Source organism: Pseudomonas sp. FP198, assembly GCF_030687895.1.
Lineage (GTDB): Bacteria > Pseudomonadota > Gammaproteobacteria > Pseudomonadales > Pseudomonadaceae > Aquipseudomonas.
In genome coordinates this window covers 4,022,501-4,930,994 of sequence record NZ_CP117452.1, presented here as the reverse complement: position 1 = coordinate 4,930,994, position 908,494 = coordinate 4,022,501, and the positions used below count along the sequence as shown (strand labels likewise).

Annotated in this window: 843 protein-coding genes, 8 tRNA genes, 1 other RNA gene, 10 pseudogenes and 1 riboswitch (2 of these 863 cut by a window edge); of the genes and pseudogenes, 480 read left to right on the top strand and 382 right to left on the bottom strand. The window is 61.2% G+C overall.

The window, feature by feature from the left end; translation table 11 throughout:
- Window positions 1–1,366 carry the 3' portion of an alkaline phosphatase gene (locus PSH78_RS22465; protein WP_305496877.1) on the top strand. 176 nt of this gene lie to the left of the window's left edge, so only the last 1,366 of its 1,542 coding nucleotides appear in the window; its start codon lies off the left edge, out of view; the stop codon is at window positions 1,364–1,366.
- A 143-nt stretch (window positions 1,367–1,509) separates the two neighbouring features.
- On the opposite strand, the gene PSH78_RS22460 is transcribed toward PSH78_RS22465, so the two are convergent.
- Both PSH78_RS22460 and PSH78_RS22455 read right to left on the bottom strand, forming a co-directional pair.
- Entirely contained in the window at window positions 1,510–4,038 is a 2,529-nt protein-coding gene (locus PSH78_RS22460) for a sulfite reductase flavoprotein subunit alpha (RefSeq protein WP_305501361.1), read from the bottom strand.
- Window positions 4,039–4,235: 197 nt separating this feature from the next.
- Window positions 4,236–6,554 carry a TonB-dependent siderophore receptor gene (locus tag PSH78_RS22455; protein WP_305496875.1) on the bottom strand — a complete coding sequence of 773 codons (2,319 nt, stop codon included), beginning with the start codon at window positions 6,552–6,554 and terminating at the stop codon, window positions 4,236–4,238.
- A gap of 209 nt (window positions 6,555–6,763) precedes the next feature.
- Between PSH78_RS22455 and PSH78_RS22450 the strand changes: the two genes are divergently transcribed.
- On the top strand, window positions 6,764–7,444 hold the full coding sequence (locus PSH78_RS22450) for a Fe2+-dependent dioxygenase (RefSeq protein ID WP_305496874.1): 681 nt from the start codon (window positions 6,764–6,766) through the stop codon (window positions 7,442–7,444).
- Window positions 7,445–8,206 carry a tetratricopeptide repeat protein gene (locus tag PSH78_RS22445; protein WP_305496873.1) on the top strand — a complete coding sequence of 254 codons (762 nt, stop codon included), beginning with the start codon at window positions 7,445–7,447 and terminating at the stop codon, window positions 8,204–8,206.
- 34 nt (window positions 8,207–8,240) lie between these two features.
- Here the strand turns inward: PSH78_RS22445 and PSH78_RS22440 are convergent, their stop codons facing one another.
- The 5 genes from PSH78_RS22440 to PSH78_RS22420 form a co-directional block, all read right to left on the bottom strand.
- Window positions 8,241–9,404: a type III PLP-dependent enzyme gene (locus PSH78_RS22440; RefSeq protein WP_305496871.1), complete on the bottom strand. Its 1,164-nt coding sequence runs from the start codon at window positions 9,402–9,404 to the stop codon at window positions 8,241–8,243.
- A gap of 544 nt (window positions 9,405–9,948) precedes the next feature.
- On the bottom strand, window positions 9,949–11,106 hold the full coding sequence (locus tag PSH78_RS22435) for a betaine/proline/choline family ABC transporter ATP-binding protein (RefSeq protein WP_305496869.1): 1,158 nt from the start codon (window positions 11,104–11,106) through the stop codon (window positions 9,949–9,951).
- Window positions 11,103–11,756, bottom strand: a complete 654-nt coding sequence (locus PSH78_RS22430) for an ABC transporter permease (RefSeq protein WP_305496867.1) — start codon at window positions 11,754–11,756, stop codon at window positions 11,103–11,105. Before PSH78_RS22430 ends, PSH78_RS22435 begins: the two co-directional genes overlap by 4 nt.
- A 15-nt stretch (window positions 11,757–11,771) precedes the next feature.
- Window positions 11,772–12,674, bottom strand: coding sequence for a glycine betaine ABC transporter substrate-binding protein (locus tag PSH78_RS22425; RefSeq protein ID WP_305496865.1), 903 nt, complete (start codon window positions 12,672–12,674; stop codon window positions 11,772–11,774).
- 23 nt (window positions 12,675–12,697) lie between these two features.
- Window positions 12,698–13,414, bottom strand: coding sequence for an ABC transporter permease (locus tag PSH78_RS22420; RefSeq protein ID WP_186612146.1), 717 nt, complete (start codon window positions 13,412–13,414; stop codon window positions 12,698–12,700).
- 333 nt (window positions 13,415–13,747) lie between these two features.
- On the opposite strand from PSH78_RS22420, the gene PSH78_RS22415 reads away from it, so the two are divergent.
- The gene (locus PSH78_RS22415; protein WP_305496861.1) at window positions 13,748–15,331 is read left to right on the top strand and encodes a peptide chain release factor 3; all 1,584 of its coding nucleotides are present in this window, start codon (window positions 13,748–13,750) and stop codon (window positions 15,329–15,331) included.
- Between the two features lie 371 nt (window positions 15,332–15,702).
- Window positions 15,703–15,954 (top strand): hypothetical protein, encoded by a 252-nt coding sequence (locus PSH78_RS22410; RefSeq protein ID WP_305496860.1) that lies wholly within the window; start codon window positions 15,703–15,705, stop codon window positions 15,952–15,954.
- Between the two features lie 203 nt (window positions 15,955–16,157).
- Here the strand turns inward: PSH78_RS22410 and PSH78_RS22405 are convergent, their stop codons facing one another.
- The 9 genes from PSH78_RS22405 to PSH78_RS22365 all read right to left on the bottom strand — a co-directional run bounded on the left by PSH78_RS22405 (window position 16,158) and on the right by PSH78_RS22365 (window position 28,858).
- Window positions 16,158–17,138, bottom strand: coding sequence for a peptide ABC transporter ATP-binding protein (locus PSH78_RS22405; protein ID WP_305496858.1), 981 nt, complete (start codon window positions 17,136–17,138; stop codon window positions 16,158–16,160).
- Entirely contained in the window at window positions 17,138–18,106 is a 969-nt protein-coding gene (locus PSH78_RS22400) for an ABC transporter ATP-binding protein (RefSeq protein WP_305496856.1), read from the bottom strand. Before PSH78_RS22400 ends, PSH78_RS22405 begins: the two co-directional genes overlap by 1 nt.
- A 10-nt stretch (window positions 18,107–18,116) precedes the next feature.
- Window positions 18,117–19,028, bottom strand: a complete 912-nt coding sequence (locus PSH78_RS22395; RefSeq protein ID WP_305496854.1) for an ABC transporter permease subunit — start codon at window positions 19,026–19,028, stop codon at window positions 18,117–18,119.
- A gap of 10 nt (window positions 19,029–19,038) precedes the next feature.
- Entirely contained in the window at window positions 19,039–20,049 is a 1,011-nt protein-coding gene (locus PSH78_RS22390; protein WP_305496852.1) for an ABC transporter permease subunit, read from the bottom strand.
- A 75-nt stretch (window positions 20,050–20,124) separates the two neighbouring features.
- The gene (locus PSH78_RS22385) at window positions 20,125–21,720 is read right to left on the bottom strand and encodes an ABC transporter substrate-binding protein (protein ID WP_305496850.1); all 1,596 of its coding nucleotides are present in this window, start codon (window positions 21,718–21,720) and stop codon (window positions 20,125–20,127) included.
- 75 nt (window positions 21,721–21,795) lie between these two features.
- On the bottom strand, window positions 21,796–23,208 hold the full coding sequence (locus PSH78_RS22380) for an OprD family porin (protein WP_305496848.1): 1,413 nt from the start codon (window positions 23,206–23,208) through the stop codon (window positions 21,796–21,798).
- Window positions 23,209–23,379: 171 nt separating this feature from the next.
- Window positions 23,380–24,981 carry an ABC transporter substrate-binding protein gene (locus PSH78_RS22375; RefSeq protein ID WP_305496846.1) on the bottom strand — a complete coding sequence of 534 codons (1,602 nt, stop codon included), beginning with the start codon at window positions 24,979–24,981 and terminating at the stop codon, window positions 23,380–23,382.
- Between the two features lie 394 nt (window positions 24,982–25,375).
- Window positions 25,376–27,001: an ABC transporter substrate-binding protein gene (locus tag PSH78_RS22370; RefSeq protein ID WP_305496844.1), complete on the bottom strand. Its 1,626-nt coding sequence runs from the start codon at window positions 26,999–27,001 to the stop codon at window positions 25,376–25,378.
- 255 nt (window positions 27,002–27,256) lie between these two features.
- Entirely contained in the window at window positions 27,257–28,858 is a 1,602-nt protein-coding gene (locus PSH78_RS22365; RefSeq protein ID WP_305496842.1) for an ABC transporter substrate-binding protein, read from the bottom strand.
- A gap of 581 nt (window positions 28,859–29,439) precedes the next feature.
- Between PSH78_RS22365 and PSH78_RS22360 the strand changes: the two genes are divergently transcribed.
- Window positions 29,440–29,823, top strand: a complete 384-nt coding sequence (locus tag PSH78_RS22360; protein ID WP_305496841.1) for a DUF6124 family protein — start codon at window positions 29,440–29,442, stop codon at window positions 29,821–29,823.
- A gap of 190 nt (window positions 29,824–30,013) precedes the next feature.
- On the opposite strand, the gene PSH78_RS22355 is transcribed toward PSH78_RS22360, so the two are convergent.
- Window positions 30,014–30,730 (bottom strand): SIMPL domain-containing protein, encoded by a 717-nt coding sequence (locus PSH78_RS22355; RefSeq protein WP_305496840.1) that lies wholly within the window; start codon window positions 30,728–30,730, stop codon window positions 30,014–30,016.
- A 380-nt stretch (window positions 30,731–31,110) separates the two neighbouring features.
- On the opposite strand from PSH78_RS22355, the gene PSH78_RS22350 reads away from it, so the two are divergent.
- From PSH78_RS22350 to PSH78_RS22335, 4 genes are all read left to right on the top strand, one after another.
- Window positions 31,111–32,373, top strand: a complete 1,263-nt coding sequence (locus PSH78_RS22350) for an ATP-binding protein (protein WP_305496839.1) — start codon at window positions 31,111–31,113, stop codon at window positions 32,371–32,373.
- Window positions 32,366–32,926, top strand: a complete 561-nt coding sequence (locus PSH78_RS22345) for a response regulator transcription factor (protein ID WP_003177957.1) — start codon at window positions 32,366–32,368, stop codon at window positions 32,924–32,926. Before PSH78_RS22350 ends, PSH78_RS22345 begins: the two co-directional genes overlap by 8 nt.
- A 91-nt stretch (window positions 32,927–33,017) precedes the next feature.
- Window positions 33,018–34,745, top strand: a complete 1,728-nt coding sequence (locus PSH78_RS22340; protein ID WP_305496838.1) for an ABC transporter ATP-binding protein/permease — start codon at window positions 33,018–33,020, stop codon at window positions 34,743–34,745.
- Between the two features lie 259 nt (window positions 34,746–35,004).
- Window positions 35,005–35,751 (top strand): FadR/GntR family transcriptional regulator, encoded by a 747-nt coding sequence (locus tag PSH78_RS22335; RefSeq protein ID WP_305496837.1) that lies wholly within the window; start codon window positions 35,005–35,007, stop codon window positions 35,749–35,751.
- A 180-nt stretch (window positions 35,752–35,931) separates the two neighbouring features.
- Here PSH78_RS22335 and PSH78_RS22330 read toward each other — a convergent pair whose 3' ends face one another.
- Window positions 35,932–36,273: a hypothetical protein gene (locus tag PSH78_RS22330; protein WP_305496835.1), complete on the bottom strand. Its 342-nt coding sequence runs from the start codon at window positions 36,271–36,273 to the stop codon at window positions 35,932–35,934.
- Between the two features lie 83 nt (window positions 36,274–36,356).
- On the bottom strand, window positions 36,357–36,680 hold the full coding sequence (locus PSH78_RS22325; RefSeq protein WP_305496834.1) for a hypothetical protein: 324 nt from the start codon (window positions 36,678–36,680) through the stop codon (window positions 36,357–36,359).
- A 280-nt stretch (window positions 36,681–36,960) separates the two neighbouring features.
- Here PSH78_RS22325 and kdgD point away from each other — a divergent pair, with 280 nt between their 5' ends.
- The 5 genes and pseudogenes from kdgD (at window position 36,961) to PSH78_RS22300 (ending at window position 43,631) form a co-directional block, all read left to right on the top strand.
- The gene (gene kdgD / locus PSH78_RS22320) at window positions 36,961–37,872 is read left to right on the top strand and encodes a 5-dehydro-4-deoxyglucarate dehydratase (RefSeq protein ID WP_186613371.1); all 912 of its coding nucleotides are present in this window, start codon (window positions 36,961–36,963) and stop codon (window positions 37,870–37,872) included.
- A gap of 91 nt (window positions 37,873–37,963) precedes the next feature.
- Window positions 37,964–39,411 (top strand): annotated as a pseudogene (locus PSH78_RS22315) (aldehyde dehydrogenase family protein).
- 85 nt (window positions 39,412–39,496) lie between these two features.
- Window positions 39,497–40,861, top strand: coding sequence for an MFS transporter (locus tag PSH78_RS22310; protein ID WP_305496832.1), 1,365 nt, complete (start codon window positions 39,497–39,499; stop codon window positions 40,859–40,861).
- 12 nt (window positions 40,862–40,873) lie between these two features.
- Complete coding sequence (gene garD, locus PSH78_RS22305; RefSeq protein WP_305496831.1) at window positions 40,874–42,427, top strand: galactarate dehydratase; 1,554 nt, start codon at window positions 40,874–40,876, stop codon at window positions 42,425–42,427.
- Window positions 42,428–42,689: 262 nt separating this feature from the next.
- Entirely contained in the window at window positions 42,690–43,631 is a 942-nt protein-coding gene (locus PSH78_RS22300) for an AEC family transporter (protein ID WP_305496830.1), read from the top strand.
- Window positions 43,632–43,643: 12 nt separating this feature from the next.
- On the opposite strand, the gene PSH78_RS22295 is transcribed toward PSH78_RS22300, so the two are convergent.
- Window positions 43,644–44,999 carry a PhoPQ-activated pathogenicity-related family protein gene (locus PSH78_RS22295; protein WP_305496828.1) on the bottom strand — a complete coding sequence of 452 codons (1,356 nt, stop codon included), beginning with the start codon at window positions 44,997–44,999 and terminating at the stop codon, window positions 43,644–43,646.
- Between the two features lie 351 nt (window positions 45,000–45,350).
- Between PSH78_RS22295 and PSH78_RS22290 the strand changes: the two genes are divergently transcribed.
- Together PSH78_RS22290 and PSH78_RS22285 are read left to right on the top strand one after the other, a co-directional pair.
- Window positions 45,351–45,614 carry a DUF4917 family protein gene (locus tag PSH78_RS22290; protein WP_305501360.1) on the top strand — a complete coding sequence of 88 codons (264 nt, stop codon included), beginning with the start codon at window positions 45,351–45,353 and terminating at the stop codon, window positions 45,612–45,614.
- Window positions 45,615–45,621: 7 nt separating this feature from the next.
- Window positions 45,622–46,311, top strand: coding sequence for a DUF4917 family protein (locus PSH78_RS22285; RefSeq protein ID WP_305496826.1), 690 nt, complete (start codon window positions 45,622–45,624; stop codon window positions 46,309–46,311).
- A gap of 52 nt (window positions 46,312–46,363) precedes the next feature.
- Here PSH78_RS22285 and PSH78_RS22280 read toward each other — a convergent pair whose 3' ends face one another.
- The 6 genes from PSH78_RS22280 to gatC all read right to left on the bottom strand — a co-directional run bounded on the left by PSH78_RS22280 (window position 46,364) and on the right by gatC (window position 51,590).
- Window positions 46,364–46,744, bottom strand: a complete 381-nt coding sequence (locus PSH78_RS22280; RefSeq protein WP_305496824.1) for a carboxymuconolactone decarboxylase family protein — start codon at window positions 46,742–46,744, stop codon at window positions 46,364–46,366.
- Window positions 46,741–47,802 carry a calcium/sodium antiporter gene (locus PSH78_RS22275; RefSeq protein WP_305501359.1) on the bottom strand — a complete coding sequence of 354 codons (1,062 nt, stop codon included), beginning with the start codon at window positions 47,800–47,802 and terminating at the stop codon, window positions 46,741–46,743. Before PSH78_RS22275 ends, PSH78_RS22280 begins: the two co-directional genes overlap by 4 nt.
- A gap of 49 nt (window positions 47,803–47,851) precedes the next feature.
- Complete coding sequence (locus PSH78_RS22270) at window positions 47,852–48,229, bottom strand: septal ring lytic transglycosylase RlpA family protein (RefSeq protein WP_305496822.1); 378 nt, start codon at window positions 48,227–48,229, stop codon at window positions 47,852–47,854.
- Window positions 48,230–48,378: 149 nt separating this feature from the next.
- Complete coding sequence (gatB, locus tag PSH78_RS22265; RefSeq protein WP_305496820.1) at window positions 48,379–49,824, bottom strand: Asp-tRNA(Asn)/Glu-tRNA(Gln) amidotransferase subunit GatB; 1,446 nt, start codon at window positions 49,822–49,824, stop codon at window positions 48,379–48,381.
- 10 nt (window positions 49,825–49,834) lie between these two features.
- Window positions 49,835–51,286, bottom strand: coding sequence for an Asp-tRNA(Asn)/Glu-tRNA(Gln) amidotransferase subunit GatA (gene gatA / locus PSH78_RS22260; protein ID WP_305496819.1), 1,452 nt, complete (start codon window positions 51,284–51,286; stop codon window positions 49,835–49,837).
- 16 nt (window positions 51,287–51,302) lie between these two features.
- On the bottom strand, window positions 51,303–51,590 hold the full coding sequence (gene gatC, locus PSH78_RS22255) for an Asp-tRNA(Asn)/Glu-tRNA(Gln) amidotransferase subunit GatC (RefSeq protein ID WP_072388421.1): 288 nt from the start codon (window positions 51,588–51,590) through the stop codon (window positions 51,303–51,305).
- 214 nt (window positions 51,591–51,804) lie between these two features.
- On the opposite strand from gatC, the gene mreB reads away from it, so the two are divergent.
- The 8 genes and pseudogenes from mreB (at window position 51,805) to tldD (ending at window position 63,204) form a co-directional block, all read left to right on the top strand.
- A complete protein-coding gene (gene mreB / locus PSH78_RS22250; RefSeq protein ID WP_002555108.1) occupies window positions 51,805–52,842 on the top strand; it encodes a rod shape-determining protein MreB in 1,038 nt (345 codons plus the stop codon).
- 169 nt (window positions 52,843–53,011) lie between these two features.
- Window positions 53,012–54,112: a rod shape-determining protein MreC gene (gene mreC, locus PSH78_RS22245; protein ID WP_305496817.1), complete on the top strand. Its 1,101-nt coding sequence runs from the start codon at window positions 53,012–53,014 to the stop codon at window positions 54,110–54,112.
- Complete coding sequence (gene mreD, locus PSH78_RS22240; protein ID WP_305496816.1) at window positions 54,109–54,597, top strand: rod shape-determining protein MreD; 489 nt, start codon at window positions 54,109–54,111, stop codon at window positions 54,595–54,597. Before mreC ends, mreD begins: the two co-directional genes overlap by 4 nt.
- A 181-nt stretch (window positions 54,598–54,778) precedes the next feature.
- Window positions 54,779–55,375 (top strand): nucleoside triphosphate pyrophosphatase, encoded by a 597-nt coding sequence (locus PSH78_RS22235; protein ID WP_305496814.1) that lies wholly within the window; start codon window positions 54,779–54,781, stop codon window positions 55,373–55,375.
- A 56-nt stretch (window positions 55,376–55,431) separates the two neighbouring features.
- Window positions 55,432–56,889, top strand: coding sequence for a ribonuclease G (rng, locus tag PSH78_RS22230; RefSeq protein ID WP_305496813.1), 1,458 nt, complete (start codon window positions 55,432–55,434; stop codon window positions 56,887–56,889).
- A 61-nt stretch (window positions 56,890–56,950) separates the two neighbouring features.
- Window positions 56,951–60,754 (top strand): YhdP family protein, encoded by a 3,804-nt coding sequence (locus tag PSH78_RS22225; protein WP_305496811.1) that lies wholly within the window; start codon window positions 56,951–56,953, stop codon window positions 60,752–60,754.
- A 136-nt stretch (window positions 60,755–60,890) separates the two neighbouring features.
- A complete protein-coding gene (locus PSH78_RS22220) occupies window positions 60,891–61,754 on the top strand; it encodes a carbon-nitrogen hydrolase family protein (protein WP_305496809.1) in 864 nt (287 codons plus the stop codon).
- Between the two features lie 5 nt (window positions 61,755–61,759).
- Window positions 61,760–63,204 (top strand): annotated as a pseudogene (tldD, locus tag PSH78_RS22215) (metalloprotease TldD).
- Window positions 63,205–63,359: 155 nt separating this feature from the next.
- Here tldD and yjgA read toward each other — a convergent pair.
- A complete protein-coding gene (yjgA, locus tag PSH78_RS22210) occupies window positions 63,360–63,884 on the bottom strand; it encodes a ribosome biogenesis factor YjgA (RefSeq protein WP_305496807.1) in 525 nt (174 codons plus the stop codon).
- Window positions 63,885–63,992: 108 nt separating this feature from the next.
- Here yjgA and pmbA point away from each other — a divergent pair, with 108 nt between their 5' ends.
- The 6 genes from pmbA to PSH78_RS22180 all read left to right on the top strand — a co-directional run bounded on the left by pmbA (window position 63,993) and on the right by PSH78_RS22180 (window position 69,364).
- Window positions 63,993–65,339, top strand: coding sequence for a metalloprotease PmbA (pmbA, locus tag PSH78_RS22205; RefSeq protein ID WP_305496805.1), 1,347 nt, complete (start codon window positions 63,993–63,995; stop codon window positions 65,337–65,339).
- Window positions 65,340–65,598: 259 nt separating this feature from the next.
- Window positions 65,599–65,994: a FagA protein gene (locus PSH78_RS22200; RefSeq protein WP_305496804.1), complete on the top strand. Its 396-nt coding sequence runs from the start codon at window positions 65,599–65,601 to the stop codon at window positions 65,992–65,994.
- Complete coding sequence (locus PSH78_RS22195) at window positions 65,987–67,363, top strand: aspartate ammonia-lyase (RefSeq protein ID WP_305496802.1); 1,377 nt, start codon at window positions 65,987–65,989, stop codon at window positions 67,361–67,363. Before PSH78_RS22200 ends, PSH78_RS22195 begins: the two co-directional genes overlap by 8 nt.
- Window positions 67,364–67,390: 27 nt before the next feature.
- Window positions 67,391–67,831: a hypothetical protein gene (locus PSH78_RS22190; protein ID WP_305496800.1), complete on the top strand. Its 441-nt coding sequence runs from the start codon at window positions 67,391–67,393 to the stop codon at window positions 67,829–67,831.
- 1 nt (window position 67,832) lies between these two features.
- The gene (locus tag PSH78_RS22185; protein ID WP_305496798.1) at window positions 67,833–68,444 is read left to right on the top strand and encodes a superoxide dismutase; all 612 of its coding nucleotides are present in this window, start codon (window positions 67,833–67,835) and stop codon (window positions 68,442–68,444) included.
- 29 nt (window positions 68,445–68,473) lie between these two features.
- Window positions 68,474–69,364: a ZIP family metal transporter gene (locus PSH78_RS22180; RefSeq protein WP_305496797.1), complete on the top strand. Its 891-nt coding sequence runs from the start codon at window positions 68,474–68,476 to the stop codon at window positions 69,362–69,364.
- 159 nt (window positions 69,365–69,523) lie between these two features.
- Here PSH78_RS22180 and PSH78_RS22175 read toward each other — a convergent pair whose 3' ends face one another.
- The 10 genes from PSH78_RS22175 to PSH78_RS22130 all read right to left on the bottom strand — a co-directional run bounded on the left by PSH78_RS22175 (window position 69,524) and on the right by PSH78_RS22130 (window position 76,533).
- Window positions 69,524–69,799 carry an HPr family phosphocarrier protein gene (locus PSH78_RS22175; RefSeq protein WP_305496796.1) on the bottom strand — a complete coding sequence of 92 codons (276 nt, stop codon included), beginning with the start codon at window positions 69,797–69,799 and terminating at the stop codon, window positions 69,524–69,526.
- Between the two features lie 15 nt (window positions 69,800–69,814).
- Window positions 69,815–70,672, bottom strand: a complete 858-nt coding sequence (gene rapZ, locus PSH78_RS22170) for an RNase adapter RapZ (protein ID WP_305496794.1) — start codon at window positions 70,670–70,672, stop codon at window positions 69,815–69,817.
- Window positions 70,673–70,674: 2 nt separating this feature from the next.
- The gene (gene ptsN / locus PSH78_RS22165) at window positions 70,675–71,139 is read right to left on the bottom strand and encodes a PTS IIA-like nitrogen regulatory protein PtsN (protein WP_210642854.1); all 465 of its coding nucleotides are present in this window, start codon (window positions 71,137–71,139) and stop codon (window positions 70,675–70,677) included.
- 12 nt (window positions 71,140–71,151) lie between these two features.
- Window positions 71,152–71,460 (bottom strand): ribosome hibernation-promoting factor, HPF/YfiA family, encoded by a 309-nt coding sequence (gene hpf / locus PSH78_RS22160; RefSeq protein WP_039592236.1) that lies wholly within the window; start codon window positions 71,458–71,460, stop codon window positions 71,152–71,154.
- A 76-nt stretch (window positions 71,461–71,536) separates the two neighbouring features.
- A complete protein-coding gene (locus PSH78_RS22155; protein ID WP_305496793.1) occupies window positions 71,537–73,030 on the bottom strand; it encodes an RNA polymerase factor sigma-54 in 1,494 nt (497 codons plus the stop codon).
- A 163-nt stretch (window positions 73,031–73,193) separates the two neighbouring features.
- Window positions 73,194–73,919 carry an LPS export ABC transporter ATP-binding protein gene (gene lptB, locus PSH78_RS22150; RefSeq protein WP_305496791.1) on the bottom strand — a complete coding sequence of 242 codons (726 nt, stop codon included), beginning with the start codon at window positions 73,917–73,919 and terminating at the stop codon, window positions 73,194–73,196.
- Window positions 73,919–74,467, bottom strand: coding sequence for a lipopolysaccharide transport periplasmic protein LptA (gene lptA / locus PSH78_RS22145; protein WP_305496790.1), 549 nt, complete (start codon window positions 74,465–74,467; stop codon window positions 73,919–73,921). The genes lptB and lptA overlap by 1 nt, the downstream gene beginning before the upstream one ends.
- Window positions 74,454–75,026: an LPS export ABC transporter periplasmic protein LptC gene (lptC, locus tag PSH78_RS22140; RefSeq protein ID WP_305496789.1), complete on the bottom strand. Its 573-nt coding sequence runs from the start codon at window positions 75,024–75,026 to the stop codon at window positions 74,454–74,456. The genes lptA and lptC overlap by 14 nt, the downstream gene beginning before the upstream one ends.
- A 7-nt stretch (window positions 75,027–75,033) precedes the next feature.
- Window positions 75,034–75,558 (bottom strand): HAD family hydrolase, encoded by a 525-nt coding sequence (locus PSH78_RS22135; RefSeq protein ID WP_305496788.1) that lies wholly within the window; start codon window positions 75,556–75,558, stop codon window positions 75,034–75,036.
- A complete protein-coding gene (locus PSH78_RS22130) occupies window positions 75,559–76,533 on the bottom strand; it encodes a KpsF/GutQ family sugar-phosphate isomerase (protein ID WP_305496787.1) in 975 nt (324 codons plus the stop codon).
- A 272-nt stretch (window positions 76,534–76,805) separates the two neighbouring features.
- Between PSH78_RS22130 and PSH78_RS22125 the strand changes: the two genes are divergently transcribed.
- The 10 genes from PSH78_RS22125 (at window position 76,806) to hisC (ending at window position 84,781) form a co-directional block, all read left to right on the top strand.
- Window positions 76,806–77,615: an ATP-binding cassette domain-containing protein gene (locus tag PSH78_RS22125; protein ID WP_305496786.1), complete on the top strand. Its 810-nt coding sequence runs from the start codon at window positions 76,806–76,808 to the stop codon at window positions 77,613–77,615.
- A complete protein-coding gene (mlaE, locus tag PSH78_RS22120; RefSeq protein ID WP_305496784.1) occupies window positions 77,615–78,412 on the top strand; it encodes a lipid asymmetry maintenance ABC transporter permease subunit MlaE in 798 nt (265 codons plus the stop codon). Before PSH78_RS22125 ends, mlaE begins: the two co-directional genes overlap by 1 nt.
- Window positions 78,412–78,879, top strand: a complete 468-nt coding sequence (gene mlaD / locus PSH78_RS22115; protein WP_186613429.1) for an outer membrane lipid asymmetry maintenance protein MlaD — start codon at window positions 78,412–78,414, stop codon at window positions 78,877–78,879. Before mlaE ends, mlaD begins: the two co-directional genes overlap by 1 nt.
- Window positions 78,880–78,890: 11 nt before the next feature.
- Window positions 78,891–79,544 carry a phospholipid-binding protein MlaC gene (locus tag PSH78_RS22110; RefSeq protein WP_305496782.1) on the top strand — a complete coding sequence of 218 codons (654 nt, stop codon included), beginning with the start codon at window positions 78,891–78,893 and terminating at the stop codon, window positions 79,542–79,544.
- Window positions 79,545–79,552: 8 nt separating this feature from the next.
- Window positions 79,553–79,858, top strand: a complete 306-nt coding sequence (locus tag PSH78_RS22105; RefSeq protein ID WP_305496780.1) for a lipid asymmetry maintenance protein MlaB — start codon at window positions 79,553–79,555, stop codon at window positions 79,856–79,858.
- Window positions 79,859–79,972: 114 nt separating this feature from the next.
- Window positions 79,973–80,212, top strand: a complete 240-nt coding sequence (locus PSH78_RS22100) for a BolA family protein (protein ID WP_090281791.1) — start codon at window positions 79,973–79,975, stop codon at window positions 80,210–80,212.
- A gap of 22 nt (window positions 80,213–80,234) precedes the next feature.
- Window positions 80,235–81,500 (top strand): UDP-N-acetylglucosamine 1-carboxyvinyltransferase, encoded by a 1,266-nt coding sequence (gene murA, locus PSH78_RS22095; RefSeq protein WP_305496778.1) that lies wholly within the window; start codon window positions 80,235–80,237, stop codon window positions 81,498–81,500.
- 129 nt (window positions 81,501–81,629) lie between these two features.
- A complete protein-coding gene (gene hisG / locus PSH78_RS22090) occupies window positions 81,630–82,265 on the top strand; it encodes an ATP phosphoribosyltransferase (RefSeq protein ID WP_305496776.1) in 636 nt (211 codons plus the stop codon).
- Window positions 82,266–82,389: 124 nt separating this feature from the next.
- Window positions 82,390–83,727 (top strand): histidinol dehydrogenase, encoded by a 1,338-nt coding sequence (gene hisD / locus PSH78_RS22085; RefSeq protein WP_305496775.1) that lies wholly within the window; start codon window positions 82,390–82,392, stop codon window positions 83,725–83,727.
- Between the two features lies 1 nt (window position 83,728).
- Window positions 83,729–84,781, top strand: coding sequence for a histidinol-phosphate transaminase (gene hisC, locus PSH78_RS22080; RefSeq protein WP_305496774.1), 1,053 nt, complete (start codon window positions 83,729–83,731; stop codon window positions 84,779–84,781).
- 209 nt (window positions 84,782–84,990) lie between these two features.
- Here the strand turns inward: hisC and PSH78_RS22075 are convergent, their stop codons facing one another.
- From PSH78_RS22075 to algW, 3 genes are all read right to left on the bottom strand, one after another.
- Window positions 84,991–85,710 (bottom strand): DUF4198 domain-containing protein, encoded by a 720-nt coding sequence (locus PSH78_RS22075; RefSeq protein ID WP_305496773.1) that lies wholly within the window; start codon window positions 85,708–85,710, stop codon window positions 84,991–84,993.
- 14 nt (window positions 85,711–85,724) lie between these two features.
- Entirely contained in the window at window positions 85,725–87,830 is a 2,106-nt protein-coding gene (locus PSH78_RS22070; protein ID WP_305496772.1) for a TonB-dependent siderophore receptor, read from the bottom strand.
- Between the two features lie 239 nt (window positions 87,831–88,069).
- Entirely contained in the window at window positions 88,070–89,230 is a 1,161-nt protein-coding gene (gene algW, locus PSH78_RS22065; RefSeq protein WP_305496771.1) for a Do family serine endopeptidase AlgW, read from the bottom strand.
- Window positions 89,231–89,334: 104 nt separating this feature from the next.
- Here algW and PSH78_RS22060 point away from each other — a divergent pair, with 104 nt between their 5' ends.
- From PSH78_RS22060 to cysN, 3 genes are all read left to right on the top strand, one after another.
- Window positions 89,335–90,093, top strand: coding sequence for a Nif3-like dinuclear metal center hexameric protein (locus PSH78_RS22060; protein WP_305496770.1), 759 nt, complete (start codon window positions 89,335–89,337; stop codon window positions 90,091–90,093).
- A gap of 270 nt (window positions 90,094–90,363) precedes the next feature.
- Complete coding sequence (gene cysD, locus PSH78_RS22055; RefSeq protein ID WP_007912374.1) at window positions 90,364–91,281, top strand: sulfate adenylyltransferase subunit CysD; 918 nt, start codon at window positions 90,364–90,366, stop codon at window positions 91,279–91,281.
- Between the two features lie 9 nt (window positions 91,282–91,290).
- Window positions 91,291–93,189, top strand: coding sequence for a sulfate adenylyltransferase subunit CysN (gene cysN / locus PSH78_RS22050; RefSeq protein ID WP_305496768.1), 1,899 nt, complete (start codon window positions 91,291–91,293; stop codon window positions 93,187–93,189).
- 167 nt (window positions 93,190–93,356) lie between these two features.
- On the opposite strand, the gene PSH78_RS22045 is transcribed toward cysN, so the two are convergent.
- From PSH78_RS22045 to PSH78_RS22035, 3 genes are read right to left on the bottom strand one after another with little or no spacing between them, the layout of a single operon-like run.
- Window positions 93,357–94,265 (bottom strand): acyltransferase, encoded by a 909-nt coding sequence (locus PSH78_RS22045; RefSeq protein WP_305496766.1) that lies wholly within the window; start codon window positions 94,263–94,265, stop codon window positions 93,357–93,359.
- Window positions 94,266–96,365 carry a phosphate acetyltransferase gene (gene pta / locus PSH78_RS22040; protein WP_305496764.1) on the bottom strand — a complete coding sequence of 700 codons (2,100 nt, stop codon included), beginning with the start codon at window positions 96,363–96,365 and terminating at the stop codon, window positions 94,266–94,268.
- 60 nt (window positions 96,366–96,425) lie between these two features.
- Entirely contained in the window at window positions 96,426–96,764 is a 339-nt protein-coding gene (locus PSH78_RS22035) for a DUF3565 domain-containing protein (RefSeq protein ID WP_305496763.1), read from the bottom strand.
- Between PSH78_RS22035 and PSH78_RS22030 the strand changes: the two genes are divergently transcribed.
- The 3 genes from PSH78_RS22030 to PSH78_RS22020 all read left to right on the top strand — a co-directional run bounded on the left by PSH78_RS22030 (window position 96,733) and on the right by PSH78_RS22020 (window position 99,229).
- Window positions 96,733–97,218: a peptidylprolyl isomerase gene (locus tag PSH78_RS22030; protein WP_305496761.1), complete on the top strand. Its 486-nt coding sequence runs from the start codon at window positions 96,733–96,735 to the stop codon at window positions 97,216–97,218. The genes PSH78_RS22035 and PSH78_RS22030 overlap by 32 nt on opposite strands.
- A 115-nt stretch (window positions 97,219–97,333) precedes the next feature.
- A complete protein-coding gene (locus tag PSH78_RS22025) occupies window positions 97,334–97,816 on the top strand; it encodes a glutathione peroxidase (protein ID WP_305496760.1) in 483 nt (160 codons plus the stop codon).
- Between the two features lie 309 nt (window positions 97,817–98,125).
- Window positions 98,126–99,229, top strand: coding sequence for an NADH:flavin oxidoreductase (locus tag PSH78_RS22020; protein ID WP_305496759.1), 1,104 nt, complete (start codon window positions 98,126–98,128; stop codon window positions 99,227–99,229).
- A 127-nt stretch (window positions 99,230–99,356) separates the two neighbouring features.
- Here PSH78_RS22020 and PSH78_RS22015 read toward each other — a convergent pair whose 3' ends face one another.
- Both PSH78_RS22015 and cysZ read right to left on the bottom strand, forming a co-directional pair.
- Window positions 99,357–100,532 carry a glycosyltransferase family 1 protein gene (locus tag PSH78_RS22015; protein ID WP_305496758.1) on the bottom strand — a complete coding sequence of 392 codons (1,176 nt, stop codon included), beginning with the start codon at window positions 100,530–100,532 and terminating at the stop codon, window positions 99,357–99,359.
- Window positions 100,533–100,595: 63 nt separating this feature from the next.
- Window positions 100,596–101,354 (bottom strand): sulfate transporter CysZ, encoded by a 759-nt coding sequence (cysZ, locus tag PSH78_RS22010; RefSeq protein WP_305496757.1) that lies wholly within the window; start codon window positions 101,352–101,354, stop codon window positions 100,596–100,598.
- A 311-nt stretch (window positions 101,355–101,665) separates the two neighbouring features.
- Here cysZ and trxB point away from each other — a divergent pair, with 311 nt between their 5' ends.
- Window positions 101,666–102,628, top strand: coding sequence for a thioredoxin-disulfide reductase (gene trxB, locus PSH78_RS22005; RefSeq protein WP_212799028.1), 963 nt, complete (start codon window positions 101,666–101,668; stop codon window positions 102,626–102,628).
- Window positions 102,629–102,811: 183 nt separating this feature from the next.
- Here the strand turns inward: trxB and PSH78_RS22000 are convergent, their stop codons facing one another.
- From PSH78_RS22000 to PSH78_RS21970, 7 genes are all read right to left on the bottom strand, one after another.
- A complete protein-coding gene (locus tag PSH78_RS22000) occupies window positions 102,812–104,062 on the bottom strand; it encodes an aspartate aminotransferase family protein (RefSeq protein WP_305496756.1) in 1,251 nt (416 codons plus the stop codon).
- 275 nt (window positions 104,063–104,337) lie between these two features.
- Window positions 104,338–104,676 carry a HopJ type III effector protein gene (locus tag PSH78_RS21995; RefSeq protein ID WP_305496755.1) on the bottom strand — a complete coding sequence of 113 codons (339 nt, stop codon included), beginning with the start codon at window positions 104,674–104,676 and terminating at the stop codon, window positions 104,338–104,340.
- Window positions 104,669–104,965 (bottom strand): DUF1244 domain-containing protein, encoded by a 297-nt coding sequence (locus PSH78_RS21990; protein WP_305496754.1) that lies wholly within the window; start codon window positions 104,963–104,965, stop codon window positions 104,669–104,671. The genes PSH78_RS21995 and PSH78_RS21990 overlap by 8 nt, the downstream gene beginning before the upstream one ends.
- A 97-nt stretch (window positions 104,966–105,062) precedes the next feature.
- Window positions 105,063–105,443: a dihydroneopterin triphosphate 2'-epimerase gene (folX, locus tag PSH78_RS21985; RefSeq protein ID WP_014340149.1), complete on the bottom strand. Its 381-nt coding sequence runs from the start codon at window positions 105,441–105,443 to the stop codon at window positions 105,063–105,065.
- Window positions 105,444–106,001, bottom strand: a complete 558-nt coding sequence (gene folE / locus PSH78_RS21980) for a GTP cyclohydrolase I FolE (RefSeq protein WP_305496753.1) — start codon at window positions 105,999–106,001, stop codon at window positions 105,444–105,446.
- A gap of 18 nt (window positions 106,002–106,019) precedes the next feature.
- A complete protein-coding gene (folM, locus tag PSH78_RS21975) occupies window positions 106,020–106,724 on the bottom strand; it encodes a dihydromonapterin reductase (protein ID WP_305496751.1) in 705 nt (234 codons plus the stop codon).
- 131 nt (window positions 106,725–106,855) lie between these two features.
- Window positions 106,856–107,416 carry an antibiotic biosynthesis monooxygenase gene (locus tag PSH78_RS21970; protein WP_305496750.1) on the bottom strand — a complete coding sequence of 187 codons (561 nt, stop codon included), beginning with the start codon at window positions 107,414–107,416 and terminating at the stop codon, window positions 106,856–106,858.
- A 220-nt stretch (window positions 107,417–107,636) separates the two neighbouring features.
- Here PSH78_RS21970 and PSH78_RS21965 point away from each other — a divergent pair, with 220 nt between their 5' ends.
- Window positions 107,637–108,596, top strand: a complete 960-nt coding sequence (locus PSH78_RS21965; RefSeq protein ID WP_305496749.1) for a MerR family transcriptional regulator — start codon at window positions 107,637–107,639, stop codon at window positions 108,594–108,596.
- 151 nt (window positions 108,597–108,747) lie between these two features.
- On the opposite strand, the gene PSH78_RS21960 is transcribed toward PSH78_RS21965, so the two are convergent.
- Both PSH78_RS21960 and PSH78_RS21955 read right to left on the bottom strand, forming a co-directional pair.
- The gene (locus PSH78_RS21960) at window positions 108,748–109,353 is read right to left on the bottom strand and encodes a hypothetical protein (RefSeq protein ID WP_305496748.1); all 606 of its coding nucleotides are present in this window, start codon (window positions 109,351–109,353) and stop codon (window positions 108,748–108,750) included.
- Window positions 109,354–109,405: 52 nt separating this feature from the next.
- On the bottom strand, window positions 109,406–109,882 hold the full coding sequence (locus PSH78_RS21955; RefSeq protein ID WP_305501358.1) for a PAS domain-containing protein: 477 nt from the start codon (window positions 109,880–109,882) through the stop codon (window positions 109,406–109,408).
- Between the two features lie 156 nt (window positions 109,883–110,038).
- Between PSH78_RS21955 and PSH78_RS21950 the strand changes: the two genes are divergently transcribed.
- From PSH78_RS21950 to PSH78_RS21935, 4 genes are all read left to right on the top strand, one after another.
- The gene (locus tag PSH78_RS21950; RefSeq protein WP_305496745.1) at window positions 110,039–110,494 is read left to right on the top strand and encodes a flavodoxin; all 456 of its coding nucleotides are present in this window, start codon (window positions 110,039–110,041) and stop codon (window positions 110,492–110,494) included.
- A 166-nt stretch (window positions 110,495–110,660) separates the two neighbouring features.
- On the top strand, window positions 110,661–111,443 hold the full coding sequence (locus tag PSH78_RS21945; protein WP_370871006.1) for a class II aldolase/adducin family protein: 783 nt from the start codon (window positions 110,661–110,663) through the stop codon (window positions 111,441–111,443).
- Complete coding sequence (locus PSH78_RS21940) at window positions 111,443–112,345, top strand: alpha/beta fold hydrolase (protein WP_305496743.1); 903 nt, start codon at window positions 111,443–111,445, stop codon at window positions 112,343–112,345. The genes PSH78_RS21945 and PSH78_RS21940 overlap by 1 nt, the downstream gene beginning before the upstream one ends.
- Before the next feature lie 126 nt (window positions 112,346–112,471).
- Window positions 112,472–113,383, top strand: a complete 912-nt coding sequence (locus PSH78_RS21935) for an SDR family oxidoreductase (RefSeq protein ID WP_305496742.1) — start codon at window positions 112,472–112,474, stop codon at window positions 113,381–113,383.
- Window positions 113,384–113,425: 42 nt separating this feature from the next.
- Here the strand turns inward: PSH78_RS21935 and PSH78_RS21930 are convergent, their stop codons facing one another.
- Both PSH78_RS21930 and PSH78_RS21925 read right to left on the bottom strand, forming a co-directional pair.
- Window positions 113,426–114,190, bottom strand: a complete 765-nt coding sequence (locus PSH78_RS21930; RefSeq protein ID WP_305496740.1) for an N-acetylmuramoyl-L-alanine amidase — start codon at window positions 114,188–114,190, stop codon at window positions 113,426–113,428.
- 329 nt (window positions 114,191–114,519) lie between these two features.
- Entirely contained in the window at window positions 114,520–114,786 is a 267-nt protein-coding gene (locus PSH78_RS21925; protein ID WP_305496738.1) for a hypothetical protein, read from the bottom strand.
- A 713-nt stretch (window positions 114,787–115,499) separates the two neighbouring features.
- Here PSH78_RS21925 and PSH78_RS21920 point away from each other — a divergent pair.
- The 3 genes from PSH78_RS21920 to PSH78_RS21910 all read left to right on the top strand — a co-directional run bounded on the left by PSH78_RS21920 (window position 115,500) and on the right by PSH78_RS21910 (window position 121,449).
- Window positions 115,500–117,293, top strand: coding sequence for a DUF1302 domain-containing protein (locus tag PSH78_RS21920; RefSeq protein ID WP_305496736.1), 1,794 nt, complete (start codon window positions 115,500–115,502; stop codon window positions 117,291–117,293).
- A gap of 22 nt (window positions 117,294–117,315) precedes the next feature.
- Window positions 117,316–118,683, top strand: a complete 1,368-nt coding sequence (locus PSH78_RS21915) for a DUF1329 domain-containing protein (RefSeq protein WP_305496735.1) — start codon at window positions 117,316–117,318, stop codon at window positions 118,681–118,683.
- A 213-nt stretch (window positions 118,684–118,896) separates the two neighbouring features.
- Complete coding sequence (locus PSH78_RS21910) at window positions 118,897–121,449, top strand: LuxR C-terminal-related transcriptional regulator (RefSeq protein WP_305496733.1); 2,553 nt, start codon at window positions 118,897–118,899, stop codon at window positions 121,447–121,449.
- Between the two features lie 8 nt (window positions 121,450–121,457).
- On the opposite strand, the gene PSH78_RS21905 is transcribed toward PSH78_RS21910, so the two are convergent.
- Window positions 121,458–122,252: an IclR family transcriptional regulator gene (locus tag PSH78_RS21905; protein WP_305496731.1), complete on the bottom strand. Its 795-nt coding sequence runs from the start codon at window positions 122,250–122,252 to the stop codon at window positions 121,458–121,460.
- 161 nt (window positions 122,253–122,413) lie between these two features.
- Between PSH78_RS21905 and hmgA the strand changes: the two genes are divergently transcribed.
- Genes hmgA through maiA form a run of 3 tightly spaced genes read left to right on the top strand, consistent with a single transcriptional unit; the run spans window position 122,414 to window position 125,674 of the window.
- On the top strand, window positions 122,414–123,718 hold the full coding sequence (gene hmgA, locus PSH78_RS21900) for a homogentisate 1,2-dioxygenase (RefSeq protein ID WP_305496729.1): 1,305 nt from the start codon (window positions 122,414–122,416) through the stop codon (window positions 123,716–123,718).
- 3 nt (window positions 123,719–123,721) lie between these two features.
- Window positions 123,722–125,026, top strand: a complete 1,305-nt coding sequence (gene fahA, locus PSH78_RS21895) for a fumarylacetoacetase (protein ID WP_305496727.1) — start codon at window positions 123,722–123,724, stop codon at window positions 125,024–125,026.
- A gap of 9 nt (window positions 125,027–125,035) precedes the next feature.
- Window positions 125,036–125,674, top strand: a complete 639-nt coding sequence (gene maiA / locus PSH78_RS21890; protein WP_305496726.1) for a maleylacetoacetate isomerase — start codon at window positions 125,036–125,038, stop codon at window positions 125,672–125,674.
- Between the two features lie 156 nt (window positions 125,675–125,830).
- Here the strand turns inward: maiA and PSH78_RS21885 are convergent, their stop codons facing one another.
- Complete coding sequence (locus PSH78_RS21885; RefSeq protein ID WP_305496724.1) at window positions 125,831–126,634, bottom strand: SirB1 family protein; 804 nt, start codon at window positions 126,632–126,634, stop codon at window positions 125,831–125,833.
- A gap of 187 nt (window positions 126,635–126,821) precedes the next feature.
- Here PSH78_RS21885 and PSH78_RS21880 point away from each other — a divergent pair.
- Window positions 126,822–127,843: pseudogene (locus PSH78_RS21880) on the top strand (Glu/Leu/Phe/Val dehydrogenase dimerization domain-containing protein).
- A gap of 67 nt (window positions 127,844–127,910) precedes the next feature.
- Here the strand turns inward: PSH78_RS21880 and PSH78_RS21875 are convergent.
- Complete coding sequence (locus PSH78_RS21875; RefSeq protein ID WP_003205410.1) at window positions 127,911–128,171, bottom strand: YebG family protein; 261 nt, start codon at window positions 128,169–128,171, stop codon at window positions 127,911–127,913.
- A gap of 293 nt (window positions 128,172–128,464) precedes the next feature.
- Here PSH78_RS21875 and PSH78_RS21870 point away from each other — a divergent pair, with 293 nt between their 5' ends.
- Window positions 128,465–128,965, top strand: a complete 501-nt coding sequence (locus PSH78_RS21870) for a phosphate-starvation-inducible protein PsiE (protein WP_186611035.1) — start codon at window positions 128,465–128,467, stop codon at window positions 128,963–128,965.
- Here the strand turns inward: PSH78_RS21870 and PSH78_RS21865 are convergent.
- A complete protein-coding gene (locus tag PSH78_RS21865; RefSeq protein ID WP_305496721.1) occupies window positions 128,962–129,279 on the bottom strand; it encodes a DUF3509 domain-containing protein in 318 nt (105 codons plus the stop codon). The genes PSH78_RS21870 and PSH78_RS21865 overlap by 4 nt on opposite strands.
- Window positions 129,280–129,458: 179 nt before the next feature.
- Between PSH78_RS21865 and PSH78_RS21860 the strand changes: the two genes are divergently transcribed.
- Window positions 129,459–129,743: a hypothetical protein gene (locus PSH78_RS21860; protein WP_305496720.1), complete on the top strand. Its 285-nt coding sequence runs from the start codon at window positions 129,459–129,461 to the stop codon at window positions 129,741–129,743.
- A 44-nt stretch (window positions 129,744–129,787) separates the two neighbouring features.
- On the top strand, window positions 129,788–130,198 hold the full coding sequence (locus PSH78_RS21855; RefSeq protein ID WP_305496719.1) for an HPF/RaiA family ribosome-associated protein: 411 nt from the start codon (window positions 129,788–129,790) through the stop codon (window positions 130,196–130,198).
- An 83-nt stretch (window positions 130,199–130,281) separates the two neighbouring features.
- Here the strand turns inward: PSH78_RS21855 and fecA are convergent, their stop codons facing one another.
- From fecA to PSH78_RS21835, 4 genes are all read right to left on the bottom strand, one after another.
- Window positions 130,282–132,621 (bottom strand): TonB-dependent Fe(3+) dicitrate receptor FecA, encoded by a 2,340-nt coding sequence (fecA, locus tag PSH78_RS21850; RefSeq protein ID WP_305496717.1) that lies wholly within the window; start codon window positions 132,619–132,621, stop codon window positions 130,282–130,284.
- A gap of 111 nt (window positions 132,622–132,732) precedes the next feature.
- Entirely contained in the window at window positions 132,733–133,680 is a 948-nt protein-coding gene (locus tag PSH78_RS21845; RefSeq protein ID WP_305496715.1) for a FecR domain-containing protein, read from the bottom strand.
- Window positions 133,681–133,688: 8 nt separating this feature from the next.
- Window positions 133,689–134,177, bottom strand: a complete 489-nt coding sequence (locus tag PSH78_RS21840) for a sigma-70 family RNA polymerase sigma factor (protein ID WP_305496714.1) — start codon at window positions 134,175–134,177, stop codon at window positions 133,689–133,691.
- A gap of 156 nt (window positions 134,178–134,333) precedes the next feature.
- Window positions 134,334–135,209: a helix-turn-helix domain-containing protein gene (locus tag PSH78_RS21835; protein WP_305496713.1), complete on the bottom strand. Its 876-nt coding sequence runs from the start codon at window positions 135,207–135,209 to the stop codon at window positions 134,334–134,336.
- Between the two features lie 134 nt (window positions 135,210–135,343).
- Here PSH78_RS21835 and PSH78_RS21830 point away from each other — a divergent pair, with 134 nt between their 5' ends.
- The gene (locus tag PSH78_RS21830; RefSeq protein ID WP_305496711.1) at window positions 135,344–136,243 is read left to right on the top strand and encodes a DMT family transporter; all 900 of its coding nucleotides are present in this window, start codon (window positions 135,344–135,346) and stop codon (window positions 136,241–136,243) included.
- A gap of 70 nt (window positions 136,244–136,313) precedes the next feature.
- Here PSH78_RS21830 and PSH78_RS21825 read toward each other — a convergent pair whose 3' ends face one another.
- From PSH78_RS21825 to norR, 5 genes are all read right to left on the bottom strand, one after another.
- A complete protein-coding gene (locus tag PSH78_RS21825; protein ID WP_305496709.1) occupies window positions 136,314–137,285 on the bottom strand; it encodes a D-glycerate dehydrogenase in 972 nt (323 codons plus the stop codon).
- Window positions 137,286–137,521: 236 nt separating this feature from the next.
- Window positions 137,522–138,271 carry a YkgJ family cysteine cluster protein gene (locus PSH78_RS21820; protein ID WP_305496707.1) on the bottom strand — a complete coding sequence of 250 codons (750 nt, stop codon included), beginning with the start codon at window positions 138,269–138,271 and terminating at the stop codon, window positions 137,522–137,524.
- A 78-nt stretch (window positions 138,272–138,349) separates the two neighbouring features.
- On the bottom strand, window positions 138,350–138,676 hold the full coding sequence (locus PSH78_RS21815) for a hypothetical protein (RefSeq protein ID WP_305496705.1): 327 nt from the start codon (window positions 138,674–138,676) through the stop codon (window positions 138,350–138,352).
- 117 nt (window positions 138,677–138,793) lie between these two features.
- Complete coding sequence (locus tag PSH78_RS21810) at window positions 138,794–139,696, bottom strand: chemotaxis protein CheV (RefSeq protein WP_305496704.1); 903 nt, start codon at window positions 139,694–139,696, stop codon at window positions 138,794–138,796.
- Window positions 139,697–139,851: 155 nt separating this feature from the next.
- On the bottom strand, window positions 139,852–141,405 hold the full coding sequence (gene norR, locus PSH78_RS21805; protein WP_305496703.1) for a nitric oxide reductase transcriptional regulator NorR: 1,554 nt from the start codon (window positions 141,403–141,405) through the stop codon (window positions 139,852–139,854).
- A gap of 150 nt (window positions 141,406–141,555) precedes the next feature.
- Here norR and hmpA point away from each other — a divergent pair, with 150 nt between their 5' ends.
- From hmpA to PSH78_RS21760, 9 genes are all read left to right on the top strand, one after another.
- Window positions 141,556–142,737, top strand: coding sequence for an NO-inducible flavohemoprotein (hmpA, locus tag PSH78_RS21800; RefSeq protein WP_305496701.1), 1,182 nt, complete (start codon window positions 141,556–141,558; stop codon window positions 142,735–142,737).
- A gap of 303 nt (window positions 142,738–143,040) precedes the next feature.
- On the top strand, window positions 143,041–143,550 hold the full coding sequence (locus PSH78_RS21795; protein WP_305496699.1) for a disulfide bond formation protein B: 510 nt from the start codon (window positions 143,041–143,043) through the stop codon (window positions 143,548–143,550).
- A gap of 782 nt (window positions 143,551–144,332) precedes the next feature.
- Window positions 144,333–145,280 (top strand): ubiquinol oxidase subunit II, encoded by a 948-nt coding sequence (gene cyoA, locus PSH78_RS21790; RefSeq protein ID WP_305496696.1) that lies wholly within the window; start codon window positions 144,333–144,335, stop codon window positions 145,278–145,280.
- 3 nt (window positions 145,281–145,283) lie between these two features.
- Window positions 145,284–147,314 carry a cytochrome o ubiquinol oxidase subunit I gene (gene cyoB / locus PSH78_RS21785; protein WP_305496694.1) on the top strand — a complete coding sequence of 677 codons (2,031 nt, stop codon included), beginning with the start codon at window positions 145,284–145,286 and terminating at the stop codon, window positions 147,312–147,314.
- A gap of 3 nt (window positions 147,315–147,317) precedes the next feature.
- Window positions 147,318–147,944, top strand: a complete 627-nt coding sequence (locus PSH78_RS21780) for a cytochrome o ubiquinol oxidase subunit III (protein ID WP_053125033.1) — start codon at window positions 147,318–147,320, stop codon at window positions 147,942–147,944.
- Window positions 147,945–148,280, top strand: coding sequence for a cytochrome o ubiquinol oxidase subunit IV (gene cyoD / locus PSH78_RS21775; protein WP_249876093.1), 336 nt, complete (start codon window positions 147,945–147,947; stop codon window positions 148,278–148,280).
- An 11-nt stretch (window positions 148,281–148,291) separates the two neighbouring features.
- Window positions 148,292–149,179, top strand: coding sequence for a heme o synthase (cyoE, locus tag PSH78_RS21770; protein ID WP_039591595.1), 888 nt, complete (start codon window positions 148,292–148,294; stop codon window positions 149,177–149,179).
- A 141-nt stretch (window positions 149,180–149,320) separates the two neighbouring features.
- A complete protein-coding gene (locus PSH78_RS21765) occupies window positions 149,321–149,665 on the top strand; it encodes a toxin (protein ID WP_305501356.1) in 345 nt (114 codons plus the stop codon).
- Entirely contained in the window at window positions 149,662–149,976 is a 315-nt protein-coding gene (locus PSH78_RS21760) for a DNA-binding transcriptional regulator (protein WP_305496690.1), read from the top strand. The genes PSH78_RS21765 and PSH78_RS21760 overlap by 4 nt, the downstream gene beginning before the upstream one ends.
- Before the next feature lie 192 nt (window positions 149,977–150,168).
- On the opposite strand, the gene PSH78_RS21755 is transcribed toward PSH78_RS21760, so the two are convergent.
- The 6 genes from PSH78_RS21755 to PSH78_RS21730 form a co-directional block, all read right to left on the bottom strand.
- Entirely contained in the window at window positions 150,169–150,873 is a 705-nt protein-coding gene (locus PSH78_RS21755) for a hypothetical protein (RefSeq protein WP_305496688.1), read from the bottom strand.
- A gap of 120 nt (window positions 150,874–150,993) precedes the next feature.
- Window positions 150,994–151,737, bottom strand: coding sequence for a DUF72 domain-containing protein (locus PSH78_RS21750; RefSeq protein WP_305496686.1), 744 nt, complete (start codon window positions 151,735–151,737; stop codon window positions 150,994–150,996).
- Between the two features lie 76 nt (window positions 151,738–151,813).
- Entirely contained in the window at window positions 151,814–152,827 is a 1,014-nt protein-coding gene (locus tag PSH78_RS21745) for a sensor domain-containing diguanylate cyclase (protein ID WP_305501355.1), read from the bottom strand.
- A gap of 163 nt (window positions 152,828–152,990) precedes the next feature.
- Window positions 152,991–153,725 (bottom strand): hypothetical protein, encoded by a 735-nt coding sequence (locus tag PSH78_RS21740; RefSeq protein ID WP_305496685.1) that lies wholly within the window; start codon window positions 153,723–153,725, stop codon window positions 152,991–152,993.
- Window positions 153,718–154,335 (bottom strand): hypothetical protein, encoded by a 618-nt coding sequence (locus PSH78_RS21735; RefSeq protein ID WP_305496684.1) that lies wholly within the window; start codon window positions 154,333–154,335, stop codon window positions 153,718–153,720. Before PSH78_RS21735 ends, PSH78_RS21740 begins: the two co-directional genes overlap by 8 nt.
- 77 nt (window positions 154,336–154,412) lie before the next feature.
- Entirely contained in the window at window positions 154,413–155,333 is a 921-nt protein-coding gene (locus PSH78_RS21730; protein WP_305496683.1) for a LysR family transcriptional regulator, read from the bottom strand.
- Between the two features lie 98 nt (window positions 155,334–155,431).
- Here PSH78_RS21730 and PSH78_RS21725 point away from each other — a divergent pair, with 98 nt between their 5' ends.
- Complete coding sequence (locus tag PSH78_RS21725) at window positions 155,432–156,607, top strand: aspartate aminotransferase family protein (RefSeq protein ID WP_305496682.1); 1,176 nt, start codon at window positions 155,432–155,434, stop codon at window positions 156,605–156,607.
- 153 nt (window positions 156,608–156,760) lie between these two features.
- A complete protein-coding gene (locus PSH78_RS21720) occupies window positions 156,761–157,495 on the top strand; it encodes an OmpA family lipoprotein (protein WP_018604257.1) in 735 nt (244 codons plus the stop codon).
- Between the two features lie 221 nt (window positions 157,496–157,716).
- Here PSH78_RS21720 and ehuA read toward each other — a convergent pair whose 3' ends face one another.
- The 4 genes from ehuA to ehuB all read right to left on the bottom strand — a co-directional run bounded on the left by ehuA (window position 157,717) and on the right by ehuB (window position 160,834).
- On the bottom strand, window positions 157,717–158,586 hold the full coding sequence (gene ehuA, locus PSH78_RS21715; protein ID WP_370871002.1) for an ectoine/hydroxyectoine ABC transporter ATP-binding protein EhuA: 870 nt from the start codon (window positions 158,584–158,586) through the stop codon (window positions 157,717–157,719).
- Window positions 158,586–159,242 carry an ectoine/hydroxyectoine ABC transporter permease subunit EhuD gene (gene ehuD / locus PSH78_RS21710; protein WP_305496681.1) on the bottom strand — a complete coding sequence of 219 codons (657 nt, stop codon included), beginning with the start codon at window positions 159,240–159,242 and terminating at the stop codon, window positions 158,586–158,588. The genes ehuA and ehuD overlap by 1 nt, the downstream gene beginning before the upstream one ends.
- Window positions 159,239–159,898, bottom strand: a complete 660-nt coding sequence (gene ehuC, locus PSH78_RS21705; protein ID WP_305496680.1) for an ectoine/hydroxyectoine ABC transporter permease subunit EhuC — start codon at window positions 159,896–159,898, stop codon at window positions 159,239–159,241. Before ehuC ends, ehuD begins: the two co-directional genes overlap by 4 nt.
- A gap of 78 nt (window positions 159,899–159,976) precedes the next feature.
- Window positions 159,977–160,834: an ectoine/hydroxyectoine ABC transporter substrate-binding protein EhuB gene (gene ehuB, locus PSH78_RS21700; RefSeq protein WP_305496678.1), complete on the bottom strand. Its 858-nt coding sequence runs from the start codon at window positions 160,832–160,834 to the stop codon at window positions 159,977–159,979.
- Between the two features lie 288 nt (window positions 160,835–161,122).
- Between ehuB and PSH78_RS21695 the strand changes: the two genes are divergently transcribed.
- The 8 genes from PSH78_RS21695 to PSH78_RS21660 all read left to right on the top strand — a co-directional run bounded on the left by PSH78_RS21695 (window position 161,123) and on the right by PSH78_RS21660 (window position 170,739).
- On the top strand, window positions 161,123–162,517 hold the full coding sequence (locus PSH78_RS21695; protein ID WP_305496677.1) for a PLP-dependent aminotransferase family protein: 1,395 nt from the start codon (window positions 161,123–161,125) through the stop codon (window positions 162,515–162,517).
- A 350-nt stretch (window positions 162,518–162,867) separates the two neighbouring features.
- Window positions 162,868–163,839: a hydroxyectoine utilization dehydratase EutB gene (gene eutB, locus PSH78_RS21690; RefSeq protein ID WP_305496676.1), complete on the top strand. Its 972-nt coding sequence runs from the start codon at window positions 162,868–162,870 to the stop codon at window positions 163,837–163,839.
- A gap of 21 nt (window positions 163,840–163,860) precedes the next feature.
- Window positions 163,861–164,853 (top strand): cyclodeaminase, encoded by a 993-nt coding sequence (locus PSH78_RS21685; protein WP_305496675.1) that lies wholly within the window; start codon window positions 163,861–163,863, stop codon window positions 164,851–164,853.
- Window positions 164,854–164,894: 41 nt separating this feature from the next.
- Window positions 164,895–166,085 carry an ectoine hydrolase DoeA gene (gene doeA, locus PSH78_RS21680; protein WP_305496674.1) on the top strand — a complete coding sequence of 397 codons (1,191 nt, stop codon included), beginning with the start codon at window positions 164,895–164,897 and terminating at the stop codon, window positions 166,083–166,085.
- Window positions 166,086–166,088: 3 nt separating this feature from the next.
- A complete protein-coding gene (gene doeB, locus PSH78_RS21675) occupies window positions 166,089–167,090 on the top strand; it encodes a N(2)-acetyl-L-2,4-diaminobutanoate deacetylase DoeB (protein ID WP_305496673.1) in 1,002 nt (333 codons plus the stop codon).
- A gap of 169 nt (window positions 167,091–167,259) precedes the next feature.
- Window positions 167,260–167,739, top strand: coding sequence for an Lrp/AsnC family transcriptional regulator (locus PSH78_RS21670; RefSeq protein ID WP_305496671.1), 480 nt, complete (start codon window positions 167,260–167,262; stop codon window positions 167,737–167,739).
- 130 nt (window positions 167,740–167,869) lie between these two features.
- The gene (locus tag PSH78_RS21665) at window positions 167,870–169,357 is read left to right on the top strand and encodes an NAD-dependent succinate-semialdehyde dehydrogenase (RefSeq protein ID WP_305496669.1); all 1,488 of its coding nucleotides are present in this window, start codon (window positions 167,870–167,872) and stop codon (window positions 169,355–169,357) included.
- A complete protein-coding gene (locus PSH78_RS21660; RefSeq protein WP_305496668.1) occupies window positions 169,354–170,739 on the top strand; it encodes an aspartate aminotransferase family protein in 1,386 nt (461 codons plus the stop codon). The genes PSH78_RS21665 and PSH78_RS21660 overlap by 4 nt, the downstream gene beginning before the upstream one ends.
- 270 nt (window positions 170,740–171,009) lie before the next feature.
- Here the strand turns inward: PSH78_RS21660 and PSH78_RS21655 are convergent, their stop codons facing one another.
- The gene (locus PSH78_RS21655) at window positions 171,010–171,447 is read right to left on the bottom strand and encodes a YhcB family protein (protein ID WP_305496666.1); all 438 of its coding nucleotides are present in this window, start codon (window positions 171,445–171,447) and stop codon (window positions 171,010–171,012) included.
- Window positions 171,448–171,595: 148 nt separating this feature from the next.
- Here PSH78_RS21655 and PSH78_RS21650 point away from each other — a divergent pair, with 148 nt between their 5' ends.
- The 3 genes from PSH78_RS21650 (at window position 171,596) to zapE (ending at window position 174,800) form a co-directional block, all read left to right on the top strand.
- Window positions 171,596–172,225, top strand: a complete 630-nt coding sequence (locus tag PSH78_RS21650) for an alpha/beta hydrolase (protein ID WP_305501353.1) — start codon at window positions 171,596–171,598, stop codon at window positions 172,223–172,225.
- 24 nt (window positions 172,226–172,249) lie between these two features.
- Window positions 172,250–173,605 (top strand): tryptophan--tRNA ligase, encoded by a 1,356-nt coding sequence (locus PSH78_RS21645; protein WP_305496665.1) that lies wholly within the window; start codon window positions 172,250–172,252, stop codon window positions 173,603–173,605.
- 100 nt (window positions 173,606–173,705) lie between these two features.
- Window positions 173,706–174,800: a cell division protein ZapE gene (zapE, locus tag PSH78_RS21640; protein WP_305496664.1), complete on the top strand. Its 1,095-nt coding sequence runs from the start codon at window positions 173,706–173,708 to the stop codon at window positions 174,798–174,800.
- A gap of 91 nt (window positions 174,801–174,891) precedes the next feature.
- Here the strand turns inward: zapE and PSH78_RS21635 are convergent, their stop codons facing one another.
- The 4 genes from PSH78_RS21635 to PSH78_RS21620 form a co-directional block, all read right to left on the bottom strand.
- Complete coding sequence (locus tag PSH78_RS21635; RefSeq protein WP_305496662.1) at window positions 174,892–175,878, bottom strand: asparaginase; 987 nt, start codon at window positions 175,876–175,878, stop codon at window positions 174,892–174,894.
- A 74-nt stretch (window positions 175,879–175,952) separates the two neighbouring features.
- A complete protein-coding gene (locus tag PSH78_RS21630) occupies window positions 175,953–177,146 on the bottom strand; it encodes a hypothetical protein (protein WP_305496661.1) in 1,194 nt (397 codons plus the stop codon).
- Between the two features lie 13 nt (window positions 177,147–177,159).
- Window positions 177,160–178,047 (bottom strand): nitrilase family protein, encoded by an 888-nt coding sequence (locus tag PSH78_RS21625; RefSeq protein ID WP_305496660.1) that lies wholly within the window; start codon window positions 178,045–178,047, stop codon window positions 177,160–177,162.
- A 251-nt stretch (window positions 178,048–178,298) separates the two neighbouring features.
- Window positions 178,299–179,195 (bottom strand): GlxA family transcriptional regulator, encoded by an 897-nt coding sequence (locus PSH78_RS21620; RefSeq protein WP_305501352.1) that lies wholly within the window; start codon window positions 179,193–179,195, stop codon window positions 178,299–178,301.
- A 244-nt stretch (window positions 179,196–179,439) separates the two neighbouring features.
- On the opposite strand from PSH78_RS21620, the gene PSH78_RS21615 reads away from it, so the two are divergent.
- Window positions 179,440–180,576 (top strand): acyl-CoA dehydrogenase family protein, encoded by a 1,137-nt coding sequence (locus tag PSH78_RS21615; protein ID WP_305496659.1) that lies wholly within the window; start codon window positions 179,440–179,442, stop codon window positions 180,574–180,576.
- Between the two features lie 134 nt (window positions 180,577–180,710).
- Here the strand turns inward: PSH78_RS21615 and PSH78_RS21610 are convergent, their stop codons facing one another.
- Window positions 180,711–181,751: an NADP(H)-dependent aldo-keto reductase gene (locus tag PSH78_RS21610; RefSeq protein ID WP_305496658.1), complete on the bottom strand. Its 1,041-nt coding sequence runs from the start codon at window positions 181,749–181,751 to the stop codon at window positions 180,711–180,713.
- A 245-nt stretch (window positions 181,752–181,996) separates the two neighbouring features.
- On the opposite strand from PSH78_RS21610, the gene rplM reads away from it, so the two are divergent.
- The 7 genes from rplM to PSH78_RS21575 all read left to right on the top strand — a co-directional run bounded on the left by rplM (window position 181,997) and on the right by PSH78_RS21575 (window position 186,873).
- A complete protein-coding gene (gene rplM / locus PSH78_RS21605) occupies window positions 181,997–182,425 on the top strand; it encodes a 50S ribosomal protein L13 (protein WP_003205365.1) in 429 nt (142 codons plus the stop codon).
- Between the two features lie 14 nt (window positions 182,426–182,439).
- Window positions 182,440–182,832, top strand: a complete 393-nt coding sequence (rpsI, locus tag PSH78_RS21600; RefSeq protein ID WP_003228056.1) for a 30S ribosomal protein S9 — start codon at window positions 182,440–182,442, stop codon at window positions 182,830–182,832.
- Between the two features lie 257 nt (window positions 182,833–183,089).
- On the top strand, window positions 183,090–183,683 hold the full coding sequence (gene petA, locus PSH78_RS21595; protein ID WP_305496657.1) for a ubiquinol-cytochrome c reductase iron-sulfur subunit: 594 nt from the start codon (window positions 183,090–183,092) through the stop codon (window positions 183,681–183,683).
- Window positions 183,683–184,894 carry a cytochrome bc complex cytochrome b subunit gene (locus PSH78_RS21590; RefSeq protein ID WP_305496655.1) on the top strand — a complete coding sequence of 404 codons (1,212 nt, stop codon included), beginning with the start codon at window positions 183,683–183,685 and terminating at the stop codon, window positions 184,892–184,894. Before petA ends, PSH78_RS21590 begins: the two co-directional genes overlap by 1 nt.
- Window positions 184,894–185,676, top strand: a complete 783-nt coding sequence (locus tag PSH78_RS21585) for a cytochrome c1 (protein ID WP_305496653.1) — start codon at window positions 184,894–184,896, stop codon at window positions 185,674–185,676. The genes PSH78_RS21590 and PSH78_RS21585 overlap by 1 nt, the downstream gene beginning before the upstream one ends.
- 152 nt (window positions 185,677–185,828) lie before the next feature.
- Window positions 185,829–186,446 (top strand): glutathione S-transferase N-terminal domain-containing protein, encoded by a 618-nt coding sequence (locus PSH78_RS21580; protein ID WP_003178195.1) that lies wholly within the window; start codon window positions 185,829–185,831, stop codon window positions 186,444–186,446.
- 16 nt (window positions 186,447–186,462) lie between these two features.
- The gene (locus tag PSH78_RS21575; RefSeq protein WP_305496651.1) at window positions 186,463–186,873 is read left to right on the top strand and encodes a ClpXP protease specificity-enhancing factor; all 411 of its coding nucleotides are present in this window, start codon (window positions 186,463–186,465) and stop codon (window positions 186,871–186,873) included.
- A gap of 531 nt (window positions 186,874–187,404) precedes the next feature.
- Here PSH78_RS21575 and PSH78_RS21570 read toward each other — a convergent pair.
- The 4 genes from PSH78_RS21570 to PSH78_RS21555 form a co-directional block, all read right to left on the bottom strand.
- Window positions 187,405–187,983 carry a BON domain-containing protein gene (locus PSH78_RS21570; protein WP_030139689.1) on the bottom strand — a complete coding sequence of 193 codons (579 nt, stop codon included), beginning with the start codon at window positions 187,981–187,983 and terminating at the stop codon, window positions 187,405–187,407.
- Entirely contained in the window at window positions 187,980–188,573 is a 594-nt protein-coding gene (locus PSH78_RS21565; protein ID WP_007928463.1) for a phosphoheptose isomerase, read from the bottom strand. The genes PSH78_RS21570 and PSH78_RS21565 overlap by 4 nt, the downstream gene beginning before the upstream one ends.
- Window positions 188,574–188,670: 97 nt before the next feature.
- Entirely contained in the window at window positions 188,671–189,033 is a 363-nt protein-coding gene (locus PSH78_RS21560) for a YraN family protein (RefSeq protein ID WP_305496650.1), read from the bottom strand.
- Window positions 189,033–190,844 carry a penicillin-binding protein activator gene (locus PSH78_RS21555; protein ID WP_305496649.1) on the bottom strand — a complete coding sequence of 604 codons (1,812 nt, stop codon included), beginning with the start codon at window positions 190,842–190,844 and terminating at the stop codon, window positions 189,033–189,035. The genes PSH78_RS21560 and PSH78_RS21555 overlap by 1 nt, the downstream gene beginning before the upstream one ends.
- Before the next feature lie 229 nt (window positions 190,845–191,073).
- On the opposite strand from PSH78_RS21555, the gene rsmI reads away from it, so the two are divergent.
- From rsmI to lpxC, 18 genes are all read left to right on the top strand, one after another.
- Window positions 191,074–191,946 carry a 16S rRNA (cytidine(1402)-2'-O)-methyltransferase gene (gene rsmI / locus PSH78_RS21550; RefSeq protein ID WP_305496648.1) on the top strand — a complete coding sequence of 291 codons (873 nt, stop codon included), beginning with the start codon at window positions 191,074–191,076 and terminating at the stop codon, window positions 191,944–191,946.
- 74 nt (window positions 191,947–192,020) lie between these two features.
- An RNA gene (gene rnpB / locus PSH78_RS21545) (RNase P RNA component class A) lies at window positions 192,021–192,374 on the top strand.
- A gap of 308 nt (window positions 192,375–192,682) precedes the next feature.
- Window positions 192,683–193,138 (top strand): division/cell wall cluster transcriptional repressor MraZ, encoded by a 456-nt coding sequence (gene mraZ, locus PSH78_RS21540; protein ID WP_003205355.1) that lies wholly within the window; start codon window positions 192,683–192,685, stop codon window positions 193,136–193,138.
- Window positions 193,135–194,082 carry a 16S rRNA (cytosine(1402)-N(4))-methyltransferase RsmH gene (rsmH, locus tag PSH78_RS21535; RefSeq protein ID WP_305496646.1) on the top strand — a complete coding sequence of 316 codons (948 nt, stop codon included), beginning with the start codon at window positions 193,135–193,137 and terminating at the stop codon, window positions 194,080–194,082. The genes mraZ and rsmH overlap by 4 nt, the downstream gene beginning before the upstream one ends.
- Window positions 194,079–194,372, top strand: a complete 294-nt coding sequence (gene ftsL, locus PSH78_RS21530; RefSeq protein ID WP_003178214.1) for a cell division protein FtsL — start codon at window positions 194,079–194,081, stop codon at window positions 194,370–194,372. The genes rsmH and ftsL overlap by 4 nt, the downstream gene beginning before the upstream one ends.
- Complete coding sequence (locus PSH78_RS21525) at window positions 194,372–196,111, top strand: penicillin-binding protein 2 (RefSeq protein WP_305501351.1); 1,740 nt, start codon at window positions 194,372–194,374, stop codon at window positions 196,109–196,111. The genes ftsL and PSH78_RS21525 overlap by 1 nt, the downstream gene beginning before the upstream one ends.
- Window positions 196,111–197,574, top strand: coding sequence for a UDP-N-acetylmuramoyl-L-alanyl-D-glutamate--2,6-diaminopimelate ligase (locus tag PSH78_RS21520; protein WP_305496644.1), 1,464 nt, complete (start codon window positions 196,111–196,113; stop codon window positions 197,572–197,574). The genes PSH78_RS21525 and PSH78_RS21520 overlap by 1 nt, the downstream gene beginning before the upstream one ends.
- Window positions 197,567–198,934: a UDP-N-acetylmuramoyl-tripeptide--D-alanyl-D-alanine ligase gene (gene murF, locus PSH78_RS21515; RefSeq protein WP_305496642.1), complete on the top strand. Its 1,368-nt coding sequence runs from the start codon at window positions 197,567–197,569 to the stop codon at window positions 198,932–198,934. Before PSH78_RS21520 ends, murF begins: the two co-directional genes overlap by 8 nt.
- The gene (gene mraY / locus PSH78_RS21510) at window positions 198,934–200,016 is read left to right on the top strand and encodes a phospho-N-acetylmuramoyl-pentapeptide-transferase (RefSeq protein ID WP_063324484.1); all 1,083 of its coding nucleotides are present in this window, start codon (window positions 198,934–198,936) and stop codon (window positions 200,014–200,016) included. The genes murF and mraY overlap by 1 nt, the downstream gene beginning before the upstream one ends.
- A gap of 5 nt (window positions 200,017–200,021) precedes the next feature.
- Window positions 200,022–201,368, top strand: a complete 1,347-nt coding sequence (gene murD, locus PSH78_RS21505; protein WP_305496641.1) for a UDP-N-acetylmuramoyl-L-alanine--D-glutamate ligase — start codon at window positions 200,022–200,024, stop codon at window positions 201,366–201,368.
- Window positions 201,365–202,582 carry a putative lipid II flippase FtsW gene (gene ftsW, locus PSH78_RS21500; RefSeq protein WP_370870999.1) on the top strand — a complete coding sequence of 406 codons (1,218 nt, stop codon included), beginning with the start codon at window positions 201,365–201,367 and terminating at the stop codon, window positions 202,580–202,582. The genes murD and ftsW overlap by 4 nt, the downstream gene beginning before the upstream one ends.
- A complete protein-coding gene (gene murG / locus PSH78_RS21495) occupies window positions 202,572–203,642 on the top strand; it encodes an undecaprenyldiphospho-muramoylpentapeptide beta-N-acetylglucosaminyltransferase (protein ID WP_305496640.1) in 1,071 nt (356 codons plus the stop codon). The genes ftsW and murG overlap by 11 nt, the downstream gene beginning before the upstream one ends.
- Window positions 203,635–205,095, top strand: a complete 1,461-nt coding sequence (gene murC / locus PSH78_RS21490; RefSeq protein ID WP_305496639.1) for a UDP-N-acetylmuramate--L-alanine ligase — start codon at window positions 203,635–203,637, stop codon at window positions 205,093–205,095. Before murG ends, murC begins: the two co-directional genes overlap by 8 nt.
- Window positions 205,092–206,057: a D-alanine--D-alanine ligase gene (locus PSH78_RS21485; protein ID WP_305496638.1), complete on the top strand. Its 966-nt coding sequence runs from the start codon at window positions 205,092–205,094 to the stop codon at window positions 206,055–206,057. Before murC ends, PSH78_RS21485 begins: the two co-directional genes overlap by 4 nt.
- 3 nt (window positions 206,058–206,060) lie before the next feature.
- Window positions 206,061–206,927 carry a cell division protein FtsQ/DivIB gene (locus tag PSH78_RS21480; protein WP_305496636.1) on the top strand — a complete coding sequence of 289 codons (867 nt, stop codon included), beginning with the start codon at window positions 206,061–206,063 and terminating at the stop codon, window positions 206,925–206,927.
- Between the two features lie 15 nt (window positions 206,928–206,942).
- Entirely contained in the window at window positions 206,943–208,202 is a 1,260-nt protein-coding gene (gene ftsA / locus PSH78_RS21475; protein ID WP_058542749.1) for a cell division protein FtsA, read from the top strand.
- Window positions 208,203–208,299: 97 nt separating this feature from the next.
- On the top strand, window positions 208,300–209,493 hold the full coding sequence (ftsZ, locus tag PSH78_RS21470; RefSeq protein ID WP_305496634.1) for a cell division protein FtsZ: 1,194 nt from the start codon (window positions 208,300–208,302) through the stop codon (window positions 209,491–209,493).
- A gap of 112 nt (window positions 209,494–209,605) precedes the next feature.
- On the top strand, window positions 209,606–210,517 hold the full coding sequence (gene lpxC / locus PSH78_RS21465; protein WP_030139673.1) for a UDP-3-O-acyl-N-acetylglucosamine deacetylase: 912 nt from the start codon (window positions 209,606–209,608) through the stop codon (window positions 210,515–210,517).
- 144 nt (window positions 210,518–210,661) lie between these two features.
- Here the strand turns inward: lpxC and PSH78_RS21460 are convergent, their stop codons facing one another.
- The 6 genes from PSH78_RS21460 to bla form a co-directional block, all read right to left on the bottom strand.
- Window positions 210,662–212,146: a sensor domain-containing diguanylate cyclase gene (locus tag PSH78_RS21460; protein WP_305501349.1), complete on the bottom strand. Its 1,485-nt coding sequence runs from the start codon at window positions 212,144–212,146 to the stop codon at window positions 210,662–210,664.
- A gap of 258 nt (window positions 212,147–212,404) precedes the next feature.
- On the bottom strand, window positions 212,405–213,784 hold the full coding sequence (locus tag PSH78_RS21455) for a heavy metal sensor histidine kinase (RefSeq protein ID WP_305496632.1): 1,380 nt from the start codon (window positions 213,782–213,784) through the stop codon (window positions 212,405–212,407).
- A complete protein-coding gene (locus PSH78_RS21450) occupies window positions 213,759–214,433 on the bottom strand; it encodes a heavy metal response regulator transcription factor (protein ID WP_305496630.1) in 675 nt (224 codons plus the stop codon). The genes PSH78_RS21455 and PSH78_RS21450 overlap by 26 nt, the downstream gene beginning before the upstream one ends.
- Window positions 214,434–214,442: 9 nt before the next feature.
- Window positions 214,443–217,556 carry a multidrug efflux RND transporter permease subunit gene (locus PSH78_RS21445; protein WP_305496629.1) on the bottom strand — a complete coding sequence of 1,038 codons (3,114 nt, stop codon included), beginning with the start codon at window positions 217,554–217,556 and terminating at the stop codon, window positions 214,443–214,445.
- Window positions 217,553–218,710: an efflux RND transporter periplasmic adaptor subunit gene (locus PSH78_RS21440; protein ID WP_305496626.1), complete on the bottom strand. Its 1,158-nt coding sequence runs from the start codon at window positions 218,708–218,710 to the stop codon at window positions 217,553–217,555. Before PSH78_RS21440 ends, PSH78_RS21445 begins: the two co-directional genes overlap by 4 nt.
- A gap of 137 nt (window positions 218,711–218,847) precedes the next feature.
- Entirely contained in the window at window positions 218,848–219,714 is an 867-nt protein-coding gene (gene bla / locus PSH78_RS21435; RefSeq protein ID WP_305496624.1) for a subclass B3 metallo-beta-lactamase, read from the bottom strand.
- 217 nt (window positions 219,715–219,931) lie between these two features.
- Between bla and PSH78_RS21430 the strand changes: the two genes are divergently transcribed.
- Window positions 219,932–220,189 carry a hypothetical protein gene (locus tag PSH78_RS21430; RefSeq protein ID WP_305496622.1) on the top strand — a complete coding sequence of 86 codons (258 nt, stop codon included), beginning with the start codon at window positions 219,932–219,934 and terminating at the stop codon, window positions 220,187–220,189.
- 28 nt (window positions 220,190–220,217) lie between these two features.
- On the opposite strand, the gene PSH78_RS21425 is transcribed toward PSH78_RS21430, so the two are convergent.
- Window positions 220,218–221,186 carry a LysR family transcriptional regulator gene (locus PSH78_RS21425; protein WP_305496620.1) on the bottom strand — a complete coding sequence of 323 codons (969 nt, stop codon included), beginning with the start codon at window positions 221,184–221,186 and terminating at the stop codon, window positions 220,218–220,220.
- A 310-nt stretch (window positions 221,187–221,496) separates the two neighbouring features.
- Here PSH78_RS21425 and PSH78_RS21420 point away from each other — a divergent pair, with 310 nt between their 5' ends.
- The 4 genes from PSH78_RS21420 (at window position 221,497) to PSH78_RS21405 (ending at window position 226,348) form a co-directional block, all read left to right on the top strand.
- Window positions 221,497–223,092 carry an efflux transporter outer membrane subunit gene (locus PSH78_RS21420; protein ID WP_305496619.1) on the top strand — a complete coding sequence of 532 codons (1,596 nt, stop codon included), beginning with the start codon at window positions 221,497–221,499 and terminating at the stop codon, window positions 223,090–223,092.
- Window positions 223,093–223,235: 143 nt separating this feature from the next.
- Window positions 223,236–225,284 (top strand): FUSC family protein, encoded by a 2,049-nt coding sequence (locus PSH78_RS21415; RefSeq protein WP_305501348.1) that lies wholly within the window; start codon window positions 223,236–223,238, stop codon window positions 225,282–225,284.
- Window positions 225,274–225,474 (top strand): DUF1656 domain-containing protein, encoded by a 201-nt coding sequence (locus PSH78_RS21410; protein ID WP_305496618.1) that lies wholly within the window; start codon window positions 225,274–225,276, stop codon window positions 225,472–225,474. Before PSH78_RS21415 ends, PSH78_RS21410 begins: the two co-directional genes overlap by 11 nt.
- 10 nt (window positions 225,475–225,484) lie before the next feature.
- On the top strand, window positions 225,485–226,348 hold the full coding sequence (locus tag PSH78_RS21405; protein ID WP_305496617.1) for an HlyD family secretion protein: 864 nt from the start codon (window positions 225,485–225,487) through the stop codon (window positions 226,346–226,348).
- A gap of 286 nt (window positions 226,349–226,634) precedes the next feature.
- On the opposite strand, the gene PSH78_RS21400 is transcribed toward PSH78_RS21405, so the two are convergent.
- The 15 genes and pseudogenes from PSH78_RS21400 to yaaA form a co-directional block, all read right to left on the bottom strand.
- Window positions 226,635–227,459 (bottom strand): SDR family oxidoreductase, encoded by an 825-nt coding sequence (locus tag PSH78_RS21400; protein ID WP_305496616.1) that lies wholly within the window; start codon window positions 227,457–227,459, stop codon window positions 226,635–226,637.
- Between the two features lie 30 nt (window positions 227,460–227,489).
- Entirely contained in the window at window positions 227,490–227,954 is a 465-nt protein-coding gene (locus PSH78_RS21395; RefSeq protein ID WP_305496615.1) for a multidrug transporter, read from the bottom strand.
- Window positions 227,955–228,184: 230 nt separating this feature from the next.
- The gene (locus PSH78_RS21390) at window positions 228,185–229,636 is read right to left on the bottom strand and encodes a mannose-1-phosphate guanylyltransferase/mannose-6-phosphate isomerase (protein ID WP_305496614.1); all 1,452 of its coding nucleotides are present in this window, start codon (window positions 229,634–229,636) and stop codon (window positions 228,185–228,187) included.
- Between the two features lie 145 nt (window positions 229,637–229,781).
- Window positions 229,782–230,447, bottom strand: a complete 666-nt coding sequence (locus PSH78_RS21385) for an alginate O-acetyltransferase AlgF (RefSeq protein ID WP_305496612.1) — start codon at window positions 230,445–230,447, stop codon at window positions 229,782–229,784.
- A 14-nt stretch (window positions 230,448–230,461) separates the two neighbouring features.
- Entirely contained in the window at window positions 230,462–231,637 is a 1,176-nt protein-coding gene (locus PSH78_RS21380) for an alginate O-acetyltransferase (protein WP_305496611.1), read from the bottom strand.
- A gap of 11 nt (window positions 231,638–231,648) precedes the next feature.
- A pseudogene (locus tag PSH78_RS21375) lies at window positions 231,649–233,215 on the bottom strand (MBOAT family protein).
- A gap of 221 nt (window positions 233,216–233,436) precedes the next feature.
- Window positions 233,437–234,563: pseudogene (locus PSH78_RS21370) on the bottom strand (mannuronate-specific alginate lyase).
- Between the two features lie 23 nt (window positions 234,564–234,586).
- Window positions 234,587–236,038: an alginate O-acetyltransferase gene (locus PSH78_RS21365; RefSeq protein ID WP_305501347.1), complete on the bottom strand. Its 1,452-nt coding sequence runs from the start codon at window positions 236,036–236,038 to the stop codon at window positions 234,587–234,589.
- A gap of 12 nt (window positions 236,039–236,050) precedes the next feature.
- A complete protein-coding gene (gene algG / locus PSH78_RS21360; protein ID WP_305496610.1) occupies window positions 236,051–237,643 on the bottom strand; it encodes a mannuronan 5-epimerase AlgG in 1,593 nt (530 codons plus the stop codon).
- 26 nt (window positions 237,644–237,669) lie between these two features.
- Window positions 237,670–239,154: an alginate export family protein gene (locus PSH78_RS21355; RefSeq protein ID WP_305501346.1), complete on the bottom strand. Its 1,485-nt coding sequence runs from the start codon at window positions 239,152–239,154 to the stop codon at window positions 237,670–237,672.
- A 5-nt stretch (window positions 239,155–239,159) separates the two neighbouring features.
- Window positions 239,160–240,671 (bottom strand): alginate biosynthesis TPR repeat lipoprotein AlgK, encoded by a 1,512-nt coding sequence (gene algK, locus PSH78_RS21350; RefSeq protein WP_305496608.1) that lies wholly within the window; start codon window positions 240,669–240,671, stop codon window positions 239,160–239,162.
- Between the two features lie 9 nt (window positions 240,672–240,680).
- Window positions 240,681–241,850 carry an alginate biosynthesis protein Alg44 gene (locus PSH78_RS21345; protein ID WP_305496605.1) on the bottom strand — a complete coding sequence of 390 codons (1,170 nt, stop codon included), beginning with the start codon at window positions 241,848–241,850 and terminating at the stop codon, window positions 240,681–240,683.
- A gap of 35 nt (window positions 241,851–241,885) precedes the next feature.
- A complete protein-coding gene (alg8, locus tag PSH78_RS21340) occupies window positions 241,886–243,367 on the bottom strand; it encodes a mannuronan synthase (protein WP_370870998.1) in 1,482 nt (493 codons plus the stop codon).
- Window positions 243,368–243,467: 100 nt separating this feature from the next.
- Window positions 243,468–244,784 (bottom strand): nucleotide sugar dehydrogenase, encoded by a 1,317-nt coding sequence (locus PSH78_RS21335; RefSeq protein WP_305496603.1) that lies wholly within the window; start codon window positions 244,782–244,784, stop codon window positions 243,468–243,470.
- Window positions 244,785–245,594: 810 nt separating this feature from the next.
- Window positions 245,595–246,374, bottom strand: coding sequence for a peroxide stress protein YaaA (gene yaaA / locus PSH78_RS21330; RefSeq protein ID WP_305496601.1), 780 nt, complete (start codon window positions 246,372–246,374; stop codon window positions 245,595–245,597).
- Between the two features lie 310 nt (window positions 246,375–246,684).
- Between yaaA and PSH78_RS21325 the strand changes: the two genes are divergently transcribed.
- The 5 genes from PSH78_RS21325 to moaE all read left to right on the top strand — a co-directional run bounded on the left by PSH78_RS21325 (window position 246,685) and on the right by moaE (window position 250,964).
- Window positions 246,685–247,809 carry a polysaccharide deacetylase family protein gene (locus PSH78_RS21325; RefSeq protein WP_305496600.1) on the top strand — a complete coding sequence of 375 codons (1,125 nt, stop codon included), beginning with the start codon at window positions 246,685–246,687 and terminating at the stop codon, window positions 247,807–247,809.
- Window positions 247,810–248,148: 339 nt separating this feature from the next.
- On the top strand, window positions 248,149–249,543 hold the full coding sequence (locus tag PSH78_RS21320) for a PhoH family protein (RefSeq protein ID WP_305496599.1): 1,395 nt from the start codon (window positions 248,149–248,151) through the stop codon (window positions 249,541–249,543).
- A 252-nt stretch (window positions 249,544–249,795) separates the two neighbouring features.
- The gene (gene moaC / locus PSH78_RS21315; RefSeq protein ID WP_305496598.1) at window positions 249,796–250,269 is read left to right on the top strand and encodes a cyclic pyranopterin monophosphate synthase MoaC; all 474 of its coding nucleotides are present in this window, start codon (window positions 249,796–249,798) and stop codon (window positions 250,267–250,269) included.
- A complete protein-coding gene (locus PSH78_RS21310; RefSeq protein WP_305496595.1) occupies window positions 250,266–250,508 on the top strand; it encodes a MoaD/ThiS family protein in 243 nt (80 codons plus the stop codon). Before moaC ends, PSH78_RS21310 begins: the two co-directional genes overlap by 4 nt.
- 3 nt (window positions 250,509–250,511) lie before the next feature.
- Window positions 250,512–250,964, top strand: a complete 453-nt coding sequence (moaE, locus tag PSH78_RS21305; RefSeq protein WP_305496593.1) for a molybdopterin synthase catalytic subunit MoaE — start codon at window positions 250,512–250,514, stop codon at window positions 250,962–250,964.
- A gap of 81 nt (window positions 250,965–251,045) precedes the next feature.
- Here moaE and rhlB read toward each other — a convergent pair whose 3' ends face one another.
- Entirely contained in the window at window positions 251,046–252,521 is a 1,476-nt protein-coding gene (gene rhlB, locus PSH78_RS21300; protein ID WP_305496591.1) for an ATP-dependent RNA helicase RhlB, read from the bottom strand.
- 98 nt (window positions 252,522–252,619) lie between these two features.
- On the bottom strand, window positions 252,620–253,276 hold the full coding sequence (locus PSH78_RS21295; RefSeq protein WP_305496589.1) for an alpha/beta hydrolase: 657 nt from the start codon (window positions 253,274–253,276) through the stop codon (window positions 252,620–252,622).
- A 472-nt stretch (window positions 253,277–253,748) separates the two neighbouring features.
- Here PSH78_RS21295 and PSH78_RS21290 point away from each other — a divergent pair, with 472 nt between their 5' ends.
- From PSH78_RS21290 to PSH78_RS21275, 4 genes are all read left to right on the top strand, one after another.
- Window positions 253,749–254,780 (top strand): amino acid ABC transporter substrate-binding protein, encoded by a 1,032-nt coding sequence (locus PSH78_RS21290; protein ID WP_305496588.1) that lies wholly within the window; start codon window positions 253,749–253,751, stop codon window positions 254,778–254,780.
- 65 nt (window positions 254,781–254,845) lie between these two features.
- Window positions 254,846–256,027, top strand: a complete 1,182-nt coding sequence (locus PSH78_RS21285; RefSeq protein WP_305496587.1) for an amino acid ABC transporter permease — start codon at window positions 254,846–254,848, stop codon at window positions 256,025–256,027.
- 10 nt (window positions 256,028–256,037) lie between these two features.
- Window positions 256,038–257,135: an amino acid ABC transporter permease gene (locus PSH78_RS21280; protein WP_305496585.1), complete on the top strand. Its 1,098-nt coding sequence runs from the start codon at window positions 256,038–256,040 to the stop codon at window positions 257,133–257,135.
- 10 nt (window positions 257,136–257,145) lie between these two features.
- The gene (locus PSH78_RS21275) at window positions 257,146–257,910 is read left to right on the top strand and encodes an amino acid ABC transporter ATP-binding protein (RefSeq protein WP_003178331.1); all 765 of its coding nucleotides are present in this window, start codon (window positions 257,146–257,148) and stop codon (window positions 257,908–257,910) included.
- Window positions 257,911–257,966: 56 nt separating this feature from the next.
- Here PSH78_RS21275 and PSH78_RS21270 read toward each other — a convergent pair whose 3' ends face one another.
- Entirely contained in the window at window positions 257,967–258,452 is a 486-nt protein-coding gene (locus tag PSH78_RS21270; RefSeq protein WP_305496583.1) for a type II toxin-antitoxin system MqsA family antitoxin, read from the bottom strand.
- Window positions 258,449–258,760, bottom strand: coding sequence for a type II toxin-antitoxin system MqsR family toxin (locus PSH78_RS21265; RefSeq protein ID WP_305496580.1), 312 nt, complete (start codon window positions 258,758–258,760; stop codon window positions 258,449–258,451). Before PSH78_RS21265 ends, PSH78_RS21270 begins: the two co-directional genes overlap by 4 nt.
- A 166-nt stretch (window positions 258,761–258,926) precedes the next feature.
- On the opposite strand from PSH78_RS21265, the gene PSH78_RS21260 reads away from it, so the two are divergent.
- The 4 genes from PSH78_RS21260 to PSH78_RS21245 all read left to right on the top strand — a co-directional run bounded on the left by PSH78_RS21260 (window position 258,927) and on the right by PSH78_RS21245 (window position 261,824).
- Window positions 258,927–259,586: a FadR/GntR family transcriptional regulator gene (locus PSH78_RS21260; protein ID WP_305496578.1), complete on the top strand. Its 660-nt coding sequence runs from the start codon at window positions 258,927–258,929 to the stop codon at window positions 259,584–259,586.
- A 14-nt stretch (window positions 259,587–259,600) separates the two neighbouring features.
- Window positions 259,601–260,905 carry a CynX/NimT family MFS transporter gene (locus PSH78_RS21255; protein ID WP_305496577.1) on the top strand — a complete coding sequence of 435 codons (1,305 nt, stop codon included), beginning with the start codon at window positions 259,601–259,603 and terminating at the stop codon, window positions 260,903–260,905.
- 88 nt (window positions 260,906–260,993) lie between these two features.
- Complete coding sequence (locus PSH78_RS21250; protein WP_305496576.1) at window positions 260,994–261,464, top strand: nuclear transport factor 2 family protein; 471 nt, start codon at window positions 260,994–260,996, stop codon at window positions 261,462–261,464.
- 42 nt (window positions 261,465–261,506) lie between these two features.
- Window positions 261,507–261,824 (top strand): GIY-YIG nuclease family protein, encoded by a 318-nt coding sequence (locus tag PSH78_RS21245; protein WP_305501344.1) that lies wholly within the window; start codon window positions 261,507–261,509, stop codon window positions 261,822–261,824.
- An 89-nt stretch (window positions 261,825–261,913) separates the two neighbouring features.
- Here PSH78_RS21245 and PSH78_RS21240 read toward each other — a convergent pair whose 3' ends face one another.
- A complete protein-coding gene (locus PSH78_RS21240) occupies window positions 261,914–266,953 on the bottom strand; it encodes an RHS repeat-associated core domain-containing protein (protein ID WP_305496575.1) in 5,040 nt (1,679 codons plus the stop codon).
- 279 nt (window positions 266,954–267,232) lie between these two features.
- Here PSH78_RS21240 and PSH78_RS21235 point away from each other — a divergent pair, with 279 nt between their 5' ends.
- Complete coding sequence (locus tag PSH78_RS21235) at window positions 267,233–268,168, top strand: glutathione S-transferase family protein (RefSeq protein ID WP_305496574.1); 936 nt, start codon at window positions 267,233–267,235, stop codon at window positions 268,166–268,168.
- A gap of 156 nt (window positions 268,169–268,324) precedes the next feature.
- On the opposite strand, the gene PSH78_RS21230 is transcribed toward PSH78_RS21235, so the two are convergent.
- Both PSH78_RS21230 and yejK read right to left on the bottom strand, forming a co-directional pair.
- Entirely contained in the window at window positions 268,325–268,681 is a 357-nt protein-coding gene (locus tag PSH78_RS21230; protein ID WP_305496573.1) for a glutaredoxin family protein, read from the bottom strand.
- A complete protein-coding gene (gene yejK / locus PSH78_RS21225) occupies window positions 268,681–269,685 on the bottom strand; it encodes a nucleoid-associated protein YejK (RefSeq protein WP_305496572.1) in 1,005 nt (334 codons plus the stop codon). The genes PSH78_RS21230 and yejK overlap by 1 nt, the downstream gene beginning before the upstream one ends.
- 394 nt (window positions 269,686–270,079) lie before the next feature.
- On the opposite strand from yejK, the gene PSH78_RS21220 reads away from it, so the two are divergent.
- Window positions 270,080–270,361, top strand: coding sequence for an HU family DNA-binding protein (locus PSH78_RS21220; RefSeq protein ID WP_030139622.1), 282 nt, complete (start codon window positions 270,080–270,082; stop codon window positions 270,359–270,361).
- Window positions 270,362–270,471: 110 nt separating this feature from the next.
- Here PSH78_RS21220 and rlmF read toward each other — a convergent pair whose 3' ends face one another.
- The 5 genes from rlmF to PSH78_RS21195 all read right to left on the bottom strand — a co-directional run bounded on the left by rlmF (window position 270,472) and on the right by PSH78_RS21195 (window position 277,180).
- Entirely contained in the window at window positions 270,472–271,491 is a 1,020-nt protein-coding gene (gene rlmF, locus PSH78_RS21215; protein WP_305496571.1) for a 23S rRNA (adenine(1618)-N(6))-methyltransferase RlmF, read from the bottom strand.
- Between the two features lie 260 nt (window positions 271,492–271,751).
- Window positions 271,752–274,598 carry a valine--tRNA ligase gene (locus tag PSH78_RS21210; protein WP_305496570.1) on the bottom strand — a complete coding sequence of 949 codons (2,847 nt, stop codon included), beginning with the start codon at window positions 274,596–274,598 and terminating at the stop codon, window positions 271,752–271,754.
- A gap of 231 nt (window positions 274,599–274,829) precedes the next feature.
- A complete protein-coding gene (locus tag PSH78_RS21205) occupies window positions 274,830–275,195 on the bottom strand; it encodes a DNA polymerase III subunit chi (RefSeq protein ID WP_305496568.1) in 366 nt (121 codons plus the stop codon).
- Between the two features lie 7 nt (window positions 275,196–275,202).
- Entirely contained in the window at window positions 275,203–275,631 is a 429-nt protein-coding gene (locus PSH78_RS21200; protein WP_305496566.1) for a DNA polymerase III subunit chi, read from the bottom strand.
- Window positions 275,632–275,689: 58 nt separating this feature from the next.
- A complete protein-coding gene (locus PSH78_RS21195; protein ID WP_305496564.1) occupies window positions 275,690–277,180 on the bottom strand; it encodes a leucyl aminopeptidase in 1,491 nt (496 codons plus the stop codon).
- Window positions 277,181–277,496: 316 nt separating this feature from the next.
- Between PSH78_RS21195 and lptF the strand changes: the two genes are divergently transcribed.
- From lptF to pdxJ, 8 genes are all read left to right on the top strand, one after another.
- Window positions 277,497–278,618, top strand: coding sequence for an LPS export ABC transporter permease LptF (gene lptF, locus PSH78_RS21190; protein ID WP_305496562.1), 1,122 nt, complete (start codon window positions 277,497–277,499; stop codon window positions 278,616–278,618).
- Window positions 278,611–279,672 (top strand): LPS export ABC transporter permease LptG, encoded by a 1,062-nt coding sequence (gene lptG, locus PSH78_RS21185; RefSeq protein WP_305496560.1) that lies wholly within the window; start codon window positions 278,611–278,613, stop codon window positions 279,670–279,672. The genes lptF and lptG overlap by 8 nt, the downstream gene beginning before the upstream one ends.
- A 188-nt stretch (window positions 279,673–279,860) precedes the next feature.
- Window positions 279,861–281,660 carry a translation elongation factor 4 gene (gene lepA / locus PSH78_RS21180; RefSeq protein WP_053124835.1) on the top strand — a complete coding sequence of 600 codons (1,800 nt, stop codon included), beginning with the start codon at window positions 279,861–279,863 and terminating at the stop codon, window positions 281,658–281,660.
- Between the two features lie 5 nt (window positions 281,661–281,665).
- Window positions 281,666–282,520, top strand: a complete 855-nt coding sequence (gene lepB, locus PSH78_RS21175) for a signal peptidase I (protein WP_305496556.1) — start codon at window positions 281,666–281,668, stop codon at window positions 282,518–282,520.
- Between the two features lie 184 nt (window positions 282,521–282,704).
- The gene (rnc, locus tag PSH78_RS21170; protein ID WP_030139612.1) at window positions 282,705–283,394 is read left to right on the top strand and encodes a ribonuclease III; all 690 of its coding nucleotides are present in this window, start codon (window positions 282,705–282,707) and stop codon (window positions 283,392–283,394) included.
- Window positions 283,387–284,289: a GTPase Era gene (gene era / locus PSH78_RS21165; protein ID WP_072345611.1), complete on the top strand. Its 903-nt coding sequence runs from the start codon at window positions 283,387–283,389 to the stop codon at window positions 284,287–284,289. The genes rnc and era overlap by 8 nt, the downstream gene beginning before the upstream one ends.
- A 172-nt stretch (window positions 284,290–284,461) precedes the next feature.
- Window positions 284,462–285,145 carry a DNA repair protein RecO gene (gene recO, locus PSH78_RS21160; RefSeq protein WP_305496553.1) on the top strand — a complete coding sequence of 228 codons (684 nt, stop codon included), beginning with the start codon at window positions 284,462–284,464 and terminating at the stop codon, window positions 285,143–285,145.
- A 50-nt stretch (window positions 285,146–285,195) separates the two neighbouring features.
- Window positions 285,196–285,939, top strand: coding sequence for a pyridoxine 5'-phosphate synthase (gene pdxJ / locus PSH78_RS21155; protein WP_305496551.1), 744 nt, complete (start codon window positions 285,196–285,198; stop codon window positions 285,937–285,939).
- Window positions 285,940–286,120: 181 nt separating this feature from the next.
- Here the strand turns inward: pdxJ and mltF are convergent, their stop codons facing one another.
- On the bottom strand, window positions 286,121–287,581 hold the full coding sequence (gene mltF / locus PSH78_RS21150) for a membrane-bound lytic murein transglycosylase MltF (RefSeq protein WP_305496550.1): 1,461 nt from the start codon (window positions 287,579–287,581) through the stop codon (window positions 286,121–286,123).
- A 288-nt stretch (window positions 287,582–287,869) separates the two neighbouring features.
- Here mltF and purL point away from each other — a divergent pair, with 288 nt between their 5' ends.
- Entirely contained in the window at window positions 287,870–291,766 is a 3,897-nt protein-coding gene (gene purL, locus PSH78_RS21145) for a phosphoribosylformylglycinamidine synthase (RefSeq protein ID WP_305496549.1), read from the top strand.
- Between the two features lie 4 nt (window positions 291,767–291,770).
- The gene (locus tag PSH78_RS21140) at window positions 291,771–292,082 is read left to right on the top strand and encodes a YqfO family protein (protein ID WP_305496547.1); all 312 of its coding nucleotides are present in this window, start codon (window positions 291,771–291,773) and stop codon (window positions 292,080–292,082) included.
- A 333-nt stretch (window positions 292,083–292,415) separates the two neighbouring features.
- Here the strand turns inward: PSH78_RS21140 and nagE are convergent, their stop codons facing one another.
- From nagE to PSH78_RS21115, 5 genes are read right to left on the bottom strand one after another with little or no spacing between them, the layout of a single operon-like run.
- Window positions 292,416–294,125, bottom strand: a complete 1,710-nt coding sequence (nagE, locus tag PSH78_RS21135; RefSeq protein ID WP_305496545.1) for an N-acetylglucosamine-specific PTS transporter subunit IIBC — start codon at window positions 294,123–294,125, stop codon at window positions 292,416–292,418.
- A 34-nt stretch (window positions 294,126–294,159) separates the two neighbouring features.
- Window positions 294,160–296,673 carry a phosphoenolpyruvate--protein phosphotransferase gene (ptsP, locus tag PSH78_RS21130; RefSeq protein WP_305496543.1) on the bottom strand — a complete coding sequence of 838 codons (2,514 nt, stop codon included), beginning with the start codon at window positions 296,671–296,673 and terminating at the stop codon, window positions 294,160–294,162.
- 53 nt (window positions 296,674–296,726) lie between these two features.
- Window positions 296,727–297,749 (bottom strand): SIS domain-containing protein, encoded by a 1,023-nt coding sequence (locus tag PSH78_RS21125; RefSeq protein ID WP_305496541.1) that lies wholly within the window; start codon window positions 297,747–297,749, stop codon window positions 296,727–296,729.
- Window positions 297,730–298,836 (bottom strand): N-acetylglucosamine-6-phosphate deacetylase, encoded by a 1,107-nt coding sequence (nagA, locus tag PSH78_RS21120; protein ID WP_305496539.1) that lies wholly within the window; start codon window positions 298,834–298,836, stop codon window positions 297,730–297,732. Before nagA ends, PSH78_RS21125 begins: the two co-directional genes overlap by 20 nt.
- A 16-nt stretch (window positions 298,837–298,852) precedes the next feature.
- Window positions 298,853–299,608, bottom strand: a complete 756-nt coding sequence (locus PSH78_RS21115; RefSeq protein ID WP_370871137.1) for a GntR family transcriptional regulator — start codon at window positions 299,606–299,608, stop codon at window positions 298,853–298,855.
- A gap of 1,782 nt (window positions 299,609–301,390) precedes the next feature.
- Between PSH78_RS21115 and PSH78_RS21110 the strand changes: the two genes are divergently transcribed.
- Window positions 301,391–301,699, top strand: a complete 309-nt coding sequence (locus PSH78_RS21110) for a DUF6124 family protein (protein ID WP_305496535.1) — start codon at window positions 301,391–301,393, stop codon at window positions 301,697–301,699.
- Between the two features lie 561 nt (window positions 301,700–302,260).
- Here PSH78_RS21110 and PSH78_RS21105 read toward each other — a convergent pair.
- Window positions 302,261–302,767 carry a murein L,D-transpeptidase family protein gene (locus PSH78_RS21105; protein WP_305496533.1) on the bottom strand — a complete coding sequence of 169 codons (507 nt, stop codon included), beginning with the start codon at window positions 302,765–302,767 and terminating at the stop codon, window positions 302,261–302,263.
- A 40-nt stretch (window positions 302,768–302,807) separates the two neighbouring features.
- Complete coding sequence (locus PSH78_RS21100; RefSeq protein ID WP_305496530.1) at window positions 302,808–303,359, bottom strand: NUDIX hydrolase; 552 nt, start codon at window positions 303,357–303,359, stop codon at window positions 302,808–302,810.
- A 147-nt stretch (window positions 303,360–303,506) separates the two neighbouring features.
- Between PSH78_RS21100 and PSH78_RS21095 the strand changes: the two genes are divergently transcribed.
- From PSH78_RS21095 to PSH78_RS21085, 3 genes are read left to right on the top strand one after another with little or no spacing between them, the layout of a single operon-like run.
- On the top strand, window positions 303,507–304,106 hold the full coding sequence (locus tag PSH78_RS21095; RefSeq protein ID WP_305496529.1) for a CoA pyrophosphatase: 600 nt from the start codon (window positions 303,507–303,509) through the stop codon (window positions 304,104–304,106).
- A 16-nt stretch (window positions 304,107–304,122) separates the two neighbouring features.
- Window positions 304,123–304,647 (top strand): gamma carbonic anhydrase family protein, encoded by a 525-nt coding sequence (locus tag PSH78_RS21090; RefSeq protein WP_305496527.1) that lies wholly within the window; start codon window positions 304,123–304,125, stop codon window positions 304,645–304,647.
- On the top strand, window positions 304,644–304,853 hold the full coding sequence (locus PSH78_RS21085) for a DUF1289 domain-containing protein (protein WP_305496525.1): 210 nt from the start codon (window positions 304,644–304,646) through the stop codon (window positions 304,851–304,853). Before PSH78_RS21090 ends, PSH78_RS21085 begins: the two co-directional genes overlap by 4 nt.
- Window positions 304,854–305,025: 172 nt before the next feature.
- On the opposite strand, the gene PSH78_RS21080 is transcribed toward PSH78_RS21085, so the two are convergent.
- Together PSH78_RS21080 and PSH78_RS21075 are read right to left on the bottom strand one after the other, a co-directional pair.
- Window positions 305,026–305,679 (bottom strand): Pr6Pr family membrane protein, encoded by a 654-nt coding sequence (locus tag PSH78_RS21080; protein WP_305496522.1) that lies wholly within the window; start codon window positions 305,677–305,679, stop codon window positions 305,026–305,028.
- A 3-nt stretch (window positions 305,680–305,682) separates the two neighbouring features.
- Entirely contained in the window at window positions 305,683–305,913 is a 231-nt protein-coding gene (locus tag PSH78_RS21075) for a VF530 family protein (RefSeq protein WP_305496520.1), read from the bottom strand.
- Window positions 305,914–306,412: 499 nt separating this feature from the next.
- Between PSH78_RS21075 and PSH78_RS21070 the strand changes: the two genes are divergently transcribed.
- On the top strand, window positions 306,413–308,827 hold the full coding sequence (locus PSH78_RS21070) for a glucose/quinate/shikimate family membrane-bound PQQ-dependent dehydrogenase (protein ID WP_305496518.1): 2,415 nt from the start codon (window positions 306,413–306,415) through the stop codon (window positions 308,825–308,827).
- A gap of 274 nt (window positions 308,828–309,101) precedes the next feature.
- Here the strand turns inward: PSH78_RS21070 and purT are convergent, their stop codons facing one another.
- The 5 genes from purT to PSH78_RS21045 all read right to left on the bottom strand — a co-directional run bounded on the left by purT (window position 309,102) and on the right by PSH78_RS21045 (window position 315,686).
- Window positions 309,102–310,283 carry a formate-dependent phosphoribosylglycinamide formyltransferase gene (purT, locus tag PSH78_RS21065; protein WP_305496516.1) on the bottom strand — a complete coding sequence of 394 codons (1,182 nt, stop codon included), beginning with the start codon at window positions 310,281–310,283 and terminating at the stop codon, window positions 309,102–309,104.
- Between the two features lie 90 nt (window positions 310,284–310,373).
- Complete coding sequence (locus tag PSH78_RS21060; protein ID WP_305496515.1) at window positions 310,374–310,841, bottom strand: VUT family protein; 468 nt, start codon at window positions 310,839–310,841, stop codon at window positions 310,374–310,376.
- A 228-nt stretch (window positions 310,842–311,069) separates the two neighbouring features.
- On the bottom strand, window positions 311,070–311,855 hold the full coding sequence (locus tag PSH78_RS21055; protein ID WP_305496514.1) for a siderophore-interacting protein: 786 nt from the start codon (window positions 311,853–311,855) through the stop codon (window positions 311,070–311,072).
- A gap of 4 nt (window positions 311,856–311,859) precedes the next feature.
- Entirely contained in the window at window positions 311,860–312,429 is a 570-nt protein-coding gene (locus tag PSH78_RS21050) for a PadR family transcriptional regulator (protein ID WP_305496513.1), read from the bottom strand.
- A gap of 149 nt (window positions 312,430–312,578) precedes the next feature.
- Window positions 312,579–315,686 carry a transglycosylase domain-containing protein gene (locus PSH78_RS21045; protein ID WP_305496510.1) on the bottom strand — a complete coding sequence of 1,036 codons (3,108 nt, stop codon included), beginning with the start codon at window positions 315,684–315,686 and terminating at the stop codon, window positions 312,579–312,581.
- Window positions 315,687–316,057: 371 nt separating this feature from the next.
- Here PSH78_RS21045 and PSH78_RS21040 point away from each other — a divergent pair, with 371 nt between their 5' ends.
- The 5 genes from PSH78_RS21040 to PSH78_RS21020 all read left to right on the top strand — a co-directional run bounded on the left by PSH78_RS21040 (window position 316,058) and on the right by PSH78_RS21020 (window position 321,514).
- Window positions 316,058–316,516 (top strand): transposase, encoded by a 459-nt coding sequence (locus PSH78_RS21040; protein WP_305496508.1) that lies wholly within the window; start codon window positions 316,058–316,060, stop codon window positions 316,514–316,516.
- A 540-nt stretch (window positions 316,517–317,056) separates the two neighbouring features.
- Window positions 317,057–318,478: an amino acid permease gene (locus tag PSH78_RS21035; protein WP_305496506.1), complete on the top strand. Its 1,422-nt coding sequence runs from the start codon at window positions 317,057–317,059 to the stop codon at window positions 318,476–318,478.
- A gap of 194 nt (window positions 318,479–318,672) precedes the next feature.
- Window positions 318,673–319,047 carry a GtrA family protein gene (locus tag PSH78_RS21030; protein WP_305496504.1) on the top strand — a complete coding sequence of 125 codons (375 nt, stop codon included), beginning with the start codon at window positions 318,673–318,675 and terminating at the stop codon, window positions 319,045–319,047.
- Window positions 319,044–319,994 (top strand): glycosyltransferase family 2 protein, encoded by a 951-nt coding sequence (locus PSH78_RS21025; protein ID WP_305496502.1) that lies wholly within the window; start codon window positions 319,044–319,046, stop codon window positions 319,992–319,994. Before PSH78_RS21030 ends, PSH78_RS21025 begins: the two co-directional genes overlap by 4 nt.
- A 47-nt stretch (window positions 319,995–320,041) precedes the next feature.
- Window positions 320,042–321,514, top strand: coding sequence for a glucosyltransferase domain-containing protein (locus PSH78_RS21020; RefSeq protein WP_305496500.1), 1,473 nt, complete (start codon window positions 320,042–320,044; stop codon window positions 321,512–321,514).
- Between the two features lie 177 nt (window positions 321,515–321,691).
- Here the strand turns inward: PSH78_RS21020 and PSH78_RS21015 are convergent, their stop codons facing one another.
- From PSH78_RS21015 to PSH78_RS20990, 6 genes are all read right to left on the bottom strand, one after another.
- The gene (locus tag PSH78_RS21015) at window positions 321,692–323,311 is read right to left on the bottom strand and encodes an FMN-binding glutamate synthase family protein (protein WP_305496499.1); all 1,620 of its coding nucleotides are present in this window, start codon (window positions 323,309–323,311) and stop codon (window positions 321,692–321,694) included.
- A 207-nt stretch (window positions 323,312–323,518) separates the two neighbouring features.
- Window positions 323,519–324,925 (bottom strand): ATP-binding protein, encoded by a 1,407-nt coding sequence (locus PSH78_RS21010; protein ID WP_305496497.1) that lies wholly within the window; start codon window positions 324,923–324,925, stop codon window positions 323,519–323,521.
- Window positions 324,922–326,727, bottom strand: coding sequence for a DAHL domain-containing protein (locus PSH78_RS21005; protein ID WP_305496495.1), 1,806 nt, complete (start codon window positions 326,725–326,727; stop codon window positions 324,922–324,924). The genes PSH78_RS21010 and PSH78_RS21005 overlap by 4 nt, the downstream gene beginning before the upstream one ends.
- Window positions 326,724–327,683: a cytochrome-c peroxidase gene (locus PSH78_RS21000; RefSeq protein ID WP_305496493.1), complete on the bottom strand. Its 960-nt coding sequence runs from the start codon at window positions 327,681–327,683 to the stop codon at window positions 326,724–326,726. The genes PSH78_RS21005 and PSH78_RS21000 overlap by 4 nt, the downstream gene beginning before the upstream one ends.
- A gap of 40 nt (window positions 327,684–327,723) precedes the next feature.
- A complete protein-coding gene (locus tag PSH78_RS20995; RefSeq protein WP_305496491.1) occupies window positions 327,724–329,598 on the bottom strand; it encodes an EAL domain-containing protein in 1,875 nt (624 codons plus the stop codon).
- Window positions 329,595–331,886, bottom strand: coding sequence for an EAL domain-containing protein (locus tag PSH78_RS20990; RefSeq protein WP_305496489.1), 2,292 nt, complete (start codon window positions 331,884–331,886; stop codon window positions 329,595–329,597). The genes PSH78_RS20995 and PSH78_RS20990 overlap by 4 nt, the downstream gene beginning before the upstream one ends.
- Window positions 331,887–332,112: 226 nt before the next feature.
- Here PSH78_RS20990 and PSH78_RS20985 point away from each other — a divergent pair, with 226 nt between their 5' ends.
- From PSH78_RS20985 to PSH78_RS20970, 4 genes are all read left to right on the top strand, one after another.
- Entirely contained in the window at window positions 332,113–333,480 is a 1,368-nt protein-coding gene (locus tag PSH78_RS20985) for an HD domain-containing phosphohydrolase (RefSeq protein WP_305496487.1), read from the top strand.
- Between the two features lie 212 nt (window positions 333,481–333,692).
- A complete protein-coding gene (locus PSH78_RS20980; protein WP_305496485.1) occupies window positions 333,693–334,109 on the top strand; it encodes an NUDIX domain-containing protein in 417 nt (138 codons plus the stop codon).
- A 23-nt stretch (window positions 334,110–334,132) separates the two neighbouring features.
- On the top strand, window positions 334,133–334,771 hold the full coding sequence (locus PSH78_RS20975; RefSeq protein WP_305496483.1) for a LysE family translocator: 639 nt from the start codon (window positions 334,133–334,135) through the stop codon (window positions 334,769–334,771).
- Window positions 334,768–335,265, top strand: coding sequence for an N-acetyltransferase family protein (locus tag PSH78_RS20970; RefSeq protein ID WP_370870993.1), 498 nt, complete (start codon window positions 334,768–334,770; stop codon window positions 335,263–335,265). The genes PSH78_RS20975 and PSH78_RS20970 overlap by 4 nt, the downstream gene beginning before the upstream one ends.
- 168 nt (window positions 335,266–335,433) lie before the next feature.
- On the opposite strand, the gene metR is transcribed toward PSH78_RS20970, so the two are convergent.
- Window positions 335,434–336,351, bottom strand: coding sequence for a transcriptional regulator MetR (metR, locus tag PSH78_RS20965; protein ID WP_060740854.1), 918 nt, complete (start codon window positions 336,349–336,351; stop codon window positions 335,434–335,436).
- 307 nt (window positions 336,352–336,658) lie between these two features.
- Here metR and PSH78_RS20960 point away from each other — a divergent pair, with 307 nt between their 5' ends.
- Window positions 336,659–337,678, top strand: coding sequence for an alpha/beta fold hydrolase (locus PSH78_RS20960; RefSeq protein WP_305496480.1), 1,020 nt, complete (start codon window positions 336,659–336,661; stop codon window positions 337,676–337,678).
- A 168-nt stretch (window positions 337,679–337,846) separates the two neighbouring features.
- Here PSH78_RS20960 and PSH78_RS20955 read toward each other — a convergent pair whose 3' ends face one another.
- A complete protein-coding gene (locus tag PSH78_RS20955) occupies window positions 337,847–338,728 on the bottom strand; it encodes a LysR substrate-binding domain-containing protein (RefSeq protein ID WP_305496478.1) in 882 nt (293 codons plus the stop codon).
- A gap of 110 nt (window positions 338,729–338,838) precedes the next feature.
- On the opposite strand from PSH78_RS20955, the gene PSH78_RS20950 reads away from it, so the two are divergent.
- Window positions 338,839–340,467, top strand: a complete 1,629-nt coding sequence (locus PSH78_RS20950; RefSeq protein ID WP_305501342.1) for a 5-guanidino-2-oxopentanoate decarboxylase — start codon at window positions 338,839–338,841, stop codon at window positions 340,465–340,467.
- A 145-nt stretch (window positions 340,468–340,612) separates the two neighbouring features.
- Here the strand turns inward: PSH78_RS20950 and PSH78_RS20945 are convergent, their stop codons facing one another.
- Window positions 340,613–341,542, bottom strand: coding sequence for an AraC family transcriptional regulator (locus PSH78_RS20945; RefSeq protein ID WP_305496476.1), 930 nt, complete (start codon window positions 341,540–341,542; stop codon window positions 340,613–340,615).
- Between the two features lie 328 nt (window positions 341,543–341,870).
- Between PSH78_RS20945 and PSH78_RS20940 the strand changes: the two genes are divergently transcribed.
- Window positions 341,871–342,224, top strand: coding sequence for a putative quinol monooxygenase (locus PSH78_RS20940; RefSeq protein ID WP_305496474.1), 354 nt, complete (start codon window positions 341,871–341,873; stop codon window positions 342,222–342,224).
- A 40-nt stretch (window positions 342,225–342,264) separates the two neighbouring features.
- A complete protein-coding gene (locus PSH78_RS20935) occupies window positions 342,265–342,498 on the top strand; it encodes a hypothetical protein (RefSeq protein WP_305496471.1) in 234 nt (77 codons plus the stop codon).
- A gap of 147 nt (window positions 342,499–342,645) precedes the next feature.
- On the opposite strand, the gene PSH78_RS20930 is transcribed toward PSH78_RS20935, so the two are convergent.
- The 6 genes from PSH78_RS20930 to PSH78_RS20905 all read right to left on the bottom strand — a co-directional run bounded on the left by PSH78_RS20930 (window position 342,646) and on the right by PSH78_RS20905 (window position 350,324).
- Window positions 342,646–343,266 carry a flavin reductase family protein gene (locus tag PSH78_RS20930; RefSeq protein ID WP_305496469.1) on the bottom strand — a complete coding sequence of 207 codons (621 nt, stop codon included), beginning with the start codon at window positions 343,264–343,266 and terminating at the stop codon, window positions 342,646–342,648.
- 192 nt (window positions 343,267–343,458) lie between these two features.
- Window positions 343,459–343,677, bottom strand: a complete 219-nt coding sequence (locus tag PSH78_RS20925) for a hypothetical protein (protein WP_305496468.1) — start codon at window positions 343,675–343,677, stop codon at window positions 343,459–343,461.
- A 136-nt stretch (window positions 343,678–343,813) separates the two neighbouring features.
- Entirely contained in the window at window positions 343,814–345,133 is a 1,320-nt protein-coding gene (locus PSH78_RS20920) for an MFS transporter (RefSeq protein WP_305496467.1), read from the bottom strand.
- A gap of 289 nt (window positions 345,134–345,422) precedes the next feature.
- Complete coding sequence (locus PSH78_RS20915; protein ID WP_305496466.1) at window positions 345,423–346,757, bottom strand: sigma-54 dependent transcriptional regulator; 1,335 nt, start codon at window positions 346,755–346,757, stop codon at window positions 345,423–345,425.
- Entirely contained in the window at window positions 346,750–348,513 is a 1,764-nt protein-coding gene (locus PSH78_RS20910; RefSeq protein WP_305496465.1) for an ATP-binding protein, read from the bottom strand. The genes PSH78_RS20915 and PSH78_RS20910 overlap by 8 nt, the downstream gene beginning before the upstream one ends.
- Window positions 348,514–348,800: 287 nt before the next feature.
- Window positions 348,801–350,324 (bottom strand): fumarate hydratase, encoded by a 1,524-nt coding sequence (locus PSH78_RS20905; protein ID WP_305496463.1) that lies wholly within the window; start codon window positions 350,322–350,324, stop codon window positions 348,801–348,803.
- Window positions 350,325–350,805: 481 nt separating this feature from the next.
- On the opposite strand from PSH78_RS20905, the gene PSH78_RS20900 reads away from it, so the two are divergent.
- Window positions 350,806–351,912 (top strand): diguanylate cyclase, encoded by a 1,107-nt coding sequence (locus PSH78_RS20900; RefSeq protein ID WP_305496461.1) that lies wholly within the window; start codon window positions 350,806–350,808, stop codon window positions 351,910–351,912.
- A complete protein-coding gene (locus PSH78_RS20895; RefSeq protein WP_305496459.1) occupies window positions 351,905–352,852 on the top strand; it encodes an iron-sulfur-binding ferredoxin reductase in 948 nt (315 codons plus the stop codon). The genes PSH78_RS20900 and PSH78_RS20895 overlap by 8 nt, the downstream gene beginning before the upstream one ends.
- Window positions 352,853–353,025: 173 nt before the next feature.
- On the opposite strand, the gene pyk (PSH78_RS20890) is transcribed toward PSH78_RS20895, so the two are convergent.
- The gene (gene pyk / locus PSH78_RS20890; RefSeq protein ID WP_305496457.1) at window positions 353,026–354,477 is read right to left on the bottom strand and encodes a pyruvate kinase; all 1,452 of its coding nucleotides are present in this window, start codon (window positions 354,475–354,477) and stop codon (window positions 353,026–353,028) included.
- A gap of 247 nt (window positions 354,478–354,724) precedes the next feature.
- Between pyk (PSH78_RS20890) and PSH78_RS20885 the strand changes: the two genes are divergently transcribed.
- The gene (locus tag PSH78_RS20885) at window positions 354,725–355,099 is read left to right on the top strand and encodes a tol-pal system YbgF family protein (protein WP_305496455.1); all 375 of its coding nucleotides are present in this window, start codon (window positions 354,725–354,727) and stop codon (window positions 355,097–355,099) included.
- A 267-nt stretch (window positions 355,100–355,366) separates the two neighbouring features.
- The gene (locus PSH78_RS20880) at window positions 355,367–355,726 is read left to right on the top strand and encodes a PilZ domain-containing protein (RefSeq protein WP_305496454.1); all 360 of its coding nucleotides are present in this window, start codon (window positions 355,367–355,369) and stop codon (window positions 355,724–355,726) included.
- 22 nt (window positions 355,727–355,748) lie between these two features.
- Here PSH78_RS20880 and PSH78_RS20875 read toward each other — a convergent pair whose 3' ends face one another.
- The 7 genes from PSH78_RS20875 to PSH78_RS20845 form a co-directional block, all read right to left on the bottom strand.
- A complete protein-coding gene (locus PSH78_RS20875; protein WP_305496453.1) occupies window positions 355,749–357,080 on the bottom strand; it encodes a DUF58 domain-containing protein in 1,332 nt (443 codons plus the stop codon).
- A 25-nt stretch (window positions 357,081–357,105) separates the two neighbouring features.
- A complete protein-coding gene (locus tag PSH78_RS20870; RefSeq protein WP_305496452.1) occupies window positions 357,106–358,113 on the bottom strand; it encodes a MoxR family ATPase in 1,008 nt (335 codons plus the stop codon).
- A 123-nt stretch (window positions 358,114–358,236) separates the two neighbouring features.
- A complete protein-coding gene (locus PSH78_RS20865; protein WP_305496451.1) occupies window positions 358,237–359,424 on the bottom strand; it encodes a Fic family protein in 1,188 nt (395 codons plus the stop codon).
- A gap of 156 nt (window positions 359,425–359,580) precedes the next feature.
- Complete coding sequence (locus tag PSH78_RS20860) at window positions 359,581–360,744, bottom strand: DUF4350 domain-containing protein (RefSeq protein ID WP_305496450.1); 1,164 nt, start codon at window positions 360,742–360,744, stop codon at window positions 359,581–359,583.
- Entirely contained in the window at window positions 360,741–362,297 is a 1,557-nt protein-coding gene (locus tag PSH78_RS20855; protein WP_305496449.1) for a DUF4129 domain-containing protein, read from the bottom strand. Before PSH78_RS20855 ends, PSH78_RS20860 begins: the two co-directional genes overlap by 4 nt.
- Window positions 362,284–363,258: a stage II sporulation protein M gene (locus PSH78_RS20850; RefSeq protein WP_305496448.1), complete on the bottom strand. Its 975-nt coding sequence runs from the start codon at window positions 363,256–363,258 to the stop codon at window positions 362,284–362,286. Before PSH78_RS20850 ends, PSH78_RS20855 begins: the two co-directional genes overlap by 14 nt.
- A complete protein-coding gene (locus PSH78_RS20845; RefSeq protein WP_305496447.1) occupies window positions 363,255–363,980 on the bottom strand; it encodes an RDD family protein in 726 nt (241 codons plus the stop codon). The genes PSH78_RS20850 and PSH78_RS20845 overlap by 4 nt, the downstream gene beginning before the upstream one ends.
- Before the next feature lie 232 nt (window positions 363,981–364,212).
- Between PSH78_RS20845 and sbcB the strand changes: the two genes are divergently transcribed.
- Entirely contained in the window at window positions 364,213–365,640 is a 1,428-nt protein-coding gene (gene sbcB, locus PSH78_RS20840; RefSeq protein WP_305496446.1) for an exodeoxyribonuclease I, read from the top strand.
- A gap of 108 nt (window positions 365,641–365,748) precedes the next feature.
- Here sbcB and mvaT read toward each other — a convergent pair whose 3' ends face one another.
- Window positions 365,749–366,126, bottom strand: a complete 378-nt coding sequence (gene mvaT / locus PSH78_RS20835) for a histone-like nucleoid-structuring protein MvaT (RefSeq protein ID WP_305496444.1) — start codon at window positions 366,124–366,126, stop codon at window positions 365,749–365,751.
- Between the two features lie 299 nt (window positions 366,127–366,425).
- Between mvaT and purU the strand changes: the two genes are divergently transcribed.
- Together purU and PSH78_RS20825 are read left to right on the top strand one after the other, a co-directional pair.
- Window positions 366,426–367,274, top strand: a complete 849-nt coding sequence (gene purU / locus PSH78_RS20830) for a formyltetrahydrofolate deformylase (protein WP_305496443.1) — start codon at window positions 366,426–366,428, stop codon at window positions 367,272–367,274.
- Between the two features lie 135 nt (window positions 367,275–367,409).
- The gene (locus PSH78_RS20825) at window positions 367,410–367,589 is read left to right on the top strand and encodes a hypothetical protein (protein WP_305496441.1); all 180 of its coding nucleotides are present in this window, start codon (window positions 367,410–367,412) and stop codon (window positions 367,587–367,589) included.
- A 4-nt stretch (window positions 367,590–367,593) separates the two neighbouring features.
- Here PSH78_RS20825 and PSH78_RS20820 read toward each other — a convergent pair whose 3' ends face one another.
- Genes PSH78_RS20820 through PSH78_RS20810 form a run of 3 tightly spaced genes read right to left on the bottom strand, consistent with a single transcriptional unit; the run spans window position 367,594 to window position 370,491 of the window.
- On the bottom strand, window positions 367,594–368,589 hold the full coding sequence (locus PSH78_RS20820) for a lysylphosphatidylglycerol synthase transmembrane domain-containing protein (RefSeq protein ID WP_305496440.1): 996 nt from the start codon (window positions 368,587–368,589) through the stop codon (window positions 367,594–367,596).
- Window positions 368,586–369,359 carry a DUF2334 domain-containing protein gene (locus PSH78_RS20815; RefSeq protein WP_370870991.1) on the bottom strand — a complete coding sequence of 258 codons (774 nt, stop codon included), beginning with the start codon at window positions 369,357–369,359 and terminating at the stop codon, window positions 368,586–368,588. Before PSH78_RS20815 ends, PSH78_RS20820 begins: the two co-directional genes overlap by 4 nt.
- Window positions 369,360–369,369: 10 nt before the next feature.
- Window positions 369,370–370,491, bottom strand: coding sequence for a glycosyltransferase family 1 protein (locus tag PSH78_RS20810; protein WP_305496435.1), 1,122 nt, complete (start codon window positions 370,489–370,491; stop codon window positions 369,370–369,372).
- 283 nt (window positions 370,492–370,774) lie between these two features.
- On the opposite strand from PSH78_RS20810, the gene PSH78_RS20805 reads away from it, so the two are divergent.
- A complete protein-coding gene (locus PSH78_RS20805) occupies window positions 370,775–372,262 on the top strand; it encodes a helicase HerA-like domain-containing protein (protein ID WP_305496433.1) in 1,488 nt (495 codons plus the stop codon).
- 142 nt (window positions 372,263–372,404) lie between these two features.
- On the opposite strand, the gene PSH78_RS20800 is transcribed toward PSH78_RS20805, so the two are convergent.
- A complete protein-coding gene (locus PSH78_RS20800; protein ID WP_053124648.1) occupies window positions 372,405–372,860 on the bottom strand; it encodes a DUF721 domain-containing protein in 456 nt (151 codons plus the stop codon).
- A gap of 307 nt (window positions 372,861–373,167) precedes the next feature.
- Here PSH78_RS20800 and secA point away from each other — a divergent pair, with 307 nt between their 5' ends.
- The 4 genes from secA to PSH78_RS20780 all read left to right on the top strand — a co-directional run bounded on the left by secA (window position 373,168) and on the right by PSH78_RS20780 (window position 378,954).
- Window positions 373,168–375,909, top strand: coding sequence for a preprotein translocase subunit SecA (gene secA / locus PSH78_RS20795; protein ID WP_305496429.1), 2,742 nt, complete (start codon window positions 373,168–373,170; stop codon window positions 375,907–375,909).
- A 119-nt stretch (window positions 375,910–376,028) separates the two neighbouring features.
- Window positions 376,029–377,246 (top strand): bifunctional glutamate N-acetyltransferase/amino-acid acetyltransferase ArgJ, encoded by a 1,218-nt coding sequence (argJ, locus tag PSH78_RS20790; protein ID WP_305496427.1) that lies wholly within the window; start codon window positions 376,029–376,031, stop codon window positions 377,244–377,246.
- A gap of 134 nt (window positions 377,247–377,380) precedes the next feature.
- Window positions 377,381–378,013: a glutathione S-transferase family protein gene (locus PSH78_RS20785; protein ID WP_305496425.1), complete on the top strand. Its 633-nt coding sequence runs from the start codon at window positions 377,381–377,383 to the stop codon at window positions 378,011–378,013.
- Window positions 378,010–378,954: a Nudix family hydrolase gene (locus PSH78_RS20780; RefSeq protein ID WP_305496424.1), complete on the top strand. Its 945-nt coding sequence runs from the start codon at window positions 378,010–378,012 to the stop codon at window positions 378,952–378,954. The genes PSH78_RS20785 and PSH78_RS20780 overlap by 4 nt, the downstream gene beginning before the upstream one ends.
- Before the next feature lie 123 nt (window positions 378,955–379,077).
- Here PSH78_RS20780 and PSH78_RS20775 read toward each other — a convergent pair whose 3' ends face one another.
- From PSH78_RS20775 to PSH78_RS20765, 3 genes are read right to left on the bottom strand one after another with little or no spacing between them, the layout of a single operon-like run.
- Entirely contained in the window at window positions 379,078–379,659 is a 582-nt protein-coding gene (locus tag PSH78_RS20775) for a cob(I)yrinic acid a,c-diamide adenosyltransferase (RefSeq protein WP_305496422.1), read from the bottom strand.
- 2 nt (window positions 379,660–379,661) lie between these two features.
- Window positions 379,662–381,698, bottom strand: coding sequence for an ATP-binding protein (locus tag PSH78_RS20770; RefSeq protein WP_305496419.1), 2,037 nt, complete (start codon window positions 381,696–381,698; stop codon window positions 379,662–379,664).
- Between the two features lie 46 nt (window positions 381,699–381,744).
- Entirely contained in the window at window positions 381,745–382,662 is a 918-nt protein-coding gene (locus tag PSH78_RS20765) for a putative 2-dehydropantoate 2-reductase (protein ID WP_305496417.1), read from the bottom strand.
- A 143-nt stretch (window positions 382,663–382,805) separates the two neighbouring features.
- On the opposite strand from PSH78_RS20765, the gene PSH78_RS20760 reads away from it, so the two are divergent.
- Window positions 382,806–383,291, top strand: a complete 486-nt coding sequence (locus tag PSH78_RS20760) for a YajQ family cyclic di-GMP-binding protein (RefSeq protein WP_003205057.1) — start codon at window positions 382,806–382,808, stop codon at window positions 383,289–383,291.
- 146 nt (window positions 383,292–383,437) lie between these two features.
- A complete protein-coding gene (locus PSH78_RS20755; RefSeq protein ID WP_305496415.1) occupies window positions 383,438–384,280 on the top strand; it encodes a mechanosensitive ion channel family protein in 843 nt (280 codons plus the stop codon).
- Window positions 384,281–384,373: 93 nt separating this feature from the next.
- Here PSH78_RS20755 and PSH78_RS20750 read toward each other — a convergent pair whose 3' ends face one another.
- A complete protein-coding gene (locus PSH78_RS20750; RefSeq protein ID WP_305496413.1) occupies window positions 384,374–385,702 on the bottom strand; it encodes an OprD family porin in 1,329 nt (442 codons plus the stop codon).
- Between the two features lie 818 nt (window positions 385,703–386,520).
- Between PSH78_RS20750 and PSH78_RS20745 the strand changes: the two genes are divergently transcribed.
- Together PSH78_RS20745 and PSH78_RS20740 are read left to right on the top strand one after the other, a co-directional pair.
- The gene (locus PSH78_RS20745) at window positions 386,521–386,946 is read left to right on the top strand and encodes an HIT domain-containing protein (RefSeq protein WP_305496411.1); all 426 of its coding nucleotides are present in this window, start codon (window positions 386,521–386,523) and stop codon (window positions 386,944–386,946) included.
- Window positions 386,947–386,949: 3 nt separating this feature from the next.
- A complete protein-coding gene (locus PSH78_RS20740; RefSeq protein WP_217861372.1) occupies window positions 386,950–387,156 on the top strand; it encodes a SlyX family protein in 207 nt (68 codons plus the stop codon).
- 70 nt (window positions 387,157–387,226) lie between these two features.
- On the opposite strand, the gene PSH78_RS20735 is transcribed toward PSH78_RS20740, so the two are convergent.
- Complete coding sequence (locus PSH78_RS20735) at window positions 387,227–387,832, bottom strand: cold-shock protein (RefSeq protein WP_305496409.1); 606 nt, start codon at window positions 387,830–387,832, stop codon at window positions 387,227–387,229.
- A 396-nt stretch (window positions 387,833–388,228) separates the two neighbouring features.
- Here PSH78_RS20735 and PSH78_RS20730 point away from each other — a divergent pair, with 396 nt between their 5' ends.
- From PSH78_RS20730 to PSH78_RS20645, 18 genes are all read left to right on the top strand, one after another.
- Window positions 388,229–388,702 carry a Dps family protein gene (locus PSH78_RS20730; protein WP_305496408.1) on the top strand — a complete coding sequence of 158 codons (474 nt, stop codon included), beginning with the start codon at window positions 388,229–388,231 and terminating at the stop codon, window positions 388,700–388,702.
- 204 nt (window positions 388,703–388,906) lie between these two features.
- Window positions 388,907–389,248 carry a ribbon-helix-helix domain-containing protein gene (locus PSH78_RS20725; protein WP_305496407.1) on the top strand — a complete coding sequence of 114 codons (342 nt, stop codon included), beginning with the start codon at window positions 388,907–388,909 and terminating at the stop codon, window positions 389,246–389,248.
- A 118-nt stretch (window positions 389,249–389,366) separates the two neighbouring features.
- Entirely contained in the window at window positions 389,367–389,588 is a 222-nt protein-coding gene (locus PSH78_RS20720; protein ID WP_003178589.1) for an FmdB family zinc ribbon protein, read from the top strand.
- A 75-nt stretch (window positions 389,589–389,663) separates the two neighbouring features.
- The gene (aspS, locus tag PSH78_RS20715) at window positions 389,664–391,439 is read left to right on the top strand and encodes an aspartate--tRNA ligase (protein WP_305496406.1); all 1,776 of its coding nucleotides are present in this window, start codon (window positions 389,664–389,666) and stop codon (window positions 391,437–391,439) included.
- A 116-nt stretch (window positions 391,440–391,555) separates the two neighbouring features.
- Window positions 391,556–392,302, top strand: coding sequence for a YebC/PmpR family DNA-binding transcriptional regulator (locus tag PSH78_RS20710; protein ID WP_305496404.1), 747 nt, complete (start codon window positions 391,556–391,558; stop codon window positions 392,300–392,302).
- A 190-nt stretch (window positions 392,303–392,492) separates the two neighbouring features.
- Entirely contained in the window at window positions 392,493–393,017 is a 525-nt protein-coding gene (gene ruvC, locus PSH78_RS20705; RefSeq protein ID WP_305496403.1) for a crossover junction endodeoxyribonuclease RuvC, read from the top strand.
- Window positions 393,018–393,131: 114 nt separating this feature from the next.
- Window positions 393,132–393,740: a Holliday junction branch migration protein RuvA gene (gene ruvA, locus PSH78_RS20700; protein WP_305496402.1), complete on the top strand. Its 609-nt coding sequence runs from the start codon at window positions 393,132–393,134 to the stop codon at window positions 393,738–393,740.
- Window positions 393,741–394,802, top strand: coding sequence for a Holliday junction branch migration DNA helicase RuvB (gene ruvB / locus PSH78_RS20695; protein ID WP_003178599.1), 1,062 nt, complete (start codon window positions 393,741–393,743; stop codon window positions 394,800–394,802). It begins immediately after the preceding gene.
- A 128-nt stretch (window positions 394,803–394,930) separates the two neighbouring features.
- A complete protein-coding gene (gene ybgC / locus PSH78_RS20690; RefSeq protein ID WP_030140799.1) occupies window positions 394,931–395,398 on the top strand; it encodes a tol-pal system-associated acyl-CoA thioesterase in 468 nt (155 codons plus the stop codon).
- Complete coding sequence (tolQ, locus tag PSH78_RS20685) at window positions 395,388–396,083, top strand: protein TolQ (RefSeq protein ID WP_305496399.1); 696 nt, start codon at window positions 395,388–395,390, stop codon at window positions 396,081–396,083. Before ybgC ends, tolQ begins: the two co-directional genes overlap by 11 nt.
- Window positions 396,084–396,106: 23 nt before the next feature.
- Window positions 396,107–396,559 carry a protein TolR gene (gene tolR, locus PSH78_RS20680; protein WP_162254906.1) on the top strand — a complete coding sequence of 151 codons (453 nt, stop codon included), beginning with the start codon at window positions 396,107–396,109 and terminating at the stop codon, window positions 396,557–396,559.
- Window positions 396,559–397,620 carry a cell envelope integrity protein TolA gene (tolA, locus tag PSH78_RS20675; protein WP_305496397.1) on the top strand — a complete coding sequence of 354 codons (1,062 nt, stop codon included), beginning with the start codon at window positions 396,559–396,561 and terminating at the stop codon, window positions 397,618–397,620. The genes tolR and tolA overlap by 1 nt, the downstream gene beginning before the upstream one ends.
- Window positions 397,617–398,918: a Tol-Pal system beta propeller repeat protein TolB gene (tolB, locus tag PSH78_RS20670; protein WP_370870988.1), complete on the top strand. Its 1,302-nt coding sequence runs from the start codon at window positions 397,617–397,619 to the stop codon at window positions 398,916–398,918. The genes tolA and tolB overlap by 4 nt, the downstream gene beginning before the upstream one ends.
- Window positions 398,919–398,970: 52 nt before the next feature.
- Window positions 398,971–399,468, top strand: a complete 498-nt coding sequence (gene pal / locus PSH78_RS20665; RefSeq protein ID WP_003178634.1) for a peptidoglycan-associated lipoprotein Pal — start codon at window positions 398,971–398,973, stop codon at window positions 399,466–399,468.
- A 6-nt stretch (window positions 399,469–399,474) separates the two neighbouring features.
- A complete protein-coding gene (gene ybgF / locus PSH78_RS20660) occupies window positions 399,475–400,308 on the top strand; it encodes a tol-pal system protein YbgF (protein ID WP_305496394.1) in 834 nt (277 codons plus the stop codon).
- Between the two features lie 166 nt (window positions 400,309–400,474).
- Window positions 400,475–401,122, top strand: a complete 648-nt coding sequence (gene queE / locus PSH78_RS20655) for a 7-carboxy-7-deazaguanine synthase QueE (RefSeq protein WP_305496393.1) — start codon at window positions 400,475–400,477, stop codon at window positions 401,120–401,122.
- Window position 401,123: 1 nt separating this feature from the next.
- The gene (gene queC / locus PSH78_RS20650; protein ID WP_305496390.1) at window positions 401,124–401,816 is read left to right on the top strand and encodes a 7-cyano-7-deazaguanine synthase QueC; all 693 of its coding nucleotides are present in this window, start codon (window positions 401,124–401,126) and stop codon (window positions 401,814–401,816) included.
- Between the two features lie 62 nt (window positions 401,817–401,878).
- Window positions 401,879–401,954 (top strand) — tRNA-Lys (locus PSH78_RS20645).
- A 1,722-nt stretch (window positions 401,955–403,676) separates the two neighbouring features.
- On the opposite strand, the gene PSH78_RS20640 is transcribed toward PSH78_RS20645, so the two are convergent.
- The 5 genes from PSH78_RS20640 to PSH78_RS20620 form a co-directional block, all read right to left on the bottom strand.
- On the bottom strand, window positions 403,677–404,864 hold the full coding sequence (locus tag PSH78_RS20640) for a cyanate transporter (protein ID WP_305496389.1): 1,188 nt from the start codon (window positions 404,862–404,864) through the stop codon (window positions 403,677–403,679).
- 274 nt (window positions 404,865–405,138) lie between these two features.
- Window positions 405,139–405,999, bottom strand: a complete 861-nt coding sequence (gene copD / locus PSH78_RS20635; RefSeq protein ID WP_305501339.1) for a copper homeostasis membrane protein CopD — start codon at window positions 405,997–405,999, stop codon at window positions 405,139–405,141.
- 55 nt (window positions 406,000–406,054) lie between these two features.
- The gene (gene copC, locus PSH78_RS20630) at window positions 406,055–406,441 is read right to left on the bottom strand and encodes a copper homeostasis periplasmic binding protein CopC (RefSeq protein WP_305496387.1); all 387 of its coding nucleotides are present in this window, start codon (window positions 406,439–406,441) and stop codon (window positions 406,055–406,057) included.
- Window positions 406,442–406,494: 53 nt separating this feature from the next.
- Entirely contained in the window at window positions 406,495–407,397 is a 903-nt protein-coding gene (locus tag PSH78_RS20625) for a copper resistance protein B (protein WP_305496385.1), read from the bottom strand.
- Between the two features lie 10 nt (window positions 407,398–407,407).
- Window positions 407,408–409,150, bottom strand: coding sequence for a copper resistance system multicopper oxidase (locus tag PSH78_RS20620; RefSeq protein WP_305496383.1), 1,743 nt, complete (start codon window positions 409,148–409,150; stop codon window positions 407,408–407,410).
- Window positions 409,151–409,466: 316 nt separating this feature from the next.
- On the opposite strand from PSH78_RS20620, the gene nadA reads away from it, so the two are divergent.
- Window positions 409,467–410,525: a quinolinate synthase NadA gene (gene nadA / locus PSH78_RS20615; protein WP_305496382.1), complete on the top strand. Its 1,059-nt coding sequence runs from the start codon at window positions 409,467–409,469 to the stop codon at window positions 410,523–410,525.
- 176 nt (window positions 410,526–410,701) lie between these two features.
- Here nadA and PSH78_RS20610 read toward each other — a convergent pair whose 3' ends face one another.
- The 8 genes from PSH78_RS20610 to PSH78_RS20575 all read right to left on the bottom strand — a co-directional run bounded on the left by PSH78_RS20610 (window position 410,702) and on the right by PSH78_RS20575 (window position 420,844).
- Window positions 410,702–411,190, bottom strand: a complete 489-nt coding sequence (locus PSH78_RS20610) for an RDD family protein (RefSeq protein ID WP_305496381.1) — start codon at window positions 411,188–411,190, stop codon at window positions 410,702–410,704.
- A gap of 94 nt (window positions 411,191–411,284) precedes the next feature.
- Window positions 411,285–411,497: a cold-shock protein gene (locus PSH78_RS20605; RefSeq protein WP_003365337.1), complete on the bottom strand. Its 213-nt coding sequence runs from the start codon at window positions 411,495–411,497 to the stop codon at window positions 411,285–411,287.
- Window positions 411,498–411,889: 392 nt separating this feature from the next.
- Entirely contained in the window at window positions 411,890–413,014 is a 1,125-nt protein-coding gene (gene gcvT, locus PSH78_RS20600) for a glycine cleavage system aminomethyltransferase GcvT (protein ID WP_305496380.1), read from the bottom strand.
- A gap of 31 nt (window positions 413,015–413,045) precedes the next feature.
- Window positions 413,046–414,422, bottom strand: coding sequence for an L-serine ammonia-lyase (locus PSH78_RS20595; RefSeq protein WP_305496378.1), 1,377 nt, complete (start codon window positions 414,420–414,422; stop codon window positions 413,046–413,048).
- 129 nt (window positions 414,423–414,551) lie between these two features.
- Window positions 414,552–417,401 carry an aminomethyl-transferring glycine dehydrogenase gene (gcvP, locus tag PSH78_RS20590; protein ID WP_305496376.1) on the bottom strand — a complete coding sequence of 950 codons (2,850 nt, stop codon included), beginning with the start codon at window positions 417,399–417,401 and terminating at the stop codon, window positions 414,552–414,554.
- Between the two features lie 11 nt (window positions 417,402–417,412).
- Window positions 417,413–417,796 (bottom strand): glycine cleavage system protein GcvH, encoded by a 384-nt coding sequence (gene gcvH, locus PSH78_RS20585; RefSeq protein ID WP_305496375.1) that lies wholly within the window; start codon window positions 417,794–417,796, stop codon window positions 417,413–417,415.
- A 439-nt stretch (window positions 417,797–418,235) separates the two neighbouring features.
- A complete protein-coding gene (locus PSH78_RS20580; RefSeq protein ID WP_305496374.1) occupies window positions 418,236–419,744 on the bottom strand; it encodes a sigma-54-dependent transcriptional regulator in 1,509 nt (502 codons plus the stop codon).
- A gap of 194 nt (window positions 419,745–419,938) precedes the next feature.
- On the bottom strand, window positions 419,939–420,844 hold the full coding sequence (locus tag PSH78_RS20575) for a LysR family transcriptional regulator (protein ID WP_305496373.1): 906 nt from the start codon (window positions 420,842–420,844) through the stop codon (window positions 419,939–419,941).
- 111 nt (window positions 420,845–420,955) lie between these two features.
- On the opposite strand from PSH78_RS20575, the gene PSH78_RS20570 reads away from it, so the two are divergent.
- Both PSH78_RS20570 and PSH78_RS20565 read left to right on the top strand, forming a co-directional pair.
- On the top strand, window positions 420,956–421,834 hold the full coding sequence (locus tag PSH78_RS20570) for an MBL fold metallo-hydrolase (RefSeq protein ID WP_305496372.1): 879 nt from the start codon (window positions 420,956–420,958) through the stop codon (window positions 421,832–421,834).
- A 199-nt stretch (window positions 421,835–422,033) separates the two neighbouring features.
- Entirely contained in the window at window positions 422,034–422,648 is a 615-nt protein-coding gene (locus PSH78_RS20565; RefSeq protein WP_305496371.1) for an NAD(P)-dependent oxidoreductase, read from the top strand.
- Window positions 422,649–422,657: 9 nt separating this feature from the next.
- On the opposite strand, the gene PSH78_RS20560 is transcribed toward PSH78_RS20565, so the two are convergent.
- The 11 genes from PSH78_RS20560 to PSH78_RS20510 form a co-directional block, all read right to left on the bottom strand.
- Entirely contained in the window at window positions 422,658–422,987 is a 330-nt protein-coding gene (locus tag PSH78_RS20560) for a GlpM family protein (RefSeq protein WP_187293334.1), read from the bottom strand.
- Window positions 422,988–423,012: 25 nt separating this feature from the next.
- The gene (locus tag PSH78_RS20555; RefSeq protein ID WP_305501337.1) at window positions 423,013–424,293 is read right to left on the bottom strand and encodes a sigma-54 dependent transcriptional regulator; all 1,281 of its coding nucleotides are present in this window, start codon (window positions 424,291–424,293) and stop codon (window positions 423,013–423,015) included.
- Window positions 424,294–424,337: 44 nt separating this feature from the next.
- Window positions 424,338–426,239: a sensor histidine kinase gene (locus tag PSH78_RS20550; RefSeq protein ID WP_305496370.1), complete on the bottom strand. Its 1,902-nt coding sequence runs from the start codon at window positions 426,237–426,239 to the stop codon at window positions 424,338–424,340.
- 113 nt (window positions 426,240–426,352) lie between these two features.
- Window positions 426,353–427,087, bottom strand: coding sequence for an amino acid ABC transporter ATP-binding protein (locus PSH78_RS20545; RefSeq protein ID WP_014339893.1), 735 nt, complete (start codon window positions 427,085–427,087; stop codon window positions 426,353–426,355).
- Complete coding sequence (locus tag PSH78_RS20540) at window positions 427,084–427,755, bottom strand: amino acid ABC transporter permease (RefSeq protein ID WP_014339892.1); 672 nt, start codon at window positions 427,753–427,755, stop codon at window positions 427,084–427,086. The genes PSH78_RS20545 and PSH78_RS20540 overlap by 4 nt, the downstream gene beginning before the upstream one ends.
- The gene (locus tag PSH78_RS20535) at window positions 427,755–428,501 is read right to left on the bottom strand and encodes an amino acid ABC transporter permease (protein ID WP_305496368.1); all 747 of its coding nucleotides are present in this window, start codon (window positions 428,499–428,501) and stop codon (window positions 427,755–427,757) included. Before PSH78_RS20535 ends, PSH78_RS20540 begins: the two co-directional genes overlap by 1 nt.
- Window positions 428,502–428,691: 190 nt before the next feature.
- Entirely contained in the window at window positions 428,692–429,606 is a 915-nt protein-coding gene (locus PSH78_RS20530; protein WP_305496367.1) for a glutamate/aspartate ABC transporter substrate-binding protein, read from the bottom strand.
- 443 nt (window positions 429,607–430,049) lie between these two features.
- Window positions 430,050–431,588 carry a glycerol-3-phosphate dehydrogenase gene (glpD, locus tag PSH78_RS20525; protein WP_305501336.1) on the bottom strand — a complete coding sequence of 513 codons (1,539 nt, stop codon included), beginning with the start codon at window positions 431,586–431,588 and terminating at the stop codon, window positions 430,050–430,052.
- A 318-nt stretch (window positions 431,589–431,906) separates the two neighbouring features.
- Complete coding sequence (locus tag PSH78_RS20520; protein WP_305496366.1) at window positions 431,907–432,662, bottom strand: DeoR/GlpR family transcriptional regulator; 756 nt, start codon at window positions 432,660–432,662, stop codon at window positions 431,907–431,909.
- 96 nt (window positions 432,663–432,758) lie between these two features.
- Window positions 432,759–434,264 (bottom strand): glycerol kinase GlpK, encoded by a 1,506-nt coding sequence (glpK, locus tag PSH78_RS20515; RefSeq protein WP_305496365.1) that lies wholly within the window; start codon window positions 434,262–434,264, stop codon window positions 432,759–432,761.
- A 76-nt stretch (window positions 434,265–434,340) separates the two neighbouring features.
- Window positions 434,341–435,192, bottom strand: coding sequence for an MIP/aquaporin family protein (locus PSH78_RS20510; protein WP_305501334.1), 852 nt, complete (start codon window positions 435,190–435,192; stop codon window positions 434,341–434,343).
- Window positions 435,193–435,516: 324 nt separating this feature from the next.
- Between PSH78_RS20510 and ybaK the strand changes: the two genes are divergently transcribed.
- Together ybaK and PSH78_RS20500 are read left to right on the top strand one after the other, a co-directional pair.
- Window positions 435,517–435,987 carry a Cys-tRNA(Pro) deacylase gene (gene ybaK, locus PSH78_RS20505; protein WP_305496364.1) on the top strand — a complete coding sequence of 157 codons (471 nt, stop codon included), beginning with the start codon at window positions 435,517–435,519 and terminating at the stop codon, window positions 435,985–435,987.
- Window positions 435,988–436,173: 186 nt separating this feature from the next.
- Window positions 436,174–436,956, top strand: coding sequence for a PhzF family phenazine biosynthesis protein (locus tag PSH78_RS20500; protein ID WP_305496363.1), 783 nt, complete (start codon window positions 436,174–436,176; stop codon window positions 436,954–436,956).
- Between the two features lie 133 nt (window positions 436,957–437,089).
- Here the strand turns inward: PSH78_RS20500 and PSH78_RS20495 are convergent, their stop codons facing one another.
- Window positions 437,090–438,199 (bottom strand): ABC transporter ATP-binding protein, encoded by a 1,110-nt coding sequence (locus tag PSH78_RS20495; protein ID WP_305496362.1) that lies wholly within the window; start codon window positions 438,197–438,199, stop codon window positions 437,090–437,092.
- The gene (argF, locus tag PSH78_RS20490; protein WP_305496361.1) at window positions 438,196–439,116 is read right to left on the bottom strand and encodes an ornithine carbamoyltransferase; all 921 of its coding nucleotides are present in this window, start codon (window positions 439,114–439,116) and stop codon (window positions 438,196–438,198) included. Before argF ends, PSH78_RS20495 begins: the two co-directional genes overlap by 4 nt.
- 403 nt (window positions 439,117–439,519) lie before the next feature.
- Between argF and PSH78_RS20485 the strand changes: the two genes are divergently transcribed.
- The 3 genes from PSH78_RS20485 to grxD all read left to right on the top strand — a co-directional run bounded on the left by PSH78_RS20485 (window position 439,520) and on the right by grxD (window position 442,480).
- Window positions 439,520–439,807 carry a hypothetical protein gene (locus PSH78_RS20485; RefSeq protein WP_305496360.1) on the top strand — a complete coding sequence of 96 codons (288 nt, stop codon included), beginning with the start codon at window positions 439,520–439,522 and terminating at the stop codon, window positions 439,805–439,807.
- Window positions 439,808–439,930: 123 nt separating this feature from the next.
- Window positions 439,931–442,039: a molybdopterin oxidoreductase family protein gene (locus tag PSH78_RS20480; RefSeq protein ID WP_305496359.1), complete on the top strand. Its 2,109-nt coding sequence runs from the start codon at window positions 439,931–439,933 to the stop codon at window positions 442,037–442,039.
- Between the two features lie 99 nt (window positions 442,040–442,138).
- Window positions 442,139–442,480, top strand: a complete 342-nt coding sequence (grxD, locus tag PSH78_RS20475) for a Grx4 family monothiol glutaredoxin (protein WP_305496358.1) — start codon at window positions 442,139–442,141, stop codon at window positions 442,478–442,480.
- 140 nt (window positions 442,481–442,620) lie between these two features.
- Here the strand turns inward: grxD and bfr are convergent, their stop codons facing one another.
- Together bfr and PSH78_RS20465 are read right to left on the bottom strand one after the other, a co-directional pair.
- Window positions 442,621–443,094 (bottom strand): bacterioferritin, encoded by a 474-nt coding sequence (bfr, locus tag PSH78_RS20470; protein ID WP_186635709.1) that lies wholly within the window; start codon window positions 443,092–443,094, stop codon window positions 442,621–442,623.
- Between the two features lie 199 nt (window positions 443,095–443,293).
- Window positions 443,294–443,512 carry a bacterioferritin-associated ferredoxin gene (locus tag PSH78_RS20465; RefSeq protein WP_003178704.1) on the bottom strand — a complete coding sequence of 73 codons (219 nt, stop codon included), beginning with the start codon at window positions 443,510–443,512 and terminating at the stop codon, window positions 443,294–443,296.
- A gap of 304 nt (window positions 443,513–443,816) precedes the next feature.
- On the opposite strand from PSH78_RS20465, the gene PSH78_RS20460 reads away from it, so the two are divergent.
- On the top strand, window positions 443,817–444,419 hold the full coding sequence (locus PSH78_RS20460) for a peroxiredoxin (protein WP_039591751.1): 603 nt from the start codon (window positions 443,817–443,819) through the stop codon (window positions 444,417–444,419).
- Window positions 444,420–444,630: 211 nt separating this feature from the next.
- On the opposite strand, the gene rnt is transcribed toward PSH78_RS20460, so the two are convergent.
- Window positions 444,631–445,308 carry a ribonuclease T gene (gene rnt / locus PSH78_RS20455; RefSeq protein ID WP_003204947.1) on the bottom strand — a complete coding sequence of 226 codons (678 nt, stop codon included), beginning with the start codon at window positions 445,306–445,308 and terminating at the stop codon, window positions 444,631–444,633.
- Complete coding sequence (pyrC, locus tag PSH78_RS20450) at window positions 445,305–446,351, bottom strand: dihydroorotase (protein WP_305496357.1); 1,047 nt, start codon at window positions 446,349–446,351, stop codon at window positions 445,305–445,307. The genes rnt and pyrC overlap by 4 nt, the downstream gene beginning before the upstream one ends.
- Before the next feature lie 192 nt (window positions 446,352–446,543).
- Here pyrC and PSH78_RS20445 point away from each other — a divergent pair, with 192 nt between their 5' ends.
- The 3 genes from PSH78_RS20445 (at window position 446,544) to PSH78_RS20435 (ending at window position 450,041) form a co-directional block, all read left to right on the top strand.
- Window positions 446,544–447,551: an OmpA family protein gene (locus tag PSH78_RS20445; protein ID WP_305496356.1), complete on the top strand. Its 1,008-nt coding sequence runs from the start codon at window positions 446,544–446,546 to the stop codon at window positions 447,549–447,551.
- Window positions 447,552–447,679: 128 nt separating this feature from the next.
- Window positions 447,680–448,897, top strand: a complete 1,218-nt coding sequence (locus PSH78_RS20440) for an argininosuccinate synthase (RefSeq protein ID WP_003204943.1) — start codon at window positions 447,680–447,682, stop codon at window positions 448,895–448,897.
- Window positions 448,898–449,414: 517 nt separating this feature from the next.
- Window positions 449,415–450,041, top strand: a complete 627-nt coding sequence (locus tag PSH78_RS20435; protein WP_305496355.1) for a response regulator transcription factor — start codon at window positions 449,415–449,417, stop codon at window positions 450,039–450,041.
- Between the two features lie 54 nt (window positions 450,042–450,095).
- Here the strand turns inward: PSH78_RS20435 and PSH78_RS20430 are convergent, their stop codons facing one another.
- The 8 genes from PSH78_RS20430 to metG form a co-directional block, all read right to left on the bottom strand.
- Window positions 450,096–450,278: a PA3496 family putative envelope integrity protein gene (locus PSH78_RS20430; RefSeq protein WP_135846865.1), complete on the bottom strand. Its 183-nt coding sequence runs from the start codon at window positions 450,276–450,278 to the stop codon at window positions 450,096–450,098.
- Window positions 450,279–450,385: 107 nt separating this feature from the next.
- Window positions 450,386–451,024: an endonuclease III gene (gene nth / locus PSH78_RS20425; protein WP_305496354.1), complete on the bottom strand. Its 639-nt coding sequence runs from the start codon at window positions 451,022–451,024 to the stop codon at window positions 450,386–450,388.
- Entirely contained in the window at window positions 451,021–451,548 is a 528-nt protein-coding gene (locus PSH78_RS20420; protein ID WP_305496353.1) for an Rnf-Nqr domain containing protein, read from the bottom strand. The genes nth and PSH78_RS20420 overlap by 4 nt, the downstream gene beginning before the upstream one ends.
- Window positions 451,541–452,152 (bottom strand): RnfABCDGE type electron transport complex subunit G, encoded by a 612-nt coding sequence (locus PSH78_RS20415; RefSeq protein ID WP_305496352.1) that lies wholly within the window; start codon window positions 452,150–452,152, stop codon window positions 451,541–451,543. Before PSH78_RS20415 ends, PSH78_RS20420 begins: the two co-directional genes overlap by 8 nt.
- Window positions 452,149–453,135: an RnfABCDGE type electron transport complex subunit D gene (locus PSH78_RS20410; RefSeq protein ID WP_305496351.1), complete on the bottom strand. Its 987-nt coding sequence runs from the start codon at window positions 453,133–453,135 to the stop codon at window positions 452,149–452,151. The genes PSH78_RS20415 and PSH78_RS20410 overlap by 4 nt, the downstream gene beginning before the upstream one ends.
- The gene (gene rsxB, locus PSH78_RS20405) at window positions 453,122–454,126 is read right to left on the bottom strand and encodes an electron transport complex subunit RsxB (RefSeq protein WP_305496350.1); all 1,005 of its coding nucleotides are present in this window, start codon (window positions 454,124–454,126) and stop codon (window positions 453,122–453,124) included. The genes PSH78_RS20410 and rsxB overlap by 14 nt, the downstream gene beginning before the upstream one ends.
- On the bottom strand, window positions 454,123–454,695 hold the full coding sequence (locus PSH78_RS20400; protein ID WP_305496349.1) for an Rnf-Nqr domain containing protein: 573 nt from the start codon (window positions 454,693–454,695) through the stop codon (window positions 454,123–454,125). Before PSH78_RS20400 ends, rsxB begins: the two co-directional genes overlap by 4 nt.
- A gap of 129 nt (window positions 454,696–454,824) precedes the next feature.
- Window positions 454,825–456,870 (bottom strand): methionine--tRNA ligase, encoded by a 2,046-nt coding sequence (metG, locus tag PSH78_RS20395; protein ID WP_305496348.1) that lies wholly within the window; start codon window positions 456,868–456,870, stop codon window positions 454,825–454,827.
- Between the two features lie 338 nt (window positions 456,871–457,208).
- Here metG and apbC point away from each other — a divergent pair, with 338 nt between their 5' ends.
- On the top strand, window positions 457,209–458,303 hold the full coding sequence (gene apbC / locus PSH78_RS20390) for an iron-sulfur cluster carrier protein ApbC (RefSeq protein ID WP_305496347.1): 1,095 nt from the start codon (window positions 457,209–457,211) through the stop codon (window positions 458,301–458,303).
- A gap of 145 nt (window positions 458,304–458,448) precedes the next feature.
- Here apbC and PSH78_RS20385 read toward each other — a convergent pair whose 3' ends face one another.
- Window positions 458,449–459,207, bottom strand: a complete 759-nt coding sequence (locus PSH78_RS20385; protein WP_305496346.1) for an SDR family oxidoreductase — start codon at window positions 459,205–459,207, stop codon at window positions 458,449–458,451.
- A gap of 158 nt (window positions 459,208–459,365) precedes the next feature.
- Here PSH78_RS20385 and PSH78_RS20380 point away from each other — a divergent pair, with 158 nt between their 5' ends.
- The 4 genes from PSH78_RS20380 to groL all read left to right on the top strand — a co-directional run bounded on the left by PSH78_RS20380 (window position 459,366) and on the right by groL (window position 462,892).
- Entirely contained in the window at window positions 459,366–460,097 is a 732-nt protein-coding gene (locus PSH78_RS20380) for a HugZ family protein (RefSeq protein ID WP_305496345.1), read from the top strand.
- 66 nt (window positions 460,098–460,163) lie between these two features.
- Window positions 460,164–460,640, top strand: coding sequence for an FxsA family protein (locus PSH78_RS20375; RefSeq protein ID WP_305496344.1), 477 nt, complete (start codon window positions 460,164–460,166; stop codon window positions 460,638–460,640).
- A gap of 261 nt (window positions 460,641–460,901) precedes the next feature.
- On the top strand, window positions 460,902–461,195 hold the full coding sequence (locus tag PSH78_RS20370; protein ID WP_003204913.1) for a co-chaperone GroES: 294 nt from the start codon (window positions 460,902–460,904) through the stop codon (window positions 461,193–461,195).
- Between the two features lie 53 nt (window positions 461,196–461,248).
- Window positions 461,249–462,892, top strand: coding sequence for a chaperonin GroEL (gene groL, locus PSH78_RS20365; protein ID WP_181288598.1), 1,644 nt, complete (start codon window positions 461,249–461,251; stop codon window positions 462,890–462,892).
- 195 nt (window positions 462,893–463,087) lie between these two features.
- Here groL and PSH78_RS20360 read toward each other — a convergent pair whose 3' ends face one another.
- Window positions 463,088–463,831: a phosphatase PAP2 family protein gene (locus PSH78_RS20360; RefSeq protein ID WP_305496343.1), complete on the bottom strand. Its 744-nt coding sequence runs from the start codon at window positions 463,829–463,831 to the stop codon at window positions 463,088–463,090.
- 317 nt (window positions 463,832–464,148) lie between these two features.
- On the opposite strand from PSH78_RS20360, the gene colR reads away from it, so the two are divergent.
- The 5 genes from colR to PSH78_RS20335 all read left to right on the top strand — a co-directional run bounded on the left by colR (window position 464,149) and on the right by PSH78_RS20335 (window position 467,834).
- On the top strand, window positions 464,149–464,832 hold the full coding sequence (gene colR / locus PSH78_RS20355) for a two-component system response regulator ColR (protein ID WP_030142512.1): 684 nt from the start codon (window positions 464,149–464,151) through the stop codon (window positions 464,830–464,832).
- Complete coding sequence (locus PSH78_RS20350; protein WP_305496342.1) at window positions 464,822–466,099, top strand: HAMP domain-containing sensor histidine kinase; 1,278 nt, start codon at window positions 464,822–464,824, stop codon at window positions 466,097–466,099. The genes colR and PSH78_RS20350 overlap by 11 nt, the downstream gene beginning before the upstream one ends.
- A 123-nt stretch (window positions 466,100–466,222) precedes the next feature.
- On the top strand, window positions 466,223–466,891 hold the full coding sequence (locus PSH78_RS20345; protein ID WP_305496341.1) for a class I SAM-dependent methyltransferase: 669 nt from the start codon (window positions 466,223–466,225) through the stop codon (window positions 466,889–466,891).
- 5 nt (window positions 466,892–466,896) lie between these two features.
- The gene (locus PSH78_RS20340) at window positions 466,897–467,610 is read left to right on the top strand and encodes a lipopolysaccharide kinase InaA family protein (RefSeq protein WP_305496340.1); all 714 of its coding nucleotides are present in this window, start codon (window positions 466,897–466,899) and stop codon (window positions 467,608–467,610) included.
- Window positions 467,607–467,834, top strand: coding sequence for a hypothetical protein (locus PSH78_RS20335; protein WP_305496339.1), 228 nt, complete (start codon window positions 467,607–467,609; stop codon window positions 467,832–467,834). The genes PSH78_RS20340 and PSH78_RS20335 overlap by 4 nt, the downstream gene beginning before the upstream one ends.
- Window positions 467,835–467,873: 39 nt before the next feature.
- Here PSH78_RS20335 and PSH78_RS20330 read toward each other — a convergent pair whose 3' ends face one another.
- From PSH78_RS20330 to gap, 6 genes are all read right to left on the bottom strand, one after another.
- Entirely contained in the window at window positions 467,874–470,900 is a 3,027-nt protein-coding gene (locus tag PSH78_RS20330) for a multidrug efflux RND transporter permease subunit (protein WP_305496338.1), read from the bottom strand.
- A 13-nt stretch (window positions 470,901–470,913) separates the two neighbouring features.
- Window positions 470,914–472,062, bottom strand: a complete 1,149-nt coding sequence (locus PSH78_RS20325) for an efflux RND transporter periplasmic adaptor subunit (protein ID WP_305496337.1) — start codon at window positions 472,060–472,062, stop codon at window positions 470,914–470,916.
- Between the two features lie 132 nt (window positions 472,063–472,194).
- Window positions 472,195–473,292 carry a DUF1513 domain-containing protein gene (locus PSH78_RS20320; protein ID WP_305496336.1) on the bottom strand — a complete coding sequence of 366 codons (1,098 nt, stop codon included), beginning with the start codon at window positions 473,290–473,292 and terminating at the stop codon, window positions 472,195–472,197.
- Window positions 473,293–473,294: 2 nt separating this feature from the next.
- Entirely contained in the window at window positions 473,295–474,359 is a 1,065-nt protein-coding gene (locus tag PSH78_RS20315) for an imelysin family protein (RefSeq protein WP_305496335.1), read from the bottom strand.
- A 28-nt stretch (window positions 474,360–474,387) separates the two neighbouring features.
- Entirely contained in the window at window positions 474,388–475,815 is a 1,428-nt protein-coding gene (locus PSH78_RS20310) for a di-heme oxidoredictase family protein (RefSeq protein ID WP_305496334.1), read from the bottom strand.
- Between the two features lie 178 nt (window positions 475,816–475,993).
- On the bottom strand, window positions 475,994–476,995 hold the full coding sequence (gene gap, locus PSH78_RS20305; RefSeq protein ID WP_305496333.1) for a type I glyceraldehyde-3-phosphate dehydrogenase: 1,002 nt from the start codon (window positions 476,993–476,995) through the stop codon (window positions 475,994–475,996).
- A gap of 230 nt (window positions 476,996–477,225) precedes the next feature.
- Between gap and edd the strand changes: the two genes are divergently transcribed.
- The 11 genes from edd to PSH78_RS20250 all read left to right on the top strand — a co-directional run bounded on the left by edd (window position 477,226) and on the right by PSH78_RS20250 (window position 490,870).
- Entirely contained in the window at window positions 477,226–479,052 is a 1,827-nt protein-coding gene (edd, locus tag PSH78_RS20300) for a phosphogluconate dehydratase (RefSeq protein WP_305496332.1), read from the top strand.
- Window positions 479,049–480,008: a glucokinase gene (locus PSH78_RS20295; RefSeq protein ID WP_305496331.1), complete on the top strand. Its 960-nt coding sequence runs from the start codon at window positions 479,049–479,051 to the stop codon at window positions 480,006–480,008. The genes edd and PSH78_RS20295 overlap by 4 nt, the downstream gene beginning before the upstream one ends.
- Window positions 480,009–480,125: 117 nt before the next feature.
- Entirely contained in the window at window positions 480,126–480,857 is a 732-nt protein-coding gene (locus PSH78_RS20290) for a response regulator (RefSeq protein WP_042730801.1), read from the top strand.
- A complete protein-coding gene (locus PSH78_RS20285; RefSeq protein ID WP_305496330.1) occupies window positions 480,847–482,316 on the top strand; it encodes an ATP-binding protein in 1,470 nt (489 codons plus the stop codon). Before PSH78_RS20290 ends, PSH78_RS20285 begins: the two co-directional genes overlap by 11 nt.
- Before the next feature lie 226 nt (window positions 482,317–482,542).
- Window positions 482,543–483,802: an AGE family epimerase/isomerase gene (locus PSH78_RS20280; RefSeq protein WP_305496329.1), complete on the top strand. Its 1,260-nt coding sequence runs from the start codon at window positions 482,543–482,545 to the stop codon at window positions 483,800–483,802.
- 116 nt (window positions 483,803–483,918) lie between these two features.
- Window positions 483,919–485,220 (top strand): ABC transporter substrate-binding protein, encoded by a 1,302-nt coding sequence (locus PSH78_RS20275; RefSeq protein WP_305496328.1) that lies wholly within the window; start codon window positions 483,919–483,921, stop codon window positions 485,218–485,220.
- Window positions 485,221–485,365: 145 nt separating this feature from the next.
- Complete coding sequence (locus PSH78_RS20270; protein WP_030139360.1) at window positions 485,366–486,274, top strand: carbohydrate ABC transporter permease; 909 nt, start codon at window positions 485,366–485,368, stop codon at window positions 486,272–486,274.
- The gene (locus PSH78_RS20265) at window positions 486,267–487,112 is read left to right on the top strand and encodes a carbohydrate ABC transporter permease (RefSeq protein WP_305496327.1); all 846 of its coding nucleotides are present in this window, start codon (window positions 486,267–486,269) and stop codon (window positions 487,110–487,112) included. The genes PSH78_RS20270 and PSH78_RS20265 overlap by 8 nt, the downstream gene beginning before the upstream one ends.
- Window positions 487,113–487,114: 2 nt before the next feature.
- Window positions 487,115–488,275, top strand: coding sequence for an ABC transporter ATP-binding protein (locus PSH78_RS20260; RefSeq protein WP_305496326.1), 1,161 nt, complete (start codon window positions 487,115–487,117; stop codon window positions 488,273–488,275).
- Between the two features lie 108 nt (window positions 488,276–488,383).
- Window positions 488,384–489,730, top strand: coding sequence for a carbohydrate porin (locus tag PSH78_RS20255; RefSeq protein ID WP_305496325.1), 1,347 nt, complete (start codon window positions 488,384–488,386; stop codon window positions 489,728–489,730).
- A gap of 285 nt (window positions 489,731–490,015) precedes the next feature.
- Window positions 490,016–490,870 (top strand): D-hexose-6-phosphate mutarotase, encoded by an 855-nt coding sequence (locus PSH78_RS20250; RefSeq protein ID WP_305496324.1) that lies wholly within the window; start codon window positions 490,016–490,018, stop codon window positions 490,868–490,870.
- A 142-nt stretch (window positions 490,871–491,012) separates the two neighbouring features.
- Here the strand turns inward: PSH78_RS20250 and PSH78_RS20245 are convergent, their stop codons facing one another.
- Window positions 491,013–491,873: a MurR/RpiR family transcriptional regulator gene (locus PSH78_RS20245; RefSeq protein ID WP_171061416.1), complete on the bottom strand. Its 861-nt coding sequence runs from the start codon at window positions 491,871–491,873 to the stop codon at window positions 491,013–491,015.
- Window positions 491,874–492,069: 196 nt separating this feature from the next.
- On the opposite strand from PSH78_RS20245, the gene zwf reads away from it, so the two are divergent.
- From zwf to PSH78_RS20230, 3 genes are read left to right on the top strand one after another with little or no spacing between them, the layout of a single operon-like run.
- Window positions 492,070–493,542 (top strand): glucose-6-phosphate dehydrogenase, encoded by a 1,473-nt coding sequence (zwf, locus tag PSH78_RS20240; RefSeq protein WP_305496323.1) that lies wholly within the window; start codon window positions 492,070–492,072, stop codon window positions 493,540–493,542.
- Complete coding sequence (gene pgl, locus PSH78_RS20235; protein ID WP_305496322.1) at window positions 493,529–494,242, top strand: 6-phosphogluconolactonase; 714 nt, start codon at window positions 493,529–493,531, stop codon at window positions 494,240–494,242. Before zwf ends, pgl begins: the two co-directional genes overlap by 14 nt.
- Before the next feature lie 17 nt (window positions 494,243–494,259).
- The gene (locus PSH78_RS20230; protein WP_283556083.1) at window positions 494,260–494,925 is read left to right on the top strand and encodes a bifunctional 4-hydroxy-2-oxoglutarate aldolase/2-dehydro-3-deoxy-phosphogluconate aldolase; all 666 of its coding nucleotides are present in this window, start codon (window positions 494,260–494,262) and stop codon (window positions 494,923–494,925) included.
- A 104-nt stretch (window positions 494,926–495,029) separates the two neighbouring features.
- On the opposite strand, the gene PSH78_RS20225 is transcribed toward PSH78_RS20230, so the two are convergent.
- Both PSH78_RS20225 and PSH78_RS20220 read right to left on the bottom strand, forming a co-directional pair.
- A complete protein-coding gene (locus PSH78_RS20225; RefSeq protein ID WP_305496321.1) occupies window positions 495,030–496,217 on the bottom strand; it encodes an aminotransferase class V-fold PLP-dependent enzyme in 1,188 nt (395 codons plus the stop codon).
- A 16-nt stretch (window positions 496,218–496,233) separates the two neighbouring features.
- Window positions 496,234–496,470, bottom strand: coding sequence for a DUF3820 family protein (locus PSH78_RS20220; protein WP_305496320.1), 237 nt, complete (start codon window positions 496,468–496,470; stop codon window positions 496,234–496,236).
- A 206-nt stretch (window positions 496,471–496,676) separates the two neighbouring features.
- Here PSH78_RS20220 and PSH78_RS20215 point away from each other — a divergent pair, with 206 nt between their 5' ends.
- The 4 genes from PSH78_RS20215 to PSH78_RS20200 all read left to right on the top strand — a co-directional run bounded on the left by PSH78_RS20215 (window position 496,677) and on the right by PSH78_RS20200 (window position 500,448).
- On the top strand, window positions 496,677–497,141 hold the full coding sequence (locus tag PSH78_RS20215; RefSeq protein ID WP_305496319.1) for a PA2169 family four-helix-bundle protein: 465 nt from the start codon (window positions 496,677–496,679) through the stop codon (window positions 497,139–497,141).
- A 239-nt stretch (window positions 497,142–497,380) separates the two neighbouring features.
- Window positions 497,381–499,381 (top strand): FUSC family protein, encoded by a 2,001-nt coding sequence (locus PSH78_RS20210; RefSeq protein WP_305496318.1) that lies wholly within the window; start codon window positions 497,381–497,383, stop codon window positions 499,379–499,381.
- A complete protein-coding gene (locus tag PSH78_RS20205; RefSeq protein ID WP_249873604.1) occupies window positions 499,368–499,574 on the top strand; it encodes a DUF1656 domain-containing protein in 207 nt (68 codons plus the stop codon). Before PSH78_RS20210 ends, PSH78_RS20205 begins: the two co-directional genes overlap by 14 nt.
- Before the next feature lie 10 nt (window positions 499,575–499,584).
- Window positions 499,585–500,448 (top strand): HlyD family secretion protein, encoded by an 864-nt coding sequence (locus PSH78_RS20200; protein ID WP_305496317.1) that lies wholly within the window; start codon window positions 499,585–499,587, stop codon window positions 500,446–500,448.
- A gap of 168 nt (window positions 500,449–500,616) precedes the next feature.
- Here the strand turns inward: PSH78_RS20200 and PSH78_RS20195 are convergent, their stop codons facing one another.
- Entirely contained in the window at window positions 500,617–501,087 is a 471-nt protein-coding gene (locus PSH78_RS20195) for a MaoC family dehydratase (RefSeq protein WP_003227420.1), read from the bottom strand.
- A 40-nt stretch (window positions 501,088–501,127) separates the two neighbouring features.
- A complete protein-coding gene (locus PSH78_RS20190) occupies window positions 501,128–502,072 on the bottom strand; it encodes an alpha/beta hydrolase (protein ID WP_305496316.1) in 945 nt (314 codons plus the stop codon).
- A 225-nt stretch (window positions 502,073–502,297) separates the two neighbouring features.
- On the opposite strand from PSH78_RS20190, the gene fadD2 reads away from it, so the two are divergent.
- Together fadD2 and fadD1 are read left to right on the top strand one after the other, a co-directional pair.
- Complete coding sequence (gene fadD2, locus PSH78_RS20185; protein ID WP_305496315.1) at window positions 502,298–503,986, top strand: long-chain-fatty-acid--CoA ligase FadD2; 1,689 nt, start codon at window positions 502,298–502,300, stop codon at window positions 503,984–503,986.
- A 372-nt stretch (window positions 503,987–504,358) separates the two neighbouring features.
- Window positions 504,359–506,050: a long-chain-fatty-acid--CoA ligase FadD1 gene (gene fadD1 / locus PSH78_RS20180; protein ID WP_305496314.1), complete on the top strand. Its 1,692-nt coding sequence runs from the start codon at window positions 504,359–504,361 to the stop codon at window positions 506,048–506,050.
- Window positions 506,051–506,265: 215 nt separating this feature from the next.
- Here the strand turns inward: fadD1 and PSH78_RS20175 are convergent, their stop codons facing one another.
- The gene (locus tag PSH78_RS20175) at window positions 506,266–506,643 is read right to left on the bottom strand and encodes a hypothetical protein (protein ID WP_305496313.1); all 378 of its coding nucleotides are present in this window, start codon (window positions 506,641–506,643) and stop codon (window positions 506,266–506,268) included.
- Between the two features lie 195 nt (window positions 506,644–506,838).
- On the opposite strand from PSH78_RS20175, the gene PSH78_RS20170 reads away from it, so the two are divergent.
- The 3 genes from PSH78_RS20170 (at window position 506,839) to def (ending at window position 508,688) form a co-directional block, all read left to right on the top strand.
- Complete coding sequence (locus PSH78_RS20170; RefSeq protein ID WP_305496312.1) at window positions 506,839–507,030, top strand: CsbD family protein; 192 nt, start codon at window positions 506,839–506,841, stop codon at window positions 507,028–507,030.
- A gap of 171 nt (window positions 507,031–507,201) precedes the next feature.
- On the top strand, window positions 507,202–508,152 hold the full coding sequence (locus PSH78_RS20165; protein ID WP_305496311.1) for a YihY/virulence factor BrkB family protein: 951 nt from the start codon (window positions 507,202–507,204) through the stop codon (window positions 508,150–508,152).
- Window positions 508,149–508,688, top strand: a complete 540-nt coding sequence (gene def / locus PSH78_RS20160) for a peptide deformylase (protein ID WP_305496310.1) — start codon at window positions 508,149–508,151, stop codon at window positions 508,686–508,688. Before PSH78_RS20165 ends, def begins: the two co-directional genes overlap by 4 nt.
- Before the next feature lie 123 nt (window positions 508,689–508,811).
- On the opposite strand, the gene PSH78_RS20155 is transcribed toward def, so the two are convergent.
- The 3 genes from PSH78_RS20155 to PSH78_RS20145 all read right to left on the bottom strand — a co-directional run bounded on the left by PSH78_RS20155 (window position 508,812) and on the right by PSH78_RS20145 (window position 511,272).
- Window positions 508,812–509,231, bottom strand: a complete 420-nt coding sequence (locus tag PSH78_RS20155; RefSeq protein ID WP_305496309.1) for a GNAT family N-acetyltransferase — start codon at window positions 509,229–509,231, stop codon at window positions 508,812–508,814.
- A gap of 303 nt (window positions 509,232–509,534) precedes the next feature.
- Window positions 509,535–510,068, bottom strand: coding sequence for a hypothetical protein (locus PSH78_RS20150; RefSeq protein ID WP_305496308.1), 534 nt, complete (start codon window positions 510,066–510,068; stop codon window positions 509,535–509,537).
- 172 nt (window positions 510,069–510,240) lie between these two features.
- Complete coding sequence (locus tag PSH78_RS20145) at window positions 510,241–511,272, bottom strand: LacI family DNA-binding transcriptional regulator (RefSeq protein WP_305496307.1); 1,032 nt, start codon at window positions 511,270–511,272, stop codon at window positions 510,241–510,243.
- Window positions 511,273–511,488: 216 nt separating this feature from the next.
- On the opposite strand from PSH78_RS20145, the gene PSH78_RS20140 reads away from it, so the two are divergent.
- Both PSH78_RS20140 and PSH78_RS20135 read left to right on the top strand, forming a co-directional pair.
- Complete coding sequence (locus PSH78_RS20140) at window positions 511,489–512,022, top strand: gluconokinase (RefSeq protein WP_305496306.1); 534 nt, start codon at window positions 511,489–511,491, stop codon at window positions 512,020–512,022.
- A gap of 92 nt (window positions 512,023–512,114) precedes the next feature.
- Window positions 512,115–513,467 (top strand): GntP family permease, encoded by a 1,353-nt coding sequence (locus PSH78_RS20135; RefSeq protein ID WP_305496305.1) that lies wholly within the window; start codon window positions 512,115–512,117, stop codon window positions 513,465–513,467.
- A gap of 163 nt (window positions 513,468–513,630) precedes the next feature.
- Here the strand turns inward: PSH78_RS20135 and alaC are convergent, their stop codons facing one another.
- Complete coding sequence (gene alaC / locus PSH78_RS20130; RefSeq protein ID WP_305496304.1) at window positions 513,631–514,845, bottom strand: alanine transaminase; 1,215 nt, start codon at window positions 514,843–514,845, stop codon at window positions 513,631–513,633.
- 208 nt (window positions 514,846–515,053) lie between these two features.
- On the opposite strand from alaC, the gene PSH78_RS20125 reads away from it, so the two are divergent.
- Entirely contained in the window at window positions 515,054–515,716 is a 663-nt protein-coding gene (locus PSH78_RS20125) for a LysE family translocator (RefSeq protein WP_305496303.1), read from the top strand.
- A gap of 79 nt (window positions 515,717–515,795) precedes the next feature.
- Complete coding sequence (locus tag PSH78_RS20120; RefSeq protein WP_305496302.1) at window positions 515,796–516,284, top strand: GyrI-like domain-containing protein; 489 nt, start codon at window positions 515,796–515,798, stop codon at window positions 516,282–516,284.
- A 66-nt stretch (window positions 516,285–516,350) separates the two neighbouring features.
- Here PSH78_RS20120 and PSH78_RS20115 read toward each other — a convergent pair whose 3' ends face one another.
- The 7 genes from PSH78_RS20115 to PSH78_RS20085 all read right to left on the bottom strand — a co-directional run bounded on the left by PSH78_RS20115 (window position 516,351) and on the right by PSH78_RS20085 (window position 523,239).
- Complete coding sequence (locus tag PSH78_RS20115) at window positions 516,351–517,037, bottom strand: thymidylate kinase (RefSeq protein ID WP_305496301.1); 687 nt, start codon at window positions 517,035–517,037, stop codon at window positions 516,351–516,353.
- Entirely contained in the window at window positions 517,034–518,170 is a 1,137-nt protein-coding gene (locus PSH78_RS20110) for a radical SAM protein (RefSeq protein ID WP_305496300.1), read from the bottom strand. The genes PSH78_RS20115 and PSH78_RS20110 overlap by 4 nt, the downstream gene beginning before the upstream one ends.
- 29 nt (window positions 518,171–518,199) lie before the next feature.
- Window positions 518,200–519,033 (bottom strand): inositol monophosphatase family protein, encoded by an 834-nt coding sequence (locus PSH78_RS20105; protein WP_305496299.1) that lies wholly within the window; start codon window positions 519,031–519,033, stop codon window positions 518,200–518,202.
- On the bottom strand, window positions 519,017–519,634 hold the full coding sequence (locus PSH78_RS20100) for a hypothetical protein (RefSeq protein WP_305496298.1): 618 nt from the start codon (window positions 519,632–519,634) through the stop codon (window positions 519,017–519,019). The genes PSH78_RS20105 and PSH78_RS20100 overlap by 17 nt, the downstream gene beginning before the upstream one ends.
- 457 nt (window positions 519,635–520,091) lie before the next feature.
- Window positions 520,092–521,426, bottom strand: coding sequence for an MATE family efflux transporter (locus PSH78_RS20095; RefSeq protein ID WP_305496297.1), 1,335 nt, complete (start codon window positions 521,424–521,426; stop codon window positions 520,092–520,094).
- Between the two features lie 60 nt (window positions 521,427–521,486).
- A complete protein-coding gene (locus PSH78_RS20090) occupies window positions 521,487–522,542 on the bottom strand; it encodes a hypothetical protein (RefSeq protein ID WP_305496296.1) in 1,056 nt (351 codons plus the stop codon).
- 211 nt (window positions 522,543–522,753) lie between these two features.
- A complete protein-coding gene (locus PSH78_RS20085; protein WP_305496295.1) occupies window positions 522,754–523,239 on the bottom strand; it encodes an N-acetyltransferase in 486 nt (161 codons plus the stop codon).
- 140 nt (window positions 523,240–523,379) lie between these two features.
- Between PSH78_RS20085 and PSH78_RS20080 the strand changes: the two genes are divergently transcribed.
- The 3 genes from PSH78_RS20080 (at window position 523,380) to PSH78_RS20070 (ending at window position 525,527) form a co-directional block, all read left to right on the top strand.
- Window positions 523,380–523,805 carry an SgcJ/EcaC family oxidoreductase gene (locus tag PSH78_RS20080; RefSeq protein ID WP_305496294.1) on the top strand — a complete coding sequence of 142 codons (426 nt, stop codon included), beginning with the start codon at window positions 523,380–523,382 and terminating at the stop codon, window positions 523,803–523,805.
- A 56-nt stretch (window positions 523,806–523,861) separates the two neighbouring features.
- Window positions 523,862–524,206, top strand: coding sequence for a YciI family protein (locus tag PSH78_RS20075; RefSeq protein WP_305496293.1), 345 nt, complete (start codon window positions 523,862–523,864; stop codon window positions 524,204–524,206).
- Window positions 524,207–524,291: 85 nt separating this feature from the next.
- Window positions 524,292–525,527, top strand: a complete 1,236-nt coding sequence (locus tag PSH78_RS20070) for an RNA polymerase sigma factor (RefSeq protein WP_305496292.1) — start codon at window positions 524,292–524,294, stop codon at window positions 525,525–525,527.
- A gap of 263 nt (window positions 525,528–525,790) precedes the next feature.
- Here the strand turns inward: PSH78_RS20070 and PSH78_RS20065 are convergent, their stop codons facing one another.
- The 4 genes from PSH78_RS20065 to PSH78_RS20050 form a co-directional block, all read right to left on the bottom strand.
- Window positions 525,791–527,134, bottom strand: coding sequence for an imelysin family protein (locus tag PSH78_RS20065; protein ID WP_305496291.1), 1,344 nt, complete (start codon window positions 527,132–527,134; stop codon window positions 525,791–525,793).
- 146 nt (window positions 527,135–527,280) lie between these two features.
- Window positions 527,281–529,332 (bottom strand): bifunctional diguanylate cyclase/phosphodiesterase, encoded by a 2,052-nt coding sequence (locus tag PSH78_RS20060; RefSeq protein ID WP_305496290.1) that lies wholly within the window; start codon window positions 529,330–529,332, stop codon window positions 527,281–527,283.
- Window positions 529,333–529,728: 396 nt separating this feature from the next.
- Window positions 529,729–530,325: a superoxide dismutase gene (locus PSH78_RS20055; protein ID WP_127929573.1), complete on the bottom strand. Its 597-nt coding sequence runs from the start codon at window positions 530,323–530,325 to the stop codon at window positions 529,729–529,731.
- A gap of 174 nt (window positions 530,326–530,499) precedes the next feature.
- Window positions 530,500–531,102, bottom strand: coding sequence for a LysE/ArgO family amino acid transporter (locus PSH78_RS20050; RefSeq protein WP_305496289.1), 603 nt, complete (start codon window positions 531,100–531,102; stop codon window positions 530,500–530,502).
- Window positions 531,103–531,194: 92 nt separating this feature from the next.
- Between PSH78_RS20050 and PSH78_RS20045 the strand changes: the two genes are divergently transcribed.
- The 4 genes from PSH78_RS20045 to PSH78_RS20030 all read left to right on the top strand — a co-directional run bounded on the left by PSH78_RS20045 (window position 531,195) and on the right by PSH78_RS20030 (window position 535,166).
- Window positions 531,195–532,094 carry a LysR family transcriptional regulator ArgP gene (locus PSH78_RS20045; protein ID WP_305501332.1) on the top strand — a complete coding sequence of 300 codons (900 nt, stop codon included), beginning with the start codon at window positions 531,195–531,197 and terminating at the stop codon, window positions 532,092–532,094.
- Window positions 532,095–532,149: 55 nt separating this feature from the next.
- Window positions 532,150–533,142: an NAD(P)-dependent oxidoreductase gene (locus PSH78_RS20040; protein ID WP_305496288.1), complete on the top strand. Its 993-nt coding sequence runs from the start codon at window positions 532,150–532,152 to the stop codon at window positions 533,140–533,142.
- Window positions 533,143–533,249: 107 nt separating this feature from the next.
- Window positions 533,250–534,131, top strand: a complete 882-nt coding sequence (locus PSH78_RS20035) for an ATPase (RefSeq protein ID WP_305496287.1) — start codon at window positions 533,250–533,252, stop codon at window positions 534,129–534,131.
- Window positions 534,132–534,323: 192 nt separating this feature from the next.
- Window positions 534,324–535,166 (top strand): cache domain-containing protein, encoded by an 843-nt coding sequence (locus tag PSH78_RS20030; RefSeq protein WP_305496286.1) that lies wholly within the window; start codon window positions 534,324–534,326, stop codon window positions 535,164–535,166.
- A 213-nt stretch (window positions 535,167–535,379) separates the two neighbouring features.
- Here PSH78_RS20030 and rapA read toward each other — a convergent pair whose 3' ends face one another.
- The gene (gene rapA, locus PSH78_RS20025) at window positions 535,380–538,226 is read right to left on the bottom strand and encodes an RNA polymerase-associated protein RapA (protein WP_305496285.1); all 2,847 of its coding nucleotides are present in this window, start codon (window positions 538,224–538,226) and stop codon (window positions 535,380–535,382) included.
- A gap of 248 nt (window positions 538,227–538,474) precedes the next feature.
- Here rapA and PSH78_RS20020 point away from each other — a divergent pair, with 248 nt between their 5' ends.
- From PSH78_RS20020 to ccoM, 3 genes are all read left to right on the top strand, one after another.
- Window positions 538,475–538,816 (top strand): aspartate-semialdehyde dehydrogenase, encoded by a 342-nt coding sequence (locus PSH78_RS20020; protein WP_305496284.1) that lies wholly within the window; start codon window positions 538,475–538,477, stop codon window positions 538,814–538,816.
- An 88-nt stretch (window positions 538,817–538,904) separates the two neighbouring features.
- Window positions 538,905–539,066 carry a hypothetical protein gene (locus PSH78_RS20015; protein ID WP_305496283.1) on the top strand — a complete coding sequence of 54 codons (162 nt, stop codon included), beginning with the start codon at window positions 538,905–538,907 and terminating at the stop codon, window positions 539,064–539,066.
- Window positions 539,067–539,210: 144 nt separating this feature from the next.
- Entirely contained in the window at window positions 539,211–539,327 is a 117-nt protein-coding gene (gene ccoM, locus PSH78_RS20010) for a cytochrome c oxidase subunit CcoM (protein ID WP_030139315.1), read from the top strand.
- Window positions 539,328–539,575: 248 nt separating this feature from the next.
- Here the strand turns inward: ccoM and PSH78_RS20005 are convergent, their stop codons facing one another.
- Both PSH78_RS20005 and PSH78_RS20000 read right to left on the bottom strand, forming a co-directional pair.
- The gene (locus tag PSH78_RS20005; RefSeq protein WP_305496282.1) at window positions 539,576–541,051 is read right to left on the bottom strand and encodes an inorganic phosphate transporter; all 1,476 of its coding nucleotides are present in this window, start codon (window positions 541,049–541,051) and stop codon (window positions 539,576–539,578) included.
- Window positions 541,052–541,410: 359 nt separating this feature from the next.
- On the bottom strand, window positions 541,411–541,611 hold the full coding sequence (locus PSH78_RS20000; RefSeq protein ID WP_305496281.1) for a hypothetical protein: 201 nt from the start codon (window positions 541,609–541,611) through the stop codon (window positions 541,411–541,413).
- Between the two features lie 558 nt (window positions 541,612–542,169).
- Here PSH78_RS20000 and pcaR point away from each other — a divergent pair.
- The 11 genes from pcaR (at window position 542,170) to pcaC (ending at window position 553,208) form a co-directional block, all read left to right on the top strand.
- On the top strand, window positions 542,170–543,012 hold the full coding sequence (gene pcaR / locus PSH78_RS19995) for a pca regulon transcriptional regulator PcaR (RefSeq protein WP_305496280.1): 843 nt from the start codon (window positions 542,170–542,172) through the stop codon (window positions 543,010–543,012).
- Between the two features lie 109 nt (window positions 543,013–543,121).
- Window positions 543,122–544,468, top strand: coding sequence for an MFS transporter (locus PSH78_RS19990; protein WP_305496279.1), 1,347 nt, complete (start codon window positions 543,122–543,124; stop codon window positions 544,466–544,468).
- 293 nt (window positions 544,469–544,761) lie between these two features.
- Window positions 544,762–545,622, top strand: a complete 861-nt coding sequence (locus PSH78_RS19985) for a CoA transferase subunit A (protein ID WP_305496278.1) — start codon at window positions 544,762–544,764, stop codon at window positions 545,620–545,622.
- Window positions 545,619–546,398 carry a CoA-transferase subunit beta gene (locus PSH78_RS19980; protein WP_305496277.1) on the top strand — a complete coding sequence of 260 codons (780 nt, stop codon included), beginning with the start codon at window positions 545,619–545,621 and terminating at the stop codon, window positions 546,396–546,398. The genes PSH78_RS19985 and PSH78_RS19980 overlap by 4 nt, the downstream gene beginning before the upstream one ends.
- Window positions 546,399–547,601: a 3-oxoadipyl-CoA thiolase gene (gene pcaF, locus PSH78_RS19975; RefSeq protein ID WP_305496276.1), complete on the top strand. Its 1,203-nt coding sequence runs from the start codon at window positions 546,399–546,401 to the stop codon at window positions 547,599–547,601.
- Between the two features lie 37 nt (window positions 547,602–547,638).
- Window positions 547,639–548,343 carry a protocatechuate 3,4-dioxygenase subunit beta gene (gene pcaH / locus PSH78_RS19970; protein ID WP_305496275.1) on the top strand — a complete coding sequence of 235 codons (705 nt, stop codon included), beginning with the start codon at window positions 547,639–547,641 and terminating at the stop codon, window positions 548,341–548,343.
- Between the two features lies 1 nt (window position 548,344).
- Window positions 548,345–548,911, top strand: coding sequence for a protocatechuate 3,4-dioxygenase subunit alpha (pcaG, locus tag PSH78_RS19965; RefSeq protein ID WP_305496274.1), 567 nt, complete (start codon window positions 548,345–548,347; stop codon window positions 548,909–548,911).
- Between the two features lie 216 nt (window positions 548,912–549,127).
- The gene (locus PSH78_RS19960; RefSeq protein ID WP_305496273.1) at window positions 549,128–550,423 is read left to right on the top strand and encodes an MFS family transporter; all 1,296 of its coding nucleotides are present in this window, start codon (window positions 549,128–549,130) and stop codon (window positions 550,421–550,423) included.
- Between the two features lie 189 nt (window positions 550,424–550,612).
- Window positions 550,613–551,977, top strand: coding sequence for a 3-carboxy-cis,cis-muconate cycloisomerase (locus PSH78_RS19955; RefSeq protein ID WP_305496272.1), 1,365 nt, complete (start codon window positions 550,613–550,615; stop codon window positions 551,975–551,977).
- A gap of 12 nt (window positions 551,978–551,989) precedes the next feature.
- Window positions 551,990–552,805, top strand: coding sequence for a 3-oxoadipate enol-lactonase (gene pcaD, locus PSH78_RS19950; RefSeq protein WP_305496271.1), 816 nt, complete (start codon window positions 551,990–551,992; stop codon window positions 552,803–552,805).
- A gap of 10 nt (window positions 552,806–552,815) precedes the next feature.
- Window positions 552,816–553,208, top strand: a complete 393-nt coding sequence (gene pcaC / locus PSH78_RS19945; protein ID WP_305496270.1) for a 4-carboxymuconolactone decarboxylase — start codon at window positions 552,816–552,818, stop codon at window positions 553,206–553,208.
- A gap of 216 nt (window positions 553,209–553,424) precedes the next feature.
- Here pcaC and PSH78_RS19940 read toward each other — a convergent pair whose 3' ends face one another.
- From PSH78_RS19940 to PSH78_RS19925, 4 genes are all read right to left on the bottom strand, one after another.
- The gene (locus tag PSH78_RS19940; RefSeq protein ID WP_305496269.1) at window positions 553,425–554,678 is read right to left on the bottom strand and encodes an OprD family porin; all 1,254 of its coding nucleotides are present in this window, start codon (window positions 554,676–554,678) and stop codon (window positions 553,425–553,427) included.
- A gap of 431 nt (window positions 554,679–555,109) precedes the next feature.
- Window positions 555,110–556,567 carry an AdeC/AdeK/OprM family multidrug efflux complex outer membrane factor gene (gene adeC / locus PSH78_RS19935; RefSeq protein WP_305496268.1) on the bottom strand — a complete coding sequence of 486 codons (1,458 nt, stop codon included), beginning with the start codon at window positions 556,565–556,567 and terminating at the stop codon, window positions 555,110–555,112.
- Window positions 556,564–559,728, bottom strand: coding sequence for an efflux RND transporter permease subunit EmhB (gene emhB, locus PSH78_RS19930; RefSeq protein WP_305496267.1), 3,165 nt, complete (start codon window positions 559,726–559,728; stop codon window positions 556,564–556,566). Before emhB ends, adeC begins: the two co-directional genes overlap by 4 nt.
- Before the next feature lie 3 nt (window positions 559,729–559,731).
- A complete protein-coding gene (locus PSH78_RS19925; RefSeq protein ID WP_305496266.1) occupies window positions 559,732–560,886 on the bottom strand; it encodes an efflux RND transporter periplasmic adaptor subunit in 1,155 nt (384 codons plus the stop codon).
- Between the two features lie 265 nt (window positions 560,887–561,151).
- Between PSH78_RS19925 and PSH78_RS19920 the strand changes: the two genes are divergently transcribed.
- The gene (locus tag PSH78_RS19920; RefSeq protein WP_305496265.1) at window positions 561,152–561,784 is read left to right on the top strand and encodes a TetR family transcriptional regulator; all 633 of its coding nucleotides are present in this window, start codon (window positions 561,152–561,154) and stop codon (window positions 561,782–561,784) included.
- Window positions 561,785–562,029: 245 nt separating this feature from the next.
- Here PSH78_RS19920 and PSH78_RS19915 read toward each other — a convergent pair whose 3' ends face one another.
- From PSH78_RS19915 to PSH78_RS19905, 3 genes are read right to left on the bottom strand one after another with little or no spacing between them, the layout of a single operon-like run.
- Window positions 562,030–563,079, bottom strand: a complete 1,050-nt coding sequence (locus PSH78_RS19915; protein ID WP_305496264.1) for an alkene reductase — start codon at window positions 563,077–563,079, stop codon at window positions 562,030–562,032.
- A 32-nt stretch (window positions 563,080–563,111) separates the two neighbouring features.
- Window positions 563,112–564,278 (bottom strand): MFS transporter, encoded by a 1,167-nt coding sequence (locus PSH78_RS19910; protein WP_305496263.1) that lies wholly within the window; start codon window positions 564,276–564,278, stop codon window positions 563,112–563,114.
- Between the two features lie 17 nt (window positions 564,279–564,295).
- A complete protein-coding gene (locus tag PSH78_RS19905) occupies window positions 564,296–564,598 on the bottom strand; it encodes a helix-turn-helix transcriptional regulator (RefSeq protein ID WP_014336977.1) in 303 nt (100 codons plus the stop codon).
- Between the two features lie 152 nt (window positions 564,599–564,750).
- Here PSH78_RS19905 and PSH78_RS19900 point away from each other — a divergent pair, with 152 nt between their 5' ends.
- Window positions 564,751–565,335: an ACP phosphodiesterase gene (locus PSH78_RS19900; protein WP_305496262.1), complete on the top strand. Its 585-nt coding sequence runs from the start codon at window positions 564,751–564,753 to the stop codon at window positions 565,333–565,335.
- Window positions 565,336–565,386: 51 nt separating this feature from the next.
- Here PSH78_RS19900 and PSH78_RS19895 read toward each other — a convergent pair whose 3' ends face one another.
- Together PSH78_RS19895 and olsB are read right to left on the bottom strand one after the other, a co-directional pair.
- On the bottom strand, window positions 565,387–566,181 hold the full coding sequence (locus PSH78_RS19895; RefSeq protein WP_305496261.1) for a lysophospholipid acyltransferase family protein: 795 nt from the start codon (window positions 566,179–566,181) through the stop codon (window positions 565,387–565,389).
- The gene (gene olsB / locus PSH78_RS19890) at window positions 566,181–566,936 is read right to left on the bottom strand and encodes an L-ornithine N(alpha)-acyltransferase (RefSeq protein WP_305496260.1); all 756 of its coding nucleotides are present in this window, start codon (window positions 566,934–566,936) and stop codon (window positions 566,181–566,183) included. The genes PSH78_RS19895 and olsB overlap by 1 nt, the downstream gene beginning before the upstream one ends.
- Window positions 566,937–567,088: 152 nt before the next feature.
- Between olsB and PSH78_RS19885 the strand changes: the two genes are divergently transcribed.
- The 5 genes from PSH78_RS19885 (at window position 567,089) to PSH78_RS19865 (ending at window position 571,423) form a co-directional block, all read left to right on the top strand.
- Window positions 567,089–567,973 (top strand): acyl-CoA dehydrogenase, encoded by an 885-nt coding sequence (locus PSH78_RS19885; protein ID WP_305496259.1) that lies wholly within the window; start codon window positions 567,089–567,091, stop codon window positions 567,971–567,973.
- Between the two features lie 164 nt (window positions 567,974–568,137).
- Complete coding sequence (locus PSH78_RS19880) at window positions 568,138–569,232, top strand: serine hydrolase (RefSeq protein WP_305496258.1); 1,095 nt, start codon at window positions 568,138–568,140, stop codon at window positions 569,230–569,232.
- Window positions 569,229–569,540: an amidase gene (locus PSH78_RS19875; RefSeq protein ID WP_305496257.1), complete on the top strand. Its 312-nt coding sequence runs from the start codon at window positions 569,229–569,231 to the stop codon at window positions 569,538–569,540. The genes PSH78_RS19880 and PSH78_RS19875 overlap by 4 nt, the downstream gene beginning before the upstream one ends.
- 133 nt (window positions 569,541–569,673) lie before the next feature.
- A complete protein-coding gene (locus tag PSH78_RS19870) occupies window positions 569,674–570,264 on the top strand; it encodes a YceI family protein (protein ID WP_305496256.1) in 591 nt (196 codons plus the stop codon).
- A gap of 1 nt (window position 570,265) precedes the next feature.
- Window positions 570,266–571,423 (top strand): phosphatidylserine/phosphatidylglycerophosphate/cardiolipin synthase family protein, encoded by a 1,158-nt coding sequence (locus PSH78_RS19865; RefSeq protein WP_305496255.1) that lies wholly within the window; start codon window positions 570,266–570,268, stop codon window positions 571,421–571,423.
- A gap of 252 nt (window positions 571,424–571,675) precedes the next feature.
- On the opposite strand, the gene bglX is transcribed toward PSH78_RS19865, so the two are convergent.
- On the bottom strand, window positions 571,676–573,967 hold the full coding sequence (gene bglX / locus PSH78_RS19860) for a beta-glucosidase BglX (RefSeq protein ID WP_305496254.1): 2,292 nt from the start codon (window positions 573,965–573,967) through the stop codon (window positions 571,676–571,678).
- A 261-nt stretch (window positions 573,968–574,228) separates the two neighbouring features.
- Here bglX and PSH78_RS19855 point away from each other — a divergent pair, with 261 nt between their 5' ends.
- The 5 genes from PSH78_RS19855 (at window position 574,229) to PSH78_RS19835 (ending at window position 578,584) form a co-directional block, all read left to right on the top strand.
- A complete protein-coding gene (locus PSH78_RS19855; RefSeq protein ID WP_305496253.1) occupies window positions 574,229–574,837 on the top strand; it encodes a LemA family protein in 609 nt (202 codons plus the stop codon).
- A gap of 44 nt (window positions 574,838–574,881) precedes the next feature.
- A complete protein-coding gene (locus PSH78_RS19850; RefSeq protein ID WP_305496252.1) occupies window positions 574,882–575,628 on the top strand; it encodes a YgcG family protein in 747 nt (248 codons plus the stop codon).
- Window positions 575,629–575,655: 27 nt separating this feature from the next.
- Window positions 575,656–576,273, top strand: coding sequence for a TPM domain-containing protein (locus tag PSH78_RS19845; RefSeq protein WP_305496251.1), 618 nt, complete (start codon window positions 575,656–575,658; stop codon window positions 576,271–576,273).
- Between the two features lie 291 nt (window positions 576,274–576,564).
- Complete coding sequence (locus PSH78_RS19840; RefSeq protein WP_305496250.1) at window positions 576,565–577,782, top strand: SAM-dependent methyltransferase; 1,218 nt, start codon at window positions 576,565–576,567, stop codon at window positions 577,780–577,782.
- Between the two features lie 220 nt (window positions 577,783–578,002).
- Window positions 578,003–578,584 carry a DJ-1/PfpI family protein gene (locus PSH78_RS19835; protein WP_305496249.1) on the top strand — a complete coding sequence of 194 codons (582 nt, stop codon included), beginning with the start codon at window positions 578,003–578,005 and terminating at the stop codon, window positions 578,582–578,584.
- Between the two features lie 158 nt (window positions 578,585–578,742).
- Here PSH78_RS19835 and PSH78_RS19830 read toward each other — a convergent pair whose 3' ends face one another.
- Complete coding sequence (locus PSH78_RS19830; RefSeq protein ID WP_305496248.1) at window positions 578,743–579,762, bottom strand: DUF4917 family protein; 1,020 nt, start codon at window positions 579,760–579,762, stop codon at window positions 578,743–578,745.
- Between the two features lie 232 nt (window positions 579,763–579,994).
- Here PSH78_RS19830 and PSH78_RS19825 point away from each other — a divergent pair, with 232 nt between their 5' ends.
- From PSH78_RS19825 to PSH78_RS19815, 3 genes are all read left to right on the top strand, one after another.
- On the top strand, window positions 579,995–581,344 hold the full coding sequence (locus PSH78_RS19825; RefSeq protein WP_305496247.1) for a bifunctional diguanylate cyclase/phosphodiesterase: 1,350 nt from the start codon (window positions 579,995–579,997) through the stop codon (window positions 581,342–581,344).
- Between the two features lie 350 nt (window positions 581,345–581,694).
- Window positions 581,695–582,198 (top strand): DUF4142 domain-containing protein, encoded by a 504-nt coding sequence (locus tag PSH78_RS19820; protein ID WP_305496246.1) that lies wholly within the window; start codon window positions 581,695–581,697, stop codon window positions 582,196–582,198.
- Between the two features lie 78 nt (window positions 582,199–582,276).
- Complete coding sequence (locus tag PSH78_RS19815) at window positions 582,277–583,185, top strand: SDR family oxidoreductase (protein ID WP_305496245.1); 909 nt, start codon at window positions 582,277–582,279, stop codon at window positions 583,183–583,185.
- A 51-nt stretch (window positions 583,186–583,236) separates the two neighbouring features.
- Here the strand turns inward: PSH78_RS19815 and PSH78_RS19810 are convergent, their stop codons facing one another.
- Window positions 583,237–583,641 (bottom strand): low affinity iron permease family protein, encoded by a 405-nt coding sequence (locus tag PSH78_RS19810; RefSeq protein WP_305496244.1) that lies wholly within the window; start codon window positions 583,639–583,641, stop codon window positions 583,237–583,239.
- 176 nt (window positions 583,642–583,817) lie between these two features.
- Here PSH78_RS19810 and PSH78_RS19805 point away from each other — a divergent pair, with 176 nt between their 5' ends.
- Window positions 583,818–583,964: a hypothetical protein gene (locus PSH78_RS19805; RefSeq protein WP_305496243.1), complete on the top strand. Its 147-nt coding sequence runs from the start codon at window positions 583,818–583,820 to the stop codon at window positions 583,962–583,964.
- A gap of 148 nt (window positions 583,965–584,112) precedes the next feature.
- On the opposite strand, the pseudogene PSH78_RS19800 reads toward PSH78_RS19805, so the two are convergent.
- From PSH78_RS19800 to PSH78_RS19785, 4 genes and pseudogenes are all read right to left on the bottom strand, one after another.
- Window positions 584,113–584,247 (bottom strand): annotated as a pseudogene (locus PSH78_RS19800) (type II toxin-antitoxin system HicB family antitoxin); the annotation flags it as partial.
- A gap of 5 nt (window positions 584,248–584,252) precedes the next feature.
- The gene (locus PSH78_RS19795; protein ID WP_305501330.1) at window positions 584,253–584,612 is read right to left on the bottom strand and encodes a type II toxin-antitoxin system HigA family antitoxin; all 360 of its coding nucleotides are present in this window, start codon (window positions 584,610–584,612) and stop codon (window positions 584,253–584,255) included.
- On the bottom strand, window positions 584,612–584,914 hold the full coding sequence (locus tag PSH78_RS19790; RefSeq protein WP_305496242.1) for a type II toxin-antitoxin system HigB family toxin: 303 nt from the start codon (window positions 584,912–584,914) through the stop codon (window positions 584,612–584,614). Before PSH78_RS19790 ends, PSH78_RS19795 begins: the two co-directional genes overlap by 1 nt.
- 132 nt (window positions 584,915–585,046) lie before the next feature.
- Window positions 585,047–585,676 (bottom strand): LysE family translocator, encoded by a 630-nt coding sequence (locus PSH78_RS19785; RefSeq protein ID WP_305496241.1) that lies wholly within the window; start codon window positions 585,674–585,676, stop codon window positions 585,047–585,049.
- A 143-nt stretch (window positions 585,677–585,819) separates the two neighbouring features.
- On the opposite strand from PSH78_RS19785, the gene PSH78_RS19780 reads away from it, so the two are divergent.
- Window positions 585,820–586,296: an Lrp/AsnC family transcriptional regulator gene (locus PSH78_RS19780; protein ID WP_305496240.1), complete on the top strand. Its 477-nt coding sequence runs from the start codon at window positions 585,820–585,822 to the stop codon at window positions 586,294–586,296.
- A gap of 327 nt (window positions 586,297–586,623) precedes the next feature.
- Entirely contained in the window at window positions 586,624–590,355 is a 3,732-nt protein-coding gene (locus tag PSH78_RS19775; protein ID WP_305496239.1) for a calcium-binding protein, read from the top strand.
- 256 nt (window positions 590,356–590,611) lie between these two features.
- Here the strand turns inward: PSH78_RS19775 and PSH78_RS19770 are convergent.
- The 12 genes and pseudogenes from PSH78_RS19770 to PSH78_RS19715 form a co-directional block, all read right to left on the bottom strand.
- Window positions 590,612–590,685 (bottom strand) — tRNA-Gly (locus PSH78_RS19770).
- Between the two features lie 149 nt (window positions 590,686–590,834).
- Window positions 590,835–591,719 carry an alpha/beta fold hydrolase gene (locus tag PSH78_RS19765; protein ID WP_305496238.1) on the bottom strand — a complete coding sequence of 295 codons (885 nt, stop codon included), beginning with the start codon at window positions 591,717–591,719 and terminating at the stop codon, window positions 590,835–590,837.
- 309 nt (window positions 591,720–592,028) lie between these two features.
- Complete coding sequence (locus tag PSH78_RS19760) at window positions 592,029–592,721, bottom strand: pseudouridine synthase (protein WP_305496237.1); 693 nt, start codon at window positions 592,719–592,721, stop codon at window positions 592,029–592,031.
- A gap of 35 nt (window positions 592,722–592,756) precedes the next feature.
- Window positions 592,757–592,975 carry a cysteine-rich CWC family protein gene (locus PSH78_RS19755; RefSeq protein WP_305496236.1) on the bottom strand — a complete coding sequence of 73 codons (219 nt, stop codon included), beginning with the start codon at window positions 592,973–592,975 and terminating at the stop codon, window positions 592,757–592,759.
- Window positions 592,968–593,585 (bottom strand): annotated as a pseudogene (locus PSH78_RS19750) (GGDEF domain-containing protein); the annotation flags it as partial. The pseudogene PSH78_RS19750 and the gene PSH78_RS19755, both read right to left, overlap by 8 nt.
- A gap of 281 nt (window positions 593,586–593,866) precedes the next feature.
- Entirely contained in the window at window positions 593,867–595,645 is a 1,779-nt protein-coding gene (gene atzF, locus PSH78_RS19745) for an allophanate hydrolase (protein ID WP_305496234.1), read from the bottom strand.
- A 22-nt stretch (window positions 595,646–595,667) separates the two neighbouring features.
- Window positions 595,668–599,348, bottom strand: a complete 3,681-nt coding sequence (gene uca, locus PSH78_RS19740) for an urea carboxylase (protein WP_305496233.1) — start codon at window positions 599,346–599,348, stop codon at window positions 595,668–595,670.
- A gap of 288 nt (window positions 599,349–599,636) precedes the next feature.
- Window positions 599,637–600,278, bottom strand: coding sequence for an urea amidolyase associated protein UAAP2 (locus PSH78_RS19735; RefSeq protein WP_305496232.1), 642 nt, complete (start codon window positions 600,276–600,278; stop codon window positions 599,637–599,639).
- An 11-nt stretch (window positions 600,279–600,289) separates the two neighbouring features.
- The gene (locus PSH78_RS19730) at window positions 600,290–601,015 is read right to left on the bottom strand and encodes an urea amidolyase associated protein UAAP1 (protein ID WP_305496231.1); all 726 of its coding nucleotides are present in this window, start codon (window positions 601,013–601,015) and stop codon (window positions 600,290–600,292) included.
- A gap of 13 nt (window positions 601,016–601,028) precedes the next feature.
- Complete coding sequence (locus PSH78_RS19725) at window positions 601,029–601,817, bottom strand: ABC transporter ATP-binding protein (protein WP_305496230.1); 789 nt, start codon at window positions 601,815–601,817, stop codon at window positions 601,029–601,031.
- Window positions 601,814–602,629, bottom strand: coding sequence for an ABC transporter permease (locus tag PSH78_RS19720; protein WP_024616101.1), 816 nt, complete (start codon window positions 602,627–602,629; stop codon window positions 601,814–601,816). Before PSH78_RS19720 ends, PSH78_RS19725 begins: the two co-directional genes overlap by 4 nt.
- Before the next feature lie 15 nt (window positions 602,630–602,644).
- The gene (locus PSH78_RS19715; protein ID WP_305496229.1) at window positions 602,645–603,712 is read right to left on the bottom strand and encodes a putative urea ABC transporter substrate-binding protein; all 1,068 of its coding nucleotides are present in this window, start codon (window positions 603,710–603,712) and stop codon (window positions 602,645–602,647) included.
- Window positions 603,713–603,772: 60 nt separating this feature from the next.
- A riboswitch (guanidine-I (ykkC/yxkD leader) is annotated at window positions 603,773–603,874 on the bottom strand.
- 307 nt (window positions 603,875–604,181) lie between these two features.
- Here PSH78_RS19715 and PSH78_RS19710 point away from each other — a divergent pair.
- Window positions 604,182–604,601, top strand: coding sequence for a hypothetical protein (locus tag PSH78_RS19710; protein ID WP_305496228.1), 420 nt, complete (start codon window positions 604,182–604,184; stop codon window positions 604,599–604,601).
- A 207-nt stretch (window positions 604,602–604,808) separates the two neighbouring features.
- Here the strand turns inward: PSH78_RS19710 and PSH78_RS19705 are convergent, their stop codons facing one another.
- Window positions 604,809–605,921 (bottom strand): enoyl-CoA hydratase/isomerase family protein, encoded by a 1,113-nt coding sequence (locus PSH78_RS19705; protein WP_305496227.1) that lies wholly within the window; start codon window positions 605,919–605,921, stop codon window positions 604,809–604,811.
- 131 nt (window positions 605,922–606,052) lie between these two features.
- On the opposite strand from PSH78_RS19705, the gene ung reads away from it, so the two are divergent.
- Entirely contained in the window at window positions 606,053–606,745 is a 693-nt protein-coding gene (gene ung, locus PSH78_RS19700) for a uracil-DNA glycosylase (RefSeq protein ID WP_305496226.1), read from the top strand.
- Window positions 606,746–606,856: 111 nt separating this feature from the next.
- Here ung and PSH78_RS19695 read toward each other — a convergent pair whose 3' ends face one another.
- Genes PSH78_RS19695 through PSH78_RS19680 form a run of 4 tightly spaced genes read right to left on the bottom strand, consistent with a single transcriptional unit; the run spans window position 606,857 to window position 610,918 of the window.
- Window positions 606,857–607,900, bottom strand: a complete 1,044-nt coding sequence (locus PSH78_RS19695; protein WP_305496225.1) for an AbrB family transcriptional regulator — start codon at window positions 607,898–607,900, stop codon at window positions 606,857–606,859.
- Window positions 607,893–609,407: a tripartite tricarboxylate transporter permease gene (locus PSH78_RS19690; protein ID WP_305496224.1), complete on the bottom strand. Its 1,515-nt coding sequence runs from the start codon at window positions 609,405–609,407 to the stop codon at window positions 607,893–607,895. Before PSH78_RS19690 ends, PSH78_RS19695 begins: the two co-directional genes overlap by 8 nt.
- A gap of 1 nt (window position 609,408) precedes the next feature.
- Window positions 609,409–609,870: a tripartite tricarboxylate transporter TctB family protein gene (locus PSH78_RS19685; RefSeq protein ID WP_305496223.1), complete on the bottom strand. Its 462-nt coding sequence runs from the start codon at window positions 609,868–609,870 to the stop codon at window positions 609,409–609,411.
- 55 nt (window positions 609,871–609,925) lie between these two features.
- Entirely contained in the window at window positions 609,926–610,918 is a 993-nt protein-coding gene (locus PSH78_RS19680) for a Bug family tripartite tricarboxylate transporter substrate binding protein (RefSeq protein WP_370870977.1), read from the bottom strand.
- Between the two features lie 420 nt (window positions 610,919–611,338).
- Between PSH78_RS19680 and PSH78_RS19675 the strand changes: the two genes are divergently transcribed.
- Entirely contained in the window at window positions 611,339–612,010 is a 672-nt protein-coding gene (locus PSH78_RS19675) for a response regulator (RefSeq protein ID WP_305496222.1), read from the top strand.
- On the top strand, window positions 612,003–613,394 hold the full coding sequence (locus tag PSH78_RS19670) for a sensor histidine kinase (protein WP_305496221.1): 1,392 nt from the start codon (window positions 612,003–612,005) through the stop codon (window positions 613,392–613,394). The genes PSH78_RS19675 and PSH78_RS19670 overlap by 8 nt, the downstream gene beginning before the upstream one ends.
- Before the next feature lie 90 nt (window positions 613,395–613,484).
- Here PSH78_RS19670 and PSH78_RS19665 read toward each other — a convergent pair whose 3' ends face one another.
- The gene (locus tag PSH78_RS19665) at window positions 613,485–614,306 is read right to left on the bottom strand and encodes an HDOD domain-containing protein (protein ID WP_305496220.1); all 822 of its coding nucleotides are present in this window, start codon (window positions 614,304–614,306) and stop codon (window positions 613,485–613,487) included.
- Between the two features lie 36 nt (window positions 614,307–614,342).
- Window positions 614,343–615,284 (bottom strand): folate-binding protein YgfZ, encoded by a 942-nt coding sequence (locus PSH78_RS19660; RefSeq protein ID WP_305496219.1) that lies wholly within the window; start codon window positions 615,282–615,284, stop codon window positions 614,343–614,345.
- Between the two features lie 149 nt (window positions 615,285–615,433).
- Between PSH78_RS19660 and PSH78_RS19655 the strand changes: the two genes are divergently transcribed.
- Both PSH78_RS19655 and PSH78_RS19650 read left to right on the top strand, forming a co-directional pair.
- Window positions 615,434–615,688, top strand: a complete 255-nt coding sequence (locus tag PSH78_RS19655; protein ID WP_039593311.1) for a succinate dehydrogenase assembly factor 2 — start codon at window positions 615,434–615,436, stop codon at window positions 615,686–615,688.
- Window positions 615,672–616,124 carry a protein YgfX gene (locus PSH78_RS19650; protein WP_305496218.1) on the top strand — a complete coding sequence of 151 codons (453 nt, stop codon included), beginning with the start codon at window positions 615,672–615,674 and terminating at the stop codon, window positions 616,122–616,124. Before PSH78_RS19655 ends, PSH78_RS19650 begins: the two co-directional genes overlap by 17 nt.
- Here PSH78_RS19650 and nadB read toward each other — a convergent pair.
- On the bottom strand, window positions 616,093–617,709 hold the full coding sequence (nadB, locus tag PSH78_RS19645) for an L-aspartate oxidase (protein WP_305496217.1): 1,617 nt from the start codon (window positions 617,707–617,709) through the stop codon (window positions 616,093–616,095). The two genes, PSH78_RS19650 and nadB, sit on opposite strands and share 32 nt — an antisense overlap.
- Window positions 617,710–618,268: 559 nt before the next feature.
- Here nadB and rpoE point away from each other — a divergent pair.
- The 4 genes from rpoE (at window position 618,269) to PSH78_RS19625 (ending at window position 622,079) form a co-directional block, all read left to right on the top strand.
- Entirely contained in the window at window positions 618,269–618,850 is a 582-nt protein-coding gene (gene rpoE / locus PSH78_RS19640; protein ID WP_003172477.1) for an RNA polymerase sigma factor RpoE, read from the top strand.
- Between the two features lie 30 nt (window positions 618,851–618,880).
- Window positions 618,881–619,468, top strand: a complete 588-nt coding sequence (locus PSH78_RS19635; protein WP_305496216.1) for a sigma-E factor negative regulatory protein — start codon at window positions 618,881–618,883, stop codon at window positions 619,466–619,468.
- 8 nt (window positions 619,469–619,476) lie between these two features.
- A complete protein-coding gene (locus PSH78_RS19630) occupies window positions 619,477–620,424 on the top strand; it encodes a MucB/RseB C-terminal domain-containing protein (RefSeq protein ID WP_305496215.1) in 948 nt (315 codons plus the stop codon).
- A 227-nt stretch (window positions 620,425–620,651) separates the two neighbouring features.
- On the top strand, window positions 620,652–622,079 hold the full coding sequence (locus PSH78_RS19625) for a DegQ family serine endoprotease (protein ID WP_305496214.1): 1,428 nt from the start codon (window positions 620,652–620,654) through the stop codon (window positions 622,077–622,079).
- 65 nt (window positions 622,080–622,144) lie between these two features.
- On the opposite strand, the gene PSH78_RS19620 is transcribed toward PSH78_RS19625, so the two are convergent.
- Complete coding sequence (locus tag PSH78_RS19620) at window positions 622,145–623,578, bottom strand: M48 family metalloprotease (RefSeq protein ID WP_305496213.1); 1,434 nt, start codon at window positions 623,576–623,578, stop codon at window positions 622,145–622,147.
- A gap of 98 nt (window positions 623,579–623,676) precedes the next feature.
- Between PSH78_RS19620 and PSH78_RS19615 the strand changes: the two genes are divergently transcribed.
- Together PSH78_RS19615 and PSH78_RS19610 are read left to right on the top strand one after the other, a co-directional pair.
- Entirely contained in the window at window positions 623,677–623,916 is a 240-nt protein-coding gene (locus PSH78_RS19615) for a sulfurtransferase TusA family protein (protein WP_305496212.1), read from the top strand.
- 29 nt (window positions 623,917–623,945) lie between these two features.
- Window positions 623,946–625,016 carry an AI-2E family transporter gene (locus tag PSH78_RS19610; RefSeq protein ID WP_305496211.1) on the top strand — a complete coding sequence of 357 codons (1,071 nt, stop codon included), beginning with the start codon at window positions 623,946–623,948 and terminating at the stop codon, window positions 625,014–625,016.
- A gap of 129 nt (window positions 625,017–625,145) precedes the next feature.
- On the opposite strand, the gene PSH78_RS19605 is transcribed toward PSH78_RS19610, so the two are convergent.
- Together PSH78_RS19605 and PSH78_RS19600 are read right to left on the bottom strand one after the other, a co-directional pair.
- On the bottom strand, window positions 625,146–625,619 hold the full coding sequence (locus tag PSH78_RS19605; protein ID WP_305496210.1) for a peroxiredoxin: 474 nt from the start codon (window positions 625,617–625,619) through the stop codon (window positions 625,146–625,148).
- 10 nt (window positions 625,620–625,629) lie between these two features.
- Window positions 625,630–626,190, bottom strand: coding sequence for a glycine cleavage system protein R (locus PSH78_RS19600; RefSeq protein WP_003184325.1), 561 nt, complete (start codon window positions 626,188–626,190; stop codon window positions 625,630–625,632).
- Window positions 626,191–626,506: 316 nt separating this feature from the next.
- Here PSH78_RS19600 and dapA point away from each other — a divergent pair, with 316 nt between their 5' ends.
- The 5 genes from dapA to PSH78_RS19575 all read left to right on the top strand — a co-directional run bounded on the left by dapA (window position 626,507) and on the right by PSH78_RS19575 (window position 630,196).
- The gene (gene dapA / locus PSH78_RS19595; protein ID WP_305496209.1) at window positions 626,507–627,385 is read left to right on the top strand and encodes a 4-hydroxy-tetrahydrodipicolinate synthase; all 879 of its coding nucleotides are present in this window, start codon (window positions 626,507–626,509) and stop codon (window positions 627,383–627,385) included.
- A 17-nt stretch (window positions 627,386–627,402) separates the two neighbouring features.
- Window positions 627,403–628,518, top strand: coding sequence for an outer membrane protein assembly factor BamC (gene bamC, locus PSH78_RS19590; RefSeq protein WP_305496208.1), 1,116 nt, complete (start codon window positions 627,403–627,405; stop codon window positions 628,516–628,518).
- A gap of 4 nt (window positions 628,519–628,522) precedes the next feature.
- Window positions 628,523–629,281, top strand: a complete 759-nt coding sequence (locus PSH78_RS19585) for an MBL fold metallo-hydrolase (RefSeq protein ID WP_305496207.1) — start codon at window positions 628,523–628,525, stop codon at window positions 629,279–629,281.
- A gap of 28 nt (window positions 629,282–629,309) precedes the next feature.
- Window positions 629,310–630,023, top strand: coding sequence for a phosphoribosylaminoimidazolesuccinocarboxamide synthase (gene purC, locus PSH78_RS19580; protein WP_025212375.1), 714 nt, complete (start codon window positions 629,310–629,312; stop codon window positions 630,021–630,023).
- 83 nt (window positions 630,024–630,106) lie between these two features.
- A tRNA-Ser gene (locus PSH78_RS19575) sits at window positions 630,107–630,196 on the top strand.
- A gap of 459 nt (window positions 630,197–630,655) precedes the next feature.
- Here the strand turns inward: PSH78_RS19575 and PSH78_RS19570 are convergent.
- The 3 genes from PSH78_RS19570 to PSH78_RS19560 all read right to left on the bottom strand — a co-directional run bounded on the left by PSH78_RS19570 (window position 630,656) and on the right by PSH78_RS19560 (window position 631,555).
- Window positions 630,656–630,943, bottom strand: a complete 288-nt coding sequence (locus PSH78_RS19570; RefSeq protein ID WP_305496206.1) for a type II toxin-antitoxin system RelE/ParE family toxin — start codon at window positions 630,941–630,943, stop codon at window positions 630,656–630,658.
- A gap of 9 nt (window positions 630,944–630,952) precedes the next feature.
- Window positions 630,953–631,243: a type II toxin-antitoxin system Phd/YefM family antitoxin gene (locus tag PSH78_RS19565; protein ID WP_305496205.1), complete on the bottom strand. Its 291-nt coding sequence runs from the start codon at window positions 631,241–631,243 to the stop codon at window positions 630,953–630,955.
- Window positions 631,244–631,381: 138 nt separating this feature from the next.
- Window positions 631,382–631,555, bottom strand: coding sequence for a Com family DNA-binding transcriptional regulator (locus PSH78_RS19560; RefSeq protein WP_305496204.1), 174 nt, complete (start codon window positions 631,553–631,555; stop codon window positions 631,382–631,384).
- A gap of 506 nt (window positions 631,556–632,061) precedes the next feature.
- Between PSH78_RS19560 and PSH78_RS26730 the strand changes: the two are divergent.
- The 3 genes and pseudogenes from PSH78_RS26730 to PSH78_RS19545 all read left to right on the top strand — a co-directional run.
- Window positions 632,062–632,835: pseudogene (locus tag PSH78_RS26730) on the top strand (MCP four helix bundle domain-containing protein); the annotation flags it as partial.
- Between the two features lie 117 nt (window positions 632,836–632,952).
- Window positions 632,953–633,741, top strand: a complete 789-nt coding sequence (locus PSH78_RS26725; protein WP_370871136.1) for a methyl-accepting chemotaxis protein — start codon at window positions 632,953–632,955, stop codon at window positions 633,739–633,741.
- 13 nt (window positions 633,742–633,754) lie between these two features.
- Window positions 633,755–634,501, top strand: coding sequence for a phytanoyl-CoA dioxygenase family protein (locus PSH78_RS19545; protein WP_305496202.1), 747 nt, complete (start codon window positions 633,755–633,757; stop codon window positions 634,499–634,501).
- 11 nt (window positions 634,502–634,512) lie between these two features.
- On the opposite strand, the gene PSH78_RS19540 is transcribed toward PSH78_RS19545, so the two are convergent.
- The 3 genes from PSH78_RS19540 to PSH78_RS19530 form a co-directional block, all read right to left on the bottom strand.
- Complete coding sequence (locus tag PSH78_RS19540; protein WP_305496201.1) at window positions 634,513–634,881, bottom strand: cupin domain-containing protein; 369 nt, start codon at window positions 634,879–634,881, stop codon at window positions 634,513–634,515.
- Between the two features lie 101 nt (window positions 634,882–634,982).
- Window positions 634,983–635,789, bottom strand: a complete 807-nt coding sequence (locus PSH78_RS19535) for an AraC family transcriptional regulator (protein ID WP_305496200.1) — start codon at window positions 635,787–635,789, stop codon at window positions 634,983–634,985.
- Between the two features lie 123 nt (window positions 635,790–635,912).
- Window positions 635,913–636,104: a DUF1508 domain-containing protein gene (locus PSH78_RS19530; protein WP_305496199.1), complete on the bottom strand. Its 192-nt coding sequence runs from the start codon at window positions 636,102–636,104 to the stop codon at window positions 635,913–635,915.
- 164 nt (window positions 636,105–636,268) lie between these two features.
- Between PSH78_RS19530 and PSH78_RS19525 the strand changes: the two genes are divergently transcribed.
- Entirely contained in the window at window positions 636,269–637,204 is a 936-nt protein-coding gene (locus PSH78_RS19525; protein WP_305496198.1) for a LysR substrate-binding domain-containing protein, read from the top strand.
- 71 nt (window positions 637,205–637,275) lie between these two features.
- On the top strand, window positions 637,276–637,641 hold the full coding sequence (locus tag PSH78_RS19520; RefSeq protein WP_305496197.1) for a 5-carboxymethyl-2-hydroxymuconate Delta-isomerase: 366 nt from the start codon (window positions 637,276–637,278) through the stop codon (window positions 637,639–637,641).
- A 3-nt stretch (window positions 637,642–637,644) separates the two neighbouring features.
- Here PSH78_RS19520 and PSH78_RS19515 read toward each other — a convergent pair whose 3' ends face one another.
- Window positions 637,645–638,580 (bottom strand): LysR family transcriptional regulator, encoded by a 936-nt coding sequence (locus PSH78_RS19515; RefSeq protein WP_305496196.1) that lies wholly within the window; start codon window positions 638,578–638,580, stop codon window positions 637,645–637,647.
- A gap of 494 nt (window positions 638,581–639,074) precedes the next feature.
- On the opposite strand from PSH78_RS19515, the gene PSH78_RS19510 reads away from it, so the two are divergent.
- The 6 genes from PSH78_RS19510 to PSH78_RS19485 all read left to right on the top strand — a co-directional run bounded on the left by PSH78_RS19510 (window position 639,075) and on the right by PSH78_RS19485 (window position 645,580).
- Window positions 639,075–640,457: a glutamine synthetase family protein gene (locus tag PSH78_RS19510; protein ID WP_305496195.1), complete on the top strand. Its 1,383-nt coding sequence runs from the start codon at window positions 639,075–639,077 to the stop codon at window positions 640,455–640,457.
- A gap of 162 nt (window positions 640,458–640,619) precedes the next feature.
- Window positions 640,620–642,269 carry a phosphoethanolamine transferase gene (locus PSH78_RS19505; RefSeq protein WP_305496194.1) on the top strand — a complete coding sequence of 550 codons (1,650 nt, stop codon included), beginning with the start codon at window positions 640,620–640,622 and terminating at the stop codon, window positions 642,267–642,269.
- 72 nt (window positions 642,270–642,341) lie between these two features.
- Complete coding sequence (locus PSH78_RS19500; protein ID WP_305496193.1) at window positions 642,342–642,983, top strand: class I SAM-dependent methyltransferase; 642 nt, start codon at window positions 642,342–642,344, stop codon at window positions 642,981–642,983.
- A 121-nt stretch (window positions 642,984–643,104) separates the two neighbouring features.
- Window positions 643,105–644,238, top strand: a complete 1,134-nt coding sequence (gene rnd / locus PSH78_RS19495; protein WP_305496192.1) for a ribonuclease D — start codon at window positions 643,105–643,107, stop codon at window positions 644,236–644,238.
- A complete protein-coding gene (locus tag PSH78_RS19490) occupies window positions 644,235–644,528 on the top strand; it encodes a YcgL domain-containing protein (RefSeq protein WP_030141193.1) in 294 nt (97 codons plus the stop codon). Before rnd ends, PSH78_RS19490 begins: the two co-directional genes overlap by 4 nt.
- Window positions 644,529–644,647: 119 nt before the next feature.
- The gene (locus PSH78_RS19485) at window positions 644,648–645,580 is read left to right on the top strand and encodes a D-2-hydroxyacid dehydrogenase (protein ID WP_305496191.1); all 933 of its coding nucleotides are present in this window, start codon (window positions 644,648–644,650) and stop codon (window positions 645,578–645,580) included.
- Between the two features lie 220 nt (window positions 645,581–645,800).
- Here the strand turns inward: PSH78_RS19485 and PSH78_RS19480 are convergent, their stop codons facing one another.
- On the bottom strand, window positions 645,801–646,394 hold the full coding sequence (locus PSH78_RS19480) for a nitroreductase family protein (RefSeq protein ID WP_305496190.1): 594 nt from the start codon (window positions 646,392–646,394) through the stop codon (window positions 645,801–645,803).
- A gap of 160 nt (window positions 646,395–646,554) precedes the next feature.
- On the opposite strand from PSH78_RS19480, the gene PSH78_RS19475 reads away from it, so the two are divergent.
- Together PSH78_RS19475 and PSH78_RS19470 are read left to right on the top strand one after the other, a co-directional pair.
- On the top strand, window positions 646,555–647,004 hold the full coding sequence (locus tag PSH78_RS19475; protein WP_003184256.1) for a YcgN family cysteine cluster protein: 450 nt from the start codon (window positions 646,555–646,557) through the stop codon (window positions 647,002–647,004).
- 30 nt (window positions 647,005–647,034) lie between these two features.
- Entirely contained in the window at window positions 647,035–648,264 is a 1,230-nt protein-coding gene (locus tag PSH78_RS19470) for a hypothetical protein (protein ID WP_305496189.1), read from the top strand.
- Between the two features lie 137 nt (window positions 648,265–648,401).
- Here the strand turns inward: PSH78_RS19470 and PSH78_RS19465 are convergent, their stop codons facing one another.
- From PSH78_RS19465 to PSH78_RS19450, 4 genes are all read right to left on the bottom strand, one after another.
- Window positions 648,402–648,779, bottom strand: a complete 378-nt coding sequence (locus tag PSH78_RS19465) for a DUF2892 domain-containing protein (RefSeq protein ID WP_305496188.1) — start codon at window positions 648,777–648,779, stop codon at window positions 648,402–648,404.
- Between the two features lie 77 nt (window positions 648,780–648,856).
- Window positions 648,857–649,327 carry an RNA methyltransferase gene (locus tag PSH78_RS19460; protein ID WP_305496187.1) on the bottom strand — a complete coding sequence of 157 codons (471 nt, stop codon included), beginning with the start codon at window positions 649,325–649,327 and terminating at the stop codon, window positions 648,857–648,859.
- A gap of 179 nt (window positions 649,328–649,506) precedes the next feature.
- A complete protein-coding gene (locus PSH78_RS19455) occupies window positions 649,507–649,881 on the bottom strand; it encodes a YajD family HNH nuclease (protein WP_003184246.1) in 375 nt (124 codons plus the stop codon).
- Window positions 649,882–649,929: 48 nt separating this feature from the next.
- Complete coding sequence (locus tag PSH78_RS19450; protein WP_030141186.1) at window positions 649,930–650,616, bottom strand: spermidine synthase; 687 nt, start codon at window positions 650,614–650,616, stop codon at window positions 649,930–649,932.
- Between the two features lie 76 nt (window positions 650,617–650,692).
- Here PSH78_RS19450 and PSH78_RS19445 point away from each other — a divergent pair, with 76 nt between their 5' ends.
- Window positions 650,693–650,980 carry a hypothetical protein gene (locus PSH78_RS19445; RefSeq protein ID WP_305496186.1) on the top strand — a complete coding sequence of 96 codons (288 nt, stop codon included), beginning with the start codon at window positions 650,693–650,695 and terminating at the stop codon, window positions 650,978–650,980.
- A gap of 52 nt (window positions 650,981–651,032) precedes the next feature.
- Here the strand turns inward: PSH78_RS19445 and PSH78_RS19440 are convergent, their stop codons facing one another.
- The gene (locus PSH78_RS19440; RefSeq protein WP_305496185.1) at window positions 651,033–651,506 is read right to left on the bottom strand and encodes a cyclic nucleotide-binding domain-containing protein; all 474 of its coding nucleotides are present in this window, start codon (window positions 651,504–651,506) and stop codon (window positions 651,033–651,035) included.
- Between the two features lie 210 nt (window positions 651,507–651,716).
- Window positions 651,717–653,771, bottom strand: coding sequence for a S9 family peptidase (locus tag PSH78_RS19435; RefSeq protein WP_305496184.1), 2,055 nt, complete (start codon window positions 653,769–653,771; stop codon window positions 651,717–651,719).
- Window positions 653,772–653,930: 159 nt separating this feature from the next.
- On the opposite strand from PSH78_RS19435, the gene PSH78_RS19430 reads away from it, so the two are divergent.
- The 7 genes from PSH78_RS19430 (at window position 653,931) to PSH78_RS19400 (ending at window position 659,813) form a co-directional block, all read left to right on the top strand.
- Window positions 653,931–654,425, top strand: a complete 495-nt coding sequence (locus PSH78_RS19430) for an MFS transporter (protein ID WP_305496183.1) — start codon at window positions 653,931–653,933, stop codon at window positions 654,423–654,425.
- A gap of 31 nt (window positions 654,426–654,456) precedes the next feature.
- Window positions 654,457–655,233 (top strand): class II glutamine amidotransferase, encoded by a 777-nt coding sequence (locus PSH78_RS19425; protein WP_305496182.1) that lies wholly within the window; start codon window positions 654,457–654,459, stop codon window positions 655,231–655,233.
- Window positions 655,234–655,245: 12 nt separating this feature from the next.
- Window positions 655,246–655,788, top strand: a complete 543-nt coding sequence (locus PSH78_RS19420) for a DUF2937 family protein (RefSeq protein WP_305496181.1) — start codon at window positions 655,246–655,248, stop codon at window positions 655,786–655,788.
- A 302-nt stretch (window positions 655,789–656,090) separates the two neighbouring features.
- On the top strand, window positions 656,091–657,377 hold the full coding sequence (locus PSH78_RS19415) for an MFS transporter (RefSeq protein WP_305496180.1): 1,287 nt from the start codon (window positions 656,091–656,093) through the stop codon (window positions 657,375–657,377).
- A 62-nt stretch (window positions 657,378–657,439) separates the two neighbouring features.
- Window positions 657,440–658,192 carry a 5-oxoprolinase subunit PxpA gene (locus PSH78_RS19410; RefSeq protein WP_305496179.1) on the top strand — a complete coding sequence of 251 codons (753 nt, stop codon included), beginning with the start codon at window positions 657,440–657,442 and terminating at the stop codon, window positions 658,190–658,192.
- Window positions 658,189–658,893 carry a 5-oxoprolinase subunit PxpB gene (pxpB, locus tag PSH78_RS19405; protein WP_305496178.1) on the top strand — a complete coding sequence of 235 codons (705 nt, stop codon included), beginning with the start codon at window positions 658,189–658,191 and terminating at the stop codon, window positions 658,891–658,893. The genes PSH78_RS19410 and pxpB overlap by 4 nt, the downstream gene beginning before the upstream one ends.
- The gene (locus PSH78_RS19400) at window positions 658,890–659,813 is read left to right on the top strand and encodes a biotin-dependent carboxyltransferase family protein (protein WP_305496177.1); all 924 of its coding nucleotides are present in this window, start codon (window positions 658,890–658,892) and stop codon (window positions 659,811–659,813) included. Before pxpB ends, PSH78_RS19400 begins: the two co-directional genes overlap by 4 nt.
- Window positions 659,814–659,933: 120 nt before the next feature.
- On the opposite strand, the gene PSH78_RS19395 is transcribed toward PSH78_RS19400, so the two are convergent.
- Window positions 659,934–661,112, bottom strand: coding sequence for a VWA domain-containing protein (locus tag PSH78_RS19395; RefSeq protein ID WP_305496176.1), 1,179 nt, complete (start codon window positions 661,110–661,112; stop codon window positions 659,934–659,936).
- A 34-nt stretch (window positions 661,113–661,146) separates the two neighbouring features.
- Window positions 661,147–661,992, bottom strand: a complete 846-nt coding sequence (locus PSH78_RS19390) for a MoxR family ATPase (RefSeq protein ID WP_304550908.1) — start codon at window positions 661,990–661,992, stop codon at window positions 661,147–661,149.
- A 199-nt stretch (window positions 661,993–662,191) separates the two neighbouring features.
- Here PSH78_RS19390 and PSH78_RS19385 point away from each other — a divergent pair, with 199 nt between their 5' ends.
- Both PSH78_RS19385 and PSH78_RS19380 read left to right on the top strand, forming a co-directional pair.
- Window positions 662,192–662,422, top strand: a complete 231-nt coding sequence (locus PSH78_RS19385; protein WP_305501327.1) for a DUF4160 domain-containing protein — start codon at window positions 662,192–662,194, stop codon at window positions 662,420–662,422.
- Entirely contained in the window at window positions 662,410–662,910 is a 501-nt protein-coding gene (locus PSH78_RS19380; RefSeq protein ID WP_305496175.1) for a DUF2442 domain-containing protein, read from the top strand. The genes PSH78_RS19385 and PSH78_RS19380 overlap by 13 nt, the downstream gene beginning before the upstream one ends.
- On the opposite strand, the gene PSH78_RS19375 is transcribed toward PSH78_RS19380, so the two are convergent.
- Window positions 662,907–663,983 carry a DUF748 domain-containing protein gene (locus tag PSH78_RS19375; protein ID WP_305496174.1) on the bottom strand — a complete coding sequence of 359 codons (1,077 nt, stop codon included), beginning with the start codon at window positions 663,981–663,983 and terminating at the stop codon, window positions 662,907–662,909. The genes PSH78_RS19380 and PSH78_RS19375 overlap by 4 nt on opposite strands.
- Before the next feature lie 126 nt (window positions 663,984–664,109).
- Here PSH78_RS19375 and cysK point away from each other — a divergent pair, with 126 nt between their 5' ends.
- From cysK to PSH78_RS19360, 3 genes are all read left to right on the top strand, one after another.
- Complete coding sequence (cysK, locus tag PSH78_RS19370; RefSeq protein WP_305496173.1) at window positions 664,110–665,084, top strand: cysteine synthase A; 975 nt, start codon at window positions 664,110–664,112, stop codon at window positions 665,082–665,084.
- Between the two features lie 369 nt (window positions 665,085–665,453).
- Window positions 665,454–666,392, top strand: a complete 939-nt coding sequence (locus PSH78_RS19365) for an aspartyl/asparaginyl beta-hydroxylase domain-containing protein (protein WP_305496172.1) — start codon at window positions 665,454–665,456, stop codon at window positions 666,390–666,392.
- Between the two features lie 335 nt (window positions 666,393–666,727).
- Window positions 666,728–667,591 carry a DMT family transporter gene (locus PSH78_RS19360; RefSeq protein WP_305496171.1) on the top strand — a complete coding sequence of 288 codons (864 nt, stop codon included), beginning with the start codon at window positions 666,728–666,730 and terminating at the stop codon, window positions 667,589–667,591.
- A gap of 119 nt (window positions 667,592–667,710) precedes the next feature.
- Here PSH78_RS19360 and PSH78_RS19355 read toward each other — a convergent pair whose 3' ends face one another.
- Window positions 667,711–668,619, bottom strand: a complete 909-nt coding sequence (locus PSH78_RS19355; RefSeq protein ID WP_305496170.1) for a DMT family transporter — start codon at window positions 668,617–668,619, stop codon at window positions 667,711–667,713.
- A 131-nt stretch (window positions 668,620–668,750) separates the two neighbouring features.
- Between PSH78_RS19355 and aceK the strand changes: the two genes are divergently transcribed.
- The 6 genes from aceK (at window position 668,751) to PSH78_RS19325 (ending at window position 680,341) form a co-directional block, all read left to right on the top strand.
- Entirely contained in the window at window positions 668,751–670,472 is a 1,722-nt protein-coding gene (gene aceK, locus PSH78_RS19350; protein ID WP_305496169.1) for a bifunctional isocitrate dehydrogenase kinase/phosphatase, read from the top strand.
- Window positions 670,473–670,730: 258 nt separating this feature from the next.
- Complete coding sequence (gene hrpA, locus PSH78_RS19345) at window positions 670,731–674,642, top strand: ATP-dependent RNA helicase HrpA (protein WP_305496168.1); 3,912 nt, start codon at window positions 670,731–670,733, stop codon at window positions 674,640–674,642.
- Window positions 674,643–674,965: 323 nt separating this feature from the next.
- Entirely contained in the window at window positions 674,966–676,087 is a 1,122-nt protein-coding gene (locus tag PSH78_RS19340) for a beta-ketoacyl-ACP synthase III (RefSeq protein ID WP_305496167.1), read from the top strand.
- Window positions 676,088–676,460: 373 nt separating this feature from the next.
- Complete coding sequence (locus PSH78_RS19335; RefSeq protein ID WP_305496166.1) at window positions 676,461–677,771, top strand: OprO/OprP family phosphate-selective porin; 1,311 nt, start codon at window positions 676,461–676,463, stop codon at window positions 677,769–677,771.
- Window positions 677,772–677,984: 213 nt separating this feature from the next.
- The gene (locus PSH78_RS19330) at window positions 677,985–679,076 is read left to right on the top strand and encodes an RHS repeat-associated core domain-containing protein (RefSeq protein ID WP_305496165.1); all 1,092 of its coding nucleotides are present in this window, start codon (window positions 677,985–677,987) and stop codon (window positions 679,074–679,076) included.
- A 140-nt stretch (window positions 679,077–679,216) separates the two neighbouring features.
- Entirely contained in the window at window positions 679,217–680,341 is a 1,125-nt protein-coding gene (locus PSH78_RS19325) for a GNAT family N-acetyltransferase (protein WP_305496164.1), read from the top strand.
- A gap of 167 nt (window positions 680,342–680,508) precedes the next feature.
- Here PSH78_RS19325 and PSH78_RS19320 read toward each other — a convergent pair whose 3' ends face one another.
- From PSH78_RS19320 to PSH78_RS19305, 4 genes are all read right to left on the bottom strand, one after another.
- On the bottom strand, window positions 680,509–682,341 hold the full coding sequence (locus PSH78_RS19320; protein ID WP_305496163.1) for an ABC transporter ATP-binding protein: 1,833 nt from the start codon (window positions 682,339–682,341) through the stop codon (window positions 680,509–680,511).
- 85 nt (window positions 682,342–682,426) lie between these two features.
- Window positions 682,427–682,990: a peptidylprolyl isomerase gene (locus tag PSH78_RS19315; RefSeq protein WP_305496162.1), complete on the bottom strand. Its 564-nt coding sequence runs from the start codon at window positions 682,988–682,990 to the stop codon at window positions 682,427–682,429.
- A 4-nt stretch (window positions 682,991–682,994) separates the two neighbouring features.
- Entirely contained in the window at window positions 682,995–683,798 is an 804-nt protein-coding gene (locus PSH78_RS19310; protein ID WP_305496161.1) for an alpha/beta fold hydrolase, read from the bottom strand.
- A gap of 14 nt (window positions 683,799–683,812) precedes the next feature.
- Window positions 683,813–684,736, bottom strand: a complete 924-nt coding sequence (locus tag PSH78_RS19305; RefSeq protein ID WP_305496160.1) for a LysR family transcriptional regulator — start codon at window positions 684,734–684,736, stop codon at window positions 683,813–683,815.
- Between the two features lie 50 nt (window positions 684,737–684,786).
- Here PSH78_RS19305 and PSH78_RS19300 point away from each other — a divergent pair, with 50 nt between their 5' ends.
- The 3 genes from PSH78_RS19300 (at window position 684,787) to PSH78_RS19290 (ending at window position 687,070) form a co-directional block, all read left to right on the top strand.
- Entirely contained in the window at window positions 684,787–685,101 is a 315-nt protein-coding gene (locus tag PSH78_RS19300; protein WP_305496159.1) for a 3-phosphoglycerate kinase, read from the top strand.
- A gap of 150 nt (window positions 685,102–685,251) precedes the next feature.
- Complete coding sequence (locus PSH78_RS19295; protein ID WP_305496158.1) at window positions 685,252–685,851, top strand: FMN-dependent NADH-azoreductase; 600 nt, start codon at window positions 685,252–685,254, stop codon at window positions 685,849–685,851.
- 352 nt (window positions 685,852–686,203) lie between these two features.
- The gene (locus PSH78_RS19290) at window positions 686,204–687,070 is read left to right on the top strand and encodes a carboxylate/amino acid/amine transporter (protein ID WP_305496157.1); all 867 of its coding nucleotides are present in this window, start codon (window positions 686,204–686,206) and stop codon (window positions 687,068–687,070) included.
- Window positions 687,071–687,095: 25 nt separating this feature from the next.
- On the opposite strand, the gene PSH78_RS19285 is transcribed toward PSH78_RS19290, so the two are convergent.
- Window positions 687,096–688,394 carry a mechanosensitive ion channel family protein gene (locus tag PSH78_RS19285; protein ID WP_305496156.1) on the bottom strand — a complete coding sequence of 433 codons (1,299 nt, stop codon included), beginning with the start codon at window positions 688,392–688,394 and terminating at the stop codon, window positions 687,096–687,098.
- A 190-nt stretch (window positions 688,395–688,584) separates the two neighbouring features.
- Here PSH78_RS19285 and PSH78_RS19280 point away from each other — a divergent pair, with 190 nt between their 5' ends.
- Window positions 688,585–689,931 carry a DEAD/DEAH box helicase gene (locus PSH78_RS19280; protein ID WP_305496155.1) on the top strand — a complete coding sequence of 449 codons (1,347 nt, stop codon included), beginning with the start codon at window positions 688,585–688,587 and terminating at the stop codon, window positions 689,929–689,931.
- Between the two features lie 54 nt (window positions 689,932–689,985).
- On the opposite strand, the gene PSH78_RS19275 is transcribed toward PSH78_RS19280, so the two are convergent.
- From PSH78_RS19275 to puuE, 6 genes are all read right to left on the bottom strand, one after another.
- A complete protein-coding gene (locus PSH78_RS19275) occupies window positions 689,986–690,771 on the bottom strand; it encodes an outer membrane protein OmpK (RefSeq protein WP_305496154.1) in 786 nt (261 codons plus the stop codon).
- Between the two features lie 373 nt (window positions 690,772–691,144).
- A complete protein-coding gene (locus PSH78_RS19270) occupies window positions 691,145–692,446 on the bottom strand; it encodes a urate hydroxylase PuuD (protein WP_305496153.1) in 1,302 nt (433 codons plus the stop codon).
- Between the two features lie 51 nt (window positions 692,447–692,497).
- Window positions 692,498–693,001, bottom strand: a complete 504-nt coding sequence (locus PSH78_RS19265; protein WP_305496152.1) for an ureidoglycolate lyase — start codon at window positions 692,999–693,001, stop codon at window positions 692,498–692,500.
- A 114-nt stretch (window positions 693,002–693,115) separates the two neighbouring features.
- Window positions 693,116–694,117, bottom strand: coding sequence for an allantoicase (alc, locus tag PSH78_RS19260; RefSeq protein ID WP_305496151.1), 1,002 nt, complete (start codon window positions 694,115–694,117; stop codon window positions 693,116–693,118).
- Between the two features lie 67 nt (window positions 694,118–694,184).
- Window positions 694,185–694,700, bottom strand: a complete 516-nt coding sequence (gene uraD, locus PSH78_RS19255) for a 2-oxo-4-hydroxy-4-carboxy-5-ureidoimidazoline decarboxylase (protein WP_305496150.1) — start codon at window positions 694,698–694,700, stop codon at window positions 694,185–694,187.
- Window positions 694,697–695,623 (bottom strand): allantoinase PuuE, encoded by a 927-nt coding sequence (puuE, locus tag PSH78_RS19250; RefSeq protein WP_305496149.1) that lies wholly within the window; start codon window positions 695,621–695,623, stop codon window positions 694,697–694,699. Before puuE ends, uraD begins: the two co-directional genes overlap by 4 nt.
- Window positions 695,624–696,034: 411 nt before the next feature.
- On the opposite strand from puuE, the gene uraH reads away from it, so the two are divergent.
- Window positions 696,035–696,388, top strand: a complete 354-nt coding sequence (uraH, locus tag PSH78_RS19245) for a hydroxyisourate hydrolase (RefSeq protein ID WP_305496148.1) — start codon at window positions 696,035–696,037, stop codon at window positions 696,386–696,388.
- Between the two features lie 203 nt (window positions 696,389–696,591).
- Here uraH and PSH78_RS19240 read toward each other — a convergent pair whose 3' ends face one another.
- The 3 genes from PSH78_RS19240 to PSH78_RS19230 form a co-directional block, all read right to left on the bottom strand.
- On the bottom strand, window positions 696,592–697,218 hold the full coding sequence (locus PSH78_RS19240; RefSeq protein WP_305496147.1) for a LysE family translocator: 627 nt from the start codon (window positions 697,216–697,218) through the stop codon (window positions 696,592–696,594).
- A 63-nt stretch (window positions 697,219–697,281) separates the two neighbouring features.
- Entirely contained in the window at window positions 697,282–698,631 is a 1,350-nt protein-coding gene (locus tag PSH78_RS19235) for an NCS2 family permease (protein ID WP_305496146.1), read from the bottom strand.
- A gap of 330 nt (window positions 698,632–698,961) precedes the next feature.
- Window positions 698,962–699,399, bottom strand: coding sequence for a MarR family winged helix-turn-helix transcriptional regulator (locus PSH78_RS19230; RefSeq protein WP_305496145.1), 438 nt, complete (start codon window positions 699,397–699,399; stop codon window positions 698,962–698,964).
- Window positions 699,400–699,480: 81 nt separating this feature from the next.
- Between PSH78_RS19230 and PSH78_RS19225 the strand changes: the two genes are divergently transcribed.
- Entirely contained in the window at window positions 699,481–700,647 is a 1,167-nt protein-coding gene (locus PSH78_RS19225; RefSeq protein WP_305496144.1) for a PLP-dependent aminotransferase family protein, read from the top strand.
- A 143-nt stretch (window positions 700,648–700,790) separates the two neighbouring features.
- On the opposite strand, the gene PSH78_RS19220 is transcribed toward PSH78_RS19225, so the two are convergent.
- The 5 genes from PSH78_RS19220 to PSH78_RS19200 form a co-directional block, all read right to left on the bottom strand.
- The gene (locus tag PSH78_RS19220) at window positions 700,791–701,162 is read right to left on the bottom strand and encodes a glutathione S-transferase N-terminal domain-containing protein (RefSeq protein ID WP_305496143.1); all 372 of its coding nucleotides are present in this window, start codon (window positions 701,160–701,162) and stop codon (window positions 700,791–700,793) included.
- A 103-nt stretch (window positions 701,163–701,265) separates the two neighbouring features.
- Entirely contained in the window at window positions 701,266–701,811 is a 546-nt protein-coding gene (gene folE, locus PSH78_RS19215) for a GTP cyclohydrolase I FolE (RefSeq protein ID WP_305496142.1), read from the bottom strand.
- 77 nt (window positions 701,812–701,888) lie between these two features.
- Window positions 701,889–702,446, bottom strand: coding sequence for a Smr/MutS family protein (locus PSH78_RS19210; protein ID WP_305496141.1), 558 nt, complete (start codon window positions 702,444–702,446; stop codon window positions 701,889–701,891).
- 74 nt (window positions 702,447–702,520) lie between these two features.
- Entirely contained in the window at window positions 702,521–702,841 is a 321-nt protein-coding gene (locus PSH78_RS19205; RefSeq protein ID WP_305496140.1) for a hypothetical protein, read from the bottom strand.
- A gap of 129 nt (window positions 702,842–702,970) precedes the next feature.
- Window positions 702,971–703,561, bottom strand: a complete 591-nt coding sequence (locus PSH78_RS19200) for a cysteine hydrolase family protein (RefSeq protein WP_305496139.1) — start codon at window positions 703,559–703,561, stop codon at window positions 702,971–702,973.
- 253 nt (window positions 703,562–703,814) lie between these two features.
- Between PSH78_RS19200 and prmB the strand changes: the two genes are divergently transcribed.
- On the top strand, window positions 703,815–704,723 hold the full coding sequence (gene prmB, locus PSH78_RS19195; protein ID WP_305496138.1) for a 50S ribosomal protein L3 N(5)-glutamine methyltransferase: 909 nt from the start codon (window positions 703,815–703,817) through the stop codon (window positions 704,721–704,723).
- A gap of 171 nt (window positions 704,724–704,894) precedes the next feature.
- Here the strand turns inward: prmB and PSH78_RS19190 are convergent, their stop codons facing one another.
- Both PSH78_RS19190 and PSH78_RS19185 read right to left on the bottom strand, forming a co-directional pair.
- Window positions 704,895–705,683, bottom strand: a complete 789-nt coding sequence (locus tag PSH78_RS19190) for a hypothetical protein (protein WP_305496137.1) — start codon at window positions 705,681–705,683, stop codon at window positions 704,895–704,897.
- Window positions 705,684–705,801: 118 nt separating this feature from the next.
- Window positions 705,802–706,767, bottom strand: coding sequence for an alpha/beta hydrolase (locus tag PSH78_RS19185; RefSeq protein WP_305496136.1), 966 nt, complete (start codon window positions 706,765–706,767; stop codon window positions 705,802–705,804).
- 129 nt (window positions 706,768–706,896) lie between these two features.
- On the opposite strand from PSH78_RS19185, the gene aroC reads away from it, so the two are divergent.
- The 5 genes from aroC to mtnC are packed head-to-tail and all read left to right on the top strand — an operon-like array spanning window position 706,897 to window position 711,037.
- Window positions 706,897–707,988, top strand: coding sequence for a chorismate synthase (gene aroC, locus PSH78_RS19180; protein ID WP_305496135.1), 1,092 nt, complete (start codon window positions 706,897–706,899; stop codon window positions 707,986–707,988).
- Between the two features lie 34 nt (window positions 707,989–708,022).
- Complete coding sequence (locus PSH78_RS19175; protein ID WP_305496134.1) at window positions 708,023–709,168, top strand: MFS transporter; 1,146 nt, start codon at window positions 708,023–708,025, stop codon at window positions 709,166–709,168.
- Window positions 709,165–709,785: a methylthioribulose 1-phosphate dehydratase gene (locus PSH78_RS19170; protein ID WP_305496133.1), complete on the top strand. Its 621-nt coding sequence runs from the start codon at window positions 709,165–709,167 to the stop codon at window positions 709,783–709,785. Before PSH78_RS19175 ends, PSH78_RS19170 begins: the two co-directional genes overlap by 4 nt.
- An 18-nt stretch (window positions 709,786–709,803) precedes the next feature.
- On the top strand, window positions 709,804–710,349 hold the full coding sequence (locus tag PSH78_RS19165; protein ID WP_305496132.1) for an acireductone dioxygenase: 546 nt from the start codon (window positions 709,804–709,806) through the stop codon (window positions 710,347–710,349).
- Window positions 710,350–710,353: 4 nt separating this feature from the next.
- A complete protein-coding gene (mtnC, locus tag PSH78_RS19160) occupies window positions 710,354–711,037 on the top strand; it encodes an acireductone synthase (protein ID WP_305496131.1) in 684 nt (227 codons plus the stop codon).
- Window positions 711,038–711,124: 87 nt separating this feature from the next.
- Here the strand turns inward: mtnC and PSH78_RS19155 are convergent, their stop codons facing one another.
- Entirely contained in the window at window positions 711,125–711,403 is a 279-nt protein-coding gene (locus PSH78_RS19155) for a DUF3509 domain-containing protein (RefSeq protein ID WP_186637286.1), read from the bottom strand.
- 355 nt (window positions 711,404–711,758) lie between these two features.
- On the opposite strand from PSH78_RS19155, the gene PSH78_RS19150 reads away from it, so the two are divergent.
- From PSH78_RS19150 to PSH78_RS19135, 4 genes are all read left to right on the top strand, one after another.
- On the top strand, window positions 711,759–713,582 hold the full coding sequence (locus PSH78_RS19150; protein ID WP_305496130.1) for a long-chain-acyl-CoA synthetase: 1,824 nt from the start codon (window positions 711,759–711,761) through the stop codon (window positions 713,580–713,582).
- Window positions 713,583–713,675: 93 nt separating this feature from the next.
- Entirely contained in the window at window positions 713,676–714,194 is a 519-nt protein-coding gene (locus PSH78_RS19145) for an ankyrin repeat domain-containing protein (protein WP_305496129.1), read from the top strand.
- Between the two features lie 91 nt (window positions 714,195–714,285).
- On the top strand, window positions 714,286–714,816 hold the full coding sequence (locus PSH78_RS19140) for a hypothetical protein (protein WP_305496128.1): 531 nt from the start codon (window positions 714,286–714,288) through the stop codon (window positions 714,814–714,816).
- Between the two features lie 70 nt (window positions 714,817–714,886).
- Entirely contained in the window at window positions 714,887–715,078 is a 192-nt protein-coding gene (locus PSH78_RS19135) for a PLDc N-terminal domain-containing protein (RefSeq protein WP_053149901.1), read from the top strand.
- 61 nt (window positions 715,079–715,139) lie between these two features.
- On the opposite strand, the gene PSH78_RS19130 is transcribed toward PSH78_RS19135, so the two are convergent.
- From PSH78_RS19130 to gcl, 9 genes are all read right to left on the bottom strand, one after another.
- Complete coding sequence (locus PSH78_RS19130; protein ID WP_305496127.1) at window positions 715,140–716,339, bottom strand: MFS transporter; 1,200 nt, start codon at window positions 716,337–716,339, stop codon at window positions 715,140–715,142.
- Window positions 716,340–716,574: 235 nt separating this feature from the next.
- Complete coding sequence (locus PSH78_RS19125; protein ID WP_305496126.1) at window positions 716,575–717,573, bottom strand: sulfate ABC transporter substrate-binding protein; 999 nt, start codon at window positions 717,571–717,573, stop codon at window positions 716,575–716,577.
- Window positions 717,574–717,666: 93 nt separating this feature from the next.
- Window positions 717,667–718,491, bottom strand: a complete 825-nt coding sequence (locus PSH78_RS19120; RefSeq protein WP_305496125.1) for an ion transporter — start codon at window positions 718,489–718,491, stop codon at window positions 717,667–717,669.
- 21 nt (window positions 718,492–718,512) lie between these two features.
- Window positions 718,513–719,412: an urea transporter gene (locus PSH78_RS19115; RefSeq protein ID WP_305496124.1), complete on the bottom strand. Its 900-nt coding sequence runs from the start codon at window positions 719,410–719,412 to the stop codon at window positions 718,513–718,515.
- Window positions 719,413–719,536: 124 nt separating this feature from the next.
- Window positions 719,537–720,952: a pyruvate kinase gene (pyk, locus tag PSH78_RS19110; protein WP_305496123.1), complete on the bottom strand. Its 1,416-nt coding sequence runs from the start codon at window positions 720,950–720,952 to the stop codon at window positions 719,537–719,539.
- Window positions 720,942–722,222: a glycerate kinase gene (locus tag PSH78_RS19105; RefSeq protein WP_305496122.1), complete on the bottom strand. Its 1,281-nt coding sequence runs from the start codon at window positions 722,220–722,222 to the stop codon at window positions 720,942–720,944. The genes pyk (PSH78_RS19110) and PSH78_RS19105 overlap by 11 nt, the downstream gene beginning before the upstream one ends.
- A 149-nt stretch (window positions 722,223–722,371) precedes the next feature.
- The gene (locus PSH78_RS19100) at window positions 722,372–723,262 is read right to left on the bottom strand and encodes a 2-hydroxy-3-oxopropionate reductase (protein WP_305496121.1); all 891 of its coding nucleotides are present in this window, start codon (window positions 723,260–723,262) and stop codon (window positions 722,372–722,374) included.
- 159 nt (window positions 723,263–723,421) lie between these two features.
- Window positions 723,422–724,204, bottom strand: a complete 783-nt coding sequence (hyi, locus tag PSH78_RS19095) for a hydroxypyruvate isomerase (RefSeq protein ID WP_305496120.1) — start codon at window positions 724,202–724,204, stop codon at window positions 723,422–723,424.
- Window positions 724,205–724,342: 138 nt separating this feature from the next.
- Complete coding sequence (gene gcl, locus PSH78_RS19090; RefSeq protein ID WP_305496119.1) at window positions 724,343–726,118, bottom strand: glyoxylate carboligase; 1,776 nt, start codon at window positions 726,116–726,118, stop codon at window positions 724,343–724,345.
- A 267-nt stretch (window positions 726,119–726,385) separates the two neighbouring features.
- Between gcl and PSH78_RS19085 the strand changes: the two genes are divergently transcribed.
- Together PSH78_RS19085 and PSH78_RS19080 are read left to right on the top strand one after the other, a co-directional pair.
- The gene (locus PSH78_RS19085; protein WP_305496118.1) at window positions 726,386–726,820 is read left to right on the top strand and encodes a heme-binding protein; all 435 of its coding nucleotides are present in this window, start codon (window positions 726,386–726,388) and stop codon (window positions 726,818–726,820) included.
- Between the two features lie 208 nt (window positions 726,821–727,028).
- The gene (locus tag PSH78_RS19080) at window positions 727,029–727,487 is read left to right on the top strand and encodes a transposase (RefSeq protein ID WP_305496117.1); all 459 of its coding nucleotides are present in this window, start codon (window positions 727,029–727,031) and stop codon (window positions 727,485–727,487) included.
- A gap of 128 nt (window positions 727,488–727,615) precedes the next feature.
- Here the strand turns inward: PSH78_RS19080 and PSH78_RS19075 are convergent, their stop codons facing one another.
- On the bottom strand, window positions 727,616–728,221 hold the full coding sequence (locus tag PSH78_RS19075; RefSeq protein WP_305496116.1) for a TetR/AcrR family transcriptional regulator: 606 nt from the start codon (window positions 728,219–728,221) through the stop codon (window positions 727,616–727,618).
- 131 nt (window positions 728,222–728,352) lie between these two features.
- On the opposite strand from PSH78_RS19075, the gene PSH78_RS19070 reads away from it, so the two are divergent.
- The gene (locus PSH78_RS19070) at window positions 728,353–729,267 is read left to right on the top strand and encodes a DUF808 domain-containing protein (RefSeq protein WP_305496115.1); all 915 of its coding nucleotides are present in this window, start codon (window positions 728,353–728,355) and stop codon (window positions 729,265–729,267) included.
- Between the two features lie 133 nt (window positions 729,268–729,400).
- Here PSH78_RS19070 and PSH78_RS19065 read toward each other — a convergent pair whose 3' ends face one another.
- Together PSH78_RS19065 and PSH78_RS19060 are read right to left on the bottom strand one after the other, a co-directional pair.
- Window positions 729,401–730,189, bottom strand: a complete 789-nt coding sequence (locus tag PSH78_RS19065) for a VacJ family lipoprotein (protein ID WP_305496114.1) — start codon at window positions 730,187–730,189, stop codon at window positions 729,401–729,403.
- On the bottom strand, window positions 730,182–731,480 hold the full coding sequence (locus PSH78_RS19060; protein WP_305496113.1) for a serine/threonine protein kinase: 1,299 nt from the start codon (window positions 731,478–731,480) through the stop codon (window positions 730,182–730,184). The genes PSH78_RS19065 and PSH78_RS19060 overlap by 8 nt, the downstream gene beginning before the upstream one ends.
- Before the next feature lie 427 nt (window positions 731,481–731,907).
- On the opposite strand from PSH78_RS19060, the gene PSH78_RS19055 reads away from it, so the two are divergent.
- From PSH78_RS19055 to PSH78_RS19045, 3 genes are all read left to right on the top strand, one after another.
- Window positions 731,908–732,762, top strand: coding sequence for a glycine betaine ABC transporter substrate-binding protein (locus PSH78_RS19055; RefSeq protein WP_305496112.1), 855 nt, complete (start codon window positions 731,908–731,910; stop codon window positions 732,760–732,762).
- 319 nt (window positions 732,763–733,081) lie between these two features.
- Complete coding sequence (locus PSH78_RS19050) at window positions 733,082–733,393, top strand: DUF485 domain-containing protein (protein ID WP_305496111.1); 312 nt, start codon at window positions 733,082–733,084, stop codon at window positions 733,391–733,393.
- Window positions 733,390–735,048, top strand: coding sequence for a cation acetate symporter (locus PSH78_RS19045; protein WP_305496110.1), 1,659 nt, complete (start codon window positions 733,390–733,392; stop codon window positions 735,046–735,048). Before PSH78_RS19050 ends, PSH78_RS19045 begins: the two co-directional genes overlap by 4 nt.
- Before the next feature lie 313 nt (window positions 735,049–735,361).
- On the opposite strand, the gene gltA is transcribed toward PSH78_RS19045, so the two are convergent.
- Entirely contained in the window at window positions 735,362–736,651 is a 1,290-nt protein-coding gene (gene gltA, locus PSH78_RS19040; protein WP_003172803.1) for a citrate synthase, read from the bottom strand.
- A gap of 365 nt (window positions 736,652–737,016) precedes the next feature.
- Between gltA and sdhC the strand changes: the two genes are divergently transcribed.
- The 11 genes from sdhC to PSH78_RS18985 all read left to right on the top strand — a co-directional run bounded on the left by sdhC (window position 737,017) and on the right by PSH78_RS18985 (window position 751,140).
- Window positions 737,017–737,391: a succinate dehydrogenase, cytochrome b556 subunit gene (gene sdhC / locus PSH78_RS19035; RefSeq protein WP_024780620.1), complete on the top strand. Its 375-nt coding sequence runs from the start codon at window positions 737,017–737,019 to the stop codon at window positions 737,389–737,391.
- Window positions 737,385–737,753 carry a succinate dehydrogenase, hydrophobic membrane anchor protein gene (gene sdhD, locus PSH78_RS19030; protein WP_003179222.1) on the top strand — a complete coding sequence of 123 codons (369 nt, stop codon included), beginning with the start codon at window positions 737,385–737,387 and terminating at the stop codon, window positions 737,751–737,753. Before sdhC ends, sdhD begins: the two co-directional genes overlap by 7 nt.
- Window positions 737,754–737,756: 3 nt before the next feature.
- Window positions 737,757–739,529 carry a succinate dehydrogenase flavoprotein subunit gene (gene sdhA / locus PSH78_RS19025; RefSeq protein WP_305496109.1) on the top strand — a complete coding sequence of 591 codons (1,773 nt, stop codon included), beginning with the start codon at window positions 737,757–737,759 and terminating at the stop codon, window positions 739,527–739,529.
- Window positions 739,530–739,540: 11 nt separating this feature from the next.
- Complete coding sequence (locus tag PSH78_RS19020; RefSeq protein WP_039594133.1) at window positions 739,541–740,245, top strand: succinate dehydrogenase iron-sulfur subunit; 705 nt, start codon at window positions 739,541–739,543, stop codon at window positions 740,243–740,245.
- Between the two features lie 262 nt (window positions 740,246–740,507).
- A complete protein-coding gene (locus PSH78_RS19015; protein WP_305496108.1) occupies window positions 740,508–743,339 on the top strand; it encodes a 2-oxoglutarate dehydrogenase E1 component in 2,832 nt (943 codons plus the stop codon).
- A gap of 44 nt (window positions 743,340–743,383) precedes the next feature.
- Window positions 743,384–744,607: a 2-oxoglutarate dehydrogenase complex dihydrolipoyllysine-residue succinyltransferase gene (odhB, locus tag PSH78_RS19010; RefSeq protein WP_305496107.1), complete on the top strand. Its 1,224-nt coding sequence runs from the start codon at window positions 743,384–743,386 to the stop codon at window positions 744,605–744,607.
- 111 nt (window positions 744,608–744,718) lie between these two features.
- Window positions 744,719–746,155 carry a dihydrolipoyl dehydrogenase gene (gene lpdA, locus PSH78_RS19005; protein WP_305496106.1) on the top strand — a complete coding sequence of 479 codons (1,437 nt, stop codon included), beginning with the start codon at window positions 744,719–744,721 and terminating at the stop codon, window positions 746,153–746,155.
- Between the two features lie 196 nt (window positions 746,156–746,351).
- The gene (gene sucC, locus PSH78_RS19000) at window positions 746,352–747,518 is read left to right on the top strand and encodes an ADP-forming succinate--CoA ligase subunit beta (protein ID WP_305496105.1); all 1,167 of its coding nucleotides are present in this window, start codon (window positions 746,352–746,354) and stop codon (window positions 747,516–747,518) included.
- The gene (gene sucD / locus PSH78_RS18995; RefSeq protein WP_305496104.1) at window positions 747,518–748,402 is read left to right on the top strand and encodes a succinate--CoA ligase subunit alpha; all 885 of its coding nucleotides are present in this window, start codon (window positions 747,518–747,520) and stop codon (window positions 748,400–748,402) included. Before sucC ends, sucD begins: the two co-directional genes overlap by 1 nt.
- Before the next feature lie 454 nt (window positions 748,403–748,856).
- On the top strand, window positions 748,857–750,170 hold the full coding sequence (gene brnQ, locus PSH78_RS18990; RefSeq protein ID WP_305496103.1) for a branched-chain amino acid transport system II carrier protein: 1,314 nt from the start codon (window positions 748,857–748,859) through the stop codon (window positions 750,168–750,170).
- A 232-nt stretch (window positions 750,171–750,402) separates the two neighbouring features.
- Window positions 750,403–751,140, top strand: a complete 738-nt coding sequence (locus PSH78_RS18985; protein WP_305496102.1) for a DUF599 domain-containing protein — start codon at window positions 750,403–750,405, stop codon at window positions 751,138–751,140.
- A 72-nt stretch (window positions 751,141–751,212) separates the two neighbouring features.
- Here the strand turns inward: PSH78_RS18985 and PSH78_RS18980 are convergent, their stop codons facing one another.
- Window positions 751,213–751,464, bottom strand: coding sequence for a hypothetical protein (locus tag PSH78_RS18980; RefSeq protein ID WP_030138335.1), 252 nt, complete (start codon window positions 751,462–751,464; stop codon window positions 751,213–751,215).
- A 158-nt stretch (window positions 751,465–751,622) separates the two neighbouring features.
- Here PSH78_RS18980 and PSH78_RS18975 point away from each other — a divergent pair, with 158 nt between their 5' ends.
- From PSH78_RS18975 to PSH78_RS18960, 4 genes are all read left to right on the top strand, one after another.
- On the top strand, window positions 751,623–752,099 hold the full coding sequence (locus tag PSH78_RS18975; protein ID WP_305496101.1) for a PaaI family thioesterase: 477 nt from the start codon (window positions 751,623–751,625) through the stop codon (window positions 752,097–752,099).
- The gene (locus PSH78_RS18970) at window positions 752,096–752,557 is read left to right on the top strand and encodes a PaaI family thioesterase (protein ID WP_305496100.1); all 462 of its coding nucleotides are present in this window, start codon (window positions 752,096–752,098) and stop codon (window positions 752,555–752,557) included. The genes PSH78_RS18975 and PSH78_RS18970 overlap by 4 nt, the downstream gene beginning before the upstream one ends.
- 87 nt (window positions 752,558–752,644) lie before the next feature.
- Window positions 752,645–754,549 carry a molecular chaperone HtpG gene (gene htpG / locus PSH78_RS18965; protein ID WP_305496099.1) on the top strand — a complete coding sequence of 635 codons (1,905 nt, stop codon included), beginning with the start codon at window positions 752,645–752,647 and terminating at the stop codon, window positions 754,547–754,549.
- 146 nt (window positions 754,550–754,695) lie between these two features.
- A complete protein-coding gene (locus PSH78_RS18960) occupies window positions 754,696–755,424 on the top strand; it encodes a dienelactone hydrolase family protein (RefSeq protein WP_305496098.1) in 729 nt (242 codons plus the stop codon).
- Between the two features lie 142 nt (window positions 755,425–755,566).
- Here the strand turns inward: PSH78_RS18960 and PSH78_RS18955 are convergent, their stop codons facing one another.
- Window positions 755,567–756,427 (bottom strand): pirin family protein, encoded by an 861-nt coding sequence (locus PSH78_RS18955; protein ID WP_305496097.1) that lies wholly within the window; start codon window positions 756,425–756,427, stop codon window positions 755,567–755,569.
- A 119-nt stretch (window positions 756,428–756,546) separates the two neighbouring features.
- Between PSH78_RS18955 and PSH78_RS18950 the strand changes: the two genes are divergently transcribed.
- Window positions 756,547–757,563, top strand: a complete 1,017-nt coding sequence (locus PSH78_RS18950; protein WP_370871135.1) for an amidohydrolase family protein — start codon at window positions 756,547–756,549, stop codon at window positions 757,561–757,563.
- A 225-nt stretch (window positions 757,564–757,788) separates the two neighbouring features.
- Window positions 757,789–758,253: a DUF3859 domain-containing protein gene (locus tag PSH78_RS18945; protein ID WP_305496095.1), complete on the top strand. Its 465-nt coding sequence runs from the start codon at window positions 757,789–757,791 to the stop codon at window positions 758,251–758,253.
- A gap of 193 nt (window positions 758,254–758,446) precedes the next feature.
- On the opposite strand, the gene fabB is transcribed toward PSH78_RS18945, so the two are convergent.
- The 5 genes from fabB to PSH78_RS18920 form a co-directional block, all read right to left on the bottom strand.
- Window positions 758,447–759,667 (bottom strand): beta-ketoacyl-ACP synthase I, encoded by a 1,221-nt coding sequence (gene fabB / locus PSH78_RS18940; protein WP_305496094.1) that lies wholly within the window; start codon window positions 759,665–759,667, stop codon window positions 758,447–758,449.
- Between the two features lie 11 nt (window positions 759,668–759,678).
- The gene (fabA, locus tag PSH78_RS18935; RefSeq protein ID WP_030138344.1) at window positions 759,679–760,194 is read right to left on the bottom strand and encodes a 3-hydroxyacyl-[acyl-carrier-protein] dehydratase FabA; all 516 of its coding nucleotides are present in this window, start codon (window positions 760,192–760,194) and stop codon (window positions 759,679–759,681) included.
- 249 nt (window positions 760,195–760,443) lie between these two features.
- A complete protein-coding gene (locus tag PSH78_RS18930) occupies window positions 760,444–762,345 on the bottom strand; it encodes an ATP-binding protein (RefSeq protein ID WP_305496093.1) in 1,902 nt (633 codons plus the stop codon).
- The gene (locus PSH78_RS18925; protein WP_305496092.1) at window positions 762,342–763,274 is read right to left on the bottom strand and encodes an ABC transporter substrate-binding protein; all 933 of its coding nucleotides are present in this window, start codon (window positions 763,272–763,274) and stop codon (window positions 762,342–762,344) included. The genes PSH78_RS18930 and PSH78_RS18925 overlap by 4 nt, the downstream gene beginning before the upstream one ends.
- Window positions 763,275–765,434, bottom strand: a complete 2,160-nt coding sequence (locus PSH78_RS18920) for a TonB-dependent receptor plug domain-containing protein (protein ID WP_370870971.1) — start codon at window positions 765,432–765,434, stop codon at window positions 763,275–763,277.
- Window positions 765,435–765,598: 164 nt separating this feature from the next.
- Between PSH78_RS18920 and PSH78_RS18915 the strand changes: the two genes are divergently transcribed.
- The 8 genes from PSH78_RS18915 (at window position 765,599) to PSH78_RS18880 (ending at window position 771,929) form a co-directional block, all read left to right on the top strand.
- Window positions 765,599–766,624 (top strand): NAD(P)H-dependent glycerol-3-phosphate dehydrogenase, encoded by a 1,026-nt coding sequence (locus PSH78_RS18915; protein WP_305496091.1) that lies wholly within the window; start codon window positions 765,599–765,601, stop codon window positions 766,622–766,624.
- A gap of 30 nt (window positions 766,625–766,654) precedes the next feature.
- The gene (locus PSH78_RS18910) at window positions 766,655–767,002 is read left to right on the top strand and encodes a DUF4389 domain-containing protein (protein WP_305496090.1); all 348 of its coding nucleotides are present in this window, start codon (window positions 766,655–766,657) and stop codon (window positions 767,000–767,002) included.
- Entirely contained in the window at window positions 766,999–767,451 is a 453-nt protein-coding gene (locus PSH78_RS18905) for a histidine phosphatase family protein (RefSeq protein WP_305496089.1), read from the top strand. Before PSH78_RS18910 ends, PSH78_RS18905 begins: the two co-directional genes overlap by 4 nt.
- A gap of 50 nt (window positions 767,452–767,501) precedes the next feature.
- On the top strand, window positions 767,502–767,945 hold the full coding sequence (locus PSH78_RS18900) for a hotdog fold thioesterase (protein ID WP_305496088.1): 444 nt from the start codon (window positions 767,502–767,504) through the stop codon (window positions 767,943–767,945).
- A 290-nt stretch (window positions 767,946–768,235) separates the two neighbouring features.
- Entirely contained in the window at window positions 768,236–769,030 is a 795-nt protein-coding gene (locus PSH78_RS18895) for an alpha/beta fold hydrolase (protein WP_305496087.1), read from the top strand.
- The gene (locus PSH78_RS18890; protein WP_305496086.1) at window positions 769,027–769,878 is read left to right on the top strand and encodes an alpha/beta hydrolase; all 852 of its coding nucleotides are present in this window, start codon (window positions 769,027–769,029) and stop codon (window positions 769,876–769,878) included. The genes PSH78_RS18895 and PSH78_RS18890 overlap by 4 nt, the downstream gene beginning before the upstream one ends.
- Before the next feature lie 147 nt (window positions 769,879–770,025).
- Window positions 770,026–770,832 (top strand): DUF4892 domain-containing protein, encoded by an 807-nt coding sequence (locus tag PSH78_RS18885; RefSeq protein WP_305496085.1) that lies wholly within the window; start codon window positions 770,026–770,028, stop codon window positions 770,830–770,832.
- A gap of 59 nt (window positions 770,833–770,891) precedes the next feature.
- Entirely contained in the window at window positions 770,892–771,929 is a 1,038-nt protein-coding gene (locus PSH78_RS18880) for an AI-2E family transporter (protein ID WP_305496084.1), read from the top strand.
- Between the two features lie 32 nt (window positions 771,930–771,961).
- Here the strand turns inward: PSH78_RS18880 and PSH78_RS18875 are convergent, their stop codons facing one another.
- Window positions 771,962–773,008 carry a cell wall metabolism sensor histidine kinase WalK gene (locus PSH78_RS18875; RefSeq protein ID WP_305496083.1) on the bottom strand — a complete coding sequence of 349 codons (1,047 nt, stop codon included), beginning with the start codon at window positions 773,006–773,008 and terminating at the stop codon, window positions 771,962–771,964.
- The gene (locus PSH78_RS18870) at window positions 773,008–773,766 is read right to left on the bottom strand and encodes a response regulator (RefSeq protein ID WP_305496082.1); all 759 of its coding nucleotides are present in this window, start codon (window positions 773,764–773,766) and stop codon (window positions 773,008–773,010) included. Before PSH78_RS18870 ends, PSH78_RS18875 begins: the two co-directional genes overlap by 1 nt.
- Window positions 773,767–774,038: 272 nt before the next feature.
- Between PSH78_RS18870 and pyrF the strand changes: the two genes are divergently transcribed.
- Complete coding sequence (gene pyrF, locus PSH78_RS18865) at window positions 774,039–774,737, top strand: orotidine-5'-phosphate decarboxylase (protein WP_305496081.1); 699 nt, start codon at window positions 774,039–774,041, stop codon at window positions 774,735–774,737.
- Window positions 774,738–774,871: 134 nt separating this feature from the next.
- On the opposite strand, the gene PSH78_RS18860 is transcribed toward pyrF, so the two are convergent.
- Complete coding sequence (locus PSH78_RS18860) at window positions 774,872–775,876, bottom strand: NADP-dependent oxidoreductase (protein WP_305496080.1); 1,005 nt, start codon at window positions 775,874–775,876, stop codon at window positions 774,872–774,874.
- A 225-nt stretch (window positions 775,877–776,101) separates the two neighbouring features.
- Here PSH78_RS18860 and PSH78_RS18855 point away from each other — a divergent pair, with 225 nt between their 5' ends.
- The 4 genes and pseudogenes from PSH78_RS18855 (at window position 776,102) to PSH78_RS26715 (ending at window position 780,545) form a co-directional block, all read left to right on the top strand.
- Window positions 776,102–776,863, top strand: coding sequence for an SDR family oxidoreductase (locus tag PSH78_RS18855; protein WP_305496079.1), 762 nt, complete (start codon window positions 776,102–776,104; stop codon window positions 776,861–776,863).
- Between the two features lie 207 nt (window positions 776,864–777,070).
- Window positions 777,071–778,468, top strand: a complete 1,398-nt coding sequence (locus PSH78_RS18850) for a PLP-dependent aminotransferase family protein (RefSeq protein WP_305496078.1) — start codon at window positions 777,071–777,073, stop codon at window positions 778,466–778,468.
- A pseudogene (locus PSH78_RS26720) lies at window positions 778,401–779,636 on the top strand (HAMP domain-containing protein); the annotation flags it as partial. The gene PSH78_RS18850 and the pseudogene PSH78_RS26720, both read left to right, overlap by 68 nt.
- 27 nt (window positions 779,637–779,663) lie before the next feature.
- Window positions 779,664–780,545: a methyl-accepting chemotaxis protein gene (locus tag PSH78_RS26715; protein WP_370871134.1), complete on the top strand. Its 882-nt coding sequence runs from the start codon at window positions 779,664–779,666 to the stop codon at window positions 780,543–780,545.
- Between the two features lie 209 nt (window positions 780,546–780,754).
- On the opposite strand, the gene PSH78_RS18840 is transcribed toward PSH78_RS26715, so the two are convergent.
- On the bottom strand, window positions 780,755–781,513 hold the full coding sequence (locus PSH78_RS18840) for a hypothetical protein (protein WP_305496076.1): 759 nt from the start codon (window positions 781,511–781,513) through the stop codon (window positions 780,755–780,757).
- Window positions 781,514–781,885: 372 nt separating this feature from the next.
- On the opposite strand from PSH78_RS18840, the gene PSH78_RS18835 reads away from it, so the two are divergent.
- The 4 genes from PSH78_RS18835 (at window position 781,886) to PSH78_RS18820 (ending at window position 782,299) form a co-directional block, all read left to right on the top strand.
- Window positions 781,886–781,961: transfer RNA gene (locus PSH78_RS18835), tRNA-Glu, on the top strand.
- Between the two features lie 2 nt (window positions 781,962–781,963).
- Window positions 781,964–782,039, top strand: a tRNA-Gly gene (locus tag PSH78_RS18830).
- 105 nt (window positions 782,040–782,144) lie between these two features.
- Window positions 782,145–782,220 (top strand) — tRNA-Glu (locus tag PSH78_RS18825).
- 3 nt (window positions 782,221–782,223) lie between these two features.
- A tRNA-Gly gene (locus PSH78_RS18820) sits at window positions 782,224–782,299 on the top strand.
- 175 nt (window positions 782,300–782,474) lie between these two features.
- On the opposite strand, the gene PSH78_RS18815 is transcribed toward PSH78_RS18820, so the two are convergent.
- The gene (locus PSH78_RS18815) at window positions 782,475–782,882 is read right to left on the bottom strand and encodes a PA2817 family protein (protein ID WP_305496075.1); all 408 of its coding nucleotides are present in this window, start codon (window positions 782,880–782,882) and stop codon (window positions 782,475–782,477) included.
- 88 nt (window positions 782,883–782,970) lie between these two features.
- The gene (locus tag PSH78_RS18810) at window positions 782,971–785,418 is read right to left on the bottom strand and encodes an acyl-CoA dehydrogenase (protein ID WP_305496074.1); all 2,448 of its coding nucleotides are present in this window, start codon (window positions 785,416–785,418) and stop codon (window positions 782,971–782,973) included.
- A 276-nt stretch (window positions 785,419–785,694) separates the two neighbouring features.
- Here PSH78_RS18810 and PSH78_RS18805 point away from each other — a divergent pair, with 276 nt between their 5' ends.
- The 3 genes from PSH78_RS18805 to PSH78_RS18795 all read left to right on the top strand — a co-directional run bounded on the left by PSH78_RS18805 (window position 785,695) and on the right by PSH78_RS18795 (window position 788,167).
- A complete protein-coding gene (locus PSH78_RS18805) occupies window positions 785,695–786,318 on the top strand; it encodes a glutathione S-transferase family protein (protein ID WP_305496073.1) in 624 nt (207 codons plus the stop codon).
- A 134-nt stretch (window positions 786,319–786,452) separates the two neighbouring features.
- A complete protein-coding gene (locus tag PSH78_RS18800) occupies window positions 786,453–787,385 on the top strand; it encodes an ABC transporter ATP-binding protein (protein WP_305496072.1) in 933 nt (310 codons plus the stop codon).
- A gap of 2 nt (window positions 787,386–787,387) precedes the next feature.
- Window positions 787,388–788,167, top strand: a complete 780-nt coding sequence (locus PSH78_RS18795) for an ABC transporter permease (RefSeq protein ID WP_181289921.1) — start codon at window positions 787,388–787,390, stop codon at window positions 788,165–788,167.
- 163 nt (window positions 788,168–788,330) lie between these two features.
- Here the strand turns inward: PSH78_RS18795 and PSH78_RS18790 are convergent, their stop codons facing one another.
- Entirely contained in the window at window positions 788,331–788,861 is a 531-nt protein-coding gene (locus PSH78_RS18790; protein WP_305496071.1) for a DUF2062 domain-containing protein, read from the bottom strand.
- Window positions 788,862–789,005: 144 nt separating this feature from the next.
- Here PSH78_RS18790 and PSH78_RS18785 point away from each other — a divergent pair, with 144 nt between their 5' ends.
- From PSH78_RS18785 to PSH78_RS18730, 12 genes are all read left to right on the top strand, one after another.
- A complete protein-coding gene (locus tag PSH78_RS18785; RefSeq protein ID WP_305496070.1) occupies window positions 789,006–791,252 on the top strand; it encodes a DNA internalization-related competence protein ComEC/Rec2 in 2,247 nt (748 codons plus the stop codon).
- Between the two features lie 95 nt (window positions 791,253–791,347).
- Window positions 791,348–791,983, top strand: a complete 636-nt coding sequence (locus tag PSH78_RS18780; protein WP_305496069.1) for a MotA/TolQ/ExbB proton channel family protein — start codon at window positions 791,348–791,350, stop codon at window positions 791,981–791,983.
- Window positions 791,980–792,408 carry a biopolymer transporter ExbD gene (locus PSH78_RS18775; RefSeq protein ID WP_305496068.1) on the top strand — a complete coding sequence of 143 codons (429 nt, stop codon included), beginning with the start codon at window positions 791,980–791,982 and terminating at the stop codon, window positions 792,406–792,408. Before PSH78_RS18780 ends, PSH78_RS18775 begins: the two co-directional genes overlap by 4 nt.
- On the top strand, window positions 792,408–793,418 hold the full coding sequence (gene lpxK, locus PSH78_RS18770; RefSeq protein WP_305496067.1) for a tetraacyldisaccharide 4'-kinase: 1,011 nt from the start codon (window positions 792,408–792,410) through the stop codon (window positions 793,416–793,418). Before PSH78_RS18775 ends, lpxK begins: the two co-directional genes overlap by 1 nt.
- Window positions 793,419–793,440: 22 nt before the next feature.
- Window positions 793,441–793,626, top strand: a complete 186-nt coding sequence (locus tag PSH78_RS18765; RefSeq protein WP_003179363.1) for a Trm112 family protein — start codon at window positions 793,441–793,443, stop codon at window positions 793,624–793,626.
- Window positions 793,623–794,387, top strand: a complete 765-nt coding sequence (gene kdsB, locus PSH78_RS18760; RefSeq protein ID WP_305496066.1) for a 3-deoxy-manno-octulosonate cytidylyltransferase — start codon at window positions 793,623–793,625, stop codon at window positions 794,385–794,387. The genes PSH78_RS18765 and kdsB overlap by 4 nt, the downstream gene beginning before the upstream one ends.
- Window positions 794,387–794,851, top strand: a complete 465-nt coding sequence (locus tag PSH78_RS18755) for a low molecular weight protein-tyrosine-phosphatase (protein WP_305496065.1) — start codon at window positions 794,387–794,389, stop codon at window positions 794,849–794,851. The genes kdsB and PSH78_RS18755 overlap by 1 nt, the downstream gene beginning before the upstream one ends.
- Window positions 794,848–795,867 (top strand): UDP-N-acetylmuramate dehydrogenase, encoded by a 1,020-nt coding sequence (gene murB / locus PSH78_RS18750; protein ID WP_305496064.1) that lies wholly within the window; start codon window positions 794,848–794,850, stop codon window positions 795,865–795,867. Before PSH78_RS18755 ends, murB begins: the two co-directional genes overlap by 4 nt.
- 268 nt (window positions 795,868–796,135) lie before the next feature.
- Window positions 796,136–796,606 (top strand): (2Fe-2S)-binding protein, encoded by a 471-nt coding sequence (locus tag PSH78_RS18745; protein ID WP_305501323.1) that lies wholly within the window; start codon window positions 796,136–796,138, stop codon window positions 796,604–796,606.
- A complete protein-coding gene (locus tag PSH78_RS18740; protein ID WP_305496063.1) occupies window positions 796,603–798,918 on the top strand; it encodes a xanthine dehydrogenase family protein molybdopterin-binding subunit in 2,316 nt (771 codons plus the stop codon). Before PSH78_RS18745 ends, PSH78_RS18740 begins: the two co-directional genes overlap by 4 nt.
- A complete protein-coding gene (locus PSH78_RS18735) occupies window positions 798,918–799,889 on the top strand; it encodes an XdhC family protein (protein ID WP_305496062.1) in 972 nt (323 codons plus the stop codon). Before PSH78_RS18740 ends, PSH78_RS18735 begins: the two co-directional genes overlap by 1 nt.
- A gap of 16 nt (window positions 799,890–799,905) precedes the next feature.
- Window positions 799,906–800,496, top strand: coding sequence for a nucleotidyltransferase family protein (locus PSH78_RS18730; RefSeq protein ID WP_305496061.1), 591 nt, complete (start codon window positions 799,906–799,908; stop codon window positions 800,494–800,496).
- 248 nt (window positions 800,497–800,744) lie between these two features.
- Here the strand turns inward: PSH78_RS18730 and rne are convergent, their stop codons facing one another.
- Window positions 800,745–803,966: a ribonuclease E gene (gene rne / locus PSH78_RS18725; protein WP_305496060.1), complete on the bottom strand. Its 3,222-nt coding sequence runs from the start codon at window positions 803,964–803,966 to the stop codon at window positions 800,745–800,747.
- A 699-nt stretch (window positions 803,967–804,665) separates the two neighbouring features.
- On the opposite strand from rne, the gene rluC reads away from it, so the two are divergent.
- From rluC to PSH78_RS18710, 3 genes are read left to right on the top strand one after another with little or no spacing between them, the layout of a single operon-like run.
- A complete protein-coding gene (rluC, locus tag PSH78_RS18720) occupies window positions 804,666–805,622 on the top strand; it encodes a 23S rRNA pseudouridine(955/2504/2580) synthase RluC (RefSeq protein WP_305496059.1) in 957 nt (318 codons plus the stop codon).
- Entirely contained in the window at window positions 805,612–806,274 is a 663-nt protein-coding gene (locus PSH78_RS18715; protein WP_305496058.1) for an HAD-IIIA family hydrolase, read from the top strand. The genes rluC and PSH78_RS18715 overlap by 11 nt, the downstream gene beginning before the upstream one ends.
- Window positions 806,275–806,295: 21 nt before the next feature.
- A complete protein-coding gene (locus PSH78_RS18710; protein WP_305496057.1) occupies window positions 806,296–807,285 on the top strand; it encodes a S49 family peptidase in 990 nt (329 codons plus the stop codon).
- A gap of 143 nt (window positions 807,286–807,428) precedes the next feature.
- Here the strand turns inward: PSH78_RS18710 and PSH78_RS18705 are convergent, their stop codons facing one another.
- Window positions 807,429–808,007 carry a nucleoside triphosphate pyrophosphatase gene (locus tag PSH78_RS18705; protein ID WP_305496056.1) on the bottom strand — a complete coding sequence of 193 codons (579 nt, stop codon included), beginning with the start codon at window positions 808,005–808,007 and terminating at the stop codon, window positions 807,429–807,431.
- A 105-nt stretch (window positions 808,008–808,112) separates the two neighbouring features.
- Between PSH78_RS18705 and PSH78_RS18700 the strand changes: the two genes are divergently transcribed.
- The 23 genes from PSH78_RS18700 (at window position 808,113) to araH (ending at window position 828,359) form a co-directional block, all read left to right on the top strand.
- Window positions 808,113–808,640, top strand: coding sequence for a YceD family protein (locus PSH78_RS18700; protein WP_003204262.1), 528 nt, complete (start codon window positions 808,113–808,115; stop codon window positions 808,638–808,640).
- A gap of 13 nt (window positions 808,641–808,653) precedes the next feature.
- Window positions 808,654–808,836: a 50S ribosomal protein L32 gene (gene rpmF, locus PSH78_RS18695; protein ID WP_003179396.1), complete on the top strand. Its 183-nt coding sequence runs from the start codon at window positions 808,654–808,656 to the stop codon at window positions 808,834–808,836.
- 4 nt (window positions 808,837–808,840) lie between these two features.
- Window positions 808,841–809,851: a phosphate acyltransferase PlsX gene (gene plsX, locus PSH78_RS18690; protein WP_370870968.1), complete on the top strand. Its 1,011-nt coding sequence runs from the start codon at window positions 808,841–808,843 to the stop codon at window positions 809,849–809,851.
- A gap of 123 nt (window positions 809,852–809,974) precedes the next feature.
- Window positions 809,975–810,913 (top strand): ACP S-malonyltransferase, encoded by a 939-nt coding sequence (gene fabD, locus PSH78_RS18685; RefSeq protein WP_305496055.1) that lies wholly within the window; start codon window positions 809,975–809,977, stop codon window positions 810,911–810,913.
- A gap of 15 nt (window positions 810,914–810,928) precedes the next feature.
- Window positions 810,929–811,672 (top strand): 3-oxoacyl-ACP reductase FabG, encoded by a 744-nt coding sequence (gene fabG / locus PSH78_RS18680; protein WP_018613558.1) that lies wholly within the window; start codon window positions 810,929–810,931, stop codon window positions 811,670–811,672.
- A gap of 190 nt (window positions 811,673–811,862) precedes the next feature.
- Window positions 811,863–812,099 (top strand): acyl carrier protein, encoded by a 237-nt coding sequence (gene acpP / locus PSH78_RS18675; protein ID WP_003175607.1) that lies wholly within the window; start codon window positions 811,863–811,865, stop codon window positions 812,097–812,099.
- Window positions 812,100–812,207: 108 nt separating this feature from the next.
- The gene (gene fabF, locus PSH78_RS18670; RefSeq protein WP_305496054.1) at window positions 812,208–813,452 is read left to right on the top strand and encodes a beta-ketoacyl-ACP synthase II; all 1,245 of its coding nucleotides are present in this window, start codon (window positions 812,208–812,210) and stop codon (window positions 813,450–813,452) included.
- The gene (pabC, locus tag PSH78_RS18665; RefSeq protein WP_305496053.1) at window positions 813,452–814,267 is read left to right on the top strand and encodes an aminodeoxychorismate lyase; all 816 of its coding nucleotides are present in this window, start codon (window positions 813,452–813,454) and stop codon (window positions 814,265–814,267) included. Before fabF ends, pabC begins: the two co-directional genes overlap by 1 nt.
- Window positions 814,268–814,270: 3 nt before the next feature.
- Window positions 814,271–815,443 (top strand): endolytic transglycosylase MltG, encoded by a 1,173-nt coding sequence (gene mltG, locus PSH78_RS18660; RefSeq protein WP_305496052.1) that lies wholly within the window; start codon window positions 814,271–814,273, stop codon window positions 815,441–815,443.
- 19 nt (window positions 815,444–815,462) lie between these two features.
- On the top strand, window positions 815,463–816,095 hold the full coding sequence (gene tmk / locus PSH78_RS18655) for a dTMP kinase (RefSeq protein WP_305496051.1): 633 nt from the start codon (window positions 815,463–815,465) through the stop codon (window positions 816,093–816,095).
- On the top strand, window positions 816,088–817,074 hold the full coding sequence (locus tag PSH78_RS18650) for a DNA polymerase III subunit delta' (RefSeq protein ID WP_305496050.1): 987 nt from the start codon (window positions 816,088–816,090) through the stop codon (window positions 817,072–817,074). Before tmk ends, PSH78_RS18650 begins: the two co-directional genes overlap by 8 nt.
- 40 nt (window positions 817,075–817,114) lie before the next feature.
- Window positions 817,115–817,471: a PilZ domain-containing protein gene (locus PSH78_RS18645; RefSeq protein WP_305496049.1), complete on the top strand. Its 357-nt coding sequence runs from the start codon at window positions 817,115–817,117 to the stop codon at window positions 817,469–817,471.
- Window positions 817,472–817,481: 10 nt separating this feature from the next.
- Entirely contained in the window at window positions 817,482–818,276 is a 795-nt protein-coding gene (locus PSH78_RS18640; protein ID WP_305496048.1) for a TatD family hydrolase, read from the top strand.
- Between the two features lie 383 nt (window positions 818,277–818,659).
- A complete protein-coding gene (locus PSH78_RS18635; protein WP_003204240.1) occupies window positions 818,660–819,298 on the top strand; it encodes a TetR/AcrR family transcriptional regulator in 639 nt (212 codons plus the stop codon).
- A 137-nt stretch (window positions 819,299–819,435) separates the two neighbouring features.
- Entirely contained in the window at window positions 819,436–820,404 is a 969-nt protein-coding gene (locus PSH78_RS18630) for a GTP 3',8-cyclase MoaA (protein ID WP_305496047.1), read from the top strand.
- A gap of 144 nt (window positions 820,405–820,548) precedes the next feature.
- Window positions 820,549–821,154: a DUF4823 domain-containing protein gene (locus PSH78_RS18625; protein WP_305496046.1), complete on the top strand. Its 606-nt coding sequence runs from the start codon at window positions 820,549–820,551 to the stop codon at window positions 821,152–821,154.
- A gap of 16 nt (window positions 821,155–821,170) precedes the next feature.
- Window positions 821,171–821,731, top strand: a complete 561-nt coding sequence (locus tag PSH78_RS18620) for a DUF1285 domain-containing protein (RefSeq protein WP_305496045.1) — start codon at window positions 821,171–821,173, stop codon at window positions 821,729–821,731.
- A 177-nt stretch (window positions 821,732–821,908) separates the two neighbouring features.
- A complete protein-coding gene (locus PSH78_RS18615; RefSeq protein WP_305496044.1) occupies window positions 821,909–822,655 on the top strand; it encodes a FadR/GntR family transcriptional regulator in 747 nt (248 codons plus the stop codon).
- On the top strand, window positions 822,652–823,527 hold the full coding sequence (locus PSH78_RS18610) for an SMP-30/gluconolactonase/LRE family protein (protein WP_305496043.1): 876 nt from the start codon (window positions 822,652–822,654) through the stop codon (window positions 823,525–823,527). The genes PSH78_RS18615 and PSH78_RS18610 overlap by 4 nt, the downstream gene beginning before the upstream one ends.
- A 236-nt stretch (window positions 823,528–823,763) precedes the next feature.
- Window positions 823,764–824,582 carry an SDR family oxidoreductase gene (locus tag PSH78_RS18605; protein WP_305496042.1) on the top strand — a complete coding sequence of 273 codons (819 nt, stop codon included), beginning with the start codon at window positions 823,764–823,766 and terminating at the stop codon, window positions 824,580–824,582.
- A 174-nt stretch (window positions 824,583–824,756) separates the two neighbouring features.
- A complete protein-coding gene (locus tag PSH78_RS18600) occupies window positions 824,757–825,761 on the top strand; it encodes a substrate-binding domain-containing protein (RefSeq protein ID WP_305496041.1) in 1,005 nt (334 codons plus the stop codon).
- Window positions 825,762–825,836: 75 nt separating this feature from the next.
- Complete coding sequence (araG, locus tag PSH78_RS18595; RefSeq protein ID WP_305496040.1) at window positions 825,837–827,381, top strand: L-arabinose ABC transporter ATP-binding protein AraG; 1,545 nt, start codon at window positions 825,837–825,839, stop codon at window positions 827,379–827,381.
- Between the two features lie 9 nt (window positions 827,382–827,390).
- Window positions 827,391–828,359 carry an L-arabinose ABC transporter permease AraH gene (gene araH / locus PSH78_RS18590; RefSeq protein ID WP_305496039.1) on the top strand — a complete coding sequence of 323 codons (969 nt, stop codon included), beginning with the start codon at window positions 827,391–827,393 and terminating at the stop codon, window positions 828,357–828,359.
- A 141-nt stretch (window positions 828,360–828,500) separates the two neighbouring features.
- Here the strand turns inward: araH and PSH78_RS18585 are convergent, their stop codons facing one another.
- Window positions 828,501–828,881, bottom strand: coding sequence for a Rho termination factor N-terminal domain-containing protein (locus PSH78_RS18585; protein ID WP_305496038.1), 381 nt, complete (start codon window positions 828,879–828,881; stop codon window positions 828,501–828,503).
- Between the two features lie 47 nt (window positions 828,882–828,928).
- Window positions 828,929–829,270, bottom strand: coding sequence for a hypothetical protein (locus PSH78_RS18580; RefSeq protein WP_305496037.1), 342 nt, complete (start codon window positions 829,268–829,270; stop codon window positions 828,929–828,931).
- Window positions 829,271–829,436: 166 nt separating this feature from the next.
- Between PSH78_RS18580 and PSH78_RS18575 the strand changes: the two genes are divergently transcribed.
- On the top strand, window positions 829,437–829,919 hold the full coding sequence (locus PSH78_RS18575; protein ID WP_305496036.1) for a GNAT family N-acetyltransferase: 483 nt from the start codon (window positions 829,437–829,439) through the stop codon (window positions 829,917–829,919).
- 3 nt (window positions 829,920–829,922) lie between these two features.
- Here the strand turns inward: PSH78_RS18575 and PSH78_RS18570 are convergent, their stop codons facing one another.
- Window positions 829,923–830,555, bottom strand: coding sequence for a glutathione S-transferase family protein (locus PSH78_RS18570; RefSeq protein WP_305496035.1), 633 nt, complete (start codon window positions 830,553–830,555; stop codon window positions 829,923–829,925).
- Between the two features lie 185 nt (window positions 830,556–830,740).
- Here PSH78_RS18570 and PSH78_RS18565 point away from each other — a divergent pair, with 185 nt between their 5' ends.
- The 5 genes from PSH78_RS18565 to PSH78_RS18545 all read left to right on the top strand — a co-directional run bounded on the left by PSH78_RS18565 (window position 830,741) and on the right by PSH78_RS18545 (window position 835,921).
- A complete protein-coding gene (locus PSH78_RS18565) occupies window positions 830,741–831,724 on the top strand; it encodes a 2-dehydro-3-deoxygalactonokinase (RefSeq protein WP_305496034.1) in 984 nt (327 codons plus the stop codon).
- Between the two features lie 19 nt (window positions 831,725–831,743).
- A complete protein-coding gene (locus PSH78_RS18560; RefSeq protein WP_305496033.1) occupies window positions 831,744–832,364 on the top strand; it encodes a 2-dehydro-3-deoxy-6-phosphogalactonate aldolase in 621 nt (206 codons plus the stop codon).
- Between the two features lie 49 nt (window positions 832,365–832,413).
- On the top strand, window positions 832,414–833,562 hold the full coding sequence (gene dgoD, locus PSH78_RS18555) for a galactonate dehydratase (RefSeq protein ID WP_003179439.1): 1,149 nt from the start codon (window positions 832,414–832,416) through the stop codon (window positions 833,560–833,562).
- A gap of 184 nt (window positions 833,563–833,746) precedes the next feature.
- Window positions 833,747–835,057, top strand: a complete 1,311-nt coding sequence (locus PSH78_RS18550) for an MFS transporter (protein ID WP_305496032.1) — start codon at window positions 833,747–833,749, stop codon at window positions 835,055–835,057.
- A gap of 60 nt (window positions 835,058–835,117) precedes the next feature.
- On the top strand, window positions 835,118–835,921 hold the full coding sequence (locus PSH78_RS18545) for an IclR family transcriptional regulator (protein ID WP_013693986.1): 804 nt from the start codon (window positions 835,118–835,120) through the stop codon (window positions 835,919–835,921).
- A gap of 174 nt (window positions 835,922–836,095) precedes the next feature.
- On the opposite strand, the gene PSH78_RS18540 is transcribed toward PSH78_RS18545, so the two are convergent.
- Window positions 836,096–837,760 carry an electron transfer flavoprotein-ubiquinone oxidoreductase gene (locus tag PSH78_RS18540; protein ID WP_305496031.1) on the bottom strand — a complete coding sequence of 555 codons (1,665 nt, stop codon included), beginning with the start codon at window positions 837,758–837,760 and terminating at the stop codon, window positions 836,096–836,098.
- Window positions 837,761–838,306: 546 nt separating this feature from the next.
- On the opposite strand from PSH78_RS18540, the gene PSH78_RS18535 reads away from it, so the two are divergent.
- From PSH78_RS18535 to PSH78_RS18485, 11 genes are all read left to right on the top strand, one after another.
- The gene (locus PSH78_RS18535; protein WP_007908338.1) at window positions 838,307–839,056 is read left to right on the top strand and encodes an electron transfer flavoprotein subunit beta/FixA family protein; all 750 of its coding nucleotides are present in this window, start codon (window positions 838,307–838,309) and stop codon (window positions 839,054–839,056) included.
- 2 nt (window positions 839,057–839,058) lie between these two features.
- Window positions 839,059–839,988 carry an electron transfer flavoprotein subunit alpha/FixB family protein gene (locus tag PSH78_RS18530; RefSeq protein WP_305496030.1) on the top strand — a complete coding sequence of 310 codons (930 nt, stop codon included), beginning with the start codon at window positions 839,059–839,061 and terminating at the stop codon, window positions 839,986–839,988.
- A gap of 75 nt (window positions 839,989–840,063) precedes the next feature.
- Window positions 840,064–840,888 (top strand): ABC transporter substrate-binding protein, encoded by an 825-nt coding sequence (locus PSH78_RS18525; RefSeq protein WP_305496029.1) that lies wholly within the window; start codon window positions 840,064–840,066, stop codon window positions 840,886–840,888.
- Between the two features lie 9 nt (window positions 840,889–840,897).
- Entirely contained in the window at window positions 840,898–841,257 is a 360-nt protein-coding gene (locus PSH78_RS18520) for a DUF4398 domain-containing protein (protein ID WP_305496028.1), read from the top strand.
- Entirely contained in the window at window positions 841,254–842,063 is an 810-nt protein-coding gene (locus PSH78_RS18515) for an OmpA family protein (RefSeq protein ID WP_305496027.1), read from the top strand. Before PSH78_RS18520 ends, PSH78_RS18515 begins: the two co-directional genes overlap by 4 nt.
- A 200-nt stretch (window positions 842,064–842,263) precedes the next feature.
- Window positions 842,264–843,706 (top strand): PLP-dependent aminotransferase family protein, encoded by a 1,443-nt coding sequence (locus PSH78_RS18510; protein WP_305496026.1) that lies wholly within the window; start codon window positions 842,264–842,266, stop codon window positions 843,704–843,706.
- An 84-nt stretch (window positions 843,707–843,790) separates the two neighbouring features.
- Window positions 843,791–844,264 carry a translation initiation factor 2 gene (locus PSH78_RS18505; protein ID WP_305496025.1) on the top strand — a complete coding sequence of 158 codons (474 nt, stop codon included), beginning with the start codon at window positions 843,791–843,793 and terminating at the stop codon, window positions 844,262–844,264.
- Window positions 844,265–844,412: 148 nt separating this feature from the next.
- Window positions 844,413–844,667, top strand: a complete 255-nt coding sequence (locus tag PSH78_RS18500; protein ID WP_305496024.1) for a YkgJ family cysteine cluster protein — start codon at window positions 844,413–844,415, stop codon at window positions 844,665–844,667.
- A 39-nt stretch (window positions 844,668–844,706) separates the two neighbouring features.
- Window positions 844,707–845,315, top strand: coding sequence for an START domain-containing protein (locus PSH78_RS18495; RefSeq protein WP_305496023.1), 609 nt, complete (start codon window positions 844,707–844,709; stop codon window positions 845,313–845,315).
- 138 nt (window positions 845,316–845,453) lie between these two features.
- Window positions 845,454–845,690 carry a hypothetical protein gene (locus tag PSH78_RS18490; protein WP_305496022.1) on the top strand — a complete coding sequence of 79 codons (237 nt, stop codon included), beginning with the start codon at window positions 845,454–845,456 and terminating at the stop codon, window positions 845,688–845,690.
- A gap of 203 nt (window positions 845,691–845,893) precedes the next feature.
- Window positions 845,894–846,235, top strand: coding sequence for a ribonuclease E inhibitor RraB (locus PSH78_RS18485; protein ID WP_030137746.1), 342 nt, complete (start codon window positions 845,894–845,896; stop codon window positions 846,233–846,235).
- A 124-nt stretch (window positions 846,236–846,359) separates the two neighbouring features.
- On the opposite strand, the gene PSH78_RS18480 is transcribed toward PSH78_RS18485, so the two are convergent.
- Entirely contained in the window at window positions 846,360–847,178 is an 819-nt protein-coding gene (locus PSH78_RS18480; RefSeq protein WP_305501319.1) for a cytochrome c, read from the bottom strand.
- A 587-nt stretch (window positions 847,179–847,765) separates the two neighbouring features.
- On the opposite strand from PSH78_RS18480, the gene PSH78_RS18475 reads away from it, so the two are divergent.
- The 3 genes from PSH78_RS18475 (at window position 847,766) to PSH78_RS18465 (ending at window position 851,961) form a co-directional block, all read left to right on the top strand.
- Entirely contained in the window at window positions 847,766–848,971 is a 1,206-nt protein-coding gene (locus PSH78_RS18475; protein ID WP_305496021.1) for an acetyl-CoA C-acetyltransferase, read from the top strand.
- 26 nt (window positions 848,972–848,997) lie between these two features.
- Complete coding sequence (locus PSH78_RS18470) at window positions 848,998–851,142, top strand: 3-hydroxyacyl-CoA dehydrogenase NAD-binding domain-containing protein (protein WP_305496020.1); 2,145 nt, start codon at window positions 848,998–849,000, stop codon at window positions 851,140–851,142.
- Window positions 851,143–851,226: 84 nt separating this feature from the next.
- The gene (locus tag PSH78_RS18465) at window positions 851,227–851,961 is read left to right on the top strand and encodes an amidotransferase (protein WP_305496019.1); all 735 of its coding nucleotides are present in this window, start codon (window positions 851,227–851,229) and stop codon (window positions 851,959–851,961) included.
- Window positions 851,962–852,050: 89 nt separating this feature from the next.
- Here the strand turns inward: PSH78_RS18465 and PSH78_RS18460 are convergent, their stop codons facing one another.
- From PSH78_RS18460 to PSH78_RS18450, 3 genes are all read right to left on the bottom strand, one after another.
- A complete protein-coding gene (locus PSH78_RS18460) occupies window positions 852,051–853,022 on the bottom strand; it encodes a magnesium and cobalt transport protein CorA (protein WP_305496018.1) in 972 nt (323 codons plus the stop codon).
- Window positions 853,023–853,157: 135 nt separating this feature from the next.
- On the bottom strand, window positions 853,158–853,880 hold the full coding sequence (locus tag PSH78_RS18455) for a 1-acylglycerol-3-phosphate O-acyltransferase (RefSeq protein WP_305496017.1): 723 nt from the start codon (window positions 853,878–853,880) through the stop codon (window positions 853,158–853,160).
- A gap of 316 nt (window positions 853,881–854,196) precedes the next feature.
- Entirely contained in the window at window positions 854,197–854,886 is a 690-nt protein-coding gene (locus PSH78_RS18450) for a crotonase/enoyl-CoA hydratase family protein (protein ID WP_305496016.1), read from the bottom strand.
- Between the two features lie 308 nt (window positions 854,887–855,194).
- Between PSH78_RS18450 and PSH78_RS18445 the strand changes: the two genes are divergently transcribed.
- Window positions 855,195–855,284: transfer RNA gene (locus PSH78_RS18445), tRNA-Ser, on the top strand.
- Between the two features lie 138 nt (window positions 855,285–855,422).
- On the opposite strand, the gene PSH78_RS18440 is transcribed toward PSH78_RS18445, so the two are convergent.
- Window positions 855,423–855,605, bottom strand: coding sequence for a hypothetical protein (locus PSH78_RS18440; protein ID WP_305496015.1), 183 nt, complete (start codon window positions 855,603–855,605; stop codon window positions 855,423–855,425).
- A 321-nt stretch (window positions 855,606–855,926) separates the two neighbouring features.
- On the opposite strand from PSH78_RS18440, the gene PSH78_RS18435 reads away from it, so the two are divergent.
- Both PSH78_RS18435 and PSH78_RS18430 read left to right on the top strand, forming a co-directional pair.
- Window positions 855,927–856,967 (top strand): UV damage endonuclease UvsE, encoded by a 1,041-nt coding sequence (locus PSH78_RS18435; RefSeq protein ID WP_305496014.1) that lies wholly within the window; start codon window positions 855,927–855,929, stop codon window positions 856,965–856,967.
- A 124-nt stretch (window positions 856,968–857,091) separates the two neighbouring features.
- A complete protein-coding gene (locus PSH78_RS18430; RefSeq protein WP_305496013.1) occupies window positions 857,092–857,589 on the top strand; it encodes a nuclear transport factor 2 family protein in 498 nt (165 codons plus the stop codon).
- A gap of 33 nt (window positions 857,590–857,622) precedes the next feature.
- On the opposite strand, the gene PSH78_RS18425 is transcribed toward PSH78_RS18430, so the two are convergent.
- Both PSH78_RS18425 and PSH78_RS18420 read right to left on the bottom strand, forming a co-directional pair.
- On the bottom strand, window positions 857,623–858,438 hold the full coding sequence (locus tag PSH78_RS18425; RefSeq protein ID WP_305496012.1) for a DUF1206 domain-containing protein: 816 nt from the start codon (window positions 858,436–858,438) through the stop codon (window positions 857,623–857,625).
- A gap of 253 nt (window positions 858,439–858,691) precedes the next feature.
- Complete coding sequence (locus PSH78_RS18420; RefSeq protein WP_305496011.1) at window positions 858,692–859,624, bottom strand: AraC family transcriptional regulator; 933 nt, start codon at window positions 859,622–859,624, stop codon at window positions 858,692–858,694.
- 559 nt (window positions 859,625–860,183) lie between these two features.
- Here PSH78_RS18420 and PSH78_RS18415 point away from each other — a divergent pair.
- The 4 genes and pseudogenes from PSH78_RS18415 (at window position 860,184) to PSH78_RS18400 (ending at window position 864,125) form a co-directional block, all read left to right on the top strand.
- Window positions 860,184–861,533: an MFS transporter gene (locus PSH78_RS18415; RefSeq protein WP_305496010.1), complete on the top strand. Its 1,350-nt coding sequence runs from the start codon at window positions 860,184–860,186 to the stop codon at window positions 861,531–861,533.
- A gap of 102 nt (window positions 861,534–861,635) precedes the next feature.
- A pseudogene (locus PSH78_RS18410) lies at window positions 861,636–862,334 on the top strand (fumarylacetoacetate hydrolase family protein).
- Between the two features lie 43 nt (window positions 862,335–862,377).
- Window positions 862,378–863,136, top strand: a complete 759-nt coding sequence (locus PSH78_RS18405; protein ID WP_305496009.1) for an SDR family oxidoreductase — start codon at window positions 862,378–862,380, stop codon at window positions 863,134–863,136.
- Between the two features lie 32 nt (window positions 863,137–863,168).
- Window positions 863,169–864,125 (top strand): 2-hydroxyacid dehydrogenase, encoded by a 957-nt coding sequence (locus PSH78_RS18400; RefSeq protein ID WP_305496008.1) that lies wholly within the window; start codon window positions 863,169–863,171, stop codon window positions 864,123–864,125.
- 150 nt (window positions 864,126–864,275) lie between these two features.
- On the opposite strand, the gene PSH78_RS18395 is transcribed toward PSH78_RS18400, so the two are convergent.
- Together PSH78_RS18395 and PSH78_RS18390 are read right to left on the bottom strand one after the other, a co-directional pair.
- A complete protein-coding gene (locus PSH78_RS18395) occupies window positions 864,276–865,241 on the bottom strand; it encodes a DMT family transporter (RefSeq protein ID WP_305496007.1) in 966 nt (321 codons plus the stop codon).
- A 204-nt stretch (window positions 865,242–865,445) separates the two neighbouring features.
- Entirely contained in the window at window positions 865,446–865,787 is a 342-nt protein-coding gene (locus tag PSH78_RS18390; protein ID WP_305496006.1) for a DUF2834 domain-containing protein, read from the bottom strand.
- Window positions 865,788–865,903: 116 nt separating this feature from the next.
- Between PSH78_RS18390 and PSH78_RS18385 the strand changes: the two genes are divergently transcribed.
- The 12 genes from PSH78_RS18385 to PSH78_RS18330 all read left to right on the top strand — a co-directional run bounded on the left by PSH78_RS18385 (window position 865,904) and on the right by PSH78_RS18330 (window position 875,738).
- Entirely contained in the window at window positions 865,904–866,710 is an 807-nt protein-coding gene (locus PSH78_RS18385; protein WP_305501317.1) for a helix-turn-helix domain-containing protein, read from the top strand.
- 18 nt (window positions 866,711–866,728) lie between these two features.
- Window positions 866,729–867,544, top strand: coding sequence for a diaminopimelate epimerase (dapF, locus tag PSH78_RS18380; RefSeq protein ID WP_305496005.1), 816 nt, complete (start codon window positions 866,729–866,731; stop codon window positions 867,542–867,544).
- Window positions 867,545–867,735: 191 nt separating this feature from the next.
- Complete coding sequence (locus PSH78_RS18375; RefSeq protein WP_305496004.1) at window positions 867,736–868,551, top strand: suppressor of fused domain protein; 816 nt, start codon at window positions 867,736–867,738, stop codon at window positions 868,549–868,551.
- A 72-nt stretch (window positions 868,552–868,623) separates the two neighbouring features.
- On the top strand, window positions 868,624–868,926 hold the full coding sequence (locus PSH78_RS18370; protein WP_305501316.1) for a helix-turn-helix transcriptional regulator: 303 nt from the start codon (window positions 868,624–868,626) through the stop codon (window positions 868,924–868,926).
- 63 nt (window positions 868,927–868,989) lie between these two features.
- Window positions 868,990–869,964 (top strand): zinc-dependent alcohol dehydrogenase family protein, encoded by a 975-nt coding sequence (locus tag PSH78_RS18365; protein ID WP_305496003.1) that lies wholly within the window; start codon window positions 868,990–868,992, stop codon window positions 869,962–869,964.
- Window positions 869,965–870,004: 40 nt separating this feature from the next.
- Window positions 870,005–870,346 (top strand): antibiotic biosynthesis monooxygenase, encoded by a 342-nt coding sequence (locus PSH78_RS18360; RefSeq protein ID WP_305496002.1) that lies wholly within the window; start codon window positions 870,005–870,007, stop codon window positions 870,344–870,346.
- A gap of 158 nt (window positions 870,347–870,504) precedes the next feature.
- Window positions 870,505–872,694, top strand: coding sequence for a response regulator (locus PSH78_RS18355; RefSeq protein WP_305496001.1), 2,190 nt, complete (start codon window positions 870,505–870,507; stop codon window positions 872,692–872,694).
- Window positions 872,695–873,381: 687 nt separating this feature from the next.
- Window positions 873,382–873,792 (top strand): glycine zipper domain-containing protein, encoded by a 411-nt coding sequence (locus tag PSH78_RS18350; protein ID WP_305496000.1) that lies wholly within the window; start codon window positions 873,382–873,384, stop codon window positions 873,790–873,792.
- 121 nt (window positions 873,793–873,913) lie between these two features.
- The gene (locus PSH78_RS18345; RefSeq protein ID WP_305495999.1) at window positions 873,914–874,087 is read left to right on the top strand and encodes a hypothetical protein; all 174 of its coding nucleotides are present in this window, start codon (window positions 873,914–873,916) and stop codon (window positions 874,085–874,087) included.
- 36 nt (window positions 874,088–874,123) lie between these two features.
- The gene (locus tag PSH78_RS18340; protein WP_305495998.1) at window positions 874,124–874,327 is read left to right on the top strand and encodes a hypothetical protein; all 204 of its coding nucleotides are present in this window, start codon (window positions 874,124–874,126) and stop codon (window positions 874,325–874,327) included.
- 87 nt (window positions 874,328–874,414) lie between these two features.
- Complete coding sequence (locus tag PSH78_RS18335; RefSeq protein ID WP_305495997.1) at window positions 874,415–874,786, top strand: hypothetical protein; 372 nt, start codon at window positions 874,415–874,417, stop codon at window positions 874,784–874,786.
- Between the two features lie 256 nt (window positions 874,787–875,042).
- Window positions 875,043–875,738, top strand: coding sequence for an HAD-IA family hydrolase (locus tag PSH78_RS18330; RefSeq protein ID WP_305495996.1), 696 nt, complete (start codon window positions 875,043–875,045; stop codon window positions 875,736–875,738).
- A gap of 66 nt (window positions 875,739–875,804) precedes the next feature.
- On the opposite strand, the gene PSH78_RS18325 is transcribed toward PSH78_RS18330, so the two are convergent.
- Window positions 875,805–876,551, bottom strand: coding sequence for a 3-oxoacyl-ACP reductase family protein (locus PSH78_RS18325; protein WP_305495995.1), 747 nt, complete (start codon window positions 876,549–876,551; stop codon window positions 875,805–875,807).
- A gap of 126 nt (window positions 876,552–876,677) precedes the next feature.
- Here PSH78_RS18325 and PSH78_RS18320 point away from each other — a divergent pair, with 126 nt between their 5' ends.
- A complete protein-coding gene (locus PSH78_RS18320) occupies window positions 876,678–877,601 on the top strand; it encodes a LysR family transcriptional regulator (RefSeq protein ID WP_305495994.1) in 924 nt (307 codons plus the stop codon).
- A 148-nt stretch (window positions 877,602–877,749) separates the two neighbouring features.
- Here the strand turns inward: PSH78_RS18320 and PSH78_RS18315 are convergent, their stop codons facing one another.
- From PSH78_RS18315 to PSH78_RS18305, 3 genes are all read right to left on the bottom strand, one after another.
- Window positions 877,750–878,478 carry an aspartate/glutamate racemase family protein gene (locus PSH78_RS18315; RefSeq protein ID WP_305495993.1) on the bottom strand — a complete coding sequence of 243 codons (729 nt, stop codon included), beginning with the start codon at window positions 878,476–878,478 and terminating at the stop codon, window positions 877,750–877,752.
- Between the two features lie 59 nt (window positions 878,479–878,537).
- The gene (locus PSH78_RS18310; protein ID WP_305495992.1) at window positions 878,538–880,067 is read right to left on the bottom strand and encodes an NCS1 family nucleobase:cation symporter-1; all 1,530 of its coding nucleotides are present in this window, start codon (window positions 880,065–880,067) and stop codon (window positions 878,538–878,540) included.
- 450 nt (window positions 880,068–880,517) lie between these two features.
- Window positions 880,518–881,261: a phosphoadenylyl-sulfate reductase gene (locus PSH78_RS18305; protein WP_305495991.1), complete on the bottom strand. Its 744-nt coding sequence runs from the start codon at window positions 881,259–881,261 to the stop codon at window positions 880,518–880,520.
- 172 nt (window positions 881,262–881,433) lie between these two features.
- Between PSH78_RS18305 and thrH the strand changes: the two genes are divergently transcribed.
- Complete coding sequence (thrH, locus tag PSH78_RS18300; protein WP_305495990.1) at window positions 881,434–882,051, top strand: bifunctional phosphoserine phosphatase/homoserine phosphotransferase ThrH; 618 nt, start codon at window positions 881,434–881,436, stop codon at window positions 882,049–882,051.
- A 130-nt stretch (window positions 882,052–882,181) separates the two neighbouring features.
- On the opposite strand, the gene pabB is transcribed toward thrH, so the two are convergent.
- From pabB to PSH78_RS18280, 4 genes are all read right to left on the bottom strand, one after another.
- Window positions 882,182–883,525, bottom strand: coding sequence for an aminodeoxychorismate synthase component I (pabB, locus tag PSH78_RS18295; protein WP_305495989.1), 1,344 nt, complete (start codon window positions 883,523–883,525; stop codon window positions 882,182–882,184).
- A gap of 276 nt (window positions 883,526–883,801) precedes the next feature.
- On the bottom strand, window positions 883,802–884,788 hold the full coding sequence (locus PSH78_RS18290; RefSeq protein WP_305495988.1) for an alpha-L-glutamate ligase-like protein: 987 nt from the start codon (window positions 884,786–884,788) through the stop codon (window positions 883,802–883,804).
- Window positions 884,788–886,320: an inactive transglutaminase family protein gene (locus tag PSH78_RS18285; RefSeq protein ID WP_039593717.1), complete on the bottom strand. Its 1,533-nt coding sequence runs from the start codon at window positions 886,318–886,320 to the stop codon at window positions 884,788–884,790. The genes PSH78_RS18290 and PSH78_RS18285 overlap by 1 nt, the downstream gene beginning before the upstream one ends.
- A gap of 5 nt (window positions 886,321–886,325) precedes the next feature.
- Window positions 886,326–886,862, bottom strand: coding sequence for an ATP-dependent zinc protease (locus PSH78_RS18280; protein ID WP_305495987.1), 537 nt, complete (start codon window positions 886,860–886,862; stop codon window positions 886,326–886,328).
- Between the two features lie 280 nt (window positions 886,863–887,142).
- Between PSH78_RS18280 and PSH78_RS18275 the strand changes: the two genes are divergently transcribed.
- The 5 genes from PSH78_RS18275 (at window position 887,143) to prpF (ending at window position 893,943) form a co-directional block, all read left to right on the top strand.
- Window positions 887,143–887,856 (top strand): GntR family transcriptional regulator, encoded by a 714-nt coding sequence (locus tag PSH78_RS18275; RefSeq protein ID WP_305495986.1) that lies wholly within the window; start codon window positions 887,143–887,145, stop codon window positions 887,854–887,856.
- Window positions 887,853–888,743, top strand: a complete 891-nt coding sequence (prpB, locus tag PSH78_RS18270) for a methylisocitrate lyase (protein ID WP_305495985.1) — start codon at window positions 887,853–887,855, stop codon at window positions 888,741–888,743. The genes PSH78_RS18275 and prpB overlap by 4 nt, the downstream gene beginning before the upstream one ends.
- 41 nt (window positions 888,744–888,784) lie before the next feature.
- Window positions 888,785–889,912: a 2-methylcitrate synthase gene (prpC, locus tag PSH78_RS18265; RefSeq protein WP_305495984.1), complete on the top strand. Its 1,128-nt coding sequence runs from the start codon at window positions 888,785–888,787 to the stop codon at window positions 889,910–889,912.
- 196 nt (window positions 889,913–890,108) lie between these two features.
- Window positions 890,109–892,700, top strand: a complete 2,592-nt coding sequence (gene acnD / locus PSH78_RS18260; RefSeq protein WP_305495983.1) for a Fe/S-dependent 2-methylisocitrate dehydratase AcnD — start codon at window positions 890,109–890,111, stop codon at window positions 892,698–892,700.
- 52 nt (window positions 892,701–892,752) lie between these two features.
- Window positions 892,753–893,943: a 2-methylaconitate cis-trans isomerase PrpF gene (gene prpF, locus PSH78_RS18255; RefSeq protein WP_305495982.1), complete on the top strand. Its 1,191-nt coding sequence runs from the start codon at window positions 892,753–892,755 to the stop codon at window positions 893,941–893,943.
- Between the two features lie 673 nt (window positions 893,944–894,616).
- Here the strand turns inward: prpF and PSH78_RS18250 are convergent.
- From PSH78_RS18250 to soxR, 9 genes are all read right to left on the bottom strand, one after another.
- Window positions 894,617–895,510, bottom strand: a complete 894-nt coding sequence (locus PSH78_RS18250; RefSeq protein WP_305495981.1) for a metal ABC transporter solute-binding protein, Zn/Mn family — start codon at window positions 895,508–895,510, stop codon at window positions 894,617–894,619.
- Window positions 895,511–896,410 carry a metal ABC transporter permease gene (locus PSH78_RS18245; RefSeq protein ID WP_305495980.1) on the bottom strand — a complete coding sequence of 300 codons (900 nt, stop codon included), beginning with the start codon at window positions 896,408–896,410 and terminating at the stop codon, window positions 895,511–895,513.
- Entirely contained in the window at window positions 896,410–897,162 is a 753-nt protein-coding gene (locus PSH78_RS18240; RefSeq protein ID WP_305495979.1) for a metal ABC transporter ATP-binding protein, read from the bottom strand. The genes PSH78_RS18245 and PSH78_RS18240 overlap by 1 nt, the downstream gene beginning before the upstream one ends.
- Window positions 897,159–898,088 carry a metal ABC transporter substrate-binding protein gene (locus tag PSH78_RS18235; protein WP_305495978.1) on the bottom strand — a complete coding sequence of 310 codons (930 nt, stop codon included), beginning with the start codon at window positions 898,086–898,088 and terminating at the stop codon, window positions 897,159–897,161. Before PSH78_RS18235 ends, PSH78_RS18240 begins: the two co-directional genes overlap by 4 nt.
- Window positions 898,089–898,122: 34 nt before the next feature.
- Window positions 898,123–898,698, bottom strand: coding sequence for a DUF6162 family protein (locus tag PSH78_RS18230; RefSeq protein ID WP_305495977.1), 576 nt, complete (start codon window positions 898,696–898,698; stop codon window positions 898,123–898,125).
- On the bottom strand, window positions 898,695–899,021 hold the full coding sequence (locus tag PSH78_RS18225) for a hypothetical protein (RefSeq protein ID WP_305495976.1): 327 nt from the start codon (window positions 899,019–899,021) through the stop codon (window positions 898,695–898,697). Before PSH78_RS18225 ends, PSH78_RS18230 begins: the two co-directional genes overlap by 4 nt.
- Window positions 899,018–899,560 carry a thiamine pyrophosphate-binding protein gene (locus PSH78_RS18220; protein WP_305495975.1) on the bottom strand — a complete coding sequence of 181 codons (543 nt, stop codon included), beginning with the start codon at window positions 899,558–899,560 and terminating at the stop codon, window positions 899,018–899,020. Before PSH78_RS18220 ends, PSH78_RS18225 begins: the two co-directional genes overlap by 4 nt.
- On the bottom strand, window positions 899,557–900,771 hold the full coding sequence (locus PSH78_RS18215; protein ID WP_305495974.1) for a PepSY domain-containing protein: 1,215 nt from the start codon (window positions 900,769–900,771) through the stop codon (window positions 899,557–899,559). Before PSH78_RS18215 ends, PSH78_RS18220 begins: the two co-directional genes overlap by 4 nt.
- A gap of 281 nt (window positions 900,772–901,052) precedes the next feature.
- Window positions 901,053–901,505: a redox-sensitive transcriptional activator SoxR gene (gene soxR / locus PSH78_RS18210; protein ID WP_305495973.1), complete on the bottom strand. Its 453-nt coding sequence runs from the start codon at window positions 901,503–901,505 to the stop codon at window positions 901,053–901,055.
- Between the two features lie 92 nt (window positions 901,506–901,597).
- Between soxR and PSH78_RS18205 the strand changes: the two genes are divergently transcribed.
- From PSH78_RS18205 to PSH78_RS18185, 5 genes are all read left to right on the top strand, one after another.
- Window positions 901,598–902,011 (top strand): antibiotic biosynthesis monooxygenase, encoded by a 414-nt coding sequence (locus tag PSH78_RS18205; protein ID WP_305495972.1) that lies wholly within the window; start codon window positions 901,598–901,600, stop codon window positions 902,009–902,011.
- Between the two features lie 65 nt (window positions 902,012–902,076).
- Complete coding sequence (locus PSH78_RS18200; RefSeq protein ID WP_305495971.1) at window positions 902,077–902,343, top strand: hypothetical protein; 267 nt, start codon at window positions 902,077–902,079, stop codon at window positions 902,341–902,343.
- A gap of 96 nt (window positions 902,344–902,439) precedes the next feature.
- On the top strand, window positions 902,440–903,054 hold the full coding sequence (locus PSH78_RS18195; protein WP_305495970.1) for a LysE family translocator: 615 nt from the start codon (window positions 902,440–902,442) through the stop codon (window positions 903,052–903,054).
- Between the two features lie 162 nt (window positions 903,055–903,216).
- Entirely contained in the window at window positions 903,217–904,383 is a 1,167-nt protein-coding gene (locus PSH78_RS18190) for a cysteine desulfurase family protein (RefSeq protein ID WP_305495969.1), read from the top strand.
- A 49-nt stretch (window positions 904,384–904,432) separates the two neighbouring features.
- Window positions 904,433–906,241 (top strand): aminopeptidase P family protein, encoded by a 1,809-nt coding sequence (locus PSH78_RS18185; RefSeq protein ID WP_305495968.1) that lies wholly within the window; start codon window positions 904,433–904,435, stop codon window positions 906,239–906,241.
- A gap of 9 nt (window positions 906,242–906,250) precedes the next feature.
- On the opposite strand, the gene PSH78_RS18180 is transcribed toward PSH78_RS18185, so the two are convergent.
- Both PSH78_RS18180 and PSH78_RS18175 read right to left on the bottom strand, forming a co-directional pair.
- Window positions 906,251–906,841 (bottom strand): 2-hydroxychromene-2-carboxylate isomerase, encoded by a 591-nt coding sequence (locus PSH78_RS18180; protein WP_305495967.1) that lies wholly within the window; start codon window positions 906,839–906,841, stop codon window positions 906,251–906,253.
- 32 nt (window positions 906,842–906,873) lie between these two features.
- Window positions 906,874–907,602: an SDR family oxidoreductase gene (locus PSH78_RS18175; protein ID WP_305495965.1), complete on the bottom strand. Its 729-nt coding sequence runs from the start codon at window positions 907,600–907,602 to the stop codon at window positions 906,874–906,876.
- An 89-nt stretch (window positions 907,603–907,691) separates the two neighbouring features.
- On the opposite strand from PSH78_RS18175, the gene PSH78_RS18170 reads away from it, so the two are divergent.
- Window positions 907,692–908,261 (top strand): TetR/AcrR family transcriptional regulator, encoded by a 570-nt coding sequence (locus PSH78_RS18170; protein WP_305495964.1) that lies wholly within the window; start codon window positions 907,692–907,694, stop codon window positions 908,259–908,261.
- Window positions 908,262–908,266: 5 nt separating this feature from the next.
- Here PSH78_RS18170 and PSH78_RS18165 read toward each other — a convergent pair whose 3' ends face one another.
- Window positions 908,267–908,494, bottom strand: partial view of a hypothetical protein gene (locus tag PSH78_RS18165; RefSeq protein ID WP_305495963.1) — the 3' portion only. The gene runs 54 nt beyond the window's last position; only the last 228 of its 282 coding nucleotides appear in the window; its start codon lies off the right edge, out of view; its stop codon occupies window positions 908,267–908,269.

Genomic DNA, 908,494 nt, shown 5'->3' with positions numbered 1-908,494 from the left:
CCGCCCGGCGCGGATGGTGGTGGAGTGGGACACCCGCAGCCAGTTCTCCAACCCTCGGCGCTTTGTCTCGGCGCTGGCCGACAGCCGCAGCGATTTCACCGCCCGGGTCGAACTCACCGGCCTGCCGCCCGACCAGGCGATTTTCTACCGCGTGCATTTCGAAGACGCCCGCAGCGGTGTCGCCAGCGAGCCCTGGCTCGGCCACTTGCGCAGCGTGCCGCAGTTCAAGCGCAACATCCGGTTTGTCTGGAGCGGCGACACCGTCGGCCAGGGCTTCGGCATCAACCCGGACATTGGCGGCATGCGCATCTACGAAGCCATGCGCCTGCGCCTGCCAGACTTTTTTATCCACAGCGGTGACACCATCTACGCCGACGGCCCGGTGCCGGCGCAGGTCACCACCGAGGGCGGACGCATCTGGCGTAACCTGACCACCGAAGCCAAGAGCAAGGTTGCCGAGACCCTGGACGAATATCGCGGCAACTACCGCTACAACCTGATGGATGAAAACGTCCGTCGTTTCAACGCCGAGGTGCCGCAGATCTGGCAATGGGACGACCACGAGGTGGTCAACAACTGGTCGCCGGGCAAGCAACTGGACGAGCGCTACCAGACCAAGGATATCCACAGCCTGGTAGGCCGTGCGCGACAGGCCTGGCTGGAATATGCGCCGATGCGCCTGCAGAAGGCCGACCATGGTGGACGGATCTATCGCAAGCTCGGCTACGGGCCGATGCTCGATGTGTTCGTGTTGGACATGCGCAGCTACCGCGAAGCCAATGACGCCAACCTCGGCGCGGCGAAACCGTTCCTCGGGCGTGAGCAGCTGAACTGGCTCAAGCGCGAACTGAAGCAATCCCGGGCGCAGTGGAAAGTCATTGCCGCCGACATGCCCATCGGCCTCGGCGTACCCGACGGCGAAGTCAGCCCTGGTGTGCCGCGCTGGGAAGCGGTCGCCAACGGTGACCCGGGCGAGGCCCAGGGGCGTGAAGTGGAAATTGCCGAACTGCTTGGTTATCTGCGCAAGCATCAGGTGCGCAACTACGTCTGGCTGACTGCCGACGTGCACTATTGCGCCGCCCACCATTACCATCCTGAACAGGCCGCGTTCCAGGATTTCGAACCGTTCTGGGAGTTTGTCGCCGGGCCGCTGAACGCCGGCAGCTTCGGGCCCAATGCCCTGGACAAGACCTTCGGCCCGGAAGTGGTATTCCAGAAAGCGCCCCCCGCGCAGAACACTTCACCGTTTGCCGGTTATCAATTCTTTGGCGAGGTGAACATCGACGGGCAGAGCGGCGAGATGAGCGTGGTGTTGCGCGATCTTGAAGGGGTGGCGGTGTTCGAGAAGAAGTTGCAGCCGGTTTGAATCAAAGCTCACCACAAAAACCAATGTGGGAGCGAGCTTGCTCGCGATGGCGATATGTCTGTCAATAAAATGCTGACTGACAATCCGCTATCGCGAGCAAGCTCGCTCCCACAGGGTTATAGGGTGGATTCAAAAAGCGTTCGTCAATAGACATCCCGCCGATACCGACCCTGCTCGATCAGCTTTTCCACTTCGTCGCGGCCCAGCACCAGGTTAAGCACATGGTCCACGCCTGACGCCATTCCCTGCAAGCTGCCGCAGACATAGATCACCGCGCCGTCGGCCAGCCATTGCTTGAGCAACGCGGCCGATTCCAGCAGGCGGTCCTGGACGTAGATTTTCTTTTCCTGATCCCTTGAGAACGCCAGGTCCAGGCGTTCCAGGTCGCCGGAGGTCACCCATTCCTGCAGATCGTCGCGGCAATGGAAATCATGCTCGCGGTTGCGCTCGCCAAACAGCAGCCAGTTGCGCTGCATGCCCTGGGCAACGCGGGCCTTGAGCAAACTGCGCAAGCCGGCCAGGCCGGTGCCGTTGCCCAGTAGAATCATCGGCACGCCCTGGGGCGGCAGATGGAAGCTGCTGTTGCGACGGAGCCGCAGGCTGATGGGACTGCCCAGCGGCGCGTGCTCCGTGAGCCAGCCGGAACCGATGCCCAGGCTGCCATCGGCGTGACGTTCCTGGCGCACGATCAGCTCCAATACACCGTCGGCGGGGATCGAGGCGATGGAATATTCACGCATTCCCAGCGGTGCCAACGCCTCCACCAGCGCCTGGGCGTGCAGGCCCACCAGGTGGGCGCGGTTTTGCGGCAGTTGACGCGTGGCGAGGGCTTGTTCGAGCGTCTGCTGCAAGCCATCGACCTGCACCCGGGCGATCCCGGCGATACCCAGGCCATCGAGGAAGTGTTCGATGGCCCACGGATCATTGCGCGGCAGGATTTCCACCAGGTCACCGGCCAGCCAGCTGCTCGGGCCGGGGGCGCCGAGGCCGAGCAGGTACACGCCCGAACCGCTGCTGTCGGGGTTGAGCAGGGTGCGTTGGCTCAGGGTCCAGTGTTCAAAGCTCGGCGCTTGCCACGCATCCGCCGGAGGCTGCTGGCCGGTCAGCTCGGCCAGTTGCTGTTGCCAGTGGCGCAAGGCGTACGGGTCGCCGCTGTCCACTTCCACCGGCGCGAACAGCGTCTTGCCGCCGTGCTCCGCGAGCCAGGCGTGCAGACGGCGGGCGAAACCGCAGAAATTGTCATATTGCCGGTCACCGAGGCCGAGGACCGAGTATTGCAGGCTTTCCAGGCTCATCGCCCGGCCGAGCACCTTGCGCTCGAAGCCGCGAGCGCTGTCCGGTCCTTCACCGTCGCCAAAGGTGCTGACCACAAACAGGGCACGGGTGGCGCTGTTCAGATCCTTCTCGCTGACGCCGGCCAACGGCTGGACCTTCACCGGTAGCCCGGCGGCCTGGAGCTGGCCGGCGGTCTGCCAGGCCAGTTGCTCGGCAAAACCGCTCTGGCTGGCAAAGCCGATCAGCCACGCCGGGGCATCGCCAGGGTTGCCGGCAAGCGCTTGGCGAGCCTGGCGGACCTGGCGTTTTTTGCGCCGGCGGTCCAGGTAGAGCAGCCAACCGGTGATGAAAAACAGCGGCATGGCCAACGCGGCGGCGGTCACCAGGATCCGCCCGACCAGGCCGAAGTAACTGCCGACATGCAGGGCATAGATGCTGGTGAGCAATTGCGCCTTGAGGCTCTTGTCGGTGTAGCGGCTGTGACGGCTGATGACGCCGGTGCTCGGGTCGAGCATGAGTTGGTTCAGGGCGCGGTCATGGGGGGCGTCCTTGAGCAGGTAGAACACCGTCGCCGGTTGCCCGGCCACCGGCGGCATGCGCACGTTGTAGGCGGACAGGCCGGGGCCGGCGGCGCTGTAGATGCTGCTCCACATGGCCCGGTAATCGGCGATCGGCGCCGGGCCGCTCGGGGCGGGGCCGCGGCTGCGCACGCGCTCATCCTTGGGCGAATCGGAAAGCAGGCGGGTCAGGCCTTTGTTGTACCACTCATAGGACCAGGTCAGCCCGGTCAGGGCGGCCAACAGATAGAACAGCAGGCACCAGGTGCCCGCGACGGAGTGCAGGTCCCAATTGAAGCTGCGGCCCTTTTTCGCCCAGTCGAGGGTCAGCCAGGCGCGCCAGTTTTTCCACTGGCGCGGCCAGCGCAGGTAGAGGCCGGACAAGCAGAAGAACACCAGGATCAGCGTGCAGGCGCCGGTGATCTGCCGGCCCACGTCGTCCAGGGTCAGGACACGGTGCAACCTGAGCATCAGGCCGAAGAAATCCTGGCCCACCACGTCACCCAGGAACTGCGCGTTGTAAGGGTTGAAGTAGCGCATCGGCCCGCGTTTCTCTCCGGGCGGGGCGGTGAAGATCGCCCGCGCGGCGTTGCCACTGTCGGTCTCGACCCAGAGCATGGCGACGGTCTTGCCGGAGGCGGCTTCGATCTGTTCCACCAGTTCGGCGGGCGGCAGGACGCCGGCCGGTTGTTTTTCAACCGTCAGCACCTCGGGGTTCAATGCCCGCAGGATTTCGTCCTGGAAAGACACCACCGCACCGGTAACGCCCATCAACGCCAGGACCAGCCCGGCACTGATGCCGAAAAACCAGTGCAACTGGAACAGGGTTTTCTTCAACACGTCGCCCGCCTTGTTCATTCAATACTGTTTGTCACGGCGTGCATTATGCCGTGTGTTATCGAGAAGCATTCATAAACACACATAAAAGCCCCATTCATTTGCATGAACGGGGCTTTGCCCGGTGCCGGTCAGTAATGGGTGGTGGCCAGATCCTGTGGGAGCGAGCCTGACCATCGGCGTCGGGTTCTTTCAACCGGTCAGAAGTGGAAATTGGTACTCAACAACGCCGTGCGCCCGGCCGCCTGGTTGGCGAAGTGGGTCGAGAATGCCTTGTCGTAGTAAGTCTCGTCGGTCAGGTTCTGCACGTTGAGTTGCAGGTCCAGGTGCTTGCTGACCTTGTAGCTGGCCATGGCGTCATAACGCACATAAGAGTCGACCATGGTGGTGTTCGCCACGCTGCCGAACACATCGTCGACATAGAAGGCCCCGCCACCGATGGTCAGCTTGGGCGTGAGCGCGTAGGTGGTCCAGACGCTGGCGCTGTTTTTTGGCGTGTTCGGCAATTCGTTGCCGTCGCTGGTGCTCATCGGCCCGCCATCGACCTGCTCGCTGTTCAGGTAGCTGTAGCCGGCGAACACCTGCCATTTCTCGGTGAGCTTGCCGCTGGCCGACAGCTCCAGGCCGTCGACGCGAGTCTTGCCGGCGTTTTCATAGGTCGTGGTGTCGACCTGCACCCGGGCGTTTTCCTTCTCGGTGCGGAAAATCGCCGCGGTCAGCGAAAGCCGGCTGTCGAGCAAGTCCCACTTGGTGCCGATCTCGTAGTTCTTGGTGGTTTCCGGCTCCATGTCACTGGCGAGCAGGTTGCCACTGCGGTCTGGCGTCCCACCGAGCGGATTGCCCTCGATGCCTTCGCCGACCATGCTGCCGGGCGGCGTGGCCGAGGTCGCATAGGACGCATAGATGCTGCCGTTGTCGGCTGGTTTCCAGACCAGGCCGAACTGGCCGGTGACGAATTCGCTGGTGTCGTCACCCTTGGACGTGGTGGTGCCGGCGGCGTTGTAAGTCTTGTATTTCGTGTCGAAGTGGTCGTAGCGCAGCCCCATGTTCACCAGCCATTGCGGTGACAGCTCCAACGTGTCGAACACGTAGAGCGCGCGGGTGACGCTGGTGGTGTCGGTGCCGGCATAGTTGCGGGAAATCGCGCCGTTCCAGGGATCGTTCGGGTTCGGGTTGGACAGCGACGTGCAGTTGTAGCCGCTCGGTGCGCCGACCAGCGATGGCGTGCAGTTGGTGTTCGCGGCGGTGGTGCCCGGTACGGTGTCGGTGTTGACGTTGTACGAAGTCTTCTCGCCGGTCTCGCGGCTCAGCTCGATGCCGGTGGAGAAACTGTTCTTGAAGCCGGCCACATAAAAATCACCGAACAGATCAGTCTGGTTGGTGGTGGTGTCGACATTGCTGACGCGGCTGTTGACGCGCCGCCAGACCGTACCGTTGTTGACGTTGCCCTTGCTGTCGTCGGGTTGGGTAAGGATGTAGTCCTGCATGCTGGAGCCGTGGCGCAGGGTGTTCTTGACGGTCAGTGCATCGCTCAGGTCATGCTCGATGGCGATGGTCGCGGTGTCGACGCGGGTCTTGCGGAAGTCGCGGTCGGTGAGGCCATAGAAGTTGCTGCTGTCGCCGCCGGCATAGGGCTTGTCCGGGTTGGCTTCGGTGCGGTCGGCGGTGCGGCCCGAGGCGGGAACGCTGTAGGGAATGCCCGAATCCGGCAGGTCGTTGCTTTCCAGGTGGTAGTAGTCGAGGTTGACCCGGGTGTCGGTGCCCAGGCCGAACGCCAGCGACGGCGCGACGCCCCAGCGATCGTAGTTGACCTGGTCACGACCGGCGACGTTGCTTTCGTGGCTCATCAGGTTGAGCCGGCCGGCGGCGCTGTCGCTGAACTGGTAATTGCCGTCGAGGGTGTAGCGCTGGGTCTGGTCCGAACCCCAGGTGAAGCCACCGTCGAACGAGTCGCCCAGGTGGGCTTTCTTGCTCACCAGGTTGATGGTGCCGCCGGCAGCGCCGCGGCCGCCGATGGCCGAATTCGGGCCCTTGCTGACCTCGATGGATTCCACCGCAAATATTTCCCGGCTTTGCGAACCGGTATCACGCACGTTATCCAGATAGGTGTCGCCCTGGGCATCGAAGCCACGGATGAACGGACGGTCGCCCTGGGGGTTGCCGCCTTCGCCGGCACCAAAAGTGATGCCCGGCACGGTACGCAGGGCATCCTGCATGTTCAGGGCGCCGGTGTCCTTGAGCACCTGCTGGGGAATGACTGTCACCGAGCGCGGCGTGTCGACCAGCGGCGCGGTGTATTTCGAGGACGAGGCTTTTTCGACCTGGTAGGACGTCGTGTCCTGGGCCTCGCCCGTGATGCTGGTAGCGTCCAGGGAGATGGCGTTGCGCGGGGCTTTTTCGTCGATCTTTTCCGCCGCTTGGGCCATCTGCGCGACAGCCGTCGCACCGAGGGCGACGCCGATGGCGGAGGCCAGCAGACGAGGTGAATTAACCGGTAATTGTGATTGTTGACGCGACATGAACAGTGCCTTCCCCAAGGTTGAGGCGGCGGAATATAGGGTAAACAATTTTATGTATCAATTGCGAAATATTGCTATTTGGGAGGAATTTACATTCTTTACATTTTGCCTTTACGGTTTCTGCCCAGTGGTGCGTCGGCGGGGGTTGTGCACAGTCAATAAGAATCACTACCATTGGCGCCCCGCGTTATCCACAGGTCCTGAAAGCTATGTTGCTGCACATTCCCGGTGTGTTTTCTCCTGAAGAAGTGCAGCGTATCCGTGAGGCCCTGGAGCAGGCCGAATGGGCAGATGGCAAGGTCACGGCCGGTTATCAATCGGCCAAGGCCAAGCACAACCTGCAACTGCCCGAGGGGCATCCCCTGGCCAAGGAGATCGGTGCGGCCATGCTGGAACGGCTGTGGAAAAATCCCTTGTTCATGTCGGCGGCGCTTCCGCACAAAGTCTTCCCGCCGCTGGTGAATTGCTACACCGCCGGCGGCAGTTTCGATTTCCATGTCGACAATGCCGTGCGCCAGCCCAAGGGCAGTGCCGAGCGGGTGCGCACCGACCTGTCGGCCACGCTGTTCTTCAGCGACCCGGAGGACTATGACGGCGGCGAGCTGGAGATCCAGGACACCTACGGCACCCAGCGGGTCAAGTTGCCGGCCGGGGACATGGTGTTGTATCCGGGCACCAGCCTGCACAAGGTCAACGCGGTTACCCGTGGCACACGCTACGCGTCGTTCTTCTGGACCCAGAGCCTGGTGCGCGAAGACAGCCAGCGCGCGCTGCTGTTCGAGATGGACGGTGCGATCCAGGAACTGACCCGGGACGTGCCCGAGCATCCGTCGTTGATTCGCCTGACCGGCACCTACCACAACCTGTTGCGTCGCTGGGTCGAAGTGTAAGTGACGGATTTTCGTCTGCGCCGCGAGGAAGTGCTCGACGGCGAGGCCCTCAAGGCCATGCTCGAGGACAGCCCGGCGCGGGCGGCCCAGGCGATTCTGATCGCCGCGGGCGAAGGGCTGCTTGAGGCCCAGGCGCTGCTCGGGCAGATTCTGTTGGACGGACATGGTATCGAACAGGATAAAACCCTGGCCCGGCGCTGGTTCGAAATCGCCGCCCGACGCGGGCACCTGATGGCGCGCAACATGCTGGGGCGATGCCATGAGCATGGCTGGGGTTGTGTCGCCGATCCTTCGGTCGCGGCCGGACATTATCGCCAGGCCGCCGAGGCAGGACTGGGTTGGGCGATGTACAACCTGGCCAACCTGCTGGCGACCGGGCGCGGCGTTGCGGAAAATCAGCCGCAGGCGCTGACCCTTTATCGTCGCGCGGCGAAGTTGGGCCACGCCAAGTCGATGAATCTGCTGGGGCGTTATCTGGAAGAGGGGCGTTTCTGCCCGGCGGACCCGGTAGCGGCGGCGCAGTGGTATCGACGTTCGGCCGAAGCGGGGGATTTTCGGGGCCAGTTCAGCCATGGCTGTGTATTGATTGCCGATGCGCGGATCGAAGAGGGCTTGGCATGGTTGCGCCGGGCGTTGGCCGGAGGGAATCTGAATTTTCTTCGTGTCGCCGTACAAACCTTGCAGCAGGCGCGGCTGACTGCGTTGTCTCCACTGATCGAGGCCTATCAGGCGCGAATCCAGCAGATGCAAAAAAGCCCGTGAGCAAGTCACGGGCTTTTGGCTGAGGCAAACGGGTTTAGACGTAGAAGGATTTCAGCGGCGGAAAGCCATTGAACTCCACAGCGCTGTAGCTGGTGGTGTAGGCACCGGTCGACAGCCAGTACAAGCGGTCGCCAATCGCCAGGTTCAGCGGCAAACCGTATTTGTAGTTTTCGTACATGATGTCGGCGCTGTCGCAGGTCGGGCCGGCGATGACCACTTCTTCCATCTCGCCTTTTTTCTCGGTCCAGATCGGAAACTTGATGGCTTCGTCCATGGTTTCGATCAGGCCGGAGAATTTGCCCACGTCGGTGTACACCCAACGCTCGACGGCGGTACGCGACTTGCGGGCCACCAGCACCACTTCGCTGACCAGGATGCCGGCGTTGGCGATCAACGAACGGCCCGGCTCGAGGATGATTTCCGGCAGTTCGTCGCCGAAGTCTTCCTTGAGGAAGCGGATGATTTCCTCGGCGTAGGTTTCCAGGCTGTTGGTGCGGGTGATGTAGTTGGCCGGGAAGCCACCGCCCATGTTGATCAGCTTCAAGACGATGCCGTCTTCTTCTTTCAGACGTTCGAAGATCACCTTGACCTTGGCGATGGCCGCGTCCCAGACGCTGATGTCGCGCTGTTGCGAGCCGACGTGGAACGAGATGCCGTACGGCACCAGGCCCAGGTCGCGGGCGAGGATCAGCAGGTCCATGGCCATGTCGGTCTGGCAGCCGAACTTGCGCGACAGTGGCCAGTCAGCCGTGGTCGAGCCTTCGGTGAGGATGCGCACATAGACTTTCGAACCCGGCGCGGCCTTGGCGATGTTGCGCAGGTCAGCTTCGGAGTCAGTGGCGTAGAGGCGCACGCCCTTCTCGTAGAAGTAGCGGATGTCCTTGGATTTCTTGATGGTGTTGCCGTAGCTGATCTGGTCCGGGCCGACGCCACGGCTCATCACCTTGTCCAACTCATAGATCGAGGCGATGTCGAAGTTCGAGCCTTTATCCTTGAGCAGGTCGATGATTTCCACCGCCGGGTTGGCCTTGACGGCGTAGTAGACCTTGGCGAATTCGAAACCGGCGCGCAGGTCGTCATAGGCCTTGGCGATCATCGCGGTGTCGATCACCACGAACGGGGTTTCCTGCTTGTCGGCGAACGCCTTCATTTTCTGAAAGGTTTCGCGCGCGAAATAATCTTCGACCTGGATCGACATACTTGGGACTCCTACTGGCAAACATCAGGATCAATGGGTTTGAGGGCAGCAGCCCTCGCGAACGTCCTCCGTATCCCCACTTTGGTTCGCCTACTTCCCAAGGCATGTCGCCGAAAGCAAAAAGGCCACGGGATGCTTGATGCCCTTGGCCTTGCTGTCTCGTCGTCAGTACTTGAGCCGGATGGATCGTTTCCAGCATGGACGTTCGGCGCGAACTTTAGGGCGTGAGGGGCCTGAGATCAACTAAAAATGTCGCGTTTCTGCACGTCTCCGTCGTGCGGTGCGCGACAGCTCATGATGTAACCGACCGGTGTGACAGGTTGATGTTCCCTCGGATCGGTTTTCAACCTTGCGCAATGTGCCTTTTGATTTTGTGGCGAGGGGATTTATCCCCGCTGGGCTGCGTAGCAGCCCCATCCGGTTGATTCGCCCTATCTGAATAAGCGTGGTGCCAGAGTCTGGGTCTGCTTCGCAGCCCAACGGGGATAAATCCCCTCGCCACAAATTGCCCCCTCACTACAAAGGAATTGTGCTTCACCGATGGTCAGGTAGACGCGGTCTCGGCCGGCGAGACGATACTGGTCTTGCCGCCACGGGACTTGCCGGAGCTCAGGTATTCGGCAATCGATTCCTGGGTCACTTCCCCAAGAAAGACCCGCTCGGCATCCATCACCGGCAGCCACGAACGGTTGAACTCATACATGCGCGACAACAGGATCCGCAGATGTTCGTCGTAGGCCGCGGTGGCGTTGAATTCCCGCAGGAACTGCCCGCAAGTGCCGGTCTGGCGGTACAGGTCGCGACGGCGCACATACCCCAGCGCCTTGTTCTCGGCGCAGGTGACCACCACGTAGCGACGGTCGTGTTCGTCCATCAATTCCAGCGCCTCGGCGACCGGCGTCTCAGGGCTGACCGACGGGGCGTTGTCGGCGGCGTCTTCGGCCTTGACCAGCAACAGGCGCTTGAGCGTGCTGTCCTGGCCGACGAAGTTGCTGACGAACTCGTCGGCCGGGTGGGCGAGGAGCGTGTCCGGGTGATCGCACTGGACCAGTTTGCCGGCGCGGAAGATCGCGATCTTGTCGCCCAGCTTGATGGCTTCGTCGATGTCGTGGCTGACCATGATCACGGTTTTGTTCAACGCCCGTTGCATTTCGAAGAACTCGTTCTGGATCATCTCGCGGTTGATCGGGTCGACCGCGCCGAAAGGTTCGTCCATCAGCAGCAACGGCGCATCGGCGGCCAGGGCGCGGATCACGCCGATCCGCTGCTGCTGGCCGCCCGACAGTTCACGCGGGTAGCGATGCAGGTACTGCTTGGGTTCGAGCTTGATCATGCTCATCAACTCGCGGGCGCGGTCGTGGCATTTCTGCTTGTCCCAGCCGAGCAGGCGCGGCACCACGGTAATGTTCTCCTCGATGGTCATGTTCGGGAACAGGCCGATCTGCTGGATCACATAGCCGATGTTGCGGCGCAGGGTCACCTCGTCGAGGCCGGTGGTGTCTTCGCCGTTGATCAATACTTTGCCCGAGGTCGGCGGGATCAAGCGGTTAATCATCTTCAGCGTGGTGCTTTTGCCACAGCCCGACGGCCCGAGGAACACGCAGATCTCGCCTTCGTTGACGGTCAGGTTCACCGAGTCCACGGCTTTCACATCCTTGCCGTTGCTCTTGAAGGTTTTGCTGAGGTTTTGAAGTTCGATCATTTTAATAGTCCTTTCGGGGTCAGCGAGCGTTGCAGCCATTGCAGAAGCAGGTCGGCGAAGATGGCCAGGAGGCTGACCAGCACGGCGCCGACGATCAGCATCGACATGTCGCTGCGGCTGATGGAAGCGAGGATGAGCACGCCCAGGCCACCGGCGCCGATGGTGGCGGCGATGGTCATGACGCCGATGTTCATGACCACGGCGGTGCGTACGCCGGCGAGGATCACCGGCACGGCAATCGGCAGCTCGACCATGCGCAGACGCTGGCCGAAGGTCATGCCGATGCCGCGGGCGGCTTCACGAATGCCCGGTTCGACGCCGGTCAAGGCCAGGTAGGTGTTGCGCATGATCGGCAGCAGCGAATAAAGGAACACCGCGGTGATCGCCGGCATCGGACCGAGGCCCTGGCCGAACTTGGAATAGAACGGCAGCAGCAGGCCGAACAGGGCAATCGACGGAATGGTCAGCAGTACCGTGGCGCTGGCTTGCAACGGGCCGGCGAGCGCCGGGAAGCGGGTCATGAAAATGCCCAGCGGCACGCCGACGATTATCGCCAGGGTCACGGCGATGCCCACCAGGGTGATGTGCTGCCAGGTCAGATGCAGCACCAGCGGCCAGTCCAGATGGGAAAAGGCGTCAAGAAAATCCATGGCTTTTCCTCCAGGTCATTGGGTTGAGAGCAGGGAATGCTGGCGCAGGAAATCGGCGGCAACGGCGGAAGGGCTTTCATGATCGACGTCCACGCGGGCGTTGAGCTGACGCATGGTTTCGTCGTCGAACAATTCGGCCAGTGGCTTGAGCTGCGCGGCCAGTTGCGGATGGGCGTCGAGGAAGGCCTGGCGCACCACCGGCGCGGCGGTGTAGTCAGGGAAGTAATGCTTGTCGTCTTCCAGCAGCTTCAGCTTGAACGCGTTCAGTCGGCCGTCGGTGGTGTACACCAGTCCGGCGAACACCTGGCTGTTGCGCAGGGCGGTGTAGACCAGGCCGGCGTCCATCTGCCGGATATTCTTGCGGGTCAGGTTCATGCCGTAGCGCTCGACCATGCCGGCCAGGCCGTCGGAACGGTTGGCGAACTCGGTATCCAGCGCGACCAGGTGATTTTCCTCGGCCTCGGCCTGCAGCACCGTATTCAATTGGCTGATGGAATTGATCTGCGGGTACTTCTTCGCGACTTTCTCCGGCAGGGCCAACGCGTAGGTGTTGCTGAATTTCGACGGCGCGAGCCAGACCAGGCCTTTTTTCGCGTCGAGTTCTTTCACCCGGGCGTAGGACTGGGCGCTGTCGAGTTTTTCCGTGACATGGTTGTAGGAAACCAGCGACACGCCGGTGTATTCCCAGAGTAAATCCAGTTGCCCGGTTTCATGGGCGCTGCGGGCCAGGTTGCTGCCCAGCCCGCCAGTGACCTGAGCGTCGTAGCCCTTGTCGCGCAGGTATTGCGCGGTGATCTCGGCCAGCAGGGTCTGCTCGGTGAACACCCGGGCACCGAGGCGGATCAGCGGTTTTTCAGCGGCTTGGGCGAATCCCGCGAACAGCAGCAGGCAGCCCAGGATCAAGCTCAACTTCTTCATAACGATTCCTTTATCAGCCAGGCTCAGGACGGTCGCAGACCGCGTTCCAGCCAGAGGCGGCTGGCCAGTGTCACCAGGCCGTCGAGCAGCAATGCCAGCAAGGCGGTGCAGGCCGCGCCGAGCAGCAATTGCGGCTGATTATTCAAGGCAATGCCGGGGAAGATCAGGCTGCCAAGGCTGTTGGCGCCGATCAGGAACGCCAGCGGTGCGGTGCCGACGTTGATCGCCAAGGCCACGCGCACGCCACCGACGATGATCGGCACGGCGTTGGGCAGTTCGACTTTCCACAACACCTGGCGCGGGGTCATGCCGATGCCGACGGCAGCCTCCTTGAGCGAGCCCTGGACATTTTTCAAGCCTTCATAGGTGTTGCGCACAATAGGCAACAGCGAGGCGAGGAACAGGGCGAAGATTGCCGGCCCGCTGCCGATGCCGAGGATGCCCAGGGCAATGGCCAGCACGGCCAGGGGCGGCACGGTATTGCCGATGTTGAACACTTGCATGAAGCGTTCGGCGCGCCCGACCATGCCGGGGCGGCTGAGGGCGATACCGGCGGGAATGCCGACGATCAGGGCCGCCAACATGGAAGCCAATACCAGCATCAGGTGCGCTTGCAGGTAGAACAGCAGGTCGTCGCGGTAACGATGGATCGTATCGATGCCGATCCAGTGGACCAACAGGGCCAGGAGGGCGACGACGACCGCCCCCCCGATAAGCCCTTTGCCATAGCGGATAGCCACAGGCGGACTCCTTTGTCTTTTTAGTCGGCGCACGCTTTCCCGGGCGGCGGACCTTCATTGGTTGCCGGGAAAACGTTCGCGAGAAGCAGCTCTTTTCGATGCCGTCAAAACGGCTGTCGAAGCGAGCCATGAGCGCAGCCTCGTCAGGCTAACTTGCTGATTTTTCAGACCCTGACGGTTGCTCGTATCAGGGTGGTGGACGCCTCCACGCGGCAAAAGGTTCCCATGTGCGGCAGCATCTGGCCACCCTTGATGTGCTCAACGGTTCGGTTCCTGGCACAAGTTGAGCTATAATCGCCGCCCTTTTTTGAATCACCTGCCAGGCGATTTCCCATGACCAAACAGGCCGCCGAAGTCGCGAAACGCCGCACTTTCGCAATTATTTCCCACCCCGATGCCGGTAAGACCACCATCACCGAAAAGCTCTTGCTGATGGGCAAGGCGATTGCGGTGGCCGGCACGGTGAAATCCCGCAAGTCCGACCGTCATGCCACCTCCGACTGGATGGAGATGGAAAAGCAGCGGGGTATTTCCATTACCACCTCGGTCATGCAGTTCCCGTATCGCGACCACATGATCAACCTGCTCGACACCCCGGGCCACGAAGACTTCTCCGAAGACACCTACCGCACGCTGACCGCGGTGGACTCGGCCTTGATGGTCCTCGACGGCGGTAAAGGCGTCGAGCCACGGACCATCGCGCTGATGGACGTCTGCCGTCTGCGGGACACGCCGATCGTCAGCTTCATCAACAAGCTCGACCGCGACATTCGCGACCCGATCGAACTGCTCGACGAAATCGAAGCGGTCCTGAAGATCAAGGCCGCGCCGATCACCTGGCCGATCGGTTGCTACCGCGACTTCAAGGGCGTCTACCACCTGGCCGACGACTACATCATCGTCTACACCGCCGGCCACGGTCATGAACGTACCGAAACCAAGATCATCGAGAAGCTCGACTCCGACGAGGCCCGCGCGCACCTGGGCGACGAGTACGAGCGCTTTGTCGAGCAACTGGAACTGGTGCAGGGCGCCTGCCATGAATTCAACCAGCAGGAATTTCTCGACGGCCAACTGACCCCGGTGTTCTTCGGGACCGCCCTGGGCAACTTCGGCGTCGACCATGTGCTCGACGCCGTCGTCGATTGGGCCCCGCGCCCGCTGCCACGCGTTGCCAACGAGCGCACCGTGGAGCCGGTGGAAGAGAAATTCGCAGGCTTCGTGTTCAAGATCCAGGCGAACATGGACCCCAAGCACCGCGACCGCATCGCCTTCATGCGCATCTGCTCCGGCAAATACGAAAAAGGCATGAAGATGCGCCACGTGCGCACCGGCAAGGACGTGCGCATCGGCGACGCCCTGACCTTCTTCTCCTCGGAACGCGAGCAACTGGAAGAGGCCTTCGCCGGTGACATCATCGGGTTGCACAACCACGGCACCATCCAGATCGGCGACACCTTCACCGAAGGCGAAGCCCTGGGTTTTACGGGCATCCCGCATTTCGCCCCGGAACTTTTCCGCCGCGTACGGCTGAAGGATCCGCTCAAGTCCAAGCAACTGCGCCAGGGCCTCCAGCAGTTGGCCGAAGAGGGCGCCACCCAGGTGTTCTTCCCGGAGCGCAGCAACGACATCATCCTCGGCGCCGTCGGTGTGCTGCAGTTCGACGTCGTCGCCAGTCGCCTGAAAGAGGAATACAAGGTCGAGTGCTCCTACGAGCCGATCACCGTGTATTCCGCCCGCTGGATTGAATGCGACGACAAGAAAAAACTCGAGGAATTTTCCAACAAGGCCGTGGAAAACCTCGCGCTGGACGGCGGCGGGCATTTGACCTACCTGGCGCCAACACGGGTCAACCTGGCGCTGATGGAAGAGCGCTGGCCAGATGTGAAATTCCGCGCGACGCGTGAGCATCACTAAGCCCCAGGCGTCTAAACCGAAAACCTGTGGGAGCGAGCCTGCTCGCGAAAGCGGAGTGTCAGCCATATCCATTTTGGATGTGCCGCCGTCATCGCGAGCAAGCTCGCTCCCACATTAGTCCCGCGCTAGTCTTCCGATCCGCCGGCCACCCCATAATCCCTGTGCGAGCTTGCTCGCGATGGCGGTGGGTCAGCTTGCCTGGATGCTGTGATGTTAGTGGGTTTGGGAATAGACCTTATTCGAAACCAATCTTTAGAAGAGCGGCATTTCTGGCTGTTGCGTGGCGTCCTATCTGATGAACCGGTCTGTTCGGAACAATATTTCCTGAGCACCGTCGGCCCCGGCTTTCTCCGGTAAAGAAGGAATTGGCTATGAATAAGCTGCTGCGCATGATGTTTTTTCTAAAGGTGTTGGTGATGCTGTCCCTCGGTTCCACCGCTGCGTGGGCCGAATGCGATGAGCACGAGAAGCACGCGTCGAGTGGCTCGGTGGTTCAAGGCGAGTTCATGCTTGCCGCGACCGATGCGGACGCAGGCGATCCGGACGATGGCGAGGATGATGATAATTCGCCAGTTGATCCGCCGGATGACGATGAGGATGAAGAGGGCGACAGCCAGACGTAGATGCCCTGCATAAAAAACCCTCCAGCCCGAGTCGGTCTGGAGGGTTTTTTATTTCCTGTGGCGAGGGAGCTTGCTCCCGCTGGGCCGCAAAGCGGACCCTCTTTTTGGGCCTGCTACGCCCGAAGCGTCGGACCGGCCCAGCGGGAGCAAGCTCCCTCGCCACAAAGGCTTTTTTGCCTTAAGTGCTTTGCTGTCCTTTAGCCTTACGCCGCGCCGTCGAGGAACCGCTCCGCGTAGTGACACGCCACCAAACGGTTATCGAGCGGCCGCAGCGCCGGCTCTTCGGTTTTGCAACGCTCGGTCGCGTACGGGCAGCGCTTGTGGAAGGCGCAGCCGGACGGTGGGTTGAGCGGGTTGGGCAGTTCGCCGACGATCTTGATCTTCGGCTTGTTCGGGTCCGGATGGATGGTCGGCGTGGCCGACAGCAGCGCCTGGGTGTAGGGGTGCAGAGGGCGGCTGTAGATGGATTCGTTGGGGCCCATTTCCACCGGGCGGCCGAGGTACATCACCATCACGTCGTCGGCGACATGCTGCACCACCGCCAGGTTGTGGGAGATGAACACGTAGGCGGTGTTGAATTCCTGTTGCAGGTCCATGAACAGGTTCAGCACCTGCGCCTGGATCGACACGTCCAGCGCCGAGGTTGGTTCGTCCGCCACCAGCACCTTGGGTTGCAGCATCATGGCGCGGGCCAGGGCGATGCGCTGGCGCTGGCCGCCGGAGAACATATGCGGATAGCGCTGGTAATGCTCGGGGCGCAGGCCCACCTGCTTCATCATCGCCTGGACTTTGTCGCGACGCTCGGTGGCCGAAAGGTTGGTGTTGATCAGCAACGGCTCGGCCAGTTGATCACCGATTTTCTGCCGCGGGTTGAGGGACGCATAAGGACTCTGGAAGACCATCTGCACGTCTTTGCGCAGTTGCTTGCGCTCGGCCTTGTTGGCGCCGGCCACTTCCTGGCCGGCGATTTTCAAGGAACCGGCGGACGGCTCTTCGATCAGCGTCAGGGCCCGGGCGAGGGTGGATTTGCCGCAACCGGATTCACCCACCACGGCCAGGGTCTTGCCGGCTTCCAGTTCAAACGACACACCGTTGAGGGCGCGCACGGTCGCATGGCCCTTGAACATGCCACGGGACACTTCGTAATGACGGGTCAGGTCACGGGCGGTAAGTACGACGGCCATCACGCCACCTCCTGGTTCAACGGATAGAAGCAGCGGGCGAGGCTGTTGGATTTCGGATCGAGCGCAGGGCGCTCCTGGCGGCAGTTGTCGCGCACGTACGGGCAGCGCGGCGACAGCAGGCAGCCTTGTGGGCGGTCGTAGCGACCGGGGACGATGCCCGGCAAGGTCGCCAGGCGCTCGGCGCCCATGCTGTGCTCCGGAATCGCCGCCAGCAGTGCTTCGCTGTACGGGTGGGCCGGGATGTCGAACAGCTGCGGCACCTTGCCCACTTCCACGGCCTGGCCGGCGTACATCACGCACACGCGCTGGGCGGTTTCAGCCACGACGGCGAGGTCGTGGGTGATCAGCACCAGGCCCATGTCCTGCTCTTTCTGCAGGGCCAGCAGCAGATCCATGATCTGCGCCTGGATGGTCACGTCCAGAGCAGTGGTCGGTTCGTCGGCGATCAGCAGTTTCGGCTCGCCGGCAATCGCCATGGCAATCGCCACGCGCTGGCTCATGCCGCCGGACAGTTGATGCGGGTAAGCGTCCATGCGGCTGGCGGCGCCCGGGATCTCGACTTTTTCCAGTAGTTCGATGGCGCGCTTGCGGGCGGCCTTGCCGGACATCTTCAGGTGCAGGCGCAGCACTTCTTCGATCTGGAAACCCACGGTGTAGCTGGGGTTGAGCGCGGTCATCGGATCCTGGAAAACCATCGCCAGGTCCTTGCCGACGATCTGCCGGCGCTGGCGGTTGCTCAGCTTGAGCATGTTCTTGCCGTCGAAGTTCAGCGCGTCGGCGGTGACGATACCGGGGTGCTCGATCAGGCCCATCAGCGCCATCATGGTCACGGATTTACCCGAGCCGGATTCGCCGACGATCGCCAGGACCTCGCCTTTATCCACGCTCAGGTCCAGGCCGTCGACCACCGGCACGGCGGTGGCGTCGCCGAAGCGGACGTTGAGATTCTTGATTTCTAGCAATGACATGGGAATCTCCTCAGGCGGCATTCTTGAGTTTCGGGTCCAGCGCATCGCGCAGACCGTCGCCCATCAGGTTGATTGCCAGCACGCTGAGCAAAATGGTCAGGCCGGGCAGGCTCACGACCCACCAGGCGCGTTCGATGTAGTCGCGGGCCGAGGCCAGCATGGTGCCCCACTCAGGGGTTGGGGGCTGCACGCCAAGGCCGAGGAAGCCCAGGGCGGCGGCGTCGAGGATCGCCGAGGAGAAACTCAGGGTCGCCTGGACGATCAGCGGTGCCATGCAGTTGGGCAGCACGGTGATGAACATCAGGCGCGGCAGGCCGGCACCGGCCAGGCGGGCGGCGGTCACGTAGTCGCGGTTCAGCTCACCCATCACGGCGGCGCGGGTCAGGCGCACGTAGGAAGGCAGCGAGACGATGGCGATGGCGATCACGGTGTTGATCAGGCCAGGGCCGAGGATGGCGACGATCGCCACGGCCAGCAGCAGCGAGGGCAGGGCGAGCATGATGTCCATCAGGCGCATGATGGTCGGGCCGAGGATGCGCGGGAAGAACCCGGCGAACAGCCCCAGCAGGATGCCCGGGATCAGCGACATCACCACCGACGACAAACCGATCAGCAGCGACAGCCGCGAACCCTGGATCAGGCGCGAGAGCAAATCACGGCCCAGTTCGTCGGTGCCCAGCAGGAACTGCATCTGCCCACCTTCGAGCCACGCCGGCGGCGTCAGCAGGAAGTCGCGGTATTGCTCGCTCGGGTCGTGCGGCGCGACCCATGGGGCGAAGAGTGCACAGAACACAATCAGGATCATGAACATCAGCCCGGCGACGGCGCCCTTGTTGCGGGAAAACGCGTGCCAGAATTCTTTGTACGGGGATGGGTACAGCAGGCTTTGATCGACTGCTACCGCGGTAGTTGGAGTACTCATGGTCTTGATCTCAGCGCTGGTGACGGATGCGTGGGTTGGCAAAGCCGTAGAGGATGTCCACGACGAAGTTGACCAGAATCACCAGGCAGGCGATTAACAGGATGCCGTTCTGCACCACGGGATAGTCCCGGGCGCCGATGGCTTCGATCAGCCACTTGCCGATGCCCGGCCAGGAGAAGATCGTTTCGGTCAGGACCGCGCCGGCCAGCAGCGTGCCGACTTGCAGGCCGACCACGGTCAGCACCGGGATCAGCGCGTTGCGCAGGCCGTGCACGAAGACCACGCGCGATGGCGACAGGCCCTTGGCCTTGGCGGTGCGGATGTAGTCCTCGCGCAGCACTTCGAGCATGGAGGAACGGGTCATGCGGGCGATCACCGCCAGCGGAATGGTGCCCAGCACGATGGCCGGCAGGATCAAGTGATGCAGTGCGTCGAGGAACGCGCCCGGCTCATCGGCCAGCAGCGTATCGATCAGCATGAAGCCGGTTTTCGGCTCGATATCGTAGAGCAGGTCGATCCGTCCCGACACCGGTGTCCAGCCCAGGGATACCGAGAAGAACATGATCAGGATCAGGCCCCACCAGAAGATCGGCATCGAATATCCCGCCAGGGAGATGCCCATCACGCCATGGTCGAACAGGGATCCTCGCTTGAGTGCCGCGATCACCCCAGCCAGCAGGCCGAGGATACCGGCGAACAACAGCGCGGCCAGGGACAGTTCCAGGGTCGCGGGAAACAGCGAGCTGAACTCGGTCCATACGCTTTCACGGGTACGCAGCGATTCGCCAAGATCGCCCTGGGCCAGTTTGCCGATGTAGTCCAGGTACTGGGCATACAGCGGTTTGTTCAGGCCAAGGCGTTCCATTGCCTGAGCATGCATTTCGGGATCGACCCGACGTTCGCCCATCATCACTTCCACGGGGTCGCCGGGGATCATGCGAATCAACGCGAAGGTCAGCAAGGTGATGCCGAAGAACGTGGGAATCAGTAATCCCAGTCGGCGGGCAATAAAACTAAACATCTTCAGGTGTACCTCATCAGCCGGTTAGGCGTGCCCGGCAACTCCTGGGGTCAGGGATGCCGGGCGTTTTCTTATCTACTTCACCTGGGTGGTGGCGAAGTTGTTGGTGGTGAGCGGGCTAATTACATAACCCTCTACGTTCTTGCGCATTGCCGTGAACATGCGGGTGTGGGCCATGCTGATCCATGGCTGGTCCTGGCTGAAAATCACCTGGGCCTGCTCATAGAGCCTGGCACGCTCCTCGGGGTTCACTGTGGCGCGTGCCTGGTCGAGCAGCGCCTGGAATTTCTCGTTGCACCAGCGCGCGTAGTTTTCGCCGTTCTTGGCGGCTTCGCAACTGAGCATAGGCGTCAGGAAATTATCCGGGTCGCCGTTATCGCCCGCCCATCCGGCGGAAACCATGTCGTGCTCGCCGTTTTTCGCGCGCTTGAGCATTTCGCCCCATTCCATCACGCGGATATCGACCTTGATCCCGACTTTCGCCAGGTCGGCCTGCATCATTTGCGCGCCGAGCATCGGGTTGGGGTTGGTCGGGCCGCCGCCATTGCGAGTGAACAGGGTAAACACGGTGCCTTCCGGCACGCCGGCTGCCTTGAGCAACTGGCGCGCCTTGTCGAGATCGCGGGTCGGGTTCTTCAGGTCGTGGTTGTAACCCAGCAGCGTCGGCGGGTAAGGGTTGACCGCGGCGGTGGCGTTGCCCTTGCCGAACAGCGCGTTGACGTAGGCTTCCTTGTCGAAGGCCAGGTCGATGGCTTTGCGCACCCGCACGTCGCTCATGTATTTGTGGCTGGTGTTCAGGGCGGTGTAGGAAACGGTCATCGCATCCAGCTCGGTGACCTTCAGGTTCGGGTCTTTCTTGATGCTGGGGATATCGTCCGGTTTCGGGTACAGCGCAATCTGGCACTCGTTGGTCTTGAGTTTCTGCATGCGCACATTGTTGTCGGTGGCGATCGCCAGCACCAGCGCATCGGCCGGCGGTTTGCCCCGGAAGTAGTCCGGATTGGCCTTGAAGCGAACCTGGGCGTCTTTGTTGTAGCGCTGGAAGATGAACGGCCCGGTGCCGATCGGCTTGCTGTTCAGCTCGGCGGCCTTGCCTGCCTTGAGCAACTGGTCGGCGTATTCGGCCGGGTAGATCGAGGAGAACGCCATGGCGACGTCGGCCAGGAACGGTGCTTCGCGGCGGGTCAGGGTGAACTTGACCGTGTGCTCGTCGACTTTTTCGACGTTCTTGAGCAGTTCCTTGAAGCCCATGCTTTCAAAGTACGGGAAACCCACGCTCGACAGTTTGTGCCACGGGTGATTCGGGTCCAGCTGGCGCTGGAAACTCCAGACCACGTCGTCGGCGTTCATGTCGCGGGTCGGCTTGAAGTAATCGGTGGTGTGGAACTTGACGCCTTTGCGCAGGTGGAAGGTATACGTCAGGCCGTCGTCGCTGATGTCCCAGGACTCGGCCAGGGCAGGAATCACTTCGGTGGTGCCGGGCTTGAAGTCGGCCAGGCGGTTGAAGATCGTTTCGGCCACGGCGTCGGCGGTGACTGCAGTCGTGTACTGGACCATGTCGAAGCCTTCCGGGCTGGCTTCTGTGCAAACCACCAGGGGTTTGGCCGTGGCGCCAACGGCAACACTCAGCAGTGCGGCGGCAATGGCGGCGCGTAGGGGGTTCATGTTCATCGTCAATCCTCTGCAATCGGTTGAACGGCAAAAAACCGAACGGTCAACCTTGTGGGTCGACCGTCGGTGGAAAGGTTAGAGAATGTTGAACGGGATGGTGGTAACCAGGCGGAATTCGTTGAGGCTGCCGTCGGCCTGGTTTTCGCTGGCTCGGTGGGCGGTATAGGTCGCACGGACCGCGGTGGCTTTCAGCGGGCCGCTCTGGACGGCATAGGAGGCACCGATACCGTATTCGTAGTGATGCTCGCCGTCCATAGAGGCGACGTCGTAACCGGTACTGTTGTAATGCGTACCGTCGATGCCCCAGCCGCGAGCCTGATAGATGTTGAATTTCAGGCCCGGAACGCCGTATTCGGCCATGTTCAGGCCATAGGCGACCTGGAAGGATTTCTCGTTCGGGCCGTTGAAGTCCGACAACAGGGAGTTGGCCAGGTAGATGCCGTTGGTTTCGTGCAGGTAGTCGAAGTATTCGTTGCCGTTCACTTGCTGGTAAGAGAACGTCAGGCTGTGGGCCTGGTGCGTCAAGCCGAACGACAGGGAATAGGTGTCGTTGTCGATTTCGCCCAGCTTGCTTTTACCCGAGTCCACGGTCTTGTAGTAGTTCAGGCCGGTGGTCAGGCTCAGCACCGAGCTGTCGCCCAGTTCATGGGTGGCACCGAAGTAGTACTGGTTCCACATGTCCTCGGCCTCGGTCGCCCAGAGGCTGGTCTTCAGGCTGGCCAGTGGCTGGTAACTGATACCGGCGGTGTTGACGTGATCAGTCTCGACGCTGCTGTCGCCATACTCGGAGCGAAACTTGCGCTGGCTTTGTTCCATGCGAGGAGAGTTACGGTCGAAGGTGGCTATATCGAACGCCAGGTTTTCGAATTCTTCACTGTGCAGGCTCACACCCTGGAAGCTGGAAGGCAGCGCACGGTTGCCGATGACATCGACCATCGGGCTGCTGAAGTTCTGGCGGCCGGCGGTCAGGGTGGTGTTGGAAACGCGTGCCTTGAGGTTGGCCAGGCCCAGTTTGCTCCACTGGCCCACGGCGTCGCCGCCTTCGCGGGTCAGGGTACGGTTGTTGCCGGCGCCCGGACGGGTGGTCGGCGCTCCGCCATTGTTGGACGCCAGATCCTTGCGATCCTGGTCCAGGGCGATGGCGTTATAGGCGGCCAGTTCGGTGCTGAAACCCACGGTGCCTTCGGTGAACCCCGAGTTGTATTTGACGATGGTGCCCTGAACCCAGTTGATACGGCGGTCGGTCTCGCGTGCTTCGCCGTTCTTGCGATAGGTGAGCTTTGTGCCCCGCTTGAATTGCTCGTTGGCGTACCAGTTGCGCGTGGTGCCACTGATGGACTGGCCTTCGATGAAACCCTTGGCTTCGCTTTGCTCGCTGGTGGTCTTGAGAGCCACAGGAGTGACCGCCTGACTTTGAGACTCGGCATAGGCCGTTGCGGTGATGCTGCTGATGGCCAGGGCCAGTATCGCGGTGCTGCTCAGTTTCATGGGTAACGCTCCTTTTTCTTTCTTTTTTATGCCGTTCTTTTTCGGTGATACGGCTATTGGTTTACAACTCATTTGCAGCTTGCAAACGTTTGCCAGGCGCCTGATCGGCGAATTACGGCAAGACGCTGGCGGAGGGCTTCCAAAGGAAGCCCTCGCTGCATGGCTAAACGGTTATGGGTTCAGGCTGACGCCCGAGAAGACGTTGCGACCGAAGGGGCTGACCTTGAACCCTTCGACTTTGGCACTCAGCGGCTGATTGACCGTCGAGTGGGCGATAGGCGTGATCGGCACTTGCTGCTTGAGCAACTGCTGGGCCTGTTTATAGAGCACGGTGCGCTGCTCGCGGTCGGTGACGATCTTGGCCTGCTTGATCAGCTTGTCGTAATCCTGGTCACACCATTGGGAGTAGTTGTTGCCGCCAATGGCGTCGCAGCTGTACAGCGTGCCCATCCAGTTGTCCGGGTCCCCGTTGTCGCCGGTCCAGCCGATCAGGTTGATGTCGTGCTCGCCATTCTTGGTGCGCTTGATGTATTCGCCCCATTCGTACGTGACGATCTTCACCTTCAAGCCGATTTTCGCCCAGTCGGACTGGAGCATCTCGGCCATCAGCTTGGCGTTGGGGTTGTACGGGCGTTGCACGGGCATGGCCCAGAGGGTGATTTCGGTACCTTCCTTGACCCCGGCGGCCTTGAGCAGCTCCTTGGCTTTTTCCGGGTCGTAGGGAGCGTCCTTGATCGTGTCGTCGTAGGACCATTGGGTTGGCGGCATGGAGTTTTGCGCCAGTTGCCCCGCGCCCTGGTACACGGCGTTGAGAATGCCCTGCTTGTTCACCGCCATGTCCAGCGCCCGGCGCACTTCGACCTGGTCGAAGGGTTTGTGGCGAACGTTATAGGCGATATAGCCAAGGTTGAAACCGGGCTTCTCGATCAGTTGCAGCTTGGGATCGTTCTTCAGCGCCGGCACATCGGCCGGGCGTGGATGCAGGGTGATCTGGCATTCGTTGGCCTTGAGCTTCTGCACCCGTACCGACGCATCGGTGTTGATCGAGAAGATCAGGTTGTCCAGCTTGACCCGCTCCGGCGCCCAGTACTGCTTGTTGGCGACGTAGCGGATGTTGGAGTCTTTCTGGTAGCTCTTGAACTCGAAAGCCCCGGTGCCGATCGGCTTCTGGTTGATGTCGCTCGGCTTGCCGCCCTTGAGCAGCTTGTCGGCGTACTCGGCCGAGAGGATCGAGGCGAAGCTCATGGCGATGTTCTGGATGAACGCGGCGTCCACGCTGTTCAGCGTCATGACCACCGTCAACGGTCCTGTCGCTTCGACCTTGGCGATGTTCTTGTTCAGGCTCATGCCGTTGAAGTACGGGAACTCGGTGGGGTAGGCCTTGCGAAACGGATGCTGCGGATCGAGCATGCGGTTGAAGGTGAACAGCACGTCGTCGGCATTAAAATCCCGGGTCGGCGTGAAGTAGTCGGTGGTGTGGAACTTCACCCCTTCGCGCAGATGGAAGGTGTATTTCAGACCGTCTTCGGAAATGTCCCAGCTCGTCGCCAGGCCCGGCACGACATTGGTCGCGCCTTTTTCAAATTCGGCCAGGCGGTTGTACAGCGGTTCAGCGGCATCGTTGTCGGTCGCGGTGGTGTATTGCGCGGTGTCGAAACCGGCGGGGCTGCCTTCGGAACAGAACACCAGGCTGCCGCCGGCGGCCTGGGCCGCGGATGTAGCGGCCAGCAGGCCGGTGCCCAGCAATGCGGATAAAACCAAGGTATGGCGCATGACGCTCCCTCTCTCGTTCGGGGTGTTTGACAGTGAACCGGGTGTCCTTTCGGAGACAGGTCCGGGGCACTGGGCTCATTCCATTGCGTAAACAGCGCTGCCGCAGGAGTGGCAAATCGTCCGGCGCCGACGGTATGCGTCGTGGGCCAGGCGGTATATGCGTAACGCCTGAAAGACTTGTGGGAAAAGGCAACACGTCCTAAACCAACTGCTGTGGTACGCAGTGCTTTTGGATGTAGGCAGTTTCCTAGGTCTTGGTCTCGGCAGATAAAGCTACGGTGCGCCGTGGAGCGAGCCCTGCTCGCGATGGCGTTGATGTACATCGCCATCGCGCTCAAAAAGGGGCTGCTACGCAGCCCAGCGGGAGCAAGCTCCCTCGCCACAGGTCACTTTATTATTTGCTGACGCTGACGCCGTAGAAGGAGTTCAAGCCAAAGGGGCTGATCTTGAAGTCCTGCACGTTGGCGCGCATGGGTTGATACACCGTCGAGTGAGCGATAGGTGTCATCGGCACGGCGTCCTTGAGGACGTGTTGCGCCTGTTTGTAGAGTTCGGTGCGCTTGGCCTGGTCGGTGGTGCGCTTGGCTTCCTTGACGAGGCCGTCGAACTTCTTGTCGCACCATTTGGAGAAGTTGTTGCCGGCCAGCGAGTCGCAGCCGAACAGCACGTTGAGCCAGTTGTCCGGGTCACCGTTGTCGCCGCTCCAGCCAATGATCATGGCCTGGTTCTCGCCACCCTTGGAACGCTTGATGTACTCGCCCCATTCATAGCTGGTGATCTTGACCTTCAGGCCGATCTTGGACCAGTCGTTCTGCAGCATTTCCGCCATCAGTTTGGCGTTCGGGTTGTACGGACGTTGAACCGGCATCGCCCACAGAACGATCTCTGTGCCTTCCTTGACGCCGGCTTCCTTGAGCAGAGCCTTGGCTTTTTCAGGGTCGTATTGGGCATCTTTGATGGTGGTGTCGTAGGACCATTGGGTCGGAGGCATGGCGTTGACCGCCAGTTGTCCCGCACCTTGGTACACCGAGTCGATGATCTGCTGCTTGTTTACAGCCATGTCCAAGGCTTGACGGACGCGCAGGTCAGCCAACGGGTTGGGCTTGTCGTCGCCTTTGACTTTTTCCATCACGTTGTAAGCTACATAACCCAGGTTGAAACCCGCCTGGTCAGGCATCTTCAGCGCTTTGTCGTCCTTGAGGGCCTTGAGGTCGGCCGGGCGTGGGAAGAGGGTGATCTGGCACTCGTTCTTCTTCAGCTTCTGGATACGCACCGACGGGTCGGTGGTGATGGCGAAGATCAGGTTGTCGATCTTCACGTCTTCAGGCTTCCAGTAGTCCTTGTTGCCGGTGTAGCGGATGTTGGAGTCTTTCTGGTAGCTCTTGAACACGAACGGGCCGGTGCCGATCGGCTTCTGGTTGATGTCGGCAGGCTTGCCGTCCTTGAGCAGCTGGGCGGCGTACTCGGCGGACTGGATCGAGGCGAAACTCATGGCCATGTTCTGGATGAACGCGGCGTCGACATCCTTGAGGGTGAACTTGACGGTGTGGTCGTCGACCTTATCGATCTTGGTGATGTTGCTGTCCATCCCCATGTCGGTGAAGTACGGGAATTCGGTCGGGTACGCCTTACGGAACGGGTCGTCCTTGTTGATCATGCGGTTGAACGTGAACAGCACGTCATCGGCATTGAATTCACGGGTCGGCTTGAAATACGGGGTGGTGTGGAACTTGACGCCTTCACGCAGATGGAACGTGTAGGTCAGGCCGTCTTCGGAAATGTCCCACTTGGTGGCCAGGCCAGGAGTCACGGCGGTACCGCCGCGCTCAAACTGGGTCAGGCGGTTGAACATGGTTTCTGCAGAGGCATCGAAGTCGGTTCCGGTGGTGTACTGACCAGGGTCAAAACCGGCCGGGCTGCCTTCGGAGCAGAACACCAGGTTAGTCGCGGCGGAAGCGAAAGGAGCGCTGGCTAACAAGCCTGCGCCGACTAAAAACGGAATGACCGCGTGTTTAAGCATGTTGGCCTCATGATTTGTTGTCATTTTTGGATTTGAGGGCGACCTCGTGAGTCGTCCTGCGGATACTTATGCAGGCCCCATACCCAATGCAAGATCCAGAGCGGTTTCAAGTCTGAAACAGTGGCACGTACGTACCTTAATGTCGCATCTTTATAACTTTTGACGCATTTGAACGTTTGCGCAGGTTTTTTTGGGGCAAGAGGCGCTCCGTGCCGGTGCGTCGCGAGGCTGCAACGCACCGGCCTGGGGCGGGTTTTACTTGTTCAAACCCACGCCGTAGAAGGGTGTAAGCCCGAACGGGCTGAGCTTGAAATCGACCACTTCCTTGCGTATCGGCTGGAACACCGTCGAGTTGGCGATGGGGGTGATGGGCACCTGCTGCTTGAGGATTTTCTGCGCCTGGCGGTACAGGTCGATGCGTTGCTGGCGGTCGGTCGAGACCTTGGCCTGCTGGACCAGCCGGTCGTAGGCCGGGTCGCACCACTTGGCGTAGTTGCTGCCCTTGACCGCCGCGCAGCTGTACAGCACGCCGAGCCAGTTGTCCGGATCGCCGTTGTCGCCGGTCCAGCCGTAGATCATCGCGTCGTGTTCGCCATTCTTGGCGCGCTTGATGTACTCGCCCCATTCGTAGCTGACGATGTTGGCCTTGATGCCAACTTTGGCCCAGTCCTGCTGGATCATTTGCGCAGACATTCGCGCATTGGGGTTGGAGGCGCGCTGCACCGTCATTGCCCATAAATCGATGGTTGTACCGGGCGCAACCCCGGCTTCCTTGAGGAGTGCCTTGGCCTTGGTCACGTCATGGGGCGCATCCTGGATCGCCGGGTCGAACGACCATTGGGCCGGGGGCAAGGCGTTCTGCGCCAGCTGCCCGGCGCCCTGGTACACGGCCTTGATGATGGCCGGCTTGTCGATGGCCATGTCCAGCGCCTGACGGACCTTGAGTTGGTCCAGCGGCGGATGCGTCACGTTATAGGCGAGGAAACCCAGGTTGAAACCGGGCTGCCTGAGCACGCGCAGGTTCGGGTCTTGCTCCATCACTTCGATGTCGGCCGGACGTGGATAACCGCTGACCTGGCATTCGCCGCGCTTGAGCTTTTGCAGGCGCACGGCGGCGTCCGGGGTGATGGAAAAAATCAGGTTGTCGAGCTTCACGTCCTCGGGCTTCCAGTACGCGGTGTTGGCGGCGTAGCGGATCTGCGAATCCTTCTGATAGCGCTTGAACACAAACGGTCCGGTGCCGATGGGCTTCTGGTTGAGATCGCCGGCCTTGCCTTCCTTCAATAGCTGCGCTGCGTACTCGGCGGACTGCACGGAGGCAAAACTCATCGCCAGGTTCTGCACGAATGCCGCGTCGACGTTGTTCAGGCTGAAGCGCACGGTGTGCTCGTCGACCTTTTCGACGTTATTGATCGTGGTGGTCAGGCCCATGTCGGTGAAGTACGGCGACTCGGTGGGGTAGGCCTGGCGGAACGGGTGTTGCGGATCGAGCAGGCGCTGGAACGTGAACAGCACGTCGTCGGCGTTGAAGTCGCGGCTCGGGGTGAAGTAGTCGGTGGTATGAAACTTCACACCCTCGCGCAGGTGGAAGGTGTAGGCAAGGCCATCGGCGGATACCTCCCAGCTCGACGCCAACCCGGGCTCGACTTCGGTGCCGCCGCGCTTGAATTGGGTGAGGCGGTTGAAGACGGTTTCGGCCGAGGCATCGAAGTCGGTGCCGCTGGTGTATTGGCTGGGATCGAAGCCGGCGGGGCTGGCTTCGGAGCAATAGACCAGGGTGGTCGCGGCCTGGGCCAGTGGGGCGCCGCTCAGCAGGGCAAGCGTAAGCAAGAGGGGTTTGAAGGTGGTTCTGTCCATGAAATCCCTTAGGTCTTGATGAGGGTTTTTCTGAAGGGTAGCGGGTGGGGCGGGCGCGTAGGAAATATCTAAAAGTGAGGATGACCCGTGGGTTTGGGTATAGCGCTTGGACGACGCGGCCGGACTTTGCGCTGGTATTCCAATCCCATTGTGGGAGCGAGCCTGCTCGCGAAGGCGTTCCAAAGGCCGCCATAAATCGCTGGCCAACCACTCCCCCCGTGGCGAGGGAGCTTGCTCCCGCTGGGGCGCGAAGCGGCCCAATAACAGCGACTCTGTACATCTGACACACCGAGGTGTCCGGTTTTGGGACTGCTACGCAGCCCAGCGGGAGCAAGCTCCCTCGCCACGGAAGGTTGTGTCGGGTTGTTAGGTGGCATGCGTCCTTCGAGAGTGTAGGAACGTTCGGCCCTACATAAGGAAATGTCCGACGTGTTTTTAAGGTTGCCGGTCGGAACTGCGCTCTCTAATCTTTTGCTTGTCGCTGCTACTCAGCGGCCGGGCGTGAGAAACCCGAAAAATAGGTCGTAAGCCTCACGACCATAACGGCAAGTGATGGCTCCAATTTCATCAGGAGCACGCACATGAACAAAGGAAAGAATGAGCCAAAATTCAACAGCGCGAATCCTCTCGCGGAACTCGATGCTATCGAAGAACTGCTAAAGGACGGCGCCGCCGCCGAGCGAGTCCTTGATCATCACCTCAACCCGAAACCACCTGAAACAAGTACCGATCCACGCATTGACAGTCTGTTCTCAGTCACGGCAGATGCCGATGCCGACACGCTGCTGAGCAGTACTTCGGAAATCCTGGCTTCGATCAAAGCCATGGCCGAGGATCTGGCCTTCGAAGTGGAGGGCACGCGGCGCAGTGTGGCGCTGGGGATTCATCAGTTGGTGGAGTTGTGCCAGCTGCTGGTGGACAAGGCGTTGGATCAGCTTGAAGCGCAGGCCAGCCCGGCACCTTGATCTCCTTGTGGCGAGAGAGCTTGCTCCCGCTGGGCTGCTCAGCAGCCCCAAAACCAGACGCCTCGGAGTGTCAGTCAGCCTGAATCGTTGCTGTTGGGGCCGCTTCGCGCCCCAGCGGGAGCAAGCTCCCTCGCCACGGAGGCTTTGGTTGTTTCAGCCAGTAAGCGAACTGGCTGAAACACGGCCAGCACTACTGCATCAACACCTCAACCACCCCATCCGCCGTCATGGTCACTTTGCTGGTGCCGGCTTCAACCTCAGGCGTGACCGACTCGGCGTCCATGGACGCCGCTTTCATCATCATTTGCGGGCGCATGTACGGTTGTGGATAACCGTTGGTGTTGAAGTTCAGGTTGACGATCTTGTAGCCCTTGCCGCCCAGGGCTTCGGTGGCGAGTTGGGCGCGGGCCTTGAAGGCGTTGACGGCGTCCTTGAGCAGGGCGTCTTCGCTGGTCTGGCGGGTGGCGGTGGCGATGGCGAAGTCCATGCCGGCCATTTTCATGTCGCCCAGCAGTTCGCCGGTGAGTTTGGACAGGGCGGCGAAGTCGGCGCTTTCCAGGCGCAGCTCGGCGCGTTCGCGCCAGCCGGTGATTTTCCCGCCTTTGTTGTCGTAGACCGGGTAGCTGTTGCGGCTGCCCTGGCGCAGGTTGATGTCCTTGACTTGCTTGGCCTGGCCGATGGCTTTGTTCAGCGTGGTGCTGACGGCGGCGGCGAGTTTGGCCGGGTCGGTGTTTTGTTCCTCGGTGTAGAGGGTGACGATCATCAGGTCGCGGGCCACTTCCTGGCTGGCTTCGGCGTGCAGGGATATCTGGTTGTAGTGCAGCTCATCGGCGGCCAGGGCCGGCAGGCTGACGACGGCGCCGAGGCTGAGGGCGAGCAGGGTGGCGGGGCGACTGAACGTGTGCATGAAAGCTCCTTGGGATGAGGCGCAGGGGTAGGTTCCGAGCCTGCGTGAACGATAAGACTCTAGCTTTTATGGGCGGGTTCGCACAGTTACAACTTCTATACAGATGATGCCCTGCGAGGGCTTTCTGTGGTGAGGGGATTTATCCCCGCTGGACTGCGTAGCAGTCCCAGAATTGTCATGATTCCGCTCAGCGTGGTGCCTGACCTTTCTTTGGGCCGCTTCGCGCCCCAGCGGGGCAGTGCGACGTTTCGCTAAATCCCCTCGCCACAATGTTGGTGTGCCATTTCATGCCTGTGGCGCTTTGCCGCATCTTCGCCTCTGCCTGCCGCGCCTTGGTTATACTCCGTGCGATCCGCCTGGAGCGCTCATCAGGAGAGCTCATGCTCGCCCCTTTGCAAATGACTTCCGCTTCGCGCCAGAACCTCTGGCGTCTGACGTTCATCCGCATTCTGGTCCTCGCGGCCCAGGCCGGCTCCGTGGGGCTTGCCTATTGGTTCGACCTGCTGCCGCTGCCCTGGCTGCAACTGGCGATTACCCTGGTGTGCTCCAGCGTACTCTGCGCATTGACGGCGATTCGCCTGCGCACTTCCTGGCCAGTGACCGAGCTTGAATACGCCGTGCAACTGGCCTGCGACTTGTTTATCCACAGTGCGCTGCTGTATTTCTCCGGCGGGTCGACCAACCCCTTCGTGTCGTATTACCTGGTACCGCTGACGATTGCTGCGGTCACGCTGCCGTGGCGTTTTTCGCTGATCCTGTCCGGCATCGCCCTGGCGCTGTACACCTTGTTGCTGGCGCGGTTCTATCCGCTGGAAACCTTTCCCATTGCCCGGGAAAACCTGCAGATCTACGGCATGTGGCTGAGTTTTGCCCTGGCCGCGGCGGTCATCACGTTTTTTGCCGCGCGCATGGCCGAGGAGCTGCGTCGCCAGGAAGAGCTGCGGGCGATTCGCCGCGAAGAAGGCCTGCGCGACGAGCAGCTGCTGGCCGTGGCAACCCAGGCCGCCGGCGCCGCCCATGAATTGGGCACGCCGCTGGCGACCATGAGCGTGCTGCTCAAGGAAATGCGCCAGGATCATCATGATCCGGCGTTGCAGGAAGATCTCGGCGTGCTGCAGGACCAGGTCCAGCTGTGCAAGGAAACCCTGCAATACCTGGTGCGTGCCGCCGAGGCGAACCGCCGGCTGGCCATCGAAATGCAGGACGTCACCGACTGGCTCGACGAGGCCCTGAATCGCTGGCACCTGATGCGCCCCGAAGCCAGTTATCGCTTCCAGTGCCTGGGCCAGGGCACGGTGCCGCGCATGGCGCCGCCGCCGGACCTGACCCAGGCCTTGCTGAACCTGCTGAACAACGCCGCCGACGCCTGCCCCGAAGGCCTGGAAGTGGTACTGGACTGGAACGCCTATGAACTGACGATCTGCATTCGCGACCACGGCGCCGGTGTGCCGCTGGCGATTGCCGAGCAGATCGGCAAACCGTTTTACACCACCAAGGGCAAGGGTTTCGGCCTCGGCCTGTTTCTGAGCAAGGCCAGCGTGACACGCGCCGGCGGCTCGGTGAAACTCTACCCCCATGAGGAGGGCGGCACGCTCACCGAGCTGCGCCTGCCCCATGCCGACCGAGGAGACGAATATGAGTGACGAGATCCAAGTCGACGGCGAAGAACTGCCGCACCTGTTGCTGGTGGACGACGATGCCACCTTCACCCGCGTCATGGCCCGGGCCATGTCCCGACGCGGTTTTCGCGTCAGCACCGCCGGTTCCGCCGAAGAGGGCCTGACCATCGCCCAGGCCGACCTGCCGGACTACGCCGCCCTCGACCTGAAGATGGATGGCGACTCAGGGCTGGTGCTGCTGCCCAAGCTGCTGGAACTCGACCCGGAAATGCGCGTGGTGATCCTCACCGGTTATTCAAGCATCGCCACGGCGGTCGAGGCGATCAAGCGCGGCGCCTGCAACTATCTGTGCAAACCGGCCGACGCCGACGACGTGCTGGCCGCGCTGTTGTCCGAGCACGCCGACCTGGACACCCTGGTGCCGGAAAACCCGATGTCGGTGGACCGCCTGCAGTGGGAACACATCCAGCGGGTGCTGACCGAGCACGAAGGCAACATCTCCGCCACCGCCCGCGCCCTGGGCATGCACCGGCGGACCTTGCAGCGCAAATTGCAGAAGCGTCCGGTACGTCGCTGAACCTGCGCTGAACGAATGCTGTCCACCCTCGCGACACATCGGGCCGTTGCTTTATGATCGGCCCGAGTTTTCCCCTTATCGAGCCTTAACCATGAATCAGAACGCTGAATATTCCGCGGTCAATGACGCGGTGCGCGGCCAGTTTTTCCGCCGTGTCTGGCAAATGACCACGCCATACTGGCGCAGTGAGGAGAAGGGCAAGGCCTGGACGCTGTTGATCGCGGTGATTGCGCTGTCGCTGTTCAGCGTGGCGATTTCGGTGTGGCTGAACAATTGGTACAAGGATTTTTATAACGCCCTGCAGGAAAAGAACAGCGAGGCGTTCTGGAAATTGATCCTGTATTTCGGCGGCATCGCCACGGTGGCGATCCTCGGCGCCGTGTATCGTCTCTACCTCACCCAGATGCTCACGATTCGCTGGCGGGCCTGGCTCACCGAGCAGCATTTTGCCCGTTGGCTGAACGACAAGAATTATTACCGGCTGGAGCAAGGCGGCTACACCGACAACCCTGACCAGCGGATTTCCGAAGATCTCAACAGCTTCACTTCCACGACGTTGAGCCTGGGCTTGGGGCTGCTGCGTACCGTGGTCAGCCTGGTGTCGTTCTCGATCATTCTGTGGGGCGTGTCGGGCAGCATCGAAGTGTTCGGCTACACAATCCCTGGCTATATGTTCTGGTGCGCGCTGCTGTATGCGGCAGTGGGCAGTTGGCTGACGCATCTGATCGGTCGACGCCTGATCGGCCTGAACAACAACCAGCAGCGCTTCGAAGCCGACCTGCGATTTTCCATGGTGCGGGTGCGGGAAAACGCCGAGAGCATTGCGCTGTACAACGGCGAACCCAACGAGAACCGCCGCCTGAGCGAGCGTTTCGGCCTGGTGTGGCACAACTTCTGGGACATCATGCGCGTGTCCAAGCGCCTGACGTTCTTTACCTCTGGTTACGGGCAGATCGCGATCATCTTTCCGTTCATCGTCGCTGCGCCGCGTTATTTTTCCGGAAAGATCCAGCTGGGCGAGCTCATGCAGATCAACTCGGCGTTCGGCAATGTGCAGGAGAATTTCAGCTGGTTCATCGATGCTTACGCCTCGCTCGCCGCTTGGCGCGCCACTTGTGACCGTCTGCTGAGTTTCCGCCAGGCCATGAGCGACAACGAAGACCGGGTGCCGGCCATCGATGTGCAAAACCAGGGCAACGAACTGAAAGTCCGCAACCTCGGCCTGGACCTGAGCGACGGTCGTCATTTGCTCACCCGCGCTGAACTGAGTGTCGAACCGGGTGAGCGGGTGATGCTCAGCGGGCGTTCCGGCAGTGGCAAGTCCACCTTGCTGCGGGCGATGGGGCATTTGTGGCCCGCCGGGCACGGCAGCATCCTGTTGCCTTCGGCGCGTTATCTGTTCCTGCCGCAAAAGCCTTACCTGCCGATTGGCAGCCTGCGCGAGGTGTTGAGTTATCCACAAGCGGGCGATATCTACCCCAACGAACGTTATGCACAGGTGCTGGAAACCTGTCGCCTGCCGCACCTGATTTCGCGGCTGGACGAAAGCAACCATTGGCAACGCATGCTCTCGCCGGGCGAGCAACAGCGCCTGGCCTTTGCCCGGGCATTGCTGTACGCGCCACTGTGGTTGTACATGGACGAAGCGACTTCGGCGATGGATGAAGAAGACGAGGCGACGCTGTACCAGGCTTTGCTCGACCAGTTGCCAGGCCTGAGCATCATCAGCGTCGGCCATCGAAGCAGTTTGAAACGTTTCCATGGGCGACATGTGCGCATCGAGAATGGCCAACTGGTGGAGCAGGCCGTAACCGCCTGAAACCCCCAAACCTGATGTGGGAGCGAGCCTGCTCGCGAAGGCGGTGTGTCAGTTGCCATTGACGTATCTGATACAGCGTCTTCGCGAGCAGGCTCGCTCCCACAAGGGTTGCTGGTGAACCGCAGGTTTATGTCTACAGCCGGTCCCCTGTGGGAGCTTGCTCGCGATGAAAGCGACTCGGTTTCTGCACCAACGGTGATCGTACAACCACGTTGCGCTATGATGCGTATTCAGCCGCTTGTCTAAATAGAGATACACCATGGAAAACCCGCTCAACGTCCCACGTCTTCCCCGCAAGCGCCGCAGCCTGGCGCAGGAGCTGGTGACGGTGCTGTCCGAGCAGATTCGCGACGGTCTGCTCAAGCGTGGCGATAAATTGCCCACCGAGTCGGCGATCATGGAAGCCCATGGCGTCAGCCGCACTGTGGTGCGCGAGGCGATCTCCCGTTTGCAGGCGGCAGGGCAAGTGGAAACCCGCCACGGTATCGGCACCTTCGTGCTCGACACGCCGAGCCCGAGCGGCTTTCGCATCGACCCGGCGACGGTGGTCACCTTGCGTGATGTGCTGGCGATCCTCGAATTGCGCATCAGCCTGGAGGTGGAATCGGCCGGGCTGGCGGCGCAGCGCCGTAGCGACGAACAATTGGCAGCGATGCGCGCGGCCCTCGACGCCTTGAATGAAAGCGCCGCCCACGCCAGCGACGCGGTGGCCTCGGACTTCGCTTTCCACCTGGAAATCGCCCTGTCCACCGGCAACCGCTACTTCACCGACATCATGACCCACCTGGGCACCAGCATCATCCCGCGTACCCGGCTGAACTCGGCGCGCCTGGCCCACGACGACCAGCAGCATTACATGGACCGCCTGAGCCGCGAGCACGAAGAAATCTACGAAGCCATTGCCCGCCAGGATTCCGATGCGGCCCGCGCGGCCATGCGCCTGCATCTGACCAACAGCCGCGAGCGGCTGCGCCAGGCCCATGAAGAGGCACAAGCACAAGGCTGAGATAGCCGCTGCTTCCGTGGCGAGGGAGCTTGCTCCCGCTTGACCGGGCTGGCGCTCCAGTGCGAAGCGCTCATTTGGAGAGGGGCCGCTGCGCAGCCCAGCGGGAGCAAGCTCCCTCGCCACGGAAGGTCCTGTGTTGAGTTCTGTTCAGCAGATGAACCAACCGCAACGGAAGGGCGGTTACGGCTCGATTTTCAACTTCACCGGGTCTGAATAAAAGTCCAGGCCAGACTCGTTGGCAAACCAGTACTGCAATTCAACTTCTTTTCCCAGATACCTTTTCAGCGCGCTCTTGGGCACGGTTACCCGTAACCCCGTCAATTTGATCGGCCCCTGGTCGAGGTCGTCCCACCTGCCCGCAGGCACTTGTTCTCCCTCCCATTCGGGGAGGTCATCGGCGCGCAGCGTCGGGAAAACCCACCAGTCGGCGGAAATCTCGTCGGCATCGGGGATCAACACGTCCAGGGTATTTCCCAGCGCCGCCAAACTGATCGACAGGATGGGTGGGTCGAACATAGCCATGATCTAACTCCTTGTAAGCCGCCCACGACTGGGTTGGGGGCGGCTCATGTCAAACGTGTAATTCACTTGGAAGGGCTCGGTAGCTATTCGACAATCGGTACGTGAAGCTCGTCAGATTGACCATCAGGAGTGGTATAGAAGATCGTCGCTGTTCCTAGGTGGATACCGTAACTGGCGTACCCAACCTCGAATTCGATTTCAGTCATGCCTGGGGTCCAGATCTCCGTTTCAGCCCATTTCGTCGTTTCCAAAATGTTGAAATAAGCCGTCACCTCCACGTTATTCCCAGCTAGTCCGCTGGTGTCCACGTGGATTTTTAGTTTTTTGTGTTTGCTTTTAACGATCTGGGTGATTACCGCGCCATCGAGATCTGTCAGGGTTGGTGAGACGGGCTTTTTTGACGACATGATCAATCTTCCTTTTCCATGAGGCGCATTGGTGCGCACGTCAAACCTACGAGCCACTGCACGGACGCACAACTGTCAGATCTGATAGTGGCAGCGTGCACCCAGGTATGCCGCGCGCTGTCCTGAACCCCGGCGGAAGAGGTCGCACTCGACCACAACACGTACCCGCCGACGAAATTCAGTTGACGTTCGGATTTTAAGTTGTACGATGACCTACAACTTCTCACGAAGCTGAACCGCTTTCCTACAACACAACATTTGCGTCCAGGGTGTTCGAATAATGAATCCACAAGAACTGAAGTCCATCCTCTCGTCTGGCCTGCTGTCGTTCCCGGTCACCGATTTCACTGCCAACGGCGATTTCAATCGCGACAGCTACATCAAGCGCCTCGAGTGGCTGGCCCCGTATGGCGCCTCTGCATTGTTCGCAGCGGGCGGCACCGGTGAATTCTTCTCCCTGGCCGCCAGTGAGTATTCGCAAGTCATCAAGACCGCCGTCGATACCTGCGCCACCAGCGTGCCAATCCTCGCCGGTGTCGGCGGTGCGACCCGGCAGGCCATCGAATACGCTCAGGAAGCCGAGCGTCTGGGTGCCAAGGGCTTGCTGCTGCTGCCGCACTACCTGACCGAAGCCAGCCAGGACGGCGTTGCCGCCCACGTTGAAGCCGTGTGCAAATCGGTGAAGATCGGCGTGGTGGTCTACAACCGTAACGTCTGCCGCCTGAACGCCACCCAGCTGGAGCAGTTGGCCGAGCGTTGCCCGAACCTGATCGGCTACAAGGACGGCCTGGGCGATATCGAATTGATGGTGTCGATCCGTCGTCGCCTCGGCGATCGCTTCAGCTACCTGGGCGGCCTGCCGACCGCCGAAGTCTACGCCGCTGCCTACAAGGCGCTGGGCGTACCGGTCTACTCCTCGGCGGTGTTCAACTTCATCCCGAAAACCGCGATGGACTTCTACCACGCCATTGCCCGCGAAGATCACGAAACCGTCGGCAAGATCATCGACGATTTCTTCCTGCCGTACCTGGACATCCGCAACCGCAAGGCCGGTTACGCGGTGAGCATCGTCAAGGCCGGTGCGAAAATCGTTGGCTACGACGCGGGCCCTGTGCGCACGCCGCTGACCGACCTGCTGCCAGAAGAGTACGAAGCCCTGGCCGCGCTGATCGACAAGCAAGGCAAGCAGTAACAGACCCGACAAAGCCGCTGAGCAATCAGCGGCTTTTTGCGTACAGGGACGCCCAGCGTTCCTAGACAGGTTTTGTAATAGGAGAAGCTCCGTGGCAGATTCAAAGCGTTTCGATAACTACATCAACGGTCAGTGGGTAGCCGGTGCCGACTATTGCACCAACATCAACCCGTCTGACTTGTCCGATGTCATCGGTGAATACGCCAAGGCTGACGCCGCTCAAGTCAATGCCGCCATCGACGCTGCTCGTGCTGCGTTCCCGGCCTGGTCGACCTCGGGTATCCAGGCCCGCCACGACGCGTTGGATAAAGTTGGCAGCGAAATTCTCGCCCGCCGCGAAGAACTCGGCCAACTGCTGGCCCGGGAAGAGGGCAAGACCCTGCCCGAAGCCATCGGCGAAGTGACTCGCGCCGGCAACATTTTCAAATTCTTCGCCGGCGAGTGCCTGCGCCTGTCGGGTGATTACGTGCCGTCGGTGCGTCCGGGCGTCAACGTTGAAGTCACTCGTGAAGCCCTTGGTGTGGTTGGCCTGATCACCCCGTGGAACTTCCCGATCGCTATTCCGGCGTGGAAAATCGCCCCGGCCCTGGCCTACGGCAACTGCGTGGTGATCAAGCCCGCCGAGCTGGTGCCGGGCTGTGCCTGGGCCTTGGCCGAAATCATTTCCCGCGCCGGTTTCCCGGCCGGTGCGTTCAACCTGGTCATGGGCAGCGGCCGCGTGGTCGGTGAAGTCCTGGTCAACAGCCCCAAAGTCGACGGCATCAGCTTCACCGGTTCCGTGGGCGTGGGCCGGCAGATCGCGGTCAACTGCGTGTCGCGCCAAGCCAAGGTGCAGTTGGAAATGGGCGGCAAGAACCCGCAGATCATCCTCGACGACGCCGACCTCAAGCAGGCCGTCGAGCTGGCGGTGCAGAGCGCGTTCTATTCCACCGGCCAGCGTTGCACCGCGTCGAGCCGCCTGATCGTCACCGCCGGTATCCACGACAAGTTCGTCGCGGCGATGGCCGAGCGCATGCAGTCGATCAAGGTCGGTCATGCATTGAAGGCCGGCACTGATATCGGCCCTGTGGTCTCCGAGGCCCAGCTCAACCAGGACTTGAAGTACATCGACATCGGCCAGAGCGAAGGTGCGCGGTTGGTCAGCGGTGGTGGTGTGGTGACCTGCGACACCGAAGGTTACTTCCTGGCGCCGACGCTGTTCGCCGACAGTGAAGCCTCGATGCGCATCACAGCCGTGAAGAGATCTTCGGCCCGGTCGCCAACATCGTGCGCGTGGCTGACTACGAGGCGGCGCTGGCGATGGCCAACGACACCGAGTTCGGCCTGTCCGCAGGTATCGCCACCACTTCGTTGAAGTACGCCAACCACTTCAAGCGCCATTCCCAGGCGGGCATGGTAATGGTCAACCTGCCGACCGCCGGCGTGGATTACCACGTGCCGTTCGGCGGGCGCAAAGGATCGTCCTACGGTTCGCGCGAGCAAGGCCGCTACGCGCAAGAGTTCTACACCGTGGTGAAGACCTCCTACATCGGCTCGTAATACGCAACACCGGACGGCGCCGGATTTCGGCGCCGTCCGTACAATTTGATTTCCCGCATAAAAATAAATAGTGGAAGTAGATTACATGCAAGAGACCAAGCCGACGCACGTCCGCTATTTGATCCTGCTCATGCTGTTTTTGGTGACAACGATCAACTATGCCGACCGTGCCACCATCGCCATCGCTGGCTCCAGCCTGCAAAAAGACCTCGGCATCGATGCCGTCACCCTCGGTTATATCTTCTCCGCCTTCGGCTGGGCCTACGTGGCCGGGCAGATTCCTGGCGGCTGGCTGCTCGACCGTTTCGGTTCGAAAAAAATCTATGCCCTGAGCATTTTCACTTGGTCGTTGTTCACCGTGCTGCAAGGCTATGTCGGTGAATTCGGCATGTCCACGGCGGTGGTTGCGCTGTTCATGCTGCGCTTCCTGGTCGGGCTGGCCGAAGCGCCTTCCTTCCCGGGCAACGCCCGTATCGTCGCGGCCTGGTTCCCCACTGCGGAACGCGGCACCGCCTCGGCGATCTTCAACTCGGCGCAGTATTTCGCCACCGTACTGTTCGCACCGCTGATGGGCTGGATCGTCTACCGCTTCGGCTGGCAGCACGTGTTCATCGTGATGGGCGTGATCGGTATCGTGTTCTCGCTGGTCTGGCTGAAGGTGATCTACAGCCCGCGCCAGCACCCGATGATCAACGAGGCCGAGTTCAATCACATCGCGTCCAACGGCGCGATGGTCGACATGGATCAGGACAAGGGCAAAGAAAAGAAAGCCGATGGTCCGAAGTGGGATTACATTCGCCAGCTGCTGACCAACCGTATGATGCTGGGCGTATATCTGGGCCAATACTGCATCAACGGCATTACCTACTTCTTCCTGACCTGGTTCCCGGTGTACCTGGTGCAGGAACGCGGCATGACCATCCTCAAGGCCGGTTTCATCGCGTCCTTGCCAGCCATCTGTGGATTTATCGGCGGCGTGCTTGGCGGGGTGATTTCCGACTACCTGCTGCGCAAGGGCCACTCGCTGACCTTCGCCCGCAAGGCGCCGATCATCGCCGGCCTGCTGGTGTCCAGCAGCATCGTGGCGTGCAACTATGTGGACATCGAATGGATGGTGGTGGGCTTCATGGCCCTGGCCTTCTTCGGTAAAGGCGTCGGTGCACTGGGCTGGGCCGTGGTCTCCGACACCTCGCCAAAACAGATCGCCGGCTTGAGCGGTGGCCTGTTCAACACCTTCGGCAACCTGGCGTCGATTACCACGCCAATCGTCATCGGCTACATCATCAGCTCAACCGGTTCGTTCAAGTGGGCGCTGGTGTTTGTCGGTTGCAACGCGCTGATGGCGGTGTTCAGCTACCTGGTTATCGTGGGCCCGATCAAGCGTGTCGTGCTCAAGGAACCAGCGGCCAAGGATGTCGATCTCTCCAGCCTGTCTGAAGCCAAATCCTGAGGAGCGGTGTCGATGAATCTGATTGAACATGCCGATTCGCCCCGTTACATCCGCCTGCACGAGCGGGACAACGTAGTGATCGTCGTCAACGACCAAGGCGTACCGGCCGGGACCGAATTCCCGGACGGCCTGGTCACCGTCGACTTCGTGCCGCAAAGCCACAAAGTCACCCTGGAGGATATTCCCGAGGGCGGCGAGGTGATTCGCTACGGCCAGGTCATTGGCTACGCGCTGCAGCCGATCCCGCGTGGCAGCTGGGTCAAGGAAGACCAGTTGCGCATGCCTACCGCGCCACCGCTGGACAGCCTGCCGCTGTCGACCGACGTGCCGGCGGCCGATGCGCCGCTTGAGGGCTACACCTTCGAGGGTTATCGCAACGCCGACGGTACCGTCGGCACGCGCAACATCCTCGGTATAACCACCACGGTGCAATGCGTGACCGGCGTGCTGGACCATGCGGTCAAGCGCATCAAGGATGAGCTGCTGCCCAAGTATCCGAACGTCGATGACGTGGTGGCGCTGACCCACAGCTACGGCTGTGGCGTGGCGATCACTGCCACCGATGCCTATATCCCGATTCGCACCGTGCGCAACCTGGCGCGCAACCCGAACCTGGGTGGCGAGGCGCTGGTGATCAGCCTGGGCTGCGAGAAATTGCAGGCCGGGCAGGTGATGCACGAAGGCGACGCCTCGGTGGATCTCAGCGAGCCATGGTTGTATCGCTTGCAGGATTCCAGCCACGGCTTCACCGAGATGATCGAGCAGATCATGGAGCTGGCCGAGACCCGTCTGAAGAAACTCGACCAGCGCCGTCGCGAAACCGTGCCGGCCTCGGAGCTGATCCTGGGCATGCAATGCGGCGGCAGCGATGCGTTTTCCGGCATCACCGCGAACCCGGCCCTGGGTTACGCCTCGGATTTGCTGCTGCGGGCCGGTGCGACGGTGATGTTCTCCGAAGTCACCGAAGTGCGCGATGCGATCTACCTGCTGACGTCCCGGGCGCAAACCCGTGAAGTCGCCGAGGAACTGGTGCGCGAGATGGACTGGTACGACCGCTATCTGGCCAAGGGCGAAGCCGATCGCAGCGCCAACACCACGCCTGGCAACAAGAAGGGCGGGCTGTCGAACATCGTCGAAAAATCCCTGGGCTCGATTGTTAAATCCGGCAGCAGCGCGATCAACGGCGTGCTCGGCCCGGGCGAGCGCTTCAAGCAAAAGGGCCTGATCTTTTGCGCCACGCCGGCCAGTGATTTTGTCTGCGGTACGCTGCAACTGGCGGCGGGGATGAACCTGCACGTGTTCACCACCGGACGCGGTACGCCGTACGGTTTGGCGATGGCGCCGGTGGTGAAGGTCTCGACCCGCACCGAACTGGCTCAACGCTGGCCCGACCTGATTGATGTCGACGCCGGCCGGATCGCCACCGGGCGTGCAAGCATCGAAGAGCTGGGCTGGGAGCTGTTCCACTACTATCTGGATGTGGCCAGCGGCAAGAAACAGACCTGGGCCGAGCGGCACAAGCTGTACAACGACATCACGTTGTTCAACCCGGCGCCGATTACCTGAGGATTGAGTAACCGCTGGAGATCCAATGTGGGAGCGAGCTTGCTCGCGATGGGGGCGGTACATTCAGCATTGATGCAAGCTGCCCCGGCGCCTTCGCGAGCAAGCTCGCTCCCACAGGGGGATGTGTGGTGAGTGTGGATTTGTGGTCGACGCCGTACAAATGTAGGAGCGAGCCTGCTCGCGATAGTGCTTCACCAGACGCCAACGCCGTGAGTGGCTATCATTAGCCACCTAACGACACTCCTTCTCAAGGTCCCCCGGCATGCTGGCAATTTTCCTCGAAACCCTGAACATCACCGCGCCGGTGTTTGCCATGCTGTTTCTGGGGACGCTGCTCAAGCGTATCAATTGGATCAACGACAACTTCATCTACATCGCCTCGTCGCTGGTGTTCAACGTCACCATGCCGGCGCTGTTGTTCCTCGGCATCCTGCATGCCGATCTGCATGCGGCGTTGCAGCCGGACCTGCTGATCTATTTCTCGATCGCCACCCTGGCGAGTTTTGCCATGGCCTGGGGCTGGGCGATCTGGCGTTGCCCGCGTGAAGATCGCGGTATCTACACCCAGGGCGCGTTTCGTGGCAACAACGGGGTAATCGGCCTGGCGCTGGCGGCAAGCATGTACGGTGACTACGGGATTTCCTTGGGCGCGATTCTCGCGGCGCTGGTGATCCTGTTCTACAACACCTTGTCGACCATCGTGTTGGCGGTCTACAGCCCGGTGATCAAGTCCGACCCATGGAGCATCTGCAAAAGCGTGATCAGCAACCCGCTGATCATCAGCGTGCTCGCCGCCGCGCCGTTCGCCTATTGGCAAATCGGCCTGCCGAACTGGTTCGAGACCTCGGCCAGATACCTGTCGCAAATGACTTTGCCCCTGGCGTTGATCTGCATCGGCGGCACCCTGTCGCTGGCGGCCTTGCGCAAGAGTGGCAAGATGGCCCTGAGTTCGAGTCTGGTGAAAATGGTCGGCCTGCCGCTGGTGACCACGTTGGGCGCCTGGCTGTGGGGCTTTCGCGGCGCCGAGTTGGGGATCCTGTTCCTGTACTTCGGCAGCCCCACCGCCGCCGCCAGCTTCGTCATGGCCCGCGCCGCGAATGGCAACCATGAGTTGGCGGCAGCAATCATCGTCATCACTACGCTGATGGCGGCGATTACCACCAACGTGGGGATTTTTGTGCTGCAGTGGGGCGGGTGGATCTAGAGCCTTGCCTGTTCACTGGTCAGCCAGCGTCTTGCAGGCCGGTTCGATCGCGGGTGGAGCAACCGCAGGATAGCTGTCCGGCGTAATGACGACAGGCGTGGTCGAGACGAACCCATCGGCAAATGTCGCTTCGACAAACGTGGCGGTCCAACCGCGATCTGGTGTAGCGAGCGGTACTTGCAGGTGTAACGGTTCACCGGGCTGCAATGGTTTCGATACGTAGCGGATCCCACAGGAATGGCGGAAGTCGCGAGCCAGCGGATTGTGTGCGGTCCATTGGACGACCTTTGACGGCGCCTCGGAAAACTTCACATCAAGCATCGGCTTTTGCGCCACCGTAAGCTGTTCCATTCGCACGACAGGCAAGGGCCGGTCACTCTGCCAGCGGCCCAGCGCGCTGATCAAGGTCTGTTCGGTGAATGCCGAAATACCGTAGTGGCTGCTGTTCGGAGCTACGCGAAGGGCGGTCGGCGCGGGCAGCTTTTCGAGATAGAAACGCGCATTGTCCGGAACGAAGAAATCGTCGCCGCTGGCATTGACGATGTACTTGTCGATCGACAGGCGCTCGGCATACGCGCTGTCCAGATAGGCCAGCGGGTCTTCTATTTGCCGCAGTTGGGCAAAGGCGGGGGTGTGTCGTTGCCGGGTGATGCCTTGCTCGTGATAGTCACGAAACGCCAGCGGCCATTGTTTGCCGTAGGTGCGCCAGGTGTGTTCAAGCACTTGGTCCATGTTCAGTATGTCTATCACGAACGGGACGATGGCGTTGATTCGTGAGTCGGCGATCGCGGCCAACCATACTGCCCAGGCCCGCTTTGAAGTGCCGGTGGCAACAAACGTGTCGATTTGCCAGTCCTTCAGTTCCGCCTGGGCCAGGTCCATGGTCTTGACCACCGTTGCGGCCATGGGCAAATGCAGGGTCATGAACGGATTGGATTCCGGCGCCTTGAGAAAGAGTTGCCAGCTGTGCGCCACACTGGAGTCCTCACGGCGAGGAACCTGGTCATCGGTATAGGTCAGGTATTGGTTGGGCACGTCGCTGACCGAAATCACGATGGTGCGACTCTTGCGGGCGATTTCCAGCAGCGTCGCTTCCGTGAAGTCCGTCGGGGGAGCGGATGACTTGCCTGGAGCGGGGATGCTGATGCCGTTATTGGCCACCAGAAGTGCTCGGTGCCTGATCGCGTCGGTGGGAATGTAGATGTCTACCGTGTGCCCCCAACGCGTGGGGCTGACCAGCTCGCGAGGGGACCAGCCCTGGGAGGACAGGCGAAAGCTGCGTTTCTCCAGATCAGGCAAGCGCTGGGTTTCGACGAGGTGGTAGTCGAGCGGGTAGCTGTCCTGGGTTTTCTTGTAACAGGCCAGCACTTCACTGAAATCCGCGGATTCTGCTCCGAGGCAGTGCTGAGAAGGTTGTGCGGCAGCAGCGCAGGCAAGCGAGGCAAGCGCCATGACGACTGCCGATACGAGGCGTAGTGGGAGTTTCCACATGTGGGGCTCCTTGTGGATAGGCGTCCATGAACTGGGCTGCCAGTTTGGCCCACGACAGTCCGATAGGCACGTTCGATTGATGCCCCGATGTTGTCCGGATATGTCGTCGTCTCGTGCAGGTGCCCCTCCTGCAGAGTGTTTCAGAGAGGAAAAGTTGGTCTGGGTGATGGCATATTGGTATTGTTGTGGCAGGACTTGACCGCACCGCCACAAGGATTCGTAGACGTGATGACTTTCGAAGAAGCTTTTTCATCAATCGGCGATGACAGCCGATCCATTCTCTTGGCCAACGGATTTTCTCAGGCCTGGAACAGGAATATATTCAGCTATAAAAGCCTTTTTTCAAGCGCTGATTTTGGCGAGCGGACTGAGGTTATCCGGCGCATTTTCGATAATTTTAAAACCTATGACTTTGAAAAGGTCATGAAAAAGTTGATCGCGACTGAGGATGTCCTGAAGATCTATAATGCCGATCCCCAGGCTTATACATGAAGTCCAAATGGATCAGGAAATCATAAAGACCGCCTTGATCGAAGTTATCTCGCAAACCCATCCCGAGCTGCCCCACGAAGTCACCGATTCTCAGTACGTATCGGTCAGGAAGTTTCTCAAGCCATTCGATGACGTGTTTACCCTGAATTACGACCTGTTGTTCTACTGGGCGAGGAACAAGGATCGTCTCGAACCCGATTACGATACAGATGATGGTTTTCGAGCCGGCCAGATATGGAGAGGGGCCCCTACGCAGAATGTGCATTTTCTTCATGGTGGCCTGCATATCTATGACACGCAGGCCGGTGTCAAGAAACACGCTTTTAACGACCAAGGCGAGTCGATCATCGAGCAAGTGAAGTGGAACATGGAAAACAAGAGGTTCCCTACCTTTGTTTCAGAACCTTCCCATGAACGCAAGCGCGTCAGGATCCAGCATAACCCCTACCTCAGCTATTGTTTTGATCGGCTGGGTGGCTTGGAGGGCGTGCTATTCATATACGGACATTCGTTCGACGCCAACGACAGGCATATTTTCGATCAAATAAAATGGAGCAGGGTGTATCGGGTTTTTGTGAGCGTCTATGGTGACGAGGACAGCGAAGAAAATACTTTGATGAAGGGGCGGGCCCAGGCTTATCTGGGCGCTCACAAGGTCGAGTTTTTCCAAGCCGAAAGTGCTCGAATCTGGCACTGACCCGATAGGTCCGGACAGGCATGATACGTTCACGCCTGTGGTCGTTTCCCATCTATGCCGAAGGTTCGTAGGCCTCAATCACTTCCTGCGCCGCCCGAAACGCATCGATCGCCGCCGGCACGCCCGCGTACACCGCGCAATGCAGCAGTGCCTCACGAATCTCCTCTACCGTGCAGCCGTTGTTCAGCGCCCCGCGCACGTGGCCTTTGAGTTCCTGCGGGCACTTGAGGGCGGTAAGGGCGGCAAGGGTGATCAGGCTGCGGGTTTTCAGCGGCAGGCCTTCGCGGCTCCAGACGCTGCCCCAGGCGTGCTCGTTGACGAAGTCCTGCAGCGGCTGGGTGAATTCGGTGGCGTTGCCCAGGGCGCGATCGACGAAGGCATCGCCCATCACCTGGCGACGCATGTCGAGGCCGGTCTTCGGAGTGTCGGTCATGGCAAATCCCTCTTGTGGTGTTGGCGGCGCCAGGCGCGCACCGAGGTGAACAGCAAAAAAGCCAGCAGGGCCGGCAGCACGTAGAACAGCATCAGGCGTTCCAGTTGGCCGGCCAGGGGCATGCCGGTGGTGAACGACACCACGTGCAGCCCGTAGGCCAGGTACAAGCCCAGCAACAGCAGCCCTTCGGCGCGGGTGACGCGGTAGCCGGAATAGAATACCGGCAGGCACAGCACCGCCACGCCGAGCATTACCGGCAGGTCGAAGTCCAGGGCATTGGGCGAGACCGAGAGCGGCGAAGGGGCGGCGAGGGCGGTCACGCCGAGTACGCCCAGCAGGTTGAACAGGTTGCTGCCAATCACGTTGCCCACCGCAATGTCCCGCTGGCCGCGCAGTGCGGCGATCAGTGAAGTGGCGAGTTCCGGCAGCGAGGTGCTGACGGCGACGATGGTCAGGCCGATGATGCGCTCCGAGAGTCCCAGGTCCGTCGCCACTTCCACCGCGGCGCCCAGTAACAGGTGCCCGGCGAAAACCAGCATGGCCAGGCCCGACGCGATCATTACCAGGCTTTTGGGCCAGCCCATGTCGACCACTTCGCCGCCCAGCGGGTGCGGTCGTCCCGAATGCCGGGACTGGCGCAGCAGCAGCGCCAAATACACCGCCAGGGCTATCAGCAGCAGCGCTCCGTCCAGTCGGGTCAGCTCTTCGTTCCAGGCCAGCACGAAAACCAGCAGGCACGCGCCGATCATCAGCGGGATGTCCAGGCGCACCAGTTGCCGCGAGACGCGCAACGGAATAATCAGCGCCGACAGGCCAAGGGTCACAAGGAGGTTGAAAATCGTGCTGCCGATGACGCTGCCCACGGCGATGTCGGCGTTTTGCGCCAGGGTCGCCTGCAGGCTGACGGCCATCTGTGGCGCGCTGCTGCCGAAAGCGACGACGGTCAGGCCGATGATCAGTGGACGCACCTGCAAGCGCGCCGCCAGGCCGACAGCGGCACGCACCAGCAGCTCGGCGCCGGCGATCAGCAACAGCAAGGCGCCGAGCAATTCGATCAGGCTGAGCAGGGGTAAAGCGTTGATCAGGGAAATGGCCGGGCTCCGTCTGTCAGTCGTCGAGGGCTTGTACGCGCACCCGCGCGGTACCGCTGCGCAGCATGCCCAACTGTTCGGCAGCGGCGCGCGATACATCGATCAGTCGGCCGCGTGAATACGGACCACGATCGTTGATGCGGACCACGACGCTGTCGTTGTTTTTCAGGTTGGTGATTTTCACCCGGGTGCCGAACGGCAACTGGCGATGAGCGGCGGTCAGGCCGTGCTGGTCGAAACGTTCGCCGCTGGCGGTGCGTTTGCCGTGGTGCCGGGAACCGTAATAGGAGGCGACGCCGGTCTGGTCGTAGCCGTGTGGATCGACCGTCCCGCTCTGGCTGGCACAGCCGGCCAGCAGGGCCAGCAGGGCGCAGGCGCCGAGGAGACGCTTCATGTAAAAGGTTCCGAATACAAGTGTGGGAGCGGGCTTGCTCGCGAAAGCGGTGTACCAGTCAACACAGATGTTGAATGTCACTGCCTCTTCGCGAGCAAGCTCGCTCCCACAGGGGGGTGAGCCAGATTGGAAGACTGGCTCCATGGCCATCAGCCCTCGAGCTTGCTTTTGAGCAGTTCGTTGACCTGTTGCGGGTTGGCCTTGCCCTTGGAGGCTTTCATGGCCTGGCCGACGAAGAAGCCGAACATCTTGCCGCGCTTGGCTTCGTCCGCCGCGCGGTACTGTTCGACCTGCTCGGCATTGGCCGCGAGCATTTCATCGAGCACGGCGCTGATCGCACCAGTGTCGGTGACCTGCTTCAAGCCGCGCTTCTCGATGATCTCGTCGGCGCTGCCTTCGCCATTGGCCATGGCTTCAAAGACCATCTTGGCGATCTTGCCGGAAATGGTGTTGTCCTTGATCCGCAACAGCATGCCGCCCAGTTGCTCGGCCGAGACCGGCGACTCGTCGATTTCCAGGCCCTGCTTGTTCAACAGGCTGCCCAGTTCGACCATTACCCAGTTGGCCGCCAGCTTGGCGTCGCCGCCGATGCTCACGACTTTCTCGAAGTAATCGGCCTGTTCGCGGCTGGTGGCCAGGACGTTGGCGTCATAGCTCGACAGCCCGAACTGCGCCTGGAAGCGCTCGCGCTTTTGCGGCGGCAGTTCCGGCAGGGTGGCGCGCACTTCGTCGAGGAACGAGTTCTCGATGACCACCGGCAGCAGGTCCGGATCGGGGAAGTAACGGTAGTCGTTGGCTTCCTCCTTGCTGCGCATCGGACGGGTCTCGTCCTTGTTCGGATCGTACAGGCGCGTCTGCTGGATGACCTTGCCGCCGTCCTCGATCAGTTCGATCTGGCGCTGGATCTCGCTGTTGATCGCCTTCTCGATGAAGCGGAACGAGTTGACGTTCTTGATCTCGCAGCGGGTGCCGAACTCGGTCTGGCCCTTGGGCCGGATCGACACGTTGCAGTCGCAGCGCAGCGAGCCTTCGGCCATGTTGCCGTCGCAGATGCCCAGGTAGCGCACCAGCGCGTGGATGGCCTTGACGTAGGCCACGGCTTCCTTGGCGCTGCGCATGTCCGGCTCGGAGACGATTTCCAGCAGCGGCGTGCCGGCACGGTTCAGGTCGATGCCGGTGGCGCCGTTGAATTCTTCGTGCAGGCTCTTGCCGGCGTCTTCTTCCAGGTGCGCCCGGGTGATGCCGACGCGCTTGACCGTGCCGTCTTCCAGGGCGATGTCCAGGTGGCCCTTGCCGACGATCGGCAGTTCCATCTGGCTGATCTGGTAGCCCTTGGGCAGGTCCGGGTAGAAGTAGTTCTTGCGGGCGAACACGTTGTGCTGGCCGATCTCGGCGTCGATCGCCAGGCCGAACATCACCGCCATGCGCACCGCTTCGGCGTTGAGCACCGGCAATACGCCGGGCATGCCCAGGTCTACCAGGCTGGCCTGGGTGTTGGGCTCGGAACCGAACGTGGTCGAGCTACCGGAAAAGATTTTCGATCGGGTGGTGAGCTGGGTATGAATCTCCAGCCCGATCACGACTTCCCATTGCATGTGTTTCTCCTCAGAAGCCGGTTGGGGTGCGGGTGTGCCAGTCAGTATTCAATTGATACTGGTGGGCAACATTCAACAGGCGGCCTTCCTGGAAATACGGCGCGAGCAGCTGCACGCCCACCGGCAGGCCATCGACGAAGCCGGCCGGCATGGACAGGCCCGGCAAGCCGGCGAGGTTGGCGGTGATGGTGTAGACGTCTTCCAGGTACTCGGCGACCGGGTCGCTGTTCTTGGCGCCGAGCTTCCAGGCCGGGTTCGGCGTGGTCGGGCCGAGGATGATGTCGACCTCGTTGAAGGCGGCCATGAAGTCGTTTTTCACCAGGCGGCGGATTTTTTGCGCCTTGAGGTAGTAGGCGTCGTAGTAGCCGGCGGACAACGCGTAGGCGCCGACCATGATCCGGCGCTGCACTTCGGCGCCGAAGCCTTCGCCACGGGAACGCTTGTACAGGTCGACCAGGTTCTGCGGGTTTTCGCAGCGATAGCCGAAGCGCACGCCGTCGAAGCGCGACAGGTTCGAGGAGGCTTCCGCCGGAGCGATCACGTAATACGCGGGAATCGCGTGCTGCATATTCGGCAGGCTGATTTCCTTGATGATCGCGCCGAGCTTCTCCAGCTCCTTGACGCTGTTGTGAACCAGTTCGGCGATGCGTGGGTCGAGGCCGGCGCTGAAGTATTCCTTCGGCACGCCAATGCGCAGGCCCTGCAGCGAGCCGTTGAGGCTGGCGCTGTAGTCCGGCACCGGTTCATCGATGCTGGTGGAATCGTTCGGGTCGAAGCCGGCCATGCCTTGCAGCAGGATTGCGCAGTCTTCGGCGGTGCGTGCCAGCGGGCCACCCTGGTCGAGGCTGGAGGCGTAGGCGATCATGCCCCAGCGCGAGACGCGGCCGTAGGTGGGCTTGAGGCCGGTCAGGTTGGTGAACGCCGCCGGCTGGCGAATCGAGCCGCCGGTGTCGGTGGCGGTGGCCGCCGGCAACAGGCGCGCGGCCACGGCGGCAGCGGAACCACCGGACGAACCGCCCGGTACGTGTTCCAGGTTCCAGGGGTTTTTCACCGCGCCGTAGTAGCTGGATTCGTTGGCCGAACCCATGGCGAATTCGTCCATGTTGGTCTTGCCCAGCGTCACGGCGCCGGCGGCGGCCAGCTTGGCGACTACGGTGGCGTCGTACGGGGCCTTGAAGTTGTCGAGCATCTTCGAGCCGCAGCTGGTACGGATGCCCTGGGTGCAGAACAGGTCCTTGTGGGCGATCGGCGCGCCGAGCAGGGCGCCGCTCTCACCGTTGGCGCGACGGGCGTCGGCGGCCTTGGCCTGGCTCAGGGCCAGTTCTTCGGTGAGGCTGATGAAGCTGTTGAGCTGCGGGTCGAGCTGGGCAATGCGCGCCAGCAGGGCCTTGGTCAGCTCTTCGGAGGAAAATTTCTTGTCGGCGAGTCCGCGGGCGATCTCGGCCAGGGTCATGTGATGCATGAGAGGCTCTTTCCCTTTAGTCGATGACTTTCGGAACCAGGTACAGGCCGTTTTCGACCGCGGGTGCGATGGACTGGTAGGCCTCGCGGTTATCGGACTCGGTGACGACGTCGGCGCGCAGGCGCTGGCTGGCTTCCAGTGGGTGGGCCAGCGGCTCGATACCGTCGGTGTCGACCGCCTGCATCTCGTCGACCAGCCCTAGAATGCTGTTCAGGGCAGAAGTAATGTGTGGAAGATCGGCTTCATTGAGGCCCAGACAGGCCAGATGAGCGATTTTTTCCACGTCGGAGCGTTCAAGCGCCATGGGATTCTCCAGTGGAAAACAAAACGGACGCAGTCTGTCCGTGTGTTAGATTGTCGGAACACTACCGCATTTCTACGGCCCTACGGCCGCGATCTCGGTGTTTGGTGCACAGAAAAGCGGCCAATTTAACATATTGGCGCCTTGCCCAAAATCCCTGTCGTTGTTAGAGTTTGCCGCACTTTTTTACCCACGCGTTGCCTAGGGTCCCTTTCCCATGTTCAAGAAACTGCGTGGCATGTTTTCCAGCGATCTTTCCATCGACCTGGGCACTGCCAACACCCTTATTTACGTGCGCGAGCGCGGTATCGTCCTGAATGAACCCTCGGTCGTGGCCATCCGCACCCACGGTAACCAGAAAAGTGTCGTGGCTGTCGGTACGGAAGCCAAGCGCATGCTGGGCCGCACACCGGGCAACATTGCAGCCATTCGCCCGATGAAAGATGGCGTGATCGCCGACTTCAGCGTCTGCGAAAAGATGCTGCAGTATTTCATCAACAAGGTTCACGAAAACAGTTTCCTGCAGCCCAGCCCTCGCGTGCTGATCTGCGTGCCCTGCAAATCCACCCAGGTGGAGCGTCGCGCCATCCGCGAATCGGCCCTCGGTGCCGGTGCCCGTGAGGTGTTCCTGATCGAAGAGCCGATGGCCGCTGCCATCGGTGCCGGCCTGCCGGTGGAAGAGGCCCGCGGTTCGATGGTCGTCGACATCGGTGGCGGTACCACTGAAATCGCCTTGATCTCCCTGAATGGCGTGGTCTATGCCGAGTCCGTGCGTGTCGGCGGCGACCGTTTCGACGAAGCGATCATCACCTATGTGCGCCGCAACTACGGCAGCCTGATCGGCGAATCCACCGCCGAGCGCATCAAGCAGGAAATCGGCACTGCCTACCCGGGCGGCGAAGTGCGTGAAGTCGACGTGCGCGGCCGTAACCTGGCCGAAGGCGTTCCTCGTGCCTTCACCCTCAACTCCAACGAAGTGCTCGAGGCGCTGCAAGAGTCGCTGGCGACCATCGTGCAGGCGGTCAAGAGCGCCCTGGAGCAGTCGCCGCCGGAACTGGCGTCGGACATCGCCGAGCGCGGCCTGGTGCTGACCGGTGGTGGTGCGCTGCTGCGTGACCTCGACAAGTTGCTGGCCCAGGAAACCGGCTTGCCGGTGATCGTCGCCGAAGACCCGCTGACTTGTGTTGCCCGCGGCGGTGGCCGTGCGCTGGAAATGATGGACAAGCACACCATGGACCTGCTCTCCAGCGAATAAGCTGGCGGGATCGTCTATGTTGTTCGCTTCCGGGCAGCACTTTGCAGTGCTGCCCGTTGGCGTTTATCTTCTGTCATTCGTATCCAGGCCGGTTGATGCCGTATGAATAAAGACAACATTTGCCTGGGAGGAGCGGCCTATTAAACCGCTTTTTGCCAAAGGCCCCTCATTGGGTGTACGCCTGCTGGTGTTGGCCGTGCTATCGGTCGCGCTGATGGTGGTCGATGCCCGCTTCACGCTGCTCAAGCCGGTGCGCAGCCAGATGTCGCTGGTGTTGATGGAATCCTACTGGATCACCGACCTGCCGCAGCGGCTGTGGCAGGGTGTGGCCAGCCAGTTCGGCAGTCGCACCGAACTGGTCGCCGAAAACGAAAAACTCAAGACCGAAAACCTGCTGTTGCAGGGGCGCATGCAGAAGCTCGCGGCCCTCACCGAGCAGAACGTGCGGCTGCGCGAGTTGCTCAACTCCTCGGCGCTGGTCAATGAGAAGGTCGAGGTCGCCGAATTGATCGGCATGGACCCCAACCCCTTCACTCACCGAATCATCATCAACAAGGGTGAGCGCGACGGCGTGGTCCTCGGCCAGCCGGTGCTCGATGCCCGTGGCCTGATGGGGCAGGTGGTCGAGCTGATGCCCTACACCTCCCGCGTGCTGCTGTTGACCGACACTACCCACAGCATCCCGGTACAGGTCAATCGCAACGGCTTGCGGGCGATTGCCAGCGGCACCGGCAACCCCGAGCGCCTTGAGCTGCGACATGTGGCCGACACCGCCGACATCAAGGAAGGCGACCTGCTGGTCAGCTCGGGTCTTGGCCAGCGATTCCCGGCGGGGTATCCGGTGGCGACGGTCAAGGAAGTCATCCACGATTCCGGCCAGCCATTCGCCATCGTCCGGGCGGTGCCCACGGCCGCGCTGAACCGCAGCCGTTACCTGCTGCTGGTGTTCAGCGACAACCGCACGCCTGAAGAGCGCGCCAATGACGCCGCCGTGGCCCAGGAAGTCCAGGATCGGCAGGGTGGCGAGTCGACGGCTCCTGCTGCACCTGCACCTGCGCCTGCGCCCGCGCCCGCGTCGGTCCCGGCCACGGTGCCAAAACCCCAAGTGGCGGCGCCCGTCACGGCAACCACCCCGCCGGCCGCACCCGCTGCGACGCCTGCCCGGCCGGCCGCCCATGCGACGACATCCCAACCTGCACGGCCCGCGGCCAAGCCACCGGCCTCGACACCCGCCGCTACGCCGGCGACCAGGGGAGCACGAGAAGAATGAGCAGTACTCGATCCGGTAACGGCTGGATGGTCTGGCTGACCTTCGCCATCGGCCTGTTGCTCAGTGTGTCGCCGCTGCCGCAGTTCATGGAAATCCTGCGTCCGTTGTGGCTGGCCTTGCTGCTGGCCTTCTGGGCGCTGGCCTTGCCGCACAAGGTCGGCATGGTGACCGCCTGGTGCCTGGGCCTGACCGAAGACGTGCTTTATGGCACGTTGCTGGGGCAGAACGCGCTTATCCTGACCTTGATCACGTTCCTGGTGCTCTCGCTGCAACAGCGCCTGCGGATGTTTCCCATGTGGCAGCAGAGCCTGGTGATCCTGGTGATCTTTGGCCTGGCGCAACTGGTGCAATTGTGGCTCAGCGCACTGACCGGCAATCGCCAGCCGACGCTGGCGCTGGTGTTGCCGGCCCTGGTCAGTGCGTTGCTCTGGCCTTGGGTCAGCTTCGGTTTGCGTGGCTTGCGCCTGCGTTTCAAGATTAACTGATGCGCGCGGGATCACTACACTTTTTTGATGACTTACATCCCTGTGGCGAGGGAGCTTGCTCCCGCTGGGCTGCGTAGCGGCCCCATTTTTACGGTCGCTGCGCAACCGAGCGGGAGCAAGCTCCCTCGCCACAAAAGCTGTTTGCGTCTGGATGGCCGTGCTTTGAGAGGGAGATGTCTTGATGAAACCGCTTTACCTTGCCTCGGGCTCGCCGCGTCGGCGTGAACTGCTCACGCAGATCGGCGTTCCCTTTACCGCGATCGGCGCGGACATCGACGAAACTCCCCTCGACCACGAAACCCCATCGGCCTATGTCGAGCGCCTGGCGCGGGGCAAGGCCGAGGCCGGGCTGCGCGCCTTGCACTCCGACGCCGAGGGCTGCGTGCTGGGAGCCGATACCGCGGTGGTGCTGGACGGCCGGATTCTCGGCAAGCCTCGGGACCAGGCCGATGCCAAGTCGATGCTGCTGAGCCTGTCCGGTCGCGACCATGAGGTATTGACCGCGATTGCCGTGCTCGATGGCCAGCGTTGCGAATCCCGGGTGGTTCGCAGTCGGGTGCGCTTTCGCCCGGTCACGGAGCAGGAAGCGATTGCCTATTGGGCCAGCGGCGAACCCCGGGACAAGGCGGGCGGCTATGGTATCCAAGGGCTGGGCGCGGTGTTCATCGCCGACCTCGAAGGCAGTTATTCGGCCGTGGTCGGCCTGCCGCTGTGCGAAACCTTCGAGCTGCTCGGCCATTTCGGCATACCCTGTTGGCAAACCTTGAGCGCGCGCTGAGCGCCGTCTGACCAGATGCGGCCATAATCGTGAATATGCCTGAACGAGACCCTGCCATGAGTGAAGAGATCCTGATCAACATCACGCCGATGGAATCGCGCGTGGCGGTGGTTGAAAACGGCGTCCTGCAAGAGGTCCATGTCGAACGTACGCAAAAACGCGGGATCGTCGGCAATATCTACAAGGGCAAGGTGGTACGGGTGCTGCCGGGCATGCAGGCGGCCTTCGTCGATATCGGCCTGGACCGCGCGGCGTTCATCCACGCCTCGGAAATCTCGATGCGCGAAGGGCCGGCGGTAGAGAGCATCAGCGCCTTGGTCCATGAAGGCCAGAGCCTGGTGGTGCAGGTCACCAAGGACCCGATCGGCTCGAAGGGCGCGCGCCTGACCACCCAGTTGTCGATTCCGTCGCGCTACCTGGTGTACATGCCGCGCACCGCTCACGTTGGCATTTCCCTGAAAATCGAGGACGAAGCCGAACGCGAGCGTCTGAAGAAGGTTGTCAGCGACTGCGTGGAGAAAGAAGGCATCAAGGAGGCCGGCGGTTTCATCCTGCGCACGGCCGCCGAGGGCGCCGGGGCCGATGAAATCCTCATGGATATCCGCTACCTGCGCAGGCTCTGGGACCAGATCGCCGAGCAGATCAAGACCATCGCCACGCCGAGTGTGATCTACGAGGACCTGGGCCTGGCGCTGCGGACCCTGCGGGACCTGGTCAGCCCGAAGATCGAGAAAATCCGTATCGATTCCCGGGAGACCTTCCAGAAAACCACCCAATTCGTCGCCGAGCTGATGCCGGAAATCGCCGACCGCCTGGAGCACTACCCTGGCGAGCGGCCAATCTTCGATCTGTACGGCGTCGAAGATGAAATCCAGCGTGCCCTTGAACGCAAGGTGCCGCTCAAATCCGGCGGTTACCTGGTGGTCGATCCGGCCGAGGCGATGAGCACCATCGACGTCAATACCGGCGCATTCGTTGGCCATCGCAACCTTGAGGAAACCATCTTCAAGACCAATCTCGAGGCGGCCACGGCCATCGCCCGGCAACTGCGCCTGCGTAACCTGGGCGGGATCATCATCATCGACTTCATCGACATGGAAGACGAAGAGCACCAGCGCCAGGTGCTGCGGACCCTGGAAAAACAGCTCGAACGCGATCACGCCAAGACCAACATCATTGGCATTACCGAACTGGGCCTGGTGCAGATGACCCGCAAGCGCACCCGCGAGAGCCTTGAGCAGGTGCTGTGCGAGCCGTGCAGCAGTTGCCAGGGCCGGGGCAAGCTGAAGACTCCGGAAACCGTGTGTTACGAAATCTTCCGGGAAATCCTCCGGGAGGCGCGCGCCTACCAGGCCACCGGCTATAGAGTGTTGGCGAACCAGAAGGTGGTGGATCGCCTGCTGGATGAGGAGTCCGGCAACGTCGCGGAATTGGAGGCCTTTATCGGGCGCACGATTCGCTTCCAGGTGGAAACCATGTATTCCCAGGAACAGTACGACGTGGTGTTGCTCTGAAGCGGCGCGCGCAGCGCCAGGGCCGCGAATATGAATGCCTTTGCCAGGGGAGCCCGCTGACATGGAGCGTCTGACACGCCTTATGGCGACGCTGACTCGCTGGGGGCTGGGCCTGTGTGCGCTGCTGCTGATACTGCTGGCCTTGTATGTCAGCCTCGGCCGGGAGTTGATCCCGTTGGTGGCCGAGTATCGCGGTGAAGTCGAGAGCCGGGCCGGCGAAGCGTTGGGCATTCCCGTGCACGTTGGTAGCCTCGAAGGCAGCTGGAGCGCCCTGGCGCCCGTCCTGGCGGCGCGCGACGTGGTAGTCGGCGAAGGGCCCAACGCCTTGCATCTGGACCAGGTACGTGCCGTGCCTGCGGTGTGGGACAGCCTGCTGGCGCGCCAGGTGCGCATCGCTCATCTGGAAGTCAGTGGCCTGAAGGTCAGCCTGAAAGAGGGCGCTGACGGCAAATGGTCGCTGGAAGGCCTGCCGGTGAAGGACGATCAGCCGCTCGATCCGCAGCAATTGCTTGAACGCATGCAGATGATTTCGAAACTGTCGGTGCTCGACAGTCAGGTCACCTTGCAACCGCTGGACCATCCGCCCCTGAGCCTGACCTATGTTGGTCTGAGCTTGCGCACCGGTCCGGCTCGCCAGCGCCTGGACGCACGTCTTACCCTGCCTGACGGCCAGCCCGTGGCGCTCAACCTGCGCACCCGCATCCGCGCCAGCGATTGGCGAAATGGCGAGGCCGACGCCTACCTGAGCCTGCCGCAAAGCGACTGGTCGAAATGGCTGCCGAAACGCCTGACCCGGCAGTGGAATTTTGCCGAGATCAAGGCCGGTGGGGAATTCTGGCTCAGTTGGGGCGAGGGCACGGTGCAAAGCGCCGCCGTGCGGTTGAACGCGCCACAGATCCAGGGCGCCTATGCCGATCGCCAGCCCGTGCAGATCCACAACCTGGCCCTCAACGGATATTTCCAGCGCAGCAGCCAGGGGTTCACCGCGACCTTCGACTCGCTGGCGATGAACCTGGGTGAGACGCGCTGGGAAACACGCCTGCAGTTGCAACAGAACAGCGCCACCGAGAAGGTCGAGGAGCGTTGGCACGTGCAGGCCGACCGCCTCGACCTGACGCCGCTCACGCCGTTGCTCAATGCCCTGGCGCCATTGCCCGAAGGTGTCGCTACGGCGATCGACCGGCTCAAGGTGACCGGTGGCCTGCGCAACGTGTTGCTGGATTACCGGCCACAGAACACCGGCGATCAGAAAATCAGCTTCGCCACCAACCTGGACACGGTCGGGTTCGACGCCTATCGCGGCGCCCCGGCGGCGCGCAACGTCTCCGGCAGCCTCAGCGGTGACCTCGGCGGCGGTGAGCTGCGCATGGACAGCAAGGATTTTTCCCTGCACCTGGACCCGATTTTCGCCAAGCCCTGGCAATACTTGCAGGCCAATGCCCGGCTGACCTGGAAGCTCGACAAGCAGGGATTCACCCTGATCGCACCGTACTTGAAGGTGCTGGGGGAGGAAGGGCGCATCGCTGGCGATTTCCTGATCCGCCTGCATTTCGACCACAGCCAGGAAGACTACATGGACCTGCGGGTCGGCCTGGTGGACGGTGACGGGCGCTACACCGCCAAGTACCTGCCGGCCGTCCTCAGTCCGGCGCTGGATGAATGGTTGCGCACCGCCATCGTCAAGGGCGCTGTGGACGAGGGTTTTTTCCAGTACCAGGGCTCGCTGAACAAAGGTGCCGAGGACGCGTCTCGCAGTATCAGCCTGTTTTTCAAGGTGCATGACGCCGAGCTGGCGTTCCAGCCGGGCTGGCCTTCGGTCAGCAAGGTCAGCGGCGACGTGTTTGTCGAGGACAGCGGCGTGCGTATCTATGCCAGCCAGGGGCAACTGCTGGACACCCAGGTCAAGGATGTTGCGGTAACCATTCCCCATGCGCCGGCCGGGCAGAATGTTCATCTGCTGTTGGACGGCAGCTTCGCCGGGGTACTGGGCGACGGGCTGAAAATCCTCCAGACCGCACCCATCGGCACGGCCGAGACCTTCGCCGGTTGGGAGGGCGAGGGCGATCTGCAAGGCAAGGTGAACCTGGACATCCCACTGGCCAAAGGTGAACAGCCGAAGATCCTAGTGGATTTCAGTACCGACAAGGCCCGGCTCAAGCTCAGCGAGCCGGCGCTGGAGCTTACCCAGCTCAAGGGCGACTTCCGTTTTGACAGCGCCAAGGGGCTCAGTGGCAAGAACATCGCGGCCCGGGCATTCGACCGGCCGGTAAGCGCGCAGATTTTTGCCGAGGGCCGTACCGGTGCGCTCAACACACGGGTGGTGGCGTCCGGGCGGGTCGAGGTCAAGAAGCTTACGGACTGGCTGAACGTGACCCAGCCGTTGCCCGTCTCTGGCGTGGTTCCCTATCAGTTGCAAGTGACGCTCGACGGTGCCGACAGCCAATTGTCGGTCAGCTCCGATCTCAAGGGCGTGGCGGTGGATCTGCCGGCGCCCTTTGGCATGGCTGCGGATGTCGGGCGCGACACGGTGTTCCGCATGACGTTGCAAGGGGCGGAGCGGCGCTACTGGGTCGATTATGGCGACCTGGCCAGTTTCACTTACGCCGCGCCGAGCGGAAAAGTCGCTGACGGGCGTGGCGAATTGCTGCTTGGCGCCGGCGAGGCGGTTCTGCCTGGCGCCAAGGGGCTGCGGCTGCGAGGCACATTGTCGGAGCTGGACGTGAGCCCCTGGCAGGATCTGTTGGGCAAATATGCCGGTCATGACCCGGGCGGCAGTGCCCGGCAGGTGCTCAGCAGCGCCGACCTCAAGGTTGGCAAGCTCACCGCCATGGGCACGACACTTGACCAGGCCTCGGTACAGTTGGACCGTAAGGCTGATGCCTGGGCCCTGCGGCTCGATAGCCAGCAGGCCAAGGGCAGCGTCAACCTGCCGGATGCGAAGGCCGCGCCAATCGGGATCCGCCTCGACTATGTGCGCCTGCCGGCCGCGGATCCGACGGTCCAGGCCGACGAAAACGCGCCGGACCCGCTGGCCTCGGTCGACCCGAGCAAAATCCCGGCGATGGATATCGCCATCGACCAGTTGTTCCAGGGGCCGGATCTCATTGGTGCCTGGTCGCTGAAAGTCCGGCCGACGGGCAAGGGCATCGCGCTGAATGACCTGGACATGGGCCTCAAGGGCATGGTCCTGCATGGCAATGGCGCCTGGGAGGGCCTGCCCGGTTCCACCAGCAGTTGGTACAAGGGCCGGATCAAGGGCAAGAACCTCGCCGATGTGCTCAAGGGATGGGGATTTGCGCCTAGCGTGACGAGCCAGGAATTCCATCTGGACGTCGACGGGCGCTGGCCCGGTTCGCCTGCGTGGGTCGCCACCAAGCGTTTCTCCGGCAGCCTCGATGCGTCACTCAACAAGGGTCAGTTCGTCGAAGTCGAAGGCAGCGCCCAGGCCTTGCGGGTTTTCGGCCTGTTGAACTTCAACTCCATCGGCCGGCGCTTGCGCCTGGATTTCTCCGATCTGTTCGGCAAGGGGCTGAGCTACGATCGGGTCAAGGGTCTGCTGGTGGCGAGCAGCGGTGTGTACGTGACTCGCGAGCCGATCACCCTGACCGGACCTTCGAGCAACCTGGAACTCAACGGAACGCTGGACATGGTGGCCGACCGGGTCGATGCCAAACTGCTGGTAACTTTGCCCGTCACCAATAACCTGCCGATCGCCGCGCTGATCGTCGGCGCACCGGCGGTGGGTGGGGCGCTGTTTCTGATCGACAAGCTGATCGGCGACCGCGTCGCGCGTTTTGCCAGCGTAAGATACGACGTCAAGGGGCCGTGGAAAGAGCCGAAGATCACTTTCGACAAGCCGTTTTGACAGGTAGTGACAATCCCCTTTGTGGGAGCGAGCCTGCTCGCGAAGGCATAGGATCAGTGCCAGTGATGTGAACTGACCCAGCGCTTTCGCGAGCAGGCTCGCTCCCACAAGGTAGATTCGACAGTAAGGAGAAGCCATGCCAGTCGCCGTGATTCAAATGGTCAGCCAGAGCGATGTGTCCGCCAACCTGGCCCGTGCCCGGGTGTTGCTGGAGCAGGCCGCGGCGGGTGGCGCACGGCTGGCGGTGCTGCCGGAGAACTTCGCGGCCATGGGCCGGCGGGACGTTGCCGATATCGCCCGGGCCGAAGCCTTTGGTCAGGGTCCGATCCTGCCGTGGTTGAAACAGGTCGCGCGCGACCTCAGGTTATGGATTGTGGCCGGCACGTTGCCGTTGCCTCCGGTGGGCCAACCCGAGGCCAAGGCCCATGCATGTTCGTTGCTGGTGGATGACCAGGGCGAGATCGTCGCGCGTTATGACAAGCTGCACCTGTTCGACGTGGACGTGGCGGACAATCGCGGTCGTTACCGCGAGTCCGATGACTATGCTTATGGCGGCAACGTGGTGGTTGCCGACACACCGGTGGGCCGGGTTGGCCTGACGGTCTGCTACGACTTGCGCTTCCCTGAGCTCTACAGCGAGCTGCGGGCGGCCGGGGCCGAGCTGATTACCGCGCCTTCGGCGTTTACCGCGGTGACTGGCGCTGCGCATTGGGACGTGCTGATTCGCGCCCGGGCCATCGAGACCCAGTGCTACGTGCTGGCGGCCGCCCAGGGTGGGTTGCATCCGGGGCCCCGGGAAACCTTTGGCCATGCCGCGATAGTCGATCCGTGGGGGCGTGTGCTGGCGCAACAGGATCAAGGCGAGGCCGTGCTGCTGGCCGAGCGCGACGACAGTGAACAGGCGTCCATCCGGGCGCGCATGCCGGTGGCGAGCCATCGGCGCTTTTTCTCGCAGGGCGCCCGACAGCGACCTGTCCAAGACGACGAATTCAAGGCGTAAAACATATGAGCGGGTTGTTGTCCTTCAGTCAGTGAACACCTTTTAGCCCCCGGTGGCGTGACCCTCGAAAGCCTGCAAGGCGTGCTGGGCGACCTGGCCGGTCCGGGCATCGATGCGGCCGACCTGTATTTCCAGGGACAGATTTCCGAGTCCTGGTCGCTGGAGGACGGCATCGTCAAGGAAGGCAGTTTCAACCTCGACCAGGGTGTGGGCGTGCGTGCCCAATCCGGCGAAAAGACCGGGTTTGCCTACAGCAACGCCATCACCCCTTGAGGCCCTCGGCGCCGCGGCTCGTGCGGCTCGCTCGATTTCCCGGGCCGGGCAGAATGGCACGGTCCAGGCGTTCAGCAGCCAGGATGTGGCCCAGCTGTATGCGCCGGACAATCCGCTGGAAGTCATGAGCCGCGCTGAAAAGGTCGAACTGCTCAAGCGCATCGACGTCGCCACGCGTGCCCTCGACCCGCGTATCCAGCAGGTATCGGTGAGCATGGCCGGGGTCTGGGAGCGGATTCTGGTGGCCTCCACCGACGGTGGCCTGGCGGCGGATGTGCGACCGCTGGTGCGTTTCAACGTCAGCGTGATCGTCGAGCAGAACGGTCGCCGTGAGCGCGGCGGCCATGGGGGTGGCGGTCGTACCGATTATCGCTATTTCCTCAGTGAAGACCGCGCCATGGGTTATGCCCGCGAAGCGCTGCGCCAGGCGCTGGTGAACCTGGAGGCCATCCCGGCCCCGGCCGGTACGTTGCCGGTGGTGCTCGGCTCCGGCTGGTCCGGCGTGCTGCTGCACGAAGCCGTGGGCCATGGCCTGGAAGGTGACTTCAACCGCAAGGGCAGCTCGGCCTACAGCGGACGCATGGGCGAGATGGTCGCCTCGAAACTCTGCACCATCGTCGACGACGGCACGCTCGCCGGGCGTCGTGGCTCGCTGAGCGTCGACGACGAAGGCACCCCGACCGAGTGCACCACGCTGATCGAGAACGGCGTGCTCAAGGGCTACATGCAGGACAAGCTCAATGCCCGCCTCATGGGCGTGGCCCGCACCGGCAACGGTCGCCGCGAGTCTTACGCGCACCTGCCCATGCCGCGCATGACCAATACCTACATGCTCGGCGGCCAGAGTGATCCGGCGGAAATCATCGCGTCGGTGAAGAAGGGCATCTACTGCGCCAACCTCGGCGGCGGCCAGGTGGACATCACCAGTGGCAAGTTCGTGTTTTCCACCAGCGAGGCCTACCTGATCGAAGACGGCAAGATCACCGCACCGGTCAAGGGCGCGACGTTGATCGGTAACGGGCCGGAGGCGATGAGCAAAGTGTCGATGGTCGGTAACGACCTGGCGCTGGACAGCGGCGTGGGTACGTGTGGCAAGGACGGTCAGTCGGTGCCGGTAGGCGTCGGTCAGCCGACCCTGAAGATCGATGCGATTACCGTGGGTGGCACGGGCGCATAAAAATATTCAAGGATGTGCGCATGTCATCGTGGCGAGGGAGCTTGCTCCCGCCGGGCTACGCAGTAGCCCCAATGCGGTTGCTACGCAACCGAGCGGGAGCAAGCTCCCTCGCCACGATAACTGCCGCCTCTTGCAGAGGAGTCAAGCTGTTACGATCAGCGCAGGCCGCGTTGAGTCTCGTCCAGCTCTCGGATGTACTTGAAGATTTTACGGCTCGACGCTGGCGGCTTGTTCTGCGCCAGTTCGTGCTGGGCCTGACGGATCAACGAGCGCAGTTGCTGGCGATCGGCGTCCGGGTAGTCGATGACGAACTTTTCCAGAGTGCCGTCATCGCCTGCGATCAGGCGATCACGCCAGCGTTCCAGGTTGTGGAAACGCTCGTTGTACTGCCGGGTGGAGGCATCGAGCTGGTCGAGCAGAACCAGGATGGCGTCAGTGTCCTGGTCGCGCATCAGCTTGCCGATGAATTGCAGGTGCCGTTTACGCGCGATATTCGCGGTGTGCTTGGGCGCATCGGCCAGGGCCCGGCGCAAGGCGTCGGTCAAGGGCAGTTTGGCCAGCAAGTCAGGCTTGAGTGTTGTCAGGCGCTCGCCGAGGTCAACCAGAGCATGCAGCTCGCGTTTGACCTGGGATTTGCTTTTTTCACCCTCGTAGAGGGAGTCGTCGTAAGAATCAACCATGGTGGCAGTCCGCAAAGAAACGCCGCCATGATAACCAGTCGGGGGCCGCTTGTCCGGCCCGGTCGCTCGATGGCCATTACCGAAAGCAGAATTTGAGTGGAGAACACCATGAGTGCAGTTCAAAGCGTCGGCCCGCAAGCATTGCCGGCACTGCAGGAACAGGTCGAGCAGATCCTCGCCGAAGCCAGGCGACAGGGCGCCAGCGCGTGCGAAGTGGCGGTGTCGCTGGAGCAGGGGCTGTCGACGTCGGTGCGCCAACGCGAAGTGGAGACCGTCGAATTCAATCGCGACCAGGGCTTTGGCATCACCCTTTACGTGGGGCAGCGCAAGGGGTCGGCCAGCACCTCGGCCAGCGGCCCTGACGCCATTCGCGAAACAGTCGCCGCTGCACTGGCGATTGCCCAGCATACTTCCGAAGACGAAGCCTCCGGCCTGGCCGATGCCGCGCTGATGTGCAAGGAGCTCAAGGACTTCGATCTGTTCCACGCCTGGGACATCACGCCCGAGCAGGCCATCGAGCAGGCACTGCGCTGCGAAGCGGCGGCATTCGACGCCGACAGCCGGATCAAGAACGCCGACGGCACTACGCTCAATACCCACCAAGGCTGCCGCGTTTATGGCAACAGCCATGGTTTCATCGGCGGGTACGCATCGACCCGCCACAGCCTCAGCTGCGTGATGATCGCCGAGGCTGACGGGCAGATGCAGCGCGACTACTGGTACGACGTGAGTCGCCAGGGCACATTGCTGGCGGACCCGGTGAGCATCGGCCAGAAGGCTGCGCAACGGGCCGCCGGTCGCCTGGGCGCGCGGCCTGTGCCAACCTGTGAGGTGCCGGTGCTGTTCTCCGCCGAGTTGGCCGGTGGCTTGTTCGGCAGCTTCCTGTCGGCGGTGTCCGGCGGCAACCTGTACCGCAAATCATCGTTCCTCGAAGGGGCGCTGGGCCAGAAACTGTTTCCCGAATGGATGACCATCGACGAGCGTCCGCACCTGATGCAGGCCATGGGCAGTTCGGCTTTCGACGGGGATGGCCTGGCCACCTATGCCAAGCCGTTCGTGGAAAACGGCGAGCTGGTTTCGTACATCCTCGGCACCTATTCGGGTCGCAAGCTGGGCATGCCGAGCACCGCTAACGCCGGTGGCGTGCACAACCTGTTCGTCACCCATGGCGAGGAAGACCAGGCAGCGCTGCTGCGGCGCATGGGCCGTGGGTTGCTGGTCACCGAGTTGATGGGCCATGGTCTGAACATGGTGACGGGCGATTATTCCCGTGGCGCGGCGGGGTTCTGGGTCGAAAATGGCGAGATCCAGTTTCCGGTCCAGGAAGTCACCATTGCCGGCAACATGCGCGATATGTTCAAGCAGATCGTGGCGGTGGGCAATGACCTGGAGCTGCGCAGCAACATCCGCACCGGCTCGGTGCTGATCGAGCGAATGATGGTGGCGGGTAGCTGAAACTCATCGCATCAAAAAAGGCGCGTCATCCGTTGGGATGACGCGCCTTTTTTGTATCCACGGAAACCCGCGGCAAAAGAGCTTTTGTGGCGAGGGAGCTTGCTCCCGCTCGGTTGCGCAGCGACCGCAAAATCCTGGGGCCGCTGCGCGACCCAGCGGGAGCAAGCTCCCTCGCCACGACGGTGAGTGCTATCTTGCTGTTGTGTTGGTTCTTATTATCATCTAATAATGAATCTCATTCGCCGATTGAGCCCCGGTCATGAGTCTTGCCTTGCACGAACAACCCTACCTTGAAAACTGGCGCTGGATGAGCCGCCAGATCCGCTGCGCGATGAGCCCGGACGAGCCGCGGCTGATCGAACACTACCTGGCCGAGGGGCGCTACCTGGCCTGCTGCACCGCCACGTCGCCGTGGATGATTGGCGAAACTGCCTTCCGGCTGTTGCTCGACACCGCATCGGATGTCGCGCTGCCCTGGCACTGGCGCACCCTCTGCCTGGACCAAGCCTGGCGCCCTTTGCGTGAACTTGAGCGGCAAGCGCTTTGCCGCTGCCGCCTCAAGCGGTGGCAAAGCCATGCCTGGGCGCTGGCTACCTGCGCGCTGGAGCCATCGATTTCTATTATTGAACTGGAGCAAGGATTTCCCGATGAGTAATACCCGTATCGAACGCGACAGCATGGGTGAACTTCAGGTCCCCGTGGACGCACTCTATGGCGCGCAGACCCAGCGCGCGGTGGATAATTTTCCGGTCAGCGGCCAGCGCATGCCGGCGCAGTTCATTCGTGCCCTGATCCTGGCCAAGGCCGCAGCCGCACGAGCCAATGTCGAGTTGGAGCAAATCAGCGTCGCCCAGGGCAAAGCCATCGTCGATGCGGCCCAGGGCCTGCTCGAAGGCGACTTCATGGCGCATTTCCCGGTGGATATCTTCCAGACCGGCTCCGGCACCAGTTCCAACATGAACGCCAACGAAGTGATTGCCACGCTTGCCAGCCGCTTGCTGGGAGAGGTGGTCAACCCGAACGACCACGTCAATTGTGGTCAGAGCAGCAACGACATCATCCCCACCAGCATTCATGTCAGCGCCGCGCTGGCCCTGCACGAGCAACTGCTGCCGGCGCTGCTGCACCTGGTCCAGGTGATCGAACGCAAGGCCGAAGAAGTCCATCCCTTCATCAAGACTGGCCGCACCCACCTGATGGATGCCATGCCGGTGCGCTTGAGCCAGGTGCTCGACGGTTGGGCGCAGCAGCTCAAGGCCAACATCGGCCACTTGCAGGATCTGTTGCCGAGCCTGCAATCCCTGGCCCAGGGCGGTACGGCGGTTGGCACTGGCGTCAATGCCCATCCACGCTTCGCCGAATTGTTCAGCCAGCAGTTGACGCAACTGACCCAGGTGCAATTCACCCCCGGCAAGAACCTGTTCGCGCTGATCGGCTCCCAGGACACTGCCGTGGCGGTTTCCGGGCAGCTCAAGACCACTGCCGTGTCGCTGATGAAAATCGCCAACGACCTGCGCTGGATGAACTCAGGGCCGCTGGCCGGCTTGGGCGAGATCGAGCTCGAAGGCCTGCAGCCGGGCTCTTCGATCATGCCCGGCAAGGTCAATCCGGTCATTCCCGAAGCCACCGCCATGGTCGCGGCCCAGGTCATCGGCAACGACACGGTGATTACCATCGCCGGCCAGTCGGGCAATTTCGAACTCAACGTGATGCTGCCGATCATCGCCCAGAACCTGCTGAGCAGCATCGCCCTGATGTCCACCGCCAGCCGATTGCTGGCGGACAAGGCCATCGCCACGTTCAAGGTCAACGAAGCCAGGCTCAAGGAAGCGCTGTCGCGCAATCCTATCCTGGTCACGGCACTGAATCCGATCATTGGTTACCAGAAGGCCGCTGAAATAGCCAAGAAGGCTTATCAGCAAGGTCGCCCGGTGATCGATGTCGCCTTGGAACACACCGACCTGTCGCGCGCCGAACTGGAGATCCTGCTGGACCCGGAAAAGCTTACCGCCGGCGGTGTGTAACCCCGACACTTGTGTGGAGGACTCATCATGGAGCATTGGAAACGTACGATCGAACGGGCCAATCACCATTTCCTGCAGGGTGAGTGGGTGGATGCCCGCGAAGCCTACCTGCAGGCCCTGGCCCTGGCGCAGGTGCTGTTCGAGCGTTGGGCGGATGCCGACGAAGCCGTGGCCGCCTGTGTCGTGTCGCATCACAACCTGGCGGATCTGCACCTGCGCCTGAACCAGCCGGAGGAGAGCGCCGAGTACCTCTGCGCGATTCACCAACGGTTATTGCAGACCATGCAGGACGAACGCCTGGCGCCGGCCCTGCGTGCCGCCGCGATGCGCCAGAGCCACAGGACCTACGTCGAACTGCTGAATTTCATCAGCGAGCATGGCGAGTACCCGCGCACTCAGCGCCTGCTGCACAACGCTGCCGTTTCGCCCCGGCACAGCCACGTCCCTCATCATTACGGAGTCCACTGAGATGGCTTTCACCTTGCCTGCATTGCCTTACGCCTACGACGCCCTGGAGCCGCACATCGATGCGCAGACCATGGAGATTCACTACACCAAGCATCACCAGACTTATATCAACAACCTCAACGCGGCGGTGGATGGCACTGAATATGCCGATTGGCCCATAGAAAAACTGGTGGCCAGCGTGGAGCAATTACCGCAGGCGCTACGAGCCGCGGTGATCAACCAGGGCGGTGGTCATGCGAACCACTCGATGTTCTGGGAAGTGATGACGCCCCACGGTGGCGGCCAGCCGGACGGTGCGCTGGCAGCGGCGATAGACGCGCAGTTGGGCGGTCTCGATCAGTTCAAGGAAGCCTTCACGAAAGCGGCACTGACCCGCTTCGGCAGCGGCTGGGCCTGGTTGAGTGTGACCCCGCAAAAGACTCTGATGGTGGAAAGCAGCGGCAACCAGGACAGTCCGCTGATGAGCGGCAACACGCCGATCCTGGGCCTGGACGTCTGGGAGCATGCCTATTACCTGCTCTATCAAAACCGCCGTCCGGAATACATCAACGCGTTTTATAACGTGATCAATTGGCCGGAAGTCGCCCGGCGCTATCAGGCTGCGCTTGCTTGAGTTCCTTATAAAACAACCCAAGGCTGACTATGGACACTGAAACTCTGGCGATAGGCGGCGGGCGAATGTTCCGCTATGCCTTGGGCTCGCTGTTGCTGTTGGCCGGCATGACATTGTTGGTGGCCCAAGGGCTGGCGTGGCTGGACCTTGAGCCAAAAATGTTGCGTGCGCTCCAGGGCGGTGGGCTTTGCGCCTTGGGTACGGCGTTGGGCGCGGTGCCGGTGCTGGTGATACGGCGCATGCCTCAGGCCATGAGCGACTCGCTGCTGGGCTTCGGGGCCGGGGTGATGCTCGCCGCCACCGCGTTTTCGCTCATCGTGCCGGGCATTGCCGCCGCCGAGCAGTTGGGCTTCACGCCTTGGGCGGCCAGCGGGCTCATCTGTTTCGGCATCCTGTCGGGTGCGTTCGGACTGTACCTGGTGGACCGCAAGGTCTCTGCGAGCCCTGAACGACTGGTTGCGACGCCAGGACGACCGGTTATTGCGCCGCGGATCTGGTTGTTCGTGTTCGCCATCATCGCCCACAACATTCCGGAAGGCATGGCGGTGGGCGTTTCGGCGGGCGGCGGCATGGCGGATGCCGACAGCCTGGCGATGGGCATCGCTCTGCAGGATGTGCCGGAAGGGCTGGTGATTGCGCTGGTGCTGGCCGCTGCGGGGATGTCGCGGGTCAAGGCGTTCCTGATTGGCGCAGCGTCAGGGCTGGTCGAGCCGGTGTTCGCATTGCTCTGTGCCTGGCTGGTGACTTTAGCCGAGGTGCTGTTGCCGTTGGGGCTGGCGCTGGCCGCTGGAGCGATGCTGTTGGTGGTGACCCATGAGGTCATCCCCGAGTCGCGTCGCAATGGACATGAAAAACTGGCGAGCCTGGGTCTGTTGCTCGGGTTCTGCTTGATGATGGTGATGGATACGGCGTTGGGGTGATGTGCAAGTGGATGAGCTTTTGTGGCGAGGGAGCTTGCTCCCGCTCGGCTGCGAAGCAGTCGTAATCACCTTGCTATCATCTGTGTCGAGAAAGAGGGGCTGCTTCGCAGCCCAGCGGGAGCAAGCTCCCTCGCCACGGGGTCAATCAGCGGCGCTTGGTTACTCGCCTTCGTCGAAATAGTTGTTGATCAGTGCCACCAGCGCATCCATGGCTTCCTGCGCCTGTTCACCTTCGGTACTCAAGTGAATCTTGGTGCCTTTACCCGCAGCCAGCATCATCATCGCCATGATGCTCTTGCCGTCGACTGTCGACTCCGGCGTGCGCCCGACCCTGATCGTGGTATCCGGAAAGCTGCCTGCGACGCCGACAAATTTCGCCGACGCACGGGCATGCAACCCCAGCTTGTTGATGATTTCAATTTCCCGAGCAGGCATCGCGATGTGAATCCTTTAGCTGAGGTCGCGGTGGCGAACCTGGACATTCTTCAGGGACTTTTGCAGGAGCTGACCCAGGCGTTCGGTCAGGTACACGGAGCGGTGATGACCGCCGGTGCAGCCGATGGCAATCGTGACATAGGCACGGTTGCTGGCGGCAAAACGCGGCAGCCATTTGAGCAGGTAGCTGGAGATATCCTGGTACATTTCCTCGACATCCGGCTGGGCAGCCAGGTAGTCGATCACCGACTGGTCAAGCCCCGACTGCTCGCGCAGTTCCGGTTTCCAGTAAGGGTTGGGCAGGCAGCGGACATCAAACACCAGGTCGGCATCCACCGGCATGCCACGCTTGAAGCCGAACGACTCCACCAGGAACGCCGTACCCGGTTCCGGCTGGTTCAGCAGGCGCAACTTGATGGTGTCGCGCAACTGGTACAGGTTCAGGTGGGTGGTGTTGACCTTCAGGTCCGCCAGGTCGGCAATCGGCCCCAGCAGTTGGCTCTCGTCATGGATCGCTTCAGCCAGGGAGCGGCTGGCGTTGCTCAACGGGTGGCGTCGACGGGTTTCCGAGAAGCGCTTGAGCAGTGTTTCTTCGTCAGCGTCGAGGTACAACACGTCACATTGGATATGCCGGCTGCGCACTTCTTCAAGCAACGCCGGAAACCGCGACAAATGGCTCGGCAGGTTACGCGCGTCGATCGAGACGGCGACCAAAGGTTGCGCCAGCTCGGTGTGGATCAAGGCGCGCTCGGCCAGTTGTGGAAGCAGGCCGGCCGGCAAATTGTCGATGCAATAGTAGCCACTGTCCTCAAGAACGTTAAGGGCCGTGCTTTTACCGGAGCCGGAGCGGCCACTGACGATGATCATGCGCATGTTTAATGACCGTTCTGCTCGTCCAGGACTACCTGATACAAGGCTTCGTTGCTCGGGGCGCTGCGCAGTTTTTCGCGTACTTCCTTGCGGTCGAGCATGCTGGCGATCTGGCGCAGCAGCTCGAGGTGCGCATCGGTCGCCGCTTCCGGGACCAGCAATACGAACAGCAGGTCGACCGGGGCGCCGTCGATGGCGTCGAAATCGATGGGGGCTTCAAGGTGGAGCAGCGCACTGATCGGCGCGGAACAACCCTTGAGGCGGCAATGGGGAATGGCGATGCCGTTGCCAAAACCGGTGGAACCGAGTTTCTCACGGGCAACCAGCGCCTCGAAGACATCCTGCATTTCCAGATCCGGTACTTCGCGGTGGATCAGGTTGGCGATTTGTTCGAGGGCTTTCTTTTTACTGCCACCCGGCGCGTTCACTTGGGAACGGCCGGGGGTCAGGATGGATTCTAGTCGGATCATGGATTGGGGGGGTTAACGACCGGTTGCGCCCTGGAGGAGGCTCTGGGTCTTTTCCTTATGCTTTTTGAGTTGGCGATCCAGCTTGTCGGTCAGCAGGTCAATCGCGGCATACATGTCTGAATGCTCTGCGTTGGCAACCACTTCTCCGCCGGGGATATGCAGCGTGGCTTCGATTTTCTGCAGCAGCTTCTCGACGTTCATCGTGACTTGCACGTTGGTGATCTTGTCGAAATGCCTTTCCAATCGGTCGAGCTTTTCGCCGATGTAGGTGCGCAGGGGTTCGGTCACTTCCAGTTGGTGTCCACTGATGTTGACTTGCATACAGCTTCTCCTTCGTTGCCAGTGCATAAAGCGGCAGGTAGAAATACCTGCCACTGGAACGCTGTGGCGTGGCCTGTTACATCAACCGCTTGCGTTCGCTCGAAGGCGCGATTCCCAGGGATTCGCGGTATTTGGCGACGGTACGGCGGGCCACCTGAATGCCTTGTGCCTCCAGTAAACCAGCGATCTTGCTGTCACTCAACGGCTTTTTCTGATTTTCCGCGGCGACCAGTTTTTTAATGATCGCGCGGATGGCCGTGGACGAGCATTCACCGCCTTCGGAGGTACTGACGTGGCTGGAGAAAAAGTATTTCAATTCATAGATGCCCCTTGGGGTATGCATGAATTTCTGGGTGGTCACCCTCGAAATCGTCGACTCGTGCATGCCCACCGCCTCGGCGATGTCATGCAGGACCAACGGTTTCATCGCTTCGTCGCCGTACTCCAGGAAGCCGCGCTGATGCTCGACGATCTGGGTGGCGACTTTCATCAGGGTTTCGTTGCGGCTTTGCAGGCTCTTGATGAACCAGCGCGCCTCCTGCAACTGGTTGCGCATGAAGGTATTGTCGGCGCTGGTGTCGGCGCGCTTCACGAAACCGGCGTATTGGGCATTGACCCGCAGCTTGGGCACCGATTCCTGGTTCAGCTCCACCAGCCAGCGATCGTTGTGCTTGCGCACGATCACATCGGGGACGACATACTCGGGCTCGGTGGACTCGATTTGCGAGCCGGGGCGCGGATTCAGGCTCTGTACCAGCTCAATGACCTGGCGCAGCTCATCTTCCTTGAGCTTCATCCGGCGCATCAATTGGCTGTAGTCGCGGCCGCCCAGCAGATCGATGTAGTCGGTTACCAGGCGCTTGGCTTCGGCCAGCCATGGCGTCTTGGCGGGCAGTTGGCGCAATTGCAGCAGCAGGCACTCGCCTAGGTTGCGAGCACCAATACCGGCGGGTTCGAATTGCTGGATGCGGTGCAGGACGGCTTCGATCTCGTCCAGTTCGATATCGAGTTCCGGGTCAAAGGCTTCGAGGATTTCTTCGAGGGTCTCGTCCAGGTAGCCCTGGTTGTTGATGCAATCGATCAACGTCACCGCGATCAGGCGGTCGGTATCCGACATTGGCGCCAGGTTCAGCTGCCACAGCAGATGGCTTTGCAGGCTTTCGCCGGCAGAGGTGCGCGTGGTGAAGTCCCACTCGTCGTCGTCACCGCCTGGCAGGCTGCTGGCGCTGGTCTGGTAGACGTCTTCCCACGCCGTGTCCACGGGCAGGTCATTGGGAATGCGTTCGTTCCATTCCCCATCCTCGAGGTTATCCACCGTCGGGGCGGCTTCCTGATAGGACGGTTCCGGTATTTCCGGAGTGGTTTTCTGCTCGACGTTGTCGGCCAGTGGGTCGGTGTTATCGAAGTCGTCGCCTTCTTCCTGGCGTTCGAGCATCGGATTGGACTCCAGGGCCTCCTGGATTTCCTGTTGCAGGTCCAGGGTCGACAATTGGAGTAGGCGGATAGCCTGTTGCAGCTGCGGTGTCATCGTCAGCTGCTGGCCCATTCTCAAGACTAGCGATGGTTTCATGGCTGGGGCTTAACACCTTATTCGCCGGCGCACATGCGCCATCCACTACAGGGCGCCGAAGCGCCAAACTTAAGCAAATTATATGCCTGAAACTGAAGTGTTTGCCTAGGGGGCTATCTCAATTAATTGAGGGCGCCCGGGCATCCGCCAGGCCACCTTCGGCTTAAAGGCGGAACTCATGGCCCAGGTACACTTCCTTGACCAGTTCGTTGGCCAGGATGGTGGCAGAGTCGCCCTCGGCGATCAGCTGGCCATCGTTGACGATGTAGGCGGTTTCACAGATATCCAGCGTCTCGCGCACGTTGTGGTCAGTGATCAGCACACCGATTCCCTTGGCCTTGAGGTGATGGATGATCTGCTTGATGTCACCCACCGAAATCGGGTCCACGCCGGCAAACGGCTCATCCAGCAGGATGAATTTCGGCGCGGTGGCCAGGGCGCGGGCGATCTCCACGCGGCGACGTTCGCCACCGGAAAGACTCATGCCCAGGTTGTCGCGAATGTGGCTGATATGGAATTCCTGCAGAAGGCTTTCCAGCTCCTGGCGCCGGCCGGCCTTGTCGAGCTCCTGGCGGGTTTCCAGGATCGCCATGATGTTGTCGGCTACCGACAACTTGCGAAAGATCGACGCTTCCTGTGGCAGGTAGCCAATGCCAGCCTTTGCCCGGCCATGCATCGGCCGGTGGCTGACGTCCAGGTCATCGATCAGAACGCGACCCTGGTCGGCCTGCACCAGGCCGACAATCATGTAGAAGCAGGTGGTCTTGCCCGCGCCATTGGGGCCGAGCAGACCAACGATCTGGCCGCTTTCGATGGACAGGCTGACATCACGCACGACTTGGCGGTTCTTGTAGCTCTTGGCCAGATGCTGAGCTTTCAGAGTTGCCATTACTGGGCCTTCTGCTCGTCGGTTTTCTTTTTCGGCTGGATCACCATGTCGATGCGCGGGCGCGATTCGGTGACCTTGCTGCCTGTGGCGCGACCGGCGCTGGCGAGTTTCTTGTTGGTGTCATAGACGATTTTCTCGCCTTGGGTCACGTTGTTGTCCTTGTCGACAACCTTGGCGCGGTCGATCAATACGACGCGGTCCTGGGAGGCGTGGTACTGGATGGTGACGCCATAACCCTGGACCGGCTTGGTGTCGCCCGCGGTCTGCATTTGCTCGAAGTAGGCCAGGTTGCCTACCGAGGTGACCACGTCGATGTCGCCGGACTGGGTGCGGGTGATGGTCACGGTGTTGCCGGTGACCTTCATCGAACCCTGGGTGATGATCACGTCGCCTTTATAAGTGGCGACGCCGTTCTTGTCGTCCAGTTGCGCGTCATCGGCCTGGATGCGGATAGGCTGGTCGCGGTCGGTGGGGAGGGCCCAGGCGCTCGCGCTTCCCAGTGCTGCGCCCAGACTGAGCAAAATAGGGAGGGTTTTAGCGAGCTTCATACTGTCCTCTTACGTTCGATAGCAGGTGTATCCTGCTTTCCTTCAAATAGGCCTTCATTCCCGTGCCGGTCGACACGCCGCCGGCGCCGTCGATTCTAACGGGTTGCTCGGTCTGCGCATATTGGCGCTGCGGGAAGACTGTCATACGGGTACTGGTAATGATGGTCGTACGGTTCTTCTCGTCGGTCCGGGCCACGCGTACCGAGTCGATCAGTTCCACTTCGGTGCCGCCGGGATTGACCTCGGCGCGTTCGCTTTGTACGTGCCACGGGAATGGCGTGCCGCGGAACATGTTCAGGTCCGGCTTGGTGACCAGCGTGATGTCGCTGGCCTTTACGTGGTCGACCTTGTCCGAGGTCATCTCATACTGCACCTTGCCGTCAGGCAGGTACTGCAAGGTGTGCGTGTTGGTCGCGTACCAGTCGATATCGTTCTCCGGCGCCTGGACCGCGGGCTGGTCGAGGAAGCGTTCCGGGCTGATGTTCCAGTAGCCCACCGCCGCGAAGATCGCGGCGATACAGCCGAACACCAGGATGGTGCGAATTTTCTTGCTTAGCATAGGTGGCTCACAGGTACGCGGCGTTGGCCGCTTCGAGGTGGCCCTGGGCACGCAGGATCAGTTCACAGAATTCGCGGGCCGCGCCTTCGCCGCCCCTCGCCGTGGTAACGCCATGGGCGTGCTCGCGTACGAAGGCAGCCGCGTTGGCCACGGCCATGCCCAGGCCGACGCGGCGAATCACCGGAAGGTCTGGCAGATCGTCACCGAGGTAGGCGACCTGCTCATAGCTTAGATTGAGTTGGCCGAGGAGTTCATCCAGCACCACCAATTTGTCTTCGCGGCCCTGATAAAGGTGCGGGATGCCGAGGTTCTTCGCGCGCCGTTCGACCACCGGGGTCTTGCGGCCGCTGATGATAGCGGTCTGCACGCCGGTGGCCATCAGCATCTTGATGCCCTGGCCGTCGAGGGTGTTGAACGTCTTGAATTCGCTGCCGTCTTCGAGGAAATACAGGCGGCCATCGGTCAACACGCCATCCACATCGAACACTGCCAGTTTGATTGCCTTGCCGCGTTGCAACAGGTCTGTGCTCATTTACATGACTCCCGCACGCAGCAAGTCGTGCATATTCAGGGCGCCCACCGGGCGGTTTTCGTCGTCGACCACCACCAGGGCACTGATCTTGTGGTCTTCCATGATCTTCAAGGCTTCGGCGGCAAGCATTTCTGCCCGGGCCGTCTTGCCGTGTGGGGTCATGACCTCATCGATGGTCGTGCTGTGGATATCGATGGTGCGATCCAGGGTGCGACGCAGGTCGCCGTCGGTGAAGATCCCGGCGAGCCTGCCGTCCGACTCCAGGATAACGGTCATGCCCAGGCCCTTGCGGGTCATTTCCATGAGGGCGTCCTTGAGCAGCGTGCCACGCTGTATCTGCGGCAATGATTCCCCCGCGTGCATCACGTTCTCGACCTTGAGCAGCAGCCGGCGGCCCAGGGCGCCACCGGGGTGGGAGAAAGCGAAATCCTCGGCGGTGAAGCCCCTGGCTTCCAGCAAGGCCACGGCCAGGGCGTCGCCCATGACCAGCGCCGCCGTGGTGGAAGAAGTGGGGGCCAGGTTCAGCGGGCAGGCTTCGTGTTCGACATGCACGTTGAGGTTCACCTCGGCGGCCTTGGCCAGCGGCGAGTCGGGATTGCCGGTGAGACTGATCAACTGGATACCCAGGCGCTTGATCAACGGCAGCAGGGTAACGATTTCATTGGTGGAGCCGGAGTTCGACAATGCCAGGATGATGTCGTCCCGAGTGATCATGCCCATGTCACCATGGCTGGCTTCGGCAGGGTGGACAAAAAACGCCGGGGTGCCGGTGCTGGCCAGGGTCGCGGCAATCTTGTTGCCGATGTGCCCGGATTTGCCCATGCCTACCACCACCACGCGGCCCTTGCTGGACAGAATCATCTCGCAGGCCCGTACGAAATCAGCATCGATATGAGCCAGCAAACCTTGCACGGCTTCGAGTTCGAGGCGGAGGGTACGTTGTGCCGATTGAATCAGTTCGCTGGATTGTCTCATGTCGAAATCGTATAGCCCGATGAAAAGGCGGCGATTATACCGGCAATGAACGATTCCCTCACGTTAGTTCGTCGTGCTTTGTTCGGGTAGCCCCAAGGCCTGACATGAAATGTGACGCTTTACTTCAAGCGAGGCTTAACGGGCGGGCGCCGGCCTTGGGCGCTTGGCCGTTGCAGTGATATAGTTCGCCGCCGGTTCGTGTGCCCGGCGTTACCGGCGTTTGTCGGCTGGCCGGGACATCCGAATATGAGGCTGCATCGCAAGGAGTTTAGATGAGTGCCGACAACGCCTACGCGGTCGAGCTGAAGGGGCTGTCCTTCAAGCGAGGGACGCGCAGCATTTTCAATGACATCGATATTCGCATCCCGCGCGGCAAGGTGACCGGCATCATGGGGCCTTCCGGCTGCGGCAAGACCACGCTGCTGCGCCTGATGGGGGCACAATTGCGTCCCAGTGCCGGCGAAGTCTGGGTCAACGGCCAGAATCTTCCAGAATTGTCGCGCAGCGATCTGTTCGATGCGCGCAAGCATATGGGCGTGCTGTTCCAGAGCGGTGCGCTGTTTACCGATCTCGACGTATTCGAAAACGTGGCGTTTCCCCTGCGGGTCCATACGGAACTGCCGGAAGAGATGATTCGCGACATCGTCCTGCTCAAATTGCAGGCAGTCGGGCTGCGCGGTGCCCTGGAACTGATGCCGGACGAACTGTCCGGTGGCATGAAACGTCGGGTCGCATTGGCTCGGGCGATTGCCCTCGATCCGCAGATCCTCATGTACGACGAGCCCTTCGTCGGGCAGGACCCTATCGCCATGGGCGTGCTGGTGCGCCTGATCCGCTTGCTCAACGATGCGCTGGGCATCACCAGTATCGTGGTGTCCCACGACCTGGCCGAAACCGCGAGCATCGCTGACTACATCTATGTGGTCGGCGATGGCCAGGTGCTGGGGCAGGGCACGCCCCAGGAGTTGAAGGATTCGGACAACCCGCGTATTCGCCAATTCATGAAAGGTGATCCGGACGGCCCGGTGGCGTTCCATTTTCCGGCCACGGATTACCGTACCGATCTGCTGGGGAAGCGCTGATGCGCAAGAAGTCATTGATAGAAAGAGTCCGCCTGTTCGGTCGCTCGGGCATCGACGTGGTGGCGGTACTGGGGCGTTCCTCGCTGTTCCTGATGCATGCCTTGCTTGGTCGCAGTTCGACCGGCGGCGGTTTTGGCCTGCTGGTCAAGCAACTGCATTCGGTGGGGGTGATGTCTCTGGTGATCATCGTCGTATCGGGGATTTTCATCGGCATGGTCCTGGCGCTCCAGGGCTTCAGCATATTGTCCAGCTACGGTTCGGAGCAGGCGGTCGGGCAGATGGTTGCGCTGACCTTGCTGCGTGAGCTCGGTCCCGTAGTCACGGCGCTGCTGTTTGCCGGGCGCGCCGGTTCGGCGTTGACGGCCGAGATCGGTAACATGAAGTCCACCGAGCAATTGTCCAGCCTGGAAATGATCGGTGTCGACCCGCTCAAGTACATCATTGCCCCGCGCTTGTGGGCCGGCTTCATTTCCCTGCCGGTGCTGGCAATGATCTTCAGTGTCGTAGGCATCTGGGGCGGCTCATGGGTTGCCGTCGATTGGCTGGGGGTCTATGAAGGCTCCTACTGGGCCAACATGCAGAACAGCGTCGATTTTCTCGACGATGTGCTCAACGGTGTGATCAAGAGTGCCGTATTCGCTTTCGTGGTGACCTGGATCGCCGTGTTTCAAGGTTATGACTGTGAGCCCACGTCAGAGGGGATCAGCCGTGCCACAACCAAGACCGTGGTATACGCCTCGTTGGCCGTCCTGGGCCTTGACTTTATTCTGACCGCCTTGATGTTTGGAGATTTCTGATGCAAAACCGCACCCTGGAAATCGGTGTCGGCCTTTTCCTGCTGGCTGGCATCCTGGCTTTGCTGTTGCTGGCCCTGCGGGTCAGTGGACTGGCGCCGACCGCAAGCACCGATACTTATAAACTTTATGCTTATTTTGACAATATCGCCGGTTTGACTGTCAGAGCCAAGGTGACCATGGCCGGTGTGACCATCGGCAAGGTCACGGCAATCGATCTGGATCGCGACAGTTTCACCGGTCGGGTGACGCTGCAGTTGGAAAAGCGCGTGGATAACCTGCCGACTGACTCCACTGCATCTATCCTCACGGCTGGGCTGTTGGGTGAGAAATACATCGGTATCAGCGTGGGCGGGGAAGACTCCCTGCTCAAGGATGGCGGGACCATCCACGACACGCAGTCGTCGCTGGTGCTTGAGGACCTGATCGGTAAATTCCTGCTCAATACCGTTAGCAAAGACGCCAAATGAGGAGCTTTTGAATGATCTCTATCCTGCGACGCAGCCTGCTGGTCCTGCTGGCGGCGCTGCCGCTGATGGGCAACGCCGTGGCGGCGCCTTCGGCGCACGACATCATCAAGACGACCACCGATCAATTGTTGGCCGATCTGTCGGCGAACAAGGAAAAGTACAAGCAGGACCCGGGCGCGTTCTATGAATCCCTGAATCGTATCGTCGGGCCGGTGGTGGATGCCGACGGCATTTCCAAGAGCATCATGACCGTCAAGTATTCACGCAAGGCTACGCCCGCGCAGATGACCCGCTTCCAGGAAAACTTCAAGCGCAGCCTGTTCCAGTTCTACGGCAACGCCTTGCTCGAGTACAACAACCAGGGCATCACGGTCGACCCGGCCAAGGATGAGTCAGGCGAGCGCACCAGCGTCGGCATGACAGTCAAGGGCAACAATGGCGCCGTTTACCCGGTTTCCTACACACTCGAGAAAATCAACGGCGAGTGGAAAGTACGCAACGTGATCATCAACGGCATCAACATCGGCAAGTTGTTCCGTGACCAGTTCGCCGATGCGATGCAGCGCAATGGCAATGATCTGGACAAGACCATCAACGGTTGGGCCGGTGAAGTCGCCAAGGCCAAGGAAGTTGCCGAAGACGCCCAAGAGAAGCAGCAACAATGAATGAGCCGGTGAGTGAATCGGCCGTTCGCCTGAGCGAGGCCGGCGAGCTGCTGCTCAGCGGCATGCTGGATTACCGTACCGGCCCGGGCTTGCGCAAGCAGGGCCAGGCGCTGATCAAGTCCGCGAAGTCTGCGGAGCTGGTTATCGACTGTTCGGGCGTGCAGAAGTCCAGCAGCGTCGGCCTGTCGCTGCTGCTGTGCTTCATGCGCGACGCCAGGGCCGCCGGCAAGACGTGGAGCATCCGCGGGATGCCCGAAGACATGCGCGAAATAGCCCAGGTTAGCGAATTGACCGAGCTGTTGACGCATCCCTGACCCACATCGCTGGAAGAGCCCCCTGTCAGAGTCCTGCTTAGCGGGGTTCGCAGGCGCGGGGCTTTTTTGTATGATGTGCGACCCGTGCGCACAGGGCGCCGATTGAGGTTGAGCATGCAGGCTGTAGAAGTGAAGAGCTTTCTTGAAGGAAAGCTGCCTGATACGCAGGTAGAAGTTGAAGGCGAAGGCTGCAACTTCCAGTTGAACGTGATCAGCGATGAACTGGCGGCGTTGAGCCCAGTGAAGCGTCAGCAGAGCATCTATGCCCATTTGAACCCATGGATCGCCGATGGCAGCATCCACGCGGTCACGATGAAATTTTTCAGCCGCGCGGCCTGGGCCGAGCGCACCTGAGCCCAAGGGCCTCGAGATTCTTATGGATAAACTGATTATTACCGGCGGCGTTCGTCTTGATGGCGAAATCCGTATTTCCGGGGCAAAGAACTCCGCCCTGCCAATCCTGGCCGCAACGCTGCTGTGCGATGGCCCGGTGACTGTAGCCAACCTGCCGCACCTGCACGACATCACCACGATGATCGAGCTGTTCGGTCGCATGGGCATCGAGCCGGTGATCGACGAGAAGCTCAGCGTCGAAATCGACCCGCGCACCATCAAGACCCTGATCGCGCCGTACGAACTGGTGAAGACCATGCGTGCGTCGATCCTGGTACTCGGCCCAATGGTCGCTCGTTTCGGTGAAGCCGAAGTCGCCTTGCCTGGCGGTTGCGCCATCGGTTCGCGTCCGGTGGACCTGCACATCCGTGGCCTCGAAGCCATGGGCGCGGTGATCGACGTCGAAGGCGGTTACATCAAGGCCAAGGCGCCTGAAGGCGGCCTGCGTGGCGCGCATTTCTTCTTCGACACCGTCAGCGTGACCGGTACCGAAAACATCATGATGGCCGCCGCCCTTGCCAAGGGCCGCAGCGTACTGCAGAACGCTGCCCGCGAGCCTGAGGTCGTCGACCTGGCGAACTTCCTGATCGCCATGGGCGCCAAGATCAGCGGCGCCGGCACCGACACCATCACCATCGATGGCGTCGAGCGCCTGCACTCGGCCACCTATAAAGTGATGCCGGACCGTATCGAAACCGGCACCTACCTGGTAGCCGCCGCCGTCACCGGTGGTCGCGTCAAGGTCAAGGACACCGATCCGACCATCCTCGAAGCCGTCCTGGAAAAACTCAAGGAAGCCGGAGCCGAAGTCACCTGCGGTGCAGACTGGATCGAAGTGAACATGCACGGCAAGCGGCCGAAAGCCGTCAACGTGCGGACCGCTCCATACCCGGCGTTCCCGACTGACATGCAGGCGCAGTTCATCTCCCTCAACGCCATTGCCGAAGGCACGGGCGCGGTGATCGAGACGATCTTCGAAAACCGTTTCATGCACGTCTACGAGTTGCACCGCATGGGCGCCAGGATCCAGGTCGAAGGCAACACGGCCATCGTCACCGGGACCGAAAAACTGAAAGGCGCGCCTGTCATGGCGACCGACCTGCGGGCTTCGGCCAGCCTGGTCATCTCTGCACTGGTTGCCGAAGGCGACACGCTGATCGACCGCATCTACCACATCGACCGTGGCTACGAGTGCATCGAAGAGAAGCTGCAGATGCTCGGCGCCAAGATCCGTCGCGTACCGGGCTAGTACTGGCTGAACGGGCACACGGAGGTGCCCTCTGATTTCGTTTCACATCGAGGGTGGTTGCACCCTCGATGTCTGTCTGGCGCCGCTTGCGACCAGGCATGAGTACCTTGATAAGGACTGACGCTTCCCATGTTGACCATCGCACTGTCCAAGGGCCGCATCCTTGACGACACCCTGCCGCTTCTGGCCGAAGCGGGCATCGTGCCGACCGAGAATCCGGACAAGAGCCGCAAGCTGATCATTCCCACGACCCAGGCCGACGTGCGCTTGTTGATCGTGCGTGCCACCGATGTGCCGACCTATGTGGAACATGGCGCCGCCGATCTGGGCGTAGCCGGCAAGGACGTGCTGATGGAGTATGGCGGCCAGGGCCTTTACGAGCCGCTGGACCTGCGAATCGCCCGTTGCAAGCTCATGACCGCCGGCAAGGTCGGTGCCCCCGAGCCCAAGGGCCGCCTGCGGGTGGCGACCAAGTTCGTCAACATTGCCAAGCGTTACTACGCCGAACAAGGCCGTCAGGTCGACATCATCAAGCTCTACGGTTCGATGGAGCTGGCGCCGCTGATCGGCCTGGCGGACAAAATTATCGATGTCGTCGACACCGGCAATACGTTGCGGGCCAATGGTCTTGAGCCGCAGGATTTCATCGCCGACGTCACCTCCCGGCTGGTCGTCAACAAGGCTTCGATGAAAATGCAGCACGCCCGCATCCAGGCTTTGATCGATACCCTGCGCAAGGCAGTGGAATCGCGACACCGCGGCTGATTCACCTGCGCGACTTCTGCGTCGCGCCCGTCTATCCGCGTCATAGCCAATTTTCTCAGGTGCCCACGCGAATGGACTGGTAGCTTAGGGCGCCTGAGCATTTGCCATTAATGAGGCCCTCGCCATGACCGCTCCCACCTCGATTCGCCGACTCAACGCTGCCGACCCGGATTTCGCACATCATCTGGATCATCTGTTGAGCTGGGAGAGTGTGTCCGACGACTCGGTCAATCAGCGTGTGCTCGACATTATCAAAGCCGTGCGCGAGCGTGGTGATGCCGCACTCGTGGAGTTCACCCAGAAGTTCGACGGCCTGCAAGTCGCCTCGATGGCCGACCTGATCCTGCCGCGCGAGCGCCTGGAGCTGGCCCTGACCCGAATCACCGTGCCCCAGCGCGAAGCCTTGGAAAAAGCTGCGTCCCGCGTGCGCAGCTATCACGAAAGACAGAAGCAGGATTCCTGGAGCTACACCGAAGCCGATGGCACGGTGCTCGGCCAGAAGGTCACGCCGCTGGACCGCGCCGGCCTGTATGTGCCGGGTGGCAAGGCATCCTATCCGTCTTCGGTGTTGATGAACGCGATTCCGGCCAAGGTGGCTGGCGTGACCGAAGTGGTCATGGTCGTCCCGACCCCGCGCGGGGAAATCAACGAGTTGGTGCTGGCGGCCGCCTGCATCGCCGGCGTCGACCGAGTGTTCACCATCGGCGGTGCGCAAGCGGTGGCTGCGTTGGCCTATGGCACCGAAAGCGTGCCGCGGGTCGACAAGGTGGTCGGGCCGGGCAATATCTATGTCGCCACCGCCAAGCGCCACGTATTTGGCCAGGTCGGCATCGACATGATCGCCGGCCCTTCGGAGATCCTCGTGGTCTGCGACGGCCAGACCGACCCGGACTGGATCGCCATGGACCTGTTTTCCCAGGCCGAGCACGACGAAGATGCCCAGGCCATCCTGGTCAGTCCGGATGCCGGGTTCCTCGACAAGGTCGCCGCCAGCATCGCCAAGCTGCTGCCGACCATGGACCGCGCCGAGATCATCAACACCTCGATCAATGGCCGTGGTGCGCTGATCAAGGTCGAGGACATGGAGCAGGCCATCGAGATGGCCAACCGCATCGCGCCGGAACACCTGGAATTGTCGGTCGCCGACCCGCAAGCCTGGCTGCCGAAGATTCGCCATGCCGGTGCGATCTTCATGGGCCGTCACACGTCCGAGGCATTGGGTGACTATTGCGCGGGCCCCAACCACGTGCTGCCGACCTCCGGCACCGCGCGTTTCTCGTCGCCGCTGGGCGTTTACGATTTCCAGAAACGTTCGTCGATCATTTTCTGCTCCGAGCAGGGCGCGTCCGAACTGGGCAAGACCGCTTCGGTGCTGGCCCGCGGCGAATCGCTGAGCGCCCACGCCCGTAGCGCCGAGTACCGCATTCTTGACGAGCCATCCATTGAAGGGCAGGGGAACTGAAATGAGTAAATTCTGGAGCCCGTTCGTCAAGAACCTGGTGCCCTACGTGCCGGGCGAACAGCCGAAGCTGACTCGGCTGGTCAAGCTCAACACCAACGAAAACCCCTACGGCCCATCGCCCAAGGCCCTGGCCGCGATGCAGGCCGAGCTGAACGACAATCTGCGCCTGTATCCGGACCCCAACAGTGATCTGCTGAAAAGCGCCGTGGCCCGGTATTACGCAGTGCAGACCAACCAGGTGTTCCTGGGCAATGGTTCGGATGAAGTGCTGGCGCACATCTTCCACGGCTTGTTGCAGCACGATCAGCCGTTGCTGTTCCCGGACATCAGCTACAGCTTCTATCCGGTGTATTGCGGGCTGTACGGTATCGAGTTCGATGCGGTGCCGCTGGATGAACAATTCCGGATCGACCCGGCAGACTACGCCAAGCCCAATGGCGGGATCATTTTCCCCAATCCGAACGCGCCGACCGGTTGCCTGCTGGCGCTGGACGCGGTGGAACAGATCCTCAAGGCCAGCCCGGATTCAGTGGTGGTGGTCGATGAGGCCTATATCGATTTCGGCGGCGAAACGGCCATCAGCCTGGTGGATCGTTATCCGAACCTGCTGGTGACACAAACCCTGTCCAAGTCACGCTCGCTGGCGGGGCTGCGCGTGGGCCTGGCGGTGGGCCATCCGGACTTGATCGAAGCGTTGGAGCGGATCAAGAACAGCTTCAACTCGTACCCGCTGGATCGCCTGGCGAATGTCGGCGGCGCGGCGGCGTTCGATGATCGCGAGTATTTTGACCAGACCTGCCGGTTGGTCATCGAGCACCGCGAATGGGTAGTTGGGCAGCTTGAAGCCAAGGGTTTTGAGGTACTGCCGTCGGCGGCCAACTTCATCTTCGCCCGTCACCCCCGACATGACGCGGCGGGGCTGGCGGCGAAACTGCGCGAGCAGGGCGTGATCGTGCGGCACTTCAAGCAGGCGCGCATCGCCCAGTTCCTGCGGATCAGCATCGGCACACCGGAGCAGAACCAGGCACTGATCGAGGCTATGGGCGAGCTCTAACCTTCAGCAAGCACGGCCCTGTGGGAGCGAGCTTGCTCGCGATGGCTGACTGTCTGTCACTTCAATAGTGGCTGAACTGACGCTTTCGGGAGCAGGCTCGCTCCCACATGTGTTTCCAGAGTGTCCGGAAGATTGGCAACACAGCCAATCCCCTGTGGGAGCGAGCCTGCTCGCGATTGCGTCGGCTCAGCTCCCGCAGTTTTCGAACCTCACTCGTGATGCGGCTCACCCAGGAACGTCAGCGAGGTAAATACCCCGCGCGTCGCCACGTCCTTGTTGTCCTTGAGCGGGATTTCCATGCTCGCGGCGATCACGTTCAAACCTTCATTGCGCACCAGCACCTTGGCCCGGCCTTCGGCGTCGGTTTCAGTGCTCACGGTGTTCGGTGCGCTGCGGTAGTCGCCGACCAGCTTCACGCCGGCCGCCGGTTTGCCATCGAGCAGCACCCGCACCGGCAACGATTGGCCGGGGCCGACGGTCAGCGGGTCGACTTCCGGCACGATGACGAACTTGATCTGATCCAGCTTCGGCAGCTTCGCTCCCGGCTCATAGATCGCCAGGCTGTACTTGAAGGTCTGGGTCGACTCGATCGCTCCGGGCACTTTGCTGCGGCCTTCGTTGATCCATTTCTTGTCGGCGGTCTGCGACCACATGCCGTTGTCCAGGGCGACCGCCAGCACGGCCGGCGGCTTGAGAGGCTGCAGGCGCGCGTGGTCGGACAAACGCTCCACCGTCACCGGGATCATTTTGCCGCCGAGGTCGTAGGCCCAGGCGCCACTGATTTTCTGCGCCTTGAAGGCGTTGTCTTCGGCGCCGTGGCCGTAGATCACCTCGATATTGCCGCGGCGTTGTTCGGTCCACAGGCCATGGGCCGAGGCGTCGATAGCCAGGAGCATACCGAGCAGGGCGAAGGTCTTGGGGTATTTCATGCTGATTTTCCTTTTTATAGATCGAGGGTGAGGCTGACAGTGAAGTTGCGCGGATCACCGGGGGTGACCCAGTAATTGCTGTAGGAGCGTTCGTAGTATTTTTCGTCGAGGACGTTGTTCAGGTTCAGGCCGACGGTGACGTTGTCACCGGCCTTGTAATGGGCCAGCAGATCCACGGTGTGGTAGGCCGGCAGTTCGAAGTCCTTGCCGGCCTCGCCCGAGCGATCGCCGACATACGTGAACGCCGCGCCGATGTCCGAGCCGCGCAGGTGGCCGTCCTGGAATTCGTAGACTCCCAGCAGGCTGCCGCTGCGCTTGGCGACGCCGAGGATCCGGCTGCCCTCGGGAATCTGCTCGTCGCCCTTGGTCACTTCGGCATCGATGTAGGCGAAGGCGCCAATTACCCGCACGGCGTCGGTCATCTGGCCGGTGACCTGCAGGTCGATGCCCTGGCTACGGGCCTTGCCCACGGCGCGGCTGAAATCGGTTCCGGCGACTTGGGTCAGGACGTTTTCCTTCTCTATATGAAAAGCCGCCAGGGTGGTGCTCAGGCGATCGTCGAACAGCTCGCTCTTGATGCCGACTTCATAACCGACACCTTCCTCCGGGTCGAAGGTCTTGCCGCTGGCATCCAGGCCATTATTGGGCTTGAACGAAGTGGAGGCGTTGGCGAACAGCCCGACTTCGGGCGTCAGTTGATACAGCAGCCCCGCGCGTTGCGTGAGGGCGTCATGGCGCTGACGACTGGTGACGTCGGTGACATGATTGTCGATGCTTTGCTCGAAGTGCTCGTAACGCACGCCAAGCAGGCCGCGCAGCTTGTCGGTGAAGACGATCTGGTCCTGCAGGTTCAGGGCCTTGCTTTCAACATGCTCGAAGAAGTCCGTGCCGGAGCGCGTACCGTTGGGTTTCGGCTGGCCGTAGATCGGGTTGTAAATGTCGATGGGATAAGCGCTGCCGGCGATGGTCGTCACGCGCTCGTTCTTGCGGTAGTCCTCGTATTCAGTGCCGATCAGCAGTTCATGCTGCCAGGGGCCGAGGTCGAACTGGCCGCGCAGTTCCAACTGAGTGATGCTGTCGTGCCAATCGTTGTCGCGCTCGCGGTAGCGGCGGTTCACGGTGTGGCCGTCGGCATTCAGGGGCCGCGCCTCGGAGGCGAAGCCCCAGAGTTCACCCTGCTTGTAATGGCTGGCCAGGCGCAGTTGCCAGGTATCGTTGAGCTGATGCTCAAGGGCGGCCTGGAGCATGTTGTTGTGATTGTCGATGTCGCCGTCGTTGGGTTCGCCGAGGAAAGTCGAACGTGAGACGCCACCCCAGCGATTATTCGGAGCGACGATGCCGCGATCGAACGTCGAGCTGTGGCGCACGATTTCGCTTTCCACCAGCAGTCGAGTGTCCGGGCTCAGTTGCCAACTGATGGACGGGGCCACGAAGACGCGCTTGCTGTCGACGTGATCACGGAAGCTGTGGTTGTCCTCCACCGCCAGGTTTACTCGCGAAAGCAGGTTGCCTTCGGCGTCCAGTGGCGTATTGACGTCCAGCGCGGTGCGATAGCGGTCCCAGCTGCCCGCGCTGGTCTGCAGCGTGGTGAAGGCTTCGGGTTGGGGTTTTTTGGTGACGATGTTCACCGTGCCGCCAGGATCTCCTCGTCCATAAAGGCTGGCCGCCGGGCCCTTCAGAACTTCGATGCGTTCGATATTGGCGGCGTCCGGGGTGCTTGGGTAACCACGGTTGGCGCTGAAACCGTCCTTGTAGAACTCCGACGTCGTAAAGCCGCGCACGCTGTATTCATAAAGCGTCAGGCCGCCGAAATTGTTCTGCTTCGATACGCCACCGGCATATTCCAGCGCCCGTTCGACGCTGGTGCTGCCCAGGTCCTTGAGTACGCTGGCGGGAATCACGCTGATGGATTGCGGGACGTCACGCAGGGCGGTGTCGGTTTTGGTCGCGCTGGCGGAGCGGGTGGCGCGATAACCTGAAACGGGGCCGGTGGGGGATTCGTACTCGGACGTGACGTTGATGGCGTCCAGTTCCAGGGGCTGGATTTCTTCGGCGAAGGCGGGATCACCGAGCAGGCCGAGGGCGAGACTGGCAGCGGAAATCCGTTTGAGGGATGACATGTTATGTTGTTCCAATCTTTAGTATTGAAACAATATAACACTACTAATGAGAATTTATGCTATTTCTGATTTCCTTAATCGCGGATTGTTTTCGTGGCGAGGGAGCTTGCTCCCGCTGGGCCGCGAAGCAGCCCCAACAGGATCGAATGCGGTCGGTCTGATAGTTTTGAGGTGACAGGTTTCAGGGCCGCTGCGCGACCCAGCGGGAGCAAGCTCCCTCGCCACAGGGGGGATGATGGTTACTCTTCTTCCTTGAGCACCACCGGTGCCGGCGGTGGACGCAGGCCGATCTCGGCGGTGAGCTTGAGCTCCTTGCCGTTGCGCATCACCTGGATGGTGACCTTGTCGGTGGGCTTGATCCGCGCCACCTGGTTCATCGAGCGGCGGCCGTCGCCGGCCGGTTCGCCGTCGATGCTGAGGATCACGTCGCCCAATTGCAGGCCGGCTTTCTGGGCCGGGCCGTCGCGGAAAATCCCCGCCACGACGATGCCGGGGCGCCCGGACAAGCCAAAGGATTCCGCCAGCTCCTGGGTCAGCGGCTGGACTTCAATGCCCAGCCAGCCACGAATCACCTGGCCGTGCTCGATGATCGACTTCATCACCTCCATGGCCAGCTTCACCGGAATGGCGAAGCCAATGCCCTGGCTGCCGCCGGACTTGGAGAAGATCGCCGTATTGATCCCGGTGAGATTGCCATTGGCATCCACCAGCGCACCGCCGGAGTTGCCGGGGTTGATTGCGGCGTCGGTCTGGATGAAATCCTCGTAGTTGTTCAGGCCCAGCTGGTTGCGACCGGTGGCGCTGATGATGCCCATGGTCACGGTCTGGCCGACGCCGAACGGGTTGCCGATCGCCAGGGCCACGTCGCCGATACGGATGCTGTCGGAGCGGCCGATGGTGATTGCCGGCAGGTTTTTCAAATCGATCTTCAGCACCGCCAGATCGGTTTCCGGGTCGCTGCCGATCACCCGCGCCAGGGTTTCACGACCGTCCTTGAGTGCCACCACGATCTGGTCGGCACCACTGGTGACGTGGTTGTTGGTCAGGATGTAGCCTTCCGGGCTCATGATGACGCCCGAGCCCAGACTTGATTCCATGCGCTTCTGCTTGGGGGAATTGTCACCGAAGAAGCGTCGGAATTGCGGGTCCTCGAACAGCGGGTGACCGGACTTGTTGACGACCTTGGTGGTGTACAGGTTGACCACCGCCGGCGCGGCGAGGGTCACCGCATCCGCATAGGACACGGGCCCCTGCTGTGGAGCCTTGGCCTGCGGTGCCTGTTGCAGGTTGACGTCGAGGCTTGGCAAGCCGACCCATTCCGGGTAGCGCTGGATAATCAGTAGTGCGACAAGTACGCCGGCCAACAGCGGCCAGCCGGAAAAACGCAGCGCCTTGAGCATTAAGCACGTCCTACAGAGGTTGCAGGCGGAATGGGACCGCCCATAATGTCGCGCATTATACGAGGCCACGCACGCCTCTGAACGGGATATTTAGGAGTCTTTTTATGGCCGTAGCCCTGAGCACCCTGGTTGAAGAAGCGGACCGATACCTGGCAAGTAGCCGGATTGCCGATTACTGCCCCAATGGTTTGCAGGTCGAGGGCGCGCCGCAGGTGATGCGCATCGTCAGCGGCGTGACCGCCAGCCAGGCGCTGCTCGACGCCGCCGTGGAGGCCAGCGCCGACCTGGTGCTGGTGCACCATGGTTATTTCTGGAAGGGCGAGAACCCGTGCATCACCGGCATGAAGCAGCGGCGCCTGAAAACGCTGCTCAAGCACGACATCAGTCTCCTGGCCTACCACTTGCCGCTGGATCTGCACCCCGAGGTGGGCAATAACGTGCAACTGGCCCGGCAGCTGGACATCACCGTCGAGGGGCCGCTGGATCCGGACAACCCGAAAATCGTCGGCCTGGTCGGCTCCTTGTCCGAGCCGATGACGCCCCGGGATTTCGCCCGCAAGGTCCAGGAAGTGATGGGGCGCGAGCCGTTGTTGATCGAGGGCGAGCAGATGATCCGCCGGGTGGGCTGGTGCACCGGCGGCGGCCAGGGCTACATCGATCAGGCGGTACTCGCCGGGGTTGACCTGTATCTCAGCGGCGAAGCGTCGGAGCAGACCTTCCACAGCGCCCGGGAGAATGGCATCAGCTTCATCGCCGCCGGGCATCATGCGACCGAGCGCTACGGCGTCCAGGCGCTGGGTGACTACCTGGCGCGACGCTTCGCGCTGGAGCACATCTTCATCGATTGCCCAAACCCGATCTGACTGTTTATATCCCTGTGGGGAGTTGTAGCCCCTGTGGGAGCGAGCTTGCTCGCGATAGCGGCGGATCAGTCGACATTAATGTAGCTGACACTCCGTCATCGCGAGCAAGCTCGCTCCCACAGAAAAGCATGTGCGGGGCCCGAACCACTGGGCATATCCATATGCTGTTTCGATCTAGTTGGCGCCCTGATTAGAAGAGGTCGCTGTGCTAGGATTCCCCGCTCGAACACGGCCCGCTGGCCGTTCATAAGAAAGCTTTCGTGAGTAGCCATGGTCGACAAACTGACGCATCTGAAACAGCTGGAGGCGGAAAGCATCCACATCATCCGCGAGGTGGCCGCCGAGTTCGATAACCCGGTGATGCTGTACTCAATCGGTAAAGACTCCGCCGTGATGCTGCACCTGGCACGCAAGGCGTTTTTCCCCGGCAAGCTGCCGTTTCCGGTGATGCACGTCGACACCCGCTGGAAATTCCAGGAGATGTACAAGTTCCGCGACAAGATGGTCGAAGAACTGGGCCTGGACCTGATCACCCACATCAACCCGGACGGTGTCGCGCAGAACATCAACCCGTTCACCCACGGTAGTGCCAAGCACACCGACATCATGAAGACCGAGGGCCTGAAACAGGCGCTCGACAAGCATGGTTTCGACGCTGCATTCGGCGGCGCCCGTCGCGATGAAGAGAAGTCCCGCGCCAAGGAGCGCGTCTACTCGTTCCGCGACAGCAAGCACCGCTGGGACCCGAAGAACCAGCGCCCCGAGCTGTGGAACGTCTATAACGGCAAGGTCAACAAGGGCGAGTCGATCCGCGTCTTCCCGCTGTCGAACTGGACCGAGCTGGACATCTGGCAGTACATCTACCTCGAAGGCATCCCGATCGTGCCGTTGTACTTCGCCGCCGAGCGTGAAGTGATCGAGAAGAACGGCACGCTGATCATGATCGACGACGAGCGCATCCTCGAGCACCTGTCCGACGAAGACAAAGCGCGCATCGTCAAGAAGAAAGTGCGTTTCCGTACCCTTGGCTGCTACCCGTTGACGGGCGCGGTGGAGTCCGAGGCCGAAAGCCTGACGGACATCATTCAGGAAATGCTCCTGACGCGAACTTCCGAGCGCCAGGGCCGGGTCATCGACCACGATGGCGCAGGCTCGATGGAAGACAAGAAACGTCAGGGTTATTTCTAAGGGGTTGTCATGTCGCACGCATCTGATTTGATCAGCGAGGACATCCTCGCCTACCTGGGCCAGCACGAACGTAAAGAGCTGCTGCGCTTTTTGACCTGCGGTAATGTCGACGACGGCAAGAGCACCCTGATCGGGCGCCTGCTGCACGACTCGAAGATGATCTACGAAGATCATCTGGAAGCGATCACTCGCGATTCGAAGAAAGTCGGCACTACCGGCGACGACATCGACCTGGCGCTGCTGGTGGACGGCCTGCAGGCCGAGCGCGAGCAAGGCATCACCATTGATGTCGCCTACCGCTATTTCTCCACCGCCAAGCGTAAATTCATCATCGCCGACACGCCCGGCCATGAGCAATACACCCGCAACATGGCCACCGGTGCCTCCACCTGTGACCTGGCGATCATCCTGGTGGACGCCCGCTACGGCGTGCAGACCCAGACCCGTCGCCACAGCTTCATCGCCTCGTTGCTGGGTATCAAGCACATCGTCGTGGCCATCAACAAGATGGACCTCAAGGACTTCGACCAGGGCGTATTCGAGTCGATCAAGGCCGACTACCTGAAGTTCGCCGAAGGCTTGAAGATGAAACCCACCAGCATGCACTTCGTGCCGATGTCGGCGCTCAAGGGCGACAACGTGGTGAACAAGTCCGAGCGCTCGCCGTGGTACACCGGCCAGTCGCTGATGGAAATTCTCGAGACCGTGGAGGTGGCGGGCGACCGCAACTTCTCCGACCTGCGTTTCCCGGTGCAGTACGTCAACCGTCCGAACCTGAACTTCCGCGGTTTCGCCGGCACCCTCGCCAGCGGCATCGTGCACAAGGGCGACGAAGTCGTGGTGCTGCCGTCGGGCAAGAGCAGCCGCGTGAAATCCATCGTCACCTTCGAAGGCGAGCTGGAACACGCCGGCCCAGGCCAGGCTGTGACGTTGACCATGGAAGACGAGATCGATATCTCCCGTGGCGACCTGCTGGTACACGCCGACAACGTTCCGCCGGTGACCGACAGCTTCGAAGCGATGCTGGTGTGGATGGCCGAAGAGCCGATGCTGCCGGGCAAGAAGTACGACATCAAGCGCGCCACCAGTTACGTGCCCGGCTCGATTGCCAGCATCGTCAACAAGGTCGATGTGAACACCCTTGAAGAAGGTCCGGCCAGCGCGTTGCAGCTTAACGAAATCGGCAAGGTGAAGATCGCCCTGGACGCGCCGATCGCCTTGGACGGCTACGAGAGCAACCGCACCACCGGCGCCTTCATCATCATCGACCGCCTGACCAACGGCACTGTCGGTGCCGGCATGATCGTCGCCCAGCCGCTGGCCCACGGCAGCAGCACGCACCATGGCAAACTGGCCCATGTGTCGGTGGAAGAACGCACCCAGCGCTTCGGCCAGCAGCCGGCCACCGTGCTGTTCAGCGGCCTGTCGGGCGCGGGCAAGAGCACGCTGGCCTATGCGGTAGAACGCAAGTTGTTCGACATGGGCCGCGCGGTGTTCGTGCTCGATGGTCAGAACCTGCGCCAGGACTTGAACAAAGGCCTGCCGCAGGACCGCGCCGGGCGCACCGAGAACTGGCGTCGTGCGGCTCATGTGGCCCGTCAGTTCAATGAGGCGGGCCTGTTGACCCTGGCCGCGTTCGTTGCGCCGAGTGCCGAAGGGCGTGAGCAGGCCAAGGACCTGATCGGCCGCGAGCGCCTGCTGACAGTCTACGTCCAGGCCTCGCCAGCGGTATGCGCCCAGCGTGATCCGCAAGGGCTGTACGCCGCCGCCGGCGACAACATCCCGGGCGAGTCCTTCCCGTACGACGTGCCGCTGGATGCCGACCTGGTGATCGACACCCAGTCGCTGACCCTGGAAGAGAGCGTCAAGCAGGTGCTGGATCTGCTGCGCAAGCGTGGGGCGATCTAAGGATCGGCGCTGTAAATGAAAAGCCCGCAGATGAGTGATCATCTGCGGGCTTTTTTGTTGTCTGGAAAATTGCTATCGCGAGCAAGCTCGCTCCCACAGTAGATTCGTGGCACTCACACATACCCTGTGGGAGCGAGCTTGCTCGCGATGAGGCCTGTACAGTCACCTCAAGACTTGGCGGGATACTCGCGATGCATCTGCTCCAGCAGCGCGTCCTTGTCTTGCCACAACTGATTGATCCAACCCTGGAATTCCAGGCGATACTCCCCATCCTGGTCGTAGCTTTTACCGATGAACTGCGGCGGGATCTTCAACTCCTGGAAATGCACCACCACCTCGCCAACGTTGCCGCAGAGCAAATCCCAATAACCCGGACGACCGCCCGGATAATGGATCGTCACGTTGATGATCGACTCCAGTTGCTCACCCATGGCATCAAGCACAAACGCGATGCCGCCGGCCTTGGGCTTGAGCAGGTAGCGAAACGGTGATTGTTGCTGGGCATGCTTGCCTTCGGTGAAGCGTGTGCCCTCAACGAAATTGAAGATGCCCACGGGGTTGTTGCGAAACTTCGCGCAGGTCTTGCGGGTGGTTTCCAGGTCCTTGCCTTTCTTCTCCGGATGCTTTTCCAGGTACGCCTTGGAATAACGCTTCATGAACGGAAACCCCAGGGCCCACCAGGCCAGGCCGATCACCGGCACCCAGATCAGCTCCTGCTTGAGAAAGAACTTCAATGGGCGGATGCGTCGGTTCAGCACGTATTGCAGCACCATGATGTCGACCCAGCTCTGGTGGTTGCTGGTGATCAGATACGAGTGCTGGTAGTCCAGGCCTCCCAGGCCACTGAGGTGCCAGCGGGTAGGGCGCAACAGGTTCATCCAGGCCTTGTTGTTGCTGATCCAGGCTTCGTGGATGTGGCTCATCAGCCAGTCGGTGAAACGCTGGGCGGCGGGGAAGGGCAGCAACAGCTTGAAGATCGCCACGACGAACAGCGGCGTACAGCAGGCGATGGTGTTCAGCGCCAACAGCAGCGAGGCAATGACGCCGCGCACGGGGGCAGGCAGGAAATCCAGCATTTAAATGTCCAGAGGTCGGTTGGCGGCTTGGATCGCTGTCAGGGCGATGGTGTACACGATGTCATCGACCTGGGCGCCGCGCGGCAGGTCGTTGACCGGTTTGCGCAGGCCTTGCAGCATCGGCCCGAGGCTGACGCAGTCGGCGCTGCGCTGCACGGCCTTGTGGGTGGTGTTACCGGTGTTCAGGTCCGGGAAAATGAACACCGTGGCGCGGCCGGCTACCTGGCTGTTGGGTGCCAATTGCCGGGCCACGGCCTCGTTGGCGGCGGCGTCGTATTGCAACGGGCCGTCGATCAGCAAGCCATGTTGTGCCTCGTGGGCCAGCAGGGTGGCTTCGCGGACCTTCTCCACTTCTTCACCGCTGGCCGATTCGCCGCTGGAATAGCTGAGCATCGCCACCCGTGGCGTGATGCCGAACGCTGCGGCTGAATCGGCGCTTTGCAGGGCGATTTCGGCCAGCTCCGCTGCACTGGGGTGCGGGTTCATCACGCAGTCGCCGTAGACCAGCACTTCCTCGGGAAACAGCATGAAAAATACCGAGGACACCAGCGAGCAGCCGGGTGCGGTCTTGATCAGTTGCAACGCCGGGCGAATGGTATTGGCGGTCGAGTGGATGACGCCCGAGACAAGCCCGTCGACTTCATCCAGCGCCAGCATCATGGTGCCGATCACCACGGTGTCTTCCAGTTGCTGCTCGGCCATCGGTGCGTTCAGGCTCTTGCTTTTGCGCAGCCGCACCATGGGTTCCACATAGCGCTCGCGGATCGTATCCGGGTCGAGTATCTCCAACCCTGGCGGCAGTTCGATGCCTTGGGCGCGGGCCACCGCTTCAACGTCGGCCGGCTTGGCCAGCAACACGCAACGGGCGATGCCCCGAGCCTGGCAAATCGCAGCCGCTTGTACGGTCAGCGGTTCGCTGCCTTCGGGCAAGACGATGCGCTTGTTGGCCGCTTGGGCACGCTGGATGAGTTGGTAGCGGAACACCGCCGGCGACAGGCGCATTTCCCGTGGCGTGCCGCAGCGTTGGTGCAGCCAGTTGGCGTCGAGGTGACTGGCAACAAAATCGGTGATGATCTCCGCGCGTTCGCGGTCATCGATGGGGATTTCCTTGTTCAGGCTGTTGAGCAGGTTGGCGGTGTCGTAGGAGCCGGTGCTCACCGACAGCACCGGCAACCCCGCCTGCAAGGCGCCTCGGCACAAGTCCATGATGCGCGGGTCGGGCAGGGTGTCGCTGGTCAGCAGCAGGCCGGCCAGCGGCACGCCGTTGATCGCCGCCAGGCTCACGGCCAGGATGATGTCATCGCGATCGCCCGGGGTGACCACCAATACGCCGGGCTTGAGCAGTTCCACCGTGTTGCGCATGGTCCGGGCGCAGATGATGATGTTGCTCATGCGCCGGGTTTCGTAGTCGCCGGCGTTGAGCACCTGCGCGCCCATCAGGTCGGCCACGTCGCGGGTGCGCGGGGCGTTGAGCTCGGGGCGAAAAGGGATGCAGCCGAGCAGGCGGAAGTCGCCACTGCGCAGCAGGGGCGAGTGCTCCTTGAGCCGTGCTGAAAACGCTTCCATGCTTTCGTCGGTGCGCACCTTGTTGAGGATCACGCCGAGGACCTTCGGATCTTTCGGCCCGCCGAACAGTTGCGCCTGCAACTCGACACGACCGGACAGTTCGGTCAGCACTTCGTTTTCCGGCGCCGATACCAGGATCACCTCGGCGTCCAGGCTCTTGGCCAGGTGCAGGTTGACCCGGGCGGCGTAGCTGGCGCTGCGGGTCGGGACCATGCCCTCGACGACCAGCACGTCCTTGCCGATCGCGGCCTGTTGGTAGAGGGTGATGATTTCTTCCAGCAACTCATCGAGCTGGCCATCGCCGAGCATGCGCTCGACATGGGCCAGGCCCAGCGGTTGCGGCGGCTTGAGGCCGTGGGTACGGGCCACCAGTTCGGTGGAGCGTTCCGGGCCGGTATCGCCAGGGTGGGGCTGGGCGATGGGTTTGAAAAAGCCGACTTTCAGCCCGGCCCGTTCGAGGGTACGCACCAGCCCGAGGCTGATGGAGGTCAGACCCACACCAAAATCGGTGGGCGCGATAAAAAAAGTCTGCATGCGGATTCTCTAGGGGTGCATGGCAAGGCTGCAGCCTATGACTGGCTGTCTACCGTCAATTCAGTCGCCAAGGTTAGCGCTAACCGGGCCTTGAGCGCACCAGCCGCAATCAAAGGGCTGGCCTATTTTTTCAATACGTTGCGCCGGGTCCAGCACCCAGGCCCGGGATTGCCACGGTGGCTGGTGGCGCAGGTGCTGGGTGTGGCCGCAGGACAGCTCGGCGACCCAGTGCCCGTCCTCATCCTGATGAAAACCGGTGACCGTTGGTCTGTTCGAGCTAGCCCGTTTGTCCGGGTTCCGTTCGCTTTCGGGCAAATCCTTGTTTAGACTTGTCCGTTCTTCATTCTTATGCAAAAGGTCTCGCCCCATGCTGATCGCCGCCAATAAGGCTGTCTCCATCGACTATACCCTGACCAACGACGCTGGTGAGGTCATCGACAGCTCCGCCGGCGGCGCTCCGCTGGTCTACCTGCATGGCGCAGGCAACATCATCCCGGGCCTGGAAAAAGCCCTGGAAGGCAAAACCACCGGTGACGAGCTGAAAGTGGCCGTTGAGCCGGAAGACGCTTATGGCGAATATTCCGCCGAGCTGGTCAGCACCCTGAGCCGCAGCATGTTCGAAGGCGTGGATGAGCTGGAAGTGGGCATGCAGTTCCACGCTTCGGCGCCTGATGGCCAGATGCAGATCGTCACTATCCGTGACCTCGACGGCGACGACGTGACTGTCGACGGCAACCACCCGTTGGCCGGTCAGCGCTTGAACTTCCAGGTCAAGATCGTCGACATCCGTGATGCCAGCCAGGAAGAAATCGCCCATGGCCACGTCCATGGTGAAGGCGGCCATCAGCACTGATTTCTGCGCTACGCTCAAGTTGACTGGAGAGGCGCCCTATGGCGCCTTTTTAGTCGCTAGCTGTTAGCATCGCCCATGGCTGTTTCGAAAAGATCCGCAAACCCTGGAGTTCGTCATGAGTGCTTTCCACGACCTTAAACTGCAAGCCCTGGATGGTCAGGAGCTTCCTCTCGCGCCCTTCAAGGGCCAAGTCGTGCTGGTGGTCAACGTCGCCTCCAAATGTGGCCTGACGCCTCAGTACGCGGCGCTGGAAAATCTTTATCAGCAATACAAGGACCAGGGGTTCAGCGTGCTGGGCCTGCCCTGTAATCAGTTCGCCGGCCAGGAGCCGGGAACCGAGCAGGAGATCCAGGAATTCTGCAGCCTCAATTACGGCGTGACGTTCCCGCTGTCGAGCAAGCTGGAAGTGAACGGCCACGACCGTCACCAGCTGTACCGTCTGTTGGCGGGTGAAGGTGCCGAGTTTCCCGGGGACATCACCTGGAACTTCGAAAAATTCCTGCTCGGCAAGGACGGCCGGGTGCTGGCGCGTTTCTCGCCGCGCACGTCGCCGGATGATCCTGCGGTGATCCAGGCGATTGAAAAAGCGCTGAGCTAAACCATCCGCTGAACTTTTGTGGTGAGGGGATTTATCCCCGTTGGGCTGCGGAGCAGCCCTAAAATCTGATGCCTCGGTGTGTCAGCTATCAAGTCGCTTGCTCTTGGGGCTGCTGCGCAGCCCAGCGGGGATAAATCCCCTCGCCACAGGTTATGCGCTCGGCTTGCATCGGGTTGAGCCTCTCCAATGTCGATCTGCGCTACCTTCTGATCCTTAATCACTCCAATCAATAGTGCTACCCAGCGCTGTGCATGCCCCATATTATCGTCGTCATATCCGATCTGTGACCTCGTTTTCATGGAGTGCCCCATGCCTGTAAAAGCCCTGTTCAAACCCTTTCATCTCGGCGCGCTGGAACTGCCGACCCGGGTCGTGATGGCGCCGATGACGCGCTCCTTTTCGCCTGGCGGAGTACCGAACACCAAGGTGATCGAGTATTACCGTCGTCGCGCGGCGGCCGGGGTCGGCCTGATCATCACCGAGGGCACCACGATCGGCCATCGGGCGTCCAACGGCTATCCGAACGTACCGCACTTCTACGGCGAGGCCGCGCTGGCCGGCTGGAAAAAAGTAGTCGATGCCGTGCATGCCGAAGGCGGCAAGATTGTTCCGCAACTGTGGCATGTGGGGAACGTGCGGCGCCTCGGTACCGAGCCGGATGGCGCCGTGCCGGGCTACGGCCCGACTGAAAAACTCAAGGACGGTCAGGTCGTGGTCCATGGCATGACCCAGGCGGACATCGACGAGGTCATTGCGGCATTCGCCCAAGCGGCAAAAGACGCCCAGGGCATCGGCATGGACGGGGTGGAAATCCACGGTGCCCACGGCTACCTGGTGGACCAGTTCTTCTGGGAAGGCACTAACCAGCGCACCGACGATTACGGTGGCAGCCTGGCCAACCGTTCGCGCTTCGCGATCGAGCTGATTCGCGCGGTGCGGGCTGCGGTAGGTGAGGGCTTCCCGATCATCTTCCGTTTTTCCCAATGGAAACAGCAGGACTACACCGCGCGCCTGGTGCAGACGCCCGAAGCGCTGGGAGAATTTCTCAAGCCCTTGGCGGATGCCGGCGTGGATATCTTCCACTGTTCTACGCGTCGCTTCTGGGAGCCGGAATTCGAAGGCTCGGACCTGAACCTGGCTGGCTGGACCCGCAAGCTCACGGGCAAGCCCACCATTACCGTCGGCAGTGTCGGCCTTGATGGTGAGTTCCTGCAATTTATGGTGAACACCGACAAGGTTGCGCAACCGGCCAGCCTGGAGAATCTGCTCGAGCGCCTGAACAAGGAAGAGTTCGATCTGGTGGCGGTGGGGCGCGCGCTGCTGGTGGATCCGGACTGGGCGCAGAAAGTGCGTGAAGGGCGCGAGCAGGAGATCCTGCCGTTCAGCCGCGAGGCGTTGATGACGTTGGTCTGAGTAGCGCCTGCCTTCGCGAGCAGGCTCGCTCCCACCTCCGATCTTTAGTGAACATACATTTATGTATGACCGAGATCCAATGTGGGAGCGAGCCTGCTCGCGAAGGCGATTTCAGGGTCACCGAAGTTCAACGCACCGTCGGCGCCGCCGGCAGCACCTGCTCACCCACACAAACCCCGCGTAACTGCGCCTCGAACTGCTCGATCACCGATGCCCAGCCCTGGCGACTGGCATGTTGGCGCGCATTGAGCCGGACACAACGCAAGGCCTCGCGCTCTTCCAGCAGCCAGCGGGCCGCATCGCAAAAAGCCTCTTCATCCCCTGGCATCGCCAGCACACCGTTGTAGCCGTGACGGATGTGCTGCGCCGCCGCAGCCTGATCGTAGGCCACCACGCCCAGCCCCGAGGCAAGTGCTTCGAGCACGACGTTGCCAAAGGTTTCGGTCAGGCTCGGAAAGACGAACACGTCCCCGGACGCATAATGCGCAGCCAGCGCTTCGCCACGCTGCGTGCCGCAAAAGATCGCCTCGGGCAATAGCTGTTCGAGGGCGGGCCGCTGCGGGCCGTCACCGACTATCACCAGTCTGATTCGCCGTGCCGGGAAGGCGCTACTCAGCGTGTCGAAACTGCGCTTGAGCAGCCCGAGGTTTTTCTCCGGCGCCAGGCGTCCGACATGGATGACTGCAATGTCGTCCTCGCCCAGGCCCCACGTTTGACGAAGGTCGGTGGAGCGTTTGGCTGGATGGAACAATTGGCTGTCCACGCCGCGGGACAGCAACGCCACGCGTTCGAAATGCCGGCGTTCCAGTTCCAGGCGCTGACTGAGGCTGGGCACCAGCGTCAGGCTGGAGCGGTTGTGGAACCAGCGCAGGTAATGGGTCAGCCCGCGACTTAGCAAGCCGAGGCCATATTGCTGGGTGTACTGCTGGAAATTGGTATGGAAGCCGCTGACCACCGAAATTCCCAGGCGCCGCGCTGCTCGTAGTGCGGACAAGCCCAGCGGGCCTTCCGTGGCGATATACAGCACGTCCGGGCGATGACGTTTCCAGCGCCTGAGCAACTTGTGCATCGACGCCTGCCCCCATTGCAGCCCCGGATACCCGGGTAAAGGCCAGCCCCGGCATAGCAGCAACTGCTCGTCACTGGCCAGGCCCTGGTCCCCGGTCTGGCGGGGGCGGATCAGTTCCACCCGGTGCCCGCGGGCACGCAAGCCGTCGTAGAGACGACCCAGGGTATTGGCTACGCCATTGATTTCCGGCGCAAAGGTTTCGGTGACGAGGGTAACGTGCAGGAGTGTGGTCATGACCCCAGTGTCGACCGGGGCCGTTTCGTCATTGTGACGCCAGGATGATGGATTTGTGACGGCTCAACCCTGACGGGCCAGAGCGGTCTCGGCACCTTGTTCGCGCACCCAGAACAACGTCGCCCCGGCCACCGCCGCCGGCATCATCAGGATGTTCACGAAGGGGATCAGCAACACCAGGTAAACGCTGCCGCCGAAGCCCAGGCTCTGCCAGCGTTTTTCCCGCAGCCAGGCGAGCATCTCGTTCCAGCCCAGTTTGTGGTTGTCCGCCGGGTAGTCGATGTACTGGATCGCCATCATCCAGATGCCGAACAGCAGCCACAGCGGTGCGGCGACGATATTGATCACCGGGATGAACGACAGCACGAACAGCCCCAGGGCCCGGGGCAGGAAATAGCCGAGCTTGCGCGCCTCCCGGGCCAGGGTGCGCGGGATCATCGCAACCAGCTCGCCCCAACTGAACGCTGGGAAATCATCGGTGCCGCGAACCACTACCTCGACTTTCTCGGCGAGAAAGCCATTGAAGGGCGCAGCAATGATATTGGCGAGCATGGTGAAGCTGAAAAACACCATCAGTACGACAAGGACGACGAACAGTGGCCAGAGCACGTAACTGAGAAAACTCAGCCAATCCGGCAACGACGGCATCAGCGTGTCGACCCACAGGCTGAACTGGTGGCCGGCGAGGTAGACCAGCCCGACGAACAGCACCAGATTGATCGCCAGCGGCAACAATACAAACAGGCGCAGGCTTGGGCTCAGGACCAGTTTGAGTCCTTCTCGCAAATATTGCGGACCGGACAGGACAGGGGCGGCGGGCATAGGTGGCTCCGAGGGTAGGTGGACGCGCCGACCTTACCGGCTTTGCCCGATGCGCGAAAGCCACGACACGGTGTGTAACAAAGGTTTAGCGCAGGATCGCAACTATCGGGAGCGCTGCCGCGGATAGAGCTCACCTATGAGCTGGATTGTTAAACCGTATTTCCTTAATCTTCGCTCCCTCGATACGCTGCACCCAATCTTTTTCAGGACTGTCGAACCCAAGCCTTCCCCAAGTGCATCCACAGTCCTTTTTTATTCCCGCCGCATAGCCGGCGTTCCGGGCCGCAGGGTCCGGTCAACAGGAGCAGGTCATGTCTGAAGTCCGTCATTCGCGAGTGATTATCCTCGGTTCCGGCCCCGCCGGTTACAGCGCCGCGGTCTATGCGGCACGTGCCAACCTCAAGCCGTTGCTGATCACCGGCATGCAGGCCGGCGGTCAATTGACCACCACCACTGAAGTCGACAACTGGCCGGGTGATGTCCATGGCCTGACCGGTCCGGCCTTGATGGAACGCATGAAGGAACACGCCGAGCGCTTCGAGACCGAGATCGTTTTCGACCACATCAACGCCGTGGATTTCGCCGCCAAGCCCTACACCCTGACCGGCGACAGCGCGACCTACACTTGTGACGCCCTGATCATCGCCACCGGCGCCAGCGCGCGCTACCTGGGCCTGCCATCGGAAGAAGCTTTCATGGGCAAAGGCGTGTCCGCCTGCGCCACCTGCGATGGTTTCTTCTACCGCAACAAGCCGGTCGCCGTGGTCGGTGGCGGCAACACAGCTGTCGAGGAAGCGCTGTACCTGGCCAACATCGCCAGCACGGTCACGCTGATCCACCGTCGCGAAACGTTCCGCGCCGAGAAGATCCTGATCGACAAGCTCAACGCCCGCGTCGCCGAAGGCAAGATCATCCTCAAGCTCAACGCGACCCTGGACGAAGTGCTGGGCGACAACATGGGCGTGACCGGTGCACGCCTGAAGAACAACGACGGCAGCTTTGACGAGATCAAGGTCGACGGCGTCTTCATCGCCATCGGCCACACGCCGAACACCTCGTTGTTCGAAGGCCAGCTGGAACTCAAGGACGGCTACCTGGTGGTCAAGGGCGGTCGCGACGGCAACGCCACGGCCACCAGCGTCGAAGGTATCTTCGCGGCCGGCGACGTGGCCGACCACGTCTACCGCCAGGCGATCACCTCGGCCGGCGCCGGTTGCATGGCGGCCCTGGACACCGAGCGTTACCTGGATGGCTTGCAGAACGTTTCGTTCTGATCCATCGGGCAAAAAAAACCGGCTTCGGCCGGTTTTTTATTGCCCGATATCTGCTGCTGAAACCAATGTGGGAGCGAGCTTGCTCGCGATAGCGGTGTGTCGGTCAACATCGATGTCGGCTGATCTGACGCTATCGCGAGCAAGCTCGCTCCCATAAGGGCTGTGTAGGCAAGGGGACCGTATTCAGCCCAGTTTCGCCAGGCACGCCTCGAGAATATCCAATCCCTCTTCCAGCACCGCCGGCTCGGTCGTCAACGGCGCCAGCAGCCGAATGATGTGCCGGGATTTGCCGCTGGGCATCAGTAGCAAGCCCGAGTCCCGTGCCGCCGCCAACAATTGCGTCAATTGAGCCGACGCCGGAGTGCCATCGGCGTGGGCCAGTTCGATGCCGCGCATGGCGCCGACTCCGGTCAACCGCCCCAGATAGGGGGACAGCCCGCGACGGCGCCAGGATTCGTAGCGGCTCACTATGGCCTCTTCCTGGCGTGCGCCCCAGGCCCGCAGGTTCGCGTCGGTCATCTCGTCCAGGGTCGCCAGCGCGGCAGCGCAGGCGATAGGGTTGCCAGAATAGGTGCCGCCGAGGCCGCCCTTGGGCAGGTTGTCCATCAGGGCTTTGCGTCCCATCACCGCCCCCAGCGGGACACCGCCGGCGATGCTCTTGCCCAGCAGGATCAGGTCCGGTTCGATGCCCAGCCGCGAAAATGCAAAACGTTGGCCGGTACGGCCGAAACCGGACTGGATCTCATCGATGACCAACACGATGCCCTTGTCGTCACAGAACTGGCGCAGCGCCTGGGCGAAGGCTATGTCCATCGTCAGGAATCCGGCTTCGCCCTGCACCGGCTCGACGATGAAACAGGCTACGTCGTTTACGTCGATCTCAACGCTGAACAGCCGGTCCATGGCTTTCAAGGCTTCGGCACAGGTCACGCCGTTGTCCTGGCTGGGATAGGGCAGGTGATAGACCGGCCCGGGCAGGACACCGACTTTCTGTTTGTAGGGCGCAACCTTGCCGTTGAGGTTGAGGGTGGCCAGGGTCCGGCCGTGGAAGCCGCCATCAAACGCGATCACGGCGGTGCGCCCCGTGGCGCCGCGGACGATTTTCAAGGCGTTCTCCGCTGCCTCGGCGCCGCTGTTGGTAAGCATGCCGCTAACCGGATAGTCCACCGGGATGAATCTTGCCAGGCGCTCGATCAATTCGAGATAAGGCCGGTGCGGTGCGGCATTGAACGCATAGTGGGTCAACCGGGTGGCTTGCTCGCGAATCGCCTCGACGACACGCGGATGACAGTGGCCGAGATTCAGCACGCCGATGCCGCCGACAAAATCAATGTAGCGCTTGCCATCCGTGTCCCAGACTTCGGCGTTTTTTCCATGGTCGAGGCTGACGGGATGAACGAAGGAAATCGATTGGCTGATGCTTTCGCGGCTCATGGATGACGGCTCGGAGGAAGAAATATTGCCTTTATCTAAGCCGCGGGGAGAGGTGCCCGGCAAACGAAATAAAGTTGCCGGGTCAATCATAAAAGTCGGGATGTGGATAAGTGCCTGGCGTCTTGAGCCCCTGTGGCGAGGGGATTTATCCCCGCTGGGTTGCGCAGCAGCCCTAAAATCTGATGTCTCGGTGTGTCAGGCAAATTAAGTCTGACTGCTAGGGTCTGCTGCGCAGCCCAGCGGGAGCAAGCTCCCTCGCCACAAGAGCGGGATGGTCAGCGCCGTTGCAGCGGCTGCGCCTCGAACTTCACGCCGGCGAGACCATGGACCATCAACGCGCGGATATTGCCGTGATCACTGCCTTCGGGCGTGGCCAGTACCGAACGGTAATGCTCGCCAAACGCCAGGAGCGCTTCTTCATCGCTCAGGCCTTCAAGCAACGCCAGGCCCAGGGTCTTGCACGAACCTTCGTTCTGCCCGGCGGCGTTCTCGACGCCACCGTTGTTAAAAGCCTGGGGCTGGTAATCGTAGCCATCGGCGACAAAGGCCAGGGTATCGGCAAATACATGTTCGCCACTCTTGAGGCTGGCGCGGAAGGTGTTCAGGTCAGGCATCGGGAGTTCCTTTGGCGAACGCCGCTTGCTGTTCGGCGCTGGCTTCTTTCTGGTATTGAGCTTTCCATTCGGCATAGGGCATGCCGTAGACGACTTCGCGGGCATCGTCGAGGCTGACCTCGACCTGACGCTCGTCGGCGGCAGCCTTGTACCACTTGGACAGGCAGTTGCGGCAGAAACCGGCGAGGTTCATCAGGTCGATGTTCTGCACATCCTTGCGGCTGTCCAGATGGGCAACCAGCCGGCGGAAGGCGGCGGCTTCGAGTTCGAGGCGTTGTTGATCGTTCATGAGGATCTCTACGAGACAGCTTCAAGTGGCAGGCTTCAAGCTGCTGGTGGGTTTGCGTTGTTCAGGCTTGAAGCTTACAGCTTGAAGCTTTTGGCTGCTACGAAGCAGCCCTGCTTGCCGCCAGCGTAATCGACACTGACTCGGCAAATCGCAAGGCATGCGGCTTGTCGACTTCGACTTCAGCGTACAGCACTGATTCGTTGGCCATGACCAGGTCGAGCAGTTCCTGGGTCAGGCGTTCGAGTAAGGCGAAACGGTTGCCCTCCACATGGGCGATGATTGCCTTGGTGATGGTGCGGTAGTTCAGGGCGTGGTCGATGTCGTTATCGCGCACCGCCTCTTGGGCCGCGTAGAGGATGGTCAGGTTGATCAACACATCCTGCTTGTTGAGGATCTCGTCCTCGTTGATGCCAATGAACGTACGCAGGCGCAGGTCCTTGACCTTGATGCGCGCCATGGCGGGCTGAAGTTGTGGCATTTATTGGCTCCGTCGAATCAATTGCAGGAACTCCTGGCGCGTGGTGCTGGACTCGCGAAAGGCGCCGAGCATCACCGAGGTGTTCATCGTCGAGTTCTGTTTTTCGACACCGCGCATCATCATGCACATGTGCTGGGCTTCGATCACCACCGCAACGCCGGCGGCCTGGGTGACCTGCTGCACTGCGTCAGCGATTTGCCGGGTGAGGTTTTCCTGGATCTGCAGGCGACGGGCGAACATGTCCACCAGCCGGGCGATCTTCGACAGCCCCAGGACCTTGCCCGTAGGAATATAAGCTACATGGGCCTTGCCGATGAAGGGCAGCAGGTGATGTTCGCACAACGAATAGAGTTCGATGTCGGCGACGATCACCATTTCATCGCCGTCGGAGGCGAACAGGGCGCCGTTGACGATCTGTTCGATGCTCTGTTCATAGCCATGGCAAAGGTACTGCATGGCCTTTGCGGCCCGCACCGGTGTATCCAGCAGGCCTTCGCGTTCCGGGTCTTCGCCCAGGCCGATCAGGATCTCGCGGTAATGCTCGGGCGACAGGGCCATTGCGCTTCCTCGGAACAATTATTTGATGTGCCGCCCACCGTTGACGGTCAGGGTCGTGCCGGTGACGTAGGGGTTGTCCAGCAGATAACGCAGGCTCTGGTAGATCACTTCACTGCCCGGCTCGAAACCCAGCGCGGATTTGGCCAGGGCCTTGGCCCGATAGGCCGCATCGTCGTCGGGATTGAACAGTAGCAGGGCCGGGGCGATACCGTTGACCTTGATGGCGGGTGCGTATTTTGCCGCAAACGACAAGGTCAGGCTCTCGAGCCCGGCCTTGGTGGCGCAATAGGCGATGTGCCGGCTGCTGCCCTTGCGCGTCACGTCATCACTGATGTGCACGATATCGGCCGGCACCGAGCGTTGCAGCAGTTCGGCGCACTGCAGGTTGATCAGGTAGGGCGCGAGCATGTGCACGCCAAACATTGCGCTGAAAGCGGCCGCCTCATCGCCTGGAGTTTCGGCCAGCCAGGCCGAGGCGTTATGCACAATGGCGCGTAGCTGGTCGGTGTGCTGCTTGAGTTGTTCGATGAAGGCAAGGATTCCCGCTTCACTGGAAAAGTCGGCAAACAGCACCGTGGCCCCTGAGTCCCGTAGCGTCTGCACGCCCGGGCGTTCGGTGCGATAGGTGGCGATGACCGGATGCCCGTCTTCCAGCAACCGACGGGCGCAGTGCAGGCCGACACGCTGGGCTGCGCCGGTGATGAGGATCGGAGCGGTAGGCATGGGGCGGCTCGGTTTGCGGCGGAAGCAAAACTATAACAGTGCCGGATACCGTCTACCTATTGGCGACCGATCCAGTGAATGCATTGCCAATTTCCCACAGGGATAGCTCTTGAAGCTGATGGCATGCTGCATCAATGATTCTGCGTCGCCGGCACTGGTCGTTGCGGTGGGCCGGCGAGCCAGTTCGCCAGCAAGTGGGTCGATAACGGGATAAACAGATACACCATCAGCGGCGTCAGGATGAGCGTGCTGATCAGCACCCGGCTCAACAGGCCCAGTTCACCCAGTAATGGCCCCAGCAGGAAATTGAACAATAACGAAACCGGAAAAAACGCCAGCCAGATAGCCACCGCCTGTTTCCAGCGCGGCGGGCGCTGGTTGGCGGCGCCAAACCAGCCGTCGATGCCGCGCACACGATGTTCGGATGGGTCGGCAAATAGCTCGCTGCCGCGTCCCAGCCAAGCCGTGCGCGAAGCCGAATGTTCCCATGCATGCAGGGTCTGCTCATCGGCGAAACGGAAGATGATCTGGAATTCGTCGTCTTCGGGCGGCGGCGCAAGTACGCCTGAGCCCAGGTAGCCGGGGAAGTCGGTCGCCAATTGCTCGCCTTCACGCAACCAGGCGATCAGGTCCTGATAGCGGCCATTGGCGACGCGGCGGGCAACCATCAACGTGACGGGGGAGGCAGACATTTTGTATCTCCATGTTACGGTTGCGGCACTCCGGGTAGGAGATTCGCTTGAGGAACGGCCCCAGGGTAAGGGGGCGGCGTTCGATGCCTGAAGGCAAGCAAGGATTATTCCTTGTAGGGTAGGAAACTACAAATTCGAATATGGCCCGCCATCTCCCTTGTAAAGACATCCCCGGTGAGGAGTAAACTGGGATCCAATTCGAGCCGGGTAAGCCTTCGGAATGAGCGTGATCATCGAAGAGAACCTTGCGTTTCAGGCCGCCGTGGCTTTGAAAAGCGAGGACTTGTTTCCCATCCGCGAAGTGGCACGGGTGACGGGCGTGAATCCGGTGACGTTGCGCGCGTGGGAGCGGCGCTACGGCCTCATCCAGCCCACACGCACCGAAAGCGGGCACCGCCTGTATTCATTGAGCGATATCGAAAAGGTTCGCAGCATTCTCGCCTGGATCGAACGCGGGGTAGCGGTTAGCAAGGTGGGAAAAATTCTCGCCAGGACCGAGTCGGTGCAGCCAGCCTCCAGGTTCATTTCGCCCGATCTGGTGCGCGCCGATTACGCCCAGTGGCAACAGCTCGTGGCTGAAGCAGTCGGCAACTTTGACGATGTGGAGCTGGATCGGGTCTATGGACAGATTTTTTCCAGCTATACGGCACCGGTCGTCTTCCAGGACATCCTGATGCCGCTCTGGCGAGCATTGCTCCAACGCCAACATGAGTTCGGGCAGACCAGTGAGTGGCTGTTTTTCGACGGTTTCTTGCGCTCGCGTGTCATGCAACGACTCTTGCTGAAGCGCGAAACTTCGTCGCGCCGGGTCCTGGTCAGCGCCATAGCCGGCCAATGCCGGGAATTGGAGTTGCTGGTCACGACGCTATTCATCTCCAGGGCGGAGGTGGATGTCAGGGTCATGACTGTCGGCCAACCCTTTGACGAATTGACCCTGATTTGCCAGAAGATCAAGCCGTTGGCACTGGTACTGGTTTCCAATCATGCGCCGGCCGCGGAGCTGCCCAAGCGCCTGAACAAACTGGCGATGAGCCTGGATTGCCCGGTCATGCTCGCCGGCGATGCGTCCGACCTGGCGCAGGAAAGCCTGGCAGGCTCTTCCATCGCTTGCCTGGGAAATGAGGGCATGCTGATGCGCCAACGCTTGCGTCAATTTCTGGCGGGCAACCTGGATACTTGATGGCTTGCTAGGGTTTGTACGAAAAGTCGCCGAGCGGCGATCAGGCAAGGCGAAAACAGGCGAGGAAGCGGAGTTGACTGGTTGTCAATGAGCATTCCGAGCCTGTTTTCAACGCAGCCTGATCGTCGCGCAGGCACTTTTCGTACAAAGACTAGAGGTGCATCGCCGGATGGGTCAGACGATGTTGCTGGAGGATGTACTGACGCAGGCGCTCGGTTTCGTCCTGGTCATGCTGATTCAGATGGTAGGCGTACAGGCCCTGATCGGTTTCCCGTTCGAACGTACCGCGAAGCGAAATTCTCTCGTAGCCTGAAGGGCTGAACCACAACGCGAACTGTTTTGGCGGTTTGGTGCGGTTGCGAATTTCCAGCAGGACGCCCTTGCAAGAGACCTCGTGCACCCACAGAGGTCCCGGCTGACCCTTGGCATTTTCCAGCGCAACCGGTGCCTCGAGCGTCAGGCGCCATGGGCGGACCTTCGGTCCGTCCTCATAGATGCTCGGCACACCCAGGCGCAGGTGCATGGCATGGAATTCGTCTTCCACCAGATGCAACGGAAAGGTCATCTGCTGGTTTTCGAAATTGGCTTGCAACGTGACTTGCTCGTTTGCCGCCAGGCGCGTCAAAAGATCACGGATCTGCGACCCACCGTTTACCAGCAAGCTCGACGTGACATCCCGCTCGTTCAACTGCGGGCTGTGCTGCATGGTCCGGATGAAATCCAGCTCATCCTGGGTAAGAAGGGCGTCGCGCTGCATATGGTGCTCGAAAAATATGTGCGAGTTCACGGGTGATTCTAGAGACTGACCGTTAATTCGCCGTTTTGTTTGCGCCGTTCGTCGCATCCAGGCGCGCAATAGTCTCCCGTGCTTCAGCCAACTCCTTTTCGAGTTGGGCGATTCGCTGTTGAGCCTTCACCTGAATTGTCACGTCCTTCTGCACGCCGACGAAATAAGTGTGCCCGTCAGCCTGGTTTTTCACGGTCGACAACGACAGCTCATTCCAGAACGGCGTGCCGTCCTTGCGATAGTTGCGAAGGACCTGTCGGCATGATCCGCCTTGCTTCAAGGCCATGCGGATATGCTCCAGGGCCGGTTGATCGCGATCGCCGGACTGCAGGAAACGGCAGTCCTGGTAGAGGATCTCGTCGCGGCTGTAGCCGGTCAGCCGTTCAAACGCCGGGTTTACATAAATCAGGATATTGTCTTCGTCGCCTTCCTTTTCGGCGATGACGATCCCGTCGTTCGAAGCGCTGATCACCAACTGCATCAAGTGAGCATTAATCATGAAGGCCTCCAGCAATGGTCATCCCTGCGTGCGCTGCATTCTAGAAGAACCCTGGGAGATGTCCACTTGCCATTATCGGTTGTTGAGAATCAATCCCGGCATCACTGTTCAGCCTGCTACCATTGCGGCTCTTTATTCCGCTTCAGGATCAGATTGATGAAAGTCGCCATCCTTTCCGGCTCCGTATACGGCACCGCCGAAGAAGTCGCCCGGCATGCCGCCAAATTGCTTGATGACGCCGGTTTCCAGACATTCCACAATCCGCGGGCAACCCTGGCGGATATCCAGGCGTTTGGCCCGCAGGCGTTGCTGGCCATAACGTCCACTACCGGCATGGGCGAGCTGCCGGACAACCTGATGCCATTGTATTCGACGATTCGCGACCAATTGCCCGCGTCGTTTCGCGGCCTGCCCGGTGCGGTGATCGGCCTCGGGGATGCCAGCTATGGCGATACGTTCTGCGGTGGTGGCGAGCAGATGCACGAATTGTTCGCCGAGCTGGGCGTGCACGAGGTGCTGCCCATGTTACGCCTGGATGCCAGTGAGAGTGTGACGCCGGAAAGCGATGCCGAGCCCTGGCTGGGCGAATTGATCGCTGCATTGCGCCATTGATGGAAGGGTGGCCGGCACTGATCGCAGATGTTCGCCTGATGACCCGCTCGGTCAGTAAGCTGGCTGCCAATGCAACTACCGGCCCTGGCGGAGCTGACTAGACTGGTTTTCTGTTCATGGAGGTTGGATACGCCTCCACCATAACAAGAAGCCAGAGGTCATAACCGTGAGCGTGACGCCCATTCAATCGACACCCGGCATCAAGGATCAGGTCAGCGCCGCCGAATGGCAAACCCGCGTCGATCTTGCCGCCTGTTACAGGCTGGTCGCGCTGCACGGCTGGGACGATCTGATCTTTACCCATATCTCCGCCAAGGTCCCCGGCACCGAAGATTTCCTTATCAATCCGTTCGGGTTGATGTTCCATGAAATCACCGCGTCGAGCCTGGTCAAGGTCGACCAGGCCGGCAACAAGCTGATGCCCAGCCCCTATGAGATAAACCCGGCGGGTTACACCATTCACAGTGCGGTGCACGAGGTGCGGCACGATGTGATGTGTGTGCTGCACACCCACACGGCCGCCGGTGTCGCGGTATCGGCGCAAGAACAGGGCGTGCTGCCGATCAGCCAGCAATCGCTGTTCGTGCTGTCGAGCCTGGCGTATCACCCTTACGAAGGGGTCGCCCTCAATCCTGAAGAGAAGGCCCGCCTGCAAGCGGACCTGGGCGACAGTAATTTCCTGATGCTTCACAACCACGGTCTGCTGACCTGTGGCGGCACCATCGCCGATACCTTCCTGATGATGTTCATTTTCCAGCGATCCTGTGACATCCAGGTCCTGGCGCAGACCGGCGGCGCCGAGTTGATCGTGATCGAGCCCCAGGTGCTGGCCGGTGCCCGGGCGATGGTTGCCGGGGTGACCCGAAGCGCCCAAGGCATGGGTGGCGCGCTGGCCTGGCCGGCCTTGCTGCGCAAACTCGATCAGCAAGATCCGGGTTATAAAAGCTGATGCCCATGGTCCAGATTCCGCTGCGTATCTGGCGCCAGCGCGGGCAGACCTTCATGTTTCGGGGGCACGCCATCCGCTATTGGGTGGCGGGCCACGGCGAGCCTCTGTTGCTCATCCACGGGTTCCCTACCGCCAGTTGGGACTGGCACTACCTGTGGCAGCCGCTGGCGCAGCGTTACCGGGTGATCGCCTGCGACATGCTCGGTTTCGGTGACTCCGATAAACCCGTGGATCACGCCTATAGCCTGTTGGATCAGGCCGATCTGCAGCAAGCGTTGCTGACGCATTTGAATGTGACGCAGGGAGTTCATGTGCTGGCCCACGATTATGGCGACAGCGTGGCCCAGGAGTTGATTTCCCGGCACAGCGAGGCGCGCGCCGACGTCGCCAGTTGTGTCTTTCTCAATGGTGGGCTGTTCCCCGAGACCCATCGTCCGGTGCTGATGCAGAAATTGTTGCTCAGCCCCTTGGGCTGGCTGATAGGCCGGGCCTTCTCCAGGGACGGACTGGTGAAGAGTTTTCAACGGATTTTCGGCCCCAGGACTTGCCCGACCGAAAGCGAGATGGATGATTACTGGAGCCTGGTCGAAACCCATCACGGGCCGCGGATCATGCACAAACTCATCGCCTATATTCCCGAACGACGGATGCAACGCGACCGTTGGGTGCAGGCGATGCAGCGCGGCGAAGTGCCGTTGCGGGTCATCGACGGGGCAATCGATCCGATTTCCGGTGCGCATATGGTGGCGCGTTACGAGGCCTTGATTCCGAACGCCGACACGGTGCTGTTGCCTGACATTGGCCACTATCCACACACCGAGGCACCTGTTCAGGTACTCAAGCATTACCTGGCATTTCGCGAAATCATCGCGGCGCCGATCAGGCAAATGGCCTGTTCATGACCGATTGCCTGGCATCATCCCCTCACCTTATCGCCCACCATTCACTCTGAGCCCAGTTGATTGTGGCCTGCCGACTTGTGCCGGACACTCGTGCCAATGTCCTATCGGCCTGCTGGAGTTCTGCCCATGAGTGAATCTGTGCGCTTCGAAGATAAAGTCGTGATCGTCACGGGAGCCGGCGGCGGCCTTGGCCGCGCTCATGCGCTGCTGTTTGCCCGGCACGGCGCGCGCGTGCTGGTGAACGATCTCGGCGGGTCGGCGCAGGGAGAGGGCGCCAACGCCTCGGCAGCGGATCGGGTGGTGGCAGAAATCCGTGCCGCCGGTGGTGTTGCCGAAGCCAATCATGACTCTGTCACCGAGGGCGACAAGCTTGTGCAAAACGCCCTCGACGCGTTCGGCAGGGTGGACGTGGTCGTCAATAATGCCGGTATCCTGCGCGACAAGACCTTCCATAAGATGGACGATGCCGATTGGGACCTGGTTTACCGTGTCCATGTCGAAGGTGCCTATAAAGTCACCCGCGCCGCCTGGCCGCACCTGCGCGAGCAGAACTACGGACGAGTGATCTTCACCGCCTCCACGTCTGGCATCTATGGCAACTTCGGGCAGTCCAACTACGGCATGGCCAAGCTTGGCCTGTACGGCCTCACTCGCACCCTGGCTATCGAAGGTCGCAAGAACAACATTCTCGTCAACGCCATCGCCCCCACCGGCGGCACCCGTATGACTGAAGGCCTGATCCCGCCGCAGGTATTCGAGCAGCTCAAGCCTGAACTCGTCAGCCCGCTGGTCGTGTACCTGGCCAGCGAAGCCTGCCAGGAAACTTCCGGATTGTTCGAAGTAGGCGGTGGCTGGATGGGCAAGGTGCGCTGGGAGCGCAGCCTCGGTGCCGGCTTCGATCCGCGCCAGGGATTTTCACCCGAGGACGTCGCCGCTCACTGGCAGCAGATTTGCGACTTCGAAAACGCAGTCCACCCGAACGACAACCTGGAAGCTTTGAAAGAAATGATGGCGAACCTGCAGCGTCACGCCATTTGAATCGCGTCCCTGGGCACGCGAGCGCCAGGCGCGGCAACGTGCTCAGGGGAAGTACTTCTGCACCAGGGCCGCGAGATTCGCAGCGGTCTCCATGTCCATCACACCGTCATGTTTCGTCGGGCGAAAATGCAACTGGAAGGCGCGGACCAGGCGTTGGAACCCAACATTGGTCGTCGCGGCCGACGTATCGAAACCATACCTCCTGAACAGACCGAGCAATTGCTCGCGGGTCGGCACGCCGCTGGTTTGATAGGCCTGTAGGAAAGCCTTCTGGGCATGGTCATCAAACCAGGCGCCGATACCCTTGAGATACAACGCATGCCAGGGAAACATCGGGCCAGGATCACTCTTGCGCCCGGCGGCGATATCCGAGTGCCCCACCACGTTTACCGGACTGATTTCCGGATAGCGTTTGAGGATATCCGTTGCCAGGTATTCGATCGCCTCGATTTGCTGGGGCGCATAAGGCGGAAAGGTAAATTGCCCTTGGTTGTCCGTCGCCAGATTGACGATTTCGACGCCGAGCGAAGTGTCGTTCAGGTTGCTGCGATTACCCCAACTGCTCACCCCGGCATGCCAGGCCCGCTGGCGCTCGTCCACCAGATTGAAGATCTGCGGCTCCTTGAAGCCCGCCTTCAAATAGGTAGGATCGGCAAAATCCGGGATGAGGTAATGAGCACTCACGGACGGGCCGGTCAAAGCGTTTATCGAAGAGGCGAAGTTGCCGGCGGTGTAATGGAAGACAAGAAAGCGAACGCGACTGTTGTAGCCTTTCCTTGATCGATGGCTTGTGTTGTTTATCTGCATTATCAAATAACTCACTGGTCGATAATCGAAGCGAGGCGCTGCGATTTAATTCAGCGTAACAGATGAATTATTTGAGCGTGTGTAGTGGGTTTCGGGCTTTGTTGTAGGAATGGGTTCATTAATGAAAGGGGCGAATCTATTGGGTGGACTGTGAAATGCGCATGGTGATCCTTAATGACCGAAGTAGCAGCGTGACGGTAACGCAAAAAAAACCGACAGAGTATTACGTATCACTTTTTCTTACGGGATTCTGATTTTGTGCCAAAGATCCAGTCGGCTATTAAAGGCCGTCGCCAGATAGAGAGGCAACGGCCTGAGACCAGGTTAGATCAAGTGCTTTCGGCGTATCTTTTTTCCAGTACGAATTTCGGTGCTTTCCAGTTTGGTCCCTTTAGGCATAGACCTTTTTCCCCCCTTGTCAGTATTCCCGCCTCGAAAAGGTTTTTATAGGTTATTTCAAGCTCCCCGTGTTGTATCAGCTCACGGTTATGGCGCCTGATCATCATGTCTAAGTGCGGAGAAGCCTTCAGTAGCGCAAAGACTGTGACGATCTCTTCCAAAGACTCGTTCTTAACGATCTGCTCAACAGTGCTCATTGCGACATCTCCTTCAGAAGCTTCTGATAATCTCTTTCATCCTGTAGTCCAGCTTTGGCTAAGGCATCGGAGGTATAAAGCAATGACTCGTGATCGTGGACTTTAAAATCTTCGAGTGTCGCGGTATGTGCATTGAATCCGTGCATGGTTGTTTGGGGCAGTGCCATCCGTGGCGACGACGAAAACTATAAATTCAAACGCTTTAGCCAGACAGGTGGGCCTTTCTGACAATGCTGTAGGAAACAAGAAGTTCCACCACGGAAATAATTCGGAAATAAAAAAGGCCGCTGCAAAACGCAGCGGCCTAAACGTGACGTTGTAAAGGAGCTACAAATCAACGTCAGTGGACACGGGGACGATGGATTGATGCGCAATCCATCCGAATGACGGTGCGCCAGGCGCGAGGGACGCCTGGCGGCTTGCGCTTGCAGGCCCGTTGTCCCGCAAGCCCGGCCAGCATAGGGATGGGACGTTTTGAGAAACAGCTCGGATCCGGACATGCACTGTTGCAGTGCATGTAACAGTGCAGGCGCAGCGATGAAAATGCACGCCGTTGATAACCTCTCATCCAGTCCATTCATGCACCACGCAAAGGCACGGCCCGCAAGGGCTGTCATCCTTTGGAGGTACATCGCGAATACCCCCTTGGTGCGCTTATCGCCCATGACGTGGGGCAGTAGGGTGGAGGCTCTGTCACTCACCGGGGAAGACGCATGACAACAATAACAATGCGCGCCATCTTCAAGCCGCAGGCGCTGGCCGTCGCGGTGGCCTTGGGTTGCTGTGCCCAGGCGCAGGCCGTTTCATTCAACATTGGCGAAATCGAGGGGCAGTTCGACTCCTCGCTGTCGGTTGGCGCGAGCTGGGGCATGCGCGATGCCGACAGGGATCTGGTCGGCACCGTCAATGGCGGTACGGGCCAGTCTTCCACCGGTGACGACGGCCGATTGAATTTCAGGAAAGGCGAGACTTTCTCGAAAATCTTCAAGGGCCTCCACGACCTCGAACTCAAGTACGGCGACACCGGCGTGTTTGTCCGTGGCAAGTATTGGTACGACTTCGAGCTCAAGGACGAAAACCGCGAGTTCAAGGACATCAGCGACAGCAACCGCAAGGAGGGCGCCAAGTCGTCGGGGGCGCAGATCCTCGATGCCTTCGTCTATCACAATTATTCCATCGCCGATCTGCCGGGCACGGTGCGCGCCGGCAAGCAGGTGGTCAGTTGGGGCGAAAGTACCTTCATCGGCAACTCCATCAACAGCATCAACCCGGTGGACGTGTCCGCGTTCCGTCGCCCGGGGGCGGAGATCAAGGAAGGCCTGATCCCGGTCAACATGCTGTTCGCCTCCCAGGGCTTGACCGACAAGCTTACCGTCGAAGGTTTCTACCAACTGGAGTGGGACCAGACGGTTGTGGACAACTGCGGCACCTTCTTCGGTAACGATGTGGTCGCCGATGGTTGCACCGATGGCTATACCGTAGGCAGCCCGGCGATTGCACCTTTCGTGCCGTTGACCAACGCGTTCGGCCAGGGCATCCAGGTGACCAGCGAAGGCGTGGTCATTCCCCGTGGCGGTGACCGCGATGCGCGGGACTCCGGTCAGTGGGGCACGGCGTTGCGCTGGCTCGGCGATGACACCGAGTACGGCCTGTACTTCATGAATTATCACAGCCGCACGCCGACCGTTGGCACCACGACGGCGGGGCTCTCTACGCTGGCTGCGCTGCCGGGGATGGTCGCGACTGCAAACGCCATCGCCCCTGGCAGCGGCGCGGGCCTGGCGCAAAGCGTGATGTTGGGGCGCGGAGGGTATTACCTCGAATACCCTGAAGACATCCGCCTGTACGGCGCCAGTTTCTCCACCACGTTGCCGACAGGCACGGCGTGGACCGGCGAAATCAGTTACCGCCCCAATGCACCGGTACAGGTCAATACCAACGACCTGACCCTGGCCTTGGTGAACCCGATCGCCGGAGGCGCCGCGTCACCGATCGCCACTTCGCCGGGCGCGGACAACACCGGTTACCGCCGCAAGGAAGTGACCCAGGTCCAGAGCACCCTGACGCACTTCTTCGACCAGGTGCTGGGCGCCGATCGCCTGACCGTGGTCGGTGAGGCCGCGGTCGTCCATGTCGGCGGTCTCGAATCGAAGGACGAGCTGCGTTATGGACGCGATTCGGTCTACGGCCAGTACGGTTTCAACGGCGACACCGACGGTTTTGTCACCTCGACCTCCTGGGGTTATCGCGCCCGGGCGATTCTCGACTATTCCAACGTTATCGGCGGGGTGAACTTCAAGCCCAACCTGTCCTGGTCCCATGACGTGGCCGGCTATGGGCCCAACGGTTTGTTCAACGAAGGCGCCAAAGCAGTCAGCGTGGGTGTCGATGCCGATTACCGCAACACGTACACCGCCAGCCTGAGCTACACCGATTTCTTCGGCGGCGATTACAACGTTCTCGAAGACCGCGACTTCCTCGCGCTGAGCTTCGGCGTGAACTTCTGATCTGGCTGACAAGGAAAACCCAATGCGCAAGATGATCCTGCAATGCGGTGCCCTGGCCCTGAGCCTGCTGGCCGCGAACGTGATGGCGGCGGTCTCGCCGGAGGAAGCGAACAAACTGGGCACCAGCCTCACCCCGCTGGGCGCGGAAAAGGCCGGCAACGCCGATGGCTCGATCCCGGCCTGGACCGGCGGTATCCCGAAGAATGCCGGTGCCGTGGACAGCAAAGGCTTCCTCGCCGACCCGTTCGCCAGTGAAAAACCGCTGTTCACCATCACCGCCGCGACCGTGGACAAGTACAAGGACAAGCTCTCCGAAGGCCAGGTCGCGATGTTCAAGCGCTACCCGGAAACCTACCGGATTCCGGTCTACCCGACCCACCGCAGCGTTGGCCTGCCGCCGGAGATCTATGAGGCGGCCAAACGTAGCGCACTGAACGTGAACGCCATCAACGACGGCAACGGCCTGGCCAACTTCACCGGCAACCGGTACTACGCGTTCCCGATTCCCAAGACCGGCGTGGAGGTGCTGTGGAACCACATCACCCGCTACCACGGCGGCAACCTGCGGCGCGTCATCACCCAGGCTACACCGCAGACCAACGGCAGCTTCACGCCGATCCGCTTCGAAGAAGAGATCGCCGTGCCGTTCCTGATCAAGGACGCCGATCCGGAAAAAGCCAGCAATGTACTGACTTATTTCAAGCAAGAGGTGACGGCCCCGGCGCGCCTGGCCGGTAACGTGTTGCTGGTGCATGAAACGCTCGACCAGGTGACGGAGCCGCGTCTGGCATGGATCTACAACGCCGGCCAGCGTCGCGTGCGTCGTGCCCCACAAGTCGCCTATGACGGCCCGGGCACCGCTGCCGACGGCTTGCGTACCTCCGACAACTTCGACCTGTTTTCCGGCGCCCCGGATCGCTACGACTGGAAGCTGGTGGGCAAGAAGGAAATGTACATCCCGTACAACAGCTACAAACTCGATTCACCGAGCCTCAAATACGATGACGTGATCAAGGCCGGGCACATCAACCAGGACCTGACGCGTTACGAGTTGCACCGGGTCTGGGAAGTGGTGGGTACGGTCAAGCCCAGCGAGCGGCACATCTACGCCAAGCGCCACATGTACATCGATGAGGACAGCTGGCAAGCGGCACTGGTGGACCACTATGACGGGCGCGGCCAGTTGTGGCGCGTGGCCGAAGGGCATGCCCAGTTCTATTACGACCATCAGAACCCGGGCTACACACTCGAAGCGCTCTACGACATCATCGCTGGCCGCTACATTGCCCTGGGCATGAAAAACGAAGAGAAGCACGCCTACGTCTATGGGTTCGAGGCTCGGGCAGCCGACTACACGCCGGCAGCGTTGCGGTCGAGCGGGGTTCGCTAGATCGTCTTGGCAAGATACCCGTGGCGAGGGAGCTTGCTCCCGCTGGGCCGCGAAGCGGCGCCAAAGCCCTCTAGACCCTGAGCAAAACCAATGACCGACAGCTGAGCTGCCGGTCATTTTTTTATGAGCAGCAATCAGCGCGCTGAATATTTCTCCTAAGGTGCTCGACACAGGTCTAGGGTGATGGAACAACAATAAAAGGGACCTTGCACAATGACCGCCATGACCCCGTGTCCGGACCGTCCCGGGCTGCTGCCGCGCCTGTCTTCGACGCATGTGCCACGCCGGTCCCTGAGCGAGTCGTTGCTGGCTTCCGAGGCGCGGGTAAAGCTGCTTTACGCACCGGCGGGCAGCGGCAAGAGCGCGTTGTTCGCTGAATGCTTCCTGCAAGCGCCCCCGGGCTGCCGGCTGCATTGGCTGCCGCTGGGGGGCGCGGCAATGGATGTCGCGCAATTCTGTGAGTGCCTGGCCCAGGCCCTCGGATTGCCGGTGGTCGATGAGGCGAGCCTGTTGGCTCACCTGGCACGGTTGCAAACCCCGACATGGTTGTTTCTGGATGATTATTGCCGGGTGCCCAATCCCGCACTCGACCAATTGCTCGACCGCTTGCTGAACACCAGCAGTCCGGCGCTGCATCTGTGGCTCAATGGCCGTCGCCGCCCGCACTGCAACTGGCCGCGCTTGTTGCTGGACGACGAACTGCACGAGTTCGACGCGCAAGCCCTGGTTTTTACCGCCGAGGATGTTCAGCAATTGCTCGGGCATTTGCCCGGCCCACTGGCCGCACGCACCGCCCGCGAGGTGGTTCAGCGCAGTGGTGGCTGGTGTGCCGGGGTGCGCTTTGCCTTGCTCGAACGTTGCGAGTGGGCGCGAAGCAACGCTTCGTCGGGGCGTGCCGGGACTTTACCCGACTACCTCGAATATGAATTGTTTGGCGCCTTGTCCCCGGAGCTGGCGCAGGCCTGGCGCGTGCTGGCGCATTTGCCGCGCTTCAATGCCCGGCTTTGCGAGCATCTGTTCGGCGATACGGTGGGGGCCGAATGCCTTCCCTTGCTGCTGGACCTGGGATGCTTCATCGAACCGTGGGCGCAGTCTTCGGAATGGATGCAGATTTTCCCTCCGCTGGCCCGCCTCGTGCGTGACGAGCCCTGGCCCCAGGCGCGCTCCTGGCACCGGCGCGCCTGCCAATGGTTCGCCGCCGAACAGGATTGGCCGATGGCATTCGAACAGGCCATGCAAGCGGGGGAGTTCGAGACTGCCGTGAGTGTCCTCCAGCATCTGAATTTCGAGCATGTCTTGCAGGGCAACAACGTCCAGCTGTTATTGAATCTGCATGACCAGCAGGACGAGGCGTTGTCCCTCGGTACGCCGCAATCGGTGGGGCTGGTTACCGCAGCCTTGCTGTGTGCCGGACGTTTCGCCGAGGCCGAGCGGTGCATCGAGCAATTGGGCAGGTTCGCGCCACAGCCGCTGGCCTGCCGACAGCGAGAACTGATTGCCCGATGGCAAGTCTTGCGTGGTTGGCTGCTGCATCTGGACGGCGAGGGCGAACCGGCGCGTGAGCATTTCCTTCAGGCCGAAGCCGGCCTCGAACCGCACGCCTGGGCCCTCAAGGTGCTGTGCCTGATCGGCCAGACGCAGCAGGCGTTACTCAAAGGTGAGCTGGCGTCCGCGCAATGGATCAACCGTCAGGCGCTGTGCCTGGCCCGGGCTCATGGTTCGCTGGTGTTCGAAGGATTGCTGGAACTGGATCACGCCCAGGTGCTTGAGCAGCGCGGCGCGCCCCATCGGGCGGATCATTTGTTGAGCGCCGTCCAGGTGCTGCTCGACAGGCCAGGCCAGGATTTTTCCGCGTTGCTGGGACGTATCGCCCTGCGACGTGGGCGCCTGGCGTTACGCATGGGGGCTGACGAGCAGGCTGCCGAACACTTTCAGGCCGGCCTGGAGGCGGGCCTGCGTAGCCAGGACAAACAAGTGCTCTACGGCTTTCTCGGCAAGGCTTGCCTGGCGGCCAACCGGGGTGATTATGGCGAAGCCTTCATGCAGCTGCGCGACGCCGAGCGGATCATGCAGCAGCGACACATCCCCGACACGGTCTATCGCGGCGTGCTGCTGCAAACCAGCTGTCAATTCTGGTTGCAGCAGGGGCGCCCGGAACTTGCCCATGAAGTCTTGACCCGGGTCTTGCGGCATTTCCACGGGCCGCAGGCCAAGCAGGCGCCGCCAGCGACCCTGGAACTGATTCCGCGCCTCGAGTATCTGCTGGTGCTGGCCGAGGTCTACCTGCATCGGGCACATGAGCCCCAGGCTCGCCTGCAGGCGATGATCGCCCAGGCACGACAGCGCGAAATGCACGCATTGGAAACGGAGTTGCAGTTGGCGCTGGCCGAGGTCGTCTGGTTGTCGGCCGATCGCACCTCTCTTGGATCGATCGCGCCGGAGGCGCTCAAGCAAGTGGCCTGTTGGCGGGCGCAGCAAGCCTTGGGTGAGCTGCGTATGCGCCAGCCTGAACTGGTGCACTGGATGCAATCTCAGGAGCGGATCGAGCTGCCGGGACGCGCGGCGGAAGAAACGCTGCTCAGCCAGCGCGAACTGGAAGTACTGGAACTCATTGCCCAGGGCCATTCAAACCAGCAGATCGCCGAGCGCCTGTTCATCTCGCTGCACACGGTGAAAACCCATGCGCGGCGGATCCATAGCAAGCTGGGCGTACAGCGGCGGACACAAGCGGTCGCAAAAGCGAAAAACATGGGCGTGATGAGTTAGCGAATATCCTACTGGGCTGATGACTCCGACTCATACCCCATGCGCCGGCTCACGGCCCGGGTCGCGGTCAACAGGCGCTGCGCCGCCGGGCCGTTTTCGTCGGCGTGGAACAGCGAGGTCGGACCCACAATGGTCATGACTGCCGCCACCTGGCCCATGGCGTTGAAAACCGGCGCGGACAAGGCATCAATGCCGGGCATCAACAAGCCATGCACATGGTGCAGGCCGCGACTGCGGATCTGCTCCTGCAGGGCGGCGTAAATATTGTCATCGGCCAAGGCGTGATCGGTGGTGGCGCGGACCTCCTGTTCGCGCAGCTCGATGGTCTCGCGCTCCGGCAGGTAGGCACTGAAAACCAATCCCGTGGATGAGCTGAGCAACGGCAGGACCGAGCCCAGTTGCGTCACCACGGTCACGGCCCGCACGGCGGGTTCGATCCGCACCACGGTCGCGCCGTGATTGCCCCACACCGCGAGAAAACAGGTTTCGTTCAAGTCGTCGCGCAATTCGGCCAAGGGCAGGGCGGCCACTTGCAGCACATCCATGCCGTTGAGCGCCGCCAGGCCCACGCGCAGGGCTTCGCGGCCCAGGCCGTAGTGGTTGGTTGCGCTGTTCTGTTCGGCGAAGCCACTCGCGATCAGGGCTTGCAGGTAACGATGAACCTTGCTGGCCGGCATCTGCACATGTTCAGCCAGTCGTGACAACGAGGTGGAAGGGGACAGTTCGGCCAAGGCCTTGAGGATGTCGGTGCCGACCTCAGCGGAGCGGACTTTCTGTTTACCGTTGCTGGGCGGGTTTTCCATGGAGGTTCTGGTCCGGAGGCGAATGGGCGTCTTTATAGCTTGACGGTGGTCGTCGAGCAAATTACGTTATGCGTAATCGGATTACGATAAAAATAACCCGGTGCGCCCAGGCTCCTCCACGGAGCGACGGGACGCATCCAGTCCTGTATTCAGGAGGCTCCATGAACCTCGATTCCACGGCGTCGGACCTGGCTTACCAGTCTGGCTTCGGTAACGAATTCGCCAGCGAGGCGCTGCCCGGCGCACTGCCCGTTGGCCAGAACTCTCCGCAGAAAGCCCCGTACGGCTTGTACGCCGAACTGTTTTCCGGTACCGCCTTCACCATGGCCCGCAGCGAAGCGCGGCGAACCTGGATGTACCGCATCCGTCCTTCGGCCAACCATCCGGCCTTCGCCAGGTTGGAACGGCAATTGGCCGGAGGCCCGCTGGGCGAGGTGACACCCAATCGCCTGCGCTGGAGCCCGTTGCAGATCCCCACCGAGCCCACCGATCTGATCGACGGCCTGGTGCGCATGGCGACCAATGCCGGTGCGGACAAACCCGCCGGTATCAGCATCTATCACTACTGCGCCAACCGCTCCATGGAGCGTGTGTTCTTCAATGCCGATGGTGAATGGCTGATCGTGCCGCAACTGGGGCGGCTGCGCATCGCCACTGAGTTGGGTGTACTGGAAGTGGCTCCGCTGGAAATTGTCGTGCTGCCTCGGGGGCTGAAATTTCGTGTCGAACTGCTCGACGCGCAAGCCCGCGGCTACATCGCCGAGAACCACGGGGCGCCGTTGCGCCTGCCGGACCTCGGTCCGATCGGCAGCAATGGCCTGGCCAACCCAAGGGATTTCCTGGCCCCCGTCGCCCATTACGAAAACCTCGTGCAACCGACCACGCTGGTACAGAAGTTCCTCGGTGAACTGTGGGCCTGCGAGCTGGATCATTCACCGTTCGACGTGGTGGCCTGGCACGGCAACAACGTGCCGTACAAATACGACCTGCGACGTTTCAACACGATCGGCACGGTCAGCTTCGACCACCCCGACCCCTCGATTTTCACCGTGTTGACGTCGCCGACCAGTGTCCATGGCCTGGCGAATCTCGATTTCGTGATTTTCCCGCCGCGCTGGATGGTTGCGGAAAACACCTTCCGTCCGCCGTGGTTCCATCGCAACCTGATGAATGAATTCATGGGCCTGATCCAGGGCGCCTACGATGCCAAGGCCGAGGGCTTCCTGCCGGGCGGCGCGTCGCTGCACAGCTGCATGAGCGCCCACGGCCCGGATGGCGAGACCTGCACCAAGGCGATCAATGCCGAGCTCAAGCCAACGAAGATCGATAACACCATGGCCTTCATGTTCGAGACCAGCCAAGTGCTGCGTCCCAGCCGTTTCGCCCTGGACTGCGCACAATTGCAAACTGACTACGACGCCTGCTGGGCCTCGCTGCCGGTCACTTTCGACCCGACCCGGAGATAACCCATGACCCAAGTTTCCCCTACCCTCAGCTGGGTTGTTTGCGCCAACGGTCACGCCGACTTCCCTCTGCAGAACCTGCCGCTGGGCATCTTCAGTGTCGCTGGCGAAGCTCCCCGGAGCGGCGTGGCGATTGGTGAGCGGATCTTCGATCTGCAGGCCGCGTTGCAGGCGGGCCTGTTTGACGGCAAGGCGGCCGAAGCCGTCGAGGCCATGCAGGGCGGCCAGTTGAACGCCTTTTTCGACCTGGGTCGCGAGGCCCGGGTTGCCCTGCGCGAAAGATTGCTCGAACTGTTGTGCGAGGACAGCCCCCAACGGGAGGCGATCCAGGCCCAAGGCGCGCGGTTGCTGCCGCTGGCGGCGGACTGCCAGATGCACCTGCCGGCGAAAATCAATGACTACACCGATTTCTACGTAGGCATCGAGCACGCGCAGAATGTCGGCAAGCTGTTTCGGCCGGACAATCCGCTGCTCCCCAACTACAAATACGTTCCCATCGGTTATCACGGTCGTGCTTCGACGGTTCGCCCGTCCGGCACCGATGTGCGCCGTCCGCAAGGCCAGACGCTGCCGCCCGGCCAGGCCGAGCCGATCTTCGGCCCGTGCGCGCGGCTGGACTATGAATTGGAGCTGGGTATCTGGATCGGCAAGGGCAATGCCCTCGGCGAGCCCATTGCCATCGGCGACGCGGCCGAGCACATCGGCGGTTTCTGCTTGCTCAACGATTGGTCGGCCCGGGATATCCAGGCTTGGGAATACCAGCCGCTGGGGCCTTTCCTGTCGAAAAGTTTCCTCACCAGCGTATCGCCGTGGGTGGTGACGGCCGAGGCTCTTGAGCCGTTCCGTCGCCCGCAGCCGGCACGCCCGGAAGGCGACCCCCAGCCGCTGCCGTATCTGCTGGACAAGCGTGACCAGGCTGGCGGAGCCTTTGATATCGAACTGGAAGTCCTGCTGCTGACCGAATCCATGCGCGAGCAGGGCCTGGCGCCTCATCGCCTGACCTTGAGCAACACCCGGTACATGTATTGGACTGTGGCGCAGATGGTCGCGCACCACAGCGTCAACGGTTGCCAATTACAGGCCGGCGATCTGTTTGGCTCGGGCACATTGTCAGGGCCTGAAAATGGTCAGTTCGGCAGCCTGCTGGAAATCACCGAGGGCGGTAAAAAGCCGATCGAACTGGCGTCCGGCGAAGTCCGCAAATTTCTCGAAGATGGTGACGAAATCATCCTGCGCGCCCGTTGCGGCCGCGAAGGTGCCGCCTCCATCGGTTTCGGCGAATGCCGCGGCAGAGTCTTGCCGGCGCATTGAGGGGGCGGAATGGAGCTTTATACCTACTACCGATCCACGTCGTCTTATCGGGTGCGCATCGCGTTGGCGCTCAAAGGCCTGGATTACCGGGCCCTGCCGGTCAACCTGATCGCGCCGCCCGGGGGCGAACATCGCCAGCCGGCTTATCTGGAGATCAATCCCCAGGGGCGGGTACCCGCGCTGCGTACCGATGAGGGCGCTTTGCTGGTCCAGTCTCCTGCGATCATCGAGTACCTGGAGGAACGTTATCCACAGGTGCCGTTGCTCAGCCGTGACCCCGTGCTTCGCGCACATGAGCGTGGCGTGGCCGCGCTGATCGGCTGCGACATCCATCCACTGCACAACGTCAGCGTGCTCAACAAGCTCAGGCAGTGGGGCCACGACGAAACGCAGGTGACGGAGTGGATCGGGCACTGGATCAGCCAGGGGCTGGCCGCAGTGGAGCAGTTGATTGGCGAAGACGGCTATTGTTTCGGCGCGGCGCCAGGCCTGGCGGACGTTTACCTGATCCCGCAGCTGTATGCCGCCGAGCGCTTCAATGTGTCGTTGCAGGGGTATCCACGAATCCGTCGGGTGGCGGCGTTGGCGGCAGGGCATGCGGCGTTCCAGCAAGCGCATCCGGCGAGTCAGGTGGACACACCTGCCTGAATTGACACACCGGTCCGCCGCCATCGCGAGCAAGCTCGCTCCCACATTGGATAGGGTTGATCACGGAGTTTGGGTTTGACTCATCCCCTGTGGGAGCGAGCTTGCTCGCGATGGCGATAGAAGTGTCACCGCAGGTCCACAAGCCTTGCGCCCTCTTCAGTGCACAATTGTATTCGGTGGCAGATGCCCCAGCCGCTCGGTCAGCCGGATCCGCTGGATCGGGTCATCACTGAGCATCAATGCATGTTCTAGATCGAAACGTTCGGCATTGGGGCAATCGAGTCGCTGGTAGAGGCTGGCGCGGGCCAGGTAGTCGGCGGCGCTGGCGTTACCCAATTCCAGCACCCGTTCGGCATCGACCAGCGCGGCGATGTAGTCGTCGTTGGCCAGATGTAATTGCCTGAGGTTGCGCGACAGCCGCTGAAGCATCTGCATCGGCTCGGCAGAGACCATGTGCTCGGCCTTGAGCGGCAGGTTGGCGCCGTATTGGCGGTGCAGCAAGTCCCGGCAGTCATTGGGGTACAAGCGGCGGCCGCCGCAGGGGTCGAGCAGGTGGTCCGCGCCAGGTACGCGCAGCAGGAAATGGCCGGGGAAATTGACGCCGGTCATCGGGATTTCCAGGCCCTTGGCCAATTCCAGGGCTATCAGGCCCAAAGCCAGCGGTTGCCCTCGCTTGCGGACCAGGACCTTGTCCAGCAGCGCCGCGCCAGGCCGTAGCGGCGTAGCGTCGTCCTGGGCAAAACCCAGATCATTGAGGCGCCGAAGCAGGGGTTGGCCCAGTTCGCTGACAGGCAGCATCGGCAGGCCGTGGCTGACTTTCTGCTGCAGCTCCCTGAAATCCTTCAATAACGCTGGCACGTCCACTTCACGATCATGCTCGGCGGCGATCCACAGGGCTGCTTCGAGCAGTGCCGGGGGCGAGCGGTGCAGACAGTCAAAAAAGGCTTGGCGCGGTTTCATCACAGTCTCCGGACTATGCCTCGTTTTAGCTCTGCCGCGAGGTTTCGTCCAGTCTCGCAAAGAGGGGGTAGCCGGTTATGCCGAAAAGACTGAGGATCATGCGGCGTTATTCCGGCGTGCTCCTGCAATTTTTGATCGCGCGCCTATACTGGCGAGACAGACAAAAAAGTGATTCGGGAGCCTGTCGATGTTTGCTCTCATGCAAAGCTCCCGCCTTGAATCGCTGCACTTGAGCGTAGACCCGGCGACCGGGTTGAAGGCGGTGATTGCCATTCATTGCAGCCGTCCTGGGCCTGCACTGGGTGGCTGTCGTTATCTTTCCTACCCCGACGACGAAAGTGCCGTTGCCGACGCCGTGCGCCTGGCCCAGGGCATGAGCTACAAGGCGGCGCTGGCCGGCCTGCCCGTGGGCGGGGGCGTGGCGGTCATCATGCGCCCGGCACATGTGGAAAGCCGGGCGGCGCTGTTCGAAGCCTTCGGCCGCTGCATCGAGCAGTTGGATGGCCGCTACATTACCCGCCATCGACAGCGGCACATCGGTGGCGGACATGGACTGCATCGCCCAGCAGACTCGCCATGTCACCAGCACCACTGCCGCAGGAGACCCGGCGCCCCATGCGGCCATGGGGGTGTTCGCCGGGATCCGCGCCACGGCCATGGCTCGCCTGGGCAGCGACAACCTGGAAAGCCTGCGGGTGGCCATCCAGGGCTTGGGCAATGTCGGTTATGCGCTGGCCGAGCAACTGCATGCGGCGGGCGCCGAACTGCTGGTCAGCGATATCGACCCCGGTAAAGTGCAACTGGCGATGGAACAACTGGGCGCCCATCCCATCGCCAACGACGCACTGCTCAGTACTCCCTGCGACATCCTGGCGCCCTGCGGCCTCGGCGGAGTACTCAACAGCCAGAGCGTGGCGCAACTGCGCTGCTCGGCCGTTGCCGGCTCGGCGCATAATCAGTTGAGCAACCTGCAAGTCGCCGACCAGTTGGAAAGACGTGGGATCCTCTATGCACCGGACTACGTGATCAATTCCGGCGGCCTGATCTATGTTGCCTTGAAACACCGCGGCGAAGAGCTGCCGACCATCACGGCGCATCTCGCCAAGATCGGTGCCCCGGCTTACGGAAGTCTTCGCCCATGCCCAGGCCGAAAAACGCTCACCGGCCAGGGTGGCTGACGAGCTCGCGGAGCGTCTGTTGTACCGATAAAAAAAGATCGCAGCCTTCGGCAGCCCCTACACCGTGTAGGGGCTGCCGAAGGCTGCGATCTTTTTGATCATTCGTCCGACGGATTGAGCAGTTCGGACAACGCGTCTGGCTGGCTCTTGAATGCCTTGGCGAACACATCGCGATTCTTCGCCATGTAGATGCCGGCTTCCTCAACCTGTTGTTCGCTCAGCGATGGAACCGCTTTTTGCAACACTTCGGCGAGCAATTCAGCGAGTTCCAGCATTTTGTCATGACGGTCAGCTTCGGCTTTATCCATGAACAATCGCTCCAGATCTCGGCTGCTGCGGTATACCACTTCGACGGCCATTCACCACCTCACATGCCTTCACATTTGGTTTTGTATGTGACTACTGTATTTATATACAGGCCAAAGGATAAGCGAATCCTGACGCTTTGAATAGTGGCTTTTTAATGTAGACCGGTTTCGAGGTTTGTCGCCCAGAACAAACGTGCCCGCGACGGGGCCGCTTGATGTCGCCAACGTGTCGAATGCCAGCCCGGTGCCATCTCATTCCGGTCGCTGGCCTTTTTTCTGCATGCAGAACAACCGTCACGTCCAACCCGCATCATCCGGTCGAGTCGACCTAAGGAAACTACATCGTGAAAATCAACTGGGCCGAGAACCTGCGCCAGAATGTCCACCAACTGGCCGAATCCCTGGGCAACCTGTTCGTCGAGACCTTCCACTACCTGGCGCTGTTCGCCATCGGTGCGGTGACGGCATGGGCCGCCGTGATGGAGTTCCTGCAGATGATCGAGGAGGGTCATATCAAGATCGACGACATCCTCCTGCTGTTCATCTACCTGGAGTTGGGGGCGATGGTCGGGATTTATTTCAAGACCAATCACATGCCGGTGCGATTTCTCATCTACGTGGCGATCACCGCGTTGACGCGCCTGCTGATTTCCAACGTCTCGCATCACAGCCCGCCGGACCTGGGCATCATCTACTTGTGCGGCGGCATCCTGCTGCTGGCGTTTGCGATCCTGGTGGTGCGCTACGCCTCGTCGCAGTTTCCCTCGGTGAAGATCGAACACCCGCACCGTAAGGTCGGCGCGGGTTCGAGCGAGCATGCCGAAGTGGAGAAGGGCGAAATCTAGAGACCGGCGGCGCTGGACGCCTGGCCCTGTGCCTGCGGTGGCGGCACCTTGATGTTGTCGCCGCCGGTCATGGCTTCGAGGATGGCCACGGCGCTGTGGCCCTGCTCGATGGCAATGCCGAATTGAATGCTCTGCACCAGGCGCTTGAGCCGTTCCGGGTCGTTGCGCTGCTGCGCGCTGATCATGCGCTTGGCAACGACGCGCCCGGCCTTGGACAAGGTCAGCATGATGCTGCCGTCCAGGCCCTGGATGCTCAGGTTGATCTGGTATTGCGGCGCGAAGGCGTCCGTAATGATCTGAAAAGGGTTGTCCATGATGCGTCACCGCCTGATTGAACGTGCAGTTGTTGACCGGCCATGATCGGGATTAGTTCGCAACACCGGACCACCGGCCATTCCATGATCGTATCCATCGCCAGATTCCCGGGGCGGGCAGGCGGCTGACCCACTGATCGCAGCCCGCGGCGCCTCCTGCAAGGGAGGTAGCAAGGGGCATGCCGGAAAAACTGTCGGACAATGATCACGGCGCCTGGACGCGCAATGCTCTGGAATGCGGTTATGGCGGTAGCCCGTTTCGGGGCACTGGCGGGCCGATGTTCGCTGACGGTGCAGGGCACGCAGGCGGATTGGAACGAACAGGCAGGGCGAGACAACTCCCGACATTAACAGCGCTGTTGCTCGTTGTCCGGCTTTATTTGCAAATGAATATTTATCTTTTTTCGGGGGTTGAATTGTTCTTCCGCCAGCCCGACTCTGTATTCAAGGGGCCGTTGCGCTAACGTCGATTGGCCCCTGGCGAGCTAGCCGAAATAAGGGATGAACTATGCAAATCCAAGTCAACAGCGATAACCATATTCAAGGCAGCATCCGACTGGAGGAGTGGGTACGTACTACCATTGAAAGCACGCTCGAACGTTACGAAGAAGACCTGACACGGGTCGAGGTTCATTTGGGGGATGAGAACGGTGACAAGCCGGGTCCCCATGATTTGCGTTGCCAAATTGAGGCTCGGCCAAAGGGCCACCAGCCGATATCCGTGACGCACAAGGCGGATACCCTGGAGCTGGCGCTCGACGGCGCAGCCGAGAAGCTGGAACATGCGCTGGAACACTTGTTTGGCAAACTGCGCGGCAAGCGCGCCGCCACCAACGGCCAGACCGAGTCGATTGCACTGGCTGATGCCATGCTGGAAGAAGAATTCCTCGAGAACGAACGGGCTGCGCTTAACGGCTGAACCCGGTCACTGAAATTACCCACCAAACAGACGGGCCTGCAATTGCAGGCCCGTCTTGTTTCCGCGATCCCACCGTGGCCGGATCAGAACGCCACGGACGTCTGCACATACAACGTGCGCGGTTCCCCTACATACTTGCCCCGGTTGTTGTCGTCAAACGAGCGGGTGAAGTATTGGGTATTGGAGATGTTCTTCACGCCCACCGCGACGTTCAGGTCCGACAGTTGCGGGCCGAAGTCATAGGCGGCGCGGCTGCTGAACAGCATGTAGCCGGGGATGTTGCCGGTGCTGCCATCGGCGCTTTCAGCGCGGGTATTGGCGTTGTCGGCGAACTGCGCGCTCTGGTAGGTGCTGTCCAGGTTCAGCTTCCACGGCCCGTCCGTATAACCCACGCCCAGCGTACCTTTGTGCCTGGAGGAGAATGGCACGCGGTTGCCCTTGTTCGGTCCGTCTTCGCGGATGGTGGCGTCGACGTAGGCATAAGTGGCGTACACGTCAAAACCGGCCAGCGCCGGGCTCAGGCCGTCGAGGGCATAGTTGATGCTGGTTTCGATGCCCTGGTGGCGGGTCTCGCCCCGGGCGATCACCGAATCGTTGGTCTGGTTGCTTTCGTACTGGTTGTCGAAATTGATCAGGAAGGCGCCGATTTCTGCCCGCAGGTTGCCATTGTCATAACGGGTGCCAAGCTCCCAGGTGCGGGCCTTCTCCGGCTTCACTTCACCGCTGCTGACGCGGTTGGGCATCTGGCTGTACTGCACGCTGCCGAACGAGCCTTCGGTGTTGGCATACAGATTCCATTCATCGGTCAGGTGGTACAGCACATTCAGCGCTGGCAGGGCGGTGTTGTAGTCGCCCTTGTACTTCACGTTGGTCAGGTTGTTGGTTTGCTGCGACTCGATCATTTCGTAGCGAATGCCGGGCGTGATCGTCCATTTGCCGATATCGATCCGGTCATCGATGAAAAATGCATTGGCTTCGGTTCCGCCGCGGGTATCGCGGTCGTTGCGGCTGGAGGTGGTCGGCAGCTCATTGCTGGCAATCGGTGTGCGATAACGCAGTTCATGGCCGGCTTCGTTGATATAGCGATAGCCGACGCCGACCTCGTGGCTGGTCGGGCCGAGATCGAAGCCCTGGGCGAAACGGGTTTCCAGGCCGCGTACCCAGTATTCACGAGGCGACAGCGACAGGAAGCTGCCCTGGTCCAGATAGCCGCTGCGCAAGGTCTTGGTGAAAAACGTGTTGGCGGTGAATTCTCGCCGGTCCTGCTGGTAGCGGTAGCCGAAATTGACCAGGGTACGACGACCCCAGAACCGGTCTTTCTGGCGGGTGGACTGGTACGGGTCGGCGTCGTAGTCGGCGACGTTCAGGCCGCCGGGCATGTCGGCCTCGCCTTCGTAATACTGGGCCATGGCGTTGAAGCTGTTGGCCTCGTCCAGTTGATAGTTGCCCTTGAGGATCAGGTCGTCGATTTGCGTGTCGCTGTGTTCACGCCAGTCGCCGCCGCGGGTGCCGGAATACAACAGGGCGCCGCCCAGGCCGTTATCGGCGGTGCCGCCGGCCAGCAGATTGGCGGACGTCTTGAAGCCATCGTGGCTGGAGGACGGGCTCGCCTCGGTCTGGAAACCGCCTTTGACGGTCGGCGCATCGGGGATTGCCCGGGTCACGAAGTTGACCACGCCGCCGACGTTTTGCGGGCCGTAGCGCACCGCGCCGCCGCCGCGCACGACGTCCACCGCGTCCATGTTGCCCATGCTCACGGGAGCAAAGGACAGCTGCGGTTGGCCGTACGGCGCGAAAGGCACTGGAATGCCATCCATCAGTACCGTCGAGCGGGAAGCCAGGCGCGGATTGAGGCCACGGATACCAAAATTCAGCGCCATGTCATGACTGCCGGTGCCGTTGTTTTCCGGTGCGTTGACGCCGGGAATGCGATTGAGCACGTCCCGGGCCTGGGTCGCGCCCTGGCGTTCGAATTCTTCACGGCGGATAACGTCCCGAGCGCCCGCGTGTTCGAAGACGTTGGTCGGCGCTGCGTCGCCGAGCCAGTCACCGACCACGGTCGTGGTACCGATGTCCAACGCGCTGCTGCCGACCGGTTGCAGGCTGAAAGCATTGTCCCCCTCGGGCCGCGCTTGCAGGCCTGTGCCTTCGAGCAGCGCACTCAACCCTTGCTCGGGGCTGTAGCTGCCTTCCAGGCCGCGACTCTGCAGGCCGCCGGTCAGCTGCGAGCCGAAGGAGATCAACACGCCGGCTTCGCGACCGAATTGATTGAGAGCGTTTTCCAGCGACGACGGCGCGATGTGATAGGCCTTGGCCTCTGCAGCCTGCACGGCGGGCAGTGCAACGAAACTCAAGCTGGCCCCGAGGAACAGTTGACGCGCGGCGCGAGCGAGCGGGGTGAGACGGGTGGGTTGCTGCGGCATGGATGGGAGTCCCGAGAAGGTTATATCGAAGTGGCTTTCCTTCTCTGTCACCCGAGGTGTGGAAAACGGCTCACTGGCAAATCATTTTTTTGCGGGTGGGCCGCCATGGGCTCAAGCGCGAGCTTCGACCGTGACCCAATAGCGGGTGAAGCGCCGCACTTTTACCGGCAGGCTGATTTCCAGCAGATCGAGGATTCGCTCGCCGTTGTCCAGCGGATAAGTTCCGGAGACCAGAAGGTTGGCGACCGCCTTGTCGCAGTGCAGCTGGCCGCGTCGGTAGCGGCCCAGTTCCTCAAGGAAATCCGCCAGGCGCATGTGCGCGGCGACCAGCATGCCCTCCGCCCAGGCACCGCTGTTGGCGTCAAGCGCCGTGGCGGGACCGGTGCCGTTGACGCCAAGGGATGCTTGTCGGGAGGCCCCCAGCAGAAAAGCCGGGCCGTGCCTGCCGCGAATGTCCACCTGGCCTGCAAACACTGCGACCTGGGTGTGGTCTGCATACTCACGCACATTGAAGCGGGCGTCGTGGCTTTCCAGCAGGCCATGGGCGGTCAGCACCTGCAGGGGGCGTGGGTCCTGGGCTGCGGTCAACAGCAGTTCCCCTTCCAGCAGGCGGATCAGGCGGCGCTGAGCGTCGAAGCGAATATCGACCGCGCTGCCGCTGTTGAGCTGCAACTGGCTGCCGTCATCCAGCGCCAGGCGACGCCGCTCGCCCACCGGGCTGCGGTAATCGGCGAGCAATGGCGGCAACAACTGGCGTTCACGCAGGCCCCAGGTCACGGCCGAGCCGGCACCCAGCAGCAACAGCATCTTCAGGGCCCGGCGCCGCGTTGCCGACTTCGGTGTGTTGAGCGTCGCATGGGCCAACGGAGAAGACACATTGCGCAGCCGCTGGTTGACCCGCTGGATATGCTCCCAGGCGCGGCGATGTTCGCTGTGTGCATTGAGCCATTGTTCCCAGGCTTGCTGCTGGCGCGTATCGAGTGGCCCTTGCTGCATTTCCAGCAGCCAATGCACCGCCTGCTCGGCGACTTGCGCGCTGACGTGCGGCGCGCTGGGCATCGACGGGTTCACAGGGCGAAGTAGCAGCGCATTGCTGCCTTGTTCAGGTGGCGCTTGACCGTCGCCAGAGAAATACCCAGTTCACGGGCGATTTCGTTGTAGGTCAGGCCATCGATCTGCGCCAGCAGGAACGCTTTTTTGACCGCACGTGGCAGTCCATCGAGCAATTGGTCCAGCTCCAGAAGGGTCTGCAAGATGATCGCTCGCTCCTCTTCCGACGGTGCCACTTGCTCCGGCATCTGGGCGAGGGTGTCGAGGTAGGCGCGTTCCAGGTCCTGGCGACGGTAATGGTTGAACAATACGCGCTTGGCGATGGTGGTGAGAAAGGCCCGGGGTTCCAGGACCGGCTGCGGATCGCGCACGGTCAGCACGCGCATGAACGTGTCCTGGGCCAGATCGGCGGCGCTGTCGGGACACCCGAGTTTTCTTCGCAACCAGCCGTTGAGCCAACTGTGGTGGGCGTTGTAGAGCACTTCGACGGTGTGTGCAGGCGGCAACGAGGAACATCCCGACAGCGATAAGCTGTGCTAGAGAACAAGAATTGTTCGCATTGTAGAGGCGCGCAGAGGGAAACGGCAATCGAGATAAGTGTTTCGTTTCGGTTATGGAGCGGATCGGGCTTTCGCGAGCAGGCTCGCTCGCACATGGACGCGCTAGCGCAAAAACGCCTGCCGATACTCCCCGGGAGCTGCCCCCAGGGCCTGGCGAAAACGGTTGGTGAAATGGCTGGCGCTGGCAAATCCGCAGGCCAGGGCCACCTCGCCCAACGGTTGTAGGGTATGGCGCAGTAAATGCCGCGCCCGGGCGAGACGCCGCGCCAGGACGTACTGGTGCGGTGGCAGGCCGAAGGTTTCGCGGAACATCCGGGCGAAATGGTATTCGGACAGGGCACACAGCGCGGCGAGTTGACCAAGGCTGATGGCTTCGGCCAATTGAGCGTCGATGTAATCCACCAGCAAGCGTCGCTGGTGCGCGGCCAGCCCACCCTTCAGGCGCAGGTCCTGGCGCTGGCCAACCTGATTGAGCAGAAGGTGGCTGAGCAGCTCATGGGCCAGGCTGGTGCCGAGCAGGCGTTCGGCGGGCTCGGCCCAGTCCAGCTCGATCAATTGTCGAAAGCGCTGTGCCTGCCGCGGGTCATCGAGAAAGGTTGCCTCGTGCAATTGCACTTGGCGCGGTTCGCGATCGAGCAACGTGACGCAACCCAGGGCGAATTGCTCGGGGCTGAAATACAGGTGGGCGAGGCGAATGTCGCCGTTGATGACCCAGGCCGATTCATGTCCGGCCGGCAACACGCAGAGTTTGCCTGGCCCCCCCGTGGTGTCGGGACGCTCGCGGCGAAACGTGCCGGTGCCGCCGGCGATGTAGCACGACAGCGTATGGTGGGTTGGCGCCTCGTAGTCACGGGCGTCGTGATGGTTGCTCCACAAAGCCGCCGCCATGCCGTCACCGAGCTCGGCGCTGTGCTCCAGGCGAGCGTTGGGCGAGCTGTTGAGGGCTTGGAAGACTTGCAGGGTTTGCAGACTGGTCATGATCGGTTCTCCAGCTCGAATCCTACTCCCTCGACGCGCCCATGCCAGCCTGTCCCTGATAAAAACCGCAAGTTTACGCAAGTGTCGGGCAGGTATCGGCGTGAGACTGGCCGTCATTGCCAGGAGTCGTCGCCATGAACCTTTCGTTGTACCTGCTTACCGTGCTCATCTGGGGCACCACCTGGATCGCTTTGAAACTGCAGTTGGGCGTCGTCGCCATTCCGGTGTCGATTGTCTATCGCTTCGGCCTCGCCGCGCTGATCCTGTTCGTGATGCTCCTGCTCAGCCGACGCCTGCAGGTCATGAACCGGCGCGGTCATTTGATCTGCGTCGCCCAGGGCCTGTGCCTGTTCTGCATCAACTTCATGTGTTTCCTGACCGCGAGCCAGTGGATTCCCAGCGGCCTGGTTGCCGTGGTCTTCTCCACCGCGACCCTTTGGAACGCCTTGAATGCGCGGGTGTTCTTCGGTCAGCGGATCGCCCGTAACGTGTTGCTGGGCGGCGCCTTGGGGCTGTTCGGGCTGGCGTTGTTGTTCTGGCCGGAGCTGGCCGGTCACCGCGCGAGCCCACAAACACTGCTCGGGTTGGCGCTGGCGCTGTTGGGCACCTTGTGTTTCTCGGCGGGCAACATGCTGTCGAGCCTGCAGCAGAAGGCCGGCCTCAAGCCGTTGACCACCAACGCCTGGGGCATGGCCTACGGGGCCGCGATGCTGTCGGTGTGGTGTCTGTTCCAGGGCATCCCGTTCGAGATGGAATGGAATACGCGCTACGTCGGCTCGCTGTTGTACCTGGTGATCCCGGGTTCGGTCATTGGCTTTACCGCGTACCTGACGCTGGTAGGGCGCATGGGGCCGGAGCGGGCGGCGTATTGCACCGTGCTGTTCCCGGTGGTGGCGTTGAATGTCTCGGCTTTCGTCGAGGGTTATCAATGGACGGCACCGGCGCTGGTCGGACTGGTGCTGGTGATGCTGGGCAACGTGTTGGTGTTTCGCAAGCCGCGCCCCGTGGCCGCGACAGTCGCGCTGGCTCGTTAAGCCATAACGTCCGGTATGAATCCGGTGGCGAGGGAGCTTGCTCCCTCGCCACAGTGAGTACTCGGTCCGCTTATTTCCAGACTTGCGGGTTGACCAGGTTCTTCGGTCGTTCGCCCAGCAAGGCGCTGCGCAGGTTTTCCACGGCCAGATTGGCCATGGCCTCACGGGTTTCATGGGTAGCCGAACCGATATGCGGCAAGGTGACGGCGTTTTTCAACTGGAACAGCGGCGACTCGGCCAGCGGTTCCTTTTCGTAGACATCCAGCCCGGCGCCGCGGATGCGGTTGTTCTGCAAGGCTTCGATCAACGCCGGCTCATCCACCACCGGACCGCGGGAAATGTTCACCAGGATGGCGCTCGGTTTCATCAGGGACAGCTCGCGCTGGCCGATCAGGTGGCGGGTCTTCTCGCTCAACGGCACCACCAGGCAGACGAAGTCCGCTTCGGCCAGCAACTGATCCAGTTCGCGGAACTGTGCGCCCAACTGGTTTTCCAGCTCGGGCTTGCGACTGTTGCCGCTGTAGAGGATCGGCATGTTGAACCCCAGCCGACCACGCCGGGCAACAGCCGCGCCGATGTTGCCCATGCCGACGATGCCCAGGGTCTTGCCATGTACATCGCTGCCGAACAGCTGTGGCCCGACAGACGCCTGCCACTGTCCGGCCTTGGTCCAGGCGTCCAGTTCGGCGACGCGCCGGGCACTGCTCATCACCAGGGCGAACGCCAGGTCGGCGGTGCTTTCGGTGAGCACGTCGGGAGTGTTGGTGAGCATGATCCCGCGTTCATTGAAGTACGCCAGGTCGTAATTGTCATAGCCCACCGACACGCTGGAGACCACTTGCAGCTTCGTGGCGTGCTGCAGTTGCTCGCGGCCGAGCTTGCGGCCAACGCCAATCAGCCCATGGACATGGGGCAGGGCTTCGTTGAACTGCGCATTGATGTCGCCGTTCGACGGGTTGGGCACGATCACGTCGAAGTCCTGGCGCAGGCGCTCGATCATGGGGGGCGTGATACGGCTGAAGGCAAGTACGGTTTTTTTCATCGTGCAAGGCTCATCTGCGGAGAATACCAAGCACGCTAACATTCCTGGCGCGGGTTAGGCGAGAGGGACAGTGCATCCCAGCGCCACGCTTTTCCTTTTGGGAGTGAGCTTATGTGGGAGTGAGCCTGCTCGCGATCGCGGTGTGTCAGTCACCGGATAGGCCGGCAGATAAATCGCCATCGCGAGCAGGCTCGCTCCCACAGGGACCTTTCTTCCACAGGGGCTTTTCTACACAGTCAGGCAGCCCGCAGCGAAATAAACGCGTAGTTGACCGGCTCCTCGGTGACAACACTTGCGCCGCTGTCGGTGACCTGACGAGCAATGTCATCACCGGACAAGTGGAACTGCCATTCACCTGCCTCTTGGCCCATCGGCTGCGCGCGAGCCTGATCGATGGCGGCGGCAAACGCCGCCATGTTCGGCAGGTACGCGGTGAAGCCGTCGCCCTTCAGCGCGGTGGTGTGGATGCCCAGGGACACGCAAATGCGCTCCTTGATGGCGATCTCCTCACGGTCGGCCTGGCGGGAGCGCTCGATCAACCGGGCCAGTTCCTGATCCACCAATTGACCGCCGACGATCAGCTGCGGCCCCGTTTCCCACGACTCCGGCGGGCAATCCTTGGCGGCGGTGTTGAGTGGAATGTGCGGGTTGATTTCCATCGGATAGATGCGGCACACCAACGGACGACGCTCATAGATGCGACACAGGTTGTCAGCATCCAGATTATGGCAAGGACCGGGGTTGTAGGCGGCGAAAGTGATCGCCACGCGGGCCTCGCTGGCGCCGCTGCGCACTACGGCCGAGCGCCGTTCGGCGTGCTCGCGTTGCGCCACCGGCAGGCCGAGGCCATTGGGCAGGAAGGCCTCGACCAGGACAATCACCTGGCCGCCATCATTCGCCCACATCCTGGCTTCGTCGAGCGTCAGGGGAACGTGATGACCGTTGCAGCATTTACCGCACCCTACGCAGGAAAACGTTGTGTTCATTGATTGACCGAAGGCGATTGGCTAGAGCGGCGACAGAAAAACGCCGTGATAAGCCATGCGAAGCAATTTATGCGCCATTCATCGGGAGGTTTCGGTCGGGCGGATCGAGTCCCATTCGCTCACGAATGCACTCTTGGTTTTCTTGCGGTACAGGCACAGCTCGGTGCCGGTCGCGCCTTTCATGTGCTTTTGCGGGTACTGGCCTTGCAGCAACAGCGCGGTGTAGCCCACCCGGTCGTCGAATTGCGCGGGGCTGCCGACCGGTTCGGCATTCTTCAGACCGCTGGCCTTGATGCAACTGGCAAGGACTTTCTTGTCATAGGCAGCCCAGGCATCGGAGCTGGAGGCATGGGCCTGTGCAGCCAGGGCGCTGAGGGCGAAGAAAATCAGGCAGGGTACTTTCATCGGCAAGATCCTTGTTCCGGGAGGCCAGCGCAAGAGTATGCCTGAGGTTGGGACGGTATCGAGGCCGCGAACTCGCAGCCTCGCGCACTCGGCGCCCGCATCGGAATGCGGGCGGGTTCAGCGACCTTGTTCGGCGACGGCCTTGGCCGCCGTGATCAGGCATTTGGTCAGTTCCGGCGAGGAGAACTTGGTCAGTACCCCGTTGGCGCCCGCCAGCCGCGCTTTCTCACTGTTCATGGCGCTGTCGAGCGAGGTGTGCAACAACACGTAGAGGTGAGCGAAGTCGGGTGTTTCGCGCAGGGTCCGGGTGAGGGCATAACCGTCCATTTCGGACATTTCGATGTCGGAAACGATCAGGTTGATCTCCTGCGCCGTGCCTTGCAGCTCAAGCAGGCAGTCGATGGCTTCCTTGGCGCTGCGGGCGGTGTGGCATTGCAGGCCCAGGTTGCGCAAGGTATGCACCGATTGCTGGAGTGCCACCTGGCTGTCATCGACCACCAGGATTCGGGCGTTACCGAGGACTTCGGCGTCTTCCATGCTCAGCTCGGTGGGCGCCGTCTCGATTTGCGCCGGGGCGATACCGTGGATGACTTTTTCGATGTCCAGCACTTGCACCAGCGTGCCGTCCACCGAGGTCACGCCGGTGATGAACGCACGCACACCGCCGGAGCCATAGGGCGGCGGCTTGATGTCGGTGGTCAGGCAATGCACGATCTTGCTCACCGCCTGGACGTGCAGGCCCTGCTTGGAGCGGCTGACGTCGGTGACGATCAGGCACCCGCCGTCCGGGTCCTCCAGCGGCCGCTCGCCAATGGCGCGGCTGAGGTCAATCACCGACAACGACATTCCGCGCAACGTGGCGATGCCTTTTACGTGTGGGTGTGACTCCGGCAGTCTGGTCAGTGGCGGGCAGGGAATGATTTCGCTGACCTTGAGCAGGTTGATTGCCATCAGCTTGCCGCTGCGCAAGGTAAACAGCAGAAGCGAAAGGGAATCTGCGCGGGCTTTGTTGGAAGACATAAAAACCTTCTGTGGAAAAAGGTGGGGCGAGCATGAAGATCGCCAAGACAGCTTTTGATAACGGGTTATCGACTTGTCGGGGGCAGGCTTTAGGGCGAAAAACTGTCAATGGCGAGGATCACGATAGTGCGGTCCACAAAAGTCCCCTTGGCAAACTATTTGAGGCCCAGCCGCCTGGCCATCCGCCCCAGGTTGGCCCGATCCAGGCCCAGTTCCCGGGCAGCGCTGGCCCAGTTGTGTTGATGGCGTTCCAGGCAGGCGCTGATCATTTGCCGTTGATAATCTTCCGTGGCCTGGCGCAAGTCACCGGAAACCGTCACCGTGGAGGCTGGCGCGAGGCTGTTGGTCGGAGCACTTTCCGGGACTGCGTGAGGCAGATCCAGATCATCGGCGCTCAAGCTGAGAATCTTCGGCCGAACCGGATGCTTGCCCAATGCCTTCAACGCGCTGCGACCGATCAGGTGCTCCAGTTCGCGCACGTTGCCCGGCCAATCGTAGGCCAGCAACGCAGCCTGGGCGTCGCTGGTCAGGCGCAGGCTGCCCAGGCCCATGCGCGAGCGGTTCTGTTCCAGGAAGAAACCGGCGAGCAGCAGCACATCGCGCCCGCGATCACGCAGCGCCGGCACTTGCAGCGGGTAGACACTCAACCGGTGATAGAAGTCGGCTCGATAACGGCCATTGCGCACTTCCTCGGCGAGGTCGCGGTTGGTCGCCGCAATCAGGCGCACATCGACGCGGTGCTCCTTGTCCGAGCCCAGGCGTTGCAGCTGGCCGCATTGCAACACGCGAAGCAATTTGGCCTGGACGGTCAGGGACAGTTCGCCCACCTCGTCGAGGAACAGCGTGCCGCCATCCGCCAGCTCGAATTTGCCGCGCCGGTCCTGGGTGGCACCGGTGAACGCGCCGCGAACATGACCGAAGAGTTCACTTTCCACCAGCGTGTCGGGCAGCGCCGCGCAATTGAGGCTGATCAGCGGCTGGTCGGCACGGTGGGAGGCGGCGTGAATGGCCTGGGCGACCAATTCCTTGCCGACGCCGGTTTCGCCGGTGATCAGTACCGTCAGGTCACTGCCCCCGACCAGCTTGATCTCTTCCACCAGGCGTTTATGGGTCTTGCTCTGGCCGACCATGTCGCGCTGCTGCTGGCCGCTGGCCTGACGGTAGACCTCGGCGCGGCGATGCTCGTCCTCTGCCCTCAACGCCAGGCGCTCGATGCGTTCGGCGGCGCTGACGGTGGCGGCGGCGAGGCTGGCGAAGGCTTGCAGGGCGCTCAGGTCAATAGGTTCGAAGCGTTCCGGGTCCAGCGAGTCCAGGGTCAGCAAGCCCCAGGGCTGCTCATCGACAAACAGCGGGCAACCCATGCAATCGTGAACCTCCAGATGTTCATCCAGCCCTTCCACCAATCCGTCGTACGGATCGGGCAGGTCACTGTCGGTGGCGAAGCGGGTGGGCTGCGGATTGGCCAGCAAAGCTTCGAAACGCGGATGCTCACTGACCCGGAATCGCCGGCCCAGGGTGTCGGTGCTCAAGCCATCCACGGCCAGCGGGACGAGGCAGTCGCCGTCCAGGCGCAACAGTGCGGCGGCATCGCAAGGCAGCAGGCTGCGCAGGGCTCCGAGCAGGCGCCGATAGCGCTCGCCTTCAGGCAGTTCGCGGGACAGGTCGGCCACCAGCGGCAATAGCGAGGTCAGCAGGGAAGTTGCGGTCATAATGACTCCATCTGGTCATATAGACTATAAGTGCTGTCTTGTCGATATGACTACATCATCTTCAAGCATATGAAATACAAGGGAAAATTTTGTGGCATGAAAACTGATAGGCCTAGGTAACTGTTATTTGTACCACGCGAGGAGTCACCCATGCTGAGTCGAGAACAACGCGCCATCATCCGTTCCACTGTCCCCTTGCTTGAAAGCGGTGGGGAAGCGCTGATCACTCACTTCTACCGCATGATGCTGTCCGAGTACCCGCAAGTGCGCCCGCTGTTCAACCAGGCTCACCAGGCCAGCGGCGACCAGCCGCGTGCGCTGGCTAACGGTGTATTGATGTATGCGCGGCACATCGATCAGCTCGACCAGTTGGGCGATCTGGTGGCGAAGATCGTCAACAAGCACGTGGCCTTGCAGATCCAGCCACAGCATTACCCGATCGTCGGCTCCTGCTTGCTGCGGGCAATCGCTGAGGTACTGGGCGAAGAGATCGCTACACCTGAAGTGATTTCGGCGTGGGGCGCGGCCTATAACCAGTTGGCCGACATTCTGATCGGCGCCGAAACCAGCTTGTATGACCGCAAAGCGGCGGCACCCGGCGGCTGGCGCGGTGAACGTGAGTTCATCCTGACGGCCAAGGCGGCGGAAAGCGCGGAAATCACTTCGTTCTACTTCGAACCGGCGGACAAGGGGCCGATCCTGCAGGCCGAGCCCGGCCAGTACATCGGTATGAAGCTGGTCCTGGACAGTGAAGAAGTGCGCCGCAACTATTCGTTGTCGGCCTTGGCGAACAATGGCCAGTACCGCATCAGCGTCAAGCGCGAGGCGGGCGGACGGGTGTCCAATTACCTGCACGATCATTTCCAGGTCGGCAGCAGCATCCAGCTGTTTCCGCCGTCGGGAGATTTCTACCTCACCGCCAGCGACAAGCCGCTAGTGCTAATCAGTGGCGGCGTCGGCATCACTCCGACCCTGGCGATGTTGCAAGCGGCGCTGCAAACCGAGCGCCCGGTGCATTTCATTCACTGCGCGCGCAATGGCCAGGTCCATGCCTTTCGCGAGTGGATCGACGACCTGGCCAAGCGGCACCCGCAACTCAAGCGCTTCTACTGTTATGACGAGCACGACGGCGCAGGGCCGGCGGCGGACAAGGTAGGGCTGTTGAGTGAGGAACAACTGGCGCAGTGGTTGCCCGAGCAGCGAGACCTGGACGCCTACTTCCTTGGGCCTAAGGGCTTCATGGCGGCCATCAGGCGTCATCTCAAGGCCTTGGGCGTACCGCCGGGACAAAGCCGCTATGAATTCTTCGGGCCGGCGGCTGCCTTGGAATAAATGCCTGGGCAATCCGGGTGACCGGGTTGCCTTGTTCGCGAGCAGGCTCGCTCCCACAGTGGATTTGTAGCGGGGCATACATTTTTATCCACCGCAGAAACTGTGGGAGCGAGCCTGCTCGCGAAAGCGGTGGCATGACTGCCGCTGTCCTGGAATTAATCCCCGCTTAACCTCTTTCCTGTCTATTCCCTCCACATTGCCGACTGCGCTCGTTCACGATCTGCGTGTAGACTTCGGCCATCCGAAAGCGCGCCGGTCGCCGCAAGGCCGCGCGTCGATCCATGCCTATCAAAGGGAAAAGCAATGAGTGAGGAAATGCTGCGGCTGGGCCGTGAGCGGCGCTATCTGGTGCTGCTGGGGTTGATCTGCCTGGGACTGATCGGCGGTGCTTTATATCTGCAGGTAGTGCTTGGTGAAGCGCCATGCCCGCTGTGCATCCTGCAGCGCTATGCGTTGTTGCTGATCGCCATCTTCGCCTTCATCGGCGCGGCCATGCGCACGCGCCGCAGCCTGACGGTCTTCGAAGGCCTTGTCGTGCTTTGCGCGCTGGCGGGGGCGGGGGTGGCCGGGCACCATGTGTACACCCAGTTTTTCCCCGCGGTCAGTTGCGGTGTGGATGTGTTGCAGCCGATTGTCGATAGCCTGCCGCTGGCGAAGATTTTCCCGCTGGGCTTCCAGGTCGATGGTTTCTGTTCCACCCCGTACCCGCCGATCCTCGGCCTGTCGCTGGCGCAATGGGCACTGGTGGCGTTTGTCCTTACCGTCGTGCTGGTGCCATTGCTGGTGTCGCGCAATCGCAAGGCGCTGCGCTGAAGTATCGTGAAAAAAACGCCCCGGTTCTTCTTCGGAACCGGGGCGTTTTACGTTTCAGGGTCGATGAGGCAGCGTCTTGATCAGAGGCAGGAACACCCTGCGACAATGTGCGACATGTTGTCACATATCTGCTGTCTCGCAGCCGTCCCAAGGCCGAATTGTCGCCTCATTCTGCAACAAAAAAACCGCTTGATCGCCCTTCGCTTTCACTTGCGAGTCGGTCTGGAGCAGGCATTTTTAACAGCGCAGCGGGTTGCCTCCAAGGCCCCGGAAAATGGGCGTCTAAAGCGGGTCAAAGCTCGCTGTAAATTGCTCGAGCTGTCTAAATCGGGCGTAGTAGCCTTACGTTTTTTGGGGTTCTTGTTGAGAATTAATTTCGATAACATGCTGGCCCGTTGCAATATCGGCGGCAGATTATTGCCGGATCGGAGAAAAATTATTTCGGGTTAAGACATGGTCTCGAACGCCGCAGCTCACTACAATCGCCCGCACCGATTTTCCGACCCGGCTCAGGCTTGAGCACGAGAGTGGTCGAAGGGCGCCAGCGCCCCATGCGACCCCAGGTGTCGGTGCCTCCAACTACCCGCACCAAACGGAATTGGGCTTGAACAGGCCTTTGACCAACGAATAAGAACTCACTGCTGGCCCAGGATGTGTCGAACAGCGTCTGACGTTCGACGGGCAGCCCTTATTCAATCCAAGAAAATGCCAACCCTTGGCAGGGTGAAGTGTTGGCGATCAAAACCCAACTGCATTGCGCAAGCTGCTTTAGAGGTCGTGAGATGAGTAAAAACAGGTACCCCCGATTACTAGGCTTGTTGCCGCTGCTCGGCACGTTGCTGCTGGGAGGCTGCAACATGACCCTGCTCGATCCCAAGGGCCAGGTCGGCCTGGATGAACGAAACCTGATCATCACCGCCACGCTGCTGATGTTGCTGGTCGTCGTGCCGGTTATCGTCATGACGTTCCTGTTCGCCTGGAAATATCGCGCGTCCAACACCAGTGCCACCTACACGCCGAAATGGTCCCACTCGACCAAGATCGAAATCGCGGTGTGGACCATTCCGGTACTGATCATCATTGCCCTGGGTTACATCACCTACAAGTCGACCCACGCCCTGGACCCGTACCGTCCGCTGGATTCCGACGTCAAGCCGATCACCATCGAAGTGGTCTCGATGGACTGGAAGTGGCTGTTCATCTACCCGGAACAAGGCATCGCCACGGTCAACAAGATCGTGTTCCCGGCCCACACGCCGATCAACTTCAAGGTCACCTCCGACACCGTGATGAACTCGTTCTTCATCCCGGGCCTGGGCGGCCAGATCTACGCGATGGCCGGCATGCAGACCAAGCTGCACCTGATCGCCAACCAGAACACCGAACTTGAAGGTATCTCCGCCAACTACAGCGGCGCGGGTTTCACCGGCATGAAGTTCAAAGCGACCGCCACCACCCAGGAAGAGTTCGACGCCTGGGTAAACGAAGTGAAGAAGGCACCTAAACAGCTTGAAAAAGCTGAATACGAAGCCCTTTCCAAGCCGAGCCAGAACAACCCTGTCGAACTCTACTCGTCGGTCACGCCGAACCTGTTCCAGACCATCATCGATAAGTATGAAGGGATGAATCCGGGCAAGCCGATGCATCACGAGAAGAAAGACAAGGAAGTGGCCCACAACATGGAAGGGATGGACATGAGCTCGCATTCAGCTGCCGGGGCAGAGGAGTAAACGATGTTTGGTAAATTAAGTTGGGAAGCGATCCCGTTCCACGAGCCGATTGTCATGGTGACCCTCGCCATCATCGCGCTCGGTGGTCTGGCGTTGTTCGCGGGTATCACTTATTTCAAGAAGTGGACCTACCTGTGGACTGAATGGTTGACCTCGGTCGACCACAAGAAGATCGGCGTGATGTACATCATCGTCGCCATGGTCATGCTGCTGCGCGGTTTTGCCGACGCGATCATGATGCGTACCCAGTTGGCCATGGCCACCGAGGGTTCGCCCGGCTACCTGCCGCCTGAACACTATGACCAGATCTTCACCGCCCACGGTGTGATCATGATCATCTTCATGGCGATGCCATTCTTCACCGGCCTGATGAACCTTGCTGTGCCGCTGCAGATCGGCGCGCGTGACGTTGCCTATCCATTCCTGAACTCCCTGAGCTTCTGGCTGCTGGTGTCCGGCGTGGTGCTGATCAACGTTTCCCTGGGTGTCGGCGAATTCGCCAAGACCGGTTGGGTTGCCTACCCGCCGCTGTCGGGGCTGCAATACAGTCCGGGCGTCGGGGTGGATTACTACATCTGGGCGCTACAGCTATCCGGGCTCGGGACAACGCTGACGGGGGTCAACTTCCTGGCCACCGTGCTGAAAATGCGTACCCCTGGCATGAAGCTGATGGACATGCCGATCTTCACCTGGACCTGCACCTGGGCCAACGTGCTGATCGTCGCTTCGTTCCCGATCCTGACCGCTACACTCGCTCTGCTGACGCTTGACCGCTACATGGATTTCCACATTTTCACCAATGAACTGGGTGGAAATCCGATGATGTACGTCAACCTGTTCTGGGCCTGGGGTCACCCTGAGGTGTACATCCTGATCCTGCCGGCGTTCGGTATTTTCTCCGAAGTCATCTCGACCTTCTCCGGCAAGAAACTGTTTGGCCACCACTCGATGATCTACGCTTCCGGCGCGATCTCGGTACTGGGCTTCATGGTCTGGCTGCACCACTTCTTCACCATGGGTTCGGGTGCCAGCGTCAACGCCTTCTTCGGCCTGGCGACGATGCTGATCTCGATTCCGACGGGTGTGAAGCTGTTCAACTGGCTGTTCACCATCTACCAGGGCCGCCTGCGTTTCACCAGCCACGTGCTGTGGACCCTGGGCTTCATGGTGACCTTCGCCATCGGCGGCATGACCGGCGTACTGCTGGCCATCCCGGGTGCGGACTTCGTGCTGCACAACAGTCTGTTCGTGATCGCGCACTTCCATAACGTGATCATCGGCGGCGCCGTGTTCGGCTACATCGCGGGCTTTGCGTTCTACTTCCCGAAAGCGTTCGGCTTCAAGCTGCACGAAGGTTGGGGCAAGGCTGCGTTCTGGTTCTGGATTTCGGGCTTCTTCGTCGCGTTCATGCCGCTCTATGCACTGGGCTTCATGGGCATGACCCGTCGCCTGAACGCCACTACCAACCCTGAGTGGGTGCCGTACCTGTACGTCGCCATGTTCGGTGCGGTGATGATCGCTGTCGGTATCGCCTGCCAGCTGATCCAGCTGTACGTCAGTGTGCGTGACCGCAAGAAGCCGGAAAACATGTGCGAACACGGTGACCCGTGGAATGCCCATACCCTGGAATGGTCGACTTCTTCGCCACCACCGTTCTACAACTTTGCCGTGCTGCCGAAAGCGGAAACCATCGACCCGTTCACCGAAGCCAAGGAAAACGGTACCGCGTACCAGACTCCGGCCAGGTACGCGCCGATCCACATGCCCAACAACACCGCTACCGGTGTGGTCATGGGGGCTCTGTTGACCGTGTTCGGTTTCGCGATGATCTGGCACATCTGGTGGCTGGCCATCGCCAGCCTGGTCGGCACCGTGGTGTATTTCACCATCCATGCCGCCCGAGATGATCAGGGCTACATGGTGCCGGTGGATGTCATCGAGCGCATCGAAGCCGAGCAGCACAAGCGTCTGGTCGCGGCCGGGAAAGTCCCAGCCTCCGCCACCCGTGTTGAAACCTCGTTGGAACAGGCTTAAACCATGTCGAACTTAGTGACCAATGTTGGACACGCCCATGGTCATGACCATGGGCACGATGACCATCACCACGACTCGGGCGAGATGACCGTATTCGGTTTCTGGCTCTACCTGATGACCGACTGCATTCTGTTTGCGTCGATCTTCGCGGTATACGCGGTGCTGGTTAACAACGTCGCCGGTGGCCCGTCGGGCCACGACATCTTCGAACTGCCTTATGTACTGGGCGAAACCGCGCTGCTGCTGTTCAGTTCGATCACCTACGGCTTCGCCATGCTGGCGTTGTTCAAGGGCAAGAAAACCCAGGTACTGGGCTGGTTGGCAATGACCTTCCTGCTGGGCGCCGGCTTTATCGCCATGGAGATCAACGAGTTCCACATCCTGATCGCCGAAGGCTACGGCCCTAGCCGCAGCGGCTTCCTGTCCGGGTTCTTCACCCTGGTCGGCACCCACGGTCTGCACGTGACCAGCGGTCTGATCTGGATGGCGATCATGATGTACCAGGTCCAGAAAAACGGCCTGACCGCCACCAACAAGACGCGCCTGAGCTGCCTGAGCCTGTTCTGGCACTTTCTGGACGTGGTGTGGATCTGCGTATTCACCGTTGTTTATCTGATGGGGACCCTGTAAATGGCTAACGCTCATTCCCATGATGGCCACGACGCCGGCCACGGCAGCGTCAAGTCCTACGCGATCGGTTTCATCCTGTCGGTGATCCTGACCGTCATTCCGTTCGGCCTGGTGATGTATCCAACGCTGCCGAAGAGCCTGACGCTGTGGATCATTCTGATCTTCGCCGTGGTCCAGGTATTGGTCCACCTGGTGTACTTCCTGCACCTGGACCGCTCGGCCGCCCAGCGTAACAACGTGATTGCGTTCGTCTTCGCTGCGCTGGTGATCGTACTGCTGGTCGGCTTGTCGTTGTGGATCATGTTCAGCATCCACTCCAACATGATGGCGCACTGAGGAAAGTCCGAATGTCACTGAAGCACTTTATCCAAATCACCAAGCCGGGGATCATTTTCGGTAACGTGCTTTCTGTGGCGGGCGGGTTTTTCCTGGCCTCGAAAGGGCATGTCGATCTGGCCATCTTCCTGGCGGCGATGATCGGCACTTCCCTGGTGGTGGCGTCTGGTTGCGTGTTCAACAACTGCATCGACCGCGACATCGACATCAAGATGGAACGCACCAAGAACCGGGCGCTGGTCCAAGGCCTGATTCCGGTGCAACTGGCTCTGGCATTCGCCACGGTGCTGGGCGTGGCCGGCGTGGCGCTGTTGTATTGGGTGGCCAACCCGCTGGCAGCGTTGTTCGCGGTGATCGGCTTTGTGATCTACGTCGGGCTCTACAGCCTGTACCTCAAGCGCAAGTCGGTTCACGGCACGCTGGTGGGCAGTCTGTCGGGAGCGATGCCGCCGGTGATCGGTTATGTCGCGGTCAGCAACAGCTTCGACATGGCTGCGCTGACGCTGCTGGTGATGTTCAGCCTGTGGCAGATGCCGCATTCCTATGCCATCGCGATCTTCCGCTTCAACGACTACCTGGCGGCCTCGATTCCGGTGCTGCCGGTCAAGCGCGGTATCCAGGTGGCGAAGAAGCACATCCTGCTCTACATCCTGGCCTTCCTCGTGGCGACCTTGATGCTGACCTTCAGCGGTTACGCCGGCATGAGCTACCTCGCCGTCGCCGCCGCCATGGGCATGTACTGGCTGTACATGGCCTGGACCGGCTACAAGGCAGTGGATGACACGGTCTGGGCACGCAAGCTGTTCGTGTTCTCGATCTTCACCATCACCGCCCTGAGCGTCATGATGTCCTTGGACTTCAAGGTGCCGAGTGAGCTGCTGCTGACGTACGCGCCTTAAGCTTCAGACGCTGCACAAAAAGCCCCGCCTTCGAGAGAAGCGCGGGGCTTTTTTGTAGCTGCGCGGCATCGAAACATGTTGTCATTCGTCGCAATAGATTATCGGTTGTTGAACTATACGCAAATTGCCTATAGTTTTGCCATGCGAACCCTATTTTTTGAAACGACTTCATTTACCGCCACGGTCGGCCATTACCTGACTGACGATGAGTATCGCGTCCTTCAGTCCTTTATGTTGCTGCATCCGGAGGTCGGTGACGTCATGCCACGAACCGGCGGCTTCCGTAAGCTGCGTTGGTTCGATGGGCGTCGTGGCAAAGGGAAGCGAGGTGGGTTGCGAGTCATTTACTACTGGCTTATGCACGACTGTCAGTTCTGGATGTTCGCAATTTATGACAAGGACGAGTTGGAAAACCTCACCTCCGAGCAAGAGAAGACGCTCAAGCGCGCCATAGAAGCAGAGTTGAAAGTACGAGGTACCATATGAAAAAGCGCGATCTGTTTGCCGAGATGATGCAAGGCGTCGAAGAGATGGCCGCTCACCGCGAGGGCAAGATTACCCTTCGCCAGATAACGGTCGAAGACAAACCAGTTCCCGAGGTGTCAGCCCAGGAAATAGTAGCTTTGCGCGACCGGCTTCATATGTCTCAAGCTGTTTTTGCCAAGAGCATCAGGACTAGCCCTGGCACTCTCCGGAACTGGGAGCAGGAAAAATCCAAGCCTAACGCCCAGGCGGCTTTGTTGATCAAGCTGGTCGAGAAGTTTCCGGACATGGTCGAACGGCTTGGCGCTGTTTGAAAAGCTGATAGCCATGAAAAAGCCCCGCCTTCGAGAGAAGCGAGGGGCTTTTTCATGGCTGATATTCAGGACGCTGTTGATCTTCCTGTGGGAGCGAGCCTGCTCGCGAAGCGGTGGGTCAGTTGAACTGAGGCTGACTGACACGGTGCATTCGCGAGCAGGCTCGCTCCCACAAGGGCCCGGATTCGGGTTTTATTGCTGGGCGATGCTGTAGCCGTCGAAGGCTTTTTGCTGCTGCAAGGCGGTGACGATGCTTTTGCGGGTGACCGGCTGTTCGGTGCCGTCGTTGTCCAGGAAGGTTTCGCTTTCCAGCTCTGCTTCGTCGCCTTCGCCGATGAAGTTGAAGCCGAGGAATTCGAAGGCCTCGCGGTCGACGTTCGGCTTGGAGCGTGGTGTGCGCAAGGGCAGGGTGACGCTGATGCCGTCCTTGCTGATGACAAATACCTCGGCTTCCTTCTTGGCCCGCGTGGCCTTGCCCTTGCTGCCGCTCGGGTTGCTGATGGCCTGATGGGTCTGGTTCAGTACTTTCAGGGCCAGGCCGTAGACCAGTTCCTGGAAGGCCGGGTCATCCTTGTAGCTGGAAAGGATACGGCTGATCGGGAAGCGGCTGCTGAGGTCTTCCAGCGCGGCGAAGTCGGCGGCTTCGGCGTCCTTGAGTTGCTTGAGCTGGCCCATCAGTGCGTAGGCCTTGTCATCGTCGAACGCATCGTGAGCCTGGCGAATGGCGGTGCGCAGTTCGCGGATCTGGTCGCTTTCGCGGTTCGACTGGAAGGCATCGAGGACCATTTCGCTGATGCTTTTGGCCTGGGGCAGATGCTGTGAAAGATTGATGGAGTTTTCGTATTCCGCTTTGGACGACAGGGAGACTACAGATTCAGCGGTATTGGAATCGGACATTGAAATTTCACTACTTCTGTTAGCGGGATATGGCGAGAAAACGCACGGGGCTTTTTTCGGTCGCCTAATCTATTGGACCCGGGCGGTGTTGTCACGGTCGGACCGGCCACCGGTGATATTTCAGTCGCGCAGCAGCTCCAGCAATCGCAACGCATCGGGCGTTGCGGCGCCGCTGGCGGTGTTGTCGAAGATGCACCAGGTCGGCGTGTCCGGGGCAGCCTTCAGTAGGTCTGCCAGTCGCTGCAGCCAGGTGTCTTCGTAGGCAGAGTAATAAATGCGCGGCGAGCCATGCAGCCGGTAATAACGCACGCCCGCCCAGCCCGCCGGTTGATCGCCGCCCGGCAGAGGCGACGGGTCGGCGGCGACGCGGGCGATGCGCTCTTTCTCAAGCAGTGCCATGGCCTGTGGCGCGAGCCAGCTCGGGTGCCGGGGTTCGAGTACCGCGTGGCCCTGGTAACGGTCACGCAAGGCTTTGAAAAAGCCCTCGGCCTGGGTGTTATCGAAGGCCAGCGACGGCGGCAACTGGATCAACAGGCAACCAAGTTTCTCCCGTAGTTGCGAGCATTGCCCGAGGAACTCATCCACCAGCCCCTCGCAATCATGCAAGCGCCGCTCATGGGTGATCTGCTTGGGCACCTTGACTGAGAAGCGAAAGCCCGCCGGCACACTGTCGGCCCATTTTGCATAGGTGGCGGGACGGTGCGGGCGGTAGAACGAACTGTTGATTTCCACCGCCGGGAAGCGGCCGCTGTAGCGCTGCAAATGGGTGCCTTCAAGGGGAAAAGCGGGCCATTGCTCCCTTGGCAGCGACCAGCCCGCGCAACCCACCAACACGGGCGAAGAGGAGAGAGGGCGAGTCGGCAATGGCGAGGACCTGATTGCAAGAGTTACAGCCTATGACCACCGCAGCGGCCTGAGGATCCAATCGGACATTGCCCGTTCAATCACAAATCACATTCTTGCCGGCCATCTTGGAGCGATACAGTGCCTGGTCAGCCCGATCCAGTAGCGCTGCTTGCGGTTCGTCTTCGCGGCGTTGCACCACGCCAAAGCTCATGGTGATCTGGAAATCGCCCACCGGCAGCAGGTCGGACAGGCCGCGGCGAATGGTTTCGGCCAACAGGAATGCGTCGGCCTTGGAGGTGTTGGGCAAGATCATGATGAATTCATCGCCACCCCAGCGCACCAGCAGATCGCCGTCGCGCTCGCAGCGCTTGACCGCCTGTACCACTTGCACCAGCGCCGCGTCGCCGAAAGCATGGCCGTAGCGATCGTTGATGTCCTTGAAGTCGTCGACATCCATGGCAATCAGCGACAACGGCTCGCGAAAGCGCTGCGCACGTTCACAGGCCAATGGTAGCGCCTGTTCCAGGCGATAGCGGTTGGCGACCAGCGTAAGGGCGTCGGTTTCGGCGAGCCTGCGGTTTTCCTCGAGCTGGATTTGCAACTGCTCGTTGACCCGGGACAGTTCGCGGGTGCGTTCTTCGATGATGGCTTCGAGGGACTTGTTGCGCCGTTCAAGTTGTTCGAACAGACGCTTCTTGTCGTCGATGCTGCGATGGGCACCGATCATGCGGGCAACACTGCCATCGGGGTTGCGGGCGATCACGTAGCCGCGGTCTTCGATCCAGATATAAGAGCCGTCTTGGGCGCGGCAGCGGTATTCGGCCTGGTACTTCGAGGCGCGTTGTTCGAGGTAATCGTCGAATAGCGCCATCACGTGGGGATAATCTTCCGGGTGGATCACGCTCTCCCAGGTCAGCACGGTGTTGCTCAGGGAGTGCGGCGTATAACCGAGCATCGTGTACCAGCCGGGATTTCGATAGACGAAGCCGGTGTTGGCGTTCCAGTCCCAGATGCCATCGCTGACCAGTTCCATGATGGTGTGCAGCACGTTTTCGTCCAGATCGGACAAATCGAACCGCAGCAAATCGATCTTCGAGGCGTCGTCCATCATCGTTCCCTCAATCAGCCCTGATATCAAAATGCTCTTCCAAGGGTGAAGAGTAGCCGATGGGCTCTAGGGTCACTAGTGGGACATAACGTCTTAAAAGTAGCCTAATTAGGCTACAAAACGGAAAGTGCCTTTTTAAGGCTACTTAAAGAAAGATGCGTTTCTATCTCGTGATATACGCAACGAGCAGCCCCGTTCCGATGCTTAAAGTGAAGCTCAGCAGCGTACCCAGCAGTACGTACTCGCTGATGGAGCGTACCTTGGCGTTCTGGATTTCGTTGAAGCGAAGGATGCTTTTCGCCGTCAGGAGGAAGCCGACGGCCTCCCATTGTTCCAGTAAAACAAATGTCAAAATAAGTATCCGCTCCAGATACCCGATCAATGTCCCAGCGTTGGTCAGTGAGCCGCCAGTGTCGATCTCTTTGATCCACGGGTTGAGTATTGTGCCGATCAATGCTGAAGCAGGACGTAGCATCAATACATAAGCTAGGCCAATCGTGATATTCGCCGTGGTAATCAGTTCTGCCAGAGAGCCTTGAATATGCGCTGCATTGCTTTCGGAAAGCAGCCAGATCGTGACCAGACTGGCAATCAGAACAGTTTGTCTGGCCAGTAAAGCCCATATCGGCGATTTGAATGAGGTTGGAGTTTGGATCAGGGTTAACAGCTTGGCGGTTGACATCATGAGCCCAGCCTTCCAAGCGAAAGCGCCGTTTTCACGCGACAAGATCATCAGCAATGAAAAAACTACGAAATAAACGCCGAAGGTCACCAAGTGGAACACGACCTTTTGCTTGCGGCTTGCAGAGGTTTCAATAGTCCAATAGCTAGATACCCAGAAGTCTAGAAGCACGTGTGCCAGTAATAAAATAGCGAGTAACGTTGACGCTTCAATCACGGGCCAGCTCCTTGATCCACCGGTTTGTGCTTGCCAGGTATTTATCCAGTAGACGTGCCTGGGCGCGCTGCAGCGCTTTGTTTACAGTGACCCGGGATTTGCCCAGCATGTGGGCGATAGTTTGTTGGTCGGTTTGTTCAATCAAATGCAGTGCGTAGGTCTGGGCTTCAACAGCTGTCCAGCCCTCCAGTACAGCGGCCACGAACTCTGTCACCAGTCCCGCGCGCTCCTGAAACTCCTGATGGGTGCTGAACACCGCGAGCGTGCTTTTTTTCATGCTGTCGAGCCCCTGGCCGGACAAAATGAATGCTTCCCGATATGTCTGCGATTTACGTGCAGAGCCTATGCCTACGGCGATGCGTGCATCCCAACGTTCCCCTTCCGGGCTGGCCTCGACCAAGGCGGCTCGCAAGGCGATGGCGCAATGGAAAGCCTGTTCGGGTCGGTCCAGCAAAAGTTGAAAACCATCACCTCGAAAGACGTCCGCTTTCGCTTTGTAGCGTTTTTCCAGTCGCTCCAATGTTTTTTCCAAGCGGGCGATATACGCGAACGTATTCTCCGCGCTTTGCGAGTGAATCAGATCACCGGTCAATACCGCTTCTGGCTTCATTGAAGTTGCTCGATCATTGGATGTCGCAACGTAGCCTTAAAAAGCTACTTCTGCAATAGTAGCCCTATTTGGCTACTCTAGAGTCGCGGTTCACCTACACTTCTCCCCCACCGTTCCAACGCAAACTCGACAAAACTACGCAATTTCGGCAAACGGTAGCGATCCTGGGCGTAGAGCAGGCTCATCGGGCGGTGGGGCAATTGATAGCCTTGCAGGAGGGCCACCAGGTCTCCGTTCTTCAGGTCCTGCTCCACCAATGCATCGGGCAGCATCACCACGCCCATGCCGGCCAGCGCCGCACGGTGCAGGCCCGACGAGCTGTTGATCAGCATCGGCCCGCGCACCGGCACTTTTATTTCGCCTTCCGGCCCGTTGATGGGCCAGTGCTCCTGGGCGAAACGCCACTCGTCTCCGGCGGAATAGGCAAACGACAGGCAGTCATGCTGTTGCAGGTCTTCGGGTTTCTGCGGCGTGCCGCGCCGTGCCAGGTAAGTCTTGGAGGCGCAGACGGTCAAGGTGTAGTCCATCAGGGGACGAGCGATCAGCTTGGGATCGACAGGGCCCAGGCGAATGGCGACGTCAAAGCCGTGGTCGAGCAGGTCGAGACGCTGGTTGGTCAAGACAACGTCGAGTTTGACCTGCGGATAACACTGGCTGTATTCGGCCAGTGCCGGGGCGAGGCGCTCCGTGCCGAAGGTCAGCGGCGCGGTGATGCGCAAGGTGCCGCTGGGATCGCCTTGGGTCTGCTCGGCCAGGCGTTCGGAATCGGCAACCAGCCCGATCACTTCCAGGCAACGTTGATAGTAGGCCGAGCCGAATTCGGTCAAGCGCTGACGACGCGTCGTACGGTTGATCAGGCGCACACCCAGGCGTTGTTCCAGCGCCCGAAGGTGATTGCCGACCATCGTCGTGGACATTTCGCAGGCCTGGGCCGCTGCGGTCAGGCTGCCGGTTTCCACCACTTTCACGTAAACGGTCATTGCCTGGAACAGGTCCATTATCAAGCTCTGCTTTTAAATGAATGAAGTAATGCGAGGTTTATCCAGTAGGGGTGGCTAACCATACTGGAAAAAACCACCCGATGGAGCTAGATGTCATGACTGCCGCCTGCCTGATGAGCACTTACCAACCCTTGGCGTTGAATTTCACCCATGGCTTGGGTACCCGCCTGTGGGATCAGGACGGGCGCGAATATCTGGATGCGGTGGCGGGCGTGGCGGTGACCAACGTCGGTCATTCCCATCCGCGGCTGGTGGCGGCCATCAGCGAACAGGCCAGCCTGCTGCTGCACACGTCCAACCTGTACAGCATCGACTGGCAGCAGCGGTTGGCCCACAGACTCACCCAGCTCTCGGGGATGGAACGGGCGTTTTTCAACAACTCCGGCGCCGAGGCGAATGAAACCGCATTGAAGCTGGCCCGCCTGCATGGCTGGCACAAAGGCGTCGAACAGCCCTTGGTCGTGGTGATGGACAACGCTTTCCATGGGCGCACCCTGGGCACGATGTCCGCCAGCGACGGGCCATCGGTGCGGCTGGGTTTCAATCGGTTGCCAGGTGATTTCATCAAGGTGCCATTCGGCGATCTCGGCGCGTTGGAAAAAATCCAGCAAGCCCACGGCGAGCGCATCGTTGCGATCCTGGTAGAGCCGATCCAGGGCGAAAGTGGCGTACAACTCGCACCACCGGGTTACCTGAAGGCTTTGCGGGATTTGTGCACCAGGCGCGCCTGGTTGTTGATGCTCGACGAGATCCAGACCGGCATCGGCCGCACCGGGCAGTGGTTCGCGTTCCAGCACGAGGGCATCGTGCCGGACGTGATGACCCTCGCCAAAGGCCTCGGCAACGGCGTACCCATCGGTGCCTGCCTGGCGCGCGGCAAGGCCGCCGGGCTGTTCACTCCCGGCAGCCATGGCAGCACCTTCGGCGGCAATCCGCTGGCCTGTCGGGTCGGCTGCACGGTGCTGGACATCATTGAGGAACAAGGCCTGCTGGCGAACGCCAAGCGCCAAGGCGCGCAGTTGCTGAGCCGGCTACGGGCCGAACTGGCGGACAACCCGAACGTGCTGGATATTCGTGGCCAAGGCTTGATGATCGGCATCGAACTCAAGCAGCCGGTTCGCGACCTGACCCTCTGTGCCGCCCGGGATCATGGTTTGCTGATCAACGTCACCCGGGGCAAAACCATTCGCCTGCTGCCGCCGTTGACGATTGACGGGCGGGAAGTCGAGATGATCGTCAGAGGGGTGAGCCGCTGCCTGGCGCAGGCGTGACGCTACCTCGTCCGGACCGATGCCTCATGGTGATCGGTCCGGGCGAAGCGCAGCGCGACGGGACGGAATTTTTGACGATTGTCGCGTTCCAACGCCAGCCAGAGTCGATTGCCTATGCTTTGGAACTCAGACTGAAAACCCAGGAGCATCTTCATGTTCACCTCGCGTCGCTTGATCGTTGTCGCTACTGCCGTGGCCCTGTTGTCCGGCTGTGCGTCGCCCAACCCCTATGACAACCAGGGCCAGGCCTCTACCGAATCTTCGGGCATGAGCAAAACCGCCAAGTATGGCGGCCTCGGCGCCCTGGCCGGGGCATTGGCCGGTGCGGCCATCGGCCACGATAATCGGGGCAAGGGTGCGTTGATCGGCGCGGCGGTGGTGGGCGCTTCCGCGGCCGGCTACGGTTACTACGCGGACCAGCAGGAAAAGAAATTGCGCGCCAGCATGGCCAATACCGGCGTTGAGGTGCAGCGCCAGGGCGACCAGATCAAGCTGATCATGCCGGGCAATATCACCTTCGCCACCGACTCGGCGAACATCGCGTCGAGCTTCTATCAGCCGCTGAACAACCTGGCCAACTCCCTCAAGGAGTTCAACCAGAACCAGATCGAGATCGTCGGCTACACCGACAGCACCGGCAGCCGCCAGCACAACATGGACCTGTCCCAGCGTCGCGCGCAGAGCGTGGCGACCTACCTGACCTCCCAAGGTGTCAGCGGCGCCAACCTCTCGGCCCGTGGCGCCGGCCCGGACAACCCGGTGGCAAGCAACGCCGACGTCAACGGCCGTGCGCAAAACCGTCGCGTCGAGGTCAACCTCAAGGCCATTCCTGGCCAGCAGTACCAGGCGCCGCAGCAGCAGGGGCAGACTTACCAGCAATACCCATAACCGCTGGACGGTTATGAAACGGGGGCCATGGAAACATGGCCTTTTTTTATGGCTGTCGTTTGACCCTTTGTGGCGAGGGGATTTATCCCCGCTGGGCTGCGAAGCAGCCCCAAAACGGTCAACCCACTCAGCCTGACACTCCGAGTTGCTTGTTTGGGGGGCTGCTGCGCAGCCCAGCGGGGATAAATCCCCTCGCCACAACAGAGTTCACTTGGGTAGGTTTAGTTAGCCTCTTTCACCGCACTCAGAAACGCGCACGTCCGCTCCTGCTGCGGGTGCTCGAAAATCTGCGCCGGGGTGCCTTGTTCGTGAATCTGGCCCTTGTAGAAAAAGCATACCCGGTCGGCGAATTCCCGGGCAAAGCCCATCTGGTGGGTCACCATCAACATCGTCAGGTTGTGCTCGGTGCCCAGCTTGCGGATCACGTTCAGCACCTCGCCGCACAATTCCGGATCAAGCGCCGAGGTCACTTCATCGAACAGCATCACCTTGGGGCGCATCGCCAGCGCCCGGGCAATCGCCACCCGCTGCTGCTGGCCGCCGGACAACTGCGACGGGTAATGGTCGAGCTTGTTGCCCAGGCCCACCAGCTCGAGCAGGTCGGCGGCGCGCTCGCGGGCTTCCTTGGGGTTCATGCCCAGCACCTGCACTGGCGCCTCGATCACATTTTGCAGCGCGGTCATATGGGGAAACAGATTGAAGCTCTGGAACACCATGCCGATCTTGCCACGCACCCGGCGGATGTGCCGGTCATTGGCCGGAACCAGCACGCCGTTGCGGTTGGGCATGTGGGTGAGGGAGTCGTCCTCAATGCGGATTTGGCCCTGATCGATGCCTTCGAGCGTCATCAGCACCCGCAGCAGCGTCGACTTGCCCGAGCCGCTGGGGCCGATGATCGCGACCTTTTCACCGGGCGCGACATCCAGGTTCAAATGATCGAGCACGGTGAAGCTGCCATAGCTTTTGGTCACGTCCTGGAAACTCACAATCGGCCGGGACGGTGTCAGAATCTGCATGGCCGGGGCCTCCTGCTGCGATGCCAGCGTGCTGCGCCGGGACAAATCGGTGGGCGTGGACAGGGGTAAAGTCATTAGCGTAGCTCCATGCGCGTTTCAAGGCGCCGTACCAGCCAAGCCAGGGCAAGGCTCAGGGCGAGGAAGAACAGGCCGACCAGGGTGATCGGTTCCAGGTAGCGGAAATGTTCGGAGCCGATGTTCTTGGCCTGCTGCATGATTTCCACCACGGTGATCGCCGACAGCACCGGCGTGTCCTTGAGCATCGCCACTAGGTAGTTGCCCAGCGGCGGCACGATCGGCCGCAGCGCCTGGGGCAGGATGATGTTGCGGTAGGCGTCGTACGGCGCGATGTTCAGTGCGGTCACCGCCTCCCACTGCGCCCGTGGCACGGCGTCGAGGCCACTGCGGTAGACCTCGGCGATGTAGCAGGCGTAATGCAGGCCGATGCCGAGGATGCCGACTTGCATGGCCGTCAGGCTCAGGCCGTAGTTGGGCAGCACGTAATAAAGGAAGTACACCTGGATCAGCAACGGCGTGCTGCGGATGAACTCGATCACTGCCGTGGCCGGCCACGACAACCAGAACTTGCGGCTGCGCCGGCCAATCGCCAGGAACAGCCCCAGCACGATCGCGATCAGGAAACCGATCAGGGTAATGCCCACGGTGTTGAGGGAGGCGCGCAGCAGGTCCGGTAGGATCAGTGCGGCGTAGGACCAATCGAACAGCGTCATGACAGACCTCCGCGCATCCGGCCCCGGCTCAGCCGACGCTCGACGTGGCGCATGCCCAGGTTGATGGCCTGGGCGAGGATGAAATACATCACCAGCGCCAGGCTGAAGATTTCCAGGGTCTGGAACGTCGCCTGGTCCAGTTGGCGTGCCCGGAAACTCAGGTCGGACAAGGTGATCAACGACACCAGCGAGGTATTCTTCAACAACTCGATCAGCAGGTTGGTGCCCGGTGGAATGGCCGCCAGCAAGGCCTGGGGCAGGATGATTCGCTTGAAGCGCGTAAAGCTGCTGAAGTTCAGCGCCGTGCAGGCTTCGTATTGCCCCTTGGCGACCGAGCTGATCGCGCCACGCATCACCTCGGCCCCGTAGGCGCCGATGTGCAGCCCCAGGCCGACAATCGCCACGGCGTAGGGGCTCAGCTCGATGTTGAACGGCGGCAGTGGCAGCACGAAGAACAGCCAGAACAGCTGCACCAGCAGCGAGGTGCCACGGAACACTTCGATATAGGTAATCGAAAACCAGCGCAACGCACGCCACGGCGACAGTCGACCGAGCGCCGCCAGCACCGCGGCGACGATCGCCAGCAACGAGCCGAAGAATGTCACCTGGAGCGTGACCCAGGCCCCTTGAATCAATAACGGAAGTAATTCGCCCATGGTTCAACCCGTATCCGATGAAGCTGGGAACAGGCATCACGCGTACGCGTCATGCCTGTTTCGGCACGCCAGTGTCGATTACGGCTGAGCGCAGAGCTCGGCCGCGGTCTTGCTGGTGACGTTGGACTTGTCGAAACCGAAGGGTGCGACGGCCTTGAGATGTTCCTCCGAGCCCAGCCACTTCTTCAGCTCGGCGTTGACCGCGTCGCGCAGGTCCTTGTCCTCGGGCCGGAAGGCCAGGGCGCCGTAGCCGATGTGGGACGGATCGTCCTTGAACTCGGTCATCGCCTCGACTTTGTCGCCGCCCTTGCTGGCCAGGCCTTTCATGGTCAGTTGTGTGCCGACGGCGGCATCGGCGCGACCGGCGCGCACCGCTTGCAGTTGCGCCGTGGTGTCGGGAACCTGGAGGATCTGTTCGTCCTTGACCCCCGAGTCGCGGGCGTAAGCGAGGTTGACCGTACCGGCCATGATCGCCAGCTTCACGTCCGGTTGTTTGGCGATGTCTTCGTAGCTGTGGAGCTTTTTCGGATTGCCCTTGGCCACGAGCAAGGCGTCGGGCAACTGGTATTGCGGGTCGGTGAACAACACTTGCTTGCAACGCGCCGGGGTAATGTACATGCCGGCGGCAATCACGTCGAAACGCCCGGCGCGCAGGCCCGGAATCAGCGAGCCCCATTCGGTGAGCACCCCATTGACCTGCTTGATGCCCATCCTGGCGAAGATGATCTTGGCGATCTCCGGCGATTCGCCGGTCACGCTGCCGTCGGTTTCGGTGAACGCAAACGGCGTTTCGTTGGCATAGCCGATGCGGATGCTGCTGTTGCTTTTGACGGTATCCAGGGTGGCCGCTTGAACGCTGCCGGCCAGGCCAAGCGCGGCACACGTCAACAAGAGGCGGCGCAGGGGCGTGCAGCTGCTGGTTGGAAAATTGCTCATCGATAAAATCTCCTGTTTCTTGTGGATCCGTCGCTGGACGGTTCTGTGTTAGGAGGCAGTGTGGCAAGAGCAAAGCGTACAGCGGCGGATCCGGGCGGGGCCTGAGTCGGTAACAGCGCCGGTACAGGTCGATCCGGCTTTTTATCGGGGCAGTGTGCCCGCCTGGATGACGACCTTGGACCGAGCATACAAAAGCCCCGGCGCCGATTGTATTGCACTAGGACAATTGCTTTGCCGCGAAGCCCGAGCAATGCTGGGCGCACCAGTACAAAGGCGGGTCGCAGCGTTATGGATAAGTGGAAATCAGCCTTGGACGTCGCCCGCAGCGGTGAATCCAAATACAAGATTCTGGTCCAGGCGATCGCCGACGACATCGAACAGGGCGTCCTCGCCAACGACCAGCGCCTGCCGCCGCAACGGCAAGTGGCCGACGCCATGGGCATCAGCGTGCAGACCGTCACCAACGCCTACAAGGAACTGGAGCGCCAGGGGCTGGTGCGTTGCGAAGTAGGGCGCGGCAGTTTCGTTTCGCGGCGCATGAGCGACCGGGTCGCCACCTACATACTCGACAGCCCCGAGCGGGCGCTGGTGGATTTTTCCATCACGCGGATCCTGCACACTCGCGAGCACGATCAGTTCTGGCGCGACACCTGCGCCGAGCTGAGCACAGAAGAGGATCAGCCATGGATTCATGCGTTTCGTCCGATTGCGGGGTTTGAATCCCATCGCGAAGCGGCGGCGCAATGGATCGGCCGGCAGGGGCTGAAGGTCGATCGCAACGACGTCTTGATTACCAACGGCGCGGCTCATGGCATCTTCCTCGCCCTGGCTTCCCTGGCCGGTCCCGACGATGTAGTGCTCTGCGAAGGGCTGACCGACCACGGTGTGATCGGCAATTCCCAAGTACTGGGTTTCACCCTCAAGGGCCTGGACACCGACCGCCACGGCATCGATCCCGAGCATTTCGAGGACATGTGCAGCAACGAGCGCATCACCGCGCTGGTGTGCACCCCCAACCTCAATAACCCCACCACCAGCCTGATGCCCGACACCCGCCGCCGGGAAATCGCCGAGATTGCCCGGCGCTTCGGCGTGCACATCATCGAAGACGATGTCTACGGGCCGTTGCTGGACGAGCGCCGGGCGCCGCCCATTAGCCATTACCTGCCGGAGCTGTCGTTCTATTGCACGAGCATGACCAAGTCGGTGCTCACGGGCTTGCGCATCGGTTACCTGGTGGTGCCCAAGCGCCTGGCGTTGCGTACCGAGAGCATTCTGCGGGTGAACAGTTGGATGGCCACGCCGATGGTCTCGGAGATTGCCGCCCGCTGGATCCGCGACGGTCGCGCCGACTCATTGCTGCACTTGCAACGACGCCTGTTGGCCGGGCGCCAGGCGATGGTCACCGAATACATGGGCGAGCACGTCTTGGCCCAGCATCCCCATGCCTTGAATGCTTGGATCGGCATTCCGCCCCACTGGGAAGTCGACAGCCTGGTACGGGCGCTGCGGCACAAGCACATCGCCGTCACGTCCCCCGATCCGTTCACCGTGCGCGGCACGCCGCGGCCACGGGCGGTGCGGGTCTGCGTTGGCGCCGAATGCAGCGATGAAGAAATGCGCCATGCACTGATAGGCATGCGGCAGATCTTCAACCAGTATCCGCAGATTCATGATTTTTGATAACGCGAACAATAATCCTGTGGGAGCGAGCCTGCTCGCGAAGGCGGCAGCACATCCAGCATTGATGTGATGGGTAGACGGCTTTCGCGAGCAGGCTCGCTCCCACAAGGGGATTTCCGGCGGCCTCTGAATCTGGGCGAGCCAGTCCAGACTGTGGGAGCGAGCTTGCTCGCGATAGCGGTTTGACAGCCAGCAGGGATGTCGGAACTGAGGGCCTCATCGCGAGCAAGCTCGCTCCCACAGGGATCTGTGGTGACTTTGGAACTTCATCACTAAATTGCCCTAGTACATTCATCAGCACAATCCAGCCCTCTTAGACTGCGCCCAACACATCGGCTCGGGACGCGGTCATGACAGGGTTGCAGCTTCAGGACATCTACCTCGCTCGCCAGCGCATCGAGTCGCTGGTGCGGCGTACGCCCATGGAGTATTCCCCAAGCCTGTCGCGACTGATGGGCGTGCCCGTGTCCCTCAAGCTGGAGTCCCTGCAAGTCACCGGCAGCTTCAAGCTGCGCGGCGCCAGCAATGCCGTGGCGCAGCTCAGCGTCGAACAGAAGGCCCGCGGCGTGGTCACCGCATCGACCGGCAATCATGGCCGGGCGCTCGCCTATGCCGCCTCGCAACAGGGTGTGAGGGCGATCATCTGCCTGTCGAACCTGGTGCCGGCCAACAAGGTCCAAGCGATCCGCGACCTGGGTGCCGAGGTATGCATCGTCGGCCAGTCCCAGGACGACGCCCAGCGCGAAGCCGAACGCATCGCCCGCGAGCAGGGCGCGACCTTCCTGCCGCCGTTCGATCATCCCGCAATCATCGCCGGCCAAGGCACCCTTGGCCTGGAGATCCTCGAACAGCAGGCGGATGTGGCCCAGGTGCTGGTGCCATTGTCCGGCGGCGGCCTGTTCGCCGGTGTGGGCCTGGCCCTGAAAAGCGCCAATCCAGCCATTCAAGTCCACGGCATCAGCATGGCGCGAGGCGCCGCGATGCACGCCAGCCTCGCCGCCGGCCAGCCGCTGGAAGTCGAAGAACTGCCGACCCTGGCGGACTCTCTTGGCGGCGGCATCGGCCTGGACAACCGCTACACCTTCGCCATGACCCGGCAGTTGGCCGATGACGTGCACTTGCTCTCGGAAGCCTCGATCGCCAATGCCCTGCGCCACGCCTATCACTACGAACGCCTGGTGCTCGAAGGTGCCGCCGTGGTGGGCATCGCGGCGTTGCTCGACGGCCTGGTCGAACCGCGCGGACCGATCGTGGTGGTGGTCAGCGGGCGCAACGTCGACACCGAACAACATGCCCGCGTGATCGCCGGCGCCAACGCCTGATAACCCACAACGGAGCCTGTTATGAGTGAAGTCACCCTATTGAGCGAGGCCGACCTGCGCAGTTGCGTGGCCCTCGACCTGGCCAGCATCGACGCCATCGAGCAGGCCTTCGTGCTGCTGGCCACCGCGGCCGTGGCGATGCCGCCGATCCTGCGGCTGGACATTCCCGAGCACAACGGCGAAGTGGATGTGAAGACCGCTTACCTGCCGGGTCTGGAGCGCTTCGCCATCAAGGTCAGTCCGGGTTTCTTCGACAATCCCAAGCTCGGCCTGCCCAGCCTCAACGGCATGATGATGCTGCTCTCGGCGCGTACCGGTCTGCTGGAGGCGCTGCTGCTCGACAATGGCTACCTCACCGCCGTGCGCACCGCTGCGGCCGGGGCGGTGGCGGCGCGTTGCCTGTCTCGCGAGCAAAGCCGCAGCGTGGCGTTGATCGGGGCCGGCGAGCAGGCGGCGTTGCAGCTCCAGGCGCTGCGCCTGGTGCGGCCGATCGACGAGGTACGGGTCTGGGCGCGGGATGCGCAAAAGGCCAAGGCGTTCAGTGATGGACTGGCGCGTGACAGCGGTCTTGCCGTCACGCCCTGCAGCTCCATCGACGCTGCCCTTGAGGGCATTGACATCGCGATCACCTGCACGCCCAGCCGCGAGCCGCTGATCGAGCCCCGTCACTTGCACCCGGGCCTGCACATCACCGCGATGGGCTCGGACGCGGAGCACAAGAACGAAATTTCCCCACAGGCCCTGGCCGCCATCGACTGCTATGTCGCCGATCGCCTCAGCCAGACCCGCGTGCTCGGCGAACTGCGCCATGCCTTGGCGGCCGGCTTTGTCCGTGACGACATGGCCTTGATGGAACTCGGGCAAGTGCTGGCGGGCCAGCAGCTCGGGCGCTCCGATGCGGCGCAAGTGACGCTTTGCGACCTGACCGGCACCGGCGCCCAGGACACCGCCATCGCCAATCTGGCGTTCGAGCGGGCGCGGGCGGCGGGCAAGGGTTTTGCGTTCGGTCGTTGAATCGATTTGTTTATTCGTGTCATTGAACAGAGGGCAGGTGGATGTCAGAGATAGTCGTCAATCTTCCGTTCCAGCGGGAGGAATACGCCCAGCGCCTGGCAAAGGTTCGCGCGGCGATGCAGGCCCAGGGCCTGGAGCTGCTGCTGGTCACCGATCCGTCGAACATGGCCTGGCTCACCGGCTATGACGGTTGGTCGTTCTATGTGCACCAGTGCGTGCTGCTGGCGCTGGACGGCGAGCCGGTGTGGTTCGGGCGCGGCCAGGATGCCAACGGGGCGAAGCGCACGGTGTTCATGCAGGCCGACAACATCGTCGGTTATCCGGACATTTACGTGCAGTCCCGCGAGCGTCATCCCATGGACTACCTGTCTCGCGAGGTGATCATCGCCCGTGGCTGGGGCGCGCTGAGCATCGGCGTGGAAATGGACAACTACTACTTCAGCGCCGCCGCGTACCTGTCGCTGCAAAAACACCTGCCCGAGGCGAAGCTGGTGGACGCGGTGGGCCTGGTGAACTGGCAGCGCGCGGTCAAGTCGCCGCAGGAAATCGCCTACATGCGCATCGCCGCGCGCATCGTCGAGAACATGCACAGCCGGATCCTCGAACGCATCGAGCCGGGCATGCGCAAGAATGAACTGGTGGCCGAGATCTACAGCAGCGGCATCCTCGGTGCCGACGGCCATGGCGGCGATTACCCGGCCATCGTGCCGCTGCTGCCCACCGGCGCCGACGCCAGCGCACCGCACCTGACCTGGGATGATTCGCCGTTCGAAAAAGGCGCTGGCACTTTCTTTGAAATCGCCGGCTGCTACAAGCGTTACCACTGCCCGCTATCGCGCACCATTTACCTGGGCAAGCCGCCGCAGCATTTCCTCGACGGCGAAAAAGCCGTGGTCGAAGGCATCGCCGCCGGCCTGGACGCGGCCAAGCCGGGCAACACCACGGGCGATATCGCCGTGGCGTTTTTCAAGGTGCTGGAAAAATTCGGCATCCACAAGGACAGCCGCTGTGGCTACCCCATCGGTATCAGTTATCCGCCGGATTGGGGCGAGCGCACCATGAGCCTGCGTCCCGGCGACAACAGCGTGTTGCAGCCGGGCATGACCTTCCACTTCATGCCGGGGCTGTGGATGGACGATTGGGGCCTGGAAATCACCGAGAGCATCCTGATCACCGAGACCGGCGTCGAGACGCTGTGCAAGGTGCCTCGTCAACTGTTCGTGAAGGATTGAGCCATGCGCGAATTGCCCAGCAATCCCATCAGCGCCACGGTCGACTTCAGCCGCGAAGGCGTGCAGCACGGTTTTCTCAAGCTGCCGTATTCGCGGGACGATTCGGCCTGGGGCGCGGTGATGATCCCCATCACCGTGATCCAGCGCGGCAGCGGCCCGACCGCGCTGCTCAGCGGTGGCAACCACGGCGATGAATACGAAGGCCCGGTGGCGCTGAGCAAGCTGGCCCAGCAGCTGACCGCCGAAGAGGTCAGCGGGCGGGTGATCATCGTGCCGTTCATGAACACCCCGGCCTTCCATGCCGGGCGCCGGACTTCGCCGATCGACAAGGGCAACCTCAATCGCAGTTTTCCCGGTAGGCCCGACGGCACGGTCACCGAGAAAATCGCCGACTATTTCAACCGCACTCTGCTGCCCTTGGCCGACATTGTCCTGGACATCCATTCCGGTGGGCGGACCCTGGATTTCCTGCCGTTCGCCGCCTGCCACGTATTGCCGGACAAACAGCAACAGGCGCGCTGCGAGGCCGCGATGCTGGCGTTCAACGCGCCGTATTGCATGCGCATGCTGGAGCTGGATGCCGGGTCGATGTACGACACGGCGGCCGAATCCCAGGGCAAGGTGTTCGTCACCACCGAGCTGGGCGGCGGTGGTTCTTCCACGGCTCGCAGCGTGGCGATTGCCGAGCGTGGGGTGCGCAACCTGCTGATCCACGCGGGCATTTTGCGGGGCTCGATCGAGCTGCAGCCCTCGTTGGTGCTCGACATGCCGGACGCCAGTTGCTTCATCGCCAGCGAGCACAACGGCTTGCTGGAAATGTGCCGCGACCTCGGTGAAAACGTCATCCGGGGCGAGGTGGTGGCGCGCATTCATGACACCACCCGCAGCGGCGTCGCCCCGGTTGAATACCGCGCCGCCCGCAGCGGCCTGCTGGCGGCCCGGCACTTTCCCGGGCTGGTGCAGTGTGGCGATACGCTGGTGGTGATCGCGGATGTGTTGGCTTGATACCCCTCAACTGACACACCCACTTGCTCCCGCTCGGCTGCGAAGCAGTCGTCGCTTTTTGGCCTGGGCTATCGCGGAGCTGAAATGGGGCCGCTGCGCGGCCCAGCGGGAGCAAGCTCCCTCGCCACAGGGGCGGTGTGATGTCTGAATTCTCTGGAGAGCCCGGCCCATGCACAAGCTCGATCGCTACGACCTGAAGATCCTGCAAATCCTCGCCGAGGATGGGCGGATCACCAAGTCGAGCCTCGCCGAGGCGATCAACCTGTCGGTGACTCCGGCCTGGGAACGGGTGCGCAAACTGGAGGCGGCGGGGCTGATCATCGGCTACCGGGCGCAGATCGACTGGGGCGCGGTGTTCAAGCGCCAGCAGGTGCTGGTGGAAATCACCCTGGCCCGGCACACCGCCCAGGACATGCGCCGTTTCGAGCAACGCCTGCTCGCCGCGCCCGAAGTGGTGTTCTGCTACGCCACCGGCGGCGGTGTGGATTACCTGGCGATGATCCAGGCGCCAGACGTCGATTCGTATCAGCGCTTCGTTGATCAACTGTTGCTTGAAGACCTCGGCATCGAACGCTACTTCACCTACATCGTCACCAAGACCATCAAGACCGTTGGCGCCTTGCCGGCGGAGCTCACGCCGTCATCCTGAACACCGCAGAAAACATTTTCCGGCAGGGTATTTCCAGAAAAAAACCAAGGTCCGAGCCCGTGCAAACAGCCGATAACAGAAGCGCGGCAGCCCTAGCATGGATTCACGCAAACGGTCTGGAGTGAACGTCATGCCTTATCAAAACCCGCTGCTGTTCAAAGCGCTTTGCTACATCGATGGCCATTGGGTCCACAGCGACAGCGGCCAGAGCATCGCGGTGCAAAACCCTGCCACCCGTACGGTTATCGGCCATGTGCCGATGCTCGATCAACCTCAGATCGTCGCGGCAGTGGACGCGGCGCATCGCGCGTTTCCCGCATGGCGCGAGCAGAGCCTGGAGACTCGCGGCGCGATATTGCGGCGCTGGGCGGCGTTGATCAGCGAACACAGCGAAGACCTCGCGCGAATCCTCAGCCTGGAGCAGGGCAAGCCGCTGGCCGAGTCCCGTGGCGAAATCGCCTATGCCGCAAGTTTCATCCCATGGTTCGCCGAGGAGGCCCGGCGCCTCTATGGCCAGAACATTCCCAGCCATATCCCGAACGCTCATTTGGGCACGGTCAAGGAACCAGTGGGCGTCTGCGCGCTGCTCACACCCTGGAACTTCCCCTCGGCGATGATTACCCGCAAAGCTGCCGCCGCGCTGGCCGCCGGATGCACCGTGGTGGTCAAGCCGGCCCATGAAACGCCTTACTCGGCGTTGGCCCTGGCGCAACTGGCCGAGGAGGCAGGCTTTCCTGCCGGCGTCTTCAACGTGGTATTGGGCGAGCCGCAGATGACCATGGAGACCCTGGTCAAGGACCGCCGCGTGCGTTCGGTGAGTTTCACCGGCTCGACCCGGGTCGGCAAACTGGTGCTGCAAGCAGCGGCCCATGACGTGAAAAAAGTCGCCCTGGAACTGGGCGGCAATGCGCCGTTCATTGTCTGCGCGGATGCCGATCTGGCCTTGGCAGTCAAAGTCGCTGTCGAGGCGAAATTCCAGACCTCGGGTCAGGATTGCTGCGCGGCCAACCGGATCCTGGTGCAGCGCCCGGTGTATCAGGCGTTTCTCAGTCGTTTCGCCGCCGCGGTGCGTGCCTTGCGGGTCGGGCCGGCAATGGTTGATCAACAGGAACAGGCGGTGGATGTCGGGCCGTTGATGCACCAGGCGGCGCTCGATGCGACCGCCGACCGCGTCGCCGACGCCCTGGCCCTTGGCGCCCAACGCCTGGCCGGTGGCGAGGCTCATGCTCTGGGCGGGTTGTTCTATCAACCGACCGTGCTGGCCGACGTCACGCCGAAGATGCGCATCTACCGTGAAGAGAACTTCGCGCCCATCGCCGGGGTGATGCCGTTCGACACCTTGGACGATGCCATCGAACTGGCCAATGACACCGAATACGGACTGGCCGCCTATATTTGCTCCAATCGCCTGGATGTCATTTACCCACTGATGCGTCGTCTCGACCACGCCATGGTCGCCGTCAACGGCGTCAAGTTCACCGGTCATCCGATTCCCTTCGGCGGCATGAAAGCCTCCGGCCTCGGCCGCGAAGGCGGCACCGAGGGCTTCGAGCCCTTTGTCGAAACCAAATACTTTTGCCTGCACCATCAAGGCCAGTTCCCAGGAGAGTCCGCATGAGCCAAGAACTCAACACGCTGTTCGAACAAGACCGCGCGCATTTCATGCACCCGTCGACCCATGCCCATGACCACGCCAGCGGCGCGCTCAAGGGACGGATCATCAAGAGCGCGTCGGGCATCCGCATTCGCGATCACGAAGGGCGTGAGTTCATCGACGCCTTTGCTGGCCTGTACTGCGTGAACATCGGCTACGGGCGTACCGAGGTGGCTGACGCCATCTACAAGCAGGCCAAGGAACTGGCCTACTACCACACCTACGTCGGCCATTCGAGCGAGGCGATCATCGAGCTGTCCAGCCGCATCATGGACTGGGCGCCGGAAGGGATGAAGAAGGTTTATTACGGGTTGTCCGGCTCCGACGCCAACGAAACCCAGATCAAACTGGTGCGTTACTACAACAACGTGCTGGGCCGGCCCCGGAAGAAGAAAATCATTTCACGGGACCGTGGCTACCACGGCTCGGGCATCATGACCGGCAGCCTGACCGGGCTCCCGGCGTTTCACCAGCACTTCGACCTGCCGGCGGAGGGGGTCAAGCACACCGTCTGCCCACACTGGTATCGCAAGGCCCCGGTGGGCATGGACGAAGCGGCCTTCGTGCGCTATTGCGCCGATGAGCTGGAGAAAATGATTCTCGCCGAGGGCCCGGACACGGTGGCGGCGTTCATCGGCGAACCGGTGATGGGCACCGGTGGCATCATCGTTCCGCCCGCCGGTTATTGGGCTGCGATCCAGGCCGTGCTGAACAAATACGACGTGCTGTTGATCGCCGATGAGGTGGTCTGCGCGTTTGGTCGCCTGGGTTCGAAGATGGGCTGCCAGCGCTATGGCATGCAGCCGGACCTGATCACCACTGCCAAGGGACTGACGAGCGCCTACGCGCCGTTGTCGGCGGTGATCATCGGTGAAAAGGTCTGGAGCGTGATCGAAAAAGCCTCCCAGGTCGAAGGTGCGATGGGCCATGGCTGGACTTACTCCGGACACCCGATCTGCGCGGCGGCGGCCCTGGCCAACCTGGATATCCTCGAAAGGGAAAACCTCATGGCCAACGCCGAAGACGTCGGTGGTTACCTCAACCGTCGTTTGCGCGAAACCCTCGAAGGCCATCCGCTGGTGGGCGAAGTGCGCGGTGACGGCATGCTGGCGGCGGTGGAGTTCATGGCCGATCGTGAACAGCGTACGGCGTTCGACCCGACACTCAAGGTCGGCCCCAAGGTCTCGGCCGCCTGCCTGGAACGCGGCATGATCGCCCGCGCCATGCCCCACGGCGACATCCTGGGCTTCGCTCCGCCGCTGATCCTGACCCGCGAAGACGCCGACCTGATCGTCGACATCACCAAAGGGGCTGTCGACCAGGTGGCGGAAGAGGTGTTGGCTTGAACTACAAAAGATTGTCGGTGGGCGCAGGATTGATATTCACCACGACCAGACTGTGGGAGCGAGCCTGCTCGCGAAAGCGGTCTGCCTGAGCCGGTGATGTTGGATATGCCGGCGCCTTCGCGAGCAGGCTCGCTCCCACACAGGCTTTGGCGGACGCCACATCTGCGCATGCCTCGCTCCCACAGGGGAAACTTCACAGGGAGATTTTTGAGGCAATAAAAAGCCCGCCCGATCATGCGATCGGGCGGGCTTTTTGGTGTTGCTGGAAAATTACTTCTTCAAACCGTAATGCTCATCCAGCATCCCCGGGGAATTCGGGGCCTTGGGGGCGTAGTCCCGTGGCGGTTCCTGGATCCCTTTCGGCGGGGTCAGGCGCTCCCGTGGCGTCTGCGCCGTGTCGGCTTGCAGGGCAGCCAGCAGGCGCTGGCGCGTCTGCTCGTCCAGGGCCAGGCGGTTGGCGCCCTCGGACAGATGATCCTGGACTTCCTGGTAGCTCTGGGTGAGCTTTTTCACCAGGGAAGCGGTGCTGTTGAAGTGGGTCACCACTTCATTCTGGTAACTGTCGAAACGTTCCTGGATGTCGTCGAGCTGACGTTGGGTGCTGTTGGGCACCGCGTTAGGCAGCAGTCGGGCAATCAGGAAACCAATGGCGACACCGGCAACCAGGGCAAGAGTCGGCAACAGCCAAACTAAGAGCGAGTGTTCCACGAGTCCTTCCTCTATAAACGGCTTTGCTTTACGTTAACGGCTCGGACCTGCGCTGTATACCGCGAAGAACATCGCAATCATGCCAGGCACAGACTTTTAGCTAGACGAGTCGACCCTATTCGGGGTCACGGAGTTCTTTCCCTTGCTTATGCGCGAAACCCCTGTAGTCATCGATGGCCCGGTCGGCCAACTGGAAGCCTTGTACCTGGACAGCGAAGCGCCCCGTGGCCTGGCGCTGATCTGCCATCCCAACCCGGTACAGGGCGGGACCATGCTCAACAAAGTGGTCTCGACCCTGCAACGCACCGCCCGCGACGCCGGCCTGGTTACGTTGCGTTTCAATTATCGCGGCGTCGGCGCCAGTGCCGGCAGCCATGACATGGGCACCGGCGAAGTGGACGATGCCCAGGCCGCGGCCGCCTGGTTGCTGGAAAAATACCCGCAGCTGCCCCTGACCCTGTTTGGTTTTTCCTTCGGCGGCTTCGTCGCCGCCACCCTTGGCGGACGCCTGGAAGCCCAAGGCCAGGCGCTCAAGCACCTGTTCATGGTTGCTCCGGCGGTAATGCGCCTGGATGCACAAGCGCCCCTGCCGACCAGCGGCGAATTGACCGTGATCCAGCCGGAAACCGACGAAGTGGTCGATCCCCAACTTGTCTACACATGGTCCGACGCGCTCCAGCGCCCCCATGAGCTGCTGAAAGTGGCAGAATGCGGACACTTTTTTCATGGCAAGCTGACTGATCTCAAGGATCTGCTCCTGCCGCGCCTCTCGAATTGACAGCAGTCTGACAAGCGATAACCCATGACGACTCGTACCCGTATCCTGACCGGCATCACCACCACCGGCACCCCGCACCTGGGCAACTACGCCGGCGCCATCCGTCCGGCGATCCTCGCCAGCCGCGAAAGCAATGCCGATTCGTTCTATTTCCTGGCCGATTACCACGCCCTGATCAAATGTGATGAGCCGCTGCGCATCCAGCGCTCGCGCCTGGAAATCGCCGCGACCTGGCTGGCCGGTGGCCTGGATGTTGACCGCGTGACGTTCTATCGGCAGTCCGATATCCCTGAAATCCCGGAACTGACCTGGCTGCTGACCTGCGTCGCCGCCAAGGGCCTGCTCAACCGTGCCCACGCCTACAAGGCGTCGGTGGACAAGAACGTCGAGACCGGCGAAGACCCGGACGCCGGCGTCACCATGGGCCTCTACAGTTACCCGATCCTCATGGCGGCCGACATCCTGATGTTCAACGCCCACAAGGTGCCGGTCGGTCGCGACCAGATCCAGCACGTGGAAATGGCGCGGGACATCGGTCAGCGCTTCAACCACCTGTTCGGCAAGGGCAGGGAGTTCTTCACCATGCCCGAGGCGCTGATCGAGGAAAGCGTCGCCACGTTGCCGGGCCTCGATGGCCGCAAGATGTCCAAGAGCTACGACAACACCATTCCGTTGTTCAGCAGCGCCAAGGACATGAAGGACGCGATCTCGCGGATCGTCACCGACTCGCGCGCGCCGGGCGAAGCCAAGGACCCGGACAACTCACACCTGTTCACGCTGTTCCAGGCCTTCGCCAGTGCCGAGCAGTGCGCCGCGTTCCGTAGCGAACTGCTGCAAGGCCTGGGTTGGGGCGAGGCGAAAAATCGTCTGTTCCAACTGCTCGACGACCAGTTGGGTGAAGCGCGCGAGCGGTACCACCAGTTGATCGAACGCCCGGCGGACCTTGAAGACATCCTGCAACTGGGCGCGAAAAAAGCCCGGGCCGTAGCAACGCCGTTCCTCGATGAACTGCGCGAGGCAGTTGGCCTGCGGTCTTTCGTCAGCCAGGTGCAAGTGGCAACGCAGACCAAAAAGAAAGCGGCCAAGGCTGCGCGCTTCGTCAGCTTCCGCGACGATGACGGCAGTTTCCGCTTCCGCCTGCTTTCTGCCGATGGCGAGCAGTTGTTGCTTTCGAACAACTTCGCCGACGGCAAGACCGCTGGCCAGGTGACCAAGCAATTGCAATCTGGCCAGCCCTTGGACGTGCGCAGCGATGAACTGAGTTTCAGCGTCTGGCTCGACGGCGAATGCGTGGCCCACAGCCCGGCCTTTGCCGACAGTACCGCCCGAGACGCGGCCATCGATGCGTTGCGCGTGGCACTGACGCCTGCCCAGGATTGATTGAAGGCGTTCCCGACCATCGGCCCGAATAAGGGCCGATTGCCATTCCTCTGGGCCATCGCTACAGTGACGGCCCGTTTTTGTTGCCTTGCTAACGAATATGACGCCCCTAGAACGATATCAAGCTGATCTGAAACGCCCGGAATTCTTCCACGACGCAGCCCAGGAAACGGCCGTGCGGCATTTGCAGCGCCTGTACGACGACCTGGTCGCCGCGTCGAACAACAAGCCAGGCTTGTTGGGCAAGCTGTTCGGCAAAAAAGACCAGACACCGGTCAAGGGCCTGTACTTCTGGGGTGGCGTCGGCCGTGGCAAGACTTACCTGGTGGACACCTTCTTCGAAGCGCTGCCTTTCAAGGAAAAGACCCGGACGCACTTTCACCGCTTCATGAAGCGCGTGCACGAAGAAATGAAGACCCTGGGCGGCGAGAAGAACCCGCTGACCCTCATCGCCAAGCGCTTCGCCGCCGAGACTCGGGTGATCTGCTTCGATGAGTTTTTCGTTTCCGACATCACCGACGCCATGATCCTTGGCACGCTGATGGAAGAGCTGTTCAAGAACGGCGTGACCCTGGTCGCCACCTCGAACATCGTCCCCGACGGCCTGTACAAGGACGGTCTGCAGCGGGCGCGCTTCCTGCCGGCGATCAAGCTGATCAAGGAACACACCGAAATCGTCAATGTCGACAGCGGCGTGGACTATCGCCTGCGTCACCTCGAGCAAGCGGAGCTGTTCCATTTCCCGCTGGACGCCGCCGCTGAAGAAAGCCTGCGCAAGAGCTTCCGCGCCTTGACGCCGGAATGCACCCAGGCAGTGGAAAACGATGTGCTGATCATCGAAAACCGCGAAATCCGTGCGATCCGCACCTGCGACGACGTGGCCTGGTTCGACTTCCGTGAGTTGTGCGACGGCCCCCGCAGCCAGAACGACTACATCGAGTTGGGCAAGATCTTCCACGCCGTGCTGCTCAGCGGCGTCGAGCAGATGAGCGTCACCACCGATGACATCGCCCGCCGTTTCATCAACATGGTCGACGAATTCTACGACCGCAACGTGAAGCTGATCATCTCGGCTGAAGTCGAGCTCAAGGACCTCTACACCGGCGGTCGCCTGAACTTCGAATTCCAGCGGACCCTCAGCCGCCTGCTGGAGATGCAATCCCACGAATTCCTGTCGCGGGCGCATAAACCGTAGGTAATACAACCGCAGCACAAAACCCGTGGCGAGGGAGCTTGCTCCCGCTGGGCTGCGCAGCAGCCCCCCGCCGATCCGGTCCAGGCAACCCTCAATACTGCAGAAGCCTCAGATAGCGAGCCAAGTCATCTTGTCGCTGGCAACCGATCAGCAGCCACAAGAGGATCCTCGATTTGCGTGGGCAGACAAAACCGGCCATCGAAGCGCCTCTTTTAACCAGATCCATCTCGCCGCCCTTGAAGCCGTAAGTCGAGCGAGCCGTTGAGCCGGAGTCGCAGCGGGTCGCAACAATCACCGGGATTTTTCTGGCAATGGCGTCAATTTTTTCAGCCCAGGTTTCAGAAACGTGTCCAGCACCGAAACCGGCGATCACCAGCCCGTCGTAACCCAGCGCGAGAACGTTCTCCAGCAGCAGGCTGTCGGCAGACAGCGACGCTTGTAACAGCGCAACCTTGTGCGTCGAGCGCTGTGGCAACGGCAAGATGTGACGTTCGCGTGGAGGGTGGAAATAGTGAACCTCACCCTCCAGTAACAAGCCTGCCGGGCCTACGGCGGGCGAAGAAAAAGCCTGCAGTGCCATCGAATCGGTTTTGCGAACCGCCTGCGCCGAATGAACCTGCCCGTTCATGACCACCTGAACGCCACGTCGCCAGCTGTTCTCGGCCAAGCCGACCTGGCAGGCATCCAGCAGATTGCCCGGTCCGTCGGCGCCTGTCTGGGCTGCGGAACGCATCGCTCCAGTAAGCACCAGGGGTTCGTCGTGGTCCCACAGGAGATCGAAAAATGCGGCGGATTCCTCCAGCGTGTCGGTGCCCTGAGTGAGGACAACCGCCACCGCACCTTGCTCGATCTGAGCGTTCGCCCAGCGCAGCGCGCTCAATAAATGCTCGAAGCTCAATGAGGCGCTGGGCAACAGCCGAAGTGTTTCGACGGTGACGCGGGCCAGGGTTCTCAACTCCGGTACCGAAGCCAGCAGGGTTGCGCCGCTGACGGCCGGGACCACTCCTTCTCCGAAGACCCGGGCCTGCATGCTCACGGTGCCGCCGAGTGAAGCGATGCTCAGGTTGGGCAAGTCCATGTGATACCTCGCTTGTTTGCAATAAATGGCTGCAACCGCCTACCGGTCGAGATGCAGCCGTGGAAGTGGACGGCTCAGTTGGCTATCAGGTGACCGATGACCGGAATGATGAGCAAGGTACTGATGGCCATGGACAGGACATTCGCAATGAAACCGTGCATGTCAGTGGGCAGTCTCTTGGCGATCGCACACGCCAGCGGTGGCGCCACAAGTGCGCCCAGCAAGGCGCTGGAGACAATCACCGGCCAACTGCCGCCGTAGGTCAGAACCGCGGCAGGCACGACCGATACCAGCGGGATATAGGTGGGATACCATCCCCGTAACCGCCACTGTCGACGCCAGATCATCACGCCCAAGGCCGAGGTCAACGCTTGTGCAGCGATCAGTTGCGGCAGCAAGCCCGAGCCGTAGACCGGGCTCATCGGGTTCAAGGCATAAGCCAGCAAGGCGCCCGATATCAGTCCAAGGCTCGCCCATTCATTGCCGAAGAATGGCGCTTCGGAAAAATCCGCCAGGACTCGGCGCAAGCTCCAGACGACACCGTAGTCGGGTGCACGGCTGGGCGTGGGCCTTGATGGCGTATCGGACGGTTCCATGGTCGCCTGCGAACTCACCAGGCTTGGCACATAACGGCAGAGCAGAAATGCCATGACGCTGGCGACAGCCATCCCCGAGACGTTGCCGATCACTGCCGGCAAACCCAGAGGATTGCAGACGTAGTTGACCAGCAACAAGCACGCCGGCGTAACCAGCAGTGCACCCATGACTGCGCCGTTGATCGCCACTTTCCAGCCACCGCCAAACATCAGCACCATCGCCGCCGGCAATGAAACAAATGCGGCAAAGGTCGGTTGCCAGGCGGTGGCCGTCACGGTCCAGCCCCATAACAGGTTGCTGAGCAAGAGCCCAAGCAGCGAGCTGGCGACGACCCACGGCCACAGGCCGCTGCCGTAGCAGATTGGAAATCCTTGCCAGGCCTTTCCCGTTTCATTGGCCCGGTATGCCAGGTAGGCACCCGCCAGCAGTCCGATGGACGCAAATTCATGCTTATAAAAGGCGACTTCGCTGATGTCTCCCACCACCCAGCGTAGCCATGAGGTTGGCTGTGGCAAATTCGACACCATGTGGCCGTAGTCGGGCCAGGAGGCGAGGCTCATGAAAGAAAGCCAGATCAGCGACAGCGCGCCGAGCATCAACAGGATCACTGCAAGATCCAGCGATGACCGAGCGGTATACCGGCGTTGGCGTTTTTCGTTTATGGATTCCATAGGATAAGCCCCCTCAGCGCGGCAGGAGAGGGTGCTGGGTATAACCAAGCATCGGATCGTAGAGATCCGAACGCCGATCACGGTGCAGGTCGTTCAGGTTGTTCCAGATGGCGGCGCTACGGGAACTGGTCAGGTCGATGTCGGCGAACAGCACTTCCTGCTGGTCGGCGGAGGCCACCGCGCCAATCGGCCAACCGTTGGTGCCGGCGATCAGAGAACAGCCCAGATAGCGGGCACCGCGTTCTTCGCCGATGCGGCTTGCCGCTGCAATGAACACGTTATTGACGTGTGCCGCCGTCATGGTCAGGTATGACGCCATGCACTTGCCTGCGTCATCAAACAGCGGCGGGGGCGTCCAGACCCAGTTGTTCAGGCTGCAGATGATGTCCGCGCCTTGCTGGGTCAGGATTCGCGGCACTTCCGGAAACCAGATGTCCCAGCAGATCAGCATTCCGATGCGGCCTATCGGGGTTTCGAACACTGGAAAACCCAGGTCTCCTGGTGTGAACCAGAGTTTCTCCAGGTTCCACAAATGGGCTTTTCGGTACTTGCCAATAAAACCGTCTGGCCCCAACAGAACACCGGTGTTGAAAAGCCGCATGCCCTCGCGCTCCGTCAAGCCGGCCACCAGGTAAATCTTGTGCTGGCGCGCGAAGTCCTTCCAGGCTTGCACGCTTGGCCCGTTGGGGACCAATTCGGAGTGTTCGAACGCATCCTGTCGGTTGCTGAAGAAATAGCCGGTATTTGACAGCTCGGGCAGAACGATGAGATTCGCTCCGCCGTTTACCGCCTCCAACGCCAGCGCAAGGCTGTGATGCAGGTTCTGCTCATGATTCCTTACGCCGACCTGAGGGTCGAATTGCACAACCGCTACGCGGACAGGACTGGTTGGCTCGCTCATTCAAGAAACCTCTTTTTATTTTTATTCACGCTGTTTAATGGCGTGTTTATAAGAGGCGAAACGGGCGTGGAGCGTAAGTCAGCCGTTTCCGTGTGGTTTGTAGGGCATCTCCCAAGATGAATGAGCGGAAATCAACGGTAGAAGCGAGCCTGCTCGCGAAGAGGCGAGCATGTTCAGCAACCATGCAAGCTGACACATCGTCTTCGCGAGCAGGCTCGCTCCCACAATGGAATTAGCGTTCAGCGTCGGGCTCACGCCGCCTGCTGGAATTGCTGCCGGTACTGGTTCGGAGACAGGTCGGTGTGTTGCCGGAACAGTCGTGCGAAAAAGCTCGCGTCGTCGTAGCCGACTTCGTAACTGATCGTCTTGATGCTCTTGCGGCTGCCGGACAGCAGGCCCTTGGCGGTTTCTATCCGCAGGCGTTGCAGGTAGTGCAAGGGCTTGTCGCCGGTGGCGGTCTGGAAGCGGCGCATGAAATTGCGGATGCTCATGCCGTGCTCGCGGGCGACGTCCTCGAAGCGGAACTTGTCGGCGAAATGCTCCTCCAGCCATTGCTGGATCTGCAGGATGATCACGTCCTGATGCAGTTTCTGCCCGCCAAAGCCGATGCGTCCCGGCGAATAGTTGCGTTGCACTTCATACAGGATGTCCCGCGCCACGGCCTGGGCGACGTTGGCGCCGCAGAAGCGTTCGATCAAGTAGATGTAAAGGTCGCAGGCCGAGGTGGTGCCGCCGGCGCAGAACAGGTTGTCAGCGTCGGTCAGGTGCTTGTCCTGGTTCAGGTGCACCTGAGGGAAACGCTCCTTGAAGGCATTGAAGAAGCGCCAGTAGGTGGTGGCTTCCTTGCCATCGAGCAGCCCGGCCTCGGCCAGCCAGAATACTCCGGTGGCTTCGCCGCAGAGCACCGCGCCGCGAGCGTGTTGTTCGCGCAGCCAGGGCAGGACCTGGGGATAACGTTGGCAGAGCGTGGCGAAGTCATCCCAGAACGCCGGCAGGATGATCACATCGGTATTTTCGAGGCCACCGTCCACCGGCATGAGCACATCGCTGAAGCTGTTGACTGGCTTGCCGTCAGGGCTGACCAGCCGGGTTTCGAACGCTGGGGTCAGGCCGTGGCCAAGCTGTTTGCCGTAGCGCAGGCTGGCCAGGTGGAAAAAATCCTTGGCTTGCATGAGGGTGGAAGCGAAAACCCGGTCGACTGCCAGGATGCTGACGCGCCGCAAGGGCGTGGAGGCGTGCATGGACATAACTCATCTTTATTTTTATAGGGGAAAGTGGTCACCAGACGGCTGGATCGTCTTATTTTTTGTCGGATGTGTCCAGTGTCCTGTCGTACGCCGCAGGCTTAGGCTCTGTCGGATAACCACGTCCAACAATAACCAAAGGTGCGCCATGATCCCCAGAGCCCTGTTCAGCCCCGAGCACGAGTTGTTTCGCGACACCGTACGATCCTTCCTTGAGAAAGAAGCCGTGCCGTACCACAGCCAGTGGGAAAAACAGGGGCACATCGATCGCCAGCTCTGGAACAAAGCCGGGGAGGCGGGGATGCTGTGCTCGCACCTGCCGGAGGCCTACGGCGGACTGGAGGCGGATTTTCTCTACAGCACGGTGGTGATCGAGGAAATCGGCCGCCTGGGGCTGACCGGGATCGGTTTCTCGTTGCACTCCGATATCGTCGCGCCGTACATCCTCCATTACGGCAGCGAAGCGTTGAAGCACAAATACCTGCCGAAACTGGTGTCCGGCGAAATGGTCACGGCCATCGCCATGACCGAGCCGGGTGCCGGTTCCGACCTGCAAGGCGTGAAGACCACCGCAGTGCTCGACGGCGATGAATACGTGATCAACGGTTCCAAGACCTTCATTACCAATGGCTTCCTGGCCGACCTGGTCATTGTCGTCGCCAAGACCGACCCGAAGGCGGGGGCCAAAGGCACCAGTCTGTTCCTGGTGGAGGCGGGCACGCCGGGCTTTGAAAAGGGCAAGCGCCTGGAGAAAGTCGGAATGAAGGCCCAGGACACGTCGGAGCTGTTCTTCCAGGATGTCCGCGTGCCGAAGGAAAATCTGCTGGGCCAGGCCGGAATGGGCTTCGCCTACCTGATGCAGGAACTGCCTCAGGAGCGCCTGACCGTCGCCATCGGTGGCCTGGCCTCGGCCGAAGCGGCGCTGCAATGGACGCTGGATTACACCCGTGACCGCAAGGCGTTCGGCAAATCCATCGCGGATTTCCAGAACACCCGCTTCAAACTGGCGGAAATGGCCACCGAGATCCAGATCGGCCGGGTCTTCGTCGACCGCTGCCTGGAGCTTCATCTGCAGGGCAAGCTCGATGTACCGACGGCGGCGATGGCCAAGTACTGGGGCACCGACCTGCAATGCAAGGTGCTCGATGAATGCGTGCAGCTGCATGGCGGCTACGGTTTCATGTGGGAATATCCGATCGCCCGGGCGTGGGCTGATGCGCGGGTGCAGCGAATCTATGCGGGGACCAACGAAATCATGAAGGAGATTATTGCGCGGTCGCTTTGATTATTGCGCTGGATGTCAGATCGCTTTCGCGAGCAGGCTCGCTCCCACATGGGTTTTGTGTCGATCGCAACGTGGCGGTCAGACAAAAAGCCAGTGTGGGAGCGAGCCTGCTCGCGAAGGGGCCTATGAATCAATCAAGGCGCCGGATTCGGCTGGTCCTTGTGAATCGCCTCGATTCCCGCCAGCACCTCATCCGACAGCTTCAGGTCGAAGCTGGCGATGTTGCTGTCCAGTTGCTCCAGCGTGGTGGCGCCGATGATGTTGCTGGTCACGAACGGCTGCTGGGTGACAAATGCCAGGGCCATCTGCGCCGGGTCCAGGCCGTGTTCGCGGGCCAGTGCCACATAGCGGCTGCAGGCGGCTTCCGATTGCGGGTTGAAGTAACGCATGAAGCGGCTGTACAGCGTCAGGCGGCCCTTGGCGGGCCGTGCGCCGTTTTCGTATTTGCCCGACAGGAAACCGAACGCCAGGGGCGAATAGGCCAGCAGGCCGCATTGCTCGCGAATGGCGATTTCCGCCAAGCCGATTTCGAAGCTGCGGTTGAGCAGGTTGTACGGGTTCTGGATCGACACCGCGCGAGGCCAACCGCGGGCTTCGGCCAGGGCGAGGAATTTCATGGTGCCCCACGGCGTCTCGTTGGACAGGCCTATATGGCGGATCTTGCCGGCACGGACCTGTTCGTCCAGGGCTTCGAGGGTTTCCTCCAGAGGTGTGAAATCCTCGTCGGCCTTGTGCGTGTAGCCCAATTGGCCAAAGAAATTGGTGCTGCGCTCCGGCCAGTGCAGTTGGTACAGGTCGATCCAGTCGGTCTGCAGGCGCTTGAGGCTGGCGTCCAGCGCTTCGACGATGTGGCGGCGGTTGTGCTTGAGATTCTTGTCGCGGATATAGTCGATGGTATTGCCCGGGCCGGCGATCTTGCTGGCCAGGATCCAGTCGGCGCGGTCGCCACGGCTCTTGAAATAACTGCCGATATAACGCTCGGTGGTGGCGTAGGTCTCGGCCTTCGGCGGCACGGGGTACATCTCGGCGGTGTCGAGGAAATTGATCCCGGCACCCTTGGCGCGTTCAATCTGGGCGAACGCCTCTGCCTCGCTGTTCTGCTCGCCCCAGGTCATGGTTCCGAGGCACAAGGCGCTGACATTCAGATCGGTACGGCCTAGCTTGCGATAGTCCATCGGGGACTCCTTGGGCAAAACAATCATAAAAGCAGGTTGAAATATTTTTCGCAATCTGCATAATTGCGCACCTCTTTCTGCAGTGGAAGTGATGCGCCGCCGCCGAAGAATCTTGCCGTTGAACGGACGCGCCGACCCGAGCCCCCGAAAGCGTCTGTATCCGGCTGCCTTTGACTTGTCAAAGTACGCACTATTCAGTAAGATCCGCCGTCTAATTTACAGGGCGGCCCCTGAGGCTATAAAGAATGAAAACTTTTACTGCTAAACCGGAAACAGTAAAGCGCGACTGGTTTGTCGTCGACGCTGCTGGTCAGACCCTGGGTCGTCTGGCCACCGAAATCGCGAGCCGTCTGCGTGGCAAGCACAAGCCTGAGTACACCCCTCACGTTGACACCGGTGACTACATCGTCGTGATCAATGCCGAGCAAGTACGTGTTACTGGCGCTAAAACCACTGACAAAATGTACTACTCCCACTCCGGTTTTCCTGGCGGCATCAAGTCGATCAACTTCGAAAAGCTGATCGCCAAAGCCCCTGAGCGCGTGATCGAGACCGCGGTTAAAGGCATGCTGCCTAAAAACCCACTGGGTCGCGACATGTATCGTAAGCTGAAGGTTTATGCGGGCGCTGCTCACCCTCATACTGCTCAGCAGCCCCAAGAACTGAAGTTTTAACGGAATAGTTCATTATGTCGGCGACTCAAAATTACGGCACTGGCCGTCGCAAGACTGCAACCGCACGCGTTTTCCTGCGTCCGGGCACTGGCAACATCTCCATCAACAACCGCTCCCTGGATAACTTCTTCGGCCGCGAAACTGCCCGCATGGTAGTTCGTCAGCCGCTGGAACTGACCGAGACCGTCGAGAAGTTCGACATCTACGTCACCGTTATCGGTGGTGGTGTAAGTGGCCAGGCTGGCGCAATCCGCCACGGCATCACTCGCGCCCTGATGGATTACGACGAAACTCTGCGCAGCGCCCTGCGTAAAGCTGGCTTCGTAACTCGCGATGCTCGCGAAGTAGAACGTAAGAAAGTCGGTCTGCGTAAAGCGCGTAAGCGTCCGCAGTACTCGAAGCGTTAATTTCGCTTCCGCGTTCAAAAGGCGCCCAGTTCCTCACGGAGCTGGGCGTTTTTTTTATGCGCGAAATAATTGCTCTGTGACAACTTGCCACATTCGTAGAGCCCCTATACTACAAGGCCTGGCGGTTTGGCCGCTGGGTAATTACCTTGTCAGAATTGGGGGTTTTCATTACCATTCGGCAAAATTTTTATAAGTTCAGATTTTTACTTAGTAGACGCCTGATTTAACAGGCCACAAAGCTGATGGGAGAGGACTGAATGAGCAATGACGGCGTGAATGCAGGCCGGCGTCGCTTCCTGGTAGCAGCCACATCCGTGGTGGGTGCTGCAGGAGCGGTGGGGGCTGCGGTCCCGTTCGTGGGGTCATGGTTTCCCAGTGCCAAGGCGAAAGCCGCAGGCGCACCGGTGAAAGTGAATGTCAGCAAGATCGAGCCAGGCCAGCAGATGATTGCTGAGTGGCGCGGCCAGCCGGTATTCATCGTCCGCCGTACAGAGGAGATCCTGGGGAATCTGAAAAAGATCGAGGGCCAGCTGTCCGATCCCTCTTCCAAGAACTCGGTCCAACCGGAATACGTCAACCCTGAAACCCGTTCGATCAAGCCGGAAGTCCTGCTGCTGATCGGGATCTGCACTCACCTGGGTTGCTCGCCAACGTTCCGTCCCGAAGTGGCGCCCGCCGACCTGGGCAAAGACTGGGTCGGTGGTTATTTCTGCCCATGCCACGGCTCCCACTATGACCTGGCCGGTCGCGTCTACAAATCGCAGCCTGCACCTCTGAACCTGCCAGTTCCCCCGCATTCCTATGAGTCGGACGACATCATTGTCGTTGGCGTCGATACGGAGAAAGCGTGATGAGCAAATTAATGGACTGGTTTGATGCGCGCTTTCCCGCGACCAAGATGTGGGAAGACCATCTCAGCAAGTATTACGCGCCGAAGAATTTCAACTTCTTCTACTTTTTTGGCTCCCTGGCCTTGCTCGTCCTGGTCAACCAGATCGTTACCGGTGTCTGGCTGACCATGAGCTACACCCCGTCGGCGGAGGAAGCGTTTGCCTCCGTCGAGTACATCATGCGTGATGTCGAGTACGGCTCGATCCTGCGTCTGCTGCACTCCACCGGCGCCTCGGCGTTTTTCATCGTGGTCTATCTGCACATGTTCCGCGGCCTGCTCTACGGTTCGTACCAGAAGCCGCGTGAGCTGGTGTGGGTGTTCGGCATGCTGATCTACCTGGCGCTGATGGCCGAAGCCTTCATGGGCTACCTGCTGCCGTGGGGCCAGATGTCTTACTGGGGCGCCCAGGTGATCATCTCGTTGTTCGGTGCGATCCCGGTCATCGGCGACGACCTGACCCAGTGGATCCGCGGTGACTACCTGATCTCGGGCATTACCCTGAACCGCTTCTTCGCCTTGCACGTCGTGGCCTTGCCGATCGTGATCCTCGGCCTGGTGGTGCTGCACATCCTGGCGCTGCATGAAGTCGGCTCGAACAACCCCGACGGCGTGGACATCAAGAAACACAAGGACGAGAACGGCGTACCGCTGGATGGCATCGCCTTCCACCCGTACTACACCGTGAAAGACATCGTCGGCGTGGTGGTCTTCCTGTTCATCTTCTGTTCGATCGTGTTCTTCTTCCCGGAAATGGGCGGCTACTTCCTCGAGAAGCCGAACTTCGAACAGGCCAACGCCTTCAAGACCCCTGAGCACATTGCCCCTGTCTGGTACTTCACCCCGTTCTACGCGATCCTGCGGGCGGTTCCCGACAAGCTGCTGGGCGTAATTGCCATGGGCGCCGCGATTGCCGTGCTGTTCGTCCTGCCCTGGCTGGACCGCAGCCCCGTCAAGTCGATGCGCTACAAGGGCTGGCTGAGCAAGATCTGGCTCTGGGTGTTCTGCATCTCGTTCGTGATCCTCGGCGTGCTGGGTGTGCTGGCGCCGACACCGGGCCGGACGCTGCTGTCGCAGGTCTGCACCTTCCTGTACTTCGCCTACTTCATTCTGATGCCGTTCTACACCAGGCTCGAGAAGACCAAACCGGTTCCGGAAAGGGTGACTGGCTGATGAAAAAGCTATTTTCTGTACTGATTCTTGCTGCTTTGCCTGTCCTGTCCTTCGCGTCCACATCGAGTGGTCCGGAGCTGGAAAAAGTCGACATCGACGTTTCCGACAAAGCGGCCATGCAGGACGGCGCCCGTACTTTCGCCAACTATTGCATGGGCTGCCACAGCGCCAAGTTCCAACGCTACGAGCGCGTGGCCGATGACCTGGGCATTCCCCATGAGCTGATGCTCGAAAAGCTGGTGTTCACCGGCGCCAAGCTGGGCGACCACATGAACATCGGCATGCAGCCAGCCGATGCCAAGACCTGGTTCGGCGCGGCGCCGCCCGACCTGACCCTGGTGGCGCGCGTGCGTGGTACCGACTGGCTCTATGGCTACCTGCGTTCGTTCTATGAAGACCCTGCGCGCCCATGGGGTGTGAACAACAAGGTCTTCCCGAACGTCGGCATGCCGAACGTTCTGGTCGGCCTGCAGGGTCGTCAGGTGATAGGCTGCAAGCAGGTTCAGATCGTCGAGGACGGCAAGAAGCAATATGATCCGCTGACCGGCACCGCTTTGACCCATGAAGCCTGCGACCAGCTGACCATCGTGCCGAACTCCGGCAGCCTGACCCCGGAGCAGTTCGACGAGAAGGTCAAGAACCTGGTGACCTTCCTGGCCTACTCGGCCAACCCGGTGAAGCTGGAACATCAGCGCATCGGTACGTATGTATTGCTGTACCTGGCGTTCTTCTTCGTATTCGCTTATCTGCTCAAGCGTGAATACTGGAAAGACGTGCATTGATAAAGCTGTAAGCCGTTGCTGTTAATCGTGCGCGCCCAAGGGCGTCTCTGAAGGTGTAACGAGCCTGGTCGGCCAGGTGGTTACGGGAGACGCCCTCTGGGCGCGCTCGTTTTTCCGTTTTTCGATAATTTCAACAAGCGAGGAGGATCGCCATGGGCGTGACCAATCGGTTGGCCTGTTACTCCGACCCCGCCGACCACTATTCCCACCGGGTACGTATCGTACTGGCCGAGAAGGGTGTCAGCGCCGAGATCATTTACGTCGAAGCGGGCCGTCAGCCGCCGAAGCTGATCGAGGTGAACCCTTACGGCAGCCTGCCCACGCTGGTCGATCGTGACCTGGCATTGTGGGAGTCGACGGTGGTGATGGAATACCTGGATGAGCGTTATCCGCATCCGCCTTTGCTGCCGGTGTACCCGGTCGCGCGTGCCAACAGTCGTTTGCTGATCCATCGCATCCAGCGTGACTGGTGCGGGTTGGTGGACCTGATCCTGGATTCCAGGACCAAGGAGCCGGCGCGGGTCGTGGCGCGCAAGGAATTGCGCGAAAGCCTGACTGGCGTGTCGCCGCTGTTCGTCGACAAGCCGTTTTTCCTCAGTGAGGAACAAAGTCTGGTGGATTGCTGCCTATTGCCCATACTCTGGCGTTTGCCGATCCTGGGTATCGAACTGCCACGGCCCGCCAAGCCGTTGCTTGATTATATGGAGCGCCAATTTGCGCGTGAGGCTTTCCAGGCGAGTCTGTCTGGTGTCGAACGTGACATGCGCTAAGGCTTAGGGAGCCGCTATGAACTCCAGTCGACCTTATCTGGTCCGCGCGCTCTACGAGTGGATTGTGGACAACGATTGCACCCCGCACATGCTGGTCAATGCCGAGTATCCGTCGGTACAGGTGCCGCAGGGTTTTGCCAATGACGGGCAAATTGTCTTGAACGTATCGCCAGCCGCTGTGCGTCATTTGCACATGGACAACGATGCGGTCAGTTTCGAGGGGCGCTTCGGTGGGGTGCCGCATACGCTGTACGTGCCGATTGCTTCCATCCTGGGGATCTATGCCCGGGAGAATGGCCAGGGCATGGTATTCGAGCTGGAAGTGCCGTTGGATGGTGAGGAAGAGTTCGAGGCGGATGATGACTTGCCGCCTGATGACGAGCCGCCGCGTCCTAGCGGGCGGCCGAGTTTGAAAGTGGTGAAGTGATCGGGTCTGTGTGAAGGCTGGTTACTTGGTTGAGAAAAATGCCTGTGTCGTGAGATGCGGGCATTTTTTTTGTGGGGTTGGGTGGTGTGTATATCCGTTGCTGCGGTTGCGGCTACTAATGGTTTCGCCCTTACGGCGAGTCACTTTCAAAAAGCGTGAAAGTAACCAAAGCGCTTCTGCCCCACCACTCGGCACCTCGCCTGGGCTCGGTGTGCCCTCACTCCGGCATGGATGCCGGGATAGCCGCGCTGGGCCAGGGACGGCCCTTCGCGGCGGGCCCACGGAGCAATGCCGGAGTGAGGGCATGCCGAGCCCAGGCGAGGCGCCAAGTGGTGGGGCAAAAGCGTTTTGCTTACTTTTGACTCGGCCGGCTTCCGGGCTTCATAAAAGTGAGTCGCTGTAAAAGCGAAACCATAAGCCGCCATAACCGCAGCAACGGATATACACACCACCCAATCAACATCCCAAAAAAAACGGCGCCTCTCCATCGCGGAGCAAGCGCCGTTTTCTTGAGCGAATCAGAGCTCGATATCAGTCGATGTACTCAAACAACTTCACAATCTTCTGTACCCCAGACACACCCTGAACCAGATTGGTCGCCTGAGCGGCCTCCTGCTTGGTCAGCAACCCCAGCAGATAGACAATCCCGTTTTCGGTCACAACCTTGATGCGCGAACCAGGGATGCTGGCGTCGGTGAGCATCTGGGTCTTGATCTTGGTGGTCAGCCAGGCGTCGTTCTGGCGGGCCAGCAGCGAGGAGGGCTGGAGGACCTGCAGTTCGTTGTGCACGGTCTTGACCCGCTGCACCGCGCTGGCTTCCTGTTCGGCCTTGGCCTTGAGGTCGGCGCGGGGTGTCTGGCCGGCCAGCAGCACAACGCCGTTGAAGCTGGTGACGACGATGTGCGAATTGTTGTCCAGATCCGGGTCGGCCTTGGCAATGTTCACGCCCACTTTGGTTTCGATCAACGAGTCGTCGATCTTGCTGCCGAAGGTGCGGGTGCCGCGGTCGTCTTCAATCGGCTTTTCCCGGCTGGCGTTAACCACCGATGTGCAGCCGCTGATGCCAAGGCACAGGGTCAGGGCCAAAAGGCCTAGGCGATTAGGGGTCATTCTTCACTCCCGAACAGTTGGCTGTCGATCAAGTCGCAAAGGCAGTGGATCGCCAGCAGGTGGACTTCCTGAATACGTGCGGTGACATTGGCCGGTACGCGGATCTCGACGTCTTCAGGCAACAGCAGTGAAGCCATGCCGCCGCCGTCGCGACCGGTCAATGCTACGACAATCATTTCGCGATCATGTGCGGCCTGGATCGCTTGAATAATATTCGCCGAATTGCCGCTGGTGGAGATCGCCAGGAGCACATCGCCAGGCTGGCCGAGGGCGCGGATCTGTTTGGAGAACACTTCGTTGTAGCTGTAGTCGTTGGCGATCGAGGTAATCGTCGAGCTATCGGTCGTCAGTGCGATGGCCGGCAGGCTCGGACGTTCGCGCTCGAAGCGGTTGAGCAGTTCCGAAGAGAAGTGCTGGGCGTCGCCGGCCGAACCGCCATTGCCGCACGAAAGCATCTTGCCCTCGTTGAGCAAGGCATTGACCATCACTTGGCTGGCTTGCTCGATGTGCGGTGCAAGTACGTCCATCGCCTGTTGCTTGGTGTCGATACTGGCCTGAAAAAGCTGGCGGATTCGCGATTGCATGTCCATCTGTGTGACCTTAAGTAGCGCGACTTATCGGCACAAATGTGCGGCGCGCAAAGCAAAGAGCAAAAAAGTTGAGTGAAGGTGTCCGGCTCGGCTGCGCTCAACTGTCGAAGGCGTTTTGCAGCCAATTCAGTTGGTCGACGTTGCTATCGATGGCAACCACGTCGAAGCGACAAGGATGATCGGCCCAGCGAGACTCGCGTTGCAGGAAATACTGCGCGGCGAAAACCAGCTTCTGGCGCTTGCGCTGGTCAATGCTGTCGAGCGCGCCACCCCATTGGGTATTTTTTCTGTAGCGGACTTCGACGAATACTACTGTATCGCCGTCAAGCATGACCAGATCCAGCTCGCCGCGTTTGCACAGCCAGTTTTGCGCCAGCAGTCGCAGGCCGTGTTGCTCAAGATGCTCGAGGGCGAGGCTCTCGGCATCCCTGCCGCTTTGCTGGCGCGATCGGTCGGGCATCAGCGCGGGGTGTCCGGCAGGCGCTGGACCTGGCCGTTGACGAATTGCGCCCAAGGGAGTTGACGTTGCACGCGCTGGGTCGGGGAGACAGCCAGGCTGCCCGACAGGCCTTCGATGCGGCTGTCCGGCAGTGCCTTGAGCTGGCCGAGGCGTGGAGCCAGGCGATAGGCATCAGCGCCCATCGCGTACAGCCGGCCCAGGCTGCCGGCCGCCTGGGGCCACTGCGCGGTGACCTGCTGGCGCAGCGGATCGTTCGCGTCGAGCAGCCATGGGGTTTCGCAGAAGCGAACGCCATTCATGTCGTTGTACTGGTTCTGGTCGCCGCTGACGCTGAACACCGAGGAGGTCGCGTAGACCGGCACGTCACCGGCGTACTGGAAGTTCAGGGTCGGCTTGATCTGCTGGGCCTGCTGCGGGGTAGACGCGAGGAAAATGAACTCGATGTCCTGGCGACGCGATGGCTGCGCCGCGACCGCGGTGCCTACCGTGCTTTGCAGGCTCTTGGCGCGACCTTCGCTCTGGCGCAGCTGGAACATGTCGGCGATCTGCTGGGCCAGTTGTACCGGCTGGTCGACACGTTCGATTGCCATGATGGTCCCGCCATTGGTCTGCCAATCCTGGCTGAAGGCTTTCAAGACGCGATCGCCCCATTCGCCTTTCGGCACCATCACGGCTGCGCGATGCAGGCCGTCGGCGCGGGCGCGCCGGGAGACTTCGCGGGCTTCATCTTCAGGCGCCAGGCCGAACTGGAACAGTTGCGGCGGGCCTTGTTCGCCTTCGCTGTAGTTCAGCGCCAGGGTGGTGATCGGCAATTGCGGGCGGGTGCTGATCTGCTTGACCAATGGTTTTTCCAACGGGCCGACCACCAGCTGTACGCCGTCGGCTTGGGCCTTGCGATAGAACTCGTCCATCGAGGTCAGGCTGGCGCTGTCATAGAACTGGATGCTCGGCGGCTTCTGCCCGGCCTGTTGGGCCTGGTAATGCGCGGCCATGAAGCCCTCGCGCAGAGCTTTTGCGACCGCGGCCAGCGGGCCATTCTGCGGCAGCAGCACGGCGATCTTGCCCAGTGGCTGGCTTGCCAGCTCCTTGAGCTTGACCAGCGGCGTCGGCAACTGGAGTGCGGCAGGGTGTTTCGGGTTCTGTTCGCGCCAGCTGTCGATGGCTGCTTGCTGCTGCTCCAGGGTGCCGGCGGTTTTCACGGCTTTGGCCAGGCTCAGCCAGCCACCGAGATCGTCGGCAGTGGTCGGTTGCAGTTGATCGGTGGGGAGCGAGGCGATCAGCGTCCAGATGGCTTCGTGATTTTTTGTCTGCGCTTCGTTTTCCAGCAGCGGAGCAATGAAGATCCGCTCGCGAGCAGCGGCCAGGGTCTGACCATCGGCCTCCAGGGCGCGAGCGCGGACGGTACCGGTGCGGACTTGCTGCTCCACGGGCATTTCGCTCAGGTGCTGCAGGCTCGGATGGCTCAGCGAAGTCAGTGCGGCCTTGGGCTGGTTGCGCGTCATCGCCAGTTCGGCCGACAGCGTGTTGGCGAAAATCTGCTGGCCGGGCTTGAGCTGCTCCATCGGCACTTGTTGCAGGATCTGCGCGGACTGGCCGGCATTGCCCTGGCGGTAGGCCAGGTCGGCGGCGCTCAAGCGCAGCAGGGCGGCTTGTTCCGGGTTTTTACTCTGTGCGGCCTGTTCGAGCAATTGCTCGATACTGGCGTCCGGGGTCCGTGGAAGTTCGCCAAGGCTGGACGAGGGCGAGCTGGCGCAAGCCGCCAGGAGGGCAGCGAGGCAGAGGGCGGAGAGCAGCCGCAGGCAAGCGATCATGTAAGTGTTCCTGATACGAGATCAAATTAGCGTCGAATTGTACCCAAGCACTGGCCGGGGCGCGATGTTAGTGGTGTGAATCGATCAATTTAGGTATTTCAAAGCGTGCATTGCAGCACAAAGAGCCTGCTCACTCAGGAGTCTGACCTCGCCACGAGGGCTAATGTGAGCGGCTGAGAATGGCGGCACACGCTACAATGTCCACTTTTATGATCATGAGGTGTGCGCTTTGACTGCTCCAGGTGCTTTGAATTCCGCTGCCGGCTCGCTTTACGTGGTGGCGACGCCCATCGGCAACCTGGACGATATCAGTGCCCGCGCGCTGAAGATCCTTGGCGAGGTCGCCCTTATCGCCGCCGAAGACACACGCCACTCCCAGCGTCTGCTGCAGCACTTCGGTATTTCAACGCCGTTGGCAGCTTGCCATGAACATAACGAACGGGACGAAGGCAGTCGTTTCATTACCCGTTTGCTCGCCGGCGACAACGTGGCGCTGATTTCCGACGCCGGCACGCCGCTGATTTCCGATCCGGGTTACCACCTGGTGCGTCAGGCCCGAGCTGCCGGCGTCAATGTAGTGCCGGTGCCAGGTGCCTGCGCATTGATCGCGGCATTGTCGGCGGCCGGCTTGCCGTCGGATCGGTTTATCTTCGAAGGTTTCCTGCCGGCCAAGGCCGTGGGGCGACGAGCGCGCCTGGAAGCTATAAAGGAAGAGCCTCGAACGCTGATCTTTTATGAGGCGCCGCACCGTATCCTCGAATGTCTCCAGGACATGGAGCTGGTGTTCGGTCCCGAGCGCCAGGCACTGCTCGCCCGGGAACTGACGAAAACTTTCGAGACCTTGAAAGGGCTGCCTCTGGCACAACTGCGTGCGTTTGTCGAAAGCGACAGCGATCAGCAGCGTGGCGAGTGTGTGGTGCTGGTCGCGGGTTGGACGCCGCCCCAGGACGAAGACGCGGTCAGCGGCGAAGCGATGCGCATCCTCGATCTGTTGCTGGAGGAAATGCCCCTCAAGCGGGCGGCGGCCCTCGCCGCGCAGATCACCGGCGAGCGCAAGAATGTGCTGTATCAGGCTGCGCTGGATAAACAGAAGGCCCAATGAAACCGGCGCGCCAAGCTGGCCAAGGGCTTTTAGCGCTTGTTCTTCGGGCGCGCTACCGTTAACCTTCGCGGCGGAGAGTCGATCGGACAGTCGCTGCCCTCTATGAAAATTAGGGGGGGGAGGAAAGTCCGGGCTCCATAGGGCGAAGTGCCAGGTAATGCCTGGGAGGCGCGAGCCTACGGAAAGTGCCACAGAAAATAACCGCCTAAGCGCTTCGGCGCCGGTAAGGGTGAAAAGGTGCGGTAAGAGCGCACCGCACGACTGGCAACAGTTCGTGGCTAGGTAAACCCCACTTGGAGCAAGACCAAATAGGGTCCCAAGGCGTGGCCCGCGCTGGGACCGGGTAGGTTGCTAAAGATGTCCAGTGATGGCCATCGTAGACGAATGACTGTTCAAGACAGAACCCGGCTTACAGATCGACTCTCCACCTTTTCCCTCCCTGCCGAAATCAATGGCAGAAGCAGTTCCTAAGATCAAAAAAATCTTACTCTTGATAAATCACTTTAACTTCTACGCGCAGTCCCCTGTGTGTCTTCGAGTTAAGGCGAATTTTCCTACGTCAGTTTCTTGTTACCCCTCCTGAAACGCTCCTAAATCTCCGATCTATAAGGCTTTTCCTTCATTCCGTGCCTTGACGGTGCGGTGGGCGCATTCCTATAGTGTGCGCAAGTGGCGGAAAGTGGCATGAAGTGGGTTTTTTTGAAGGTAAAACGCCAAAAAGTGGAGAAACGCTGACGTGTTTCGCGGAGCTAACGCTATCAGTCTCGATGCAAAAGGCCGTCTCGCCATGCCGAGCCGGTATCGTGACGAGCTCGTTTCGCGAAGTTCGGGGCAGTTAATCGTCACGATCGACGCCGTTGATCCATGTTTATGTGTTTACCCTCTTGATGAGTGGGAAATCATCGAAACCAAACTGCGCGCACTGCCTTCGCTGCGGGAGGAGAACCGTCGCCTGCAACGCTTGCTGATCGGTAATGCCGTCGACCTCGAACTCGACGGCAGCGGTCGTTTCCTGGTGCCGCCGCGTCTGCGCGAGTACGCCAAGCTGGACAAGCGCGCGATGCTGGTGGGCCAACTGAACAAGTTCCAGCTGTGGGACGAAGATGCCTGGAACGCGGTTTCTGCCGCCGACCTTGCTGCTATTCAACAACCGGGCGCCATGCCTGATGAACTGCGTGATTTGATCCTGTGACTACTGATAGCGGCTTTAACCACATCACCGTACTGCTTGACGAAGCCGTCGAGGCTCTCGCCGTACGTCCTGATGGCTGCTATCTGGACGGCACGTTCGGGCGTGGCGGGCATAGCCGGCTGATTCTCAGCCAGCTCGGTCCGGACGGACGGCTGCTGGGGTTCGACAAGGATCCTCAAGCGATTGCCACCGGGCAAGCGCTAGCGGCCGAAGACGGCCGCTTTGTCGTTGTGCAGCGCAGCTTTGCGGAGCTGGGTTCGGAAGTCGCCCAACGCGGCCTGGCAGGCAAGGTCAGCGGCGTGTTGCTTGACCTGGGCGTGTCTTCGCCGCAGCTGGACGACCCGGAGCGCGGCTTCAGTTTTCTTAACGACGGTCCGCTGGACATGCGCATGGATCCGTCCCGTGGCATCAGCGCGGCTGAGTTCGTCAATACCGCGTCCGTAGAAGAAATCGCCCGCGTGTTCAAGGAATACGGCGAGGAACGTTTTTCCGGGCGCATGGCGCGCGCGGTGGTCGAGCGTCGCGACATCAAGCCGTTCGAGCGTACCGGTGATCTGGCCGAAGTGCTGAAGGTTGCCAACCCTGCCTGGGAAAAAGGCAAGAACCCGGCGACCCGGGCTTTCCAAGGGCTGCGTATCCACGTCAACAACGAATTGGGTGATCTTGAGGCCGGTCTCGAAGCCGCTCTCGAGGCGCTGGAAATCGGTGGGCGCCTGGTGGTGATCAGCTTCCATTCCCTGGAAGACCGTATCGTCAAGCTGTTCATGCGCAAGCTCACCAAAGGCGAAGCCGATAACCTGCCGCGCAATCTGCCGGTGCGTTTCGAGGCCTTCGTACCGAAAATCAAGATTCATGGCAAAGCGCAGTTCGCCTCCGAAGCCGAGCTCAAGGCCAACCCACGCGCCCGTAGCGCCGTCATGCGTGTCGCGGAGAAATTGCGGTGAGCAAGCTCTTCGCCAAGCCCCTGCCAGGCGGCAGCTTTTTCATGCTGCTGCTGTTTATCGGCGTGCTCGTGTCCGCCATTGCCGTGTCTTACAGCGCGCATTGGAACCGGCAGTTGCTCAACACCCTTTACAACGAGCTCAGCGTGCGCGACAAGGCGCAGGCCGAGTGGGGTCGGTTGATCCTGGAGCAAAGTACCTGGACCGCCCACAGCCGTATCGAAGTCCTGGCGACCGAACAACTGAAGATGCGCATCCCCGGTGCGGCTGAAGTGCAGATGGTGGCGCCATGATGAAGCTCGAAGGGGCGCTGTTCCCGTGGCGGTTCCGCCTGGTCCTGGGTTTGCTCGGGATCATGGTCGCCGCCATCTCGTGGCGCATCATCGACTTGCAGGTGGTCGACCGTGACTTCCTCAAGGAGCAGGGCGACGCCCGTAGCGTGCGTCATATCCCGATCCCGGCTCACCGTGGCCTGATCACCGACCGCAATGGCGAGCCGCTGGCTGTCAGTACCCCGGTGACCACCTTGTGGGCGAACGCCAAGGAAATGCAGCAGGCCAAGGAGAAGTGGCCGGCGCTGGCTGCCGCCCTCGGCCAGGACCCCAAGGCTCTGACCGAACGCCTCGAAGCCCAGGCCAACAAGGAATTCATCTATCTGGTGCGCGGGCTGACGCCCGAGCAAGGCCAGAGCGTGCTCGACCTGAAAGTGCCGGGCGTCTACGGCATCGAAGAGTTTCGGCGTTTTTATCCGGCCGGTGAGGTCACCGCCCATATGGTCGGGTTTACCGACATCGATGACCGGGGACGGGAAGGGGTCGAGCTGGCCTACGACGAATGGCTCGCCGGTGTCGCCGGCAAGCGCCAGGTCATCAAGGATCGGCGCGGCAGGCTGATCAAGGATGTCCAGGTCACCAAAAACGCCAAGGCCGGCAAGCCCTTGGCGTTGTCCATTGACCTGCGCCTGCAATACCTGGCCAACCGCGAGCTGCGCAACGCCATCGTCGAGAACGGTGCCAAGGCCGGTAGCCTGGTGATCATGGACGTGAAGACCGGCGAGATCCTCGCCATGGTCAACCAGCCGACCTACAACCCGAACAACCGTCGCAACCTGCAGCCGGCGATGATGCGCAACCGCGCGATGATCGACGTGTTCGAACCCGGTTCGACGATGAAGGCCGTGTCCATGGCCGCCGCGCTGGAAACCGGGCGCTGGAAGCCGAGCGACACCGTCGAGGTCTATCCGGGCACGTTGCAGATCGGCAAGTACACCATTCGTGACGTATCCAAGACCGAAGGACCGGTGCTCGACCTGACCGGCATCCTGATCAACTCCAGTAACGTCGGCATGAGCAAGATCGCCTTCGATATCGGTGGCGAGGCGATTTATCGCCTGGCCCAGAAGATCGGCCTCGGCCAGGACACGGGCCTGGGCTTTCCGGGCGAGCGCGTTGGCAACCTGCCCAACTATCGTGAATGGCGCAAGGCGGAAACAGCCACTCTGTCCTACGGCTACGGTGTTTCCGTGACGGCGATCCAGCTCGTCCACGCGTTTTCCGCACTGGCCAACAACGGCCGTATTGCCCCGCTGACGCTGATCAAGACCGACAAGGCGCCGCAAACCACCCAGGTAATTCCCGAGGACGTCGCCAAGACCATGCAGGGCATGCTGCAACAGGTGATCGAGGCGCCGCGCGGTGTCTACCGCGCCCAGGTTCCGGCCTATCACGTTGCCGGCAAGTCCGGTACGGCGCGCAAGACTTCCGTGGGCACCAAGGGTTATGCCGAGAATTCCTATCGTTCGCTGTTCGCCGGCTTCGGGCCGATGAGCGATCCGCGCTATGCCATCGTGGTGGTCATCGACGAACCGAGCAAGGCCGGTTATTTCGGCGGCCTGGTATCGGCGCCGGTGTTCAGCAAAGTGATGTCCGGCACCCTGCGCCTGATGAACATCACCCCGGATAACCTGCCGCCGACCCAGCAGGCGAGTACCGCCCCGGTCGTCCCCCTGAAAGCCGATGGAGGGCGTGGCTGATGTCCCTGAGCCTGAACAAGATTTTTGCCCACGCCGGGCATGACCTGCTGATTCGCGAACTGGCCCTCGACAGCCGCGACGTACGCGCCGGAGACCTGTTCCTGGCGGTGCCGGGTGCCCGTTTCGATGGCCGTGACCACATCGCCGACGCCTTGAAGCGCGGCGCGGCGGCGGTGGCTTATGAAGTGAACGGCGCAACCGTGCTGCCGATCACCGATGTTCCGCTGATCCCGGTCAAGGGACTGGCGGCGCAGCTGTCGGACATCGCCGGGCGTTTTTATGGCGAACCGAGCCGTCACCTGAACCTGATCGGCGTGACCGGCACGAACGGCAAGACCAGCGTCACCCAGTTGGTGGCGCAGGCGCTGGATCTGCTCGGCCAGCATTGCGGCATCGTCGGGACGCTGGGCAACGGTTTCCATGGCGCGCTGCAAAGCGGCCTGCACACCACGCCGAACCCGATTGCCGTGCAGGCGACCCTGGCCGACCTGAAAAAGGCCGGCGCCAAGGCCGTGGCGATGGAAGTCTCTTCCCACGGCCTCGATCAAGGTCGCGTCACTGCACTGGCATTCGACGTCGCGGTGCTGACCAACCTGTCCCGGGATCACCTGGACTACCACGGCTCCATGCAAGCCTACGGCGAAGCCAAGGCCAGGCTGTTCGCCTGGAACGACCTGAAGTGCCGGGTCATCAACATTGATGACGAGTTCGGCCGCCAACTGGCCGCCGAGCAACGCGAGTCCCGGTTGATCACCTACAGCCAGGAAGACCCCAGCGCCTACCTTTATATCCGTCAGGCGCAGTTCGATGACGAAGGCGTGCGCGCCACGCTGGTCACGCCCCAGGGCGAACACCACTTGCGCAGTACCTTGCTGGGGCGTTTCAACCTGAGCAACGTGTTGGCCGCCATTGGCGCCTTGCTCGGGCTGGACTATGCCCTGGACGAAATTCTCAAGGTGCTGCCGAAACTCGAAGGTCCGGCCGGCCGCATGCAGCGCCTGGGCGGCGGAGCCCAGCCGCTGGTGGTGGTCGACTATGCGCACACCCCCGATGCACTGGAAAAAGTCCTCACGGCCCTGCGTCCGCATGCCAAGGGCAAACTGCTCTGCCTGTTCGGTTGCGGCGGCGATCGTGATCGCGGCAAGCGCCCGTTGATGGCCGAGGTTGTGGAACGATTGGCCGATGGCGTGCTGGTCACCGATGACAATCCGCGCAGTGAAGATCCGGCGCGCATTTTCGACGACATCCGCGCCGGATTCTCGGAGGTGGACAACGTCACCTTCGTGGCCGGGCGTGGCCAGGCCATTGCCCAATTGATCGCCAGCGCTTCGGCGGACGACGTCATCGTCCTGGCCGGCAAGGGGCACGAGGACTACCAGGAAATAAACGGCGTGCGCCAGGCCTTTTCCGATCTGGTGGAAGCCGATCACGCCCTGACCGCATGGGAGGTGGCCCATGCTTAAGGCCTTGAAGCTCAGCGAGCTGACCAACGCTTTGAATGCGCGCCTGATCGCCGCGGACGCCTCGTTCGACGGCGTCAGCATCGACAGCCGGGCGATCGCGCCGGGGCAGTTGTTCGTCGCCCTGGCCGGGCCGCGCTTCGACGGTCACGATTACCTCAACGAGGTGGCAGCCAAAGGCGCGGTCGCGGCACTGGTCGAGCGGGAAGTAAGCAACAGCACGCTGCCGCAGTTGCTGGTCAGTGACACTCGCCAGGCCCTGGGCCAGCTCGGTGCGCTGAATCGCGCGGCGTTTGCCAACCCGGTCGCGGCCATCACCGGTTCCAGCGGCAAGACCACGGTCAAGGAAATGCTCGCGAGCATCCTGCGCACGCGCGGTCCGGTCCTGGCGACCCGTGGCAACCTGAACAATGACCTCGGCGTGCCTTTGACCCTGCTCGAACTGGCGCCGGAGCACAGCGCCGCGGTCATCGAGCTCGGCGCTTCGCGGCTCGGCGAGATTGCCTACACGGTCGGCATGACCAAGCCTCACGTGGCGGTGCTCAACAACGCCGGGACCGCCCATGTCGGCGAGTTCGGCGGCCCCGAGAAAATTGTCGAGGCCAAGGGCGAGATCATCGAAGGGCTGGCTGACGATGGCGTCGCCGTGCTCAATCTCGACGACAAAGCCTTCGAAATCTGGAAGACCCGGGCCGGGGAGCGCAAGGTGCTGACGTTCGCCCTGAGCAACCTGGCGGCGAATTTCTACGCCAGCGACCTGGATCGCGACGCCCGTGGTTGCCCGGCTTTCAACCTGCACAGCCCTGACGGCGCGGAGCGCGTGCAGTTGAATCTGCTTGGCACGCATAACGTTGCCAACGCCCTGGCCGCCGCGGCCGCCGCCCATGCACTGGGCGTGTCGTTGCCGGGCATTGTCGCCGGGTTGAACGCCGTACAACCGGTCAAGGGCCGCAGCGTCGCGCAGTTGGCGAGCAACGGCATGCGCGTCATCGACGACACCTACAACGCCAACCCGACGTCCATGTGCGCCGCTGTGGATATCCTTGCCGGTTTCTCCGGTCGCACCGTGCTGGTGCTCGGGGATATCGGTGAACTGGGCGAGTGGGCACAACAAGGCCATCACGATGTTGGTGCCTACGCGCGCGGCAAGGTCGATGCGCTGTACGCCGTCGGCCCGATGATGGCCCACGCCGTGGCGGCGTTTGGCGAGCACGCACAGCATTTCACCACCCAGGCCGAGCTGATCCAGGCCCTGGGCGCCGAGCAAGACCCGAACACCACCCTATTGATCAAGGGCTCACGCAGTGCGGCGATGGAAAACATCGTTGCGGCTTTGTGCGGCACCCGTATGGAGAAACATTAATGCTGCTGCTGCTAGCGGAGTACCTGCAACAGTTCCACAAAGGCTTCGCGGTCTTCCAGTACCTGACCCTGCGCGGGATTCTCGGTGTGCTGACCGCGTTGTCGTTGTCGCTGTTCCTGGGCCCGTGGATGATCCGCACCCTGCAGAACCTGCAGATCGGCCAGTCGGTTCGTAACGACGGCCCGCAGTCGCATCTGTCCAAATCCGGCACCCCGACCATGGGCGGCGCGCTGATCCTGTCGTCCATCGGTATCAGCACCTTGCTCTGGGCCGACCTGGCGAACCGTTACGTCTGGGTCGTGCTGCTGGTGACGCTGTTTTTCGGCGCCATTGGCTGGGTCGACGACTACCGCAAGGTTATCGAGAAGAACTCCCGTGGGCTGCCAAGCCGCTGGAAATATTTCTGGCAGTCGGTGTTCGGCCTCGGCGCGGCGATCTTCCTTTATATGACCGCCGCCTCGCCGGTGGAAACCACCCTGATCCTGCCGATGCTCAAGGACTACAGCATCCCGCTGGGCGCTGGTTTCATCGTGCTGACCTACCTGGTGATCGTCGGTTCGAGCAACGCTGTCAACCTCACCGACGGCCTTGATGGCCTGGCGATCATGCCGACGGTGATGGTCGGTGGTGCGCTGGGGATCTTCTGCTACCTGTCGGGTAACGTGAAATTCGCCGAGTACCTGCTGATTCCTTATGTGCCGGGGGCGGGCGAGCTGATCGTATTCTGCGGCGCGCTGATCGGTGCCGGCCTGGGCTTCCTCTGGTTCAACACCTACCCGGCGCAAGTCTTCATGGGCGACGTCGGTGCGCTGGCGCTGGGCGCGGCCCTGGGTACCATCGCCGTTATCGTTCGCCAGGAAATCGTCCTGTTCATCATGGGCGGCGTATTTGTGATGGAGACCCTGTCAGTCGTCATTCAGGTTGCTTCCTTTAAATTGACCGGCCGCCGGGTATTCCGCATGGCGCCGATCCACCACCACTTTGAACTCAAGGGCTGGCCCGAGCCGCGCGTGATCGTCCGTTTCTGGATCATCACCGTGATTCTCGTGTTGGTCGGCCTTGCCACCCTGAAGCTGAGGTAGAACGAGTGTCCCTGATCGCTTCTGACCACTTCCGCATCGTTGTCGGCCTCGGCAAGAGCGGCATGTCCCTGGTTCGCTTCCTGGCGAACCGGGGCGTGTCGTTTGCCGTCGCCGATACGCGGGAAAATCCACCTGAGCTGGCCACGCTGCGTCGTGACTATCCACAGGTGGATGTGCGTTGTGGCGAGCTGGACGTCGAGTTCCTGTGCCGCGCCGACGAGCTCTACGTGAGCCCCGGCCTGGCCCTGGCGACCCCGGCCCTGCAGGCTGCCGCCGCCCGTGGCGTGAAATTGTCCGGCGATATCGAGCTGTTCGCGCGCAACGCCAAGGCACCGATTATCGCCATCAGCGGTTCCAATGCGAAAAGCACCGTCACCACGCTGGTCGGTGAAATGGCTGCGGCGGCCGGCAAGCGTGTCGCCGTGGGTGGCAACCTCGGTACCCCGGCGCTGGATCTGCTCAGCGACGAGGTCGAGCTGTACGTCATGGAACTGTCGAGCTTCCAGCTCGAGACCACCGATCACCTTGGCGCTGAAGTGGCCACCGTGCTCAACATCAGCGAAGACCACATGGACCGCTACAGCGGCCTGCCGGCCTACCACTTGGCCAAGCACCGGATTTTCCGTGGCGCCCGGCAAGTGGTGTTCAACCGCCAGGACGCCTTGACCCGTCCGCTGATGAGCGAAGGGCTGCCGTGCTGGACTTTCGGTCTCGGCGCTCCGGATTTCAAAGGCTTCGGTTTGCGCGAAGAGAACGGCGAGAAGTATCTGGCCTTCGAATTCCAGAACCTGATGCCGGTGCGCGAACTGAAGATTCGCGGCGCCCATAACCAGGCCAATGCCTTGGCCGCGCTGGCCCTCGGGCATGCCGTCGGGCTGCCGTTCGACGCCATGCTCTCGGCGCTGCGCAGCTTTGCCGGGCTCGAACACCGCTGCCAGTGGGTGCGCGACCTGGATGGCGTGGCCTGGTACAACGATTCCAAGGCCACCAATGTTGGCGCTGCCCTGGCTGCCATCGAAGGCCTCGGCGCGGACATCCAGGGCAAGCTCGTGCTGATCGCCGGTGGCGACGGCAAGGGTGCCGATTTCAAAGACCTGCGCGATCCAGTGGCGGCCAACTGCCGAGCCGTGGTGCTGATGGGCCGCGATCGCGAACTGATCGCCCAGGCCCTCGGCGATGCCGTGCCGCAGGTTCGCGTCGCCTCGCTGGACGAAGCCGTGCAGCAATCCCGTGCCCTCGCGCAACCGGGCGATGCCGTGCTGTTGTCGCCGGCCTGCGCCAGTTTCGACATGTTCAAGAACTACGAAGAGCGCGGGCAACTGTTCGCCCGGGCTGCGGAGGACTTGGCATGAGCCTGATGAACATCATCAAGCCGTACCCGTCGCCGCTGATTACCGGTCGTGGTATCGACCTGGACTTTCCGATGCTCGCCGGCTGCCTGGCGCTGCTCGGCCTGGGCCTGGTGATGATCACCTCCGCCTCGTCGGAAGTGGCCGCCGTGCAATCGGGCAACACGCTTTACCACATGATCCGCCACCTGATTTACCTGGTGATCGGCCTGGGCGCGTGCATTGTCACCATGATGGTGCCGATCGCCACCTGGCAACGCCTGGGTTGGCTGATGCTGCTCGGTGCCTTCGGCCTGCTGGTGATGGTGCTGGTGCCGGGTATCGGCCGCGAGGTCAACGGCTCCATGCGCTGGATCGGCTTCAGCTTCTTCAACGTGCAGCCTTCGGAAATCGCCAAGGTCTTTGTGGTGATCTACCTCGCCGGGTACCTGGTGCGTCGCCAGAAAGAAGTGCGCGAGAGCTGGATGGGCTTCTTCAAACCGTTCATCGTGCTGCTGCCGATGGCCGGCCTGCTGCTGATGGAACCGGACTTCGGCGCGACGGTGGTGATGATGGGCGCGGCGGCGGCAATGCTGTTCCTCGGCGGTGTCGGGCTGTTCCGCTTCACCCTGATGGTTGCGCTGGCGTTCGCGGCAGTGACCGTCCTGGTGCAGGCCCAGCCGTACCGGATGGCGCGCCTGATCACCTTTACCGATCCGTGGGCCGACCAGTTCGGTTCCGGCTACCAGTTGACCCAGGCGCTGATCGCCTTCGGTCGCGGCGAGTGGCTGGGCGTGGGCCTGGGCAACAGTGTGCAAAAGCAGTTCTACCTGCCGGAAGCCCACACCGACTTCGTGTTCTCGGTTCTCGCCGAGGAGCTGGGGGTAGTGGGTTCCCTGTGCACCGTCGCGCTGTTCGTCTTCGTTTGTGTGCGCGGCATGTACATCGGCTTGTGGGCCGAGAAGGCCAAGCAGTTCTTTGCCGCCTACGTGGCGTACGGCCTGTCGTTCCTGTGGATCGGCCAGTTCCTGATCAACATCGGGGTGAACGTCGGTCTGCTGCCGACCAAGGGCCTGACGCTGCCGTTCCTCAGTTATGGCGGCAGCTCCCTGGTGATCTGCTGTGCCTGCCTCGGCTTGTTGCTGCGCATCGAGTGGGAAAGTCGAACCCACCTGGGCAGTGAAGAAATGGAATTCCATGAAAGCGACTTCGCCGAGGAGCCGACTCATGGGCGCTAACGTGCTGATCATGGCGGGCGGAACCGGCGGGCATGTATTCCCGGCGCTGGCCTGTGCCCGGGAGTTCCAGGCGCGCGGCTACACCGTGCACTGGCTCGGCACGCCGCGTGGCATCGAGAATGAACTGGTACCCGCCGCCGGCCTCGAGCTGCATCGGATCAACGCCAGTGGACTGCGGGGCAAAGGCAAGCTGTCGCTGCTCAAGGCGCCGCTGATGCTGCTCAAGTCGATCTGGCAGGCGCGGGCGGTCATCCGTCGGCTGCGGCCGGTGTGTGTCGTCGGCTTCGGCGGTTATGTGACCGGTCCTGGCGGCGTCGCGGCAAAATTGGCCGGTGTGCCGGTGATCGTTCACGAGCAGAACGCGGTCGCCGGTACCGCCAATCGGTTACTGGTGCCGTTGGCCGCCCGAGTGTGTGAAGCCTTCCCCGACACCTTTACCCTGTCGGGCAGCCGTCGCACCACCGGTAACCCGGTGCGCACGGAGCTGTTCCTCGATACACCGCGCCCGGCCCTGGCCGGACGCAAGGCGCGTTTGCTGATCCTGGGCGGAAGCCTGGGCGCGGAACCGTTGAACAAACTGCTGCCCGAAGCCTTGTCCCAGGTCGCCCCCGAACTGCGCCCTGAAGTGTTTCACCAGGCTGGCAAAAACCACGATGAAGTGACCGCCGAGCGCTATCGCGCCGCTGGCGTCGAGGCGCAAGTGCAGCCTTTCATCAAAGACATGGCCCAAGCCTATGGCTGGGCCGACCTGGTGGTCTGCCGCGCAGGCGCGCTGACCGTCAGTGAACTGGCTGCCGCCGGTCTGCCCTCGATGCTGGTGCCTTTGCCCCACGCCATCGACGATCACCAGACCCGCAACGCCGATTATTTGGCCCGCGAAGGCGCTGCCTTCCTGATGCCACAAAGAACGACTGGCGCCGCGGATCTAGCCGCGCGCCTGACAGAGGTCTTGATGCAGCCGCAAACACTTGAAGACATGGCCCGCGCCGCGCGCCGCCTGGCCAAACCCGATGCCACGGCCCAAGTGGTCGATACCTGCCTGGAGGTGGCCCATGGTTGAGAATCGCAAAGCCATGCCGCAGCCGGAAATGCGCCGCATCCGCCGCATCCACTTCGTCGGGATCGGCGGCGTGGGCATGTGCGGGATCGCCGAGGTGTTGCTGAACCTGGGTTACCAGGTCTCGGGTTCCGACCTGAAGGCTTCGCCGGTCACCGAGCGCCTGGAATCCTTCGGTGCACAGATTTTCATCGGCCACCGCGCCGAGAACGCCGCCAACGCCGATGTGCTGGTGGTCTCCAGCGCCGTGAACACCTCCAACCCGGAAGTCGCCACCGCCCTGGAACGTCGTATCCCCGTGGTGCCGCGCGCCGAGATGCTCGCCGAGCTGATGCGCTATCGCCACGGCATCGCCGTCGCCGGTACTCACGGCAAGACCACCACCACCAGCCTGATCGCCTCGGTGTTCGCTGCCGGTGGCCTGGACCCGACGTTCGTGATCGGTGGGCGCCTGAATGCCGCGGGCACCAACGCCCAACTGGGCACCAGCCGCTACCTGATCGCCGAAGCCGACGAGAGCGATGCAAGTTTCCTGCACTTGCAACCGCTGGTGGCCGTGGTGACCAACATCGACGCCGACCACATGGCGACCTACGACGGTGACTTCAACAAACTGAAGAAAACCTTCGTCGAGTTCCTGCACAACCTGCCGTTCTACGGTCTGGCGGTGGTGTGCCTGGACGATCCGGTGGTGCGCGAAATCCTGCCGCTGATCAAGCGTCCGACCGTGACCTACGGCTTTGGCGAAGACGCCGACGTGCGCGCGATCAACGTGCGCCAGCAGGGCATGCAGACATTCTTTACCGTGCTGCGTCCTGATCGCGAGCCGTTGGACGTGTCGGTGAACATGCCGGGCAACCACAACGTGCTCAACTCGCTGGCGACCATCTGCATCGCCACCGACGAAGGCGTCAGCGATGAAGCCATCGTCCAGGGCCTGTCCGGGTTCCAGGGCGTGGGTCGACGCTTCCAGGTCTATGGCGAGCTGCCGGTGGACGGCGGCAACGTGATGCTGGTGGACGATTACGGTCACCACCCGACCGAAGTCGCGGCGGTGATCAAGGCCGTGCGCGGTGGCTGGCCGGAGCGCCGGCTGGTGATGGTCTACCAGCCGCACCGCTACAGCCGCACCCGCGACCTGTACGACGATTTTGTCCAGGTGCTGGCCGACGCCAACGTGCTGCTGTTGATGGAAGTCTACCCGGCCGGCGAAGAGCCGATTCCGGGCGCCGACAGCCGTCAGCTGTGCCACAGCATCCGCCAGCGCGGCCAGTTGGACCCAATCTACATCGACCGCGGCGTGGACCTCGCGCCGCTGGTCAAGCCGCTGCTGCGCGCCGGCGACATCCTGCTCTGCCAGGGCGCCGGTGATATCGGTGGCCTGGCCCCGAAACTGTTGAAAAGTCCGTTATTCGCCGGAGCCACCGTGGCCTCCAGCGAGGGGAAACTGAAATGACTGCTGCCTACGCCAACCTGGTCTCGACCCTTGATCCGAAAGCCTTCGGCCGCGTGGCCGTGCTGTTCGGTGGCAAGAGCGCCGAGCGCGAGGTCTCCCTCAAGTCCGGCAACGCCGTGCTGCAAGCCCTGCAAAGCGCCGGCGTCGACGCATTCGGCATCGACGTGGGCGACGACTTCCTGCAGCGCCTGCTGAGCGAAAAGATCGACCGCGCTTTCATCATCCTTCATGGCCGTGGCGGCGAAGACGGCAGCATGCAGGGCTTGCTCGAATGCCTGGGCATTCCCTACACCGGCAGTGGCATCCTGGCGTCCGCCCTGGCGATGGACAAGTTGCGCACCAAACAGGTCTGGCACAGCCTCGGCATCCCGACGCCGCGTCACGCCGTGCTGGCGTCCGAGGCCGATTGTATTTCGGCGGCGACGGAACTGGGCTTCCCTTTGATCGTCAAACCGGCCCATGAAGGTTCAAGTATCGGCATGGCGAAAGTGAATTCGCTGCCTGAGTTGACCGCAGCCTGGAAGGACGCCAGTTCCTACGATTCGCAAGTATTGGTCGAGCAATGGATCACCGGTCCCGAGTTCACCATCGCCACCCTGCGTGACCAGGTGTTGCCCCCGATTGCGCTGGGCACGCCCCACACGTTCTACGACTACGACGCCAAGTACATCGCCAATGACACCCAGTACCGCATTCCCTGCGGACTGGACGCTGCCAAGGAAAAACAATTGATGGACCTCACGGCCAAGGCCTGTGAGGCGCTGGGTATCGCCGGTTGGGCGCGGGCGGACGTGATGCAGGACGCCGATGGGCAGTTCTGGTTCCTGGAAGTCAACACCGCGCCCGGCATGACCGACCACAGCCTGGTTCCGATGGCGGCTCGTGCTGCCGGCCTGGATTTCCAGCAACTGGTGCTGTCGATCCTGGCCGCCAGTGTCGGCAACCAAGAGTCCAGAGGTTAAGCCATGCAAGGTGCATCGCTTCGTCATCAGCCATCCGCACCCGGTCGCAAGCCGGTGCCGCGGGGTGCCAGCCGAATGGTGGCCAAAGAGCCGATGTCGGCGCGCTTGCCGAAAGCCAATTTCGGCTTTCTCAAGAGTTTGTTCTGGCCGGTGATGCTGGTGGTATTGGGGTTCGGCACGTATGAAGGCGCGCAACGGCTGCTGCCTTATGCCGATCGGCCGATCGCCCGGATCAACGTCCAGGGTGACCTGAGCTACATCAGCCAGCAGGCGGTGCAGCAGCGGATCGCTCCGTTCGTCGCGTCGAGCTTCTTCACCATCGACCTGGCGGGGATGCGCACCGAGCTGGAGCAGATGCCCTGGATCGCCCACGCCGAAGTGCGGCGGGTATGGCCGGACCAGGTGTCGATTCGTCTGGAAGAGCAGTTGCCGGTGGCCCGTTGGGGCGACGAGTCGCTGTTGAACAACCAGGGCCAGGCGTTTACGCCACGGGAGCTGGCCAATTATGAACATTTGCCACAACTGTTCGGTCCACAGCGGGCCCAGCAGCAAGTGATGCAGCAATACCAGGTGTTGAGTCAGATGTTGCGGCCAATGGGCTTCTCCATCGCGCGCCTGGAATTGCGTGAGCGCGGCAGCTGGTTCCTGACCACTGGCGCGGGCAGCTCGGGACCGGGCATCGAGCTGTTGCTCGGGCGCGGCAACCTGGTGGAAAAGATGCGCCGCTTCATTGCCATCTATGACAAGACGCTCAAAGAACAGATTACGAACATTGCGCGCATCGATCTGCGCTACGCCAACGGCCTCGCTGTTGGCTGGCGGGAACCTGTAGCGCCGACGACGGCCGAACCCGCCGTCGCGAAGAATTAAGAAGAGGCAGGACCCATGGCAAACGTGCAAAGCGGAAAAATGATCGTCGGTCTGGATATCGGCACTTCCAAGGTGGTAGCGCTGGTAGGCGAGGTCGCGGACGACGGCACGCTGGTCATCGTCGGGATCGGTACACACCCGTCCCGTGGCTTGAAGAAAGGCGTGGTGGTGAACATCGAGTCCACCGTGCAATCGATCCAGCGCGCCATCGAAGAAGCGCAGCTGATGGCCGGTTGCCGGATCCACTCGGCGTTCGTCGGTGTCGCGGGCAATCACATCCGCAGCCTGAACTCCCACGGCATCGTGGCGATTCGGGACCGTGAAGTCAGCTCCGCCGACCTTGAGCGCGTACTCGACGCGGCCCAGGCCGTGGCGATTCCGGCCGACCAGCGGGTGCTGCACACCCTGCCGCAGGATTACGTGATCGATAACCAGGAAGGCGTACGCGAGCCCCTGGGTATGTCCGGGGTACGCCTGGAAGCCAAGGTCCACGTGGTCACCTGCGCCGTGAACGCCGCGCAGAACATCGAGAAATGCGTACGCCGTTGCGGCCTGGAAATCGACGACATCATCCTCGAGCAACTGGCTTCGGCCTACTCGGTGCTGACCGACGACGAGAAAGAACTCGGCGTGTGCCTGGTCGACATCGGCGGCGGCACCACCGACATCGCGATCTTCACCGAAGGCGCCATCCGCCACACGGCAGTGATCCCGATTGCCGGCGACCAGGTGACCAACGACATCGCCATGGCGCTGCGCACCCCGACCCAGTACGCCGAGGAAATCAAGATCCGTTACGCCTGCGCCCTGGCCAAGCTGGCCGGTGCCGGTGAAACCATCAAGGTGCCGAGCGTCGGCGACCGGCCACCGCGCGAACTGTCGCGCCAGGCCCTGGCCGAAGTGGTCGAGCCGCGCTACGACGAACTGTTCACGCTGATCCAGGCCGAACTGCGCCGCAGCGGCTACGAAGACCTGATCCCGGCCGGCATCGTGCTGACCGGCGGTACGTCGAAGATGGAAGGCGCGGTCGAGCTGGCCGAAGAGATTTTCCACATGCCGGTGCGCCTGGGCGTGCCCCATGGCGTCAAGGGCCTGGATGACGTGGTGCGCAACCCGATCTATTCGACTGGCGTGGGCCTGTTGATGTACGGCCTGCAAAAGCAGTCCGACGGGATCTCGTTCTCGGGCATCGGCAGCCGTGACAGCTACAGCAGCGAAGAGCCCAAGGCACCGCTGTTCGAGCGGCTCCAGGCTTGGGTGAAGGGCAATTTCTAAACGATTTCAGATTCAGGCGTCGGGTTTCAGGCCCGGCGTTGCAAGACGGCAACAAACGCAGTAGGCGAAAAAACTAGAGAATGAAAGGAGAGGGAAAATGTTCGAACTCGTAGACAACATCCCCGCCAGCCCGGTTATCAAGGTAATCGGTGTCGGCGGTGGCGGCGGCAACGCTGTCAACCACATGGTCAAGAGCAACATCGAAGGCGTTGAGTTCATCTGCGCCAACACCGATGCTCAGGCGCTGAAAAACATCGGCGCGCGGACCATCCTCCAACTCGGTACCGGCGTGACCAAAGGCCTGGGTGCCGGCGCGAATCCCGAGGTTGGCCGTCAGGCTGCCCTGGAAGATCGCGAGCGCATCGCTGAAGTCCTGGCTGGCACCAACATGGTGTTCATCACCACTGGCATGGGCGGCGGTACCGGTACCGGTGCAGCGCCGATCATTGCCGAAGTGGCCAAGGAAATGGGCATCCTCACCGTTGCGGTGGTGACCCGTCCGTTCCCGTTCGAAGGCCGCAAGCGCATGCAGATCGCCGATGAAGGCATCCGCGCGCTGAGCGAAAGCGTCGATTCGTTGATCACCATCCCCAACGAGAAGCTGCTGACCATCCTCGGTAAGGACGCCAGCCTCCTGTCGGCTTTCGCCAAGGCCGATGACGTACTGGCCGGTGCCGTTCGCGGTATCTCCGACATCATCAAGCGTCCGGGCATGATCAACGTCGACTTTGCCGACGTACGCACCGTGATGTCCGAAATGGGCATGGCGATGATGGGCACCGGCTGCGCCAGCGGTCCGAACCGTGCACGCGAAGCCACCGAAGCGGCCATCCGCAACCCGCTGCTCGAAGATGTGAACCTGCAGGGCGCCCGCGGCATCCTGGTGAACATCACCGCCGGTCCGGACTTGTCCCTGGGCGAGTACTCCGACGTGGGTAGCATCATCGAGGCGTTCGCTTCCGACCACGCGATGGTCAAGGTCGGCACCGTGATCGATCCGGACATGCGTGACGAACTGCACGTGACCGTGGTTGCCACTGGCCTGGGCGCGAAAATCGAGAAACCGATGAAGGTGATCGACAACACCGTGCAGACCGCCATGGCTTCGCAGCCACAGCAGCAAGCTGCCGCTCGTCAGGAAGCTCCCGCGGTGAACTACCGTGACCTGGACCGTCCGACCGTCATGCGCAACCAGGCCCAGGCCGGTGCTGCGACTGCCGCGAAGATGAATCCGCAAGACGATCTGGATTACCTGGACATCCCGGCATTCCTGCGTCGTCAGGCCGATTGATGGAATGTATCAGGGGTATACGGGTGATTGGTGTTCAGCAAAGGTCTGGTCTGCTATCATCGCCAGCCTTTGTTGATACCAGTTCGCAATTTGCGCTGAAGCGGCCCATGCCATGATTAAACAACGCACCCTGAAGAATATTATCCGTGCCACAGGTGTCGGCCTGCACTCCGGCGAGAAGGTCTATCTGACCCTCAAGCCCGCGCCTGTCGACACCGGCATTGTGTTTTGTCGTGCCGACCTCGACCCTGTGGTGCAGATTCCTGCTCGCGCGGAAAACGTTGGTGAAACCACTATGTCGACCACGCTGGTCAACGGTGACACCAAAGTGGACACGGTGGAGCATTTGCTCTCGGCCATGGCTGGCCTGGGCATCGATAACGCCTACGTCGAGCTCTCCGCGTCCGAAGTCCCGATCATGGATGGCAGCGCCGGACCTTTCGTATTCCTGATTCAATCGGCTGGCCTGGAAGAGCAGGACGCGGCCAAGAAGTTCATCCGCATCCTGCGGGAAGTGACAGTGGAAGACGGCGACAAGCGCGCCACTTTTGTCCCTTTCGAAGGTTTCAAGGTGAGCTTCGAGATCGATTTCGATCACCCGGTTTTCCGTGACCGCACCCAGAGTGCAAGCGTGGATTTTTCCAGCACTTCGTTCGTCAAAGAAGTCAGCCGCGCCCGTACCTTTGGTTTCATGAGTGATATCGAGTACCTGCGCAAGCACAACCTCGCACTCGGTGGCAGTGTGGAAAACGCGATCGTGGTCGATTCCGATGGCGTGTTGAACGAAGACGGCCTTCGTTATGAAGACGAATTCGTCAAACACAAGATCCTCGATGCAATCGGCGACCTCTACCTGCTGGGCAACAGCCTGATTGGTGAGTTCAAGGGCTTCAAGTCCGGCCACGCACTGAACAACCAGCTGCTGCGCAAGTTGATTGAGCAGAAAGATGCTTGGGAAGTCGTGACGTTCGAAGACGCCAGCACCGCACCAATCTCTTACATGCGCCCTGTAGCGGCCGTGTAAGCAAAAAACCTCTCTAGTTTTTTAAGGGCTGCCTTCGGGTGGCCTTTTTTTATGGCGGGTGTTTGGGATGTGGCGAGAGCTTTTGTGGAGAGGGGATTTATCCCCGCTCCACAGAGAACTCCATGTCACAAGTTTACGGCTGCCTTACATCGCGCAAACCACCCGATTACGTCCACTGGCCTTGGCCTGGTAAAGCGCCTTGTCAGCGGCGAGCAACAATTGATCGAGTTCGTCATAGGGCCCTTGGGCCCAGGTGGCGATGCCGATGCTGACGGTCATGGTCAATTCGCCGGGCAGCTGCTCAACGGCTTCGCGAATGTTTTGCGCCATGGTGAACGCTCCTGCGGTCGTCGTCTCCGGCAGCACCACCGAGAACTCCTCGCCGCCATAACGCGCCGCCAGGTCGGCCGGTCGGCGCACGTACTCGCCGATCAGTTGCGCCAGGGTCCGTAACGCCTCGTCACCGCGTTGGTGGCCCAGGCGATCATTGAGCGCCTTGAAGTGGTCGGCATCGATCATCAGGATCGATAACGGTTGACCGGAGCGCTGGGCGCGCAGCCACTCCAGTTGCAGCGTCTGGTCCAGCGTCCGCCGGTTGGCCAGGCCTGTCAGCGGGTCGACGGATGCCAGCAGGGCCAGTTCCCGTTCAGCGGTGTGCCGGCGTCTCAATTCCCGACGCAGCAGCCAGGTGAGCCAGAGCAAGCTGAAGCACAGCGCGCCCGTGGCGCCACTGACCAGCACCGCCGTGCGTTGCCATGACGCGAAAACCTCTTGGGAAGAGAGCGCGACCACGACGATCAGCGGCAGATTACCTACCTGGGAAAAGGTGTACAGCCGCTGCTTCTGATCCACGCTGGACACGCTGGTGAAACTGCCATCGCCTTCGCGCAGGATCCGCACGAAGTTCGGTCGGCTGCTGAAATCCTTGCCGACCATGTCCTCGGCCAGAGGCGGCTCCTGAGCCAACAGGATCCCGTCGCGGCTGACCAGGTTCACCGTGCCGCCATGGCCGATGTTCAAGCTCTTGAAGAGCTGGCTGAAGTAGCCCAGGCGCATCGCGGCCTCGGCCACGCCCATGAACTCGCCGCGGTCATCGTTCAAGCGGTAGCTGAAGCTGATACGCCAATCGTGCGGACTGCTCCGGGCCCGGAACGGGCGGCTGATCTTCATGCCCGGGCCCGAATCCTGCAGATGGGACTGGAAATATTCCCGATCGGCGTAATTGCCCTTGCGCGGTTCGACTGAAGCGGAATCGGCGACCACGTCGCCGCGCTTGTCGAGCAGCAATATGTCGCCTTTATAAGGGGCTGCGGTGGCGCGGTCGAACAGGGCGAGCTGACGGATCGTTGGCGAAACGTCCTTTAGATCCTGGCGTTTCGCTGCGGCAATCAGGCCTTGCAGCGAAAGATCGTAGAGTTCGACGTTGCGCAGCACGTCGGCATCGATCAACTGCACAATGTTGCTCGCCGCGCGTGTCGCTGCCTGCTGCGCGCTGGCGTGTTCACGGATCAGCAGGAACGTCACGATACCTACGATGGCAATGACAACCAGCGAGCTGGCCAAAACGAGGACCCGTTCCGAACGTATCGAAAGCGGGATGTTGCCGGGTGTTGCACTGCTCGCGCTCATGATTCCGATCTGCATTGTCATGTGGCTGGGATCCTTCCCATAGGCTGCTCATCTTTAACAGCGGATGACTGGCATCAGACAATGCTGGCCTTTTGCAAGATTGTGCTTGTGACACTGAAATTGAGCAATCCACATCGTGGCTTATTGCAAGGAAATCGAGGTTGAATGGACGGCCGCCTTCGCGAGCAGGCTCGCTCCCACAGTGTTGTCCTTGGGTGGGCGTATGCCAGAGGAATTTTGTCGGGGCGGGCTTGCTCCTCAGGCCGGCAAGCGGATCCCGAAGGTGTTGGCGCCACGGTCGCTGCGCACGAATACATCGCCGCCGTGCATCAGCGCAATCGCCTTGACGATGGCCAGGCCCAGGCCGTGGTTGGCGCCGCTGTTGCTGCGGGAGACGTCGACCCGGTAGAAGCGCTCGAACAGGCGCGGCAGGTGTTCGCCGGCGATAGGCTCGCCGGGATTGGTGACGCCGAGGATGACCTGGTCGCCGGAGGCTTCGATGTCCACGTCGATCACCTGGCCGGGCGCGGTGTGCTGGACGGCGTTGCTCAGCAGATTGATCAAGGCCCGGCGCAGGTGGGCGATCTCGATACTGGCCTGGGCGTCGCCGCTGACGCGAACCTGGACCTGGGCGTCTTCCAGGATGAAGTCCAGGTAATCGAGGGTGGTCGCTACCTCATCGGCCAGGGAGGTCGTGGTCAGCTTGGTGGCCTTGCTGCCCTGGTCGGCGCTGGCCAGGAACAGCATGTCGTTGATGATCGAGCGCAGTCGCTCCAGCTCTTCCAGGTTCGATTGCAGCACTTCGAAGTAATGCTCTGCCGAGCGCCCACGGGTCAACGCCACCTGGGTCTGGCCGATCAGGTTGGTCAGCGGCGAGCGCAGTTCATGGGCAACGTCGGCGTTGAATGACTCCAGCCTTGAATACGCCTGCTCGACGCGGTCCAGGGTTGCGTTGAAGGAACTGACGAACTGGTTGAGTTCCGGTGGCAGCGGCGACAGTTTCAAGCGCCCGGTGAGCCGGGGCGGGGCCAGGCGCCGGGCTTCATCCGACAACTTGATGAGTGGCTTGAGACCGATGCGCGCCACCCAGTAGCCCAGCAACGAGGCCAGCAGCACACCGACGATCGCCAGGCTCACCAGCGCGACCAGCAAACGATGCTGAGTCTGGTAGAAGGTCTCGGTGTCGATACCGATCATGAACCGTAGCGGCGGTCGCTGGTCCTTGGCCGGGAACTGGCTCACCAGCACTTTCATCGGGTAATGCTGCGTCGCCAGCTTCAGGTCACGCTTGCCCAATGGACCTGCGGCGAAGGCACGGATCTGTGCATCGGGGTTACCGTATTCAAAGCGCGGGTCATCGCTGACGATCCAGAAGTGGATGCGTTTATCCTCTTCGCCGAGCAAGCGCAGCTTGTTGTTGATCTTGACCCAGTGCTCCGGCGTGCCATAGCGGCCGACGGTAGACTCCAGCACGCTGTAGCGGGCATCGAGCTCCGCCTCCGGCAACAGGCCGAGGCCTTTTCCGACCTGCTGGTACAAGCCGCCGCCAATCAACAGGAACACCAGCGCCGCCACCAGCGTGAACATGCCGCTCAGGCGCAGGGCGATGCTGTTACTCACCGCGATTCTCCAACACATAACCCATCCCTCGGATGGTGTGCAGCAGTTTGTGCTCGAAGGGCCCGTCGAGCTTGGCCCGCAGGCGTTTGATCGCCACTTCGACGACGTTGGCGTCGCTGTCGAAATTGATGTCCCAGACCATTTCGGCAATCGCGGTTTTCGAAAGGATCTCGCCTTGGCGGCGAGCCAGCACGCTGAGCAATGAAAACTCCTTGGCGGTCAGGTCCAGGCGCTGCCCGGCGCGACTGGCCTTGCGGCTGATCAGGTCGATCCACAGGTCGGCGATGCTCACCTGCACCGGTTCATGGCCGCTGCTGCGGCGAGTCAGCGCTTGCAGGCGGGCCACCAGCTCCAGGAAGGAGAACGGCTTGCCCAGATAATCGTCGGCACCATCGCGAAGACCCTTGATGCGATCTTCGACCCGTTCGCGGGCGGTGAGCATGATGACCGGCGTCTGCTTGCGGGCGCGCAGGGCCCGCAGCACGCCAAAGCCGTCGAGGCCCGGCAGCATGACGTCGAGCACGATCACCGCGTAATCGCTTTCCAGGGCCAGGTGCAGCCCTTCGACGCCATCCCCTGCCACATCCACGATGTAACCCTGTTCGGTCAGGCCGCGGTGCAGGTAGTCGGCGGTTTTTTCTTCGTCTTCGATGATCAGAACGCGCATGGCCCGGCCTCAGTCTGCATTTGCCAGCGCCGCCGTCGGCGCAGAACCGGGTCGAGGCGCGGGCCGATGGAACAATCGCTCCAGCCACAAGTATATGACCGGCGTGGTGAACAAGGTCAGTGCCTGGCTCACCAGCAGGCCACCGACCACCGCGATGCCCAGTGGCTGGCGCAATTCGGCTCCGGGGCCGTAGCCGAGCATCAGCGGCAGGGCGCCGAGCAGGGCGGCCAGGGTCGTCATCATGATCGGACGGAACCTCGTCAGGCAGGCCTGGAAGATCGCCTCCTGCGGCGTCATCCCACCGTTGCGCTGGGCATCGAGGGCGAAGTCGATCATCAGGATGCCGTTCTTCTTGACGATGCCGATCAGCAGCACCAGGCCGATCAGCGCCATGATCGAGAAATCCTGGCCCAACAGCCAGAGCATGATCAACGCGCCGAGGCCGGCCGAGGGCAACGTGGAAATGATCGTCAACGGATGGACGAAACTCTCGTAGAGCACGCCGAGGATGATGTACACCGCCACCAACGCGGCGAGGATCAGCCACGGCTGGCTTTTCAGCGAACTCTGGAACGCCTGGGCCGCGCCCTGGAAGCTGCCGGTGATGGCGGCGGGCATGCCGATCTCGTTCTTGGCCTGGTCGAGCAGGCGCACCGCATCCCCCAGCGCCACGCCCGGCGGAAGGTTGAACGACAGGTTGGCGGCCGGGAACATGCCGTCGTGGGCAATCGACAGCGGGCCGTTGGTTGGTGCGTCGAAGCGGGCGAGGGCGGAGAGCGGGACCATTTCCCCGCTCAGCGGCGAGCGCAGATAGAAATACGCCAGGCTTTCGGCCTTGCCGCGTTGCTGGGTGTCGAGTTCCAGGATGACGTTGTACTGGTTGGTCTCGGTCTGGAATTCATTGATCTGCCGCTGGCCGAAAGCGTCGTAGAGCGCCTGGTCGACATCGCTGGCGGTGAGGCCGAAACGTGCCGCCGCGCTGCGGTCGATGTTGATGTGGGTGATGCTGCCGCCCAGTTGCAAGTCGTTGGAAATGTCGCGAAATGCCGGAATGCTGCGCAGCTTGTCGGTGAGTTTCTGCGTCCAGGCGTTGAGGGTCGGCCCGTCATTGCTCTTGAGCACGTATTGATACTGGGCGCGGCTCGGGCCGGAGCTGAGGTTGATGTCCTGCCCGGCCCGCAGGTACAGCACAACGCCGGGAATCTTCAGCAACTTGGGACGGATCCGGTCGATGAAGCCGCTGGCCGATACATCGCGTTCGCCCCGAGGCTTGAGGGCGATCCAGAAGCGGCCGTTGGCGATGGTCTGGTTGTTGCCCGAGACGCCGACGGAGTGCGAGAAGGTCTGCACTGCCGGGTCGGCGGCGACGATTTCGGCCAGGGCCTTGTGCTTGGCCACCATGTCCGGGAACGAGATGTCGGCGGCCGCTTCGCTGGTGCCCAGCACCAGGCCGGTGTCCTGGACCGGAAAGAAGCCCTTGGGGATGAACACGTAGCCCACCACCGCGAGGGCGAGGGTCAGGCCGAACACGCCGATCATCAGTTTCTGATGGGCCAGGGCCCGGCGCAGGCCGCGTTCGTACCAGCCGAGCAGGCGCTCGCCGAAACCCGGCCTGGCATGCGCGTGGTGCTTCGGGGCGCGCATGAACAAGGCGGCCAGGGTCGGCGCCAGGGTCAGGGACACCACGACGGAAATCAGGATGGTCGAAGTGGCGGTCAGGGCAAATTCCTTGAACAGCCGCCCGACCACACCGCCCATGAACAGCAGCGGAATGAACGCCGCCACCAGCGAGAAACTGATGGACACCACCGTGAAGCCGATTTCCCCGGCGCCCTTGATCGCCGCCTCGCGCATGCCATCGCCGGCTTCCAGGTGCCGGTGGATGTTCTCCACCACCACGATCGCGTCGTCCACCACGAACCCCACCGAGATGACGATCGCCACCAGGGTCAGGTTGTTGAGGCTGAAACCCATCACATACATCAGGGCGAAACTGGCGGTCAGCGACACCCCGAGCACGGCCGAGACAATCAGCGTCGCCGAGAGCTGGCGCAGGAACAGCGCCATCACCGCCACCACCAGCAGCACCGCGATCAGCAGGGTGATTTCCACTTCATGCAGCGAAGCGCGAATGGTCTGGGTGCGATCGATCATCACCTTGACCTGTATGGCGGCCGGCAGCATGGCTTCCAGGGTTGGCAGCGCCGCCTGGATGCGGTCGACCGTCTCGACGATGTTCGCCCCCGGCTGGCGGAAGATCACCAGGTTGACGCCGGGCTGATCGTCGGACCAGGCCTGCACGTAGGCGTTTTCCGAACCGTTGACGACTTTGGCGATGTCCTTGAGGTGGACCGGTGCGCCGTCCCGGTAGGCAACGATCAGCTCGCCGTATTCCTCCGGCTTGAACAACTGGTCGTTGGTGGACAAGGTGGAAATGCTCGACTCGCCATAGAGCGCGCCCTTGGCCAGGTTGAGGCTGGCCTGCTGCAGGGACTGGCGGATATCGGCGAGGGTCAGGCCGATGGCGGCAAGCCGGTCGGCCGAGGCCTGGACCCGGATCGCCGGCCGCTGCTGGCCGGTGATATAGATCTGTCCGACGCCGTCGATCTGGCTGATCTGGCGGGCGAGCAGCGTCTCGACGTAATCACTCAGTTCGGTGCCTGGCATCAGGTCGGAGCTGATGCTGAGGATCAGCACCGGGCTGTCGGCCGGGTTGACCTTGCGCCAGGTCGGCAGGTTCGGCATGTCATTGGGCAGCTTGCCGGCGGCGGTGTTGATCGCCGCCTGCACTTCCTGGGCGGCGGTGTCGATGCTCTTGTCGAGACTGAATTGCAGGGTCAGGTTGGTCGAGCCCAACGCACTGCTTGAGGTCATCTGGGTAATGCCGGGAATCGCGCTGAACTGCACCTCCAGCGGGGTCGCCACGGACGATGCCATGGTTTCGGGACTGGCGCCGGGCAGTTGGGCGTTGACCTGGATGGTCGGGAATTCCGCCTCGGGCAGAGGCGCGACGGGCAGGCGGGGAAAGGCGATCAACCCCAGCAACACCAGGGCGAACGTCAGCAGCACCGTGGCGATGGGGTGGTCGATGCACCACGCCGATATCGAGCCGCGGCCCTTCATGGCTGCGTCTGCCCGGTCTTGGCGAGGGCGGGCGGATCGCTGAGCACCTGGACACTGGCGCCGGGCTTGAGCCGTGACTGGCCGTCACTCACCAGCTGATCGCCGGCGTTCACGCCTTTGATGATGTGCCTGTCGCTGTCCTGGTAAACCATCTGCACCGGCACGCTTTCGACCTTGTCGCCCTTGACCCGATAGACGAAATGTTGCTCCAGCCCGCGTTGGACCACGGTGGGTGGTACCACCAGGGCGCCCTTGTCGATGGCGGTCTGGATTTTCAGCGTCACCAGTTGCCCCGGCCACAGCCGTTGCGCGGCGTTATTGAATTCGGCCTTGGCCCGCAGGGTTCCGGTGTTGGTGTTGATCTGGTTGTCGATGAGGCTGAGCCGTCCCTCGCCGAGCAATTCCCCGGTCACGCCGTCAGCCCCGATGTAGGCCTTGACCAAGGCCTGGTCCGGGGCGGCGATCAATCGCTGCAGGGTCGGCAGCATTTGCTGGGGCAAGGAGAACTCCACGGCGATCGGGTCGATCTGGGTCACCGTGAACAGGCCCTCGGTGTCGCTGGTGCGCAGGAAGTTGCCTTCATCCACGTTGCGAATGCCGACGCGACCGCTCACCGGCGAGCGGATCTGCGTGTAGGACAGCTGCACCTGCGCCGAATCGATGGCCGCCTGGTTACCCTGGGCAGTGGCCTTGAGCTGGTTGACCAGCGCCTGTTGCTGGTCGTAGGTCTGCTTCGATACGCCGTCATCGACGCTCAGCAGCTTGTAGCGCTTGAGGTTGACCTGGGCCACGGCCAGTTGCGCCTGGCTCTCGCTGAGCTGGGCGCGGGCCTGGTCGAGGCTGGCGCGGATCGAGCGATCATCGATGGTCGCCAGCAGGTCCCCCTTCTTGACCAGTTGCCCTTCCTTGACCAACAGCCTGGTGAGGATGCCGTCGATCTGCGGACGGATCACCACGCTGTGCAGCGACAATACCGTGCCGATGCCACTGGCGAAGCGCGGCACATCCTGCTCTATCACATTGACCACACGCACCGGAGTGGCAGTAGGCGACACGACCCGCGTGGCGGCGGGTTTCAGCGCGTACCAGAGGCCTAGGGCCGCCAGGAAAATCAAGCACAGGGCGAGCAAGGCGGTTTTCTTTTTTATTTGCATCCGGAGGGCGCCAGGGCAATGTGATTGGATTGGAGCGTGCAATTGCGTGAGCCTACGTTATAGCGCTGTCACTCGGTCAGGAAAGTGACTTCCAGCTGACACGGGTGACAGTTTGGAGCTTTTTGGATGTGGGCTGGTTATGAAGTTGCTGATTGTTCTGCCAGGTTCTGCTCAAACTTTCGCTCGGCGTCATCCGCATAGTCGGCACAGCTCATGGGCTTTGGGTGGGGGGCCGCTGCATTTCCATAGTCCCAGCCACTACCTTCTGCATGAGGCGTGAGGAGCAGGTCGCAGGGTAAGGCGCGAACCCGGGCAAAGCTGCTGCGGAACGCCTCCACCAGTTTCGGATAACGCGGGTTTTGGGCGAGTTTGTAGCCTGGAGCGCTCAGGCTGTCCACATATGCCATGCGAAGCGGTTTGCCGTCACGGGTATCGGACCAGGTCCAACTCATGCTGCCGGGCGTATGCCCAGGAGTGAAGTGCACCGTGAAAATCATCGCGCCGAGTTCGATTGTTTCGCCATCCTGAACCAGTCGATCAGCATGAGCAGGGCGGTAATTCATACGGTCGCCGAAGTGCAAGTCGCCCGCGCCGCCACGTTGCAATAGCGCGGCCGATTCGGCATTGCTCACCAGGGTGGCCCCGGTAGCTTCTCGAATGGCAGCCAATGGTCCGGCGTGATCGATATGGGCATGGCTGTGGAAAATGTAGCGAACATCGCTCGGGTTCATCCCCAATCGGCGGATGTTATCCAGCGTCAAAGTCGATTGCTGCGGCATGCCTCCGTCGATGAGCACCAGACCGTCCGGTGTCCTTACCAATAGGGATGTGAGGCTGGCGGTGCCGATCTGCCAGACGTTATCACTGATGCGCAGTGGCGCTATGGGTGTCAACCATGCCGGTGGCGCTTCATATGCTTTCAGCTGAGTCAGGGGAGCACCGAGAGACAGGCTGGTGAACGCTGACAGGAAGAGTCCGGCAGTGACGCGGCAAAGTGAGCGCATGCGATTGATCCTTGGCGGATGATTGGAGGGGGCTGATTCTACCAACGCGACCGTGTAGGACGTTTCCGGGAATGGTATGAGCAGTCAGCGCTGCTCCTTGGGTAGCAATAAACATGCGGGGTCTGCCTTTGGTGTGACGATCACGACAGCGGAGCGGGTTATACTGCCGGCTTTCGCGGCTCACTTACCGAGCCCGGCCTACCGCCCGGAGCCTTACATGATTTCCCCGATACCATCGCCTGCGGACGAGCTCCCGAACGGCGAGCCGTCCGGCCAGACCGACAGCGATGTTTCCAGCGCCGCCGACGACAAGGCGCCGATTCCAGCCTTCAAGTTCCCGTTCAAACCAGGCGAACTGGCGGCGGTCAAAGGTGCCGGCCAGCAACCGTGGTACAAGAATGGCGCGAAGAATGGCCATACCAAGACCCCCGGCGCCGCGCCTCCCGGCACGCGCCGTTCGATGGGCAAACGCTGATTTTTCCCCTCGGTGCGCGGTCGCGGATTCAGTTCGCGACCCGTGTCCCCGTCAAGCTTCCACTCAATTCATAGGCCGTCAGTTCGGCCTGGTGCGCCGCGAGGATTTCCGGCAACGAGCCTCGCAGGTATTCGACCCACGTCTTGATCTTCGCATCCAGGTACTGGCGCGAAGGGTAGATGGCGTAGAGGTTCAGTTCCTGGGAACGGTAGTTGGGCATGACCCGCACCAGCGTGCCGTTGCGCAAGCCTTCGATGGCGGCGTACACCGGCAGCACGCCCACGCCCATGCCGCTGGTGATCGCGGTTTTCATCGCATCGGCGGAATTCACCAGAAACGGTGAACTGTTGATGGTGACCATCTCCTGGCCTTCCGGGCCGTCGAACACCCATTTCTCCAGCGGAATGACCGGGCTGACCAGGCGCAGGCAGGCGTGGTTCAGCAGATCGCTGGGCTTCTGCGGGCAGCCGCTGGCCTTCACGTAGGCGGGCGACGCGCAGACGATGCTGTAGGTGATGCCCAGGCGCTGGGACACGAAGCCGGAATCCGGTAACTCGCTGGCGAGTACGATCGAGACGTCGTAGCCCTCGTCGAGGATGTCTGGCACCCGGTTGGCCAGGGTCAGGTCGAAGGTCACGTCCGGGTGTGTCTTGCGATAACGGGCGATGGCATCGATGACGAAATGCTGGCCGATGCCGGTCATGGTATGAACTTTCAGTTGCCCGGCCGGGCGCGCATGGGCATCGCTGGCCTCGGCTTCCGCCTCTTCGACATACGCCAGGATCTGCTCGCACCGCAGCAGGTAGCGTTTGCCGGCTTCGGTCAGGGCGATGCGGCGAGTGGTGCGGTTGAGCAGACGGGTTTGCAGATGCGCTTCCAGGTTGGAAACCGCGCGCGAGACGTTGGCCGTGGTGGTGTCGAGTTGCGCGGCGGCGGCGGTGAAGCTGCCGGCTTCGGCAACACAGCTGAACGCACGCATGTTTTGCAAAGTGTCCATGGAGGGCTCTCTTGGGAGGTGTCAAATTGTGACATGAAGTTACAGAGATGCGGGACCCCGACTAATGGATTATCACGATAACGGTAACAAAGATTCGCAGAAAGGTCGGCTTATCGCCGTTGGGGGCGATGCCTAGAATTGCCGCCAGTCCTGGATCCTGTGGGAGCGAGCCTGCTCGCGAAACAGGCACCACAGTTGTCCTCGGTGCGTCTGGCCGGCCGCTTCCGCGAGCAGGCTCGCTCCCACAGGTGTGTTCCAGGGCGAAATTCTTTATCTCTTCTTGCCTCTCCACCTCAGGAATATTGCCCCCGTGCCGCGTTGCATCAGCAGAGAGCTGAAGACTCTCAGTGTTTGGGTTTTGACGCTGACCCTCAGCGGCTGTATCGGGATGGGAGGGATCGCGCCGCAAGGCGAGCTCTTGTCGGCCAACCAGTTGGCGACCGATACGGCGATACGCGAGGCCGCCCGCGACGCTCACTGGCCGACCCGTCAGTGGTGGAAAGTCTATGGTGACCCGCAGCTGGATCGCTGGATCGACCTGGCTGTGCGAGACAGCCCGAGCCTGGCCATGGCCGTCGCTCGGGTGCGCCAGGCCAAGGCCATGGCGGGTGTCGCCGAGGCCGCCGAGTCGCTGCAGATCAATGGCGAGTCGGCCCTCAAGCGCCACAACTGGCCCACCGATCAGTTCTATGGCCCTGGCGAACTGGCCAACACCACCACGTGGGACAACAACGCCGCCCTGGGCTTGAGCTACGCCCTGGACCTGTGGGGCCGCGAGCGCAGCGCCAGCGAGCGGGCCGTCGACCTGGCCCATGCCAGCGTCGCCGAGGCGCGGCAGGCGCAGCTGGAATTGCAGGACAACATCGTGCGCGCCTACATCCGGTTTTCGCTGCATTACGCCCAGCGCGACATCGTCGCCGCGACCCTCCATCAGCAAGAGCAGATCCTCGAACTGGCGCAGAAGCGCCTGGACGGTGGCATCGGCACCCATTTCGAAGTCAGCCAGGCCCAGGCGCCATTGCCGGAAACCCACCGTCAGCTCGATGCCCTCGACGAAGCCATTGCCCTGAGCCGCAATCAATTGGCGGCGCTGGCCGGCAAGGGCCCGGGCGACGGCGCGCGCCTGCAACGGCCGACTCTGGCGCTGGGGGCTCCGTTGAAACTGCCATCGGCATTGCCCGCCGAACTGCTCGGCCAGCGCCCGGATGTGGTTGCCGCGCGCTGGCAAGTAGCAGCCCAGGCCCATGGGGTCGAGGTGGCTCGCGCGGGTTTTTACCCCAACGTCGACTTGGTCGGTAGCCTGGGTTACATGGCTACTGGCGGTGGGGCGCTGGAGTTCCTGACCGGCAAGAAGCTCACCTACAACGTCGGCCCGGCCATTTCGCTGCCGATCTTCGATGGCGAACGCCTGCGTGGCGAGTTGGGCGAGGCTGCGGCGGGTTATGACATCGCCGTGGTGCACTACAACCAGACGCTGGTGAGTGCCCTCAGGAGCATTTCCGACCAGTTGATCCGCCGTGAGTCGATGGACAAGCAACAGGCCTTCGCCGCCGAATCGGTGGCCGCCGCCCAGCGCACCTACGACATCGCGCTGGTGGCGTTCCAGCGGGGGCTTACCGACTACCTCAACGTACTCAACGCCCAGAGCCTGCTGTTCAAGCAACAACAGGTGCAACAGCAGGTAGACGCCGCGCGGTTGAGCGCCCATGCCGACCTGGTCACCGCATTGGGCGGCGGACTGGAGGCCGGCAGCGACATGCCTGTGGCAAGCGATGCCCCGTGGCGAGGGAGCTTGCTCCCGCTGGGCTGCGAAGCAGCCCCAGGTTCTTCAGATGGGTGCCGCGCCGTCCCTTCAGGTGGGTGCTGCGCACCCAAGCGGGAGCAAGCTCCTTCGCCACGATTCTGAGTAGGCCTTCCGTGACGTATTTACTTCGGTTTCATCGCCTCGAATGGCGCCGTGGCTTTTTCGATTGGGCCCGCAGCGATGGGGTGACCTGGGTCTACATCTTCAAGGTATTGCTCGCCGCGTTCCTGACCCTGTGGCTGGCGATGCGCCTGGAGTTGCCGCAACCGCGTACGGCGATGATCACCGTGTTCATCGTCATGCAGCCCCAGAGTGGCCAAGTCTTTGCCAAGAGTTTCTATCGCCTGCTCGGCACCCTGGCCGGCTCGGCGGTGATGGTGGCGCTGATCGCCCTGTTTGCCCAGAACACCGAATTATTCCTCGGCTGCCTGGCGATCTGGGTCGGCATCTGTTCGGCCGGCGCGGCGCGTTATCGCAACTTTCGCGCCTACGGTTTTGTGCTGGCCGGGTACACCGCGGCGATGATCGGCCTGCCGGCCCTGGCCCATCCGGAAGGGGCTTTCATGGCGGCGATGTGGCGGGTGTTGGAGATTGCCCTGGGGATTCTCTGCGCCACTGCGGTCAGCGCTGCAATCCTGCCGCAAACCGCGAGCGCGGCCATGCGCAACGCGCTCTACCAGCGCTTTGGCGTGTTCGCCCTGTTCGTCACCGATGGCTTGCGCGGGCGCAGCCAGCCCGAGGCATTCGAGGCACGCAACGTCGCTTTCATCGCCGAGGCGGTGGGCCTGGAAAGCCTGCGCAGCGTGACCGTGTTCGAAGACCCGCACATGCGTCGGCGCAATGGTCGGCTCAGTCGCCTGAACAGCGAATTCATGGGCGTTACCACGCGCTTCAACGCCCTGCATCAGTTGCTTGAACGCTTGCGCAATGGCGCGGCGGATGCGGTGGTGGACGCGATCAAACCCGGCTTGCAAACCCTCGCCGAATTGCTCGACGGCTTCAGCGCGCGGGCCTTGACCGACGCCGATGCGACGCGCCTGGCGGCGGCGCTGGCGGCCTACAAGGCCGACTTGCCAGCCCGGGTGCGCCAGTTGCGGGGACAATTTCAAGAGACGGATCCCAGTGAGGCACAGCAGCTGGATTTCCATACTGCATACGAGTTGCTGTATCGCTTCGTCGAAGACCTGCATGGCTACGCCCAGACCCACGCGTCACTGGCCGATCACCGCCACGAACGTGAGCGCTGGGACGAACCCTTCGTGTCGCAGACCAATGGCCTGGCCGCCGCGGCTGCGGGTTTTCGTGCCGCCTTCATCCTGGTGGTGCTGGGCAGCTATTGGGTCGCCACGGCCTGGCCGAGCGGTGCGACCATGACGATGATCGCCGCCGCCACCGTGGGCTTGTCGGCCGCCACGCCGAACCCCAAGCGCATGGCGTTCCAGATGGCCTGCGGCACGTTGTTCGGGGCGTTGATCGGGTTCGTCGAGATGTTCTTCATCTTCCCGTTGATCGACGGCTTCCCCTTGCTCTGCGTGATGTTGGCGCCGGTGATAATGCTGGGCGCGTTCCTCAGCTCACGTGCGCAATATGCCGGGGTGGGGCTGGGCCTGCTGATTTTTTTCAGCACCGGCTCGGTGCCGGACAACCTGACGGTCTACAACCCCTACGCCTTCATCAACGACTACCTCGCGATGATCCTTGGCATGCTGGTGTGTGCGGCTGCCGGGGCGATCATCCTGCCGCCCAACAGCCGCTGGATGTGGCGCCGGCTTGAACAGGACCTGCGCGAACAAGTGGTGTTCGCCATCAGTGGCAAGCTCAAGGGCCTGGCGTCGGGATTCGAGAGCCGTACCCGCGATCTGCTGCACCAGGCCTACGGGCTGGCGGCGGGGCAGCCCCGGGTGCAATGGGACTTGCTGCGCTGGATGTTCGTGGTGCTGGAAGTCGGCCACGCGATCATCGAGTTGCGTAAGGAACAGGCGACGCTGCCGGTGCATCCGGCCTATGCCGAAAGCCAGCCATGGCGCCAGGCAATCCGGGTGATGGGGCGGGCGCTGGTGCGGCTGTTCCGCCAGCCCGGCCAGAACAACCTGGAGCGTGCCCTGGTCGCGGTGGACCAGGCCATCAGCCGGGTCCAGGCTACCGACGAACCTTTCGCCGCGCATTTCGACACTTCCGCCCTGCGCCGGGTAAAGAGCTACCTGCACTTCATCCGCACCTCGCTGCTGGACCGGCAATCACCCTTGGCGGCTTATGCCGCGTCGCTGCCCCAGGAACCTGAACATGCTCCGTGAGATCGCCTTCCACGGCGTATACATGCCGACCATGACCCTGCTGTTTTTCATCGCCGCCGGCCTCGCCTGGGCGTTGGATCGTTTCCTCTCGGGGCTGGATCTGTACCGTTTTTTCTGGCATCCGGCGCTGTTGCGCCTGAGCCTGTTCACTTGCCTGTTCGGCGCGCTGGCGCTGACGGTCTACCGTTGAGATCGATGCGATGAAGAAATTTTTCAGCCTGCTGGCGACGCTGTTGGTACTGGCGCTTGCGCTGTGGATCGGCCGGACATTGTGGGTGCATTACATGAACACCCCATGGACCCGCGATGGCCGGGTACGGGCCGACATCATCAATGTCGCCGCCGACGTCAGCGGCGAAGTGATCGAGGTGCCGGTGCGCGACAACCAGTTGGTCAAGAAGGGTGACTTGCTGATGCGCATCGACCCCGAGCATTACCGGATTGCGGTCAAGCAGGCGCGTTCGCTGGTGGCGTCACGCAAGGCCACCTGGGAAATGCGCAAGGTCAATGCCCATCGGCGCGCCGACCTGGACAGCCTGGTGATTTCCCGGGAAAACCGTGACGACGCCAGCAATATCGCCGACTCGGCCCTGGCTGATTACCAGCACGCCCAGGCGCAGCTGGAGGCGGCCGAGCTGAACCTGGCTCGCACCGAGGTCCGTGCGGCGGTGGACGGCTACGTCACCAACCTCAATGTGCACCGTGGCGACTATGCGCGCATCGGCGAGGCGAAGATGGCCGTGGTGGACATGAATTCGTTCTGGGTCTATGGCTTCTTCGAAGAGACCAAGTTGCCCAAGGTGCACGTCGGCGATGCCGCGCAGTTGCAGTTGATGAGTGGCGAACGGCTCAAGGGGCACGTGGAAAGTATCTCCCGGGGCATCTACGACCGCGACAACCCGGAGAGCCGTGAACTGATCGCCGACGTGAACCCGACGTTCAACTGGGTGCGCCTGGCCCAGCGGGTGCCGGTACGTATTCATCTGGATGAAGTGCCGGATGGCGTGCTGCTGGCGGCGGGGATGACCTGTACGGTGGTGGTAGAACTCCACGACAAGCGCTGAGCCCCTGTGGGAGCGAGCCTGCTCGCGAAAGCGGTGGCTCAGCCAACATCAATGTGAATGTGAGACCGTATTCGCGAGCAGGCTCGCTCCCACATTGGATCTTCGGCGGGCATGAGTGTTGTGTTCACCCACAGTCCCCTGTGGGAGCGAGCTTGCTCGCGATAGCGGTGGTTCAGTCGCATGGACGGTGACTGACACGCCGTCATCGCGAGCAAGCTCGCTCCCACATGTTTCCGGTTATCTCCAGGATTCTTGGCACAACAGCAAAAAGCCAGAGCCCGATGATTTAAAGCGAGCGACCCAACCCGAACCGCTTCATCAAGCCTTTCTCCAGCAACCCCTTGGGCAACACACCGGCCATCAGCGGCAAGGTCCGGCTGCCGTTGCCCAGGCGCAGCAGGCGCGGTGGTTTGGGTTGTTGCACGGCTTTGAGCAGCGCGGCGGCGAATTCGCCGGTGGGAGTCGGGTTGTCCTGGGACGCCTTGGCGCGGGCGCGGATACCGTCGCGCAGGGGCCACCAAGGCGATTGTTCGCTGATCAACTGCTCGGCTTCATGGCCGGCATTTTTCGCGAAGCTGGAGGCAATGGCACCAGGCTGGACCTCCATCACGCGGATCCCGAACGGCGCCAGTTCCATGCGCAGCGCATCACTCAAGGCATGCACGGCAGCCTTGGAGGCGCAGTACGCCCCGGCAAATGGCGTGACCAGCACACCGGAAACGCTGCCGATATTCACCACCAGCCCCTTCGCCCGGCGCAGCACGGGAAAGAGTGCGCGGGTCACGCCGACGATGGCGAACACGTTGGTTTCGAACTGACGCTGCATGGCCGGCACGCCGCCATCGAGCAATGGGCCCATGGCGCCATAACCGGCGTTGTTGACCAGCACATCGAGGCCGCCATGTTCCTGGTTGATTCGCTCGCCCAACTGTTCAAGTGCCTGAGCGTCGTTGACATCCAGCTGTACGGCGGTGAACCCGGCGGCGCGCAACTGCGCCACGTCGTCATCCTTGCGGGCGCTGGCCCAGACCTGGTAACCGGCGGCCTTGAAGGCGTCGGCGAGGGCGCGGCCGATGCCGCTGGAACAACCGGTGATCAACGCAACGGGCATGGCGCTTTCCTTGTGCAAAAAATGGGCGGGTCAGTTGGAGAAACTACCTTGCAGTCGCTCGGCACGAAACTCCAGGGTTTGCGGGCGGTAGCCGGGGCGCAGTGGCGGTATCGGCAGGCAATCCTGCCAGTCCACGCCGGGTTGCAATTCGCCGGGGCCGCGGTAGCGCGGTGAGCTGTACTGGTTGTCCGCCAGGTTGATGGTATCGCCGGGGGCATAGGCTGCGATTCGCCAGCGCAGTTCGGTCAGGGGTACGTCGTTGCCATTGCGCATTTTCAGCAGCAGTGGGCGATCGGCGGGGCACTGGTCAGGCGCGAACGTGACGCGCAGGTCCAGACGTGCCAGTTGCCGGGTTTCCCGGTTCTCTTCCCAGAGTACCCATGCCGCCACCAGCCCCAACCCGACAAACGCCGCCAGGGACACCGGCAATGCCTTGGCCGGGTAGCGCAGCAGCAGGATGAGCCAGGTAATGACCAGCAAGACGCCGATAAACATGATTGAAGCCTCCGTGACCGTCGGCACATCCTACCGAAGGGGGCGGGCCATGGGTATTGCTCCCCCTGGATGGGTCACCGAACGCCCAGGAAAAAGCCCCCGCCCAACCCGCTGCGGATAGGGGACGCAGTGGGCTGGACGGGGGCTTCTTGTACGACTGATCTTTTATTGCCGATCGTTACTACTGATCGTTGCTACGGGTTCTTGCTACTGGTTGTTCCTACTAGCCGTTATTGCGCGATGGTCTTCACCGACACGCCGCGCTCGATCGGGGTGGAGCGACCGTAGATGTCTTCGAAGCGCTCGATGTCGTCTTCGCCCAGATAGCTACCGGACTGCACTTCGATGATTTCCAGCGGGATCTTGCCCGGGTTGCGCAGGCGGTGGACCGACGCGATCGGGATGTAGGTCGACTGGTTTTCGGTGAGCAGGAACACGTTCTCGTCGCAGGTCACTTCGGCGGTGCCGCTGACCACGATCCAGTGTTCGGCGCGGTGGTGGTGCATCTGCAGCGACAGGCACGCGCCCGGCTTGACCGAGATGTGCTTGACCTGGAAACGACCGCCCATGTCCACCGAGTCGTAGGAACCCCATGGACGATAGACTTCGCAGTGGTTCTGGGTTTCGGTGCGGCCCTGGGCATTCAGGGTGTTGACCATCTGCTTCACGCCTTGGACCTTGTCCTTGTGGGCGATCATCATGGCGTCCTTGGTTTCGACCACGACGATGTTGTCCAGGCCGATCACCGACACCAGCTTGCCGTTGCCGTGGATCATGCAGTTGCGGCTGTCCTGGACCACGACGTCGCCCTTGGTGACGTTGCCGTTGGTGTCTTTCGGGTTGACTTCCCACAGCGACGCCCAGCAACCGACATCGCTCCAGCCGGCCGACAGCGGCACCACGCAGGCGCGTTGGGTTTTTTCCATCACGGCGTAGTCGATGGAGTTGTCCGGGCAGCAGGCGAAAGTGGCTTCGTCAAAAGTGATGGTGTCGGCGGTCTGCTCGCTGCGCTCCAGGGTCAGCAGGCAGGTGTCGTAGATGTCCGGATCGTGCTTTTTCAGCTCTTCGAGGAAACGGCTGGCACGGAACAGGAACATGCCGCTGTTCCAGAAATAGCCGCCGGCATTGACGAATTCGGTGGCGCGCTTGACGTCGGGTTTTTCGACGAAGTGCGAAACGCGGCTGACGCCTTCAGGCAGCAGGGCATCGTTGGTCGACTTGATGTAGCCATAACCGGTTTCCGGCTTGGTCGCCGGTACGCCGAACAGCACCATTTCGCCACGCTCGGCGGCCACGGTGGCCAGCGCCAGGGCGCGTTGCAGGGCCTTCTGGTCTTCGACGACGTGGTCGGCCGGCAGCACCAGCATCAGTTCGTCGCGGCCTTCATTGACCAGCATCATCGCAGTCAGGGCCACGGCCGGTGCGGTGTTGCGACCGAACGGTTCCATCAGGATGCGCTGGGCTTCCAGGTTGCGGGCCGACAGCTGCTCGTTGACGATGAAGCGGTGGTCCTTGTTGCAGACCACGATCGGCGTGTCCATGCCTTCGAACACCAGGCGCTCGAGGGTCTGCTGGAACAGGGTGTGTTCGCCGGTCAGGGCCAGGAACTGTTTAGGGAATTGCTTGCGCGAAAGCGGCCAAAGACGTGAGCCGCTACCACCTGACAAGATCACCGGAATCATGTGTGTTACTCCTACAAAATCGAAATGGTTTCAGAGCTACTGCGTTCTGTCGTTTCACTCTCTTGTTGTTGTTCCGTGCCTGAATGACGCCTTCAAAGTGGGAGCAGGTGGCCCCCACAGGCAGGGCGTCAGCCAGGAAAACTCATCAGCGGGTCGACACCGGGCGTTTCACCCAGACTGGCGACAGGCTGCTGCCGGAGCCGGTTACGTACAGCACGGCCGCTTCGCCACGCTCCAGGGCAACAGGCTTGACGTCGCCGACTTTCTTGTCGCCTTCGTACAGGGCCAGGCTCACTTTCACCGGGTTGATTTCACGTTCGCCACGGCCCTTGGCCGCTACGTTCGGAACCACTTCGGTCTTGCCATCAGCGGTCTTGAGGGTCAGCGGCTTGTCGCTGAGGTTCTGCACGCGGACCAGGGATTTCTGCTTGTTCTTGAACGGTGGTTCTTCGATCAGTTGTGGCTGGCCGCTGGCGTTGTTGACCAGGGTGTAATAGTGATCGGAGGCCAGTTTAACCGGTACGGTCTGGCTGCCCACCTTGGCGCTGTAGTCGCCGCCAGGCATGAAGCTGAAGTCGCTGCTGGCCAGTGGGGCCACGTCGCTGATATTGGTGCTGCCGACGGTGGCGCTGACTTCGGCGTTGCTGGCGTTATAGATCCGCACGAAGCTCGAACCTTTTGGCGCGACCGGGCCGTACAGGGCCGAGTCACCGGCGAAGGCTGAGAAGGACAGGGCACTCATGCTGGCGACCAGGGCAACGGCCTTGAAGGAGCGAGCAGCGAGACGGCGAGGAGTAGTGTTGAAAGTCATGGTGGACCTCTCTTTCAGTTTTGCGCCCGGTCGGGCGTCTCGGATTGTGTGTTTGCAGCTACGTTCTGTTGGCGGGCGCCGGCTTGTTTGAGCTCGGCGACCCATTGCGGATCGGCGTCGCCGATCTCGTTGTTCACGGGCAGATAACGTTCAGGAAACTCCCAGATCAGCACTTGTGGCGGGCTGTTCTTGAAGGCGTCGCTCTTGAGGTAGCTGAGCATCGGCAGAATCGGGCCATGGCCGTCTTCGGCGTAGTTGACGACGTCGCTGTGCAGGGCTTGCTTGAGTGCACCGACGAAGTTCCAGTTCGGGTTGGCGCTGTAGCTGGTACCGATCAGGGCCACGGGCACCTGGGCATCGGCGAACAACGCGTCTTCGCTGGCCGGCTGGTCGTCGGCTTCGCGGGTGTTGCGCTTGACCAGCGGTTCCTGGGCTGGCATCAGGTTTTCGAACAGCGGGTCCAGCGGCAGGAACTGACGCAGGTCGCCCTTGTGGATGATTTTTTCCGCAGGCTCTGTGACGAAACGCTGTGGCTCACCATTCAGTGGTGTGCGTTCGGCAATCGCTTTGGCCAGATGTTCCGCAGCGATTTGCGCGCCTTCCGGAGTCCAGTGGGTGTCGGTGCGCAGGAACACTTGCTGACCGCTTTGCTTGGCCTGTTGCAGCGGGGCGAGCAAGTCAGGGGCAAGGATCTTGTCCGCCGCGACACGGGCGTGGAAATCCTGGTACAGGTTGGCGTGAATGCTCGACGGCTTCACTTCACCCAGGTGCTCCGGATACAGCCGCGCCTTGGCCGGCACGATGGCCATGACCAGGGTAATGCCTTGCTCCTTGAGCTTCTGGCGCACGCCTTCGATCAGGGCGTAGTTGCCTTGCAGGTTCTGGTCTTCGTTGACGATCGGATTGAATTCCTCGTCGCTGAACAGCCACTGATCGCGGCCCAGGACCACGCCTTTGCGGCCCTCGTTGAACAGCTTGTAGTCCAGCGCCGCCCAGATGTTGGTGCCCAGGCGTTTGATCGGGAATTCTTCGTCGTAATGCGTTTCCACGGCCTTGGCCCAGCGACCGTTGAGCACGGTCGCATCGGGGTTGGTGCTGAAGCCGAGGAAGCTGCGCATCGACCAGATACCTAGCGCTGTCAGTATCAGCATGAACAGTGCAACGTAGAAGATGCGTAATGAGCGGGTCATGTCCGGATCCCTCAGAACTGGAAGTAAAGGAACGGCGAGAAGCTTTGCGCCGACAGTTTGAGAATCGAGGCGATGAACAACACCAATACCAGGGTGCGCATCACGTAGCGCGACCAGTCCACGGTCCAGTAGGCCGGTTGCACCTGGGCTTCGACGCCGACGGTGTAGCCTGGTTCATGGATGGTCGACGGGTTGTCGCCCGGTACGGCTTTGATCAGCCCCGGTTGTGCGGTAGCAGGCCCATTGGCTTCGGTGCTCTCTGCAGGCTTGGCCTTGACCGGCGGACGGTTGGTGTAGAAGTCGCGCAGGCCGAAGAAGGCGAGGGTGATGTAGGCCACTGCCAACGTAGCGATCTGCAGGCCGGTGAGGTTGGCGCGGGTCAGTTCCGACAGCGACCAGTCACCGAAGCTGAACATCGCGCTGTACATGCGACCGGCGACGTGCAGGTTTTCGGCACGGAAGATCACCCAGCCCATCACCACCAGCAGGAAGGTCAATGCCCAGCGGATCGGGTTGATGCTGCGTGGGTTGGTGTCGATACCCACCGCTTTTTCGATGGCCAGCCACATGCCGTGCCAGGCACCCCAGATCACGTAGGTGATGTTTGCACCGTGCCACAGACCACCGAGCAGCATGGTCAGGAACAGGTTGCGATAGGTCATCAGCGTGCCTTTGCGGTTACCGCCCAAGGTGATGTAGAGGTAGTCGCGCAGCCAGGTCGACAGGCTGATGTGCCAGCGCCGCCAGAACTCGGTGATCGACTGGCTGATGTAGGGCTGCTTGAAGTTTTCCATGAAACGGAAACCCATCATCAGGCCCAGGCCGATGGCCATGTCGCTGTAGCCGGAGAAGTCGAAGTACAGCTGCGCGGTGTACGCCAGGGCGCCGAGCCAGGCATCGCCCGTGGTCGGGTTCTCCAAGGCGAAGCAATGGTCGGCCACCACCGCCAGGGTGTCGGCGATGAACACTTTCTTGATGAAGCCCTGCATGAAGCGCGTGCAGCCTTCGGAGAACTTGTCCAGCGTGTGGGTGCGGTTGTTGAACTGGTCGGCCAGGTCACGGAAACGCAGCACGGGGCCGGCGATCAGGTGCGGGAAGATCGCCACGAATGCCGCGAAGTCGATCAGGTTGCGAGTGGCCGGTGTGTCACCGCGATACACGTCGATGATGTAGCTGATGGACTCGAAGATGTAGAACGAGATACCGATCGGCAACAGGACGTGGGTCAGGATGAACGGGTTCAGCCCGAAGCTGGTGATGATCGCGTTGAGGCTGTCGACACCGAAATTGGCGTATTTGAAATAGCCCAGGATGGCCAGGTCCACGCCCACGCCGAGCAGCAGCCAGCGTTGGGCCGGCTTGGTGCGCACGCCGGCGGCGCCGACTTTCAGGCCGATCCAGTAGTTCCACAGGGTGACGCCGGCGAACAGGGCGAGGAAGTCCACCCGCCACCAGGCATAGAACACGTAGCTGGCGATCAGCAGCAGCAGGTTGCGATAGCGTTGCCCGCTCAGGTAGTACAAGCCGAAGAAAGATCGGCAGGAACAGGAACAGGAACACATTGGATGAAAATACCATCCCGATCTCTCCATGTTGAATCAACAGTCAAGGGCCAGAGCCCCCCCAAACCCCCCCATGAAAACCGGGGGGCTATTACATTCGAAACACACCACTTTCCCTTGTGGGAGCGAGCTTGCTCGCGATGACGGTGTATCAGTCGACATCAAGGCGAATGTCAGGCCGCTATCGCGAGCAGGCTCGCTCCCACAGGGTTCCCCTGCCAGGCAGAGAGAAAGGTGTCAGCTTCCTTTTTCGCCTTTCTCCCGCGAAGGGTCATACACCCGGGTCAGGTCGCCGCCGAGGCGGAAGGTCTTGAACGGTTGCATTTCATGCTTGCGTTCCAGCACGTCCTCGGAGCAGGTGTAGAGGCTGCAGAACGGTTCGAGCCAGGCGAATTTCGAATCGATCTTCAGATCCTTCATGTCCTGCTCGTCGCCGTTCTCTTCTCTTCGAAGATGTCCGGGTCTTTCACCCCGGCCAGCACCCGGTCGCCCAGTCGCTTGAGGGCGCCATTGTTTTCCTGGCGCAGGTCCACGCCGTTGACCTGGGCGAAACTGGCGATCATCGCCAGCGGCGGCAGGGCATAGTTGTGGTAGGACAGGGCGCGTTGCTTGCGCTTGAGCTCGTTGGGCAAGAAGCCTTCGGCGTCTACCTGATTGACGCCGACCTTGTATTCCTTGACGGCCCAGTCGAACAGGTCGCGACGGTTGGTCGCCACGGCGGTCGCCATCACTGACCAGGCGGCCCAGTACGAGTGGTTGTTGGTCTTGTCCAGCGGCAGGTTGTCCCAGTCGCTGACGACCTGGTCGGCCATCTTGCTGAACCAGCTCTCGATCAGTTGCGCCTGTTCCTGGTGATTCGCCAGCGGGCGCGACTCGGAGAACTTCAGGCGCACATAGGCCGAAGCCATGCTGCCCAGCGCCCATTTGCGCATGGACTTGCCGGTGTGGTTGAAGTCCTTGGACATCAACGCATCGGCCTTGGCCCAGGCGGTCAGCCAGTTCAGGGTGCATTCCAGTTGCTCGGGCCGACCGTCGCGCATGAACTGCATGACCTGCTTGCTGATGCCGCGCTCGATCTTGGTGATGTCGGCGGTGCTGTCGCGGAAGGCTTTTTCCGACTGCACGTTCAGCGTCGCGCGAGCCTTGTCGGAGCCCTCGTACTTGCTGCGAAACTGCAGCGAGCCGGTGTAAGGCGTCGGCACGGCTTCGCAGCCCTGGCCGCCGGAGCCTTCCTTGACCTTTTCAATCGGTGCGAAGTAGCCCTGCGGCGGGCGCAGTGGAGCCGCCGCCTGCGTGGCCCCGGCGAACATCGCCAGGGTCAGCAGCGATGGCGCCAACAGCGTTTTCAACGTTCGGGTGCGCATGGTTCTGGTCATGAGACGAGACCTCATTGTCCGATTTGAGCCGTTTGTTGCTCGGCTTGCGGAGATGCATTGCGTTTGCAGACTTTCGCTTCCACTTGCAGTGGCTCTTTACCGGCTTCAGGACCCTGGACCTCTAGAGCCAGGAGGTTCTGCGAGGCCCAGTCTTCGTCGGTGCGCAATTGGAAGGCGAAACGCCCGTCGGTTTCGGAGGTGTTCGGTTTTTCGATTTTGATGTCCTCGTGGCGCCCATTCATGTACCAGAGGGTGGCTTGCAAGGTTTTCACCGAGGTGTCGGCGAAGCGGATGTCGATCTGGTGACTGCCGTTACGCAGGTCCATATTCTTGCTGTTGACCATCAATTCGTTCTTGCCCGGCTTGAGCTTGGCCTTGCTGCTCATCAGCGCCGGCTTGCCTTCGCAACCGTTGTTGTCGAGCAGCGCCATCATCTGGCGATAGATGGTTTCCTGGTCCAGGCGATACAGCGGCGAGAATTCCCAGATGAGAATCTTCGGCGGGTTCTTCTGGAACTCTTCGCTGCCCAGGTACTGGATCATCGCGCCCTCGAAACCGCCGCCCGGGAAGGCTACGTTGAGGATGTCGGCGCCGATGGCTTCTTGCAGGAAACCGGCGAAGTTGTAGTTCTTGCCGCTGTGGCTGGTGCCCACGAGGGTGATCTGCGGATTGCCGGAATCACCGAACAGGTCGCCGTCGCCAGCCTCGCCCTTGGGCTCGGTGGTGAACTGGTCCATGTACTGGATCGCGTAGCTGGTGCCGCAGAGTTGCCCGGCCATGTTGTGCAGGGTGCCGGTCTTGCCCATGCGGCCAGACTTCTTGGTCTCGAATTCCTGCTTGGGAATGTCGGCGAAGGCCGGGATCTGCTTGACCTTCTCGGCCACGATCTTCGCCGTGCGCTGGGCGCCGTATGGGGTCCAGTGCTGGTCGCCACGGAAGTAGAAGTCGTGGGCCGGCAGGGTTTCGGGCAGGTTTTCGTTGGTCAGTGGCGACAGGTCCGGCACCACGTAACCCATCTGCGCGAAACGGCCGAGCATGGTTTTGTAATTGGCCAGGGCCTTCTCGTAGTCGAAGGACGCCTTCTCCTGCGGGTTGAGCTTGTTGCGGTTCACCAGGCCACGGGTCGGCTGGTAGACGATTACCAGCTCGACGCCTTTTTTCTTGAAGGCATCGTGCAGTTGCTGCATGCGCTTGTAACCGGCCGGCGTGGTATTGAACTCGGTACGCAGGTCTTCCTGGGTACGGAACAGCCAATCGCCCTGGGCCTGCACCAGCGTGGTGAAGTTCTGCTGGTAGCGCGTGGTGTAGTTCTTCGCGTCATGGGCAGCCGGGCACAGGTTGCAGCAGGGTTCGGCGGTAAAGGTCGGTGCTTTGACTTCATCGGCGCGCGCGCCGCTTGCGGCGGCGAGAATGCCGGCAGTCAGGGCGGACAGGCCCAGAAGTTTGATCATCTGTGGGTTCATAAAGGTCATTCCTCAGTCCCGCATTTCGGTCTGGCGTTCGACAGGGTCGATCAGCACGGCTTTTTGCTGGCGCACCAGCAGGTCGAGGATTTCGTCCTGGCGTTCGCCAAGAATCCCCGTGAAGCTGATGCCGCTGGATTTGGTCGGCGCGAGCATGGACACGCGGTACAGCTCGACGCTCAACGGCGAGTCGATGGACAACGGACCGCTGCCATTACCGGCCAGTTCACCGCCGACCACGATCAAGGAAACCTGGGCGTCGAACGGGTCGAGCTTGATGTCCCGGTCGGTGTCGGAAAGGTCCTTGATGTGGCCATAGAGACCGGTCAAACCGTTGGCCATGGACAGGTTTTCGTACAAGCGGATGTTCACGCTGTTACGAATCCGGATGCCGTGGCGCTGGTTGCTGATCACCTTGTTGCCCCACAACAGGTTGTCACCACTCTCATAAAGCGTGATGCCGTCGGTGTGGTTCTTGTAGATCTCGTTGTAGGCGATCACGTTGTTCACGCTGTTACGGTCGATCACCAGGCCCGAGAGTTTGTTGTCGTAGCTGCGGTTGTTGAAAATGAAGCTGTCGTTGACCTCACGGGAAATAATGATCCCGTGCTTTTTCTTGGTCCCGTAGACGGTGTTGTCGGCAATGATCAGCCGATGGGAACGGTCGTGGGGGTCGATGCCGTAGACGATGTTGTCCTTGTAGGTGTTGCTCTTGACCACGAAGTCGTTGGTTTCGTAGCAGTAGAAGCCGTACCACATGTCCGAGAACTCGGAACCGATGATCCAGCCGGTCGGTTCCGGGCGCTTGAGGACCTTGGCCATGTTCGGCGTGTACTGGGAAATACTGACGCCGTACGACTTACTGTTGGCGTAGCCGAAGCTGGCCATCTTGGTGTTGACGATGTAGGTCTCGGTGCCGCCCCAGGACAGCAGGAACGGCCGGAACTCGTTGGCCGAACGGAATGTCGCGGGGCCGTTGTCCTTTTCACGCCAGCCGGTGACCTTGGTGTCGCGGATGAACATCCGGCCATTGTTGACCAGGAACGAGCCGCCCTCTTGGGACAGGCGCAGTTCCTGGGTCTGCTTGTCGATCTCCAGGATGCCTTTTTCGCCCACGACAATCGGAATCCGCGCCAGGAAGACGCCTGGCGAAGTTTCCTTGAGGTACTGCTTGGGCACCTTCTTGACCAGATCCTTGAGGTTCATGTAGCCGTCGTCGATGAAGATGGCCTGCGGGATGCCGTGCTGGCGCACCACCCACTCGGCCATCTTGTTGTCGCCGCCGATGAAGTCCTTCAAGGCGTTTTCCTGCATCATCCGCCGCACGCTGACCTTGCCGGGCTTGCTGCGCACGATCTTCGCCGCGACCGCTTCGGCGGTGTAGCCGGAGAGGTCGGGCAGGGTCGGTGCGGCCAGTTCCAGCGGTGCGGTCGGCGCGCTGCTGACGGTGTAGGTCTTGGCTTGCTGCAGTTCCTTGACCACGTTGCCCGGCTTGACCACCGGTTCAACGTTGGCGAACGCCGACGAGCCGGCCAGCAGCATGGCTGCGGCCAACAGGCTGATCGAACCTTTCATCGCCTGGCTGTTCCTGAGGTAGTGGTTCATATCGGGCACTCCCATGGCCGTTCGCATCAGAAGCGCCAGATCACGTCGACAAAGGCGCGATGCATGTACGAATCGACCTCTTTGCCGTAGGCGTCGCCTGGCTTGAACACGCCGCCACGAAAGCGCACCAGCGCCGACGGCTCATCAATCGATTGACTCAGCGCAGCCGGCAGCAGGCCTTGCTTGAAGTACTTGGTGACGACCAGGTCGACTTCCTGGCCCAGGTCCTTGTTGCCGTCGCGCAGTGGCAGGGACGAGGTGGACAGGATCGCGCCGGTCACGTCATCGGTGTTGTTTTCCACGGCGTTGATGCCGTTGCTGCCCACTGCCTTGTTGCCGTCCACGCGCCAGAACTTGTGGTACACCAGGCTGGCGTCGTATTCGTCACGCAACTGCCAGGAACCGAACAGGCTGGCGCTCTGGGTGTTGGCCATCTCGCCACGGAACGCCTCGCCGAAACGATGCACGCGCGAGCGGGTGCCGGTGAAGTTCGAGCGGTTGCTTTGCAGGCCGTTCTGTTCGTAGTCCTCGCTGGCGCGGGCATAGGCCGCACCCACTTGCCATTGCGGGTCGAGGCGCAGGCGGATACCCAGGTCGGTGGCCCAGCCGTCGACGTCGTCGCTGCGCTTGAGTTGCGCGGGGCGGGTGCCGTCGGCGTTGAGCGGGTTGACGGTGTCGCGGTCGCCGGTCATGCCGGTGACGCTTGCCCAGTAGTTGACGGTGTTGGTGTTGCGCCAGTTGTAGGCGTCGCTGTTGGCTTCCAGGCCGAGCCAGGTCAGATCACCGTTCTGGGTCTTGTCCAGGGTGTCGGTGGCCTGGCCCGGGACCGGGTAGTCGAGGCTGCCGCTGTCATGGCTGTGGTGGGCACGGATCCCGGCCCATTGGCCTGGCATCCACTGATAGCCGACGTCACCGTAGACATGCATACGGTCCTTGTCCTGGGGCGACAGCTCCTTGAGGTCGGTGCGGTATTCGCTGAACCGCTCGGCGACGCCCAGGTTGGCGCGCAGCAGCGTGGTGTCGAAGGTCCAGTTCAGGGCTTCGATGTTGGTGTCGCGCCATTGCCCGTCGTCATTGCGCAGGCGTTGGCGACCGAACTTCAACTGCTCGCCCGGATAAGGGGTCAGGCCCCGGTAGCCAATCCAGAATTCGCGCATGGCCAGGTAGCTTTTCTTGGCCTCGCGGTCGCCGCTGTCGGTTTGCTGGGTCGCGTCGTCCGACTGTTGCAGGGTGTCGGTTTCGATGATGTCGGTGGACGTCACAGCCTGGGCCATGGCATAGGCGCTCCACGCACCGCTTTCGCCGTAGACCCAAGGGCGCAGGTCGAGGCCGATGCCGTTGACGTCGCCACCACGCTGGGTGCCGAGGTCGCGGTCATCTTCGGACTGGCCGGTGATCTTCACTTCCAGGCCGAAGTTCTTGCTATCGGTCAGGGCCGCCAGGGTCGGGCAGGACCACAGCAGGGCAAACGACAGGCCAATACCAGCCTGTACAAAAGGATTGAGCTTCAAAAGCTTCATAGAGGTTCCTCGCCGTCATCTTCTTTTAGGGCTTGCAGTTCCAGCGTATCGGGGCTCATGGCGCCGCGAATGGCCTGCTCTTGTTGTAGCAGGCGTTGCGCTTGTGCAAGTTGTTCCGGCGGTAATTGTGCTTCGAGGGTCTGGGCAAGCTCGATGGCTTGCGGGGTGTTTTGCGCCTTGGCCAACTGGCTGAACACATAAGCGTTGACCGGGTTGGGCTTGGTGCCCTTGCCTTGGGAAAACAGCTGGGCAATGGCGTAGTCGGCGCTGTTCTGGCCGCTGCGGGCGGCCTTGAGCAGGTGATCCAGGGCTTTTTGCGAGTACACCTGGCCCAGGTAGCCGCGACGGTAGATCTGGCCGAGGTAGTAATCGGCGGCCACTTCACGGCCTACGGCTTTCTGGAAATGCGCCTCGGCGACCTTGGCGTCGGCGGGTACCCATTTGCCTTCGTAGTACAGCTTGCCCAGCAACAGCTCGGCGCGCGGCTGGTCGGCGGCGCGGCCGTTTTCTAGGTACTGCATCATCTTGTCGACGTCGCCCAGCTCGGGGAAATCGTAGAGCAGCTGCGCCAGGCTGACCCACGAAGCTGGGTTGCCGGGCGCGATGCCTTCGAGCAGCGACTGAGCGGTTTTCTCGTCGGTCTTGCCCAGGCTGGAATCGGCCAGGACACGCGCGACACTGTCCACGCGCTGGGCCGAGACCACACCGCGAGCGTGGCCGGCCTGCATCTGCTTGATCAGCTCGGCCTGCTGTTCCGGCTGGCCGCGTTTCTGATAGACCGTGGCCAGTTCGACGTAGCAGATGTCGGTGGTCGCCAAGGCGGCCTTGCAGACTCTTTCCACTTCGTCCAGATGCTGGTCGTACGTACCCTGGGTGCGATAGAGCAGGATCTGCGCCAGGCCCGCTTCCGGATAACCGGCGCTGCGCCATTGGCTGATCTGCTGCTGCGCGTTGACGTTCGGGAAACTGTGGGGATATTGCAGGTACAGCATCGCCAGCGGGATCAGCGTGTTCCCCTCACCGTTGGCAAAGGCTTTTTTCAGCAGGCCTTCGGCTTCGTGCTTTTCAGCTTCGGTGGAGCCGGGCTTGGCCACCAGCAGGCGACCCAGGCGAGCCTGGGCGCGCGGCGAGATGTCGGCGGCGGCGCGGTAGGTCGCCTCGGCCTTTCTCATCTGCTCGGGGTCGCGGCTGTCCACCTGGATATCGGCCAGGCCCACCTGGGCCTCGCTGTAGCCCAGGTCTGCCAGTTGCTGGTAGTTCTGCTGCGCCAACGCCGTGTCGCCGCGCTTGAGGGCTTCGTTGGCCAGGCGCTGGTCGGGCAGGCCGGCGCAACCGCTAAGACTGACTGCCAGCGCCAGAGCACACAACGCATATCCTGTGTGGGAGCGAGCTTGCTCGCGATGCAGGCCGCTCGGTGTACCAGACAGACCGCGTCGATCCCATCGCGAGCAAGCTCGCTCCCACAGGGAATGCGGTGCATTGTTGTTTTGTGGAGTGATCACGGGCATTTCCTCGACTTAAAGACCGACGGCCATGGCTTTGTCGATCAGCCAGTTCAAGTTCGGGCCACGGTCGCTGACGACTTCCACCGGACGGCCGGCCAGCGCGCTGTCCAGGGCTTCGTCAGGCTGGATCAGCACACGGATATCGGAAGACAGGTCGGCGCTTTTCAGGCTGGTGCTGCTGACGATCTTGCCGGTGCGGGTGGCGTCTTCGCCGGCTACCTGGAAGCTGACCGGGGTGCCTGGACGCACATCGCCGAACTGGCGATAGGAGAAACGCGCCTCGACGTTGGCTTCGGCGCCGCGAGGAACCAGTTGGAAGATCACGTCACCCTTGCTGGCGTACTGGCCGTTGGAAACCAGTTGCTGGGCCACGATGCAATCGCATGGCGAGGTCAGGGTGCCGGTCATTTGCTTGCCGAACAGTTCCTCGACCTTGGCTGGCTGCAGCTGGTTGTCGTCCAGGTGACCCTTGAGCACGTCGAGCATGCTGGTGCTGAAGGTCGCCAGCGGGGCGCCTTTGGCGGCCAGGCCGTCGGCCTTGACTAGGCTTTGCACGGTGCCGTCGCGCGGCATGGTGATGGCCATGCCCGGTACGTTGACGATGCCGGCCTGGGCGTGGCTGACGAAGTACATGCCATACACCGACTTGAAGATGAAGCCGAATGCCGCCAGGCCGACAATGAAGATGCCCAGGCTGAAGGTCACGGCGCGCAGGCGACCGAAGGCGCTCATGCCACCGTTTTCATCTTTCTGCTTGCGAGCCTTGGTGAAATTGTCGCGCTGCAAAGTCGCCAGCACATCACCGACGCCGACGATGTCGCCGGCCAGGTGCGAGGTGATGATGTGGCGCAGTGTCGAGATGTCCCGCGGCTCCAGGTTCTGGAACTGGCAACCGGCGCGGCCGGTCTGGCGGTCGTAGGAACGGATCTGCAATTCGACGTCCATGGCCAGGCCGAGGTTGTCGATCACGAACTGCAGGCGCGCCTTGTAGGTCTCGCCAACCTTGAGCGGCAGTTGGCCGGCGTTGAAGCACAACCCACCGGCGGACAGGTCGAGGACCTTGACTTCCATCGGCGTACGGTCGGGACCGAAGAAGCGCAACTTGGCCGGGATTTTGACCCGGGCGTGTTGGCGTTGGGCTTCGGATTCATGCACTACGTTGACATTCACGGCGGTGTTCATAGGGGCGATTTCCTAGTTAATTCATTCAAGTCCGGTCAGACCATCGTCAGCAGCACGGCGACAAAGATGCTGCCGGCGGAGAAGGTCATGGTCCGAGACGACCAAGTGTTGAACCAACGTTGAAAGCTGGCGAGATCACGGGTCAGGTGGGTGGGCTGGCGAGTCCAGGATTGTTGATCGAGGCGGAAGAACACATAGATCTTCACCAGCGCGCCGACGATCTGGTTGTAATAGAGAATCGCCGGGTAGGCCGGGCCGATCCGGTGTCCGGAGCACGACAGCAGCAGGGTCAGGAGCAACCGCGTGATGCCGATCCACAGCAGGTACACCAGGATGAACGCGGTGCCGTACTTGACGCTGGCGATGATCGCCACGGTCAGGCCCAGCAGCGAGGTCCACATCGACACGCGCTGATCGAACAGCACCACCGAGGTGAACAGGCCCAGACGTTTCATGCCCAGGCCCAATGCCCGGGAGTTCTGCCGCAGGTTGTTCCCGTACCAGCGGAACATCAGTTTGCGGCTCGCCTTGATGAAGCTTTTTTCCGGCGGGTGCTCAACCGTGTTGATGGCGGCGTCCGGCACGTAGAACGTGTCGTAGCCCAGGCGCATCAGGCTGAACCAGCTCGACTTGTCATCGCCGGTGAGGAATTTAAAGCGGCCCAGGCGCCAGTGTTGCAGCGAGTCGCTTTCGACGTCGGCGATGAAGTCCGGGTTGGTCACCACGGTGGCGCGGAACACCGACATGCGCCCGGTCATGGTCAACACGCGCTTGGACAGGGCCATGGAGCACATGTTGATGTGACGCTGGGCGAAACGCAGCTTGTGCCACTCGCTCATGATGTAGCCGCCGCGCACTTCGCAGAACTCGTTGGTGGTCAGGCCGCCGACGTTGCCGAACAGCTGGAACCACGGCACGGTCTTGCGCACGACGCCTTCGGCCAGGACGGTATCGCCGTCGATCACGGCCACCACGGCACGGTCGTCCGGCAGGTGGCGGGAGATGGCACGGAAACCGAAGGCCAGGCCGTCACGCTTGCCGGTACCGGGAATGCGCACGAAGTCCAGCTTGACGTGCTCTGGCGGGTTCATGCGGGCCCAGAGGCTCTTGACCAGCAGCTCGTCGGACATTTCCACGATGGAGCAGACCACGGTGGTCGGCAGCCCGCAGTCGATGGCTTCGCGGATGACCGAGCTGTAGACCTGGGCGGTGGTCAGCGCATCGATGCGAAAGCTGGTGACCATCAGGTAGACGTGGGACGGATCCGCCGCCTTGCCCAGCTTGCGCACTTTACGGCGCAGGTGTGGGTAGACGATGTACAGGAAGATCATGCCGCGCACGAAATGCGTCGCGCCCATGGAATAACGCCAGATGCCCACGGCGCCGATCAGGAAGATGAAATCCTTCGATTCGGAGTCGAACGTGGACGTGGGCAGCGCCGTGGCGATGCCCATCAATAAACTCAAGTAAAACAGCCAACCGGCGGCCTGAAGCAGGCCGTGCTTTAGCCTGTGCATAATCTGCATCCGTCTCTATCTCGGGCGGGCCTTGTGGGCGGCCCGATGGGTTAAGGCAGGCGAAAGGCCGGCCGGGGCAAGCCCCGGCCGGCTAACAGACTTACCAGCAGATGCCTTCGGTCCGGCCACTCGGGGAGGTGGCCTTGGACATGAAGCCAACCAGGTCGATGACCTGCTTGCCTTCCGGTACGTTCTCGGTCAGCGCGCGGAACTTCTCGTCGCGGTTACCGAGAATGATGATGTCGGAGTTGTCGATCACCGCGTCGAAGTCGGAATTGAGCAAGGACGAGACGTGAGGAATCTTCGACTCGATGTAATCCTTGTTCGCACCGTGGACGCGTGCGTATTCGACGTTGCTGTCGTAGATCTTCAGGTCGAAACCCTTGCCGATCAGCATTTCCGCCAGTTCCACCAGTGGGCTTTCACGCAGGTCGTCGGTGCCGGCCTTGAAGCTCAGGCCCAGCAGGGCGACTTTGCGCTTGTCGTGGCTGGAGACGATGTCGAAGGCGTTCTGCACCTGGGATTCGTTGCTGCGCATCAGCGAGTTGAGCAGCGGCGCTTCCACGTCCAGCGAGCCTGCACGGTAGGTCAGGGCGCGCACGTCTTTTGGCAGGCACGAGCCGCCGAAAGCGAAGCCTGGGCGCATGTAGTACTGTGACAGGTTCAGGACCTTGTCCTGGCAGACTACGTCCATCACTTCACGACCATCGACGCCGACGGCCTTGGCGATGTTGCCGATCTCGTTGGCGAAGGTCACCTTGGTGGCGTGCCAGACGTTGCAGGTGTACTTGATCATCTCGGCGACCGCGATGTCCTTGCGGATGACCGGTGCGTCGAGTTCTTCGTACAGCGATTGCAGGACGTCGCCCGACGCTTTGTCGAACTCGCCGATGACGGTCATTGGCGGCTGGTCGTAGTCCTTGATCGCGGTGCTTTCACGCAGGAACTCAGGGTTGACCGCGACGCCGAAATCGACGCCGGCTTTCTTGCCGGAGCAGTCTTCGAGGATCGGGATGACCACATTGGCCACGGTGCCCGGCAGTACGGTACTGCGAACCACGATGGTGTGACGGGTGGTCTTGTCACGCAGGACAAAACCGATCTCGCGGCACACGGCTTCGATGTAGTTCAGTTCCAGGTCGCCGTTCTTTTTGCTCGGTGTACCGACGCAAATCATCGACAGGTCAGTATCACGAATAGCTTCGGCGAAGTTGGTAGTACCGCGCAGGCGACCTGTTTGGATGCCTTGTGCCAATAGCTCGCCCAGGCCCGGTTCAACGATCGGTGATTTACCGGCGTTGATCATGTCGATCTTGTCTTTGGCGACATCTACGCCAACTACATCATGGCCCCGTGCAGACAGGCAACCGGCACATACTGCACCGACGTAACCCAAACCAAATATGCTAATGCGCATCGCATTTACCTCTGTTTTCACGCCATCAAATGGCCGGAGTTAATAAGTGTTCAGCGGTCATCGCGCACTCGGAAGTGTGGAATGCAGGCGCCACAGTGCCGTGTGCAGGCATACTAAGTTCCGAGTGTCTAAATAAATGCACTCAAGTTGTGCGCAAAGCGGCCTACTTGTTATGACCTGCCCTGTTATGCAGCCAGTCCTCGTTGGCGGGACGTTCGTGCAACGGTCGTTCACTTTCCGATTTCTGGCAAAAAGCCCACAAAATCAGAAGCTTGTGTGCTCGGGTGAGCACGTTATAGGGGCGCAGCCTTGGCCTTGTAGGGGATACAAATGGTGCTTTATCTCCCGTCCTTTTAAGGGTGGATCCAATTAGACGACCGTTTCGCTAAGTTGTCGTGACAACTCGGTTACTTCGGACGACGTGCCACGTAAGTTATCTCGTACACGCTCGGCGAGAATCGTTACGGGTGGTATGAGCCGTGCAATTTCACATAGTTCCGATCCGCTCATCGCCATTTTCGAAATTTTTCGAAATATCTGCCTAGATGGCACTGCTCTCAAATTGATAGCACGCGCGCTTTTGCCCTTTAGTTTCGGGGAGTTGGCGGGGGTAGATAGTTTTGTGCCACTACTGATGAAAAATTTCCGTGCCACTACGGAAAAATCTGACATTTGTCGAGTGAAAGAAAAGTTAGAGCAGGGGGTGTTTGTTTTGTTGACGCCAAGAAAGTGTCAAGTGCGGTGGGGAAGTGGGATGACATATAGCGCGATGATCGAGGCCCCTTATCGGGGCCCGAAACAGGTGTTGCATTATTGCGGGGCGTGGTCGCGCAAAAAGACCAACTTGTTCGGGGAAGATTGTTCGGCGTTGTAACGATAGCCCTGTACATCGAAGTGTTTGAGTTGCACGGGATCGTTGATGCGCTGCTCGATGACAAACCGGCTCATCAAGCCCCGGGCTTTCTTGGCGTAGAAACTGATGATCTTGTATTGGCCGTTCTTCAGATCCTTGAACTCGGCATCGATGACGCGGGCTTTCAGTGCACTGCGCTTGACCGCCGAAAAGTACTCATTGGAAGCCAGGTTCAACAGTACGTCGTCGCCCTGATCGGCCAAGGCTTCGTTCAGCCATTCGCTGATGCGGGTGCCCCAGAATGCATAAAGGTCCTTGCCCCGGGCATTGGCCAGCTTCGTGCCCATCTCCAGGCGATAAGGTTGCATCAAGTCCAGCGGACGCAGCAGACCGTAGAGGCCGGAGAGCATGCGCAGGTGCTGTTGGGCGTAGTCGAAATCGGCTTCACCGAGGCTTTGTGCGTCAAGGCCGGTGTACACATCGCCCTTGAACGCCAGCAACGCCTGTTTGGCATTGGCCGGGGTAAACGCCGGGTTCCAGCTGCCGAATCGCGCGGCATTGAGGCCGCCGATCTTGTCGGAGACGTGCATCAACTCGCTGATCTGGGCTGGCGAGAATTCGCGCAATTGTTCAATCAGCTCTTGGGAGTGATCCAGGTACTGCGGCTGGGTAAAACGCTCGGTGGCCGGCGGTGTTTCGTAATCGAGGGTCTTGGCGGGGGAAATCACCATCAGCATGCAAACGTCTCCTTTAAGGGTGCGGCGATTCTAGGGGGTTGTCCGGGTGGACTCCAGCTATTGAGGTGATAGGGGATGGGTGGCGATGCGAACCGTCGGACTTTTCGTCGCGTGTACATTGTGGCGAGGGGATTTATCCCCGCTGGACTGCGCAGCAGTCCCAAAAGATGCACCAGGCTGCAGGTTTCTCAGGGCTGCTTCGCACCCCAACGGGGATAAATCCCCTCGCCACAAAAGCTTCGTGCGCCATGGGGGGACTGCTTCTGGATCAGCTATCATCCCGCGCGGGTTTCGTTATGGAGCATCCCTTTTGCGTATCGTCCTTTTACTGTCGGCCTGGTTGTTGAGCCTCGGCGCTTTCGCTGCGCCCAACGACGTCGCTACCCTGGACCGCAGCACCTGGCCTGAACAGCTCACCAGCCCGACGCTGTTCGATGTGGCTTCGCGGGCCGAGGTCCTGATGTTCGCCCGGGTATTGCTGGATGCCGATGCCATGGACGAAATAGCCCTCAAGCAATACCTGGGGCTGCGCTCGGTCAATATGGTCGCGGTGAACGCTTTGCGCACACGGCTGTGGCAGCGTCTGCTTTCGAGCTACAACTTCGCCCAGCGCAGTTGCACGCTGGATGCTTCCTTCTGCTACCTGGTCGAGGACATGGCGACCCTGCGCGAGGAGGCGGGCCGGTTCAAGCTCGATGACAACTCCTACTACATCAAGTGGGCCGAGCCGAGCCGGATCTTTCATACGCAGTACCGCGACGAGCTGCTGCGCAAGGCTGCGCTGTTTCCCCAGGTCAGCAGCGAAGTCGAGCGTTTCGGCGATTACGAGCGCAACGGTGAGCAGATGAATGACCGACTGTTCTTGCTGACCTTCGACAGCGCTGCCAACGTCGCGCCGGACCACACGCCATGGCTGACCGAGTACCTGCGCAAGTCGAACATGAACGGCACTTTTTTTGTGCTGGGCAAGGACATTCAGGCGCGCCTGACAGACGGCTCGGCAAATGATCTCCAGACTCTGTTTGCTGGGCAATGCGTCGGGGTGCAGGGCTGGGAGTTCCGCTCCCACAGCCATTGGCAGGACTGGCAGGACTCGGTACGGCGCAGCGTTGACCTGGTCAAGGGCAGGCTCCCGGAGAATTACGTGCCCCTGTTCCGTCCGCCACAGGGCCAGCGTCGAGGCGATGCCCAGGCATTCTTCAGGAACCAGGGCCTGCAAGTGGCGCTATGGGATATCGATCCCCAGGACAGCACCAACCGCCTCAAGCCCGAGCAGAGTGCCCAGCGCGCGCTGACGCTGATGCTGTTGTGGCGCCACGGGGTCATCAATTTCAACGCCAAGCAGGACGCGGTGAAAACGGCGCTGCCCTGGCTCGTTACGCAAACGGCGCAAAGCGGGATCGGCTGGGAAGAGTGTCAGGACGCGTTTCGCTGAGAAAAGGCAAAAGTCCCGTAAACATTGGGCGGGGCGGGAATCGGGTCGCGCATTCAGGGCGACCGGACTTCCGACTTTAACGGCGCCGGGGCAGTACGCCAAGGGTTATTCGTCACTCTGAAAAATAAACTTCAAAAAAGCGTCAAAGTGCTTTTTCCTGTCATCGTTTTTGGAGTATCAAGAAGTCAGACCGCCGAAACCTGCAACACAGGTGGCGTCTTCCAAGACCCAGATTGTGTGCAGTTCACCCGAAATCCTCGCGGGTGAATTCGGTGGCTACCTCGAGGCGCAGCACTGTCACGGTATTGCGTCGAATGGCCCCCACAAAGGTGACCGAGTATGGATGACCACGGACGTAGCCCTTCCTCCAACCAGCCAATCCTGTATGTACTCGATACCAACGTATTGATCCACGATCCAAACGCGCTGCTGAATTTCGAAGAACACCACGTCGCCATCCCGATGACCGTGCTCGAGGAGCTGGACAAGCTCAAGAGCGGCCATCACAGCGTGGCGGCTGAATGCCGGCAGGCGATCCGCCTGATCGACAAGACCCTGGGCGACGCCTCTCCAGAAGACGTTGAACTGGGGGTGCCGATCCAGCGCGGCAAGAGCGGCCCCAAGGGCCTGCTCTCGATCCTGATGAGCAAGCGCACCGAACCCAACCTGGTGCTGCCTGAACACCTGAACGACAACATCATCATCAACCAGCTGATCGACCTGCACGCGCGCAACAAGGAACAAGCCGTGGTGCTGGTGACCAAAGACATCAACATGCGCCTCAAGGCCCGCGCCTGCGGGATCGCGGCGGAAGACTACAGCACTGACCAACTGGTCGACGACGTATCGCTGTTGCCCAACGGCTACCACACCATGACCGGCTCCTTCTGGGATCGCGTGAGCAAGGTCGAGACCCGTCAGGACCATGGGCGCACCTGGCACCAGGTGCAACTGATCGACAACCTGCCGGCGGTGCACATCAACGAATTCATTATCGATGAACAAGGATTCGTCGGCTGGATCAAGGAGATCCAGGTCGACAAGCTGCTGATCCTCGACCTGCACCAGGAACCCCTGCTGCATCAGGAGGCGTGGGGCCTCAAGCCTCGCGACATCTACCAGAGCCTGGCGCTGTTCGCCTTGCTCGACCCGGACATCCACCTGGTCAACCTGTCCGGCGCCGCCGGTTCCGGCAAGACCATCCTGGCCCTGGCCGCCGCCATCGAACAGACCATGGTCAGCAAGCGCTACCGGCGCATCATCGCCACTCGCAGCGTGCAGGGCCTGGATCAGGAAATCGGCTTCCTGCCCGGCACCGAAGCGGAAAAAATGGAGCCGTGGCTGGGCGCGATTACCGACAACCTCGAAGCCTTGCACATGGATGACGAGAGCACCCATGGCAGCGTCGACTACATCCTCAGCAAAGTGCCGTTGCAGTTCAAATCCCTCAACTACATCCGAGGCCGCAGCTTCCAGCAGAGCCTGATCCTGATCGACGAATGCCAGAACCTGACCCCGCACCAGATGAAAACCATCATCACCCGTGCCGGCGCCGGTTCCAAAGTGGTGTGCCTGGGTAACCTGGCGCAGATCGACACCCCTTACCTGTCCGCGACCAGCTCCGGGCTGACCTACCTGACCGAACGCTTCAAGGACTTCCCCAACGGCGTCCACATCACCCTGCAGGGCGTACCGCGCTCGATCCTGGCCGAATACGCCGAATCTCATCTGTAAGCCCATCCGAACCGGGCGACCACAAGGTCGCCCGGTTCTTGTAAGCACCCCATAACCCTGTGGGAGCGAGCTTGCTCGCGATGGCGGCGTGTCAGACACATGTTTTTATCTGGCACACCGTCATCGCGAGCAAGCTCGCTCCCACAGGGGACTCGCAGTGATAGATCCAATAGGGAAATCGGTACGACAATCAACCCTGCCGGAATTTGACTCACAGGTTTACAATCGACGCTCCTGATCAGGAGTTACCCTGTGCTGACCCATCTCGATTCCCAAGGTCGCGCCAACATGGTCGACGTGACCGACAAGGCCGTGACGTTCCGCGAAGCCACCGCCGAAGCCTTTGTGCGCATGCTGCCCGATACCCTGCAAATGATCGTCAGCGGCGGCCATCCCAAGGGCGATGTGTTCGCCGTCGCGCGCATTGCCGGTATCCAGGCGGCAAAAAAAACCAGTGACCTGATCCCGCTCTGCCATCCGCTCATGCTCACCAGCGTCAAGGTCGAACTGACCGCCGAAGGCGAGGACCGGGTGCGCATCGTGGCCCGCTGCAAGCTGTCGGGACAGACCGGTGTCGAGATGGAGGCGCTCACCGCCGCCACCGTCGCCGCGCTCACCCTCTACGACATGTGCAAGGCCGTGGACCGGGGCATGGCCATCGAGGGCGTGCGTGTGCTGGAAAAACTCGGCGGCAAGAGCGGCCACTTCCAGGCGGATGCGCCATGAACATCACCGTGAAGTTCTTTGCCCGTTATCGCGAAGCGCTCGGCGTGGATTCGCTGAAAGTGGAGGGCGTTTTCGCCACGGTTGACGATGTACGCGCATTGCTCGCTCAGCGTGACGGAGCCGAGGTGCTGCGAGAGCAGAACCTGATGTGCGCCCGCAACGAGGACCTGTGCCAGCTCGATGAACCGCTGGCGGACGGCGACGAAGTGGCCTTCTTTCCCACCGTGACCGGAGGCTGAGCCATGGCGATTCGGGTGCAGGCCGAGCCGTTCGACCCGGGGGCCGAGGTCAATGCGATGCAGGCGGCAAATGTCGGCGTCGGCGCCGTGGTGAGTTTTGTCGGCTACGTGCGCGACTTCAATGACGGCCTCGATGTGTCCGGGATGTTCCTCGAGCATTATCCGGGCATGACCGAAAAAGCCCTGGGCAAGATCGCCACCGAAGCCGAGCAGCGCTGGCCGCTGCTCAAGCTTGAGGTATTGCACCGCATCGGCGCCCTGGAGCCGGGTGAGCCAATCGTTTTTGTCGGCGCCGCCAGCGCCCATCGCCAGGCGGCGTTCGACGCCTGCGCTTTTGTCATGGACTACCTGAAGACTCGCGCACCGTTCTGGAAAAAGGAAAATACCGCCGACGGCCCGCGTTGGGTCGAGGGGCGGGACAGTGATCATGCGGCGGCGGATCGCTGGAAGCGCTAGGCAACCCATAGAACTGCCAGGTATCCAAGACAAAAAAAAGCGCAGCCTGGTTGGGCTGCGCTTTCGGTACTGTGAAGACGGTTAAGGTCGCTTGCGCTCGACCGGCCGCAACAGATGAGTCGGCGGCATCTCGCAACTGATCTTGCGGCCCAGCAGTGCCTCGATCGAGGGTAACTGGTAGGAATCATCCTCGCCGGCGAAGCTGATCGAAACCCCGGCGGCCCCGGCACGACCGGTGCGGCCGATACGGTGCACGTAGTCGTCCGGCATTTCCGGCAGGGTGAAGTTGATCACGTGGCTGATGCCGTCGATGTGAATGCCGCGACCGGCCACGTCGGTGGCGACCAGCACGCGGATCTTGCCTTCACGGAAACCTTCGAGTGTCTTGATGCGCTTGTGCTGCGGCACGTCGCCCGACAGTTGCGCGGCGTTGACGCCATCGCGCACCAGGCGTTCTTCGATGCGGCGCACTTCGTCCTTGCGGTTGGCGAAGACCATCACCCGCTCCCAACCGTTGTCGTTGACCAGGTTATAGAGCAGTTTGTACTTGTCGGCACCGGCGACGGCGTAGATGTGCTGTTCGACATTTTCGCTGGCGACGTTTTCGGCTTCGATCTCGACGATTGCAGGATCGGTGGTCCATTGCTTGGCCAGGTTCATCACGTCTTCGGTGAAGGTGGCGGAGAACAGCAATGTCTGGCGTTCGTTTTTCGGCGGGGTCTGGCGAATGATCTGGCGGACCTGAGGGATGAAGCCCATGTCGAGCATGCGGTCGGCCTCGTCGAGCACCATCACTTCGACCATGTCCAGGTGCACGTCGCCGCGCTGGTTGAAGTCCAGCAGGCGGCCCGGCGTCGCCACGAGGATGTCGCAGTGGCGGGCCTCGAGGTGCTTGAGCTGCTTGTCGAAATCCATGCCGCCGACGAACGTCATCACGTTCAGGCCGGTGTACTTGGTCAGGTCAGCGGCGTCCTTGGCGATCTGCACCACCAGCTCACGGGTCGGCGCGATGATCAGCGCCCGCGGCTCGCCCATGTAGCGTTCCTTGGGGGGCGGGGTCTGGAGCAACTGGGTGATGATCGAAATCAGGAACGCGGCGGTCTTGCCGGTGCCAGTCTGGGCGCGACCGATAGCGTCCTTGCCGGCGAGGGTATAGCCCAGCACTTGCGCCTGGATCGGCGTGCAGTACGGGAAGCCTAGGTCCTGGATGGCATGCATCAGCTCCGGGGCGAGCTTGAAATCGTGGAAGCGGGTCTTGCCTTCCTGGGGTTCTACGACGAAGTCTTCGAGCTTCCAGGCAACGACCGGCGGTTTGGGCGCGCGCTCGCGACGTGGCTTGGGGGCTTCGCTGCGTGGTTTTTCCGGCTCGGATGCCACCACAGGTTGCGCAACGGATTCGGTCGACGGCGATAGTTTTGCGTCCGCAACGGGGGCGGTCCGACGTGGTTGGTGCGCATCGGTGCGGCTCGCACCGTGGACGGGGGCGCTGGCTTCAGGCGCGAGTTGCTCGGCCTCGCTTTTACCGAACATCTTCTTGAGTGCTTTGAGCACGGTCATCTCATCGGTTGGTTAAGGAATGTACGCCGGCCAGTGTAATGCAAGAAACGGGCGCGGCGTAGTGTGATCATCAAAGCGCTGGCGTGGCTATCTGCCTCTTAGCGCAAGCGTTCCGCCAGCCAGGTACCGATGTCGCGAATCTCCTCGGGTAACACTTCGTGGCCCATTGGGTATTCTTGCCATGTCACGGTGACACCATGCTGCTTCAGATACTCTTTCGCAGTCCGGCCCATCGGGTTGAGTACCACTTCGTCGTACTGTCCGTGCAGCGCCAGTACCGGAACGCGTTGCTGGCTGGCCGACAACTGCAGTTCTTCGCCAAAAGTTGGCGCATAAGTGGACAGCGCAATCACGCCACCCAGCGGCCCCTGCCATTTAACGAACGCCGTGTGATACACCACCGCTCCGCCTTGGGAAAACCCTGCCAGGAAAATCCGCGAGGCGTCTATTCCGCTGGCTCGCTGGGTTTCCATCAGGTCGATGACCCGTTGCGCCGAGGCTTCCAGTTGTAGCTCGTCGATTGCCCGCGCCGGGCTCAAGGCACGAATGTCATACCAGCTGGGCATGGCATAGCCACCATTGATGGTCACCGGTTGCGTCGGTGCTTGGGGCAATACGAAGCGCGTGGTCAGCAGGCTTTGCTGCAGCATTTCGGCGACCGGCATGAAGTCGTAGCGATCGGCGCCCAGGCCGTGGAGCCAGATAACGCATGCATCGGCAGTGCCGGAGGGCTCGAGAATCAAGGGGTCGGTCATGATGTGCTCCAAAAATGTGCGGGTGCGCTCAATCAGTGCCTGATTGCAGTGCGCGCCTGGTGCCTCAGTTAATTAGATGTCGCAATGCTACAAGTTTTTGTCTTGACGTCGCCAGTAACGGACAAGCGCAGCGGTGTGGTACGGGCTTTGCTATTGGTTTAGCCGAGTGATGATTCTTACGCAGCGCGGTAACACTATCAGCTCGACGCGACGCATGGGATATCAGAAATCCGGTGATGGATGTTCGCCAATAGCCGCTACGGGCTTCGCGAACGTGAAGGGCTACAGCCCGTTCGGCCGATTGGTGAGAAGTGAGTAAGGCGCCGTTTATAGCCGCTCTCATTTATTAGACTCATAGCGAAGGCCCAGACGTCGGTTGACCCTAAAAAAAGCCAACAAGGGTCGGCAATGCCTCAAAAGGGTGCGACAGGGTCCCAGCTCCGACACAACAAGAGCAAAACTGGAGGTTTGAATGAAGTTACTGAAATCCACCCTGGCAGTCGTGACTGCAGCAGCAGTTCTCGGTGTCAGCGGGTTCGCTCAGGCGGGTGCAACCCTGGATGCCGTGCAGAAGAAAGGCTTTGTACAGTGCGGTGTGAGCGATGGTTTGCCGGGTTTCTCGGTACCTGATGCCTCCGGCAAGATCCTCGGCATCGACGCTGACTTCTGCCGCGCCGTGGCCGCCGCCGTATTTGGCGACGCCAACAAGGTGAAATTCAGCCAGTTGAACGCCAAAGAGCGTTTCACCGCGCTGCAATCTGGCGAAATCGATATCCTGTCGCGCAACACCACCATGACCAGTTCCCGCGATGCCGGCATGGGCCTGGTGTTCCCTGGCTTCATTACCTACTACGACGGCATCGGCTTCCTGGTAAACAACAAGCTGGGCGTCAAGAGCGCCAAGGAACTGGACGGCGCGACCATCTGCATCCAGGCCGGTACCACCACCGAGCTGAACGTTTCCGACTACTTCCGCGGCAACGGCCTGAAGTACACTCCCATCACTTTCGACACCTCCGATGAAAGCGCCAAGTCGCTGGAATCCGGTCGTTGCGACGTACTGACCTCCGACAAGTCCCAGCTGTTCGCCCAGCGCAGCAAGCTGGCTTCGCCGAAGGACTACGTAGTTCTGCCGGAAACCATTTCCAAGGAGCCACTGGGCCCAGTCGTGCGTAATGGCGATGAAGAGTGGTCGAAAATCGTCCGCTGGACTGGCTACGCCTTGCTCAACTCCGAAGAAGCCGGCATCACTTCGAAGAACGTCGAAGCTGAAGCCAAAGCCACCAAGAACCCGGACGTCGCCCGTATGCTCGGCGCTGATGGCGAATACGGCAAAGACCTGAAGCTGCCGAAAGACTGGGTTGTTCAGATCGTCAAGCAAGTCGGCAACTACGGCGAAATCTTCGATCGCAACCTCGGCAAGAGCACCCCGCTGGAAATCGATCGTGGCCTGAACGCTCTGTGGAACGCAGGCGGCATTCAATACGCACCACCAGTGCGCTGATGGTTCTATCACCCGGTGGGCCAACCACCGGGTGATGTTCTGTTCCATTCCTTGCGGGGCACTTCATGCAAAATTCAATCGGCGCACCTAAGCAGAGGCTCAGCCTCAGCGATCCACGAGTGCGTGCGTGGGTATTTCAGATCGTCACCATCGTGGCGGTCATTTCTCTGGGCTGGTTTCTGTTCGACAACACGCAGACCAACCTTGAGCACCGGGGCATTACCTCCGGTTTCAGCTTCCTGGAGCGCAGTGCCGGTTTCGGCATCGCTCAAACCCTGATCGACTACACCGAGGCGGACAGCTATGCCCGCGTCTTCGTCATCGGGCTGCTCAACACGCTGCTGGTGACCTTCATTGGTGTCATTCTGGCGACAATCCTCGGTTTCATCGTCGGCGTGGCCCGCCTGTCGAAGAACTGGATCATCGCCAAGGTGGCGACGGTGTATGTGGAGGTCTTTCGCAACATCCCGCCGCTGCTGCAGATCCTGTTCTGGTACTTCGCGGTGTTCCTGACCATGCCGGGGCCGCGTAACAGCCATAACTTCGGCGACACCTTCTTTGTCAGCAGCCGTGGCCTGAACATGCCGGCGGCGCTGATGGCTGAAGGGTTCTGGCCGTTTGTGGTCAGTGTCGTGCTGGCGATCGTCGCCATCGTGCTGATGACCCGCTGGGCCAACAAGCGTTTCGAAGCGACTGGCGAGCCGTTCCATAAATTCTGGGTAGGCCTGGCGTTGTTCCTGGTGATCCCGGCGTTGTGCGCACTGATCTTCGGCGCGCCCGTGCACTGGGAAATGCCGCAGCTCAAGGGGTTCAACTTCGTCGGTGGCTGGGTATTGATCCCGGAACTGCTGGCCTTGACCCTGGCGCTGACGGTGTACACTGCGGCGTTCATCGCCGAGATCGTGCGTTCGGGCATCAAGTCGGTCAGCCATGGCCAGACCGAGGCGGCTCACTCGCTGGGCCTGCGCAACGGTCCGACCTTGCGCAAGGTGATCATCCCGCAAGCCCTGCGCGTGATCATCCCGCCACTGACCAGCCAATACCTGAACCTGGCGAAGAACTCTTCGCTGGCGGCCGGTATCGGTTACCCGGAAATGGTTTCGCTGTTTGCCGGTACGGTGCTGAACCAGACCGGGCAGGCCATTGAAGTCATTGCCATCACCATGAGCGTGTACCTGGCGATCAGTATCAGCATTTCCCTGCTGATGAACTGGTACAACAAGCGCATTGCGCTGATCGAGCGGTGAGGAAACGCGCATGACATCCCATACTTTCAAACCTGATATGCCGCCACCGAGCAAAGTGTTCGGGCCGATGGCATGGATGCGCGCAAACATGTTCTCCAGCTGGCTCAATACGCTGCTGACCCTGTTTGCGTTCTATCTGATCTACCTGGTGGTTCCACCGATCCTCAGTTGGGCGATCATCGATGCCAACTGGGTCGGCACCACTCAAGCCGACTGCACCAAGGAAGGCGCCTGCTGGGTGTTCATCCAGCAGCGTTTTGGCCAGTTCATGTACGGCTATTACCCAGCGGATCTGCGCTGGCGCGTGGACCTGACCGTGTGGCTGGCGGTGATCGGCGTGGCACCGCTGTTCATCTCGCGCTTCCCGCGCAAGGCGATCTACGGCCTGAGCTTCCTGGTGCTGTACCCGATCATCGCCTGGTGCCTGCTGCACGGCGGCGTCTTCGGCCTGGCCACCGTGGCGACCAGCCAATGGGGCGGCCTGATGCTGACCCTGGTGATCGCCACCGTCGGTATTGCCGGCGCTTTGCCGTTGGGCATCGTCCTGGCGCTGGGGCGTCGGTCGAACATGCCGGCGATTCGCGTGGTCTGCGTGACCTTCATCGAGTTCTGGCGCGGCGTGCCGTTGATCACGGTGCTGTTCATGTCCTCGGTGATGCTGCCGCTGTTCCTGCCTGAGGGCATGAACTTCGACAAGCTGCTGCGGGCACTGATCGGCGTGATCCTGTTCCAGTCGGCCTACGTGGCCGAAGTGGTGCGTGGCGGTCTGCAAGCGATTCCGAAGGGGCAATACGAAGCGGCCGCGGCGATGGGCCTGGGCTACTGGCGCAGCATGGGCCTGGTTATCCTTCCGCAGGCGCTGAAGATGGTGATCCCGGGGATCGTCAACACCTTCATTGCGCTGTTCAAGGACACCAGCCTGGTGATCATCATCGGCCTGTTCGACCTGCTCAACAGCGTGAAACAAGCTGCCGCCGACCCGAAATGGCTGGGCATGGCCACTGAAGGCTATGTGTTCGCCGCCTTGGTGTTCTGGATTTTCTGTTTTGGTATGTCCCGCTATTCCATGCATTTGGAACGCAAGCTGGACACTGGCCACAAGCGTTAGGAGTTGACTCATGAGTGAAGCGATCAAACAGCCTGTGAGCCCTGAAGGCATTATTCAGATGCAGGGCGTGAACAAGTGGTACGGCCAGTTCCACGTGTTGAAAGACATCAACCTGAACGTCAAGCAGGGCGAGCGTATCGTGCTGTGCGGCCCTTCGGGTTCCGGCAAGTCCACCACCATCCGCTGTCTCAATCGCCTGGAAGAGCACCAGCAGGGCCGCATCGTGGTCGACGGTGTCGAGCTGACCAACGACCTCAAGCAGATCGAAGCGATCCGCCGTGAAGTCGGCATGGTGTTCCAGCACTTCAACCTGTTCCCGCACCTGACCATCCTGCAGAACTGCACCCTGGCGCCGATGTGGGTACGCAAGATGCCCAAGCGCAAGGCCGAGGAAATCGCCATGCACTATCTGGAGCGCGTACGCATTCCAGAGCAGGCACACAAGTACCCGGGCCAGCTCTCCGGCGGTCAGCAGCAGCGCGTGGCGATTGCCCGCGCCCTGTGCATGAAACCGAAAATCATGCTGTTCGACGAACCGACCTCGGCCCTCGACCCGGAAATGGTGAAAGAGGTTCTGGACACCATGATCGGCCTGGCCGAAGACGGCATGACCATGCTCTGCGTGACCCACGAGATGGGTTTCGCCCGCACCGTGGCCAACCGCGTGATCTTCATGGACAAGGGCGAAATCGTTGAACAGGCCGCGCCAAACGACTTCTTCGACAACCCGCAGAATGATCGTACGAAGTTGTTCCTGAGCCAGATCCTGCATTGATCCGATCTTAGGCAGTGAAAATAGACCCGGACTTGTCCGGGTTTGTTTTTTTGGGGTCAGAGATCCGCCGTGTCATGTTCCGGATGGCGACCTGACAACAGTCGCTGCAAATGGGCTTCGTCGTTCAGCGAATGGACTTCAGCCATCAGATGCGGATGCCGGTCAAGCAGGCGCATCAGCACGAATAACGACTGAGCCGGGGTAACTTCGCCGCGTTCATAACGGGAAAACGCATTGTGCCCGCCTCCGGATAGCAGCTTCACCGCGTCTTTTTGCGTGAGGTGCAGTTTGCGGCGGATGCGTTTGATTTCCGCACCTGTCGCCAGCGCGTAGTCTTCCAGCAACTGGTCGCTGGCCCTGGAGTAACGCTCGGCGCTGTCAGTGTCGTGATCGAATTCGATTTCACCGCAGATCCGGCATTCCCATCCGGCAATATCGTGCACTTGCCGAGTCACCTGCCTGTAGTCGACCGTAAAGCTACGGCCGTTGAAGTGATGCATCGCGTCGATGCTGCCGCAGCTGACACATTGCTGGGTTTTCATTGGTTTTTCTCCTTGAAGGAAACCACCGGATGCCCACCGCCAGGGCGGTAAGTCACCTTGATGTAGATCTCCCGATCCTGAAATGTTGTGTGATAGACGTCTTGCCAGATTCGGTGGTCGGCATAGGTGGTCATCGATTTATGCAGCATCCTGTATTCCAGCAGGTGAACGATCCGCAGCATCCGGGCGAGACTCAACATCATTCTTCGTCCGCCTTCGCGAGCGTTCAATGTGAACGCCTTGCTTCCCAACCTGTGAACCTCGGCCTTGACCACTGCCAGGTCGTAATGGGGTGTGCTCTTTTCCATAAGAAGCCGTTTGCCTTGTCCCAATGATTACCCATAAAGGGTAAATCTGACTAATCGAAAATTCGGATTCTTTGCCTCCCATAAAACGTAGGCGGTTGCCGTCCTACGCGAAGCTGACTAACATGTCAGAAAATTCATCCCATGATTGGATGAAAAGGCGAGCCCCATGTCAGAAATGTCCCCGCTAATAAAGCGCTCCCTGGTCGATCAAGCCTTGGAGCAACTGCGTCAACGCATCAGTGACGGCGTGTGGGCTGTCGGCCAGCGCCTGCCTACCGAGCCGGAATTGGTCGCCGAGCTAGGCATCAGCCGCAACACGGTGCGCGAAGCCATGCGCGTGTTGGCGTTTTCCGGATTGATCGAAATTCGTCAGGGCGACGGCAGCTACGTGCGTGCGGTCGTCGACCCGCTGGACACGCTCAAGGCGCTCTCCCGTTGCTCGTTGGGGCAGGCCCGGGAAACCCGGCACATCCTAGAAGTCGAGGCCATCGGCCTGGCGGCGCTACGGCGCACCGAGGACGATCTGCTTGCCTTGCGCCAGGCGCTGAAAACCAGCGGCGAGCATTATCACGGCGACCTGGAGCACTACATCGCCTGCGATCTGGTGTTCCATCGCCTGCTGGTGGACGCCGCGCACAACCCGGCCCTGAGCGAGCTGTATCGCTATTTCTCCAGCGTGATCGGCGCTCAGTTGCGCCAGAGCCTCAATATCATTCCCCGTCATCAACACGTGTTCGACCTGCACATCGAAATCCTCGAAGCCGTCGAACGCCAGGATCCGGAGCGGGCCAAGGCCCTCTGCCGGCAGTTGATCAATGAACCCTGAACCCCGAGCTTTCCATGTCCCGCGATCCGCTTGACCGCACTACCGCAACGCCGAACAAACGCGGCGCCGAACTCGAAGAATTGCTGATCGACGCCGAGGCGGACGACGAGCAGGCCCAGCAGAGCCAGCCGCTGGTGCGTCGGCCCTGGTTGCTGCTGCTAGGCCTGATCCTGGTCGCGTTGAACCTGCGCCCGGCCTTGTCGAGCATGGCGCCGTTGCTCAGCGACGTGTCGAAAAGCCTCGGCCTGTCGGCCGCTCAGGCCGGTCTGCTGACAACCCTGCCAGTGCTCTGCCTGGGCCTGTTCGCGCCATTGGCGCCAGTGCTGGCGCGCCGCTTCGGCGCTGAACGAGTGGTGCTCGGGATCCTGCTCACACTGGCTGGCGGCATCATCCTGCGCAGCTCGTTCGGCCAGGTCGGCCTGTTCGCTGGCAGCATCCTCGCCGGCGCCAGTATCGGGGTGATCGGCGTGTTGCTGCCGGGCATCGTCAAGCGCGACTTCGCCAGGCAGGCCGGCACCATGACCGGTGTCTACACCATGGCGCTGTGCCTGGGCGCGGCGATGGCGGCCGGCGCGACGGTGCCGTTGAGCGAACACCTGGGCCATGACTGGGCCCTGGGCCTGGGCTTCTGGATGCTCCCGGCCCTGCTGGCCGCAGTATTCTGGCTGCCGCAAGTGGGCCAGAAACACGGGGCGCATCAGGTGGCGTATCGTGTCCGCGGGTTGCTGCGTGATCCCCTGGCCTGGCAAGTGACCTTGTACATGGGGCTGCAATCGTCCCTGGCCTACATCGTGTTCGGCTGGTTGCCGTCGATCCTCATCGGCCGCGGGCTGACCCCAACCCAGGCGGGGCTCGTATTGTCCGGCTCGGTAATCGTGCAGTTGATCAGCTCTCTCGCGGCGCCCTGGCTGGCGACGCGCGGCAAGGACCAGCGCCTGGCTATCGTGGTCGTCATGCTGATGGTGCTCGGCGGGCTGTTCGGCTGCCTCTACGCGCCCATCGATGGGTTGTGGGGCTGGGCAATCCTGTTGGGCTTGGGGCAGGGCGCAACGTTCGCCCTGGCTCTGACGCTGATCGTGCTGCGCTCGCGCGACGCCCATGTGGCCGCCAACCTCTCCGGCATGGCCCAGGGTTTTGGTTATACGCTGGCGTCATTGGGGCCGTTCGCGGTCGGCGTGGTGCATGACTTGACCGGTGGCTGGAATGCCTTGGGCTGGATCTTTGGCCTGGTTGGCCTGGGCGCGATCATCGCCGGCCTCGGCGCCGGTCGAGCGTTGTATGTCGGCGTCGTCAGTGAAAGAGTCGGCGAGCTTCGCTGATGCCATTTTCATAGCGAATGACGATAGTGTTCCTCGCGGCGGCAGATTATCGTGCAGGCCTTACTGAAACGATTTCCGGAGTCCGTCCATGAGCGATGCCCACACAGCCCTGATCACCCGGTTCTACCAGGCGTTCCAGCGCCTCGATGCCGAGGCCATGAGCGCCTGCTACACCGATGACGTGGTGTTCAGTGATCCGGCCTTCGGTGAACTGCGTGGGCGCGATGCCGGCGACATGTGGCGCATGCTCACCACGCGGGCCAAGGATTTTTCCCTGACGTTCGATAACGTGCGCAGCGACGAACGTTCCGGCGGTGCCCATTGGGTGGCGACTTATCTGTTCAGCCAGACCGGTAATACCGTGGTCAACGATATCCAGGCGCGCTTCGTGTTTCGTGACGGCAAGATCTGCGAGCACCGCGATCATTTCGACCTGTGGCGCTGGTCGCGCCAGGCCTTGGGCACCAAAGGCCTGCTGTTGGGTTGGACGCCGCTGGTGCGCAACGCCGTCCGCGCCCAGGCACTCAAGGGGCTGCGGGCGTTCCAGGCCAGTCGCTGATAAGATCGCGGCTTGTTTCCATCGCGGCTGTTGAATATTTCCGTGACCACCGTTGAATCCCCCCCCGACCTCGCTGCCCCCGCCGCGCCCGAACCGGCCAAGCCCTGGTTCGTCTACCTGGTGCGCGCCGCCAACGGCTCGCTGTACTGCGGCATCAGCGATGACCCGGTGCGGCGTTTCGCCAAGCATCAGAGCGGCAAGGGCGCACGTTTTTTCCTCTCCAGCCCGGCGGTCGAGCTGGTCTATACCGAGGCCTGCCGCGACAAGGGCGAGGCGTTGCGGCAGGAGCGGTTGATCAAGAAGTTGAGGAAGAGTGCGAAGGAGTGTTTGGTGGCGAGTAAGGCGCAGGCCAGGGATTAGCTGGCCTGCCTGGGCGAGAGGGCGGGTTTGGTGCTTATCCAGCTCATTTCATCGAGATGCGATGAGCACGCATCCTACGATTTTTCTCCTCAAGGGAAGCGAATCGAGTCAAAGGTAAAATCAGCGAACAGTTCAGCATGCTTGTCCGGCAAGTAGGGATTGGTTTTGTACACCGTATGCTTCATCTGTTTGGCAAACATATCGGTCAGGGCCCGTTCCCCTTGCGGACCGCCCGCCGAGGCTCCTTTAAACAGTCGCGACATGTTTGAAGCGCCGTAGTTGACCGAAACCGAGCCGATATAGCCTTTAACGGGGGTGTTTATGAGTTGCCTGAACTGGGCGGCAAAGGAGGCAGCGCCTCCGTTGCCCGAATAACACATCAATAGCCGGACGTAATCGTAGACATTTGGATCTATACCTTTCTTGTTCAACAGGAAAAGCAAGTCACTGGCAGAATGCTCCGCGTTGTTCAGTATCATCGTGGAACTGCTATTCATTGCTTTTTCCATCAGCGTCAGATCCTTACCATGCACACCAATGTTAAGGCGTTGTAGATTTTTATGGGTGTCTACGAACATAAAGAGCTCGTCGTCTAACTGCCTGAGGGACCGCATGGTGCCGCCCATTCTTACCACGCGCCCACCGCCAGCAACTGCCGTCCCCGTACCAGAAAAAACCGCCCGTTCGGCGCTGGCGGCCAACATCGCGCTCCGGGCCGCCAACTTGGCGCCCACCAAACCGGCTCCTGCACCGGCTAATCCGGTTCCTAAAGAAGCCCAACCCAATGCGCTCGATAGTTCTGGATTGCTCTCCTCCAAAGCGGCCGAGGCAACCCCGAAAGCTGCCGACGTTACGGCCAGGCCCATGGCCGCTGCAGTCCAGCCTGCTGACGCGCCGCCAGTGAAAGGTGCCAGGGCGATACCAATGCCACCCACCATTACCGCTCGCACCACTGGGTTGTAGAGGAAAGGTTGATGAGTCATCACGCTGTACTGATGGACAACCTGTGCGTGTCCGCTGGGATCGCTGAAGTTGATCGGATTGTTGCTGCAATAGCTGTAGCCATTGAGGCCACCCGCACCGAAGGGGCTTAGGCTGTCTGGCGCTTGGAAATGCTGATTCGCCGGGTCGTAGACACGGTAGCCGTTACCTAGGTGATAGGTGTTCGTAACCCGGTCGATCGGTTGACCGTTGAAACCCAGCCAGCTGGGTTTGCTCCAGTCATCCGGGCGGTAACCGAAGGGTGTGTAGGCAAAGTAGGTTGGACGATTAGTGGACAGGTCGTAACTGGCCACTAGCGATCCATTTGCATCCATCAGTTCGAAGCTGTTGGAAATGTTGGGTTTTCCATCGGTCGCTACAATTTTCTGTTGTTGCAGAATGCAGGCGTCACTTTCGTTCAGGAGTAACAGCGTCCGGTCAATTGACTTTCCACCGACAGTCATCCGGCCGCTACGAGCATACTGCCGTTGCCCTAGGTAATAATATTTTTCGTAATAGTCGGTACCAAAACAGGCAACCTGACGACCCAAGCTGTCGTACATATATTCGTAGTTGGAAAAGGCTTTTCCGGCGCCTGCCTTTAAATAGCTTGGCTTGGATGCCTCGTTGTAGCTCAGCGTTTGCCCGTTGAAGTCCTCTTTCAGACGGCCTATTTCATCATAGGAGCATGTAGTTTGGGGATAAGGCGCCAGCGTATGTTTAATGGACTTGAGTTGAGCACGGTCAGTCGTATCGTAAGTAAAAAGAGACGTATTTTCCCCTTGATCAAAGGTGTTGATGCACTGAGTAATATTACCCAGTCCATCATAGGTAAAGACTTGTTTTGCCAGTTTTTTTCCTTGTGGGTCGACGGGCATCTGGCTGCCGGAGCACTGATAGGACGCGAGGCGGCCGTCAGGGGTATAAGTGAATTTTTCCGAACGCAGCAGTTTCTCTGCTTCAAACATATCCGAGCTGGCTAGCCAAGCGCCTAGATAGGTTCGCTTGATGATGAGGTCAGCGAAACCAATGAGTTTGAAGCGACGTTCGCTTTCGCGAAGCAATTCATCATAGACATAAGTGACGATCATGGAGCGTTTGCTCTCATTGTGTGTAACCGTCTGCTCCTTGAGTGAACCGTTGTCATAATAGCTCAGGCGCGTATCCACTTGGTTACTGGTTGACTTCGTCGGACGCCCCAGTGAGTCATAGTCATGTTGCGTGGTGTTGCCGAAGGTGTCCTGGCTTTCAAGTAGCAGGCCACGCAACGAATAGATTAAATGAGTGTTAGAGGAGCCTCCATCAGGGTAACCGGTTGTCTTGTTGCTGAAACGACCGGTCATTCGGTCGTAACTTGACTCGTAACTTGCAGTTTTTACCGAGTGAAAGTTGGAGCCCTTGAGGCTGCCCTCGCCTAAAGGGCCGCTGTCTGCGTAGGTATAGGTCTGTTTTCTTCCGCCGATCGACACTTCATTGATCCGTCCCAACCCATCGGTTTTACGTTGGCCAATGGTATAGGCATCGGTAGCCTGAATTTTTGTCGAGATAACCGTTGCGGCGGAAGAGTGGGCGGGGTAGGCGTTATAGACCATCAGATTCGCACTGGCTATTTTGGTCATACGGCCAAAATGATCGTACTCATATTCAGATGCAGGCCCCTGGCTAGGCTTTTGTGTTTTTAACCGTCCCCAGTTATCGTAGATGTAGCTGGTGGTATGAGTCACTTTATCGTTGACGAAAATCTGCTCCTCGCGCTGACTTCCTCCGCTTGGGGTGTCCAGGATATTAATGCGGATACCATTGGAGTAGTCGCCCGATTTTCGCCATTTTGAGAGTCTACGATTAATAGGATCATATTCTGAATGGAAGGCTTCTTTTCCGTTGATCAGGACTTTTGATGGTTGGCCCCAGTTGTCATAGAATGTTTGCATCGTACGGCTCATCGGTTTTTTACCTTCGGGTGCGCAATCAAATTCAACGGTTTGTTTTTCCCTACCCAGCTCGTCATAGGTCGTGGTGGACAACGTCATCCAGTCCTTTATGATCGGGCTGTGGTGTTTCGTAGTGACGACTCGCCCTAAGGCATCATGTTCTTCTCGATACGAATCACCCGAAGGGAATTTGGTGGTGATGCACTGTAAGCCATTAACGATTTCGTACTGAAAAAGGGTTTTGTTTCTTGCTTCTGCGCGTTGGTCAAATTCGCTGGTACTGATCAAGCGGCCGCTATTGTCATATTCATAGGACGTCTTGTTACCGACACCGTCGATGGTTTCAATCAATTCTCCGGTGAGGGCCGACACGGTCCGGCTGGTAATGACGGAGAGGCCATCGGCACTTTTCAATGTGCTGGTAGTTGTCAATCGGTTATCTTTAACTTGATACCCGAATTCAGTTTTAAGTTTGGACAGCGGCACCTCGGAACCATTTTCGTCGAGTAAGTATTGGGTGAGGGTTTTTACCCGGTCGAAGGCGATCGGATCTCTGCTATCGACGTAATACTCCATGGCTTCTACCGTCATCTTGCCGTTCTGTTTGGGTTTCAGTTTTTTGAAATCTTCAGTGACGGCAGGGTCGAAGATAGTTAGCTTAATTGAAGGTTTGACTGCGGACCCAGCGAGTGACGGATCTTTCGTCGGCAATTCGGTATAGCCATAAAAGGTCCATTTGAGATCGATCCGTTTGTTTTCGCGATAGGTGAAGATTTTTTCCGACTCTGGATGAACCCTGAAAAAATTAGGATCTCCTGGGCAAATGATGTCCACAGGCAGGTTGTAATCAATCTTTCCCGATTCAGTTTTAAATCGTGATTGAGTTTTGGCACGATCTTCAATCGTACCCCAAGTCAAGCCCTGCTTGTTGACAAGACCGTTAATAAGCCCTATCGGGTTTAGATTATCCCCAACCCACCCCAACCATCCCAGCGGCCCGGACGCATCGGTCTTGGTGTAAGTTCGGAGGATGACATCTTCCTCCTTGGGAGCGCCTCGATAGTATGTCCACTCGGTGGTGATGCCGTCGTCGGCAGTACCAGTCAGGTTGCCAAACGCGTCTACCGTTGACGTGGACACTTCGGTCCTGCTGAAGCCGTTTTTTTGATAGTTATTGTGGGTCGTAGTGGCCAGCTTATTCGAGGCCCAAATGCTTGCCATCTGTATGGTGTGTACGCAGTCGCCTTGGGTATGGACCTCTTTAATTTGAACTCCATCGGCGTTGTAGTGGAATGTGGTACGAGGGTTACCCTCGATTACGCGGGTGAGTGTAGTAACGTTTTCCGCTGGCGTGGCACTGTATGAGTAAGTGCGATCGCTTAGCTTTATGCCGTTGGCGCTACAGGCGTGGCGGGATACTTTTCCGCTGGTGTCGTAAAAAATTTCGTCTTTCAGGCCTGACGAGTCCTCAACGGAGCTTAGCTTACGGGAGATGTATTGAAAGTTTTTTGTAGTAGGCGTGTCGGGCTTCTCTATCGTTTTCAGACTCGCCTCGACAGTACCTGGCTTATCAATTTTGAATTGGTAGGTCTGCTTTTGTTTTGTGTCAGGGTAGATTTCGAAAATAATAAGCTCGCGTGATTCCGAATAAGAAACATTTAGCAATGCCGTTTTTTCGTCCCGGATAGATTTTAATCTAGGGGGCAATTTTTCGCCCCTCGTTTCCCACTCTATCGTTAATGTCAAACCGGAGGGTGACGTAATTTTTTTTGGTGTTGTGACGGACGCATTTGGAATTTCTTTTTTCAGTGGAAGAGCTTTATTGTTGTAAAAATATGCAGTTAGTGTTTCGGTTATTCCATCTTTTTGTGTGATTTTAATCTCTCCAGGGGCGCCTTTAGTGCGTTTGAATGTAGGAGGCCACGACTGGGTATTATAAAGACTCCAGGCTTCGCCATTTTTGAGATGAAGCATTAGGTATTTTTTATCGACAAGTACATGTTCGTTGGTGAAGCGCAAAGCCCAATTACCGAAATTATCGTCGTAAATATCAGGGGAATAAAATATGTTTAGATCCAGCGTCGGGCCGCGACCCTCGTTACCCACCAACGATGCTATAGGCATGTAAGTGTGAAATTTCCCTGTGCGAGGCTCGACCCCATGCAGGATGGGGCTATGGGTGTCAAAAAAATGATAGGGTATGATTTCGCTTTCCATATCTACGTACCTTCTAATGAAGAGTTTGGCTAATTCAAAATTTGCCCGGAAGTGGAAAGGTTAGGGCGGATGGAACAGGCTGGAACCTGTAAGAACTAACAGTTCTTTATCTTCAAAAGAAATATATTAATAACTAAACAGACTAAGCGTGGTTTGGTTCTTTCACATGCGCTGCTCAGCCTTGGCGTCCATGACTTGGCATTCACCAGTCCGATCAGATAGGCCGCTTGTCCATTGCAAGTTAAGCTAGCCGTCCTTGCCCATGTGACGGACGCCAGCATGTCTGAACTGATCCTCCATCATTACCCAACCTCCCCATTCGCAGAGAAAGCCCGCCTGCTGCTGGGTTTCAAAGGACTGTCCTGGCGTTCGGTAGGTATCCCGCCGATGATGCCCAAGCCGGACCTGACGGCCTTGACCGGCGGTTACCGCAAGACGCCGGTGTTGCAGATCGGCGCTGACATCTACTGCGACACGGCGTTGATAGCCCGGCGGCTGGAGCAGGAGAAAGCCTCGCCGGCGCTGTTTCCCGAGGGCCGGGAAATGATCGCTGCGTCCTTTGCGGCATGGGCGGATTCGGTGGTGTTTCAGCATGCGGTAAGCCTGGTGTTCCAGCCGGAATCGGTGGCGGTGCGTTTTGCCAAGTTGCCGCCCGAGGCGATCAAGGCGTTCATCAGCGACCGTGCCGGGCTGTTCAGTGGCGGCACGGCCACGCGCCTGTCCGCCGAGCAGGCCAAGCATCAGTGGCCTGTGGTCATGGCGCGCCTGGAGCAGCAGTTGCAGCGTGAAGAGGGCGACTTCCTGCTGGGCGATCCGTCGATTGCCGACTTTGCCATGGCGCATCCGCTGTGGTTCCTCAAGGGTACGCCTGTCACTTCACCTTTGGTGGATGCTCACCCGGCGGTATCGGCCTGGCTGGCGCGGGTGTTGGGTTTCGGCCATGGTGCGTCGAGCCAGATGAGTTCCGAAGAAGCCCTGGAGGTGGCTCGTAATGCGACGCCGGCAGCGCTGCCGAATGAGTCATTCGAGGAGCCGAACGGATTTGTGGCGGGGCAGCGGGTGAGCATCGCGGCGACTGATTACGGTGTCGATCCGGTGGTTGGTGAGTTGTTGTTTGCCGGCAGCGAAGTATTGATTCTGCGTCGTCAGGACGAGCGTGGCGGGGTGGTGCATGTGCACTTTCCGCGGTTCGGGTTTCGTATCGAGGCGGTCTGATTTTTCATTAGGTGGTGACTGGTCTAACGCTTTCGCGAGCAGGCTCGCTCCCACATTGGGCCTGCGGTGGGCATCGGATTTGTGTTCACCGCAATTACTGTGGGCGAGCTTGCTCGCGATGGGGCCATCAGGGCCGACATGATTGTTGGCCGGCATTTATATCGCGGCCAACGCCTTGAGAATATTCTCCGGCTCATACCCACGAATCAACGTGCCATTCACATCGAGGATCGGGATCCCTCGGCCGCCCAAGGTCTCGTAGGCCTTGCGCGCCTCGGCGTCTTTCTCGATATCGAACTCGCGAAACGGCACGCCTTTCTCGTCCAGGAACCGTCGGGTTGCCTTGCAGTAGCCGCACCAGTCGGTGGCGTACAACACGACGCGGGCGTTATTGCGAAGCTGTTCCGAAACCATCTGCGACGGATTGAGCACCCGCTCGATCTTGCCCCAGTTCTGGTACGCGACCACCACCAGCAGAACCAGCAGGCACTTTTTCAGTACCCGGGTGAGCATCAGTTACGCCGCTTGAGCTGATCGGTCAGCGAGGTCGGCAAACCCTTGATGATCAGCGTGCCGGCCTCTTCGTCGTATTCGATCTTCGAGCCCAGCAGATGCGCTTCGAAGCTGATGGACAAGCCTTCGGCGCGGCCGGTGAAGCGGCGGAACTGGTTGAGGGTGCGTTTATCCGCCGGAATCTCCGGCGACAGGCCGTAGTCCTTGTTGCGGATGTGATCGTAGAACGCTTTCGGGCGCTCTTCGTCGATCAGTTCCGAAAGCTCTTCCAGGCCCATCGGCTCGCCGAGCTTGGCCTGGCTGCTGGCGTAGTCCACCAGGGTCTTGGTTTTCTCCCGGGCATCGTCTTCGGGCAGGTCTTCGCTTTCGACGAAGTCGCTGAAAGCCTTGAGCAGGGTGCGGGTTTCGCCGGGGCCGTCGACGCCTTCCTGGCAACCGATGAAGTCGCGAAAGTACTCCGAAACCTTCTTGCCGTTCCTGCCCTTGATGAACGAGATGTACTGTCTGGACTGTTTGTTGTTCTGCCATTCCGACACGTTGATCCGTGCCGCCAGGTGCAACTGGCCCAGGTCCAGGTGGCGCGACGGGGTCACGTCCAGCTCGTCAGTCACGGCCACGCCTTCGCTGTGATGTAGCAGGGCGATCGCCAGGTAGTCGGTCATGCCTTGCTGGTAATGAGCGAACAGCACGTGGCCGCCCACCGACAGGTTGGATTCTTCCATCAGCTTCTGCAGGTGTTCCACCGCCACGCGACTGAACGCAGTGAAGTCCTTGCCGCCGTCGAGGTATTCCTTCAGCCAGCCGCTGAACGGATGCGCCCCGGATTCGGCATGGAAGAAACCCCAGGCCTTGCCTTGCTTGGCGTTATAGCTCTCGTTGAGGTCGGCGAGCATGTTCTCGATGGCCGTTGACTCCGCCAGTTCGGAATCGCGAGCATGGAGCACAGCGGGCGTGCCGTCGGGTTTTTTGTCGATCAGGTGGACGATGCAATGACGGATCGGCATGGATTTCTCGGCTGATGAAAGAGGGGAGGGCGCGCTCCCCGAAAAAGGGCCCAGTGTACCGCAATCACTGGTTTTGGAACGCGACGAAGGCCCTTTCAGACCGGTCTGACACCCGGTGAGCATTTTTTTACCGATTTAGCGCAATAAAGCTGACCAAATGGGTAGGTAGAGGCGGATATTTCACAGGCGTTGTGCTAGTTTTGCCCGGTCTTACGCGAAGTCACTGCGTTAAGCGTGCATTCAGCATTTGTCAGGTCGAACCAAACCCGGATTTCGGCATCTATTACCCCGATCCGTCGTGGTGATGACCGAGGGCGGCTGATCAGATAGATCGGCTCGATGGCTGACACTGCACTCTGCAATCCATATGAATTTGATAGGGAAGGAACACTACATGGCTCTTACTAAAGACCAACTGATCGCTGATTTGGCTGAATCTGTAGACGCACCAAAAGCTACCGTGCGTGCGCTGCTGGACCAACTGGGCCAAGTGGTTGCCGATCAGCTGGAAAACGGCGGCGAACTGACCTTGCCAGGCGTTGGCAAGCTGAAAGTCACCGAGCGTCCTGCCCGTACCGGTCGCAACCCTTCGACTGGCGCAGCCATCGAAATCCCGGCCAAGAAAGTGATCAAGCTGGTTGTGGCCAAAGGCCTGACCGACGCGGTCAACAAGTAAGATCGTTTTATGAAAAACCGTGCCGCGGAGCGATCCGGGCACGGTTTTTTGTTGCCTTGAATAAAGTACTGATATGGCGGGCAATTCACTTGAGTTGAGCGCCGCGCCGTTCAGTCCTTGCGAGCCCAGCGCGCCTGGCGCCAGGCTTGTTGCTGCGCCTGGTCCTGAAAAGTCCAGGCCACGAACCGACTCTGCTTCTGCCCCTGGGACATTTCCACCACTTGGCTGTGCAGCGCTCCGGTCTTCTTCAGCGCGGCCTGAATCGCCGGCAGGTTCGACGCCTTCGATACCAGCGTGCTGAACCACAGCACTTGCCCAGCGACCTGGGCGCTCTCACTGATCAACTGCGTGACGAAGCGCGCCTCGCCACCCTCGCACCACAGCTCCGCCGCCTGGCCGCCGAAATTCAACACCGGCAACTTGCGTTTCGGATCCGCCTTGCCCAGCGCCCGCCATTTACGTTGGCTGCCTTTGGTGGCCTCCTCCAGGGAGGCATGGAACGGCGGGTTGCACATCGTCAGGTCGAACCGTTCGGCACTTTCCAGAAGCCCCGACAGGATGTGCTTGCGGTTGGGTTGCTGGCGCAGCTGGATGGCTTTGTTCAGTCCGTTGGACTGGACGATGGCCTTGGCCGACGCGATCGCCGTCGGGTCGATTTCCGAGCCCAGGAAGTGCCAGCGGTAATCGCTGTAGCCGATCAGCGGATAAACGCAGTTGGCGCCGGTGCCAACGTCCAGCACCTTGACCGCCGCGCCGCGAGGAATTTCACCTTCATTGTGGCTGGCGAGCAGGTCGGCGAGAAAATGCACGTAGTCGGCGCGCCCCGGCACGGGAGGGCACAGGTAGTCAGCCGGAATGTCCCAATAGGCGATGCCATAGAAGGACTTGAGCAGCGCCCGGTTGAACACTCGCACCGCCTCGGGGCTGGCGAAGTCGATGCTTTCCTTGCCGTAGGGATTGATGATCACGAACTTCGCCAGTTCCGGTGTGCTCCTGATCAGCGCCGGGAAGTCATAGTGGCCCTGATGGCGATTGCGCGGATGCAGGCTGGCCTTCTCCCGCGGCGCTTTGGCCTCGGCGACGGGCTTGGGCTTCTGGCGGGGAGGTCGGGGAGGTCGAGGGGCGGTCATGGCGGGTCGATTCAGGGCTGGCTCAAAGTGGCGGGCATTGTCCCACATTCGGTGTTGATGGCTGCGCGAATTAAATGTGGAGGCGAGCTTGTGTGGGAGCGAGCTTGCTCGCGATGGCTGTGTATCAGCTGGCATAAGATTGGCTGACCTGCCGCTATCGCGAGCAAGCTCGCTCCCACAGGTTCGCTACTGTCTGAAGGATGGAGCAGACAGAAAAAAAGGAGGCCACCTGGGCCTCCCTTTTCAACCACGAACCACCGTTACAGGCTAGCGATCCGCGCGTGCTGCTCGGCCAGCTTGCCCAGGGCCTGTTCGGCCTCGGCCAGTTTGGCCCGCTCCTTCTCGATGACTTCGGCCGGCGCCTTGTCGACGAAGCCGGCGTTTGACAGCTTGCCGCCGACGCGCTGAACTTCGCCCTTCAGACGCAGGATCTCCTTGTCCAGGCGCGCCAGTTCGGCGGCCTTGTCGATCAGGCCGGCCATTGGCACCAGCACTTCCATCTCGCCAACCAGGGCGGTGGCCGACAGCGGTGCTTCTTCGCCCGCAGCCAGTACCGTCACCGACTCGAGTTTCGCCAGCTTCTTGAGCAGCGCTTCGTTCTCGTTGAGACGACGCAGGTCTTCGGCGTTGGCGTTTTTCAGGAACAGGGTGAGCGGTTTGCCGGGGCCGATGTTCATTTCGGCGCGGATGTTGCGCAGGCCGAGCATGAAGGTCTTCAGCCACTCGATGTCGTCTTCGGCTGCCGGATCGATGCGGCTTTCGTTGGCCAACGGCCACGGTTGCAGCATGATCGTCTTGCCCTGCGCACCGGCCAGCGGTGCGACGCGCTGCCAGATTTCCTCGGTGATGAACGGCATGAACGGATGCGCCAGGCGCAGGGCCACTTCCAGTACGCGAACCAGGGTGCGACGGGTGCCGCGCTGACGCTCGACCGGTGCGTTTTCGTCCCACAATACCGGCTTGGACAGTTCCAGGTACCAGTCGCAATACTGGTTCCAGATGAACTCGTACAGCGCTTGTGCGGCCAGGTCGAAACGGAACTGGTCGAGTTGGCGGGTCACTTCGGCTTCGGTGCGTTGCAACTGCGAAATGATCCAGCGATCAGCCAGGCTCAACTCGTAGGCTTCGCCGTTCTGGCCGCAGTCTTCGCCCTTGTCCAGCACGTAGCGCGCGGCGTTCCAGATCTTGTTGCAGAAGTTGCGATAGCCTTCGACGCGGCCCATGTCGAACTTGATGTCGCGACCGGTGGATGCCAGCGAGCAGAAGGTAAACCGCAGGGCGTCGGTGCCGTAGCTGGCGATGCCCTCGGCGAATTCTTCGCGGGTGGCCTTCTCGATCTTCTTCGCCAGTTTCGGCTGCATCAGGCCCGAGGTGCGTTTCTGCACCAGGGTTTCCAGGTCAATGCCGTCGATGATGTCCAGCGGGTCGAGGACGTTGCCCTTGGACTTGGACATCTTCTGGCCCTGGCCGTCGCGCACCAGGCCGTGGACGTAGACGGTCTTGAACGGCACTTGCGGCGTGCCGTCCTCGTTCTTCACCAGGTGCATGGTCAGCATGATCATCCGGGCGACCCAGAAGAAAATGATGTCGAAGCCGGTGACGAGCACGTCGGTGGAGTGGAATTTCTTCAGGAACTCGGTCTGTTGCGGCCAGCCCAGGGTCGAAAACGTCCACAGGCCCGAGCTGAACCAGGTGTCGAGAACGTCGTTGTCCTGCGCCAGCGCTACGTCCGGGCCCAGGTTGTGCTTGGCGCGGACTTCGGCTTCATCGCGACCGACGTAGACCTTGCCCGACTCGTCGTACCAGGCCGGGATGCGGTGGCCCCACCACAGCTGGCGGCTGATGCACCAATCCTGGATGTCGCGCATCCACGAGAAGTACATGTTTTCGTATTGCTTGGGCACGAACTGGATGCGGCCGTCTTCCACGGCGGCGATCGCCGGCTCGGCCAGGGGCTTGGTCGACACGTACCACTGGTCGGTCAGCCACGGCTCGATGATGGTGCCGGAACGATCGCCTTTCGGGACTTTCAGGGCATGATCGTCGACGCTGACCAGCAGGCCGGCGGCCTCGAACGCAGCAACGATCTGCTTGCGCGCTTCGAAGCGATCCAGGCCGGCGTATTCGGCCGGGATATGGCCGTCGACGCTCTCGTTCAGGGTGCCGTCGAGGTTGAATGCCTGGGCGGCCGGCAGGACATTGGCGTTCTTGTCGAAGATGTTCAGCAGCGGCAGGTTGTGGCGCTTGCCGACTTCGTAGTCGTTGAAATCGTGGGCCGGGGTGATTTTCACGCAACCGGTGCCGAATTCGGGGTCGCAATAGTCGTCGCCAATGATCGGGATGCGACGGCCAACCAGCGGCAGCTCGACGAACTGGCCGATCAGCACCTGGTAGCGCTCGTCGTTCGGGTTCACCGCTACGGCGGAGTCGCCCAGCATGGTTTCCGGACGAGTGGTGGCGACGATCAGGTAATCCTTGCCTTCGGCGGTCTTGGCGCCGTCGGCCAGCGGGTACTTCAGGTTCCATAGGAAACCTTTCTCGTCGTGGTTTTCCACTTCGAGGTCGGAAATGGCCGTGTGCAGCTTGGTGTCCCAGTTGACCAGGCGTTTGCCGCGATAGATCAGGCCGTCTTCATGCAGGCGCACGAAGGCTTCCTTGACCGCTTCGGACAGGCCGTCGTCCATGGTGAAGCGCTCGCGGCTCCAGTCCACGGACGAGCCGAGGCGACGGATCTGACGGCTGATGTTGCCGCCGGATTCGTCTTTCCATTCCCAGACTTTCTCGAGGAATTTCTCGCGACCCAGGTCATGGCGATTCTGGCCCTGGGCTTCGAGGCGACGTTCCACCAGCATCTGCGTGGCGATACCGGCGTGGTCGGTGCCCGGCTGCCACAAGGTGTTGCGGCCTTGCATGCGACGGAAACGGATCAGGGCATCCATGATCGCGTTGTTGAAACCGTGGCCCATGTGCAGGCTGCCGGTGACGTTCGGCGGCGGGATCATGATGGTGTAGGAATCGCCCGCGCCTTGCGGAGCGAAATAATTCTCGGACTCCCAGGTGTTGTACCAGGAAGTTTCAATGGCGTGCGGCTGGTAGGTCTTATCCATGCGCGGCGGGACCCTATTGGCATTTATTCAGGAAAAGCCGGGAAGTATAGCGGGCGGGGCGAGTGCAAGCCACAGGCTGGGAGCGGCACGTCGGGTATATATAGGGGCAGTGAACCCTGTGGGAGCGAGCTTGCTCGCGATGGCGGTGGTTCAGCCTGCACTTATATTGGATGTGCCGGCCCCATCGCGAGCAAGCTCGCTCCCACAGGGGACGATCAGCAGGTCTGTTATCTATTCGTACTGGCTCAACAACCGCTCCATCCGCGCATCCAGCCGGCGTTTGATCTCGGTTTCGATGTGCGGGGCGAAATCGTCGATCACGTCTTGCAGGATCAGTTGGGCGGCGGCGCGCAATTCCTGGTCCAGATGCAACAGGGCGTCGGGCCCTTTGGGTTCGGCCTTGGGGGCTGGCTTGGGTTCGGGCTGGCCGGTGATCGGTTCGAACAGCAGCGGAATCTGCTCGTCATGCACGGCTTCGTGTTCCACCGTGTCGGTCAACAGCGGTGGCTGCAAGGTGTCGTCACCGAGCAGTTGGCGGATCGACTCGAGGTCATCCAGCAGGTGAGCAGGTTTTTGCGGCGGTTTTGGAGTGTCCATCGTAGGCTCAGAGTCGCTGTAAACGGTGGTCTTGCAGAGCATAGCCCTGTTCGCGGTAGAAACGGAAACTCTCCCGCGCGGCTTGCCGGATGGCCGGGTCTTCGACCACGACTTCCGCCACGCGGGCGAAACGCTGGGCAAACGCCGGCACTTTCAGGTCGAGATTGACCAGCAGGTCCTGATGCTGACCGCAGTCTTCCCCCAGTCCCAGCACGATCAGTCCTTCGGGTTCGCTTTCGGCCGGACCGTGGGGCACGAAACTCTCGCCCTTGAACGCCCACAGGCGCGCGTCCAGGTCTTCGCGCTGAGCGGCATCGCTGCAATGCAAATAGATGCGATGGCCCATGCGCCAGGCTTTCTCGGTGAGCTTGCAGGCAAAATCCAGTCGCGCCGAGGGATCGGCGCTGGGCAGGATGTAGAAGTCGACTTTGGTCATTGCGTTCCTTGAATCGCCGGGGCGTCACCCGAGGGCGACGCACCGGCGATCATCGGTGTCAGGCCTTGGCGCGGTCCAGCAGGTACTGGGTCAGCAGGGGAACCGGACGGCCGGTGGCGCCCTTGTCCTTGCCACCGCTGGTCCAGGCCGTGCCGGCGATGTCCAGGTGGGCCCAGTTCAGGTTCTTGGTGAAGCGCGACAGGAAGCACGCTGCGGTGATGGTCCCGGCTTTCGGGCCGCCGATGTTGGCGATGTCGGCGAACGGGCTGTCCAGCTGTTCCTGGTACTCATCGAACAGCGGCAACTGCCAGGCGCGATCGTCGGCCTGCTGGCCGGCACTGAGCAGTTGGCCGATCAGCTCGTCGTTGTTGCCCAGCAGGCCCGAGGTATGGGCGCCCAGGGCGACGACGCAGGCGCCGGTCAGCGTGGCGATGTCGATCACCGCTTGCGGCTTGAAGCGTTCGGAATAGGTGAGGGCGTCGCACAACACCAGACGGCCTTCGGCGTCGGTGTTGAGGATTTCCACGGTCTGGCCGCTCATGGTGGTGACGATGTCGCCCGGGCGCGAAGCCGTGCCGCTGGGCATGTTCTCGGCGCAGGCGAGGATGCAGACCAGGTTGATCGGCAATTGCAGCTCGAGCACGGCGCGCAGGGTGCCGAACACGCTGGCGGCGCCGCCCATGTCGTATTTCATTTCATCCATGCCGGCGCCGGGCTTGAGGCTGATGCCGCCGGTGTCGAACGTGATGCCCTTGCCCACCAGGGCGTACGGCTTCTCGGATTTCTTGCCGCCGTTGTATTGCATCACGATCAGGCGTGGCGGCTGGGCGCTGCCCTGGCCGACGGCATAGAACGAACCCATGCCCAGGTCCTTGATTTTCTTCTCGTCGAAGACCTCGACCTTCAGCCCCTTGAATTCCTTGCCCAGTGCCTTGGCCTGTTCACCCATGAAGGTCGGGTGGCAGATGTTCGGCGGCAGGTTGCCCAGGTCGCGGGTGAAGGCCATGCCGTTGGCGATCGCGGTGGCGTGGGTCACGGCGCGCTGGACCTCGGCCTGGGCAGCCTTGATGGTCAGCAGGGTGATTTTTTTCAGCGCACGGGGTTCGGCTTTCTGGCTCTTGAACTGGTCGAACTGGTATTCGCCATCCACCAGGGTCTCGGCCAGCAGGCGATTCTTGCCGTAGCTGTCGCGGCCTTTTACAACCAGTTCGTCCAGGGCCAGCACGGCGTCGCCACCGCCCAGGTTTTTCAAGGTGCCCAAGACGCCGGCAATGATCTTGCGAAACGGACGGTCGCCCAGTTCAGCGTCCTTGCCGACGCCCACCAGCAGCACGCGTTCGGCCTTGAGGTTGGGGAGGCTGTGCAGCAGCAGGCTCTGGCCGACCTTGCCGGCCAGGTCGCCGCGCTTGAGCACGGCGCTGATGGCGCCGCCGCTCAAGGCGTCGAGCTGGGTGGCGACGACGCCGAGCTGGCGGTTCTCACCAACGGCAACCACCAGCGTGGCGGTCTTCAACGTTTCTGGGCTGACGCTTTTTACAACCAGTTCCATGTCCGGATCCTTGAGTCAATGGTCAAGAGGCCAGGCGCCGCGACGACAGTGGCGCGCTGAACAGCTGTCTTCTATATAAAAGAAGCGCCGGAGCTTGCCGGCGACAAAGGCCGCAGTTTGAACCCCGGCGCCCGAAGCTGACAACCCTCGCAACGGTTAACTTTTTTGGCTGGGGAGCGTCTGCTTAAAGCATGCGCAGTGACAGGCGCCTCCAATCACAGGATAATGCGGCTCTTTTTTCGGCTGCTCGCAGTATGCGTCGGCTCGATACGTTTCTTGTTTGGCCGCCTAGCCTGACAATCGTGGAGTGTCTGGTTTGATCGTCTTCCGTTATCTATCCCGCGAAGTCCTGCTGACCCTGAGCGCGGTCAGTGCCGTGCTGCTGGTCATCATCATGAGCGGGCGCTTCATCAAGTACCTTGCCCAGGCGGCTTCGGGCGCCCTCGATCCGGGCTCGCTATTCCTGATCATGGGGTTCCGCCTGCCGGGCTTCCTGCAGCTGATCCTGCCGCTGGGATTGTTCCTCGGGATCCTGCTGGCCTACGGTCGCCTCTACCTCGACAGTGAAATGACCGTGCTGTCGGCCACCGGCATGAGCCAGCAGCGGCTGTTTCGCATCACTCTGTTCCCGGCCACATTGGTGGCGCTGGTGGTGGCCTGGCTGAGCCTGAGCCTGTCGCCCCAGGGCGCCAACCAGTTCCAGCTGCTGATCAACCAGCAGGACGCCATGACCGAATTCGACACCCTGGTGCCGGGGCGCTTCCAGGCCCTGCGTGACGGGACGCGTGTCACCTACACCGAACAATTGTCGGACGACCGGGTCAACCTCGGCGGTGTCTTCATCACCCAGAAAAATATCTCTTCGGACACCAAGAAGGACCGCGGGATTTCCGTGCTGGTGGCTGAAAAGGGCCGCCAGGAAATCAACCCCGACGGCAACCGCTACCTGATCCTGGAAAACGGCTATCGCTACGATGGCACGCCGGGGCAGGCCGATTACCGGGCGATCAAGTACGACACCTACGGTGTGCTGCTGCCCAAGCCCGATGTCAGCGATGAAGTCACCGACCGTGATGCCATGCCTACCGCCAGCCTGCTGGGCAGTGACGACATCCGCGCCCGCACCGAACTGCAATGGCGCCTGTCGCTGCCGTTGCTGGTGTTCATCGTGACCCTCATGGCGGTGCCGCTGTCGCGGGTCAATCCGCGCCAGGGTCGTTTCCTCAAGCTGCTGCCGGCGATTCTTTTGTATATGGCCTACCTGACCATCCTGATTTCCGCCCGCAGTGCCCTGGAGAAAGGCAAGATCCCGCCGGCCCTGGGCCTGTGGTGGGTGCATTCGATCTTCCTGGTCATTGGCCTGGGCTTGCTCTATTGGGAGCCGTTGCGCTTGAAGCTGGCCAGTCGTCGCAGCGCGCTGGAGGTGGCCCGTGGTTAAACTCGACCGCTATATCGGCAGCAGCGTGTTCATGGCGATCCTCGCGGTGCTGGGGATCATTCTTGGCCTGGCGACCCTGTTCGCGTTCATCGACGAAATGGGCGATGTCAGCGATACCTATACATTGCTGGACGTGGCGAGCTACGTGTTGCTGACGGCACCACGGCGGCTGTACGACATGTTGCCGATGGCTGCGCTGATCGGTTGCCTGATCGGCCTGGGGAGCCTGGCGAGCAACAGCGAACTGACCATCATGCGCGCCGCCGGCGTGTCCATCGGCCGCATCGTGTGGGCGGTGATGAAACCGATGCTGGTGCTGATGCTGGTCGGGCTGCTGGTTGGCGAGTACGTCGCGCCGGCCACCGAGAATACCGCCCAGGCCAATCGCTCCCTGGCCCAGGGCGGCGGTGATGCACAAAGCGCCAAGCATGGCTTGTGGCACCGCCAGGGTGACGAGTTCATCCACATCAACTCGGTGCAGCCTAACGGCACGCTGTACGGCGTGACCCGGTATCGCTTCGACGACGAGCGGCACCTGCTGTCGTCGAGCTTCGCCAAACGCGCCAATTTCGCCGAGGATCACTGGCAACTGAGCGACGTCACCACCACCTTGTTCCATGACAAGCGCACCGAGGTGGTCGCCGCTCCACAGGAACGTTGGGACGTGCAGATCAGCCCGCAGTTGCTCAGCACCGTCGTGATGGCGCCGGAGTCGCTATCGATCACCGGTTTGTGGGGCTACATCCACTACCTGGCGGACCAGGGCCTGAACAATGGCCGCTATTGGCTGGCATTTTGGGTCAAGGTATTGCAGCCGCTGGTCACTGCCGCCCTGGTGTTGATGGCGATTTCCTTCATCTTTGGTCCGCTGCGCTCGGTGACCCTTGGCCAGCGGGTCTTCACCGGCGTGCTGGTGGGCTTCACCTTCCGTATCGCCCAGGACCTGCTGGGGCCATCGAGCCTGGTGTTCGGTTTCTCGCCGCTGCTCGCGGTGCTGGTGCCGGCCACGGTCTGCGCGCTGGCCGGGCTCTGGCTGCTGCGCCGGGCGGGTTGACCGACGCCCTTGGGGCGAGGGAGCTTTTGTGGCGAGGGGATTTATCCCCGCTGGGTTGCGAAGCGACCCTGGTTCTCATTCCACAAAAGCCCATCGACAGGCGAACGTGACGCTTGCACGATGGATCAGGTACAATTCCCGGCTATTTTTCGGCGGGCCATGCCTGCAGCCTTTTTGAGTGTTGATCCGTGAGTGATTTGAGTCATATCCGCAATTTCTCCATCATCGCCCACATTGACCATGGCAAGTCGACGCTGGCTGATCGCTTCATCCAGATGTGCGGCGGTCTGGCCGAGCGTGAAATGGAAGCCCAGGTCCTGGACTCCATGGACCTCGAGCGTGAGCGCGGGATCACCATCAAGGCCCACAGCGTTACCCTCTATTACAAGGCTCGCGACGGCGTCACCTACCAGCTCAACTTCATCGATACCCCCGGCCACGTCGACTTCACCTATGAAGTCAGCCGGTCGCTGGCGGCCTGCGAAGGCGCGCTGCTGGTTGTCGATGCCGGCCAGGGCGTCGAGGCCCAGTCGGTCGCCAACTGCTACACGGCCATCGAGCAGGGCCTGGAAGTCATGCCGGTGCTGAACAAGATCGACCTGCCCCAGGCCGATCCGGACCGCGTGAAAGAAGAAATCGAAAAAATCATCGGCATCGACGCCACCGACGCGGTCACTTGCAGCGCCAAGACCGGCCTGGGCGTGGATGAAGTGCTTGAGCGCCTGGTCACCACCATTCCGGCGCCGACCGGCAATATCGAAGATCCGCTGCAAGCGTTGATCATCGACTCGTGGTTCGACAACTACCTGGGCGTGGTCTCCCTGGTTCGCGTGCGCCATGGCCGCGTGAAGAAGGGCGACAAGATCCTGGTCAAGTCCACCGGCAAGATCCACCTGGTGGACAGCGTCGGTGTGTTCAATCCGAAACACACCGCCACCGTCGACCTGAAGGCTGGCGAAGTCGGTTTCATCATCGCCGGTATCAAGGACATCCATGGTGCGCCGGTCGGCGACACCCTGACCTTGAGCTCGACCCCCGACGTCGACGTGCTGCCGGGCTTCAAGCGCATCCAGCCGCAGGTCTATGCCGGGCTGTTCCCGGTCAGTTCCGATGACTTCGAGGATTTCCGCGAAGCCCTGCAGAAGCTGACCCTGAACGACTCGTCCCTGCAGTACACCCCGGAAAGCTCGGACGCCCTGGGCTTCGGTTTCCGCTGCGGGTTCCTCGGCATGCTGCACATGGAAATCATCCAGGAGCGCCTGGAGCGCGAATACGACCTGGACCTGATCACCACGGCGCCGACGGTAATCTTCGAGCTGCTGCTCAAGAACGGCGAGACCATCTACGTCGACAACCCGTCCAAGCTGCCGGACCTGTCGGCCATCGAGGACATGCGCGAACCGATCGTGCGGGCGAATATCCTTGTGCCTCAGGAGCACCTGGGCAACGTCATTACCCTGTGCATCGAGAAGCGCGGCGTGCAACACGACATGTTGTTCCTTGGCACGCAGGTCCAGGTGACCTACGACTTGCCGATGAACGAAGTGGTGCTGGACTTCTTCGACCGCCTGAAATCCACCAGCCGCGGCTATGCTTCGCTGGACTATCATTTCGATCGTTACCAATCGGCTAATCTGGTGAAGCTGGATGTGTTGATCAACGGCGAGAAAGTCGATGCCCTGGCATTGATCGTGCACCGTGACAACGCGCACTACAAAGGTCGCGCGTTGACCGAGAAGATGAAGGAGCTGATTCCGCGGCAGATGTTCGACGTGGCAATCCAGGCCGCCATTGGCGGGCAGATTGTGGCGCGCACAACCGTCAAGGCACTCAGAAAGAACGTATTGGCCAAATGCTACGGCGGCGACGTCAGCCGTAAGCGCAAGCTGTTGGAAAAGCAGAAGGCCGGTAAAAAACGCATGAAGCAGGTCGGTAACGTGGAAATTCCACAGGAAGCCTTCCTTGCGGTGCTCAGGTTGGATAGTTAGGTCCTATGTCGCTAAATTTCCCGCTGTTGCTGGTGATCGCCGTGTTCGTCTGCGGCCTGTTGGCGTTGCTTGATCTGTTGTTCCTGGCGCCTCGGCGCCGGGCCGCCATTGCCTCATATCAGGGCAGCGTCAGCCAGCCTGATGGCGTGGTCATCGAAAAGCTCAACAAGGAACCGCTGCTGGTCGAGTACGGCAAGTCGTTCTTCCCGGTGCTGTTCATCGTCCTCGTGCTGCGCTCGTTCCTGGTGGAGCCGTTCCAGATCCCGTCCGGCTCGATGAAGCCGACCCTGGACGTGGGCGACTTCATCCTGGTGAACAAATTTTCCTACGGGATCCGGCTGCCGGTGATCGACAAGAAAGTCATCGAGATCGGCGACCCGCAACGGGGTGATGTGATGGTGTTCCGCTTTCCTAGCGACCCGAACGTCAACTACATCAAGCGTGTGGTCGGCCTGCCGGGCGACAGGATTCGCTACACCGCCGACAAGCGTCTGTTCGTCAACGGCGAACTGGTGGCTGAGCAGTTGATCGGCTCCGAGCCGGGCACGCTGGGCAGTGCCGAGCTCTACAAGGAAAAACTCGGCGAGGCGGAACACCTGATCCGCAAGGAAATGAGCCGCTACCGCGCCACGCCGGACCATTCGTGGACCGTGCCGGCCGGGCACTATTTCATGATGGGCGACAACCGCGACAACTCCAACGACAGCCGCTACTGGGATGATCCGAACATTCCCAGGGACATGCTGGGCATGGTCCCCGACCGCAACATCGTCGGCAAGGCCTTTGCGGTCTGGATGAGCTGGCCGGAACCCAAACTCAGTCACCTGCCGAATTTCTCGCGGGTTGGCCTGATCAAGTAATCACACACGGCGCTGTTGAACACAGCGCCGAATGCATTTCTGGAGCCTGCACAAGGCTGCCCGAAGGCATGAAGCCAACGATAGTCAGGACGTCATTTTTGAACACAGCGTTAATTGTCCCAAGCCAACGGCGTTCAGTCGCCGTGGCGGTGGAATCCAGCCACGAACTCAGCGTGGGTAAACCGTGAGCGTTTCTCTAAGCCGTCTCGAGCGTCAGCTCGGCTACACTTTCAAAGATCAGGAGCTGATGCTCCTGGCCCTGACTCACCGCAGTTTTGCCGGGCGCAACAACGAACGCCTGGAATTTCTCGGCGATGCCATTCTCAATTTCGTGGCCGGCGAGGCGTTGTTCGAACGCTTCCCCCTGGCGCGGGAAGGTCAGTTGTCGCGTTTGCGTGCACGATTGGTAAAAGGTGAGACCCTGGCGGTACTGGCCCGTGGTTTCGACCTGGGCGACTACCTGCGCCTGGGCTCCGGCGAGTTGAAAAGTGGCGGTTTTCGTCGCGAATCGATCCTGGCCGATGCCCTGGAAGCGCTGATTGGCGCGATCTATCTGGATTCGGGCATGGAAATGGCCCGCGAGCGTGTGCTGGCCTGGCTGACTTCCGAGATCGACAGCCTGACGCTGGTGGACACCAACAAGGATCCCAAGACGCGCTTGCAGGAATTCCTGCAGTCGCGCAGCTGCGAACTGCCGCGCTACGAAGTGGTGGATATCCAGGGTGAGCCGCATTGCCGAACCTTCTTCGTCGAATGCGAAGTGGTCCTATTGAATGAAAAAAGCCGAGGCCAGGGCGTCAGCCGTCGTATTGCCGAACAGGTAGCGGCCGCTGCAGCACTGATCGCCCTGGGCGTGGAGAATGGCAATGACTGATACAACCGTCACCCGCTGCGGCTATGTCGCCATCGTTGGCCGGCCGAACGTGGGCAAGTCGACATTGCTCAACCACATTCTCGGCCAGAAGCTGGCGATCACGTCGCGCAAGCCGCAAACCACCCGCCACAACATGCTCGGCATCAAGACCGAAGGCGCCGTCCAGGCGATCTACGTCGACACGCCCGGCATGCACAAGGGTGGCGAGAAGGCCCTGAACCGCTACATGAACAAGACGGCCTCGGCGGCGTTGAAGGACGTTGACGTGGTGATCTTCGTGGTCGACCGCACCAAGTGGACCGAAGAAGACCAGATGGTCCTCGAGCGTGTCCAGTACGTGACCGGTCCCTTGATCGTTGCGCTGAACAAGACCGACCGCATCGAAGACAAGGCCGAGCTGATGCCGCACCTGAGCTGGTTGCAGGAGCAGTTGCCGAATGCCCAGATCATCCCGATCTCCGCCCAGCACGGGCACAACCTCGACGCGCTGGAGCGGGTAATCGCCGAGCACCTGCCGGAAAACGATCACTTCTTCCCCGAAGACCAGATCACCGACCGCAGCAGCCGTTTCCTCGCCGCCGAACTGGTCCGCGAGAAAATCATGCGCCAGATGGGTGCCGAGCTGCCGTACCAGATCACGGTGGAAATCGAAGAGTTCAAGCAGCAGGGCAAGACCCTGCACATCCATGCCTTGATCCTCGTCGAGCGTGACGGCCAGAAAAAAATCATCATTGGCGACAAGGGCGAGCGCATCAAGCGCATCGGCACCGAGGCGCGCAAGGACATGGAGCTGCTGTTCGACTCCAAGATCATGCTCAACCTGTGGGTCAAGGTGAAGGGTGGCTGGTCCGATGACGAGCGGGCGCTGCGTTCGCTGGGTTACGGCGACCTCTGATTATCTGACTGGATATACCGAGAGCCATTGTGGGAGCGAGCTTGCTCGCGATGAGGGGCTGATATTCAACATCTGTGTTGACTGACAGACCGCTATCGCGAGCAAGCTCGCTCCCACATTGGTTTCGGGGTGTTTATAAAATTGTGCTCGCTCATCGAGAACTGTGACTTCGATGTCTCAACCCACCGCTCAATCCGCCTACGTCCTCCACAGCCGCGCCTACCGCGAAAGCAGCGCTCTGGTGGACTTCCTCACGCCTCAAGGGCGGCTGCGGGCGGTATTGCGGGGGGCTCGGGGCAAGGCCGGGACGCTGGCGCGGCCGTTCGTGCCGCTGGAAGTCGAGTTTCGCGGCCGGGGTGAGTTGAAGAATGTCGGGCGCATGGAAAGCAATGGCGTCGCCTCCTGGCTCAATGGCGAAGCGCTGTTCAGTGGCCTGTACCTCAACGAACTGCTGATCCGCCTGCTGCCCGCCGAAGATCCCCATCCCGCCGTGTTCGACCATTACACCGCCACGTTGCTGGCCCTGGCCGAGGGTCGACCCTTGGAGCCATTGCTGCGCTCTTTCGAATGGCGCCTGCTGGATGACCTGGGCTACGGTTTTGCCCTGGACGCCGATCTGCACGGCGATCCTATTGCGACCGACGGTCTGTATCGCCTGCAAGTGGATGCCGGCCTGGAGCGGGTCTACCTGCTGCAACCGGGACTGTTCAACGGTGTCGAGTTGCTGGCCATGGCCGAGGCCGACTGGACAGCGCCTGGCGCGCTGGCGGCGGCCAAGCGTCTGATGCGCCAGGCCCTGGCGGTTCATCTGGGCGGCCGGCCGCTGGTCAGTCGCGAGTTGTTTCGCAAGCCCTGATCTCCCCGTATGCTGTGGGCCGAATCTCTGTCCATTCAGGAGCGCTTTTCGTGAGCACCAGCAATCGCATTCTTCTCGGCGTGAACATCGACCATGTCGCCACTCTGCGCCAGGCCCGTGGTACGCGTTACCCGGACCCGGTCAAGGCCGCACTGGACGCCGAAGAGGCGGGCGCCGATGGCATCACCGTGCACTTGCGCGAAGACCGCCGGCACATCCAGGAACGCGACGTGCTGCTGCTCAAGGATGTGCTGCAGACCCGCATGAACTTTGAAATGGGCGTGACCGAGGAAATGATGGCCTTCGCCGAACGCATCCGTCCGGCGCACATCTGCCTGGTTCCGGAGACGCGTCAGGAACTGACCACCGAAGGCGGCCTGGATGTAGCGGGGCAGGAGTCGCGGATCAGCCTGGCGGTGGAGCGCCTGTCGAAGATCGGCGCCGAGGTCTCGCTGTTCATCGATGCCGATGAACGGCAGATCGAAGCCTCCAAGCGTGTCGGTGCGCCGGCCATCGAGCTGCACACCGGCCGTTACGCCGACGCCGAGACGCCTACGGACGTGGCCGATGAGCTGCAGCGGGTCGCCGACGGCGTCAGCTTCGGCCTGGCCAACGGGCTGATCGTCAACGCCGGCCATGGCCTGCACTACCACAACGTCGAAGCCGTCGCGGCCATCAAGGGCATCAACGAGCTGAACATCGGCCACGCACTGGTAGCCCATGCATTGTTTGTCGGGTTCAAGTCGGCTGTTTCGGAGATGAAAGCGTTGATCCTGGCGGCTGCCAGATCCTGAGCCCACCGAATAAGCACCCCAATCAAAACTGTGGGAGCGAGCTTGCTCGCGATGAGGGCCTGATATTCAACATGAATGTTGACTGACAGACCGCTATCGCGAGCAAGCTCGCTCCCACAGGGGCGCTGGGTGGACATAAAACTTGTGGATAAACCAAGCAAGACTGTGGGGTAGGCAGCTGTCAGAGCTGTGGAGATTCCTGGTTAGGCTTGCTCTTGTCCACACCCGGCACATGCAGGTTGCCCTCGGCCACTTGGTCGCCTTCAAGCTGTGGCTGCGTCACCCAGGTGAGGATGTCGTAGTAGCGACGGATGTTCGCCACGAAATGCACCGGTTCGCCGCCGCGGGCGTAGCCGTAGCGGGTCTTGCTGTACCACTGTTTCTGGGACAGGCGCGGCAGGATCTTCTTCACGTCGAGCCATTTGTTCGGGTTCAGCCCTTCCTTGGCGGCGAGCTTGCGCGCGTCGTCCAGGTGACCGCTGCCGACGTTGTAGGCAGCGAGGGCAAACCAGGTGCGGTCCGGCTCCTCGATGCTCTCGTCCAGTTGCTCCTTCATATAGGCCAGGTACTTGGCGCCGCCCATGATGCTCTGCTTCGGATCGAGGCGGTTGGACACACCCATGGCCTGGGCGGTGTTCTGGGTCAGCATCATCAGGCCGCGCACACCGGTCTTGGAGGTGACCGTCGGTTGCCACAGCGATTCCTGGTAGCCAATGGCGGCCAGCAGGCGCCAGTCGACCTTTTCCTTCTTGGCGTAGGTCTTGAAGTGTTGCTCGTATTTCGGCAGGCGTTGCTGCAGATGCTGGGCGAAGGTGGTCGCGCCCATGTAGCCGAGGACGTCGACGTGCCCGTAATAACGGTCCTTGAGGCGTTGCAGCGTGCCGTTCTTCTGCACCTTGTCGAGGTAGGCGTTGATTTCGTTGAGCAGGCTGTTGTCTTCGCCGGGGCCCACCGCCCAGCTCTGGCTGCGGGCATCGCCGAGGTCGAACGCCACGCGCACGTTAGGGAAGTACACCTGGTTCATCGCCACTTCGTTGGAATCCACCAGCGTCAGGTCGATCTGGCCTTCATCGACCATGCGCAGCAGGTCGACGACTTCAACCGCGTCGGACTCCTCGTATTCGATTCCCGGATACTGCTGTTTCAACTGCGCCAGCTGCTCCGCGTGGGAGCTGCCCTTGAGCACCATGATCTTCTTGCCCGCCAGGGCAGCCGCGTCGGTGGGGCGGGACTGGCCGTTGCGGTAGATGACCTGCGGGGTAACCTCCAGGTAGGCGTGGGAGAACCGTACCTGCTTCTTGCGCTGTTCGCTGCTGACCAGGCCCGCCGCGGCCAGCACCGGGCCATTGGGCTTGCCGACCTGGCTGAACAGGTCGTCGAGGTTGTCGGCGGTCTCGATCTTCAACTCGACCCCCAAATCCTCGGCGAAGCGCTTCACCAGCTCGTATTCGAAGCCGGTCTCACCATTGCGATCCTGGAAGTAGGTGGCGGGGCTGTTCCGGGTAACCACCCGCAGCACGCCATCCTCCTTTACGCGCTCCAGTGTGTTGGGTTTCTCAACACAACCACTGAGCACCAGGAAGAGTCCGGTTGCGATCAGCCATCTGGCGTACCGCGGACGCAAAGCCGTTGGGGAAAACATCTGCGCAGTATACGCAAACGGCCTCGACCGCCATATATCGACAGCAAAAGGCCAGTCTGCTAGAGGTTGCAAAACGTGTCCGCTACACAGGCAGGCCGGCGTGCGGCGGCGGTTGCGCCGGAAAAAAATAACTCCGCTGAATTATCGCAATGACGCCTGGCGGCAGCCGTTCAAGGGATGACCGACGTCCGGCTGGCATCGCACGTAGCGTTTCGGGTGCCGTTGCCAGCGGTTTAGGCTAGAATGCACGGCCTCAAAGCACACCCCCTTCCCGAGGCTGTCCCGAAGATGTTGATCCTGCGCGGCGCTCCTGCCCTTTCTGCCTTTCGCCACAGCAAACTCCTTGAGCAACTGAGCCAGAAGGTTCCGGCTGTCAGTGGCTTGTATGCTGAATTCGCTCACTTCGCCGAAGTCACCGGCGGTTTGACCGGCGACGAACAGCAGGTGCTCGCGCGCCTTCTGAAGTACGGTCCCAGCGTTCCCGTCCAGGAGCCGACCGGTCGTCTGTTCCTGGTACTGCCGCGTTTCGGCACCATTTCGCCGTGGTCGAGCAAGGCCAGCGACATCGCGCGCAATTGCGGCCTGGCGAAAATCCAGCGTCTGGAGCGTGGCATTGCCTTTTATGTCGCCGGTGAGTTCAGCGAGGCCGAGGCCCAGCTGATTGCCGATGGCCTGCATGACCGCATGACCCAAGTCGTGCTGGGCAACCTGGAGCAGGCCGCCGGCCTGTTCAGCCACGCCGAACCCAAGCCGCTGACCGCTATCGATGTGCTGGGCGGTGGCCGCGCCGCGCTGGAAAAAGCCAACGCCGAGCTGGGCCTGGCCCTGGCCGAAGACGAGATCGATTACCTGGTCAATGCCTTCCAGGGCTTGCAGCGCAACCCGCACGACATTGAACTGATGATGTTCGCCCAGGCCAACTCCGAGCACTGCCGCCACAAGATCTTCAACGCCAGTTGGGACATTGATGGCCAGAGCCAGGAAAAAAGCCTGTTCGGCATGATCAAGAACACCTACCAGATGCACAACGAAGGTGTGCTGTCGGCCTACAAGGACAACGCGGCGGTGATCGTCGGCAACGTTGCCGGCCGCTTCTACCCGAACCCTGAGACCCGCCAGTACGGTGCGGTCCAGGAGCCGGTGCACATCCTGATGAAGGTCGAGACCCACAACCACCCGACCGCCATCGCCCCGTTCCCGGGCGCGTCCACCGGTTCCGGTGGCGAGATCCGCGACGAAGGCGCTACCGGCCGTGGCGCCAAGCCCAAGGCCGGCCTGACCGGCTTCACCGTGTCGAACCTGCAGATCCCGGGCTTTGAACAGCCGTGGGAAAAGCCTTACGGCAAGCCTGAGCGCATCGTCAACGCCCTCGACATCATGATCGAAGGCCCGCTCGGCGGCGCGGCATTCAACAACGAATTCGGCCGTCCGGCCCTGACCGGTTACTTCCGTACTTTCGAGCAGTCCATCAACACCCCGCGCGGCGAAGAGGTTCGTGGCTATCACAAGCCGATCATGCTCGCCGGCGGCATGGGCAACATCCGCGCCGAACACGTACAGAAGGGCGAGATCCTGGTCGGCTCCAAGCTGATCGTCCTCGGCGGCCCGGCCATGCTGATCGGCCTGGGTGGCGGCGCCGCTTCCTCCATGGCCACCGGCACCAGCTCGGCGGACCTGGACTTCGCCTCGGTCCAGCGCGAAAACCCGGAAATGGAACGCCGCTGCCAGGAAGTCATCGACCGTTGCTGGCAACTGGGCGAGCAGAACCCCATCAGCTTCATCCATGACGTCGGCGCGGGCGGCCTGTCCAACGCCTTCCCGGAACTGGTCAACGACGGCGGTCGTGGTGGCCGCTTCGAGTTGCGCAACATTCCGAACGACGAGCCGGGCATGGCCCCGCACGAAATCTGGAGCAACGAATCCCAGGAACGTTACGTCCTGGCGGTCGGCCCGGCCGATTTCGAGCGCTTCAAGGCGATCTGCGAGCGTGAGCGTTGCCCGTTCGCGGTCGTCGGCGAAGCCACCGCCGAGCCGCAACTGACTGTCACCGACAGCCACTTCGGCAACAGCCCGGTGGACATGCCGCTGGAAGTGCTGCTGGGCAAAGCCCCGCGCATGCACCGTTCGGCCGTCCGCGAAGCCGAGCTGGGGGATGATTTCGATCCGTCCACCCTCGACATCGCCGACTCCATCGAGCGCGTCCTGCATCACCCGGCCGTGGCGAGCAAAAGCTTCCTGATCACCATCGGCGACCGCACCATCACCGGCCTCGTGGCCCGCGACCAGATGGTCGGCCCATGGCAGGTGCCGGTGGCCGACGTGGCCGTGACTGCCACCAGCTTCGACGTCTACACCGGCGAAGCCATGGCCATGGGCGAACGTACCCCGCTGGCGCTGCTGGACGCTCCGGCGTCGGGCCGCATGGCGATCGGCGAGACCCTGACCAACATCGCGGCCTCGCGCATCGGCAAGATCTCCGACATCAAGCTGTCGGCCAACTGGATGTCCGCCGCCGGTCACCCGGGCGAAGATGCCCGTCTGTACGACACCGTCAAGGCGGTCGGCATGGAGCTGTGCCCTGAGCTGGGCATCACCATTCCGGTGGGCAAGGACTCCATGTCCATGGCCACCCGCTGGAACGATGAAGGCTTGGACAAGAGCGTCACCTCACCGTTGTCGCTGATCGTGACCGGCTTTGCCCCGGTCACCGACATCCGCCAGACCCTGACCCCGCAACTGCGCATGGACAAGGGCACCACCGACCTGATCCTGATCGACCTGGGCCGTGGCCAGAACCGCATGGGCGCCTCGATCTTGGCCCAGGTGCATGGCAAGCTCGGCTCGCAAGCCCCGGACGTTGACGATGCCGAAGACCTGAAGGCGTTCTTCGCCGTGATCCAGGGCCTCAACGCCGACGGTCATCTGCTGGCCTACCACGACCGTTCCGATGGCGGCTTGCTGACCACCGTGATGGAAATGGCCTTCGCTGGCCACTGCGGCCTGAACCTGACCCTGGACAGCGTGGCCGAATCGGCCAGCGAAATCCCGGCCATCCTGTTCAATGAAGAGCTCGGTGCGGTGATCCAGGTTCGCCAGGACGCCACCCCGGATATCCTCGCCCAGTTCAGCGCCGCCGGCTTGGCCGAGTGCGTCTCGGTGATCGGCCAGCCGATCAACAACGCCCACATCAACATCACCTTCAACGGCGACACCGTCTTCGAAGGCCAGCGCCGCCTGTTGCAGCGCCAGTGGGCCGAGACCAGCTACCAGATCCAGCGTCTGCGCGACAACGCCGACTGCGCCGAGCAGGAGTTCGACGCGATCCTGGAAGAAGACAACCCGGGCCTGAGCGCCAAGCTCAGCTACGACGTCAACGACAACGTGGCCGCGCCTTACATCAAGAAAGGCATTCGTCCGCAAGTGGCGGTCCTGCGCGAGCAGGGCGTCAACGGTCAGGTGGAAATGGCCGCGGCGTTCGACCGCGCCGGCTTCAACGCGATCGACGTGCACATGAGCGACATCCTCGCCGGCCGTGTCGACCTGAACGACTTCAAGGGCATGGTCGCTTGCGGCGGCTTCTCCTACGGCGACGTGCTGGGTGCCGGTGAAGGCTGGGCCAAGTCGGCGCTGTTCAACAGCCGCGCCCGCGACGCGTTCCAGGGCTTCTTCGAGCGCACCGACAGCTTCACCCTCGGCGTGTGCAACGGTTGCCAGATGATGTCCAACCTGCACGAGCTGATTCCGGGCAGCGAGTTCTGGCCGCACTTTGTGCGCAACCGCTCCGAGCAGTTCGAAGCGCGCGTGGCGATGGTCCAGGTGCAGGAGTCGAACTCGATCTTCCTGCAGGGCATGGCCGGTTCGCGCATGCCGATCGCCATTGCCCACGGCGAAGGACATGCGGAATTCGAAAGCGAAGAAGCCTTGCTTGAAGCCGATCTGTCCGGTTGTGTGTCGCTGCGTTTTGTCGACAACCATGGCAAGGTCACCGAAACCTACCCGGCCAACCCGAACGGCTCGCCACGCGGGATCACCGGCCTGACCAGCCGCGACGGCCGCGTCACGATCATGATGCCGCACCCGGAGCGAGTGTTCCGCGCGGTGCAGAACTCGTGGCGTTCGGACGACTGGAACGAAGACGCGCCATGGATGCGCATGTTCCGCAACGCGCGCGTCTGGGTGAACTGAGGCGGTGTACAAGCTCTGCTTCTTCGTCCCGGCCAGCCATGTGGACGTGGTCAAAAGCGCTGTATTCGCCGCCGGTGGCGGACGGATCGGCGCCTATGACCACTGCGCCTGGCAAGTGCTGGGCCTGGGCCAGTTTCGCCCCCTGGACGGCAGCCAGCCGTTCATTGGCGAGGCGGGGCAGGTCGAGCAGGTCGAGGAGTGGAAGGTTGAGCTGGTAGTGGCCGACGGGTTGATCCGGCCCGTGGTGGAGGCGCTGAAACAGAGCCACCCCTACGAGACACCGGCGTATGAAGTGTGGCGGTTGGAGGATTTTTGATTCTCTTGCGCTGAAAACGAAAAACCCGCTGATTGATTCAGCGGGTTTTTTATTGGCTACGATTCTGTGTACGCGAATCCCGTGGCGAGGGAGCTTGCTCCCGCTCGGCTGCGTAGCAGTCGAAAAAAGCCGGGGCCGCTGCGCGACCCAGCGGGAGCAAGCTCCCTCGCCACGGGGATTGTGTGTACCAGATATTTGATGTTGCTTGTGCCGGCCCCATCGCGAGCAGGCTCGCTCCCACAATGTTTTGTGGTGTTGCAGATCTTCGTGACCCACACCGCACCCTGTGGGAGCGAGCCTGCTCGCGAAGAGGCCAGAACAGACACCAGGAATCTAAGCCTTGACCCCAGCCCTGGGATTCACGATCACCCCCTCCAACGCCCGCCACACCCCCGGCGCTTTTTCCCCCAGCAACAAATGCCACACCCCATCCTCCAGCGCGCTGACCCCTTGGCAGCCAAGCGCCTTTAGCTGGCTTTCCGACAATCCCTTGCCATCGGCCAGTTGCACCCGCAACCGGCTCATTGCCACGCAGTCAAGCTGCACCACGTTGTGATTGCCGCCCAAGGCATCCAGCCATTTCTGTGCTTCGACAGCGCTGACCTGTGGTGACGGTTCAACGCTATCCGGTGCAGCGACAGGTACCGGCTGTTCGGAAGAGGGCAACGCCAGGCGGATTTCATCGGCAATGCTATCCGCCATCGGCCCGACCACCACCTGCAAGCTGCCGCCATAGCCCGGGCGAACTACAGCCACGGCGCCGAGGGCCTTGAGCTGGGCGTCGGACGCCTTGCTGCGGTCCACCATGTCCAGGCGCAAGCGAGTGGTGCAGGCGCCGACGGTGATCAGGTTGTCGGCACCGCCCAGCGCCTGGATGTAGGCCGCGGCCCGCTGGTTTTCGGCGATGACCGGTTTGTCGCCCGCCGGCACGTCCTCACGCCCCGGGGTCTTGAGGTCGAAGCGGCGGATGCAGAAGTCGAACACCAGGTAATAGATCAGCGCATACGCCAGGCCCACCGGGACGACCAGCCAGCCGTTGGTGGACTTGCCCCAGCCCAGCACCATGTCGATGAAACCACCCGAGAAGGTGAAGCCCAGGTGAATGTCCAGCAGGTTGGTCACCGCCATCGACAGGCCGGTGAGCAACGCGTGGACCAGGTACAACAGCGGCGCAAGGAACATGAAGGCGAATTCGATCGGCTCGGTGACGCCGGTCAGGAACGAGGTCAGCGCCATCGACAACAGAATCCCGCCCATCACCTTGCGCCGCTGGGGCAGGGCGTTGCGGTACATCGCCAGGCACGCGGCGGGGAGGCCGAAGAGCATCACCGGGAACATGCCGGTCATGAACTGGCCGCCCTTGGGGTCGCCGGCGAAATAGCGGGTCAGGTCGCCGGTGACCACCGCGCCGGTCGCCGGATCGGTGAAGCTGCCGAAGATGAACCAGGCCATGTTGTTGAGGATGTGGTGCAGGCCGGTGACGATCAGCAGCCGATTGAACACGCCGAACACGAACGCACCGAAGCTGCCGCTGGCCATCAGCAGTTCGCCGAAGCCGTTGATGCCATGCTGGATCGGCGGCCAGATCAGGCCGAACACGACGCCCAGGCCCACGGCGCTGAAACCGGTGACAATCGGCACGAAACGCCGGCCGCCAAAAAACGCCAGGTACTCCGGCAACCGGATGTCCTTGAAACGGTTGTACAGCGCGCCGGCCAGCAGGCCACTGATGATTCCGGCGAGCATGCCCATGTTGATGGTCGCGTCGAGTACCTTCAGCGTCGCGATCATGATCAGGTAGCCGATCGCCCCGGCCAGCCCGGCGGTGCCGTTGTTGTCCCGGGCGAAGCCCACGGCAATGCCGATGGCGAAAATCAGCGCCAGGTTGGCGAAGATCGCCTGGCCGGCGTCGTGAATGATCGCGATATTCAACAGGTCCGTGTCACCCAGGCGCAACAGCAGGCCGGCAATCGGCAGGATCGCGATCGGCAGCATCAGCGCCCGGCCGAGGCGTTGCAGCCCTTCGATGAAATGCTGGTACATGGCGTCTCTCCTTTTTGTTGTTGTTCGACGTGGCTCAGCCCAGAGGCCAGTGTTGGTGACAGGCCTGGCGCACAGCGGCGGCGCTCGGCAGATTCAGCAAATCGGTACTGACGCGGCGGCATTGGGCAGCGTCGAGGTGACGCACGCGGTCCTTGATTTCACCAATCTGTGGCGGGCTGACCGATAGCTCCCGCACGCCCAGCCCGATCAACGCCGGTGTCGCCAGGGGATCGGAAGCCAGGGCGCCACACACGCCGACCCAGCGTCCATGCCTGGCCGCGCCGGCGCAGGTCTGGGCGATCAGCCGCAACAGCGCCGGGTGCAGGGCATCGACCCGGGCGGCGAGGCCGGCGTGGTCGCGGTCCATGGCGAGGGTGTACTGGGACAGGTCGTTAGTGCCGATGGACAGGAAGTCCGCGTGCTCGGCCAGTTGCTCGGCGAGCAGGGCGGCGGCCGGCACTTCGATCATCACCCCCAGTTGTGGACGCTCGCCCAGGCCCAGCTCGGTGCCCAAGGCATCGAGGCGCTGGCGGATGTGCAGCAGCTCGTCGACTTCAGTGACCATCGGCAACAGGATCCGGCAGCGATTCAACGGACGGGTCTGCAGCAGGGCGCGCAATTGTTGATCGAGCAATTCCGGGCGCACCTGGGCCAGGCGTATGCCGCGCAGACCGAGCACCGGGTTGGCCTCGGCCGGCAGCGGCAGGTAATCCAGCTGCTTGTCGCCGCCGACGTCGATGGTGCGGATGATCACCGGCCTGTCGCCCATGGCATCGAGCACGGCTTGATAGGCCTGGCGTTGCTCGCTTTCGTCGGGGGCCGTGTGACGGTCGACAAAAAGAAATTCCGTACGCAACAAACCGACGCCATCGGCACCGTTGGCGAAGGCCTCGCCCGCTTCGGCGCTAGAGGCCACGTTGGCGGCGATTTCGACATCGACCCCATCAACGGTGCGCGCCGGCGTGTGGGCGAGGGACTGATACCAGGTGCGTAGGGCGGCGCGTTGGGCCTGGGCTTGGCGGACCTGCGTCAGGCGCTCGGCGCTGGGCGTGAGTTCGAGGCGGTCATTGTCAGCGTCCAGCACCACCGTTCGCCCCGGCGCCTGGTCGAGCAGCGCCTCGCCCAACGCCACCAGGCAGGGCAGGCCTTTGCCCCGGGCCAGGATCGCTACGTGGGACGTCGCGCCGCCTTCGGCCATGCATACGCCGGCCACGCCTTGGACGCCGAGTTGCAGCAGGTCTGAGGGGGTCAGCTCCTGCGCGGCGACAATCGCGCCCACCGGCACGTCGAATTGCCACGCCTCACCAAGCAACACCCGCAAGACCCGCTGGCGCAGGTCGTGCAGATCATTGGCGCGCTCGGCCAACAACGTGCTGCCCAATTGCCGCAGCACCTGGCACTGCACATCGATGGAGCGGCTCCAGGCGTGGGCCGCCGCGCAACCCTGATCAATGGAAAGGTAAGCGGCGTCCAGCAGGACCGGGTCTTCCAGCAGCGCCAGATGAGCGCTGAAAATCGCCTGCTCATCCGCGTGGTGCCGGGCCTTGGCGTTTTCCAACGTAACACCGATGTCGCGGCTGACCTGCTCCAGGGCTTGGCGCAGCCGTCGTCGTTGTTCTTCAGCGTCGTGACCGCCGAGGTCCTCGGGCAATTGAATGCCGTCCAGTCGAACCAGCGGGCCGGTGACCAGGCCGGGTGCGGCGCAGACACCGTGCAGCACGCCATCCTCGGCGGCATGGCTGGGCGCCTGGACCCGTGGCGTGTCGGCGTGAACCTCTTCGGCCAAGGCTGTGGATAACGTCTTCAATAACGCTTGCAACGCCGCTTCGGCATCGCTGCCGCGGCAACTGACATGGACTTCGGCCTGCTCGGTGATTGCCAGGCCCATCATGCCCATCACGCTGTCACAGGGCGCCGAGCGGTCGCCAAAATGCAGGTGCGAGCGGCTCTTGAAGCGTTGCGCAGTCTGACGAACCAGGGCGGCGGGGCGGGCGTGCAGGCCGCCTCGATGGACGATGCGGACCTGGCCGGACACTTCGATGCCGCCCTGCGCTTCATCGCTTCGTGTTTCGCCCCCCGCCCGGGCGACGATGTGCAGCAACGGCTCGCCGACCTTGACCGCCTTGAGGGTGATGGGCCGTGCCTGGAAGCGCTCGCCATTGGTGATGACCAGCAGGCTCACCAGGCTTTTGCAGCGCAGTGCCACGCGGTCCAGGTCATAGCGCAGCAACGCTTGCCCGTTGCTGACCCGGGCGCCTTGCTTGACCAGCATCGAGAACCCGTCGCCCTGCAACTCGACGGTGTCCAGCCCCAGGTGCAGCAGCAGTTCGGCGCCGTTGTCGGCCCGTAGCGTCACGGCGTGGCCGGTGCGAGCGACGTGGATCACCTCACCGTCACAGGGTGCGTAAAGCGTGTCGTTCAGGGGGTCGATCGCGATCCCGTCGCCCATCGCGCCGCTGGCGAACACCGCGTCCGGGACGTTGGCGAGGGTGAGCAGCGGACCGCTGAGCGGGGCGCTGAGGGTCAGCTCTTTATTGTTATTGGGCATGGGCTCGCTCTCTTTGAAATCGGGTTGGCCTGGCGTTGAAAGACGCCGTCGGCTCAGTGGGTTCGGGTGACCTTGCTCAAGTGCCGTGGCTGGTCCGGATCCAGGCCTCGGGCCACGGCCAGCCGGGCGGCCATGCCATAAAAGCTCTGGATCGCCAGGATCGGGTCCAGGGCCGGGTGTTCGGCGCGGGACAGGGTCAGGTCGCGTTCGGCAATGTCATCGGGGGCGGCCAGCAATACCCGCGCGCCGCGTTGGCGCATGTCGGCGGCCAGGCTCAACACGCCGGCCTGCTCGGCACCCCGCGGAGCGAAGACCAGCAGCGGATAGTGTTCGTCGATCAGCGCCATCGGCCCGTGACGGACTTCGGCGCTGCTGAAAGCCTCGGCTTGAATCGCCGAGGTTTCCTTGAATTTGAGCGCCGCTTCCTGGGCGATGGCGAACCCGGCGCCACGGCCGATCACCATCAACCGGGTACAGTCGCGCAGGGCCTCGACGGCCGGGCTCCAATCCTGGCGCGCGGCGTCGTGCAAGCCTTCGGGCAACGCGTGGCCAGCCTCCAGTAACTCGGAATCATCTTTCCAGTGCGCGACCAGCCGCGTGCTGGCGCTCAGGGTGGCGATGAAACTCTTGGTCGCGGCGACGCTGTTTTCGACGCCGGCGCACAGCGGCACGCTGAATTCACAGGCAGCCTCCAGCGGCGAATCCTCGGCGTTGACCATCGCCACGCTCAGCGCGCCACGCTTGCGCAACAGACGCAGGCTGTTCACCAGGTCGGGGCTCTGTCCGGACTGGGAAAAGGCAAAGGCCACCTGGCCGCTGACCTTGAGCGGCGCCTGTTGCAGGGTTACCACCGACATGGGCAACGACGCCACCGGCAAGCCCAGGTGCTGCATGGTCAGGTAGGCGAAGTAACTGGCGGCATGATCGGAGCTGCCCCGGGCGACGGTCATCGCCACTTGCGGCGGCTGGCGGCGCAGGCGTGCGGCGATTTCCTGCAGGGCCGGATCCAGCCGCTGCAACTGGCGCTCGACAGCATCGGACGAGGCGAGGGCCTCTTCAAGCATTCTGGAAGACAATGGCTTCTCCTTCGACCATCACATCGGTCAGATTCAGGGAACGGTCAAGGCGCACACAATCGGCCCAGGCGCCGGGGCGCAGGCGTCCGCGTTCGGGCAGACCGAGGTAATCGGCGGGAAATTGCGACAGGCGTTGCGAGGCTTCGGCGATGGGCAGGCCGATCTTCACCAGGTTGCGCAGGGCCTGGTCCATGGTCAGCGTGCTACCGGCCAGGGTGCCGTCGGCCAGCCGCACGCCGCCCAAACATTTGGTCACGGTGTGGCTGCCCAGCTTGTATTCGCCGTCGGGCATGCCGGCGGCGGCCGTCGAGTCGGTGACGCAATACAGGCACGGGATCGAACGCAAGGCCACGCGCATGGCGCCGGGGTGTACATGCAGCAGGTCCGGGATCAATTCGGCATATTGCGCATGGGCCAACGCCGCGCCGACGATGCCCGGTTCGCGGTGATGCAGCGGGCTCATGGCGTTATACAAATGGGTAAAACTGCTGGCCCCGGCGGCCAGCGCCGCGACGCCTTCTTCGTAGCTGCCCAAGGTATGGCCGATCTGCATGCGCACGCCGCGGGCGCTGAGGGTGCGGATCAAGGCATCGTGCCCGGCAATCTCCGGCGCAATGGTGATCACCCGGATCGGCGCCAGGGCGAGATAAGCCTCCACTTCCGCCATCAACGCGGTGTGGGCGAAATTCGGTTGGGCGCCGAGTTTTCCGGGATTGATATAAGGCCCTTCCAGATGCACGCCGAGCACCCGCGCGCTGCCGCCGGGCCGCTGTTCGCAGTATTCGCCGAGGGCCTTGAGCACCCCGGCGATTTCTTCGCTCGGTGCCGTCATGGTGGTGGCAAGCAGCGACGTGGTGCCGAAGCGCACGTGGGTCCGGGCGATCGTCTCGAACGCCGTCGCGCCCTCCATGATGTCCTTGCCGCCACCGCCGTGCACATGCAAGTCGATGAGGCCGGGCAGCAGATAGGGCAGGTCGTTGCTCGCCGGGTCGCAGGGCTGGCCTTCGATGGCCGCGACCTTGCCGTGTTCGTGGACCAGGCGGCCGCGTATCCAGCCGTTGGCGGTGAGGATGTTGTCTTCGGACATGGGAATTCTCTGGTCTCTAGCGCCGCAGCTCGGCGACAAAGTCGTAGTAGTCGTTACGGCAATAGGTGTCGGTGACTTCGATGGGCGTGTTGTCCTCCAGGTAGCCGACCCGCGTCATCAGCAACATCGCGGTGCCGGGAGCGATGCCCACCAGGGCGGCGAATTCATCGGAAGCGTTGATTGCCTGGATGTGTTGCAGCGCGCGAACGACCGGTTTGCCAATGCCATCGAGGAACTCGTACAGCGAATCGCCCACCGCCTGTGGCTTGGGAATGATCGATGCCGGCAGCGTGCTCATTTCGATCGCCATGACCGTGTCATCGGCCTTGCGCAAGCGCTTGAGCCGCGCGACTTTGTCGGTGGGCGACAGGCCCAGGCGGATCAGTTCTTCGTGGGTCGGCGGGGTGATCTCGCGTTCCAGCCATTGCGAACCGGGCACAAAGCCCTTGAGCCGGAGCATCTCGCTGAAGCCGCTGAGGCGTGACAGCGGTTGTTCCAGGCGCGGGGTGATGAACGTGCCCGAACCCTGGTTGCGGCGGATCAGGCCTTGCTCGAACAGCACTTCCAGTGCCTTGCGGGCGGTGACTCGGGAGATGCCCAGTTGTTCGCTCAAGCTGCGCTCGGACGGCATTGCCTGCTCGGCTTTCCATTGGCCGGCGTGGATGGCGGCTTCCAGGTTGCGGGCCAGTTGCAGGTAGAGCGGGGTGGGTTGGGTGTCGTCGGGGCGCAGGGTCTGGATGTCGTTCATGTGGGTGTCCGATGCGGTTTTTATGGGCGTTGTCGCTCGGTAAGTTGGGTGGAAGCTAATACCACTTGAATACCATGTCAACGTGGGTTCTGGTTGGTTTTGGCGTGTTTCTGGGGTGTTTTGAGGGGGTTGGCTTTAAGTGGTATTAGAGGGCGGAGGAGGGTGTGTGAGCGTACGGCGTTGGGTGGTGGTTTCAGGGGGGCAGTGGTATGCATGGGTTGTAAATTATGGGATTTGATATTTATTTTTTTGCGATCGGTGGGGGGGCGGCGTGTATATCCGTTGCTGCGGTAACGGCTGCTTAGGGTTCCGCCCTTACGGCGGGTCACTTTTTTCAGACGCCAAAAAAGTAACCAAAAAGGCTTTGCCCCACCACTCGGCACCTCGCCTGGGCTCGGTGTGCCCTCACTCCGGCATTGCTCCGTGGGCCCGCCGCGAAGGGCCGTCCCTGGCCCAGCGCGGCTACCTCGGCATCCTTGCCGAGGTGCCCACGGCGCAACGCCTGCGTTCGGCCATCGTGGTTAACGGGGCGCTGAGATCAAAGTCAAAAGCACAGCAAGAGCAAGAGCAAGAGCCGGCCCGTCTTTGGCGGTTGTACTTCGATCCAACTGTGGGAGCGAGCCTGCTCGCGAAGGCGGAATTTCAGTTGATGAAGATGTTGGCCGTGCCGGCCTCTTCGCGAGCAAGCTCGCTCCCACAGTATGGTGTGGCGTACATAGATTCTGCGGCTTCCTGAAAATCCAGTGTGGGAGCGAGCCTGCTCGCGAAGGCGGAGTGTCAGTCAATGAAAATATTGGATGTACCGGCCTCTTCGCGAGCAAGCTCGTTCCCACAGTATGGTGCGGCGTACATAGATTCTGCGGCTTCCTGAAAATCCAGTGTGGGAGCGAGCCTGCTCGCGAAGGCGGAGTGTCAGTCAATGAAAATATTGGATGTACCGGCCTCTTCGCGAGCAAGCTCGTTCCCACAGTATGGTGCGGCGTACATAGATTCTGCGGATTTCTGAAAATCCAGTGTGGGAGCGAGCCTGCTCGCGAAGGTGGAATTCAGTTGATGAAGATGTTGGTAGTGCCGGCCTCTTCGCGAGCAGGCTCGCTCCCACAGAAGGAGCGCGGACCCCAGCAAGAACCAGGTCGGCTATAAGGCCGCCTCGCGGTGGACGTTGATTTCGGCGCCCCGTTAACCACGCTGGCCGAACGCAGGCATTGTGCAGTGGGCATCCCGGCATGGATGCCGGGATAGCCGCGCTGGGCCAGGGACGGCCCTTCGCGGCGGGCCCACGGAGCAATGCCGGAGTGAGGGCACACCGAGCCTAGGCGAGGTGCCGAGTGGTGGGGCAAAGGCGTTTTGCTTACTTTTGCGCCTCTTAAAAGTGAGCCGCTGTAAAAGCGGAACCATTACCAGCCGTGACCGCAGCAACGGATATGTACCCAATTCAACTCCTAAAAAGACTACCCGGAATCTGTGGGAAACATCCCTGAACAGATGGAGGGGCTGTCAGACGCCCCGAAATTTCCGACATGTTTTTAAGGTTGTCCCTCGGAAGTCAGGCAGCTAGCCTCAGGGTGTCGCTGCCAATTCAGCGACTCGGATTTGACCGTCCGAATCAATAAGGCGCGTCAGTGCTCCAAGGCCTATTTCAGGTGTTTTTCTTTCGTCTGAGGTATCGTGTCGCGGCGGCTGTGCGTGGGACGTCTTCGGACGTGCCGGTTTGCCTTATTTCCCGGTCGGTCAACCCGCGTACAGTCGCCACTTTTTCGTTTGACCGCGAAGGGTGGTGGCTCCGTCAAAAATGAGGAGCTGCAAATGATCAAAGAAACCCCAAACCCGCCAAACCCCGCCGATCGCGCTATGGACCAGAATCCCAAGCCCGACGACAGCGATTCAGACCCCCAATCCTCGACCCAACTGTTCAACGTGACAGACAGCATCGACACCGAAACCCTGCTAGCCAACCTCAGCGAAACCCTGGCCTCGGCCAATGCAATGCTCAGCGACCTGGCGTTCAATCTGGAAGGCTCACGACGGCACGTAGCATTGGGAGTGGTGCAGATGATTGAACTGGGGGAGTTGCTGACAAACAAGGCCTTGGATCGAGTCGAGCTTCGAACTTGATGCCATAAGTAATGGCCTCTTCGCGAGCAGGCTCGCTCCCACAGGAGAAATGCGATTCCATCAAGAGTCAGGTCGGCTTCAGGCCGCCTCGCGGTGGACGTTGATTTCGGCGCCCCGTTAACCACGCTGGCCGAACGCAGGCATTGCGCAGTGAGCATCCCGGCATGGATGCCGGGATAGCCGCGCTGGGCCAGGGACGGCCCTTCGCGGCGGGCCCACGGAGCAATGCCGGAGTGAGGGCACACCGAGCCTTGGCGAGGTGCCGAGTGGTGGGGCAGAGCGTTTTTGGTTACTTTTGGCGCTCTTTCCAAAAGTGACCCGCTGTAAAAGCGGAACCATTGCTGGCCGTGACCGCAGCAACGGATATGTACCCAATTCAACTCCCAAAAAGACTACCCGGAATTATGTGGGAAACATCCCGGATCAGAGTTGCGAAGCGGCCCTGAAACCTGACAGTGCGGTGTGTCAGGCAGAATGGGTTTGCTGCTTTGGGGCTGCTGCGCAGCCCAGCGGGAGCAAGCTCCCTCGCCACAAGAGCTTTCTCGCCACAGGGAAATGGGGTTACGGGCGAATCTCGATCATCGTCCCATCCGGTACCAGGTTCCACACCTCACGCATATCCACATTGCGCATGGCGATGCAGCCATCGGTCCAGTCCAGCGTATGGAACAACTGCTCGGGGTTCTCCTCCGAATCCGGCGTGCCATGGATCATGATCATCCCCCCCGGCTCCACGCCTTCGCGGCGGGCGCGGGCGGCGTCGCTGATGTTGGGGTAGGAAATGTGCATCGACAGGTAGAAGCGCTCGCTGGTCTTGCGCCAGTCCAGCCAGTAGAAACCCTCGGGGGTGCGCTTGTCGCCTTCGATCAGCTTGGGGCCTTTCTTGGCGCCCTTGCCCAGGGAGATGCGATAGGTCTTGAGCGGCTTGCCGTCGTTGATCAATTGCAATTGATGGGCGGACTTCAGCACCAGGACTTTTTCAATGACCTTGCCGTTATAGGTTCCCACGGCGGCGGCTTGGGACACAGCGGTGAACGACAGGCAGAACAGGACAAGCAACCAGCGCATTAAAACGATATCCCTAGAGGTGTCGCGACTATATTGATGTTCAGGTATTGGCGGGCTGGGCCAGCGGCGGTATCGACTCGGATCGCACCGGGTAATCCTCGGCCCTCCGGTCAGCGTAAAAGTATTCTAGGGTACGGCCCACCGTGCGGAAAGCCAGCTCGTCCCAGGGAATCTCGGTTTCTTCGAAAAGCTGCACTTCCAGGCTCTCGGGCCCGGCGGCAAAATCCATGTCGACCAGCTCGGCGCGGAAGAATACGTGCACCTGGCTGATGTGCGGTACGTCGATCAGCGTATAGATGCTCAGGTTTCGCACCCGGGCGCAGGCTTCCTCGGCGGTTTCGCGCACGGCGGCCTGTTCGACGGTTTCGCCGTTTTCCATGAAGCCCGCCGGCAACGTCCAATAACCGCGGCGCGGTTCGATGGCGCGGCGGCACAAAAGGACTTTGCTGCCCCAGGTCGGTACACATCCGGCAACGATATTGGGGTTCTGATAATGGACGGTGTGGCAGGTGTCGCAGACGAAGCGCAGGCGCGAGTCGCCCTCGGGTATGCGCTGGGTCACCGGGTTACCGCACTGGCTGCAGAATTTCATGCTTGGATTCCTGAAGGCTGCGCCTATCTTGGCGTGTGCGGGCGGGTATCGGCAAGTTGTCGTTTCGCGACATGACGTGGTCCCGGGGCTTGGGCCGCTTGGCTGATTGGTGCATGATGCTAGGCAGCGAATAAATCGAGAAGTCTCATGCTGGACGAGCTACTGCATCGAGTAAGCAACCATACGCCGCGCGATCTGGAGACCGATCGGCGTTTCCCTGAAGCGGCGGTGCTGGTGCCGATCACCCGCAGCGACGAGCCGGAACTGGTCCTGACTTTGCGCGCCAGCGGGCTCTCGACCCATGGCGGCGAAGTGGCTTTCCCTGGCGGGCGCCGCGACCCCGAAGACCCGGACCTGATCTTCACCGCCCTGCGCGAAGCCGAAGAGGAAATCGGCCTGCCGCCTGGCCTGGTGGAAGTGATCGGCCCCCTCAGCCCACTGATTTCCCTGCATGGCATCAAGGTCACCCCCTATGTCGGGGTGATTCCCGATTACGTCGAGTACCAAGCCAATGATGCCGAGATCGCCGCGGTCTTCAGCGTGCCGCTGGAGTTTTTCCGCAAGGACCCGCGCGAACACACCCACCGCATCGATTATCAGGGGCGCAGCTGGTACGTGCCCAGTTATCGCTTCGGCGAATACAAGATCTGGGGCCTGACGGCGATCATGATCGTCGAGCTGGTCAACCTGCTGTACGACGCGGGTATCGACCTGCACACACCACCCAAGAGTTTCATCAATACCTGACGCCCCGAGGACTCCCATGAAATACCGCCTGGGCGATGCCCGTGTCGAAACCCACCCACAGAGCTGGGTCGCGCCCAACGCCACGCTGGTGGGCAAGGTCCGCCTTGAAGAAGGCGCCAACGTCTGGTTCAACGCCGTGCTGCGCGGCGACAACGAACTGATCCTGATCGGCAGGAACAGCAACGTGCAGGACGGCACCGTGATGCACACCGACATGGGCTTCCCGCTGACCATCGGCACCGGCGTGACCATCGGCCACAACGCGATGCTCCACGGCTGCACGGTGGGAGACTACAGCCTGATCGGCATCAACGCGGTGATCCTCAATGGCGCGAAGATCGGCAGGAATTGCATCATCGGCGCCAACTCGCTGATTGGCGAAGGCAAGGAGATTCCCGACGGTTCGCTGGTGATGGGCTCGCCGGGCAAGGTCGTGCGCGAGCTGACCGAGGCCCAGAAGAAGATGCTCGAAGCCAGCGCGGCCCACTATGTACACAACTCGCAGCGTTATGCCCGCGACTTGGTCGAGCAAGAACAATGAACCCGGCTGAACGTCCGGTTCCATCGCCCTGCGTGAACATCTGCGCGCTGGATGATGACGACATCTGCACCGGCTGCCAGCGCACCGTGGTGGAAATCACCCGCTGGAGCCGGATGGACAATGAAGAGCGGCGCGGCGTCCTGGCGTTGTGTCACGAACGGGCCAAGGCCAGTGGGTTGGTGTGGATGTTGCCGGCAAAACCTTGATTGTGATTACGCCTCTGTGGCGAGGGAGCTTGCTCCCGCTGGGCCGGTCCGACGCTTCGGGCGCAGCGGCCCTGAAACCAGACAGCCCGGTACTACAGGCAGATTGAGTTGCATGTTTTGGGGCCGCTGCGCGACCCAGCGGGAGCAAGCTCCCTCGCCACAAAAGCATTCACTAGGCTTTAGCTGCCCGCCGCCCCAGCCACCAATCCAATCCCACCACCCCCAGCGCAATCCCGACAAACCCCGCCAATATCCCCCCGGCGTTGATCAGCACCTGTGGATAACCCAGAGTCGCCACATCAATGAAAGGGTAGGGGTAGGCCGCCAGCAGATTGCCGCGCAGCAGGATATAACCGAAGTACACCAAGGGATAAAGTATCCACAGCCCGATGTGGCGCAGGCGCAAGCTGCCCTTGGGCACGCAGAACCACCAGTAGCCGATGAACAGCACGGGCATCACGTCGTGCAGCAGTTCGTCGGCGATGAACTGCCAGCCTTCGGGTTGCCAGAGATGGCGCAGCAGCAAGCTGTAGGCCAGCCCGACCAGGGCGATACTCACGGCGATGCCGCTGCGCACCGCTGGCCCGAGGAACCAGCGTCGCGCCGCTGAATCGCGGTGGGTCAGTTCGAAGCTCAGCACCACGGCCACCAGCGTATTGGTCAACACCGTGAAAAAACTGAAGCAATTCACCAGCCCGCCCAGCAGGCTCGCGCCCAGCTCCCAACGCCCGAGCAGAATCAGATACAACTGGATGCTCAGTCCCGCCCAGCCAAGCAGTGCCGCTATCGAGACGAAACCGCGCCGCAAGGGGATTCCAACGCCCACGACTCAGACCGGCCGTTTCGTGCGCATCAGCTTGATGTACAGGCGCTCGACTTTTTCCCGCGCCCACGGCGTCTTGCGCAGGAAAGTCAGGCTCGACTTGATGCTGGGGTCGCTCTTGAAGCAGCGGATATCGATGCGTTCGGCCAGGCCCGACCACTCGTAGTGTTGCACCAGGGCATTGAGGATCTGCTCCAGCGTCACGCCGTGCAGTGGGTTGTCGTTCGGTTCGGTCATGGCGGGCCTTTGCATGAAGAAGTGTAAAGCCGCGCACCTTAGCCGAGGTGCCCGTTGGGTGGAAGTATGGCTTCCATCATAGCTTCGTGAGGCTGGGCACACTGTTACCGAATCCGAGATGATCCATGTCAGCAAAAGCACTTTCTCTATTTGTAACAGGACATTATCCTTGCGCCGCCTGATGAAACGCTTCTTCTGGCGTGCCAGAGCCTCTGCGTTACAGCTATTCCCATTGAAAGATCCAAACAACGCTCAATGTCCTGACCCTGAAAGACAGCGCTGTCTTAATGAGTTCCTGTGGGAGCGAGCTTGCTCGCGATAGCGACTGCACAGCAAACATTGAAGCCGACTGACACGCCGCCATCGCGAGCAAGCTCGCTCCCACAGGGGATCGCGGCAACCGAATTTGCTTTTTTCAACTGAACCATGCCCCGTCAGGATCGTCATCTAAAGTGACACCTTGCGCGGGACTCTTTAAAACGTCACGGAGATACACACTATGAGCACTGAGGGTGCTTTGAGTCGAAGCCGTCTGCTACCGAGCCTGCTCGGCATTCTGCTTCTATTGATGGGCCTGGCCCTGTTGGCCGGGGGAATCAAGCTGAGCACGCTCGGCGGCTCGCTGTATTACCTGCTGGCCGGTATCGGCCTGGCGCTGACCGGCGTCCTGCTGATCCTGGCTCGCCGTGCGGCGTTGGGGTTGTACGCGCTGGTGCTGTTCGCCAGTACCGTGTGGGCCCTGTGGGAAGTGGGCCTGGACTGGTGGCAACTGGTGCCGCGCCTGGCGATGCTGTTCGCCCTGGGCATCGTCATGCTGCTGCCATGGTTCCGCCGCCCGTTGCTGACTGCCGATGCGTCGCCGATGGGCACCCGCGCATTGGGCGCCGCGGTAATCATCGCTGGTATCGCCGCGCTCGCCAGCCAGTTCACCAACCCGGGTGAAATCAAGGGCCAACTGGACCGCGACAGCGTGCCGGGCATGGCCAACACCGCACCGGCGATGCCGGACGGGGACTGGAATTCCTACGGCCGCAGCGCCCATGGCGACCGTTATTCGCCGCTGGCGCAGATCACCCCGCAGAACGTCAGCCAGTTGAAGGAAGCCTGGACGTTCCGCACCGGTGACCTGCCAGGGCCGAACGACCCGGGCGAGACCACCGCTGAAAACACCCCGCTCAAGGCCAACGGCATGCTCTACGTGTGCACGCCGCACAGCCAGGTGATTGCGCTGGAGCCAGAAACCGGCAAGGAAATCTGGCGTTTCGATCCGAAGCTTTCCACGCAGAATGCGGAAAACTTCAAGGGTTGGGCCCACATGACCTGCCGCGGCGTGAGCTATCACGATGACGCCGTGTACGCCTCGGCCGAGCAGAGCCCGACCGGCGCCGCCAGCACCACGCCGGCCAGCACCGTGTGCCCACGGCGGATCTTCCTGCCAACCGCCGACACTCGCCTGATCGCCCTCAACGCCGATACCGGCAAGATGTGCGAAGACTTCGGCGACAAGGGCCAGGTCGACCTGACCGCCAACATCGGTGGTTTCACCGCCGGCGGTTACTACTCCACCTCGCCACCGGCGGTCACCCAGAACCTGGTCGTGATCGGCGGCCACGTTACCGATAACGTTTCCACCGACGAGCCGAGCGGTGTCATCCGTGCCTACGACGTGCACACCGGCAAGCTGGTATGGAACTGGGACAGCGGCAACCCGGACGACACCACGCCGATTGCCGAAGGCCAGACCTACACGCGCAACTCGCCAAACATGTGGTCAATGTTCAGCGTCGACGAAAAACTCGGCATGCTCTACCTGCCGATGGGCAACCAGACGCCCGACCAGTTCGGTGGTTTCCGCACGCCCGAGTCGGAAAAATACGCTGCCGGCCTGACTGCACTGGACATCGCCACCGGCAAGGTGCGCTGGTACTTCCAGTTCACCCACCACGACCTGTGGGACATGGACGTCGGCGGCCAGCCGACCCTGATGGACCTCAAGACTGCTGACGGCGTGAAACCGGCCGTGCTGGCTTCGACCAAGCAGGGCAGCATCTACGTGCTGGACCGCAGCAACGGCCAGCCGATCGTGCCGATCAAGGAGATCCCGGTACCGCAAGGCGCGGTGGAAGGCGACTTCACTTCGCCGACCCAACCGATGTCCGACCTGAACTTCGTGCCGCCGGTCCTCCAGGAACGCGACATGTGGGGCGTGACGCCGTTTGACCAGATGTTGTGCCGGATCGACTTCAAGTCGCTGCGCTACGAGGGCATGTTCACACCGCCGTCATTGCAGGGCTCGATCGTCTATCCAGGCAACTTCGGTGTGTTCGACTGGGGCGGTATCTCGGTGGATCCGGTGCGCCAGATCGCTTTCGTCAACCCGAGCTACATGGCGTTCAAGTCGAAACTGGTGCCGGCGGCGGAAGTGGCCGGTGGCCCGGGTCGCAAGAGCGAAACCGAAGGCGTGCAGCCGAACAAGGGCGCGCCGTACGGCGTGATCCTCGAGGCGCTGCTTTCGCCAATGGGCCTGCCTTGCCAGGCGCCGGCCTGGGGTTATGTGGCGGCCGTCGACCTGACCAACAACAAGACCCTGTGGAAGCACAAGAACGGCACCGTGCGCGACAGCTCGCCGGTTCCGATCCCGCTGAGCATGGGCGTTCCGAGCCTGGGCGGCACATTCACCACCGCCAGTGGCCTGGCGTTCCTGAGCGGCACGCTTGACCAGTACCTGCGCGCCTATGACGTGAAGAACGGCAAGCAGCTGTGGGAAGGCCGCCTGCCCGCCGGCGCCCAGACCACGCCGATGACCTACACCGGCAAGGACGGCAAGCAATACGTGCTGGTCGTAGCCGGCGGCCATGGCTCGCTGGGGACCAAGCAGGGCGATTATGTAATCGCCTACAAGCTGCCGGATTAAGCAGAACCGCGCTCAAGAAAAAGGCGACACCCTTGCGGGTGTCGCCTTTTTTAATACTTCGATTTCACACTGGCCTTTGTGTACACAACACGCTTTTGTGGCGAGGGGATTTATCCCCGCTGGGCTGCGAAGCAGCCCCCTCAGAACAGTTACCCCAATCTGTCTGATCCAACGAGTTGTCTGGTTTTAGGGCCGCTGCGCAGCCCAGCGGGGATAAATCCCCTCGCCACAGATGAGTCCTCTAGCCACAAGGATTGTGCTTAGCCTTGGGGTTTTAGAGTTCGATCTCGACCGCCTGCGAAGCACGGGTTGCCTTGGCGCGGGCGGCTTCGATGGATTCGTCGCGGGCCAGGGCCACGCCCAGGCGGCGCTGGCCGTTGACTTCCGGCTTGCCGAACAGGCGCAGGGCGGTGTCCGGTTCGCTCAGGGCGGCGCCGAGGTTGGCGAAGGCGGTCTGCGTCGACTGGCCTTCCACCAGAATCACCGCCGAAGCCGATGGGCCGAACTGGCGGATCAGCGGAATCGGCAGGCCCAGAATGGCGCGGGCGTGCAGGGCGAATTGCGACAGGTCCTGGGAGATCAGCGTCACCAGGCCGGTGTCGTGCGGGCGCGGCGAAACTTCGCTGAACCACACCTGGTCACCCTTGATGAACAGTTCGACGCCAAACAGGCCACGACCACCCAAGGCCTCGGTCACTGCCTTGGCGACGCGCTCGGATTCGGCCAGGGCCACCGGGCTCATGGCCTGTGGCTGCCAGGATTCCTGGTAATCGCCCTTTTCCTGACGGTGGCCGACCGGCGCGCAGAACGTGGTGCCGCCGACGTGGCGCACGGTAAGCAGGGTGATTTCGTAGTCGAAGTCGATGAAGCCTTCGATGATCACCCGGCCCTTGCCGGCGCGGCCGCCTTCCTGGGCGTAGTCCCAGGCTTTCTGCACGTCATCGGCACTGCGCAGCAGGCTCTGGCCCTTGCCCGAGGAACTCATCACCGGCTTGACCACGCAAGGGAAACCCAGGGTCTCGACGGCCTTGCGATAGTCTTCCACGGTGTCGGCGAAGAAGTACGGCGAGGTCGGCAGGCCCAGCTCTTCGGCGGCCAGGCGGCGGATGCCTTCGCGGTTCATGGTCAGTTGCGCGGCGCGGGCGGTAGGGATCACGGTGAAGCCTTCGGCTTCCAGTTCCACCAGGGTCGCGGTGGCGATGGCCTCGATTTCCGGCACGATGTAGTGCGGCTTCTCGGCCTCGATCACCGCGCGCAGGGCTGCGCCGTCGAGCATGTTGATCACGTGGCTGCGGTGGGCCACTTGCATGGCCGGCGCGTTGGCGTAGCGATCCACGGCAATCACTTCAACGCCCAGGCGTTGCAGTTCGATTACCACTTCCTTGCCCAGCTCACCGCTGCCACACAACAAAACGCGGGTCGCGGTGGGCGACAATGGGGTTCCGATACGGGTCATCTGAAGGTCCTCAAACAGGAGCGGATCATCGGGGCGCGCGCCGGGCGAGCTTCCCATGGGGAGAAAGCGCGGCATTTTACATGAACCGCGTCAGCCGGCGACGGCCTGTTTGCGCAGACGCCAGGCCATGATCAGCCAGACGGCCGTGACCCCGGCGAATTTCGACAGCAGCGCGGTGATGACCACGCCTGGAGTGAGGGCGTCGATCAGGCCGAAAAAGATGAAGGTATCCAGCGGAATGCTCAGGGCCGAGCTGATCCACAACCGGTCGTGCAACGGGCGCCGGGTGATGGTGAACACCAGCCAGTCGATGCATTCGGACACCGCGAATGCCGTGGCGCTGGCCAGCGCGATGGTTGGGTCGGAGGTGACGTAGGACAGCACCAGCGCCACCAGCATCGCCGCGATGGCGCCATGACCGAAGCGGGTCTGCACCATGTCGCGCAGGACGAACACCAGGCCGCCCCAGGCTGACCAGATGATGTCCAGGTGCGGCGCGGCGGAGAACGCGAAGTTGATCAGCACGACGCTGCCAATGTAGGCGACCAGGAAAAGCATGGGGGTATCCGGTTATTGTCGAAAAGGGCTGCGAGAAGTTTTAACCGTGGCGAGGGGATTTATCCCCGTTGGGCTGCGAAGCCGCCCCCCGAATCAATCATTCAATCTATCTGATCAAGCGGGTTGTTAGGTTCTAGGGCCGCTTCGCACCCCAGCGGGGATAAATCCCCTCGCCACAGAGGTTGTGTTCAGTCAGTGGAGGAAGGTTACTTCAGCACCGCCAGACCCTCAATCTTCCTCATTGTCATCAAGCTTCCAATACCCCACCGCCTTGATGAAATCCTGGTCCAGCCCTTTCTCCTCCAGCAACACTTTGCGAATCTGCCGCGACACTTTGCTCTCGGTCGCGACCCAGGCGTACAGCTTGCCACCGGGCATTTCCAACTGCAGGACGGTGCGAAGCAGGCTGTCGCGGTGGCCTTCGCGCAGTACCCAGATCACCTGCACCTGGGCCGGGCTGTGAAGGATCTGCTGTTCGGCACCGTTTTCCACTTCCACCACCACCAGTGCCCGCCGGTTGGGTGCCAGGCCTTCGAGACGTCGGGCGATGGCGGGCAGGGCGGTTTCGTCGCCGATCAGCAAGTAGCTGTCGAAAATATCCGGCACGATCATCGAGCCCCGTGGCCCGGCGATGTTCAGGTATTGCCCGGGCGCCGCCTGGGCCGCCCAGGTTGAAGCAGGGCCGTCGCCGTGGAGGACGAAATCGATCTCCAGCTCCAGGGCGTCCAGATCGTAGCGGCGCGGGGTGTAGTCGCGCATCTCGGGCATCGGGCCCTGGGCCTTGCCGGCGCCGGGGTTGAAGTTTTCCAGGGCGGCGTGTTCCTCGGCGTTCTGCGGAAACAGCAACTTCACGTGATCGTCCGTGCCCAGGCTGACGAACCCGGCCAGTTCCGGCCCGCCGACGGTGATGCGGCGCATGCGTGGTGTCAGGTCTTGCACCCGCAGCACTTGCAGGCGGCGGCGTTTGATTTCGTGGCTGACGCGGTGGATGGTGTCTGGATCGACTTCAGTCATGCTGTTACTCCGAAACGGTTGGACGGCGAGGGCCGTCGACAATGGCTTTGGCGGTGTCGTTGAGCAGGTCGCGTACCCGCAGGATCTCTTCCGGGCTCCAGCGACCATGGTGCATCTGCAAGGCATGGCGCAGGTTGTGGACCGCCTCGTGGATTTCCGGCGGCCGATCCTGGCCGCGCAGCGAACGCTTGCTGACTTCGATGCGCATCCGTACGCCGTCCAGCGCCACGGCCTGGTCTTCAAGGGATAGACGTCCGGCATCGGTCACGCTGTAGCGTTTTTTTCCGCCATCGGCATCGCCGCTGATCATTTCGCTTTCTTCGAGGAAGGTCAGGGTCGGATAGATCACGCCGGGACTGGGGCTGTAGGCGCCGTCGAACATGCTTTCGATCCGGCGGATCAGGTCATAGCCGTGGCAGGGTTGTTCGGCAATCAGCGCCAACAACAGCAGTTTCAGGTCGCCCGCGGCGAAAACACGCGGTCCGCGACCGCCGCGCTCACGGCTTGCCGCACGTTTGTCGAAGCCGTCGTGGGCGGCGTGTTCGCGGTGAGGGTGGGAATGCGGGTCTCTCATCGGTCTGTCCTCAGAAATTCTTAAGATAGAACTTAAGATATATCTTTAGACGATGCACGCATGATTTTTATAAATCCGACGAGCAGCCGGATTCGTCCGACGGCGCAGCGTTGAGCGCGATGGGTTATCAGAAGCTGAAAGGCGGTTGTTCAGCGGCTCGTCACCAATGGCTGACATTGGGTGTGGCTGCCCGGTTGCAAGTAGGCCGAGAGAAACGGCGCCATGCCCTTGAGCACCTGTACCGGCAAGGCCGAGGTGAACTTGAAATTCTGGGCCGAGGCGCCCGGGACGAAGGCGGTCAGGGTGCCGAAATGGCTGTCGCCGATGTAGAACACGAACGTGGCGGTGCGGTTGATCGATTTGGAACTGATCACCCGTCCGCCTGAGCCGACGGCTTCGATGCGGTTGTCGCCGGTGCCGGTCTTGCCGCCCATGGCCAGCGGTGTGCCGTCGGCCAGTTTGAAACTGCCCGCGACACGTTTCGCGGTGCCGGCGTCCACCACTTGCGACAGGGCGCCGCGCAAGGCCCGGGCCACTTCCACCGGCATCACCCGCTTGCCGTTGTCCGGATCGCTGACCAGTCGCGTCTCGTAGGGCGTGTCGACGGCAAACTGCAGGCTGTCGACACGCAGCGCCGGTTGGCGGATGCCATCGTTGAGAATGGTCCCTACCAGTTCCGCGAGGGCGGCGGGGCGGTCGCCGGAGCTGCCGATCGCAGTGGCAAGCGACGGCACCAGATGGTCGAACGGATAGCCGACTTGCTGCCAGCGCTGATGGATATCCAGGAAGGCTTCGACCTCCAGCATGGTGCGGATGCGGCTGTCGCGGGCACTCTTGTGCCGGCTCTTGAACAGCCAGCTGTAGACCTCCTGACGCTCGAACTGGCTGGCCTTGACGATCTGGCTGAACTTGGCGTCGGGGTTGTTGAGCAGGTAGCCCACCAACCACAGGTCCAGTGGGTGGACCTTGGCGATGAAGCCTTGGTCCGGCAGGTCATAGGCGCCAGGGCCGTAGCTCTGGTAGAGCCGCTGCAGACGCTCCTCGGTGAGCTTTTCGGCGCTCTTGGCATTTTTCAGATGGGCGCGTACAAAGCGGTTGAAACTCTCCTGGCTGTCGTTGGGAAAGAAATAGCGGTGCACGGCGGCGAGGCGGATCGCGGTGGGACGCATGCCGTCGAGGAAGGTTTCGAGGCGCTGGGCGGTGTCCTTTTTCTGGTATTTCTTCCAGAACCTGAGCAGGAACGAGGTGCCTTCGCGATCGGCGAACTGGGCCAGGTATTCCTGGCGGCGCGGGTCCTTGTCATCCTTGAGCAGTTCGGAGCTGTTGTTGGGACCGGCATAGGTGGCGTAGCGCACCAGGTCGCGCATCAGGCGAATGAACGGCAGGTTGATCGATTCGCGCAGGGCATCGCGCATGGTCGGCAGGCGACCGTCGTCTTCCCTGCGAAAGTTGTGAAAGGTGTGCAGCCCGCCGCCGGTGAAAAATGCCTCGCCGGGGCTGGCGGAGTAGGTGCGGTCGAGTGCCGCTTCGAGCATTTTCGGCAGGCTGCGGTCGGTGTTTTCGATCAGGTAGTCCACCGCCCAGCGCGAGAGGCGGTCCTGGTCGGCGATTTCGGTTTTCTTCAGTTGCGCCGGGGTCTGTTGGGCGTAGCGCTCGTGCAATTCGGCGATGATCTGCAGGTAGGTGGTCAGCACCCGCAACTTGGCGGTGGAACCCAGTTCCAGCTTGCTGCCCTCGTTGATGTCGAAGGGCTGGTCGGTGCTGTCGGTCTGCACCCGCACGCGCGAACCGTCCGGCGTCAGTTCCAGCAGGGTAAAGCTGTAGCGCACCTGTGTGGTGCTGGTGGGGGTCAGCAGGCGCTCTCCCATCAGGCCGATCTCGGCGGCGAACGCCGGGTCGGCCAATCGCTTGAGGTACTCGGTGGCCTGGGCCTGCAATTCGCTTTGCAAGGTGCTGGTGGCCGACAGGTCGAGGCGATCAAGGTCGTACAGCGGACGATTGAGCAGCGTGGCGAGACGACTGCGGGCGGCGCTGATGCCCTTGTTGGTCTCGTTGGGCTGGATCGTCGGCTGCTGCACCCAGTCGCGATAACTGACTTTGCTCGCCAGGGCGGCTTCGGCCAGGGCCGCATCGATCACGCCGTTCTGCGCCAGCAGCCGGATGTGGCTGTCAGTCAGGCGAGCGAGTTCATCATGGCCCTTCGATAGGTAATGGGAAGGCCGCCGCTGGGCGATCATCAACGAGAGCATTTCCCGCAGGGCCAGGCCTTTCTGCGCCAGGCTCTCGGGGTCGGTAGCGGTGCTGAACAGGCGCTCGTTGGCCTTGTTGAAATCGGCGCCGTACCAGACCCTCAGTCCTTCCGCCATGCCATGGACTTCGCCATGACCCGGAACAGCGGAAAGCGGCACGCTGTTGAGATAATCGCGGATGACCCGCTGGCGGGCCTCGAGGGTTTGCGGGCCGGCCTGGTAGGCGCGCACGCTGGCGGAAATCATCTGGCGGATCTTCTCCGCCCCCGACACGGTCAGGCCCTCGGGGGAGTGCCGGTATTTCTCCAACTGCGTCGCCAATGTGCTGCCGCCCGCCGACTGGCCGGGCAAGCTCAGCAATTTGGCGACTTGCGACCAGGCCGCCATGCCGAAACGCGGCCAGTCCACCGCCGGGTTAGCCAGCGGCTGCTTGGGATCGAGCAGGAAGCGGTTCTCGATAAACAGCAGGCTCTGCACCACGAGCGGCGGTATGGCGTCGAAACTGGCGTACAGCTGTTGCGGGTATTTGAACTGATACACCGGCGCGGCGCGGCAATCGGTGATGGTTAGCCCGGCCTGGATCTTTTCCGCGTAGGGCACGAACAGGCCTTTATCGACATAGTCCATCAGCTCTGGCGAGAAACGGGCCTGGGCCTGGATCACATAGTCGCGCTTGATCAGTCGCGGCAGGAACTCCCCCAGCGAGCTGTAGCCCAAGCGCAGGTCGAACGGACCCGCGCCAGGGTAGACGATGGCGTCGCTGGGCCCCGGTTGCACCGAATAGGTCAGGGACGCGGCGTACTGGCTGATCTCCCGGGCCTGGAACCGGGACGTGCGCATCTCCTTGGCCACGGCAAGGCCGACCACCACGACGATAATCAGCAACAACAACCAGAACGCTCGCCAGCCATGCCGTGCGCGGCGTTTTTTTGGGGGTAAAGGCGCTTCTTCCATACGTTCAGTCGGGACCACAGGTTTATTCGAATCGGTTTGCCACAAAGCGCCCATAGTCGACTGATCCATTCACGCAGATTGATCGGACTTGCTTGAAGCTTAGACGGTGGTTGGCGTGGGGGGAGGGAAATTGTGGGCATCCATTAGGTGAAGCCTCCCCTATGAGGTTTGCAATTATTGCAACGGTCATGTCTGTGGCGAGGGGATTTATCCCCGTTGGGCTGCGAAGCAGCCCCAATGCCAACAACGCTGTTGTACAGGCGTACCGAGTTGCAGTTGGGGGGACTGCTCCGCAGTCCAGCGGGGATAAATCCCCTCGCCACAAGTCCTACGCAAGTATCGGAATATTCGCTCGACCTTTGCCGGGGCGACAAAGCAGCGGCGTGGCTACGCTGGATTCAAACCCTTTCAAAAGGAAGCAAGGAATGCATCCGCGCCCCAACTCACATCGCTTGCGCAGAGGTCGTTATTCAGAGCTTGGGCGTGCTTATCTGGTGACTGCTGTGGTTCACAAACGCCAGCCGGTTTTTTCCGATTGGAGACTTGGACGCCTGTTGGTTGCCGAATTCAAGCATGCTCATGATTCCGGCCAGGTGAACTCTTTGGCCTGGGTGGTGATGCCGGACCATTTCCATTGGCTGCTGCAAATCTTGGATAGTCAGCTAAGTCGTATCATCGGCGCTACCAAGGCCCGATGCACCCACAGTGTCAATAACACGATCGGGACCACTGGTCCGCTGTGGCAAAGCGGCTTTCATGACCGTGCGATTCGAGATGACGTTGAGTTGTTGCCGTTTGCTCGCTACATCATTGCGAATCCGCTTCGTGCCGGGCTGGTGAGTCGAATTGGCGATCACCCGCTGTGGGACGCTGCATGGCTTTGAGAAGAACCTATGGCGAGGAGATTATCTGTGGTGAGGGGATTTATCTGTGGCGAGGGGATTTATCCCCGTTGGGCTGCGAAGCAGCCCCAAATGCCAACAACGCTGTTGTACAGGCGTACCGAGTTGCAGTTGGGGGACTGCTTCGCAGTCCAGCGGGGATAAATCCCCTCGCCACAAGTATTCCTTCTCAAGGGAGCACCGCCTGAAAGGCTTGTATTAGAGCCATCGACCTCTACCAACGCATGACCCTGCACCATCACTGTGCAATACTTGCGGCGTTCCTTGAACCGCTGTAATCGCAGATAATGCCTCTCCTTAAAGACGGTTTTTACTGTGGCATATCCCTGAATTTTCCAGGTTTTACAGTGAAACTCTCTGTTCCCGGCTTTTTATACTGCACGACCCGCTGATCTTGAGGACTTGTCCTACAGGACGGTCTGCCCACGAGGCAGGCCCGGTTTCGGCAAGGTTGCAGGCTTATCCGCCCGTGGCCTTGGAGACTCGGTGGTTAATCCAATAACAAGACGAGGTTGTATCCCTATGCCAGTCGGCAATCCTCTGCCCCATGGCGAGACCGCTCAGGGTGGTCCGCTCAAACGTGAGCTCGGCGAGCGGCATATCCGCTTGATGGCGCTCGGCGCCTGCATCGGTGTCGGGCTGTTCCTCGGCTCGGCCAAGGCCATCGAAATGGCCGGCCCGGCGATCATGCTGTCCTACATCATTGGTGGGCTGGCGATCCTGGTAATCATGCGCGCCCTCGGCGAGATGGCCGTGCATAACCCGGTGGCCGGTTCGTTCAGCCGTTATGCCCAGGATTATCTCGGCCCGCTGGCAGGCTTCCTGACCGGTTGGAACTACTGGTTCCTCTGGCTGGTGACCTGTGTGGCAGAGATCACCGCGGTGGCGGTGTACATGGGCATCTGGTTCCCCGATGTGCCCCGCTGGATCTGGGCGTTGGCCGCACTGGTCAGCATGGGCTCGATCAACCTGATCGCGGTCAAGGCCTTCGGTGAGTTCGAGTTCTGGTTCGCCCTGATCAAGATCGTGACGATCATCGCCATGGTCATCGGCGGCGTCGGCATCATCGCCTTCGGGTTCGGCAACGATGGCGTGGCCCTGGGCATTTCCAACCTGTGGACCCACGGCGGCTTCATGCCCAACGGCGTGTCCGGCGTGTTGATGTCTCTGCAAATGGTGATGTTCGCCTACCTGGGCGTCGAGATGATCGGCCTGACCGCCGGTGAAGCGCGCAACCCGCAGAAAACCATCCCCAACGCCATCGGTTCGGTGTTCTGGCGGATCCTGCTGTTCTACGTCGGTGCGTTGTTCGTGATCCTGTCGATCTACCCGTGGAACGAAATCGGCACCCAGGGCAGCCCGTTCGTGATGACCTTCGAGCGCCTGGGCATCAAGACCGCCGCCGGCATCATCAACTTCGTGGTGATCACCGCCGCCTTGTCGTCCTGCAACGGCGGGATCTTCAGCACCGGCCGGATGCTCTACAGCCTGGCGCAGAACGGCCAGGCCCCGGCTGGTTTCGCCAAGACCTCGAGCAACGGCGTGCCGCGCCGTGCGTTGCTGTTATCGATCGCCGCGCTGCTGCTGGGCGTGCTGCTCAATTACCTGGTACCGGAGAAAGTCTTCGTCTGGGTCACTTCCATCGCCACCTTCGGCGCGATCTGGACTTGGGTGATGATCCTGCTGGCCCAGCTGAAATTCCGCAAAGGCCTGAGCGCGTCCGAGCGTGCGGCGTTGAAGTATCGCATGTGGTTGTACCCGGTCAGCTCGTACCTGGCGCTGGCATTCCTGGTGCTGGTGGTGGGCTTGATGGCGTACTTCCCCGACACGCGTGTGGCGCTGTATATCGGCCCGGCGTTCCTGGTGCTGTTGACGGTGTTGTTCTACACGTTCAAGTTGCAGCCGAAGGAACAGGTGCAGGGTTCGATGCGTTCCGCATCGTAAGCCTGGCACTGTCGAAGAAAGCCCCGGCCGAATGACCGGGGCTTTTTCATGGGTTCGAAGAAACCTGACCCCCCGCCTCGCGGCAACTGCCGAAGCGTTTTCCTGAACTGTCTCGCTCCTGTTATTTCTAACGCAAGACCGCGTGTTGAAGGCGTTGGACGTCATGTCCGGCGGCACTGACCGTTGGAGGGAGCATGAAAGCGATATGGAATGGTTTTTTCAGTTATTCACTCGTCGGATTGGCCAACACACTGATCCACTGGCAGGTGTTCTTTGTGCTGCGCGTGGCGTTCGACCTCGATCAGTCGACGAGTAACTTCATCGCTTTTTGCCTCGCCGCGACATTTTCCTTTTATGCCAATGCGCTTTATACCTTCGAGGCCAAGCTCTCGGTGCCGGGTTATATGCTGTTCCTGTGTGTCATGGGCGCCCTGAGTTTCATCGTCGGGCATCTCGGGGATCGCTGGCAGTTGCATGGCCTGCTGACCGTCGCGGCGTTCTCGCTGTTGAGCCTGGTGCTCGGTTTCCTGTTTTCCCGGTTTGTCGTGTTTCGCGGACCTCGTCCATGAAGATTTCGCTGATCGTTCCGGTGTACAACGAAGAGCAGGCCATCGGCCTGTTCTACCAAAGTGTCCGCGAGCATCCGCAGCTCCAGGACCATAGCGTCGAGATTGTTTTCATCAACGATGGCAGCAGCGACCAGACTGCCGCACTGGCGCGTGAGATAGCGTTGGCGGACAGCCAGGTTGTATTGATCGACTTCTCGCGTAATTTTGGCAAGGAGCCGGCCTTGTTTGCCGGAATCGAACACGCCAGCGGTGATGTGGTGATCCCGATGGACGTGGACCTGCAAGATCCCATCGATGTCATCCCCCGGATGATCGAGCAATGGCAAAAAGGCGCCGAAGTGGTGCTGGCCAAGCGTCGCAGTCGTTCATCCGACAGTTACCTGAAGCGGCGTGGAGCGGCGCTGTTCTACCGCCTGCTCAATCGGATTGCCTACCCGCACATTGAACAGAACGTGGGCGACTTTCGGCTGATGGACCGCAAGGTCGTGGAGGTCATCAAGACCCTTCCCGAATACCAGCTGTTCATGAAAGGCGTACTGTCGTGGGCCGGTTTCAACACCGTCATCATCGAATACGACCGCGCCGGCCGCGCCGCTGGCAACAGCAAGTTCAACGGCTGGAAGTTGTGGAACCTCGCACTCGAAGGCATCACTTCGTTCAGCACAGTGCCTTTACGGTTGTGGACGTACGTCGGCAGTTGCATTTCGTTGGTTTCGTTGCTGTATGCCGCTTACCTGATTCTGGACAAGTGGATCTTCGGAAACGATCTGCCCGGTTATCCATCGCTGATGACCGCGATCCTGTTCCTGGGCGGCGTGCAACTGATCGGGATTGGCGTGTTGGGTGAATACATCGGGCGCATTTATCTGGAGACGAAACATCGGCCCCGGTATGTCATCAAGGAAATGATCCGGGGCGGAACACCCAAGATGCGAGATGAACCGTGAGCCAGTCCTTGTGGGCCAGGATAATGACGCCACGGGAGGTGCTGCTGTTGTTCCTGACGGCCAGTTTTCTTCATATCTTTCCCCTGGTTCAGGCTGATTATTTCTATAACGACGATAACTGGCGGGCGCTGGTGGCGGGAGAGGGCTGGCGCGAGGAAGGGCGGGTTGTCATCGAGCTGTTCTACAACGCACTTTCGTTTGGTTCGAAAGCGCCGGATCTGTTCCCCTTGCCATTGTTCATCGCGACTGCGGGCATCTCGTTTGCGTTGAGGTCGCTGACGTTTTTCTATTTCGAACGGCCGACGTTTGTTCATTGCCTGGTCGTCCTGCCGATCTGGTACAACCCCTTCTTCTTGCAGAACCTGTCCTACCACTACGACGGACCGGCGATGGCATTGGGACTGGTGGCGCTTGTCTACGCCGTCATCTGGACCAACGACAGGGCCTGGCGAGACGTATGGATACCGGCATCGCTGCTGGCCGTGGCCCTTGCGATCTATCAAGTGCTGATCGGTTTTTTTATCGCCATGTGTTGTGTCGAGGTGATTAGACAGGTGTGGGCGGGCAAGCCGTCGGAGCAAGTACTGCGGTTCATTGCGCGCAAGCTTCTGGTCATTATCGGCGGCGTATTGGTCTATTACGTCACGGCTTATCAACTGATGACCGGAGCGCGTCAGGCGTTGCTGCCGCTGGAAGCCAGCAGTCTGGTGGAAATAGGCGACCGGCTTGTTTTTCTTGCGTATCTGTTGATGGAAGGGGCCCGACCTTGGGTCTGGAGCGGTGCGTTGCTCATGCTGGTCGGGTTCGCATGGGCAGGCATCGGGTTGTTCCGTCGCCCAGACCTGCTTTGGCGAAAAGCACTGCTGTTGCTCGTTTATCTGTTGACCCTTCCAGTGCTCTTGTTCTGCATCCCTGGTATCACGCTGTTATTTGCCGAGTTCAACCACGGTGCCAGGACCCTGGTGGCTTTTTCGGCATTGTTATTGCTGACGTTCTTTATGAGCCTGCAAATACTCACCCGTGTTCATGCAGGCCTGGGACTGGTCTTGCTGATTCCGTTGTTGGCGATGTTGTCATTCTCCTTCGGACACGGCCGTGCCCTGTCGCTGCAAAAGGAACAGGAAGCCGTGGTCCTGGCTTCGCTGGCTTATGACATCAACCATTCACCGCTGCGCGATAAGAACCGCCTCTACATGATCCCCGAACTGAAAGCCAACTGGCTCCCGGCGGCCAGCGGATTGTTCGCGGCGATGCCGGCTCAACGGTATGTGCTGGGCGTAGGTTACGTATTACTGCCGGAAAGCTTGCCACGGGCGGGCATCACCAACGTGTACCTCGCCAAGGATGCAGAAATGGTTGCATCGATCCGGCGCGGGGATTTTCTGCCGGTGGTGTCTACTGGGTTTTATGACCTGTTTGTCATCAATGACAGCGGCTACATCTTCATGAAAAAACCGCAGGGTGATCCTGATGTGGCGCCCAAGTTGTGTTTGATGGTTGATATCGAGCGGTGTCGCTGAACGTCCGCATAGCAAACACAGCGCATCACCCCGTGGCGAGGGAGCTTGCCCCCGCTCGGCTGCGCAGCAGTCGCAACCGGGCTGGCGCGGTCTGACTGCAGTAGCGCGGTGCCTGTCTTGGGGCCGCTGCGCGCCCCAGCGGGAGCAAGCTCCCTCGCCACGAGAGCGGACGCGAAGTTAGGCCGCCGCGATTTCCTGGGGCTCAAAACTGTCCGCCCGCGCCAGCTGCCACATCCGCGAATAGAATTCGCCGTTCACTTCACCAGTCAACAGCTCCCCGGGTTTGAGGAAAACATGCAGCTGGGAAAACAGCTTGATCTCGGTGGCCGACATGCGCCGCACCAGGTGCTTGGGTTGCAGTTGCGAAGGGTGGTCGAGGCCGGCGGCGGCGAGCATTTCGGCCAGGGCCTTGAGGGTGTTGCGGTGGAAGTTGTAGACCCGCTGGGCTTTGTCCGGGACCACCAGGGCGCGCTGGCGCAGGGCGTCCTGGGTGGCGACGCCGGTGGGGCATTTGTTGGTGTGGCAGCTTTGTGACTGGATGCAGCCGATGGCGAACATGAAGCCGCGCGCGGCGTTGGCCCAGTCGGCGCCGATGGCCAGGACACTGGCGATGTCGAAGGCGCTGACAATCTTGCCGCTGGCGCCGAGCTTGATCTTGTCCCGCAGGTTCAGGCCCACCAAGGTGTTGTGCACAAACAGCAAGCCTTCGCGCAGCGGCACGCCGATGTGGTCGGTGAATTCCACCGGCGCGGCGCCGGTGCCGCCTTCCTTGCCGTCGACCACGATGAAGTCGGGCAGGATTCCGGTTTCCAGCATGGCCTTGGCGATGCCCATGAATTCCCACGGATGCCCCAGGCAGAACTTGAAGCCCACCGGTTTGCCGCCGGACAGCTCGCGCAGTTGCTGGACGAACTGCATCAGTTCGATAGGCGTGGAAAACGCGCTGTGGCAAGACGGCGAAATACAATCCTCGCCCATGAGGATGCCCCGGGTCTCGGCAATTTCCCGGGTGACCTTGTGCTTGGGCAGGATCCCGCCGTGGCCCGGCTTGGCGCCTTGACTCATCTTTATTTCGATCATCCGCACCTGCGGGTTCTGCGCCTGGATTGCGAAGCGCTCCGGGTCGAAACGCCCGTCGGAGGTGCGGCAACCGAAGTAACCGCTGCCCAATTCCCAGGTCAGGTCGCCGCCGTGTTCGCGGTGGTAAGGGCTGATGCTGCCTTCGCCGGTGTCATGGGCGAAATTGCCGAGCTTCGCGCCCTGGTTCAACGCCCGGATGGCGTTGGCACTCAGGGAGCCGAAGCTCATGGCCGAGATGTTGAACACCGACGCCGAGTACGGCTGGGTGCATTGCGGGCCGCCGACCGTGACGCGAAAGCCGCTGGGGTCGCTCAACGGGGCCGGGCGCATGGAGTGGCCGATGAATTCAAACCCGGTCTGGTAAACGTCGATCAAGGTGCCGAACGGTTTGTCGGCGCTTTCGTTCTTGGCCCGCGAGTACACCAGCGAGCGCTGGGCGCGGGAAAAGGGCAGGGCGTCGCTGTCGGATTCGAGCAGGTACTGGCGGATCTCCGGGCGGATGCCTTCGACCAGGTAGCGGATGTTCCCCAGGATCGGATAGTTACGGCGTACCGCGTGACGGCTTTGCAGCAGGTCGAACACCCCCAGCAGGCTCAGCAGCCCGGTCAACAGCACGATCGGCCAGAGCCAGTCGTGTTGCAGGAACGGCAGGCTGGCGAGGGTGAAGATCACACAGCCGGCGAAGAAGGCGTAGCGGCTCAGCAGCGATAGGCTCATGCGGGTTCCTTGGGGAGGGGCGATGGGGGCGCAGAGATTTTGCGCTTGCGTTGAAACGGCAGGCAACAGGAACCCTGTGGCGAGGGGATTTATCCCCGCTGGGCTGCGAAGCAGCCCCAAAACCGACAACCCGGTGGGCCAGGTAAATTGAATTGCTTTCAGGGGGCTGCTGCGCAGCCCAGCGGGGATAAATCCCCTCGCCACAGGTCACCCCGCCAACTTCATCTGCCGTACCGGCAGCTCCACACGAAAGGTGGTCCCGACGCCGACTTCGCTGCGCACGGTAATCTCGCCGTTATGTTTCTTCACGATGCCGTAGGACAGCGACAGCCCGAGCCCCGTGCCCTGGCCGATGGGTTTGGTGGTGAAGAACGGGTCGAAGATTTTCTGCAGGGTTTCCGGTGGGATGCCTGAGCCGTTGTCGGCGACTTCGATCCAGACGTTGTCGCCCTCGACCCCGTTGCGCAGGGTGATGGTGCCGCGCTCGGGGCCGATGGCCTGGGCGGCGTTGACGATCAGGTTCATGATCACCTGGTTGATCTGCGACGGCAGGCATTCGACTTCCGGAAGGGGGCTGTATTGCTTGACCACGTCGGCCTTGTACTTGATTTCGTTGGCGACGATGTTCAACGTCGAATCCATGCCCTGCTGCAGGTTTGCCATCTGCCATTCCTGGCTGGAGTCGACGCGGGAGAAGTCCTTGAGGTCCTTGACGATCTGTCCGACGCGAGCGATGCCGTCCTTGGATTCCTTGATCAGTATTGGAATGTCCTCCACCAGGAAATCCAGCTCCACCTGTTCGCGCAGGCTCTTCAGATTCATCGCCAGCTCCGGCGAGGCAATCGCCTGTTCCGCGCTGCCATAGGCCTGGAGCATCTCCTCGAGTTTGCTGAAGTAGCCGCCCAAAGCGCCGAGGTTGGAAGAAATGAAGCCGATCGGGTTGTTGATTTCGTGGGCCACACCGGCCGCCAGCTGACCCAGCGAAGCGAGTTTTTCCGACTGCACGAGCTGGCTTTCAAGCATCTTGCGTTCGTCGATTTCCATCTGTAGCAATTCGCTGGCCTGCTTGAACGCCAGGGTGCGTTGCTCCACCAGGTCTTCGAGCTTGTTCATTTTCAAACGGGCACGGGAAGTCATTTCCCATTTGGTGGTCAGGGTATTGGCCATCTGCTGGACTTCGATGTTGTCGAAGGGCTTTTTCAGTATGAGCAGGCGGTCATGACCGTTCAGGCGGTCGAGCAATTCGTCCCAGGAATAATCCGAATACGCGGTGCAGACCACCACCTGCAATTGCGGGTCGACTTTCCACAGCTCTTCGATGGTCTTGGCGCCGTCCCAGCCTTCGGGCATGCGCATGTCGACGAAGGCCAGGGCATAAGGAAGCTCCTTGGCCAACGCCCCTTGCAATTTGCTCAAGCCTTCCTGGCCACCGTAGGCCGAGTCGAGTTCGAACACGGTGGCGGCGGGTTTCGGGGCCTCGCCGAACAGCGCGCTTTCCATGTCCTGCAGGTCGCTGTCGCTTTCGTCCTCCGGGGTCAGGATCTTGCGGAAATCTTCGTGGATGGCGGGCGTGTCATCAATCAAGAGGATGCGCCGGTTGCTCAGGCTGTTCATGGCTCACCTTCTGCGAGTTTCAGAGGCAACTGCAATACAAACGTCGCCCCGGTACCCGGCCCCTCGCTGTGTGCGGTGAGGTGGCCGTTCATTTCAATCGCCGCCAGTGCGCAACTGTGCAGGCCGAACCCGTGGCCGTCCTTACGGGTGGTAAAGCCGTGGGCGAAGATGCGTGTCATGTTCTCTTCCGGGATGCCTTCGCCTTCGTCCTTCACGCTGATCTGCAGGGTCTCATCGTCTACGACGGTGGCCTTGAGCGTCATGTTCCGTGCATGGTTGGACACCCCGGCCATGGCGTATTTGGCGTTGCTGATCAGGTTGATCAGGATCAGCAGCAGGCGATGTTTGTCGCCCATGATCCGCGGCACTTCGCCGTAGTCCTTGATGACCGTCACATGGTGGCGGGTCAGGGCACCGGAGTTCATGCGCAGGGCATCTTCGAGCAGTTCGCTGACCACCAGGGGTTCCATCAGGCTGTTGGCGCCGGCGTAGGACTGCTGCGTGGAAACGATGTCCTTGATGTGGTCCACGCTCTTGCTCAGTTGCGCCAGTTCGTCGGTCAGGCTTTGTTGTTCCACCGCGATGGCTTCCACCAACTGGTTGAGGTAGCCGGGCAACAGCTTGCCTTTTTCGTCCTCGGTGAGGAAATGCCCCAGGTCGTGGTTGTGTTCGTTGATCAGGTTCATCGCCTTGCCCAGCCCCAGGGCCTTGCTGCTGCGCAGCTTGCGGCTGACCAGGTCGGCAGAGATGTTCACGCTGTTGAGCACGTTGCCGACGTTGTGCAAGACGTTGGTGGCGATCTCTGCCATGCCGGCCTGGCGGGCAGTGTCCATCAGTTCGCTCTGGGTGTCCTTGAGCTGGCGGGTGCGCTCTTCGACCCGTTGTTCGAGTTCGTCGTTGGCGGTTTGCAGGGCACTGTTGACCCGCTTGATCTCGCCGAAACTGCGCACCAGCCGAACCGCCAGCCAGATCAGAATCAGCACCAGGAGAGTAGCGAACACCAGCAACATAATGTGGTTGCGCTGATGCTTGGCGGCGGCTTTTTCCTGGTCCTTTTCCAGAAGTTGGGTGATGGTGTCCAGGCGGGCGGCCAGGGGGACGGCCTCGAAGTCGCGCAGTAGCTGGTTGACCAATGGTTGCTCGCGCAGGATCAGCGCGATGTGCCTGCGCAGGATTTCCACGGAGCTGACGAGCCCTTCTGGCAAGCGCTCCTTGTTGATATCCAGCTGGTTGAGGCCCATCAGGATTTCGGCAGCCTGGTCTTGGGTGGTGATCTGCGCGAACTCCAGCGTGGCGAGCAGCAGGTCGTAGGTATCGATGGTGGCGCTCTGCAGCCGAAGCTTGTCGTTGTCGGACAGCAGGGAGAACTGGCGCTGGATATCGTCTTCGGCGGTGGGCAGGAAAGCTAGGGAGTTGCGCAGCACCGCGTTATGGGACTTGAACTGTTCCACCAGGCGGGTTTTTTCCTTGAGCGCCTTGAGGTACTCGTCGCGCTGGGCCGACCAGAGCTCGGGCGCATGGCGGCCCGGCTCCGCCTCGATGGCATCGAGGCGCTGCCACAGGCGCGTCATTTCATTGAGCGGCGAGACCAGCGGGTCGTAGTTGTGGCTCAGGGCGATTCGCGACTTGAGCACTTCGTTGTCCCAGATCCCGTCCTGCTGCTTGAGCAAGCGGATCAGGTCGCGCGATTCGATGTGCGAGGCGGCTTGCCGGGCGCCTGATTCGATGTACATGAACAACAGGATCGAAGCCAGCAAGACGCCGATGAAAACCAGGCCGAGGCGGCGGGAGAGACTGTTCATAGCGGCTTGCCCTCCCATTCGCCGGTGAGGGTCTTGAGGAACTCGACGATCAGTTGGGTATCGTTTTTCAGCGGTTCGCGACCCAACTGGTACTTGAACATGACTTCCACCGCGCGCTCCAGGGTCGGCGCGGAACCGTTATGGAAATACGGCGCGGTGACGGCCACGTTGCGCAGGCTCGGCACCTTGAACACCTGGCGGTCGGCTTCGTCGCCGGTAATGTTGAAGCGGCCTTCGTCGGCCCGGGTGGGGTTGCCCTGGTCCTGGATGTAGTCCCCCATCACCCCGAACTTCTGAAACATGTTGCCACCGATGTTCACGCCCTGATGGCAGGCAATGCAGCCGTATTCCTTGAAGCGCTGGTAACCGAATTTCTCCCGAGGGGTGAGAATGTCCGTGTTGCCCAGCAGGTATTGGTCAAAGCGCGAATTCGGCGTCAGCAGGGTGCGTTCGTAATCGGCGAGCGCACCCTGGATGTTGGGCTGGGTCACGCCGCCGGGGTAGGCGTCGGCAAAATCCCTGGCGTAGCCTGGATCATCGGCGATGCGCTTGACCACCGTTTTCCAGTCGCTGCCCATCTCTGCGGGGCTGGTGACGACGATATGCACCTGTTCTTCCAGGGTATCGACGCGGCCGTCCCAGAACTGATGGAAGTTCAGGCTGGCGTTGAACACGGTGGGGGTATTGACCTCCACCGGCTTGCCGTCGAAGCCCAGGGAAAACTGCTTGTCATCGGCGCCGCCCTTGTCCAGGCGATGGCAGCTGGCGCAGGACAGCGTGTTGTTGACCGACAGCCGTGGGTCGTTGAACAGCCGCTGGCCCAACTGGACCCGCTTGGGGTCCAGGGCCGGAGCGGCAGGCAGGGGTTTGAGCGGTTCGTCCAATGGTTCTGCGTGAGTGGTCACGCTGTATCCCATAAGCAGGCAGAGAGCCAGAATCAGTCCGTGTGACGCCATGGGATGCTTTCCTTGAAACTTCGGTTAGGGACTCGATTGCTCATGAAAACGGATTCGGTTTTTTTTCCCATGCAGCCATCCACTGGGCAAAGGCCTGCGGCTCCACGGCCTTGCTGAAGTAATAGCCCTGGGCTTCCTCGCATTGGTGAACCTTGAGGAACTCCAATTGCTCGCGGGTTTCCACACCCTCGGCAATGATGTGCAGGTTCAAGCTCTTGCCCAGGCTGATGATGGTGCTCACCAGTTTCGCGTCGTTGCTGTCGATGCTCAGATCGCCGACGAACGACTGGTCGATCTTCAACACGTCCACCGGAAATTTCTGCAGGTAGCTCAGGCTCGAATAGCCGGTGCCGAAGTCATCGATGGCCAGCCGTACCCCCAGTTGCTTGATGGCCTTGAGGGTAGCGACGGTGGTGTCGATGTTCTGCATGAGCACGCTTTCGGTGATCTCCAGTTCTAACTGTGTCGGGTCCAGGCCGGTTTCCTTGAGGGTGCGCGCAATGCCTTCGACGAAACCGCGCTGGCGAAAATCGATCGCCGAGACATTCACCGACAGGTACAGCGGCCGCATGCCATCTGCCTGCCAACGACAGGCCTGCTGGCAGGCTTCCTGAAGCACCCATTGGCTCAGCGGCACGATCAGCCCGCTGTCCTCGGCCACCGGGATGAAATCCGACGGAAAGACGAGCCCCTGGTCGGGCCGGTTCCAGCGCACCAGCGCCTCGACACCGACCACCGCGCCGCTCGTCAGGTCGAGCTTGGGTTGGTAATGCAGCACGAATTCCTTGCGTTGCAGGGCCAGGCGCAAACCCGATTCGATGGTCTGCTGCTGCCGTGCCCGGCGGTTCATGTCCTCGGTGAAAAAACGGTAGTCGTTGGGGCCGGTCTCCTTGACGTTGCGCATCGCCGTCTCGGCTTTCTTGATCAGCGCCACGGCGTCGAAACCGTCGGTCGGGTACACGCTGATGCCCAGGCTTGCCGTCACCGTCAGGTCATGGCCGTCGATGGGGTGCGGAGAGTTGATCGCCGCGAGCAGTTTTTCCGCCACGCCCTTGATCAATTGCGGATCGGCGACGTCGCCGAGGATCACCACGAATTCATCGGAGCCGTAGCGAAACACCGAGTCGGATTCACGCACCACGGTGGCCAGGGTACGTGCCACTCGCTTGAGCATTTCATCGCCCACCGGATGGCCCAGCGCATTGTTGATGCGCTTGAAGCGGTCGAGGCCGATGAACATCACCGCCAGCTGCCGGTCATGCCGACGGCACTGGGCCAGGGCCTGGGTCAGGCGGTCGCCGAGCAGCATGCTGTTGGGCAGTTCGGTGAGGACGTCGTATTGCAGCAGGTGAGAGACCTTGAGCAGTTCCTGGACCCGCTCTTCGATCGTGCGCTCCAGGCTGCGCATTTTCCGCGCTGCGTCTTGCGCCAGTTGCCATTTCCAGGTCATGGCGCTGGCCATCTGGCGGATTTCCAGGGTGTCGAACGGTTTCTTGAGGATCAGCAACTGGTCGTCGAACTCGATGCGTTCGGACATGGTTTCCCAGGAATAGTCCGAATACGCGGTGCACAGGGCAATTTGCAGCCGCGGGTCGGCCTTCCACAGCTGTTCGATGGTTTGCAGGCCGTCCCAGCCCGGCGGCATGCGCATGTCGGCGAATACCAGCGCATACGGCTGGCCCTCGGCCTGGGCGCGCTTGACCAGTTCCAGCGCTTCCTCGCCCTGATAGGCCGAGTCGATCTGGAATTGCAATCGATTGACCTGCGGGGTGCCGAACAGCAGGCTCTCGGTGTCGTCCAGCGAATCGTCATTGCCGGCGCTGGGGCTGAGGATCTTGCGAAAATCCTGGTGGATGGCGGGCGTGTCGTCCACCACCAGGATTCGCCGGTTGGCAGGTACCGACATGGGGTTCATGGGTTGCTCTCCGATAGCTGGCTGGCCGGTCGGGTCCAGTGGTCGGCCACCGGGACGATGGTGCCGGCCTTGAGCAGTGCGGCAGCCTGGTCGCTGTCGACCACGGTACTGAAGTAATGCCCCTGGGCCTGCATCGACCCGCCGCTGGACATCAGGGTGGTGCGTTGTTCCTGGGTCTCGACGCCTTCGGCGATGATGCCGATGCCGACGTCCCGGGCAAAGTTGATGATCGCCCGCAGGGTCGTGGCGTTTTCCGGATCGGCGTTGGCGCTGTCGAGGAATCGCTGGGCCAGCTTGAGGTGGTTGACCCGATAGGTCTTCAGATAATCGAACGAGGAATACTCGGTGCCGAAGTCATCGATGGCGACCTGTACGCCGAGTTCGCACAGGCGTGGCAGCACGTCGTTGTGGGTCCATTTGGTCTGGGCCAGGGTCGCTTCGGTGACATCGAAGCGCAGGTCCCAGGGCGCCAGCTCCCAGCGCGCGGTGGTGCGCAGCACGTCGTAGATCAGTTCCGGGCCGGTCTTGAGCTGGGTCAGGGACAGGTCGATGGCGATCACCGGCGGCGCCATGCCCTGGTCGCGCCATTGGCGCATCTGCTGGCAGGCCTGGTCCAGGACCCAGTGCCCGAGGCCGATGATGATCCCGGTTTTCTCGGCGGCAGGCATGAACGCCGCCGGCTCCAGCCAGCCGCGCTCGGGGTGGTTCCAGCGTACCTGCACGCCCATGCCGAGGATCTTGCCGGTACCGAGGTCGACTTCCGGCAGGTAATGCAATTGCAGTTCGTTGTTCTCGATGGCCTGGCGCAGGTCATTGGCCAGGGCGACCCGGTCGGTGACCTCCTGATTGATCTCTTCGTTGTGGAAGTGATACTGGTTGCGGCCCTTCTCCTTCGATCGGTACAGCGCCATGTCGGACTGCGCCATCAGGCTGTCGGCACTCAGGCTTTGCGGCGTGTACAGGCTGATGCCGATGCTCACCGAGATGCGCACATCGTTGCCGTCCAGGGAGTAGGGCGCCACCAGCGCGTCACGGATTTTGCCGGCCAGCGCGGCGCAGTGCGTCGCTTCATGGACATCCAGTTGCAGGATGGCGAATTCATCGCCGCCCAGGCGCGCCACCACGTCGTTTTCCCGGGTACAGCCCTTGAGGCGCGCCGCGACTTCCTGCAACAGCAGGTCGCCGATGGGGTGCCCGAGGGTGTCGTTGATGCGCTTGAAGTGATCCAGGTCCAGGTAGAACATCGCGAACGGCGCCGCCCCCCGGCGCGCGGCGGCGAACGCCTGGTGCAGGCGCTCGATCATGGTGGCGCGGTTGGCGAGCCCGGTCAGGCCGTCGGTGCGGGCGAGCAGGGCGATCTTTTCCTCGGCCACTTTGCGCTCGGTGATGTCGAGGATGATGCCTTCGACTTCGAGCAACAGGCCTTGCTCGTTGCGCACCGGAATGTAGCGGTTCTCCACCCAGCGAAAGGTGTCGTCTCCGGTGCGCATGCGAAACTCGATGGACGCCCCGACCGTGTCTCGGTCCAGGACGCGGACCATGGCCTCCTGGACCTTGCCCTGATCGTCGGGGTGGATCAGGGTTTGCGCCCAGTCCGGCGAGCTGATCAGTTGCGCCGCGACATGGCCGAACTTGGTGATGTTGTGCGAGATGTACATCAGCGGGAACGGCGGCTCGCCACGCAGGCGATAAAGGATGGTCGGGCTGTTCTGCACGATGATGTTGGCGTCGGCCAGTTCCCGGGTGCGTTCCTCCACGGCCCGTTCGAGCATGTCCATTTTCAGCGCCGCGTCTTCGGTCATCTGCCATTTGACGGTGAGGGTGCTTGCCATCTGGCGGATCTCGATGGCGTCGAAGGGTTTCTTCAGGATCAGCAGGCGGTCACCCAGTTCCAGGCGATCGGCGATGTCCTCCCAGGAGTAATCCGAATAAGCGGTGCACAGCGCCACTTGTAGCTTGGGGTCGACGCGCCACAGCCGCTCGATGGTTTCAAGACCGTCCCAGCCTGGCGGCATGCGCATGTCGATAAAGGCCATGGCGAAGGGTTTACCCCGGGCCAGGGCCGTTTCCACCTTGCTCAAGGCCTCCATGCCTTGAAATGCCGATTCCAGCTCGAAACTCTGGGCGGCGATCACCACCGGTGCGCCGAACAAGGCTTCTTCGGCGCTGCTCAGGCTGTCTTCGGGGATCACATGGGGGGCGAGGATCTTTCGGAAATCCTCATGAATCGTTGGCGTGTCGTCGACGATCAGGATCCGCCGATTGGATCTATCCATCGGCAGGCTCATGGCCGTGCACCGTCGAGATGCTGACTATGGAACCGTGGGAACATCTGATATCCCTTTCGCTGGCATGAGTATTCGGCCTGTACTTGGCCCTTCATGAGGTACAGCATAGTCGGCTCAAGGAAACCGCGCGGTGCATGGTGGCAAATTGTGTCTAAATGTCTGCTATCTACTAGCCTGTCTGTCAGGGGTAAGGTAGAACGGTGATCGTCAATAGGAGGGGGTGCCAATGGAAGATCAGTCGTCGAACGTTCCTGCTGCGAAGCCGACGGTGTTGCTGGTGGATGACGAAGAGTCGATTCTCAACAGCCTGCGTCGGCTGTTGCGCAGCCAACCGTATGAAATCCTGCTGGCCGACAGCGGTGCGAAGGCCCTGGAAATCCTCAAGGAGCGGCCGGTCGACCTGGTGATGACCGACGCCCGGATGCCCAACATGGACGGCGCCACGCTGCTGGCGGAAATCCGCAAGCTGTATCCATCGACCTTGCGCATCCTGCTCACCGGCTACGCCGACGTGGACATGATGACCAAGGCCATCAACGAGGGGCAGCTCTACCGCTACCTCAGCAAACCCTGGAATGACGAGGAACTGGTGCAGGCCCTGCGCCAGGCCTTGGCCCACCAGCATTCGGAAAGCGAGCGTCAGCGCCTCGAAGCGTTGAACCGCGAGCAGAACCAGCAACTCAAGACCCTCAACGCCACGCTGGAAAAACGCGTGGCGTCGCGCACCGCCGAGCTGCAGCAGACCGCCGACATGCTCGACCTGGCCTACGAAGAGCTCAAGCGCAGCTACGTGACCGGCACCGAAGTGTTCTCGCTGATCGCCAACCTGCGCCTGCCCAAGGCCAAGCAGACTAACCGGCAGATCATCGAATTGATCCGGGTCTACAGCCGGCTCAACTTTCTCGACGAGTCCACCGACCGCGACCTGACCATGGCCGCCGCGCTCTACAACATCGGCAAGCTGAGCTGGACCGATAACATGATGGTCACGCCCGCCGACATGCTGCACCACAGCGAACTGGAGTTGTACCGCGCCTATCCGAAGCAGAGTGAATCGCTGCTGATGACCCTCGACCCGATGAAGGACGCCGCGCGCATCATCCTCCATCACCAGGAGCGCTGGGACGGCAGCGGTTTTCCCGATCACCTCAAGGGCGAGGCGATTCCGTTCGGTTCGCGGCTGTTGAAACTGGCGGTGGACTTCATCGAATTGCAGCGCGGGTTGATCCTGGAGCGGCAGATGAACAGCGATGAAGCGCTGGTCTACATCCGCAAGTACGCCGGCAAGCTGTACGACCCGAACATGGTCGAGGACTTCATCAAGGCCTGCGGCGAATACCTGGAAGACGTGACCCTGTCCGACCCGACCGTGAAGGTCACGACGACGCGGGAGCTGGCGGCGGGCATGGTCCTGGCCCGCAACCTCAATGCCGACAACGGCATGCTGTTGCTCAATGCCGGCAAGGTCATGAGTGCTCCGCTGATCGAAAAACTCATCGCCTTCGAGGCGATGGAAGGGGCGCGGTACAGCGTGTTCGTCAAGATCCCCGAGGAGGAAGCGGATCCTGCGGCGCCGAAGCCGATTTTGGGGTGATGAAAATCTGCCAGACGATGGGTTCCCTGTGGGAGCGAGCTTGCTCGCGATAGCGGAGTGTCAGTCAAATATTTTCAACTGATCCACTGCCATCGCGAGCAAGCTCGCTCCCACAATGGGGCTGTGTCGGGTTGGAGATCTGTGCCAGGCTTTGCTCCCACCGCCTGCCCCTGTACCCTGCCCGGCATTTTCTGCCCGAGGCCTTTTTGACCATGACCATTGCTCTCATCCGTATCGCCGCCGCCCTGCTCATCGGCCCTGACGGCCAGACCTTGCTGGTACGCAAGCGCGGCACCCAGGCCTTCATGCAACCGGGTGGCAAGATCGAGGCCGATGAACAACCGGTCCAGGCCCTGGCTCGGGAGCTGGAGGAGGAACTCGGGCTGAGGATCGATCCGGCGCAGGCTCGTCACCTTGGACAGTTCAGTGCGCCGGCCGCCAACGAGCCGGGTTTTACCGTGCAGGCCGAAGTGTTTTTGCTGGACATCGACGCCCCGGTTTCTCCCGCCGCCGAGATCGAGGAAGTGCGTTGGATCGATCCGGCCGGCACCGGCGATTTGTTGCTGGCGCCGTTGACAGGCGAGGTGATCCTGCCGTTTTATCGAGCCACTGGTCTCGCGACCTGCTGATTCAAGACTCAAGGACTGATGCCATGATTCCATTGCCGGACCTGCTGGTTTTCGCCGCCGCCGCGTTGTTGATGGTGCTCACGCCCGGCCCGAACATGATCTACCTGATTTCCCGTTCGATCTGCCAGGGCCGCAAGGCCGGCGTCACTTCCCTGCTTGGCGTGGTGGCGGGCTTCTTCGTGCATATGTTCGCCGCGGCGGCGGGGCTGACCGCGGTGTTCCTGGCGGTGCCGATGGCGTATGAAATCCTCAAGTGGGCCGGTGCGCTGTATCTGCTCTGGCTGGCCTGGCAAGCGGTGAAGCCGGGGGCTCGCTCGCCGTTTCAGGCCCAGCAGTTGCCGGCGGACTCGACCCGCAAGCTGATCACCATGGGGTTTCTCACCAGCGCCCTGAACCCGAAGATCGCGGTGTTCTACCTGTCGGTGTTCCCGCAGTTCATCAGCCCGGAGCACGGCTCGCTGTTCACCCAGAGCATCATCCTCGGGCTGACGCAGATCAGCGTGAGCTTCAGCGTCAACCTGCTGATCGCGCTGTTCGCCGCCGGCATCGCCTCGTGGTTTGTCCACAACCCGAGCTGGCTGGCGGCGCAGCGCTATTTCATGGGGTTTGTACTTGGCGCACTGGCCCTGCGACTGATGCTTGAGCAACGGCGTTCGGCGTGAACATCCGACGGCTGAAGGTGGCGGATGCCCAGGGCTATCGGGAGTTGATGCTCCAGGCCTATGAGCTGCATCCAGAGGCTTTCACCTCCAGTGCCAGTGAGCGGGCGACGCTGCCCATCAATTGGTGGGAGTCACGCCTGACCAGCCGGCTCGATGTGATCCTCGGGGCATTCGTGAAGGACGAACTGGTGGGTATCGTCGGCCTGTCCCTGGAGCCTCGGTTGAAGGCCCGGCACAAGGCGACCCTGTTCGGCATGTACGTCGCCGCAGCCCATCGCCAGGGCGGGCTTGGCCAGCATTTGGTCCGGGCGGCCCTCGACGAAGCCCGTCGTCACGCCTTTCTGCGGTTGGTGCAACTGACCGTCACCGCCGGCAATGACCCGGCCGTCAAGCTTTACCAGCGCTGCGGCTTCGTTTTGTACGGGCTCGAACCGATGGCGATTCGCGTGGGCGATGAGTATTTCGACAAGATCCACATGTGGCTTGAACTCTGAACCGAGCGAGCATCACCGTTGCGCTTTGTGGCGAGGGGATTTATCCCCGTTGGGCTGCGCAGCAGCCCTGAAGCACTGAACTCAATATTCCCGGCATACCGAGTTGCCTGGTTTGGGGGCTGCTGCGCAGCCCAGCGGGGATAAATCCCCTCGCCACAAAGGCCCTTGTCAGCGCACGGCACTGACCCCGTCGAGGGTGGAAAACGATGTGTCCTTGGCCGTCAGCAAAAAATCGCGCATGTACGGCGCGTCGAGCATGTCGGTGCGCACCGCCGCGTAGAGCGTGGCGAACAGACCTTTCTCACCCAGCCGCTTGGCCTTCACGTAGCCTCGTGAGCTGTATTCATGCAGTGCCCAGTGAGGCATGCCGCAGACGCCCCGGCCGCTGGCGACCAGTTGCATCATCATTACCGTCAGCTCGGAGGTGCGAACCTGGGCCGGTTCGATGTCGGCCGGCTCCAGGAAACGGGTGAAGATGTCCAGCCGGTCGCGCTCCACCGGGTAGGTGATCAGGGTTTCGCTGATCAGGTCTTCGGGCACGATGTACGGTTTGCCCGCCAGTCGATGCTGGTTCGCCACCGCGAGCATCGCCTCGTAGGTGAACAGCGGCACGTAGGTAATGCCCGCCAGTTCCAACGGGTCGGAAGTGACCACCAGATCGAGGTCGCCCCGGGCCAGGGCCGGCAGCGGGGCGAAGGCGAAGCCCGAGGCCAGGTCCAGCTCGACTTCCGGCCAGGCATCGCGGAACTGGTCGATGGTCGGCATCAGCCATTGGAAGCAACTGTGGCATTCGATGGCCATGTGCAAACGCCCGGCAGTGCCGCCGGCCAGTCGCGCGATATCCCGCTCGGCGCTGCGCAGCAATGGCAGGGCGGCATCCGCCAGTTGCAACAGGCGCAAGCCGGCGCTGGTGAACCGGACCGGTTTGGTCTTGCGCACGAACAACTGCATACCCAGGCGCTCTTCAAGTTCCTTGAACTGGTGGGACAGCGCGGACTGGGTCAGGTGCAGCCGCTCGGCGGCCTCCACCAGGCTGTCGGCTTCGCGCAGGGCGTGCAGGGTCTTCAGGTGACGGAGTTCAAGCACCGGAATGGCTCCATGAGTAAAATTTGTGATCAGCACGAAAAGGTTGAGTTTGTCTCATGTGGGGCCGGCTGTCGACAATGACCCCCAATCTACCTGTCTCCACGGTGCTTCAGACGGACCCAATGGGCTGCTACGCACTGGAGCGCCAGCCGGCCCAGCGGGAGCAAGCTCCCTCGCCACGGAGAATCGGGGTCGCAGATAACCACTCGGCAATCTTCATCAAACTGTCACGCAACTGTGGCAGCGCGCTTGAACGAACTTCATCAGACTTGCGCTCCATTGGGGTTCTGCGTTTTGGTGTTTGTTCATGCGTGTATTCATTTTCCTGGCCGCGTTGTTGTGCGGCCTGCCGTCGTTGGCGGCTTCTCGTTGTGATGTCAATGTCGCGACCCAACGGGTCGACCTGGACCAGGTAAGCCTGGCGTACCAGAGCATCGGCCGTGCTTCGGATCCGGCGCTGCTGCTGGTGATGGGGCTGGGCGGTCAGTTGATCCATTGGCCGGACGAAGTGGTGGTGGCGCTGTGCGAACAGGGTTTCCGGGTGATTCGCTACGACAACCGGGACGTGGGCCTGTCCGCCTGGCGCCAGGCCCCCGGCACTGCCAACCTGACCTTCGAAGCCTTGCGCTACAAGCTTGGCTTGCCGGTGGCCGCGCCTTATACCTTGACCGACATGGCCGCCGATGGCCTGGGCTTGATGGATGCCTTGCAGGTGCAAAGCTTCCATGTACTGGGCGTGAGCATGGGCGGGATGATCGCCCAGCACATGGCGGCGATGGCGCCGCAACGGGTCGAGAGCCTGACCCTGATCATGACCAGTTCCGGTGCCGCCGGCTTGCCGGCGCCCAGTGAAACGCTGGTGCAGTTGCTGTCACGGCGCAGCGCGCCGAATCGTGAAGTGGCGCTTGAGCAACAGGCCGACCTGCTCGCCGCGCTGGGCAGCCCGATGGTGGTCGATGACCGGCAGGCCTTGCTGCATCAAGCCGCCGTGGCTTACGACCGGGCCTTCAACCCCGAAGGTGTGAAGCGCCAGATCATGGCAATCCTGGCCGAACCGAGCCGGGTGGCGCTGCTCAATCAATTGCAGGTGCCGACCCTAGTGGTCCATGGCACCGCCGACCCGCTGCTGCCGGTGATGCATGGTGTGCACCTGGCGGCGCATATTCGCGGCAGCCAGTTGAAACTGATCCCAGGCCTGGCCCATCGCTTTCAAGAGGCCTTCAAGGAACCCTTGCTGGGCGCGGTGTTGCCCTACTTGCAGCAGCACCGTGAAGACACCTCGCACTGGGCGCAGGTCGAGCCGGCGCAGGCGCCTAATCTGCTTTAACTCACTCCGAGGCGCTTTTGTGGCGAGGGGATTTATCCCCGCTGGGTTGCGCCGCGACCCTAAAGCTTCGCGCCCAGGTGTGTCAGGCAGACCCCATCGCAATGCTAGGGCCTGCTGTGCAGTCCAGCGGGGATAAATCCCCTCGCCACAAGGGGGGCTTCAGGGCGGCTAGCGTCGGTGAGCTTCCCCCACCAGCCATTCCATCAATTCCTGCAACTGCCCAGACACCTGGGCCTTGCGCGGGTACACCAGGTGATAACCCAGCCCGGTCCTGACCTTCAATTCGAACGGCGCCACCAGCCTGCCGGCGCTGAGGTCGTCGCCGATCAGCGACCAGTCGCCAATTGCCACGCCTGTGCCTTGGGACGCCATGGACATGGCCAGGTCCAGGGTTTCGAAGTGCTGGCCCTTGCTGACGTTGTTCAGGTGGACGCCGGCCTCGGCGAGCCAGGCGTTCCAGTCGCGCTCGTCGGTGGTGGGGTGCAGCAGCAAGTGCTGTTGCAGGTCGGCGGGCGAGCGCAACGGTGCGGGGCCTTCCAGCATCGGCGGGGAACAGACCGGCGTCAGTTGTTCATCGAACAGGTGCAGACAGGCCAACGACGCATCGGGCGGCGGGCCGTAGACGACCGCCGCGTCGAAGGTTTCGCGTTGGAAATTCACGCCGTGCCGGACCGTGGTGGTCAGCTCCACCGGCACGTCTGGCCGTTCCTTCTGCCATTGCAGCAGGCGCGGCAGCAACCAGCGCATCACGCAGGTCGGCGCCTTGAGTTGCAGGGCCTGGCGTTTCTCGCCGATCTGCTCCAGCGCCTCGCCGATCAGGCCGAACACCTGCTGCACCCGCGGCAGCCACGCCTGGCCTTCGGCGGTCAGGCTCAGGCCACGCGCCTGGCGGTGAAACAGCGGGTAACCCAGGTGCGCTTCCAGCCCGGCAATTTGTCGGCTCACCGCACCTTGAGTGATGTGCAACAGTTCCGCCGCGCGCGTGAAGTTGCAACATTGGGCGGTGATCAGGAAGGTGTGCAGCGCCGGCAGCGGAGGAAGTCGTTTCATTGAGGCCGAGCCATGACTTGAAGACATGGCTAGTATGACTTTTTATCGATTGTTGTCGCTATGGCCCGACCGTTCCAATAACGCCATTCCCGAAGAACAAGGCGATGGCAATGGCGACGTGCGGCGAAGTATTGGTCCAGTTACTCGAAGCTTATGGTGTGGAGCAGGTGTTTGGCATTCCTGGCGTGCACACCGTCGAGTTGTATCGCGGGCTGGCCCGTTCGAGCATCCGCCATGTGACGCCGCGTCACGAACAGGGCGCCGGGTTCATGGCCGACGGTTATGCGCGGGTCAGCGGCAAGCCGGGCGTGTGTTTCATCATCACCGGGCCGGGCATGACCAACATCGCCACCGCCATGGGCCAGGCCTATGCGGACTCGATCCCGATGCTGGTGATCTCCAGCGTGCAGTCGCGCAGCCAGTTGGGCGGCGGGCGCGGCAAGTTGCATGAGCTGCCGAACCAGAGTTCGCTGGTGGGCGGCGTGGCGGCGTTTTCCCATACATTGATGTCGGCCGCCGAGTTGCCCGGCGTGTTGGCCCGCGCCTTTGCGGTGTTCCAGGCCGGGCGCCCCCGACCGGTGCACATCGAAATCCCGCTGGACGTGCTGGTCGAGGACGCCGATGCCCTGTTGTGCAGCGCCCCGGTGCAAGTCAGCCGCGCCGGGGCTGCGCCAGACGCCGTGGGGCAGATGGCGGCATTGCTGGCGACGGCCAGGCGGCCACTGATTCTTGCTGGCGGGGGCGCCATCGACGCAGCAGCCGAATTGACCGAACTGGCCGAACGCCTCGGTGCACCGGTGGCGTTGACCATCAACGCCAAGGGCTTGCTGGCGTCCCGGCACCGGTTGCTGATCGGCTCTACCCAGAGCCTGGTCGCGACCCGGGCCCTGGTGGCCGAGGCCGACGTGGTGCTGGCCATCGGCACCGAACTGGCCGAGACCGATTATGACGTGACCTTCGCCGGCGGCTTCGAGATTCCCGGTGCGCTGCTGCGCATCGACATCGACCCCGACCAGACCGTGCGCAATTACCCACCGAAACTGGCGCTGGTAGCCGATGCGCGAAGTGCTGCTCGCGGCTTGCTCGACGCGCCGAGCCTGCAAGCGCCCGATGCACGCCAGGACGATTGGGGCGCCGCTCGTGTTGCACGATTGCGGGCCGAACTCGACCGGCAATGGGACGCACCGACTCGCGCCCAGACCATGTTCCTCGACAGCGTTTTACAGACGCTGCCTGACGCGGTCTTTGTCGGTGACTCCACCCAGCCGGTGTACACCGGCAACCTCACCTTCAATCTCGAACAGCCGCGCCGCTGGTTCAATTCCTCGACCGGCTACGGCACCCTCGGCTACGCATTGCCGGCGGCGATCGGCGCCTGGCTTGCCGGTGTCGATAACGGCCATGGCCGTCCGCCGGTGGTGTGCCTGATCGGCGACGGCGGCCTGCAATTCACCCTGCCGGAACTGGCCAGCGCCGTGGAAGCGCGGGTACCGGTGATCGTGTTGCTGTGGAATAACCAGGGCTACGAAGAGATCAGGAAGTACATGGTCAACCGTGCCATCGAACCGGTGGGCGTGGACATCCACACGCCGGATTTCATCGGCGTCGCCAAGGCGCTGGGCTGTGATGCCGAGGCGGTTGAGGATGTGTCGTCATTGCGGGTGGCGTTGCTTGCTGCATGTGAGCGGCAGGGGCCGACGTTGATCGAGATTGATCAGGCGCGTTGGAAGCCGGAGTAACTGAGGTGTTGCGGCTGGCCCCTTCGCGAGCAGGCTCGCTCCCACGGATGATTTGTAGCGAACGCCCTATATGCGCGCACCAGAGATCCCCTGTGGGAGCGAGCCTGCTCGCGAAGAGGCCGGTAAGAACTACACAAATCTCGGATCAAACAGTCATCCGCAACCGCGCCAGATCCCTCAGCGGCGGCGCGCCGAACAGCCGGCTGTATTCGCGGCTGAACTGCGACGGGCTTTCATAACCCACGCGATACCCTGCCGCCGAGGCTTCCAGCCCTTCGGCCAGCATCAGCCGGCGGGCTTCCTGCAGGCGCAATTGCTTCTGGTACTGCAACGGGCTCATGGCGGTCATGGCCTTGAAACGATGGTGCAGCGTCGAGACGCTGAGGTTGACTTCCCGGGCCAGGTCGTCGATGCGCAGCGGCTGTTCGAAATGGCCGTTGAGCCATTTGATCGCCTGGCTGATGCGATGGCTCTGGCTGTTGGCAATGGCGATTTCATACAGCCGGTAGCCTTGCGGGCTGCGCAGCAGGCGATAGAGGATTTCCCGGCGCACCAGTGGCGCGAGCATGGCGATGTCTTTCGGGCTGTCCAGCAACCGTGCCAGGCGCAGCACCGCATCGAGCATCGGCGTGTCCAGGCGTTCGACATACAGGCCGCGACCGGCGGGGCGGGTCGGTACGCCCAAGGGGCCGGCGTCGGCGATCAGCGCGGTGATTTCCGCCGGGTCGATGTCCAGGCGCAGCGCCAGGATCGGCTGCTCGGGCGAGACGTCGGCAATGCACCCGCTCAATGGCATCGAGACCGAGACCACCAGATAGTGCAACGGATCGTAGTTGAACAGTTCGTCTGCCAGGCGCACCTGCTTGCTGCCCTGGGCCATGATGCACAGCGCCGGTTGGGCCAGCACCGGGGCAAATTTATGCGGCTGGCTGTGGCGCGACAGGTGCAGCGAGCCGATGGCCGTGGCGTAGCTGCCGTCCTCGCTGGTATTGCGTTCGATGATCGATGCCAGCTCGGCGCGCTGTTGTTCCAGGTAAGTGTCCAGCGGGACGTGGGCGTGATCGAGTGGCGACATGCCGAAATCCTCGGATGATAGGGATGCGATGGACGCAGCTTAAATTTGTGCAAGGCGCAGCGGTAGCAACATCCTGTTGAAAGCTTGCCTGATCCTGCACGGCATGTCGGACCGGGACGGTGCAACCTGCTCGAAACTTGCTTGAAACCTTTTGTTTCAAGTTGCGCTGTTTGTGTCGGTTCCAGGCCAGGTCGGCGGCATCTGCGGGCAGGATCGTGCAATGTGTCGGCAGGAATCGACTAACGAAGCTGGCGTCGGGGCGCTTAACCTTTGATCCTGTCGCAGCCCGTCCCCGGCTGCACAACAGGATCACCTGGGAGGGTTGAACATGACTACACAGATCCCCGTCAGTCACATGGCTTTCGTGCGGGCACGAGCCGGCTGCAGCCAGCAATTGGGTGCGCGCCTGAGTACCTTGATCACCCCGTCGCGGCAAGCTCCCGGTTGCCTGCACTTCGCCTTGCAGCAATCGCAATGCGACGCCGACTTGTGGCTGGTTTCCGGGCTGTGGACCCACCAGCAGGCGATGGAGGCCTATTTCAATTCGCCGGCGATGGCGATCTTCGCCGAGCTGGTGCAGGACCTGGTGGTGAGCAGCCTGGATTTCCATACCTTTCGCGAAGTGTCTGCCGCCAAGGCGACCGAAGGGTGCATGGCGAAGGTACACAAACTGGCCGGTTGAAGGTTTAATGACGGTCATTCCAACCGCCAGGATGCGCATTATGGCACGCAAAGCCTTTGAAACTTTTGAAGCTGTTTCCGCTGTTGTCCCCAAGGAGGGTGGCGGCTACTACGCGGCCATCGCCACCAAGGCCATCGGCAGTCCCGACAAGCCGCGCTTCAACAAAGTGCTCGAAGAGCAGACGTTCGAGACTGCTTTCAAAGCCGATGAAGCGGCTGCCCAGCAGTTGACTCACCTGCAGGGTGTCGACGAGGACGGCGGGTTGGTCTGGTAATCGGCATTTCCAGGGTTGTTTTCGTGGCGAGGGGATTTATCCCCGCTGGGGCGCGTAGCGGCCCTGAGACCAGCCACCCTGGCGTATCAGATGTTCCGCTTTGGGGGCTGCTACGCAGCCCAGCGGGGATAAATCCCCTCGCCACATTTACTTCGGGCGATGCATCCTGAACAACGCCTCCGGCCCCAGCTGGAAATAATCCGCCGGCCCGCCACCACGCAAAATCGGCTCGGCGGCGGCGGTGTCGTATACCCCATCCTTCAACAGCCACTTGGCGATGTGCACGGCGACGACTTCGCCGAGGATCAGCCAGCTCGGTACAAGCGCCTTGTCGGCACGTTGCAGCTGAATGATCTGCGTGACCTTGCATTCGAAGGACACCGGGCTCTCTGCCACGCGTGGCACCTGGATCACCCGCGACGGGGCGGTCGTCAGACCTGCCAGTTCGAACTCATCGACCTCTGGCGCGACCATTGCGCAGCTCTGGTTCATCTGCTCGGCCAGTGGGCGGGTGGCGAGGTTCCAGGCGAATTCCCCGGTCTGCTCGATATTGTTCAGGCTGTCTTTGCGCCCGACACTTGAGAAACCGATGATCGGCGGAACGTAGTTGAAAGCGTTGAAGAAACTGTAGGGCGCCAGGTTCAGGCGACCTTCGCCGTCCTGGGAAGAAATCCAGCCAATGGGCCGTGGACCGACGATCGCATTGAACGGATCGTGGGGCAGGCCGTGACCGTTGGCGGGTTCGTAGTAATGGATGTCATCGGGCATGGAGATGTGAAGGTCCGGTGCTTAAAAAGGGAATCCGACGATAGTGCAGCGATCAGCCCGTTTTGTCAGCACCCCGAAAAACATGTGGGAGCGAGCTTGCTCGCGATGGCGGCGCATCAGACAAAAATTTCTGTCTGACGCACCGTCATCGCGAGCAAGCTCGCTCCCACAGGGTTTAGTGATATACCGGAGTCAGTTGGTAGACGCCGCATCGGCGCGGTCGGAGCCCTGTGTTGCGACGGTCGGCTCGGTGACGTGGTTTTCATCTTGTCTGGCAACAGCGGCCGAGCCGCTGCGGTCATGGGTGCCGGCGATAAAAGCGGCGGTGCCGGTGCGGTCGAAGCCGTCGTCGGCAAAGGCGCTGGTGGCCAATACGGAGAGGGTCAGGGCGAAAATCAGTCGAGTCTTCATGGTCATGCTCCAGTTAATGTTTCGATGGAGATGAGCATGAAGTGCAGTCATTAAGTGAGAATTAATCTCGAAAACCTGGAGCGAAAAAGGGGCGAACCCGGCGAGGTCAGCCCCTTTTGTTGCTACGGCTTGACTATCAGTCCGTCACGATCCGCGAATGCTTGCGGGTGTCTTTCATGGTGATGTAGACCAGCAGCGATACCGCGATGCAGCCTGTCACGTACCAGTAGTAGCCGGTTTCCATGCCGATGCTCTTGAACCACAGCGCGATGTATTCGGCGGTGCCGCCGAAGATCGATACGGTCAGGGCGTACGGCAGGCCGACGCCGAGGGCGCGGATCTCGGTAGGGAACAGCTCGGCTTTCACCACCGCGTTGATCGAGGTGTAGCCGCTGACGATGATCAGCGCGGCCATGATCAGGAAGAACGCGCCCCACCAGGTCTGGATGGTGTGCAGGGTGGTGAGGATCGGCACCGTGAACAACGTCCCCAGGATGCCGAAGGCAATCAGGATCGGGCGGCGACCGATCTTGTCCGACAGCCCACCGATGATCGGTTGCAGGCACATGAACAGGAACAGCGTGGCGGCGGAAATGGTGGTGGAGTCGGAGATGCTCATGCCGACGGTGTTCACCAGGTACTTCTGCATGTAGGTGGTGTAGGTGTAGAACGCCAGCGTACCGCCCATGGTCAGGCCGACCACGGTAAGCAGTTCCTTGGGATGACGCATCAAGGTGCGCATCGCGCTTTCCTTGGCTTTTTCCTTCTTGGTGAACGACTCGGTTTCTTCCATGCCGCGACGCAGGTACAGCGCCACGACTGCGCACAGCGCGCCGATGGCGAACGGGATGCGCCAGCCCCAGGCGTACAGTTGCTCGGTGGTGAGGACCTGCTGCAGCACGATCAGCACGCCGAGGGCGATGAGCTGGCCGGAGATCAGGGTCACGTACTGGAAGCTGGAGAAGAAACCACGTCGTTCCTTGGTCGCCATCTCGCTCAGGTAGGTGGCCGACGTGCCGTATTCGCCACCCACCGACAAGCCTTGGAGCAAGCGGGCGAAGACCAGCAGGATCGGCGCGCCGACGCCGATGGTTTCGTAGCTCGGGCTCAGGGCGATGATCAGCGAGCCGAAGCACATCAGGTACACCGAGGCCATCAACGCGCGTTTACGGCCGGCGCGGTCAGCGTACAGGCCCATCAGCCAGCCACCGATCGGGCGCATCAGGAAGCCGACGGCGAAGATCGCGGCAGTGTTGAGCAGTTGGGCGGTGGTGTCGCCCTTGGGGAAGAAGGCTTTGGCGAAGTACAACGAGAAAGCGGCATAGACGTACCAGTCGTACCACTCGACCATGTTGCCGACCGAGCCGCTGAAGATCGATTTGATCCGGCTGGCGGTGGTTCTTTCACGGGCGGGCACGGCAGCCGACCCAATGGGCAGGGCGTTGGAGTTATCCATTGAAGGATCCTTCGTTTAATTGTTTTTGTGGAGCGCGTGTGAACGCAGCCTGCCAGGGCTATAGCAGGAGCTGTGCCAGGTGGCGGAGGGCCGGTTTAGACGGGTTGGTGGCGGCGGATAAGCGGAAATCCGCTTATTGTGGCTAAGGGGTTGGGCGGAGATCCGCTTATCAAGTGATGTATCGGGCCTCTTCGCGAGCAGGCTCGCTCCCACATGAGGTTCAGTATCCGCAGGTCCCTGTGGGAGCGAGCCTGCTCGCGAAGAGGCCGGAGCGGCCAGCGCAAAAAAATCAGCGCTCCTGCAAAAACATCTCCCGGCTCAACCCATGCCGCTGCATCTTTTCATTGAAGGTACGGCGCGGCAGTTGCAGTTCTTCGAGCACGGCTTTCACGTCGCCCTTGTGCCGCGTGAGGGCGGCGCGCAGGCATTGCGCTTCGAAGGCTTCCTGCCGGGCCGCCAGGGATTGGCCGGGCGCCGCATCCTCGACGGGCAGTTGATCCAGGCCCAGCACCTGGCGTTCGGCGACGTTGGCCAGTTCGCGGACGTTGCCCGGCCAGTCATGGCTGAGTAAATGGCTCAGTTGCGGGCCGCTCAGCGGCGTTGCCGGGCGGCCCAGGCGTTCGGCGGCGCCGTGGGCGAAATGCTCGAACAGCAAGGGGATGTCTTCGCGTCGTTCCCGCAGCGGCGGCAGGCGCAGTTCGGCGATATTCAGCCGATAGGCCAGGTCTTCGCGAAATCGCCCGGCACGGGCTTCGTCCAACAGGTCCGGTTTGGTCGCGGCAATGATGCGCAGGTCCACCGGGATGCTCTGGTTGGAGCCCAGGCGCTCGAGTTTCTTTTCCTGCAGAACCCGCAGCAACTTGGCCTGTTGCGCCAACGGCATGCTCTCGATTTCATCAAGAAACAGTGTGCCGCCATCGGCATATTCGAGCTTGCCGATGCGTTTGCCCTGGGCGCCGGTGAATGCGCCGCTTTCATGGCCGAACAGTTCGGCCTCGAACAGCGGCTCGGGAATGGCCGCACAGTTCAGCGCCACGAAAGGTTTGCTCGCCCTTGGGCCGAAATCATGCAGGCAGCGGGCGACCAGTTCCTTGCCACTGCCGGTTTCGCCGCGAATCAACACGTTGACCGGCAGGGTCGCCAGGTCCAGCACCTGGCGGCGCAAGTTCTGCAAAGGCCGGGAGACGCCCAGCAGCGTGGTGTCCAGCCGGGCCCTGGCGTCGGCCTGCTCGTGCAGCCGGCGGTTCTCCAGCACCAGGAAACGTTTATCGAGGGCGCGACGCAGGCTGCCCAGCAGGGCTTCAGGGCTGAAGGGTTTTTCCAGGAAGTCGTAGGCCCCGTCGCGCATGGCTTCCACCGCCATCGGTACATCGCCGTGACCGGTCAACAGGATCACCGGCAGGTCGGGGTCGCGCTTGCGTACTTCGGCCAACAGTTCCAGGCCGCTGAGCCCAGGCATGCGCACGTCACTCAGGATCACCCCGGCAAAATTCTCCGGCAACTGCACCAGGCAGTCTTCGGCGCGGCTGAACAACTGCACGCGGAATCCGGACAGGCTCAGCCACTGCTCCACGGCACTGCGGATACTGCTCTCGTCATCGACGACTATGACCGAATCAAGCATGCAGCGGCGCCTCCGGATCGATGGGCAAGGTGACGCAGAATACCGCGCCGTTTTCGTGATTGCCCGCTGTCAGCCGCCCGCCGGATTCATGAATGATCGCAAACGACACCGCCAGGCCCAGGCCCAGGCCATCGCCAACGGCCTTGGTGGTGAAAAAGGGGTCGAACACCTGGGCCAGGTGCTCTTCGGCAATTCCGCCGCCGCTGTCTTTCACTGTCAGGCACCACAGTTGCTCATCGGCCTGCAGGCGCACTTCCAGGCGCTTGATCGGTTGGTCGACCATCGCGTCGAGGGCATTGCGCAGCAGGTTGATCAGCACCTGTTCGAGGCGGATCGCGTCGCCGCGAACCCAGGCCGGGCGGGCCAGGTGCAACACCGTGCTGACGTGTTCATCGCGCAGGCGGGTCTCCAGCAATTGCAGGGCCTGGTCGACCACCGCTGCCAGGTCCAGGCGCTCACGCAGGCCGCTCGGGCTTTTGCGGGCAAAGGTTTTGAGGTGGCCGGTGAGGGCCGCCATGCGTGTGAGCATGTCATCCACCGGTTTGAGCGCCTTGTAGGCGTCCTCCACCCGACCATGGTCGAGCAACAGGCGCAGGGTCGCCAGTTGCATGCGTTGGGCGGTCAGCGGCTGGTTGATCTCGTGGGCCAGTGCTGCCGACATCTGCCCCAGGGCCGCGAGCTTGGCCGATTGCACCAGGCCGTCCTGAGCGGTGCGCAGTTCACGCGTGCGTTCCTCCACCAGTCGTTCGAGTTCCTCGCGGCTGCGTTGACGCAGTCTTGCCAGGCGCCAGCGCTGATTGAGAAACAGCAGCAGGAACACCAGCGCCAGCCACAACCCGGCGGCGGCGAGCCCGGCGTTGCGCAGGTCTTCGAAGGCGATCTGCGGCCTGCGCAACAAATGCAAGGTCCAGCCTTCGCCGGTCAACGGCAGGGATTCCCAGAGATAGTCCGCCGTGCCATCGGGCGCTTCGACCCGGGCCAGATGGCTGTTGTCGTCGAAGCGTCGCAGCGGATCGAAGGCCAGGGGCTGCAGCGGTTGCTTGTCGTATTGACGGGTAGCCTTGAGTTCGGCGCGGTCGCTGTCGGCCAGTGGGCGCAGGTGGCGATAACGCCAGCCCGGCCGGTTGGCGATGAAAATGATGCCGCGCGCATCGCTGACCAGCAAGGTGTCGCTGCCCTGGCGCCATTCCCGTTCCAGCTCCGGAAACTCCAGCTTCACGACCATGGCGCCGAGGAACTCGCCGTTGTCGCCGGTTACCGCGCTGGACAGGAAATAACCGGGGATGCCACTGGTCACGCCCACGGCATAAAACCGCCCGGTGCCTTGGGTGCGGGTCTGGATGAAATAGGGACGAAAACCATAATTGTGACCGACATAGCTGCTCGGCAGCCGCCAGTTGCTGGCCGCCACGGCCAGGCCGGTATGGTCCAGCAATTCCAGGGTGGAGGACTGCGCGGCGCCGTTGATCTTTTCCAGCTTGCGATTCAGTTCATCCTGTTGCGCCGCGCTGACCGGGCCCTTTAGGGCATCGCGCAATTGTGGGTCCAGGGCCAGCACGGAGGGCAGGGCGCGGTAGCGTTCGATCAGGGTATGCAGGGAGTTGGCGTACAGCGCCAGTTGCTGGCTGGCACGGCTGGCGTCCTCTTCCAGGGCCGCGCGTTCGGCGTGGCGTACGGCGAGGGTGGCGGCGATGGCAGCGCCAGTGAGAATCAGCAGGGTATACAGCGCCAGGCGCAAGGTACGGGTAGTCGGCATGCTGGCGTAAACCAGTGGAAAGTCGGGCGGGCAAGATAGCATGCTGGAACGATTTGAAGCCTGATCGACCGCCATCGCGAGCAAGCTCGCTCCGACACTGGGTCTGGCGACTCATCCCTTGTGGGAGCGAGCCTACTCGCGAATGTGATGGAACATCCTGCATTGATGTTGACTGACAAAGCGCTTTCGCGAGCAGGCTCGCTCCCACAGGTTTTGATTGCGGATATCAAAAAAAAGGCCGGTGAGCTTGTCGCCCACCGGCCTTTCTCACAACGGTAAAATGCGCGTTACTGCACTTCGACCGCCAGGCTTTCGCTGATCTTCTGCTGCCAGATCGCTGGACCGGTGATGTGCACCGACTCGCCCTTGCTGTCGACCGCAACGGTCACCGGCATGTCCTTGACCTCGAACTCGTAGATCGCTTCCATCCCCAGTTCGGCGAAGGCCAGGACCTTGGATTTCTTGATCGCCTGGGCCACCAGGTAAGCGGCACCGCCGACGGCCATCAGGTAGACCGCCTTGTTGTCCTTGATCGCTTCGATGGCGGTCGGGCCGCGCTCGGATTTGCCGATCATGCCCAACAGGCCGGTCTGCTCGAGGATCTGGCGGGTGAACTTGTCCATCCGCGTGGCGGTGGTCGGGCCGGCCGGGCCAACCACTTCGTCGCCGACCGGGTCGACCGGGCCAACGTAGTAGATGAAGCGGCCCTTGAGGTCCACCGGCAGGGTTTCACCCTTGTTCAGCATCTCGACCATGCGCTTGTGCGCCGCGTCGCGACCGGTGAGCATCTTGCCGTTGAGCAATACGGTTTCGCCCGGCTTCCAGCTCTGCACTTCTTCCGGGGTCAGGGTGTCGAGGTTCACGCGACGCGCCGACGGACCGGCTTCCCAGACGATTTCCGGGTAGGCGTCCAGCGGTGGCGCTTCCAGCGAGGCCGGGCCGCTGCCGTCGAGCACGAAGTGGGCGTGACGGGTGGCGGCGCAGTTGGGGATCATGCACACCGGCAGGGAAGCGGCGTGGGTCGGGTAGTCCATGATCTTCACGTCGAGCACGGTGGTCAGGCCGCCCAGGCCCTGGGCGCCGATGCCCAGTTGGTTGACCTTCTCGAACAGCTCCAGGCGCATCTCTTCGATACGGTTCTGCGGGCCGCGGGCCTTGAGCTCGTGGATGTCGATGGATTCCATCAACACTTCCTTGGCCATCACCGCGGCTTTCTCGGCGGTGCCGCCGATGCCGATGCCGAGCATGCCCGGTGGGCACCAGCCGGCGCCCATGGTCGGAACGGTCTTGAGTACCCAGTCGACGATGGAGTCGGACGGGTTGAGCATGGCCATCTTCGACTTGTTCTCGGAGCCGCCGCCCTTGGCCGCCACGTCCACTTCCACGGTGTTGCCCGGGACGATGGAGTAGTGGATAACCGCCGGCGTGTTGTCCTTGGTGTTTCTGCGCGCGCCTGCCGGGTCGGCGAGGATCGATGCGCGCAGGACGTTTTCCGGCAGGTTGTAGGCGCGACGCACGCCCTCGTTGATCATGTCGTCCAGGCCCATGGTCGCGCCATCCCAACGCACGTCCATGCCCACGCGCACGAACACGGTCACGATACCGGTGTCCTGGCAGATCGGCCGATGGCCGGTGGCGCACATGCGCGAGTTGATCAGGATCTGCGCCATGGAATCACGGGCCGCCGGCGATTCTTCGCGCAGGTAGGCCTCGTGCATCGCCTGGATGAAATCCACGGGGTGGTAATAGGAAATGAACTGCAAGGCGTCGGCGACGCTCTGTATCAGGTCATCTTGCTTGATCACGGTCATGAGTCGCGCTCCTCTCTAAAGACGGGAACATTCAATAAGGTGCCGGCCGCTTGGGTGCATCGGTCGACGGGCGGCACCTCTATAAGGCACGCCGGGCATGCTGGCGCGACGCTAAAAAGGCGCGGCAGTATATCGCAGGCACGCAGCCTGTGGGAGCGAGCTTGCTCGCGATGGCGACCTGCGGCCTGAAGGTCAGAATCACAAAACCCGTGGCGAGGGAGCTTGCTCCCGCTGGGCTGCGCAGCGGCCCCAGGATTTTGCGGTCGCTGCGCACTGAGCGCCAGCCCGGCCAAGCGGGAGCAAGCTCCCTCGCCACGGGGACCGCGCCGGGCCAGCAGATGCGTCAATCTGGGCCATTGCTTTGACGCCATTTTTCTGCGCCAGAATTGAATGGTCATTTGCCGAACACGCCACTAAAGTGGCGTCTGGCCTGTAGCGTAGGACGCCTCTGTCAGTCTCCTTTCCCATGGTGAGTCACCGATTGACCCATAACGCCATCCAACGTCTTTTGCTTAAACGCTTTGCCCTCGCAGCCACGACTTATGCGCTGGCACTGGTATTGTTGTGGCTGGCGTTTTTCAGTGGTCATTACCTCGACACATTGCGTGGCGTCATTGTTGGCAGCCTGTTGGTCGTGCTGTGCCAGGCCGGTCTGTTCGCGCTGTTCATCACCGACCGCAACCTGCGGTTCGCCGACCCCAGCCTCACGGAAATACAGGTCTGGATCGGCTTGGGCTGGCAGACCTGGATGATGGCGCACCTGGACCAGGCCCGGGGCGTGTTCCTGGTGTTCTATGTGCTGATCCTGCTGTTCGGGCTGTTTCACCTGTCCCGCCGGGCCTTCGTGCGTTGCGCGACGCTGGTGTTCATCAGCTTCACCGGGATTACGCTCTGGGACGGTTATTTCTTTCGCCTGCCCGATCCGACACTGGCCGGTCTGCAGGTCTGCGTACTGTTCATCGTGCTGGTGTGGCTGGTGTTGTACGCCCGCTACGTCCAGACTTCGCGCCAACGCATGCGCCAGCGCCGGTTTGCCTTGCAGGCGCACCAGGACACATTGCGCGGCATGATGCGCCAGCTCGAAGACCTGGTGGCCACCGATGAACTGACCGGCCTGTTCAACCGCCGGCACTTCCTGCGCCTGGCCGGCCGCGAGCTCAATACTCTCAGGCCCGGCGTCGCCCATGGCCTGGCCTTGATCGACCTCGACCATTTCAAGCGCATCAACGACCTGCATGGCCATGCCGCGGGCGACCAGGTATTGCAGGCATTCGCCGCTGTTGCTACGGCGTGCCTGCGCGAAGGCGATGTGCTGGCCCGTTACGGTGGCGAGGAGTTTGTCATGCTGCTCCCCGCATGCGATCCCGCGCGCCTGACGGCTTGTTGCGAGCGATTGCGGCTGGCGTTCACCGAGGTTCGATTGGTCGATCTGCCGGTGGGCAACCTCAGTTTGTCGGTGGGGATGACCCTGCTGGAAATCGGCGATGACCTGGACAGCGCCTTGCAGCGCGCCGACCAGGCCTTGTACCGTGCCAAGCGGGACGGCCGCAACCGTTGCGCCGCCGCCTGGGAGAACGTCGATGCCTGAACTGAAAGTCGCCGACCGGCAATGGACGGTGGCGGCGGGCAGCAATCTGCTGGACGCGCTTAACCACGGCGGCGTGCCGGTGCCCTATAGCTGCCGTGCCGGCAGTTGCCATGCCTGCCTGGTGCAATGTGTGAAGGGGGATGTGCGTGACAGCCGTCCCGACGCCCTGAGCCCGGCGCAGCGAGATAACGGCTGGCGCCTGGCATGCCAGTGCCAGGTAATCGAAGACGTGCAAATCCACACCTTTGATCCGCAGCGCGACGGCCAGGCCGCCGCCGTGGACGCGGTGGATTGGCTGGGGGCTGACGTGCTGCGCCTGCGCGTCAGCCCGCAAAGACCACTGCGTTATCGGGCCGGGCAACATCTGGTGTTGTGGGCCGGTGACGTGGCCCGGCCGTACTCCCTGGCGAGCCTGCCCGAAGAAGATCGTTTCCTGGAGTTTCACCTCGATTGTCGCGAGCCCGGCCAGTTCGTCGATGCGGCGCGACAACTGAACATCGGCGACCCGATCCGCCTCGGCGAACTGCGCGGCGGCGCGCTGTATTACGACGCCGACTGGCACGATCGGCCGCTCTGGCTGCTGGCCGCTGGGACCGGCCTGGCACCGCTGTTCGGCATCCTCCGTGAAGCCCTGCGCCAGCAGCACCAAGGCACGATTCGGCTGGTTCACGTGGCCCGTGATGAGGCCGGGCATTACCTGGATAAACCTCTGAAGGCACTGGCGGCCAAACACCCCAACCTGAACGTCGAGCTGTTGACCGCAGCCGAGGCGCCAGCGGCGCTCGCGCAACTGCGCCTGGCTTCGCGCCAGACCCAGGCCCTGGTCTGCGGTCATCCGGACCGGGTCGAGGCGTTTGCCAAGCGTTTGTACCTGGCGGGGTTGCCGCGTAATCAGTTGCTGGCGGATGTCTTTTTGACCCGCGAGGACAGTAGCGGCTGACAGACCGCCTTCGCGAGCAGGCTCGCTCCCACAGTGGATTTGCGGCGTGCACAAGCCCTCTGTGGGAGCGAGCCTGCTCGCGAAGGCGTCAGCCCAGGCACCATATCCCAAAGCCAGAAACCAAAAAGCCCCGCCATTCACATGGCGGGGCTTTGGTTTTCAGCAACCGGTGATCAAACCATCGGGTCGCCGACGTGCAGGATCTTCATCCCGTTGGTGCCGCCGATGGTGTGGTAGCTGTCGCCCTTGGTCAGGATGACCCAGTCGCCGGTCTGCACCACGCCACGCTTGACCAATTCATCCACCGCCGCCTGGCTGACTTCGCCCGGTTGCAGGGCGGCCGGGTCGAACGGCACGGTGTAGACGCCACGGAACATGGCGGCACGGGCCTGGGTTTCGCGGTGCGGGGAGAACGCATAGATCGGCACGGAGGAGCGGATGCGCGACATGATCAACGGCGTGTAGCCACTTTCGGTCAGGGCGATGATCGCCTTTACGCCCGGGAAGTGGTTGGCGGTGTACATGGTCGCCAAGGCAATGCTCTCGTCGCAGCGCTCGAAGGTCTTGCCGATGCGGTGGCTGGAGGTCTTGCCGGTCGGGTGCTTTTCAGCACCGATGCAGATACGTGCCATGGCCTGCACCGCTTCGAGCGGGTAGAGGCCGGCGGCGCTTTCGGCCGAGAGCATCACGGCGTCGGTGTAGTCGAGCACGGCGTTGGCTACGTCGGACACTTCGGCGCGGGTCGGCATCGGGTTCTGGATCATCGACTCCATCATCTGGGTCGCAACGATCACCGCTTTGTTGTGGCGGCGTGCGTGCAGGATGATCTTCTTCTGGATGCCCACCAGTTCGGCATCGCCGATTTCCACGCCGAGGTCGCCACGAGCCACCATCACGGCGTCGGACGCCTTGATCAGGCCATCGAGGGTTTCATCGTCGGCCACGGCTTCGGCGCGTTCGATCTTGGCCACCAGCCAGGCGGTACCGCCGGCTTCGTCGCGCAATTGACGGGCATATTCCATGTCCGCCGCGTCGCGTGGGAAGGACACCGCCAGGTAGTCGACTTCCATTTCCGCGGCCAGCTTGATATCGGCCTTGTCTTTGTCGGTCAGGGCCGGAGCGGTCAGGCCGCCGCCGCGACGGTTGATACCCTTGTGGTCCGACAGCGGGCCGCCAATGGTCACGACGCAGTTCAGTTCGGTGGCGGTGGCGGTCTCGACGCGCATCACCACGCGGCCGTCGTCGAGCAGCAGCTCGTCGCCCACGCCGCAGTCCTTGACCAGGTCCGGGTAGTCGATACCGACGACTTGCTGGTTACCCTCGGTCAATGGATGGCTGGTGGAAAAGGTGAATTTGTCACCGATCTTCAGCTCGATGCGCTTGTTGGCGAATTTGGCAATGCGGATCTTCGGACCTTGCAGGTCGCCCAGCAGGGCGACGAAGCGGCCGTGCTTGGCGGCCAGGTCGCGCACCAGCTTGGCACGAGCCTTGTGCTCGTCGGGGGTGCCGTGGGAGAAGTTCAGGCGGGCAACGTCCAGGCCAGCCAGAATCAGCTGTTCGAGAACTTCCGGCGAGTTACTGGCCGGGCCAAGGGTAGCGACGATTTTGGTGCGACGGACGGACATGCAGGACTCCTCAAGTTCAAGCGCCAGCGAAGGCTACTATGGTCTTTGGGTGTAGTCATTGTTCATGTGCACTACCTATTCGTTTCTTTTTCGAAATGAACATTCCTGAAAATTTCTGCGCCTGTGACGAAGGTGATAGCGCTTTTTAACAGTGATGCCATGTCGTGATGGTTTTTGTGGACCCTTTTTCAGGTTGAAGATTTTCCCATCCAGGTCGATAAAGAGCTCAAGACAGGAGAACCTCCCCATGCGATTCGTGCTTTTTATTGCCTTGGCCCTGAGCATCACGGGCTGCACCCGTTGGTCGATGAACCACCACATGAACCTGGCCTACAAGGCCTACGAGCGCGGCAATTGCGAGCAAGTGATGCTTGAGCTGTCCAAGGTCGACCGCGCCAGCCGTGCCCGCCGCTACATGCAGCCGGAAGTCTCGATGATGCGTGGCCAGTGCCTGGAGCGCCAAAAGCTATTCGTCGATGCGGCGCAGACCTACCAGTTCATTCTTACGCAATACCCCAACAGCGAGTACGCCTATCGTGCCCGCGCCCGGCTCGAAACCTTGCAGAGCCTTGGGCATTACCCGACCCGTAGCACCTCGGCCATCCGCCCGACGGCGTTCTGAACGACGCCGCACAGGCGATCGGCCAGGCGCCGTCGCGGCCGCCTGATGGAGGGCGCATCCGGACTGGCCGTCGCCAGAACCTGCGCTATAGTTTTACATCTGGCTATTAGAGCTTGGACTCTAATAGCCAGGTCGCGCCTGTAACCGATGAGACAAGCCAGCACGTTGCTGGCGTGTGGCACGGGGATCAGGGAGAGCGGGCTCGCTTGGGTTCGTTCCGAAGTGTTCGGTTGGCCGGTGAGAGGCCATTAAAAAGCGATACAGGACATGTACAAAGAGCGCCGCATTGAACGACATCAGTTGGCTTGTTTTCTTGAGGTCTTCAACGGCCTCAACGACAAACCTATCGGTTTTCTGGGCAACGTCTCTGAATGTGGCCTGATGTTGATCAGTCATTTGCCATTGATGATTGGCGCAAGCTTTGATCTGTACCTGAAGGTCCCCTCCGACGACGGACCACAGCAACACATCCGACTGAAAGCCAGGTGCCTCTGGTGTCACGAGGATGTGACGCCGCAGCATTTCGATGCCGGTTTCAGCCTGCAATGGGCGCCGCCGGAGTACGGGTCGCTGGTCAGCGCGTTGCAGCAGTATTTCTGTTTTTATCCGTTGCCTGCCTCGGCTTGAGCAACCGACTCCTGCGCGGGGCCTATGCGGTGCCGGCCTTTTTCCACGCCAGGTATTGGCTCACCAGATCCGCCCCTAGCTCGCCGGGGCGCGAATCCAGGGTCGGGATGCCATGGGCCGCCAACCGCAGGTGGAGTTCGGCGCGGGTGTTCATGTAATCCACCGCCCCGCAGTAGGCCAAGGCTTCGGGCTGGGTTTGCACCGGCGCCTGGCGCAACCGGTCGAGTGCCTCTTCGCGCAGGCTGGCCACTAGCACCCGGTGCTGCTGGCCCAGGCGCTTGACGGCAGCCAGCAGTTCCGCGTCGTCCTCATCCCGCAGGTTGGTTACCAACACCACCAGTGCCCGGCGTTTTTGCCGGGCCAGCAGTTGATTGACCGCGACCTGGTAATCGGCGGGATGCTGGCTGCTGTCCAGGTCATAGACGGCGTTGAGCAAGACGTTGAGCTGGCCGCTGCCTTTGACCGGCGCGAGGTAGCGCGGTCGCTCACTGGCGAAGGTGTACAGGCCGACGGCGTCGCCCTGGCGCAACGCGGTATAGCTGAGCAACAGGCAGGCATTGAGAGCGTGATCGAAGTGCGCCAGCTCGTCGTCCTGGCTGCGCATGCGCCGGCCGCAGTCGAGCATGAAGATAATCTGTTGGTCGCGTTCGTCTTCGTACTCACGGGCGATCGGCGTACGGTGGCGGGCAGTGGCCTTCCAGTCGATCTGGCGCAGGCTGTCGCCCTCGCGAAACTCGCGCAACTGATGGAATTCCTGGCCCTGGCCACGGCGCTGCCGCTGGCGTATGCCGAGCTGGCTCAGCCAGTTGTCGACGGCCAATAGCTGGCCGCCATAGAGCCTGGCGAAATCCGGGTAGACGCGAGTATTGTCGAGCGCCTCCAGCAGGCGTTTGCCGAACCACAATCCCAGCGGGCTGGGCAGGCTGATCTCGCAGTGGCTGAAAATGAAATGACCGCGCTTGAGCGGGCGCAAGCGGTAGCCGAGCTGGCTGCGTTGGCCGGGTTGAAGCTCGACCGACAAGGGCAGGTCGTCGAAGTCGAGGCCATCGGGTACGTGATCGAACACCTGGAGCGGCATTGGCTGGGCAAAATCATGGCTGATCTGCAGGCGCACTTCGCCCCATCGGCCCAGTGCCAGGCTGCCCGGCATGTGTCGCTGTACGCGGGGCGAGGGCAGGCGCCGCAGCCGCGCGGCATCGAGCAGCGCCAAGGCCAGCAAGGCTAGCAGCATCCCCCAGTTGATCGACAGGAGTGTCGGCGGCACCGCGATGCCCAGCGCTCGCAACGTACCCAGCACAATGCCGACGGCCAGCAGGATCGCGAGCCAGATGAGCAACAGGCGCGAGGGTTTCATGGGCGCATCCTTACCGCGCGATTTTTCACAACCGCGGCGCCGAGACTTGATCGAGCAACTGCCCCAGCACCTGGTCCACCGAGAGCCCCTCGATGTCCAGCTCCGGCGCCAGCCTTACGCGATGGCGCAGCACGGCCAGGGCGCAGCCCTTGATGTCGTCCGGGACCACGAATTCGCCACCGCGCAGCAGCGCCCGGGCCCTTGCGCAGCGTACCAGCGCGATCGAGGCGCGCGGCCCGGCGCCCAGCGTCAGCCCCGGCCAGCTGCGAGTGGCGCGGGCCAGGCGGACGGCGTAGTCGAGGACCTGATCGTCCATCGGCAGGTCACTGGCGATGCGCTGCAAGGCCTGCACATCCTTGGCTTGCAGCACCGTGCGCAACGGTTGCACGTCAAGCATGTCGGCCCGGGTCGAGCGGCTGACCTGGCGGACCATGTCCAGTTCCTGGTCGGCATCGGGATAGTCCATGCGGACCTTGAGCATGAAGCGGTCGAGCTCGGCTTCCGGCAGCGGGTAAGTGCCTTCCTGTTCGATGGGGTTCTGGGTCGCCAGCACCATGAACGGTTGGGCGATCGGCAGGGCGCGGCCTTCCAGGGTGACCTGGCGTTCCTGCATGGCCTCGAGCAGCGCCGCCTGGGTTTTTGCCGGCGCGCGGTTGATCTCGTCGGCCAGCAGAAGGTTGGTGAAAACCGGGCCCTTGCGCAACTTGAACTGCTCGGTCTGCAAGTCGTACACCGCGTGGCCGGTGACGTCGCTGGGCATCAGGTCGGGCGTGAACTGGATGCGCGCGAACTCGCCACTGAAACAGCGCGCGAGCGCGCGCACCAGCAACGTCTTGCCCAGCCCCGGAACGCCTTCGAGCAGTACATGCCCACCCGCGATCAACGCCGTGAGCACATCGTCGACCACCGCAGCCTGGCCGACCACCGCCTTGTGCAGTTCGGTACGGATCGCCTGGGCCAACTGGCTGGCGCGTTGGCGCTGTTGGGCGGCATGGGCCTGGCCGTCGACAGGTTCGTTCTGTTCAGTCGTCAATTCTGGCGTTCTCTTAACTGTTGAGTTTGATTAGCGCTGGATAACTTGCGCAGGTGAAAACAGTCACGCTTGCATACCACGGCAACTATCCCTCACACCTGACAGCCGAGTCGTCGGCGTGACTCAGCCCATCTGGATATGCAGGTTCGGAAAGATCAATCCGGCAAAACGTGCGGGCAAACCCGCTTCCACCGTGCGGGACCTGGGCGTACTACTGACCACTATTCCCGCTTCGATCAAGCGGCCCAGTTCTTCCGTTGCGAGCCGATCCTTCAATCCTGTAAATATCTTGAATTCCGCACGCGGCATCGCGCCTTGGGTGAGAAGCGCCAACACAGCACCGGCACTGGCGGGTCGGATCCCCGCACGGCGAAGGCCAGCATCCGTCGATAGCACATGAAAGACCTGCTCGCGTAGCCTGGCTGGGTTGAGTGAGGTTGTCATATATTCAATCTGGTCGCGACAGACATCGAGCATGAACTCGATGAAGTTGAAGTAGTGGCGCTGTGAGAGTTGACCTCGCCCGTCACAGTCGCCTTCTCGAGGTCGATCAGCCAAAGCCAGGAAACGATAGTATTCATCCTGCCTTCGGGCCAAGCCACGCGACAATGACCAGAGAAACGGTTTTAGCCCGAGATGGACAAGCTGCAGATGGGTGAGCATCCGGATCACTCGACCATTGCCATCAAGGAAGGGGTGGACAAGCGCCACACGGTGATGACCCGCCAGGGCGGCGATCAATTGGCGTCGGGGGTCGTTTATACGTCCGTAGTGCAGTTGCAGATGCTCAAGCATGGGCAATACCGCAGTAGCAGCTGGGGCGACATGTGCGCCGACCTGGACCCGTTCATTCGATTCGGCCCGCAGCTTTCCTGGTTCCATCATCCGACCGTCGCTCAGGATCAGCTCCTGCGTTGAAGCGTCCTTGAACAGTCGACGGTGAATGGTCGCGATCAACCGGGGATCGAACAAGGCAGAAAAACTGTCCGCCGGGCGCATGCGAAGCAGTCGCTCCATCACCTCCTGCTGTGTCATGTGTTGCACGGCAAGCTCTTTGAGCTCCTTTCGCTGGCGTTTCGGCGTGGTGCGAGCGACCTGCAGATCAGCGATCTCGGTTCGATGCCCCTCGATCAGATTCGAATAGTAGGTATTGGTGATGCGCAGCAGGCTCGCCAGTTGCTTCGATGTCTCATCGGCGAGCCGCCCGGCAAGAAACTCTGCTTTACGCGGCAACTGATCCGCGGCCTGAATGATCGAGGCGGGAAGATTTTCCGGCAGTACTGGATCCAGGTACGTTTTCGAGGTAATCATCGTTTTGCTTCCAGCGAACGGAAACGGCTGTTTGTTTGGCAATCTCTGCGGAAATTCCTGCGGAAAGTAAAATGGCGATAATGCCCGCAGTTGCTATGTTTGGTGACAAGGTACGATAGGTTATATAGAGCTTTTTTGCGGTTTTTTTTTCGGAATCTATAAGGCATTCCTGAGAGTTTGCAAAAGGGCAACCTGGCGGCAGAACTCAGTGCTGGACATGCGCTGCGCCGGCCGGGGGCTGAGGGCCTGGCTGATGGTTCGCGTGGGTTGGCGGGTCAGGCGTGCAAGCACTTGCCATTGTTCGGCGACGACCAGCCGTTCGAAACCAGGATGAAGCTGGCGCGCCCGGCGCAACACGTCATGCTGTAACCCCTGCAACAGGTGTTGCCGACCGTGGTGGCGCAGCTGGAACGCGGCGCTGGCCTGCAGGTGTTCCAGCAACTGCCGTCGCGCCTTGGGCGCGGGTTGTTGCAACGGGCCATGCCGCACCGCCGAGCGCCAGAACCACAGCCCGATCAGGACCAGCAGCGCCACCAGGGCCTGGGGGAAATAGCGCAGCAGCAGGGTCAGCAGGTTGTCGTGCTCGATGTCGAACAGCAGCGTGACATTTGTGTCGGCATTCAGGTACCAGAGCAGCCAGGCGTTGTCGTATTGGTCGATCTGGTCGTTCTTCCACAGCTCGGCGTCAGTCAGCACAGTGATGGTGCCCAGACCGTGGTTCAGTTGCATCATGTGGGTTGCCTGTGCGCTGTTGGCCCAGGCCTGGGCGAGGTTCTGCGGGTCTTCGAGATGGAAGTCGGTGTCGAAGCCGACATAGGCCGGCGCTTCTTCATCTTCCAGATAAAGCTTGGTCAGTTCGGGGTAGCGATCCGTGATGAGTTCGGCGTCGGATTCCTCGAGGTCCTTGCTGAGGAGTTGGCGCAGACCCACGCGGTCCAGCAACAGATCGCCGCTGCTGCTGGTGCTGTCATCCCACAAGGCCTCGGCGACGAACAGCAGCCGTCCGCCGGCCCGGGTCCAGTTCATCAACTGGTCGGCCTCCCGTGGCGTCATGTCGCTCCGCTCGCCCAGCAACAACAGGCTGCGCTGGTGGGGTTCGAGGCCGGGCAGGACGTCCAGGCTGTTGGCGTGTTCGACGTCTACCCCATGCCGACGCAGGTAATGTTCCGCCGCCAGGTAGGGATTGGCCTGGGCTTCGGGGGATGGGCCGTGATCAATGGTTTCCTGGTAGGGCACGGCTTTCGTGGACAAGTAGAGGCCCACTGCACAGATCAACGCCGCAACCAGCGCCGCGACCAGCCACCCGGCGCGGCGGCTCATCGGGAAACTCCCGGACCGAACAGGCCGCGCCAGCCATCGCACAGTTCCCGTTGCAGATCGGGCGCTGGTGGACGGTGCCCGTAGGCGATGTTTTGCCAGTGCTGGGTCAGGTTTTTGCTGAAGGCCAGCAGGTCCGGCTGCTGGAGCCGTTCGACGCGTTGCAACACCTGGCCTTCCGTGTCCGCGGGTTTCAGGGGGATGGCGAATTCATGGTGCAACCGGCTGAGCAAGGCTCGATACAGCAAACCCAACGCCTCGCGAGGCGCGGTGGACCATAACTGCTCGGCGCGGCTCGCCACATCCTCCGGAAGGCTCTCTTCGCGAATATCCAGGCCGAACATCTGCACCGGCGCAGGGGGTTTCGAATGCATGCGCTGTGCTGGCCTACGGTTCGCCAGGGTCTTGAGACTATGGCGGTAATGCCAGGCCAGCCAGGCGATGGCCGTCAACAATGCCGCCCAGAGCAGCACCTGGATCAGCGCGGCAACGCCCTCGAAGCGTTTTTTTGACAGCCATTCGAACAGCGACTTGAGCCAGCCCGGTGCTCCATCGGTTTCAGCTGGCTCGGCTGCTTCGGCTGGTTTTTCGGCTTCTTCGCCGAAACGATAGCGGGTGATCGTTTCCGGATTCTTGAATGGCGGCGCTTCGAGAATCGCTTCAATGCTCTCCCGAGAGGCCTCGCTGGTCAGCGGCTGGTTGAGCAAGCGCGGGCTGTCGGGGTCGTTGTTATCCTCGGCAGCCCAGGCAGGTGGCGCCAACGGCAGCAGCGTCATTGCCAGCAGCAACAGCGCCGGGGCCATGCCGGCGAGGCGCTGGCGCAAGCGCCGGAATACCAGTTCGATGTCCCAGGCCTCGAGAATCGTGCGGCGGTTCAGATAGAGGCTGAAGCCACAGGCGACGTATACCGGTTCCCAGAAGATCAGCAGCAGTGGATACAGGAAGTTGACCAGGTGTTCGAGCCACAGCCAGTCGTGCTCGGCCACGGCGATCAGGGTCTGCCAGTCCCATTCCAGCTCGACCTGTTGCGGTATGAACAGATAGAAAAGCGCCATCAGGCCGAACCACAGCGCGGTTTCCAGATGCACGCCGATGATGGTCAGCCACTGCGCCGCGCCGCCGTTGCGCTGCAGCAGGACGCGCAAGCGTTGCTCGCGCGCCTCGCCGGCCAGGCCTTCGAGTTGCACCACCGGCATCAGGAAGCTGCGGTTCAGGCTCAGCCGTCGCCAGGTCAGGCTGGCCAGCAATTGCGGCTTGAGCAGCGCGGGCCATTGGCGCAACGCCTGTTTCAGCGTAGGCGGCTCGCCAAACAGGGCCTTGGACAAAATGAACAGGGGCAGGCGGTCGAAGGCCGGTTTCAGCCACCAGAACATGATGACTACCAGCGACGGCGAGTCCCACAGCAACAGGGTCAGCAGCGCATACACCGGCAGCGTGACGATGGCCCAACTGGTCATCAGCAGCCGTCGATGCTGCTGGCTCATCAGCACGCCGAGGTCCATGGCTTCCCAGGTGGTGCGGGGGCGGATGACAACGCTGGCGTCACTCAGGCGCATGGTGGCCTCGTCCGGCAAACAGCAGATACCCGAGCACCAGCAGCCACAACAAGGCGCCGACGATGTATTTGGTGGTGGGTGTCACCGCGCTGGAGGACCAGTAGGCCTCTACGAACGCGGCGATGAGCAGCAATAGCACCACGCCGCCGATAATCAGCACGCTCTTGCCGGCGGCGAGCCGTAACGCTTCGCCCCGGGTCAGGCGCCCCGGTGCGATCAGTGCCCAACCGAGCAACAGGCCCGCCGCGCCGGCCAGGACGATGGCGGTGAGTTCGAAGGCGCCGTGGCCGATCACGAATGACCAGAACGTTGATCCCGAACCGATCTGGGTCAGGTGCCCGGCCACCGCGCCAATGGTCAGGCCGTTGAAAAACAGGAAGAACGCGCTGCCCAGGCCAAACAGCAAGCCGCTGGCGAACGTCTGAAAGGCAATACCGATGTTGTGCATGATGTAGTAGCCGAACATGACCCAGTCTTCGCTGGCGGCCCGCTCGATCGAGCGCCCCAGGTGGCCGGCGGAAGGGTCGTACATGCCGCGTATCTGGCTGGCTTCTTCGACGCTCAGCACGCTGTAGACCAGTTCGGGGAACAGGTAGACCAGCAGCCCGATGCCGACCAGGCTACCAAGGAACATCAAGGCCGCCGCCAGCACGAATCGCCATTGCTCACGAACCAGTCGGGGGAAACCGGCCAGGATGAAGGTCGACAGGTTGGCCGAGAGCCGGCCGCGATCCCGGTAGAGTTGCTGGTGACCACGCAGGGCCAGTTGCTGCAACGCGTCTATTAAAAGGCTGCTGTAGCCCCTGGCCTGGGCCAGCGTCAGGTGGTGGCAGAGGCGTCGATAGGCATTGGGGAAGTCGCTGCTTTGCGCGACGTTGCGGCTGCGCTCCAATTGGTCGAGCTGTTGGGACAGATGGTCCCATTCCTCTTGATGACGTTTTTCGAAAAGGCTTTGTTTCATGTCGGCCCCAGCAGGCCGCGGGCGATGCCATTGAGTTCGGCCACGGCGCCGGAAGGGTGCACCTTCAGCGGCGTGGCCAGGATCGTCGCCAGTTCGGTGACCCTGGCGCCGGACAGTTCTGCCTGGCGCTCGGCGAAGCCCAGCACGGCACGTTGCTCGCTGAGGCCGAGGACAAACGGCGCTCGTATCGGCCGGGCCGATGGCAGTACGGGGCGTTTGATCGCTTGTTCGCGATAAACCACCAGGGTCCCGGCCGCCAGGTCGCCCAGGCGCTTGAACGCTGGATGCTGCAGGCAGGTAATCGCCCCGAACGCATAGCCGAAGGGCAGCATGTCGACGAAGCGCAGCAGGTTGCGGATCAGCGAGGCCGACCAGTCGACAGGCCGGCCGTCATCCTGCACCACGCGCAAACCCATGATCTGCTTGCCGGGGGAACGCCCCTGGTTCAGCACCTCGAACAGCACCATGTACCACCAGCTGATGACAAACAGCAGGATCGAGCCCAGGCCGACGCCCAGTTCGCCAAAAAACGCCAGGATCAGGAACAGCAGGCCCAGGGCCAGCCCCCGTATGCCGAGGTCGATGGCAAAGGCCAGTGCGCGAGGCATCAACCCCGCCGGGCGCAGCGGCAGGTCGATGCCCTCGGGCGTCTCGACCTGGTAACGCGTGTCCAGTGGCGCGGGCAGCGGCGCGTTCCTTTGCAATGCTGGTGTCTCGAGCATGGGCAACCTGTGAGGGGGCGGTTCGAACGTTCGATCTCGGCCCAGATGCTAGCAGTCTTCGCGCAGGCGCACGATACAACTCTGTGGGTCATTTCACGCTTCATGTAAACAACAGGGATCTTGCGGGAGGGCGCAGGCTTGCGCCTCCCTGGTATGCAAAAGTTACAGCAGCGCTGGCCGCCGGCCGGTTGCAGCGCCTAGACTTCGCCAGTCCTCAGCACAGGAACCACCCGTGACCTCCATTTTCTGGTACGACTACGAAACCACCGGCATCAATCCGCGTTGTGACCGCCCCTTGCAGGTGGCCGGGATACGTACCGATTTCGAACTCAATGAAATCGATGAACCGGTGAACCTGTACTGCCGGCCCAGCGATGACATCCTGCCCCATCCGGCCGCATGCGCGATCACCGGGATCACACCGGCATGCCTGGCGGAAAAAGGCTTGAGCGAGGCCGATTTCATGACCCGCGTCCACGCACAACTGGCCGCGCCCGGGACCTGTGGCGCTGGCTACAACACGCTGCGCTTCGATGACGAGATGACCCGCTACAGCCTTTACCGGAATTTCTTCGACCCGTACGCACGGGAATGGCAGGGCGGCAACAGTCGCTGGGACCTGATTGACCTGGTGCGGGCCGCCTATGCGTTGCGCCCCGATGGGATTGTCTGGCCGCAGGAGGAGGGGCGCGTCACCCTCAAGCTCGAACGCCTGACCGCCGCCAATGGCATCGACCATGGCCAGGCCCATGATGCGCTGTCGGATGTGCGTGCGACGATTGCCCTGGCCCGGTTGATCCGTCAGAAACAGCCCCGGCTTTACGACTGGCTGTTCCAGTTGCGCACTAAACAGAAAGTGATGGACCAGGTCCGCCTGCTACAGCCCATGGTGCACATCTCCGGGCGCTTCTCGGCGGCGCGAAACTACATCGGCGTGGTCCTGCCGCTGGCCTGGCATCCGAAGAACCGCAACGCCCTGATCGTCTGCGACCTGCATCTGGATCCTCAAGGGCTGCTGGACCATGACGCCGAAATCCTGCGCCAACGCTTGTATACCCGCCGTGAAGAGTTGCTGGAAGGAGAATTGCCCGTACCCCTCAAGCTTATTCATATCAACAAGTGCCCGGTGGTCGCGCCGCTGTCAGTCCTGCGCGACGAGGACCAGCAACGCCTGCAACTGGACATGGAGGGTTATCGGCGGCGGGCGCTGCGGCTAAGTGACGCACAGCAAGTCTGGCAGGATAAACTCCAGGCGATTTATGGTCGCGAGGATTTCACTGCGAGCGAGGACCCCGAACAACAGTTGTACGCCGGATTCATGGGTGATCGTGATCGGCGTTTGTGCGAACAAGTGCGCCAGGCGGATCCCGACCAGTTGGCGGGGGAACGTTGGCATTTCGATGATGAGCGCCTGCCGGAATTATTATTCCGATACCGGGCCCGTAACTTCCCCGACACCTTGAGCAGCGAAGAGCAGGCACGCTGGAAACTATTTTGCCAGCAGCGACTGAAATCACCGGAGTGGGGTGCGCCTAATACCCTGGAAAGTTTTGATGAGGCGATGACGCAGTGGCTGGCGCTTTCCAGCCCAATGCAGCAAGAGGTGCTGACTCAATGGCAGGGCTATAGCCAGCAATTGCGCAAACGTTTAAGCCTTTGAGTCGCCGCGCTGCCATGTAAGGAAATAAATCAGAAGTGGACAGGCAAAAAAAACGCCAGCAATCGCTGGCGTTTTTTCTGCGTCGAGAACGCTTCGAACCGCCGGAGCTTAGCCCAGCAGGGTCGCCCAGCCTTCAACCACGTCGCCGCCCCACTTGGCTTTCCACTCTTTCAGAGTCTTGTGGTTGCCACCTTTGGTTTCGATGACTTCACCGTTATGCGGGTTCTTGTATTGCTTAACTTTGCGAGCGCGCTTGGTGCCGGTAGTTTTCACAGCGCCACGCGGGGCTTTGCTCGACTTGGATTCTGGATCCAACAAGGCAATGATATCGCGCAGGGATTTGGAGTATTCACCCATCAGCGTGCGCAGTTTGCCTTCGAATTCCAGTTCTTTTTGCAGTTTGTCGTCTTTGGACAGGTCGGCCAAACGTTGTTGCAGTTCTTCAATGGCTTGTTTTGTAGCGTTGTATTCGGTGATCAGGGACATGGGGACTACCTTATGTAGGACGCTGGTGACAAGGAGACAGTGGGCTAATAGTAATCAGACAGTTTCATCAAGTAAACATTTAAGCCGTGTTTATTTAATTAATAGTGCGCTGGCTCAGAGTGAGCGCGGCGAAATAAATAATGTGATGCAGTCTTCACATCTGTTCACAGATATAGCTTGCCACGCAGGCATTGGGCAGTCCCGGTCAGCCACTGCTGGGCGCGATGTGTGATGGATACTGCAGTTTTGCTGCGCAATGGCTAGAATGGCCGCCTTTGCGAAGTTCTGGAGTTCCCCTAATGCGCACTTTTCGGCTAGTGATCGCTTGCCCGGACCGCGTCGGTATCGTTGCTAAAGTCAGTAACTTTCTGGCGTCCCATAACGGCTGGATCACTGAAGCAAGCCACCATTCGGACAATCAGAGTGGCTGGTTTTTCATGCGTCACGAGATACGCGCCGACTCGCTGCCCTTCGGCATCGAAGCCTTCCGCGAGGCATTCGCCCCGATTGCCGAAGAGTTTTCGATGGACTGGCGTATCACCGATACCGCGCAGAAAAAGCGCGTAGTGCTGATGGCCAGTCGTGAGTCCCACTGCCTGGCTGATCTGTTGCACCGCTGGCACAGCGATGAGCTCGATTGCGACATCGCCTGTGTCATTTCCAACCATGACGACTTACGCAGCATGGTGGAATGGCACGGCATCCCGTATTACCACGTACCGGTCAACCCGCAGGACAAGCACCCGGCGTTCGCCGAGGTCTCGCGGCTGGTCAAGCAGCACGATGCCGAGGTGGTGGTACTGGCCCGCTACATGCAGATCCTGCCGCCGTCGCTGTGCAGCGAATACGCGCATAAAGTCATCAACATCCATCACAGTTTCCTGCCGTCGTTCGTCGGTGCCAAGCCTTACCACCAGGCCTCGATGCGCGGTGTGAAGCTGATCGGCGCCACGTGCCACTACGTGACCGAAGAGCTGGACGCCGGCCCGATCATCGAGCAGGACGTGGTCCGTGTCAGCCACAGCGACAGCATTGAAGACATGGTGCGCTTCGGCCGCGACGTGGAAAAAATGGTCCTGGCGCGCGGCTTGCGCTATCACTTGGAAGACCGCGTACTGGTGCACGGCAACAAGACCGTGGTCTTCTGATTTGTAGTCTTCTGATTTCCTGTGGCGAGGGAGCTTGCTCCCGCTGAGGCGCGAAGCGGCTCCAAGCTTGACGACTGCTGCGCAGCCGAGCGGGAGCAAGCTCCCTCGCCACGAATCTTGAGGAGCACTCAAACCATGACCGATCCCTTGGACAAAGCCACCGCCAGAGCGCCGGCAACCGTGGGCGAGGGTTGCCTGAGTCGCTACGATCCCGAAGCGCTGGGCCCGGAAGACGGCAGCGAATTTCCCGACGCCGCCCAGCTGTGGGAAGAAATGCACAAGCAGCCTCAGGACGACCCCGAGTCCAAGGGCTGACCTGTCAGGCCTGCCGCAGCTTCATCAGCTTCTTGATCAAAGGTCGCCCGACCATCATGAAGAACACCGGTCCTCCGGCCAGCAGATAGAAGTAATACGTCACCGCCCGCCAGATCAGGATCGCTGCCGCCGCGGTGGATTTGCCCACCATCGGTGCCAGCAACGCCGCCGAGGTCAACTCCGCCGCTCCGGCGCCGCCCGGCAACAGGCTGAACTGCCCGGCGCTGAGGGAGAGCATCTGGATCAGGAAACTCCAGGCCCATTGCAGATCCGCGCCGAGTCCTTTCAAGGCCAGGTACAGCACGCTGTAGCGCAGGCCCCAATGCAGGCAGGTCAGGACGAACACCTGGAACAGCGTCTGGCGTGGCAATTTCAGAGTGTCGGTAAATGCCGCGAGGAAATTCAGGATCTTGCGTCCCCAGCGTCGACGGGTCACCGGCTTCACGCGCAAATGCCGCAACAGCCGCGCGCCCAGGAGAATCAGCCGACGATGGTAGCGGGCCACCAGCGCGCAGCAGAAGAGCCCGCCGAACAGTGAAACCGCGCTCAGCGCCAGCATCCATTCCATGCGCTGGCTGAGATTCTGGAAGAGCGCGTAAAAGAGGATGCCCAACAAGGCGCAAAGAAAAAACAGCAGGTCGCTCAGCTGATCCATGGCGAACACCGCGCTGCCATGGGCGGGGCGCACGCCGTTGCGCGCGAGCAGCGCCATCAGCGTCAGCGGCCCGCCACTGCCGCCGGGCGTCGCGCACATCGCGAACTCGGTGGACATCACCACGCCAATGCTTTTCAACCCGCCTATGCGCCCACGGTGTTCACCGAGCAGCAAGCGCAGGCGCACCGAGTTGAGGCCCCAGCAGAGTACGATCATGCCGAGCATGACCAGTAGCAAAGACAGCGGAAAGCGCTGCAGCCGCGACCACATTTCCCCGCCGCCCACGAGCATCGGGACCAATACCGCAATCAACAGGGCGGCGCCTAACCAGACCAGCCGTTTCATGCGGCACTGCTGACTGGCTGGCGCAGTGACGCCAGCCAGTCGATCTTGGTCATCGGTACGCGCCCGTCTTCAAGCAGGCGCTCCAGGGTTCGCAGCCAGTAGTCGCGGGAAAATCCGTGGCGCATGTCTACCGGGTGCAGGCCCAGGCGAATGACCGGTGCCTGGCGCCAGCGCTGTTCACGCCGATCGCTGATGACTTTCGACAGGCCTCGACGCCAGGCGCTGCGGGCGCTCCAGACCAGTCCCGGGGCATCGATCGGGGTGAACTCCGGCAAGCGGTAGAGGTGCTGGGTGTCGCTGGTATAACTCAACGGCAACTGGCGCAAGGCCTGGCGTGTGCCTTCGCTCATCAGCCAGGCCGGCGCGACGAAGCCTTCCAGCGGCCACTGGTAGCGCTGAAAGATTTCGATGCCGGCGCGAAGGCGGGCGAGGGCCGCTTCCTCGGACAGACCGTAAAACTCCCCTTCATGGGTGTAGACCCGGCGCATGAACCAGTCCTTGGGATGGCGCGCCGGCGGACCGTCATCACAGTGGTAATAACCGTGCAGCACCAGTTCATCGCCGCGTTCGACCCGGCTGTCGAGCATGCGCCGGAAGCCGGGATGCTCGTCGAGCGCGTTGGCATGGTGGAAGTCCGGCACCACCAGCCAGGTCATCGGCACCTGGCCGAGGGCGTCGACGGCTTCGACGAAGGGCTGGTAGTCGGGCCAGGTTTGCGGTGCGACATCGTGCAGCACCAGCAGCAGGCTGGATTGAGCGGTCATCGACATGGGCCTCGACTCAACCATTGGCCAGCAGCGGCATTTCTGCGCCGAGCACGCTGTAATAGTGGCCCAACAAACTGTTGACCACCGAATCCCAGGCGTAATGACGTTCTACATGCCGGCGTGCCTTTGCGCCGCGTTGCTGACAGCCTTCGGCGAACAGTTGCCGAACGGCATTGGCCATCGCCTGTGGATTGTCGGGCGCGCACAGCAGGCCACAGTCCTCATGGACGATTTCATTGAAGGCGCCTGCCGCGACCGCTACCACCGGGATGCCGCTGGCCATCGCTTCGAGGATGACCAGGCCGAAGGTTTCCTGGTCGCCTGCGTGCAGCAGCGCGTCGGCGCTGGCCATCAGTCGGGCGACCTGCGGAGCCGGGCAGAATTCGTCGATCACCGTGACGTTGTCCGGCACCACGGCAGGCATCGAAGAGCCCACCAGCAGCAGGTGATAGCGTTCGCCCAGGCGTTTCATGCATTTGAGCAACACCGGCAGGTTTTTTTCCTTGGAGCCGCGACCGGCGAAAATCAGCAGGCGCGCATCCTCGGCGATGCCCAGTTCGGCCCGCAGTTCCGGGTCGCGAGCGGCGGGATTGAAGGTCTGCAGGTCTACCCCCAACGGCTGCACGTAGACATTTCTGACTCCAAGCCCGGTGAGTTTGTCGGCCATGACCTGGCTCGGCGCGAGCACCCGGTCGAAGTTGCCATACAGTTTGCTGACATAGGCTTCGATATTGGGCGTGAACCAGCTACCCATGCGGTTGCTTACCAGCAACGGCAGGTCGGAGTGATAAAAGCCGATCACGGGCACGTCCAGCTGTCGCCGGGCATCCAGGGCGGCCCAGGCGGTGAGGTAAGGGTCGCCGACCTCGATCAGGTCGGGCTGCAAGTCGCGCAGGACATTACGCCAAGGGGCCAGGCGCAGCGGGAAGCGGTAGCCCTTGCCAAAGGGCAGCGGAGGGGCGGGAACCTTGTAGATCCCATCCTGCTCGCTCAAATGCGCGCCGGGGATCAGCAGGCTGTGGCGAATACCCGGCCGATTGCCCAGGCGCCGGTGCTTGGCATCCAGATAAGTGCGTACACCTCCGCTGGCGGGGGCGTAGAACATGGTTATGTCCGCTATATGCACGATGAACATCCCTCCGGTCTGTGTTCTCCCCTTGTTGACCCTTGGTAAGAATAGATGTTCGGTTGGGGTTGGGTGCCGTAAAGGAATGCGTTGTCGGGCACTCTTCGCGAGCAGGCTCGCTCCCACAGGGTTCTGTCCTCAACATAGGCCCAAAGTGTGGGAGCGAGCCTGCTCGCGAAGGGACCAATGCTGGTTGCAGGCTATTATTCTGCCGCTCGGGCCTTATTGCACTGGGCATGCTTTTATATAAGCGCGCAAAATGGCGTCATACCGCAAACCCACAGGTGACCAAATGCCTGATTCATCGCAACTTGTTATCGGGGCCGACCTGGCCGGCCAACCTGTCGCCCAGGCCATGCGCCTGGCCAATCGTCATGGGCTGGTGGCGGGCGCCACCGGCACCGGCAAGACCGTCACCTTGCAGCGCCTGGCCGAGATGTTCAGCGATGCCGGCGTGGCGGTGTTCGCGGCGGACATCAAGGGTGACCTGTGCGGCCTCGGCGCCGCCGGCAATCCTCAAGGCAAGATCGCCGAGCGCATCGCCGGCATGCCCTGGCTCGGCCACAAGCCCCAGGCCTATCCAGTGACCTTGTGGGATATCCACGGCCAGTCCGGTCATCCGCTGCGCACGACGTTGAGTGAAATGGGCCCGTTGTTGCTCGGCAGCCTGCTGGAGCTGACGGACAGCCAGCAAGCGGCGTTGTACGCGGCGTTCAAGGTCGCCGACCGCGAGGGCCTGTTGCTGCTCGACCTCAAGGACCTGAAGGCGCTGCTCAATCACCTTAAGGACAACCCTGAATTGCTCGGGGACGACGCGGCCCTGATGACCACCGGTTCCAGCCAGGCCTTGATGCGCCGACTGTCGACCCTGGAGCAGCAGGGCGCGGATGCCTTGTTCGGCGAACCGGCGTTGCAGCTTGAAGACATCCTGCAACCGGCCAGTGACGGCCGTGGCCGCATTCATCTGCTGGACGCCAGTCGTCTGGTCCATGAAGCGCCGAAAGTCTACGCGACGTTCCTGCTGTGGCTGCTGGCCGAGCTGTTCGAGCAACTGCCCGAGCGCGGCGATGCGGACAAACCCTTGCTGGCGTTGTTTTTCGATGAGGCACATCTGTTGTTCGCCGGCACGCCCAAGGCATTGCAAGAGCGCCTGGAACAAGTGGTACGGCTGATCCGCTCCAAGGGCGTCGGGGTGTATTTCGTCACCCAGTCGCCGGGCGATCTGCCGGACGACGTGCTCGCGCAGCTGGGGTTGCGCATCCAGCATGGCCTGCGGGCGTTCACCGCCAAGGAGCAGAAATCCCTGCGGGCGGTGGCGGACGGTTTTCGACCGAATCCGCAATTCGATGCCCTGGCGGTGCTGACCGAGCTGGGCATCGGTGAAGCGCTGGTCGGCACCTTGCAGGAAAAAGGCACGCCGGAAATAGTCCAGCGTGTGCTGGTGGCGCCGCCGCAGTCGCGCATCGGGCCGTTGACCGCGGCTGAGCGTGCCGGGCTGATCGCCAGCTCACCGTTGCAGGGGCGTTATGACAAACCCATCGACCGCGAGTCGGCCTATGAAGTGCTGATGGGGCGCAAGGGGCTGGAGCCGCAGGCGGAAGCCGCGCCAGGCAAACCGGCGGCCGAGGAGCCGAGCTTCACCGAAAAGGCCGGGGAATTTCTCGGCACCGCGGCCGGCCAGGCGCTGAAATCGGCGATGCGCCAGGCGGCCAATCAGTTGGGCCGGCAGTTGGTGCGCGGGTTGATGGGATCATTGTTGGGGGGCAGCAAGCGGCGGTAGTCAATCGAGACCGAGTCGCTGCCATCGCGAGCAAGCTCGCTCCCACAGGAGATCTTTTGTGTGACCTCTGTTTTGTGCACTGCGTAGATTCACTGTGGGAGCGAGCCTGCTCGCGAAGGCTATTCAACAGGCGAAAAAAATCTCAATCCTTGGGCCGCGCATGCGCCGCCAATCGCTCCAGCGCTGCCCGCAGGTTGGGGTCGCTGATGCCATCGGCCGTGGCCTGGATGGTGGCGGCGGCGTCGGTGGACAGATCCAGCGTATGACCCTTGGCGCCGACTTGCACCGTGGGTGGCTGGACCTTGAACAGGATTCGCGTCAGATTGGCGAACTCCTCGAATGCCTGCAATTGGCGCAGCAGGCGCTTTTGCTGGTAGCGCAGGCGCGTGGCCCAATGACCATCGGTGACGATCAGCAACAAACTGCCTTCGCGCCAGGACGCTACGTGACAATGCTCGCGCGCAGCGGGCTGTAGCTGGCTGTCGAGCAGGCGTTGCAAGTGCCCCAGGCGTCTGGCGTGGCCGAAGATGGCTTTCAGCGGCTTGGCTTCGCGCAGCAGAACGGCGGGCGCCTTGGCTGGAAGAGGGCGAAAGGCCATGGTTGATTACCGCAAGTGACAAAGGCGCCATGGTAGCAGAAAGCGCCGGATACGCCCGAGCCCTGCCGCCCGGCGGCTTTTACTCGCATAATCAATGATTAACTTCTGCGTTTTGTGGGTTGAAGTTCACGCAAAAGCCCTTATTTTAGGGAGGCCCCGTCACAGCGCTGTGCCAGCATCGTGGAATAACGCCACTTTCCTCTCCATCGTTTCCGGGTAGAATGCTCGTTCGCATGCGGCCATGAGGGCTGCACGGGCGACTCATGGGGCCGCCCTCCATCCCTTTAGTGTGGAAGATCCTGCCGATATGTTTGCGCCTTTGTTAAAGAAACTTTTTGGAAGCAAGAACGAGCGTGAAGTCAAACGCATGCTCAAGACGGTACAGATCGTCAATGCCTTCGAAGAGCAAATGGTGGCCCTTTCGGACGATCAGTTACGCGCCAAGACCGCCGAATTCAAGGACCGCATCGCCAAGGGCGAGACCCTTGACCAGATCCTGCCCGAAGCTTTCGCGGTCTGCCGTGAAGCCGGCAAGCGAGTCATGGGCATGCGCCACTTCGACGTCCAGTTGATCGGCGGCATGACCTTGCACGAAGGCAAGATCGCCGAAATGCGCACCGGTGAGGGCAAGACCCTGGTGGCGACCCTGGCGGTGTATCTCAACGCATTGTCCGGCAAGGGCGTGCACGTGGTGACGGTCAACGACTACCTGGCCCGCCGCGACGCCAACTGGATGCGCCCGCTCTATGAATTCCTCGGCCTGACGGTCGGCGTGGTCACGCCGTTCCAGCCGCCGGAAGAGAAGCGCGCCGCCTACGCCTCGGACATCACCTACGGCACCAACAACGAATTCGGTTTCGACTACCTGCGCGACAACATGGCGTTCAGCATGGAAGAAAAATTCCAGCGCGAACTCAACTTTGCCGTGATCGACGAAGTCGACTCCATCCTCATCGACGAAGCCCGTACGCCGCTGATCATTTCCGGCCAGGCCGAAGACAGCTCCAAGCTGTACATCGAGATCAACAAGCTGATCCCGCAGCTCCAGCTGCACGTCGAAGAAGTCGAAGGCGAAGTGACCCAGCCCGGCCACTACACCGTCGACGAGAAGACCCGTCAGGTCGAGCTCAACGAATCCGGTCACCAGTTCATCGAAGAGATGCTGACCCGCGTCGGCCTGCTGGCTGAAGGCGAAAGCCTCTACTCGGCCCATAACCTGGGCCTGCTGACCCACGTCTACGCCGGCCTGCGTGCCCACAAGCTGTTCCATCGCAACGTCGAATACATCGTCCAGGACGGCCAGGTCGTACTGGTTGACGAACACACCGGCCGCACCATGCCGGGCCGTCGCCTGTCCGAAGGCCTGCACCAGGCCATCGAAGCGAAGGAAGGCCTGAACATCCAGGCCGAGAGCCAGACCCTGGCCTCGACCACGTTCCAGAACTACTTCCGCCTGTACAACAAACTGTCCGGCATGACCGGTACGGCCGACACCGAAGCGTTCGAATTCCACCAGATCTATGGCCTGCAAGTGGTGGTGATTCCGCCGAACAAGCCGCTGGCGCGCAAGGACTACAACGACCTGGTGTTCCTGACCGCCGAAGAGAAATACGCGGCGATCATCAACGACATCAAGGAAGGCATGGCCCAGGGCCGTCCGATCCTGGTGGGTACCGCCACCATCGAGACCTCCGAGCACATGTCCGCCTTGCTCGCCAAGGAAGGTATCGAGCACAAGGTCCTCAACGCCAAGTTCCACGAGAAGGAAGCCGAGATCATCGCCCAGGCCGGTCGCCCGGGTGCGTTGACCATCGCCACCAACATGGCCGGCCGTGGTACCGACATCTTGCTGGGCGGCAACTGGGAAGTCGAAGTGGCTTCGCTGGAAAACCCGACCCCCGAGCAGATCGCGCAGATCAAGGCCGACTGGCAGAAGCGTCACCAGCAGGTGCTGGAGTCCGGTGGCCTGCAAGTGATCGCGTCCGAGCGTCACGAGTCGCGCCGTATCGACAACCAGTTGCGTGGCCGTGCCGGTCGCCAGGGGGACGCTGGCTCCAGCCGCTTCTACCTGTCGCTGGAAGACAGCCTGATGCGTATCTTCGCCTCTGATCGGGTGAAGAATTTCATGAAGGCCCTGGGCATGCAGCCGGGCGAGGCGATCGAGCACCGCATGGTGACCAACGCCATCGAGAAGGCCCAGCGCAAGGTCGAGGGCCGCAACTTCGACATCCGCAAGCAGTTGCTGGAGTTCGACGACGTCAACAACGAGCAGCGCAAAGTGATCTATCACATGCGCAACAGCCTGTTGGCCGCCGACGACATTGGCGAAACCATCGCCGATTTCCGCCGCGAAGTGCTCGACGCCACTGTCAGCGCACACATTCCGCCGCAGTCGCTGCCGGAGCAGTGGGACGTTGCTGGCCTGGAAGCCTCCCTGCGCAGTGATTTCGGCGTGTCGCTGCCGATCCAGCAGTGGCTCGACGAAGACGATCACCTCTACGAAGAAACCCTGCGCGAGAAACTTCTGACCGAACTGATCGCCGCGTACAACGAAAAAGAAGACCAGGCCGGCGCCGAAGCGCTGCGCTCGTTCGAGAAGCAGATCGTGCTGCGGGTGCTGGACGACCTGTGGAAAGACCATCTGTCGACCATGGATCACCTGCGCCACGGTATCCACCTGCGTGGCTACGCCCAGAAGAATCCGAAGCAGGAATACAAGCGCGAGTCCTACACGCTGTTCTCCGAGCTGCTGGATTCGATCAAGCGCGACTCGATCCGGGTCCTGTCCCACGTTCAGGTTCGCCGCGAAGATCCGGTCGAAGAAGAAGCCCGCCTGCGCCAGGAGGCCGAAGCCTTGGCCGCGCGTATGCAGTTCGAGCACGCCGAAGCTCCGGGCCTGGAAGTGGTCCAGGCAATGGAAGAGGGCGTCGATGTGGACGTGGCCCTGGCCACCGCACCGGTACGCAACGAGCAGAAACTGGGCCGAAACGAGCTGTGCTATTGCGGCTCGGGCAAGAAATACAAGCATTGCCACGGGCAGATCCAATAAACCCGTTTCAACGCTGAGCGACCCGCGCCGCGACAAGAGTCTCTTGTCGCGGCGTTTTGCCATTTGATTCGCCGTCTTGATGAAGGCGGTGCTGGAATAATTTTATAAGGAGCGCATTCATGGCTGTTGGTCTTGGTCCGTTGCCAACGTTGCACCCGGTTGCCGGTTTTGAACTTGGTATCGCCTCGGCGGGCATCAAGCGTCCCGGGCGCAAGGATGTGGTGGTCATGCGTTGCGCCGAGGGCTCGACGGTGGCCGGCGTGTTCACGCTCAATGCGTTTTGCGCCGCGCCGGTGATCCTGGCCAAGCAACGCGTGCAAGGGCCGGTGCGTTACCTGCTGACCAACACCGGCAATGCCAACGCCGGCACCGGCGCGCCAGGCCTGGCCGCCGCCGAGCGCACCTGCGCCAGGCTGGCTGAACTGACCGGTGTCGACGCCAGCCAGGTGCTGCCGTACTCCACCGGCGTAATCGGCGAACCGTTGCCGGTCGAAAAAATAGAAGGCGCGCTGCAAGCCGCCCTCGATGACCTCTCGGAAAACAACTGGGCCGCGGCCGCCACCGGCATCATGACCACCGACACCTTGCCCAAGGGTGCGAGCCGCCAGTTCCAGCACGACGGCGTGACCGTGACCGTGACCGGCATCAGCAAAGGCGCCGGCATGATCCGCCCGAACATGGCGACCATGCTCGGTTACATCGCCACCGACGCCAAGGTCTCCCGCCAGGTGTTGCAGGACCTGATGCTCGACGGCGCCAACAAGTCCTTCAACCGCATCACCATCGACGGCGACACCTCGACCAACGACTGCTGCATGCTGATCGCCACCGGCAAGGCCAACCTGCCGGAGATCACCGAAGCCAGCGGTGCGCTGTTCGCGGCGCTGAAGAAGGCAGTGTTCGAGGTGTGCATGGAAGTGGCCCAGGCCATCGTCCGCGACGGCGAAGGCGCGACCAAGTTCGTTACCGTACAGGTCAACGGTGGTGATAATCACCAGGAATGCCTGGACGTCGGTTATACCGTGGCGCATTCGCCGCTGATCAAGACCGCACTGTTTGCTTCCGACCCGAACTGGGGTCGTATTCTCGCCGCTGTCGGCCGCGCCGGGGTGCCTGAACTGGACGTGAGCAAGATCGACGTATTCCTCGGTGAGGTCTGCATCGCCAGCCAGGGCGCCCGGGCGACGACCTACACCGAGGCGCAGGGCGCGGCGGTGATGCAGCAGGAGGAAATCACCATCCGCATCGAGCTGGGGCGTGGCGATTGCAGCGAAACGATCTGGACCACCGATCTGTCCCACGAGTACGTCAAGATCAACGCCGAGTATCGGACTTAAAACCGAGTCGTTCCATTCGCGAGCAGGCTCGCTCCCACAGGGATTCTGTGAGCGCCGCAGATTCAGTGTAGGAGCGAGCTTGCTCGCGATGGCGGCAGTACAAACACCCCCAGAACCACAAGAAAGGAATCCAAATGAGCCTGCACCTGATCATCGGCGATAAACGAGCTTCATCCTGGTCCCTGCGGGGCGCGCTGGCCCTGTCGTTGACCGGCGCGAAGTACACCGAAGAACTGGTCAGGCTCGGCCAGCCCGACACCCGCGAAAAACTGCTGAAGTATTCGGCCACGGCCAAGGTCCCGCTGCTCAAGACCGAGTTCGGCGTGATCGCCGACTCCCTGGCCATTGCCGAGTACCTGGCCGAGCAGTTCCCCGAGGCCGGTCTCTGGCCCAAGGATGTAGCGGCACGGGCCCAGGCTCGTTCGGCCTGTGCGCAGATGCACAGTGGCTTCTTCGCTATCCGCACCCACATGCCGTTCGACCTGGGCCGCGATGCGCCGTTGTCACCGATGCCGGCGGATGTGCAGGCGGAAATCCAGCGGATGTTGGCGTTGTGGGCAGAGTGCCGCGCGGCGGCTACCGAAGCCGGTCCCTATCTGTTTGGTACCCTGAGCCTGGCCGACGTATTTTTTGCGCCGATTGCCGTGCGCTTGCGCACCTACCAAGTGGAACTGCCGGAAGTCGACGCGGCCTACGTTGAAACCCTTTATCAATGGCCGGCCTTCAAAGCATGGCAACAGGCTGGCCTGGAGGAAATCGCCCGGTGAAACGCGTACATGTAGCGGCGGCAGTCATTCGCGACGCCGCCGGCAGGATCCTGATTGCCCGCCGGGCCGATTCCCAGCACCAAGGCGGCCTGTGGGAATTTCCGGGGGGCAAGGTCGAGGCCGATGAGTCGGTCGAAGCGGCCCTGGCCCGGGAGCTTCTCGAAGAGTTGGGCATTGTCGTCAGCGCGGCCCGGCCACTGATCAAGGTGCGCCACGATTATCCGGACAAGCAGGTGTTGCTGGATGTCTGGGAAGTCTCGGCGTTCAACGGCGAGCCCCATGGCGCCGAAGGCCAGCCGCTCGCCTGGGTGACGGCCCGTGAATTGACGAACTACGAGTTTCCAGCGGCCAATCAGTCGATCGTCGCGGCGGCCCGTTTGCCGGGCGAGTACCTGATCACCCCTGAAGGCCTTGAAACGCCCGCCTTGCTGCGTGGCATTCAAAAGGCTGTCGCTGGCGGGATCAAGCTGCTGCAACTGCGCGCCCCCAACGGTTACGACCCGCAATACCGTGACCTGGCGGTGGACGCGATGGGGCTGTGTGCCGGCAAGGCGCAATTGATGCTCAAGGGCCCGTTCGAATGGTTGGGTGACTTTCCGTCTGCCGGCTGGCATATCACCGCCGCGCAACTGCGCAAGCATGCGGCGGCGGGTCGGCCGTTCGGCACCGATCGCTGGTTGGCGGCCTCGTGCCACAACGCCGAGGAACTCTCCCTGGCTCAGCAGATGGGCGTGGATTTCGTGACGTTGTCACCCGTGCAACCGACCCAGACCCATCCCGATGCGCAGCCATTGGGGTGGGAAGAGGCTGCGCGACTGATCGAGGGGTTCGACCGACCGGTGTATCTGTTGGGCGGGGTAGGCCCCGATCAGCGGCAGAAAGCCTGGGAAGCCGGGGCGCAAGGGGTGGCGGGGATTCGGGCGTTCTGGCCTGACGCTTGATTCTGTGGGTGTGTCTGCTGGCCGCTTCGCGAGCAGGCTCGCTCCCACACTGGATTTCGGCGTTCACAAAACCTCTGTGGGAGCGAGCCTGCTCGCGAAGAGGCCCTGACAGGCGCCTATGCTTCAACTCTCAGGCTTTGCCGCCGCCTCCCAAAGCACTTCCGCCACACCCTGGCGCCGGGCGATGACCCGCGCCGCCACGAACAGCAGGTCCGACAACCGATTGATATACGCCAGCCCCGGCCCGGCCAGTGGTTCCACCGCGTTCAATTGCTGGCAACGGCGCTCGGCGCTACGGGCCAGGCTGCGACACACATGGGCCTGGGCGATCAGGGTCGAGCCGCCGGGCAGGATGAAATTCTCCAGCGGCCCCAACTCTTCATTCCACACATCGATGGCCGCTTCCAGGCGCGCCACTTCTGCGTCGTTCAGGGCCTGATAGGCCGGCATCGCCAGCTCGCCGCCGAGGTCGAACAGCCGATGCTGACAAGGCGTCAGCACCTCGGTTACTTCCTTCAACGCCGGGTAGCGTTCTGTTTCGGCGGCAAGCCCGGCCAGCAACAAGCCCAATTGGCTGTTCAGCGTATCCACTTCGCCGATGGCCTCGATCCGCGGATGATCCTTCGCCACCCGGCGACCATCGCCCAGCCCGGTTTCACCTTTGTCGCCGGTGCGGGTGTAAATCTTCGACAGACGAAAACCCATATTCAGCGCTCCACTTGCTTGTGTTCTTGCGCCACCATGGAAGTGCCCGCCAGCGGCAGGCGCAGGGTGAAGCAAGTGCCTTGGCCCGGCGCTGATTGCACTTCCATCTGGCCCTTGTGGTTGTTGGTGATGATGAAATACGACACCGACAGTCCGAGCCCGGTGCCCTGGCCGATCTCCTTGGTGGTAAAGAATGGCTCGAAGGTACGCTTGCGCACGTTCTCGCTCATGCCGATGCCGTTGTCCTCGACCTGGATTTCCGCCCACGGCGGATTCAGCCGTGTACGCAGGATGATACGGCCGGGCTCGCTGTCGTCCTGGCGTTGATGGATGGCCTGGGCGGCGTTTTTCAACAGGTTGAGCAATACCTGCTCCAGTTCGTTGGCGGTGCCTGGCACCGGGCCGAGGTTCGGGTCGAACTGGCGGATGATCGCCTGGCCCTTGAAGTCGAAACCGATCGCCAGGTCGAAGTCGTTACCGGCAATCTCCACGGCCTGGTCGATCAGTGCCGGCAGGTCGCAAGGCGCCATCTGCCTTGTGCTACGGCGGCTGAAGCTGAGCATGTGGGTGACGATTTTCGCTGCCCGGGCGCCGGCCTGCTGGATGCCATCGAGCAACTGCGGGATCTCCCGGCTTTCCAGGTAGCGGTTGATCACCGGTAAATCGATCCCCAACTGCTCGGCCTGCTCAAGGTTCTTCGGCAATTCCGCAGACAGGCGTCGGCGGATATTCTGCACGTTGTGCAGGATCGCCCCCAGCGGATTGTTGATCTCATGGGCCATGCCCGCCGCGAGGCCGCCTACCGAGAGCATTTTTTCCGATTGCACCATCATTTCCTCCAGCGACAGGCGCTGGGTGATGTCATCGATGCGGATCACCACGCCGCGCCCGGCGCCGCCCATCAGCGGATAGAAGGTCAGGGCGTAGTGCCGGGCTTCATCGTCCTTGGTCCAGGTGACGCGCTCGATCTTGGCGACCGTGTGTTGTTCGACCGTCTGCTTGAGCTGCGGCAGGTACGGCTTGAGCGGCTCGAAGGCGAGGAAAATCGGCTGGTTCAGCGCCTCGTCCAGCCGGGTGCCGGAAAGCGCGCTGGCCTCCTGGTTCCATTGCGTGACATAGAGCTGCTCGTCGAGGGCTATCAGCGCCGACGGCATGGAGTCGATGATGCTGTTGAGGTAGTTCTGGAAGCCGGTGAGTTTTTTCTCGATCTTGCTGCGCACCTGGACTTCCAACTCCAGCTTGCGGTTGGTGTGGCGGGTTTCTTCCGCCAGGCCCTGGGCCTGGTCATAAGCTGCCTGGGAATCGTCGCGGGCGCGCTTGAGCTGCTGCTCCCGGGCTTCGATCCGCGACAGCATGGTGTTGAACGCCTCGGCCAGGCTGCCGATTTCGTCGTGGTTGCCCCGGGCGGCGCGCAGGGAATAGTTTTCTTCGCGGGTGACCTGGCGCGATAACTCTTCGAGCTGATGGATCGGCTGGGTGATCAGCCGCTTGATCTGCTGGGCAATGACCAGCCACAGCAGCACGCTGAAAATCAGGATGCCCAGGCTGGCGGTCAGGGTACCGGTGTAGAAGGCGGTGGGCAGTTCGCTGCTGGCGACCAGCAGGAGATGGCCGGGCGCCGTACCGGGACGGGGCAGGGTAATGACCTGGTTGCTACGAAACTCCCCGGCCTGCCAGGCCTGCATATGACGGAAATGGTCCGGCAACTTGAGCTTCTCGCCCTGCTGCAACTGGGCCAGGCGTTCGCCGTCGCCGTCATACAGTGCCGCTGCCCGCAGGGGCGCATAGCTGTTGAGCTCATCGAGCAGGCGCTTGGCGCTTTGCGGCGATTGCAACGCATCGGAGATCAGACTCGGGTTGGCTACCAGTCGGCCGATGGTCTGCAAGGCCTGGGGCGCCATGCTTTCCTGGGAAATGTAATAGGCCGCGCTGATGAAGGTCAGGTTGGCCACCAGCAGAACCGTGGTCAACAATACCAACAGGGCCGCCAGCAGTTTCTGGCCGACCGGGAGATTTTCGAGGCGCTGGCGCAATGGCATCTGACTCGTCGCTGAAAGGGAACACGAGGGCCAGCGTAGCCGCTGCTCAGTCGCTGGGCAATCCGAGGTTGTCCAAGTGGGCAATCAGGCGCTGGCGCATCTGTTCGAGATGGGGCACAGCAACGTCATGGCGCCGCGCGACGGCGCAGGCATGGCCGAGCAGATAGCTGATTTCGGTACGCCGTCGGTTGGCAACGTCCTGGTACATGGAGGAATAGTTGGCGGCTGTGGCCTGGATTACCCGTTCCACCTCCGACTGTAAATCCTCGGCCGCCGCCGGCTGGCCGCAGCGTTCGAGCAGATCGGCGAGCTCCGCGCACAAGGTCGCCACTTCGCAGTGGTGTTCCTGCAAGCCACCGTTCTTGCATTGATGCAGTACCGTCAACGGGTTGATTGCACAGTTGAGCGCCAGTTTGCGCCAGAGGCGGGTGAGGATGTCGGCGCTCCACTCGTGGGGAATGCCGGCCATGCCCAGGTCATCCAGCCAGACCGGCGCCACCGGCTGGGCGGGGTCGCCCAGCCAGGTGTAGCCGTGGCCGGCGAACACCACGCGCCAGTCACCGTCGCGAAACGCCCCTTCGGTGCTGGAGGCGCTGATACAGCGGGCCTGGGGGATGCGGTTCGCCACGGCGTCCTGGCTGCCGAGGCCGTTCTGCAGCAGGATCAGTTCGCTCTCGCCATCCAGGCGATGGGCGACCGAGGCCACGGCCGCCTCCGCGTCATAGGCCTTGCAGGCCAGCAGCAAGCGTTTTATCGGTTCGAGGCCCTGCGCGGTTTCGCCTGGCACCGGGTAACACTGCGCCTGGCCTTGTTCCACCAGCGTCAGCCCTCCGGCCTCCCGGTAAGCCTGCAGCCGCTGTTCATTGCGCAACACCAGCCGCACCGGCAGGCCGGCCCGGGCCAGGCGCGTCGCCCACAAGGTGCCGAGGCTGCCGGCGCCCAGGACGTGCCAGGTGGTGGACATCAGTTTTTTACTCGGTTTGGCGCAGGCATCTGAGGCGCTCGCGGTAACGACGGGAAAAGACCCGTTATAATGAGCCCGATTTCAACCACAAGCCAAGTGCGCGCCTTTGTCATGAGCGCGCCTTTTTATTTGGAGAACACTACATGCCGTCATTCGACGTGGTATCCGAACTGGACAAGCACGAAGTCACCAACGCCGTTGAAAACGCCGTCAAGGAACTCGACCGTCGGTATGACCTCAAGGGCAAGGGCAGTTTCGAGTTCAAGGAAAAGGACCTGACCGTCAACCTGACCGCCGAGGCCGATTTCCAGCTCGAGGCGATGATCGAGATCCTCAAGCTGGCGCTGGTCAAGCGCAAGATCGACGTGCAATGCCTTGAAGTCAAGGACGCCTACGCCTCCGGCAAGCTGATGAAGCAGGAAGCCGTGCTCAAGGAAGGCATCGACAAGGAACTGGCCAAGAAAATCGTCGCTCATATCAAGGACGCCAAGCTCAAGGTCCAGGCCGCCATCCAGGGCGAGCAGGTGCGCGTCACCGGCAAGAAGCGTGACGACCTGCAAGAAGCCATCGCCGCGCTGCGGGGCAAGGAATTCGGCATGCCGCTGCAGTTCAACAACTTCCGCGACTGACCCCTCGGTTATAGGGAAACACTGTGGCGAGGGAGCTTGCTCCCGCTGGGCTGCGTAGCGGCCCCTTTGGTGGGTGCTGCGCCCCCAAGCGGGAGCAAGCTCCCTCGCCACAAATGCCGCGTACAACAGGAACAAAGGAGAATTAGATGGACTTGAACGCTGAAGTAGACCACCTGGTCAAGGCCTCCCAGGCCTGGATACCGATGATCATGGAGTACGGCAGCCGCGTGTTGCTGGCAATTGTCACCCTGGCCATCGGCTGGTGGCTGATCAACAAGGTCACCCAGAAGCTTGGGGCGCTGCTGGCCCTGCGTAACGCCGACCTCGCGCTGCAAGGGTTTATCAGTACCCTGGCAAACATCATTCTGAAGATCCTGCTGATCGTCAGCGTCGCCTCGATGATCGGTGTGGAAACCACATCCTTCGTTGCGGCCATCGGTGCGGCTGGCCTGGCGATTGGCCTGGCTTTGCAAGGCAGCCTGGCGAACTTCGCCGGCGGCGTGCTGATCCTGCTGTTTCGTCCGTTTCGCATCGGTGACTGGATCGAGGCCCAAGGCGTAGCCGGAACGGTCGACAGCATCCAGATCTTCCACACAGTCCTGCGTACCGGTGACAACAAGACGGTCATCGTGCCCAACGGCAACCTGTCGAACGGCATCATTACCAACACCAATCGCCAGCCGACCCGCAAAGTGGTGTTCGACGTGGGCGTGGATTACCAGGCTGACCTGCAAAAGGCTCGGGAAGTGTTACTGGAATTGGCCAAGGATGAACGTGTGTTGACCGATCCTGCACCTGAGGCGGTGATTTCCACCTTGGGCGACAGCTCGATCACTGTTTCGCTGCGCATCTGGGTGAAGACGGCGGACTACTGGAACGTGATGTTCATGCTCAATGAACAGGCGCGCGACCGCTTGAAAGATGCCGGTATCGATATTCCGTTTCCACAGCGGGTGATCCGGGTGGTTCAGGAGTCTGCATCGGCCTGATCGATTTGATTTTCCGGTCAAGCTTCAGCGCAATAAAAAAGACCCATCCGAAGATGGGTCTTTTTTTGATTACCGCAAACTGACTTTCGGCAATTACAGAACCGAAATCGGGTAGTCGACGATCAGGCGGAACTCTTTGATGTCGCCTTCACCTTCGTCAGCGTTAGCGTAGTGCCAGGCTTGACGAACACGGAAGGAAAGATCTTTTGCCGGGCCAGACTGAACAACGTACTTGGCTTCGAAGTTGGTTTCGTTGTGCTTGCCGTCTTCACCGTACAGACCAGCGTAAGGGCTGCCTGCAGGAGTGTTGGTACCGTCGATGTCCCAACCTTTGACGTAACGGGTCATGAAGCTCAGACCAGGAACACCGTACTCAGCCATCTTGATGTCGTAACGGATCTGGGCAGATTTCTCGTTAGGCGCGTTGAAGTCGGAGTATTGGATAGAGTTGGCGAGGAAGATCGAGTCGCCACCACGGTTGTTGGTACCTACACCGATGTAGTCGAACGGGGTGTCGCCGTTGACCTTCTGGAAGGCAACAGTAACGGTGTGCGCTTTCAGGAACGAGAACGCCGCTGCCAGGGAGAAGGTGGTGTTGCTGATGTCACCGGCCTTGGCGCTGCCAGTGTCGGTGGTACGGTAGATGTTACCGTCCAGGTTCAGCGACTGATCGCCACCCATTGGGATGGTGTAGTTCAGGTTGCCGTAGTACTGGTTCCAGATATCTTCCAGCTGGGCGCCGTAGACCGATGCGCTCAGGTTTTCGCTGATGGCATATTTGCCGCCTGCGTAGTCGATGGAGCTGGCTTCCACGCCAGCGTAGGTAGCCCACAGGCCGCCATCACGTGCGTTACGGTCCTGGCTGGTACCCGAGTAGAAGTGACCGGCTTCGAGGTCAAGGTCTTTGACTTCGCTGCTCTGCAGCTGGAAACCGCTGGCAGTCTGAGGCAGGACACGGGAGCCGCCAATCGCGAACACTGGCGCGGTGCTTGGCTGCATGTCACCGATTTTCAGCTCGGTCTTGGATACGCGGAACTTGATGGCTGCGCCGGCTTTGCCCTGGCTGTCGTTGACTTCGCCATCGGCGTCGCGGCTCATGTTGCCGGTGCCGCCAGTGCCGTCACCGCCGTCCAGTTTCAAAGCCAGGTAACCGAATGCATCTACGCCGACGCCTACGGTGCCTTGGGTGTAGCCGGAGCTGAGGTTGCCCCAGATGCCTTGGGTCCAGTCTTTCTGATCGGTAGCGCCATCTTTCCTATCACGGTTGAAGTAATAGTTGCGCAGCAGCAAATCGAACTTGGCGTCTTCAACAAAGCCTTTGGCTTCAGACTGGTCACTTACGAAAGGTGCGGCCGTAGCCATTTGAGTACTGGCTGCTGCAGCAACGGCCAGTGCGATCATGCTCCACTTCATCACGCGCATCGTGATTTGCTCCTTTGGTTTTAAGAGTACTGCCGTCCCACCTGTTTTTTTATCTGGGCGGCTCTTTCTTTTTGTATCGGCGCAAACTTATATCACGCCGACATTCTTTGGCGACACTTGCCCATTCAACCTTTCAGCTTCTTTACGACCATGTCGCCAATGGCTCGATCCATGTCGCATTTCAGCTGAACCGAGGCGTCCGAACTGACAACTTCAGAGTTGTTCTATTGGGTCCGCCATCGGTGTAAAGAGTCCCTGATTATTACGCTTGATGCTCCTGAGGGCAGCCTTGCCACTTTAATTTTCGAGCCTGCAGGTTTCGCTTCCGACGCTACCCGGTAGACGATGTTGGGATGAATGCAACAAGCATGCACAAATCCGGTTTTCTTTTACATTTTTTTCACATTTTAGCTGCGGTTGCGGTGAAACCTCATGAAACCGGGCTCCAAAGGCCTTGTTTTAAATGGGGTTGACTGCTGGACAGCTGCCATGTTTGAAGCGGGTAAACCGCGCCGGACAACCAAAAACGTTACCGGTTCACCCCTTCGGTGGGTAAAACGCGGATGCTTCGTGCACAGAGCGTAGACGCATTGTGCTGTTTTGGTGCAAAAAATCTTTCAGCTGTACGAAAACCGCACAGGGCTGGTGTCTGCCCAGCTCGAGGTGCGCCGTTAAAGTACCGGTGCGCGGTATTGGTGCGCAAAGACGGTGCGCAGTGAACGTTCCGGCATTCACAGGTATGCTGGCCTCCTGTGCTCGGGCGGGCCTGCGGGCTGCCAGCTCGATCGCAATCGATTAATGAGCGAGGAGTACGCGCGGTGTTTGCCCTAGATCCACGACTGCAACAAGACACATTGCCTATCGGCGATTTCCCGCTGTGCCGTTTGCTGTTGTCCAATGATTCCAATTACCCGTGGTTCATCCTCGTGCCGCGCCGGGAAAATATCAGTGAATTGTTTCAATTGGATGACGCCGATCAACAACAGTTGTGGAAAGAAACCACGGCACTGGCTGAAACCCTCAAGGACTCGTTCGATGCCGACAAATTGAATGTTGCAACCTTGGGTAACGTTGTCAGTCAATTGCACATGCATGTGATCGTGCGCAAGCGAGAGGATGCCGCATGGCCTGCGCCGGTGTGGGGCAAACTTCCGGCACAGCCTTATGCTGCCGAGCAGGTGAGCGTCATTCGTGAACGCTTGCGAGCGGTCCTGACCGATGATTTCAAGTTCCTGGAGGGCTGAACCATGAACCTTGAAGAGCGTGTAACCGACCTTGAAAGCCGCCTGGCGTTTCAGGACGACACCATCCAGGCGTTGAACGACGTGCTGGTGGAGCAGCAGCGAGTCGTCGAGCGTCTGCAGCTGCAGATGGCGGCGTTGCTCAAGCGCCAGGAGGAAATGGCCGGCCAGTTCGAGTCCTTTGAGGAAGAAGCGCCGCCACCGCATTACTGACCGGGGCCGAACGGCAGGCAATAAAAAACCGCGAGCAGCCTGGCTGCATCGCGGTTTTTTTACGCCTGGATCAGCGGCGCGGCAGCGCGGCGATCACATCTTCGGCCTGCAGGCCTTTGTCACGGTGCATGACGGAAAACTCCACGCGCTGGCCTTCGACCAGGACGCGATGGCCTTCGCCACGAATGGCCCGGAAATGCACAAAAATGTCATCGCCGGAGTCGCGGGAGATGAAACCGAACCCCTTCGAGGTGTTGAACCACTTCACGGTACCGGTATCACGGTTGGACATGTCGTAGTTCTGCGGTGCGGCGGTCGGCGACGACTTCTTGTAGAAGCTGACGGCCAGGTGCAGCAACACAGCGAGCAACGCGGCGGCCAGGCTGGAAAGAATGGCGGGTTGGCCGCCGATTTCCGGCATGGGCGCCAGCAGGGTCAGGGTTTGCAAGGCGACGGCCAGCACCAGCAGGGCGCTGACAAGGTTTTGCAGTTGATGACGTGGACCTTTGTTCCAGTAAGGGATGACGGGTGCCAGGGTCAGGTTGAGCAGGCCGAAAAAGGCCAGGTACAACGCGTCGGGATGTTGCAGGTAAGGTGTGGCTTCGGAACCCAGGCTAGGGATGAAGGACAGCAGCAGGGCAGCTGCGCCCATTAGCAAGTGGACGATTTTCAACATTTTGATTGGCTCACGGTTAAGACAGATCACAAGGAAGAGCTGGTCGGGGGCGGTTCGCTTCAGAACAATGAGAGGCGTAGGAACACGTACCCGAATCAGCCTATGCACGACGCCGGAAAAATAGGCGTAGCGACACACTGCCTATTTAACAGCAAAGCCCCGGCCTTCTCAAACTCGTTACGGGCCCGTGACACGCTGTTCGTCGGCCGAAAAGCGCCGGCGGGGCGCTTGGAGAGGGTCGGCAAAGGAGCTTGAATTTTCCGCTGCGCCGGAACCCTCCGCCATCCCGGCTTGTCGGTTCAGGAGGGCTGGCGATTAGTCGCAGGCTACAGATGGCGACACCCGCTAGAGTGCAATGGCCGCTGTCGAATTCATCACCGTCAGGAGATCAAACACATGGCAATTGATATCGGTATCAGCGAAGAAGATCGCAAGTCCATCGTCGACGGGCTTTCGCGCCTGTTGTCGGACACCTACGTGCTTTACCTCAAGACCCACAATTTCCATTGGAACGTCACCGGGCCGATGTTCCGGACCCTGCACTTGATGTTCGAGGAGCAGTACAACGAGCTGGCGCTGGCGGTGGACCTGATCGCCGAGCGAATCCGTGCCCTGGGCTTTCCGGCGCCGGGTGCCTACTCAGTGTATGCGCGCCTGTCTTCCATCAAGGAGGAGGAGGGCGTGCCTGGCGCCGAGGACATGATCCGGCAACTGGTCGAAGGCCAGGAAGCGGTGACACGTACCGCCCGTGGAATCTTTCCTTTATTGGACAAGGTCAGCGACGAGCCGACCGCCGACCTGCTGACCCAGCGCATGCAGGTTCATGAAAAAACCGCCTGGATGCTGCGTTCGCTGCTGGACGAGCGGTAAGCCTGAATCGGGCGATGGTGCCGTCATCGGTATCATCGCCTGCGGTCCGGTGTAGGACGGAGTCATTCGTCGTCGGGCTACTGTTGTCATCTCCTACGCTGATGGGCAAAAAGTCATCTGGAGCTTGCGCTCGAGTTGAGCTTCCATAGAGCCACAGGCCGGTTGGCCTGACTGAGGCTCGTATGGCAAAGGAGTGTCAACGGTATGATTCAAGGAAATACACCCAGGGGCGGTGCAGGCGGGCGCCTCAAGTCCGTCAGCATCGACCCGTTCGTCAGGGGGTTCGATATGCAACTGGCCCGGCCCCTGGCCCGCTCCATCCGGCTTAACGGGTTCGCCACCTGTCTGCGCCTGGAGCAAGTCTATTGGGATATTCTCGGCGATATGGCCCAGCTCAATAGTTGCTCCGTCAGTACCTTGCTCTCCCATGTGGATCGGGAGGTGCAGTTGCGTCACGGCGGCGTGCGCAATTTCAGCGGGCTGGTGCGTGTTGTCTGCGTGGTGCACAGCCTGAAGGATATGGGCACCGATCATCGCGAGGCCTAGCCCTCTCACTGCCTGTGCGGTCTTACGGCTGCACAGGCCGCATTTAATGGATATAATCCCGCTCTTTGCCGCAAAGCCCGGGTTTTGCGTGAATAACCTGATTGCCGAGACAACCCCCATGCCGATGTACGACTATCAATGTGCTTCCTGTGGTCATCAGATGGAAGCCATTCAAAAAATCAGCGCGGCACCGCTGGTCGATTGCCCTGCCTGCCAGGCGCCGGAGCTGAAAAAGATGCTGTCCATGCCAGGTTTCCGCCTCGGCGGCACCGGCTGGTATGAAACCGACTTCAAGACCGGTGCCAAGAAGAACCTGGCCGGTGGCGACAAGGCTGACTGAGTTGAACACGCGCGAGTTCTTGCACGGGCAGGGCCTCCAACCGAATTTCGAATTACGAGAAGTGAAACCACTACCATGATGCGCAGCCATTATTGCGGCCAACTGAACGAAAGCCTGGAAGGTCAGGAAGTTACTCTTTGCGGATGGGTTCATCGTCGCCGTGACCATGGCGGGGTGATTTTCCTCGATATCCGTGATCGTGAAGGCCTGGCCCAGGTAGTGTTCGACCCCGACCGCGCGGAAACCTTCGCCACCGCCGACCGCGTGCGCAGTGAATACGTGGTCAAGATCACCGGTAAGGTGCGCCTGCGTCCGGCCGGCGCCGGCAACGCCAACATGGCGTCCGGCATGATCGAAGTGCTCGGCTACGAGCTGGAAGTGCTGAACGAAGCGGAAACCCCGCCGTTCCCGCTCAACGAATATTCCGACGTAGGCGAGGAAACCCGCCTGCGCTATCGTTTCATCGACCTGCGTCGCCCGGAAATGGCCGAGAAGCTGCGCCTGCGTTCGCGCATGACCACCAGCATCCGTCGCTACCTGGACGAGAACGGCTTCCTCGACGTCGAGACGCCGATCCTGACCCGCGCCACGCCGGAAGGCGCCCGCGACTACCTGGTGCCGAGCCGTACCCACCCCGGCAGCTTCTTCGCCTTGCCGCAATCGCCACAGCTGTTCAAGCAGTTGCTGATGGTGGCCGGGTTCGACCGCTACTACCAGATCGCCAAGTGCTTCCGCGATGAAGACCTGCGTGCCGACCGGCAGCCTGAATTCACCCAGATCGACATCGAGACCAGCTTCCTCGACGAAAAAGACATCATGGGCCTGACCGAGGGCATGATCCGCAACCTGTTCCGGGAAGTGCTGGGTCTTGAGTTCGGCGAATTCCCGCACATGACCTTCGAAGAGGCCATGCGTCGCTACGGTTCCGACAAGCCTGACCTGCGCAACCCGCTGGAACTGGTGGACGTCGCGGACCAGCTCAAGGAAGTCGAATTCAAGGTCTTCAGTGGTCCGGCCAACGATCCGAAATGCCGTATCGCCGCCCTGCGCGTTCCAGGCGGCGCCAGTATGCCGCGCAAGCAGATCGACGATTACACCAAGTTCGTTGGCATCTACGGTGCCAAGGGCCTGGCGTACATCAAGGTCAACGAGCGCGCCGCCGGTATCGACGGCCTGCAGTCGCCGATCGTCAAGAACATCCCGGAAGCCAACCTCAACGTGATCCTCGATCGCGTGGGCGCGGTCGATGGCGACATCGTGTTCTTTGGCGCCGACAAGGCCAAGATCGTCAGCGAAGCCCTGGGCGCGCTGCGCATCAAGCTGGGTCACGACCTGAAACTGCTGACTTGCGAGTGGGCGCCGATGTGGGTCGTCGACTTCCCGATGTTCGAGGAAAACGACGACGGCAGCTTCTCTGCCTTGCACCACCCGTTCACCGCGCCGAAGTGCTCGCCTGAAGAGTTGGAGGCCAACCCGGCCGGCGCACTGTCCCGCGCCTACGACATGGTCCTCAACGGCACCGAGCTGGGCGGCGGTTCGATCCGTATCCATCGCAAGGAAATGCAACAGGCAGTGTTCCGTCTGCTGGGTATCAGTGAAGCCGAGCAGGAAGAGAAATTCGGCTTCCTGCTGGACGCTCTGAAGTACGGTGCGCCGCCCCACGGTGGCCTGGCCTTCGGCCTGGATCGCCTGGTGATGCTGATGACCGGCGCCCAGTCGATCCGCGAAGTGATCGCATTCCCGAAAACCCAGAGCGCGGCCGATGTCATGACCCAGGCTCCGGGCGTGGTGGATGCCAAGGCGCTGCGCGAGTTGCATATCCGTTTGCGTGAACAGCCAAAGGCTGAGTAAGGCCGGCACCTGAGGGCGCATCTTCGGATGCGCCTTTTCATTGGGGTCGATATTTCCGATTGCTGGCTGCCGCGCAAGCGGGGCGGGCAATGTTTCAAAGAAAACCGGAGCGAGTTATGGCAGGTCATTCCAAGTGGGCGAACATCAAGCACCGCAAAGAACGTCAGGATGCCAAGAGGGGCAAGATCTTTACCAAGTGGATCCGTGAGCTGACGGTCGCGGCCCGCCAGGGCGGTGGCGATCCGGGTTCCAATCCGCGCTTGCGCCTCGCGTTGGACAAGGCGCTGGGCGCGAACATGAGCCGCGACATCATCGACCGGGCCATTGCCCGTGGCGCGGGCGCCACCGAGGCCGATAACGTCGAAGAGCTGACCTATGAAGGCTACGGCCCGGGCGGCGTGGCGGTCATGGTCGAGTGCATGACCGACAACCGCAACCGCACCGCTGCGGCCGTGCGCCATGCGTTCAGCAAATGCGGTGGCAACCTGGGGACCGACGGTTCGGTGGCTTATCTGTTCGAGCGCAAGGGGCAGATCAGCTTCGCGCCAGGCATCGATGAAGATGCGCTGACCGAAGCGGCGCTGGAAGCCGATGCCGATGACGTGGTCAGCCACGAAGACGGTTCGTTCGACGTGTTCACCTCGTTCGCCAGCTTCTATGCCGTGCGTAATGCCCTCGAAGCTGCCGGTTTCAAGCCGGTCGACGCGGAAATCGTCATGCAGCCGACCACCAGTGCCGAGCTCGACCTGGAAGGCGCCGAGAAGGTGCTCAAGCTGATCGACATGCTTGAAGACCTGGACGATGTGCAGAACGTTTATTCCAACGCCGATATCCCGGAGTCGGTGGCTGAGCAGCTGGGCTGACAGGTGTAATGCTGCATGAGGGTTGTTTGAAATCATCGTGGCGAGGGAGCTTGCTCCCGCTGGGCTGCGCAGCAGACCTTTTTTGTGAGCGCTTCGCACTCAAGCGGGAGCAAGCTCCCTCGCCACGGATTCGCTGAAAGCCTTTGATGAGCTGTATCCTTTTGCAACCGCATTACCTTTCGCAGGCGTTATGACTTTAATCCTTGGTATCGACCCCGGTTCGCGCATCACCGGCTACGGCGTGGTTCGCGATACCGGGCGTGGCTGCGTGTACGTTGCTTCCGGCTGTATCCGCACCGGTGCGGGCGAGTTGCACGAGCGCTTGCAGATCGTTTATCGCGGCGTGCGCGAAGTCATCCAGACCTACGGCCCGGTGACCATGGGCATCGAAAAGGTCTTCATGGCCCGCAACGCCGATTCCGCCCTGAAGCTGGGGCAGGCCCGCGGCGCGGCCATTGTGGCCGGCGCCGAGGAAAACCTCGAGATCGCCGAATACACCGCGACCCAGGTCAAGCAGGCTGTGGTCGGCACCGGCGCGGCAAACAAGGAACAGGTGCAGATGATGGTGATGCACCTGTTGAAACTGGTCAGCAAGCCGCAGATCGACGCCTCCGACGCCCTGGCCATCGCCATTTGCCATGCGCATACCCGTTCCAGCCTGCTGCCTCATGGTCTGGGAAGCGCACGCAGTCGTGGCGGGCGCCTGCGTCTCTGATAGCATCAGCGCATTCATTCATGAGCCCATGCAAGTTGCGCCTGTGTCGTCGGCCTTCCTGCCTGGGCTGTTATTCGCCAGCCAGCGGCTGGCCAACGCCCAAGGATCTGAAACGTGATTGGACGCTTGCGCGGCACCCTGGCTGAAAAACAGCCGCCGCACCTGATTCTGGATGTAAACGGCCTCGGCTATGAGCTGGAAGTGCCCATGACCACCCTGTATCGCTTGCCGTCGGTCGGTGAGCCGCTGACGCTTCACACTCATCTGGTCGTGCGTGAAGATGCACAGTTACTCTATGGTTTCTTCGCCAAGCGCGAGCGGGATTTCTTTCGCGAGCTGATCCGGCTCAATGGCGTCGGCCCGAAGCTGGCCCTGGCCTTGATGTCCAGCCTGGAAGTCGATGAACTGATTCGTTGCGTGCAGTCCCAGGACACCTCGGCCCTGACCAAGGTGCCGGGGGTTGGCAAGAAAACCGCCGAGCGCCTGTTGGTCGAGCTCAAGGATCGCTTCAAGGCCTGGGAAACGGTGCCGGCGATGTTCGCCCTGGTGCCGAACCAGCCGAATGCGCCGATGCCGGCGGTCAGCGCTGAAAACGATGCGGTCACCGCGCTGATTTCCCTGGGCTACAAGCCGCAGGAAGCCAGCAAGGCGATCTCCGCGATCAAGGAAAAAGGCTTGAGTACCGAAGACATGATTCGCCGCGCCCTGAAGGGAATGATTTAAGTGATTGAAGCCGATCGTCTGATCGCCGCCACGGGCGCGCCCCGTGACCGCGAGGAAATCCAGGACCGTGCGATTCGTCCCGTCAGCCTCGCCGATTACATTGGCCAGCCAACCGTGCGCGAGCAGATGGAGCTGTTCATCCAGGCGGCACGCGGGCGCAGCGAGTCGCTGGACCACACACTTATCTTCGGCCCGCCGGGCCTGGGCAAGACCACCCTGGCCAATATCATTGCCCAGGAAATGGGCGTGTCGATCAAGAGCACGTCCGGCCCGGTCCTCGAACGGCCAGGTGACCTGGCGGCGCTGCTGACCAATCTTGAGCCGCATGATGTGCTGTTCATCGACGAAATCCACCGGCTGTCGCCGATCGTCGAGGAAGTGTTGTACCCGGCCATGGAGGATTTCCAGCTCGACATCATGATCGGCGAAGGACCGGCGGCGCGCTCCATCAAGCTGGACCTGCCGCCCTTTACCTTGGTGGGTGCCACCACCCGCGCCGGGATGCTGACCAACCCGCTGCGCGACCGGTTCGGTATCGTCCAGCGCCTGGAGTTCTACAACAACGCCGACCTGGCGACGATTGTCAGCCGCTCGGCGGGCATCCTCGGGCTGCCCCTGGACCCTGACGGCGCCTATGAGATCGCTCGTCGGGCGCGGGGGACGCCGCGGATCGCCAACCGCCTCCTGCGTCGGGTCCGCGACTTTGCCGAAGTGCGGGCCAAGGGGCACATCACCAAGCCGATCGCCGACCTGGCCTTGAACCTGCTGGACATCGACGAGCGCGGCTTCGACCATCAGGACCGGCGCCTGCTGCTGACCATGATCGAGAAATTCGACGGTGGCCCGGTGGGCGTGGACAGCCTGGCGGCCGCCATCAGCGAAGAGCGCCACACCATCGAGGACGTGCTGGAGCCGTACCTGATCCAGCAGGGCTATATCATGCGCACGCCTCGCGGACGCGTGGTGACCCGTCATGCTTATCTGCACTTCGGCTTAAACATCCCGACACGAATGGGTGAGATGCCGGTGGTAGACGAATTTCTCGATGCGGTGGACGATTGAACCCGCTCTGTATCCCGACTTTTTTCCGCTTCGTGCTGTCCCAGACCACGCCTGGAGCGTCAATGCGTTCAAGAATGAAAAAACAGTTGCCTGGCCGGATTGGCAACCCGAGGAGTAAGCACTAGAGTATGCGCGCGCAAAACGGGCTTGAGTCGTTCGCACATCGCTGTCGCGTTTATTACGAGGACACCGATGCCGGCGGCATCGTTTACTACGTCAATTACCTCAAGTTTATGGAACGGGCTCGAACCGAACGGCTGCGGGAACTGGGTTTTGCCCAATCCGCGCTGGCAGGGGAGGATCTGTTATTCGTCGTGCATTCCAGCGAAGCGCGCTATCACGCGCCGGCGCGACTGGACGACGAGCTGGTGGTGACTGCCGATGTCATCGAATTGAACCGCGTCAGCCTGCGCTTCAAGCAGCAGGTCAGGCGGGCTGCGGATAATGTGCTGCTCTGCGAAGGGCAGTTTTTGGTGGCCTGTGTGCGCACCCATAGTTTGAAACCCCGGGCCATTCCCGAAGCTCTACGCGCGGCCTTTGCCGGCGTGAGCGGCGCGGGTACACACTCAGAGCAGGAGATAAAGCGTGGAAGCTAACGTCGTCGACCATTCCTCCATGTGGAGCCTGGTCAGCAATGCCAGCGTCGTGGTGCAACTGGTAATGCTGATCCTGGTAGCCGCATCGGTGACCTCATGGATCATGATTTTTCAGCGCAGCAACATGCTGCGTGCCGGTCGCCGTGCCCTGGAGAGCTTCGAAGAGCGCTTCTGGTCCGGCATTGACCTGTCCAAGCTCTATCGCCAGGCCGGCAGCAACCCGGACCCGGATTCCGGCGTCGAGCAGATCTTCCGTGCCGGCTTCAAGGAATTCTCCCGTCTGCGCCAGCAGCCGGGCGTCGACCCTGAAGCGGTGATGGAAGGTGTGGCCCGCGCTATGCGCGTCGCCATATCCCGCGAGGAAGAAAAACTCGAACAGGGCCTGCCGTACCTGGCTACCGTCGGTTCGGTCAGTCCGTACATCGGCCTGTTCGGTACCGTGTGGGGGATCATGAACTCGTTCCGTGGCCTGGCTTCCGCCCAGCAGGCGACGCTGGCCACCGTCGCCCCGGGTATCGCCGAGGCGCTGATCGCCACGGCCATCGGCCTGTTCGCGGCGATTCCGGCCGTGATCGCCTACAACCGCTTCGCGGCTCGCAGCGAAACGCTGACCAGCCGTTACTACACCTTCGCCGATGAATTCCAGGCGATCCTGCACCGCAAAGTGCACACCAGCGAAGAATAAGCAGGTATTTCCCGATGGCTTTAATCGCTCGAGCCCGAAACAAGCGCAAGCCGGTTGCCGAGATGAACGTGGTGCCCTACATCGACGTGATGCTGGTGCTGCTGGTCATCTTCATGGTGACCGCGCCGATGCTCAATCAGGGCGTGAAGGTCGATCTGCCCAAGGTTTCCAGCGAAGCCTTGCCGCAGGACAACAACACCCAGGTCCTGACCATTTCGATCAAGGCCGACAAGACCTATTACTGGAACCTTGGCAGCGAAGTCGACACCGAGAAGCAGCAGGACCGGGCCATGACCCTGCCGCAGATGACCGATGCGGTGACCAAGATCATCAATGCCGGCAACAGCAACGGCAAGCGCACCCAGGTCTTCATTCGCGGCGACAAGACCGTCGACTACGGTGCGGTGATGGGCGCCATGGGCGGCCTGCAGAAAGCCGGGGTCGGTAATGTTGGCTTGATCACCGAGGCGCCCTGATGCAGCAACAGCGAGAGCCGTCCGCCTCGGAAAGCTACTTCTGGCCTAGTGTCCTGGCAATCGGCCTGCATGTGCTGGTGTTCGGCATGCTGTTCGTCAGTTTTGCCATGACGCCGGAGCTGCCGCCGGCCAAGCCGATCGTGCAGGCGACCCTGTACCAGCTCAAATCGAAAAGCCAGGCCACCACGCAGACCAACCAGAAGCTGGCCGGCGAGGCGAAGAAGTCTGCCGCGCGCCAGACCGAAGTCGAGCAGATGGAGCAGAAGAAGGTCGAGCAGGAAGCGGTGAGAGCAGCGGAACAAAAGAAAGAGGAAGCTGCTCAAAAGGCCGAAGAAGCCAAGAAGGCCGATGAGGCGAAAAAAGCGGACGAGGCCAAAAAGGCCGACGAGGCGAAGAAAACCGCCGAAGCGAAAAAGGCAGAAGAGAAACAATTGGCTGATATAGCCAAGAAGAAAGCCGAAGAAGAAGCCAAGAAAGCCGCTGAAGAAGAGGCCAAGAAAGCGGCCGCTGAAGAAGCGAAGAAAAAGATTGTCGAGGACGCGAAGAAAAAAGCGGCCGAAGACGCCAAGAAGAAAGCTGAAGCTGAAGAGGCGAAAAAGAAAGTCGCCGAAGACGCGAAGAAGAAAGCCGCCGCCGACGCCGCCAAGAAGAAGGCCCAGGACGCAGCGCGTAAATCCGCCGAAGAGAAAAAGGCCCAGGCCCTGGCAGATTTGCTTTCCGACACGCCTGAGCGTCAGCAGGCCTTGGCCGACGAGCAGGGCGATGAAGTCGCCGGCAGCTTCGACGATCTGATTCGCGCCCGGGCGGCGGAAGGCTGGGCTCGTCCTCCTTCGGCGCGCAAAGGCATGACGGTAGTATTGCAAATCGGCATGTTGCCCGACGGTACGGTTACCTCGGTCAGCGTGGCCAAGTCCAGTGGCGATGGTCCGTTCGACGCTTCGGCGGTCGCGGCGGTCAAGAACATTGGGCGATTGACGGAAATGCAAGGAATGAAGCCGAGCGATTTTGCTCCCTATCGTTCGTTCAAGATGACATTCACACCTGAGGATCTAGCCTTGTGAGAAACCTTCTTCGATCAATGCTTGTCGTTATCTGCTGCCTGGCAGGGATAGCGGTAGCAGAGGAAAAGAACATCCTGGTCACCAGCGGCAGCGACCGTGCGACCCCGATCGCCGTCGTTCCGTTCGGTTGGCAGGGCGGCAGCGTCCTGCCGGACGACATGGCGGAAATCATCGGCAACGACTTGCGCAACTCGGGCTACTACGCGCCGATTCCCAAGCAGAACATGATCAGCCTGCCGACCCAGGCCAGCGAAGTCATCTACCGCGACTGGAAGGCACTTGGCGCCCAGTACATCATGGTCGGCAGCATCGTTCCGGCCGGTGGTCGCCTGCAGGTGCAGTACGCCCTGTTCAACGTCGCCACCGAGCAGCAAGTGCTGACCGGCAGCGTGTCGGGCAGCGTTGACCAGTTGCGTGACATGTCCCACTACATCGCCGACCAGTCGTTCGAGAAACTTACCGGCATCAAGGGCGCGTTCTCGACCCGCATGCTCTACGTGACGGCCGAACGCTTCTCCGAGAAAAATACCCGCTACACCCTGCAGCGCTCCGACTATGACGGCGCCCGCGCGGTGACCCTGCTGCAATCGCGCGAGCCGATCCTGTCGCCGCGTTTCGCCCCCGATGGCAAGCGCATCGCCTATGTGTCGTTCGAACAGAAGCGCCCGCGCATCTTCGTCCAACACATCGACACCGGTCGTCGCGAGCAGATCACCAACTTCGAGGGCCTGAACGGCGCGCCTGCCTGGTCGCCCGACGGTACGCGGCTGGCGTTCGTGCTGTCCAAGGACGGTAATCCGGACATCTACGTGATGAACCTGGCTTCACGCTCGATCTCGCGCGTGACCAACGGCCCGGGCATCAACACCGAACCGTTCTGGGGCAAGGATGGCTCGACCATCTACTTCACCTCGGACCGTGGCGGCAAGCCGCAGATCTACAAGACCAGCGCCGGTGGCGGTGGTGCCGAGCGCGTGACGTTCGTCGGTAACTACAACGCCAACCCTAAACTGTCGGCGGACGAAAAGACTCTGGTGATGATCCATCGCCAGGACGGTTTCACCAATTTCAAGGTGGCGGCCCAGGATTTGCAGCGCGGTAGCGTAAAAATCCTCACTGATAGCACTCTGGACGAGTCACCTACTGTTGCGCCCAACGGCACCATGGTAATCTACGCCACCCGCCAGCAGGGCCGGGGAGTCTTGATGCTCGTGTCCATTAATGGACGCGTGAGGCTCCCGCTTCCTACCGCTCAAGGCGAAGTCAGAGAACCGTCCTGGTCCCCTTACCTGAACTGACGCGGCGCAATACGTTTTACTTAACACACTGGGGTTCATTAGGAGTTTCACGATGGAAATGCTGAAGTTTGGTAAATTTGCTGCGCTGGCTCTGGCCATGGCTGTAGCTGTAGGTTGCTCGTCCAAAGGCGGCGACAACGCCGGTGAAGGCGCTGTTGATCCAAACGCTGGTTACGGCGCTAACACTGGTGCAGTTGATGGCTCCCTGAGCGAAGAAGCTGCTCTGCGCGCAATCACCACCTTCTACTTCGAATACGACAGCTCGGACCTGAAGCCAGAAGCCATGCGCGCTCTGGACGTTCACGCCAAAGACCTGAAAGCAAACGGCGCTCGCGTTGTTCTGGAAGGCAACACCGACGAACGTGGTACTCGTGAGTACAACATGGCACTGGGCGAGCGTCGTGCGAAAGCCGTTCAGCGCTACCTGGTACTGCAAGGTGTTTCCCCAGCTCAGCTGGAACTGGTTTCCTACGGCGAAGAGCGTCCAGTTGCTACCGGCAACGACGAGCAGTCCTGGGCTCAAAACCGTCGCGTCGAACTGCGTAAGTAATTCGTCATGCGAACGTGCCGTCGTGCTGTAACTGTTCTGGCTCTCAGCCTCGCGCCGCTTGCGGCGTGGGCTGCGGTTCCTGTGGTCGATAATGATGCCGGCTATAACAATAGCGGGAGCAGTTATCCGCCTGCAGGTTACGGTACGAACGGCGCCTATGCCGGGGGAGGGGTTTCGGCCCCTGTCTCGGCACAGGGCGAGCTGTTCAACCAACTGCAGCAAATGCAGGATCAACTGTCACGCCAGCAAGGCGCGATAGAAGTTCTGCAAAACGAAGTGTCGCGCATGAAGCAGGAAAACCTGGAGCGATACCAGGATCTTGATCGGCGCATAGGAACCGGCGTTGCACCTGCCGCGACTCCTGAGAATTCTCCAGCCGGTGGCGACTTGAACGCCCCCGGTGCAGCCGCAGGGGCCGGGGCGAGTGCCCCAGCAGCACCTGCCGCCGGTGGCGAGCCGGCTGACCCGGCGAAGGAAAAGCTCTATTACGATGCGGCCTTCGACCTGATCAAAGCCAAGGATTTCGACAAGGCCAGCCAGGCCTTCAGCGCTTTCCTGCGTAAATACCCCAACAGCCAGTATTCGGGTAATGCCCAATACTGGCTGGGCGAAGTGAACCTGGCCAAGGGCGACCTGCAAGGCGCCGGCCAGGCGTTCGCCAAGGTCTCGCAGCTGTATCCCAAGCATGCCAAGGTACCGGATTCGCTGTACAAGCTCGCTGATGTCGAGCGCCGCCTCGGTCATACCGACAAGGTAAAAGGCATTCTGCAGCAGGTGGTAGCCCAATATCCAGGTACCTCCGCCGCTCAGTTGGCCCAGCGCGATCTGCAACGCATGTAAGGCTGTCTGACCCGTTTTGAAGAAACCCGCGCCTGGCGCGGGTTTTTTCGTTAGAATTCACGCCCTTTTTCTGAAACACGCTTCCTGGGATCTACGCGTTGGCGGGGTTGCTTGAAGTGCCTGACGGAGGCGGACAGCCTGTTTAGCTGTTACGCCCGTGGCGACTATGCAAGACACATTGAGAATTACCGAAGTTTTTTACTCGTTGCAGGGTGAAACGCGCACGGCCGGGTTGCCCACTGTTTTTGTGCGCCTCACCGGTTGCCCGCTGCGTTGCCAATACTGCGACAGCGCTTACGCCTTCAGCGGCGGTACCTTGCGCACCCTCGACGACCTCGTCGAACAAGTGGCAGGTTTTCGTCCGCGCTATGTTTGCGTCACTGGCGGTGAGCCATTGGCACAACCCAATGCCATCCCTTTGCTCAAGCGACTGTGCGATGCCGGCTATGAGGTCTCGCTGGAGACCAGCGGCGCCTTGGATATCTCGGCTGTCGATCCGCGCGTCAGTCGTGTCGTGGACCTGAAGACCCCTGGCTCGAAGGAGGCGCATCGTAACCGCTACGAGAACATGGCGCTGTTGACGTCCAACGACCAGGTCAAGTTTGTTATCTGTTCGCGGGAAGATTACGACTGGGCGGTGTCCAAGCTGATCCAGTACGGGCTCGATCAGCGCGCCGGCGAGGTATTGTTTTCGCCGAGTCACCACGACCTGAACGCCCGGGACCTGGCCGATTGGGTGGTAGCGGACAATTTGCCGGTGCGCCTGCAATTGCAGCTGCATAAATATCTTTGGAACGACGAGCCGGGGCGCTGACATGACTGAACAATCAACCACTTCTGAAAAACGTGCCGTCATCCTGCTGTCCGGTGGCCTGGACTCGGCGACCGTCGTGGCGATGGCCCGTGCCGAAGGTTATCGCTGCTACACCATGAGCTTCGATTACGGTCAGCGTCACCGTGCCGAACTGCATGCTGCCGAGCGAGTGGCACGAGACCTGGGTGTAATCGAACACAAGGTGATCGGCCTGAACCTCAACGGCATCGGCGGTTCGGCATTGACCGACAGTTCCATCGACGTGCCCGAAGCGCCGAGCGAGGGGATTCCGGTGACCTACGTGCCGGCGCGCAATACCGTGTTCCTGTCCCTGGCGTTGGGCTGGGCCGAAGTACTGGGGGCGCGTGATATCTTCATTGGTGTCAATGCCGTGGATTATTCCGGTTATCCGGATTGCCGCCCGGAGTTCGTCGAAGCCTTCGAGCGTATGGCCAACCTGGCGACCAAGGCCGGTGTAGAAGGGCAAGGCTTCCGTATCCAGGCGCCGCTGCAAAACCTCAGCAAGGCTGACATCGTCAAGGCGGGGGTGAAGCTGGGTGTGGACTACGGCCTTACCGTCTCGTGCTATCAGGCCGACGATCAAGGCCGCGCTTGTGGCAAGTGCGACAGCTGCCGTCTGCGTGCTGAAGGCTTTGCGGCCGCCGGTGTGAGCGATCCAACCCCTTATTTTTGATTTATTTCAAATAAGTGTTGAATAGTCCTTAGAAATCAGTATTATACGCGCCACCACACAGAGGGTCGTTAGCTCAGTTGGTAGAGCAGTTGGCTTTTAACCAATTGGTCGTAGGTTCGAATCCCACACGACCCACCATTTTTTGTAGTTTTAAAAGTCTGGAAGGCCCACGAAAGTGAGGATTTCCGGATTTTTTTTTGCCTGGAATAAAGTATCTCCTCGCGCAGAAGCGAGGAGTCAGGTGCTGCGGCTGGACGGTCGCGGAGCGGGCGCATGCCTGCTCTGCGACGAGTAGCGTTAGCGATACGCTCATGACCTGACCTGACCTGACCTGGCGCTTTCTTTTCGCCCCAGGCAGAGCGATGAATGCCTGGAACCAGCACTTCCCAACCTAGCCAGCGTCCTGCGTGGATTTGCCATGAGGGCACCCGACAGGACCATTCAGTCGGTGCTTTCCTGGCGAATGCCGGCAACAGAGGTTTTCGTACGACTTTGCTGTTGAGGGTGCTGATACAAAACTTCGAGTAGTTTTTCAGCTCCTTGAGTTCAAGCGCCAGCATGTCTTTCGGGCACAGCAGCAGTACATCCCCAAAGGAATACAACTGGAACGCCTCGACTTCTATTTTTTTTGCGACCTGGCGTGTTTTCCACAGGGTGGCGCTCAGGTCCTGCAGCTCCATGTCTTCTGGCAACGCATATCGTTCTGCCGTTTTTTGGCGGACTGACAAGCCTTCTGCCGCAATATAGGTTATGTGGCTCAGACTGCCTGGCGAAAGCATTGTGAAGGCACAGAAGGCGACGATCATTGCCACCAGGCCATTGAAGGTACGCCTGTAGATGTCGCCCTTGGAACAATAAAAGATGATGACTGGCAGCAGGGTGAAGATAAGTGTCAGCCAGGACAGGCCCGCCACGTAGGGGACGGTGTCCGGTGTTTCCCTCTCCATATACGAACGTATCGTCAACAGGATTGGAAAAGCGGCGAAGATCACGGTGACAAATATGGAGATCGAAAGAAGAGTGACCAGCCAGAACTCTTTGCGAGCCCATATCCACGACATTAGCCCTCGCAATCGTCCTGTTACCCATAGCCATTTTGGCGTCGCCTTGTTTTTCAGCGCCTGCCACGAATCAGCAAGCCATTTTGGCAACCAGGTCTTCGCAAAGCCGGCTGTTTTCTGCGGCTTCTGCTTTTTTTGCTTTATCTGCTGATGGTGCGCCAGGCGTTTCAGGCGGGCTCGATCCAACCTGGCTTGGACAAGGATGCTTTTCCTGATGACTTTTTTGAACGGCGTGAATGCGTACATGAGAACGCACGCAACGAAGACGATCCCGAATAACCCCGTGAATGTCGCCCATGCGTTTAATGTGGGCAGGAAGAAAGTGCTCAGGATGAATGCGCTAAATCCTACGACGGTGGGGACTGCCAGATAAAAAACGATCTTCGGCTGGTTATCCTTCAGGTTTGAAAACAGCGAAACCGAGCAGCCGAACATCCAGGTTGTTGCTCCGAGGATGAACAGGTACGAAAGCATCAGCAGTAAAACCAGTACGACCCAGACCAACAGTGCGGACTTCACATCAATGGACGGCATGAATAGATCGATTCGTCCAATCGTGCGGGTATAGAGATACAGTGTGATGAACCCTAGCCCTGTTGCGAGCAGGCCTAAGGTGACTGTGATCTGGGTCCAATAGGAAAGAATGCGTCTGACGGTGTGCTTGAGTACTTCAGCGAAGGTTCTGTCAGGTCTGACGGACAAGGCGTAGCTCCCTTACAAGGTAAAATTCCTGGCAGGTATAGTAGCGCCAGGAAGCGAGAGCTAAAGCTTCGGCCTATAAATCTCCTACCTGAAATCGTTAGCGGATGTGCTTTGCGTAATGTTTCGGGTCCAGGCGCACTACCATGACCATCATCAGCGCAGTGACCGCCACGAGCGACCACCAGGCCCATTCGAAGCTCCCCAGTCGGTCGCGGATCATCCCGGCAATCAGCGGCGACAGCCCGGCGATGAGGTAGCCGATGCCCTGCACGAATGCAGTGAGCCCCCCGGCGCGGCGTGGGTTGTCCAGATGATCGAGGGAGACGATCAGGCTCATGGGGAACAGCCCGCCGATACCCAGCCCCAACAGGCTCGGCCATAACAGGCTGAGGCGCTCCGGATTGAGAATCAGGCCGCAGAAGCCGGCCATGATCATGACCAGCAGAACGATCAGGATTTTACGTTTGTCCTGCCTGCGGTTGGCGATCGCCGGAGTGATGAGGCCGGACAACACCTCCATCGTCGTGAGAAATCCCAGCAGCAGGCCGGCGTGCTGTTCGCTCCAGCCTTTTTCCACGTAATACGGTGCCAGCCAGGCCAGTACGCAGGTATAGGAGGCGGTGCCCAAGCCAAAAAAAATCGCCAGCAGCCAGGCCCGGGCGTTGCCGGAAAACGCTTGGTGGCGCCGGGATGCGGCTTCGGGCAGGGGCGTGACGCTCGAGCGTTGGGCGCACCAGCAGCCCAAGGCGACCAGCGCCAGCAAGGCCCAGATCGCCAGGCCGATTCGCCAACTGCCGGTCTGCGCCAGGACAAAGGGTGAAAACGAGGCGGCAAGCGCCGCGCCGGCCATGATTGAGGTGACGTACAAGCCCATCAGCAGCGAGACGCTGTCGGCGAAGCGCGCCTTGATCAGTGCTGGCATCACGGCCTGGATCAAGGCGATTCCGAGCCCGGCCACCACCGCGCTGGTGACCAAGCCGGCGGCGCTGTCCAGATACAAGCGCGATGCCGTGGCGATACCAATGATCAGCAGCGACAGGACGACGGTACGGTGTTCACCGATGCGCAGGGCGATGCGCATGCCCAGGAACATCGCCACGCCCATCGCCATGACAGGCAGCATGGTCAGCAGTGAAGCGCTGCTGAAACTCAGGGGCACCTCGCCGCGAATGGCTGATAGCAGCGGCCCGACCGCGGCCATCGAGGGCCGCAGGTTCAGCGCTACGAGCACGATGCTGACCATCAGCCAGACGGCGCGGGTGCTCAAGATCTGGATGTTTTCCATGACGGGGCCTTGGCTGGATAAGGCTCCATTTAGGCCAGGGCGCCTTGCCATGAGCAAACTGAAAAATGGCAGGGGCTATTGGAAAATCAAATGCGATATCAAATCGATGAAGGTGCGGCGCATTTGTGGCGAGGGGATTTATCCCCGCTGGGCTGCGAAGCAGACCTGAAAAGCAAGCATGCGATTTTATTGGATACACCGGTGCTCAGGCTTGGGGGTCGCTTCGCAACCCAGCGGGGATAAATCCCCTCGCCACAATGTAGTGAGTATCCAGCTATTCCATCCCCGGGCTTAACGTCCCCAACCACGCCACCAGTCCCAGGATGATCACCGCCACACCAAGCTCCAGCAGCATGCTGCGTCGCAACGCTTCCACCGCGACGTCGTGCTCGCCGGTCTGTCGAGCCTGTTCCAGCAGCGGGCCCAGGTGAAAACGGTTCAGCGCGGCGAACCCCAGCATGGCCAGGAACAGGCCGAGTTTCAGCACCAGCAGCTGACCATAGGTGCTGTCGAGCAGCCCCGCGACGTTCGGGCCGACGATGAACAGATAATTGGCGACTCCTGTCACAGCGATGACTGCCACGATCACCGCACCGGCCGTGGCAAATCCGCTCAAGGTCCGGACCAGCACCGCCAATTGAGGTTCGGCCTGCCGGAGCAACAGGACAAAGGCGGCCAAGGCACCGACCCATCCACCCGCTGCCCACAGGTGCAGGAAGTCGCTGATGAAATGCCAGCTCCGGCGTGCGCCTTCGTCCATGGCGCCGTGCCCCGCCCAGGCCAGCGTCGCCAGAGCCACGGCTCCGCCCAGCATGGCCAGAACCAGGCTGACGGTTGGCGAGCGGCTATCAAGCGTCACGGCGAAGCCGGCCAGCAACAACGCCGCCATGCGCAGCGTCCAGCTCAGACCGACATCGGTTTCCAGCACCATCATTTCGAAGTGCGGCCGCAGCTCCGCCCACTCCGAAGCTCCGCTCATGGCCCAGGTCATGCACGCCATGGCGCCCAGGGAGAGCAACATCCCAAGCACGGCCGTGGTCGCCAGCAACGACGCGAAAGGCAACACCGCGCCTGACGCCCGCTCCTGACCTCGCAGGCTGTAAAGGCCAAACGCAGCCAGGCCGAACAGCAACATCAGATCCAGGTAGAGGGCAAAGCGCAGCGCGATGTTGATCGAGTCGCTCGTCAACTCACTTCACCTTGAACGTGATATTGCCGGTGATCGGGTGCGTGTCTGACGATACCGCGCGCCACTGCACCTGGTAGGTGCCGGCGGTGAGAGGTGCATGGGGAGTAATGACCATGGTTTTCGGATCATCGCTGCCGGAAACCTTGGCCGGCATGGGCATGGGGGCGTGCGCCGACATGCCGGGCATCCCGGTCATCATCAGCTTGGCGCCGGAAAATTTTGTCAAAAGATTCTCGGAAAAATGCAGCTCGATCTTCGTCGGCGCTGCCCCTTCAGCGCCTTCGGCGGGGGTGGAGGACAGCAGTTTCGGATGGGCCTGGGCCAGGCCGCTGGCGAACAGGCCGGTGGACAGCGCGGCGGCCATGACAGCGGTTTTGATGAATGACATGCAAGGACTCCTACAGCTTGTTTTCCAGTGATTGATGGAGCAGGGCCGATGCCTCAGAACCACAGGCGCACACCCACTACCAGGCGTGCCTCGCTGCGGTCTTCACCTTCGTCCCGGGCGTAGTCGGCGGTGTTGCCGTAGACGCGGTTCCAGGTCACGCCAACGTAGGGGGCGAACTCGCGGCGGATTTCGTAGCGCAGCCGCAGCCCCACTTCGGTGTCGGACAACCCCGAGCCGACGCCCCGGTCCGGGTCGTTCTTGCCGTAGAAGTTGGCTTCGGCGGTGGGCTGCAGAATCAGCCGATTGGTCAGCAGGATGTCGTAGTCGCCCTCCAGGCGCGCCGCGCTCTGGCCATCTTCACCGATGAAGGCGGTGGCCTCCGCTTCGAAGTTGTACAGCGCCATGCCTTGTACGCCGAATGCTGCCCAGGTCTGTGAGTCACCTGGCTTGAAGTCCTGGCGCACGCCGGCCACCACATCCCACCAAGGGCTGATGGCATGGCCCCAGAGGGCCTGGAATTCGGCTTCTTCGGTCTTGCCATGGGTGCGCTCGCCTTCGGAGCGCAGCCACAAGCGGTCGATGTCGCCGCCGATCCAGCCGGAGGCATCCCAGCTAAGGGCGCTGCCGTGATCGGCGTCTTGCCACTCCAACTGGTCGATCAGGAAGAACGAGTTGATGGCGCTGTCATGCACCGCATGGCCACCGTGGTCTTCATAGACGGCGGCGCGGTCAGCGGCGGTCAGTTCGGGAATCGGTGTGCGGCTGCGGGTGGGCGCGGCCTGCATGGAATCCATGCCCTGCATCGAGTCCATGCCTTGCATCTGGCTGTGGTCTATTGCCGGCATCTGGCTGTGATCCATGCCTTGCATCGTGTCGCTTGCTGCCCAGGCTGACAGGCTGGTGCCGAGGGCAAGCACAGCCACGGGCAGGGTGGGGGATTTAAACAGGCTGATCATGGTCGGCTCCTCATTCCTGCACCCGGACTTCGCGGAACATGCCCATTTCCATATGAAACAGCAGGTGGCAGTGATAGGCCCAGCGGCCAAGCGCGTCGGCGGTCACTCGATAGCTGCGCCTGGAACCGGGCGGTACGTCGATGGTGTGCTTGCGCACCATGAACTGGCCGTTTTCGTCTTCCAGGTCGCTCCACATGCCGTGCAGGTGGATGGGGTGGGTCATCATGGTGTCGTTGATCAACACGATGCGCAGGCGCTCGCCGTACTTGAGCAGCAGCGGCGCGGCGTCGCTGAATTTCACGCCGTTGAACGACCAGACGAATTTTTCCATGTGCCCGGTCAGGTGCAGCTCGATCGTGCGGCCCGGCTCGCGGCCGTCGGGGTCGCCAAAGGTGCTGCGCAGGTCCGCGTAGGTCAGCACTTTGCGGCCATTGTCGCGCAGGCCCATGCCTGGGTCGTCGAGCTTGGGCTTGACGCTCATGGCCTGCATGTCCACCAACGGATTGTCGTTCTCCGTTTCGGGATGGGTTTGCATCCCGCCCATACCTGGCAGGGTGCCGTGGTCCATGCCGCTCATGTCATCCATGCCCTGCATCTGGCTGTGGTCCATGCCCTGCATCGATCCGTGGTCCATGCCGGCCATGCCCATGTCGTCCATGGTCACCAGCGGCCGAGGGTCCAGGGGCGGCACCGGCGCCGCCAACCCGGCCCGGGTCGCGAGGGTGCCGCGGGCGTAGCCGGTGCGGTCCATGGACTGGGCGAACAGGGTGTGGGCTTGCTGCGTCGGCTCGATGATGACGTCGTAGGTTTCCGCCACGGCGATTCGGAACTCATCGACACTCACCGGTTTGACGTACTGGCCATCAGAGGCCACGACGGTCATTTTCAGGCCGGGGATACGCACGTCGAAATAGGTCATCGACGAGCCATTGATGAAACGCAAGCGGATGGGCTCACCCGGCTTGAACAGGCCGGTCCAGTTCATGTCCGGTGTCTGGCCGTTCATGAGATAGGTGTAGGTGGCGCCACTGACGTCGGCGAGGTCGGTGGGATTCATCTTCATCTGCGCCCACATCTTGCGATCGGCCACGGTGGCGGCCCAACCGTTCTTGCCCACGTCATCGATGAAGTCGCCGACCGTGCGTTTGTTGTAGTTGTAGTAGTCCGACTGCTTCTTCAGCTTGCGGATGATTTGGTTGGGGTCTTCATCGCTCCAGTCGGTGAGCATGACTACGTAGTCCCGCTCGTACTGGAACGGCTCGGGTTCCCTGGCGTCGATGACCAGCGGGCCATAGACCCCGGATTGTTCCTGGAAACCGGAATGGCTGTGGTACCAGTAGGTGCCGTTCTGCCGGACCTTGAACTGGTAGACATACAGGCCGCCGGGCTCGATGCCTTTGAAGCTCAGCCCGGGGACGCCGTCCATGTTGGCCGGCAGGAGGATGCCGTGCCAATGGATCGAAGTGCTGTCTTGCAGGCGATTGCGTACGCGCAAGGTCACGGTGTCGCCCTCCCGCCAGCGCAGCAACGGCCCGGGAATACCGCCGTTGATGGTCTGGGCGGTGCGCGGGTTGCCGGTGAAATTGACCGGGCTTTCGCCGATGAACAGGTCGAACTCGGTGCCGCTCAGTACGTTGGGCTGGCCCGGGCTGGCAATCGCCCAGACGGGCGAGCGCCACAAGCCCAGGCCACCAAGGATGCCGCCGGCAGTCAGGCCCTTGACGAAGGTTCGCCGGGAAGTTTTCGCTTGCATGACGTTTGAAAATCCATCGCTCGATTCAAAGCAGGCACAGGAGCAGGCCTCTGTGCGGGTTGAAAAGAAGATGACACAGCCGGACGCGGCGGGTGATTACATTTCAGTCAGCTTGGCACCACGGCAGAACCGGTGCGTTCCTGTGGCCGGGCACAGGTCAGAATGATCTTTTGCAACGGCGGGATATTCTGTAGCCTTGCCGGCTTCATGCTGTCCCGTGCCTGATTGATACCCACTTTCCCGGCGGTACCCGAGTGGTCCGGAGCCGGGTGTATACTCGACTTTCGCGCAAAACGCGCCCATAGGTCTTGCGAACATGACGCAGATTTCCGAACGCCTTCTGGTCCAGGCCCACCTCGATGCCAAGCAGCCCAAGCCGCTGACGGCCGAGCAAGAAGCCTGGTACCGCGCCGCCATCGCCGCCGAGCTCAAGGCTCAGGACGCGGTGCTGGTTGCGCATTTCTACTGTGACCCGATCATCCAGGCCCTGGCCGAGGAGACCGGGGGCTGTGTTTCCGACTCCCTGGAAATGGCCCGCTTCGGCAACGCCCATCCGGCCAAGACCGTGGTGGTGGCGGGGGTCAAGTTCATGGGCGAGACCGCGAAGATCCTCAACCCCGAAAAACGCGTGCTGATGCCGACCCTGGAAGCCACCTGCTCCCTGGACCTGGGCTGCCCGGTGGATGAGTTCTCGGCGTTCTGCGACCAGCATCCGGAGCGCACCGTGGTGGTCTACGCCAACACTTCGGCGGCGGTAAAGGCCCGGGCCGACTGGGTCGTGACGTCCAGCTGCGCACTGGAGATCGTCGAGAGCCTGATGGACAACGGCGAGACGATCATCTGGGGTCCGGACAAGCACCTGGGCACCTACATCCAGCGCAAGACCGGCGCCGACATGCTGCTCTGGGACGGTGCCTGCATCGTCCACGAGGAGTTCAAGTCCAAGCAACTGGAAGACATGAAGGCGCTGTACCCGGACGCCGCGATCCTGGTGCACCCGGAGTCGCCGACCTCGGTGATCGAGCTGGCGGATGCCGTGGGCTCCACCAGTCAGTTGATCGCTGCGGCGCAGAGCTTGCCAAACAAGACGCTGATCGTCGCCACCGACCGCGGCATCTTCTACAAGATGCAGCAGCTGTGCCCCGACAAAGTCTTCATCGAAGCCCCCACCGCCGGCAACGGCGCGGCGTGCCGCAGTTGCGCACATTGCCCGTGGATGGCGATGAACACCCTGGAGCGCACCCTCCAGGCGTTGAAGGACGGCAGCAACGAGATCTTCGTCGACCCGGCCTTGATCCCCCAGGCGATCCGCCCGCTCAAGCGCATGCTGGACTTCACCCAGGCAGCGCGGATGAAATTGGCGGGGAATGCTTGAAGCTGAAGAAGCTTGTGAGGCTTTCTGTGGCGAGGGGATTTATCCCCGCTGGGCTGCGAAGCGGCCCTAAAACCTGACACCACGGAGTGCCAGAATGAACGGATGGGGGCCGCTTCGCGACCCAGCGGGGATAAATCCCCTCACCACACTTTATTTCAACCATTCATTGAGTATGCCTATTTGGTTTTCTTGGGAATCCGCACCAGCTGCGTATCCGAGTAGATGTCATGCCAGCCGCGCTTGCGCTTGTCGAACAGCGCCCAGATAAAGCCCAGCCCCAGCAGCAGCAACGACGCAATCGACACCACGAACCGCAACAGCGCCTGCCACAGGCTGATGGCCGTGCCGTCGGCATTCTGCACACGAATACACCAGACCTGCATACCCAGGGTCTGGCCGTTATGGGTCCAGAACTTGGCGAAGAAACCGAACAGCACGAAGAGCAACACGGTGGACAGCAGCGGGTCACCGTCCAGCGCGCCGGCGTCGGTGAGGGTGCGCATCTTTTCTTCGCCGATGATCGCCATCTGGATCATCTTGTAGACGCCACCGGTCACGATCAGCAGCGCCGTGCACAGCAGGAAGTCATAAAACATCGCTGCCAGGCGACGGCCCAGGCCGACGGGGGGGAAGTCGCCCTGGGGAGTGAGCAGGTGTTTCGGCATGACGGCCTCGGCTGAAAAAAGAAGCCATTTTACGGATTTGCGCCCATAAAAAAGCCCCTGATATCAATCAGGGGCTTTTTAGTTTGCGCAAGCCTCAGCCTTCGGCTTGAACCTCGTCAGCCTGCATGCCTTTCTGGCCTTGCACGGCAACGAAAGTGACTTTCTGGCCTTCTTTCAGGCTCTTGAAGCCGTTGCCCTGGATGGCGCGGAAATGCACGAACAGATCCGGACCGCTTTCAGGGGTGATGAAACCAAAACCTTTTTCGTCGTTGAACCACTTGACGGTACCGCTCTGACGTTCAGCCATTTTCTTATTTCCTTGACGCTAAATTAATGACAGCCTCTTTCCAGGCGAAAGAGTACTGGGGCTGGGTTGCAGGAAAGTAAGATGACGTCGAACGGGATGTAGCTAACTTCGTAGGCTACTGCCCAGGTCACGATCCAAGCGACCCATGCAAACACAGTGACGAAACTCTACGCCAACTTCCAAGGAAAAAACAACCCCCCTCAAGGGCCCGGATTTGCTCAGCTTGCTGGCGATTTAGATGTTTCGCTGGGGAAGGCTTATTCGAAAGGCTAGTCCAATAGTTCCGCGACGTTATAAGCCCGCGTGAATATCAAACATGCACCTTTTTATGGCGGTTGCGTTACACATTAGTGCACGTTTAACGCAACCGCGTTACTTATAGAAACAGCCAATCAACCACGGTAGTAGCGCTGTGCAACAAATGGCATTTTGCTTACAAGCATGGGCACCTTTTTCCCACGCACAATGGCCCAGACCGGTGTATCCAATGCCACGTAGGCGCTGTCCAGATAGCCCATCGCCAACGGACCGCCCAGCGTCGGGCCAAAACCGCCGCTGCATACGGTGCCGATGTTCTCGCCAGCTTCGTTGACGATCTCCGCGCCTTCGCGCACCGGTGTGCGTTCCTGGGGCAGCAGGCCGACGCGTTTGCGGCTGACGCCGCTCTGTTGTTGAGCGAAGATGGCCTCAGCCCCGGGGAACCCACCGGCGCGGGCACCGTCGGCACGGCGCACTTTGGAAATGGCCCAGAGCAGGCTGGCTTCGATCGGCGTGGTCGCGGTGTTCATGTCGTGGCCGTAAAGGCACAGGCCGGCCTCCAGGCGCAGGGAGTCGCGGGCACCGAGGCCAATGGCCGCGACTTCCGGTTCGGCCAGCAGGGCGCGGGCGAGTTTCTCTGCGTCGGCGGCCGGCACGGAAATCTCGAAACCGTCTTCGCCGGTGTAGCCCGAACGGCTGACAAAACAATCCACGCCCAGCAGCGTGACGCGCTGGAACTGCATGAAGGTCATCTTCGCCACGTCCGGTGCCAGGCGCGCGAGTACGCTGACGGCGGCCGGGCCTTGCAGGGCGAGCAGGGCGCGGGCTTCGAACAGCGGTTCGATGTTGCACCGGTCGCCGATTTTCGCTTGCAGGTGAGCCAGGTCCTGATGCTTGCAGGCGGCGTTGACCACCAGGATCAGTTCGTCATTGCCCAGGTTGGCGACCATCAGGTCGTCAAGGATGCCGCCGTTCTCGTTGGTGAACATGGCGTAGCGCTGCATGCCCACCGGCAGGTCGATGATGTCCACCGGCACCAGTGTCTCCAGGGCTTTGGCGGAATCGGGGCCGGTCAGGCGGATCTGGCCCATGTGGGACACATCGAACAGCCCGGCCTGATCACGGGTGTGCTGGTGTTCTTTCATGACGCCTAGCGGGTATTGCACGGGCATGTCGTAGCCGGCAAATGGCACCATGCGCGCGCCCAGCTCAAGGTGCAGCGCGTGCAGCGGGGTTTTCAACAATTGTTCGGTGGACATATCAGCTCCTGGAAAATGAAGGTGGCGCGTATCAGCATTCGATGATGTTGACCGCCAGACCGCCGCGGGCGGTCTCCTTGTATTTGCTTTTCATGTCGGCGCCGGTCTGGCGCATGGTGCGGATGACTTTGTCGAGGGAGACGAAGTGATGCCCGTCGCCGCGCATGGCCATGCGCACCGCGTTGATGGCTTTCACCGAGCCCATGGCGTTGCGTTCGATGCAGGGCACCTGGACGAGGCCGCCAATGGGGTCGCAGGTCAGGCCGAGGTTGTGTTCCATGCCGATTTCGGCGGCGTTCTCCACTTGTTGCACCGTGCCGCCCAAGACTTCGCACAGTGCGCCGGCCGCCATGGAACAGGCCACGCCGACTTCGCCCTGGCAGCCGACTTCGGCGCCGGAGATAGAAGCGTTTTCCTTGTAGAGGATGCCGATGGCGGCAGCCGTCAGCAGGAACCGCACCACGCCATCCTCGTTGGCCCCGGGAATGAAGCGCATGTAGTAATGCAGTACGGCCGGAACGATGCCTGCCGCGCCGTTGGTAGGTGCGGTGACAACGCGACCGCCATAGGCATTTTCTTCATTGACGGCCAAGGCATACAGGTTGACCCAGTCCAGCACCGACAACGGATCACGTAATGCCGCTTCGGGGTTCTTGCACAGTTGGCGATGCAGCGCGGCAGCCCGTCGCTTGACCTTCAGCCCGCCCGGCAGGATCCCTTCATTGCGACAGCCGGCCGCCACGCAATCCTGCATGACCTGCCAGATCTTCAGCAGGCCGGCGCGGGTTTCGGCTTCGGGGCGCCAGGCACTTTCGTTGGTCAGCATCACCTGGCTGATGGACAGGCCGTAGGTGGTGCAGTGGGCGAGCAGGTCTTTGGCGCTCTTGAACGGGAAGGTCAGCGGTGTTGCATCCTCGACGATACGGTCGGCACCGGCGGCGCCTTCGTCGACCACAAAACCGCCACCCACCGAGTAGTACTCGCGGCTGCGCACCTGCAGCCCGGCGGCGTCGAAGGCGCGGAAGATCATGCCGTTGGGGTGGAAGGCCAACGGTTTGCGAATCATCGCCAGGTGCAGTTTTTCGTTGAATTCGATGGGGTGTTCGCCGAGCAGGTTCAGGCGACCGCTGCTGCGAATCTCCTGGAGCCGGGCGGTGACCGTTTCGGTGTCCACCGTATCCGGGTGCTCGCCTTCCAGGCCCAGCAGCACGGCCTTGTCACTGCCGTGGCCCTTGCCGGTGGCACCGAGGGAGCCGTAGAGCTCGACTTTGACGCTGGCAGTGGTCTTGAGCAGGTCATCACGGCGCAGCCCTTCGGCGAACCGGGCCGCGGCACGCATCGGGCCAACCGTGTGGGAGCTGGAAGGGCCGATGCCGATCTTGAACAGGTCGAACACGCTTAACGACATGGTGTTTCTCCGGTTTCTTTTTATGGGATCGACGGTTACAAGGTTTGAAAACTGATTCCCTGTGGGAGCGAGCCTGCTCGCTCCCACAAGGGAAGTTCGGAGGACGGATGGACCGTCCCCCTTCACAGATCAAGCGTAGCTTTCGATCGACGGGCAGGCGCAGACCAGGTTGCGGTCGCCGAACACGTTGTCGACCCGGCCCACGGGCGGCCAGTACTTGCCTTCGATCAACGACGCCACCGGGTACACGGCCTGTTCGCGGCTGTACGGGTGGGTCCACTCGCCGACGAGTTCCGCCGCGGTGTGCGGGGCGTTTTTCAGCGGGTTGTCGTCCTTGTCGAGGCTGCCGTTTTCCACCGCGCGGATTTCTTCGCGGATGCAGATCATCGCGTCGCAGAAGCGGTCCAGCTCTTCCTTGGATTCGCTTTCGGTCGGCTCGATCATCAATGTGCCGGCCACCGGGAACGACATGGTCGGGGCGTGGAAGCCGAAGTCGATCAGGCGCTTGGCGACGTCATCGACGCTGATGCCGCTGCTGTCCTTGAGCGGACGCAAATCGAGGATGCATTCGTGGGCTACCAGGCCGTTGCTGCCGGAGTAGAGCACCGGGTAGTGCTCTTCCAGGCGACGGGCGATGTAGTTGGCGTTGAGGATCGCCAGTTGCGAGGCGCGCTTGAGGCCGGCGCCGCCCATCATGCGGATGTACATCCAGGTGATCGGCAAAATGCTCGCACTGCCGAACGGCGCCGCGCACACCGCGCCTTCCTTGCGCTCCATGTTCGCATGGCCGGGCAGGAACGGTGCCAGGTGCGACTTGACGCCGATCGGGCCGACGCCCGGGCCGCCACCACCGTGGGGAATGCAGAAGGTCTTGTGCAGGTTCAGGTGCGACACGTCGCCGCCGAACTTGCCTGGGGCGCAGAGGCCGACCATGGCGTTCATGTTGGCGCCGTCGATGTACACCTGGCCGCCGTTGTCATGAATGATGCCGCAGATTTCGCGGATGCCTTCCTCGAACACGCCGTGGGTGGAGGGGTAGGTGATCATCAGCGCGGCGAGGTGTTCGCGGTGCTCGATGGCCTTGGCGCGCAGGTCTTCGATGTCGACGTTGCCACGGGCATCGCACGCGGTCACGACCACGCGCATGCCGGCCATGTTGGCGGTGGCCGGGTTGGTGCCGTGGGCGGAGGACGGGATCAGGCAGATGTCGCGACGGTCTTCGCCACGGCTCTGGTGGTAGGCGCGGATTGCCAGCAGGCCAGCGTATTCACCCTGGGAGCCGGCGTTGGGTTGCAGCGACACCGCGTCATAGCCGGTGGCGGCGCAGAGCATCGCTTCCAGCTCGTCGGTCAATTGCTGGTAGCCGGCGCTCTGCTCGGCCGGGGCGAACGGGTGCAGGGCGCCGAATTCGGCCCAGGTCACCGGGATCATTTCGCTGGCGGCGTTGAGTTTCATGGTGCAGGAACCCAGCGGGATCATGGTGCGATCCAGGGCCAGGTCTTTGTCGGCGAGCTTGCGCAGGTAGCGCATCAGCTCGGTTTCGGAATGGTAGCGGTTGAACACCGGGTGGCTGAGGATCGCCGATTGGCGCACCAGTTCGGCCGGGATGCGGCTTTGCACGCTGGCGGCGAGGGTGGCGAAGTCCGGCAGGGCCTTGCCGTCGGCCAACAGGCTCCATAATGCCTCGATATCAGCCTGGCTGGTGGTCTCGTCCAGGGACAGGCCCAGGCGTTCTGCATCCACCACGCGCAGGTTGATGCGCTGGGCGTGGGCCTTGTCGTGCAGGGCGGCAGTCTGTGCGCCGGTGTGCAGGGTCAGGGTGTCGAAGAAGCTCTCTTGCTCGACGCTCAGGCCCAGCGCGCCCAGGCCCTTGGCGAGGATCGCGGTCAGGTGGTGGATGCGGTTGGCAATCTGCACCAGGCCTTTGGGGCCGTGATACACAGCGTACATGCTGGCGATGTTGGCAAGCAGCACCTGGGCGGTGCAGATGTTGCTGGTGGCTTTCTCGCGGCGGATGTGTTGCTCGCGGGTCTGCATCGCCAGGCGCAGGGCCGGCTTGCCGAAACGGTCTACGGACACGCCGACCAGACGGCCCGGCATGTCGCGCTTGAACGCATCCTTGGTGGAGAAATACGCCGCATGCGGGCCGCCGAAACCCAGTGGCACGCCGAAGCGCTGGGCGCTGCCGATGGCCACGTCTGCACCGAATTCACCGGGAGCGGTCAGCAGCGTCAGGGCCAGCAGGTCAGCCGCGACGGCCACCAGGGCATTGGCGGCGTGGAAGCGTTCGGTCAGTTCGCGGTAGTCGAACAGGTCGCCGTTACTGGCCGGGTATTGCAGCAGCGCGCCGAAGAAGCCGCTGACGTCGCTCAGTTCGCGCTCGTCGCCCACCACCACGTCGATACCCAGGGGTTCGGCACGGGTGCGCAGCACGTCGAGGGTCTGCGGGTGGCAATGGCGAGAGGCGAAGAAGGCATTGCTGCCCTTGTTCTTGCTCAGGCGTTTGCAGAAGGTCATGGCTTCAGCGGCGGCGGTGGCTTCGTCGAGCAGCGAGGCGTTGGCGATCGGCAGGCCGGTGAGGTCGCTGATCAGGGTCTGGAAGTTCAGCAGCGCTTCGAGACGGCCCTGGGAAATTTCCGGCTGGTACGGGGTGTAAGCGGTGTACCAGGCCGGGTTTTCCAGCAGGTTGCGCAGGATCGGCGCCGGGGTGTGGCAGTTGTAGTAACCCTGGCCGATGTACGTCTTGAACAGTTGGTTCTTGCTGGCGATGGCCTTGATCGAGGCCAGTGCATCGGCCTCGCTCTGGCCGTCGCCCATGTCCAGCACGCTGGTGCCCTTGATGCTTTCCGGGATGACGCTGGCGCTCAGGGCTTCCAGGGAGTCGAAACCCAGGCGCTCGAGCATGGCTTGCTCGTCGCTGGCCCGAGGGCCGATATGACGGGCGATGAATTCGTTGGCGGTGCCGAGATTTACGGTCATGTCGTGGCTCCTCAGGCTTCGGCGTTGGCTTTGATCAGGCGATCGTAGGCGTCTTGATCCAACAGCTTAGCCACTGCGTCGGCGTCGGTCGGTTTAAAGCGGAAGAACCAGCCTTCGCCCAGCGGATCTTCGTTGACCAGTTCCGGGCTGTCGCCGAGCTTGTCGTTCACTTCAAGCACTTCACCGTCCAACGGCATGTACACACCGCTGGCGGCTTTTACCGATTCAACCGTGGAGGCTTCGTCGCCCTTGGCGTAGGCCTGCAATTCAGGCAGTTGCACAAAAACCACGTCGCCCAATGCGTTCTGCGCGAAGGCGGTAATGCCTACGGTGACGCTGCCGTCTGCTTCGGTGCGCAGCCATTCGTGATCTTCAGTAAAACGCAACTCGCTCATGGAAACTCCTGGGGCCAGATTTCGTCTGGTGGACGCGAAGAAAGGCGCGGGGCTTGGCCCGGCCGAATGGTTAAAGCCTTAGCAAGAACGTGGCCAATATATAAAATTCTTTATTTATCAATGGTTTGATGAAATGTCGCGCGGCGATAGCCTTTCGCGCTGTAGCGAAATCGCTACAGTGCCTGGGCCGGATAAAATCGTTATGGGATCAGAGCCTTACGCTGCGCACGCTGACGGCGCCTGTAGCGATATCGTTCCGCTGTAGCGCTTTCAGTACAGTAGAGGTCGTTTTTAGATGTGCCCGTCAGACCTTGTGGGAGCGAGCCTGCTCGCGAACGCGGTGTATCAGTCACATCAATGCTGACTGACATACTGCTTTCGCGAGCAGGCTCGCTCCCACATGGACATGTGTTCACAGGGGGGATGTGGTGTGGTGGGCCTATGGCTTGTTGGTGATGCCGTACTTGCGCAACCGATGGGCAATGGCCGTATGAGAAGTTTGCAAGCGGCTGGCGAGTTGACGGGTGGAGGGGTAGTTGGCGTACAACGATTCGAGCAATTGCTTCTCGAACGCTTCGACGGCTTGCTCCAGGCTTTCGACTTCCACGTCGCCCTGGCGCGCCACGGAGGTGCCGGCGATGTCGAGGTCGCCGATGTCCACCAGGCTGCTTTCGCAGATGGCGGCGGCGCGGAAGATCACGTTCTGCAGTTGCCGCACATTGCCCGGCCAGCGATTGCCCAGCAATGCCGGATACGTGCCGGGGGCCAACCGGCAGACCGGGCGCTGGATCTGCGCGCAGGCCTGCTGCATGAAATAACGCGCCAGCAGCAGGATGTCCTGGCCGCGTTCGCGCAGCGGCGGGACTTCGACGTTGAGCACGTTCAGGCGGTAGAACAAGTCTTCGCGGAACGAGCCTTCGCTGACCATTTTCTCCAGGTTGCGGTGGGTGGCGCTGAGGATCCGCACATTGACCTTGATCTCCCGATCGCCACCCACACGGCGAAAGCTGCCATCGTTGAGGAAACGCAGCAGCTTGGCTTGCAGGTACGGCGACATCTCGCCGATTTCATCGAGAAACACCGTGCCCTGGTTCGCCAGTTCCATCAGCCCCGGCTTGCCGCCGCGCTGGGCGCCGGTGAAGGCGCCGGGGGCATAGCCGAACAGTTCGCTTTCGGCGAGGTTCTCCGGCAGCGCGGCGCAGTTCAGGGCCAGGAATGGCGCGCCGTGGCGGGCGCTGATGGCGTGGCAGGCGCGGGCCACCAGTTCCTTGCCGGTGCCGGTCTCGCCCTGGATCAGCAGCGGCGCATCCAGGGCCGCGACGCGCTGGGCCCGGGCCTTGAGCGTGCGGATCGCCGGAGATTCGCCCAGCAGCGCATCGAAACCCTCGGCGTGGTCGTGATGCAGCGCCGACAGGCGTTCGCCGATGCGGTTCGGCTGATAAAGCGTCAGCAGCGCCCCGGCATCGGTGATGGGCGTGGCGTCCAGTAACAAGGTCTGGCCGTTGAGGGTGATTTCCCGCAGCGGCAGGCGAAAGCCGTTTTCCAGCAGGGCGTCCAGCAGCGCCGCGTCGCCGAACAGCTCGGCCACGCTTTCCCCGGCCGGTTCCCGACCGTACAAGGCGATCAGCGCGGGGTTGGCGAGCAGTACCTTGCCGGCGCTGTCGAGGGCCAGCACCGGGTCGGTCATGGCGGCGAGCAAGGCATCGAGCTGCAAATGCCGGCGTTGCCCCGGGAGAATGTCCACCACGGTGACCGCCTGCACGCCGCGCACGCTGAACAGTGCCTCGCGCAGCTCGTCGAGCACCTGCGGGCTGAGGGTCGGGGCGTCGATGTAGACGTTGGGCGGCACCATTTCCACCGCATCCAGGTTCAAATTGCGCCCGCCAAGCAAGGCCAGGACTTCCTGGGTAATGCCGACGCGGTCGATGAAACTGACGTGGATGCGCATGGGGCGGTTTCGGGTTCTGGGTTACGAAGGGTGGCAAGTATGCCTTGGGCCGGGGTTTTGGTGAAATCCCGGTCATGCGTCGATTTCCATTGTGGGAGCGAGCCTGCTCGCGAAAGCAGTTTGTCAGCCAGCATTGATGTTGACTGAGACACCGCTTTCGCGAGCAGGCTCGCTCCCACAGGCCCCCAAAGAGCTCATAGCCCCACATCCCACTCAGGCGTCTCGGGAAACTTCAGCACCAGAAAATCCACCAGGCAACGCAGCGCCGAGGGCATGTGCTTGCGCGATGCATACACCGCATACATGTTCATCAGCCGCGGTTCGGCGTGGGCCAGCAGGCGCACCAGTTCACCGCTGCGCAGATAAGGGCCGGCCTGGTAGCTGGGCAGCATCGCCACGCCGGCGCCGGCGATCGTTGCCTGGAGCAGCGTGCTGGCTTCGTTGGCGCTGATGTTGCCCTGCACCGGCACCGCGATCTGTTCGCCGTCCTGCTCGAAATGCCACAAGCTCTTGCCGACGTAGGAATGGGTCAGGCAGTTGTGCCGGCTCAAATCCTCCACCCGTTGCGGTGTCGGCTGCTCGCGCAGGTAGCGGGGCGAGGCGCAGATCACCGAGCGGCACACCGTGAGGCGCCGGGCGATCAGGTTGGGATCGAGATCGTTGCTCATGCGGATCGCCAGGTCGATGCGCTCATCCACCAGGTTCACCGTGCGATCGAGCATCTGCAGGTCGACGCTTACCCCTGGGTAGCGCTTGACGAACTCGGCCATGGCCGACGCCAGCTGGGACTGGCCGAATGACGGGCTGGCGGTGATGCGCAGCATGCCGCGGGGCGCGTCTTCCGGCGTGCTCACGGCGGCTTGGATGTCGCCGGACAGCTCGAGCATCTGTCGGCAGCGCGGCAGAATTTCCGAGCCGGCGGCCGTCAGGCTCAGTTTGCGCGTAGTGCGGTGCATCAGCCGGGCGCCGACCCAGTCCTCCAGCTCCGCCAGGTAGCGCGACACCACCGGTCGCGACAGGTCCAGATGCTCGGCCGCCGCCGATTGGCTGCCCAGGTCCACCACGGTCACGAACACCCGCATTGCTTGTAGACGATCCATGATCTGCCCGCTTTTAGAAACAAACTATGTCCCAGCATCGCATTTTTTGTAGCGAGTCAGGCAACTAAGCTCTGTCCATTCCCTTGCGGACCTTGGACGACGGAGCACAACATGACCGGATTCACCCCAATCAAACGCCTGCTGCTGGCGACCGCCGCCTTGGCCTTCACCGCCCAGGCCTGGGCGGGCGACTTGACGCTCGATGTCTATAACCCCGGCGCCGCGGCGATTTTCCCGGTGACTTCGGTTCTGGTCAGCGGCGACAAGGAGGCAATCCTGGTGGACGCCCAGTTCGGCAAGGCCCAGGCCGAGCAGGTCGTGGAGAAAATCCGCGCCAGCGGCAAACGCCTGACCACGATTTACATCAGCCACGGCGATCCGGACTACTATTTCGGCCTCGAAACCCTGACCGCGGCGTTCCCTGAAGCCAAGGTGCTCGCGTCGGCAGCGACCGTCGAGCACATCCAGCACACCGCCGACGGCAAGTTGAAATACTGGGGGCCGATCCTGAAGGCCGATGCACCGGCCAAGACTCTCGTGCCCCAGGTACTCAAGGGCGACAGCCTGACGCTGGAGGGCAAGCGCTTGCAGATCATCGGCCTCGACGGCCCGCAACCGGACCGCAGCTTTGTCTGGATTCCATCGATCAAGGCAGTGGTTGGCGGCGTGGTGGTGGCGGAAAACATTCACGTCTGGATGGCCGATACCCAGACGCCGCAATCCCACCAGGACTGGCTGGCGACGCTGGCGGGCATTGAAAACCTGCAACCGGCCATGGTGATCCCCGGCCATTACCTGGGTGAAAGTGCCCGGTCCCTGGCGCCGGTGCGCTTCACCGCCGACTACATCAAGGCCTTCGACGAGGAGACCGCCAAGGCCAAGGATTCCGCTGCGCTGATCGCCGCGATGAAACTACGCTATCCCAACCTGGGTGAGGCCAGCTCCCTGGAACTCAGCGCCAAGGTCGCGAAGGGCGAGATGAAGTGGTGACAAACGATCTTTGATCGGGGCGCCGTTGTGGCGAGGGGATTTATCCCCGCTGGGCTGCGAAGCGGCCCCAAAAAGACAGACCGGGATACATCAGGTTTATGCGGGGTGGGGGCATGGGGACTGCTTCGCAGCCCAGCGGGGATAAATCCCCTCGCCACAAGAGCATGTATTTCAACATCGCTAATCACTGGAGAACTTCATGAGCAAAATCGCAATCATTGGCGCCACCGGCCGGGCCGGCAGCCAGCTGTTGGAAGAGGCCCTGCGACGCGGTCACAGCGTGACGGCCATTGCCCGCAATACGAGCAAGATCGGCGAGCGGGCCGGTGTGGTCAGCAAGCAACTGGACGTACTGGACAGCGAGGCGTTGACCGCAGCAGTCACTGACCATGACGTGGTAATCAGCGCCGCGCACTTTGCCACCGTGCCGGCCGATAAGGTCATCGCACCGGTGAAAGCCGCCGGGGTCAAGCGTCTGCTGGTGGTGGGCGGTGCCGGTTCGTTGTTGCTGCCGGATGACAGCCGTGTGATCGACAGCAAGGGCTTCCCGGAGGAATACCTGGCCGAAGCCAGCGCCGGTGCCTTGTTCCTCGACGTGTTGCGCAAGGAGCAGGACCTGGATTGGACCTTCCTCTCGCCCTCGGCGGAGTTCGTCGAAACCGAGCGCACCGGGCAGTTCCGTGTCGGCAAGGACCACCTGTTGTTCGACCAGGCCGGACGCAGTTGGATCAGCTTTGCCGACTACGCCATTGCGATGATCGATGAAGTCGAAACGCCGCAGTTCTCACGGACGCGTTTTACCGTCGGCTATTGATCGCCGAAATCAGCCGTGAAGCCGCACCCAGACGCTGACCAGCACCGTCGCCGCCATCAGCCAGGCGACGGCTGCTACGGCCAATGAGGCTTCGAGACGCATGCGGTCGACCATCACGTACAGCGTCGCAAGATAGACGAAGTACGGAATGATCGACCACATGCCGAACACGATGGTGGTCTTCAGGTCGTCCACCGAGCGGCCCTTGCCGACGATGTAGTGGGCGATCAGGGCGAACGTCGGAAACAGCGGCACCAGCCCGGCAATGTAATAATTCCTGGTCTTGGCGAGCATCGCCAGGATGACCACTACGGCTGCGCCAAGCGCCGCCTTGAAAATCAGATCCACAGGTTCGCGTCCCCGGTCAGTGGCTCAAGCCATATTTTTTGACTTTGTCGAACAGCGTGGTCTTGGCCATGCCCAGTTCCTGGCTGGCCTGGGTCAGGTTGCCGCCGCTGCGTTGCAATGCGTCCACCAGCAGGTTGCGCTCGAAGGCTTCCACCGCTTCGGCGAAAGCCAGGCCCTGGCTGCCCGCGCTGGCGCCGGACTTCTTGAAAGCCGGCAGGCCGAGGGCATAACGCTCGGCGACGTTGCGCAGTTCCCGTACGTTGCCCGGCCAGTCATGGCTCATCAGGTTCGACAGGGTCTGGTTGTCCAGCTCCGGCACCGTGCGGTCGAAGCGCAGGGACGACTGCTGGAGGAAATGCTCGAACAGTTGCAGGATGTCCTCGCGCCGTTCGCGCAGGGGCGGCAGTTCCAGGGTGACCACGTTGAGGCGATAATACAGGTCGCTGCGGAACTGCCCGGCCCGGCCCATTTCGTCGAGGTCGGACTTGGTGGCGGCGATCACGCGACAATCCACGGCCACGCTCTGGTTCGAACCCAGGCGCTCCAGGGTGCGTTCCTGCAACACCCGCAGCAGCTTGATCTGCAAGGGCAGGGGCATGCTTTCCACTTCATCGAGAAACAGCGTGCCACCATCGGCGTGCTCGATCTTGCCAATCCGGCGTTTGCCCGCACCGGTGAAGGCGTTGGCCTCGTGACCGAAAATCTCGCTTTCGAACAGGTTCTCCGGCAGCCCCCCGCAGTTCAGCGCGACGAACTGTTTGTCGTGGCGCCGGCTGAAATCGTGCAGGCAGCGGGCAACCAGCTCCTTGCCGGTGCCGGTTTCACCCTCGATCAATACGTTGGCCGAGGTGTCGGCGACGTTGGCGATCAGCGCTCGCAAATGCTGCATGGCCGGCGAGCGGCCAATGATCCGGCCTTCCAGCGAGTCGCGTTCGGCCAGTTTCCTGCGCAGCGTTGAAACTTCCCGGGCCAGGCTGCGTTGCTCCAGGGCGCGGCGGGCGACGTCCACCAGGCGTTCGGGGGAGAAGGGTTTTTCCATGAAGTCGTAGGCGCCTTTCTGCATGGCGCCGACGGCCATGGAGATGTCGCCGTGGCCGGTGATCAACACCACTGGCAGGCTGCGGTCGCGGGCCTTGAGCCGGGTCAACAGTTCCAGCCCATCGATGCCCGGCAACCGGATGTCACTGATGACGATGCCGGCAAAATCATCGCCAACCCGTTCCAGGGCCTCTTCGGCGCTGCCCACGCCCACGCAGGGTATGTCTTCCAGGGTCAGGGCCTGTTGGCAGCCCAACAGGACATGGGGGTCGTCTTCGACGATCAGAACGCTCAGGTCGTTGTTCATAGCGGCTCGGGAGGTGAAAGGCTTACCAACGGTAAACTGAGGACAAACGTGGTGCCACCATCGTCCGGGTGCTCGACGCCCAGGTGCCCGCCCGCGGCGGCGCACAGGCTCGCCGAAAGCGTCAGGCCGAGGCCCAGGCCTTGTTCGCCGGGCTTGGTGGTGAAGAAGGGTTCGAACAGATGCTTGCGCGCCTCCGGATCGATGCCGTGGCCGTTATCGCGCACCCGCAGGCGGCATTTGCCATCGCTGATCTCGCCGGCCAGCCACAGTCTTGGCTCGGGTTGGACTTGCATTGCGTCCAGGGCGTTGCCAATCAGGTTCACCAGGATCTGCTCCAGGCGTGTCTGGTCGATTTGCAGCTGGACGTCTTCGAAAGCTGTCTGTGTCTGGACGCCAAGTTTTTCCAGACGCGCCCCGAGCAATTGCAGCGCGGCCTCGACGGCCTTGCCCAGGCTGGCCCGGCCTTTGTCGTCACCGCGCCGGGCAAAGGCACGCAGGCTGGCGGTGATCCGGCCCATGCGGTCGATCAGGTCGTTGATGGTCCTGAGGTTGGCGCTGGCAATGTCCAGCTGGCCGCGCTCCAGGAAGCGCACCGTGTTGCCGGACAACGTACGCAACGCGGCCAGCGGCTGGTTGAGTTCATGGGCGATGCTGGTGGACATCTGGCCGATGGCCGCCAGCTTGCCAGCCTGTACCAGTTCGTCCTGGGCGCGGCGCAGGGTCTCTTCCGCTTGCCGGCGTTCGCGGATCTGGCCTTTGAGCCGCTCGTTGCTGGCCCGCAGGTCAGTGGTGCGTTCGGTAATCCGACGCTCGAGCTGGTTGTTGGCTTCCTGCAACGCTTCGCGGGCGGCGAGGCGGGTGGCAATCACCTTGCGCCGCTCGTTCCAGGCGATCAGCAGGAAGGCCACCAGGGCAAACGCCACGGCCACCAGGATGCCCTGGTTGATCGCTTGGCGGCGCAGGTCTTCCAGTGGGGTGAGCAAGGTGAAATTCCACGGCGTGTCGCTCAACGGCCGGGTCTGCGAGAGGTAGCTGGTGGCCTGCTGGTCGGCGGCGATTTCGGTATTGGCGGGGAAGGTCAGCTTCTCCATGCCTTCGGCCAGTTGTTCGCGGGCCAAGGGGATCAGTTCGTTCAGCGGGAACCAGTAATATTGCAGGCTGCGGGCCAGGCGTTCCTTGGTTTCGTCGCTCAGCGGCCGTACGGACTTGAGCCGTCGCGCCGGATCGCTGGAGAGGATGATGATGCTGTTCTCGTCGCTGACGAAGGCTTCCAGGCGTGCTCGCTGCCAGCGTTCCTCCATGGCTTCGAGACGCACCTTGACCACGGCCACGCCGATGATCTTGCCCCTTTCTTCCAGCCCATGGGCCAGGTAGTAGCCCGGCTCGCCGTTGGTGCTGCCGATGCCGTAGAAGCGTCCCGGCTGGCCGCGAACGGCGTTCTGGAAGTAGGCGCGGAATGACAGGTCTTCGCCCAGGTAACTGTCGACGTCGCGCCAGTTGCTGGTGGCCATCACCCGGCCGGTGGTGTCCATGACATAGATGGCCCGGCTACGGCTGCGCCGATTCAGGCCTTCGAGGTACTCGTTGACGGTCTTGCGGTGCTCGGGTGTCGGGTCGTCGAGCAGTTTTGAGACGCTGGATTCAAGCTCCAGCAGGCTGGGCAGATAGGTATATTTGCTGATCTCGCTTTCCACCGCACGGGCATGCAGTTCCAGCTGGCGTTCGCCATTCTCGGCCAGGCCGCGAATGCCGTAGTGCTCGCTGATCCAGAAGCCGAGGTAACCCAGGCCGATCATCAGCGCAATGACCAGCGGCGGCAGGAACAGGTGGCGGATCAGGCGGGGTTTCACGGCGAGTGATGGCGGCGCGGCGCGATAGAGGGTGGGGTCGCATTTCATCACAGAAGCCTTGGATCAACCAGTGAGGCGGCGATTGCCCTTCAAACGCGGTCCCGTGGCGAGGGAGCAAGCTTCCTCGCCACAAGGACAAGCGCGTCTAAAGAAGGCGACGCTTAGTGCTGCAGGATTTTCTCAAGGAAATGCTGCGCGCGTTCGGAGCGGGCGCTGATGTCGCCGAAGAACTCTTCCTTCTCGCAATCCTCGATGATCTGGCCCTGGTCCATGAAGATCACCCGGTTCGCCACCTTGCGAGCGAAGCCCATTTCGTGGGTCACGCACATCATGGTCATGCCTTCGTGGGCCAGTTGCACCATCACGTCGAGTACTTCGTTGACCATTTCCGGGTCGAGGGCCGAGGTCGGTTCGTCGAACAGCATCACCACCGGGTCCATCGCCAGCGCACGGGCGATCGCCACGCGCTGTTGCTGGCCGCCGGAGAGTTGGCCCGGGTGCTTGTGGGCGTGGGCGGACAGGCCGACGCGCTCAAGCAATTGCAGGCCTTTTTTGGTGGCTTCTTCCTTGCTGCGGCCCAGTACCTTGATCTGCGCGATGGTCAGGTTCTCGGTGATGGTCAGGTGCGGGAACAATTCGAAGTGCTGGAACACCATGCCCACGCGCGAACGCAGTTTCGGCAGGTTGGTCTTCGGGTCGGCGATGGACGTGCCATCGACCACGATGTCGCCCTTCTGGAACGGCTCCAGCGCGTTGACGCACTTGATCAGCGTGGACTTGCCCGAACCCGACGGCCCGCACACCACCACAACCTCACCCTTGCTGACCTCGGTGCTGCAATTGGTCAGTACCTGGAAGTCCCCATACCACTTGTTGATGTTCTTGATAGAGATCATACGGCGAACCTTTTTTGCAGACGCTTGACCAGCAGCGAGGCGGCAAAGCTGATTGTGAAGTACACGAGACCTGCGATGATCAGGAACTCATTGGAGCGGCCGATGATGTCGCCATTGGCCCGCGAAGCATTGAGGAAGTCCACCAGGCCGACGGTGTAGACCAGCGAGGTGTCCTGAAACAGGATGATGCTCTGTTGCAGCAACAGCGGGGTCATCTTGCGAAACGCCTGGGGCAGGATGATCAGGCGCATGACCTGGCCGTAGTTCATGCCCAGTGCCTGGGCCGCGCCCATCTGGCCCTTGGGGATCGACTGCACGCCGGCCCGGACGATTTCGCAGAAGTAAGCCGCCTCGAACATCATGAACGCCACGACGCAAGAGCCGAACGCGCCGATCGGCGTGTCTTCACCGGTGATCCAGCGCAGCACGAACGGCACCGCCAGGTAGAACCAGGTGATGACCAGCAGCAACGGGATCGAGCGGAAATAGTTGACGTAGGCGCCAGCGATGTTGGAGACCAGCTTGTTGTGGGACAGGCGCATCAGCGCCAGGATCGTCCCCAGGATGATCCCGCCGACGACGCCCAGGGCCATCAGCTTGAGGGTCATCACCATGCCGTTCCACAAGCCGGGAATGGCCGGGATGATGCCAGTGAAGTCGAATTCCATTATTTACCCCCCACGGAGATCAGGCCGGGCACCGCGACTTTCTTCTCGACCATGCGCATGAGCAGCATCAGGCTCATGTTCAGGGTGAAGTAGATCAGCGTCGCCAGGGTAAAGGCTTCGAACAGGTTGGCCGAGAACTCGGCGGTCTGCTTGGTCTGCGCGAGCAGCTCCATCAGGCCGATCAGCGAGGCCACGGAGGAGTTCTTGAAGACGTTGAGAAATTCCGAGGTAAGCGGCGGAATGATGATCCGGTAGGCCTGGGGCAGCAGCACGTTCCAGTAGATCTGCGGCAGCTTGAAGCCCATGGCGCGGGCGGCGGCTTCCTGGCCGCGTGGCAGCGCCTGGATGCCGGTGCGCACCTGCTCGCAAACCCGTGCGGCAGTGAACAGGCCCAGGCAGACGACGACGCTCAGGTAGGCCGAGGTGGTCGGGTTGAGGTCCTGTTTGTACCATTCCTGCATGTCGGCGGGCAGCAGGTCCGGCACCAGGAAGTACCAGATGAACAGCTGCACCAGCAGCGGCACATTACGAAAGAGTTCCACGTAGCAAGTCGCGATGCCCGACACCAGCCGGTTCGGCACGGTGCGCATCACACCCAGGATCGAGCCCAGCAGCAGGGCAATGATCCAGGCGACGACGGCGATGGCTATGGTCCAGCCCAGGCCGGCCACGTACCAGTCGAGATAGATCTCGCTGCCCACGCCGGTGGACTTGAAGAACACGCTCCAGTCCCAGTTGTAATTCATCAGGGTCTCCCCTCTGATCGTTCGATATACAAATGCCCGCCTGGGGAAGCTCCGTTCCCGCCCGGCTTGAAGGCCAGGCACACGCGATCGGCTCGACAGCCACCGGTTCGAGTATTTCCAGATTTGCCAGCAGGGAGTGACCATCCCCTGAAGGAGCGGGGCCCCTTCAGGAGATAAGGTTAGTCAGAAATCAGGATTTCTTTTCGTCAGCCGCTTTATCGGTCGGCGTGGCGATCAGTGCCTTGAGTTCGTCGCTCATCGGGAAGTTGAGGTTCAGGCCTTTTGGCGGGATCGGTTGCATGAACCATTTTTCGTAGATCTTGTTGATCTCGCCCGACGCGTAGGTGGCCTTGATGGCGTCATCGACAACCTTTTTGAACGGCTCGTCGCCCTTGCGCATCATGCAGCCGTAGATTTCGTAGGACTGCGGAGTACCGGTGACGGCCCAGTCATCGGCCTTCTTGGCCTTGGCGGCTTCGCCGGCCAGCAGCGCGTCGTCCATCATGAACGCGACGGCACGACCCGATTCCAGCATCTGGAAGGATTCGCCGTGGTCCTTGGCAGAGATGACGTTCATGCCCATCTGCTTGTCGGCGTTCATGGCCTTGAGCAGGCGCTCGGACGTGGTGCCGGCGGTGGTCACGACGTTCTTGCCGTTTAGGTCGCCGAAATCCTTGTACTTGGAGTCTTTCTTGGACAGCAGCTTGGTGCCGATCTCGAAGATGCCAACGGAGAAGGCGACTTGCTGCTGGCGCTCGACGTTATTGGTGGTGGAGCCGCACTCCAGGTCCACGGTGCCGTTCTGCACCAGCGGGATACGGGTTTGCGAGGTGACCAGGTTGTACTTGACCTGCAGGTTCGGTACATCCAGCTCTTTTTTCAGGGCTTCGACGACTTTCAGCTGGATGTCGTGGGAGTAGCCGACCGGTTTGCCGGAAGCGTCCGCGATGTAGGAAAACGGAATGGAGGCGTCGCGGTGGCCGAGCGTAACGACGCCGGACTCTTTGATCTTTTTCAGCGTGCCGGTCAGTTCGGCTGCGAAAACCGGCGTGCTGATCAGAGCGGCAGCAACGGCTGCGCCCAGGAGATGGGGAACGATGCGCATCGATGTTTCCTCGACATTGTTTTTTTTGTATTCGGCCGGTTCACCGGCCCTGAGTGCTTCGAATGCCTAGTAGCTCCTGTTGTGTTGGCGTACAGGCGTTCGTCTCCACGAGTGTAGAGCATGACTCGTGCCAGGCCAGTGGCAGTTGGTTAACACTATGTTTTTAAAAGAAATTAATGTTTTGTTTCAGGTTTTTTGCCGGTTGTTTATCCGGTTTGCCGAACTGACTAGCGGGTCGTGTTCGGAAAACCGAATGACTTGAGAGCCCATCGACTCCTGTGGGAGCGAGCCTGCTCGCGAAGACGGTCTCTCAGTTGCATCAGTTGTGAAGTGGATGGCCTCTTCGCGAGCAGGCTCGCTCCCACAGGAGATCCGTGGCGGATGCCGGATAGCAAAAAGCCCCTGAAATTCAGGGGCTTTACGTTTAGCTAGCGGGATATCGCTCAGGCCGCTTCGATCTTGCGCCGGTTGTGTTCGACCTTGTCCAGATACGTGCGAAGCTTTTCCCGTTCAGCGGCGGTTGTGAACAAGCCCAGCTTGCTGCGACGCCAGAGAATATCCTCGGCGTCGATGGCCCACTCGTCGCTGCACAGATAGTCGACCTCCCGGGTATAAAGGCCCGCGCCGATGTGCTCGCCCAGGTCGGCAAGGCTGTGCACGCCTTCGAGCATGCGCCAGGTGCGGCTGCCATAGGTGGTGGCCCAGCGGCGGGCGATATCGGTGGGCAGCCAGTCGAACTTGTCGCGGATTGCCGAGCACAAGGCCTGTGGCGTGGTCATGTTCTCGCCGCCGGGCAAGGTCTCAAGGGCCGTCCAGCTCGGGCGCATCTGGGTGAAATACGGAGCCAGCTGGGCCATCGCCGACTCGGCAAGCTTGCGGTACGTAGTGAGTTTGCCGCCGAACACTGATAACAACGGAGCTTCCTGGCCACCACCCGACAGCGCCAGGGTGTAGTCCCGGGTCACGGCGGAAGGGTTGTCGGATTCGTCGTTGCACAAAGGCCGGACCCCGGAATAGCTGTGCAGAATGTCGTCGCGGCTGATCTGCTTCTTGAAGTGCGCATTGACGACTTTCAGCAGGTAGTCCGTTTCACCCTCGGTAATTGCCACCTTGGCCGGATCGCCGGTGTATTCGCGGTCGGTCGTGCCTATCAGGGTGAATTGATTCAGATATGGGATGGTGAAGACGATGCGCTGGTCTTCGTTTTGAAGAATGTGCGCATGCTCGCCTTCGTAGAGTTTTGGCACGATCAGGTGGCTGCCCTGGATCAGGCGGATGCCGTAGGGCGATTCCATCTTCAGGTCATCACGAATGAACTTGGCGACCCATGGGCCGGCGGCGTTCACCAGCGATTTGGCCTGGATTGAAAACAGGCTGCCGTCGGCACGTTCCAGGTTCAGTTGCCACAGGCCTTTGCTGCGCCGAGCACTGACGCAACGGGTGCGGGTGTGGATATGCGCGCCTTTTTCTCGCGCGGCCATGGCATTGAGTACCACCAGCCGGGCGTCATCGACCCAGCAATCGGAGTATTCGAAGCCTTTGGTGATCTCGCTTTTCAATGCGCTGTCGGCGCCGAATTTCAGACTCCGGGAGCCGGCGAGCTGCTCGCGCTTGCCCAGGTGATCATAAAGGAACAGGCCGGCGCGGATCATCCAGGCCGGACGCAGGTGCGGGCGATGGGGCAACACGAAGCGCATCTGCTTGACGATATGCGGAGCCTTGGTCAGCAGCACTTCGCGCTCGGCGAGTGCTTCACGCACCAAGCGGAATTCGTAATGTTCGAGATAACGCAGGCCGCCATGGATCAGCTTGCTGCTGGCCGAAGAGGTGTGGCTGGCCAAATCGTCCTTTTCGCAAAGGAACACCGAAAGACCGCGACCAGCAGCATCCGCGGCGATCCCTACACCATTGATACCGCCACCGATGACGGCGACGTCATAGATTTCAGCGAGAGGGGGCATAGGCAAGGTGGAATTGGGCATCGGCTGGCCTCGGGTTCTTTTTTCGAAATATTTGAATTCGAACATAAATGTTCATTTGCGAAAATACTAGCCCATAAGCACAGCAACAGCCAGTCGAATCCGATTGAAAATACTGATCGAAGTACGCTGAAAGGAAAACTTTCGAACAAAAAGGAGTTGGGGAGGCTTTTGTGGCGAGGGAGCTTGCTTCCGCTGGATGGCGAAGCCATCCCAAGCAGGCCGGCGCGTTTCTTCAGGCGAGCCGCGTTCAGTTGGTTTAACGACGGCTACGCCGCCGAGCGGGAGCAAGCTCCCTCGCCACGGGGGACCGGGGGGAAGTCAGACCACCTCCAGCCGAATCTTGTGCTGGGTCAATAGTTGCGCCAGGGCCGGCACCGGTTGCTGGTCGGTCACCAGGCAATCGATCAGGCTGATCGGGCCCAGGCGGACCATGGCGTTGCGCCCGAACTTGCTGGAATCCGCCGCCAGCAATACCTGCCGGGCGTTGGCGATGATGGCTTGGGAGACCCGGACCTCCTGGTAGTCAAAGTCCAGCAGGCTGCCGTCCTCGTCGATCCCGCTGATGCCCACCAGGGCGAAGTCGACTTTGAACTGATTGATGAAATCGACGCTGGCCTGACCGACCACACCGCCGTCACGGCGCACGTTGCCACCGGCGATCAGGACTTCGAAATCATCCTTGGCACTGAGGATCGACGCCACGTGCAGGTTGTTGGTGATGACTTTCAGATGGTTGTGGTTGAGCAGCGCCCGGGCGATGGATTCGGTGGTGGTACCGATATTGATGAACAGCGAGGCGTGGTCGGGAATCTGCGCAGCGATCGCTTCGGCAATGCGTTGCTTCTCATCGCGCATCTGATCGGCGCGCATGGCGTAGGCGGTGTTTTCCACGCTGGAATCGTAAGCGGCGCCACCGTGGTAGCGGCGGAGCAGGTTCACTTCCGCCAGTTGATTGATGTCGCGGCGGATGGTCTGCGGGGTGACGACGAATAGCTGCGCCATTTCCTCGATGCTGACATAGCCGCGTTCGCGGACCAGTTCAAGGATTTGCTGCTGGCGGGGAGGCAGATTCATGGGGCTTCCTTTGGGCTGCCGTACAAAATTTGCCCATGATGCCGCAGGAATCCTTTCCCGACCAGTTTCAGATCCTCATCGTCCCCGGTTCAACAGTCATTCAGCGTCTTCGTGGGGCTCCCAATCGCGCGTGCGGCTGACGGCTTTTTTCCATCCCGCGTAGAGTTTTTCCTTGGCTTGCTCATCCAGCTGCGGTTCGAACTCGCGCTCGATGACCGCTTTGCCACGCAACTCTTCCAGGCTGCCCCAGAAACCGCATGCCAGGCCCGCCAGGTACGCCGCGCCGAGGGCGGTGGTTTCGCGCATTTTCGGGCGTTCGACCTGCGTGCCAAGAATGTCGGCCTGAAATTGCATGAGGAAATTGTTGGCCACGGCGCCACCGTCCACGCGCAAGGACTTGAGGCGTTCGCCGGCATCCTGTTGCATGGCGTCGAGTACGTCGCGGGTCTGGTAGGCGATGGATTCCAGCGCGGCCCGGATGATGTGATCGACCCGCACGCCACGGGTCAGGCCGAACAGCGCGCCACGGGCGTAGGGGTCCCAGTATGGTGCGCCGAGGCCGGTGAAGGCTGGCACCAGGTAAACGCCGTTGCTGTCCTTGACCTTGTTGGCGAAGTATTCGGTGTCGAGGGCGTCGTTGATGATTTTCAGTTCATCGCGCAGCCACTGGACGGTAGAGCCACCGTTGAACACGGCGCCTTCCAGGGCGTAGGCCACTTCGCCGCGAGGGCCGCAGGCGATGGTGGTCAGCATGCCGTGGTTGGATTTGACGGCTTTGTTACCGGTGTTCATCAGCAGGAAGCAGCCGGTGCCATAGGTATTTTTCGCCTGGCCCGGTTCCACGCACATCTGGCCGAAGAGGGCGGCCTGCTGGTCGCCGGCGATGCCGCCAATAGCGATGCCGCTTTTGGTCCGACCGTAGATTTCTGAGGAAGATTTGACTTCCGGCAGCATCTCGCGAGGGATGTTGAGGATGTCGAGCATCTTCGCGTCCCACTCCAGCGTGTGGATGTTGAAGAGCATGGTGCGAGAGGCGTTGGTGTAGTCGGTGACGTGGACCTTGCCGCCGGTAAATTTCCAGATCAACCAGCTGTCCACGGTACCGAACAGCAATTCACCGTTGCGCGCGCGCTCGCGGCTGCCTTCGACGTTGTCGAGGATCCACTTGAGCTTGGTACCGGAAAAGTAGGGGTCGGTCACCAGGCCAGTGGCTTCACTGATGTACTGCTCGTGGCCATCGCGCTTGAGTTGCTGGCAGATTTCGGTGCTGCGTCGGCATTGCCAGACGACCGCGTTATAGATGGGGCGACCGGTGGACTTGTCCCAGACTACGGTGGTTTCGCGCTGGTTGGTGATGCCGATTGCGGCGACCTGGTCGTGATGCAAACCCGCTTGAGCCAAGGCTTCCACCATCACCGCGCTTTGCGTGGCAAAGATTTCCATGGGGTCATGCTCGACCCAGCCCGGTTGCGGATAGTGCTGGACGAATTCCCGTTGGGCGGTGCAGACCACGTTGGCGTCACGGTCGAAAATAATGGCGCGTGAGCTGGTCGTACCCTGGTCGAGGGCAATGATGTAGTTTTTGTTCTCTGAGTCAGTCATGTCGATTGCCTTGGGACGTGTGTTTGGGATGAAGCCATGGCGCATGCTTGAAGGGCAGCGGCATGCGCCCATTGTTTCAGGAAGTTCTTGGCTTGCCGTCAATGGCCGGATCTGCATCCTTTGTAGCAGCCTTGGCACCCGGCAGGTGTCGGGCAATCAATCCGCGATACGCGGCAGCGCCCAGGCACGCACCCACTATCGGCGCGAAAATCGGAACCAGGAAGTAAGGGATGTCACGCCCGCCCGTGAGGGAAATTTCACCCCAGCCAGCGAAGAAAGTCATCAATTTTGGACCGAAGTCCCGCGCCGGGTTCATCGCGAAGCCTGTCAACGGCCCCATCGAGCTGCCGATCACGGCGATCAGAAGGCCGATCAGCAGCGGCGCAAGCGCGCCACGAGGAAGGCCATTGTTGTCGTCGGTCAGGGACATGATCACGCCCATCAGGATTGCCGTGATGATCACCTCCACCAGGAAGGCCTGGCCGGTGGAGAGCGCCGGGTGCGGATAGGTGGAGAATACCGAAGCCAGTTCGAGGCTGGCTTGGGTGCCACGAATCATCTGCCGGGACTGTTCGAAATCGAAGAAAAGATTGCTGTACAGCGTGTAGACCAAGAGCGCGCCACAGAATGCCCCCGCCACTTGGCAGACAATATAGAAGGGCAGCTTGCGTTTTTCGAAATCGGTAAAAATACACAGGGCTATGCTGACGGCGGGGTTGAGGTGGGCGCCGGAAATACCCGCGCTGAGGTAGATGGCCATACTGACGCCGACACCCCAGATGATGCTGATTTCCCACAACCCGAAACTCGCACCCGCGACCTTGAGCGCCGCGACGCAACCGGTGCCGAAAAAAATCAGCAGGGCGGTGCCGAGGAATTCGGCCAGGCATTGGCTGGAAAGGGTGGGCTGTTGTAAAGCGGTAGTCATGCAAACCTCGGTGTTTTTGTTCTTGTCTGGCGCCTTCGATAAACGTTGAAGACGCGTTCTTCGCCGAGACCAGGATCCCCATCCAAGTCTCGGGTGCTGTTTGAGACAGGTAAATCTGCTTTCAGTTTCGAAAAAATATAGACAAGAAACGCTGGTGTCAAAGGTCGAAAGTGAACCGTCGGTCACATTTGGATTATTCGTCACGTGAATGTCCCGCCGTGCACCCTGCAAGGAGATCATCCCAGCAGGCTCACGACGCCTTTTCATTGCCGATGGCTTAGAATCCGCGCCACTCTTTTTGCTTTTTCCTGGTCAGGAGCCGTCATGACCCCCGCATTGGACCTGCTTAAAAAAGTGCGCGCCGAACACCGCATCCACAGTTACGAACATGACCCGAAGGCTGCCTCCTATGGGCTGGAGGCGGCTGAAAAACTCGGTCTGGACCCGGCGCAGGTGTTCAAGACCCTGCTGGCGGCCAGCGAAAAAGGCGAGTTGCTGGTGGCCGTGGTGCCGGTGGCCGGGAGCCTGGATCTGAAAGGCCTGGCTCATGCGGCCGGAGTGAAAAAAGTCGAGATGGCCGATCCGGCCGCCGCGCAGCGTTCGACCGGCTATTTGCTCGGCGGGATCAGCCCGCTGGGTCAGAAAAAGCGTCTTCGCACATTTATCGACAATTCTGCGCAGCCGTTGGCCAGCATGTTCGTCAGCGCGGGGAGGCGCGGGCTGGAAGTGGAACTGGCGCCTGCGGTACTGGCGGAGCATACCGGAGCGATCTTTGCTGATATCGGGCGTGCCTGAGTCTGTTGGTGGCCGCTACGCGCCCAAGCGGGAACAGGCTCCCTCGCCAGAATGATTTGAATCTTCAAGATCGATCGGGCGTCAGATTTCATGTGCGCTGTAGGGTGAAAATTCTGCTGATCTGTCACTGGCTAAACGATGTCCGGGCAGCTCATGCTCGCGCATCCATAAAAAAGGAGAAGTGCCATGCAGCTCGCGTTTCATCAAGTCGATGCATTCAGTGACCGGCCGTTTGGCGGTAACCCGGCGATGGTCTATCGGCTCGATGCCTGGCTCGCCGATGAGCTGATGCAGAAAGTTGCCGCCGAACACAACCTGGCCGAGACCGCTTTTCTGGTGCGTGAGAATCAGCGTTGGCATATTCGCTGGTTCACGCCCACCACCGAAGTGCCGCTGTGCGGGCATGCGACATTGGCCAGCGCCCATGTACTGTTCGAGGTCTACCACGAACCGGCCGAGCGACTCGACTTCATCTGCAAGTCCGGAGCGTTGAGTGTCACTCGTGAAGGCGATCGGTTGTGGTTGGATTTCCCGGCCATCGTGCCGACTGAGTTGGGCGCGTCGCTGGCGGTCCAGAGCGCCTTGGGTGTAGAGGCGGTGGATGTGCTCAGTTGCAACGAATTGTTCGTGGTGCTGGAGTCGGAGCAGGCAGTGCTCGATTGCAAGCCGGACATGGCGGCCTTGGCGAAGCTGCCGTGGCCGGGCGCGATCGTTACCGCACCGGGAAGCAAGCACGATTTTGTCTCGCGCTATTTTGCCCCGGCGATCGGCATCAACGAGGATCCGGTAACCGGATCGACCCATTGCAGCCTGATTCCATACTGGTCCAGACGCCTGAACAAACACGGCCTGACGGCTTACCAATGCTCAGCGAGGGGCGGGGCACTGTTCTGCCGATTGGAGGGTGAGCGGGTGAAGATTGGCGGGGATGCGACGTTGGTGGCTAGCGGTACGCTAGTGCTTGGGTAAGCCAACTGAATCCAATGTTATAAATTGTGGGAGCGAGCTCGCTCGCGATAGCGGTGCTTCAGCTTGCATCAATGCTGACTGTGCCACCGCCATCGCGAGCAAGCTCGCTCCCACAGGTATTGTTCTTTCAATCTTAGCTGGCGGTGCCATACCGCCGCACACCACTTTCCCCAAGTGGCAAATGCGCCGCCGTGCTGCCCGACGCCTGGAACAGCACCAGGTGCTCGGCCGCCACGCGGATACCGACGGTAGCACCGACCTGATGGTCGGCATGGCTTGGGAAAATCGATTCCAGTTGTGCGCCGGTCGGCAGTTGCAGGCGATACAGGGTTGAAGCACCGAGGAACGTCTTGCCAACGATAGTCGCCCTGAGCGGACTGTCCGGCGCGTGGACGATGTCATCCGGGCGCAGCAGGACGTCTACGGCACTGCCGATGGGCCAGGTGTACGCCCGGTTGCCGCGCAGCACGCCCAGTTCGGTCTGCACCGATTCCGGGCTGTTGAGCTGACCGCGTATGAAGTAACCCTGGCCGATGAAACTGGCGACATAGGGCGTCAGGGGTTCGTGATACAGGTTGTAGGGCGTATCCCACTGTTCCAGGCGACCCTCTCTGAACACGCCGACATGGTCACTCACCGCAAAGGCTTCTTCCTGGTCATGGGTGACCAGGATCGCGCTGGTGCCGCGGGCCTTGAGAATGTCCCGCACCTCATGGCTGAGCTTGCGTCGCAGCTCGCCGTCGAGGTTGGAGAATGGCTCGTCGAGTAACAGCAGTTGGGGTTCCGGTGCCAGTGCGCGGGCCAGCGCCACGCGCTGTTGCTGGCCTCCCGAAAGCTCGTGGGGAAAGCGCTTGCCCAGGCTTTTCAGGTTGACCAGCTCCAACAGTTCTTCGACCACGCGATCCTTGTCCGGATGTTTGCGGATGCCGAACGCGATATTTTCGGCGACGCTCAAATGCGGGAACAACGCGTAGTCCTGGAACACCATGCCGATGCGGCGTTTTTCCGGGGCGAGGGTAAACCCCGCGCGGGAAATGGTTTCCCCAGCCAACTGGATCTCGCCTTCATGCACCGGTTCGAAACCGGCGATGGCCCGCAGGGTGGTGGTCTTGCCACACCCGGACGAGCCGAGCAGACAACCGATGTCACCGGCATTGAGGTGCAGGTTGAGGTTCTGGACGACCCGCTGGTCCTGATAACCGCAGGCCAGATTGTGCAGATTCAATAACAATGGAGCACTCATGCGTGGTGGTACGCCGGCTCGACGAGGAATTCAAGCAGGGCCTTCTGTGCATGGAGACGGTTTTCTGCCTGGTCCCACGCCACCGAGCGGGGATCGTCGAGCAGGTCGAGGCTGATTTCTTCGCCACGGTGGGCTGGCAGGCAATGCATGAACAGCACCTCGGCATCCGCCAGGTCGAGCAGTGCCCGATTGACCTGGAAGGGCGCAAACAGCTCCAGGCGCTTGGCGGTTTCTTCTTCCTGGCCCATGGACGTCCAGACGTCGGTGCTCACCAGGTGCGCGCCGGCAACGGCCTGTTTCGGATCGCGCAGGATTGTCACCCGGTCGCCGGCCCTGGCGACGAATTGCGGGTTAGGTTCGTAGCCTTCAGGGCAGGCGATGCGCAACTGGAAGTCGAACTGGATCGCCGCTTCTATATAGCTGTTGCACATGTTGTTGCCATCGCCGATCCAGGCCACGGTCTTGCCTTGGATCGGGCCGCGATGTTCGAGGAAAGTCTGCATGTCGGCGAGCAACTGGCACGGGTGCAGGTCGTCGGACAGGCCATTGATCACCGGCACGCGCGAATGCGCCGCGAACTGGGTCAGCGTGCTGTGGGCAAAGGTCCGGATCATCACCGCATCGAGCATGCTCGACATGACGATGGCGCAATCGCCAATGGGTTCGCCACGGCCCAGCTGGGTGTCACGGGGCGACAGGAAAATCGCCTGGCCGCCGAGCTGGATCATGCCGGCTTCGAAAGAAATGCGCGTGCGCGTGGAGGATTTCTCGAAGATCATCCCCAGCACACGGTTTTTCAAGGGCTCGAATAGTACGCCGCGCTTACGCAGGTCCTTGAGCTCCACGCCTCGACGGATCACGCCGAGCAACTCTTCGGGCGTGAAATCCATCAGGGAGAGAAAGTGCCTTGCGCTCATGATTGACTACCTTTTTTGTAACTGACCGCAGATGCTCAAAGCCTTGTTTAATGGAAAAACGGGCGAGACCTGCGGCAAAAGCCGCACGGGGCGACGAAATTAGGGGAAGGCGCGATATTGACATTAAATGTCGCGTCTTACCAATAGGGCTACGGTTTTAGGGGATTTCAACGAGGTCATGGCAGGACTGCGATGACATGTTTGAAGCCGGTTTCCTGACAGCAGCGACCCCATTTGTACACTGGCGTCGCGGCGCTTGGCAAACAAGCCGGACGGGGCCGGAGGACAAACGGAGTTTTATTGGCCAGCGTGCAATTGATTTCGTGTGTCTGTCATCGGATGTGAGATTTCCTAATGCAAGGGCCTGGGTTATAAATGAACCCCTAGACGCAGGAGCCCCGAAATGGATTCGAAAGAGCAACAACTGATGGAACTGCTGGGGCTGACGGCACGCTCCCTGACGCACCTGACCGCTTCGGTGACCTCCATGTCATTCGAATTGTTGCGCAGCGAAGACGAAGTGACCAAGGCTGCCGGCCGCCGCATGATCGACCGCATGGCTACCATCAGCAGCGGCCTCGACGAACATTGGCGGTTGATCGGCGAGTTGACCGGAGTGCCCATCGCTCAGGAACAAGTGGAAACCGTCGAGGAAATCCAGCTGCTGGCGCCGCCTCCCGAGCACCCCTGAAATCGGTTGGCCTGATGGCCGGCGATTCACAGGACGAACGTCGCTGGCGCGGTGGAGGATCCCGCGCCATAGTTTTGTTCCCGCGGCCGAAAGTGCCCGCTACGAATAAAACAGAGACTGGCCATGACCAAGACTCTTCATCACCGTGCGTGCCATCTATGTGAGGCCATCTGTGGCCTGACGCTCGAAACCACCGAAACTGAAGGCCAAGGCCTGGCGATCACCTCGATCAAGGGCGATCCGCTGGACAGTTTCAGTCGTGGGCACATCTGTCCCAAAGCCGTCGCCCTGCAAGATATCCAGAATGACCCGGACCGGCTGCGCCAACCCATGCAGCGGGTCGGCGGCGAGTGGCAGCCGATTGCCTGGGATGACGCTTTCGCCCTGGTTGCCGAACGCCTGGCGGCAATCCAGGAGCGCCACGGCCAGAACGCGGTGGGCGTCTACCAGGGCAACCCCAGCGTGCATAACTATGGGTTGATGACCCACAGCAACTATTTTCTCGGCCTGCTGAAGACACGCAGTCGCTTCTCGGCGACGTCGGTGGACCAACTGCCCCATCACCTGACCAGTCACCTGATGTACGGTCACGGCCTGCTGCTGCCGATACCGGACATCGACCATACCGACTTCATGCTGATCCTGGGCGGTAATCCCCTGGCTTCCAACGGCAGCATCATGACCGTGCCGGACGTGGAGAAGCGCCTCAAGGCGATCCAGGCCCGCGGTGGCAAAGTCGTGGTCGTCGATCCACGGCGCAGCGAAACGGCGGCCATTGCCGACCAGCATGTTTTCGTGCGTCCTGGTGGCGATGCCGCGCTGCTGTTTGGCCTGCTCAATACGCTGTTCAACGAAGGTCTGAGCCGCGACAGCCATTTGCCGGTGGACGGCCTCGACGAGGTGCGCCAGGCCGTGGCAGGTTTTACCGCCGAGGTGATGAGCCCCCTCTGTGCGGTCCCGGCGCCGCAGATCCGGCAGTTGGCCCGCGACTTTGCCGCCGCGCCTTCAGCGGTGTGCTACGGACGAATGGGCGTGTCCACCCAGGCGTTCGGCACGTTATGCCACTGGCTGATCCAAGTGATCAACCTGGTCACCGGCAACCTCGATCGGGTGGGCGGGGCGTTGTGCACCGAGCCGGCGGTGGACTTGGTGGCGACCACTTCGGGTGGCCATTTCAACCGTTGGCAGAGCCGGGTGTCCGGGCGTCCCGAATACGCCGGCGAGCTGCCCGTGTCGACCTTGGCCGAGGAAATGCTTACCGAAGGCGACGGGCAGATTCGTGCGCTGGTCACCGTGGCCGGCAACCCGGTGCTGTCCACGCCCAACGGGCGGCAGCTCGAACAGGCGCTGGATGGGCTGGAGTTCATGGTCAGCATCGATTTGTACATCAACGAGACCACGCGTTATGCCGATCTGATCCTGCCATCGACTTCGGCTTTGGAAAACGATCACTACGACACCACGTTCAACCTGTTCGCCGTGCGTAACGTCAGCCGTTTCAATCGGGCGATCCTGCCCAAACCCGAAGGGGCGCTGCACGATTGGGAGATTTTTGTCGGCCTGGCCAAGGCCTTCGCCGCGCGGACTGGCAAGGAACTCAAGCCGACCATGCCGCCCGCGCAAATGATTGATTTTGGCCTGCGCGCGGGAAGGTATGGGGATGCCTCGCCACACAAGTTGTCGCTGGCGACGCTGTTCGACCATCCCCACGGCATCGACCTCGGTGCGCTCAAGCCCAACCTGACGACGCGCTTGAAAACCGAAAATGGCCGTGTGCAGGCCGCGCCGGCGGTGATCCTCGCGGATCTGGCGCGCTTTGCCGCGCTGCGAGCGCCGGCATCGGACGAGTTGCTGATGATTGGCCGGCGGCATGTGCGCAGCAACAATTCCTGGATGCATAACTTTCATCGACTGGTGAAGGGCAAGCCGCGCCATCAGTTGCTGATGCACCCTGAAGACCTCGCCAGTCGCGGTTTAGTCGATGGCCAGCGCGTGCAGGTCAGTTCACGGGTGGGCGTGATCGAAGTGGAGGTGCAAGGCAGCCTGGACATGATGAAAGGCGTGGTCAGCCTTCCCCATGGCTGGGGCCACGCCCGACCGGGCGTGCAGATGACCATCGCCAGCGGCCAGCCTGGATCCAGCGCCAACGACCTGACCGATGAATGTCAGCTCGACGAGTTGTCCGGCAATGCGGCGCTTAATGGGGTTCCGGTGAAAGTGGCGGCTGCGTAGAATTGTCCTTGGGCCGGACCGAGCAGGGTGCTCGGCTTTCCGTTACAATGCGCCACCGTGTCGACATCTGTAGTCGCAAAGTTCAAGCCGAGGTGCTCCGTGGATATCATCGAAACGATCAAAGACCAGATTGCCAACAACACTATCCTGCTTTACATGAAAGGCTCGCCGAATGCCCCTCAGTGCGGCTTCTCGGCCAAGGCTGCTCAGGCGGTGATGGCGTGTGGCGAGAAGTTCGCTTACGTGGACATCCTGCAGAACCCGGAAATCCGCGCCAACCTGCCCAAGTACGCCAACTGGCCAACCTTTCCACAGTTGTGGGTTGGCGGTGAACTGATCGGCGGCAGCGACATCATGACCGAGATGGCCGCGGACGGTTCGCTGCAGTCCACGATCAAGGCAGCTGTAGAAGCGGCAGCGGCGAACAAGACTGAAGCTTGATCCACAAGGATCCTATTCACCACACGCTTTGTGGTGAATAGGAAACCTTGTGGGTTGGGTAGGCCTGGAAATCCAGGCAACAAAAAGCCCCGCTCCTCGAAAGAGGGCGGGGCTTTTTTGTGGCTCGCTGTCGGGGAAGCTTATTCTTCGCCCATCTGCGATTGCAGGTAGTTCTCCAGACCGATCTTGTCGATCAGGCCCAACTGGGTTTCCAGCCAGTCGATGTGCTCTTCTTCGGACTCGAGGATATCCTCGAGCAACTCGCGACTGCCGAAGTCACCGACGGTTTCGCAATGGGCGATGGCGGCTTTCAGGTCGGCGTGGCCGGTGCGTTCGATGCGCAGGTCGCATTCGAGCATTTCCCGGGTGTGTTCGCCGATGTGCAGCTTGCCCAGGTCCTGGACGTTCGGCAGGCCTTCGAGGAACAGGATGCGCTTGATCAGCTTGTCCGCGTGTTTCATCTCGTCGATGGATTCGTGGTACTCGTGCTTGCCCAGCTTGTTCAGGCCCCAATCCTCATACATGCGCGCATGCAGGAAGTATTGATTGATCGCGACCAGCTCATTGGCGAGGATCTTGTTGAGATGCTGGATGACTGTGATGTCGCCTTTCATGGTGAGGGCCTGCCCTGTAATAGCTGTGTATACGGCAGAGTTTGAGCCGCGCAATTACCAGTGTCAAACCTAAGTTATTGAATAATAAATGAAAATTAATCGGAATAAGAATGTTTGTGTTCCGCGTCTGGAAGCTAAGCACTTGATTTACCGGCATAAAAAAACCGGACATTGAGTCCGGTTCTTCAAAAAGCTGGATTTATGCGGCAGTAAATTCTACCGGATAAGGGATCGAGGCCTGGGCAGTCTGCACTTTGGCGAGGGTTTCACGTACCACTTCCTTGGCAAGGCAGGCACATTTACCGCATTGGCTGGCTACGCCGGTGGCCTGGCGGACTTCCCGATAACTGCAGCAACCTTCATAGATCGCTTCGCGGATCTGTCCGTCGGTGACGCCAGTGCAGAGGCATACATACATAAGTGAGAACCGTCGCTGGTTGTGACTCAATTGAGACGGATCTTAATGTTAACGAGAATGATTGTCAAAGTGGTTTCTGATAGTCCCTGGCTTGAGCTGCCTCGGTCTGACGAACGGTTTTTTCCCGGTGGGCCATGAGACGTCGCGGATTTCCGAGATCCCCGAAAAACCGTTGAGGACAGTCCAAACGCGCGGTGTATGATGGTCGGTCCTTGCAAAGCGGGTTCGTGTCACAGGGCTGTCGCCTGAGGGTGGCAGGCTGGCGCGGACCCGGTTTCCACGTTACTACACCAGGAGATATCCAATGAGCGTACTCGTAGGCAAACAAGCCCCTGACTTCACCGTTCCAGCCGTCCTCGGCAACGGCGAAATCGTCGACAGCTTCACCCTGTCCTCGGCCATCAAAGGCAAATACGGCCTGGTGTTCTTCTACCCGCTGGACTTCACTTTTGTCTGCCCGTCCGAGCTGATCGCACTGGATCACCGCATGGACGACTTCAAGGCGCGCAACGTTGAAGTGGTCGCGGTTTCGATCGACTCGCACTTCACCCACAATGCCTGGCGCAACACCGCCATCAACGCGGGTGGCATCGGCCCGGTGAAATACACCATGGCCGCTGACATGAAGCACGAAATCGCCAAGGCCTACGACGTTGAGTCCGAAGGCGGCGTGGCCTTCCGTGGCGCGTTCCTGATCGACGACAAAGGCGTGGTCCGTTCGCAGATCATCAACGACCTGCCGCTGGGCCGTAACATGGAAGAGCTGATCCGTCTGGTCGACGCTCTGCAATTCCACGAAGAGCACGGCGAAGTCTGCCCGGCCAACTGGAAAAAAGGCGACAAGGGCATGACCGCATCGCCTGAAGGCGTAGCGGCTTACCTGGGCGAACACAGCGATAAGCTGTAAGCGCACTCAGGCATAAAAAAACCGGCCCTTGATGGGCCGGTTTTTTTATGGGCGGGTTATAAGCTGCAACGCAGAACGTTTTGCACTGAACACCGTGGCGAGGGAGCTTGCTCCCGCTCGACTGCGCAGCGGTTGCAGGCTTTTGGGGCCGCTGCGCAGCCCAGCGGGAGCAAGCTCCCTCGCCACAAGAGCACTAAAGCCAGTGCCGATATCAGTCGTCGAAATCCTGCCAGCCGCCCATTTCCTTCCAGCGATTGACGATGCCGCAGAACAGCTCGGCAGTCTTCTCGGTGTCATAGCGGGCCGAGTGGGCTTCGCGGCCGTCGAAATCGATGTCGGCGGCCTGGCAGGCCTTGGCCAATACGGTCTGGCCGTACGCCAGGCCGGCCAGGGTCGCCGTGTCGAAGCTGGAAAACGGGTGGAATGGGTTGCGCTTCATGTCCAGTCGCGCAACGGCGGCGTTAAGGAAGCCCAGGTCAAAGCTGCTGTTGTGACCGACCAGGATCGCGCGCTTGCAACCGTTGGCCTTCAGCGCCTTGCGCACGCCACGGAAGATGTCGGTCAGTGCCGTTTCCTCGCTGACCGCCATGCGCAGCGGGTGGTCGAGCTTGATTCCGGTGAATTCCAGCGCGGCCGCTTCGACGTTAGCGCCTTCGAACGGTTCAACGCGGAAGAAATAGGTGTGGTCCGGGAACACAAAGCCTTTTTCGTCCATGCCGATGGTCGTCGCGGCAATCTCCAGCAACGCATCGGTGGCCGAGTTGAAACCGCCGGTTTCTACGTCGACCACGACCGGCAGGTAACCCCGGAAACGGGCTGCCATGGGGTGGCGAGCGCCGCCGGAACCACCGTTGCCGTCCAGTTCGTCGTCGAAATGATCTTCACTCACGCGTTTTCCTCCAGCAGGCGCCAGCGCAGTTTTTCACCGGCGCGCAGCGGGATGACAGTCTGTTCGCCAAACGGCAGGCTGGCGGGGGCAGTCCACTCGTCGCGGACCAGGGTAATGCTATCGGTGTTCACCGGCAGGCCATAGAAGCGCGGACCGTGCAGGCTGGCGAAACCTTCGAGCTTGTCCAGCGCGTTGCGCTGCTCGAACGCTTCGGCGTACATCTCGATGGCGGCATAGGCGGTGTAGCAACCGGCGCAACCGCAGGCGGCTTCCTTGGCATGGCGGGCATGGGGCGCCGAGTCCGTGCCGAGGAAAAACTTCGCGCTGCCGCTGGTGGCGGCGTCGAGCAAGGCTTCCTGGTGGGTGTTGCGCTTGAGGATCGGCAGGCAATAGAAGTGCGGCCGGATCCCGCCCACCAGCATGTGGTTGCGGTTGTAAAGCAGGTGATGCGCGGTAATGGTCGCGCCGACATTGGCCGGGGCCTCGTTGACGAACTGCACGGCATCGCCGGTGGTGATGTGTTCGAACACCACCTTGAGCGTCGGGAAACGCTCCACGACGCGGCGCATGTGCTCGTCGATGAAGATTTTCTCGCGGTCGAACACGTCGACATCGCCCCGGGTGACTTCACCGTGGATCAGCAACGGCATTCCGACTTCGGCCATCGCTTCGAGCGCCGGGAAGATCTTGTCGATGCTGGTGACGCCGGAGTCCGAATTGGTGGTGGCGCCGGCCGGGTACAACTTGGCCGCGTGGACGAAGCCACTGGCCTTGGCCTCGCGAATTTCCTCGGGCTGGGTGCGGTCGGTGAGGTAAAGCACCATCAGCGGTTCGAAGCGGCTGCCGGCCGGGCGTGCGGCCAGGATGCGCTGGCGATAGCCATCGGCCTCGACGGCGTTGCGGACGGGCGGAACCAGGTTAGGCATGATGATTGCGCGCCCGAAGGTGCGCGCGACATCGGCGACGGTATGGGTCAACACAGCACCATCGCGAAGATGAATATGCCAGTCGTCGGGACGCAGCAGGGTCAGGCGGTCGGACATTGAGGGGCTTCCAGGCGGGTCAAACTCTGGGGAATGCTACCGGAAAAGACCGATGCGGGCACCCGCTATCAAGTTTTGCCACAAGTTACCGATAGCTCCTTCAGGTGTGCCATGAATCCGTGCGATGTCTCGTACAGGCGTCATGCCCGATGTTTTTCGATTTCCGTAAGTAAAAAGCCAGTGGAGCCTCCCGTGCGCCAGCGTTATCTAGCCTTGCTCAGTGTGTTTGCCAGCCTTCCTGCGATGGCGCTCACTTTCCAGACTCGTCTGGAGAGCATCGAGTGGACGGTCGAAGGCGACAAGTTCGAGTGCCGGCTGAGCCAGCCGATCGCCGATTTTGGCAGCGGCGAGTTCGTCCGCCGGGCGGGCGAGCAGGCCACGTTCCGACTCAAGGCCTACAACCCGGTGCTGGGTGGCGGTTCCGCGACGCTGCTGGCGGCCGCTGCGCCGTGGCAACCGGGGCGGGGCGACATCAACCTGGGGTCGGTCAGGATCGGCAGCGGAGACGTCTTGTTCAACAGCTCCCAAGTCCAGGCGGGACGCCTGATCAGTGGGTTGATGGAAGGGCGCAGCCCCGTGGTCCGGCGTAATACCGAGGATGGCCGGGTGTCGGAAGTTCGCCTGTTGCCTGTGCGCTTCAACAAGGCCTTCAGCGACTATCAGGGCTGTGTGGCGAAACTGTTGCCGAAGAATTTCGAGCAGATCAAGCAGACCCAGATCGGCTTTCCCGGCGAGGGGGTTGAGCTCGACGCCCAGGCCAAGGCTCAGTTGCAGGTCATGCTCGACTTCATCAAGGCTGACCCGAGCGTCAACCATATCGAACTCGATGGGCATTCCGACAACAGCGGCAACCGCTTGACCAATCGTGAGCTGTCGCGCCGCCGTGCGCTGGCGGTCATGGATTTCTTCAAGGCCAATGGCTTCCAGGAATCGCAGTTCACTGTGCGTTTCCACGGTGAGCGTTATCCGCTCGTGCCTAATAACAACGCCGCCCATCGCGCCAAGAACCGGCGTGTGGTGGTGCAACTGGATCGAGTGGCGGCCACTCAGGCGCCAGCGGCCCAGCCCGCCACGCCAACTCCGCCAGCATCGCCAGCTGTGCCTGCGGCGACGCCCGCTGCGGCACCCGGCAAGGCTCCGGCGCCGGTCGCCCCCACCAAGGCCGTGGCCCCCGCAGCGGCGACTGCTCGGACTTCCTGAGGCCATTCTGATCGTCGCGCCGTCGACATAATCTGTCGCTTCGTCGTCATAAGCTGTCGCGCCTCTGTAAATTATCCGCGCTGGACGTTAGACTTCCCGGCTTTCCGTACAACCCGTGGAGTGATGGCATGGCGGACGTAAACAAGGTCGTTCTGGCGTATTCCGGCGGCCTGGACACTTCGGTGATCCTCAAGTGGCTGCAGGACACTTATAACTGTGAAGTGGTGACGTTCACCGCTGACCTGGGGCAGGGCGAAGAAGTTGAGCCTGCCCGCGCCAAGGCTCAGGCCATGGGCGTCAAGGAAATCTACATCGATGACCTGCGCGAAGAGTTCGTCCGCGACTTCGTGTTCCCGATGTTCCGCGCCAACACTGTTTACGAAGGCGAGTACCTGCTGGGTACCTCCATCGCCCGTCCGCTGATCGCCAAGCGCCTGATTGAAATCGCCAACGAAACCGGCGCCGACGCCATTTCCCACGGTGCTACCGGCAAGGGCAACGACCAGGTACGTTTCGAGCTGGGCGCCTATGCTCTCAAGCCAGGCGTCAAAGTCATCGCCCCGTGGCGCGAGTGGGACCTGCTGTCCCGTGAAAAACTGATGGACTACGCCGAGAAGCATGCGATCCCGATCGAGCGTCACGGCAAGAAAAAATCCCCGTATTCGATGGATGCCAACCTGCTGCACATCTCCTATGAAGGCGGCGTGCTGGAAGACACCTGGACCGAGCACGAAGAAGACATGTGGCGTTGGACCGTCTCCCCGGAGAAGGCTCCCGATACCCCGCAATACCTTGAGCTGACCTATCGCAACGGCGATATCGTTGCCCTCGACGGCGTGGAAATGAGCCCGGCCACCGTCCTCGCGACGCTGAACCGTATCGGCGGCGAACACGGCATCGGTCGCCTGGACATCGTTGAAAACCGCTATGTCGGCATGAAATCCCGTGGCTGCTACGAAACCCCTGGCGGCACCATCATGCTGCGTGCTCACCGGGCGATCGAGTCGATCACCCTGGACCGCGAAGTGGCTCACCTGAAAGATGAGTTGATGCCCAAGTACGCCAGCCTGATCTACACCGGCTACTGGTGGAGCCCGGAGCGTCTGATGCTGCAACAGATGATTGATGCTTCCCAGGCCCACGTGAACGGCGTAGTGCGCCTGAAGCTGTACAAGGGCAACGTGATCGTGACCGGGCGCAAGTCCGACGAGTCGCTGTTCGACGCCAACATCGCGACCTTCGAAGAAGACGGTGGCGCCTACAACCAGGCCGACGCGGCCGGCTTCATCAAGCTCAACGCCCTGCGCATGCGCATCGCGGCGAATAAGGGTCGCAAACTGTTCTGACCCGGCTGCTCAAAAAAGGCCTGCCCTGCGCAGGCCTTTTTTTTTGCGCATTGTCTCGTCCTGAATAATGTTATTGCCGGGGAATATCCTTGATCGCTTTTTCTGGCTTATAACAAAAGTAAAGTTGTTGAATTGAGTAAGCGCAAATAGTCTTCGGAAATAACGTTGTTGAGCTGGCTCGCTCTCCATGGAAGTTTTTCCTGGGCGAGGCAGGCGTTTGTGCGTGAATAAATCAATTAATTTTTATGAGAAAAGTCCCACGTGTAATAACAGTCGGGTGTGTTTTTTGACGAAATCAAGCTGTTCTCGGGGAGGTGTGGCGCGTCAGAATCACTCCATCGCTGCGATGGAAAAAATCATGGCGCGTTATTTCACGGGTTATTTGTAGGATTTTTCTGCATTGCTTGTAAGTTATGTCTTTCGGTGCGAACGGCTTGCTACAGCGGCATCCCACGGGTGAAATGACTACGCTATTGTGCGTGCTCTAAAAATTCGAACAGCTAAGTTGGATTTGCCCATGAATAAAGTGCTGATCGTGGATGATCACCCCGTCATTCGTCTTGCTGTACGTTTGTTAATGGAGCGCCATGGATATGAAGTCATCGCGGAAACAGATAATGGCGTCGATGCGTTACAGCTGGCGCGCGATAAAATGCCCGACATCGTTGTTCTCGATATCGGGATCCCGAAGTTGGACGGACTGGAGGTTATCGCGCGCCTGACCACCAATCCTTCGCCGCTCAAGGTGCTGGTGCTCACCTCTCAGTCGCCAGGGCATTTCTCGATGCGATGCATGCAGATGGGAGCGGCCGGTTATGTGTGCAAGCAACAGGACCTGACCGAGTTGTTGAGTGCAATAAAAGCGGTGCTCTCGGGCTACAGTTATTTTCCCAACCAGGCGTTGCATACCGTGCGTTCGAGCCTGGGCAACGCCAGCGAGTCGGATATGGTCGATCGTTTGTCCGGGCGAGAGATGATGGTCCTGCAGCAGCTGGCCCGTGGAAGGACCAACAAGGAGATTGCCGACGGGATGTTCCTGAGCAACAAGACAGTGAGTACCTACAAGACCCGACTGTTGTTGAAGCTCAATGCCCGCTCGCTGGTCGACCTGATCGAGCTGGCACAGCGTAACGGATTGGTGTGAGTCCACAGCCCCACGTGCTCGGTAAAAGGCCTCCGTCAGGGAGGCTTTTACGAGTCAGAGGTCAAAATCATAGTCGGCCAATTGTTTCTGCAAGCGACGCTCTTCCAGCAGGTTATCGATGGTGCGACGTTTGCTCAGGTTGGTTTTCGCCACTTCCACGACCACAGGTTCCGCATCGTCAGCCTCGACGGCGATGAAATCGTCTTCTACATCCAGTTGTTCTTTGCCAGCGCTCATGGGTTCGACTCCAGGCTAAGACTGCCATTGGCGCTCCTTATAGCGATAAACCTGCGGCGGGTAAAAAAGATTTTTTCAATCGCTCGATCAAAGAAAGCAATAGCGCCTCAATCGTCAGATGTCTTGTGCTTGTATTCGCACAGGTCTTCGATTCGGCAGCTGCCGCAACGGGGCTTTCTCGCCAGGCAGACGTAACGCCCATGGAGGATGAGCCAGTGGTGGGAATCCAGGAGGTATTCCTTGGGGACGAATTTCATCAGTTTCTTTTCCACTTCCACGACATTTTTGCCCGGAGCAATCCCGGTACGGTTGCTGACGCGGAAAATGTGCGTGTCGACTGCCATCGTCAGCTGACGAAACGCGGTGTTGAGCACCACGTTGGCGGTCTTGCGGCCGACGCCTGGAAGCGCTTCCAGCTCTTCGCGGGTCTGCGGGATCTCGCCGCCGTGGCGCTCCATCAGCAGGCGGCAGGTCTCGATGACGTTCTTGGCCTTGCTGTTGAACAGCCCTATGGTCTTGATGTATTCCGACAACCCTTCGACCCCCAAGGCGTGGATCGCTTGCGGCGTATTGGCCACGGGAAACAGCTTGGCCGTGGCCTTGTTGACGCCGACGTCGGTGGATTGGGCCGACAGAATTACCGCGATCAGCAGCTCGAAGGGCGAGGAGTAGGCCAGTTCGGTTTTCGGCTCCGGGTTGTCTTCATGAAAGCGACGGAATATTTCCAGGCGTTTTGCGGCGTTCATGGGCGCGGCGTTTCCTCAAGGGGTGGATGGGGTTTGCTGGCCGTCCAGGCCTGGTGGGCCGCCAGCAGCAGGCCGAGCAGGATGAACCCGCCGGGAGCCAGCAGGGCCAGTGGGACGCCATTGCCAATCAATTCGCGCAGGGCGCTCAGAATGGCCATCAGGAGGCCAGACTGGCCCGCCAGCCTGAGGCGGTCAGCTACCCGGGATTCGTCCTCAGGCGCTTGATCCAGCGCTACGCAGCTCAAGGCGATCCAGCCGAGGTAAAGGCTTGACGATGCATACCACTCCGGCAGCCAGGCCTGCGCGACCAGGCTTGCGCAAGCACTCAAGGCTGCGGCCAGCAGGATAGCGGCAACGAGCCGCTGATAAGTCGTGCAGCGTGGCCCGGCCAGCGTCATGGCCCAGCCATGGCCGAAGCTGATCAAAACCCAGGCCAGCCACACGCCCAGCGCATTCGTCAGCGAGCTGCTTGCGCCCACCAAGGGCACGAGCAGCAGGCCCCGGGTCAGTACCGGCTTATTCATTGGCACTCGCTCCGGTCAGGTGGGCCTGGTGCTCATCGAAATAACGCAGCGCATCGTGGATCGCCTGGAGCACCGCGCGGGATGTCACCGTCGCGCCGGCCAATTGATCGAACTGGCCCTGGTCCTTTTTGAAGGCCCAGCCGTCATCGGTCGGTGCCTTGCGCGACGTTCCGGTGAATGTCTGCAGCCAGGTATTCGGCCAGTCGGCGATTACCGCGCCCAGGCCGGGTGTTTCCGACTGGCGCAGGGTTTTAACGCCAAGCAGGCGGCCGCTGGGATCAATGGCGATCATCAATTCGATGCTGCCCTCATAGCCCAGCACCTGGCTGCGCAACAGCACCGCGCTGGGCTGGCCGTTGCGGGTCGCCAGGTAACCGCCCAGCAACCGGCTGTGGCTCAACTCAACCGGCGTCGTCATGACCGGTTGCGCCAACGGCTGGTTGTCATACCGCTCAAAGGGCAAAACCTCGAGCAAGGTCCGGCCGGCCAAGGCTTGCCGTTGGGCTTCGATGCGTCCGGCCAGACTGATCTGCATGAGGTACGTGGCGCCGATGCCGAGGCCGGCCAGGACGATCAGGATCAGCACGCCGCCGGGTCTTTTCATGTCAGCGCTCGCCTTTGTCGTGCCTCGGCGAGACGGTCCAGCGCAGGCACGCCGAGGTTCATCAGCAGCACGGCAAACGCCACGCCATCCGGATAGCCGCCCCAGGTGCGAATCAGGTAGACCAGCGCGCCCACGCCGGCACCGAACAACAGTCGGGCGAGCGGGGCCTTGGCGCCTGACACCGGTTCGGTGACGATGAAGAATGCGCCCAGCATGGTTGCCCCGGTCACCAGATGAAACAGCGGCGAGCCATGGGAGTCCGAGCCCAAGCCGTTCCAACACAGCAGGCTCAGGGTGAACAGGCTGGCAAGCATGCCCACCGGCGCGTGCCAACTGAACACACGCTGTTGCAGCAGGAACAGGCCTCCGGCGAGGAAGGCCAGGTTGACCCACTCGACCCCGCGCCCACCCCAACGACCGAACGCAGGATTGCTGGCGAACAGTTCGTCGACGGTCAGGCTTGTGTTGATTCGCAGACTGTCCAGCGCCGTGGCGCCGGCCCATCCGTCGGGCGGCTGGGCAATGCCGGCGACTTGTCGCAGGCCTTCGAGAAAGTCCATGTCACGGGGAGCGGGCCATTGGCTCAGGTGCTGGGGAAACGCCACCAGCACCAGGGCATACCCGAGCATCGCCGGATTGAAGGGATTGCTGCCGAGCCCGCCCCATAAGTGCTTGCCGAACAGCAAGGCGCCGGCAGCGGCCGTGACGGTCAGCCACCATGGGCAATACGCCGGCAAGGCCATGGCCAGCAGCGCGGCGCTGACCAGTGCGCTACCGTCGCTCAGGCCGGACCTGAGGGGGCGTCGTCGCAGACGCAACGCCAGCGCCTCGACGGCCAGCGCGGCGAGGGCCGACAACAGCAGGTTCAGCGCCACGCCCCAGCCATAAAACCAGACCATCGCCAGCACGCCGGGCAGCATCGCCAGCAGCACCCGTCGCATCGCTTGCCGCAGCCGCTCGTCCACCGGATCAGGGCGTAGCATGGGCGTCCACCTGCCGTTGGGCGTCTTCCACCGCTTGTTCCAGTGCCTGTAGCTGTTCGGCGGAAGCCGCGGCAGCCCGGGCCTTGCCGAGTTCGGCGCGACGCATCGCCAGCTGGATCTTGGCCCGCTTCAATTCAGCACTCTGCATCGGTGCCGGGGCGGCGGGCGCCGCGCTGCCTTCCAGTCTTGCCAAAGCCTGCTCTGCCGCTTCGAATTGGCGTTGCAGCACGATCAATTGTGATTGTTGTTCGAAGGTCGGTGGATGGCCGAACGCTTTCAAGGATTTATTCAACTGTGCCCGACTCATCGCCAGGTCGACCTTGGCTTTTTTCAGGGCGGCGTCGGCGCAGGCGGCTTTTTGCGCGCGCACTCGTTCCAGCGCAGCCTGCACCGGATCAAGTGGCTGGGCCTGGGCTGGTTGAACGTTGCGCTGGGCTCGGGCCAGGCGCTCGGCCAGGCGCTGCTCTTCGTCTCGGCGCAGGCGCGCATTGCGCAGCTCGAAGCGGCGGCGGGCGTGATTGCGCTTGGCGGTCCGCGCCTGCTGCTCTTCGATGGTGGAGGCCAGGCCACCGACGACCGGCGTTACGGTTGCCATCGGCAGTGGGCGCATCTCGATGCAATCCACCGGACAAGGCGCCACGCAGAGGTCGCAGCCGGTGCACTCATCGATAAGAACGGTGTGCATCAGCTTGGCCGCGCCAACAATCGCGTCCACCGGGCAAGCCTGGATGCACTTGGTGCAGCCGATGCATTCGGCTTCGCGGATATACGCGATCTGCGCCGGGGCCGCGCCACGGCTGGCGTCCAGTTCGAGTACCGGCACGGTCATCAGCTCGGCCAGGGCGGCGATGGTTTCGCGTCCGCCGGGTGGGCATTTGTTGATCGGTTCGCCCTGGGCGATGCCTTCGGCGTAAGGCTTGCAGCCGGGATGGCCGCACTTGCCGCATTGGGTCTGCGGCAGCAGGGCGTCGATACGTTGAATCAGGTTCATGTCTTGACCAACCCGCGCAATCCGAGAAATGCCACCGCCATCAATCCGACGCTGATCAACTGGATTGGCAGGCCCCGAAATGGCAAGGGAACATCGTTATCCTGGACTCGCTGGCGCAGATCATCGAACAGGCTCAAGACCAGCCAGAAACCCAGCCCGGCGCCCAGGCTGAAGGCCATGGCCTGGCCCAGGCCTTGGTCGTTCCGGCTGTTGAGCAGCGTGACGCCCAGTATGCCGGCGTTGCCGAGCAGCAGCGGCCACAAGCCATCGAACGGCTGCGCCGGCAGCCAATGCGTCAGCAGGCGCAGCAACGGGCTGATCAGCAGCACGCTCAGGGGCAGCCATACGAATAACCGTAGCGATGTCAGCTGCGCCGGAACCAGCAGCCAGCGGTCGAGCAGATAACCGAGGGTCCCGACGACCAGCATCAGGCAGGCTGTCGCCAGGCCAAGGGCGTGTACCCGGCTCCGCTCCTTGACTGCCAGCAGCGGATCGACGCCCAGCGGCCAATGCAACACGAGGTTGTTGATCAGGGCAGCGCTGAACAGCGAGAGAAGAATGTCGGTCATGGGCATGGGGCAACAGGGGAGCCGGTTAAAGGATCAGGCATTATCCGGCACGCCGCGAGGGCGGGCCAGATATGAAAATCCCACAGCCGCTCGACAGCGACTGTGGGATCGGTACAGCGCGCAGTCGCGTTATTTGATCCGCTGACCCGGCTTGGCGCCGCTGTCGGGGCTCAGCAGGTAGATTTCTTCGCCGCCAGGACCGGCCGCCATGACCATGCCTTCGGAAATGCCGAAGCGCATTTTGCGCGGCTTGAGGTTGGCGATCATCATCGTCAGCCGGCCTTCGAGCCTGGCTGGATCCGGGTAGGCGCTCTTGATCCCGGAGAACACGTTGCGCTGTTCATCGCCGATGTCCAGGGTCAGGCGCAACAGTTTGTCGGCGCCTTCAACGGCTTCAGCCTTGACGATCAGCGCCACGCGCAAGTCGATGGCGGCGAAGGCATCGAAATCGATTTCCGGCGACAGCGGGTCCTTGGTCAGCTCGCCGTTGCCGGCGGGGGCGCCGGTGTCGGTCTGGCTGGCGGCGAGGTCTTCCTTGGACGCGTCGATCATGGCCTGGACCTTGGCCGGGTCGATGCGGGTCATCAACGGCTTGAACGCGTTCAGTTGATGGTTGCTCAGCAGCGTCTGGTGATCGTTCCAGGTCAGCGGCGCAACGTTCAGGAACGCTTCGGCATCGGCGGCCAGCAATGGCAACACCGGCTTGAGGAAGATCACCAACTGGCGGAACAGGTTGATGCCCAAGGCGCAGATCGCCTGGACTTCGTCCTGCTTGCCTTCCTGCTTGGCCAGCGACCATGGGGCCTTGTCGGCGATCCAGGCGTTGGCGCGGTCGGCCAGGGCCATGATTTCACGCATGGCGCGGGCAAAGTCGCGGCTCTCGTAGGCCTCGGCGATGCTTGGCGCGGCAGCCAGGAAAGCGTCGGTGAGTTCCGGCGCGGCGTTACCCGCCACCAGCACGCCGGCGTTGCCCTTGTGGATGAACCCGGCGCAACGGCTGGCGATGTTGACGACCTTGCCCACCAAGTCGGAGTTGACCTTCTGCACGAAGTCCTCGAGGTTCAGGTCGAGGTCGTCGACGCCACGGCCGAGCTTGGCCGCGTAGTAGTAGCGCAGGTATTCCGGCGACAGGTGATCCAGGTACGTCCGCGCCTTGATGAAGGTGCCGCGGGACTTGGACATCTTCTGGCCGTTGACGGTCAGGTAGCCGTGGACGTTGATGCCGGTCGGCTTGCGGAAACCGGCGCCTTCGAGCATGGCGGGCCAGAACAGCGCGTGGAAATTGACGATGTCCTTGCCGATGAAGTGATACACCTCGGCCGTGGAATCCTTGGCCCAGAACGCGTCGAAATCCAGCTCCGGGGTGCGGTCGCAAAGGTTCTTGAAGCTCGCCATGTAGCCGATGGGCGCGTCCAGCCATACATAGAAGTACTTGCCAGGCTCGCCAGGAATTTCGAAGCCGAAATACGGCGCATCGCGGGAGATGTCCCATTCCTGCAAACCGGAGTCGAGCCATTCGGCGAGCTTGTTGGCCACCGCGTCGTGCAGCGTGCCGCTGCGGGTCCAGGCCTGCAGCATGTCCTGGAAATCCGGCAGCTTGAAGAAGAAGTGCTGGGAATCCCTGAGTACCGGCGTCGCGCCGGAAATCGCCGATTTCGGGTCTTTCAGGTCGGTCGGTGCGTAGGTAGCGCCGCATTTTTCGCAGTTGTCGCCGTACTGGTCTTCGGTGCCGCATTTCGGGCAGGTGCCCTTGATGAAGCGGTCGGCCAGGAACATTTTCTTTTCCGGGTCGAAATATTGGGTGACCGAACGGGTGGCGATATGCCCGGCGTCACGCAGCTTCAGGTAGATCTGGCTCGACAGCTCACGGTTTTCTTCGGCGTGAGTGGAGTGGAAGTTGTCGAAGTCCACCAGGAACTCGGCAAAGTCGGCGCTGTGTTCAGCCTGGACATTGGCGATCAGTTGTTCCGGGGTGATGCCTTCCTTTTCCGCGCGCAACATGATGGCCGAACCGTGGGCGTCGTCGGCGCAGACGTAGATGCACTGGTTGCCGCGATGTTTCTGAAAGCGCGTCCACATATCGGTCTGGATGTATTCCAGCATATGGCCAAGGTGAATCGAACCATTGGCATAGGGCAGGGCGCTGGTGACGAGAATCTTGCGTGGCTCGGACATGGGGCTCGGCTACTTGATGAAACGGAGGTCGGCCACTATAAAGCGCCGGCGGCTTTTTTTCACCTTTCGAGGCTGTTTCCGAGTGCTCCACCATGTAACGGCCAGACACAACTGTGGCGAGGGGATTTATCCCCGCTGGGGTGCGAAGCGCCCACAAAACCTGGCGCCTCGGTGAATCGGACTGGTCAGGTTCGGATGTTTTGGGACTACTTCGCAGTCCAGCGGGGATAAATCCCCTCACCACAAAGCTGTTCACTCGTGCGGTAATCGGGTCGCCACGCGAGAGCGTGCGGCGTAGGATAGCGGCCTGTTTTCAAGTCTTGTTATCGGAGTTGCCCATGAGCGCCGTCAATCGCGCAGCGGTGGAAGCCGTCCTTCGCCAGTACACCGACCCCTACCTGAGCCAGGATCCGGTCAGCGCCGGATGCGTGCGAGCCATCGATATCCAGGGCGATCGCGTCAGCGTCGAACTGGAGATCGGTTATGCCGCCGATCTGTTCAAGAATGGTTGGGCGCAGATGCTGCAAATGGCGATCGAAGGCCTGGATGGCGTGGCGAGCGCCAGAGTCCAGGTTACCAGCGTGATTTCCGCCCACAAGGCCCAAGCCCAGGTGCCGGGGTTGGCGAACGTCAAGAACGTCATTGCCGTGGCCTCGGGCAAGGGCGGCGTAGGCAAGTCCACCACCGCCGCCAACCTGGCGCTGGCCCTGGCTCGCGAAGGGGCGAAGGTCGGTATCCTCGACGCGGATATCTACGGTCCGAGCCAAGGCATCATGTTCGGCATCGCCGAAGGCACCCGGCCGCAGGTCAAGGACCAGAAGTGGTTCGTACCGCTGCAATCCCATGGCGTGGAGGTCATGTCCATGGCCTTCCTCACCGATGACAACACACCGATGGTCTGGCGCGGGCCGATGGTCTCCGGCGCCTTGCTGCAACTGGTCACGCAAACCGCGTGGGGCGACCTGGATTACCTGGTGATCGACATGCCACCGGGCACTGGCGATATCCAGCTGACCCTCGCGCAGAAAGTCCCGGTGGCCGGCGCGGTGATCGTTACCACGCCCCAGGACCTGGCCCTGCTGGACGCGCGCAAGGGGGTGGAGATGTTCCGCAAGGTGAACATCCCGGTACTGGGCGTGGTGGAAAACATGGCCGTGCACATCTGCTCGAACTGTGGGCACGCCGAGCATCTGTTCGGTGAAGGCGGCGGTGAAAAACTGGCGACCCAGTACGGTGTCGAGCTGCTGGCTTCGTTGCCGCTGTCGATGGTGATCCGCGAGCAGGCCGACGGCGGCAAGCCAACCGTCATCGCCGAGCCGGACAGCCAGATCGCCATGGTCTACCAGGAACTGGCCCGCCACGTGGGCGCGCGGATCGTGTTGCAGGAGGCTGCGTCGCCGGCGATGCCGAATATCACTATCAGCGACGATTGAATAAGCGGTAACACATTCCATTGTGGGAGCGAGCTTGCTCGCGATAGCGGTCTGACATTCAACATTGATGCAAACTGACCCGACGCCATCGCGAGCAAGCTCGCTCCCACATTTTTGGGTCAGTCCATTTTGTTGTGCGATGGGTTCAGATCCGCAGCCCGCCATCCATCTCCAAAATCCGCCCGGTGTAGTAGTCGTTCTCGAAGATATACGCCGCCGAGTGCGCAATCTCTTCGGGCTTGCCCATGCGCTTGAGCGGAATCCCTGAGGTCATTTTTTCGAGGGCTTCGGGTTTCATGCCGAGGGTCATTTCGGTTTCGATGAAGCCCGGGGCAATCCCCGCCACGCGGATGCCGTAGCGCGCCAGTTCCTTGGCCCAGGTCACGGTAGCGGCCGCGACGCCGGCCTTGGCCGCCGAATAGTTGGTCTGGCCGACGTTGCCGGCGCGGGAGATCGAGGAAATATTGATGATCGCGCCGTTGTTCTTCAGCTCAACCATTTTCGCCGCCACTTCGCGGGTGCACAGGAATACGCCGGTGAGGTTGACGTCGATCACCGCCTGCCACTGGGCCAGGCTCATCCTGGTCATTTCACCGTCCTTGACCTTGAGCAGCAGGCCGTCGCGCAGGATACCGGCGTTGTTGATCAGCCCGTGGATCGCGCCGAAGTCCTCGGCCACCCGGGCAACCATGTCGATCACCTGATCTTCGTTGGCCACGTTGCACAGGTACGCACGCGCCTCGACGCCCTTGGCGGCGCAGGCGGCGACCGCCTGGTCGAGTTTTTCCTGATTGAGGTCCACCAGCGCGAGCTTTGCACCCTTGCCGGCGAAATACTCGGCCATGGAGCGACCCAGGCCCTGGCAACCGCCGGTGATAATGATTACTTTGTCAGTGAGTTGCATTCTCATGTCCAGGTGGCGCAGCGGTGGAGGGGTTGGGCGGGTCTCGATTTGCCGCGGTGTAGCGCGGCTGCGCGAGGATACCGGCCCGAAGGTGCGTCAGAACATTACTCCAGTCAACCGACCGTTTTCTAGACGAATTTTATTAAAGGAGTCATAAATTGAGCGTTGAAGCTGCCAAGCATGCCCGCGAATTGCTGCTCAAGGAATATCGGGGCATGCTCTCCACCCATTCCAAATCGATGCCCGGCTTTCCGTTCGGCTCCGTTGTGCCGTATTGCCTGGACGCGCAAGGCCTGCCGTTGATACTCATCAGCCGCATCGCCCAGCACACCCACAATCTGCAAAAAGACCCTAAATGCTCAATGCTGGTGGGAGAGCGGGGCGCCGAGGATGTTCAGGCCGTCGGGCGCCTGACCTATCTGGCCGAAGCGCAGAAGCTCGAAGACAGCGCCGCCATCGAGGCCGCCGCCGAGCGTTATTACCGCTATTTCCCCGAATCGCAGAACTACCATAAGGCCCACGATTTCGATTTCTGGGTTCTCCACCCGGTGCGCCATCGTTATATCGGCGGCTTCGGCGCGATTCACTGGATCGACCAGATCACCCTGGCCAATCCCTTCGCCAGCAAGGCCGAAGCGAGCATGATCGAACACATGAATGCCGATCACGCCAAGGCCATCGCCCACTACGTGGAGTTGAGCGGCCTGCCAAAAAACCAACCCGCGCAAATGGTCGGTATCGACAGCGAAGGCATGCACCTGCGCATTGGGCAGGGTCTGCACTGGTTGCCGTTTGCAGCGCCTTGCAACACGCCGACACAAGTGCGCGAAGCCTTGGTTTACCTGGCTCACGCCGAGCAATGGCCAAAAAATGCCGAGGTTGATGCTTGAATTCACGAAAGGGCGACGTCATTTAGGTTTTCATAGCAAGGCATTCTTGCGTTGAGGAACCATTTGATGCGCCCTTTTTTATTGCTCTTTCTGCTGTTCCCGGTGTTGGAGCTGTTCGTATTCGTCAAGGTCAGCGCTGCGATCGGGTTCTTCCCGGCGTTGCTGCTGGTCATTCTCGGCTCGATGCTCGGCGTGTTCGTGCTGCGCATCGCCGGCCTGGCCACGGCGCTGCGTGCCCGTGAAAGCCTGACCCGTGGCGAGCTGCCCGCCCAGACCATGCTCGAAGGCCTGATGCTCGCGTTGGGTGGTGGTCTGTTGATCCTGCCGGGCTTCATCAGCGACGTGCTGGGCCTGGTCTTGCTGCTGCCCTTCACGCGCCGGTTGCTGGCCAACAAGATGCGCCAGCGCGCCGAAGAACAGGCGATGCGCCAGCGGGCTTTCGCCGATGATCTCCAACCCCGTGGCGGTCCGACGCCGCGCGAACCGGTGGGCCGTGAGCCCAACGTGATCGAAGGCGAATTCGAACACCGCGACCCCAAGTAGCTTTCAGTGACACGGCAGCCAGCGATACGGCACCTTCGGGTGCCGTGTTCGTTTTAGCGCTCGTTCAGTAAAAAATTTCACCCTCGACCCTTGTAATCGTCTTGCACGCCCTTATGTATGGGTCACCGCAAGGTTTCCGGTGGCGACACCGGACAGACTTCCGCGGTTCGCTTGACGAACCGCACCCCGGCTCCGCCGGCTTTTGTTAAACCCGCCGGGACTACACCGGCCGATGAAAACCAAAATTAGGAGAGATCGACAATGAAGCTTCGTCCTCTGCATGACCGCGTCGTCATCCGTCGCAGCGAAGAAGAGAAGAAAACCGCTGGCGGTATCGTCCTGCCAGGTTCGGCTGCTGAGAAAGCCAACCACGGTGAAGTTCTCGCTGTAGGTCCGGGCAAGGCTCTGGAAAACGGTGAAGTACGTGCGCTGGCCGTGAAAGTGGGTGACAAGGTTGTGTTCGGCCCTTACTCCGGCAGCAACACTGTGAAAGTCGACGGCGAAGACCTGTTGGTAATGAGCGAGAACGAAATCCTCGCCGTTCTCGAAGGCTGATTTCCCCGCTCATTTTCCCGCTACTACTACAAAGTATTTAAGGAATATCGATCATGGCTGCTAAAGAAGTTAAATTCGGCGATTCCGCCCGCAAGAAAATGCTCGCCGGTGTCAACGTCCTGGCTGACGCAGTAAAAGCGACCCTCGGCCCGAAAGGCCGTAACGTGATCATCGAGAAGAGCTTCGGCGCTCCGACCATCACCAAGGACGGCGTTTCCGTAGCCAAGGAAATCGAGCTGAAAGATCGTTTCGAAAACATGGGCGCGCAGCTGGTCAAGGACGTTGCCTCCCGTGCCAACGATGACGCCGGCGACGGTACCACCACCGCGACCGTACTGGCTCAATCGATCGTCAACGAAGGCCTCAAAGCCGTCGCTGCCGGCATGAACCCGATGGACCTCAAGCGCGGCATCGACAAGGCGACCATCGCCATCGTCAAGGAACTGAAGGGTCTGGCCAAACCTTGCGCTGACTCCAAGGCTATCGCCCAGGTAGGTACCATCTCCGCCAACTCCGACAACTCCATCGGCGACATCATTGCCGAAGCCATGGAAAAAGTCGGCAAGGAAGGCGTGATCACCGTTGAAGAAGGCTCGGGCCTGGAAAACGAACTGTCGGTTGTAGAAGGCATGCAGTTCGACCGTGGCTACCTGTCGCCATACTTCGTCAACAAGCCGGACACCATGGTTGCCGAGCTGGACAGCCCGCTGATCCTGCTGGTCGACAAGAAGATCTCCAACATCCGCGAAATGCTGCCAGTGCTGGAAGCCGTTGCCAAAGCCGGCCGCCCTCTGCTGATCGTGGCTGAAGATGTCGAAGGCGAAGCCCTGGCGACCCTGGTCGTGAACAACATGCGTGGCATCGTCAAGGTTGCAGCCGTCAAGGCTCCAGGCTTCGGCGACCGTCGCAAGGCCATGCTGCAGGACATCGCCGTACTGACCGGCGGTACCGTTATCTCCGAAGAGATCGGCCTGAGCCTGGAAAGCACCACCCTGGAGCACCTGGGTAACGCCAAGCGCGTTATCCTGTCCAAGGAAAACACCACCGTGATCGACGGTGCTGGCAACGATGCCGATATCCAGGCTCGTGTCACCCAGATCCGCGCACAAGTGGCCGAGACTTCGTCCGACTACGACCGCGAAAAACTGCAAGAGCGTCTGGCCAAGCTGTCCGGCGGTGTTGCGGTGATCAAGGTTGGCGCCGGTTCCGAAGTTGAAATGAAAGAGAAGAAAGCCCGCGTTGAAGACGCCCTGCACGCAACCCGCGCAGCCGTCGAAGAAGGCGTGGTGCCTGGCGGCGGCGTGGCACTGGTTCGTGCCCTACAAGCCATCAGCGAGCTGAAAGGCGACAACGATGACCAGAACGTTGGCATCCAGTTGCTGCGTCGCGCTGTTGAAGCACCTCTGCGCCAGATCGTTGCCAACTCCGGCGACGAGCCAAGCGTAGTGGTTGACAAGGTCAAGCAGGGTTCGGGTAACTACGGTTACAACGCTGCCACCGGCGAATACGGCGACATGATCGAAATGGGTATCCTGGACCCGGCCAAAGTGACTCGTTCGGCTCTGCAAGCGGCTTCGTCGATTGCCAGCCTGATGATCACCACCGAGGCGATGATCGCTGAAATCAAGGACGACGCTCCAGCTGGCGGCGGCATGCCAGACATGGGCGGCATGGGTGGCATGGGCGGCATGATGTAAGCCAGCCTTACCCCTGTAGCGAAAAACCCCGCCTGTGAAAGCAGGTGGGGTTTTTTATTGGTGCGGATTCATGAACGACTCCAATCCCAATGTGGGAGCGAGCTTGCTCGCGATTACGGTGTGTCAGCTAATTATCCGGCACTGATCCACCGCTATCGCGAGCAAGCTCGCTCCCACATTGGGACGTGGTTCAGTTCAGGCATTGGCGGGACTGGTGACAGCGACACGTTCAGGTGTGGAAACTGGTCGGTACAGAACGCAGTAATAACACCCCAGGCAAATCAGCCAGCAGAACACCGCTGTCCATACGTTGTGGGAGAAGAAGTGCGCCCCTTGCATCATGCGTCCCATGGAAAACACCGTGCCCAGGGCAAAGGCGAACACCAGCGCCTGGCGTGCGAGGCGTGGGCGACGGTCACGCAGTACGAAGAACAGCGCGAACAGCGTGAAGCCGGTGGCGGCATGCCCGCCGGGCCAGCATCGGCCGGGCTTGTCGGTAGCCGGACGTGGGCTCAGTAGCTCACTGTAGGTTTCCTTGCCGCCAAACTCCTTGAGACTCCATGGGCATTGCACCGCCGTCGCTGCCTTCAAAGGTGTGACAAACGCAGTCGCCAATGCCAGCGACAGGACCAGGCAACCCAGCTCACGTTTGTACGGCTTGAGCCGAGCGATAAAAAACGAGGCGACAAACCCCACGACCGCCAGCACGGAAAACCCGATGACCAGCTGTTTGGCCCGGTCGTGCAGGATGTCTTCCAGGAAAAAACTGTGTCGACCGATAAATCCACCCGCCGTCGGATCGTAAAACAGCTTGGCTACGTTCATGTCCAGGGTGGTCAGTTCCAGCAACCCCAGACTGGCTGCGACCACAGCGGGCAAGCCCAGGGCAACCCAAAAATTCAGGCGCCTGGAAGCGGGGCGGATGGCAGTGGAAACCATGGCAGTACCTTTGATGGGAGTTTTCGTGATCAGCGCGTTGCACAGTCTGGTCTGCGTTGCGTTCGGGCGGTGTGAAGGCTGAGTGAAAAACTCGTCAACCCCCGAGCAGCCACACTCCAGGGGCGCTTGATCCTTTTGAGCGAGCCTTCTCGCCAAGGGTCGACACATTCAACCTGGATGGCGGCTGGTCCACCGCTTTCGCGAGCAGGCTCGCTCCCACAGTGGTTCGCACTGCGTATACAACCCTAGCCGTAAGCCACGCTTGGCCTTAAGCTGCGCGGGCCACGACGATTGCCCCGTGCGCAGAGGAGATGCCCATGCGAATTCTGTTGGTTGAAGACAACCGTGACATTCTGGCCAACCTGGCCGACTACCTGGGCCTCAAGGGCTACACGGTCGATTGCGCACAGGACGGTTTGTCAGGGCTGCACCTGGCCGCGACCGAACACTACGACTTGATCGTGCTGGATATCATGCTGCCGGGTATCGACGGCTATACGCTGTGCAAGCGCCTGCGCGAAGACGCCCGGCGCGATACCCCGGTGATCATGCTCACCGCGCGGGATCAGTTGGATGATCGTTTGCAGGGTTTCAAATCCGGGGCGGATGATTACCTGGTCAAGCCCTTTGCCTTGTCGGAGCTGGCGGCGCGGATCGAAGCGGTCATGCGGCGTGCCCAGGGCGGTGGCCGACGCGCGTTGCAAGTCGGCGACCTGAGCTACGACCTCGATACGTTGGAAGTGACCCGGGAAGGCAAGCTGCTCAAGCTCAACCCCGTGGGCCTCAAGTTGCTGGCGGTACTGATGCAGAAAAGCCCCCACGTGCTGCGGCGCGAGATCCTCGAAGAAGCCCTGTGGGGCGATGACTGCCCGGATAGCGACAGCCTGCGCAGCCATGTCCACCAATTGCGCCAGGTGATCGACAAACCGTTTGAAAAACCGTTGCTGCACACTGTGCACGGCGTCGGCTATCGGTTGGCCGAGGGCCGAGATGGAGTTTAAGCAAAGCCTTGCGCAACGGATCATCATCGCTTTTGCGCTGATGAGCGCATTGGTGGCGGGAGCGTTTGCACTGGGCATCGTGGCAACGGTCCATCTGGTGGAAGAAAAACTGATTTCCGCCGGGCTCGGAGGCGACCTGCAACGCCTGCTGTTGATGGACAGCGTTTCCGACTGGAGTCATCGCCCGGAACCCGACCAGCTGTTCTATTTCAGCGGCGGCCCGGGAGACTTCGAGTTGCCCAGGGACCTGCGTCACCTGCAACGTGGCTTTCACGAAGTATTTCGCGAACAGCTGTCCTATCACGCGATGGTAGAGATTGTTGACGGTCGGCATTACGTACTGTTGCAGGACCAGAGCGATTTCGAGGAGCGCGAGCGGGTGCTGTTTGCCGTGGTGCTGGTGGGCTTCGTCCTCAGTCTGGCGCTCGCGGTGTTCCTGGGCTGGGTCCTGGCACGCCGGGTGATGGCGCCGGTGGTACGTCTGGCCCGGCAGGTGCGGCATCGCGACCAGTTGCTCGGGCTCGCCCCGCCATTGGCGCCGGATTACGCTGCTGATGAAGTGGGCGAGCTGGCCGTGGCGTTCGATGCCACGCTGGGCCGGTTGCGCCAGGCGCTGACCCGGGAACGTTTGTTCACCAGTGACGTGAGTCACGAACTGCGCACGCCGTTGATGATCCTCGCCACCTCCTGCGAATTGCTGCTGGAGAATCCGGCGCTGGACCAGCGTGGTCGCACCCAGGTCGAACGCATCAACCGCGCCAGCGAAGAAATGCGCGAACTGGTGCAGACCTTCCTGATGCTTGCCCGGGCCCAACGCGAGGACAACGGCATGTCGCCTCGCTCGACGCTGGGGCAGGTCGCGGAAAACCTCCTCGGGGTCTGGCGCGCGCCGATCGAATCCAAGGGTCTGACCTTGATCTTCGAACCAGGGCAAACCACCGATACGCAATACAACGCCACGTTCCTGACTGCCGTCATGGGAAATCTGCTGCGTAACGCCTTGCATTACACCGATCAGGGCTTTATCCGCGTCTCGCTGACCGCCACCGGATTTGTCGTCGAGGACAGCGGCGTAGGCATTCCCGAGGAGAAGCGCGAGGCGATGTTCGAGCCGTTCGTGCGCGGTAACGAAAAGCGTGGCGAGGGACTGGGGCTGGGGCTGTCACTGGTGCAGCGGATCTGTGAGGACCAGGGCTGGACGGTGAGCCTCAGCACGATGGAACCCAACGGCTGCCGTTTCGAAGTGGAGTTGAACCCGAAGTCCTGAGATCGGCGGCGAAAAGTCTTGAAAACATTCAGCCGTTTACATGACGAAGTTTTCACAAAGGGATGACCTGTCGGCTACAAGTCGATCCCTAAGGTGGCGCCATCAACACTGGAGGCGCCATCGATGTCCAATCCCATCAAGCTAGCTTTTTCCGCCAAGTACGACGAGCGACATGCCCAGCAATACCTGCGCAAACACAAGACGGGGCTGAGCCGCCGTCTTTCCCACCACCGGGACGAACAACTGGCCCGGCGCGCCTTGATGCTCGCGGGCGACCCGGGCCTGGTCCTCGACCTGCCGAGCGGAGCCGGGCGTTTCTGGCCGCTGCTGGCCGAGAAACCTGGCCGGGTGATCATCGGCGCGGACAATTCCACCGCCATGCTCCAGACGGCATTGAAGGCACAACCGGCCGATGTCGTAAAACGGGTACAACCTTTGCACACATCTGCGTTCGACATCGCCTTGCCTGATAACGCCGTCGACAGCATTTTTTGCATGCGCCTCTTGCACCACATCGGCGAACCCGTGCACCGACTGGCGATATTGAGGGAATTCGAGCGTGTCACCCGTGACAGTGTGATCGTTTCATTGTGGGTCGACGGCAATTTCAAGGCCTGGAAACGCAAGCGCCTGGAGCGCACCCGTGGGCAGAAAGACTACCAGAACCGATTTGTGTTACCGGCCGCTACAGTCGAAGCAGAATTTCGACAGGCCGGGTTTCGCATCGAGGAACAGTTGGATTTCCTGCCGCTCTATGCCATGTGGCGAGTTTATGTATTACGCAAGGGGTAGCAGGCATGGTTGTACAGGTAGCAGGAGCCCAGGCGGCTTCTCGTAGTTGCTTTGACCAGATCTGGAATCAGCGTGGCGAGTGGGTGGAAGCTCCCAATACCCGGCGTGGCGGCGAAAGCGGTGTGCAGCGGATCAGCCATGATGGCGAACTGTTTTATTCCAAGCGCCAGACCGGACACATCTACCGCAGTTTGCTGCACCCGTTCGGCCGTCCGACCGTGTTGCGTGAAGAGCGAGCGCTGCTGGCTCTGGCGGAACTCGGCGTCACGGTACCCCAAGTGGTCTTTTGCGGTGCGCAGAGGGACCCGGTCCACAAGTGGCGGGCACTGCTGGTCACCCGCGCTCTGGACGGCTTCGAGGAAATCGGCCGTTGGTATGCCGCAGGCGGCCGCGAGCGTCATGGCGAGGCGGTCCATGATCGTCTCCTCCAGGCCCTGGCCGAGAACCTCGCCCGCATGCACAAGGGGCGCTGGCAGCACAGTTGCCTCTACATCAAGCATGTATTCGTGCGAGTAACCGGAGAGGGCGAGTCGGCCAAGGCCGAAGTGGCGTTGCTCGATCTTGAGAAATGTCGCCAACGGCTGACCGCCCGCGGCGCGGCGTTCCATGACATGAGCCAGCTGCGGCGCCATTCGTCGTTCCAGGATTGCGACTGGGGAAAACTCGTCTATTTTTACGAGGCGGCGTTTGGCAGCGCTATCAAAGGTTTATCCCGATGAAACTAGAAATTGCTAGAGGTTTGTTTTTAGTCGGAGCCCTGGCAGTTGCATCCCTGGCACTGGTGGTGTGGGAGCAGCCACGCTCGCAGATCCTCAGTGCCTCCACTGTCGGCGCACATTGCCCGGTGCCTCGGGTGGCCAAGGCCAGCGAGGCGATCCAGCCGGACGACGACCTGTTGCTGTTCATGTTCAGTCTGTCCCAGGGCATGCGACCGCAGAGTTGAGTGTCATAAAGCCCAAACAAGGCCCCGATATCTGCATGCTCAGGCTTTGTCCGGCTTGGCCAGCAAGGTGTAGACACACGGCAGCACGAACAACGTGAACAAGGTGCCGATCGACATGCCGGTGGCGATGACCGTGCCGATGTCGAAGCGGCTCACTGCGCCGGCACCGGTGGCCAGGATCAACGGCACCATGCCAAACACCATGGCGGCAGTGGTCATCAGCACCGGACGCAGGCGAATCGATGCGGCCTGTTCCACTGCGTCGCGCGGACTCAAGCCTTGTTCCTTGCGCAGCTGGTTGGCGAATTCGACGATCAGGATGCCGTGCTTGCTGATCAGGCCGATCAGGGTCACCAGCCCCACCTGCGTGTAGATGTTCATGCTCGACCAGCCGAGGAACAGCGGAATCAGTGCGCCGCAAATGGACAACGGCACCGTCACCAGGATCACCAGCGGGTCGCGGAAGCTTTCGAACTGCGCCGCCAGCACCAGGAAAATGATTGCCAGGGCCAGGCCAAAGGTGACCCATAACGCGCTACCTTCCTGGACGAACTGACGCGAAGCTCCGGCGTAATCAAAGGCGAACCCTGTCGGCGCCTCCTCAAGGGCTATCTGGCGAACGGTCTCGATAGCCTCGCCCATGCTTACCGTGGGAAAGCCCGAGATCGTCACGGCATTGAGCTGCTGGAACTGGTTCAATTGCCGCGGTCGCGCCTGGTCGCTGACCTTGATCAGCGTCGACAACGGAAGCGACTCGCCCTGGGCGTTCTTCACGTAATAATTGTTCAGCCAGTCTGGATTGTCCCGGAATGGCCGCTCGACCTGGGCGATGACCTTGTAGCTACGCCCCTCCAGCGTGAAGCGGTTGATCTCCGCCTCGCCCAGCAGGGTCGCCAGCGTGCCGCCGAGGTCTTGCATCGAGACGCCCATCTGGGCGGCCTTGGCGCGATCGATATCCACCACGACTTCAGGCTTGTCGAACGCAAGGTCGATGTCCATGAAGGCGAACTTGCCGGACTCCAGCGCGCGCTTCTTGACCCGTTCGGCAATCTGCAGGAGCGTCGTGTAGTCCTTCGGCGAGTTGATCACGAACTCGAAGGGCAAGCCTTCGCCGGTGCCGGGCAGCGAGGGAAGGTTGAAGCCGAAGATCTGCAGGCCGGGCACGCTTTCCAGCCTGGCCTGGACTTCCGGGAGGATTTCCATCTGGGTGCGGCTGCGTTCGTTCCAGGGCTTGAGCAGGAACCCGCCGATGCCCGACTGTACGCCGTTGTAGCCGTTGATCTGGAACGAGGAGTAGTACTCGGGGAATTCCTTGAAAATCGTGATGAAGTGATCGGTATAGGCGTTCAGGTAGTCCAGGTTGGTGGTCTTCGGGGCGTTGGCCATCATGAAGATGATGCCCTGGTCCTCGTCGGGCGCCAGTTCGGACTTGGTGAACATGATCAGTACCGGAATCAGCAACAGCACGAGCACGGCAAACACCAGCACCACCGGACGGGTATTGAGCGTGCCGTGAAGCATGCGCTGGTAACGGGCCTTCAGGCGCTCGAAGATCACGTCCAGCCGATGGGCCAGCCCTGAGGGATTCTGGTCATGACGCAGCAGCATCGCGCACATCATTGGCGAGAGGGTCAGGGCGACGATTCCGGAGATCACCACCGCCCCGGCGAGGGTCAGGGCGAACTCCTTGAACAGCGCCCCCGTCAGGCCTTCGAGCAGACCGATGGGTGCATACACCGCCGCCAGCGTGATGGTCATCGAGACCACCGGCATGGCGATTTCCCGCGCGCCTTCAATCGCGGCGTCGAACGGTGTCTTGCCTTCCTCCATGTGCCGGTGGATGTTTTCCACCACCACGATGGCGTCGTCCACCACCAGGCCGATGGCTAACACCATGGCCAGCAGTGTCAGCAGGTTCATGGAATAGCCCATCAACTGCATGAAGAACATCACGCCGATCATCGACAGCGGAATGGTCACTACCGGAATGAGCACCGAGCGCAGGGCGCCGAGGAACAGGAACACCACGACGATGACGATCAGCACCGCCTCGAACAGGGTTTTCACCACTTCGTCGATGGAGGCCTGGATGAACAGGGTGGCATCGTAGGCGATCTCGGCCTTGAGATTGGACGGCAGCTGGGCCTCCATTTCCGGCATGATCTTGCGCACTTCCTTGATGACATCGAGGGGGTTGGCACCAGGGGTTGCCTTGATCCCGATGTACACCGAAGGCGTGCCACCGAACGAGCTGATGGTGTCGTAGTTTTCGGCGCCCATCTCCACCCGCGCCACGTCCCGCAGCAACACGCGGCTATCACCGTCAGTCTTGAGCGGGATGCCGGCGAATGCCTCGGCGGATTTGAGTTCGGTGTTGGCGTTGATGCTGGTGACCACGTACTCGCCTTTCACTTCACCAGCGGCGGAGAGAAAGTTGTGCTGGCGCACGGCGTTGGTCACGTCGGCAGCGGTCAGGCCGAAGCCTGCGAGCTTGACCGGGTCCAGCCACAGGCGCATGGCAAACACCTGGTTGCCGAGGATCTCGGCCTCGGCCATGCCCGGCAGCGTCGCCAGTTTGGGCTGGATGACGCGCGACAGATAATCGGTGATCTGCGGGTTGTTCAGCTCCTTGCTGAAGAAACTGATGTACATCAGCGCCGAGGCATCGGCTGCCTCGCGGCTGAGGACCGGGTCCTCGGCGTCCTGGGGCAGTTGATTCTTCACCTCGTTGGCCTTGGCCAGCAGCTCGGTAAAGAGCCGGTCGCTGTTGGAACCGATGCGCGCGTAGACCGATATGACCGAGAAATTCTGGCGGCTGACCGAAGTCATGTAGTCGATGCCCTCGGCACTGGCCAGGCTCTGCTGCATCGGCTGGGTGATGTAACCCTGGATGGTCTCGGCGTTGGCCCCGGGGTAGGCGGTGGTCACCGTGATCAGGGCATTTTCCATCTGTGGATACTGGCGCAGGGGCAGCTTGCTCCAGGCCTGGAAGCCCAGCAGCACGATCAACAGGCTGACCACGGTGGCAAGCACCGGGCGGCGGATGAACGGATCGGTAAAGGCCATGGGGGTTCCTTGATCAGTCCGCGCGCGGTGGGCTGTTCTGTTCGGTCAGGGTCTTGTCGTCGCTGATGGCGATGGGCGTGCCGTTGTCGAGCTTGATCTGGCCGGCAATCACTACTTCTTCGCCGCGCTGCACGCCCTTGGTCACCAGGACCTGCCCGTCACGGCGCTCTCCGGTTTCGACAAAGCGCCGTTCGGCAATCAGGATCGGCTGGCCCTTGTCATCCTTCTCGACACTGCCATCGGCGGTTTTCTTCTGAGTCACCACGTACATGGAATTGCCATAGAGGGTGTAGGTCACGGCGCTCTCCGGCACGACGATCCCGACGGCGAGGTCCGGCAGGATGACGTTGAGGTTGGCGAACATGCCGGGCAACAGCTTGCCGTCGGGGTTGGCGAGCGTGGCGCGTACGAGCACGTTGCGGGTACTGTCCTCGACCTTGGGGTTGATTGCGCTGATGCTGCCAACGAAGGTCTGGCCGGGATAGGCCGAGACGCTGACGTTGACTGGCTGGGCAACCGCCAGCCGAGGCACCGTCTGTTCAGGCACGTAGAAGTCGACGTACAGGCTGCTGAGGTCCTGCAGGGTCGCGATCACCGTGCCGCTGGCGAGGTAGTCGCCGACATCCACCTGGCGGATGCCGATGGTGCCGCTGAACGGCGCGACGATGTGTTTTTTCGCCAGCGAAGCCTTGAGCTGGTTGACCGTGGCCTGGTTCTTCTTTAGCTGGGCCGAGAGCCGGTCGAATTCACCCTTGGAAATCGCCTGGCTGCCCACCAGTTGTCGGCCACGGCCGAAATCCAGTTGCGACAGGCCAAGGTCGGCCTGGGCAGTTTCCAGCAGGGCGCTTTCGACTTCGCTGTCCAGTTGCAGGATCGGTTGCCCGGCCTTGACCTTCTGGCCGGATTCGAACTGGACCTTTTGCACGGTGCCGGCGATTTCCAGGCTCAGGTCGACGCCTTGCAACGCCTTGAGGCTGCCAACGGTGGGCAGGCGCGATTGCCAAGGCTGTTCGACGGCCTTGGCCACGGCGACGCTGACCGCAGGTTTGGGCGCAGAGAACATCTGGATCTGCTGATAAATGGAAAAGGCCTTGTAGCCCGCCAGCGCCAGTACCACCAGCAGGACAACACCCAACATGATCAGCATGCGGCGTCGCAGCATGTTCCACTTCCTTGGAAAATAGCCGAGAGAGATACAGACAGGCGGGCACATTACCTTGAGTGCCCGGAGGATTCCAATCGGTGTTTGTCGGCAATGTGTAAGGTTCTTCCCTGCGCCCTCTGCGCTTGCGGCTCAGACCAGATGCAGATGGTTGTCCCAGAGCCCCGCCGGCAGATCCAGCGGCTTTGCAACCAGTTGTGGCTGCCGACAATCGTAGTAGCGGCAACGTCCCTGGCCCGACGTCACGACAAACCCGTCGGCTACCGCGCCGACCCCGGCGCAGTCCGGCAGGGGCGCGTCGAGGCGAACCTCGCCGCTGTCCAGGTCCCAGATGAAAAAGCGGTTGCCCCGTGGCGCCGTCAGGGCCACCAGGCGCAGGTCGCTGTGCACGGCAACGCTGGCGGTGTAATGCCCCATGGCTTGCAACTGGTATTCAGGTACCGGGAACGCCTTGAACGGTTGGCCCGGACGCTTGATCGCGAGCAATTCGGACGATTCGTGGGCCGCTCCCATGAACTGCTGGCCGGTGACGATGGTGCCATCGCTGGCGATGCCCATATGGCGCACGCTGTTCATCTGCTGGGCAAGGGTTTCCTTGCTCAACAGCGTGCCATCGCGGTGCATCAGCACCAGGCTCGGCTCCATGGCGTCGAGGTTCATTTCGACCCGGCTCTCGGCCTCGGTGCGGATGCCGCCGTTGGCCACCACCAGCGTCTCACCGTCGGGCAGCCACGACACCTGGTGAGGGCCGATGCCGTGGGTGGACAGTTCGCCACTGTGCACCAGCCGTTCGCCTTCGAAACGGTACACACCGAGCAGGCCGCGTCCCGGATCGCTGGTATCGTTTTCCGTGGCGTACAACCATTCGCCGCTCTTGTGAATCACCGCATGACCGTAGAAATGCCGGTTCGGCAGCGAGGTGATGGTTTGCAGCAGCGTGCCGTCGCGCAGGTCGACCAGGTAGCTTTCGGTGCCCGGGCGGCGGGCGACGAACAGGGCGATCGGCAGCGCCGGGTGATTGATGATGTCATGGCAGCGCTGGCCAACCTGGGTGGCGAACACCCGTGTGCCGTCCAGTCGATAGCCGACCGCGTAGTGCTTGCCGTCGGCATCGTCCCGTGCCGACAGCAGTAATGGACTCTTGTCCTTTTGCTTGAACAGCGTCCAGCCGCCCAGGGTGATGGCGCCGAGCAGCAAGCTGCCCAGCGTCAGAGCCTGACGTCGAAACATGATCAGTCACCGTCGTTGGCGTTGAAGCCCAGTTGAATGCCCAGCGCCTTGGCCAGTTCGCCTTCGTGCAGGCGATGGACGACGTTGAGGCTGTCGTACAAATCGTTGAGTTGCTGGCGCCCGGCGTCGTCACCGAGCATTTCGGTCAGTGAGCGCTGGCTGCTGGCGAACAGTTTCAACGAGGCGTCGTAGGCGGCGTCGATCTTGTCGGCCAGCGGCTTCTGCTCGCTTGGCAACAAACCTCGCAAGCCTTTGTTGTCGACGCCAACCCACACGGTCCGGGCGGCGCTCAGGCTGGCTTCAAGCCCTTGCAGCGACGACTGGCTGCGCCACGCATCGGCCTGGAACGGTTGCGGCACGCCCTTGCTCTGGCGGCCCATCGGCGTGCCGAGTTTTTTCTTCAAGGTGTCCAGGGCGGTCACCTGGACCCGCAGCAGGTCAGCGATCGCTTCATGGGAGTCGGCATAGCGCTGGTTCGGGAACTTGCTCATCTGGGCGAGCATGCCGTCGTTGGTGTTCCACCGCGACAGGATCTCTTCGGCCAATTGCTTCTGGCGTTCGCCGATGGCGATCAGCAGCGGGCAGTACTTGGCTTTCTGGGCGCTGTCGGCCATGTCGATCTTCGCGTCGAAGAGCAGGTATTCGTAGGCCGAGAGTCCTTGCACGACGACGCTGGACTTGGCCAGGCCGGCGGCGTCGATCTGCGGCTGGCTGTTGACCAGTTGCTCGACCTGGCGGCCCACGAGGTTTTTCTTGTCCGGCCAGAACTGTACCTGCCAGGCGCGGTTGCCCTCCGCCAGCGGCCCGATCAGCAGCGGCTGGAGTTCAGCCCAGGCTTTTTGTGCCTTGAGGAAATCGGCGCGGGCGGTTTCCAGGTTTTCCTTGCCCTGGCAAAACGCCAGGGCGCTGGTCGCCAGTTGGCGGTCGGCCTCGACCCAGCGACTGTAGGTCGGCAGGATCACCTGCTTGGCGATGGCGGCCGAGGTGACCGCTTGCGGGTCCTGGGGCGAGCAGGCACCGAGGGCGATGGCGGCGAGGCTGGTGAACAACAGTTTGGGACGGAACATGTCGGGCTCCCGTTTTCGGAAAGTGCGTTTAAAGAGAGTTCAGGAAAGCCAACAGCGCAGCGCGCTGCTCGGCGTTGAATGCTAGAACCTGTCGCTGCGCCGCCTGGGCTTCGCCGCCATGCCAGAGCACGGCTTCGAGCTGGTTGCGGGCGCGACCGTCGTGGAGAAACTGGGTGTGGCCGTTGACGGTCTCGGTCAGGCCGATACCCCACAGCGGCGGGGTCCGCCAGTCGCGGCCGCTGGCCTTGAATTCGCTGCGGTTGTCGGCCAGGCCTTCGCCCATGTCGTGCAACAGCAGGTCGGTATAGGGACGGATGACCTGGTTCGCCAGCTCGGGTTCGGCGGCATTGGCGGACGTCGTGTACTTGGGGGTGTGGCAGGACTGGCAACCGGCCTGGAAAAACAGGTTCTTGCCCGCCAGTACCTGGGGCGAATCCACGTCGCGGCGGGCCGGCACGGCAAGGTTGCGGCTGTAGAACAGCACCAGCCGCAGAATGTTGTCGCTGACTTCCGGTTCGCCCTCCGGGCCGTTGCCGTTGGGCGCGCGCTGGCAATCGAGCTGGGCCTGGGTGCAGTCGTCGACGGGCCGCAGGCTGGTCGTCAGGCCCATGTCGCCGGAGAACGCATGGACGTTCTGTTGATTGAGGTTCGGTTGTCCGGCCTTCCAGCCGAAGCGCCCCGGCACGGTTTTTTGCTGAACGTCGTCCCAGACCATGTTCGGGCGACCGGCGATGCCGTTGTTCTCCCGCGCCTGGGCCTCGGCATTGGCCAGGATGGCTGCATCGGGGATGGCCTCGAGCAGACCCAGGCCGATCATCGGCGGTGCGACACGGGCCGAAAATCGTGTGTCGGGGTGCATCGGGCCATAGCCCAGTTGGGTGATCTGCAGGCTCGGCTTGCGCAATTCGACGACGGTGCCGTCCTCGAAGCGCACCGGGACGGGAGAGTAATCGACCCTGACCTTGCCTTCCGGCGCGACGCCCGGCACGGACATGTCCTGCAATTGCCCGCCGTAGACCGGCTCCGGTACGACGCCGAGTTGTTCGATGAGCTTGGCGTAGGGCGGCGCATCGGGGATCGACAGGCGTACCAGCATCGACACCGCGCTGCTGGCATCCGGTGCCGGCGGATGGCCGCGACCGTCCTTGATGTGGCAGTTCTGGCAGGCGTTGGTGTTGAACAGGGGGCCGAGGCCGTCCCGGGCGGTAGTAGTCGAGGGCGCGATTACCCAGGGGCTGCGGAAAAAACTGTTGCCGACGCTGAAGTCCACGCGCCGCGACGGCGGCAGATTGGCCGAGGGCAGCGAGAAGGCGTTCTGGTCGGCCTTGCGTACAGTCGCGCTGCCGCCGGATCTGGCTTCGCCGGGCTCGGCCTGGGTAAAACGCGGGGCGTCATCGCAGGCCGTCAGGCCCAGGGCCATGAACAGAGCGCACAAGCGAAGAGGCAACGACAGCATTGGAAATCCTGCGGGACGAGTGAAACGCGGGCGCAAAGTCTAACAGGGTGGGGGAGTTTGAATAAGAGGAATTATCGTTTGGTTCGAGGCCGGTGCTTCAATCGCCTGGCGGTGGACGGCCTTTTTCGACTATCGCCCCCAAGGGAGCAATAGTCGAGGCACACGCAGCTAGCGGGGATTATTCGGCGTTGCACAGTGCCAGGCAGTTATCCAGCATGCGGTTGGAGAAACCCCATTCGTTGTCATACCAGGCCAGTACCTTGAGCAGCTTGCCGCTGGCCTTGGTGTGGTTGGCATCGAAGATCGACGACAGCGGATTGTGGTTGAAGTCGCTGGAGACCAGCGGCAGGGTGTTGTAGCCAAGGATTTTCGAATGCTGGCTGGCCTGCTTGAGCAGCGCGTTGACCTCATCGGCCGAAGCTTCGCGCTTGAGCTGCACGGTCAGGTCCACCAGCGACACGTTGATCACCGGCACGCGCACGGCCATGCCGGTCAGCTTGCCCGCCAGCTCCGGCAGCACCAGGCCTACCGCTTCGGCGGCGCCGGTCTTGCTCGGGATCATGTTCTGGGTGGCCGAACGGGCGCGGTACGGGTCGCTGTGATAGACGTCGGTCAGGTTCTGGTCGTTGGTGTAGGCATGGATGGTGGTCATCAGGCCGCTTTCGATGCCCAGCTCGCGGTGCAGCACCTGGGCTACCGGGGCCAGGCAGTTGGTGGTGCACGAAGCGTTGGAAATGATCTGGTGGGACTGGCGCAGGATGTCATGGTTCACGCCATACACCACGGTCGCGTCGGCGCCCTTGGCCGGGGCCGAGATGATCACCTTGCGGGCGCCGGCGCTGATGTGCGCGGCAGCCTTGGCGCGGTCGGTGAACAGGCCGGTGCATTCGAACACGACGTCAATCTTTTCGGCGGCCCAGGGCAGTTCGGCCGGGTTGCGGATGGCACTGACCGCGATGCGGTCGCCATTGACCGTCAGGCTCTCGTGATCGTGCTGCACGTCGGCATCAAAGGTGCCGTGGACGGTGTCGAACTTGAGCAGGTGAGCATTGATCGCGCTGTCACCCAGGTCGTTGATGGCGACGATCTGCAAGTCGCGACGATAGCCTTGGGTATACAGTGCACGGAGGACGTTGCGGCCGATGCGGCCAAAACCATTGATTGCGATTCGAAGAGTCATTAACTGCGCCGCCGTCGATTTGTTGTTGGAATTACAAGATTATTCGCATAAAAATAGAAAACAAGCCTTTTTAGTGGCAATATTTTGTTTTATCTACAACGAGTGACCTGAATCAACTGGTCCGATTGGTCAGAAACCGTCTGTCGCCCTGTCTTTGCCGCGGTGTGCAACGGGCTTCCAACCAGCATAGACAATCAGGTCGCCACATCCGTTAGCCTGGAGTTCTACACATGCATCCCCGCGTACTTGAGGTCACCGAACGGCTTATCGCCCGCAGTCGCGCTACTCGCGAGGCTTACCTTGCATTGATCCGCGGTGCAGCCAGCGACGGTCCGATGCGCGGCAAGCTGCAATGCGCCAACTTCGCCCATGGCGTTGCCGGTTGCGGCACTGAAGACAAGCATCACCTGCGGATGATGAACGCCGCCAACATCGCCATCGTGTCGTCCTATAACGACATGCTCTCGGCCCACCAGCCCTACGAAACCTTCCCTGAGCAAATCAAGAAAGCCCTGCGCGAGATCGGCTCGGTCGGCCAGTTCGCCGGCGGTACGCCAGCCATGTGCGATGGCGTGACCCAGGGCGAGGCAGGGATGGAGCTGAGCCTGCCGAGCCGCGAAGTGATCGCGTTGTCCACGGCGGTGGCGTTGTCCCACAACATGTTCGACGGAGCCCTGATGCTGGGCATCTGCGACAAGATCGTCCCGGGCCTGATGATGGGTGCGCTGCGCTTTGGTCATCTGCCGACGATCTTCGTGCCTGGCGGGCCGATGGTCTCGGGCATTTCCAACAAGGAAAAAGCCGATGTGCGCCAGCGCTACGCCGAAGGCAAGGCGACCCGCGAAGAGCTGCTGGAATCGGAGATGAAGTCCTACCACAGCCCAGGTACCTGCACGTTCTACGGTACCGCCAACACCAACCAGTTGCTGATGGAAGTGATGGGCCTGCACTTGCCAGGCGCCTCGTTCGTCAACCCGAACACGCCGCTGCGCGATGCCCTGACCCGCGAAGCGGCGTTCCAGGTGACGCGCCTGACCATGCAGAGCGGCAACTTCATGCCCATCGGCGAAATCGTCGATGAGCGTTCGCTGGTCAACTCCATCGTTGCGCTGCACGCCACCGGTGGCTCCACCAACCACACCCTGCACATGCCGGCCATCGCCATGGCGGCGGGCATCCAGCTGACCTGGCAGGACATGGCCGACCTCTCCGAAGTGGTGCCGACCCTGAGCCACGTCTACCCGAACGGCAAGGCCGATATCAACCACTTCCAGGCGGCGGGCGGCATGTCGTTCCTGATTCGCCAACTGCTGGAAGCCGGCCTGCTCCACGAAAACGTCAACACCGTGTTGGGCCATGGCCTGAGCCGTTACACCCAGGAACCATTCCTGGAGGACGGCGAACTGGTCTGGCGCGATGGCCCGACCGAAAGTCTCGACGAAAGCATCCTGCGTCCGGTCGCCCGGGCCTTCTCGCCGGAAGGCGGGTTGCGGGTGATGGAAGGCAACCTGGGCCGGGGCGTCATGAAGGTCTCGGCCGTGGCCCTGGAAAACCAGGTCGTCGAAGCCCCGGCCATGGTGTTCCAGGACCAGCAGGACCTGGCCGATGCGTTCAAGGCCGGTCTGCTGGAGAAGGATTTTGTCGCGGTGATGCGCTTCCAGGGCCCGCGCTCCAACGGCATGCCTGAGCTGCACAAGATGACGCCCTTCCTCGGCGTGCTGCAGGATCGCGGGTTCAAGGTGGCGCTGGTCACCGACGGACGCATGTCCGGCGCCTCGGGGAAAATCCCGGCGGCCATCCATGTCAGTCCCGAAGCCTATGTCGGCGGCGCGTTGGCTCGGGTGCGCGAGGGCGATATCATCCGTGTCGATGGCGTCAAAGGCACCTTGGAACTGAAGGTGGACGCCGAGGAATTCGCCGCGCGCGAACCGGCCAAGGGCCTGTTGGGCAACAACATCGGCACCGGTCGCGAGCTGTTCGGTTTCATGCGCATGGCCTTCAGCTCGGCAGAGCAGGGCGCCAGCGCCTTCACTTCTGCCCTGGAGACGCTTAATTGAAACTGGCTTTGGTCGGTGATATCGGTGGGACCAACGCACGTTTCGCGTTGTGGAAGAACCATAACCTGGAAAACATCCAGGTGCTGGCGACGGCGGATTACGCCTGCCCGGAAGATGCCATCAAGGTTTACCTGAGCGGCATGGGCATGGGGCCGGGTTCCATCGGCTCGGTGTGCCTGTCGGTGGCCGGTCCGGTGAGTGGCGATGAGTTTCGCTTCACCAATAATCACTGGCGCTTGAGCAACCTGGCGTTCTGCAAGACTTTGCAGGTAGAGAAGCTGCTGCTGGTCAACGATTTCTCCGCCATGGCCCTGGGCATGACTTGCTTGCGTCCCGATGAGTACCGGGTCGTCTGCCAGGGCACGCCGGAGCCGATGCGCCCGGCGGTGGTGATCGGCCCGGGCACGGGGCTGGGCGTCGGTACACTGCTGGACCTGGGCGAGGGCCGTTTCGCGGCGTTGCCGGGGGAGGGCGGGCATGTCGACCTGCCGATGAGCAGTCCGCGCGAGACCCAGCTCTGGCAACACATCTACAACGAGATCGGCCACGTCAGTGCCGAAACGGCGCTGAGCGGCAGCGGTCTGCCTCGTGTGTACCGAGCGATCTGCGCGGTGGACGGCCACGAGCCGGTGCTCGATACCCCCGAGTCGATCACCGCCGCCGGCCTGGCCGGCGACCCGGTCGCCCTGGAAGTGCTCGAACAATTCTGCCGTTGGCTGGGGCGCGTGGCGGGCAACAATGTGCTCACCGTGGGCGGGCGTGGCGGCGTGTACATCGTCGGTGGCGTGGTCCCGCGCTTTGCCGATTTTTTTGTCGAGAGCGGCTTCGCCCGATGCTTCGCCGACAAGGGCTGCATGAGCGATTATTTCAAAGGCATTCCGGTCTGGCTGGTGACGGCGCCGTATTCCGGGCTGATGGGCGCGGGTGTGGCGTTGGAGCAGTCCTCCGCAGTTTGAAATGTTGCCCCCCTTGTGGGAGCGAGCAGGCTCGCTCCCACGGGGGTTGTGGTGTGTTTGCAGATCCCGTCCATCAGGCATAATCGCCCCCAATTCAAACAACAAGGACGAGGCCCCGTGAGTTCAGTGAACAAATCGATTTTGCTGGTCGACGACGACCAGGAGATTCGCGAACTGCTGGACACTTACCTCAGTCGCGCGGGTTTCCAGGTGCGTACCACCCCCGATGGCGCCGGGTTTCGCCAGGCCTTGAACGAGGCCCCGAGCGACCTGGTGATTCTCGACGTGATGCTGCCCGATGAGGACGGCTTCAGCCTTTGCCGCTGGGTTCGCCAGCATCCGCGCCAGGCCCATGTGCCGATCATCATGCTCACCGCCAGTTCCGACGAGGCCGATCGGGTCATCGGCCTGGAGCTGGGGGCGGATGATTACCTGGGCAAGCCGTTCAGTCCTCGCGAATTGCAGGCGCGCATCAAGGCCTTGCTGCGACGGGCGCAGTTCGGCCAGGAGCGATCCGGCGGCGAAGTGCTGGCCTTCGATGAGTGGCGGCTGGACATGGTCAGCCACCGGCTGTTCCATGCCGATGGCGAAGAGGTGATCCTGTCGGGTGCCGATTTTGCCTTGCTCAAGCTGTTCCTCGATCATCCACAGGAAATCCTCGACCGCGACACCATCGGCAACGCCACCCGGGGGCGTGAATTGATGCCGCTGGACCGGATCGTCGACATGGCGGTGAGTCGCTTGCGCCAGCGCCTGCGCGATACCGACAAACCGCCGCGATTGATCCGCACGGTGCGCGGCAGCGGTTATCAACTGGCGGCCAGTGTGGTTGCCAGCAATGGTCATTGAGGGAATCCGCAAGATTGCCCGACGGGTGCCCGTGCCGCGCTCGTTGCTCGGACGGATGCTGCTGCTGACGCTGCTGGTGGTGCTGTTCGCCCAGACGCTGTCCAGCCTGATCTGGGTTTCGCAACTGCGCGCCACGCAGCTCGAAGGCCTGGTCACCAGCGCCCGCAGCCTGGCTCACTCGATGACCGCCACCGTGACCTACCTGCGTTCGCTGCCGGTGGCCTATCGGCCGTTGGTGCTGGACCAATTGCGCAGCATGGGCGGCACGCGGTTTGTCGTTACGCTCAATGACAAGCCGCTGGGCATGGATGTGCTGCCGGTCACGCCGCGCAAACTGGCGGTGCTCAAGGCCGTGGACGATGTGCTGCGCCGCTCCCTGGGCAATAACGCCGACATCTCCGTCAAGTTTGTCAGCCCCGAGGACCTGCGGATCTTCAACGGCGGGCTCAAGCTTGATGAATTGCCCCGTTCGTGGGCTCACTACGCCTTGACGCTGGAGCCGGTGAACCCGCCGGTACTGGTCACGCAGATCCAGATGGCGCCGGGCGAATGGCTGTACATCGCCTCGCTGCTGCCCGAACCCTATACCAGTCTTGAAGAGCAGGACCTGCCCAAGCAGCAGGTGGGCTTCATCGTGCTCACCAGTAGCCTGTTGCTGTTGTTCATCGGCTTGCTCGTGCATTGGCAGAGCCGGCCGCTCAAGCGCTTGGCCCGGGCCGCGCGGGACATGTCCCTGGGCGCTGAAGTGGAGCCCGTGGCCGAGGGCGGTGGCAGCGAAGTGGTCGAGGTGGGGCGCGCGTTCAATGCCATGCGCGAGCGTATCAGCCGCTACCTGACCGAGCGCAGCCAGTTGTTCAGCGCGATTTCCCACGACCTGCGCACGCCGATCACCCGCCTGCGGCTGCGGGTCGAGTTGCTGGAGGATGAAAATCTCCAGGCCAAGTTCGGCCGCGACCTCGACGAGCTGGAGCTGCTGGTCAAAGGCGCGCTGCAATGCGTCAAGGACACCGATATCCACGAGAACATCGAGCCGGTGGACCTCAATCATGTGCTCGATTGCCTGGTGGAACCTTACCTGGCGCCCCACGGCAACGGCCGGGTGACCCAGGATGGCCGGGCGTTGGCGCCGTACCCGGGCAAACCGCTGGCCCTCAAGCGCTGCATCGGCAACCTGATCGATAACGCCTTGAAATACGGGCAGAGGGCCCACTTGCACATCGATGATGATGAAAACGCCTTCATCCTCCACGTTGACGATGAAGGCCCGGGCGTACCGGAACAACGCCTCGAACAGGTCTTCGAACCGCACTTTCGCCTGGCCGGGCAGCAGCAGGGATATGGCCTGGGGTTGGGCATCGCGCGCAACATTGCCCACAGCCATGGCGGCGAGGTGAGCCTGCAGAACCTGCGCGAGGGCGGGTTGCGGGTGACGTTGCAGTTGCCTCGCAGTGTGGATTGATTAGACCGCGTTATCGTTCATCGCGAGCAAGCTCGCTCCCACAGGGGATTTGTGAACGCCGAAGATCCAATGTGGGAGCGAGCTTGCTCGCGATGGCGTCAGTCGTCTCGATACTTCTCTCAGCTGAATGTCACAATCCGGTGACATAACTCGCCCCTTTCGTTACCTGTCGCCCATCCCGCCTTGTTTAGACTCCCTGCGTCAAAACAACAAAAAAGGTACCTCGATGGACACCTTCCAACCGGCGTTCAGCAGTTGGCTGAATGCGCCTGCCCATCAGCAATGGCTCGCCGCCGAAGGTTTGCGGCTGCTGGCGTTCGCCAAGGCTTCGAAGCTGCCGGACGGTTTCGGCAACCTCGACGAGGTGGGTCGCCTGCCGGCCGATGCGCGGGCCGAGACCATGAACACCGCACGCATGACCCACAGCTTCGCCATGGCCCACATCCAGGGTCTGCCGGGGTTCGCCGAACTGGTGGATCATGGCATCCAGGCCCTCGGCGGCCCGCTGCGCGACGCCGAACATGGCGGCTGGTTCGCCATGGCCGATCCCGCTGCCAGCGACACCGGCAAGGCCGCTTACCTGCATGCTTTCGTGGCCTTGGCCGCCAGCTCAGCGGTAGTCGCCCAACGCCCCGGCGCCGAGGCATTGCTCAAGGAAGCGGTGCGGGTCATCGACGAGCATTTCTGGTGTGAAGAAGAGGGCGCCCTGCGCGAGTCCTTCAACCGCGACTGGAGCGAGGAGGAAGCCTATCGCGGCGCCAACAGCAACATGCACGCCACCGAAGCCTTCCTCGCCCTGGCCGACGCCACGGACGACCCGCACTGGCTGGCCCGCGCGCTGCGTATCGTCGAGCGGGTCATCCATGGTCATGCGGCCGCCAACGATTACATGGTGGTGGAGCATTTCGACCGCGACTGGCAACCGCTGCGCGAGTACAACCAGGACAATCCCGCCGATGGCTTCCGCCCCTACGGCACCACGCCCGGTCATGGTTTCGAATGGGCGCGGCTGCTGCTGCATCTGGAAGCCGCGCGCGTGCAGATCGGCATGCTGACGCCGGGCTGGCTGGCCCAGGATGCGCAGAAACTTTTCGATCAGAATTGCCGCCATGGCTGGGGCATCGATGGTGCGCCCGGCATCGTCTACACGCTGGACTGGGACAATCGCGCCGTGGTTCGCCATCGCCTGCACTGGGTGCACGCCGAAGCGGCAGCGGCGGCCAGTGCCTTGCTCAAACGTACCGACGAGGCGCAATACGAAGTCTGGTACCGGCGCTTCTGGGAGTTTTGTGACAAACATTTCATCGACCGCTGCAACGGCAGCTGGCATCACGAGCTGGACCCGCAGAACCGCCCCAGCGCCGACATCTGGCCGGGCAAACCGGACCTTTATCACGCCTGGCAAGCGGTGCTGATACCACGCCTGCCATTGGCGCCGAGCATGGCGTCGGCCCTGGCGCGATTATCCGATCCTGCACCTGTGTAACCATGTCGTGACATACACGCGTCCCTTCGTTACCTGCGAAGGGATTGCCCCTGATTAGAATCCATGCAGCGCAAGCACCAGACTTGCATGCATAACAACAAGAAAGGTACTTCTAGATGAATGCGATTTCTCGCCTCGCTACTGTCATTTCTCTTGCTTCCTTGCTTCCCGTCGCAGCATTCCCCGTCAGCGCCCTGGCCGCCGAATCGAAAGGTTCCGTGGAAGTCGTCCACTGGTGGACGTCGGGTGGTGAAAAAGCCGCGGTCGATGTGCTCAAGGCCCAGGTAGAAAAAGACGGCTTTACCTGGAAGGACGGCGCTGTCGCCGGCGGCGGCGGTTCCACCGCCATGACCGTGCTCAAGAGCCGCGCCGTAGCCGGCAACCCACCGGGCGTAGCCCAGATCAAAGGTCCGGACATCCAGGAATGGGCATCCACCGGCCTGCTTGATACCGACATCCTGGAAGACGTCGCCAAAGCGGAGAAGTGGGACAGCCTGCTCGACAAGAAAGTCTCCGACACCGTGAAGTACGAAGGTGACTACGTTGCCGTGCCGGTGAACATCCACCGCGTCAACTGGCTGTGGATCAACCCGGAAGTCTTCAAGAAAGCCGGCATCACCAAGAACCCGACCACCCTCGAAGAATTTTATGCCGCCGCCGACAAGCTCAAGGCCGCGGGTTTCATTCCCCTGGCCCACGGTGGCCAGCCATGGCAGGACAGCACCGTGTTCGAAGCCGTGGTGCTTTCGGTGATGGGTGCCGACGGTTACAAGAAAGCCCTGGTCGACCTGGACAACAAGGCGCTGACCGGCCCGGAAATGGTCAAGGCGCTGACCGAGCTGAAAAAGGTCGCGACCTACATGGATCCCGATGGCAAGGGCCAGGACTGGAACCTGGAAGCAGCCAAGGTCATCAATGGCAAGGCCGGCATGCAGATCATGGGTGACTGGGCCAAGAGCGAGTGGACCGCGGCCAAGAAAGTCGCCGGCAAGGACTACGAGTGCGTAGCCTTCCCGGGCACCGACAAGGCCTTCACCTACAACATCGACTCTTTGGCGGTGTTCAAGCAGAAAGACAAGGGCACGGCGGCGGGTCAGCAGGATATCGCCAAGGTCGTGCTGGGCGAGAACTTCCAGAAAGTCTTCAGCATCAACAAGGGCTCGATCCCGGTGCGTAACGACATGCTGGGCGACATGGCCAAGTACGGTTTCGACTCGTGCGCCCAGACCGCCGCCAAGGACTTCCTTGAAGACGCCAAGAACGGCGGCCTGCAACCAAGCATGGCGCACAACATGGCGACCACGCTGGCGGTGCAGGGCGCGTTCTTCGATGTCGTGACCAACTACATCAACGACCCGAAAGCCGACCCGGCCGATGCCGCCAAGAAATTGGGCGCAGCGGTTCAGTCTGCGAAGTAATTAGCGCCGCGGTCCCTTTGTGGGAGCGAGCTTGCTCGCGATAGCGGAGTGTCAGGCAGCAATGAGTGAACTGACACAATGCCATCGCGAGCAAGCTCGCTCCCACAGGGGGGAGGCCCTTGTAACCTAGTTTTTGGATTTCCCCATGAGTTCTGTTGCTGTGTTCAGCAAGGCCTCGCCGTTCGATGCGTTGCAGCGCTGGCTACCAAAACTGGTGCTGGCGCCGAGCATGTTCATCGTCCTGGTGGGCTTCTATGGCTACATCTTGTGGACGTTCGTCCTGTCGTTCACCACGTCGACCTTCCTGCCTACTTATAAATGGGCCGGCCTGGCGCAATACGCACGGCTGTGGGACAACGACCGCTGGTGGGTGGCGAGCAAGAACCTGGCAGTCTTTGGTGGCATGTTCATTGGTATCACCCTGGTGATCGGCGTGCTGCTGGCGGTGTTCCTGGACCAGCGTATTCGCCGCGAAGGGTTCATCCGCACCATTTACCTGTACCCGATGGCACTCTCGATGATTGTCACCGGTACCGCCTGGAAATGGCTGCTCAACCCGGGCATGGGCCTGGATAAATTGTTGCGCGACTGGGGCTGGGAAGGCTTCCGCCTGGACTGGCTGATCGACCCCGATCGCGTGGTGTACTGCCTGGTGATCGCTGCGGTCTGGCAAGCCTCGGGTTTCATCATGGCGATGTTCCTGGCCGGCCTGCGGGGCGTTGATCAATCGATCATCCGTGCCGCGCAGATCGATGGCGCGAGCATGCCGCGCATCTACTGGAAAGTGGTGCTGCCAAGCCTGCGTCCGGTGTTCTTCAGTGCCGTGATGATCCTCGCGCATATCGCGATCAAGAGTTTCGACCTGGTGGCGGCGATGACAGCTGGTGGTCCGGGTTACTCCTCCGACCTGCCTGCCATGTTCATGTACTCCTTTACGTTCAGTCGCGGCCAGATGGGCATGGGCTCGGCCAGTGCAATCCTGATGCTCGGTGCGATCCTCGCGATCATCGTGCCTTACCTGTATTCCGAGCTGAGGGCCAAGCGTCATGACTAGTCTCGCTGCGAAACCCGCCATCAGCCTCAGCCGTATCGCGATCTATGCGGTGCTGATCCTTGCCGTGTTGCTTTACCTGGTGCCGTTGGTGGTCATGCTATTGACCAGCTTCAAGACGCCGGAAGACATCAGTACCGGTAACCTGTTGAGCTGGCCGACCGTGGTCAGCGGCATCGGCTGGGTCAAGGCCTGGGGTACGGTCAACGGATACTTCTGGAACTCGATCAAGATCACCGTGCCGGCCGTCCTGATTTCCACCGCCATCGGCGCGTTGAACGGCTATGTGCTGTCGATGTGGCGCTTCCGTGGGTCGCAGTTGTTCTTCGGTTTGTTGCTGTTCGGCTGCTTCCTGCCGTTCCAGACCGTGCTGCTGCCGGCCTCGTTCACTCTCGGCAAGATGGGCCTGGCCAGTACCACCACCGGCCTGGTGTTTGTCCATGTCGTCTACGGCCTGGCGTTCACCACGCTGTTCTTCCGCAATTACTACGTGAGCATCCCCGACGCGCTGGTGAAGGCCGCGCGCCTCGACGGTGCCGGGTTCTTCACGATCTTCCGGCGGATCATCCTGCCGATGTCGACGCCGATCATCATGGTCTGCCTGATCTGGCAGTTCACCCAGATCTGGAACGACTTCCTCTTTGGCGTGGTGTTCTCCAGCGGCGACTCCCAGCCCATCACGGTGGCGCTGAACAACCTGGTCAACACCAGCACCGGGGCCAAGGAATATAACGTGGACATGGCGGCGGCGATGATCGCCGGGCTGCCGACCCTGCTGGTCTATGTGATCGCAGGCAAGTATTTCGTGCGCGGCCTCACGGCTGGCGCGGTCAAGGGGTAATCATGGCTACGCTTGAACTTCGCAATGTAAACAAGACCTACGGCGCGGGCCTGCCCGACACCTTGAAAGACATCCAGCTGTCGATCAAGGAAGGTGAATTCCTGATCCTGGTCGGTCCTTCGGGCTGCGGCAAATCGACCCTGATGAACTGCATCGCCGGCCTCGAGACCATCACCGGTGGCGCGATCATGATCGGCGACCAGGACGTCAGCGGCATGAGCCCCAAGGATCGCGACATCGCCATGGTGTTCCAGTCCTACGCGCTGTACCCGACCATGAGCGTGCGCGAGAACATCGAGTTCGGCCTGAAGATCCGCAAGATGAAACAGGCGGACATCAACGAAGAAGTGGCGCGGGTGGCCAAGCTGTTGCAGATCGAGCACTTGCTCAACCGCAAGCCCGGCCAGCTCTCTGGCGGGCAGCAACAGCGCGTCGCGATGGGCCGGGCCCTGGCGCGACGGCCGAAGATCTACCTGTTCGACGAGCCGCTGTCCAACCTCGACGCCAAGCTGCGCGTCGAGATGCGCACCGAAATGAAACTGATGCACCAGCGCCTGAAGACCACCACGGTCTACGTGACCCACGACCAGATCGAGGCCATGACCCTGGGCGATAAAGTCGCGGTGATGAAGGACGGGATCATCCAGCAGTTCGGCACGCCGAAGGACATCTACAACAACCCGGCCAACCTGTTCGTGGCGAGCTTCATCGGTTCGCCGCCGATGAACTTCATCCCGCTGCGCCTGCAACGCAAGGACGGTCGCCTGCTGGCCCTGCTCGACAGCGGCCAGGCCCGTTGCGAGTTGCCATTGGGCATGCAGGACGCCGGCCTGGAGGACCGCGAAGTGATCCTTGGCCTGCGTCCGGAACAGATCGTGCTGGCGGGTAACGAGCCGAACGGCCTGCCGACCATCCGCGCCGAAGTCCAGGTCACCGAGCCTACCGGTCCGGACACCCTGGTGTTCGTCAATCTCAACGACACCAAGGTCTGCTGCCGTCTGGCGCCGGACGTGGCGCCGTCGCCGGGAGAGACCCTGACATTGCAATTCGATCCATCGAAAGTGCTGCTGTTCGACGCCAAGTCCGGCGAGCGCCTGGGCGTGGCCGCGCAACCATCGGTGGAGGCCCGAGCCGCCAATGTGGCGCAGTTCAAAGGCCGATGATGAACAGATGTACAAAAGGAGTATGCGATGGATGGGGACATTCATCGCAATCGTTGTAAACCGCGTTAGATAAAAACAGTTAATAACAATAAAGACGAGGATGTAGGGATGAAGAAGAAGAACAATGCCCAGCTTATCTGCCAGTTGTCAGCCGTTGCGGCGATGATGCTGGCCGGTAGCGCACACGCAGCCGACGCGTTCAGCGCCGACTCGAAGTGGATGACGGGCGACTGGGGCGGTGAACGGACCAAGCTGATCGAGCAAGGTATCGATATCAAGGCTGACTACGTCGGCGAAATGGGCGCCAACCTCGACGGTGGCTACAACGACGACAAGACTGCGCGTTGGTCTGGTCAATTCGGCCTGGGCGTAGCTCTTGACCTGGAAAAACTGGCAGGCTGGAACGATACGGAAGCCAAGATTCAATTCACTCGCCGGGATGGTCGTAACATCTCCAACGATCGTATCGGTGATCCACGTGCCGGGACTCTCAGTTCCTCCCAGGAAGTCTGGGGCCGTGGGCAGACGACCCGTCTGACCCAGTTGTGGATCAAGCAGAAGTACTTCGACAGCAAGCTGGATGTCAAAGCCGGTTACTTCGGTGAAGGCGAAGACTTCAACACCTTCCCGTGCGAGTTCCAGAACCTGGCGTTCTGCGGTTCGCAAGCAGGTAACTGGGCAACTGGCATCTGGTACAACTGGCCGATCATGCAGGCGGCGATCCGGGTTAAATACAACCTTACCCCTGAGCTCTATGCGCAGATCGGTGCCTACAACCAGAACCCTTCGCAACTGGAAAACAACAACCGCTACAAGCTCAGCGGCAGCGGCACCAAGGGCACCCTGATTCCGGTCGAATTGGTCTGGTCGCCGAAGCTCAATAACCTGCCGGGCGAATACCGCGTCGGTTACTACAAGAGCACGGCCAAGGCTGACGATGTTCGCGAAGACATCAACGGCGATGACGCCGCGACCACTGGCAACGCCTATCGCAGCCACAGCAGCAAACACGGCTACTGGCTCGTCGTGCAGCAGCAGCTCACCACTCACAATGGCGATGCTTCGCGAGGCCTGAACATCGCGGCCAACGCTACCGTCCACGACAAGGACACCAACGTCGTCGACAACTATCAGTCGCTGATGTTCGTGTACAAGGGGCCGTTCGATGCGCGTCCGAAGGACGACGTTGGTATCGGTTTCGCCCGTATCCATGTCAACGAGGACGTCAAGAAAAACGCCGAGCTGACCAACGCCGCCAATGGCGTCAGCGACTACGACGATCCACTGTTCGCGCCGCTGCGTAGCACCGAGTACAACTACGAAATCAACTACGGCTTCCATGTCACCAACTGGCTGACCGTGCGTCCGAACCTGCAATACGTCACTCACCCGGGTGGTGTCGATGAAGTCGACAACGCGCTGGTGGCCGGCCTGAAAATTCAGTCGGTGTTCTAACGCTGTTGCGATAAGCTCCTCTCTATGTGCGCATATTTGCGGACGGCCAAGGCTGTCCGCTTTTTTTTGCGGGGGGCGTTTGGTCGCGCGTAGGGCCTGTGGCGAGGGAGCTTGCTCCCGCTGGGTTGCGCAGCGACCCTTAAGCCATTCAGCTCGGTGCTTCAGCCGGACCGTATTTGCCTCGTCTACGGCTGCTTCGCAGCCGAGCGGGAGCAAGCTCCCTCGCCACAAAAAAAGCGTCGTACGCAGTTGAATATCGAATGATTTCCAGGACCGCGACCCATCATGCATGAGCATCCGCTACAACGCTTTTTCAGATCCTTGCGCGAGCGTCCGGTGTTTGCGTGGGAGCGCTATCAGCAGCGCGATGTGTTGGTGATCGACCACCCGTTGTGCCAGGCGGTGTTCAGTCGCCAGGGCGCGCAGTTGCTGCACTTCCAGCCGCGCGGGCAGAAGCCGTGGTTGTGGTGCGCAGCCAGGTGGCCGCAAGTCGGGGCGATTCGCGGCGGGGTGCCGGTGTGTTGGCCATGGTATGGCCGTCATCCAAGCGAAAACGCCTGGCCCTCCCATGGTTGGGCGCGATTGATCGATTGGAAATTGCTCGACAGCAGCAGCGACGAAGAGGGCGTTCACCTGCATTGGCAATTGCAATTGTGTGACTGGCAGGTGGACCTGCATGCCGACCTGGGTGAGCGCATGGAACTGCGCTTGAGCACCGAGCATCAGGACAGCCTGCCCTGCCAGTTGAGCCAGGCCTTGCACGCCTATTGGCGCATTGGTGACGTTGGCGAGGTAGCGCTGTCTGGCCTCGACGGCGCCCAGGGTTACGACCAGTTGAACCGGGCGGTTTGCCAGCAGGAGGGCGAGTTGCGGGTCCAGGGTGGCTGCCAGCGAGTGTTCCAGCATGAGGGCGAATTGCAGCTAAAGGATCATGCCTGGCAACGCGAGCTGCGCATCGACACCGGCGACAGCGCCGATACGGTGGTGTGGCATCCCGGCGCACGGCCGCTGTTGGGTGTGAGTTGGGATGAGGTGAGTGAGTTTGTCTGCGTCGAAGCGGCCAGCGGCGGTACCGGGAGCTTGTGCCTGGCGCCGGGTGAGCGGGCGCATTTGAGTTTGCAGGCGCGGGTGGGGGCTTGATTCAAAAGTGCCGGCCTCTTCGTCGGATCGCCGCCCGGAGCAGGCTCGCTCCCACAATAGATCTTTGACGTTCACATAGACCTCTGTGGGAGCGAGCCTGCTCGCGAAGACGGAATATCAGGTGCCTAGATTTTGAATCGAATCAGTTGAACTCATCCCCAACCGGATACCGGCTGGCATTCAGGCTTTCCTTGATCTTGCGCAAATGCGGTTGGAAATCCACGCCGCGGCGCAGGGTCATGCCGGTGGCGAGCACATCCAGCACGGTGAGCTGGATGATCCGCGACGTCATCGGCATGTAGATGTCGGTGTCTTCCGGCAAAGGGATGTTCAGGCTCAAGGTGCTCGCCTTGGCCAGCGGCGAGCCCTCGGCGGTCAGGCCGAGCACCGATGCGCCGTTTTCCCGGGCGATGCGCGCCACTTCCACCAGTTCGCGGGTACGCCCGGTGTAGGAGATGATCACGAACAGCTCGCCGGTATGGGCCACCGAGGCGATCATGCGCTGCATCAGCACGTCGGCATGGGCGGTCACCGCCAGGTTGAAACGGAAAAACTTGTGCTGGGCATCCAGCGCCACCGGGGCCGAGGCGCCGAGGCCGAAGAAGTGGATCTGGCGGGCCTGGATCAGCAGATCCACGGCGCGACTGATCAAATTTGGATCAAGGGCCTGGCAGGCGCTGTCCAATGAGGCGATGGCACTGCCAAAGATTTTGCGGGTATAGGCTTCCGGATTGTCATCGGCCTCGACCGCACGGCTGACATAGGCCGCGCCGCTGGCCAGGCTCTGGGCCAGTTGCAGCTTGAGTTCCGGATAGCCGCTGACGCCGAACGAGCGGCAGAAGCGGTTGACGGTCGGTTCGCTGACCGAAGCGGCCTGGGCGAGGGCGGCGATGCTGAAGCGGGTCGCCTGCTGCGGATTGAGCAGGATCACCTCGGCCACCTTGCGCTCGGCCTTGTTCAGGTCTTCCAGGCGACTCTGGATCTGCTCCAGTAGATTTCGCACGCGGTCCATACAAGACTCCTAGAGAAACGGGTCTTTGATACGACCCTTGGCGGTGGCCTATCCTACTGATGGCTCCGACGGACCACCACTCGGAATCGGTATTTTCGAAAAATGTTGTAGTTATTACTACATTTTTCCTTGAGTGATACCTTGAAAAAAGGTATTTGTAGTTTAACTTGATAAAAGAACAAACATCATGCATTCGATTACGGTTGAACCGTGCACCTTTGCCTTGTTCGGCGCGTTGGGCGACCTGGCGTTGCGCAAGCTGTTTCCTGCCCTTTATCAGCTCGACGGTGCCGGCCTGTTGCATGAGGACACGCGAATCTTCGCGCTGGCCCGCGAACCCGGCAGTGAACAGCAGCACCTGACGTTCATCGCGACCGAGCTGCGTCGCTACGTGGGCGAAAAAGACCTCGACGAAACCGTGATCGAGCGCTTCCTGGCGCGGCTGACGTATCTGCATGTGGATTTTCTCAAGGCTGACGATTACGTCGCGCTCGCCGAGCAGGTCGGCCAGGCCCAGCAGCAAGTCATCGCCTATTTCGCCACCCCGGCGGCGGTCTACGGCGCGATCTGCGAGAACCTGGCGAAAGTCGGCTTGAGCGAGAACACCCGCGTCGTATTGGAAAAACCCATCGGCTCGGACCTGGAATCGTCGCGCAAGGTCAACGACGCCGTGGCGCAGTTCTTCCCGGAGAACCGCACCTACCGCATCGACCATTACCTGGGCAAGGAAACGGTCCAGAACCTGATCGCGTTGCGGTTCGCCAACAGCCTGTTCGAAACCCAGTGGAACCAGAATTACATCTCCCACGTGGAAATCACCGTGGCCGAGAAGGTTGGCATCGAAGGTCGCTGGGGCTATTTCGACAAGGCCGGCCAACTGCGCGACATGATCCAGAACCACTTGCTCCAGTTGCTGTGCCTGATCGCCATGGACCCGCCGGCCGACCTGTCGGCCGACAGCATCCGTGACGAGAAGGTCAAGGTGCTCAAGGCCCTCGCACCGATCAGCCCGGAAGGCTTGACCACACAAGTGGTGCGCGGCCAGTACATCGCCGGCCACAGTGAAGGCAAGGCCGTCCCCGGCTACCTGGAAGAGCCCAATTCCAATACCCAGAGCGACACCGAGACGTTCGTCGCCCTGCGCGCCGACATTCGCAACTGGCGCTGGGCCGGTGTTCCGTTCTACCTGCGTACCGGCAAGCGCATGCCGCAGAAACTGTCGCAGATCGTGATTCACTTCAAGGAACCGTCCCACTACATCTTCGCCCCCGAGCAGCGTTTGCAGATCAGCAACAAACTGATCATCCGCCTGCAACCGGACGAAGGCATTTCCTTGCGGGTGATGACCAAGGAGCAAGGCCTGGACAAGGGCATGCAATTGCGCAGCGGTCCGCTGCAACTGAACTTCTCCGACACCTATCGCAGCGCGCGGATTCCCGATGCCTACGAGCGGTTGTTGCTGGAAGTCATGAATGGCAATCAGAACCTGTTTGTCCGTAAAGATGAAATCGAAGCCGCGTGGACGTGGTGCGACCAGCTGATTGCCGGCTGGAAGAAGTCCGGCGATGCGCCCAAGCCGTATGCCGCCGGGTCATGGGGGCCGATGAGCTCCATCGCACTGATCACGCGGGATGGGAGGTCATGGTATGGCGATATCTGAATTGAAACTGCCCGAGGGCGTCACGGCCCTTGAGTTCAAGAGCCCGGTGCTGCTGGCGGAAAACCTCGCGCTGAACGTGGCGCAGCAGTTGCGCGCGGCGATCGACGCTCGCGGTGCGGCGACGTTGGTGGTGTCAGGCGGTCGCAGCCCGGTGGCATTTTTCCAGAACCTGTCCAAGCAGACGCTGGACTGGTCAAAGGTGGTGGTCAGCCTGGCCGATGAGCGCTGGGTGCCGGTTGAACATGCCGACAGCAATGCCGGTCTGCTCAAGCGTTACCTGCTCCAGGGCGCGGCGGCCAAGGCGCAGTTCCTGAGCCTGTACAGCGCCAGCGCCAACCTGGAGGCCGCGGCCGAACAGGCGGATCGTCTGTTGGCCGAGCTGCCGCCGATTGATGTGCTGGTGCTGGGCATGGGTGACGACGGGCATACCGCCTCGCTGTTTCCCGACAGCCCGAACCTGGCCGAGGCCCTGGATGAACAGGGCGCTCGCCGTTGCTGGCCGATGCTCGCGCCAACCGTCCCGCACCAGCGCCTGACCATGAGCCGCGCGTTGCTGGCCTCGGCCAGGCACAAGGTGCTGTCGATTTCCGGTCAATCGAAGTTGACCACCCTGAACGCCGCGACGGCCGGTGACAACGTCGCCGAAATGCCGATCCGCGCGTTTTTGCAACCTACGTTAGAGATTTACTGGTGCCCATGAACCAAGGATCAGCCGCTATGACAAACCCATCCCCGACCGTTTCCATGGCGGACAAAGTAACGCTGATCGACAGCCTCTGCGCCAAGGCGCGGATCTTGCCGGTGATCACCATTGCCCGTGAACAGGACATCCTGCCGCTGGCCGATGCCCTGGCCGCCGGTGGCCTGACGGCGCTGGAAGTGACCTTGCGCTCGCAATACGGCCTCAAGGCCATCCAGGTGCTGCGCGAGCAGCGCCCGGAACTGGTGACCGGCGCCGGCACGGTGCTCGATCGCCATATGCTGGCCGCCGCCGAGGCCGCCGGTTCGCAATTCATCGTGACGCCGGGTATCACCCGCGACTTGCTGGAAGCCAGCGTCCAGAGCCCGATTCCGTTGTTGCCGGGGATCAGCAATGCCTCGGGCATCATGGAAGGCTACGGGCTGGGCTATCGCCGCTTCAAGCTATTCCCGGCGGAAGTCAGCGGTGGCGTGGCTGCCATCAAGGCCCTGGGCGGCCCCTTCGGCGAAGTGAAATTCTGCCCGACTGGCGGCGTCAGTCCGGCCAATATCAAGAGCTACATGGCGTTGAAAAACGTGATGTGCGTGGGCGGCAGCTGGATGCTGGATCCGGAGTGGATCAAGAACGGCGACTGGGCCCGCATCCAGGAGTGCACCGCCGAGGCCCTGGCGCTGCTGGACTGATTGTCTTACCGAACTTCGTTGGGTGTTCTACGGCTTTACGGTGCGCTTGGTCGGCGCACCGTTTTTTTTTGCCTGTTATTTCACTGCAGCTCCCTCGCCACGGGTTATGTGTTGCTCAGGTGGATAAGCGCCTCGGTCAACCGCTCGATATCCCGCGCCAGGGTAATCAACCCAGGCGTGATGCGGATGCACGGGCCGACGCTGGTCTTGCGCACCACGGTAAAGATTTCATATTCCTTGAGCAGCCGATCGGCCATGACTTGCTGATCGGCCTGGGCGGTGAAGCGCATCGAGGTGATGCCGCAATAGAGCCGCCGATCGTCCGGGGTCATGACTTCAATGCCGGGCACATCACGTACCGCGTTCACCCACAGGTCCCGCAGGTAGCAGAGCCGCGCACCTTTGGCTGACGCGCCGCCCAGGGTGCGGTGTTCTTCAAAGACCAATGGCAGCGTCAGCAGGGCAGGGATGTTGGGCGTGCTGTGGGGTGTGCGTGAGCGCACATCGGTGGCGGGGTAATTGGCTTCGTCCATGTCCGGATCGATGTCGGCCAGCCGCTCCGGAGCGATATAGAGAAAGCCCAGGGCCAGCGGGCCGCCCATCCACTTCTGCAAGTTGAAACCGGCAAACTGGATACCCAGTTTCTTCAGATTGAATTCGATCTGACCCAAGGCGTGGGCGCCGTCGAGAATGATGTCGACATCGAACTCCCGTGCCGCCTCGGCAATCGCCCGGACCGGCATGACGAGGCCGGTCAGGTGGTTGACGTAAGTCAGCGCCATCAGCTTCAGGCGCGGGTAACGAATGAAGGTTTCCCGATAGGTGCCCACCAGGCTTTCGAAACTGGCGGGATGCGGGTGCACCAGCTCGATGATCTGCGCCCCTCGCTTGCGAGCCAGCCAGCGCATCGCGCTTTTGACTGACTCGTACTCGACGTCGCTTATCAGCACCTGGTCGCCAGGCTTGAGGCCGTTGTAATTGCGAATCAGCGTCTGCAGGGCGTCCACTGCGCTGGTGGCCAGCGCCACGGTAGAGGAGGGGACGTGAATCAGTTGCGCCACTTGGCGGCGAATCGCTTCGCCATGTTCCCGGTCGAAATGCTGACGTACGTACACCGAGTTGCCGCGATTGACGAATTCGATGTTGCGCTGGTACTCCTCGACCACGGTACGCGACATCCGCCCGAAGTAGCCGTTTTCCAGGTTGAGCGGGCCCTCGGGCTCGACGTCGTAGCGGTCGACGAAGGTCTGCCAGAAAGCTTCATCATGGGCGCGCAGGGTGTTTTCGGGCATGGGCGGATTCAGTCGGTCAATGGCGTGGTTTGGGCAGGCCGTGTTTGGCGCGCAGCGGATCCAGCAGGTCCGACAGACCGTTGTGGTCGATCTCCTGCATCAATGCCAGCAAAGCGCCCAGTTCTCCGTGGGGAAAACCCTCCCGGGCAAACCAGTTCAGGTACTGGCCCGGCAGGTCGGCGAGGATTCGGCCCTTGTATTTGCCGAAGGGCATCTGGCGCGTCACCAGCAGTTCAAGCTTTTGCGGATTCATGGCGATTTGTCTTGATAGGAACCATCGGCAAAATACAGGCATTCTGCATGCAGGCCAAATGACAGATCATGCAAATAACGCGGATACAGATTTTTCGATATTTTTTAACTTATTGAATTTAAAGTATTTTTATTGTTGTTTTTGGCTGGCACGGCCAATGCAATATTCCTTGCAGGTTTTTATTCACCAAGCAAAGGAACTGAAAAATGACTGACATCAATAAAGAATCCATCTCTGTCTTGAACGACCTGATCGAGACCAGCAAGGATGGCCAGGAAGGATTCAAGACCTGCGCTGAAGACATCAAGCATCCAGAACTCAAGGCCTTGTTCGTTAAACGCGCAGCCGATTGCGCAACTGCCGCAGCCGAGCTGCAAACCGCTGTGCGTTCGTTGGGCGGCGATCCGGAAACTTCCACCAGCGTTGCTGGCGACCTGCACCGTCGTTGGGTCGACGTGAAAGCGATGTTTACCGGCAAGGATGAAGAAGCGGTCCTCAACGAAGCCGAGCGCGGCGAAGACCATGCACTCAAGGCTTACAAGGAAGCCATCGAGAAGATCAACAAGCACAACCTGGTCGGTATCCGTGACCTGGTTGAGCGTCAGTACCACGGCGTGCAACGCAACCATGACCAGGTCAAGGCGCTGCGTAACCAGGCGCGTGCCAGCTGACACTTGCCCGTGACGCAAAAAAACGCCAGCTTGCTGGCGTTTTTTTATGGGCCACAAAACCGCAAGAGTGTTTGTCGGATCCAACAATAATCTGCTCTGGACTCGAATAGGTAGCTAGCTAATAATTGCGCTGCCCATCGCGCGATCTATCGTTACTACGTTCGTTACTAGGTTCGTTACTAGGTTCGTTACTAGGTTCGTTACTAGGTTCATTACCTCGGTCCCCAGAAGAGTTTTCCGTGCCCATTACCTTCCAGGCCTTGTTTGCCCCCGACCGCCTCGCTGTGCAGTTCGCCATCAAAACCGTGCTCGGCGGCGGCCTGGCGTTGTGGCTGGCGTTGCGCTGGGGCCTGGAGCAGCCGTCGTGGGCATTGATGACGGCGTTCATCGTCGCCCAGCCGCTGTCCGGCATGGTGGTGCAGAAGGGCCTGGCGCGTTTGGTCGGTACATTGGTGGGGACGATCATGTCGGTGGTGTTCATGGGGTTGTTCGCCCAGGCACCGTGGTTGTTCCTGCTGGCGCTCGCGTTGTGGCTGGGTGTGTGCACGGCCTGTTCGACGCTGTTGCGCAGCGCCTGGTCGTATTCTTTCGTGCTGGCTGGCTACACGGTGGCAATCATTGCCTTGCCGGCCCTTTCCCATCCACTTGGGGTTTTCGATCAGGCCGTGGCGCGGTGCACCGAGATCAGCCTGGGCATTACCTGCGCCACGGCGGCCAGTGCCTTGCTCTGGCCGTTGCGGGTCGAACGACAACTGGCGGATCAGGCCCGTGCCGCCTGGCAGAGCGGCATGCAGGCGGCGCGTGCAACGTTGGCCGGCGATGCCCAGGCGCGCAAAGGCTTGCTCGAAATCCTCGGCAAGATCGTTGCGGTGGATGCCCAGCGCGAACACGCCTGGTTCGAAGGCAGCCTGGGTCGCCAGCGCGCCCGGGCCATCAGCGGCTTGAGCCAGAAGCTGCTGATGCTGTTGCGTATTTCCCGCTCGGTGCGTCGGCAGTGGAAACAACTCGAACCTCAGGAAGCCGAAGCGCTCCAGCCGTGGATGGACGAGGTGCAGCAGGCGCTCGCTGCAGACAGCGCGACGCTGCAGGCCCTACGGCCTCGGGTTCTGGATGCCTCTCATGACCTGCGGATCAGCTCGGCGCAAAGTTACTGCCTGGCTCGTTTCGCCTTGTTGCTCGAAACCGCCCTGGCTGCCTGTGCCGCGCTCGCGGCAGTGCAGGAGGGCAGGGCCGCCGCCGATCCGCCGCGCACGCTGGCGCCGCACCGTGATCTGTCCCTGGCCATGGTATTCGGCGCCCGCAGCGCCCTGGCATTCCTGGCGGTAGCCTGTTTCTGGCTGGCGACCGCCTGGCCCGCCGCATCCGGCGCGCTGTTGCTCACCTGTGTGGTGTGCAGCCTGTTTGCCAGCCGCGAAAACGGTGCGCAGATCGGCATGAGTTTCCTGCGGGGTATCTTCCTGGCAGTGCCGACGGCGTTTGTCATTGGCGAGATCTTCCTGCCGCAATGGAGCAGTTTCGCCATGCTCTGCATGGCCATGGGCGTGCCGTTGTTCCTGGGGGCGCTGTGCATGGCCAAGCCACCGCTGTACGCCACGGCCACCTCGTTCTGCCTGCACTTTGTGGTGCTGGTCTCGCCGCTTAATGCGATGAAGTACGACGTTTCGGCATTTTTCAACAACGCCCAGGCGATGATGATCGGCGTCGGCGCGGCGGTACTGGCGTTCAAGCTGCTGATCCTGCGCAACCCGGCCTGGCATGGCCGTCGGCTGCTGGGCGCGACGCTGGACGATCTGGTCAGGCTGACCCATCGCAATCTGCGTGGTGCTGAAAGCTGGTTCGGTGGCCGCATGGCTGACCGGCTGTTGCAACTGGCGCGGCATTATCCCGAGCTGCCGGTGCCGGCGCGCAGCCGTTGGGACGACGGCTTGCTGGGCCTGGACGTCGGTGATGAGTTGCTGCATCTGCGCCTGAGCCTGGCCGTCGCCCAGATACCCGACAGCCCGGCCCAGCGCGGATATTTCGAAACCCTGGAGCAGGCGCTGGAACGCGGCCCCGGCGGCGATCAGGCCGAGGCATTGGCCCAGGCAAGCGACGAATATCTGCGGGTGCTGTCGCAGCAACCGTCCAGCGATGCGCTGAAGCTCGCCCAAGGCGCGGTGGTGCAATTGCAGAACAGCTGGCGCGCCTGGTGCCGCCAGCACGAATCCGAAGAAGGGAAACATAGCCATGGGCTTGCGTGAATGGTCGATTGGCGGGGTGCTGCTCAGCCCGTTCCTGATTTATGTGGTCCTGGCCTTGCTGGCAACCGGGGCGCTGCGCCTGTTGCTCGGCCTGTTGCCGGTCGGGCGCTGGATCTGGCATGAAGCCTTGTTCGACTGCGCCCTGTACGTCTGTGTCCTGACTGTCATTACCCTGGTCCTCGGACCGTTATAAGGAGCTGAACATGCGTACACCCGTACGTGTCGCCGTCACGCTGGGCGTGGTGGCCGTGGCGATCTTCGCCGGGTTTCATCTGTGGCAGTACTACATGCTCACGCCCTGGACCCGGGATGCGCGAATCCGTGCCGACGTGGTGGTGGTCGCCCCTGACGTATCCGGTTGGGTGCGCGAACTCAAGGCCGTGGACAACCAGCAGGTCAAGGCCGGCGACCTGTTGTTGAGCATCGACCGCGAACGCTTCGAGGCCGCGCTGGAAAAGGCTCGCGCGGTGGTCCAGACCCGTCAGCAGCAACTGAGCCTGCGTGAACACGAAGCCAGCCGTCGCGCCGCCCTGGGGCCCCAGGCGATCAGCGCCGAGCTGCGGGAAAATGCCCAGATCAACGCCGGCATTGCCCGTGGCGAACTGCGCGAGGCCCAGGCCGAGGCCAAGGTCGCCGAGCTGAACCTGGCCCGCAGCCAGGTCCTGGCCCCACGCAGTGGTCATATCACCAATCTGCGCCTGGCCGAAGGCAACTACGTCAACGCCGGGCAACCGGTGATGGCGCTGATCGATGATTCGACGTTCTACGTGCAGGCCTATTTCGAGGAAACCAAACTGCCGAGGATCCGCGTGGGCGATCCGGTCAAGGTCTGGTTGATGAGCGCCGACCATGCGCTGGACGGCCATGTGGAAAGCGTCAGCCGCGGTATCACCGACCGCAACACCAACCCCGATGCGCAATTGCTGGCAGAGGTCGAGCCGACCTTCAACTGGGTGCGCCTGGCCCAGCGGATCCCGGTGCGGATCAAGCTCGACAAGGTGCCGGAAGGGGTGAGCCTGAGCGCGGGTATGACGGCGAGTGTGCAGGTGCAAGAGCGGCCGCAATAACCGCAACACTGCAGTCATTTGTGGCGAGGGGATTTATCCCCGCTGGGCTGCGCAGCAGCCCCTGTGCCCCGGCTGACACACTGCAGTGGTCTTGAGGTATCGGGGGCGCTTCGCGCCCCAGCGGGGATAAATCCCCTCGCCACATTTCATTCCCATAGATCGCGGTAGTCAGCCGATGCTGATCGCCGGCAACGTCGGCAACGTAACAGTCTGCTGCTTGCGCGGAGCCAGGATCTCGGCCTCGCCGTCCACCACCAGTTCATCGCGCTGATTGAACACGCGCGTGGCGATGCGCACGCGGAACTTCGGCAGTTTTTCGAGGATTTCCAGGCGCACGGTCAGGGTGTCGCCAATCTTCACTGGTTTCTGAAAACTCATCTGCTGGCCGATATAGATGGTGCCCGGCCCAGGCAGCTCGCACGCCACCGCCGCGCTGATCAGCGCACCGCTGAACATGCCGTGGGCGATGCGTTCCTTGAACATGCTGGCGGCGGCGAACTCGGCATCCAGGTGCACCGGGTTGTGGTCGCCGGACATGGCGGCGAACAGCTGGATATCGCGCTCTTCGACGGTCTTGCTGTAGCTGGCGGTCTGACCGACTTCGAGGGCTTCGTAAGGGATATTGGTAACCTGGGTCATGTCTGGATCCTGTAACAGGTAAAGGAAAAACGCTGCGAACCTACTCGCTGCGTGGCGGCCGCTGGTGGCTCAGCGCCTGGGCAATCCAGGCCAGCACGTCGGCCGTCACTTCATCGCGGTTGGTTTCATTGAACAGTTCGTGCCGGGCCTGCGGGTAGATCGTCAACTGCAGATGTTGATTGCCGGCGTCGCGCAGGGCATCGGCCAGATCTTTCAGACGCTTGCCTTCGCTCACCGGATCACATTCGCCGCCAATCACCAGCAACGGCAGGCCCGGATCGATCTGCGCGAGATTGGACGCTTTGCTGATCTGCTGCAAGCCGCCGAGGAGGTCGATCCACAGCTGATTGGTACAACGAAAGCCGCACAGCGGGTCCTGGACGTATTTGTCCACTTCGGCCGGGTCGCGACTGAGCCAGTCGAAGGGCGTGCGCACCGGTTTGAATTTTTTGTTGAAACTGCCGAATGACAGCCACTCGATGAGCGCGCTACGCCCCGTGGCTCCCTGGCGTCGACGTTCGAGGCGGGCGATCAGGCGCGCGGCGCGGTACAGCGCCACGGGCTGGAAATTCGAGCCGCTGAGAATCGCCCCGTGCAGGCTGGCGCTGTGGTGCAGCAGGTAACCCTGGGCGACATAGCTGCCCATGCTGTGGCCCAGCAGGAGAATTGGTATTTCTGGATGTTGCTGGCCGATGTGCTGATTGAGGCTCGCGAGATCGCCGACCACCTTGGCCCAGCCGTCCTCGTCGGCAAAATGCCCCAGGACTGTTTCCTTGCCGGTCTTGCCATGGCCGCGCAGGTCCGGTGCGTAGACACCATAACCTTCATCGCACAACGCCTGGGCCAGGCGCCCATAACGAGCGCTGTGTTCGGCCATGCCGTGGGCCAGCATCAGCACGGCCTGCGGGGCGGTTTCGGGCAACCATTGGTTGACGAAGATGCGCCTGTGGTCGGTCGCGGTCAGCCAGAACGTTTGGTGGATCATGGCGGTTCCTTTGCACAAAGTCAGACGCAGCGTCGCTGCATTGTATAGCGCATCCGTCGCGTCTCGCCTGATCAGGTCACGGCAAGGGAGGAAGATTCACACGATCTATGACGCAAGTTGCCATATTTGCCTGATTGGCCATAGCTGCTAGTGTCCGAGGAGCTCCGCCTGTGCAAGCGATACGCAAGCGGTCCCGGATACGTTCAGGTAAAGAGGACAAAAACAATGCAGCCTGATTTCTGGAATGACAAACGCCCGACCGGCGTGCCCTCGGACATCGACCTGGGTGCCTACAAGTCGGTCGTCGAGGTGTTCGAGCGTTCCTGCAAGAAATTTGCCGACCGTCCGGCCTACAGCAACATGGGGGTGACCCTCACCTACGCCGAGCTGGAGCGCTACAGCGCGGCCTTTGCCGGTTACCTGCAAGCCAATACCGACCTGGCGCCAGGCGATCGCATCGCCGTGCAGATGCCCAACGTCTTGCAATACCCGATCGCGGTCTTCGGTGCCCTGCGCGCCGGCCTGGTCGTGGTCAATACCAACCCGCTGTACACCCCGCGGGAAATGCGTCATCAATTCAAGGACTCCGGTGCCCGGGCGCTGGTGTACATGAACCTGTTCGGGCAGAAGGTCCAGGAAGTGCTGCCCGACACCGACCTGCAATTTCTGATCGAAGCGAAGATGGGCGACCTGATGCCCACCGCCAAAGGCTGGCTGGTCAATACGCTGGTCAGCAAGGTCAAGAAAATGGTCCCGGCCTATTCGCTGCCCCAGGCGATTTCCTTCAAGAGCGCCTTGCGCCTCGGGCGAGGCCAGGGCATCAAGCCCCTCAACGTCAGCCTCGATGACATTGCCGTGCTGCAATACACCGGCGGCACCACGGGGCTGGCAAAAGGCGCGATGCTGACCCACGGCAACTTGGTCGCCAACATGCAGCAGGCCCGGGCGTGCCTGGGGCAGATCGGCGATGACGGCCAGCCGCTGTTGCGCGAGGGCCAGGAAGTCATGATCGCGCCGTTGCCGCTGTACCATATCTATGCGTTCACGGCGAACTGCATGTGCATGATGGTCACGGGCAACCACAACGTGTTGATCACCAATCCCCGGGACATCGGTGGCTTCATCAAGGAGCTGAAGAACTGGCGGTTCTCGCTGTTGCTGGGGCTCAACACGCTGTTCGTGGCGCTGATGGACCATCCGGATTTCAAGACGCTGGATTTTTCCAACCTCAAGGTCACCAACTCAGGCGGCACCGCGCTGGTCAAGGCCACGGCCGAACGCTGGAAGCAGCTCACCGGCTGCGGCATCACCGAGGGCTACGGCCTGACGGAAACCTCGCCAGTGGCCAGTGCCAACCCTTACGGCGGCAAGTCGCGCCTGGGTACGGTGGGGCTGCCGGTGCCGGGTACGCTGATGAAGGTCATCAACGACGACGGCGTCGAGCTGCCCCTGGGCGAGCGCGGCGAGCTGTGCATCAAGGGCCCGCAGATCATGAAGGGCTACTGGAACAAGCCCGAGGCGACCGCCGAAGTGCTGGACGGCGAAGGCTGGTTCAAGTCCGGCGATATCGCGGTGATCGATCCCGACGGCTTCGTGCGCATCGTCGACCGCAAGAAAGACATGATTATCGTCTCGGGTTTCAACGTGTATCCCAACGAGATCGAGGACGTGGTCATGGCTCACCCGAAAGTCGCCAGTTGCGCGGTCATCGGCGTGCCGGACGAGCGTTCGGGGGAGGCGGTGAAACTGTTCGTGGTGGCCCGTGAGGCGGGCGTCAGCCTTGAAGAACTCAAGGCCTACTGCAAGGAGAACTTCACCGGCTACAAGATCCCCAAGCACATCGTATTGCGTGACTCGCTGCCGATGACGCCGGTGGGCAAGATCCTGCGACGGGAACTGCGCGATATCGCCTGAGGCGCTTGCCTCATTGGAAACCCCTGACCCTGTGGGAGCGAGCTTGCTCGCGATAGCGTTAGATCAGTGACAGAGATGTTGGCTGATCCATCGCTATCGCGAGCAAGCTCGCTCCCACAGTTGTTATGTGTCGATGCAATCATGCGGCCTTAGAATTTTTACTCTAAAAATGACCATTGGATTTTCTTGAGTCATATTTGTGACTGTAGAGCCCATTTTTGGCTCTAGTCGACCCTCGGCAAAGCTGCTACTCTCGGCGCGCTTTTGTGACTTCTCGGCCTTGATTCAAGCCAGATTCACCAACAAAACACACACCAATAATAATCGCATCAAATGCGGTGAAGAATTCGCGTTGCTGAGGAGTGGGCTTCCATGATTGAAGACTTTTGGAAGGATAAGTACCCAGCTGGGATTGCTGCCGACATCAATCCAGACGAGTATCCGAATATTCAGGCGGTGTTGAAGCAGTCCTGCCAACGCTTCGCCGACAAGCCGGCATTCAGCAACCTCGGCAAGACGATCACCTACGGTGAACTCTACGAATTGTCCGGTGCCTTTGCCGCGTACCTGCAACAGCATACCGATTTGCAGCCGGGCGATCGAATCGCCGTGCAGCTGCCCAACGTTCTTCAGTATCCGGTGGCCGTTTTCGGCGCGATCCGTGCCGGGCTCATCGTGGTCAATACCAACCCGCTGTACACCGCGCGGGAGATGGAACACCAGTTCAACGACTCCGGCGCCAAGGCGCTGGTGTGCCTGGCCAACATGGCGCACCTGGCCGAGAACGTGGTGCCCAGGACCAGCGTCAAGCATGTCATCGTCACCGAAGTCGCCGACCTGCTGCCACCGCTCAAGCGCTTGCTGATCAACAGTGTGATCAAGTACGTCAAGAAGATGGTCCCGGCCTATCACCTGCCCAAGGCCATCAAGTTCAACGACGTGCTGAGCAAGGGGCACGGCCAGCCCGTGAACGAAGCCAACCCTACCAGCGATGACGTGGCGGTACTGCAATACACCGGTGGCACCACTGGCGTGGCCAAGGGCGCAATGCTTACCCATCGCAACCTGGTGGCGAACATGTTGCAGTGCAAGGCATTGATGGGCTCCAACCTCAATGAAGGCTGCGAAGTGTTGATCACGCCGCTGCCGCTGTACCACATCTATGCGTTCACCTTTCATTGCATGGCGATGATGCTGATCGGCAACCACAACATCCTGATCAGCAACCCGCGCGACTTGTCGGCGATGGTCAAGGAACTGTCGAAGTGGAAGTTCAGCGGTTTTGTCGGCCTCAACACGTTATTCGTGGCCCTGTGCAATAACGAAGCCTTCCGCAAGCTGGACTTCTCGGCACTGAAGGTGACCTTGTCCGGTGGCATGGCCCTGCAACTGGCAGCGGCCGAGCGCTGGAAGGCGGTCACCGGCTGCCCGATCTGCGAAGGCTACGGCATGACCGAGACCAGCCCGGTGGCTACCGTCAACCCGATCCAGCACATCCAGGTCGGCACCATCGGCATTCCGGTGCCATCGACGCTGTGCAAGGTCATCAATGACGCGGGCGTCGAATTGCCACTCGGTGAAATCGGCGAATTGTGTGTGAAAGGCCCGCAAGTGATGAAGGGCTACTGGCAGCGCCAGGAGGCCACCGACGAGATCCTCGACGCTGAAGGCTGGCTCAAGACCGGTGATATCGCGCTGATCCAGCCGGACGGCTACATGCGCATCGTCGATCGCAAGAAGGACATGATCCTGATCTCCGGCTTCAACGTTTACCCCAACGAACTGGAAGACGTACTGGCCACCCTGCCGGGTGTGCTGCAGTGCGCGGCGATCGGTGTACCGGATGAAAAGTCCGGCGAGGCGATCAAGATTTTCATCGTCGTGCGTCCAGGGGCCACGCTCACCAAGGAACAGGTGATGGAGCACATGCGCGCCAACGTCACTGGTTACAAAGTGCCCAAGGCCGTGGAGTTCCGTGATGCATTGCCGACCACCAACGTGGGCAAGATCCTGCGGCGCGAGTTGCGCGATGAAGAACTGAAGAAGCTGGGGCTGAAGAAGTAAACCCGCCGCCAATGAAAAGCCCCGCTGATGCGGGGCTTTTCATGTGGATTGCCTTGGTAGGAAACCTGTGGCGAGGGGATTTATCCCCGCTGGGTTGCGAAGCGGCCCCCAGGATTCATCAGCCACAGCGATAGATCATGCAAGACACAGGGGGTTGCTGCGCAACCCGGCGGGGATAAATCCCCTCGCCACAACAAGCTCCTCTGACATCAGAGTTACAACCGAAACTGCGCAAAGTCCAGGTTGGTGCCACCCGGCCGCATGTCTTGCAGGTACGAATCCTTGTCGGCACTCAGTTCCAGGCTCAGGGCCGCCTTGCGTTTACCCTGGTTGCGTACTTCCAGGCCTTCCAGTTTCTCCCGCAGGAACACCGTCGGCACTTTCAGGTGCAGCAGTTCATCGGTGGCGGGCGTGTGCAGCAGCAGGTGAATCCATTCGTATTGACCAATGGCCAGGCGGGCCACCGGAATGTCGAACCAGAAGATGTTGCGATTGCGGTTCAGTTCGCTGAAATGGCAATTGTTGACGCCCAGGACGGCGCCGCCCAGTTGCTGGTTCCTGCGGGCGATGGCCTGCTTTTTATCGAGTTTCATAACGTTCCTACGGGATTGGAGCTTCAGGTCGCAGCCTGGATACGTGGGGCATTCTCGGGGGTTGGTCGGCAAACATAAAGCGCAACCTGCAGTCGCCGACGAAATCAGCCACAGAAAAAATGAAACTCCCCGCAAACGGCCCCGGTCAACCCTTATGTAATGACTTTTCTTACGGTTATTCACAGGAGAGACATCATGGGTAGCACGAGCGATAAAGTGAAGGGCGTTGCCAACGAAGCCGTCGGCAACATCAAGCAAGGCGTCGGCAAGGCCACCGATAACGACCGCATGCGCGCCGAGGGCGTGGTCCAGGAGAAAAAGGGTGAAGCCCAGCAAAACGTGGGCAAGGCCAAGGATGCGGTCAAGAAAGGCGTCGACGAAGCCTGACCGGCCTGTTGAAACGTGATTGGAACGGTCATCTGCGGGTGGCCGTTTTCATGTCGGCTCGAACTTGCACCGGGGGAAATTGTTCCAAAGTCGCCAACAGGTTACTTTGTCTTGGCATACCCTGATGAGTCGCCAGGCGACCTTCCTTTTTTGCGGCGAAAGGAGACGCACATGATGTTCCCGGCCTTGAAAGGCTTGCCCCTGCACCGCGTGATGATGCGCACGGTGACCGAGTTTCTCGACGACGAGATGTCGACGTACGCCTCCGCGCTGGCTTACCAGATGTTGTTTTCGCTGTTCCCCTTCATTCTTTTCCTGATCGCCCTGATCGGTTTCCTGCACCTGCCGGATTTTTTCTCCTGGTTGCGCCTGCAATCGGAACTGGTGCTGCCGCCGCAGGCGCTGGAGCAGGTCAACCCGGTGATCGACCAGCTCCAGCAGTCCAAAGGGGGCCTGCTGTCGGTCGGTATCGTGATTGCGTTGTGGACTGCGTCGGCCGGCGTGCGGTTGATGATGAGCGCGATGAATGCCGCTTATGACGTGGTCGAAGGGCGTCCGGCCTGGAAGCGTTTTCCGCTGTCGATCCTGTACACCGTCGGCATTGCGGGCATGCTCCTGGCCGCCGCGGCGCTGATGGTGCTAGGGCCGCAGGTGATGGGCTGGATTGCCGCCCAGATCGGGCTGGAGGAATTCATTGTCACCGTCTGGACGCTCGCGCGCTGGCCGGTCATCGTGTTTTTGCTGATGGTGGCGGTGGCGCTGATCTACTACGTGATGCCTGACGTCAAGCAGGAGTTTCGCTTCATCACGCCGGGCTCGGTACTGGCGGTAGTGGTCTGGATCATCGCGTCCCTGGGCTTCGCGTTCTACGTCAAGACCTTCGCCGACTACAACGCCATGTATGGCAGTATCGGCGCGATCATCGTGCTGTTGCTGTACTTCTATATCTCGGCGGCGGTACTGTTGCTCGGCGCTGAGATGAACGCGGTGATCGAGCACATGTCCGCCGAAGGCAAGGACCAGGGCGAAAAAAGCCCTGGCGAGCACGAGAAACAGCATGTGTCGGGCCTCGGGCGCGATCATTCCATCCCTCATAACCATACTGACGAAGCCCGACCATGATCCGCGAAATCCTGAAGATGGGCAACGAACGCCTGCTGCGCATCGCACCGCCGGTGCCGCCAGAAATGTTCGACAGCCCCGAGTTGTGGCAGTTGATCGACGACATGTTCCAGACCATGGAAAGTGTCGGCGGCGTCGGCCTGGCGGCGCCGCAGATCGGCGTCGACCTGCAACTGGTGATCTTCGGCTTCGAGCACAGCGAGCGTTACCCCGATGCCGAGGCGGTGCCGCAGACCATCCTGATCAACCCGTTGATCACGCCGCTGAGCCCGCTGATGGAAGAGGGCTTCGAGGGCTGCCTGTCGGTGCCGGGCTTGCGTGGTGCGGTGGATCGTTACCAGCACATCCGCTATGAAGGTTTCGACCCGAAGGGCGAGCCGATCGTGCGCACCGCCTCAGGTTTCCACGCGCGGGTAGTCCAGCATGAATGCGATCACCTGATCGGCCGCTTGTACCCGTCGCGCATCACCGACTTCAGCAAGTTCGGGTTCACCGAAGTGATGTTTCCGGAGCTGGATCCGACTGCCGACGATTGACACCGCACCCTCCGAACCTGTGGGAGCGAGCCTGCTCGCGAAAGCGCTGTATCAGTCAAATCATCTGCTGAAGTCAGATCGCCTTCGCGAGCAGGCTCGCTCCCACATGGGCTGTGTAGTTGTTCAGAATTGCGCAGGCACCAACCCCATCGCAATCATCGGCTTGCTCCGGGCATACCGGCTCAGCCGTTCAGCCATTGCATAAGGCAGTTCCGGATCGAAATGGAACCCGCGTCGCTCATAGAAGCCTCGCAGGTCAGGGTGGCAGAACAGCCACACCGGCGCCTCCACGCCTTTCATCGCCTCGTCTATCAATCGCGTTGCGATGCCTTGCGCGCGGAACGCCGGGTCGACGAACAACCCCGTCAACCAATGCCCACCGGACACCGGTCGCAGGCACAGGGCCGCGACGATTTCATCGCGCCGCGCCACCCAGAGTTGCGCGTCGCGCACGGCTTTCATCGAGGATTGGTGGGCACGATAAAATTTGTTCATCAGCGGCCAAAGCGATTCTTCGAGCGCTGCATAACGGATTTCGGACATGGCGGGGTCATGGTCAAGAGAACGCGGCGATTATAAAAGAACGCGGCTGCAGGGATAGGTGTATACCTGAGGGTACATCCCGTATGAATGGAGTACGTATCATGGCCAAAGGCATGGATTCAAAAAAAGCGGCAAAGAAAAAACCAGCGAAGAGCGCCGATGAAAAACGCGCCGACAAAAAAGCCAAGAAGGTCAATCTGTTCGGTCATTGAGGCGCTGTCGGCTCGGCTGGTCGAAGGTTTGAGGCGGAGGTTGCAACGCTCCGCCCAAACCCGCTGAGGTGATACCGAGGCGCTGCCAGGTTCAGAGGGTGGCGAGGACAGTGCTCTCGGCAGGGTTTTTCTCGCTCTGCTGATCTTTCTCCATTTGCGCCATCGCCGACTTGTCCTGCATGCGCTGGGCAATCTCTTCGCCGACCGCCAGTTGTTTCTCCGGCGGCATTGCCGCGAACTCTTCTTCGGTGATGCCCATTTCCTGGAGAATGCTGTCATGCAAGCGTTGTTCAGGCGTCTTGCTCATGTAGTCCTTGAACTGGGCCATGGCAGAGCTGGTCTCTGCGAAGGCTGGCGAGCCAACCGTCTGTAATTGCACTCGGGTCTTGGCGAAGGCTTCGTCGACCTTGTCGCTGATGGCGGTGGCGGCGCTTACCTGTTGCGAGGCTTGTCGAGTGGCGGAGTCCTGGACTTGGACGCTGGCCTGGCTGGCCTGGGTCTGGACGTTATCTCGCAGCGCTTGCAGCGCGGCGCTTTGCAGGCCGCTGGCGGCTTCGGCTGTCGGGTCGTCGCCGGGGCGCTTGAGCGGCAGGATCATTGCTTGCTGTTTTGCACTGACCAACATGATGCGTACCTGTAGAAAGTGGCTGAGCGAGGGAGGGAGCAATTCCCATGCCGTCGTGCCAGATCCCTGGAATCAAAGGGCTGCAGGCGAGAGATATGGGGTGGGGCGGCCAATCCTTGCCGTTCGTCGGCATGGTTCGTGGCATGGATCGACCGCATCCTGCCGGGGCCGTTCAGGTGCTTTCGCGGACCTTGAGTTCGAACCCCAAGTCCACCACCGGCTGGGCGATGCGGTTGCCAGCCATCAAGGTGAGCATCTGTTCAGCGGCGCGGCGGCCGATGGCTTCCCGTGGGGTGCTGATGCTGCTCAAGCGTGGCACCATGTGGGCCGAGGCGGGCAGGTCGTTGAAACCGAGGATCGAAACCTGCTCGGGGATCCTGATGCCGCTGCGCAACGCTTCGAGCAGGGCGCCGTGGGCCAGGTCGTCGTTGCCGAAGAAGATCGCATCGACGTCCGGATGGCTGGCGAGCAACTGCAGGAACAACTCGCCGCCCAGGCCCACCGATGACGGACGCGGCGTGAGTATTTCCAGGTCCGGGTCGTAGAGCCCGGCCTCCTGCAACGCGCGCCGGAAACCTTCGCCGCGCAACAGCGTGCGCTGGTCCAGTTGCGCGCCGATGTAGGCCAGGCGCTTGCGGCCTCGGGAAACCAGGTGATCGGCAGCGGTTTCGCCGGCCTTGAGCTGGGAGAAGCCCACGCAGTTGAGGCCGGCGCCCGGGTCCAGTTCCATCATGTACACGCAGGGAATGTTGCTGGCCTCGATCATCCGTCGAGCGCTTTCGGTGCGGTCGAACCCGGTGAGCAACAATCCTCGCGGCTGATAGGCCATGTAGTTGCGCAGCAGGTCCTCTTCTTCATCCCGGGAATAATGGTAATTGCCGATCACCACTTCGAAGCCCTTGGGCCGCAGCACGCGATGAATGGCTTCGAGAGTGTCGATAAACAAAAGGTTGGACAACGATGGCACCAGCACTACCACCGAATGGCTCTGGGCCGAAGCCAGGGCGCGGGCGGCGGGGTTGACGACGTAGTTGAGTTCCAGGGCGGCCTGGCGGACCTTGTCCACCAGTTCGACGGCCACGGTGCTGACGCCGCGTAGCGCACGGGAGGCGGTGATCGGGCTGACCCCGGCCAGGCGTGCGACTTCGTTGAGCGTGGGGCGACCGGTGGTGCGAGTATTCTTATCGTTTTTAGGGGCGGTCATCAGGGCGGCTTGCCAAACAAAAATCAAGGCACTAAGGTAGCGCTGTCTCGGCGCGGCTGCAAATGCGTGAGCAGGGTTTGCCTGATCCCCTGTCCGCCGGCGTCGTGGACGTACATGCTGCAACCACAAAAATGACAAGAAGGCGTCGGCAACTTCTGCTTTTGCTGCGGTGTCATAACTGGCAAAGGTAGCGCTGTCTGCGCGCTGAGGTGTTACATGAATAATCCAATCACCGCCCTGGTCATCATGGGCGTTGCCGGTTGCGGCAAAACCTGCGTCAGCCAGGCCCTGTGCCAACTGAGCGGCGCCACCGCCATTGAAGGCGACACTTTCCACCCCGCGGCCAACATCCAGAAGATGAGCGCCGGTATCCCCCTGAACGACGACGACCGTGCCGGCTGGCTCGACAGCCTGTGCGACGAGTTGCGCCGTGTCGACGCCATGGGCGCGCGCCCGGTGCTGACCTGCTCGGCCCTCAAGCACAGTTATCGCGAGCGTCTGCGCAGCGCCTTGCCGGGCCTGGGCTTCGTATTTCTTGAACTGACCCCGGAAGTGGCCGCTGATCGCGTGTCCCATCGCCCAGGCCATTTCATGCCGTCGACTCTGATCGACAGCCAGTTTGCCACCCTTGAATCTCCTGTCGGCGAGCCCCTGACCCTGGCTCTGGATGCGTCCAGCCACAGCGTTGATGAACTGGCCCGCCAGGCTTACGTCTGGTGGCTGGCCCACGGCCTGAAGCTCGCGAGCTGAAGCGTGAACACTTTGCGTCAGAAAGATAGCGCTGTCCCGACGGCTTGAAAATAACTGCTTCAATAACAACAACAAATCAGGAGACACCTCCCATGTTCGGCATGTCCCACGAGACGTTCCTGCTGCTAGATGCAGTGGTTACGGTGATCGGACTCATCGTCCTCATCACCAAGTTCAAATTCCACCCGTTCATTGCACTGACCATCGCCGCCGCGTTTCTCGGCCTGACGTCGGGCATGCCGACCGGTACCATCATCAAGGCGTTCCAGGACGGCTTTGGTGGCGTGCTTGGTTTTGTCGGCATCATCCTGGCGCTGGGCACCATGCTCGGCAAAATGATGGCCGAGTCGGGCGGCGCCGATCAGATCGCGCAGACCCTGATCCGTGCCTTCGGCAAGGAGAAAGTGCAGTGGGCCATGATGTTCGCCGCGTTCCTGGTGGGCATCCCGCTGTTCTTCGAAATCGGCTTCGTGCTGCTGATCCCGCTGGTGTTCATCGTCGCGCGCCGCACCGGCGTGTCGATCATCAAGATCGGTATCCCGCTGCTGGCCGGTCTTTCCGCCGTCCATGGCCTGGTGCCACCGCACCCGGGTCCGCTGCTGGCGATCGGCATCTTTGGCGCTGACATCGGCAAGACCATTCTCTACGGCCTGATCGTCGCGCTGCCGACCGCCATCATTGCCGGACCGATCTTCGGTACGTTCATCGCCAAGCACATCCCCGGCCATCCGAATCAGGAGCTGGTGGATCAACTGGCCCGCGAGACGAACGCCGCCGAACTGCCAAGCTTCAGTATCACCCTGATCACCGTGCTGTCGCCGGTATTCCTGATGCTGCTCAAGACCTTCGCGGATGTGGCGCTGCCGGACGGCAACCTGTTCCGTGTCTGGATGGACATGATCGGGCACCCGATCTCGGCTTTGCTGCTGGCGTTGCTGCTGTCGCTGTACACCTTCGGCTACAAGCAGGGCATCGGTTCAAGCCAGATGCTGAAGTGGCTGGACGCGAGCCTGGCGCCAACGGCTGCGATCATCCTGATCATCGGTGCCGGCGGTGGCTTCAAGCAGATGCTGGTGACCAGCGGCGTGGGTGACGTGATCGGCCACATGGCCGTGAGCGCGCAGATATCGCCGATCCTGCTGGCCTGGCTGGTGGCGGCGGTAATCCGGATTGCGACCGGTTCGGCGACCGTGGCGACCATTACCGGTGCCGGGATCGTCGTACCAGTGGTGGGGATGATGCCAGGTGTGAACCGTGAGCTGCTGGTACTGGCGACCGGCGCCGGCTCGCTGATCCTGTCTCATGTCAACGATGCGGGCTTCTGGCTGGTCAAGCAGTACTTCAACATGACCGTGGCCGAAACCTTCAAGACCTGGACCGCGATGGAAACCATCCTGTCGGTGGTGGGGCTGATCTTTATCCTGCTGCTGTCGCTGGTGATCTAAGAACACCCTGGACTTACTGTGGCGAGGGAGCTTGCTCCCGCTGGGCTGCGAAGCGGCCCCAATCCAGTCAACTCCGATTCATAGAGTGAGGCGACCGGTTTGCGACTGCTTCGCAGTCGAGCGGGAGCAAGCTCCCTCGCCACATAAAAATTGTGGTTGGCTGTCAGGCTTGTTTGCCAGCCAACCCATCCGCCCGGAACATCCCGCGGATCCCGCGTACCGCCTGGCGAATCCGGTCCTGATTCTCGATCAGTGCAAAGCGCACATGATCGTCCCCATATTCCCCGAACCCCACCCCCGGCGAGACGCAGACCTTGGCTTCGGCCAAGAGCTTCTTGGCGAACTCCAGTGAGCCCAAGTGCGCATAGGCCTCGGGAATCTTCGCCCAGACATACATCGATGCCTTGGGATTCTCCACCATCCAGCCCAGTTCATGCAGGCCCTTGACCAGGACGTTGCGGCGCTGGCGGTACTGCTCGGCGATGTCGCGCACGCATTGCTGGTCGCCTTCGAGTGCGGCGATGGCGGCCACTTGCAGCGGGGTGAAGGTGCCGTAGTCGTGGTAACTCTTGATCCGCGCCAGGGCGCTGACCAGTTCCGGGTTACCCACCATGAAACCGATGCGCCAGCCGGCCATGTTGTAGCTCTTGGACAGGGTGAAGAACTCCACCGCGATGTCTTTCGCGCCTGGCACCTGCATGATAGACGGGGCTTTCCAGCCGTCATAGACGATGTCGGCGTAGGCCAGGTCGTGGATGACCAGCACGTCGTATTGCTTGGCCAGGGCGATGACCCGCTCGAAAAAGTCGAGCTCCACGCATTGCGCGGTCGGGTTGGACGGGAAACCGAGGATCATCATCTTCGGCTTGGGGATCGAGCCGCGAATGGCCCGCTCCAGTTCATCGAAGAAATCCACGCCGGGCACCAGCGGCACCGAGCGCACCTGGGCGCCGGCGATCACCGCGCCGTAGATGTGGATCGGATAGCTGGGGTTGGGCACCAGCACCGTGTCGCCCTGGTCCAGGGTGGCCAGCATCAGGTGTGCCAGGCCTTCCTTGGAACCAATGGTGACAATGGCTTCGCTTTCCGGGTCGATGTCCACTTCGTAGCGGTCCTTGTACCAGCGCGAAATGGCTCGGCGCAGGCGTGGGATGCCTTTGGAAGTGGAGTAGCCGTGGGTATCTTCGCGCTGGGCGACGGTGACCAGCTTCTCGACAATATGCGGGGGCGTGGCGCCGTCGGGGTTACCCATGCTCAAGTCGATGATGTCTTCGCCGCGCCGACGCGCAGCCATCTTCAGCTCGGCAGTGATATTGAATACGTACGGGGGGAGTCGATCGATGCGCGCAAAGCGGCGCGGCGAACCTTGTTCGGCCATTGTTGCCTCGAGATACGTGAGCGCCCGGAACCGTCCGAGCGACGTCGGCCAATGCGTTGGCCTGCGGCGCAAGATAATCGGGCCAATGGCGGATTGTCCAGTAGCCGCGCCGAACTATTTTCGACGACACTGTCGCCCTGGCTGCGCCACCGGCGGTGGCCGTAGCGGCTTGTCGGACCTGTCTTACCCAATTGTGATGGAATGAATAATGGAATTTTCCAGCGGCTTCCTGCTGAGCCTTTCCTTGTGCCTGGACATCGGCGTGGCGAATATCGCGATGATCACCCTGGCGATGCAGCGCGGCTATTTCCAAGGCTTTGCCCTGGGCCTGGGCACCTGCGTAGGCGACCTGGTCTATGCGGTCCTGGCGCTGGCCGGAATGACTGTCCTGCTGCAATACGAAACGGTGCGGTGGGTGCTGTGGATCGGCGGTTCGGTGCTGTTGCTGTATTTCGCCGCGAAGATGGTTCATTCGGCGATCTTTCACAGTGCGGTGCTGGCCGAGGCCGGCGAGGTCCGGGGCAACTCGTCTCGGCAGGAGTTTTTTCGCGGGATCTTCCTGGCGATGTCGTCCCCCAGCGCCATCCTCTGGTTCGCGGCGGTGGGGGGTACGCTCATCGCCCGCTCAGGGGGCGGCACGGTAGTCAGTTCGGCGCTGTTTCTGAGCGGATTCCTCTGCGCCGGGCTGCTCTGGAGCGCCGGCCTGTGCCTGGCGGCAACCCAGGGCGGAAAATTGTTGGGGGATAAATTGCTGCGTTATTCCTACTGGGCATCGGCGGCGATTTTCTGCTATTTCGCCGTTTACGTGATCGTTTCTGGCTATAACGAGTTTGTCGGAACAACCGCCTCGGCTGTCCCGCCTGGACTCTGACAAGCGAAACGGCCTGGCAATCACGGTTTGGGTTCTATACTGCCAAACCCGACTTCAAGTTTTCCGGAGTGTCGAAGCAATGGAATCGCAAAAACGCGTTAATGCATCCGAGCCGCGCTTCGAGCAAGGACGCTTTCAGCTCATCGCCGGTTTCGGCGCGCGTTTTACCCAGGATACCGCCCAGGACATCCCGCTGCTCTGGGAAAAGTTCTTGCCCTGGCTTGGCAAAGTGCCGGGGCAGAAAGACGAAGTGACCTACGGCGTGTGTTGCAACCCGGACGGCCAGGGGGGCTTCGAATATATCGCCGGCGTGGAAATCAGCCGGCTTGACGACCTTCCGGAACAATACCGCTGGATCGAAATCCAGCCCGGGCCCTACGCCGTTTTCGAGCACAAAGGGCCATTGAAGAGCCTTCCGGACACTTTCCAGTACATCTGGAAGGAATGGTTGCCACATTCCGGTCACGAAGCGGCGGATGAGCCTGAGTTCGAGCGCTACAGCGAAGACTTCAACCCGCGGACGGGGAAAGGCAGCCTGGAGATCTGGATACCGCTCAAAGCCACCTGATCGACGCATATCGGCGGGGTACTAGATCCCCGCTTGGCAACGCTTAGCTTCGTAGCTCTGATTGTTCTACGCTCCTGGAATTATGTTTCGCACTGAGCTGACGGCTTTATCGAGGACGGCTTCCTCACTGAGGTCGGTCGTATCGATGCTTATCCAGTTTGCTAAACCACACAGCTCGTAGCTGGATCGGACCTGATTTTGATAGGTGATGAAACTGTTATAACGATCCTCATTGCCTCCATCATAGGCGCCACTCTCGCTAAGCCGAAAAGCCCCTTTCCGTTGCGCCGCGCGAGCTGGATCAACGTCCAAGAAAATGACCGCATCCGGAGTTCTAATCGTAGAAAAGATGGCCAAAGCTTCTTCTGCCAAATCGGAATTCTTAAGTAAAAAGCGAGCCAGATATTTATAGTACCAACCGTCTGCAATGCAACTGATTCCAGAGTTAACTAAGGGAGTAATGGCGGCGTAATCGGTAGCTTGGAACCAAGCAGCTATTAAATTTATCCAGTGCCTGTCACCCAGCTGATCCAGCGGGGCATCGTCTGGGTACTCCCAGAGTATTTCGCGTATACGAGACATGTGGAATTCCGTATATCCAGATGTTACCGGTGGTCGATTCTTGTCTATGTAGCTAAGGCCGGGAAAGGAGTCGAAAATTTTACTATATGTTGCTCTTGCTATCGTAGATTTTCCCGCACCATCAGTGCCTTCAAATGCAATAAACATTGATCGTTCAGTTAAGTTGTTCATGCGAACCCCTTCAGATAGGCTTCAGTGTCCAAGGAGTTGCGGCCACTTCCCTCAATTAATGGTTTGAAGCCCTCCCTCTGATATATCTCCGACATTTTTTTTCCAAGCGATTTCAAAAAATCTAATGAAGGGCGCTGCCGGTTGGCGTATTGAGAACCGGCATCAGGATGAAACACCGCCACAGCAGGTACTACTCCCATTACACCGAAGTACTCGATTCCTTCGATAATCGATTCTAATGGCTCCATCCCCGCGACGAACCCAGCGTAAACGTTACCGCGCCCCAACACGTCCACCGCCGCTTCGAAAGCTGCGAGAAAGCGTTCACGAGTGAAATCACGAGATTTTCCGGGACAGACCTTAGAGAATAATTCGGGATCGAATACTTCCAGGCTCATCGACATATTGTTTCCGACTGTTTTAAAACGCTCGAAAAGGCGGAAGTCTTTAGGAGGCATGGAAATCAAGTGATAATCCAATGCGCTATTCGCGTCGGTATTCTTTACTCGCTCAAGGAGGTCTAAATGTATTGAGTAGCCCTTGTCATAGTTTGGGATTGTGCCACCATTTAATAGAACCCTTCGATATCGATTACTCTCCTTGGTAATGGCCATGGCCACAGCCTCACCTGCCAAGCTGCCCTTTATTCGCATCTTGTGATCAGAGAGACTCTTTCTCGCAGGACCTAACGAACAAAACTTACATTCATGGCCGTCATTGAAATAGTAACAATGGCCTGGTGAGAAAATGCCGAGAGTCGAGTTGCCATATGCAGTTAAATGTTGTTCGCATAGTTCGCCATTACTCAGGTGCGCTCCATAAAATGTGGGTCTCTTAGGAAATGAGATTTCAATTTTTCTCTTTCCTTGTTTGAGTATGGGCGTTTCCCGCTCCAAGACTATAAAATAATCTGAGTTTGGATTGTAGTTGACTGCAACTATGATTTGTTCATTTAGAATGAGTTCTTGCGGAGTGCGAATATTTGAACTAATGATGACGCTGTCGCCCGTGCCGTAAGCACGCCTTTTTTCAATGTGGTCAGTCGCAGCTTTGAAATGCTCAAGGAACTCTCGGGAGAAATTTACGCCATGGCATAATATTTCAAGTTTAAGATTTACCATGTCGATTAACATAAGCTATGCCTCTACCATCTAGTTAAATATCATATGATAAGTTTTATTAACTGTGCGGATGATAATGCGATCAATGTGCCCCTGTCAGTGAGCGACTCTTCTGATGGGGGGAGGGAATATCTTACTTTTCCTGTGCCGTCAAACATTGCGCCACCTGCTTCTTTGAGAATCAATTCTGCCGCGGCAATATCACAGCTACGTTCGTGTCCTGGTGTGCTGACATCAATAAAAGCGTCAAGGATGCCAGCAGCAATCAGGCATATTTCTAACGAAGAACAGGAATAGATGCGGACTTTATTTGCGCTCCATAATAGGTTATCAATTATTTTTTTCTGGCTGTCTGTGTTGGGGCGGTGAAATGAAATGCGCATATCATCTATATGGCTGACTTTTCGAGTCTTCAATCTTTTTACAATGATGGGTGACTGCAAATAGGCCCCTTCACCTAGTGCTGCGGTAAAAACCACATCTCTCGATATGTCGTAAACCCAGCCGAAAATATAAGAACTGCCGTGGTAGAGCGCTACGCTGGAAGTATAGGAGGGAAATCCCAGCATGGCGTTGTGTGTGCCATCTAAAGGGTCTATGAGGAGGGAGAAGTCTCCGTGGTTACCAAGCGCAATTTCTGAGGTGCTGTCCTCTGAATAGATCGTTATGTGTGTGTCGATATTGGATAAGCTATTTAGCAATATTCTTTGGCACTCTACGTCATACTCGGTTAGTGTGGTGTTAAAGATATCCTCTAGGTGAGTGCTAGGTAGGCAAATTAGCGTACCCGCCCAATAGCGACGTAATTCTTTTCTTGCTTCATAAAGGCATTCTTCTAATTGGTAAATGTGTTTTTTACTAAATAGAGGTCTCATGTTGATGGCCCGTGATAAGTTGTTTGTGCCAATGGTTTCTGTCCAGTTTTGAGGCGTGAGTTTTTACTTCGTACAATCGACCTGCATAGACCGCATAGTCGGCGCTCATGAAGGCGCCGAAAGATTTTGGAAATAACGCTAAGGTCTTTATGTTGACTTTGTATCCTAAAGTGCTTCTGATTAAGTTTGCTGCTTGTATTAAGCTTCCTCCGGTATAAGATTTGTCTATGATCAGCCAAGATTCATCTGTTAGAGGCGGTGTTGGAAATATGTCTCGGAAGGCATTGTTTCTTGAAAGCATGCCAGCATCGTTTTGTCGATGAATCTCCGAAAAAAAGACATTGCTATCTCCCGTTGCGGTCATATAGCCAAGCGCAAGTGGTAAACCAGCTGATAATAAAAATAATTTGTTGTTCGATATCTGTTCTATTTCGTGCCAAATATCATGGTCTTCATAAATGAATCTAGTATTAAGGGAGCTGCTGCTGTTCCAATGCTCATGCGAGATGTAACTACTATAGAACGCGCAAAATTTATTGTGAAAATTCAAGGTGGCGTCACTCATGTTTATGAGTGGCAGGTCTTTATTGATGCCGCGCACCGCTCCTGGCTCATGGGTAGGGAAAATACCTTTGCGTAGATGCAGGAACGCCTGTTTGATAAGTGATTTTTTTTACCTCGATTAAACGAGCCTTTGAAGGGCCCGCAATAGCTATTTCTGGCGATAATCCATCACCTCTTACCCTGCAGATTTCTCCATGAGCCCAATTTCGCGTCCATACGTCCAGGTAATCCCATATTCGTACAACGGCTTGTTCTGTCATTCCATCGTAGATTCGCTCAAGATTACTGAGGTCACATACCATCTCTTCAGGATGGCGAAGATCGAAAGACGCTCTTTGAAGGTGACAGCCGTTCTGTATGGCATGTCGGTAGGTGTAATAATCATTAGTCTTGACACCACTTAATGTCCTCCATGCATGATGTCGGCTAATAATAGTAATGGGGACGGTGTGATGGTCTGATGTGTGTGACGTAGGATCTGCGTGTTTCATAGTTTAACTCGCAAACGTATCAGAGATTTTGGAGGTTGGGCGTCGCTTTATCTGCCGGTGAGGGTAGTGGTGAAATTTGTACGTCAGACGCCAAGTTAAAAGCAGCATCAAGAGCAATGAGCAAATGACCAAGGCTAAAAATATAGAGTGGACGCTGTCGTCATAAAAAGACAACAGGCCAATAGCACAGATAATGCCGACGATGTTTAGCGACGACACGGTTAGTAATGTTGGGATCCAAAAGTCACCCATGCCTCTCAAAGTCATTCGGGTGATCACGTAAATATATTCGAATGCTAGAAAGGGGATGGAGATCAGAATGTTTTTTTCAATAAGTTTTCTGGTTTCTATGTGTGAGGTGTAAATTATAGAGATATAGTCGTTTAGAAAGTAACAGGCCAGCAGTACGGGGGCAATTGTAAATAATCCAAGCTTAAGTCCATGAGTATAGGTTGCGCGCAAAGAGTCGAGGTCTTTTTGGATGTGGTGTCGAGCGCATGCGATTCCTATCGCGTTTCCCATTCCAATTGCGATCATATATACAAAGCGGAGAAAGTTAAGCGAGGCTTGGTACGCTGAAAGGCTGAAGTGATCGAGGCTGTTCGATATGAGGGAGAGCAGAAAAAATAATAAGCTTTCTCCTCCGATGCACAATGCTAGTGGTAGCCCACTTATCAGATATTGGCTATATTTTCTTATGGGTATATGTCTTGAGTGCTGGAATTCAGGAATATATTTGTGAATTTCTTTATTGAAAAGTACGAGGGCTGCGCCAGCAAAAAGCCATTTTAGGTTGGAATAGATTAGCGTGAATTTTATTAAGTCTATGTCTGCATTGGTCGTTATTAAAATGATACAGGTTAGACAAAAGATAGTGTTTAAAGTCCAGATGTAAATGAGTTCGTATTCTGTTTTTTTAACGGTTGTGAAAAAATTGAAAATAACAATCTGCAGATATGAGGCAGGTAATGAAAGAGAGAGTGTTAGAAGGGCGTGGGCTTGTTCTGAGTTGCTTCTGTCGGAGGGGGAGATATAGACGTAAAGCACTAATCCAATCGCGATCGATATGCCGAGTAGATATGCGAGTCTTAGAGAAATTATTAGGTGCGCCTCGGTCTCATCTGCGTTAAGGTTTGCGGATCCGGCGTCCGCAGTTAGCATTATTGAGAAAAGTCCAATTCCAACTACGGTCAGGAAAGAAATATAGGCCCATGCGAGTGATGCATGGCCAAGAGAGTTAACTATGTAGTGGCCAGCAAAGGATAGATAGAGAAGTGGGGCCGTCAGGTCGCCTAGCCTTGATGCTGTTAAAAAAATGGCAGTTCGGGTGACTTCCATCTGGGTCCACCGCTAATTATGTACTACCTAGAAAAGTGGAGCGTTTAACAAGGGCTTTGCTTAGTCCCACTCCTTAAGCAAGCTGATCAAGGAGGGCGTCCCTTGTGCTGCGAAATATTTTTTCCTGAAATGGTACTCGCACATTGAAATTCTGTGTTTCGTTTGTTTCCGTTTGTCGAACTCATTGTCTAGCGCTGTGAGAGATTGTTGTGCGGAAGGATAGGGGTGTTTCTTTAAAAGCTGTTCAATGGCTAAGAATAATTGATCCATGTATTCAAGTCCCTCTTGTATATAAGATCGACACTCTTTCTCCGTAGTTGCACCTTGGCGGGCTAAAACGAAGAACTTACTTTTTATTGTGTCGAATCCTTTGACTCTATGCATGTTGGAATAGACCCACTTGTAATGCTTGTTCGTCGTTCCGGCTAAATACGTGAAACTCATGCTTGTCTTAAACAGCATGTCTCGCACGATTTCACAACCCATCCATAAATTTCCTGACTGCCAACAGCCCTGGACATCTTGGAAGGCATAGAATACGGGTAGCTTTTCACGGTGGGATACATAGATGTGCTTTTCTATCGGAATTGATGATTTTAATTCGTTGAATTTTTCTTGGTTTGCAAGTGCGTAACCAATCAGGGATCTATGTATTATATTATTCTCTGTATTGGATAAAATGGGGCCGTAAAGAACGCGTTGGTCGGAGATTATTTCGTTGAAAGCTTTTTCGATATTGGCGATTATTTTGTCAAATTCATTGAATGTTATGTAGTCGACATCGATATGGATGCTTGTTTCGCCATAGAAGTCTGTTGTATTGTGGACCTCCTCCTCCTGTGTTATGTGATGGTAGTCAATGTCAGTTACCAGCGCGTGGCCACTTTCTTCGATGGAATCTGCTTTGGGGCGTTGCTTGCAAAAGACAATGCAGTCAATGTCGGAATGAAGGGTGCCAATACCTTCGATTAACGAACCCGAGACGATGAGGGCGCTTGCATCTTCCAGAAAAGCTCGTTTACGCAGGTAATCTTTGGGTATTGAAACTCTTCCATCCAGAACGGAAATTTCATTTTCGTGGATTTTTGAGGATGAAGTTTTTACAAGAGCAGTCATTGGAACTGTCCTCCAGTGTTGTGGCGAAGATAAAGGCTCGATCTAAAAACGAGTCGGTAAAGGAGAGATATATGAAGACCTCTTCTAATTAGAACTTATAGTATCGCGCTGAGCAGAGCGTCAATTGCTGTGAGCAAAATCAGAAGTGTCTTACAGATGCTGCTTTCAATAATACAAAGAAGCACTGGTGATTGGTGTCGATTCCTTTGGGCTAAAACACCAACCCCATCCTCCGTTCATAACCGATACGGCCCTTGTAGGCCTCGCCGCTGTCGACCCAGCCCAGGCGCGTGTACAGGCTGATGGCCGCGTCGTTGTCTGCATCCACCGAAAGCTCAAGCCCCTTTATTTCCGGCCATGCCGCTCGGGCGACGGTGGGTAGCGCTTGCAGGCAGGCCTTGCCGTAGCCTTTGCCCTGGGCGCGGCGGTCGACCTGCAAGGCGTGCAGGGTGGCGCTGTGTTCGCTGGCCCAGGCGGGCAGTACGGGTGGCCGCTTGAGCAGCAGGAACGCGATGGGCACTTCGTCAGCCAGCAGCGCAAAACCCTTTACCCCAGGGGCGGGCCTGGACAGCAGCGTATGCAGCGCACCATGGATATCGCCGGAAAACCTGATCTGTTCGGGGTGGATTTCGATGGCTTCGACCTGTTGCCGTTGCAGCGCGGTCAGGTCTTCATAGGGTACGAGCTGAGCAGTCACGAAAATGTCCATTGTTGCCGACAGAATGAGGCCTGGATTCTAGCGAAATTTTTTCTTTGGATTATTTTTGTTTGGCTGTCGATTCACTGTTTCTCCAGACGACTAAGGCTGTCTCTAACAAAAAACTGCGGAGAACCACCATGAATACCGAAACCGAAATCCAAGCGTTGATCGACACCTATCGCCAGGCCGTCATGGCCAAGGATGTGGAAAAAGTCATGGCGCTCTATGACGACGATATCGTCTCGTTCGATGCCATCCAGGCCCTGCAATTCAAAGGCAAGACCGCCTACCGCGCGCACTGGGAAGCCTGCATGGAAATGTGCCCTGGCCCGCACAAGTTCGATTTCCATCAGGTCCAGATCACCCCGGCGGAAAACATTGCGTTCGCCCATTGGCTGGCCTATTGCGGCGGTACCAACGACAAAGGCGAGGAACAGGCCTGCTGGATGCGCGTGACCGCCTGCTACAAGCGTGCGGCCGGACAGTGGAAGATCGTGCATGAGCACTGGTCGGCACCGTTCGATCCGATGGCGGGCACGGCGATATTCGACTTGCAGCCCTGATCGGCTACGGTTTCGTTCTGTCTTCCTTGTCGACCCGTCCGATTGCGGAGCTTTCCATGAAGTATCTATGCCTGGTGTACAGCAATGAACAGGTCCTGCATGACTCGCCCGAGAGCCCGCAGGACGCCGAATGCATGGCTTACGCCGAATCGGTCCAGGGCAGCGGCCGCATGCTCGCCGCCGAAGCCCTGGAGTCGGTGCAGACCGCCACCACGGTGCGTATGCGCGGCGGCAAACTGTCGATTACCGACGGCCCGTTCGCTGAAACCAAGGAGCAACTGGCGGGCTTCTACCTGATCGACGCCAAGGACTTGAACGAAGCCATCCAGGTCGCCGGGCACATCCCGGCGGCCCGGGTCGGCTGCGTCGAAGTCCGGCCGGTACGTCAGTTGAATCCCTGAACGACAATCACAACGGGATGATTTCCATGAGCCGTGAACCTGCTTTGTTGTCCATCAGTCCGATCACCCAAGGCCTTCCCGGCTGATGTCGGCCGAAGCGGTCAAGGCACGGGTCGAGCAGGTTTATCGCCAGGATTCGCGGCGAATCCTGGCGACGCTGATTCGCCTGCTGGGAGATTTCGATCTCGCCGAGGAAGCCTTGCACGAGGCGTTCTTCGTCGCGGTCGAGCGCTGGCAGCGCGACGGCGTGCCGGACAATCCCCGGGCCTGGCTGGTGTCGGCCGGGCGTTTCAAGGCGATTGACAGCCTGCGTCGGCGGGCGCGCTTCGCGGCGTCCCAGCCGATGCTGATCGCGCAACTCGAAGAGCTTGAACAGGCCGAGTGGAGTGACGAGGACGTGGAAGACGACCGCCTGCGGCTGATTTTCACCTGCTGCCACCCGGCCCTGGCGGCTGATGCCCAGGTACCGTTGACGCTGCGGGAAGTCTGCGACCTGTCCACCGAGGAAATCGCTCGTGCGTTTCTTGCCGCGCCGGCAGCCATCGCCCAGCGCATCGTGCGGGCCAAGGCGAAGATTCGCGATGCGAAGATCCCCTATCAGGTGCCGTCCCGCACGGAGCTGCCTGAACGACTCGACAGTGTGCTGCGGGTGATCTACCTGGTGTTCAACGAGGGATATTCAGCCTCGATGGGGGCCGAGTTGACCCGCGATGACCTGACTCGCGAAGCCATACGCCTCGCACGCCTGCTGTTGGAGTTGCTGCCCGAAGCCGAAGTGATGGGCTTGCTGGCGTTGATGCTGCTGCACGAGTCGCGGCGGCCCGCGCGAATGTCGATGGCCGGCGATCTGGTCTTGCTCGATGAGCAGGACCGGTCGCTTTGGGACCAGGCAATGATTGCCGAAGGTTGCGCAATGGTCGAGGCCGCCCTCAACACCCGGCGGTTCGGACCGTATTGCCTGCAAGCCGCGATTGCTGCGGTGCACGCCGAAGCGCCGAGCGCCCAGGAAACCGATTGGCCGCAGATCGTCGGCCTCTACGATGTGCTGTTGCGCGCCGTGCCGTCGCCAGTGATCGAACTCAACCGCGCGGCCGCCCTGGCCAAGCGCGATGGGCCGCAGGAGGGGCTACGCCTGGTGGACGGGATACTCGGCAGGGGCGAGCTGCTTGACTATCACCTGGCCCATTCGGCCCGGGCGGAGTTCTGCCGGCAGTTGGGGCGGGTAGAGGAAGCGAGGGCCGCCTATCGACGGGCACTTGAATTGACGCAGCAACTGCCGGAGCGGCGGTTCATTGAAGCACGGCTTGCAGGATTGGACTGATAATCAACCAGACGACCTCCTGTGGGAGCGAGCCTGCTCGCGAAAGCGTCAGCATAATCGACATCACTGTTGCTTTATGCACCGTCTTCGCGAGCAGGCTCGCTCCCACAGGAATGACCTCACATTATCGAAACACCACAAACCAATGTGGGAGCGAGCTTGCTCGCGATAGCGGTGTATCAGCCACTATTGCTGTCGGCTGGTAGACCCTATCGCGAGCAAGCTCGCTCCCACGGGGGTATCGATGGCTAGTCCGGCGTTGATCAGAACTCGTGATCAGCGTTGTCCGGGTTCAGGTCGCTGATACCCAGCTTGCCCGCAGCCTGTTCGATCGAGCCGGTCTGCTTGACCAGGGCGGCGATGGCGTCGCGCACGATCTGGTTGCCCGCGGTGTTACCGGCGGCGATCAGCTGGTCGTAGTGCTCACCCTTGTTGGCGTGATCGACCATGACCTGAATCTTGGCTTCGGTGTCGGCCAGCTCGGCCTTGAGCGTGGTATCGGCGGCCGGGTCGGCCTTGGCCACCAGGGAGGACAGGCTGGCACCGGTCATCTTGGTGCCGTCGACGCGGGTGTACTCGCCCAGGTAGACGTTACGCACACCCTTGGCATCGTAAAAATGCGAGTAGTGGGTGTTGTCGCTGAAGCAATCCTGTTCGTCTTCTGGCGAGTTGGCTTCCAGGGAGACTTTCATGCGCTCGCCCGCCAGTTCACCCAGGGACAGGCTGCCCATGCCGAACAGCATCTTGCGCAGACCGGTTTCGGCCGGTTCGGCTTCCAGCGTGGCGCGGTAGTTGTCGGCGACGTTCGGTTTCCAGTTGCCGACCATTTCCTGCAAGTCGTTCACCAGCAGCTGGGTCACGGACTTGAGGTAGGCACGCCGACGGTCGTTGTGGCCGCCAGTGGCGCCGGCGCCTTCCAGATAATCCGAAGCCGGACGATTGCCGGCACCCGGGCCGGTGCCGTTGAGGTCCTGGCCCCACAGCAGGAATTCGATGGCGTGGTAGCCGGTGGCAACGTTGGCCTCGGAACCACCCAGCTCGTTCAGGCTGGCGAGTTTTTCCGGGGTGATGTCCTTGACGTCGACCTTGTCTTCGCCGACCTGCACTTCGGTGTTGGCGATGATGTTGGCGGTAGCGCCCGGGTTACCCAGGGCGTGCTCGTAGGATTTGTCGACGTAGTCGATCAGGCCTTCGTCCAGGGGCCAGGCGTTCACCTGGCCTTCCCAGTCGTCGATGATGGTGTTGCCGAAGCGGAACACTTCGCTCTGCAGGTAAGGTACGCGCGCGGCAACCCAGGCAGCCTTGGCGGCTTTCAGGGTATCGGCGTTCGGCTTGGCGAGGAAGGCGTCGACAGCGGTCTGCAGGGTTTTCGCGGTGGATTCGGCATCGCTGTAGACGGCGTAGACGATGTCGGCGTAGTGCGCGACAACGGCCTTGCCAGCGGCTTCGTCGATCTTGCCAGCGGCAGCGGGGGCAGCCGGTGCCGCAGTGCTGGCGGCCGGCGTTGGCGCTTGCGGCGCGGCCGCCTTGTCTTTGCCTTCGCCGCAACCGGCGAGGGAAATAGCGATGGCCAACAGACTGGCGGTAGCCAGAGGCATACGAATCATGGCGAACATCCTGCTTCGGTGATGAATGGGACAGGCGCGAGGGCGCGCAAAACTGCGACATAATGCGAAAGATTTGCATTATATGTAAAGAGCTGCGGCGGTAATATTTCTTGCGCAGGCAGCCCGCGGAGGAGGGGTGGAAACAGTCAGATGATCGAGGCGTTGATGCGCTCGGCTTGCTTCAGGTAGTTACCCAGCTCCCGCGCCGGCAACGGTTTGCTGTAGTAGTAGCCCTGACCTTCATGGCAGCCCTCGGCAATGATGTAGGCTTCCTGCTCGATCGTTTCGACGCCTTCGGCGATCACCTGCATGCCCAGGCTCTTGCCGAGCTGGATGATGGCGCGAACGATCGTCGCATCGTCTTCGTCATCAAGCAGGTCCTGGACGAAACTCTTGTCGATCTTGATCTTGTCCAGGGGCAGGCTCTTGAGGTAACTCAAGGACGAATAGCCGGTGCCGAAGTCGTCGATGGCGATCAGCGCGCCGGAACGGCGCAGGCTCAACAGATGCTGGGCGGCCGTGGTGATGTCTTCCATCAGGCCGGTCTCGGTGACCTCCAGCTCCAGGCTGCGCGGGGGCAAGCGATACATCTGCAGGAAATTGCTTACCACCCTGGGCAGTTCGGCGTGGTGCAGTTGCACCGTCGACAGGTTGACGGCCATGCGCAGGTCGACAAAACCCTGGTCATGCCATTCGCGCAACTGTTTGCAGGCCTGGTCCAGCACCCATTCGCCGATGGCGATGATCGTGCCGTTCTGTTCCGCCAGGGGAATGAACAGGTCGGGCGGCACGAGGCCGTGCTCGGGGTGATGCCAGCGGATCAGCGCTTCGGTGCCGACCACCCGCAGGTCGCGGTAGCTGACCTGCGGCTGGTAGACCAGGGTGAACTGGTCGCGAGCCAACGCCTCGCGCAGGTCTTTTTCCAGTTCACGCCGGCGACGCATTTCGCTGTCGACGCTGGCGATATAGAACTGGTAGCGATTGCGCGAGCGCGTCTTGGCCAGGGTCATGGTCTGCTCGGCTTTTTGCAGGAGCTTCTCGGTGCTATCGCCGTCCTCGGGGAACAGCGTGATACCGATGGTGGCCCGCAGGCGGATTCCCTGCTCGTCGAGGATGAACGGCGCTTCCAGATCGTCGAGGATGCTCTGGGCAAGCTCGGCGGCCTCGTAAGGCTGCTCGATATCGGCTTGCACCAGGGCGAACTGGTCGCCACCCAGCCGCGCGAGGGCGCCGAGGCGTCCGCTGTGGGCACGCAGCCGATCGGCCAAGGCCAGCAGCAACTGGTCGCCGGTCTGATAGCTGAACTGTTCGTTGATGCCCTTGAAGTCGTCCAGTCCCACACACAACACGGCCACGCGACGTTGCAGGCGCCCGGCGTCCACCAGGATCTTGTCCAGTTGTTGTTGCAACTGCTGGCGATTGGGCAGGCCGGTGAGGAAGTCGTACTGGGCCATGCGCAGCAGGCTGTTTTCCGCTTCGTGGCGCAAGTGGGTGTTGCGCTCGATGGATTCGAGCAATTGGTTCGCGGTGTTGATCCACAGGCCGAGCTCGTTCTGCTCGTGGCCCCGTAGTTGCGGGATCTTGTGCGCGCTGGGGCGATCGGGGTTGATTTCGGTCAGGTGCTGGATGATCCGCGACAACGGTTTGGTCAGCAGCCAGTGATAGACCAGGTACAGCACCAGACCCATGGCCAGGGCCCGGAGCATTCCGGAAATGAAAATGATCACCGAGCTGACAATGAAGCCTTGGCCGTAGGTGGCGGTGTCGAGGGTGATGCTCAGGTCACCGTAATATTCACTGTAGGGCCCGCGTCCCACCAGTTGCGTGGTGAAGGTGCGTTCCTGGCCCAGTATCAGGTCGGTCAGCCAGCGGCTTTCGGAATGCTGGAGGGGCCGGGTCTTCTCGGCGAGCATCGTTTCGTGGGGGTGGCCGATGGAGGCCATGCGCACGGCCTCATCCTGGAACAGGCCTTCGATGACCTGCATGCCCATTTCCCGGTCGAGGCTGTAGACCGCCTGGGTGGAAGGATCGCGGAACATATCGAGGATGCGCTGGGCGTCGTCGGCGACGGCCCGATTGGTTTTGTAGGCATCGAAAACGATCTGGGCGCAGCTCAAGACCACGCCAACGATCAATGCCGAAAGGAGCACGACCCGGAGCAACTTCACAGACAAGCTGTTCTTGAGTTCCAGCTTCAAAGAGGGATTCCTTGTTCCGTGCGGGTAGCGTCAAGTTGCCATGAGTATTGGCAATCCTGTGATGTCAGTCAAAGGGACAATCCAACACAAGGCTTTTCGCCTGAAACCTGGCCGTTATACGGTGTTTGCAGAGTCTTTGCTCTACGACCATTGTTTCGGTTGAGGGGGGCCGCAACTTGAGGCCTGGCGGGATTATTTATCGGATTTCAGACGCGAGGTCATTCGCGCGCTGCGAAGCTATTGTGGGAGCGAGCTTGCCCACGATGAGGAAGGTACCGTCAACGTCTCAGTGTCTGGACCACCGCTATCGCGAGTAAGCTCGCTCCCATAAAGTAAAACCGAAAAAAAAGCGCTTTCCCGTCTCCGGAAAAGCGCCGTTTTCATTGGCATCACAACTTACGCAGTAAAGGTCTTGCCTTCGAACTGCTCAGCCACGAACTTCCAGTTGACCAGGTTCCAGAACGCTTCGACGTACTTCGGACGAACGTTGCGGTAGTCGATGTAGTAGGCGTGTTCCCAGACGTCGCAGGTCAGCAGCGGAGTGTCGCCGCTGGTCAGCGGGTTGCCGGCGCCGATGGTGCTGGCCAGGGCCAGGGAGCCGTCGGCCTTTTTCACCAGCCAGCCCCAGCCGGAACCGAAGGTGCCGATGGAAGTCTTGCTGAATTCTTCCTTGAACTTGTCGAACGAACCGAAGGCTGCGTTGATGGCTTCAGCCAGGGCGCCGGTTGGTTGACCGCCGGCATTTGGCGCCAGGCAGTTCCAGTAGAAGGTGTGGTTCCAGACCTGAGCGGCGTTGTTGAAGATACCGCCCGAGGAAGTCTTGACGATTTCTTCCAGGGTCTTGCCTTCGAACTCGGTGCCAGGCACCAGGTTGTTCAGGTTCACGACATAGGTGTTGTGGTGCTTGTCGTGGTGGTACTCCAGAGTTTCTTTGGAGATGTGCGGCTGCAGTGCATCGTGAGGATAGGGCAGCGGCGGCAATTCGAAAGCCATGGTGATTCTCCTAATCAGGTCAGTTGCGGTGAGCGCAAGGCCGATCACGGGCGGCCAGACTAGCGCCGGGGAGTTTGTACTCTTTGCGGCGCAGGAGTCGGATCATAGCACCGGGGGTGCGGCATAACCACGCAACAACTGTGTGGAATAGAGGTTCCAGAGCGGTTTGGAATATCAGCCCGAGACGATCAATTGCAGCGCCACGGTGAACATCATCAGCGCCACCAGCAGGTCCAGTATCCGCCAGGTACCGGGTCGGGCCAGCCAGGGAGCCAGCCATGCGGCGCCGATGGCCAGGGTCGAAAACCACAGCAGCGAGGCACTGGCCGCCCCCATGACGTAGGCGCCGGGCATGCTCTGCTGGGCGCCGAGGGAGCCGATCAGCAACACGGTGTCGAGATACACGTGGGGATTGAGCAGCGTGACCGCGAGTGCGCTCAGCAGGACCGTTCCCAGTGAACGCGCGGCCTGTTTTTCATCGCGTTGCAGGCTCTGTTTCGAACAGGCGCGGCGCAGCGCCAGGGTACCGTACCAGAGCAGAAACGCGGCGCCGCCCCAGCGTGCGATTGAAAGCAGCAACGGGCTTTGCGCCAACAGCGTCGCCAGGCCGAACACTCCGGCGGCGACCAGCAATGCATCGCAGATGATGCACAAGGCGGCCACCGGCAAATGGTGCTCGCGGCGCAAGCTCTGGGCGAGCACGAAAGCGTTCTGCGTGCCAATGGCCATGATCAACCCGAGGGCGACCAGCAGCCCGTTCACATAACTTTGCCACATGGCGTCAATTCTCCAGCTGGATTTGCAATGCTGGCCATTCTCCAGTCCGGCGCGGTATAAGAAAAACCAATCTTGCTGATTGCTCATTAGGAATACTGATGTTCGACTACAAACTGCTGTCTGCCCTGGCGGCCATTGTCGAGCAGGCCGGATTCGAGCGTGCCGCCCAGGTGCTGGGACTGTCGCAGTCGGCCATCTCCCAGCGGATCAAGCTTTTGGAAGCGCGTGTCGGCCAGCCCGTGCTGGTACGTGTCACACCGCCGGTGCCCACCGAAATCGGCCGACGCTTGCTCAACCATGTGCAACAGGTTCGTTTGCTTGAACGCGACCTGCAAAGCCTGGTCCCGGCGCTGGACGAGGCCGGGTTGCCGGAGCGCCTGCGAATTGCCCTGAACGCCGACAGCCTGGCTACCTGGTGGGCCGGTGCGGTGGGGGCGTTCTGTGCCGAGCGGCAGTTGCTGTTGGACCTGGTGGTGGAAGACCAGAACGTCGGCCTCAAGCGCATGCGCGCCGGGGAGGTGGCGGCCTGCGTCTGCGCCAGCGAACGGCCGGTGGCCGGCGCTCGCAGCGTATTGCTCGGGGCGATGCGCTACCGGGCGCTTGCCAGCCCTGCGTTCGTCGCCCGGCACTTCCCCGGCGGGGTGCACGCCGATCAGTTGGCTCGCACGCCGGCCCTGGTGTTCGGCCCGGATGATTTCCTGCAACACCGTTACCTGGCTTCCCTCGGTATCGAGGGCGGTTTCGAGCACCATCTGTGCCCGTCGTCCGAAGGTTTCATCCGTCTCGCTGAAGCGGGGCTTGGCTGGGGACTGGTGCCGGAACTGCAAGTGCGCGAGCAACTGGCGCGGGGCGTGCTGGTGGAGTTGTTGCCTGACAAGCCGATTGATGTGCCGCTGTACTGGCATCATTGGCGCAATGGCGGACAGTTGCTCGGTCTGTTGACCGACCAACTGATTCAGGCGTCCCGGCAGTGGCTGGTGCCGTTGGCCTGACTCACAGCGTCAGGATTAGACGAAGTATGCAAAACCCTAGCAATCGGAGCACTACATGAAGATTCTGGTCACCGGCGCAAGCGGCTTCATCGGCGGACGCTTCGCGCGTTTCGCCCTTGAGCAGGGCCTGGATGTACGGGTCAACGGCCGTCGGGCCGAAAGCGTCGAGCATCTGGTGCGGCGTGGCGCCGAGTTCATCCAGGGCGACCTCAGCGAGTCGATGCTGGCCGTCGATCTGTGTCGCGATATCGATGCCGTGGTGCATTGCGCCGGCTCGGTGGGGCTTTGGGGGCGCTATCAGGACTTTCACCAGGGCAACGTCCAGCTCACCGAAAACATCGTCGAGGCGTGCCTCAAGCAAAAGGTCCGGCGATTGGTGCACCTCTCCTCACCGTCGATCTATTTTGATGGCCGTGACCACTTGGGACTGACCGAAGAGCAGGTGCCCAAACGTTTCAAGCATCCCTACGCCGCCACCAAGTACCTGGCCGAACAGAAGGTCTTCGGCGCCCAGGAGTTCGGCCTGGAGGTGTTGGCGCTGCGGCCGCGCTTCGTCACTGGCGCCGGTGACATGAGCATTTTTCCGCGCTTGCTCAAGATGCAGCGCAAAGGGCGACTGGCGATTGTCGGCAACGGCTTGAACAAGGTCGATTTCACCAGCATGCAGAACCTCAACGAAGCACTGCTCAGCAGCCTGCTGGCCACCGGTTCGGCCCTGGGCAAGGCCTACAACATCAGTAACGGGGCGCCCGTTCCGTTGTGGGACGTAGTCAATTATGTAATGCGGCAGATGGAAGTCCCGCAAGTCAGGCGTTACCGCTCCTACGGGCTGGCCTACAGCGTGGCGGCCATGAACGAAGGATTCTGCGCATTATGGCCGGGGCGCCCGGAGCCGACGTTGTCGCGCCTTGGCATGCAGGTGATGAACAGGAATTTCACCCTGGACATCGGTCGGGCCCGGCATTATCTCGATTACGATCCGCAAGTCAGCCTGTGGGCCGCGCTCGATGAATTTTGCGCCTGGTGGCGCGTCCAATATGCCCGCTGATCGCCCCGTCATGAACCGAGTGCCCGGTTCGGGGTCAATGGGTGCGGTGGGCGAGGGGGTTATACTCGCCGCATCGAGTCACTACCGATTTCCCAAAGGTTGAACCCATGCCCACGCGTAACGATGCCAACGACGACTTCGACGATGTACCGAGCCTGCGGATGCGGGCGGACATTCCCGATGACGATGACTTCCTGACCAACCGCCAGCCCCACGTGCAAGCGCGTCCGGCGCCTGTTGCGGCGGCCAGGGTAAAGGCACCGAGCACCGGGCCGTTGTGGGCATTGGTCGGTGCCTTGTTGTGCGCCTTGGCGTTTCTCGCGTGGTGGAGTTTCCAGCAGATTTCCCTGATGGAGCAGCAACTGGTGGCCACCCAGGAAAGCTTCGCGCGGATCAGTGAGGATGCCGCGGGCCGCCTGCAGGACATTTCCGGCAAAGTGGTTGCCGGGCAGTCCAACGTGATGAGCGACAGTGAAGCCTTGAAATTGCAGATCAAGCAGTTGGACAGCAAGCTGCAGGAGCAGGGCCGGCAATTCGACGGCAAGTTGATGGAGCAGTACAAGCAGCTGCAAGGCGCGTTCGGCCCGTCCGCCGACCTGGACAAGCAACTGGCCCAGATGATCGCCCAGGATTCCGAGCAGCAGAACGCCTACACCCAGCTGCAAGCGGCCAACACCCAGCTCCAGGCCCAGGTCAAGGCGTTGGCGGCCGAGGTTGCAACCTTGAAGAACCAAGGCGAGGGCGGCGCGCTGGATGCCCAGCTCAAGAGCATCGGTGCCGACATCACGGCCTTGAAAAGAGCCACCTCGAACTCGGCCATCGAACGCCTGGAGCAGGACATGATCGTGCTCAAGAGTCAGCAGGAGAACCGCTCGGGCGGCAATAACGCCGAGTTCGATGCGTTCCGCGGCCAGGTCACGCGCAACATCAATACCCTGCAATCGCAGATCCAGTACCTGCAACAGCAACTGAGCAATCGGGCCCAGTGACTCTGTGGGAGCGAGCTTGCTCGCGATGGCGGCCTCAATGCACCGGACCGGGTGCCTGATAATCCGCTATCGCGAGCAAGCTCGCTCCCACAGTGTGGACTTCAGCGGACCCTCAACCATCTCCTGAATACTCCAACATCACCCCACCCCGTCTACGCTCTTGGAACACCAACAAGAACGAGGGGCATGCCCATGGGGTTTATTCGAAGGCTGGCCTGGCTGGCGGCAATGCTGGCGCTGGGGCTGAACCACGCACAGGCCGCTACGCCGGATGACGGCCAGGCGGCTCGGGCGCTGTTGGAAAGGGCCCTGGCCTACTATGACGATTACGGCGACTATGCGTTCGCCGCCTTCAGCCGCCAAGGCGAATTCGTCGACAAGGACCGCTACGTGTTTGTGGTCGACACCCAAGGGGTAATGCTCGCCAGCGGCGGTCCATCGTCGGCGCTGATCGGGCGAGACGTGTCCGAGGTGTTGGGGCCGGATCTGCGCAAGGCGTTCAAGGATGCGTTGAAGACCCCGGAAGCCAGCGGCATCCAGCAGGCCGAGTATCGCTGGCAGAACTGGGCGGACGGCAAGGTCGAGCGCAAGCGTGTGTATTTCCAGCGGGTCGGCGAGCGGATCCTCGCGGTTGGCTATTACTTGCCAAGGGCCTCTGCCGATCAGGCCAGGGCGCTACTGGACAAGGCTTCGGCGGACTTGCTGAAGAGTGAGAAAGCGACGCTGACGGCGATCAATTCCCTCAAGGGTGGTTACCTTCAGGATGACCTGTACGTCTTTGTCGTTGATCTCGATACCCGCCGTTATGTCGGTCATGGCACCACTCTGCGTTTGATCAATACCGATTTTGCCAAGGTCAAGGATCCGGCTGGCAAACCGGTGGGTGAGCCGATCCTGGCCATGATGGGCAAGCAGGATGCGGGGGAATATGAGTATCGCTGGAAGAATCCGGTCACGGGGAGGGTCGAGAACAAGCATGCCTATTTGAAGAAGGCTGGGCATTTGTTGGTGGCTGTGGGGTATTACAGTCCTTGATTTCTGGGGTTCTGGGGTTCTGGGGTTCTGGGCTACTGGGTTTTGGGTGTATATCCGTTTCTGCGGTAACGGCTAGTTATGGTTCCGCTTTTACAGCGGGTCACTTTCAAAAAGCCCGGAAGCCGGCCCAGTCGAAAGTAACTCGCCGTAAGGGCGAAACCCTAAGTGGTCATAACCGAAAAAAAGGATATGTACGCAGAAAGCCCCGGGGAATCACCCCGCCACCAACACCCGAATCGCCTCCAGCCGCAACGCAGCCTTCTCCAGCATCGCCAACCCTTGCTCACGCTGCTGGCGCAAAGCCTCCAGTTCGCTGTCGCGCACGGTAGGGTTCACCGCTTGCAAAGCGGTCAAGCGGGCCAGTTCCTCTTCGGTATCGGCCGCCAGACGGCGTTGCGCCTCGGCCACGCGTTCGGCGTGACGCGGGGCGATCTTCTCTTCGCCGGCGTTGATCCGTGGCGATAGCTGGTCGCGCTGGGCCTGGATGAACTTGTTGGCGCTGGCGCGGGGCACGCTTTCGAGCTGGTCGTTGAGGGTTTCGAACGATACCCGGCCCGCCAGGTCATTGCCGTTGGCATCCAGCAGGCAGCGCAGGGCGGCCGGTGGCAGGTAGCGGCCCAACTGCAGCGAGCGCGGGGCGACCACTTCGCTGACATAGAGCAGTTCCAGCAACACGGTGCCAGGCTTGAGCGCCTTGTTCTTGATCAGCGCCACGGCGGTGTTGCCCATGGAGCCGGACAGCACCAGGTCCATGCCGCCTTGCACCATCGGGTGCTCCCAGGTGATGAATTGCATGTCTTCACGAGACAGCGCCTGGTTGCGGTCATAGGTGATGGTCACGCCTTCGTCGTCGCCCAGGGGGAAACTGGCGTCGAGCATTTTTTCGCTCGGCTTGAGGATCAGTGCGTTATCGGAATGGTCCTCGCTGTCGATACCGAAGGCGTCGAACAGGGTTTCCATATAGATCGGCAGGGCGAACTGGTCGTCCTGTTCAAGGATGGCCTCCACCAACGCGTCGCCTTCGCCCGCACCGCCGGAGTTGAGCTCCAGCAGACGGTCGCGACCGGTGTGCAGCTCGGCCTCCAGGCGTTCGCGTTCGGCGCGCGCCTCGTCGATCAATGCCTGCCACTCGCCGTCGTCGGCTTCTTCCAGCAACGGCAGCAGGCGTGGGCCGAACTGATGTTGCAAGGCGTTGCCGGTCGGGCAGGTGTTGAGGAAAGCATTCAGCGCTTCGTGATACCACTGGAACAGCCGCGCCTGCGGGCTGGTTTCCAGGTACGGCACATGCAGCTCGATGGTGTGTTTCTGGCCGATCCGGTCCAGGCGGCCGATCCGCTGTTCCAAAAGGTCCGGGTGCGCCGGCAGGTCGAACAGCACCAGGTGATGGGCGAACTGGAAGTTACGACCCTCACTGCCGATTTCCGAGCAGATCAGCACCTGGGCACCGAACTCTTCGTCGGCGAAGTAGGCCGCCGCGCGGTCGCGCTCAAGGATGTTCATGCCTTCATGGAACACCGTGGCCGGGATGCCGGAGCGCACGCGCAGGGCGTCTTCCAGGTCCATCGCGGTTTCGGCGTGGGCGCAGATCACCAGGACCTTGGTGCGCTTGAGCATCTTCAACTGATCGATCAGCCACTCGACGCGCGGGTCGAATTTCCACCAGCGTTCTTCTTCGCTGGCGTCCGGCTGAGCCTGGAAGCTGACTTCCGGATACAGCTCGGCATGTTCGCCCAGCGGCAGTTCCAGGTATTCGTCAGGGCACGGCAGCGGATAGGCGTGCAGCTTGCGCTCGGGGAAACCCTGGACGGCAGCGCGGGTGTTACGGAACAGCACGCGGCCGGTGCCATGGCGGTCCAGCAGTTCGCGAACCAGGCGGGCGCTGGCTTCGATATCGCCATCGTTGACGGCGGTCAGCAGCGCTTCGCCTTCATTGCCCAGGAAACCATGGATGGTCTGGTGGGCCTCGGGCGACAAGCGTCCCTTGTCCAGCAGCTCCTGAACGGCTTCGGCCACCGGGCGATAGTTCTCGCTTTCGGCACGGAAGGCCTGCAGATCGTGGAAGCGGTTCGGGTCCAGCAGGCGCAGGCGAGCGAAGTGGCTGTCCTGGCCCAGTTGTTCCGGGGTGGCGGTCAGCAGCAGCACGCCAGGGATGGTCTCGGCCAACTGTTCGACCAGTGCGTATTGCGGGCTGACCTGGTCTTCGTGCCACACCAGGTGGTGCGCTTCGTCGACCACCATCAGGTCCCAGCCGGCGGCGAACAGCGCGTCCTGGGCCTTTTCGTCCTCTACCAGCCACTCCAGCGCGACCAGCGCCAGTTGAGTGTCCTCGAACGGGTTGCTGGCATCACTTTCGATAAAGCGTTCTTCGTCGAACAGTGCGACCTGCAGGTTGAAGCGCCGGCGCATCTCCACCAGCCACTGGTGCTGCAGGTTTTCCGGGACCAGGATCAGGATGCGACTGGCGCGGCCGGAAAGCAGCTGCCGATGGATGATCAAGCCGGCTTCGATGGTCTTGCCCAGGCCCACTTCGTCCGCCAGCAATACCCGTGGCGCAATGCGGTCGGCGACTTCGCGGGCAATATGCAACTGGTGAGCGATCGGTTGGGCACGCACGCCACCCAGGCCCCAGAGCGGCGACTGCAGTTGGCGGCTGGTGTGTTCCAGCGTGTGGTAGCGCAGGGAGAACCAGGCCAGCGGATCGATCTGCCCGGCGAACAGGCGATCGCTGGCGAGGCGGAACTGGATGAAGTTCGACAGTTGGGTTTCCGGCAGCGTGACGACTTCGTTCTGCCCGTTGAGGCCGTGGTAGACCAGCAGCCCGTCGACGTCATCGACTTCGCGCACGGTCATTTTCCAGCCTTCGAAGTGAGTGATCACGTCGCCTGGGGAAAACCGCACGCGGGTGAGGGGCGCATTCCGTAGCGCGTACTGGCGAGTGTCGCCAGTGGCCGGGTAGAGCACGGTCAACAAGCGGCCGTCCTGTGCCAGAACGGTGCCCAAACCCAGCTCGGCTTCGCTGTCACTGATCCAGCGTTGCCCCGGTTGATACTGCTGCGCCATGCTGCCTGACTCCCGCCGTGAAAAAGCCGGCTATCTTAACGGAATGACGCGTCAGACCAAAGGATTTACGCACGTAACCAGCGCTCGTGACGGCTTGCCCATCAACCTGCCCAACGGAACTTAAGCGTGTTCCGCGATCAAACAAGCTTGTGTCCTCGCCCCGCGTAATGCCAACCAGCTCACAAGTTTCAGACCAGCGGTTCAAGCTGTCCTCGCCGCCGCCGACAACCTGAAGACAGGAGACCTTTATGTTGCCACCCATGCTCCCCTTGAGCGCCGTACCCATCACCGCTCAGCAGGATCCGATCCGCCCGCGACCGGACATTCCTCCCGTGGTCCCGGTACAACAAAGCTCCAGCGAAAGCACCATCGACCTGCAAAAGGGTGACCCGGAGGAGGCCGCTCTGTTGCTGCGCGAGGAGCAGCGTCGCCAGCAGGAGCGCAACCGGCGCCGCCGCGAAGCCGACGAGGATCCCGAAGAGCATCTGGCTGTCCCGGGCACGGAACTGAACGCCGACAACACCGTGCCGGTCGTTCCGCTCGTCGAAGGCGAAGAGCGCCAGGGCCTGTGGGTGGATATCCAGATCTGAGGTCTCGTCGACGTCGCTGGCTGGTCAACGCAACCGGTAACCCGCATCATGAGCGCATCCGCCACTCACCGTACGATGTCGACACAGCATGAGCCAAGAAGACAAACTGATTGATCTCGGTGCGGAGCGCGCAAAGCGCGTTCACGACCTCAACGAAAAACGCCTCAATGAAGTGCGCCAGGCCTTCGAGCAGGCCATGCCCTTGGGCAAGCCGAAGAAAAAACCGAAAAACAAACCGAAAAAGCGCTGAACCCCCTCGATCCATTGATATGGATCAGTTATCGCCCTTCCTTTGCGCTCCGTCGCGAGCGTTATTGACCCCGGTCAATTTTTCCCCAGGCCTGATTGGTTAACTTGATCCCATCGCAACAGGGGCAAGACCAGGAGGCCAGTCATGTTTATCGATAATGTGGTGTTTGCCGGTGTGTTGACGGTCGGCCTCATGTTCGTGTTTTTCGCAGGGTTTGGATTATTCATCTGGAAAGACGCACACAAGCGCAAAAAGCCGTAGGTCTTTCCGGCGACAACGAGCACGCAAGGCATTTGGGCGACTTCGGTCGCCCTTTTTTTTGGGGCGAATTTCCAGACCAATACAAAACCACAAGCGAGCTTGCTCGCGAAGGCGGAGTATCAGTCATCCACCCAGTGGCTGATACTCCACTTTCGCGAGCAGGCTCGCTCCCACAAGTTGTTCAATGTCAGGGCATAAAAAAAGGTGCGAACCGCAAGGAACGCACCTTTTTCACGAGCCGCTGAAACTCAGCTGCCGATGGCCTTCGACGCCAGCCAGAACAGTGCCGCCGACAGGCCCACCGTGGCTGGCAGGGTCAGCACCCAGGCCAGCAGGATGGTCTGAACCGTGCCGCCCTGCAGGCCGCTCTTGTTGGCCACCATCGTGCCCGCCACGCCGGAAGACAGCACGTGGGTGGTGGAAACCGGCAGGCTGAAGATATTCGCCGCGCCGATCATGCAGGCCGTGGTGATCTGCGCCGACATGCCTTGGGCGTAGGTCATGCCTTGCTTGCCGATCTTCTCGCCGATGGTCAGTACCACGCGCTTCCAGCCGACCATGGTGCCTAGGCCGAGTGCCAGGGCAACCGCGAGGATTACCCAGAACGGGGCGTATTCGGTGGTCGCGGTCAGGTCCTTGCGCAGCTTGTTCAGGTCGTCTTTTTCACGGGCTGCCAAGCCAGGCAACTTGCCGACCTTTTTCGCCGTGTCGTCCAGGCAAAGCAGGTAGCGGCGCACTTCGATGCGGCTTTCCGACGGCAGCGAGTGGTAATCCGCCACGCCTTTGAGGGTGTCGAGCAGCGCATTGATGGTCGGTTCGGTCTGCTGCGGGTTGCAGCGGAATTTCTCCGGCAGGTCGCCTTCGACACTCTTGCCCAAGGCCAGGAATTCACCCAGCGACTCGTTGTTGCGCTTGTAGAACTGGCTAAGGTGCAACGTCGCGTCGCGGGTGCGCTCGATCTGGTAGGTAGTGCTGTTCAGGTCGAGTACGAACTGTGCGGGTACGATACCGATCAGCACCAGCATAATCAGGCCGATGCCTTTCTGGCCATCGTTGGAACCGTGGACGAAGCTGACGGCCATGGCGGAAATCACCAGTACCAGGCGATTCCAGAACGGCGGGTGTTTCTTGTCGTCGATCTTGCGGCGCTGTTCCGGCGTCTTGTGCATCTTCGACAGCGGGCGCCACCATTTCAGGCTGAGCAACACCAGGGCCGCGATCAGGAAGCCGGCCATCGGCGAGAACACCAGGGAGGCGCCGATATCGATCGCTTTCTGCCAGTTCACCCCGTCGGCCAACGGAATATCGTTGATCAGCGCATTGGCCAGGCCCACGCCGAGGATCGAGCCGATCAGCGTATGGGAACTGGACGCCGGGATACCGAAGTACCACGTGCCGAGGTTCCAGGTGATGGCCGCCGCGAGCAGCGAGAACACCATGGCCAAGCCGTGTCCGGTGTTCACATTGATCAGCAGCTCCACGGGCAACAGGTGAACGATGGCATACGCCACCCCCACGCCACCCAGCAGTACGCCGAGGAAATTGAACACACCGGAAAAGAACACCGCCAGGTGAGGCGGCATGGCTTTGGTGTAGATAACAGTGGCAACCGCGTTAGCGGTGTCATGAAAGCCGTTGATGAACTCGAAGGCGAGGACAAAAGCCAGGGCGAGCAAGAGGCTCACGAGCACCCAAGCATCCAGTCCGCTGAATAAATCGATCATGAAGGTTTTCTGACCCGGTCATAAGGGGGCGCGATTATGCCAGAAAACCTCGCTAATCGATGCATCGCCTGCTCATCGGTAACATTCTTCAACGAAATAACCGGCAGCAAGCCGCGCCGGCCTGGGTTTTGAATGGGCTGCGCAACCCTTTGATTTCAGGATGAAAAGGCCGGCAGGCAAGGTTCTGCGCATGGCGCGAGGGGGCTGGGGCGGGCGCTTGAAATATCTGAAAAAAGAAATCAGCGGTGAATGTCCGCCGACCGATGGCGGAGAGAATGACAGCCCGCTTTTGGCGGGCCCTCGCTACCGGTGCCCGACCGGGGTGTGACCGGACACGCTACGGACTCAAGCCCGGAAAATCATTCTTCCTCGGCCTTGAGTTCTTTTTCCATCTTTTGCAGTTCCTGGCTGAACGCCTGGTCCTGAACAGTGGCGCGTTTGCGCCAGGGCTTGCGTTCCGGTTCAGGTTGCGCGGCGTAGGTGGTGATTTCTCCGCCGTAAACTTCCTTGTAACGTTGTTCCTGGCGCTCAAGTTCCGCGCGCAGTTCGTCTTTCGTCACATGATTACCTAATGAATTGAAATTGATCTGGTGATACGCACTGCATGTACGCGATGCAGACGGCCACGGCACCAGAGCTGATAGCTGACGTAGCATCAGGGTTTTGCATATTGCCGATACGGGAGACGCGGCCAGGGTGCTTCGCAGCACCGGCTGCCGACACAATCAACTGCTGTGCCCGTGGACGGAGTCGATCCATTGGCCGATCCGCCACTGCCGCGCATTATAGCGGTCCGCCGCAATAACACTAGCAAAGTTAAAGTACCGGGTTACCGCTGTGAATCAATATTGCATAAGTGTTGCTAGTTGTGCGGCGCGTATCACAAGTGTCGATATCCTGACGTCATTTTCATATGACAAGTTCATTATTCTTTGTCGTTGTCAAAGTTCGCCCTCTAGGAGGCTTGCTGGAAAATCGCAAAAACATCAAGACTGGCAGGCGCCTGCTGATTGCGATTATCGACCGCCGGTTCGATAATCGCACGGTGTTGATGGGTCGACACTTGTCTGTCCGACGGGCAGCCGCTTGTAATAGCCGTCATTCCGGGAGAACCAGAGATGAACGACCAATTGCGCAACGCCTTCACTTCAGTAGCGCCGCCGATCGTCGCTTCGCCGGCCAAGCGGATCCAGGCCCTGACCGGTGACCCGGACTTCATGACCTCGCTGGCCCGTGGACTGGCGGTGGTCCAGGCATTCCAGGAGCGCAAGCGGCACCTGACCATCGCCCAGATCAGCCACCGCACCGAAATTCCCCGCGCGGCGGTGAGGCGTTGCCTGCACACGTTGATCAAGCTCGGCTACGCCACCACCGATGGACGGACTTATTCGCTGTTGCCCAAGGTGCTGACCCTGGGCCATGCCTATCTGTCATCGACACCGCTGGCGGTTTCTGCCCAACCGTACCTGGACCGCATGAGCGAACAGCTGCACGAGGCCTGCAACATGGCGACGCTCGAAGGCGATGACATCCTTTACATCGCCCGGTCGGCCACGACTCAAAGGCTGATTTCGGTGGACCTGTCCGTCGGTGGCCGCCTGCCTGCCTATTGCACGTCGATGGGCCGGATCCTGCTGGCGGCACTGGATGACGCGTCGCTGCGCGATTATCTCGAGCATGCCGACCTGCAGGCCAAGACCAGTCGCACCCTGCACACGCCCGAGGCGTTGCTCGAATGCCTGCAACAGGTCCGGCAGCAGGGTTGGTGCATCGTCGATCAGGAACTGGAACAGGGCCTGCGCTCGATTGCCGTGCCGGTATACGATGCTTCGGGCCAGGTGGTGGCAGCCTTGAACGTCAGCACCCATGCCGGACGGGTCAGCCGCAATGAGCTGGAACAGCGCTTTTTGCCTGGCCTGCTCGGGGCCAGCCGGGACCTGAGCGCGCAGCTGTTCACTTAAGCTGTTCGATAAACGCACACACTCCGCTTCGGTGAATTGACGGTATTTGCCCGGGCTCATTAATGTCGCGCAGCGTCATCTGGCGTTTCTTGCGTGGAATAAAAATAAAATGAACCAGCCCCAGACCTCCGTAGGCACCTGCCTCGATGTGCAGTCCTTCATCAATGCCCAGCCCATTTCTCGTTACCAATGGCGAGTGGTCATTCTTTGTTTCCTGATCGTTTTCCTCGATGGCCTCGACACCGCGGCCATGGGATTCATCGCCCCGGCGCTTTCCCAGGATTGGGGCATCAATCGGGCCAGCCTTGGCCCGGTGATGAGCGCCGCACTGATCGGCATGGTATTCGGCGCACTGGGTTCCGGCCCTTTGGCTGACCGTTTCGGACGAAAAATCGTATTGGTGGGGGCGGTCGTGTTGTTCGGCGCTTTCAGCCTGGCCTCGGCCTTCTGTACCAACGTCGACCAACTGCTGGTGCTGCGTTTCCTGACCGGCCTGGGATTGGGGGCCGGGATGCCGAATGCCACGACCTTGCTCTCGGAATACACCCCGGAACGCAAGAAGTCGCTGCTGGTCACCAGCATGTTCTGCGGCTTCAACCTGGGCATGGCCGGCGGCGGTTTCATCTCCGCCAAGCTGATACCGGCGTTCGGCTGGCACAGCTTGCTGCTGATCGGCGGCGTGCTGCCGTTGATCCTGGCGGTGGTGCTGGTGTTCTGGCTGCCGGAGTCGGCGCGTTACCTGGTGGTGCGTAACCGTGGCACCGACAAGGTACGCAAGACCCTGGCGCCGATCGACCCGCCGACCATCGCCCAGGCGGCCAGCTTCAGCGTGCCTGAACAAAAGACCGTAAAAGCGCGCAATGTGCTGGCGGTGATCTTTTCCGGTACCTACAGCGCCGGCACCTTGTTGTTGTGGCTGACGTATTTCATGGGGCTGGTGATCGTCTATCTGCTGACCAGTTGGCTGCCGACCCTGATGCGCGACAGCGGCGCGAGCATGGAGCAGGCGGCGTTCATCGGCGCGTTGTTTCAGTTCGGCGGCGTGTTGAGCGCAGTCGGGGTGGGTTGGGCGATGGACCGCTTCAATCCGCACAAGGTCATCGGCATTTTCTACCTGATGGCCGGGGTATTTGCCTACGCAGTGGGGCAGAGCCTGGGCAACATTACCTTGCTCGCCACCCTGGTGCTGGTGGCCGGCATGTGCGTCAACGGCGCGCAATCGGCAATGCCGTCCCTGGCGGCGCGCTTCTACCCAACCCAGGGCCGGGCCACCGGGGTGTCGTGGATGCTGGGTATCGGCCGGTTCGGCGCGATTCTTGGCGCGTGGATGGGCGCGACGTTGTTGGGGTTGGGCTGGAACTTCGAACAGGTCCTGACCGCGCTGGTGATTCCAGCGGCATTGGCGACCGCGGCGGTCGTTATCAAAGGCATGGTCAGCCATGCGGATGCGACCTGAGCCAGCGGCATTTTTGCTCAAATCCCTGTGGGAGCGAGCTTGCTCGCGATAGCGGTGGCTCATTCAACATCTATGCAAGTTGACACGACGCCATCGCGAGCAAGCTCGCTCCCACAGGGGGCTTTATGAACTTGAGTAAATCGATAGCTACGCAACAATCTGTTCGATAAACGAACACTCTGTCGATTATCGGATTGTTTGGCATTTTTCCCCGGCTTAATCTTCAGTCACCCAGGCGCTGGACCTCGCGCCTTTTTTTCATGTCGGTCTACTGGATAACGGGAGCCTGCCCCATGGCTGAAATCCTTTCGCTGCACGACGCGGTGAAGCAGTTCGTCAACGACGGCGACACCGTCGCGCTCGAAGGCTTCACGCACCTGATCCCGACGGCGGCGGGTCATGAAATCATTCGTCAGGGCAAGAAGGACCTGACCCTGGTGCGCATGACGCCTGACCTGATCTACGACCAGTTGATCGGCGCCGGTTGTGCTCGCAAACTGATTTTTTCCTGGGGCGGCAATCCTGGCGTGGGTTCCTTGCACCGGCTGCGCGATGCGGTCGAAAAACAATGGCCGCATCCGCTGGAGATCGAGGAGCACAGCCACGCCGACCTGGCCAATGCCTACGTTGCCGGCGCCTCCGGCCTGCCGTTCGCGGTACTTCGGGCCTACGCCGGCTCCGACCTGCCGAAGGTCAATCCGCTGATCAAGAGCGTCACCTGTCCCTTCACCGGGGAAGTGCTTGCCGCCGTGCCGTCGGTGCGGCCGGACGTTACCGTGATCCACGCACAGAAGGCCGACCGCAAGGGCAACGTGTTGCTGTGGGGCATCCTCGGTGTGCAGAAAGAAGCGGCCCTGGCGGCCAAGCGTTGCATCGTCACCGTGGAAGAAATCGTCGACGACCTGAATGCCCCGATGAATGCTTGCGTGCTGCCAACCTGGGCCTTGAGCGCGGTGTGTCACGTACCGGGTGGCGCGCATCCGTCCTACGCTCACGGCTACACCGAGCGTGACAATCGTTTCTACCAGGCGTGGGATCCTATCGCCCGGGACCGTGAGACATTTACCGCATGGATTGACGAGTACATCCATGGCACCAGGGACTTCAGTGAATTCCAGGCCCGGCTGGCGGCCGCTTCGCAGGTGAAACCATGACTTATTCCACCAATGAAATGATGACCGTCGCCGCGGCCCGTCGGCTGAAGAACAACGCCGTGTGTTTCGTTGGCATCGGCCTGCCGTCGAAAGCGGCCAACCTGGCGCGGCTGACTTCGTCGCCTGATGTCGTCCTGATCTACGAGTCCGGTCCGATCGGCGCCAAGCCCAGCGTATTGCCGCTGTCCATCGGCGACGGCGAACTGGCGGAAACCGCGGACACCGTCGTACCCACCGGTGAGATTTTTCGCTACTGGCTGCAGGGCGGGCGTATCGACGTCGGCTTCCTCGGCGCGGCCCAGGTGGACCGGTTCGGCAACATCAACACCACCGTGGTCGGCGATTATCATCAGCCGAAAGTCCGCTTGCCGGGTGCCGGTGGCGCGCCGGAAATCGCCGGCTCGGCGAAAAGTGTGTTGATCATCCTCAAGCAATCGGCGCGTTCGTTTGTCGACAAGCTGGATTTCATCACCTCGGTCGGTCACGGCGAAGGCGGTGATTCGCGCAAGCGCCTGGGCCTGCCGGGCGCCGGCCCCGTAGGGATCATCACTGACCTGTGCATCATGGAACCGGAAGCCGGCAGCCATGAGTTCGTGGTCACTTCGCTGCACCCCGGGGTGACCCGCGAGCAAGTGATTGCCGCCACTGGCTGGGCGATCCGTTTCGCCGACCACGTGCAGACCACCGCCGAACCGACCGAGGTCGAGTTGCGCGCATTGCGCGCCCTTGAGGCCCGTACCGCTGCGGCCCACGGCCAGACTCCAGGAGAAGCCTGAATGCGCGACGTTTTTATCTGTGACGCGATTCGAACCCCCATCGGCCGGTTCGGCGGCAGCCTCTCCGCGGTGCGTGCCGATGACCTGGCGGCCGTGCCGATCAAGGCGCTGATGGAACGCAACCCATCGGTGGACTGGCGCGCGGTGGACGAAGTGTTCCTCGGCTGCGCCAACCAGGCCGGTGAAGACAACCGCAACGTCGCGCGCATGGCCTTGTTGCTGGCCGGTCTGCCGGAGAGCATCCCCGGCGTGACCGTCAACCGCCTCTGCGCCTCGGGCATGGACGCCATCGGCACGGCGTTCCGCGCCATTGCCAGCGGCGAAATGGAGCTGGCCATCGCTGGCGGCGTCGAATCGATGTCCCGCGCGCCGTTCGTGATGGGCAAGGCCGATGCGGCGTTCTCGCGCAACATGAAGCTGGAGGACACGACCATTGGTTGGCGCTTCATCAACCCGCTGATGAAAGCCCAGTACGGCGTTGATGCAATGCCGCAGACCGCTGATAACGTGGCGGATGACTACGCGGTGTCCCGCGCAGATCAAGACGCCTTTGCCGTGCGCAGCCAGCAGCGTGCGGCGGCGGCCCAGGCGGCGGGATTTTTTGCCGAAGAAATCGTGCCGGTTCGCATCGCCCACAAAAAGGGCGAAACCGTGGTCGAGCAGGACGAGCATCCACGCGCCGACACCACGTTGGAAACCTTGGGCCGACTCAAACCGGTCAACGGCCCCGACAAGACCGTGACCGCCGGCAACGCCTCGGGCGTGAATGACGGGGCGGCGGCGCTGATCCTCGCGTCCGCCGAAGCGGTGAAGAAACACGGCCTGACTCCCAGGGCCAGAGTGCTGGGCATGGCCAGCGCCGGCGTCGCGCCACGGGTGATGGGCATCGGCCCGGTGCCGGCGGTGCGCAAACTGACTGAGCGCCTGGGCCTGGCGGTCGCCGATTTTGACGTGATCGAGCTTAACGAAGCCTTTGCCAGCCAGGGCCTGGCGGTGCTGCGCGAGCTTGGGCTGGCGGACGATGCACCGCAGGTCAATCCGAACGGTGGCGCCATTGCCTTGGGCCATCCACTGGGCATGAGCGGGGCGCGGCTGGTAATGACAGCGCTGCATCATCTGGAAAAGACCGGCGGCAAGAAAGGCCTGGCGACCATGTGCGTTGGCGTCGGCCAAGGCCTGGCACTGGCTATCGAACGCGTCTGACGGGTCGTCCTACCAATAAGAAACCGAGGAATGCTGCATGACTGACAAGCCTGGTTACCGTCGCCCTCAAGCGGGCACTCAGCCGGAGTATCTGCACCCGCCGTACCAGTCCACCAACCTGCGCTCGCCGTCAAAGCCGTTGGTGTACCTGCCCCATTCATTGTCGGAAATCACCGGGCCGACCGTAGGTGCTGATCGTCTTCAGGAGAAGGACCATGACCTGACCGCCCAGCATGCCGGTGAGCCGCTGGGTGAACGGATCATCATTCACGGGCGCGTGCTCGATGAGCACGGCGAGCCGGTGCCGGGCATCCTGATCGAGATCTGGCAGGCCAACGCCGCCGGTCGCTACAACCACGACCGTGACAACCACGATGCGCCGCTGGACCCGAACTTCACCGGCACCGGTCGCACCGTGACCGATGCCGATGGCGGGTATCAGTTCCAGACCATCAAGCCCGGCGCCTATCCGTGGGGCAACCACCACAACGCCTGGCGCCCGGCGCATATCCATTTTTCATTGTTCGGGCCGAGCATCCTGACGCGCCTGGTCACGCAGATGTATTTCCCCGGTGATCCGTTGCTGGAATACGACCCGATCTACAACTGCGTGCCGGACACCCGTGCCAAGGAACGCTTGATCGCCAGCTTCGACCTGGAAAAAACCATTCCTCACTACGCCCTCGGTTATCGCTGGGACATCGTCTTGCGCGGCCGCGAAGCCACGCCGATGGAGAAATAAGATGACGCTCAACGCCACTACGTCCCATACCGTCGGGCCTTACTACCACATCGGCCTGACGTGGCTGAATCGCGAAGACCTGACCGACGCCCAGACGCTCGGCCAGCGGGTGGCGATCACCGGGCAAGTGATCGACGGCAACGGCCAGTTCGTCAACGACGCCATGCTGGAAGTCTGGCAAGCCAACGCCGCCGGTAAATACGCTCACCCGGAAGACGATCAGGACAAACCGCTGGACCCGCATTTCGACGGTTTCGGCCGGGTGCCGGTGGATGCCGAAGGGCGGTTCCGCTTCACCACCATCAAGCCGGGCACCGTGCCGGGGTTGGGCGGTACGACCCAGGCGCCGCATCTTGTCGTGCTGGTATTCGCTCGCGGGTTGGTCAAGCACCTGTTGACGCGCATCTATTTCGCCGACGAACCCGCCAACGAAGCTGATCCACTGCTGGCCTGCGTACCCGAGGAGCGTCGCGACACCATCGTGGCCAGGCCCGATGCATCGGGTGTTTACCAGTGGAACGTGATTCTCCAGGGCACGGATGCCGAGACAGTGTTCTTCGATTACTGATTGAAAACCCCCGTGGCGAGGGAGCTTGCTCCCGCTGGCTTGCGCAGCAAGCCCATGGCAGGCGACGCGGTGTATCAAAGCAGCGCGCAGCCTGGTTTTGCGACTGCTACGCAGCCGAGCGGGAGCAAGCTCCCTCGCCACGGGAGGCAAGACTGTGGAACGGGAGTGTTACGAAGTATGTCTAGACTTCGTCAGTCCCCAACGAGTGATTAACCCATGACCACCCCAATCAGCCACTACACCGGCGAAGAACGCAGCAAGCGCATCTTCGCCATCGTCGGTGCCTCATCCGGCAACCTGGTCGAATGGTTCGACTTCTACGTCTATGCGTTCTGCGCGATTTATTTCGCCCCGGCGTTTTTCCCATCGGACAATCCGACGGTGCAACTGGTCAACACGGCGGGGGTATTCGCCGCCGGGTTCCTGATGCGGCCCATTGGCGGCTGGATTTTCGGCCGGGTAGCGGACCGTCACGGGCGCAAGAATTCAATGATGATCTCGGTGATGATGATGTGCTTCGGCTCGTTGCTCATCGCCTGCCTGCCCACCTACAAGGACATCGGCGTCTGGGCGCCGGTGCTGCTGCTGTTCGCTCGCCTGCTGCAAGGCCTGTCGGTGGGCGGCGAGTACGGCACGACCGCGACCTACATGAGCGAAGTCGCCCTCAAGGGGCAACGCGGCTTTTTTGCCTCGTTCCAGTACGTGACGCTGATCGGCGGACAGCTTTTGGCGGTGTCGCTGGTGGTGATCCTGCAGCAGTTTCTCAGCGAAGACGAACTGCGCGCTTACGGTTGGCGAATCCCGTTCGTGGTGGGCGCCGCCGCCGCGTTGATTTCCCTGTTCCTGCGCCGGTCCCTGAAGGAAACCTCCAGCAAGGAAATGCGCGAAAACAAGGACGCCGGCAGCATCGCTGCGCTGTTTCGCGACCACAAGGCCGCGTTCATCACCGTGCTGGGCTACACCGCCGGCGGTTCGCTGATTTTCTACACCTTCACCACTTACATGCAGAAGTACCTGGTGAACACCGCCGGCCTGCATGCCAAGACCGCCAGTTACATCATGACCGGCGCGCTGTTTCTCTACATGTGCATGCAACCGCTGTTCGGCATGCTCGCGGACAAGATTGGCCGGCGTAACTCCATGCTCTGGTTCGGCGGGCTGGGGGCGTTGTGCACCGTGCCGATTCTGCTGACGCTAAAAAGCACCAGCAACCCGTTCCTGGCGTTTGTCCTGATCACCTTCGCCTTGGCGATCGTCAGCTTCTACACCTCCATCAGTGGCCTGGTGAAAGCCGAAATGTTTCCACCAGAAGTGCGGGCGCTGGGAGTAGGGTTGGCCTACGCGGTGGCGAACGCGATTTTTGGCGGTTCGGCCGAGTACGTTGCCTTGAGCCTGAAAGCCCAAGGTATGGAAAACGCCTTTTATTGGTATGTCACGGTGATGATGGTCGTTGCGTTCCTGTTCAGCCTGCGGCTGCCAAAACAACCGGCGTATTTGCACCACGATCTTTAAGGCTTGGTTGATTCATTGTGGCGAGGGGATTCATCCCCGTTGGGGTGCGAAGCGCCCCTGATCCGCAACTCGGTGTGTCAGGCAGATCGAGTCGACTGTTTGGGGCTGCTGTGCAGCCCAGCGGGGATAAATCCCCTCGCCACAGGAATATCTGGCCATAGAGGCTTCCCATTTTTCGAAGGACTGTTTATGAGCGAACGACCGGGCAATCAGCTGTTCGATGCCTACTTCACCGCCCGCGACATGCGCGAAGTGTTCTGCGATGCGGGGCGTGTGCAGGCGATGCTCGACTTTGAGGCGGCGCTGGCCCGGGCCGAGGCGCGGGTTGGGCTGATCCCCCAGGAGGCGGTGGCGCCGATCGGGAATGCCTGTCGCGCTCAGCTGTACGACTTTTCGGCGTTGAGCGAAGCGATTGCCAGCGCCGGCAATTCGGCGATCCCGCTGGTCAAGGCGTTGGGCAAGCGCATCGCTGCCGAGAGCGCCGAGGCCGAGCGCTACGTGCACTTGGGCGCAACCAGCCAGGACGTGATGGACAGTGGCTTGGTGCTGCAACTGCGCCAGGCGCTCGGACTGATCGAAGGTGAACTGGCGCAACTGGCCGTCACCCTGGCTCGACAAGCCGAACGTTACGCCGCCACGCCGCTGGCCGGGCGCACCTGGCTGCAACACGCCACGCCGGTCACCCTGGGGATGAAAATCGCCGGCTGGCTGGGGGCCGTCACGCGCAGTCGCCAGCGCCTGCGGGAGCTCAAGCCACGCCTGTTGGTGCTGCAATTTGGCGGCGCCTCCGGGACTCTCGCCGCCCTGGGGGAACAGGCGCTGCCGGTGGCCGAAGCCTTGGCCGCCGAGCTGCAACTGAACCTGCCGGAGCAGCCTTGGCACACCCAGCGCGATCGCTTGGTGGAGTTCGGCGCGGTGCTGGGCTTGATCGCCGGCAGCCTGGGCAAACTGGGGCGCGACGTCAGCCTGTTGATGCAGACCGAGGCAGGCGAGGCGTTCGAACCGTCGGCACCGGGCAAAGGCGGTTCGTCGACCATGCCCCACAAGCGCAACCCGGTGGGCGCGGCGGTGTTGATCGGCGCTGCGACGCGCGTCCCCGGTCTGTTGTCGACGCTGTTCAGCGCCATGCCTCAGGAACATGAGCGCAGCCTCGGCCTGTGGCATGCCGAATGGGAAACCCTGCCGGACATCTGCTGCCTGGTGTCCGGTGCGCTGCAACAGGCGCGACTGCTGGCCGAAGGGCTGGAAGTGGATGCGACGCGCATGGCCCGCAACCTGGAACTGACCCAAGGGCTGGTGCTGGCCGAAGCCGTCAGCATCGTCCTGGCCCAGCGGGTTGGTCGCGACACCGCGCATCATCTGCTGGAGCAATGCTGCAAGCGCGCGGTGGCCGAACAACGGCATTTGCGCGAGGTGCTGGGGGAAGAAGCCCAGGTCACCGCGCAGTTATCCGCGACCGAGCTTGATCATCTGCTCGACCCGGCCCACTACCTCGGACAAGCCCAGGCCTGGGTTGCCCGAGCGGTGGCCGAACACCTTGCCTTGAATGCCTGAAAGGAGATTGTTGTGGGATTGGTCAAACTCGCCGAGGGCGATCTGAACTATTGTTTTGATGAGCGGCGATTGGACGGGCCGCAAGACGCCCCGGTGCTGGTGCTCTCCAACTCCCTGGGCACCGATTTGCATATGTGGGACGAGCAGGTCGCGGCGTTCAGCGAACACTTTCGGGTCTTGCGTTTCGACACCCGTGGTCACGGCCGGTCGCTGGTCACCGAGGGCCCCTACAGCATCGAACAGCTGGGCCGCGACGTGCTGGCGATGCTTGATGCGCTGGACATCGACAAGGTGCATTTCTGCGGCCTGTCCATGGGTGGCCTGATCGGCCAGTGGCTGGGAATCAACGCCGGCGAGCGCCTGCACAAACTGGTGGTGTGCAACACCGCCGCGAAGATTGGCGACCCTTCGATGTGGAACCCGCGCATCGAAACCGTGCTGCGTGATGGCAAGGCGGCGATGATAGCGTTGCGTGATGCGTCGATTGCCCGCTGGTTCACGCCGGATTTCGCCAAGGCCCATCCGGCGACGGCGGAAAAAATTACCGACATGCTGGCGGCGACCTCGCCCCAAGGCTATGCGGCCAACTGCGCCGCAGTGCGCGATGCCGATTTCCGTGAGCAGCTATCGCTGATCCGTGTGCCATTGCTGGTGATCGCTGGCACCGAAGATGCCGTGACGCCGCCAGCGGGCGGACGGTTTATCCAAGAGCGGGTCGAGGGCGCCGAATACGCCGAGTTTCATGCCGCGCACTTGTCCAACGTCCAGGCCGGCGCCGCGTTCAGCGCGCGGGTATTGGATTTCCTGCTTGATACTGGCCGCGCCTGAGGAGTTTTTTGTGGACGAGAAACAACGTTACGACGAAGGCATGCAAGTACGCCGCGCGGTGCTGGGCGATGCCCACGTCGACCGCAGCCTCAATGCACTGACCGAATTCAACAGCGAATTCCAGGAGATGATCACCCGCCACGCCTGGGGCGACATCTGGACCCGCCCGGGCCTGCCGCGCCATACCCGCAGCCTGATCACCATCGCCATGCTGATCGGCATGAACCGCAACGAAGAACTCAAGCTGCACCTGCGCGCCGCCGCCAATAATGGCGTGAGCCGCAGCGAGATCAAGGAAGTGATCATGCAGAGCGCCATCTACTGCGGCATCCCGGCGGCCAATGCCACCTTCCACCTGGCCGAATCCGTCTGGGATGAACTGGGCACCGAATCACGAACCTGACTTCATCGCTGTGGGAGCGAGCCCACTCGCGAAGGCGGTAGGTCAGCTCGCATCGATGTTGGATGTGATGATGCCTTCGCGAGCAGGCTCGCTCCCACAATGAATTTATGTCGTATGCAAATTCGATGACCACCGAAGATCCGGTGTGGGAGCGAGCCTGCTCGCGAAAGCGGTGGATCAGCCGACATCCATCCCAACTGACCCTCCGCTTCGGCTTCACAACAAGCTGATCGGATAGCTGACGATCAACCGGTTCTCATCGAACTCATTGGTATTGAAGTCCCGGCGCATCGTCGAGTTGCGCCATTTCACGTTGAGACTCTTCAGCGCACCGCTCTGCACGGTATAAGCCAGCTCAGTCTCGCGGCCCCATTCCTTGCCATCGTCGACCGTGGCGGTGTGCACGTTGTCACCACTGATGTAGCGGTTCATCAGGGTCAGGCCCGGCACGCCGACGGCGGCGAAGTTGAAGTCGTGGCGCAACTGCCAGGATTTTTCCTTGGCGTTATCGTAGCTGGAGTTGTAGCTGTCGTTCGCCAGAGTGCCGCCGCTGGTGCCGTTGACGCGCATCCAGGCGTCATCGCCGCCGACTTTCTGCAGGCCGACATAGAAGGTGTTGCCACCGTATTTGGCCGAGAGCATGGCGAACGCGGTCTTGTTGTCGAGATCGCCGGCCAGGGCGCTGCCGTCTTCCTTGCCGATGAAGTAGCCAAGGTTGGCGCCGAGGGTCCAGTCGCCCATGGGTTGGCTGTGGGTCAGGTTGAAATATTGCTGCTGGTAGATGTCGGACAGTTCCGCGTACCAGACGCCGACCTGGGTGCGTTTTTCGTTGAAGGCATATTCGCCGCCGCCGAAATTGAAACGGTCGGAAGTGAAGGCGCTGCGGCCGTTCATCGACATGTCTTCCATGCTCGCGTCGTTACGCGGGCTGTTGCCACGGAACTGACCGCCATAGAGGCTCAGGCCGTTGATCTCGGTGGAGGTGACCTGGCCGCCCTGGAAGGTTTGCGGCAGGGAGCGGCCATCGTCGGAACGCAGGATCGGCAGCACCGGCATCCACTCGCCGACTTTCAATTCAGTCTTCGAGACCTTGGCCTTGAGGGCCACGCCCAAACGGCCGAAGTCATCGGCCGGGCGACCGTCATCGTGCACCGGCAGCAACTGGGTACCGGCGGTGCCGCGACCGCCGTCGAGCTTGACCGAGTACAGGCCGAGCACGTCCACGCCGAAACCGACTGTGCCTTGGGTGAAACCGGACTTGGCGTCGAGGATGAAGCTTTGAGTCCATTCCTCGGCCTTGCCTTGGGCGTTGTCCGGGTTGGTGAAGTTGCGGTTGAAGTAGAAGTTACGCAGGTTCAGCGTGGCCTTGGCGTCCTCGACGAACCCCGATTCCGCTGACAACACCGGCAGTGCTACGCCGGACAGCGCGACGGCAATGAGGCTGGGGAAAACTTGCTGTGTGGGTTTCATGGGCGTGTCTCTTGTTTTTCTGTGGACGAAGCGAGTCGTTGCCGCAACTTTGGGGTGCAGGCGGTACGGTGGGGCTGGACGTTGAAGTGGCTGAGGATCAGCCGGACGGTGCAGGGCGTGGGAGCATGGCTTCGAACCTGTTGTTATTGGTTTTGTGCGAGCGATGGTGAAGGGCCGCCCGGGATCGGTTCAATTGGCGTTTGACGGTTTTGGGCGATTATCGAACGGCAAAACAACGAACGAGCGGACGAGATTCCTGTGGGAGCGAGCCTGCTCGCGAAGGCGGAGTTTCAGTGACGAAGATGCTGGATGTAATAACCTCTTCGCGAGCAGGCTCGCTCCCACAGTTGAATTTGTGTTGGGGCTGGGAATCAGGCGCAAACAAAAAGCCCACCTTTCGGTGGGCTTCGTGTTCAGCGTTCAAGCATCCATCAAAACAACTTCGTCTCTGGCGCTTTCTCCGCGATCGGTTCGCGCTTGCCCGTCTCGGCATTCCAGCCGCCGCCCAGGGCCTTGTACAAATTGACCTCGCTGGTCAGTTGCGCAAGGCGATCGGTGATCAGCGATTGCTGTGCGCTGAACAACTGGCGCTGGGCGTCGAGGAAGGTCAGGTTGCTGTCGACGCCGATGCGGTAGCGACGCTCGGCCAGGCGGTAGTAGTCCTGGTTGGCGGCGACGAAGTCGGTCTGTGCCTGCAACTGTTCGTTGTAGGTCTGGCGGGCGGCCAGGCCGTCGGAGACTTCCTGGAACGCGGTCTGGATCGACTGCTCATACTGCGCGACGTTGATGTCTTTCTGGATCTTGGCGTAGTCCAGGCTTGCCCGCAGGCTGCCGGCGTTGAAGATCGGCAGGTTGATCTGCGGAGCGAAGGTCCAGGTGCCCGAGCCGCCCTTGAACAGGCCGGACAGGTCCGGGCTGAGGGTGCCGGCATTGGCCGTCAGGCTGATGCTTGGGAAGAACGCGGCCCGCGCGGCGCCGATATTGGCGTTGGCGGCGAGCAGGTTGCGTTCGGCCTGGAGGATGTCCGGGCGCCGTTGCAGCAGGTCCGACGGCAAGCCCGGTGGCACTTCGCTGAGCAGGTCAGCGCTCAGCGGTTGTGTCTGCAGGTTGGCCGGCAGGCCGGTGCCCAGCAGCAGGGTCAGGCTGTTTTCGTCCTGGGCCACCTGGCGGGTGTAGCGGGCCAGTTGCACGCGGGCGTTTTCCACCGCCGTACGGGCTTGGCTCAAGTCCAGGGCCGAGGCCACCCCGACTTCGGCGCTGCGCGAGGTCAGCTTCAGGCTTTGCTCATAGGTGCCGAGGGTATCCTGGGTCAACTTGAGCAGTTCCTTGTCGGCCTGCCAGGTCAGGTAAGCGTTGGCGACGTTGGCCACCAGGCTGATCTGGGTGCTGCGGCGGGCTTCTTCGGTGGCGAAGTAGCTTTGCAACGCTTGCTCGCTCAGGCTGCGGACGCGACCGAACAGGTCCAGTTCGTAGGCGCTGATCCCCAGCGTCGCCGAGTAGGAGCTGCTGATTGCCGCTTCACCGGTTTGCGAGGCGCGTGCCGGCACCCGTTGGCGGCTGCCTGAACCGGTGGCCGAGACCGCCGGGAACAGGTCGGCGCGCTGGATGCGGTACTGCGCGGCGTAGGCGTCGATGTTCAGCGCCGCGACGCGCAGGTCGCGGTTGTTTTCCAGGGCGACCTGGATCAGCTGTTGCAGCGCCGGGTCGTGGAAGAACTGTTTCCAGCCCTGTTCGGCGGCGGCCTGGCCGGGTGCTTTGGCCGGCTCGTAGGCCGGCCCTTGCGGGTACTGCGCCGCGACCGGTGCTTCGGGCCGCTGATAGTCGGGTATCAGCGAGCATCCGCTGAGCACGACGGCGGCGATGGTCAGGGAAAGTAGCGACTTGCTCATTGGCCAGCCTCTTTAGAAGTTTCAGGAGTGTTGTCCTGGTCGATATTTTTACGCCGACCGATTGACGACACCGTCACGAAGAACAATGGCACCCAGAAGATTGCCAGGATGGTCGCGGTGAGCATACCGCCAATCACGCCGGTACCGATGGCGTGCTGGCTGCCCGAGCCGGCGCCGGTGGAAATGGCCAGTGGCACGACGCCGAGGATGAACGCCAGGGAGGTCATGATGATCGGCCGCAGACGCATCCTGCAGGCTTCGATCGCGGCCTCCACCAGGGTCCGGCCCTGTTCATGGAGCTCCTTGGCGAACTCGACGATCAGGATGGCGTTTTTCGCCGCCAGGCCGATGGTCGTCAACAGGCCCACCTGGAAGTACACGTCGTTGGACAGGCCGCGCAGGCTGGTGGCCAGCAGGGCACCGATAATCCCCAGCGGCACCACGAGCATGACCGCGATCGGAATCGACCAGCTTTCATACAGCGCCGCCAGGCAGAGGAATACCATCAGCAGCGAGAGCGCGTACAGTGCCGGCGCCTGGGAACCCGACAGGCGTTCCTCGTACGACAGGCCGGTCCAGGAGATGCCGACACCCGCCGGCAGCTTCTGCGCAATGGCCTCGACTTCGGCCATCGCTTCACCCGTGGAATAACCTGGCGCCGGAGCACCGAGGACTTCCATCGCTTCCACGCCGTTGTAACGGGCCAGTTTCGGCGAACCGTAGGTCCACTCGCCCTTGGCGAAGGCGCTGAACGGCACCATGGTCCCGGCGCTGTTGCGCACGTACCATTTGTTCAGGTCCTCCGGGCTCATGCGCGCGTCCGGTCGGCCTTGGATGTAGACGCGTTTCACCCGACCACGGTCGATGAAGTCATTGACATAGTTACTGCCGAGGGCAATCGACAGCGTGTTGTTGATGTCCGAAAGGGTGATGCCCAGGGCACTGGCCTTCTCGTCATCGATGTCCAACTGGTACTGGGGCTCGTCGTTGAGACCGTTCGGACGCACCTGGGTCAGGACCTTGCTCTGCGAAGCCATGCCCAGGAACTGGTTGCGAGCCTCCATCAGCTTTTCGTGACCGATGCCGGCGCGGTCCTGCAGGAACACGTCGAAACCGGTGGCGTTACCCAGTTCCATCACCGCTGGCGGAGCGAAGGCAAACACCATCGCGTCGCGGAACGTGAAGAAGTGCTGCTGGGCGCGGCCGGCGATCTTGAATACGGTGTTGTCGGCGTTTCGCTCTTCCCACGGCTTGAGCATGATGAACGCCATGCCGGAGCTCTGGCCACGACCGGCGAAGTTGAAGCCGGTCACCGTAAACACCGAGGCCACACCATCCCCTTCACCGCCGTCCTTGCTCGGACGCAGCAGGAACTCACGCATCTTGTCCACGACCACCTGGGTGCGCTCGGCACTGGAGCCGGCCGGTGTCTGCACTTGGGCAAACAGCACGCCCTGGTCTTCTTCCGGCAGGAACGCGGTCGGGATGCGGGTGAACAGCCAGACCATGCCGACCAGGATGATCACGTAGGCCAGCAGGTACGGGGCCTTGTGCTTGAGCATGTTGCCCACGCCACGCTCGTAGCTGCGGACGCCACGGTCGAAGTTGCGGTTGAACCAGCCGAAGAAGCCGCGTTTCGGCGTGCCGTGCTCGCCCTTGGGGATTGGCTTGAGCATGGTGGCGCACAGGGCCGGGGTGAAGATCAGGGCAACCAGCACCGACAGGGCCATGGCCGAGACGATGGTGATCGAGAACTGTTTGTAGATCACGCCGGTGGAGCCGCCGAAGAACGCCATCGGCAGGAGTACCGCCGACAGCACCAGGGCGATGCCCACCAGGGCGCCCTGGATCTGGCCCATGGATTTCTTGGTCGCTTCCTTGGGCGACAGGCCTTCTTCGCTCATCACCCGTTCGACGTTTTCCACCACGACGATGGCATCGTCCACCAGCAAGCCGATGGCCAACACCATACCGAACATGGTCAGGGTGTTGATGCTGAAACCGAACGCGGCGAGGATACCGAAAGTACCCAGCAGTACCACCGGCACCGTCATCGTGGTGATGATGGTGGCGCGGAAGTTCTGCAGGAACAGGAACATCACCAGGAACACCAGCGCGACCGCTTCGATCAGGGTTTCAATCACGCCCTTGATCGATTCGCTCACCACTGGCGTGGTGTCGTAGGGGAACACCACCTCCAGGCCTTGCGGGAAGAATGGCTTGAGGTCATCGACGGTCTGGCGCAGGGCCTTGGCCGTGTCGAGGGCGTTGGCGCCAGTCGCCAGGCGCACTGCCAGGCCGGAAGCCGGCGCGCCGTTGAACTGAGCGTTGATGCTGTAGTTTTCGCCGCCGAGGGCCACATCGGCGACATCGCCGACGCGCACTTGCGAGCCGTCCGGGTTGACCTTGAGCAGGATCGCCTTGAACTGCTCGGCGGTCTGCAGGCGGGTCTTGCCGATGATGGTGGCGTTCAACTGCTGGCCGGGCAGGGCGGGTAGGCCGCCGAGCTGGCCGGACGCGACCTGGACGTTCTGCGCGGAAACCGCGTTGCTCACGTCGACCGGGGTCAGGTTGAATTTGTTCAACTTGGCCGGGTCGAGCCAGATCCGCATGGCGTACTGGGCACCGAAGACCTGGAAGTCACCGACACCCTTGGTGCGCGAGATCGGGTCCTGCATGTTCGACACGATGTAGTTGGACAGGTCCTCACGAGTCATGCTGCCATCGCGCGAGACCACGCCGATCACCATCAGGAAGTTTCTCACCGACTTGGTCACGCGGATGCCCTGTTGCTGCACTTCCTGCGGCAACAGCGGAGTGGCCAGGTTCAGCTTGTTCTGCACCTGGACCTGCGCGGTATCGGAGTTGGTGCCTTGCTCGAAGGTTGCGGTGATGGTCATGCTGCCGTCGGAGTTACTTTCCGACGACACATAACGCAGGTTGTCGATGCCGTTGAGCTGTTGCTCGATGACCTGCACCACGGTGTCCTGCACGGTTTGTGCGGATGCACCCGGGTAGGTCACCTGGATCGCAATGGCCGGCGGCGCGATGCTCGGGTACTGGTTGATCGGCAACTTGAGGATCGATAGGGCCCCGACCAGCATGATCACCAGGGCAATCACCCAGGCGAAGATCGGACGGTCGATAAAGAATTTCGACATGGTTTACTCCCCTTTGCCGGCGGCTTTGTCAGCTGCCTGAGCGGGGGCCGGGTTCTTTGCGTCAACGTTGGTGGCTTCGGTGGCTTTGACTTCCACCCCTGGCCGTACGTACTGCAAGCCTTCGGTGATCAGGCGATCACCGGCCTTGAGGCCGTCTTCGATCAGCCACTGGCTGCCGACGGTACGGCTGGCCTTGAGCTGACGCAGTTCGACCTTGTTGTCCGCGCCCACCACCATCGCAGTCGGCGTACCCTTGAGGTCGCGGGTCACGCCTTGCTGCGGCGCCAGGATTGCGGCGCTGTTCACGCCGGCCTGCAGCTGTGCGTGGACAAACATGCCCGGCAGCAGCGTGTGCTCAGGGTTGGGGAACACGGCGCGCAAGGTCACGGAGCCGGTGGTCTGATCGACCGAGACTTCGGAGAACTCCAGCTTGCCTTCATGGGGATACTGGCTGCCGTCTTCCAGCGTCAGCTTGACCATGGCGGCGTTATCGCCAGCCTTCTGCAAACGACCACTTTCCAGCTCACGGCGCAGGTTCAGCAGCTCGACGGAACTCTGCGTCACGTCGACGTAGATCGGATCGAGTTGCTGGATGGTCGCCAGGGCGTCGGTCTGGCCATTGCTCACCAGCGCACCCTCGGTGACCGAGGAGCGCCCGATGCGACCGGAGATCGGCGCGTAGACCTTGGTGTAGCGCACGTTGATCTGGGCCGTCTGCAGGTTCGCTTCCGACTCCAGGCGGTTGGCCACGGCGGTGTCGTACTCCTGGCGGCTGACCGCCTGCTCGTCGACCAATTGCTTGTAGCGATCGGCGATCGACTTGGTGGATCGCAGGTTGGCCTCGGCGCTCTTGAGGTTCGCTTCATAGACGGCCGGGTCGATCTGGTACAGCTGCTGGCCGGCCTTGACGTCGGCGCCTTCCTTGAACAGGCGCTTGAGGATGATGCCGTTGACCTGCGGACGCACTTCGGCGACGCGGAACGCACTGGTGCGGCCCGGCAATTCGGAGGTCAGGGTAAAAGGCTGAGTCTTGAGGGTTACGACGCCGACCTGAGGAGGGGGAGGGGCAGGGGCAGCCTCTTCCTTGTTGCATCCGCTGAGCAGCGATGCCAGGGCGATGGCAGTGACCAGAGCGGTAACAGCTGGCTTGAATTGCATGGAAATCCTCGGGTCCAGGCGCGCAACAGGCGCACTCGAAAAGTGGAAGGTTAAAAAATGAGCATTATTCAATTAATAGGTTGCTAAGAAATATACTTACGTACATGGTTGTTTGTAAACAGCCAAATTGCGTACCATCCGTATTTACAAAAGCCTGACAAAGGCCGATGCAGTCCGGGGACGCGTTCCGACAGGCACTGCCTCATAGGTTATCCAACCGATCCTTACGCATTGCTTACGCATCCTGATTGAGGTGTTTACTGCCATGGTACGTCGTACCAAAGAAGAAGCCCTGGAGACTCGCAGCCAGATCCTTGAAGCGGCCGAAAAGGCCTTCTTCGAGCGCGGCGTGGCGCGAACGACGCTGGCCGACATCGCGACGCTGGCCGGTGTGACGCGTGGTGCGATCTACTGGCATTTCAGCAACAAGGCGGATTTGCTCCAGGCCATGCTCGATACCTTGCATGAGCCGCTCGATGAGCTGGCCCGCGCCAGCGAAAGCGAGGAGGAACTCGACCCGCTGGGGTGTGTGCGCAAGCTGCTGGTGAGGTTGTTCCAGCAAGTGGCCCTGGACCCGAAAACCCGCCGCATTAATGAGATTCTGTTCCATAAGTGCGAATTCACCGATGAAATGTGCGACTTGCGCCAGCAGCGGCGCGAGGTCAGCCTTGACTGTAACGTGCGCATCGCGCTGTCCCTGCGCAATGCAATGAAGCGTGGGCAGATGCCAGATGACCTGGATCCCGAGAGGGCTGCGGTGGCTATCCATGCCTATATCGACGGGATCCTCTATCAGTGGCTGCTGGCGCCGGACAGCTTCGCCCTGGCCGGTGAGGCCGAGCGCTGGGTGGATATCGGGTTGGACATGCTGCGCCTGAGCCCTAACCTGCGCAAATGAAACAAAGTGTGCAATTGCGACCGGTTATGTCAATGGCGTAGGACGTTGCCGTCGTCTCCCGGGCGGTGTCGTATAAAACCAGGTTGTTTTTATATACGCATGGTTGCCGCGATGACAGGTCCAAAAGCGCCTAATTTGTAGGAAATTTGTTGGGATTGGATGACAGATTGTTAACATCCGCCGCTTGCCAACAAAAAAGCCCCGGCTCTTTCGAGTCGGGGCTTTTGCTTTAAACGGCGCGGGGTTTACAGCACGGGATAATCGATATAACCCACCGGTCCCTTGCCATAGAAGGTTTCCGGGTGAGGTTCGTTCAGCGGTGCATCGGCTTTCAAGCGTGCCGGCAGGTCCGGGTTGGCAATGAACGGCACGCCGAACGCCACGGCGTCAGCCTTGCCTTCCGCCAGCCAGGCATTGGCGCTCTCTTTGGTGAAGCGCTCGTTGGCAATGTACGGGCCGCCGAACGCTTGCTTCAGTTGTGGGCCGATGCTGTCCGCGCCTTCTTTCTCGCGCGAGCAGATGAAGGCGATGCCACGCTTGCCCAGTTCGCGGGCCACATAGCTGAAAGTTTCCAGGCGGTTTTCGTCGCCCATGTCATGGGAATCGGCGCGCGGTGCCAGGTGCACGCCCACGCGGCCGGCGCCCCAGACTTCGATCGCCGCGTCAGTCACTTCCAGCAACAGGCGAGCACGGTTCTCCAGGGAACCGCCGTAGTTGTCGGTGCGCTGGTTGGTGCTGCTTTGCAGGAACTGGTCGAGCAGGTAGCCGTTGGCGCCGTGAATTTCCACGCCATCAAACCCGGCGGCCTTGGCGTTTTCGGCACCCACGCGGTAGGCATCGACGATGTCGGCGATTTCCGCGGTTTCCAATGCGCGCGGGGTCGGGTAGTCGGCCAGCGGACGTACCAGGCTCACATGCCCCTTGGGCTGGATGGCGCTCGGAGCGACCGGAAGCTCACCGTCCAGGTAGGACGGGTGGGAAATCCGACCGACGTGCCAGAGCTGCAGGAAAATCTTGCCGCCAGCGCCGTGGATGGCTTTGGTCACGTTGGCCCAGCCGCGTACCTGGTCGTTGGACCAGATGCCTGGGGTATCGGGGTAGCCCACGCCCATCGGCGTTACCGAAGTGGCTTCGCTGAGGATCAGCCCGGCGGAGGCGCGCTGCACGTAATACTCGGCCATCAGCGCATTGGGTACTCGGCCTGCGTCAGCGCGGCAGCGGGTGAGCGGGGCCATGATGATGCGGTTTTTCAGCTCGATGTCGCCGAGTTTGATGGGGTCGAAAATTGTCGCCATGAAATGCAACCTCGCAAGTGAAGGGTTAAAAGTCAGTGAGTGGCAGGGGCCAGGTCGGCATTGCCGCCCTGGCGAAAAGTGATCAGGGTTACCAGCAGCGCCAGCACGGCCAGCGCGCCGGCGGCCAGGGGCACGGCTGTCAGGCCCAGGCCATGGTCGATGACACTGCCGCCGACCCAGGCACCCAAGGCATTGCCAATGTTGAAGGCACCGATGTTCAGGGTGGACACCAGGTTTGGCGCGGCTTTGCCGAAGGTCACCACGTTGACTTGCAGGGCCGGCACGGCGGCAAAGCAGGCGGTGGCCCAGAGGAACAGGGTGATTTCAGTCGGGATCAGCGCCACGCTGGTCCAGCTCAGTACCGTGGATACCAGCGCCATGGTCAGGAAGACGCCCATCAGCGTGTTCGCCAGGCTCTTGTCCGCCAGCTTGCCGCCGATGATGTTGCCAAGCGTCAGGCCGAGGCCGATCAGGACCAGGGTCCAGGTCACGCCACGGGGCGAAACGCCGGTGACTTCGCCGAGCAAGGGGGCGACGTAGGTAAACAACGTGAACACCGAGGCGGAGAACAACGCGGTCATGCTCAGCGACAGCCACAGGCCTGCGCCCTTGAGCGCCACCAGCTCGGCGCGCATGTCGAGTTTTTCCTCGTCGCGCTTGGCCGGCAGGAAGCGGATCAGACCGATCAGGGCGATCACACCGATGACCGTCACGGCCCAGAAGGTCGAGCGCCAGCCGGCCTGTTGGCCCAGTGCGGTGCCCAGCGGTACGCCGAGCACATTGGCCAGGGTCAGGCCAGTGAACATCAGGGCCACGGCCGAAGCGCGCTTGTTCGGCGCCACCAGGCCGGCCGCCACCACCGAGCCGATGCCGAAGAACGCACCGTGACACAGGGCGGTGACGACCCGGGCGAACATCAGCACGTTGTAGTCGCTGGCAACGGCGCAGAGCAGGTTGCCGACTATGAAAATCCCCATCAGCGCCACCAGCGCAGCCTTGCGCGGCAGCCGCGCGGTGGCCATTGCCATGAACGGCGCACCGATGGCCACGCCCAGCGCATAGCCGGTCACCAGCCAGCCGGCGCCGGGAATCGATACGCCGAGGTCCGCCGCCACATCGGGCAACAGGCCCATGATGACGAATTCCGTCGTGCCGATGGCGAAGGCGCTGAGCGCCAGGATCAAGAGTGAAAGGGGCATTTCGAATCCTTGTCAGGTCAGAGCTCTTGGCTCATTTGCTTGAGGAATTGCTGGATCACGTCCTCGTTGCGTTTGAAGAAGTGCCATTGACCGACCTTCTGGCTGGTGATCAACCCCGCCCGCTGCAACACCGCCAGATGCGCCGAAACCGTGGACTGCGAAAGGCCGCAGCGCTGATCGATCTGGCCGGCGCAAATACCGAATTCATGGTTGTGCAACTGTTCGGGGAACTGGACCTTGGGGTCCTTGAGCCAGTTGAGGATGTCTCGCCGTACTGGGTGCGCCAGGGCTTTTATTATTTCGTCGAGGTCGAGGGTCATTGGGGCAGCTCTTATGAATAACGCTATATCGCGATGAGGCGAACCTTAAATCGTTGCTTCGCGATATACCAATATGTATTTGATCTGAGGGACGAACAAATCGCTATATCGGGTTATAACGATATAGGCGTGGCGATGGTAAGCTGCCCGCCATGAACTATCTCGCACACCTGCACCTCGGCGGCCCTGGCCGGGAACAACTGCTCGGCAGCCTCTACGGCGATTTCGTCAAAGGGCCGCTGCAGGGGCAATTCACTCCGCAGATCGAGGCGGCGATCGCCCTGCATCGACGCATCGACATGTACACCGATCGCCATCCGTTGGTGGATATCGCCTTGTCGCGCTTCTCCACGGTCCGCCGGCGTTATGCCGGGATCGTGCTGGATGTGTTTTTCGACCATTGCCTGGCCCGCGACTGGGCGCAGTACGGCGAAGGGCCGCTGCTGGATTTCACTTCCCGGGTCTACCAGGTGCTCGCCGCCGAAGCGCAACTGCCCGGGCGCCTGGCGCAGATCGCGCCGTTCATGGCGGCGGATGACTGGTTGGGTTCCTATCAGGAATTCGAGGTGCTCGGGCAGGTGCTGCGCGGTATTTCCCGGCGCCTGTCGCGGCCCGAGGAACTGGCCGGGGCGATGGGGGAGTTGGTCAGGCTGTATGAGCCGTTGAGCGAGGATTTTCGGTTGTTCTATCCGCAGTTGCAGGATTTTGCGCAGAACCAGATCACACCGCAAAATTGATCGTGGGAGCGAGCCTGCTCGCTCCCTCAGGGGAAGTTCACAGGCTTCGGATCAAGCCGCAATCGCCGCAGGCCGTACCGGCGCTTGCTGTTTCTCTGGAATTGTTCCGAACAGCGCCTTGTGCACCGCCTGCTGCGCCTGGAACGCTAGGGCTGCGCGTTCCTGGCCGTGGCAGGCGATGGGCTCGAGCAAGTGGATTTGCACGTCGCCCAGGTCATTGGCAAACAGGCGCATCAGGTGCGACAGCAGGTCATCATCGCCAATGAACGGTGCCAGCAAGTCGGGTTCGCCGTTACGCAGGTAACGGATCGCCACCGGTTGCAAGGCCACGTCGGCATCAATGGCCGCCGACAGCAGGCGCCCATGGAACGTGCGCAGCGAACGTCCGTCGGTGGTCGTGCCCTCGGGGAACATGAGCAGCGGATGCGCTTGCTCCAGATGACGGCTCATCTGTTTGCGAATCAACTGGCTGTCGCCCGAGCCGCGCCGGATGAACAGGCTGCCGGCCTTGGCCGCCAGCCATCCAGCCACCGGCCAGGTGCGCACTTCGGCCTTGGACAGGAACGACAGCGGCGTGAGCATGCCCAGCAGCGGGATGTCAGTCCAGGACACATGGTTGCTGACCCACAGCATCGGCTGCTTTGGCAGGTGTCCATGAACGGTGACACGAAAGGGCAGGGCATTGCTCAGTCGCGCCATGAAAAACCGCGACCAGCGCTGGCGGCGCACCATCGAATGGGCCAGCCCCAGGCGTTCCAGCAGCCCGAACACACTGGCCATGGCCAGGCCCAGCGCGACGACCAGCAACACGCGCGCGATTCGCGCGTACACCCGCAGCCGGCTCATCACACCGCTGCCTTGAAGTGGCGGGCATAACGCGGGCAGAGTTCGTCGCGCTTGAGCAGAATGAACACGTCGGCGACCTGGAAATCCTCGTCCCAGCACGGCTCGCCGCAAATCTTCGCGCCCAGGCGCATGTACGCCTTGAGCAGCGGTGGCATCTCGGCGATGACGTTGGACGGAACGTCGAGTGCCGGCAAGGGTTTTTTCGGCACGGCTTGCAGGTGTTCGGTGCACAGGTAGCGTTCGCGCAGGCGTTGCATGATCGCCTGGGCCTGGATGCCGCCGTCTTGCATCGGAATGCTCGCGCAACCCATCAGGTAGCTGTAGCCGCCTTCATTGAGGACTTCGGCCAGTTCGCCCCAGAGCACCGCGATGGTGCCGCCGTTGCGGTAGGCCGGGTCGACGCAGGTGCGGCCGATTTCCAGGATCGGACCCTGGAGATGGACCAGCCCGTGCAGGCTGAATTCTTCTTCGCTGTAGAACCGGCCCAGGCTGCTGGCGGCCTGGTGGTCGAGCAGGCGGGTGGTCGCCACGAGGCGGCCGGTGTTCAGGTCGCGTACGCCGATGTGGGCGCAGTGAACATCATAGTCATCCATGTCCAGACCCAGTTCCGCGCCCTTGAGCTTGGCGTTGAATTCGCCGCTGAAGACGTTGAAGCGCAGGGCCTGTGCTTCTTGCAAGGCCTTGGCGCCAATCAGGCGTTCGGCTTGCAGGCGGCGTTCATTGCCGGTGTCGCTGATGCGGGCGATCTGAGTCATAGCGAATCTCCGTGCGGGCTTTACACCCGTCTTGGGGTGAGCCAATCGACTTTCTTTATGCAGCCATGTTGTGCAAAGTCAGGCTATGTAGCCCCGGTGTCATCGCCATGAAGCTTTGGTGATGCTTATATGACAGCCCACGAGGAACCCCCATGCCTTGGCAAACCCTGATCGAACGCGGCGAGCGGTTGCCTGCCTTCATGGATCTGGCGGAAGGTCACGCGAGCTTGTTGCAACGGCTGGGGCCAGTCACGCCATTCGAGCTGGCCGTGGCCGGCGCAAGGTTGATGGCCACGCCGGGGCTGGCATTCCTGGTGGGCTACCAGGCGGCGCTGCGGGCGCTCTGGCCAAGCGCGCCGCAGAGCCTCGGCGCCTTGTGCGCCACCGAGCAGCGCAGCCTGGGCCCGGCGGATATGCAGACCCGTCTCAGCGACTTGCGGGTGAATGGACGCAAGGATTTCGTCACCGCGGGCGATGCCGCCGAATGGCTGCTGATCGCGGCCCGAAGCGAAGCTGTCGGCGAAGCACCGCGGCTGAAGCTGGCGGTGGTCTATGGCGGAGAACCTGGTGTGAACCTGGAAAAACTCCCCGCCATCCCCTTGATGCCGGACATCGGCCATGCTCGGGTATTGCTCGATGGCGCGTTGTGCGAAGTGCTGCCAGGTGACGGCTGGGATGCCTACGTCAAACCGTTCCGTACCCTGGAAGACCTTTATGTGCTCAGTGCAATGGCTGCCTGGCTCTATGGTGTGGGCCAGGAGTGCGATTGGCCGCAGGCCTTGCAACTGCGCCTGTTGGCTCTGCTGGCGGGGTGCGCGGAGGTGAGTCGGCAAAATCCGTCCAGTGCGGCCGGGCATGTGCTGCTGGGTGGACTGTTCGCGCAGTTCAAGGGGCTTGATGTCGAATTGAATGAGGCCCTGGCTGCTGGGCCGGCGTCGTGGCGAGAAATGTGGGGGCGCGACAAAGGGGTCATGGATATCGCGGCGGCCGCGCGGGCCAAGCGGTTGGCCAAGGCGTTGGAATCTTTATTGGCTTGACGGGCCTCTTCGCGAGCAAGCTCGCTCCCACATGGATCTGTGCCGCGCGTGAGACCCCATGTGGGAGCGAGCTTGCTCGCGATGGCGTCCTCCCAGACCCCATCAACTCAAACTGTCATCAAGCCCGGCTAGGCTCTGCAGGTTCAACCCTGCGAGCCCCACGCATGCCCAGACGCTGGCTGTTGCTTCCGCTGTTGCTGTTGACCCTCACAGCCCGCGCTGAAGACTGGCCGTCAGAACAATGGCCAACCGGCCCGACGCCCACTGGGCCGGCCCTCGAAGCGCTGGAGCAATACGCCTTTCCCCAAAGGGATGACAGCACTCGCGAGGGCATCCGCACCGACGCGCTCCTGGTCATCCAGGACGGCCGACTGGTCTATGAACGCTACGCCGGACCCACGACCGCCCGGACTCCGCACCTGACCTGGTCCATCAGTAAAAGCCTGCTGGCGACAATTTTCGGCGTGGCCTACGGCGAAAGGCTGTTTGCCCTGGACGATCCCGCTGCCAAGTACTACCCGCCGCTGCAGCGACACCCGGACATGACCCTGGCCGATCTGTTTCATTGGGCTTCCGGCCTGGACTGGCAGGAAGACTACGAATACGCGCCCCTCAATTCCTCGGTCGTGGCGATGCTCTACACGCGGGGGCGCCACGACATGGCGGCGTTCACTGCCGCGCACGCAAGCTTCGGCCCGCCCGGGCAAGCGTTCCGTTATTCCAGCGGCGACAGCAATCTGCTGGCGGCGGCGCTGAAAACCATTGTCGGCCCGGCGCGTTATGCCGATTACCCCTGGACGGCCCTGTTCGAACCGCTGGGCATCCGCCATGCGACCTGGGAAACCGACGCCAGCGGCACGTTTATCGGGTCGTCCTATGCCTACCTCACGGCGCAGGACCTGGCGCGTGTCGGTTTGTTGATGCAGCGCGATGGCTACTGGGGCGACCGCCAATTGGTGCCCAAAGACTGGATAGCATTCAATCGCGAGCCGTTCGCCGGGTTCCAGGCGGGCCAGGACGAAGCCGTGCCTGGCGGGCATTGGTGGCTCAACCGCGGTGCCGACTCCACCCTCCGCCCATGGCCTGACGCACCGCCGGATACGTTCGCCGCGCTCGGCCACTGGGGCCAGGCGCTGTATATCATTCCCAGCGCCAGGCTGGTGATCGTGCGCTACGGCGATGACCGCGACGGCAGCTACCGCCACAACGAATTGCTCAAGCGCGCCATGGCGGCCTTCGCCGGAGCGGTGCGACCATGAGACGCAACGTGTTGCTCAGCCTGGCGTCGGTGCTGCTCATTGCCCTGTTCGGTTGGGTCTGGCTGGAACGGGTGGCCCTGCAGGCTTTCCCCGACATCATCAGCGCCTACACCGCCAAAGAGTATTGCTCGTGCCGCTATGTGATGCAGCAGTCGGCCGACTATTGCCGGGGCTACGTGAAGCAGTCGGTTCCCGTCAGCAATTTTTTCGAGGCCGTTGAAGCCAGACGCGTCACCGTCAGCGGGTTAGGGCGTAGCCACAGTGCGCGCTGGATCGGCGAGCGGCAGGGGTGTCGGTTGGAACCCTGAATGCTGATTCAAGGATTGCCTTTGTGGCGAGCCAAGTTTGTGGCGAGCCAAGGCAGTTGTCGAAACCGACAGTTTGCAATCGCCCTCGTCCCGGTTAAGGTTCGCCACAGGTTTCTCTGCCCTCCGAGTCTGTATGTTCAAGCGGTTTCTCCCCCTCGCTGTCATCACGTTGCTGCTGGCCTGCGCCGCGTTGCCGGCCCAGGCCGACTGGTACCTGGACGGCGAATCGTCGCGGCTTTCGTTTATCAGCAGCAAAAACGGCAATGTGTCCGAGGTCCAGCGCTTTCTCGTGCTTCATGGCCAGGTCCAGCCCAAGGGCCTGGCGCGGCTGGAGGTCGAGCTGGAGTCCATCAACAGCGGCGTCCCGCTGCGGGACGAACGCATGCGCGCCGAGCTGTTCGAGATCAAGCAGTTTGCCGAAGCCACCATCACCGCGCAGCTTGACCTGATGCCGATCCAGGACCTGGCCAACGGCGCACAGTTGGAGCTGCGCCTGCCGGTAACGGTGGACCTGCATGGCAAGCAGCACGAATACAACGTCCAACTGCTGGCGACGCGCCTGGATGAGCGACGTTTCCAGGTCGTGACCCTGGAGCCGGTGGTGCTCAACGCGGCGGATTTCGACCTGGCGCCGGGCCTGGAAAAGCTGCGCGCATTGGCCGGGTTGTCGACCATCAGCCTGTCGGTGCCGGTGAATGCGGTGCTGATCTTCACGGCGCGCTGACATGAGCGGTCCGGTATTCCCTTGGCGCGAAGGCAATCGCTTCGAATTGTTGATCGACGGTCCGCAGTTCTTTCCGCGCATGCTGGTGGAAATCGCCCGCGCTCAGGAGCAGGTGGAACTGGAGCTGTATCTGGTAGAGGCAGGCGCTTGCGCCGAGGCGATGGTCCAGGCGCTCGTCCAGGCCGCCGAGCGGGGTGTTCGCGTGCGCTGCCTGTTCGACGACTACGGCAGCCTGGCGTTTACCCTGGGGCTGCGCAATCGCCTGGTCGAGGCAGGTGTGGAGCTGCGGTTCTACAATCGCCTGAGCTGGCGTCGCTGGGTGCGCAATCTTTACCGCGACCATCGCAAGCTGCTGCTGGTCGATCAGCGCCTGGCGGTGGTCGGCGGCACCGGGGTCACCGACGAATTCTGGAACCCTTTGGAAGACCAAAGCGACTGGCACGAGGTGATGGTGGAAATCGTCGGCCCGTTGGTGCTCGACTGGCAACTGCTGTTCGACCGCCAGTGGCTCGCCAACCGCCATCGTCGGGCCTGGAAACCGGCTTCCAATTTCGGCTTGCCGCGCTTGCCCCGTGTTCCGCCGGTGGGCGAGGGCATGGGCCGGGTGGCCTATGCCGACGCCCGCCAGCACCGCGACATCCTGCAATCACTGTCCCGGGCGTTAAACAGCGGTCAGAAACGTATCTGGATGGCCACGCCGTATTTCCTGCCGACCTGGAACGTGCGTCGTTCCTTGCGCAAGGCCGCCGCCCGGGGCGTCGATGTGCGTCTGCTGCTGACCGGCCCGCGCACCGATCACCCCTCCGTGCGCTACGCCGGCCATCGTTATTACCCGCGCCTGCTCAAGGCCGGTGTGAAGATCTATGAATACCAGCCATGTTTCCTGCATTTGAAAATGGTGCTGGTGGACGATTGGGTCAGCATTGGCTCGTGCAATTTCGATCACTGGAACCTGCGCTTCAACCTGGAGGCCAATCTGGAAGCGCTGGACTCAGGACTGAGCCAGGCCGTGGCGGCCAGTTTTGAGCGCGATTTCGAGCAAAGCCTGCAAGTGAGCCTCGACGCCTGGCAGCGCCGGCCGCTGTGGAAGCGCGTCAAGCAACGGTTGTGGGGATGGGTGGATCGGCTGGTGGTGAATCTGCTGGATCGACGAGGTTAGTCCAGACACCACAGATACCATTGTGGGAGCGAGCCTGCTCGCGAAAGCGGTCCGACAGTCAATGATGCAGTGACTGAAAGATCGCCTTCGCGAGCAAGCTCGCTCCCACAGTGGATTTCAGTGGTCACAAAAATTGCGTTTGCCACGGACCCCTTGTGGGAGCGAGCCTGCTCGCGAAAGCGGTCCGACAGTCAATGATGCAGTGACTGAAAGATCGCCTTCGCGAGCAGGCTCGCTCCCACAGGGGGATTGTCAGAGCAACTCGAAACTCTGCTGCTTCACGTCCTGGGAATCCAGGCCGATCTGCACATTGAACTTGCCCGGTTCAGCGGCGTACTTGAGCTGGGCGTTGAAGAACTTCAGGTCGTCTTCGGTGATGTCGAAGTGGATGACTTTCTTCTCGCCGGCCTTGAGCATCACCTTGCGGAAGTTCTTCAGCTCTTTCACCGGACGGATGATCGACCCGGTCACGTCCTGGATGTACAGCTGCACCACGGTTTCACCGTCACGCTCGCCGGTGTTTTCCAAGGTGATGCTGGCATCGAGCTTGCCGGTCTTGTTCAGTGTGGTAGACGACAAGGCCATGTCCGACAGGTTGAACGTCGTGTAGCTCAAGCCATAGCCGAACGGGTAGAGCGGACCGGTGGTGTCGTCGAAATATTGCGAGGTGTAGTTGCCCGGCTTGCCCGGCGTGAACGGCCGGCCAATGCTCAGGTGGTTGTAGTAGGTAGGAATCTGCCCGACCGAGCGTGGGAAGGTGATCGGCAGCTTGCCCGACGGGTTGTAGTCGCCGAACAGCACGTCAGCAATGGCGTTGCCGCCTTCCGTGCCGCTGAACCAGGTTTCCAGGATCGCATCGGCTTGCTGTTGTTCTTCCAACAGCGACAGCGGACGGCCGTTCATCAGCACCAGCACCAAGGGTTTGCCGGTGGCTTTCAGGGCTTTGATCAGCTCGCGCTGGCTGGCCGGGATGTTCAACTCGGTGCGGCTCGAGGACTCGTGAGACATGCCACGGGACTCGCCCACGGCGGCCACGACCACGTCGGCTTCCTTGGCGGCCTTCACCGCTTCATCGATCAGCACCTGGGCCGGGCGCGGGTCATCCACCACTTCCGGTGCGTCGAAATTGAGGAAGTTGAGGTAGTCGAGCACCTTCTTGTCGCCGGTGATATTGGCGCCACGGGCGTAGATCAGCTTCGACTCGCCGCCCAGCGCACGGGCCATGCCGTCGTACACGGTGACCGACATCGCCGGGCGCCCGGCGGCGGCCCAGCTGCCCATCATGTCGATCGGCGCCTTGGCCAGTGGACCGACCAGGGCGATCTTCGCGGTCTTCTTCAGCGGCAGGGTCTGGTTGCGGTTTTCCAGCAGGACCAGGCTGCGGCGCGCCACGTCACGGGCATCGGCGCGATGCATGCGGCTGTCGGCATAGACGTCGGCCGGGTCATCCTCGGCCTTGCCGATGCGCAGGTACGGGTCCTTGAACAGGCCCATGTCGTACTTGGCGGCCAGCACTTCACGCACCGCGTTATCCAGGTCGCTCTGCTCGATTTCGCCAGCCTTGAGCAGCCCTGGCAGCTCTTTGCCGTAGAGCGAGTCGTTCATGCTCATGTCGATGCCGGCCTTGATCGCCAGTTTTGCCGCTTCGCGACCGTCCCGGGCGACGCCATGCTTGATCAACTCGAAAATCGCCCCGTGGTCGCTGACGGCCAGGCCCTTGAAGCCCCATTCCTTGCGCAACAGGTCGTGCATCAGCCAGGTGTTGGCGGTGGCCGGCACGCCGTTGATGGAGTTCAGCGCGACCATCACCCCGCCTGCACCGGCGTCGATGGCAGCGCGGTAGGGCGGTAGGTAGTCCTGGTACATTTTCACCGGGCTCATGTCCACGGTGTTGTAGTCCCGGCCGCCTTCCACCGCGCCATACAGGGCGAAGTGCTTGACGCTGGCCATGATGCTGTCGGCGGCGTTGGCGCCGCTGCCCTGGAATGCCTTGACCATTACCCCGGCAATGCGCGACACCAGATAAGTGTCCTCGCCGAAACCTTCGGAGGTCCGGCCCCAGCGCGGGTCGCGGGAGATATCGACCATCGGCGCAAAGGTGATGTCCAGGCTGTCGGCCGCCGCTTCCTTGGCCGCGATACGACCGGAGCGGTAGATGGCGTCCATGTCCCAGCTCGAAGCCAGGGCCAGGGGAATCGGGAAAATCGTCCGGTGGCCGTGGATCACGTCATAGGCGAAGAACATCGGGATCTTCAACCGGCTGCGCATGGCCGCGTCCTGCATCGGACGGTTTTCATCGCGGGTGATGGAATTGAACGTACCACCGATGTTGCCCGCGGCAATTTCCTTGCGGATCATCTCCCGGGGCATTTCCGGGCCGATGCTGATCAGGCGCAGTTGGCCGATCTTTTCCTCGAGGGTCATCTGCTTCATCAGGTTGCTGATGAAAGCGTCCTTGTTCTCCATGGGGGCTGGCAGGTTGTCGGCTAATACGGATTGACTGGCCAGGGTGACAAACAGGCCCAGCAAACACAGCTTCTTCATGAATTGTTTTCTCGCAAGCCTAAAGGGCGGTGATCAGGACACGCCGGTCAGCCTAAATGTGAGGAGCGGCTATTGTTGTTCGGGTGTTATCCAGTTAAATGCAGCACACTTTCGAGCCTGTGCCGATGAACTTAGTTTCGCACCGGGCATCTTTTAGCCCATCAACCCGATTCGATCCAGTGCGGCGGCGATTATGCCCCAGACGCCGGTAAGATAGGTGGCGGTGTTTTTTTAATGCAATGCAAGGGAGCGCTTGACCCGATGAATCCACGACTGAACCACCTTCGCGGCCTGCAAATGCTGGCCCTGATGCTCTTCACAACATTGCTGGCCGGTTGCGGCATCAACAACATCCCGACGCTGGACGAGCAGGCCAAGGCGGCCTGGGGCCAGGTGCAGAACCAATACCAACGCCGCGCCGACCTCATTCCCAACCTGGTGGAAACCGTCAAGGGTTACGCCCGGCATGAGCAGGAAACCCTGACCGCGGTAATCGAAGCGCGGGCCAAGGCCACCTCCATCCAAGTCGATGCCAATACCTTGGACAATCCGGAAAAACTCAAGCAGTTCCAACAAGCCCAGGACCAGTTGAGCGGGGCGTTGAGCCGCTTGATGGTGGTGTCCGAGCGCTACCCGGACCTGAAGGCCAACCAGAACTTCCTGGCGTTGCAATCGCAACTCGAAGGCACCGAGAACCGCATTGCCGTGGCGCGTCGCGACTTCATCCTGGCGGTGCAGAAGTACAACACCGAAATCCGCACGTTCCCCGGCCGCCTGTGGCACAGCGTGATGTACAGCGACTTGCCGATCCGCGAAACCTTCGAGGCGACCAGCCCGAATGCCGAAAAAGCGCCTGAAGTGAAGTTCTGATCGTTGTTCCCACAGGCTATGGCATTCCCACGGATGAGGTTCCAATGCGCGCGTTGAAGTTTGGCCTGGTGCTGTTGCTCTGGGTGTTCGCAGTTACGGCCCAGGCCGAATTGAAGTTCCCGGCATTGACCGGGCGGGTGGTGGACACCGCCCAGATGCTGGAGCCCTCGGTGCGCACGCAACTCGATGCGCAACTCAAGGCCCATGAGCAGGCGACCAGCGAGCAGCTGGTTGTCGTCACCCTGCCGGACCTGCAGGGCGCAAGCATCGAAGACTTCGGTTACCAATTAGGCCGCCACTGGGGCATCGGGCAGAAGGATAAAAACAACGGCGCGCTGCTGATCGTCGCCCGCGATGACCGTAAACTGCGGATCGAAGTGGGGTACGGCCTGGAAGATCGGCTGACCGATGCCCAGAGCTCGGTCATCATCAATCAGGTCATCACTCCGGCATTCAAGACGGGAAATTTCAACAAGGGCATCAGCGACGGCGTCGCGGCGATGCTCGTGGTGTTGGGCGGCAGTCCGCTGGATGAACCGGCCCCTGCGTACACGGCAGGATCAGCTGAGGGCGATTTCGTCGAGCGGCATCCGGGGCTGATCATCTTCCTGGTGATGCTGGTCATCCTGACGATAGGCGTTTGCCAGTTGCTTGGTATTTTGCCTACTGGCGGCGGTTCCGGTGGTAGCAGTTATAGAAGCGGCGGCGGTGGCTTCGGCGGCGGCGGAGGCGGAGGCTTCAGCGGTGGCGGTGGCAGTTTTGGTGGCGGCGGTTCGTCGGGCGGCTGGTGAGCATAATAATGAGCAGGCATTTTTGACATGGCATTACTGACTGAACACGAACAACGCAAGGTGGCCGAGGCCATTGCCCGGGTCGAGCGCGACACCGATGCCGAACTGGTAACGGTGCTTGCTGCTCGCGCCGACGACTATGCCTATATCCCGCTGCTCTGGGCCAGCCTGCTGGCCTTGGTGGTGCCCGGCGTGGCGCATTACCTCACCGGCTGGCTGACGCTGCACAGCTTGCTGTTGGTGCAATGGGGTAGTTTCATCGGGTTGTGCCTGTTGTTTCGCATTCCCGCCATCACCACGCACCTGATCCCTCGCTCGGTACGCCACTGGCGGGCGTCGAACCTGGCGCGCCGGCAATTTCTCGAGCAGAACCTGCACCACACGGTGGACGGCACGGGCATGCTGATCTTCGTTTGCGAGGCCGAGCGGTATGTGGAAATCCTGGTGGACGAGGGCATTTCCAAGCGACTCGACAATAAGCATTGGGAGGCGATTGTCGCGGCATTTACCCAGCAGGTTCGCCAGGGCCAGACGTTACAAGGCTTTGTGACGTGCATCGAAGCCTGCGGCGAACTGCTCAAGGAACACGTACCGGTGACCCATGCGCGCAATGAGTTGCCGAATCGGTTGGTGGTGCTCGGCTAAGGCATCTCCCGCCAACCCCATTTACATGGCGAAAGCGCTTTTGTGGCGAGGGAGCTTGCTCCCGCTGGAGCGCGAAGCGGTCCCCATCGGTCTGAAGGGTTGAGTCAGGCCTGAAATCAGGCGACTGCTTCGCAGCCGAGCGGGAGCAAGCTACCTCGCCACAAAAACCTGGCTGACCATGAAGATGGATTCTCGCTTTTGCACCGTTGGGGAAATTCCCCGTGCCCTGGCCTCCCATCCCCCATAAAATACCCGCCATTCCCGATCCGCCCGCCCCGAGGCCGCTTTTCCATGTCCGCCATTGCTACTCCCGCCCGTCCCGCGCCGGATCACCACGCGCAATTTATCGAGCTGTTGCAGACCAGCCTTGAGCAGAACGCCTTCATCAAGCTGGTGCTGGCCAAATACGTCGGTGACGAAGCCGATCTGCAGCGGCTGATCATCAAGCAACTGACGGTCAAGGGTCAGCCGTGCCTGTCCTTCGTCTACCGCTACAAGACACGCGACATCACCAAGAACTTCCCGCTGGTCGAAGGCGTTGAGACGGTCGCCGCGCTGTTGCCGGCCTCGTTCAAGAACGCACATCTGCTGGCAATCACCGACGAGGCGCAGCTGGAATACAGCAAGAAGGGCAAGAGCTCTTTGTTCAAGAGCAAACCCCAGCAGTTGCGGGAAGTGCCGTCCGCCGGGCACAACCGTGAGAAAAACCGCTTCCTCGATCTGAGCCGGCCGTTCCTCGCCGACCTGGGCGTGACCAACCACAAGCACGAGCTGATTCCGGCGATGTCGCGCAAGTGGAAGCAGATCAACAAGTTCATCGAAGTCTTCAGCCACGCGTTGACGTCTTCGCCGCTGGCGCTGGACAAACCGGTGCGGGTCGCGGATTTCGGTTCGGGCAAGGGCTACCTGACGTTCGCCATTCACGATTACCTGCGTAACACCTTGCAGGCCGAGGGGCAGGTGACAGGCGTCGAGTTGCGCGAGGACATGGTCAAGCTGTGCAACGAAGCCGCCGCGCGGCTTGAACACCCGGGCCTGGAGTTCCAGCACGGGGACGTGCGCAGCGTCGCGCCGCGTGAAGTGGACGTGATGATCGCACTGCATGCCTGCGACATCGCCACTGACTACGCGATCCACATGGGCATCCGCTCGGGGGCCTCGATCATCATGTGTTCACCGTGCTGTCACAAGCAGATCCGCCTGCAGATCCAGAGCCCGGCGCTGCTCAAGCCGATGCTGCAATATGGCCTGCACCTGGGCCAACAGGCGGAAATGGTCACTGACAGTCTGCGGGCGCTGTACCTCGAAGCCTGTGGCTACGAGACCAAGGTGTTCGAGTTCATCTCCCTGGACCACACCAACAAGAACAAGATGATTTTGGCGGTCAAGCGCGCCGAACCGGTGGACCCTGCCGAACTTATTGCCAGGATCGAAGAACTCAAGGCGTTCTATCACATCACCGAGCATTGCCTGGAAACGCTGCTGCGGGCGGACGGTTACCTCGCCTGACAGTTGTGCCTGCCCCGATCACTTGTGGGAGCGAGCCTGCTCGCGAAGAACGATAACGCGGTGCATCTGACCCACCGCGTTGCCTGGTTCGCGAGCAGGCTCGCTCCCACACGTCCATTCGCCATTCCCTGAAGGTGCAACCCGTCAGTTAATCTCGGGTGATCGCCGCTGCGGACTACCTTTAATGCGTCCCCCCACGCATCCCAAAGGAGCCCATGCCATGGCCGCGAAGAAAATCCTCATGCTGGTCGGCGATTACGTCGAAGATTATGAAGTGATGGTGCCGTTCCAGGCCTTGCAGATGATCGGCCACACAGTGCACGCGGTGTGCCCGGAGAAAACCGCCGGGCAGACGGTGCGCACCGCGATCCATGATTTCGAAGGCGACCAGACCTACAGCGAGAAGCCTGGACATCTGTTTGCCCTCAACCAGGATTTCGCCAGCGTCCAGGCCAGCGACTATGACGCGCTGCTGGTGCCGGGCGGTCGTGCGCCGGAATACCTGCGCCTGAATGAAAGCGTCCTGCAACTGGTGCGCGATTTCGATCTGGCGGGCAAGCCGATTGCCGCGGTGTGCCACGGTGCGCAATTGCTCACGGCGGCAGGCATCCTGGAAGGGCGCGAATGCAGTGCCTATCCGGCATGTGCTCCGGAGGTGCGCCTGGCCGGCGGGACGTTCATCGATATTCCAGTGACCGAAGCCCATGTCCAAGGCAACCTGGCCACGGCACCGGCGTGGCCCGCCCATCCGAACTGGCTGGCGGGGTTCCTGACGCTGCTGGGCACGGCCATCACTTTATAGAATCAGGGACGCCGCGCTCGCCCGATGGAGTGAGCTCTTGTGGCGAGTGAGCTTGCTCCCGCTGGAGCGCGAAGCGGTCCCATCGCTTAAATGGCGACCGCTTCGCAGTCGAGCGGGAGCAAGCTCCCTCGCCACGGTTCTGCGCTGCCCCGTCGGACCTAGACCTCCACCGGCACCGTCAGCTTCGGATCGCCCAGCGGATGGGTCTTGGCATCGAAGAAGCGCAGTTGCGTGTCCAGGCTCTCGAACAACTTGGTGTAATGCCGCTTCTGGTGCTGGATGAACGCCTGGCTGCGCGGGTAGATCGAGATGGCCACGGTCCTCGGCGCCGCTTGGCGCAGGGCATGGACGATATGGCTGTCCTGCTCGCCCAAGGCATGGCCGAACAGACACAGATTGTCGTCGTGGTGCAGCAACTGGTCATAGCAGAACGACAGGTAATCGCTGCTGCGGATGGTCTTGAGTTTGTCCTGGCTCGGCCCTTCGCTGACAAAAAGCGGCACGTCGTCGAGGGTCTTGAGGGTGTTGTTGATGGCAAAACTGCCCAACAGCGTGCCTTCGGTGGAAGCGAGCTTGCGTGCCGTGCCGTCCTGGTTGCGCACCAGATGCAGGCCGCCGTGCAGATACAACAGGCGCGGCTTGTCTGTACTGGTCCGACTCAGATCGAAGCTGTGATCGGCACCCAGGAACAGATCGGTGAGGGTCTCGGGCGTATGCTGGATCGCCCAATAGCTGAGCAGATCGTAGTTGGTGGTGAACACCGTGCGGTAGCGGCCCAGCTCCTGATTGAGACTTCCCAGGGTCGAGGGTTGCACCAGTCGCCAAGGGATATGCACCGCGTGCACGGTGTTGATCAAGGCTTCCTTGATCGCATAATAACGATTGCGCGGGGCGGCGGAGCTGACGGCCAGGGCTTTGTTGACCCGGCTGGTGGTTTTCAACGCGCCCAGCACCTGCTCGAAACTGCGAGTCTGCAGGGCGTCGAAGACGCTCAGTTCCGAAGGGCTCAGTGGTTTTTCCTCGACGGTGCGGGCGTTCTCGAACAACGAGTCATAGCCGAAATCGTCCCACACGGCGCGGCTCGCGCCATTGCCCACCAGCAGGCCGCTGAAAGCGGTGTTGGTGCGCAACGTCTCCCAATTTTCGAGCCGGGCGTCGTATTCCTGGAAATCGGTCATTGCGAAAGTCATCTCAAAACGTGGCAAAGGCAGGACGCGACTTTATCACGACCCAGTCTTGAGCCAGATCAAGATACGTCGTGACCGGCCGATAACCTTTCAGGCGTCCTGATCGAGCGGTTTACTGCGGCGGACCGGACGCCTGGGCTATCCTCACCGGTATTCAGGGCGCGCGCTGGCCTGGCGATTTCCCGGTTCGTTCATTGCTGCATTCCCGGATGGCTTCTGTGCCATGGATATTCGAAACTCCACGCCGCTGGCCGGTTACCTTGATCTGCTGATGGATGCCGTGTGCGCCGTCGACGCCCTGGGGCGTTTCGTCTTTGTCAGTGCCGCCAGCGAGCGTATCTTCGGCTACACGCCGAAGGAGCTGATCGGCCGTTCGATGATCGATATGGTCCACCCTGCCGACCGCCAGCGGACCCTTGACGCGGCGCGCGAAGTCATGCGCGGAGAACCCAAGCTCAATTTCGAGAACCGCTATCTGCGCAAGGACGGTGGGGTCGTCCATATCCTCTGGTCGGCGCGCTGGTCGGAGCCTGACCAATTGCGGATCGCCGTGGCGCGGGACATCACCGAGCGCAAGCAGGCGGAGTCCCGGCAGGCCGCGTTGTACGCGATTTCCGAGGCCGCCCATGCTGCCGCCGACCTGCTGGCGTTGTTCAAGCGTATCCATTTGATTATCGGCGAGTGGCTGCCAGCACTGAATTTTTCGGTGGCGCTGTATGACGAGCAATGTGCCCAGCTCAACTTTCCCTATCACGTCGACGACCGGGAGCGGCAGCCGGAACTGCCGGGTACGACCATCGGGCGTTTGTGTGCCGAAGTCATACGCAGCGGTCAGCCGATCCTGCTGACGCCCGGCTCCAGCTCGTTGCCCGTGGAGCTGCACGACCTCGTGGCGAAACCGGACGCGCCGTGCTGGCTGGGTGTGCCGCTGAACTCGCAGAACGGCACGATTGGCGCCTTGATCGTCAAGAGCGCCGCGGACAGCGAGCGCTATACCGAGCAGGACAAAGAATTGCTGCAGTACGTATGCGCGCAAGTCACGACAGCCATCGAGCGCCAGCAATTGCATACCCGATTGCAGCACATGGCGCAGTACGATCAGCTCACTCAGGTACCCAATCGCGAGTTGCTGCGTGACCGCTTCAAGGCCGCGTTGACCACGGCCCGTGTTGCATCGGGGCGGATGGCATTGCTCTACATCGATCTGGATCGCTTCAAGCAGATCAACGACACCTACGGTCATGCCGTTGGCGACATGCTGCTGCAAGCGGTGGCCAGCCGACTCAAGGGGTGCATACGTGACACCGACACCGTCGCACGCATCGGTGGCGATGAATTTGTGGTGCTGCTCCACAGCATCCAGAGCGTGGCAGACGCCGACCGGGTGCAGGAACAGATTCGTCACGCGCTGGCCCAGCCGCTGCGGCTGGACGGTCATTGCCTGAGCATCGAACCGAGCATTGGCGTGGCGTGTTTCCCCGAACACGGCACGGAAGACATCACCTTGTTCCGCCACGCCGACGAGGCGATGTACGCAGCCAAACGCCACAATCACCGGGCCTTCGGTATCTGAATCCGCGTCACCGTTCGTCGTCGCGCCAGCGCTTTTTCCAAACCTTGAATGCCGACTCATTTCAAATGAAATACGGGGCAGGCATGTCCATCATTCATGCAATACGGAGGGCTCGACCATGCACGGGTCAAGCAACATTTATCCGGGAAACACTGCTCATGATCGAACGAAGGTGTCTGAAGCAGGTCGCAAAAGTGGGAGAACCACCACTGCGAGTGTCGATAAAAGTCCGCTGAAGGCTGAGATCGGCCGCAAGCCGGATCGCACGGCTCGCTGAATATTCAAACGGTGGTTCTGATTAAGCGGCGGGTAAACCCTGTCGCAATTTTCTATCAGAGGAGGGCGTGACCATGAGCCGGATGGCCACCTTTTTACGCACCACCAGTGTTGTCGTGCTGATGGGCCTGGGTGCCAGCAGTGCCTGGGCCCAGTCACCTGCCGAATTCATCAACGATGCATCCGCCAAAGGCATGGCTGACATCGAAGCCAGCCGTGCCGCGCATTCGAAAGCGGAATCAAGGGAGGTCAAGGACTACACCATCATGGTGATCAACGACCGCACCACCGCCAACCAACACTTGGCGAAAATCGCCAAGAAGCTCGACTTGCCCGTCGCGCCCCGAGAAGAAGTCGCGGACAAGGCCAAGACCTTGATGCCGCAAGTGGCCGAGGGCGAGTCGTTCGAAGCGGCGTATGCCGCCAGCCAGGTCAAGGCCACTGAGGAAGCCATCGAGCAGATTCAGCAGCAGGCCCAGACCACCAACGTGCCGGAGATCAAGGCGTTCGCCGACGAAACCCTGCCCAAATTGCAGACGCATCTTGAGATGGCCAGGGCGCTGCAGGCCAGTCGCTGATTTGCCGCACCTGTTTTTACCTCAGGACCGGGACGCCAGCGTCCCGGCTTGTTTTGCCCGCCGAAAAGGAGAACCTCGATGTCTACACACCGAGAACCCAACCAATACGCGATGCAGAATCCACTGACCCAATACCCTCGTCCGGAATTCCCCGACCAGCCGCAATCACCCCCCGGCATTGACCAGGACATGGAGCCGCAACCCGATCACGGCGAAAAAACCTATCAAGGCTTCGGTCGCCTGGAGGGGCGCAAGGCACTGATCACGGGCGGCGATTCGGGGATCGGTCGCGCGGCCGCCATTGCCTATGCCCGGGAAGGCGCCGATGTAGCCATCAACTATCTGCCCAGCGAAGAACGCGACGCGCAGCAAGTCATCGAGCTGATCAAGGCTGAAGGCCGCAAGGCCATTGCGATTCCGGGAGATCTCAAGGACGAAGCGTTCTGCGTCCAGATGGTGAAGATGGCGCAGCAGGAGCTCGATGGCCTGGATATCCTGGTCAACGTCGCCGGTAAGCAGGAAGCGCAAAAGGACATTGCCGACATCACCACCGCGCAATTCGACGACACCATGAAAACCAACATCTACGCGATGTTCTGGATCTGCAAGGCTGCGGTACCGCTGATGCCGGCCGGGGCGACGATCATCAATACCGCGTCGATCCAATCCTACGATCCGTCCGCGACGCTGCTCGATTACGCCACCACCAAAGCGGCGATCGTGGCGTTTACCAAGGCGTTGGCCGGACAGGTCATCAGCAAGGGAATCCGGGTCAATGCCGTGGCACCAGGGCCGATCTGGACGGTGCTGCAACCCAGCGGCGGACAGCCTAGGGAGAAGATTCCTACATTCGGCTCCCAGGTTCCGATGAAGCGTCCGGGGCAGCCAGCGGAATGTGCACCGCTGTACGTGCTGCTGGCCTCGCAGGAATCGAGTTATATCACCGGAGAAGTGTTTGGCGTGACGGGTGGGAATCCGTTGCCCTGATGTGCGGCATTCGGATGCGCGAGCGTTGCAACAACGCTCGCGCATCTGCTTTCAGCACTGGTTCAGGTCGACCTTGTTTTCCTGTTCCACGCCGTCAAGGCTCTTGGCCTCGTCTTTGCCCATGTCCTGGTAGCGCTTGCGCAACGCTTCCAGTTGCTTGAGGTCCAGCGACTCGAGACCGAGCATTGCGTTCTGCGCGTCTTTGGTCGCGCGCAACAATTCATCGACTTTCAAGTGCAGGATATCGGTATCGCGGTTTTGCGTGTTCTGGATCAGGAAGACCATGAGGAAGGTGATGATCGTCGTCGAGGTATTGATGATCAGCTGCCAGGTGTCGTTGAAACCGAAGAACGGTCCGCTGGCGGCCCAGAGCGCCAACAACACGATGGCCCCCAGAAAGGTCTTGGGACTCCCCGCCCAAAGGGCCAGTTTTTGAGCAATCTTTGCGAACGTCATTGCCGTGTTTCCTTAGTGGATGCACCTGTCTGGTGTGACAGCAACGCAGCGGCGAAAATTCTACTTACATTTCAATCCGAACCTGCGACGACGTTCATCGTCCGGGAGGAAGACTGGCGCAACCATTTGCGCTGCCTGATGGTCACTCCTTAAAGCCTTCATCGACGGAGTAGACCATGAACCTCATCCGCACCTTCTGCCTCGCCTGCTGCCTGTTCGCACTGCAGGGCTGCTTTGATAATTCGGATAACGAGACCAAGGACAACACCGACGGCACCAAGTCTTCGGTACAGATGCAAGAGTCCAAGTCGGAAAGCAAATAAGTGACATAGCCCAGGCCGGGCTATGTATAAACCTGTGGGAGCGAGCCTGCTCGCGAAGGCGTCAGGTCAGCAACCTGGAAATTGACTGTTCCACCGCTTTCGCGAGCAGGCTCGCTCCCACAGGTTCTTATGTTTCGGCAGGTATTGCTCAACGTCCTTGCTGCAATACCTTTAATGCCGCCGATGCCAGAAAGCCTGACCGGCTTTTTTCCTCCAGGTGATGCAGCACATATTCATCGATACGGTTCAGCAGGTAGCCGGGCAGGGTGATGTTGAGTTGTCGCTATGTTAAGCAACATCCGCTAACAGGCTTTCGTAAGGAATGCGCAGTCCGTCGTGCAGGCGTTTAATCATTGCCAGGCTCAATTTTCGTTTGCGGTTCAGCACTTCCGAGACGCGTCCGCTCGAACCAATAAATGGTTCCAGATCACGCGGGGTCAAGCCTTGTTGATCCATCCGGAATTTAATCGCCTCAATTGGATCGGAAGGCGGCATCGGGTGATGCTCCTCCTCATATTTTTCGATTAGCAGGGCAAGAATTTCCAACTCATCGCCTTCAGCCGAACCGACTTCCGCGCCCCACAGTTGTTCGATTCGCGCAAAGGCCGCATTCAGATCGTCCTGGTTGCGAATGGGTTTGATGTTGATCATACGGTCTCCGCATTGATTTGGTCATATTGGGCGTGGGTGCCGACGAACCGTACAAAGCCGAGCTGGCGCTGATAGTCGATTGCCAGAATTACTCGGTATTTGTTGCCGCCGATATTAAAAACGACCCTGGCGCCTTTGAGAATACTGGCTGTTCTGAGTTCAGCCTTAATCTCTTGAGGTGTTCGATAGGTCGCTTTCTCCATGTGTCGATACCATTCAACCAATGGCGTCTGGGAATCCGCATAAGCGGGGTTGCTTTCCCAAAACTCCCGCAAGGTTCCTCTCGCGATAATTCGCACCTGTTCCCTCCCATTTTGGGAGGAGTGTAGTCTGGCTGGGCCTGTGTTGCAATTGGGTTAGGCTGAATGGGGGGGAAGATTAGCTCAACCCCTAGCACCCCATGCTAGTGCGTAAGTCCTGGTAGCAATAGTCTACGACTGCTGCACAAACGTCAGCCGTACCGCAAAACCAATCAGCAGGCTGCCAAACAACCACTGCTGCACACGTTGCGCCGAAGGCGATCGCTGAAGCCAGCGCCCGAGCACGACGCCCACCAGTGCGTAGGCGCTGTCGAACAGCAGGCCGACGAGGACCAGCACCAAACCGAGCATCGCGAATTGCCCCAATACCGGACCGCCCTGTGGGTCGATGAACTGCGGTAGCAACACTGAGCAAAACAGCAGCGCCTTGGGATTGAGCAGGTTGGTCAGCAGACCGCGTTGTATCGCTTGGTACCACTGTCGCTTTCCGACATCGGCGTCAGCTCCTTCAAAGCTTGGCACCAACGTGGTTCGCAAACACTGAAACCCGATCCACGCCAGATAAGCGGCCCCAGCCAGGCGCACTACATCAAAGGTCCAGGGCGCGGTCTTGAACAGCACCGAGAGCCCCATTGCCGCCAGCGCGACATGACATGCCCGGGCAATCCCCAAGCCTACCGCCGTCGCCAGCGCCGCAGCCTTGCCCTGACGGGCACCGGTTTGCAGCACCAGGATCATGTCCGGCCCGGGCAACAGATACGCCACCGTCAACGCCATGAAAAACAACCAGAGTTCTGTCATTGCATGCCCCTGCAATCAATGGATTGGAGATGCCAGTCTATGACCGAAGGGTAGGGCAGGTGCTTGCGTAATCAGCTTCTAAAGCTCTTGGAATTGGCATAACCTGCCAAGCAATCGAGCCATTCAATTGGAAAGTGCCAAACATGAAACTTGATGCCTTCGACCGCAAAATTCTCGCTGCACTGCAGCGGGACGGCCGGCTGAGCAACGTACAACTGGCCGAAGAAATCGGCCTGTCCCCCTCGCCATGCCTGCGCCGCGTGCGAATGCTCGAGGAAGCGGGAGTGATCCGTGGCTATCAAGCCATCCTGGATCGCGATGAAGTGGGCCTCGGGATGACCATTTTTGTCGGCATCAAGGTCGAACGGCACACCGACGAACGAGCCGAGGCATTTCGTCAGGCGGTGACCGCGCTGCCCGAAGTGATCTCTGCGTTCCTGGTGTCAGGCGAGTCGGATTTCCTGCTGCAGGTGGTGGTGCCGGACTTGCGCGCCTATGACCGATTTGTCACGGGCAAGCTGCTGAAGCTGCCGGGGGTGAGTGACATTCGCAGTAATTTTGCGATCAACACGGTGAAGGCTCCGGGGGCGCTGCCGTTGGGGCATTTGCCAGATGCTTGAGTAGATACTGATTATCGTGCTATCACGCAAGGAAGCTTGGTGCCAATCAACTTCCCAATAGGGGGAAGGGCGCTGGATGGAACTCAGCATGGATCGGCTGCGCAATGGATCGTAAAAAATCGACCATATCCCGTTGTTTCAAATCGGGCGGTTTTGTCGTGCCTGAAATTTAATAAATGAAACGTTAATTGCTCATCCTCCAGACGAAATCTTCGCTCAAGCTTCACTGGCCGCAGCCGAAAAACACCGCCGGGATTCATGCTTCAGTTTTGTGAACACACTGATTTACGAAAACCTCCTCTACCATCCTTAAAGCAGGGAAGAAAAATGGCAGTCATTAATGGAACAGCTGGCGCAGATGCACTGATTGGCACCGCAGGGGACGATGAGATCAACGCTCTGGGTGGCAACGATGCCATCAAGGGGACTGCTGGCGCAGACAAAATCGATGGTGGTGCAGGTTTAGATACTGTCGACTATTCGGCATCTACTGAAGGTATCAGTATAGATTTGCGTCAGGGCACTGGACTTGTTGGACGGGGTGGCGATGCAGAGGGGGATACGCTCATTGGTATCGAAACCGTCATAGGCTCTGCCTTCAATGACGTGCTTTCCTCTGGCCCCTACACCGTAATCCCAACGGTACAGTTGGAAGGGGGGGCCGGCGACGACATCTACAACATCAATCTGGGGCTGACCCCCTACATCATCGAACAGGCCGGTGGCGGCAACGATGAAGTCCGCGTATCGGTGATCAATGCCAACGGCACAGTCCTGGCGGCCAACGTCGAGCGCTTGACCTACGTCGGCACCGGCGCATTCACCGGTTACGGCAACGACAGCGACAACGTCATTACCGGCGGTTCGGGTAACGACACCTTATTCGGTGGCGCGGGAGCGGACCAGTTCATCGGCGGTGCCGGCTATGACATAGCGGGTTATACAGACAGCAAGCAAGCTGTGAACATCAATCTCAAGACGGGCGTGCATTCCGGGATCGCGGCAGGTGATACCTACACCGGTATCGAGGTGATCAGAGGATCGAATTTCAACGACACGTTCGTTGGCGATGGCAGCGGTATGCGACTCGACGGCGGCGCCGGGATCGACGTGATCGATTACTCGGGCTCGACTGCCGGGGTAAACGTCGATATCCGTAATGGGTGGGGAACCGCAGGCACGGGCGGAGATGCCGAAGGCATCATTTTAGCGAATATCGAAACTGTCATAGGCTCTGCCTTCAACGACGTGCTCTCCGCTGGCCCGTACACCGTAATCCCCACGGTACGGCTGGAAGGGGGGGCTGGCGACGACATCTACAACATCAATCTGGGGCTGACCCCCTACATCATCGAACAGGCCGGTGGCGGCAACGATGAAGTCCGCGTGTCGGTGATCAATGCCAACGGCACGGTCCTGGCGGCCAACGTCGAGCGCCTGACCTACGTTGGCACCGGCGCATTCACCGGTTACGGCAACGACAGCGACAACGTCATTACAGGCGGTTCGGGTAACGACACCTTGTTCGGTGGTGCGGGAGCGGACCAGTTCATCGGTGGTGCCGGCTATGACATAGCGGGTTATACCGACAGCAAGCAAGCTGTGACCATCAATCTCAAGACGGGCGTGCATTCCGGGATCGCGGCAGGTGATACCTACACCGGTATCGAGGTGATCAGGGGATCGAATTTCAACGACACGTTCGTTGGCGATGGCAGCAGTATACAACTCGACGGCGGTGCCGGGATCGATACGGTCGACTACTCGGGCTCGACTGCCGGGGTAAACGTCGATATCCGTAATGGGTGGGGAACCGCAGGCACGGGCGGAGATGCCGAAGGCATCATTTTAGGGAATATCGAAACCGTCATAGGCTCTGCCTTCAACGACGTGCTCTCCGCTGGCCCATACACCGTAATCCCAACGGTACAGCTGGAAGGGGGAGCTGGCGACGATATCTACAACATCAATCTTGGGCTGACCCCCTACATCATCGAACAGGCCGATGGCGGTAACGATGAAGTCCGCGTGTCGGTAATCAATGCCAACGGCACGGTCCTGGCGGCGAACGTCGAACGCCTGACCTACGTCGGCACTGGTGCATTTACCGGTTATGGCAACGACAGCGACAACATCATTACCAGCGGTTCGGGTAACGACACACTGTACGGGGGTGGGGGAGCGGATCAGTTTATCGGTGGTGCCGGCTATGACATAGCGGGTTATACCGACAGCAAGCAAGCTGTGAACATCGACCTCAAGGCGGGTGTGTATTCCGGAATCGCGGCAGGTGATACCTACACCGGTATCGAGGTGATCAGGGGATCGAATTTCAACGACACGTTCGTTGGCGATGGCAGCGGTATGCGACTCGACGGTGGTGCCGGGATCGACGCGATCGACTACTCGGGCTCGACTGCCGGGGTAAACGTCGATATCCGTAATGGGTGGGGAACCGCAGGCACGGGCGGAGATGCCGAAGGCATCATTTTGGCGAATATCGAAACCGTCATAGGCTCTGCCTTCAACGACGTGCTCTCCGCTGGCCCATACACCGTAATCCCAACGGTACAGCTGGAAGGGGGAGCTGGCGACGATATCTACAACATCAATCTGGGGCTGACCCCCTACATCATCGAACAGGCCGGTGGCGGCAACGATGAAGTCCGCGTGTCGGTGATCAATGCCAACGGCACGGTCCTGGCGGCCAACGTCGAGCGCCTGACCTACGTCGGCACTGGTGCATTTACCGGTTATGGCAACGACAGCGACAACATCATTACCGGCGGTTCGGGTAACGACACACTGTACGGTGGCGCGGGAGCGGATCAGCTCATAGGCGGTGCTGGCTATGACATAGCGAGCTATCTCGACAGCAAAGTAGCCATGGACATCAACCTCAAGACGGGCGTGCATTCCGGGATCGCGGCGGGTGATACCTACACCGGTATCGAGGCGATCAGAGGATCGAATTTCAACGACATTTTCTACGGTGGTAGTTCGCCCGTGGCGCACGATGGCGCGGCTGGCATCGATCTGGTCACTTATGAACAGTCTGACAGCGCAGTGACGATCGACCTGACCAACGGCACGAACATAGGGGCGGCTGCTGGTCAGACCTACGCCAACATTGAAATGTTTCAAGGCAGCAATTTTGACGACACGCTATCGGGCTCGGGTCTGAAGGATATCTTCATTGGTGGAGCCGGGGCAGATGTAATCGATGGCCGCGTAGGTCTGGACAGTGCTTTTTACATTACAAGCACAACTGGCATCTCGATCAACTTGCAGACGCAAATCAATCAAGGTGGCGATGCCGAAGGTGATGTATTGCTTAACATCGAACATGTGTTGGGCAGTCATTTCAACGATGTCCTGGTTGGAGACACGGGTGTTAATTATCTGGAGGGTGGATTGGGCAACGACGTCATCGACGGCGGGGACGGCAATGATTTCCTTTATGGTGGGCTGACTTCGTGGATAGAACCTTTCAAAGTCGATAGCTCGGCGAACGGGCCGCAGGCAGACATCCTGTACGGCGGCGGCGGTAACGACACCATCGTCACGACTGCGAGCGACGAGGGGACTCAAGCCTACGGTGAGGCCGGAAATGACACTATCACTGTGATACATGGCATGGCTGACGGTGGGGAAGGCAACGACCTGCTGACCGGTAGAGGCGTGGGCTTTTCACTGTCAGGAGGTCAGGGGGATGACAGGCTGATATTGCAGACCGGCGGTTTTGCTAACGGCGGTGAGGGTGATGATATCTACACCATCGATACTCCAAAGTTAGTGACGATTCAGGACGACGGTATCAGCAGCGGTGACAAATTGGTTTTGTCCTACATCGGTAGCTCTGAGCTGTTGGCTGATCGCATCGGCGATGACCTCTATCTGCACCGATCAAGTTTCGCTCCAGGACAGGCACCGCAAGAAGGTGTGCGCCTGAAGGATTGGTATGCAGGTTACGACACCATTGAACAGATCCAGACAGCTGATATGCAGCTCATCAGTCTGGTGGGCATCAACACATTTGCCAACGATATGTTTTCCTGACAGCCAATGCAGCGTTCCTGCCGCTACATATTGGTTACGGCAGGAAAATACATATGCTTTGGTAATAGTCTCTAGTGTGTCGCTTTTGCCCGGTATTGCTTGAACCGGGCAAAGGTTTTCACCCTGCTCCCAAGAGAAAAAGACAATCGCGGAGCGAGCGCCCCGTCACAAACCCCAGACCAAAAAAAACCGGCCACCAGGAGCCGGTTTTTTTATCCCCCGTCAAAACCATCACGACGTGGGACCAGAATTCGATTGGAGCGGGTGAAGGGAATCGAACCCTCGTTATCAGCTTGGGAAGCTGGAGTAATGCCATTATACGACACCCGCTCAGAGCGGCTGACTTTGTACCAGATGTGGCCTGGGATTTGAAGTTTTTCTTTCCGGACGGCGAGGTCATCCGTCTACGCAAGCCTCAAACCAGAGCGGTCATTCGCGAGCAAGCGCCGTTGCTGGAGGCTTGCCCGCGATGACTTTTCTCAGATGGCCACTGCATGGTAGTCCTGTACATAGCTGTAGCGCGGTCGGCTGGCGTGGTGGGTCGGCTTGAGGAAACCCAGCAACGCCTCGCGGCTGTCGCGGCAGGCGGCCTTGTGTTCCATGTCGAGGAAGTGCCCGGTGGCTTGCAGCGTGGTGAAGCTACTGTGCTGGACATGGTTGGCGAAGAGCCTGGCGTCGGTGGCCGCGGTGTATTCGTCCCATTCGCCATTCAGGAACAGCACCGGCACGTTGATCTTTTTCGCCGCGTTGACATAGCACTGCTGGTCGCTGTGGAGCACGTCGTTGATGTGAAAGTGCATCTGCCCGTACTCATGCTCGGCCAGGTTGCTGACGTGGCGATAGTTGAAGCGCTTGAACAGCGGCGGCAGGTGCTTGCCGATCGTGCTGTTGACCAGGTGTCCGACACGATCGCCGTCCAGGCTGCTCAGGTAGTCCACGCCACGTTCCAGGTAGTCGCGCATCGGCGCGTTGAGCACCGGTGAGAACGAGCTGATCACGGCTTTTTCGATGCGCCGCGGGCGCTGGGCCAAGGCGGTCAGGGTGGCGGCTCCGCCCCAGGAAAACGACAACACGTGATCGGCGGCGAAGTGGTCGATCAGCTCCAGCAGGATCTGGCCTTCGATTTCCTTCGTCAGCATTTTCTCGTGGCGGTTGTGAGCCTTGGACTTGCCCGCGTAGGGCTGGTCGTACAGCACGACATTAAATTGCGGGTAGAGGTTTTTGGTCGTCTGTGCAAACGACGCGGTGGTGGCCATCGAGCCGTTGACCAGAATGATGGTCTTTTGCGCGGCGTCTGCGCGATAGAACTCCGTGTAAACCCGATACTGACCCTGTATATCTAGCACAGCGATTTCTGGCCTCATGTCATAAGACTCCTGGCAAGCGGGTATGCGCGCAATGAGATTGCACGGGCAATGTGACAGGTAGGCATACGCCTGGAAGATAAGGCCCATGTCGATCCGCGCAAGCCGGTCGACGGGTGTTGTTATGGCGGGCAATTTGCCGGCGAGCGAGGCGGAACCTGAGGGTTCCAGCCGGCAAAAAGTTTCTTAGAGGTATGGGGTGACTCATCGGTCACATTTCGGCCGACGGTTTGATTCAAGCAGGGGGACAGCCGTTGCGCAAGTGCTCTTTGAAAATTGTCCGACACATCTGCCCAGCGGTCATCCGGCTCAGATCAGGCCAACTTCTTCAGGGCTCAAGGCGCGGTATTGGCCCGGTGCGAGATGAGCGTCCAGCTGCAGCGGACCCATGCTTTCACGGTGCAGGCGCAGCACCTTGTTATTGAAGTGACCAAACATGCGCTTGACCTGATGATAACGGCCTTCAACGATGCTCAGGCGCGCGGATGTCGGCCCCAGTCGGGTCAATTGCGCCGGTTGGGTGGTGAGGTCTTCGAAGGCGAAGTACAGGCCTTGGGCAAACGTGAAGGCGTACTCGGCGGTAATGGTTTGCTCGGTCTCGACGTAGTAGACCTTCGGCAGTTTGGTCTGCGGCTGGGTCAGGCGCCGCGACCAGCTGCCGTCGTTGGTGATCAGCATCAGCCCGGTGGTGTTGAAGTCCAGGCGACCGGCGATGTGCAAGTCGTCCTTGTCCGGTTCGTCCAGCAGATCGAGGACGGTGCGGTGCTGCGGATCGCGGGTGGCACTGACGCAGCCGGGCGGCTTGTGCAGCATGAAGTAACGCGCCGGCCGGCCTGCTTGCAACACTTCGCCGTCGACTTCGACGCGGCTGAATTCACGCACCTGTGCCTGTGGATCGTTGACGGTCTGGCCGTCGATCCGCACGCGCCGTTCCACCAGCAGCAGGCGGACCTGTTGGCGGTTGAAACGCGGCAGGTTACTGAGGAAACGGTCAACGCGCATGGGCAGTTCGGGCAGGTAAGCTGGGGGCGGGCATCTTACGCGATCGGTTGATGCTTGGCGCGCAACTGGTCATCGACCCGGGCGCATCGCGGGCACAGGCAGGATTGGTTGCGCAGCTCGGCCGGCAAATTTTCCAGCACCGCCGGGTCGATGCTCACGCCGTAGCACCAGCAGGCATGGTCGATGGTTTTCGGGTTGGCCAGGCTGCAGTCGTTGGTGGCGCCGCACGCCGGGCAGAGATCGGGTTTATTCATAACTGGAATGAGGCATTTCCACGCAGGTTCGGTTGCTTCCGGTCTGTCGGGCGCGTTGCAGCGCATGATCGGCCCGGGACAGCAGGCTGTGCAAGGAGTCTTTGTCCTGCAGGGTGGTCAGGCCGATGCTGATGGTGATCCGCAATTGCTTGCCGCTGCAAAAGTAGCGTTGTTGTTCGATGCGCTGGCGAATTTTCTCGGCGATTTTCAGAGCGTTCTGTCCATCGGTGTCCTTGAGCAGCAGGACGAAAGCATCGGCGCTCCAGCGGCAGACAATGTCTGAATGGCGCAGTGTATCGGTCAGGTCGCGAGCGAAACCCGTCAGCAATTGATCGCAGGCGACGTGGCCGTGGTTGGCGTCCAGTCGCTTGAAGTCATCCACCTCCAGCAACAGCGCGCTCAGTGGCCTGGGCTCGCGTTGGGCTTCGTGCAGGGCCTGTACCGCCAGCAGGTCGAAGCCCCGCCGATTGGGCAGCTCGGTGAGGCCGTCAAGAATCGCTTGGGCATCGATCCGCCGCTGGTAGCTGACCATCAGCCGATGCAGCACCACGAGCGCGGCCACCGTCACCAGCAGGCCGATCAGCAGATTGAAATACAGCGTCTTGAGCACGTTGTCCCGCAGCGATGTGTTGGCGGCGTAGTAACCCAGCAGCGACGTCACCAGGAAGCCGGCGCCGAGCAAAATGGCCAGGATCAGCACCGGCGAGCGCTGGGAATACAACGGCGAACGAAGCGACATGGCGATTCCCTTGGAGTGACCCGATGGAATCAGTTTAGTGGCCCTGTAAGAAAAGGCATTCGGATTTACAGCTTTGCAAGATCGTGGCGAGGGGATTTAGCGAAACGTCGCGCCGCCCAGCGGGGATAAATCCCCTCGCCACAGGGTGCTGTTTATTGACGGGTACCTAGATAAGCCCGCCATCCGCCCAGATGACTGATGTCCTGCGCGCCGTCCAGACCATACGGCTCGCAAATGAAGCCGCTTTCCCAGCGTCCGTCGGCCAGTTGCACCTTACCCAGCCCCAGCGGTGCCGGGATACCGGTGAGGAACGAGCCCAACTCGCTGCTTGGCAGTTCCCAGACTTCCACTTCGATCGCCACGCCTCCCTCGCCGACCCGAAGCATGCCAGGGCGCAGTGGCGGGCCGCCGGCCAAGGCGTAGAGGCGATAATCCGCTGAGCTTCGGGTCGCCTCGATCAGGCGGGCGCCACGTTGCTTGAGCTGCCAGTTCAACGCCAGCCCATCCAGGTGCGCGCCGCACACGACCAACCGTGCCCGATCATGGCGCGCCGGGTTGGCAGGCACTGGCAGATCAGGCGCTTGCTGGCGCTGCAAGGCGTCGGCCACGCTCAGCAGGTACTGATCGGTGAAGGCGCGGCCGAACAGCGTCACGCCCCAAGGCAAACCGTTGGCCATGAATGCGCTGGGAACGGCCACGGCGGCGTAGTCCAGCAGGTTCATGAAGTTGGTGTAGTAACCCAGTTGCGAATTGCGCAGGAGCGGTTCGGCGGCGAGTTCGGCGAGCGTCACCGGGCGACCGATGGTTGGGGTGAGGACGCAATCGAGCGCGTCCATCGCGCGGTCGCATTGGGCCTTGAGCGCCTGCAAACGGTACTGGGCGCGGAAGGTTTCCACACCGGTCACTGTCGGCGCTTGCGCCAGCACGGCGCGGATCACCGGCAGTACCGCGTCGGGTTCGCGTTCCATCAGTTCTCCGGCCACGCTGTAGCGCTCGGCAACCCACGGCCCCTCATAGAGCAGGCGTGCCGCTTCCAGGAAGGGTGACAAGTCCAGCTCGACCGCTTCGCCGCCCAGGCGTTCGAGGCGCTCGATGGCATCGGCGAACAGCCGTGGGCCTTCGTCGCAGTCGAAAAATTCCAGGTCTTGCCGACGGGGCACGCCGAAGCGAAAACGTCGTGGCGCGCCGAACGCCGCACCGTCGTTCCATTGCGGGTTGGGGCGGCTGTATTCGTCGCGCGGGTCGAGACGCGCAGTCAATGCCAACAGCTGGCTGGCTTCGCGCGCCGTCGCGGTGAATGTGGTCACGCAGTCCAGCGTACGGCAGGCCGGCACCACGCCAGCGGTGGAGATCAGGCCCTTGGTGGCTTTCAACCCCACCAGATTGTTCAGCGCCGCAGGCACGCGGCCGGAGCCGGCGGTGTCGGTGCCCAGGGCAAAGCTGGCCACGCCCAGGGCCACCGCCAGCGGCGAGCCGGCGCTGGAGCCGCCCGCCGGGTAGTCGGCCAGCACGCTGTTGCGGCAAGCCCCGTAGGGCGTGCGGGTGCCGTTGAGGCCAGTGGCGAACTGGTCGAGGTTGGTCTTGCCAACAGGAACCGCACCCAGCGCCAGCAATTGCTCGACGATGCTTGCCGAACGTTGCGGCACGTAGGCAAACGCCGGGCAGGCGGCGGTGGTGGGAATGCCAGCCAGGTCAATGTTGTCCTTGATCGCGAATGGCACGCCATACAACGGCAGGCTTTCCAGGTCGCGGTTTTCCAGTGCCGAAAGGTAAGGTTCGAGTTCCTCGGGCGACAGCAGGTGGATGAACAGGTGATAGTCCGGGTTGAGCGCAGCGGCTTTTTCCCGCAGGGCCAACAGCAGCTGACGCGGCGTCGTTTCACCTTTGCGGTAGGCGTCGCGCAGGTTGTCCAGGCGCAGAGAGAGGTTCATGGCGTTAATCCTTTGATTGAGTTCAGTCACGTTCCAGCACCACCACGCGTTGCCCGGCGCGCACCGCTGAACCGGGCTGGACGCGCACTTCGCGGACCACTCCGGTGATCGGCGCAAGCACCGGGATTTCCATTTTCATGGACTCCAGAATCACCAGCACGTCACCCGCGACGACCCGCGCACCCACCTCCACCTGGACCTGCCAGAGGTTGCCGGCGATGTGGCTGTCGACGCTCAGTTCGCCCTCGTCCAGCACTGAATCTTCGCTCGGCGCGGTTGCCGGTTCTTCGCTGTCGAAATGCGCCTGGCCGCTGGCGATCCAGCGCTCGCGCTCGGCACCGAAGGCGCCTTGTTGCTGCTCGCGGAACGCGTCGATGCTGTCCGCTTCCCTGGCCAGGAAGCGCTGGTAATCAGCGAGGTTGAGTTGGCTGTGTTCGATCGCCAGGTCGAAGCGGCCCAACGGGAAATCCCGACGGATGCGCAGCAGTTCATCGGCGCTGACCGGGTAGAAGCGGATCTGGTCGAAGAAGCGCAGCAGCCAGGGCTTGCCGTCAAATGCGGCGACGTCCCGATAACGATTCCACATCTGCAACGTGCGGCCGACGAACTGATAGCCGCCGGGGCCTTCCATGCCGTACACGCACAGATAGGCGCCGCCGATGCCCACCGAATTTTCCGCGGTCCAGGTGCGCGCCGGGTTGTATTTGGTGGTCACCAGCCGGTGCCGCGGGTCCAGCGGCGTGGCGACCGGCGCGCCAAGGTAGACATCGCCGAGGCCCATCACCAGATAGCTGGCATCGAACACCGTGCGTTGTACTTCGTCGAGGTTGGGCAGGTCGTTGATGCGCCGGATGAACTCCAGGTTGCTTGGGCACCAGGGCGCGTCCTTGCGCACGGTGGTCATGTACTTTTCGATCGCCAGCTGGCACGCCGGATCGTCCCAGGACAGCGGCAGATGGACGATACGCGACGGCACCTGCAAGTCTTGCGCGGCGCACACGGCGTCCCACTCGCCGGCGATGATGGCCAGCAGATCGGCCAGGGGTAATTGCTCGGGCTGGTAATGCACTTGCAGCGAGCGAATACCCGGCGTCAGGTCGATCACCCCTTGCAGGTGCTTTTGCTCCAAGGCCTGCATCAAGGCGTGGGCGCGAAAACGCAGCACCAGGTCCAGTTCGGGAGCGCCGATTTCAAGCAGCAGATGGGTGTCGCCGGACAGCCGCGCGACCAGGCGGGTGTCGTCCTGGCCGATGTCCAACACCACAGGCGACATCAATGTCTGTGTAATCCCCAACCCTGTGGCGAGCGAGCTTGCTCGCGCTGGGTCGCGCAGCGGCCCCAAATTTTCAGCGCCAGGAATATTGTCTGGCGAGCGCTGCGCACTCGAGCGGGAGCAAGCTCCCTCGCCACGGGAGAAATCCATTGCCAATGCGCGGGCAGTCTTCAGCTCCACCGGCACAAACCGCACCTTGTCCCCCGCCTTGAGCTGTCCCAGTTGCCACAGGTCCGCCTCGATCACCGTCACCGGGCAGACGAAGCCCCCGAGGCTGGGGCCGTCGGGGCCGAGGATGACCGGCATGTCGCCGGTGAAGTCCACCGCGCCGATGGCGTACGGGTTGTCATGGATATTGGAAGGGTGCAGGCCCGCTTCGCCGCCGTCGGCACGGACCCATTCCGGCTTCGGCCCGATCAGCCGCACGCCGGTTCGGCTGGAGTTGAAATGCACTTCCCACGCGGTGTCGAAGAACGTCTGGATGTAGCGCTCGGTGAAATATTCCGGCGCGCCGTGGGGACCGTAGATCACCCGGATCTGCCGCACGGCTGGCAACACCAGGGGCGGCTCTTGGATCGACGGCATCACGACGTGCTCATCCAACGCAGCCAGGTGCAGCACGTCGCCGGTGCACAATGCTCGCCCGCCGTGGCCGCCGAACTGGCCGAGGGTGAAGGTGCTTTTGCTGCCCAGGTAATCCGGTACCTGCAAGCCGCCACGCACACACAGATAACTCCGCGCCCCGGCGCCAATAATCGTGCCGATGGCGAGGGTGGACCCTGCACCGATCGACAGCGGGGTGTCCATCGGCACCGTTTTGCCGTCCAGCGTCAGGGCGATTTCTGCGCCGGTGACCGCCACTCGCGCAGCGCAGTTGAAGCGCAGCAGCGGCCCGCTCATGGTGATTTCCAAGGCCGCCGCACCTTCCTCGTTGCCCAGCAGGCGATTGCCCAGGCGCAACGAACGGCTGTCCATTGGCCCCGACGGCGGCACGCCCACCGCCCAATAACCGAGGCGACCGGGGTAATCCTGAACGCTGGTCTGAGTGCCGGGGCTGAGCACTTCGACGGTGTTGGCGCGGTAGGCCAGGGTCTCCAGGCAGCGGGTCCAGGGCTGGCCATTGGCGAAGGGCGCGTCGAGCAGGATCTGTTGCAGGTAGACGCGGTTGGTTTCGACGCCGTAGAGCAGGCTTTCGTCCAGCGCTTGATGCAGGCCCAGGCGTGCCTGCTCGCGGGTCGGCGCCCAGCGAATGACTTTGGCGATCATCGGATCGAAGTACGGCGGGATCTGACAACCGGCCTCGACCCAGGTGTCAATGCGCAGTTCCTTGCCGTTGGCCTGCGCAAATTCCACCGCGGTCAGCAGCCCAGGGCTCGGCTGGAAATCCCGGCCTGGATCCTCGGCATACAGGCGCGCCTGGATCGCGTGGCCCTCGGCTTTCAGCCCTTGGCTCAGTTCGCTCAGTGGCGGCAGTTCACCGGCGGCCAATTGCACCATCCAGCGCACCAGGTCCACGCCCCATACCTGCTCGGTGACGCCATGCTCCACTTGCAGGCGCGTGTTCACTTCCAGGAAATAGAAGCGTCCGGCCTCACTGTCATAGACAAACTCCACGGTGCCGGCGCTGCGGTAGTCGACCGCCCGGGCCAGCTTGATCGCGGCCGCGCAAAGCGCGTCGGCCATGCCTTCGGGCAGGTTGGGCGCCGGGGTTTCTTCGATGACTTTCTGGTTGCGCCGCTGCACCGAGCAGTCGCGCACGCCCAGGGCGATCACCTGGCCCTGGCCGTCGCCGAACACTTGAACCTCAAGGTGCCGCGCCCGTTCGATGTACTTCTCGATGAACACGCCGGCGTCGCTGAAATTGTTCTGCCCGAGGCGCTTGACCGCTTCGAAGGACTCGCTCAATTCAGCGGCGCTGCGGCATACGCGCATGCCGATTCCGCCGCCGCCCGCCGTGCTTTTCAGCATGACCGGGTAGCCGACCTGCGCGCCGGCCAGTAGCGCGGCATCCAGGCTGTCGAGCAGTTCGGTGCCTTCGAGCAGGGGTACGCCGTGCTGGCGAGCCAGGGCGCGTGCGGTGTGCTTGAGACCGAACACTCGCAACTGCTCCGGTGTCGGGCCGATGAAGGCAATGTTGGCGGCCTCGCAAGCTTCGGCGAAAGCGGCATTTTCCGAGAGAAAACCGTAGCCGGGATGGATCGCGGTCGCGCCGCTGTCTTGGGCGATCGCCAGGAGTTTGTCCACCGCCAGGTAGGTGCCCGCCGCCGCGCCTTCGCCCAGGCAGTGGGCTTCGTCGGCCTGGAGGATGTGCAGGCTGGCTTCGTCGGCCTGGGAGTAAACCGCGACGCCTTTGACGTCCAGCTCGCGCAAGGTCCGCAGGATGCGGCAGGCGATGGCGCCACGGTTGGCAATCAGGATTTTTTCGAACATGGCATTTACCCCTCAGGCCGCAATGTCAGCCTGAATCGGGATGCGGGCCGTCCCGCAGTTTTTGATGGCCGACGGGGTCGTCCCCGTCGGCGAATACCATCGAACACCACACAACCTCTGTGGGAGCGAGCCTGCTCGCGAAAACGGTACAACAGTCGCATGAAGGCTGACTGATCCGACGCCTTCGCGAGCAGGCTCGCTCCCACAGGGGGTCAGGGCGCTATCTGATGCACTGCCCCGACCGGCTCTGGCACAGCGCGAACAGCCAGCGGCGCAGGCGCACGAGTTTCAGTTCCATATCAGCAGCTCCGCAGGGGTGGGGTTGTAGGCGTTGCACGGGTTGTTCAGTTGCGGGCAGTTGGAAATCAACACGATCACATCGATCTCGGCCCGCAGGTCGACGTATTTGCCCGGCGCCGAGATCCCGTCTTCGAAAGTCAGGCCGCCGTCGGCGGTCACCGGCACGTTCATGAAGAAATTGATGTTCGGTCCGATGTCGCCCTTGCCCAGTCGACCGTCGTGGGCGCAGGCCCGCAGGTAGTTGTCGCGGCAGCTGTGCATGTAGCGTTTTTCCAAGGCGTAGCGCACGGTGTTGCTTTCCTGCGCGCAGGCGCCGCCGAGGGTGTCGTGGCGCCCGCAGGTGTCCTCGACGATGGTCAGCATCGGGCGGCCGAGGTTGGAATACAGCACGCTGCCGGTGCTCAGGTAGACGCTGTTCTGCCGGCGCAGTGTGCGTTGCACGTCGTAGCGTTCCTTGGGGTTGGCCAGGCTGTAGAACAACGTATCGACCGCCTGGTTGCCTTCCAGGTCGAGGATGCGCAGGGTCTGGCCGGCCTTGACCTCGGTCAGCCAGGGTTCGCCGGCGGGAATTGTGGCGCGGTAGACGGCGGTCTCGGGTTGCTTGTGTGCAGCGGCAATGGCGAGTGACATGGCGACGATCCTCAGGCGAACAGGCGGTCGGTGTTGATGAAGCCGCGCTGGTTTTCCGGGCGCGATTGGCGGCAGTGTTCGGCGACGCTGGGGTTGGCGTTCATCCAGCTGAGTTTGAGCGGCTGCGGCGCGTATAGCGGGTTCGGGTCCATCGGGTGTTGCAGGGCGGTCAGCACCATCAGGGTGTCCATCGGTGCGTATAGCTCGATGTAGTCACCGGCCTTGGAGTTGCCCTCCACGAAGTGGAAGTGGCCGGCCTCGTCGACATCGACCCGGCTGAACAGGTTGAGGGTCATCAGCAGGTCGGACAGACCCAACCCCCATTTGCCCAGTTCTACCAACAGGTTGTCGGTGCCGTTGCGGAAGAAGCCGTTGCGCAGTTCCTGGTAACGGCCCTGACCATATTTTTCAGCGACTTCCTCGGCGCAGAGCACGCCGCCAAAACTATCGCTCCAGCCACAGGTATCCGCAGTGATTGCCGCCAATACCCGGCCCATGTCCGAGTACAGGCAGTGGCCAGCGGTGAGCTTGGCGGTGTGTTGGCATTTCAGACTGTCCGGCAGGTTCAGGCGCTCGGTTTTTTCGTTGGCATTGAGCAAGGTAAGGCTCACGTTGGCGCCGCCGCGCACATCGATCAGGCGCAGCAGTTGGCCGCGCTTGAGGACGAACGAGCGATGGCCACCACCGGGCAGCAGTTCTTCGGCGAAGGGGGGAAACAGCTGGATCGAATCGGTCATGGAATTTCTCCTTTCAAGCGATACGCAACGTGCCGGCCAGTTCGGCGGGCAGGGCGTCGACGGCGGCACGGGCGGTGCGGCGGTCGCTGTTCAATGGGATGTCGTAGGTGATGCGTGCGCCATAGGCGCCAGGGGCGTGTGGATCGACGCGAACCTTGTCGAACACCAGCAGGCGCGTGCCAAGGCTGAAACCTTCGGACAGGTCATGGGTCACCATGAACACGGTCAGCCGGGTTTCCCGCCAGAGCTCCAGCAGCAGGGCATGCATGTCTTTGCGAATGCCGGGGTCGAGGGCGCCGAAGGGTTCGTCCAGCAACAACACCCGCGGCTTCATGATCAGCGCCTGGGCGATGGCCAGCCGTTGCTGCATGCCGCCGGAGAGCTGCGCGGGGTATTTGTCCAGCGCGTGGCCGAGGCCGACTTTGTCCAGCAGTTGCGCGGAGTCTTCGCGGGCCTGGCGTTTGGCGCCGCCGAACAGACGCCCCAGCAGCGGCAAGCGCGGCAATTCCAGGCCGAGGGCGACGTTGTCCAGTACCGTCAGGTGCGGGAATACCGAGTAACGCTGGAACACCACTCCACGGCTGGCATCCGGCTCGCCCGCCAAAGGCTCGCCGTCCAGCAGGATCTGGCCGCGACTGGCGCGTTCCTGGCCCAGCAGCAGTCGCAGGAACGTCGACTTGCCGCAACCCGAGGCACCCACCAGGGTGCAGAACTCACCCTCGGCAACGCTCAGGTTCAAGCGCTCGAGCACCACTTGATCGGCATACTGCTGCCAGACGTTGTTTACGGTAATGAAGCTCATGCCTTCGCCCCCTCGTACCAGGGAAATGCTCGGCGGGTCAGGCGCTTGAGGCCCCAATCCATCAGCCAGGCGAGCAGGGTGATCCACACCACGTAGGGCAGGATCACATCCATCGCCAGGTAACGACGCACGAGGAAAATCCGATAGCCCAGGCCATCGGTGGAAGCGATGGCTTCGGCAGCGATCAGGAACAGCCAGGCCGAACCCAGCATCAGCCGCAGGGAAATCAACAGGCGCGGCAGCAATTGCGGCAGCACCACCCGCAACATCAGGGTCCAGGTGGAGGCCCCCAGCGTCTGGGCCTTGATCAACAGCTCAGGCGGAATTTCCCGGGCACGCTGCTCCAGGTCGCGGGCCAGGCACGGGGTGATGCCGATGACGATCAGCATCACTTTCGATAACTCCCCCAGGCCGAAGACGATGAACAGGATCGGCAGGATCGCCAAGGGCGGCACCATCGACACCACGGTGAGCAGGGGCGACAACGGCGCGCCGAACAGCGGCAGCGTGCCGGCGGCAATGCCCAGGCACAGCCCGGCCAGGGCGCTGATGCCGAGGCCGATCGCCAACCGGCGCAGACTCGACGCGGTGTCCTGCCAGAGCAGGTAATCGCCGCTGCGAGCGTCGGCGGTGAAGGCCAGGCGTTTGACCGCATCGGCCATTTGCACGGCGCTGGGCAGCAGCTTGTCGTTGGGGTTGTCCGTGAGCCGTTCCGCCGAGCCCATGAAGTAGGCAAACAGCACCAGCGCAAATGGCAGGATCACCAGCAACAAGCGGCTGGGGCGATCCGGGTAGCGGTTGATCAGGCGCATGCCAGTCCTCCGGTCCTACAACTTGGCGTCGGCGGCCAGTTGCACGTAGGTGGGGTCGAAGCGCAGCTTGAGGTTGGTTTTGTCGCCCTGGGTCACGCCATTGGCGAACGCCATGCCCACTGCGTCGGCATCCTTGGCGCCTTCACCCAGCAGACCGTGGCGGAACGAGAACTCGGCGACCTTGCGCAGGGTGGCGGGCAGTTGTTCGCTGGTGGCGAAGGCGAGGGCTTCCTTGGGGGTGGCAAACAACCGGGTGGTGTCCAGTTGCGCCTGGAAACCCTTGAGGTCGGTGCCCGACGCCTTGGCCATGTGTTCCAGCGCGGCATTGGCGGCTGCGTTCCTGGCGTTCATCAGCGCCACCACTTCGAACCAGGCGCCGGTCAGTGCCTTGCCCAGGGCCGGGTTGTCTTTGAGCGTCTGAGTGTTGACCACCATCATGTCCATGATTTCGCCGGGAATCTGGCTGGAGTTGAATATTTCGCTGACACCCGGCTGGGCCTTGATGTCCGAGAGCATCGGGTTCCAGGTGGTGACGGCCTTGACCTGGTCGGTGTTGAAGGCGGCAGAAATATCGGCGTCGGAGGTGTTGACGACTTTCAGGTCTTTCTCGGCGAGGCCGACCGAGTCCAGGGCCCGAGCCAAGAGGTAGTGAGACACCGACAATTCCACCAGATTGACGTCCATGCCCTTGAGGTCGGCGACTTTCTTGCCCTCGCCCTTGAGGACGATACCGTCGTTGCCGTTGGAGAAGTCACTGACGATCAGTGCGGTGCTGTCCACGCCGCCAGCGGCGGGAATGGTCAGGGCATCCATGTTGGTCATGGTGCAGCCATCGAACTGACCGGCGGTGTACTGGTTGATCGATTCGACGTAGTCGTTGAGCTGCACGACATCGATGGTGATGCCGTACTTCTTCGCCCATTTGTCGACGATGCCCTGGCTGCCGGCGTATTCCCAGGGCATCCAGCCGGCGTAGATGGTCCAGCAGACGCTGAAATGGTCCTTGGGCGCGGCGTGGGACGGAAGGCTCGCGAAGGCCGCAAGCGCGGCGAAGAGCAGGGAGGACAGACGAAGCTTGAGCATGGTGGTTCTCCAGTTGATCAAGGGCGGACAGGAGCAACGCGGCACCGCGAACGGTGGCTTGTCTCCCGGGCTTTTGTCCCGCCGTGTAACCTCAACTGGAGGTCGCCAACTCTCGGACCAGCCACTCGCCAGAGGCGAGCCGGAACCCTAGTCAGCCATTGCAAATTGTGGTGCCGCGAACCTGTGATGACTCCTGCACAAGGTTCGTTAAAGCGAGAGCCGTGCCAAGTACGCGCAAGCCCCGGCCCAGAGCGACCGCATGCCAGGAAGGCGCGGACCTCAAGCGGATTCATGCGTTGTTGTGGTGCCGTGGCGCACCGCAATGAAGCAAAAGGCTACATGTTTCGAGTTATTGCAACGTCGCACCAGATTCCGATTTCGCTGTCAGATTAATCGTCAGTCACCCCAATAGATGACTGCCGCCCGTCAGCGTCGCTGATGTGGCCCATCCGCGGTCCAGGAGGCCGCCATGTATCGACGACTGCTGCTCATTGCGTTTCTCGGTTTGACTCTTTCGGCCTGCGTGCCTTACTCCGACGGAGGCTCCAGCTACTACCGTTCCGAGGTCTACACCTCACCGGCGCCGGTCTATTACAGCGGCGGTGGAAGTTACTACTCGGCACCGCGTGGCTATTACGCACCACCACGGTACTACCAGCCGGCGCCGCGTTATTACTCGGCTCCACGCTACTACCAGCATGGCCCACGCTATTACTCGCCACCGCGAGCGGCGTATCGCCCCTATCCGCATCGAGGCGGTTGGGACGGCCGGGACCGGGGCGGCTGGAATGACGACCGTCGCGGCCGGGGCGGACGTGACCGTGGCCATGATCATCGGGGACGTGGCCATGATGGACGTGGTCATGACGGACGGGGCGGTCATCGCTGACGGATCGGCAGCAAAAAGCGGCGCATTGAGCGCCGCTTTTTTTGTGCCTGCCATAACCCTGATCCTCTAGCCCTTGTGGGAGCGAGCCTGCTCGCGAAGGCGGTATGCCTCACACAACATTGCTGTCAGGGCCGACGCCATCGCGAGCAGGCTCGCTCCCACAGGGCAGGTCCCCGCCAAAGGTATGCCTTACCAAAGGCGCGTCCGTTACTCATTGGACAAATCCGCCAACGGATGCCGCCCCTCCCACACCTTGTGGAAATGCGCCTCGACCGCCGCTTGCGGCACATGATTGATATCCGGCCAATGCCAGCGGGGCTTGTGGTCCTTGTCGATCAACCGCGCCCGCACGCCTTCGCTGAATTCCGGATGGCGGCAGCAGTTGAGGCTCAGGGTGTATTCCATGCGGAACACACCGGCCAATGACAAATGGCGGGCGCGGCTGATCTGCTGCCAGACCAGGTGCGCCGTCAGCGGCGAGCCTTCGGCCATGGTCCTGGCGGCCCGGGCGATCAATGGGTCCGGATGATCCACCAGCAGGCTCAGGGCTTTCCAGGCGCAGCGCACGTCGCTGACATCCAGCCACTCATCGATTTGCTGCCGACGCGGCAACCACTGGGCTTCGGGCTGTTGCGGCAGAGCTTCTTGCTGCAGGGCCTTGAGCAGGCTGTTGAGCTGCATCTCGGTCTGTTCCTGCCAGTTGAGCTGCAACAGACCTTCGATCAGGTCGTCCTGTTGCTCATCGAGTAGAAAGCGATCGGCCAGACCCAGGTCGATGGCATCCCTGGCGTTCATGTGGGCGCCGGTCAGGCCCAGGAACAGGCCAAGCTTGCCCGGCAGGCGCGACAGGAACCAACTGGCGCCGACGTCCGGATACAAGCCGATGCTGATTTCCGGCATCGCCAGGCGACTGCTCGGCGTGACGATTCGCGTGCTGGCGCCTTGCAGCAGGCCCATGCCGCCGCCGAGTACATAGCCATGCCCCCAGCAGATCAACGGTTTCGGATACGTGTGCAGGTTGAAGTCCAACCGGTATTCGGCGGCGAAAAACTGCGCCGCCAGCGGCGGCACTTCGCCGGGGTGGGCGCGACACGCTTCGACCAGGCTGCGCACCTCGCCACCGGCGCAGAACGCCTTGGCACCGTTGCCGCGCAACAGCACACAGACAATCTGCGGTTCCCGGGCCCAGGCGTCGAGGCGATCGCGCAGGGCGTTGATCATCGGCAGGGAAAGGGCGTTCAAGGATTTTTCAGCATCCAGGGTGGCGACGCCCAGGCGCGCCCCGTTGATGCCGGTCAGTTCTTCGAAGTGCAGATTCATCGTGACCTCGATCGGAAAATTGAATGATCAGTATGACTGCTGTGGGGGAAAGTGCCGGATTGACGTCAGATCAATTGACAAGCCCTGTAGGCTTTCCTAGGGTGCGCCCATTGTTTCTACCGGGTGCAACCATGACCGCTGACGACCGTATCAAACTCGAACCCAGCTGGAAGCAGGCACTGCGTGCCGAGTTCGACCAGCCGTACATGGCGGAGTTGCGCGAGTTCCTGCGCAGTGAATACGCCGCCGGCAAGGAAATCTATCCGCCGGCCCCGCTGATTTTTAATGCACTCAATTCCACGCCGCTGGACAAGGTCAAGGTGGTGATCCTCGGCCAGGACCCATACCACGGCCCGGGCCAGGCCCATGGCTTGTGCTTTTCGGTGCAGCCGGGCGTGCCGACGCCGCCGTCGCTGGTGAACATCTACAAGGAATTGAAGCGCGACCTGAACATCGATATCCCCAACCATGGCTATCTGCAGAGCTGGGCCGACCAGGGTGTGTTGTTGCTCAACACGACGTTGACCGTGGAGCGCGCCAATGCCAATGCCCACGCTAAAAAAGGCTGGCAGCACTTTACCGACAAGGTCATCGAAGTGGTCAGCGAACACCAGCCGCACCTGGTATTCCTGCTGTGGGGCGCTCATGCCCAGAGCAAGCAGAAGCTGATCGATGCGACCAAACATCTGGTGTTGACCTCGGTCCACCCGTCGCCGCTGTCAGCCCATCGGGGCTTTATCGGCTGCGGGCATTTCAGCCGGACCAACAAGTTTCTCCAGCAGCATGGCGAGCAGCCGATCGATTGGCGATTGCCGCCGGTTTAGGTGGTTGGCAATAAGGGCCCCTTCGCGAGCAGGCTCGCTCCCACAGGGGGTTGAGGACAAACACAAATCCCGATGTGGGAGCGAGCCTGCTCGCGAAGAGCACAACTCGGTCTACAAGTCCGGATCCGGCCTGCGAACCCAATACCTGAACAACGGCTCCGCCAGAAACAGCACGAACAACAGCCGCATCACCTGCAGCGCCGTCACCAATGGCACCGACAGTTGCAGCGTCTCCGCCGTCAGGCTCATTTCGGCGATACCGCCGGGCATCATGCCCAGGGTCAGCGAACGCAAGTCCAGGTGGGTCAAGGTGCTCAGGCCCAAGGCGGCAAGGGTGGCGATCAGCATGGTCAGCACCGTGCCGATCAAGGTGCGGCCCATGAACGAGGGTGCGCGGCGGAAGAACTGCCGGTTGAAATGACAACCCAGGCCGCTGCCGATCAGCCATTGGCCGATCTGGCTGCCGCCATCGGGCAGGCCGATGTGCAAATCCCAGCCGATACTAACCGCCGCGCTGACCAACAAGGGCCCGAACAGCCATGGATTGGGTTGGCGCAAGCGCTCCCAGATCCAGGCGAGCAGGGCACCCGCCGGAAACAGAACCGCCAGCCACAACCAGTCCACCGCCGCGGCGTGTTGCACTGGCGTGCCGTCACCGAGCAGATACTTGAAGGCGGCCGGCACGCACAACACCACCACCAGCACACGCAGGCTCTGGCCCGCGGCAACATGGCTGAGCATCGCGCCATTGCGGGCGCCGAGGTTGACCATCTCGCCGGAACCGCCCGGCATGCTGGAGAAAAAGGCCGTGGCGCGGTCTTCGCCGGTGCGGCGCATCAGCCAGACACTGACGATGCTGGACACGCTGGTGATCAGCGCGCCGAAGAAGATCAGGCCGAAGTGGCTGAGGACTTGTTCCATCACCACCGGCGTGAAGTGCAGGCCGATACCGATGCCCACCACCCATTGGCCGCATTTGCGGCCGCCGGGGATTTCCATCAGTTGCCAGGGACTGAGACAGCGCACCAGGATGATCGCCAACAGCGAGCCGACCATCCAGGGCAAGGGCCAGCCGATCAGGCTGGCCAGATAACCGCCGGCCAGGCCGACCAGCGGTGTTCCCCACCATTGTCTGAAAGTTGTCGCCTCAGACATTGGCCAGGGCACGACGCTGGGCACTGCGACGACGCCAGATCCGCAGCAGCGGCAGGAACAACATGATTGCCGTCAGGACCCAGCAGCCGAAGGTGATCGGGCTGGACCAGAGGATTTCCAACGCGCCATTGGAAATCGACAATGCACGACGCAGGTTCTGCTCCATCAGACCGCCAAGGATGAAGCCCAGCAGCACCGGTGACAGTGGAAACTCCAGCTTGCGCAGGATGTAGCCGAAGATGCCGATGCCGATCATCAGGAACAGGTCGAACGTTGTGGCGTGCACCGCGTAGACGCCGATCCCGGTGATGATCGCGATGACCGGCACCAGTGCCCAGTTCGGCACAGCCAGGATGCGGGTGAAAATACGGATCATCGGAATGTTGAGGATCACCAGCATGACGTTGGCGACGAACAACGAGGCGATCAGACCCCAGACGATGTCCGGCTGTTGCTGGAACAGCAGCGGGCCGGGCGTGATGTTATACAGCGACAGCGCGCCGATCATCACCGCCGTGGTGCCCGAACCTGGGACGCCGAGGGTCAGCATTGGCACCAGCGCACCGCAAGCCGCGCCGCCGATGGCGGTTTCCGGGGCCGCGAGGCCGCGCTTGTCGCCCTGGCCGAACGTCCCACTGGCGCCCGCCATGCGTTTTTCGGTCATGTAGGCCACGGCACTGGCCAGGGTTGCGCCCGCGCCAGGCAATACGCCCATGATGAAACCGAGCACGCCGCAGCGGATGTTCACCCAGAACACCGAGGCCGCTTCCTTGAAGTTGAACATCATCCGCCCGGTGGCTTTCACCGCTTCCTGGCCGCGATGGGTTTTTTCCAGCAGCAACAGGATTTCGCTGATGGAGAACAGGCCCAGCACCAGCACGACGAACTGGATGCCATCGGTCAAATGGATGTTGTCACCGGTAAAACGGTACACGCCGCTGTTCGCATCGATGCCGACGCAAGACAGGAAAAGCCCGATCAGCGCAGCGATGAAGGTCTTGAGCGGTCGGTCGCCGGCCATGCCGCCGAGGCAGACAATGGCGAACACCATCAGGACGAAATATTCCGCCGGTCCGAAGGCGATCGCCCATTTGGCCAGCAGCGGCGCAAATAACACCATGCCGCAGGTAGCGATGAGCGCGCCGATGAACGAACTCCACGCCGACAGCGACAACGCCACCCCGGCCAGGCCTTGGCGGGCCATCGGGTAGCCGTCCAGGGTAGTCATCACGGTAGACGCTTCACCCGGGATGTTGAGCAGGATCGAGCTGATGCGTCCGCCGTATTCGCAGCCCAGGTACACCGCCGCCAACAGGATCAGCGCCGACTCCGGCGGCAGTCCCAGGGCGAAGGCAATCGGGATCAGCAGCGCCACGCCGTTGATCGGCCCCAGGCCCGGCAGCAGGCCGACCACGGTACCGATCAGCGTGCCGCTCAACGCGGTGACGAGGTTGTACGGCGTCAGCGCAACGCCAAAACCCTGGCCGAGATAATTCAGGGTATCCATATCAATTCTCCAGGACGCCGAGCAGGCCCAGGGGCAGCGGCACGTCCATCAGCTTGTCGAACAACAGATAAAGACCAATGGCCATGAGGCTGATGATCACCACGCTCGGCACCCAGCGGCCGCCGTACAGACGTGCCATCGGCACGCCGATCAGAATGCTGGCGAGGATGAATCCCAAGGGCTCGAAGGTCCCGGCGAACACCAGTAGCAGCGCCACGCAGATACCGATCTTCTGCAGGGTTTCACGGTCCAGGTGCGGATCGTCTTCGCTGTGCACGACGGGCGTGGGACGAAACAGCATGTACAGCAGCGCCAGCCCCATCAGCCCGAGTATCAGCAGGGGAAAGGCACGCGGGCCAACCGGTTCATAGGAAAAGGCTGCCTGATAAGGCCAGGCCATCAGTGCCAGGCCGATGCAGGCCAGCAGCAGCACCGCGGCAATAATACGTTGGATGACGAGCATGACTAACTCCTGGGCGGCGCCGACTGTGCCGGTGCCGCCGCGAGAACAGAGGCGATTACTGGATCAGGCCGAATTCTTTGGCCAGCATCTTGTAGTCGGCCACTTGCTTCTTCACGTAGGCGTCCAGCTCCGGACCGGTCATGGCGAACGGGAACAGTTCACGTTGGTCGCGCAGCTTGGCGAACTCTTCGGAGGCCAGCAGCTTGTCGAAGGCATTTTTCCACCATTCGTATTCTGCATCGGTGACCTTCGGGCCCAGGTAGAAGCCACGTACTACCGGCCAACGGATGTCGTAGCCTTGTTCCACGGCGGTCGGGATGTCTTTCATCTCCGGCTCGTCCAGGCGTTTATCAGAGAACACCGCCAGCAGACGCATGTCGCCGCTCTGGATGTGTGGCATGGAGTCGGAGATGTCGGTACTGCCCACCTGGATATGGCCGCCGAGCAGGGCGGTCGCGATTTCACCGCCGCCTTCAAGGGCTACGTAGCGCAGTTTGCGCGGGTCGATGCCGGCAGCCTTGGCAATCAAAGCGGTCTGCATCCAGTCCTGGCTGCCGACGGTACCGCCGGAACCGATCACCACCGAGCCCGGATCTTTCTTCAGCGCCTGTACCAGATCGTCGAGGTTTTTGTAGGGCGAGTCGCTTTTCACAGCGATGGCGCCATAACTGGTGCCCACGGCCGCGAGCCAGCGCACATTGGTTTCGTCAAAACGGCCAAACTTGCCTTGCGCCAGGTTCAGCAACGAGCCACTGGACCAGGCCACCAGCGTGCCGGCGTCGGCCGGGCGTTGTGCGACGACTGCGTTGTAGGCCACCGCGCCGACACCGCCGGGCATGTAGGTGACGCGCATCGGCTTGGTCAGCAGTTTTTCGTTGACCAGCGCACTTTGCGCCAGTTTGCAGGTCAGGTCGAAACCACCACCTGGAGCGGCGGGGGCGATGCATTCGGGGCGCTTTGGCTCCTTGGCTGGATCGGCGGCGAGCGTTGGCCCGGCGAACATCAGGCATCCGACGGCTAGGGCTACTTTACGCAGTGCTAGGTTCATTTTTGTCTCCACAGGAGTTGTTGTTTTGTGTTTCAAATCAGGCTTCGCAGCGCTGTACGGCGCAGACCCGCAAACGCGTTTCAAAGACGCGGCAGTTCGGTCTGCGCAGCGGCACAGGCAAGGGTAGTCTGGTTGGGGCAGGAATGGCGGGTGGGCGTTGAAGCCAGAAGCTGTATGGACAGCATGATGAATACTCCGCTTATTGTTTTTATTCGGCGAAAACGCTTCGAGGCGTTTTTCGTTTCGCGAGGTGTTTCGCGACCGGCAGTCGAAACTGTCCGTGGAGCGACTCTAGCGGCCCAACCTTTCGCTAACCTTTCAATAGCTGTCAGGATGATTTTGAGCTTCACAGTGGCGAATGCGGCTGTAAACTCCGCGCCAAAGAATGGCCCCGACCATCCCTGAATCGAGGAAAACTCCATGCGTGTCCTGCTCGTCGAAGACCATCTGCAGCTCGCCGAAAGTGTCGCCCAGGCCCTCAAGAGCACGGGGTTGACGGTGGATGTGCTGCACGACGGGGTGGCCGCCGACCTGGCCTTGAGCAGCGAGGAATACGCGGTGGCGGTCCTTGACGTCGGGCTGCCACGCATGGACGGCTTCGAGGTGCTGGCGCGCTTGCGGGCGCGGGGCAAGACGTTGCCGGTGCTGATGCTGACCGCTCGCAGCGACGTCAAGGATCGGGTCCATGGCCTGAACCTCGGCGCCGACGATTACCTGGCCAAACCTTTCGAACTCACCGAGCTTGAGGCGCGGGTAAAGGCACTGCTGCGCCGTAGCGTACTGGGTGGCGAGCGGCAGCAGCGCTGTGGTGGACTGGTCTATGACCTGGACACCCGGCGCTTTACCCTCGACGAGGAACTGATGACCCTGACCTCTCGCGAGCAGGCTGTCCTGGAAGCGTTGATCGCCCGGCCCGGGCGGGTGATGAGCAAAGAACAGCTGGCGGCGCAGGTGTTCGGCCTCGACGAAGAGGCCAGCCCCGACGCCATCGAAATCTATGTCCATCGCCTGCGCAAGAAGCTCGACGGCCATGCGGTGGCGATCGTGACGTTCCGCGGCCTGGGCTATCTGTTGGAAAACCGCGATGCATAAGCCCGACAGCCTGCGCTGGCGGCTACTTCGCAACCTTGCTTCGTTGCTCGTGGTACTGATGCTCGCCAGTGGCCTGAGCGCCTACTGGAATGGCCGTGAAGCCGCCGATACGGCCTACGACCGGACGCTGCTGGCGTCGGCCCGAACCATCGCCGCCGGTCTTTCGCAGCGCGACGGTACCCTCAGCGCGGACGTACCTTATGTAGCTCTGGACACCTTCGCCTATGACAGTGCCGGACGTATCTATTATCAAGTCAACGACATTCACCAGAAGCTGATCTCCGGCTACGAGAATCTTCCCGGGCCGCCGCCCGGTACGCCGCGCACCGACGATTACCCGGCGCTGGCACGTTTCTACAACGCCAGTTACCAAGGGCAGAATGTGCGCGTGGTGAGCTTGCTCAAGGCCGTGAGCGAACCCGAAATGAACGGCATGGCGGAAATCCGCGTGGCGGAAACCGAAGAGGCGCGGGTCAGCATGGCCCGCAGCTTGATGGCCGATACCTTGTTGCGGCTGGGCATGCTGGCGGTGGGCGCGCTGTTGCTGGTGTGGTTCGCGGTCAGCGCGGCGTTGCGCCCGCTGGAACGCTTGCGCACGGCGGTGGAGGAGCGCCAACCGGACGATTTGCGGCCGTTGCCGCTGGTGGAAGTCCAGCACGAATTGTGGCCGTTGGTGCGCGCGCTCAATCATTTCACCGAACGGCTGCGCGGCCAGTTCGAACGCCAGGCGCAATTTATCGCCGATGCCGCCCATGAGCTGCGCACGCCACTCGCGGCGCTCAAGGCGCGCCTGGAGCTGGGCTTGCGTGCCAGCGAGCCGTCGACCTGGCGCGAAACCCTGGAAACCGCCGCCCAGGGCACTGACCGCTTGACCCATCTGGCGAATCAACTGCTGTCGCTGGCGCGGGTGGAGAACGGCGCGCGGGCAATTGCCGAAGGCGGCGCACAATTGCTCGACCTGAGCCAGCTCGCCCGAGAATTGGGCATGGCCATGGCGCCACTGGCCCATGCCCGTGGGGTTGCGTTGGCCCTGGAAGCCGATGAACCCGTCTGGTTACGGGGCGAGCCGACTTTGCTCAACGAGCTGTTGAGCAACCTGGTGGACAACGCCCTGGCCCATACCCCCTCGGGCGGTAACGTGATCCTGCGGGTCACCGCGCCGGCGGTACTGGAAGTCGAGGATGACGGCCCAGGCATTCCCGAGACTGAGCGGGAACGGGTATTCGAGCGTTTCTATCGGCGCAACCAGCAAGTGGCCGGCTCGGGATTGGGGTTGGCAATTGTCGGAGAAATCTGCCGTGCGCACCTGGCGCAGATCACCCTGCATGATGGGCAGGAGGGCGGGTTGAAGGTGCGGGTGAGTTTTGCTCCTGGCTCCGAATGAGCTCAGTCGAACGCTGTTGTGGCGAGGGGCAGCGGGGATAAATCCCCTCGCCACAGGTTCAGGCCCCGGCTCTTTCATTGGCCGGCCTGCTCAATAAAACATCGACCGAGCTTCTTCGATATCCGCGCAGCGGTCCTTGTTGTCCAGGTCGATGCCCAGCTTCCTGATCGCCGGAACCCCGAACGCGTCAATCCTGCTCAGCGGATGGTCGGCATCCTTGTAGCAGTACAGCGCGGCAACCTGCACCAGGTCGACATAATCGAGTTGCTTCGAGTCTCGGGTGAAATCCAGGTACAGCCCCGGCAACTTCACCAACCGTTCCGGAAACTCCCAGACACTGAGCAGCTTGTCCCCCAGCACGGGATGGATCGTCTCGATGACGTGATTGAGGCTGACCGGGTCCGACAGCAACTCATTGTTGTCTTCGGCGTACGTCAGGATCGGCAGCACGCCGATCTGATGGACCAGTCCACCCAGCGCCGCCTGATCGGGCTTGAGATGCGTGTAGCTGCGACATAATGCATAGCTGACGCCGGCGATCTCCAGGCTCTTGCGCCAGACTTCCCGCATCTTTTGCTCAACCACTTCGGAGCGAGCATGGAATATCTGCTCCATGACCAGCCCGATCGCCAGGTTGCTGCTGTAGTTGACCCCCAACCGCGTGATGGCCGTGTGCAGGTCCGTTACTTCCTGGGTGGCACGCAGCAGGGGGCTGTTGACTACTTTTATCAGGCGCGCCGAGAGGGCGGTGTCACGACCAATCACTTTGCTCAGGTTGCTGACGCTGATTTCCGGGTCTTCGGCGGCCCGGCGAATCTGCATGGCCACTTCCGGTAATGTTGGCAGGACCAGGTCATCATTATCGATGGCCGCCACCAAATCCCGCTGGACCTTATTCGCCAAATCGCTCATTTCGGTTCTCTAGGGTGTTGCGACAAAATGTTGCGATCAACGCTGGATTTCGCGGTCGCGGTCCAGTTCGTAAGGCAAGTCCAGCAATTGTAGCGCGGGTCCTTCCAAAGCCCCGAGGTGCAAATTGCCATCTTCCGCTGCTTCGGCCTGCAATACCGCCAGCAGTTCAATGTTTTGTTCGGCGCGGGCAGCAATGACCACTTCGCCGATGGAACTGCCGTGAGTGGGGGAGAACAACGGAGTGCCCGGCTCTGGCAGCTCGCCTGCCTCCAGCTGCAGGCGATAGAGCCGGCGCTTGAGCTTGCCGAGGTACTGCATGCGCGCGACGATTTCCTGGCCGGTGTAGCAGCCTTTCTTGAAACTCACGCCGCCTACGGCCTGCAGGTTGAGCATCTGCGGAATGAACAGCTCGCGAGTAGCCGGCATGACCTGGCCAATGCCCGCGCGAACCTGGCCCAGCAGCCAGCGGTTGAGGTCGCCTTCGGCCAGTTTCGCGCCCAGGCGAGTGCGCAGCGTATCGGCCTGTTCGGCGCGAGCCCAGAGCTCGGCGCGGCCTGGAGAGACGCGGATGGCGATCAGGGATTCATGGCGAACCACGCTGTCGGTATCGACCGGCAGTTCCAGGCCCAGGTCGGTGAGCGTGGCATCGGCGCCTTCCAGTCCGAAGCGAACCCATGCGGCGCTCTCGTCGGTGAGCTTGGATTTGGAGAACACGGCGTATTTCTTCAGGTCCGCCAGTTGCGGTTCGAGCAATTCAGCGGCCATTGCCAGGAGCACGCCTTCGCCTTCAAGCAGGATCCTGAAGCTCGATTGCATCCGGCCCTTCTGGGTGCAACGGGCACCGAGGCTGGCCCGGCTGTCGCTCAGGTAGTTGAGGTTGCAGGTCAATTGGCCTTGCAGGAATTTGCTTGCGTCCACGCCGCGGACCGCGAGAACGCCTTCGTGGGACAGGGTGCAGAAAAAAGCGGAATCAGCCATGGGTCATCGCAGGGTAAAAAGTCTGGCAGACATCATAAGGGGACGCCCTTGAAATGGGTAGTTCACAAAGGATCGGAGGCGCCCGACCAAAGCCGTCTGTTCCGCTACGGCCGGGCCTGTATACTTGCGCTCTATTTGAGGAGTGCTCCATGGTCGAAGATGTTGAACTGAATCGCCTCTACTGGCACAGCCGCCGCGGCATGCTTGAGCTTGACGTGCTGCTGGTGCCATTCGTGAAGGAGGTCTACCCACACCTTGATGAAGTCGACCGTGCGTGTTACGTCCGTTTGCTCGAATGCGAGGATCAGGACATGTTCGGCTGGTTCATGGAGCGCAGTGAATCCGAGGATCCGGAACTGCAGCGCATGGTCCGGATGATCCTGGACCGTGTCCAGCCCAAGTAGCCGCTTCGAGTGCCGCTGGCGCGCCTCCCGGCAGCTGCTGGCGGCCTATCTCCTGGCCCAGGTGTTTGCCTTGGGCTCGTTGTTTCTGTGCTCGATTCCTCCCTGGCTCGCCGTCGTTGCTTCCATGTTGTGCCTGGGCCACGGCGCCTGGGTGCTACCGCGATATCTGTTGCTGACTCATCGCCAGGCTTTTCGTGGTTTGCGTCGAGATGCCGACGGCTGGCAGCTCTGGAGCGAGGGCGGCGGCTGGCAGGCGGTGCAGTTGCGGCCGGACAGCCTGGCATTGCCGATGATCGTGGTGCTGCGCTTTCGCTTGCGGGGCGAGTGGTGGGTCCGCTCGTTGTGCGTGCCCCGCGACGCGCTGGCGCCGGATGTCCATCGGCGCCTGCGGGTCCGGCTCAGGTTCAGCCGGCGTAGGTGGGCGGTACCAGGATAGTGTCCAATGCCTCGGGCAGCAGGTCCGGGTAGTCGAGGGTGTAGTGCAGTCCTCGGCTTTCCTTGCGCTCCATGGCTGAGCGAATCATCAGTTCCGCCACCTGCGCCAGGTTGCGCAACTCGATCAGGTCGCGGCTGACTTTATAGTTGCTGTAGAACTCATCGATCTCATCGAGCAGCAAACGCACCCGATGCTGGGCCCGTTGCAGGCGCTTGTTGGTGCGTACGATGCCGACGTAGTCCCACATGAAGCGCCGCAGTTCGTCCCAGTTGTGGGCGATGATCACGTCTTCGTCCGAGTCGGTCACCTGGCTGGCATCCCAGGTAGGCAGGGTGGTCGGGATGGCAACCTGCGGCAACTGCTCGAGGATGTCCGCCGCCGCCGAGCGGGCATAGACGAAACATTCCAGCAGCGAATTGCTGGCCATGCGATTGGCACCGTGTAATCCGGTAAAGCTGGTTTCGCCAATCGCATACAGGCCGGGTACATCGGTGCGGCCGTGCTGGTCGACCATCACCCCGCCGCAGGTGTAATGCGCCGCCGGCACCACCGGGATCGGCTGCTTGGTGATGTCGATGGAAAATTCCAGGCAGCGTTCATACACCGTGGGGAAATGACTTTTGATGAAGGCTTCGGGTTTGTGGCTGATGTCCAGGTACACGCAGTCGATGCCCAGGCGCTTCATTTCATGGTCGATGGCCCGCGCAACGATGTCCCGTGGCGCCAGTTCGGCGCGCGGATCGAAGCGCTGCATGAAGCGTTCGCCGTTGGGGAGCTTCAGGTGAGCGCCTTCGCCGCGCAGTGCCTCGGTCACCAGGAAGCTCTTGGCCAAGGGGTGATACAGGCAAGTGGGGTGGAACTGGTTGAATTCCAGGTTCGCCACTCGGCAGCCTGAACGCCAGGCCATGGCAATGCCGTCACCGCAGGCACCGTCGGGGTTGCTGGTATAGAGATAGACCTTGGCTGCACCGCCGGAGGCGAGGATCACGAAGCGCGCCCCGTAGGTGTCGACTTCACCGGTGCCACGATTGAGCACATACGCACCCAGGCAGCGGTCGCCTTCCAGGCCGAGGCGTTTCTCGGTGATCAGGTCGATCGCGACTCGCTGCTCCAGCAATTCGATGTTCGGTCGCTGCCGGGCCTGGGCCAGCAGGGTCTTGAAAATTGCCGCGCCGGTCGCATCGGCTGCATGGATGATCCGCCGGTGGCTGTGGCCGCCTTCGCGTGTGAGATGAAATTCAAAGCCGCCATCTTCGGTACCCGATTGCTCGTCACGGGTGAAAGGCACGCCCTGGTCGATCAGCCATTGGATGGCTTCCCTGCTGTGCTCGACGGTAAAACGCACGGCTTCGCGATTGCACAACCCGCCGCCGGCGTTAAGCGTGTCGTCGACATGGGATTGGATAGTGTCCGTGTCATCCAGCACGGCGGCGACGCCGCCCTGGGCCCAGAACGTCGAGCCGTTGGCCAGGTCGCCTTTGCTCAGCACTGCTATGCGCAGGTTCGCGGGCAATGTCAGCGCAAGGCTCAATCCGGCGGCGCCGCTGCCGATTACCAGAACATCATGTTGAAACTGTTGGCTCATTCGAATGGTTTCCGCTCAAAGCGACCCGGGTCGGGGTTGGTGCCAGGCATCCGGTTCAATGGGGGGCAGGCGACCGTGCAGCCCACTAGTATATAGAGGGGGGGATCGGCACAATAGCCGGGCGTTCATGGCAATATGGAACCAGTGCGACAGGGAAGCGACGCGCTTCGTCGGATCAAGGTTTTGCTGAAACGGCGACAACGCAGCCTTTTCGAGGACAGAACGCGGTTTATCTCGTCACGGTTGCTAAATTTTCGTTTCGAAGAGCTACAAATGGTGGGAACTTTTGCCAAGCGCCTAGGTTCAATAGACGGTTGTCTGCAAAAGGGAACAGCGTCGGGTTGGTGCAGGACTTCGATTCGAGTCCATCCGACAGGCCCGACGACAGATTATTCGCGCGGCCGGGGAATCTCGTGCTGCGTTTTTCGTGCGTGCCGGATCAGAGCCCGCCGGAAACTTGCTTGGAAGGGGGAGAACTTTTGCGAAAAGCCCGAGTCTATGGTTGCAAGCTTGGACGATTAGTAATGCAAGCCTCCTTCGAGCTTATCGAGGAGTGTTCATGCTAACCCAGGAAGAGGATCAGCAGCTGGTCGAGCGCGTTCAACGCGGCGACAAGCGAGCTTTCGATCTGCTAGTGCTGAAATACCAGCACAAAATTCTCGGGTTGATCGTGCGTTTTGTGCACGACACCCATGAAGCCCAGGATGTTGCCCAGGAAGCCTTCATCAAGGCGTACAGGGCACTTGGTAATTTCCGCGGGGATAGCGCGTTTTATACGTGGCTTTACCGCATCGCCATCAACACGGCGAAAAACTATCTGGTTTCACGCGGCCGCCGGCCGCCGGATAGCGATGTCAGCTCCGAGGATGCAGAGTTCTATGACGGCGATCACGGCCTCAAGGACCTCGAATCACCGGAACGTGCATTGCTGCGGGATGAGATCGAAGGCACTGTCCATCGAACCATCCAGCAACTGCCCGAAGATTTGCGTACGGCTTTAACTTTACGTGAATTCGACGGTCTGAGTTACGAGGACATTGCCAGCGTCATGCAATGTCCGGTGGGTACCGTGCGCTCCCGGATCTTCCGCGCTCGGGAGGCCATCGATAAAGCCCTGCAACCGTTGTTGCAGGAAAACTGAGACAGCGGCGACAGCCAAGAGAGGAACGCCATGAGTCGTGAAGCCCTGCAGGAATCGCTGTCCGCAGTGATGGATAACGAAGCGGACGAATTGGAATTGCGTCGGGTATTGAATGCCTTTGACGATGTTGAAACCCGTGAAACCTGGGCTCGCTACCAGATTGCCCGGGCGGTGATGCACAAGGACTTGTTGCTTCCACGCCTGGATATCGCTGCGGCCGTTTCTGCTGCTCTGGCTGACGAAGCCGTGCCGGCAAAAGCCTCCCGCGGTCCATGGCGCAGCCTGGGTCGCCTGGCAGTTGCTGCCTCGGTTACCGTAGCTGTACTGGCAGGTGTGCGTCTGTACAACCAGGATGAGATTGCCGGCGTGCAAATGGCGCAGCAGTCCAATCAGCCTGGCTTGGCAGCACCACAGGTCAAGGGCCCGGCGGTACTGGCCGGCTACAGCGAAGGTTCGGAAGCTGCCGGTCCTATGGCCAACGGCGTCCTCCAAGGCCAGCCAGGCTGGCATGATCAGCGTTTGCCCAACTACCTGCGTCAGCATGCCCAGCAGGCTGCGCTGAAAGGTACTGAAAGCGCGCTGCCATACGCTCGTGCGGCCAGTCTGGAAAACCGTTAAGGAGGACCATGCGCGCCATACCTCTTTTCTCGCTTCTGGTAGGTGGCTGGTGCGTTGTTCCAGCCTATGCCGGTGAAGCTCAGGACTGGCTCAATCGTCTGAGTCAAGCCGAGCAGCAGCAAAGCTTCCAGGGCACTTTCGTTTACGAGCGTAACGGTAGTTTTTCTACCCATAACATCTGGCATCGCGTCCAGGATGGCAAAGTCCGCGAGCGGCTGCTCCAGCTCGATGGTTCGGCACAGGAGGTCATGCGCATTGATGGAAAAACTCAATGCGTCAGTGGCACCTTGATCGCCGGGCTGGGCAATACGCCAGATGGCACCGCACGTGCGCTCGATCCGCAGAAACTCAAGAATTGGTATGACCTTGCCGTCATTGGCAAGTCGCGCGTGGCCGGGCGTCAGGCTGTCATTGTCGCCCTGACTCCGAAGGATCAGCATCGCTATGGCTTTGAGCTGCATCTCGACAGAGAGACCGGCTTGCCGCTCAAGTCCCTGTTGCTCAGTGACAAAGGCCAGTTGCTCGAACGTTTCCAATTCACTCGCTTGAACATCGGTGAGCCTTCAGACGCTGATCTGCAGGCCAGTGTCGAATGCAAGGCTGTTGCGCAGGGGGCCGGTAAGGCCGCCACGGTGAAAACCGCCTGGCATTCCGACTGGCTTCCGCCCGGCTTTGAATTGACCAGTAGCGCTGCGCACAAGGACCCGGATACCAAGATCCAGGTCAGTAGCTTGATGTATGACGATGGCCTGGCCCGTTTCTCTGTGTTCCTGGAGCCGCTGAACGGTGCAACTGCCACCGACACCCGCACGCAGCTTGGCCCGACCGCAGCGGTATCGCGTCGGCTTACTACACCCCAGGGCGAGATGATGGTGACGGTGGTTGGCGAAATACCTATCGGTACGGCGGAACGGATCGCGTTGTCCATGCGTTCCGACGTCGCGGCAGCCCAATAACACGCTGCCCGGGTGGCTCGATTGCGCAAGAAGCCGGCAAGCGTGCTTGAGCAAAATGCTGAAACTTCCTGTCAGCATTTTCATTTGCAAAAAAACCATTTTTTTTCTATTAGGTCAGAGCCGCTCGGCTCTGGCCTTGTCTGTTTGCGGAACAAAAATACTGGCGTATCGTTCCCAGGTATTTCTGCTCCATATCGCTTAACCATGCTCGTCGTAACGGGAGCCGTATGTCGATACCACGCTTGAAAACCTATCTCTCCATTTTTGCCACCGTGCTGGTGCTCGGTCAGGCCGTTCCCGCTGTGGCGGTCGAGTTGCCGGACTTCACTCAACTGGTCGAACAGGCTTCGCCTGCCGTGGTGAACATCAGTACCACGCAGAAGCTGCCGGAGCGTCGGGTGATGGACCCGCAGATGCCTGACCTGGAAGGCCTGCCGCCCATGCTGCGCGAGTTCTTCGAGCGCGGGATGCCACAGCCGCGTTCGCCTGGCGGTGGTCGTCAGCGTGAAGCGCAGTCCCTGGGCTCGGGCTTCATCATCTCGCCAGACGGCTACATCCTGACCAACAACCATGTGATTGCCGACGCCGATGAGATCCTCGTGCGCCTGGCCGATCGCAGTGAGCTGAAGGCCAAGCTGATCGGCACCGATCCGCGTTCGGACGTGGCCTTGCTGAAAATCGAAGGCAAGGACCTGCCGGTGCTCAAGCTCGGCAAATCGCAGAACCTGAAAGCCGGTCAGTGGGTAGTGGCAATCGGTTCGCCGTTCGGCTTCGACCATACCGTGACCCAGGGCATCGTCAGCGCCATTGGGCGTAGCCTGCCAAACGAAAACTACGTGCCATTCATCCAGACCGACGTGCCGATCAACCCGGGCAACTCCGGTGGTCCGCTGTTCAACCTCGACGGTGAAGTGGTGGGCATCAACTCTCAGATCTACACCCGTTCGGGCGGTTTCATGGGGGTGTCCTTCGCTATTCCGATCGACGTGGCCCTGGATGTATCCAACCAGCTTAAAAGCGAGGGCAAGGTCAGCCGTGGCTGGCTGGGCGTGGTCATCCAGGAAGTGAACAAGGACCTGGCCGAGTCGTTTGGCCTGGAGAAACCTGCCGGCGCGCTGGTGGCGCAGATCCAGGAAGGTGGTCCGGCCGCCAAGGGCGGTTTGCAAGTGGGCGATGTGATTCTCAGCCTCAATGGGCAGCCGATCGTCATGTCCGCTGATTTGCCGCATTTGGTGGGCGCCCTCAAGGCCGGGGCCAAGGCCAACCTGGAAGTGATTCGCGAAGGCAAGCGCAAGAATGTCGAGTTGACTGTCGGCGCGATCCCGGAAGAAGGCAAGGAACTGGATTCACTGCCCAAGTCCGGCGTCGAGCGCAGCAGCAATCGCCTGGGTGTCGCGGTGGTCGAGTTGACCGATGAGCAGAAGCGAACCCTGGAGTTGCAGGGTGGCGTGGTGATCAAGGAAGTACAGGACGGTCCCGCTGCGTTGATCGGCCTGCAACCTGGCGACATCATTACCCACCTGAACAACCAGGCCATCGGCTCGGCCAAGGAGTTCACCGACATCGCCAAGGCGTTGCCGAAGAATCGCTCGGTGTCGATGCGCGTCCTGCGCCAGGGGCGTGCAAGCTTCATTACCTTCAAGCTGGCTGAATAAGCCGGTATTCAGCTGAAAAAAAACCGCCTCGATATCGAGGCGGTTTTTTTATGCCTGGTCAATGCTCAGCCCATCATGTCCTTGACCATGCGCTCCTGTTCCATGAGTTCGCGCTGGCGGGCGTCGATGCGCGAGGACAAAGGGAAATTGCTCCCGGCGCGTCGCTTGGCGAAATCCAGCTGCTGGATCGCCTGGCGATAGTCGCCAACCAATGCGAAATATTCGGCGCGTGCCTGGTGCAAGCCAATGATATTGCCTGACAGGCCGCGCGTTTCGGCCACCATGTACCAGATGTCCGGATCGTCCGGGCGGCTCTTGAGCAGAGCTTCCAGGGCCTTCTCCGCATCGGCGGGACGATTCTGCTTGAGCAGCAGATCGACGCGCACCTGATTGAGGGGGTAGTTGCCCGGATATTGGCTCAGCAGTCGATCCACGCGAGATTGAGCGTCCGCCAGCTTGTTGCTGGTGATGTCCAGGTCCACCTGGGCGAGGTTGTAGATGATCTCGTTGGGCGCTTTGGTCAGCAATGGCTTGAGGTTCTCCCGGGCTTCATTCAGTTGGCCGCCCTTGATCTGGGCGATTGCCAGTCCGTAGCGGGCCACGTCACTCTTCGGGTTCTCGTCCAGCTGTGCGCGGAAGCGCTTGGCCCCCAGGCCGGGGGTTTCTTCATAGGTCAACTGGACCCGCGCGCGGATCAGTTGATAACGCATGCTGTCCTCGATTCCGCCCGGCTTGGCCTGTTCGGCGCGGTTGCGGGTGTCGGCGATGCGCGATTCCGTGACCGGGTGAGTCAGCAGGAACTCTGGGGGCTTGGCGTCAAACCGGTACTGGCGCATCAGGCGCTCGAACATGGTCGGCATCGACCGTGGATCGTAACCGGCCTTCTCCAGATTCTGGATGCCGATGCGGTCGGCTTCCTGTTCGTTTTGCCGCGAGAAACGCCGTTGCTCCTGGATGGCGGCGGCCTGGGTCCCGGCAATGGCGGCGATCCCGGCGTCACCGCCACCGGCGGCGGCAATCACGATGCCGGCCAGCAGCGCCGCCATCATCGGCACCTGCATGCGCTGTTGGGCTTCGACGCCGCGGGCAAAATGGCGTTGCGACAAGTGCGCCAGTTCGTGGGCCATGACCGACGCATATTCGCCTTCGGTCTGGGCATTGAGGAACAGGCCGCCGTTGACCCCGACGATCCCGCCGGGTGCGGCGAAAGCGTTGAGCTGGGGGCTGTTGATCAGGATGAATTCCAGGCGCCGGTCGTTGACCTGGCTGGTCTCCACCAGCTTGTAGACGCTGGTTTCGACATAGTCCTTGAGCTGCGGATCGTTGAGTTGCGAGACCTGGCTGCGCAACAAGGCCAGCCAGGCGCGGCCCAGCTGATGCTCCTGTTCCGGCGAGACGATGGCAGAACTGGCATCGCCAAGTGACGGCAGGTCGTCGGCGAAGCCCGGTGAGGCGAGCAGGCAAGCGAGCGTCAGCAGGGTGGGGCGCAGAAATGTCATGCACGAAGCCTTAGTCGACAAAGACCTTACTGTAGCCGGACAGCGGGTCCGGGACCAGATATTCTAGGCCGCTCGACGACCTGTTGCGGAGTGAAACAATGACCGATGCTGTAGCCCACGATGCCGAGCTGGACGCCAGTGGCCTGAACTGTCCGCTGCCGTTGCTCAAGGCCAAGCTGGAACTCAATCGCCTAGTCAGTGGCGCCGTGCTCAAGGTGACGGCCACGGATGCGGGCTCCCAGCGCGACTTTCGCACCTTTGCCCGCTTGGCCGGTCATACGCTGCTGCGCGAAGAAGACGATAACGGCGTCTACCGTTACTGGCTGAAAAAAGCCTGAAAACCGACAGCGTCTCCTAAGGATTTTTAATGTTCAAAGTGTTACGCGACTGGATTCAGCGCTACTTCTCCGATGAGGAAGCGGTGGTCCTGGCAGTGCTACTGTTCCTGGCGTTCACGGCGGTCCTGACGCTGGGCGGGATGCTTGCGCCGGTGCTGGCGGGAATGGTGCTGGCGTACCTGATGCAGGGGCTGGTCACAGCCTTGGAACGCCTGCGTTTGCCTGGCTCCGTGGCGGTAGGGCTGGTGTTCGCGCTGTTCATGGGGCTGCTTGTGGTGTTCCTCGTGGTCATCGTGCCGTTGCTCTGGCACCAGTTGGTGACCCTGTTCAACGAGCTGCCGGGAATGCTCGCCAAATGGCAATCGCTGTTGTTGCTGCTGCCGGAACGCTACCCGCACCTGGTCTCGGACGAGCAAGTGCTGCAGACCATCGAAGTGGTGCGTGGCGAGATCGGCAAGTTCGGCCAGTGGGCGCTGACGTTTTCGCTGTCCAGCCTGCCGTTGCTGGTGAACATCATGATCTACCTGGTGCTGGTGCCGATCCTGGTGTTTTTCTTTCTCAAGGACCGGGAAATGATCGGACGCTGGGTCCGAGGCTACCTGCCGCGCGAGCGGGCATTGATCACCCGCGTCGCCCAGGAGATGAACCGGCAGATCGCCAACTACATCCGTGGGAAAGTCATCGAGATTTTCATCTGCGGTGGCGTCACGTACATCGGTTTTGTGGCCCTGGGGCTCAACTACGCCGCGTTGCTCGCGTTGCTGGTGGGCATTTCGGTGGTGGTGCCTTACGTCGGCACTGTGGTCGTGACCGTGCCGGTGGCGCTGATCGCACTGTTCCAGTGGGGTTGGAGCGACCAGTTCATCTATCTGATGGCGGTGTACGGGATCATCCAGACGCTGGACGGCAATGTGCTGGTGCCGCTGCTGTTCTCCGAGGCGGTGAACCTGCATCCAGTGGCGATTATCTGCGCGGTGTTGTTGTTTGGCGGGCTGTGGGGCTTCTGGGGGGTGTTCTTTGCGATTCCCCTGGCGACGTTATTCAAGGCGGTGCTGGATGCGTGGCCGAGCAAGGAGCCGGTGGTGGCGCCGTTGCTGTAACTTGAATAATGAAGTGATGCTTAAGGCCTCTTCGCGAGCAGGCTCGCTCCCACACTGGATTTGTGTTGTTAGTCAAAACCCTGTGGGAGCGAGCTTGCTCGCGATAGCGCCAGTAAAGGCAACGAGATTTCAGCCCTTGTTCAAGGCCTGAGCCGCCGCCAACACCGCATCCACATGCCCCGGCACCTTCACGCCACGCCACTCCTGGCGCAGCACGCCATCCTTGTCGATCAGGAAGGTGCTGCGATCAACGCCCAGGTATTCCTTGCCATACAGCTTCTTCAGCTTGATCACGTCGAACAGTTGGCAGACCGTTTCGTCCTTGTCGCTGATCAGCTCGAAGGGGAACTCCTGCTTGCACTTGAAGTTCTCGTGGGACTTGAGGCTGTCCCGCGACACACCGAATATTTCGGTGTTGGCGGCCTGGAATTGCGCATATTGGTCGCGAAAACCCTGGCCCTCGGTGGTGCAACCGGGGGTGCTGTCTTTCGGATAGAAATAAATGACCACCTGTTTGCCTTTCAGGGCGGTGAGGCTGATGGTCTGCCCGCTGGTGGCGGGCGCCTGGAAATCGGTAACTGGCTGGTCGATGGCAACGGCCATGAACGCTTCCTTACATTGGGTTTTGTGGGCGCCACGGTTCGATCAGTGCGTCCAGGTTCATCGCGTCGGCGAAATCCAGGAACTGATCGCGTAGCCAGCTGATCTGGGTGCCGGCCGGCAATGTCACGGTGAACGTGGCGTTGAGCATGGTGCCGCCAGTCTGCGGGGCCTGATAGGTATCGCAGGTCAGGTTTTCCAGCTCGACGTGATGGTCCATGAAGAACTGGCACAGTTCGTTGATGATGTCCGGGCGGTAGGCCGAACTCACATAAGCTACATAGGGCAAGGCCTGGGGACGATTTTCCAGCGCGGCGCTGCGCACCACGTTGACGGTGAAGGCGTGCTTCTTGGCCAGCACCGGCAGGCTGCCCTCCAGGCGCGCCAAGGCGTCCCAGCTGCCGGAAATCTCCAGCACGAGGGCGCTGCATTCGCCATGACGGGTCAGGCGTGAGGTCACGACGGCGCAGCGGTTTTCATGGCTGGCGCGGCACAGGACGTTAGTCAGCTCCATGGGGTTTGCGCCAAGGGCACTGATAACAAGGAATTGTTCGCGGACTGTGGGGGTGGACATGCAGCATTCCTAAAGCGATGAGCGGTCGGTACCTTTGTGCCGCGCGGCACGGTAGCAGCCCTGCGAAAGCGAACGGTTCAAGCCCTCTGCCCGGGTTTCTGCTGCATTGCGGGATCAGCCAATGCTTCAGGACAAACGCAGGATCGGGGCTTGTAGCGACGAAAACGGAGGCTGGGAACCGGCGTGTGAGCTTATCGGTACCGATCAAAGCCTGAAGGGTAGCGAAAACCATCGCCAAGGGGAATGGGAGTTCGCTTGTACAAGCATCTTGGCGCCAGTACCATTACCGCTCTCTTTTTCCGGCAGGAGCGGTTTCATGATTGCGGGCAGTATGGTGGCACTGGTCACACCCATGGATGCACAAGGGCGTCTTGACTGGGCCAGCCTCAGCAAACTCGTGGACTTCCACCTTGAAAACGGCACCCACGCCATCGTCGCCGTCGGTACCACCGGCGAGTCGGCCACCCTTGACGTCAACGAGCACATCGAAGTCATCCGCGCCGTGGTCAAGCAAGTCAATGGCCGCATTCCGGTAATCGCCGGCACCGGCGCCAATTCGACCCGCGAAGCCGTCGAGTTGACCCGTAACGCCAAGGAAGCCGGGGCCGATGCCTGCCTGCTGGTCGTTCCGTACTACAACAGGCCGACCCAGGAAGGCCTGTACCAGCACTTCAAGCACATTGCCGAAGCCGTCGACATCCCACAGATCCTCTATAACGTTCCCGGCCGCACCTCCTGCGACATGCAGGCCGAGACCGTGATCCGCCTGTCCACCGTGCCGAACATCATCGGCATCAAGGAAGCCACTGGCGACCTGACGCGTGCCAAGGCCATCCTCGATGGCGTGAGCGAGGACTTCATCGTCATGTCCGGCGATGATCCGACCGCTGTCGAGCTGATCCTGATGGGCGGCAAGGGCAATATTTCCGTCACCGCCAACGTCGCGCCACGCGACATGGCCGACCTGTGCGAGGCCGCGCTCAAGGGCGACGCCGAGACCGCACGGGCAATCAACGAAAAACTGATGCCGCTGCACAAGGACCTGTTCATCGAAGCCAACCCGATCCCGGTGAAATTCGCCCTGGTCGAAATGGGCCTGATGCACGAAGGCATCCGCCTGCCGCTCACCTGGTTGAGCACTACCTGTCACGAACAGCTGCGGCAGGCCATGCGCCAGTCCGGCGTCCTGGTTTAATTGAGGAACTACACCGCATGAAGCGAATGGCCGGCCTTTCCGCACTTGCCTTGATTATCTCCAGCACCAGTGGCTGTGGATGGATCTGGGGCCCGGATGGTTATTTCCGCGACCGTGGTAGCGATTACCTCGAAGCGCAACAGACTGCACCGATGCAACTGCCACCTGATGTCAGCGTTGCCAAGCGCCTGGATCCGCTGCTGCCGATCCCGCGCAACGTCGCCGACGACAGCGTCAAGGGCGAATACGTTGTCCCGCGCCCACAGCCGCTGTCGGCCGTGGCCGATGCCAGCGACTACACCCTGCAGAAGAGCGGTGATTCGAGCTGGGTCATGGGCCAGCATCCACCGGCCGAAGTCTGGCCCGTGGCAATCCAGTTCTTCCAGGACAACGGTTTCCGCCTGGACGAACAGCGCCCGCAGACCGGCGAGTTCACCACCACCTGGCAGCGCTCCGATGAACTGTCCGCGGCCATGGCCAAGCGCCTGAGCGCCGCCGGCGTCGCAGCCGACAGCGAAACCCGCGTGCGCGTGCGCATCGAGCCGGGCGTGCAGCGCAACACCAGTGAAATCTACGTGGTCAGCGCCGAGCGTCCCGCCGGCAGCACCGCCGACGTGGCTTTCACCAATCGTTCGGTCAATACCAGTCTCGACGCCGCGCTGGTCGACGACATGCTCGCCAGCATGAGCCGTAACGCCGAGCAGGGCGGTTCGGTCTCGATGCTCGCGACCCGTGACTACGACACGCCGAGCCGGGTCAGCCTGAGCGAAGACGGCAGCGGCAACCCGGTGCTCAACGTCGGCTCCGACCTCGACCGCGCCTGGTCGAGCGTTGGCCGCGCGCTGGAGCAGGGCGAATGGCGGGTTGAAGACATCAACCGCAGCCTGGGCCTCTACTACATCAACCTCGCTGAAAAAGCCGAGAAGAAAGACGAGAAGCCTGGCTTCTTCAGCAGCTTGTTCGGCAGTGCGCCGGACAAGGAAGAAATCGAAGCCCGCGCCGAGCGTTACCAGGTTCGCCTGAGCAAGGTCGGCGACAACGTCCAGGTCACCGTCGAGAAAAACATCAACACCGTGGCGCCAGCCGATGTGGCTCGCAAGGTGTTGGGCGTGATTCAGGACAACCTGGGCTGATCCGATGCGTTTTGCCGTTCTCGGCAGCGGTAGCCAGGGGAACGGCACGCTGATAGCCAGTGCTGGCACCTACGTGCTGGTCGATTGCGGTTTCTCCCTGCGGGAAACCGAGAAGCGCCTGTTGCGCCTGGGTGTGCACCCGGCGCAACTGAGCGCGATACTCGTGACCCACGAACATGCCGACCACGTGCATGGCGTGGGTTTGCTGTCTCGGCGCTACAATCTGCCGGTCTACCTCAGTCGCGGGACGTTCGGTGGCCTGCGCAAGCCCATCGAGCCGGCTGGCTTCGTGGCCGGTGGCGAGCAGCTGCGTATCGGTGCCCTGGACATCAGCGTGGTCAGCGTGGCGCACGATGCCCGCGAGCCGACGCAGTATGTGTTCAGTGATGGCGAGCGGCGCTTCGGATTGCTCACCGACCTGGGCTCGTACTGCGACAGGGTGATGGACAGTTATCGGGACCTCGACGCACTGATGATCGAGTCCAACCACTGCCGCGACATGTTGGCGCGAGGGTACTATCCCTACTTCCTGAAGCAACGGGTAGGCGGGGAACACGGACATCTGAACAACCACCAGGCAGCATTCCTGGTGGCCGAGTTGGGCTGGCAAGGCCTGCAACACCTGGTCCTGGCCCATCTGAGCAGCAAGAACAACCTGCCGCAGCTGGCCCGGCAATGTTTCGTCGACACCCTCGGGTGCGACCCGGACTGGCTGCAACTGGCCGATCAAGATTCAGGGCTCGACTGGCGACATATCGCCTAGCCCATCTACTTAGCAAGCGGAGCCCATCATGGAAAAACGTGAAGAACTCTACCGCGGCAAAGCCAAGTCGGTTTACAAGACCGATGACGCTGACCGCTTGATCCTGCTGTTTCGCAACGACACCTCGGCGTTCGACGGCAAGCGCATCGAACAGCTGGACCGCAAGGGCATGGTGAACAACAAGTTCAACGCCTTCATCATGCAGAAGCTCGAAGCCGCCGGCGTGCCGACCCAGTTCGACAAGCTGCTGGGCGACAACGAGTGCCTGGTCAAGAAACTGGACATGATCCCGGTCGAATGCGTCGTGCGTAACTACGCCGCCGGCAGCCTGGTCAAGCGCCTGGGCGTGGAAGAGGGCATGAAGCTCAACCCTTACACGTTCGAGCTGTTCCTGAAGGACGACGCCAAGGGCGACCCGTTCATCAATGAATCCCACGTCGTGGCATTCGGTTGGGGCACCGCCGAGCAACTGGCGCGCATGAAGGAACTGTCGCTCAAGGTCAACGAAGTGCTGACCAAACTGTTCGACGACGCCGGCCTGCTGCTGGTCGACTTCAAACTCGAATTCGGCGTGTTCAGCGACGGCTCCATCGTCCTGGGCGACGAGTTCAGCCCGGACGGCTGCCGCCTCTGGGACAAGGACACCAAGAAGAAGATGGACAAGGACCGCTTCCGCCAAGGCCTCGGTGACGTGATCGAAGCCTACGAAGAAGTCGCCCAACGCCTGGGTGTCCCGCTGTAATCAACGCAAGCATCTGATAGCACGGAAAAAATTTCGCTCGGGGGTTCGCTTCCGGCAAATGTGCTGGTATGATGCGCGCCACTGGAGAGATGCCGGAGTGGCCGAACGGGACGGATTCGAAATCCGTTGTACTGGCGACAGTACCTAGGGTTCAAATCCCTATCTCTCCGCCATTATTGAATACGACTAAGCCCCTGAAATGGTTGAACATTTCAGGGGCTTTTTCGTTTCTGGCGTTTCGTTTAAGGCATTTTTAGGGCATAACGGAGCTAAGCCCATGAAGTATGCGAAAGATTGTCGCTCGCTTCTTCAAAGGTCCTCCTACTACCGTTGAGCTCCTAGGATTCGATGAGCCGCCGATGACTCCAGCAGTTGTGAAAGATAATTCAATGGCTTCGAGCCGTAACGCCCTGAGGTCTTACGGTTCGCTCGCCGCGTAACCCTCTGTTGTCTTGGTTGCTATCTCGCGCTCCGGCCAGGCTGATGTCTTGGCAGGGGAAGCCAGCGGGGTTGCTGCATTCATGAACTCAGCGTTCTGGATGCTCGCGGCACGCTGGTTGGAGGCTGCGGCTTTCAAAGAGACGTTACCCTCTGGGGCAACCATCTGCGGAAAAAAAAGCCCGTATATGGGCTCAGACGCGTTTTTTGGCAGCGTCGTATACTTCGCTGTCGCGACGAGCGCCGACAGCAATGATCAAGACTACGATCGCTTTCCCATCAACTCGATAGACGATGCGTGTATCGCCTGTGCGGATCCGGCGGCAGCCTGCCAGACTGCCGCTTAGGGACTTGCCGCTCTTGTCTGGCTCGCCATTGGCGATCCTTTGCTCGATGACATCAAAGATTCTGTTTGCAGCTGCAGATCCCAGCTGATCGAAATCACCTTCGGTATCTGGGTGATATGTGACTCCCCAAGCCATCGAAAATCCTTAGTCTTTCTTGGCGTATCTCGCACGCATATCAGCGTGAGAAATGGCCGTCTGTGGATTGAAATTAGCCAACCGGTCGCGTGCAGTCGCTTCAATCCGCAGGTCTTCAAGCTCATCAAGCATTTCCTGATAGGCCTCTACATTTAGGATGACGGCTGCCGGTTCATTGTCTTTGAACACGACCAAGCGGTCAGTGGCACGACTCGATACTTCTTTGAGCTTCGCGCTAAAGCCCCTGACCATTGCGGTAACCGATACGGCTTGTTCAGCTCGTTCAAGCAACGCAGCCATGATTTTTCTCCGAAAAAAATATCACGATAACAACGCGCAACATACTAGGATGTGTTTAATAGTATGTTTATACGTACGTACTTACGTACGCGAAGTATTGCGCAATGTGCGGTGCGACACAACCGCCGGTTGCTACGATTATGAACCACTGGTAAATATTCTTTGCTCGGGCGTTTCCTTGAGCCGAGTGAGGGTTGGCTGACCTTTGATGTGATTGAGCGTCCGGCATCGTGGACATTTGATCTGGAGTTCCTGGAAGCCGCTGGCGGTGGCTAGCTTGCGACAGCAATGACCGCAACGTATGTTCTGCATGCAATTCATCCTTGAAATGTTCGTAGCGTTTTCCCGTGGCCGGGTCATTGTGTTTGTGCTTGCATTCGCCGCCACTTCCGGTCAATCGCCCGCTTTGCCGATTGCTCTGTGGCGTATAACCATCGCAATCGCTTCGGCCGGCTCTGACACCTACCGTCACCGCCTTATCCTTGCCAGTCCTCCTATCGCGGTAAGGCAATCGAGGAACCCGTGGCGAGGGAACTTGCTCCCGCTGGGCCGCGCAGCGGCCCTGAAACCTGCCAAATTCGGAGCATCAGGCACACCGCATCCGCCTGTTTACGACTGCTTCGCAGCCGACCGGGAGCAAGCTCCCTCGCCACGGGTGCATCATTTTTTCTTGAGTGATCGGAATTTCTCCTCGCATCGGCGGGGAAGTATCGACGAAGAGAGGTCACCTCTTCTGACCACTCCGAACCTCTCTAGCCAAGGCATTTCAAGACCGCCAATCTTTGTAACAATTAGACTAATGGTCTATAGCTCAAGGCATGGCTGCCGATAGGCAGGTTATCCCCCATGTAAGGAGTGACACCATGCTGCGGTTCTTCGCCGACCTTGGCTTTCGTTGGAAAATCACTCTGCCGATTGCGTTCCTGGCGGTGCTGCTGGTGCTGATGGGGTGGACGGGCATGCGCGGCATCGGTCAGGTGACCGAGTCCAGTACGCAGTTGACCAAGCGCTATCTGCCGGCCATCAGTCTGTTGCTCAATGCCGACCGCGATCTTTATCAGGCCTTTGTGGCCGAGCGCAGTCTGCTGGATGGTCATGCGGATGAGCATATTCAAGCACTGAGTGCCAGTCATGGCGAGAATGCCAAGCAGGCCTATGACCGTGTGCAAAAATATGCCGCGATGCAGCCCGGTGCAGAGGCTCAGGCATTGGTCAGCCAGTTCAATGACAGTTTCGGCAAATGGATGCAGGTTTCGCGGCGGGTCGTCGAGCAGGCGGTAGGCGATCCGCAGGGCGCCAGCGCGCTGAGCTTTGGTGACAGCGAGCGTCTGTTCGAAACCATGCGTGATTCAATCGACAAGCTGGGTGAGCTGGAGGATGCGGCGTCCCATCGCGAGGGTGATGCGGCCATCGCCAATGGCGAGGCAGTCGGCGTGCAGCAGGGCGTTATTCTGTTGGTTGGCCTGCTCGGTTGCGTCTTGGTTCTGGTTGCCTTGCCGCTCGTGGTGCTGAGCCCGATGCGCCGCTTGTTGCACCGCGTCGAGCAAATCGCAGAGGGCGGCGGCGATCTCAAGGGGCGCCTTGAAGTGCGTTCGGCTGACGAACTGGGGCAGCTTGGCAGCGCGTTCAACCGTTTCCTCGACAAGCTGCAGCCGCTGATTGCCGAGGTCGGACGGGTGACCGGGGAAGTGGACTCGGCAGCCCGGGCCATGGCTGCTATGGCCGCGACGAATGACCGACTGATCAGCAGCGAGCACGCGGCGCTCGACCAGGTCAGCACCGCCGCGACGCAGATGAGCGCCGCTGTGCATGAGGTTGCTCATAACGCCGTGAGCGCCTCGGACGCCGCGCAGCAGGCTACCAGCCAATCGCGCGACGGCGCGGAGGTGGTCAGCAGCACGATCGAGTCGATCCGCCAACTGGCTCACGAAGTGGAAAGTGCCTCGGGCACCATCGAGGCATTGGCCCAGGAAACGTCCAGTATCGGTGCGGTGCTGGAGGTGATCCGTGGCATCGCCGAGCAGACCAACCTGCTGGCGCTGAACGCCGCCATCGAGGCTGCGCGTGCCGGCGAACAGGGCCGTGGTTTTGCCGTGGTGGCCGATGAGGTCAGGGCGCTGGCGGCGCGTACCCAGGATTCGACCAAGGATATCCAGGTCCGCATCGAGCGCTTGCAAAGCGGTGTCGCCAAGGCCGTGCAGGCCATGCAGGTCGGCAGCAGCAAGGCGCGGGACAGCGTCGAGCGCGCCGCCGGTGTCGACCAGGTGCTCAGTGGCACTGGCGGGTCGATCCAGCGGATCAATGACATGGCCGCGCAGATCGCCAATGCCTGTGAAGAGCAGAGCAGCGTGACCGAGGAGATCGCTCGCAACATTTCCGATATTCGTGACCTGTCCAACGAAGCGGCGGCGAACTCCGCCCAAAGCATGCACGCGAGCCAGCAGCTGTCGAACCTGTCTAGGAACCTGGCAGAGCTGACCGGCCGTTTCCGGACCTGAGCAGGTTGCGCTCGTGTCCACCGCTGATCTTTTGCGAGCATTGCATCAGGACGGTTTTGTCCTGATGCCCGGTGTGTTGAGCGCCACGCAAATCACCGAAGTACGCCAGGCCATCGACCAACTGAAACCCCACCACTGGGACTACAGCGGCGTCATCGATCATTACAAATGCGTCTTCAATCGAGACCCGTTCTGGCTACCGTATCTGGAGGTGGGCGGGGTGATCGAGCTGGCCGAGGCGGCGTTGGGCGAGGATTGCCACATCATTGGGCAGACCGCCTGGCGCTGCCATCCCGGTTTTGTCGGCGCTGCGCTGCACCTGGATTACTTGCCGATGCAGCTGCCCACCAGCCTGTTGGCCGAGCCTTCTTTTGATCTGCCGATGCAGGTTTTCACCGCACAGTTCTACCTTGATGACATCGACGCCGACTTGAGCCCGACGCGAGTCATTCCCGGCAGCCACAAGGCGGGGCGGGCGCCGATGGCCGGCGAAACGCAGTGGCAGGGGCGCTCGGCAAAACCGGTGCTGTGCCAGGCGGGTGATGTGCTGATATTGCGCAGCGAGCTGTGGCACGCCGGCAGTGACAACCGGACCGCCGACCGCACCCGCTACATGTTCCAGGTGCATTATGGCCGGCGGATGGTCGCGCAGAAGTTTTCACCTTACCTGCACTGGCAATTCAATCTCGCGGTGCTGGCCGCCGCGACACCTCGCCAACGGCGGTTGTTGGGCGACCATCAGGAGGCGGAATACGATTGAGCCTGGCTCGGTCAGATCCAGACGTCATTGATCGCGGTTCGCGCATTCACTTGTTCGCCGGTGTTGATGACTCCCCGCGGTTCGATCAGCAACAGTTTCACTTCCTGCGCGGCACTGGGCTTGTGCTCGACGCCTTGCTTGACGACGTACATCTCGCCTGGGCCGATCAGCACCGCGCCATCGCGAAAGTCGATACGAAGTTCACCGTCCAGCACGATGAAGGTTTCATCCGTGTCGGCGTGGGTGTGCCAGATGAAATCGCCTTCGAGGCGGACGATCTTGAACTGGTAGTCATTCATTTCAGCCACGACTTTCGGTGCCCACTGATCGTGGAACAGTGTGTACTTCTGCGCGAAGTTGATTGGGGAATATCGAGTCATCCTGGCGTGCTCCTCTGTGGTTGATGAGCCGCACCTTAGCGCTGGGGATAGCTTGGGTATTGGATGATCGTGCAGCTTTTCGCGCTACGCCGTGCGTGCCGCTAGCGCAGCATTTTCAGCCAGCGTGCCGGTGAAATGCCAAAGGCCTGGGTGTGCAGCCGGGTCATGTGGCTCTGGTCGAAAAAGCCGCAGGCCAATGCGGCTTCGCTCAGCGGCATGCCATGCAGCACGAGGCGACGGGCTTCATTCAATCGACGCTGGGTGATGTAGCGATAGGGGCTGGTGCCGTACAGGGCGCGAAAGTCCCGGGACAGGCTCCATCGGTCCCGGCCGCTGGCCTGCACGAGGTCATCCAGGGTAATGGCCTGATCAAGGGCATCATGAATGAACAGGCGCGCGCGCTCCGCTGCCGGGTAGTCAAGCAGGCGGCGTCCGCGCTGGTTACCTGCCGCGTCAGCCAGTGCCTGGGCCACGTCGTAGAGGGCATCGTCTTCCTCCAGCGGATCGAGGTGATGCCCGAGGCTGCCCAAGAGCCTGCGAGTCGCAACGTTGAGCCGGGAATCGTTCGACAACCCGCCTTCGATGAAAGGCAATGGCCGGCCGCCCAACACCTGCTGGATCAATGACGGTTCGATGTAGGCCATTCGATAATGAAAACCATCGCTTGTCCCCGCCTCGCCGTCATGGACTTCGTCCGGGTGCAGCACGATGGTTCCGCCGGGCTGGCTATGACGTTTGCTCTGCCGGTAGTTGAAGCTCTGGACCCCGGCGAGCGTGAACCCGATGGCATAGGTGTCATGCCGGTGGGCGCTATAGCCGTGCCCACTGAAGTAGGCTTCGATGCGCTCCAGCTTCTTCGATTCGGGCGCGCGCAGCAGCCAGTCGCGACGGTCACCAGGTTGGGTCATGGAAGGTCGGCTCTCGCTTTTGTCTGCATACGATACCTGTCCGGCACGACCCATCACAGCGGCGGCTTGTAGTTCAGGGAAAGCTGCTCATCGAGCAGCTTCGGGTGATACGAATGGACGCCTTCAGATTTCCTTTACAGGCGTCTCGCATTGGGCGGTTTTGATCAATCCGATGACGTGAAGGCAGTCCGCCTTGTTCACGTAGGATTCACCGCTGGCGATGGTTTCGTGGTTGCCGGCTCGCAGGCGCCAGCGCCATTGACCTTGTCCTGTGGTCGGGGTCCCTCGGGTCTGTCGATAGATTTCAAAGTACATCGGTTCGCTCCATGCGATTAACGGATTCAGGACATGCTTGAACATGTCCTGGCAAGCCTAGCCAAGCTGGAATTTTTCGCTAATGGGAATACGTTTCCAATGATTGTGAGATATTTCCGCACATTGCAGCGCTTGCTTGATCCGACCGGAACCAGGAGCAATGGATGAACCGCAACGAATTGCGCAAGGCCGACATCAACCTGATGGTGGTTTTCGAAACGCTGATGCTTGAGCGTAACGTGACACGGGCGGCGGAAAAGCTGTTCCTCGGCCAGCCAACCATCAGCTCTGCCCTGAATCGCTTGCGCACGCTGTTCAACGACCCGTTGTTCATTCGCGTCGGGCATCGCATGGAGCCCACCGCGCGGGCCGAGGAAATCATCCAGCACCTTTCGCCGGCGCTGGATTCGCTGTCGGTGGCCTTGAGCCTGACCCATGATTTCGACCCCTCCAGCAGTGCCATGACGTTTCGCATCGGGCTGTCCGACGATGTCGAGTTCGGCCTCTTGCCGCCGCTGTTGCGCAGTTTGCGGCAGGAGGCGCCGCAGATCGTGTTCGTGGTCCAGCATGTCGATTACTGGCGTATCCCCGATTTGCTGGCCTCGGGCGATATCACTGTCGGCATCAGCCAGACCCGTGGGCTGCCGGCCAATGCCAAGCGCAAGCTGTTGCGACATATCCAGCCCTGCGTGTTGCGCGCCGATGCCTCGGATACCCCGCTGACCCTGGATGAATACTGTTCGCGGCCCCACGTGCTGGTTTCCCATACCGCCAACATCGCCGGGTTTGCTGACGAATGGCTGGCCGAGATCGGTCGCAAGCGCCAGGTAGTGCTGTCGGTGCCGCAGTACAGCGCGCTGCCGGCGTTGCTGGCTGGCACCGACCTGATCGCCAGCCTGCCGGACTACACCGCCACCGCCATGGCCGCTTCCGGCCAGGTGTTCTGCGAACCCTTTCCCTTCAAGACACCGACCCTGGACCTCTCCATGGTCTGGCTGAGCCATGTCGACAATGACCCGGCCGAGCGCTGGCTGCGGTCCCGCCTGGAGGCTTTCATGAGCGAGCGCGCCGGCTTGCTCGACGAAACAAAACCTGCCTGAAACTGCAAAGTCGAGGTATGGTTGCGCCGACTGTCATCCCAACATCATCTTTTCGAAACGGAGTCGAACACATGCCTCACTTGCACATGGAGTACACCGCCAACCTGACCGAGCTGAACGCCGACGTCGCGCTGTTGCGCATGAACAACGCACTGGTGGCATCCGGTCAGTTCGCCGCCGAGTTCGACATCAAGAGCCGGGCCGTGAAAATCGATACGTTTCGCGTCGGCACCGGCATGGGGGAGCGTGGGTTCGTGCATGTGAAGCTGGCTTTGCTGAGCGGTCGTTCGCCGGAAATCAAGAAGCAGCTGGCCGATAGCCTGCTGGCGGTGATCCAGGATCTTGGCCCATGGCCCGTCGGCGTCAGCGTACAGCTGTGTGTGGAAGTCCTCGATATCGACCGCGGCCCCTACGCCAAGGCCGCCATCGGTCTTTGAAGTTCAAGCGAGGTCTTGCCCAGGACAGGCCTTGACGATCTGTTCACGCAGCCAGGCGTTGGCGCTGTCCTGATCGGCCGCAAGGCTCCATTGCATGTCCAGGGTAAAGCCCGGCAAACCCGCCGGCGCCGGGCAGTGCTGGAATGTCGCTGCGCTGGCCAGCAATTGCTGGATGCGACGGGGCAGGGTCAGGAGGAAATCGGTACCGGTGATCATCTTCAACGCCGCGCCGTAACTGTTGGCCCGTGCGGCGATCTGCCGTTGCCGGGCCTGGCGCGTCAGCCAGCCATCCACCATGTTGGTGGGCGACGCCCAAGGCGTGGGAAAAACGTGTCGACGCTGTACGAACGCTTCGATGCTCAACGGCGATTCCAGCGGAGCCGACCGTTTGTCTGTCACGCAGACCAGTTCTTCTTCCAGCAGGCGTTGGGTCTTGAGATCGGCATGGCTGCTGTGGAAATGAGGGCCGAAACAGATCACCAGGTCCAGGCTGCCGTCACGCAAATCATCAACGGGAATATCGGCCCCGAGCCTGTGCACGTTCACCACGACGGGCAGGTCTGCATGATCGAAGCCTTGCAGCAGTTGTGGCAGGAGCAGCTGTTCAAAGTATTCCGGTGCGCAAATCTCGAAGGTCACGGCCTGCCGGGTCGGATCAAAGGCCGGCGTGCCGGCATGGCAGCGGTTGATGCTTTGCAAGATGCTGCGCACATGCTCGTGCATGCCTTCGGCCTTGAAGGTGGGGCGCATGCCGGTCCGGGTGTTGATGAACAGCTCGTCGTCAAAGCAGGCCCGCAGCTTTTTCAGGCTGTAGCTGACCGTTGACTGGCTGACGCAGAGGATTTCCGCCACGCCGGTGACGCTGCCTTGCTCGAATACGGCGCTGAACACCATGAGGTCCTGCATGTCGAGCTTTCTGAGGGTGTTGCTGTTCAGCATCCGTTCTGTCTCTCGCTGTGCTCCTTGCGCGGGGCGTGCGCAAACAGGTTTTGATCCTAACGGAACGAGCGTGTGCAGAGAATGCCGGTCGCTGCTTTTCCCGCCGGCAAGACTGTGTTCAGCCAGCATGGCGAAGACGATTGTTTAGCCGACGCCAACGCAGACTCCATCAAATCCTGGTTTAACAGCCCCTGGCGTCATGGGAGGCTCGTGTCGAATGTTTTTCCGTGATGCTCCTATGGACGGTTGGCCTGTCGCATTTCAATACCCGCCGTGCGCCGCCATCGTCCTGGTCGGCGCGCAACCGCCCGCCGTGCCTCCAGCATCCTTTGCGCTGCCCTGCGAACTGGCGTTCTGGGCCCTCTGGCATTGTCGCCACGCACGTCCTCCGGATGGCCGTATCTCCTGTTGATTCCTTGAACCGTGCTCGTTGATAGCGAGCACAGGATGACGGTGCCTGATCGCCCGTCCGACACGAAAATACGAGCATTCCCATGAGTCTTGTCGAATCTTCTTTTGCCTCCGTGCAACAAGCCCAGGCGTTCCTGGCACAGAATCCGGATATCGAGCTGTTCGAATTGTTTATCGTGGATAACAACGGTGTGCCTCGGGGCAAGTGGCTGCATCGGGACGAACTGCTCGCGGTCTACCAGAGTGGCCGGCCGCTGCCGAGTACAATCCTCGGGCTGACGCTCAAGGGCGACGATGTTGAGAACTCTGGCCTGGTCTGGGACGTCGGTGATATCGATTGTCGTGCCTACCCCATCAGCGGCAGCTTGCAGCGCATGCCGTGGCGGCGGATTCCTACCGCCGCCGTGCAAGTCGGCATGCATCCCCGGGAGGGTATGCCGGCAGCCATTGCCGATCCGCGCTATCTGCTCAGTCGGGTGATCGAAGCCTTGCAGACGCAGGGTTATTACCCGGTAATGGCGGCGGAGCTGGAGTTCTACCTGCTGGATGCGCAACGGGACAGCGAGGGGCGGCCGCAACCGGCGCGGGACGCAGATGGGAGCAGGCCGCGTTCCACCCAGGTCTATGGTTTGCGTGAGCTGGAGCAGATCGAGCCGTTCCTGGCGGATCTTTATGCGGCCTGCAAGCTGCAGGGGATCCCGGCCCGTACGGCCATTTCCGAATACGCGCCGGGGCAGGTCGAGATCACCCTCGAACACCGCACCGATGCCCTGCAAGCCATGGATGACGCAGTGCGCTACAAACGGCTGGTCAAGGGCGTGGCGCACCAGCACGGCATGGCGGCCTGTTTCATGGCCAAGCCGTTCGATCACCTGGCGGGTTCCGGCATGCACATGCATGTCAGTCTCGCCGATGGGGAGGGCAATAACCTGTTTGCCAGCGAAGCCGCCGACGGCACGCCGTTGCTGCGTCATGCGGTGGGCGGGATGCTCGCGACCTTGCTCGATTCGCTGCTGTTGTTTTGCCCTAACGCCAATTCCTACCGCCGTTTCCAAAGCCACAGCTACGCGCCGCTGGCTGCGACCTGGGGCGTGGACAACCGCACCGTCAGCCTGAGAGTCCCGGGTGGCCCGGCCTTTTCTCGGCACATCGAACACCGTATCTGTGGTGCCGATGCCAATCCGTACCTGGCCGCAGCGGCGATCCTGACCGGTATCCATCGGGGCATACGCGAACAGAGCGATCCCGGAGCGCCTGTCGAGGGCAACGGATACGCCCAGGCGAGCCAATTGTTACCCACCGACTGGCTGACCACCTTACGTGCCCTTGAATCTTCGACGTGGGCGCGGGAAGCGTTGGGGAATGAATTCCTTGGCGTCTACCTGGCGGTCAAGCGTGCCGAATATCGCCAGTTCATGGGCGAGGTCGGCGAGCAGGATTGGCGTTGGTACCTGAACCAGGCCTGAAGTGTTTTGAAGTGGCTGTTGAAAAATTATTTAACAGCAACTTTTTCACGAAAAATTGATGGTGGGCTGCCTAAAGTTTGTGTTGCCGTAGCAAATGAATTTTTCACATTTGCCTACGGCAGGTCTTTTTAAAGAGCAACTTTCAGGAAGTTTCCAACCCTCATGCTGACTATTAAAGCCGTGCGCCCCGAGTGGGTGACGCTGGTCGCCAGTGCCTTTTTGTTAGTGGGCTTCAACGCCATTCTCTGGCAACACCTGCTCGCCATCACGGCGGCGGACGGACACGGTATGTTGCTGTGCGTGGCGTTTGCCGTAATGGTGTTCTGCGCGTTCAACCTGGTGCTGACACTGGTGGCGTTCCGTCCGCTGCTCAAGCCGTTATTGATGCTGTTGTTCATGATCAGCGCCGGGGTCGCTTATTTCATGGCCCAATACGGTGTTTTGGTCGATGCCGGCATGTTGCGTAACTTTGCCGAAACCAATGCCACGGAAGTGCGTGACCTGTTGTCGTTAAAGTTGTTTGGCTACCTTTTACTATTAGGTGTACTGCCTGCATGGTTATTGCTCAAGACGCCGATAAGTTATCGTCGCTGGCCCAGGGAATTATTAAGCAAGTTGCTCGTCGGCGTCGTCTCGGCTGCGCTGTTGGGCGGGGTTGCCCTGATCAATTACCAAGGGTTGTCTTCGCTGTTTCGCAATCATCACGAGTTGCATCTGATGGTGGTGCCGAGCAACTACATCGGCGCCTCGATCGGCTACTTGCGCGAGCAGGTCGCCTCGGCCAAGCAGCCGTTCATTACATTGGGCGAGGATGCGCAGCGCAACCCGGCCTGGCAAACCCATGGGCGCAAATCCCTGACGGTGCTGGTGGTGGGCGAGAGCGCGCGTGCGGAGAACTTCGGCATTCTTGGCTATCACCGCGATACCACGCCGCAGTTGGATAAAGAGGCCGGCCTGATTGCCTTTACCGACGTGCATTCCTGCGGCACCGAGACCGCCGTGTCGGTGCCGTGCATGTTTTCCAACATGGGCCGCAAGAACTACGACGCGAGCAAGGCCAAGAACGAAGAGGGCCTGCTGGATGTGCTCAAGCGCGCCGGACTGGAAGTGATCTGGCGCGACAACCAGTCCGGCTGCAAAGGCACCTGTGATCGGGTTGCGGTGCAGGACGTCAGTAATCTCAAGGACCCGGCCCTGTGTGCCAACAGTGAATGCCGCGATGAGATCCTGCTCCAGGGTCTGCAGCAATTCATCGATACCCTCGACAAGGACACCGTGCTGGTGTTGCACCAGATGGGCAGTCACGGGCCGGAATACTTCAAGCGTTATCCCAAGGCGTACGAGCATTTCACCCCGGTGTGTGAAAGCAACGCGTTGAACAATTGCAGCCGCGAAAGCATCGTCAACGGCTACGACAATACGCTGGTGTACACCGACCATGTGCTGTCGACCCTGATTGACCTGCTGCGGGTAAATCAGGACAAGGTCGACACGGCCATGCTGTACCTGTCGGACCATGGCGAGTCGCTTGGCGAATACAACCTGTTCCTCCATGGCACACCTTATATGCTCGCTCCGGAGCAACAGAAGCATGTGGCGATGCTGGCCTGGTTCTCCGACGGTTATCAGAAAGCTTTCTCGGTCGATACGCATTGCCTGCAACTGAGTCGGGACAAACCCCTCAGCCAGGACAACCTGTTTCATTCGATGCTCGGGCTGCTGGAGGTCAACAGCAAGGTCTACAACCAGGAGCTGGACATGTTTGCCGGTTGTCGCGGCGCGGTCATCGACGGCGTGTTGGCCCGTGAGTAGAAGTTTCCTACACCTTTTTTTCACGCGGCACTGTTTAAGCTGTTGCTCACTTATTTTCACTGAGCTGTGAGTATGCCCGGGCAATCCCCATCCACCGTCGAGCTTGAATTCACCCGACAGCACGAGCAGGAGCATGCGCAAACGTGCCGCCAACCGGCGCCTCGGCGGTTGCGCCTGGTGTTCTGGCGTGACGAGCAGCTGGTGCGCAACGCTCTGAAGGCCGCCGGCGAGCCCGGCCTGGTGCTGGATGTGGCGTGCGGGGCGGGGCGCTTCTGGCCGGTGCTGGCCGAACATGCCAACCGGGTGATCCTGGCGGCGGACCCGTCGCCGCAAATGCTTGATCACGCGCTCGCCCACCACGACGAAGCGTTACTTGAGCGGGTCAGGACCTTCCCGAGTTCCGCGTTCACCCTCGGGCTATCCGCGAACGCGGTGGACTGTATTTTTTGTCTGCAACTGTTTCTGCATGTCCAGGCCAGCGAGCATCGCCTGGCGTTGTTGCGCGAATTCCATCGGGTCAGCCGCGACACAGTGATCGTGTCGGTCCAGATCGAGGGTCGGCTGAGAACCGGCCAGCCGCCGCCCAGGCGCTTGGTCGACCGGGCCCGGGTCGAAGCCGAGTTTATCGAGGCTGGTTTCAGCGTGCAGTGGTATCAGGATTTCCTGCCCGGTTTTGCGTTGAAGCGAGTTTATGTATTACGTAAGACCAGTTAACCGCTGATGTAGGACTATTCTTGCGTTTGCGCAGGCGATTTCTCTAAAGCTCTTGCTCCGTAGATGCTCGCAATCGCCGACGGCGATATATACTGCGCGCCATTCTTCAAGGGAGAGCCGTGTGGCCATCGATATTCACTGGATTCGCGACAACGATAGCCTCGGTCGGTTTTGCGCCGAATGGCAACAGTTGCCATTCGTCGCCCTCGACACCGAATTCATGCGGGTCGACACCTTTTATCCCATCGCAGGCTTGCTGCAGATCGGTGACGGTAAAAGCGCCTACCTGATCGACCCATTGACCATCGATGACTGGCAACCGTTGGCTGCGCTGCTGGAGAACCCGGCAGTGCTCAAGGTGTTGCATGCCTGCAGCGAGGATCTGGAAGTCTTGCTGCGCCTGACGGGCAGCCTGCCCGCGCCGCTGTTCGACACCCAGCTGGCCGCCGCTTACCTGAACCTGGGCTTTTCGATGGGTTACTCGCGGCTGGTGCAGGAAGTGCTGGGTATCGAGTTGCCCAAGGGCGAGACCCGTTCCGACTGGTTGCAGCGGCCCCTTTCCGAGACGCAGATCAGCTACGCCGCCGAGGATGCCGTGCACCTGGCGGAAGTTTTCGTCGAGTTGCGCCCGAAGCTTTCCGATGAAAAGTACGCCTGGGTATTGGAGGATGGCGCCGAGCTGGTGGCCAACCTGCGACGTGAAATCGACCCGTATGAGGTCTACCGCGACGCCAAGCTGGCCTGGAAACTCTCCCGAGCGCAATTGGCCGTGCTGCGCGAGCTTTACGCCTGGCGTGAACGCGAGGCGCGAGCCCGTGACCTGCCACGTAACCGCATCCTCCGCGAGCATTCGCTGTGGCCCCTGGCCCGCACGCAGCCGGATAACCTCGGCGCGCTGGCAAAAATAGAAGACATGCACCCGCGCACGGTGCGTCAGGACGGCGAGTTCCTGCTGGACCTGATCAAGCGTGCCGGCAGCGTGCCGCCCGAACAATGGCCGCCCGCCGTGGCTGAGCCGCTGCCCATCGAGGCCGCGGCGCTGCTCAAGCGCCTCAAGGCGCTGGGCCAGGCTGAAGCCGAGCGCCTGGGCATTGCTCCTGAATTGATGCTTCGCAAGAAAACCCTCGAAGCCCTGATCAAGAGCGGCTACCCCGAGGGACCTTACCAACTGCCCGATTCGCTGCGTGGCTGGCGCCGCGAGTTGATGGGCCAGGCGCTGCTCGACAGCCTGGCCACCGCCGGAGAACAGCCTTGAAACGTATCTGCTCCATCTACCGAAGCTCGAAGAAAAACGAGATGTACCTGTATGTGCTCAAGAGCGAGGCATTGGCCCGTGTGCCTGAGCCATTGATGGCGGCCTTCGGCAAGGCGATCCATGCCTTCGACCTGGTTCTGAGCCCGGAGCGGCAATTGTCCCGCGAAGACATCAACAAGGTGCTTGAGAACCTCGATACGCAGGGTTATCACCTGCAGATGCCACCGGCAGAGGACGAGTACATCGAGCATTTGCCCGAAGAGTTGCTGCGCCGCAACGACCCGGTCTGATTGCCTTGGGCGTCCGTCCTGGGGGCTCTCGAAACACTGGAATGATTATCGGGATGGCCGCGAAGATGGAGCAACACTCTGTCGGCGGTCGTTTGCACTGTTTTTGAAAGGTTTGATTCATGCGCGTTCTGATTGCCGAACACGACCACGCGATGTATGCCCAGCTCCTGCGCCAGGCTGCAGCCGATATCGAAATCCTGACCAGCGGCGACTCCGCTGAACTGTCACGCCTGGCCGCCGATTGCCCGGTCTGGCTCGGCCAGCCGGACCTGCTGGCAACCTTGTTGCGTCAGGGCCACAAGCCCCGTTGGCTGCAATCGACCTGGGCGGGCATCACGCCGCTGCTGGCCGAGGGCCTGACCCGTGACTACCGCCTGACCCGTGCGGTGGGAATTTTTGGCCAGGTCATGGCCGAATATGTGCTCACCTACATGCTCGGGCATGAGCGCGAAGTCCTGGCGCGCCTGGTCAGCCAGGTGGAGCGCAAATGGGACAATCGCCAGAGCCAGAGCCTGGCGGGGCGCAAGGTATTGATCGTCGGGACCGGCGATATCGGTTGCCGCGTGGCTGAGTTCCTGGTGCCATTTGGCGTGCAGTTGTACGGCATCGCCAGTGAAGCTCGGGAATTGGCGCCGTTTATTGAAGTGGGCGCGTTGCAGGACTTGCCCCGTCTGGTGGGCGAGGTGGACTACGTGATCAACCTGTTGCCGAATACACCGGACACTCACGATATCTACGACGCGGCGTTGTTCAGGCAATTCAAACCCACCGGGCTGTTCATCAATGTCGGCCGTGGCGTGGCTGTGGTCGATGCAGACCTGGTGCAAGCGTTGCAGGACGGGCACCTGGCCGGTGCGGTAATCGACGTGTGCCGCCAGGAGCCGTTGCCGCAGCGCCACCCGTTCTGGACCGCCTGGGGACTGTTGCTGACCGGCCACAGCTCGGCACCGACGTCGCCGCCGATGATGGTGCAGTTGTTCCTGGAGAACCTGCGAGCCTATGAGGCCGGCGAAGCGTTGCGCGGGGAAGTGGATTTCAGTCGGGGTTACTGATCCCGTGCGCAACACTGCGGTAATGCCATTTACTCAAGGTGTGTGAACCATCGTGGCGAGGGAGCTTGCTCCCGCTCGGCTGCGCAGCAGTCGTAAAAGCTGTCAGCCGTTGCCTGGTGCATCGTGTCGAATTGTTTGGGGCTGCTTCGCAGCCCAGCGGGAGCAAGCTCCCTCGCCACAGGTTCAGTGCCAGTCTCAAGTGCGCGCAGTGGCTCATGGATCAGAGGGTGAAATCACCCTCGGCCACCAGCTCGCTCAACGGCCGGCGCGGGCTCGGCACTTCGCGGGCCTGGAGGTAGTCGGCCAGCGTCGATTTGTCTCCCAGCTTGCCAATCGCCACGGCCGCGTGCACGGCGTAGCCGTCGGGAATCTTCAGTTCCTTGCGTGTCAGCTCCTGGTCGAAGCCGGCCATGCCATGGGTGTGCCAGCCGCTGAGGCTCGCTTGCAGCGCCAGGTGGCCCCAGGCCGCGCCCGTGTCGAAGGTGTGGCACTGGGCCGGGGTTTCCTCGGTGGCGCCGGGCACCGCGAAGGTGGTTTTCGAGGCGATGATCACCAGCGCCGAGGCGTGTTGGGCCCAGCCACGGTTGAATTCGTTGAGCAAGCCCAGGTAACGCTCCCAGTTCGGCGTGTCGCGACGCGCATACAGGAAACGCCAGGGCTGTGAGTTATAGGCCGAAGGCGCCCAGCGCGCGGCTTCGAAGAAGCTCAGCAGGGTTTCTTCGGAAATACTTTCAGCGATGAAAGCGCGAGGCGACCAGCGTTCGATGAACTGGGGATGGATGGCGTATTCGGCAATGCGGGGATTGGCACTCATGGGCTTACCTTGGCTGGGATCGGGAACGTGATGAAGCAACCTACGTCCAGGCGCCCGGACTGACAAGCCCCCTTGTACCGGCAGTCGCCAATGCTTGGCCTCAAGAGGCCCCGGCACTAGACTGTCGGCCTTTTCACCACGTGATGTTGATGCTTGAGCCATGGCCGCCAAAGTCGAACCGTTCTGGATACGCAAAACCCTCGATCAGCTCGATTCACAGGAGTGGGAATCGCTGTGCGACGGCTGTGGCCTGTGCTGCCTGCAAAAGCTCGAAGACGAAGACGACAACAGCGTCTACTACACGCGCATCGCCTGCAAGTTGCTCGACCTGAAGACGTGTCAGTGCACCGATTACCCCAATCGTCGCGACTTTGTTCCTGATTGCATCCAGCTCACGCCAGGCAAGGCCGATGAGTTCAAATGGTTGCCGCCGACCTGCGGCTATCGCCTGGTCAGCGAGGGCAAGGACCTGCCGCTGTGGCACCATTTGGTCTGCGGCGACCGCGACGCGGTGCACCACGAACGCATTTCCCAATCCGGGCGCATGCTCGCCGAAGGCAGCGTGGCTGAAGAGGATTGGGAAGATCACCTGATTTTCCGCGCTGGCTGAAACACCCGCCATCGCACCCCAGGAGAACCCATGGCTGCAGGATTGAAACGGATGCTGGCGGCCGGGCTGCTGGCAGTGAGCGGACCGCTGTGGGCGGCGCAGAAAGTCGATCTGGATTATCACGTCCACCTGTTGCCGCAGAGCGACCAGGCCGAAGTGCGCCTGACGCTGGCGCGGGGCTCGGCGGTGCGCAGCCTGGATTTCGATCTTGGGAGCGATGGTCGCTACAGTGATTTCAAAGCCGACGGCCAGTGGCAACTCATTCCCGGGCACGAAGCTCGGGGCGTCTGGCGCCCAGCCGCCGACAAGGCGAGCCTGACTTATCGCGTCCGCCTCAGCGAGTCGCGCAAGAACGGCTCCTTTGAGACCCGCATGACCCCCGGATGGGCGCTGCTGCGCGGTGATGACCTGGTACCGCCAGCCAGGCTGGATCAGCAGGACGGCACTGAACTGGTGTCACGCCTGGAATTCGAATTGCCGGGTGGCTGGCAAAGCATCGAGACGCCCTGGCCGCGTATCGGCAAGCAGCGTTTTCGCATCGACAACCCTTCGCGCCTGTTCGACCGGCCGACGGGCTGGATGCTGGCCGGCAAGCTCGGCAGCCGCCGCACGCGCCTGGGCGAGACCGAAGTGACCGTGGCTTCGCCGCGAGGCCAGGGCATGCGGCGGATGGACGTGCTGACGCTGCTGACCTTCGTCTGGCCGCAGGTGCAGGCAATTGTGCCGCGCCATCCGGCCAAGCTGTTGATCATTGGCGCGGGCGATCCGATGTGGCGTGGCGCCCAGGGCGGCCATGAATCGATTTACCTGCACAGCCGTCCGGCACTGGTCAGCGAACGGGGCAGCAGCCCGTTACTGCGCGAGTTGGTCCAGGTGCTGGCGCGCATCAACGATCATGATCGCAGCGACTGGATCAGCGAAGGGCTCAACGAGTATTACGCCATCGAATTGCTGCGCCGAGCCGGCGGCATGAGCGACGAGCGTTACCAGGCATTGAATGATCGACTCGCCCGGGACAGCAAGGGCGTCACGACGTTGCGTGGCGAACAGGTGAGCCCTGCAATGGTATCCAAGGCGGTGCTGCTGTTGCAGGAGCTGGATCGGGAAATTCGCCTGAAAACCCGCAACAAGCGTTCGCTGGATGATGTGCTGCAAGGGGCGATGCGGTTGGAAACCGTCGACACCGAGGAGTTTGTGAAGCTCAGTGAAAGTGTCCTGGGTGGGGCTTCCGCTGTGCTGGATAGCCGGTTACTCCAGTGACATCGCCATCGCGAGCAAGCTCGCTCCCACATTGATCGAGTCGTACACAAATAGGGTGTCCACTGAAGATCCAGTGTGGGAGCGAGCTTGCTCGCGATGGCGTTCCGACGATGAGGCCATCAGCCTCAGCGCAAAAATCAGAGCCCAGCCTTCGGCGAAACCAACGAATCATTCCCCGTCACCGTAGCCGTGCCGGTCGCCGCCTCGGCATTGGCTTTCATGCGGCTCAGTTCATCGCCGGCCTGCTCGATCCGGGCGCGGGCGTCGTGCAGGTGCTGACGATTTTTTTCCAGCAGGGTCTTGGCCGAACAATGCCCGGTGATGCCGCGGGCCAGGGCCATGCCGCCGATTGCCAGTTGGGCCAGGCCGATCACACCGCCGCGGCGCAAGCCCTTGCCCATCATCAGCACCCCACCGGCCAGTGACCCAATGCGCTCCCAGCCGTGCACATTCTGCGGGCTGCGGGTTTGGAAAGGGGTGGTCTCAACCGGCCCGAACGGATTGTTGTCGCTCATGATCTGTCTCCAGTGTGGGGATGTGTATAAAGCTGACTGCCAGAGCGAATCCGTCGTTCCATGGAATTTCCCGCCGGTCAGCGAAATTGCGGCCCCGATCGGGTGTTGTTGCCTTTGGTCATGCGGTCGTAGAGCACGACATTGACCGTAGCGGCCAGGTTCATGCAGCCGTTGGTGGGGATATAGATCACGTCTTCGCACCAGTCGCGGATGTCCTTGTCCAAGGAACCGTCTTCCGGGCCGAAGATGTACAGGGCCCGGTCTGGATGGGTGTATTCGGGCAAGGGGCGGGCGCCGTCCACCAGTTCCACGGCCACCGGCACGCAGCCCAGGGGCAGGATCTTTTTCAGGTCGTCGATGCCGATCAGCGGGATATCGTAGTGGACTTTTTTGGTGTCGGTAACGAAGTCGGCAGCGCGTTCGTAGCGCTTGCCGGTGTAGAACACCGACGCGACGCCGTAACAGCCGGCGGCACGCATGACCGAACCAACGTTTTCTGGCGACTTGGGGTTGAACAGACCGATGCAGCTGTAGCGTTTGTTGGCCACGGACGGGGGTGCCTTTGGGAAAAGGCGTGATTATACGGGGAATGGGGGAGGGTGGTCAGGTTCGAGATGTGTGGTGGCTGGTTGACCGCTTTCGCGAGCAGGCTCGCTCCCACAGCATTTTGTGAACACCAAAAATCCAATGTGGGAGCGAGCCTGCTCGCGAAGGCGGCCTTGCGGGCTCACTCGTCTTTTTTCATCAGCCCGGCCAGCGCGGCGAAGGGGTTATGCGTCGCCTTGGCGATTTTCGGCGTGCTCAGGGAGCCGTCGCCGAAGTATTGCTGGTCGGTGTAGCGCGAGTGCTCGTTGTCGTGGCAGTACAGGCACAGCAGTTCCCAGTTGGAACCGTCCTGCGGGTTGTTGTCGTGGTTGTGGTCACGGTGATGGACGGTCAGTTCGCTCAGGCGCTTGCCGGAAAACTCACGGGCGCAGCGACCGCAGACGTGGGGGTACATTTTCAGGGCTTTGTCGCGGTAGCCCATTTCCCGGTCGCGCTGGGCGTCGGCGAGGATGCGGTCGAGCTTGGCGGTGTTGGACGGTGGGGTGGACGAACTCATGGGTTCACCTTTGTAAAAAAGACTGATGACGGTTGGACAGAGTTTAGCTCAGCCCTTGAGCTTCTCGGCAATCCAGATGGTGTGGCGGGTGCCTTTGTTGCCATGGGCGAACACTTGCACCTCTTCGGCCTTGAAACCGGCCTTTTTCAGCTTGTCGGAAAACTGCCGGTCAGCGCTGGCCGACCATACCGCCAGCACGCCCTTGGGGCGCAGGGCCTTGGCGCACGCGGCCAGGCCGCCGGCCGAATACAGCCAACTGTTAGCTTTCTGGGTAAGGCCTTCCGGGCCGTTGTCGACATCCAGCATGATCGCGTCGAACCCCTGCGGCTCGGCTTGCAGGACCTTGGCGACGTCTTCCATGCGGATCACGGTGCGCGGGTCCGACAGCGGTCGCCCGGCCTTTTCGCCGAGGGGGCCGCGGTTCCACTCGACCACACCCGGGACCAGTTCAGCCACTACCACTTCGGCGCTCTTGCCCAGGTGTTTGAGGGCGGAGGCGAGGGTGAAGCCCATGCCGAGACCACCGATCAGCACCCGCGAGCCGGGACGGCCGGCGACCTTGCGACAGGGAATCTCGGCCAGGGCATCTTCGGAACCGTGCATGCGGGTATTCATCAACTGTCCGCCGTCACCGCCCTGGATCTTGATGACGAAATCTTCGCCATACTCGAAAAGGCACAAGGCACCGCCGTTGTCGGGAATGGGCGTGGTGTCGAGCAGAACGAAACGTTTCATGGAAATCTCATGGGAATGGGGCAGACCGGCCCGGTTGGGACTAGCCTGAAAGCAGACAATAGCCACGGAGCCATTGATGAAGTGCACCATTCTAACGGCCATTGCCGTGGCGGCGCTCTCGATAAGTTGCGCCCAGGCCCAGCAGCCGACGATTCCCGTCAACCCGCCGAGCATCCCCGGGGCGCCGGGCACCGCCACGCCCATGCCGTATCCACCGGTCACGCCCAGTGGTGTGCCCAAGGCCACCCCACCGGGTGGCGGCCCGCCGCTGTTGCCGCCGATCGAAATGCCCAGGCCGCCGAGGGACCAGCCGATCCCGGGCATGGAGCCGAAGCCGCCGAAGGCCAAGTCGCCGGGGGGGTGATCGCCAACACCACCCAATACCCACAGGTCCTGTATTTAACTGACAGAAAGCGCTACACCTGCTGCGACAGCAACTGTCCGTCGGCCATGCGCAGGCGCTTGGACAGGGAGACGGCAAGGGCGCGGATGATCTTGGCGGCGATCTTCGGTGCGTCGTTGAGCATTTTTTCCAGGGAATCCTTGCCCAGGTTCAATAACTGGCAATCGGTGGCCGCGATGCAACTGGCCGAGCGTCGTTCGCCGTCGAGCACGGCCATTTCGCCAAAGGCGCGGCCGCTGCGCAGCGTGGCGATGGTCACGGGCTGGCCGTCGGGGCCGGTTTTCTGCACGGCCACCTGGCCGATGTGAAGGATGCACATGAAACTGCCGGCATCGCCCTCGCGAAAAATCGCTTCGCCCTGGGCGACGGTGCTGATGCTGAAATAGCCCGATGCCGCGGCAAAGTCGACGGGCAGCAGTTGGTCGAACAGACCACAGTCCATCAGCCAGTCGCGAATTTGGTTGTTCAGTAAGGTCGGTTCTGACATGTCGTCACGGTCTTTTCTTATCGTGTTCTGCGGTTTTGGATTGTCTTGAATGTAAGACGATCCCCTGTGGGAGCGAGCCTGCTCGCGAAGGCGGTCTGTCAGCCAACGTTGGGGCAGGCTGATCCACCGTCATCGCGAGCAGGCTCGCTCCCACATTTGATCCAGTCGAGCCAGGTATGGAGCTAAGACCTGGCCATCCCACAGAGTTCCTCAAGCCACGCCCAAAACCTTCAAGACAAATGCATATTCGAGCGCTACGTCACGCAATCCCTGGTAGCGGCCGCTCATGCCGCCATGGCCAGCACCCAGTTCGGTCTTGAGCAGCAGCGGGTTTTCGTCGGTCTTGGTCGCGCGCAGTTTCGCCACCCACTTGGCCGCTTCCCAGTACTGCACGCGGCTGTCGTTGTAGCCGGCGATCACCAGCATCGCCGGATACGCCTGGGCGCGGACGTTTTCGTACGGCGCGTAGGCCCGGATGCGATCATAAACGTCCGGCTCCTCGGGGTTGCCCCATTCGTCGTATTCGGTCACGGTCAGGGGCAGCTCGGGGTCGAGCATGGTGTTGAGCACGTCGACGAACGGCACTTCGGCGATCGCCACCTTGAACAGCTCCGGGCGTTGATTGAGGACTGCGCCGATCAGCAGGCCACCGGCGCTGCCGCCGCTGATCGCCAACTGATCGGCCGAGGTGAAGCCCTGGGCGATCAGGTGTTCGGCGCAAGCGATGAAATCACTGAACGTGTTGTGCTTGTGCTCCTGCTTGCCGGCGCGATACCAGGCCTCGCCCAATTCGCCGCCGCCGCGCACATGGGCGATGGCAAACGCTACGCCACGATCCAGCAGGCTCAAGCGCGAATGGGAAAACCACGGGTCGAGGCTTTCGCCATAGGCGCCGTAGCCGTACAAGTACAGCGGCACGGGTTTGCCCAAAGCCTCGCGCTTGACCACCAGGCTGATGGGCACTTGCGTACCGTCCGGTGCCGTCGCCCAAAGCCGTTGGCTGACATACGCATCGGCATCAAACGGACCCAGCACCGGGGTTTGCTTGAGTACGACCTGAGCACCGCTGGCCAGGTCCAGCTGGCGAATCTGCGCCGGACGATTCAGCGCTTCGTAGCGCAGGCGAATGCGCTCGCTGATGAATTCCAGGCTGTTCTGCACGTGCAGGCTGTAGGCCGCGTCCGGCAGTTGCACCCGATACGCCGGCAAGCCTTGTGGGTGAACTTCGATGATCGGCAGGCCACCCTCGCGCAGGCTCAATGTCATGGCGCTGGCGTTCAGGCTCAGGCCGTCGATCATCACCGTGTCACTGTGGGGGATCAGGTTCTGCCAGTCGGCTTCGGCCGGCGCTTCGCCTGTATCGGGCGCCTGGTACAGGGCGAAATTGATGCCGTCGCGGTTGCTGCGGATGAACCAGGTCCATTGCCCTTCGAGCAGGCCATGGTCGACATCGTATTCGTGGTTCTCTACCCGTGGCGCGACGCAGGTAAACGGTTGTTGTGGTTGCGCCGCGTCCAGCACCCAGACTTCGCTGGTGGTCTTGCTGCCCAGGGACAGGATCAACTGCCGCTCGGAGCTTGAACGGTAGCAATGCAGGAAAAAACGCCCGTCCGGCTCATGGAACACTTCTTCGGCGGCGGTGCCGTCCAGGCGATAGCGCAACAGCTTATGCGGGCGATGGGTATCGTCGAGTTCGCCGAAGAACAGCGTCAGGCTGTCGTTGGCCCAGGTCATGCTGCCGTCGCAGTTTTCGAAGGACAGTTCGCTGACCTTGTCGTTGGACAGTTCCTTGACGAACAGCGTGTAGATCTCATCGCCGCTGGTGTCCAGGCTGTAGGCCAGACGCTGATGGTCGGGGCTGATGCTGAACGCGCCGAGGGAAAAGAAACCGCCGCCGGCCAGCGCGTTCGGGTCCAGCAACAGCTGTTCACGACTTTCATCGACCGTCAGGCTGTCATCGGCTGGACGCGGGCAACGGTAATGGCGAGCGTATTCATCACCTGCCGTGGTGCGGGTGTAATACAGGTAAGGGCCCCAGGGCGAGGGCAGGGAGAGGTCGGTTTCGAGGATTCGTCCCTTGATTTCCTGGAACAGCGTTTCGCGCAGTTCGGCCTGGTCGGCGAGCCGGGCTTGCTGGTAGCTGTTTTCAGCCTTCAGGTATTCGAGCACGGCGTCGGTGTCGCGCTCCTGCAGCCAGGCGTAGGGGTCAACACCGGGGGCCTTGCGGGCAATCGGGGCGTCGGGAACGTGGGCGGATAGGGGCATGGAAAAACTCTCGAGCATGATACGAACAGGGACAAGTGGCCGACGGGGTCAGTTCGGTAGCCGGACCGAAAAACTCACCCCGCCGGGCATCCGGCAGATGCCGGGGCAGCCTGACGAGCGAAAAGCCGTTACTATAAGCGCCTCTTTGCCTGCCTTGCCATGGACACCATGACCGAGAACGATTATCTGATTGCCTGGGGTCTCTACGCCTTCGCCGCCCTCGGCTGCCTCCTGGTGTGGATGCGCATGACCCGCTTCATGTGGCGCTGGTTGCGCGAGCCGCTGCGGCTGCTGATGGCGGTGTTGCTGTTCAGCCCGACCATCGTCGACCCGGTGAAGGAAAAGGTCGCCCCGGCGCTGGCCATTGCCGCCCTGGACCTGCTCTTCAAGGTTGGCAACAACGTCTGGCGTGCAGCGTCCGACCTGCTCATGTACGCCATGATCGCCTTCGGCCTCTATCTGGTCCTGGTGCTGATCCGTATTCCTGTCGAACGCGCGGCCAAGGCTCGCCAGGAGCGGGCCGCCGCAGCCAAAGCAGCCGCCGCTGCCGAGCCTGACGACGAGCCTGCGTTCGGCGTGGCCGGTGATGACCGTTACGGTCGCCCACCCGTGCCGAGCAATCCCCAGCGTTCGCGCATCGAACCGCGCCTGTAACCGGGCTGCCCAATCAAACGAGGGTTCGAGCATGTGTGAGTTATTGGGCATGAGCGCCAATGTGCCGACCGATATCGTGTTCAGCTTCACCGGGCTGATGCAGCGCGGCGGCAAGACCGGGCCGCACCGCGACGGCTGGGGCATCGCTTTTTATGAAGGCCGTGGCCTGCGCCTGTTCCAGGACCCGGCCGCCAGCAGCGAGTCGGAAGTGGCGAACCTGGTGCAACGCTATCCGATCAAGAGCGAAGTGGTCATCGGTCACATCCGCCAGGCCAACGTCGGCAAGGTCTGCCTGTCCAACACCCACCCGTTCGTGCGGGAGTTGTGGGGGCGCAACTGGTGTTTCGCCCACAACGGCCAGCTCGCCGATTTCCAGCCGGGCGTGAGTTTCTACCGCCCGGTGGGCGATACCGACAGCGAGGCGGCGTTCTGCGATCTGCTCAACCGCGTGCGCCAGGCTTATCCTGAGCCGGTGGAGGTCGAGCAGTTGCTGCCGGCCTTGATCGAGGCGTGCAGCGAATACCGCAGCAAGGGCGTGTTCAACTGCCTGCTCAGCGACGGCGACTGGCTGTTCTGCTATTGCTCGACCAAACTGGCGCAGATCACCCGGCGCGCACCGTTCGGCCCGGCGCGGCTGAAGGATGTGGACGTGATTGTCGATTTCCAGGCCGAAACCACGCCCAACGACGTGGTCACGGTGATTGCCACCGAACCCTTGACCGAAAACGAAACCTGGACCCGCTACGAACCGGGCCAATGGAGCCTGTGGCGACGCGGCGAATGCGTCAGCCACGGCCGGACCGAATAAGGACGTCACGTTATGTTGCTCAGCTATCTACGGTTGGTGTTGTTCGCGGTGGGCCTGCTGGTTGGGGTCCAGGTGCCGGGCTTCGTCAATGATTACGCCAAGCGGGTCGAGGCCCACCTGATCGAGGCGCAAACTGGCCTGCAGGGATTCCAGGGCACCGCCAACCAGTTTTTCAAGGGTGACATGCAGGCCCTGGTGGCGCATTACCGCGCCAGTGAAGATCCGATCTTTCGCAGCGATGCCGACAGCCTGAACACCTTGCTCGTGCGCCAGCAGGCTTTGGACAAACAGTTCCAGGCAATGCAGGGCCCGTGGTACATCCGCCTGCTGCAGGTGGCCCTGGCCGCCGATCCGGACATCCGCAAGGAAACCTGGAATGGCTACAGCTACCAGATCCTGCTGACCCCCGAGGCGATGATCTGGGGCATCAGCGGCGCGATGTTGCTGTCGTTCGGCCTGGAATGCCTGTTCCGCCTGATCGACTGGGTGGTGCTGGGCGGCAAGCGCCTGCGCCAGAGCCGGCCGATTGAAGAGCGTGACCTGCGCGGACTCTGACACCTTTCAGGTCGAGGGGCTTTTGTGGCGAGGGGATTTATCCCCGCTGGCTGCGAAGCAGCCCCGTCAGTGACCCTGCCTGATAGGGGAGGCGGCCTTGTTGGGGCCGCTTCGCGTCCCAGCGGGGATAAATCCCCTCGCCACAACGGCGCATGCCACAACCTACCCAATCAACTTTTTCTTATGACCCGTCCAAGGTTTTATTCGTTGGACGCGATCGACCGTGGGCTCAAGAATCGGGGCAACGGTCTCCACGTCAGCGTCGTCGAGACTCACAACAATAAAACCCGTGGAGAACCACCATGAGTGCACCCGACACGCTCGGCGTCCCCCAACCCCAGGCCCGCTCCGGTCCGTTCGATTGGTATCGCAACATCAACCAGCAGGAACGGCGCACCTTCTGGAGCTGCAAGATCGGTTACGCCCTGGACGGCATGGACACCCAGATGCTCAGCTTCGTGGTGCCGACGCTCATCGCGATGTGGGGTATCAGCACGGGTGAAGCGGGCCTGATTCACACCAGCACCTTGATCGCTTCGGCCATCGGCGGCTGGGTGGCGGGCATTCTCTCGGACCGCATCGGTCGGGTGCGCACGTTGCAATTGACGGTATTGTGGTTTGCGTTCTTCACCTTCCTTTGCGGTTTCGCCCAGAACTACGAACAACTGTTGATCGCACGCACGCTGATGGGCTTCGGCTTCGGTGGCGAGTGGACCGCCGGCGCCGTGTTGATGGGCGAAGTAATCCGCGCCAAGGACCGTGGCAAGGCGGTCGGCATGGTGCAATCGGGCTGGGCCCTGGGCTGGGGCATGACGGCGATTCTGTATGCGCTGCTGTTCTCGGTGCTGCCGCCGGAAGACGCCTGGCGCGCATTGTTCATCCTCGGCATCGTGCCGGCGGTGTTCGTGATCTTCGTTCGCCGGCTGGTCAAGGACCCGGAAGTCTATAACCAGACCAAGGCCCGGCTGACGCCCGAGAACCCGGCGAAGTTCTACGAGATTTTTGCCCCCGGCATTCTGTTCACGACGATTCGAGCCTCGCTGCTGACCACTGGCGCGCTGGGTGGCTACTACGCCATCACCTCCTGGCTGCCAACCTTCCTGAAAAACGAGCGCGGCCTGAGCGTCCTGAGTACCGGCGGCTACCTGGCGATGGTGATCGTCGGCTCTTACGTGGGTTACGTCATCAGCGCCTATCTGTCCGACATCCTCGGACGCAAGAAAAATTTCGTCCTGTTCGCCGTCGGTTCCTTCACCATCGTGCTGCTGTACACCCAGGTGCCGGTGAGCAACAACGTGATGCTGTGGCTGGGCTTCCCGTTGGGCTTCTTCGCTTCGGGCATGTTCAGCGGCATGGGTTCGTTCCTCACCGAACTGTTCCCCACGCGCATTCGCGGATCGGGGCAGGGCTTCTGCTACAACATTGGCCGCGCGGTGGCGGCGCTGTTTCCGCTGTTGATCGGTATCCTGAGCCAGAAGGTGCCGCTGAGCGTCGGCATCGGAGCCTTCGCGGCGGTGTCCTATGGCGTGGTGATCCTGGCGGCCCTGAGCCTGCCGGAGACTCAGGGCAAGCAGTTGGAAGCCGATTGACTGATAACCTGTGGGGCGCGATCCCCATGGTCCATAAAAAAGAACCTACAGGAGCGTTCACCGTGAGCCGCCTGCTACTGAACTGCGACATCGGCGAAAGCTTCGGCAACTGGACCATGGGTCTGGACGCCGAGGTGATGCCCTTCATCGATTGCGCCAACATCGCCTGCGGCTTTCATGCCGGCGACCCGAGCATCATGCGCAAGACCGTCAGCCTCGCCTTGAGCCACGGCGTACGGATCGGCGCGCACCCGGCCTATCAGGACCTGGCTGGCTTCGGCCGCCGCTCCATGGCCTATGGCGCCCAGGAGCTGCAAGACCTGCTGCACTACCAGATCGGCGCCTTGGACGGTATCTGCCGGGCCCAGGGTGGACAGGTCAGCTACGTCAAACCTCACGGTGCGATGTACAACGACATGATGGCCAACCCGGCGCAACTGCGTGCTGTTATCGAGGCCATCGCCGCGTATGACCGGCAGTTGCCGCTGATGCTACTGGCGACCCGGGACAACAGCGCGGCCCAGGCCCTGGGCGACGAATACGGTCTGACCCTGTGGTTCGAAGCCTTTGCCGACCGGGCCTATGACAGCGCCGGTCGCCTGGTCTCGCGGCAATTGCCCGGGGCGGTGCATCACGATCCCGAGGTGATCATCGGACAGGCGCTGACCATTGCCCGCGGCGACGCGCTGACGGCCAGCGACGGCAGCGCCTTGAATCTGCACGCCGATACGCTGTGCGTGCACGGCGACAACGCCAGCTCCGTGGCGGCCGTGCAGCGTATCCGCGAGGCCCTCGACCGGCAGAGCGCGCCATGAAACCACGCGTGGAAGTGGTGGCGGTGGACTGCCTGATGGTGCGCCTGTTCGACGAAATCGCCGAGGCCAACATGCCGTGGATGCTGGCTGCCAGCGCGCGCCTGCGCGCGGTTTTCGCCGATGATCTGATTGATCTGGTGCCGTCCTACACCACCCTGATGGTGCATTACGATTTGCTCGCCCTGACTCCGACCCAGGCCCGCGAGTTGATCGGCGAAGCGCTGAACAACCTCTCGCCGGATGCCCGGTCCGCCGGGCAATGCCATGTGCTGCCGGTGTGGTACGACCCAAGTGTCGGGCCGGAGCTGGACCTGCTGGCGAGCCGCAGCGGGTTGACGGTGACGCAAGTCATCCAGCGTCACAGTGAGCGCGAATATCAGGTGTTCGCCCTGGGCTTCGCGCCGGGATTCGCTTTCATGGGGCTGGTGGACGAAGAGTTGGCCGCACCGCGACTCGACACCCCACGCAAACGGGTCGCGGCGGGCAGCGTCGGAATCGCCGAGCGTCAGACCGCCGCGTACCCGGTGGTATCGCCTGGCGGCTGGAACCTGATCGGCCGCACCCCGACCCAATTGTTCGACCGCGAGCGCGATGGCTACAGCCTGATGCAGCCCGGCGACACGGTGCGTTTTGCCGCTGTTGGTCACGCTGAGTTCATTGCCCTGGGCGGCGACGACACACCGTTGGAGGCGCAGGTATGAGCCGTCTGTTGATCGAGGCCAGCACAGCGCTGTGCCTGTTGCAGGACACTGGCCGCTTTGGCGTCAGGCATCTTGGCGTGACCCAGGGCGGCGCGGCGGACTGGCTGTCGATGAGCTGGGCCAACTGGATGCTGGGCAACGCCCCGGACGCGGCGGTGGTGGAAATCACCCTCGGCGGTTTTACCGTGGTGGCCGAGGAGGACTGCGTGCTAGCGCTGGCCGGTGCGGACCTGGGCGCGCGGATAGACGGTCAGGGCGTAGCGTCGTGGCGCTTCTTCAGCCTGCGCCAAGGCCAGGTGTTGGCGCTCACTCAGCCGGTGCTCGGTGCCCGCGCCTACCTGGCGGCTCCCGGCGGCTTTAATGCGCCTGCGGTGCTGGGCAGCCGGGCGACGGTGGTGCGCGAAGAACTCGGTGGCCTGGATGGGCGGGGGCGAGCGCTGAGTCGCGGTGAACAGCTGAGTTATTCAGGCTCGGCAACGCCTCGGCCGATGCCCCACAGGCGGATTCCGGATTTTCAGCAGGTACAGCCGCTGGACCTGATCCTCGGTGCGCAAAATGGCGCGTTCAGCGGACGCAGCCTGTTCGATGCCTTCAATACACCCTGGACGCTGGACAGTCGCGCCGATCGCATGGGCATGCGCTTGCTCGGCCCGGCGCTGGAATACCAAGGCCCGGCGATGATTTCCGAAGGCATTCCGCTCGGCGCCGTGCAGGTGCCGCCGGACGGCCAGCCGATCGTGTTGCTCAATGATCGGCAGACCATCGGTGGTTACCCGCGCCTGGGCGCCTTGACGCCGCTGTCCCTGGCCCGGTTGGCGCAATGCCTGCCAGGGACGCAGCTGCGGTTGCGGCCGGTGGTGCAGGCCGTTGCGCATCGGCAGCAGGTTGAGTGCCTCCGCAGTATTCACTACAGCCAATAAAGCTTCGTCGGATCGCCGCCCGGAGCAGGCTCGCTCCCACACTGGATTTCTTGTTATGGCAAAGATCCAGTGTGGGAGCGAGCCTGCTCGCGAAGAGGCCCTTACAGGCACCGCAAGACTTTACTTGGAAAGAAACCGCATCCCTTCCTCCAACCCTCGCAACGTCAGCGGATACATCCGGTCTTCCACCAACTCGCGGACGATATTGGTCGAAGCGGTGTAACCCCAGGTGTCCTTCGGGTACGGATTGATCCAGATGAGCTTCTTGTACTTCTCCATGAAGCGCTGCATCCACACATAACCGGCTTCTTCGTTCCAGTGCTCGACGCTGCCGCCGGCCTGGGTGATCTCGTAAGGGGCCATGGCTGCGTCGCCGATGAAGATGACTTTGTAGTCGGCGCCGTATTTGTGCAGCAAGTCCTGGGTCGAAGTGCGCTCCGAGGTGCGGCGCAGGTTGTTTTTCCACACCGACTCGTAGACGAAGTTGTGGAAGTAGAAATACTCCAGGTGCTTGAACTCGGTCTTGCAGGCCGAGAACAGCTCCTCGCAGATCTTCACATGGGCGTCCATCGAGCCGCCGATGTCGAACAGCAGCAGGAGCTTGACGGTGTTGCGTCGCTCCGGGCGCATCTGGATGTTCAACAGGCCAGCGTCCCGGGCGGTGTGATCGATGGTGCCGTCGATGTCCAGCTCTTCGGCCGCGCCCTGGCGGGCGAACTTGCGCAGGCGGCGCAGGGCGATCTTGATGTTGCGGGTGCCCAGTTCCACCTGGTCGTCGAGGTTCTTGTACTCGCGCTGGTCCCAGACTTTCACGGCCTTGCCCTGGCGTTTGCCAGCGTCGCCGACCCGGATACCTTCGGGGTTGAAGCCACCGGATCCGAACGGGCTGGTGCCGCCGGTGCCGATCCACTTGTTGCCGCCGGCGTGGCGTTCCTTCTGTTCTTCCAGACGCTTCTTGAACTCTTCGATCAGCTTGTCCAGACCGCCCAGGGACTGGATCTGCGCCCGTTCCTCATCGGTCAGGGAGCGCTCGAACTCCTTGCGCAACCAGTCCTCGGGAATCAACGCCTGAAGATGATCATCAAGTTTTTCCAGGCCATTGAAGTAAGCGCCGAACGCTCGGTCGAACTTGTCGAAGTGCCGTTCGTCCTTCACCAGGATGGCCCGGGACAGGTAATAGAACTCGTCCATGTCGGCGAAGATCACCCGCTGTTTCAGCGCGTTGATCAGGTCCAGCAGTTCGCGTACCGACACCGGCACCTTGGCGGCGCGCATCTCATTGAACAGGTTAAGCAGCATGGCAATCGCCCTCGCTCTTGTTGGACGAAGAGGATCAGCGAGTGCCGCGACGGCTCATGAACGCCAGGCGCTCGAGCAATTGCACGTCCTGTTCGTTCTTGACCAGGGCGCCGGCCAGCGGCGGGATGGCCTTGGTCGGATCACGCTCGCGCAGCACCGCTTCGCCGATGTTGTCGGCCATCAGCAGCTTGAGCCAGTCCACCAGTTCGGAGGTGGAGGGTTTTTTCTTCAGGCCCGGCACTTTGCGTACATCGAAGAACACGTCCAGCGCTTCGCTGACCAAGTCTTTCTTGATGTCCGGGTAGTGCACGTCGACGATTTTCTGCAGGGTGGCGCGGTCGGGGAAGGCGATGTAGTGGAAGAAGCAGCGGCGCAGGAAGGCGTCCGGCAGTTCCTTTTCGTTGTTGGAGGTAATGATGATGATCGGGCGCTGCTTGGCCTTGATGGTTTCGTCCGTCTCGTAGACGTAGAACTCCATCTTGTCGAGTTCCTGCAGCAAGTCGTTGGGGAACTCGATGTCGGCCTTGTCGATTTCGTCGATCAGCAGGATGACCCGCTCTTCGGACTCGAACGCTTCCCAGAGCTTGCCTTTCTTCAAGTAGTTGCGCACGTCATGGACCTTGTCCACGCCCAGCTGTGAATCGCGCAGGCGGCTGACCGCATCGTATTCGTACAGGCCTTGGTGGGCCTTGGTCGTGGATTTGATGTGCCAGGTGATCAGGCGCGCGCCGAAGGACTCCGCCAGTTGTTCGGCGAGCATGGTCTTGCCGGTGCCCGGTTCGCCCTTGACCAGCAACGGCCGTTCCAGGGTGATGGCGGCGTTGACGGCCAGTTTCAGGTCATCGGTGGCCACGTAGGCGCGGGTGCCTTCGAACTTCATCTGCAAATCCTCGAACGGTGTCGCCGGCCCGGCGAGGCGGGGCGCGCGAAATAAATGACGTGCCCGACTATAACGCGCGGCCCCGCCGACTGTGAACGCAGACGCTGTATTCAGTCTCTGAATGGGGCGTCACATGTTGACTCAGTCTCGGCGTCTTGCCAGTATTGTATATCGCCAAATTGGCGATATATTCGATGGCATGTCTACTAAATATCGATTCAGAGATACCTATCGCATCCAATTGCGGGAAAGGGATCATCCACCTCCCCATGTCCACCTCACCGGTGGCGGAGTGGATGTTGTCCTGAGTCTGGAAACCGTTGAAGTCTTGATGGGCCGCGCTCCGCCATTGATTATCAAGGAAGCGCTGGACTGGGTCCGGGCCCATCAGGCGCAACTGCTGGAGGATTGGCAACGATGCTACCCATGAAACGGCCGCGGCTATTGGCCGTGCAGCCTTTATTGCCGTTCAGTCTCGAACTGATATTCATCGACGGTCAGCAACTGAGGCTGGACTTGAGCGCCGATGTGCAAAATTATCCGGGTTTGCAGCCATTGCTTGAAGACGGTGCGTTTGGTGGCGCAGCCCTGGGCGACGACGGCTGGAGTGTGGAGTGGCCCGACCTGGATATCCAGATCGGCGCCGACACCTTGTATTTCAGCGCATTGGCCCAGAACGCCGCGGATGAAAACACCCGCATCTTCATCGATTGGCGCGCCCGAACCGGGTTGCCATTGAACAAGGCGGCCGAAGCGCTGGGGGTCAGTCCTCGCAGTATCACTCGCTACAGCAGCGGCCGCGAGGCGGTACCGCGATCGCTGGCTCTTGCATGCCTGGGCTGGGACTCTCTGCAGCGCGGTACGGGCCGGGCGGTGGCGGAGCAAAAAGGTCGCTACGTTGTCACTCCCAAGACTTAGTCTTTGGAGGGCGGCGGCTGTTCATAACGGGCATTGAAGGCCTGGACGAAACCGTTGCGCAGAATCTGCAGGAAGGCTTCGAAGGCGCTGATGTTCTGCTGATGCACGTTGCCGCTGAGTTCCACGCGAGTGGCGAACTGGTTCTTGCTCTGGTTTTTCAAGGCTGTTTCGCCCGTGCCGACCAAGGCTTCCCAGACCGAGCGGAAGATGTTCTTGTTCTCGTTTTCGACGTCCTGTTGCCAGTCGAACACGTCCACATCGCGAAGCAGTGGCTTGATGTAACCGCTGAGCCGGGCGTTGTCGGCTTCGGCCTCGACTACAAGGTCGCCGTGGCCGGCGTTGAAGTCGAACTTGCCATAGGCCGCGGCAAAGTCGTTCAGGCGCTTGAGCTCGATGTTGGTGGCGCGCAGGCGGAAATCGAAATCCTCGAAGTCGCTCAATGGGTCGAAGGTTGCCTGGACTTCCAGTGGCGCATGCTCGGCCACCAGGGCCTTGCCTTCGAAACGGGCGTCGCGCTTGCCTTCGGTGTCGACCACATTGGTCAGGTTATAAAAACTGGCGTTGACGTTGGTAGCTCGCAGATTGACCGGTGGTTTGGAGTTGAAATTGCGAAACGTGGCCTTGCCGTCGCTGATCCGCACCTCGTTCAGAGTGATGGGCATCAGTTTGCTCAATTGTTCACGCCAGTTGGTACCCCGGCCGGTCTGGGAATTCTGCCGGTTGGGCCCGCCGTCAACGAAGTTGACTTCGGGATGGGTGAACTCCACGGCGGCCACCACCGCATGGTCATACCAGAGCGAGTGCCAGCTCACGGACAGGTCGACCAGCGGCGCGTCGACGAATGGCACCGGGATCTTGCCATCGACCTTGACGATTTTCAGGCCATTGATCCGGTAGGCACCGCGCCAGAGCGCGAGGTCGACATCGCTGACTTGGCCGCGGTAGTCGCCCATGTCTGCCAATTTATCGTTCAGGTAGTCGCGCACCAGATAGGGCAGCGCGAAGTGCACGGCCACCAGCAGCGCAACGATGGCGACGAAGGCCCACAGTGGCCAACTGTATCGACGCTTCATGTCAGTAGTCTCCGTTGTTAAAACCATTGACTCTTGTAACAACTGGAACGTTCGCTGCAACTGGACGCCCTTTGGCAACAGGCTTACCTTTAAGCGCTAAATTCCCCCTGCATTAAGGACCCGGTCATGAGTCGTATATACGCTGACAACGCCCATTCCATCGGCAATACGCCACTGGTGCAGATCAACCGCATCGCCCCGCGCGGCGTGACCATCCTGGCGAAGATCGAAGGGCGCAACCCGGGTTATTCGGTCAAGTGCCGGATCGGCGCGAACATGATCTGGGACGCTGAGAGCTCGGGCCGTCTCAAGCCAGGCATGACCATCGTCGAGCCAACCTCGGGCAATACCGGCATTGGCCTGGCGTTCGTGGCTGCCGCCCGTGGCTACAAGCTGATGCTGACCATGCCGGCGTCCATGAGTATCGAGCGGCGCAAGGTGCTCAAGGCGCTGGGCGCGGAGCTGGTGCTCACCGAGCCGGCCAAGGGCATGAAGGGCGCCATCGAGAAGGCCGCCGAGATCCTCGCCAGCGACCCGTCAAAATATTTCATGCCGCAGCAGTTCGATAACCCGGCGAACCCGGCGATCCATGAAAAAACCACCGGCCCGGAAATCTGGAACGACACCGATGGCGCGGTGGACGTGCTGGTCGCGGGCGTGGGCACGGGTGGAACCATCACCGGGGTCTCGCGGTATATCAAGAACACCTGTGGCAAACCGATCCTGTCGGTGGCGGTGGAACCCGAGGCTTCGCCGGTGATTACCCAGGCGATGGCGGGGCAGGAAATCAAGCCGAGCCCGCACAAGATCCAGGGGATTGGTGCGGGTTTTGTGCCGAAGAACCTCGATCTGTCGATTGTCGACCAGGTCGAGCGAGTGACCGATGAGGAGTCCAAGGCCATGGCCCTGCGCCTGATGCAGGAAGAGGGCATCCTCTGCGGCATTTCCTGCGGCGCGGCCATGGCCGTGGCGGTGCGCCTGGCGGAAAAACCGGAAATGCAGGGCAAGACTATCGTGGTGATCCTGCCTGATTCGGGCGAACGGTACCTGTCGAGCATGTTGTTCAGTGACCTGTTTACCGAGCAGGAGACCCAGCAGTAACTGAACGCTGGATGTGACTGGGAATCTGGCGGGAAAAGCAGGCTTTTTGTGGCGAGGGAGCTTGCTCCCGCTGGCGTGCGAAGCGCGCCCCTGCCATCGGCGGCACGCCTTGATCCCAGGCGCTTGCTTCGCAGTCGAGCGGGAGCAAGCTCCCTCGCCACAGAAAACATCGCCCTTGGAGGGCAGTGGAAGATCGTTCGATGCGTCAGCCAAGGTTCAGCTGACGCATGTTAACAAGGGCTTTGTTGCGTAATCCTCAACAGTGAATGTCACGTCTGACGATGTTTCATCTGCACGAGGGTATTTAACATGGCCAGCCGCCGCGTCGGGCTGATGGCGCTGCGCAATTCAAACAAGGAGTTGAAAGAAATGAGCGTTTCGTTTGTCGCCAAGGCCTCGGTGTTGCTGCTGTTTGTGGGCAGTACGCTTTTTGTGCATTTGCGTGGCAAGGCGCGTCTGCCGGTGTTGCGCCAGTTCGTCAACCACTCGGCGTTGTTCGCCCCTTACAACGCCTTGATGTACCTGTTTTCCAGGGTGCCCTCCAAGCCCTACCTGGATCGCCGCGAATTTCCGGAACTGGATGTGCTCAAGGAAAACTGGCAAGTGATCCGCGACGAAGCCATGCACCTGTTCGACGAGGGTTACATCCGCGCCGCCGAGAAAAACAACGACGCCGGTTTCGGTTCGTTCTTCAAGAAAGGCTGGAAGCGCTTCTACCTCAAGTGGTACGACAAGCCGCTGCCATCGGCGGAGTTGTTGTGCCCCCGGACCGTCGAGCTGGTCAACCGGATTCCCAACGTGCGGGGCGCGATGTTCGCCCTGCTGCCGGGGGGCAGCCACCTTAATCCCCATCGTGACCCATTCGCCGGTTCCCTGCGTTATCACCTGGGGCTGTCCACGCCCAATTCCGACGATTGCCGGATCTTCGTCGACGGGCAGATCTATGCCTGGCGTGACGGTGAAGACGTGATGTTCGACGAAACGTATGTGCACTGGGTCAGGAATGAAACAGACCAGACGCGCGTCATCCTGTTCTGCGATGTCGAGCGTCCCCTTAAAAATCCCTTGATGACTCGTTTCAATCGCGCCATCAGTGCCTTCCTTGGCCGAGCCACCGCGCCGCAGAACCTGGACGACGAGCATGTCGGCGGCATCAACCGCGCCTATGCCTGGAGCAAGACGTTCAGCGACGGCATCAGCGGCCGGGTCAAGCAATTCAAGCGCCGGCATCCCAAGGCCTATCGGGTGCTGCGACCGGTGTTGGCGGTGGCAGTGTTGACGGCGCTGGGCTACTGGTTATTCGTTTAAACATTGCGTTACACATCGGGCGCTGGTTATAGTCGGCGCTCGGTCTTCGGACCCATCCCTCAAGAGATCGGCTCATGCCTGCATTCCCGTTCACCGCGGTTGTGGTTCCAGCGTTCAACGCTGGCGTCGTGCCGTGCGGGAACCCGCAGCCTGAGCAGATCGGTCAATACCCTCCACCTGTCAGTCGCTCACCGGTATACGCCTGCGTATCACCGCCGGGTGTTGGCGTTAAGGGCTGATCGGCAACGGTTGCCGTCCCCTGTGCCTGCCTGAAAGAAACGACTGGATTTCAGCTTCGGCTGAGTTGGCTTTTTGCCTGACTACAGGTGGTTTTCATGTTTTCCTTTTCCAAGAACGCCTTATTGGCGACGGCTTCCACGAGCCTGTTCGTTTTGCTGTGGAGCAGCGGAGCGATCTTTTCCAAACTGGGCCTGGCCCACGCGTCCCCCTTCGCTTTCCTGCTGATCCGTTTTGCGATTGCGCTGTGCGCGCTGGTGCTGTTGATCCCGCTGTTGAAGTTCAAGCTGCCGAAGGCTGGCAAGCCGATGCTGTACGCGGCGACGACCGGCCTGGTGTTGTTGGGTGCCTATCAGATTTTCTATCTGCTGGCGCTGCAATTGAACGTTACGCCCGGTGTGATGGCCACGCTGATGGGCGTACAACCGATCCTCACCGTGGTGCTCATGGAGCGCCAGCGTTCCTGGCAACGGATGTTCGGCCTGGCGCTGGGCCTGGTGGGCTTGATCATGGTGGTGTACCAGGGCATTGGCCTGGCCGGCATGTCGTTGACGGGCATGCTGTGCGGGTTGCTGGCGCTGGTAAGCATGACAGCAGGTTCGATCATGCAGAAGCGCATCACCGACAATCCCCTCGGTACATTGCCGGTGCAGTACCTGGCCGGGCTCTTGCTGTGCGTGGTGTTCGTGCCGTTTCAACCGTTTCACTTCGAGCACAATGCGGGGTTCATCGTGCCGGTGTTGTGGATGGGGCTGGTGGTGTCGGTGTTGGCGACCTTGTTGCTTTATCGCTTGATCGCCCGGGGCAACCTCGTCAACGTCACCAGCCTGTTCTACCTGGTGCCGGCGGTGACGGCGATCATGGACTACCTGGTGTTCGGCAACCGGCTGGCGTTGTTGAGCCTGCTGGGCATGGTGCTGATCATCGTCGGGTTGGTGTTTGTGTTCCGTAAGAGCCGCTAGCCGATAGATATCTATTGATTGCACCACTGCTTTCGCGAGCAGGCTCGCTCCCACAAGGATTGCAATTGACCCTGTGGGAGCGAGCCTGCTCGCGAAGGCAATCTTGCCATACCGCTGGACTACCTGGCCGACACCTCAGCCGGTTTCGCCCCGCCAGGCTTCAGCACCAGCCACAACGCCGCCGCAATCAACACCCCGCCATACAAATGCGCCATCCCCAACGGCTCATCCAGCAGTAACGCGCCCCACAGCACGCCGAACGGCGGGATTAAAAAGGTCGTGGTCATGGATTTGACCGGACCGATGGAGCTGAGCAAGCGGAAATACAGGATGTACGCCAGCGCGGTGCAAACCAGGCCCAGCCCCAGCAGCGATAGCCAGACGCTCCAGCCGCCCCAACTGGCCGGCGGTTGGCTGATGACGCTGTAACCGAACAACGGCAACAGGAAAACCGTGGCGCCGAACATGCTGCCCAAGGCGGAGAGGCGACTGTCCAGCCCACCTTGATGGTCGAGCCAACGACGGGTGAGGAAGCCGGCAAAACCGTAGCAAGTGGTGGAGAGCAAGCAGGCCAGGGCACCCATCAGTAACTCGTGGTCGAATGCCACCGGGCCGGCACCGGTCAGGATGCCAACGCCGAACAGGCCGAGGAATACCCCGCTGACCTTGGCCACGGTGAGTTGCTCGCTGAAAAACAACCCGCCGATCAGCACGCCCATCAACGGTGTGGTGGCGTTGAAGATAGCCGAATAACCGGCCGGCAACACCTGAGCGGCAAGGGAATAGAACGTTGCCGGAATGCCCGAGTTGATCAGGCCCAGCACCATTACCGCTTTCAGCTTGCCGCGAAAATTCCAGTCGATACGCATCAGCGCAAGAATGATCAGCAGGCCGACGAAGGCAATGGAAACGCGGAAAAAAGCCGTAGGAATCGTGCCAATCACCGGGGCGATGATGCGCATGAACAGGAAGCTGGCCCCCCAGATGGCGGCCAGCGACAGCAAGCGCAGGGTGTCGACGAGATTCACGAGATGCGTCCTTCCTTGATCGGGCCGCAAGTGTCGCCCCGCCAAACACCGATGGCAATGGTTGCGTTGCCGCTCGATTGGCCTCTAAGCTCAGTCGCCAATAACAAGCATGACCCGCCGAGGTTTTCCCTATGTCGCAGCCATGGCCCGCCACCGATATCGCCCGTTCGATTCTCGACGGCTTCGATGATTACCGTGAGCAATTCCGGCACATCACCGATGGCGCCCGTGCCCGATTCGAGCAGGCGCAGTGGCAGGAGGCGCAAGCGGCGTCGGCGGCGCGCATCAGCTTGTATGAAGAAAAAGTCTTCGAAACCGTGGCCAGGCTGCGCAACACCTTCGCTGCCGAGGCCCTGATGGATGTCGGTTGCTGGCCGTTGGTGAAAAGCGCCTATATCAGCCTGATCGACCTGCGGTTTGACGATGAGCTGTCGGAGACCTGGTACAACTCGATCTTCTGCGGCCTGTTCAGCCATGACCTGATCAGCGACGGCACCATGTTCATCCACACCACCCGGCCGAGCCTGCGCCGTGCCCGTGCGGCCCAGACCCGGACCTACAAGCCCCAGGGGCAACTGGACAGGATGCTGGCGGCGATTTTCGCCGACTATCGCTTCAGCGAGGACTACGCCGACCTGCCCGGCGACCTGCAACGGCTCGAAAGCCAACTGCGCGAGAACCTGCCGGATTGGGTCTGCAAGGATCCGGAACTGACGGTGGAGTTGTTCTCCTCGGTGCTCTACCGCAACAAGGGCGCCTACCTGGTGGGGCGCATCTACACTCGTGACGACCAATGGCCGCTGGTGATCCCGCTGCTGCATCGCGAAGGGCGCGGCATCCAGATCGACGCGCTGATTACCGACGAGGCGCAGGTGTCGATCATCTTCTCGTTCACCCGCTCGTATTTCATGGTGGATGTGCCGGTGCCGGCGGAATTCGTCGGTTTCCTCAAGCGCATCCTGCCGGGCAAGCACATCGCCGAGTTGTACACGTCCATCGGTTTCTACAAGCACGGCAAATCGGAGTTCTACCGGGCGCTGATCAACCACCTGGCGAATACCGACGACCAGTTCATCATGGCCCCGGGCGTGCGCGGCATGGTCATGAGCGTGTTTACCTTGCCGGGCTTCAACACGGTTTTCAAAATCATCAAGGACCGTTTCTCGCCGTCGAAAAACGTCGACCGGGCCACGGTGATCGAGAAGTATCGACTGGTGAAAAGCGTCGACCGGGTCGGGCGCATGGCCGACACCCAGGAGTTCGCCGACTTCCGTTTTCCCTTGAGCAAATTCGAACCGGCCTGCCTGGAAGAGCTGCTGGAAGTGGCGCCATCCACGGTGTCGGTGGACGGCGACACGGTGCTGATTCGCCACTGCTGGACCGAACGCCGGATGACGCCGCTGAACCTCTATCTGGAAAACGCCAACGAGGCCCAGGTACGTGAGGCGCTGGAGGATTATGGACTGGCGATCAAGCAACTGGCGGCGGCCAATATCTTCCCCGGTGACATGCTGCTGAAGAACTTCGGCGTCACCCGCCATGGTCGCGTGGTGTTCTACGACTACGATGAAATCTGCTTCCTGACCGAAGCCAATTTTCGCCACATCCCCCAGCCGCGCACACCGGAAGATGAAATGGCCTCCGAGCCCTGGTATTCCATAGGGCCGCTGGACGTCTTCCCCGAAGAGTTTCCGCCGTTCCTGTTTGCCGATGCCGGGCAGCGCAAGCTCTTCGACCAGTTGCACGGCGAGTTGTACAACGCCGACTACTGGAAAGGCCTGCAAGAGGCGATTCGGGCGGGGAAGGTGATCGATGTGTTTCCGTATCGGCGCAAGGACTTGGACAGCGAATAACTGGGTGGCTGAGCGAAATCCCCGTGGCGAGGGAGCTTGCTCCCGCTGGTGTGCGAAGCGCACCCCGGCGATTTGGTGACCGACATTAAACCCAGGCGGCTGCTGCGCAACCGAGCGGGAGCAAGCTCCCTCGCCACAAAAGCATTCCTTGACGCAAATCCCCTGTGGGAGGGTGGGGGCCGCTTCTGGTGCTCGGCGCGATAGCCGCAAATCTGCGACAATCGCCCCTTGCTCACACCGACGATCCCTGCGTACCTGATGACTGACCAAGCCCCCGCTATCGACAAACTGCTGAAGAACCTCGACCACGCCATGCTCGCCGACCGTCACCGGTTGCGGCGGCAGTTGCTCGAGCTGCGCAAGAAACCCGACGAGGCCAAGCTGGCCCAGTGGGTGACGCGCATGCAGGCATCGTGCGACCAGGTGCAGGCGCGCAAGGCGAGCGTGCCGTCGATTCGCTACGACGACAACTTGCCGATCGCGGCCAAGCGCGACGAGATCAAAGAGGCGCTGCTCAAGCATCAAGTGTTGATCATCGCCGGCGAAACCGGCTCGGGTAAAACCACCCAGTTGCCGAAAATCTGCCTGGAAATCGGTCGCGGGCAGCATGGCTTGATCGGTCACACCCAACCACGCCGGATCGCCGCCCGTAGCGTGGCGAGCCGGGTCGCCGAAGAACTCGGCACGCCGTTGGGGGCGTTGGTGGGATATCAGGTGCGCTTCGAGGACCAGAGCGACGCCAATACCCTGATCAAGCTGATGACCGACGGTATCCTGCTGGCCGAGACCCAGAACGATCGCTACCTCGAACGCTACGACACGATCATCGTCGACGAGGCTCACGAACGCAGCCTCAACATCGATTTCCTGCTCGGCTACCTCAAGACCCTGCTGCCGCGCCGTCCGGACCTGAAGGTCATCATCACCTCGGCGACGATCGACCTGGAGCGCTTTTCCAAGCACTTCGATGACGCGCCGATCGTCGAAGTCTCGGGCCGTACCTTTCCGGTGGAGACCTGGTATCGCCCGTTGACGCTGGAGCAGGACGAGGAGGGCAATCGGGTCGAGGACGACTTGACCGTTGACCAGGCGATCCTCGCCACCCTCGATGAAATTGCCGCCCATGAACGCAACGAACGCCGCAGCCCCGGTGATGTGCTGGTGTTCCTGCCGGGCGAGCGGGAGATTCGCGACGCGGCGGAGATGCTGCGCAAGGCCCAGCTCAAACACACCGAAATCCTGCCGTTGTACGCGCGGCTGTCGCCGGCCGAACAACAGCGGATCTTCCAGTCGCACCCGGGCCGTCGCGTGGTGCTGGCGACCAACGTCGCCGAAACCTCGCTGACTGTGCCGGGCATTCGCTACGTGATCGACAGCGGCACCGCGCGCATCAGCCGCTACAGCTACCGCGCCAAGGTCCAGCGCCTGCCTATCGAAGCCATTTCCCAGGCCAGCGCCAACCAGCGCAAGGGCCGCTGCGGACGGGTCGAGCCGGGGATTTGCGTGCGCTTGTACAGCGAAGAGGATTTCCTTGGCCGGCCGGAGTTTACCGATCCGGAGATCCTGCGCACCAACCTGGCGGCGGTGATCCTGCAGATGCTGCATCTGCGCCTCGGCGAGATCACTGACTTTCCGTTTATCGAACCGCCGGATGGCAAGGCCATCAGCGACGGTTTCAACCTGCTGCAAGAGCTTTCGGCGGTAGACCGCAACAGCCAGTTGACGCCGTTGGGCCGCCAGTTGGCGCGCTTGCCGGTGGACCCGCGCATGGGCCGCATGTTGCTGGAAGCGGCGAAACTGGGCAGCCTCCAGGAAGTCCTGATCGTGGCCAGTGCCATGTCGATTCAGGATCCGCGCGAACGCCCGCCCGAGCGCCAGCAGGCCGCCGACCAGGCCCACGCGCAGTGGAAGGATGCGGATTCGGACTTCGCCGGGTTGGTCAATCTGTGGCGCGGCTTTGAAGAACAGCGCCTGGCCCTGACCGCCAGCCCCCTGCGTAACTGGTGCCGCAAAAACTTCCTGAATTACTTGCGCCTGCGTGAATGGCGCGATTCCCATCGCCAGTTGAGCCTGATCTGCCGCGACATGCAGTTGAGCCTCAACAAGGAACCGGCCGATTATCCGAAACTGCACAAGGCGGTGCTCTCGGGCCTGTTGAGCCAGATCGGCCAGAAAACCGAGGACGGCGATTACCTCGGTGCGCGGCAGCGACGCTTCTGGGTCCATCCCTCGTCCGGGCTGGGCAAGAAGCGCCCGCAGTGGCTGATGACCGCCGAGTTGGTGGAAACCACCAAGTTGTATGCGCGCATGGTGGCGAAGATCGAACCGGACTGGATCGAACCGCTGGCCGGGCACCTGATCAAGAAGAACCACTTCGAACCCCATTGGGAGAAGAAGCGCGGACAGGTGGTGGCTTACGAGCAGATCACCTTGTTCGGGCTGATCGTGGTCGGTCGCCGGCCGGTGCACTACGGGCCGGTGGACCCGGTGGTGTCCCGCGAACTGTTCATCCGCGAGGCGCTGGTGCGTGGCGAAATCCAGTCCCGGGCCAAGTGCCTGAGCGCCAACACCCGATTGCTGGAACAGCTTGACGAGCTCGAAGCCAAGGCCCGTCGCCGCGACATCCTGGCGGACGAGGAAACCCTCTTCGCGTTCTACGATGCTCGCCTGCCCGCCGAGATCCACCAGACCGCGACGTTCGATAGCTGGTACCGGATCAACAGCCAGAAAGACCCGCAGCTGTTGATCATGCGCGAAGAAGACGTGCTCGCTCGCGAGGCCAGCGAGGTGACGGCCAATCTGTATCCCGACACTTTGCGCGTCGGCGACCTGACCTTGCCGTTGAGCTATCACTTCGAGCCCAACCACCCGCGCGATGGCGTGACGTTGCGGGTACCGGCACCGCTGCTGCCGATGCTGCCGCCGGAGCGCCTGGAATGGCTGGTGCCGGGGATGATCGAGGCCAAATGCATCGCCCTGGTGCGCAACCTGCCCAAGGCTTTGCGCAAGAACTTCGTGCCGGTGCCGGACTTCGTCAAGGCGGCGCTGCAGCGCATCACTTTCGCCGAGGGCTCGCTGCCGCAGTCCCTAGGGCGCGAGCTGCTGCGCATGACCGGCGCGCGGGTCAGCGACGAAGCCTGGGCGGAAGCGGCGCAGCAAGTGGAAAGCCATTTGCGCATGAACCTGGAAATCGTCGACGGCCAAGGCAAGTTCCTCGGCGAAGGCCGCGACCTGGCCGAGCTGACCGCGCGTTTTGCCGAAGCCAGCCAGGCCGCGTTAGCCGTGCCGCAGACGGCGAAGAGCCAGGAACCGGTGGAAGCGAAAATCTTCGCGCCAGTGGCGGAAAAAACCCAACAGAAGATCGCCGGGCTGTCGATGACGGTGTACCCGGCGCTGGTGGAAGAGGGCGGTGTGGTCAAGGAAGGGCGTTTCCCGACCCCGGCCGAAGCCGAGTTCCAGCATCGCCGCGCCTTGCAACGCTTGCTCATGCAGCAACTGGCCGAAACGGCGAAGTTTCTTCGCGGCAAGCTGCCGGGCCTGACCGAACTGGGCCTGCTGTATCGCGAGCTTGGGCGCATCGACGCTCTGGTGGAAGACATCCTGCTGGCGAGTCTCGACAGTTGCGTCCTCGAAGGCGAGCCGAGCCTGCCGCGCGACGGCGCCGCGCTGGCGGCCCTGGCCGAGCGCAAGCGCGGCGGCTGGACCGAGCATGCCGAACGCCTGGCCAGGCTGACCCTGGATATCCTGAAACTCTGGCACGGCCTGCAAAAACGCTTCAAGGGCAAGATCGATCTGGCCCAGGCCGTGGCGCTGAACGACATCAAGCAGCAGCTCAGCCACCTGGTGTACCCGGGCTTTGTGCGTGAAACCCCGCATCAATGGCTCAAGGAGCTGCCGCGCTACCTCAAGGCTATCGAGCAACGCTTCGAGAAGCTCGGCAGCCAGGTACAGAAGGACCGGGTCTGGAGCGGCGAGCTGTCCAACCTCTGGGCGCAATACCAGGCCCGCGCCAGCAAGCATGCCCAGGAAGGCAAGCGCGATCCGCAGCTGGAACTGTACCGCTGGTGGCTGGAGGAATACCGCGTATCGCTGTTCGCCCAGCAGCTGGGCACCAAGGTGCCGATTTCCGACAAGCGCCTGGGCAAGCAGTGGGGGTTGGTGGAGGCTTAGAGTCGGCGCGATAACCTGTGGGAGCGAGCCTGCTCGCGAAAGCGATGGTTCAGCTTGCAATGATGTTGGCTGATGCACCGCCTTCGCGAGCAGGCTCGCTCCCACAGGGGTTTTGTGTTGTAAGCAAGGGAGAATGGGCCAAACGCCAGCGTTTATGGCAAACTTCGCGCCTATAAATGCCGGTCCCGTGGTTTTGGCTTCATTACCACGGGCGGATCGGAATAAAGCGATGCCAGGTCTGCTCCCACGGGATGGGAAAGACCCTTTGCGTGTTGGTACGTCGGTGCCAATACTTTCTGCCTGAACAGATCAGAGACACGACCATGCATAACGTCGTCATCAGCGGCACCGGCCTGTATACCCCGGCCAACAGCATCTCCAACGAAGAGCTGGTGCAGTCTTTCAATACCTATGTCGCGCAGTTCAATGCCGACAATGCCGAGGCCATCGAGCGCGGCGAAGTCGAGGCATTGACCGAGTCCAATGCGGCCTTCATCGAAAAGGCTTCAGGCATCAAGAGCCGTTTCGTGATGGACAAGGACGGTATTCTCGATCCCAAGCGCATGACGCCGCGCCTGCCGGAGCGCTCCAACGAAGAATGGTCGGTGCTCTGCGAAATGGCCATCGGCGCCGCGAAACAGGCGCTTGAGCGCGCCGGTCGCAGCGCTGCTGACATCGACGGCGTGATCGTTGCCTGTTCCAACCTGCAGCGTGCCTATCCGGCCATTGCCATTGAAGTCCAGGAAGCCCTGGGTATCGAAGGGTTCGGTTTCGACATGAACGTGGCCTGTTCTTCGGCGACCTTCGGCATCCAGGCCGCCGCCAACAGCGTACAGCTGGGCCAGGCCCGGGCGATCCTGATGGTCAACCCGGAAGTGTGCACCGGCCACTTGAATTTCCGTGATCGCGACAGCCATTTCATCTTCGGCGACGCAGCCACGGCGGTGATCATCGAGCGGGCGGACCAGGCGACATCGCCGTACCAGTTCGACGTGGTCAGCACCAAGCTGCTCACCAAGTTCTCCAACAACATCCGCAACAACTTCGGCTTCCTCAACCGCGCGGCGGAAGAGGGCATCGGCACGCGGGACAAACTTTTCGTCCAAGAAGGCCGCAAAGTGTTCCGCGACGTCTGCCCGATGGTCGCCGAATTGATTGGCGCTCATTTGCAGGAAAACCAGCTGAACGTCGGCGAAGTGAAGCGTTTCTGGCTGCATCAGGCCAACCTGAGCATGAACCAGCTGATCGTGCGCAAACTGCTCGGGCGCGAAGCCAGCGAGGAAGAAGCCCCGGTGATCCTCGACCGCTACGCCAACACCAGCTCGGCGGGTTCGGTGATTTCCTTTCACCTGCACCAGGACGACCTGCCCAGCGGCTCGGTCGCGGTGCTCAGCTCGTTTGGCGCCGGCTACTCGATCGGCAGCGTGATCCTGCGCAAGCGTTGATCCGGACTGCTTGATTTTCCCTGTGGCGAGGGAGCTTGCTCCCGCTGGGCTGCGCAGCAGCCCCAGCGTCCCACAGATACATCGCAGTGCCAGATAAAGTTTGGGGCTGCTATGCAGCCCAGCGGGAGCAAGCTCCCTCGCCACGAAAGCAGCTGGGTCGCTGCTTCACCGCTCTAGCTTGCAGCTTACGGCTTGCCTCTCGAAGCTGCTGTTTTGTTATTCCCATTCGAAGTAAAAAGTTCCGCTGTCATAAAATCTTTATGTGATAGCAACTCGCCTGACACAACCCATCGCCAAGATCCCCTCCCAACACCAGCGGGCCCAGTTCCGCGTGTTTTCTAACGCATAGACTACCAACTAGGGGAATTCTTCGATGATCCGTAAGCACTTCGCAGGTTTTGCCGCCAGCGCTCTGGCAATGGCAGTAACCGCCCAGGCTTTCGCCGGCACCGTAACCACCGACGGCGCCGATATCGTGGTCAAGACCAAGGGCGGCCTGGAGGTCGCTACCACTGACAAAGAGTTCAGCTTCAAGCTCGGCGGTCGTTTGCAGGCTGACTACAGCCAGTTCGATGGGATCTACACCGACAACGGCGACAAGGCTGATGCCGCTTACATCCGCCGCGGCTTCCTGGAGCTGTCCGGCGTGCTGTACACGGACTGGGCCTACACCATCAACTACGATTTCTCCCACAACAGCGGCGATTCCGACAACGGCTACTTCGACGAAGCCTCCCTGGCCTACAACGGCTTCAAGCCGGTGTCGATCAAGGTCGGTCGTTTCGACCCGGACTTCGGCCTGGAAAAAGCCACCAGCTCCAAGTGGGTCACCGCGCCTGAGCGTAACGCCGCCTACGACCTGATCGACTGGGCCAACGGCCACCAGAACGGCCTGGGCCTGCAAGCCTCCGGCGTCTTCGCCGACTCGTTCTACGCCTCGGCTGGCGTGTTCAGCAAAGATACCGACGATACCGACGGCAACAGCATCAAGCAGGCCAACGGTCGTTTCGTATTCGCTCCGATGCACGACGCCGGCAACGTGTTGCACTTCGGTGTGAACGTGGCCTCGCGTGACGTTTCGGACACCGCGTTCGACGCGCGTTATCGCTCCCGTCTGGGCATGCGTGGTGTCGAGACCCTGGGCGGCAACGATGCCGGTCCTAACGGCAACCGTCCGGTACTGGGTGGCGCGAACAACTCGCCAGCCGGTTCCTACGACACCGACACCGCCTTTGGCCTGGAAGCCGCGTTCGCCATGGGTCCTGCGTCGATCCAGGGTGAATACATCACCCGCAAGACCAAGGCTGACGACAGCGCCTTCGAAGACCTCAAGGGCCATGGTTTCTACGTGCAGGGCGCCTACACCCTCACCGGCGAGGCGCGCGGTTATAAGATCGGCAAATTCGATTCGATCAAGCCTGCCAACAAATCCATCGGCGCCTGGGAACTGTTCTATCGCTACGACAGCATGACCGTCGAAGACGACAACATCACCACCGCCACCGCGACCCGTGATGTGGGCGACGCCGAAGCCAAGGTGCACAACCTGGGCGTCAACTGGTACGCCAACGAAGCGGTGAAGATCTCTGCCGCTTACGTCAAGGCCAAGACCGACAACGTGACCAACGTCAACGGCGACGACGACGGCAAAGGTGTGGTCGTGCGTGCCCAGTACGTGTTCTAAATCGCTTTGACCTGATACACCGCTCCACTTTCATCCGTTACGCTCCTTTGAACCCCGCCTTTGGCGGGGTTTTTTTATGCGCGCCTAAACGCATAACCGCGGTCCTGGAGGACTGTATGGCCATCCACCTGTCAACAATGACAGTTTCGCCAGATTTGAGGTGAGTGCTTACTTTCAGAGACAGGGTCGTCAAGGTTGGACACGGAGAACGATATGACGGGTGCAGATAAAAAAGAGCGGGTGACGTCTGGTGAATCCATAACTACTGTCAGTACTTCGTCTGGCGAAGCGCTGGTCAGCTTTCATTACGATGGAATGGACACTCTCACCGGTCAAAGTACGGCGAATGGCAGGGAACAACGGTTTTACCGAAATGATGAGTTGGCGAACGAGATCCGTGGGGCCGCTAGCAGTACCTTTGTAAAAGCTGAAGGGATGGTGCTTGCCGAACATCAGGTCGGTGGCGATCCGAGGGTCTTGTTGCTGGCGGGCGATGGCAAGGGCAGCGTGATGAGTGAGACGAGTCAGGCCGCGATCAGCAGCATGGCTTATTCACCTTACGGGCATCGACCGGATGAGGCACCGATGAGGAGCCATCTGGGTTACAACGGTCACCGGCGTGAAGCCCAAAGTGGTTGGTATCTGCTGGGCAATGGCTATCGGGTGTTCAATCCTTTGTTGATGAGATTCCACAGCCCGGACAGCTTGAGTCCGTTTGGGACGGGTGGATTGAACGCGTATATGTATTGTGTGGGGGATCCGATCAACAACGTGGATCCGACGGGACACAGTCCTTGGGGATGGTTATTGCGCGGAATCAGGCGTATTTCCGGATCTAAAAGAATTACCACGGCGACGCCTGGATATGAAAACCTGCCGGGCGTGCTGGGTCGCAATACAAAGTCCCATGCGACGACGTTGATGCCTATTCAAAGCAAGCATGTTGAGCAGTTGGAGGGTATCGAAAGCTCATATAAAGTGGTTTCCAAAGAACCCTCGTTTAAACAACGCATGTTCAGCAGCGAAGACCTTTACTTGAAACACCAACAGCAGCTTAAGTCGAACACGGCTGCACGTTTATTTGCTTCCGAGAACGTAGGTGAGCGGGGTATCACCAGGGAAGGAGCCAAAATGATCAAGACGCAAGCAGATAGGCTCAATAGATCAGCTGCCAACATCAGGAAGGATCGTTCTGATCGGGTCATGAGCGACCGGCTGTACAAGGAAAATAAAAAAGCCGCGGCTGACTATCGGGATGGGGTGAGGCCGGACTCGGATAGATTTTTACGCGACGCCGGTCGCTAATTTTTGGGGTAATGATGAGCTGTACTGCCACCATCCAGGTTGGAGACCTATCCAACCGTAAAAAATCTCCCGACGCTACGTCCTCGCCATCCGAATCGGCGATACTCCCCCTATCCGCCGCCTGGATATCGAGGAACCGCATGCCGCTTCACGTCCTGGACAGTCTGTCCGCCATCGCCTCACCCGAGTGGGACGCGCTGGTGCCTGCCAATCAACCGTTCCTGCGCCACGCTTTTCTCACCGCCCTGGAAGACAGCGCCAGCCTGGGCGAGCATTCCGGCTGGCAGCCCGAGCACCTGCTGCACATAGAAGACGGACGGCTGCTGGCGGCCCTGCCCAGTTACCGCAAGTGGCATTCCTACGGCGAGTACGTGTTCGATCATGGCTGGGCCGATGCCTGTGCCCGGGCGGGCATCGACTATTACCCCAAGCTGTTGACGGCCGTGCCGTTCAGTCCGGTCAGCGGGCCGCGGCTGCTGGCGGCGTCAGTGGAGGACGGTCTGGAATTGCTCGGCAGCCTGCCGGGTTATCTGGAAATCGAAGGGCTTTCCAGCGCCCACATCAACTTCACCGATGCCTTTACCGATGCGGCGTTGGCCGGGCAGGAGGGTTGGCTGCAGCGGATCGGTTGCCAGTACCACTGGCAGAATCGCGGCTATCGGGACTTCCAGGATTTTCTTGATGCGCTTAGTTCCCGCAAGCGCAAGCAGATGCGCAAGGAGCGCGAGCAAGTGGCTGGGCAGGGCATCGAGTTCGAGTGGCTCGAAGGCCATCAGCTTGACGAGGCGCAATGGGATTTTGTCTACGCCTGTTACGCCAATACCTATGCGGTACGTCGGCAAGCGCCTTATCTGACCCGGGCATTCTTCAGCCTGCTGGCCGAGCGCATGCCCGAGGCCATTCGCGTGGTGCTGGCCAAACAAGGTTCGCGGCCGGTGGCGATGGCATTCAGCCTGGTGGGCGGCGACAGTTTTTACGGCCGCTACTGGGGCTGCCTGGCGGAGTTCGATCGGCTGCATTTCGAGACGTGTTTCTACCAGGGCATGGACTATGCGATCGCCAACGGTCTGCAGCGTTTTGACGCCGGAGCCCAGGGCGAGCACAAATTGATTCGCGGGTTCGAGCCGGTGATTACCCGGTCGTGGCATTACTTGCGCCATCCCGGTTTGAAAGCGGCGGTGGCGGATTTTCTAGTCCGCGAGCATGAGGGCGTGCTGGCGTATGCCGAAGAGGCCAGGACAGCACTGCCGTATCGGCAGTGCTGAGGATGTTATGAAATCCCGTGGCGAGGGAGCTTGCTCCCGCTGGGCTGCGCAGCGGCCCCAAAAAAGCTGAATCCAACCATGAAGCTGGATCCGGGCTTCAAAGGGGGGCGCTGCGCACCCTAGCGGGAGCAAGCTCCCTCGCCACGGGTTTTGTGTGGACTCCGGTCTCAATCAATCCCGACAAACCCACCCGTCTGATGCTGCCAGAGCCGCGCGTACAGCCCGCCATGGGCCAACAGCTCGGCATGACTGCCGGTCTCGGCGATGTGGCCGTTTTCCAGCACCACCAGCCGGTCCATCCGGGCGATGGTCGAGAGGCGGTGGGCGATGGCGATCACGGTCTTGCCTTGCATCAGCGTCTCGAGGCTTTCCTGGATCGCCGCTTCGACTTCCGAGTCCAGCGCGGAGGTCGCTTCGTCCATGATCAGGATCGGCGCATCCTTGAGCAATACCCGGGCGATGGCGATGCGTTGGCGCTGGCCACCGGAAAGCTTCACGCCGCGCTCACCGACGTGCGCATCGAAACCGGTGCGGCCTTCGGCGTCCGACAGCAACGGGATGAACTCATCGGCGCGGGCCTTGTGCACCGCTTCCCAGAGTTGCGCGTCGGTGGCGTCGGGCTTGCCATAAAGCAGGTTGTCGCGGATCGAGCGGTGTAGCAGCGAGGTGTCCTGGGTGATCATGCCGATGCGTTCGCGCAGGCTTTCCTGCCCGACATGGGCAATGTCCTGGCCGTCGATGAGGATGCGTCCGCCTTGCACGTCATAGAGGCGCAGCAGCAGGTTTACCAGCGTGGATTTACCCGCGCCGGACGGCCCGATCAGGCCGATTTTCTCGCCGGGCCTGATGGTCAGGTTCAGGTCGCTGATCACGCCGCTTTTTTTGCCGTAATGAAAATCCACATGCTCGAAACGCACCTCGCCACGGGCCACCGCGAGCGGCTTGGCCTGCTCGCGGTCGGTGACACTGACCGGCTGGGAGATGGACTGCAAGCCGTCCTGGACCATGCCGATGTTTTCGAAAATGCCGGTGACTACCCACATGATCCAGCCGGACATGTTGACGATGCGGATCACCAGGCCGGTGGCCAGGGCAATGGCGCCAACGCTGATGAGCGACTGGGTCCACAACCACAGCGCCAGGGCCGTGGTGCCGACGATCAGCAGCCCGTTCATGCTGGTGATGACCACGTCCATGCTCGTCACCACGCGGCCGGCCAGTTGGGCTTTCTCGGTCTGTTCCTCGATGGCTTCGCGAGCGTATTGCTGTTCGAAGTTGGTGTGGGCGAACAGCTTCAGCGTGGTGATGTTGGTGTAGCCGTCGACGATCCGTCCCATGAGCTTGGAGCGCGCATCGGAGGACACCACGGAGCGTTCCTTGACCCGTGGCACGAAGTAGCAGAGCGCGCCGATGTAGGCGGCGATCCAGGCCAGCAGCGGGATCATCAGGCGCCAATCGGCTTCGGCAAACAGCACCAGTGAGCTGATGGCATAGATCAGCACGTGCCACAGCGCATCCACGGCCTGCACCGCCGAGTCGCGCAGGGAATTGCCGGTCTGCATGATGCGCTGGGCGATGCGCCCGGCGAAGTCGTTCTGGAAGAAATTCAGGCTTTGCTTGAGCACGTAGCTGTGATTTTGCCAGCGGATCAGGCTGGTCATGCTCGGGCTCAGGGTCTGGTGCACCAGCAGGTCATGCAGGGCCACGAAGATCGGCCGGAACACCAGCGCGACCACCGCCATCCAGGCCAGTTCGAGGCCGTGCAGCTTGAAGAAGTCGGTGTTGGGCGTGGCCTGGGTCAGGTCGATGATGCGGCTCAGGTAGCTGAACAGCGCCACTTCGATCAGCGCGCCGATCAGGCCGACCACCAGCAGGGCGGCGAAGCTGGGCCAGACCTGTTTCAGGTAATACGTGTAGAAGGGCAGGACGCGGTTCGGCGGGGCCGAGGTCGGGGCGTCGCGGAAGATGTCGATCAGTTTTTCAAAACGGCGGTAAACCATGGGGTACATAGCCCGGGCGGGGGCTCTCCTTTTTTGCGGTGGGCGGCGCGGGGTTGCCGGCGCCGCTCAGGCTTGCCCTGTGGGTTCAGTCGATGCGCTTGGCCGACTTGATGATCACAGGATCGATCGGCACGTTTTGCATGCCTGATTTGGTGGTGGTCTGGGAGTTGACGATGATGTCCACCACGTCCATGCCCTTGACCACCTTGGCGAATACCGCGTAGCCGGCGTCGCGGCCCGGGTCGAGGAAGGCATTGTCGGCCACGTTGATGAAGAACTGGCTGGTGGCCGAATCCGGGTTGGATGTGCGGGCCATCGACAAGGTGCCGCGAACGTTATGCAGCCCATTGCTGGCTTCGTTCTTGATCGGTGCCTTGGTGTCTTTCTGCTGCATCTGCTGGGTAAAACCGCCGCCCTGGGCCATGAAACCCGGGATCACGCGATGGAAAATCGTGTTGTTGTAAAAGCCGCTGTCGACGTACTCAAGGAAGTTCTTGGTACTGATGGGCGCCTTGACCGGGTCCAGTTCGATTTCGATCTGGCCGTTGGTGGTGTCCAGCAGGACGTGTGGCGCCTTGGCCGGCGTGGCGGCCATCAGGTTGGCGGCAAACAGTACGGAGCCGGCGGCGAGGGCGATTTTTTTCAGCATGGGTTCAGTGATCCTGGGTAGTGGAATCGGTTGCGGTCAAGAATTCGAGCAGGGTCTGGTTGAAGCGTTCGGGTTGATCCAGGGGCGTAGCGTGCCGTGAATCGGCGATGACTGCCAGTCGTGCGTCAGGCAACAGTTTTACATAGGCTTCTTTCAGCGCCACCGGGGTGTAGTCGTGGTCGGCGCAAATGACGAGGGTTGGACAGGCAACTTGCGCCAGGCGTTCCTGCACGCCCCAGCCGACAATGGCGTCGAAACTGGCGAGATAGGCGCGTTTGTCGTTTTCTGCCCAACGCCGGGCCATTTCCAGGCGCAGTTCGGTTTGTTCGGGCTTGGGGAACAACTTCTCGCCGAGGGCCTTGCCGATGGTTTCCAGGCTCAGCAGGCGCATCAGGCTCCAGCGCTTGAACCATTGCCAGCAATCGTCGGGCGTACGGACTTTGACTTCAGGGGCGCTGTTGACAATGCACAGGCTTCTGACCCGTGCGGGTTCGTCCACGGCCAGCTGGAAACAGATCATGCCGCCCATGGACCAGCCCACCAGGTGCACCGGGCCGAGATCGAGGTGCTCGATCAGGGCATCCAGATCGGCGCTGAAGCCGGCGATGCTGTAGCGCTCGCGCGGCTTGTCGGAGCGGCCGTGGCCGCGCACATCCATCACGATCAGGCGGTAGTGGCGCGACAACACGGGAATCTGCTTTTCCCAGTCGCGAGTGCTGGAGCCCAACCCGTGGACCAGCACCAGCGGTGTGCCGTGGCCATATTCCTCGTAGTGCAGGTTGCAACCTTCATGTTCGAAAAAGGCCATCGGCGAGATCCTTGTCAGGCTTGTTCAGGGGCAGCGAACGGCGCATCCAGCGGCGCGGTATCGAAGGTGCGCAGCAGCTCGATGAGAATCTGCGTGGCCGGTCCCAGGGGCTTTTCCTTGTTCGAATACAGGTAGAAGCTCGGGTTGCGACTGGCGCCCTGATCCAAGGGTAGACGTTTGAGCGTGCCCTCTCGAAGTTCTCGCTCGATCATGTGCCGGGGCAGCCAGGCAAAGCCCAGGCCGCTGCCGACGAACGTCGCGGCGGTGGCCAGGCTCCCCACGGTCCAGCGCTGTTCGGCGCCGAGCCAGCCGACATCGCGGGGCTGCTGACGGCCGGAATCGCGGATCACCACTTGCAGCTGGCTCTCCAGGTCCTGGAACGTCAGCTCGCGGTTGAGTCGGTGCAGGGCGTGCTCGGGATGGGCCACCGCGACGAATTCGACATCGCTCAGTTCGGCGCCCAGGTAACCGGGAATGCTGAAGCCGCTGATGGCGAGGTCGGCCACGCCTTCGAGCAGTACCTCTTCGACACCGGACAAGACTTCTTCGCGCAGCCTTACCCGGCAGCCCCGGCTCTGCGGCATGAATGCGGTCAGGGCGCGGACGAGGCGGGCAGTGGGGTAGGCCGCGTCGACCACCAGGCGCACTTCAGCTTCCCAACCCTGCTCCATGTGGTGGGCCAGGTCTTCCAGCTGGCTGGCCTGTTTCACCAGTTGCCGGGAACGGCGCAGCAGCACGCCGCCGGCTTCGGTCAGCACGGCCTTGCGCCCGTCGATACGCAGCAACGGCACGCCGAGCTGATCCTGCATGCGGGCCACGGTGTAGCTCACCGATGATTGAGAGCGGTGCAGCACTTCGGCGGCCTGGGCGAAACCACCATGGTCCACCACCGCCTGCAACGTTCGCCATTGATCAAGGGTCACGCGGGGCGCTTTCATATTGAGCTCCTCTTGTCCTAAGCTGGCGGTCCCCTCGTGGAGACTGCCGAATGAAAAAAATCTGTTGTGCGCTGCTGGCCCTGCTGCCACTGAGTGCGTTCGCCTACCCGATCGACGTGGAAAAACACCTCAACGGTCTGAGCATCGACTACACCGCCTACGACACCGATGCCGACATCGGCTCGATCCAGGTCAACAATTACGGCAGCACCGACGCGGCGTGCAGCGTGGTATTTCGCAACGGCCCCGAAGCGCCGCGAACCCGCAAGATCGAAGTCGCCGCCGGCAAGTTCAAGAACGCCACCGCCAAGTTCAACCGCAACATCATCAAGCTGCGCATCGAGCTGACCTGCAAGCCGAAATAACCAGCGGCGGGGCAGCGTCATAAGGCGTGCTCCGCTTATAAACGAAATTATCGATGTTTTGCAGCAATTATTTGCGCTTTTTCATCGATATGATCGCGCTTAACCTTCACTCCATCGACTTACAACATTCTCAGATGGAGCCTACAAGCCATGTCCCGCGTTCTGATCATCGAAAGCAGTGCCCGCCAGCAAGACTCGGTTTCCCGTCAACTGACCCAGACCTTCATCAGCCAGTGGAAAGCCGCGCATCCGGCCGATGAGATCAGCGTTCGCGATCTGGCAGTCAACCCGGTTCCGCACCTGGACGCTCATCTGCTGGGGGGCTGGATGAAACCGGCCGAGCAGCGCAACGACATCGAGAACGCTTCGCTGGAGCGCTCCAACCAACTGACCGATGAGCTGCTCGCCGCCGATGTTCTGGTGATGGCTGCGCCGATGTACAACTTCGCCATTCCGAGCACCTTGAAAGCCTGGCTCGACCATGTGCTGCGCGCCGGCGTGACCTTCAAGTACACCCCCACCGGTCCCCAGGGGCTGTTGACCGGCAAGCGCGCTTTTGTGCTCACCGCCCGCGGCGGCATTCACGCCGGTGGCAGCACCGATCACCAGGAACCGTACCTGCGCCAGGTCATGGGCTTTATCGGTATCCACGACGTGACCTTCATCCATGCCGAAGGCATGAACCTGGGCGGCGACTTCCAGGAGAAGGGCCTGAACCAGGCCAACGCCAAGCTGTCCCAAGTGGCCTGAGCGTTAATCCTCGGGTAATCGCCAGATGTTCTAGTGACTTGGCGCTTCCCTTCAAACCGTTTTGCGCATCGAACCTCCCTTGGCACTTATTGCTCCTGAGTGCAGCCGCCCGATTGAACGCTGAAGCGAGATCGGGCTTTTTTTTTGCCTGCGATCTCCCATCCACTGAATTTCTCCTGTGGGAGCGAGCTTGCTCGCGATAGCGGAATGTCAGCCGACATCTCTCTCGACTGTCAGGCAGCCATCGCGAGCAAGCTCGCTCCCACAGGGTTTAGTGTCTGGGCTGGTTATTGCGGTTAGCGGCGATCCTGAAAAACCGCTATCTTCGCCGCCATTCGAAACGAGGGGCGGTATGGGCTATCTACTTTTTGTGACCTTGATCCAGGCGTTTTCCTTCAGCCTGATCGGCGAGTACCTGGCCGGGCATGTCGACAGTTATTTTGCGGTGCTGGTGCGCGTCGTGCTGGCGGGGCTGGTGTTCATTCCGTTGACGCGCTGGCGTCAGGTTGAGCCGTCGTTCATGCGCGGCATGCTGTTGATCGGTGCCCTGCAGTTCGGCGTGACTTACGTCTGCCTCTACCTGAGTTTCCGGGTACTGACGGTGCCGGAAGTGCTGTTGTTCACCATCCTCACGCCGCTGCACGTGACCTTGATCGAAGATGCACTCAATCGACGCTTCAACCCTTGGGCCTTGATCGCGGCGCTGGTGGCCGTGACCGGCGCGGCGGTGATTCGTTATGACCGGATCAACCCGGATTTCTTCATGGGCTTCTTGCTGCTGCAACTGGCCAACTTCACCTACGCGGCCGGGCAAGTGTTGTACAAGCACCTGGTGGCGCGGCACCCGAGCGACCTGCCGCACTATCGGCGTTTCGGCTATTTCTACCTCGGCGCGCTGATGGTTGCGCTGCCGGCCTTCCTGCTGTTCGGCAAGGCCGATTTCTGGCCTGAAGCGCCGCTGCAATGGGGCGTACTGGTATTCCTCGGCCTGGTCTCCACCGCGCTGGGCCTCTACTGGTGGAACAAGGGCGCGTGCCTGGTGAACGGCGGGACATTGGCGGTGATGAACAACCTGCACGTGCCGGTGGGGTTGCTGGTGAACCTGCTGATCTGGAACCAGCATGAGGCGTTGGGTCGGTTGCTGCTGGGTGGGTCGGTGATACTCGCGGCGGTGTGGATCAGTCGGTTGGGGGTGCGCCAAGCTCAGCCCTCACACTGAACCCCCTTGCGGGGGCCATGGTGGATCAGACCACCTGCCTCTCCGGCTCCGGAATATGGCTTGCCCCCAATACCGCCGGCAGCAACCCCGCCCGCAGATCCGTACCGCTCGGCTGTTGGTACAAGCCCAGCCCGAATTCCGGCATCACCGCCAGCAGGTAATCGAAGATATCCCCCTGGATGCGCTCGTAGTCGGCCCACACGGTGGTGCCGGTGAAGCAGTAGATTTCCAGCGGGATACCCTGGGCAGTGGTCTGCAGCTGGCGGACCATGCAGGTCATGTTCGGCTGGATCTCCGGGTGGCTTTTCAGATAGGCCAGGGCATAGGCGCGGAAAGTGCCGAGGTTGGTCATCCGCCGGCGGTTGGCCGACATCGCCGCGACGTTGCCCTGGGCTTCGTTCCAGGCCTTGAGCTCGGCCTGCTTGCGGCCGATGTAATCGGTCAGCAGGTGCACCTGGGTCAGGCGCTGTTCTTCCTCGTCGTGCAGGAAGCGCACGCCGCTGGCGTCGATGAACAGGCTGCGCTTGATCCGCCTTCCGCCGGATTGCTGCATGCCGCGCCAGTTCTTGAACGATTCGGACATCAGGCGCCAGGTGGGGATCGAGACGATGGTCTTGTCGAAGTTCTGCACCTTGACCGTGTGCAGGGTGATATCCACCACGTCACCGTCGGCTCCCACCTGTGGCATTTCGATCCAGTCGCCGACCCGCAGCATGTCGTTGCTGGTCAACTGCACGCTGGCGACGAACGACAACAGCGTGTCCTTGTAGACCAGGAGGATCACCGCCGACATCGCACCCAGGCCCGACAGCAGCAACAGCGGCGAGCGGTCGATCAGCGTGGCGACGATGATGATCGCGCCGAACACGTAGAGGACCATTTTTGTCAGCTGCACGTAGCCCTTGATCGAGCGGGTGCGGGCGTGTTCGGTGCGGGCATAGACGTCCAGCAGCGCACTGAGCAGGGCACTGACGGCCAGCAGCATGAACAGGATGGTGAAGGCCAGCGCGACATTGCCGAGGAAGACCATGCTGGTCTTGCTCAGCCCGGGTACCAGGTGCAGGCCGAACTGGATGATCAGCGACGGCGTCGTTTGCGCCAGGCGATGAAAGACTTTGTTCTGGCGCAGGTCGTTGACCCAGTGCAGGGCCGGTTGGCGGCCGATCAGCTTGGCGCCGTGCAGGATCAGGTAGCGCGCCACGCGTCCGAGCACCAGCGCGATCGCCAGCAGCAGGGCCAGGGCGAGGCCGGAATGCAGGAGCGGGTGCTGATCCAGGGCCCCCCAGAAATCCTGAAGGTTGAGCCAGAATTGTTTGATATCCATGGACGAGACGGTCTTCTATGAGCGCGATGGGCGAATTAGAGCATTTAAGCGTGGCGAAGTGACCGTTGATGACAAATCCGCTCTTGAAAACACACTGATTTGCAGCCGTTTGTATAAAGAAACTCGGCCTGCGCGCTCGAAACCGGTAACCTATGCAGCTGTTTTTTTGCATTTCTTCGAGGTAGCACCCGTGTTTTCCCAATTCGCCCTGCACGAACGCCTGCTCAAAGCCGTGGCCGAGCTTAAATTTGTCGAGCCAACGCCGGTGCAGGCAGCGGCTATTCCGCTCGCGCTCCAGGGGCGTGACCTGCGGGTGACGGCGCAGACCGGCAGCGGCAAGACCGCTGCGTTCGTGCTGCCGATCCTCAATCGCCTGATCGGCCCGGCCAAGGTCCGCGTCAGCATCAAGACCCTGATCCTGCTGCCGACCCGCGAGCTGGCCCAGCAGACCTTGAAGGAAGTGGAACGCTTCGCGCAGTTCACCTTCATCAAGTCCGGCCTGATCACCGGCGGGGAAGATTTCAAGGTCCAGGCCGCCATGCTGCGCAAGGTGCCGGATATCCTGATCGGCACGCCGGGGCGGATGATCGAGCAATTGAACGCCGGCAACCTCGACCTCAAGGAAGTCGAAGTGCTGGTGCTGGACGAAGCCGACCGCATGCTGGACATGGGTTTTGCCGAAGACGTGCAGCGCCTGGTGGATGAATGCGTCAATCGCCAGCAGACCATGCTGTTCTCCGCCACCACCGGCGGTTCGGGCCTGCGCGAGATGATCGCCAAGGTCCTGAACAACCCTGAGCACTTGCAGCTCAACGCGGTCAGCCAGCTGAACTCCACCACCCGCCAGCAGATCATCACCGCTGACCACAACCAGCACAAAGAGCAGATTGTGAACTGGTTGCTGGCCAACGAGACCTACGAAAAAGCCATCGTGTTCACCAACACCCGGGCCATGGCCGACCGCATCTACGGTCGTCTCGTCGCCCAGGAATACAAGGCGTTCGTGCTGCACGGCGAGAAAGACCAGAAGGACCGCAAGCTGGCCATCGACCGCCTCAAGCAGGGCGGTGTGAAGATCCTGGTGGCCACCGACGTCGCCGCCCGTGGCCTGGACGTCGACGGCCTGGATATGGTCATCAACTTCGACATGCCCCGCAGTGGCGACGAGTATGTGCACCGCATCGGCCGCACCGGTCGCGCCGGCAACGATGGCCTGGCGATCTCGCTGATCTGCCACGGCGACTGGAACCTGATGTCGAGCATCGAGCGCTACCTCAAGCAGAGCTTCGAGCGCCGTACCATCAAGGAAGTCAAAGGCACCTACGGCGGACCGAAAAAGGTCAAGGCGTCGGGCAAGGCCGTTGGCGTGAAGAAGAAAAAGGTCGACGCCAAGGGCGACAAGAAGAAAACCGGCGCGAAGGCCCCGACCAAGCGCAAGACCGCCAACCGCCCGAAGAGCGACGCGCCATCGCTGGTCAGCAAGGACGGCATGGCCCCGCTCAAACGCCGCAAGCCCGAGGCGCCGGCGGCTGAGTAAGCCCATGAATGAAAAACCGGACCTTGGGTCCGGTTTTTTTATGGGTACGCCGGGTCAGAAATGATATTTGACCAGCAGGCTGGTATTGCTCTGGTTGGTCTTGAAGCTTTCGCTGTCCTCGATGGCGTACTTGTTCTTCCAGTAGTCGTATTCCACGCCCACGTATAGCTGCTTGGCGCCGAGCTTCAACGCCTTGCCCAGGTCATATTTGATCTGCGGGACGATATGCAGGTTGGCGTGGTACGTGCCCTTGGCGTTGCTGTCGTTGTCGACGACCCAGTCGATGAACCCGTCGAACAGGATGTCGGATGAACCCACCGGGACGGTGACGGCCCAGACCGGGGTGATCTGCCAGACATTGTCGCCCGCCCGCGAGCCTTCGGTCTGGCGGTTGTAGAAATTCAACTGGAAATAGTCGAAGCCGGGAATCGCCAGGTCAAAGCCCGGGCCGATCAGGTAGGACTCGTTGTCACCTTCGCCAAACTCATAGGTCATGGCCAGCAGCACGTCCTTGACCGGGCCCAGTTCCAGCTTCTGATCAAGGATCTTGCCAAACGACAGGCGCGGACTGAACTCGCCGTAGTAGGTGTTCGGGCCGGAATTGCTGTCGTCCTCGCCGTTGTAGAAGATCCGGTCGAGGAAGAAGAAGTTGTCGCCGTAGGTCCAGGCATCGGCGTGTTCGAACGTCACGGTCTGCTGGATACGTGGATTGATCTGGAAATCCTTGCCGTAGAGGTAACTCAGGCTGTTGTTCTGCCACTGCAACAGATCGCCGGCCATGGCCTGGCTGCCGGCGAGCAACGATCCTGCGAGTATCAGGCTGGTGCACGTACGTTTCATTCGGTTTGCTCCCAAAGGTAAGTGGTACCGCGTTGTTGTCGTCAGCGCTCTGGTGTGGCGCCTTTTTCCACGGACAAAACATCCGTTCGGTCAGCTTTTTGTTTGTGGCAGTGGCTGAAAGTCGGTGGGTCGCTCAGGACCTTATGATTATTTTGAGATGTCCGGGTTTGAACGGCCGCGCAGGATACGGACTTGCCTGGAGCGACTCAAGTGCGCTGCGACGGCGCATCCGGAGGCGTGACGATGGAGCGCATGCATAAGCTTTCCTCTTGTTCTTATTGTTGAGGCGCAGGCGGCCGCTGACGGGCGACCGGTCTTGTGCCGGCCTGCCTGTCTGCGGTATTGCGGGTGGAGCGGGGTGTGTCTGGCCGGACTAGTTGGTGCGCGCGCCCTGGGTGATCCAGGCGCCGATCAGATCACGTTCCTGCTGGGTCATCTGGGTGATGTTGCCCAAGGGCATGATCTGGGTGGTCACGGCCTGGGCCTGGATGCGTGCGGCCTGTTGCTGGATCTGCTGCGGCGTATCGAAGATCACCCCTCCCGGCGCGGCGCTGAACAGCGGACTGGTGGGCTTGGCCGAATGACAGACCGAGCAGCGCTCCTGGATCACGCTGTGGACCTTTTCAAATGACGGGCCCTGCGCACTGGACGCCTGGGCGGGCGCCGTTGCCGGAGCGGCTGGCGCCGTGGCCGGTTTGGCCCCGCCGCCCACCGCCGTTTCCGGCAGCGGTTGATACTCGATCACGCCGGGAGCCTTGGCGACTTCCGGTGCCGTTGGCATTGGCTTGGGCCCGGTGACGTAAGCCAGGCAGATCATCGCCAGGGCGCCGACCGGCAGCGTCCAGGCAAACCGGTTGCTGTCATGGCGGGTGTTGAAGTAGTGACGCACCAACACCGCCGCCACGGCGATTCCGGCCAGGATCAGCCAGTTGTATTGGCTGCCGTAGGTGCTCGGGAAGTGGTTGCTGATCATGATGAACAGCACCGGCAGGGTGAAGTAGTTGTTGTGACGCGAACGCAGCAGGCCCTTGGCCGGCAATGCCGGGTCAGGCGTGCGGTTCTCGGCGATGGCCGCCACCAGGGCGCGCTGGGCCGGCATGATGATGCGGAACACGTTGCCGACCATGATCGTACCGATGACGGCGCCGACATGCAGGTAGGCGCCGCGACCGCTGAACACCTTGCTGAAGCCGTAGGCCGCGGCGATCAACAGCACGAACAGAATCAGGCCGAGCAGGGCGGGGCGCTTGCCGAGTGCCGAGTCGCAGAGTGCCGAATAGACGAACCAGCCAACGAACAATGAACCGATGCCCAGGGCAACACCCTCGGCGCCGCTCAGGCTGCTGCCGGGAGCCAGCAGGTAGACGGTCGGGTTCCAATAGAACACCAGGCACAGCAGGGCGATGCCCGACATCCAGGTGAAATAGGCTTCCCATTTGAACCAGTGCAGGTTGTCCGGCATGGACGGCGGCGCGAGTTTGTATTTTTCCAGATGGTAGATGCCGCCACCGTGGATGGCCCATAAATCACCGGCCAGGCCGCTCCGGGGGTTGACGCGATTGAGGTTGTTTTCCAGCCAGACGAAGTAGAACGACGCGCCGATCCAGGCCACGCCAGTGATCATGTGAACCCAGCGCACGCTCAGGTTCAGCCATTCCAGCATATGTGCTTCCACAGTCTTTACCTCTCGCCCGTCACCCTTGTCTTTGGGTGATCGGACCTTCTCTTATTGGTGGGGGGCGAGGACCAACAGCTCATCCTCTTGGAAAAAATGCTCATCGCAGTTGTTGCCTGTGCCACTGCGATCAACCACCAGGAAGTCATCCCGCTTTTCGATCGTCAGCACCGGGTGGTGCCAGACGCCGCGATGGTAATTGATGCCCTGCCTGCCGTTGGTGACGAAGGCGCGGACCAAGCCTGATACCGGTGCATCGCCAAGTGGCGCGACCACGATCAGAAAGGGGTTGCCGAGCAGCGGAATGAAGGCCTGGCTGCCCAGCGGATGGCGCTCCAGCATGCGCACGGTCAATGGCATTTGCAGCGCGTCGGCGCGGAAGATGCTGATGATCGCCTGGTCGTCCGGCGTGGCGGTCTCGACCGTCGCCAGGCGATGGAAGCGCATGGTCGAACCGTTGTTGATCATGAAGTGATCGCTGCCGTCGGTTTCGATCACGTCACCGAACGGGGCGAAGGCTTCTTTGGTCAATGGCTCGATCTTGAGTGTGCGCATGCTGGTCTTTTAACCTTGAATTCTGTGTTGTTTGTTATGCCGCCATCGCGAGCAAGCTCGCTCCCACAGGGGAATGCGTTTCAAATGTGGGAGCGAGCTTGCTCGCGATTTGGTTCACCCTTGTTTCGACACCTTGCCCAATACCCGCAGGCGACTCACGCCACCGTCCGGGAACACGTTCAGGCGGATGTGGGTGATCGGCCCCAGCGCCTTGATCTGCTCGGCGAAGGTGTGTTCGGCGTGCATTTCCAGCTTCTGGCTCGGCAGCAGTTCGCGCCAGAACAGCGACTGGGTTTCGATCTGGCTGTCGGTGCCGCCTTTGACGAACGCGCCCTGGATCGAGCAGCTGTCCGGGTAGTTGCCCTTGAAGTGCAGGGTGTCGACGACGACTTTCTCAACAATGCCGGCATGGCCCAGGGCGACGATCACCCAGTCATTGCCGGGGGTGCGCCGACGGGCGGTTTCCCAGCCGTCGCCCATGTTCACGCCGCGACCCGGGTTGAGGATGTTGCTCATGCGGCCGAAGTGTTCGTCGGAGCAGGCCAAGGCACGGCCACCGTTGAGGGCGGCAGCCAGGTCGATCTGTTCGTTGTCGCCGACGGCGGACCAGTCGCGGTACGGAATGCCGTAGACCCGCAGGCGGGCCACGCCACCGTCCGGATAGATGTTGAAGCGCAGATGGCTGAACGCCTGGTCATTGCTGATTTCGTGGTAGTGGTGGCTGTCGCCCTTCAGCTCGACGGCCGACAGCACTTCGGTCCACTGGGTGTTTTCGTCCGGCTCGCCTTCAGCCAGGAAACAGGCTTCCAGGGAGGCCGACGGTGGGTAATTGCCGGTGAAGAATGAGGTATCGATATCCACGCCCTTGATCGAGCCCGGCACGCCGAGGCGGATCACCGCGCTGTCGTAGCCTTCGAAGCGCTTGCGGCGCGACTCCCAGCCGTCCATCCATTTGCCGTTATCGTCGAACACGCCCTCCTTCCATACAGCCGGGGTCGGCTGGAACAGGCGGTTGGCATCGGCGAACCAGTCATCGGTTACCGAAATGATCCTGGTGCCCAGGCGGGCGTCGGCCAGGTTGACGAATTTTTCGAACGGTACGGCGTAAGCTTTCATTCTTCTTGTCTGCCTTTGATAAGTTGGCTGGGGATGCTTGCAGGACCCGGTCTTGAGGTGCTGCTCGCTAAAGGGTCAGTAATCGGAACAACGCGATCTTGTTGATCTCTGCCAATGCGCATTTGAATTCGGCATCCGCCGAGTGGTGAATGCGCGTTTCGAACGCGGCAAGGATCTGGTGCCGGTTGCTGCCTTTTACCGCCATGATGAAGGGAAACTTGAACTTGGCCTTGTAGGCCTCGTTCAGCTCGGTGAAGCGCTGGAACTCTTCGTCCGTGCATTGGTGAATACCGGCGCCAGCCTGTTCGTGGGTGCTGGCTTCGGTCAGTTGGCCCTGGACGGCGGCTTTGCCGGCCAGGTCCGGGTGAGCGTTGATCAGCGCCAGCTGGCTGGCGTGGTCGGCACTCAACAGGATGTCGCTCATGCGCTGGTGCAGGGTTTCGATCTGGTCGATCGACGGATCCTGGCCCAGGTCGAAGGCCTTTTCGGCAACCCAGGGCGAATGTTCGTAGATGTCGGCGAAGGCTTTGACGAACGCTTCGCGGCTCAGGCTGGAGGGCTTGAGGGTCTGGAAGGCAGTCATTTCGAAGCTCCCGGATACGGGTGGGTCTGTTGCCAGTGGCGCGCAATGTCGACGCGGCGGCTGAACCACACCTGTTCGTGGCCCTTGACGTATTCCAGGAAACGCTTGAGGGAGGCGAGGCGGGCAGGGCGGCCGATCAGGCGGCAATGCAGGCCGATGGACAACATCTTCGGTGCTTCGGCGCCTTCGGCATACAGCACGTCAAAGGCGTCCTTGAGGTACTGGAAGAAGTCGTCGCCCTTGTTGAAACCCTGCACCTGGGTGAAGCGCATGTCATTGGTATCGAGGGTGTAAGGGATTACCAGGTGCGGCTTGCCGGTGGGGTTGTTCGGCTCCCAATACGGCAGGTCGTCGTCATAGGTGTCGCTGTCATAAAGAAAGCCGCCTTCTTCCATCACCAATCGCCGGGTATTGGGGCCGGTGCGGCCGGTGTACCAGCCCAACGGCCGCTCGCCGGTGATTTCGGTGAGGATGCGGATCGCTTCGAGCATGTGCTCGCGTTCCTGCGCTTCATCCATGTACTGGTAGTCGATCCAGCGATAGCCGTGGCTGCAGATTTCGTGACCTGCGGCGACCATGGCGCGGATCACGTCCGGATGGCGCTGGGCGGCCATGGCCACGGCGAAGATGGTCAGCGGGATATCGAATTGCTTGAACAGCTTGAGGATCCGCCAGACGCCGGCACGGCTGCCATACTCGTACAGCGACTCCATGCTCATGTTGCGCTCGCCCAGCAGCGGTTGCGCCGAAACCATTTCCGAGAGGAACGCTTCGGACTCACGATCGCCGTGCAGGATGTTGCGCTCGCCGCCTTCCTCATAGTTGAGCACGAAAGACAGGGCGATGCGGGCATTGCCCGGCCATTGCGGGTGGGGAGGGTTACTGCCGTAACCGATCAGGTCGCGTGGGTAGTCAGCGCTCACTGCAGTCTTCCTTCTTCTTCGAACCAGGTAGGTGGCGCCTTGGGGGTGAATCACAGGCTGGCGTCACGACGATGGGATGATTGTATACAACTTTATATTCGACTTGTAAGCCTGTTTTTTGCATTTTTCACCGCGACCGTCGGTTTGGCTACACTGCAAGAAATCTGCCCACTTGGTCAATTTACCCTTCACAAGCCTTTGTCGCAGCAGGGGCGGATCGGGAGTCGGGCGGAACCATCGTCAGTCGGCGTGCACGAGAAAAATTCATTTTTTATTGTGTACAATTCACACTTAAAGTGTCTTAATTCGCGAACTGCCGCAGCGTTCACGCTTCAAAATGGTGCGGCCTGTCTTTCAACTGACTCAGGAGGCGCCGTGCCTGGTCGCCTTGCGGCAAGGCACGCACAATCAATGGGACGTCTGACTACACACGTTTTGGATGCTGCACACGGTTGTCCGGGCAGCTCGATCAGGATCGAGCTGTACCGCGTCGAAGGTTCGCAATTGCAGCTGGTCGCCAGTGCATTGACCAACAGCGATGGCCGTTGCGACGCACCGCTTCTGCAAGGGGATGACTACCGCAGCGGGGTCTACCAGATTCAATTCCACGCCGGCGACTACTACCGCGCCCGTGGCGTGCAACTGGCCGAGCCGGCGTTTCTCGATGTGGTGGTGCTGCGCTTCGGTATTGCGCAGGAGCAGGAGCATTACCATGTACCCCTGCTGATTTCGCCTTACGCCTATTCAACCTATCGAGGCAGTTGAGCCCCCAAGCAGCTGCCTTGCCCTGGAAGCGACTGCGCATAGAGCTTCTTTGGTTTTTAGCCCGCTCACACTGCGGGCTTTTTTTGGCCTTGAAAAAGAGGTTGTCTTCGAGGCTGCCTTCGCGAGCAGGCTCGCTCCCACAAAGTTTCGTGAACACCAGTAATCCAGTGTGGGAGCGAGCCTGCTCGCGAAGCTTTTGCTTTTCAGCGGCTCAACAAAGAAGCCGCCCCCGCCCCACTGAACAACCCCGCACTGACCCGGTTGAACCAGCTCTGACCCTTGCCGGTACGCAGATACCGGGCAGCGCCGTGGGCACCCAGGCCATAGGCCAGCTTGCACAGCAGGTCGAGCACGGTCCAGGTGGCGATCATGATCAGCAGTTGCGGCAGGAATGGCTGTTCGGCGCTCAGGAATTGCGGCAGGAATGCCGCGAAGAAGAGGATGTCTTTCGGGTTGCTCGCGCCCAGCACGAATGCCCGGCCGAACAGGGCGCGAAACCTTGGAGTGGCGGTAGCCTGGGGTACTTCGGCGCCCTGGGACGGCTGGCGCGATTGCTGCCAGCTCTGCCAGGCGAGGTAGAACAGGTACAGCGCACCGACGATTTTCAGGGCGCTGAACAATTGTTCCGAAGCCAGCAACAGCGCCCCGAGCCCCAGCGCTGAGGCGCTCAACAGGCAGATCGAGGCCATTACTCCACCGAGGAACGCCGGATAAGAACGACGCAGACCGTAGTTGAGGCTGTTGCTGATCATCAGCAGCGACAGCGGGCCGGGGATGAGGATCACCACCAACGCGGCGCCACTGAACAACAACCAGGTTTCCAGATTCATTGCTTTGCTCCTGATGCACAAAAGCCTCACCCGACGGGGTGAGGCGGATACAGACGGGCCCGCTTACAAGAAGATGAACTTGGCGATAAAGATCGCGCAGAGCACCCACAGGCTGACGGATATTTCCTTGTGTTTACCGGTGCCGGCCTTGAGTACCACGTAGGTGATGAAACCCAGCGCGATGCCATCGGCGACCGAGAAGGTCAGCGGCATCATGATGGCGGTAACGATGGCCGGGATGCTGTCGGTCGCTTCGTCCCACTCGATGTGGGCCATGCCGCCCATCATCAGCATGGCCACATAAATCAAGGCGCCGGCCGTGGCGTAGGCAGGAATCATCCCGGCCAGCGGGGCAAAGAACATGGCGGCAATAAATAGCACACCGACCGTCACCGCCGTAAGCCCCGTGCGGCCGCCGGCGGCGACGCCGGCTGCGCTTTCCACGTAGCTGGTCACCGGCGGAACACCGACCATCGCGCCGAATACGCTGGAGGCGCTGTCGGCCTTGAGGGCCTTGGAGAGGTTTTCGATCTTGCCGTCGGGCTTTACCAGGCCGGCGCGCTGGGCGACGCCCATCAAGGTGCCGGCGGTGTCGAACATATGCACGAACAGGAAGGCCAGCACCACACTGATCATGCTGACGTTGAACACGCCGGCGACGTCCATCGCCATCCAGGTCGGAGCCAGGCTCGGCGGCGTCGACATCACGCCGTTGTATTGCACCAGTCCGAGGCCCCAACCGGCCAGGGTCACGGCAATGATGCTGATCAGGATCGCGCCGAACACACGGTGGTAGCTCAGCACAGCGATCATCAGGAAACACACGGCGGCCAGCAGCGGTCCTGGCTCATGCAAGGAACCCAGCTTGATCAGCGTCGCCGGGCTGTCGACGATGATACCGGCGGTCTTCAGGCCGATCAGCCCGAGGAACAATCCGACCCCCGCGCCCATGGCGTAGCGCAGGCTCACCGGAATGCTGTTGAGCAACCACTCACGCACCCGCGACAGGGTCAGGAACATGAACAACACCCCGGAAACGAACACCGCGCCCAGCGCGGTTTCCCAGTTGTAGCCCATGGTCCCGACGACCGTGTAGGTAAAAAAAGCGTTCAGGCCCATGCCCGGCGCCAGGCCTACCGGCCAATTGGCATACAGGCCCATCAACAGGCAACCCAGGGCGGCGGCAATGCATGTGGCGACGAACGCGGCGCCGTGATCAATGCCCGCGTCGGCCATGATGTTGGGGTTGACGAAGATGATGTAGGCCATGGTGATGAAGGTCGTCAGGCCGGCGATCAGCTCGGTCTTCACCGTGGTGCCATGCAAGCTGAGTTTGAAGATTCGCTCCAGCCAGCCACTGCGTAGTGGCGGCGAAAGGTCCAGGGTCTGGGCTTCGGGTTTGCGGCTTTCCACAGCGAGTACTCCTCAAGAGTCTTATTGTTATTTCAGCACCGCGTGCTCCCTGAGGAGGGCTGCGAGGCATTGAGGCGGTAAGGCTGGCGAAGTAGTTGACCTTTTGGTCAGGAACTCGCACGAAGCGAATTATGCTTTTGTATACAAATAAAGCAAATAATGTTTTCTGTTTTGTTGACGAAAATTATGACGGTCGGGCTATATCGGTCTTTAGGACGCTATCGCGAGCAAGCTCGCTCCCACAATGGTGCAGTGGTGAATGAAAGATTGTGTTCACCGATGAACCCTGTGGGAGCGAGCTTGCTCGCGATAGCGGCGGAGCAGACGCTTTCATTCGCTGGATTTCCCCAACCCCAGATTCACCGCCAGCCACCCATCCACCGCCGCTTCACCCGCCTCGGCAAACACCCGTTCAAGCAATTTCACCTGCTCGCGCCGTAACGCCTGTTCAAAGCGCGCGCCCTCGGCGGTCAGTTCCAGCAGCCGCTTGCGCTTGTCTGCCTCGGAGGCAACGCTGTTCACCAAATGCATTTCCATCAATTGCCGCAGCGGCATGTTCAATGCCTGTTTGCTCACGCCAAGCAGCGCCAGCAGCTCCTTCACACTCAATGATGGATAACGGGCGATGAAAAAAACGATGCGCTGATGCACGCGGCTCAAGCCCCGGCGCTCAAGCATTTCATCGGCTTTGGCGGTGAACGCCTGGTAACCGAAGAAGAACGCTTCCATGGCCATTTGTTGGGAGGTCGGATTTTTAAGGTCAAGCATATTGACGTTTCCAGAGGCGGCGCGGTAATTTCGGTCAAACAGTTTGACTCATTTTTCCAAGGCCTCGCTACAGGTGACCCCATGGCTTTTTCCGAACGTGTTTCGCGCCTCAAAAGTTCTTTGATCCGGGAAATCCTTGCCGCGGCGCAGCGCCCGGAAGTGATGTCGTTTGCCGGCGGCCTGCCGGCCGAAGCCATGCTGCCGAAGGTGCAGTGGGAGCAGATGCCGCTGTCCATGGGCCAATACGGCATGAGCGAGGGCGAGCCGGCCTTGCGTGAAGCGCTGGCAGCGCAGGCGCGATCGTTGGGCCTGGCTTGTGAGGCCGGTCAGGTATTGGTCGTGAGCGGTTCCCAGCAAACCCTCGATCTGGCGGCAAAGCTGCACATTGACGTCGGCACCGAGATCCTGCTCGAAGCGCCGACTTACCTTGCGGCTTTGCAGATTTTCCAATTGTTCGGCGCCAATTGCATCACCGTGCCCCTTGAAGCGGATGGCCCTGACCTTGAGCAATTGCGGGCCCGGCTGCAGCAGCATCGACCGGCGTTCATCTACCTGATCCCAACGTTCCAGAACCCTTCGGCGGTACGCTACAGCGAGGCCAAGCGCGATGCGGTCGCGGCACTGCTGGACGAGTTCGGCGTGACGCTGGTGGAAGACGAGCCCTATCGCGAACTGACCTTCGATGGCGGCAGCGCCACGCCGATTGCCAGCCGTTTGAAAAAGGCCAGCTGGATCTACACCGGCACGGTGTCGAAGACTCTGCTGCCTGGGCTGCGGGTGGGCTACCTGATTGCCAGTCCGGACCTGTTCCCGCACTTGCTACGGCTCAAGCAGTCAGCGGACCTGCACACCAATCGCATCGGCCAGTGGCAGGCGTTGCAATGGATCGGCACCGAGCAGTACCGCAGCCATCTGAGCGAGTTGAGAGATTTCTACCGGGATCGCCGCGACAGGTTCCAGGCCGCGTTGCAAAAGCATTTCGCCGACATTGCCGACTGGAACGTGCCCCAGGGCGGGCTGTTTTTCTGGCTGACCCTCAAGCAACCGCTGGATACCCGGACCTTGCTTGCCGCAGCCCTGGCGGAGGATGTGGCGTTCATGCCGGGAGAGCCGTTTTTTCCCGAGCCGGACAATCATCCCGGGCACTTGCGGTTGAATTTCAGCCACATCGATCCGGCGCGGCTGGATGAAGGGCTCAGGCGACTGGCGGGTGTGGTGCGGGGAGCTTTGGCTGCCGAGGCGGCTTGAGGCTTGGGTTGGATCGACCGGCCTCTTCGCGAGCAGGCTCGCTCCCACATGGATCTCTGGGTGATTGCAAACTTGTAATCAACACCGGCCTCCTGTGGGAGCGAGCCTGCTCGCGAAGGGGAGTTCAACCCCGGCACAAATCCTCAGACCGCCGAAAACCGCTTGTCCAGATAATCGATGATTGCCTTGGACTCATACATCCAGGTGGTCTCGCCGTTCTCTTCGATGCGCAGGCAAGGCACCTTGATCCGGCCGCCCTGTTCCAGCAGCGTCTGGCGATCCTGCTCGTTGTTTTTCGCATCGCGCAGCGCCACGGGCACGTTGAGGCGGTGCAGGGCGCGGCGGGTCTTCACGCAGAACGGGCAGGCATGGAATTGATAAAGCGTCAGGCTGCGGGCCGCCTGGTCGACTTGCGCCTGGGCCTCGACCGAGCGCTTTTTCTTGCCGGGGCGAGTGATGAAATCGATGAAGATGATGAGCTGGCCCAGACCAACTCGAAGCGCTTTGACGATCACGGTGCAAGCCTCGAAGCAGGGAAGAAGAGGGCGCGCAGCTTACCTGATTTTTGCCAGGCGAAAAAAAACCGGCGATCAATACCGGTTTTCTTGATGCGTCGCTTTACTTGATCAGGCTGAGGAATTCCATGCGGGTCGCCGCGTTTTCACGGAATTCACCGAGCATCACCGACGTGATCATCGAAGAATTCTGTTTTTCCACACCACGCATCATCATGCACATGTGCTTGGCCTCGATCACCACTGCCACGCCCATGGCACCCGTCACCTGCTGGACCGCATCGGCGATCTGGCGGCTGAGGTTTTCCTGGATCTGCAGGCGACGCGCATACATGTCGACGATACGCGCGACTTTCGACAGGCCCAGCACCTTGCCACTCGGGATGTAGGCTACATGGGCCTTGCCGATGAAAGGCAGCAAGTGGTGCTCGCACAGCGAGTACAACTCGATGTCCTTGACCAGCACCATTTCGCTGTTGTCGGAGCTGAACAAGGCACCGTTGGTGACTTCTTCCAGGGTCTGTTCATAACCGCGGCAAAGGTACTGCATGGCCTTGGCAGCGCGCTTGGGCGTGTCGAGCAGGCCCTCGCGGGAAACGTCCTCGCCGAGTTGGCCGAGAATCGCGGTGTAATTCTGTTCCAGAGACATGAAACTACCTGTGGGATTTTACGCAAAGGGCAAGGGTACGGTGGCGGACACGGCGCTGCAAGCTCGGCAATCGAGGGTTACTCGTCGCGACCTTCCATCATGGTGCGCTTGAGCATCACGTAGACCGCCCCGGCGCCGCCGTGTTTTGCCTGGCAGGAGGTGAAGCCGAGCACTTGCGGGTGCTGGCGCAGCCAGGTGTTGACGTGGCTCTTGATCATCGGTCGCTTGCCGTCCAGCCGCACCGCCTTGCCGTGGGTGACGCGCACGCAGCGGATTTCGAATCGGGTGGCTTCGGCCAGGAACGCCCAGAGGGTTTCCCGGGCTTTTTCGACGGTCATGCCGTGCAGGTCGAGGCTGCCTTCGAAGGGGATCTGACCGACCTTCAGCTTGCGCATCTGGCTTTCCTGGACCCCGTCGCGCGCCCACATCAACTCGTCTTCAGGGCCGACGTCGATGACGAACTGATCGGACAGGCCGTCCACGGTCGTTGCATCGGTGCGCACGGTAGCGGCCTGGCGCAACTTGGCGATCTGCGCGCGATCGGCCTTCGGCTTGCCGGTTTCGGCGCGATCGTGTTTGAGTGGTTTTACGCCCTGGATCGCACTTTTGAACAGGGAAAAGTCGTCGTCTTGCATGTCAGCCTCCGCGAAGGCCGGCCAGTTTACCCAACTCCGCTGGGATAGGGCGCGACAAAACGTCGGATGGCGGATCAGTCGTGTTTTTTCATCAGATGGGGAGCCATGGCCAGCTCCAGGGATTGACGGGCGCGACGGCGGCAACGGCGCCAGAGCCAGATGCCCAACAGCAGGACCAACAGACCGATTGCCAGGATGATCGCCGAGCCGAGCGGGGTGGCGTTCAACTCGCCCAACGCGGGCGGGCGGCCGAGCAGGCTGGCGGCGCCGGCCATCGCCAGCAGCACACCGAGCGTTGCCAGCAGCGCCGCGATCCCCGCGCCGATACGAAATCGCCAGTTGCTCGGGCCCTTGGGCCGCAAGCGACGTGCGTCAAAACCATCGGATAACTTCATTCCGACCTTCCTCAATGGGTATCGGCCCTTCGACCGGAAGATGTTCGGGTTGTTCCTGAAGCCTGGACAATTGCAGCAAATGAGACGTTTTTGCGGATGAGCGGCGCAACCAGCCGCTCATCAGGGGTGTCAGGTGAAGTCGCGGGTCATGGCCAGGGTGGCGAAGTTGTCCGCCATGATCGCCATTTCAGTCTGGTGGACGTGTTCGGCGCTCAGCACGCCGCCTTTGTGCGGCAGATCACGAGTGGCGCAGGCGTCTTCGACCAGGGTGCAGCGAAAGCCCAGGTTCTTGGCGGCGCGCACGGTGGTGCTGACGCTGGAATGGCTCATGAAACCGCAGACGATCAGGTCCAGTGGGCCGAAATCTTCCAGGCGCTTCTTCAGTTCGGTGCCGTGGAAAGCGCTCGGCAAGAGCTTTTCGATGATGGTTTCGTCGTCCCGTGGCTCAAGGCCCGGAATGAATTCGCCCCGTTCGCCCTGTGGATCGAACAGCCCGCCGTGGGTGCCGAGGTGGCGCACATGCACGATCGGCCGGCCGGCGGTGCGGGCCGCGCCGAGCAGTTGCTTGATGTTCGCGACCGCCGCGTCCATGCCGCTGAGGGCCAGGGGGCCGGCGAGATATTCTTTCTGGGCATCAATGATGATCAGCGTCGCTTGACTCAGGTTGGCCGCTGCATAACCGCGGCCGCTGAGTTGAAACATCGTTTTTGGAACGGACATTCTGGGGCTCCTTCGAGTGGGGCTTTTGCGACATTCTCCTCCGGCTGAGCGGTTCTGTGAATCGCTTCCATCGCAAGGGCCGCCGTTGCTGGCCTACAGCCTTGTCAAGTTGGCAATCTTATTCAATGGGCGGCGGAAAAAATGGAAAGATCCTACGGCTGGATCGGAGTTTTTCGTTTCTCGCGGGGGGTGTTTGGGAGAGTGCGGGTTTGGCTGGTAGACTCGCCCGTCGATTTCTCTGGAGTTTGCCGCTGTGATCACTTCCCGCCTTCGTACCCTGCGCGACCATATTCGTTGGGCCGTCAGCCGTTTCCATGGCGAGGATCTGTTCTTTGGCCATGGCACCGACAATGCCTGGGATGAGGCTCGCCAACTGGTGTTGGGCGCGCTGCATTTGCCTTGGGAAATTGCCGACAGCTATCTGGATTGCCGTCTCGAAGACGAAGAGCTGGTGCATGTGCAGCGCCTGCTGCGCCGACGGATTGCCGAGCGCATTCCAACTGCCTACCTGCTCGGTGAAGCGTGGTTCTGCGGAATGTCTTTCATCGTCGACGAACGCGTGCTCATCCCGCGTTCGCCCATCGGCGAGCTGATTGAAAAACGCTTCGAGCCCTGGCTGGGCCAGGAGCCTGCGCGGATCCTCGACCTGTGCACCGGTTCCGGCTGCATCGGGATCGCCTGTGCCTATGAATTCCCGGACGCCGAAGTGGTGCTGGCCGACCTGTCGTTCGAAGCGCTGGAGGTGGCCAATCAGAATATCGAGCGCCATGGCGTCGATGAGCGGGTGTTCACTGTCCAGGGCGATGGTTTCGATGGCTTGCCGGGGCAACGTTTCGACCTGATCGTGTCGAACCCGCCTTACGTCGACGCGGAGGATTTCGCCGACATGCCCCAGGAATACCAGCACGAACCTGAGTTGGGCCTGGCCTGTGGCGATGACGGCTTGAACCTGGTTCGCCGGATGCTGGCCGAGGCGGCCGACCATCTGACCGAGAAGGGCCTGTTGATTGTCGAGGTGGGCAACAGCCAGGTACATGTCGAGGCACTGTACCCGGAGGTCGACTTCGCCTGGCTGGACTTCGAACGCGGCGGGCACGGCGTGTTCATGCTCAGCGCCGAACAGTGCCGCCAGCATCAGGCGTTGTTTGCTTCGCGGGTGTGATCTGACAGAACTGTCCTTGTGGTGAGGGGATTTATCCCCGCTGGGCTGCGCAGCAGCCCCCCTGCAATTTTCCTGATCCGCCGCGTGAGCAGGTTTAGGGGGCGCTTCGCACCCCAGCGGGGATAAATCCCCTCGCCACAGCGTCGTGGAGCCAAGTACGCAGCTGGGCAATCAATGCCGCGTTGCAATCCAGATCAGCAATCCCGCCTGGAACATCGCAAACGCCACCAGGCACGTGATGGTAAAGCGCAAGCCGGTGTCTTCGCGCTTGAACTTGTTGACCTTCTCTTCCTGCTTCTTGAGTTTGACTTCCTGCTCCGCCAGGTTCTGCTCGGCTTGTTGCAGCATCTGCGCGGCTTCGAGAATCTCGACGAACTGCAGTTTCTCGGTGTTCCAGTCGCCCACCAGGTCGCCAACCTGGGCAGGCTTGACGCTGCCCTTGAGATGCTGGGCGTCGGCGTAGACCACCTCGAAGCCGTGGGCCTTGAGGAAGTGATCGCGGCGCAGGCGCGTGTCTTCGTTCAACGCGTCCTTGTTGTTCAGGTCGCTGCCGTCCACCCGATAGCTCGACCAGCGCTTCTTCGCCCAGGTGATGCCTTGAGCGGCGAGGAAGCGTCCGAGCCCACGATTCAAAGGCTCGACTTGCAAGTTGTCAGGGGAGAAAGACAGACGTTTTTCGACGTGGTCGGCCCAGACGTCCAGATGGTTCTGTTCCTTGCGTACCCGTTGGCCCGGCAACTTGATGCTCATGCGCAGCAAACTGCGCTCCTTGCTGTGACGCTCGGCGTAGCTGAACTCGACAAAGCGCAAGGGCCGCACACCGGTGGCGCGATCGGTCTTGAGCGGGGCCAGCCGGAGCATTTTATGCTGCTCGGCCTGCACATCCGCCCAAGGCTGCTCCGCCGCAGGCGCGGCGGCCGGTTCGGCGACGGTGTCGGGAGAAGTTTGAGTCTCAGTCATAACGGCAAAGTCCTGTCCAGGCCGGCTTGTCGACAGCCATTGCGCTGTCCGACATCGGCTTATCGGCCGTTTTCGCCAGGACTGGAGGGCAATTGGCCGGTATGGCGATCAAGTCCGCTCAACGGGAACCGATCGAGCCGATAAAGCGCAGGATCTGCACACCCAGTTCAGCCGCCAGGGGCAGGTTGGGGTCCTTATAGGACGCCAGTTGCCGCTTCACGTCGTTGGGCACAATGCGCATCACATGGTTCATGCCCTCGATCAGGACCAGTTGTGCGTCAGGCTTGGCGGCTTTCAGTTGCCTGGCGTCCTCGACGCTGACCTGGATGTCATGGCTGCCCTGGATGATCAGCGCCGGCATCTTCAATGCCGCGAAGGCTTGGCCCGGGTCCTGGCGGAACAACGAGATCAGGTAAGGCTGCACACTGGGACGGAAAATCACCTGCAACTGCGGCGGAACGTTCGCGTCGGGGCGCCCGGCCTTGAGGCTGTCGAGTAACTCGTTGCTGCGCAACATCAGCGCCGGTGGCAAGCGGCTGCTCAGTTGTTGCCGTAGCACCTGGTCGATCGGCCGCGCGCTGCCGGCCACCGAAATCACTGCCGCAGCGTTGGCCTGGGGCGCGGCGAGGCTGGCGATCAGCGCGCCTTCGCTGTGACCCAGCAGGATCAGCGGGCCGAGTCGCGGATCGGCGGCGAGCTTGTGGCTCCAGGCCACGACATCGGCGACGTAGGCCTCGACGCTGAGGTTGCGCTCGTCCGGCGTGGCGGCGAGGCTGGCGGCCACGCCGCGCTTGTCGTAGCGCACGCTGGCGATGTTGTGCCTGGCCAGCACCCAGGCCAGGCGCTTGAGGCTGTCGTTGCGCCCGCCCTCGGGGTTGTTTCCGTCACGATCCGTAGGACCTGACCCGGAAATGATCAGGACAACGGGCACCGGTGTGTCGGACTTGGGCAGCAGTAGCGAGCCGAAAAGTTCACCGTTGCCCGTGTCGAGGCTGATGGGGCGTTGCAGGACGGTGGCCTGGGCCAGGCCGCTAACCAGGCCAGTCAAGAGGGCAAGACTCAAGGCAAACAGTTTTAACATCATGACGCCATTAGTTGCGAAGGTGCCGGTTGGACTGGCGCGCACCGATAAGGTTCGAGGATGAACTACTCGGGGAGCCTGCGTATACTGGCGCCCATCTCGATTTTTCAGCGATTCCACGGAGCACCCTGCATGTCCGGCAATACCTACGGCAAGCTGTTCACCGTCACCACCGCGGGCGAAAGCCATGGCCCGGCGTTGGTCGCCATTGTCGACGGCTGCCCGCCGGGCCTGGAGATTTCCCTGGAGGACCTGCAGCGTGACCTTGATCGCCGCAAGCCCGGCACCAGCCGCCACACCACCCAGCGCCAGGAAGCCGATGAAGTCGAAATCCTCTCCGGTGTGTTCGAAGGACGCACCACCGGTTGCGCCATCGGCCTGCTGATCCGCAACACCGACCAGAAATCCAAGGACTACTCGGCCATCAAGGACCTGTTCCGCCCGGCCCACGCCGACTACACCTACCATCACAAATACGGCGAGCGCGACTACCGCGGCGGCGGTCGCAGTTCGGCCCGGGAAACCGCCATGCGCGTGGCGGCCGGGGCAATCGCCAAGAAGTACCTGGCCAGCCAGGGCATCGTCATCCGTGGCTACATGAGCCAGCTGGGCCCGATCGAGATCCCGTTCAAGACCTGGGATTCGGTGGAGCAGAATGCCTTTTTCAGCCCCGACCCGGACAAGGTTCCCGAGCTTGAAGCCTACATGGACCAGTTGCGCCGGGACCAGGATTCGGTCGGCGCGAAAATCACCGTGGTCGCCGAAGGCGTGATGCCTGGCCTGGGCGAGCCGATCTTCGATCGTCTCGACGCCGAGCTGGCCCACGCGCTGATGAGCATCAACGCAGTCAAGGGCGTGGAGATCGGCGCCGGTTTCGCCTGTGTCGCCCAGCGTGGCACCGAACACCGTGACGAACTGACGCCCCAGGGTTTCCTCAGCAACAACGCCGGCGGCATCCTTGGCGGCATCTCTTCGGGCCAGCCGATTGTCGCTCACCTGGCGTTGAAGCCGACGTCCAGCATCACCACGCCGGGACGCTCGATCGACATCCACGGCGACCCGGTGGACGTCATCACCAAGGGCCGCCACGACCCTTGCGTGGGCATTCGCGCAACGCCGATCGCCGAGGCGATGATGGCGATCGTGCTGATGGACCACCTGTTGCGTCACCGCGGACAGAACGCCGACGTTCGGGTCGGCACGCCGGTGTTGGGTCAGCTTTGATGGCTGGCCTGCCGACCGCCGTGGCCTGACGACCATGGCGGCAGTGCCGTACTGGCGGCTTTCCAGCTTTTATCTGTTTTACTTTGCGCTGCTCGGTTCGACCGCGCCGTTCCTGGCGCTGTATTTCGATCACCTCGGGTTCAACGCCGCGCGCATCGGCGAGCTGGTGGCGATTCCCATGCTGATGCGCTGTGTCGCGCCGAACCTCTGGGGCTGGCTGGGTGACTACACCGGTCGGCGCCTGGCAATCGTGCGGTTTGGCGCGATCTGTACGTTGCTCAGTTTCTCGCTGATCTTCATCGACAAAAGCTACGCCTGGCTGGCGATGGTCATGGCGCTGCATGCGTTCTTCTGGCACGCGGTGCTGCCACAATTCGAAGTCATCACCCTGGCCCACTTGAGCGGGCAGGCGGCGCGCTACAGCCAGGTTCGCCTGTGGGGCTCGATCGGTTTCATCATCACCGTGGTCGCGCTCGGACGCTTGTTCGAATGGTTGAGCCTGGACATCTATCCCGTGGCGCTGGCGTTGATCATGGGGGGCATCGTGCTCAGCAGTTTCTGGGTGCCCAACGCCCAGCCCGTTCAGGGGCCGCGGGTGGCCGGGGACGGTTTCCTGCGGCAGTTGCGCAATCCGGGCGTGCTGGCGTTTTATGCCTGCGTCGGCCTGATGCAACTGAGCCATGGGCCGTATTACACCTTCCTGACATTGCACTTGGAACGCCTGGGCTACAGCCGCGGATTGATCGGCATGCTCTGGGCCGTCGGTGTGGTTGCGGAAGTGCTGGTTTTCCTGCTGATGAGCCGGATCCTGGCACGGTTTTCCGTGCGCCGGGTGTTGATGGCCAGCTTCCTGCTGGCGGCGCTGCGCTGGCTGCTACTGGGGTCGTTGGCGGAGTTTCTCTGGGTGTTGCTGCTTGCCCAGGTCCTGCACGCAGCGACCTTTGGCAGCTTTCACGCCGCTGCCATCCATTTCGTGCAACGTAGCTTCGGTTCACGCCAGCAAGGTCAGGGGCAGGCGCTGTACGCCGCGCTGGCCGGCACCGGCGGTGCGCTGGGCGCGCTGTATTCCGGCTACAGCTGGAATGCCCTGGGCGCCGGTTGGACTTTCAACATCGCCAGTCTCGCAGCCTTCGCTGCAGCCGTTATCATTGCTACACGCATGCAAGAGGACAGGCCATGAGCCTTACCCGTGAACAGCTCACCCGGGAAATCATCGACGCCGGGCGTTTTCTGTATGGTCGCGGCTGGTCCCCGGCCACCAGCAGCAATTATTCGACCCGGTTGTCGTCCGACCAGGCCCTGCTTACCGTTTCCGGCAAACACAAAGGGCAACTGGGCGTCGACGATGTGCTCGCCACCGACCTGGACGGCAACAGCCTGGAGCCGGGCAAGAAACCGTCCGCCGAAACCCTCCTGCACACCCAGCTGTATCGCTGGCGCCCGCAGATCGGCGCGGTGCTGCACACCCATTCGGTGAATGCCACGGTGCTCTCGCGCCTGACCAGCGCAGCCTTCATCGACTTCGAGGACTACGAGCTGCAAAAGGCCTTCAGCGGAGTCACGACCCATGAGTCCCAGGTTCGCGTGCCGATTTTCGACAACGACCAGGACATCGCGCGCCTCGCCGCCAAGGTTCAGCCCTGGCTCGACACGCACCCCGATTGCGTCGGTTATCTGATCCGTGGGCACGGCCTGTACACCTGGGGACCGGGCATGAACGATGCGCTGCGGCAAATCGAGGCGTTCGAGTTCCTGTTCGAATGCGAGCTCAAGACTCGCACACTCCTGAACCGTTAAATTGCTGGAGCCAAGACCATGAGCAGCCTGTCCGTCTATCACGTTTCAAGTCCCGAGATTCCGAACAAGGTCCTGACCCATTTCGAAGACATCGCCGCGACCCTCGCCGAAAAAGGCGTGCGCTTCGATCGTTGGGAAGCCGCGACGAAGATCCAGCCCGGCGCCAGCCAGGAGGAAGTGATTGGCGCCTACCGGACCCAGATCGACAAGCTCATGACCGAGCGCGGCTATGTCACGGTGGATGTCATCAGCCTCAACAGCGACCACCCGCAAAAAGCCGAACTGCGCGCCAAGTTTCTTGATGAGCACCGTCACGGCGAGGACGAAGTACGCTTTTTCGTCGCCGGTCGTGGCCTGTTTACCTTGCACATCGACGACTACGTCTACGCGGTACTGTGCGAAAAGAACGACCTGATCTCGGTGCCCGCCGGTACGCCGCATTGGTTCGACATGGGCGAACACCCACATTTTGTCGCCATTCGGCTGTTCAATAACCCGGAAGGCTGGGTCGCCAAGTTCACCGGTGATGAAATCGCCAGCCGTTTCCCGCGCCTGGAGGATTGAGCCCGTGACGATCAAGGCCATCCTCACCGACATCGAAGGCACCACCAGCGCGGTCAGTTTTGTATTCGACGTGCTGTTCCCCTATGCGGCCCGACACCTGCCGGATTTTGTCCGGCACAACGCCGGGCGCGCCGACGTCTCCGAGCAACTGGACGCCGTGCGCCGCGACAGTGCCGAGCCGGACGCGGACGTCGAACGGGTCATCGCGATCCTGCTGGGCTGGATTGCCGAAGACCGCAAGGCCACGCCGCTCAAGGCCTTGCAGGGTATGGTCTGGGAGCAGGGATACACGGCTGGCCAGTTGAAGGGGCATGTCTATCCGGACGCGGCACAGGCGCTCGAAGCCTGGCATCAGCAAGGTTACCGGCTGTTTGTCTATTCCTCCGGATCGATCCAGGCACAGAAGCTGATTTTCGGCTGTTCCGAGGCTGGCGACCTGTCGCCGTTGTTCAGCGGTTATTTCGACACCACGTCGGGAGCCAAGCGGGACGCGCAGTCGTATCGGCGAATCAGCGAGGCGATGGGGATTGCGCCGCAGGAAATCCTGTTTCTGTCGGATATCGTCGAGGAACTGGACGCGGCCAAGGATGCCGGAATGGCAACCTGTGGACTGGCCCGCGAGGGCGGCGATCTGGCCGGCCACACGACCGTTGAGAGCTTCGCGCTGATCGAACCTTCGCGCTTCTGAGCGAATTCTCGCCGCTGAAAAAAATCAGGCCATGGAACCGCTGGGTTCCATGGCCTGTCTTTGTTCAGGGCTTGAAGCTGTTGGCTGTCAGGCGCTGTGATAGGTCGGCAGCGCGAAACGGTGCTGGCTCTGCAGCATCGCGACCGGCGGCAGTTCGCTGGCCTGTTCAGCCAGGTCGCGGCGAATGGCACTGATCGCCCAGGAAAGTTGATCCCCGGCATGCAACTGAGCGTAGGAAATCGTACGCTTGAACAGCTTGCCATCGCTATTACGCAAGGTCAGCAGAATGCCGCCGTCCGGGCGAGGCTGCGTGGTGACTTCGTAGTTGGAAAACAGCGATGCAAACTTCTCTTGAATCATGTTCATAGTTGACTGCTCCATGGTATGGCAAACCGTGGAGGGGTAGTTGCAGTGTCTATGCCAGCATTGGAATAGTAAAAAATTCCTTTAAAAACAATACGTTAATCTTTTCAGGTTTTTTTGCATTCGTGCATCTTGCATGAACGGCCATCGTGCATCCTGCATTTTGCGGGGGAGCCCGATTATTTTTGGAACCAAACCGCATCCTGGCGCTCCCGCTTCGCTTGTTCCCCGCAGCGGATACAAAACATTGCAAAAACCGCATGTACAGCACCGGAATCGCTGGCGTAATTTCCCTCCCGATTCGCCCAACCCATAACAAGAACCGCGGCCCACAAGGTCGAACGGGGAAGGATCGTCCATGAGTCGTACACCCAGCGACGCTATTACCTGGGGCATGATGCTGCGCAAGCTGCCCGTCATCGCCAGAGTTGTTCCCCGAATCATCAAGGGCCTGAAACTCGCCAACGTCCAGGACCCCACCCAGCCTTGCGGCCTTGGCTGGTGTTTCGAACAGGCCACGCAACGCAATCCCCACGGCCCGGCGCTGCTCTGCGGCGACACGGTGCTGTCTTATGCACAGGTCAACGAACAGGCCAATCGCATCGCCCATTACTTGCTGGCGCAAGGTCTTGGCAAGGGCGACTGCGTGGCGATTGTTCTGGAAAACCGCCCGCAGCTGCTGATTACGGTGTTGGCGGTGGCGAAGGTCGGGGCGGTGAGCGCGATGATCAACACATCGCAAACCGGAGACGCCCTGGTGCACAGCCTGGCGCTGGTCGCGCCGGTGGCGGTGGTGGTCGGGGATGAACGGGTCGCTGTCTTCAACGACGTGCGCGGCCGGACGGCGCTGGCGGATGCGCGGACCTGGTGGGTGGCGGACCAGGACAGTGGCGCGGTTCCGTGCGGATTCGTCGACCTGATGGTCAGCAGCAAGGATTACCCAGGCGATAATCCGCTTGGCAGACAGATGTTTTTCAACGACCCCTGTTTTTATCTCTATACCTCGGGCACCACCGGGTTACCCAAGGCCGGCGTATTCCGCCATGGACGCTGGATGCGCACCTCCACCAGTTTTGGCCTGATCGCCCTGGACATGCAGCCCGATGACGTCGTTTATTGCACGCTGCCGCTGTATCACGCCACCGGCCTGTGCGTGTGCTGGGGCGCGGCGGTTTGCGGTGCCTCGGGGTTCGCCATCCGCCGCAAGTTCAGCGCCAGCCAGTTCTGGAGCGACGTGCGTCGCTACCGGGCGACCACGTTGGGTTATGTCGGCGAACTGTGTCGCTACCTGATCGAGCAGCCCGCCAGCGCCGACGACCGGCGGCATGAGGTCCGGAAGATGATCGGCAACGGCTTGCGCCCGGGCGCCTGGCTGGCCTTCAAGACCCGCTTCGGGATTGGCCATATCTGCGAACTGTATGCGGCCAGCGACGGCAATATCGGCTTCACCAACATCCTCAACTTCGATAACACGGTCGGGTTTTCCCTGATGGGCTGGGAACTGGTGCAGTACGACCACGACAGCGGTGCGCCCTTGCGCAACCTGCAAGGGCGCATGCAGAAGGTCCCAAAGGGCGAGCCGGGCCTGCTGCTGGCGCGCATCGACGACAAGGCGCCGCTGGATGGCTACACCGATCCGGCCAAGACCGAAAAAACTGTCTGCCGGGACGTCTTCGTCCCAGGCGATCGTTATTTCAACACCGGCGACCTCCTGCGCAATATTGGCTTCGGCCACGGGCAGTTCGTTGATCGCCTCGGCGACACCTATCGCTGGAAAGGCGAAAACGTCTCCACCACCGAGGTCGAAAACGTGCTCCTGCAACATCCACAGATCGCCGAGGCGGTGGCCTACGGCGTGGAGATCAGCGGCACCAACGGCCGCGCCGGGATGGCCGCGATCACCCCGGCCGAGTCCCTGGCGACCCTGGATTTCAACGAGCTGCTGCAATTTCTGCAAGGCAAGCTGCCGGCCTACGCGGTGCCGCTGTTCCTGCGGATCAAGGTGAAGATGGAAACGACCGGCACGTTCAAGTACCAGAAAACCCGCCTCAAGGCCGAAGCCTTTGACCCCTGCCTCACGGGCGAGGAACCGATCTACGCCTGGCTCCCCGACACCTCGACCTACGTGCGGGTGGACCGGCAACTGGCGACGCAGATCCGGGGTGGGCAGTACCGCTATTGATTGTGGCTATGGCCCTTGCAGAGAAAAAAGGGATGACAGGCTTTGAGTCCCTCGGGAAACTAGCGGCTTTGCGAAAGCCAGAGGAAGTTGCCCATGTCCGATACAAGCCGCCAGATGACCCCGGAAGAGGCTGCGGAGTTTGCCGAGCAGGTGTTCAACGTCGCACGTCAGGGCGATGCCGCGATGATGGCCGCGCTGCTGAGCAAGGGCCTGCCGCCGAACCTGCGCAATCACAAGGGCGACACCTTGCTGATGCTGGCCGCGTACCACGGGCACGTGGAGACGGTAAAAGTCCTGCTGGAGAATAAGGCCGATCCGGAAATCCGCAACGACAACGGCCAGAGCCCGATTGCCGGTGCGGCGTTCAAGGGCGATCTTGCGGTGGTTTCGGCCCTCGTCGATGGCGGCGCGCAAGTCGAAGGCTCCTCGTTCGATGGCCGTACGGCGCTGATGATGGCGGCGATGTTCAACCGGGTGGAAATAGTCGATTACCTGATCAGCAAAGGCGCCGACCCGAAGGCCAAGGATGCCAACGGCGTCTCGGCGCTGGACGCGGCCAGGACCATGGGCGCGGTGGACACCACGGCGCAGTTGGAAAAGTTGTTGGGCTGAAGCCTGGCTCTCCAGCCACAGGGTTCCTGACTTGACCTGGGGTGATGCGCTATCCTGCGCGCCTGAAAAATTCAGCCACAGGATCCGCCCCATGAAAGCCGCACTCGTCGAACTCATCAGCAAAATCAGCTCTGGCTGCCTGGGCGAGGCGGACATCGAGAAAATCGCCGACGAAGCCGCCCAGGCCTACGCCGACCCGGTGGCATTTCTGGCGGCGAACCCGGACATCAACTATGACGACACCTTCCCGATCCCGCTGGGAGAGTGGGTGGTGGTGGGCAGCCTGCCGGACACAGTGCTGTTCCTGGCCGACTCGTACGTCGACCTGTTCGAGCAGATCGTTGCCTCGTTCGGCCCTGGCGTCGCCTTCAACCTCAAGCCCAAGCAACTGGCGAAGACCGAGGCGTTGACCGCGCTCAATCGTATCCAGATCCAGATGAGCAGCCTGAACAAGGAGAACGGCGGCTACGTGCTGATGAACTTCAGCCAGTTGCTCGACGATGAATTGCAGATGGTGCTGGTGTACGGCAACGACGTGCCGCGTGTGCTGGAGTTGTGTGGCGAAGTCGGCATCGCCGCGGCCCCCGCCCTGGAAGCGCTCAAGATCGCGGTTCACGTCTGAAACAATAAACGGAACCCTTGCCCGGACCCCGCTATCCTAAGTGTGCATACCACCATTCGGGAGCGACACCATGGGTTCCACTTTCAACGGCCTGATTGGCCTGATCATCCTGGCGCTCGATATCTGGGCGATCATCAATGTGCTCAAGAGTGGCGCGGGCACCGGGGCGAAAGTCCTGTGGGTGCTGCTGATTCTCCTGCTGCCGGTGTTGGGCCTGATCATCTGGGCGATTGCCGGGCCGCGGGGCAACGTGCGGGTCTGACCGCTCCATGAAAAAAGCCCGACAGGTCCTGGCCTGTCGGGCATTTTTTTGCGCGACGGTATCAGGCCGTCGCCAGCGAAGCTTTCTGCGAAGCACTCAGGAAACGCAACAGGGCCAGCAACGGGAAGGCGCTGCCGACGATCACTACCCACAGCCAGCCGCCATGCTCGTAGACGGCGCTGGCGATGGACGAACCGAAAGCGCCACCGACAAAGATGCTGGTCATGTACAGCGCGTTCAGGCGGCTGCGGCTTTTTGCATCAAGGGCGTAGATGGTGCGCTGGCCCAGGACCATGTTCATCTGCACGCAGAAATCCAGGACCACGCCGGTCACCGCGAGGCCGATCACGCTATAGGCAGGATGAATGAACGCCGGCAGGAAACTCAGGCTGGCGAACAGCATGGCCAGCAGCGAAGCAATTCGGGTGTGGCCGGCGTCCGCCAGGCGGCCGGCAATCGGCGCGGCGACGGCACCGATGGCACCAACCAGCGCAAACAGCGCGATTTCAGTCTGGGACAAGCCATGGTTGCGCGACAGTTCCAGGGGGACGGCGGTCCAGAACAGGCTGAACGCGGCAAACATGCACGCCTGGTACAAAGCCCGCTGGCGCAACTGCGGCTGCTGGCGTAACAGGGTGCCGAGCGAGCCCAGCAGTTGCGCGTAGGAGGCGCGGTGCTCGGGCTGGCGCTTGGGCACGGTGAATGCCAGGACGATGCTGATTGCCGCCATCAACGCGGCGGCGATCATGAACATCGCCCGCCAACCAAGGTGATCGGCGACGAGGCTGGACACCGGCCGCGCCAGCAGGATCCCCAACAGCAGGCCACCCATGATCCCGCCCACGACCCGTCCCCGGGATTCTTCCGGCGCCAGGTGCGCCGCCAGCGGAATCAGCACTTGCACCGAGACGGAACTGAACCCCACCAGCAATGACACCAGCAGGAACACGTTCGGCTGGTCGGTAAACGCCGCGCCCAGCAGGCTGGCGATTGCCACCACGGTGGTGAGGATCATCAGGCGCCGGTTTTCCAGCAGATCCCCCAGCGGCACCAGGAAAAACAGGCCCAAGGCGTAGCCGATCTGGGTCAGCGAGACGATCAGGCTGGCCATGGTGCTGGACAGGCCGACGTCGGGCGCGATCAGTTCGATGATGGGTTGGGCGTAGTAGATATTGGCAACGATGGCGCCGCAGCAGAAGGCAAACAGCAGGACCATGCCCCGGGTCAGGGCAGCGGGCGGGGCGGGTGAATGAGCACTCATGGCAATCTCATCGATCGATTGAAAGGGATGGCGAGAGGCTAAAGACTTGCAGGGCTCTGGAACAGGGCTTGGGATTGATAGCAGTCATGCCCGGAATTGATGGTGGTCTTCAGACTCCTGTGGGAGCGAGCTTGCTCGCGATAGCGGTCTTTCTGCATCAGTGATGCTGAATATACAGACGCAATCGCGAGCAAGCTCGCTCCCACAAGTTTTGACTGGTTAGCTGAGCCGGGGCTTACTGCCCGCTATAGATCTGGTCAAAAATCCCACCGTCATTGAAGTGGGTCTTCTGCACGGTGCGCCAGTCGCCGAAGGTTTTTTCCACCGAGAGGAAATCCACTTTCGGGAAACGGTCGGTGTATTTGGCCAGCACCGCCGGGTCGCGAGGACGCAGGTAGTTGGCGGCGGCAATTTCCTGGCCTTCGGGCGACCACAGGTATTTGAGGTACTCCTCGGCGGCGGCGCGAGAACCTTTCTTCTCGACGACTTTATCCACAACGCTGACCGGTGGCTCGGCTTCGGCGGAGACGCTTGGGTAGACCACTTCGAACTGGTCGCGACCGAATTCACGGGCGATCATTTCCGCTTCGTTCTCAAAGGTCACCAGCACATCGCCGATCTGGTTGGTCATGAACGTAGTCGTCGCGGCACGACCGCCGGTGTCCAGCACGGGGGCCTGCTTGAACAGCCTGCCGACGAAATCCTTGGCCTTGTTCTCATCGCCGCCATTCTTCAGCACATAACCCCAGGCCGAAAGGTAGGTATAGCGGCCGTTGCCCGAGGTTTTCGGGTTGGGCACGATCACTTGCACGCCGTCCTTGAGCAGATCCGGCCAATCCTTCAGCGCTTTCGGATTGCCCTTGCGCACGATAAACACGGTGGCCGAGGTGAACGGCGCGCTGTTGTTCGGCAGGCGGGTAACCCAGTTCTCCGGAACCAGCTTACCGTTGTCGGCCAGGGCGTTGATGTCGGTCGCCATGTTCATGGTGATGACATCCGCCGGTAGCCCATCGATTACCGAGCGCGCCTGCTTGCTGGAACCGCCAAAGGACATCTGCACGGTGATGCTTTCGTTGTGCTCGGCCTGCCAGTGTTTCTGGAACGCGGCGTTGTAGTCCTTGTAGAAATCCCGCATCACGTCGTAGGAAACGTTGAGCAGAGTCGGGGCGGCGTGGGCCAGGCTGCCGAACGCCAGGCCAGCGGCGAGGAGGGAGGCGCCAAAGAAATTCTTCACTGCGAGGTCCTTTTTATTGGCAAGGGATGCGGGCGATAAGCCAGCACACTAGCGATAAGCTCATAGGTCATCAAGAATTAAAAAGTGCTTTGCTTATTCCATTTTTTTAAACAGTGCGTTACCGCAACGAGAACAGAAAGCAGCGCCATGTTCGTGGTTGTTTTTGCTGCACACCGGGCAATTGTGCTTGAGCTGGTCACCGCGCATGGCGGTGGCCAGTTCCGCAGTGAAGATACCCGTCGGCACGGCGATGATCGAGTAGCCGGTGATCATCACCAGGGACGAAACCACTTGGCCCAGCGGCGTCTTCGGCACGATGTCGCCGAAGCCTACGGTGGTCAATGTCACGATAGCCCAATAGATGCCCTTGGGAATGCTGGTGAAACCATGCTCGGGGCCTTCGATGACATACATCAGGGTGCCAAACACCGTCACCAGCGTCGACACGCTGACCAGGAACACGATGATTTTCTGCTTGCTGCCGCGCAGTGCGGCCAATAGATAGTTGGCCTGCTTGAGGTAAGGGCTGAGCTTGAGCACGCGGAAAATCCGCAGCATGCGGATGATCCGCACGATCAGCAGGTATTGGGCATCGCTGTAGTACAACGCGAGGATGCCCGGCACGATCGCCAGCAGATCCACCAGGCCATAAAAGCTGAACGCATAGCGCAGCGGCTTGGGCGAGCAGTACAGGCGCAGGCCGTATTCAACGATGAAAATGAACGTGAAGCCCCACTCGATGTAGGCCAGCAGGGCCGCGTAATTCTTGTGCACGCTGTCGATGCTGTCGAGCATCACGATTACCAGGCTGGCGAGGATGATCAACAGCAGCGTGCTGTCGAAGCGCCGGCCGGCCACCGTGTCGGTCTGGAAGATGATCACGTAGAGGCGTTCACGCCAGTTGTTGTTGCTGTCCATAACCTTCGCCTGAACCAATGATCAGCGCAGCCTAGGGTGATTGCCCCGCAGAGCGCAAGGCGCGATGTCGCGACAGGCTGGGTGCCACAGCCGCGCGGTGGCATGCACCAGCCAGCACGCGATAATGAAAGGCGCCGTCAGCGGCGCCACGCCCAGCGCCGCGAAACCCGGTGCGAGAAGGACCGCCAGCAGCACGCCCGCCAGCGGCCGCCATGGCTTGCGCGCGTGTTGGCCGAGGGCCACGGCCACCAATGCCGGGTTGTAGCCGCCCAGGCCGGACAAGGCGTGCGGGCTGTCGTGCAGCCAGGCAAAGGCAAAGCCTGCGACGGAACCGAACAGCGCCCAGCCAGCGGCGCGCCGGTTGGCGATCAGCAGGCCGATGGTGATCAGCACACCAGCCAGGGGCTGGTCGAGAAACATGACCTGGCCCAGGCCGTTCAGTGGGGCAAGCAACAGGTTGGGGAGTGTCTGCTCCAGTGCAACGGGCGAGGGCACAGGCGGGGCGAGACCCAGCAGCAACCAGCCGAGCCCGACGAAAGGCGCGGTGTAGGCGGGCAGGCAGCGTGGGCCTCGGGTGCGCTTGAGCCACTGTTGGGTCAGCATTGCGCTGAGGCCGCCAGCGGCGATGATCAACGGAGGCAACAGGGCTGACCAAGGCAATACCAGGCTCAGCAGCAAACCCAGCAGGATTGCGTTATAGCTGAACAGCCCGGCCTGCCGATCCTCCTCGGCATAACCACGCCGTTGGGCCGTCAGCAATCCGGCCACGCCGCCCAGCAACGCGCCGCCGAACAAGGCTGGCGCGGTGAGCAGAATCGCCAAGAGGCAGAACAGGCCGCACAGGGGATGGCGCTGGAGGAAGATCTGGCTGAAGCCGTTGAGCAGGGCGGTGGCCCAGTCGGGGCAGTGGGTATTGGGCATGGTTGAGGAATGTCAGAGGGACCGCGTCGACTTCATCGCGAGCAAGCTCGCTCCCACAGGGTTTTGTGATCGCCGCAAATCCAGTGTGGGAGCGAGCCTGCTCGCGAAGGGGCCAGTACAGGCGTTAGATGAGGGTCTCGATGCGCAAGGAGTTGGTCGACCCCGGCTGCCCGAACGGCACGCCGGCGGTAATCAGCAGGGTGTCGCCACGCTGGGCCATGCCCTGGGCCTGGGCGATCTCCAGCGCGGTGGAACACACTTCGTCCACCTGCCGCAGCCGGTCGTTGACCACCGAATGCACGCCCCACGCGACGGTCAGGCGACGGGCCGCCTGCAGGTTGGGCGTCAGGTTGAGGATCGGCACTGTCGGCCGCTCCCGCGCCGCCCGCAGGCTGGAGCTGCCCGACTCGCTGTAGTTGACCAGCACCGCCACGGGCAGCACGTTGCTGATCCGGCGGATCGCGCAACTGATGGCGTCCGACACCGTGGCCTCGGCTTTCGGTCGGCTGACGTCGAGTTGTGCCTGGTAGTCCGGGCCGTTTTCCACCTGGCGGATGATCTTGCTCATCATCTGCACGGCTTCGAGGGGATAGTCGCCCGAGGCGGTTTCCGCCGACAGCATCACCGCGTCGGCACCTTCGGCCACGGCGTTGGCGACATCGGTGACTTCGGCGCGGGTCGGCGCCGGGGAGAAGCGCATCGACTCGAGCATCTGTGTCGCCACCACCACCGGTTTGCCGAGGGCGCGGCAGGTGCCGATGATGTTTTTCTGGATCTGCGGCACACTCTCGGCCGGCACCTCGACGCCCAGGTCACCTCGGGCAACCATGATCGCGTCGCTCAGTTCGGCGATTTCCCGCAGTTGGGCGACGGCCGAGGGCTTCTCGATCTTGGCCATCAGGAACGCCTTGTCGCCGATCAGCGCGCGGGCTTCGCGAATGTCCTCGGCACGCTGCACGAACGACAGCGCCACCCAGTCCACACCCAGCTCCAGGCCGAAACTCAGGTCGCGGCGGTCCTTGGCGGTCAGTGGGCTCAGGTCGAGCACGGCCTGGGGCACGTTCACGCCCTTGCGGTCCGACAGTTCGCCACCGTTGAGCACCTCGGTATCGATGGCGTCGGTGTGCCTGGCGGTTACCCGCAGGCGCAGCTTGCCGTCATCGAGCAGCAAATCCATGCCCGGCTCCAGCGCGGCGATGATTTCCGGGTGGGGCAGGTTGACCCGCCGCTGATCGCCCGGCGTCGGGTCCAGGTCCAGGCGCAAGGCTTGACCGCGCTGCAACAGCACCTTGCCATCGGCGAACTTGCCGACCCGCAGTTTTGGTCCTTGCAGGTCCATCAGGATGCCCAGCGGGTAATTGAGCTGCTGCTCGACTTCGCGGATCCACTGGTAGCGCTGGGCGTGGTCGGCGTGGTCGCCGTGGCTGAAGTTCAGGCGAAAGATGTTCACTCCGGCCTGCACCAGTTCGCGGATGTCATCGATCCCACGGGTGGCGGGGCCGAGTGTCGCGAGGATCTTGACCTTCTTGTCAGGCGTCATTTTTCGGGTTCTCGAGGATCAGGATGGCGCGAAAGTCGTTGACGTTGGTGCGGGTCGGCTCGGTGACGATCAACCCGTCCAGCGCGGCGAAGTAGCCGTAGCCGTTGTTGTTATCCAGTTCATCGCTGGCGTTCAGGCCCAGCTCGGCGGCGCGGCGATAGCTGTCCGGGGTCATGATGGCGCCGGCGTTGTCTTCGGAGCCGTCGATGCCGTCGGTGTCGCCCGCCAGTGCATAGATGCCGGGGTGGCCCTTGAGGCTGTCGGTCAGGCTCAGCAGGAACTCGGCGTTGCGCCCGCCACGGCCATTGCCGCGCACCGTGACCGTGGTTTCGCCGCCGGAGAGGATCACGCACGGCGCAGCCACGGGCTGGCCGTGGAGGGCGATTTGCCGGGCGATGCCGGCGTGGACCTTCGCCACGTCCCGGGATTCGCCTTCCAGGTCACCGAGGATCAATGGGCTGAACCCGGCTTGGCGCGCCTTCACCGCCGCGGCTTCGAGGGATTGCTGAGGGCGGGCGATGAGCTGGAAATGACAGCGCGCCAGGCTCGGGTCGCCGGGCTTGACGGTTTCCGATTCCGGACTTTGCAACCAGCTGCGCACCGAGGCCGGGATCTCGATGCCGTAGCGTTTGAGAATCGCCAGCGCGTCGGCCGAAGTGCTCGGGTCGGCCACGGTGGGGCCGGAGGCGATGACCGTGGCGAGATCGCCGGGCACATCGGAAATCGCGTAGGTGTAGACGGTCGCCGGCCAGCAGGCCTTGCCCAGTCGGCCACCCTTGATCGCCGAGAGGTGCTTGCGCACGCAATTCATCTCGCCAATGGTGGCGCCGGACTTGAGCAGGGCCTTGTTGATCGATTGCTTGTCGGCCAGGGTGATGCCGGCCGCCGGCAAGGCCAGCAACGCCGAGCCCCCGCCGGACAGCAGGAAGATCACCCGGTCGTCTTCGTTGAGGTTACTGACGAGTTCGAGCACCCGTCCGGCCACTTCCAGGCCAGCGGCGTCCGGCACTGGGTGGGCGGCTTCCACCACTTCGATTTTCTGGCAGGGCGCGCCATGGCCGTAGCGGGTCACCACCAGGCCGCTGACGTCGCCGCGCCAGCAGCGCTCGACCACTTGCGCCATGGCCGCGGCGGCCTTGCCGGCACCGATGACGATCACCCGACCGCTGCGGTCAGCGGGCAGGTACTGTTCGAGGACGTGCTGCGGATGGGCCGCGTCGATGGCCGTGGCAAACAGCTCGCGCAGCAATTGTTGCGGATCGACCGACATGGCGGGCTCCCGATTTTTATTATTGGCTGAGGCGACTCGGTTACCTGTGGGAGCGAGCCTGCTCGCGAAGACGGCGTGTCAGTCAATGCTTCATTGACCGATAGATCGCCTTCGCGAGCAGGCTCGCTCCCACAGGGTTCTCTGATGTGTCAGTTGTCGCGAATCGAGAAATTGGCCATGTGCTCCAGCCCCTTGATCAGCGCCGAGTGGTCCCAATTGCTGCCACCCATGGCCGCGCAGGTGCTGAACACTTGCTGGGCGTTGGCGGTGTTGGGCAGGTTGATGTTCAGTTCCCTGGCGCCTTGCAGGGCCAGGTTCAGGTCCTTCTGGTGCAGGCTGATGCGGAAGCCCGGGTCGAAGGTGCCCTTGATCATTCGCTCGCCGTGCACTTCGAGGATCTTCGACGAGGCGAAACCGCCCATCAACGCTTCACGGACCTTGGCCGGGTCGGCGCCGTTCTTCGAGGCGAACAGCAGGGCCTCGGCCACGGCCTGAATGTTCAGCGCGACGATGATCTGGTTCGCCACCTTGGCGGTCTGGCCATCGCCGTTGCCGCCCACCAGGGTGATGTTCTTGCCCATCGCCTGGAACAGTGGCAGCGCGCGCTCGAACGCGGTGCTGTCGCCACCGACCATGATGCTCAGGGTCGCGGCCTTGGCGCCGACTTCACCGCCCGACACCGGAGCGTCGAGGTACTGCGCGCCTGTTTCATTGATCTTTGCCGCGAACGCCTTGGTGGCGGTGGGGGAGATCGAGCTCATGTCGATCACCACCTTGCCCGCGCCCACGCCGGCCGCTACGCCGTCGGCGCGGAACAGCACGTCCTCGACCTGCGGAGTGTCCGGGACCATGACGATGATGAACTCGGCCTCCTGGGCGACTTCCCGAGGGTTGGCCAACGCCACCGCGCCGCCGGCCACGAGGTCGGCCGGGGCAGCGTCGTGATGTTGGGTCAGGAACAGGCTGTGACCGGCCTTTTGCAGGTTCAGTGCCATGGGGTGGCCCATGATGCCGGTGCCGATGAATCCGATTTTAGCCATGTGGAAAATCCTCTTGTTGTTATCGCTGCTTCAGCCGATGAAGAACTGCTTTTCTGTGGGAGCGAGCTTGCTCGCGATAGCGGTGGGTCAGTGCCGGTGATGTTGGCTCTACTGACGTCATCGCGAGCAAGCTCGCTCCCACAGGGGGAAAGAGCTGGATCAGATCGCGTTATGGGTTTTCAGCCAACCCAATCCCGCTTCGGTGGTGGTGAGCGGCTTGTATTCGCAGCCGATCCACCCCTGATAACCAATGCGATCCAGGTGTTCGAACAGGAACCGATAATTGATCTCGCCGGTGCCGGGCTCGTTGCGGCCCGGGTTGTCCGCCAGTTGCACGTGGTTGATCGCGCCCAGGTGCGCCGAAAGCGTCCGGGCCAGGTCGCCTTCCATGATTTGCATGTGATAGATGTCGTATTGCAGGAACAGGTTGGCGCTGCCCACCTGTTCGCGGATCGCCAGGGCCTGGGCGGTGTTGTTCAGGAAGAAACCCGGGATGTCGCGGGTGTTGATGGCTTCCATCACCAGCTTGATGCCGGCGCCCTGGAGCTTCTCCGCGGCGTACTTCAGGTTGGCGACGAAGGTTTTCTCCGCCAGCGCTTCGTCGCACTTCTGCGAACGGATCCCGGCCAGGCAATTGACCTGGGTGTTGCCCAATACCTTGGCATAGGCAATCGCCAGGTCGACCCCGGCGCGGAACTCCTCGACCCGATCCGGCAGGCAGGCGATACCGCGCTCACCCTTGGCCCAGTCGCCGGCCGGCAGGTTGAACAGCACCTGGGTCAGGCCATGGGCATCGAGCAGGGTCTTGAGTTCAGCGGAGCTGTAGTCGTAGGGAAACAGGTATTCGACACCACTGAAACCGGCCTTGGCGGCCGCTTCGAAACGGGCGAGGAAATCCTGCTCGGTAAACAGCATGGACAGGTTGGCGGCGAAACGCGGCATGGTGGTCTCCTGTAAATAGTTGGCAGGCCTCCCTTGTGGGAGCGAGCTTGCTCGCGATAGCGGTGTGCCTGCTTGCATTCCTATTGAATGTAGCGCCGTCATCGCGAGCAAGCTCGCTCCCACAGGGACGCCGGTCGGTCAATCGAGCAATGAAATCGCGGTCGGTGCATCGTTGCCCACCAGCGCCAGGTCTTCAAATTCATTGACGGCGTTGATCTCGGTGCCCATGGAAATGTTGGTCACCCGTTCAAGGATGATCTCGACGATTACTGGCACCCTGAACTCTTCGATCATCTCCTGGGCCTTGCGCAGCGCTGGCTGGATACCTGACGGCTCGAACACCCGCAATGCCTTGCAACCCAGGCCCTCGGCCACGGCAACGTGGTCCACGCCATAACCGTTGAGCTCCGGGGCGTTGAGGTTGTCGAACGACAGCTGCACGCAGTAGTCCATGTCGAAACCGCGCTGGGCCTGGCGGATCAAGCCCAGGTAGGAGTTGTTCACCACGACGTGGATGTAGGGCAGCTTGAATTGTGCGCCCACCGCCAGTTCTTCGATCATGAACTGGAAATCATAGTCGCCCGACAGTGCCACGACCTTGCGATCCGGATCGGCCTTGACCACTCCCAGCGCGGCCGGAATGGTCCAGCCCAGAGGACCGGCCTGGCCGCAGTTGATCCAGTGGCGTGGTTTGTAGACGTGGAGGAACTGCGCCCCGGCGATCTGCGACAGACCGATGGTGCTGACATAGCAGGTGTCCTTGCCGAACACCTGGTTCATTTCCTCGTAGACGCGCTGCGGCTTCACCGGCACGTTGTCGAAATGGGTCTTGCGCTGCAGGCTGGCCTTGCGTTGCTGGCAATCCTGCAGCCAGGCGCTGCGGTTCTTCAGCTTGCCGGCGGCTTGCCATTCGCGGGCCACTTCGATGAACACGGTCAGGGCCGAGGCTGCGTCGGAAACGATGCCCAGGTCGGGGGTGAAGACCCGGCCGATTTGGGTCGGTTCGATGTCGACGTGAATGAACGTGCGGCCTTCGGTGTAGACGTCCACCGAACCGGTGTGGCGGTTGGCCCAACGGTTGCCGACGCCCAGCACCACGTCCGACTTGAGCAAGGTTGCGTTGCCGTAGCGGTGCGAGGTTTGCAGGCCGACCATGCCGACCATCAACGGATGATCGTCCGGGATCGTGCCCCAGCCCATCAGCGTCGGAATTACCGGGATGCCGGTGAGCTCGGCAAACTCCACCAGCAAGTCGCTGGCATCGGCATTGATGATGCCGCCACCCGCCACCAGCAACGGGCGCTCGGCCTGGTTCAGCATCGCCAGGGCCTTCTCGATCTGCACCCGGTTGGCGGCCGGCTTGGCCAAGGGCAGCGGCTGATAGGCGTCGATGTCGAATTCGATCTCGGCCATCTGCACGTCAAACGGCAAGTCGATCAGCACCGGGCCCGGACGGCCGGAGCGCATCTCGAAGAAGGCCTTCTGGAAGGCGTAGGGCACCTGTCCCGGCTCCAGCACCGTAGTCGCCCATTTGGTCACCGGCTTGACGATGCTGGTGATATCCACCGCCTGGAAATCTTCCTTGTGCATACGGGCGCGGGGCGCTTGTCCGGTGATGCACAGGATCGGAATCGAGTCGGCCGAAGCGCTGTAGAGGCCAGTGACCATGTCGGTGCCCGCCGGCCCCGAAGTGCCGATGCACACGCCGATGTTGCCGGCCTTGGTCCGGGTGTAGCCCTCGGCCATGTGCGAGGCGCCTTCAACGTGGCGAGCGAGGACATGATCGATGCCGCCAACCTTTTGCAGGGCAGAGTACAGCGGGTTGATCGCGGCACCCGGAATGCCGAAGGCGGTGTCCACGCCTTCACGGCGCATCACCAGGACGGCGGCTTCGATTGCTCTCATTTTGCTCATTGTTTTGTGCCTCTTACGTTTTGTAATTGTATACAAGTGGCTGTGGGTCGGAGTTTATTCATGGCCGGTGGCTAAGGTCAATTGATTTTCTCAAGCAGCTGTTTGGTTCGTCAGATACCAGATTTCGCTGATGCCTTTTGTCGTTTAAGGTGAATTGAGAAAAATATTGTATACAAAACAGATTGTTGTTGTGCTCTATTTGCTTGATTCGGTTTTGCTGAAAGTAAAGCCTCAAGGCTCTTCCATGACCAAAGAAGGACAGCACCCATGAGCGATCTCACCTTGAAAATCGCCGTCAGCCTGGCGGGGCAAGCCCTTGCCGCAGGCCGCGAGATCAGCGCAGCCCCCTTGACCGTCGCGATCCTGGACAGCGGCGGACACCTCGTAGCCTTGCAGCGCGAGGACGGCGCGAGCCTGTTGCGCCCGCAAATCGCTATCGGCAAGGCCTGGGGCGCGATCGCCCTGGGCAAGGGCTCACGCCTGCTGGCCCAGGACGCCCAGCAACGCCCGGCGTTCTTTGCCGCTTTGAATGGCTTGGGCCAAAGCAACATCGTGCCGGCACCGGGCGGAGTATTGATCAGGGATCAGGACGGGAAGGTGATGGGAGCGATTGGTGTCAGCGGGGATGTTTCGGATGTGGATGAACGGGTAGCGGTCAGGGCGGTGGAGGTGTCGGGGTTGAGGGCGGATGCGGGGTCTTGATGTGTTCTGACTGAGCCTGCCATTTCGCGAGCAGGCTCGCTCCCACAGGATTGGGTGTTGGACACATAATTTAAGAAATGCGCAAATCCAATGTGGGAGCGAGCTTGCTCGCGATGACGATCTACCCGACACATCCTGCGAAGAGTCTGTCCGGCGTTCAAAATTCACTGGCCTAGCCTTTGATGACCTGATCATTGGAGGCGCAGGAATGTCTGATCTACCCGCTTCACATCGCTTGCGAACCGGCCGCTACGGTGAGTTGAATCGAATCTATTTATTGACCACTAACACGGCTGATCGAAAGCCCGTCTTCCATGATTTCGCTTTAGGCAGATTGGTCGTTGAACAATTTCGATGTGCTGAGGATAAACGATGGGCAAAGTCATTAGCCTGGGTGGTCATGCCGGATCATTTTCATTGGCTGGTTGAGTTGCAACAAAGCTCACTGAACGAATTGATGCAAAAGACTAAGTCCTTGAGCGCTCGGGCAGTAAACATATCCACCGGCTATAGAGGCAGCCTTTGGCAGCCGGGATACCATGACCGAGCATTGAGGCAGGAGGATGGATTGATAGTTATGGCGCGCTATGTCGTCGCTAACCCACTGCGGGCAGGCCTGGTCAAGCGGCTCGGCGACTATCCGCTGTGGGACGCCATCTGGCTTTGACTTGAAATCGAGTGGCCTTCATCGCGAGCAAGCTCGCTCCCACAGGGTTTTGTGGTGAATACAGGTTCTGCTGGCAACATGGATTCCTGTGGGAGCGAGCTTGCTTGCGATAAGGGCAACCCGGTCAATCAGCCCACCTCACACCCCTTCAAAACCAACCGGATAATCGTCTGCGCCGCCGCTTCGTAATCCGCTTCGTCGAGCTTGGCCTTGCCGGTCACGGCGCTGATCTGCCAGTCGAAATCGGCGTAGGTCTGGGTGGCGGCCCAGATGCTGAACATCAGGTGGTTGGGGTCGATGGGGGCGATTTGGCCGCGGTCGATCCAGGTCTGGATGCAGTCGATGTTGTGCCGGGCCTGGGCGTTGAGTTGTTCGACCAGGTCGGCGCTGAGGTGCGGGGCGCCGTGCATGATTTCACTGGCGAAGACTTTCGAGGCGAAAGGCAGGTCGCGGGAGATGCGGATCTTGGAGCGGATGTAGTGGCTCAATACTTCGCCCGGCTCGCCGTCAGCATTGAAGGGCGTGGAAGCCTGAAGGATCGGCTCGATGATGCTTTCCAGGACCTCGCGGTAGAGGTTTTCCTTGGATTTGAAGTAGTAGTAGACGTTGGGTTTGGGCAGGCCCGCCTTGGCCGCGATGTCGCTGGTTTTGGTCGCGGCGAAGCCCTTGTCGGCAAACTCTTCGCTGGCGGCACGCAGGATCAGTTCTTTGTTGCGCTCGCGGATAGTGCTCATAAACCCTGGGGTTCCTTGCCGGTTCTGGCGGTGGCGCATGGTAGCACCGGCCTCGCGAGACGCTCAAGAATGCCCCAAGGCGGCGCCGCTCGCGGTATGCTGCGCAGCATTATTGTTCAAGGAGCCCCTCCATGGCTGGAAGCAGTTTGCTGGTTTTGATCGATGACATCGCCACCGTGCTCGACGATGTGGCATTGATGACCAAGATGGCCGCCAAGAAAACCGCCGGCGTGCTCGGCGATGACCTGGCGCTCAATGCCCAGCAAGTCTCCGGCGTACGGGCAGAGCGGGAGCTGCCGGTGGTCTGGGCGGTGGCCAAGGGTTCCTTCATCAACAAGCTGATCCTGGTGCCGTCGGCGCTGGCAATCAGTGCCTTCGTGCCTTGGCTGGTGACACCCCTGTTGATGGTGGGCGGCGCCTACCTGTGTTTCGAAGGGTTCGAAAAACTCGCCCACAAGTTCCTTCACAGCAAGGCTGAAGACCAGGCCGGGCATGCGCAACTGGTGGAGGCGGTGGCCGACCCGGCGGTGGACCTGGTGGCCTTCGAAAAGGACAAGATCAAAGGCGCGGTGCGCACCGACTTCATTCTCTCGGCGGAAATCATCGCCATCACCCTCGGCACCGTCGCCGATGCGCCGCTGACCCAGCAGGTCATCGTGCTGTCGGGCATTGCGATTGTCATGACCGTCGGCGTGTACGGCCTGGTGGCGGGGATCGTCAAGCTCGATGACCTGGGCTTGTGGCTGACCCAAAAGCCAGGGCAGGCCGCCAAAAGCATCGGCGGCGCCATCCTGCGCGCCGCGCCCTACATGATGAAAAGCCTGTCGGTGATCGGTACGGCGGCGATGTTCCTGGTGGGCGGCGGCATCCTGACCCATGGCGTACCGGCGGTTCATCACTGGATCGAAGCCGTGGCGGCTGGTGCCGGCGGCGCCGGGTTCATCGTGCCGATGCTGCTGAATGCGGTGGCGGGGATTGTCGCGGGGGCAGCGGTGTTGGCGGGTGTGCTCGTCGTGGGCAAAATCTGGAAAGCGCTGAAAGGCTAAAACTGGCAATACGAAACAAATGTGGGAGCGAGCTTGCTCGCGATAGCGGCCTGACAGGCAACATTAATGTTGAGTGTCAGGCCTCATTCGCGAGCAGGCTTGCTCCCACAATGGGTTTTGTGGTTGCCGAAAGTTATTCGGCGATCTGCAACTTGCGCGACTCGGTGTACACGTACCGCACCTTCTCATACTCGAACGGCGAGTTCAGTTGCCCGTAGCGGAAGCTGGTCTGGTAGCGCCTGTCCACGCCGCGCAACAGCAGCAGTTCCGGGTGGTTGGAGCTGACCTCCGAGACGTTCAGGAAGTTGATCGCCGATTCTGCGGTGTAGTCCACCAGCAGGCCCGAAGTGTCGCGCAGGTTCGAAGGACCGAAGATCGGCAGCACGAAATACGCGCCGCCGGGCACACCATAGAAGCCCAGGGTCTGGCCGAAGTCCTCGCTCTGGCGCGGCAGGCCCATGGCCGTGGCCGGGTCCCAGAGGCCGGCGATGCCTACGGTGGTATTGAGGAGCAGGCGCGCCGTGGTTTCCATCGAACGCTTGCCCTTCAATTGCAGCAGGCTGTTCATCAGGTTCGGCACGTCCCCCAGGTTGTTGAAGAAATTGCTGACGCCGGTGCGCACGAAGCTCGGGGTGACGTAGCGGTAGCCGTCGACAACTGGCAGGAAGACCCATTGGTCAAAGCGGTAGTTGAAGTGGTAGACGCGGCGGTTCCACGATTCCAGCGGGTCGTAGACGTTCAGGGCGTTGAGCGTCGAGCGTTCGAATTCGCGCTGGTCCAGGCCCGGGTTGAACTTGAGTTTGGTCAGCGGCTCCTTGAAGCCGTCCGAATCCACCACCACGGGCGCATTGGCCTTGCTGTCATCGGCGTGGACCATGCCCGCGCTCATTAACGCGGCGATAAGCAGGAGGTATTTAGCCACGGAAGAACTCCAGCATGGCGTCGCTGTTGACGCGGTAGTTAAGGTTGCCGCAATGGCCGCCCAGTGGATAAACGGTCAGGCGGTCGCCAAAAGTCTTGCGCAGGAAGCCGAGGTCGCCCGGGCCGAGAATCACATCGTCGGCGTTGTGCATCACCGCGATTTTCGTGCTGGCCTGCAGATAATCCTTCAGCGCGTAGAGACTCACCTGGTCGACCAGTTGCAACAGGCTGCCGCCATCGGTGCGCGCACGCCACATCGGGATCACCTGTTCGGTGAGGTAGCAGTCGAAATCGCATTGCAGCGCGCGCTTGAGAAAGGGCGTCAGGCTGGTGCTTTCGGTGATCGGGAACTTCGGCGGGATGATCAGGCCGCGACGGTTGATCAGGTCCGAGGTAAACGCGATGTCGGCCGCCGAGAAACGGAACGAGGTGCCGATCAGCATTGCCATCTGCTCGTTGCTCAGGTGTTGCTTGGACTGCTGGAAGTCATAGAGCAGGGCGTCGTTGAGGTCGATGTAGCCTTTCTGCTGGAAGTAGCGGGTCAGTTTGTTCAGCACCAGTTCATAGAATGTCGTGGTGCTGTTGATGCCCTTGACCTCGGTCTGGACCAGCTTGTCCAGGTTGGTGATCGAGGTGTAGAGGTTCACTGGCGGGTTCAGCAACAGGACTTTCTTGAAGTTGAAACTGCGCCGGGTCTCGTCCAGGTGCGCAACGAAGGCCGCGTCCAGGGCGCCGAGGCTGTAGCCGGTCAGGTAGTACTCGGTGACGGGCACTTTCGGATTTTGCGCGCGCACGGCCTGCATCACGCGGTACATGTCTTCGGCGTCTTCCTTGGTGATGCCTGGCGTTGCGAAGCGCGAAGCGGCACTCATGAAGTCGAAACTGGTGGGCGAGGACAACTGCACCACGTGGTAGCCGGCCTTGTAGTAGAGGCGCTTCAAATACTCGTTGAGCGTGCTGTCATACCGCGCGCCGGTGCCGGCGATCAGGAAGATCAGCGGCGCGGGTTTGTCCTGGGTGGCCATGCGGTAGGTGAGGCTTTTCACCGGCCAGAAATTGTCCGGCAGGATGAATTCGCGCTCCGGACGCAGGGTCAGGCTCTGGTCCGACTGGTTGATGTCCTCGTCGAGCGGCAGCTCCGGGCGCAGGTCCGGCGGCGTGGTGGCGATGGTCGCCTCGAACGGGTTGGTCAAGGGGTAGCCATAGCTGGCGGCGTCGACATCCACCGCCAGCGCGGACGCACTCAGGATAAGGCCGCCGGCGAAGGCAGCGAAGCGCAAGGAACGGAGCATGTCTGGATCCCTTAGAGGAAGGTGCCGAATGAAGTTCGCTGCCTATGACCACCGAAGTGAAGCCAAGTGCCATGACGGCTGCAAAACAAGCGCGGACGGGTCGCGATAGTAGCGGGACGATACACGGTGCGACGTGGTGACCGCTAGTGACCCGGCGGCTCGCCTGGCTCAGACATGCAAGATTTGATCGAAATCCGTGGTCTGAAACGCCCGGAATGGCTTGCTGGCTTTCTGATGTCGTTTCTCGCTGCCTCAGCGTCGCAGACAGAGCAGGTTCCAGATCGGCGCAGGTTGATGATCAGCCTGTCAGTACTCCACTGGCGTTCGAACCGGTTTGCAGGTGAGCGTGATGGGGGCGCTGTGCACCATAACAATACGTTGACGCTGCTCGGCATCCGTCGGGCGCAGCACTTTCGGGGAAGTAACGATGAAGATGCGACGACTCTTGGGCGCAGGTGCCGCACTGGTACTGGCGATCAGCTCCACCCTGGCCAGCGCCGAAACCAAAACCCTGAGCATTGGTTATGTCGACGGCTGGTCCGACAGCGTCGCGACCACCCATGTGGCGGCCGAAGTGATCAAGCAGAAACTCGGTTATGACGTGAAGCTGCAAGCGGTGGCGACCGGGATCATGTGGCAGGGCGTGGCCACCGGCAAGCTCGATGCAATGCTTTCCGCCTGGCTGCCGGTGACTCACGGTGACTACTGGACGAAGAACAAGGACCAGGTGGTCGACTACGGCCCGAACTTCAAGGACGCCAAGATCGGCCTGATCGTGCCGGAGTACGTCAAGGCCAAGTCGCTGGAAGACCTCAAGACCGACGATTCCTTCAAGAAGCGCATCGTTGGCATTGACGCCGGTTCGGGCGTGATGATCAAGACCGAACAGGCCATCAAGGACTACGACCTGACCGGTTATCAACTCAAGGCCAGCTCCGGCGCCGGCATGATTGCCGAGCTGACTCGTGCCGAGAAGAAGAACGAGTCCATCGCCGTCACCGGTTGGGTGCCGCACTGGATGTTCGCCAAGTGGAAACTGCGTTTCCTGGAAGATCCGAAGGGTGTCTACGGCGCGGCTGAAACCGTAAACAGCATCGGCAGCAAAGGCCTGGAAGCCAAGGCGCCGGAAGTGGTCGCGTTCCTGAAGAAATTCCAGTGGGCCTCGAAAGACGAAATCGGTGAAGTCATGCTGGCGATCCAGGAAGGCGCCAAGCCGGACGCCGCCGCCAAGGATTGGGTTGCCAAGCACCCGGACCGCGTGAAGGAGTGGACCGGCAAGTAATCGGCCTGGTCTGACTGTTCCGAAAAACCGCATGACGGTGTGTCATGCGGTTTTTTTGTACCCGTGATTCCTGACTTCTCCACATAACCCTGTGGGAGCGAGCTTGCTCGCGATGACGGCGCAACATTCAATAAAGATGCAAGCAGACACGCCGCTATCGCGAGCAAGCTCGCTCCCACAGGAGGGGAAACTGCGGAAAACTGCGGGAAACTGGCAAAACCGTCATGTCGTTCTAATACTAAGGTCGTCTGGAACCTGGCCTTGAGCCGCATAGAGTAGGCTCGTTCCAACTTAAATCTGTGCTGCGAGGATAAAAACAATGAACGACAGCATTTACCTCTCGATACAAAACAGCCCGCGCTTCAAGGAGCTGGTGAGTAAAAGGGAAAAGTTCGCCTGGATTCTCTCGGCGATCATGCTAGGGCTTTACTCGGGATTCATCCTGCTGATTGCCTACGGGCCGCATATTCTCGGCGCCAAGATCACGCCTGAGGGAACGATCACCTGGGGCATTCCCATCGGGATCGGCCTGATTCTCTCGGCTTTTGTCCTGACGGGCATTTATGTACGACGCGCCAATGGCGAGTTCGACGACCTGAACAATGCGATTCTCAAGGAGGCTCAGCAATGATCCGGCGTCTACTGGCTCTTTTGAGCATCGCTGCGTTCGCACCGAGCGTCTGGGCAGCTGATGCCGTGGCGGGGGCTGTGCAGAAACAACCCCTCAACGTCGCGGCTATCCTGATGTTCGTGGCCTTCGTCGGCGCGACTCTGTACATCACCTACTGGGCGTCCAAGAAAAACAACTCGGCGGCCGACTACTATGCGGCCGGCGGCAAGATCACCGGCTTCCAGAACGGCCTGGCAATCGCCGGCGACTACATGTCGGCGGCGTCCTTCCTGGGTATCTCCGCGCTGGTATTCACGTCCGGTTATGACGGCCTGATCTACTCCATCGGCTTCCTGGTGGGCTGGCCGATCATTCTGTTCCTGATCGCCGAGCGTCTGCGTAACCTGGGTAAATACACCTTTGCCGACGTGGCGTCCTATCGCCTCGGGCAGACCCAGATCCGCAGTCTGTCCGCCTGCGGCTCGCTGGTGGTGGTGGCGTTCTACCTGATCGCGCAAATGGTCGGTGCCGGCAAGCTGATCCAGCTGCTGTTCGGCCTGGACTACCACGTTGCGGTGATCCTGGTCGGTATCCTGATGTGCCTGTACGTGCTGTTCGGCGGCATGCTGGCCACCACCTGGGTACAGATCATCAAGGCCGTGCTGTTGCTGTCGGGTGCTTCGTTCATGGCGCTGATGGTGATGAAGCACGTCAACTTCGACTTCAACATGCTGTTTGCCGAAGCGGTCAAGGTTCACCCTAAAGGTGAAGCGATCATGAGCCCTGGCGGCCTGGTGAAGGATCCGATCTCGGCCTTCTCCCTCGGCCTGGCGCTGATGTTCGGTACCGCTGGCCTGCCACATATCCTGATGCGCTTCTTCACCGTGAGCGACGCCAAGGAAGCTCGCAAGAGCGTGCTGTATGCCACCGGCTTCATCGGCTACTTCTACATCCTGACCTTCATCATCGGCTTCGGCGCGATCCTGCTGGTCAGCACCAACCCGGCCTTCAAGGACGCGGCAGGTGCCTTGCTGGGCGGCAACAACATGGCGGCGGTGCATCTGTCCAACGCGGTTGGCGGCAGCATCTTCCTGGGCTTCATCTCGGCGGTGGCGTTCGCGACCATCCTGGCGGTGGTAGCGGGCCTGACCCTGGCCGGTGCCTCGGCGGTGTCCCATGACCTGTACGCCAGCGTGATCAAGAAAGGCAAGGCCAACGAGAAGGACGAGATTCGCGTCTCGAAGATCACCACCATTGCCCTGGCAGTGCTGGCAATCGGCCTGGGCATCCTGTTCGAGAAGCAGAACATCGCGTTCATGGTGGGCCTGGCGTTCTCCATCGCGGCGAGCTGCAACTTCCCGGTACTGCTGCTTTCGATGTACTGGAAGAAGCTGACCACCCGTGGCGCCATGATCGGCGGCTGGCTGGGTCTGGTCAGTGCCGTGGGTCTGATGGTGCTCGGTCCGACCATCTGGGTGCAGATCATGGGTCACGAGAAGGCGATCTTCCCGTATGAATACCCGGCGCTGTTCTCGATGATCATTGCGTTTGTCGGCATCTGGTTCTTCTCCATCACCGACAAGTCGGCTGAAGGCGCCAACGAGCGGGCGCTGTTCTTCCCGCAGTTCGTGCGTTCGCAGACTGGCCTGGGGGCGAGTGGGGCGGTGAATCATTGAGGCGGTAAATTGCAAGCGTAGTGTTTGAAGAAATACCCCGGTCGAGAGGCCGGGGTATTTTTTTGTGTGGGATTTATGGGGGTAGGCCTGCCGCCATCGCGAGCAAGCTCGCTCCCACAGGGAATCTCCAGTGAACACAAGCTCGGGGTGCACAACAGGCCAACTGTGGGAGCGAGCTTGCTCGCGATGGCGTCGGGTCTGCCAAAGCAACTCCTGGATCAGATGATAAAGAGGCATAAACAAAACAGCCCCTGCTCTTTATAAGAAGCAGGGGCTGTTCCGGTGCAGCTTGAGACTTACTGAAAGGCAAGCCTTACTTGCGGTCTTCCAGCTTGGTGATGTCACGCGACTCATAGCCGGTGTACAGCTGGCGCGGGCGGCCGATCTTGTACGGGCTGGAGAGCATTTCCTTCCAGTGGGAGATCCAGCCGACGGTCCGCGCCAGGGCGAAGATCACGGTGAACATGCTGGTCGGGATGCCGATCGCCTTGAGGATGATCCCCGAGTAGAAGTCGACGTTCGGGTACAGCGAGCGCTCGATGAAGTACGGGTCGGTCAGGGCGATCTCTTCCAGGCGCATGGCCAGTTCGAGTTGCGGATCGTTCTTGATCCCCAGTTCCTTGAGCACTTCGTCGCAGGTCTGCTTCATGACGGTGGCGCGCGGGTCGCGGTTCTTGTAGACCCGGTGGCCGAAGCCCATCAGCTTGAACGGATCGTTCTTGTCCTTGGCCTTGGCGATGAACTTGTCGATGTTCGAGACATCGCCGATTTCATCGAGCATGGTCAGTACCGCTTCGTTCGCGCCGCCGTGGGCAGGGCCCCAGAGCGCGGCGATACCGGCGGCGATACAGGCGAACGGGTTGGCACCCGACGAGCCGGCCAGGCGCACGGTGGACGTGGAGGCGTTCTGCTCGTGGTCGGCATGGAGTATGAAGATGCGGTCCATGGCCTTGGCGAGCACCGGGCTGATCGGTTTGATCTCGCACGGGGTGTTGAACATCATGTGCAGGAAGTTCTCTGCATAGGTCAGGTCGTTGCGCGGGTACATCATGGGCTGGCCCATGGAGTACTTGTAGACCATGGCTGCCAGGGTCGGCATCTTCGCCACCAGGCGGATCGCGGAGATTTCGCGATGCTGGGGGTTATTGATGTCCAGGGAGTCGTGGTAGAAGGCCGAGAGGGCGCCGACAACACCGCACATGACGGCCATCGGGTGGGCATCGCGACGGAAGCCGTTGAAGAAGGTCTTCAACTGCTCGTGAACCATGGTGTGGTTCTTCACGGTGCTGACGAACTGGGCCTTCTGTTCTGCGGTCGGCAGTTCGCCGTTGAGCAGTAGGTAGCAGGTTTCCAGGTAGTCCGATTTTTCAGCCAGTTGCTCGATCGGGTAGCCGCGGTGCAGCAGGATGCCGTTGTCGCCGTCGATATAGGTGATTTTCGACTCGCACGAGGCGGTCGACATGAAACCTGGGTCAAAGGTGAAACGGCCCGTGGCCGTCAGGCCCCGTACGTCGATTACATCGGGACCAACGGTGCCGGTTAAAATGGGCAGCTCGACGGGGGCTGCGCCCTCGATGATCAACTGCGCTTTTTTGTCAGCCATGTGGCCTCCTATTAATGCTTGGAATCATCAGACAGACCCCCCACGCAGGGCCCGCACCACTATAGTGAGATAAATCCGAATGTCAATTTGCCTAAAGTCTTGCTCCAGAAGGCTTTAACCGGACTTTTTCCGCGAAATTGCCTGCCGTTTACGCCTTTTGCCCTGCATGTGCAATGCGCTATTAGGGGAAGGTGAACGCGTTGTCATTAGTAGCCTAACTGTCTATACTCGGCCACCGACCGCCAGGGGCTTTTGGGCCTGCTTTCTTGGGGGTCGTCACTCCCTGGGTGGTGAGTACCTGACCAGTGCGCGCCCCAACAACTTTGCCCTGATTGTTAGGGGCTCTTCAGTGTGAAAAAAAAGCCGTGAAAAGCCAACGACCTGTAAACCTAGACCTAAGGACCATCAAACTCCCAGTCACTGCTTACACGTCCATTCTTCACCGTATTTCCGGTGTCATCCTCTTCGTCAGCCTGGCCATCATGCTTTATGCATTGGACAAGTCGCTCGATTCGGAAGAAGGCTTCGGTCAGGTGAAAGCGTGTCTGACCAGTCCGCTAGCCAAGCTAGTGATTTGGGGCATCCTGTCCGCCTTGCTGTATCACCTGGTAGCCGGCGTGCGCCACTTGATCATGGACATGGGCATCGGTGAGACGCTGGAAGGCGGCAAGCTGGGCTCGAAAATCGTTATCGCCGTTTCCGTGGTGGTAATCGTTCTGGCAGGAGTCTGGATATGGTAACCAACGTCACGAACCTCTCGCGTTCGGGCCTCTATGACTGGATGGCGCAGCGTGTCTCTGCGGTCGTTCTCGCGGCTTATTTCATCTTCCTGATCGGATATGTGGTAGCCAACCCCGGCCTGGGCTACGCCCAATGGCACGAACTGTTTGCAAACAACTGGATGCGTATCTTCAGTCTGCTGGCACTTGTCGCACTCGGCGCTCACGCCTGGGTCGGCATGTGGACCATCGCGACCGACTACCTGACGCAGATGGCGTTCGGCAAGTCGGCGACTGCCGTACGTTTCCTCTTCCAGGCAGTATGCGGCGTTGCGATGTTCGCTTACTTCGTCTGGGGTGTGCAGATTCTCTGGGGTATCTGATTCATGGCTAACATTCCAACGATTTCTTTCGACGCCATCATTATTGGTGGTGGCGGTGCCGGCATGCGCGCAGCGCTGCAACTGGCACAGGGCGGTCACAAGACTGCCGTGATCACCAAGGTTTTCCCGACGCGTTCGCACACCGTTTCCGCCCAGGGTGGCATCACTTGCGCCATCGCTTCGGCCGACCCGAACGATGACTGGCGCTGGCACATGTACGATACCGTCAAGGGTTCCGACTACATCGGCGACCAGGACGCTATCGAATACATGTGTCAGGAAGGCCCGGCCGCAGTGTTCGAGCTGGACCACATGGGTCTGCCGTTCTCGCGTACCGAAACCGGCCGCATCTACCAGCGCCCGTTCGGTGGCCAGTCCAAGGACTACGGCAAGGGCGGCCAGGCTGCGCGTACTTGCGCGGCGTCCGACCGTACCGGTCACGCACTGCTGCACACCCTTTACCAGGGCAACCTGAAGGCCGGTACCACGTTCCTGAACGAGTACTACGCCGTTGACCTGGTGAAGAACCAGGACGGCGCCTTCGTCGGCGTGATCGCGATCTGCATCGAAACCGGCGAAACCACCTACATCCGCGCCAAAGCCACCGTGCTGGCGACCGGCGGTGCGGGCCGTATCTACGCGTCCACCACCAACGCCCTGATCAACACCGGTGACGGCGTCGGCATGGCCCTGCGTGCCGGCGTGCCGGTGCAGGACATCGAAATGTGGCAGTTCCACCCGACCGGCATCGCCGGCGCTGGTGTACTGGTCACCGAAGGCTGCCGTGGTGAAGGCGGTTACCTGATCAACAAGCACGGCGAGCGTTTCATGGAGCGTTATGCTCCGAACGCCAAGGACCTTGCCGGTCGTGACGTCGTGGCTCGTTCGATGGTTAAAGAGATCATTGCCGGTAACGGCTGTGGCCCGAACGGCGACCACGTGATGCTCAAGCTCGACCACCTCGGCGAAGAAGTGCTGCACAGCCGCTTGCCAGGTATCTGCGAACTGTCCAAGACCTTCGCCCACGTCGATCCAGTCGTTGCGCCGGTTCCAGTGGTTCCAACCTGCCACTATATGATGGGCGGCGTTGCCACCAACATTCATGGCCAGGCAATCACCCAGAACGCCGAAGGCGTGGACCAAATCATCCCTGGCCTGTTTGCAGTGGGTGAAGTGGCGTGCGTATCCGTGCACGGTGCCAACCGCCTGGGCGGCAACTCGCTGCTCGACCTGGTGGTATTCGGCCGCGCTGCCGGCCTGCACCTGGAAAAAGCGCTGACCGACGGTATCGAATACCGCGACGCCAGCGACACCGACATCGACGTGGCCCTCAAGCGTCTGGCCGGTCTCAACGAGCGTACCGAAGGCGAAGACGTCGCCACCCTGCGTCGCGAGCTGCAAAGCTGCATGCAGAACTACTTCGGTGTGTTCCGTACCGGCGAATACATGCAGAAGGGTATTGCCCAGCTGGCGCAATTGCGTGAACGAATTGCCAACGTGAAGATCAACGATAAGTCGCAGGCGTTCAACACTGCCCGTATCGAAGCGCTGGAATTGCAGAACCTGCTGGAAGTGGCCGAAGCCACCGCCATCGCGGCTGAAGTGCGTAAAGAGTCCCGTGGTGCCCACGCCCGCGAAGACTATGAAGACCGTGACGACGAAAACTGGCTGTGCCACACCTTGTACTTCCCGGGTGATAAGCGCGTTACCAAGCGTGCCGTGAACTTCTCGCCGAAGACTGTTCCGACTTTCGAACCAAAAGTCCGGACTTATTAAGGGTGACCGCTATGTTGCAAGTCAGTGTTTATCGCTACAACCCTGATCAGGACGCCGCGCCGTTCATGCAGGACTTCCAGGTCGATACCGGTGGTAAAGACCTGATGGTGCTGGACGTGCTGGCCTTGATCAAAGAGCAGGACGAAGGTTTTTCCTATCGTCGCTCGTGCCGCGAGGGCGTTTGCGGCTCCGACGGCATGAACATCAACGGCAAGAACGGCCTGGCCTGCATCACGCCGCTGTCGGCGGTGGTCAAGGGCAACAAGCTGATCGTTCGTCCGCTGCCAGGTCTGCCGGTCATCCGTGACCTGGTCGTCGATATGAGCATCTTCTACAAGCAATACGAGAAGGTGAAGCCATTCCTGCAGAACGACACGCCGGCTCCGGCCATCGAGCGTCTGCAGTCTCCTGAAGAGCGTGAAAAGCTCGACGGTCTGTACGAGTGCATCCTGTGCGCCTGCTGCTCGACCTCGTGCCCATCGTTCTGGTGGAACCCGGACAAGTTCCTGGGCCCGGCCGCCCTGCTGCAAGCGTATCGCTTCCTGGCAGACAGCCGTGACACCAAGACGTCCGAGCGTCTGGCCGCACTGGATGACCCGTTCAGCGTATTCCGCTGCCGCGGGATCATGAACTGCGTCAACGTCTGCCCGAAAGGCCTGAACCCGACTAAGGCCATCGGTCACGTACGTAACATGCTGCTGCAAAACGGCGTGTGATTCAGCTGCTGTACCCGTAGAACCGCTGTACCCGTAAAGGCGAGGGCGTGGGCTTCAACCCACGTCCTGGCTATAACCAGAACAGCCACTCACAAAGCGGCCGTTCTTATTTTGAAGAAATGAGACAAGCAGGGGCATCCGGGCTGGTACCCGGACTATCAGCGTGATCCTAAGTGGCTTGTTTTAGTCGCTGCACTCGGACTTCTGCAAGTTTGCTCGGTGTTTTCGCCGGTGGTGTTCCCCTAATCGAGGGTGACCAAGCATGCAAGAAAGCGTGATGCAGCGCATGTGGAACAGTGCCCACCTCTCCGGTGGTAACGCTGCCTATGTGGAAGAGCTCTACGAGCTCTACCTGCACGACCCTAACGCTGTGCCAGAAGAATGGCGCACCTACTTTCAGAAGTTGCCGGCTGACGGTAACTCTGCCACCGATGTTTCGCACTCGACGATTCGCGATCATTTCGTGCTGCTGGCAAAGAACCAGCGCCGCGCTCAACCGGTGTCTGCCGGCAGCGTGAGCTCCGAGCATGAGAAGAAGCAAGTTGAAGTACTGCGACTGATCCAGGCCTACCGGATGCGCGGCCACCAGGCAGCCCAGCTGGACCCGCTGGGGCTGTGGCAGCGTCCTGCACCTGCAGACCTGTCGATCACTCATTACGGCTTGACCAATGCCGATCTTGATACGACCTTCCGTGCCGGCGACCTGTTCATCGGCAAAGAGGAAGCGAGCCTACGCGAAATTCACGAAGCGTTGCAGCAGACATATTGCCGCACCATCGGCGCTGAATTCACGCACATCACCGATTCCGAGCAGCGCCAGTGGTTCCAGCAGCGTCTGGAAAGCGTTCGTGGCCGTCCGACGTACTCCGCCGACATCAAGAGCCACTTGCTCGAGCGCGTCACCGCCGGTGAAGGTTTGGAGAAATACCTGGGTACCAAATACCCGGGCACCAAGCGTTTCGGCCTGGAAGGCGGCGAAAGCCTGATCCCGATGCTCGACGAGCTGATCCAGCGTTCCGGCTCCTACGGTACCAAGGAAGTCGTCATCGGCATGGCCCACCGTGGTCGCCTGAACGTACTGGTCAACACCTTCGGCAAGAACCCGCGCGAGCTGTTCGACGAGTTCGAAGGCAAGAAGAAGGTCGAGCTGGGTTCCGGTGACGTGAAATACCACCAGGGCTTCTCGTCCAACGTGATGACCACCGGTGGCGAAGTCCACCTGGCCATGGCCTTCAACCCGTCCCACCTGGAAATCGTTTCCCCGGTGGTCGAGGGTTCGGTCCGTGCCCGCCAGGATCGTCGCAACGATCCGACTGGCGAGAAGGTGTTGCCGATCTCCATCCACGGTGACGCGGCATTCGCCGGTCAGGGCGTGGTCATGGAAACCTTCCAGATGTCGCAGACCCGCGGCTTCAAGACTGGCGGTACGGTTCACATCGTCATCAACAACCAGGTTGGTTTCACCATCAGCAACCCGCTGGACTCGCGTTCCACCGAGTACGCAACCGACGTCGCGAAAATGATCCAGGCGCCGATTCTCCATGTGAATGGCGATGACCCGGAAGCCGTGCTGTTCGTGACCCAGTTGGCCATCGACTACCGCATGCAGTACAAGCGCGACGTGGTGATCGACCTGGTCTGCTACCGTCGTCGCGGCCACAACGAGGCCGACGAGCCAAGCGGTACCCAGCCACTGATGTACCAGCAGATCGCCAAGCAGCGCACCACCCGCGAGCTGTACGCCGATCGCCTGACCCAGAGCGGCGTTCTGGATGCCGCGCGCGTCCAGGAAAAAGTCGATGAATATCGCAACGCTCTGGACAACGGCCTGCACGTCGTAAAAAGCCTGGTCAAGGAACCGAACAAGGAACTGTTCGTGGACTGGCGTCCTTACCTGGGCCACGCCTGGACCGCGCGTCACGACACGCGCTTCGACCTCAAGACCTTGCAGGAACTGTCCGCCAAGCTGCTGGAAATCCCGGAAGGCTTCGTGGTCCAGCGCCAGGTCGCGAAGATCTACGAAGACCGCCAGAAGATGCAAGCCGGCGGCCTGCCGATCAACTGGGGTTACGCCGAAACCATGGCGTACGCGACCCTGGCGTTCGAAGGTCATCCGATTCGCATCACCGGCCAGGACGTAGGCCGCGGTACTTTCTCGCACCGCCACGCGGCGCTGCACAACCAGAAAGACGCCAGCACCTACATCCCGCTGCAACATCTGTACAAAGGCCAGCCACGTTTCGACCTGTACGATTCGCTGTTGTCCGAGGAAGCCGTCCTGGCGTTCGAATATGGCTATTCCACCACCGAGCCGAATGCGCTGGTGATCTGGGAAGCCCAGTTCGGCGACTTCGCCAACGGTGCCCAGGTGGTTGTCGACCAGTTCATCACCAGCGGCGAGCACAAGTGGGGTCGTCTCTGCGGCCTGACCATGCTGCTGCCACACGGTTATGAAGGGCAGGGGCCGGAGCACTCTTCGGCACGTCTGGAGCGTTACCTGCAATTGTGCGCCGAGCACAACGTCCAGGTTTGCGTACCGACGACCCCGGCGCAGATCTACCACCTGCTGCGTCGCCAGGTCATCCGTCCGCTGCGCAAGCCGCTGATCGTGCTGACGCCCAAGTCGCTGTTGCGCCACAAGCTGGCGATTTCCACGCTCGAAGACCTGGCCGAAGGCTCCTTCCAGACCGTTATCTCGGAAATCGATACCCTGGACGCGGCAAAGGTGACTCGCCTGATCCTGTGCAGCGGCAAGGTCTACTACGATCTGCTGGAAAAACGTCGTGCCGAAGGCCGCGAAGACATCGCCATTGTGCGTATCGAGCAGCTCTACCCGTTCCCGGAAGACGACCTGATGGAGGCCATCGCGCCTTACACCAACCTCACCCACGTGGTGTGGTGTCAGGAAGAACCGATGAACCAGGGCGCGTGGTACAGCAGCCAGCATCACCTGCGTCGCAGCATCGGCAACCATAACAAGGCCCTGGGCCTGGAGTACGCCGGTCGTGACGCTTCTGCTGCCCCTGCGTGTGGTTATGCGTCGATGCACGCCGAGCAGCAGGAAAAACTGCTGCAAGATGCCTTCACTGTTTAACGCCTTCGTGCTGACTGAAACCGAATTTTAAGGACCCACAGATAATGGCTATCGAAATCAAAGCCCCGTCATTCCCGGAATCGGTTGCCGATGGCACCGTTGCCACCTGGCACAAGAAACCAGGCGAGGCCGTCAAGCGTGACGACCTGATCGTCGACATCGAGACCGACAAGGTCGTGCTGGAAGTATTGGCCGAAGCCGACGGCGTGTTGGGCGCAATCATCGCCGAAGAGGGCGCTACCGTTCTGTCGAACCAGGTCCTGGGCTCGATCGAAGAGGGCGGCGCTGCCGCCGCCGCTCCAGCCGCTGCCGCTGCACCGGCTGCCGCTCAGGCCGCGGCTCCTGCTGCATCGGGCGAAGACGATCCAGTCGCTGCCCCGGCTGCTCGCAAGCTGGCTGAAGAAAATGGTATCAACATCGCTTCCGTTGCCGGCACCGGCAAGGGTGGTCGCGTGACCAAGGAAGACGTGGTTGCCGCCGTTGCCGCCAAGAAAGCCGCACCGGCCGCAGCACCCGCCAAGCCAGCCGCACCTGCCGCTTCCGCGCCAGTGTTCGCTGCCGGCGACCGCGTGGAAAAACGCGTACCGATGACCCGCCTGCGCGCCAAGGTTGCCGAGCGTCTGGTCGAAGCCCAGTCGAACATGGCGATGCTGACCACTTTCAACGAAGTCGACATGACCGAAGTCATGGCCCTGCGTTCGAAGTACAAGGATCTGTTCGAGAAGTCCCACAACGGCGTACGCCTGGGCTTCATGTCGTTCTTCGTCAAGGCTGCCACCGAAGCGCTGAAACGCTTCCCGGCCGTCAACGCGTCGATCGACGGTTCCGACATCGTCTACCACGGCTACGCCGACATCGGTGTCGCGGTCTCCAGTGACCGTGGCCTGGTGGTTCCGGTACTGCGCAACGCCGAGCTGATGAGCCTGGCCGAAATCGAAGGCGGCATCGCCACCTTCGGCAAGAAGGCCCGTGACGGCAAGCTGTCCATCGAAGAGATGACCGGCGGTACGTTCACCATCACCAACGGTGGTACATTCGGTTCGATGATGTCGACCCCGATCGTCAACCCGCCACAAGCGGCTATCCTCGGCATGCACAACATTCTGCAGCGTCCGATGGCGATCAATGGTCAAGTCGTGATTCGTCCGATGATGTACCTGGCACTGTCCTACGATCACCGCCTGATCGACGGCAAAGAAGCCGTGACGTTCCTGGTCACCATCAAGAACCTGCTTGAAGATCCGGCTCGTCTGCTGCTGGATATCTGATTTTCGCCGCGAGGGCCGGTCTGTTGACCGGCCTCTTGCTGAAACAACCGGTTTCGTCCCTCGACGGTCACCACAAGTGACCGTCCGGTTTGATTCGAAAAGGAATGACTCATGACTCAGAAATTCGACGTGGTAGTGATTGGTGCGGGCCCTGGCGGCTACGTAGCGGCCATCAAGGCTGCGCAACTGGGCCTTACCACTGCCTGCATCGAGAAATACACCGACAAGGAAGGCAAGCAAGCCTTGGGCGGTACTTGCCTGAACGTCGGTTGCATTCCTTCCAAGGCGCTGCTGGACAGCTCCTGGAAATACAAGGAAGCGAAAGAAAGCTTCAACGTTCACGGTATCTCTACCGGTGAAGTGAAAATGGACGTCGCCGCGATGGTTGGCCGCAAGGCCGGCATCGTCAAGAACCTGACCAGCGGTGTTGCCACCCTGTTCAAGGCCAACGGCGTGACTTCCATCGAAGGCCACGGCAAGCTGCTGATGGGCAAGAAAGTCGAAGTGACCAAGCCGGACGGCTCGGTTGAAGTGATCGAAGCCGAAAACGTCATCCTGGCGCCAGGCTCGCGTCCGATCGACATCCCGCCGGCTCCGGTCGACCAGAACGTCATCGTCGACTCCACCGGTGCCCTGGAATTCCAGACCGTGCCAAAACGCCTGGGCGTGATCGGCGCTGGCGTGATCGGCCTGGAGCTGGGTTCGGTATGGTCGCGCCTGGGCGCTGAAGTGACCGTGCTCGAAGCCCTCGACACCTTCCTGATGGCCGCCGACACCGCGGTTTCCAAGGAAGCGCTGAAGACCCTGACCAAGCAAGGCCTGGACATCAAGCTGGGCGCTCGCGTGACCGGCTCCAAGGTCAACGGCGAAGAAGTCGTGGTCAACTACACCGACGCCAACGGCGAACAGACCATCACTTTCGACAAGCTGATCGTAGCGGTCGGCCGTCGTCCGGTGACCACTGACCTGCTGGCCGCCGACTGCGGCGTGGAAATCGACGAGCGCGGCTTCATCGCGGTCGATGACCATTGCGCAACCGCCGTACCGGGCGTCTTCGCCATCGGTGACGTGGTTCGCGGCATGATGCTGGCGCACAAGGCGTCCGAAGAAGGCATCATGGTGGTCGAGCGCATCAAGGGCCACAAGGCCCAGATGAACTACGACCTGATCCCATCGGTTATCTACACCCACCCGGAAATCGCATGGGTTGGTAAAACCGAGCAGGCCTTGAAAGCCGAAGGCGTTGAAGTTAACGTCGGCACCTTCCCGTTCGCCGCCAGCGGTCGCGCCATGGCAGCCAACGACACCGGTGGTTTCGTGAAAGTCATCGCCGACGCCAAGACCGACCGCGTATTGGGCGTTCACGTCATTGGCCCAAGCGCTGCCGAGCTGGTACAGCAAGGCGCGATCGGTATGGAATTCGGCACCAGCGCTGAAGACCTGGGCATGATGGTCTTCTCCCATCCGACCCTGTCCGAAGCCTTGCACGAAGCGGCCCTGGCCGTGAATGGCGGCGCCATCCACGTGGCCAACCGCAAGAAGCGTTAACGGATAATAAGAAACCACGGCGGTGCGGCCCGTCGCGAGCCTTGCGTGCAAGACTCACCGCGGAATGTCCGCTGGACGCAGTCTTGCGTAGCGGCACCGGTTAACCGGAACGCTACGCAAGCAGCAGTCACAGGTGGTGCGGCACCACAACGGTGCAGCACCGAATGCGCAGTACCTAACGAAGACGGTAATAAGCATGAATCTTCACGAGTATCAGGGTAAGCAGCTGTTCGCTGAGTACGGCCTGCCAGTATCCACCGGTTACGCGGTAGACACCCCGGAAGCGGCAGCAGAAGCTTGCGACAAGATCGGCGGCAGCGAATGGGTTGTCAAAGCCCAGGTTCACGCCGGTGGTCGCGGTAAAGCGGGCGGCGTCAAGCTGGTTCGCAGCAAAGAAGACGCCAAAGCCTTCGCACAGCAGTGGCTGGGCAAGCGTCTGGTGACTTACCAGACTGACGCCAACGGTCAGCCAGTCACCAAGATCCTGGTTGAATCGTGCACTGATATCGCTAAAGAGCTGTACCTGGGCGCTGTCGTTGACCGTTCGAGCCGCCGCATCGTGTTCATGGCTTCCACCGAAGGTGGCGTGGACATCGAGAAAATCGCTCACGACACCCCTGAGAAAATCCTCAAGGCCACCATCGATCCACTGGTTGGCGCACAGCCATTCCAGGGTCGCGAGCTGGCTTTCCAGCTGGGCCTGGAAGGCAAGCAGGTTGCCCAGTTCGCCAAGATCTTCGTGGGTCTGGCCAAACTGTTCCAGGATCACGATCTGGCCCTGCTGGAAGTGAACCCGCTGGTGATCAAGGCCGACGGCGATCTGCACTGCCTCGATGCCAAGATCAACATCGACGCCAACGCCATGTATCGTCAGCCTAAGCTGAAGACTTTCCACGATCCGTCGCAGGACGATCCGCGCGAAGCGCACGCTGCCAAGTTCGAACTGAACTACGTAGCGCTGGAAGGCAACATCGGCTGCATGGTCAACGGTGCCGGCCTGGCCATGGGTACCATGGACATCGTCAACCTGCATGGCGGCAAGCCAGCCAACTTCCTCGACGTGGGCGGCGGTGCTACCAAGGAACGCGTTACCGAAGCGTTCAAGATCATCCTGTCCGACTCCAACGTCGCTGCAGTACTGGTCAACATCTTCGGCGGCATCGTTCGCTGCGACATGATTGCCGAAGGCATCATCGGCGCCGTGAAAGAAGTCGGCGTGAAAATCCCGGTTGTTGTGCGCCTTGAAGGCAACAACGCTGAACTGGGCGCTAAAGTACTGGCAGAAAGCGGTTTGAACATCATCGCTGCTACCAGCCTGACCGACGCTGCTCAACAAGTCGTCAAAGCTGCGGAGGGCAAATAATGAGCGTCCTGATCAACAAAGACACCAAGGTTATCTGCCAGGGCATTACCGGTTCGCAAGGTAGCTTCCACACCCAGCAAGCCATCGAATACGGCACCCAGATGGTCGGCGGTGTAACGCCGGGCAAAGGCGGCACCGAGCACCTGGGCCTGCCAGTGTTCAACACCGTGAAAGACGCTGTAGCTGCCACTGGCGCCACCGCCAGCGTGATCTACGTTCCAGCTCCTTTCTGCAAGGACTCCATCCTGGAAGCAGCATTCGGCGGCATCAAGCTGATCGTTTGCATCACCGAAGGCATTCCTACCCTGGACATGCTGGATGCCAAGGTCAAGTGCGACGAGCTGGGTGTTACCCTGATCGGCCCTAACTGCCCAGGCGTGATCACTCCAGGCGAATGCAAGATCGGCATCATGCCAGGTCACATTCACTTGCCAGGCAAGGTCGGTATCGTTTCCCGTTCCGGCACCCTGACCTACGAAGCCGTGAAGCAGACCACTGACGCCGGTTTCGGTCAGTCCACTTGCGTCGGCATCGGCGGTGACCCGATCCCAGGCTCCAACTTCATCGACATCCTGAAGCTGTTCCAGGAAGACCCGAAGACCGAAGCGATCGTCATGATCGGTGAGATCGGCGGTTCCGCTGAAGAAGAAGCCGCTGCCTACATCAAGGCAAACGTGACCAAGCCGGTCGTTTCCTACATCGCTGGTGTGACTGCCCCTGCGGGCAAGCGCATGGGCCATGCGGGCGCAATCATCTCCGGCGGCAAAGGCACTGCGGACGAGAAGTTCGCTGCGCTGCAAGACGCCGGCGTGAAAACCGTGCGTTCGCTGGCAGACATCGGCAAGGCCCTGGCCGAGCTGACCGGCTGGGAAATGAAGAAGTAAGCTTCGGCTGACCCTTCGTTCCAGCAACAAAGGCCACCTTCGGGTGGCCTTTGTCGTTTCTGGTTCGCTCTTGTGGCGAGGGAGCTTGCTCCCGCTCGGCTGCGCAGCAGTCGTAAACCAGACAGCACCGTTTTACCTGAATAGGTCCGGTCTTCTGTAGGGGGCTGCTGCGCAGCCCAGTGGGAGCGAGCTCCCTTGCCCAGGGGGGGCATTGCTGCGGCCTGTTGGAAAAATAGATACGTAAATGCGACACAGCAATGTCGTGTATCGGATAGTTCGCCCTGTAACAGTGCGTTTTTCACTTGAATTCGTTAGGCTAGCAGCCATTTTTGCGACCGCTGCCCACAAGGAAGCGACGCGCCAAACGGGTCGGTCTCATACGGATCGGCAGCATTTCCCTCACCCATAAGGGAAATCCCTCTCTAAATTCCGATTCAGTAGTGTGGTTTCCTTAATGAAAGTGTTGAAAGGCCAGGACATCCTGGCGCTTGGTTTCATGACATTTGCCCTGTTTGTCGGGGCCGGCAACATCATCTTCCCGCCTATCGTCGGTTTACAGTCCGGGCCTCATGTCTGGATGGCGGCGCTGGGCTTTCTCATCACCGCGGTCGGGCTGCCGGTGATCACGGTCGTTGCGCTGGCCAAGGTCGGTGGCGCGATGGACGCCTTGAGCAGCCCTATCGGCAAGATCGCCGGTGGTTTGCTGGCAGCGGTGTGCTACCTGGCGGTCGGCCCGCTGTTCGCCACCCCGCGAACCGCTACCGTATCGTTCGAAGTCGGCCTGGCCCCGCTGACCGGCGAGAGCCCGTTGGCGTTGTTCCTGTACAGCGCGGTGTACTTCCTGGTGGTGTTCTTCATCTCGCTTTATCCGGGCCGCTTGCTGGACACCGTCGGGCGCTTTCTCGCGCCGCTGAAGATCATTGCCCTTGCCGTGCTGGGCATCGCCGCGTTCGCCTTGCCGGCGGGCGATATCGGCGTGGCGACTCCCGAATACGTCGCGGCGCCGTTTTCCCAGGGCTTCATCAATGGCTACCTGACCATGGATACCCTCGGCGCGCTGGTATTCGGCATCGTCATCGTCAACGCCATCCGTTCCCGGGGCGTCGAGTCACCGGCCCTGATCACCCGCTATGCCATCATCGCCGGGCTGATCGCCGGGGTAGGGCTGGCGCTGGTCTACGTCAGCCTGTTCCGCCTGGGTTCGGGCAGCCATGAAGTCGCCGCGGGCGCGACCAACGGCGCGGCCGTCTTGCATGCCTACGTGCAACATACCTTCGGCAGCCTGGGCAGCGGCTTCCTTGCGGTATTGATCTCCCTGGCGTGCCTGGTAACGGCGGTTGGCCTGACCTGCGCCTGCGCCGAGTACTTCAGCCGCGTCCTGCCGCTGTCCTACAAGACGCTGGTGATCATCCTGGCGGCGTTTTCGCTGCTGGTGTCCAACCTCGGGTTGACCAAGCTGATCGCTTTCTCGATTCCGGTCCTGACCGCGATCTATCCGCCTTGCATCGCATTGGTCGCCCTGAGCTTCTGCAAGGACTTCTGGCATGAGCAGGGGCGCATCGTCGGCCCGGTCATGCTGGTGTCGTTCCTGTTCGGCTTGATCGACGCCCTCAAGGGCGCCGGGCTGGCGGATTGGCTGCCGACGCAGTTGGCCCACCTGCCGCTGAGCGACCAGGGCCTGGCCTGGCTGGTGCCTTCGGTCATGACCCTGGTGGTTGCGGTGGTCTGCGATCGACTGCTGGGCAAGCGCAGCGAAGCGTTGGCGTAAGCGGCTTCCAACAGGCCCATCGGTAAAAACGAAATGCCCCGTATCAATCGATACGGGGCATTTTTTTATGGGAATAGTGTCTTTCCATGGGCCTGTGGGAGCGAGCCTGCTCGCGAAAGCGCCCGAACTGCCGACATAGAAGCGAAAGTTATATCGCTATCGCGAGCAGGCTCGCTCCCACAGGGTTCGCTGATATTATTGCCGCAGGTTTTGTTTCATCACAGGGAACTGCATGTCCTTCATCCAAGCCAACCTGATCCATCTGCTCGCCGCCGTCTGGTTCATCATCTGCTGGGCCGGCTACACCCGCTATGCTTCCTGGAAGGCCCGCGACACGGCGTGCCTGGCCAGCGTGATGCACCTGTACCGTGAAGACTGGATGCGTCGCATGCTGCTGCGCGATAACCGCATTGCCGATGCCAGCGTGATCGGCAACCTGGAGCGCAACGCGTCGTTCTTCGCCTCCAGCACGCTGATCATCCTGGCCGGTATCCTGACCGTGCTCGGGGCGTCTGACCGCGCGGTATCGCTGCTTGCGGACCTGCCGTTGGTACAACAGGCCTCTCAAGGCATGGCGGAAGTGAAGCTGCTGTGTCTTGCGCTGGTGTTCGTATACGCGTTCTTCACGTTCAGCTGGTGCATGCGCCAATACAACTTCGCCGCGGTCCTGGTAGGTTCGGCGCCTATGATCGGCGAGCGGCATGTGTCCGAGCTGGAGCGCAAGGCCTTTGCTTCGAGGGCGGCGCGGGTCATTTCGATGGCGGCCAACCAGTTCAACTTCGGCTTGCGTGCCTATTATTTCGGCATGACCATGCTGGCGTGGTTCGTCAGCCCCTGGCTGTTCATGCTGATGAGCGCCGGCGTGGTGTTTGTGTTGTATCAACGCGAGTTCCATTCGGATGTGCTGGACGTGATGGTCTATACACCTACCGAAGCGCCGGGGCCCGAAACCGGCAAGGAAGCGGCTTGACCGCAGCTTTCTCAAATCGCAGGCAAAAGAAAACCCGCACCAGGCGGGTTTTCTTTTACCACTGAAACCGTATCAGTTGGTTTTAGGCGCGGTAGCAGGGGCTTGTTCCTGCTGGGCGGCACTGTTCGATTCAGACTGAGCTTTGGCAGCTTCGGCGTTTTCTTTCGCCGCGTCGTTCACTTTATCCTGTGCTTTGTTCATGTCTTGCTGAGCTTGTTCAGCGTGTTGGTTGGCATCTTGAGCCTTGTCCTCGGATTTTTTATCGCAGGCAGCGAGACCGAGGGAGGCGGCCAACATCAAGGCAATAGCAAAAGTCTTACGCATGGGGTGTTTCTCCTTATGGATATAACTACTGGCCTTTTGAGCGCGCCCCCTCGGGTTAAGTTCCTCTTTTGCGTTAGATATATAACTTTGCAGCGCAGCGGAACTTTATGGCCCACGGTGGTTGTTGGGCTTCTTCATACATAAGGGCATTAATACAAATGGCTGAGGATTCCGTTTTTGAGCGTGCGACACGCTTCTTATCCGCGCTAAGGCATTGTCAGGTGCTGGGTCTGACATTGCACAGCGCCAACTCCGAAGGTTTGACCGTGATGTTGCCCTACAGCCCATCTATCGTTGGTAATCCGCTGACAGGCATCGTCCACGGTGGAGCGCTGACGACACTGATGGATACCGCTTGCGGCATGTCGACCCTGTGCGTGCTGCCGCAATTCGAGGTCTGCCCGACCCTGGATCTGCGCATCGATTACATGCACGCGGCCATGCCCGATAAAGCCATCTATGGTTTCGCACAGTGTTATAGGGTCACGCCGGACGTGATTTTCAGCCGGGGTTTTGCCTACCAGGATGATCCCGCGCAACCCATCGCCCATGTGGTGGGCACTTTCATGCGCCTGGGCGATAGCGCCCGGGGAATGAGAAAGGGTGGCCTGACGGCTGCAACGCAAAAGCCATGACCGATATCACCGAGGAACACCTGCGCCAGGCCTGCGAGCATGGCGACTGCGAGCTGCTGCTGGCCTCGATTCCCTATGCGCGCCTCATCGGCGTCGAATGTTCGCGTCAGGGCGACGAGTTGCTGTTTTGCCTGCCGGCCAACAAGGACAACATTGGTAACCCTTTGCTGCCGGCGATCCATGGCGGGGTGATTGCCGGTTTCATGGAGCTGTCGGCCGCCGTTCATCTGCTGATCGCGACCCGTGCGAGCGGGGTGCCGAAGATCATCGATTTTTCCCTGGATTACCTGCGCGCCGGGCAGTTTCGTGACACCTATGCCCGGTGTCAGGTCTGGCGCCAGGGCCGGCGCGTGGCCAATGTGGCGATCACCGCCTGGCAGGAATCCGAAGCCGAACCGATTGCCACGGCCCGGGCCCATTTCAAGATCCCTGCACCCTCCAGGCCGACCGCCCCTTGAAATCATCACCGGTGCCCCCACCTTGTGGACATCCCGCCGCCAATCTCAGCGAGGCGGACACCACCATCCACTTGGAGTTTGATGACCATGAGCGTGGAAACTCAAAAGGAAACCCTGGGCTTCCAGACCGAGGTGAAGCAACTGCTGCACCTGATGATTCACTCGCTGTATTCGAATAAGGAAATTTTTCTTCGCGAGCTGATCTCGAACGCCTCTGACGCAGTCGACAAATTACGTTTCGAAGCGCTGTCCAAGCCAGAACTGCTGGAAGGCGGCGCGGAGCTGAAAATCCGTGTGAGCTTCGACAAGGACGCGAAAACCGTCACCCTCGAAGACAACGGCATCGGCATGAGCCGCGACGAGGTGATCACGCACCTGGGCACCATCGCCAAGTCCGGCACCGCCGATTTCATGAAGAACCTGTCGGGCGACCAGAAAAAGGATTCCCATCTGATCGGTCAGTTCGGCGTCGGTTTCTATTCCGCGTTCATCGTTGCCGATCAGGTCGAAGTGTTCAGCCGCCGTGCCGGCCTCGCTGCGAGCGAAGGCGTGCACTGGTCGTCCAAGGGCGAGGGCGAATTCGAAGTCGCGACCATCGACAAGGCTGAGCGCGGCACCCGCATCGTCTTGCACCTGAAGTCCGGCGAAGAAGAGTTCGCCGATGGCTGGCGCCTGCGCAACATCATCAAGAAATACTCTGACCATATCGCGCTGCCGATCGAGTTGCCGAAGGAAGTCACCGCTGCCGAAGGCGAAGAAAAACCTGAGGTGGAATGGGAAACCGTCAACCGCGCCAGTGCCCTGTGGACCCGTCCTCGTACCGAGATCAAGGACGAGGAATACCAGGAGTTCTACAAGCACATCGCCCACGACTATGAGAACCCGCTGAGCTGGAGCCATAACAAGGTCGAAGGCAAGCTGGAATACAGCTCGCTGCTGTACGTGCCGGCCCGAGCGCCGTTCGACCTGTACCAGCGCGAAGCACCGCGCGGGCTGAAGTTGTACGTGCAGCGCGTGTTCGTGATGGACCAGGCCGAATCGTTCCTGCCGCTGTACCTGCGCTTCATCAAGGGGGTGGTGGACTCCAACGACCTGTCGCTGAACGTTTCGCGGGAAATCCTGCAGAAAGATCCGATCATCGACTCCATGAAGTCGGCGCTGACCAAGCGCGTCCTCGACATGCTGGAAAAGCTGGCGAAGAGCGAGCCTGAGCAATACAAGAGCTTCTGGAAGAACTTCGGCCAGGTGATGAAAGAAGGCCCGGCCGAAGATTTCGCCAACAAAGAGAAGATCGCCGGCCTGCTGCGTTTCGCCTCGACCCAGAGTGACGACGGCGAGCAGAGCGTCAGCCTGGCCGATTACCTGGCTCGCGCCAAGGAAGGCCAGGACAAGATCTACTACCTGACCGGCGAAACCTATGCGCAGGTCAAGAACAGCCCGCACCTGGAAGTCTTCCGCAAGAAAGGCATCGAAGTGCTGCTGCTGACCGACCGCATCGACGAGTGGCTGATGAGCTACCTCAACGAGTTCGACGGCAAGAGCTTCGTCGATGTGGCCCGTGGCGATCTCGACCTTGGCAACCTGGATTCGGAAGAAGACAAGAAAGCCGCCGAAGAAGTCGCCAAGAGCAAGGAAGGCCTGGTCGAGCGGATCAAGACTGCGTTGGGCGATGCCGTCAGCGAAGTGCGGGTTTCGCACCGTCTGACCGACTCCCCGGCCATCCTGGCCATCGGCGAGCAGGACCTCGGTCTGCAGATGCGCCAGATCCTTGAGGCCAGCGGCCAGAAGGTTCCGGATTCCAAGCCGATCTTCGAATTCAACCCGGCTCACCCGCTGGTGGAAAAGCTCGACAACGAGCAGAGCGAAGAGCGTTTTGGCGACCTCTCGCACATCCTGTTCGACCAGGCGGCCCTGGCGGCCGGCGACAGCCTGAAGGACCCGGCGGCCTATGTCCGGCGTTTGAACAAGCTGCTGGTTGAACTGTCAGCTTGATCTGACGTAAGAAAGTCCCCTGTGGGAGCGAGCTTGCTCGCGATGACGGTAGACCAGTCAACGCATCTGTTGAATGTCGGACCGAAATCGCGAGCAAGCTCGCTCCCACAAGGGCTTCTTGAATGTTTCATCAAGAGGAGTCCGTCATGAGTCAGGTTACGGTTCGTTCACTGGTGTATCAGATCGATGGGCAAAGCTATGAGGGTCGCCTGGCCTTCGACGTCAACCAGCAGGGCCCGCGTCCGGGTTTGCTGATGGCGCCGAACTGGATGGGCGTGGGGGCGGGGGCCGAGGAGATCGCCAGGTCGGTGGCCGCCAACGGCTACGTGGTGCTGATCGCCGACTTGTACGGCCAGACGCTGCGCCCGACCAACGCCGATGAGGCGGGAGCGGCAATGATGCCGCTCAAGAACGATCGGGCCTTGTTGCGCAAGCGCATGCAGGTAGCGCTGGAGCAATTGCAGAACCAGGGCGAAGCGCAGGTCGACACGGCCAAACTGGCCACGTTCGGCTTCTGCTTCGGTGGTTGCTGTTCACTGGAACTGGCGCGCAGCGGCGCACCGCTCAAGGCTGCGATCTCGTTCCACGGGACCCTGGATACGCCGAACCCGGCCGATGCGCAGAATATCCAGGGCGCCGTCCTGGTGATGCATGGCGCCTCCGACCCGCTGGTGCCGAAAGAACAGCTGCCGGCCTTCGAGGACGAGATGAACGCCGCCGGGGTGGACTGGCAATTGCTGAGTTATGGCGGCGCGGTGCATTCCTTCACCGATCCACAGGCCAATGTGCCGGGCAAGATGATGTACAACGCCAAGGTCGCCGGGCGGGCGTTCCGGTCGATGCATAATTTGCTGGATGAGGTGTTCAAGGGCTGATTGCCCTGGCTTCTGTCATATTGCTTTGGCGAGCAGGCTCGCTCCCACATTGAACCGAGTTGTACGCGAGATCTGCGAACCGCGCCGATCCAGTGTGGGAGCGAGCCTGCTCGCGATGGCTGCATATGAGACATCCCTGAAATCAGGGCAATTCGATTCGCTCGCTTTCCCCCGGCACAGTCGGCCATTCCCCGGCCGCCCAGCGCTGGCGGGCTTCATCGATACGGGCCGGGTCACTGGCAACGAAATTCCAGTTCATCCGCCGTGGCCCGTCCAGCGGTGCGCCGCCGAACAGCACGGCATGGCAGTCGCTGCTGGCGAACAGGGCCATCTCTTCTCCGGCCGGCAGGATGACCAGCGAATGAGGCTCCAGCGGCTCACCGTCCAGCTGTGCCTCGCCGCTCAATACATACAGTGCACGCTCTTCATGTTCGGTGGGAATCAACAATGTCGTCGCGGTTTGCAGGTTCAATTCGGCATACAGCGTAGGCGAGAGCACCGGTACTGGCGACTCCAGGCAAAAGCCTGACCCGGCAATCATGCGGATGCTGACGCCCAGGTTCTCGCTGACCGGCAGGGTCGGTGCCGGATGATGGCTGTAGTGTCCGGGGCCCTGCTCATGAGACTGGGGCGAGGCCAGCCAGACTTGCAGGCCATGCATGACAAAAGCGCTGCCCAGCAACGCTTGCGGAGTGCGCTCGACATGGGCGATCGCGCTGCCCGCCGTCATCCAGCTGACATCCCCGGCATTCACCACCTGGTCGGAACCCAGGCTGTCCTTGTGCTGGAGTTTTCCTTCGAACAGGTAGGTAAGGGTGGATAACCCGATGTGCGGGTGCTGGCGGATGTTCATGCCTTTGCCCGCCGGGTAGGTGGTTTGCAACATATGGTCGAAAAACACGAAAGGCCCGACGCTGCGGCATTTGGCGGACGGCAGCGGGCGAAGAATCGGCTGGCCTTCCACGTCTTCTGCGCGGGGACGAACGATCAGGGGAGCGGTCATGGTGTCTTCCAGGTTGAACGACGAATGCGCAAAGCATAACCCGAGGCTACAGCGGACGGCAGCGCTGGCTGAACCCAGGCGGGACGGATGGGTCTATGCTGCTTATGGCTTTTCGGAGACTGCCTGTGCCCTTGACCCGTTTGATCTTCATTTGGCTGCTGGCTGTTCCGAGCACCGGCGCCGTGGCTCGCGAATACACCTACAGCGATGCGCACCTGCACTACGTCGATTTCTTCCAGGAAACGGCCGGCATGCCCAAGTTGCTCAAGGCCATGGCGGACAATCGCATCGAACACGTGATGATTTCCGGCGTGCCGGTGGCCAAGAAATGGCATGAAGACGAACCCAAGCGCCCGCGCTATTACGCCGGTGACGATGCCGACGCCTATTGGTACAGCGCCACCGATGTGATTGTCGCCGCAGCGGTAAACAAACTGCCCGCCGAACAGCGGCAGTACTTCCATCCGTTCCTGTCCGGCTTCAATCCCAATGACAAGAACTCCGACGCCCATATCCAGCGCATGCTCGACCTGTATCCGGGGCTGTGGCAAGGCATCGGCGAAGTCTTCACTCGCCATGACGACCTGACGGCGCTGACCTCCGGCGACACACCGCGCGCCAACAACGAAGCGATGACGCGGATCTATCACCTCGCGGCTGAAAATGACCTGCCGGTGATGCTGCATTCCAACATCACCTCCAAGCGTGAGAAAAATCCGCTGTACCTGGCGGAGGTCGAAGAGCCGTTGCGTAATCATCCCCATACGCGATTCATCTGGGCCCATGCCGGCACCAGCATGGAAATCCATCGGCACCAGACTCGGCTGGATTTCCTGTTGCCCACCCTGACGCGGATGCTTGAGTCTTACCCCAATCTGTACATCGACCTGTCCTGGAGCATGCTCACGCCGTATTTGCTCGACGAGGCGGGTAAGCCCCGCGAGGAGTGGGTAAAACTGGTGGAGCGCTTCCCGGAGCGCTTCATGGTCGGGTCTGATGTGGTCGGACGCTTCAACAAGCTGGGCAAGGAGTTGCGCAGCTTCGACCTGTTCCTTGATGCCTTGCCGGAAGATGTCGCGAGGAAAGTCGCGCGGGATAACTTTCTGGCGGTGTTGCCCCGTACCGCCCCACGCTGAGATCGCTTTTTGTGGCGAGGGGATTTATCCCCGCTGGGTCGCGAAGCGGCCCCATAGTCCGGATCCCGGTGTATCAGGCCTATCATGTTCGTCAGTTTTGGGCCTGCTGCGCAGTCCAGCGGGGAAAATCCCCTCGCCACAAGAGAATGGGAGTGCATTGGCTTTGTCATCAGGCTGTCACTCCCGCGTCATACCCTCGCGCTCATCTCAATCAAGGAGCGCACTATGCATCTCACCCGTTCAAGCGCACTGGTCGCGCTGTTGTTGACCTGCGGCCTGGCACAGGCCGAAGTTCGTGTCGAAGGTCTGGTGGAATACGGTGTCTTCGAAGGGCCGCAAGCCGAATTGCAATCGGGCGAGCGGGTCTTGCGGCGCAGCAATGAGCAGATCCGCCAGACCGAGAGCGTACCGGCAAAGCTGGGCACCAAATTTGGCATGCGCTACCAGCTGGCCGGCAAGGTCGCGGATGACCAGCCGTTGACGCTGCTGTATTTCACCCCGGGCATCCGTACCCCCGATGGCGTGCGCCATGACAAATTCGAAGTCATCCAGAAGCTGGTGCCTGGCGCGCCGCAGGATGTGATGGCCTACGAATTCACCGAAAGCCACGAAGTGGTGCCGGGGGAGTGGCGATTCATGGTGTTCCAGGGTGATCGGCTGCTGGCGCAGCAGCGGTTTGTCGTGCGCTAAGTCGGGTTAACTGTGGGAGCGAGCTTGCTCGCGATAGCGGTGGATCAGCAAACTTCGATACTGACTGGCCCGGCGCCATCGCGAGCAAGCTCGCTCCCACAGGGGAGTTCACTCAGAGATTTTGTGTTGTGAGCAGACAAAAAAACGCCCCGAACCAGTCGGGGCGTTTTTGTGTGCGGCGTAGCAGCGGGGCTTACTGGCCCTGCCAGCGCTTCATCACCAGGGTAGCGTTGGTGCCACCGAAGCCGAAGCTGTTGCTCATCACGGTATTGATGGTGGCGTTTTCGCGAGTCTTGGTCAGGATCGGCAGGTCGGCCACTTCCGGGTCCAGCTCGTCGATGTTGGCCGAACCGGCCATGAAGTTGCCTTCCATCATCAGCATGCAGTAGATCGCTTCGTGAACGCCGGCGGCGCCCAGGGAGTGACCCGACAGGCTCTTGGTGGAGCTGATGGCCGGAGCCTTGTCGCCGAACACTTCACGTACGCCTTTCATCTCCGCGACGTCGCCGACCGGAGTCGAGGTGCCGTGGGTGTTCAGGTAGTCGATTGGCGTATCGACGGTGGACATGGCCATCTGCATGCAGCGCACGGCACCTTCGCCGCTTGGCGCGACCATGTCGTAGCCGTCGGAAGTGGCGCCGTAGCCGACGATTTCCGCATAGATTTTCGCGCCACGTGCCAGGGCGTGTTCCAGCTCCTCGACCACGACCATGCCGCCACCGCCGGCGATGACAAAACCGTCACGGTCGGCATCGTAGGCACGGGAAGCTGTCTGCGGGGAGTCGTTACGCTTGCTGGACAAGGCGCCCATCGCGTCGAACAGGAACGACTGGCTCCAATGTTCTTCTTCGCCGCCGCCGGCGAAGACGATGTCCTGCTTGCCCATCTGGATCTGCTCGACCGCGGTGCCAATGCAGTGGGCACTGGTGGCGCAAGCGGAGGAGATCGAGTAGTTCAGGCCCTTGATCTTGAATGGCGTGGCCAGGCAGGCCGACACGGTGCTGCCCATGGTCCGCGTGACGCGGTACGGGCCGACACGCTTGACGCCTTTCTCGCGCAGGATGTCCAGCGCTTCCATCTGGTTCAGGGTCGACGCGCCACCGGAACCGGCGATCAGGCCGGTGCGCACGTTGGAAACCTGCTCGTCGGTCAGGCCGGAATCAACGATTGCGTCCTTCATGGCCAGGTAGGCATAAGCTGCCGCGTGGCCGACGAAACGGTAGATCTTGCGATCGATCAGCTCTTCGAGATTGAGGTCAATGGAGCCGGAAACCTGGCTACGCAGACCCATTTCGGCGTATTCCGGGTTGTACCGGATGCCAGGGCGACTTGCACGCAGGTTAGCGGAGACGGTCTCTTTGTCATTGCCCAGGCACGAAACGATGCCCAGACCAGTGATAACGACGCGGCGCATGCGGATAACCCTTAGAAGTTGTCAGTGGAGGTGAAAACGCCGACCCGAAGGCCTTCGGCGGTGTAGATCTCGCGACCGTCGACAGCCACCGAACCATCGGCAATGGCCATGTTCAGCTTGCCCTTGAGGACGCGTTTGATATGAATGTTATAGGTAATCTTCTTCGCGGTCGGGAGCACCTGACCGAAGAACTTCACCTCGCCCGAACCCAGGGCGCGACCGCGACCCGGCAGGCCCTGCCAGCCAAGGAAGAAGCCGACCAGTTGCCACATGGCATCCAGGCCCAGGCAGCCCGGCATCACCGGGTCACCTTCGAAATGGCAGGCGAAGAACCACAGGTCCGGAGTGATATCCAGCTCGGCGACCAATTCACCTTTGCCGTACTTGCCACCCTCGTCGCTGATATGGGTGATGCGATCCACCATCAGCATGTTCGGGGCGGGCAGTTGCGCGTTACCTGGGCCGAACAGCTCACCGCGACTGCAGCGCAGCAGATCTTCCCGAGTAAAGGCGTTTTGTTTGGTCATGCGAGCTCCTCAATAGTCCCATGCGGCAGGGTGGGGCAAATCTTCCCGGCCGATCGAAGCGTTCATGCCTCGAGTCGGCAGCCTACTCATAGACTATTGCGTTGTAGTGAAAGTCACAGCACACGGGAAAATGAATGTACACCTGTGCACTGAAATTGTTATTCGTTTCCCGATCGAGACTTGTCCGGGTGCTTAAGACTGCCGCACTTTCGCCTTTCACGCCAGTCACAGATGGTCCAAGGCCCCGGATCAACGCACCCAGCGCTGCAAAATCTGCTGCAGGTCAATTCTTTTGAATGGCTTGGCCAGGTAATCGTTCATGCCTGCGGCCAGGCAGGCTTCACGGTCGCCCTGCAACGCGTTGGCCGTCAGGGCGATGATGGGCACCTCGGCGCAGCCCGGTAACTGACGGATCTGTCGTGTGGCTTCGTAGCCATCGATCACCGGAAGCCGGCAGTCCATCAGGATCACTTCGAAAATCAGGCTCTCGGCGCTGCGCACGGCCTGGGCGCCATCGGTGGCGACGCTAACCGTGAAGCCCAGGCTGCGCAGCATGGCTTCGATCACGGTCTGGTTGACCGGATTGTCTTCCACCAGCAGGACGTTGCGGCCCTCACCATCGCTGCCGCTACCGGGCGCGCGCGGGGCCACGGTCGGTGGGGACTGCCGGGACAGCGCGAGCGGGATTTCCAGGGTGAACACCGAGCCTTGGCCTTCCACGCTCTGGGCCCGCAGTGTGCCGCCCATGCGTTCGGCCAGGGTACGCGCGATCGGCAGGCCCAGGCCGGTGCCGCCATAACGCCGGGAAATCGAACTGTCGGCCTGCTGGAACGCATCGAACATGCGCTCCAGGCTGTCGGCCGGGATGCCGATCCCGCTGTCGCGTACCGTGCAGGTGAACCACAGCAGTTCATGATCCAGCGCCTGCCACTGGCATTGCACGGTGACGCGCCCCTGGTCGGTGAACTTCAGTGCGTTGCCGATCAGGTTGACCAGGATCTGGCGGATCCGCGTCGGGTCGCCTTGCACTTGCAGGGCGCGCATGTCGTCGGGGATCAGCAGGTCCAGGCCCAGCTTGCGTTGCGCGGCGCTGTGCTGGAATGACTGGGCACAGCTGCCGACCAGTTCCGCCAGGTTGAAAGCGATATGTTCCAGTTCCAGGGCCGAACGCTCGATGCGCGAGAAGTCGAGAATGTCGTTGATCACCTTCAGCAGGTGCTCGGTGGATTCCGAAGCCAGCGCGGTGTACTCGTGCTGCTCGTCGGTCATCTGCGTGGTTTCCAGCAACTGCAACATGCCTAGGACGCCATTCATGGGCGTGCGCAGTTCATGGCTCATCATGGCCAGGAATTCCGATTTGGCGCTGTTGGCCTTTTCCGCTTCCTCCCGGGTCTGGATCAACTGCGCCATGGCTTGCTGCTGTTCGCGGCTGGCCTGCTCGAGGCCGTCGGCCAGATTGTTGATGTGCCGCGACAGAGCGCCCAGTTCGCCGTCGTCGACGATCGGCAACGGGGTGCTGTAGTCGCCTTGCTGGATCGCCTTGACCGCGTCGCCGATGTCGCGGATCGGCTGTGACAGGCTGGCGGCCAGGCGGCGCGCCACCAGGAAGGTAAAGAGCAGGGCGAACAGCGCCAGGATCGCGGCCTTGAGCAGGATCTCCTGCTGGCGCTCGCTGAAGGCGTCACTGGACATGCCGACGATCACGCGGCCCAGGTAGTCTTCGCCGGGCGCCTCGGTGGACGGGCTGGTGCCCTGCAGGAAATCATTGTTCAGCGCGATGCGTTGCAGGCGAACCGGAGCCTGGAACACCTCCACCTGCCGCGAGTGGCTGCGGGTCTGCGCCGGTTGCTCGACGTACACCAGGATCCGCTCCGTGCGGTCCTGGACTTCCAGGAAGCGCACGTGAGGGGTGGCCAGGGTGGCGGTGAGCAAGCTTTCCAGCACTTCGTTGTTGCCGGAAATCACCCCGTATTCCGCTGCCGGAGCCAGTTGGTTGGCGATCAGTTGCCCGGTGTGGTTGAGCTCCTGGCGCAAGTCCTGGATTCGCACGAAGGTAAAGAAGCTGATCAACAGCACGGTCAGCAACAATGCCGGGCCGAGGGCAATGAGCTGGGTGCGGGTATTGATATCCCAACGTCGACGCAAGGTCATGGGCGGTGTTCTCCTTCTGCCAACTGCGCAGCGACGGCTTCGGCATCAATCGGTTCAATCCCCAGCGAGCGGGCGACCTGCTGGTTACTCATGACTTTGAAACGGACCGGATACAGCGTGCGCGGCCAGCTGGCGGTGGGACGGTCGAGCAATTCGTCGAGGATCGCCAGCCAGTCGTCCTGGTCGCTGTAGGTGCTGGCCAGGCTGCCGGCCCTGACAAAAGCGGCGCTTGGCCCGATCAGCGCGCGTTGCCGGGCGTAGCTGCTGAGCAGCAGGTTCTTCACGGTCTTGGGGTTGTAGAGGTCGGGGTCATCGAGGCCCAGCAGTACGTCGCTGCGGCCCAGCAGGTTCTGCAAGGGACGGTTGTCACTGCTGTCGTCCCAGCGTTCGCTGACGATTTCCAGGCCCAGCGGCCTGGCTGCCTGCTGGATGTCCTTGAGCAGGAATTCGCTGTGCCGGTCGAACAGCACGCCGACCCGCCGCACTTGCGGCAGCACCCTGCGGATCAGTTGCAGTTGCCGCGCCATGGGCGGATCGCTCCACAGCAGGCTCAGACGCTCAGGCGTTGCCTCGCCCAGGCGTTCGTATGCCTGCAAGCGACTGATGCGCAAGACCAGCGTGGCCGGGCCGTGGTTTTTTTGCAGGCGCCAGTCGAGGCTTGGCGGATCAAGCAGGACCAGGCGCACATCGCCGGGCAAACGGTCCGGCGACGGCAGGCTGGCCAATGGCGCGAACCGCACGTTGTCTTGCGGGCGTCGGGCTTGCAGGGCCTGGGTGAACGATTGCACGCCGGGGCTATCCTGGGCGCCGGTCAGGAGAATCTCGGCGGCCCGGGCATCGAGGGTCGTCAGCAGACTGACAAACGCCAGGCACAGGAGTAGCGGCAGGCGGCCACGGAGGGGCGTCTTGCGCGGTTGGTCCGCAGACATCTAGAACGACAGCTCCGCGCTGAAATAGAGGACGTGACGGGCGTCGTAGCGATTGTCGGCGAACGTGGTCGGCTGGTTATCGAGGCGCTGCTGCACGATACCCGCCAGCTCCAGGCTGGCCTTGCCCAGGGGGATCCGCCTGGCGACGCGGGTATCGACCCGCTCGTAGCGGTAGCCGTTGAGACCGTCGGCCCCGTAATAGAAAACCGCGCTGTTCCAGCCCTGGCCCCAGTCGTGCAGCCATCCGGCCGAGCCGCTGTTGCGGGCGGTCAGTTGTTCGTCGAGAGGATTGCTGGCCTGGGCATCAACGTAGGCATAGGTCAGGCGCAGGCGATCGGCGCTGGTCAGGCGCCAGTCGAGCTGGGTCTCGGCACCGTCGAACTGCGAGTCGTTGGCATTGCTGGCGATGTACTGGTTGTTGCGCAGCGGTTCGCTGATCATGCCGGTGATTTCGTCATGGAACAGCTTCACATCCACCGTCAGGCCCAGGTCCATGAAATAACCGTTGTAGCCCAGCTCTCGCGAACGCATGTGCTCCTGCTCGAGGTTCCCCGGGCCGCGCGTGCGGACGAAATAGCGCGCGCTGTCCTGGCCGAACGCGGCGGGCTGCAGGTTGGTGACCTGGTAGCTCCAGTTGACGTTGTTCTCGAACATGTCCGGCGAGCGCACCGCCTCGGAGTACACCGCCCGAAGCCCGTGTCGCGGGTTGATCAGGTAATTGACCGCGACTCGCGGGGTCAGTGAGCTACCGGTCAGGCGGGTGTCTTCGAACATCGCGCCACCCTGCAGCAGCCAATGCTCGCTGGCGCGCCATTCGAGCTGGCCGAACAGACGCCAGGTGGTGTCGTCCAGCGTGCCATTGAAGTACGTCTCGGAGTCGGCCCGGTCGTAGCGATAATTCGCCCCGGTGACCAGGCGAAGGCTATCGGACAGGCTCAGGGTGTCCTGGATTTCCAGGTCGTAACGTGACTCCCGGGCGCTCTGGTCGATGTCGCCGCACAGGGTTCGCGAGGCACCGTTGCGCCATTGATCGATCACCTGGTTGGCCAGCGCCTGTTCCTGGACCGTGCCGGCAGGTGCTCCTGTGCCAAGGAAGCTTGGAATATTGCGCGCCAGCTTCTCGGCGTAATTCGGGTTGAGCTGCCAGAGGTCGGTCAGTTGCGGGCTGAAGGACACCTCGGCATCGCAGGCGCGCCAGGTCTGCTGGCGATCCCAATGCTGGATCGAGCCTTGTACATAAAGACTGTGGTTGGGGTCCAGGTCGAGGTTCCAGCGCAACGAACCGGCGTAGTCCTTGGCGATGACATCGGAGTTGTCCCCGGCCGCGGTTATCCCGGCGAAAACCGGGCGATAGGTATAGGGCCGCTGGTTGCTGCCCTCCTTGGCGCTCAGTTGCCAATCGATGCTCTGCCATTCGTCCAGGGCCTGGCTGACGGAGAGGTTGATGCGATTCAGGCGCCGACTGTCGCGGTAGTCCGCGCCGTTGCGGTCACTGTCGAAACCGTCATCTTCCTGGCCGGACAAGGACAGGCGCATGTCGCCATTTTCCCAACCGCTGCCCTGGCTGGCGTACCAGTCGCTGATGCCACGCTGGCCCCGGGTCATTTTCAACCGGGTGCCGTGGCTACCCGCCGGGGCGCGGGTGATGATATTGACGACTGCCATCAGCGCATTGGCGCCGTAGCTGACGGTGTTGGGGCCGCGGAAGACTTCGATCCGGTCGATGTCTTCCATGGCGACCGGGATGTCACTCCAGTCCACCGTGGCGAGGCCGGCGCGGTACACCGAGCGGCCGTCGATCAGCACCTGCATGCGTCGCGCTTCGCTGGCGTTGGTGCCGTGGTAGTTCACCGTGGCCTGGTTGCCGCTGAGGTTGCCGACCATCATGCCCGGCACCAGGCGCAACAGTTCGCTGATGTCCCGGGCACCGCTGGCCTTGATCAACTCGCTGTCAAGCACGGTCATGCTGCCCGGCACCGCCGCCGGCGACTGTTTCAGGCGCGTGGCGGTGAGTACCTGGGGCAGGGGCTGGTTGTCCACGAACAGATCATCGGCCACCACGGAGGGGCTGATGACCAGCGCCAACAGCAGTGATGAGCCTGGACGGGAAGGGCCAACGAACACGGCACAGCCTTTGATTGAAGGAGGGATGGCGGGCATGTTAACCGAGCCGTGCGACTTTTCCATTCACGTTGGCAGCATTTTCCTCGGAATTGATTGTCAGCTTGCTACTGCCATCGGTAATTGCTGACGGGGCTGGTCGCGGTTCGGCTGCTCCGTATAATGCCGGGCATTGCCACTTGGTATGGAAGAGCGGATTGCATATGACTGAACAGCGCCCGATCGCGGTCCTGGGAGGCGGGAGTTTCGGCACCGCCGTGGCTAACCTGCTGGCGGAGAACGGCCACGCGGTGCGCCAGTGGATGCGTGACCCGGAGCAGGCCGAGGCCATCCGGCTCAACCGGGAGAATCCGCGTTACCTCAAAGGCATCAAGGTTCGCCCTGAAGTGGAGCCGGTCACCGATTTGCAGGCCACGCTCGACGGCAGCGACCTGTTTTTTGTTGCCTTGCCTTCCAGCGCCCTGCGCTCGGTGCTGGCGTCCCACGCCGAACGCCTGAGCGGCAAGTTGCTGGTGAGCCTGACCAAAGGCATCGAGGCGCAGACCTTCAAGCTGATGAGCGAGATTCTCGAGGAAATCGCCCCCAAGGCGCGCATCGGCGTGATTTCCGGGCCGAACCTGGCGCGGGAAATCGCCGAGCATGCGCTGACCGCCACCGTGGTCGCCAGTGAAGACGAGGAGCTTTGCCAGCGGGTCCAGGCCGCCCTTCATGGCCGAACCTTCCGGGTCTATGCGAGCGCCGATCGTTTTGGCGTCGAGCTGGGCGGGGCGCTGAAGAACGTCTACGCGATCATCGCCGGCATGGCAGTCGCGCTGGGCATGGGCGAAAACACCAAGAGCATGCTGATCACCCGGGCGCTGGCGGAAATGACCCGTTTCGCCGTCAGCCAGGGCGCCAACCCGATGACATTCCTCGGGCTGGCCGGGGTAGGCGACCTGATTGTCACCTGCTCTTCGCCCAAGAGTCGCAACTACCAGGTCGGCTTCGCCCTCGGCCAGGGCCTGAGCCTGGACGAGGCCGTGTCGCGCCTGGGCGAAGTGGCGGAAGGGGTCAATACCCTCAAGGTCCTCAAGGCCAAGTCCCAGGAGACTGGGGTGTATATGCCGCTGGTCGCGGGCCTGCACGCCATTCTGTTTGAAGGGCGCACGCTGGAGCAGGTCATCGAACTGTTGATGCGTGGCGAACCGAAGACCGATGTCGATTTCATTTCCACCAGCGGTTTCAACTGATTCCGTATCGACCGCAAGCAGGAGCGAACCATGAACGATCCGAAAGGGCAGCCCCAATACGAATCCATCCTGCTGCGCGTGCTGTGGATGGTGATTTACCTGCTGGTCTGGCAGGTGGCGCAATTCATTCTCGGTGCCGTGGTGCTGGTGCAATTGGTTTATCGGCTGATCTACGGCGCACCCAGCGCCAGCCTGATGAATTTTGGCGACAGCCTGAGCCAGTTCCTCGCACAGATCGGCCGCTTCGGCACTTTCCACAGCGACCAGAAACCCTGGCCATTCGCTGACTGGCCGACCCCGCGGACCCCGGAAGGCGAAGCGCCTCATGCCGTGGCGCCAGCGCCGCACCCGGTCCGTGACGAGGAGCCGAAACTATGAAACTGTGGGTCTTGCGTCATGGCGAAGCCGAGCCGCACGGGGTCCGCCCTGATCCGGAGCGGGTATTGACGATTCATGGGCGCGAAGAGGTGCTGCGCAGCGCCGGTCAGTTGATGGCCGAGCCGTTGCGGGCCATTTATGCCAGTCCCTACGTGCGCGCCCAGCAGACCGCGCAACTGATGCGTGAGGCCCTGGGGTTCGAGCCTGAGTTGATCACGGTCGACTGGCTCACCCCGGAGACCCGGCCGGCCGATGTGTTGAAACATCTGGAGGACCAGGACGACGTGCTGCTGGTCAGCCACAATCCGCTGGTGGGCAGCCTGCTGGGCTTGTTGCAGCACGGCCACCTGCAACAACCTGAACAGGTGCAGACGGCCGGCCTGGCCGAGCTGGAAGGCGACCTGCCGTTGGCCGGCTCGATGAAACTCAAGAGCCTCAGGCATCCCTGAGAAACCGCTTCCGGGCGGGCAAAACAAAAAAATCACGAAGGAAGGGCACGATGAGTCTTTGGCGCACCACCCCCAACATCGAACAACTGAACGCCGCCGGTAAGAACACGATCAGCGAAGTGCTGGACATCCGTTTCGAATCCTTCGATGACCAATCCCTGACCGCGAGCATGGTGGTCGATCACCGCACCCACCAACCGTTCGGGTTGCTGCACGGCGGCGCGTCAGTGGTGTTGGCCGAAACGGTCGGATCCATGGCCGCCTACCTGTGCGTGGACACCAGCAAGTTCTATTGCGTCGGCCTGGAAATCAACGCCAACCACCTGCGTGGCGTGCGCAGCGGGCGGGTCACCGCGACGGCGCGCGTGGTTCACCTGGGCCGCACCACGCAGGTCTGGGACATTCGCCTGGTCAACGATGACGGCAAGGTCAACTGTGTATCGCGCCTGACCATGGCGGTGGTGCCGCTGGGCGAGCAGCCGCCGGCGCGGTAATGCCTACGGGGCTGGAGCAGGCTTTTGTGGTGAGGGGATTTATCCCCGCTGGGGTGCGAAGCGCCCCAAGGTTTGCCGACTCGATTAGTCTGGTACACCGAGTGGTCTGATTTTGGGGCTGCTTCGCATCCCAGCGGGGATAAATCCCCTCGCCACGGGTTTCGCTGCTCATTCAGCTCGCAGCGCCATATCCCAACCCCGACTGTCATCATTCCTGTCAGTTACGGTCATTGCCGCGCTATCGGGTTCTGCGGACAATCGGTGGCAGTTCTCGCAACGGATCGGCCAACATGTCGCAACAGGTGTTTTTCGCCCACGCCAATGGTTTCCCCTCGGCCACCTACGGCAAGCTGTTCGCCGCGCTGGCGCCGCAATATGAGGTCGCGCACCTCGAACTGCACGGTCACGACCCACGGTTTCCGGTGGACGACAATTGGAACAACCTGGTGGACGAGCTGATTCATCACCTGGAACAGCAACCTGAACCGGTGTGGGGCGTCGGGCACTCCCTGGGCGGTGTGTTGCACTTGCACGCGGCGTTGCGTTGTCCTCGGTTGTATCGCGGCGTGGTCATGCTCGATTCCCCGGTGCTGACCCGCGCCGACCGATGGCTGATCCTGGCCGCCAAGCGCATGGGGTTCATTGATCGCCTGACCCCGGCCGGGCGGACCCTGGGACGGCGCGAGGAATTCAGCGACCTGGCGTCGGCGCGGGCCTATTTTGCCGGCAAGACGCTGTTTCGCGGTTTCGATCCGGAATGCTTTGAAGCTTATCTGCAACATGGCTTGCAACCCGTCGGTGACCGGTTGCGGCTGCGCTTCGACCCGGCCACGGAGATCAGTATCTACCGTGGCGTGCCCCATACCCGCCCCGAGAGGGCTGGAAAACTCCAGGTTCCGCTGGCGGTAGTACGGGGCCGGCAGAGTCGCGTGGTGATGCGTCATCACACGCGTGTGGTGGGGCGCATGCCGCAGGGTGAATCCCTGACCATGCCCGGTGGCCACATGTTTCCCCTCGAATATCCCCAGGACACGGCCAACCTGCTCAAGGACCTGCTCCAGCGCTGGCAAGGGCTTGACGCATGAACGCCGTCGAAGAGGTTCGCCTGAGCTTGCCCCATATCGAACTCGCCGCCCATCTGTTCGGGCCGGAAGATGGGCGGCCGGTGATCGCGCTGCATGGCTGGCTGGACAACGCCAACAGCTTCGCCCGGCTCGCCCCACGGCTAGAGGGTGTGCGGGTGATTGCCCTGGACATGGCCGGCCACGGTCATTCCGGACACCGCCCGCCCGGGGCCGGTTACGCCCTGTGGGACTACGCCCATGATGTACTGCAAGTGGCCGAGCAATTGGGCTTGAAGCGTTTCGCGCTGTTGGGGCACTCCATGGGTGCCATCGTTTCGCTGGTGCTGGCCGGCTCCCTGCCGGAGCGGATCACGCATCTGGGCCTGATCGATGGCGTGATTCCTCCTACAGCCAAGGGCGACAATGCGGCGGAACGCATGGGCATGGCCCTACAGGCGCAGCTGGATTTGCAGGAAAAGCGCAAACCGGTCTACACAACCCTCGACCGAGCCATCGAAGCGCGTATGAAAGGGCTGGTGGCGGTCAGTCGCGAGGCCGCCGAGTTGCTCGCCCAGCGCGGCCTGATGCCAGTGCCGGGTGGCTACACCTGGCGCACCGACAACCGCCTGACCTTGCCATCGCCACTGCGCCTGACCGATGAACAGGCCATGGCGTTCGTGGCCCGAGTCGCCTGTCCAGCGCACCTGGTGGTGGCCGCTGACGGCATGCTGGCCCAGCATCCGGAGTTGCTGGAACGGCTACCCTTCAGTCATGAGCGGTTGCCTGGCGGTCATCATTTGCACCTGAATGATGAGGTCGGTGCGGCTCTTGTAGCAGACTGTTTCAATCGGTTCTTCAGCGTTTCTTGACTTGCGCCGGTCAACTGTCGAGGCTTGGCGGGTGGAAAGGGAGCCAACCATGACAGAAAACCGTACATTCGCCTTGCTGCGCATCAGCATTAAAAGACGCCTTCGCGTCGCGCGGGTCCAGGCACAGTCGATCCGATGAAACTATCCATGTATTCATTCGCCCTGCTGGCGCTGGCCGCTTTCGGTCCGGCCGCCCTGGCCGCCGATGTGCCCGGCAGTCAGGACCTGGCGCGCGTGCCGCGGATGCCCGACGCGCAAATCGTCGATTACAAGCAAACCAGCGACCTTGAGCGTATCTACCCGATGGGCTCGATCCGCAGGATCAGCGGCCAGCTGCGCTTCGATGGGCAGGTCGACGCCCGCGGCAACGCCACGTCGGTCACCTATGAATTACCGCCGGAGCACACCGCCACCCAGGCTTTTACCGCTGCTCGCGAAGCACTGCAGAAGCAGGACGCCGAGCTGCTTTTCTGGTGCCAGGCGCGTGATTGCGGTGAAAGCAGCCTGTGGGCCAACCAGGTGTTCGGCAATGCCAAGCTCTATGGTGCCGACAGCGGCCAGGCCTATCTGCTGTTGCGCCTGGCGCCGCCGGCGGACAACACGCTGATCGCGCTGTATGCCATCACCCGTGGCAACCGCAAGGCCTACCTGCACGTCGAACAGTTCGAAGCGAACGCTCCCCTGGGGGATCTGCTGCCGACATCGGCGACGTTGCTGCGCCAGCTCAAGGACACCGGCGTGCTGGATCTGCCGCGTCTTGCCGGCGAGCCGGACGACGCCTGGCTGCGCTTGCTCTCCCGGGCGCTGAACCTGGACACCGGCCTTCGGGTCAGCATCGCCGGCCCGCAGGCCGAGGTGTGGCGCCAGGCCCTCATTGGCCAGGGTGTGCGGGCCGCGCGCATGGAGACGGCCAGTGATGACGCGAAGGGTCTGCACCTTGAACTGTTGCGATAAGCTGTTTCAGGGATGCACCCTACGCCGTGACCGGCCCGGTTAATTTTTCGAGACCTTTCATGCTCAATAACGATCGGCTATTGGTGCAGATTCTGCTGTTGGTGTTGTTCGGCGCAAGCCTCTGGGTGATGGCGCCATTCTGGTCGGCGCTGTTCTGGGGCGCCGTGCTGGCTTTCGCCAGTTGGCCGCTGATGCGCTTGCTGACCCGCTGGGTCAACGGGCGTGAATCCCTCGCCGCGGCGTTGCTGATGGTCGGCTGGATGTTACTGGTGGCTGTGCCGCTGGTGTGGCTGGGGTTCAACCTGGCCGATCATGTGCGCGATGCTACGGCGTTCATCAGGGATGTCCAGGTCGACGGCCTGCCCGCAGCGCCGGAATGGCTGGCTGGTGTACCGCTGGTAGGCGGGCGGCTGGTGACGCTCTGGGACAGCATCGACCAACAGGGCGCGGCGATGATGGTGTCCATCAAGCCGTACCTCGGAAGGGTCGGCAATTGGTTGCTGGCCCGCAGCGCGCAAGTAGGCGGCGGTATTCTCGAACTGACGTTGAGCATCGTGTTCGTGTTCTTTTTCTACCGTGACGGCCCGCGCCTGGCGGCTTTTGTCCAAGGCTTGCTGGAGCGGTTGATTGGTGACCGTGCCGGGTACTACGTCGACCTGGTGGCCGGTACGGTGCAGCGGGTGGTCAACGGCGTGATTGGTACCGCGGCGGCCCAGGCCGTGCTCGCGCTGATCGGTTTCCTGATCGCAGGCGTGCCGGGAGCACTGGTGCTTGGTATTGTCACTTTCCTGCTCAGTCTGATCCCCATGGGCCCGCCGCTGGTCTGGATCCCCGCCACGGCGTGGCTGGCGTGGAAGGGCGAATACGGGATGGCGGTGTTCCTCGGTATCTGGGGCACCTTCATCATCAGCGGGGTGGATAACGTGCTCAAGCCTTACCTGATCAGCCGCGGCGGAAACCTGCCGCTGGTCATCGTGCTGCTGGGGGTTTTCGGCGGGTTGATCGCCTTTGGTTTCATCGGCCTGTTCATCGGTCCGACGCTGTTGGCGGTGGCGTACAGCTTGCTGACGGATTGGAGCAAGAGCCACGCGCGGTAAGGCTACCGCCACGGATTTTCGATTGCCTGAAATCAACGACGGGGCAGGCCGATCACCGCCGTCAATCCGCCCCCGGGAGTTTCCTCCAGGCTCAATTGTCCACCCAGACGTTCGGCGGCTTCCCGGGCGATGGTCATGCCCAGGCCTACGCCGCCGGAGTTGCGGTTGCGCGAGCCTTCCAGGCGAAAGAACGGCTCGAACACAGCTTCGCGTTTGTCTGCGGCGATGCCGGGGCCGTGATCGATCACCCGGATCAGCAATTGGTGGCGCTGATCTTCCAGGACGATCGAGGCATGACCGGCGTAGCGCAAGGCATTGTCGATGAGGTTGTTGATGCACGAGCGCAGCGCCATGGGTTGCACCAGCAGCGGGGCGCAGGCACCACTGACCTGGACATCGGCACCCTGATCCTGGGCATTCTCGCTCAGTGATTCCGCCAAGGCTTGCACATCCATCCATTGCAACGCTTCGCTGGTGCGTTGTTCGTGCAAGTAGGAAAGCGTGGCGTCGAGCATGCCGATCATGTCGTCCAGGTCCTGGCGCATCTGGTTTTGCAGCTTGGGGTCGTCAATCTGTTCCAGGCGCAACTTGAGCCGTGACAGCGGCGTTCGCAAATCGTGGGAGACCGCGCCGAGCATCCGCGAGCGCTGCTGTACCTGCTCACGGATCCGCTGCTGCATCAAGTTGAACGTATGGGCCGCCTGGCGTGCCTCCCTGGGGCCGCTTGCATCCAACGGCTGGCTGTCGAGGTTCTCGCTTAATCGTTCGGCGGCCTCGCTCAGGCGCTGGATCGGCCGGGTCAACAGCTTGGCGCCGTACCAGGCGGCTACGATCAGGAACACAAGCTGAAATGTCAGCGGCACCACGGGACCGCCGAACCGCGGGCGCAAAGGACGATCGGTTGGTGGCGCCGAGCCTTGGCCGCCTTCGATTGGCCGGGAAGACTCGGGTGGTGGTCCCGGAGGCGGTGGCGGGCCGTAGTAGAAAAACCAGGCAAAAGCCAGCAGGTGCGCCAGGACGATCGCCAGCAAAAGCACGCCGAACAGCCGGCCGAACAGGGTGTCCAGGCGCATGCGCATCAACTGATGGCTCGCGCGTCGAACAGGTAGCCTTCACCGCGTACGGTCTTGATCAACTGCGGGGCCTTTGGGTCGTCGCCCAGCTTTTGACGCAAGCGCGAGACCAGCAGGTCGATACTGCGATCAAAAGCTTCGATCGAACGACCGCGGGCCGCGTCCAGCAGTTGTTCACGGCTGAGCACTCGGTGCGGACGCTCGATGAACACCCATAGCAGCCGGAACTCGGCGTTGGATAGCGGCACCACCAGGCCGTCGGCGGAAACCAGTTGGCGCAGTACGCTGTTGAGCCGCCAGTTGTCGAAGCGGATATTGGCGCGCTGCTCGGTGCGATCATCACGCACGCGGCGCAGGATGGTCTGGATTCGCGCCACCAATTCCCTGGGTTCAAAGGGCTTGGCCATGTAGTCGTCGGCGCCCAGTTCCAGGCCGATGATGCGATCGGTGGGTTCGCAGCGGGCAGTCAGCATCAGGATCGGGATGTCCGATTCGGCCCGCAGCCAGCGGCACAGCTGCAAGCCGTCCTCGCCCGGCAACATCAGGTCCAGGACGACCACATCGAAATGCCCGGCCTGCAGCGCCTGGCGCATGGCCGCGCCATCGGTCACGCCGATGCCGCGAATGCTGAAGCGGGCCAGGTAGTCGATCAGCAGTTCTCGGATCGGTACGTCGTCATCGACGATCAGTGCGTGGGTGCTCCAACGCCTATCGTCGTCGAGTACTCTTGGATCGCCAGAATTTGCAACAGGGGTGTTCTGCATGGGTGCATCATCTGCCAGGTTGACTGCCAACCGCAGAGAGGCGGCGAGGCGTGGTTAGAGCATAAGCTTCGGCCGGTGGGCCGTGAAGCGCCGGAATAACCGGGTGCGGCGGCGGAGATTAACGTGGCGGCGTGTTGCACGCGTGTCATGAATGTATCGGCACGGACACAAAGGGCGCCAGGGCTGACGACGATTTACCGATCATCGGGTCCCGCACAGGCGCTGGTTCCGCTACAATGCGCGCCGATTTCGACTTGCCTGAGAGCCCGCTCATGTCCGCCTGCCAGACGCCTATCATCGTCGCCCTGGATTTCCCTACCCGTGACGCCGCCCTGAAGCTGGCCGACCAGTTGGACCCCAAGCTCTGCCGGGTCAAAGTCGGCAAGGAACTGTTCACCAGTTGTGCTGCGGAAATCGTCGGCACCCTGCGGGACAAGGGCTTCGAGGTCTTCCTCGACCTGAAATTCCACGACATCCCCAACACCACCGCCATGGCCGTCAAGGCCGCTGCGGAGATGGGCGTGTGGATGGTCAACGTGCACTGCTCCGGTGGCCTGCGCATGATGGCGGCGTGCCGGGAAGTGCTGGACCAGCGCAGCGGCCCGAAACCGCTGCTGATCGGCGTGACCGTGCTGACCAGCATGGAGCGTGAGGACCTGGCGGGAATCGGCCTGGACATCGAGCCCCAGGAGCAGGTGTTGCGTCTGGCGGCGCTGGCGCAGAAGGCCGGTATGGACGGTCTGGTCTGTTCGGCCCTGGAAGCTGGCGCCCTGAAGACGGCCCACCCGTCGCTGCAACTGGTGACCCCGGGGATTCGTCCAGCGGGCAGCGCCCAGGACGACCAGCGTCGTATCCTGACTCCGCGCCAGGCACTGGATGCCGGTTCTGACTATCTGGTGATCGGCCGTCCGATCAGCCAGGCCGCCGATCCGGCCAAGGCCTTGGCGGCGGTGGCGGCCGAGCTGGCCTGATCGAGACGGCAACAAATCTTGTGGGAGCGAGCTTGCTCGCGATAGCGGTGTTTCAGCCAACTAAAATGTGTCTGATCGATCGCCATCGCGAGCAAGCTCGCTCCCACAGTTGTTTTGCGGTAGCTCCGCGAGCGTCAGACCTTCAACACCAACTTCCCGAAGTTCTCCCCGCTGAACAGTTTGGTCAGCGTCTCGGGAAAGGTCTCCAGCCCTTCGACGATGTCTTCCTTGCTCTTGAGCTGCCCCTTGGCCATCCAGCCGGCCATTTCCTGCCCGGCGGCGGCAAATTGCGCGGCGTAGTCCATGACCACGAAGCCTTCCATGCGTGCGCGATTGACCAGTAGCGACAGGTAGTTGGCCGGTCCTTTCACCGCTTCCTTGTTGTTGTATTGGCTGATCGCACCGCAAATCACCACGCGGGCCTTCATGTTCAGGCGGCTGAGCACCGCATCGAGGATGTCGCCGCCGACGTTGTCGAAATACACATCCACGCCTTTCGGGCATTCGCGCTTGAGGCCGGCGTGGACGTCTTCGCTCTTGTAGTCGATGGCGCCGTCAAAGCCCAGCTCATCAATGAGAAACCGGCATTTATCGGCACCGCCGGCAATGCCGACCACGCGGCAGCCTTTGATCTTGGCGATCTGCCCGGCGATGCTGCCCACCGCCCCGGCGGCTCCCGAGAGCACTACGGTTTCGCCGGCCTTGGGGGCGCCGACATCCAGCAGGGCGAAATAGGCGGTCATGCCGGTCATGCCCAGCGCGGACAAATAACGTGGCAGCGGCGCCAGTTTCGGATCTACCTTGTAGAAACCTCGTGGCTCGCCGAGGAAATAATCCTGCACGCCCAATGCACCGTTGACGTAGTCCCCGACCGCAAAGCCCGGATTGTTCGACGCGACCACCTGGCCTACGCCCAAGGCCCGCATGACTTCACCGATGCCGACCGGCGGGATATAGGACTTACCCTCGTTCATCCAGCCACGCATGGCCGGGTCCAGAGACAGGTATTCGTTCTTCACCAGGATCTGACCGGCTGCCGGTTCGCCGACTGGCACTTGCTGATAAGTGAACGTCTCGCGGGTCGCGGCGCCTACCGGGCGTTTGGCGAGCAGGAACTGGCGATTGATCTGAGCAGTCATGGCTGGGACTCAAGATGAATGAAGCCTTGTTGATAGACCCTCGGCGGGTTGACCGCAAGGTTTGCCGACACAGCGAATGCACGTCGATCCAACCCGGTGATGATGCGGACGGGGCTGTTATCACTGGCATCCATGAATATCCAACCGGCATTTGCATAGTGCTGCCGTAGTAGTGCGGGCGATGACTATATTCAGTGACTCCCGTAATTCTTCGAGGCATTGACGATGAGCATGACGTTTTCCGGACAGGTTGCCGTGGTCACGGGCGCGGCGGCAGGCATTGGCCGGGCCACCGCCCAGGCGTTCGCGGCGCAAGGCCTGAAAGTGGTCGCGGCGGACCTGGACGTGGCGGGCGGCGAGGGTACGGTGCAGTTGATTCGCGATGCCGGTGGCGAGGCGGTTTTCGTGCGCTGTGACGTGACCGTGGAAAGCGATGTGCAACGTCTGATGGACCAGGTGATCAGTGCCTACGGTCGCCTGGATTACGCGTTCAACAACGCCGGCATCGAGATCGAGAAGGGCAAGCTGGCCGATGGCACGCTGGACGAGTTCGACGCGATCATGGGGGTCAACGTCAAAGGCGTCTGGCTGTGCATGAAGTATCAATTGCCGTTGCTGCTGGCCCAAGGGGGTGGCGCTATCGTCAATACGGCCTCGGTGGCCGGGCTAGGGGCCGCGCCGAAAATGAGCATCTATGCAGCCTCCAAGCACGCGGTGATCGGGCTGACCAAGTCGGCTGCCATCGAATACGCCAAGAAAAAAATCCGGGTGAACGCGGTCTGCCCGGCGGTCATCGACACCGATATGTTCCGGCGCGCCTACGAGGCGGACCCGAAGAAAGGCGAGTTCGCCAATGCGATGCATCCCGTGGGGCGTATTGGCAAGGTCGAGGAGATCGCCAGCGCGGTGCTGTACCTGTGCAGCGACGGGGCGGCATTCACTACGGGGCATTCACTGGCCGTGGACGGCGGGGTCACGGCGTTCTGACCGTCATGGTTGCAACCCGGCACGCAGGACGAAGCCCGCAATGGATGCGGGCTTCGTTTTTTGAAGGCAGGTGCGCTCGATTGACCGGCCAATGTATTTCAAAGGATGAGCAGCAGGCGTTTTCACGTCTTTGGCTTACATCGTCCGACTCGGCCCTGTGCTTAACTCTTTCGAACGTAAAACATTCGCTTAGGAGCTTGGTTACTCATGGAGTTGAGAATCGACCGGCAGGCCCTGGTGCCCGTCGTGCAGCAAATTGTCGACGCGCTGGCCAGCGGGATCCGCCAGGGTGCGGTGCCGCCAGGGGCCCGTCTGCCATCGATCCGGCGGCTCGCGCGGGAAAACCTGCTAAGCCAGGCGAGTGTCCACGAAGCCTGCCAGCGGCTGGTGGCCCAGGGGGTGCTGGCCTCTCGTCATGGCTCAGGTTTTCTGGTCGCCTCAGGCCCTTTGGGATGGCATGAGCCGGTCGATCAATGTTGGCCGCCGGGCATTTCTTATCAGCACGCGGCGTTGGGGGACGGTTCGCCAGGGGCTCTGGAACTGGGGGGCGGCGGGTTGCCCGAGAGCTGGCGTGAAAGCGACGACCTTGGTTATGCGATCCGCCAGGTTACCCGCACCGATATGGCGGGGTTGTTCAACTATAGCACGCCGATGGGGCTGCCGGCCTTGCGCGAGCAATTGTCCAGGCGCCTGAAACAGTTCGATATCGATGCCGATGAAAACCTGATCCTGACCACGACGGGGGTAAGCCACGGGCTGGACCTGGTCGTGCGTACACTTCTGCTGCCAGGGAGCTGCGTCGTGGTGGAAAGCCCGGGTTATTCGAAACTGTTCGACCTGCTCAGGCTGCATGGGATCAACATGATCGAGCTGCCCAGGACGCCCCACGGCCCGGACATCGCTGCGCTCGAATGTCTCTTGGCGACGCATCGCCCCAACGCCCTGTTCATCAACAGTGCCTGCCACAACCCGACCGGCAGCAATCTGTCCCTGGCTGTCGCCCAGCGGTTGCTTGAGTTGGCGAAAGAGCACGCCATGCTGGTTATCGAGGACGATGTCTATGCCGATTTCCAGGGTTCGACGCTAGTCCGCCTGGCCGCTCTGGATGCTGATGTGATCTACCTCGGCAGTTTCTCGAAAACCCTCAGCAGTTCGTTGCGAGTCGGCTTCGTGGTGGCCGGGCCCTGCGTTATCGCGCGATTGAGCGAGGTCAAGGGAATAACCAGCATGGGCGGGTCGCGATTCTCTGAAGCGGTACTGACCCATCTGTTGGCCAACGGTGCCTACCGAAAACTGGTCCAGCGCCAGCGGCAGCGGCTGAATGCCGATATGGCCATGACGTTGCAGTTGCTCGACGAGGCCGACTGGGAAATTTTTGGCAAACCGGCAGGGGGGCTGTTCATTTGGGCGCGCCCGCCCATTTGCGACTACGGCAGGTTGCAGCGTCTGGCCAGGTACTCCGGCATCCAGTTGTCCTCGCGTACGGCGTTCAGTCCTTCAGGCACCGACACTGACTGGTTGCGGATCAACGTGGCCCATGCCCGAGATCCCAAGGCGCTGGCGTTTTTCCATGCCACGGCTCTGGATCGACCTCAAGTGTTCTGAAAACGACGCGGCTGTAGCTTTTTGCCATTATTCCGACGCAGGCATCTTGTGTTGCGAGGTGTCTCGTTGCGAATCTGCAAACAACACACACTGGCAGAGGACTGGCGCAATGATTTCGGCCGTGCAAGGACGTTTTGCCAACCTCGGTATGGCGAAAAAACTGGGCATCGGGTTTGTCCTGGTGTTGCTGCTCACTGCGGTGGTGGCAGCCATCGGTGTCTGGTCCCTGCAAACCATCAGTCAGCGTTTCGATGGTTTGAAACAGATGTCATCGCTCAACAGCGGGTTGCTCAAGGTCCGGTTGCTCGAGCAGGAATATGCCTCGCGCTCCGACCCCAAGACCGCCGATGCCTTGCGCCAGGGTGTCGATGCATTGGCTGCCCTGGCGAATGAGCTCAAGGCGCAATCGGCTGCCAATGTACCGGTGATGAATGATGTGGAGCAGGCGCTGGCGGCGTATCGCAAGGCGTTCGATGAGTTTGTCGATCTGAGCCAGAGCAAGGACCTGGCCCTGGAAATGGCCAGTTGGTCGGTTTCCAGTGTCGCCAACAACCTGGATGTATTGCAGGCGGGTCTGGCCGATGACGGCGCCTATACCTTGAAAGAGTCCGAAGGCAAGGAAGGTGCGGAATTCATCGAGCAGGCCAACCAGGTCAGCGAGGTCTCGCGGCTGATGCTGCAGGCCATGAACGAAGCGCGGGTTCGCCTGGACCAGAGCCGTAAAGGCAGCGAAGAGAACGCCGGGCAAGGCAACATCGAACAGGCCGAGCAGGCCATGAAACTGGCCGAAGTACTCAAGGACGCGGTCAAGGATCCGGGTTACCAGACCGTACTCAACGAAGTGGCCGGGCACATCGGCGGATTCAACCAGCAGTTGGCCGAATACACCGGTTTGCTGGCCAAGGAGAAAACCGTCTACCAGCAATTACATGAGCGTGCCGACCAGGTTGTGGCGCGGGTCGACCAGGCCTACAACGCCGAAGACACTGCAATGCAGGCGGAACTGAAGAAAAACTCGCTGATGATCGTCGGTTCGTCGGCCCTGGCCCTGTTGGTGGGATTGATCGCTGCCTGGCTCATCACCCGGCTGATCGTTACGCCGCTGCGCAGTGTCATTCGCGTCGCCCAACAGATTGCTTCAGGTGACTTGAGTGCCAAGGTCGATGTGACACGCCGGGACGAGATCGGCCAGTTGATGCTGGCCATGCAGCAGATGGCGGCCGGCTTGAGCAGCATCGTCAGCGGTTTGCAGGCCGGCATCGAGCAATTGGCCAGCTCGGCACAGTCGCTGTCTTCCGTGACCGAGCAGACCAACCTTGAAGTCAGCAGCCAGAAGGAGGAAACCGAGCAGGTGGCCACGGCCATGAACCAGATGACCGCCACCGTGCATGACGTGGCGCGCAACGCCGAAGAGGCCGCGCAAGCAGCCCAGACCGCCGACGATAAGGTTGAAAGTGGCCAGCGGGTGGTGCGCCAGAGCATGGCGCGTATTGAACAACTGGCTGATTCGGCCACGTCGGCCAGCACCAGCATCGAAAGTCTCAGCGCCGAGATACAGAACATCGGCACGGTACTGAGCGTGATCAAGAGCGTCGCCGAACAAACCAACCTGCTGGCGCTCAACGCCGCTATCGAGGCGGCCAGGGCGGGCGAGCAGGGCAGGGGTTTTGCCGTGGTAGCCGATGAGGTGCGAGCCCTGGCCAAGCGTACGCAACAGTCCACCGAAGAAATCGAGCGATTGGTCAGCGCCCTGCGCTCGGCCGCCCAGACGTCCGTACAACAGATCCAGAGTAGCGGCGAATTGGTGAAAATGGCCGTCAGCGATGCGCTGCAGACCGAAAGCGCATTGGGCAGCATCGCGGCGGCGGTGTCGTTGATTCAGCAAATGAACCAGCAAATCGCGGCGGCGGCCGAGCAACAGAGCTCGGTGGCTGAAGAGATCAACCGCAGTGTTACCAGTATCCGTGCCAGCGCCGATCAATCGTCCATGGCCATGCAGGGCAATGCCGCTTCAAGCATTGAGCTGGCACAGCTGGGGAGCGAGTTGAAGGGGATGGTGGGGCATTTCAGGTTGTGAGTGTGGGGCTGCACTGAGCGCCTTCGCGAGCAGGCTCGCTCCCACATTGGATCTTCATCAGTCACAGAGTTAATGCACGCCGCGAAACCGTGTGGGAGCGAGCCTGCTCGCGAAAGCGGCGTGTCAGTCACTATCAATGCTGACTGACCCACCGTCTTCGCGAGCAGGCTCGCTCCCACAGGAGAAACGGGCCGGCTATCAGCCCAGGCTCAATCGTAGACCTTCTTCTTCTTCCACTCGTCGTTCGCTTCGTCTTCCTTCAACCCTTCAGTCAACTGGTTGACCTCACCTTCGACCGGCTGGGTGCTGGCCAGGACCTGGGCATTGGCGCGGGCCAGAAGCTTCTCCAGATAGGCCAACTGTTCGGCATAGACCTGCGGCTCCTGCTGTTTGCGCAGGTATTGCACGCCCCGCTCGAAGGCCAGGCGGGCCTGCCCCGGCTGCTCCTGTTGCAAGGCTTGCTGACCGAGATTGTTGAAGAACTCGATGTGCAGCAGCACCAGCAGGTGCCGCACTTCACGGATCCAGCGCTTGGCCTCGTTGGGCGGCAGGAAGCCATCCTGCGCGGCGCGGGTGATCTGGCCGTGCAACGCTTCGAGCAGAAACCGCACATCCTTGGCCTTGGCCTCGGTTTGTATCGGTGCCGGCGGGTTGCTTACCGGAATCGACTCACCCTGGGCCGCCAATGCGGACAGTTCATCCAGGCGAGCCTTGACCGCAGCGTTGGACTTTTCAAGATTGAGCAAGCGCTGGCAGACATTCATCTCCAGGCGCGTCATCAGCAATTTCAGGGCCGGGGTCATCAACTGGCCGGGGAAGGTTTCCGTGAGCTCGCCACAACGCCGCAAGCGGTCGTTGAGTTCGACTTTGGTGCGGGCCTTTTCCAGCTTGTTGTTTTCCACCACATGGTTCATGTAGCCAATGGCGATCAACAGTGCGATCCCGGCTACGACGAGCAGGGTGATCATGAGTGGTGTCACCGGTAAGACCTCTTTATTAGCGTTCGCATGTCATGAGTGTAGTGGCTTGGCTTTTAAGCGCATAGGCCCGAGCGACGCGATTAGACGGGCGACGTACTGTTCACGCGGCGCGTAGCGGAGTAGCTGCACATTGCCACTATTTGTCGGGCGCGACTATAACCCCTTGGCGGGTGACAGAATATAGGCGCCAGAGAGCGGACAGGGAAAATCCGCGAATCCTCCTCAAACCGGGCGAAGTCATTGATTTAAATAAATTTATATTCGGGGGTTGACGACCCTTCAATCCATCCATAGAATGCGCGCCACTTACAGCGTAAAGCACTCAGCCAAACGTGATTAAGTAGTGAATGTTGTACGTGTGTCCCCTTCGTCTAGTGGCCTAGGACACCGCCCTTTCACGGCGGTAACAGGGGTTCGAGTCCCCTAGGGGACGCCAATGCGGGAATAGCTCAGTTGGTAGAGCACGACCTTGCCAAGGTCGGGGTCGCGAGTTCGAGTCTCGTTTCCCGCTCCAATTTTAAACAGCGTTGCTTTCGGGCAGGGCTGAGTGAAGCCAGAGCCGACATCTTTGGATGCGGATTTGGGCACTGGAATACACACCATGTGTTCCAGTTAGCGTGTCCCCTTCGTCTAGTGGCCTAGGACACCGCCCTTTCACGGCGGTAACAGGGGTTCGAGTCCCCTAGGGGACGCCATTTGCGGGAATAGCTCAGTTGGTAGAGCACGACCTTGCCAAGGTCGGGGTCGCGAGTTCGAGTCTCGTTTCCCGCTCCAAATTCAAGAAAACGCCGCTCATTGAGCGGCGTTTTTTTTATGCGCGTGAAAAAAGTCTTTTTCAGCCCTCAAGGCTAAGTACCGCGCGCGCACTGCCAAACCTGGCTCGATAAAAGAGCAAAAAAAGACCCGCAGAGTTTTTAAGCCATGCGGGTCTTGGTCGTGCTGCTTGCAATCAGTGCTTGCTGTCCTGATCCGACATGGCCAGCAATTGTTTTTCCTGGTTCCAGTCGAACGGCTCGTCGTTTTGCTCGGCTTCGAAACGACGTTCCTCGAGGGCCTGGTACAGGGCGATCTCTTCGTCGGGCATGTAGTGCAGGCAATCGCCGCCGAAATACCACAGCAGGTCACGAGGCACCAGGTGGGCGATCTGTGGATAACGCACGATCACCTGGCACAGCAGGTCCTGGCCCAGGTACTGGCTTTCGATCGGGTCGACTGGCAGCTGCGCGCGCAATTCGTCAAAGCGCTCCAGGAACAGCGCATGGCTTTCTTCAGGAACCTGTTCGGCCTCACCCACGGCGACCAGGATGCTGCGCAAGTGGTCAAGCAAGACGAGGTGATCGGCAACGACGTTGGACACGAGATAAGTCCTCAAGAGCAAAACGGGCGCAGGAGTATAAAGCTCCTGCGCCCGCTTTTACATGCTATCGATCAGATCGCTGTCAGGATCACCGGACCTTGGCCTCGGCGAGCGTCAGTTCCTCCTTGTCGAAATCATCGACATCGATGACCTTGCGGCGTGCCGCTTCGGCTGCGCGCAGGGTCTGTGCCTCAGCGGCTTGCAGGACCCCCGCTTCCAGGGCCGCATCAATGACGTGTTCGCCTGGCGCGGGGTTGAGTTGACCCTGCTTGAGCGCTCCATGGAGCTTTTTGTGGAGCGGTTGAGCGGCGGCCAGCAGGTCAGCGGCATGTTGCAGCGCACCCACCGGGTCCTCTTCCGACTGCGGGCGATAACAGCCTTGGAGCAGCTCTTCCAGAGTAGGATCGCCCTTGGCGCGGCCGATAACGGCAGCCACCTCGGCGTCCAGCCTGTCGCTCGGTCCCTTGTGACGGCGGCCGAAAGGAAACACCACCACTCGCAACAGGCCGCCCAGTAGCCGATTCGGGAAGTTGACCAGCAGTTCGTCCAGTGCCCGCTCCGATTGACCCAGGCTTTCCTCCATGGCCCAGCGAAACAGCGGCGCCATATGGTCTGGCGAATCAAGGTCGTGATAGCGCTTGAGCGCCGCCGAGGCCAGGTAAAGGTTGCTCAATACATCGCCCAGGCGTGCCGACAGGCGTTCGCGACGTTTGAGTTCGCCACCCAGCAGCATCATGCTCAGGTCCGCCAGCAGGGCGAAGGCTGCCGCCTGCCGGTTGAGAGCACGGAAATACCCTTGGCTCAGGGCGTTGCCCGGCACGTTGTCGAAATGCCCCAGGCCGAGGTTCAGGACCAGGGTGCTGGCGGCGTTGCCGATGGCAAAACCGATGTGCTTGAGCAGCAACCCGTCGAATTCGACCAATGCCTGGTCTTTGTCTTCTCGGGTTGCCAGGGCCATTTCCTTCAATACGAACGGATGGCAGCGAATCGCCCCCTGGCCGAAGATCATCAGGTTGCGCGAGAGGATATTTGCGCCTTCGACCGTGATGAAGATCGGCGCGCCTTGCCAACTGCGGCCCAGGTAGTTGTTCGGCCCCATGATGATGCCCTTGCCGCCGTGCACGTCCATGGCGTGGCTGATGCACTCGCGGCCGCGCTCGGTCAGGTGGTACTTGAGGATGGCCGAGAGTACCGAAGGCTTTTCGCCGAGGTCCACCGCGTTGGCGGTCAGCATGCGTGCCGCGTCCATCAACCAGGCATTGCCGCCGATGCGGGCCATGGCTTCCTGGATGCCCTCGAAGGCGGACAACGGCACGTTGAATTGTTCCCTTACCTGGGTGTACTGCCCGGTGACCAGGCTGGTGAGCTTCGCCGCGCCGGTCCCTACCGCCGGCAGGGAAATCGAGCGCCCGACCGACAGGCAATTCATCAGCATCATCCAGCCCTTGCCGAGCATGGCCTGGCCGCCGATGAGGCAGTCCAGCGGGATGAACACGTCCTTGCCCCAGTTCGGTCCGTTCATGAAGGCGGCGCCAAGAGGCAGGTGACGGCGGCCGATATTGACCCCGGGCGTATCCGTGGGGATCAGCGCCAGGCTGATCCCCAGGTCCTCTTCTTCACCCAGCAGGTGGTCGGGATCATAGGCTTTGAAGGCCAGGCCGAGGAGGGTGGCGACGGGGCCGAGGGTGATGTAGCGTTTTTCCCAGTTCAAGCGCAGGCCGATGGTTTCCTGGCCGTGCCATTCGCCTTTGCAAATGATCCCGGTGTCGGGCATCGCCCCTGCATCGGAGCCGGCCAGCGGCCCGGTCAGGGCGAAGCAGGGAATATCGTCGCCCCGGGCCAGTCGAGGCAGATAATGGTTGCGTTGTTCATCGGTGCCGTAGTGCAGCAGCAGTTCCGCCGGGCCGAGGGAGTTGGGGACCATCACGGTGGATGCCAGGTCGCCACTGCGGGTGGCCAGTTTCATCGCCACCTGGGAGTGGGCATAGGCGGAAAATCCCTTGCCGCCGTATTCCTTCGGAATGATCAGGGCGAAGAAACCATGTTCCTTGATATGGGCCCAGGCTTCGGGCGGCAGGTCCATGGCCTGGCCGATCTGCCAGTCGCTGACCATCGCGCAGAGTTCTTCGGCAGGGCCGTCAAGAAATGCCTGCTCTTCTTCCGTCAGTTTCACCTTGGGGTAGGCCAGCAGCATGTTCCAGTCCGGCCGGCCGCTGAATAATTCCCCGTCCCACCACACCGTGCCAGCGTCAATGGCATCGCGCTCGGTCTCGGACATCGGTGGCAAGGTTTTCTGGAACCAGTCGAACATCGGCGCGCTGAAATATCTGCGGCGCAGGTCAGGTAGCAACAGCGGGGCTGCAACGGCGGCAAGTACCAGCCATAGGACAAGCAGCAGCCATCCGGGCGCGTGGCTGAAGATCCCCATCGCCAACAGGTAGACCGCAACGATGCCCAGCGCTGGCAGCGGGGCGGTGCGGCGGTGCGCCAGCCAGGCTATCCCGACGACCAGAACCAGTATCCACAACAACAGCATAAATAATCCTCCGTGAACCAGGGCAAGACCGACCCTCAGAGCTTAGACGGCCTCTGTAAAACCGGCGGTCGGCGCGATGTGATTGATTTCGTGGGAAACCTTGGATGCATAACGCCAGTCTGGTTGGCAACACCGGTAGGAAATCGTTCGTTGGTCAGGTGAGAAAACGCCATTGTTTGGCTGAAACGCCGTTATCGCTCGGCGATATGCAGGTGATTTGAGTCGCGGTTGATCCGGCGTATGCTGCTGCGGCATTTATCCATTGAGGAAGCCGTGATGCTGAAGATCTGGGGTCGGAAGAATTCGTCGAACGTGCGCAAGGCGCTGTGGTGTGCCGAAGAGCTGGGGCTGGCCTACGAGGCCATCGACGCGGGCGGCGCGTTCGGTGTGGTGGACACACCCGAGTACCGCGCAAAAAATCCCAACGGCCGGGTTCCGATGATAGAAGACGAAGGCTTCGTGCTCTGGGAATCCAATACCATCGTGCGTTACCTGGCGGCTCGCCATGCCTCAGGCTCGGCCTGGTACCCCGATGACATACAGGCCCGCGCCAGCGCTGAAAAATGGATGGACTGGACCACGTCCAGCTTTGCCGCTCCGTTTCGCACGGTGTTCTGGGGCGTGCTGCGCACCCCGGCCGAGCAACAGGACTGGCCGGCCATCAACGCGGCAATCAAGGAGTGCGACCAGTTGCTGGCAATGGTGGAGCAAGCCCTGGGCGAACAGCCTTACCTCTGCGGTGAGGAAATCGGCATGGGCGACATTCCCTTGGGTAGTTTCATTTATGCCTGGTTCGAGATGCCCATCGAGCGCGCCGCATTGCCCCGGCTGGAGGCCTGGTACGCACGGCTCCAGCAGCGTCCGGCTTATCGCAAGGCCGTCATGACCGCGTTGACTTAATACTTACTATCGACACACTTCACTGTACTTGTGCGGCGACGCCACGCACCATTGCCTTCCTGCGCCGTGGTTGTATTGCTCGCCGCCGGCCCTTATCTATTCTTCTTCCTCCCCTTCTTGGTGCGTAATCCGATATGAGTTCCGCTCTGTCCATACGGCAGCTAACCAAAACCTACGGCAACGGTTTCCAGGCCCTGAGTGGTATCGATCTGGATGTCGCCGAAGGTGATTTTTTTGCCTTGCTGGGCCCCAACGGTGCCGGCAAATCCACCACCATCGGCATTCTTTCCACGCTGGTGAACAAATCCGGCGGGACGGTGAACGTCTTCGGCCATGACCTGGACCGCGAGCCCGCCGCGCTCAAGCGCTGCATTGGCGTGGTGCCCCAGGAATTCAACTTCAACCAGTTCGAAAAGACCTTCGACATCGTCGTGACCCAGGCCGGCTACTACGGCATCCCGCCGAAGATCGCCAACGAGCGCGCCGAGCAGTATCTGACCCAGCTCGGCTTGTGGGACAAGCGCGATGTGCCGTCCCGTTCGTTGTCCGGCGGCATGAAGCGACGCCTGATGATTGCCCGCGCGCTGGTGCATGAACCGCGCCTGCTGATTCTCGACGAACCCACCGCCGGCGTGGACATCGAGCTGCGTCGTTCGATGTGGACCTTCCTCACCGAGCTGAACCAGAAAGGCATTACCATCATCCTCACCACCCATTACCTGGAAGAGGCCGAGCAGCTGTGCCGCAACATCGGCATCATCGACCACGGCACCATCGTCGAGAACACCAGCATGCGGCAGTTGCTGAGCCAGCTGCATGTGGAAACCTTCCTGCTGGATCTCAAGCATGACCTGAGCGCCGCCCCGCAGCTTGTGGGTTATCCGGCTCGCCTGCTCGACGGCCATACCCTGGAAGTCCAGGTCGACAAGTCCGCCGGTATCACCGGGCTGTTCACCCAGCTGGCCGTGCAAAACATCGAAGTGCTGAGCCTGCGCAACAAGACCAATCGCCTTGAGGAGTTGTTCGTGTCCCTGGTGGAAAAAAACCTGGCGAAGGTGGCGGTATGAGTATGAGTTCGGAACTGCGCCCCAACCTCATCGCCCTCAATACCATTGTCTATCGTGAAGTCCGGCGCTTCATGCGGATCTGGCCGCAGACTTTGCTGCCCCCTGCGATCACCATGGTCCTGTACTTCGTGATTTTCGGTAACCTGATCGGCCGGCAGATCGGCGACATGGGCGGCTTCACGTACATGGACTACATCGTGCCGGGGCTGATCATGATGTCGGTGATCACCAACTCCTACGGCAACGTGGTATCGAGTTTCTTCGGCAGCAAGTTCCAGCGCTCCATCGAAGAGCTGATGGTCTCGCCGGTTTCGCCCCATACGATCCTGATCGGCTTCACCCTGGGCGGCGTGCTGCGCGGGCTGGCGGTCGGCCTGATCGTGACGCTGCTGTCGCTGTTCTTCACCGATCTGCAGGTGCATCACCTGGGGGTGACGATCCTGGTGGTGGTCCTGACTGCGACGATCTTTTCGCTGCTGGGCTTCATCAACGCGGTGTTCGCGCGCAACTTCGATGACATCTCCATCATCCCGACGTTCGTGCTCACGCCGCTGACCTACCTGGGTGGGGTGTTCTACTCGATTTCCCTGCTGCCACCGTTCTGGCAGACCGTATCGCTGGCCAACCCGGTGCTGCATATGGTCAATGCTTTCCGCTACGGGATCCTTGGCGTTTCGGACATTCGCATCAGTATTGCGATTACCTTCATGCTGGTGGCAACCGTGGTGCTTTATGTGGGCTGCGCGCGGTTGCTGGTGAGTGGGCGCGGGATGCGTACCTGACACTGTCTGTGCCTGAAGTGTCGTACCTGTGGGAGCGAGCCTGCTCGCGAAGACTGAACTTCATCCGATGCGGATGTTGGCTGTGATGGCCTCTTCGCGAGCAGGCTCGCTCCCACAGGAGTCTGGATTAAACCCGAATTTCGTGTCTGGAGGGGCAACTCGGTCAGTCCAGTTTTTCTCTCATCCGACTGCGCTTGCGCCGTCGCCACTGCCTGGCAACCCACCATCGCCAATACGCCATGGTGACGAAATAAGCCAAGACTCCAAGCACCAACCCCGTGACCACCGACCCCAGCAAAAATGGCTGCCACAACGTTGACAGCTGGTTGGTGATCCACTCCCAGGTCAATTCTTCCGGCAGTGTCCGGGCTGGAACGTCCATCAGCCAGGCGCCGGTCTGATAGGTGCAGAAGAATACCGCGGGCATGGTGATGGGGTTGGTCAGCCAGACCAGGCTCACCGCGATCGGGATGTTGCCGCGAACCGTGACGGCCAGCGCGGCGGCCAGGAGCATTTGCAGCGGTATCGGCAGAAAAGCGGCGAACAGGCCAACGGCCATCGCCCGCGCCACCGAATGACGATTGAGGTGCCAGAGGTTGGGATCGTGCAGCAGGGTGCCGAGAAAGCGTAAGGATTTATGTTCCCGAATGCTCGCGGGGTCAGGCATGTAACGTTTGAATAATCGCCGGGGCATAAGGCTTCTCGGTCGGGTCAAAGCAGTAAGGCCGCAAGTATGTCCGGATTCTACAACCGGGAGATTCAGACTTTGTGACAATTGTTAACGCCCACGATGCCCCGCACCGGCTAAGCCTGGAGAGGGACTCTCAAGGATGGGCTTATGCGCACGGCAATGGTCGCGCTTGCACTGGGGCTGGTGGCCCCGGTTTTTCTACCGGTACTGCCGTCGCCATGGGTGATCGCAGCCATGGCGACGCTGGCGTTGATGGTACTGCCGTTTCGCCTGTACCCGGCGGGTTGCTTTCTCTTCGGGCTGGTCTGGGCGAGCCTCGCCGCACATCATGCATTGGACGGACGGTTGCCCTCCGCACTGGACGGCGAGACGCGCTGGGTCGAAGGGCGGGTCGTCGGTTTGCCGCAAAACGGCGATGGTACGGTGCGTTTCGAATTGGCCGATATCCAGTCAAGGCGCACGCGCTTGCCAACCTCGATGCGCCTGGCCTGGTATGGCGGGCCGCCGGTCAGTAGCGGTGAAAGATGGCGCCTGGCGGTAAAGCTCAAGCGCCCCGCGGGGCTGCTCAATCCCCATGGCTTCGACTATGAGGCGTGGCTGTTGAGCCGCGGCATTGGCGCGACCGGCAGCGTCAAGCACGGGCGACTCCTGCAACCGGCCGAGGGCGCCTGGCGCGACGGGGTGCGCCAGGCACTGGCGAAAGTCGATGCCCAAGGGCGTTCCGGGGCGCTGATGGCATTGGTCCTTGGCGATGGCTCCGGGTTGAGTCGCGAAGATTGGCAGGTGCTGCAAGACACCGGCACGATCCATCTGCTGGTCATTTCCGGGCAGCACATCGGCCTGTTCGCCGGCCTCGTATACCTGCTGGTCGCCGGCGCGGCGCGTCATGGTGTCTGGCCGGCGCGGTTGCCATGGCTGCCCTGGGCCTGCGTGCTGGCGTTCACCGCGGCGCTGGGTTACGGCCTGCTCGCCGGTTTCGAAGTGCCGGTGCGGCGGGCCTGTGTGATGATCGGGCTGGTGCTGCTGTGGCGCTTGCGCTTTCGCCAGGCCGATCCTTGGACGGCCTGGCTGCTGGCGCTCCTGGCAGTGCTGCTGCTCAATCCGCTGGCGAGCCTGCGGCCGGGGTTCTGGTTGTCGTTCGCCGCGGTGGCCATTCTGCTGTTTACCTTCGGCGGTCGCCTGGGCCCCTGGCGCTGGTGGCAGACCTGGACCCGCGCCCAGTGGCTGATTGCTCTCGGGCTGTGCCCGCTACTCTTGATCCTCGGGCTGCCGGTCAGCCTCAGCGGTCCGTTGGTCAACCTGCTGGCGGTGCCCTGGGTCAGTCTGCTGGTGTTGCCTTCGGCCTTGCTTGGCACCGCGTTGCTACCGATACCTTTCATCGGCGAGAGCCTTCTCTGGATTGCCGGCGGCTTGCTCGATCTGCTGTTCAAGGCGCTCGCGCTGGCAGCCGGGCAGGTGCCAGCCTGGGTGCCTCCCGCGGTGCCGCTGTGGGCCTTGTGCATGGCGGCGCTCGGCACTGCGCTGCTGTTGCTGCCCAAGGGCGTACCGCTGCGGATCCTCGGCTGGCCGATGCTGATGCTGATGGTTTTTCCCCCACGGGAAGAAGTACCCCACGGGCAAGCCGAAATCTGGCAACTGGACGTCGGCCAGGGGCTGGCGATCCTCGTGCGTACCCAGCGGCACGTCTTGCTTTATGACGCGGGGCCGCGGTTTGGCGACGCCGATGCGGGCGAGCGCGTGGTGGTGCCGACCTTGCACAGGCTCGGTGTGCGTACCTTGGACATGCTGCTGCTCAGTCACGCCGATGCCGATCACGCCGGCGGTGCACAAGCCGTACGCAACGGATTGCCGACCCGTCGGGTGGTCAGCGGCGATCCCGAGGCGCTGCCCGTCGATCTGCAGGCAGGGGCGTGCGATAGCGGCGAACGCTGGGAATGGGACGGGGTCAGGTTCGAACTGTGGCGCTGGACATCGGCTGTCGAGAGCAACCAGAAATCCTGTGTCTTGCTGGTCGAGGCCGGTGGCGAGCGGTTGCTGCTGACCGGCGATATCGATACCCATGCCGAACGGGCCTTGCTCGACAGTCCCCTGGCGATGCCGACCCAGTGGCTGGCAGCGCCGCACCATGGCAGCCGCAGCTCATCGTCGATGGCGCTGCTGGCGCGCCTCGAGCCCCATTCGGTATTGATTTCCCGAGGACGTAACAATGCGTTCGGCCATCCCCATCCGTGGGTGATGGAGCGTTATCGACGCTTGGGCATGGCGATCTACGACAGTGCTGAACAAGGTGCCATTCGTCTGCAACTCGGCGCCTTTACACCTGCGCTTGGCCAGGCGGGCATCCGCCGTTACTGGCGCGATCCGCCGCCCGCGGGGCCAGCGTCGGAGCATTGATCTGGCGCAGCGTTCTCGCCGTGTTGTCGGCAGGGCGGGCCTGCACAGCGAGTCTGTATGATAAAGTGGCGCACTTTTTCGAGGGGGCTGTCACTGTGTGGGAATTGGTCAAATCCGGCGGCTGGATGATGTTGCCGATCATTCTGAGTTCCATCGCGGCACTGGGTATCGTTGCCGAACGCCTGTGGACCCTGCGGGCCAGCCGCGTGACCCCGGAGCATCTGCTCGGGCAGGTCTGGGTCTGGATCAAGGACAAGCAGCTGAACAAGGACAAGCTCAAGGAGCTGCGAGCCAGCTCGCCGCTGGGGGAGATCCTCGCGGCAGGCCTGGCGAATTCCAAGCATGGTCGCGAGATCATGAAGGAGTGCATCGAGGAGGCCGCCGCGCGGGTCATCCATGACCTGGAGCGCTATATCAATGCCCTCGGAACCATCGCGGCCATGTCTCCATTGCTGGGCCTGCTGGGTACGGTTCTCGGCATGATCGACATTTTCAGCGCCTTCACCGGTTCCGGCATGACAACCAACGCCGCCGTGCTGGCGGGCGGTATTTCCAAGGCATTGATCACTACCGCCGCGGGCCTGATGGTGGGCATCCCGGCCGTGTTCTTCCATCGCTTCCTGCAGCGCCGCGTCGACGAGCTGGTGGTGGGCATGGAGCAGGAAGCCATCAAGCTGGTCGAGGTGGTGCAGGGCGACCGTGACGTGGACCTGGCCGGGGGCAAGAAGTGAAATTCCGCCGCAAACCACGGGAAAACATCGAGATCAACCTGGCGTCGCTGATCGACGTGGTGTTCATCCTGCTGCTGTTTTTCGTCGTGACCACCACCTTCACCCGGGAAACCCAGCTGAAGGTTGAGCTGCCGCAAGCGGTGAGTGGCTCGCCGGCCGAGGACCAGCAGTTGAAGAACCTGGAAGTCACGATCAGCGCCGAGGGCGCGTTCTCGGTCAACAACCAGTTGCTGCCCAAGAGCGACCTGGCGAGCCTGATCGAGGCCCTGCAGAGGGAGTCCGGCGGTGATACCAACCTGCCGCTGGCCATCAGCGCCGACGGCAAGACGCCTCATCAATCGGTCATCACCGCCATGGACGCGGCTGGCAAGCTCGGCTTCAGCCATCTGCGCATGACCACGGTCGAGGCGGCACCGGCACCTTGATGGCCATGTCCGATCGATTGCTTGCCGCGTGGTACAAGGGGCATCCCGCCCTGGTGCTGCTGCGCCCGCTTGAATGGCTGTACCGACGCGTAGTGATCGGCAAGCGCGAGCGCTTCCTGGCGGGCGAGGGCGAGATCTACCAGCCGCCGGTGCCGCTGATTGTGGTGGGTAACATCACCGTTGGCGGCACCGGCAAGACGCCGTTGATCCTCTGGATGATCGAGCATTGCCAGCGCAGTGGCCTGCGGGTCGGCGTGGTCAGCCGGGGTTACGGCGCCAGGCCGCCGCAATTGCCATGGCGAGTCGAGGCCGAGCAGGGCGCCGATGTCGCGGGCGACGAACCGCTGCTCATCGTCCAGCGCAGCGGCGTGCCGTTGATGATCGATCCTGATCGCAGCAGCGCTGTCCGGGCGCTGCTGGACGCCGAGCCACTGGACCTGATCCTGTCCGACGACGGTATGCAGCATTACCGCCTGGCCCGTGACCTCGAACTGGTATTGATCGACAGCGCCCGTGGCCTGGGCAACCGTCGTTGCCTGCCGGCCGGCCCGTTGCGCGAGCCGGTGGAGCGCCTGCGCTCGGTCGACGCCGTGCTGTTCAACGGCGCCAGCGCTGATCGCGAGGACGGCTTCGCGTTCGAGTTGCGGCCCACCGCGCTGATCAACCTGGCCAGTGGCGAACGGCTCCCTCTCGACCATTTTCCACCCGGCCAGGCCTTGCATGCCGTGGCCGGTATCGGCAACCCCCAGCGTTTCTTCAAGACCCTCGAAACGCTACACTGGCGGCCGATACCGCACGGGTTTGCCGATCACGCCGAATACAGTGCCCAGGCCTTCGATTTCGAACCGTCATTGCCAGTGGTCATGACGGAAAAGGACGCGGTCAAATGCCGTGCCTTCGCCGCGCCCGACTGGTGGTACCTGGCGGTTGACGCCGCGCCTTCGCCGGCCTTCGCGGCCTGGTTCGATGCACAGCTGATGCGCCTGTTGCCGGATCGACTCTTGCCTTAAACGTAATACCCAGGGGAATTTCATGGACACCAAACTGCTCGATATCCTGGCTTGCCCGGTCTGCAAAGGCCCGCTCAAGCTCAGTGCCGACAAGACCGAGCTGATCAGCAAGGGCGCCGGCCTGGCCTATCCGATTCGCGACGGCATCCCGGTGATGCTCGAAAGCGAAGCCCGTACCCTGACCACCGACGAGCGCCTGGATAAATGAATACAGCGTTTACTGTTGTCATTCCGTCGCGCTTTGCCTCCACGCGCTTGCCCGGTAAACCGTTGCTGCTGATCGCCGGCAAGCCGATGATCCAGCATGTCTGGGAGCAGGCTTGCAAGAGCACCGCCCAGCGTGTGGTGGTGGCGACCGATGACGCGCGCATCGTGGAGGCCTGCAAGGGCTTTGGCGCCGAAGTGGTGATGACCCGCGAGGATCACAACTCCGGTACTGATCGCCTGGCGGAAGTGGCTGGGAAACTTGGCCTGGCGCCCGACGCCATCGTCGTCAACGTGCAGGGCGACGAGCCGCTGATCCCGCCGAGCGTGATTGATCAGGTCGCGGCGAACCTGGCGGCGCACCCCGAGGCACGCATGGCCACCCTGGCCGAGCCGATCGAGGATGTGCAGACGCTGTTCAATCCCAACGTGGTCAAGGTGGTCAGCGACCTCAACGGTCTGGCATTGACGTTCAGTCGTGCCAGCTTGCCTTGGGCCCGAGAGGCATTCGCTCAGGACCGCGACGTGTTGCCCGAAGGCGTGCCGTACCGTCGCCATATCGGTATCTATGCCTACCGCGCCGGTTTTCTTCAGGACTTCGTCGCTTGGGGCCCGTGCTGGCTGGAAAACACCGAAGCCCTCGAGCAACTTCGGGCGTTGTGGCATGGCGTGCGGATCCACGTCGCCGATGCGCTGATTGCGCCGCCAACTGGTGTAGACACCCCCGAAGACCTCGAGCGCGTTCGTCGCCTGCTGGAGGCTTGATGCGGGTTCTGTTCGTCTGCCTCGGCAACATTTGTCGGTCGCCCACCGCCGAAGGCATCTTGCGCCATAAGCTGCGCGAAGCCGGGCTGGAGGGGCAAGTGGAAGTCGCTTCCGCCGGTACCGGTGACTGGCACGTCGGCAAAGCCCCTGATAAACGCAGCATGGCTGCGGCCCTGCGACGTGGCTACGATCTGTCGGCCCAGCGGGCCCGGCAAGTCAGCCGCGCCGATTTCGCCGCCTATGACCTGATCCTGGCGATGGACAGCAACAACCTGCGCAACCTCAAGACATTGCAACCGGCCAGTGGCAAGGCCGAGCTCGATCTGTTCCTGCGTCGCTACGAGGCTGAGCTCGATGATGTCCCAGATCCGTACTACGACGGCGAACAGGGTTTCGAGCAGGTGCTCGACCTGATCGAACAGGCCACGGATCGCCTGGTCATCGAATTGAAGGGGCGGTTATGACCTTGCATGTCCAGGCCGGCGTCAGCCTCAAGCCGTTCAACAGCTTTGGTGTGGACGTCGCCGCACGGTTGTTCGCCGAGGCCCACGGCGATGCCGATGTCCGCGAGGCGCTGGCCTATGCCGCCGGGCATGATCTGCCGTTGCTGGTGATCGGCGGCGGCAGCAACCTGCTGTTGACCGACGACATCGACGCGCTGGTGTTGCGCATGGCCAGCCAGGGGGTCCGCCTGCTCAGCGACGACGGCGAACGTGTGGTGATCGAGGCCGAGGCCGGGGAGCCCTGGCATCCTTTTGTCCAGCACACGCTGGCGCAAGGTTGGTCGGGGCTGGAGAACCTCAGCCTGATTCCCGGTACGGTAGGGGCGGCACCGATGCAGAATATCGGTGCCTACGGCGTGGAAATAAAAGATGTCTTTGCCGGTCTTACCGCGCTGGATCGCCATACCGGCGAGTTGCGCGACTTCACCCTTGAAGAGTGCGCCTTCGCCTACCGCGACAGCCTGTTCAAGCAGCAGGCGGGGCGCTGGCTGATCCTGCGGGTACGTTTTGCCCTCAGTCGTGTCGCGCATCTGCACCTGGAATACGGCCCGGTCCGCCAGCGCCTGAGCGAGCAAGGCATTGCTCAGGCAACGCCTTCGGATGTCAGCCGGGCGATTTGCAGCATCCGCAGCGAAAAACTTCCGGACCCCGCCGTATTGGGTAACGCCGGCAGCTTCTTCAAGAACCCGTTGGTGCCCGCCACCCATGTGGCCCATCTCAAGCTGCAATACCCCGACCTGGTGGCTTATCCGCAGCCTGGAGGGCAGATGAAAATCGCTGCCGGCTGGCTGATCGAGCGGGCCGGCTGGAAGGGCTTTCGCGAGGGCGACGCTGGCGTGCACAAGTTGCAGGCACTGGTGCTGGTCAATTATGGCAACGCCACGGGCCTGCAATTGCTGGACCTGGCTCAACGGATCCAGAAGGACATTGCCGAACGTTTCCAGGTCGATCTGGAGATGGAGCCGAATCGGTACTGACGGGCGCTTGGCCCTGCGTGAACAAAAAAACGCCCTGCATGACCGGCACTCGCTCATTCGTGCAGGATTGTGCAGGGCGTTTTGCTTGTTCCTGGGTTAATTTAATTGGCTGACGATGCGAGCATACGCATCCCCAAGGCCCGGTGCAGACGCTGTTGACGTGTGCACAAGAGAGCCGGATCAGCCTGAGCCAGTCTGCGACACCGAACCGATCACCAAACGGCAGATTGCTCGACCCCCATAACTCGAAACGAATGCGGGCGTGCCCATGATTACCCTGAAACTCAATGGAACAGATCATCAACTGGATGTCACCGAGGACATGCCGCTGCTGTGGGCGATCCGCGACGTGGCCGGCTATAACGGCACCAAGTTCGGCTGCGGCATGGGCCTGTGCGGCGCGTGTACGATCCACATCGATGGCGCCCCGGCGCGCAGTTGCATCACGCCGATCGGCTCGGTGAAAGGCCAGAACATCAGCACCATCGACGCGCTTCACGTCGACCCGGTCGGCCAGGTTGTGCAGAAGGCCTGGCTGGACACCGCCGTGGCCCAGTGCGGTTTCTGCCAGGGCGGGCAGATCATGTCCGCCACGGCGTTGCTCAAGACCAATCCCAACCCGACGGATGAACAGATCGAGGAGGCCATGGTCGGCAACCTCTGCCGTTGCGGCACCTACAACCGGATCAAGACCGCGATCCGCCAGGCCTCCACTCACCTGAAGGAGGCTAAGGCATGAGCCGCTTGCCGAATGATTTTGTGCTGAGCAATCTCAGTCGTCGGGGTTTCCTCAAGGGCGCCAGCGCCACGGGCGTGCTGGTGCTTGCCGCCAGTTGGGGGCTGCCGGAGGCCTTTGCCGAAGAGAAGAAGTTCGGCGCCGAGGGCATGCCCCATGGTGCGGTCGACGACCCCAAGGTCTACGTGAGCATTGCCGCTGACGGCAGCGTCACGGTGATCTGCAACCGTTCGGAAATGGGCCAGGGCGTGCGCACCAGCCTGAGCATGGTGGTGGCCGACGAACTCGACGCCGACTGGGCGCTCGTCAAGGTCAGGCAGGCGCCGGCTGATGAGGCGCGCTTCGGCAACCAGGACACCGACGGCTCGCGCAGCATGCGTCACTGGTACGAGCCGATGCGCCGCTGCGGTGCCGCCGCCCGGACCATGCTTGAATTGGCCGCCGCTGCCCAGTGGAAAGTGCCGGTGGGCGAATGCCGCGCGCAACTGCACAAAGTGGTGCATCAGCCTTCGGGGCGCGAACTGGGTTATGGCGAGTTGGCCGCCGCCGCCGCGGCCTTGCCGGTTCCGGCCCGCGACAGCCTGCGCCTCAAGCAGCCGTCGGAGTTTCGTTACATCGGCAAGGAGGCGAGCCGTGCCATCGACGGCGCGGACATCGTCAACGGCCGCGCGGTGTTCGGTGCCGATGTGCATTTCGACGGCATGCTCTACGCCGTCGTGGCCCGCCCACGGGTCTACGGTGGCAAGATCAAGAGCGTGGACAGCAGCGCGGCGTTGAAAGTACCGGGCGTGGTCAAGGTGGTGCAGATCGAAGGGCGCCCTTTGCCCTCCGAATTCCAGCCGCTGGGCGGCGTGGCGGTGGTAGCGAAAAACACCTGGGCGGCGATCAAGGGCCGCGAAGCGTTGAAAATCGAATGGGACGATGGCCCGAACGCCGGTTATGACTCCATCGCCTACCGCAAGGAACTGCAAGCGGCTGCGCTGAAGCCGGGCAAAGTCCTGCATAGCACTGGTGACCTTGACGACGCACTGGCCAAGGCCGATTCGACGTTGGAGGCTGCCTACTACCTGCCGCACCTGTCCCAGTCACCGATGGAACCGATGGTCGCGGTCGCCCGCTTCAAGGACGGTCAATGCGAAGCCTGGGCACCGAGCCAGGCACCCCAGGTCACCCGCGAACGCGTCGCCGAGCGCCTGGGCATTGCTTTCGAGAAGGTCACGATAAACATCACGTTGCTGGGCGGCGGTTTCGGACGCAAGTCCAAACCCGACTTCGTCGTCGAGGCGGCTGTGCTCGCCAAGGAATTCCCCGGCCAGGCGGTTCGGGTGCAATGGACCCGCGAGGACGACATTCATCACTCGTATTTCCATACCGTATCGGCCGAATACCTGAAGGCCGGCCTGAACAAGGACGGGCTGCCCTCCGGTTGGCTGCATCGCACCGTGGCCCCGTCCATCACCGCGTTGTTCGCGCCGGGCATGACCCACGAAGCGCCATTCGAAGTGGGCATGGGCGTGACCAACATGGCCTATGCCATTCCCAACCTGCGCCTGGAGAACCCCGAGGCGGTGGCCCATGCCCGGGTTGGCTGGTACCGCTCGGTGTCGAACATTCCCCATGGTTTTGCGATCCAGAGCTTCATCGACGAACTGGCCCACAAGGCCGGCCAGGACCCGCTCAAGTACCATCTGAAGTTGCTCGGCCCGGACCGCAAGATCAACCCCAACAGCCAGAATGACAGCTGGAACTACGGTGAATCGCCCGAGCGTTATCCCATCGATACGGCGCGGATCCGCACGGTGCTGGAGACTGCGGCGAAGGCCGCTGGCTGGGGCCGTGAATTGCCCAAGGGCCGGGGCTTGGGGCTGGCGGTGCACTACAGTTTCGTCACCTACGTGGCCGCGGCAATTGAAGTCGAGGTCAAGGATGACGGCACGGTGATCGTGCACAAGGCGGACATTGCCGTGGACTGTGGGCCGCAGATCAATCCCGAGCGCATCCGCTCGCAGTTCGAAGGCGCCTGTGTGATGGGCCTGGGCAATGCGATGGTCGGGGAGATCAGCTTCAAGGACGGCAAGGTCCAGCAGGACAATTTCCACATGTACGAAGTGGCGCGCATGTCCCTGGCACCCAAGGAAGTAGCCGTGCACCTGGTCACTCCGCCGGGCGAAGTGCCGCTGGGAGGCGTTGGTGAACCGGGCGTGCCGCCGATCGCGCCGGCATTGTGCAACGCCATCTTCGCTGCCACCGGCAAGCGCATCCGTGATCTGCCCGTGCGCTACCAGCTGCAAGGCTGGCAACAGGCCAAAGCCTGATGGACAGCGTTGATCTGAACGTGCTGCGCAGCGTGCTGGAATGGCGTCGCGCCGGGCAGCGGGTGGTGCTGTTCACCGTGGTCCAGACCTGGGGCACCGCGCCGAGACCTCCGGGGGCCATGCTGGCCTTGCGCGAGGACGGCGTGGTGATCGGTTCGGTATCGGGCGGTTGTGTCGAGGATGACCTGATCGCCCGGCTGCACGACGGCCGAATTCCGGCGGATGGCCCGCCCGTGCAGCTCATCACCTACGGTGTCACCCGCGAGGAAGCGGCGCGTTTCGGCTTGCCGTGCGGCGGCACCTTGCGCCTGACGGAGGAGCGAGTCGGCGATCCAGCTTGGGTCGCCGAGTTGCTGGCGCGGTGCGAGGCCCACGAGATAGTTGCCCGGGAATTGACCATCGCGACCGGCGGCGTGGTGCTGACACCGGCGAGCAAAAGCGATGCCTTGGTGTTCGATGGCGAAACGCTACGGGCGATTTATGGCCCGCGCTGGCGGCTGTTGCTGATCGGCGCCGGGCAGCTGTCGCGTTACGTGGCGGAAATGGCCCGGTTGCTGGATTTCGAAGTGCTGATCTGCGACCCGCGCAAGGAATTCGTCTACGGTTGGGAAGAGCAGCATGGCCGCTTTGTTCCGGGCATGCCCGACGAGGCGGTGCTGAGCATCGAGACCGATGAGCGCACCGCGATCGTTGCCCTGACCCATGACCCGCGCCTGGACGACATGGCCTTGCTCACCGCCCTGGATTCCAGGGCTTTTTATGTGGGCGCCCTCGGCTCACGGGTCAACAGTCAGAAGCGCCGGGACAACCTCGCTCAGCTAGGCTTGTCAGCACAAGCCATCGAGCGGCTGCACGGGCCCATCGGTCTGCACATCGGCAGTCACACTCCGGCGGAAATCGCCCTGTCGCTGCTGGCGGAAATCGTCGCGATCAAGAATGGCGTCGAATTGCGTCAAAAGAAACCGCTGTAGTCCAGGAGGGAAGGGTATGTCTGAGTCCATTGGCGTGATCATTCTCGCGGCCGGCTCGGGCCGCCGTTTCCGTCAGGTCGCCGGGGCCGACAAGGACAAGCTGCTGGCGGATTGCATAGGCCGTGACGGCGCGGTGCGCTCGGTGATCGAGCACGTGCTGGTCAACCTGCCGGCCTCGCTGGACAAGCGCGTGCTGGTCACCCGCAATGACCGTCCGCAGGCCATTCGCATGGCCCAGGCCTACGGGTGCGATTTCGTCGAGCTGGATTCGCCTGGCCTGGGCGACAGCATTGCCGCCGGTGTCCGGGCCTGTCCGGAGGTGGCTGGCTGGCTGATCGTGCTGGGCGACATGCCGTTTATCCTGCCGTCGAGCATCGAAAAGGTGGTGGCAGGGATTCGCGAGGATGGCATCAGCGTGCCGGTTTTTGCCGGGGAGTATGGGCATCCGGTGGGATTTGGTCGTGGGTTCGGCCCGCAGTTGATGGCGTTGTCCGGTGACCGTGGTGCGAAGGTGTTATTCGCCGGGGCGCAAGTGGCCGAGGTGCCGGTAGACGATCCGGGTGTGACCTGGGACATCGATGTGCCCGAAGCATTGATCTTCAGATAGATTTCTTGATGGATTGTAAAATTTATGGGGGTTGCAATTCCCCTGTGGGAGCGAGCTTGCTCGCGAAAGCAGTCTGATTTCAACAGTGATGCAAGCTGATCCACCGCCTTCGCGAGCAAGCTCGCTCCCACATGGGTTTTTCAGCGGATATGGATCTCATGCCAGGCGCTCATAGGGACCTGCAAATCGAAGGCATAAAAAAGCCCCGCCTGGCATCACCAGGCGGGGCTTTTTACTGGGCGGTGGAATCAGGCGTGAGGTTTAGGCTCGTGCTCTTTTTCCAGGGCTTCAGTGTGACGCGGAGCGACTTCTTCTTCAGCAGCGTGCTGAGGTTCGTCGATCACCGGGGCCGATTCAGCCGGGGCTTCAGCTACCGGGGCAGGGGCTGCCTCGGCGACTTCTTCCACGACCGGAGCCGGTTCGGCGGCAGGCGCTTGAGCGGCAGCCAGTTCAGCTTCCTTCTGCAGACGCTCAGCCTCACGCTTGCGACGACGCACTTCGCGTGGATCGTTCGGGGCGCGGCCGTTAGGGGTCAGGGCACTGACCGGTGCAGGTGCTTCAACCGGGGCTGGGGCTTCGGCAACCACTGCTTCGGCAACCACAGGCGCTTCGACCACTGGCGCAGGCTCGACCACTTGCGGTTCGACGGCTACTACCGGCTCCGGTTCAGCAACCGGCGCTGGTGCGGCTGGCTCGGCGTTCCAGTTGAAAGCGGTCTGCTCTTCGCGTACTGGCTCTGGTGCGGTTTCCTCGGCAGGCATCTCAACGGCAGAAACTTCAGCGGCAGGTTCAGCGGCTACCAGCGGCTGCTCGACGACCGGGGCAGGCTCGGCTTCGGCTTCGGCTTCGGCTTGCGGCTCGGCTTCACGAACCGGTGCGAGTTCCACTTCTGGCGAAGCAGTAACTTCTACCGGAGTGGTCGCTTCGACAACTGGCGCCTCGACTGCTGCCTCTTCCACCGCAGCGGTGGCCCGTTCGGCCTGCTCGTGTGCCTGGGCCTCGGCTGGGGCGCTGATCGCGCTGCTGGCAACTGCCGCGGTGACGGCCAGGCCGGCGGCCAGGTCGGCAGCGCTAGGCGCTTCGGTGTTCTCGCCGGCTTCGGACTCTTCCGAGCCTTCGATCACGTTGCCGTTGGCATCGCGTTGACGCTCGCGACGGTTGCTGCGACGACGCTGGCCGCGGGAGCGACGACGTGGACGATCGCCCTCGGCGTGGTCCTGGCCGTCTTCCTGCAACTGCTCCTCGGTGTTCAGTACTTCCTCTTCGCTGGCTTCGGCGGCTGCCTGCTCGGCGCGCGGCTGACGCTCTTCACGCGGTGGACGCGGTGCACGTTCTTCGCGAGGCTGGCGAGCCGGGCGTTCTGCTGCCGGAGTCGCAGGAGTCGCAGCAGCAGCAGCCGGTGCGGCGTCCAGAGGCTCGCGCAGTTCGCGAACACGTTCTTCACGCTCGCCACGCGGCTTGCGATCTTCACGTGGTGCGCGTGGCTGGCGCTCTTCGCGAGGCGGACGCGGTGCGCGTTCTTCGCGGGCTACCGCTGGAACTTCCTCACGGGCTTCGCGTGGTTGACGCTCTTCACGCGGCTCACGGGGGGCGCGCTCTTCACGCGGGGCACGTTCTTCGCGCGGCTTGCGCTCTTCGTCGCGACGACCGTTGCGGTTGCGGGTCTGCTGGCGACCGTTGCGGCGTTCTTCGTTGCGGGCCGGACGCTCGGTAGCGGCAGGCTTGGCGACAACGGCCGGTGCAGCAGGCTCTTCCTTGGTGGCGAACAGGCTGACCAGGGACTTCACCAGGCCTTTGAACAGGCTTGGTTCCGGCGCTGCGGCCGGGGCTGCAACCGGCGCGGCGGCTTCGGTCGGGACCGGAGCGTTGGCACGGGCCGGTGCGGTCTTGACCGCCGCTTCCTGGCGAACCAGGGTGCGGGTGGCGGCAGCTGGCTGGACGTCTTCGACTTCGGCGGCGGCCGCGGCGATTTCGTAGCTGGACTGGTTGGTATGAGCTTCGGGGCTGTCGTCACGCAGGCGCTGCACTTCGAAGTGCGGCGTCTCGAGGTGGTCGTTCGGCAGGATCACGATGCGGGCGCGGGTGCGCAGTTCGATCTTGGTGATCGAATTACGTTTTTCATTGAGCAGGAACGCCGCCACCGGGATCGGCACCTGGGCCCGAACCTCGGCGGTGCGGTCCTTCAGGGCTTCTTCTTCGATCAGGCGCAGGATCGCCAGGGACAACGATTCGACGTCACGGATGATGCCGGTGCCGTTGCAGCGCGGGCAAACGATGCCGCTGCTTTCGCCCAGGGATGGACGCAGGCGCTGACGGGACATTTCCAGCAGGCCGAAGCGCGAGATACGACCGACTTGTACCCGGGCGCGGTCGGCTTCCAGGCATTCACGGACTTTTTCTTCCACGGCGCGCTGGTTCTTGGCCGGAGTCATGTCGATGAAGTCGATGACGATCAGGCCGCCGATGTCGCGCAGGCGCAACTGGCGGGCGATTTCTTCGGCGGCTTCAAGGTTGGTCTGCAGGGCGGTTTCTTCGATGTCGCTGCCTTTGGTGGCGCGCGCCGAGTTGATGTCGATCGACACCAGGGCTTCGGTCGGGTCGATGACGATGGAGCCGCCCGACGGCAGTTCGACGACGCGCTGGAAGGCGGTCTCGATCTGGCTTTCGATCTGGAAACGGTTGAACAGCGGAACGCTGTCTTCGTAGAGCTTGATCTTGCTGGCGTATTGCGGCATCACCTGGCGAATGAAGGTCAGGGCTTCGTCCTGGGCTTCGACGCTATCGATCAGCACTTCGCCGATGTCCTGGCGCAGGTAGTCGCGGATGGCGCGGATGATCACGTTGCTTTCCTGGTAGATCAGGAAAGGTGCGGAACGATCCAGCGAGGCTTCCTTGATCGCGGTCCAGAGTTGCAGCAGGTAGTCGAGGTCCCACTGCATTTCTTCGCTGCTGCGGCCCAGGCCGGCAGTGCGCACGATCAGGCCCATGTCGGCGGGTGCGACCAGGCCGTTCAGGGCTTCGCGCAGTTCGTTGCGCTCTTCGCCTTCGATGCGGCGGGAGATGCCGCCGGCACGCGGGTTGTTCGGCATCAGGACCAGGTAGCGGCCGGCGAGGCTGATGAAGGTGGTCAGGGCGGCGCCCTTGTTGCCACGTTCTTCTTTTTCGACCTGGACGATGACTTCCTGGCCTTCGCTCAGGACGTCCTTGATGTTGACGCGGCCTTCGGGGGCTTTCTTGAAGTATTCGCGGGAGATTTCTTTGAGGGGCAGGAAGCCGTGGCGCTCGGAGCCGAAATCGACAAAGGCAGCCTCAAGGCTTGGTTCGATGCGAGTAATCCGGCCTTTATAGATGTTGGCCTTCTTCTGCTCGCGTGCACCGGATTCGATATCCAGGTCGTAGAGGCGCTGGCCGTCTACCAGTGCAACACGCAACTCTTCGGGTTGAGTTGCGTTAATCAGCATTCTTTTCATGTAGTACCGTCGGTTTCCGGGCTGCCGGAAACGGCGTTCGGCACACACGACTTCTCACGGTCGGTGTCAGGTGCGTCCTGGCGATGGCGGGGCCATTCCAGTGTCCAGCGAGTTCGACCCAATGATGGCGAAGTCGCGACGGACGCGTCCTGCTTGCTGGTACTCAAGCACTCAGTCAGGAGGAGGAATCAACCGGCGCCTGTGGACGAGATGAAGCGTCTAAATATAAGCCTAGTGCTACACAGTCCGACGGTTGTACATCTCCACCCTACACGTATCCCTGATAATTCGGGTGCTGCCGCGCGCAGAATCCGCAGCGGGTTGGCATTTACCGTGAGCTCCGGAAGGGGAGGTCACGCATCATGGCTCATTTAGGCGTTGTTTCCGAAGCTCTCGCTCGGGGTCGTCTGCGGGTGACTGCACTTTGTGAACTGGCCGTGAATGTGGCGCGCAAGGCGAGTCAAAACTCTGCTTTGCGGCGTATTTCAGGCCTCATGTCACCTGCGCTCGTTACACCTGCAAACTCTACCGTTACGTAGCAAAAGCCCCGTAGGACGGCCTCTCGTCCTCGTGAATTGCGTTGGTCAGGGCCGGTTTTTGACCGCTGGTCCGCTGTCCAGCCACTTTTGGCGGCGTTCGCGACTATAGCAGCAATGATTAAGTGCTTCAATTCCATAAAAAATTGTTATCATCGCCGCCATGACAACTACTGCCCCTTCGACCCCAGGCGTTCAACTGCTTGAGGTCTCGCCGGAATATGCCGGCCAACGAATTGATAACTTCCTGCTTGCCCGGCTCAAAGGCGTGCCCAAGACCTTGATCTACCGCATTTTGCGCAAAGGCGAAGTGCGGGTGAACAAAGGTCGGATCAAGCCTGAATACAAGCTCCAGGCGGGCGATGTCGTGCGCGTACCGCCGGTTCGCGTGCCCGAGCGCGATGAGCCGGTGCCACTGGCACAAGGCTTGTTGCAACGCCTGGAAGCCGCCATCGTCTTCGAAGACAAGGCCCTGATCGTGGTCAACAAGCCCGCGGGCATCGCGGTCCACGGCGGCAGCGGCCTGAATTTCGGCGTGATCGAAGCCTTCCGTCAACTGCGTCCCGATACCAAGGAGCTGGAACTGGTCCATCGTCTGGATCGGGACACCTCCGGGCTGTTGATGATTGCCAAGAAGCGCAGCATGTTGCGTCATCTGCACGAACAGTTGCGCGGCGATGGCGTCGACAAGCGCTACATGGCGCTGGTGCGCGGTCGTTGGGAAACATCCGTCAAGCAGGTCCGCGCGCCGCTGCTCAAGAGCAACCTGCGCTCCGGCGAGCGCATGGTGGAAGTCAACGAAGAAGGCAAGGAAGCGCTGACCGTGTTCAAGGTGCTGCGCCGTTTCGGCGACTTCGCCACCATGGTCGAGGCCAAGCCGGTCACTGGGCGGACCCACCAGATCCGTGTCCATACCCTGCACGCCGGGCATTGCATTGCCGGTGACAGCAAGTACGGGGACGATGACTTCAGCAAGGAAATCCGTGACCTGGGCGGCAAGCGCCTGTTCCTCCATGCCTACATGCTGACCGTGCCATTGCCGGACGGCGGCGAGCTGAAATTGCAGGCCCCCGTGGATGACATGTGGGCCAAGACCGTGGAGCGGTTGAGTGCATCCTGATTACAAGCTGCTGATATTCGATTGGGACGGCACTCTGGCGAACTCCATCGGTCGGATTGTCGAGTCGATGCACGTCGCGTCGGACCGTACGGGTTTTGCTCGGCGGGATGATTTTGCGGTGAAGGGCATCATTGGGCTCGGGCTGCCGGAAGCGATTCGCAGCCTGTACCCGGAAATCGCTGATGATGAGCTGAGCGTTTTTCGCCAGCATTATGCCGATCACTACATCGCGCTGGAGGCCGAGCCTTCACCGCTGTTCGACGGCGTGGCGGACACGCTCCAGACCCTGCGGGACGAGGGCTATCACCTGGCTGTCGCGACCGGCAAGGCGCGGCGCGGGCTGGATCGGGTGCTGAAGTCCCATGGCTGGGACGATTATTTCGACATCACCCGCGCCGCCGACGAAACCGCCAGCAAGCCGCATCCGCTGATGCTTGAGCAGATCTTGGCGCACTGTAATGTGCGGCCCGAGCAGGCGCTGATGGTCGGGGATTCGTCGTTCGACCTGCAGATGGCGCGTAATGCCGGCATGGGCTCTGTCGCTGTCAGTTATGGCGCGCAGACGATCGAGGCGCTTCGGGCGTTTGAACCGTGCCTGGCCATTGACCATTTTCCCGAATTGCACGCGTGGCTGAGCCGGCGTGCCGGTTGACGTTTTGATGGGGATGCATGCATGACCGATGAATGGAAAGCACCGGCCAAGGCAGATGCCGAGAGCGGTGATGGAAAAAGCTGGAAGCTGTTGGAAAAGACCCTGTTGGCCGGTGTGCAAGAGCAGCGTCGGTCGCGCCGCTGGGGGATCTTCTTCAAGCTGCTGACCTTTGTTTATCTTTTCGTTGCGCTGCTGCTGTTCACGCCGTTGATGAGTATCGAAAAAGGTGCGGTCAGTGGTTCGGCGTATACCGCGTTGATCGACATTGAAGGCGTGATCGCCGACAAGGAGCCAGCCAGTGCGGATAACATCGTCGGCAGTCTGCGGGCTGCCTTCGAAGATCCGAAGGTCAAGGGCGTGGTGCTGCGCATCAACAGCCCGGGCGGCAGTCCGGTGCAGTCGGGTTACGTCTACGACGAGATCGTCCGGTTGCGCGCGCTTCACCCGAACACCAAAGTCTATGCAGTCATCGCCGATCTCGGCGCGTCGGGTGCCTATTACATTGCCAGCGCGGCGGACCAGATCTATGCCGACAAGGCCAGCCTGGTCGGCTCCATTGGCGTGACGGCGGCCGGTTATGGTTTTGTCGGGACCATGGAGAAGCTCGGTGTGGAGCGGCGGGTCTATACCTCCGGCGAGCACAAGTCGTTCCTTGATCCGTTCCAGCCGCAAAAGCCTGAAGAAACCGCGTTCTGGCAGGGCGTACTCGACACGACCCATAAGCAATTCATTGCCAGCGTCAAGAAAGGCCGTGGCGAGCGCTTGAAGGACAAGGAACATCCGGAATTGTTTTCCGGATTGGTCTGGTCCGGGGAGCAGGCTTTGCCCCTGGGCCTGATCGACGGCCTGGGCAGTGCCAGTTCGGTGGCTCGGGATGTGATCGGTCAGAAGGATCTGGTGGATTTCACCATCGAGGAATCGCCGTTTGACCGCTTCTCGAAGAAACTGGGCGCAAGCATCGCCGAGCATCTGGCAATGTGGATGGGCTTCCAGGGCCCGGCGTTGCGCTGATTTTTGAAAGGCTGCGCACCTGAAGGGTGATGCGGTCGCTGTGGCGAGGGAGCTTGCTCCCGCTGGGCTGCGCAGCGGCCCCCAAATTTCTGCGGTCGCTGCGCAACCGAGCGGGAGCAAGCTCCCTCGCCACAGAGGACGGTTCAGGGAACCTCCACACCCTCCACCAGCAACATATCCACAAGACGAATCAGCGGTAGGCCGACCAGGCTGGTGGCGTCCGGCCCTTCGGTGCTCTGGAACAGGCTCACGCCCAGGCCTTCGGCCTTGAAGCTGCCGGCGCAGTCGTACGGTTGCTCGGTGCGCAGATAGCGCTCCACGCGAGCCTGATCCAATGTCCGCATGGTTACGGTAAACGGAACGCAATCGACCTGGCAGGCGCCGGTCTGGCTGTTGAGCAGTGCCAGGCCGGTCAGGAAGGTTACTTTGGTCCCGCTGGCGGCCAGCAGTTGCTCGCGGGCGTTCTCGAAGGTGTGGGGCTTGCCCAGGATGCGCTCGCCGAGCACGGCGACCTGATCCGAGCCAATGATCAGGTGCGCCGGGTAACGGTCCGCCAGGGCGAAGGCTTTTTCCCGGGCCAGGCGTTTCACCAGTTCGAGCGCGGCCTCGCCGGCGCGATGGCTTTCGTCGATGTCCGGTGAGTCGCAGACGAATGGCAGCCCCAGGCGGGCAAGCAGTTCCCGGCGGTAGACCGAGCTTGAGGCAAGTAATAAAGGCAGCATTGGCGTCTCCAGGAGGCAGGAGGGGATTCTAGCGAGGCGTGCAAGTGACGGACAGGGCTGAATTTCCTTTGACATGGCCCGGTGCATCCCTATAATGCTGCGCCTATGTTGAATGACCCGATTCCACCTCACGTTGACCCGCGCAAATTGGCTGACCGTGGCACCACCCTTCAAGGTGAATTGCTGCTGGCCGATTTGAAGAGACTCTGCGACCCGCTTTCCGACGATGTCGGTACGGTCCAGGCCAAATTCGTTTTTGAACGAGATGAACGTAAATCTGTGGTGATCCACAGCTTTATCGACACTGAAGTCAAAATGGTTTGCCAGCGTTGTCTTGAGCTGGTCACCCTGCCGATCCACAGCGAATGCAGTTACGCCGTGGTGAAGGAGGGTGCGAATACCCAGTCGTTGCCGAAAGGTTATGACGTGCTGGAACTGGGCGAAGATCCATTGGATCTGCAGTCACTGATCGAGGAGGAGCTTCTGCTCGCCTTGCCCATTGTGCCTGCTCATCATCCGGAAGAATGCCAGCAGCCGGCGGGAGCAGATGAGCCCGAACCGAGCGAGGACGAGGTAACGCGGTCCAACCCGTTCAGTGTATTGGCGCAGTTAAAGCGTGACCCAAACGTTTAGGAGTTAATCAATTATGGCTGTTCAGCAGAACAAAAAATCCCGCTCTGCCCGTGACATGCGCCGTTCGCACGACGCTCTCGAGGCTAGCACCCTGTCTGTAGAAAAAACCACCGGTGAAGTTCACCTGCGTCACCACGTATCGCCAGAAGGCGTATACCGTGGTCGTAAAGTGATCGACAAGGGCGCCGACGAGTAATCACTTGTCCGCTCAAGTCATCGCAATTGACGCAATGGGCGGGGACTTCGGTCCCCGCAGCATTGTTCAGGCCAGCCTCGCTTGCCTGAATGCTACGCCCTCGCTGCACCTGACCCTCGTCGGTCAACCCTCCCTCCTGGAAGAATTGCTCAGTGGCTATCCTGCTGCGGATCGCGCGCGCCTGACGATTACCCCGGCGTCCGAAGTCATCGCCATGGACGAGAAACCTGCCCAGGCTCTGCGCGGCAAGCCCGACGCCTCGATGCGCGTGGCGTTGGAGCTGCTGCGCGACGACAAGGTCCAGGCGTGTGTCAGTGCGGGTAATACCGGGGCGTTGATGGCGCTGTCCCGCTACGTGCTGAAAACCCTGCCGGGGATCGATCGGCCCGCCATGGTCGCGGCGATCCCGACCCAGCGCGGCTTCTGCCAGCTATTGGACCTGGGCGCCAATGTCGACTGCAGCGCCGAGCATTTGCTGCAGTTCGCGGTGATGGGTTCGGTCGCGGCTGAAACCCTGGGCATCGCTCGCCCTCGCGTGGCACTGCTGAATATCGGCACCGAAGACATCAAGGGTAATCAGCAGGTCAAGCTCGCGGCCACATTGTTGCAAAGCGCCCGGGGCATCAATTACATCGGTTTTGTCGAGGGTGACGGGTTATATCGCGGCGAGGCGGACGTGGTGGTATGCGACGGTTTTGTCGGCAATATCCTGCTCAAGTCCAGCGAAGGCCTGGCGACCATGATTGGCGGCCGCATCGAGGCCCTGTTCAAGCAGAACCTGGCTTCCAGGGCGGTGGGTGCGCTGGCATTGCCGCTGTTGCGTCGTCTGCAGGCGGATCTGGCCCCGGCGCGGCACAATGGTGCGAGTTTTCTCGGGCTGCAGGGCATCGTGATCAAGAGTCATGGTTCGGCTGGGGTGCAGGGCTTTCAGAGTGCAATCAACCGGGCGGTGATTGAAATCGAGGAAAACCTGCCTGAGCGCCTGCATGGCCGTCTTGAAGATTTGTTAACTTAGGCGTTTTCGTCCGACAATGCTTAAATGTGACCGGTCGGTTCAACCCGCCATCCAACTGTCAGTTTCCTAGCGCCCCCAGGGGCGTCAATTTTTGACGACAAGATCATTAGGGGCTTTGTTTTCATGTCTGCTTCCCTCGCATTCGTCTTTCCAGGACAGGGCTCGCAGTCCCTCGGCATGCTGGCCGAGCTGGGCGCGCAATACCCGCTGATCCTGGAAACATTCAAAGAAGCATCCGCTGCACTCGGCTACGACTTGTGGGCACTGACCCAGCAAGGGCCGGAAGAGCAACTCAACCAGACCGACAAGACTCAACCCGCGATCCTGACCGCCTCCATTGCGCTGTGGCGCTTGTGGCTGGCTGAAGGCGGCGCGCGTCCGGCGTTTGTCGCCGGTCACAGCCTGGGTGAGTACAGCGCCCTGGTGGCGGCTGGCAGCCTGAGCCTTGGCGACGCGGTCAAGCTGGTGGAGCGGCGTGGCCAGTTGATGCAAGAGGCGGTTCCGGCCGGGCAGGGTGGCATGGCCGCTATCCTCGGCCTGGAAGATGCCGATGTGTTGGCAGCCTGTGCCGAAGCGGCGCAAGGCGATGTGGTCAGCGCGGTGAATTTCAATTCACCGGGCCAGGTGGTCATTGCTGGCGCCAAGGCGGCTGTCGAGCGTGCGATCGAAGGTTGCAAGGCCCGTGGCGCCAAGCGCGCGATGCCCTTGCCGGTCAGCGTTCCGTCGCACTGCGGGTTGATGCGCCCGGCCGCCGAGCGTTTTGCCGAATCCATCGCCGCCATCGACTGGCAGGCGCCGCAGATTCCCGTGGTTCAGAATGTCAGCGCCAACGTGGCGCCGGATCTCGAGACCCTCAAGCGCGATCTGCTGGAACAACTCTACAAGCCGGTTCGCTGGGTCGAATCGGTGCAGACCCTGGCAGCCAAAGGCGCGACCGAACTGGTCGAGTGCGGCCCTGGCAAGGTGCTGGCAGGTCTGAACAAACGCTGCGCCGAAGGCGTGTCGACTTCCAATCTCAACACCCCAGACGCTTTCGCTGCCGCTCGCGCAGCGCAAGCCTGAACAGGAGAAGCTTGCATGAGTCTGCAAGGTAAAGTTGCACTGGTGACCGGTGCAAGCCGCGGCATCGGCCAGGCTATCGCACTGGAACTGGGTCGCCAAGGCGCCATTGTCATCGGCACCGCGACTTCCGCTTCAGGCGCCGAGCGTATCGCCGCGACCTTGAAGGAAAACGGTATCCAAGGCACCGGCCTTGAGCTGAATGTCACCAGCGACGAATCGGTTGCGGCGGTTCTGGCAAGCATCCAGGAGCAGTTCGGCGCTCCGGCGATCCTGGTCAATAATGCCGGCATCACTCGCGATAACCTGATGATGCGCATGAAAGATGACGAATGGTTCGATGTGGTCGATACCAACTTGAACAGCCTGTATCGGCTGTCCAAGGGCGTTCTGCGTGGCATGACCAAGGCCCGTTGGGGCCGAATTATCAGTATCGGCTCGGTTGTGGGTGCCATGGGCAACGCTGGCCAAGTAAACTATGCTGCGGCTAAAGCCGGCCTGGAAGGTTTCAGCCGTGCGCTGGCACGGGAAGTCGGTTCGCGCTCGATTACGGTAAACTCGGTTGCACCGGGTTTCATCGACACCGACATGACCCGCGAACTGCCGGAAGCACAGCGTGAAGCTTTGTTGACACAGATTCCGCTGGGCCGTCTGGGGCAAGCTCAAGAAATCGCGTCCGTGGTCGCTTTTCTTGCTTCGGACGGTGCGGCATACGTGACTGGGGCTACAATCCCGGTAAACGGCGGGATGTACATGAGTTAAATGTGACGGATTGCTTCAAAAAAATGTCATACGAGCTGTCTAAAATCCGTTATAAAGCTGCAATCTATTTATAGGCGGCGGGCCCAGGGTTCGAGGAGTGAAGCTTTCGGTTGAAAAACCGAAAAGTCTTTCTATACACTTACCCACCGGCCAGCTGCCTGAATTTGTCCATTAGGAGTGAAAACAAGGTATGAGCACCATCGAAGAGCGCGTCAAGAAAATCGTTGCCGAGCAACTGGGCGTTAAAGAAGAAGAAGTTGTGAACACCGCTTCCTTCGTCGAAGACCTGGGTGCCGACTCCCTTGACACCGTTGAGCTGGTGATGGCTCTGGAAGAGGAATTCGAGACCGAGATTCCTGACGAAGAAGCTGAAAAGATCACTACTGTACAAGCTGCTATCGACTACGTTACCAGCCACCAGGCGTAAGCGTATTTAGTCGTCGCTAGCTGTCATGGAAAAACCGCACTGCCATTTCGGCGTGCGGTTTTTTCTTTAGGCCTGATGCAAAGTCGTCATTTGAAAAAGGAGAGTGCTGTGTCGCGTAGACGCGTCGTAGTCACCGGTATGGGTATGTTGTCGCCACTGGGCACGGATGTGCCGAGCAGCTGGCAGGGCATTCTGGCTGGCCGTAGTGGCATTGGTCTGATCGAACACACCGACCTTTCTGCCTATTCCACCCGTTTTGGCGGCTCGGTAAAGGGTTTCAATGTCGAGGAATACCTGTCGGTCAAGGAAGCCCGCAAGCTTGACCTGTTCATTCAATACGGCCTGGCAGCCGGTTTCCAGGCGGTGCGCAATGCCGGGCTGGAAGTCACCGACGCCAACCGTGAGCGCATCGGCGTGGCCATGGGTTCGGGTATTGGCGGCTTGACCAATATCGAAGAAACCAGCCGTACGCTGCATGATTCCGGGCCGCGGCGTATTTCGCCGTTTTTCGTGCCGGGCTCGATCATCAATATGATTTCCGGTTTCCTGTCCATCCACCTTGGCGCACAGGGACCCAACTACGCTATCGCGACTGCCTGCACTACGGGCACCCACTGCATCGGCATGGCCGCGCGCAACATCATGTACGACGAAGCTGACGTGATGATTGCCGGTGGTGCGGAAATGGCCGCCTGCGGCCTCGGCATGGGCGGTTTCGGCGCGTCCCGTGCGCTGTCGACCCGCAACGATGAGCCGGACCGGGCCAGCCGCCCGTGGGACAAGGGTCGCGATGGTTTCGTACTGTCGGACGGCGCCGGTGCGCTGGTGCTCGAAGAACTTGAACACGCCAAGGCGCGTGGCGCGACCATCTATGCCGAACTGATCGGCTTCGGTACCAGCGGCGATGCGTTCCACATGACTTCGCCACCGGCCGATGGCGCCGGTGCGGCTCGTTGCATCACCAATGCCTTGCGCGACGCCAAGCTCAATCCAGGGCAGGTCCAGTACATCAACGCTCATGGTACGTCGACCCCGGCCGGCGATCTTGCCGAAGCCCAGGCCATCAAGACCGTGTTCGGCGACCACGCCTACAAACTGGCTGTCAGCTCGACCAAATCGATGACCGGCCACCTGTTGGGCGCAGCAGGTGCGGTGGAAGCGATCTTCAGCGTACTGGCGATCAACAGTCAGGTGGCGCCGCCGACCATCAACCTCGATGAGCCGGACGAGGGCTGCGACCTCGACTTCGTGCCGCATACCGCCCGCAGCATGGACATCGACGTCGTGTTGTCCAATTCCTTCGGCTTCGGCGGGACCAACGGCTCGCTGGTGTTTCGCCGGTTCGCCGGTTGATGGAAAGCTGGGTCGACGGTCAGCCGGCTGACGCTCTGTCGCTGAAAGATCGCGGCCTGGCCTACGGTGATGGGTTGTTCGAAACCATCGCCGTGCGGGACGGCAAGCTCGTTCTGCTTGAAGGGCATCTGCAACGCCTCGCGTCGGGATGCCGACGGTTGGCAATCAGTGTCGATCAGGCGGTATTGAAGGCTGAACTGCGAGCCTATGCGCAGCAGCTTGGCGATGGCATCCTGAAACTGATCGTGACCCGTGGCGACAGCCTGCGGGGCTATGCCGCCAATCCTTCGGCCCAGGCCCGCCGCATCTTGCAGGGCAGCCCGCCGGCGGCCTATCCGCTGGCCCATGCCGAGCAAGGCGTTCAATTGTTCCCCTGCGTTACACGCCTGTCCGAGCAACCGTTGCTCGCCGGCCTCAAGCACCTCAATCGCCTTGAACAAGTGCTGGCCCGCGCCGAGTGGAGCGACACCGGACATGCCGAAGGCTTGATGCTGGATATGTCCGGGCGGGTGATCGAAGGCGTGTTCAGCAATCTGTTCATGGTGCGCGACGGAGCGCTGATCACAGCGGATCTGAGCCGTTGTGGTGTCGCCGGGGTGATGCGCGGGCAATTATTGTTTCAAGCCGAGTCTGATGGCATCGCTACTCAGGTCACCGATATCCGCCTCGAACAGCTGCACCAGGCCGACGAGGTCTTTGTCTGCAACAGCGTTTATGGCGTGTGGCCGGTACGCGGATGCGGTTCGGCGCGCTGGTCGGTTGGCCCGCTCACCCGTAAACTGCAGACCCTTGCCCGTGCGCTATTGGATGCTTGATTCGTGAGACGTAAATTCTTGCTGCTGCTGGAAGTCGGACTGGTTCTGGCAGGGCTGTTGCTGGGCGCTTCGGCGTGGAAAATTCATTCGGCGCTGCAGCAGCCGTTGAACATCACCCAGGAAGAACTGCTTGACGTACCCAGCGGCACCACGCCGACCGGGACGCTCAATCGCCTGGAAGCCGATGGCCTGATCAAGGACGCGTTCTGGTTGCGGGTCTACTGGCGCTTCAACCTCGCCGGCCAGCCCCTGCACTCCGGCGAATACCGCCTGGTGCCAGGGATGACGATGGACGGCCTGATCGGTGTCTGGAAGCGTGGTGACGTGGTGCAGTACAGCGTCACGCTGGTGGAGGGCTGGAATTTCCGTCAGGTTCGCGCAGCGCTGGCCAAGGATGAGAAGCTCCAGCAGACCTTCGCCGGCCTGAGCGACAGTCAGGTGATGGACCGTCTTGGTCATTCCGGGATATTTCCCGAAGGCCGGTTCTTCCCGGATACCTATCGGTTCGTGCGCGGTACGTCGGATGCCGACCTGCTGAAGAAGGCCTACGATCGGCTGGAAGATGTCCTTGCCAAGGAGTGGGCGCAACGGGCCGCCGATGTGCCTTACACCCAGCCTTATCAGGCATTGATCATGGCTTCCCTGATCGAGAAGGAAACCGGCGTGCCCCAGGAGCGTGGCCAGATCGCCGGGGTGTTCGTGCGTCGCTTGCGCCTGGGCATGTTGTTGCAGACCGATCCCACCGTGATCTATGGCCTGGGGGAGCGCTACACCGGCAAGCTCACCCGCGCCCATCTGAAAGAACCGAATCCCTACAACACCTATCTGGTTCCAGGGCTGCCGCCGACGCCGATCGCGATGGTCGGGCGCGAGGCAATTCATGCGGCGTTGAACCCGGCGGACGGCAACAGCCTTTATTTCGTGGCCCGGGGCGATGGTAGCCATGTGTTCTCCGATGACCTGGAAACGCACAACAACGCGGTGCGCGAATACCAGCTCAAGCGCCGCGCCGATTATCGCTCCAGCCCGGCCCCGGTTGCACCGGACGATGTGGCGCCGATTCCCGCCGCTTCACCTGATACGGCGCCTGAAGCCGTGCCCCAGGTGCCGCCCCAGGAACCCGCGCCGCAACCCGCCCCCGAAGCGAATGCCAGCGAGCCGCCGAGCCCGCAATGACTCTGATTAAGGATCGCCCGTGACTGGCTTGTTTATAACCCTGGAAGGCCCCGAAGGCGCCGGCAAGAGCACCAACCGCGAATACCTCGCCGAACGTTTGCGGGCGGAAGGCATCGAGGTGCTGCTGACCCGTGAGCCGGGCGGCACGCCGCTGGCCGAGCGGATTCGCGAGGTGCTGCTGGCACCCCTTGATGAGGTCATGAACCCCGACACCGAGCTGTTGCTGGTTTTCGCCGCCCGGGCGCAACATCTGGCCGAGGTGATCCGCCCGGCGCTGGCCCGTGGTGCGGTGGTGCTGTGTGACCGCTTCACCGATTCGACCTATGCCTACCAGGGGGGCGGCCGGGGCTTGTCCCTTGAGCGTATCGCCGTGTTGGAAACCTTTGTCCAGGCGGACCTGCGGCCAGACCTGACCCTGGTGTTCGACCTGCCGGTGGACATCGGCCTGGCCCGCGCCAGCGCCCGGGGGCGGCTCGATCGCTTCGAGCTGGAAGGGCAGGCTTTCTTCAACGCCGTGCGCAACGCCTTCCTGGAGCGTGCCCAGGCTGATCCGGCGCGTTACCTGCTGATCGACGCCGCCCAACCGCTGGCACAGGTCCAGCAATCGCTGGATGGTCTGCTGCCGCGGCTACTGGAGCGTGCCCGTGGCTGAAGCCTATCCGTGGCAGGACAGCCTCTGGCAGCAATTGGCCGGGCGTGCCCAGCATGCCCATGCCTACCTGCTCCACGGTCCGGCCGGGATCGGCAAGCGCGCCCTGGCCGAACGCCTGATGGCGAGCCTGTTGTGCCAGGCCCCGGTGGCCGCGGGCGCCTGCGGCGAGTGCAAGTCCTGCCTGCTGCTCAAGGCCGGTAGCCATCCAGACAACTACGTGCTGGAGCCTGAAGAGGCGGACAAGGCGATCAAGGTCGACCAGGTCCGGGACCTGGTGAGTTTCGTTGTCCAGACCGCGCAGATGGGCGGGCGCAAGGTCGTGTTGATCGAACCGGTGGAGTCGATGAACATCAACGCGGCCAATGCCTTGCTCAAGAGTCTCGAAGAGCCTTCCGGGGATACCGTCCTGCTGTTGGTCAGCCACCAGCCGAGTCGGTTGTTGCCGACCATCAAGAGCCGTTGCGTGCAACAGGCTTGTCCGCTGCCCAGCGAGGCCATGAGCCTGCGGTGGCTGGGCCAGGCCTTGCCTGACAGCAGCGATGAGGAGCGTGTCGAGCTGCTGACCCTGGCCGCCGGTTCGCCACTCGCGGCCGTCAGCCTCCAGGCCCAGGGCGTGCGTGAGCAGCGGGCACTGGTCGTGGACGGCGTCAAGAAGCTGCTCAAGCAACAGCAGTCGCCGACGCAACTGGCCGAGGGCTGGAACGCCATTCCGTTGCTGCTGCTGTTTGACTGGTTCTGCGACTGGTCGAGCCTGATCCTGCGTTATCAGCTCACCGAGGACGAGGCAGGGCTGGGACTGGCGGACATGCGCAAGGTGATCCAGTACCTGGCGCAAAAAAGCAGCCAGGACAAAATCCTGAACATTCAGGACTGGATCCTTGCCCAACGCCAGAAGGTGCTGAGCAAGGCCAACCTCAATCGCGTCCTGTTGCTGGAGGCGCTGTTGGTGCAATGGGCAAGTTTGCCTGGTCGTAACTGACAGGCACACTAAACTCAGCTCAATTGCAGCGGAGATCAGCATGAACGAACCTGTCAGCCCCGGGCCACGCAATGGCATCCTGTCCCTGACCATCAAGGACAAGTCGGTGCTCTACGCCGCCTATATGCCCTTCATCAGGAATGGCGGCCTGTTTATCCCGACCAACAAGAATTATCGCCTGGGCGATGAGGTATTCATGCTGTTGAGCCTGATGGACGAACCGGAGAAAATCCCGGTCGCCGGCAAGGTGATCTGGCTCACCCCCAAAGGCGCCCAGGGCAACCGGGCGGCCGGGGTTGGCGTGCAGTTCAACGAAGGCGACAACTCGGCCCGCAATCAGATCGAAACCCACCTGGCCGGAACCCTCAAGTCCGACCGTCCTACCCATACGATGTAGCTGGCCCCCTATGCTTGTAGATTCCCATTGTCACCTTGATCGCCTCGACCTTGCCGCCCATGGCGGTTCGCTGGACGCCGCGCTGGATGCCGCGCGCCAACGAGGCGTCGGGCATTTCCTGTGCATCGGCGTCAGCGCCGATAACGCCGCCGACGTCAAGGTCCTGGCCGACCGTTATGCGGATGTCGATTGTTCGGTGGGTATCCACCCGCTGGACGTACAGCCCGATGCCGCGCCGGCCCTGGACTGGCTGCTCCATGAACTCGACCATCCTCGGGTGGTGGCCATTGGCGAGACTGGCCTCGACTATCATTACGAGCCAGAGGCCGCCGAGGTGCAGCAGGCTTCGTTCCGCTTGCACCTGGAAGCAGCTCGTCAGACTGGCAAACCGGTAATCATCCACACCCGCGGTGCCCGCGCCGACACCCTGGACCTGCTGCGCGACGCGGCGTTGCCCCAGGCGGGCGTGTTGCATTGCTTCACCGAGGACTGGGACATGGCCAAGGCTGCGCTGGACATGGGTTACTACATCTCCCTGTCCGGTATTGTCACGTTTCGCAATGCCGATGCCCTGCGCGACGTCGCCAGCAAAGTGCCGGCCGATCGATTGCTGGTGGAGACCGATTCGCCGTACCTGGCGCCAATACCCTATCGCGGCAAGCCGAACCTTCCTCAGTATGTGCGCGAGGTCGCCGAGTTCCTGGCCATGTTGCGCGGTGAATCCTATGAGCGGTTCGCGCAGCAGACCACGGAAAACTTCAAGCGCCTGTTCCCCCTGGCGCATGTCGGTTCGCCGAGGGCCTGAATCACGGACAAAAAAAACCCGGGTTCTGGGGGGTGAATCCGGGTTAAGACCATTAGGAGTAAACAAAGGCACTCGGTCCGTTGGTACCTTTATCGGCGCGTCACTTGGGGGAGATGTCACGCCGACAGTTCAAGTATTGATCACTGTGGCGATGCGTCCAGTGTGGTTGCGGCGGTTTTTAAACAAATTTGGAATACGCTCGCTTCGGATAGGTTCTCACTGTCCTGTTAACCTGCCAGTACGGTAGGGTGCCAGGTAAACGGAGGAGTCGGGACCGCACGGTTTTCCGCAGAACACTGATCGAAAATGGATGATCCGTGCATTTTTGCGTAATTTAGGCATAATACCCGGCTTCGAATTTTGACCCTTCAGACCTTTTTCTTATGCACAAAGAACCCCGTAAGGTCCGTGAGTTTCGTCGCCGCGAGCAGGAAATTCTCGACACCGCGCTCAAGTTGTTCCTCGACCAGGGTGAAGACAGTGTCACCGTCGAGATGATTGCGGATGCCGTGGGTATCGGCAAAGGCACGATTTATAAACATTTCAAATCCAAGGCCGAGATCTACCTGCGGCTGATGCTCGATTACGAGCGCGATTTGAACGAGTTGTTGCATTCGGCCGATGTGGACAAGGACAAGGAAGCGCTTTCCCGGGCCTATTTCGAGTTCCGCATGCGCGACCCGCAGCGTTACCGCTTGTTCGACCGCCTGGAAGAGAAGGTGGTCAAGGGCAACCAGGTGCCGGAAATGGTCGAGGAGCTGCACAAGATCCGCGCTTCCAACTTCGAACGCCTGACCCTGTTGATCAAGGGCCGCATCAGCGAAGGCAAGCTTGAAGATGTGCCGCCGTATTTCCATTACTGCGCGGCCTGGGCGTTGGTGCATGGCGCCGTGGCGCTGTATCACTCGCCGTTCTGGAGCAACGTGCTTGAAGATCAGGAAGGCTTCTTCCAGTTCCTGATGGACATTGGCGTGCGCATGGGCAACAAGCGCAAGCGCGATACCGACGTTCCGAGCAGTTGAGGCATTCAGCTGTCTGATTGCGTCATGTCTGCTTACATGGCGCATTGCCCGAGGAATATACTCAGGCTTGGGCCTTGCAGAAATCTGATTTTTAGGTCAGGTTTTGCGGGCCCGATTCTTCTTTCGCCGGAGTCATCATGATCGTTGACCGTCAAGGCAGGCGTTTTCGCAATTTGCGGATCAGCCTGACTTCAGCCTGCAACTATGCCTGTACCTACTGCGTGCCAGACGGCAAGCGGCTGGTGGCTGCGCAGGATGAACTGTCGGCCGAGGCCATGGCGCGGGGCGTGGCCTATCTGATCGAAGCCGCCGGCATCGAGCGGCTGCGCATCACCGGTGGAGAGCCACTGGTCAGCCCCAAGCTGGAAAGCTTCATGACGGCGGTGGGGCAGATGGGGCTGCAGGACATCAGCCTGACCACCAACGGTCAGCTGCTGGCAAAGAAGCTGCCGCTGCTGGTCAACGCCGGTATCCGCCGTATCAACGTCTCCCTCGACACCCTGGACCCCGTGGCGTTTCGCAGCATTGCCCGTGGTGGCGACCTGGCGACCGTCCTCGACGGCATGGAGCAGGCCCGGGCGGCGGGAATGAAGATCAAGGTCAACATGGTGCCGTTGCGCGGGCAGAACCTCGACCAGGTGATGCCGTTGCTCCAGTACTGCCTGGAGCGTGGTTATGAATTGCGTTTCATCGAGTTGATGCGCATGGGCCACCTGGCCAAGGACTCCAATGCGTTCCTTCAACAGTTCGTCAGCCTCCAGCAGTTGCTGGGCCTGATAGGCGATCAATACGAATATCTGCAGGCCGATGCGCCGATCGATGCGACGGCCGTGCGTTACGAGATTCCGGGGTTAGGGCACTTCGGTGTGATCGCCAACGAAAGCGTGCCGTTCTGCCGCACCTGTTCGCGGCTGCGGCTGTCTTCCACGGGCTGGTTGCATGGCTGCCTGTCGTCGAGTAACCGTCACTACGTTGGCGATCTGTTGGACAAACCGCGTCACCAGGCATTGCCGGCCCTCCAGCGGCTGTTGGTCAAGGCCTTGGGGGACAAGCAGGAAGTGGCGTTTTCCGGCGGTGCGACCATCATGAAGATCATCGGCGGCTGAACAGCGGCTTTTTTGTGGTGACGGAGCAAGCTCTCCCACCGAAGATATCCAAGTCTGAAAAAACCGGACATTTGTCGAGCTGGCGCAAAAGCTGCATCCCATGGCCATTCGCCGGTTTTCCGTCACCGGTTTTTGGAGGGTAGGATGCGTAGCCTGTTTTTGCTGCTGGCCGTTTTGACGCTGGGTGGCTGCATGAATGTCAGCGACATGGGAGAGGGCGTTCGTTATCACATGAGCGACGCCGGCCTGCTGGACCATAGCGACAGCCGTCGGGTGAACAACCTGCGCATTCAGCCGGATTCCTTCATCTATATTGCCCAGGGGGCTTTTACGCCGCCAGGCAGCGCTTATCCGCGGCCCAATGTCGTGGCTGAAGAGGCGTTCAACGGTTTCATCGAGTATTTCCCCATGGTTCGTCGCGCCCGGGTCCCGGAAGGCCTCGACCAGGCGATGGGCGAAGCGCGTGCCGCCGGTGCTCATTACTTGCTGTATACCCGGTTCGCCAAGGCAGACAACCGCATCGGCAACACCGACGAATGGCTGGACGAAGAAGCCGTGGATCGGCTGGGTGTCGATACCGGTGTCATTCAGATCATGTTGATCGAGACCAGCACTCAGTATTTGATTGATACTGCGCGTATCAAGAGTCGTGGCGGTTTACTGACGTTGCACGACAAACAGCCAGAAGACCTGATCGCCGCCCCACTGCGTGAATATGCCCGCACCTTGCTGGGGATAAGCGACCAGTAAATTTCAAGGAGTCACCATGAGCGGACCGCAAAAAGCCAATGACCTGCTGGGACAGATCCCGAAGACCAAAGGCCTGCCGCCGGTCCACTTGTGGAACCCCGACTTCTGCGGCGACATCGACATGCGCATCGCCCGTGATGGGACCTGGTATTACCTGGGCACGCCGATCGGGCGCAAGCCGATGGTCAAGCTGTTCTCCACCATCATTCGCCGCGACGGCGATGATTATTTCCTGATTACCCCTGTGGAAAAAGTCGGCATCAAAGTCGACGACGCCCCGTTCGTGGCCGTGACCCTTGAGGTCGAGGGGGAGGGGGAAGGGCAGTTGTTGCGCTTTACTACCAATGTCGAGGAAACCACCGAAGCCGGCCCCGATCATCCGATGCGGGTGGTCATCGACCCCCAGACCCAGGAGCCTGCGCCGTACGTGCATGTGCGCAGCAACCTCGAAGCGCTGATTCATCGCAACGTGTTCTATCAACTGGTGGAGCTGGCGGTGAGTCGCGAGATCGATGGTCAGCGCTGGTTGGGTGTGTGGAGCGGTGGCGTGTTTTTCCCCATCGGCCTTGAGCCCTGAATCCTGCGTGGGAGCGAGCCTGCTCGCGAAAGCGGCAGCATAGTCGACATCTTTTTATGCAGACCGACCGCTATCGCGAGCAAGCTCGCTCCTACAGTAGTTGCGCAAATTCAAATTGACACCCAATCATATGATGATTAGCGTGGGCGCCTGATAAGAAAAGCCCACGGGGTAGTCATGTCCAGCAGTTTTCACGCGTCGACCGTCGATTGGCTGGGTGGCTGGATTGCCGCCGGCCAGGTCAAGCCTGGGCAAACCATCAAGGTCGAGGCCGATCTGGGCGAGCAACTGGGCGTCAGCCGCACGGTGATCCGTGAGGCAATCAAGACGCTGGTGGCCAAAGGCATGTTGGAAGTCGGCCCGAAAGTCGGCACGCGAGTACTGCCGGTGCGCCGCTGGAACCTGTTCGACCCGCAGGTGGTTGGCTGGCTGTCACGCAGCGGCCTGCCGGAAAACTTCGTCGACGACCTGCTGGACCTGCGGCGCACCATCGAACCGATGGCGGTGCGCTGGGCCTGCGAGCGGGCGACGGCTGATCAGGTGCAGGCGATCCGCCTGGCTTATCATGCGCTGGAGCGGGCGGTGGACAGCGGCGCCGATTACAACCTCGCCGACCAGTTTTTCCACGAATGCATTCTCGCCGCCAGCCACAATCAATTCATCGAACAGATGGTTCCGGCCCTGGGCGCGTTGCTGGCGGTCTCGTTCGAGGTGTCGGCGGCCGATCCGGACGAATTGCGGCGGACCTTGCCGATCCACAAGGATATCGCCGAAGCCATCGCCGAGCGCGACGCGGCGCGTGGCGTCTGGGCCTGCATGACCCTGATCGATAACGCTGACCTGGCCATCAAGCGCTTCTACCCCGACGTCATGGCCGGTCGAACAGACAATACCGGGCGAGCCGGGAACGGGAGGTTGCAATGAACTGGACGGCTGTGACGGAACATCGGGCGAAACTGGGCGAGGGACCGTTCTGGGACGAGCCGACCCAGGCGCTGTATTGGGTCGATATCGCCGGCAAGCAGGCGCTGCGGCTGATCGGCGCCAATGTACAGATCTGGCAGATGCCCGAACACGTTTCCGCCTTCATCCCGACCCAGAGCGGCGATGCGTTGGTGACATTGAGCAGTGGCGTCTATCGACTGGACCTGGATTCGCCTGGGCTGGAGCCACGCCTGAAGCTGCTGTGCATGGCCGATCCCCAGCCTGGCAATCGTGCCAATGAAGCTCGCTGTGATGCGCTGGGCCAGCTTTGGCTGGGCACCATGCAAAACAACATCGGTGAAGAGGGCGAGGACCTGCCGATCGAGCGACGTTCCGGCGGCCTGTTCCGTGTCGGCGGCGATGGCCGGGTGATGCCCCTGCTGCGCGGGCTGGGCATTCCAAACACGCTGCTATGGAGCCCCGATGGCACGACGGTGTATTTCGGTGAGAGCCTCGATGGCACGCTGTATCGGCACTTCATCTACCCCGACGGCAAACTCGCGCCCGCGGAGGTCTGGTTCGGCCCCCATTCCCGTGGCGGGCCGGACGGTTCGGCGATGGATGCGCAAGGTTACATCTGGAACGCTCGCTGGGATGGCAGTTGCCTGCTGCGGCTGCACCCGGACGGCCATGTCGATCGGGTGATCGAGTTGCCGGTCAGCCGTCCCACCAGTTGTGTATTCGGTGGGGACGATCTGCGGACGCTGTACATCACCAGTGCAGAAAGTCCGCTTGGGCATCCGCTGGACGGTGCGGTGCTATCCATGCGAGTGGACGTGCCGGGTGTGCCTTGTACGAGGTTTGCTGGTTAAATCCCAAAATATGGGATGTAAATATATATATTGAGATTATTTGGCGGTCGGGTTTATAGTCGGCTCCATCAGCAATACGCACTCACACTAAAAAAACAAAACAGGTGAAGCGATGCATCGAATTTCCTCCGGACGCCTCAGCGGCGTTCGCCAGCTACTGTCCGTTCCGCCGTTTCCTGACCGGTCACCCTTGGGTGCCCGGTTTTTCTCGTGCCTTGCCACCGGAGCCCAGGTTCATGGCTGAAGCGCTTTGCTTGCCACCGGTGCCGGAGCCACCGCAGGGCGAACGGTTGAAAGGCAAGGTCGTGCTGCTGACGGGTGCTGCCCAGGGCATTGGCGAGGCGATCGTTGCTGCGTTTGCTTCACAACAGGCGCGGCTGGTCATCAGCGACATCCAGGCTGAAAAAGTCGAGGCCGTCGCCGCCCATTGGCGTGGGCGCGGTGCGGATGTACAGGCACTCAAGGTCGATGTTTCAAGCCAGCAGGATCTGCACACCATGGCCCGGCGCGCGGTTGAACTGCATGGTCGCATCGACGTATTGGTGAACTGCGCTGGCGTCAATGTATTTCGCGACCCCCTGGAAATGACCGAGGAAGACTGGCGCCGCTGCTTCGCCATCGACCTGGACGGTGCCTGGTATGGCTGCAAGGCCGTATTGCCACAGATGATCGAGCAGGGCGTGGGCAGCATCATCAACATCGCGTCGACCCATTCGTCCCACATCATTCCCGGCTGTTTCCCTTACCCGGTGGCCAAGCATGGGCTGCTCGGGCTGACCCGTGCCCTCGGCATCGAATACGCCCCCAAAGGCGTGCGGGTGAATGCCATTGCGCCGGGCTACATCGAGACCCAACTGAATATCGATTACTGGAATGGCTTTGCCGATCCCCGGGCTGAACGCCAGCGTGCGCTGGATCTGCACCCGCCACGGCGTATCGGCCAGCCGATCGAAGTGGCAATGACGGCGGTGTTCCTGGCCAGTGACGAAGCACCTTTCATCAACGCTTCATGCATCACCATTGATGGTGGACGTTCGGTCATGTACCACGACTGAATATTCCTGGATTGCAGTGGGAAACTTCGCCTGTAATCCAATCATCATACGATATGACTATTTAGACCTATGCTGTGCAGTAACACGATTTGACCGGCCAGCCTGCGCATTTCCACCAACGTGGAGCAGATCCCTGGACGTTTGGCTTTCAATAAAAAAAACAAGGAGTCAGCTATGAAACATCGTCGTGGGATCCGTTCCCTGTGTCGCGCCGCCCTGGCGGTTACCGCGTTCAGTCTCAGCAGCCACCTGCTGGCGGCCGATGCGGTAAAAATCGGTTTCCTGGTCAAGCAGGCCGAGGAGCCCTGGTTCCAGACCGAATGGGCATTCGCCGAGAAGGCGGCCAAGGACAAAGGCTTCCAGTTGATCAAGATCGCCGTGCCTGACGGCGAGAAAACCCTCTCCGCTATCGACAGCCTGGCCGCCAACGGTGCCAAGGGCTTTGTGATCTGCCCGCCGGACGTGTCCCTGGGCCCGGCCATCATGGCCAAGGCCAAGCTCAACGACCTCAAGGTGATCGCCGTGGACGACCGTTTCGTCGACGCCAGCGGTAAATTCATGGAAGACGTGCCGTACCTGGGCATGGCCGCGTTCGAGGTGGGCCAGAAACAGGGCGCCGCGATGGCTGCCGAAGCGAAAAAACGCAACTGGGACTGGAAGGACACCTACGCGGTGATCAACACCTTCAACGAGCTGGACACCGGCAAGAAGCGCACCGATGGTTCGGTCGATGCCCTGAAGAAGGCCGGGATGCCGGAAGACCATATCCTTTATTCGGCGCTCAAGACCCTCGACGTCCCTGGCAGCATGGACTCCACCAACTCGGCATTGGTCAAGCTGCCAAGCGCCGCGAAAAACCTGATCATCGGCGGCATGAATGACAACACCGTGCTGGGTGGCGTGCGCGCTACCGAAGCAGCCGGCTTCAAGGCGGCCAATGTGATCGGTATCGGCATCAATGGCACCGACGCCATCGGCGAACTGAAGAAACCCGACAGCGGCTTCTTCGGCTCGATGCTGCCAAGCCCGCACATCGAAGGCTACAAGACCGCCGAAATGATGTACGAGTGGATCACCACCGGCAAGGAGCCGCCGAAGTACACCGCCATGGATGAGGTGACGCTGATCACCCGGGAGAACTTCAAGCAGGAACTGGAAAAGATCGGCCTGTGGAATTGACGGCTGGTTGATTCAAAAGCGGCCCTGGTCACAGGCGTGACCGGGCCGCTTGATCTCTGTGAGTTCGAGGTGGTTATGCAAGCGCAAACAGCGACACGGCAACACAACACTGGCGGCAGCTTGCGATTCAACGGGATCGGCAAGACCTTTCCCGGCGTGCAGGCCCTGGCCAATATCAGTTTCGTCGCCCATCCAGGGCAGGTTCATGCCCTGATGGGTGAAAACGGCGCGGGCAAGTCCACGCTGCTCAAGATCCTTGGCGGCGCCTATATCCCGAGCAGCGGCGACTTGCAGATCGGTGAGCAGACGATGGCGTTCAAAGGCACCGCCGACAGTATCGCCAGCGGTGTGGCGGTGATTCACCAGGAGCTGCACCTGGTGCCGGAAATGACTGTCGCCGAAAATCTGTTCCTTGGCCATTTGCCGGCGCGTTTCGGCCTGGTCAATCGCGGTGTGCTGCGCCAGCAGGCGTTGGCGCTGCTCAAAGGCCTGGCGGACGAAATCGACCCGCAGGAAAAAGTCGGTCGCCTGTCCCTCGGCCAGCGCCAGTTGGTGGAAATCGCCAAGGCCTTGTCCCGTGGCGCCCACGTCATTGCTTTCGACGAACCGACCAGCAGCCTCTCGGCGCGGGAAATCGACCGTTTGATGGCGATCATCGCCCGCCTGCGGGACGAGGGCAAAGTGGTGTTGTACGTCAGCCACCGGATGGAAGAAGTCTTTCGAATCTGTAATGCGGTGACGGTTTTCAAGGACGGTCGTTATGTCCGGACCTTCGAAAACATGAGCGAGTTGACCCACGATCAACTCGTCACCTGCATGGTTGGTCGCGATATTCAGGACATCTATGACTACCGTCCGCGTGAGCGTGGCGATGTGGCGCTGCAGGTGAAAGGCCTGCTGGGGCCGGGCCTGCGCGAGCCGGTGAGTTTCGAGGTGCACAAAGGCGAAATCCTCGGCTTGTTCGGGCTGGTCGGTGCCGGTCGTACCGAGCTGTTTCGCTTGCTCAGTGGGCTGGAGCGTCAGAGCGAGGGCAGTCTCGTCCTGCACGGCAAGGAACTGAAACTGCGTTCGCCACGGGATGCCATCGCCGCTGGCGTGCTGCTCTGCCCGGAAGACCGCAAGAAGGAAGGCATCATTCCGTTGGGCAGTGTCGGTGAGAACATCAACATCAGCGCACGTCCGTCCCATTCGACCCTCGGTTGCCTGCTGCGCGGCGATTGGGAGCGGGGCAACGCCGACAAGCAGATCAAGTCGCTGAAAGTGAAGACCCCGGCGGCGAGTCAGAAAATCATGTACCTGTCGGGTGGCAACCAGCAGAAGGCGATCCTCGGGCGTTGGCTGTCGATGCCGATGAAGGTCCTGCTGCTGGACGAGCCGACACGGGGCATCGACATCGGTGCGAAAGCCGAGATCTACCAGATTATCCACAACCTGGCGGCCGATGGCATCGCCGTGATCGTGGTGTCCAGCGACCTGATGGAAGTGATGGGTATTTCCGACCGGATCCTGGTGCTGTGCGAAGGGGCCATGCGCGGTGAGCTGCCGCGTGACCAGGCCAATGAATCCAACCTGCTGCAACTGGCGCTGCCGCGCCAACGCGTTGCCGACGCGGCGAACTGAGAGGTAATCATGACCATTCAAAACAATGCACTGCCAACGGCACGCAAGCCCCTCGACCTGCGCCGATTCCTCGACGACTGGGTCATGCTGCTGGCGGCTATCGGCATCTTTGTGCTCTGCACCCTGATGATCGACAACTTCCTGTCGCCGCTGAACATGCGGGGCCTGGGCCTGGCGATTTCCACCACCGGCATTGCCGCCTGCACCATGCTTTATTGCCTGGCTTCCGGGCACTTCGACCTGTCGGTGGGCTCGGTGATTGCCTGTGCCGGCGTGGTCGCTGCCGTGGTAATGCGCGACACCAACAGCGTGTTCCTCGGTGTCAGCGCGGCGCTGGTGATGGGCCTGATCGTCGGTCTGATCAACGGCATCGTCATTGCGAAACTACGGGTCAACGCGTTGATCACGACGCTGGCGACGATGCAGATCGTTCGCGGCCTGGCGTATATCTTCGCCAACGGTAAAGCGGTCGGCGTGTCCCAGGAATCGTTCTTCGTGTTTGGCAACGGCCAGCTGTTTGGCGTGCCGGTGCCGATCCTGATCACGATTGTCTGCTTCCTGTTCTTCGGCTGGTTGTTGAACTACACCACCTACGGGCGCAACACCATGGCCATCGGCGGCAACCAGGAAGCGGCGTTGCTGGCGGGGGTGAACGTTGATCGCACCAAGATCATCATCTTCGCCGTGCATGGCGTGATTGGCGCGCTGGCGGGTGTGATCCTGGCATCGCGCATGACCTCGGGCCAACCGATGATCGGCCAAGGCTTCGAGCTGACGGTGATCTCGGCCTGTGTATTGGGCGGGGTTTCGCTGAGTGGCGGGATCGGCATGATTCGCCATGTCATTGCCGGTGTGCTGATACTCGCGATCATCGAGAACGCGATGAACCTGAAGAATATCGACACGTTCTACCAGTACGTCATCCGTGGTTCGATCCTGTTGCTGGCGGTGGTGATCGATCGGTTGAAGCAGCGCTGAACATCGCTGGCGGCTGACCTACCCCTTTCGCGAGCAGGCTCGCTCCCACAGGATTTGTGCCGGGCGCAGAAACACTAGCGCACCGCAGATCCTGTGTGGGAGCGAGCCTGCTCGCGAAGGCGTGCTTGCTGACGCCAACCATTACCCAGCCTTGCGCAACGCCTCGACCAACTCTTGCTTGCGCATCTTCGAGCGACCGGGGATGTTTTTCGCCCGGGCTTCCTTCATCAGGCTGTCCACCGTCTGCGCCTCATGGGAGGCTTTGCTGGTGCGCGGATGGCCTTCACGCGACTTGACGGCGCGCCGGGCCGATTCCTTGCGGTCGGATTGCTTGGCCTCGGCGGGTTTTTTCTTGCCGGACCCACCGGAGCGTTCGCCACCCCCGGACTGCTTATTGACCGTCGCCCAGGCCCGAGCTTCGGCCTTGCCCTCTGGCACGCCTTTTTGCTCATAACTCTCTTCGATGTGCTCGGCCTTGCGCTTTTGCTTGTCGGTGTATTTGTCTTTGCTTCCACGAGGCATGAACTGTTCCTCCTCTGGTGTGTGAGCAGAGTCACCTGCGAGCCAGGTTATTGGTTGGCCCCACCTTCCGAACCGGAGCCGCCGGTGGTGGTTTTCGAACCTACGCCGGTGTCGGCGTTATCCGGAGCGGTGGAGTCCGGGGTGTTCATGCCGCCCTGGCGACCGGTGTCGTTGCCCTGGACTCGCGGATCGGTGCCCGTGGCGGGCGGCTGGCCATTGTTCAAAGTGCCGCCGGTGCCGTCGGTGTTCAGCTTGGGCAAGCCTTGGGTGGCGGGCGAGTTCGGTGCCTGTACCGGATCGGTCGGGCCGGTCCCTGAAGTCGTGGCCGCGAAAGCCGCCGAGGACAACAAAGCGGCAAATGTGAACGCAGTCAGCCTGGAACTGATCATGGTGTAGCCTCCATTTTAGGAATGCTTGCCTGATTTTTGGCCGCGCGGGAGCGGGGTTGGTGCCTTGAGGGCGACGAACGGCACTGTGAAAGTTGTCTTCAGAAGATGTGACGAGCGCCGCGCAGCGGCTTAGTATGGTGCTTTCAATTGGCTACAAGGCCCGTTCATGTCGATCGAGATCCGTCCTGCGCAACCCAGCGATGCGCCGCAAATCCTTGCCTTCATCACTGAGCTTGCCGATTACGAAAAAGCCCGCCACGAAGTCATCGCCAGCGTTGCCGATATCGAGCGCAGCCTGTTCAGCGAAGGCGCAACCGCCCATGGGTTGATGTGCCTGCGTGATGGCGTGCCGATCGGTTTCGCGGTGTTTTTCTTCAGCTACTCCACCTGGCTGGGCAGCAATTGCCTGTACCTCGAAGACCTCTACATCACCCCTGAACAACGCGGCGGCGGGGCGGGCAAGACGTTGTTGCGGCATCTGGCGAAGATCGCCTGCGACAACGACTGCGGTCGCTTCGAGTGGAGCGTGCTGGACTGGAACACCCCGGCCATCGAGTTCTACAAATCCCTCGGCGCGCAACCCCAGGAAGAGTGGGTGCGCTACCGCATGGATGGCAAGGTGCTGCGGGATTTCGCCAACGGCAATTAAGGCTTACGAGTAGGCGCTGGACGCGTACTCGGCAAATCCGCGACGCTGTTCGAGCCGCTTGCAATAAGCGGCCACGGCTGGATAGTCCGGACGCTCCATGGGCGTCTGGCGCCAGCGGTGCGCGGACAGGCCGATAAGCACGTCCGCCAGGGAAAATTTCGCGCCGGCCACGTAGGCTCCGGTGTGGTTCAACTGCTGCTCGAGCAACCCCATCTTCTCGTTCCAGCCTTTAACCCCGGCAGCGATGAGCTGTGGGTCTTGGAAATCCGGATGTTTGCGCACCAACCCATAAAACGCATCCCCCCACGACGGATTGAGCTCCGTGGCTTGCCAGTCCATCCACTGCTCAACGCGCGCGCGGGCGGCAGGTTCGACGGGCAACAGGTCGTTGCGCCCATGCTTGCCCACCAGGTAGCGGCAAATAGTGTTCGACTCCCAGAGCACGCCGTTCTCATCAATGATCACCGGCACCTGGGCGTTGGGGTTGAGGGCCAGGAATGCCGGGTCATGGGTCGACGCAAAGCCGATGCCCCAATCTTCGCGTTCGTAGGGGATGTCGAGTTCCTGACAGGTCCAGAGTACTTTTCTGACGTTGATCGAAGAGGTGCGGCCGAGGATCTTCAGTGAGTGTTCCATTTTTTGTCCCTGATGTTTGGCGTCCGGTCAAAAAACGTAGCAGGGTCTCATGCAGAAGGCGATGGTTTTGCGGCATCTCTTGTATATCCCAATATATGGGAATGATATTTATATATTGAGATTTTCCGGCGCCCGGGTTTATAGTCCGCTTCACTCACTGCCAATAAACAAAACAGGTGAAGCGGATGCAGGCGCAATTGATAGCGCTCGATTGGGGTACGACCTCATTACGGGCTTACAAACTTGCCGCTGGAGGCGAGGTGCTCGAACAGCGTTCGCTGTCGTCGGGGATCATGCAGTTGCCGTCCGGGCCGCGCACGGTCGCCGGCCAGGCGTGCAACGACGGTTTCGAACTGGCCTTCGATGAAGCCTGCGGCGACTGGCTCGATGCGCAGCCAGGTTTGCCCGTCATCGCTTGTGGCATGGTCGGCAGCGCCCAGGGCTGGCGCGAAGCGCCTTACTGCGACACGCCGGCAAACGTCGCCAACCTCGGACATTCCCTACAGGTCATCCGCAGTCTTCGCGGAGTCGATGTGCACATCGTGCCGGGAGTGATCCAACGTTCCCGGCTGCCCAATGTCATGCGCGGCGAAGAAACCCAGGTGCTCGGTGCGTTGGCCAGCCTGCCGAACGAAGCGGTGCTGATCGGCCTGCCGGGCAGCCATTCGAAATGGGTGGAAGTGGCCGATGGCTGCATCGTGCATTTCGACACCTTCATGACCGGCGAGATCTTCGCCGTGCTCAGTGACCACAGCATTCTCGGCCGCACCCAGCAACGCGGTGTGGCGTTCGACGGCGCGGCGTTTGATCGTGGCGTGCAGGTAGCGCTGTCGGTAGACGGCCAGATCGGCCCGCTGTCCACGGTATTCAGCGCCCGCAGCCTGGGCTTGACCGGCGAACTCGGTGCCAGCGCCCAGGCCGATTATCTTTCCGGCCTGCTCATCGGCCATGAACTGACCGCCCTGGCCGCCGTGCAGCGCCAGCGACGCAACAGCGTGCATCTGCCAACGGTGGTGCTGATCGGCAACTCTCAACTATGTGCCCGCTATCAACGGGCTCTCGACGCCTGCGGGTTCGCCCGCGTGACCCTGGCCGAACAGGCCACCGAACGCGGGCTGTGGCAACTGGCCGTGGCGGCTGGGCTGCTCGATTCCACCGCATCGCGCTAAACCTCACTGGAGACCTGAAATGCTCACCCAAGCACTGGCGCAAAACGGGCTGATCGCGATCTTGCGCGGCCTACGTCCCGAAGAGGCGGCCGCTATCGGCGAAGTCCTATATGACGCCGGATTTCGCGTCATCGAAGTACCGCTCAATTCTCCTGAGCCGTACGAAAGTATCCGCATCCTGCGCAGCACGTTGCCCGCCGATTGCCTGATCGGTGCCGGCACCGTGCTCACACCGGAGCAGGTCGAGCAGGTGAAAGCGGCTGGCGGCCAGGTGATCGTCATGCCCCACAGCGATCCGAAGGTGCTGCGCGCGGCGAAAGCGGCGGGCCTGTACCTGTCGCCCGGCGTCGCCACGCCCACCGAAGCCTTCGCCGCGCTGGCCGAGGGCGCTCATGTATTGAAGATGTTTCCGGCCGAGCAGATGGGCCCGGCAGTGGTGAAGGCCTGGCTTGCGGTGTTGCCGGCCGGGACCGTGCTGGTGCCGGTGGGCGGGATCACGCCGGACAACATGGCGGTGTTCATCGAGGCTGGCGTCAAGGGTTTCGGCCTTGGTTCCGGGCTGTTCAAGCCGGGCCTGACAGTGGACGAAGTGGCGGTGCGCGCCAAGGCCTACGTGGCCGCATGGAACGCCTTGAACTGAAGACTTTCCCAGCGCCCCGCGCGCTGCATCCGACAAGAGAGACAAGAAGATGAAAATCACCAAGTTGACCACCTTTATCGTTCCGCCGCGCTGGTGCTTCCTCAAGGTCGAGACCGACGAGGGCGTGACGGGTTGGGGCGAGCCGGTGGTCGAAGGCCGTGCCCACACGGTGGCGGCCGCCGTCGAGGAATTGTCCGACTACCTGATCGGCAAAGACCCACGCAACATCGAGGACATCTGGACCGTGCTCTATCGCGGCGGTTTCTACCGCGGCGGTGCCATTCACATGAGCGCGCTGGCCGGTATCGACCAGGCATTGTGGGACATCAAGGGCAAGGCCCTGGGCGTGTCGGTCAGCGATCTGCTGGGTGGCCAGGTGCGCGACAAGATCCGTGTGTATTCGTGGATCGGCGGCGACCGTCCGGCGGACACTGCCCGAGCGGCGAAAGAAGCCGTGGCGCGGGGCTTCACGGCGGTGAAGATGAACGGCACCGAGGAGCTGCAATTTCTCGACACCTTCGAAAAAGTCGACCTGGCCCTGGCCAACGTGGCGGCGGTGCGCGATGCGGTCGGGCCGAACGTCGGCATTGGCGTGGACTTCCATGGCCGTGTGCACAAGCCGATGGCCAAGGTGCTGATGAAGGAGCTCGACCCTTACAAGTTGATGTTCATCGAGGAGCCAGTGCTCAGCGAAAACTACGAAGCGCTCAAGGAACTGGCGCCACTGACCAGCACGCCGATCGCCTTGGGCGAACGGTTGTTCTCGCGCTGGGATTTCAAGCGGGTGCTCAGCGAAGGCTACGTGGACATCATCCAGCCGGATGCCTCCCACGCTGGCGGCATCACCGAAACCCGCAAGATCGCCAACATGGCGGAGGCCTATGACGTGGCGCTGGCGTTGCACTGCCCGCTGGGCCCGATCGCGCTGGCGGCGTGCCTGCAGCTGGACGCGGTTTGCTACAACGCATTTATCCAGGAGCAGAGCCTGGGTATCCATTACAACGAGAGCAACGACTTGCTGGATTACATCAAGGATCCGCAGGTGTTCGACTATGACAAAGGCTTCGTGAAGATCCCCAACGGCCCGGGCCTGGGCATCGAGATCAACGAGGAATACGTCATCGAACGCGCGGCCATCGGCCACCGCTGGCGCAACCCGATCTGGCGCCATGCCGATGGCAGTTTTGCCGAGTGGTGAGACGCGCCTGATTTCCCGATTCCCCTGTGGGAGCGAGCTTGCTCGCGATGGCAATGTATCAGTCACCCATGCGCCGACTGACACGCCGTCATCGCGAGCAAGCTCGCACAGTTTGATCTTCGCAAGCAGGGAGATCTCTTCGATGCGCCCGTTTCCTCAATAAACATAAAAAGAGGCACCTCACATGCAAGCGCACACCCTGAGCGCGCAGGCGTCGTTGGTGACGCCCAGCCGCAAGCGTTTTTTCATCATGGTCCTGCTGTTCATCACCGTGGTGATCAATTACCTGGACCGCAGCAACCTGTCGATTGCCGCCCCCGCACTGACCAGCGAACTGGGGATCGATCCGATCCATGTCGGGCTGATTTTCTCGGCGTTCGGCTGGACCTACGCCGCCATGCAGATTCCCGGGGGCTGGCTGGTGGACCGCGTGCCGCCACGCATTCTCTACAGCGTGGCGCTGCTGCTATGGTCGGTGGCCACGGTGATGCTCGGTTTCGCTGCCAGCTTCATCGCGCTGTTTGTCCTGCGCATGGCCGTCGGCGCCCTGGAAGCGCCGGCTTATCCGATCAACAGCCGCGTGGTCACCACCTGGTTTCCCGAGCGTGAACGGGCCACGGCAATCGGTTTTTATACGTCCGGGCAGTTTGTCGGCCTGGCATTCCTGACGCCGGTCCTGGCCTGGCTACAGCATGCCTTCGGCTGGCACATGGTGTTCGTCGTGACCGGGGCCGTCGGCATTCTCTGGGCGGTGATCTGGTACGCGGTGTATCGCGAGCCGCGGGATTTCAAAGGCGCCAACGCCGCTGAAATCGAATTGATTCGCGAAGGCGGCGGGCTGGTGGATATCCAGGCCGAGACGGCCAAGGCCAAGGCGAAATTCAGCTGGACCGACCTTGGGATCGTCCTGACCCAGCGCAAGCTCTGGGGGATTTACCTGGGCCAGTTCTGCCTCAATTCCACGCTGTGGTTCTTCCTGACGTGGTTTCCGACCTACCTGGTGAAATATCGCGGCATGGATTTCATCAAATCCGGCTTGCTGGCGTCGCTGCCGTTCCTCGCGGCGTTTGTCGGCGTGTTGTGTTCCGGGTTCTTCTCCGACTGGCTGATCCGTCGCGGCGCCACAGTGGGCTTCGCGCGCAAGTTGCCGATTATCGGTGGTCTGTTGATTTCCACGGCAATCATCGGCGCCAATTTCGTTGAGTCGACGCCGCTGGTGATTGCATTCCTGGCCCTGGCCTTCTTCGGCAACGGCCTGGCGTCGATCACCTGGTCGCTGGTATCGACGTTGGCGCCGGCACGGCTGTTGGGATTGACCGGTGGGGTGTTCAATTTCATCGGCAACCTGGCGGCCATCGCCACGCCGATCGTCATTGGTTTTCTCGCGAGCGGCGATTCGTTTGCCCCGGCCATCACCTACATCGCCGTTCTGGCGTTGATTGGCGCGCTGTCCTACATCCTGCTGGTCGGGAAAGTCGAGCGCATCGAGTTGTAGTCCCGAGGGGCGGGCGACCATAATGCCGCCCGTTCCCCCGCTCACTGTGAAAGGCCGGATATGCAGCAAGACGATCCAAAAATCACCAAGGACGCCGCGCCTACAGGCACCCAGACACTGCTGCGTGGCCTGGGCGTGGTCCAGGCGGTTGCCAGCGGCGCCCGTGACTTGAAGGAAATCGCTCGGCTGATCGGCACCACCCGCAGCACCACCCATCGCCTCGCCAGTTGCCTGGTGGACGAGCGTTATCTGCGCGTGGTGCCGCAAGTGGGCTATCTGCTGGGGCCGAAGCTGATCGAGCTGGGTTTCCAGGCGCGGGAAGAACTGCCGTTGGTGAGCCTGGCTGGGCCGTACCTGGACGAGCTGTCGGCGCTCACGGGAGACACCGTTCACCTGGCGATTCGCGAGGGCGACGAGGTCCTGTACCTGTTGAAGAATCCGGGCCGCAACGGACCGGAAATGCGCTCACGGGTGGGCCACCGCATGCCACTCGCGCGCACCGGGATCGGCAAGGCGCTGATGCTCGATGACTCCCAGGAGCAATGGAAAAGGCTGTACGAGATCAGCCTTCCGGCGGGTGGGAAGAATCAGTTCTGGCCCCAGCATCAGGAACAGTCCTGGGAGCAGTTCCAGCAACGAATGGTGGAATACGTAGCAGGCGGCTATGCCTTCGACCTCGAAGACAACGAACCGTCGATTCGTTGCGTGGCGGCACCGATCCGCGACGCCGGCAAGCGCATCGTCGCCGGCATCAGCATCGCCAGCACCGTGCCGTACATGCCGCTGGAAAAGATGGCCGAGCTGATTCCCCTGGTCAAAGGCGTCACCGCGCGGCTGTCGGCGGAGCTGGGCGCCAAGGTCTGACGGGCACCTGAAAAGCTTCCAGTCATGTGGGAGCGAGCTTGCTCGCGATGACGGCATGCCAGTCCATATTTGTGCTGGATGATAAAACGCTATCGCGAGCAAGCTCGCTCCCACATTGTGCTGGCGGCAACAAAAAGGCCCCCATTCGGGAGCCTTGATGTTCAGCGGATCGGCTTACATGTTCGGGTAGGTCGGTCCACCGGCGCCTTCCGGCGTGACCCAGGTGATGTTCTGTGCAGGGTCCTTGATGTCGCAGGTCTTGCAGTGAACGCAGTTCTGGGCGTTGATCTGGAAGCGCTTCTCACCGTCTTCCTTGGTGATCACTTCGTACACGCCGGCCGGGCAGTAGCGCTGGGCCGGTTCGTCGTACAGTGGCAGGTTCTTGCCGATCGGGATGCCCGGGTCGGTCAGCTTCAGGTGGCAAGGCTGTTCTTCTTCATGGTTGGTACCGGAGATGAACACCGAGCTGAGCTTGTCGAAGCTGATCTTGCCGTCCGGTTTCGGGTAGTCGATCTTCTTGCAGTCGGCCGCCAGTTTCAGGCAGGCATAGTCTGGCTTGGTATCGCGCAGGGTGAACGGAATCCTGCCGCCGAAGATGTTCTGGTCGAGCCAGTTGAAGCCGCCGCCGACGATCGCGCCGTATTTGTGGATCGCTGCGCCGAAGTTGCGACTGGCGAACAGTTCTTCGTACAGCCAGCTGCTCTTGAAGCCATCGACATAGGCGGTCAGTTCGTCACCGCCTTCGGACTCGGCGAACAGGCGATCGGCCACTGCTTCGGCGGCGAGCATGCCGGACTTCATTGCGGTGTGGCTGCCCTTGATCTTGGCGAAGTTCAACGTACCGAGGTCGCAACCGATCAGCGCGCCGCCCTTGAAGACCATTTTCGGCAACGAATTCAGGCCGCCCTTGGCGATGGCGCGAGCGCCGTAACTGACGCGCTTGCCACCTTCCAGGTACTGCTTGAGCACCGGGTGATGCTTGAGGCGCTGGAACTCGTCGAAAGGCGACAGAAAGGTGTTGCTGTAGGAAAGATCGACGATCAGACCGACCACCACCTGATTGTTTTCCAGGTGATAGAGGAACGAGCCGCCGGTGTTTTCGGTGCCCATGATGTCCAGCGGCCAACCGGCGGTGTGCACCACCAGGCCAGGCTGATGCTTGGCCGGGTCGATTTCCCAGATTTCTTTCAGACCGATGCCGTAGTGCTGGGTATCGGCCTCGCTGTCCAGGTTGAAGCGCTTGATCAGTTGCTTGCCGATGTGACCACGGCAGCCTTCGGCGAACAGCGTGTACTTGCCACGCAGTTCCATGCCAGGGGTGTAGAGGCCTTCCTTCGGGTTGCCTTCACGGTCGACACCCAGGTCGCCGGTGATAATGCCGCGAACCACGCCGTTTTCATCGAACAGCGCTTCCTGGGCGGCGAAGCCGGGGTAGATTTCCACGCCCAGGTTCTCGGCCTGCTGGGCCAGCCAGCGGCACAGGTTGCCCAGGGAAATAATATAGTTGCCTTCGTTGTGCATGGTCTTGGGCACAAAGAAGTCGGGGATTTTGTTCGCCGCCTCGGCGTTTCGCAGGACATAAATGTCATCGCGCACGACCGGCGTGTTCAACGGCGCGCCGAGTTCTTTCCAGTCCGGGAACAGTTCGTTCAGGGCACGCGGTTCGAACACCGCGCCGGAGAGAATGTGCGCACCGACTTCGGAGCCTTTTTCGACCACGCAGACGCTGATTTCCTTACCGGCTTCGGCGGCCTTCTGTTTCAGTCGGCAAGCGGCAGACAGGCCAGCGGGGCCGGCACCGACGATGACCACGTCGAATTCCATGTATTCGCGTTCCACAGGCTATCTCCTACTCAAGGCTCAACAGTTTTTTCTAATTGGAGGTTTGGCGTTGCATCCGTTATTTCCTTCGTCGAGCGACGAAAGCGACAATGGATGACCCGCGCTTCTCTCTCTGAGCGGCGCATTATATCTACACCACTCTTGGGGTCCAATACAAACGTTCGTTTGAAATTGCCGCAGCCCAGATAAATCACTGACGTACGGCTTATGACCGACCATTTTGCCGTATTGACCGGAATAGGCGTTCCGGTCAAGATACGGGCGGTTTTGCGCTCGCCGTAGGCTGACTGTTGGTTTCAAGAGCACCTCTAAAGACAGGGCGAAGGCAGCACAAAGTGACGAGGTGCGCGGTTCGGACGCGCAGTTTACACGCCGCGATAATGAATGACTCATCGGTCATCACTGACGAATGGTCTTCACTCCCGTGAGCAAGGTCATGTGTGGTTCATGCCGGCGTTTTTAGAGGTGCCCTTGCGCCCATGATCATCAACCGCCAGGTTCGCCCAGGCGACTTTCTTTTCACCGGAGAGTAACGAGGAATCCATGAAGGTTCTTGTAGCTGTCAAACGAGTGGTCGACTATAACGTCAAGGTTCGCGTCAAGGCGGACAACTCCGGCGTCGACCTCGCCAACGTCAAGATGTCGATGAACCCATTCTGCGAAATCGCCGTAGAAGAAGCCGTACGCCTGAAGGAAAAAGGCGTGGCGACCGAGATCGTCGTCGTCTCCATCGGCCCGACCACCGCCCAGGAGCAACTGCGCACTGCGCTGGCGCTGGGTGCCGATCGCGCCATCCTCGTCGAGTCCGCCGAAGACCTGACTTCCCTGGCCGTTGCCAAACTGTTGAAAGCCGTTGTCGACAAGGAACAGCCACAGCTGGTGATCCTCGGCAAGCAGGCCATCGACAGCGACAACAACCAGACCGGCCAGATGCTTGCTGCGTTGAGCGGCTACGGCCAGGGCACCTTCGCTTCGAAAGTCGAAGTGTCCGGCGACAGCGTTGCCGTGACCCGCGAGATCGACGGCGGCGCGCAGACGGTTTCCCTGAAACTGCCGGCCATTGTCACCACCGACCTGCGTTTGAACGAGCCGCGTTATGCGTCCCTGCCAAACATCATGAAAGCCAAGAAGAAGCCGCTTGAAGTGCTGACTCCGGATGCTTTGGGCGTTTCCACCGCCTCCACCAACAAGACCCTGAAGGTCGAAGCGCCGGCTGCACGCAGCGCGGGCATCAAGGTCAAGTCGGTGGCTGAACTGGTAGAGAAACTGAAAAACGAAGCGAAGGTAATCTGACTATGACTATCTTGGTAATCGCCGAACACGATAACAAGGCACTGGCTCCGGCCACGCTGAACACCGTTGCTGCCGCCGTCAAAATCGGTGGCGATGTGCACGTATTGGTGGCCGGGCAGGGCGCAAGTGCCGTTGCCGAAGCTGCTGCTAAAATTGCCGGCGTGGCAAAAGTACTGTCGGCCGACAACGCCGCCTACGCAAATCAGCTGCCGGAAAACGTTGCTCCGCTGGTGGCCGAGCTGGGCAAGGGCTACAGCCACATCCTGGCTGCCGCTACCTCCAACGGCAAGAACATCCTGCCGCGCGTGGCTGCCGCACTGGACGTCGACCAGATCTCCGAAATCATCTCGGTGGAAAGCGCCGATACTTTCAAGCGCCCGATCTACGCCGGCAACGCCATTGCCACCGTACAATCCACCGCTGCGATCAAGGTCATCACCGTGCGCGCCACCGGTTTCGACCCGGTTGCCGCCGAAGGTGGCTCGGCTGCCGTTGAAGCCGTAGGCGCTGCTCATGACGCCGGCATCTCCAGCTTCGTCAACGAAGAACTGGCGAAATCCGATCGTCCTGAGCTGACCGCTGCCAAGATCGTCGTTTCCGGCGGTCGCGGCATGCAGAACGGTGACAACTTCAAGCACCTGTACGCCCTGGCCGACAAGCTGGGCGCTGCCGTCGGCGCTTCCCGCGCCGCGGTCGACGCAGGTTTTGTGCCCAACGACATGCAGGTCGGCCAGACCGGCAAGATCGTTGCGCCACAGCTGTACATCGCCGTCGGTATCTCCGGCGCGATCCAGCACCTGGCCGGCATGAAAGACTCCAAGGTGATCGTTGCGATCAACAAGGACGAAGAAGCGCCGATCTTCCAGGTGGCCGATTATGGCCTGGTGGCTGACCTGTTTGAAGCCATCCCCGAGCTGGAGAAGCTGGTCTAATCCGGCGTCTTCACTTATAAAGAGCCCGGCCTTTGGCCGGGTTTTTTTATTTCTGCTTCCGGGGAGCGTAGCGCCATGGATCTTCGCCGTTTGGCCGGTTGGTCGTTGTTGGGGGCATTGGCTTGCATGCCTGGCCTGTCTGTCGCCGCTGGCAAATGTGAGCGCTTGGTCGCCACCGGCAGCCCCGATGCACCGCCTTACCTTTGGCAAGACCCCCAGGACCCCAAGCACCTGATCGGCGCCGGCGCCGACCTGCTGGAGCAGGTTGCCCAAGCGCTGGGGATCAAGATCGAACTGCTCTACGCCGGCAAGCGTGCCCAGGCATTGGACGAGGTGCGCAGCGGGCGCATGGACCTGCTCGTCGATGCTCCGCTGACCACGACCGGGCTGGAAAGCCTCGATTACGTGCACCCGGCCTTGCTGGAAAATGATTACCTGGTCTGGACCCGCAAGGACTCGACGTTGCTCATCACCCGGCCCGAGGATCTTCACGGACATCCCGGTGCCTTGTCAGAGAAGGCCCGAATGACCCATGGATTCGGCGTCTTTGCCGAGCGGAATCTCACCCTGACCCGGACACCCAACCTGACCCAGGCCTTTCAGAAATTGCTGCTGGGTGAAGTGGAATATGTCTTGGCAGGACGCTACTCGGGCATGGCGATGGCGCAGACATTGGGGATGGCCAACGATTTGCAGGCCGCACCGCAACCGGTGGATAAACCGGGGTTGTTCCTCGCGGTTTCCCATAACTCCGCTTGCAACGACCCATGGTTGCGCGGACAGCTGGCGCAAAAGATGACAGAATTGGCCGCGTCCGGCCTGACGGAGGCTGTGTTGCAGCGCAATCTGGAGCGTTGGAAAACACAGTTGCAGCCACCTGTCAGTGCCCCAAAACAGTAGGGAACATTAGTGACTATTCGACCTCTTTTCGCTGCCCTGGCCGTTCTGGCTCTGGCGGGTTGTGCAGCCGATCCGGCGCCGAATGAACAGCTGCGCCTGACTGAACAGGCCATCGAGCAGGCCCGTGCGGTGGGCGCCACCGCCGATGACGTGCCTGAACTCAAACTCGCCGAAGAAAAATTCGCCCGCGCCAAGAGCAACATGGCTGACGAATCCTACAAGAAGGCACGCATGCGCGCCGAGCAGGCCGAGCTGGACGCGCGCCTGGCCGAAGCGAAGGTGCTCAGTCTCAAGCGCCAAGAGCAGTTGAACGTGCTCGATACTCGAATCAAGCGCTTGCGCAAACAGTTGAGGGATGATGCCCAATGAAGCCGTCCCATGTGTGTGGAAGCCTGGTCCTCGTGGGCCTCGCCAGTTTGTATGGCTGCGCCGGCCAGCGTAGCGAAGCGGCGCTGGAACAGGCCAGCGCCAGCTTCCAGAAGGTCAAGGAAGACGCCAACGTCCTGCGCGCCGCGCCCAAGGATGTCATCCGCGCCGGCGAATCCCTGGCCCGGGCCGATCGCCTGTCCAGCTATTGGGGCAGCGGCGAGGACGTCCAGCATTACGCTTACCTGAGCCAGCGCTACAGCGAGATCGCGCGGGAACACAGCAACCAGTTGCTCAATGAAGAGCGCGCGGCGAAGCTTGAGCTGGAACGCCAGCGCCTGCAATTGGCCTTGCGCGAATCCAAGTTGCTGAGCGTCCAGCAGCAAGGCAAGTGGCTGGAAGAACAGATCATGGCGATGGCCACCACCCAGACTGATCGCGGCTTGGTGATGACCCTGGGTGACGTGCTGTTCGACACCGGCGAAGCGGAACTGAAGAACTCGGCCAACCGCGTGGTGCTCAAGATCGTGCAGTTCCTGCAGCTCAATCCCAAACGCGTGGTGCGTATCGAGGGCTACACCGACAGCACTGGCGGCAAGCAGGAGAACCTCAAGTTGTCCCGTGATCGCGCGCAGGCGGTGGCGGACGTGCTGGTGGACCTGGGGATCGATGAAAAGCGCATCCAGGTCGAAGGCTACGGCGATCAATACCCGGTGGACGTCAACGCTTCCGAGCGTGGCCGGGCCCAGAACCGTCGCGTGGAAATCGTCTTTTCCGACGAGAAAGGCCAGCTCGGCGCCGCCCGCTGAGGGTTGCGTCACTGGAAAACCCGGCCCCTGCAAAGGCGCCGGGTTTTTTTGCGCCTGGAGATCGTGAAGAAAAGGGTACAGTTTGGGGTGTCACTGCACTGTGCTGTCAAGTAATCTGGCAACTGTCCCAGTACACTTCTAAACTGTTCCGGTAATATTTCCCACAAGAATAAAATGCCCGTGAAATCGAGTGCTGCGTCATGACCAACCTCCTGCTCTACCAGCGTATTGCTCAACAACTGGCTGAAGATATCCGGCGCGGTGTATATCAGCCCGGCGAACGCGTGCCGTCGGTGCGCAAGATGAGTTCGCAGCTCAACGTCAGCCACGCCACTGTGTTGCAGGCGTATGCCAACCTGGAAGACCAGGGGTTGATCCGGGCGCGGCCGCAGTCGGGTTATTACGTGCACCAGACGCCGGCCCTGACCGCGCCGACGCCGGACATCGCCCGGGTCGAACGCCCCGGCCTGGTGACGCGCAGCAGCATCATCCAGCAGGTATTGGTCGAGTCGCGTCGTGAGGGGGTCTTCCCGCTGGGCGCGGCGGTGCCGAGCGTCGATTATCTGCCAGTGCGGGCGTTGCACCAGCAGTTGGCCAAGGTCACACGGTTTCACAGCCCGCGGGCTTTCAGCTACATGTTCAGCCCCGGCTTCGAGCCGTTACGACGCCAGGTGGCGATTCGCATGCGTGATGCCGGAGTCGTGGTCGACCCCTCCGAAGTGGTGATCACTCATGGCTGCGTCGATGCGTTGCAAATGTCGCTGCGCGTGCTGACCCGTCCAGGGGATCTGATCGCCGCCGAGTCGCCGACCTATTACGGTTTGCTGCAGTTGGCGGACCTGTTGGGACTCAAGGTGATCGAAATCCCCAGCGATCCGGTCACCGGTATGAGCCTTGAAGCCTTGCAGCTGGCGGCCAACCAATGGTCGATCAAGGCGTTGGTCCTGACCACGCGCCTGAGCAATCCCCTCGGCGGCACGATGCCTGAGGAGCGGCAAAAGCAGCTGCTGCGCCTGGCCTCGGATTTCGACATTCAGATTGTCGAGGACGACATTTACGGCGAACTGATGTTCGAGCAGGGGCGTACCAAGGCACTCAAGGCGTACGACCGCCTGGATCGGGTGATCTACTGCTCGAGTTTTTCCAAGACCTTGTCGCCGGGTGTGCGCATCGGCTGGATGATCGCCGGCAAGTTCCAGCAAGAGATCCAGCGGCTGCAAACGTTCAGTACTCATTCGGCGTGCAGCGTCACGCAGATGGGCATCGCGGCGTACCTGGAAAACGGCGGCTACGACCGGCACCTGCGCTACATTCGCCAGGAGTACCGCAAGAACCTCAGCGCCTTTCAACTGGCTGTGCAGCAGTATTTTCCCGAAGGCACGCAAATGAGCCGTCCTACCGGGGGCTTCATCCTTTGGGTCAGCCTGCCGGGACGGGTCAATACCCAAGAGCTGCACGTGCGGGCGCTGCAGCAGGGCATCAGCATCGCCCCCGGGCTGATCTTCAGTAACACCGAGCAGTTCAACCACTGCATTCGCTTGAACTGCGGCACGCCCTGGAACCGCGAGGCAGAGCGGGCCCTGATGACGCTGGGGCTGTTGGCCACCCAGCTGTGCCAGGAGACCGCGAGCGGGCTCCTTTAAATTCAAGCGCTTGGATGGACATGCTTGTCAGCGCTCGATTAACAGGCGAGCATGGGGCTTGTGCCGTAACTGCCATCGAGTCCAATGAAAGCCATTGTCCCTGCCGTCTGGGTTTTGCTTGGCCTGTTGACTGCCTTCCATTCAGGAGGCGTCGTGGCGGCTGCGGCACAGGAGAAACCCGCGGCCAGCGCCACGAAGAATCCTGGCAAGGCACCCGTAGCGGTGAAAAAAGCCCCCGCGAAGAAAACCGCGAATACCAGAAAAAAACGTGCCCCCGTCGCCTCCAAAAGCAAATCCGCTCGCGAAATTGCCAAGACCCGACTGCCACCTGCGAAGCTCGATCTGAGCTTGCCCAATGAAATGGTCGAGGAGCTGAAACCCCCGGGAACTGTGCCGCTGCCCAAGCGTGAGCCGTTGTTGCCGCCCATGTTCGGCGATAAGCCTGGGCCGTTCCAACTCAACGGGCGTTTGCTGAGCAACGAAATGCAGCTGCCGTTGCGCAACCAGGAGCGCAACGAAGTGGAGGGCGCAGCGCTGGAGTTCGAATTCAAGCAGTAGGCATTTATTGCGCCTGCGACTCGTCGCTGACTGCTCGGTCATCGAGCCATGAACGAAAAAACACCCATCCAGTAATTTGAAACGTTCGTTTTAGCCGTTACTCTCTGTCCTGTTATCAACCATTACCTGCCGTGAGGACGTTGTCGTCATGAAATGCCGCGAGGGCTGTGGCGCCTGCTGCATCGCCCCCTCCATCAGCTCACCCATCCCGGGGATGCCTCAAGGCAAGCCGGCGGGCGAGCGTTGCGTGCAGTTGTCGGTCGACAATCTGTGCCAGATATTCGGCCGGGCCGATCGCCCTGCGGTGTGCTCGGCGTTTGAGGCTGACATCGAGGTCTGTGGCCACAGCAGCGAAGAAGCCATTCGACTGATCGGTTGGTGGGAGCAAGTCACGGCAGCGTAATGCGTCAAGATCGGAACTTCGAAAACAAGGAAAACAATTATGGGTTCGCTGCATCGTATGGCTGTGTTGTGTGGTTTGACCGTTTTGTTGGCGACGGCTACAGCCCAGGCTGAGGATTGGCAGGTTGCCAAGGAAAAGGAAGGTATCAAGGTTTCACTCAGTGAAGTCAGCGGTTCCAAGTACAAGGCCTACCAAGGCGTGACCGTCATGAAGACCACCATGGCGAAGTTGCGAGCCTTGCAGGAGGACGTATCGGGCGCCTGTGCCTGGATTCATGAATGCAAGAGCCAGAAGCTGCTCAAGCACGAAGGTGACCAGAGTTGGACCTACACGCGGTTCAACACGCCATGGCCAGTCGAGCCGCGCGACTCCGTCCTGAAAGTCACTACCATTGAAGGCGCGGATGGCAGCCTGACCCGCAAACTCGAGGGCGTACCCACTTACGCGCCTGAAGAAAAAGGTTTCGTGCGAGTGGCAAAAGTCGACGGTTTCTGGAAATTCACTCCCAAGGGCGCGGATCAGGTCGAGGTGATTTACCAGGTCCATACCGAGCCGGGGGGCGACGTTCCGTCCTGGCTGGCTAACAAGTTCGTGGTGGATGCGCCGTTCAATACCCTGAAAGCGTTGAAAGAACGCGCCGAAAAATAGTCCTGGTCACTCCAAGAAAAACCGCCCTTGAGGCGGTTTTTTCGTATGTGCCCTCAACGAACTCAGCGGAACGATTGTTTCGCCGCCAATGTCGAGATAGAGGTAAGCCAGGCCATTCCATCGAGCAAGGAGACACTGATGCAAAAGTGGGAAATCATCTTCGTTGACGATCACGGCGAAACGATCGCCGAGCAGTTTGATTACGCCCAGGAGCCCACGATGGAACAAGCGGCACAACTGATTCGTGAAAAGCTGGTACCTCTCTCGAAAGAGCTAGACCTCAACGACCTGGAGGGCCGCACCGACGACCCCACGGTCAAGAGCCTGAAAACCCAGAACAGCATTGAAATCATCAGCATTAAACCGGTTTCATGAAATTCATTGTCTGGTCCCGCTTGGCAGTCGCACTGACTTGACGCTACTCTGCAATCGAGATCAGCGAAAGGATCGCCAAGGTCCGGTCTTGTCAGCTACATGCTTGTGTCCCGACGGTCATTTGATGCCGTATCGCTTGTAACCGCTGGTTGCATGCACGGGAAGACGGAAAGTCTATCCATCGGTTCTGAGGAGGACGTTTCATGAGCACAGCCTATCAAGAAGATATCAGCACCAGCGTGTTGCGCCGCATGAAAGAAGGCGGTTTCGATTTCTCCCAATTCCATCCCATCGAGTTCTACGCCATTTTTCCCGACGAGGAACGGGCGCGCAGGGCGGCAGGTCATTTTCGGGGAGAATCTTTGAATGCGCAGATCAGCGCTCGGGAAGATGGTGCCTGGTCACTGGAACTGAGCCGGGTGATGTACGCCACATACGACGATATAGGTGACTTCGAACTGAACTTCGAGGCGGTGGTTGAGCCACTGGGTGGCATCATTGAAGGGTGGGGCGTCAAGCAGGAGATCCGTCGCCTGCAGGCCTGATACTTACTCTTCGCAGCACAGCAACGGCTGACCTTTGTGTCGGCCGTTTTCATGTAGCGCTCTTGTGGCGAGGGGGTTTATCCCGCTGACGCCACAAGGTCAACGGCAATCGAGCTTCATTGACTCAACGCTGCTTGCGTCCCGCCATATGCTTCAAATATCCCACCAACAAATCAAGCTCCGCATCCGGCAGCACCGCCGCCGAGAACCCCGGCATCTTTCCTTGAGGCCAGCGCCGCAGGCTCTGCGGATCCCGTATGTAACGCTTGAGAAAATCCCCCGAGAAGTACTCGGTTGGATTGAACGGAATGTTCAGGTCCGGGCCGAACTGGGCATCACCTGCACCGTTGAGGCGGTGGCAGGCCAGGCAGTTTTTTTGGAACAGCGCAAAACCCTGATTGATCGGATCGTCCTTGGCCAGGCCAGGGGCGGGCAGCAGGGCAGGGAAGCGCTCGGCCACCGCGGACAGGCGCTTGATGCTCGCCAGCGCATAGGGCCACTGTTCGGGGCTGATATGGCCCGCCTGGGGATCGGTCCAGACCAGATAGAAAGGCCCGGCACTGCGCTTGCCCTCACCCAGCGACGGCCAGGGGGCTGCTGGGTCTTCGATCGCCAGCCACGCACGGGCGCCACTCTGGTTGAGCAACGGTGCAGCGGGCATTTCGGCGGCAAAGCCATCCAGCGCCACGGCCTGCAGATGGTCATCCGGCTGGACGCCGGTCAACAACGCGGTGAGGGGGACGGCGCGATAGCTCATGGGTTTCTTGTAGGAAACATCTTCATTGATCCGGACCGTTCGAGCTTCAGGATGCTTGAGCAGTTCCTCGGTTTGCCAGGTGCGTGCCTGCGTGCCCAGTTCAAGTACGAGTTGCGCGGCAAAAAGAGGCGTGCTGAGCAGCAGCGCCCCGATCGCAATGAGAGCTTTCAATGAATCGCCTTCCATGTCGAGAGGGAAGCGCAAAGGGTGGCACAGCCACCGTCGCTTGAACAACGACCCTCGTACATTTGCTGGCGATGGCACCACGCGCCGGATTCAGCCGATGACCTTGGTGATATTCGGCAAAATCAACAGCAGCGTAGTGGCAAAGAGGATGAGTCCGGCTTGGCGAACTTTCGAATGTTTGAACATGGCTGACCCGCCTTTTTTGTTATTTCCTGAGGCCAGCCTGCGTAGCTCCGTGGCGGCTGGCGTTGCACTTCCTGTTTGAAACTGGCTGACAAGCGCCTCGGCAAAACCCGACGACTCTCTTGTACAGGGTTTACATTAGGGGCCGCAGCCGCGTTGGCTTAGATCCAATTCGTATGAGTTTGAAGCTGATAGCTATTAAACAGGCATGAGGCCTATTGCCAGCTACTTGCCGGCCCTTTTGCTAGACGGCTTGCTCACCTGAAACGGTTAACCCGATAGCACGCTACCGTTCGTCTGAGCGTGGCTGTCAATGCCGTTGAGCGCTGGGGTCATTGAATCCGGCGCCGCTGGGCTTAAGGTTGGAGGTGTTCGCATTACGTCGATGATGGTTCGAGGATGTCATGACCCAAGCTTTGATTTTCGATGCATTACGCACGCCCCGCGGCAAGGGCAAGGCCGATGGCGCCCTGTACACCGTCAAGCCGGTGAACCTGGTCGCCGGCCTGCTCGACGCGTTGCGCCAGCGCGTGGACCTGGACACCCGCCATGTCGATGACATCGTGCTCGGCTGCGTGACTCCGGTAGGCGACCAAGGCGCCGACATTGCCAAGACGGCGGCCCTGGTGGCGGGCTGGGACGTCAGCGTGGCGGGCGTGCAACTCAACCGTTTCTGCGCCTCGGGCCTTGAGGCCGTGAACCTGGCGGCGATGAAAGTGCGCTCCGGTTTCGAGGACCTGGTGGTGGCCGGCGGCGTGGAGTCGATGTCGCGGGTACCGATGGGCAGCGATGGAGGCGCGTGGGCGCTGGACCCACAATCGAACCTGCAGGGGCATTTTGTCCCCCAGGGCATTGGCGCGGACCTGATCGCTACCCTGGAAGGTTTCAATCGCGAAGATGTCGATACCTTCGCACTGCAATCCCAGCGCAAGGCCGCACGGGCCCGGGACGACGGATCGTTCGCTAAATCCCTGGTGGCGGTGCGGGACCAGAATGGCATCGTGCTGCTGGACCACGACGAGTTCATCCGGGGCGACTCGACCCTTGAAGGGCTGGGCAAGCTTCGGCCGAGTTTCGAGGCGATGGGTCAGATGGGCTTCGACGCGACGGCGTTGCGTGTCTACAGCCATGTCGAACGAATCAACCATGTGCACACCCCGGGCAACAGCTCGGGTATCGTCGACGGCGCGGCGCTGATGCTGATCGGCACCGAGGCAAAGGGCCGCGAGCTGGGCCTGGAGCCCCGGGCGCGAATCGTCGCCACTGCGGTCACCAGCACCGAGCCGACCATCATGCTCACTGGCCCGGCCCCGGCCACCCGCAAGGCGTTGGCGAAAGCCGGGTTGCGGGTGGAAGACATCGATCTGTTCGAGGTCAACGAAGCCTTCGCCTCGGTGGTGCTCAAATTCATCAAGGACATGGCCATCGATCCCGCAAAGGTGAATGTCAACGGCGGTTCTATCGCCATGGGGCACCCATTGGGTGCCACCGGGTGCGCAATTCTTGGCACTTTGCTCGATGAGCTGGAGGCGCGTCGCCTGCGTTACGGCCTGGCGACGCTGTGTGTCGGCGGCGGAATGGGCATCGCCACCATCATCGAACGCCTCTGAGCCCTCGACACCAAGGAACACTTTTCATGACCGAAGCCATTCGTTACGAAACCGGCCAGGACCGGATCGTTCTCCTGACCCTGGACATGCCGGGCCAGAGCAGCAATACCATGAATGCGACCTATCGCGAGGCGATGGCCGCCTGCGTGGCGCGTCTGTTGGCCGAAAAAAATTCGATCGCCGGGGTGATCATCACCTCGGCCAAGAAAACCTTTTTTGCCGGTGGCGACTTGAACGAGCTGGTCAGGGTCGACCCATCCGAGGCCCAGGCGTTCTATCAGATGGTCCTGGGGCTGAAAGCGCAACTGCGCGCCCTCGAAACCCTCGGCGTTCCCGTCGTCGCCGCGATCAATGGTGCGGCCTTGGGCGGCGGCTGGGAAATCTGCCTGGCGTGTCATCATCGCGTAGCGCTGGACCATCCATCGGTGCAGATCGGCTTGCCGGAGGTCACCCTCGGCCTGCTGCCGGGCGGTGGCGGTGTGGTGCGGATGGTGCGGGTGCTGGGTCTGGAAAAGGCCTTGCCGTATCTGCTCGAGGGCAAGCGACTTGGCCCGCAGCAGGCGTTGCAGGCCGGCTTGATCGACGAGCTGGCGGCGGATCGCGACGAGCTGCTGGCCAAGTCCCGAGCCTGGATTCTCGCCCATCCGGATGCGCTCCAGCCTTGGGATGTGAAGGGGTATCGGCTTCCAGGCGGGACCCCGTCCGACCCGAAAGTCGCCCAGATGCTGGCTATCGCGCCTTCGATCCTGCGCAACAAGACCCAGGGCTGCCTGCCGGCCCCGGAAAAGATTCTCTGTGCTGCAGTAGAGGGCGCGCAGGTGGGGTTTGACGCGGCGCATCTGATCGAGACGCGCTATTTCACCGAGCTCGCCACGGGACAAGTGGCGAAGAACCTGATCGGCACCTTCTGGTTTCAACTCAACGAAATCAAGGCCGGCAGATCCCGCCCACAGGGTGTTGCGCCTTATCTGGCAAAAAAAGTCGGCGTGCTCGGCGCGGGGATGATGGGCGCCGGTATCGCCTACGTCAGCGCGGTGGCCGGCATCGACGTGGTGCTCAAGGACATCGACCTGGCCGCCGCACAAAAGGGCAAGGCACGCTCGGCGGCGTTGCTGGACAAAAAAGTCACCCGTGGCCAACTCACCGAGGAACAACGCGACGCCACACTGGCGCGGATTCACCCTACCGACAACGATGCCGAGCTGGCCGGTTGCGACCTGATCATCGAGGCCGTCTTCGAAGACCGTTCCCTGAAAGCCCAAGTGTCGGCGGCAGCCCAGGCGGCAGCGGGGCCTGAGGCGGTGATCGCTTCCAACACCTCGACCCTGCCCATCACCGGCCTGGCCGAGGCGGTGCCGGACGCGAGCAGATTCATCGGGCTGCACTTCTTCAGTCCGGTGGAAAAAATGCCGCTGGTGGAAATCATCAAGGGGGCCGGGACCAGTGATGAAACCCTGGCCCGGGCTTTCGATTTTGCCCGGCAGATCGACAAGACGCCCATCGTGGTCAACGACAGCCGTGGTTTTTTCACTTCGCGGGTGTTTGGCACCTTCATCAACGAAGGCATTGCGATGCTCGGCGAGGGCGTGAGTGCGCCGATGATCGAAACCGAAGCGCGCAAAGCCGGGATGCCGGTTGGGCCCCTGGCTGTTTCTGACGAAGTTTCCCTCGGTTTGATGAGCCATATCCGCGCTCAAACCGCCAAAGACCTGCACGCAGAAGGGAAAGCGCCTACAGAGCATCCTGCATTCGCCGTGATCGACCTGCTGCTTGATGAGTACAAACGACCAGGCAAAGCGGCCGGAGCCGGTTTTTATGACTATCCAGCCCAAGGGCAGAAGCATCTCTGGCCGGAGCTCAAGAGCCGTTTCGAGAAAGCCGGTGGGCAAATCCCCGCGCAGGATATCCGCGATCGCCTGCTGTTCATCCAGGCCTTGGAAACTGTTCGCTGCGTAGAAGAAGGCGTCGTCACTTCGACGCCGGATGCCAATGTCGGCTCGGTATTCGGCATCGGCTTCGCGGCCTGGACAGGTGGGACGTTGCAGTTCATCAACCAGTACGGTTTGCCGGCATTTATCGCTCGTGCCCAGTACCTGGCCGAGCAGTATGGCGAACGTTTCTCACCGCCGGCCCTGTTGCTGGAAAAAGCCGCCAGCCGGGCGACGTTCTGACGGGGAAGGGGCTTGCCTTGGAGCGGTGTTTCAAGGCAGGCTCTGGGGTGTGCAATATTCCCATCATCGTGTCAGGTATTTTTTATGTCGTTACGCATCTGCATTCTGGAAACCGATATCCTGCGTCCGGAACTGGTCGAGCAATATCAGGGTTACGGGCAGATGTTCCAGCGCCTGTTTTCGCAACAGCCCATTGCGGCCGAATTTGTCGTGTACAACGTGGTGGAAGGGCAATACCCCAGCGATGACGAGCAATTCGACGCCTACCTGGTGACCGGCAGCAAGGCCGACTCCTTTGGCAGCGACCCGTGGATCCAGACGCTCAAGACCTATCTGATGGACCGCTACCAGCGTGGCGACAAACTGCTGGGCGTCTGCTTTGGTCATCAGTTGCTGGCCTTGCTGCTGGGCGGCAAGACCGAGCGCGCCAGCCAGGGATGGGGCGTTGGCACCCATCGTTACAAACTCGCGGCAAAGGCGCCCTGGATGAGCCCGGTGATGGAAGAACTGACTTTGTTGATCAGTCATCAGGACCAGGTCACCGAGCTGCCGGAAAATGCCACGGTCATCGCCTCAAGCGATTTCTGCCCATTCGCGGCCTATCACATCAATGATCAGGTCCTGTGCTTCCAGGGCCACCCGGAATTCATCCATGATTATTCCCGGGCCCTGCTGGAAATTCGCCAGCAACACCTCGGCGAGCAGATCTACAGCCAGGGCGTGGCGAGCCTTGAACAGGAACATCACGGCACGACGGTAGCCGAGTGGATGATGCGTTTCGTCGCGCACAAACCCCAAGCTGAAGCCGCCCAAGGCTGATTACCCTGGCATCCCACATTTGATCAGCAGATCAAATGTGGGAGCGAGCCTGCTCGCGAAGAAGGCCACGCAAATCCCACCGGCAAATCCTACAACCATCCCGATCGCTTGAAACTCGCCCACAATGACGTACACCCCACCCCGATAAACCCGAGCACCAGGAAATACCCGTAGTGCCAAGTCAACTCCGGCATGTTTTCGAAGTTCATCCCATAGATCCCGGCCACTGCGGTCGGAAATGCCAGGATCGCCGCCCACGCTGCGAACTTGCGTTGCACCACGCTCTGGCGCGAGGCTTCCAGCAACACGCCGATCTCGATGGTCTGGCTGGCGATGTCCGCCAGTGTCGCCAGGTCTTCCATCTGCCGGGTGACATGAATCTGCACATCGCGGAAATACGGAGTCATGTTCTTGTCGATGAACGGAAAGTCCAGGCGCTGCAGCTCTTCGCTGATTTCCACCATAGGTGCCGCATAACGGCGCAGGCGTAGCACGTCGCGGCGCAGACTGTGCAGGTTCTGGATATCGCGCTCGTTCAAGGCGCTGCACAGTACGTTGCGCTCCAGTTCATCGATCTCGGTGTGGATGGCTTCGCCGACGGGCTGGTAGTTCTCGATGACGAAATCGAGGATGGCGTAGAGGACAAAATCCTCCCCATGCTCCAGCAAAATGGGACGCGCCTCACAGCGCTGCCGGACATGTGCGTAGGACGCCGAGTGGCCGTTGCGAGCGGTGATGATATAGCCCTTGCCGGCGAAAATATGGGTCTCGATGAATTGCAGCTTGCCGTTCTCGCGTACCGGCGAATAGGTGACGATGAACAGCGCATCGCCAAACGTCTCCAGCTTGGGACGGCTGTGCTTCTCCATGGCGTCTTCAATTGCCAGTTCATGCAGGTTGAACTGGCGTTGCAGGTTGGTCAGTTCCAGCGTGCTGGGCTCTTCGAGGCCGATCCAGACAAAATGTCCTGGTTTTGCAGCCCAGGCACTGCCTTCGTCGAGGGTGATATTGGTGACTTTCTTACCGGCGCTGTAAACCGCAGCAGCAACGACTCTACCCATGATGATGGTTCGCTTCTTCTTGGAAATTGGCAGTGGCAGGCAACGTGCAGCTTAGCGCGCCATGGTCTTTGAGAGTCAGCAAAATGCGCCGAGTTCGGTGCAAAAGAAAACCCGCCGTGAAGGCGGGTTTCTTGTTTACGCGACGCGCAGTTGCCGGTCCATCGTCTCGATGCATTCACGCATCTGTTCGCGGCATTGGGCAATGAGGCGGGGCATGTCATCCATGCTCAGGCCTGCGGTAGGAATGGCTGGCAGCGAACGAATGAGAATGTCACCGGCGTGCCAGCGATCCAGGCGCATATGCTTGATATAGGTGCTAACGCACACCGGGATAATCGGCACCCCGGCGGCAATCGCCATCTGGAACGCGCCTTTCTTGAAGGGCAACAGGTCCTCGCCCATGTTGCGCGTCCCTTCCGGGAACACCCAGATGGACGTGTTTTCATGCTGCAACGTGTGGGTGGTGGTCAGCATCGATTTGCGCGCCTTGATCGCATTGCCGCGATCAATCAACACGTTCCCCGCCAGCCAGAACAGTTGGCCGAACAACGGCACCCACTTCAGGCTCTTCTTGCCAATGCACACGGTACGACGCGGCACCACGTTGCCGAACACGAAAAGATCGTAGTTGGACTGATGATTGGCAATGATCACGCAGCCGTGAGTCTTGTTGACCAGCGTGTCGACCTCAGCCTTGACTCGCAAGCGCAAGAACCACATCGCAGGCAGGGCGTATAGCCTGGCGCATAAACGACTGTTGTCAGGATTGAACGGCCGGCACAAACCCAGGATCACACCCAGCACACCCGCCAGAACAAAATGCAGGCCCATCAGACACATACGCAGTGCAAACAACATCAACAGGCCCCATCGGGACAAAAGGTGGCGCAGTGTACGGATGTGCACTGTTTTCGGCAATTGCGCCTGTAGAGGAAGGAGATAGGCGATGTTTAAGCGTATGTTTCTAAACGACTGTAAGAAGCGGAATAGAGCGGTTACCGATTCCCCAGTAGTTTCCATGGGAAACTCCACCGGTCCCGTGGCGAGGGAGCTTGCTCCCGCTTGAGTGCGAAGCGCTCATGAAAATGGGCCTGCTACGCAGTCCAGCGGGAGCAAGCTCCCTCGCCACGGGGACGTTGTTTTCTCGGTGAGCGATATTGCCTTTAGCCAACGTTCAGCCGGTGTATTCCTGATCCAGCAGAATCGCGCTGTCCAATGCATCCAGCAACGCCTTGCGAACCTTGAGCTTGGTGTTCTTGTGGGCGGTCATGTTGATCTTCTTCAACTGACGCGCTGCCTCCAGTGCCGCAGCTTGCAACTCGTCAGCCGCGACCACCTTGTCGAGGAAACCGGCATCCACGGCGCTCTGCGGATTGAACATCTCGCCATTGATGACCGAGCGGTGGAACGCAGACTTGCGCAAGCGATCACGGGCCAGCTCGATACCGGCGTGGTGCATGGTCATGCCGATCTGCACCTCGTTCAGCCCGATGGTAAACGGCCCCTCCACACCAATGCGGTAGTCCGCCGACAGCAGCAGGAACGCACCCTTGGCCACCGCATGCCCAGGGCAGGCGACAACGACGGGGAAGGGGTGCGACAACAAACGACGGGCCAGGGTCGAGCCGGACGCGACCAGACTGACTGCCTCCTTGGGGCCGGCGGTCATCACCTTCAAATCGTAACCGCCCGACAGAATCCCCGGTTGCCCGGTAATGATCACCACCGCGCGATCAGCCACTGCCTGGTCCAGCGCAGCGTTGAATGCGACGATCACATCAGGCGAAATGGCATTGACCTTGCCATTGTTCAAGGTCAGGGTCGCGATACCGTCTTCGAGATGGTAGGCAATCAGGTCGCTCATGACGCTATTCCTTGTAAGAGAAGTGGAGCAGACGTTACCCACCGTCGCAGGCCAGGTAAAGCGCCGTGACTGACTCACCGGTCAGCGCCGCTCCGCCCCAAATCTCGCGAAGCGCCCAACAGCCAGCGCTTGCCCCTTGGGGCCGCCCATAGCCGAAGCCGGAGTTTGGCCGGTTTGCCCTGCCTCGCCGCGTCCGAAATGCCCGACCGGCCTTAACCGCATGAAAATTCTGAAAAAAACCTTTGCCATCGGAAAGGCTTTCGACTACATTAGCGCGCCTCGACAGACTGAACAGTTTGCCGAGACACGGTGAAGTGTCCGAGTGGCTTAAGGAGCACGCCTGGAAAGTGTGTATACAGGAAACTGTATCGAGAGTTCGAATCTCTCCTTCACCGCCATATTCTGTAAACACAAACCCCTGATTTTCCTAGAGAAAGTCGGGGGTTTGTGGTTTTTGGTCCTTAAAAAAAGGACGACATGGTGGTTTTCATGCGGGCTCAAGGTGAGAAGGCCCCGCGTTTGCAGAGCCTGTCAGGTTAGACGAATTTGATTAGCAGCGTGGTGACGGTGGCCACCGTACCGAACAGACCGGTGGCAACCGCGACTGGGTACCAGAACGTTTCGCGAGTCATCTTGCCCGCTTCGGCGTTGAGCTTTGTGGTCTCAGCCATCAATTTGGCAATTTCGACATGGACCTTTTCCAATTCTGCGCCGCTCATACTGAATTCCTGCAGGGTGTTCGTCCTTTCGGGGTCACCACGGGTCGCGCTCTGTGCGCTGCCCTTAGATCCATATTGTCCTTTAAGGTACGGCTGCGAGTTTTTTCCTGCCCCAAGTATAGCCATTTGAATTCATCGCGGCTCGCCGATCAGCATGTACCTGGGTTTCAAGGTATGCCGAGCGCATCGCAATCGGTTTTTCTTGGCGGCGCCAAGCGTGGTCAACAGGTCGCCGAAAGCAGTTTTCATGTAATCAATCAAAAAGGACAACTAAGCCACCAGAATGTCTACCGCCAACACGGATGACGGCCAGGACCTCCCATGACCCACCCCCGAATCGGCTTCGCCTGCCAATACCGGCACCCTGATCGCGGTCTTGCTGCGAGTGCATTAAAGACCATCGAAGCGCCATACAACCCCCGCACCACGACGTTACGCTGGATGGATGGCGTCCCTCTCCAAGTCGCCCGCGACAAACTGCTTGAAGTCGTGACGCACAATCTCGACGCACAGCTGCGCCTCATCGCCTACGTTGCCGAGCTTGCGCCAACCCTGCGCATGCTTCGATTGAGCAGTGATCTGTTGCCGTTCTACAGTCATCCGAAGGTGAGCGCTTTCTATCAGGATCGGGCCATTCAAAACCAGCTGGAAGAACGCTTCGCTGTGATTGGCAACCTCGCGCGTTCGGCGGATATCCGGCTGTCCTTCCACCCTGGCCAGTATTGTGTGTTGGGCTCGGATAAACCGGGTGTGGTGGAGAACAGCATCGCCGAGTTCGAGTACCACGCCGACATGATCCGGATGATGGGTTACGGTCGGCGCTTCCAGGACTTCAAATGCAACGTGCACATCGCCGGGCGCCTCGGGGGCGAGGGGATCCGTTCGGTCTGGCCGCGGTTGTCGGAGGTGGCGCGCAATTGCATCACCTTCGAAAACGAGGAGAAGACCTACGGCGTCGATGATTGCCTGCAACTGGCTGACCTTGCCGCCGTCGTGCTGGATATTCATCACTGTTGGATCAACGAGAACGATTACATCGCACCGGACTCCCCGCGAGTCGAACGCATCATCGAAAGTTGGCGTGGGGTTCGGCCCACCATGCATTATTCGCAGCCGCCGGAGCGATTGCAGGAATTGGGTTTCGATGCAGGCAAAAAGCTCGAGATGGATGCGTTATTAAAGGTAGTGTCCAAACGTGACTTGTACGGTCACAGTGATCAGATGTGGAATCGCTGGACCAACGCATACGCGCTCAAGTTTCTCGACCGTTTCGACATCATGTTGGAGGCGAAAGACAAGAATCTGGCTGCGCAGGCATTTTATGAAGATGTCGCTCGGCCTTATCTTCATCCCTGCGCATAGATCAAACGACCTGCGAACAGCATCAGGCAACCCCACAGCAGTATCGAGCAAAAGCCTCCAGGCACATGCCGTTAAGGTTCTCAGGAAGAACTTTTATCAACTGTATTGCCGTGAGGTAGACATCATGACTACATGGAAAAGTCTGGCCTGGCGTGCCCAGGTTGTTGTGTTGGCTTTAATGCTTTCCACGAACACCTCCTGGGCTTCGGAAAACACTCAAGAGGCCAATACGAATCTGGTCCGCCAGGCGTTCGCGAACTGGCAGCAGGGCAAAGGCACGGTCTTCGACCTGCTGGCGCCCGATGCGGTCTGGACAGTCGCCGGATCGAGCCCGGTTTCCGGCGTGTATGACAGCAAGACCGAGCTGATCGAACAGGCCGTGCGCCCGATCAGCGCCCGACTGGCGACACCAATTTCCCCCACGGTGCAGAGCATCATCGCCCAGGACGACATTGTCGTCGTCCTGTGGAGCGGCACTGCGACAGCTCTCGATCGCAAACCCTACAACAACACCTACCTGTGGCAACTGACCTTCAAGGATGGCCGGATTATTCAGGCGATGGCCTTCCTCGACACCTACGCGTTGAATGAGCTCATGCGCCGGGTAACGCCTGCGCAGTAGAGGGCACCTGACATCGCAACGGCGCAAGTTGAGTTATGTGTGCGCTACTCCTGGCACATCCATATTGATCTTGCGCCACGCCGCCTCGGAGAAGCTATAGACCGAAAAGGCAATCAGCCCCAGGGCTATCACCATCAACACCAGGCCTCCGGCCGGCAGATTCTGCAACGCATCGAGGGCATCTTTCATGCCGGGCGGGTCCACGGCTTTATAGGCCGAGCCACTGATGATCAGCAGCACGGCGATCTCGATAAACACCACCCCGCGGGCGATCAGGCCGAAGCGCGATACCGGCCGCACATAACGCATGACTTCTTCGTCAGCCTCGAAGTATTTTTCGAACGAGGCCTTCCAGCCTTTGATGATGTGGGCAATGCCGACGCCCAGCGGCACCAGGGCGACGAGGTAAACCACAAGGTTCGAATGGTCCCAGGAGAGGATGCGCGCCAGCAGGTCCTGGGTTTGCCCACCGCCGGAGTTCCCGGAGCTTTTCAAGCCGCTAATCAGCAGGCCCAAGGCAAAGAATGCCAGCGCGCCATTGACCAGGCCGCCCGCCAGCAACCCGGCGCGAATCACCAGGCCCTTGAACTGCGTGCCGTGATGATCAACGTCGCGCGTGGCTTGCAAGATGCGCCAGCCGGCGAAGGCAAGCAGGCCCGCTACCACCAGCCCGACCAAGGCATGGCCGAAGGGCTGGCTCAGCAACATCTCCAGGCTTTTGTGACTGTCCTTCGGTTTGGTGGAGTCTTGGGCCGCCAGCAGGGCAAGAATGCCGACGATGAGATAGATAACGCCACGAGCGGCATAACCGCCTCGGGCCAGTAGCACCAGGCTCTGGTGTGGGGACATGGGATCGATTCCGCGACAATGATAGAAAAGCAGACCCATGGCGCCGTTAGGGGTTCGATTGAAGATGGGGCGCTGACCCATTGGCCCGATTCAAGGCCAACTGACCCACCGCACTGCATGTCGGTCTCGCGGATCAGTTGGGCTCCGGTCTTCAGGGTTTTTTAGCAATCACCTTTCAATACAGCACTTCAGGCTTGCTTCTGTTTGTTGTGCAGCGTTTGCGTCTGGGGCACCGATCCTGCTCTCTGATTTCTCAGGTATTCAGCGGCGATTGCGGGGTGTCCGGGTTGAGTTGCTGCCGCCGGAACTGACCCGGTGGCTGTCCGTGAATCTGGCGAAAACGCCTGGAAAAATAAGCCTCGTCGGCAAAGCCGCACAACCTCGCCACTTCGCCCACCGGACGGGTGCCGTTGAGCAAATAATTGCGTGCGGCATGCATTCTGCGTTCGAGCACCAGTTCGGTGAACGTCTTGCCGATCTCCTTGCGCAGCCAGTGGGTGAGGTAGGTCGGTGACAGGTAAGTCGCGGCGGCAACCTTGATCAGGTTGAGGTCGGGATCGGCGATGTTTTTCCGCAGGTACTCGGACATTCTGCCCAGCGCATCACGCCGGCTGACTTCCGCCGCGTTCTCTTCGGCCAAGCGCTTGAGTGGCTCGGCGTACACGGCGCAGACGCTGCCGATCAGCTGCAACAACAAGCCCTTGAGCATTTCGCGAGTACCGAACTGGCGGTTCTCATCCAGGGCGCGCATCTGCGTGATCAACGCGCATACCTTGGCGAAATCTTCGTCGCCGAGGATGAAGTCCAGATGTTCCTGAAAGCGGAACGGCGACAGCTCGGGCGCTAGCAGGATCGAAACCTCTTCCAGATCCATGGGGTCGCACTGCAAGTGTGGCAGCAGGAAGGTCTGGGAGAAGTTGATTACGATGAAATTGCTCTGTGCCGGATGCGGAATCACATGCACTCGGTGGGGCAGGATGAAGGCCAGGGTGTTGCGCGGAAATGGACGCTCGACATTGCCGATGTGCTGCACGGTGTCGCCGCCGAGGTTGATCTGGATCTGGAAATATTCGTGGCGATGAGGGCTGGTTTCGGCGCGTCGCCCTTTTTTGTCGCGGATGTAGAAGTCTGTCAATTCGCTGCGTTGCTGCATGACGTAGGTGGGGACTCGGTTCGGCACTGACATCTCCAGGGAATCCTCTACAGGTACTCATGGCGGGATTGTGACCAAGGACTTGGCGCCTTTACAACTAGTTATACGATGACGTTGAGCTGAGCAGATTTTTTTGGCTGAAGAGGGCGAGGCTGCTTGTCCAAAAAACTATGAGCACCGACTTCTCATATTTTCACTGAAAAAACAGCTGGTTATGCGAGACAAAACTGCTGAAGGAAATTGTTACGTTCGCGATTTTTCTTGGACAGGTTTGTTGTTGGTTGTTTTTGGAGGAGAAAACGATCTAACGCATCAATTGATTTTGCCAGGTTGTACGACCACTGTTGGGCAACGCAGCCCGACTCAGTCCAAAAACAACCCAAGGTGCGCACATCATGAATCTGTTCCCATTTCTCCCGGACCCTTGCGTCTTCCAGCCCGCACGCTGCTGTTGCCTGGGTTTTCCGAGCGTCTGACGCCGGCCATTCAAGCCCACTCAATCTGTGATGTTCCTGCCCCGGATACCCGAGGGCAATGGCTTTTGCCTGCTCGCCAATAACTCGACTCTATCTAACAATAACGAGGTCCATCCATGTCGAATTCACACACCTCCCAAACGACCGCGCCACCAGGCCTCGCCCGCGCGCGGGACGCCGTGGTGCCCGAGCGCCTGCCGTCGCGGCGGCGCTGGTTCATGCTCTCGTTGCTGTTGATCGCGACGATCATCAACTACATCGACCGGGTGAACATCTCGATCGCCGCGCCTTTCCTGGCCAAGGATCTTGGTCTGGACAAGATCGAAATGGGCCTGATCTTTTCCGCATTCGCCTGGACCTACGCGCTGGCCCTGGTGCCCGCTGGTTTCATTGCCGATCGCTTCGGCTCACGGTTTACCTATGGGGTGTCGCTGATCAGTTGGTCGACCGTCACCGTCTGCCAGGGCTTTGCCACGGGATTCGCTTCGCTGTTCGGCTTGCGCCTGGCCGTCGGTGCGATGGAGGCTCCGGCATTTCCGGCCAACAGCCGGGCGGTCACGGTGTGGTTCCCGGCGCGGGAACGAGGCTTGGCCAGCAGCATCTATGTGTGTGGCCAGTATTTGGGTACGGCGCTGTTTACCGGTGCGCTGTTATGGTTGGCGACGACCTACGATTGGCGACACGTTTTCTACAGCACCGGTGCACTCGGTATCGTCTTTGGTATTGCCTGGCTGTACCTGTATCGCGACCCGATGAACTGCAAGAAAGTCAGCAAGGAAGAGCTCAAGTACATCGAAGCCGGAGGAGGGCTGGTCAAGAGCAGCCAGGAGCGTACTCGCTTCAACTGGCGGCAGATCGCCGAGCTGTTCAGCTATCGGCAAGTCTGGGCGATTTGCATTGGCAAGTTCGCCAGCACCTCGGCGCTGTACTTCTTCCTCACCTGGTTCCCGACGTACCTGATCGAAGAACGACAACTGACCATGATCAAGGCCGGGATCTTCGCCGTGCTGCCGTTCGTGGGCGCGACGGTGGGCATTCTGCTTGCCGGGATCATTTCCGACCTGCTGATCCGCCGCGGTTATTCGCTGTCGTTTGCCCGCAAGTTGCCTTTGGTGGTCGGATCGATGCTGGGCATGTCCATCGTCCTGGTGAATTTCACTGATTCGAACGTGATCTGCATCGCCGTGTTGACCATCGCCTTCTTTGCCCAAGGCATTGCTTCCTCCTCCTGGGCTGCCGTATCGGAAGTGGCCCCCAAGGAACTGATCGGACTGACCGGCGGGGTCACCAGCCTGGCCGCCAACATCGGCGGCATCGTCACTCCCATCGTGATTGGTGCAATCGTCCACAAGACCGGCTCGTTTGCCTTGGCCTTCTGGTTTATCGGTGGCGTGGCGCTGATCGGCACCTTGTCTTATTCGCTGCTGCTCGGGCGTTTGTATCGCATCGAACTCAAGGCCCGCTGAACACAGGAAAAAACTGTTTTTCTCCAATACGAGGCGGCATTCGTCCAACTTCACTGGGAATTGCCGCCGTACGCTGATGCTTCCACGAGGACTTTTGACAGGATGAACATGCCCGAATACGTCTTTACGCCGGACCTTCCCGTAACCCTGCCGGTGGTCGGCACTGAGCAGCGTTTCCCCGTCGGCCGGGTTTTCTGTGTCGGTCGCAATTATCCCTGGCCGGACGCCCAGGGCCAGGACCGGCTGCCTCCGGTGTTTTTCATGAAACCCTCGACCTGCGTCATCGACGCGGTCGGTGAGTGAGGCGCCTTTTTTCCTACCGTGACAGAAGCATTTGTTCATGAAATCGAATTGGTCGTCGCCATTGGCGAGGGCGGGGCGAATATCCCGCAAAGCCAGGCGCTCGCGTATGTCTGGGGCTATGCCGCTGGGCTTGACCTGACCCGGCGCGATGTCCAGTTGGCGGCCAAGCGCAATGGCCTGCCGTGGGAAGGGGCGAAGGTGTTCGACGGCGCCGCGCCGATGACTGCCGTCGTGCCGGTCGCCCGGGCGGGTCATCCCGATGGTGAACTGTGGCTGAACGTGAATGGCCAGGAGCGCCAGCGCGACAGCCTGGACAATCAGATCTGGTCGGTCAGCGAGATGATCAGCAGGATTTCCCAGTCGGTGGCGCTGCGGGCCGGCGACCTGATCATGACGGGCAGCCCGGCTGGCGTCGATGTGTTGCAACCGGGCGACGTGATCACGGCCGGCATCGATGGCATCGGGCAATTGGAGATGCGCGTCGGCCCGCGACCATGACCTCACGCATCTCATACTGATTCGATAAAAGGAAACGCACGTCATGACAAACAGTTTGAAAGTGGCGCTGGTCACCGGCGCGGGCAGCGGGATCGGGCGCGCCGTGGCCTTGGGCCTGTTGCAGGATGGCTATACGCTGGTGTTGGCCGGGCGCCGTCCGGAACCGTTGCTGGCATTGGTCGAACTCGCGGCCTGCGAGGGACGCGAGGCGCTGGCGGTGCCCACCGACGTGCGTGACCCGGCCAGCGTCGATGCACTGTTTGCAGCCATCAACGAGGCCTATGGGCGTCTGGACGTGATGTTCAACAACGCTGGGGTCAACGCACCCGCCGTGCCGTTGGACGAGCTGACGTTCGAGCAATGGCGAAACGTAATCGACACCAACCTCAACGGGGTCTTTCTCTGTGCCCGTGGCGCCTTCGGCCTGATGCGCCGACAGCAGCCCCAGGGCGGCCGCATCATCAATAACGGTTCGATCTCGGCCCATACCCCGAGACCTTTCAGCAGCGCCTATACCGCCAGCAAGCATGCGGTGTTGGGGCTGACCAAATCCCTGGCACTGGACGGGCGCGAATACAACATAGCCTGCAGCCAGATCGACATCGGCAACGCCCTCACGGAGATGTCCGAGCGGATGACCCGAGGTGTACGCCAGGCCAACGGCAGCATCGCCGTGGAGCCCATGGTCGACGTCAAGCATGTGGCCGATGCCGTGCGCTACATCGCGGGCCTGCCGCTGTCGGCCAACGTCCTGAACATGACCGTCATGGCCACCGCCATGCCTTTTGCCGGCCGCGGTTGAGCCGGCGTTTTCATTCGTTACGCGAGGTTTAAATGAAGCCAGAAATTCTCCAGCTCAGCCCGATCCTGATCCCGGAAATCAATGCCCGGCTCAACGAGCTGTTCACGGTCCGGCGCTATTTCGAACAGGCGGATAAACCCGCCTATCTGCAAACCTATGGTGGCAATATTCGCGGCGTGATTACCGGCGGGCACACCGGCATCAGCCAGGCGCTCATGGCGCAATTGCCCAGGCTGGAAATCGTCGCGGTCAACGGCGTGGGCACCGATGCGGTGGACCTGGCCTACGCCCGTGATCGTGGCATACGCGTGACCGCCACCGTCGGTGCGCTGACCGAAGATGTCGCCGACCTGGCGATCGGTTTGTTGATTGCCGTGTGCCGTGGCCTGTGCACCGGGGATCGTTACGTGCGCTCGGGCCAATGGCCCCACAGCCCGACGCCGCTGGCGCCGTTGCCATTGGCCCGGCAAGTGTCCGGCATGCGCATCGGCATCGTCGGCATGGGCCGCGTCGGCCGCGCCGTGGCAACCCGAGCCGCCGCATTCGGGTGCCCGATCCGTTACACCGACCTGCAACCCATGAGCGATGTCAGTCACACCTTCGTTGCCGATCTCAAGCAACTGGCGAGCGAAAGCGATGCATTGATTCTCGCCGCAGCCGCCGACAAAGGTGAAGCGATCATCAATGCCGAGGTGTTGCGTGCCTTGGGCAAGGGCGGTTACCTGATCAACGTGGCCCGCGGCAAACTGGTCAACGAGCCGGACCTGGTAGCCGCCCTGGCCGCCGGTGACATTGCCGGTGCCGCGCTGGATGTGTTTGTCGATGAGCCGAACGTGCCTGAAGCGTTGTTTGGTAACGAGCAAGTGGTGCTGCAACCGCACAGGGCGAGCGCGACGCTGCAGACCCGCACGCGAATGGGCGAAATGGTGGTGGCGAGCCTGGTGGACAGTTTTGCTGGAAAAGTCCCTCAGGGGTGCGTGACGGGTTGACGAGCGGGGCGCATCGGAAAGGCATTCATGGAGATGCGCTTGCGTCAGGCGTATCCAGGTGGGAACCGCATTGCGAAATGGAATCGCGGGGTTCCCACAATGGAGCTTACATTCGCCAACAAACAAAAGTTGTTAAAAAACATCTGCTGATCAAGGGACACGGGCCATCGTCGATCCACGCGAAGTCAGGATGATACGCACCGCCATGATCACCCCGACAAGCACCGCAGCAAGCCCCGACATTTCCAGAAGCGTCGGCAGCCGGCCATGAAACCACAAGCCAAGCAGTGTCGCGAACAGCGACTCCAGGGCGATCAATTGCCCGGAAAGCACCATGGGCAGGCGCCGGGACGCGGCGTTCCAGGCCCAGGCGCCGACGAGGGATGACATCAGCGCAATAACGAAACTCCAGAGGTACAAGTGCCCTGCAACGGAAAGACTGAAACCCACGCGCGGCAGTTCGAGCAGGTCGAACGCTTGTATCGTCGGTAACAGGCACACGGTGCCGATTCCCGCGCCTGCCATCATGAGGCCTGTCCATACGCCCGAGGCGTTGGGCGATAGGTTCAACAAGGCGCGTTGATTCAACCAACTGAACGCGAGCCACAAGCTCACGGCACCGATAGAAAACAGCAAACCCATCAGCCAGGATCCCTGGTTTGCAACGGGTTGATGGACAGCGCCGAGATTGGACAGCAGCAGGCCCACGGTCAGAAAAACCAATGGGATCGCCAGTTTGCGCCACTGAAGGGTTTTGGTCGTGGCGTTGCCCAGCAGTGCCAGCAGGACCGGCACCATGCCAATAAAGGCCGGGGTCAGCACCGGCCCACCGAAAATGATACCGGCGGCGATGCACGCGCTGTAGCCGAGATAGCCGATCACACCCAGGCCTGCGGCCAGGAGCATCTGATCGAGGCACAGGAGCCGAAGTCGGGCCCGGTAGAGCAGCACGACACCCAGGCCCAGCGCTCCGGCGATCAGGAATCTTACGATCATCAAATCATAGATTGTGTAGGCCCCGGTGACGTAGGGCGCAATGAAGTTCAGCGCCCAGCTCAGCGTCGCGACTACCGCGAGGGCCAATCCGACGATGAGGCTCGAGTGGACCCGCATCATCAGTCGTGCCCGCCGACATATCGCCCATTGAGCAACGACTGCCTTGGTTCAGTACAACCCTTGCAGCGAATCCGCGTAGCTTCTATAAAATCCTGCGTTGACATCGCGTTCTTCTCGACCGTCGTTGGGCCCTGGATGTTTGACAGCAGCGGGGGCTGGAGGAAATGCCCAAGGAAGTTTGGGTAATAATGCCTGAAGCGTGGTTCAAGAAGGCGGATGAGCAGGTGTAACCGTCACCGGCGATTGACGTCCAAATCCGTTAACGACGATGTACAGCAATGGACCGATTGATACAAAGATGGCCGTGACCACGATGTAAGGTAGCAACGATACGAGCGATTTGCCTCTTGCGCATGTGTCCCGGTACATCCAGATGCATGCCATGCAGGCGAGCAGATAAAGGTCGATGACTACTTGCGCGGTGTCTGGGCTGGACATGAGTCTGACGCCGAATGCCCAGAGCGATTGCTCGGCTAGCAACAATGCGCACGCCGTGTAAACGGAAAAAAACAGCAGCGTAACAAGTGCGATATAAGGCTTCTTCACTTTGCCTCCCGGGACAGGTTCGTTGATCAGGGAGGCAGCCTAGTGAGTTGACCATCATGGTTTCAATGACCTCCGAGGTCATCGACGCCGCCCACCTGCAATGCCAGAGTCAATGGATGACCAATCGACCCATTTCCCGAGCAACGCCGCCAACTTCAGCCGGTGCGCAACTGCGTCACTTGCGCCAACAGGCCGGACTGAGTCAATTGGATTGCGCACTGATAACAGGGATATCTCAGCGTCACCTGAGCTGCATCGAGACGGGGCGCGCCAAACCAAGCCCTGGCACTCTGCATAACTTATTGACTGCCCTGGACGTACCTTTGGAGCAATGCAACGGCATCTTCCTCGCCAGCGGCTACGCCCCTCGCTACGAAACGACGCCGCTCACATCATCGACAATGGAAGTGGTACGTGATGCCATTGATCACATCCTCCATGCCAATAATCCCGCGCCGGCGATTGTCCTGAGTGCTCAATGGGAGATCCTTGCAGCCAACGCCAGCGCGGGTATCCTGTTCGATCTGGTGGGTCTTGCCAGGGATGTCGCAGATGGACTCAATCTCTTGGTGACGCTGCTGCAGCCCGGCGGCTTGGGCGACCATCTGAGCAACGCCGAGGAAATAAGATTAGTGGCATGGCAACGGGCCTCTCGGGAAGCCTTGAACAATCCTGCGCTGGCTGGGATTCTGAAGAGCCTGCCGACTCCATACAGCGCTGGGGCGCTGGCTGACGATCTGCCTCCGTTGTTGCTGACGCAGGTCGAGTCGCCCCATGGCGAGCTGACGTTCATGTCGACATTCACTACCTTCGGTATGCCGCTCGACATCACGATGAGCTCGTTGCGTATCGAACATCTCATTCCTGCCGACGCCAAGACCTGGGAGGTCATGACCAAGGCGTACGAGCAGACGCAACGCTAACAAGTCAGGGAAGAAAACATGCAACCGACACTCAATCTCAACTTTCAAAAAATGCACGCCAATGGCGACGATTTCGTCATCGTCGATTCGCGAAACTCGCCCAGTCCGATGACCAGTGCGATGGCGCGGCGGATGGGGGATCGGAACCGCGGCGTGGGCTTCAATCAACTCGCGGTGCTGCTCGATTGTGACGATGCCGATGCGCGGGTGATGTTCTGGAACGCAGATGGCTCCGCGCTGGATGTTTGTGGCAGCGCGACGCGCGGGGCGGCGGACCTGCTCATGCGCGAAGCCAGTGTTGCTTCGATAGCGCTACGCACCAATCGCGGTCTGCTGACTTGCGAGCGGATGCCAAGCGGCGATATCTCCGTCGACATGGGCGTGCCGCTTTGCGGCTGGGCGGACATCCCCCTGTCGCAGGACCTGGACTCCGCTGTTCTGCCCCTTGCCGGTAGTCCAGCGGCGTGCAGCATGGGCAACCCGCATTGCACTTATTTTGTCGACGACCTGGCTGACGTTGATATCGCCACGATCGGACCGGCCATCGAAACCCACCCGCTATTTCCACTCAAGACCAACGTTCATTTCGTCCAGGTCGTTGAGCGCACGCATATCCGGTTGCGCATCTGGGAGCGCGGGGCGGGCATCGCGCTGGGTTCAGGTTCTTGCTCATGCGGCGCGGTTGTCAACGGAATCCGTCGTGGACTGCTGGACAGTACCGTCGAAGTTGAATGTGATGGCGGAAACGTGACGGTGCAATGGGACGGCGTAGGTTCGGTCTTTCTGATCGGGCCGGTGGAGGCAAGTTTCTCAGGGACGATGAGTTATCGCTGAGTCGATAAGAATCCAGCCCTGGCGTGGTAGATATTAGTGCTTCACTTTCCAAAACTCGAAGCCACGGCCAGTGGGCCTGATAACTTTTCGCTTTCTCAACGAACAAATCCGGTTGAGAGTATCCCTTTGTAAAATCGATCCTGGCTGGCGCCTGACCTTACCTCAACTGCAAGTTTCGAACAGGAACACCCATGAATTTCTTCAAGAAGCTCTTCGGTTCATCAAAAGCCCCTGAAACCCAGGACGCGCAGCCAACGCCGCAAACCCACGAGCTCGGCGACCTGACCGAGGCAGAAGCAGCCAATCTCGCCATCCGGGAAGCGGGTGAAGCGTGCCTGGATCGTCATTGGCGGGCTGTCGGCACCGTCGAGCGGGATGTTCTTGCCTATATGATCAGTCCAACCTTTTCCGGTGGCCCTTACTGGCCCTCCACCCGCCAGGCCTACCGCGTGGTTCGCCGTGGCGAGGCGATCATCCTCGCCACTGAAGGCCTGTCGGATCCGTTCGATGATACGGAAGGAATGGGCAACGGTTTCGAAATGGAGCTGTTCGTCGAAACTGCGGATATACCCGAGCACGCCCATGGCCCCGTGGGTGAGGTCGATCCTTTCAAGCGCAGTTGGGCATTCGAGCTTGTGGAGCATGTTGCCAGGACGGTCGCCGACGCCGGCGGCATCACGCACCAGCTTGATCAGTACGGGGCGCTGTCCCTGGAGATTCCCGGGTTCAGCCAATCGCACCATATGAGCGAGCAACTGCCCAAGCTCTTCGTAACGGATGATGATTCCACTGGGGTTCTGCTGGGAGCCCCGGAGCCGGATTTCTCTACCCGAGTGGAGGACATGCCCTTGTCGCCGGTCAGATTGGTGCCGGTGGTGTTGATCACCGCGGCGGAGTTGGAGTACGTGCGTTCCGGTGGGCGAGCGGCGCGGGAGGATCTGGTGAGCCGTTTGCAGGAGGCGGGCATCGGACATATGAGCAGCCTGCATCGGGCGAGCGTGGTGTGAGTCGGATGGGCCCGGAACAAAAGATTGAAGTCGCTTATTGACATATCTAAAAATCTCGATATCCTCAGCGTCATGGAATTGATCGAAATATTCAAAGCGCTCTCGAACCCTACACGCCTTCAGATCCTGAAAGGTCTGAAGGATCCCGCAAAGAACTTCCCTCCGCAGGATGAAGGTGACGTTCATACGGTGGGAGTCTGCGTCAGCAGTATTCAAGAAGGTATCGGACTGTCGCAGTCTACGGTGTCCGGTTATCTTGCGACGCTGCAACGAGTGGGGTTGGTCGAGGTCAGGCGCATCGGTCAGTGGACTTACTACAAGCGCAATGAAGCAGCCATCAGCGCGCTTGCGGAGATCATAGGGACAGAACTGTAATTTTTTTGCCGTAATATATCGAGATATCTCGATATCCCTTTTTATCGATACGAGGATTTTGCAATGAAAGCGATGGTACTCAAGTCATTTGGCGGGTCGGGTTCGTTCGAGCTTCGCGATGTGCCCAAGCCTGTGCCGCAGACAGGACAAGTCCTGGTCCGGGTCCATGCAACCTCCATCAATCCGTTGGATTACCAGGTTCGACGCGGCGATTATCCCGACCTGGTGCAACTGCCGGCCATTACCGGCCACGATGTATCGGGCGTTGTCGAAGAAGTGGGGCCGGGAGTGACAAACTTCGCTCCGGGCGATGAGGTCTGGTACACCCCGCAAATATTCGACGGGCCAGGCAGTTATGCCGAGTACCACGTCGCAGCCGAAAGCATCGTCGGGAAGAAGCCCGCCTCGCTGAGCCATCTTGAGGCGGCGAGCCTGACCCTGGTTGGCGGGACGGTATGGGAAGCCTTGATCGTGCGTGCGGCGCTCAGAGTGGGAGAAAGCATTCTGATACACGGCGGCGCGGGAGGCGTCGGCCATGTGGCGATCCAGTTGGCAAAAGCCATGGGAGCACAGGTGTTCACCACCGTGCGCGAGGCAAACGCCGAGTTCGCGCGCAGCATGGGTGCCGATGTGATCATCGACTACGAAAAACAGGATTATGTCGAAGCCGTCATGCGAGAAACGGCTGGCCGCGGCGTGGATGTCGTGTTCGACACCATCGGCGGCAACACATTGTCACGCAGCCCTGACGTGCTCGCACAACTTGGCCGCGTCGTCACGATCGTCGACATTTCACAGCCACAGAACGTCGTTCAGGCCTGGGGCAAGAACGCGAGTTATCACTTCGTTTTCACCAGACAGAACCGCGGCAAACTCGATGAGTTGAGCGCATTGGTAGCGCGAGGTCTGCTGCGGCCACACATCGGCGCCGTCTATTCGCTGGCCGACATCGGGCTCGCCCATGCCCGGCTGGAGAGTCCAAACAATGGCCTTCGAGGAAAAATCGCGATCGCAGTCGAGCCGTCGCTCATCGCGTAATGCGCTCTTTCAACCGCTTGAATCATTTTCGAGGAACGCCATGATTTACGAGATCGCTCTGCTCCCGGTTCGCAAAGAACGCATTGAAATGTTCAGACGAGCATTTGCCGAGGTCGCCCCTTTGCTCACCCGAGCAAAGGGCTACGGCGGCCATTTGCTGGCGCAAGGGATTGAAACCCCCGAGCAATTCAACCTGATCGTGCGATGGCAATCACTTGAGCATCACACACCGGGGTTCGAAGAAAGTGAAGACCACCGTCTGTTCATGCTGGGCTTGGAGGAATACTTTTCTGAAGAGCCGAGGGTCTACCACATCGAGGGGGCGGCTTTTTTTATCGGTGAAGGTGCTGATCCAGGCGGCGCCGTCAGCCGGGGAATCTAAGCCGATCCTCATTCTCCCGAGTGTCCGGTCCTTTCAGCCCGACCCATCCGACAATCCAATCGCGCATTCTCACGTGACGCGGGATAATACGGCTCAGCTTGGGGTCACAAGCGTTTCCCCCCTCGTTGGGATTGGCGGTTGAGCAAGGATCGAAGGCAATGACAGATTGGCTCCAGAGCTACGGAGAAATGGCTGAACGGGTCCGCCGCCATGACTGGGACAGCACGCCACTCGGGCCGCCCGCGCAATGGCCCGATGTGCTGAAGACGACCGTGGCGCTGAGCCTGGCTTCGCATTTCCCTCAGGCCATCGTCTGGGGACCGGACTTGATCACGTTATACAACGATGCGTTCATGCCCATTCTCGGCAGGAAACCCGAGGCGCTGGGGCGGCCGTTCAATGAGGTCTGGCGGGAGGCCTGGAGCGAGATCGGCCCTATCGTGCGGGCGGCTTTTGATGGGCAGGCGACTTTTATCGAGAACTTTCCCCTGGTGATCGAGCGCGGTGGTGGTCCTGAACAGGCCTATTTCACCTTTTGCTACAGCCCTATCCGCGACCAGTTCGGCAAAGTGGTGGGCATGCTCGACACGGTTACCGAAACCACCGCGACCGTATTCATGACCCAGCGTCTGGCGGTGCTCGATGCAATCGGCAGCGCCGTGGCGAATGCCACCGATCCACAGGCGATCATGGCGACCACCGCCCGGATCCTGGCGGCGCACCTCAACCTGTCCAACTGCGCGTACGCAGACATGGACGAAGACGAGGACGGCTTTACGATTCGCGGCGATTGGGCCCGTGCCGGGTCGCCGAGTATCGTCGGGCACTACCGACTGGCGGATTTCGGTCGGCTGGCGGTCGCCAACCTGGGGGCGGGCAAGCCGCTGGTGATCAATGACAACCTGGCGGAGCTGGCACCGGAGGAGGCGGCAGCGTTCCAGTCGATCGGTATTGCGGCGACCATTTGTGTTCCGTTGATCAAGAATGGCCGGTTGACCGCCCTGATGGCCATCCACGATAAAACGCCCCGGATCTGGTCGTCCAACGACCTCGCGCTGCTGCTGGAGGTCACCGAGCGATCCTGGGCGCACATCGAACGTGCTCGGGCGGACGCGGCCGTGCGTGAAGGCCTCGCCGCCCTGGCCGAACTGAACGCAACGCTGGAGCAACGGGTCGAGGAGCGCACTACACGATTGAGGCAGACCGAAGCGGCGCTGCACCAGTCGCAGAAACTCGAAGCCATCGGCCAGCTCACCGGCGGCGTGGCCCACGATTTCAACAATCTGCTGACAATCATCCGCTCCTCTGTGGACTTCCTGCGCATGCCCAACCTGTCCGATGAACGCCGGCAACGCTACATGACCGCCGTTTCCGAGACGGTGGAACGTGCTTCGAAGCTGACCAGCCAACTCCTGGCGTTTGCCCGGCGCCAGCCGTTGACGCCGGAAATCATCGACGTGCGCAAGCAGGTACGGAGCCTCGGCGACATGCTGGAGACCGTGACCGGGGCGCGTATTCACGTCAAGGTCGAACTGTGCGAGCAGCCCTGTTACATCCGCGCCGACCTGAGCCAGTTCGAAACGGCGTTGATCAACATGGCCCTGAACGCCCGGGACGCGATGAACGGCCAGGGAACGCTGTGGCTACGGCTCAATTGCGGTGCAGGCATGCCGCCGATCCGCGGCCATGCCGGGGCAGGGCAGGCATTTGCCGCGATTGCCCTGGAAGACACCGGCACGGGCATTGCGCCGGAGGCACTTGAACACATCTTCGAACCGTTCTTCACCACCAAGGAAGTGGGCAAGGGAACGGGGTTGGGATTGTCCCAGGTGTTCGGTTTCGCAAAACAGTCCGGTGGCAATGTCGATGTCTCGACCGTGGTCGGAAAGGGCAGCGTATTCACCTTGTATCTTCCGGAGGTGGAGCCCGAGGAGCAGCATGAACCCGAGGGAGAGGAAAGCTCTCTGCTGGTGCTGGAAAAAGGCCGGCGCCGGGTATTGGTCGTGGAGGACAATCTGGAGGTGGGGCGCTTTGCCAACCAGATCCTGCAAGACCTGGGATACGAAACGGCCTGGGCGACCAATGCCGAACAGGCGCTGGAAATGGTCGGCCCGGATGCGATGGCGTTCGACGCGATATTTTCCGATGTGGTCATGCCGGGCATCAGTGGCATTGCCCTTGCCAGACAACTGCGCCAGCGCCGCAAGGATCTGCCGGTGGTGCTGACCTCCGGCTACAGCGAGGAGCTGGCCCACAGCGGGCATGAAGGTTTCGCGTTTTTGTCCAAGCCTTACTCCGCCGATCAGGTTTCCCGGGTTTTAAACCAGACGCTGTTGGGCTCGGAGTGAGTTGTTTCGGTTTTGAAACAACGCTTACCCGTTCGTCGGCGAGGCGGTCCCTTGAATCATTGGTCTGTTGATGACCGGCTAGTCTCAATTTGAAGGTCGGTATTTCCAGGCAATTGAGTGTTGCCGGTATCGGCCTCGATGAGAGGGGAAAAATGCGATGGGAGCACCGTACAGCGAGGAGAACGGAGCCGCGTATCCGATCAATGAAGGGCTGCAGTGTGGGCAATCGGCCTATCGGTCGGATTTTGGCGACGAGCCAATCAAGTCAATCCGGACCAGGGTGGCCAAGGTGCCGCGGGGCGAGAAGGCCAAGTTCTTGCCCAGAGTCCCGATCAGCAGATAACCGCTGTGGGGGGGTATGCTCGCGCTCGGGCGCGATGGGATTGCGGTGCAATCCAGCGGGAGCAAGCTCCCTCGCCACGGGAATTCCGGCGTTTGTATAAATATTTTTTTATCTTTTTTCGACTGACGTTTTCTTTCACGTTTCTTTCACAAGCAGGCGCGTAGTCTGAGCTCATCCGTTAGAAAGCAGTACCTGCCCGTTTCCCCAGCGGGCTTTTTTTTGCCTGTCATAAAACTACCCCTGCGTTTGTTGTCGAACCGTCATGGCTGACACGGTTTGGCGTACACTCGCGCCAGCGCGCACCGGCCATCTCTCCCCGATGCGGCATTCTTGAGGTTTTTATCATGCGTTTGACTTTGTCCACCTTGGTGCTTGGGCTTGTGGTCGCTCAGGGCGCGATGGCCGCTGGCGACGGTACCGCTGCGGTTGGCGGTGGCTTGGGCGGTGTTCTGGGGAACGTGGTCGGCCAGCAGATGGGCGGCAGCACAGGCGCGGCGATTGGCGCCGGTGTCGGCGGTGCAGCCGGCAGTGCGGTCGGGGCTCGCAAGGGCAGCCGTACGGAAGCGGCCATCGGTGGTGGTCTGGGATCGGCCGGTGGTTCGATTGTTGGCAACCGCCTGGGCGGGTCCACGGGCTCGACCATCGGCGCGGGCGTCGGTGGGGCCGCGGGCGGCGCCTTGGGCAGCAACCTGTCCAACGACAACGACGGACATTCGAAGAGCAAGAAACACAAGCACAAGAGAAAGCATCGCTGAGCGAATGCATGCATGAAAAAACCCGGCCCCGTGCCGGGTTTTTTCATATTGGCTATTTCCCGGAACGTTTACCTCGTCATCACCTCGAATTGATACATCCACTTGCATTGTGAGGTATGCCATGACCCCGGAAACCGAAGGCAAGGAAGAAAAAGGCCCCTCGGGCGTCCCGTTCATCAATGATCCGGGTGTCAACGACCCGGGCAACGAAGATCCCGGTTCCCTGATGGATGACGCCCAGGTGCCCTTGATCGAGGATGAAGAGACCGAAGTTGAGGATGAATCCTACGATTGAGCCTTCCAGCCCAAACTGCACGACCAGGAGAATGTTATGACTGCCGACTCGCCTGTTCCCGACGACGATGAAACCCCGGAATATCCGTTGCCTTCGCCCACCGATTCATTGAGCCGCGATCAGCGTCCACCTGATGACGATGCTGGAGTAGAGCAGGTGCCCAGCGAAGATGAGGATGTCGAGGCGGCGCCGGACGATCCCGACATTGCCGGTGACGATGCCTCCGGCAAGCCAAGCTGAAGAGCAGTTCCGTCCGTCTGGTTTTCGGCACCATCGGTCAATGATGGTTGCCACACATCAGGTAGCTATCTGAAAAGGAGACTTACCATGATGAAGCCAAACATGACCGCGCTGGCGTTGGCCGGGATTCTGTCGGCCAGCCCGTTGGCGGCTTTCGCCCAATCCGACGGCGCGCCCGTGGACAAAGGCGGAATGCCGCCCTCTACCCAGATGGACGCCGGCTCCACCACCGAGAAAACCGGTAACGCCCTGCCACCCGGTTCCGTGGGGGGAGGCAATGGCGGCGACGCCAGCGGCAGCAGCACCAGCCCGGGAACCGGGGGTGGCTCCACCAGCGGTGGCAGCACGATGGGCGGCGGTTCTTCCGGCTCAAGTAGTGGAACCGGTAGCAGCAGCAGTAGCGGTGGCAGCTCCAGCGGCGGCGGATCGGGCTCCGGCTCAGGCGGCTCCGGCGGCTAACGCATGACCCTCTGCTGATCATTTCAATCTGTTCGTGGCGAGGGAGCTTGCTCCCGCTGGGCACCAAGCGCCCCTGAAACGTAGTCAACTGCCGCCCGGCCAAGGCGCGGCCGATCCCTCGCCACCCCCTTGAAAATTTCCCATTGCCTGCGCCAAGCACGGCTCGTTATTCTGCTGAATCCTTTAAGGCGAACACGCTGCGCTGGCCGCACCTGAGCCATCCCTGGAATGTTGTGTTGATAACGGATCAGATGCGATGAATGCACCGCTGAAAAAGTTTGGACCGATCAAGGCTGTGATTTTTGATATGGATGGCCTGCTGCTGGATACCGAAGGTATCTACACCGAGGTCACCTCCATCATCGCCGAGCGCTACGGGCGCACGTTCGACTGGAGCGTCAAGCAGAACATCATCGGGCGCGGCGCCGGGGACCTGGCGCGCTACGTGGTGCAAGCGCTGGAGCTGCCGATCACCCCGGAGGAATTTCTGGTGATCCGTGAACCGCTCATGCGTGAACGTTTCCCCCACGCCCTGGCGATGCCCGGCGCGGAGGAATTGGTGCGGCATCTCAAAGCCCATGACGTGCCGATTGCGGTGGGGACCAGTTCGTCGCGTCAGTCGTTCGAGCTGAAAACCACCCTGCACCGGGATTGGTTCGCGCTGTTCGACTTCATTGTTACCGCCGATGACCCCGAAGTCGGAGCGGCGAAACCGGCGCCGGATATCTTCCTCACCGCCGCCCGGCGCCTGGGTGTCGCGCCGGCGGATTGCCTGGTCTTCGAGGATTCCCCGTTTGGTGTGACGGCGGCGAAGGCGGCAGGCATGACGGCTATTGCGATTCCCGACTCGGCCATGGCTGACGAAAAGTACAGCCATGCCGACGCCATTATCCGTTCGCTCAAGCTGTTCCAGCCAAGCCTGTGCGGTTTGCCGGAACTGGAATGGGCCTGAAAAAGGGCTGCTGCGCCCGAAAGCGTCGGAGCAGCCCAGCGGGAGCAGGCGCCCTCACGACATGGGTCAGGCGCCGAAGCCACCGTCGATCGTCAGGCTGGCCCCGGTGATATAGGCGGCTTCCGGACCCGCGAGGTAGGCGACGAAGCTGGCAATTTCTTCCACCGTGCCATAACGGCCTACCGCCATGAGATCCATCAGGCTGGAGGCGAAATCGCTATCCGCCGGGTTCATGTCAGTGTCCACCGGGCCGGGCTGTACATTGTTGACGGTGATGCCGCGCGGGCCCAGGTCGCGGGCCAGGCCTTTGGTCAGGCCCACCAGCGCGGATTTGCTCATGGCGTAGGTGGCGCCGCCAGCGAAGGGCATGCGGTCGGCATTGGTGCTGCCGATATTGATGACCCGGCCCCCTTCGCTCATATGCCGTGCGGCTGCCTGAGTGGCGACAAATACGCTGCGCACGTTGATGGCGAGGGTCTGGTCAAAATCTTCCAGCTTGAACTCATCCAGCGGCCCCATGGCCAGCACGCCCGCGTTGTTGACCAGGATGTCCAACCGGCCAAACGCCTCGACGGTGGCGGCGACGGCGTTACGCACGGCGTCGGCGTCGGCACTGTCTGCCTTGATCGCCAGGGCCTTGCCACCTGCTGCGATGATACTCTCCTGCAATTCTTCAGACTTGGCGCCGGAGCTGACATAGGTGAAGGCCACGGCCGCGCCTTCAGCGGCAAGGCGTTTGACGATGGCGGCGCCGATGCCGCGGGAACCGCCTTGGATCAAGGCGACTTTACCGTTCAGTGCTGGGGTACTCATGATGTTCTCCAAAGTGTGCCGGGGCGAGATGCCGCGGTTGATGGGGGGAGTATCCAGACTAGTCGATCCCCTGTGTAGGCCAACATTGTTATAGGCTGTGTAAACCAAAAGTTTATAGTGGGCGTCATGGAGACTTTCAGCAGTATCGAATGTTTTGTCCGCAGTGCCGAGGTCGGCAGCTTCGCCGAGGCCGCACGCCGCTTGAGCCTGACCCCGGCGGCGGTAGGCAAAAGCGTCGCCAAGCTTGAAGCGCGCCTGGGCGTTCGGCTATTCCAGCGCAGCACTCGACGCCTGGCCTTGACCGAGGCCGGCCAACTGTTCCTGCGGGAAGTGGGCAGCAGTTTTAATACCATCCAGAACGCCGTCGCCAACCTGGCCAGCGCCGGCGGGCAGCCAGCCGGCACGCTGAAGGTGAGCATGGGCACGGCGTTCGGCCGGTTGTATATCGTGCCGTTGCTGGGGGAGTTTTTACGCCGATACCCGGCCATCAATCCGGACTGGCATTTCGATAATCGCCAAGTCGATCTGATCGGCCAGGGTTTCGATGCAGCCATCGGCGGTGGGTTCGAATTACCCCAAGGCGTCGTGGCGCGCAAATTGACGGTGGCCCATCGGGTGCTGGTTGCGTCCGGACAGTACCTGCAAAACCATGCCGCCGTCGTTGAGCCGCAGGATCTGGGGCGACATCAGGGAATCCTGATCCGCTCACCGCAGACAGGGCGTATCCGTTCCTGGCAACTGACCAGCCGCAACCGCGAACACAGCCCGCTGACACTCAAGGCAGGGATGACTATGAGTGACTCGGAAGCCGCCTGTATCACCGCAGCCCAGGGGCTGGGCATTGCCCTGGTGAGCATGCCGTTTGCCGTGCCGTTCCTGGACAGTGGCGCACTGCAGCGAGTGCTGCCGGACTGGTACGTCGACGACGGCAACATCTCGATCTACTACGCAGAGCACAAACTGCTGCCGGGCAAGACCCGGGCGTTCGTGGATTTCATCATCGAGCAGTTTGCCGAGCAGGGGCTGGCGCAGCGGTTCAGTGCTGTTTGAGCCTGGCAGGGAGTCGAGTCGCCCTCATTCGCGAGCAGGCTCGCTCCCACACTGGATCCGCGACAGCCGCAGATTTCACGGTTCACATAAAACCCCTGTGGGAGCGAGCCTGCTCGCGAAAGGGGCAATGCACTCTAAAGCTGCAAACTCACCGCCCAAACCGCCCCGGCCAGCCAATGATGGTCTTCGGTCGCGGCGTCGCATAAGTGCGCACTTTCGACGTGGACAACCCCAGCCGCACCAGCGACTCGGCAATCGTCACCGCCGCGGTCACGCCATCGACCACAGGCACTCCGGTGCGTTGACGAATCTGCTCATCCAGCCCGGCCATGCCGCCGCAACCCAGGCAGATCACTTCGGCCTTGTCCTGGCTGACGGCGAGTTCCGCCTGATGGACGATGGCATCAACCGCCCGCTGCGGATCCTGCTCAAGTTCCAGCACCGCCAGGCCACTGGCCCGGACTGAAGCGCAGCGCTCGAACAGGCCGGAAAGCTTGAGCCGGTCCTCGATCAGCGGCACCGTGCGGTCCAAGGTGGTGACGACCGAGTAGGCATGACCAAGAAACATGGCCGTGCTGGCGCCGGCGTCGGTGATGTCCACCACTGGCACGTTGAGCAGTTCCTGCAATCCTTCCCGACCGTGTTCGCCGTAGCCCGCCTGGATCACCGCGTCGAACGGCTGGTCATAGGACATCACCCGGTCCATCACGGCGATGGCGGCCAGGTAGCTTTCAAAATTGCCTTCGATCGAGTCAGCCCCGAAATACGGCGTCAGCCCGATGATTTCGGTGCCCGGCGCGGCAACGGCCTGGGCCTGGCGCGCGATGGACTGAGTGATGGACTCGGTGGTGTTGACGTTGACGATGAGAATTCGCATGAGTGGTCCTTTTTGCAGCGTAACGGTAAACGGCCCGAATCCCCGGGCCTTTGGAACAATCAATGGCTGACGTTATCCACGGCAATGGACTCACCGCTGACGTCCTCGTAATGCCCCTCGCGCTTGGCAACGATCAGGTACAGCAGCCCTGCAATCGAAGCGCCAATCAGCCAGGAGAACGGAGAAATACTGTCGAAACCGGGCACCAGCGCCAGGACAATCGCGATCAGCGCCGCTGGAATGAATGCCGCTACCGCCCGCAGGTTGACCCCGTTGCTGTAGAAATACGCACCGTTCGGGTCCTCGCTGTAGAGTTGCGGCACGTTGATGCGGCCTTTTCGCAGCAACCAGTAGTCGACCATGATCACGCCGTACAGCGGCCCGAGCAGGGCGCCGAGTCCGGAGAGGAAATACACGATCACCAGCGGGCTGTTGTAGAGGTTCCATGGCAGGATCAGCACGGCGATGGCGGCGCTGATCAGCCCGGCACGACGGAAGTTCAGGTACCTGGGCGCCAGGTTGCTGAGGACGAAGGCCGGAGCGACGAAGTTGGCCATGATGTTCACCGCCACGGTGACGATCAGGAACGCCAGGCAACCGAGCACCAGGAAAAAGGTGTTGGGGATCGAGGCGATGACCTGGGTCGGGCTCTCGAGGACCTGGCCATTGATCTGGAACTGTGCACCGCACAACAGGATGGTGATGGCGGCAAATACCAGAATATTCACCGGCAGGCCCCAGAAATTTCCGACGACGATCGTCCGTCGGCACGGCGAGGAGCGAGCGAAATCGCAAAAGTTGAGGATCAACGTGCCATAGATCGCCAGCCACAACGCACCACCGGCGAATATGTTGCGCCACATCTCACCGCCGGCCAGCGGCTCGCGGATCGACCAGGCAATCGTCGCACCGGCCTGGAAGTACATCCAACCGGCCAACGCCGCGACGGTCACCAGGATGACCGGGCCGGCAAAGCCTTCATAGCGCCGCACGGTTTCCATGCCATAGGCCAGGATCATCAGTTGCACGAACCAGATGGCGACGAAGCATACCCAGCCCAGGCTCGACAGCCCGAGGATCGAGTTCTGGTCATAATCGGCGAAGCCCGGATGAATCGCCACCAGCAGCACCCGAAACACCACGGACGCCAGGTAAGTCTGGATACCAAACCAGGCAATTGCGATGACGGCCCTGATCAGTGCGGGAATCTGCGCACCGTGTATGCCAAAGCTGATCCGGCTGATGACAGGAAACGGCACGCCGGTCTCCTGCCCCATATAGCCGGACAGATTCATGAAGCCGTACACCAGCGCCGCGCCGATCCCCAGCGACAGCAGAATCTGCCAACCGCCCAGGCCCAAGGCATACAGGCCGATGGCGAATGAATAATTGGCAATGTTATGCACGTCGTTGGTCCACAGGGCGAAAATGCTATAGCGGCCCCAGCGTCGCCCTTCGGCTTTGGTTGGCGCGAGGTCCTTGTTGTGTAGCCTTGGACTCAAGGTGAGAGGCGCTGCGGGTTGTTCATCCAGGGCAGCGGTTGGGGAGGGCAGATCCAGCGCGATATTATTGGAAAGACTTGTACGCATTCCGGCAGGCTCCTGACTCTCAGGCCACGATGACTGTGCTTGAGCGCGAGGCTCGGCAGATCTTCGTCGCGGCGGTGAGCATCATTGGTTACGGGGCATCTGCAGCCTGTACGGGATAGGGCGCTTCAGGCTTGCGGATCGAAAAGTGTGTGTATGTTTTGATCTTGTTGTATACAAAACACTTGTCGAGTTAAGCCAGATGTATGCCACTTGCGAGTCTAGCTTTAGCGTCGTTAATTTCGTTTTGTTATGTATGACGGATAAATCACTGAAATGCCGAAAGTTAAAACTGACCGTTCGAACAGGTATTTATTTTATGGGTCGAGCGTCAGCGGGAAGGAAAGCAGGCAGCGCGCAAGGGTGCCTGTAACTTTTAGGGGCATTAAAACGAGAGGTGCACACAAAAATGCCACCTGAGGTGACATTTTTGTGTACATGACTGCGGCGGGATCAGACGGTCTTGGATTTGGCGATGATATTGCCAGCGTGCAGCCCGCATTCTTTTTGCGTGGCTTCTTCCCACCACCAGCGGCCTTCGCGCTCGTGCTGGTTCGGCAGGACAGGGCGGGTGCAGGGTTCGCAGCCGATGCTGATGAAACCGCGCTCATGCAGGCTGTTATAGGGCAGTTCCAGCATGCGGATATAACCCCAGACTTCCTCGCTGGTCATCTGCGACAACGGGTTGAATTTGTACAGCGTGCGCTCCGGCGTGGAGAACGCCGTGTCGATTTCCAGCACGGCCACCTGGCTGCGGGTACCCGGGCTCTGGTCGCGGCGCTGACCGGTAGCCCAAGCGCGGACATCGGTCAGTTTGCGGCGCAGCGGCTCGATCTTGCGGATGCCACAGCACTCCCCGTGACCGTCTTTGTAGAAGCTGAACAGGCCTTTTTCCTTCACGAAAGGGTCCAGTTTCGTATGGTCGGGCGAGATCAGTTCGATATCGATCTTGTAATGCTCGCGCACTTGTTCAATGAAACGATAGGTTTCCGGGTGCAGGCGTCCGGTGTCGAGGCTGAACACCTTGACGTTCTTGTTCAGTTTCCAAGCCATGTCCACCAGCACGACGTCTTCAGCGCCACTGAAGGATATCCACAGCTCGTCGCCGAATTCGGCGAAGGCCAGCTTGAGGATGTCCTGCGGGGACTTGTTGGCATAGGTCGTGGCGAGTTCCACGACATCAAACGATGGGCTCATCAGGGCGGTTTCCTACAGGTCGGTGGCGCTGGGCGCTCTATATGGGGCTGATGGTAACAAAAGCTGCCGGGGCTGGCGCGCTCCTGTGCGTTGCGCGGGCTTCGGCGAATGGCTAGAGTCGGCAGTCCTTTTGTTCGCTCAACCGATAAACATCAAAAAATGGGAGTGTCTTGTGGAAATTGCCTGTCTCGACCTGGAAGGTGTGCTGGTCCCGGAGATCTGGATCGCCTTCGCTGAAAAAACCGGGATTGACTCCCTCAGGGCAACCACTCGGGACATTCCCGACTACGACGTGCTGATGAAGCAACGGTTGCGCATCCTTGATGAGCATGGCCTCAAGCTCTCCGACATCGAGGAAGTCATCGCGACGCTCAAGCCGCTGGACGGCGCCATCGAATTCGTCGACTGGCTGCGCGAGCGCTTCCAGGTGGTGATTCTTTCCGACACGTTCTACGAATTTTCCCAGCCGCTGATGCGTCAGTTGGGCTTCCCGACGCTGCTCTGCCATCGTCTGGTTACCGACGGCAGCGGACGGGTGACCGGCTATCAATTGCGTCAGAAAGATCCGAAGCGCCAGTCGGTCCTGGCCTTCAAGAGTTTGTACTACCGGGTAATTGCCGCCGGGGATTCGTACAACGACACGACGATGCTGGGCGAAGCCGATGCCGGGATTCTGTTCCATGCGCCGGAAAACGTGATTCGTGAATTCCCGCAGTTTCCGGCGGTGCATACGTTTGCCGAGTTGAAGCAGGAGTTCATCAAGGCCTCGAACCGCCCCCTGAGCCTGTAAACCCAACCTCAATGTGGGAGCGAGCCTGCTCGCGAATGCGGTATGTCAGTCGCCATCAATGTTGGCTGAACCAGCGCTTTCGCGAGCAGGCTCGCTCCCACAGGGTTATGTGTCAGGTCCGGGGGATTGCTCAGAGGTTCTGCAAGGTTTCCAGCAAGACCTTCACCTTGGTCATCGACTCCTGATACTCCGCCTGCCAATCCGAGTCCGCGACGATCCCGCCGCCACCCCAGCAACATACCTGCCCGTCCTTGACCAGCAAGCTGCGGATGGCGATGGAGCTGTCCATCTCCCCGCGCACATCGAGGTACAACAACGAGCCGCAATACAGCCCGCGTCGGGTCGGTTCGAGCTCGTCGATGATCTGCATGGCACGGATCTTCGGCGCGCCGGTGATCGAGCCGCCAGGAAAGCTGTCGGCGATCAGGTCCAGTGCGTCCTTGTCGTCCGCCAGTTCGCCAGTCACGCTGCTGACCAGGTGATGGACGTTCGGGTAGCTTTCCAGGCTGAATAATTCCGGCACCCGCACCGAGCCGATGCGGCAGGTGCGGCCCAGGTCGTTGCGCAGCAAGTCGACGATCATCAGGTTCTCGGCACGGTCCTTGGGGCTAGCCAGCAGCTCGGCGGCGTGGGCCGCGTCGTCTTCGGGCGTCGTGCCGCGAGGGCGGGTGCCCTTGATCGGACGGGTTTCGACGTGACCTTCACTGACCTGGACGAAGCGTTCGGGCGACAGGCTCAGCACCGCACCGCCCTCCGGCAGGCTCTGGAAGCCGGAAAACGGCGTCGGGCAAGCCGCCCGCAGCGCCTGGTAAGCGGCCCATGCATCGCCCTGGCACGGCGCGCGAAAGCGTTGGGCAAAGTTGACCTGATAACAGTCGCCGGCCTGGATATACGCCTGGATACGCTCGAATGCCTGTCGATAGGCCGCAGCGTCGAGATCGGGCGCCATCGGGCCGTCCAGACTGAACGAGGAGATAGGCACTGCGGTTAGCTGGCTGAACAGCTCGATCAAGCGTTGGCGTTGGTTTTCGCCGCAATGGGGATGGAAGACCAATTGGCTGGTGCGGGTCTGGTGATCGGTGACCAGTGCCCAGTCGTACACGCCAAAACGCGCGTCCGGCAGTTGCAGATCGTCCTTGGCGCAGGACGGCAGGGCTTCGAGGCGTCGGCCGAAGTCATAACTCAAATAACCGATCAGGCCACCGGCGAAGGGCAATTGCACGGTGTCTGGCAATTCGGCGTGGCCCAGTTGCGTCAGCTGTATCCGAAGACGGTGGAGGAAATCGCTGCCACTTTCGTGCGGCAATACCGCCAGTTGCTTCAGCGGCCAGGCGCTGAGCAAGTCATAACGCCCGCGCTCGGCGCTCGGCCGGCCACTGTCGAGCAGCACGCTGCCGGGGGCATGACGGATCGCCGCGAAATACGCGGCGGGGTTGGCGCGGTAGGGCAGAGGGTGTACGAAGCAGGTTGGCATGGGCGGGGCGGGTCGGCCGTTCAGGCGGGGTGGCGATTGTAATCCCCTGTAGGATTTGCTCCTAGGGGGATGTCGGTATTGAACACGTCTGAAGCTTCAATGAGACCCGTGGCGAGGGAGCTTGCTCCCGCTGGGCTGCGAAGCGGCCCCTGGGCAGTTGAGCGCGATCATTCTGATGCACCGAGGTGCTGGGCTTTGGGGTTGCTGCGCAACCCAGCGGGAGCAAGCTCCCTCGCCACAGGGTTCAGCCTTCAGCTGCGGTTTTCATCCTCAGCTTCAACCCTCAACCGGCGGAATATGCCCGAACAATTCCTGGGCAAACGCCACGCGCTCTTCCACGGTTTCGGTGACGCCCCTGGCCTTGAGCTCTTCCAGGCGTGCTTCCACGGCGTGGGTGCGCAGGGTCAGGCCGCAGTCGTTGGCGATCTGGATGTTCAGCCCTGGGCGGGCGTTCAGTTCCAGGATCAACGGGCCTTTTTCCTGGTCCAGCACCATGTCCACGCCGATGTAGCCCAGTCCGCACAGTTCGTAGCACCCGGCGGCCAGTTTCATGAAGCCGTCCCAGTAGGGCAGTTGCACGCCGTCCACCGCGTTGGTGGTATCGGGGTGCTTGGTGATGATGTTGTTCAGCCAGGTACCGCGCAGGGTCAGGCCGGTGGCGAGGTCGACGCCGACGCCGATGGCGCCCTGGTGCAGGTTGGCCTTGCCGCCGGACTGGCGGGTCGGCAAGCGCAGCATGGCCATCACCGGGTAGCCCATCAGCACGATGATGCGGATATCCGGTACGCCTTCGTAGCTGATGCTCTTGAAGATCTGGTCCGGCGTCACGCGGTACTCGATCAGCGCCCGGTCACGGTGCCCGCCGAGGGAATACAGGCCGGTGAGGATGCTGGAGATGTGATGCTCGATTTCCTCGTGGCTGATGATCTTCCCGGACACGGTTCGATAGCGGCCCTCGAAGCGGTCGGCAATAACGATGATGCCGTCACCGCCGGCGCCCTGGGCCGGCTTGATGACGAAGTCGGTGCGTCCGCCGATGATCCCGTCGAGCTTGTCGATTTCCTTCTCGGTGGAGATAACCCCGTACAGCTCCGGCACGTGAATGCCAGCGGCGATGGCCCGTTCCTTGGTGATGATCTTGTCATCGACGATGGGGTACAGGCTGCGCTTGTTGTACTTGAGCACATAATCGGCGTTACGCCGGTTGATGCCCATGATGCCCCGGGCTTCCAGGGCCTTCCAGGTCTTCCAGAGGCCGAACATCAGGAGTCAGCCTTGACGAAGGCCTTGAACCGCACCAGCTCGGTCAGACGGTAGCCGCGATAACGACCCATGGCCAGCATGAAGCCCACCAGGATCAGCAGGATCGCCGGGAACGTGAACACGAAATACACCAGCTCCGGCACGCTCATGATCAGGTGCGCCAGGGACGCGGCGAACAGCGTACCGATGGCGACTTTCATCGCATGGCCGGCGCCGCGCTCTTCCCAGGTGATGGACAGGCGTTCGATGGTCATGGTCAGGATCACCATCGGGAACAATGCCACCGACAGGCCACGCTCCAGGCCCAGTTTATGGCTGAACAGACTGATGGCGGCGATCAGCACGACGACGAACGTCAGCACTACCGAGAGCCTCGGCAGCATTTGCAGCTTGAGGTGCTCCAGGTAGGAGCGCAGCGACAGGCCCAGGGTAGTGATCACCGTAAACAGGATGATCCCGAAGCCCAGCTGGGTTTCGCGGAAGGCCAGGGCGATCAGCACCGGGGTGAACGTCCCGAGGGTCTGCAGGCCGATCAGGTTGCGCAACACCAGGATCACCAGCACGCCGATCGGGATCATCACCATGATCATGAAGGTTTGCTGGGTTTGCAGCGGCAGGCCGTAGAGCGAGTATTCGAGGAAGTTGGCGTCGGTGTTCTCGTCCGTCAGCTTGGCCAGGCGAATGGCGTTCATTTCGCTGTTGTTCATGCTGAACGTGACGGTGGCTTTCTTGCCGCCATCGACGGTGATCAGGTTTTCATCGCCGGTCCACCACAGCAGGCGGTCGGTGGGCAGGCCTTGCTCGCCGGTGTCGGGGTTGAAGTACAGCCAGTCGGTGCCGTTGAAGCTGCGCAGCCACAGCTCGGGCGTCTGCGGCTGGTCGGCCACCAGGCGGATGGTGTGGACCTTCTCGACCGGCACGTGGGCAATGGACAGTACCAGTTCGACGATTCTGGCCTTGTTGCTCGAAGACGGGTCGCCGGCCAGCAACAGCTTGACGTTGTCGTCGTTGAGGTTGTTGACCCGCTTGATGGCTTCGCTGATGAACGTTTCGACGTCGGCCGAGTGCTGGCGGATCGGTGCCAGCAGCGCTTCGGCGGCGAGTTTTTCCGGCCCTTCGACGGCGATGCTGTCGCGGAAGGTCGGGCCCTTGACCTTGGTTTTCTCGGCGCTGTAGCGCTTGGTCAGCACCAGGCGGTAATAAAGGGTCTGGTTGCCCTTGGCGCGCCGGGCCGACCACGTCACCTTGCGGTTGCCGTCGACGCGGTTCACCGCTACGCCGTAATTGTTGGAGATGAAGCTCTCGTTGAGGCTGACGTAGTCGCGGCTCAGGGGCGGCACGAACATCTGGATCTTCACCGGATCCTTGGCGTTGGGCACGAACTCGACCTTGGCATCGATATTCCACAGGTCATCGGTGGCGTCTTCGGTCACCGGGATGCCGAGCACGAAAATCTGATAGGCCGTCACTGACAGGCCCAGCACCACCAGGATGGCGATCAGCATTTTCAGATGGAGGGTAAGGGAGCGCATTGGAATTACTCTGCGGTATGAGCGGCATTGGCGCAGGCGGGTTTGCCGGCAGCGTATTTGAGACTGGGATCGACCAGCGCGTCGAAACGCTTGAGCGCTTCGGAGCCGATGAGCAACGGGTATTGGAAGGCGCTACGGTCGGTCAGGTTCACTTCGATGCTGCGCAGGGCCGAGCCCATGCAGATATCCAGTTCGATGACCGGCCGGGCCGTGTATTTCTTGCCTTCTTCCGGGTCGTAGTCACCGGCGCGGCGCTTGATCTTGCTGACCCGGGCCAGCGGGCGTTCGATGGGGTGCGAATGGGCCGCGTCGATGGCCAGGTAGAAACGCACCCAGGATTCGCCGTTGCGCTTGAAACGCTTGATGTCACGGGCGCTGAGGGAGGCGGTCTTGGCACCGGTGTCGAGCTTGGCGGCGACCTCCAGGTCAATGCCCTGCAGGGCTGCGTATTCGTTGAGGCCGTACACGGTTTTTTCACCCGCCGCGGCAATCCCTGGCAGGCAGATAAAGCATAGGGCGGCAGATAAGGGCTTGAGTGTCATAGATCCTGGTGCGCAGCGTTCCGTTTTTCGGTTCAGGCCCTGGCATTACTGCACAAGCTCCCTAGGTTGCCTTCTCTATATAGGGAGAGCGGCAATTGCGGCGGCATTCTAGCACGGTGGTTTTCTGACGCCACCGCTGGCCGGAGGCTACGACACTTCGAAACGACGGGTTATGTCTGGGACCGTTATTAGACGATTGTCGACAATATCTATTTTTGTTTTGACGTTCAGGGCTTCAGCGGGTAGTTTTTGCCGTATTGATTTTCAAGGTGTCGACAATATGCTCGATCAGCTCGAAACGCCGGTCCTCGTCCAGGAAGATGCCGAGACGTTGTCCGAGAACGTCTTCCGGCGTATCCAGGCCGCCATCGTCAAGGGTGAAATCGCCCCCGGCAGCAAGATCTCCGAGCCCGAGCTGGCCCGCACCTACGGCATCAGTCGCGGGCCGCTGCGCGAGGCGATCCATCGCCTGGAAGGCCAGCGGCTGCTGGTGCGCATTCCCCATGTTGGCGCGCGGGTGGTCTCGCTGAGCCATGCCGAGCTGCTGGAACTCTACGAAATTCGCGAATCCCTGGAGGGCATGGCCTGTCGCCTTGCGGCGGAGCGCATGAGCCAAGAGGAAATCGACGAACTGCGTCGGGTCCTGGAAACCCACGAGCGCGATGCGGCGTTCCAGGCCGGCGTCGGTTATTACCAGCAGGAAGGCGATTTCGACTTTCACTACCGGATCATCCAGGGCAGCGGCAATCGCACCCTCACGCAAATGCTCTGCGGCGAGCTGTATCAACTGGTGCGCATGTACCGCATCCAGTTTTCCACCACGCCGAACCGTCCGCGCCAGGCTTTTGCCGAGCACCACCGGATTCTCGATGCCATCGCCGACCGTGACGGCGAACTGGCCGAATTATTGATGCGCCGGCACATCGGCGCCTCCAAACGCAACATTGCGCGTCATTTCCAGGACAGCGCCGCCACTCAACGAGGTGAGTCATGAGTTCCAGCAAGAGCACGCCAGGCCAGCGTTTTCGCGATGCGGTCGCCGCCGAGCATCCATTGCAAGTGGTCGGCACCATCAACGCCAACCATGCGTTGCTGGCCAAGCGCGCCGGCTTCAAGGCGATCTACCTGTCGGGCGGCGGCGTGGCGGCCGGTTCCCTCGGCGTGCCGGACCTGGGCATAACCGGCCTGGATGACGTGCTCACCGATGTGCGCCGCATCACCGACGTGTGCGACCTGCCGCTGCTGGTGGACGTGGACACCGGCTTCGGCTCCTCGGCGTTCAATGTGGCGCGCACGGTCAAGTCGATGAGCAAGTTCGGCGCGGCGGCGATTCACATCGAGGACCAGGTCGGCGCCAAGCGTTGCGGCCATCGTCCGAACAAGGAAATCGTCTCGCAACAGGAAATGGTCGATCGCATCAAGGCTGCCGTCGACGCCCGCACCGACGACAGTTTTGTGATCATGGCGCGTACCGATGCGTTGGCAGTGGAGGGCCTGGAGTCGGCCCTGGACCGCGCCGCCGCGTGCATCGAGGCCGGTGCCGACATGATTTTCCCGGAGGCGATCACTGAACTCGAGATGTACAAGCTGTTCGCCAGCCGCGTGAAAGCGCCGATCCTGGCCAACATCACCGAATTCGGCGCGACCCCGCTCTACACCACCGAACAACTCGCCGGGGCCGACGTGTCCCTGGTGCTGTATCCGCTGTCGGCGTTCCGGGCGATGAACAAGGCCGCCGAAAATGTCTACACCGCCATCCGTCGCGATGGTACGCAGCAGAACGTAATCGACACCATGCAGACCCGCATGGAGCTTTACGATCGCATCGACTACCACACCTTCGAGCAGAAGCTCGACGCGTTGTTCGCCGCGAAAAAGTAAGGCGCGACTCCCTACAAATTCAAGAAAATGGAGACAGCAACATGGCCGAAGCAAAAGTACTCAGTGGCGCCGGGCTCCGTGGCCAGGTGGCCGGACAAACCGCCTTGTCCACCGTGGGCCAGTCAGGCGCCGGGCTGACCTATCGCGGCTACGACGTTCGCGACCTGGCGGCTGACGCGCAATTCGAAGAGGTGGCCTACCTGCTGCTGTACGGCGAGCTGCCGACCCAGGCTCAGTTGGACGCTTATACGGGCAAACTGCGCCAGTTGCGCGACCTGCCCCAAGCCTTGAAAGAAGTGCTGGAACGCATTCCCGCCGACGCCCATCCGATGGATGTGATGCGCACGGGCTGCTCGTTCCTCGGCAACCTGGAGCCCGAGCAGGATTTCTCCCAACAGCACGACAAGACTGATCGTCTGCTGGCGGCGTTCCCGGCGATCATGTGCTACTGGTATCGCTTCAGCCACGAAGGCCAGCGCATCGAATGCGTAACCGACGAAGTCTCCATTGGCGGCCACTTCCTGCATCTGCTGCACGGCAAAAAGCCGAGCGAGCTGCACGTCAAGGTCATGAACGTGTCGCTGATCCTCTACGCCGAGCATGAGTTCAACGCCTCGACCTTTACCGCGCGGGTTTGTGCTTCGACATTGTCCGACCTGTTCTCCTGTATCACCGCTGCCATCGGCTCGCTGCGCGGCCCGTTGCACGGCGGCGCCAACGAGGCGGCGATGGAAATGATCGAGCGCTTCAGCTCGCCGCAAGAAGCCATCGAGGGGACCCTCGGCATGCTCGCGCGCAAGGACAAGATCATGGGCTTCGGCCATGCCATCTATAAGGACAACGACCCGCGCAACGAGGTGATCAAGGGCTGGTCGAAAAAGCTCGCCGATGAAGTCGGCGACACGGTGCTGTTCCCGGTTTCCGAAGCTATCGACAAGACCATGTGGGAGCAGAAGAAACTGTTCCCCAACGCCGATTTCTACCATGCCTCGGCGTACCACTTCATGGGCATCCCGACCAAGCTGTTCACGCCGATCTTCGTCTGCTCGCGCCTGACCGGCTGGGCCGCCCATGTGTTCGAACAACGCGCCAACAACCGCATCATCCGACCGAGCGCCGAGTACACCGGCGTCGAACAGCGCAAGTTCGTGCCAATCGAACAACGCTGAGCTGGAGGGCGCCAGCCGCCGGAACTGGATAGTCCCAAAACCCTGTGGGAGCGAGCTTGCTCGCGATTGCGCACTGACATTCAACATTGATGTCGACGGATACACCGCTATCGCGAGCAAGCTCGCTCCCACAGTGGCCGGGGGCTTCAAGGCCAGCGCAAGCCCTCCTGAAACCACCGTGACCCGAGTCCTGACGATGAACACAGAATTTCGCAAACCGCTGCCCGGCACTTCGCTGGATTACTTCGACGTTCGCGCAGCCGTGGAGGCCATCCGCCCCGGCGCTTATGACGGTCTGCCGTACACCTCCCGCGTGCTGGCGGAGAACCTCGTGCGCCGCTGCGATCCGGCGACGCTGCGCGAATCGCTGCTGCAACTGATCGAGCGCAAGCGCGACCTGGATTTCCCCTGGTTCCCGGCGCGCGTGGTCTGCCATGACATCCTCGGCCAGACCGCACTGGTTGACCTGGCCGGCCTGCGCGACGCCATTGCCCTGCAAGGCGGCGACCCGGCGCAGGTCAATCCGGTGGTGCCGACCCAGCTGATCGTCGACCACTCGCTGGCGGTAGAGAGCGCCGGTTTTGATCCGCAGGCGTTCGCCAAGAACCGCGCCATCGAAGACCGCCGCAACGAAGACCGCTTCCACTTCATCAACTGGACCAAGAAGGCCTTCAAGAACGTCGATGTGATCCCGCCGGGCAACGGGATCATGCATCAGATCAACCTGGAAAAAATGTCTCCCGTCATCCAGCAGCGTGACGGCGTGGCGTTCCCCGACACTTGCGTAGGCACCGACAGCCACACGCCTCACGTCGATGCCCTGGGTGTGATCGCGATCGGTGTCGGTGGCCTGGAAGCGGAAAGCGTCATGCTCGGTCGCGCCTCGTGGATGCGCCTGCCGGAAATCATCGGCGTCGAGCTGACCGGCAAGTTGCAACCGGGCATCACCGCCACCGACATGGTGCTGGCGCTGACCGAATTCCTGCGCAAGCAGAAAGTCGTTGGGGCCTGGCTGGAGTTCTTCGGCGAAGGCGCCCGCGCCCTGACCCTGGGGGATCGCGCGACGATCTCCAACATGGCCCCGGAATACGGCGCCACGGCAGCAATGTTCCATATCGATCAGCAGACGATCGAGTACCTGAAACTCACCGGCCGCGAAGACCAGCAAGTGCAGTTGGTCGAACATTACGCCAAGACCACCGGCCTCTGGGCTGATAGCCTGGAAAGCGCGTTATATGAGCGCGGTCTGACCTTCGACCTGTCCTCGGTGGTGCGGAACATGGCCGGTCCGAGCAACCCGCACGCCCGTGTCGCGGTGTCCGATCTGGCCGCCAAAGGCATTTCCGGCCAGTGGGACGATGTGCCCGGGCAGATGCCCGACGGCGCGGTGATCATCGCGGCGATCACCAGTTGCACCAACACCAGCAACCCGCGCAACGTGATCGCCGCTGGTTTGCTGGCGCGCAACGCCAATCGCCTGGGCCTGGCGCGCAAGCCGTGGGTCAAGTCATCCCTCGCACCGGGCTCGAAAACCGTCGCGTTGTACCTGGATGAGGCGGGCCTGACGGCTGAACTTGAGCAACTGGGTTTTGGCGTGGTCGCGTTCGCCTGTACCACCTGCAACGGCATGTCCGGCGCGCTGGACCCGGTGATCCAGCAGGAAATCATCGACCGTGACCTGTACGCCACCGCCGTCTTGTCGGGTAACCGCAACTTCGACGGGCGTATTCACCCGTACGCCAAGCAGGCGTTCCTGGCCTCGCCGCCATTGGTGGTGGCTTATGCCATCGCCGGGACCATCCGTTTCGACATCGAGAAGGATGTGCTGGGTGTGGTGGACGGTCAGGAAATCCGCCTCAAGGACATCTGGCCGAGCGACGAGGAGATCGACGCGGTGGTCAAGGCTTCGGTGAAACCCGAGCAGTTCCGCCAGGTGTACATTCCGATGTTCGCCATCCAGGAAGACACCGGGCCGAAAGTCACGCCGCTATACGACTGGCGCCCGCAAAGCACCTATATCCGCCGTCCGCCGTATTGGGAAGGCGCATTGGCCGGTGCGCGGCCGCTCAAGGGCATGCGTCCGTTGGCGGTGCTGCCGGACAACATCACCACCGATCACCTGTCGCCGTCCAACGCCATCATGCTCGACAGCGCCGCGGGTGAATACCTGGCGAAAATGGGCCTGCCGGAAGAAGACTTCAACTCCTACGCGACCCATCGCGGCGATCACTTGACCGCCCAGCGCGCGACCTTCGCCAACCCGAAACTGTTCAACGAAATGGTCCAGGAAAACGGCAAGGTCAAGCAGGGCTCCCTGGCTCGGGTCGAACCGGAAGGCAAGGTCATGCGCATGTGGGAAGCCATCGAAACCTACATGGAGCGCAAGCAGCCGTTGATCATCATCGCTGGCGCCGACTACGGCCAGGGTTCGTCCCGGGACTGGGCGGCCAAGGGCGTGCGCCTGGCCGGTGTCGAGGCGATCGTCGCCGAAGGGTTCGAGCGCATCCACCGCACCAACCTGGTGGGCATGGGCGTGTTGCCGCTGGAGTTCAAACCCGGCACGGATCGCATGACCCTTGGCATCGATGGCAGCGAAGTCTATGACGTGATCGGCGAGCGCACCCCGCGGGCGACGCTGACTCTGGTCATCACGCGCAAGAATGGTGAACGCGTCGAAGTGCCGGTGACTTGCCGCCTCGATACCGCCGAGGAAGTGTCGATCTATGAAGCCGGGGGCGTGCTACAACGCTTCGCCCAGGATTTCCTTGAATCGGCGATTGCCGTTTAAATCGCTCGGGTGGCCTGTTTTCCGGCCACCTTTTTTTCAGGAGTTGGAGCACATGGCTCACTCGCCTCAAATCAAGATCCCCGCGACCTATATGCGTGGCGGCACCAGCAAAGGCGTGTTCTTCAGCCTGCAAGACCTGCCCGAAGCGGCACGCGTTCCCGGCCCGGCCCGGGATGCGCTGCTGCTGCGGGTGATCGGTAGCCCCGATCCATACGAAAAGCAGATCGATGGCATGGGCGGCGCGACGTCCAGCACCAGCAAGACGGTGATCCTGTCCAAGAGTACCCGGGCCGATCACGACGTCGATTACCTGTTCGGCCAGGTGTCCATCGACAAGCCGTTCGTGGACTGGAGCGGCAACTGCGGCAACCTGTCGGCGGCGGTGGGGGCGTTTGCCATCGGTAGCGGTCTGGTGGATGCCAGCCGTATCCCGCAGAACGGTACGGCCGTGGTGCGGATATGGCAGGCGAACATCGGCAAGACCATCATCGCCCATATACCGATCACCGACGGCGCGGTGCAGGAAACCGGTGACTTCGAACTCGACGGCGTGACTTTTCCGGCCGCTGAAGTGCAGCTGGAGTTCATGGACCCGGCGGCCGAGGAAGAGGGCGGCGGTGGTTCGATGTTTCCTACCGGCAACCTGGTGGACGACCTGGAAGTGCCCGGTGTCGGCAAGCTCAAGGCGACGCTGATCAACGCAGGCATTCCAACAATATTCATCAATGCCCGGGATGTCGGCTACACCGGCACCGAATTGCAGGGCGCCATCAACGGCGATCCCAAGGCGCTGGCAATGTTTGAAACGATTCGTGCCCATGGCGCGTTGCGCATGGGCCTGATCAAGCACCTGGACGAAGCTGCCCAGCGCCAGCATACGCCGAAAGTGGCGTTTGTCGCGCCGCCGGCGGACTACCTTTCATCCAGCGGTAAAACCGTGGCGGCAGGTGACGTCGACTTATTGGTTCGGGCGTTGTCCATGGGCAAGCTGCACCACGCCATGATGGGCACCGCCGCCGTTGCTATCGGCACTGCCGCGGCGATTTCCGGCACCCTGGTCAACCTCGCGGCCGGTGGCGTCGAACGTAACGCGGTGCGCTTCGGTCACCCGTCCGGCACCTTGCGCGTCGGCGCCGAGGCGAGCGTAGTCAATGGCGAATGGACCGTGAAAAAAGCCATCATGAGCCGCAGCGCGCGGGTGTTGATGGAAGGGTTTGTGCGGGTGCCGGGGGATGTTTTCTAACTCGTTGCTTGAGAAATAACACAAAACCTGTGGGAGCGAGCCTGCTCGCGAAAGCGGTGTGTCAGCTGGCATTGATGTTGGACGTGCCGGCGCCTTCGCGAGCAGGCTCGCTCCCACAAGGGTTTTCCAGCGGGCCCGGAATCCAGGTCCGCCCTCAATCAAAGTGTGGGAGCGAGCTTGCTCGCGATGGCGGTGTGTCAGCTGGCATCAAAGTCAGATGTGCTGGCGTCATCGCGAGCAAGCTCGCTCCCACAAGGTTTTCCAGCGGGCCCGAAATCCAGGTCCGCCTTCAATTAAAATGTGGGAGCGAGCCTGCTCGCGAAAGCGGTGTGTCAGCTGGCATCGATGTTGGATGTGCCGACGCCTTCGCGAGCAGGCTCGCTCCCACAAGGGTTTTCCAGCGGGCCCGGAATCCAGGTCCGCCCTCAACCAAAATGTGGGAGCGAGCCTGCTCGCGAAAGCGGTGTGTCAGCTGGCATCGATGTTGGATGTGCCGGCGCCTTCGCGAGCAAGCTCGCTCCCACAAGGGATTTTCAGCAGGTCCGGGATCCGGCGGGCGCCCCCGATCAGAGTGTAGGAGCGAGCCTGCTCGCGAAAGCGGTGTGCCAGCTGGCATTGATGTTGGATGTGCCGACGCCTTCGCGAGCAGGCTCGCTCCCACAGGGGATGGCTGTCAGCCTTTCGTCAGTGCGGTGACGACCAGCCCCACGTTGTTTTCCAGCTCTGCCACCGGATCGGCGCCGTCGGTGCTCAGTACCAGCAATTGGCTACCGCTCTCGGCGATGGCCGCTTTCACAGCTTCCGGCGGCTGTCGGTGATGCAGCACCAGCGCGACATCGTTCTCCTTGAGCGTGGCTGTCAGCTGCTTCAGGGCTTCGGCTGTCCATTCGGCGTCGGGGCGGGCATCGGTGCTGATGCCATCCAGGTTCAATCCGCTGATCAGGTAACCCAAGTGCTCGCTCAGGCTGACCACGCTCAGGTTGTCCGCGCTGGCGAGGCGCTTTTCGCCGTCGGCGCTGAGCTTGAGCAGGCGCTGCTTGAGTACCGCCAGGTTGGCATCGATTTTCGGTTTGTCCGCCGGGACGAGGCGCACCAGATCAGCAGCGATCACGTCGGCCATCCGCCCCAGATTGTGGCTGGCCATCCATGGCTGGCTCGCCAGGCCGTCGGTCATGCCCGGTTGTATGGCGATGCCGGGCAGGGCGCCGTCAACCGGGCGAGCAGCGTCGATTTCAACGATACGGATATTGCTGCGTCGGGCCATGGGGTACAGCGGATCGTCCGGCCAGAGCGAACGCAGCCCGATCACCGCGTCAGACTCGCCGGCCAGCTTGCTCAGGGCCGGGGCGCCACGGCCACTGAAATAGGCGCTTTGCCGGGTGCCGGGAAGATTGTCCGGGGCGGCCCGGGCCAGGCTGACGTCGGTGCCCTTGAGCAAGGCCTCGCCCAACCCGTAGGTGACGGGCAGCGAGGCCAGCAGTTGGATCTTTTCGGCGGCCATCGACGAGGTGATCACTGCGCCGCCGAGGACTAGAGCCAAGGCCAATTGTCGTAATGAAAAAACCATTTATCCAAGATTCCCTTTCAGATGGGGGACGACGCCACGGGCGACGGCGCTCAAGGCGAAGGCGATGCCGGCCACCAGAATGATCGCGGCACCGGACGGGATCGGCAGGTCGAAAACGATCGGCGCGAGGATCCCGCATAAAGTACTGACGGTTGCGATCAGCACCGAACACCAGAAAAAACCTTTCAACGATTGGCTGAGCAAACGCGCGGCCGCGGCCGGAATCACCAGCAACGCACCCACCAGGATCGCGCCGATGACTTTCACCGCCGCCACAGTGATCAGCGTCACCAGGACCACGAACAGATAGTCCAGCGTCTTGACCGCTACCCCGCGTACCGCTGCCAGCTGCGGGTTGAAGCTGGCGAGCATGATCCGGTTGTACAGCGGCAGCGCCAGCGCCATCACCAGCGAGCCGACTACCGCCAGCACCGCCAGATCATTGCCATTGACCGTCAGCACCGAGCCGAACAGCACGTTTTCCAGGATGTGCACGTTGATCTTGCCCGCCAGGATCAGCAGCAGGCTCGCGCCCAAGGCCAGGGACACCGAGAGGAAGACGCCGATCAACGTGTCCGGGGCCAGGCCGGTGCGGTTGCGCAGGTAATTGAGGAGGATGCCGAACAGCAGGCAGTAGCCGAACAGGCTGCCGTAGGGCCCGGTGTAGGGTTCGCCGAGCAGGATGCCGACGGCCACGCCGGTCAGCGCCGCATGGCCCACCGCTTCGGAGAAAAACGCAAAGCGCTTGACCACCACCAGCGTGCCGAGGCCGCCCAGTACCGGGCCGATCAACAGCCCGGCCAGCAAGGCGTTGACCACAAAACCATAGGCCAGTGCCTCGGGCAGGTAACCGGAGGAGGCCCAACCCTGGACCATCAGGCGGAAGGCTTCATAACTCATCAGGCGGCGCTCCCGTTGGCACGTGGATGGGTCGAATACAGCGTCAACAGCCGTTCCGGGGTCAGGGTCTGGCGCGGCGGGCCGTCGAACAACACCCGTCGATTCAACCCGGTGACGCGATCGGCCAGACGCCCGACGGCTTCCAGGTCGTGTTCGATCCAGAGCACGGTAATGCCGGCCTGGCGCCAATCCTGCAGCAAGCGTTCGAATACCTGGATGCCGGCCTCGTCCAAAGCCGACATGGGTTCATCCAGTACCAGCAGTTGCGGCGGCGGGATCAACCCCTGGGCCAGCAATACCCGCTGACGCTCGCCGCCGGACAGCGCGCCCATGCGTCGCTTGCGCTTGTCCTGCATGCCGACCCGCTCGAGGGCCTGACCGATGGCGCCAGCATAATGCTTGCTCAAACCGAGGAAGGCCGGGCGCCGCTGACACATGGCCGCCATGAAGTCGTCCACCGTCATGGGCAGGCCCCGGTCGAATTCCAGCGCCTGGGGCACGTAGCCGATGACGCCGGGTTCGCCCGGCCATTGCAGGCTCAAGCGCCCCTGGTGCGGCATCTGTCCAAGCAAGGTCTTGATCAGCGAACTCTTGCCGCCGCCGTTGGGGCCGACGAGTGCATGGATGCTGCCGGCTTGTACCTGAAAGGCCACGTTGTCGAGAATCGCGGTGCGCCCAAGATTCAGGCTGATGTCGGCGAACTCGATCATCGGGCCGGCGTGTTGCTGGATGAGGGGTTCCTGAGCCGTCATGCGCCGGACTCCTGGATCGCCCGGACCACGGTGTCGAGGTTGCCGGTCATTTCCTTTTCGTATTTCTCGGCGCTGTAGTCGCCGTAGGAAATGTGCGACAGCGGGTACAGCTTCACCCCTGATTCACGCTGGATGGTGTCGACGTAGGTGGATGGGAAATCCATCTCCGAGAAGATCACCTTCACGTCCAGCTCACGCAGCTGGTCGATGGTCTTTTTCAACTGGCTGGGGCTTGGCTCGATGCCATGGGCCGGCTCGACCACGGCAGTCACTTCCAGGCCGAATTCGCGCAGCAGGTAATCGTAGGCGGCGTGTACCGTGGCGACCCGCAGCTCGGCGTTCGGCGCCTGGGTCAGCTTGGCCAGGGCGGCGGCGCGCATCTGCCGCAGGCGCTTGCCGTAGGCCCGGGCGTTCTGCGTATAGGTCTTGGCGTTGTCCGGGTCGAGCTTGCCCAGTTCCCGGGCGATGTTGTTGACCTGGGCAATGGAGGCGCTGATGGACAGGAACGTATGCGGATTGACGACTTTGCCCGCGCCCCGCGCCGCGGTGCCGGTGGCGGCGAGCAACGGGACGTTCTCGTTGGCCTCGATCACCTTCACGTCCGGGGTTTCGCTGGCGGCGATCATGCGGTCGGCGAAATCGTCGTGGCCCACGCCGTTGAGCACGATCACATCGAGCCCGCCGATGCGCTTGATGTCCTCGGCGCGGGGTTCATAGGCGTGAGGGTTGAAGCCGGCCGGGATCAACGGCACCACCTCGGCCTTGTCGCCGACGATGTTGGCCACGTAGCTGTAATAAGGGTGCAGGGTGATGCCGATGCGCAGGCGCTTGGCCGCTTCGGCGCTGGCCATGGGAGTGAACAGGCAGGCGAGCAGGCCGATCAGCAGCAGGCGCAGCAAGGGGCGGCGTGAAGGTGCAGTAGACATGGGCAAGCGGTCTTCTCTGGAGTGAAGGCGTGGGTCAATGCCGATGCTGGCGGGTTACGCCAGCGTCGAATTGCGCGACGATCTGTTGCCAGCCGGCAGCGGACAAAGCGGCGTCGTCCAACGTGGCAGGGGTGGTTGGAGGGTTGCTGCGGTTGAGCCAGATGTCCGGGGACGCGTCGGGCACTTCGCTGATGCGCATCAGAAAGGAGCCTGCGACGGACGGATTGGCGCTCGCGCCGAAGTAGGCTCGCGCCTCCAGCAATTGCCAGGCATGGCTGCCGCGGCTGACGGAACTGGCGTCTTGGGCGAACGGGGCGAAGCCTTCATCGGCCAGGGCTTGCGGGCCGGGGAGGGCCTGCTCGCTCTCGCGCAGGATCCGGATCTCATCCAGTGTCACCCGCAGGTCGGCATAAATGCCTTGCTCGGCTGCGCTGAGGTCGCGACGTGCGTCCAGCTGATGGGCGTCCAGGTGGGCAACATCCCGGGTTTCCCCATGCCAGGCCACGACCGAACCGGCGCCCAGCAGGATAATCAGGCACAGCAACAACACATACAGGGTTTCATGGCCGGCACCGGCGGGGCGGATGACCTGGGTGGTGGGTGCGCTCATGGGGCCTCGATGTCGGCTTGGTCGATTTCCACGACGTGGCCGGGGCCGGCGTCAAAAAGTACGTAGAACTCGGCGTTGGGTTTCTTGAAGATCAACGTCGAGTCGGCGCCGAGCTTGCCAGGAACCAGGATGGTTTCGTCGTAGCCGATCACGTCCAGCGTCACTCCGGGGGCGCCGCTGCCGTCGGAAAAACCGCCAGTACACTGGATCTGTTCAGCGTCGATAGCCTTGCATTCGCACATCGGGTTGTGGGCCAGGGCGCTGGTGCTCAAGCCTGCGCAGAGCAGCAGCGCCAGGCTGTTGAAAGAGGCGCGGAGGTTCATGGTCGGGCTCCTTGGGATTGCAACCAGGCGACGGTGGCCGGGGAGGCCTGGCTCAGGGGGATGGAAGCTTGATGCATAGAGCCGTCCCAGCCTTCGAGGGTGATCCACAGTTCGGCGTCTGGCTGGGTCTTTTTCGGCACCGGCAACAAGGCGCCCATGCGATAGGGCGAGCCGAAGAAAATCACCCCGGCGGCCCGCAGGCTGCGGGGCTTGCCAATGCGCAGATAGGTGGCTTTAACCTCGCTGATGCAGCGCTGGCACAGGGCGGCGTTGAAGTGTTTCATCGGCCCGGCGGGGCCCTGGGTACGTGGCGCTTCGTTGCGAAACTCCGCCAGGCGCAAGCTCCAGGGACCCACCTGGACTTCGCCGACTTCCCGTTCGCCAAGCCCGCCGTCGCCTCGGAACAACGCGGCCTCCGACAGGTACTTGGGCATGAAACCCAGGGGAATCAGCAGCAACAGCACGTTGATATGGAAGCGCCATTTATGCCAGAACTGGCCCAGGCGTGACGGTGACGTTGTTGTGGTGGACGGGTTCACAGGCTGCCCTCCGGTGAGTCACGGTGCAGCGAAGGCTGCAGTTGGGGCGTGGTCTGGGCTGGCCGCGCGGGTTTCTGATTGCGCTTGAGGGCGTTGGCGGTCGCCAGGGCCGTGCGTTTGGTCCAGATCAGCAGACCGCTGAGGACCATCATGCTCAGGACCAGACCGAAGAAGAACCAGATGAGCTTGATCCAGAGGCCACCGAAATCTCCGGTGTGCAGCGGGCGCATGGATTCGGTCACGAATTCCAGCGCCGTGCGGTCCGACAACAAGCGGGAAGCGTCGACATCACCGTTGTAGGGATTGATGGTCGCCGTCTGGAACATCAGCGGATACCAGCCGCGTCCGCCGACTTCCAGATGGCTGTAGGCATTGCCCGGCAGACTGACGAAACTTGCTTCCAGGCCCGGGATCCGCTGCTGGGCAATTTCAATGGCACGGTCCAGGTTCAGTTGCGGCGGAGGCGTACCACCCGTCGACAGCGGAACGTTTTCACGGGCCACCACCGGGACGACCGGAGCACTGGAGATGGAAATGCCGTTATCGAACAACGTGGCTTCGATCAGGAACCAGGTGCCGGTAATGGAAATGACGGCAATGAACCAGATTGACCAGATGCCGCTGAGCCGGTGGAAATCGCCCCAGAAAATACGGGCCCCGTGGCGAATACGCAGGGTCGGGCTGAAAAATCCTTTCCAGAAACGTTTATAGACAACCAGCCCGGTCACCAACGACGCGAGCATCGGCAGGCCGAGGAAGGACACCAGGTACCAGCCCCAGCTGTAGCCGTTGGTGAACGGCACCAGCCACCAGCCATGCAATGCACGGGTGAACCCCCTGAAGTTGAATGCCGGTGCCGAGCCCTGGATGACGCCGCTGTAGGGGTTGACGTACACCGTGTCAGGTCGACCGTCGGGGTAGGTGACCTTGACCTCCAGGGCGAAGTGCGACTCGTCCGGACGCACAATGTTTTGCACCTGGGTCAGGGGCTGGGCTTGCTTGATGGCGGCAACGACCTGGTCGTAGCTGAGCAACGGCGCATCATCGGCGGGCTTGCTGGCGCGCATTTCCGGATTGACCAGCCAGACGATCTCCTGGCTGACCACCGCCAGGGTACCGGTGACGCAAACGATCAGAACGAAAAACCAGATGGGCAACGCCAGCCAGCTGTGAACCAGGAACCAGAGTTTGGAGCGGGACTTCTTCGACATGATTGAGCGTCTTGATTCGATGAAAGGTTCCGTGTCGCGGGCTTCGCAACACCATGAACCCTGGAAAAGCCGGCCGTGGCTTTTGCCGACGCGGCCTGCTGCATCTAATTAAGACGAACGAGCAGCCGGAATCCTGAAAGGGAAGATGAAAGAAAATGTTTCGCGTTCTCGAACAGGCACTCGGTCCTCTCGTGGCGAGGGAACTCGCTCCCGCTGGGTCGCGCAGCGGCCCCAAGCATCTTCCACGCAACCACGGCGGGACTCATAGGCCGACGAACGTCTCAGGGTTCCAGCAGATGCGCCCCTGGCCCACGCTTGCCGAGCACATCACCCTGGTTGCGCAGCGGGCAATGTTCCATCGACAGGCAGCCGCAGCCAATGCAACCGTTGAGCCGGTCTCGCAATGCGATCAGTTGGTTGATCCGCTCGTCCAGGTTCCGGCTCCACTGCGCTGACAGGGTCTTCCAGTCGGCCGCCGTGGGCGCACGGTTGTCCGGCAGGTTTTTCAGCGCCTCGCCAATTTCCGCCAGAGGTATACCCAGGCGCTGGGCGACTTTGATCAGCGCCACGCGCCGCAGGACTTCCCGAGGGTAACGACGTTGGTTGCCCGGGTTGCGCGTGCTTTTGATCAGGCCCTTGGTTTCATAGAAGTGCAGCGCGGTGACCGCCACGCCGCTGCGGGCGGCCACCTGGCCGACGGTCAGTTCCTTGTGAATGTTGATGGACGTTGTCACCTGAATCACCGCTTGACCTTGACTTAACTGGAGGTTTTACCCTGCAGGCCTTCGGATCGCAAGATCCGCCTTACCTGAACGGGGGACTCTTCATGCAATCGCCAAGTGGTCATCGCAGCTTCACGCAGTTGATCGAATTCGACATCGAGCCTCAGTGGCAGCAGACGCTGGTCAACGCCCTGTCAGCGCAGACCGAGCGCCTGGCTCGTGATCATTCGGGTTTCCTCAATGCCAGTATCCAGGTCAGCGAGGACGGGCGTCGGGTGCTTAATTACCTACAATGGCAAACCCGCGAAGCGGGTGAAGCGGCGTTCCGCAGCGTTGAGAATGGTGAGGAGAATTTCTGGCAGTTCATCCAGACACATCGGGCCAAAGCGGTGACGTTTGGCTCGTTCCAGGTGCTGCGCAACATCGAGCGCAGCCTCGACGATGCGTTGCATTGCCCCTTGGTCAACCAAGCGCAACGGGAGATCCGAGAGGGCGATACCCACTATCAAAAGCGTTGATTTCTGCCGCTAGGTGCCGGCGGGTAGCCTTTGTTCATCGCCCAACTGAACATCGGACACCCGCCATGAATCGTATCCTTGCTGTCTTGTTGCTGTTGACTGTCACCGTATTGAGCGGTTGCGCTTCGTCGTCCCCGGAGCTGCGTCCTTACACCGCCGAGGAATCCCGTGAGCTGGCCCTCGAAGCCTTGAATCGCCGGGGGCTTTCGTATGATGAATATCATGCGAAGAAAGCCGAATTGCTCGGTCCTTCGCAGAAAAACGTCGGCTTCGACGAGCGCGGCGAGATGAGCGCCGAGCAGACAGTCCAGGCACCGGGCCGGTCGAGCTGAGACTGTACCGCCAGAAGTTTTGCCTAACTGTCCATGGGTTTGCGCCGGGACGTGGGGTAGGGTCAACTCCCGACTGCCCCGACGGATTGACCTGCCATGACCCTCTCGCTTGACCTGCTGCTGGGCTTCGCCCTGTTTGCCCTGGTGACCTCGATAACGCCCGGCCCCAACAACACCATGTTGCTGGCCTCGGGTGTGAATTTCGGCTTCAACCGGACCATCCCGCACATGCTCGGCATCACTTGCGGCTTCTTTTCCCTGGTCCTGGCGGTGGGCCTTGGGCTGGGCGCGGTGTTCCAGACATATCCGCTGCTCTACACCGTGCTGCGCTACGTCGGTGCGGCATATTTGATATACCTGGCCTGGAAAATCGCCCATTCCGGTCCTGTCTCGGACGGTGGCGCGAGTGAGAACAAGCCGATCAGCTACTGGGGCGCAGCAGCGTTCCAATGGGTCAACCCAAAGGCCTGGATCATGGCCATCGGCGCTATCAGCACCTACACGCCTCTGCAGGGATACTTTTTCAATGTGGTGGTGATCGCGGCGGTGTTTGCGTTGATCAACCTGCCTAGCGTCAGCCTGTGGGTAGTCTGTGGCAGCCTGCTGCGCAACTTGTTGCAGGATCGCCGCTGGTTGCGTGTCTTCAACTGGGGCATGGCGCTGCTGTTGGTCGCGTCGCTGTATCCGTTGTTGCTCGAAAGCGTGAGTTAAGGGCTGAGCTTCAACGCGATGCCTGCTAAGCTCGCTGTTTCAGGAGCGTTCCTACGCACTTTTAAATGAAGTCCGACTTCTTTTAAGGTCTTGATCAGTTAAAGCTATGTCTCGAACCCAACGAGGGCATCTGGTCTTGGAACAGATTCTGCGAGCTTCCTTATGAATAAGCGTCCTTTGTATTTTGATTACGCCGCCACCACCCCGGTGGACGAGCGCGTGATCCAGGTCATGGTCCAATGCCTGGGTTTCGACGGTAACTTCGGTAACCCGGCCTCCAGCTCCCATGCCTTCGGCCAGGAGGCCCGGCGCTCGGTGGAGCTGGCGCGCCAGCAGGTGGCTCGGTTGGTGGGGGCTCAAGCCGGACAAATCGTCTGGACTTCCGGCGCCACCGAATCCAATAACCTGGCCCTCAAGGGCGTGGCCCAGGCGCGTGAAGCGCGTGGCGGCCACGTCATTACCAGCCTGATCGAACACAAGGCCGTTCTCGATACGGTCAGGCAGCTCGAGGAAAGTGGCGTCGCGGTAACCTGGCTGGCGCCGGACGCCGATGGCCTGATCAACCCGCAAGCGGTTCGCGAGGCGCTGCGCGAAGACACCTTCCTGGTGTCGCTGATGCTGGTCAATAACGAGTTGGGCACCGTCAATGACGCCATCGCCATTGGCGAGATCGTTCGAGAGCATGGCGCGTTGTTTCATATGGACGCGGCCCAGGGTGCGGGAAAAGTGAGCATCGACCTGGCCCGGTGGCCGGTGGACCTGATGTCATTTTCCGCACACAAGATCTACGGCCCCAAGGGGATCGGCGCACTTTACGTCGGTGATCGCGCGCGCCCGCGGCTGTCGGCCCAGATCCATGGCGGCGGTCATGAAGGTGGCTTGCGCTCCGGGACCTTGGCGACCCATCAGATTGCCGCGATGGGCGCGGCATTCGAGCTGGCGGCGCAGTCCTTTGATGAAGAGCTCGCCGCCATCGACCGACTGCGCAATCGTTTGCTTGAACCTTTGCTGGCCTTGCCCGGTGTGTGTATGAATGGCAGTGCCAACTGTCGCATTCCCCATACGGTGAGCCTGACGTTCAACGAAGGTGAGTTCAACCCGGCGACGCTGGGCGCATCGATGGCATTCTCCGCGACCTCGGCTTGCAACTCGGCGCAAAACACCCCATCCCACGTGTTGCTCGCCCTTGGGCATGATGCACGCGCGGCCGGGCGGACCATTCGTTTGAGCCTGGGCCGCTTTACCAGCGAACAGGATATTGATGAGGCGGTGCGATTGATCAAGGCCGCCTGTGTTGCCGCGCCGGCCTTCTGGGCGGCAACCCCCTGAGCCGAACGCATTCGGCATCGAACAATAAAATTGATTAGCAGGAGTGATGATGAGTACCCAGCCTTCGATCCCAGGACAGGTTCCCCAGCGCCTGGCCCGAATTCGCCAATTGATGAGCCAGGAGGGCATCCATGCGCTGTTGGTGCCTTCCGCCGACCCGCATCTTTCGGAGTATCTGCCCGGGTACTGGCAAGGGCGCCAATGGTTGTCCGGGTTCCACGGCTCGGTCGGTACATTGATCGTGACCGCGGATTTCGCCGGGGTCTGGGCGGACAGTCGTTACTGGGAACAAGCCACCTGGGAGCTGGAAGGCAGCGGCATCGAGCTGGTCAAACTCATCCCCGGAAAGCCCGGGCCGTTGGAGTGGCTGGCCGAAAATACGCCTGAAGGGGGAGCAGTAGCGGTCGACGGGGCGGTCATGGCAGTGGCATCGGCGCGGACCCTGAGCAGCAAGTTGCAAGAGCGTGGCGCACGGTTGCGTACCGACATCGATCTGCTCGCACAAGCCTGGACCGATCGTCCGAGCCTGCCGGATCAACCGGTCTACGCCCATTTGCCGCCGCAAGCCACGACCAGCCGTGTCGAAAAAATCGCCCAGTTGCGCGAAGCCCTGAAGGAGCGTGCTGCGGATTGGCATTTCATCGCCACCCTGGACGATATCGCCTGGCTGTTCAACCTGCGCGGCGCGGATGTGTCATTCAATCCGGTATTCGTATCCTTTGCCCTGATCAGCCAGCAACAGGCGACGTTGTTTGTGGATTCGAACAAGGTCGACGCTGCGCTGCGTTCTGTTCTTGAGCAAGACGGCGTAACGCTGCGCGACTACAGCGAAGTGGCCACTGCGTTGCGTGAAGTGCCGAGCGGCGCGAGCCTGCAGGTCGATCCGGCCCGGGTCACGGTCGGTTTGCTGGACAATCTGGACAGCGGCGTGAAACTCGTCGAAGGCCTCAATCCCACAACACTGGCCAAATCGCGCAAAAGCCCGGCTGATGCCGAGCACATCCGTCGAGCCATGGAGCAGGACGGCGCGGCGCTCTGCGAATTTTTTGCCTGGCTGGAAAGTGCCTGGGGCCATGAGCGCATCACTGAACTGACCATCGATGAGCACCTGATAGCAGCGCGCAAGCGCCGGCCGGAGTTCGTCTCCTTGAGCTTCAATACCATCGCGGCGTTTAATGCCAATGGCGCGATGCCTCATTATCATTCCACCGAAGAGGCGCACGCGGTCATTGAGGGCGATGGCTTGCTGTTGATCGATTCGGGCGGCCAGTACCTTGGCGGTACCACCGATATCACCCGCATGGTGCCGGTCGGGACACCAACGTCGGAGCAGAAGCGTGACTGTACCCGCGTGCTCAAAGGCGTGATTGCCTTGTCCAGGGCCAAATTCCCCAAGGGCATTCTGTCGCCTCTGCTGGATGCCATCGCCCGGGCGCCGATCTGGGCTGAACAGGTGGATTACGGTCATGGCACCGGCCACGGTGTCGGCTACTTCCTCAACGTCCACGAAGGCCCGCAAGTCATTGCCTATCAGGCTGCCGCCGCACCCCAGACCGCCATGCAGCCGGGCATGATCACCTCCATCGAGCCGGGTACTTATCGCCCGGGTCGCTGGGGTGTTCGTATCGAGAACCTGGTGTTGAACCGTGAGGCGGGCAGCAGCGAGTTCGGCGAATTCCTCGCATTCGAAACCCTGACGCTGTGCCCGATCGACACCCGCTGCCTGGAGCCGTCGTTGCTGACCCAGGACGAGAAGGACTGGCTCAACGCCTATCACGGCGAGGTTCAACGTCGCTTGAGTCCGCTGCTCGATGGCGCTGCGCTGCAATGGCTGAACACTCGGACAGCGGCAATCTGAAGCATAGGGTCAGCCGAGGGCTTCACGGACGAAGTCCAGGCGATCCTGGCCAAAGAACATCTCGTTGCCGACAAACATGCTCGGCGCACCGAACACACCTCGGCGCACGGCCTCTTCGGTTGTGTTCCTCAGTGTTTCCTTGACCTGCTCGTCGGCTGTAAGGGCAAGCACATAGGCAGGGTCGAAACCGCCTTCGTCCAGCACGGCCGCGACTGTTGCCGGGTCGTTGAGGTTGCGGGCATTCACCCAGAGCGCCCGGAACAGATAGCTCGTGAAAGTCTCGAAACGATCCGGATGACGCAGTTGCATGCCCGTGATGGCGCGCATCAATAGCAATGTGTTTATTGGAAAATGCGGGTTGAGCTTGAAGTCGACACCGTAGCGCTTGGCGAAACGGTTCAAGTCCTGGAACAGATAAGGCCCCTTGGCCGGCACGGTAACGGGCGACGCGTTGCCCGTGGCCTTGAATACGCCGCCCAAGAGCATGGGGCGGTAGATGAGCTCGCTATGGGTTTCGGCGCAGAGCGCGGGCAATTGGGTATAGGCCAGGTAGGTGGTCGGGCTGCCCAGGTCGAAAAAAAACTCGACGGATCTGTTCATGGCTTCGCTTCTCTTATTGTTGTGCGGGAGACTTACCAACGTTCGTTCCAGGGGCGCAGATCCAGTTCGAAGGTCCAGGCATCCCGCGGCTGGGTATGCAGGTACCAATAGTTTTCGGCGATGTGCTCCGGGTCGAGGATGCCGTCTTCAGCTCTGGTTGCGTATTTTTCCGGGAAATTATTGCGGATGAAGTCGGTGTCGATGGCGCCATCCACCACCACATGCGCTACATGAATATTCATCGGCCCCAATTCTCGCGCCATACTCTGAGCCAAGGCCCGGATGCCATGTTTGGCCCCCGCAAATGCGGCGAACCCTGATGCACCGCGCAAGCCTGCCGTGGCGCCGGTAAACAGGATCGTGCCGCGCTGACGTTTGACCATGCGCCTGGCCACTTCTCGAGCATTGAGGAAACCTGAAAAGCAGGCCATTTCCCAAATCTTGAAATACTTGCGGGCCGTCTCTTCGAGAATGCTGCAAGGCACGTTGGCGCCGATGTTGAATACGAAGGCTTCGATCGGGCCTACCTGCTCCTCGATTTGCTCGATCAGTGCGATCACATCATCTTCCTTGCGTGCGTCGCAGGCAAAACCGTGGGCTTCACCGCCCTGGGTACGGATTTCGTCGACCAATGCTTCAAGCTTTTCAGCGTTGCGGCGAGTCACGCAGGCCACGAAGCCTTCCCGAGCGAAACGCCGGGCTATCGCGCCACCAGTAGCATCGCCAGCTCCCACTACCAGTACAACCTTCTTGTTATTCATAATTGGCCTCATTGGTAAACGGTCGTTAGCTAAACGGACGTTATGCTAAGATTCGCCGAGCGTCAAGATGAGCATCCAGAGGCAAGCACATGCGTTATTCAGCCAATCACAAGATGGAAACCCGAGAGAAACTGCTGACCAGCAGTGCCATGTCGGCCAAGAAATCAGGATTTTCGACGGTTGGGGTAGATGGCCTGATGAAGGCGATCGGTCTTAGCGGTGGGGCGTTCTACAGCCATTTCTCATCCAAGGATGAGCTTTTCAAGGCGATCGTCGAGCGCGAGTTGAGCCAAAGCCTGGAGCGCTTGAGTGGCAAAGGCGTGATGGACTCGATGAAACTGGAGCGTTGCCTCAAGCAGTACCTGAGCATGAGCCATGTCGAGCAACCCGAGGCTGGTTGCGCCTTGCCGGTTCTGGGGGCTGAGATTGCGCGTTCGGATATGTCGGTGCGTGAGGCCGCGCAAGCCTGGATCTGCCGCCTGCACGAAAGCTGGGCGCGGATACTCGAGAGCGATAGCCTGGCTTGGGCGATCCTGTCTCAATGCGTGGGTGCGCTGGTTGTTGCGCGAATGCTGGCAGCGCCTGAGCTCCAGCAGGAGGTTCTCAGCTCCAGCCATGACGAGATCAGCCGTCGCCTGGCCGAACGACAGTCCAACTGAACCGCCTATTTGCAGATGACGATCATGCTGCGGCTGGTGTATCCGGCTGGATTGAGCCCGAAAGGATAATCTCCAGGCTCCTCAACGGCGTCACCTGATTTGGCAATGATTTTGTAACTTTTGGGCGCGCATGAGTTGGCGGCGCTGGCCCTGCACTGGTCCCAGGAAGAGGACAGGCCAGAGCAGTTGATATGCAGGCCTTTTTTTCCGCGTTTGACTTCAGTTTTCGACGT

Excerpts from the sequence above, each read along its gene's own strand:
- PSH78_RS21275 (WP_003178331.1), top strand. The coding sequence starts at position 257,146 with ATGAGTGAAGCGATCAAACAGCCTGTGAGCCCTGAAGGCATTATTCAG.
- PSH78_RS18615 (WP_305496044.1), top strand. The coding sequence starts at position 821,909 with ATGTCCAGCAGTTTTCACGCGTCGACCGTCGATTGGCTGGGTGGCTGG.
- PSH78_RS19725 (WP_305496230.1), bottom strand. The coding sequence starts at position 601,817 with ATGAGCTTCATTACCGTAAACAACGTCTGGCAGCAGTATGCCGATCAA.
- PSH78_RS18575 (WP_305496036.1), top strand. The coding sequence starts at position 829,437 with ATGTCGATCGAGATCCGTCCTGCGCAACCCAGCGATGCGCCGCAAATC.
- PSH78_RS20720 (WP_003178589.1), top strand. The coding sequence starts at position 389,367 with ATGCCGATGTACGACTATCAATGTGCTTCCTGTGGTCATCAGATGGAA.
- PSH78_RS19875 (WP_305496257.1), top strand. The coding sequence starts at position 569,229 with ATGAGACGCAACGTGTTGCTCAGCCTGGCGTCGGTGCTGCTCATTGCC.
- PSH78_RS20815 (WP_370870991.1), bottom strand. The coding sequence starts at position 369,359 with ATGTCGATGACCGCTCAATCCAGCCTGCTGCTGGTGCTGCACGATGTC.
- argJ (WP_305496427.1), top strand. The coding sequence starts at position 376,029 with ATGGCTGTTGGTCTTGGTCCGTTGCCAACGTTGCACCCGGTTGCCGGT.
- PSH78_RS20995 (WP_305496491.1), bottom strand. The coding sequence starts at position 329,598 with ATGAACCCCATGTCGGTACCTGCCAACCGGCGAATCCTGGTGGTGGAC.
- bglX (WP_305496254.1), bottom strand. The coding sequence starts at position 573,967 with ATGAAGAAGCTGTGTTTGCTGGGCCTGTTTGTCACCCTGGCCAGTCAA.
- PSH78_RS19720 (WP_024616101.1), bottom strand. The coding sequence starts at position 602,629 with ATGCGCCTGATCAACCGCTACCCGGATCGCCCCAGCCGCTTGTTGCTG.
- PSH78_RS20075 (WP_305496293.1), top strand. The coding sequence starts at position 523,862 with ATGAAGTATCTATGCCTGGTGTACAGCAATGAACAGGTCCTGCATGAC.
- PSH78_RS19475 (WP_003184256.1), top strand. The coding sequence starts at position 646,555 with ATGGCCGCCAAAGTCGAACCGTTCTGGATACGCAAAACCCTCGATCAG.
- rplM (WP_003205365.1), top strand. The coding sequence starts at position 181,997 with ATGAAAACTTTTACTGCTAAACCGGAAACAGTAAAGCGCGACTGGTTT.
- PSH78_RS20125 (WP_305496303.1), top strand. The coding sequence starts at position 515,054 with ATGGAATTTTCCAGCGGCTTCCTGCTGAGCCTTTCCTTGTGCCTGGAC.
- PSH78_RS18975 (WP_305496101.1), top strand. The coding sequence starts at position 751,623 with ATGGCTGAGGATTCCGTTTTTGAGCGTGCGACACGCTTCTTATCCGCG.
- PSH78_RS18640 (WP_305496048.1), top strand. The coding sequence starts at position 817,482 with ATGCTTGTAGATTCCCATTGTCACCTTGATCGCCTCGACCTTGCCGCC.
- PSH78_RS21630 (WP_305496661.1), bottom strand. The coding sequence starts at position 177,146 with ATGGAATCCATAAACGAAAAACGCCAACGCCGGTATACCGCTCGGTCA.
- PSH78_RS20625 (WP_305496385.1), bottom strand. The coding sequence starts at position 407,397 with ATGATCAGCCTGTTTAAATCCCCCACCCTGCCCGTGGCTGTGCTTGCC.
- PSH78_RS20990 (WP_305496489.1), bottom strand. The coding sequence starts at position 331,886 with ATGAGCCTGCCGATGGATAGATCCAATCGGCGGATCCTGATCGTCGAC.
- PSH78_RS22185 (WP_305496798.1), top strand. The coding sequence starts at position 67,833 with ATGGCTTTCACCTTGCCTGCATTGCCTTACGCCTACGACGCCCTGGAG.
- htpG (WP_305496099.1), top strand. The coding sequence starts at position 752,645 with ATGAGCGTGGAAACTCAAAAGGAAACCCTGGGCTTCCAGACCGAGGTG.
- PSH78_RS21855 (WP_305496719.1), top strand. The coding sequence starts at position 129,788 with ATGCAAATCCAAGTCAACAGCGATAACCATATTCAAGGCAGCATCCGA.
- PSH78_RS19135 (WP_053149901.1), top strand. The coding sequence starts at position 714,887 with ATGGGTTCCACTTTCAACGGCCTGATTGGCCTGATCATCCTGGCGCTC.
- PSH78_RS21560 (WP_305496650.1), bottom strand. The coding sequence starts at position 189,033 with ATGCCCGACCGATCGCGCCAGCAAAGCGGCAGGGATGCCGAGAGCCTC.
- PSH78_RS18450 (WP_305496016.1), bottom strand. The coding sequence starts at position 854,886 with ATGAGCGACCTGATTGCCTACCATCTCGAAGACGGTATCGCGACCCTG.
- PSH78_RS19070 (WP_305496115.1), top strand. The coding sequence starts at position 728,353 with ATGGCTGGAAGCAGTTTGCTGGTTTTGATCGATGACATCGCCACCGTG.
- PSH78_RS19440 (WP_305496185.1), bottom strand. The coding sequence starts at position 651,506 with ATGTCAGAACCGACCTTACTGAACAACCAAATTCGCGACTGGCTGATG.
- PSH78_RS20270 (WP_030139360.1), top strand. The coding sequence starts at position 485,366 with ATGAGTTCTGTTGCTGTGTTCAGCAAGGCCTCGCCGTTCGATGCGTTG.
- PSH78_RS21110 (WP_305496535.1), top strand. The coding sequence starts at position 301,391 with ATGATCAAAGAAACCCCAAACCCGCCAAACCCCGCCGATCGCGCTATG.
- PSH78_RS20570 (WP_305496372.1), top strand. The coding sequence starts at position 420,956 with ATGACCGGATTCACCCCAATCAAACGCCTGCTGCTGGCGACCGCCGCC.
- PSH78_RS19200 (WP_305496139.1), bottom strand. The coding sequence starts at position 703,561 with ATGTCCGTTCCAAAAACGATGTTTCAACTCAGCGGCCGCGGTTATGCA.
- PSH78_RS21015 (WP_305496499.1), bottom strand. The coding sequence starts at position 323,311 with ATGAGCCTATCGCTGCTGAGCCGCTACGCCTTCTTCGCCGGCTGTGTG.
- PSH78_RS21390 (WP_305496614.1), bottom strand. The coding sequence starts at position 229,636 with ATGATTCCGGTGATCTTGTCAGGTGGTAGCGGCTCACGTCTTTGGCCG.
- ftsA (WP_058542749.1), top strand. The coding sequence starts at position 206,943 with ATGGCAAACGTGCAAAGCGGAAAAATGATCGTCGGTCTGGATATCGGC.
- PSH78_RS19675 (WP_305496222.1), top strand. The coding sequence starts at position 611,339 with ATGCGTGTCCTGCTCGTCGAAGACCATCTGCAGCTCGCCGAAAGTGTC.
- PSH78_RS22285 (WP_305496826.1), top strand. The coding sequence starts at position 45,622 with ATGGATCAGGAAATCATAAAGACCGCCTTGATCGAAGTTATCTCGCAA.
- PSH78_RS19470 (WP_305496189.1), top strand. The coding sequence starts at position 647,035 with ATGGCTGCAGGATTGAAACGGATGCTGGCGGCCGGGCTGCTGGCAGTG.
- PSH78_RS21480 (WP_305496636.1), top strand. The coding sequence starts at position 206,061 with ATGCAAGGTGCATCGCTTCGTCATCAGCCATCCGCACCCGGTCGCAAG.
- PSH78_RS19265 (WP_305496152.1), bottom strand. The coding sequence starts at position 693,001 with ATGCGCACACTCAAGATCGAGCCATTGACCAAAGAAGCCTTCGCCCCG.
- PSH78_RS21240 (WP_305496575.1), bottom strand. The coding sequence starts at position 266,953 with ATGGAAAGCGAAATCATACCCTATCATTTTTTTGACACCCATAGCCCC.
- PSH78_RS20895 (WP_305496459.1), top strand. The coding sequence starts at position 351,905 with ATGCCTGAACTGAAAGTCGCCGACCGGCAATGGACGGTGGCGGCGGGC.
- PSH78_RS20135 (WP_305496305.1), top strand. The coding sequence starts at position 512,115 with ATGTTCGGCATGTCCCACGAGACGTTCCTGCTGCTAGATGCAGTGGTT.
- PSH78_RS20285 (WP_305496330.1), top strand. The coding sequence starts at position 480,847 with ATGGTCATTGAGGGAATCCGCAAGATTGCCCGACGGGTGCCCGTGCCG.
- PSH78_RS20035 (WP_305496287.1), top strand. The coding sequence starts at position 533,250 with ATGCCCACGCGTAACGATGCCAACGACGACTTCGACGATGTACCGAGC.
- PSH78_RS22155 (WP_305496793.1), bottom strand. The coding sequence starts at position 73,030 with ATGAAACCATCGCTAGTCTTGAGAATGGGCCAGCAGCTGACGATGACA.
- PSH78_RS19835 (WP_305496249.1), top strand. The coding sequence starts at position 578,003 with ATGGCCGCGAAGAAAATCCTCATGCTGGTCGGCGATTACGTCGAAGAT.
- rsxB (WP_305496350.1), bottom strand. The coding sequence starts at position 454,126 with ATGAACCTGATTCAACGTATCGACGCCCTGCTGCCGCAGACCCAATGC.
- PSH78_RS21265 (WP_305496580.1), bottom strand. The coding sequence starts at position 258,760 with ATGGAAAAGAGCACACCCCATTACGACCTGGCAGTGGTCAAGGCCGAG.
- PSH78_RS21280 (WP_305496585.1), top strand. The coding sequence starts at position 256,038 with ATGACATCCCATACTTTCAAACCTGATATGCCGCCACCGAGCAAAGTG.
- PSH78_RS18765 (WP_003179363.1), top strand. The coding sequence starts at position 793,441 with ATGGACACCAAACTGCTCGATATCCTGGCTTGCCCGGTCTGCAAAGGC.
- petA (WP_305496657.1), top strand. The coding sequence starts at position 183,090 with ATGAGCAATGACGGCGTGAATGCAGGCCGGCGTCGCTTCCTGGTAGCA.
- PSH78_RS20845 (WP_305496447.1), bottom strand. The coding sequence starts at position 363,980 with ATGCTCGAGACACCAGCATTGCAAAGGAACGCGCCGCTGCCCGCGCCA.
- PSH78_RS18215 (WP_305495974.1), bottom strand. The coding sequence starts at position 900,771 with ATGTCGAAGAAGTCCCGCTCCAAACTCTGGTTCCTGGTTCACAGCTGG.
- murB (WP_305496064.1), top strand. The coding sequence starts at position 794,848 with ATGACCTTGCATGTCCAGGCCGGCGTCAGCCTCAAGCCGTTCAACAGC.
- PSH78_RS19690 (WP_305496224.1), bottom strand. The coding sequence starts at position 609,407 with ATGGATACCCTGAATTATCTCGGCCAGGGTTTTGGCGTTGCGCTGACG.
- PSH78_RS20750 (WP_305496413.1), bottom strand. The coding sequence starts at position 385,702 with ATGCGCGTGATGAAGTGGAGCATGATCGCACTGGCCGTTGCTGCAGCA.
- PSH78_RS22425 (WP_305496865.1), bottom strand. The coding sequence starts at position 12,674 with ATGAAGAAGTTGAGCTTGATCCTGGGCTGCCTGCTGCTGTTCGCGGGA.
- gatA (WP_305496819.1), bottom strand. The coding sequence starts at position 51,286 with ATGCATCACATGACCCTGGCCGAGATCGCCCGCGGACTCGCCGACAAG.
- alg8 (WP_370870998.1), bottom strand. The coding sequence starts at position 243,367 with ATGCACAGGCTAAAGCACGGCCTGCTTCAGGCCGCCGGTTGGCTGTTT.
- pcaG (WP_305496274.1), top strand. The coding sequence starts at position 548,345 with ATGACGCTCAACGCCACTACGTCCCATACCGTCGGGCCTTACTACCAC.
- PSH78_RS22410 (WP_305496860.1), top strand. The coding sequence starts at position 15,703 with ATGAATAAGCTGCTGCGCATGATGTTTTTTCTAAAGGTGTTGGTGATG.
- pcaF (WP_305496276.1), top strand. The coding sequence starts at position 546,399 with ATGCGCGACGTTTTTATCTGTGACGCGATTCGAACCCCCATCGGCCGG.
- PSH78_RS21745 (WP_305501355.1), bottom strand. The coding sequence starts at position 152,827 with ATGGACGACGCCTCGAAGATCGATTTGCTGCGGTTCGATTTGTCCGAT.
- mreD (WP_305496816.1), top strand. The coding sequence starts at position 54,109 with ATGAGCAGTACTCGATCCGGTAACGGCTGGATGGTCTGGCTGACCTTC.
- PSH78_RS18585 (WP_305496038.1), bottom strand. The coding sequence starts at position 828,881 with ATGCCTCGTGGAAGCAAAGACAAATACACCGACAAGCAAAAGCGCAAG.
- PSH78_RS19850 (WP_305496252.1), top strand. The coding sequence starts at position 574,882 with ATGCGCGCGTTGAAGTTTGGCCTGGTGCTGTTGCTCTGGGTGTTCGCA.
- PSH78_RS18560 (WP_305496033.1), top strand. The coding sequence starts at position 831,744 with ATGCTCACCCAAGCACTGGCGCAAAACGGGCTGATCGCGATCTTGCGC.
- PSH78_RS18570 (WP_305496035.1), bottom strand. The coding sequence starts at position 830,555 with ATGGAACACTCACTGAAGATCCTCGGCCGCACCTCTTCGATCAACGTC.
- PSH78_RS21320 (WP_305496599.1), top strand. The coding sequence starts at position 248,149 with ATGGATGACCACGGACGTAGCCCTTCCTCCAACCAGCCAATCCTGTAT.
- PSH78_RS19285 (WP_305496156.1), bottom strand. The coding sequence starts at position 688,394 with ATGGATATCAAACAATTCTGGCTCAACCTTCAGGATTTCTGGGGGGCC.
- PSH78_RS19845 (WP_305496251.1), top strand. The coding sequence starts at position 575,656 with ATGGCATTACTGACTGAACACGAACAACGCAAGGTGGCCGAGGCCATT.
- groL (WP_181288598.1), top strand. The coding sequence starts at position 461,249 with ATGGCTGCTAAAGAAGTTAAATTCGGCGATTCCGCCCGCAAGAAAATG.
- PSH78_RS18315 (WP_305495993.1), bottom strand. The coding sequence starts at position 878,478 with ATGCGAATTCTCATCGTCAACGTCAACACCACCGAGTCCATCACTCAG.
- dapF (WP_305496005.1), top strand. The coding sequence starts at position 866,729 with ATGCAACCGACACTCAATCTCAACTTTCAAAAAATGCACGCCAATGGC.
- PSH78_RS18510 (WP_305496026.1), top strand. The coding sequence starts at position 842,264 with ATGACCAACCTCCTGCTCTACCAGCGTATTGCTCAACAACTGGCTGAA.
- PSH78_RS18475 (WP_305496021.1), top strand. The coding sequence starts at position 847,766 with ATGACCCAAGCTTTGATTTTCGATGCATTACGCACGCCCCGCGGCAAG.
- PSH78_RS18240 (WP_305495979.1), bottom strand. The coding sequence starts at position 897,162 with ATGACGGCTCAGGAACCCCTCATCCAGCAACACGCCGGCCCGATGATC.
- PSH78_RS21555 (WP_305496649.1), bottom strand. The coding sequence starts at position 190,844 with ATGATCGCTTGCCTGCGGCTGCTCTCCGCCCTCTGCCTCGCTGCCCTC.
- PSH78_RS18360 (WP_305496002.1), top strand. The coding sequence starts at position 870,005 with ATGATTTACGAGATCGCTCTGCTCCCGGTTCGCAAAGAACGCATTGAA.
- PSH78_RS19435 (WP_305496184.1), bottom strand. The coding sequence starts at position 653,771 with ATGCCCCTATCCGCCCACGTTCCCGACGCCCCGATTGCCCGCAAGGCC.
- hpf (WP_039592236.1), bottom strand. The coding sequence starts at position 71,460 with ATGCAAGTCAACATCAGTGGACACCAACTGGAAGTGACCGAACCCCTG.
- PSH78_RS20955 (WP_305496478.1), bottom strand. The coding sequence starts at position 338,728 with ATGAAACGACTTCCTCCGCTGCCGGCGCTGCACACCTTCCTGATCACC.
- PSH78_RS21075 (WP_305496520.1), bottom strand. The coding sequence starts at position 305,913 with ATGACCGAACCGAACGACAACCCACTGCACGGCGTGACGCTGGAGCAG.
- PSH78_RS21060 (WP_305496515.1), bottom strand. The coding sequence starts at position 310,841 with ATGCTTTTCCTGGTCGCCTACATTGGCAGCGTCGTGCTGATCAACTTC.
- acnD (WP_305495983.1), top strand. The coding sequence starts at position 890,109 with ATGAACACAGAATTTCGCAAACCGCTGCCCGGCACTTCGCTGGATTAC.
- PSH78_RS20435 (WP_305496355.1), top strand. The coding sequence starts at position 449,415 with ATGAATAAAGTGCTGATCGTGGATGATCACCCCGTCATTCGTCTTGCT.
- PSH78_RS18740 (WP_305496063.1), top strand. The coding sequence starts at position 796,603 with ATGAGCCGCTTGCCGAATGATTTTGTGCTGAGCAATCTCAGTCGTCGG.
- PSH78_RS19655 (WP_039593311.1), top strand. The coding sequence starts at position 615,434 with ATGGTCGAAGATGTTGAACTGAATCGCCTCTACTGGCACAGCCGCCGC.
- PSH78_RS19940 (WP_305496269.1), bottom strand. The coding sequence starts at position 554,678 with ATGAAACCCACACAGCAAGTTTTCCCCAGCCTCATTGCCGTCGCGCTG.
- PSH78_RS21005 (WP_305496495.1), bottom strand. The coding sequence starts at position 326,727 with ATGAACAGTCTCTCCCGCCGCCTCGGCCTGGTTTTCATCGGCGTCTTG.
- PSH78_RS21590 (WP_305496655.1), top strand. The coding sequence starts at position 183,683 with ATGAGCAAATTAATGGACTGGTTTGATGCGCGCTTTCCCGCGACCAAG.
- PSH78_RS19300 (WP_305496159.1), top strand. The coding sequence starts at position 684,787 with ATGAAAAAAATCTGTTGTGCGCTGCTGGCCCTGCTGCCACTGAGTGCG.
- PSH78_RS21920 (WP_305496736.1), top strand. The coding sequence starts at position 115,500 with ATGACAACAATAACAATGCGCGCCATCTTCAAGCCGCAGGCGCTGGCC.
- argF (WP_305496361.1), bottom strand. The coding sequence starts at position 439,116 with ATGAGCGCAAGGCACTTTCTCTCCCTGATGGATTTCACGCCCGAAGAG.
- PSH78_RS20325 (WP_305496337.1), bottom strand. The coding sequence starts at position 472,062 with ATGCTGCGACGCCGCATGCTGATCATGTTGGGTGTTGTCCTGCTGGTG.
- yjgA (WP_305496807.1), bottom strand. The coding sequence starts at position 63,884 with ATGGTTGATTCTTACGACGACTCCCTCTACGAGGGTGAAAAAAGCAAA.
- PSH78_RS19530 (WP_305496199.1), bottom strand. The coding sequence starts at position 636,104 with ATGTACTTTGAAATCTATCGACAGACCCGAGGGACCCCGACCACAGGA.
- eutB (WP_305496676.1), top strand. The coding sequence starts at position 162,868 with ATGACAGGGTTGCAGCTTCAGGACATCTACCTCGCTCGCCAGCGCATC.
- PSH78_RS18905 (WP_305496089.1), top strand. The coding sequence starts at position 766,999 with ATGAAACTGTGGGTCTTGCGTCATGGCGAAGCCGAGCCGCACGGGGTC.
- ftsW (WP_370870999.1), top strand. The coding sequence starts at position 201,365 with ATGAGCCTGATGAACATCATCAAGCCGTACCCGTCGCCGCTGATTACC.
- PSH78_RS20145 (WP_305496307.1), bottom strand. The coding sequence starts at position 511,272 with ATGACCGCCCCTAAAAACGATAAGAATACTCGCACCACCGGTCGCCCC.
- PSH78_RS18545 (WP_013693986.1), top strand. The coding sequence starts at position 835,118 with ATGCAGCAAGACGATCCAAAAATCACCAAGGACGCCGCGCCTACAGGC.
- PSH78_RS18465 (WP_305496019.1), top strand. The coding sequence starts at position 851,227 with ATGTCGTTACGCATCTGCATTCTGGAAACCGATATCCTGCGTCCGGAA.
- PSH78_RS19360 (WP_305496171.1), top strand. The coding sequence starts at position 666,728 with ATGTTTTCCTTTTCCAAGAACGCCTTATTGGCGACGGCTTCCACGAGC.
- rng (WP_305496813.1), top strand. The coding sequence starts at position 55,432 with ATGAGTGAAGAGATCCTGATCAACATCACGCCGATGGAATCGCGCGTG.
- PSH78_RS21610 (WP_305496658.1), bottom strand. The coding sequence starts at position 181,751 with ATGGACTATCGCAAGCTAGGCCGTACCGATCTGAATGTCAGCGCCTTG.
- dgoD (WP_003179439.1), top strand. The coding sequence starts at position 832,414 with ATGAAAATCACCAAGTTGACCACCTTTATCGTTCCGCCGCGCTGGTGC.
- PSH78_RS21580 (WP_003178195.1), top strand. The coding sequence starts at position 185,829 with ATGGGCGTGACCAATCGGTTGGCCTGTTACTCCGACCCCGCCGACCAC.
- PSH78_RS22235 (WP_305496814.1), top strand. The coding sequence starts at position 54,779 with ATGAAACCGCTTTACCTTGCCTCGGGCTCGCCGCGTCGGCGTGAACTG.
- purL (WP_305496549.1), top strand. The coding sequence starts at position 287,870 with ATGTTGATCCTGCGCGGCGCTCCTGCCCTTTCTGCCTTTCGCCACAGC.
- mlaD (WP_186613429.1), top strand. The coding sequence starts at position 78,412 with ATGCAAAACCGCACCCTGGAAATCGGTGTCGGCCTTTTCCTGCTGGCT.
- PSH78_RS19375 (WP_305496174.1), bottom strand. The coding sequence starts at position 663,983 with ATGAAGCGTCGATACAGTTGGCCACTGTGGGCCTTCGTCGCCATCGTT.
- uraH (WP_305496148.1), top strand. The coding sequence starts at position 696,035 with ATGGGACGTCTGACTACACACGTTTTGGATGCTGCACACGGTTGTCCG.
- PSH78_RS20855 (WP_305496449.1), bottom strand. The coding sequence starts at position 362,297 with ATGCGCCTGAGTGACGCCAGCGTTGTCATCCGCCCCCGCACCACCTGG.
- pyrC (WP_305496357.1), bottom strand. The coding sequence starts at position 446,351 with ATGTCCGACCGCCTGACCCTGCTGCGTCCCGACGACTGGCATATTCAT.
- cyoB (WP_305496694.1), top strand. The coding sequence starts at position 145,284 with ATGTTTGGTAAATTAAGTTGGGAAGCGATCCCGTTCCACGAGCCGATT.
- PSH78_RS22180 (WP_305496797.1), top strand. The coding sequence starts at position 68,474 with ATGGACACTGAAACTCTGGCGATAGGCGGCGGGCGAATGTTCCGCTAT.
- PSH78_RS18985 (WP_305496102.1), top strand. The coding sequence starts at position 750,403 with ATGTCCTTCATCCAAGCCAACCTGATCCATCTGCTCGCCGCCGTCTGG.
- alc (WP_305496151.1), bottom strand. The coding sequence starts at position 694,117 with ATGAAAGCTTACGCCGTACCGTTCGAAAAATTCGTCAACCTGGCCGAC.
- PSH78_RS18495 (WP_305496023.1), top strand. The coding sequence starts at position 844,707 with ATGGGTTCGCTGCATCGTATGGCTGTGTTGTGTGGTTTGACCGTTTTG.
- era (WP_072345611.1), top strand. The coding sequence starts at position 283,387 with ATGACTGATACAACCGTCACCCGCTGCGGCTATGTCGCCATCGTTGGC.
- PSH78_RS20020 (WP_305496284.1), top strand. The coding sequence starts at position 538,475 with ATGTTGCCACCCATGCTCCCCTTGAGCGCCGTACCCATCACCGCTCAG.
- secA (WP_305496429.1), top strand. The coding sequence starts at position 373,168 with ATGTTTGCGCCTTTGTTAAAGAAACTTTTTGGAAGCAAGAACGAGCGT.
- PSH78_RS19480 (WP_305496190.1), bottom strand. The coding sequence starts at position 646,394 with ATGAGTGCCAATCCCCGCATTGCCGAATACGCCATCCATCCCCAGTTC.
- PSH78_RS18955 (WP_305496097.1), bottom strand. The coding sequence starts at position 756,427 with ATGACCGCTCCCCTGATCGTTCGTCCCCGCGCAGAAGACGTGGAAGGC.
- PSH78_RS22060 (WP_305496770.1), top strand. The coding sequence starts at position 89,335 with ATGGCCGTAGCCCTGAGCACCCTGGTTGAAGAAGCGGACCGATACCTG.
- sucC (WP_305496105.1), top strand. The coding sequence starts at position 746,352 with ATGAATCTTCACGAGTATCAGGGTAAGCAGCTGTTCGCTGAGTACGGC.
- PSH78_RS21365 (WP_305501347.1), bottom strand. The coding sequence starts at position 236,038 with ATGAACCCACAGATGATCAAACTTCTGGGCCTGTCCGCCCTGACTGCC.
- lptA (WP_305496790.1), bottom strand. The coding sequence starts at position 74,467 with ATGAAGCTCGCTAAAACCCTCCCTATTTTGCTCAGTCTGGGCGCAGCA.
- mlaE (WP_305496784.1), top strand. The coding sequence starts at position 77,615 with ATGCGCAAGAAGTCATTGATAGAAAGAGTCCGCCTGTTCGGTCGCTCG.
- nagE (WP_305496545.1), bottom strand. The coding sequence starts at position 294,125 with ATGTACCAGCATTTCATCGAAGGGCTGCAACGCCTCGGCCGGGCGCTG.
- edd (WP_305496332.1), top strand. The coding sequence starts at position 477,226 with ATGCATCCCCGCGTACTTGAGGTCACCGAACGGCTTATCGCCCGCAGT.
- PSH78_RS22450 (WP_305496874.1), top strand. The coding sequence starts at position 6,764 with ATGTTGCTGCACATTCCCGGTGTGTTTTCTCCTGAAGAAGTGCAGCGT.
- ehuC (WP_305496680.1), bottom strand. The coding sequence starts at position 159,898 with ATGGGCGAATTACTTCCGTTATTGATTCAAGGGGCCTGGGTCACGCTC.
- PSH78_RS22335 (WP_305496837.1), top strand. The coding sequence starts at position 35,005 with ATGGAAAACCCGCTCAACGTCCCACGTCTTCCCCGCAAGCGCCGCAGC.
- PSH78_RS20610 (WP_305496381.1), bottom strand. The coding sequence starts at position 411,190 with ATGCCGAAACACCTGCTCACTCCCCAGGGCGACTTCCCCCCCGTCGGC.
- PSH78_RS21235 (WP_305496574.1), top strand. The coding sequence starts at position 267,233 with ATGTCTGAACTGATCCTCCATCATTACCCAACCTCCCCATTCGCAGAG.
- yaaA (WP_305496601.1), bottom strand. The coding sequence starts at position 246,374 with ATGCTGATGGTGATTTCCCCCGCCAAGACCCTCGATTACGAAACACCG.
- gcvH (WP_305496375.1), bottom strand. The coding sequence starts at position 417,796 with ATGAGCGAGTTGCGTTTTACTGAAGATCACGAATGGCTGCGCACCGAA.
- PSH78_RS19605 (WP_305496210.1), bottom strand. The coding sequence starts at position 625,619 with ATGGCCGTTGCCATCGACCAGCCAGTTACCGATTTCCAGGCGCCCGCC.
- PSH78_RS20800 (WP_053124648.1), bottom strand. The coding sequence starts at position 372,860 with ATGGCCTTTCGCCCTCTTCCAGCCAAGGCGCCCGCCGTTCTGCTGCGC.
- cysD (WP_007912374.1), top strand. The coding sequence starts at position 90,364 with ATGGTCGACAAACTGACGCATCTGAAACAGCTGGAGGCGGAAAGCATC.
- murG (WP_305496640.1), top strand. The coding sequence starts at position 202,572 with ATGGGCGCTAACGTGCTGATCATGGCGGGCGGAACCGGCGGGCATGTA.
- PSH78_RS19190 (WP_305496137.1), bottom strand. The coding sequence starts at position 705,683 with ATGACTGAGACTCAAACTTCTCCCGACACCGTCGCCGAACCGGCCGCC.
- PSH78_RS19810 (WP_305496244.1), bottom strand. The coding sequence starts at position 583,641 with ATGACGTTCGCAAAGATTGCTCAAAAACTGGCCCTTTGGGCGGGGAGT.
- mraY (WP_063324484.1), top strand. The coding sequence starts at position 198,934 with ATGCTGCTGCTGCTAGCGGAGTACCTGCAACAGTTCCACAAAGGCTTC.
- PSH78_RS19275 (WP_305496154.1), bottom strand. The coding sequence starts at position 690,771 with ATGAAACGTACGTGCACCAGCCTGATACTCGCAGGATCGTTGCTCGCC.
- PSH78_RS22100 (WP_090281791.1), top strand. The coding sequence starts at position 79,973 with ATGCAGGCTGTAGAAGTGAAGAGCTTTCTTGAAGGAAAGCTGCCTGAT.
- PSH78_RS18435 (WP_305496014.1), top strand. The coding sequence starts at position 855,927 with ATGACCCACCCCCGAATCGGCTTCGCCTGCCAATACCGGCACCCTGAT.
- PSH78_RS19445 (WP_305496186.1), top strand. The coding sequence starts at position 650,693 with ATGAAGTGCACCATTCTAACGGCCATTGCCGTGGCGGCGCTCTCGATA.
- PSH78_RS18785 (WP_305496070.1), top strand. The coding sequence starts at position 789,006 with ATGCGCACGGCAATGGTCGCGCTTGCACTGGGGCTGGTGGCCCCGGTT.
- PSH78_RS20880 (WP_305496454.1), top strand. The coding sequence starts at position 355,367 with ATGTACAAAGAGCGCCGCATTGAACGACATCAGTTGGCTTGTTTTCTT.
- cysN (WP_305496768.1), top strand. The coding sequence starts at position 91,291 with ATGTCGCACGCATCTGATTTGATCAGCGAGGACATCCTCGCCTACCTG.
- PSH78_RS18705 (WP_305496056.1), bottom strand. The coding sequence starts at position 808,007 with ATGCTGCCTTTATTACTTGCCTCAAGCTCGGTCTACCGCCGGGAACTG.
- PSH78_RS20930 (WP_305496469.1), bottom strand. The coding sequence starts at position 343,266 with ATGCCCGATGACATCCATTACTACGAACCCGCCAACGGTCACGGCCTG.
- glpK (WP_305496365.1), bottom strand. The coding sequence starts at position 434,264 with ATGACTGACTCAGAGAACAAAAACTACATCATTGCCCTCGACCAGGGT.
- PSH78_RS19815 (WP_305496245.1), top strand. The coding sequence starts at position 582,277 with ATGTCTACACACCGAGAACCCAACCAATACGCGATGCAGAATCCACTG.
- PSH78_RS19735 (WP_305496232.1), bottom strand. The coding sequence starts at position 600,278 with ATGTCACTCGCCATTGCCGCTGCACACAAGCAACCCGAGACCGCCGTC.
- PSH78_RS19330 (WP_305496165.1), top strand. The coding sequence starts at position 677,985 with ATGACGGGTGCAGATAAAAAAGAGCGGGTGACGTCTGGTGAATCCATA.
- PSH78_RS19980 (WP_305496277.1), top strand. The coding sequence starts at position 545,619 with ATGACTTATTCCACCAATGAAATGATGACCGTCGCCGCGGCCCGTCGG.
- queC (WP_305496390.1), top strand. The coding sequence starts at position 401,124 with ATGACTGAACAATCAACCACTTCTGAAAAACGTGCCGTCATCCTGCTG.
- PSH78_RS20400 (WP_305496349.1), bottom strand. The coding sequence starts at position 454,695 with ATGACCGACATTCTTCTCTCGCTGTTCAGCGCTGCCCTGATCAACAAC.
- PSH78_RS21035 (WP_305496506.1), top strand. The coding sequence starts at position 317,057 with ATGCCAGTCGGCAATCCTCTGCCCCATGGCGAGACCGCTCAGGGTGGT.
- PSH78_RS18245 (WP_305495980.1), bottom strand. The coding sequence starts at position 896,410 with ATGAGTTATGAAGCCTTCCGCCTGATGGTCCAGGGTTGGGCCTCCTCC.
- PSH78_RS19670 (WP_305496221.1), top strand. The coding sequence starts at position 612,003 with ATGCATAAGCCCGACAGCCTGCGCTGGCGGCTACTTCGCAACCTTGCT.
- PSH78_RS18200 (WP_305495971.1), top strand. The coding sequence starts at position 902,077 with ATGAATCGTATCCTTGCTGTCTTGTTGCTGTTGACTGTCACCGTATTG.
- PSH78_RS19390 (WP_304550908.1), bottom strand. The coding sequence starts at position 661,992 with ATGAAGTTCGAAGGCACCCGCGCCTACGTGGCCACCGATGACCTGAAA.
- PSH78_RS20205 (WP_249873604.1), top strand. The coding sequence starts at position 499,368 with ATGGGCTTGCGTGAATGGTCGATTGGCGGGGTGCTGCTCAGCCCGTTC.
- PSH78_RS21970 (WP_305496750.1), bottom strand. The coding sequence starts at position 107,416 with ATGTCTGCCTCCCCCGTCACGTTGATGGTTGCCCGCCGCGTCGCCAAT.
- PSH78_RS21095 (WP_305496529.1), top strand. The coding sequence starts at position 303,507 with ATGCTGGACGAGCTACTGCATCGAGTAAGCAACCATACGCCGCGCGAT.
- yejK (WP_305496572.1), bottom strand. The coding sequence starts at position 269,685 with ATGCCGATCCGTCATTGCATCGTCCACCTGATCGACAAAAAACCCGAC.
- maiA (WP_305496726.1), top strand. The coding sequence starts at position 125,036 with ATGGAGCTTTATACCTACTACCGATCCACGTCGTCTTATCGGGTGCGC.
- PSH78_RS18225 (WP_305495976.1), bottom strand. The coding sequence starts at position 899,021 with ATGAACCTCCGCGCCTCTTTCAACAGCCTGGCGCTGCTGCTCTGCGCA.
- PSH78_RS18460 (WP_305496018.1), bottom strand. The coding sequence starts at position 853,022 with ATGGGTAGAGTCGTTGCTGCTGCGGTTTACAGCGCCGGTAAGAAAGTC.
- PSH78_RS18700 (WP_003204262.1), top strand. The coding sequence starts at position 808,113 with ATGTTGAATGACCCGATTCCACCTCACGTTGACCCGCGCAAATTGGCT.
- kdgD (WP_186613371.1), top strand. The coding sequence starts at position 36,961 with ATGAATCCACAAGAACTGAAGTCCATCCTCTCGTCTGGCCTGCTGTCG.
- murC (WP_305496639.1), top strand. The coding sequence starts at position 203,635 with ATGGTTGAGAATCGCAAAGCCATGCCGCAGCCGGAAATGCGCCGCATC.
- acpP (WP_003175607.1), top strand. The coding sequence starts at position 811,863 with ATGAGCACCATCGAAGAGCGCGTCAAGAAAATCGTTGCCGAGCAACTG.
- hmgA (WP_305496729.1), top strand. The coding sequence starts at position 122,414 with ATGAACCTCGATTCCACGGCGTCGGACCTGGCTTACCAGTCTGGCTTC.
- PSH78_RS19050 (WP_305496111.1), top strand. The coding sequence starts at position 733,082 with ATGAACGACAGCATTTACCTCTCGATACAAAACAGCCCGCGCTTCAAG.
- PSH78_RS21935 (WP_305496742.1), top strand. The coding sequence starts at position 112,472 with ATGAGTGAATCTGTGCGCTTCGAAGATAAAGTCGTGATCGTCACGGGA.
- adeC (WP_305496268.1), bottom strand. The coding sequence starts at position 556,567 with ATGAGCAAGTCGCTACTTTCCCTGACCATCGCCGCCGTCGTGCTCAGC.
- PSH78_RS22070 (WP_305496772.1), bottom strand. The coding sequence starts at position 87,830 with ATGTCATCCCTCAAACGGATTTCCGCTGCCAGTCTCGCCCTCGGCCTG.
- PSH78_RS20825 (WP_305496441.1), top strand. The coding sequence starts at position 367,410 with ATGACCGATCCCTTGGACAAAGCCACCGCCAGAGCGCCGGCAACCGTG.
- PSH78_RS22280 (WP_305496824.1), bottom strand. The coding sequence starts at position 46,744 with ATGACCGACACTCCGAAGACCGGCCTCGACATGCGTCGCCAGGTGATG.
- PSH78_RS22340 (WP_305496838.1), top strand. The coding sequence starts at position 33,018 with ATGAATCAGAACGCTGAATATTCCGCGGTCAATGACGCGGTGCGCGGC.
- PSH78_RS21930 (WP_305496740.1), bottom strand. The coding sequence starts at position 114,190 with ATGCAGATAAACAACACAAGCCATCGATCAAGGAAAGGCTACAACAGT.
- PSH78_RS19880 (WP_305496258.1), top strand. The coding sequence starts at position 568,138 with ATGCCCAGACGCTGGCTGTTGCTTCCGCTGTTGCTGTTGACCCTCACA.
- PSH78_RS18610 (WP_305496043.1), top strand. The coding sequence starts at position 822,652 with ATGAACTGGACGGCTGTGACGGAACATCGGGCGAAACTGGGCGAGGGA.
- PSH78_RS19985 (WP_305496278.1), top strand. The coding sequence starts at position 544,762 with ATGGCTGAAATCCTTTCGCTGCACGACGCGGTGAAGCAGTTCGTCAAC.
- PSH78_RS18395 (WP_305496007.1), bottom strand. The coding sequence starts at position 865,241 with ATGATGCGGGTCCACTCGAGCCTCATCGTCGGATTGGCCCTCGCGGTA.
- PSH78_RS18420 (WP_305496011.1), bottom strand. The coding sequence starts at position 859,624 with ATGTCAGTGCCGAACCGAGTCCCCACCTACGTCATGCAGCAACGCAGC.
- hisD (WP_305496775.1), top strand. The coding sequence starts at position 82,390 with ATGACCGCTCCCACCTCGATTCGCCGACTCAACGCTGCCGACCCGGAT.
- PSH78_RS19385 (WP_305501327.1), top strand. The coding sequence starts at position 662,192 with ATGTCTACTAAATATCGATTCAGAGATACCTATCGCATCCAATTGCGG.
- PSH78_RS18525 (WP_305496029.1), top strand. The coding sequence starts at position 840,064 with ATGGATCTTCGCCGTTTGGCCGGTTGGTCGTTGTTGGGGGCATTGGCT.
- dapA (WP_305496209.1), top strand. The coding sequence starts at position 626,507 with ATGATTGCGGGCAGTATGGTGGCACTGGTCACACCCATGGATGCACAA.
- PSH78_RS19170 (WP_305496133.1), top strand. The coding sequence starts at position 709,165 with ATGAGCCTTACCCGTGAACAGCTCACCCGGGAAATCATCGACGCCGGG.
- PSH78_RS19760 (WP_305496237.1), bottom strand. The coding sequence starts at position 592,721 with ATGCGCGTTGACCGTTTCCTCAGTAACCTGCCGCGTTTCAACCGCCAA.
- PSH78_RS18970 (WP_305496100.1), top strand. The coding sequence starts at position 752,096 with ATGACCGATATCACCGAGGAACACCTGCGCCAGGCCTGCGAGCATGGC.
- PSH78_RS18855 (WP_305496079.1), top strand. The coding sequence starts at position 776,102 with ATGAGCATGACGTTTTCCGGACAGGTTGCCGTGGTCACGGGCGCGGCG.
- PSH78_RS18790 (WP_305496071.1), bottom strand. The coding sequence starts at position 788,861 with ATGCCCCGGCGATTATTCAAACGTTACATGCCTGACCCCGCGAGCATT.
- PSH78_RS22355 (WP_305496840.1), bottom strand. The coding sequence starts at position 30,730 with ATGCACACGTTCAGTCGCCCCGCCACCCTGCTCGCCCTCAGCCTCGGC.
- PSH78_RS19625 (WP_305496214.1), top strand. The coding sequence starts at position 620,652 with ATGTCGATACCACGCTTGAAAACCTATCTCTCCATTTTTGCCACCGTG.
- fahA (WP_305496727.1), top strand. The coding sequence starts at position 123,722 with ATGACCCAAGTTTCCCCTACCCTCAGCTGGGTTGTTTGCGCCAACGGT.
- PSH78_RS21905 (WP_305496731.1), bottom strand. The coding sequence starts at position 122,252 with ATGGAAAACCCGCCCAGCAACGGTAAACAGAAAGTCCGCTCCGCTGAG.
- PSH78_RS18910 (WP_305496090.1), top strand. The coding sequence starts at position 766,655 with ATGAACGATCCGAAAGGGCAGCCCCAATACGAATCCATCCTGCTGCGC.
- PSH78_RS22380 (WP_305496848.1), bottom strand. The coding sequence starts at position 23,208 with ATGAAACTGAGCAGCACCGCGATACTGGCCCTGGCCATCAGCAGCATC.
- PSH78_RS20420 (WP_305496353.1), bottom strand. The coding sequence starts at position 451,548 with ATGAATAAGCCGGTACTGACCCGGGGCCTGCTGCTCGTGCCCTTGGTG.
- doeA (WP_305496674.1), top strand. The coding sequence starts at position 164,895 with ATGTCAGAGATAGTCGTCAATCTTCCGTTCCAGCGGGAGGAATACGCC.
- PSH78_RS19175 (WP_305496134.1), top strand. The coding sequence starts at position 708,023 with ATGGCGGCAGTGCCGTACTGGCGGCTTTCCAGCTTTTATCTGTTTTAC.
- gatC (WP_072388421.1), bottom strand. The coding sequence starts at position 51,590 with ATGGCGCTTGAACGCTCCGACGTGGAAAAAATCGCTCATCTGGCCTGT.
- PSH78_RS18440 (WP_305496015.1), bottom strand. The coding sequence starts at position 855,605 with ATGAGCGGCGCAGAATTGGAAAAGGTCCATGTCGAAATTGCCAAATTG.
- fabA (WP_030138344.1), bottom strand. The coding sequence starts at position 760,194 with ATGACCAAACAAAACGCCTTTACTCGGGAAGATCTGCTGCGCTGCAGT.
- PSH78_RS18915 (WP_305496091.1), top strand. The coding sequence starts at position 765,599 with ATGACTGAACAGCGCCCGATCGCGGTCCTGGGAGGCGGGAGTTTCGGC.
- PSH78_RS18805 (WP_305496073.1), top strand. The coding sequence starts at position 785,695 with ATGCTGAAGATCTGGGGTCGGAAGAATTCGTCGAACGTGCGCAAGGCG.
- pgl (WP_305496322.1), top strand. The coding sequence starts at position 493,529 with ATGGCGATATCTGAATTGAAACTGCCCGAGGGCGTCACGGCCCTTGAG.
- mltF (WP_305496550.1), bottom strand. The coding sequence starts at position 287,581 with ATGTTTTCCCCAACGGCTTTGCGTCCGCGGTACGCCAGATGGCTGATC.
- PSH78_RS20775 (WP_305496422.1), bottom strand. The coding sequence starts at position 379,659 with ATGGGTTTTCGTCTGTCGAAGATTTACACCCGCACCGGCGACAAAGGT.
- PSH78_RS21100 (WP_305496530.1), bottom strand. The coding sequence starts at position 303,359 with ATGAAATTCTGCAGCCAGTGCGGTAACCCGGTGACCCAGCGCATACCC.
- PSH78_RS21865 (WP_305496721.1), bottom strand. The coding sequence starts at position 129,279 with ATGGACAACCCTTTTCAGATCATTACGGACGCCTTCGCGCCGCAATAC.
- aceK (WP_305496169.1), top strand. The coding sequence starts at position 668,751 with ATGTCGCAGCCATGGCCCGCCACCGATATCGCCCGTTCGATTCTCGAC.
- PSH78_RS20090 (WP_305496296.1), bottom strand. The coding sequence starts at position 522,542 with ATGACTGCTCTTGTAAAAACTTCATCCTCAAAAATCCACGAAAATGAA.
- gap (WP_305496333.1), bottom strand. The coding sequence starts at position 476,995 with ATGACTCTTCGAATCGCAATCAATGGTTTTGGCCGCATCGGCCGCAAC.
- PSH78_RS20725 (WP_305496407.1), top strand. The coding sequence starts at position 388,907 with ATGATTCAAGGAAATACACCCAGGGGCGGTGCAGGCGGGCGCCTCAAG.
- PSH78_RS19155 (WP_186637286.1), bottom strand. The coding sequence starts at position 711,403 with ATGAACATGATTCAAGAGAAGTTTGCATCGCTGTTTTCCAACTACGAA.
- PSH78_RS22025 (WP_305496760.1), top strand. The coding sequence starts at position 97,334 with ATGAGTGCTTTCCACGACCTTAAACTGCAAGCCCTGGATGGTCAGGAG.
- cysZ (WP_305496757.1), bottom strand. The coding sequence starts at position 101,354 with ATGCCCGCCGCCCCTGTCCTGTCCGGTCCGCAATATTTGCGAGAAGGA.
- ruvC (WP_305496403.1), top strand. The coding sequence starts at position 392,493 with ATGACTTTAATCCTTGGTATCGACCCCGGTTCGCGCATCACCGGCTAC.
- PSH78_RS21485 (WP_305496638.1), top strand. The coding sequence starts at position 205,092 with ATGACTGCTGCCTACGCCAACCTGGTCTCGACCCTTGATCCGAAAGCC.
- PSH78_RS18230 (WP_305495977.1), bottom strand. The coding sequence starts at position 898,698 with ATGAGCGCACCCACCACCCAGGTCATCCGCCCCGCCGGTGCCGGCCAT.
- PSH78_RS19540 (WP_305496201.1), bottom strand. The coding sequence starts at position 634,881 with ATGACTCGATATTCCCCAATCAACTTCGCGCAGAAGTACACACTGTTC.
- araH (WP_305496039.1), top strand. The coding sequence starts at position 827,391 with ATGACCATTCAAAACAATGCACTGCCAACGGCACGCAAGCCCCTCGAC.
- PSH78_RS21405 (WP_305496617.1), top strand. The coding sequence starts at position 225,485 with ATGAAGAAATTTTTCAGCCTGCTGGCGACGCTGTTGGTACTGGCGCTT.
- PSH78_RS22435 (WP_305496869.1), bottom strand. The coding sequence starts at position 11,106 with ATGATCGAACTTCAAAACCTCAGCAAAACCTTCAAGAGCAACGGCAAG.
- PSH78_RS19225 (WP_305496144.1), top strand. The coding sequence starts at position 699,481 with ATGGCTTTTTCCGAACGTGTTTCGCGCCTCAAAAGTTCTTTGATCCGG.
- PSH78_RS18400 (WP_305496008.1), top strand. The coding sequence starts at position 863,169 with ATGAAGCCAGAAATTCTCCAGCTCAGCCCGATCCTGATCCCGGAAATC.
- PSH78_RS19395 (WP_305496176.1), bottom strand. The coding sequence starts at position 661,112 with ATGCTGCTTAACCTGTTCAATGAGATGCGCGCCGCCAAGGTGCCGGTG.
- algG (WP_305496610.1), bottom strand. The coding sequence starts at position 237,643 with ATGAACCACTACCTCAGGAACAGCCAGGCGATGAAAGGTTCGATCAGC.
- PSH78_RS18580 (WP_305496037.1), bottom strand. The coding sequence starts at position 829,270 with ATGATCAGTTCCAGGCTGACTGCGTTCACATTTGCCGCTTTGTTGTCC.
- PSH78_RS19840 (WP_305496250.1), top strand. The coding sequence starts at position 576,565 with ATGTCCGCCATTGCTACTCCCGCCCGTCCCGCGCCGGATCACCACGCG.
- PSH78_RS19020 (WP_039594133.1), top strand. The coding sequence starts at position 739,541 with ATGTTGCAAGTCAGTGTTTATCGCTACAACCCTGATCAGGACGCCGCG.
- PSH78_RS21200 (WP_305496566.1), bottom strand. The coding sequence starts at position 275,631 with ATGACCAAAGTCGACTTCTACATCCTGCCCAGCGCCGATCCCTCGGCG.
- hyi (WP_305496120.1), bottom strand. The coding sequence starts at position 724,204 with ATGCCGCGTTTCGCCGCCAACCTGTCCATGCTGTTTACCGAGCAGGAT.
- PSH78_RS19505 (WP_305496194.1), top strand. The coding sequence starts at position 640,620 with ATGCTGACTATTAAAGCCGTGCGCCCCGAGTGGGTGACGCTGGTCGCC.
- PSH78_RS21915 (WP_305496735.1), top strand. The coding sequence starts at position 117,316 with ATGCGCAAGATGATCCTGCAATGCGGTGCCCTGGCCCTGAGCCTGCTG.
- PSH78_RS21815 (WP_305496705.1), bottom strand. The coding sequence starts at position 138,676 with ATGAAAGTACCCTGCCTGATTTTCTTCGCCCTCAGCGCCCTGGCTGCA.
- PSH78_RS18895 (WP_305496087.1), top strand. The coding sequence starts at position 768,236 with ATGTCGCAACAGGTGTTTTTCGCCCACGCCAATGGTTTCCCCTCGGCC.
- gcl (WP_305496119.1), bottom strand. The coding sequence starts at position 726,118 with ATGAGCAAAATGAGAGCAATCGAAGCCGCCGTCCTGGTGATGCGCCGT.
- PSH78_RS19775 (WP_305496239.1), top strand. The coding sequence starts at position 586,624 with ATGGCAGTCATTAATGGAACAGCTGGCGCAGATGCACTGATTGGCACC.
- PSH78_RS22190 (WP_305496800.1), top strand. The coding sequence starts at position 67,391 with ATGGAGCATTGGAAACGTACGATCGAACGGGCCAATCACCATTTCCTG.
- PSH78_RS19515 (WP_305496196.1), bottom strand. The coding sequence starts at position 638,580 with ATGCTGAACAGCAACACCCTCAGAAAGCTCGACATGCAGGACCTCATG.
- algW (WP_305496771.1), bottom strand. The coding sequence starts at position 89,230 with ATGCTCAAGGCGCTGCGTTTTTCCGGCTGGCCGCTGTTGGCCGGCGTA.
- PSH78_RS22020 (WP_305496759.1), top strand. The coding sequence starts at position 98,126 with ATGCCTGTAAAAGCCCTGTTCAAACCCTTTCATCTCGGCGCGCTGGAA.
- PSH78_RS21345 (WP_305496605.1), bottom strand. The coding sequence starts at position 241,850 with ATGAACACCGCCGTGAATGTCAACGTAGTGCATGAATCCGAAGCCCAA.
- PSH78_RS20500 (WP_305496363.1), top strand. The coding sequence starts at position 436,174 with ATGCAGCTCGCGTTTCATCAAGTCGATGCATTCAGTGACCGGCCGTTT.
- PSH78_RS21395 (WP_305496615.1), bottom strand. The coding sequence starts at position 227,954 with ATGTTTATCGGCGTCTTGCTGGTCATTACCTGGCTCATCCTGCTGCTG.
- PSH78_RS19960 (WP_305496273.1), top strand. The coding sequence starts at position 549,128 with ATGACCACCCCAATCAGCCACTACACCGGCGAAGAACGCAGCAAGCGC.
- PSH78_RS19660 (WP_305496219.1), bottom strand. The coding sequence starts at position 615,284 with ATGGCTGATTCCGCTTTTTTCTGCACCCTGTCCCACGAAGGCGTTCTC.
- PSH78_RS18920 (WP_370870971.1), bottom strand. The coding sequence starts at position 765,434 with ATGCCCGCCATCCCTCCTTCAATCAAAGGCTGTGCCGTGTTCGTTGGC.
- gatB (WP_305496820.1), bottom strand. The coding sequence starts at position 49,824 with ATGCAATGGGAAGTCGTGATCGGGCTGGAGATTCATACCCAGCTCACC.
- PSH78_RS19885 (WP_305496259.1), top strand. The coding sequence starts at position 567,089 with ATGCCTTGGCAAACCCTGATCGAACGCGGCGAGCGGTTGCCTGCCTTC.
- PSH78_RS20540 (WP_014339892.1), bottom strand. The coding sequence starts at position 427,755 with ATGGAATTCGACTTCACTGGCATCATCCCGGCCATTCCCGGCTTGTGG.
- PSH78_RS21650 (WP_305501353.1), top strand. The coding sequence starts at position 171,596 with ATGCGCGAAACCCCTGTAGTCATCGATGGCCCGGTCGGCCAACTGGAA.
- PSH78_RS22045 (WP_305496766.1), bottom strand. The coding sequence starts at position 94,265 with ATGCTGGATTTCCTGCCTGCCCCCGTGCGCGGCGTCATTGCCTCGCTG.
- PSH78_RS20620 (WP_305496383.1), bottom strand. The coding sequence starts at position 409,150 with ATGCAAGCGAAAACTTCCCGGCGAACCTTCGTCAAGGGCCTGACTGCC.
- PSH78_RS19830 (WP_305496248.1), bottom strand. The coding sequence starts at position 579,762 with ATGACCGATTTCCAGGAATACGACGCCCGGCTCGAAAATTGGGAGACG.
- PSH78_RS20050 (WP_305496289.1), bottom strand. The coding sequence starts at position 531,102 with ATGTGGCAAAGTTATGTGAACGGGCTGCTGGTCGCCCTCGGGTTGATC.
- PSH78_RS19450 (WP_030141186.1), bottom strand. The coding sequence starts at position 650,616 with ATGAAACGTTTCGTTCTGCTCGACACCACGCCCATTCCCGACAACGGC.
- PSH78_RS20165 (WP_305496311.1), top strand. The coding sequence starts at position 507,202 with ATGATGTTCCCGGCCTTGAAAGGCTTGCCCCTGCACCGCGTGATGATG.
- PSH78_RS19085 (WP_305496118.1), top strand. The coding sequence starts at position 726,386 with ATGAGCGATCTCACCTTGAAAATCGCCGTCAGCCTGGCGGGGCAAGCC.
- PSH78_RS21430 (WP_305496622.1), top strand. The coding sequence starts at position 219,932 with ATGATTTCCCCGATACCATCGCCTGCGGACGAGCTCCCGAACGGCGAG.
- PSH78_RS21835 (WP_305496713.1), bottom strand. The coding sequence starts at position 135,209 with ATGACCAGTCTGCAAACCCTGCAAGTCTTCCAAGCCCTCAACAGCTCG.
- PSH78_RS18605 (WP_305496042.1), top strand. The coding sequence starts at position 823,764 with ATGGCTGAAGCGCTTTGCTTGCCACCGGTGCCGGAGCCACCGCAGGGC.
- PSH78_RS19610 (WP_305496211.1), top strand. The coding sequence starts at position 623,946 with ATGTTCAAAGTGTTACGCGACTGGATTCAGCGCTACTTCTCCGATGAG.
- PSH78_RS21260 (WP_305496578.1), top strand. The coding sequence starts at position 258,927 with ATGTCAGAAATGTCCCCGCTAATAAAGCGCTCCCTGGTCGATCAAGCC.
- PSH78_RS18175 (WP_305495965.1), bottom strand. The coding sequence starts at position 907,602 with ATGAATAACAAGAAGGTTGTACTGGTAGTGGGAGCTGGCGATGCTACT.
- PSH78_RS22310 (WP_305496832.1), top strand. The coding sequence starts at position 39,497 with ATGCAAGAGACCAAGCCGACGCACGTCCGCTATTTGATCCTGCTCATG.
- PSH78_RS18250 (WP_305495981.1), bottom strand. The coding sequence starts at position 895,510 with ATGGTTTTTTCATTACGACAATTGGCCTTGGCTCTAGTCCTCGGCGGC.
- PSH78_RS22400 (WP_305496856.1), bottom strand. The coding sequence starts at position 18,106 with ATGTCATTGCTAGAAATCAAGAATCTCAACGTCCGCTTCGGCGACGCC.
- PSH78_RS19665 (WP_305496220.1), bottom strand. The coding sequence starts at position 614,306 with ATGAGCGATTTGGCGAATAAGGTCCAGCGGGATTTGGTGGCGGCCATC.
- ehuB (WP_305496678.1), bottom strand. The coding sequence starts at position 160,834 with ATGAGCAATTTTCCAACCAGCAGCTGCACGCCCCTGCGCCGCCTCTTG.
- bfr (WP_186635709.1), bottom strand. The coding sequence starts at position 443,094 with ATGAAAGGCGACATCACAGTCATCCAGCATCTCAACAAGATCCTCGCC.
- PSH78_RS22030 (WP_305496761.1), top strand. The coding sequence starts at position 96,733 with ATGCTGATCGCCGCCAATAAGGCTGTCTCCATCGACTATACCCTGACC.
- algK (WP_305496608.1), bottom strand. The coding sequence starts at position 240,671 with ATGCCCGTGATCACTCCACAAAACAACAATGCACCGCATTCCCTGTGG.
- mvaT (WP_305496444.1), bottom strand. The coding sequence starts at position 366,126 with ATGTCCCTGATCACCGAATACAACGCTACAAAACAAGCCATTGAAGAA.
- PSH78_RS19630 (WP_305496215.1), top strand. The coding sequence starts at position 619,477 with ATGCGCGCCATACCTCTTTTCTCGCTTCTGGTAGGTGGCTGGTGCGTT.
- PSH78_RS18305 (WP_305495991.1), bottom strand. The coding sequence starts at position 881,261 with ATGAGCCCATCGTTTGATGTCGTGGAACTCGCCACGACCTATGCCAAC.
- PSH78_RS20935 (WP_305496471.1), top strand. The coding sequence starts at position 342,265 with ATGGCACGCAAAGCCTTTGAAACTTTTGAAGCTGTTTCCGCTGTTGTC.
- PSH78_RS18530 (WP_305496030.1), top strand. The coding sequence starts at position 839,059 with ATGACTATCTTGGTAATCGCCGAACACGATAACAAGGCACTGGCTCCG.
- PSH78_RS20865 (WP_305496451.1), bottom strand. The coding sequence starts at position 359,424 with ATGATTACCTCGAAAACGTACCTGGATCCAGTACTGCCGGAAAATCTT.
- PSH78_RS19915 (WP_305496264.1), bottom strand. The coding sequence starts at position 563,079 with ATGGCGACAATTTTCGACCCCATCAAACTCGGCGACATCGAGCTGAAA.
- PSH78_RS26715 (WP_370871134.1), top strand. The coding sequence starts at position 779,664 with ATGCTGGCCATGCAGCAGATGGCGGCCGGCTTGAGCAGCATCGTCAGC.
- PSH78_RS22130 (WP_305496787.1), bottom strand. The coding sequence starts at position 76,533 with ATGAGACAATCCAGCGAACTGATTCAATCGGCACAACGTACCCTCCGC.
- PSH78_RS20710 (WP_305496404.1), top strand. The coding sequence starts at position 391,556 with ATGGCAGGTCATTCCAAGTGGGCGAACATCAAGCACCGCAAAGAACGT.
- odhB (WP_305496107.1), top strand. The coding sequence starts at position 743,384 with ATGGCTATCGAAATCAAAGCCCCGTCATTCCCGGAATCGGTTGCCGAT.
- pcaH (WP_305496275.1), top strand. The coding sequence starts at position 547,639 with ATGACTGACAAGCCTGGTTACCGTCGCCCTCAAGCGGGCACTCAGCCG.
- PSH78_RS20370 (WP_003204913.1), top strand. The coding sequence starts at position 460,902 with ATGAAGCTTCGTCCTCTGCATGACCGCGTCGTCATCCGTCGCAGCGAA.
- PSH78_RS21670 (WP_305496671.1), top strand. The coding sequence starts at position 167,260 with ATGCACAAGCTCGATCGCTACGACCTGAAGATCCTGCAAATCCTCGCC.
- PSH78_RS18430 (WP_305496013.1), top strand. The coding sequence starts at position 857,092 with ATGACTACATGGAAAAGTCTGGCCTGGCGTGCCCAGGTTGTTGTGTTG.
- PSH78_RS19080 (WP_305496117.1), top strand. The coding sequence starts at position 727,029 with ATGTCTGATCTACCCGCTTCACATCGCTTGCGAACCGGCCGCTACGGT.
- PSH78_RS19415 (WP_305496180.1), top strand. The coding sequence starts at position 656,091 with ATGAGTGCACCCGACACGCTCGGCGTCCCCCAACCCCAGGCCCGCTCC.
- ybgF (WP_305496394.1), top strand. The coding sequence starts at position 399,475 with ATGCGAACGTGCCGTCGTGCTGTAACTGTTCTGGCTCTCAGCCTCGCG.
- PSH78_RS18735 (WP_305496062.1), top strand. The coding sequence starts at position 798,918 with ATGGACAGCGTTGATCTGAACGTGCTGCGCAGCGTGCTGGAATGGCGT.
- PSH78_RS19320 (WP_305496163.1), bottom strand. The coding sequence starts at position 682,341 with ATGGTTTACCGCCGTTTTGAAAAACTGATCGACATCTTCCGCGACGCC.
- PSH78_RS18415 (WP_305496010.1), top strand. The coding sequence starts at position 860,184 with ATGTCGAATTCACACACCTCCCAAACGACCGCGCCACCAGGCCTCGCC.
- PSH78_RS19205 (WP_305496140.1), bottom strand. The coding sequence starts at position 702,841 with ATGAAGTTATCCGATGGTTTTGACGCACGTCGCTTGCGGCCCAAGGGC.
- PSH78_RS21730 (WP_305496683.1), bottom strand. The coding sequence starts at position 155,333 with ATGGACCTGTTCCAGGCAATGACCGTTTACGTGAAAGTGGTGGAAACC.
- PSH78_RS18885 (WP_305496085.1), top strand. The coding sequence starts at position 770,026 with ATGTATTCATTCGCCCTGCTGGCGCTGGCCGCTTTCGGTCCGGCCGCC.
- PSH78_RS21575 (WP_305496651.1), top strand. The coding sequence starts at position 186,463 with ATGAACTCCAGTCGACCTTATCTGGTCCGCGCGCTCTACGAGTGGATT.
- PSH78_RS18620 (WP_305496045.1), top strand. The coding sequence starts at position 821,171 with ATGAGCGGACCGCAAAAAGCCAATGACCTGCTGGGACAGATCCCGAAG.
- fadD2 (WP_305496315.1), top strand. The coding sequence starts at position 502,298 with ATGCAGCCTGATTTCTGGAATGACAAACGCCCGACCGGCGTGCCCTCG.
- PSH78_RS18385 (WP_305501317.1), top strand. The coding sequence starts at position 865,904 with ATGACCAATCGACCCATTTCCCGAGCAACGCCGCCAACTTCAGCCGGT.
- PSH78_RS19420 (WP_305496181.1), top strand. The coding sequence starts at position 655,246 with ATGTTGCTCAGCTATCTACGGTTGGTGTTGTTCGCGGTGGGCCTGCTG.
- PSH78_RS21255 (WP_305496577.1), top strand. The coding sequence starts at position 259,601 with ATGTCCCGCGATCCGCTTGACCGCACTACCGCAACGCCGAACAAACGC.
- PSH78_RS18350 (WP_305496000.1), top strand. The coding sequence starts at position 873,382 with ATGCGTTTGACTTTGTCCACCTTGGTGCTTGGGCTTGTGGTCGCTCAG.
- PSH78_RS20140 (WP_305496306.1), top strand. The coding sequence starts at position 511,489 with ATGAATAATCCAATCACCGCCCTGGTCATCATGGGCGTTGCCGGTTGC.
- PSH78_RS19340 (WP_305496167.1), top strand. The coding sequence starts at position 674,966 with ATGCATAACGTCGTCATCAGCGGCACCGGCCTGTATACCCCGGCCAAC.
- PSH78_RS22385 (WP_305496850.1), bottom strand. The coding sequence starts at position 21,720 with ATGAACATGAACCCCCTACGCGCCGCCATTGCCGCCGCACTGCTGAGT.
- PSH78_RS20385 (WP_305496346.1), bottom strand. The coding sequence starts at position 459,207 with ATGCAACTCACTGACAAAGTAATCATTATCACCGGCGGTTGCCAGGGC.
- hrpA (WP_305496168.1), top strand. The coding sequence starts at position 670,731 with ATGACTGACCAAGCCCCCGCTATCGACAAACTGCTGAAGAACCTCGAC.
- PSH78_RS21050 (WP_305496513.1), bottom strand. The coding sequence starts at position 312,429 with ATGAGAGACCCGCATTCCCACCCTCACCGCGAACACGCCGCCCACGAC.
- PSH78_RS19120 (WP_305496125.1), bottom strand. The coding sequence starts at position 718,491 with ATGGACAGCAACAACAACTGGCGTGAACGCCTCTACGTGATCATCTTC.
- PSH78_RS21830 (WP_305496711.1), top strand. The coding sequence starts at position 135,344 with ATGAACCTTTCGTTGTACCTGCTTACCGTGCTCATCTGGGGCACCACC.
- PSH78_RS21455 (WP_305496632.1), bottom strand. The coding sequence starts at position 213,784 with ATGTGTTGGAGAATCGCGGTGAGTAACAGCATCGCCCTGCGCCTGAGC.
- PSH78_RS19400 (WP_305496177.1), top strand. The coding sequence starts at position 658,890 with ATGAGCCGTCTGTTGATCGAGGCCAGCACAGCGCTGTGCCTGTTGCAG.
- PSH78_RS21440 (WP_305496626.1), bottom strand. The coding sequence starts at position 218,710 with ATGCAAATAAAAAAGAAAACCGCCTTGCTCGCCCTGTGCTTGATTTTC.
- mreB (WP_002555108.1), top strand. The coding sequence starts at position 51,805 with ATGTTCAAGAAACTGCGTGGCATGTTTTCCAGCGATCTTTCCATCGAC.
- PSH78_RS18185 (WP_305495968.1), top strand. The coding sequence starts at position 904,433 with ATGAGTACCCAGCCTTCGATCCCAGGACAGGTTCCCCAGCGCCTGGCC.
- PSH78_RS21755 (WP_305496688.1), bottom strand. The coding sequence starts at position 150,873 with ATGTCCGATTCCAATACCGCTGAATCTGTAGTCTCCCTGTCGTCCAAA.
- pta (WP_305496764.1), bottom strand. The coding sequence starts at position 96,365 with ATGCAGACTTTTTTTATCGCGCCCACCGATTTTGGTGTGGGTCTGACC.
- PSH78_RS18505 (WP_305496025.1), top strand. The coding sequence starts at position 843,791 with ATGAAAGCCATTGTCCCTGCCGTCTGGGTTTTGCTTGGCCTGTTGACT.
- PSH78_RS18490 (WP_305496022.1), top strand. The coding sequence starts at position 845,454 with ATGCAAAAGTGGGAAATCATCTTCGTTGACGATCACGGCGAAACGATC.
- uraD (WP_305496150.1), bottom strand. The coding sequence starts at position 694,700 with ATGACTGCCTTCCAGACCCTCAAGCCCTCCAGCCTGAGCCGCGAAGCG.
- PSH78_RS19680 (WP_370870977.1), bottom strand. The coding sequence starts at position 610,918 with ATGAACCTAGCACTGCGTAAAGTAGCCCTAGCCGTCGGATGCCTGATG.
- PSH78_RS19560 (WP_305496204.1), bottom strand. The coding sequence starts at position 631,555 with ATGCAGAACATACGTTGCGGTCATTGCTGTCGCAAGCTAGCCACCGCC.
- PSH78_RS22330 (WP_305496835.1), bottom strand. The coding sequence starts at position 36,273 with ATGGCTATGTTCGACCCACCCATCCTGTCGATCAGTTTGGCGGCGCTG.
- PSH78_RS22175 (WP_305496796.1), bottom strand. The coding sequence starts at position 69,799 with ATGCCTGCTCGGGAAATTGAAATCATCAACAAGCTGGGGTTGCATGCC.
- PSH78_RS18340 (WP_305495998.1), top strand. The coding sequence starts at position 874,124 with ATGACTGCCGACTCGCCTGTTCCCGACGACGATGAAACCCCGGAATAT.
- PSH78_RS21425 (WP_305496620.1), bottom strand. The coding sequence starts at position 221,186 with ATGGACACTTTGCAAAACATGCGTGCGTTCAGCTGTGTTGCCGAAGCC.
- PSH78_RS19145 (WP_305496129.1), top strand. The coding sequence starts at position 713,676 with ATGTCCGATACAAGCCGCCAGATGACCCCGGAAGAGGCTGCGGAGTTT.
- PSH78_RS19685 (WP_305496223.1), bottom strand. The coding sequence starts at position 609,870 with ATGCTCGTCATCCAACGTATTATTGCCGCGGTGCTGCTGCTGGCCTGC.
- PSH78_RS20360 (WP_305496343.1), bottom strand. The coding sequence starts at position 463,831 with ATGGTTTCCACTGCCATCCGCCCCGCTTCCAGGCGCCTGAATTTTTGG.
- PSH78_RS21000 (WP_305496493.1), bottom strand. The coding sequence starts at position 327,683 with ATGGCGTCACACGGACTGATTCTGGCTCTCTGCCTGCTTATGGGATAC.
- PSH78_RS20005 (WP_305496282.1), bottom strand. The coding sequence starts at position 541,051 with ATGATCGATTTATTCAGCGGACTGGATGCTTGGGTGCTCGTGAGCCTC.
- PSH78_RS20340 (WP_305496340.1), top strand. The coding sequence starts at position 466,897 with ATGGTTGTACAGGTAGCAGGAGCCCAGGCGGCTTCTCGTAGTTGCTTT.
- PSH78_RS18500 (WP_305496024.1), top strand. The coding sequence starts at position 844,413 with ATGAAATGCCGCGAGGGCTGTGGCGCCTGCTGCATCGCCCCCTCCATC.
- PSH78_RS20810 (WP_305496435.1), bottom strand. The coding sequence starts at position 370,491 with ATGTTCATCGTGCATATAGCGGACATAACCATGTTCTACGCCCCCGCC.
- PSH78_RS18330 (WP_305495996.1), top strand. The coding sequence starts at position 875,043 with ATGAATGCACCGCTGAAAAAGTTTGGACCGATCAAGGCTGTGATTTTT.
- rlmF (WP_305496571.1), bottom strand. The coding sequence starts at position 271,491 with ATGACCGCCCCTCGACCTCCCCGACCTCCCCGCCAGAAGCCCAAGCCC.
- PSH78_RS21410 (WP_305496618.1), top strand. The coding sequence starts at position 225,274 with ATGCTCCGTGAGATCGCCTTCCACGGCGTATACATGCCGACCATGACC.
- tolA (WP_305496397.1), top strand. The coding sequence starts at position 396,559 with ATGCAGCAACAGCGAGAGCCGTCCGCCTCGGAAAGCTACTTCTGGCCT.
- brnQ (WP_305496103.1), top strand. The coding sequence starts at position 748,857 with ATGAAAGTGTTGAAAGGCCAGGACATCCTGGCGCTTGGTTTCATGACA.
- PSH78_RS21660 (WP_305496668.1), top strand. The coding sequence starts at position 169,354 with ATGAGCCAAGAACTCAACACGCTGTTCGAACAAGACCGCGCGCATTTC.
- PSH78_RS19905 (WP_014336977.1), bottom strand. The coding sequence starts at position 564,598 with ATGACCCTCGACCTCGACGAAATAATAAAAGCCCTGGCGCACCCAGTA.
- ccoM (WP_030139315.1), top strand. The coding sequence starts at position 539,211 with ATGTTTATCGATAATGTGGTGTTTGCCGGTGTGTTGACGGTCGGCCTC.
- PSH78_RS18280 (WP_305495987.1), bottom strand. The coding sequence starts at position 886,862 with ATGACACTCAAGCCCTTATCTGCCGCCCTATGCTTTATCTGCCTGCCA.
- PSH78_RS21725 (WP_305496682.1), top strand. The coding sequence starts at position 155,432 with ATGACTGCCGCCTGCCTGATGAGCACTTACCAACCCTTGGCGTTGAAT.
- PSH78_RS20595 (WP_305496378.1), bottom strand. The coding sequence starts at position 414,422 with ATGTCGTTAAGCGTGTTCGACCTGTTCAAGATCGGCATCGGCCCTTCC.
- PSH78_RS18565 (WP_305496034.1), top strand. The coding sequence starts at position 830,741 with ATGCAGGCGCAATTGATAGCGCTCGATTGGGGTACGACCTCATTACGG.
- PSH78_RS19600 (WP_003184325.1), bottom strand. The coding sequence starts at position 626,190 with ATGTCCACCCCCACAGTCCGCGAACAATTCCTTGTTATCAGTGCCCTT.
- PSH78_RS20215 (WP_305496319.1), top strand. The coding sequence starts at position 496,677 with ATGACTGACATCAATAAAGAATCCATCTCTGTCTTGAACGACCTGATC.
- ung (WP_305496226.1), top strand. The coding sequence starts at position 606,053 with ATGACCGCTGACGACCGTATCAAACTCGAACCCAGCTGGAAGCAGGCA.
- PSH78_RS19910 (WP_305496263.1), bottom strand. The coding sequence starts at position 564,278 with ATGCCCCTTTCACTCTTGATCCTGGCGCTCAGCGCCTTCGCCATCGGC.
- PSH78_RS18195 (WP_305495970.1), top strand. The coding sequence starts at position 902,440 with ATGACCCTCTCGCTTGACCTGCTGCTGGGCTTCGCCCTGTTTGCCCTG.
- PSH78_RS20950 (WP_305501342.1), top strand. The coding sequence starts at position 338,839 with ATGGCGACGTGCGGCGAAGTATTGGTCCAGTTACTCGAAGCTTATGGT.
- PSH78_RS21335 (WP_305496603.1), bottom strand. The coding sequence starts at position 244,784 with ATGCGCATTAGCATATTTGGTTTGGGTTACGTCGGTGCAGTATGTGCC.
- PSH78_RS20735 (WP_305496409.1), bottom strand. The coding sequence starts at position 387,832 with ATGTTGAAAATCGTCCACTTGCTAATGGGCGCAGCTGCCCTGCTGCTG.
- PSH78_RS18630 (WP_305496047.1), top strand. The coding sequence starts at position 819,436 with ATGATCGTTGACCGTCAAGGCAGGCGTTTTCGCAATTTGCGGATCAGC.
- PSH78_RS20065 (WP_305496291.1), bottom strand. The coding sequence starts at position 527,134 with ATGATTCGTATGCCTCTGGCTACCGCCAGTCTGTTGGCCATCGCTATT.
- PSH78_RS22200 (WP_305496804.1), top strand. The coding sequence starts at position 65,599 with ATGAGTCTTGCCTTGCACGAACAACCCTACCTTGAAAACTGGCGCTGG.
- PSH78_RS21845 (WP_305496715.1), bottom strand. The coding sequence starts at position 133,680 with ATGCCCAGCGCGCCGCACGTCAGCGCGCAAGTCGCCGAGCAGGCGGTG.
- PSH78_RS21055 (WP_305496514.1), bottom strand. The coding sequence starts at position 311,855 with ATGACTGAAGTCGATCCAGACACCATCCACCGCGTCAGCCACGAAATC.
- nadB (WP_305496217.1), bottom strand. The coding sequence starts at position 617,709 with ATGAGCCAACAGTTTCAACATGATGTTCTGGTAATCGGCAGCGGCGCC.
- PSH78_RS21720 (WP_018604257.1), top strand. The coding sequence starts at position 156,761 with ATGTTCACCTCGCGTCGCTTGATCGTTGTCGCTACTGCCGTGGCCCTG.
- PSH78_RS21210 (WP_305496570.1), bottom strand. The coding sequence starts at position 274,598 with ATGGATAAGACCTACCAGCCGCACGCCATTGAAACTTCCTGGTACAAC.
- PSH78_RS19765 (WP_305496238.1), bottom strand. The coding sequence starts at position 591,719 with ATGAGGCCAGAAATCGCTGTGCTAGATATACAGGGTCAGTATCGGGTT.
- PSH78_RS18345 (WP_305495999.1), top strand. The coding sequence starts at position 873,914 with ATGACCCCGGAAACCGAAGGCAAGGAAGAAAAAGGCCCCTCGGGCGTC.
- PSH78_RS18890 (WP_305496086.1), top strand. The coding sequence starts at position 769,027 with ATGAACGCCGTCGAAGAGGTTCGCCTGAGCTTGCCCCATATCGAACTC.
- rapA (WP_305496285.1), bottom strand. The coding sequence starts at position 538,226 with ATGGCGCAGCAGTATCAACCGGGGCAACGCTGGATCAGTGACAGCGAA.
- rpoE (WP_003172477.1), top strand. The coding sequence starts at position 618,269 with ATGCTAACCCAGGAAGAGGATCAGCAGCTGGTCGAGCGCGTTCAACGC.
- PSH78_RS20580 (WP_305496374.1), bottom strand. The coding sequence starts at position 419,744 with ATGCGCATCCACGTCAGTTTCATCGACCGCGTCGGCATTACCCAGGAA.
- PSH78_RS21400 (WP_305496616.1), bottom strand. The coding sequence starts at position 227,459 with ATGCCCGTTGCGTTGATCACCGGTTGTTCCAGCGGCATCGGCCGCGCC.
- recO (WP_305496553.1), top strand. The coding sequence starts at position 284,462 with ATGTCTCAACCCACCGCTCAATCCGCCTACGTCCTCCACAGCCGCGCC.
- PSH78_RS22290 (WP_305501360.1), top strand. The coding sequence starts at position 45,351 with ATGACTTTCGAAGAAGCTTTTTCATCAATCGGCGATGACAGCCGATCC.
- PSH78_RS19045 (WP_305496110.1), top strand. The coding sequence starts at position 733,390 with ATGATCCGGCGTCTACTGGCTCTTTTGAGCATCGCTGCGTTCGCACCG.
- nadA (WP_305496382.1), top strand. The coding sequence starts at position 409,467 with ATGACGCAGATTTCCGAACGCCTTCTGGTCCAGGCCCACCTCGATGCC.
- PSH78_RS22350 (WP_305496839.1), top strand. The coding sequence starts at position 31,111 with ATGCTCGCCCCTTTGCAAATGACTTCCGCTTCGCGCCAGAACCTCTGG.
- PSH78_RS19780 (WP_305496240.1), top strand. The coding sequence starts at position 585,820 with ATGAAACTTGATGCCTTCGACCGCAAAATTCTCGCTGCACTGCAGCGG.
- PSH78_RS21205 (WP_305496568.1), bottom strand. The coding sequence starts at position 275,195 with ATGGACACTCCAAAACCGCCGCAAAAACCTGCTCACCTGCTGGATGAC.
- PSH78_RS20315 (WP_305496335.1), bottom strand. The coding sequence starts at position 474,359 with ATGTTCCGTCCCAAACTGTTGTTCACCAGCCTCGCCGCCATCGCCCTC.
- PSH78_RS19500 (WP_305496193.1), top strand. The coding sequence starts at position 642,342 with ATGCCCGGGCAATCCCCATCCACCGTCGAGCTTGAATTCACCCGACAG.
- PSH78_RS18370 (WP_305501316.1), top strand. The coding sequence starts at position 868,624 with ATGGAATTGATCGAAATATTCAAAGCGCTCTCGAACCCTACACGCCTT.
- PSH78_RS19925 (WP_305496266.1), bottom strand. The coding sequence starts at position 560,886 with ATGCAATTCAAGCCAGCTGTTACCGCTCTGGTCACTGCCATCGCCCTG.
- PSH78_RS20885 (WP_305496455.1), top strand. The coding sequence starts at position 354,725 with ATGCGATTCGTGCTTTTTATTGCCTTGGCCCTGAGCATCACGGGCTGC.
- PSH78_RS20740 (WP_217861372.1), top strand. The coding sequence starts at position 386,950 with ATGAACCTTGAAGAGCGTGTAACCGACCTTGAAAGCCGCCTGGCGTTT.
- lpdA (WP_305496106.1), top strand. The coding sequence starts at position 744,719 with ATGACTCAGAAATTCGACGTGGTAGTGATTGGTGCGGGCCCTGGCGGC.
- PSH78_RS20175 (WP_305496313.1), bottom strand. The coding sequence starts at position 506,643 with ATGAAACTCGATAAAAAGCAGGCCATCGCCCGCAGGAACCAGCAACTG.
- PSH78_RS22430 (WP_305496867.1), bottom strand. The coding sequence starts at position 11,756 with ATGGATTTTCTTGACGCCTTTTCCCATCTGGACTGGCCGCTGGTGCTG.
- PSH78_RS18930 (WP_305496093.1), bottom strand. The coding sequence starts at position 762,345 with ATGACCTTGCGTCGACGTTGGGATATCAATACCCGCACCCAGCTCATT.
- PSH78_RS20110 (WP_305496300.1), bottom strand. The coding sequence starts at position 518,170 with ATGTTAATCGACATGGTAAATCTTAAACTTGAAATATTATGCCATGGC.
- PSH78_RS21010 (WP_305496497.1), bottom strand. The coding sequence starts at position 324,925 with ATGAACAGCCTGAGCAACCGGCGCATCCTCTTGATTGATGACACGCCC.
- PSH78_RS21825 (WP_305496709.1), bottom strand. The coding sequence starts at position 137,285 with ATGAAAAAAACCGTACTTGCCTTCAGCCGTATCACGCCCCCCATGATC.
- PSH78_RS21795 (WP_305496699.1), top strand. The coding sequence starts at position 143,041 with ATGAGTGAGGAAATGCTGCGGCTGGGCCGTGAGCGGCGCTATCTGGTG.
- PSH78_RS18470 (WP_305496020.1), top strand. The coding sequence starts at position 848,998 with ATGACCGAAGCCATTCGTTACGAAACCGGCCAGGACCGGATCGTTCTC.
- apbC (WP_305496347.1), top strand. The coding sequence starts at position 457,209 with ATGAGCGCCGTCAATCGCGCAGCGGTGGAAGCCGTCCTTCGCCAGTAC.
- PSH78_RS20255 (WP_305496325.1), top strand. The coding sequence starts at position 488,384 with ATGAAGAAGAAGAACAATGCCCAGCTTATCTGCCAGTTGTCAGCCGTT.
- glpD (WP_305501336.1), bottom strand. The coding sequence starts at position 431,588 with ATGCCCAATTCCACCTTGCCTATGCCCCCTCTCGCTGAAATCTATGAC.
- rhlB (WP_305496591.1), bottom strand. The coding sequence starts at position 252,521 with ATGACCGTGCTCAAAGCACTCAAGAAGATGTTCGGTAAAAGCGAGGCC.
- murA (WP_305496778.1), top strand. The coding sequence starts at position 80,235 with ATGGATAAACTGATTATTACCGGCGGCGTTCGTCTTGATGGCGAAATC.
- rluC (WP_305496059.1), top strand. The coding sequence starts at position 804,666 with ATGACAACTACTGCCCCTTCGACCCCAGGCGTTCAACTGCTTGAGGTC.
- PSH78_RS19230 (WP_305496145.1), bottom strand. The coding sequence starts at position 699,399 with ATGCTTGACCTTAAAAATCCGACCTCCCAACAAATGGCCATGGAAGCG.
- PSH78_RS19585 (WP_305496207.1), top strand. The coding sequence starts at position 628,523 with ATGCGTTTTGCCGTTCTCGGCAGCGGTAGCCAGGGGAACGGCACGCTG.
- PSH78_RS19730 (WP_305496231.1), bottom strand. The coding sequence starts at position 601,015 with ATGACCGATTCGATCCAGCTGTTTCCCCCCTTCGCCGAAGAACTGCTG.
- PSH78_RS20485 (WP_305496360.1), top strand. The coding sequence starts at position 439,520 with ATGGATTCGAAAGAGCAACAACTGATGGAACTGCTGGGGCTGACGGCA.
- PSH78_RS18875 (WP_305496083.1), bottom strand. The coding sequence starts at position 773,008 with ATGCGCATGCGCCTGGACACCCTGTTCGGCCGGCTGTTCGGCGTGCTT.
- PSH78_RS19855 (WP_305496253.1), top strand. The coding sequence starts at position 574,229 with ATGAATCCACGACTGAACCACCTTCGCGGCCTGCAAATGCTGGCCCTG.
- PSH78_RS21045 (WP_305496510.1), bottom strand. The coding sequence starts at position 315,686 with ATGGGCGCTTTGTGGCAAACCGATTCGAATAAACCTGTGGTCCCGACT.
- purT (WP_305496516.1), bottom strand. The coding sequence starts at position 310,283 with ATGACCCGTATCGGAACCCCATTGTCGCCCACCGCGACCCGCGTTTTG.
- PSH78_RS19015 (WP_305496108.1), top strand. The coding sequence starts at position 740,508 with ATGCAAGAAAGCGTGATGCAGCGCATGTGGAACAGTGCCCACCTCTCC.
- PSH78_RS21860 (WP_305496720.1), top strand. The coding sequence starts at position 129,459 with ATGCCGGAAAAACTGTCGGACAATGATCACGGCGCCTGGACGCGCAAT.
- PSH78_RS19425 (WP_305496182.1), top strand. The coding sequence starts at position 654,457 with ATGTGTGAGTTATTGGGCATGAGCGCCAATGTGCCGACCGATATCGTG.
- PSH78_RS18800 (WP_305496072.1), top strand. The coding sequence starts at position 786,453 with ATGAGTTCCGCTCTGTCCATACGGCAGCTAACCAAAACCTACGGCAAC.
- PSH78_RS21625 (WP_305496660.1), bottom strand. The coding sequence starts at position 178,047 with ATGAGCGAGCCAACCAGTCCTGTCCGCGTAGCGGTTGTGCAATTCGAC.
- PSH78_RS22035 (WP_305496763.1), bottom strand. The coding sequence starts at position 96,764 with ATGGAGACAGCCTTATTGGCGGCGATCAGCATGGGGCGAGACCTTTTG.
- pabB (WP_305495989.1), bottom strand. The coding sequence starts at position 883,525 with ATGCCAACCTGCTTCGTACACCCTCTGCCCTACCGCGCCAACCCCGCC.
- PSH78_RS20230 (WP_283556083.1), top strand. The coding sequence starts at position 494,260 with ATGACAAACCCATCCCCGACCGTTTCCATGGCGGACAAAGTAACGCTG.
- PSH78_RS20310 (WP_305496334.1), bottom strand. The coding sequence starts at position 475,815 with ATGCTGTCGTTGCCTCTTCGCTTGTGCGCTCTGTTCATGGCCCTGGGC.
- PSH78_RS18290 (WP_305495988.1), bottom strand. The coding sequence starts at position 884,788 with ATGTTCGGCCTCTGGAAGACCTGGAAGGCCCTGGAAGCCCGGGGCATC.
- PSH78_RS18960 (WP_305496098.1), top strand. The coding sequence starts at position 754,696 with ATGAGTCAGGTTACGGTTCGTTCACTGGTGTATCAGATCGATGGGCAA.
- PSH78_RS22440 (WP_305496871.1), bottom strand. The coding sequence starts at position 9,404 with ATGTCGATCCAGGTCGAAGATTATTTCGCGCGCGAAACCTTTCAGAAA.
- PSH78_RS20055 (WP_127929573.1), bottom strand. The coding sequence starts at position 530,325 with ATGGCTTTCGAATTGCCGCCGCTGCCCTATCCTCACGATGCACTGCAG.
- PSH78_RS22375 (WP_305496846.1), bottom strand. The coding sequence starts at position 24,981 with ATGCGCCATACCTTGGTTTTATCCGCATTGCTGGGCACCGGCCTGCTG.
- fecA (WP_305496717.1), bottom strand. The coding sequence starts at position 132,621 with ATGCCGCAGCAACCCACCCGTCTCACCCCGCTCGCTCGCGCCGCGCGT.
- ehuD (WP_305496681.1), bottom strand. The coding sequence starts at position 159,242 with ATGACGCTGTTCGATTGGTCCTACGCCGCACTGATCCTACCGGACCTG.
- PSH78_RS18405 (WP_305496009.1), top strand. The coding sequence starts at position 862,378 with ATGACAAACAGTTTGAAAGTGGCGCTGGTCACCGGCGCGGGCAGCGGG.
- PSH78_RS19130 (WP_305496127.1), bottom strand. The coding sequence starts at position 716,339 with ATGAGTGCTCATTCACCCGCCCCGCCCGCTGCCCTGACCCGGGGCATG.
- PSH78_RS19365 (WP_305496172.1), top strand. The coding sequence starts at position 665,454 with ATGAGCGTTTCGTTTGTCGCCAAGGCCTCGGTGTTGCTGCTGTTTGTG.
- PSH78_RS20080 (WP_305496294.1), top strand. The coding sequence starts at position 523,380 with ATGAATACCGAAACCGAAATCCAAGCGTTGATCGACACCTATCGCCAG.
- ehuA (WP_370871002.1), bottom strand. The coding sequence starts at position 158,586 with ATGACTTTACCCCTGTCCACGCCCACCGATTTGTCCCGGCGCAGCACG.
- PSH78_RS21635 (WP_305496662.1), bottom strand. The coding sequence starts at position 175,878 with ATGGACTTGCCCAACCTGAGCATCGCTTCACTCGGCGGCACCGTGAGC.
- PSH78_RS22220 (WP_305496809.1), top strand. The coding sequence starts at position 60,891 with ATGCCAGTCGCCGTGATTCAAATGGTCAGCCAGAGCGATGTGTCCGCC.
- PSH78_RS19805 (WP_305496243.1), top strand. The coding sequence starts at position 583,818 with ATGAACCTCATCCGCACCTTCTGCCTCGCCTGCTGCCTGTTCGCACTG.
- PSH78_RS20460 (WP_039591751.1), top strand. The coding sequence starts at position 443,817 with ATGAGCGTACTCGTAGGCAAACAAGCCCCTGACTTCACCGTTCCAGCC.
- PSH78_RS18235 (WP_305495978.1), bottom strand. The coding sequence starts at position 898,088 with ATGTCTACTGCACCTTCACGCCGCCCCTTGCTGCGCCTGCTGCTGATC.
- prpB (WP_305495985.1), top strand. The coding sequence starts at position 887,853 with ATGAGTTCCAGCAAGAGCACGCCAGGCCAGCGTTTTCGCGATGCGGTC.
- PSH78_RS22390 (WP_305496852.1), bottom strand. The coding sequence starts at position 20,049 with ATGTTTAGTTTTATTGCCCGCCGACTGGGATTACTGATTCCCACGTTC.
- PSH78_RS20480 (WP_305496359.1), top strand. The coding sequence starts at position 439,931 with ATGACCAAGACTCTTCATCACCGTGCGTGCCATCTATGTGAGGCCATC.
- PSH78_RS22365 (WP_305496842.1), bottom strand. The coding sequence starts at position 28,858 with ATGGACAGAACCACCTTCAAACCCCTCTTGCTTACGCTTGCCCTGCTG.
- atzF (WP_305496234.1), bottom strand. The coding sequence starts at position 595,645 with ATGAACCTCTCTCTGCGCCTGGACAACCTGCGCGACGCCTACCGCAAA.
- PSH78_RS20545 (WP_014339893.1), bottom strand. The coding sequence starts at position 427,087 with ATGATCTCTATCAAGAACATCAACAAGTGGTATGGGGACTTCCAGGTA.
- PSH78_RS19210 (WP_305496141.1), bottom strand. The coding sequence starts at position 702,446 with ATGCAAGACGACGACTTTTCCCTGTTCAAAAGTGCGATCCAGGGCGTA.
- PSH78_RS22135 (WP_305496788.1), bottom strand. The coding sequence starts at position 75,558 with ATGAGCACAGACCTGTTGCAACGCGGCAAGGCAATCAAACTGGCAGTG.
- PSH78_RS19955 (WP_305496272.1), top strand. The coding sequence starts at position 550,613 with ATGAGCGAACGACCGGGCAATCAGCTGTTCGATGCCTACTTCACCGCC.
- PSH78_RS20860 (WP_305496450.1), bottom strand. The coding sequence starts at position 360,744 with ATGAGCCGCCGCGCCGGGTGGCTGGTCGCGGCGCTGGTTGCGGCGTTG.
- PSH78_RS26725 (WP_370871136.1), top strand. The coding sequence starts at position 632,953 with ATGGCTGCTATGGCCGCGACGAATGACCGACTGATCAGCAGCGAGCAC.
- PSH78_RS21565 (WP_007928463.1), bottom strand. The coding sequence starts at position 188,573 with ATGGACATGCAATCGCGAATCCGCCAGCTTTTTCAGGCCAGTATCGAC.
- pabC (WP_305496053.1), top strand. The coding sequence starts at position 813,452 with ATGGAAAGCTGGGTCGACGGTCAGCCGGCTGACGCTCTGTCGCTGAAA.
- pyrF (WP_305496081.1), top strand. The coding sequence starts at position 774,039 with ATGTCCGCCTGCCAGACGCCTATCATCGTCGCCCTGGATTTCCCTACC.
- PSH78_RS22360 (WP_305496841.1), top strand. The coding sequence starts at position 29,440 with ATGAACAAAGGAAAGAATGAGCCAAAATTCAACAGCGCGAATCCTCTC.
- PSH78_RS20820 (WP_305496440.1), bottom strand. The coding sequence starts at position 368,589 with ATGAAACGGCTGGTCTGGTTAGGCGCCGCCCTGTTGATTGCGGTATTG.
- PSH78_RS22125 (WP_305496786.1), top strand. The coding sequence starts at position 76,806 with ATGAGTGCCGACAACGCCTACGCGGTCGAGCTGAAGGGGCTGTCCTTC.
- PSH78_RS19615 (WP_305496212.1), top strand. The coding sequence starts at position 623,677 with ATGACCGATGCTGTAGCCCACGATGCCGAGCTGGACGCCAGTGGCCTG.
- PSH78_RS18180 (WP_305495967.1), bottom strand. The coding sequence starts at position 906,841 with ATGAACAGATCCGTCGAGTTTTTTTTCGACCTGGGCAGCCCGACCACC.
- emhB (WP_305496267.1), bottom strand. The coding sequence starts at position 559,728 with ATGTCGAAATTCTTTATCGACCGTCCGATCTTCGCCTGGGTGATTGCC.
- PSH78_RS21885 (WP_305496724.1), bottom strand. The coding sequence starts at position 126,634 with ATGAAACCGCGCCAAGCCTTTTTTGACTGTCTGCACCGCTCGCCCCCG.
- PSH78_RS19105 (WP_305496122.1), bottom strand. The coding sequence starts at position 722,222 with ATGTCGGTCGATCCGCAACAATTGCTGCGCGAGCTGTTTGCCACGGCC.
- cyoE (WP_039591595.1), top strand. The coding sequence starts at position 148,292 with ATGTCACTGAAGCACTTTATCCAAATCACCAAGCCGGGGATCATTTTC.
- PSH78_RS19710 (WP_305496228.1), top strand. The coding sequence starts at position 604,182 with ATGTATCGACGACTGCTGCTCATTGCGTTTCTCGGTTTGACTCTTTCG.
- PSH78_RS21230 (WP_305496573.1), bottom strand. The coding sequence starts at position 268,681 with ATGCTCACCCGGGTACTGAAAAAGTGCCTGCTGGTTCTGCTGGTGGTG.
- PSH78_RS19900 (WP_305496262.1), top strand. The coding sequence starts at position 564,751 with ATGAACTATCTCGCACACCTGCACCTCGGCGGCCCTGGCCGGGAACAA.
- PSH78_RS19055 (WP_305496112.1), top strand. The coding sequence starts at position 731,908 with ATGAAGATGCGACGACTCTTGGGCGCAGGTGCCGCACTGGTACTGGCG.
- rapZ (WP_305496794.1), bottom strand. The coding sequence starts at position 70,672 with ATGCGCATGATCATCGTCAGTGGCCGCTCCGGCTCCGGTAAAAGCACG.
- lpxC (WP_030139673.1), top strand. The coding sequence starts at position 209,606 with ATGATTAAACAACGCACCCTGAAGAATATTATCCGTGCCACAGGTGTC.
- PSH78_RS19310 (WP_305496161.1), bottom strand. The coding sequence starts at position 683,798 with ATGGCCTTTTTCGAACATGAAGGTTGCAACCTGCACTACGAGGAATAT.
- PSH78_RS20115 (WP_305496301.1), bottom strand. The coding sequence starts at position 517,037 with ATGAACAACTTAACTGAACGATCAATGTTTATTGCATTTGAAGGCACT.
- PSH78_RS19295 (WP_305496158.1), top strand. The coding sequence starts at position 685,252 with ATGTCCCGCGTTCTGATCATCGAAAGCAGTGCCCGCCAGCAAGACTCG.
- metG (WP_305496348.1), bottom strand. The coding sequence starts at position 456,870 with ATGTCCGAGCCACGCAAGATTCTCGTCACCAGCGCCCTGCCCTATGCC.
- rne (WP_305496060.1), bottom strand. The coding sequence starts at position 803,966 with ATGAAAAGAATGCTGATTAACGCAACTCAACCCGAAGAGTTGCGTGTT.
- PSH78_RS20195 (WP_003227420.1), bottom strand. The coding sequence starts at position 501,087 with ATGACCCAGGTTACCAATATCCCTTACGAAGCCCTCGAAGTCGGTCAG.
- PSH78_RS20805 (WP_305496433.1), top strand. The coding sequence starts at position 370,775 with ATGCCTGATTCATCGCAACTTGTTATCGGGGCCGACCTGGCCGGCCAA.
- PSH78_RS20530 (WP_305496367.1), bottom strand. The coding sequence starts at position 429,606 with ATGCGCATCGTTCCCCATCTCCTGGGCGCAGCCGTTGCTGCCGCTCTG.
- PSH78_RS21960 (WP_305496748.1), bottom strand. The coding sequence starts at position 109,353 with ATGCAGCGCGACGCCCTTCTTACCCAGGATGAGCTGGATTTCATCCGG.
- PSH78_RS22000 (WP_305496756.1), bottom strand. The coding sequence starts at position 104,062 with ATGAGCCGCGAAAGCATCAGCCAATCGATTTCCTTCGTTCATCCCGTC.
- gcvP (WP_305496376.1), bottom strand. The coding sequence starts at position 417,401 with ATGACCGTAAATCTCGGCACCGCCAACGAATTCATCGCCCGTCATATC.
- rpsI (WP_003228056.1), top strand. The coding sequence starts at position 182,440 with ATGTCGGCGACTCAAAATTACGGCACTGGCCGTCGCAAGACTGCAACC.
- PSH78_RS22405 (WP_305496858.1), bottom strand. The coding sequence starts at position 17,138 with ATGGCCGTCGTACTTACCGCCCGTGACCTGACCCGTCATTACGAAGTG.
- colR (WP_030142512.1), top strand. The coding sequence starts at position 464,149 with ATGCGAATTCTGTTGGTTGAAGACAACCGTGACATTCTGGCCAACCTG.
- hisG (WP_305496776.1), top strand. The coding sequence starts at position 81,630 with ATGTTGACCATCGCACTGTCCAAGGGCCGCATCCTTGACGACACCCTG.
- hisC (WP_305496774.1), top strand. The coding sequence starts at position 83,729 with ATGAGTAAATTCTGGAGCCCGTTCGTCAAGAACCTGGTGCCCTACGTG.
- doeB (WP_305496673.1), top strand. The coding sequence starts at position 166,089 with ATGCGCGAATTGCCCAGCAATCCCATCAGCGCCACGGTCGACTTCAGC.
- PSH78_RS19100 (WP_305496121.1), bottom strand. The coding sequence starts at position 723,262 with ATGGCTAAAATCGGATTCATCGGCACCGGCATCATGGGCCACCCCATG.
- nth (WP_305496354.1), bottom strand. The coding sequence starts at position 451,024 with ATGAACGCCGCAAAACGCCTGGAAATATTCCGTCGCTTTCATGAAGAC.
- PSH78_RS22270 (WP_305496822.1), bottom strand. The coding sequence starts at position 48,229 with ATGAAGCGTCTCCTCGGCGCCTGCGCCCTGCTGGCCCTGCTGGCCGGC.
- PSH78_RS21285 (WP_305496587.1), top strand. The coding sequence starts at position 254,846 with ATGCAAAATTCAATCGGCGCACCTAAGCAGAGGCTCAGCCTCAGCGAT.
- PSH78_RS19825 (WP_305496247.1), top strand. The coding sequence starts at position 579,995 with ATGGATATTCGAAACTCCACGCCGCTGGCCGGTTACCTTGATCTGCTG.
- PSH78_RS20040 (WP_305496288.1), top strand. The coding sequence starts at position 532,150 with ATGAAGATTCTGGTCACCGGCGCAAGCGGCTTCATCGGCGGACGCTTC.
- PSH78_RS19695 (WP_305496225.1), bottom strand. The coding sequence starts at position 607,900 with ATGTCTGAGGCGACAACTTTCAGACAATGGTGGGGAACACCGCTGGTC.
- PSH78_RS18625 (WP_305496046.1), top strand. The coding sequence starts at position 820,549 with ATGCGTAGCCTGTTTTTGCTGCTGGCCGTTTTGACGCTGGGTGGCTGC.
- folX (WP_014340149.1), bottom strand. The coding sequence starts at position 105,443 with ATGCCACAACTTCAGCCCGCCATGGCGCGCATCAAGGTCAAGGACCTG.
- PSH78_RS20250 (WP_305496324.1), top strand. The coding sequence starts at position 490,016 with ATGCATGAGCATCCGCTACAACGCTTTTTCAGATCCTTGCGCGAGCGT.
- cyoA (WP_305496696.1), top strand. The coding sequence starts at position 144,333 with ATGAGTAAAAACAGGTACCCCCGATTACTAGGCTTGTTGCCGCTGCTC.
- pcaR (WP_305496280.1), top strand. The coding sequence starts at position 542,170 with ATGAACGACCAATTGCGCAACGCCTTCACTTCAGTAGCGCCGCCGATC.
- PSH78_RS19455 (WP_003184246.1), bottom strand. The coding sequence starts at position 649,881 with ATGAGTTCGTCCACCCCACCGTCCAACACCGCCAAGCTCGACCGCATC.
- PSH78_RS20605 (WP_003365337.1), bottom strand. The coding sequence starts at position 411,497 with ATGGCTGAACGTCAGAGCGGTACCGTCAAGTGGTTCAACGACGAAAAA.
- nagA (WP_305496539.1), bottom strand. The coding sequence starts at position 298,836 with ATGTCCGAAGACAACATCCTCACCGCCAACGGCTGGATACGCGGCCGC.
- PSH78_RS22110 (WP_305496782.1), top strand. The coding sequence starts at position 78,891 with ATGATCTCTATCCTGCGACGCAGCCTGCTGGTCCTGCTGGCGGCGCTG.
- PSH78_RS19325 (WP_305496164.1), top strand. The coding sequence starts at position 679,217 with ATGCCGCTTCACGTCCTGGACAGTCTGTCCGCCATCGCCTCACCCGAG.
- PSH78_RS20335 (WP_305496339.1), top strand. The coding sequence starts at position 467,607 with ATGAAACTAGAAATTGCTAGAGGTTTGTTTTTAGTCGGAGCCCTGGCA.
- PSH78_RS18425 (WP_305496012.1), bottom strand. The coding sequence starts at position 858,438 with ATGTCCCCACACCAGAGCCTGGTGCTACTGGCCCGAGGCGGTTATGCC.
- PSH78_RS21910 (WP_305496733.1), top strand. The coding sequence starts at position 118,897 with ATGACCGCCATGACCCCGTGTCCGGACCGTCCCGGGCTGCTGCCGCGC.
- PSH78_RS21525 (WP_305501351.1), top strand. The coding sequence starts at position 194,372 with ATGAAGCTCGAAGGGGCGCTGTTCCCGTGGCGGTTCCGCCTGGTCCTG.
- PSH78_RS20945 (WP_305496476.1), bottom strand. The coding sequence starts at position 341,542 with ATGTCGCCACTCGATCACGCCCACGTCCCGCTGGACACTTACCTGGAA.
- PSH78_RS21615 (WP_305496659.1), top strand. The coding sequence starts at position 179,440 with ATGATCCCCAGAGCCCTGTTCAGCCCCGAGCACGAGTTGTTTCGCGAC.
- PSH78_RS21665 (WP_305496669.1), top strand. The coding sequence starts at position 167,870 with ATGCCTTATCAAAACCCGCTGCTGTTCAAAGCGCTTTGCTACATCGAT.
- PSH78_RS18355 (WP_305496001.1), top strand. The coding sequence starts at position 870,505 with ATGACAGATTGGCTCCAGAGCTACGGAGAAATGGCTGAACGGGTCCGC.
- PSH78_RS21925 (WP_305496738.1), bottom strand. The coding sequence starts at position 114,786 with ATGAGCACTGTTGAGCAGATCGTTAAGAACGAGTCTTTGGAAGAGATC.
- PSH78_RS19150 (WP_305496130.1), top strand. The coding sequence starts at position 711,759 with ATGAGTCGTACACCCAGCGACGCTATTACCTGGGGCATGATGCTGCGC.
- PSH78_RS21940 (WP_305496743.1), top strand. The coding sequence starts at position 111,443 with ATGCCCATGGTCCAGATTCCGCTGCGTATCTGGCGCCAGCGCGGGCAG.
- PSH78_RS20785 (WP_305496425.1), top strand. The coding sequence starts at position 377,381 with ATGAGCCTGCACCTGATCATCGGCGATAAACGAGCTTCATCCTGGTCC.
- PSH78_RS19315 (WP_305496162.1), bottom strand. The coding sequence starts at position 682,990 with ATGCTGAAAAAAATCGCCCTCGCCGCCGGCTCCGTACTGTTTGCCGCC.
- PSH78_RS21780 (WP_053125033.1), top strand. The coding sequence starts at position 147,318 with ATGTCGAACTTAGTGACCAATGTTGGACACGCCCATGGTCATGACCAT.
- PSH78_RS18795 (WP_181289921.1), top strand. The coding sequence starts at position 787,388 with ATGAGTTCGGAACTGCGCCCCAACCTCATCGCCCTCAATACCATTGTC.
- PSH78_RS22300 (WP_305496830.1), top strand. The coding sequence starts at position 42,690 with ATGCTGGCAATTTTCCTCGAAACCCTGAACATCACCGCGCCGGTGTTT.
- PSH78_RS19465 (WP_305496188.1), bottom strand. The coding sequence starts at position 648,779 with ATGAGCGACAACAATCCGTTCGGGCCGGTTGAGACCACCCCTTTCCAA.
- PSH78_RS20915 (WP_305496466.1), bottom strand. The coding sequence starts at position 346,757 with ATGCTTGATTCGGTCATAGTCGTCGATGACGAGAGCAGTATCCGCAGT.
- PSH78_RS20030 (WP_305496286.1), top strand. The coding sequence starts at position 534,324 with ATGGGGTTTATTCGAAGGCTGGCCTGGCTGGCGGCAATGCTGGCGCTG.
- cyoD (WP_249876093.1), top strand. The coding sequence starts at position 147,945 with ATGGCTAACGCTCATTCCCATGATGGCCACGACGCCGGCCACGGCAGC.
- PSH78_RS18840 (WP_305496076.1), bottom strand. The coding sequence starts at position 781,513 with ATGATCACCCTGCTCGTCGTAGCCGGGATCGCACTGTTGATCGCCATT.
- PSH78_RS21070 (WP_305496518.1), top strand. The coding sequence starts at position 306,413 with ATGAGCACTGAGGGTGCTTTGAGTCGAAGCCGTCTGCTACCGAGCCTG.
- PSH78_RS21990 (WP_305496754.1), bottom strand. The coding sequence starts at position 104,965 with ATGAACGATCAACAACGCCTCGAACTCGAAGCCGCCGCCTTCCGCCGG.
- pxpB (WP_305496178.1), top strand. The coding sequence starts at position 658,189 with ATGAAACCACGCGTGGAAGTGGTGGCGGTGGACTGCCTGATGGTGCGC.
- PSH78_RS19920 (WP_305496265.1), top strand. The coding sequence starts at position 561,152 with ATGGTACGTCGTACCAAAGAAGAAGCCCTGGAGACTCGCAGCCAGATC.
- PSH78_RS21445 (WP_305496629.1), bottom strand. The coding sequence starts at position 217,556 with ATGAAGGGCCGCGGCTCGATATCGGCGTGGTGCATCGACCACCCCATC.
- PSH78_RS18810 (WP_305496074.1), bottom strand. The coding sequence starts at position 785,418 with ATGCTGTTGTTGTGGATACTGGTTCTGGTCGTCGGGATAGCCTGGCTG.
- PSH78_RS20920 (WP_305496467.1), bottom strand. The coding sequence starts at position 345,133 with ATGGATAACTCCAACGCCCTGCCCATTGGGTCGGCTGCCGTGCCCGCC.
- kdsB (WP_305496066.1), top strand. The coding sequence starts at position 793,623 with ATGAATACAGCGTTTACTGTTGTCATTCCGTCGCGCTTTGCCTCCACG.
- norR (WP_305496703.1), bottom strand. The coding sequence starts at position 141,405 with ATGACCGCAACTTCCCTGCTGACCTCGCTATTGCCGCTGGTGGCCGAC.
- purC (WP_025212375.1), top strand. The coding sequence starts at position 629,310 with ATGGAAAAACGTGAAGAACTCTACCGCGGCAAAGCCAAGTCGGTTTAC.
- PSH78_RS18375 (WP_305496004.1), top strand. The coding sequence starts at position 867,736 with ATGAATTTCTTCAAGAAGCTCTTCGGTTCATCAAAAGCCCCTGAAACC.
- PSH78_RS20760 (WP_003205057.1), top strand. The coding sequence starts at position 382,806 with ATGCCGTCATTCGACGTGGTATCCGAACTGGACAAGCACGAAGTCACC.
- PSH78_RS19380 (WP_305496175.1), top strand. The coding sequence starts at position 662,410 with ATGCTACCCATGAAACGGCCGCGGCTATTGGCCGTGCAGCCTTTATTG.
- PSH78_RS18325 (WP_305495995.1), bottom strand. The coding sequence starts at position 876,551 with ATGAGTACCCCAGCACTGAACGGTAAAGTCGCCTTGATCCAAGGCGGT.
- PSH78_RS18600 (WP_305496041.1), top strand. The coding sequence starts at position 824,757 with ATGAAACATCGTCGTGGGATCCGTTCCCTGTGTCGCGCCGCCCTGGCG.
- PSH78_RS20980 (WP_305496485.1), top strand. The coding sequence starts at position 333,693 with ATGACCATTGCTCTCATCCGTATCGCCGCCGCCCTGCTCATCGGCCCT.
- PSH78_RS19565 (WP_305496205.1), bottom strand. The coding sequence starts at position 631,243 with ATGGCTGCGTTGCTTGAACGAGCTGAACAAGCCGTATCGGTTACCGCA.
- PSH78_RS20220 (WP_305496320.1), bottom strand. The coding sequence starts at position 496,470 with ATGAATCCGCAAAAGCTTGAACTGCTGGTGACGCGCCAGATGCCCTTC.
- PSH78_RS18455 (WP_305496017.1), bottom strand. The coding sequence starts at position 853,880 with ATGTTGTTTGCACTGCGTATGTGTCTGATGGGCCTGCATTTTGTTCTG.
- PSH78_RS18285 (WP_039593717.1), bottom strand. The coding sequence starts at position 886,320 with ATGCGCTCCCTTACCCTCCATCTGAAAATGCTGATCGCCATCCTGGTG.
- folE (WP_305496142.1), bottom strand. The coding sequence starts at position 701,811 with ATGTCTCTGGAACAGAATTACACCGCGATTCTCGGCCAACTCGGCGAG.
- zapE (WP_305496664.1), top strand. The coding sequence starts at position 173,706 with ATGACGCCCCTAGAACGATATCAAGCTGATCTGAAACGCCCGGAATTC.
- PSH78_RS19305 (WP_305496160.1), bottom strand. The coding sequence starts at position 684,736 with ATGAAAGCGCCCCGCGTGACCCTTGATCAATGGCGAACGTTGCAGGCG.
- PSH78_RS20150 (WP_305496308.1), bottom strand. The coding sequence starts at position 510,068 with ATGTTGGTCAGTGCAAAACAGCAAGCAATGATCCTGCCGCTCAAGCGC.
- PSH78_RS19635 (WP_305496216.1), top strand. The coding sequence starts at position 618,881 with ATGAGTCGTGAAGCCCTGCAGGAATCGCTGTCCGCAGTGATGGATAAC.
- aroC (WP_305496135.1), top strand. The coding sequence starts at position 706,897 with ATGTCCGGCAATACCTACGGCAAGCTGTTCACCGTCACCACCGCGGGC.
- ybgC (WP_030140799.1), top strand. The coding sequence starts at position 394,931 with ATGCGCGCGCAAAACGGGCTTGAGTCGTTCGCACATCGCTGTCGCGTT.
- PSH78_RS21085 (WP_305496525.1), top strand. The coding sequence starts at position 304,644 with ATGAACCCGGCTGAACGTCCGGTTCCATCGCCCTGCGTGAACATCTGC.
- PSH78_RS20565 (WP_305496371.1), top strand. The coding sequence starts at position 422,034 with ATGAGCAAAATCGCAATCATTGGCGCCACCGGCCGGGCCGGCAGCCAG.
- PSH78_RS21380 (WP_305496611.1), bottom strand. The coding sequence starts at position 231,637 with ATGACCCGCTCATTACGCATCTTCTACGTTGCACTGTTCATGCTGATA.
- PSH78_RS20640 (WP_305496389.1), bottom strand. The coding sequence starts at position 404,864 with ATGGAAAACATCCAGATCTTGAGCACCCGCGCCGTCTGGCTGATGGTC.
- PSH78_RS21875 (WP_003205410.1), bottom strand. The coding sequence starts at position 128,171 with ATGGCCGTCGAAGTGGTATACCGCAGCAGCCGAGATCTGGAGCGATTG.
- PSH78_RS20520 (WP_305496366.1), bottom strand. The coding sequence starts at position 432,662 with ATGAATCTGCCTCCCCGCCAGCAGCAAATCCTTGAACTGGTCCGCGAA.
- PSH78_RS20535 (WP_305496368.1), bottom strand. The coding sequence starts at position 428,501 with ATGAATTACAACTGGGACTGGAGCGTGTTCTTCAAGTCCACCGGCGTG.
- PSH78_RS21995 (WP_305496755.1), bottom strand. The coding sequence starts at position 104,676 with ATGCCTGACCTGAACACCTTCCGCGCCAGCCTCAAGAGTGGCGAACAT.
- PSH78_RS18860 (WP_305496080.1), bottom strand. The coding sequence starts at position 775,876 with ATGACTGCTCAGATCAATCGCCAGTTCCTGCTCGCCAAACGCCCGGTA.
- pal (WP_003178634.1), top strand. The coding sequence starts at position 398,971 with ATGGAAATGCTGAAGTTTGGTAAATTTGCTGCGCTGGCTCTGGCCATG.
- PSH78_RS21685 (WP_305496675.1), top strand. The coding sequence starts at position 163,861 with ATGAGTGAAGTCACCCTATTGAGCGAGGCCGACCTGCGCAGTTGCGTG.
- olsB (WP_305496260.1), bottom strand. The coding sequence starts at position 566,936 with ATGACTCAGATCGCCCGCATCAGCGACACCGGCAATGAACGCCGCCTG.
- PSH78_RS21735 (WP_305496684.1), bottom strand. The coding sequence starts at position 154,335 with ATGAAGCCAGAAGCGGTATTGACCGGTGATCTGATTCACTCGCAAAGC.
- PSH78_RS18335 (WP_305495997.1), top strand. The coding sequence starts at position 874,415 with ATGATGAAGCCAAACATGACCGCGCTGGCGTTGGCCGGGATTCTGTCG.
- PSH78_RS18755 (WP_305496065.1), top strand. The coding sequence starts at position 794,387 with ATGCGGGTTCTGTTCGTCTGCCTCGGCAACATTTGTCGGTCGCCCACC.
- PSH78_RS20275 (WP_305496328.1), top strand. The coding sequence starts at position 483,919 with ATGAATGCGATTTCTCGCCTCGCTACTGTCATTTCTCTTGCTTCCTTG.
- PSH78_RS18880 (WP_305496084.1), top strand. The coding sequence starts at position 770,892 with ATGCTCAATAACGATCGGCTATTGGTGCAGATTCTGCTGTTGGTGTTG.
- trxB (WP_212799028.1), top strand. The coding sequence starts at position 101,666 with ATGTCTGAAGTCCGTCATTCGCGAGTGATTATCCTCGGTTCCGGCCCC.
- PSH78_RS20070 (WP_305496292.1), top strand. The coding sequence starts at position 524,292 with ATGTCGGCCGAAGCGGTCAAGGCACGGGTCGAGCAGGTTTATCGCCAG.
- PSH78_RS18515 (WP_305496027.1), top strand. The coding sequence starts at position 841,254 with ATGAAGCCGTCCCATGTGTGTGGAAGCCTGGTCCTCGTGGGCCTCGCC.
- PSH78_RS19820 (WP_305496246.1), top strand. The coding sequence starts at position 581,695 with ATGAGCCGGATGGCCACCTTTTTACGCACCACCAGTGTTGTCGTGCTG.
- PSH78_RS20495 (WP_305496362.1), bottom strand. The coding sequence starts at position 438,199 with ATGAGTGCTCCATTGTTATTGAATCTGCACAATCTGGCCTGCGGTTAT.
- PSH78_RS22395 (WP_305496854.1), bottom strand. The coding sequence starts at position 19,028 with ATGAGTACTCCAACTACCGCGGTAGCAGTCGATCAAAGCCTGCTGTAC.
- PSH78_RS20105 (WP_305496299.1), bottom strand. The coding sequence starts at position 519,033 with ATGAGACCTCTATTTAGTAAAAAACACATTTACCAATTAGAAGAATGC.
- PSH78_RS20850 (WP_305496448.1), bottom strand. The coding sequence starts at position 363,258 with ATGAAACAAAGCCTTTTCGAAAAACGTCATCAAGAGGAATGGGACCAT.
- PSH78_RS19290 (WP_305496157.1), top strand. The coding sequence starts at position 686,204 with ATGGGCTATCTACTTTTTGTGACCTTGATCCAGGCGTTTTCCTTCAGC.
- PSH78_RS20730 (WP_305496408.1), top strand. The coding sequence starts at position 388,229 with ATGGCAATTGATATCGGTATCAGCGAAGAAGATCGCAAGTCCATCGTC.
- PSH78_RS20200 (WP_305496317.1), top strand. The coding sequence starts at position 499,585 with ATGCGTACACCCGTACGTGTCGCCGTCACGCTGGGCGTGGTGGCCGTG.
- PSH78_RS20120 (WP_305496302.1), top strand. The coding sequence starts at position 515,796 with ATGGAATCGCAAAAACGCGTTAATGCATCCGAGCCGCGCTTCGAGCAA.
- PSH78_RS19075 (WP_305496116.1), bottom strand. The coding sequence starts at position 728,221 with ATGAGCACTATCCGCGAGCGCAACAAAGAACTGATCCTGCGTGCCGCC.
- PSH78_RS20430 (WP_135846865.1), bottom strand. The coding sequence starts at position 450,278 with ATGAGCGCTGGCAAAGAACAACTGGATGTAGAAGACGATTTCATCGCC.
- PSH78_RS20975 (WP_305496483.1), top strand. The coding sequence starts at position 334,133 with ATGATTCCATTGCCGGACCTGCTGGTTTTCGCCGCCGCCGCGTTGTTG.
- PSH78_RS20155 (WP_305496309.1), bottom strand. The coding sequence starts at position 509,231 with ATGTCCGAAATCCGTTATGCAGCGCTCGAAGAATCGCTTTGGCCGCTG.
- araG (WP_305496040.1), top strand. The coding sequence starts at position 825,837 with ATGCAAGCGCAAACAGCGACACGGCAACACAACACTGGCGGCAGCTTG.
- murF (WP_305496642.1), top strand. The coding sequence starts at position 197,567 with ATGCTTAAGGCCTTGAAGCTCAGCGAGCTGACCAACGCTTTGAATGCG.
- PSH78_RS20190 (WP_305496316.1), bottom strand. The coding sequence starts at position 502,072 with ATGATCCACCAAACGTTCTGGCTGACCGCGACCGACCACAGGCGCATC.
- PSH78_RS19870 (WP_305496256.1), top strand. The coding sequence starts at position 569,674 with ATGTTCAAGCGGTTTCTCCCCCTCGCTGTCATCACGTTGCTGCTGGCC.
- PSH78_RS21585 (WP_305496653.1), top strand. The coding sequence starts at position 184,894 with ATGAAAAAGCTATTTTCTGTACTGATTCTTGCTGCTTTGCCTGTCCTG.
- PSH78_RS18635 (WP_003204240.1), top strand. The coding sequence starts at position 818,660 with ATGCACAAAGAACCCCGTAAGGTCCGTGAGTTTCGTCGCCGCGAGCAG.
- PSH78_RS21105 (WP_305496533.1), bottom strand. The coding sequence starts at position 302,767 with ATGCGCTGGTTGCTTGTCCTGTTCTGCCTGTCGTTCACCGCTGTGTCC.
- PSH78_RS19525 (WP_305496198.1), top strand. The coding sequence starts at position 636,269 with ATGAACCGCAACGAATTGCGCAAGGCCGACATCAACCTGATGGTGGTT.
- PSH78_RS20350 (WP_305496342.1), top strand. The coding sequence starts at position 464,822 with ATGGAGTTTAAGCAAAGCCTTGCGCAACGGATCATCATCGCTTTTGCG.
- PSH78_RS19335 (WP_305496166.1), top strand. The coding sequence starts at position 676,461 with ATGATCCGTAAGCACTTCGCAGGTTTTGCCGCCAGCGCTCTGGCAATG.
- PSH78_RS21195 (WP_305496564.1), bottom strand. The coding sequence starts at position 277,180 with ATGGAACTGGTTGTAAAAAGCGTCAGCCCAGAAACGTTGAAGACCGCC.
- PSH78_RS20765 (WP_305496417.1), bottom strand. The coding sequence starts at position 382,662 with ATGTCCACCACCTGGCACGTCCTGGGCGCCGGCAGCCTCGGCACCTTG.
- PSH78_RS19430 (WP_305496183.1), top strand. The coding sequence starts at position 653,931 with ATGGACACCATGACCGAGAACGATTATCTGATTGCCTGGGGTCTCTAC.
- PSH78_RS20575 (WP_305496373.1), bottom strand. The coding sequence starts at position 420,844 with ATGGATCGTCTACAAGCAATGCGGGTGTTCGTGACCGTGGTGGACCTG.
- PSH78_RS21040 (WP_305496508.1), top strand. The coding sequence starts at position 316,058 with ATGCATCCGCGCCCCAACTCACATCGCTTGCGCAGAGGTCGTTATTCA.
- fabG (WP_018613558.1), top strand. The coding sequence starts at position 810,929 with ATGAGTCTGCAAGGTAAAGTTGCACTGGTGACCGGTGCAAGCCGCGGC.
- PSH78_RS18645 (WP_305496049.1), top strand. The coding sequence starts at position 817,115 with ATGAACGAACCTGTCAGCCCCGGGCCACGCAATGGCATCCTGTCCCTG.
- PSH78_RS20260 (WP_305496326.1), top strand. The coding sequence starts at position 487,115 with ATGGCTACGCTTGAACTTCGCAATGTAAACAAGACCTACGGCGCGGGC.
- lptB (WP_305496791.1), bottom strand. The coding sequence starts at position 73,919 with ATGGCAACTCTGAAAGCTCAGCATCTGGCCAAGAGCTACAAGAACCGC.
- PSH78_RS19990 (WP_305496279.1), top strand. The coding sequence starts at position 543,122 with ATGAACCAGCCCCAGACCTCCGTAGGCACCTGCCTCGATGTGCAGTCC.
- PSH78_RS18945 (WP_305496095.1), top strand. The coding sequence starts at position 757,789 with ATGCATCTCACCCGTTCAAGCGCACTGGTCGCGCTGTTGTTGACCTGC.
- PSH78_RS21270 (WP_305496583.1), bottom strand. The coding sequence starts at position 258,452 with ATGAAAACCCAGCAATGTGTCAGCTGCGGCAGCATCGACGCGATGCAT.
- PSH78_RS22225 (WP_305496811.1), top strand. The coding sequence starts at position 56,951 with ATGGAGCGTCTGACACGCCTTATGGCGACGCTGACTCGCTGGGGGCTG.
- PSH78_RS20465 (WP_003178704.1), bottom strand. The coding sequence starts at position 443,512 with ATGTATGTATGCCTCTGCACTGGCGTCACCGACGGACAGATCCGCGAA.
- PSH78_RS20960 (WP_305496480.1), top strand. The coding sequence starts at position 336,659 with ATGCGTGTATTCATTTTCCTGGCCGCGTTGTTGTGCGGCCTGCCGTCG.
- PSH78_RS22195 (WP_305496802.1), top strand. The coding sequence starts at position 65,987 with ATGAGTAATACCCGTATCGAACGCGACAGCATGGGTGAACTTCAGGTC.
- lpxK (WP_305496067.1), top strand. The coding sequence starts at position 792,408 with ATGGCCATGTCCGATCGATTGCTTGCCGCGTGGTACAAGGGGCATCCC.
- folE (WP_305496753.1), bottom strand. The coding sequence starts at position 106,001 with ATGGCCCTGTCGCCCGAGCATTACCGCGAGATCCTGATCGGCCTGGGC.
- PSH78_RS20940 (WP_305496474.1), top strand. The coding sequence starts at position 341,871 with ATGACTACACAGATCCCCGTCAGTCACATGGCTTTCGTGCGGGCACGA.
- PSH78_RS21460 (WP_305501349.1), bottom strand. The coding sequence starts at position 212,146 with ATGAGCGCGAGCAGTGCAACACCCGGCAACATCCCGCTTTCGATACGT.
- PSH78_RS20910 (WP_305496465.1), bottom strand. The coding sequence starts at position 348,513 with ATGCCGACTACCCGTACCTTGCGCCTGGCGCTGTATACCCTGCTGATT.
- PSH78_RS21820 (WP_305496707.1), bottom strand. The coding sequence starts at position 138,271 with ATGAACACAACGTTTTCCTGCGTAGGGTGCGGTAAATGCTGCAACGGT.
- PSH78_RS21450 (WP_305496630.1), bottom strand. The coding sequence starts at position 214,433 with ATGCGCGTTCTGATCATCGAAGACGAAGAAAAAACCGCCGACTACCTG.
- zwf (WP_305496323.1), top strand. The coding sequence starts at position 492,070 with ATGCATTCGATTACGGTTGAACCGTGCACCTTTGCCTTGTTCGGCGCG.
- fabB (WP_305496094.1), bottom strand. The coding sequence starts at position 759,667 with ATGCGCCGCGTCGTTATCACTGGTCTGGGCATCGTTTCGTGCCTGGGC.
- PSH78_RS18980 (WP_030138335.1), bottom strand. The coding sequence starts at position 751,464 with ATGCGTAAGACTTTTGCTATTGCCTTGATGTTGGCCGCCTCCCTCGGT.
- prpC (WP_305495984.1), top strand. The coding sequence starts at position 888,785 with ATGGCCGAAGCAAAAGTACTCAGTGGCGCCGGGCTCCGTGGCCAGGTG.
- copD (WP_305501339.1), bottom strand. The coding sequence starts at position 405,999 with ATGTTGCTGTTCGGCCTGGCTGCGTTTGGCCTTTACAGCCTGCGAGGT.
- PSH78_RS20550 (WP_305496370.1), bottom strand. The coding sequence starts at position 426,239 with ATGAAATGCGACCCCACCCTCTATCGCGCCGCGCCGCCATCACTCGCC.
- gcvT (WP_305496380.1), bottom strand. The coding sequence starts at position 413,014 with ATGTCCACCGAACAATTGTTGAAAACCCCGCTGCACGCGCTGCACCTT.
- PSH78_RS20440 (WP_003204943.1), top strand. The coding sequence starts at position 447,680 with ATGGCGGACGTAAACAAGGTCGTTCTGGCGTATTCCGGCGGCCTGGAC.
- def (WP_305496310.1), top strand. The coding sequence starts at position 508,149 with ATGATCCGCGAAATCCTGAAGATGGGCAACGAACGCCTGCTGCGCATC.
- pyk (WP_305496457.1), bottom strand. The coding sequence starts at position 354,477 with ATGTCCGTCCGTCGCACCAAAATCGTCGCTACCCTTGGCCCGGCCAGT.
- PSH78_RS18710 (WP_305496057.1), top strand. The coding sequence starts at position 806,296 with ATGACCGATGAATGGAAAGCACCGGCCAAGGCAGATGCCGAGAGCGGT.
- PSH78_RS20410 (WP_305496351.1), bottom strand. The coding sequence starts at position 453,135 with ATGCTACGCCCTGATCCGGTGGACGAGCGGCTGCGGCAAGCGATGCGA.
- PSH78_RS19865 (WP_305496255.1), top strand. The coding sequence starts at position 570,266 with ATGAGCGGTCCGGTATTCCCTTGGCGCGAAGGCAATCGCTTCGAATTG.
- PSH78_RS20510 (WP_305501334.1), bottom strand. The coding sequence starts at position 435,192 with ATGACTACCGCTTTACAACAGCCCACCCTTTCCAGCCAATGCCTGGCC.
- PSH78_RS18190 (WP_305495969.1), top strand. The coding sequence starts at position 903,217 with ATGAATAAGCGTCCTTTGTATTTTGATTACGCCGCCACCACCCCGGTG.
- PSH78_RS18870 (WP_305496082.1), bottom strand. The coding sequence starts at position 773,766 with ATGCAGAACACCCCTGTTGCAAATTCTGGCGATCCAAGAGTACTCGAC.
- PSH78_RS21950 (WP_305496745.1), top strand. The coding sequence starts at position 110,039 with ATGAAAGTCGCCATCCTTTCCGGCTCCGTATACGGCACCGCCGAAGAA.
- PSH78_RS19115 (WP_305496124.1), bottom strand. The coding sequence starts at position 719,412 with ATGCCCAATACCCACTGCCCCGACTGGGCCACCGCCCTGCTCAACGGC.
- pyk (WP_305496123.1), bottom strand. The coding sequence starts at position 720,952 with ATGACGCCTGACAAGAAGGTCAAGATCCTCGCGACACTCGGCCCCGCC.
- folM (WP_305496751.1), bottom strand. The coding sequence starts at position 106,724 with ATGCCTACCGCTCCGATCCTCATCACCGGCGCAGCCCAGCGTGTCGGC.
- PSH78_RS19140 (WP_305496128.1), top strand. The coding sequence starts at position 714,286 with ATGAAAGCCGCACTCGTCGAACTCATCAGCAAAATCAGCTCTGGCTGC.
- copC (WP_305496387.1), bottom strand. The coding sequence starts at position 406,441 with ATGTCATTCATCAAAACCGCTGTCATGGCCGCCGCGCTGTCCACCGGC.
- PSH78_RS22075 (WP_305496773.1), bottom strand. The coding sequence starts at position 85,710 with ATGAAATACCCCAAGACCTTCGCCCTGCTCGGTATGCTCCTGGCTATC.
- lepB (WP_305496556.1), top strand. The coding sequence starts at position 281,666 with ATGTCGCTAAATTTCCCGCTGTTGCTGGTGATCGCCGTGTTCGTCTGC.
- PSH78_RS19895 (WP_305496261.1), bottom strand. The coding sequence starts at position 566,181 with ATGAGCCGGCTGCGGGTGTACGCGCGAATCGCGCGCGTGTTGCTGGTC.
- PSH78_RS18535 (WP_007908338.1), top strand. The coding sequence starts at position 838,307 with ATGAAGGTTCTTGTAGCTGTCAAACGAGTGGTCGACTATAACGTCAAG.
- sdhD (WP_003179222.1), top strand. The coding sequence starts at position 737,385 with ATGGTAACCAACGTCACGAACCTCTCGCGTTCGGGCCTCTATGACTGG.
- PSH78_RS21220 (WP_030139622.1), top strand. The coding sequence starts at position 270,080 with ATGGCTCTTACTAAAGACCAACTGATCGCTGATTTGGCTGAATCTGTA.
- fadD1 (WP_305496314.1), top strand. The coding sequence starts at position 504,359 with ATGATTGAAGACTTTTGGAAGGATAAGTACCCAGCTGGGATTGCTGCC.
- ybaK (WP_305496364.1), top strand. The coding sequence starts at position 435,517 with ATGACCCCCGCATTGGACCTGCTTAAAAAAGTGCGCGCCGAACACCGC.
- aspS (WP_305496406.1), top strand. The coding sequence starts at position 389,664 with ATGATGCGCAGCCATTATTGCGGCCAACTGAACGAAAGCCTGGAAGGT.
- bamC (WP_305496208.1), top strand. The coding sequence starts at position 627,403 with ATGAAGCGAATGGCCGGCCTTTCCGCACTTGCCTTGATTATCTCCAGC.
- PSH78_RS19510 (WP_305496195.1), top strand. The coding sequence starts at position 639,075 with ATGAGTCTTGTCGAATCTTCTTTTGCCTCCGTGCAACAAGCCCAGGCG.
- PSH78_RS21025 (WP_305496502.1), top strand. The coding sequence starts at position 319,044 with ATGAAGATTTCGCTGATCGTTCCGGTGTACAACGAAGAGCAGGCCATC.
- PSH78_RS18730 (WP_305496061.1), top strand. The coding sequence starts at position 799,906 with ATGTCTGAGTCCATTGGCGTGATCATTCTCGCGGCCGGCTCGGGCCGC.
- PSH78_RS21030 (WP_305496504.1), top strand. The coding sequence starts at position 318,673 with ATGAAAGCGATATGGAATGGTTTTTTCAGTTATTCACTCGTCGGATTG.
- PSH78_RS20015 (WP_305496283.1), top strand. The coding sequence starts at position 538,905 with ATGAGCCAAGAAGACAAACTGATTGATCTCGGTGCGGAGCGCGCAAAG.
- moaE (WP_305496593.1), top strand. The coding sequence starts at position 250,512 with ATGGCGATTCGGGTGCAGGCCGAGCCGTTCGACCCGGGGGCCGAGGTC.
- PSH78_RS21955 (WP_305501358.1), bottom strand. The coding sequence starts at position 109,882 with ATGATTAATGCTCACTTGATGCAGTTGGTGATCAGCGCTTCGAACGAC.
- PSH78_RS20905 (WP_305496463.1), bottom strand. The coding sequence starts at position 350,324 with ATGACCGTGATCAAGCAAGATGACCTGATACAGAGCGTCGCCGACGCC.
- PSH78_RS20320 (WP_305496336.1), bottom strand. The coding sequence starts at position 473,292 with ATGTTTCGACGTCAGGCTCTGACGCTGGGCAGCTTGCTGCTCGGCGCC.
- PSH78_RS19060 (WP_305496113.1), bottom strand. The coding sequence starts at position 731,480 with ATGCTCCGTTCCTTGCGCTTCGCTGCCTTCGCCGGCGGCCTTATCCTG.
- PSH78_RS20330 (WP_305496338.1), bottom strand. The coding sequence starts at position 470,900 with ATGGCCTTTACCGATCCGTTCATCCGCCGCCCGGTGCTTGCCACCGTG.
- ptsN (WP_210642854.1), bottom strand. The coding sequence starts at position 71,139 with ATGATCCGACTAGAATCCATCCTGACCCCCGGCCGTTCCCAAGTGAAC.
- PSH78_RS18745 (WP_305501323.1), top strand. The coding sequence starts at position 796,136 with ATGATTACCCTGAAACTCAATGGAACAGATCATCAACTGGATGTCACC.
- PSH78_RS19185 (WP_305496136.1), bottom strand. The coding sequence starts at position 706,767 with ATGATGTTAAAACTGTTTGCCTTGAGTCTTGCCCTCTTGACTGGCCTG.
- PSH78_RS22325 (WP_305496834.1), bottom strand. The coding sequence starts at position 36,680 with ATGTCGTCAAAAAAGCCCGTCTCACCAACCCTGACAGATCTCGATGGC.
- PSH78_RS19785 (WP_305496241.1), bottom strand. The coding sequence starts at position 585,676 with ATGACAGAACTCTGGTTGTTTTTCATGGCGTTGACGGTGGCGTATCTG.
- PSH78_RS22455 (WP_305496875.1), bottom strand. The coding sequence starts at position 6,554 with ATGTCGCGTCAACAATCACAATTACCGGTTAATTCACCTCGTCTGCTG.
- PSH78_RS20925 (WP_305496468.1), bottom strand. The coding sequence starts at position 343,677 with ATGAAGACTCGACTGATTTTCGCCCTGACCCTCTCCGTATTGGCCACC.
- PSH78_RS18550 (WP_305496032.1), top strand. The coding sequence starts at position 833,747 with ATGCAAGCGCACACCCTGAGCGCGCAGGCGTCGTTGGTGACGCCCAGC.
- PSH78_RS18480 (WP_305501319.1), bottom strand. The coding sequence starts at position 847,178 with ATGGAAGGCGATTCATTGAAAGCTCTCATTGCGATCGGGGCGCTGCTG.
- PSH78_RS19570 (WP_305496206.1), bottom strand. The coding sequence starts at position 630,943 with ATGGCTTGGGGAGTCACATATCACCCAGATACCGAAGGTGATTTCGAT.
- ftsZ (WP_305496634.1), top strand. The coding sequence starts at position 208,300 with ATGTTCGAACTCGTAGACAACATCCCCGCCAGCCCGGTTATCAAGGTA.
- PSH78_RS19165 (WP_305496132.1), top strand. The coding sequence starts at position 709,804 with ATGAGCAGCCTGTCCGTCTATCACGTTTCAAGTCCCGAGATTCCGAAC.
- PSH78_RS20225 (WP_305496321.1), bottom strand. The coding sequence starts at position 496,217 with ATGCCCGAAAACACCCTGCGCGCCCATGATGAAGCTTTCTGGCAGACC.
- garD (WP_305496831.1), top strand. The coding sequence starts at position 40,874 with ATGAATCTGATTGAACATGCCGATTCGCCCCGTTACATCCGCCTGCAC.
- PSH78_RS18925 (WP_305496092.1), bottom strand. The coding sequence starts at position 763,274 with ATGTCTGCGGACCAACCGCGCAAGACGCCCCTCCGTGGCCGCCTGCCG.
- bla (WP_305496624.1), bottom strand. The coding sequence starts at position 219,714 with ATGCGCTCACTTTGCCGCGTCACTGCCGGACTCTTCCTGTCAGCGTTC.
- PSH78_RS20875 (WP_305496453.1), bottom strand. The coding sequence starts at position 357,080 with ATGAAACCCTCGCGCCTGTTGCTCATCTGGCTCGCGATCCTGCTGGCC.
- pmbA (WP_305496805.1), top strand. The coding sequence starts at position 63,993 with ATGAGTGCAGTTCAAAGCGTCGGCCCGCAAGCATTGCCGGCACTGCAG.
- PSH78_RS19240 (WP_305496147.1), bottom strand. The coding sequence starts at position 697,218 with ATGAATCTGGAAACCTGGTTGTTGTTCAGTGGCGCCGCGTTGGTGGTG.
- alaC (WP_305496304.1), bottom strand. The coding sequence starts at position 514,845 with ATGGCCGAACAAGGTTCGCCGCGCCGCTTTGCGCGCATCGATCGACTC.
- ptsP (WP_305496543.1), bottom strand. The coding sequence starts at position 296,673 with ATGCCCAATAACAATAAAGAGCTGACCCTCAGCGCCCCGCTCAGCGGT.
- PSH78_RS22015 (WP_305496758.1), bottom strand. The coding sequence starts at position 100,532 with ATGACCACACTCCTGCACGTTACCCTCGTCACCGAAACCTTTGCGCCG.
- purU (WP_305496443.1), top strand. The coding sequence starts at position 366,426 with ATGCGCACTTTTCGGCTAGTGATCGCTTGCCCGGACCGCGTCGGTATC.
- PSH78_RS21295 (WP_305496589.1), bottom strand. The coding sequence starts at position 253,276 with ATGACCGACCCCTTGATTCTCGAGCCCTCCGGCACTGCCGATGCATGC.
- PSH78_RS19485 (WP_305496191.1), top strand. The coding sequence starts at position 644,648 with ATGCGCGTTCTGATTGCCGAACACGACCACGCGATGTATGCCCAGCTC.
- PSH78_RS18900 (WP_305496088.1), top strand. The coding sequence starts at position 767,502 with ATGAGTCTTTGGCGCACCACCCCCAACATCGAACAACTGAACGCCGCC.
- PSH78_RS21385 (WP_305496612.1), bottom strand. The coding sequence starts at position 230,447 with ATGACTTTCAACACTACTCCTCGCCGTCTCGCTGCTCGCTCCTTCAAG.
- PSH78_RS20170 (WP_305496312.1), top strand. The coding sequence starts at position 506,839 with ATGGGTAGCACGAGCGATAAAGTGAAGGGCGTTGCCAACGAAGCCGTC.
- PSH78_RS19755 (WP_305496236.1), bottom strand. The coding sequence starts at position 592,975 with ATGAATAAACCCGATCTCTGCCCGGCGTGCGGCGCCACCAACGACTGC.
- PSH78_RS20985 (WP_305496487.1), top strand. The coding sequence starts at position 332,113 with ATGGAAGATCAGTCGTCGAACGTTCCTGCTGCGAAGCCGACGGTGTTG.
- lptC (WP_305496789.1), bottom strand. The coding sequence starts at position 75,026 with ATGCTAAGCAAGAAAATTCGCACCATCCTGGTGTTCGGCTGTATCGCC.
- PSH78_RS21765 (WP_305501356.1), top strand. The coding sequence starts at position 149,321 with ATGCGAACCCTATTTTTTGAAACGACTTCATTTACCGCCACGGTCGGC.
- PSH78_RS21645 (WP_305496665.1), top strand. The coding sequence starts at position 172,250 with ATGACGACTCGTACCCGTATCCTGACCGGCATCACCACCACCGGCACC.
- PSH78_RS18320 (WP_305495994.1), top strand. The coding sequence starts at position 876,678 with ATGGAGACTTTCAGCAGTATCGAATGTTTTGTCCGCAGTGCCGAGGTC.
- PSH78_RS18275 (WP_305495986.1), top strand. The coding sequence starts at position 887,143 with ATGCTCGATCAGCTCGAAACGCCGGTCCTCGTCCAGGAAGATGCCGAG.
- PSH78_RS20095 (WP_305496297.1), bottom strand. The coding sequence starts at position 521,426 with ATGGAAGTCACCCGAACTGCCATTTTTTTAACAGCATCAAGGCTAGGC.
- PSH78_RS18485 (WP_030137746.1), top strand. The coding sequence starts at position 845,894 with ATGAGCACAGCCTATCAAGAAGATATCAGCACCAGCGTGTTGCGCCGC.
- PSH78_RS21310 (WP_305496595.1), top strand. The coding sequence starts at position 250,266 with ATGAACATCACCGTGAAGTTCTTTGCCCGTTATCGCGAAGCGCTCGGC.
- PSH78_RS19535 (WP_305496200.1), bottom strand. The coding sequence starts at position 635,789 with ATGACCCAACCTGGTGACCGTCGCGACTGGCTGCTGCGCGCGCCCGAA.
- PSH78_RS21695 (WP_305496677.1), top strand. The coding sequence starts at position 161,123 with ATGGATAAGTGGAAATCAGCCTTGGACGTCGCCCGCAGCGGTGAATCC.
- PSH78_RS22415 (WP_305496861.1), top strand. The coding sequence starts at position 13,748 with ATGACCAAACAGGCCGCCGAAGTCGCGAAACGCCGCACTTTCGCAATT.
- prpF (WP_305495982.1), top strand. The coding sequence starts at position 892,753 with ATGGCTCACTCGCCTCAAATCAAGATCCCCGCGACCTATATGCGTGGC.
- PSH78_RS18170 (WP_305495964.1), top strand. The coding sequence starts at position 907,692 with ATGCGTTATTCAGCCAATCACAAGATGGAAACCCGAGAGAAACTGCTG.
- PSH78_RS19705 (WP_305496227.1), bottom strand. The coding sequence starts at position 605,921 with ATGAATCTGCACTTCGAAGAACTGACCGGCATCAACGGGGCGCGCCTG.
- PSH78_RS22370 (WP_305496844.1), bottom strand. The coding sequence starts at position 27,001 with ATGCTTAAACACGCGGTCATTCCGTTTTTAGTCGGCGCAGGCTTGTTA.
- PSH78_RS19715 (WP_305496229.1), bottom strand. The coding sequence starts at position 603,712 with ATGCTCAAGCTTCGTCTGTCCTCCCTGCTCTTCGCCGCGCTTGCGGCC.
- PSH78_RS21570 (WP_030139689.1), bottom strand. The coding sequence starts at position 187,983 with ATGACCCCTAATCGCCTAGGCCTTTTGGCCCTGACCCTGTGCCTTGGC.
- PSH78_RS21090 (WP_305496527.1), top strand. The coding sequence starts at position 304,123 with ATGAAATACCGCCTGGGCGATGCCCGTGTCGAAACCCACCCACAGAGC.
- PSH78_RS19520 (WP_305496197.1), top strand. The coding sequence starts at position 637,276 with ATGCCTCACTTGCACATGGAGTACACCGCCAACCTGACCGAGCTGAAC.
- PSH78_RS20415 (WP_305496352.1), bottom strand. The coding sequence starts at position 452,152 with ATGAAAAGACCCGGCGGCGTGCTGATCCTGATCGTCCTGGCCGGCCTC.
- gltA (WP_003172803.1), bottom strand. The coding sequence starts at position 736,651 with ATGGCTGACAAAAAAGCGCAGTTGATCATCGAGGGCGCAGCCCCCGTC.
- PSH78_RS21965 (WP_305496749.1), top strand. The coding sequence starts at position 107,637 with ATGAGCGTGATCATCGAAGAGAACCTTGCGTTTCAGGCCGCCGTGGCT.
- PSH78_RS21415 (WP_305501348.1), top strand. The coding sequence starts at position 223,236 with ATGCGCCTGGAGTTGCCGCAACCGCGTACGGCGATGATCACCGTGTTC.
- PSH78_RS20755 (WP_305496415.1), top strand. The coding sequence starts at position 383,438 with ATGGACTTGAACGCTGAAGTAGACCACCTGGTCAAGGCCTCCCAGGCC.
- PSH78_RS20770 (WP_305496419.1), bottom strand. The coding sequence starts at position 381,698 with ATGCCATTGCGCCAGCGCCTCGAAAATCTCCCGGTCGGCCAGAAACTG.
- PSH78_RS21810 (WP_305496704.1), bottom strand. The coding sequence starts at position 139,696 with ATGTCTTCCAACAAAGCCCGCGCAGATTCCCTTTCGCTTCTGCTGTTT.
- rpmF (WP_003179396.1), top strand. The coding sequence starts at position 808,654 with ATGGCTGTTCAGCAGAACAAAAAATCCCGCTCTGCCCGTGACATGCGC.
- PSH78_RS20375 (WP_305496344.1), top strand. The coding sequence starts at position 460,164 with ATGCGCCCTTTTTTATTGCTCTTTCTGCTGTTCCCGGTGTTGGAGCTG.
- queE (WP_305496393.1), top strand. The coding sequence starts at position 400,475 with ATGCAAGACACATTGAGAATTACCGAAGTTTTTTACTCGTTGCAGGGT.
- sucD (WP_305496104.1), top strand. The coding sequence starts at position 747,518 with ATGAGCGTCCTGATCAACAAAGACACCAAGGTTATCTGCCAGGGCATT.
- PSH78_RS21520 (WP_305496644.1), top strand. The coding sequence starts at position 196,111 with ATGTCCCTGAGCCTGAACAAGATTTTTGCCCACGCCGGGCATGACCTG.
- PSH78_RS18365 (WP_305496003.1), top strand. The coding sequence starts at position 868,990 with ATGAAAGCGATGGTACTCAAGTCATTTGGCGGGTCGGGTTCGTTCGAG.
- fabD (WP_305496055.1), top strand. The coding sequence starts at position 809,975 with ATGTCTGCTTCCCTCGCATTCGTCTTTCCAGGACAGGGCTCGCAGTCC.
- hmpA (WP_305496701.1), top strand. The coding sequence starts at position 141,556 with ATGCTGAGTCGAGAACAACGCGCCATCATCCGTTCCACTGTCCCCTTG.
- PSH78_RS18310 (WP_305495992.1), bottom strand. The coding sequence starts at position 880,067 with ATGCGTACAAGTCTTTCCAATAATATCGCGCTGGATCTGCCCTCCCCA.
- PSH78_RS21250 (WP_305496576.1), top strand. The coding sequence starts at position 260,994 with ATGAGCGATGCCCACACAGCCCTGATCACCCGGTTCTACCAGGCGTTC.
- PSH78_RS21760 (WP_305496690.1), top strand. The coding sequence starts at position 149,662 with ATGAAAAAGCGCGATCTGTTTGCCGAGATGATGCAAGGCGTCGAAGAG.
- PSH78_RS18205 (WP_305495972.1), top strand. The coding sequence starts at position 901,598 with ATGCAATCGCCAAGTGGTCATCGCAGCTTCACGCAGTTGATCGAATTC.
- cysK (WP_305496173.1), top strand. The coding sequence starts at position 664,110 with ATGAGTCGTATATACGCTGACAACGCCCATTCCATCGGCAATACGCCA.
- PSH78_RS20265 (WP_305496327.1), top strand. The coding sequence starts at position 486,267 with ATGACTAGTCTCGCTGCGAAACCCGCCATCAGCCTCAGCCGTATCGCG.
- PSH78_RS18850 (WP_305496078.1), top strand. The coding sequence starts at position 777,071 with ATGGAGTTGAGAATCGACCGGCAGGCCCTGGTGCCCGTCGTGCAGCAA.
- PSH78_RS19620 (WP_305496213.1), bottom strand. The coding sequence starts at position 623,578 with ATGACATTTCTGCGCCCCACCCTGCTGACGCTCGCTTGCCTGCTCGCC.
- PSH78_RS20280 (WP_305496329.1), top strand. The coding sequence starts at position 482,543 with ATGGACACCTTCCAACCGGCGTTCAGCAGTTGGCTGAATGCGCCTGCC.
- PSH78_RS21290 (WP_305496588.1), top strand. The coding sequence starts at position 253,749 with ATGAAGTTACTGAAATCCACCCTGGCAGTCGTGACTGCAGCAGCAGTT.
- uca (WP_305496233.1), bottom strand. The coding sequence starts at position 599,348 with ATGTTCGAAAAAATCCTGATTGCCAACCGTGGCGCCATCGCCTGCCGC.
- PSH78_RS20345 (WP_305496341.1), top strand. The coding sequence starts at position 466,223 with ATGTCCAATCCCATCAAGCTAGCTTTTTCCGCCAAGTACGACGAGCGA.
- sdhA (WP_305496109.1), top strand. The coding sequence starts at position 737,757 with ATGGCTAACATTCCAACGATTTCTTTCGACGCCATCATTATTGGTGGT.
- PSH78_RS22345 (WP_003177957.1), top strand. The coding sequence starts at position 32,366 with ATGAGTGACGAGATCCAAGTCGACGGCGAAGAACTGCCGCACCTGTTG.